The 918,223-nt window shown below is 67.2% G+C and carries 811 protein-coding genes, 7 tRNA genes, 1 other RNA gene and 18 pseudogenes (2 of these 837 running past the window's edge); 414 read left to right on the top strand and 423 right to left on the bottom strand.

Annotation, left to right across the window (positions count from 1 at the left end; all coding sequences use genetic code 11):
* The 5 genes from ABIE51_RS13160 to ABIE51_RS13140 form a co-directional block, all read right to left on the bottom strand.
* Positions 1-1,340 carry the 5' portion of a carboxyl transferase domain-containing protein gene (locus tag ABIE51_RS13160; RefSeq protein ID WP_192631072.1) on the bottom strand. Its footprint begins 286 nt before the window's first position, so only the first 1,340 of its 1,626 coding nucleotides appear in the window; it begins with the start codon at positions 1,338-1,340; its stop codon lies off the left edge, out of view.
* Between the two features lie 139 nt (positions 1,341-1,479).
* On the bottom strand, positions 1,480-1,857 hold the full coding sequence (locus ABIE51_RS13155; protein ID WP_115841773.1) for a hypothetical protein: 378 nt from the start codon (positions 1,855-1,857) through the stop codon (positions 1,480-1,482).
* Between the two features lie 319 nt (positions 1,858-2,176).
* Positions 2,177-2,542, bottom strand: a complete 366-nt coding sequence (locus tag ABIE51_RS13150) for a hypothetical protein (RefSeq protein WP_115841772.1) — start codon at positions 2,540-2,542, stop codon at positions 2,177-2,179.
* A gap of 122 nt (positions 2,543-2,664) precedes the next feature.
* The gene (locus ABIE51_RS13145; RefSeq protein WP_192631071.1) at positions 2,665-3,840 is read right to left on the bottom strand and encodes a thiolase family protein; all 1,176 of its coding nucleotides are present in this window, start codon (positions 3,838-3,840) and stop codon (positions 2,665-2,667) included.
* Positions 3,841-3,938: 98 nt separating this feature from the next.
* Positions 3,939-4,277 carry a GNAT family N-acetyltransferase gene (locus ABIE51_RS13140; RefSeq protein ID WP_192631070.1) on the bottom strand — a complete coding sequence of 113 codons (339 nt, stop codon included), beginning with the start codon at positions 4,275-4,277 and terminating at the stop codon, positions 3,939-3,941.
* 14 nt (positions 4,278-4,291) lie between these two features.
* Here ABIE51_RS13140 and ABIE51_RS13135 point away from each other — a divergent pair, with 14 nt between their 5' ends.
* Together ABIE51_RS13135 and ABIE51_RS13130 are read left to right on the top strand one after the other, a co-directional pair.
* Positions 4,292-7,492 (top strand): S8 family serine peptidase, encoded by a 3,201-nt coding sequence (locus ABIE51_RS13135; protein WP_192631069.1) that lies wholly within the window; start codon positions 4,292-4,294, stop codon positions 7,490-7,492.
* A 117-nt stretch (positions 7,493-7,609) separates the two neighbouring features.
* A complete protein-coding gene (locus tag ABIE51_RS13130) occupies positions 7,610-10,609 on the top strand; it encodes a S8 family peptidase (RefSeq protein ID WP_192631068.1) in 3,000 nt (999 codons plus the stop codon).
* Positions 10,610-10,684: 75 nt separating this feature from the next.
* Here the strand turns inward: ABIE51_RS13130 and ABIE51_RS13125 are convergent, their stop codons facing one another.
* The 4 genes from ABIE51_RS13125 to ABIE51_RS13110 form a co-directional block, all read right to left on the bottom strand.
* Complete coding sequence (locus ABIE51_RS13125; protein ID WP_115841769.1) at positions 10,685-11,842, bottom strand: isovaleryl-CoA dehydrogenase; 1,158 nt, start codon at positions 11,840-11,842, stop codon at positions 10,685-10,687.
* 183 nt (positions 11,843-12,025) lie between these two features.
* Positions 12,026-12,733, bottom strand: a complete 708-nt coding sequence (locus tag ABIE51_RS13120) for a carbonic anhydrase (protein WP_192631067.1) — start codon at positions 12,731-12,733, stop codon at positions 12,026-12,028.
* Between the two features lie 435 nt (positions 12,734-13,168).
* On the bottom strand, positions 13,169-14,272 hold the full coding sequence (locus ABIE51_RS13115) for a Glu/Leu/Phe/Val dehydrogenase dimerization domain-containing protein (RefSeq protein WP_115841767.1): 1,104 nt from the start codon (positions 14,270-14,272) through the stop codon (positions 13,169-13,171).
* Between the two features lie 190 nt (positions 14,273-14,462).
* Positions 14,463-15,728, bottom strand: a complete 1,266-nt coding sequence (locus tag ABIE51_RS13110; RefSeq protein ID WP_192631066.1) for a 2OG-Fe(II) oxygenase — start codon at positions 15,726-15,728, stop codon at positions 14,463-14,465.
* Between the two features lie 590 nt (positions 15,729-16,318).
* Here ABIE51_RS13110 and ABIE51_RS13105 point away from each other — a divergent pair.
* The 5 genes from ABIE51_RS13105 to ABIE51_RS13085 all read left to right on the top strand — a co-directional run bounded on the left by ABIE51_RS13105 (position 16,319) and on the right by ABIE51_RS13085 (position 24,014).
* Positions 16,319-19,777, top strand: coding sequence for a methylmalonyl-CoA mutase family protein (locus ABIE51_RS13105; RefSeq protein ID WP_192631065.1), 3,459 nt, complete (start codon positions 16,319-16,321; stop codon positions 19,775-19,777).
* An 86-nt stretch (positions 19,778-19,863) separates the two neighbouring features.
* On the top strand, positions 19,864-21,645 hold the full coding sequence (locus tag ABIE51_RS13100) for an ATP-dependent nuclease (RefSeq protein WP_192631064.1): 1,782 nt from the start codon (positions 19,864-19,866) through the stop codon (positions 21,643-21,645).
* 12 nt (positions 21,646-21,657) lie between these two features.
* Positions 21,658-22,746, top strand: a complete 1,089-nt coding sequence (locus ABIE51_RS13095; RefSeq protein ID WP_192631063.1) for a DNA cytosine methyltransferase — start codon at positions 21,658-21,660, stop codon at positions 22,744-22,746.
* 359 nt (positions 22,747-23,105) lie between these two features.
* Complete coding sequence (locus ABIE51_RS13090) at positions 23,106-23,339, top strand: DUF2188 domain-containing protein (RefSeq protein WP_192631062.1); 234 nt, start codon at positions 23,106-23,108, stop codon at positions 23,337-23,339.
* Between the two features lie 201 nt (positions 23,340-23,540).
* Complete coding sequence (locus tag ABIE51_RS13085; RefSeq protein WP_192631061.1) at positions 23,541-24,014, top strand: hypothetical protein; 474 nt, start codon at positions 23,541-23,543, stop codon at positions 24,012-24,014.
* Between the two features lie 345 nt (positions 24,015-24,359).
* Here the strand turns inward: ABIE51_RS13085 and ABIE51_RS13080 are convergent, their stop codons facing one another.
* Genes ABIE51_RS13080 through ABIE51_RS13070 form a run of 3 tightly spaced genes read right to left on the bottom strand, consistent with a single transcriptional unit; the run spans position 24,360 to position 26,492 of the window.
* Positions 24,360-25,028, bottom strand: coding sequence for a hypothetical protein (locus tag ABIE51_RS13080; RefSeq protein ID WP_192631060.1), 669 nt, complete (start codon positions 25,026-25,028; stop codon positions 24,360-24,362).
* Positions 25,028-25,933, bottom strand: a complete 906-nt coding sequence (locus tag ABIE51_RS13075) for a DUF6402 family protein (RefSeq protein WP_192631059.1) — start codon at positions 25,931-25,933, stop codon at positions 25,028-25,030. The genes ABIE51_RS13080 and ABIE51_RS13075 overlap by 1 nt, the downstream gene beginning before the upstream one ends.
* 7 nt (positions 25,934-25,940) lie before the next feature.
* Complete coding sequence (locus ABIE51_RS13070) at positions 25,941-26,492, bottom strand: PAAR domain-containing protein (RefSeq protein ID WP_192631058.1); 552 nt, start codon at positions 26,490-26,492, stop codon at positions 25,941-25,943.
* Positions 26,493-26,888: 396 nt separating this feature from the next.
* Between ABIE51_RS13070 and ABIE51_RS13065 the strand changes: the two genes are divergently transcribed.
* Positions 26,889-27,143 (top strand): XAC0095 family protein, encoded by a 255-nt coding sequence (locus ABIE51_RS13065; protein WP_192631057.1) that lies wholly within the window; start codon positions 26,889-26,891, stop codon positions 27,141-27,143.
* Between the two features lie 469 nt (positions 27,144-27,612).
* On the opposite strand, the gene ABIE51_RS13060 is transcribed toward ABIE51_RS13065, so the two are convergent.
* A complete protein-coding gene (locus tag ABIE51_RS13060) occupies positions 27,613-27,792 on the bottom strand; it encodes a hypothetical protein (RefSeq protein WP_192631056.1) in 180 nt (59 codons plus the stop codon).
* 846 nt (positions 27,793-28,638) lie between these two features.
* Positions 28,639-29,115, bottom strand: coding sequence for a hypothetical protein (locus tag ABIE51_RS13055; RefSeq protein WP_192631055.1), 477 nt, complete (start codon positions 29,113-29,115; stop codon positions 28,639-28,641).
* Positions 29,116-29,870: 755 nt separating this feature from the next.
* Between ABIE51_RS13055 and ABIE51_RS13050 the strand changes: the two genes are divergently transcribed.
* The 6 genes from ABIE51_RS13050 (at position 29,871) to ABIE51_RS13025 (ending at position 35,039) form a co-directional block, all read left to right on the top strand.
* Complete coding sequence (locus ABIE51_RS13050) at positions 29,871-30,341, top strand: hypothetical protein (RefSeq protein ID WP_192631054.1); 471 nt, start codon at positions 29,871-29,873, stop codon at positions 30,339-30,341.
* 245 nt (positions 30,342-30,586) lie between these two features.
* Entirely contained in the window at positions 30,587-31,861 is a 1,275-nt protein-coding gene (locus ABIE51_RS13045; protein WP_192631053.1) for a PAAR domain-containing protein, read from the top strand.
* On the top strand, positions 31,843-32,397 hold the full coding sequence (locus ABIE51_RS13040) for a hypothetical protein (protein ID WP_354504234.1): 555 nt from the start codon (positions 31,843-31,845) through the stop codon (positions 32,395-32,397). Before ABIE51_RS13045 ends, ABIE51_RS13040 begins: the two co-directional genes overlap by 19 nt.
* Positions 32,398-32,446: 49 nt before the next feature.
* Positions 32,447-32,842 (top strand): SH3 domain-containing protein, encoded by a 396-nt coding sequence (locus ABIE51_RS13035; protein WP_192631051.1) that lies wholly within the window; start codon positions 32,447-32,449, stop codon positions 32,840-32,842.
* 233 nt (positions 32,843-33,075) lie between these two features.
* On the top strand, positions 33,076-34,224 hold the full coding sequence (locus ABIE51_RS13030; protein WP_192631050.1) for an SDR family oxidoreductase: 1,149 nt from the start codon (positions 33,076-33,078) through the stop codon (positions 34,222-34,224).
* A 344-nt stretch (positions 34,225-34,568) separates the two neighbouring features.
* Positions 34,569-35,039: a YehS family protein gene (locus ABIE51_RS13025; RefSeq protein ID WP_115841760.1), complete on the top strand. Its 471-nt coding sequence runs from the start codon at positions 34,569-34,571 to the stop codon at positions 35,037-35,039.
* Positions 35,040-35,055: 16 nt separating this feature from the next.
* Here ABIE51_RS13025 and ABIE51_RS13020 read toward each other — a convergent pair whose 3' ends face one another.
* Positions 35,056-35,778, bottom strand: coding sequence for an rRNA pseudouridine synthase (locus ABIE51_RS13020; protein ID WP_192631049.1), 723 nt, complete (start codon positions 35,776-35,778; stop codon positions 35,056-35,058).
* A 155-nt stretch (positions 35,779-35,933) separates the two neighbouring features.
* Between ABIE51_RS13020 and ABIE51_RS13015 the strand changes: the two genes are divergently transcribed.
* The 8 genes from ABIE51_RS13015 to ABIE51_RS12980 all read left to right on the top strand — a co-directional run bounded on the left by ABIE51_RS13015 (position 35,934) and on the right by ABIE51_RS12980 (position 43,307).
* Positions 35,934-37,436 (top strand): DUF4034 domain-containing protein, encoded by a 1,503-nt coding sequence (locus ABIE51_RS13015; RefSeq protein ID WP_192631048.1) that lies wholly within the window; start codon positions 35,934-35,936, stop codon positions 37,434-37,436.
* A 214-nt stretch (positions 37,437-37,650) separates the two neighbouring features.
* Positions 37,651-38,226 carry a hypothetical protein gene (locus ABIE51_RS13010; protein WP_354504229.1) on the top strand — a complete coding sequence of 192 codons (576 nt, stop codon included), beginning with the start codon at positions 37,651-37,653 and terminating at the stop codon, positions 38,224-38,226.
* Between the two features lie 27 nt (positions 38,227-38,253).
* On the top strand, positions 38,254-39,144 hold the full coding sequence (locus ABIE51_RS13005) for a restriction endonuclease (protein ID WP_192631046.1): 891 nt from the start codon (positions 38,254-38,256) through the stop codon (positions 39,142-39,144).
* 39 nt (positions 39,145-39,183) lie between these two features.
* Positions 39,184-39,798 (top strand): hypothetical protein, encoded by a 615-nt coding sequence (locus ABIE51_RS13000; protein ID WP_192631045.1) that lies wholly within the window; start codon positions 39,184-39,186, stop codon positions 39,796-39,798.
* Positions 39,799-40,152: 354 nt separating this feature from the next.
* Positions 40,153-40,710, top strand: coding sequence for a DUF3228 family protein (locus ABIE51_RS12995; RefSeq protein ID WP_192631044.1), 558 nt, complete (start codon positions 40,153-40,155; stop codon positions 40,708-40,710).
* A gap of 140 nt (positions 40,711-40,850) precedes the next feature.
* Entirely contained in the window at positions 40,851-41,111 is a 261-nt protein-coding gene (locus tag ABIE51_RS12990) for a hypothetical protein (protein ID WP_192631043.1), read from the top strand.
* A gap of 122 nt (positions 41,112-41,233) precedes the next feature.
* Positions 41,234-42,154: a M14 family metallopeptidase gene (locus ABIE51_RS12985; RefSeq protein WP_192631042.1), complete on the top strand. Its 921-nt coding sequence runs from the start codon at positions 41,234-41,236 to the stop codon at positions 42,152-42,154.
* 52 nt (positions 42,155-42,206) lie between these two features.
* Positions 42,207-43,307 carry a Gfo/Idh/MocA family protein gene (locus ABIE51_RS12980; RefSeq protein WP_192631041.1) on the top strand — a complete coding sequence of 367 codons (1,101 nt, stop codon included), beginning with the start codon at positions 42,207-42,209 and terminating at the stop codon, positions 43,305-43,307.
* A 6-nt stretch (positions 43,308-43,313) separates the two neighbouring features.
* Here the strand turns inward: ABIE51_RS12980 and ABIE51_RS12975 are convergent, their stop codons facing one another.
* Positions 43,314-44,288 (bottom strand): tetratricopeptide repeat protein, encoded by a 975-nt coding sequence (locus ABIE51_RS12975; protein WP_192631040.1) that lies wholly within the window; start codon positions 44,286-44,288, stop codon positions 43,314-43,316.
* A gap of 54 nt (positions 44,289-44,342) precedes the next feature.
* On the opposite strand from ABIE51_RS12975, the gene ABIE51_RS12970 reads away from it, so the two are divergent.
* Together ABIE51_RS12970 and ABIE51_RS12965 are read left to right on the top strand one after the other, a co-directional pair.
* Positions 44,343-45,527, top strand: a complete 1,185-nt coding sequence (locus ABIE51_RS12970; protein ID WP_192631039.1) for a glycoside hydrolase family 18 protein — start codon at positions 44,343-44,345, stop codon at positions 45,525-45,527.
* 68 nt (positions 45,528-45,595) lie between these two features.
* Positions 45,596-45,886 carry a hypothetical protein gene (locus ABIE51_RS12965; RefSeq protein ID WP_192631038.1) on the top strand — a complete coding sequence of 97 codons (291 nt, stop codon included), beginning with the start codon at positions 45,596-45,598 and terminating at the stop codon, positions 45,884-45,886.
* Positions 45,887-45,913: 27 nt separating this feature from the next.
* On the opposite strand, the gene ABIE51_RS12960 is transcribed toward ABIE51_RS12965, so the two are convergent.
* The gene (locus ABIE51_RS12960; RefSeq protein WP_192631037.1) at positions 45,914-46,546 is read right to left on the bottom strand and encodes a DUF4136 domain-containing protein; all 633 of its coding nucleotides are present in this window, start codon (positions 46,544-46,546) and stop codon (positions 45,914-45,916) included.
* A gap of 127 nt (positions 46,547-46,673) precedes the next feature.
* Here ABIE51_RS12960 and ABIE51_RS12955 point away from each other — a divergent pair, with 127 nt between their 5' ends.
* Positions 46,674-47,378: a hypothetical protein gene (locus tag ABIE51_RS12955; RefSeq protein ID WP_192631036.1), complete on the top strand. Its 705-nt coding sequence runs from the start codon at positions 46,674-46,676 to the stop codon at positions 47,376-47,378.
* 346 nt (positions 47,379-47,724) lie between these two features.
* Here the strand turns inward: ABIE51_RS12955 and ABIE51_RS12950 are convergent, their stop codons facing one another.
* Both ABIE51_RS12950 and ABIE51_RS12945 read right to left on the bottom strand, forming a co-directional pair.
* Complete coding sequence (locus ABIE51_RS12950; protein ID WP_192631035.1) at positions 47,725-48,276, bottom strand: peroxiredoxin; 552 nt, start codon at positions 48,274-48,276, stop codon at positions 47,725-47,727.
* Between the two features lie 74 nt (positions 48,277-48,350).
* The gene (locus ABIE51_RS12945; protein ID WP_157030546.1) at positions 48,351-49,391 is read right to left on the bottom strand and encodes a GGDEF domain-containing protein; all 1,041 of its coding nucleotides are present in this window, start codon (positions 49,389-49,391) and stop codon (positions 48,351-48,353) included.
* A 64-nt stretch (positions 49,392-49,455) separates the two neighbouring features.
* Between ABIE51_RS12945 and ABIE51_RS12940 the strand changes: the two genes are divergently transcribed.
* From ABIE51_RS12940 to ABIE51_RS12930, 3 genes are all read left to right on the top strand, one after another.
* Positions 49,456-50,271, top strand: a complete 816-nt coding sequence (locus ABIE51_RS12940; protein ID WP_192631034.1) for an extensin-like domain-containing protein — start codon at positions 49,456-49,458, stop codon at positions 50,269-50,271.
* A gap of 360 nt (positions 50,272-50,631) precedes the next feature.
* Positions 50,632-50,805, top strand: a complete 174-nt coding sequence (locus tag ABIE51_RS12935) for a DUF1328 family protein (RefSeq protein WP_115841744.1) — start codon at positions 50,632-50,634, stop codon at positions 50,803-50,805.
* A 223-nt stretch (positions 50,806-51,028) separates the two neighbouring features.
* The gene (locus ABIE51_RS12930) at positions 51,029-51,937 is read left to right on the top strand and encodes a dienelactone hydrolase family protein (protein ID WP_192631033.1); all 909 of its coding nucleotides are present in this window, start codon (positions 51,029-51,031) and stop codon (positions 51,935-51,937) included.
* A gap of 45 nt (positions 51,938-51,982) precedes the next feature.
* Here ABIE51_RS12930 and ABIE51_RS12925 read toward each other — a convergent pair whose 3' ends face one another.
* Complete coding sequence (locus ABIE51_RS12925; RefSeq protein ID WP_192631032.1) at positions 51,983-52,759, bottom strand: hypothetical protein; 777 nt, start codon at positions 52,757-52,759, stop codon at positions 51,983-51,985.
* 204 nt (positions 52,760-52,963) lie between these two features.
* Between ABIE51_RS12925 and ABIE51_RS12920 the strand changes: the two genes are divergently transcribed.
* Both ABIE51_RS12920 and ABIE51_RS12915 read left to right on the top strand, forming a co-directional pair.
* Positions 52,964-53,452: a BON domain-containing protein gene (locus tag ABIE51_RS12920; protein WP_192631031.1), complete on the top strand. Its 489-nt coding sequence runs from the start codon at positions 52,964-52,966 to the stop codon at positions 53,450-53,452.
* 24 nt (positions 53,453-53,476) lie between these two features.
* Complete coding sequence (locus ABIE51_RS12915; RefSeq protein ID WP_115841740.1) at positions 53,477-53,908, top strand: VOC family protein; 432 nt, start codon at positions 53,477-53,479, stop codon at positions 53,906-53,908.
* Positions 53,909-54,288: 380 nt separating this feature from the next.
* On the opposite strand, the gene ABIE51_RS12910 is transcribed toward ABIE51_RS12915, so the two are convergent.
* Positions 54,289-55,464, bottom strand: coding sequence for a serine hydrolase domain-containing protein (locus tag ABIE51_RS12910; RefSeq protein ID WP_192631030.1), 1,176 nt, complete (start codon positions 55,462-55,464; stop codon positions 54,289-54,291).
* Positions 55,465-55,614: 150 nt separating this feature from the next.
* Between ABIE51_RS12910 and ABIE51_RS12905 the strand changes: the two genes are divergently transcribed.
* Complete coding sequence (locus tag ABIE51_RS12905) at positions 55,615-55,968, top strand: YciI family protein (RefSeq protein ID WP_192631029.1); 354 nt, start codon at positions 55,615-55,617, stop codon at positions 55,966-55,968.
* 30 nt (positions 55,969-55,998) lie between these two features.
* Here ABIE51_RS12905 and ABIE51_RS12900 read toward each other — a convergent pair whose 3' ends face one another.
* Positions 55,999-57,363: a cation:proton antiporter domain-containing protein gene (locus tag ABIE51_RS12900; protein ID WP_192631698.1), complete on the bottom strand. Its 1,365-nt coding sequence runs from the start codon at positions 57,361-57,363 to the stop codon at positions 55,999-56,001.
* 539 nt (positions 57,364-57,902) lie between these two features.
* Between ABIE51_RS12900 and ABIE51_RS12895 the strand changes: the two genes are divergently transcribed.
* Positions 57,903-59,339: a pyridoxal phosphate-dependent decarboxylase family protein gene (locus ABIE51_RS12895; protein ID WP_192631028.1), complete on the top strand. Its 1,437-nt coding sequence runs from the start codon at positions 57,903-57,905 to the stop codon at positions 59,337-59,339.
* A 14-nt stretch (positions 59,340-59,353) separates the two neighbouring features.
* Here the strand turns inward: ABIE51_RS12895 and ABIE51_RS12890 are convergent, their stop codons facing one another.
* Entirely contained in the window at positions 59,354-59,731 is a 378-nt protein-coding gene (locus tag ABIE51_RS12890; RefSeq protein WP_192631027.1) for a response regulator, read from the bottom strand.
* Between the two features lie 128 nt (positions 59,732-59,859).
* Here ABIE51_RS12890 and ABIE51_RS12885 point away from each other — a divergent pair, with 128 nt between their 5' ends.
* From ABIE51_RS12885 to ABIE51_RS12875, 3 genes are all read left to right on the top strand, one after another.
* Entirely contained in the window at positions 59,860-62,535 is a 2,676-nt protein-coding gene (locus ABIE51_RS12885) for a PAS domain-containing protein (protein ID WP_192631026.1), read from the top strand.
* 109 nt (positions 62,536-62,644) lie between these two features.
* Positions 62,645-62,818, top strand: a complete 174-nt coding sequence (locus tag ABIE51_RS12880) for a hypothetical protein (RefSeq protein WP_157030537.1) — start codon at positions 62,645-62,647, stop codon at positions 62,816-62,818.
* Positions 62,819-63,122: 304 nt separating this feature from the next.
* Complete coding sequence (locus ABIE51_RS12875; protein WP_115841733.1) at positions 63,123-63,890, top strand: TerC family protein; 768 nt, start codon at positions 63,123-63,125, stop codon at positions 63,888-63,890.
* A 403-nt stretch (positions 63,891-64,293) separates the two neighbouring features.
* On the opposite strand, the gene ABIE51_RS12870 is transcribed toward ABIE51_RS12875, so the two are convergent.
* From ABIE51_RS12870 to ABIE51_RS12775, 20 genes are all read right to left on the bottom strand, one after another.
* A complete protein-coding gene (locus ABIE51_RS12870; protein WP_192631025.1) occupies positions 64,294-64,866 on the bottom strand; it encodes a mechanosensitive ion channel domain-containing protein in 573 nt (190 codons plus the stop codon).
* 123 nt (positions 64,867-64,989) lie between these two features.
* The gene (locus ABIE51_RS12865) at positions 64,990-65,466 is read right to left on the bottom strand and encodes a VOC family protein (protein ID WP_192631024.1); all 477 of its coding nucleotides are present in this window, start codon (positions 65,464-65,466) and stop codon (positions 64,990-64,992) included.
* Positions 65,467-65,518: 52 nt separating this feature from the next.
* Positions 65,519-66,415 carry a hypothetical protein gene (locus tag ABIE51_RS12860; RefSeq protein WP_192631023.1) on the bottom strand — a complete coding sequence of 299 codons (897 nt, stop codon included), beginning with the start codon at positions 66,413-66,415 and terminating at the stop codon, positions 65,519-65,521.
* Between the two features lie 63 nt (positions 66,416-66,478).
* Positions 66,479-67,135: a glutathione S-transferase family protein gene (locus ABIE51_RS12855; protein WP_192631022.1), complete on the bottom strand. Its 657-nt coding sequence runs from the start codon at positions 67,133-67,135 to the stop codon at positions 66,479-66,481.
* Between the two features lie 141 nt (positions 67,136-67,276).
* Positions 67,277-68,401, bottom strand: a complete 1,125-nt coding sequence (locus ABIE51_RS12850) for a polysaccharide biosynthesis/export family protein (RefSeq protein ID WP_232338413.1) — start codon at positions 68,399-68,401, stop codon at positions 67,277-67,279.
* A 217-nt stretch (positions 68,402-68,618) separates the two neighbouring features.
* The gene (locus ABIE51_RS12845) at positions 68,619-69,383 is read right to left on the bottom strand and encodes a YdcF family protein (RefSeq protein ID WP_192631021.1); all 765 of its coding nucleotides are present in this window, start codon (positions 69,381-69,383) and stop codon (positions 68,619-68,621) included.
* Between the two features lie 15 nt (positions 69,384-69,398).
* A complete protein-coding gene (locus ABIE51_RS12840; RefSeq protein WP_192631020.1) occupies positions 69,399-70,469 on the bottom strand; it encodes an EpsG family protein in 1,071 nt (356 codons plus the stop codon).
* Complete coding sequence (locus ABIE51_RS12835; RefSeq protein ID WP_192631019.1) at positions 70,466-71,386, bottom strand: glycosyltransferase family 2 protein; 921 nt, start codon at positions 71,384-71,386, stop codon at positions 70,466-70,468. The genes ABIE51_RS12840 and ABIE51_RS12835 overlap by 4 nt, the downstream gene beginning before the upstream one ends.
* Positions 71,387-71,483: 97 nt before the next feature.
* Complete coding sequence (locus tag ABIE51_RS12830) at positions 71,484-72,776, bottom strand: lipopolysaccharide biosynthesis protein (protein WP_192631018.1); 1,293 nt, start codon at positions 72,774-72,776, stop codon at positions 71,484-71,486.
* On the bottom strand, positions 72,773-73,963 hold the full coding sequence (locus ABIE51_RS12825; RefSeq protein WP_192631017.1) for a glycosyltransferase family 4 protein: 1,191 nt from the start codon (positions 73,961-73,963) through the stop codon (positions 72,773-72,775). The genes ABIE51_RS12830 and ABIE51_RS12825 overlap by 4 nt, the downstream gene beginning before the upstream one ends.
* A 276-nt stretch (positions 73,964-74,239) precedes the next feature.
* On the bottom strand, positions 74,240-75,448 hold the full coding sequence (locus tag ABIE51_RS12820) for a right-handed parallel beta-helix repeat-containing protein (RefSeq protein ID WP_192631016.1): 1,209 nt from the start codon (positions 75,446-75,448) through the stop codon (positions 74,240-74,242).
* A gap of 445 nt (positions 75,449-75,893) precedes the next feature.
* On the bottom strand, positions 75,894-76,964 hold the full coding sequence (locus ABIE51_RS12815; protein WP_192631015.1) for a right-handed parallel beta-helix repeat-containing protein: 1,071 nt from the start codon (positions 76,962-76,964) through the stop codon (positions 75,894-75,896).
* A complete protein-coding gene (locus ABIE51_RS12810; RefSeq protein WP_192631014.1) occupies positions 76,957-78,396 on the bottom strand; it encodes an asparagine synthase-related protein in 1,440 nt (479 codons plus the stop codon). Before ABIE51_RS12810 ends, ABIE51_RS12815 begins: the two co-directional genes overlap by 8 nt.
* A 4-nt stretch (positions 78,397-78,400) precedes the next feature.
* Positions 78,401-80,677 carry a polysaccharide biosynthesis tyrosine autokinase gene (locus tag ABIE51_RS12805; RefSeq protein WP_192631013.1) on the bottom strand — a complete coding sequence of 759 codons (2,277 nt, stop codon included), beginning with the start codon at positions 80,675-80,677 and terminating at the stop codon, positions 78,401-78,403.
* Positions 80,678-80,802: 125 nt separating this feature from the next.
* The gene (locus tag ABIE51_RS12800) at positions 80,803-83,232 is read right to left on the bottom strand and encodes a UDP-N-acetylglucosamine 2-epimerase (protein ID WP_192631012.1); all 2,430 of its coding nucleotides are present in this window, start codon (positions 83,230-83,232) and stop codon (positions 80,803-80,805) included.
* A 278-nt stretch (positions 83,233-83,510) separates the two neighbouring features.
* Positions 83,511-83,945, bottom strand: coding sequence for a low molecular weight protein-tyrosine-phosphatase (locus ABIE51_RS12795; protein ID WP_354504209.1), 435 nt, complete (start codon positions 83,943-83,945; stop codon positions 83,511-83,513).
* Between the two features lie 99 nt (positions 83,946-84,044).
* A complete protein-coding gene (gene ligD / locus ABIE51_RS12790) occupies positions 84,045-84,917 on the bottom strand; it encodes a non-homologous end-joining DNA ligase (protein ID WP_192631010.1) in 873 nt (290 codons plus the stop codon).
* A gap of 27 nt (positions 84,918-84,944) precedes the next feature.
* Complete coding sequence (gene ku, locus ABIE51_RS12785) at positions 84,945-85,865, bottom strand: non-homologous end joining protein Ku (RefSeq protein ID WP_157030521.1); 921 nt, start codon at positions 85,863-85,865, stop codon at positions 84,945-84,947.
* 123 nt (positions 85,866-85,988) lie between these two features.
* A complete protein-coding gene (locus tag ABIE51_RS12780; RefSeq protein WP_192631009.1) occupies positions 85,989-86,513 on the bottom strand; it encodes a hypothetical protein in 525 nt (174 codons plus the stop codon).
* A 415-nt stretch (positions 86,514-86,928) separates the two neighbouring features.
* A complete protein-coding gene (locus ABIE51_RS12775) occupies positions 86,929-87,630 on the bottom strand; it encodes a pirin family protein (RefSeq protein WP_192631008.1) in 702 nt (233 codons plus the stop codon).
* 116 nt (positions 87,631-87,746) lie between these two features.
* Here ABIE51_RS12775 and ABIE51_RS12770 point away from each other — a divergent pair, with 116 nt between their 5' ends.
* On the top strand, positions 87,747-88,664 hold the full coding sequence (locus tag ABIE51_RS12770) for a LysR family transcriptional regulator (RefSeq protein ID WP_192631007.1): 918 nt from the start codon (positions 87,747-87,749) through the stop codon (positions 88,662-88,664).
* Between the two features lie 79 nt (positions 88,665-88,743).
* Here ABIE51_RS12770 and ABIE51_RS12765 read toward each other — a convergent pair whose 3' ends face one another.
* Together ABIE51_RS12765 and ligD (ABIE51_RS12760) are read right to left on the bottom strand one after the other, a co-directional pair.
* Complete coding sequence (locus ABIE51_RS12765) at positions 88,744-90,120, bottom strand: S8 family peptidase (RefSeq protein ID WP_277802239.1); 1,377 nt, start codon at positions 90,118-90,120, stop codon at positions 88,744-88,746.
* Between the two features lie 470 nt (positions 90,121-90,590).
* A complete protein-coding gene (gene ligD / locus ABIE51_RS12760) occupies positions 90,591-93,149 on the bottom strand; it encodes a DNA ligase D (RefSeq protein WP_192631005.1) in 2,559 nt (852 codons plus the stop codon).
* A 149-nt stretch (positions 93,150-93,298) separates the two neighbouring features.
* Here ligD (ABIE51_RS12760) and ABIE51_RS12755 point away from each other — a divergent pair, with 149 nt between their 5' ends.
* From ABIE51_RS12755 to ABIE51_RS12740, 4 genes are all read left to right on the top strand, one after another.
* Entirely contained in the window at positions 93,299-93,928 is a 630-nt protein-coding gene (locus ABIE51_RS12755) for a glutathione S-transferase family protein (protein ID WP_192631004.1), read from the top strand.
* Positions 93,925-94,752 (top strand): hypothetical protein, encoded by an 828-nt coding sequence (locus ABIE51_RS12750; RefSeq protein ID WP_192631003.1) that lies wholly within the window; start codon positions 93,925-93,927, stop codon positions 94,750-94,752. Before ABIE51_RS12755 ends, ABIE51_RS12750 begins: the two co-directional genes overlap by 4 nt.
* Before the next feature lie 512 nt (positions 94,753-95,264).
* Positions 95,265-96,890 carry a POT-type proton-dependent oligopeptide transporter gene (locus ABIE51_RS12745; RefSeq protein ID WP_192631002.1) on the top strand — a complete coding sequence of 542 codons (1,626 nt, stop codon included), beginning with the start codon at positions 95,265-95,267 and terminating at the stop codon, positions 96,888-96,890.
* A 48-nt stretch (positions 96,891-96,938) separates the two neighbouring features.
* Positions 96,939-97,547 carry a rhomboid family intramembrane serine protease gene (locus ABIE51_RS12740; protein ID WP_192631001.1) on the top strand — a complete coding sequence of 203 codons (609 nt, stop codon included), beginning with the start codon at positions 96,939-96,941 and terminating at the stop codon, positions 97,545-97,547.
* A 48-nt stretch (positions 97,548-97,595) separates the two neighbouring features.
* Here the strand turns inward: ABIE51_RS12740 and ABIE51_RS12735 are convergent, their stop codons facing one another.
* The gene (locus tag ABIE51_RS12735; RefSeq protein ID WP_157030513.1) at positions 97,596-97,778 is read right to left on the bottom strand and encodes a hypothetical protein; all 183 of its coding nucleotides are present in this window, start codon (positions 97,776-97,778) and stop codon (positions 97,596-97,598) included.
* Positions 97,779-98,006: 228 nt separating this feature from the next.
* Here ABIE51_RS12735 and ABIE51_RS12730 point away from each other — a divergent pair, with 228 nt between their 5' ends.
* The 5 genes from ABIE51_RS12730 to cfa all read left to right on the top strand — a co-directional run bounded on the left by ABIE51_RS12730 (position 98,007) and on the right by cfa (position 102,066).
* Positions 98,007-98,672, top strand: coding sequence for a histone H1-like repetitive region-containing protein (locus tag ABIE51_RS12730; protein ID WP_192631000.1), 666 nt, complete (start codon positions 98,007-98,009; stop codon positions 98,670-98,672).
* A 39-nt stretch (positions 98,673-98,711) separates the two neighbouring features.
* A complete protein-coding gene (locus tag ABIE51_RS12725) occupies positions 98,712-98,990 on the top strand; it encodes a GNAT family N-acetyltransferase (protein WP_115841705.1) in 279 nt (92 codons plus the stop codon).
* A 196-nt stretch (positions 98,991-99,186) separates the two neighbouring features.
* Entirely contained in the window at positions 99,187-99,906 is a 720-nt protein-coding gene (locus ABIE51_RS12720) for a pseudouridine synthase (protein ID WP_192630999.1), read from the top strand.
* 82 nt (positions 99,907-99,988) lie between these two features.
* Positions 99,989-100,864, top strand: coding sequence for a DUF3298 and DUF4163 domain-containing protein (locus ABIE51_RS12715; RefSeq protein WP_157030510.1), 876 nt, complete (start codon positions 99,989-99,991; stop codon positions 100,862-100,864).
* Positions 100,865-100,938: 74 nt separating this feature from the next.
* Positions 100,939-102,066 carry a cyclopropane fatty acyl phospholipid synthase gene (gene cfa, locus ABIE51_RS12710; RefSeq protein ID WP_192630998.1) on the top strand — a complete coding sequence of 376 codons (1,128 nt, stop codon included), beginning with the start codon at positions 100,939-100,941 and terminating at the stop codon, positions 102,064-102,066.
* A gap of 16 nt (positions 102,067-102,082) precedes the next feature.
* Here the strand turns inward: cfa and ABIE51_RS12705 are convergent, their stop codons facing one another.
* The 16 genes from ABIE51_RS12705 to asnS all read right to left on the bottom strand — a co-directional run bounded on the left by ABIE51_RS12705 (position 102,083) and on the right by asnS (position 115,432).
* Positions 102,083-102,769: a DUF2461 domain-containing protein gene (locus ABIE51_RS12705; RefSeq protein WP_157030508.1), complete on the bottom strand. Its 687-nt coding sequence runs from the start codon at positions 102,767-102,769 to the stop codon at positions 102,083-102,085.
* 48 nt (positions 102,770-102,817) lie between these two features.
* Positions 102,818-104,260: an exodeoxyribonuclease I gene (gene sbcB, locus ABIE51_RS12700; RefSeq protein WP_192631697.1), complete on the bottom strand. Its 1,443-nt coding sequence runs from the start codon at positions 104,258-104,260 to the stop codon at positions 102,818-102,820.
* A gap of 1 nt (position 104,261) precedes the next feature.
* The gene (locus tag ABIE51_RS12695) at positions 104,262-105,632 is read right to left on the bottom strand and encodes an FAD-dependent oxidoreductase (RefSeq protein ID WP_354504202.1); all 1,371 of its coding nucleotides are present in this window, start codon (positions 105,630-105,632) and stop codon (positions 104,262-104,264) included.
* A 46-nt stretch (positions 105,633-105,678) separates the two neighbouring features.
* Positions 105,679-105,975 (bottom strand): GIY-YIG nuclease family protein, encoded by a 297-nt coding sequence (locus ABIE51_RS12690; RefSeq protein ID WP_192630996.1) that lies wholly within the window; start codon positions 105,973-105,975, stop codon positions 105,679-105,681.
* Between the two features lie 57 nt (positions 105,976-106,032).
* Positions 106,033-107,331 (bottom strand): kynureninase, encoded by a 1,299-nt coding sequence (gene kynU, locus ABIE51_RS12685; protein WP_192630995.1) that lies wholly within the window; start codon positions 107,329-107,331, stop codon positions 106,033-106,035.
* A 4-nt stretch (positions 107,332-107,335) separates the two neighbouring features.
* Positions 107,336-107,704, bottom strand: coding sequence for a 5-carboxymethyl-2-hydroxymuconate Delta-isomerase (locus ABIE51_RS12680; RefSeq protein WP_192630994.1), 369 nt, complete (start codon positions 107,702-107,704; stop codon positions 107,336-107,338).
* A gap of 10 nt (positions 107,705-107,714) precedes the next feature.
* Positions 107,715-108,725 carry an amidohydrolase family protein gene (locus tag ABIE51_RS12675; RefSeq protein WP_192630993.1) on the bottom strand — a complete coding sequence of 337 codons (1,011 nt, stop codon included), beginning with the start codon at positions 108,723-108,725 and terminating at the stop codon, positions 107,715-107,717.
* Positions 108,726-108,741: 16 nt separating this feature from the next.
* Complete coding sequence (locus ABIE51_RS12670) at positions 108,742-109,272, bottom strand: 3-hydroxyanthranilate 3,4-dioxygenase (RefSeq protein WP_192630992.1); 531 nt, start codon at positions 109,270-109,272, stop codon at positions 108,742-108,744.
* Between the two features lie 82 nt (positions 109,273-109,354).
* Positions 109,355-109,804 carry a RidA family protein gene (locus ABIE51_RS12665; RefSeq protein ID WP_192630991.1) on the bottom strand — a complete coding sequence of 150 codons (450 nt, stop codon included), beginning with the start codon at positions 109,802-109,804 and terminating at the stop codon, positions 109,355-109,357.
* Positions 109,801-110,472, bottom strand: a complete 672-nt coding sequence (can, locus tag ABIE51_RS12660; protein WP_192630990.1) for a carbonate dehydratase — start codon at positions 110,470-110,472, stop codon at positions 109,801-109,803. Before can ends, ABIE51_RS12665 begins: the two co-directional genes overlap by 4 nt.
* 4 nt (positions 110,473-110,476) lie before the next feature.
* Entirely contained in the window at positions 110,477-111,901 is a 1,425-nt protein-coding gene (locus ABIE51_RS12655; protein WP_192630989.1) for an aldehyde dehydrogenase, read from the bottom strand.
* Positions 111,902-111,983: 82 nt separating this feature from the next.
* Entirely contained in the window at positions 111,984-112,769 is a 786-nt protein-coding gene (locus tag ABIE51_RS12650) for an SDR family oxidoreductase (protein WP_192630988.1), read from the bottom strand.
* A gap of 1 nt (position 112,770) precedes the next feature.
* Positions 112,771-113,406, bottom strand: a complete 636-nt coding sequence (locus ABIE51_RS12645; protein WP_192630987.1) for an FMN-binding negative transcriptional regulator — start codon at positions 113,404-113,406, stop codon at positions 112,771-112,773.
* A 7-nt stretch (positions 113,407-113,413) separates the two neighbouring features.
* Positions 113,414-113,722, bottom strand: a complete 309-nt coding sequence (locus ABIE51_RS12640; protein ID WP_115841689.1) for a hypothetical protein — start codon at positions 113,720-113,722, stop codon at positions 113,414-113,416.
* On the bottom strand, positions 113,719-114,024 hold the full coding sequence (locus tag ABIE51_RS12635) for a hypothetical protein (protein ID WP_192630986.1): 306 nt from the start codon (positions 114,022-114,024) through the stop codon (positions 113,719-113,721). The genes ABIE51_RS12640 and ABIE51_RS12635 overlap by 4 nt, the downstream gene beginning before the upstream one ends.
* A 7-nt stretch (positions 114,025-114,031) precedes the next feature.
* Positions 114,032-115,432, bottom strand: coding sequence for an asparagine--tRNA ligase (gene asnS, locus ABIE51_RS12630; RefSeq protein ID WP_115841687.1), 1,401 nt, complete (start codon positions 115,430-115,432; stop codon positions 114,032-114,034).
* Between the two features lie 123 nt (positions 115,433-115,555).
* Between asnS and ABIE51_RS12625 the strand changes: the two genes are divergently transcribed.
* Positions 115,556-115,894, top strand: coding sequence for a HesB/IscA family protein (locus tag ABIE51_RS12625; protein WP_115841686.1), 339 nt, complete (start codon positions 115,556-115,558; stop codon positions 115,892-115,894).
* 135 nt (positions 115,895-116,029) lie between these two features.
* Complete coding sequence (locus ABIE51_RS12620) at positions 116,030-117,586, top strand: fumarate hydratase (RefSeq protein ID WP_192630985.1); 1,557 nt, start codon at positions 116,030-116,032, stop codon at positions 117,584-117,586.
* Positions 117,587-117,856: 270 nt separating this feature from the next.
* Here ABIE51_RS12620 and ABIE51_RS12615 read toward each other — a convergent pair whose 3' ends face one another.
* The 3 genes and pseudogenes from ABIE51_RS12615 to ABIE51_RS12605 form a co-directional block, all read right to left on the bottom strand.
* On the bottom strand, positions 117,857-118,813 hold the full coding sequence (locus ABIE51_RS12615; RefSeq protein ID WP_192630984.1) for a patatin-like phospholipase family protein: 957 nt from the start codon (positions 118,811-118,813) through the stop codon (positions 117,857-117,859).
* A 151-nt stretch (positions 118,814-118,964) separates the two neighbouring features.
* Positions 118,965-120,144: pseudogene (locus tag ABIE51_RS12610) on the bottom strand (phospholipase A).
* Between the two features lie 91 nt (positions 120,145-120,235).
* Positions 120,236-120,721 carry a DUF456 domain-containing protein gene (locus ABIE51_RS12605; RefSeq protein WP_157030493.1) on the bottom strand — a complete coding sequence of 162 codons (486 nt, stop codon included), beginning with the start codon at positions 120,719-120,721 and terminating at the stop codon, positions 120,236-120,238.
* A 214-nt stretch (positions 120,722-120,935) separates the two neighbouring features.
* Here ABIE51_RS12605 and ABIE51_RS12600 point away from each other — a divergent pair, with 214 nt between their 5' ends.
* Positions 120,936-121,145: a cold-shock protein gene (locus tag ABIE51_RS12600; protein ID WP_115841680.1), complete on the top strand. Its 210-nt coding sequence runs from the start codon at positions 120,936-120,938 to the stop codon at positions 121,143-121,145.
* A gap of 221 nt (positions 121,146-121,366) precedes the next feature.
* Here the strand turns inward: ABIE51_RS12600 and ABIE51_RS12595 are convergent, their stop codons facing one another.
* Positions 121,367-121,852, bottom strand: a complete 486-nt coding sequence (locus ABIE51_RS12595; RefSeq protein WP_115841679.1) for a glycine zipper 2TM domain-containing protein — start codon at positions 121,850-121,852, stop codon at positions 121,367-121,369.
* 161 nt (positions 121,853-122,013) lie between these two features.
* Positions 122,014-122,448: a cytochrome c gene (locus tag ABIE51_RS12590; RefSeq protein WP_115841678.1), complete on the bottom strand. Its 435-nt coding sequence runs from the start codon at positions 122,446-122,448 to the stop codon at positions 122,014-122,016.
* A gap of 80 nt (positions 122,449-122,528) precedes the next feature.
* Here ABIE51_RS12590 and ABIE51_RS12585 point away from each other — a divergent pair, with 80 nt between their 5' ends.
* Positions 122,529-123,377, top strand: coding sequence for a tRNA threonylcarbamoyladenosine dehydratase (locus ABIE51_RS12585; protein ID WP_115841677.1), 849 nt, complete (start codon positions 122,529-122,531; stop codon positions 123,375-123,377).
* Here ABIE51_RS12585 and ABIE51_RS12580 read toward each other — a convergent pair.
* Both ABIE51_RS12580 and ABIE51_RS12575 read right to left on the bottom strand, forming a co-directional pair.
* Entirely contained in the window at positions 123,374-124,141 is a 768-nt protein-coding gene (locus tag ABIE51_RS12580) for a TatD family hydrolase (protein WP_192630982.1), read from the bottom strand. The genes ABIE51_RS12585 and ABIE51_RS12580 overlap by 4 nt on opposite strands.
* Before the next feature lie 4 nt (positions 124,142-124,145).
* Positions 124,146-124,358, bottom strand: coding sequence for a DUF6116 family protein (locus tag ABIE51_RS12575; RefSeq protein ID WP_157030490.1), 213 nt, complete (start codon positions 124,356-124,358; stop codon positions 124,146-124,148).
* Between the two features lie 164 nt (positions 124,359-124,522).
* Here ABIE51_RS12575 and ABIE51_RS12570 point away from each other — a divergent pair, with 164 nt between their 5' ends.
* The 6 genes and pseudogenes from ABIE51_RS12570 to asnB all read left to right on the top strand — a co-directional run bounded on the left by ABIE51_RS12570 (position 124,523) and on the right by asnB (position 132,157).
* The gene (locus ABIE51_RS12570) at positions 124,523-125,329 is read left to right on the top strand and encodes a glycine zipper 2TM domain-containing protein (protein WP_157030489.1); all 807 of its coding nucleotides are present in this window, start codon (positions 124,523-124,525) and stop codon (positions 125,327-125,329) included.
* A gap of 172 nt (positions 125,330-125,501) precedes the next feature.
* A complete protein-coding gene (locus ABIE51_RS12565) occupies positions 125,502-126,665 on the top strand; it encodes an acyl-CoA dehydrogenase family protein (RefSeq protein ID WP_115841673.1) in 1,164 nt (387 codons plus the stop codon).
* 13 nt (positions 126,666-126,678) lie between these two features.
* A pseudogene (locus ABIE51_RS12560) lies at positions 126,679-127,235 on the top strand (GNAT family N-acetyltransferase).
* Positions 127,232-127,873, top strand: coding sequence for a glutathione S-transferase family protein (locus ABIE51_RS12555; RefSeq protein ID WP_115841671.1), 642 nt, complete (start codon positions 127,232-127,234; stop codon positions 127,871-127,873). Before ABIE51_RS12560 ends, ABIE51_RS12555 begins: the two are co-directional and overlap by 4 nt.
* A 69-nt stretch (positions 127,874-127,942) precedes the next feature.
* The gene (locus tag ABIE51_RS12550) at positions 127,943-130,210 is read left to right on the top strand and encodes a thiamine pyrophosphate-dependent enzyme (protein ID WP_192630981.1); all 2,268 of its coding nucleotides are present in this window, start codon (positions 127,943-127,945) and stop codon (positions 130,208-130,210) included.
* A gap of 3 nt (positions 130,211-130,213) precedes the next feature.
* Positions 130,214-132,157 carry an asparagine synthase (glutamine-hydrolyzing) gene (gene asnB / locus ABIE51_RS12545; protein WP_192630980.1) on the top strand — a complete coding sequence of 648 codons (1,944 nt, stop codon included), beginning with the start codon at positions 130,214-130,216 and terminating at the stop codon, positions 132,155-132,157.
* A 13-nt stretch (positions 132,158-132,170) separates the two neighbouring features.
* On the opposite strand, the gene ygfZ is transcribed toward asnB, so the two are convergent.
* Positions 132,171-133,040, bottom strand: a complete 870-nt coding sequence (ygfZ, locus tag ABIE51_RS12540; RefSeq protein WP_192630979.1) for a CAF17-like 4Fe-4S cluster assembly/insertion protein YgfZ — start codon at positions 133,038-133,040, stop codon at positions 132,171-132,173.
* A 29-nt stretch (positions 133,041-133,069) separates the two neighbouring features.
* On the opposite strand from ygfZ, the gene ABIE51_RS12535 reads away from it, so the two are divergent.
* The 24 genes and pseudogenes from ABIE51_RS12535 (at position 133,070) to ABIE51_RS12425 (ending at position 152,858) form a co-directional block, all read left to right on the top strand.
* A complete protein-coding gene (locus tag ABIE51_RS12535; protein ID WP_115841667.1) occupies positions 133,070-133,225 on the top strand; it encodes a DUF1674 domain-containing protein in 156 nt (51 codons plus the stop codon).
* 92 nt (positions 133,226-133,317) lie between these two features.
* Positions 133,318-133,725: a succinate dehydrogenase, cytochrome b556 subunit gene (gene sdhC, locus ABIE51_RS12530; RefSeq protein ID WP_157030484.1), complete on the top strand. Its 408-nt coding sequence runs from the start codon at positions 133,318-133,320 to the stop codon at positions 133,723-133,725.
* Positions 133,722-134,120 (top strand): succinate dehydrogenase, hydrophobic membrane anchor protein, encoded by a 399-nt coding sequence (gene sdhD / locus ABIE51_RS12525; protein WP_192630978.1) that lies wholly within the window; start codon positions 133,722-133,724, stop codon positions 134,118-134,120. Before sdhC ends, sdhD begins: the two co-directional genes overlap by 4 nt.
* A 4-nt stretch (positions 134,121-134,124) precedes the next feature.
* The gene (gene sdhA / locus ABIE51_RS12520; RefSeq protein ID WP_157030483.1) at positions 134,125-135,915 is read left to right on the top strand and encodes a succinate dehydrogenase flavoprotein subunit; all 1,791 of its coding nucleotides are present in this window, start codon (positions 134,125-134,127) and stop codon (positions 135,913-135,915) included.
* 13 nt (positions 135,916-135,928) lie between these two features.
* Positions 135,929-136,712: pseudogene (locus ABIE51_RS12515) on the top strand (succinate dehydrogenase iron-sulfur subunit).
* A gap of 79 nt (positions 136,713-136,791) precedes the next feature.
* Positions 136,792-137,214: an MAPEG family protein gene (locus ABIE51_RS12510; protein ID WP_192630976.1), complete on the top strand. Its 423-nt coding sequence runs from the start codon at positions 136,792-136,794 to the stop codon at positions 137,212-137,214.
* 53 nt (positions 137,215-137,267) lie between these two features.
* Entirely contained in the window at positions 137,268-137,465 is a 198-nt protein-coding gene (locus tag ABIE51_RS12505) for an FAD assembly factor SdhE (RefSeq protein ID WP_253338081.1), read from the top strand.
* Positions 137,416-137,865, top strand: a complete 450-nt coding sequence (locus ABIE51_RS19355) for a protein YgfX (RefSeq protein WP_502913292.1) — start codon at positions 137,416-137,418, stop codon at positions 137,863-137,865. The genes ABIE51_RS12505 and ABIE51_RS19355 overlap by 50 nt, the downstream gene beginning before the upstream one ends.
* A 6-nt stretch (positions 137,866-137,871) precedes the next feature.
* Positions 137,872-139,116, top strand: a complete 1,245-nt coding sequence (locus ABIE51_RS12500) for a lipoprotein-releasing ABC transporter permease subunit (protein WP_192630974.1) — start codon at positions 137,872-137,874, stop codon at positions 139,114-139,116.
* A 4-nt stretch (positions 139,117-139,120) separates the two neighbouring features.
* Positions 139,121-139,828 (top strand): lipoprotein-releasing ABC transporter ATP-binding protein LolD, encoded by a 708-nt coding sequence (gene lolD / locus ABIE51_RS12495; RefSeq protein ID WP_192630973.1) that lies wholly within the window; start codon positions 139,121-139,123, stop codon positions 139,826-139,828.
* A gap of 3 nt (positions 139,829-139,831) precedes the next feature.
* A pseudogene (locus ABIE51_RS12490) lies at positions 139,832-142,331 on the top strand (DNA internalization-related competence protein ComEC/Rec2); the annotation flags it as partial.
* Positions 142,225-142,860, top strand: coding sequence for a MotA/TolQ/ExbB proton channel family protein (locus ABIE51_RS12485; RefSeq protein WP_115841658.1), 636 nt, complete (start codon positions 142,225-142,227; stop codon positions 142,858-142,860). The pseudogene ABIE51_RS12490 and the gene ABIE51_RS12485, both read left to right, overlap by 107 nt.
* A 13-nt stretch (positions 142,861-142,873) precedes the next feature.
* Positions 142,874-143,317, top strand: a complete 444-nt coding sequence (locus ABIE51_RS12480; RefSeq protein WP_115841657.1) for an ExbD/TolR family protein — start codon at positions 142,874-142,876, stop codon at positions 143,315-143,317.
* Entirely contained in the window at positions 143,314-145,062 is a 1,749-nt protein-coding gene (gene msbA, locus ABIE51_RS12475; protein WP_253335593.1) for a lipid A export permease/ATP-binding protein MsbA, read from the top strand. Before ABIE51_RS12480 ends, msbA begins: the two co-directional genes overlap by 4 nt.
* 85 nt (positions 145,063-145,147) lie before the next feature.
* A complete protein-coding gene (gene lpxK / locus ABIE51_RS12470) occupies positions 145,148-146,191 on the top strand; it encodes a tetraacyldisaccharide 4'-kinase (protein WP_354504186.1) in 1,044 nt (347 codons plus the stop codon).
* A complete protein-coding gene (gene kdsB / locus ABIE51_RS12465; protein WP_192630972.1) occupies positions 146,188-146,967 on the top strand; it encodes a 3-deoxy-manno-octulosonate cytidylyltransferase in 780 nt (259 codons plus the stop codon). Before lpxK ends, kdsB begins: the two co-directional genes overlap by 4 nt.
* Positions 146,960-147,454, top strand: a complete 495-nt coding sequence (locus ABIE51_RS12460) for a low molecular weight protein-tyrosine-phosphatase (protein ID WP_192630971.1) — start codon at positions 146,960-146,962, stop codon at positions 147,452-147,454. Before kdsB ends, ABIE51_RS12460 begins: the two co-directional genes overlap by 8 nt.
* A 183-nt stretch (positions 147,455-147,637) precedes the next feature.
* Positions 147,638-149,542: an excinuclease ABC subunit UvrC gene (gene uvrC / locus ABIE51_RS12455; RefSeq protein WP_115841652.1), complete on the top strand. Its 1,905-nt coding sequence runs from the start codon at positions 147,638-147,640 to the stop codon at positions 149,540-149,542.
* Positions 149,539-150,105, top strand: a complete 567-nt coding sequence (gene pgsA, locus ABIE51_RS12450) for a CDP-diacylglycerol--glycerol-3-phosphate 3-phosphatidyltransferase (protein WP_115841651.1) — start codon at positions 149,539-149,541, stop codon at positions 150,103-150,105. Before uvrC ends, pgsA begins: the two co-directional genes overlap by 4 nt.
* Positions 150,106-150,258: 153 nt before the next feature.
* Positions 150,259-150,334 (top strand) — tRNA-Gly (locus ABIE51_RS12445).
* A gap of 115 nt (positions 150,335-150,449) precedes the next feature.
* Positions 150,450-150,523 (top strand) — tRNA-Cys (locus ABIE51_RS12440).
* Between the two features lie 104 nt (positions 150,524-150,627).
* Positions 150,628-150,714: transfer RNA gene (locus ABIE51_RS12435), tRNA-Leu, on the top strand.
* 183 nt (positions 150,715-150,897) lie between these two features.
* Positions 150,898-151,494, top strand: coding sequence for a hypothetical protein (locus ABIE51_RS12430; protein ID WP_192630970.1), 597 nt, complete (start codon positions 150,898-150,900; stop codon positions 151,492-151,494).
* 86 nt (positions 151,495-151,580) lie between these two features.
* On the top strand, positions 151,581-152,858 hold the full coding sequence (locus ABIE51_RS12425) for a nucleotide sugar dehydrogenase (RefSeq protein WP_192630969.1): 1,278 nt from the start codon (positions 151,581-151,583) through the stop codon (positions 152,856-152,858).
* 6 nt (positions 152,859-152,864) lie between these two features.
* On the opposite strand, the gene arsC is transcribed toward ABIE51_RS12425, so the two are convergent.
* Positions 152,865-153,218, bottom strand: coding sequence for an arsenate reductase (glutaredoxin) (gene arsC, locus ABIE51_RS12420; protein ID WP_192630968.1), 354 nt, complete (start codon positions 153,216-153,218; stop codon positions 152,865-152,867).
* Between the two features lie 465 nt (positions 153,219-153,683).
* Here arsC and ABIE51_RS12415 point away from each other — a divergent pair, with 465 nt between their 5' ends.
* From ABIE51_RS12415 to ABIE51_RS12375, 9 genes are all read left to right on the top strand, one after another.
* Positions 153,684-156,908 (top strand): hypothetical protein, encoded by a 3,225-nt coding sequence (locus ABIE51_RS12415; protein WP_192630967.1) that lies wholly within the window; start codon positions 153,684-153,686, stop codon positions 156,906-156,908.
* Entirely contained in the window at positions 156,909-158,204 is a 1,296-nt protein-coding gene (locus ABIE51_RS12410) for a patatin-like phospholipase family protein (RefSeq protein WP_192630966.1), read from the top strand.
* A 342-nt stretch (positions 158,205-158,546) separates the two neighbouring features.
* Positions 158,547-158,984, top strand: a complete 438-nt coding sequence (locus ABIE51_RS12405; protein WP_192630965.1) for a very short patch repair endonuclease — start codon at positions 158,547-158,549, stop codon at positions 158,982-158,984.
* A 115-nt stretch (positions 158,985-159,099) separates the two neighbouring features.
* Positions 159,100-160,353: a DNA cytosine methyltransferase gene (locus ABIE51_RS12400; protein ID WP_354504181.1), complete on the top strand. Its 1,254-nt coding sequence runs from the start codon at positions 159,100-159,102 to the stop codon at positions 160,351-160,353.
* Between the two features lie 157 nt (positions 160,354-160,510).
* Positions 160,511-161,602, top strand: a complete 1,092-nt coding sequence (locus tag ABIE51_RS12395; RefSeq protein ID WP_192630964.1) for an MvaI/BcnI family restriction endonuclease — start codon at positions 160,511-160,513, stop codon at positions 161,600-161,602.
* A 67-nt stretch (positions 161,603-161,669) separates the two neighbouring features.
* Positions 161,670-162,179: a hypothetical protein gene (locus tag ABIE51_RS12390; RefSeq protein WP_192630963.1), complete on the top strand. Its 510-nt coding sequence runs from the start codon at positions 161,670-161,672 to the stop codon at positions 162,177-162,179.
* 19 nt (positions 162,180-162,198) lie between these two features.
* A complete protein-coding gene (locus ABIE51_RS12385) occupies positions 162,199-165,639 on the top strand; it encodes a hypothetical protein (RefSeq protein WP_192630962.1) in 3,441 nt (1,146 codons plus the stop codon).
* 21 nt (positions 165,640-165,660) lie between these two features.
* The gene (locus ABIE51_RS12380) at positions 165,661-171,924 is read left to right on the top strand and encodes a DEAD/DEAH box helicase (RefSeq protein ID WP_192630961.1); all 6,264 of its coding nucleotides are present in this window, start codon (positions 165,661-165,663) and stop codon (positions 171,922-171,924) included.
* Between the two features lie 10 nt (positions 171,925-171,934).
* Entirely contained in the window at positions 171,935-173,563 is a 1,629-nt protein-coding gene (locus ABIE51_RS12375; protein WP_192630960.1) for a nuclease-related domain-containing DEAD/DEAH box helicase, read from the top strand.
* A 133-nt stretch (positions 173,564-173,696) separates the two neighbouring features.
* On the opposite strand, the gene ABIE51_RS12370 is transcribed toward ABIE51_RS12375, so the two are convergent.
* Together ABIE51_RS12370 and ABIE51_RS19350 are read right to left on the bottom strand one after the other, a co-directional pair.
* Complete coding sequence (locus ABIE51_RS12370) at positions 173,697-174,698, bottom strand: hypothetical protein (protein WP_192630959.1); 1,002 nt, start codon at positions 174,696-174,698, stop codon at positions 173,697-173,699.
* Between the two features lie 182 nt (positions 174,699-174,880).
* Positions 174,881-175,510, bottom strand: coding sequence for a DUF6988 family protein (locus ABIE51_RS19350; protein WP_502913291.1), 630 nt, complete (start codon positions 175,508-175,510; stop codon positions 174,881-174,883).
* Positions 175,511-175,807: 297 nt separating this feature from the next.
* On the opposite strand from ABIE51_RS19350, the gene ABIE51_RS12365 reads away from it, so the two are divergent.
* From ABIE51_RS12365 to ABIE51_RS12355, 3 genes are all read left to right on the top strand, one after another.
* Positions 175,808-176,077, top strand: a complete 270-nt coding sequence (locus ABIE51_RS12365; protein ID WP_192630958.1) for a hypothetical protein — start codon at positions 175,808-175,810, stop codon at positions 176,075-176,077.
* 226 nt (positions 176,078-176,303) lie between these two features.
* The gene (locus tag ABIE51_RS12360; protein ID WP_192630957.1) at positions 176,304-177,056 is read left to right on the top strand and encodes a hypothetical protein; all 753 of its coding nucleotides are present in this window, start codon (positions 176,304-176,306) and stop codon (positions 177,054-177,056) included.
* Between the two features lie 24 nt (positions 177,057-177,080).
* On the top strand, positions 177,081-177,611 hold the full coding sequence (locus ABIE51_RS12355; protein WP_192630956.1) for a PIN domain-containing protein: 531 nt from the start codon (positions 177,081-177,083) through the stop codon (positions 177,609-177,611).
* Between the two features lie 12 nt (positions 177,612-177,623).
* Here the strand turns inward: ABIE51_RS12355 and ABIE51_RS12350 are convergent, their stop codons facing one another.
* The 8 genes from ABIE51_RS12350 to ABIE51_RS12315 all read right to left on the bottom strand — a co-directional run bounded on the left by ABIE51_RS12350 (position 177,624) and on the right by ABIE51_RS12315 (position 184,986).
* Positions 177,624-178,745, bottom strand: coding sequence for a hypothetical protein (locus ABIE51_RS12350; protein WP_192630955.1), 1,122 nt, complete (start codon positions 178,743-178,745; stop codon positions 177,624-177,626).
* 74 nt (positions 178,746-178,819) lie between these two features.
* Positions 178,820-179,083 carry a helix-turn-helix domain-containing protein gene (locus ABIE51_RS12345; protein WP_192630954.1) on the bottom strand — a complete coding sequence of 88 codons (264 nt, stop codon included), beginning with the start codon at positions 179,081-179,083 and terminating at the stop codon, positions 178,820-178,822.
* Positions 179,084-180,603: 1,520 nt separating this feature from the next.
* Positions 180,604-182,682, bottom strand: a complete 2,079-nt coding sequence (locus ABIE51_RS12340; protein WP_192630953.1) for a DUF3987 domain-containing protein — start codon at positions 182,680-182,682, stop codon at positions 180,604-180,606.
* Entirely contained in the window at positions 182,679-183,014 is a 336-nt protein-coding gene (locus ABIE51_RS12335) for a CHC2 zinc finger domain-containing protein (protein WP_192630952.1), read from the bottom strand. The genes ABIE51_RS12340 and ABIE51_RS12335 overlap by 4 nt, the downstream gene beginning before the upstream one ends.
* Complete coding sequence (locus tag ABIE51_RS12330) at positions 183,011-183,259, bottom strand: hypothetical protein (protein ID WP_192630951.1); 249 nt, start codon at positions 183,257-183,259, stop codon at positions 183,011-183,013. Before ABIE51_RS12330 ends, ABIE51_RS12335 begins: the two co-directional genes overlap by 4 nt.
* 133 nt (positions 183,260-183,392) lie before the next feature.
* The gene (locus ABIE51_RS12325) at positions 183,393-183,941 is read right to left on the bottom strand and encodes a hypothetical protein (RefSeq protein ID WP_192630950.1); all 549 of its coding nucleotides are present in this window, start codon (positions 183,939-183,941) and stop codon (positions 183,393-183,395) included.
* Positions 183,938-184,840, bottom strand: coding sequence for a tyrosine-type recombinase/integrase (locus ABIE51_RS12320; protein ID WP_192630949.1), 903 nt, complete (start codon positions 184,838-184,840; stop codon positions 183,938-183,940). Before ABIE51_RS12320 ends, ABIE51_RS12325 begins: the two co-directional genes overlap by 4 nt.
* A 71-nt stretch (positions 184,841-184,911) precedes the next feature.
* Positions 184,912-184,986: transfer RNA gene (locus ABIE51_RS12315), tRNA-Val, on the bottom strand.
* A 148-nt stretch (positions 184,987-185,134) separates the two neighbouring features.
* Here ABIE51_RS12315 and ABIE51_RS12310 point away from each other — a divergent pair.
* Positions 185,135-185,764 (top strand): response regulator transcription factor, encoded by a 630-nt coding sequence (locus ABIE51_RS12310; RefSeq protein ID WP_192630948.1) that lies wholly within the window; start codon positions 185,135-185,137, stop codon positions 185,762-185,764.
* 15 nt (positions 185,765-185,779) lie between these two features.
* Here ABIE51_RS12310 and ABIE51_RS12305 read toward each other — a convergent pair whose 3' ends face one another.
* From ABIE51_RS12305 to ABIE51_RS12295, 3 genes are all read right to left on the bottom strand, one after another.
* Positions 185,780-186,634: a tetratricopeptide repeat protein gene (locus ABIE51_RS12305; protein WP_192630947.1), complete on the bottom strand. Its 855-nt coding sequence runs from the start codon at positions 186,632-186,634 to the stop codon at positions 185,780-185,782.
* A 283-nt stretch (positions 186,635-186,917) separates the two neighbouring features.
* On the bottom strand, positions 186,918-187,544 hold the full coding sequence (locus ABIE51_RS12300; RefSeq protein ID WP_115841645.1) for a TetR/AcrR family transcriptional regulator: 627 nt from the start codon (positions 187,542-187,544) through the stop codon (positions 186,918-186,920).
* Between the two features lie 22 nt (positions 187,545-187,566).
* On the bottom strand, positions 187,567-187,824 hold the full coding sequence (locus tag ABIE51_RS12295) for an acyl-CoA-binding protein (RefSeq protein WP_115841644.1): 258 nt from the start codon (positions 187,822-187,824) through the stop codon (positions 187,567-187,569).
* 155 nt (positions 187,825-187,979) lie between these two features.
* Between ABIE51_RS12295 and ABIE51_RS12290 the strand changes: the two genes are divergently transcribed.
* A complete protein-coding gene (locus tag ABIE51_RS12290; RefSeq protein WP_115841643.1) occupies positions 187,980-189,974 on the top strand; it encodes an SDR family oxidoreductase in 1,995 nt (664 codons plus the stop codon).
* Between the two features lie 83 nt (positions 189,975-190,057).
* Here the strand turns inward: ABIE51_RS12290 and ABIE51_RS12285 are convergent, their stop codons facing one another.
* From ABIE51_RS12285 to ABIE51_RS12260, 6 genes are all read right to left on the bottom strand, one after another.
* Positions 190,058-191,035 (bottom strand): restriction endonuclease, encoded by a 978-nt coding sequence (locus ABIE51_RS12285; RefSeq protein WP_192630946.1) that lies wholly within the window; start codon positions 191,033-191,035, stop codon positions 190,058-190,060.
* 202 nt (positions 191,036-191,237) lie between these two features.
* On the bottom strand, positions 191,238-191,816 hold the full coding sequence (locus ABIE51_RS12280; protein WP_192630945.1) for a phasin family protein: 579 nt from the start codon (positions 191,814-191,816) through the stop codon (positions 191,238-191,240).
* Positions 191,817-191,900: 84 nt separating this feature from the next.
* Positions 191,901-192,668: a type 1 glutamine amidotransferase gene (locus ABIE51_RS12275; RefSeq protein ID WP_192630944.1), complete on the bottom strand. Its 768-nt coding sequence runs from the start codon at positions 192,666-192,668 to the stop codon at positions 191,901-191,903.
* 49 nt (positions 192,669-192,717) lie between these two features.
* The gene (locus ABIE51_RS12270; RefSeq protein WP_192630943.1) at positions 192,718-193,584 is read right to left on the bottom strand and encodes an EamA family transporter; all 867 of its coding nucleotides are present in this window, start codon (positions 193,582-193,584) and stop codon (positions 192,718-192,720) included.
* A gap of 354 nt (positions 193,585-193,938) precedes the next feature.
* Positions 193,939-196,047: a DEAD/DEAH box helicase gene (locus tag ABIE51_RS12265; protein ID WP_192630942.1), complete on the bottom strand. Its 2,109-nt coding sequence runs from the start codon at positions 196,045-196,047 to the stop codon at positions 193,939-193,941.
* A 710-nt stretch (positions 196,048-196,757) separates the two neighbouring features.
* Positions 196,758-198,146, bottom strand: coding sequence for a metal-dependent hydrolase family protein (locus ABIE51_RS12260; RefSeq protein ID WP_192630941.1), 1,389 nt, complete (start codon positions 198,144-198,146; stop codon positions 196,758-196,760).
* Positions 198,147-198,327: 181 nt separating this feature from the next.
* Here ABIE51_RS12260 and ABIE51_RS12255 point away from each other — a divergent pair, with 181 nt between their 5' ends.
* Together ABIE51_RS12255 and ABIE51_RS12250 are read left to right on the top strand one after the other, a co-directional pair.
* Positions 198,328-199,893, top strand: a complete 1,566-nt coding sequence (locus ABIE51_RS12255; protein WP_192630940.1) for a protein adenylyltransferase SelO — start codon at positions 198,328-198,330, stop codon at positions 199,891-199,893.
* A gap of 61 nt (positions 199,894-199,954) precedes the next feature.
* Entirely contained in the window at positions 199,955-200,557 is a 603-nt protein-coding gene (locus tag ABIE51_RS12250) for a hypothetical protein (RefSeq protein ID WP_192630939.1), read from the top strand.
* 3 nt (positions 200,558-200,560) lie between these two features.
* Here the strand turns inward: ABIE51_RS12250 and ABIE51_RS12245 are convergent, their stop codons facing one another.
* A complete protein-coding gene (locus tag ABIE51_RS12245; protein WP_192630938.1) occupies positions 200,561-201,469 on the bottom strand; it encodes an oxygenase MpaB family protein in 909 nt (302 codons plus the stop codon).
* Positions 201,470-201,659: 190 nt separating this feature from the next.
* On the opposite strand from ABIE51_RS12245, the gene abc-f reads away from it, so the two are divergent.
* Both abc-f and ABIE51_RS12235 read left to right on the top strand, forming a co-directional pair.
* Positions 201,660-203,543 (top strand): ribosomal protection-like ABC-F family protein, encoded by a 1,884-nt coding sequence (gene abc-f / locus ABIE51_RS12240; protein ID WP_192630937.1) that lies wholly within the window; start codon positions 201,660-201,662, stop codon positions 203,541-203,543.
* Between the two features lie 202 nt (positions 203,544-203,745).
* On the top strand, positions 203,746-204,366 hold the full coding sequence (locus ABIE51_RS12235) for an alpha-ketoglutarate-dependent dioxygenase AlkB family protein (protein ID WP_192630936.1): 621 nt from the start codon (positions 203,746-203,748) through the stop codon (positions 204,364-204,366).
* 3 nt (positions 204,367-204,369) lie between these two features.
* On the opposite strand, the gene ABIE51_RS12230 is transcribed toward ABIE51_RS12235, so the two are convergent.
* Complete coding sequence (locus tag ABIE51_RS12230; RefSeq protein ID WP_192630935.1) at positions 204,370-206,472, bottom strand: virginiamycin B lyase family protein; 2,103 nt, start codon at positions 206,470-206,472, stop codon at positions 204,370-204,372.
* A 118-nt stretch (positions 206,473-206,590) separates the two neighbouring features.
* Here ABIE51_RS12230 and ABIE51_RS12225 point away from each other — a divergent pair, with 118 nt between their 5' ends.
* Positions 206,591-207,133 carry an SRPBCC family protein gene (locus tag ABIE51_RS12225; RefSeq protein WP_192630934.1) on the top strand — a complete coding sequence of 181 codons (543 nt, stop codon included), beginning with the start codon at positions 206,591-206,593 and terminating at the stop codon, positions 207,131-207,133.
* Between the two features lie 3 nt (positions 207,134-207,136).
* Positions 207,137-207,712, top strand: a complete 576-nt coding sequence (gene thpR, locus ABIE51_RS12220; protein WP_192630933.1) for an RNA 2',3'-cyclic phosphodiesterase — start codon at positions 207,137-207,139, stop codon at positions 207,710-207,712.
* Positions 207,713-207,717: 5 nt separating this feature from the next.
* Here the strand turns inward: thpR and ABIE51_RS12215 are convergent, their stop codons facing one another.
* A complete protein-coding gene (locus ABIE51_RS12215; RefSeq protein ID WP_115841630.1) occupies positions 207,718-207,957 on the bottom strand; it encodes a hypothetical protein in 240 nt (79 codons plus the stop codon).
* Positions 207,958-208,049: 92 nt separating this feature from the next.
* Here ABIE51_RS12215 and ABIE51_RS12210 point away from each other — a divergent pair, with 92 nt between their 5' ends.
* On the top strand, positions 208,050-208,649 hold the full coding sequence (locus ABIE51_RS12210; protein WP_192630932.1) for a YdeI/OmpD-associated family protein: 600 nt from the start codon (positions 208,050-208,052) through the stop codon (positions 208,647-208,649).
* Between the two features lie 424 nt (positions 208,650-209,073).
* Here the strand turns inward: ABIE51_RS12210 and ABIE51_RS12205 are convergent, their stop codons facing one another.
* From ABIE51_RS12205 to ABIE51_RS12180, 6 genes are all read right to left on the bottom strand, one after another.
* Positions 209,074-209,454 (bottom strand): SpoIIAA family protein, encoded by a 381-nt coding sequence (locus tag ABIE51_RS12205; RefSeq protein WP_115841629.1) that lies wholly within the window; start codon positions 209,452-209,454, stop codon positions 209,074-209,076.
* 78 nt (positions 209,455-209,532) lie between these two features.
* Positions 209,533-210,465, bottom strand: coding sequence for a YbaY family lipoprotein (locus ABIE51_RS12200; RefSeq protein WP_192630931.1), 933 nt, complete (start codon positions 210,463-210,465; stop codon positions 209,533-209,535).
* A 162-nt stretch (positions 210,466-210,627) separates the two neighbouring features.
* Positions 210,628-212,394, bottom strand: a complete 1,767-nt coding sequence (locus tag ABIE51_RS12195; RefSeq protein ID WP_192630930.1) for a M14 family metallopeptidase — start codon at positions 212,392-212,394, stop codon at positions 210,628-210,630.
* A 124-nt stretch (positions 212,395-212,518) separates the two neighbouring features.
* A complete protein-coding gene (locus ABIE51_RS12190; RefSeq protein ID WP_192630929.1) occupies positions 212,519-213,409 on the bottom strand; it encodes an NAD(P)/FAD-dependent oxidoreductase in 891 nt (296 codons plus the stop codon).
* Positions 213,406-214,185: a DUF72 domain-containing protein gene (locus tag ABIE51_RS12185; RefSeq protein WP_354504166.1), complete on the bottom strand. Its 780-nt coding sequence runs from the start codon at positions 214,183-214,185 to the stop codon at positions 213,406-213,408. Before ABIE51_RS12185 ends, ABIE51_RS12190 begins: the two co-directional genes overlap by 4 nt.
* A 57-nt stretch (positions 214,186-214,242) precedes the next feature.
* Positions 214,243-215,505, bottom strand: a complete 1,263-nt coding sequence (locus ABIE51_RS12180; protein WP_192630927.1) for a patatin-like phospholipase family protein — start codon at positions 215,503-215,505, stop codon at positions 214,243-214,245.
* A gap of 101 nt (positions 215,506-215,606) precedes the next feature.
* Here ABIE51_RS12180 and ABIE51_RS12175 point away from each other — a divergent pair, with 101 nt between their 5' ends.
* Positions 215,607-216,377: a DUF8198 family protein gene (locus ABIE51_RS12175; protein WP_157030449.1), complete on the top strand. Its 771-nt coding sequence runs from the start codon at positions 215,607-215,609 to the stop codon at positions 216,375-216,377.
* A gap of 12 nt (positions 216,378-216,389) precedes the next feature.
* Here ABIE51_RS12175 and ABIE51_RS12170 read toward each other — a convergent pair whose 3' ends face one another.
* Positions 216,390-216,665, bottom strand: coding sequence for a polyhydroxyalkanoic acid system family protein (locus ABIE51_RS12170; RefSeq protein ID WP_115841622.1), 276 nt, complete (start codon positions 216,663-216,665; stop codon positions 216,390-216,392).
* Between the two features lie 84 nt (positions 216,666-216,749).
* On the opposite strand from ABIE51_RS12170, the gene ABIE51_RS12165 reads away from it, so the two are divergent.
* Positions 216,750-217,544, top strand: coding sequence for an FHA domain-containing protein (locus ABIE51_RS12165; protein WP_157030448.1), 795 nt, complete (start codon positions 216,750-216,752; stop codon positions 217,542-217,544).
* Here ABIE51_RS12165 and msrQ read toward each other — a convergent pair.
* Together msrQ and msrP are read right to left on the bottom strand one after the other, a co-directional pair.
* Positions 217,513-218,157, bottom strand: a complete 645-nt coding sequence (gene msrQ, locus ABIE51_RS12160) for a protein-methionine-sulfoxide reductase heme-binding subunit MsrQ (RefSeq protein WP_192630926.1) — start codon at positions 218,155-218,157, stop codon at positions 217,513-217,515. The two genes, ABIE51_RS12165 and msrQ, sit on opposite strands and share 32 nt — an antisense overlap.
* A gap of 190 nt (positions 218,158-218,347) precedes the next feature.
* Entirely contained in the window at positions 218,348-219,316 is a 969-nt protein-coding gene (msrP, locus tag ABIE51_RS12155; RefSeq protein ID WP_192630925.1) for a protein-methionine-sulfoxide reductase catalytic subunit MsrP, read from the bottom strand.
* 190 nt (positions 219,317-219,506) lie between these two features.
* Between msrP and serC the strand changes: the two genes are divergently transcribed.
* The 5 genes from serC to ABIE51_RS12130 all read left to right on the top strand — a co-directional run bounded on the left by serC (position 219,507) and on the right by ABIE51_RS12130 (position 225,981).
* Positions 219,507-220,592 carry a 3-phosphoserine/phosphohydroxythreonine transaminase gene (gene serC / locus ABIE51_RS12150; protein ID WP_192630924.1) on the top strand — a complete coding sequence of 362 codons (1,086 nt, stop codon included), beginning with the start codon at positions 219,507-219,509 and terminating at the stop codon, positions 220,590-220,592.
* A gap of 103 nt (positions 220,593-220,695) precedes the next feature.
* Positions 220,696-221,901: a prephenate dehydratase gene (gene pheA, locus ABIE51_RS12145; protein WP_115841617.1), complete on the top strand. Its 1,206-nt coding sequence runs from the start codon at positions 220,696-220,698 to the stop codon at positions 221,899-221,901.
* Positions 221,898-223,082 carry a histidinol-phosphate transaminase gene (gene hisC / locus ABIE51_RS12140; protein WP_192630923.1) on the top strand — a complete coding sequence of 395 codons (1,185 nt, stop codon included), beginning with the start codon at positions 221,898-221,900 and terminating at the stop codon, positions 223,080-223,082. The genes pheA and hisC overlap by 4 nt, the downstream gene beginning before the upstream one ends.
* Positions 223,079-224,395 carry a 3-phosphoshikimate 1-carboxyvinyltransferase gene (aroA, locus tag ABIE51_RS12135; protein ID WP_192630922.1) on the top strand — a complete coding sequence of 439 codons (1,317 nt, stop codon included), beginning with the start codon at positions 223,079-223,081 and terminating at the stop codon, positions 224,393-224,395. Before hisC ends, aroA begins: the two co-directional genes overlap by 4 nt.
* Positions 224,396-224,442: 47 nt before the next feature.
* The gene (locus tag ABIE51_RS12130) at positions 224,443-225,981 is read left to right on the top strand and encodes an O-antigen ligase family protein (protein WP_192630921.1); all 1,539 of its coding nucleotides are present in this window, start codon (positions 224,443-224,445) and stop codon (positions 225,979-225,981) included.
* Between the two features lie 30 nt (positions 225,982-226,011).
* Here ABIE51_RS12130 and ABIE51_RS12125 read toward each other — a convergent pair whose 3' ends face one another.
* Positions 226,012-226,665, bottom strand: a complete 654-nt coding sequence (locus tag ABIE51_RS12125; RefSeq protein ID WP_192630920.1) for an energy transducer TonB — start codon at positions 226,663-226,665, stop codon at positions 226,012-226,014.
* A gap of 138 nt (positions 226,666-226,803) precedes the next feature.
* On the opposite strand from ABIE51_RS12125, the gene serS reads away from it, so the two are divergent.
* On the top strand, positions 226,804-228,096 hold the full coding sequence (serS, locus tag ABIE51_RS12120; protein ID WP_192630919.1) for a serine--tRNA ligase: 1,293 nt from the start codon (positions 226,804-226,806) through the stop codon (positions 228,094-228,096).
* 255 nt (positions 228,097-228,351) lie between these two features.
* On the opposite strand, the gene ABIE51_RS12115 is transcribed toward serS, so the two are convergent.
* The gene (locus tag ABIE51_RS12115) at positions 228,352-228,933 is read right to left on the bottom strand and encodes an FMN-dependent NADH-azoreductase (protein ID WP_192630918.1); all 582 of its coding nucleotides are present in this window, start codon (positions 228,931-228,933) and stop codon (positions 228,352-228,354) included.
* Between the two features lie 105 nt (positions 228,934-229,038).
* On the opposite strand from ABIE51_RS12115, the gene ABIE51_RS12110 reads away from it, so the two are divergent.
* The 3 genes from ABIE51_RS12110 (at position 229,039) to ABIE51_RS12100 (ending at position 231,096) form a co-directional block, all read left to right on the top strand.
* The gene (locus ABIE51_RS12110; RefSeq protein ID WP_192631693.1) at positions 229,039-230,067 is read left to right on the top strand and encodes a LysR family transcriptional regulator; all 1,029 of its coding nucleotides are present in this window, start codon (positions 229,039-229,041) and stop codon (positions 230,065-230,067) included.
* A gap of 114 nt (positions 230,068-230,181) precedes the next feature.
* Positions 230,182-230,271, top strand: a tRNA-Ser gene (locus ABIE51_RS12105).
* A 189-nt stretch (positions 230,272-230,460) separates the two neighbouring features.
* On the top strand, positions 230,461-231,096 hold the full coding sequence (locus ABIE51_RS12100) for an AprI/Inh family metalloprotease inhibitor (protein WP_192630917.1): 636 nt from the start codon (positions 230,461-230,463) through the stop codon (positions 231,094-231,096).
* Between the two features lie 478 nt (positions 231,097-231,574).
* On the opposite strand, the gene ABIE51_RS12095 is transcribed toward ABIE51_RS12100, so the two are convergent.
* From ABIE51_RS12095 to ABIE51_RS12080, 4 genes are read right to left on the bottom strand one after another with little or no spacing between them, the layout of a single operon-like run.
* Positions 231,575-232,234: an aquaporin gene (locus ABIE51_RS12095; RefSeq protein WP_192630916.1), complete on the bottom strand. Its 660-nt coding sequence runs from the start codon at positions 232,232-232,234 to the stop codon at positions 231,575-231,577.
* A complete protein-coding gene (gene arsN2 / locus ABIE51_RS12090; protein WP_192630915.1) occupies positions 232,234-233,055 on the bottom strand; it encodes an arsenic resistance N-acetyltransferase ArsN2 in 822 nt (273 codons plus the stop codon). Before arsN2 ends, ABIE51_RS12095 begins: the two co-directional genes overlap by 1 nt.
* Positions 233,056-233,062: 7 nt before the next feature.
* On the bottom strand, positions 233,063-233,527 hold the full coding sequence (locus ABIE51_RS12085) for an ArsI/CadI family heavy metal resistance metalloenzyme (protein ID WP_192630914.1): 465 nt from the start codon (positions 233,525-233,527) through the stop codon (positions 233,063-233,065).
* The gene (locus ABIE51_RS12080; protein WP_157030433.1) at positions 233,524-233,865 is read right to left on the bottom strand and encodes an ArsR/SmtB family transcription factor; all 342 of its coding nucleotides are present in this window, start codon (positions 233,863-233,865) and stop codon (positions 233,524-233,526) included. The genes ABIE51_RS12085 and ABIE51_RS12080 overlap by 4 nt, the downstream gene beginning before the upstream one ends.
* Before the next feature lie 127 nt (positions 233,866-233,992).
* Between ABIE51_RS12080 and ABIE51_RS12075 the strand changes: the two genes are divergently transcribed.
* The 11 genes from ABIE51_RS12075 (at position 233,993) to ABIE51_RS12025 (ending at position 245,363) form a co-directional block, all read left to right on the top strand.
* A complete protein-coding gene (locus tag ABIE51_RS12075) occupies positions 233,993-236,077 on the top strand; it encodes a type VI secretion system Vgr family protein (RefSeq protein ID WP_192630913.1) in 2,085 nt (694 codons plus the stop codon).
* A 14-nt stretch (positions 236,078-236,091) separates the two neighbouring features.
* Positions 236,092-237,534 carry a hypothetical protein gene (locus ABIE51_RS12070; RefSeq protein ID WP_192630912.1) on the top strand — a complete coding sequence of 481 codons (1,443 nt, stop codon included), beginning with the start codon at positions 236,092-236,094 and terminating at the stop codon, positions 237,532-237,534.
* Between the two features lie 11 nt (positions 237,535-237,545).
* Positions 237,546-238,100: a hypothetical protein gene (locus ABIE51_RS12065; protein ID WP_192630911.1), complete on the top strand. Its 555-nt coding sequence runs from the start codon at positions 237,546-237,548 to the stop codon at positions 238,098-238,100.
* A 23-nt stretch (positions 238,101-238,123) separates the two neighbouring features.
* On the top strand, positions 238,124-239,878 hold the full coding sequence (locus tag ABIE51_RS12060; RefSeq protein WP_192630910.1) for a DUF8812 domain-containing protein: 1,755 nt from the start codon (positions 238,124-238,126) through the stop codon (positions 239,876-239,878).
* Between the two features lie 642 nt (positions 239,879-240,520).
* The gene (locus ABIE51_RS12055) at positions 240,521-241,333 is read left to right on the top strand and encodes a hypothetical protein (RefSeq protein ID WP_192630909.1); all 813 of its coding nucleotides are present in this window, start codon (positions 240,521-240,523) and stop codon (positions 241,331-241,333) included.
* A gap of 514 nt (positions 241,334-241,847) precedes the next feature.
* A complete protein-coding gene (locus ABIE51_RS12050) occupies positions 241,848-242,051 on the top strand; it encodes a hypothetical protein (RefSeq protein ID WP_192630908.1) in 204 nt (67 codons plus the stop codon).
* Positions 242,052-242,516: 465 nt separating this feature from the next.
* A complete protein-coding gene (locus ABIE51_RS12045; RefSeq protein ID WP_115841604.1) occupies positions 242,517-242,861 on the top strand; it encodes a YkgJ family cysteine cluster protein in 345 nt (114 codons plus the stop codon).
* Positions 242,862-242,887: 26 nt separating this feature from the next.
* Positions 242,888-243,133, top strand: coding sequence for a hypothetical protein (locus ABIE51_RS12040; protein WP_192630907.1), 246 nt, complete (start codon positions 242,888-242,890; stop codon positions 243,131-243,133).
* Between the two features lie 69 nt (positions 243,134-243,202).
* Positions 243,203-243,367 carry a hypothetical protein gene (locus ABIE51_RS12035; protein WP_181902729.1) on the top strand — a complete coding sequence of 55 codons (165 nt, stop codon included), beginning with the start codon at positions 243,203-243,205 and terminating at the stop codon, positions 243,365-243,367.
* A 279-nt stretch (positions 243,368-243,646) separates the two neighbouring features.
* The gene (locus ABIE51_RS12030) at positions 243,647-244,126 is read left to right on the top strand and encodes an alpha/beta fold hydrolase (protein WP_354504875.1); all 480 of its coding nucleotides are present in this window, start codon (positions 243,647-243,649) and stop codon (positions 244,124-244,126) included.
* Positions 244,127-244,244: 118 nt separating this feature from the next.
* Positions 244,245-245,363, top strand: a complete 1,119-nt coding sequence (locus ABIE51_RS12025; protein ID WP_192630905.1) for a DUF1254 domain-containing protein — start codon at positions 244,245-244,247, stop codon at positions 245,361-245,363.
* Positions 245,364-245,384: 21 nt separating this feature from the next.
* Here ABIE51_RS12025 and ABIE51_RS12020 read toward each other — a convergent pair whose 3' ends face one another.
* From ABIE51_RS12020 to ABIE51_RS12005, 4 genes are all read right to left on the bottom strand, one after another.
* Positions 245,385-246,317 (bottom strand): alpha/beta fold hydrolase, encoded by a 933-nt coding sequence (locus ABIE51_RS12020; protein ID WP_192630904.1) that lies wholly within the window; start codon positions 246,315-246,317, stop codon positions 245,385-245,387.
* 107 nt (positions 246,318-246,424) lie between these two features.
* Positions 246,425-246,892 (bottom strand): carboxymuconolactone decarboxylase family protein, encoded by a 468-nt coding sequence (locus ABIE51_RS12015; protein WP_192631692.1) that lies wholly within the window; start codon positions 246,890-246,892, stop codon positions 246,425-246,427.
* A gap of 183 nt (positions 246,893-247,075) precedes the next feature.
* Positions 247,076-248,257 carry a low temperature requirement protein A gene (locus ABIE51_RS12010; RefSeq protein ID WP_192630903.1) on the bottom strand — a complete coding sequence of 394 codons (1,182 nt, stop codon included), beginning with the start codon at positions 248,255-248,257 and terminating at the stop codon, positions 247,076-247,078.
* Between the two features lie 163 nt (positions 248,258-248,420).
* Positions 248,421-249,206 (bottom strand): SDR family NAD(P)-dependent oxidoreductase, encoded by a 786-nt coding sequence (locus ABIE51_RS12005; RefSeq protein WP_354504154.1) that lies wholly within the window; start codon positions 249,204-249,206, stop codon positions 248,421-248,423.
* Positions 249,207-249,589: 383 nt separating this feature from the next.
* Between ABIE51_RS12005 and ABIE51_RS12000 the strand changes: the two genes are divergently transcribed.
* Genes ABIE51_RS12000 through ABIE51_RS11985 form a run of 4 tightly spaced genes read left to right on the top strand, consistent with a single transcriptional unit; the run spans position 249,590 to position 252,825 of the window.
* Positions 249,590-250,645, top strand: coding sequence for an alpha/beta hydrolase (locus tag ABIE51_RS12000; protein ID WP_192630902.1), 1,056 nt, complete (start codon positions 249,590-249,592; stop codon positions 250,643-250,645).
* 18 nt (positions 250,646-250,663) lie between these two features.
* Positions 250,664-251,170, top strand: coding sequence for a cytochrome P460 family protein (locus ABIE51_RS11995; protein ID WP_192630901.1), 507 nt, complete (start codon positions 250,664-250,666; stop codon positions 251,168-251,170).
* Between the two features lie 23 nt (positions 251,171-251,193).
* Complete coding sequence (locus tag ABIE51_RS11990; protein ID WP_192630900.1) at positions 251,194-252,024, top strand: oxidoreductase; 831 nt, start codon at positions 251,194-251,196, stop codon at positions 252,022-252,024.
* Between the two features lie 27 nt (positions 252,025-252,051).
* Positions 252,052-252,825, top strand: a complete 774-nt coding sequence (locus tag ABIE51_RS11985) for an alpha/beta fold hydrolase (RefSeq protein ID WP_192630899.1) — start codon at positions 252,052-252,054, stop codon at positions 252,823-252,825.
* A gap of 170 nt (positions 252,826-252,995) precedes the next feature.
* Here ABIE51_RS11985 and ABIE51_RS11980 read toward each other — a convergent pair whose 3' ends face one another.
* The 5 genes from ABIE51_RS11980 to ABIE51_RS11960 form a co-directional block, all read right to left on the bottom strand.
* Positions 252,996-253,826, bottom strand: coding sequence for an alpha/beta fold hydrolase (locus tag ABIE51_RS11980; protein ID WP_192630898.1), 831 nt, complete (start codon positions 253,824-253,826; stop codon positions 252,996-252,998).
* Positions 253,827-253,893: 67 nt separating this feature from the next.
* The gene (locus ABIE51_RS11975) at positions 253,894-254,283 is read right to left on the bottom strand and encodes a response regulator transcription factor (RefSeq protein WP_192630897.1); all 390 of its coding nucleotides are present in this window, start codon (positions 254,281-254,283) and stop codon (positions 253,894-253,896) included.
* 110 nt (positions 254,284-254,393) lie between these two features.
* Positions 254,394-255,050 carry a response regulator transcription factor gene (locus tag ABIE51_RS11970; protein ID WP_192630896.1) on the bottom strand — a complete coding sequence of 219 codons (657 nt, stop codon included), beginning with the start codon at positions 255,048-255,050 and terminating at the stop codon, positions 254,394-254,396.
* Positions 255,047-255,586, bottom strand: a complete 540-nt coding sequence (locus tag ABIE51_RS11965) for a sensor histidine kinase (protein ID WP_354504151.1) — start codon at positions 255,584-255,586, stop codon at positions 255,047-255,049. Before ABIE51_RS11965 ends, ABIE51_RS11970 begins: the two co-directional genes overlap by 4 nt.
* A gap of 25 nt (positions 255,587-255,611) precedes the next feature.
* On the bottom strand, positions 255,612-257,000 hold the full coding sequence (locus ABIE51_RS11960) for a PAS domain-containing protein (protein WP_354504149.1): 1,389 nt from the start codon (positions 256,998-257,000) through the stop codon (positions 255,612-255,614).
* Positions 257,001-257,193: 193 nt separating this feature from the next.
* Between ABIE51_RS11960 and ABIE51_RS11955 the strand changes: the two genes are divergently transcribed.
* The 3 genes from ABIE51_RS11955 to ABIE51_RS11945 all read left to right on the top strand — a co-directional run bounded on the left by ABIE51_RS11955 (position 257,194) and on the right by ABIE51_RS11945 (position 260,087).
* Positions 257,194-257,706, top strand: a complete 513-nt coding sequence (locus ABIE51_RS11955; RefSeq protein ID WP_192631689.1) for a Dps family protein — start codon at positions 257,194-257,196, stop codon at positions 257,704-257,706.
* Positions 257,707-257,749: 43 nt separating this feature from the next.
* Entirely contained in the window at positions 257,750-259,084 is a 1,335-nt protein-coding gene (locus tag ABIE51_RS11950; protein WP_192630895.1) for an epoxide hydrolase family protein, read from the top strand.
* An 88-nt stretch (positions 259,085-259,172) separates the two neighbouring features.
* Positions 259,173-260,087 (top strand): SDR family NAD(P)-dependent oxidoreductase, encoded by a 915-nt coding sequence (locus ABIE51_RS11945; protein ID WP_192630894.1) that lies wholly within the window; start codon positions 259,173-259,175, stop codon positions 260,085-260,087.
* A 59-nt stretch (positions 260,088-260,146) separates the two neighbouring features.
* On the opposite strand, the gene mddA is transcribed toward ABIE51_RS11945, so the two are convergent.
* Positions 260,147-260,917: a methanethiol S-methyltransferase gene (mddA, locus tag ABIE51_RS11940; RefSeq protein ID WP_192630893.1), complete on the bottom strand. Its 771-nt coding sequence runs from the start codon at positions 260,915-260,917 to the stop codon at positions 260,147-260,149.
* 158 nt (positions 260,918-261,075) lie between these two features.
* Here mddA and ABIE51_RS11935 point away from each other — a divergent pair, with 158 nt between their 5' ends.
* Complete coding sequence (locus ABIE51_RS11935; RefSeq protein ID WP_192630892.1) at positions 261,076-262,128, top strand: alpha/beta fold hydrolase; 1,053 nt, start codon at positions 261,076-261,078, stop codon at positions 262,126-262,128.
* Between the two features lie 13 nt (positions 262,129-262,141).
* On the opposite strand, the gene ABIE51_RS11930 is transcribed toward ABIE51_RS11935, so the two are convergent.
* The 13 genes and pseudogenes from ABIE51_RS11930 to ABIE51_RS11870 all read right to left on the bottom strand — a co-directional run bounded on the left by ABIE51_RS11930 (position 262,142) and on the right by ABIE51_RS11870 (position 276,394).
* Positions 262,142-262,666 carry a hypothetical protein gene (locus ABIE51_RS11930; protein WP_192630891.1) on the bottom strand — a complete coding sequence of 175 codons (525 nt, stop codon included), beginning with the start codon at positions 262,664-262,666 and terminating at the stop codon, positions 262,142-262,144.
* Positions 262,663-263,919: a poly-beta-1,6-N-acetyl-D-glucosamine synthase gene (pgaC, locus tag ABIE51_RS11925; protein WP_192630890.1), complete on the bottom strand. Its 1,257-nt coding sequence runs from the start codon at positions 263,917-263,919 to the stop codon at positions 262,663-262,665. The genes ABIE51_RS11930 and pgaC overlap by 4 nt, the downstream gene beginning before the upstream one ends.
* Positions 263,916-265,667, bottom strand: a complete 1,752-nt coding sequence (gene pgaB, locus ABIE51_RS11920) for a poly-beta-1,6-N-acetyl-D-glucosamine N-deacetylase PgaB (RefSeq protein WP_192630889.1) — start codon at positions 265,665-265,667, stop codon at positions 263,916-263,918. Before pgaB ends, pgaC begins: the two co-directional genes overlap by 4 nt.
* Before the next feature lie 2 nt (positions 265,668-265,669).
* Positions 265,670-267,688: a poly-beta-1,6 N-acetyl-D-glucosamine export porin PgaA gene (gene pgaA / locus ABIE51_RS11915; protein WP_192630888.1), complete on the bottom strand. Its 2,019-nt coding sequence runs from the start codon at positions 267,686-267,688 to the stop codon at positions 265,670-265,672.
* A gap of 121 nt (positions 267,689-267,809) precedes the next feature.
* On the bottom strand, positions 267,810-268,751 hold the full coding sequence (locus ABIE51_RS11910) for an alpha/beta fold hydrolase (RefSeq protein ID WP_192630887.1): 942 nt from the start codon (positions 268,749-268,751) through the stop codon (positions 267,810-267,812).
* Positions 268,752-268,839: 88 nt separating this feature from the next.
* Complete coding sequence (locus tag ABIE51_RS11905) at positions 268,840-269,664, bottom strand: bestrophin-like domain (protein ID WP_192630886.1); 825 nt, start codon at positions 269,662-269,664, stop codon at positions 268,840-268,842.
* A gap of 72 nt (positions 269,665-269,736) precedes the next feature.
* Entirely contained in the window at positions 269,737-271,419 is a 1,683-nt protein-coding gene (locus ABIE51_RS11900) for a sulfatase-like hydrolase/transferase (RefSeq protein ID WP_354504873.1), read from the bottom strand.
* Positions 271,400-272,071: pseudogene (locus ABIE51_RS11895) on the bottom strand (sulfatase-like hydrolase/transferase); the annotation flags it as partial. The gene ABIE51_RS11900 and the pseudogene ABIE51_RS11895, both read right to left, overlap by 20 nt.
* A 108-nt stretch (positions 272,072-272,179) precedes the next feature.
* Complete coding sequence (locus ABIE51_RS11890) at positions 272,180-272,656, bottom strand: hypothetical protein (RefSeq protein ID WP_354504143.1); 477 nt, start codon at positions 272,654-272,656, stop codon at positions 272,180-272,182.
* Positions 272,657-272,860: 204 nt separating this feature from the next.
* Positions 272,861-273,784 carry a polyphosphate kinase 2 gene (gene ppk2, locus ABIE51_RS11885; protein ID WP_192630885.1) on the bottom strand — a complete coding sequence of 308 codons (924 nt, stop codon included), beginning with the start codon at positions 273,782-273,784 and terminating at the stop codon, positions 272,861-272,863.
* Positions 273,781-275,457 carry a SulP family inorganic anion transporter gene (locus tag ABIE51_RS11880; protein ID WP_192630884.1) on the bottom strand — a complete coding sequence of 559 codons (1,677 nt, stop codon included), beginning with the start codon at positions 275,455-275,457 and terminating at the stop codon, positions 273,781-273,783. Before ABIE51_RS11880 ends, ppk2 begins: the two co-directional genes overlap by 4 nt.
* A complete protein-coding gene (locus ABIE51_RS11875) occupies positions 275,444-275,728 on the bottom strand; it encodes a hypothetical protein (RefSeq protein ID WP_157030411.1) in 285 nt (94 codons plus the stop codon). The genes ABIE51_RS11880 and ABIE51_RS11875 overlap by 14 nt, the downstream gene beginning before the upstream one ends.
* 123 nt (positions 275,729-275,851) lie before the next feature.
* Complete coding sequence (locus ABIE51_RS11870; RefSeq protein WP_192630883.1) at positions 275,852-276,394, bottom strand: hypothetical protein; 543 nt, start codon at positions 276,392-276,394, stop codon at positions 275,852-275,854.
* A 160-nt stretch (positions 276,395-276,554) separates the two neighbouring features.
* Here ABIE51_RS11870 and ABIE51_RS11865 point away from each other — a divergent pair, with 160 nt between their 5' ends.
* Complete coding sequence (locus tag ABIE51_RS11865; RefSeq protein WP_115841578.1) at positions 276,555-276,752, top strand: hypothetical protein; 198 nt, start codon at positions 276,555-276,557, stop codon at positions 276,750-276,752.
* Here ABIE51_RS11865 and ABIE51_RS11860 read toward each other — a convergent pair.
* The 6 genes from ABIE51_RS11860 to lexA all read right to left on the bottom strand — a co-directional run bounded on the left by ABIE51_RS11860 (position 276,749) and on the right by lexA (position 284,619).
* Positions 276,749-277,534, bottom strand: a complete 786-nt coding sequence (locus tag ABIE51_RS11860; RefSeq protein WP_192630882.1) for a TSUP family transporter — start codon at positions 277,532-277,534, stop codon at positions 276,749-276,751. The genes ABIE51_RS11865 and ABIE51_RS11860 overlap by 4 nt on opposite strands.
* Positions 277,535-278,075: 541 nt before the next feature.
* Positions 278,076-278,492, bottom strand: a complete 417-nt coding sequence (locus ABIE51_RS11855; protein ID WP_192630881.1) for a hypothetical protein — start codon at positions 278,490-278,492, stop codon at positions 278,076-278,078.
* A gap of 112 nt (positions 278,493-278,604) precedes the next feature.
* Positions 278,605-281,883: an error-prone DNA polymerase gene (locus tag ABIE51_RS11850; RefSeq protein ID WP_192630880.1), complete on the bottom strand. Its 3,279-nt coding sequence runs from the start codon at positions 281,881-281,883 to the stop codon at positions 278,605-278,607.
* A 10-nt stretch (positions 281,884-281,893) separates the two neighbouring features.
* The gene (locus tag ABIE51_RS11845; protein ID WP_192630879.1) at positions 281,894-283,348 is read right to left on the bottom strand and encodes a Y-family DNA polymerase; all 1,455 of its coding nucleotides are present in this window, start codon (positions 283,346-283,348) and stop codon (positions 281,894-281,896) included.
* A gap of 9 nt (positions 283,349-283,357) precedes the next feature.
* Complete coding sequence (imuA, locus tag ABIE51_RS11840) at positions 283,358-283,999, bottom strand: translesion DNA synthesis-associated protein ImuA (RefSeq protein ID WP_192630878.1); 642 nt, start codon at positions 283,997-283,999, stop codon at positions 283,358-283,360.
* Complete coding sequence (gene lexA, locus ABIE51_RS11835; protein WP_192630877.1) at positions 283,999-284,619, bottom strand: transcriptional repressor LexA; 621 nt, start codon at positions 284,617-284,619, stop codon at positions 283,999-284,001. The genes imuA and lexA overlap by 1 nt, the downstream gene beginning before the upstream one ends.
* A gap of 189 nt (positions 284,620-284,808) precedes the next feature.
* On the opposite strand from lexA, the gene ABIE51_RS11830 reads away from it, so the two are divergent.
* Complete coding sequence (locus ABIE51_RS11830; RefSeq protein ID WP_192630876.1) at positions 284,809-284,988, top strand: type II toxin-antitoxin system HicA family toxin; 180 nt, start codon at positions 284,809-284,811, stop codon at positions 284,986-284,988.
* An 8-nt stretch (positions 284,989-284,996) separates the two neighbouring features.
* A complete protein-coding gene (locus ABIE51_RS11825; RefSeq protein WP_192630875.1) occupies positions 284,997-285,392 on the top strand; it encodes a type II toxin-antitoxin system HicB family antitoxin in 396 nt (131 codons plus the stop codon).
* A gap of 2 nt (positions 285,393-285,394) precedes the next feature.
* Here ABIE51_RS11825 and ABIE51_RS11820 read toward each other — a convergent pair whose 3' ends face one another.
* Entirely contained in the window at positions 285,395-286,204 is an 810-nt protein-coding gene (locus ABIE51_RS11820) for an isocitrate lyase/PEP mutase family protein (protein ID WP_192630874.1), read from the bottom strand.
* A gap of 54 nt (positions 286,205-286,258) precedes the next feature.
* On the bottom strand, positions 286,259-287,068 hold the full coding sequence (locus tag ABIE51_RS11815) for a M28 family peptidase (protein ID WP_192630873.1): 810 nt from the start codon (positions 287,066-287,068) through the stop codon (positions 286,259-286,261).
* 236 nt (positions 287,069-287,304) lie between these two features.
* On the opposite strand from ABIE51_RS11815, the gene ABIE51_RS11810 reads away from it, so the two are divergent.
* Positions 287,305-287,952: a response regulator gene (locus tag ABIE51_RS11810; RefSeq protein ID WP_115841569.1), complete on the top strand. Its 648-nt coding sequence runs from the start codon at positions 287,305-287,307 to the stop codon at positions 287,950-287,952.
* A 118-nt stretch (positions 287,953-288,070) separates the two neighbouring features.
* Here ABIE51_RS11810 and rne read toward each other — a convergent pair whose 3' ends face one another.
* The gene (gene rne / locus ABIE51_RS11805; protein ID WP_192630872.1) at positions 288,071-291,298 is read right to left on the bottom strand and encodes a ribonuclease E; all 3,228 of its coding nucleotides are present in this window, start codon (positions 291,296-291,298) and stop codon (positions 288,071-288,073) included.
* A gap of 443 nt (positions 291,299-291,741) precedes the next feature.
* Between rne and ABIE51_RS11800 the strand changes: the two genes are divergently transcribed.
* Positions 291,742-292,740 carry an RluA family pseudouridine synthase gene (locus ABIE51_RS11800; RefSeq protein ID WP_192630871.1) on the top strand — a complete coding sequence of 333 codons (999 nt, stop codon included), beginning with the start codon at positions 291,742-291,744 and terminating at the stop codon, positions 292,738-292,740.
* A gap of 3 nt (positions 292,741-292,743) precedes the next feature.
* On the opposite strand, the gene ABIE51_RS11795 is transcribed toward ABIE51_RS11800, so the two are convergent.
* Both ABIE51_RS11795 and ABIE51_RS11790 read right to left on the bottom strand, forming a co-directional pair.
* On the bottom strand, positions 292,744-293,160 hold the full coding sequence (locus ABIE51_RS11795) for an energy transducer TonB (protein WP_192630870.1): 417 nt from the start codon (positions 293,158-293,160) through the stop codon (positions 292,744-292,746).
* Between the two features lie 29 nt (positions 293,161-293,189).
* Positions 293,190-293,531: a 4a-hydroxytetrahydrobiopterin dehydratase gene (locus ABIE51_RS11790; RefSeq protein WP_115841808.1), complete on the bottom strand. Its 342-nt coding sequence runs from the start codon at positions 293,529-293,531 to the stop codon at positions 293,190-293,192.
* Positions 293,532-293,647: 116 nt separating this feature from the next.
* Between ABIE51_RS11790 and ABIE51_RS11785 the strand changes: the two genes are divergently transcribed.
* From ABIE51_RS11785 to ABIE51_RS11775, 3 genes are all read left to right on the top strand, one after another.
* On the top strand, positions 293,648-294,244 hold the full coding sequence (locus tag ABIE51_RS11785) for an NfuA family Fe-S biogenesis protein (RefSeq protein WP_115841565.1): 597 nt from the start codon (positions 293,648-293,650) through the stop codon (positions 294,242-294,244).
* A gap of 19 nt (positions 294,245-294,263) precedes the next feature.
* Positions 294,264-296,042, top strand: coding sequence for a transmembrane repetitive protein (locus ABIE51_RS11780; protein WP_192630869.1), 1,779 nt, complete (start codon positions 294,264-294,266; stop codon positions 296,040-296,042).
* 515 nt (positions 296,043-296,557) lie between these two features.
* Positions 296,558-297,886: a BON domain-containing protein gene (locus tag ABIE51_RS11775; RefSeq protein WP_192630868.1), complete on the top strand. Its 1,329-nt coding sequence runs from the start codon at positions 296,558-296,560 to the stop codon at positions 297,884-297,886.
* Positions 297,887-297,963: 77 nt separating this feature from the next.
* Here ABIE51_RS11775 and ABIE51_RS11770 read toward each other — a convergent pair whose 3' ends face one another.
* Both ABIE51_RS11770 and ABIE51_RS11765 read right to left on the bottom strand, forming a co-directional pair.
* Positions 297,964-298,182 (bottom strand): hypothetical protein, encoded by a 219-nt coding sequence (locus tag ABIE51_RS11770; protein WP_115841562.1) that lies wholly within the window; start codon positions 298,180-298,182, stop codon positions 297,964-297,966.
* Positions 298,179-299,501 (bottom strand): sigma-54-dependent transcriptional regulator, encoded by a 1,323-nt coding sequence (locus tag ABIE51_RS11765; protein ID WP_115841561.1) that lies wholly within the window; start codon positions 299,499-299,501, stop codon positions 298,179-298,181. The genes ABIE51_RS11770 and ABIE51_RS11765 overlap by 4 nt, the downstream gene beginning before the upstream one ends.
* Positions 299,502-299,801: 300 nt before the next feature.
* On the opposite strand from ABIE51_RS11765, the gene ABIE51_RS11760 reads away from it, so the two are divergent.
* The gene (locus tag ABIE51_RS11760) at positions 299,802-300,158 is read left to right on the top strand and encodes a hypothetical protein (protein WP_157030395.1); all 357 of its coding nucleotides are present in this window, start codon (positions 299,802-299,804) and stop codon (positions 300,156-300,158) included.
* Between the two features lie 51 nt (positions 300,159-300,209).
* Here the strand turns inward: ABIE51_RS11760 and ABIE51_RS11755 are convergent, their stop codons facing one another.
* On the bottom strand, positions 300,210-300,890 hold the full coding sequence (locus tag ABIE51_RS11755) for a DUF4142 domain-containing protein (RefSeq protein WP_192630867.1): 681 nt from the start codon (positions 300,888-300,890) through the stop codon (positions 300,210-300,212).
* Entirely contained in the window at positions 300,868-301,281 is a 414-nt protein-coding gene (locus ABIE51_RS11750; protein WP_115841558.1) for a CBS domain-containing protein, read from the bottom strand. Before ABIE51_RS11750 ends, ABIE51_RS11755 begins: the two co-directional genes overlap by 23 nt.
* A 172-nt stretch (positions 301,282-301,453) precedes the next feature.
* Between ABIE51_RS11750 and ABIE51_RS11745 the strand changes: the two genes are divergently transcribed.
* Together ABIE51_RS11745 and ABIE51_RS11740 are read left to right on the top strand one after the other, a co-directional pair.
* Positions 301,454-301,918, top strand: a complete 465-nt coding sequence (locus ABIE51_RS11745) for a helix-turn-helix transcriptional regulator (RefSeq protein WP_192630866.1) — start codon at positions 301,454-301,456, stop codon at positions 301,916-301,918.
* 82 nt (positions 301,919-302,000) lie between these two features.
* On the top strand, positions 302,001-302,408 hold the full coding sequence (locus tag ABIE51_RS11740; protein WP_192630865.1) for a VOC family protein: 408 nt from the start codon (positions 302,001-302,003) through the stop codon (positions 302,406-302,408).
* 18 nt (positions 302,409-302,426) lie between these two features.
* Here ABIE51_RS11740 and ABIE51_RS11735 read toward each other — a convergent pair whose 3' ends face one another.
* Both ABIE51_RS11735 and ABIE51_RS11730 read right to left on the bottom strand, forming a co-directional pair.
* Positions 302,427-304,172 carry an ABC1 kinase family protein gene (locus ABIE51_RS11735; protein WP_192630864.1) on the bottom strand — a complete coding sequence of 582 codons (1,746 nt, stop codon included), beginning with the start codon at positions 304,170-304,172 and terminating at the stop codon, positions 302,427-302,429.
* A 175-nt stretch (positions 304,173-304,347) separates the two neighbouring features.
* Positions 304,348-304,896 carry an MgtC/SapB family protein gene (locus tag ABIE51_RS11730; protein WP_253335685.1) on the bottom strand — a complete coding sequence of 183 codons (549 nt, stop codon included), beginning with the start codon at positions 304,894-304,896 and terminating at the stop codon, positions 304,348-304,350.
* A gap of 54 nt (positions 304,897-304,950) precedes the next feature.
* Between ABIE51_RS11730 and ABIE51_RS11725 the strand changes: the two genes are divergently transcribed.
* Positions 304,951-305,223 (top strand): GlsB/YeaQ/YmgE family stress response membrane protein, encoded by a 273-nt coding sequence (locus tag ABIE51_RS11725; protein WP_115841554.1) that lies wholly within the window; start codon positions 304,951-304,953, stop codon positions 305,221-305,223.
* A gap of 19 nt (positions 305,224-305,242) precedes the next feature.
* The gene (locus ABIE51_RS11720; protein WP_115841553.1) at positions 305,243-305,584 is read left to right on the top strand and encodes a cupin domain-containing protein; all 342 of its coding nucleotides are present in this window, start codon (positions 305,243-305,245) and stop codon (positions 305,582-305,584) included.
* Between the two features lie 13 nt (positions 305,585-305,597).
* Here ABIE51_RS11720 and ABIE51_RS11715 read toward each other — a convergent pair whose 3' ends face one another.
* Positions 305,598-306,242, bottom strand: a complete 645-nt coding sequence (locus tag ABIE51_RS11715) for a GIY-YIG nuclease family protein (protein WP_354504129.1) — start codon at positions 306,240-306,242, stop codon at positions 305,598-305,600.
* 54 nt (positions 306,243-306,296) lie between these two features.
* Between ABIE51_RS11715 and ABIE51_RS11710 the strand changes: the two genes are divergently transcribed.
* A complete protein-coding gene (locus ABIE51_RS11710; RefSeq protein ID WP_192630863.1) occupies positions 306,297-307,436 on the top strand; it encodes a DNA topoisomerase IB in 1,140 nt (379 codons plus the stop codon).
* Between the two features lie 7 nt (positions 307,437-307,443).
* Here the strand turns inward: ABIE51_RS11710 and ABIE51_RS11705 are convergent, their stop codons facing one another.
* Entirely contained in the window at positions 307,444-307,722 is a 279-nt protein-coding gene (locus tag ABIE51_RS11705) for a hypothetical protein (protein ID WP_192630862.1), read from the bottom strand.
* Positions 307,723-307,952: 230 nt separating this feature from the next.
* On the opposite strand from ABIE51_RS11705, the gene ssrA reads away from it, so the two are divergent.
* Positions 307,953-308,306: a transfer-messenger RNA gene (gene ssrA, locus ABIE51_RS11700) on the top strand.
* A 68-nt stretch (positions 308,307-308,374) separates the two neighbouring features.
* Here the strand turns inward: ssrA and ABIE51_RS11695 are convergent.
* The gene (locus ABIE51_RS11695; protein WP_115841550.1) at positions 308,375-308,743 is read right to left on the bottom strand and encodes a DNA-binding protein; all 369 of its coding nucleotides are present in this window, start codon (positions 308,741-308,743) and stop codon (positions 308,375-308,377) included.
* 108 nt (positions 308,744-308,851) lie between these two features.
* Here ABIE51_RS11695 and ABIE51_RS11690 point away from each other — a divergent pair, with 108 nt between their 5' ends.
* Complete coding sequence (locus ABIE51_RS11690) at positions 308,852-309,133, top strand: hypothetical protein (protein ID WP_192630861.1); 282 nt, start codon at positions 308,852-308,854, stop codon at positions 309,131-309,133.
* Positions 309,134-309,214: 81 nt separating this feature from the next.
* Positions 309,215-311,416, top strand: coding sequence for a CHASE domain-containing protein (locus ABIE51_RS11685; protein ID WP_192630860.1), 2,202 nt, complete (start codon positions 309,215-309,217; stop codon positions 311,414-311,416).
* A 183-nt stretch (positions 311,417-311,599) separates the two neighbouring features.
* On the opposite strand, the gene smpB is transcribed toward ABIE51_RS11685, so the two are convergent.
* Positions 311,600-312,112 carry an SsrA-binding protein SmpB gene (gene smpB / locus ABIE51_RS11680; RefSeq protein ID WP_115841547.1) on the bottom strand — a complete coding sequence of 171 codons (513 nt, stop codon included), beginning with the start codon at positions 312,110-312,112 and terminating at the stop codon, positions 311,600-311,602.
* A gap of 62 nt (positions 312,113-312,174) precedes the next feature.
* Here smpB and ABIE51_RS11675 point away from each other — a divergent pair, with 62 nt between their 5' ends.
* On the top strand, positions 312,175-312,624 hold the full coding sequence (locus ABIE51_RS11675; RefSeq protein WP_115841546.1) for a type II toxin-antitoxin system RatA family toxin: 450 nt from the start codon (positions 312,175-312,177) through the stop codon (positions 312,622-312,624).
* The gene (locus ABIE51_RS11670) at positions 312,621-312,893 is read left to right on the top strand and encodes an RnfH family protein (protein ID WP_192630859.1); all 273 of its coding nucleotides are present in this window, start codon (positions 312,621-312,623) and stop codon (positions 312,891-312,893) included. Before ABIE51_RS11675 ends, ABIE51_RS11670 begins: the two co-directional genes overlap by 4 nt.
* A gap of 40 nt (positions 312,894-312,933) precedes the next feature.
* On the opposite strand, the gene ABIE51_RS11665 is transcribed toward ABIE51_RS11670, so the two are convergent.
* Entirely contained in the window at positions 312,934-313,326 is a 393-nt protein-coding gene (locus tag ABIE51_RS11665) for an outer membrane protein assembly factor BamE (RefSeq protein WP_115841805.1), read from the bottom strand.
* Between the two features lie 160 nt (positions 313,327-313,486).
* Here ABIE51_RS11665 and fur point away from each other — a divergent pair, with 160 nt between their 5' ends.
* Complete coding sequence (gene fur, locus ABIE51_RS11660) at positions 313,487-313,903, top strand: ferric iron uptake transcriptional regulator (protein WP_115841544.1); 417 nt, start codon at positions 313,487-313,489, stop codon at positions 313,901-313,903.
* A 66-nt stretch (positions 313,904-313,969) separates the two neighbouring features.
* Here fur and recN read toward each other — a convergent pair whose 3' ends face one another.
* Entirely contained in the window at positions 313,970-315,637 is a 1,668-nt protein-coding gene (recN, locus tag ABIE51_RS11655) for a DNA repair protein RecN (RefSeq protein ID WP_192630858.1), read from the bottom strand.
* Positions 315,638-315,809: 172 nt separating this feature from the next.
* Between recN and hrcA the strand changes: the two genes are divergently transcribed.
* The 11 genes and pseudogenes from hrcA (at position 315,810) to recJ (ending at position 330,073) form a co-directional block, all read left to right on the top strand.
* Complete coding sequence (gene hrcA, locus ABIE51_RS11650) at positions 315,810-316,862, top strand: heat-inducible transcriptional repressor HrcA (RefSeq protein WP_192630857.1); 1,053 nt, start codon at positions 315,810-315,812, stop codon at positions 316,860-316,862.
* A gap of 186 nt (positions 316,863-317,048) precedes the next feature.
* Positions 317,049-317,576, top strand: a complete 528-nt coding sequence (gene grpE, locus ABIE51_RS11645) for a nucleotide exchange factor GrpE (RefSeq protein WP_115841804.1) — start codon at positions 317,049-317,051, stop codon at positions 317,574-317,576.
* Positions 317,577-317,700: 124 nt separating this feature from the next.
* On the top strand, positions 317,701-319,623 hold the full coding sequence (dnaK, locus tag ABIE51_RS11640) for a molecular chaperone DnaK (RefSeq protein ID WP_115841541.1): 1,923 nt from the start codon (positions 317,701-317,703) through the stop codon (positions 319,621-319,623).
* A gap of 122 nt (positions 319,624-319,745) precedes the next feature.
* A complete protein-coding gene (dnaJ, locus tag ABIE51_RS11635) occupies positions 319,746-320,867 on the top strand; it encodes a molecular chaperone DnaJ (RefSeq protein WP_115841540.1) in 1,122 nt (373 codons plus the stop codon).
* Between the two features lie 150 nt (positions 320,868-321,017).
* Positions 321,018-321,744: pseudogene (gene dapB, locus ABIE51_RS11630) on the top strand (4-hydroxy-tetrahydrodipicolinate reductase).
* Positions 321,745-321,949: 205 nt separating this feature from the next.
* A complete protein-coding gene (gene carA, locus ABIE51_RS11625) occupies positions 321,950-323,074 on the top strand; it encodes a glutamine-hydrolyzing carbamoyl-phosphate synthase small subunit (protein WP_157030382.1) in 1,125 nt (374 codons plus the stop codon).
* Positions 323,075-323,118: 44 nt separating this feature from the next.
* A complete protein-coding gene (locus tag ABIE51_RS11620; RefSeq protein ID WP_354504871.1) occupies positions 323,119-323,514 on the top strand; it encodes a DUF6973 domain-containing protein in 396 nt (131 codons plus the stop codon).
* Between the two features lie 8 nt (positions 323,515-323,522).
* Positions 323,523-326,771 (top strand): carbamoyl-phosphate synthase large subunit, encoded by a 3,249-nt coding sequence (gene carB / locus ABIE51_RS11615; RefSeq protein ID WP_192630854.1) that lies wholly within the window; start codon positions 323,523-323,525, stop codon positions 326,769-326,771.
* A 145-nt stretch (positions 326,772-326,916) separates the two neighbouring features.
* The gene (gene greA, locus ABIE51_RS11610) at positions 326,917-327,393 is read left to right on the top strand and encodes a transcription elongation factor GreA (RefSeq protein WP_192630853.1); all 477 of its coding nucleotides are present in this window, start codon (positions 326,917-326,919) and stop codon (positions 327,391-327,393) included.
* A gap of 10 nt (positions 327,394-327,403) precedes the next feature.
* Complete coding sequence (locus tag ABIE51_RS11605) at positions 327,404-328,357, top strand: phosphoglycerate mutase (RefSeq protein ID WP_192630852.1); 954 nt, start codon at positions 327,404-327,406, stop codon at positions 328,355-328,357.
* Positions 328,354-330,073: pseudogene (gene recJ, locus ABIE51_RS11600) on the top strand (single-stranded-DNA-specific exonuclease RecJ). Before ABIE51_RS11605 ends, recJ begins: the two are co-directional and overlap by 4 nt.
* A 22-nt stretch (positions 330,074-330,095) precedes the next feature.
* Here the strand turns inward: recJ and ABIE51_RS11595 are convergent.
* Both ABIE51_RS11595 and ABIE51_RS11590 read right to left on the bottom strand, forming a co-directional pair.
* On the bottom strand, positions 330,096-331,826 hold the full coding sequence (locus ABIE51_RS11595) for a hybrid sensor histidine kinase/response regulator (RefSeq protein WP_192630850.1): 1,731 nt from the start codon (positions 331,824-331,826) through the stop codon (positions 330,096-330,098).
* Between the two features lie 12 nt (positions 331,827-331,838).
* Positions 331,839-334,016 carry a transporter substrate-binding domain-containing protein gene (locus ABIE51_RS11590; RefSeq protein WP_192630849.1) on the bottom strand — a complete coding sequence of 726 codons (2,178 nt, stop codon included), beginning with the start codon at positions 334,014-334,016 and terminating at the stop codon, positions 331,839-331,841.
* Positions 334,017-334,073: 57 nt separating this feature from the next.
* On the opposite strand from ABIE51_RS11590, the gene ABIE51_RS11585 reads away from it, so the two are divergent.
* The 7 genes from ABIE51_RS11585 (at position 334,074) to ABIE51_RS11555 (ending at position 342,773) form a co-directional block, all read left to right on the top strand.
* The gene (locus ABIE51_RS11585; RefSeq protein ID WP_192630848.1) at positions 334,074-334,700 is read left to right on the top strand and encodes a response regulator; all 627 of its coding nucleotides are present in this window, start codon (positions 334,074-334,076) and stop codon (positions 334,698-334,700) included.
* Between the two features lie 107 nt (positions 334,701-334,807).
* Positions 334,808-335,425 (top strand): response regulator, encoded by a 618-nt coding sequence (locus ABIE51_RS11580; RefSeq protein ID WP_192630847.1) that lies wholly within the window; start codon positions 334,808-334,810, stop codon positions 335,423-335,425.
* Positions 335,426-335,729: 304 nt separating this feature from the next.
* Complete coding sequence (locus ABIE51_RS11575) at positions 335,730-336,368, top strand: YkvA family protein (RefSeq protein WP_115841530.1); 639 nt, start codon at positions 335,730-335,732, stop codon at positions 336,366-336,368.
* Between the two features lie 90 nt (positions 336,369-336,458).
* Positions 336,459-337,587 (top strand): peptide chain release factor 2 gene (gene prfB, locus ABIE51_RS11570; protein WP_192630846.1). Its coding sequence is split into 2 segments (ribosomal slippage): positions 336,459-336,533 and positions 336,535-337,587, totalling 1,128 coding nucleotides; the frame shifts between segments, so codons are not numbered across the junction.
* A gap of 167 nt (positions 337,588-337,754) precedes the next feature.
* Entirely contained in the window at positions 337,755-339,278 is a 1,524-nt protein-coding gene (gene lysS, locus ABIE51_RS11565) for a lysine--tRNA ligase (RefSeq protein ID WP_192630845.1), read from the top strand.
* A 258-nt stretch (positions 339,279-339,536) separates the two neighbouring features.
* Positions 339,537-340,595, top strand: a complete 1,059-nt coding sequence (gene rpfG, locus ABIE51_RS11560; protein ID WP_115841527.1) for a cyclic di-GMP phosphodiesterase response regulator RpfG — start codon at positions 339,537-339,539, stop codon at positions 340,593-340,595.
* 6 nt (positions 340,596-340,601) lie between these two features.
* The gene (locus ABIE51_RS11555) at positions 340,602-342,773 is read left to right on the top strand and encodes a response regulator (protein ID WP_192630844.1); all 2,172 of its coding nucleotides are present in this window, start codon (positions 340,602-340,604) and stop codon (positions 342,771-342,773) included.
* Between the two features lie 106 nt (positions 342,774-342,879).
* On the opposite strand, the gene ABIE51_RS11550 is transcribed toward ABIE51_RS11555, so the two are convergent.
* Together ABIE51_RS11550 and ABIE51_RS11545 are read right to left on the bottom strand one after the other, a co-directional pair.
* The gene (locus ABIE51_RS11550; protein WP_157031688.1) at positions 342,880-343,755 is read right to left on the bottom strand and encodes a crotonase/enoyl-CoA hydratase family protein; all 876 of its coding nucleotides are present in this window, start codon (positions 343,753-343,755) and stop codon (positions 342,880-342,882) included.
* Positions 343,756-343,920: 165 nt separating this feature from the next.
* The gene (locus ABIE51_RS11545; protein WP_192630843.1) at positions 343,921-345,600 is read right to left on the bottom strand and encodes a long-chain fatty acid--CoA ligase; all 1,680 of its coding nucleotides are present in this window, start codon (positions 345,598-345,600) and stop codon (positions 343,921-343,923) included.
* A gap of 219 nt (positions 345,601-345,819) precedes the next feature.
* Between ABIE51_RS11545 and ABIE51_RS11540 the strand changes: the two genes are divergently transcribed.
* Positions 345,820-346,230 (top strand): nuclear transport factor 2 family protein, encoded by a 411-nt coding sequence (locus ABIE51_RS11540; protein WP_354504118.1) that lies wholly within the window; start codon positions 345,820-345,822, stop codon positions 346,228-346,230.
* 286 nt (positions 346,231-346,516) lie between these two features.
* On the opposite strand, the gene acnA is transcribed toward ABIE51_RS11540, so the two are convergent.
* The gene (gene acnA, locus ABIE51_RS11535) at positions 346,517-349,282 is read right to left on the bottom strand and encodes an aconitate hydratase AcnA (RefSeq protein ID WP_192630841.1); all 2,766 of its coding nucleotides are present in this window, start codon (positions 349,280-349,282) and stop codon (positions 346,517-346,519) included.
* Positions 349,283-349,517: 235 nt separating this feature from the next.
* Between acnA and ABIE51_RS11530 the strand changes: the two genes are divergently transcribed.
* The 3 genes from ABIE51_RS11530 to acnB are packed head-to-tail and all read left to right on the top strand — an operon-like array spanning position 349,518 to position 352,856.
* The gene (locus tag ABIE51_RS11530) at positions 349,518-349,763 is read left to right on the top strand and encodes an AbrB/MazE/SpoVT family DNA-binding domain-containing protein (RefSeq protein ID WP_115841523.1); all 246 of its coding nucleotides are present in this window, start codon (positions 349,518-349,520) and stop codon (positions 349,761-349,763) included.
* A gap of 4 nt (positions 349,764-349,767) precedes the next feature.
* The gene (locus tag ABIE51_RS11525) at positions 349,768-350,232 is read left to right on the top strand and encodes a type II toxin-antitoxin system VapC family toxin (protein WP_157030369.1); all 465 of its coding nucleotides are present in this window, start codon (positions 349,768-349,770) and stop codon (positions 350,230-350,232) included.
* A 38-nt stretch (positions 350,233-350,270) separates the two neighbouring features.
* Positions 350,271-352,856 carry a bifunctional aconitate hydratase 2/2-methylisocitrate dehydratase gene (acnB, locus tag ABIE51_RS11520; RefSeq protein WP_192630840.1) on the top strand — a complete coding sequence of 862 codons (2,586 nt, stop codon included), beginning with the start codon at positions 350,271-350,273 and terminating at the stop codon, positions 352,854-352,856.
* A gap of 395 nt (positions 352,857-353,251) precedes the next feature.
* Here acnB and hflD read toward each other — a convergent pair whose 3' ends face one another.
* The 4 genes from hflD to ABIE51_RS11500 are packed head-to-tail and all read right to left on the bottom strand — an operon-like array spanning position 353,252 to position 355,966.
* Positions 353,252-353,854 carry a high frequency lysogenization protein HflD gene (gene hflD, locus ABIE51_RS11515; protein ID WP_157031686.1) on the bottom strand — a complete coding sequence of 201 codons (603 nt, stop codon included), beginning with the start codon at positions 353,852-353,854 and terminating at the stop codon, positions 353,252-353,254.
* 14 nt (positions 353,855-353,868) lie between these two features.
* On the bottom strand, positions 353,869-354,990 hold the full coding sequence (gene mnmA / locus ABIE51_RS11510) for a tRNA 2-thiouridine(34) synthase MnmA (RefSeq protein WP_192630839.1): 1,122 nt from the start codon (positions 354,988-354,990) through the stop codon (positions 353,869-353,871).
* Positions 354,987-355,466, bottom strand: coding sequence for an NUDIX hydrolase (locus ABIE51_RS11505; RefSeq protein WP_192630838.1), 480 nt, complete (start codon positions 355,464-355,466; stop codon positions 354,987-354,989). The genes mnmA and ABIE51_RS11505 overlap by 4 nt, the downstream gene beginning before the upstream one ends.
* The gene (locus tag ABIE51_RS11500) at positions 355,466-355,966 is read right to left on the bottom strand and encodes a YbjN domain-containing protein (RefSeq protein ID WP_192630837.1); all 501 of its coding nucleotides are present in this window, start codon (positions 355,964-355,966) and stop codon (positions 355,466-355,468) included. The genes ABIE51_RS11505 and ABIE51_RS11500 overlap by 1 nt, the downstream gene beginning before the upstream one ends.
* 134 nt (positions 355,967-356,100) lie before the next feature.
* Here ABIE51_RS11500 and clpS point away from each other — a divergent pair, with 134 nt between their 5' ends.
* Positions 356,101-356,421, top strand: a complete 321-nt coding sequence (clpS, locus tag ABIE51_RS11495; RefSeq protein WP_115841517.1) for an ATP-dependent Clp protease adapter ClpS — start codon at positions 356,101-356,103, stop codon at positions 356,419-356,421.
* 139 nt (positions 356,422-356,560) lie between these two features.
* On the top strand, positions 356,561-358,846 hold the full coding sequence (gene clpA, locus ABIE51_RS11490; protein WP_192630836.1) for an ATP-dependent Clp protease ATP-binding subunit ClpA: 2,286 nt from the start codon (positions 356,561-356,563) through the stop codon (positions 358,844-358,846).
* 76 nt (positions 358,847-358,922) lie between these two features.
* Here clpA and ABIE51_RS11485 read toward each other — a convergent pair whose 3' ends face one another.
* From ABIE51_RS11485 to trxB, 5 genes are all read right to left on the bottom strand, one after another.
* Entirely contained in the window at positions 358,923-360,254 is a 1,332-nt protein-coding gene (locus ABIE51_RS11485; RefSeq protein ID WP_192630835.1) for an aminotransferase class V-fold PLP-dependent enzyme, read from the bottom strand.
* 134 nt (positions 360,255-360,388) lie between these two features.
* A complete protein-coding gene (gene infA, locus ABIE51_RS11480) occupies positions 360,389-360,607 on the bottom strand; it encodes a translation initiation factor IF-1 (protein ID WP_031372296.1) in 219 nt (72 codons plus the stop codon).
* Positions 360,608-360,705: 98 nt separating this feature from the next.
* On the bottom strand, positions 360,706-361,476 hold the full coding sequence (gene aat / locus ABIE51_RS11475) for a leucyl/phenylalanyl-tRNA--protein transferase (RefSeq protein WP_192630834.1): 771 nt from the start codon (positions 361,474-361,476) through the stop codon (positions 360,706-360,708).
* Positions 361,473-362,630: a GNAT family N-acetyltransferase gene (locus tag ABIE51_RS11470; protein ID WP_192630833.1), complete on the bottom strand. Its 1,158-nt coding sequence runs from the start codon at positions 362,628-362,630 to the stop codon at positions 361,473-361,475. The genes aat and ABIE51_RS11470 overlap by 4 nt, the downstream gene beginning before the upstream one ends.
* A gap of 70 nt (positions 362,631-362,700) precedes the next feature.
* A complete protein-coding gene (gene trxB, locus ABIE51_RS11465; protein ID WP_192630832.1) occupies positions 362,701-363,654 on the bottom strand; it encodes a thioredoxin-disulfide reductase in 954 nt (317 codons plus the stop codon).
* Between the two features lie 297 nt (positions 363,655-363,951).
* Between trxB and ald the strand changes: the two genes are divergently transcribed.
* The 11 genes from ald to ABIE51_RS11410 all read left to right on the top strand — a co-directional run bounded on the left by ald (position 363,952) and on the right by ABIE51_RS11410 (position 376,455).
* Positions 363,952-365,022, top strand: a complete 1,071-nt coding sequence (ald, locus tag ABIE51_RS11460) for an alanine dehydrogenase (protein ID WP_157030361.1) — start codon at positions 363,952-363,954, stop codon at positions 365,020-365,022.
* 247 nt (positions 365,023-365,269) lie between these two features.
* Complete coding sequence (locus ABIE51_RS11455; protein WP_253335706.1) at positions 365,270-367,630, top strand: DNA translocase FtsK; 2,361 nt, start codon at positions 365,270-365,272, stop codon at positions 367,628-367,630.
* Positions 367,631-367,723: 93 nt separating this feature from the next.
* Positions 367,724-368,350, top strand: coding sequence for an outer membrane lipoprotein periplasmic chaperone LolA (gene lolA, locus ABIE51_RS11450; RefSeq protein WP_115841511.1), 627 nt, complete (start codon positions 367,724-367,726; stop codon positions 368,348-368,350).
* A 945-nt stretch (positions 368,351-369,295) separates the two neighbouring features.
* The gene (locus ABIE51_RS11445) at positions 369,296-370,615 is read left to right on the top strand and encodes a replication-associated recombination protein A (RefSeq protein WP_192631686.1); all 1,320 of its coding nucleotides are present in this window, start codon (positions 369,296-369,298) and stop codon (positions 370,613-370,615) included.
* A gap of 434 nt (positions 370,616-371,049) precedes the next feature.
* Positions 371,050-372,282 (top strand): hypothetical protein, encoded by a 1,233-nt coding sequence (locus ABIE51_RS11440; protein ID WP_354504111.1) that lies wholly within the window; start codon positions 371,050-371,052, stop codon positions 372,280-372,282.
* A complete protein-coding gene (locus tag ABIE51_RS11435; RefSeq protein ID WP_354504109.1) occupies positions 372,267-372,395 on the top strand; it encodes a hypothetical protein in 129 nt (42 codons plus the stop codon). The genes ABIE51_RS11440 and ABIE51_RS11435 overlap by 16 nt, the downstream gene beginning before the upstream one ends.
* A gap of 127 nt (positions 372,396-372,522) precedes the next feature.
* Complete coding sequence (locus tag ABIE51_RS11430) at positions 372,523-372,954, top strand: hypothetical protein (RefSeq protein WP_354504107.1); 432 nt, start codon at positions 372,523-372,525, stop codon at positions 372,952-372,954.
* Positions 372,951-373,652 carry a C39 family peptidase gene (locus ABIE51_RS11425; RefSeq protein ID WP_192630829.1) on the top strand — a complete coding sequence of 234 codons (702 nt, stop codon included), beginning with the start codon at positions 372,951-372,953 and terminating at the stop codon, positions 373,650-373,652. The genes ABIE51_RS11430 and ABIE51_RS11425 overlap by 4 nt, the downstream gene beginning before the upstream one ends.
* A gap of 14 nt (positions 373,653-373,666) precedes the next feature.
* Positions 373,667-374,176, top strand: coding sequence for a hypothetical protein (locus ABIE51_RS11420; RefSeq protein WP_192630828.1), 510 nt, complete (start codon positions 373,667-373,669; stop codon positions 374,174-374,176).
* 91 nt (positions 374,177-374,267) lie between these two features.
* On the top strand, positions 374,268-375,707 hold the full coding sequence (locus tag ABIE51_RS11415) for a transporter (RefSeq protein WP_354504105.1): 1,440 nt from the start codon (positions 374,268-374,270) through the stop codon (positions 375,705-375,707).
* A 199-nt stretch (positions 375,708-375,906) separates the two neighbouring features.
* Positions 375,907-376,455, top strand: a complete 549-nt coding sequence (locus ABIE51_RS11410; RefSeq protein ID WP_192630827.1) for a DUF4136 domain-containing protein — start codon at positions 375,907-375,909, stop codon at positions 376,453-376,455.
* A gap of 73 nt (positions 376,456-376,528) precedes the next feature.
* On the opposite strand, the gene ABIE51_RS11405 is transcribed toward ABIE51_RS11410, so the two are convergent.
* Positions 376,529-377,341 carry a TIGR04325 family methyltransferase gene (locus tag ABIE51_RS11405; protein ID WP_115842103.1) on the bottom strand — a complete coding sequence of 271 codons (813 nt, stop codon included), beginning with the start codon at positions 377,339-377,341 and terminating at the stop codon, positions 376,529-376,531.
* Between the two features lie 85 nt (positions 377,342-377,426).
* Positions 377,427-378,503, bottom strand: coding sequence for a tetratricopeptide repeat protein (locus ABIE51_RS11400; protein WP_192630826.1), 1,077 nt, complete (start codon positions 378,501-378,503; stop codon positions 377,427-377,429).
* A gap of 137 nt (positions 378,504-378,640) precedes the next feature.
* Between ABIE51_RS11400 and ABIE51_RS11395 the strand changes: the two genes are divergently transcribed.
* Positions 378,641-378,907, top strand: a complete 267-nt coding sequence (locus tag ABIE51_RS11395) for a DksA/TraR family C4-type zinc finger protein (protein ID WP_192630825.1) — start codon at positions 378,641-378,643, stop codon at positions 378,905-378,907.
* 21 nt (positions 378,908-378,928) lie between these two features.
* Here the strand turns inward: ABIE51_RS11395 and ABIE51_RS11390 are convergent, their stop codons facing one another.
* The 3 genes from ABIE51_RS11390 to ABIE51_RS11380 form a co-directional block, all read right to left on the bottom strand.
* Complete coding sequence (locus ABIE51_RS11390) at positions 378,929-380,596, bottom strand: GMC oxidoreductase (protein WP_192630824.1); 1,668 nt, start codon at positions 380,594-380,596, stop codon at positions 378,929-378,931.
* A gap of 1,172 nt (positions 380,597-381,768) precedes the next feature.
* Positions 381,769-383,556 (bottom strand): M56 family metallopeptidase, encoded by a 1,788-nt coding sequence (locus tag ABIE51_RS11385; RefSeq protein WP_354504101.1) that lies wholly within the window; start codon positions 383,554-383,556, stop codon positions 381,769-381,771.
* A gap of 101 nt (positions 383,557-383,657) precedes the next feature.
* Positions 383,658-384,071, bottom strand: coding sequence for a BlaI/MecI/CopY family transcriptional regulator (locus ABIE51_RS11380; RefSeq protein ID WP_115840986.1), 414 nt, complete (start codon positions 384,069-384,071; stop codon positions 383,658-383,660).
* 148 nt (positions 384,072-384,219) lie between these two features.
* Here ABIE51_RS11380 and ABIE51_RS11375 point away from each other — a divergent pair, with 148 nt between their 5' ends.
* The 16 genes and pseudogenes from ABIE51_RS11375 (at position 384,220) to ABIE51_RS11300 (ending at position 394,474) form a co-directional block, all read left to right on the top strand.
* The gene (locus ABIE51_RS11375; RefSeq protein WP_192630822.1) at positions 384,220-384,705 is read left to right on the top strand and encodes a hypothetical protein; all 486 of its coding nucleotides are present in this window, start codon (positions 384,220-384,222) and stop codon (positions 384,703-384,705) included.
* Between the two features lie 99 nt (positions 384,706-384,804).
* Positions 384,805-385,173 carry a VOC family protein gene (locus ABIE51_RS11370; RefSeq protein WP_157030350.1) on the top strand — a complete coding sequence of 123 codons (369 nt, stop codon included), beginning with the start codon at positions 384,805-384,807 and terminating at the stop codon, positions 385,171-385,173.
* A 5-nt stretch (positions 385,174-385,178) separates the two neighbouring features.
* Positions 385,179-385,982, top strand: coding sequence for a DNA alkylation repair protein (locus ABIE51_RS11365; protein ID WP_192630821.1), 804 nt, complete (start codon positions 385,179-385,181; stop codon positions 385,980-385,982).
* Positions 385,983-386,059: 77 nt separating this feature from the next.
* On the top strand, positions 386,060-386,515 hold the full coding sequence (gene azu / locus ABIE51_RS11360) for an azurin (RefSeq protein WP_192630820.1): 456 nt from the start codon (positions 386,060-386,062) through the stop codon (positions 386,513-386,515).
* A gap of 319 nt (positions 386,516-386,834) precedes the next feature.
* On the top strand, positions 386,835-387,245 hold the full coding sequence (locus ABIE51_RS11355) for a hypothetical protein (protein WP_277802480.1): 411 nt from the start codon (positions 386,835-386,837) through the stop codon (positions 387,243-387,245).
* Between the two features lie 12 nt (positions 387,246-387,257).
* Positions 387,258-387,884: a YidH family protein gene (locus tag ABIE51_RS11350; protein ID WP_192630818.1), complete on the top strand. Its 627-nt coding sequence runs from the start codon at positions 387,258-387,260 to the stop codon at positions 387,882-387,884.
* A 45-nt stretch (positions 387,885-387,929) separates the two neighbouring features.
* Positions 387,930-389,051 (top strand): annotated as a pseudogene (locus tag ABIE51_RS11345) (sulfatase-like hydrolase/transferase); the annotation flags it as partial.
* Positions 389,052-389,286: 235 nt separating this feature from the next.
* Positions 389,287-389,598 carry a hypothetical protein gene (locus tag ABIE51_RS11340; RefSeq protein ID WP_354504868.1) on the top strand — a complete coding sequence of 104 codons (312 nt, stop codon included), beginning with the start codon at positions 389,287-389,289 and terminating at the stop codon, positions 389,596-389,598.
* Positions 389,599-389,749: 151 nt separating this feature from the next.
* Positions 389,750-390,556 (top strand): HAD family hydrolase, encoded by an 807-nt coding sequence (locus ABIE51_RS11335; protein ID WP_354504097.1) that lies wholly within the window; start codon positions 389,750-389,752, stop codon positions 390,554-390,556.
* Positions 390,553-391,509 carry a formylglycine-generating enzyme family protein gene (locus ABIE51_RS11330; protein ID WP_354504095.1) on the top strand — a complete coding sequence of 319 codons (957 nt, stop codon included), beginning with the start codon at positions 390,553-390,555 and terminating at the stop codon, positions 391,507-391,509. Before ABIE51_RS11335 ends, ABIE51_RS11330 begins: the two co-directional genes overlap by 4 nt.
* 50 nt (positions 391,510-391,559) lie before the next feature.
* Positions 391,560-391,943 (top strand): DUF1622 domain-containing protein, encoded by a 384-nt coding sequence (locus ABIE51_RS11325; RefSeq protein ID WP_192630815.1) that lies wholly within the window; start codon positions 391,560-391,562, stop codon positions 391,941-391,943.
* Positions 391,944-392,010: 67 nt separating this feature from the next.
* Positions 392,011-392,352 (top strand): zinc ribbon domain-containing protein YjdM, encoded by a 342-nt coding sequence (locus ABIE51_RS11320; RefSeq protein WP_192630814.1) that lies wholly within the window; start codon positions 392,011-392,013, stop codon positions 392,350-392,352.
* Positions 392,353-392,429: 77 nt separating this feature from the next.
* The gene (locus ABIE51_RS11315) at positions 392,430-392,999 is read left to right on the top strand and encodes an NADPH-dependent FMN reductase (RefSeq protein WP_192630813.1); all 570 of its coding nucleotides are present in this window, start codon (positions 392,430-392,432) and stop codon (positions 392,997-392,999) included.
* A 294-nt stretch (positions 393,000-393,293) separates the two neighbouring features.
* Positions 393,294-393,905 (top strand): HD domain-containing protein, encoded by a 612-nt coding sequence (locus ABIE51_RS11310; RefSeq protein ID WP_192630812.1) that lies wholly within the window; start codon positions 393,294-393,296, stop codon positions 393,903-393,905.
* Positions 393,906-393,993: 88 nt separating this feature from the next.
* Positions 393,994-394,245 (top strand): annotated as a pseudogene (locus tag ABIE51_RS11305) (YbhB/YbcL family Raf kinase inhibitor-like protein); the annotation flags it as partial.
* Positions 394,139-394,474 carry a YbhB/YbcL family Raf kinase inhibitor-like protein gene (locus ABIE51_RS11300; protein ID WP_354504866.1) on the top strand — a complete coding sequence of 112 codons (336 nt, stop codon included), beginning with the start codon at positions 394,139-394,141 and terminating at the stop codon, positions 394,472-394,474. The pseudogene ABIE51_RS11305 and the gene ABIE51_RS11300, both read left to right, overlap by 107 nt.
* Here ABIE51_RS11300 and ABIE51_RS11295 read toward each other — a convergent pair.
* Both ABIE51_RS11295 and ABIE51_RS11290 read right to left on the bottom strand, forming a co-directional pair.
* Positions 394,468-395,229 carry an SDR family oxidoreductase gene (locus ABIE51_RS11295; protein ID WP_192630811.1) on the bottom strand — a complete coding sequence of 254 codons (762 nt, stop codon included), beginning with the start codon at positions 395,227-395,229 and terminating at the stop codon, positions 394,468-394,470. The two genes, ABIE51_RS11300 and ABIE51_RS11295, sit on opposite strands and share 7 nt — an antisense overlap.
* A gap of 103 nt (positions 395,230-395,332) precedes the next feature.
* Complete coding sequence (locus ABIE51_RS11290) at positions 395,333-396,331, bottom strand: aldo/keto reductase (protein ID WP_354504091.1); 999 nt, start codon at positions 396,329-396,331, stop codon at positions 395,333-395,335.
* Positions 396,332-396,505: 174 nt separating this feature from the next.
* Here ABIE51_RS11290 and ABIE51_RS11285 point away from each other — a divergent pair, with 174 nt between their 5' ends.
* The gene (locus tag ABIE51_RS11285; protein WP_157030338.1) at positions 396,506-397,435 is read left to right on the top strand and encodes an AraC family transcriptional regulator; all 930 of its coding nucleotides are present in this window, start codon (positions 396,506-396,508) and stop codon (positions 397,433-397,435) included.
* Positions 397,436-397,483: 48 nt separating this feature from the next.
* Positions 397,484-397,705 carry a hypothetical protein gene (locus tag ABIE51_RS11280; RefSeq protein WP_192630810.1) on the top strand — a complete coding sequence of 74 codons (222 nt, stop codon included), beginning with the start codon at positions 397,484-397,486 and terminating at the stop codon, positions 397,703-397,705.
* Here the strand turns inward: ABIE51_RS11280 and ABIE51_RS11275 are convergent.
* On the bottom strand, positions 397,702-399,159 hold the full coding sequence (locus ABIE51_RS11275; protein WP_192630809.1) for an MFS transporter: 1,458 nt from the start codon (positions 399,157-399,159) through the stop codon (positions 397,702-397,704). The two genes, ABIE51_RS11280 and ABIE51_RS11275, sit on opposite strands and share 4 nt — an antisense overlap.
* Positions 399,159-400,154: an NADP-dependent oxidoreductase gene (locus ABIE51_RS11270; RefSeq protein ID WP_354504087.1), complete on the bottom strand. Its 996-nt coding sequence runs from the start codon at positions 400,152-400,154 to the stop codon at positions 399,159-399,161. The genes ABIE51_RS11275 and ABIE51_RS11270 overlap by 1 nt, the downstream gene beginning before the upstream one ends.
* Positions 400,155-400,221: 67 nt before the next feature.
* Between ABIE51_RS11270 and soxR the strand changes: the two genes are divergently transcribed.
* From soxR to ABIE51_RS11240, 6 genes are all read left to right on the top strand, one after another.
* On the top strand, positions 400,222-400,665 hold the full coding sequence (gene soxR, locus ABIE51_RS11265) for a redox-sensitive transcriptional activator SoxR (RefSeq protein ID WP_115840428.1): 444 nt from the start codon (positions 400,222-400,224) through the stop codon (positions 400,663-400,665).
* A 66-nt stretch (positions 400,666-400,731) separates the two neighbouring features.
* Entirely contained in the window at positions 400,732-401,925 is a 1,194-nt protein-coding gene (locus ABIE51_RS11260; protein WP_192630808.1) for a glycosyltransferase, read from the top strand.
* Between the two features lie 80 nt (positions 401,926-402,005).
* Positions 402,006-402,515, top strand: coding sequence for a DUF1993 domain-containing protein (locus ABIE51_RS11255; protein WP_192630807.1), 510 nt, complete (start codon positions 402,006-402,008; stop codon positions 402,513-402,515).
* A complete protein-coding gene (locus ABIE51_RS11250) occupies positions 402,515-403,168 on the top strand; it encodes a DUF998 domain-containing protein (RefSeq protein WP_192630806.1) in 654 nt (217 codons plus the stop codon). The genes ABIE51_RS11255 and ABIE51_RS11250 overlap by 1 nt, the downstream gene beginning before the upstream one ends.
* A gap of 53 nt (positions 403,169-403,221) precedes the next feature.
* Positions 403,222-403,962 (top strand): sulfurtransferase, encoded by a 741-nt coding sequence (locus ABIE51_RS11245; RefSeq protein ID WP_192630805.1) that lies wholly within the window; start codon positions 403,222-403,224, stop codon positions 403,960-403,962.
* 51 nt (positions 403,963-404,013) lie between these two features.
* Positions 404,014-404,682: a hypothetical protein gene (locus tag ABIE51_RS11240; RefSeq protein WP_192630804.1), complete on the top strand. Its 669-nt coding sequence runs from the start codon at positions 404,014-404,016 to the stop codon at positions 404,680-404,682.
* A gap of 526 nt (positions 404,683-405,208) precedes the next feature.
* Here ABIE51_RS11240 and ABIE51_RS11235 read toward each other — a convergent pair.
* Positions 405,209-406,456: a TIGR03862 family flavoprotein gene (locus ABIE51_RS11235; RefSeq protein WP_192630803.1), complete on the bottom strand. Its 1,248-nt coding sequence runs from the start codon at positions 406,454-406,456 to the stop codon at positions 405,209-405,211.
* 145 nt (positions 406,457-406,601) lie between these two features.
* On the opposite strand from ABIE51_RS11235, the gene ABIE51_RS11230 reads away from it, so the two are divergent.
* Positions 406,602-408,206 (top strand): serine hydrolase, encoded by a 1,605-nt coding sequence (locus tag ABIE51_RS11230; protein WP_192630802.1) that lies wholly within the window; start codon positions 406,602-406,604, stop codon positions 408,204-408,206.
* Between the two features lie 55 nt (positions 408,207-408,261).
* On the opposite strand, the gene chrA is transcribed toward ABIE51_RS11230, so the two are convergent.
* Positions 408,262-409,422, bottom strand: a complete 1,161-nt coding sequence (gene chrA, locus ABIE51_RS11225; protein ID WP_354504083.1) for a chromate efflux transporter — start codon at positions 409,420-409,422, stop codon at positions 408,262-408,264.
* A gap of 137 nt (positions 409,423-409,559) precedes the next feature.
* Between chrA and ABIE51_RS11220 the strand changes: the two genes are divergently transcribed.
* Together ABIE51_RS11220 and ABIE51_RS11215 are read left to right on the top strand one after the other, a co-directional pair.
* Positions 409,560-410,048, top strand: a complete 489-nt coding sequence (locus tag ABIE51_RS11220; protein ID WP_192631765.1) for a hypothetical protein — start codon at positions 409,560-409,562, stop codon at positions 410,046-410,048.
* Between the two features lie 120 nt (positions 410,049-410,168).
* On the top strand, positions 410,169-411,158 hold the full coding sequence (locus ABIE51_RS11215) for an LLM class flavin-dependent oxidoreductase (RefSeq protein ID WP_115842335.1): 990 nt from the start codon (positions 410,169-410,171) through the stop codon (positions 411,156-411,158).
* A 10-nt stretch (positions 411,159-411,168) separates the two neighbouring features.
* Here ABIE51_RS11215 and ABIE51_RS11210 read toward each other — a convergent pair whose 3' ends face one another.
* The 4 genes from ABIE51_RS11210 to ABIE51_RS11195 all read right to left on the bottom strand — a co-directional run bounded on the left by ABIE51_RS11210 (position 411,169) and on the right by ABIE51_RS11195 (position 413,210).
* The gene (locus ABIE51_RS11210) at positions 411,169-411,621 is read right to left on the bottom strand and encodes an FKBP-type peptidyl-prolyl cis-trans isomerase (protein WP_192630801.1); all 453 of its coding nucleotides are present in this window, start codon (positions 411,619-411,621) and stop codon (positions 411,169-411,171) included.
* A gap of 197 nt (positions 411,622-411,818) precedes the next feature.
* Positions 411,819-412,355, bottom strand: coding sequence for an SRPBCC family protein (locus ABIE51_RS11205; protein WP_192630800.1), 537 nt, complete (start codon positions 412,353-412,355; stop codon positions 411,819-411,821).
* A gap of 13 nt (positions 412,356-412,368) precedes the next feature.
* Positions 412,369-412,812, bottom strand: coding sequence for an SRPBCC family protein (locus ABIE51_RS11200; protein ID WP_192630799.1), 444 nt, complete (start codon positions 412,810-412,812; stop codon positions 412,369-412,371).
* Entirely contained in the window at positions 412,809-413,210 is a 402-nt protein-coding gene (locus tag ABIE51_RS11195; RefSeq protein ID WP_192630798.1) for an ArsR/SmtB family transcription factor, read from the bottom strand. Before ABIE51_RS11195 ends, ABIE51_RS11200 begins: the two co-directional genes overlap by 4 nt.
* Positions 413,211-413,347: 137 nt before the next feature.
* Here ABIE51_RS11195 and ABIE51_RS11190 point away from each other — a divergent pair, with 137 nt between their 5' ends.
* The 3 genes from ABIE51_RS11190 (at position 413,348) to ABIE51_RS11180 (ending at position 414,711) form a co-directional block, all read left to right on the top strand.
* Entirely contained in the window at positions 413,348-413,875 is a 528-nt protein-coding gene (locus ABIE51_RS11190) for a phage baseplate assembly protein V (RefSeq protein ID WP_115842330.1), read from the top strand.
* A gap of 1 nt (position 413,876) precedes the next feature.
* Positions 413,877-414,197 (top strand): hypothetical protein, encoded by a 321-nt coding sequence (locus ABIE51_RS11185; RefSeq protein WP_115842329.1) that lies wholly within the window; start codon positions 413,877-413,879, stop codon positions 414,195-414,197.
* A gap of 139 nt (positions 414,198-414,336) precedes the next feature.
* Positions 414,337-414,711, top strand: coding sequence for a DUF4124 domain-containing protein (locus ABIE51_RS11180; protein ID WP_192630797.1), 375 nt, complete (start codon positions 414,337-414,339; stop codon positions 414,709-414,711).
* A gap of 2 nt (positions 414,712-414,713) precedes the next feature.
* Here the strand turns inward: ABIE51_RS11180 and ABIE51_RS11175 are convergent, their stop codons facing one another.
* Both ABIE51_RS11175 and ABIE51_RS11170 read right to left on the bottom strand, forming a co-directional pair.
* Positions 414,714-415,796 (bottom strand): OprO/OprP family phosphate-selective porin, encoded by a 1,083-nt coding sequence (locus tag ABIE51_RS11175; protein WP_192630796.1) that lies wholly within the window; start codon positions 415,794-415,796, stop codon positions 414,714-414,716.
* Positions 415,797-415,910: 114 nt separating this feature from the next.
* Entirely contained in the window at positions 415,911-418,181 is a 2,271-nt protein-coding gene (locus tag ABIE51_RS11170) for a methyl-accepting chemotaxis protein (RefSeq protein WP_192630795.1), read from the bottom strand.
* 380 nt (positions 418,182-418,561) lie between these two features.
* Here ABIE51_RS11170 and ABIE51_RS11165 point away from each other — a divergent pair, with 380 nt between their 5' ends.
* Positions 418,562-419,806: an MFS transporter gene (locus tag ABIE51_RS11165; protein ID WP_192630794.1), complete on the top strand. Its 1,245-nt coding sequence runs from the start codon at positions 418,562-418,564 to the stop codon at positions 419,804-419,806.
* A 13-nt stretch (positions 419,807-419,819) separates the two neighbouring features.
* Here the strand turns inward: ABIE51_RS11165 and ABIE51_RS11160 are convergent, their stop codons facing one another.
* The 4 genes from ABIE51_RS11160 to ABIE51_RS11145 form a co-directional block, all read right to left on the bottom strand.
* Complete coding sequence (locus tag ABIE51_RS11160; RefSeq protein WP_192630793.1) at positions 419,820-421,154, bottom strand: sensor histidine kinase; 1,335 nt, start codon at positions 421,152-421,154, stop codon at positions 419,820-419,822.
* Positions 421,151-421,891, bottom strand: a complete 741-nt coding sequence (locus tag ABIE51_RS11155; protein WP_115842323.1) for a response regulator — start codon at positions 421,889-421,891, stop codon at positions 421,151-421,153. Before ABIE51_RS11155 ends, ABIE51_RS11160 begins: the two co-directional genes overlap by 4 nt.
* A gap of 55 nt (positions 421,892-421,946) precedes the next feature.
* On the bottom strand, positions 421,947-422,483 hold the full coding sequence (locus ABIE51_RS11150) for a thioredoxin family protein (protein ID WP_192630792.1): 537 nt from the start codon (positions 422,481-422,483) through the stop codon (positions 421,947-421,949).
* An 80-nt stretch (positions 422,484-422,563) separates the two neighbouring features.
* Positions 422,564-422,983 (bottom strand): organic hydroperoxide resistance protein, encoded by a 420-nt coding sequence (locus ABIE51_RS11145; RefSeq protein WP_115842321.1) that lies wholly within the window; start codon positions 422,981-422,983, stop codon positions 422,564-422,566.
* Positions 422,984-423,544: 561 nt separating this feature from the next.
* Between ABIE51_RS11145 and ABIE51_RS11140 the strand changes: the two genes are divergently transcribed.
* On the top strand, positions 423,545-428,038 hold the full coding sequence (locus tag ABIE51_RS11140) for an autotransporter domain-containing protein (protein ID WP_192630791.1): 4,494 nt from the start codon (positions 423,545-423,547) through the stop codon (positions 428,036-428,038).
* Positions 428,039-428,223: 185 nt separating this feature from the next.
* Here ABIE51_RS11140 and ABIE51_RS11135 read toward each other — a convergent pair whose 3' ends face one another.
* Positions 428,224-428,898: a type 1 glutamine amidotransferase domain-containing protein gene (locus ABIE51_RS11135; protein WP_192630790.1), complete on the bottom strand. Its 675-nt coding sequence runs from the start codon at positions 428,896-428,898 to the stop codon at positions 428,224-428,226.
* Positions 428,899-428,963: 65 nt separating this feature from the next.
* Positions 428,964-429,593 (bottom strand): NAD(P)H-binding protein, encoded by a 630-nt coding sequence (locus tag ABIE51_RS11130; protein ID WP_192630789.1) that lies wholly within the window; start codon positions 429,591-429,593, stop codon positions 428,964-428,966.
* Positions 429,594-429,675: 82 nt separating this feature from the next.
* On the opposite strand from ABIE51_RS11130, the gene ABIE51_RS11125 reads away from it, so the two are divergent.
* Positions 429,676-430,467, top strand: a complete 792-nt coding sequence (locus ABIE51_RS11125; RefSeq protein ID WP_192630788.1) for a TOBE domain-containing protein — start codon at positions 429,676-429,678, stop codon at positions 430,465-430,467.
* Here ABIE51_RS11125 and ABIE51_RS11120 read toward each other — a convergent pair.
* The 7 genes from ABIE51_RS11120 to ABIE51_RS11090 form a co-directional block, all read right to left on the bottom strand.
* Positions 430,457-431,107 (bottom strand): ATP-binding cassette domain-containing protein, encoded by a 651-nt coding sequence (locus ABIE51_RS11120; RefSeq protein WP_192630787.1) that lies wholly within the window; start codon positions 431,105-431,107, stop codon positions 430,457-430,459. The genes ABIE51_RS11125 and ABIE51_RS11120 overlap by 11 nt on opposite strands.
* Positions 431,094-431,810 (bottom strand): molybdate ABC transporter permease subunit, encoded by a 717-nt coding sequence (modB, locus tag ABIE51_RS11115; RefSeq protein ID WP_192630786.1) that lies wholly within the window; start codon positions 431,808-431,810, stop codon positions 431,094-431,096. The genes ABIE51_RS11120 and modB overlap by 14 nt, the downstream gene beginning before the upstream one ends.
* A 2-nt stretch (positions 431,811-431,812) precedes the next feature.
* The gene (modA, locus tag ABIE51_RS11110; protein WP_192630785.1) at positions 431,813-432,580 is read right to left on the bottom strand and encodes a molybdate ABC transporter substrate-binding protein; all 768 of its coding nucleotides are present in this window, start codon (positions 432,578-432,580) and stop codon (positions 431,813-431,815) included.
* Positions 432,581-432,659: 79 nt separating this feature from the next.
* Positions 432,660-432,866, bottom strand: a complete 207-nt coding sequence (locus ABIE51_RS11105) for a hypothetical protein (RefSeq protein WP_115842315.1) — start codon at positions 432,864-432,866, stop codon at positions 432,660-432,662.
* A gap of 154 nt (positions 432,867-433,020) precedes the next feature.
* On the bottom strand, positions 433,021-433,842 hold the full coding sequence (locus ABIE51_RS11100) for an alpha/beta fold hydrolase (RefSeq protein WP_192630784.1): 822 nt from the start codon (positions 433,840-433,842) through the stop codon (positions 433,021-433,023).
* 108 nt (positions 433,843-433,950) lie between these two features.
* Positions 433,951-434,847, bottom strand: coding sequence for an RNA polymerase sigma-70 factor (locus tag ABIE51_RS11095; protein ID WP_115842313.1), 897 nt, complete (start codon positions 434,845-434,847; stop codon positions 433,951-433,953).
* Positions 434,848-434,918: 71 nt separating this feature from the next.
* Positions 434,919-435,329, bottom strand: a complete 411-nt coding sequence (locus tag ABIE51_RS11090; RefSeq protein ID WP_192630783.1) for a cupin domain-containing protein — start codon at positions 435,327-435,329, stop codon at positions 434,919-434,921.
* Positions 435,330-435,482: 153 nt separating this feature from the next.
* On the opposite strand from ABIE51_RS11090, the gene ABIE51_RS11085 reads away from it, so the two are divergent.
* The 4 genes from ABIE51_RS11085 to ABIE51_RS11070 all read left to right on the top strand — a co-directional run bounded on the left by ABIE51_RS11085 (position 435,483) and on the right by ABIE51_RS11070 (position 438,746).
* The gene (locus ABIE51_RS11085) at positions 435,483-435,749 is read left to right on the top strand and encodes a sigma factor-like helix-turn-helix DNA-binding protein (protein ID WP_192630782.1); all 267 of its coding nucleotides are present in this window, start codon (positions 435,483-435,485) and stop codon (positions 435,747-435,749) included.
* Entirely contained in the window at positions 435,746-436,789 is a 1,044-nt protein-coding gene (locus ABIE51_RS11080; protein ID WP_192630781.1) for a LysR family transcriptional regulator, read from the top strand. Before ABIE51_RS11085 ends, ABIE51_RS11080 begins: the two co-directional genes overlap by 4 nt.
* Before the next feature lie 142 nt (positions 436,790-436,931).
* A complete protein-coding gene (locus ABIE51_RS11075) occupies positions 436,932-437,702 on the top strand; it encodes an SDR family oxidoreductase (RefSeq protein WP_192630780.1) in 771 nt (256 codons plus the stop codon).
* Between the two features lie 36 nt (positions 437,703-437,738).
* Positions 437,739-438,746 carry a bestrophin family protein gene (locus tag ABIE51_RS11070; RefSeq protein ID WP_192630779.1) on the top strand — a complete coding sequence of 336 codons (1,008 nt, stop codon included), beginning with the start codon at positions 437,739-437,741 and terminating at the stop codon, positions 438,744-438,746.
* Between the two features lie 76 nt (positions 438,747-438,822).
* On the opposite strand, the gene ABIE51_RS11065 is transcribed toward ABIE51_RS11070, so the two are convergent.
* Positions 438,823-440,034, bottom strand: a complete 1,212-nt coding sequence (locus ABIE51_RS11065; protein WP_192630778.1) for a S1 family peptidase — start codon at positions 440,032-440,034, stop codon at positions 438,823-438,825.
* Positions 440,035-440,356: 322 nt separating this feature from the next.
* The gene (locus tag ABIE51_RS11060; RefSeq protein WP_192630777.1) at positions 440,357-440,629 is read right to left on the bottom strand and encodes a metal/formaldehyde-sensitive transcriptional repressor; all 273 of its coding nucleotides are present in this window, start codon (positions 440,627-440,629) and stop codon (positions 440,357-440,359) included.
* 48 nt (positions 440,630-440,677) lie between these two features.
* On the opposite strand from ABIE51_RS11060, the gene dmeF reads away from it, so the two are divergent.
* From dmeF to ABIE51_RS11040, 4 genes are all read left to right on the top strand, one after another.
* Complete coding sequence (gene dmeF, locus ABIE51_RS11055; RefSeq protein WP_192630776.1) at positions 440,678-441,658, top strand: CDF family Co(II)/Ni(II) efflux transporter DmeF; 981 nt, start codon at positions 440,678-440,680, stop codon at positions 441,656-441,658.
* An 81-nt stretch (positions 441,659-441,739) separates the two neighbouring features.
* On the top strand, positions 441,740-442,234 hold the full coding sequence (locus ABIE51_RS11050; RefSeq protein ID WP_192630775.1) for a hypothetical protein: 495 nt from the start codon (positions 441,740-441,742) through the stop codon (positions 442,232-442,234).
* 26 nt (positions 442,235-442,260) lie between these two features.
* Entirely contained in the window at positions 442,261-442,839 is a 579-nt protein-coding gene (locus ABIE51_RS11045; protein WP_192630774.1) for a TetR/AcrR family transcriptional regulator, read from the top strand.
* Between the two features lie 59 nt (positions 442,840-442,898).
* A complete protein-coding gene (locus ABIE51_RS11040; protein ID WP_115842303.1) occupies positions 442,899-443,210 on the top strand; it encodes a hypothetical protein in 312 nt (103 codons plus the stop codon).
* A 30-nt stretch (positions 443,211-443,240) separates the two neighbouring features.
* On the opposite strand, the gene paoC is transcribed toward ABIE51_RS11040, so the two are convergent.
* Genes paoC through paoA form a run of 3 tightly spaced genes read right to left on the bottom strand, consistent with a single transcriptional unit; the run spans position 443,241 to position 447,075 of the window.
* Positions 443,241-445,439: an aldehyde oxidoreductase molybdenum-binding subunit PaoC gene (gene paoC / locus ABIE51_RS11035; RefSeq protein ID WP_192630773.1), complete on the bottom strand. Its 2,199-nt coding sequence runs from the start codon at positions 445,437-445,439 to the stop codon at positions 443,241-443,243.
* Positions 445,436-446,392 (bottom strand): FAD binding domain-containing protein, encoded by a 957-nt coding sequence (locus ABIE51_RS11030; protein WP_192630772.1) that lies wholly within the window; start codon positions 446,390-446,392, stop codon positions 445,436-445,438. Before ABIE51_RS11030 ends, paoC begins: the two co-directional genes overlap by 4 nt.
* On the bottom strand, positions 446,389-447,075 hold the full coding sequence (paoA, locus tag ABIE51_RS11025; protein WP_192630771.1) for an aldehyde dehydrogenase iron-sulfur subunit PaoA: 687 nt from the start codon (positions 447,073-447,075) through the stop codon (positions 446,389-446,391). Before paoA ends, ABIE51_RS11030 begins: the two co-directional genes overlap by 4 nt.
* Before the next feature lie 208 nt (positions 447,076-447,283).
* On the opposite strand from paoA, the gene ABIE51_RS11020 reads away from it, so the two are divergent.
* Positions 447,284-448,555 (top strand): amidohydrolase family protein, encoded by a 1,272-nt coding sequence (locus ABIE51_RS11020; protein WP_354504066.1) that lies wholly within the window; start codon positions 447,284-447,286, stop codon positions 448,553-448,555.
* On the opposite strand, the gene curA is transcribed toward ABIE51_RS11020, so the two are convergent.
* The gene (gene curA / locus ABIE51_RS11015; protein WP_192630770.1) at positions 448,552-449,583 is read right to left on the bottom strand and encodes an NADPH-dependent curcumin/dihydrocurcumin reductase; all 1,032 of its coding nucleotides are present in this window, start codon (positions 449,581-449,583) and stop codon (positions 448,552-448,554) included. The two genes, ABIE51_RS11020 and curA, sit on opposite strands and share 4 nt — an antisense overlap.
* 10 nt (positions 449,584-449,593) lie before the next feature.
* Positions 449,594-450,823 carry an MFS transporter gene (locus ABIE51_RS11010; RefSeq protein WP_192630769.1) on the bottom strand — a complete coding sequence of 410 codons (1,230 nt, stop codon included), beginning with the start codon at positions 450,821-450,823 and terminating at the stop codon, positions 449,594-449,596.
* Between the two features lie 74 nt (positions 450,824-450,897).
* On the opposite strand from ABIE51_RS11010, the gene ABIE51_RS11005 reads away from it, so the two are divergent.
* Positions 450,898-451,893, top strand: a complete 996-nt coding sequence (locus ABIE51_RS11005; protein WP_192630768.1) for an AraC family transcriptional regulator — start codon at positions 450,898-450,900, stop codon at positions 451,891-451,893.
* A gap of 81 nt (positions 451,894-451,974) precedes the next feature.
* Entirely contained in the window at positions 451,975-453,708 is a 1,734-nt protein-coding gene (locus ABIE51_RS11000) for an alpha/beta hydrolase (protein WP_192630767.1), read from the top strand.
* 2 nt (positions 453,709-453,710) lie between these two features.
* Here ABIE51_RS11000 and ABIE51_RS10995 read toward each other — a convergent pair whose 3' ends face one another.
* Together ABIE51_RS10995 and ABIE51_RS10990 are read right to left on the bottom strand one after the other, a co-directional pair.
* A complete protein-coding gene (locus ABIE51_RS10995; protein ID WP_192630766.1) occupies positions 453,711-454,187 on the bottom strand; it encodes a DUF6491 family protein in 477 nt (158 codons plus the stop codon).
* A 96-nt stretch (positions 454,188-454,283) separates the two neighbouring features.
* Positions 454,284-454,742: an outer membrane lipoprotein gene (locus ABIE51_RS10990; protein WP_192630765.1), complete on the bottom strand. Its 459-nt coding sequence runs from the start codon at positions 454,740-454,742 to the stop codon at positions 454,284-454,286.
* Positions 454,743-454,972: 230 nt separating this feature from the next.
* Between ABIE51_RS10990 and ABIE51_RS10985 the strand changes: the two genes are divergently transcribed.
* Genes ABIE51_RS10985 through ABIE51_RS10975 form a run of 3 tightly spaced genes read left to right on the top strand, consistent with a single transcriptional unit; the run spans position 454,973 to position 457,950 of the window.
* Positions 454,973-456,412: a MipA/OmpV family protein gene (locus tag ABIE51_RS10985; protein WP_192630764.1), complete on the top strand. Its 1,440-nt coding sequence runs from the start codon at positions 454,973-454,975 to the stop codon at positions 456,410-456,412.
* Positions 456,413-456,423: 11 nt separating this feature from the next.
* A complete protein-coding gene (locus ABIE51_RS10980; RefSeq protein ID WP_192630763.1) occupies positions 456,424-457,464 on the top strand; it encodes an AI-2E family transporter in 1,041 nt (346 codons plus the stop codon).
* Between the two features lie 27 nt (positions 457,465-457,491).
* Positions 457,492-457,950 (top strand): hypothetical protein, encoded by a 459-nt coding sequence (locus tag ABIE51_RS10975; RefSeq protein ID WP_192630762.1) that lies wholly within the window; start codon positions 457,492-457,494, stop codon positions 457,948-457,950.
* Between the two features lie 3 nt (positions 457,951-457,953).
* Here the strand turns inward: ABIE51_RS10975 and ABIE51_RS10970 are convergent, their stop codons facing one another.
* From ABIE51_RS10970 to ABIE51_RS10900, 15 genes are all read right to left on the bottom strand, one after another.
* Complete coding sequence (locus ABIE51_RS10970) at positions 457,954-458,475, bottom strand: hypothetical protein (RefSeq protein WP_192630761.1); 522 nt, start codon at positions 458,473-458,475, stop codon at positions 457,954-457,956.
* Positions 458,472-458,930, bottom strand: a complete 459-nt coding sequence (locus ABIE51_RS10965) for a DUF6491 family protein (RefSeq protein ID WP_192630760.1) — start codon at positions 458,928-458,930, stop codon at positions 458,472-458,474. Before ABIE51_RS10965 ends, ABIE51_RS10970 begins: the two co-directional genes overlap by 4 nt.
* Entirely contained in the window at positions 458,911-460,233 is a 1,323-nt protein-coding gene (locus ABIE51_RS10960) for a tetratricopeptide repeat protein (protein WP_192630759.1), read from the bottom strand. The genes ABIE51_RS10965 and ABIE51_RS10960 overlap by 20 nt, the downstream gene beginning before the upstream one ends.
* Positions 460,234-460,373: 140 nt before the next feature.
* A complete protein-coding gene (locus ABIE51_RS10955) occupies positions 460,374-461,390 on the bottom strand; it encodes a sialidase family protein (protein WP_192630758.1) in 1,017 nt (338 codons plus the stop codon).
* Positions 461,391-461,392: 2 nt separating this feature from the next.
* Positions 461,393-462,955: a sodium/sugar symporter gene (locus ABIE51_RS10950; protein WP_192630757.1), complete on the bottom strand. Its 1,563-nt coding sequence runs from the start codon at positions 462,953-462,955 to the stop codon at positions 461,393-461,395.
* A 30-nt stretch (positions 462,956-462,985) separates the two neighbouring features.
* Positions 462,986-463,891, bottom strand: coding sequence for an SMP-30/gluconolactonase/LRE family protein (locus ABIE51_RS10945; protein ID WP_192630756.1), 906 nt, complete (start codon positions 463,889-463,891; stop codon positions 462,986-462,988).
* Complete coding sequence (locus tag ABIE51_RS10940) at positions 463,888-464,658, bottom strand: SDR family NAD(P)-dependent oxidoreductase (RefSeq protein WP_354504060.1); 771 nt, start codon at positions 464,656-464,658, stop codon at positions 463,888-463,890. The genes ABIE51_RS10945 and ABIE51_RS10940 overlap by 4 nt, the downstream gene beginning before the upstream one ends.
* 5 nt (positions 464,659-464,663) lie before the next feature.
* The gene (dgoD, locus tag ABIE51_RS10935) at positions 464,664-465,851 is read right to left on the bottom strand and encodes a galactonate dehydratase (RefSeq protein WP_354504864.1); all 1,188 of its coding nucleotides are present in this window, start codon (positions 465,849-465,851) and stop codon (positions 464,664-464,666) included.
* Entirely contained in the window at positions 465,848-466,474 is a 627-nt protein-coding gene (locus ABIE51_RS10930) for a 2-dehydro-3-deoxy-6-phosphogalactonate aldolase (RefSeq protein WP_192630754.1), read from the bottom strand. Before ABIE51_RS10930 ends, dgoD begins: the two co-directional genes overlap by 4 nt.
* Before the next feature lie 37 nt (positions 466,475-466,511).
* The gene (locus tag ABIE51_RS10925) at positions 466,512-467,225 is read right to left on the bottom strand and encodes a FadR/GntR family transcriptional regulator (protein ID WP_253335773.1); all 714 of its coding nucleotides are present in this window, start codon (positions 467,223-467,225) and stop codon (positions 466,512-466,514) included.
* Between the two features lie 90 nt (positions 467,226-467,315).
* Entirely contained in the window at positions 467,316-468,908 is a 1,593-nt protein-coding gene (locus ABIE51_RS10920) for an exo-alpha-sialidase (RefSeq protein WP_192630752.1), read from the bottom strand.
* Positions 468,908-471,646, bottom strand: a complete 2,739-nt coding sequence (locus ABIE51_RS10915; RefSeq protein WP_192630751.1) for a TonB-dependent receptor — start codon at positions 471,644-471,646, stop codon at positions 468,908-468,910. Before ABIE51_RS10915 ends, ABIE51_RS10920 begins: the two co-directional genes overlap by 1 nt.
* A 63-nt stretch (positions 471,647-471,709) precedes the next feature.
* Complete coding sequence (locus ABIE51_RS10910) at positions 471,710-472,870, bottom strand: cellulase family glycosylhydrolase (RefSeq protein ID WP_192630750.1); 1,161 nt, start codon at positions 472,868-472,870, stop codon at positions 471,710-471,712.
* A 103-nt stretch (positions 472,871-472,973) separates the two neighbouring features.
* On the bottom strand, positions 472,974-474,101 hold the full coding sequence (locus ABIE51_RS10905; protein ID WP_192630749.1) for an aldose epimerase family protein: 1,128 nt from the start codon (positions 474,099-474,101) through the stop codon (positions 472,974-472,976).
* A 361-nt stretch (positions 474,102-474,462) separates the two neighbouring features.
* Positions 474,463-475,392, bottom strand: a complete 930-nt coding sequence (locus tag ABIE51_RS10900) for a 2-dehydro-3-deoxygalactonokinase (protein ID WP_192630748.1) — start codon at positions 475,390-475,392, stop codon at positions 474,463-474,465.
* Between the two features lie 156 nt (positions 475,393-475,548).
* Between ABIE51_RS10900 and ABIE51_RS10895 the strand changes: the two genes are divergently transcribed.
* From ABIE51_RS10895 to ABIE51_RS10875, 5 genes are all read left to right on the top strand, one after another.
* Positions 475,549-476,562 carry a glycoside hydrolase family 43 protein gene (locus ABIE51_RS10895; protein WP_192630747.1) on the top strand — a complete coding sequence of 338 codons (1,014 nt, stop codon included), beginning with the start codon at positions 475,549-475,551 and terminating at the stop codon, positions 476,560-476,562.
* A 162-nt stretch (positions 476,563-476,724) separates the two neighbouring features.
* Positions 476,725-476,865 carry a hypothetical protein gene (locus ABIE51_RS10890; RefSeq protein ID WP_181902774.1) on the top strand — a complete coding sequence of 47 codons (141 nt, stop codon included), beginning with the start codon at positions 476,725-476,727 and terminating at the stop codon, positions 476,863-476,865.
* Between the two features lie 288 nt (positions 476,866-477,153).
* On the top strand, positions 477,154-477,822 hold the full coding sequence (locus ABIE51_RS10885) for a MarC family NAAT transporter (protein ID WP_115842354.1): 669 nt from the start codon (positions 477,154-477,156) through the stop codon (positions 477,820-477,822).
* A 124-nt stretch (positions 477,823-477,946) separates the two neighbouring features.
* Complete coding sequence (locus ABIE51_RS10880) at positions 477,947-478,930, top strand: L,D-transpeptidase family protein (RefSeq protein ID WP_192630746.1); 984 nt, start codon at positions 477,947-477,949, stop codon at positions 478,928-478,930.
* Between the two features lie 25 nt (positions 478,931-478,955).
* Positions 478,956-479,645, top strand: coding sequence for a M23 family metallopeptidase (locus ABIE51_RS10875; RefSeq protein WP_192630745.1), 690 nt, complete (start codon positions 478,956-478,958; stop codon positions 479,643-479,645).
* Between the two features lie 12 nt (positions 479,646-479,657).
* Here ABIE51_RS10875 and ABIE51_RS10870 read toward each other — a convergent pair whose 3' ends face one another.
* Positions 479,658-480,344, bottom strand: coding sequence for an N-acetylmuramoyl-L-alanine amidase (locus ABIE51_RS10870; protein ID WP_192630744.1), 687 nt, complete (start codon positions 480,342-480,344; stop codon positions 479,658-479,660).
* A 167-nt stretch (positions 480,345-480,511) separates the two neighbouring features.
* On the opposite strand from ABIE51_RS10870, the gene ABIE51_RS10865 reads away from it, so the two are divergent.
* Genes ABIE51_RS10865 through ABIE51_RS10855 form a run of 3 tightly spaced genes read left to right on the top strand, consistent with a single transcriptional unit; the run spans position 480,512 to position 484,177 of the window.
* A complete protein-coding gene (locus ABIE51_RS10865; RefSeq protein ID WP_192630743.1) occupies positions 480,512-481,657 on the top strand; it encodes a T6SS phospholipase effector Tle1-like catalytic domain-containing protein in 1,146 nt (381 codons plus the stop codon).
* Between the two features lie 16 nt (positions 481,658-481,673).
* Complete coding sequence (locus ABIE51_RS10860; RefSeq protein WP_354504055.1) at positions 481,674-483,206, top strand: trypsin-like serine peptidase; 1,533 nt, start codon at positions 481,674-481,676, stop codon at positions 483,204-483,206.
* Positions 483,203-484,177: a DNA/RNA non-specific endonuclease gene (locus tag ABIE51_RS10855; protein ID WP_354504053.1), complete on the top strand. Its 975-nt coding sequence runs from the start codon at positions 483,203-483,205 to the stop codon at positions 484,175-484,177. Before ABIE51_RS10860 ends, ABIE51_RS10855 begins: the two co-directional genes overlap by 4 nt.
* A gap of 106 nt (positions 484,178-484,283) precedes the next feature.
* Here the strand turns inward: ABIE51_RS10855 and ABIE51_RS10850 are convergent, their stop codons facing one another.
* From ABIE51_RS10850 to ABIE51_RS10835, 4 genes are all read right to left on the bottom strand, one after another.
* Positions 484,284-486,461, bottom strand: coding sequence for a hypothetical protein (locus ABIE51_RS10850; protein WP_192630741.1), 2,178 nt, complete (start codon positions 486,459-486,461; stop codon positions 484,284-484,286).
* Positions 486,462-486,480: 19 nt separating this feature from the next.
* Positions 486,481-489,603 (bottom strand): hypothetical protein, encoded by a 3,123-nt coding sequence (locus ABIE51_RS10845; protein ID WP_192630740.1) that lies wholly within the window; start codon positions 489,601-489,603, stop codon positions 486,481-486,483.
* A gap of 139 nt (positions 489,604-489,742) precedes the next feature.
* Positions 489,743-490,510 (bottom strand): ferritin-like domain-containing protein, encoded by a 768-nt coding sequence (locus ABIE51_RS10840; RefSeq protein WP_192630739.1) that lies wholly within the window; start codon positions 490,508-490,510, stop codon positions 489,743-489,745.
* Positions 490,511-490,525: 15 nt separating this feature from the next.
* On the bottom strand, positions 490,526-491,689 hold the full coding sequence (locus tag ABIE51_RS10835) for a ferritin family protein (RefSeq protein WP_192630738.1): 1,164 nt from the start codon (positions 491,687-491,689) through the stop codon (positions 490,526-490,528).
* 261 nt (positions 491,690-491,950) lie between these two features.
* Between ABIE51_RS10835 and ABIE51_RS10830 the strand changes: the two genes are divergently transcribed.
* Positions 491,951-492,799, top strand: a complete 849-nt coding sequence (locus tag ABIE51_RS10830; RefSeq protein WP_192630737.1) for an MBL fold metallo-hydrolase — start codon at positions 491,951-491,953, stop codon at positions 492,797-492,799.
* A 24-nt stretch (positions 492,800-492,823) separates the two neighbouring features.
* Here ABIE51_RS10830 and ABIE51_RS10825 read toward each other — a convergent pair whose 3' ends face one another.
* Positions 492,824-493,180 (bottom strand): response regulator, encoded by a 357-nt coding sequence (locus ABIE51_RS10825; protein WP_181902775.1) that lies wholly within the window; start codon positions 493,178-493,180, stop codon positions 492,824-492,826.
* A 199-nt stretch (positions 493,181-493,379) separates the two neighbouring features.
* Between ABIE51_RS10825 and ABIE51_RS10820 the strand changes: the two genes are divergently transcribed.
* Positions 493,380-494,495, top strand: coding sequence for a PAS domain-containing sensor histidine kinase (locus ABIE51_RS10820; protein ID WP_192630736.1), 1,116 nt, complete (start codon positions 493,380-493,382; stop codon positions 494,493-494,495).
* Between the two features lie 36 nt (positions 494,496-494,531).
* On the opposite strand, the gene ABIE51_RS10815 is transcribed toward ABIE51_RS10820, so the two are convergent.
* The 10 genes from ABIE51_RS10815 to ABIE51_RS10770 form a co-directional block, all read right to left on the bottom strand.
* Positions 494,532-495,512 (bottom strand): chemotaxis protein CheB, encoded by a 981-nt coding sequence (locus tag ABIE51_RS10815; RefSeq protein ID WP_192630735.1) that lies wholly within the window; start codon positions 495,510-495,512, stop codon positions 494,532-494,534.
* Positions 495,513-495,675: 163 nt separating this feature from the next.
* Positions 495,676-496,485, bottom strand: coding sequence for a quinoprotein dehydrogenase-associated putative ABC transporter substrate-binding protein (locus ABIE51_RS10810; RefSeq protein WP_354504049.1), 810 nt, complete (start codon positions 496,483-496,485; stop codon positions 495,676-495,678).
* Complete coding sequence (locus tag ABIE51_RS10805) at positions 496,482-498,314, bottom strand: PQQ-dependent catabolism-associated beta-propeller protein (RefSeq protein WP_192630733.1); 1,833 nt, start codon at positions 498,312-498,314, stop codon at positions 496,482-496,484. Before ABIE51_RS10805 ends, ABIE51_RS10810 begins: the two co-directional genes overlap by 4 nt.
* A complete protein-coding gene (locus ABIE51_RS10800) occupies positions 498,305-498,643 on the bottom strand; it encodes a hypothetical protein (protein WP_192630732.1) in 339 nt (112 codons plus the stop codon). The genes ABIE51_RS10805 and ABIE51_RS10800 overlap by 10 nt, the downstream gene beginning before the upstream one ends.
* Positions 498,634-499,242, bottom strand: a complete 609-nt coding sequence (locus ABIE51_RS10795) for a cytochrome c oxidase subunit 3 family protein (RefSeq protein ID WP_192630731.1) — start codon at positions 499,240-499,242, stop codon at positions 498,634-498,636. The genes ABIE51_RS10800 and ABIE51_RS10795 overlap by 10 nt, the downstream gene beginning before the upstream one ends.
* Positions 499,239-501,116, bottom strand: a complete 1,878-nt coding sequence (gene ctaD, locus ABIE51_RS10790; RefSeq protein WP_354504046.1) for a cytochrome c oxidase subunit I — start codon at positions 501,114-501,116, stop codon at positions 499,239-499,241. The genes ABIE51_RS10795 and ctaD overlap by 4 nt, the downstream gene beginning before the upstream one ends.
* An 8-nt stretch (positions 501,117-501,124) precedes the next feature.
* Entirely contained in the window at positions 501,125-502,117 is a 993-nt protein-coding gene (coxB, locus tag ABIE51_RS10785) for a cytochrome c oxidase subunit II (protein WP_192630729.1), read from the bottom strand.
* The gene (locus ABIE51_RS10780) at positions 502,114-502,692 is read right to left on the bottom strand and encodes a c-type cytochrome (protein ID WP_192630728.1); all 579 of its coding nucleotides are present in this window, start codon (positions 502,690-502,692) and stop codon (positions 502,114-502,116) included. The genes coxB and ABIE51_RS10780 overlap by 4 nt, the downstream gene beginning before the upstream one ends.
* Positions 502,670-504,391 carry a methanol/ethanol family PQQ-dependent dehydrogenase gene (locus tag ABIE51_RS10775; protein WP_354504043.1) on the bottom strand — a complete coding sequence of 574 codons (1,722 nt, stop codon included), beginning with the start codon at positions 504,389-504,391 and terminating at the stop codon, positions 502,670-502,672. Before ABIE51_RS10775 ends, ABIE51_RS10780 begins: the two co-directional genes overlap by 23 nt.
* Before the next feature lie 92 nt (positions 504,392-504,483).
* Entirely contained in the window at positions 504,484-505,266 is a 783-nt protein-coding gene (locus ABIE51_RS10770) for an OBAP family protein (RefSeq protein ID WP_192630726.1), read from the bottom strand.
* Between the two features lie 402 nt (positions 505,267-505,668).
* Between ABIE51_RS10770 and ABIE51_RS10765 the strand changes: the two genes are divergently transcribed.
* A complete protein-coding gene (locus tag ABIE51_RS10765; RefSeq protein WP_192630725.1) occupies positions 505,669-505,899 on the top strand; it encodes a hypothetical protein in 231 nt (76 codons plus the stop codon).
* Positions 505,900-505,923: 24 nt separating this feature from the next.
* On the opposite strand, the gene ABIE51_RS10760 is transcribed toward ABIE51_RS10765, so the two are convergent.
* From ABIE51_RS10760 to ABIE51_RS10735, 6 genes are all read right to left on the bottom strand, one after another.
* The gene (locus tag ABIE51_RS10760; protein WP_192630724.1) at positions 505,924-506,313 is read right to left on the bottom strand and encodes a hypothetical protein; all 390 of its coding nucleotides are present in this window, start codon (positions 506,311-506,313) and stop codon (positions 505,924-505,926) included.
* A 59-nt stretch (positions 506,314-506,372) separates the two neighbouring features.
* Positions 506,373-506,837, bottom strand: coding sequence for a DUF2269 family protein (locus tag ABIE51_RS10755; protein WP_192630723.1), 465 nt, complete (start codon positions 506,835-506,837; stop codon positions 506,373-506,375).
* A complete protein-coding gene (locus ABIE51_RS10750) occupies positions 506,818-508,098 on the bottom strand; it encodes an SDR family oxidoreductase (RefSeq protein WP_354504040.1) in 1,281 nt (426 codons plus the stop codon). The genes ABIE51_RS10755 and ABIE51_RS10750 overlap by 20 nt, the downstream gene beginning before the upstream one ends.
* Positions 508,099-508,558: 460 nt before the next feature.
* Positions 508,559-509,092, bottom strand: a complete 534-nt coding sequence (locus ABIE51_RS10745) for a hypothetical protein (protein ID WP_192630722.1) — start codon at positions 509,090-509,092, stop codon at positions 508,559-508,561.
* Between the two features lie 85 nt (positions 509,093-509,177).
* Complete coding sequence (locus ABIE51_RS10740) at positions 509,178-510,062, bottom strand: SDR family oxidoreductase (RefSeq protein ID WP_192630721.1); 885 nt, start codon at positions 510,060-510,062, stop codon at positions 509,178-509,180.
* 26 nt (positions 510,063-510,088) lie between these two features.
* Entirely contained in the window at positions 510,089-510,283 is a 195-nt protein-coding gene (locus ABIE51_RS10735) for a hypothetical protein (RefSeq protein WP_192630720.1), read from the bottom strand.
* Between the two features lie 28 nt (positions 510,284-510,311).
* On the opposite strand from ABIE51_RS10735, the gene ABIE51_RS10730 reads away from it, so the two are divergent.
* From ABIE51_RS10730 to ABIE51_RS10705, 6 genes are all read left to right on the top strand, one after another.
* Positions 510,312-511,481, top strand: coding sequence for a zinc-dependent alcohol dehydrogenase (locus ABIE51_RS10730; protein WP_157030244.1), 1,170 nt, complete (start codon positions 510,312-510,314; stop codon positions 511,479-511,481).
* 303 nt (positions 511,482-511,784) lie between these two features.
* Positions 511,785-512,438, top strand: a complete 654-nt coding sequence (locus tag ABIE51_RS10725) for an LpoB-related protein (RefSeq protein WP_233433544.1) — start codon at positions 511,785-511,787, stop codon at positions 512,436-512,438.
* Between the two features lie 129 nt (positions 512,439-512,567).
* The gene (locus ABIE51_RS10720) at positions 512,568-513,059 is read left to right on the top strand and encodes a putative periplasmic lipoprotein (protein ID WP_192630719.1); all 492 of its coding nucleotides are present in this window, start codon (positions 512,568-512,570) and stop codon (positions 513,057-513,059) included.
* Positions 513,056-513,901 (top strand): hypothetical protein, encoded by an 846-nt coding sequence (locus tag ABIE51_RS10715; protein ID WP_192630718.1) that lies wholly within the window; start codon positions 513,056-513,058, stop codon positions 513,899-513,901. Before ABIE51_RS10720 ends, ABIE51_RS10715 begins: the two co-directional genes overlap by 4 nt.
* Positions 513,898-515,193 carry a hypothetical protein gene (locus ABIE51_RS10710; RefSeq protein WP_192630717.1) on the top strand — a complete coding sequence of 432 codons (1,296 nt, stop codon included), beginning with the start codon at positions 513,898-513,900 and terminating at the stop codon, positions 515,191-515,193. The genes ABIE51_RS10715 and ABIE51_RS10710 overlap by 4 nt, the downstream gene beginning before the upstream one ends.
* Before the next feature lie 4 nt (positions 515,194-515,197).
* Positions 515,198-516,139, top strand: coding sequence for a hypothetical protein (locus ABIE51_RS10705; protein ID WP_354504036.1), 942 nt, complete (start codon positions 515,198-515,200; stop codon positions 516,137-516,139).
* Positions 516,140-516,151: 12 nt separating this feature from the next.
* Here ABIE51_RS10705 and ABIE51_RS10700 read toward each other — a convergent pair whose 3' ends face one another.
* Positions 516,152-518,521 (bottom strand): protein kinase domain-containing protein, encoded by a 2,370-nt coding sequence (locus ABIE51_RS10700; protein WP_192630715.1) that lies wholly within the window; start codon positions 518,519-518,521, stop codon positions 516,152-516,154.
* A gap of 338 nt (positions 518,522-518,859) precedes the next feature.
* Between ABIE51_RS10700 and ABIE51_RS10695 the strand changes: the two genes are divergently transcribed.
* Both ABIE51_RS10695 and ABIE51_RS10690 read left to right on the top strand, forming a co-directional pair.
* Positions 518,860-519,930, top strand: a complete 1,071-nt coding sequence (locus ABIE51_RS10695) for an alpha/beta hydrolase (protein ID WP_354504862.1) — start codon at positions 518,860-518,862, stop codon at positions 519,928-519,930.
* 337 nt (positions 519,931-520,267) lie between these two features.
* Complete coding sequence (locus tag ABIE51_RS10690; protein WP_192630713.1) at positions 520,268-520,915, top strand: NAD(P)-dependent oxidoreductase; 648 nt, start codon at positions 520,268-520,270, stop codon at positions 520,913-520,915.
* A gap of 94 nt (positions 520,916-521,009) precedes the next feature.
* Here the strand turns inward: ABIE51_RS10690 and ABIE51_RS10685 are convergent, their stop codons facing one another.
* Positions 521,010-521,483 carry an ester cyclase gene (locus ABIE51_RS10685; RefSeq protein ID WP_354504033.1) on the bottom strand — a complete coding sequence of 158 codons (474 nt, stop codon included), beginning with the start codon at positions 521,481-521,483 and terminating at the stop codon, positions 521,010-521,012.
* Between the two features lie 106 nt (positions 521,484-521,589).
* On the bottom strand, positions 521,590-522,015 hold the full coding sequence (locus tag ABIE51_RS10680) for a DoxX family protein (protein ID WP_192630711.1): 426 nt from the start codon (positions 522,013-522,015) through the stop codon (positions 521,590-521,592).
* A gap of 797 nt (positions 522,016-522,812) precedes the next feature.
* Here ABIE51_RS10680 and ABIE51_RS10675 point away from each other — a divergent pair.
* Entirely contained in the window at positions 522,813-523,244 is a 432-nt protein-coding gene (locus tag ABIE51_RS10675) for a cupin domain-containing protein (RefSeq protein WP_192630710.1), read from the top strand.
* A 561-nt stretch (positions 523,245-523,805) separates the two neighbouring features.
* Here ABIE51_RS10675 and ABIE51_RS10670 read toward each other — a convergent pair.
* Entirely contained in the window at positions 523,806-524,699 is an 894-nt protein-coding gene (locus tag ABIE51_RS10670) for a LysR family transcriptional regulator (RefSeq protein WP_354504031.1), read from the bottom strand.
* A 220-nt stretch (positions 524,700-524,919) separates the two neighbouring features.
* Here ABIE51_RS10670 and ABIE51_RS10665 point away from each other — a divergent pair, with 220 nt between their 5' ends.
* Positions 524,920-525,567: a TetR/AcrR family transcriptional regulator C-terminal domain-containing protein gene (locus ABIE51_RS10665; RefSeq protein ID WP_354504029.1), complete on the top strand. Its 648-nt coding sequence runs from the start codon at positions 524,920-524,922 to the stop codon at positions 525,565-525,567.
* A 24-nt stretch (positions 525,568-525,591) separates the two neighbouring features.
* On the opposite strand, the gene ABIE51_RS10660 is transcribed toward ABIE51_RS10665, so the two are convergent.
* From ABIE51_RS10660 to ABIE51_RS10650, 3 genes are read right to left on the bottom strand one after another with little or no spacing between them, the layout of a single operon-like run.
* The gene (locus ABIE51_RS10660) at positions 525,592-526,239 is read right to left on the bottom strand and encodes an alternative oxidase (RefSeq protein ID WP_192630707.1); all 648 of its coding nucleotides are present in this window, start codon (positions 526,237-526,239) and stop codon (positions 525,592-525,594) included.
* Positions 526,236-527,303 carry a DUF2955 domain-containing protein gene (locus ABIE51_RS10655; protein WP_192630706.1) on the bottom strand — a complete coding sequence of 356 codons (1,068 nt, stop codon included), beginning with the start codon at positions 527,301-527,303 and terminating at the stop codon, positions 526,236-526,238. The genes ABIE51_RS10660 and ABIE51_RS10655 overlap by 4 nt, the downstream gene beginning before the upstream one ends.
* A complete protein-coding gene (locus ABIE51_RS10650) occupies positions 527,293-528,354 on the bottom strand; it encodes an HlyD family secretion protein (RefSeq protein WP_192630705.1) in 1,062 nt (353 codons plus the stop codon). Before ABIE51_RS10650 ends, ABIE51_RS10655 begins: the two co-directional genes overlap by 11 nt.
* A 254-nt stretch (positions 528,355-528,608) precedes the next feature.
* Here ABIE51_RS10650 and ABIE51_RS10645 point away from each other — a divergent pair, with 254 nt between their 5' ends.
* From ABIE51_RS10645 to ABIE51_RS10625, 5 genes are all read left to right on the top strand, one after another.
* The gene (locus ABIE51_RS10645) at positions 528,609-529,256 is read left to right on the top strand and encodes a TetR/AcrR family transcriptional regulator C-terminal domain-containing protein (RefSeq protein ID WP_192630704.1); all 648 of its coding nucleotides are present in this window, start codon (positions 528,609-528,611) and stop codon (positions 529,254-529,256) included.
* Complete coding sequence (locus ABIE51_RS10640) at positions 529,225-530,505, top strand: TetR/AcrR family transcriptional regulator C-terminal domain-containing protein (RefSeq protein WP_354504026.1); 1,281 nt, start codon at positions 529,225-529,227, stop codon at positions 530,503-530,505. Before ABIE51_RS10645 ends, ABIE51_RS10640 begins: the two co-directional genes overlap by 32 nt.
* A gap of 96 nt (positions 530,506-530,601) precedes the next feature.
* Positions 530,602-531,810, top strand: coding sequence for an acyl-CoA dehydrogenase family protein (locus ABIE51_RS10635; RefSeq protein ID WP_192630702.1), 1,209 nt, complete (start codon positions 530,602-530,604; stop codon positions 531,808-531,810).
* A 33-nt stretch (positions 531,811-531,843) separates the two neighbouring features.
* On the top strand, positions 531,844-533,415 hold the full coding sequence (locus tag ABIE51_RS10630) for a phospholipase D family protein (protein WP_192630701.1): 1,572 nt from the start codon (positions 531,844-531,846) through the stop codon (positions 533,413-533,415).
* Between the two features lie 25 nt (positions 533,416-533,440).
* Positions 533,441-535,033, top strand: coding sequence for an alpha/beta fold hydrolase (locus ABIE51_RS10625; protein ID WP_192630700.1), 1,593 nt, complete (start codon positions 533,441-533,443; stop codon positions 535,031-535,033).
* A gap of 2 nt (positions 535,034-535,035) precedes the next feature.
* On the opposite strand, the gene ABIE51_RS10620 is transcribed toward ABIE51_RS10625, so the two are convergent.
* A complete protein-coding gene (locus ABIE51_RS10620) occupies positions 535,036-535,662 on the bottom strand; it encodes a response regulator transcription factor (RefSeq protein ID WP_192630699.1) in 627 nt (208 codons plus the stop codon).
* Positions 535,655-538,696, bottom strand: a complete 3,042-nt coding sequence (locus ABIE51_RS10615; protein WP_192630698.1) for a sensor histidine kinase — start codon at positions 538,694-538,696, stop codon at positions 535,655-535,657. Before ABIE51_RS10615 ends, ABIE51_RS10620 begins: the two co-directional genes overlap by 8 nt.
* Before the next feature lie 127 nt (positions 538,697-538,823).
* On the opposite strand from ABIE51_RS10615, the gene ABIE51_RS10610 reads away from it, so the two are divergent.
* Both ABIE51_RS10610 and ABIE51_RS10605 read left to right on the top strand, forming a co-directional pair.
* The gene (locus tag ABIE51_RS10610) at positions 538,824-539,219 is read left to right on the top strand and encodes a hypothetical protein (RefSeq protein WP_192630697.1); all 396 of its coding nucleotides are present in this window, start codon (positions 538,824-538,826) and stop codon (positions 539,217-539,219) included.
* A 71-nt stretch (positions 539,220-539,290) separates the two neighbouring features.
* Positions 539,291-540,334 carry a LysR family transcriptional regulator gene (locus tag ABIE51_RS10605; protein ID WP_192630696.1) on the top strand — a complete coding sequence of 348 codons (1,044 nt, stop codon included), beginning with the start codon at positions 539,291-539,293 and terminating at the stop codon, positions 540,332-540,334.
* Between the two features lie 11 nt (positions 540,335-540,345).
* Here ABIE51_RS10605 and ABIE51_RS10600 read toward each other — a convergent pair whose 3' ends face one another.
* Entirely contained in the window at positions 540,346-541,641 is a 1,296-nt protein-coding gene (locus ABIE51_RS10600; protein ID WP_502913286.1) for a cytochrome b, read from the bottom strand.
* Between ABIE51_RS10600 and ABIE51_RS10595 the strand changes: the two genes are divergently transcribed.
* The 4 genes from ABIE51_RS10595 (at position 541,640) to ABIE51_RS10580 (ending at position 543,491) form a co-directional block, all read left to right on the top strand.
* Positions 541,640-541,984: a hypothetical protein gene (locus ABIE51_RS10595; protein ID WP_192630695.1), complete on the top strand. Its 345-nt coding sequence runs from the start codon at positions 541,640-541,642 to the stop codon at positions 541,982-541,984. The genes ABIE51_RS10600 and ABIE51_RS10595 overlap by 2 nt on opposite strands.
* A 222-nt stretch (positions 541,985-542,206) precedes the next feature.
* Positions 542,207-542,413 (top strand): cupin domain-containing protein, encoded by a 207-nt coding sequence (locus tag ABIE51_RS10590; RefSeq protein ID WP_192630694.1) that lies wholly within the window; start codon positions 542,207-542,209, stop codon positions 542,411-542,413.
* Positions 542,414-542,576: 163 nt separating this feature from the next.
* Positions 542,577-542,837: a hypothetical protein gene (locus ABIE51_RS10585; protein WP_192630693.1), complete on the top strand. Its 261-nt coding sequence runs from the start codon at positions 542,577-542,579 to the stop codon at positions 542,835-542,837.
* A 3-nt stretch (positions 542,838-542,840) separates the two neighbouring features.
* Positions 542,841-543,491, top strand: coding sequence for a hypothetical protein (locus ABIE51_RS10580; RefSeq protein ID WP_192630692.1), 651 nt, complete (start codon positions 542,841-542,843; stop codon positions 543,489-543,491).
* A gap of 45 nt (positions 543,492-543,536) precedes the next feature.
* Here the strand turns inward: ABIE51_RS10580 and ABIE51_RS10575 are convergent, their stop codons facing one another.
* Positions 543,537-543,686 carry a hypothetical protein gene (locus tag ABIE51_RS10575; RefSeq protein ID WP_192630691.1) on the bottom strand — a complete coding sequence of 50 codons (150 nt, stop codon included), beginning with the start codon at positions 543,684-543,686 and terminating at the stop codon, positions 543,537-543,539.
* 532 nt (positions 543,687-544,218) lie between these two features.
* On the opposite strand from ABIE51_RS10575, the gene ABIE51_RS10570 reads away from it, so the two are divergent.
* Entirely contained in the window at positions 544,219-544,551 is a 333-nt protein-coding gene (locus ABIE51_RS10570) for a DMT family transporter (RefSeq protein WP_192631675.1), read from the top strand.
* Between the two features lie 225 nt (positions 544,552-544,776).
* On the opposite strand, the gene ABIE51_RS10565 is transcribed toward ABIE51_RS10570, so the two are convergent.
* Together ABIE51_RS10565 and ABIE51_RS10560 are read right to left on the bottom strand one after the other, a co-directional pair.
* Positions 544,777-551,010 carry a hypothetical protein gene (locus tag ABIE51_RS10565; RefSeq protein ID WP_192630690.1) on the bottom strand — a complete coding sequence of 2,078 codons (6,234 nt, stop codon included), beginning with the start codon at positions 551,008-551,010 and terminating at the stop codon, positions 544,777-544,779.
* A 27-nt stretch (positions 551,011-551,037) separates the two neighbouring features.
* Positions 551,038-552,258, bottom strand: a complete 1,221-nt coding sequence (locus ABIE51_RS10560) for an alpha/beta hydrolase family protein (protein WP_192630689.1) — start codon at positions 552,256-552,258, stop codon at positions 551,038-551,040.
* A 173-nt stretch (positions 552,259-552,431) separates the two neighbouring features.
* Here ABIE51_RS10560 and ABIE51_RS10555 point away from each other — a divergent pair, with 173 nt between their 5' ends.
* Entirely contained in the window at positions 552,432-553,001 is a 570-nt protein-coding gene (locus ABIE51_RS10555; protein WP_192630688.1) for a TetR/AcrR family transcriptional regulator, read from the top strand.
* 327 nt (positions 553,002-553,328) lie between these two features.
* On the opposite strand, the gene ABIE51_RS10550 is transcribed toward ABIE51_RS10555, so the two are convergent.
* Genes ABIE51_RS10550 through ABIE51_RS10535 form a run of 4 tightly spaced genes read right to left on the bottom strand, consistent with a single transcriptional unit; the run spans position 553,329 to position 559,165 of the window.
* Positions 553,329-554,798: a 2-dehydro-3-deoxy-6-phosphogalactonate aldolase gene (locus tag ABIE51_RS10550; RefSeq protein ID WP_192630687.1), complete on the bottom strand. Its 1,470-nt coding sequence runs from the start codon at positions 554,796-554,798 to the stop codon at positions 553,329-553,331.
* Positions 554,798-555,727 carry a 2-dehydro-3-deoxygalactonokinase gene (locus ABIE51_RS10545; protein WP_192630686.1) on the bottom strand — a complete coding sequence of 310 codons (930 nt, stop codon included), beginning with the start codon at positions 555,725-555,727 and terminating at the stop codon, positions 554,798-554,800. The genes ABIE51_RS10550 and ABIE51_RS10545 overlap by 1 nt, the downstream gene beginning before the upstream one ends.
* On the bottom strand, positions 555,724-556,464 hold the full coding sequence (locus ABIE51_RS10540; protein WP_354504019.1) for an SDR family NAD(P)-dependent oxidoreductase: 741 nt from the start codon (positions 556,462-556,464) through the stop codon (positions 555,724-555,726). The genes ABIE51_RS10545 and ABIE51_RS10540 overlap by 4 nt, the downstream gene beginning before the upstream one ends.
* A gap of 25 nt (positions 556,465-556,489) precedes the next feature.
* Positions 556,490-559,165 carry a TonB-dependent receptor gene (locus ABIE51_RS10535; protein WP_192630685.1) on the bottom strand — a complete coding sequence of 892 codons (2,676 nt, stop codon included), beginning with the start codon at positions 559,163-559,165 and terminating at the stop codon, positions 556,490-556,492.
* Positions 559,166-559,481: 316 nt separating this feature from the next.
* Here ABIE51_RS10535 and ABIE51_RS10530 point away from each other — a divergent pair, with 316 nt between their 5' ends.
* Both ABIE51_RS10530 and ABIE51_RS10525 read left to right on the top strand, forming a co-directional pair.
* Complete coding sequence (locus ABIE51_RS10530) at positions 559,482-560,405, top strand: dihydrodipicolinate synthase family protein (protein ID WP_192630684.1); 924 nt, start codon at positions 559,482-559,484, stop codon at positions 560,403-560,405.
* A complete protein-coding gene (locus tag ABIE51_RS10525; RefSeq protein WP_192630683.1) occupies positions 560,402-561,577 on the top strand; it encodes a mandelate racemase/muconate lactonizing enzyme family protein in 1,176 nt (391 codons plus the stop codon). The genes ABIE51_RS10530 and ABIE51_RS10525 overlap by 4 nt, the downstream gene beginning before the upstream one ends.
* Position 561,578: 1 nt before the next feature.
* Here ABIE51_RS10525 and ABIE51_RS10520 read toward each other — a convergent pair whose 3' ends face one another.
* The 6 genes from ABIE51_RS10520 to ABIE51_RS10495 all read right to left on the bottom strand — a co-directional run bounded on the left by ABIE51_RS10520 (position 561,579) and on the right by ABIE51_RS10495 (position 573,312).
* Positions 561,579-562,862: an MFS transporter gene (locus ABIE51_RS10520; RefSeq protein ID WP_192630682.1), complete on the bottom strand. Its 1,284-nt coding sequence runs from the start codon at positions 562,860-562,862 to the stop codon at positions 561,579-561,581.
* Positions 562,863-562,935: 73 nt separating this feature from the next.
* Positions 562,936-563,655 carry an IclR family transcriptional regulator gene (locus tag ABIE51_RS10515; RefSeq protein ID WP_192630681.1) on the bottom strand — a complete coding sequence of 240 codons (720 nt, stop codon included), beginning with the start codon at positions 563,653-563,655 and terminating at the stop codon, positions 562,936-562,938.
* A 103-nt stretch (positions 563,656-563,758) separates the two neighbouring features.
* Positions 563,759-569,878: an autotransporter outer membrane beta-barrel domain-containing protein gene (locus ABIE51_RS10510; RefSeq protein ID WP_192630680.1), complete on the bottom strand. Its 6,120-nt coding sequence runs from the start codon at positions 569,876-569,878 to the stop codon at positions 563,759-563,761.
* Positions 569,879-570,076: 198 nt separating this feature from the next.
* Entirely contained in the window at positions 570,077-571,213 is a 1,137-nt protein-coding gene (locus ABIE51_RS10505) for an MFS transporter (RefSeq protein ID WP_354504015.1), read from the bottom strand.
* Positions 571,210-572,526, bottom strand: a complete 1,317-nt coding sequence (locus ABIE51_RS10500; protein ID WP_192630678.1) for an HdeD family acid-resistance protein — start codon at positions 572,524-572,526, stop codon at positions 571,210-571,212. Before ABIE51_RS10500 ends, ABIE51_RS10505 begins: the two co-directional genes overlap by 4 nt.
* A gap of 111 nt (positions 572,527-572,637) precedes the next feature.
* Complete coding sequence (locus ABIE51_RS10495) at positions 572,638-573,312, bottom strand: MarC family NAAT transporter (protein WP_192630677.1); 675 nt, start codon at positions 573,310-573,312, stop codon at positions 572,638-572,640.
* Between the two features lie 258 nt (positions 573,313-573,570).
* Here ABIE51_RS10495 and ABIE51_RS10490 point away from each other — a divergent pair, with 258 nt between their 5' ends.
* Complete coding sequence (locus tag ABIE51_RS10490; protein WP_192630676.1) at positions 573,571-574,281, top strand: BUD32 family EKC/KEOPS complex subunit; 711 nt, start codon at positions 573,571-573,573, stop codon at positions 574,279-574,281.
* Between the two features lie 20 nt (positions 574,282-574,301).
* Positions 574,302-574,862 (top strand): hypothetical protein, encoded by a 561-nt coding sequence (locus ABIE51_RS10485; protein WP_192630675.1) that lies wholly within the window; start codon positions 574,302-574,304, stop codon positions 574,860-574,862.
* A gap of 21 nt (positions 574,863-574,883) precedes the next feature.
* Here ABIE51_RS10485 and ABIE51_RS10480 read toward each other — a convergent pair whose 3' ends face one another.
* The 3 genes from ABIE51_RS10480 to ABIE51_RS10470 all read right to left on the bottom strand — a co-directional run bounded on the left by ABIE51_RS10480 (position 574,884) and on the right by ABIE51_RS10470 (position 578,498).
* Positions 574,884-575,615, bottom strand: coding sequence for a helix-turn-helix domain-containing protein (locus tag ABIE51_RS10480; protein ID WP_354504012.1), 732 nt, complete (start codon positions 575,613-575,615; stop codon positions 574,884-574,886).
* A 386-nt stretch (positions 575,616-576,001) separates the two neighbouring features.
* On the bottom strand, positions 576,002-576,760 hold the full coding sequence (locus ABIE51_RS10475) for an SDR family NAD(P)-dependent oxidoreductase (RefSeq protein WP_192631764.1): 759 nt from the start codon (positions 576,758-576,760) through the stop codon (positions 576,002-576,004).
* Between the two features lies 1 nt (position 576,761).
* A complete protein-coding gene (locus tag ABIE51_RS10470) occupies positions 576,762-578,498 on the bottom strand; it encodes an SMP-30/gluconolactonase/LRE family protein (protein ID WP_192630674.1) in 1,737 nt (578 codons plus the stop codon).
* 198 nt (positions 578,499-578,696) lie between these two features.
* Here ABIE51_RS10470 and ABIE51_RS10465 point away from each other — a divergent pair, with 198 nt between their 5' ends.
* The 4 genes from ABIE51_RS10465 to ABIE51_RS10450 all read left to right on the top strand — a co-directional run bounded on the left by ABIE51_RS10465 (position 578,697) and on the right by ABIE51_RS10450 (position 584,518).
* Entirely contained in the window at positions 578,697-581,021 is a 2,325-nt protein-coding gene (locus ABIE51_RS10465; protein WP_192630673.1) for a TonB-dependent receptor, read from the top strand.
* Between the two features lie 9 nt (positions 581,022-581,030).
* Positions 581,031-582,770 (top strand): sodium:solute symporter family transporter, encoded by a 1,740-nt coding sequence (locus tag ABIE51_RS10460; protein ID WP_192630672.1) that lies wholly within the window; start codon positions 581,031-581,033, stop codon positions 582,768-582,770.
* 129 nt (positions 582,771-582,899) lie between these two features.
* Positions 582,900-583,187, top strand: a complete 288-nt coding sequence (locus tag ABIE51_RS10455; protein WP_192630671.1) for a hypothetical protein — start codon at positions 582,900-582,902, stop codon at positions 583,185-583,187.
* A gap of 221 nt (positions 583,188-583,408) precedes the next feature.
* Positions 583,409-584,518, top strand: coding sequence for an FAD-dependent oxidoreductase (locus tag ABIE51_RS10450; RefSeq protein ID WP_192630670.1), 1,110 nt, complete (start codon positions 583,409-583,411; stop codon positions 584,516-584,518).
* Between the two features lie 134 nt (positions 584,519-584,652).
* Here ABIE51_RS10450 and ABIE51_RS10445 read toward each other — a convergent pair whose 3' ends face one another.
* The 4 genes from ABIE51_RS10445 to ABIE51_RS10430 form a co-directional block, all read right to left on the bottom strand.
* A complete protein-coding gene (locus ABIE51_RS10445; RefSeq protein WP_192630669.1) occupies positions 584,653-585,225 on the bottom strand; it encodes an SCO family protein in 573 nt (190 codons plus the stop codon).
* On the bottom strand, positions 585,225-586,370 hold the full coding sequence (locus ABIE51_RS10440) for a hypothetical protein (protein ID WP_354504007.1): 1,146 nt from the start codon (positions 586,368-586,370) through the stop codon (positions 585,225-585,227). Before ABIE51_RS10440 ends, ABIE51_RS10445 begins: the two co-directional genes overlap by 1 nt.
* On the bottom strand, positions 586,367-587,965 hold the full coding sequence (locus ABIE51_RS10435) for a multicopper oxidase family protein (RefSeq protein ID WP_192630668.1): 1,599 nt from the start codon (positions 587,963-587,965) through the stop codon (positions 586,367-586,369). Before ABIE51_RS10435 ends, ABIE51_RS10440 begins: the two co-directional genes overlap by 4 nt.
* Before the next feature lie 108 nt (positions 587,966-588,073).
* Entirely contained in the window at positions 588,074-588,397 is a 324-nt protein-coding gene (locus ABIE51_RS10430; RefSeq protein WP_192630667.1) for a hypothetical protein, read from the bottom strand.
* Between the two features lie 228 nt (positions 588,398-588,625).
* Between ABIE51_RS10430 and ABIE51_RS10425 the strand changes: the two genes are divergently transcribed.
* From ABIE51_RS10425 to ABIE51_RS10415, 3 genes are all read left to right on the top strand, one after another.
* Positions 588,626-589,204, top strand: a complete 579-nt coding sequence (locus ABIE51_RS10425) for a DUF4136 domain-containing protein (protein WP_192630666.1) — start codon at positions 588,626-588,628, stop codon at positions 589,202-589,204.
* On the top strand, positions 589,201-589,722 hold the full coding sequence (locus ABIE51_RS10420; RefSeq protein ID WP_192630665.1) for an HXXEE domain-containing protein: 522 nt from the start codon (positions 589,201-589,203) through the stop codon (positions 589,720-589,722). Before ABIE51_RS10425 ends, ABIE51_RS10420 begins: the two co-directional genes overlap by 4 nt.
* A gap of 77 nt (positions 589,723-589,799) precedes the next feature.
* Positions 589,800-590,642 carry an alpha/beta fold hydrolase gene (locus ABIE51_RS10415; RefSeq protein WP_192630664.1) on the top strand — a complete coding sequence of 281 codons (843 nt, stop codon included), beginning with the start codon at positions 589,800-589,802 and terminating at the stop codon, positions 590,640-590,642.
* Positions 590,643-590,792: 150 nt separating this feature from the next.
* On the opposite strand, the gene ABIE51_RS10410 is transcribed toward ABIE51_RS10415, so the two are convergent.
* From ABIE51_RS10410 to ABIE51_RS10395, 4 genes are all read right to left on the bottom strand, one after another.
* Positions 590,793-591,575: a hypothetical protein gene (locus ABIE51_RS10410; protein WP_502913284.1), complete on the bottom strand. Its 783-nt coding sequence runs from the start codon at positions 591,573-591,575 to the stop codon at positions 590,793-590,795.
* A gap of 302 nt (positions 591,576-591,877) precedes the next feature.
* A complete protein-coding gene (locus ABIE51_RS10405; protein ID WP_192630663.1) occupies positions 591,878-593,233 on the bottom strand; it encodes a choice-of-anchor Q domain-containing protein in 1,356 nt (451 codons plus the stop codon).
* A gap of 57 nt (positions 593,234-593,290) precedes the next feature.
* On the bottom strand, positions 593,291-594,631 hold the full coding sequence (locus ABIE51_RS10400; RefSeq protein ID WP_192630662.1) for a choice-of-anchor Q domain-containing protein: 1,341 nt from the start codon (positions 594,629-594,631) through the stop codon (positions 593,291-593,293).
* 488 nt (positions 594,632-595,119) lie between these two features.
* Positions 595,120-595,929 carry a pyridoxamine 5'-phosphate oxidase family protein gene (locus tag ABIE51_RS10395; RefSeq protein ID WP_354504004.1) on the bottom strand — a complete coding sequence of 270 codons (810 nt, stop codon included), beginning with the start codon at positions 595,927-595,929 and terminating at the stop codon, positions 595,120-595,122.
* A 206-nt stretch (positions 595,930-596,135) separates the two neighbouring features.
* Here ABIE51_RS10395 and ABIE51_RS10390 point away from each other — a divergent pair, with 206 nt between their 5' ends.
* Complete coding sequence (locus tag ABIE51_RS10390) at positions 596,136-596,894, top strand: alpha/beta fold hydrolase (protein WP_192630660.1); 759 nt, start codon at positions 596,136-596,138, stop codon at positions 596,892-596,894.
* Positions 596,895-597,040: 146 nt separating this feature from the next.
* On the opposite strand, the gene ABIE51_RS10385 is transcribed toward ABIE51_RS10390, so the two are convergent.
* Positions 597,041-597,892, bottom strand: coding sequence for a VOC family protein (locus tag ABIE51_RS10385; protein ID WP_354504002.1), 852 nt, complete (start codon positions 597,890-597,892; stop codon positions 597,041-597,043).
* Positions 597,893-597,919: 27 nt separating this feature from the next.
* Positions 597,920-598,279 (bottom strand): putative quinol monooxygenase, encoded by a 360-nt coding sequence (locus ABIE51_RS10380; protein ID WP_354504000.1) that lies wholly within the window; start codon positions 598,277-598,279, stop codon positions 597,920-597,922.
* Between the two features lie 281 nt (positions 598,280-598,560).
* Here ABIE51_RS10380 and ABIE51_RS10375 point away from each other — a divergent pair, with 281 nt between their 5' ends.
* The 9 genes and pseudogenes from ABIE51_RS10375 to ABIE51_RS10335 all read left to right on the top strand — a co-directional run bounded on the left by ABIE51_RS10375 (position 598,561) and on the right by ABIE51_RS10335 (position 608,726).
* The gene (locus tag ABIE51_RS10375; protein ID WP_354503998.1) at positions 598,561-599,382 is read left to right on the top strand and encodes a glycine betaine ABC transporter substrate-binding protein; all 822 of its coding nucleotides are present in this window, start codon (positions 598,561-598,563) and stop codon (positions 599,380-599,382) included.
* Positions 599,363-599,956: pseudogene (locus tag ABIE51_RS10370) on the top strand (L-dopachrome tautomerase-related protein); the annotation flags it as partial. The gene ABIE51_RS10375 and the pseudogene ABIE51_RS10370, both read left to right, overlap by 20 nt.
* A gap of 61 nt (positions 599,957-600,017) precedes the next feature.
* Positions 600,018-600,560: an SMP-30/gluconolactonase/LRE family protein gene (locus tag ABIE51_RS10365; protein WP_354503996.1), complete on the top strand. Its 543-nt coding sequence runs from the start codon at positions 600,018-600,020 to the stop codon at positions 600,558-600,560.
* Between the two features lie 144 nt (positions 600,561-600,704).
* Positions 600,705-602,534, top strand: a complete 1,830-nt coding sequence (locus ABIE51_RS10360; protein ID WP_192630657.1) for a monovalent cation:proton antiporter-2 (CPA2) family protein — start codon at positions 600,705-600,707, stop codon at positions 602,532-602,534.
* A 156-nt stretch (positions 602,535-602,690) separates the two neighbouring features.
* The gene (locus tag ABIE51_RS10355) at positions 602,691-604,556 is read left to right on the top strand and encodes an aldehyde dehydrogenase family protein (protein WP_354503994.1); all 1,866 of its coding nucleotides are present in this window, start codon (positions 602,691-602,693) and stop codon (positions 604,554-604,556) included.
* A gap of 44 nt (positions 604,557-604,600) precedes the next feature.
* Positions 604,601-605,656 (top strand): NAD(P)-dependent alcohol dehydrogenase, encoded by a 1,056-nt coding sequence (locus tag ABIE51_RS10350; protein ID WP_192630654.1) that lies wholly within the window; start codon positions 604,601-604,603, stop codon positions 605,654-605,656.
* Positions 605,657-605,735: 79 nt separating this feature from the next.
* Positions 605,736-606,410 (top strand): type 1 glutamine amidotransferase domain-containing protein, encoded by a 675-nt coding sequence (locus ABIE51_RS10345; RefSeq protein WP_192630653.1) that lies wholly within the window; start codon positions 605,736-605,738, stop codon positions 606,408-606,410.
* Positions 606,411-606,722: 312 nt separating this feature from the next.
* The gene (locus tag ABIE51_RS10340; protein WP_192630652.1) at positions 606,723-607,787 is read left to right on the top strand and encodes an oxidoreductase; all 1,065 of its coding nucleotides are present in this window, start codon (positions 606,723-606,725) and stop codon (positions 607,785-607,787) included.
* A 57-nt stretch (positions 607,788-607,844) separates the two neighbouring features.
* Positions 607,845-608,726 (top strand): alpha/beta fold hydrolase, encoded by an 882-nt coding sequence (locus tag ABIE51_RS10335; protein WP_192630651.1) that lies wholly within the window; start codon positions 607,845-607,847, stop codon positions 608,724-608,726.
* Here ABIE51_RS10335 and ABIE51_RS10330 read toward each other — a convergent pair.
* Complete coding sequence (locus tag ABIE51_RS10330) at positions 608,723-611,563, bottom strand: ATP-binding protein (protein WP_192630650.1); 2,841 nt, start codon at positions 611,561-611,563, stop codon at positions 608,723-608,725. The two genes, ABIE51_RS10335 and ABIE51_RS10330, sit on opposite strands and share 4 nt — an antisense overlap.
* Before the next feature lie 523 nt (positions 611,564-612,086).
* Positions 612,087-612,728, bottom strand: coding sequence for a response regulator (locus ABIE51_RS10325; protein ID WP_192630649.1), 642 nt, complete (start codon positions 612,726-612,728; stop codon positions 612,087-612,089).
* Positions 612,729-612,945: 217 nt separating this feature from the next.
* Here ABIE51_RS10325 and ABIE51_RS10320 point away from each other — a divergent pair, with 217 nt between their 5' ends.
* Positions 612,946-613,587, top strand: coding sequence for a response regulator (locus tag ABIE51_RS10320; RefSeq protein WP_192630648.1), 642 nt, complete (start codon positions 612,946-612,948; stop codon positions 613,585-613,587).
* A gap of 25 nt (positions 613,588-613,612) precedes the next feature.
* On the opposite strand, the gene ABIE51_RS10315 is transcribed toward ABIE51_RS10320, so the two are convergent.
* The 4 genes from ABIE51_RS10315 to ABIE51_RS10300 all read right to left on the bottom strand — a co-directional run bounded on the left by ABIE51_RS10315 (position 613,613) and on the right by ABIE51_RS10300 (position 621,113).
* Complete coding sequence (locus ABIE51_RS10315; protein ID WP_192630647.1) at positions 613,613-616,765, bottom strand: sensor histidine kinase; 3,153 nt, start codon at positions 616,763-616,765, stop codon at positions 613,613-613,615.
* 204 nt (positions 616,766-616,969) lie between these two features.
* Positions 616,970-618,775, bottom strand: a complete 1,806-nt coding sequence (locus ABIE51_RS10310) for a DUF885 domain-containing protein (protein WP_192630646.1) — start codon at positions 618,773-618,775, stop codon at positions 616,970-616,972.
* Positions 618,776-618,872: 97 nt separating this feature from the next.
* Positions 618,873-620,339 carry an esterase/lipase family protein gene (locus ABIE51_RS10305; RefSeq protein ID WP_354503989.1) on the bottom strand — a complete coding sequence of 489 codons (1,467 nt, stop codon included), beginning with the start codon at positions 620,337-620,339 and terminating at the stop codon, positions 618,873-618,875.
* Positions 620,340-620,720: 381 nt separating this feature from the next.
* The gene (locus ABIE51_RS10300; RefSeq protein ID WP_192630644.1) at positions 620,721-621,113 is read right to left on the bottom strand and encodes a RidA family protein; all 393 of its coding nucleotides are present in this window, start codon (positions 621,111-621,113) and stop codon (positions 620,721-620,723) included.
* Positions 621,114-621,283: 170 nt separating this feature from the next.
* Here ABIE51_RS10300 and ABIE51_RS10295 point away from each other — a divergent pair, with 170 nt between their 5' ends.
* Positions 621,284-622,198, top strand: a complete 915-nt coding sequence (locus ABIE51_RS10295) for a LysR family transcriptional regulator (RefSeq protein ID WP_354504859.1) — start codon at positions 621,284-621,286, stop codon at positions 622,196-622,198.
* 189 nt (positions 622,199-622,387) lie between these two features.
* On the opposite strand, the gene ABIE51_RS10290 is transcribed toward ABIE51_RS10295, so the two are convergent.
* The 5 genes from ABIE51_RS10290 to ABIE51_RS10270 form a co-directional block, all read right to left on the bottom strand.
* The gene (locus tag ABIE51_RS10290; protein WP_192630642.1) at positions 622,388-622,621 is read right to left on the bottom strand and encodes a tautomerase family protein; all 234 of its coding nucleotides are present in this window, start codon (positions 622,619-622,621) and stop codon (positions 622,388-622,390) included.
* Between the two features lie 49 nt (positions 622,622-622,670).
* The gene (locus tag ABIE51_RS10285) at positions 622,671-623,381 is read right to left on the bottom strand and encodes an SDR family NAD(P)-dependent oxidoreductase (protein WP_192630641.1); all 711 of its coding nucleotides are present in this window, start codon (positions 623,379-623,381) and stop codon (positions 622,671-622,673) included.
* A gap of 143 nt (positions 623,382-623,524) precedes the next feature.
* Positions 623,525-624,442 (bottom strand): LysR family transcriptional regulator, encoded by a 918-nt coding sequence (locus ABIE51_RS10280; RefSeq protein WP_192630640.1) that lies wholly within the window; start codon positions 624,440-624,442, stop codon positions 623,525-623,527.
* Positions 624,443-624,526: 84 nt separating this feature from the next.
* A complete protein-coding gene (locus ABIE51_RS10275) occupies positions 624,527-626,929 on the bottom strand; it encodes a hybrid sensor histidine kinase/response regulator (RefSeq protein ID WP_354503986.1) in 2,403 nt (800 codons plus the stop codon).
* Positions 626,930-627,029: 100 nt separating this feature from the next.
* Complete coding sequence (locus tag ABIE51_RS10270; RefSeq protein ID WP_192630638.1) at positions 627,030-627,989, bottom strand: TIGR03885 family FMN-dependent LLM class oxidoreductase; 960 nt, start codon at positions 627,987-627,989, stop codon at positions 627,030-627,032.
* A gap of 86 nt (positions 627,990-628,075) precedes the next feature.
* On the opposite strand from ABIE51_RS10270, the gene ABIE51_RS10265 reads away from it, so the two are divergent.
* The 3 genes from ABIE51_RS10265 to ABIE51_RS10255 all read left to right on the top strand — a co-directional run bounded on the left by ABIE51_RS10265 (position 628,076) and on the right by ABIE51_RS10255 (position 632,447).
* The gene (locus ABIE51_RS10265) at positions 628,076-628,453 is read left to right on the top strand and encodes a sensory rhodopsin transducer (RefSeq protein ID WP_192630637.1); all 378 of its coding nucleotides are present in this window, start codon (positions 628,076-628,078) and stop codon (positions 628,451-628,453) included.
* 92 nt (positions 628,454-628,545) lie between these two features.
* On the top strand, positions 628,546-630,828 hold the full coding sequence (locus ABIE51_RS10260; RefSeq protein WP_192630636.1) for an amylo-alpha-1,6-glucosidase: 2,283 nt from the start codon (positions 628,546-628,548) through the stop codon (positions 630,826-630,828).
* Between the two features lie 104 nt (positions 630,829-630,932).
* Positions 630,933-632,447: an FAD-dependent oxidoreductase gene (locus tag ABIE51_RS10255; RefSeq protein WP_192630635.1), complete on the top strand. Its 1,515-nt coding sequence runs from the start codon at positions 630,933-630,935 to the stop codon at positions 632,445-632,447.
* A 54-nt stretch (positions 632,448-632,501) separates the two neighbouring features.
* Here the strand turns inward: ABIE51_RS10255 and ABIE51_RS10250 are convergent, their stop codons facing one another.
* From ABIE51_RS10250 to ABIE51_RS10240, 3 genes are read right to left on the bottom strand one after another with little or no spacing between them, the layout of a single operon-like run.
* Complete coding sequence (locus tag ABIE51_RS10250) at positions 632,502-632,957, bottom strand: DUF421 domain-containing protein (RefSeq protein WP_192630634.1); 456 nt, start codon at positions 632,955-632,957, stop codon at positions 632,502-632,504.
* Between the two features lie 10 nt (positions 632,958-632,967).
* Positions 632,968-633,465 carry a hypothetical protein gene (locus ABIE51_RS10245; RefSeq protein ID WP_192630633.1) on the bottom strand — a complete coding sequence of 166 codons (498 nt, stop codon included), beginning with the start codon at positions 633,463-633,465 and terminating at the stop codon, positions 632,968-632,970.
* Positions 633,466-633,485: 20 nt separating this feature from the next.
* Positions 633,486-634,007: a hemerythrin domain-containing protein gene (locus ABIE51_RS10240; protein ID WP_192630632.1), complete on the bottom strand. Its 522-nt coding sequence runs from the start codon at positions 634,005-634,007 to the stop codon at positions 633,486-633,488.
* 273 nt (positions 634,008-634,280) lie between these two features.
* Here ABIE51_RS10240 and ABIE51_RS10235 point away from each other — a divergent pair, with 273 nt between their 5' ends.
* The 3 genes from ABIE51_RS10235 to ABIE51_RS10225 are packed head-to-tail and all read left to right on the top strand — an operon-like array spanning position 634,281 to position 636,391.
* Positions 634,281-634,763 (top strand): pyridoxamine 5'-phosphate oxidase family protein, encoded by a 483-nt coding sequence (locus ABIE51_RS10235; RefSeq protein WP_192630631.1) that lies wholly within the window; start codon positions 634,281-634,283, stop codon positions 634,761-634,763.
* A gap of 18 nt (positions 634,764-634,781) precedes the next feature.
* Entirely contained in the window at positions 634,782-635,546 is a 765-nt protein-coding gene (locus ABIE51_RS10230) for a histidine phosphatase family protein (protein WP_502913283.1), read from the top strand.
* Positions 635,543-636,391 carry an NAD(P)H-hydrate dehydratase gene (locus ABIE51_RS10225; RefSeq protein ID WP_192630630.1) on the top strand — a complete coding sequence of 283 codons (849 nt, stop codon included), beginning with the start codon at positions 635,543-635,545 and terminating at the stop codon, positions 636,389-636,391. The genes ABIE51_RS10230 and ABIE51_RS10225 overlap by 4 nt, the downstream gene beginning before the upstream one ends.
* Before the next feature lie 9 nt (positions 636,392-636,400).
* Here ABIE51_RS10225 and ABIE51_RS10220 read toward each other — a convergent pair whose 3' ends face one another.
* On the bottom strand, positions 636,401-637,267 hold the full coding sequence (locus ABIE51_RS10220; RefSeq protein ID WP_192630629.1) for an SDR family oxidoreductase: 867 nt from the start codon (positions 637,265-637,267) through the stop codon (positions 636,401-636,403).
* Between the two features lie 125 nt (positions 637,268-637,392).
* On the opposite strand from ABIE51_RS10220, the gene ABIE51_RS10215 reads away from it, so the two are divergent.
* Positions 637,393-637,911: a gluconokinase gene (locus tag ABIE51_RS10215; protein WP_192630628.1), complete on the top strand. Its 519-nt coding sequence runs from the start codon at positions 637,393-637,395 to the stop codon at positions 637,909-637,911.
* 1 nt (position 637,912) lies between these two features.
* On the opposite strand, the gene ABIE51_RS10210 is transcribed toward ABIE51_RS10215, so the two are convergent.
* The 12 genes and pseudogenes from ABIE51_RS10210 to ABIE51_RS10155 form a co-directional block, all read right to left on the bottom strand.
* A complete protein-coding gene (locus tag ABIE51_RS10210; RefSeq protein WP_192630627.1) occupies positions 637,913-639,802 on the bottom strand; it encodes a hybrid sensor histidine kinase/response regulator in 1,890 nt (629 codons plus the stop codon).
* Positions 639,802-640,659: a sensor histidine kinase gene (locus ABIE51_RS10205; RefSeq protein ID WP_192630626.1), complete on the bottom strand. Its 858-nt coding sequence runs from the start codon at positions 640,657-640,659 to the stop codon at positions 639,802-639,804. The genes ABIE51_RS10210 and ABIE51_RS10205 overlap by 1 nt, the downstream gene beginning before the upstream one ends.
* A gap of 2 nt (positions 640,660-640,661) precedes the next feature.
* On the bottom strand, positions 640,662-641,639 hold the full coding sequence (locus ABIE51_RS10200; RefSeq protein WP_192630625.1) for a SpoIIE family protein phosphatase: 978 nt from the start codon (positions 641,637-641,639) through the stop codon (positions 640,662-640,664).
* Positions 641,630-642,025, bottom strand: coding sequence for an anti-sigma regulatory factor (locus ABIE51_RS10195; RefSeq protein ID WP_181902772.1), 396 nt, complete (start codon positions 642,023-642,025; stop codon positions 641,630-641,632). The genes ABIE51_RS10200 and ABIE51_RS10195 overlap by 10 nt, the downstream gene beginning before the upstream one ends.
* Positions 642,026-642,029: 4 nt before the next feature.
* Positions 642,030-642,392 (bottom strand): STAS domain-containing protein, encoded by a 363-nt coding sequence (locus ABIE51_RS10190; RefSeq protein WP_115842181.1) that lies wholly within the window; start codon positions 642,390-642,392, stop codon positions 642,030-642,032.
* 1 nt (position 642,393) lies between these two features.
* Positions 642,394-643,245 (bottom strand): STAS domain-containing protein, encoded by an 852-nt coding sequence (locus ABIE51_RS10185; protein ID WP_192630624.1) that lies wholly within the window; start codon positions 643,243-643,245, stop codon positions 642,394-642,396.
* A 133-nt stretch (positions 643,246-643,378) separates the two neighbouring features.
* Positions 643,379-645,130, bottom strand: a complete 1,752-nt coding sequence (locus ABIE51_RS10180; protein WP_192630623.1) for a cellulase family glycosylhydrolase — start codon at positions 645,128-645,130, stop codon at positions 643,379-643,381.
* Between the two features lie 6 nt (positions 645,131-645,136).
* Positions 645,137-646,660: a tryptophan halogenase family protein gene (locus ABIE51_RS10175; protein ID WP_192630622.1), complete on the bottom strand. Its 1,524-nt coding sequence runs from the start codon at positions 646,658-646,660 to the stop codon at positions 645,137-645,139.
* Positions 646,661-646,669: 9 nt separating this feature from the next.
* Complete coding sequence (locus ABIE51_RS10170; RefSeq protein WP_502913282.1) at positions 646,670-647,689, bottom strand: cupin-like domain-containing protein; 1,020 nt, start codon at positions 647,687-647,689, stop codon at positions 646,670-646,672.
* Positions 647,673-648,380 (bottom strand): SapC family protein, encoded by a 708-nt coding sequence (locus ABIE51_RS10165; RefSeq protein WP_192630621.1) that lies wholly within the window; start codon positions 648,378-648,380, stop codon positions 647,673-647,675. Before ABIE51_RS10165 ends, ABIE51_RS10170 begins: the two co-directional genes overlap by 17 nt.
* Before the next feature lie 165 nt (positions 648,381-648,545).
* Positions 648,546-651,576: pseudogene (locus ABIE51_RS10160) on the bottom strand (TonB-dependent receptor).
* 238 nt (positions 651,577-651,814) lie between these two features.
* On the bottom strand, positions 651,815-652,822 hold the full coding sequence (locus ABIE51_RS10155) for a LacI family DNA-binding transcriptional regulator (protein WP_192630619.1): 1,008 nt from the start codon (positions 652,820-652,822) through the stop codon (positions 651,815-651,817).
* 338 nt (positions 652,823-653,160) lie between these two features.
* Here ABIE51_RS10155 and ABIE51_RS10150 point away from each other — a divergent pair, with 338 nt between their 5' ends.
* The 3 genes from ABIE51_RS10150 to ABIE51_RS10140 are packed head-to-tail and all read left to right on the top strand — an operon-like array spanning position 653,161 to position 657,839.
* On the top strand, positions 653,161-655,665 hold the full coding sequence (locus ABIE51_RS10150) for a glycoside hydrolase family 3 protein (protein ID WP_192630618.1): 2,505 nt from the start codon (positions 653,161-653,163) through the stop codon (positions 655,663-655,665).
* A 4-nt stretch (positions 655,666-655,669) separates the two neighbouring features.
* Positions 655,670-656,494, top strand: a complete 825-nt coding sequence (locus ABIE51_RS10145) for a polysaccharide deacetylase family protein (RefSeq protein ID WP_192630617.1) — start codon at positions 655,670-655,672, stop codon at positions 656,492-656,494.
* A 40-nt stretch (positions 656,495-656,534) separates the two neighbouring features.
* Positions 656,535-657,839, top strand: a complete 1,305-nt coding sequence (locus ABIE51_RS10140) for a sugar MFS transporter (RefSeq protein ID WP_192630616.1) — start codon at positions 656,535-656,537, stop codon at positions 657,837-657,839.
* 21 nt (positions 657,840-657,860) lie between these two features.
* Here the strand turns inward: ABIE51_RS10140 and ABIE51_RS10135 are convergent, their stop codons facing one another.
* The 15 genes from ABIE51_RS10135 to ABIE51_RS10065 all read right to left on the bottom strand — a co-directional run bounded on the left by ABIE51_RS10135 (position 657,861) and on the right by ABIE51_RS10065 (position 675,658).
* Positions 657,861-659,051: a patatin-like phospholipase family protein gene (locus tag ABIE51_RS10135; RefSeq protein ID WP_354503977.1), complete on the bottom strand. Its 1,191-nt coding sequence runs from the start codon at positions 659,049-659,051 to the stop codon at positions 657,861-657,863.
* A gap of 97 nt (positions 659,052-659,148) precedes the next feature.
* Entirely contained in the window at positions 659,149-660,603 is a 1,455-nt protein-coding gene (locus ABIE51_RS10130; protein WP_192630614.1) for an efflux transporter outer membrane subunit, read from the bottom strand.
* A 55-nt stretch (positions 660,604-660,658) separates the two neighbouring features.
* Positions 660,659-662,254 carry a proton-conducting transporter transmembrane domain-containing protein gene (locus ABIE51_RS10125; protein ID WP_192630613.1) on the bottom strand — a complete coding sequence of 532 codons (1,596 nt, stop codon included), beginning with the start codon at positions 662,252-662,254 and terminating at the stop codon, positions 660,659-660,661.
* On the bottom strand, positions 662,251-663,753 hold the full coding sequence (locus ABIE51_RS10120) for a complex I subunit 5 family protein (RefSeq protein ID WP_354503975.1): 1,503 nt from the start codon (positions 663,751-663,753) through the stop codon (positions 662,251-662,253). The genes ABIE51_RS10125 and ABIE51_RS10120 overlap by 4 nt, the downstream gene beginning before the upstream one ends.
* A gap of 27 nt (positions 663,754-663,780) precedes the next feature.
* Complete coding sequence (locus ABIE51_RS10115) at positions 663,781-664,122, bottom strand: NADH-quinone oxidoreductase subunit K (RefSeq protein WP_192630612.1); 342 nt, start codon at positions 664,120-664,122, stop codon at positions 663,781-663,783.
* On the bottom strand, positions 664,119-665,063 hold the full coding sequence (locus ABIE51_RS10110; protein ID WP_192630611.1) for a hydrogenase subunit MbhD domain-containing protein: 945 nt from the start codon (positions 665,061-665,063) through the stop codon (positions 664,119-664,121). The genes ABIE51_RS10115 and ABIE51_RS10110 overlap by 4 nt, the downstream gene beginning before the upstream one ends.
* Complete coding sequence (locus ABIE51_RS10105; RefSeq protein WP_354503973.1) at positions 665,060-665,362, bottom strand: cation:proton antiporter; 303 nt, start codon at positions 665,360-665,362, stop codon at positions 665,060-665,062. The genes ABIE51_RS10110 and ABIE51_RS10105 overlap by 4 nt, the downstream gene beginning before the upstream one ends.
* Complete coding sequence (locus tag ABIE51_RS10100) at positions 665,359-665,619, bottom strand: monovalent cation/H+ antiporter complex subunit F (RefSeq protein ID WP_192630610.1); 261 nt, start codon at positions 665,617-665,619, stop codon at positions 665,359-665,361. The genes ABIE51_RS10105 and ABIE51_RS10100 overlap by 4 nt, the downstream gene beginning before the upstream one ends.
* A complete protein-coding gene (locus ABIE51_RS10095) occupies positions 665,612-666,136 on the bottom strand; it encodes a Na+/H+ antiporter subunit E (RefSeq protein WP_354503971.1) in 525 nt (174 codons plus the stop codon). Before ABIE51_RS10095 ends, ABIE51_RS10100 begins: the two co-directional genes overlap by 8 nt.
* A gap of 1 nt (position 666,137) precedes the next feature.
* Positions 666,138-669,197: an efflux RND transporter permease subunit gene (locus tag ABIE51_RS10090; protein WP_192630609.1), complete on the bottom strand. Its 3,060-nt coding sequence runs from the start codon at positions 669,195-669,197 to the stop codon at positions 666,138-666,140.
* On the bottom strand, positions 669,194-670,300 hold the full coding sequence (locus tag ABIE51_RS10085; protein ID WP_192630608.1) for an efflux RND transporter periplasmic adaptor subunit: 1,107 nt from the start codon (positions 670,298-670,300) through the stop codon (positions 669,194-669,196). Before ABIE51_RS10085 ends, ABIE51_RS10090 begins: the two co-directional genes overlap by 4 nt.
* 142 nt (positions 670,301-670,442) lie before the next feature.
* The gene (arcA, locus tag ABIE51_RS10080; RefSeq protein ID WP_115842161.1) at positions 670,443-671,696 is read right to left on the bottom strand and encodes an arginine deiminase; all 1,254 of its coding nucleotides are present in this window, start codon (positions 671,694-671,696) and stop codon (positions 670,443-670,445) included.
* A 16-nt stretch (positions 671,697-671,712) separates the two neighbouring features.
* Positions 671,713-673,137: a basic amino acid/polyamine antiporter gene (locus ABIE51_RS10075; RefSeq protein ID WP_192630607.1), complete on the bottom strand. Its 1,425-nt coding sequence runs from the start codon at positions 673,135-673,137 to the stop codon at positions 671,713-671,715.
* Positions 673,138-673,317: 180 nt separating this feature from the next.
* A complete protein-coding gene (locus ABIE51_RS10070; protein ID WP_192630606.1) occupies positions 673,318-674,754 on the bottom strand; it encodes a basic amino acid/polyamine antiporter in 1,437 nt (478 codons plus the stop codon).
* Positions 674,755-674,989: 235 nt separating this feature from the next.
* Positions 674,990-675,658, bottom strand: a complete 669-nt coding sequence (locus tag ABIE51_RS10065) for an HD domain-containing protein (protein ID WP_192630605.1) — start codon at positions 675,656-675,658, stop codon at positions 674,990-674,992.
* Positions 675,659-675,911: 253 nt separating this feature from the next.
* Between ABIE51_RS10065 and ABIE51_RS10060 the strand changes: the two genes are divergently transcribed.
* The 4 genes from ABIE51_RS10060 (at position 675,912) to ABIE51_RS10045 (ending at position 680,648) form a co-directional block, all read left to right on the top strand.
* The gene (locus tag ABIE51_RS10060; protein ID WP_192630604.1) at positions 675,912-676,694 is read left to right on the top strand and encodes an alpha/beta fold hydrolase; all 783 of its coding nucleotides are present in this window, start codon (positions 675,912-675,914) and stop codon (positions 676,692-676,694) included.
* 29 nt (positions 676,695-676,723) lie between these two features.
* Positions 676,724-677,473, top strand: coding sequence for a glucose 1-dehydrogenase (locus ABIE51_RS10055; protein WP_192630603.1), 750 nt, complete (start codon positions 676,724-676,726; stop codon positions 677,471-677,473).
* Positions 677,474-677,554: 81 nt separating this feature from the next.
* A complete protein-coding gene (locus tag ABIE51_RS10050; protein ID WP_192630602.1) occupies positions 677,555-678,568 on the top strand; it encodes an aldo/keto reductase in 1,014 nt (337 codons plus the stop codon).
* A gap of 88 nt (positions 678,569-678,656) precedes the next feature.
* Positions 678,657-680,648 (top strand): ferritin-like domain-containing protein, encoded by a 1,992-nt coding sequence (locus ABIE51_RS10045; protein WP_192630601.1) that lies wholly within the window; start codon positions 678,657-678,659, stop codon positions 680,646-680,648.
* A gap of 28 nt (positions 680,649-680,676) precedes the next feature.
* Here ABIE51_RS10045 and ABIE51_RS10040 read toward each other — a convergent pair whose 3' ends face one another.
* Positions 680,677-681,198, bottom strand: coding sequence for an Ohr family peroxiredoxin (locus ABIE51_RS10040; protein ID WP_192630600.1), 522 nt, complete (start codon positions 681,196-681,198; stop codon positions 680,677-680,679).
* Positions 681,199-681,565: 367 nt separating this feature from the next.
* On the opposite strand from ABIE51_RS10040, the gene ABIE51_RS10035 reads away from it, so the two are divergent.
* From ABIE51_RS10035 to ABIE51_RS10000, 8 genes and pseudogenes are all read left to right on the top strand, one after another.
* The gene (locus ABIE51_RS10035; protein ID WP_192630599.1) at positions 681,566-682,501 is read left to right on the top strand and encodes a 2-hydroxyacid dehydrogenase; all 936 of its coding nucleotides are present in this window, start codon (positions 681,566-681,568) and stop codon (positions 682,499-682,501) included.
* Positions 682,502-682,639: 138 nt separating this feature from the next.
* On the top strand, positions 682,640-683,353 hold the full coding sequence (locus tag ABIE51_RS10030; RefSeq protein ID WP_192630598.1) for a TorF family putative porin: 714 nt from the start codon (positions 682,640-682,642) through the stop codon (positions 683,351-683,353).
* A 13-nt stretch (positions 683,354-683,366) separates the two neighbouring features.
* On the top strand, positions 683,367-683,459 hold the full coding sequence (locus ABIE51_RS10025; protein ID WP_157030084.1) for a potassium-transporting ATPase subunit F: 93 nt from the start codon (positions 683,367-683,369) through the stop codon (positions 683,457-683,459).
* Between the two features lie 34 nt (positions 683,460-683,493).
* A complete protein-coding gene (gene kdpA, locus ABIE51_RS10020; protein ID WP_192630597.1) occupies positions 683,494-685,197 on the top strand; it encodes a potassium-transporting ATPase subunit KdpA in 1,704 nt (567 codons plus the stop codon).
* Positions 685,198-685,224: 27 nt separating this feature from the next.
* Positions 685,225-687,276: a potassium-transporting ATPase subunit KdpB gene (gene kdpB / locus ABIE51_RS10015; protein WP_192631663.1), complete on the top strand. Its 2,052-nt coding sequence runs from the start codon at positions 685,225-685,227 to the stop codon at positions 687,274-687,276.
* A gap of 109 nt (positions 687,277-687,385) precedes the next feature.
* Entirely contained in the window at positions 687,386-688,012 is a 627-nt protein-coding gene (gene kdpC, locus ABIE51_RS10010; protein ID WP_192630596.1) for a potassium-transporting ATPase subunit KdpC, read from the top strand.
* Between the two features lie 25 nt (positions 688,013-688,037).
* A pseudogene (locus ABIE51_RS10005) lies at positions 688,038-690,684 on the top strand (ATP-binding protein).
* A 15-nt stretch (positions 690,685-690,699) separates the two neighbouring features.
* On the top strand, positions 690,700-691,398 hold the full coding sequence (locus ABIE51_RS10000) for a response regulator (protein ID WP_192630594.1): 699 nt from the start codon (positions 690,700-690,702) through the stop codon (positions 691,396-691,398).
* Here the strand turns inward: ABIE51_RS10000 and ABIE51_RS09995 are convergent.
* The gene (locus tag ABIE51_RS09995; RefSeq protein WP_192630593.1) at positions 691,388-692,299 is read right to left on the bottom strand and encodes a pseudouridine synthase; all 912 of its coding nucleotides are present in this window, start codon (positions 692,297-692,299) and stop codon (positions 691,388-691,390) included. The two genes, ABIE51_RS10000 and ABIE51_RS09995, sit on opposite strands and share 11 nt — an antisense overlap.
* A gap of 146 nt (positions 692,300-692,445) precedes the next feature.
* Between ABIE51_RS09995 and ABIE51_RS09990 the strand changes: the two genes are divergently transcribed.
* Positions 692,446-693,507 (top strand): oxidoreductase, encoded by a 1,062-nt coding sequence (locus tag ABIE51_RS09990; RefSeq protein ID WP_192630592.1) that lies wholly within the window; start codon positions 692,446-692,448, stop codon positions 693,505-693,507.
* Between the two features lie 10 nt (positions 693,508-693,517).
* Here ABIE51_RS09990 and ABIE51_RS09985 read toward each other — a convergent pair whose 3' ends face one another.
* The 5 genes from ABIE51_RS09985 to ABIE51_RS09965 form a co-directional block, all read right to left on the bottom strand.
* Positions 693,518-694,003 (bottom strand): DUF4440 domain-containing protein, encoded by a 486-nt coding sequence (locus ABIE51_RS09985; protein WP_192630591.1) that lies wholly within the window; start codon positions 694,001-694,003, stop codon positions 693,518-693,520.
* Between the two features lie 66 nt (positions 694,004-694,069).
* Positions 694,070-694,288, bottom strand: coding sequence for a hypothetical protein (locus tag ABIE51_RS09980; RefSeq protein ID WP_115842145.1), 219 nt, complete (start codon positions 694,286-694,288; stop codon positions 694,070-694,072).
* A 207-nt stretch (positions 694,289-694,495) separates the two neighbouring features.
* Complete coding sequence (locus ABIE51_RS09975; RefSeq protein WP_354503963.1) at positions 694,496-694,903, bottom strand: pre-peptidase C-terminal domain-containing protein; 408 nt, start codon at positions 694,901-694,903, stop codon at positions 694,496-694,498.
* Between the two features lie 22 nt (positions 694,904-694,925).
* Positions 694,926-695,264, bottom strand: coding sequence for a YciI family protein (locus ABIE51_RS09970; protein WP_115842143.1), 339 nt, complete (start codon positions 695,262-695,264; stop codon positions 694,926-694,928).
* A 36-nt stretch (positions 695,265-695,300) separates the two neighbouring features.
* Positions 695,301-696,218, bottom strand: a complete 918-nt coding sequence (locus tag ABIE51_RS09965) for an AraC family transcriptional regulator (protein WP_192630590.1) — start codon at positions 696,216-696,218, stop codon at positions 695,301-695,303.
* Between the two features lie 80 nt (positions 696,219-696,298).
* On the opposite strand from ABIE51_RS09965, the gene ABIE51_RS09960 reads away from it, so the two are divergent.
* The 3 genes from ABIE51_RS09960 to ABIE51_RS09950 all read left to right on the top strand — a co-directional run bounded on the left by ABIE51_RS09960 (position 696,299) and on the right by ABIE51_RS09950 (position 697,546).
* The gene (locus ABIE51_RS09960) at positions 696,299-696,835 is read left to right on the top strand and encodes a carboxymuconolactone decarboxylase family protein (protein ID WP_192630589.1); all 537 of its coding nucleotides are present in this window, start codon (positions 696,299-696,301) and stop codon (positions 696,833-696,835) included.
* A 54-nt stretch (positions 696,836-696,889) separates the two neighbouring features.
* Entirely contained in the window at positions 696,890-697,147 is a 258-nt protein-coding gene (locus tag ABIE51_RS09955; protein ID WP_192630588.1) for a hypothetical protein, read from the top strand.
* 186 nt (positions 697,148-697,333) lie between these two features.
* Positions 697,334-697,546, top strand: a complete 213-nt coding sequence (locus ABIE51_RS09950; RefSeq protein WP_192630587.1) for a hypothetical protein — start codon at positions 697,334-697,336, stop codon at positions 697,544-697,546.
* On the opposite strand, the gene ABIE51_RS09945 is transcribed toward ABIE51_RS09950, so the two are convergent.
* Genes ABIE51_RS09945 through ABIE51_RS09925 form a run of 5 tightly spaced genes read right to left on the bottom strand, consistent with a single transcriptional unit; the run spans position 697,503 to position 702,464 of the window.
* Positions 697,503-697,877 (bottom strand): hypothetical protein, encoded by a 375-nt coding sequence (locus ABIE51_RS09945; protein ID WP_192630586.1) that lies wholly within the window; start codon positions 697,875-697,877, stop codon positions 697,503-697,505. The genes ABIE51_RS09950 and ABIE51_RS09945 overlap by 44 nt on opposite strands.
* Positions 697,878-697,911: 34 nt before the next feature.
* A complete protein-coding gene (locus tag ABIE51_RS09940; RefSeq protein ID WP_192630585.1) occupies positions 697,912-698,259 on the bottom strand; it encodes a DUF3325 domain-containing protein in 348 nt (115 codons plus the stop codon).
* A complete protein-coding gene (locus ABIE51_RS09935) occupies positions 698,252-699,916 on the bottom strand; it encodes a PepSY-associated TM helix domain-containing protein (protein WP_192630584.1) in 1,665 nt (554 codons plus the stop codon). The genes ABIE51_RS09940 and ABIE51_RS09935 overlap by 8 nt, the downstream gene beginning before the upstream one ends.
* Positions 699,917-699,928: 12 nt before the next feature.
* Positions 699,929-700,246 carry an iron uptake protein gene (locus ABIE51_RS09930; protein ID WP_157030067.1) on the bottom strand — a complete coding sequence of 106 codons (318 nt, stop codon included), beginning with the start codon at positions 700,244-700,246 and terminating at the stop codon, positions 699,929-699,931.
* A gap of 43 nt (positions 700,247-700,289) precedes the next feature.
* Positions 700,290-702,464, bottom strand: coding sequence for a TonB-dependent siderophore receptor (locus tag ABIE51_RS09925; protein WP_192630583.1), 2,175 nt, complete (start codon positions 702,462-702,464; stop codon positions 700,290-700,292).
* 221 nt (positions 702,465-702,685) lie between these two features.
* On the opposite strand from ABIE51_RS09925, the gene ABIE51_RS09920 reads away from it, so the two are divergent.
* From ABIE51_RS09920 to ABIE51_RS09870, 11 genes are all read left to right on the top strand, one after another.
* Positions 702,686-703,477, top strand: coding sequence for an arginase family protein (locus ABIE51_RS09920; protein ID WP_192630582.1), 792 nt, complete (start codon positions 702,686-702,688; stop codon positions 703,475-703,477).
* Positions 703,478-703,562: 85 nt separating this feature from the next.
* Entirely contained in the window at positions 703,563-705,005 is a 1,443-nt protein-coding gene (locus tag ABIE51_RS09915) for an Hsp70 family protein (protein WP_192630581.1), read from the top strand.
* A 207-nt stretch (positions 705,006-705,212) separates the two neighbouring features.
* Entirely contained in the window at positions 705,213-706,727 is a 1,515-nt protein-coding gene (locus tag ABIE51_RS09910; protein WP_192630580.1) for an ATPase domain-containing protein, read from the top strand.
* On the top strand, positions 706,714-708,393 hold the full coding sequence (locus ABIE51_RS09905; protein WP_192630579.1) for an ATP-binding protein: 1,680 nt from the start codon (positions 706,714-706,716) through the stop codon (positions 708,391-708,393). The genes ABIE51_RS09910 and ABIE51_RS09905 overlap by 14 nt, the downstream gene beginning before the upstream one ends.
* Before the next feature lie 35 nt (positions 708,394-708,428).
* Positions 708,429-708,893 (top strand): YidH family protein, encoded by a 465-nt coding sequence (locus ABIE51_RS09900; RefSeq protein WP_198173868.1) that lies wholly within the window; start codon positions 708,429-708,431, stop codon positions 708,891-708,893.
* Positions 708,894-709,167: 274 nt separating this feature from the next.
* The gene (locus ABIE51_RS09895; protein WP_192630578.1) at positions 709,168-712,074 is read left to right on the top strand and encodes a monovalent cation/H+ antiporter subunit A; all 2,907 of its coding nucleotides are present in this window, start codon (positions 709,168-709,170) and stop codon (positions 712,072-712,074) included.
* Positions 712,074-712,418: a Na+/H+ antiporter subunit C gene (locus ABIE51_RS09890; RefSeq protein WP_115842131.1), complete on the top strand. Its 345-nt coding sequence runs from the start codon at positions 712,074-712,076 to the stop codon at positions 712,416-712,418. The genes ABIE51_RS09895 and ABIE51_RS09890 overlap by 1 nt, the downstream gene beginning before the upstream one ends.
* Positions 712,415-714,055 (top strand): monovalent cation/H+ antiporter subunit D, encoded by a 1,641-nt coding sequence (locus ABIE51_RS09885; RefSeq protein ID WP_192630577.1) that lies wholly within the window; start codon positions 712,415-712,417, stop codon positions 714,053-714,055. Before ABIE51_RS09890 ends, ABIE51_RS09885 begins: the two co-directional genes overlap by 4 nt.
* Entirely contained in the window at positions 714,052-714,546 is a 495-nt protein-coding gene (locus ABIE51_RS09880; protein WP_192630576.1) for a Na+/H+ antiporter subunit E, read from the top strand. The genes ABIE51_RS09885 and ABIE51_RS09880 overlap by 4 nt, the downstream gene beginning before the upstream one ends.
* Positions 714,543-714,821 carry a K+/H+ antiporter subunit F gene (locus ABIE51_RS09875; RefSeq protein ID WP_192630575.1) on the top strand — a complete coding sequence of 93 codons (279 nt, stop codon included), beginning with the start codon at positions 714,543-714,545 and terminating at the stop codon, positions 714,819-714,821. Before ABIE51_RS09880 ends, ABIE51_RS09875 begins: the two co-directional genes overlap by 4 nt.
* Positions 714,818-715,195, top strand: coding sequence for a Na+/H+ antiporter subunit G (locus ABIE51_RS09870; protein WP_192630574.1), 378 nt, complete (start codon positions 714,818-714,820; stop codon positions 715,193-715,195). Before ABIE51_RS09875 ends, ABIE51_RS09870 begins: the two co-directional genes overlap by 4 nt.
* 11 nt (positions 715,196-715,206) lie before the next feature.
* Here ABIE51_RS09870 and ABIE51_RS09865 read toward each other — a convergent pair whose 3' ends face one another.
* From ABIE51_RS09865 to ABIE51_RS09850, 4 genes are all read right to left on the bottom strand, one after another.
* Positions 715,207-717,831: an excinuclease ABC subunit UvrA gene (locus tag ABIE51_RS09865; RefSeq protein WP_192630573.1), complete on the bottom strand. Its 2,625-nt coding sequence runs from the start codon at positions 717,829-717,831 to the stop codon at positions 715,207-715,209.
* Between the two features lie 42 nt (positions 717,832-717,873).
* Positions 717,874-718,236: a response regulator gene (locus ABIE51_RS09860; RefSeq protein WP_192630572.1), complete on the bottom strand. Its 363-nt coding sequence runs from the start codon at positions 718,234-718,236 to the stop codon at positions 717,874-717,876.
* Between the two features lie 13 nt (positions 718,237-718,249).
* Positions 718,250-719,251, bottom strand: a complete 1,002-nt coding sequence (locus ABIE51_RS09855) for a sensor histidine kinase (protein WP_192630571.1) — start codon at positions 719,249-719,251, stop codon at positions 718,250-718,252.
* A 94-nt stretch (positions 719,252-719,345) separates the two neighbouring features.
* The gene (locus tag ABIE51_RS09850; RefSeq protein WP_354503954.1) at positions 719,346-719,840 is read right to left on the bottom strand and encodes a YaiI/YqxD family protein; all 495 of its coding nucleotides are present in this window, start codon (positions 719,838-719,840) and stop codon (positions 719,346-719,348) included.
* A gap of 144 nt (positions 719,841-719,984) precedes the next feature.
* Between ABIE51_RS09850 and ABIE51_RS09845 the strand changes: the two genes are divergently transcribed.
* Positions 719,985-720,194 (top strand): hypothetical protein, encoded by a 210-nt coding sequence (locus tag ABIE51_RS09845; RefSeq protein ID WP_115842124.1) that lies wholly within the window; start codon positions 719,985-719,987, stop codon positions 720,192-720,194.
* A gap of 30 nt (positions 720,195-720,224) precedes the next feature.
* On the opposite strand, the gene ABIE51_RS09840 is transcribed toward ABIE51_RS09845, so the two are convergent.
* The gene (locus tag ABIE51_RS09840) at positions 720,225-720,404 is read right to left on the bottom strand and encodes a DUF3606 domain-containing protein (protein ID WP_192630569.1); all 180 of its coding nucleotides are present in this window, start codon (positions 720,402-720,404) and stop codon (positions 720,225-720,227) included.
* Positions 720,405-720,553: 149 nt separating this feature from the next.
* Here ABIE51_RS09840 and ABIE51_RS09835 point away from each other — a divergent pair, with 149 nt between their 5' ends.
* A complete protein-coding gene (locus ABIE51_RS09835; RefSeq protein ID WP_192630568.1) occupies positions 720,554-720,994 on the top strand; it encodes an EF-hand domain-containing protein in 441 nt (146 codons plus the stop codon).
* Positions 720,995-721,000: 6 nt separating this feature from the next.
* Here the strand turns inward: ABIE51_RS09835 and ABIE51_RS09830 are convergent, their stop codons facing one another.
* Positions 721,001-721,210: a hypothetical protein gene (locus ABIE51_RS09830; protein WP_147298605.1), complete on the bottom strand. Its 210-nt coding sequence runs from the start codon at positions 721,208-721,210 to the stop codon at positions 721,001-721,003.
* Positions 721,211-721,239: 29 nt separating this feature from the next.
* Positions 721,240-721,527 (bottom strand): hypothetical protein, encoded by a 288-nt coding sequence (locus tag ABIE51_RS09825; RefSeq protein WP_115842120.1) that lies wholly within the window; start codon positions 721,525-721,527, stop codon positions 721,240-721,242.
* Positions 721,528-721,731: 204 nt separating this feature from the next.
* Here ABIE51_RS09825 and ABIE51_RS09820 point away from each other — a divergent pair, with 204 nt between their 5' ends.
* The 3 genes from ABIE51_RS09820 (at position 721,732) to ABIE51_RS09810 (ending at position 723,906) form a co-directional block, all read left to right on the top strand.
* Complete coding sequence (locus tag ABIE51_RS09820) at positions 721,732-722,079, top strand: response regulator (protein ID WP_192630567.1); 348 nt, start codon at positions 721,732-721,734, stop codon at positions 722,077-722,079.
* A gap of 74 nt (positions 722,080-722,153) precedes the next feature.
* The gene (locus ABIE51_RS09815; protein WP_192630566.1) at positions 722,154-722,711 is read left to right on the top strand and encodes a YaeQ family protein; all 558 of its coding nucleotides are present in this window, start codon (positions 722,154-722,156) and stop codon (positions 722,709-722,711) included.
* Positions 722,712-722,715: 4 nt separating this feature from the next.
* The gene (locus ABIE51_RS09810) at positions 722,716-723,906 is read left to right on the top strand and encodes a BaiN/RdsA family NAD(P)/FAD-dependent oxidoreductase (RefSeq protein ID WP_115842117.1); all 1,191 of its coding nucleotides are present in this window, start codon (positions 722,716-722,718) and stop codon (positions 723,904-723,906) included.
* 31 nt (positions 723,907-723,937) lie between these two features.
* Here the strand turns inward: ABIE51_RS09810 and ABIE51_RS09805 are convergent, their stop codons facing one another.
* The 9 genes from ABIE51_RS09805 to cyoA all read right to left on the bottom strand — a co-directional run bounded on the left by ABIE51_RS09805 (position 723,938) and on the right by cyoA (position 733,646).
* Positions 723,938-725,959, bottom strand: a complete 2,022-nt coding sequence (locus ABIE51_RS09805; RefSeq protein WP_192630565.1) for a M13 family metallopeptidase — start codon at positions 725,957-725,959, stop codon at positions 723,938-723,940.
* Positions 725,960-726,182: 223 nt separating this feature from the next.
* Positions 726,183-726,674 carry a VOC family protein gene (locus ABIE51_RS09800; protein ID WP_192631661.1) on the bottom strand — a complete coding sequence of 164 codons (492 nt, stop codon included), beginning with the start codon at positions 726,672-726,674 and terminating at the stop codon, positions 726,183-726,185.
* 118 nt (positions 726,675-726,792) lie between these two features.
* Positions 726,793-727,332: a response regulator transcription factor gene (locus ABIE51_RS09795; RefSeq protein WP_115842342.1), complete on the bottom strand. Its 540-nt coding sequence runs from the start codon at positions 727,330-727,332 to the stop codon at positions 726,793-726,795.
* A complete protein-coding gene (locus tag ABIE51_RS09790; RefSeq protein ID WP_192630564.1) occupies positions 727,319-728,683 on the bottom strand; it encodes an ATP-binding protein in 1,365 nt (454 codons plus the stop codon). Before ABIE51_RS09790 ends, ABIE51_RS09795 begins: the two co-directional genes overlap by 14 nt.
* 30 nt (positions 728,684-728,713) lie before the next feature.
* On the bottom strand, positions 728,714-729,487 hold the full coding sequence (locus ABIE51_RS09785) for an SURF1 family protein (protein WP_192630563.1): 774 nt from the start codon (positions 729,485-729,487) through the stop codon (positions 728,714-728,716).
* Positions 729,488-729,508: 21 nt separating this feature from the next.
* Positions 729,509-729,901 (bottom strand): cytochrome o ubiquinol oxidase subunit IV, encoded by a 393-nt coding sequence (cyoD, locus tag ABIE51_RS09780; RefSeq protein ID WP_115842113.1) that lies wholly within the window; start codon positions 729,899-729,901, stop codon positions 729,509-729,511.
* A complete protein-coding gene (gene cyoC, locus ABIE51_RS09775; RefSeq protein ID WP_198173926.1) occupies positions 729,898-730,509 on the bottom strand; it encodes a cytochrome o ubiquinol oxidase subunit III in 612 nt (203 codons plus the stop codon). Before cyoC ends, cyoD begins: the two co-directional genes overlap by 4 nt.
* A 10-nt stretch (positions 730,510-730,519) precedes the next feature.
* The gene (cyoB, locus tag ABIE51_RS09770) at positions 730,520-732,499 is read right to left on the bottom strand and encodes a cytochrome o ubiquinol oxidase subunit I (protein WP_198173925.1); all 1,980 of its coding nucleotides are present in this window, start codon (positions 732,497-732,499) and stop codon (positions 730,520-730,522) included.
* Between the two features lie 88 nt (positions 732,500-732,587).
* Positions 732,588-733,646: a ubiquinol oxidase subunit II gene (cyoA, locus tag ABIE51_RS09765; protein ID WP_157030044.1), complete on the bottom strand. Its 1,059-nt coding sequence runs from the start codon at positions 733,644-733,646 to the stop codon at positions 732,588-732,590.
* 173 nt (positions 733,647-733,819) lie between these two features.
* On the opposite strand from cyoA, the gene ABIE51_RS09760 reads away from it, so the two are divergent.
* Positions 733,820-735,130 carry an MFS transporter gene (locus tag ABIE51_RS09760; RefSeq protein WP_192630562.1) on the top strand — a complete coding sequence of 437 codons (1,311 nt, stop codon included), beginning with the start codon at positions 733,820-733,822 and terminating at the stop codon, positions 735,128-735,130.
* A gap of 90 nt (positions 735,131-735,220) precedes the next feature.
* Here ABIE51_RS09760 and ABIE51_RS09755 read toward each other — a convergent pair whose 3' ends face one another.
* On the bottom strand, positions 735,221-735,718 hold the full coding sequence (locus ABIE51_RS09755) for a M48 metallopeptidase family protein (RefSeq protein WP_192630561.1): 498 nt from the start codon (positions 735,716-735,718) through the stop codon (positions 735,221-735,223).
* Between the two features lie 42 nt (positions 735,719-735,760).
* Between ABIE51_RS09755 and ABIE51_RS09750 the strand changes: the two genes are divergently transcribed.
* The gene (locus ABIE51_RS09750) at positions 735,761-736,315 is read left to right on the top strand and encodes a DUF2058 domain-containing protein (RefSeq protein WP_192630560.1); all 555 of its coding nucleotides are present in this window, start codon (positions 735,761-735,763) and stop codon (positions 736,313-736,315) included.
* Between the two features lie 90 nt (positions 736,316-736,405).
* Entirely contained in the window at positions 736,406-737,167 is a 762-nt protein-coding gene (locus ABIE51_RS09745) for a DUF4410 domain-containing protein (RefSeq protein WP_192630559.1), read from the top strand.
* A gap of 153 nt (positions 737,168-737,320) precedes the next feature.
* On the opposite strand, the gene ABIE51_RS09740 is transcribed toward ABIE51_RS09745, so the two are convergent.
* Complete coding sequence (locus ABIE51_RS09740) at positions 737,321-738,724, bottom strand: metal-dependent hydrolase family protein (RefSeq protein ID WP_157030039.1); 1,404 nt, start codon at positions 738,722-738,724, stop codon at positions 737,321-737,323.
* 281 nt (positions 738,725-739,005) lie between these two features.
* Here ABIE51_RS09740 and ABIE51_RS09735 point away from each other — a divergent pair, with 281 nt between their 5' ends.
* Positions 739,006-740,220, top strand: coding sequence for a hypothetical protein (locus tag ABIE51_RS09735; protein WP_502913332.1), 1,215 nt, complete (start codon positions 739,006-739,008; stop codon positions 740,218-740,220).
* Positions 740,221-740,282: 62 nt separating this feature from the next.
* On the top strand, positions 740,283-742,481 hold the full coding sequence (locus tag ABIE51_RS09730; protein WP_192630557.1) for a sensor histidine kinase: 2,199 nt from the start codon (positions 740,283-740,285) through the stop codon (positions 742,479-742,481).
* A 1,100-nt stretch (positions 742,482-743,581) separates the two neighbouring features.
* On the opposite strand, the gene ABIE51_RS09725 is transcribed toward ABIE51_RS09730, so the two are convergent.
* Positions 743,582-744,187 (bottom strand): response regulator transcription factor, encoded by a 606-nt coding sequence (locus ABIE51_RS09725; RefSeq protein WP_192630556.1) that lies wholly within the window; start codon positions 744,185-744,187, stop codon positions 743,582-743,584.
* Between the two features lie 231 nt (positions 744,188-744,418).
* Here ABIE51_RS09725 and ABIE51_RS09720 point away from each other — a divergent pair, with 231 nt between their 5' ends.
* The 23 genes from ABIE51_RS09720 to ABIE51_RS09610 all read left to right on the top strand — a co-directional run bounded on the left by ABIE51_RS09720 (position 744,419) and on the right by ABIE51_RS09610 (position 772,029).
* Positions 744,419-744,775, top strand: coding sequence for a response regulator transcription factor (locus ABIE51_RS09720; protein ID WP_192630555.1), 357 nt, complete (start codon positions 744,419-744,421; stop codon positions 744,773-744,775).
* Positions 744,776-744,801: 26 nt separating this feature from the next.
* Positions 744,802-745,398 carry a DUF3302 domain-containing protein gene (locus ABIE51_RS09715; RefSeq protein WP_192630554.1) on the top strand — a complete coding sequence of 199 codons (597 nt, stop codon included), beginning with the start codon at positions 744,802-744,804 and terminating at the stop codon, positions 745,396-745,398.
* Positions 745,399-745,401: 3 nt separating this feature from the next.
* On the top strand, positions 745,402-746,583 hold the full coding sequence (locus tag ABIE51_RS09710) for an HlyD family secretion protein (RefSeq protein ID WP_115840453.1): 1,182 nt from the start codon (positions 745,402-745,404) through the stop codon (positions 746,581-746,583).
* A 7-nt stretch (positions 746,584-746,590) separates the two neighbouring features.
* Positions 746,591-748,039 carry an efflux transporter outer membrane subunit gene (locus ABIE51_RS09705; protein ID WP_192630553.1) on the top strand — a complete coding sequence of 483 codons (1,449 nt, stop codon included), beginning with the start codon at positions 746,591-746,593 and terminating at the stop codon, positions 748,037-748,039.
* Positions 748,040-748,049: 10 nt separating this feature from the next.
* Complete coding sequence (gene cax / locus ABIE51_RS09700) at positions 748,050-749,141, top strand: calcium/proton exchanger (protein WP_192630552.1); 1,092 nt, start codon at positions 748,050-748,052, stop codon at positions 749,139-749,141.
* Positions 749,138-749,827, top strand: a complete 690-nt coding sequence (locus ABIE51_RS09695) for a potassium channel family protein (RefSeq protein WP_192630551.1) — start codon at positions 749,138-749,140, stop codon at positions 749,825-749,827. The genes cax and ABIE51_RS09695 overlap by 4 nt, the downstream gene beginning before the upstream one ends.
* A 29-nt stretch (positions 749,828-749,856) precedes the next feature.
* Positions 749,857-750,684 (top strand): hypothetical protein, encoded by an 828-nt coding sequence (locus ABIE51_RS09690; protein WP_192630550.1) that lies wholly within the window; start codon positions 749,857-749,859, stop codon positions 750,682-750,684.
* A 68-nt stretch (positions 750,685-750,752) separates the two neighbouring features.
* A complete protein-coding gene (locus ABIE51_RS09685; RefSeq protein ID WP_192630549.1) occupies positions 750,753-752,396 on the top strand; it encodes a mechanosensitive ion channel family protein in 1,644 nt (547 codons plus the stop codon).
* Positions 752,397-752,533: 137 nt separating this feature from the next.
* Positions 752,534-753,385 carry an outer membrane protein OmpK gene (locus ABIE51_RS09680; protein WP_277802115.1) on the top strand — a complete coding sequence of 284 codons (852 nt, stop codon included), beginning with the start codon at positions 752,534-752,536 and terminating at the stop codon, positions 753,383-753,385.
* A gap of 18 nt (positions 753,386-753,403) precedes the next feature.
* On the top strand, positions 753,404-754,738 hold the full coding sequence (guaD, locus tag ABIE51_RS09675; protein WP_192630548.1) for a guanine deaminase: 1,335 nt from the start codon (positions 753,404-753,406) through the stop codon (positions 754,736-754,738).
* A gap of 27 nt (positions 754,739-754,765) precedes the next feature.
* The gene (locus ABIE51_RS09670) at positions 754,766-756,043 is read left to right on the top strand and encodes an MFS transporter (protein ID WP_192630547.1); all 1,278 of its coding nucleotides are present in this window, start codon (positions 754,766-754,768) and stop codon (positions 756,041-756,043) included.
* 16 nt (positions 756,044-756,059) lie between these two features.
* Entirely contained in the window at positions 756,060-757,355 is a 1,296-nt protein-coding gene (locus ABIE51_RS09665) for an MFS transporter (protein WP_192630546.1), read from the top strand.
* Between the two features lie 170 nt (positions 757,356-757,525).
* Positions 757,526-760,282: an aminotransferase class I/II-fold pyridoxal phosphate-dependent enzyme gene (locus ABIE51_RS09660; protein ID WP_192630545.1), complete on the top strand. Its 2,757-nt coding sequence runs from the start codon at positions 757,526-757,528 to the stop codon at positions 760,280-760,282.
* Between the two features lie 58 nt (positions 760,283-760,340).
* Complete coding sequence (locus ABIE51_RS09655; protein WP_192630544.1) at positions 760,341-762,041, top strand: aspartate:alanine exchanger family transporter; 1,701 nt, start codon at positions 760,341-760,343, stop codon at positions 762,039-762,041.
* 18 nt (positions 762,042-762,059) lie between these two features.
* Complete coding sequence (locus ABIE51_RS09650; RefSeq protein WP_192630543.1) at positions 762,060-763,466, top strand: OprD family outer membrane porin; 1,407 nt, start codon at positions 762,060-762,062, stop codon at positions 763,464-763,466.
* 22 nt (positions 763,467-763,488) lie between these two features.
* A complete protein-coding gene (locus ABIE51_RS09645; RefSeq protein ID WP_192630542.1) occupies positions 763,489-765,177 on the top strand; it encodes an aspartate-alanine antiporter-like transporter in 1,689 nt (562 codons plus the stop codon).
* Between the two features lie 157 nt (positions 765,178-765,334).
* Positions 765,335-766,105: an OmpA family protein gene (locus ABIE51_RS09640; protein ID WP_181902645.1), complete on the top strand. Its 771-nt coding sequence runs from the start codon at positions 765,335-765,337 to the stop codon at positions 766,103-766,105.
* 58 nt (positions 766,106-766,163) lie between these two features.
* Positions 766,164-767,162: a DUF3300 domain-containing protein gene (locus tag ABIE51_RS09635; RefSeq protein WP_354503938.1), complete on the top strand. Its 999-nt coding sequence runs from the start codon at positions 766,164-766,166 to the stop codon at positions 767,160-767,162.
* Positions 767,131-767,571, top strand: a complete 441-nt coding sequence (locus ABIE51_RS09630; RefSeq protein ID WP_354503936.1) for a hypothetical protein — start codon at positions 767,131-767,133, stop codon at positions 767,569-767,571. Before ABIE51_RS09635 ends, ABIE51_RS09630 begins: the two co-directional genes overlap by 32 nt.
* A gap of 13 nt (positions 767,572-767,584) precedes the next feature.
* Positions 767,585-768,484 (top strand): DUF2950 domain-containing protein, encoded by a 900-nt coding sequence (locus ABIE51_RS09625; protein ID WP_192630540.1) that lies wholly within the window; start codon positions 767,585-767,587, stop codon positions 768,482-768,484.
* A gap of 17 nt (positions 768,485-768,501) precedes the next feature.
* Entirely contained in the window at positions 768,502-769,245 is a 744-nt protein-coding gene (locus tag ABIE51_RS09620) for a DUF2092 domain-containing protein (RefSeq protein ID WP_192630539.1), read from the top strand.
* Positions 769,246-769,882: 637 nt separating this feature from the next.
* Entirely contained in the window at positions 769,883-770,854 is a 972-nt protein-coding gene (locus ABIE51_RS09615) for a cation diffusion facilitator family transporter (protein ID WP_233433423.1), read from the top strand.
* A 116-nt stretch (positions 770,855-770,970) separates the two neighbouring features.
* Positions 770,971-772,029, top strand: a complete 1,059-nt coding sequence (locus ABIE51_RS09610) for an alpha/beta fold hydrolase (protein ID WP_192630538.1) — start codon at positions 770,971-770,973, stop codon at positions 772,027-772,029.
* 195 nt (positions 772,030-772,224) lie between these two features.
* Here ABIE51_RS09610 and ABIE51_RS09605 read toward each other — a convergent pair whose 3' ends face one another.
* On the bottom strand, positions 772,225-774,657 hold the full coding sequence (locus ABIE51_RS09605) for a catalase (protein WP_192630537.1): 2,433 nt from the start codon (positions 774,655-774,657) through the stop codon (positions 772,225-772,227).
* A gap of 346 nt (positions 774,658-775,003) precedes the next feature.
* Here ABIE51_RS09605 and ABIE51_RS09600 point away from each other — a divergent pair, with 346 nt between their 5' ends.
* Both ABIE51_RS09600 and ABIE51_RS09595 read left to right on the top strand, forming a co-directional pair.
* Positions 775,004-775,258 (top strand): hypothetical protein, encoded by a 255-nt coding sequence (locus tag ABIE51_RS09600; protein ID WP_192630536.1) that lies wholly within the window; start codon positions 775,004-775,006, stop codon positions 775,256-775,258.
* 85 nt (positions 775,259-775,343) lie between these two features.
* Entirely contained in the window at positions 775,344-776,327 is a 984-nt protein-coding gene (locus ABIE51_RS09595) for a magnesium transporter CorA family protein (RefSeq protein ID WP_192630535.1), read from the top strand.
* Positions 776,328-776,395: 68 nt separating this feature from the next.
* On the opposite strand, the gene ABIE51_RS09590 is transcribed toward ABIE51_RS09595, so the two are convergent.
* Positions 776,396-777,076 carry a DUF4142 domain-containing protein gene (locus ABIE51_RS09590; RefSeq protein WP_192630534.1) on the bottom strand — a complete coding sequence of 227 codons (681 nt, stop codon included), beginning with the start codon at positions 777,074-777,076 and terminating at the stop codon, positions 776,396-776,398.
* Between the two features lie 44 nt (positions 777,077-777,120).
* Positions 777,121-777,354 (bottom strand): hypothetical protein, encoded by a 234-nt coding sequence (locus ABIE51_RS09585; RefSeq protein WP_192630533.1) that lies wholly within the window; start codon positions 777,352-777,354, stop codon positions 777,121-777,123.
* Positions 777,355-777,690: 336 nt separating this feature from the next.
* On the opposite strand from ABIE51_RS09585, the gene ABIE51_RS09580 reads away from it, so the two are divergent.
* A complete protein-coding gene (locus ABIE51_RS09580) occupies positions 777,691-778,311 on the top strand; it encodes a DUF892 family protein (protein ID WP_157030016.1) in 621 nt (206 codons plus the stop codon).
* A 68-nt stretch (positions 778,312-778,379) separates the two neighbouring features.
* Here the strand turns inward: ABIE51_RS09580 and ABIE51_RS09575 are convergent, their stop codons facing one another.
* A complete protein-coding gene (locus ABIE51_RS09575) occupies positions 778,380-779,021 on the bottom strand; it encodes a response regulator (protein WP_115840473.1) in 642 nt (213 codons plus the stop codon).
* 161 nt (positions 779,022-779,182) lie between these two features.
* Between ABIE51_RS09575 and ABIE51_RS09570 the strand changes: the two genes are divergently transcribed.
* The 5 genes from ABIE51_RS09570 (at position 779,183) to cueR (ending at position 785,542) form a co-directional block, all read left to right on the top strand.
* Complete coding sequence (locus ABIE51_RS09570) at positions 779,183-779,587, top strand: CopL family metal-binding regulatory protein (protein WP_192630532.1); 405 nt, start codon at positions 779,183-779,185, stop codon at positions 779,585-779,587.
* A 97-nt stretch (positions 779,588-779,684) separates the two neighbouring features.
* Positions 779,685-781,517 carry a copper resistance system multicopper oxidase gene (locus ABIE51_RS09565; protein WP_192630531.1) on the top strand — a complete coding sequence of 611 codons (1,833 nt, stop codon included), beginning with the start codon at positions 779,685-779,687 and terminating at the stop codon, positions 781,515-781,517.
* Positions 781,514-782,434 carry a copper resistance protein B gene (locus ABIE51_RS09560; protein WP_192630530.1) on the top strand — a complete coding sequence of 307 codons (921 nt, stop codon included), beginning with the start codon at positions 781,514-781,516 and terminating at the stop codon, positions 782,432-782,434. Before ABIE51_RS09565 ends, ABIE51_RS09560 begins: the two co-directional genes overlap by 4 nt.
* 127 nt (positions 782,435-782,561) lie before the next feature.
* Positions 782,562-784,985, top strand: coding sequence for a heavy metal translocating P-type ATPase (locus tag ABIE51_RS09555; protein WP_192630529.1), 2,424 nt, complete (start codon positions 782,562-782,564; stop codon positions 784,983-784,985).
* Between the two features lie 17 nt (positions 784,986-785,002).
* The gene (gene cueR, locus ABIE51_RS09550) at positions 785,003-785,542 is read left to right on the top strand and encodes a Cu(I)-responsive transcriptional regulator (RefSeq protein ID WP_192630528.1); all 540 of its coding nucleotides are present in this window, start codon (positions 785,003-785,005) and stop codon (positions 785,540-785,542) included.
* A gap of 224 nt (positions 785,543-785,766) precedes the next feature.
* Here cueR and ABIE51_RS09545 read toward each other — a convergent pair.
* The 5 genes from ABIE51_RS09545 to ABIE51_RS09525 all read right to left on the bottom strand — a co-directional run bounded on the left by ABIE51_RS09545 (position 785,767) and on the right by ABIE51_RS09525 (position 787,673).
* Positions 785,767-785,842, bottom strand: a tRNA-Glu gene (locus tag ABIE51_RS09545).
* Positions 785,843-785,875: 33 nt separating this feature from the next.
* Positions 785,876-785,951: transfer RNA gene (locus ABIE51_RS09540), tRNA-Ala, on the bottom strand.
* 48 nt (positions 785,952-785,999) lie between these two features.
* Positions 786,000-786,512, bottom strand: a complete 513-nt coding sequence (locus ABIE51_RS09535) for a DUF1249 domain-containing protein (RefSeq protein WP_115840990.1) — start codon at positions 786,510-786,512, stop codon at positions 786,000-786,002.
* Positions 786,513-786,648: 136 nt separating this feature from the next.
* Positions 786,649-787,470: a posphoenolpyruvate synthetase regulatory kinase/phosphorylase PpsR gene (gene ppsR / locus ABIE51_RS09530; protein WP_115840477.1), complete on the bottom strand. Its 822-nt coding sequence runs from the start codon at positions 787,468-787,470 to the stop codon at positions 786,649-786,651.
* A gap of 23 nt (positions 787,471-787,493) precedes the next feature.
* The gene (locus ABIE51_RS09525; protein WP_147298530.1) at positions 787,494-787,673 is read right to left on the bottom strand and encodes a hypothetical protein; all 180 of its coding nucleotides are present in this window, start codon (positions 787,671-787,673) and stop codon (positions 787,494-787,496) included.
* On the opposite strand from ABIE51_RS09525, the gene ppsA reads away from it, so the two are divergent.
* Positions 787,660-790,044, top strand: coding sequence for a phosphoenolpyruvate synthase (gene ppsA / locus ABIE51_RS09520; protein WP_192630527.1), 2,385 nt, complete (start codon positions 787,660-787,662; stop codon positions 790,042-790,044). The genes ABIE51_RS09525 and ppsA overlap by 14 nt on opposite strands.
* 89 nt (positions 790,045-790,133) lie before the next feature.
* On the top strand, positions 790,134-791,180 hold the full coding sequence (locus ABIE51_RS09515; protein ID WP_192630526.1) for a mechanosensitive ion channel family protein: 1,047 nt from the start codon (positions 790,134-790,136) through the stop codon (positions 791,178-791,180).
* Positions 791,181-791,183: 3 nt separating this feature from the next.
* Here ABIE51_RS09515 and orn read toward each other — a convergent pair whose 3' ends face one another.
* Complete coding sequence (gene orn / locus ABIE51_RS09510) at positions 791,184-791,759, bottom strand: oligoribonuclease (RefSeq protein ID WP_192630525.1); 576 nt, start codon at positions 791,757-791,759, stop codon at positions 791,184-791,186.
* An 86-nt stretch (positions 791,760-791,845) separates the two neighbouring features.
* Here orn and ABIE51_RS09505 point away from each other — a divergent pair, with 86 nt between their 5' ends.
* Complete coding sequence (locus ABIE51_RS09505; protein ID WP_192630524.1) at positions 791,846-792,328, top strand: DUF2721 domain-containing protein; 483 nt, start codon at positions 791,846-791,848, stop codon at positions 792,326-792,328.
* A 15-nt stretch (positions 792,329-792,343) separates the two neighbouring features.
* On the opposite strand, the gene tadA is transcribed toward ABIE51_RS09505, so the two are convergent.
* Positions 792,344-792,862 carry a tRNA adenosine(34) deaminase TadA gene (gene tadA / locus ABIE51_RS09500; protein ID WP_192631659.1) on the bottom strand — a complete coding sequence of 173 codons (519 nt, stop codon included), beginning with the start codon at positions 792,860-792,862 and terminating at the stop codon, positions 792,344-792,346.
* A 205-nt stretch (positions 792,863-793,067) separates the two neighbouring features.
* On the opposite strand from tadA, the gene acnD reads away from it, so the two are divergent.
* The 3 genes from acnD to prpF all read left to right on the top strand — a co-directional run bounded on the left by acnD (position 793,068) and on the right by prpF (position 797,524).
* Complete coding sequence (gene acnD / locus ABIE51_RS09495; RefSeq protein ID WP_192630523.1) at positions 793,068-795,680, top strand: Fe/S-dependent 2-methylisocitrate dehydratase AcnD; 2,613 nt, start codon at positions 793,068-793,070, stop codon at positions 795,678-795,680.
* A 60-nt stretch (positions 795,681-795,740) separates the two neighbouring features.
* A complete protein-coding gene (locus ABIE51_RS09490; protein WP_192630522.1) occupies positions 795,741-796,190 on the top strand; it encodes an SRPBCC family protein in 450 nt (149 codons plus the stop codon).
* Between the two features lie 146 nt (positions 796,191-796,336).
* Positions 796,337-797,524: a 2-methylaconitate cis-trans isomerase PrpF gene (gene prpF / locus ABIE51_RS09485; RefSeq protein WP_192630521.1), complete on the top strand. Its 1,188-nt coding sequence runs from the start codon at positions 796,337-796,339 to the stop codon at positions 797,522-797,524.
* Between the two features lie 69 nt (positions 797,525-797,593).
* On the opposite strand, the gene guaA is transcribed toward prpF, so the two are convergent.
* The 3 genes from guaA to folD all read right to left on the bottom strand — a co-directional run bounded on the left by guaA (position 797,594) and on the right by folD (position 801,980).
* Entirely contained in the window at positions 797,594-799,159 is a 1,566-nt protein-coding gene (gene guaA, locus ABIE51_RS09480) for a glutamine-hydrolyzing GMP synthase (protein WP_192630520.1), read from the bottom strand.
* 74 nt (positions 799,160-799,233) lie between these two features.
* Positions 799,234-800,691: an IMP dehydrogenase gene (gene guaB, locus ABIE51_RS09475; protein ID WP_192630519.1), complete on the bottom strand. Its 1,458-nt coding sequence runs from the start codon at positions 800,689-800,691 to the stop codon at positions 799,234-799,236.
* Positions 800,692-801,074: 383 nt separating this feature from the next.
* Entirely contained in the window at positions 801,075-801,980 is a 906-nt protein-coding gene (gene folD / locus ABIE51_RS09470) for a bifunctional methylenetetrahydrofolate dehydrogenase/methenyltetrahydrofolate cyclohydrolase FolD (RefSeq protein ID WP_115840488.1), read from the bottom strand.
* 110 nt (positions 801,981-802,090) lie between these two features.
* Between folD and ABIE51_RS09465 the strand changes: the two genes are divergently transcribed.
* Complete coding sequence (locus tag ABIE51_RS09465) at positions 802,091-802,402, top strand: DUF1244 domain-containing protein (RefSeq protein WP_192630518.1); 312 nt, start codon at positions 802,091-802,093, stop codon at positions 802,400-802,402.
* Positions 802,399-803,178, top strand: a complete 780-nt coding sequence (locus ABIE51_RS09460) for an alpha/beta hydrolase (protein WP_192630517.1) — start codon at positions 802,399-802,401, stop codon at positions 803,176-803,178. Before ABIE51_RS09465 ends, ABIE51_RS09460 begins: the two co-directional genes overlap by 4 nt.
* A 4-nt stretch (positions 803,179-803,182) precedes the next feature.
* Here ABIE51_RS09460 and moeB read toward each other — a convergent pair whose 3' ends face one another.
* The 10 genes from moeB to ndk all read right to left on the bottom strand — a co-directional run bounded on the left by moeB (position 803,183) and on the right by ndk (position 813,244).
* Entirely contained in the window at positions 803,183-804,319 is a 1,137-nt protein-coding gene (gene moeB / locus ABIE51_RS09455) for a molybdopterin-synthase adenylyltransferase MoeB (protein WP_192630516.1), read from the bottom strand.
* A gap of 17 nt (positions 804,320-804,336) precedes the next feature.
* Positions 804,337-805,554 carry a molybdopterin molybdotransferase MoeA gene (locus ABIE51_RS09450; protein WP_192630515.1) on the bottom strand — a complete coding sequence of 406 codons (1,218 nt, stop codon included), beginning with the start codon at positions 805,552-805,554 and terminating at the stop codon, positions 804,337-804,339.
* The gene (gene mobA / locus ABIE51_RS09445; protein ID WP_192630514.1) at positions 805,551-806,156 is read right to left on the bottom strand and encodes a molybdenum cofactor guanylyltransferase; all 606 of its coding nucleotides are present in this window, start codon (positions 806,154-806,156) and stop codon (positions 805,551-805,553) included. Before mobA ends, ABIE51_RS09450 begins: the two co-directional genes overlap by 4 nt.
* A 187-nt stretch (positions 806,157-806,343) precedes the next feature.
* The gene (gene der, locus ABIE51_RS09440) at positions 806,344-807,744 is read right to left on the bottom strand and encodes a ribosome biogenesis GTPase Der (protein ID WP_157029995.1); all 1,401 of its coding nucleotides are present in this window, start codon (positions 807,742-807,744) and stop codon (positions 806,344-806,346) included.
* A gap of 219 nt (positions 807,745-807,963) precedes the next feature.
* Complete coding sequence (gene bamB / locus ABIE51_RS09435) at positions 807,964-809,163, bottom strand: outer membrane protein assembly factor BamB (RefSeq protein ID WP_115840495.1); 1,200 nt, start codon at positions 809,161-809,163, stop codon at positions 807,964-807,966.
* Complete coding sequence (locus ABIE51_RS09430; RefSeq protein WP_192630513.1) at positions 809,163-809,795, bottom strand: YfgM family protein; 633 nt, start codon at positions 809,793-809,795, stop codon at positions 809,163-809,165. The genes bamB and ABIE51_RS09430 overlap by 1 nt, the downstream gene beginning before the upstream one ends.
* A gap of 105 nt (positions 809,796-809,900) precedes the next feature.
* Positions 809,901-810,704 (bottom strand): RodZ domain-containing protein, encoded by an 804-nt coding sequence (locus tag ABIE51_RS09425; protein ID WP_192630512.1) that lies wholly within the window; start codon positions 810,702-810,704, stop codon positions 809,901-809,903.
* Positions 810,701-811,537, bottom strand: a complete 837-nt coding sequence (gene pilW, locus ABIE51_RS09420; protein WP_192630511.1) for a type IV pilus biogenesis/stability protein PilW — start codon at positions 811,535-811,537, stop codon at positions 810,701-810,703. The genes ABIE51_RS09425 and pilW overlap by 4 nt, the downstream gene beginning before the upstream one ends.
* An 18-nt stretch (positions 811,538-811,555) precedes the next feature.
* Positions 811,556-812,686 carry a dual-specificity RNA methyltransferase RlmN gene (gene rlmN, locus ABIE51_RS09415; RefSeq protein WP_233433446.1) on the bottom strand — a complete coding sequence of 377 codons (1,131 nt, stop codon included), beginning with the start codon at positions 812,684-812,686 and terminating at the stop codon, positions 811,556-811,558.
* Positions 812,687-812,818: 132 nt separating this feature from the next.
* Complete coding sequence (ndk, locus tag ABIE51_RS09410; RefSeq protein WP_115840500.1) at positions 812,819-813,244, bottom strand: nucleoside-diphosphate kinase; 426 nt, start codon at positions 813,242-813,244, stop codon at positions 812,819-812,821.
* A 255-nt stretch (positions 813,245-813,499) separates the two neighbouring features.
* Here ndk and ABIE51_RS09405 point away from each other — a divergent pair, with 255 nt between their 5' ends.
* The 4 genes and pseudogenes from ABIE51_RS09405 to ABIE51_RS09390 all read left to right on the top strand — a co-directional run bounded on the left by ABIE51_RS09405 (position 813,500) and on the right by ABIE51_RS09390 (position 818,457).
* Positions 813,500-814,120 carry a TetR/AcrR family transcriptional regulator gene (locus tag ABIE51_RS09405; RefSeq protein ID WP_115840501.1) on the top strand — a complete coding sequence of 207 codons (621 nt, stop codon included), beginning with the start codon at positions 813,500-813,502 and terminating at the stop codon, positions 814,118-814,120.
* Between the two features lie 51 nt (positions 814,121-814,171).
* Positions 814,172-816,549: pseudogene (locus tag ABIE51_RS09400) on the top strand (3-hydroxyacyl-CoA dehydrogenase/enoyl-CoA hydratase family protein).
* Between the two features lie 24 nt (positions 816,550-816,573).
* Positions 816,574-817,784: pseudogene (locus tag ABIE51_RS09395) on the top strand (acetyl-CoA C-acyltransferase).
* A gap of 220 nt (positions 817,785-818,004) precedes the next feature.
* Positions 818,005-818,457: an outer membrane lipoprotein gene (locus ABIE51_RS09390; protein ID WP_115840504.1), complete on the top strand. Its 453-nt coding sequence runs from the start codon at positions 818,005-818,007 to the stop codon at positions 818,455-818,457.
* Between the two features lie 69 nt (positions 818,458-818,526).
* Here ABIE51_RS09390 and ABIE51_RS09385 read toward each other — a convergent pair whose 3' ends face one another.
* The 10 genes from ABIE51_RS09385 to cmk form a co-directional block, all read right to left on the bottom strand.
* Positions 818,527-818,862 carry a tRNA-binding protein gene (locus ABIE51_RS09385; protein ID WP_115840505.1) on the bottom strand — a complete coding sequence of 112 codons (336 nt, stop codon included), beginning with the start codon at positions 818,860-818,862 and terminating at the stop codon, positions 818,527-818,529.
* The gene (locus ABIE51_RS09380; protein ID WP_192630508.1) at positions 818,859-820,163 is read right to left on the bottom strand and encodes an NAD(P)/FAD-dependent oxidoreductase; all 1,305 of its coding nucleotides are present in this window, start codon (positions 820,161-820,163) and stop codon (positions 818,859-818,861) included. Before ABIE51_RS09380 ends, ABIE51_RS09385 begins: the two co-directional genes overlap by 4 nt.
* 97 nt (positions 820,164-820,260) lie before the next feature.
* Positions 820,261-821,160, bottom strand: coding sequence for a UTP--glucose-1-phosphate uridylyltransferase GalU (gene galU, locus ABIE51_RS09375; RefSeq protein WP_192630507.1), 900 nt, complete (start codon positions 821,158-821,160; stop codon positions 820,261-820,263).
* Positions 821,160-823,070: a polysaccharide biosynthesis protein gene (locus tag ABIE51_RS09370; protein ID WP_192630506.1), complete on the bottom strand. Its 1,911-nt coding sequence runs from the start codon at positions 823,068-823,070 to the stop codon at positions 821,160-821,162. Before ABIE51_RS09370 ends, galU begins: the two co-directional genes overlap by 1 nt.
* A gap of 42 nt (positions 823,071-823,112) precedes the next feature.
* Positions 823,113-824,081, bottom strand: coding sequence for an MraY family glycosyltransferase (locus ABIE51_RS09365; protein WP_192630505.1), 969 nt, complete (start codon positions 824,079-824,081; stop codon positions 823,113-823,115).
* A gap of 3 nt (positions 824,082-824,084) precedes the next feature.
* Positions 824,085-825,263, bottom strand: coding sequence for a lipopolysaccharide assembly protein LapB (gene lapB, locus ABIE51_RS09360; protein WP_192630504.1), 1,179 nt, complete (start codon positions 825,261-825,263; stop codon positions 824,085-824,087).
* Between the two features lie 3 nt (positions 825,264-825,266).
* Positions 825,267-825,530: a lipopolysaccharide assembly protein LapA domain-containing protein gene (locus ABIE51_RS09355; protein ID WP_192630503.1), complete on the bottom strand. Its 264-nt coding sequence runs from the start codon at positions 825,528-825,530 to the stop codon at positions 825,267-825,269.
* A 104-nt stretch (positions 825,531-825,634) separates the two neighbouring features.
* On the bottom strand, positions 825,635-825,937 hold the full coding sequence (locus tag ABIE51_RS09350) for an integration host factor subunit beta (RefSeq protein WP_115840512.1): 303 nt from the start codon (positions 825,935-825,937) through the stop codon (positions 825,635-825,637).
* A gap of 144 nt (positions 825,938-826,081) precedes the next feature.
* Positions 826,082-827,770, bottom strand: coding sequence for a 30S ribosomal protein S1 (gene rpsA, locus ABIE51_RS09345; protein WP_115840513.1), 1,689 nt, complete (start codon positions 827,768-827,770; stop codon positions 826,082-826,084).
* A gap of 194 nt (positions 827,771-827,964) precedes the next feature.
* Positions 827,965-828,657, bottom strand: coding sequence for a (d)CMP kinase (gene cmk / locus ABIE51_RS09340; RefSeq protein ID WP_192630502.1), 693 nt, complete (start codon positions 828,655-828,657; stop codon positions 827,965-827,967).
* A gap of 202 nt (positions 828,658-828,859) precedes the next feature.
* Between cmk and ykgO the strand changes: the two genes are divergently transcribed.
* From ykgO to ABIE51_RS09300, 8 genes are all read left to right on the top strand, one after another.
* Complete coding sequence (ykgO, locus tag ABIE51_RS09335; protein ID WP_010342887.1) at positions 828,860-828,985, top strand: type B 50S ribosomal protein L36; 126 nt, start codon at positions 828,860-828,862, stop codon at positions 828,983-828,985.
* Positions 828,986-829,202: 217 nt separating this feature from the next.
* Positions 829,203-829,532, top strand: coding sequence for a hypothetical protein (locus tag ABIE51_RS09330; RefSeq protein ID WP_115840515.1), 330 nt, complete (start codon positions 829,203-829,205; stop codon positions 829,530-829,532).
* A 4-nt stretch (positions 829,533-829,536) separates the two neighbouring features.
* On the top strand, positions 829,537-830,589 hold the full coding sequence (locus tag ABIE51_RS09325; RefSeq protein ID WP_192630501.1) for an agmatine deiminase family protein: 1,053 nt from the start codon (positions 829,537-829,539) through the stop codon (positions 830,587-830,589).
* 129 nt (positions 830,590-830,718) lie between these two features.
* On the top strand, positions 830,719-831,606 hold the full coding sequence (locus tag ABIE51_RS09320) for a carbon-nitrogen hydrolase (RefSeq protein ID WP_157029981.1): 888 nt from the start codon (positions 830,719-830,721) through the stop codon (positions 831,604-831,606).
* A 189-nt stretch (positions 831,607-831,795) separates the two neighbouring features.
* Entirely contained in the window at positions 831,796-832,353 is a 558-nt protein-coding gene (locus ABIE51_RS09315) for a GNAT family N-acetyltransferase (RefSeq protein WP_115840519.1), read from the top strand.
* Between the two features lie 179 nt (positions 832,354-832,532).
* Complete coding sequence (locus ABIE51_RS09310; RefSeq protein WP_354503913.1) at positions 832,533-833,027, top strand: TetR/AcrR family transcriptional regulator; 495 nt, start codon at positions 832,533-832,535, stop codon at positions 833,025-833,027.
* Between the two features lie 166 nt (positions 833,028-833,193).
* Positions 833,194-833,979 (top strand): alpha/beta hydrolase, encoded by a 786-nt coding sequence (locus tag ABIE51_RS09305; protein ID WP_354503911.1) that lies wholly within the window; start codon positions 833,194-833,196, stop codon positions 833,977-833,979.
* Positions 833,980-834,130: 151 nt separating this feature from the next.
* Complete coding sequence (locus ABIE51_RS09300; protein ID WP_192630499.1) at positions 834,131-835,336, top strand: TraB/GumN family protein; 1,206 nt, start codon at positions 834,131-834,133, stop codon at positions 835,334-835,336.
* A 92-nt stretch (positions 835,337-835,428) separates the two neighbouring features.
* Here the strand turns inward: ABIE51_RS09300 and ABIE51_RS09295 are convergent, their stop codons facing one another.
* The 3 genes from ABIE51_RS09295 to ABIE51_RS09285 are packed head-to-tail and all read right to left on the bottom strand — an operon-like array spanning position 835,429 to position 843,177.
* Positions 835,429-838,542, bottom strand: coding sequence for an efflux RND transporter permease subunit (locus tag ABIE51_RS09295; protein WP_192630498.1), 3,114 nt, complete (start codon positions 838,540-838,542; stop codon positions 835,429-835,431).
* Positions 838,543-838,554: 12 nt separating this feature from the next.
* Positions 838,555-842,028, bottom strand: coding sequence for an efflux RND transporter permease subunit (locus ABIE51_RS09290; protein WP_354503909.1), 3,474 nt, complete (start codon positions 842,026-842,028; stop codon positions 838,555-838,557).
* A 15-nt stretch (positions 842,029-842,043) separates the two neighbouring features.
* Entirely contained in the window at positions 842,044-843,177 is a 1,134-nt protein-coding gene (locus ABIE51_RS09285) for an efflux RND transporter periplasmic adaptor subunit (RefSeq protein ID WP_115840524.1), read from the bottom strand.
* 300 nt (positions 843,178-843,477) lie between these two features.
* Between ABIE51_RS09285 and ABIE51_RS09280 the strand changes: the two genes are divergently transcribed.
* Both ABIE51_RS09280 and ABIE51_RS09275 read left to right on the top strand, forming a co-directional pair.
* Positions 843,478-843,879, top strand: coding sequence for a c-type cytochrome (locus ABIE51_RS09280; protein WP_115840993.1), 402 nt, complete (start codon positions 843,478-843,480; stop codon positions 843,877-843,879).
* Positions 843,880-843,887: 8 nt separating this feature from the next.
* Positions 843,888-844,343 (top strand): c-type cytochrome, encoded by a 456-nt coding sequence (locus ABIE51_RS09275; RefSeq protein WP_115840525.1) that lies wholly within the window; start codon positions 843,888-843,890, stop codon positions 844,341-844,343.
* A 169-nt stretch (positions 844,344-844,512) separates the two neighbouring features.
* Here the strand turns inward: ABIE51_RS09275 and ABIE51_RS09270 are convergent, their stop codons facing one another.
* From ABIE51_RS09270 to ABIE51_RS09215, 12 genes are all read right to left on the bottom strand, one after another.
* Positions 844,513-845,229 carry a YiaD family glycine zipper/OmpA-like lipoprotein gene (locus ABIE51_RS09270; protein WP_157029975.1) on the bottom strand — a complete coding sequence of 239 codons (717 nt, stop codon included), beginning with the start codon at positions 845,227-845,229 and terminating at the stop codon, positions 844,513-844,515.
* 104 nt (positions 845,230-845,333) lie between these two features.
* A complete protein-coding gene (locus ABIE51_RS09265; RefSeq protein ID WP_354503906.1) occupies positions 845,334-846,752 on the bottom strand; it encodes a WS/DGAT/MGAT family O-acyltransferase in 1,419 nt (472 codons plus the stop codon).
* Positions 846,753-846,864: 112 nt separating this feature from the next.
* The gene (locus ABIE51_RS09260) at positions 846,865-848,301 is read right to left on the bottom strand and encodes a cryptochrome/photolyase family protein (RefSeq protein WP_192630496.1); all 1,437 of its coding nucleotides are present in this window, start codon (positions 848,299-848,301) and stop codon (positions 846,865-846,867) included.
* Positions 848,302-848,378: 77 nt separating this feature from the next.
* Positions 848,379-849,491, bottom strand: a complete 1,113-nt coding sequence (gene alr, locus ABIE51_RS09255; RefSeq protein WP_192630495.1) for an alanine racemase — start codon at positions 849,489-849,491, stop codon at positions 848,379-848,381.
* Positions 849,492-849,664: 173 nt separating this feature from the next.
* The gene (locus tag ABIE51_RS09250) at positions 849,665-850,006 is read right to left on the bottom strand and encodes a glycine zipper 2TM domain-containing protein (protein ID WP_192630494.1); all 342 of its coding nucleotides are present in this window, start codon (positions 850,004-850,006) and stop codon (positions 849,665-849,667) included.
* Positions 850,007-850,077: 71 nt separating this feature from the next.
* Positions 850,078-850,308: a KTSC domain-containing protein gene (locus ABIE51_RS09245; protein WP_354503903.1), complete on the bottom strand. Its 231-nt coding sequence runs from the start codon at positions 850,306-850,308 to the stop codon at positions 850,078-850,080.
* Positions 850,309-850,380: 72 nt separating this feature from the next.
* Complete coding sequence (locus tag ABIE51_RS09240) at positions 850,381-851,793, bottom strand: replicative DNA helicase (protein ID WP_115840532.1); 1,413 nt, start codon at positions 851,791-851,793, stop codon at positions 850,381-850,383.
* Positions 851,794-851,988: 195 nt separating this feature from the next.
* On the bottom strand, positions 851,989-852,297 hold the full coding sequence (locus tag ABIE51_RS09235) for a hypothetical protein (RefSeq protein ID WP_115840533.1): 309 nt from the start codon (positions 852,295-852,297) through the stop codon (positions 851,989-851,991).
* 166 nt (positions 852,298-852,463) lie between these two features.
* Positions 852,464-852,916, bottom strand: a complete 453-nt coding sequence (gene rplI / locus ABIE51_RS09230; protein WP_115840534.1) for a 50S ribosomal protein L9 — start codon at positions 852,914-852,916, stop codon at positions 852,464-852,466.
* A 151-nt stretch (positions 852,917-853,067) separates the two neighbouring features.
* On the bottom strand, positions 853,068-853,298 hold the full coding sequence (gene rpsR, locus ABIE51_RS09225; protein ID WP_031372470.1) for a 30S ribosomal protein S18: 231 nt from the start codon (positions 853,296-853,298) through the stop codon (positions 853,068-853,070).
* Between the two features lie 23 nt (positions 853,299-853,321).
* Complete coding sequence (gene rpsF / locus ABIE51_RS09220) at positions 853,322-853,744, bottom strand: 30S ribosomal protein S6 (protein WP_115840535.1); 423 nt, start codon at positions 853,742-853,744, stop codon at positions 853,322-853,324.
* A 259-nt stretch (positions 853,745-854,003) separates the two neighbouring features.
* Complete coding sequence (locus tag ABIE51_RS09215; RefSeq protein ID WP_192630492.1) at positions 854,004-855,809, bottom strand: DUF885 domain-containing protein; 1,806 nt, start codon at positions 855,807-855,809, stop codon at positions 854,004-854,006.
* Between the two features lie 136 nt (positions 855,810-855,945).
* Between ABIE51_RS09215 and xth the strand changes: the two genes are divergently transcribed.
* From xth to ABIE51_RS09190, 5 genes are all read left to right on the top strand, one after another.
* On the top strand, positions 855,946-856,872 hold the full coding sequence (xth, locus tag ABIE51_RS09210; protein WP_354503901.1) for an exodeoxyribonuclease III: 927 nt from the start codon (positions 855,946-855,948) through the stop codon (positions 856,870-856,872).
* 81 nt (positions 856,873-856,953) lie between these two features.
* A complete protein-coding gene (locus ABIE51_RS09205; protein ID WP_192630490.1) occupies positions 856,954-857,535 on the top strand; it encodes a BON domain-containing protein in 582 nt (193 codons plus the stop codon).
* 220 nt (positions 857,536-857,755) lie between these two features.
* Positions 857,756-859,621, top strand: coding sequence for an ABC transporter ATP-binding protein (locus tag ABIE51_RS09200; RefSeq protein WP_192630489.1), 1,866 nt, complete (start codon positions 857,756-857,758; stop codon positions 859,619-859,621).
* Between the two features lie 70 nt (positions 859,622-859,691).
* On the top strand, positions 859,692-860,888 hold the full coding sequence (locus tag ABIE51_RS09195) for a PQQ-dependent sugar dehydrogenase (RefSeq protein ID WP_192630488.1): 1,197 nt from the start codon (positions 859,692-859,694) through the stop codon (positions 860,886-860,888).
* A 206-nt stretch (positions 860,889-861,094) separates the two neighbouring features.
* Positions 861,095-861,529 (top strand): nuclear transport factor 2 family protein, encoded by a 435-nt coding sequence (locus ABIE51_RS09190; protein ID WP_192630487.1) that lies wholly within the window; start codon positions 861,095-861,097, stop codon positions 861,527-861,529.
* Positions 861,530-861,532: 3 nt separating this feature from the next.
* Here ABIE51_RS09190 and ABIE51_RS09185 read toward each other — a convergent pair whose 3' ends face one another.
* On the bottom strand, positions 861,533-862,081 hold the full coding sequence (locus tag ABIE51_RS09185; protein ID WP_354503898.1) for a DUF488 domain-containing protein: 549 nt from the start codon (positions 862,079-862,081) through the stop codon (positions 861,533-861,535).
* 106 nt (positions 862,082-862,187) lie between these two features.
* Here ABIE51_RS09185 and ABIE51_RS09180 point away from each other — a divergent pair, with 106 nt between their 5' ends.
* Entirely contained in the window at positions 862,188-862,997 is an 810-nt protein-coding gene (locus ABIE51_RS09180; RefSeq protein ID WP_115840543.1) for a ferredoxin--NADP reductase, read from the top strand.
* A gap of 1 nt (position 862,998) precedes the next feature.
* Here ABIE51_RS09180 and ABIE51_RS09175 read toward each other — a convergent pair whose 3' ends face one another.
* The 4 genes from ABIE51_RS09175 to ABIE51_RS09160 all read right to left on the bottom strand — a co-directional run bounded on the left by ABIE51_RS09175 (position 862,999) and on the right by ABIE51_RS09160 (position 871,851).
* Positions 862,999-866,283, bottom strand: coding sequence for a hypothetical protein (locus tag ABIE51_RS09175; RefSeq protein WP_192630485.1), 3,285 nt, complete (start codon positions 866,281-866,283; stop codon positions 862,999-863,001).
* Positions 866,284-866,427: 144 nt separating this feature from the next.
* Positions 866,428-866,910 carry a glutathione peroxidase gene (locus ABIE51_RS09170; RefSeq protein WP_115840545.1) on the bottom strand — a complete coding sequence of 161 codons (483 nt, stop codon included), beginning with the start codon at positions 866,908-866,910 and terminating at the stop codon, positions 866,428-866,430.
* Between the two features lie 243 nt (positions 866,911-867,153).
* On the bottom strand, positions 867,154-869,478 hold the full coding sequence (locus ABIE51_RS09165; protein ID WP_502913331.1) for a TonB-dependent receptor: 2,325 nt from the start codon (positions 869,476-869,478) through the stop codon (positions 867,154-867,156).
* Between the two features lie 306 nt (positions 869,479-869,784).
* The gene (locus tag ABIE51_RS09160; RefSeq protein WP_354503895.1) at positions 869,785-871,851 is read right to left on the bottom strand and encodes an amidohydrolase family protein; all 2,067 of its coding nucleotides are present in this window, start codon (positions 871,849-871,851) and stop codon (positions 869,785-869,787) included.
* A gap of 166 nt (positions 871,852-872,017) precedes the next feature.
* On the opposite strand from ABIE51_RS09160, the gene ABIE51_RS09155 reads away from it, so the two are divergent.
* Positions 872,018-874,228 (top strand): M3 family metallopeptidase, encoded by a 2,211-nt coding sequence (locus tag ABIE51_RS09155; RefSeq protein WP_192630483.1) that lies wholly within the window; start codon positions 872,018-872,020, stop codon positions 874,226-874,228.
* Between the two features lie 331 nt (positions 874,229-874,559).
* Here ABIE51_RS09155 and ABIE51_RS09150 read toward each other — a convergent pair whose 3' ends face one another.
* From ABIE51_RS09150 to ABIE51_RS09135, 4 genes and pseudogenes are all read right to left on the bottom strand, one after another.
* A complete protein-coding gene (locus ABIE51_RS09150) occupies positions 874,560-875,870 on the bottom strand; it encodes a glycerophosphodiester phosphodiesterase family protein (RefSeq protein ID WP_192630482.1) in 1,311 nt (436 codons plus the stop codon).
* Between the two features lie 96 nt (positions 875,871-875,966).
* A pseudogene (locus tag ABIE51_RS09145) lies at positions 875,967-876,849 on the bottom strand (DUF72 domain-containing protein).
* Positions 876,846-877,520: pseudogene (locus tag ABIE51_RS09140) on the bottom strand (UdgX family uracil-DNA binding protein); the annotation flags it as partial. The pseudogenes ABIE51_RS09140 and ABIE51_RS09145, both read right to left, overlap by 4 nt.
* Before the next feature lie 132 nt (positions 877,521-877,652).
* Positions 877,653-882,213: pseudogene (locus ABIE51_RS09135) on the bottom strand (DEAD/DEAH box helicase).
* A gap of 145 nt (positions 882,214-882,358) precedes the next feature.
* Between ABIE51_RS09135 and ABIE51_RS09130 the strand changes: the two are divergent.
* Positions 882,359-883,195, top strand: coding sequence for an NAD-dependent protein deacetylase (locus ABIE51_RS09130; RefSeq protein WP_192630479.1), 837 nt, complete (start codon positions 882,359-882,361; stop codon positions 883,193-883,195).
* Positions 883,196-883,408: 213 nt separating this feature from the next.
* Here ABIE51_RS09130 and ABIE51_RS09125 read toward each other — a convergent pair whose 3' ends face one another.
* Positions 883,409-884,848 (bottom strand): amino acid permease, encoded by a 1,440-nt coding sequence (locus ABIE51_RS09125; RefSeq protein ID WP_192630478.1) that lies wholly within the window; start codon positions 884,846-884,848, stop codon positions 883,409-883,411.
* A gap of 175 nt (positions 884,849-885,023) precedes the next feature.
* Between ABIE51_RS09125 and ABIE51_RS09120 the strand changes: the two genes are divergently transcribed.
* Positions 885,024-885,581: a DUF2939 domain-containing protein gene (locus ABIE51_RS09120; RefSeq protein WP_192630477.1), complete on the top strand. Its 558-nt coding sequence runs from the start codon at positions 885,024-885,026 to the stop codon at positions 885,579-885,581.
* 2 nt (positions 885,582-885,583) lie between these two features.
* Here ABIE51_RS09120 and ABIE51_RS09115 read toward each other — a convergent pair whose 3' ends face one another.
* The 4 genes from ABIE51_RS09115 to ABIE51_RS09100 form a co-directional block, all read right to left on the bottom strand.
* Positions 885,584-886,501 (bottom strand): 5'-nucleotidase, encoded by a 918-nt coding sequence (locus ABIE51_RS09115; protein WP_157029951.1) that lies wholly within the window; start codon positions 886,499-886,501, stop codon positions 885,584-885,586.
* 67 nt (positions 886,502-886,568) lie between these two features.
* Positions 886,569-887,339, bottom strand: a complete 771-nt coding sequence (locus tag ABIE51_RS09110; RefSeq protein ID WP_192630476.1) for an NAD kinase — start codon at positions 887,337-887,339, stop codon at positions 886,569-886,571.
* 287 nt (positions 887,340-887,626) lie between these two features.
* Positions 887,627-892,651, bottom strand: coding sequence for an NAD-glutamate dehydrogenase domain-containing protein (locus ABIE51_RS09105; protein WP_192630475.1), 5,025 nt, complete (start codon positions 892,649-892,651; stop codon positions 887,627-887,629).
* A 239-nt stretch (positions 892,652-892,890) separates the two neighbouring features.
* Complete coding sequence (locus tag ABIE51_RS09100; protein WP_386837508.1) at positions 892,891-894,084, bottom strand: acyl-CoA dehydrogenase family protein; 1,194 nt, start codon at positions 894,082-894,084, stop codon at positions 892,891-892,893.
* Between the two features lie 220 nt (positions 894,085-894,304).
* Here ABIE51_RS09100 and ABIE51_RS09095 point away from each other — a divergent pair.
* The 3 genes and pseudogenes from ABIE51_RS09095 to metH all read left to right on the top strand — a co-directional run.
* Positions 894,305-895,234 (top strand): annotated as a pseudogene (locus tag ABIE51_RS09095) (ArsR/SmtB family transcription factor); the annotation flags it as partial.
* A gap of 26 nt (positions 895,235-895,260) precedes the next feature.
* On the top strand, positions 895,261-896,358 hold the full coding sequence (locus tag ABIE51_RS09090; RefSeq protein WP_192630474.1) for a homocysteine S-methyltransferase family protein: 1,098 nt from the start codon (positions 895,261-895,263) through the stop codon (positions 896,356-896,358).
* Between the two features lie 61 nt (positions 896,359-896,419).
* On the top strand, positions 896,420-899,104 hold the full coding sequence (gene metH / locus ABIE51_RS09085; RefSeq protein WP_192630473.1) for a methionine synthase: 2,685 nt from the start codon (positions 896,420-896,422) through the stop codon (positions 899,102-899,104).
* A 74-nt stretch (positions 899,105-899,178) separates the two neighbouring features.
* Here metH and ABIE51_RS09080 read toward each other — a convergent pair whose 3' ends face one another.
* The 6 genes from ABIE51_RS09080 to ABIE51_RS09055 all read right to left on the bottom strand — a co-directional run bounded on the left by ABIE51_RS09080 (position 899,179) and on the right by ABIE51_RS09055 (position 905,655).
* Positions 899,179-901,272: an acyltransferase family protein gene (locus tag ABIE51_RS09080; RefSeq protein WP_192630472.1), complete on the bottom strand. Its 2,094-nt coding sequence runs from the start codon at positions 901,270-901,272 to the stop codon at positions 899,179-899,181.
* 50 nt (positions 901,273-901,322) lie between these two features.
* Positions 901,323-901,991 (bottom strand): DUF2058 family protein, encoded by a 669-nt coding sequence (locus ABIE51_RS09075; protein ID WP_192630471.1) that lies wholly within the window; start codon positions 901,989-901,991, stop codon positions 901,323-901,325.
* A 93-nt stretch (positions 901,992-902,084) separates the two neighbouring features.
* Complete coding sequence (locus ABIE51_RS09070) at positions 902,085-902,324, bottom strand: SlyX family protein (RefSeq protein WP_115840562.1); 240 nt, start codon at positions 902,322-902,324, stop codon at positions 902,085-902,087.
* A gap of 1 nt (position 902,325) precedes the next feature.
* Positions 902,326-903,666 carry a UDP-glucose dehydrogenase family protein gene (locus tag ABIE51_RS09065; RefSeq protein ID WP_192630470.1) on the bottom strand — a complete coding sequence of 447 codons (1,341 nt, stop codon included), beginning with the start codon at positions 903,664-903,666 and terminating at the stop codon, positions 902,326-902,328.
* Between the two features lie 95 nt (positions 903,667-903,761).
* On the bottom strand, positions 903,762-904,547 hold the full coding sequence (gene bamJ, locus ABIE51_RS09060; RefSeq protein ID WP_192630469.1) for a BamJ family beta-barrel-assembly machinery protein: 786 nt from the start codon (positions 904,545-904,547) through the stop codon (positions 903,762-903,764).
* Between the two features lie 172 nt (positions 904,548-904,719).
* Positions 904,720-905,655: an FKBP-type peptidyl-prolyl cis-trans isomerase gene (locus tag ABIE51_RS09055; protein WP_115840565.1), complete on the bottom strand. Its 936-nt coding sequence runs from the start codon at positions 905,653-905,655 to the stop codon at positions 904,720-904,722.
* Positions 905,656-906,054: 399 nt separating this feature from the next.
* Between ABIE51_RS09055 and ABIE51_RS09050 the strand changes: the two genes are divergently transcribed.
* The 7 genes from ABIE51_RS09050 to ABIE51_RS09020 all read left to right on the top strand — a co-directional run bounded on the left by ABIE51_RS09050 (position 906,055) and on the right by ABIE51_RS09020 (position 911,300).
* Positions 906,055-906,462, top strand: a complete 408-nt coding sequence (locus ABIE51_RS09050) for a hypothetical protein (RefSeq protein ID WP_192630468.1) — start codon at positions 906,055-906,057, stop codon at positions 906,460-906,462.
* 3 nt (positions 906,463-906,465) lie between these two features.
* The gene (locus ABIE51_RS09045; RefSeq protein ID WP_115840567.1) at positions 906,466-906,834 is read left to right on the top strand and encodes a GntR family transcriptional regulator; all 369 of its coding nucleotides are present in this window, start codon (positions 906,466-906,468) and stop codon (positions 906,832-906,834) included.
* Positions 906,831-907,721, top strand: coding sequence for an ABC transporter ATP-binding protein (locus tag ABIE51_RS09040; RefSeq protein WP_192630467.1), 891 nt, complete (start codon positions 906,831-906,833; stop codon positions 907,719-907,721). The genes ABIE51_RS09045 and ABIE51_RS09040 overlap by 4 nt, the downstream gene beginning before the upstream one ends.
* Positions 907,718-908,770 (top strand): hypothetical protein, encoded by a 1,053-nt coding sequence (locus tag ABIE51_RS09035; RefSeq protein ID WP_354503884.1) that lies wholly within the window; start codon positions 907,718-907,720, stop codon positions 908,768-908,770. The genes ABIE51_RS09040 and ABIE51_RS09035 overlap by 4 nt, the downstream gene beginning before the upstream one ends.
* A gap of 277 nt (positions 908,771-909,047) precedes the next feature.
* Entirely contained in the window at positions 909,048-909,728 is a 681-nt protein-coding gene (locus tag ABIE51_RS09030; RefSeq protein WP_192630466.1) for a GDSL-type esterase/lipase family protein, read from the top strand.
* A gap of 23 nt (positions 909,729-909,751) precedes the next feature.
* A complete protein-coding gene (locus ABIE51_RS09025; RefSeq protein ID WP_192630465.1) occupies positions 909,752-910,585 on the top strand; it encodes a DUF4097 family beta strand repeat-containing protein in 834 nt (277 codons plus the stop codon).
* 28 nt (positions 910,586-910,613) lie between these two features.
* Entirely contained in the window at positions 910,614-911,300 is a 687-nt protein-coding gene (locus ABIE51_RS09020) for a YggN family protein (RefSeq protein WP_192630464.1), read from the top strand.
* Positions 911,301-911,653: 353 nt separating this feature from the next.
* On the opposite strand, the gene ABIE51_RS09015 is transcribed toward ABIE51_RS09020, so the two are convergent.
* Positions 911,654-913,081, bottom strand: coding sequence for a class II fumarate hydratase (locus tag ABIE51_RS09015; RefSeq protein WP_192630463.1), 1,428 nt, complete (start codon positions 913,079-913,081; stop codon positions 911,654-911,656).
* A 144-nt stretch (positions 913,082-913,225) separates the two neighbouring features.
* Between ABIE51_RS09015 and purB the strand changes: the two genes are divergently transcribed.
* From purB to ABIE51_RS08990, 5 genes are all read left to right on the top strand, one after another.
* Complete coding sequence (gene purB, locus ABIE51_RS09010; RefSeq protein ID WP_192630462.1) at positions 913,226-914,596, top strand: adenylosuccinate lyase; 1,371 nt, start codon at positions 913,226-913,228, stop codon at positions 914,594-914,596.
* A 22-nt stretch (positions 914,597-914,618) separates the two neighbouring features.
* The gene (locus ABIE51_RS09005; RefSeq protein ID WP_192630461.1) at positions 914,619-915,020 is read left to right on the top strand and encodes a VOC family protein; all 402 of its coding nucleotides are present in this window, start codon (positions 914,619-914,621) and stop codon (positions 915,018-915,020) included.
* Positions 915,017-916,288: a JmjC domain-containing protein gene (locus tag ABIE51_RS09000; RefSeq protein WP_192630460.1), complete on the top strand. Its 1,272-nt coding sequence runs from the start codon at positions 915,017-915,019 to the stop codon at positions 916,286-916,288. Before ABIE51_RS09005 ends, ABIE51_RS09000 begins: the two co-directional genes overlap by 4 nt.
* Positions 916,285-917,193 (top strand): GNAT family N-acetyltransferase, encoded by a 909-nt coding sequence (locus tag ABIE51_RS08995; protein ID WP_192630459.1) that lies wholly within the window; start codon positions 916,285-916,287, stop codon positions 917,191-917,193. Before ABIE51_RS09000 ends, ABIE51_RS08995 begins: the two co-directional genes overlap by 4 nt.
* A gap of 256 nt (positions 917,194-917,449) precedes the next feature.
* Positions 917,450-918,223, top strand: the beginning of a protein-coding gene (locus tag ABIE51_RS08990; RefSeq protein WP_157029931.1) for a 2-oxoglutarate dehydrogenase E1 component. It continues 2,058 nt past the right edge of the window; the window shows 774 of its 2,832 coding nt (coding positions 1-774); the start codon lies at positions 917,450-917,452; the stop codon falls past the right edge of the window.

Below are 918,223 nucleotides of genomic sequence, written 5' to 3'. Positions count from 1 at the left end.
CCGCCCATCACGCTGATGCGCGCGTTCGGCCACATCCACAGGAATCGCGCGCCGTATGCGCGGCCGCACATCGCGTAGTTGCCGGCGCCGAAACTGCCGCCGATGACGACGGTGAATTTCGGCACGTGCGAGCACGCCACCGCCGTCACCATCTTCGCGCCGTCCTTCGCGATGCCGGCGTTCTCGTACTTGCGGCCGACCATGAAGCCGGTGATGTTCTGCAGGAACACCAGCGGGATGCCGCGCTGGTTGCACAGTTCGATGAAGTGCGCGCCCTTGAGCGCGCTCTCGGCGAACAGGATGCCGTTGTTGGCGACGATGCCCACCGGATAGCCGTGCACGTGCGCGAAGCCGGTGACCAGGGTCTTGCCGTAGCGCGCCTTGAACTCCTGGAACTCGCTGCCATCGACCACGCGCGCGATCACTTCGCGGATGTCGAACGGACGACGCGTGTCCTTCGGGACGATGCCGTACAACTCGCCCGTCGGGAACGACGGCTCGCGCGACTCGCGCACCGCGACCGGCAGCGTCTTGCGGCGATTGAACGTGCCGACGATGTCGCGCGCGATCTGCAACGCATGGCGGTCGTCTTCGGCGAAGTGATCCGCGACGCCCGACACGCTGGTGTGCACGTCCGCGCCGCCGAGCGCTTCGGCGTCGACGACTTCGCCCGTGGCCGCCTTCACCAGCGGCGGGCCGCCGAGGAAGATCGTGCCCTGTTCCTTGACGATGATCGACTCGTCGCACATCGCCGGCACATAGGCGCCACCGGCGGTGCACGAGCCCATGACGACCGCGACCTGCGGGATGTTCTCCGCGCTCAGACGCGCCTGGTTGTAGAAGATGCGACCGAAGTGCTCCTTGTCGGGGAACACCTCGTCCTGCAGCGGAAGGAACGCGCCGCCGGAATCGACGAGGTAGACGCAGGGCAGGCGGTTCTCGCGCGCGATCTCCTGCGCGCGCAGGTGCTTCTTCACCGTCATCGGGAAATAGGTGCCGCCCTTGACCGTGGCATCGTTGGCGACGATGACGACTTCCTGCCCCATCACGCGGCCGATGCCGCAGACCATGCCAGCGGCGGGCGCTGCATCGTCGTACATGCCTTCGGCCGCGAGCGGTGCGATCTCGAGGAAAGGCGAACCCGGATCGAGCAGCGCGGCGATGCGATCGCGCGCGAGCAGCTTTCCGCGTTCGGTGTGCTTCGCACGTGCCTTCTCGCCACCGCCGCCGGCTGCGCGGGCCAGGCGGGCATCCAGCTCGTCGACCAGCGCGCGGTGGTAGGCGACGTTGTCCTGGAATTCCTGCGAGCGGGGATCGATGTGGGAAGTCAGTGCGGGCATCGATGCAGCGGCGTGCGGAAGATGCGGCATCAGACCATAAAGCGCGGGAATGGGCCAACGGTGCCGCGCCTGCGCGCCGCGCGTGCGCAAAGAAAAGGCCCGCGCGAGGCGGGCCTTTCCAGTGGAACGATCGCGCGCCTTACTTGCGTTCGGCGGCTTCCTGCTCGGCCTTCTCCGCAGCGTTGTCGGCCTTCTCGGCGACCTTGCTCGCCGCGTCGGCCGTGGCCTGCGCGGCGTCGGCGGTGGCGGCTGCCGCACCGGCCGCCGCATCGTTGGCGACTTCGCGCGAACGTTCGGCGGCGTTGTCCACCGCAACGCTCGCGCGATCGGCGGCTTCGCTGGTCGCAGCCGCCGCAGCCTCGGCCGATTCCTGCGCGGCGTTGGCGGAGGCGTCGGCGGCCTGGTTGGCCGCAGCGGCGGCTTCGGCCGCCTCGCTCTGCGTGTCGGCCTGGTGGCAGGCCGACAGCGACAGCGCAGCAGCGGTCATGGCAATGGCGACGTAAAGCTTGGTGTTCATGGGTTTCTCCGTGTGACGGGGTTTGGGTCCCAGCCGGGGCGCACGATGCCAGCGGCCGCGCGAAGGAAAAGTCATCGTCGGGGACGCCGATGCCCGGACGGATGAATCGTGGAGAAACCGTTGCCGACCGAACGCACGTCCCTCGTTACACGCTGGATGGGTCGTGGAGATCGGGCGATGCATGCGGGTCGACGAGCGCGGTAGCGTCACATCGGTCCGATCGCGATGCATGCGCGGATGCCACAAATGAAAAAGCCGCCGGAAATCCGGCGGCTTCTTCGAAGCGGTAATCACCCGGGCAATTGCTTGCCCGCGGTTATTACTTCTTCTCTTCCTTCGAAGCTTCGGCAGCCTGGTCGGCAGCGTCAGCAGCCTGGCCAGCGGCGTCAGCAGCCTGCGAAGCGGCGTCGGCAGCGGCGTCGGCAGCGGCCGGAGCAGCAGCGGCGGCGGTGGCGTCGGCCGAAGCGGCGGCGGCGTCAGCAGCCTGGGCAGCGGTGTCGGCAGCAGCCTGGGCAGCGTCGGCAGCAGCGGCGTCGCCCGAAGCAGCGGCGTCGGTGGCGGCAGCAGCGGCTTCGGTCGAAGCAGCGGCGGCGTCAGCAGCGGCTTCGTCAGCCTGCTTCTGGTTCGAGCAGGCGGCCAGAGCGGCAACCATAGCCAGGGCGATCAGCGCCTTGTTGAAGGTCATGATTTTTATCCTCGTCGTTTAGTTAGGCAACGCGCAATTGCGCGTCAATAACATGATGACAAGCCGGTGACGCGTGTCAAGCGGCTTGGCCGGTTTTTTTTAGGTAATGCGTTTTTAACGCCTTATAGCAGCTCGATGGCGACAGCGGTAGCCTCGCCACCCCCGATGCACAGCGAAGCCACGCCCTTCTTGACGCCCCGTGCACGCAGCGCGTGCAGCAACGTCACCACCAGGCGGGCGCCGCTGGCGCCGATGGGATGCCCCAGTGCAACCGCGCCGCCGTTGACGTTGAGCTTCTCGTGCGAGATGCCCAGGTCCTTCATCGGCGCCATGGCCACACAGGAAAACGCTTCATTGACCTCGAACAGGTCAACGTCGTCGACCGACCAGCCGGCCTTGGTCAACACGTTTGAAATCGCTTTCACCGGCGCGGTGGTGAACCACTCCGGTGCCTGCGCATGGCCGGCATGCGCGACGATGCGCGCGAGCGGTGTCAGGCCACGCTTGGCGGCTTCGTCGGCGCTCATCAGCAGCGTGGCCGCGGCACCGTCGGAAATCTTCGAGGACGACGCAGCAGTCAGCACGCCATCCTTGCCGAATGCCGCGCGCAGCGTGGGGATCTTCGCCAGGTCGATCTTGCCCGGCTCCTCGTCGGTGTCGACGACGACGTCGCCCTTGCGACCCTTGACCGTGACCGGCACGACTTCGTCCTTGAACGCACCACCGCTCACCGCCGCCTGCGCGCGACGCGCGCTTTCGGTCGAGTACGCATCGAGCGCTTCGCGATCGAAGCCGTACTTGTGGCTCGTTGCATCGCCGAACACGCCCATCGCCTTGCCGTCGTACGGATTGGTCAGGCCATCCCACGCCATGTGGTCGAGGAACTCCGCGCTGCCGTAGCGGATGCCGGTGCGCGAGTTGTTGAGCAGGTGCGGCGCATTGGTCATCGACTCCATGCCACCGGCGACGACGACATTGGCCGAACCGGCCTTGATGAGGTCATGCGCCAGCATGATCGCCTTCATGCCGGAGCCGCAGACCTTGTTGATGGTCGTGCAACCGGCGGAGGTGGGAAGGCCTGCACCCAGCGCGGCCTGGCGGGCGGGCGCCTGGCCCAGGCCGGCCGGCAGCACGCACCCCATGATCACTTCGTCGACCTGGTCGGCGGCGACGCCGGCATGTTCGAGCGCACCCGTGATCGCGGCCGTACCCAGCGCGGGGGTCGGGACGCCGGTGAACTGGCCGAGGAAGGAACCGATGGCGGTGCGCTTGGCACCGACGATGACGACGTCGCTCATGAGGACTCCAACTGAAGGTCGAACCGTGACAGCGGCCGGCGCGAGCGGCCGGAACCCTCCGATTATGCGGGGCCGTGCTGCGGCGCGGCAAACCGGGCTCAGCCCAGCTTCAGCAGGAACAGGGCGCGGCCACGTCCTGGTTCGCCCTGCCGGCGAAACCCCAACGGCTCATAAAGCGAGGGCACGCCGGTCCAGACGAACGCTCCGGCCTGCCGCTCCCCCGGCGGCAAGGATTGCGGGTACGCCTCGACCTCGGTCGCGCCCCGCTGCCGGGCCAGCTCCACCGCGGCAGCCACCAGCGCCCGGGCCACCCCGACACCGCGCCAGCGCGGCGGCACATACAGGCAGTTGAGCGACCAGGTATCGGCGGACCATTGGCGAACCAGCGACTTGCTCCGGTCGACCTGGGGAACTCCGCGCGCGGGCCGATCGCGCACCAGCCGGCCGCCTCATGATCGACGAATGCGAGCACACCGGACGCCGCGCCGGCGTTGACGAGTTTGCGAAACGCCTCGCGGTTGGGTTCGCCTTTCGCTGCCTCCCACGCGCGCCAGCCCATCGGCACGCGCCACCACATGCACCAGCACCCGTCGCAGGCACCACGTGGGCCGAACAGCGTTTCGACGATGGACCAGTCGTCGCAACCCAGAGGTCGGGTGTGGATGGCGTTCATCGCGTTCACCGATGTGCGCGGAATGTGGCGCCCGACGCGGTTTCCGTCACCGGTTCGTGCCGATTGATTGTGGACGATCCGCATTGGGTCGATACTCGATTCGCGATCGCTGGGGAGCGATGCGATTTCATTCAGATGGGGAGCGTCATGCATTACAGGCACAAGGAACTGGTGACGGCGATGCGCAGCGTGCTGCTGTGCTCGGGCTTGATGGGGCTGGCCGCCTGCGGCGGCGGTGGGGGTGGCGGGAACGTGCGCGAGACGCCACCGCTGTATGCGCCCACCACGCCCACCACACCGCCTCCGCCGACCAACCCGACACCCCCCGTCGTATCGACGCCGAGCCCGGCCTATAGCCAGCATATTTCGTTGACGGCTGCGGACTTCGCTCACCGCGCCGGAATCACTGGCAAAGGCGTGCGCATCGGCGTCGTCGACAGCGGCGTGATGCGCAACCATCCGGCACTGGCGCCGCGCGTCGTCGCCAATCTCAATTACGTCGCGTCCCCGCCCAACAATCTCGCGGTGGACGATGTCGCCGGCCATGGTACGGCCGTGTCGCAGATCGCCGCGGGCACCCCTTTCGGGGCTTGGCCCGGCGGTATCGCGCCGGGCGCGGAGATCGTCTCCGCCCGGATCCTCTACGACGAAGATCCGAAGGATGACGGTTCGGGCCAAGGCAATGAAGTCGACGGCGCGATAGGGCTGAAAGCGATCCATCAGGACCTGATCAACCGTGGCGTGCGCGTCATGAACAATTCCTGGGGTGGCCTGTACTGGACTAACCCCGCCGCGACGGGCCCCATCGCCGACGAATACCGCCCTTTCATCAATTCCAACAATGGTCTGGTCGTGTTCGCCACCGGCAACGAAGGTGGCGCAAACCCGTCGAGCATGGCGGCTTTGCCGAGCCAGGTCGGCCTCAATGGCACGCTTCCCGCAGCCGACCTGGAACGTGGCTGGCTGGCCGTCACTGCCGTCAATCCGAACAACACCCAGCAACTCGACGTCGACACCAAAGGCGTGGTGTATGCGAATGCGTGCGGCGTCGCGATGCGCTATTGCCTCGCTGCTCCCGGCACGGTCGCGGTGACGGGCACCACGGACGGTCCCACCAGTCCAACCTACTGGCGATGGAGCGGTACATCGCTCGCGGCCCCGCAGGTATCGGGCGCCGCGGCGCTGGTGTGGCAGGCGTTCCCGTACTTCAGCAACGACATGGTTCGGCAGACGTTGCTGGGGGGAGCGACCGATCTGGGTCAACCCGGACCGGATGCGACCTTCGGCTACGGCCTGCTCAATATTGCGTGGGCGATGCGCGGGCCCACCAAGTTCGACTGGGGTGACGCGAACGTCACGGTACCTGATGGCACCTCCTCGACATGGGCCAACCCTATCAGCGGCGCGGGTGGGCTCATCAAGCAGGGTGCCGGCAAGCTGATCCTCAGCGAGCGCGGCAGCTACGCCGGCCGTACGCAGGTGCTGGGCGGCGAACTGCAGGTCTCGTCGGAAATCACCTCGCCGGTGACGATCGGCCCACAGGGAACCCTATCGGGCTATGCGCGTTTCGGCGCCGTCGAGAACTCGGGAACGTTCCGCGTCGACAATGTGGCGCGCGTTGTCGGTGATTACCAGCAGACCGCAAGCGGGCGCCTGAGCATCCTCCTGGGCGCCTGGCTCTATGTGGAGGGCACGGCTACGCTCGGCGGCGATCTCCACGTCCTTGGCGCGCGTTCGGGTTACGTCGCGAGCAGCTACACGCCTTTCCTCAGCGCGCCGAGCATCGTAGGCAGCTTCGCCTCGCTCAGCTCCGCGCCCGGCGTGTTCCTGGACGCGACCATCAAGTACGGACCCACCGACGTCTGGCTCGATGTGCGCCGTCTCGATGTGACGGCCACCGCGCAATCCATGGGCTTGACCGCCACATCGGTCGGCAGTGCGCAGCGCGTGGAGGGTACGTTCGATGCCATCGATCAGGGCGCGGCTGTCCCCGACAACGTCCTCACTGGCGCCGGTGCGATCCAAGGCTCGCCGACTGCGGCCGCGGCCGAGCAGACGCTGTCGAGCCTCTCCGGCGAGCTGCACGTCGCCGACACCGCGTTTGCGATGATGGCGATCGAAGGCAACCGCCGCGCGCTGGAATCGCGCATCGACGCGCTGCAGGACGCGCCGCTCGGTGGCGCGTGGTTCGACGACCTCGACTCCCAGCGTGCGCTCGCCCGTTTCGACATGCAGGCCGATGGCTGGATGGCCGGCCAGGATCGCCGCGTCGGCGCGCTGACCGTCGGCGCCGCGCTCGCGCAGACCGAAGGTTACGCGCACCACGAGCAGCGCTTCGATCGCGAACACAACCGCCAGCTGGAAGCGCAGTTCTACGCGAGCTACGACCTCGGGCAGGGCTACCTGCTCGGCAGCGTTGCCGTCGGCCGCATGCAGCGCTGGACGCGTCGTGACGTGCTGCTCGGCGCGGACGCGTTCCGCCTCGGCACCGACTACGCGCAGCGTTATGCGAGCGTCGGCATGCAGGCCGGCTTGCCGATGAACGTCGGTGAGGGGCGCATCACGCCTTACGTCGGCGTGCAGAACCTGCAGCTGGAACGCGATGGTTTCAGTGAAGCGGGCGCGGTCGGGTTCGGCCTGAGCACCGATGCATCGTCGATGCGCGTCAGCCAGGCCTTGCTCGGCGCGCGCTATGCGACGCAATGGAACGTCGGTTGGACGCAATGGGACCTTCAGGCACGCGCGGAATGGCAGCGCCTGCTCTCGCAATCCGGTGGCGACATCCAGGCGCGCTTCACCGCATTGGAGGTGTGGTCGCCGATCCTCGGCGGTGCGCTGGATCGCGACGTCGGCGTGCTGGGCTTCGGCATTGGCACCTGGCTGCGCTACAACAGCCGCCTGAGCCTGGACGTCGATGCACGCAGCGATCACGGCGAAACGTGGACGCAGGCGATGCTCAACTGGACGATGGCGTTCTGATCGGCCGACGCCCCAGGGCCGGCACGTGCGTGGCCGGGACATTCATGATGCAATCGGTATTAGCGCTGCGCGCCTGACCGCCGGGGGGCGGTGCGAGCAGCGCCAAAGGGGACAAACATGGAAGGGATGCCGACGCGCGCGCCGCTGGCGCGCGGCGTGATGTTGGGGTTGTGCGTCATGGGGCTGGTCGGGTGTGGTGGGGGTGGCGGCGGCGGGAACGTCCGCAGCGATCCGCCGCCGGCGCCTGCGCCCGGCGGCGGTGCGATGACACCGACGACACCGACGACGCCTCCGCCGGTCACGTCCCCTCCGCCGTCTGATCCTTCGCCGACTCCGCCCGCGCCGGCCCCGACCGAACCCGACGTCCCGGGCCATGGACCAATCGTTGATGCGCACCTGTACTTCACCCGCGCCTACGAGGCGCAGGAACAGGGCCTCACCGGCAAGGGCGTCGGCATCGTGGTGATCGACACCGGACTGAAGCGCGACCATCCCGCGCTGGCGTCTCGCGTTCGGTATTCGGCCGACACGGTGGCGCCTGGCACCTACACCGCGGTCGACACCAGCGGACATGGCACCCAGGTCGCCCAGATCGCTGCCGGTAGCAAGGTCGGCCGTTGGCCGCGAGGCGTGGCGCCCGAAGCACACCTGACGTCGTTGCGGGTGATCACCGACGAAGCCGCCAAGCCCGGTGGCAAGCAGAAGCTCACCGCCGCCGATCCGTTGATCACCGCAATTGGTTCCGAAGGCTATGGCGGTCGTGGACGCGTCCTCAACATTGCGACCGACGCGCTCTGGTGGGACGACGAACGCGTGGGGGCATCGCTCGCATCGGTCCTCTCGGGTGCGGTCACTATTGGTGCGGACTCACAACTGGCCGTCGTGCCGACGGGCAACGCGGGAGCCAGCCAGCCCTCGCAGCTGGCCATGCTGCCGGCCTTGTCGGAGAAGCCGGAAGTGGGGCTTTATCCCACGCAGCTCAAGCGCGGCTGGATCAACGTCGGCGCAGTGCAGTCCACGGACACGAACAAGCTGGCGTCCTATTCGAACGCGTGCGGTGACACGCGTGACTACTGCATGGTCGCGCCAGGCGATGTCACCGTAACGGCGCTGGATGCGACCGCCGAGGCACCGACGTATCAACAGGTGCACGGCACCGAGTACGCCTCCGCGCAGGTGGCCGGCGCTGCGGCGCTGGTGTGGCAGCGCTTTCCGACGCTCAGCAGCGAGCAGGTACAGCAGATCCTGCTGCGCACCGCGAAGGATCTGGGCGATCCGGGCGTCGACGCTGCGTTCGGCTGGGGCCTGCTCGACGTCGCCAAGGCGGTGCGCGGGCCGACGTACTTCAGCGGCGGCGACTTCAAGGTGGAGCTCGGTAGTCGCACCACCTGGACCTTCCTCAATCCGATCTCCGGCGACGGGGGGCTGCGCGTGCATAGCACCGATGGCACCTTCAGCACCTTGTCCCTTGAAGCGCCAACCACCTACACGGGCACGACGACCGTCCAGGGGCCGATCCTCACATCCGGTTTTTCGATGAAGTCGCCGGTGGTGGTGGAGGGCGGCATCTTCCAGGCTTCCGGCGGCACATACGAAGGCGATCTGCGATCGGTGGCCCAAGGCACCCTGGCGATCACGCCCGACAGTTATCGCCAGCCCTTGGTGGTGAAGGGCGACATCGACAACCAGGCAAAATTTACCTACCAGACCTCGACTTCGGCCGATGCGGTGTTCGAGGGCGACTACACCCAGGGCAGCAGCGCGGACTACCAGTTCATGCTTGGCGATCGCCCCATGCACCTGAAGGGTCGGGCGACGCTGGACGGCGAGCTCCACGTCATCGGCATGCGCCCGGGGTACATCGCCAACGACCATACGACCATACTTATCGCGGACGGTGGCGTCGGCGGCCGGTTCTGGCGCGTGATCGCCTCGCAGTACCTGCTGCTCGAATCGACGCTGATGCAGGACGCCAACAGCGTCTGGCTGGACGTCGTGCGAGCCGAAGCGCGATCGCTCGCGATCAATGCAGCGCTCGCCCCGGCCGCAGTCGGGGGCGCCGAGCGGCTGGACGACGCATTCGATCGCATCGACGCACTGACCAGGCAGGGCGCCTCGCCCGAAGCTGATTTCGTCGATGCGGCCGGCAGGCTGCAGCGGATCGCGTCGATGGACGTGCTCGATCGCTCGCTCGCGAGCTTGTCGGGTGAACTCCACGACGCCGACTCTGCCTTCGCGATGATGGCGATCGACGATAGCCGCAACGCCCTGGAGTCGCGCCTGGATTCGTTCGCCGGGGGCAGCGCCGCAGGTGCGTGGTCGCGATCGCTCGACGGAAAGCGGCAATGGTCGGCGTTCGACGTGGATTCGCGGGGTTGGATGCTCGGATTCGATCGCCTCTGGAACGCCCACCTGACCGTTGGTACGTTGCTGTCGGAAACCAGCGGCAACGCCTGGCACTCGCAACGCTTCGATCGCGAACGCAATCGCCAGGTCGATGCGCAGGTGTATGCGTCGTGGAACCTGGGAGAGGGCGGGTTCGTGCTCGGCAGCGCCGGGTTCGGCCACATGCAGCGCTGGCTGCAGCGCGAGGTGGTGCTGGGCGACGAGGCCTACCGCGTGTCGAGCGACTACGCGCACCGCTATGGCGCGCTTTCGCTGCAATCGGGTCGGCGCATTCCGTTCGGTGGCAGCACCGTCACGCCGTACCTGGGTGTGCAGGCACTGGCGCTGGCACGCGATGGTTTCAGCGAACAGGGCGCGTCCGGCTTCGGCCTGACCACGAACGACGCCTCGATGTCGGCCACGCAGGCGCTGGCCGGCGCGCGCTGGAGCCACGAGTGGCTCGGCGCCACGACCCGCTGGGCGCTCAGCGGTCGCATCGAATGGCAGCATCTGCTGTCGCAGTCGGGCGAAACCCTCCAGGCTCGCTTCACCGGCATGGACGCGTGGGCGCCGATCGTCGCCGACGGACTGGATCGCAACGTCGGCCTGTTCGGCCTTGGGCTTGAAGCGGGCATCGGCCGTCGCAACACGCTGCGATTCGACCTCGACGCCCGTCATGCCGGCACGGAGCAGTGGACCGGCGCCATGGCCACCTGGACGACCGCGTTCTGATCGCACCGTCCGTGCAATGCAAAACGGCCGTCGATTCGACGGCCGTTTCGTTTCAGGCTACGGCTTCGCGACGGCTCAGTGCCGCTCTTCGAACAGCTCGCGGCCGATCAGCATGCGGCGGATTTCGTTCGTGCCCGCGCCGATGGCGTAGAGCTTGGCATCGCGCAGGATGCGGCCGGTCGGGAACTCGTTGATGTAGCCGTTGCCGCCGAGCGCCTGGATGCCTTCCAGCGCGACCTGCACCGCGGCTTCCGACGCATGCAGCAGGCACGAGGCGGCATCGACGCGGCTGCGATGGCCGGCATCGAAATCGCGGCCCACCTGGTAGGCGAACGCGCGGCTCGACTGCAGCGCGGTGTACATGTCGGCGATCTTGCCCTGCATCAGCCCGAACGTACCGATGGCCGCGTTGAACTGCTTGCGTTCGCGCACGTAGGGCAGGGCGATGTCGAGCGCCGCCTGCATCAGGCCGATCGGCCCGCCGGTCAGCACGAGGCGTTCGGTGTTCAGGCCGCTCATCAGCACCTTCACGCCGCGGTTCACTTCGCCGAGCACGTTCTCGGCCGGAATCTCGCAGTTCTCGAACACCAGTTCGCACGTGTTGGAGCCACGCATGCCGAACTTGTCGAGCTTCTGCGCGGTGGAGAAACCCTTCATGCCCTTCTCGACGATGAAGGCCGTCATGCACTGGCTGCCCGCGTCCTTGCCAGCGGTGCGCATGTAGACGATCAGCACGTCGGCTTCCGGGCCGTTGGTGATCCACATCTTGTTGCCGTTCGCGATCCACGTGCCGTCGCGAAGCTCGGCGCGGCAACTCATCGATCCGACCACGTCCGAACCCGCGCCCGGTTCGCTCATCGCGAGCGCGCCCTTCCATTCGCCGCTGCACAGCTTCGGCAGGTACTTCTGGCGTTGCGCGTCGGTGCCGTTCGCGTAGAGGTTGCTCACGCACAGATTCGAATGCGCGCCGTAGCTCAGGCCGACCGAGCCGGACGCGCGCGAGATCTCTTCCATCGCGACCAGGTGCGCGAGGTAACCCATCTCGCTGCCGCCATACTCGGCGGGGACCGTCATTCCGAGCAGGCCCATTTCGCCGAGCTTCGGCCACAGGTCCTGCGGGAACCAGTTCTCCTCGTCGATCTGCGCCGCGCGCGGTGCGATCTCGACCTCGGCGAAGCGGCGAACGGCGTCGCGCAGGGCATCGATTTCGTCACCGAGGGGGAAAGGGCGCATGGGAATCCTTGTGTTCGAGAGGGCGGCGCGATCGAACGCCGCGCGCGATGCGCCAATTCTAGGCGGAGGCGGTGAATCGGTCGTCGTGCGGTGCAATAAAACCGCGGTTTCAGGGGCCCAAAGCGAAGCGCCCCGCCACCGTACGCAACGGTGCGGGGCGCGATTGCGCGAAAGCCGTGGCGATCAGCCTTCGGCGTGGACCAGCGGACGGCCGTTCAGCGGCTGCACGTTGCGGTTGTTGTGGCGGTAGTGCGCCAGGAACGCGTCGATCTGCTTCTTCGACATCGTGACCGGCGCCGGCAGCACGTACCACTCCACGTTCTCGGTCAGCGGCGGCGTGGTGAGCGAGCCAAGGTAGTGGTAGTAGCCGCGTTGCGCCGGCAGCAGCGCGTCGATGTCGACCTCGTGCGGCGCGTTCTTTTTGTGCGCGAGGCTGTCGAGCACCGCCTGCGCCTGCGGATTGGCCTTGCCGACCTGGTACATCACGCCGACCACGGCCAGGCGCCCGTCCTGCGCCTTGAAGACGTAGTGGCCTTCCAGCGGATAGTGCCGGCCGTCGATGGTGTGCTCGCTCTCCGCGTGGAAGTGGAACTGCGTCAGCGCGAAGTGCCGGCCGCGGATCGTCGCGTCGGTGGCGTGCGTTTCGACTTCCACCGCGTGGCCGTTGTCGACGGCTTCCATCGGCGCGTGCGTGTGCGTGAACACCAGCGCCTGCGGTTCGTCGTCGCGCGCGGCGACGGCGTCGTGCGTGACGATGTCGATCGGCGACTGCGCCATGTCGTGCGCGGACTGCCATTGCGCCTGATGGTCGTAGTCGATGCGGCCATCGCCGGCGTTGGCTGCGAAGGCAGCGGCGAGACCGAGGGCGGCAAGGGGAAGGGCGATGCGCATGAAGGCAACTCCGAGTAGGGGGATGCCACTTTGCGCCGGGCGTTGTGCGGCGTCTTTCGGAATTGCCTGAAAAGCAGGCCGTTTGTCGCGTACCAACCCCGTCATCCCGGCGCAGGCCGGGATCCAGGCTGATACCGCTGATCGTCAGTGATAAGCCGCTTCTGTCATAGCGTGAGCCTGGGTCCCGGCGTTCGCCGGGATGACGGTGGAGGGGACAGTGGCGTCTCGATGCAAGAAGACCCACAAAAGAAAACGCCCGGACAAGCCGGGCGTTTCTCGAATCATTGCGCTGCAACCGCTGCCACGTCCTCCGCGGCCCACAGCCCCCTTTAGTAAAGGGGGCGCCGCGGCAGCGGCGGGGATTTGGAGGAAGACTGCTGGGGCCCGAAGTTTGCGAATGCAAACTTTGGGGATTTTCCAGTCGAGACTGGAAAATCAGTGCCCGCCGCGAATCCTGCCCTGGAAACGCGGAGCGCTGCGACCCAGCGGCAGCTTCAGCTTGCCGATCGCGGTGATGCGCTCTTCGGCCAGGCGGTCGGCCGCGCGGTAGGTCGGGATCGCGTCACGCTCGGCGATCTCGAAGATGCGCGCGAGGTTGTGGTAGATCGTACGCATCATGCGCATGGCGCGCTCGCGGTTGTAGCCGTCGAGTTCCAGCGCCACGTTCATCACGCCGCCGGCGTTCACCGCGTAGTCCGGCGCGTACAGGATGCCGCGCTTGGCCACTTCGTCGCCGATGGCGTTGTTGGCCAGCTGGTTGTTGGCCGCGCCGCAGATGACCTTGGCCTTCAGGCGGGGCAGGGTGCCTTCGTTGACGGTGCCGCCCAGCGCGCACGGCGAGTACACGTCGGCCGGCACGTCGTAGATCTCGTCCAGGCCCACGGCTTCAACGCCGTATTCCGAGACGGCCTTGTCGACCAGGCCCTTGTTGATGTCGGTTGCGAAGATCTTCGCGCCGCGCTCCTTGAGCAGCTTCACGAACTCCATGCCCACGTGGCCGAGGCCCTGCACGGCGTAGGAATACTTGCCGACTTCCTCGTCGCCGAAACGCTTGTTGAGCGTGGCCATCAGGCCCTGCAGCGTGCCGTAGGCGGTGAACGGCGACGGGTCGCCCGAACCGCCGTGGACCTGGTGCACGCCGGTGACGTACTCGGTCTCGCGGTATACGTATTCCATGTCGTTGACGTCGATGCCGACGTCCTCAGCCGTGATGTAACGGCCGCCGAGCGCCTCGACGAACTGGCCGAACGCGCGGAACAGCGCCTCGGACTTGTCGGTGGACGGATCGCCGATGATCACCGCCTTGCCGCCGCCGATGTTCAGGCCGGCAACCGCGTTCTTGTAGGTCATGCCGCGCGAGAGGCGGAGCACGTCGTTGAGCGCGTCCTGCTCGGTCTTGTACGGCCACATGCGCGTACCGCCGAGGGCCGGACCGAGCACGGTGTTGTGGATCGCGATGATGGCCTTCAGGCCCGCGTCCTTGTTGTGGCAAAACACGACCTGCTCGTGGCCGAAGGTGTCCAGCGTTTCGAAAATCATCGGGTGCTCCGCTGTTGGCGCGAGAGGTTGCGCGTCGCGCTTTACGCCAACTGTGATGGGTAAGTCGTTGAATCGAAATGGAAATGACACTGCGGCCAAGGTCCAGGACCCCGCCGCAGGCGCGACAGTCTAATCCAATCGGCCGGAGGGGACAGGCATGCCGACGGACGGCTTCGCCCGCGCTGCCCGTTCAGAAAGCCCGGTAGCGTCCCTGGCGCAGCCAGAGCGTTGCGAGCCATTTCTCGCCGCGTTCCACCGGTAAGCCGGCGTGCAGCGAATCCGGGTCGGGCGAGCCGTCCGGATGCAGGTTCTCGAACACCACCGCGCGGCCCGGCCGCGGTTCGACGCGCAGCGCGGCGACCGGGAACTCGGTCTGCCCGCCGGCTTCCACCGTGTTGAGGTAGGCGCAGATCGTGCGCATGCGGTTGCCGGCTTCCGGGCGGTCGCGTTCGATCGAGCTCGGCGGGCGGTAGTCGCGATGGGGGCGGTATTCCTGCCCTGGCTCGTAACGGAGCACGACCAGATGTTCGGCGTGGTCGAGTGGCATGCCAGCCGCGCTGGCCATGCGCAGTTGCACGCAGCGCAGCGCGAGGTCTTCCTGGATCGCGTCGAAGGACGCGTCGCTGCTGGTGCGGATCTCCTGCTCCATCGGCAACCCGGTGTCCGGATCGACCGTGCGCGAACGCGTGAGGTGCACTTCGGCATTCGCGATCAGCAGCCTGCATTCCTCGGCGCTGAGCAGGCCGTCCACCGTCATCACGCGCGGCCGCGTGGATTGCAGATGCAGATCCATCGGCTGCAATACGTCGTCCATCGACAGCACGCCCGGTGCGGTTTCGCTCCGCGCGAACTCCGGCACGACGATCTCCGGCAACGATCCCACGCCAATCGCCTGCAACTGCCCGCGCAGATCGGCGGCGGCTTCGGGCTGCGGCACGTCGCCTTCGCCGCGGGTGATGCGCTCCAGGAACAGTCGCGCCGCGATCACATCGCCGAGCCCCGCGCCGCGTTCGAGCAACTGCAGGCAGCGCAGCTGGTCCGCCGGATCGGCCTTGCGGCCGAAATGCACGGCAGCCGCGCGCAGCGCCGGCGGGTAATCGGCGCGAACCGCGCGCAGCACGCGCTCGTTGATGCGGCCATCGCGCGGCAACGTGCGTCCGCCCAGCGACATCAGCGCGAGGAAATACGAGGCGATCGGGCTTCCCACCGATTCGGCACGCAGCAGCCATTCCGCCGCGCGCAGCGGCTCGGCATCGCAACCCACGCCGTACATCAGCATGCGGGCGTATTCGATCTGCGCGTTCGCCAGCCCGGCTTCGGCGGCGCGGCGATGCAGGGTGAACGCTTCGTCCAGTTCGTGCCGTGCCACCAGCGCCGAGGCCAGCTGATAGAGCGCCTGCGGCGACCCGTCGTGGGCGCGGCGGCGGAGGTCGAGCAGGACGGCGTCTTCGTTCATGGCGGTTCGCGTGATCGGACGGCGAGTGTAGCCAGAAAGGAAGGGCGACTTTGCCGGGACGGGCGGTTGCTGGAGTCTCACGGGTTCCCCAAGGTTGATGCATCGAATCGCGTGCCGGCATCTCCATGCCCTTCATCCGATCCCCGTCATCCCGGCGAACGCCTGGACCCAGGCCCGTCGCGTCTGAAGCCACCGGGCGACAGGGTTGAACGCATGCCAGCCTGGATCCCGGCCTTCGCCGGGACAACGGCCTTTAGCCCCTCTCCCCCCGGGAGAGGGGTTGGGGTGAGGGTCGGGACGAGCGACTACGCCCGCGCTCGCGATGCCGACTGCCTTGCGCGCCGAGAAAATCAAGATGGATTCCAGCTTCCGCTGGAATGACGACTCGTAGCCCCTCTCCGCGCGCGGGAGAGGGGTTCGGGTGAGGGCCGGACGTGCGACCAGGCCGCGCTAGCAATTCCTATATCCCGAAACCCACGCCAGAGATGCCACAGCTGCGGCGGCTGCCAGCTCTCCCGCGCCGCACAACAAGCCCCTAATCCCCCTCGGGCTACAATACGGATTCGACCGTTTCCGTATTTCGAGCGTCCATGAGCACCCCCGCAAGCAACCTGCCCGAAGCCGCCACCCCCGCGTTGAATGAGAGCGGCAGCCCGCTGCGGTTCGTCACCGCCGCCAGCCTGTTCGACGGGCACGACGCCGCCATCAACATCATGCGGCGCCTGATCCAGGGGCAGGGGGCGGAGGTCATCCACCTGGGCCACAACCGCTCGGTGGAAGACGTCGTCCGCGCCGCGCTGCAGGAGGATGCCGACGGCATCGCTCTGTCGTCCTACCAGGGCGGCCACGTCGAGTACTTCAAGTACATGGTCGACATGCTGAAGGAGCGCGGCGCCGGCCACATCCGCGTCTTCGGCGGCGGCGGCGGCACGATCACGCCGGAGGAGATCCGCGAACTCCAGGCCTACGGCGTCGAGCGCATCTACCACCCCAACGACGGCATGCACATGGGCCTCGTTGCGATGATCGAGGACGTCATCCGCCGCGCCGGCGATGCGCGCAAGGCCGCGCAGCATCCCGACAAGACCGCTGATATCGACGACGAAATCAGCATCGGCCACACCCTCAGCGCCATCGAGGAGGGCATCTTCGACGAAGCCCAGCTCGCGCACCTTCGCAAGCAGTGGCAGCTGGCCGGCGGCAAGACGCCCGTCATCGGCATCACCGGCACCGGCGGCGCCGGCAAGTCGTCGGTCACCGACGAACTGCTCAACCGTTTCCTCGCCGCCTTCCCGGAGATGCGCATCGCCGTGATCTCCGTCGACCCCACGCGGCGCCGCACCGGTGGCGCGCTGCTGGGCGATCGCATCCGCATGAACTCGCTGCGTTCCAAGCGCGTCTATATGCGTTCGATGGCCACGCGCCGCCAGCACGCCGCCACCAATACCGTGCTGAAGGACTGCATCGGGTTCCTCAAGGGCCTGGGCTACGACCTGGTCATCGTCGAAACCGCGGGCATCGGCCAGAGTGATTCTGAAATCGTCGACCTCGTCGATTTCCCGATGTACGTGATGACCAGCGACTTCGGCGCGCCGAGCCAGCTGGAGAAGATCGACATGCTCGACTTCGCCGAGCTCGTCGTGCTCAACAAGTTCGACAAGCGCGGCGCGGAAGACGCCCTGCGCGACGTGCGCAAGCAGTGGAAGCGCAACCGCGTCGCCTTCCAGACCAAGGACGAGGACGTGCCGGTCTATCCGACCATCGCCTCGCAGTTCAACGACCCCGGCATCAGCTGGATGTTCGCCAACCTCTGCCGCCTGCTGCGCGACAAGCTCCAGCTGCCGGCCGACAAGTGGACGCCGGAGATCGACACCTCGCTGAAGGAACCGCGCGCCACGGTGCTGATTCCGGGCGCCCGCGTGCGGTATCTGGCCGAGATCGCCGAGCAGGGCCGCAGCATCAACGCAAAGATCGAAACGCAGGCGGAAGTCGCCGATCGCGCGCAGAGCTACTGGCAGTCGCTGAATGATCTTGGCGATGGAGCGCTGCCGAAGGCGCTGGACCTCTACGCCGCCGACGCCCTCACCGACGGCGGCGACAAGACGCTCCTCACCTTGCGCCAGCGCTACAACGACGCCGTGCAGTCGCTCACGTCCGAAGCGCTGAAGCTCCTGCGCGACTGGCCCGCGCGCCTGAAGTCGATCACCGACGAAGTCAACGAATACCAGGTGCGCGACAAGACGATCCGCGTCGAGAACTACCGCGAATCGCTGAGCCACCAGAAGATCCCGAAGATCGCCGCGCCTACCTACAAGAGCTGGGGCGAACTGCTGACCTTCCTGCAGAAGGAAAACCTTCCGGGCTACTACCCGTACACCGGCGGCGTGTATCCGTACCGCCGCACCGGCGAGGATCCCATCCGCATGTTCGCCGGCGAAGGCACGCCGGAGCGCACCAACCGCCGCTTCCATTACCTGTCCGTCGGCCAGCCGGCCGCGCGCCTGTCCACCGCGTTCGACAGCGTCACGCTCTACGGCGAAGACCCCGCCGTGCGCCCCGACATCTTCGGCAAGATCGGCAACTCCGGCGTCAACATCGCCACGCTCGACGACATGAAGAAGCTGTACTCCGGCTTCGACCTGTGCGCGCCGAGTACGTCGGTGTCGATGACCATCAACGGCCCGGCGCCGATCATCCTCGCGATGTTCATGAACACCGCCATCGACCAGCAGGTCGAAAAGTACCTGCGAAGCGACGACGCGCGCTGGAACGAAGCGCACGACAAGATCGAAATGCTGTTCGAAGGTCGCAAGCGCCCCGAATACAGCGGCATGTTGCCCGAAGGTAACGACGGCCTCGGCCTGGGCCTGCTGGGCCTGACCGGCGACCAGGTCGTCGACGCTGAAACCTACGCCAACATCAAGGCGCAGACGCTGGCCACCGTGCGCGGCACCGTGCAGGCCGACATCCTGAAAGAGGACCAGGCGCAGAACACCTGCATCTTCAGCACCGAGTTCGCCCTGCGCATGATGGGCGACATCCAGCAGTACTTCGTGGACAAGAACGTCCGCAACTTCTACTCGGTGTCCATCAGCGGTTACCACATCGCCGAAGCCGGCGCGAACCCGATCAGCCAGCTGGCTTTCACGCTCAGCAACGGCTTCACTATCGTGGAGTACTACCTCGCGCGCGGCATGAAGATCGACGACTTCGCGCCCAACCTGTCGTTCTTCTTCTCAAACGGCATGGACCCGGAATACACCGTCATCGGCCGCGTCGCCCGCCGCATCTGGGCGCGCGCCATGCGCGAGCGTTACGGCGCGTCCGCGCGCAGCCAGATGATGAAGTACCACATCCAGACCAGCGGCCGGTCGCTGCACGCGCAGGAAATCCAGTTCAACGACATCCGCACCACGCTGCAGGCGCTGTACGCGCTGTTCGACAACTGCAACAGCCTCCATACGAATGCATACGACGAAGCCATCACCACGCCGACCGAAGAAAGCGTGCGCCGCGCCGTCGCCATCCAGATGATCATCAACAAGGAACTGGGGCTCAACTTCAACGAGAACCCCTGGCAGGGCAGCTTCATCGTCGACAAGCTCACCGACATCGTCGAGGAAGCCGTCTACAAGGAATTCGAAGCCATCAGCGAACGCGGCGGCGTGCTGGGCGCCATGGACACCATGTACCAGCGCGGCAAGATCCAGGAAGAGAGCCTGTACTACGAGCACAAGAAGCACGACGGCACCCTGCCGCTGATCGGCGTGAACACCTTCCTGCCGAAGGACCACGGCGGCGACATCGTCACCGAGATCGAACTGATCCGCTCCACCGAAAGCGAAAAGGGCCAGCAGATCGACAACGTCGCCGGCTACCAGGGCAACCGCAACGGCTATGCGCCGGAGGGGTTGAAGGCGCTACAGGCGACGGCTCGGGAGCGGCGGAATGTGTTTGCCAGTTTGATGGAGGCGGTCAAGACGCATAGCCTTGGGCAGATCAGTCATGCGCTGTATGACGTTGGTGGCGAGTACCGGCGGAATATGTAACGTCAGAGGCTGGCTTGCGTGGGGTGTACCCAAGCGCAGCGATCATCTGACTAGACAAGGACTTCGTGCAGCTCAGGGGGAGCGGCGTGACGCAGATTCAGGACAAACTTACGAAGCTTGTACGCCACAAGAAGATGGGTCCTTATATCGAGCATATAAGGTTCCCGTTTTATAAGAGCATTAAGCCCGGCACAAGGATCGACTTCACCTATCCCATCACGGCGCTCGTCGGGCCGAATGGCACGAACAAGAGTTCGGTCTTGCGCGCCATCATGGGCTGCCCAGATGGATCGAATCTAGGGAACTATTGGTTTGCTACAAAGCTCGATCCGATAGCGGACGATGAGAACAACCGACCCGCGTTTATTCATGGGCACTTCAATGAACATCACGACGGGGTTGTGGAGGTGCTCAAGCTCCGCATTTCCAGAGAGGATGACCCGAACTACTGGGAGCCGTCGCGCCCGATTAGACGCTATGGCATGGAGAGAATGCCTGAGCTCGATCCAAAGAAGCCGATGCCGCCGGGGCGGACAAAGACACGCTGGAACCCGGTCGACAAGAAGGTCATCTACTTAGACTTTCGCTCGATGCTGAGCGCATTTGACAAGTTTTTCTACCATGGGGATATGGCAAAGCGGACGCTCTCTCAGAGTGCGCGTCGTGAACTCATCGTCAATCGGGCTCCTCATCTCAAAGCGGTGGTTGAAGGTGGCTTGACGTCTTATGAGTTCCATAAAGTTGAACGCGTGCTCAGCAATGTGGAGTTGCCTGGCGCGGTAGTGGAGATTATCGGCCGTATCTTGGGTAAGAAGTACGAGTCAATTCGGCTCGTAGAGCACGCATTCTTTAATACGGTTGGTTACTCTGCGATTCTCGGAACTGCGAATCGCAAATATTCGGAGGCTTTTGCCGGTAGCGGCGAGTTTGCAGTTGTAATGAGCGTCTATCAGATCATGGAGAAGGCGCAGCCCAACTCGCTAATTCTGATGGATGAGCCTGAGGTGTCGCTTCATCCTGGGGCTCAGAAGCGACTGATTCAGTTCATCGAGAGCGAGGTCGACAAGAATCGGCATCAGGTTGTCATATCGACTCACTCGCCGGGGATCGTGCGGCTGTTGCCGCGACATGCGGTCAAGGTGTTTGCCGAGCTCCCGACAGGTGAGGTTTTCATACCTACGCAAGAAGCTACGCATGCGGAGGCGTTCTTTCGCTTAGGCGAGCCGCTCGATGACAAGAAGTACCTGGTTGTTGAGGATCGCCTCTCGTCGGAGATCGTTAAGAAGGTTTTGCGCGATGCGGGCGACGCGTACATGGCGAAGTTTGAAGTTACTTCATACCCTGGTGGCGCCGCTTCTTTGTGGAAGCGGTTCGTTCCGGTCTTCGCGGCCGAAGAGCGCGACGACGTACTCGTAGTGCTGGACGGGGATCAGCGGCCGGGATCTCCTATCCCAGATCCGACAAGCATCCCGGCGAGTAGCAACCCGGCATTAGGGGATGTCATTAAGGCGTTCACGGGTTGCGAGATCGAGTTTGCGATTGACGGCGGGGCTCTAGGTGGCGATAAGGAGCAGCTTTATCAAGTTCAAAGGCAATTTATTGCTTGGGCAAGGGGCAATGTGCGATATCTGCCGGGCGAGGTAGCTCCGGAGGTTTTCATCCTCTCGAAGATGGCTGGCGCCGTTCCGATGACAGCGGCGGAAGCTAAGGATGAGTGTGTTCGCCGTACGGCCGACGCCCTCGGCCTGAGTGCAACAGAGTCGCCAAACGGTAATGAGATTTTTCATTGGCAACGAACGGTGCTGGCCTCGATTGCGACAAGTGAGCCTGAACTGGTTGCGTTGAGGCAGATGCTGGACGACCTTTGAGTCGAGGACGAGATGGCTAAGAGCGGTGTGACTTTGGACGTTTTCGACTTCTTCTCGGGGTGCGGAGGGACAAGCTGTGGCTTTGCGCTCGCTGGGATGAACATCAAGTTCGCACTTGACTTTGATCATGAGGCGAGCAGCACGTTTGCCGCAAACTTCCCAGATGCTGTCGTAATGACCCAAGACATTCGCCAGCTGAAACCTCAGGACTTGAGTTCAATTGTAGGACGGCGGCAGCGCCCACTTTTGTTCTCTGGGTGTGCCCCCTGTCAGCCGTTCTCGAAGCAGAACCTCTCCAAGTCTTCTAAGGACTCTCGTCGGTCTTTGTTAGGTGAGTTCGGGCGCTTCGTTGAGCATTGGCTTCCCGAGTATGTATTCATTGAGAACGTGCCAGGGCTACAACGCATTCAATCCAAGGACGGGCCGCTTTCCGCATTCGTACGTCTCTTGCGAAGGCTCGGATATGACGTGAAAACAGACGTGCTCCCGGCTTCGGCCTATGGGGTGCCGCAAACTCGTCAACGCCTGGTGCTGTTGGCAAGCTTAGTCGGGGACATTGAGTTGCCGGCGCGCAGTCATGGGGAGAAGTTGACGCCAACTTCTACTGTTCGCCACTGGATTGAAGACTTAGCTCCAATTGAGGCAGGTCAGGTGCACCCTGATGACCCCGATCACCATAGTGCGGTTCTCACTGACATCAATCTAAAAAGGATCCGGGCGACACCAGAAGGTGGGGGGCGTGAGTCGTGGCCGCAGGATCTATGGCTGCAATGTCACGTCGGCCACGAAGGACATAAGGATGTGTACGGAAGGCTTTCGTGGGATCGTCCGGCCTCTGGCTTAACGACCCGTTGCATTAGCTATTCGAATGGCCGCTTTGGGCACCCTGAGCAAGATCGTGGTTTAAGCGTCAGAGAAGCGGCGTGCCTGCAGACGTTCCCTAGATCGTTTCGGTTTCATGGTTCGTTGAGCTCGAAGGCTAAACAGGTTGGCAATGCTGTGCCGCCATTGATGGCGAAAGCATTCGCAGATCAGATCCGTCGCCATTGGCAACTCCGTCAGCAGCGTATCCCGGGTAAGCGAAGCGAACCCAGGGTGTGAGGCAAAGGGGAGGCGCGTCAACCGACGCGCCTCCTATCGTTCCGGGCCGCCTACTTCAGCTTCGTCGGCACCTTCTCATCATCGCCAACCCGCACGGTCCCGCTGCTTGGGCTTCCGGGGCCTTGACCGCAGCCCGCGTAGGATGGGTTGAGCAAAGCGAAACCCATCGACGATAGCCACGTCCGCTATCAGACGCGCGGCTTGAGCAAACCGCCCCCTGTCGGTCTCCACCTGATCGCCGCCCCGCCCCGCGACTTCTTCTGACACCGCAGCACCCTGCAAACGCGCTGAGTGAGACCCATCTGCGCGATCCTGCGGGTGACCTACGGAAGGTCCGTAGGCATGACAAGGAGGCAGGTATGACCAAGAAGGACATCCACGTGGTTCCGCACGCGGACGGCTGGGCGGTGCAGAGGGAAGGCGGCGAGCGTGCCAGCTCGCTCCACTCGACCAAGGAAGCGGCGATGCACGAGGCTCGCGACATGGGCCGTCGTGACAAGGTGGAAGTCGTGGAGCACGGCAAGAACGGGAAGATCCAAGGCAGTAACAGCTACGGGAACGATCCCAACCCGCCGAAGGACACCAAGCCGTAACCCGGTGTTCCCGCCGCGACGGCGTTTTTCGACCAAAGGCCCGCTTCGGCCGGCCTTTTCTTTGCGCTCATCTCAACCCGACTTTTTCACCCCCGACTCGGAATTTCCGTACCCCTCGACGCGCGCTTCGCCGACGGCGAGGGAAGTAGTAGGGCGATGACGATCTAGACGCCCGCTCCGGGCGATTACTTGGAATCCGTCATGTCGCAGAACCTCATCTCCCTTACGCTTTCCGACGAACAGCTGGCCGCCGTGGACCAGGCGCTGTCCTCACTGGAAGCCGCGCTCACCGGCCTGATCGCGCTGGACACCGACGCGCGCAAAGGACTCAGCCGCATGGGACCGAAGTCGGAGCAGTTCTGCCGCCAGACGCTCAGCGTGCTGACGGAGAACCCGCAGGTGGTACCGGCCAGCATCGGGCTGGCCGAGGCGCTGGTCGATCTGCAAACGCTCGACCGCCTGCGTCCGCGCCTCAACCGACTGCGCAAGCTGACGGAGCGTGCGGAAGATTCCGAGACCGCGCTGGGCAGCGACGTGATGTCGCTAGCGCTGGAAGGGTACGCACTGCTCAAGGTGGCCGGCCGCAATCAGGGGCTGGAGGCGCTGCGGCGTGAATTGTCCGGCCGTTTCAACAAGACACCGTCTGTCGAACGCACGGCACCGACGCCCGCCTGACGCCGCGCGGCGCATTGAGCGCCGCGTGCACCCCGAAAAGCTGCTCCCGAGCGGCTTTTCGCGTTTGTGGCGACGCGGTTTGCGCTTGCTTCGACGCTTTTCGCGAAGTCGCTGGCGAAAGAAGCGTCATCGCCGCCGCTTTTCTGATTGCTGCCTTCGTCCGAAGGCGTCGATGCCGACACTTTCCGCGCCGCCGCTCCCGCTCCAAGCGCCAGAGTTGGCGAAAAAAGCGCCTGAGACGGGGCTTTTCGCGTCGAGGGGTAACGGAAAAGGCGTCGCGATTGACGCTTCAGGTGCCGCGAGAGGCACATTGAGCCCCAACGTCGGCGATTGTGTTGACGAGAGCTAGTTTCCGCCAGCCTGTATGGGCCACTCGTATGTACTCAGCGCTTCGACGACGCCCGCGTCGTTTGCGTACTTCGCGCGCAGCGTCTCGAGACGTTTGTCCGTTCCATCACATGCCCGGTTGATCTCGTCAATCTTCGGGGAGTCGTTTCCCCTGATGCCCGGGTCCGGAATCTCTCCTCTCAAGTGATCGCAGACATTCCTGTCCGAGACGAAGGCCTCCACCTCGTCAGGGATTGCTCCCCTGCACGGTGGCAGGTCGTCTGCCAGATAGACAAATCCGACCGACATTCGGCGGGAGTACTCCTGCGGCCAGTGCACGCCACCGGGCCCGATCATCGTCAGGTCGTAGACGGCGGACTCGCCGAGCTTTTGGCCGGTCCTGCTGTTGTACAACCGAAAGAACGCGGGTGCCTCGTTTGGCATCCACGGTGCGTACCAATTGTCGAGTGGCGTCCAGTTTTCTTGCGGGTCGCGCGCCGGGTGAAAGGACGCCGGAATCACCCAATGGGGCGCGTATTGGACCAGCCGATAACAGCCGCCGGGGCTCAACTCAGTCTTCGCGACGGTGGCGAAGGCCTTTTCCCACCATTGCGACGCGAAGAAGAGGAAGGCGGTCACGCTGATCGTGGCGGCAAGCGACATGAGGGCAACCTTGAGCAAGCGCATCACGGATACTGATCCAAGTCGACGACGGCGTTGATGCGCTCCCACTGGATATCGGAGACGACGAAGAAGTCGCCGCCTCGGCCAGTCTTGGCCCGATAGTCGCGAAAGTCGCCGTTCGTGATGAGCCCAAGTGGTGAATCGTCTCTGGCTTCGTAGATGCGTCGCGCCGCGTAGGTCCCGGCTGCGATCGTCTCCGCTTTAGTCAGCACCCGCTTGTCGGTCCATGTTCCAAGGTATTGGGGGCCATTGAAGTCATAGGTGTCGAGGATGTAGAAGCCGAGATAGTCAACCTTGAAGAGTCTTTTTCCGCGCTCGTTTAGTGCTGTGCCGACAACACCAACCTTGAGGTTTGCAAGTCCCAAAGCGCCGTAGATTTCGTCCAGCGTGTCGGTTCTTTCCCCAAGATCGGCGACATTGATCTGGCACGTTTTGTCCATCAGCCGGGAACTCATTCCGTAGAAGCCCAACGAATGGGGGCGCGTTCCGTCCCATCCGCTGGCGTACACCAGATCTCGCAACCGTGTCATTCCCTTCTGCGTGTGAAATGACCTGGACCTCGCCAGATCGACTGCTGCACGGCAGCGTTCAAACTGGCTCGCCCATCGCATCGTGACGATGGTCTCATCCACCTGCTGCCAGGGAAGGTCTGCCAGATTCCGCGCCGCCTTCTGTTCGGCGCTCATTGCGAAGGCCGGAGTGTTGAACCAGCGCTCCATCAGGCGCGCTGCGGTGATCCACCCCATATGTCGCATCGCACCAGGCAGCTGAGTGATTTCTAGCCGACGGGCCCGAACCTTCTTAGGCTCTGTCTTCTGCCTTGGGCTCAGAACGGACTGGGCATCTTTCAGCACGAACAGTGCGTCGCTCTCTACCGCATTTGTCAGGGAAAAGTCGTTCAATGACATGGCTTTCTCACTTCAGGATGGGCGAGGGGGCGGATATGGTGGCGATGACCCGCCGCGCGCTTTCGTCGGAGCAAAGTGGGGTGAGTCCGTTCTCGTTGAGTCTCCCCGGAATCGCCTGAGCGTCTTCCGGAAAGATTACGAAGGTCAGTCCGCTCAATGGATCGGCGTGCTCGTCATCGAAGAAGTGGAAATGCTCGTCGAAGCCTTGCTCGCTTTTGGCATGCTGTGGCGAGCTTCGTTCGTCACGGGAGTACGCAGCCTGTCGCAGCGTCGCGTCCGCAACTTCCACCGAAGAAAGCCTTTGCTGCTTGGAAATGAGTTTGTGCCCACACGCCAAGGCACAGCCGTCGTATGCGACTTGCAGATTCGTAAAGAAGAAGCTGCATCCTTCGATCACCGTCGTCGGCCCGCATTGCCCGCATAGCACCTTGTGTCTCAATGCCACGACTGGGCGCTTGGCGCCATCCAGACACTCGATCATGTAACCCGGATAGCCTTCTATCGCTTCGCCGCCGCCGGTGGTTGGGTCGCCAACCACGATCACATATCGCTGAACCATTGCATCTCCTTGTCCGCGCCGCTGATGCGACGCTCTGAGGAGAGCAATCAGGAGCGCGTGCGGCAACGCGAAAGTGTCGGGCGCGGCGCTCCGTCGCAACTGCGTATTGGGCTGCGAAAAAGACTCATTGCCCACCCGCAATCGCCCCAACAAACTCGCCCTCAAGGAGAGTCGAAGCTCCTCACTAAGCGGTAACCCGCCACCGAAACACAGGCGGGTTTCTTATGTCCGATTCCTGGGCATATATCCGACGCAACGATCATCCGCGTCGGGAGGGCGGCTAATACAACACCTCGCTAGAGGGAATACGCCCGCCGGCTTAGTGCGGCTTCGAACCTCCCGACACCTTGCGCCGAATCCCCGGCGCAAGCCCGGCTGGTTTGCTGGAGACCCCGCATGAGCAAGGACACGCGTTCCATCCCCGCCGCATTCCGCGGCTACCTGCTGCCCCGTTCCGCCCACGACTCGCTGATCCACACCCGCGACCAGCTGCGTCTGCTGGCGCAGTTCACCGAAGCCCGCAGCGAATCGTCCGAGTACATCGTCATCCCACCTGACGCGCTGTCCGAACTCTTCGAACGCACCGCGTCCTACGTGGACGATGCGTTGTCCCTGGCCATCGACCACCGCCCCGCCGCTGAACCCGCCTGAAGCCCCCGCGTGCGTAGCCCGGGTAAGCGCAGCGCACCCGGGTTGCGTCACCGCGAGCGCGCCGCATGCACGCCAATCAGCGAATCGGCACCGAAGCGGGAACCACCCGTTTCGGCAGTGGATCCGGCCCGGAAGCAAAAGGAACTGGCGCAAAGGAGTCTCTCGAAAGGGCTTCGCGTTCCCGAACAGAGTGGCCCGATTCCGGCATGGCGCCGGGCGCCATGGGGCAGGGCGGCAGATCGTCAGCAAGCCGAACGTACCCGGCCGACATCCAACGCATGTCGTGCACAGGCCAATGCACATCCCCTGTTTCGAGGCCGAAGAGGTCGTATACCGGTGATTCACCCAGCTTCTTCCCGTTGCTGTCGAAGAGGCGGAGGAAGCCTGGCGCTTCGTGTGGCATCCACGGAGCAGACCAATCCTTGAGCGGATTCCATTTCTCTTCTGGGAACCGGTCCGGATGGAACGCCTAGGGCATGATCCAGAACGGCTCATACTCGACAAGCCGGTAGCAACCGCCCGGGCTGATCGTGGTGCGTACGGCCGTCGCGAAAGCCTTCTCCCACCACAGAGAAGCGAAGAACAGGAAGCGCAGGACGCTGATCACGCACATCACCGCCACGGCGGCGCCCTTGATGAGTCGTGTCAACGTCAAACTCCGGTAAGAGCCTTGCGACTAGATGTACGGCTCGTTTGCAGGAGGCAGCTCACAAGTTCCCAATGTCGCCTCTCTCTTCTTGCGGGGCTGCTCCATCTTCCGCCCGTGGCGCCGACGGGGCAGGCGAAAGCCACCGCCCCCTACGGGCTCCGTCCAGCTCGTACGCTGACATTCCCCATGATTCGTAGGCTTGGACGTCGAACAGAAGGGCCAGATTTCCCGCTCTGCGGACGTCGCCTAACCCGGCAAGCGAGTAGCTGGTGGGTTGGCTCTCGCAGCCGTCGCAACCGGACTGTGCTTGGGTGTGTTCGATGCGCCACTTTCGACTAAGCGAACGGACAAATATGCCCAGGTAGGATCTGAGGTGGAAATCGCCTTTCGAGTCGATCCACCGGGTCTCGGAGGTAACGACGGCCACATCGCTGCGCTTGCCTGACGTGTCCGTGATAACGGTGACCACCTCGGGGCGACGCAAGTCTTGTCTGGATGGAAGCGGGCCGTGCCTCGATGGGGTATCGAACGCCGTGAGCTCAAGTCGCTCGGACGGCGTCGCCGGTCTCGCCTTGTAGTTGGCAGTCGAGTCTCCGCCGCAAGCTCGGTTGATGTCGTCAATTGTCGGCGAATCGCTACTGCCGACGCCTGGCTCGGGTACCTCGCCTCTCATGTGCTCGCAGAGTTCGCTGTCCCAGACGAACTCGGCTTCCCCGGGCAACGTGCTTGACCCGGAAGGAGCCATTTGCCCCGTGCATGACGTAAGCAAGAGGCACTGCATCAGACTGAGGGTGGCGTTGCAAAGGCGGGATCTGAGGCGTCGGAGCAGAAGTGCGGTTAGCCCCATCAATCGCACGCGTCACCCACTTCGTAGATCCACCACTGTCCGTTTCGGTAGCGAAGTTTCGTCACGTCGACGCAGGCTTCATTCGAGGCAACAAGCTCGATCTCGCCATCCGGCCTGACTACAACATCGTATGTCCACTCGGAAGAACCTTCGAAGTAATGAACGTAATCTGCGGCCCAGGGCTTGCTCAGGATCCTGACTTCCTCGGCCGGGTCACCGGTGCCGTAGCTGGAATGCGTCACGACGTCATCCAGCTGCCGCGTGATATCGGAAACAAGCTCGTCCGTCTTGCTCGCGCAAAGGATGGCGTTTGCCAACCGGTAGGCCGCATCGGAACCGGGCACCGACTGTTCAACCCTTTGCCACGCCAAGAGCGAGGCGCCACACTCCCACGCGACCGTGTTCTCCTTCGGAAAGTCCTGCGCAGAGGTGCTGCCGGCGGCAGCTATGATCAGAAGTGCCAACACGCGTTTCATGAGGTCTGTTTCAGTTGGAGCGAGTCCGGGCGGCGTCCATGTTCGCTACTCGCACTGTGTCGCCATTTCTCGCACCATCCATCGTCCGTCCCTTATCTCGGCGTGCATGTCCATAGCGCATACGAAGTTGTTCAGCTGCAACCGGGCACGACGCCCGTGCTGGATCGTCAGTTCTCCGTAATCGCTGTTGGTGCTCGCCGTAACTATCGATGCGGCCTCGGCACTGGAGACTGCTCGTGTACCACGGATGATCTTCCCATGCGTGTCGAATATCTCGTCGATGTAACGGACCGAGGAAGGGAGGTGCTGCTTGATAGATGCAGCACTTCCTTCGTCCGGGCAGAGAACATTGGAGGCCAGGTGCCAGAGTGAGTTGGGCGAGTAAGCCGCAGCGAAAATCTGGGCTCGGAATCGCAATGCCTCGTTTGCTTCGAATGGGTTCCCCGAGGTCACATCTGCGGTGGTTGCGGCATCCGCGAGCCCGGTGCTAGGCAGGAGTAGAAGACAGAAAGCGACTTGATGTATGGGGTGCACGTTGGCTCCTATTCGCTCGTCTTCGTCAATAGCCGAAACGTGCAGGTGGTTTCGGTATGTGACCAAGCCCGACACTGCCACCCACAGGGCGCCGGTTCATTGGGAATGTTTCGAAGGGGCAGGGCAGGCCCAACCGCGCGTTGCGCACTAGAAGGGCTGTCCGATCGTGCCCGCACTCGCCGTTGGCCTACGTACGCGGCCCCACGCCGCCGGAGGCATGCATGGACGTCAGAACCTTCACCGCCGTTGCCGCGGTCGCCATCGTGCTGTGCCTCCCCGCCTGCAACCGTAAGGCGCCCGACTCGGGCACTGACACCCAGCAACAGGCCCTCGTCCAACGCACGCAGGCGTTCAAGCGTGATGCCGCTGCCTCGCCGCAACTTACACAGGCGCGCAAGGCGGAGCTGGAACGACTCGCGACCGATGTCCGTGCGTGGCAGGCGCGAACTGGGCGCAACGATGTGCGAGTGACGAAGGACTCGGTAAAGACGCGCCGCAACGACAGCCCCGGCGGCGGCAGCGGGTGCGAAGACTGCCCCGGCTATCGCGTGGACGGCGACCGCATCTGCTTCCTCGAATCGGAAGGCGAATGCCCGGTGGACGATGGCAGCGACCTGCAGTTCGGCCGTGTGTGCGTCTACACCTGCATCTGGATCGGTGCCTATCCGGAGCCGGCGCGGAAAGGTTCGTAACTTCGCCGCGGGGACGGCGAGACAGCCACACCGCGTTTGTAGCGAGGGTAAGCGTAACGCACGAGGGTTGGCCTTCCCGCGAACCTCGACGTTGAGTGCACCCGGGTGCTGGCTTCGCCCTTCCCCGGGCTACAGAAACCGATTGCTCTTTCGGAATCGTCCGAAATCCCTTTGTCCATGGCACTCACATGATCGGGTGCGACGCGCCGTTGGCGTCGTCGTATCCGGGCTAATGGAGGGCAGTCATGTTGGGTGGAAAGGAAGGTTTCATTCGTTTGGGAGACAAGGTCGAAGGTGGCGGGTCGGTCATCTCGGCAAGCGGAAGCGGCTTCACGGTGGATGGCAGGCCAGTCGCGCTGCAGGGTGACCTTGCCGAATGTGCGACGCATCAGGGCGTGTTCGCCTTCGTGGAAGGAGACCCGAATTTCATCATCGACGGTCGTCCCGCCACGTTCGACCGGATGAAGCTGGCCTGCGGCTGTCGCGTGCTTTCGTCGTGCAACTATCAGTGGGGGCGGTCGCCGCCTGCTCGCGAACAGGTTGCGCGCTCCACAGCACCGGTCACCACGTTCCAATCGGGGGTGACCGCAAGTGCCGGCGAAACGTTCGACGAGCAGATCAGGTTTGTCGCCTTCGACGGCAGTCCCGTCTCCAAGCTTCCGTACCGTTTGACCCTTGCGGACGGTTCCCACGTTTCCGGTACCACCGACTCCAGTGGCTTCACGGAGCGCGTGCGGACGACAGGTTCTGTGGCGGTCACGGAAGCCAGGTTCGCTGCAGCGCCCACGGCCACGTTCTGCTGCGCGAAGCAGGCTCACGGTGGAGAAGGCAAACCGTTCCCGGTTGCGGGTGTGGTGACGAACGCGGTTGGCGTCGGCAGTTCAAGTGCCGTGGTGCAAGTCCCGAGGGGGAAGTCCAGGCCGCTGACCTCGGGCGAGATTGGAATGGCTCGACGCATCTTCAAGGACGCGATCGACTATGGCGCGGTCAAGGTCTTCAACGAGGAGTTCCTGCCGTTTGGCCTTCAGGACGATTGGACAACGATTACCCCAAACGGGAACTTGTACTGCCCGAAAAATCACTACGTCGATGACTTCGCGATGCTGATTCCGCAAGATAAGTGGAAGACGCAACTCTTCATGCACGAGATGGTGCATGTGTGGCAGTTCCAGATGGGATATCCGGTGAAAGTAGCCGGCATTCCTCTTCAGAGCGCCGAGCTGGCCGCCAAGCCGTTCGGCAAGACCGTGTACAGCTACGAGATTCGTCGCACCCACCACATCGATTCCGTGTCGTTTTCCGGGCGGATGGCAAGGCGATGGACTGAGGTTCCCCACCTGTCGTCTTTCAACATGGAACAGCAAGGGGACCTGCTTGCGGATTACTACTGCTTGATGGTCCAGCGTCCCGACCTGATGTCGAGGAGCGGCCAGGCGGTCAGTGAGCCCAGCTTGTTCCACGATGTGCTTGCGGGATTCATGGCAGAGCCGCATCGCGCCGAATGGTTGCCGCGCCTGTGAGCGCCCTGATGATTCGAGCTATTGCGGCCGCAGTTGCTCTGACGGTCCTTGGGCTAATGCCAATTGCGGGTGCCGTGTCATTCGGCGTTGACGGTCAGCCGACGGTCTATGAAGACAACGGTCGCCTGTGCTTCGGCGTTCAGCGTTACGTCTACTCGCACTCGGTCATCTCGTTTCTCAACTGGAGCCGCGACATCGATTCTCGGGATGTCCGCCTTCTGGATCTTTCCGTGGGCACGGGCGGGAGCGACTGGAGTGTCAAGCACGAGGCTGCGCCCGTGTCCGGGATGAGACTGCGAGGGGCCACGCGGATCTGCTACGGGGATGCTCCGGCTGGCTTTGTAACAACCGATGAGCCGGACCCACTCGTAGCCGGGCGGTACTCGATCCTGATGAATGCACGTGACGAGGAAGGCAGCCTCCGGTTCTATCGGCAGTTCTGTCTCGCGGGTGAAGGGCGTCTGGTCGACTGCGAACAAGAGAAAAAGCCACCAGCATCGTTCCTGGAGCAGTTCTTCGGCTGGGTGTTCGGCTAGTGATCGCAGTAGGCGCCGCAGTAACTCGTACAGGCGGGAACACACGCGAATGGCCAGCAAGATCGCGACATGGATGGCGGTTGTCGCACTCAGCACGCTTCCATCTTTGCTTCCCGCGCAATCGAGAAGATCCGTTTCCGTCGGCGGAAGCGTCGAAGCTGACGCCTGTGGGGCCGTAGGCAAAGTGAAGGGATTGAAGGCCCGGGGAGCGCTCGCAGTGAGAAGCGGCCCCGGGCGCACCTTCGCATCCGTCGATGAGCTTCGAAACGGCCAAGTCGTATATGTGTGCGACGCCTCGAAGGACGGCACTTGGCTGGGTGTCGTCTACGCCCGTGGTAACGAGAACGGCGGCGTGACCAGTCCCATCGCGAAGAAGCAGCCCTACAGCGGGAACTGCAAGCAAGGTTGGGTCCATTTGGGTTGGGTGGAAATTGTCGCGGGCTAATTCGTAGCCCGGGTAAGCGAAGCGCACCCGGGTTGGCCTTGCCGCGAGCATCGACGTGGAGTGCACCCGGGTGCGGGCTTCGCCCTTACCCGGGCTACAACCGCGCCGCCCGTGACTATCGACATTCCCGCCCACCCGGCGCGCGCCTCTAGAGTGGCCCCGTTTGGATCAGGAAGACGCCAGGCGAGGGCAGGGCGTTGGACGGTCCGCCCGCCCTGCATGGAGACGTCCCGATGACCACCCGCCGTGACCTGCTCAAGTTCAGCGCGCTTGCCGCCGCTGCCGCGACGCTGCCGTCGTTCGCGTTCGCCGACGAGAAGACCACACCCGTCGGCCGGGCGAAGAAGCCGCTGGACATCCTCATCCTCGGCGGCACCGGGTTCACCGGGCCGTTCCAGGTGAACTACGCACTGGCGCGCGGGCACAAGGTCACGCTGTTCAATCGCGGCAAGAAGCCGTCGCCGGAGTGGCCGGGCGAGGTGGAGCAGCTGTTCGGCGATCGCAACACGGGCGATCTGAAATCGCTGCAGGGCCGCAAGTGGGACGTGTGCATCGACAACCCGACCAGCCTGCCGTTCTGGGTGCGCGACGCGGGCAAGGTGCTGGCTGGCAACGTGGGGCATTACCTCTTCATCTCGACCATCTCGGTGTATGCCGACGGCAGCAAGCCGGGCATCGACGAGAACGCGCCGGTGGCCATCTACAAGGGCAAGGATGCGATGGCCGAAACGCAGGAATCGCTGCGCGCCGACATCGAAAACCTCTACGGCCCGCTGAAGGCGCTGAGCGAGGCCGAGGCGCACAAGCAATTCGGCAAACGCGTGACGGTCGTGCGGCCGGGCTACATCGTAGGCCCGCGCGACGAAACCGACCGCTTCACTTACTGGCCGCATCGCGTCGCGCAGGGCGGCGAAATGCTGGTGCCGGGCGATGGCGCCGACCCGGTGCAGGTCATCGACGGCCGCGACCTGGGCGAATGGATGATCCGTCTGGCGGAGGCGGGCACGATCGGCACGTTCAACGCCGTGGGTCCGAAAACGCCGATGACCATGGACGAGATGCTGCACGCCTGCCAGAAGGCCACCGGCGGCAAGCCGACGTACACGCACGTCACGCCGGAATTCCTGGAAGCGCAGAAGGTCGGCGAACTGCCGATCTGGGTGTCGCGCAAGAGCGGCGAGTACGCCGGATATGGCGCGGTGAGCAATGCGCGTGCGCTCAAGGCCGGGCTCACCTATCGCCCGCTGGAAACCACCGTGACCGACCTGATGGCGTGGTTCCGCAGCCTGCCGGCCGAACGCCAGGCGAAGCTGAATGCCGGGATCTCGCGCGAGAAGGAAGCGGAGCTGCTGAAGGCGTGGCATGCGCAGCAGGGTGCGTAAACGGAACGCGTAGGTTCGACGAAGCGCGCATGAAAAAAGGCCCGGATTCCCGGGCCTTTCATGGGGTGACAGCAGCGGCGTCAGACCGGCGCGAAGCCCTTGGCGGCCTTCTTGTCGCGCTTTTCGGCCTTCTTTTCCTTCATGGTTTTCGCCGGCTTCTTTTTCTGTTCCTTTTTCTGGTCCATGCCCTTCATGCGGCGTCTCCTGGATGCGGTGGCGGTGGACGGCGGCGGCCGTCGGCGAGCGAAGTATGCGCCTGCGGCAGGGCGCGCGGCGTAGCCGGACGCCCGTCACGGTGGGGTGGCCTAAACTAGGCGGCCCCACGCAATACCGCTCGACGCCCCATGATCACCAACGACGTTCTGCGCAGCATCCGGTACATGCTCGATCTCAGCGACCAGCGCGTCGTGGAGATCGTCCACCTGGTCGATCCGGCATTCGCGCTCGACAAGGCCGACGTGCAGGCGTTCCTGCGCCGCGAGGACGACCCCGAGTACGCCGACTGCAGCGACGCGGTGCTGGCTCGGTTCCTTGACGGCCTGGTGATCTACTGCCGCGGCCGCGACGAAAGCCGTCCGCCGCGCCCGCCGGAAACGCGCGTCACCAACAACGTCGTGCTGAAGAAGCTGCGGGTCGCGTTCGAACTGAAGGACGTCGACATGCATGCGGTGTTCGAATCGGCCGGCTGGCCGGTGTCGAAGCCGGAACTGACGGCGCTGTTCCGTCAGCCGGGCCATCCGAACTACCGTCCGTGCGGCGACCAGTTGCTGCGCAACTTCCTGAAGGGCCTGACGCTGCGCGTGCGCGGCGCCTGAGGCCGGTCGCGTTGCGTCAGAAGCGCTCGCCGACCGGCAGGTAGCGCCATTCGCCCGGCGGCATCTTTGCCAGCGACACCTTGCCGATGCGCAGGCGCCGCATCGCCAGCACCTTCAGCCCGACCTGTGCGCACATGTCCTGGATCTGCCCGGGCCGAACGTCCTTGAGGGCGAAGCGCAGGCGGATCTCGTTCTGCCAGCTGACCTTGCACGGCGGCAGTTCGCGCCCCTGGTAACGCAGGCCGTGGTTGAGGCGGCGCAGGCCGTACGGAGCGATCTCGCCGGCGACCTCGACGACGTATTCCTGCTCGATCTGCGCCGCGTCCTCGGTGAGCCGACGCCACACCCGGCCGTCCTGCGTCATCACGATGAGCCCGCTGGCCTCGGCCTCCAGCGGCACCAGAGGCGTCAGCCGGACGAAGTGGCGCTTCAGCAGGCGCACGCCACTGGCGTCGCCTTCCCAGCGGGTGGCGGGCGTCACTAGCGCGGCGGCAGGGTCGCCACCGTCGAACGCATCGAAACCGGCCGGCTTGTGAAGCAGCACGGTGGCCGGTTCCGGCGCTTCCAGCACGGCGTCGGGGTCGAGTTCGACGCGCTCGTCCGACACCGGGTGCTGCGGCGCCTCGACGACCTCGCCGTCCACGCGGACCCAGCCGTTCTCGATGTAGCGCTCGGCATCGGCGCGCGAACACCCGACCAGTTCGGCCACGCGTTTGGAGAGTCGGACGGGATCGGTCATGGGCGGGGGCTCGGCGGGGGGCGCTACTTTCGCACACGTGGCGACTGCGGACCGGAATGCGGCGGCAATGAACTGCCGCTCCGTCCAAGGACTGAGTGATCGCTCCTGTTCTCAGCTCGCCTTCTGCGTTAGCGTTGCGGTCACAGGGGGAGTACATGCCAAGGATACGGATTGCCATCGCAGGCATCGCGCTGGGGAGCGCTGCGCTGTTCCAGTCGGCTCATGCACAGAGGCTGCCGAGCAGGGAGCCGCCCGCGGAATGGGCGGAGTACATCGCACAGGCCAAGGCCGCCGATGCGATCAAGGACGACGAAGCACGTTGCAAGGCGTACCCGGATCTGCCCGGCAACCAGTGGCGTCCCGGTGCTGCACAAGGCCGGTGCGCGCTGTTGCGCCAACCCGCCTGGACACTCGACCAGATCGACGCATTGCTCGCCAACCGCAAGGGCGTCACGCAACTGGAGCGCGACTTCGCCACGCTGCTGGACGCGCATTACCGCGACCGCTCGCAGCGCGAGCAGATATTCATCGCGTTCAGTGTGTTCGACGCAAGCCCGCGCGCCGGTGAGGTGGCGCAGCGCTGGCTCAAAGCGGCACCACAGAGCGCGTTCGCGAACGCGGCGGCCGGCATGCACTACGGCACTGCCGGCTGGAAGGCGCGTGGCACGCGCTATGCCTCGAAGACCTCCGAAGACCAGTTCAAGGAAATGAGCAGGTACTTCGCGCAGGCCGTCCCTGCGTACCTGCGGGCGATGGAACTGGAACCGCGCCTGAGCGTGGCCTGCGCCAAACTCACCGCGATCGGGCGACAAAGCGACGCCGCAATGCAGGCATACGCCAGTTCGCGTTGCCGGGAAGTCGATCCCGACTCCTATTACGTTGCGTGGGAACAGATCGTCTCGGCGCAGCCGAAGTGGGGCGGCTCGGACGATGCCCTGCGCGGCGCCGTGGCCTATGCCGCCGCGCGGACGGAACGCAATCCGATCCTTGGCGCATTGCTGGCCGAAGCGGCGGGTTATCGGCCGGGCATGGCCGAAAATGAAGGCGAGGTAGTCGAGGAGCTCGTGGAGGCGGCGCGACTGGGCCCCAGCGTCTCGCTGTTGGCCGACGCCGGCAGGGGTTATTGGGTCAACGACGATTGGTGGCGCGGTATCGCGTATTACTCGCAGGCGCTGCGGTTCCGGCCCGACGATGCCTGGTATCGCTATGCCCGCGCGGCGTTGACGGCGCCCTTCTACCATCTGCAGTGGGCGCACTCCGACATGGTGGTCGCCCTGAAGCAGGAGCCAGGCAACGCGCGCTACCTGGTCATGATGGGCGGCATCATCGAGGGGCTGGAATCGCCGGCGGCCGCGCGCCCGTATTACCAGCGCGCCATGACGGGCGAATATCGCATGCAGGCACTGGAGCGTTATTGCTCCACGTTCCTTTTCCCGGATGTGGCGGCAGAGGCCGACGCCTGCACGCGTGAGCTGGTGGAAGCACTTCCGGCTTCGGCCAGTGCCTGGAGGTTGCGCTCCAGGGCGCTGGTCGGGCATGACATCGAAGGTGCGGCCGCGGCCGCGAAACGGGCGGAGGCATTGGACCCGCCAAGACCAGGGCCCATGATTGAGATCGTGCAGCCGCGGCGACCGGCGAACGGCGCTTCCGGCAAGTAGGCCCACGAGAGCAAGGAGCGTTTGTGCGAATCACCAGGACTGGATTGGCTGCCGCAGCGATGGCGCTCGCAGGCACTTTCGGCATCACGCTGCCGCATGCGGCCCACGGCACGCAGACGGAGGCCGATGCCATGCTGCTTCCGCCGGACGCCGCCGTGGATGGCGAAAGCTTCGGGGCACTGACGGCGCGCGCTGGTGGCAGTGGGCCGAACGCATGCCCATCGCACCGTTCCGGGACCCGGACGGACGGCTGTGCGAGCTTGGTCAGGAAGGCGGTGTCTGGTTCCTGGCCGGCACCGACGGAACGTTCAACGCGCAACGCGAATGCGTGATCCCGGCCGATCGCCACATCCTCGTGCCCGTCATCAACATGCGGCGCAGCGATGTACGTGATCGCCGCGCCGCCCACGCGACGCCGAAATCGTGCGAGGCGCTGCAGGCCTCCGCGGCGGTGAACAACGAACGGCTGGGCAGCGCGGTCGTATTGATCGATGGGGTCCGCGTGTCCGATGTCACGCGCTATCGCATCCGCAGCGACGGTTGTTTCCCACTGATCCCCGAAATGGACGACGACTACGCGAAGACCGCCGCAGACGGCTACTGGCTGCTGCTCAAGCCGCTCCCGCCCGGGCGCCACACGGTGACCGTGGGCGCCAACTACGCCGCCGACGACGATGGTTTCGGCCGCATGGTGCAGAACTTCGAGTACGTTCTGCACGTGGGTGGCAAATCGCAGATGGCGTCCGCCCCTGCCGGAATGGATGGCCTGCTTGTCGCCGAGGGGCGCTGATGCGTCCGGAACGAACGAAACGCGCGCATGCTTAAACCCGTAGCCCATCGCCGAAGCGACGCCCTCTCGCGCGTCGGCTGGGATCAGCTCGAACTTCTGCTCGCGGCGTACTACCGCAGCGAGGGCTATGACGTCGAACACGTCGGCACCGGCGCGACCGGTGCGAAGACCGACGGCGGCATCGATCTGAAGCTGCGCCGCGGCGAGCAGTTCGTCATCGTGCAGTGCAAGCACTGGAACGCGATGAAGGTGCCGCACAACGACGTGCACCAGCTGCTGGGGCTGATGGTGAACCATGGCGCGACGGGCGCGATCCTCGCGACCAGCGGCGAGTTCACCAAAGCCGCGATCGAGGCCGCGCAGAAGCTGGGCCACGTGCAGCTGATCGACGGCGACGAGCTGCGGATGATGCTCGGACCGATCCGCGAACCGGCGCCGGCGCTCGGTTCGATACGCATGGGCGCGCGCGATGGGATTCCCGCGTCGGTCGCCCGTCGCATCGGCGAGCGGTTGCTGTCGGCGACGGAGGATCGCATTCGCTACGGAACCGGACGTCGGGAGCGGCGTTCGACAACGCGCAGCCTCGCGACGGTGCTTGCGCTCAAGCTGCTCGCCGCCGTGGTGTTCATGGCGTTCATGCTGCTGATGTATCGCGTGTTCGTCGATTCGATCATGCGGACGATCGCGCCTGCGACGCCGGCGGCTTATACCGCGCGACCCGCAGCGCCCGCGGTTGCGCCGCCCGTTGCGACCACCATCGATTCCTGCCGCGAGATCATCGACGCCAAGTCCGGCAGTTATATCGACCGCTGCGCGCAGACGCCGCTGCGCGCGCCGAGCGCCGCGCAGACGCGCGAACAGCAGCATCGCGCAGAGGAAGCGATGAAGGTCATCGCCGAGTCGACGCCGGAGATCTGAACGTCGGCACTTCACTCACGACCGGATGCAGGGGGCGGCATGGACGGAGCAGGGCAGGCAGCATCGCAGGACGCGGGATCGAGCGGCAACGTAGCGCCCATCGAAGTCCCGCGGGATCTGTGGCAGCAGTACACCTACTTGGGCGACAAGTGCGACAGCTACTCGCGCAGCTCGTTCGAGGACTTCGGACTGCTGTTCTCGACCGGCGCGATGGCGGCGTGGGTGCCGGTCTCGGCGCAGTTTCCCGAAGCCGCACTGGGCCGGTGGGCACCCCTGACGGGGTTTGTCGCGATCCTGTTCTTCATCGCCATCGTCGGCACGCGCACGCTCGCCAAGCAGGCGCTGGTGCAGTACTACCTCGCCAACCTCGCGCGCGTGGAAGCGAGCATCGCATCGCGACTGCCGCCGAACGACGCGGACGCCTTCGCCTTCGCGCGCCGCTGGCCGCAGTGGCAGGCGACGCATTACGAACCGCTGATGCAGCGCTTCCTGCTGCTGTTCGCGATCTTCCTTGCATTCGTACCGACGGCTGCGCTCGCGGTCGGGTCGGGCGCGCTACAGGCGGCGGTGTACTTCGGCTGCTTCCTCGTGGTGGGCGCTATCTATGGTTCCGCGGCTGGGCGGTTGCGTGGTGCCGCCCTGGCGGACGCGTGACCCAGCGTCATCGCGGTTCGTGCTGCCTTCTTCCCGCTGCGTTGGCGATGAAGCAGGGAGCCAGGCCGGCGGCGGTGCATCGCGCTTAGGTGACCGGTAGTAGTGCTCGATCACAACGCGCTGGACCTCTAGCGGTGCGAAGGCCAGGTTGCAGTCCGCGTGGGCAGCAGGGCTTTGAAGCAGGCAGATCGACAGGCAGGCGCTACGCAGTCTGTTCATGAGGGCGTCTTGACGGGGGCGGACCCCAGCGTCGCAGCAGAGTCCCACGCCCGATATCCGGATCACGCCACCGGTTCGTGCGCACGGATACGCCGCATCGCAAATAATGCGGCTTCAGCACAAGCCAGCTCTGTCATGACCATCACCCTCACCGACTTCGCCCGCCCCCGTCTGTTTCCGCGCGAGCCGCGGCGCAACACGATCCAGGACTGCACGCCGGAGCAGTTCGAGCGGCATCTGAACGAGGTGCCGCCGCTGGCCGTGCTCGAGGGATACGCGCCGTTCTGCAAGCTGCACGTGCACCGCAACTGGACGTCGACGAAGTGCCTGGCGGTGCCGATCACCGACGAGAACCGCCACCTGCTGCGCTCCGACTACGACGCGCGCACGCGCGACGAACTGCCGGTGCTGGTGCGCTGGTTCGAAGGCCTGGAGCCGCCGGTGGCGAACTTCCTCATCGTCATCCTCTACAGTCGCGAGCAACTGGCGAAGGAGGGCACCGATATCGACGCGGACTGGGGCGTGGTCGGCTGCATGTACACCGCCGAGCCCATCGAAACGCCGATGGCACCGATCACGATCATGCGCAACGCGCTGGGCGTGGAGGAGGGCGGCTCCGGCGTCCCGCTGGATCGCGATGCCTACCTGCGCAGCGTGGAATTCTGGCGGACGCATGCGAACTGGCGCGGCTGACTCGCCCATTCGGTGCGACGTGCGTCACGTCGCGCGACATCCACCCGCCCGATTTACACGCCGCTTACTGCATCTTCACCGCTGCGTTGCCGCGCGACGCATCGAATGCCTGCGTTCACCACGAACGCAGGAGATCGATCATGAGGAAGACATGGAGCGCCGCCGCGATGGCGGTCGCGCTGTTCGCATCGAGCGCGGCAACGGCCGCGATCACGCACGTAAGCGGTTCGGGCGTCAGCTACGATCCGGGCATCGCGCTGGAGGACGCCCGCGCCGATGCGATCGGCAAATGCACGGCGCAGGGCGGCGAGCCGATTGCCGAGGTCTACAACCACATGACGCGCGCGAACCAGTGGATCGCCAGTTCCGTGTGGTCGTGCGAGGTGGCGGACGCGCCCTGACGCGTAGGCTGCGCTGGCACTGAAAGTGCCCGCCACGCGGGCCTTTCGCGTGTGCGCGTTCGGCGCGAATGACGCACCGGATGCTAGAGTCCGCCTTCATCCGAAACCCGCAAGAGCCCGCCATGAACCACACCGCCCCGTATCCCATCGGCACGCCCGGAACGCCCTGGGGCGCCGCGGAGAAGGCGCAGTGGCTCGCGGGGCAGGTGCGCCGTCGCAGCTATGCGGACGAGGTGGTCGCGGCGATCGAGCCGCTGCGTTCGACGTTTGACGTGGTCGAGTACGGCACGCTGCAGTACGGCGACGAGCGCTTCCCGCTGCTGGCGATCCGCAGCCGCGACTGGAACGACGCGCTGCCCGTCGCGCTGGTGACCGGCGGCGTGCACGGTTACGAAACCAGCGGCGTGCATGGCGCGCTGCAGTTCGTGCGCGATCACGCGGCCGATTTCGCCGGGCGCGTGAACCTGCTGGTGGCGCCGTGCATCAGCCCGTGGGCGTACGAGCGCATCCATCGCTGGAATGCCGACGCGATCGATCCGAACCGCTCCTTCCGCGCCGACAGCCCGGCGCAGGAGTCGGCGGCGCTCATCAAGCTGGTGGAACCCGTGCGCGATCGCGTGCTGGTCCACATCGACCTGCATGAAACCACCGACACCGATGAAACCGAATTCCGCCCCGCGCTCGCGGCGCGCGACGGCAAGCCGTTCGAGCCGGATGGGATTCCGGACGGCTTCTACCTGGTCGACGACAGCGAGAACCCGCAGCCGGAATTCCAGAAGGCCGTGATCGAGGCGGTGGCGAAGGTCACGCACATCGCGCCGGCGGACGCGCAGGGGCGCATCATCGGCTCGCCCGTGGTGGCGCCGGGCGTGATCGAGTATTCGCTGCGCAGGCTCGGCCTGTGCGCGGGCGTCACGGATGCGCGCTACAGGACCACGACCGAGGTGTATCCGGACAGCCCGCGCGCCACGCCGGAGCAGTGCAACCTCGCGCAGGCCACCGCTGTGTGCGCCGCGCTGGAGTACGCGCTGGCGCACCGGTAAGCCGCACCGCCCGCAGCATCGCGTGCCCGGACGATCCTTTCGAGACGCCACCATGCCCAACCCGCATCGCCGCAAGTTCCTCGCCGAAACCGCCATCGCGCTGGCCGCCGCGCCGTTCATCAGCACCAGCGCGACGCGCGAGAAATCGAAGCAGTCGCGAAAACTCGGCGTGGCGGTGTGCGGGCTGGGGCGTATCAGCGAGAACCAGATCGCCCCGGCGTTGATGAAGACGCAGCACTGCCGGCTCGCGGGCATCGTCACCGGAACGCCCGCCAAGGCCGCGGCGTGGAAGGCGAAGTACGGCATTCCCGATGGCAGCGTGTATTCGTACGACACGATGCATCGCATGGCCGACAACCCCGACATCGACATCGTCTACGTCGTCACGCCCAACGCGCTGCACGCGCCGCACACCATCGCAGCGGCGCAGGCCGGCAAGCACGTGTTCTGCGAGAAGCCGCTGGAGATCTCGGTCGAACGCTGCCAGTCGATGATCGACGCCTGCCGCAAGGCCGGCCGCCTGCTCGGCACGGCGTACCGTTGCCAGTACGACCCGCATCATCTGGAATGCATCCGCCTGGTGCGCGAGGAGGTGTTCGGCAAGCCGACCATCGTGCAGGCGGGGTTCGCGATCGACGTGGGCGAGCCGACGCAGTGGCGCCTCAAACGCGACCTCGCCGGCGGCGGCGCGCTGATGGACGTGGGCATCTACGCGTTGCAGGCCACGCGGTATCTCACCGGCGAGGAACCCATCCTCGTGTCCGCGATCGAGACCAAGACCGATCCGGTCAAGTTCGCGCAGGTCGACGAAACCATGGTGTGGACGACGAAATTCCCCAGCGGCGTCGTCGCGTATTGCAGCACCAGCTACAAGGACGGCGGCATCCAGAACCTGCGCGTGAACGCCGAACGCGGCTGGTTCGAACTCGACCCGGCCTTCTTCTACGACGGCAACCACGGCCGCCGCAGCGACGGGAAGGAGATCCGGTTTCCCGAGATCGACCTGTTCGCCGCGGAGATGGACGACTTCGCGCGATGCATCCTCGAGAACCGGCCGACCAAGGTGCCCGGTGAGGAAGGCCTGCGCGACGTGCGGATCATGCAGGCGATCTACGAGTCGGCGCGCACGGGCAGGGCGGTGACGTTGACGTAGGGCGCCTCAGCTTTCGCCGTCGGCGCGCTCGCTCTCGTCGGCGTCGTGTCCGCGCCACCAGGTGTGGCCCTGCGTCCGTTCCGGTCGTTCGTGACGCGGTGCCTCGATGCCGTCCACGCGGCGGCCTAGCGCACGCGATTTCCATCCGTCGAGCAGCCGCACGACCGCGGCCTTCCCCTGCGCGCCGATTCCGACGCTGCGCTCGCTCGGCCAGCCTTCCGCCGAGGATTCGGCCTCGTGGTCGTGCGGCGTGCCGTAACTGCATCGAAGACAGTAGTGCACGACCAAACGCGTCCAGTCCTCGACGTAGCCGATGCCGGGCAGCGTGGCATCGGTCAGTTCATCGAGGTCCTCCGGGGAATCGCAGCGCACGAACGCGACGAACGTGCGGTATTCCGATTCGGCCAGCGTATCGAGCGCGTTGAAGACCGGCACCGTCCGGTCGCCGTCGCCGGTGTGGCGACGGCCGGTCGGCGCGCCGTCGTGCAGGACGATGTCGAACAGGCGGTGCCCGCTTTCGGGCAGCGGCACGTTGAGCAGGCGCGCCCGGACCGGATCGATGCGCCGGGCCCACACGGTCTCGCCGCCGTGCCACGGGTTCAAGCGGATGCTCGCCACCCCGAAGTCGCTTTCGATGGGTCCCGTGCCCTCCGGGATGCGGATGCCGCAGCGTTTCCATTGCCGGCGGGCTTCTTCCCAGTCGCCCAGGCCTGTCGCCGCGATGGCCGCGTTCCACGCCAGGCTTTCCTCGAACTCGCCCTTCAATGCGATGGCGCGCAAATTGTGGTGCAGGCTCTGCGACCACTCGCCCAGGTATTTGTGGGCGAGACCCTTCATGTAGTGGAGGTGGATGGCGTCGGGCTGCCGCTCGATCAGCTCGCCGAATAGCTGCGCGGCGGGCGTCAGCTCGCCCTTGCCGAAGGTGTCGTATGCGCGGGCTTCCAGCGCCTCAAGATCGTCGTCGATGGCGGATGTCGTCATGGCCGGAGGATAGCGCGGGTTGTATTGTTCCGCTTCCCTACACGAGACGCCCCCATGCTTCGCCAGCGCCTGGCCGCCGTCGCCATCGTTCTTTCCGCGATTTCCGCATCGTCCTTCGCCGCACAGCCGATCGTCGGCGCGTACTACCCGGGCGGAAATGCCGCGCGCTATCCGGTGTCGAACATTCCGGCCGACACCGTCACGCACCTGTTCTACGCCTTCGCGCGCATCGAGGACGGACGTTGCATGATCGAGAAGGACGCGCCCGCGCGCTTCAAGGAACTCGCGGCACTGAAGAAGCAGCATCCCGGACTGCGCACGATCATCTCCATCGGCGGCTGGGAAGCCGGCGGCTTTTCCGATGCGGCGCTGACGAAGGAGAGCCGCGAGCGCTTCGTGTCCTCGTGCGTGGCGATGTTCTTCGACACCTACCGTGGCAGCTTCGACGGCGTGGACCTGGACTGGGAATTCCCGGTGTACGGCGGCCCGAAGGAAATCGCCGCGCGGCCGGAAGGTCGCGAGAACGCGACGCTGCTGGCGAAGGAATTCCGCCGTCAGCTCGATGCGAAGGCGAAGCAGCGCGGCCAGTCGTACCTGCTCACCGCCGCGCTGCCGGCCGGTCGCATGCAGTCGGCGGGTCCGTACGATCCGGCGAAGAGCTACGACCTGAAAGCGCTGGGCGAAATCCTCGATTTCATCAACCTGATGACCTACGACATGGGCACCGCGTTCTCGACCGTGTCCACGTTCAATGCGCCGCTGCGTGAAGTGCCACAGGATCCGCTGCCGCCGGAGCTGCGCCGGGCCAACAATGTCGAAGGCGCCGTGGATTTCTACCTTCAGCACGGCGTGCCCGCAGACAAGCTGGTGCTCGGCGTGCCGTTCTACGGCCGCGGCTTTCGCGTGAAAAGCGCCGACAACCACGGGCTCTACCAGGCGTACACCGAGCCGTATGCCGCCGGCGACTGGCGCGACATCCAGTCGAAGCTGCTGAAGGATCCGAAGTGGACGCAGCACTGGCACGACGTCGCGCAGACGCCGTACCTGTTCAACGCCGACGAGCGCGTGTTCGTGAGCTTTGAAGATGCGAAGTCGATCGCGCTGCGCTCGCAGCTGGCGAAGGAACGCGGACTGCGTGGCGTCTTCATGTGGGAACTCACCGGCGACGATGACCAGCGCAGCCTGCTGAAAGCGATGGCGGCGCCGTTCGAAACCCGCGAAGCCGCGCCGACGCGGTGAATCGCATGTGAAGCCACGCGCGCGGCGACGAAGGCACAATCACGCTCCCGCGCGCGAGGCCGGCTTCCATGTCACATCCGACCGACGATACGGCGACGTTGCAGGCGTTGCTCGAACGTCTGGTGAAGTTCCGGCTGCCGCGCGCGATGTCGCTGAAGGAGCGCGTCGATGCCGGCGAATGCATGAGCGATACCGACATCGCCTTCATGAAGGAATCGCTGGAAGACGCGCAGGACGCACAGCATTTCGTCGCGCGCCATCCGGAGCTCCACGCGCTCGGCGCGAAAGTCGCGCAGCTCTACGAGGAGATCGTGGAGAAGGCGACGGAGAACGAGAAGAAGGCCGCGGACGGCGAGTGATCCGCCGTCCGCGTCTAGATTCACGCGCTACTTCGCCGGTGCGCGTGGCAGCGAGGTGAGCGTCTGCGTCGCGACGGCGTCGAGGTTGAGCTTGCCGGCGTCCTTCGCCTTCATCGAGCCGCGGTAGAGCGCGCGCCACAGCACGCGGATGTCCGACGGCTGGATCACCTCCACCTGCAGGCCGCCTTCGATCGTGTCGACGGTGTGCACCTTGAAGGTCGGCACGCCTTCGGTGCCCTTCGACAGGATCTGCGAGCAGCCGTACGGGCCGCATTCCACCGCGCTTTCGCGCACCACGCCGCCCTGCTGCATGCGCTCGGTGACGCTGGTCTGCTGCACGTCCTGCACGCCGACGCGATACGCCACCGCGAGATCGGCCTTGCGCACGTCGTCGATGCGGCGATAACCCTTCGCCTGCAGCGCCTTGTCGAGCGAGGCCTGCAGGCGCGTGCGGAAGGCGGGATCCTGTGCGCGCTTGTCGAGCTCCGCCTGCAATCGCGCCGGCATCGGCACCCAGGCGTAGGTCGGGCCGGGCATGGACGTCGCGCCCTTGGAAACATCGACTTCTGCCGCCGGCTGCTTGCGCGACTGCGCATGGGCAACGGGAATCAGCGTGGCGAGCAGCGTGCCGCAAACGAGCGCGAAGGCGAGCGTCCTCATGGTGCGTCCCCGACCGGAAGGTGGCGTCACTGTGGTGGCGCTGGCATTAGGGCGGCGTGAGGCGGGCTCGTCCACGGGACCGGGGCGCCCGATGCGCTACCTTGCCGGCGTCCGCGAAGGAGGTTCCATGCGCAATCTGGATTTCAGTTCCTGGCAGGCGGTGCTGTCGACGCTGATTGGGCTGGCGGTGATCACGCTGATCGGCGTGGGCATCCGGTTGATCGTGATGCAGACCGTCCAGGCCCGCCGCGAGCGCGAGAACCGGCAGATCAACGAGCGGCTGCGCACGCTCATCGCCGCATACAAGACGCTGGGTGGGTCGTTCACGGGCGACCTGTCGGTGGACCCCACCCATCTGCGCGACGTGCAGCGCCGTGGCGAGGCGCCCGTGGAGCCGGGCAACGCCGAGCTGGCGTGGCCGAGCTCCGACCGCTCGCGCCGCATCCGCGATGCGGTGGAGGGCGCGCTGTCGGACATCCTGCTGCTGGGCACCGACGAACAGGTGAAGCTGGCGGCGCGCGCGGCGGCGGAACTCGTCGCCGGCCGGCCGGTGCATACGGCGGAACTGGTCGTGTCGCTGCGCGACTTCATCCGCGGCGTGCTTGACCTCGATCCGGTGCCGTCGAACCTGCAGATCCCGAGGCAGGGTCCGAGCCGGCCGTCGTCTGCGGCGAAGGGAAAAGGCGAGGGCGCGCGCGAGGAAGGAAAGCAGGGTGGCCGCGGCGGTGGCGGTGGGATGGGCGGCGGCGGAATGGGAGGCGGGCTCGCCGCGGGCGGTGTCGGGATGGGCCTCGGCGCGGGGCTGACGGATGAGGCGGAGGAGGGGCGGTAGCCGGGGCACCCGTCGCCTGAAACGCCGCCGTCATCTCGGCGTAGGGCGGGATCCAGGCTGATCACCTTTCCGAAGCCGCTCGTCATTTACCGTCATCCCGGCGAAGGCCGGGATCCAGGCTGATCACCTTTCCGAACCATCTCGTCATTCCAGCGAAAGCTGGAATCCATTTTGATTTGCGGCGCTAAGTGGATACGAAAAGGAAGAAGCAACAGCGCAGCGCTTCATCGCAGCGGCGGTTCGCCGCTATCCCTCCGTTGCCCCTCACCCCAACCCCTCTCCCGCGGGGAGAGGGGCTAAACACCGCGGAGAGAGAGGTGTCCAGCAAACAACGCCAAAGCGACCGTTACTTCTTCGTCTCCAGCGCCGCCACCGCGTCCAGCGACTCCTTCACGTGCTTCTGCGGGTTGAGATCCGAGTAGACGTGCGAAATCGTGCCGTTCGGCGCGATGACATACGACGTGCGGTCCGACCATTCCGGCTTCTTGGCGAGGATGGCGTCGTACTGCTTCGCGATCTTCGCGCCGCTGTCGGCGGCGACGGGGAACTTGCCGCCGCAGTGTTCGGTGGACTTGGAGAACGCGGCCAACTGGTCGGTGTTGCCGGCGGTGATGCCGATGACCGTCGCCTTTTCGGCCTTGAACTTGTCGATGGCCTCGGAGAACAGGTGCGACTCGAGGTTGCAGCCGGGGGTGAAGGCGGCGGGGAAGAAATAGACCACGACCGGGCCCTTCTTCAGCGCGTCGGACAGCTTGAAGGTGAACGGCTCGCCGGCGAGGTAGGCGGGGGCGCTGAAGTCGGGCGCCCTCGCGCCGGCCTTCAGTGCAGCCACGGCCGGCGCGGCCAGCGCGACGGTGACGACGAGGCCGGCGGCGGCCTGCTTCAACAGGTGCTTCATGACGCGCTCCAGTGCGGACGGGTGTCCATACGATACGGGTTTCGCCCCGGTCGCGCGGGCGGGCGCAACGCCCGTCAGGCGATGGCGCGATCGCGCATCTTTCGGCTGCGCTTGACGGCATACATGGCGGCGTCCGCGCGGGCGATCAGGGTGTCGGGGTCGGGCTGGTCGTCGGCGGCGACGACCGCGCCGACGCTGGCGCCTTCGTAGTCCACGGTCACCGTGCCGAGGTCGAAACGGCGGCGCGTGCTGGCGGCCAGTCGCTCGCGGAAGGCCTCGATGCTTCCGGGACCTTCGACGTGCGCGACGGTCCCGACCACGACGAACTCGTCGCCGCCCAGTCGCGCCGCGAAGTCGTCGGCGCGCAGCGCGCCCTGCAGCGTGCGACCGATCGCGGCGAGGAAGCGGTCGCCCGCCTCATGGCCATGGCGGTCGTTGATCGCCTTGAAGCCGTCCAGGTCGATGAAGGCCACCACCAGCGCCTCATGCTGGCGCTGGCAGTGCGCGATGCGGCGCGTCATCTCGGCCATGAGCGCACGGCGGTTCGGCAGGCCCGTCACCGTGTCGACGAGCGCGCTCGCGGCCAGCGCGGCGTTGGCCTCCTGCAGCCGGTCGACGAGGCGTTCGCGTTCGAGCTGCTGGCCGATGAGGCGGGAAAACATGAGCAGAGCGCGCTGCGCATCGTCGGGCAGCGGCAACTGGCGCGCACTGGCGGCGCACAGGGTGCCGTAGAGCGAACCGTCCTCCAGCTTCACCGGCGTGCTGACGTAGGTGTGGATGCCCAGCGCCCGCGCGGCGTCCGAATCGCCCCAGCGCGAGGGCACGTCGTCGGTGTACGCGCACGCCTCGTCGAGCGCGCGCCGGCAGAGCGTGTCGGACCACGGCACGGTGAGCTGCTCGGGGATCAGCAAGGTCTGCGTGTTGCGGGCGAACAGCACGTGCTGCACGCCCGCATCGGCGTCCACGGACGTCAGGTAGGTCGATTCCATGCCGGTCAGCGCTTCCAGCACTTCCAGCAGCGGGCGGACGAGTTCCTCCAGCGTGCGTGCGCCAGTCACCGCATCGGCGACGCGGACGAAGGGAAGGGCGGTGATCGAGGCGCTTGCGGTTTCCATGCCGCCATTATCGGCCGACAGACCGCTACGTTCACCCTGACGTGGCGTCGGCGACAATCCGGCGATGGCGACCCCCGACCCGAGTCCGAACCGCAAGCCGTTCCCGATCCTGCGCGTGGTGTGGCTGCTCCTGCTGGCCGCCGCATTGGGGGCGGGCTGGGCGCTCTGGTCCGGGCGGGTGCGGATTCCCGAGGCGTGGAACCCCTGGGCGCCGCTGCGTATCGATGCGACGCCGAACCTGCTGACGCGCTTCAAGCTCGACCGCGCGGCGGGCGATCGCGCCGCCTGCCAGGTCGCGCTCGCGCAGGCCGACATGCGACTGACGCCGGTGGACGACCGCGTCACCGGCGAGCATTGCGGCTTCACCAACGCGGTCCGCATCCAGCGCACGAGCGTGGCGGTGGGATCGGATTTCACCCTGAGCTGCCGCACGGCGCTGTCGCTGGCGATGTGGGAGCGCCATGTGCTGCAGCAGGCGGCGCAGGAACACCTCGGGACACGCGTGGCGCGCATCGAACACCTGGGTTCGTACGCGTGCCGGAACCTCTACGGCGAGCAGGGGCGCCGTCGCAGCCAGCACGCCACGGCCGATGCGCTGGACATCGCCGGCTTCGTGCTCGACGACGGGCGTCGGGTGCGGGTGTTGAAGGACTGGCGATCCGCGTCTGCCGGATCGACGCCGACGTCCGCTGCACCGGCTTCATCCGTGGCTGCCGATGAAGCGACGAAAGACGCGCCGGAGCTAGACGAGGCCCGGTTCCTGCGCGCGGTGCACGACGGCGCGTGCGACTACTTCGATGTGGTGCTCGGCCCGGACTACAACCGGGCCCATGCGGATCACTTCCACTTCGATCGGGGTGCGTATCGGGCTTGTCGGTGAGCTTGCGCAGTCGATGCGCGCGAGCCATCGCGATCACTGTCATTCCGGCGAAGGCCGGGATCCAGGCTCGGAACGCTCGCCACGGTGTGTGGACGACCCTCTCGTCGTCATTCCAGCGAAAGCTGGAATCCACTGCTTCGTCTCGCAGCAGAGCAGGCATCGCGAGTACGAGCGTGCCCGCACGTCCCGACCCTCACCCCAACCCCTCTCCCGCGGGAGAGGGGTTCAAAGCAACCACTCGCTCGAACGCCGCCCGTTGCCCGAAGAAACGACCGATAAATCAGCCGCGACGCCACTCACGCCAGAACGACAACCCCGCGACTACCGTCGTTCGCAACGAAGTTGCCAGGAGTGGTTGCGATGTTGAAGTGGGCCATCATCTTTGCCGTCATCGGCCTCATCGCGGGCGCGCTGGGTTTCAGCGGCGCCGCGGGCGCGGCCATGGGCATTGCCAAGCTGCTGTTCTGGGTGGGCCTGGTGATCGCCGTCGTGCTTTTCATCTTGGGCGTGACCATCGCCAAGAAGGTGACGTAAGTCGCCACCGCCGCCGATGCGTGGGGCGTCGGCGGCGGTTTCTTTTCCGGACGGGATTCCCGCTCCGATGATCCGGGCGCGCAACGCGCCTCGCTTCTTCCAGATCTCCCAATCCCGGCGCCGTCCGTCGCACCAGCGCATCGGCTCGCCGCACGGTTGCATTTCGTCACGCAGGGGCCGCTATCCTCGCCGGCACGTTCCGACCACGCCGCGGAGGTTCCCCATGGCCGACACGCCACGTCGCAAGGCCAGCGACTTCGATCCGGAAGTGATGCGACTGTTCGACCAGTACGTTCACGGCATCATCGACCGGCGGGGTTTCCTCAGCGGTGCGGCGCGTTTCGCGGTGGGGGCGGCCGGTGCCGCCGGCATCCTCGCCGCGCTCGCGCCGAACTTCGCCGCAGCGCAGCAGGTCAAGCCGGACGACAAGCGGCTGGTCGCGAAGTACCTCGAATTCCCGTCGCCGCAGGGCTACGGCACCGCGCGGGGCTATCTCGTCCGCCCCGCGAAGAAGAGCGGCCCGCTGCCGGTCGTGCTGGTCGTGCACGAAAACCGCGGCCTCAATCCCCACATCGAAGACGTGACGCGTCGCCTCGCGCTGGAGGGCTACATCGCCTTCGCGCCGGACGCGCTGTTCCCGCTAGGCGGTTATCCGGGCAACGAGGACGCGGCACGCGCCGAGTTCGCCAAGCTCGACCAGGCCAAGACGCGGCAGGACTTCATCGCCGCCGCGAAGATGCTGCGCACGATCGAAGGCGGCAACGGACGGCTTGGCGTGGTGGGCTTCTGCTACGGCGGCGGGATGTCGAACTTCCTCGCCACGCAGCTGCCGGACCTTGATGCGGCCGCGCCGTTCTATGGCGCGCCGGCGCCGCTGGAGGGCGTGCCGAACATCAAGGCGCGCATGTTGATCGTGCTGGCCGAGAACGACGAACGCGTCAACGCCGGCTGGCCTTCGTACGAAGCCGCGCTGAAACAGGCCGGCGTGAAGTACGAACTGTTCCAGCCGCCCGGCACGCAGCACGGTTTCAACAACGACACCACGCCGCGTTACGACGAAGCGGCCGCGCGCGAAGCGTGGAAGAAAACGCTGGCGCTGTTCGACGAAACGTTGCGCAAGCCGGCTGCGTGATGGGCGATGCCGCCGCGTCGCGTTCGGCGATGCGGCGGCATCCGCTCAGAGCTTCGCGGTCGCGACCGGCGATCCGGCCGCGACGGCCGGCGCATCCTCGAACCAGCCCGAGTACGCCGGCGCGACCAGCGGCTTGAGTTCGCTGCCCGGCACTTCGACTTCGCCGCCATCGTCGGTGCGGAAGCGCAGGCCCGCGATGCGGCCGCTGGAATTGAAACGCGGTACGAACACGTGCTGCATCGCACGTTCGGCGGCAGGCGCGGACAGCGAGGCGGATTCCTCCAGCGCCAGATGGCGGATCTGCTCGTGCAGCCTCGCCCACGCCGCCGGGTTCGGGATCATTTCCTCCGGCGACAACAGGCGGTTTTCCGCGGGCGACCAGAGGAACACCTCGCGACCAGGGCGGCTGTTCGCGCCGCCGGTGTAAAGCTCTTCGTCGGCGACCACCGCGAACATGCGCGGCGCGTCGGCTGCGGTGCTGAAACGCAGCGTGAGTTCGAATGGCATGGACGGGCGCGGCGTCCTTTCCAGCGCGGCGTCGAGCGCAGCGCGGCGCGCAGCCGCATGCGCGACGAGCAGCTTCGCGAGCGCCGGGTAGCGGTCCAGCCCGGTCGGATAGCTGATGCCGACGATCGCGCGTGCATCGCGTTCGAACACATCCTGCGGTGCGGCGAAGGTTTCAGCGTTGGGTGCATCCGGCGTAGTTGCCGTGGCGACCGGCGCATCGCGACGACCGCACGATGCGAGCGCGAAAGCTGCGCAACAGGCGAGCACGGCGATGGAGAAGCGCGACGCGGCGCTCGAAGGAACGTAGGTGGGCACGGCGGCGAAGGCAGCGGCAGAGGGCCGCGAACGTTAGCAACGCGATCGCGTGCGATCTCTCGGAATCCTCCGAAATCCTGGAGAGTTCGCGCACGCAGCCCCGTTAAGGTTCGAGTCGGCGAACCTTCGCGCGATGTTTCCGTGCGTTCTGGCAGGGTGGGGCTCCCGCGAGCCTGTCGAGGCCGAGTCAACCGAGGTGATCCCATGCACGAACGATCCGCACGCACTGCCCTGGGCACGCTCGCCAGCGCCGCGCTGGCATTCGCGGCCGGCGCCCTGGTGATGTACCTCATGGATCCCAACACCGGCCGCCGTCGCCGCGCGATCGTGCGCGATCGCGGTCTCTCGATGCGCAACGACGCCGAACGCTACGTTCGCGGCAAGTCCAAGCGCGCCGCCGATCGCCTGCGCGGCGTGGCGGCACGCACGCGAGCGAGCATGACGTCGGAACCGATCGACGACGATCTGTTGCACGAACGCATCCGTGCGCGCCTCGGTCGCCTGGTCGGACATCCGCACAACGTCGAAGTGCACGTGCGCGATGGACGCGTGCAGCTGAAGGGCCATGTCGCCGAGGAGGAATTCCATGACCTCCTGCACACGGTCGGATCGATGCGCGGCGTGCAGAATCTGGAAAGCCTGCTGCGCACGACATCGGCATCGTCGCCGTCGCAGCCTTCCGCGCCGCACTGAGCGCACCTTCACAGGGACGGAAACATGGAAACCCAGGAACTCCACCGCGGCCGGTTGATCGACCACGTGCAGCTGGTCGTGCGCGATCTGCCGGCCAGCCGCCGTTTCTACGATGCGGTGTTCGAGGTGCTTGGCGTGCCGCTCGGCGGCACGCTCGATGATGGCGCCTTCTGGTACGACGAGCTGTTCGTCTCCACGGCCGACAGCGAAGCGGCGCAGGGCGAACTCACCGGCCGGCACCATCTGGCGTTCCAGGCGAAGGATCGCGCGGCGGTGGACGCGTTCCACAAGGCGGCGCTGGCCGCGGGTGGTCGCGACAACGGTGCCGCCGGCGAGCGCCCGTACCATCCGGGGTATTACGCCGCGTTCGTGCTCGATCCGGACGGCAACAACATCGAAGCGGTGTACCACGGCGAGCACACACGCAGCGCGCCTTCGGTGAAGGTCACGTTCTGAACGAATGGTCAAAATGGATTCCAGCTTTCGCTGGAATGACGACGTCGTCGGCTTTTAGCCCCTCTCCCGTCGGGAGAGGGGTTGGGGGTGAGAAGGCGCTGCTTGCGAACCACTGGTTCGCGCGCCTTCGAACGCCCGAACGCTGCGCGTTCGGGCCGGGCAGGGGCAACGAAGCGGGAGCGGTGAACGAACGTTGCAGCACAACGCTGCGGTGTTGCTTCGCACCGAATCGCGAAGATCAAAATGGGTTCCAGCTTTCGCTGGAATGACGGCATCTCTGATGCTTCAAGTCGGAGTGCCCAAACGACATAGGCCTGGGTCCCGGCCTACGCCGGGATGACGGCATGATAGGAACAGGACGCCGGCATCGGGCCTTTGGGTTACCTCACCCGCGCCGCCAGCACCTTCCCGATGAACGTATCGAGCGCGTCGCCGCGATCGATCCAGCGCACGACGATCAGCAGGTCGTTGTCGTGATCGATGTAGACGATGTTCTGGCCGTTGCCGCGGAAGGTGACGCTGCTTTCCGGCGCCGACGGCAGCGACTTGCGGTCGGTGTTGAGGAACCAGTTGCAGTAGCCGTATTCGGGGTTGTCGGCGCCGGGCGTGCGCGCCTTGGCGATCCATTCGCGCGAAACGATCTGCTTCCCGTCCCAGCGTCCATCGCGAAGGAAGAGGTACCCGAAACGCGCCAGGTCCCACGCGTCGATGAACATGCCGCCGCCCCAGTGGCCGCCGCCCGACACCGACTGCATCTTCTGCCCGGCCAGTTCGACCCACGAGTTGCGGTAGCCGTGCCAGCGCCAGCGCGTGCTTGCGCCAATGGGGTCCATCACGTTCTCGCGGAGCACCTCCGGCAGCGGGCGACGCCACACCTGCAATGCGGCCAGCGCCAGCACGTTCACGCGCACGTCGTTGTACATGTAGTGCGTGCCGGGTACGTGGCGCTCCCGGTTCGGCCATTGTTCCGGCGGACCGGACGGCCGGTCGCCCCAGTCCGGCTTGCCCCACAGCGTGCCCTGCCAGTCGCTGGTCTGGCGGAGCAGATGCTCCCAGGTGATCGGTGCGTTGTGTTCGGACGCGAACAGGTCGACGTCGCGCGGCATGTAGTCGGCGGCGCGGTCGTTCGTGTCGCGGATCAGCCCGCGCTGCCACGCGACGCCGACCACCGTGCTGAGGAACGTCTTGGTGACGCTGTGGCTCATGTCGAGGCTGCGCGTATCGCCGAACTCGGCCACGACCTTGCCGCGATGCACGATGATGCCGTTGAGCCCGGCACGCACCGCGGTCGGGCCGATCTGGCCGTCGAAGAACGGCTCCTTCGCGCCGAAGCTCTGCGCCAGCGCGACGGACTGGTCGCGCGGTTCCTTCGCCTCCTGCGTGATGGCGTAGTCGATGGCTTCCTGCAGCCGCTTCGGATCGAAGCCCGACTGCGCCGGCGTGGCCCGCGCCCAGTCGCCGCGCGGCGGGAAATACCCCTGTGCGAACGCCGGAGCGGCCAGCAACAGCCAGAGCAGGAGGACGAAGCGGGCGTGCAGGGCGGCGGGACGGGTCATCGGGCGCGTCGCAGGGGGGCGGAAGGGATCGCCGCAGCATAGCCGGCACCGGGGGCCGCGACCTCGACGTCGTTTGTCGATTCCGCACGACCCCGCTCGTCGATGTCGATGAAGGGCGCGCTTCCGCGCCCGCGAACCGAAGGAGATCCCATGCGTTTCATGTCCCTGATCCGAGTTGACGAAAACACCGGCCAGGTGCCGAGCCAGCGCCTGATCGATGAGATGACCGTGCTCATCGGCGAAATGCGCGCCGCCGGCAAGCTCGTCGATACCGGCGGCCTGCAGCCCACCGCGAAGGGCCGCCGCGTGCGGCTGCACGACGGCAAGCTGTCGAACATCGACGGCCCGTTCGCCGAGGCGAAGGAAGTCGTCGGCGGCTACGCCATCCTCGAAGCGGCCGACCTGGACGAAGCCACCGAACTCACGCGCCGCTTCGTCGCGATCCATGGCGACGAATGGAACATCGAGTGCGAGGTGCGGCAGATCGAGGAGCCGGGCGTCTGACCCAGCGCTGCGGACGCGCCGCCGCTGCCCTCAGCGGCGCGCGCGTCGTTCGATCAGATCCAGCAGCGGGCCGGTCATGGCGGTGGTGACCAGCGCCATGATCACCAGCACGGCGAACAGGCGGTCGCCGATCAGGCCCATCTCGTAGCCGAGATTGAGCACGATCAGTTCCATCAGCCCGCGCGTGTTCATCAGCGCGCCCAGGCGCAGCGCGTCGGTGTTGTGCATGCCGGCCGAGCGCGCGGCGAGCCAGGTGCCCGCGCCCTTGCCGAGCGTCGCAACCGCGATGACCAGCACGCCGAGCAGCAGGTCCGATGCCTGCCAGCCCTCCACGCGCAGGCGCAGGCCGGTCATCGCGAAGAACAGCGGCAGCAGCAGCGAGATCGCGAACGGCTCCACGCGTTCGACCAGCAGGTGCCGCAGCCGCGCATTGCCCGACACGGCGATGCCGGCGAGGAACGCGCCGAACAGCGCGTGGATGCCCAGCGCCTCGGTGACCAGCGCGCACAGCAGCGCCAGCAGCAGCAACGCGATGAGCGCGCGGCCTTCGCGTTCGACGGTGATCTCGCGGCGGGTTATCCACGGCCGCGCGAGCGCCAGCACCGCCACCGCGAACAGCAGCGTGCCCGCCAGGCTCACCACCGCCGTCATCCAGCCGGTGGCCTGCACGGTGGCGACGATCACCGCGAGCAGGCACCACGCGCTGGCATCGCCAAGCGCGGCGCAGGCGATCGCGATGCGGCCCATTTCGGTCTGCGAGATGCCGCGATCGGAGAGGATCCGCAGCAGCACCGGGAAGGCGGTGATCGACAGCGACACGCCCATGAACAACGCGAACCCGGCGAAGCCGACACCCGGCGGCGCGTGTTCTGCGAACAGCGGCAGCGCGAGCAGCACGCCGCACAGGAATGGCAAGGCGATGCCCGCGTGGCTGACCAGCAGCGCGAAACCGCGCCGGCCGTTGAGGCTCGACAGGTCCAGTTCGGCGCCGGCGACGAACAGGAACATCAGCACGCCGAGCTGGCTCACCATGCCGAGGGCGCCGAGGCTTTCGGGTGCGAACAGCCAGCCCTGCACGTCCGGCGCGACGGCGCCGAACAGCAGCGGGCCGAGCAGCAGGCCGGCGGCCATCTCGCCGATCACCGCCGGCTGCCCGAACCGGCGCAGCAGCCAGCCGGCGCCCTTCGCCACGCACAGCACGACCAGCAGCTGGAGCAGGAAGCGCGCGAGCGGGGTGGTCAGCGGGCCATGCGTGGCGGCGGGTGCGGCGGAGGGGTGCGTTGGCGCCGATGTCAGGACGTCCGGAATCGGCAACCCATGGCGCGACATCGCCACGGCTGCGACCAGCGGCACCACGACCAGCAACAGGTAACGCCACGGGAACTTGGGTTGCATGCGATGCGGGTGGGACGTGGCCAAGGGGCGCTCCGGCGGCGATTCGACGGACTATAGCGGCCCGGCGCCCGGTTTCGCGCGGCGGTGTTCGCGGTGACGGGGCGCGCGGACGCTATCAGCCTGGGTCCCGGCCTTCGCCGGGATGACGGGCTTTGAGCCCCTCTCCCTTCGGGAGAGGGGTTGGGGGTGAGAAGGCGCTGCTTGCGAACCACTGGTTCGCGCGCCTTCGAACGCCCGAACGCTGCGCGTTCGGGCCGGGCAGGGGTAACGGAGCAATGGCGTCGAACGATTGTTGTGGCACAGCGCTACGGTGTTGCTTCACGGGCGTACGCGAAGATCCAAATGGATTCCAGCCTTCGCTGGAATGACGGCGCAGCTGTTCGCGGCGACGGGTACCCAAACGCTATCGGCCTGGAGCCCGGCCTTCGCCGGGATGACAGTTTTCTTGAGTGCGCCACGCTCGTCCGAATCCACACATTCTTAACGGCAACCCCCCACCACGCGCCTATGCTTCGGCCTCCTCCCGAGGACTGCGCGCCATGGCCACCGATCCCATCCCGTCGAGCCTGTTCCAGTCCGCAGTGTTCGACGAATACCTCGACAACGCCCGCATGCATGCCGGGCATTACCTGCGGCGCCTGCCGGACCGCCATGTCGCCGCGCGCGCCGGTCGCGACGAACTGCTGTCCGCGCTGCGCATGCCGCTGCCGCAACACGGCGACGAAGGCGGCGAGGTGATCGACCTGCTCGCGCAGCAGGCCGAACGCGGTGCGGTCGCCTGCAATTCGCCGCGGTACTTCGGTTTCGTGGTCGGCGGCGCCTATCCGGTGGCGCTCGCGGCCGACTGGCTGGTCTCCACGTGGGACCAGAACGCCGGCATCTATGCGATCTCGCCGCTGGTGTCCGTGGTGGAGGAGGTCGCCGGGCAATGGCTGCTCGACCTGTTCGATCTGCCGCGCGAAAGCGGCGTCGGTTTCGTCACCGGCTGCCAGATGGCGAACTTCACCTGCCTTGCAGCCGCGCGTCACCAGATGCTGCGACGCGCCGGCTGGGACGTCGAAGCCGACGGCCTGCAGGGCGCGCCTCGGCTGCACGTCGTGGCGTCGGCCGAATCGCACGTCACGATCGACGTCGCGCTGCGTTACCTCGGACTGGGCACGCGCTCGGTGCATCGCGTGGAAACCGACGCGCAGGGGCGCATGAACGCCGATCGTCTGCGCAAGGTGGTTGCCTCGATCGAAGGGCCGATGATCGTCTGCGCGCAGGCGGGCAACGTGAACACCGGTGCGTTCGATCCGCTGCGCGAGGTTGCCGAGGTCGTGCGCGAACGTGGCGCATGGCTGCACGTGGATGGCGCGTTCGGTCTGTGGGCGCGCGCCAGCGAATCGCTGCGTAGCCTGGCCGATGGTATCGAACTCGCCGATTCGTGGGCGACGGACGCGCACAAATGGCTCAACGTGCCGTACGACTGCGGCGTCGCGATCGTGCGCCACGCGCAGGATCACCGCGAGGCGATGACCTCGCAGGCCGCTTACCTGATCCAGACGCACGGCGAGGAACGCGACGCGGTGGACTGGGTGCCCGAGTTCTCGCGTCGTGCGCGCGGCGTTCCCGTGTACGCGACGCTGCGCGCGCTGGGGCAGGGCGGCGTGCAGGACCTGATCGACGCCAGTTGCGAACGCGCGCGGCAGATGGCCGACGCGCTGCGCACTGCCGATGGCGTACAGGTGCTCAACGACGTCGTGCTGAACCAGGTGCTGGTGCGCTTCGGCGATGACGACGACCTCACCCGTGCGGTGATCGCCGGCGTGCAGCGCGATGGCACGTGCTGGCTCGGTGGTACGACGTGGCAGGGAAAGGCCGCGATGCGGATTTCCGTATCGAACTGGGCGACCAGCGAGGACGATGCGGAGCGCAGCGTCGCGGCGATCCTGCGCGTGTTCCACGCGCTGCACGCCGCGGCGGGAACCGCGTAAACGGCCGAGGCGGGTCAACCCACGCGGACGAGGTGCGAATTCAGTTCGCGCACGAGTTCCGCGAGGCCGACCGGCTTGCGGCAGCGCGGAATGTCGCCGTAGATCGCTGGGAGCGCGCTGTCGTCATAGCCGGTGAGGAACAGCATCGGCACGCCGCGGCTGCGCAGCGCTTCGACCACCGCGAAGGAAGTTTCGTCGCCGAGGTTCACGTCGAGCAGCGCGCCGTCGAGCACGGTCGCCTGCGCGATGCCGCGCAGCGCGCCCTGCACATCGGGGTAGGGGCCGACAATCGTCGCGCCTTCCAGTTCAAGCGCTTCCTGCAGGCCAGAGGCGAGGAGATAGTCGTCCTCCACCAGCAGGAGGTGGAGACCGCGGAGGCCAGCGTCGCGCATGGGATCTCTCCTCGGGTTTACCCGCATTGTTCGCGCCGAAAAGTTAAGGCCGCGAGACGGCCACGCATTCACGCAGCGCCCACGGTACAGGAGCGGATCGTGTCCGCGAGCCCGCCCGGAGCCCGCCCGTGACCGTCCATCCCGTTGCGACGTCCACGTCAGGTGCCGAGGCCTCCAGTTTCCTCGGCATGGTGCTGGCCGATCGCGGCGACCGCCGGCGCGCGGCCTGCGTCGCCGTCGTGCTGTTGCTGGCCTTCGCGGCGACGGCGCCGTTCGCCGGGCGCGCGCTGCCGGCGGTGCCGACCTTCGTTCCGGCCTACGACGCGGCGGTGATGGTGCTGGCGTCGATCGCCGCGCTGATGCTGCACGCGCAGTATCGCGACCTTCACCAGCGCAGCTTCCTGTGGCTGGCCTGCGGTTATCTGTACGGCGCGCTGTTCGCGTTGCTGCACGGCCTGAGTTTCCCCGATGCCTTCGTCAGCGGCAGCCTGTTCGGCGACTCGCAAACCACCGCGTGGCTGTGGATCTTCTGGCATGGCGTGTCGCCGCTGTTCGTCGTCGCGTATGCGCTGGCCGGCACCGGGCGCTGGCGTAACGGCGGATGGCCGCTGCATCGCGTCGCGTATCCGGCGGTGGTCCTTTCGGTCGTGCTGATCGCGCTGGCGCTGGTGCGCCTGGACGATCGCCTGCCGCAATTGCTGGTGAGCGTGCAATACCGGCCGTTGATGACGCGCCTGATCGGGACCGCGGTCTGGACGGTGCACCTGATCGCGATCGCGTTGCTGATCTGGCGCACGCGCCTGCGACGACTGCTCGACCTGTGGCTGTGCGTGACGCTGCTCGCGGCGGTGATCGAACTGGCGCTTAGCGGGATGATGATCAGTGCCCGTTATCAGCTGGGTTTCTACATCGGCCGCGTCTACGGGCTGGTCGGCACATTGGTGATGCTAGGACTGCTGCTGCGTCACGCGCTGCTGCTGCAGGGGCGGCTGGTGCGCGCGGCCTCGGCGCTGCACGACAGCGAGCGCCGCTACCGCGACCTGTTCGACAGCATGGGCGAGGCGTTCTACATCGGCGAAGTCGTGAAGGACGAGGAAGGCCGCATCGTCGACCTGCAGTTCCTGCAGGAAAACCCGATGGCGCGTCGCTACATCGGACGCGACATCGCAGGCCGGCGGTTGTCGGAGGTCGTGCCGGACTTCGACCAGGAATGGCTGGACATCGTCGAGCAGGTCATCCGCACCGGCAAGGAACGTTCGCTCGAACGACCGTCGGCGCGCGTGCAGCGCTATTTCCGCTATCGCGTGTTCCGGCTGAAGGGTCGGCAGAAACAGGTCGGCATCCTGTTCCAGGACATCAAGCCGCGTCGCGACGCGGAACTCGCCTTGCGCGACAGCGAGGAGCGCTTCCGCCAGTTCGGCCAAGCGGCGTCCAGCGTCCTGTGGATCCGCAACGCCGACACGCTGGAGCTGGAATACGTCAGCGCGGCGTTCGAGACCATCTGCGGACGGCGCTGCGATGCGGTCGTCGGCAGCGGCTTCGACGCGTGGCTGGCGATGGTGCACCCGGACGATCGCGAAGCCGTGCGCCGCGCGGTGCGCCGCGTGCAGCAGGGCGAGCGCGTGGAACAGGAGTACCGGATCCTGCACGGCGAAACCGGCGACGAACTCTGGCTGCTGGGCACCGAATTCCCGATGCGCGACGACGACTGCCGCATCAACCGCATCGGCGGCATCGCGCAGGACGCGACGCTGCTGAAGAAGGCGCAGTTCCGTCTGAGCGAAAGCGAGGAGCGCCTGCGCAGCGCGATCGAGGTCGGCCGCCTGGCGACCTGGGACTGGAACCTGACCACGGGCGAGGTCGCCTGGTCGGACGAGCACTACCGCATCGAAGGCTATCTGCCCGGCGAGGTCGTGCCGAGCTACGAGGCCTGGGTCGCGCGCGTGCACCCGGACGACCGCGAGACGTCCGAAGCCGCGGTGCGGCAGGCGATGCTCACCGGCGGCGAATACGCGCGCGAGGTGCGCTTCCTGCATCCCGACGGCAGCGTGCACTGGGCCAACGCACGAGGCCGCTTCTTCTACGACGCCGCAGGCCGGCCCGTGCGCATGGTCGGTTCGATGATCGACACCACGCTGCGGCGCGAGTACGAGGACGCCCAGCGCGTGCTGGTGGCCGAACTCCAGCACCGCACGCGCAACCTCATCGCGGTGGTGCGCTCGATTTCCGACCGCACCCTGCGCGAAAGCGCCGACATGGCGCAGTTCGCGACCGTGTTCAGCGAACGGCTGGGCTCGCTGGCGCGCGTACAGGGATTGCTGTCGCGCCTGAAGGAAGGCCAGCGCGTGACTTTCGACGAACTGCTGCGCATGGAACTGGCGGCGCATCTGGACGCGCAGGACGGCTCGCGTTTCACGCTGTCCGGGCCGGACGGCGTGACGCTGCGCTCCTCCAGCGTGCAGCCGCTGGCGCTGGCGATCCACGAGCTCATCACCAACGCGGTCAAGTACGGCGCGCTGCGCGACCCCGCCGGGTACCTGCGCATCGCCTGGAGCGTGCAGGACGAGGACGGCCGCCCGTGGCTGCACGTGGACTGGCGCGAGACCGGCGTGGTGCCGCCGGCCGCCTGCGACGTGGAGCGCGGCAGCGGCGCCGGGCGCGAGCTTATCGAGCGGGCGCTGCCGTACCAGTTCGGCGCGCGCACGACGTACGAGCTCACCGATGCGGGCGTCCATTGCACCATCGCCATGCCCATTTCGCGCCGCGAAATGGCGTCACCGCACGGTCATGACGCGCGGTTATGAAGGCATGAAACATGGCGCGTGCCGGCGACGTCGCGGCGAATGCCTGCTTCGCTCCGGCTTAACCTGCCTGCCCTGATTCTGTTTGCCCGAACCGACAGGTTTTTCCCCCATGGCCACCCGCAAGCTTCCGACTCCTCCCCAGGCGCCGGCCGCGATCTCGACCCGTCCCCGCATGCCGCGTCTGGTTCGTCTGCCGCGCAGGGAAGACGCGCGCAAACCCACGCGCGCCGATCGCGCCGAACACCAGATGCGCCTGCGCCGGCTGAGTGCGGGTCATGCCTGAACGTCTCGTTCCGTTGCGGTGATCCGCCCGTGCTAGGATCGCCGCAGAAGGGGAGTAGCTCCATCGTGCTGTCGCCGTCATTACGGGTCGTCCTGCAACGGGACCGGCCCCGGTGCAGCAGCAGGCCGCAGGCCTGTGAGCAAGACCTTCGCCGTAAAGCCACGGCGAAGGTGCGTCCGGATCAAGCCCGATCGAAGGATCGTCGGTTGCTCGCGATGAGCGACGGCGAAGGGCGGGTGATCGATCCGACGGATGCGATTCGCGCGTGGGTTGCGGCTCCCGCCCACCGAACCGAATCCATCCGATGGACATCTTTCTAAACCCCGAAATCTGGATCGCCCTGGCTACGTTGACGGCGCTCGAGCTCGTGCTCGGCATCGACAACATCATTTTCATCTCCATCCTGTCCGGCAAGCTGCCGCCGCACCAGCGCGACAAGGCGCGCAAGCTCGGCATCGCGCTAGCGGCGATCACCCGCCTGGGCCTGCTGCTGACCATCGCCTGGATCGTGAGCCTGACCAAGCCGCTGTTCGAAGTCTTCGGCAACGAATTCTCGTGGCGCGACCTGATCCTCATCGGCGGCGGTCTGTTCCTGATCGCCAAGGCCACGCACGAAATCCACCAGAAGCTCGAAGGCGCCAGCGAAGCGGTCTCCACCGGCAAGGTCGTCGGCGCGACCTTCGGCAGCGTGATCGCGCAGATCATGGTGCTGGACATCGTCTTCTCGCTGGACTCGATCATCACCGCCGTCGGCATGGTCGACGAGCGCTGGGTGATGGTGGCCGCGATCCTGATCTCCATCGTCTTCATGCTGGCCTTCGCCAAGCCGATCGGCGATTTCGTCGAGCGCCATCCGACGGTGAAGATCCTCGCGCTGAGCTTCCTGATCATGATCGGCCTGGTGCTGATCGCCGACGGCTTCGGCCAGCACATCAGCAAGGGCTACATCTACACGGCGATGGCCTTCTCGGTGTTCGTCGAGATGATCAACCTGTGGATCCGCAAGCGCGAAGCGCGCAAGACCGAGCCGGTCAAGCTGCGCGAGCGATACGAGGAAGTGCCGTCGGAGTGAGGCGGCCCACGGGCACCCAGCCCCTCTCTCTCGGGAAAGGGGCTGGGTGCCGCGGATGGCTCACGCCTGCTTGGCCGTCGCGGCAAAAAAGGCGTCATCCCCGCGAAGGCGGGGATCCAACTGTCGGTGCCGTCATGGCCGCCGAAGAGCGTGATACGTCGGACGTATGGATTCCCGCCTGCGCGGGAATGACAGCAAGAACGGGGATGACGGCAAGGAGAGTCGTCATCCCCGCGAAGGCGGGGATCCAACTGTCGGTGCTGTCATGGCTTCCGAAGATCGTGATGCGTCGGATGGATGGATTCCCGCCTTGCGGGAATGACGGCAAAAGCACGTCATACCGGCAACGCCCTTGTGCTCATTGCCGCGCCGCGGTCAACCGATCACGATCACGTTCAACCGATCACGACGCCCCCCGCCACCTTCTGATCGAACGCTGGAAAAACTGGCTGTTCGGTATCTGCAGCGTCGTGTCCGAGCCGTCGGCGCGCGTTTCCTGCAGCGTCGTGTAGATCAGGTTGATGTCGACCACGCGACCCCTGAGGCCCGGCTTCTCGCCGTTCTCCAGCAGTTCGATTTCGTCGTGCAGGCGGAACGGGCGCGAGGTGAGGATCAGGAACGTGCAGAAGATGTTGGACAGCACGCTCCACGCCGCGAAGAATGCCACCGCCGCGACCGCGGCGAATCCGGTGATCGCCGTCCACAACACCGACGCCGACACGCCCAGGCGCTGCAGGATCAGGAAAGTGGCCGCGACGTAGATCAGCGTGCCCATCACGCGCCGCGCGCCGATGGTCATCTCGACCGGCAACTCGTAGCGCGCGCACACGCGGTTGAGCGCCTTGCGCAGCAGCAGGCGCAACAGCCACGCGGCAACGAGGATCAGCGCCGCTTCGCCCAGCGGCACGACCAGGTCGACGCCGTCGCGTACCCACTTCGCGTTCGGCAGATGGCCTGCGGGAGAAAACACGTTCATCGCGTGGTTCCTGCGCGCGATGCGCGATGCGGTCGAGCGTGCAAGGAGATGCTTTCGTATCGGGATGCGGTGTTCATGCCGCAAGCGTAATCGCTGGTCGCCGCTGCGAGTAGCGCGAGGAACTTACGTGTGGTCCGCTTCGTACTGTTTGGCCCACTCTGTGCCACGCCGGCGCATCTCGTCCTCGCCGACGTCCTCGACATGCGTGCCGAGCATCCAGCGATGGCCGAAGGGATCCACCACCGTGCCCATGCGGTCGCCCCAGAACTGGTTTTCCACCGCCTGCAACACCGTCGCGCCGGCCTTGATCGCGCGCTCGAAAGCCGCGTCCACGTCGTCGACGTACACCAGCAGGCTGCCGGTGGTGCCGCCGCGCGATTCCGGGCCCAGCGCGTCCCATTCGGGGAAATCGTCCGACAGCATGAAGCGCGCATCGCCGATGCGCATCTCGGCATGCGCGACCTTGCCGCCAGCGTCGAGCCGGTAGGTGAGCGTCGCGCCGAAGGCGGTTTCGTAGAAGGCGATCGCATCCTTGGCATCGCCCACGACGATGCCCGGCGTGATGCGTTGATGCCCCGGCGGAATCGGATCGACGGCCATGGCGCGCGCTCCCGGCGGCAAAGCGCGAGCATGCGCGCGGGCGCGTGATGCCTCAGTAGAACGCGACGCCCGGCCGCAGCACCAGCTGGAACACCAGCAGCAGCGCGATGGCCCCCAGCAGCGGCGTCACGATCGCGCGCAAGGGCGTGCCCGTCGCCTGCGCATCGCGAACGCGCCACGCGCCGGCGAGCATCCACAGCGCCCCGGGCACGCCGACGATCAACGGCAGCAGCACGACTTCCAGCATCTCGCGCGGCACGCGGAAGGGAATCACCAGCGCCGTGCCGATCAGCATCGGCAGCGCGATCGTCTGCAGCACGAAGCGCGTGCGCGCCGCCGGCGTGGCGACGGCCGCCGGCTCGTCGGCGAGCTCGAGCGCGGGCCGCACCAGCGCGAGCGACACGACGACGATCGCGGCCAGCGCGATCAAGGCCGCGATGAATTTGGTCTCCGGCGCGAGGCCGAAGTACACCATCGCCATGCCGACGTCGCTGCCCGTGCTCAGTGCGCCGATCACCACCTGCGGCAACGCCATCAGCAGGCCGCAGTACGCCATCCACAGGACGAACAACCGCCACGCGACGGAACGCGGACGACCCGCGCGCACCGCGAACAGGCACGCCAGGCCGACGATGGCGGTCGCCAGCGCGCCGGTGCCCTGGAACAGGCTCGCCAGCGGGCTCTCGCCGGTCCACAGGTGGTTGTTGTGGAACAGCGTCGGCTGCAATCCCGGCGTGAGCGCCTTCGGCACGACGAGGAAGACTTCCTGCACGAAGAACGTCAGGTTGAAGGCGAGCGCGTAGAGCAGGGCGGACACCAGGACGGTCCTCCAGCTCCAGCGCACGCGATCCGCGCGCGCCGGCGTAGCCGACTTCGAGACGAACAGGCCCGCCAGCGCCAGCAGCGCCGGTCCGGCCAGAAGCACGATGGCGGTGATGATGAGCAACATGCGCGATCCCCGAACGAGCAGCGCGCATGATGCCCGTGTCGCGGCGACGGGGTCCAGTCGCGCCTAATCCCGATCGGGCGCGCCGAGCGGGAAGTAGGACCGGTACGGCCGCGCTTCGTCCACGGCACGCGCGAATGCAGGACGTGCAAGCAGGCGCTCGCGATACGCGCGCACGTTCGCGTAACGCGGGTCGATGCGGTGCGTCCAGTCCGCGTAGAACAGGAACGGCCCCGCGCCGCAATCGGCCAGGCTGAAGCGCGAGCCGGCGGCCCATTCGCGGTTCGCCATCACGCCGTCGAGCCAGCCGTAGGCATTTTCGAGCATGTCGCGCGCTTCCTCGACGCCGCGCGTGTCGCGTTCGGCTTCCGGGCGCAGTGCATCGAACACGAACTTCTGCTGCGGCGTGGAGATGTAGTGGTCGAAGAAGCGGTCCATCATCCGCACCTCGATCGCCTCGTCGGCATCGTCCGGGATCAGCTTCACCGGGCCGGGATGATGCACGTGGAGGTACTCGATGATGCAGCTGGCCTCGGCGACCATGCGACCGTCCTCGACCATCACCGGGAAGCGCCGCACCGGCCACATCGCGACCAGCTCGCGCCAGGCGTCGCACTCCGGCGATTCGAGCAGTTTCCATTCGAACGGCGTGCGGTTCTCGTACAGCGCGGTCAGGACCTTCTGCGAATACGAGGAGAACGGGTGGGCATACAGCTGCAGCATGGGCGCTCCGGATGACGAGGCGGGTCGCCTCATCTTCCCCGACGAGCGCAGGGCTTGCGAATCGACATCCGGCATGGGCCCAAAAAGAAAGAGGAGCCGAAGCTCCTCCTTCTCCTCCCACCCACGCTTGAATCTTGGCCGTTACCGGGTCAGGTCGTACTGGGCCGAGGCGGCGTTGGTCACGAGCGAGGACAGCGGCAGCAGCTGCGACAGGAAGCGGTTCCAGCGCGTCACGCCGGCCGGGCCGACCCACACGACGTCGCCGGGCTTCAGCCGGAACTTGTCGCCCAGCGCGAAGGCGACCGGCGACTTCGCATCGAGCTGGTAGACCGTGGTGGCGCCCTGCGTCGCCTGCGGCGTTCCCATGTCTTCGAGCCCGCGGATCACGTAGACCGCCTCACCCTTGGAGGTGATGGGATTCAAACCGCCCGCGCGACCCAACGCCTGGGTGAGCGTGACATCGGTCGTCTTGAACGTGAGCGCCTGCGGTCGCGCGACTTCGCCGATGACGTAGACCTCCTTGCGGTCGTTGAACGGCAGGAAGAGGCGGTCGCCCGGCTTGAGGTAGATGTCCTGCGCGACGTTGCCGTCGCGGTTGAGCGCATCCAGGTCGAGGTTGTAGTTGCGTCCGTCGCGGGTGAGCACCAGTCCCGACAGATCGGCCTGCGCGACGTCGATGCGCGCGCGGCCCACGACCTGCGACAGCGTCATCGGAACCGTCGTCACGTCCTGCGGCGTGGTGTCGACGAACGCGCCCTGCAGTGCAACGCGGCTACCGAAGCCGACAACGTTGACGTCGAGCTGCGGATTGGTGAGGTACTTCGCCAGGCGCGAGGTCAGCGTGCTGCGCAGGTCCTCGATCGTCATGCCGGTGACGTTGAGCTTGCCGGCATACGGGAAGTAGAACGTGCCGTCCGGCTGCACCAGGCGGCCGTTGGTCACGGCCTGCTGCTGGTTGCCGGCAGGCGTGGTGAGTTCGGGGTGATCCCACACGGTGACGATGAGCGTGTCGCCCGGCTGGATCTTGTAGGTCTCGCCGCGGAATGCCAGCAGTTCCTGCGGTACGACGGCCTTGGGCGCGGGCGCGGAGACGACGTCGGAGGTGATCGGGATCATCTTCACCTCGCCCCCGACGAAGCGCGAATCCTGTATGTCGCCTCGCGTCATCTGCTGGCCGGTGCACCCGGTGATGACGGTCGCGATCGCGACCGAGCAGGCAAGAGTGAGCGTCTTCAATGCATGGCCCTCGGGTTCTTGGCGCGACATGCGCGGCTGGTCAGCTGCGCGATGCCCTTCGTCACCATTTCCATGCGGGACGCGGCCGGTGGAACGACGTTGTGAACGTAGCGATGTCCTTGTGTTCGCCACGGAAGCCTAGATCGCGCATGGCGCACACGGCGTGATGCCACGGGCGGGCAGTGCAGTTGCATTCAGTGATGCGAACGAGCGAATGAATGGCGGTGTGACGCGTGCCACACGTCGTTCAGTTCCGTAGACGCGACATCACGATCGCACCCATTTCCTTGATCGCGCGTCCACTCCGCCATAACGCACGACCCGACGGTAGCCAGCGTTGCGTCCAGCTTTCGCGCTTGCCGCTTTCGGGGACCGGCACGGGCGTGATCTCCACGCCGGCCTTGCGGAACTCGATCACGGCACGGGTCATGTGAAGCGAGGAGGTCACCAGCAGGATGCGATCGAAGCCGTGCTCGCGGGCGATCTGCGCGGTGTAACGCGCGTTGTCGCGCGTGTTGCGGCTCTTGGTTTCCAGCAGCAGCGCATTCTGCGGAACGCCCAGGCGCTGGATCGCATGCTCCATGATCCGCGCTTCGCTCGCGGCCTCGTTGCCGCCGTTGTCGCCGCCACCGGACAGCACGATGACCGGCGCCTTTCCCTCGAGCCATGCACGCGCGCCCGCGGCGAGGCGGCTGTTCTCGAGGTCATAGGCCGTGACGTTCTGGCGTTCGAGCCAGTAGAAGTGCGTGGCGCCGCCGAGTACGACGATCGCGTCGGCCTGCGGCAAGGTGGATTCATCGACGGGCGGATATCGGCTTTCGAGCCGGCCGCGCACCCAGTCCGAAACGCTCGGGATGGCTAGCAATGCGGACCATGCGACGGCGAGCACGGCCGTGGCCATGGCGATGCGACGCCAGCGGATGAGTGCGAACAGCGCCGCGACGATGAGCAGCGCGACGGACAGGGCAGGGGGAAACGTCAGGGCGACAAGCAAGGATTGCAGGGCCTGCATGCGTGGCGGATATCCTCAGATCAGGATTTCGTTGGTGACATAGTAGTAGAACGCCGCGCACGACAGGATCAAGCCGAAGCGCAGGAGCAACGGATTGCGCAGCAACGCAACGCGGCTGTGCACGAGCATCGCCGCGAGGATCAGCGACACGCTCAGCCATGCCGGCAGCAGGTAACGGTTGGAGAAGTAGCCCCAGCCGACGGCGAAGAACGGAAGCGTCATCACCAGGTAAACCGCCGCGCTCTGCTTGATCTTCTCGCGATACTCGGCCCGCACCAGCGGCGCCAGCACGAAGGGCAGCATGTACCAGAAGATCGAGAACACCGCGAAGTCGACGCGAACACCGACACGCGAGCGGTCCGTGGCGGTGTAGGTCATCATTAGTTCGTACAGCGCCGGTATGAAGGCACGCACGATCATCGTGGAGAGCCCGCTGACGTAGGACGCGAACGCGATGACGGCGATGAGGCGTTGCATCCTCGTGCCGAAAAGCAGCACCGGCGCGAACACCAGGTAGAGCAGTGACGACAGGTGCAGGCTCGCCGCCACCGCGCCGAGCACGACGAACGCCAGCCATTGCTTGCGCTGGAACGACAGCAGCGAGGCGAACACCAGCAACGCGGCAAGGCCTTGTCGCACCGCGTTGATCGTCGCGTTGACGAACATCGGCGAGACATACAGCAGCATGATCGCCGCGCCGAGGAAGGTCAGGAAACCGCGGCGCTGGACCGGGTCGTCGCCGACGAGGTAGTCCTGGTAGCGGCGCGTCGCGATGAAGATGGTGCCGAGCATGAAGGCGAACAGCGCCGTCTGGTAGCCGATGACGCCGAAGCCGAGTTTCCACAGGCCCCACGTGAGATAGACGAAACCGGGCTCCAGGCGCGTTTCGCCGGCGCCGGAACTCAGGCCCTGGAAGAAGCCGGCATAGGTCTGCGTATCGGTGCCCACGTCGAGCGGGCGCGTGCCGACCAGCCAGCAGCCGAAGAGCCCGACCGCGATCAGCAGCAGCGCGCTGAGCGTCGTCGCCGCGGGGACATAGGTCGAGCGGCGCTGCGTCATCCCGTATTCGGGAACGTTGGCATTCACGAGGTCGCGCCTCCTTCGGTGGCCCGCCGCAGGGCCAGCAACATCCGCTGGCGCGCCTTGCGCACCATGCCGATGCTGCGGGCGAACAGGTGTTCGGGATAGCTCACCAGTCCCTGGCGCAGGAGTTCACGACGGACTTCGCGACCGGCGCGATGCATCGCCTTGAGGTCTTCGCTGAGCCCACCGGCCCCGTAGTTCGCCTTGTGCCAGTATGCGAGCACCTGGTCGAGCTTCGCGCAGCGGTAGCCGGAGAAGCCAATCTGGCCCCAGAGGAGGAAGTCCTCGACGCGCCGGTAGTTCTCGTCGAAACGGAACGGAAGATCGCGTCGCAGTACGACGGATGCCGTCGGGAACGGGTTGTTCAGCAGGAGGCGGCGACGCGGCACGATCTGCGTGCGTGCTTCGCGCGGCGGTGCGGGCGCGGGCTCGCGGCGGTCGCGCACGAGCATGCGGTGCGCGAGCAGCGCGATTTCCGGATCGGCGCGCAGCGCACGCATCTGCAGTTCGATCTTCGTCGGCACCCATGTGTCGTCCGCATCGAGGAAGGCGACGTACGGTTGCGTCGCGCGTTCCCAGCCCGCGTTGCGTGCACCGGACGGTCCGCCGTTGTTCGCCAGTTCGACGACCTCGACCCAGCCCGGTGGATACTGCGCCGCGACGGCGTGCAGCGCGGCGACCGTGTCGTCAGGACTTGCGTCATCGACGAGGATGACCTGTGCCGGGCGCAATGTCTGCGCGTATACCGACGCGATCGAATCGCCGATCGTCCCGCTGCAACGAAAGCACGGCACGACGACGGAAATGGGCGCGACGGTGCTGGACGCATGTGGCGCGGGCGCGGGCGTGTTGCGCGCGGCAACACGGCGGTCATGGTGGTCGATAGGGGCGGTGCGCGGCGCGTCGATCATCTGTGGCATTGGAAACCGATCCCGTGCGTTTTTGCGTATACGGAAAGTGAAGCCCGGGTGCGCTCCGGGGCTGCGTTCAGACTCGTGCGTGGCGCGTCGACACCGCTCATCCCTCGCGATTGGGCATGAAGCCGCGCACGCCCAGCCAGCGGGCGATGAGCAGCAGGATCTCCGACGCGACCGTCGCCCACGCTGCGCCCATCACGCCGTAGCGCGGAATGAGCCACCAGTTGAGCGCGACCGCCACGACCGCGGCGAACAGCATCGACACGACGCGGTAGCGCATGTGGCTTTCGGTGAGCAGCGCCGCTTCGACCGCGGTGGACAGGAACCGCACCGGCACGCACAGCGCCAGCACCGCCAGCAGCGTCGCGACATCGGCGAACGCCGGGCCGAACGCGAGCGGTATCGCCCACGGCGACGCGACGGCGAGCAACAGTCCGACGATCACGCCCGCGCCGAGCATCGACAGGTTGCCGATGCGGTACACGCGCCAGAAACGCGGGCGATCGTGCACGGCCCAGCGATGCAGCCGGGACAGCAGGAACTTGTGGTACACGGTCGCCGGGAACAGGTAGATCGCCGTCATCACGCCGAGCGCGACGCCGTAATGGCCCGCATCCTCGTTGCTGCTCAGGTATTTGAGCAGCACCGTGCTCACCTGGAAGAACACGGGATACAGGATCGCGGCGACGCCGTAGGCCCACGCCTGCGACCACAACTGCGTGACGTTGGGCGTGACAAGGGGTTCGAGCGTCGTCGGGCGCGGGCCGTGGCCCTGCAGTTCCATGCGGCCGTGCCACATGGCATTCAATTGCGGCACCGCGAGCGCGGCGATCAGCAACGCGACGACGCCATAACCGAGCGCCGCACCAAGCGCGTTCGCCGCGGGCAGTGCGAGCAGCGTCGCCGCCACGGCCAGCCGCCCGGCCGACATCAGCATCTGCCACAACGCCAACGCGCTGTGGCGCTCCTCCAGTCGCAGCTTGCTACCGACCAGGTCGACCGCGAACAGGCCGACGATCACCGGCGTGAGCAGCAGGAGCGTGTCGCGCGTGTCGGCATCGACCACCGGGCCGAGCAGGGCCCACGCGACCACGCCGCCCACGGCGAGCACGCACGTCCATGCGGAGAAGCGGAACGACGGTTTCAACCAGCGATCGCCGGCCCAACCCTCGGCGCCGTAGACGCGCAGGCGGAATTGCGACAGACCGAAGCCCGCGAGCGGCGCGACGACGGTCACCGTCGCCAGCGACGAGGCGAACAACCCGTATTCCGCAGGCCCGAGCCGCCGCGCAAGCAGCACCTGCGCGAGGAACACCATGCCGGCACCCGCCATCGTCGCCAGCCACAACAGGCTGATCGCCGTTGCCGCCGGCCGCCAGGCGCTGGCGTTCATTCGCGTGCGCAATCGAGCGTCGGCGTGCGCGCCGGTCGCGGCGCGGCCAGCACGTCCGAGCTCAGCAATTCGCGGTACACATCCAGCGTGCGGCCGATTACCAGGCGCTCGTCGAAATGCGCGAGGGCGCGTTCGCGGGCCTTGGCGCCCAGCCGGCGCACCTGCGCGCGATCGTCGTCGAGCTGCATGATCAGCGCGGCGAGCGACGCCGCGTCGCGCGGCGGCACCTGCAGGCCGTCCTCGCCGTGCGTCGTGACGACTTCGCGGCAGCCGGGCAGGTTGGTGGTGACGATGCAAAGCCCGCTCGCGGCGCCTTCGATCAGGCAGCGCGGCACGCCTTCGCGGTAGTAGCTGGGCAGCGCCATCACGTCGACGGAGGCCATCAGCGCCGGCATGTCGTCGACATGGCCCAGCCACTGGATGAGTCCGGCATCGTGCCAGGCCTGGACTTCCTCGCCCTGGAACGAGCTTGGATTCCCGTAGTCCGGCGTACCGGCCAGGAGGAATTCCACGTTGCGGCCGCGTTCCTTCAGCATGCGCGCGGCTTCGACGTACTCGCCGATGCCTTTCTCGCGAAGCAGCCGCGCGGCGAGAAGAACGCGCAGCGGCGCGCCGTCGGCGCGGCCGGTGGCCGGCTGGAAGCGCTCGACGTTCACGCCCGAGCTGCGGATGACGCGGATCCGGTCCTCACGCACCAGGCGCAGCTTCGTGAGCGCCTCGGCGTCGTCCGGGTTCTGCAGGATCACCCGCGAGTTGCCGCTGCCGAGCGTGGAGCGCATGAGCGTGCTGACGACCGGCCGCAGCACGCGCGCCTTCAATCCGTTGCTTGCGTAGACGTAGCCGAGGCCGGCGACGGCGTTCACCACCGCCGGAACGCCCGACAGGCGCGCGGCCATGGCGCCGTACACGGCGCACTTCACGGTGAAGTTGTGGATCAGGTCCGGGCGCTCGCGTCGCAGCAATGCGGCAAGGTGTTTGATGGTGACCGCCTCGCGCAATGGATTGAGGCTCGCGCGGTCCATCGGCAAGGTTTCCCAGCGGATGCCGTTCTTCGCGAAGCGTTCGCCGTAGGGACCCTCGGGCGAGACCATGACGACCTCGGCGCCTTGCGCCTGCAACTGCATCGCGGCGGGAAGTCGGAAGTTGTAGAGATACCAGTCGGTGTTGGCGAAGAAGACGATGCGCATACGTGTTGACCTGGCAGCGCTCCTTCCTGGTGCGATGCGTGGCAAGGCTTCCTGTTCCGGGGTTGTCCGGATTCTAGCCATGCCGATTTACCCGTCCGTGCACAGGCCGCTCACGTTTGCATCCTCAGGTGAACGGAGAAATGCCAGCGTCGTCACGCCGTCGCAATGACGTTTCATGCATCGAGTGCCGCCACGCAAAAAGAAGGCCGGCATTCGCCGGCCTTCGCCTTCATTGCCCTCGCGCCCCTTCCCCCGAAGGGCCGCGCCGGACCGAAGTCACTTCGCGTACTGGTTGGTCGTCACGCGGATGTTGGTGGCCGTGCTCGCCTTCTGCACGTGCGGGTCGTTGCCGGTCGGGAGGATGCCCTTCTTGATGCCGGTCATGGACACCAGCGCGTAGTTGGTGGTGTGCGAGCCGAAGATCTTCGTGTAGTTGTTGCGGAACACGTTGCTGCTGGCCTGGTAGTCGTTGCTTGTGGAGCTGAACATCAGGCCGCACAGGTAGTTCCGGTTCATGCGGTTCAACGCGATGTAGCCACCGTTCGCACCGACGGTGAGGATGCCGTAGCCGCCGTTGTACTCGACGGTGTTGTTCTTGATGGTCACGCCGGTGACGCGCTTGTAGACCAGGATGCCGTTGCCCTTGTTCTTGCGGATCAGGCAGTTCTCGATGTGCACCGTGTCAGTGGTGCGCGAGTCATTCACGTCCGGCTCGATGTCGATGCCGCACTGCGGCGCGATGCCGTTGGTGTTGCTGAACTCGCTGTCGTAGACCTTCACGTTGCGCGAGCAGCCGATGGTCAGGCCCTGGCGACGGTTGTTGGTGCACACCACGTTGGAGACGACCACGTCGTTGCACGGCACGACCGCGCCCGACGCCTGTGCCGCGCCGCCGATGGACATGCCATCGCCCCAGCAGTCGGCGATGTAGATGTCGCGCACCGTCACGCGGGTGGAGCCGCGCACCATGATGCCGTGGCCCCATTCGCCGGCGCTGCCGAGGTGGCGGTAGCGGTCGCCGCGGATCTTGCCGCCGGAAATCTCGACGTCGCTGACCTGCATCGCCATCAGCACGTAGGCGCGCTCGGCGCCGTTGCTCTTGGCCCAGAGTTCGGCGGCCGGGTCCAGCTTGAGGTGCATCTTGCTGCGCAGGCGCACGTTGCGCGTGGGGTCGATCACGTACTTGCCGGCCGGAACGTACACGGTGCCGCCGGTGGAGGGCAGGGCATTGACCGCTTTCTGGAAGGCGGTGGTGTCGTCGGACGAGCCGTCGCCACGCGCGCCGTGGTTCTTGACGTTGAGGGTCGTGGTGCCGCGCGCACGCTTGGGCGGCGTGTACGTAAGCGCGGTGGTCGCGCCGGTGGCGGCCATCACCTTGCCGATGCCGGCGAAGCCGAGCACGGGCGGAATGGAGAGAAGCAGGGACTTGCGGAGGAATTCGCGACGTTCGGCGGTCGCAGGCGCCATCACCTGGATATCGTTCACAGTAGGGTTCCGGAATTAAGGAACGCCCCCGGGTGAGCGGTTCTGCTCGATGGGGCTTGGTGGTGTGAAGCGCGCCCCCTCGCGTACTTCACGTCATCACGCCACGATCATGTTCGTGACTGACGTGCACCCTACAGCAACAAGTGTGAATCGATACCCCTATCTTCACTATTTGTGCACGCGCGCAAACAAATCAGCGCGAGTCGTTCATGTAGCGCCGCATTCAAGTTCATGACTGCGATTTCGATGCTGCGCGATGATGCGCGTGTGCGCGAGATGAACCGGGCGCGGCTGCATCGGAGTCGGATGAGCTTGCTGAAATCACGCGTTTCGCCGGTGATTTCGCGTGACGGAGTATGGCGCGCGTGACGGCGTTCGTCACGTCGCGCAGTGAAGGCAAGGCGTTGCGCCTCGCGATGCGTCTACCGATGAGTCCGCTTCGAAGTCAGTCGAGGTAGCGATTGTCCGCGTCGACGCGGATGCCTTCGGTTCGCTCGGCGATGGTGACGTGGCGCTTGCCGCCACGTTTCTTGCCGGCGGAGGTGCCCGCGGGGCCGTTGTCGTCGAATTCGTTGCGCGCCACGATCAGGCTGCGCGTGCCCGGTCGCACGCCGACACCGCCCAGCACGTTCATGCGGATCCGGTTGTCCTCGATGCGGCAGTCGGTCGCGCCAACGGTGAGGATGCCGTGCCCGCGGTTGTGCTCGATCAGGCAGTCACGCACGGTGGCGTCGGAAACGCGCTTGTAGAGCTGGATGCCCGCACCTTCGTTGCCGCGCACGGTGCATCGCGCGATCAGGATGTCGTCGGCGATGTCGCCTTCATCCGGCTCCACGTCGATGCCGGCGCCGGGCAGGGTGCCGCCGGTGTCGATGAACTCGGAATCGAACACGCGCACGCGGCGCGAGCGGCCGATGGTGAGCCCTTGGCGACGGTTGCCGGCGCAGACGACGCGTTCGATCGTCACGTCGCGGCTGGGCACGAAGGCCGCGCCCACTTTCGTTCCGCCGATGGAGATGCCATCGCCCCAGCAATGCGAGATGTGCAGGTCGCGCACGTTCACGCGTTCGGACGCGCGGATCATCAGCCCGTGGCCCCATTCGCCGGTCGTGCCCTTGTGCGACGAACGCTCGCCAATGATGCGGCCGCCCGAGATCGTCGTATCGCTCACGCGATGCGCGTTGAGCACGTAGGCGCGCTCGGCGGCGTTGGGCTTGGCGAGCAGGCGCGTGCCCGGCGACATCGCCAGGTGCATGCGGCTGCGCAACTGCACGCCGATGACTGGATCGATGAGGTAATCGCCGGCCGGCACCTGCACGGTGCCCCCGGATTGCGGCAGCGCATCGATCGCCGCCTGGAAGGCGCGCGTGTCGTTGGCGACGCCGTTGCCGCGCGCGCCGTGCCGACGCACGTCGACGACGGCGCTCCCGATGGGCGAGGCGGCCCACGACGCCATCGGCGCCGCGGACAGCATCGCGATCGACGCGGCGATCCGCCGCCTCAGCAGGTCAGGCATAGGCGCGTTCGCGCATGTCGGTGTCCTGCACCTGCGCGCGCCGCTCGCGACGCGACGCGAGCCAGGGAAGCACGACGGAGAGCAGGTAGAACTTCGACGCGTGGTACTTGTTGTCGAGCCGGCGCCGATTGCGATCGAGCCATGCGCCGGCGCCGGGAAGTTCGGCCGAATCGCGCGCGAACTCGCGCACGCGGTCGAACCTCGCCTTCACCAGTCCACGCACGTCGAAGCGGAAACTGCCCTTGCCGGTGACGTACGGCAGCTCCTCGAAGCGCGTGGCGATGTGATCGCGGATCAGCAACTTGTTGAGCTTGGTGACCGGATCGACCTTCTGGTAACGCGGCACTTCGCGATGGATCCACTCGCGCAGGGTGAGGTCGCAGAACGGGTAGGCGACCTTCAGGCCGAGCGCGGCGCTCGAGTACAGGCCCTTCGCGAACGCGCCCGCGGAGCCGGCGATCGACGTCGACATGTCGCGCCATTCCCACAGGCTCGTGGCCGAGCCGATTTCCTCGCGATACAGCTCGAGGCGATGACGCGAATGCTGCGAGATCGGCCGGCCGAGCAGTTCATCGACTTCGTCGTCGCTGAAGCGCGAGCCCGGGAATGCACGCTCGATCTCGTTCATCCGCAGCGTGCTGAGCATGTAGCAGAGCTTGAAGCTGCGATCTACGCCGGGAAGTTCCGACAGCCAGCCCGGCAGCGGCAAGTCGCGCGACAGGCGCTTGAGCATTTCCTGGCGCTTGCTCATCGGCGTGCCGAAGTAGCTGTCGGCGCCGAGGCCGTCGACGACACCGTCGCCGCCGTGGCCGACCACTTCGGTGCCCAGGTCGATGCAGGAGAGCAGGGCGAAGTCGGCCGTCAGCAGCGGCATGCGATCGACGACCCCGAGGTAACGGTCGTACGCGCGCGCCGGATCGCAGGTCAGCGTTTCATGGCGAAGCCCGAGCGTGCGCGCGACGTGCGTCGCCGATTCGACTTCGTCCTCTTCCTGGCCGCCGAGGTAGGTGATGCACGTCGTGTCCGGACGCGCGTCGGCGATGGCGATCGCCAGCGTCGTCGAGTCCTTGCCGCCGCTCTGCAGCAGCCACGGCGAACTCATGCCGGCGCAGCTGCGATGGATCGCGTCGCACAGGCGGCGGTGGTAGCCGGCGACCCAGTCCTGCTCGGTCGCGGCGTACTCCGGCACTTCGCCCGCATTGCGGAACTTGAAGTGGAACTTGGGCTCGGTGTGCATGTCGTCGTGCGGGCAGAACCCGAACGTGACCAGCCGGACGCCTTCGTAAATCGAGTACGGCGGATAGACGAAGGCGTTGCGGAGGATGTCGGCGACCGACACCGGATCCACGGCCGGCGGCGGGACGTCATCGCGCATCAGGCGCGAGAAGTCCGGCGTGCCGTAGTAGGGCGACATCGTGATCTGGGTGCGCATCGCGTTACCTCGCTCCGGCACGCAGGGGTTCGTCCTTCATCGGCTGGTAGTCGTAGTACGTGTAGGCGTACTGACCCGAGCCGCGCTTCTGCACCGCGTTGAAGATCGCGCCGCGTACTTCGACGCCGTTCTGTTCAAGACGCTGCTTGGCGAGCGCGATCTCGCGCTGCTGGTTGAGGCCCCAGCGCACGACCATGAGGCAGGTGCCGACGTGGTGGCCGATCACCGCGGCGTCGGTGACCGCGAGCACCGGCGGGGTATCGATCACCACGATGTCGTACTGCTGCGCGAGCTTGTCCAGCAGCGAAGTGAAGCGCGGATGCATCAGCAGCTCCGACGGATTCGGCGGGATCGTGCCGCGCGAGATGAAGGACAGGTTCTCCGTGCCGCCGACCTTGCGCACGGCCTGGATCTCGTCGATGCGGCCGGAAATCAGCTCCGAAAGACCGCCGTCGGCGCGCGTGCCGAGTGCCAGGTGCAGCGTGCCGCGACGCATGTCGGCGTCCACCAGCAGCACGCGCTGGCCTGCCTGCGCCATGGTCACGGCGAGGTTCGCGCAGACGAACGACTTGCCGACGCCCGGGCTGGGCGCGGCGATCATCAGCATGTTGTTCTTCATCTCGAAACGGGCGAAATGCAGGCTCGTGCGCAGCGTACGCAGCGCCTCCATCGCCAGGTCCGACGGCGAGCGGAACGCCAGCAGGCGCTGCTTCCCGTCGCGTCGCGCGGCCGTGCCCGGCTGGGCGACGACCTGCTTGCCCTTCGCGCTGAAGGGAATCGACGCGTACACCGGCAGGCCGAGCAGTTCGATGTCGACCGGATCCTCGACACCACGACGGAACATCTGGCGCGTGAGCACGAAGGCGACCATGAACATCGCGCCGATGAGCGTGCCGGCACCGATGACGATCAACGGCTTCGGCCACGACGGGCTGTCCATGTTGACGTCGGCCGGATCGATCACGCGCGCGTTGCCGACCGCGCTGGCGGCGGCGATGTTCAGCTGCTGCGCCTGGTCGAGCAGGTTGGCGTAGGTCTGGTTGATGACCTCCACGTCGCGGTTGAGGCGGAACAGGCCCTGCTGCGTGTCGGGCAAGTTCCCGATCTGGCCCATGATCTGGTTCTTCTTCGCCTCGAACTGGCCGATCTGGCGCATCAGCGACTGGTAGACCGGATGCTCGGGCGTGTAGCGGCTGGCGATGTCGGCGCGCTGCACCTGCAGCTGCTGGATGCTCTGGTCGAGCGCGACGGTCTGGTCGAGCAGCGCCTTGTTCGACACGCCGACGTCCATCGTGCGCGTGCGCGACTGGAAGGTGTTCAGGCGGGCCTGCGCGTCGGCGAGTTCGCGGCGTACCTTCGGCAACTGCTCGGTGACGAACTGCAGGCGCTTGGCCGCTTCGGCCGAATTGCGCGCCACGTTCTGGCGCACGTAGGCCTGCGTGATCTGGTCCAGCACCTGCTTCGCGCGCAGCGCATCCGGGTGCGGATAGGTCAGGTTGATGATGCCGGAGTTGCGGCCCTGCTCGCTGACGGTGATGTCCTTCTTCAGCTTGGTCATCAGCGCCATGGTGTTCAGGCGCGTCATCTCGAAGCGGGTGCCGGGGTTCGCGGCCAGGCGTTCGACTTCCAGCGTGAGGCCGCGGCCGTTGGTGGCCTTCTGGCCGACGCGGCCTTCCAGCATCAGGTTGCCGTCCGGATCGAGCAGCTTGTATTTGCCGCGTTCGCCGGCGATCAGCTGCAGCGGAATGCCGACCAGCTGCTCGGGCACTTCGAACGAGCCGACGTCGACCTGTTCGCCGCCCCACGCATAGCTGTCCAGACCGAACCACGGCGAAGCGACTTCGCCCGGATGCAGGCGCTGCTGCATGCGCGCCATCGTTTCGCCGATGAGCGGCATGCGCACCGGTTCGACGACGGTATCCAGGTCGAGGCGTTCGATCGCTTCACCCAGCACGCGGCGCGAGGTCAGCAGCTGCGTTTCCGTCGCCGCGGGCGCATCGACGATCGGCGGTGCCGGCGCGGTGGTGGGCTGGTTGAGGCCCGGTACCGTCGGCGGGCGGGACTCGACCTGCACGACGGCGTTGGCCTCGTACTGCGGCGTCGCCAGCAGCACGTACGCCACCGAAACGATGAAGAACGCCAGCGTGCCGAACAGGATCGGCCACTTGTTGTCGGTGAGCGTGGATACGAGGGTGGGGATGTCGATGTCGTCTTCGCGCGCGTTGGCGGCGGGCGGAACGGCATAGGGGGCATCGGCCCGGGAGATCACGTGAGTGGCCATGTTTCGTCACCTGGTGAAGAGCAGGGCATGCGACTGGGCACGCAAGGGGAACGCGGCGTGCCGCGCGTGTGTCGTCCACGACCGCGAGGGCGTGGGAGGGTGCGGGACGCGCGCGGTGGGGGCGGTCATGACGCCCCCCACGCGCTGCGGATCGCGACCTGGTTTGGCGAACCGGCGTCCCGCGACGGCGTCGTCGCGTGAGTTACCGGGCGCAGGCCCGCCAAGGCGTCGGCGACGCGCACATCGGCGTCGCTCAATTCGGGAATGCGGTTGCTGTCGGACGGCGCGACACGGCGCGGCGGCAGCCAGGCTTCGTCGAGCAGGCGCGACACGTGGCCGGCGATCGCCTGCGCGTCGTGCACCATCAGGTGCACGCGGCCCTGGGCTTCGACCGGCGGCGGATCGAGCGAAAGCAGCGGGATTTCCAGCGCCATCGCCTCTGCGTACAGGGACGGGCCGACGAAGGCCAGTCGCGCACGGCGCAGCAGGAACAGCGCGGCGAGGTAGTCCGGCGCGTCGATGCGGTGGAGGTTGTCCGGCGTATTCTCGTCGAGGAACACCGGACCGATCGCGCAGACGACATCCACGCCCGGATGCTCGCGCGCGATCTGCGTGAGCGCATTGCACATCAGCGTCGCGTGCGCTTCCTCGCATTCGTGGCCGAGCATCAGCACCAGCGGAGCGTTGTCGCGCAGCGCGGCGAAACGTTCGGCCAGCGCCAGGCCCATGCCGTGTTCGGGCTGCAGGCGTTCGAGCGCGCTGCGCAGCGCATCCGGCGCCGCGTTGCCGGTGACGAGCACGCGATGCGCCGGCACGCCTTCGGCGACGAGCTGGCGGCCTGCCGACTGACCGGATGCGACGTGCAGCGACGCGAGCGCGCGCGCGATGCGGCGGCCCGGATCGTCCGCCGCACGCGGGGACGAGGTATTCGCAAGGCCGCCGTCGATGCACACCACGGGCACGTGGTGGTAATGCGCGGCCAGCGTGGTGGCGAGCGTCGCGGGCGCATCGCCCGGCACGACGACGACGTCCGGACGCACCTGCGTCATCACGCGCTTGATGCCGCCCAGCGCGCTGGAGGTCATCTCGGCCGGATCCTCGCCCGATGCCGGCACGGAGACCTTCACGTCAGCCGACAGGTCGAACAGTTCGAGCACGCGCGCCGATTCCTGCTCCGATTCGGCGGCCACGCAGACGGTCGTCTCGAAACGTTCGTCGCGCGCCAGCTGCTGCGCGATGGGTGCCATGCGCACCGCGTCGGGCGAGTCGCTCAGCACGCACAACGCTCGCACCGGCGGCTTCGGGTTGATGTCCGACGCGGCTTCGGCCGCGGCATCGGCCAGGTGCAGCACGTCGGGGAGTGCGATGCCGGCACGGGCGGGCGCATCGCTGCGCTCGGGCACGTTGCGCACCTCGTCGTGGTCGTCGAAGCCCGCCAGGGCACTGAGGAAGTTGATGCCGTGGTTGTTGGTCTGCGTCTGCAGCGGCGCGGGAATGGGCCGCGGAGCGCTTCGCGGCCAACGACCGCGCAGCTTCGTCAGCGCCTTCGGCACCCACCACACGTGCAGCGCCATCACCAGCATGAAGGCGGCGAAGGCGAGCGACTGCGGCATGTCGCGCAGCGACCAGCCCATCAGCACGAGGATGCCGGCGACCGCGACCATCGTCAGCAGCACCAGACGCGGCGGCATCCCGGTGTCGCACAGCAGGTGGTGAAGATGCTGGCGATCGGCCTTGAACGGCGATCCGCCCGCGCGCAGTCGGCGATACATCACCGCCAGCGTGTCCATCACCGGCAGCGCGACGCACCACAGCACATCCGGGGGATTGAGGCGGCCCACCTTCGCGTGACTCATATAAATAAGGGCCCACGCCAGGATGAAGCCGATCAGCGTGCTGCCGGCGTCGCCCATGAAGATCTTGCGGCCGTCGGGCCAGCCGAGGTTGACGAACAGATAGGGAATCAGCGCGGCGAACAGTACCTGCAGCATCACCAGCACGCCCGGCATCGACCAGGACGAGTCGTCGAACAGCAGGATCGCGCCGATGCACACCATCGCCATCGACGCGGCGAGGCCGTCGATGCCGTCCATCATGTTGAAGGCGTTGATCAGGCCGATGACGGCGATGATCGTGAACGGGATGCCGAACAGCCCGATGTCGATGTGGCGCGTGCCGACGATCTGGCCGAGATCGTGCACGTAGAAGCCCGACATGAAGATCACCAGGCCGGCGGCACCGGCCTCGACCAGAAGGCGTGAAGTCACGCTGAGGTTGCTTGCGTCATCCAGCGCGCCGGCCGCGACGATCATCACGCCGCCGGCCAGCAGGCTCGTCACGAACCCGTCGATGTAGCCCAGATAGCTCAGCCCCACCAGGGTGCCGAGGAAGAAGCACAGCCCGCCGATCAGCGGAATGCTGCCGCGGTGCTGCTTGCGCGCGTCGGGCCGATCGACCAGTCCGATCTTCCGCGCCCACGGGCGCATGGCGAAGATGGCGAACAGGGTCACGGCCAACGCGATCGCGCTGGCAGCTACCAGCTTGGGGTCCCTCATGCATGCACCTCGGATCAGAAACACGAACGACGAAAGGGCAAAGGCGTGTTTTTCCGTGTGCGTGCGCACTCAACCATCGGCATCGGATCGCGTGTTCCTCACGCGTCGAAATCTGACGCGCTGCGTCCGTGCGCAACGAATCTATGGTTGCGTAGTTGATGAAGAGATGAAAAAAACACGTTCACGCGAATGAACCTGTGATCGGCGATAACTCAGGTTCAGATGGATGAATCACTTCACGACATGCGCACGTGGCTGAAGCAATTGGAATGAACGTGTCACAGTTTCGTTCGCCAATCGCGTATACAAGACTCGATGCGTTCGAATGCAACATCGAATGCGCGCTGGTCGCGACCGTAGGGATCTTCGATGTCGCTGCCGTCCTGCCAGTGCGAAAGCATGCACACGCGGCCGCGCAGCGTCGGACACAGTGCGAGCACTGCAGCGACCTGGCGCTGCTCCATCGCGAGGACGAGATCGGATTGCTGCATCAGCACCTTGGTCGCTTGCCGTGCGATGTGATCGCTGGCGTCGTAGCCGTGCGCGGCGAGGGCCGCTTGTGCCTTGGGGTCGATCGGAAAGCCGCGCATCGCGGCGAGCCCGGCGGAGGCGACCTGCATGCCGGGGCGGAGCAGGCGTGCACGTACGATGGCCTCGGCCATCGGACTTCGGCAGATGTTTCCCTTGCAGACGATGAGTAGGCGATGAGTCATGGCGCGACGCTAGCAAAACCGCGCGTACGGGCCATTCATGCTTGCCCGGCAACGTTCACGAATGTGTGCAACGCGTAAAGACCGCGCGTGCGACGTGGCTCAGGGCGTCACGTCCGACGGCAGCGTCTGGCGTGCGCGCTGCATCGCGTGCCACGGATCGCGCTTGAGGTTTCGCGCGCGACGCAGCGCCTTGTGCAGATCGAACGCGCCGGCCTGGCGCACGCGTCCGAGCTCTTCCCACGTCAGCGGCATCGCTACGGTCGCGCCCGGTCGCGCGCGCAGGGACCAGCTCGTCACGCTGGTGGCGCCGCGTGAATTGCGCAGCCAGTCGATGAAGATGCGGCCTTCACGCGCGGCCTTCGATGCCGTCGCGATATAGCGCTCCGGCGCGCGGGCGACCAGCGAATCGGCGAAGGCGTCGCAGAAATCCTTCACCTGCGACCAGTCCGGTCCGCGACGAATCGGCGCCACGACATGCACGCCCTTGCCGCCGGAGAGGCGGACCCAGCTGCGCAGGCGCAGCTCGGCGAGGCGATCGCGCACGTCGCGCGCCGCGGCCTTCAGCGCGTTCCATTCGATGCCTTCGTCGGGATCCAGGTCGAACACGAGCCGGTCGGGCTTGTCGACGTCGTCGATGTGCGAACCCCAGACATGGAATTCGATCGAGTTCATCTGCACCAGTTCGAGCACGCCGTCGAGGTCCTCGACGTACAGGTAATCGCCCTGGCCGCTGACTTCGCGCAGCGTGATCTCCCCCACGTGCTCGCCGAGCGAATCGGCATGGTGCTTCTGGAAGAAACACGAGCCCGCAATGCCGTCGGGGCACCGCACCAGCGAAAGCGGACGCCGCGCGAGTTCGGGCAGCATCCAGCGCGAGACCGCGCGGTAGTAGTCGGCGATCTCGCCCTTGGTGATCCCCGCTTCGGGATAGACCACTCGATCGGGGCTGGTGAGCCGGGGCGTCGTGGCCATGCGTCAGCGTCGCATGCGGCGTGCGCGTCAGGCGGACTTGCGCCCGGTGCGCTTCTTCGCCGCGGTCGTCTTCTTCGCGGCCGCCTTTTTTGCGGCCTTTTTCGCTGGCGCGGCCTTGCTGGCCGAACCGCCGCCGCCTCCGCCGCCACCCTTTTTCTCCAGGCTGCGCTTGAGCAGGTCGGCGAAGTCGATGACGTTGGTCGCGGCGTTCTCGGGCAGGTTGTCCTCGTCGGCGGTGGCCTTGCGCACGACGTTCTTGGACTTCACGCGGTCCTCTATCACCTTCGTCAGGCGCTCGCGGAAGTCGTCCTTGTAGTCCTCCGGATTCCACTTGGAGCTCATCGACTCGATGAGCTGCTTGGCCATGTCGATCTCGCGCGTGGTGATCTTCCACTTCTCCAGGCTGCCTTCGGGCAGCTTGTAGTCGGCCGGGTCGATCAGCTCCTGCGCGAACCGCAGGATCAGCAGCATCAGCGCGTCGTCCTTCGGCACGACGGCGGCCAGGTACTCGCGCGTGCGGATCACCACGCGGCCCACGCCGGCCTGGCCGGTGCGCTTGAGCACCTCGCGCAGCAGCACGTAACCCTTTTCGGCTTTCTTGCCCGGTTCGAGCACGTAGGGCTTCTCGAAGAACTCGGGGCCGATGGACTCCAGGTCCACGAACGTGTCGATGTCGACCGACTCCTTGTGGTCGGGCGCGGCGTTGGCGATATCCGATTCCTCCAGCACGACGTAGCTGCCCTTGTCGTACTCGAAGGCCTTGACGATCTCCTTCCACGGTACTTCCTCGCCGGTCTCGGCGTTGACGCGCTCGTAGCGCACCGGCGCGTTGTTCCGGCTGTCGAGCATGCGGAAGGACAGATCGACGCGGCGTTCGCCGCTCATCAGCTTCACGGGGATGTTGAGCAGACCGAACGACAGGGTGCCGGTCCAGATGGGGCGGGCCATGGGAAACCTCTATCTACCGGACGAACTACCGGATGAACCGGCCGGAGGAGGATGACTTTCCGTGGAACCGCGTTGGCGGGCGGTGAAAGCAGGGCCGCGACGGGCGCGACCCGGCGAGCCCGTTCAGGCGAGGCCGGCGCCCGGGCTCGGCGCGCGGCGCGCGGCGCCCCGGATCCGCAGCGTCTGCCAGATCGCGGCGAACAGATACAGCACGAAGGCCGTGCCGATCGGCCCGAACAGACGCGGATCCTCGGGGCCTGCGGCATAGGGCGCGCCCAGCGGAAGCCGCGTGAGCGACTCCACGAAAGCCGGAATGAAGTGGAAGAACAGCGCGGTGAGATTGAACAGCGCCGCCACGTAGACGCTGAGGCGACCGAAGCTGCGGCGTCGTTCGGCGAACCAGCCCAGCGCCAGCACGAGCAGCGTGAGCACGCTCAGCACGTGCGGCGCGCCGAAGCCGCCGCGCCGGAAGATGAAAAGCCCGGTGACCGCCGCGCCGATCGTGAACCAGAAGAAGATCGCGCCCGATCGCGAGGTGATGCGGATTTCGCGATGCGCGATGAGTGCGACGAAGCCGGCGATGACGCCGACGATCGCGATGACGGTGTGGAACGCACCGAACGCGGTGATGTTCAGCAGCTCGAGCATGGCATCGTCCTCGTGGGGAAGGGCGTGGGCAGAGCCTCTTCGGAGGACAACGGGGAAAGTGAGGTGGGGCGGTCATGCTCGCACTGCACAGCGGGAATTCCCGCTGAAGCGATCGCGCGCAGATGCGCCAGCGATCGCAATCCCTCACCGTCATTCCCGCGAAGGCGGGAATCCAGGGACTTTTCACGCTTGGTTGGTGCGTGTCAGCTGCAGAAGACGCGGGCGTCAGGTTCGGACGCGAATCGGGAAAGCATGGAACGTCCCTGGATTCCCGCCTTCGCGGGAATGACGGAAAGGGGGGATTCCCACTTTCGCGGGAATGACGGTGCGGGGATTCCCGCTTCCGCCATATGACGGGCAAGTCGCCCGATCCAGGGAAACCGCGCCCCCTCATCCGAGAGGGCGCGGATGTGCGTTACGGCGCCGAGTCGACCAGCACGACTTCCGCATCCTCCAGCGCCTTCACGGTGATCGCGCCTTCGTTGCGGATCGCCGCGCCGTCGCGGGCTTCGAGGCGGATGCCGTTCACTTCGATCGCGCCCTTGGCCGGCACCAGGTAACCGAAGCGGGTGCCGTCGAAGCTGTATTCCGCCGACTCGCCGGCGGCCAGCGTCAGGCCAAGCACGCGGGCCTGGGCGCGGATCGGCAGCGCGTCCTCGTCGCCGGCGATACCGCTGGCCAGCGTCACGAAGCGGCCGGAGCGCTCGCCCTTCGGGAAAGGCTTGCTGCCCCAGATCGGCGCGCCGCCGCGGGCGTCGGGGATGATCCAGATCTGGAAGATCCGCGTGGTGTCCGGCTCCAGGTTGTATTCGGCGTGCTGGATGCCGGTGCCCGCGCTCATCACCTGCACGTCGCCGGCTTCGGTGCGGCCCTTGTTGCCCAGGTTGTCCTGGTGGGTGATCGCGCCGTCGCGGACGTAGGTGATGATCTCCATGTCCGAATGCGGATGCGGAGGGAAGCCCGTGTTCGCGGCGATGGTGTCGTCGTTCCAGACGCGCAGCGCGCCCCAGCCCATGCGCGCCGGATCGTGGTAGCTGGCGAAGGAGAAGTGGTGCTTGGCATCGAGCCAACCGTGGTTGGCTCCGCCGAGGGAGTTGAACGGGCGACGCTCGATCATGACCTTGCTCCGAAGTGGGTGGATTGCGTGGGGCAAACGATAGGCGCCCGGCGGCCTGTAGGGAATGGAACGGATCGAATATGATCGTTTCCATTCCTTGCATGATGGGGCCGCCCATGAAACTGCCCGACCTGGAAGCCTGGGCGATCTTCGCCAAGGTCGCCGAAACCGGCTCCTTCGCCCGCGCCGCGGCCGAGTTGAACCTGTCGCAGGCCACCATCTCCAAGGCGATCACGCGACTGGAGACGCGCCTGAAGACGGTGCTGTTCCACCGTACCTCGCGGCGCATGTCGCTGACCGAAAGCGGCCGCGGTGCGCTGGAACGCGCCAGCCGCATCCTCGCCGAGGGCGAGGCGGTCGAGGCCGAGATCACCGCGCAGGCAGCCAGCCCGCGCGGCACCGTGCGCATGGCGGTGCCGATGTCGTTCGGCATCGAACACCTCGCGCCGCTGCTGCCGGAGTTCATGCAGATGTATCCCGACGTCTCGCTCGACGTGGATTTCGATGACGGCCTGGTCGATCTGGTCGGCGGCGGTTTCGACCTCGCGCTGCGCATCTCGGCGCTGGCCGATTCGAGCCTGCTCGCGCGTCGGTTGTGCGGCGTGCGCGTGTTGCTGGTCGCATCGCCGGCGTATCTGGATGCGCATGGACGCCCGCGTCATCCGCGCGAGCTTTCGCAGCACAGCACGCTGTTCTACACGCTGTCGCGCTTCGGCGGCGCGTGGCGGTTCCAGCACAAGCGCCACGGCGATTTCTCGATCAGCGTCAACGCGCAGCTTCGCGTGAACAATGCGGAGGCGCTGAATCCCGCGTTGCTCGCCGGCATGGGGATTGCGTTGCAGCCCGAGTTCCTGGTGTGGCGCGAACTGAAGGCGGGCAAGCTGGAAGTCGTGCTGCCCGAATGGTCGCCGCCGCCGATCGCACTGCACGTGGTCACCCCGCCGGGACGCGTACGCCCTGCGCGCGTGCAGCTGCTGATCGAACACCTGGTGAAGAAGTTCGCGAAGGCGCCGTGGGCGGAGCGGGCGGGTTAGTCGGATCGCGGATCCAAGTCTGTTCGCCCTCACCCCAACCCCTCTCCCGCCTGCGGGAGAGGGGCTTTGAAGCATTACGTCACGGCGTGAGCGACAACGCGTTCGCCGCGGTGATCAATCCCGATCCCGTCGCGTTCGCGCCCCAGCACTCGTTCACCGCCGGGCCGGACGGCTGCGATACCAGCGCGCAACCGGCGCCCCACGGAATCGCGGCGGTGGTCAGGATGTCCTCGACGTCGGCCTGCACGAGGTTCGGGTTCTTCTGCAGCATCAGCGCGGCGATGCCAGCCACGTGCGGCGAGGCCATCGACGTGCCGCTCAGGTAGAAGTACGACGTCTTGCCGCTCTGCGTCTGGTACGGGCCGACCACCCACGAACCCGGCGCAGCGACGTCCAAGTCCTGTCCCGCGAGCGCGCGGCTCGAAAAATCGGCGATGTGGAAATCGGCGGTGTTGGTCGGATCGGGCACGTCGTCGGCGTTCCACCAGTTGCCCGGATTGCCGTCGGCGCCGGGCTTCCACTGCCCGTTCCAGCCCGTGGCGGCCACCGAGACCACCGGCGCGTAGGCCCCCGGATAACCCATGCCCGCGTCGCCTTCGTTGCCGGCGGAGGCGACGATCACCACGCCCTTCGAGATCGCGTAGTCGATCGCCGCCTTTTCTGACGCATCGAGCGACGGACCGCCCAGGCTCATGTTGATCACGACGGGCGAGGCGCCCAGCGCGCCGCTGGCTTTGAGGTTGGCGACGTAGACGATGCCCGCGGCCACCACCGACGACCAGCCCGAACCGTTCTGGTTGAGCACCTTCACCGGGATGACCGTCGCGCGCGGCGCGGTGCCGTTGATCGGAACGCCATTGAGGCTGTAGCCGAGGATCGTGCTGGTGACGTGCGTGCCGTGCGAGTTCTGGTCGTGTTCCCACTTGTTCGGCGGTTCGGACACGTTGCCCTTCTCGCCGCCGCCGCCGTTGAAGGCCTTGGCGAACTGGCTGGCGATGCGTTCCTGCGGGAAGTACTGGCGCCATGTGTCGAGCAGGCCCGTGTCGAGCACCGCGACGTACACGCCGTTGCCGTCGTAGGCGATGGTGCGGCCGGCGCCGAGGTTGGTGACGTCCACGGCGTCCTGGTCCCAGGTGCTCAGGCCGTTGGCGAAATTCGTCGCGCTCACCGTGTCGACCGGGCTGCCCTTGCGTTCGGCATCGGGATTGGCGGCGGTCACGAACGGCAGGGCGCGGATCGCGGCGAGCTGGTCTTCGGTGGTCTTGAGCGTGACCAGATCGATTTCGGCCACCACGTCGCGCACGGTGCCGTACGTTCCAAGCTTGGCCAGGGTTGCCGGCGTGGCGTCGCCGTTGAGCAGGACGTTCACGCCGATCTGGCGCGTGGACGAAGCGGCCTGCGCGGCGACAGGCAATGCGCAGGCGAGGGCGAGGACGCTCAGGGCTTTGTTGATCACGGGGTGGATCTCCTCGGAGGTGGCCCGTTGCACGGGCGCGGGACAGGGTTTGCCCGGAGCAAACGCGACCGCGACGGGCAACAGGCCGCCCTCATCCCTGTGGAAGTCCCCATGCCGAAAGCGTGCGCATCCGGTCGGCGGATGGTGCGCGTGGATTTGTTGCGAGCAGGTCTTCTGCTTGTCGGAACGGTGTAAAGGGCGAAGCTGTATGCGGGCAGGTTGGCGCGCCGTCGGCCCGGGTGAGCGCAGCGCGCCCCCCGGTTGCCATCGTTGGAGCCTTGCCGCTCGCTACGCGTTGGTCGTCATTCCCGCGAACGCGGGAATCCAGCGCCTCTTCACGCATTCGCCGCACTGCATACAGCCGGCATCCACGCACACGCAAGACGCTGGATTCCCGCGTTCGCGGGAATGACGGGAGGGTTTGACGCCGTTCGGGGTTCCCTCCGGCGCCGCGGCGTTGAGCCCAGCCTCTACTCCGCCGAAAACTTCGACAGGTTCTGCTTGATCTTCTCGATCCCCGCCCACGGATCCTTGCGACGTCGCTTCAGGCGCGCGGGCACGTCGGCGATGGTGAACGCGTCGCCGCGCTTGAGCTTGGACAACTCGCTCCACGCCAGCGGCATCGACACCGGTGCCCGCGGCCGGGCACGCAGCGAATATGACGCCACGGCCGTGGCGCCGCGCCCATTGCGCAGGTAGTCGACGAAGATGCGCTTGTTGCGAAGACGCTTGGTCGACACCGAGAGGAAGCGGTCGGGTTCGGCCTGCGACATCACTTCGGCGAAGCTCTGCGCGAACGGTTTCACCAGGCTCCAGTCGCAGCCGGGATTCAGCGGCACCACCACGTGCAGGCCCTTGCCGCCGGTGGTGCGCAGGAAGGATTCCAGTTCGAGTTCGATGAGCCGCTTGCGCACGTCCACGGCCGCGCGTCTGACTTCGTCGAACGGCACGTCGGGGCCGGGGTCCAGATCGAAGACGATGCGGTCGGCGCGATCGGGATCGTCCGCGTGCGAGCCCCACGGGTGGAATTCCAGCGCATTGAACTGCACCAGCTCCATCAACGCGGCTTCGTCGTTCACCACGAGGTAGTTGGCGTTGTTGCCGGCTTCTTCCTTCAGGCGCACGAATTCGACCAGCTCGAGCCCGGGCGTGTGGTGCTTCTGGAAGAAGCAGGGTTTGTCGGTGCCGGCTGGGCAGCGGATGATCGACAGCGGGCGGCCGGCGATCTCCGGCAGCAGGTGGTCGCGAACCGCCGCGTAGTAGTTGGCGACGTCGAGCTTGGTGTAGCCGTCGTCGGGATACAGGACCTTCGTCGGGCTGCTGAGTTTCGGCGGCGTGCGCCCGGGTTTCGTCGCCGACTTCGCGGCCTTCTTCGTTGCCGTCTTCGACGCGCTCTTCTTCGCTGCGGCCTTGGCCGGCTTCGTACCCGAACCGCGATCGCTGTCGGACAAGTCCTCGATGCGCTTGTCGTCGCGAATGGATTTGAGCGACGGCTGCCGCAGCAGGCCCTGTCCACCGATGCCGCGGAAGTTCACTTCCACCACGAAGCGCGGTTCGAACCACTTCGCGCTGCGCAGGTCGGTGTCGTTCTCCGGCACGTACACGGTCGGTTCCTTCGAACCTCCGCGGCCCAGGCGCTTGCTGATGTCCTTGATCAGCGTGTCGGAAAACCCGCTGCCCACGCGGCCGACATAGGCCCAGCCGTGGCGCTTGTCGGGCGTGGCGAGCAGCAGCGATCCGAAACCGCTGCGACTGCCCTTCGGTGCGGTCCATCCGACGACGGCGTATTCGTCGCTGTGCAGCGCCTTGGTCTTGCGCCAGTCGTCGCCACGCCCGGAGTGGTAGGCGCGGTCGGCGCGCTTGGAGATGATGCCTTCGAAATCCTGCTGGCCCGCGAGCTCGAACGCCTGCTCGCCGTCGCCCACCGCGTGCGAGCTGTACGACAGGTGGCGCGTGCCGTGGCCGAGGATCTGCTCCAGCAGCGTCTTGCGTTCGATCAGCGGCGCCTTGCTGATGTCTACGCCATCGACGTGGAGCAGGTCGAACAACGCGTACGACAGCGTGCCCTGACGTTCGCCCGACAGCGTCGCCTGCAGCAGGTTGAAGTCGTCGCGTGTGCCGGAGCCGGCGATGAGTTCGCCGTCGAGCGCGGCCGATTTCAGGCCCAGCGCTTCGATGGCGCCGGTGATTTCCGGCACCTTGTCGGTCCAGTCCAGCGCATTGCGCGACCAGAGCTTGGCCTTGCCTCGCGCGACGGTGGCGACGATGCGGTAACCGTCCCACTTGATCTCGTGCACCCACTGGTCGCCTTCGGGTGGCGCATCGCCGAGTTTGGCCAGCTGCGGTGCGAAGAACTCCGTAGGCGCGGCGGCCTTGCGTGCGCCGGACAACTTCATCGCCAGCTTCGCCCAGTCGCGATGCCGGGTCGCGCTCTGCACCGGCACTTCGGTTTCGCGCTTGCGTTTGGCCTTGCCGCGTCCGGCGCGCTTGGCGTCTTCTTCCGGCGGCGGCGTGACGTCGGCGAGCAGGTCGTCGGCTTCGAGCGTGCCGGCGTATTCGTCCTTGTCCTTGAACAGCAGCCATTGCGGCTGACGCGCCGGTTTTCCCGAGCGCACCAGGTGCCAGCCGCCCTTGAGCTTGTCGCCGAACAGTTCGAACTTCAGGTGGCCCTTGGCAAGCTGTTCTTCCGGGTCGTAAGGCGTCGCCCACACGCCGTGGTCGAACTGCGCGACATGGCCGCCGCCGTAATGGCCCTTCGGAATTTCGCCTTCGAACTCGGCGTAATCGACCGGATGGTCCTCGACTTCCACCGCCATGCGCTTGACGTTCGGGTCGTAGCTCGGTCCCTTGGGCACCGCCCAGCTTTTCAGCGCGTCGCCGATCTGCAGGCGGAAGTCGTAGTGGCGGCGGCTGGCGTGATGCAGCTGGACGACGAAAATCGCACGCCGGCCCTGCGGCAGGCGCTTGCCGGGCTCGGGTTCGCGGGTCTTGGTGAACTGCCGCTTGCGGCGGTATTCCGTCAGGCTCATTGCATCGGCGTGGCGCGGGCGGGAGTTCACCTTCCGCCCGCGCGGGTGGACGCCGCGCGAAAGCCTGAAGCGGGAATGACGTGACCTTCCGCCCGGTTCGCCGCATGGACGCCATGCGATCATCCGCGCTCATTCCGGGGGAATGCCGCATGTACCGTCTTTACTACTCGCCCGGGGCGGCGAGTCTGGTCGTCCATTGGCTGCTCATCGAGCTGGACGTCCCGCACGAACTGGCGCTGGTCGACACCAAGGCCGGCCAGCAGAAAAGCGCCGAATACCTCGCGCTCAATCCCAATGGCGTGGTGCCCACGCTCGTCGCCGACGGCCAGCCGCTGTACGAGGCCGCCGCGCTGGTGCTGCACGTCGCCGATCGCCATCCGCAGGCGGGGCTCGCGCCGGCGCTGGACGACCCGCAGCGCGGCGCGTACCTGCAGTGGATGCTCAACCTCGCCAACACGCTGCAGTCGCCGCTGCGGCTGTGGTGGTATCCGCAGGACATCGACGCCGACCACACCGACCGCGTGCAGGACGGCGCGCGCGGCCGCATCGAGGCGACGTGGGACCGGCTCGACGCGCACCTCGCCGCGAACGGCCCGTACCTCCTGGGCGATCGCCTGAGCGCGGCGGACTTCTACCTGACGATGCTGATGCGCTGGACGCGCAACATGCCGCGCCCGGGCCACACGTGGCCGCACCTGGCGACGCTGGCCGAACGCATGAAGGCGCGGCCGTCGTTCCGCACGCTCTACGAACGCGAGGGGCTGACCGAATGGGTATGAACCTTACGACTGCAGCGCGCGCGGCGTTGGCGACGATGTGCGCGGCCGGTGCGCTGCTCGCCACCGGCTGCAAGGAAGTGCAGGACATCCGCGAGGAACTGGGCTGGAGCCAGCAGAAGGAGGCGCCGCCACCGCCGCCGGTGGTGAGCCTGGACGACCGCTGGGTGCCTGCCGATGTCGCCGTGGCCGACGCCGCGCAGACGCAGTGGTCGTCGCGCTGGTGGCAGTGGGCCAGCCGCTTCGATGGCAAGGCGCCGTACCAGGATCGCGATGGCAGCCGCTGTGCGGAGCACCAGGACGGTCCGGTGTGGTTCCTCGCCGGCACCGACGGTTCGTTCGACGCGATGCGCACCTGCACGATTCCGGCCGATCGCCACCTGTTCGTCCCGCTGATCACGCGGGCCGTCGGCGCCGGCGAGCCGGGCGAAACGGAAGCGCTCAGCTGCACGCAGAAGCAGCAGCGCGCGGCGAACTTCGTCGACCACGTCTACACCGGGCTCGTGCTGCTCGACGGCCGTCCCATCGGCCAGTACCAGCGCATGCGCGCCGCCGGCGAGTCGTGCTTCACGCTGACCTCGAACGACCCGGCCGTCGCCACCGACGGCTACTGGCTGATGCTCAAGCCGCTGCCGCCGGGCCAGCACACGCTGGCGATCGCCGCGGCATACCGCGAAGGCCCGCGCCAGATGATGCAGAACTTCCAGTACACGCTGGAGGTGCAGGGTGCGGAGCAGGCGGCCGATGCCGCTGCGGTCGCCGAAGAAGGCGGCGCCGGATTCGATGACGCCGCGGACCTGGCCGATGGAGTGGAAGCGGCGGACTAGGTTTCGTGGTCGCGCCCCCCGCTTTCGCTTGCCGTCATTCCCGCGAAGGCGGGAATCCATGCATCCGTACTGTCACGCCCGACGGCGGGCGGAAGACGTGACGCAGCCATAGCTGGATCCCCGCCTGCGCGGGGATGACGGGTGGTTTGCTTCGGTTCTCGAGGCCGCCATTTGATGCCGTCATTCCCGCGAAGGCGGGAATCCATGCATCCGTACCGTCACGCCCGACGGCTGGCGGAAGACGTGACGCAGCCATAGTTCGATCCCCGCCTGCGCGGGGATGACGGCAAGGGCGCGCCGCGTGCGGCCATCGCCGCCTGGCGGCGCCACGGCCGCACACGACCCGCATCCCGCCCAGCCCAGCACTTCGCTTGCCGCGGCCCCCTTGGTACTCTCCGGGCACGGCGGGGTCTGAGCTCCGCCTGTTTTTTGCCCGTCGCCGACGCACCGCGACGGGCGCCGTCCCGCCAGGCGAACGGAGTCGCGGCGATCACGAGTACAGGCAGAACCGGATGACGATTCCCGCGACCGCAGCCCCGGCCGAAAGCAGCAACAGGCTTCCGCGCCAGATTCCCTACATCATCGGCAACGAAGGCTGCGAGCGCTTCAGCTTCTACGGGATGCGCAACATCCTGGTGCAGTTCCTGGCCTCCAGCGCGCTGCTGGCGTACCTGCCCGAAGGCGAGCGCGCGGGCATGGCGAAGGAGGTCTTCCACACCTTCGTCATCGGCGTGTACTTCTTCCCGCTGCTTGGCGGCTGGCTGGCCGACCGCTTCTTCGGCAAGTACCGCACGGTGCTGTGGTTCTCGCTGATCTACTGCGCCGGCCACGCCTGCCTGGCGCTGTTCGAGAACAACCGCAACGGCTTCTACACCGGCCTGTTCCTGATCGCGCTGGGCTCGGGCGGCATCAAGCCGCTGGTGGTGTCGTTCGTCGGCGACCAGTTCGACCAGACCAACAAGCACCTGGCGCGGAAGGTCTTCGACGGCTTCTACTGGATCATCAACTTCGGCAGCTTCTTCGCCTCGCTGCTGATGCCCATCTTCCTGCGCGAATACGGGCCGGCGGTGGCGTTCGGCATCCCGGGCGCGCTGATGTTCATCGCGACCTTCATCTTCTGGCTCGGCCGCAAGCAGTACATCAACGTGCCGCCGGCTGCATCGGATCCGAACTCGTTCCTGCACGTCGCGCGCACGGCGCTCCTCGCGCCGGGGCAGGGGCGTGGCGGCTTCCTCGTCGCGATGGGCGGCTTCGCACTGGCGGCGGGCCTGCTGCTCGGCTGGGCGCTGCATGCGACGGTCGGTCTGTCGTGGTGGCCGGAATCGTTCGGCTTCGTCATCTCCGCGTGCCTGGCGCTGGGCGCGGTGATCGCCTTCGGCGGCATCGGCACGTCGATGCAGCTCGACCGCGCCCGCGGCGCGCATCCGGACGCGGCGGTCGACGGCGTGCGCGCCGTGCTGCGCATCCTGATCGTGTTCGCGCTGACCACGCCGTTCTGGTCGCTGTTCGACCAGAAGGCCTCGACGTGGGTGCTGCAGGGCAACCAGATGGCGATGCCGCACGACGCGTGGTGGTGGCCGAGCTGGCTGGTGCGCGACGCCGCGCAGATGCAGGCGCTGAACCCCGCGCTGGTGATGCTGCTGATTCCGTTCAACAACCTGGTGCTGTACCCGGCGCTCAAGCGCATGGGCTTCGAGCCCACCGCGCTGCGCCGCATGGGCGCGGGCATCGCGTTCTCGGGCGTGGCCTGGGTGATCGCCGGCGCGCTCCAGCTCTACATCGACGGCGGCGACCCGGTCTCGCTGGCGTGGCAGATCCTGCCGTACGCGCTGCTGACCTTCGGCGAGGTGCTGGTGTCGGCGACCGCGCTCGAGTTCGCTTACAGCCAGGCGCCGCAGGCGATGAAGGGCGTGATCATGGCCTTCTGGTACCTCGCGAGCACGTTCGGCAGCCTGTGGGTGCTGCTGACCAACGCGGGCGTGCGCAACGACTACGTGACCTCGCACATCGGCGCCACCGGGCTCAGCGAGAACGCCTTCCTGATGTTCTTCTTCGCCGGCTTCGCCTTCGTCGCGGCGGCGGCGTTCGCGCTGTACGCGCGGCGTTACCCGATGCAGGACAACTACCGTCACGCCTGATCCTCCATGATCGGGCGATCGAACCGGACGAACACTGGAACCCACTGAATGCTGACCTTCGCCCTGATCGCCGTGACCGTGCTGGTGTCCTGGCTCGCCTTCGAGCGGCCGGCGCTGCTGGACCGCCTGATCCTGTGGCCGCCGGCGATCGATCGCAAGAAGCAGTACGACCGGCTGCTGACGCATGGCTTCATCCATGCCGACTGGTCGCACCTGCTGTTCAACATGATCACGCTGTACTTCTTCGGTCGCCTGATCGAGCGCGTGATGGCCGAGCTGGTCGGGCCGCTCGGGTTCGTGCTGTTCTACCTGTCGGCGATAGTGATCGCGATCCTGCCGACGTACCTGCGCCACCGGCACGATCCCACGTACCGGAGCCTGGGCGCGTCGGGCGCGGTATCGGCGGTGCTGTTCGCCTTCATCCTGCTGCAGCCGTGGTCGCTGATCTTCGTGTTCTTCCTGCCGATGCCGGCGATCCTGTACGCCGTGATGTACATCGGCTATTCGATCTACATGGACAAGCGCGGCGGCGACAACATCAACCACAGCGCGCACATCTCCGGCGCGATCTACGGCGTGTTGTTCATGCTGCTGATGGAGCCGCGCTTCGGCGGGGCCTTCCTGCAACGGCTGATGAGCCCCTCGTTCGGGGGCTGATGCGGCAGGTTTTGCGGCGGGGCATCGCGCCCCGCCCGGTATTCCGGGTTACGCCGCGACGCAGGCGGTGTCGGGCTCGGCGTCGCCGTAGGTCTGGAGCAGGCGCGAATAGACTTCGGCGTCGATCTGCGCGGTTTCCACGGTGTGGCGGTCGTTGCGCGCCAATTCGTACAGGCGGGACATCAGTGCGTCGTCGCTCAGGTGATCGAGCGTCAGGTGATGCAGGGTCATTGGTGTCCTCCCGGGCGTGCGGAGCGCTTCCCCAAGCGCATTTCCGGTACTGGATCACGCAGATTCCGTGCCACACGTCGTGATGAGGATCTGGCCGACGCGATGTGACGCAAGCGGTCAGATCCGGTCGCCACGCGTTCGCGCGCGTGACGCAGCGGGTCGGCGCTCACCCGGCATGAATGCAGCCCGTGATATGCCGGAATTCCCCGTTGAGCCAGGAGTCCAGGCATGGCGATGAGGAAGGCCGGCAAGAAGACCACGGCCCGCAAGGCGCCCGCGAAGAAAGCCGCTTCGAAGAAGACCGCGAAGAAGGCACCTGCGAAGGCAGCAAAGAAGGCCGTCGGCAAGGCCGCGAAGTCGGCCAAAACGGCGACGAAGAAGGTCCCCGCGAAGAAGGCTTCGACGAAGAAGACCGCGGCCACGAAGGCCCCGGCGAAGAAGTCCGCGACGAAGAAGGTCGCCACGAAGAAGTCCGCGACTAAGAAGACAGCGGCGACGAAGGTCGCAGCGAAGAAGACCGCCGCCCGGAAGGCCACCGCCAAACAGGCGACCGCCGCCCGCAAGACCCCCTCGCGCCAGACGCCGTCCAACGCAACCGCCGCCGCCAAGGCGCCGCGTCGTCGTGCTCGCGAGGAAAAGCCGCAGATCACCCCCGAGCAGGCGTTGGCGAACACGCGCGAATTGCTGGCCGCCAAGCAGGAACGCGATCACCAGCCGCCGCCGTGGCAGCAGTTCGAGGCGAACCACGGGCACGGCGGTGGGTCGGGCGCGATGTCCGACAGCGCCGCCGAAAAAGCCCAGGAACTGCACAACGCCGAGATCCGCCTGGAGGGAAACCAGGGCCACATCAGCAGCCAGGATCGACGCAACCAGGGCAAGCGCGATGCACGCTGAGCGCGGCATGATCGCGCCTGGCTTCCACCGGATTCCGTCATGACCACGCACCAGATCGAGCACGATCCCGCATCGGGCGTCTTCACCACCACCGTCGATGGCGAGGTCGCCGTGCTGGAGTACCAGCGCGAAGGCGACCGCCTGGTGATCACCCACACCGGCGTGCCGGACGCCATCGGCGGGCGGGGCATTGCAGGCGAACTGGTGAAGGCCGCCTTCGAATACGCCAAGGCGCAGGGCTGGCACGTACATCCCCGGTGCGCCTACGCGGCCGCGTGGGCAGAGCGGCATCCGGAATACAACCAGCTGCTGGCCTGACGGCCCGAGTCAGTGGCCGGAAGCGGCGGTTCCGTGGCGGCAGGCGCCGGATTCAGACAGCCCGCCCGGAAGCGCCGCTTTTCCGGCCCCTCGGTTGGCGGTGATTTGCGCTTGAGCGCCCGCCGGGGTGCGTGGAAGGCCAAGGTGTGACAGCATTCGCGCCCCGTCCCCCGACACCCGCGCCGCACCGGCGCTAATGCGCATGCGCCTGAACAAGCACATCAGCGACACCGGCTACTGCTCGCGGCGCGAGGCCGACGGCCTCATCGCCGAAGGCCGGGTCACGGTCAACGGCCTGCGCGCGCGCGTCGGCGCCGAAGTGGGCGAGGGCGATGAAGTCCTGGTCGACGGCCAGCCGCTGAAGGCGCGCACGGTCGCAAAGAACAAGCGCCAGCACGTCTACATCGCGCTCAACAAGCCGGTCGGCGTGACCTGCACGACCGAGTCCACGGTGAAGGGCAACATCGTCGACTTCGTCGGCCACGAGCGCCGCATCTTCCCGATCGGCCGCCTGGACAAGGATTCCGAAGGGCTGATCCTGCTGACCAGCAACGGCGACATCGTCAACGAGATCCTGCGCGCCGAGAACAAGCTGGAGAAGGAATACCTGGTCGCGGTGAACCACGCGGTGACCGACGAGTTCCTGCGCGGCATGGCGCGCGGCGTGCCGGTCCACGGCGAAACCACGCTGCCGTGCAAGACCGGGCGCCTGAACCGGTTCGGCTTCCGCATCGTGCTGGTGCAGGGCCTCAACCGGCAGATCCGCCTGATGGCCGCGCACTTCGGCTTCCGCGTGAAGCAGCTCATGCGCGTGCGCATCGGCAACGTCAAGCTCGGGCACCTCAAGCCCGGCCAGTGGCGCAACCTCACCGACGCCGAACTGCGCGGCCTGCTGCCCAAGCGCGACAACTGGTAATCCCGCGCGCGACGGCCCGGGATGCGTCGATCCGGGCATCACGCCGCCGCCGCTAACCTGCGGCGATGACAAGGGATTGCCCATGAAGCGATTGTTGTTGCCCCTCGCGCTGTCCGCAGCGCTCATCGCGTGCAAGCGCGAACCCGAACCCGCCGCTCCCGTCGCCACCCCCGGCGCGCCCGCCACGGCGCCGGGCGATACGGCCATCGTCGCGCCTGCCGACGTGAAGCTGGAAGACGTGTCCGAATCCACGTCGGACTACATCATCGGCATCAGCTACCAGGTGCCCGCCGAGCAGTACCCGGGCCTTGCCGCGGAGCTGAAGAAATACGCCGACACCGCGCGCAACGACCTGATCGAAGCGGCCAAGGCGCGCAGCCAGCCGGGCGGTGCGACCAGTGCGCCGTACGACCTGTCGCTGAGCTTCACCGAACTGATGCACACGCCCGACGTGGTGGCCGTGGCCGCCGACGGCAGCAGCTACACCGGCGGCGCGCACGGTGCGCCGCTGATCGCGCGCTTCGTCTGGTTGCCGAAGCAGAACCGCCTGCTCACGGCGCAGCAGCTGGTTCCGAGTGCCGCCGGCTGGACCGCCATTTCCGACTACGTGCGCGAGCAGCTGCACGCCGCGCTGTCGCAGCGCGTGGATGCCGACGACCTGCCTGCCGACGAACGCGCGGAAGTGGTGAAGAACGCCTCGAAGATGATCGACGACGGCACGCAGCCGGATCCGTCGGATTTCGCGCTGTTCGAGCCGGTCGCCGCGCCCGACGGACGCCTGTCCGGCCTGCGGTTCGTCTTCGCGCCCTACCAGGTCGGGCCGTATTCGGACGGCACGCAGACGGTGGAAGTGCCCGTCGACGTGCTACTGCCGCACCTGGCGCCGGAGTTCCGGCCGCTGTTCGCCGCCGCGCCCGCGCCGGCCCCCGTCGCGACCCCGACGCCCCCGGCGCGCTAGGATCGGGCATCCCGGCCACGTCGGCCGGGCACACCGACGCCGGGCAGGCCGGCGTCCGCCTCGCCGGAGTCGCCATGTCCGCATTGCGCAGTCGGGTCGAGCAACTGTTGTCGTTGGCCGATGTCCGCCTGGACGGCGACCGGCCCTGGGACCTCCACGTCGAGGACGAGCGCTTCCACGCGCGCGTGCTCTCGCAAGGCTCGCTGGGCCTGGGCGAGTCGTACATGGACGGGTGGTGGCGCGTGCCGTCGCTGGACGGAATGCTTTACCGCATGATCGCGGCGGACCTCGACCAGAAGGTCCACGGCATCGGCCTGGCCCTCGACGCGCTGCGGGCGCGCTTCACCAACCTGCAGAGTCGCCGGCGCAGCTTCCAGGTCGGCGAGCGCCACTACGACCTCGGCAACGACCTGTATCGCGCGATGCTCGGCAAGCGCCTGGTCTACAGTTGCGCGTACTGGCGCGACCGCGACGGCGCGCTGATCGACAACCTCGACGACGCGCAGGAAGCCAAGCTCGACCTGGTCTGCCGCAAGCTCGGCCTTCAGCCGGGGATGAAGGTGCTCGACATCGGCTGCGGCTGGGGCGAGGCGCTGAAGTTCGCGGCCGAACGCTACGGCATCACCGGCGTCGGCGTGACGGTCTCGCGCGAGCAGGCGGCGTTCGCGCGCGAGCTGTGCCAGGGATTGCCGATCGACATCCGCCTGCAGGACTACAGGGAGCTCGATGAGCGGTTCGACCGTTCGTTCTCGCTGGGCATGTTCGAACACGTCGGCGTGAAGAACTACCGCACGTACTTCGAAGTCGCGCAGCGCTGCCTCCGCGACGACGGCCTGTTCCTGCTGCACACCATCGGCACCAACCGCTCGGTGCGGCATACCGATCCGTGGATCGGCAAGTACATCTTCCCGAACTCCATGCTGCCTTCGGCCGCGCAGATCGCGCAGGCGAGCGAGGGGCTGTTCGTGCTGGAGGACTGGCACAACTTCGGCGCCGACTATGACCGCACGCTGCAGGCCTGGCGCGCGAACGTCGAACGCGCCTGGCCCCAGCTGGACGATCGCTACGACGAGCGCTTCCGCCGGATGTGGCGCTTCTATCTGTCCGCGTCGATGGCGACCTTCCGCAGCCGGCATTCGCAGCTGTGGCAGCTGGTGCTGTCGCCGAAGGGCGTGCCGGGCGGTTACGTCGCGCCGCGTTGAGCGGCTTCGCTGCGGATCAGAATTCCAGATCCAGCGCCGCGCACAGGTAATCGACGAACTTCGCCATGCCGTTCAGGTCGGTTTCCAGCGTCTTCAACAGGCGCGGGCCGATCATCGTGGCGTCGTCGATCACGCGGAACGCGACGAAGTTCTTGCGCTTGAGGTCGTCGGCGAACTCGAAGTCGTCGGGGAAGCCGCGCGGCATGCGCGTGAGCATCTCGTCCTCGTCGAGGTCGAAACGTCGGCGGAACTTCGCGTCGTGCGCGGCGGCTTTCCAGCTGCCCGGGTTGTCCAGGATGAAGTGGCGCACGCGACGCAGCGTGTCCGGCTGCGGGTGCCACAGGCCCGCGCCGACGAAGCAGTTGCCCGGCTGGATCTGCACGTAGAACGACGGCGCTTCGACCTGGCGCCCGCGCTCGTGGAACAGCCGCGCGCCCTGCCAGGTCTTGTACGGCGTCTTGTCGTTGGCGAAGCGCGTGTCGCGCTGGATGCGGAACAGCGAACCGCCGACACCGCTGGGTGCGGCGCGATAGTGCTCGCTCACGCCGGCAAGCACGGGCTGCAGGTCGGTCAGCAGGCGCTGGAACGGTTCCTTCAGGTGCGCGTCGTAGTCGGCCTTGTGGGTCTGGAACCACGTACGGTTGTTGTTGCGCGCGATGCCGCGCAGGAACTTGAAGCTTGCTTCGCTGAAATAGGTGGCCATGAGGCGGGGAGTCCGGGGCTTGGGTCCTATCTGGGGCGCGGCGGGCGCTTATTCCAGCCCGGCCGCGATGTCCCGCCCCCAGATTTCGAGCTGGTCGAGCAATACCTGCTTCTGCGTGTCCTGCGCGTGCAGGGCGCGCAGCATGCCGATTTCCTCGGCGAAACGCGCGAAGCTGTACTCCGAGGCGCCGGATTCGTCGTACAGCCGCCAGCGGCGGTAATCGTTCCAGCGCGCCCATTCCTCCGCATCCAGCGTTTCGGGCCAGTTGCGTGCGCGGTAGCGGAACAGCATCTCCGGCAGGCGCGCGTCGCGGAACGCGAACTCGGCCAGCCCCAGCGATTCCGGCGGCGTGGTGCGCACCTGCGGAAACAGGCGCTTGTCGCTGTCACCGATGAAGCCATCGTAAAGCGAGGCATCCACGTCGGAGGCCACGCGTTCGCGCTCGACGCCGAACACCTGCCGCACTTTCTCCGCGATTTCCGGACCGGCCTCGCGGATGCGCGCGGCGCGTTCCTCGGCGAGCAGCGGATCGATGCGCAGGCGGTCGAAATCCGGCCCGCGCAGGTGATCCCACGAAATCAGGGCCGGGCAGCGGTTGGTGTGCACTTCCTTGAGCGCAACGCGCGATTCGCCTTCGGGCAGGTCGGCCGCGCGCACGTAAAGACGCTCGGCGATGCCTTCCGGGCTGAGGCGCAGCAGTGCATCGGGATCCTGTTCCAGATCGAACACGATCACGCGACTGTCGATGCGCGGATGCCGCGCGATCGGCAGCACCGGGGCGGCGCACAGGCGGCTCGCCGGGAACTTCTGCGATACGTGCAGCACGGGCTTCATCGCGATGACGTCGAGCAGGCTCGATGCGTAGCGCTTGTCGCGCAGGCGAAGCGCGTAGTCCCACAGGCGCGGCTGTGCTTCCTTCAGTTTGCGTGCGAGGCCGATCAGCGCACGCACGTCCGACAGCGCCTCGTGCGCGTCGCCGATGCGCACGCCGTTGGCCTCGGCAAGGTGTTCGAGCTTGAACGACGCCGCGCCATCCTCGCGCGTGGGCCAGACCAGCCCGTCCGGACGGATCGCGTGCGCCAGGCGCAACACGTCGAGCAGGTCCCACCGCGAATTGCCGCCGCGCCACTCGCGCTCGTACGCGTCGAAGAAATTGCGGAACAGGCCGTGGCGGATGAACTCGTCGTCGAAGCGCAGCGAGTTGTAGCCGAGCGAGCAGGTTTCCGGCCGCGCCATCTCCTCGAAGATCAGCGCGAACGCCGCCGCTTCGCTCATGCCTTCGCGCAGCGCGTGCTGCGGCGTGATGCCGGTGACCATGGTCGCGCCGGGCGAGGGCAGCAGGTCGTCGGCAGGTCGCACGAACACGCTGATCGGCGTTTCGACTTGGTTGAGATCGCAGTCGGTGCGGATCGCCGCGAACTGCGCGATGCGCGTGGTGCGCGGATCGGCGCCGAAGGTTTCCAGGTCGTAGAAAAGAAAGCTGCCCGGCACGTCAGGCGTCCACGGGCAGCGGCGAGAGGCGCTCACGCACGGCGGCATCGACCACGTTCCAGTCGAGCGTGTCGAGCGACGCGTGCCCGCGCGTGAGGTCGACCAGCAGCTCGCGTTGCTGCCGTCCGCGCTCGAACGCCGTGGCATACGGAATGCGGTGGAAGGTCACCATCGCGTACCGCGGCATGAAACGATCCGGATGACGCTGCGCGAGTTCGCGTTCGAGCGCGCGCTGCAGCAGGTAATCGTCGTCGTCCACGCGGTCGCGCATCTCCAGGTAGTTCTCCAGCGCCATCTGCTGGATCGCACGCGCGTTCGGCAGGCGATCGGCCTGGAACGCGGCGAATGCAGCCGCGCGGTCCGGCTGAGAGTCCAGTTGTTCGGCCAGTGCGACGCAGTCCTCGAACGCGCAGTTCATGCCTTGCCCGTGGAACGGCACCATCGCGTGCGCGGCGTCGCCCAGCAGCACGGCGCGACCGTCCAGGTGCCACCGATCCAGGTAGAGCGTCGCGAGGATGCCGGTCGGGTTGCGTTCGAAATCCTGCTCCAGATCCGGAATCAGCGGCAGCGCATCGGCGAAGTCGCGTTCGAACAACGCGCGCGCGTCATGTCCGGTACGCACCGTCGCGAAGCTCGGATCGCCTTCGTTGGGCAGGAACAGCGTGACGGTGAAGGTGCGTTCGTCGTTTGGCAGGGCAATGCACATGTAACGGCCGCGCGGCCAGATGTGCAGTGCGTTGGGCTCGATGCTGAAGCTGCCGTCCCGCGCCGGCGGGATCTCCAGCTCCTTGTACGAATGCCCCAGCGACTCGGTGCGTTCGCCCAGATCGACCTGCTTCGCCATCGCAGAGCGCAATGCCGATCCCGCGCCGTCCGCACCGACGAGCGATTCGAATGCCGCCTGGTGCGTGCTGCCATCGCGCGGATCGGTGAACGTCGCGATGCGCGCGTCGAAATCGACGTTCGACAACCCCCGGTCGAAGTGCAGCCGCGCGCCGGCGCGTTCGGCGATGTCGAGCAGAACGACGTTGAGTTCGCCGCGATGCACGGACCAGATCACTTCGCTGTCGTCGCGACCATACCGCTGCAGGTCGGTGCGGCCATCGAGGAAGTGCACCATGCGCCCGCGCATCATCACCGCGTGCTTCATCACCGCGTCGTCCGCACCGGCGAGTCGAAGCGCGTGGCGGCCGCGCTCGGCCAGCGCGAGGTTGATCGAACGTCCGCCGCCGTAGCCCTGCACGCGCGGATCGCCGCGCTTCTCGTACACGTCCACGCGCCAGCCGCGCTGCACCAGCAGCGTCGCGAGCACCGCACCGGCGAGGCCGGCGCCGATGAGGGTGATGTGGCGGTTGTCGGGTATTGCAGTCACATTCGGTCCCCATGCTGTCATTCCCGCGAAGGCGGGAATCCAAGCGTCAGTTGCCGGCAAGGCCGGGCCACAGATCGCTCCACTCAGGATTGCGTTCTTCGATCAGTCGGACCTTCCATGCCCGGTTCCACTTCTTCAACTGTTTCTCTCGCTGGATTGCGGCCGATATGTCATCGCACTGTTCGTACCAGATCAGGCGCGTGACGTCGTGTCGCTTTGTGAAGCCTTCCATCAGGCCCTCGCGATGTTGCCACGTGCGCGCCATCAGGTTGCTCGTCACGCCGATGTAGATCGTGCCGTTGCGATCGCTTGCCAGCATGTAGACCGCCGGTTGCTTCGCCATTCCTCATCCTTGGCGCGTCTGATACTTGGATTCCCGCCTTCGCGGGAATGACAGCTTTCAACCATCCCGCCATGCCTCTACCGCACGCACGAAGCGCAGCACGTCCGCGTGCGTGTTGTAGAGCGGGGTGGGCGAGATGCGGATGACGTCCGGTTCGCGCCAGTCGCCCAGCACGCCGCGCGTGGCGAGGTCGTCGAACAATGCGCGTCCGGCGTCGCGGCCGGTGAGACCGCGGCCGCCGATCACGCGAAGGGACAGCTGGCAGCCGCGCTGGGCGGGGTCGGCCGGCGTGACGATCTGCAGCGTGCTGTCCAGCCGCTCGCGGATCAGTGCTTCCAGATAGCCCGTCAGGCGCAGCGATCTCGCGCGCAGCGCGGGCATGCCGGCCGCATCGAACAGCTCCAGCGAAGCGCGCAGCGGCGCCATGCCGAGGATCGGCGGATTGCTCAGCTGCCAGCCTTCCGCGCCGGGCGTCGGCACGAAATGCGGGCCCATACGGAAGCGCGTGTTCTGCTCGTGTCCCCACCAGCCGGCGAAACGCGGGCGATCGCTGTGCGCATGGCGCTCGTGCACGAAGCATCCGGCGACCGCGCCCGGGCCGCTGTTGACGTACTTGTAGTGGCACCACACGGCGAAATCGACGCCGCTGTCGTGCAGCGCGAGTTCGAGATTGCCTACCGCGTGCGCAAGGTCGAAGCCGCACACGGCGCCGTGCGCGTGCGCGATCTTCACGATGCGCGGCAGGTCGAACGCCTGTCCGGTGCGGTACTGCACGCCCGGCCACAGCACGAGTGCGAGTCGCGCACCGTGCATGGCGATCGCGCGCTCGATCGCTTCCATCGACGTCGTGCCATCGTCGCGATCGGGCTGCACTTCGATCAGGTCCGTCGCCGGATCGAATCCGTGGAAACGAATCTGCGACTCGACGGCGTAGCGATCGGACGGGAACGCGCCTGCTTCGACCAGGATCGCCGGCCGTTCGCGCGTGGGACGGTAGAAGCTCACCATCATGAAATGCAGGTTCGCCGTGAGCGTGTTCATCGCCACGACTTCCAGCGGCTTCGCACCGACCAGTCGCGCGAGCGATTCGCGCACCAGTTCGTGGTACGGCATCCATTGCGCCTGGCCGGTGAAGTGGCCCTCGACGGCTTCGTGCGCCCACTTGTCCAGCACTTCCTCGACATGCGCACGCGCACCCCGCGGCTGCAGTCCCAGCGAATTGCCGACGAAGTACGCCTGGTCGGCGCCGACGTGTTGCGGGATCAGGAACTGCGAGCGTATGTCGCGCAGCGGGTCGGCGGCATCCTGGGCGAGTGCGTACGTATCGGAGTAAAGCTCGGAAACTGCGTCGGTCATGGAATCAGCCGTTCGGCGCGTCGACGACGCGCTTGGTGTAGGTGCGCGCATCGAGCTCGTCGACCTCGACGCACAGTTGCGTGGACGGTGGGTGGCCGGTGAGCGCGGAAGACAATGCCGCGATGATCAGCTCGGCAAAGCCCTTGCGCGTGGCGTCGTCGCGGCCGGGCAGCACCTTCAGCTGCACGTGGATGAACGCACGCCCGGCATCGGCGACGCCGACGCGGTAATCGTCCAGGCGCAACGCGCGGCTCTTGATCGCTTCCTCGTCGAAATGACCGCTGTCGGCGAGCGCCTGGTTGATCGCGCGCAAGGCCGCGGTCGGATTGAATTCCGCGAGGTTCACCGTGTACTGCAACGTGACGTGCGGCATGTGCGGGCCCTCAGGCGAATCGGGCCATCGAAAGGCCCAGCCATTCCAGCGCGGTGCCGTGGTAGAGGCGCGCGCGTTCGGCGTCGGACAATTCAAGCGCGGCGATACCGGCGCCGGGCTCCTGTTCGCCGAGCGGGAAGGGGTAGTCGGTGCCGAGCATCACGCGATCGACGCCGCAGGTGTCGAGCAGGTAACGCAGCGCGCGCGGATCGGCGACCCACGAATCGAAGAACAGCTGGCTCAGATACTCACGCGGATTGCGCGGATTGTCGGTCGCGACGAGGTCCGGCCGCATGTTGAAGCCGTGTTCGATGCGTCCGATGGTGTACGGGAAACTGCCGCCGCCGTGCGCCATGCAGACTTTCAGGTTCGGCACGCGTTCAAGCACGCCGCCGAAGATAAGGCAGCACGCGGCGCGCGACTGCTCCGCCGGCATGCCGACCAGCCACGGCAGCCAGTATTTCGGCATCGTCGCCGCCCCCATCATGTCCCACGGATGCACGAGGATCGCGGCGCCGAGTTCGCCCGCGGCCTGGAAGAAATCGAACAGCTCCGGCGCGTCGAGGTTCCAGTCGTTGATGTGGCTGCCGATCTGCACGCCCTGCAGGCCGAGCTGGTCCATGCAGCGCTCCAGCTCCTGGATCGCGAGACGCGGCGATTGCAGCGGCACGGTTCCGATACCGGCATAGTGGCGAGGGTACTCGCGGCACGCTTCGGCCATGTGCTCGTTGAGCGCCTGGTGCAGCTCCAGCGCGTGGTGCGGCTTCGCCCAGTAACTGAACATCACCGGCACGGTGCTGATCACCTGCACCTGTACGCCGAAACGCGCGTAGTCGTCGATACGTTCCTGCGGATCCCAGGTCTTGGACCAGATCTCGCGGAAGAACTTGCCGTCCTTGTAGATGCGGTGGCGCCCGTCTTCGGTGTGGTGGATCACCGGGAAGCGGTCGTCGCCGTACTTGCGCGCCAGGTTGGGCCAGTCGCGCGGAAGGTAATGGGCGTGGGTGTCGATCTTGAGCATGCGCGACGGTGCGTCCTCAGGTATCCGGCATCACGTACTTCGACGGCGCCGGGTTCACGTGGCCGCATTGCCCGCACGTGCGATGGTCGCGCGAGGCGTAGAAGCGGTCGAACACCGGCGGGAAGTCGGTTTCGATGTTGCGCAGCGGGAAGAATTCCTCGTACAGCTTGTGGTTGCAGCGCTCGCAGAACCACATCAGGCCGTCGAGTTCTTCGGGGCGCCGACGGCGTTCGATCACCAGTCCGATCGAATCGGGCAGGCGTTGTGGCGAATGCGGCACGCGCGGCGGCAGCAGGAAGATCTCACCCGCCCTGATCGGGATGTCGCGCGCCTGTCCGTCTTCCTGGATGCGCAGGATCATCTCGCCTTCGAGCTGGTAGAACCACTCGGCGCCCTCGTCGAAGTGGTAGTCGGTGCGCTGGTTCGGGCCACCGACGACCATCACGATGAAATCGCCGACATAGATCACCTTGTTGCCCACCGGCGGCTTGAGCAGGTGGCGGTGTTCCTCGATCCAGGCGTGCAGGTTGATCGGGCCGGGAAGCATGCTGGTTTCTCCCCCTCTCCCGCTTGCGGGAGAGGGCTGGGGTGAGGGCAGGTCGGAAGCGTGCGGCATGTTCGCCCTCACCCTAACCCTCTCCCGCAAGCAGGTGAGGGGACTTGATCGCAGCCACGCACTTGAGTTCGATCGCGATCTGCGTCGGCAGCGCGGTGATGCCCAGCGTGGTGCGGCACGGCGCGGTGTCGATGTCGGGAAAGTACTCGGCCCAGACCGCGTTGTAGGCCTTGAAATCGTGCGCCATGTCGGTGAGGTAGACGGTCACGTCGACGAGGTCCTCCCAACGCGCGCCGCTGGCTTCCAGCACGGTGCGCGCGTTGGCGAACACCGCGCGCGTCTGCGCGTCGATGTCGTAGCTGATCAGGCGCCCCTCGGCGTCGTGGACGTTGCCGACGATGGCGTTGCTCGCGGGGTCGCGCGGGCCGATGCCCGAGAGGAAGAGAAGGTCGCCCACGCGGCGCGCATGCGGGTACTGGCCCACGGGCTTGGGGGCGGCGCCGGCGCGGATGACGTCGCTCATCGCGGCGAGTCCCCGCCGAATCCGTTCACGCGCTTGATCGCCGCCTTGTACAGGCCGTCGAGCTGGTCATGCGAGCTGACGTCGATGGCCATGTCCGACACCAGGCCGTTGCGCAGGCTGTAGACCCAGCCGTGCACGGTCAGCTCCTGGCCGCGCGCCCAGGCGTCACGGACGATTGTCGTCAGGCAGACGTTCTGAACCTGCTCGATCACGTTGAGTTCGCACAGGCGGTCATGGCGTTCGCTGTCCTGCGCGTGGTGCAGGCAGCCTTCGTGCTTCTCGGCGACGTCCGACACGTGGCGAAGCCAGTTGTCGGCCAGGCCCACGCGCGTCCCGTGCAGTGCCGCGTGCACGCCGCCGCAGCCGTAATGGCCGACGACGAGGATGTGCTTGACCTTCAGCACGTCGACGGCGAACTGGATCACCGACAGGCAGTTGAGGTCGGTATGCACGACGACGTTGGCGATGTTGCGATGGACGAACACCTCGCCCGGCGCCATGTCGATGACCTGGTTGGCCGGAACACGCGAATCCGAGCAGCCGATCCACAGGTATTCGGGCGCCTGCTGCTTGGACAGGCGCTGGAAGAATTCAGGGTCCTCGCGGCTGATCCGTTCGGACCATTCGCGGTTGTTGTTGAGCAGATCGGTAAGCGGGCCGGTAGTCATCGGTTCATTCCAGTTGCAGGCCGACGTTCTTGGCGTCGGTGAAAAAGCGCATGGCCTCGAATCCGCCTTCGCGGCCGAGGCCGGACGCGCCCGTGCCGCCGAACGGCGTGCGCAGGTCGCGTTGAAGCCAGGTGTTGATCCAGACCATACCGGCGCGCAACTGCGCGGCCAGGCGATGCGCGCGTCGCAGGTCGCGCGTCCACACCGAGGCGGCGAGGCCGTAGTCGCCGGCATTGGCGAGCGAAAGCGCGTGCGTGTCGGTGTCGAAGGGTTGCAGCGTCACCACCGGTCCGAAGATCTCGTCGCGATTGCTCGCGCAATCCGGACCGAGGCCTTCGATCACCGTCGGCGCGACGAACCAGCCGGGCCGATCGAGCGCGTTGCCGCCACACAGCACCTTGCCGCCTTCGTCGCGCGCACGCTGCAGCGCGGCCATGACCTTGTCGAAGTGCGCGCGCGAGACGAGCGGGCCGAGCTGGTTGTCCTCGTCGATCGGATCGCCCACGCGCAGCTGCTGCGCGCGTTCGACCAGCGCGTCGCGGAATTCGGTGTAAATGCTGCGCTCGATCAGCATGCGCGAGCCGCACAGGCAGATCTGCCCGGAATTCTGGAATGCCGAGCGCACCAGCGTGTCGAGGTGGTCGCGCCAGTCGCTGTCTGCGAAGACGAGCGTGGGATTCTTGCCGCCGAGTTCCAGCGACACCTTCTTCAGCAGCGGGCTCGCGATGCCCGCGATACGCCGACCGACCGGCGTGCTGCCGGTGAAGGAAATCGCCTTGACGCGCGCATCGGCGACCAGCGGTTCGCCGACATCAGGACCCAGTCCGTGCACGATGTTGAGCACGCCTTTCGGGAATCCAATTTCAGCCGCGAGTTCGCCCAGCATCGTCGCCGTCACCGGCGTCACTTCCGACGGCTTGGCGACCACCGTGTTGCCGGCCGCGAGCGCGGGCGCGATCTTCCACGTGAACAGGTACAGCGGGAGATTCCATGGCGAGATCGTGCCGACTACGCCGAGTGGCTGGCGCAAGGTGTAGTTCAACCCGGCCTGGCCGTGGTGCGATTCACTGGCGAACTGCGTCGCGGCGTGCGCGAAGAAACGGAGGTTGCTGATCGCCCGCGGGATTTCGGCTTCGCGTGCGAGCTTGATGGGCTTGCCGCCATCGCGCGACTCGGCATGCGCGAAATCGTCGAGCTTCGCTTCGAGCGCGTCGGCGAGCTTTTCGAGCCAGCGCGCGCGTTCGCTGTGGGGTAGGGCGGACCAGGCGGGAAACGCGTGTTCGGCGGCGGCGATCGCCGCGTCCACGTCGCCCTTGTCGCCCAGTGCGACTTCCGCGAAGGCCTTGCCGTTGGCTGGATCGAAAACCTCGCCCCACCGGCCGGATGCCGGCTCGCGTGGTTCACCGGCGATGAAGTGGCGAAGGCGCATGGGGCTAGCTTAACAGCGCGGGTGGGACGTGCTGATGAGTATGGTGGCGACGCTGCACGACACCAATGCCGTGGTCAGGCCATTACAACGACCGGGTACGGCCGCCGTCGACGGGTAGATTCACGCCGGTGATGTAGGACGCCGCCGGGGAGCACAGGAACGCGATCGCCGCGGCGGTTTCCTCCGGGCGCGCGAAGCGGCGCATCGGGATCTCCGACACCATCTTCTCGAACACTTCGTCGCGGGTGCGGCCGGTCTTCGCCGAGGTGTTTTCGATGATCTGCTCGATGCGCGGCGTCTCGGTGGAACCGGGCAGCACGTTGTTCACGGTGATGCCCTTGGGCGCGAGTTCGGTCGCGAGCGTCTTCGCCCAGCTCGCCACCGCCCAGCGCGTGGTGTTGGACACGCCCAGGCCTTGCAGCGGTTCCTTCACCGACGTCGAGATGACGTTGACGATGCGGCCGTAGCCATCGCGTTCCATGCCGGGCACGACGCTTTCGGCGAGCACGTGGTTGGCGATGAGGTGCTGCCGATACGCAGCTTCGAACGCGGCGATTTCGGCGCCGTGCACCGGGCCGGGCGGCGGGCCGCCGGTGTTGTTGACCAGCACATGCACGGGCCTCGCGGACACCAGCGCCTGCACTTTCGCGCGCAGCGTGTCGGTATCGGCGCTGTCGACGGCGATCCAGCCGTGCGTCTGCCCCTTGTCCGTCGGCAGCGTGGCGACGAGCTCGCGGAGCCGCGCTTCGCGTCGCGCGAGCAGCGTGACGTCGGCGCCGAGTCCGGCCAGCGCCTGCGCGGCCGCGAGGCCGATGCCCTGGCTGGCGCCGCAGACGAGCGCGTGCTTTCCGGTGAGGTCGAGGTCCACGTCAGTCTCCGTTCGATTCGGTCGTCATGCGTTCGCGCATCAGCGCAGCGGTTTCGCGGCTGGCCTCGCGCGATTGCGCTTCCAGTTGCGACGCTACCGCTTCGCGATTGGCCATCGGATGGTTCTGGCTGAGCTTGAACTTCAGCGCGATCTCGTGCGCGATGAAGCGGAAGCCGACGATGCCACGCAGCTGGCGGCGAAGATCGTCGCGTTCGAATTCGAAACGCCAGTCGCCACCGACGGTGGCTTCGTGATCGAGGCTCAGTCCGTCGACGACATCGGCGAGCGAGCGCTCATCGTCGAAGGTCGACAGCGTGCCGCGCAGGTGCGCGACGGCGTAGTTCCACGTCGGCACGCGCGCGGCGGCTTCCTTGTCGGGATACCAGCCCGGCGAGACGTACGCGTGCGGGCCGTGGAAGATCGCCAGCGCGGGGCCGGCGTGCGTCGCCTGCGGGTTGGGCCGCGCCCAGTGGCCGATCAGTTCGACGCGGTCGCCGCTGCGTCGGTACAGCACTGGAAGGTGGCTGACGGCGGGTTCGCCGTCGCGCACCGTGACCAGCGTGATGAAACGATCGCGTCCTGCGAGCCGGTCCAGCGCTTCGAGGTCGTGCTCGGCGAAGGCGCGGGGCAGGTACATGGCGCGATCAGTGCCGCGAGGGAAGCTGCTGGACCATCTGCGGGCGAAGCACGTCCAGGCCTTCGCCGCTGGGCGGCACGAGTTCGTCCAGCGCGAAGCCGCGATTGCGTGCGTCGTCGTCGTCGAGGCCGTCGAGCGAGACGAACTCGGCATCCATCAGCGCCGCGCGTGCGCTGTCCTCGCTGTCGTAGGGCTGGCTGATGCCGTCACTGTCGAGCACTTCGGCGGTGCCGGCCTCGAGCACGCGCAGGCGCGCCCAGATCAGCGTGCGGCCGATCGTGGCGAGCCACCACTGGTCGTTGACGTTCTCGTTCATCCGATCACCACCGCGAGGATCCAGAGCAATGCGGCGCACACCAGGCCGCCGATGATGGTCAACAGCGAGATCCGCGCGGGAGTCGCCAGGCCGTTGAGGTTGCCGTCGTTCGCCGAGAGATAGCCGCGACGCAGCAGCCATCCCCACGCCGACGGCCGCGCGAACGCGCCTTCGCCCAGTTCCATCTGCAGCTGCGGATGCCGGTCGCGGATGTGCACCAGCGACAGCGGCCAGAAGATCACGAACGCGCAGAAGCCGGCGATGGCGATGGCGACGAAGAGCAGGGAAAAGAAGAGGATCACGGCGCGATCAATACTCCGCGCTGCCCGGCGCGCGCGGGTACGGGATCGCGTCGCGGATGTTGCTCAGGCCGCAGACGTACACCACCAGGCGCTCGAAACCGAGGCCGAAACCGGCGTGCGGGACGGTGCCGTAGCGGCGGAAATCGCGATACCAGCCGTAATGCGCCGGATCCAGCCCGAACTGCGCCATGCGCGCGTCGAGCATGTCCAGGCGTTCTTCGCGCTGGCTGCCGCCGATGATCTCGCCGATGCCCGGCGCGAGCACGTCCATCGCGGCGACGGTCTTGCCGTCGTCGTTCAGGCGCATGTAGAAGGCCTTGATGTGTTCGGGGTAGTTGGTGACCACGACCGGGCGGCCGACGTGTTCTTCCGTAAGCCAGCGCTCGTGCTCGGTCTGCAGGTCCAGGCCCCATTCGACGGGGAAGTCGAACTTCTTGTCGGCCTTCTGCAGCAGCTTGATCGCGTCGGTGTATTCGATGCGCTCGAACGGCGCGTTGACGAACGACTCCAGGCGCGTGATCGCGTCCTTCTGCACGCGCTCGGCGATGAAGGCCATGTCGTCGGCGCGCTCGGCGAGCACGGCGCGGAACATGTACTTGAGGAATTCCTCGGCCACGCGCGCGTCCTCGGCGAGGTCGGCGAAGGCGATTTCCGGCTCGATCATCCAGAACTCGGCCAGGTGGCGCGTGGTGTTGCTGTTCTCGGCGCGGAAGGTCGGACCGAAGGTGTAGACCTTGCTCAGCGACAGCGCGTACGCCTCGACGTTGAGCTGGCCGGACACGGTGAGGAAGGTTTCCTTGCCGAAGAAATCGCGGCTGAAATCGATGCCGCCCTTGTCGTCGCGCGGCAGGTTGGCCATGTCGAGCGTGGAGACGCGAAACATCTGACCGGCGCCTTCGGCGTCGGACGTCGTCACGATCGGCGTGGAGATCCAGTAGAAGCCGTTTTCGTGGAAGTAGCGGTGCGCGGCCTTGGCCAGGCAGTCGCGGATGCGCGTGACGGCGCCGAACAGGTTCGTGCGCGGGCGCAGGTGGGCGACTTCGCGCAGGAATTCCAGCGAATGCGCCTTGGGCTGGATGGGGTAGGTTTCCGGATCCTCGACCCAGCCGACCACTTCCAGGCTGCTGGCCTGGATCTCGAACGCCTGGCCCTGGCCCTGCGAGGCCACCAGCGTGCCGGTGGCGATCACCGCGCAGCCGGCGGTGAGGCGCTTCACCTCGGATTCGTAGTTGGGCAGTTCGGCCGGCGCGACGACCTGGATCGGCGCGAAGCACGAGCCGTCGCTGACGTTGACGAAGCTGAGCCCGGCCTTGGAATCGCGCCGGGTACGCACCCAGCCGCGGACCGTGACTTCGCCACCCGCCGGGATCTTGCCCGCGAGCGCCTGTTCGACGCTGACCACCGTCATGCCTTGAATCCTTGCCGCTTCGGGCCAATGTGGGGAAAGGCCGGAGTTTACCGAACGCCCGGCATCGCGTCGCTATAATCCCCAGTCGTAACCCATTGAAGTGGAAACACGCCGGAGTCCTGCATGGCCGTCACCCTCGCTCCCGCCGCCCTCGAACGCGTCCAGCGCTATCTCGTCGAATCCCCCGACGCGATCGGCCTGCGCTTCGGCGTGACCCGCACGGGCTGCTCGGGCTGGCAGTACAAGGCCGACCTGACCCGCGATCAGGGCGCCGACGACACGGTCTTCGAGCAGGAAGGCGTGCGCATCTACGTCGACGCGCTGAGCCTGCCGCTGGTGGACGGCACGCAGATCGACCTGGTGAAGCAGCGCCTGGGCGAGCAGTTCCTGTTCCGCAACCCCAACGTCACGGCCGAGTGCGGTTGCGGCGAGAGCTTCACGACCAAGGCCGACGCGGCCTGATCGCAAGGGCGCGGCCACGGGCGCCAGCCGGACGGACCGTTCCGGCGCAGGGCCCGCACCGCCGGTGCAATGGCGGGGTCCGACCGGGCCCGACGGGCTAGAATGGCGGTTCCGCCGCCAGCAAGCCCGCCCGCCGTGAGCAACACCGCAACGCAGCCGTTCGCCGCCAGCCAGCCCGTCTCGATCCGCCAGGAAGACCTGATCCAGTCGATCGCCGATGGCCTGCAGTACATCAGCTACTACCATCCGGTCGACTACATCCAGAACCTCGCCGCCGCCTATGAGCGCGAGGAGTCGCCGGCGGCGAAGGACGCCATCGCGCAGATCCTGATCAACTCGCGCATGTGCGCCGAGGGCCATCGCCCGATCTGCCAGGACACCGGCATCGTCACGGTGTTCCTCGAGATCGGCATGAGCGTGCGCTGGGACGACGCCACGATGTCGGTCGAGGACATGGTCCACGAAGGCGTGCGTCGCGCGTACAACCATCCGGACAACAAGCTGCGTGCGTCCGTGCTGGCAGATCCCGCCGGCAAGCGCACCAACACGAAGGACAACACGCCGGGCGTGGTCAACGTGAAGGTCGTGCCGGGCAACAAGGTCGACGTGATCGTCGCCGCGAAGGGCGGCGGTTCGGAAGCCAAGTCGAAGTTCGCGATGCTCAACCCTTCCGACTCCATCGTCGACTGGGTGCTCAAGACCGTACCGACCATGGGCGCCGGCTGGTGCCCGCCGGGCATGCTCGGCATCGGCATCGGCGGCACCGCCGAGAAGGCGATGCTGCTGGCGAAGGAATCGCTGATGGAGCCGATCGACATCACCGACCTGCAGGCGCGCGGCCCGTCCAATCGTGCCGAGGAACTGCGCCTGGAGCTGTACGAGAAGGTCAATGCGCTCGGTATCGGCGCGCAGGGCCTGGGCGGTTTGACGACGGTGCTCGACATCAAGGTCAAGGATTACCCGACGCACGCGGCCAACCTGCCGGTGGCGATGATCCCGAACTGCGCCGCCACGCGGCACGCGCACTTCACGCTCGACGGCAGCGGCCCGGTGATGCTCGATCCGCCGTCTTTGGCCGACTGGCCGGAGCTGACCTACGACGCGTCGAAGGGCCGTCGCGTGAACCTGGACACGCTGACGAAGGAAGACGTCGCCAGCTGGAAGCCGGGCGAAGTCCTGCTGCTCAACGGCAAGCTCCTGACCGGCCGCGACGCCGCGCACAAGCGCATGGTCGACATGCTCAACAAGGGCGAGGGGCTGCCGGTCGATCTGCGCGGCCGCTTCATCTATTACGTCGGCCCGGTCGATCCGGTGCGCGACGAGGTCGTCGGCCCCGCCGGCCCGACCACCGCCACCCGCATGGACAAGTTCACCGAGCAGGTGCTCGCCCAGACCGGCCTGCTCGGCATGGTTGGCAAGGCCGAGCGCGGCCCGGCCGCGATCGAGGCCATCCGCAAGCACCAGTCGGCCTACCTGATGGCGGTCGGCGGCGCGGCGTACCTGGTGTCCAAGGCGATCAAGGCGGCGAAGGTCGTCGGTTTCGCGGACCTGGGCATGGAAGCGATCTACGAGTTCGAAGTACAGGACATGCCGGTGACGGTCGCTGTGGATTCGACCGGCGAGTCGGTGCACAAGACCGGCCCGCGCGAATGGCAGGCCCGCATCGGCAAGATTCCGGTGGTGGTGGAGTAATTCCTCCCGCCAGCCCGGGTGTTAGCCCCTCTCCCGCCTGCGGGAGAGGGGTAGGGGTGAGGGCAAGGGGGCGATGCGCACGAACGTGCCATACGCGATGCCCCCACTTAGCTGCGCAGGGGGAACGATCACAACGGGTCCCAGCTTTCGCTGGATGACGTCCAACGGCGAATCGCATGACAGCCTGGCTCCCGGCTTTCGCCGGGATGACGGCAACTTCATCGTCCACAGGTCACCCACCGCCGTTGCACCGCTCGTCGCAGCGGCCGCCTACAACCGCGCCACCAGCCCCGCCAGCGTCTTCCGCGTGTCTTCGCGCAACAGGTAGTCCTGCGACATCGCTTCCAGCGCCGCGATGTTCGTCTCGCTCACGTCGTCCAGATCGTCCAGCCCGGTCATCAGCTCCGCCTGCAGGCGAAAATAGCCGTCGCCGATGAGATGACGCGCGATGTAATCCACCGCGTCGGTGTTGCCGTCGAACAGCACGTCGATGATGGGGATCGCCCACTCGATCGCGCCCCATTCCTGCGCCGATTTCAGGTCGATCGGCCGGCTGCGTTCGCCGGTGCCGACCGACAGCACGACCAGGTTCTGCGCGCTGTCCACGCGGGCATCCTTGCGCATCGCTTCGGCGATCGCGCAGGCGGTGGGATTGTTCGCGACCACGCCGCCGTCGATCATCGCCCGCGCGCGGCCTTCGACGGTCATCGCATGCGCCGGGAAATACGTGGGCGCGGCCGACGAGGCGCGGCACACCTCCCACATCCGCAAGTTCGCGTGCTCGGGCTTGAAGCTTTTGAAGACGATGGGCTTGCGCGCGATCGTGTCGTAGCTGGTGATCAGCAGCGGGATCTTCGCCTGACCCAGACGCGTATCACCGAACACGGCCTGCAGCACTTCCTCCAGGCCGCGTGCGTCGTAGCGCGGCGCCGAGACGCCCTGCGTGAACACGCGTCCGGCGCGCGACCACAGGCGTTGCGCCATGCCGGGGAAGATCCGGTGACGGTGCTCCCGGTAGAGCTCGCCGAGTTGCCTGGGCGACAAGCCGACCGCCAGCCCGCAGCCGACGATCGCGCCGGTCGAACTGCCCGCGAGCAGGTCGAAGGACTTCAGCAAACCCGGCTTGCCCGCGCGAAACAGTGCATCTTCGACGCCCGCCAGCCACAAGCAGCTGACCAGGCCGCGAATGCCACCGCCGTCGAGCGAAAGGATGCGTCGCATGTCCATCGAGCGTCTCCATGCAGGGCAAGCTCCGACGGAGCCAACGATCGCCATGATGGGACAGCCGCTTCTCGCACATTGCGACGCGGCGCACGCCGCACGCGATCGGGCGCGTGCGGCGCGTGTTCGTTCAGCGCGCCTGGTTCAGCCCGCTATTTCAGTACCACTCCAGGAGCGAAACTCCCAGGCCGATGTACGTGGCGCGATGGTTGTAGTCGATCAGGCTTTCACCGTAGCCGTCGAAGATCTGCACGTGGCCGCGCAGGCTGTTGTGAATCGGGAATCCCCAGTCAAGCTGCACCGCGCCATGCGAGCGGTCGCCGCCGCGCAACGAATGGCGGCCCATCAACGAGAACTGATGCCCGCCGCGCACGTACACCAGCGTCGCGTCGCCGCGGCCGACGAAATCCTCGATGTCGCGGTTGTTGTCGTCGCTGGCGCTTTCCTTGACGCGCCACCACGGGCGCACGGTCAGCGCCCAGTTGTCGCGATCCAGTCCGATCATGCCGATCACGCGATTCCAGCTGCGCGACAGCGGATCGGCGCGGCCGTTGGACTGGTGGTTCACGCCGATGCCGAGCAGCCGGCCGTTCCAGCCGGCGAGGTGGTAGTTGTTGCGGAAGGTCAGCATGACCTCCGGTTCGTAATTGGTTTCGCGGAACGGGCGCGAGGTGTCCGGGCTGTAGACCTGCCAGCGCGAGGACTGCGTGTAGGCCATCCACAGATCGCCGTTGTCGCCGAAGATGTTTTCCCACGCCTTGGTCTTGAAGCTGACCTGGAACTTCGCTTCCAGGTCGTCGACTTCCAGCGGCGCGGTGACTGGTGTTGTTCGGATTGGGCGAGGAGGGCGTGTCGTTGACCTTGCTGCTCCAGAACGCCGGCAGCAGGTACATCGGCTTGTAGGCGCGGAAGTTCCACGTGCCGAGCTTGGAGTCCTTCGCCAGTTCCCAGCGGCTGTCGAGCAGCGAGCCCTTGCCGGCATTCGCGATGGCGCGATCCAGCGTGTCTTCCATCGGATACAGGTCGCTCGCGGGTGCCGCCGTCTCCGCGGCAGCGGGGACGACCTCTTCGGCGAGTTCGAGGTTCTTCTGGATCGCCTTGGCTTCCTTGGCGGCGATGTCGGCGCCGCGCGTGTCGCGGGCCACGCGGCCAAGCGCCGCGTCATAGCAGGCCAGGCGCTCGACATCGGAACCGATCGAAACGCAGGCTTCCGGCGTCGCCGGGGCGGGCGCTTCCTGCGCGAACGCCTGAAGCGACGCGATGGCAGCAAGCGTCAGGACGGCACGGCAGGCAAGGAAAAGTGGAGCGTGCGGGGCTTCGTGCCTGTGGGAGGGCATGGGGGACTCGCTCAAGGGGGGAATAAGGGAAAGACGGGAAGGCGCAATCCAGTGTCGCATCGCAACACGGGGCAGCCGTGAAGCGTGTCGGTCAGAGGAACCAGGCCAGCGCGAACAGCCCCAGCATCGCGAAGGCCAGCCCGAGCTTGAGCACGACGCCCAGGACGATGCCGAGCCACGTGCCGAAGCCGACCTTCGTTGCCTTGCGGACCTCGCGGCCGTGAATCAGCTCGCCGGCCAGCGCGCCGAGGAACGGTCCGGTGAACAGTCCGATGGGGCCGAAGAACAGGCCCGCGAAGGTGCCGACCATGGCGCCCGCCACGGCGAGCTTGCTCGCGCCGACCCGCTTGGCACCCATGGCCGTGGCGAAGAAGTCGATGACGACCGACAGGGCGGTCAGCAGCCCGAGCAACACCAGCGGAAACCAGCCGACCTGCTGGAAATTCCCGGCCCAGGCCGCCAGCAACATGCCGGCGAAAACCAGGGGCAGCCCGGGGAGGGCGGGGAGGACCGTGCCGGCGATGCCGACCAGGATCAGAACCCCCGCCAAAACGTACCAAAGCACCTGCAAATCCATATGGTTATACCCCTTCCCGACGTCCACTTTGCACGGATTGCATTTTCACCCACAGCGGGTTACGTTGCGGGCGCTGTGTTTGCCGGTCACCGTGAATCGTGGCCCGATGCGGTTGATCTTCGATCCGCTACATCGTTGCACCTCGCTTCCTCCTTGCAACCAGCACGTGGCACGCCACGTTTTCAACCCGCAACGTTTCAAGGAGTAAGTGCCAATGTCAGGTCGTGAAACTGGTACCGTCAAGTGGTTCAACGATGCGAAGGGCTTCGGCTTCATCAGCCGCGAGAACGGTGAAGATGTGTTCGTGCACTTCCGCGCCATCCAGACGCAGGGCTTCAAGAGCCTGAAGGAAGGCCAGAAGGTCACCTTCACCGTCGTGCAGGGCCAGAAGGGCCTGCAGGCCGACGCCGTCCAGCCGCTCTGATCATCGAGCGCTGCGGTCGCGACCTGATCGCGACAGGCATGAAAAACCCGGCCCCGGCCGGGTTTTTCTTTTTTGCTGCCCGATAGCGAAACGGGACTTGCGCTGAGGGTCGCAATACTCCGACGCGACGCCTACGAAACCCGTCCGGCAATACGATCGAGACATGAAAACGGCCCGCTCGCGCGGGCCGTCTTGTTTTACTTCGGTGACAGGCGCGGGATTTACTGCGCGTGTGCCTTGCCGTCGTAAACACGCACGTACGAACCCTCGCGGACGTTGCCGAGGTCGCGCTGCGTGACCACCGTCGTGCGACCGTCGTTCATGCGCACATACACGTTGTACGAAGCGCCGGTGGTGTTCTTCTGGATGGCATTGCCGGCGACCGCGCCACCGACCGCGCCGGCGGCCGTGGCGATGTTCTGATTGCCCTTGCTGCCGCCGGTGTGGCGGGAAATCTCGTGGCCGGCGACCGCGCCGACGATACCGCCGAGCACCGCGCCGGTGGCGCTGGGCGCGCTGCTGCCGGTGGTGACCTGTTCAATGCGGGTCACGGTGCCGCAGTCGTAGCACTGCGCCGGAGCGGTGCTGTAACCGCCGCCGCCGTAGCTGGGCGAAGTGCTGTAGCCCGGCGACGAGGTGGCGCAACCGGCGAGCGCGATGGTGGCGGCAGCGGCGACACCGAGCAGACGGACGTTCTGGATGTTCATGCGCAACTCCTTTCTGGAGGTTGGGATGGCCGGCCGTGTGATCGGCCCGTCACCATGGCGCAGACGCTAGACGCGGCGCGGTGAACTGGCGATCAATGTCGGCAGTTCACGCCACGCTGCTTTCCGGATCGTTCAGTGAGCACCGCGCGAACGCCGGGTAGTCAGCGGAAGTCCTGATGGCATCCCTTGCACGACTCGCCGATGTCCGCGACCGTCGTGCTCACGCCAGCGCAATTGAGCGGCGGACTGGCCAGCGCGGCATCCAGTCGAGCCCGCATGCGACTGGCGTGCTGGGCGAAGCGCTGGTCATCGGCGAGATCGGGGAATGCCGGCTCCAGGTCGTCGGCCATCGTGCGCAAGGCCTTGAGGTTGGGCAGCACGTCGGTGGCGGCGCAGCGGTTCTGCTCGACCTTCTTCTTCAGCTGGTTCAAGTGCCATCCCTGCACGTGCATCACGCTGTCGTGGAAGTGGTCCTTGCGCGCGTCGATCGCGCGCATCGCCATCACCGTGGCAACTACGCCGACCACCAGGCCGAGCAGGAAAAGGAACAGGTAACGCGACGCGTTGCTGCGCGAACCGCTGGGCTGGGTATTCATGCCTGGCCTCCGTTGAAAACCGCGGCACCATAGCACGCGGCCTGCGGGGCTCCCGTGGGCGCGGCGATTACAATGTCGCGATGACGACGTCCCGCGCACCCGAACAGACCATTCCCGAACACGTGCTCGATCCGGCCTGGATGGAGCGCTTCGCCGGGGTGGACCGGCTGTACGGCACGGGCACCGTCGCGCACCTGGCGGGCTGCCGCGTCGCGGTAATCGGTATGGGCGGCGTGGGCTCGTGGGTCGCCGAAGCGCTGGCACGCACGGGCGTGGGGCACCTGACGCTGATCGACGCGGACGACTTGTGCGTGTCCAACACCAATCGCCAACTGCCTGCGCTGGCTGGCCAGTACGGCCGGGTGAAGGTGGAGGCGATGGCCGAACGCAGTCGCGCCATCAATCCGCAGATCACGGTGGAAGCCATCGCCAGTTTCGTCACGCCGACGAACCTGGAGGAAATGCTCGATCGCGGGTTCGACCTGGTGATCGACGCCTGCGACAGCTTCCGCACTAAGGTCGTCATGGCCGCGTGGTGCCGACGCCGCAAGCTGCCGCTGATCGTGGTGGGTTCGGCCGGCGGACGCACCGATGCGACCCTGGTGCGCGTTCGTGATCTGTCGCGGACCGAGCACGATGCGATGCTCGCGCTCGTGCGCAAGAAGCTGCGCAGCGAGTTCAATTTTCCGAAGAATGCCGATCGCTACTTCGGCATCTCGGCGATCTACTCGCTGGAGAACGTGAAGTACCCGCAGCCCGACGGCACGGTCTGCGGCATTCGTCCGCAGGTATCGGGCGATGCAGCGCTGAAGCTCGATTGCGGCGCGGGCCTCGGCGCGGCCACGCACATCACCGGGACGTTCGCCTTCGCGGCCGTCGGGCGCGCGCTGGAACTGCTCCTCAAGCGAAAGGGTGCGGCGAAAGCCTAGGCGAGGCCGAACAGACGCTCGGCGTTCGCGGTAGTCGCCTGCGCCACCGCGTCCGGATCGACCCCGCGCAGGTCGGCGATCGTATGCAGCACGCGCGTCATGTGCGCCGGTTCGTTGCGCTGGCCCCGGTTGTCGGCATCGGGCTGGTCAGGCGCGTCGGTTTCGAGCACCAGGAATTCCAGCGGCATGCTGGCTGCAAGCATGCGCAGGCGATTGGCGCGTTCGTAGGTCACCGGCCCGCCGAGGCCTAGCAGGAATCCCTGCTTCCACAGCTGCTGCGCCTGTTCCTGGCTGCCCGAGAAACTGTGCACCACCCCACGCAGGCCGCCGATGCGACGGATGGAAGCGATCACCGCATCCACCGCGCGACGCGCGTGCACGACGACGGGCAGGTCGAATTCGCGCGCGATCTTCAACTGGCCGTCGAAGAAATGCTGCTGACGCTCCGGGTCCAGTCCTTCGACGAAGTAGTCCAGTCCGCATTCGCCGATGGCAACAGGGCGTTCGCGTTCGACCCAGTCGCGCAGTTCGTCCAGGTGCGCGTCCCGATGGCGATCGAGCAGCAGCGGATGCAGGCCGTAGGCGGCGTACAGGTCGTCGTCTTTCGCGCACACATCGCGCAGCTTCGGCCACGTCGCGGCGTCGATCGCCGGCACGATCTGCCGGGTAACGCCCGCCTCGCGCGCGCGCGCGATCACCTCATCGCGATCGCGGTCGAACTCGTCGACGTCGAGATGGCAATGGGTGTCGACGAGCCGATGCACGGCGTCAGCGCTGCGCCGGCGGGGGCAGGGGATCCTTGCGCTTCTTCCAGCTGGCCAGCAGCAGCGTGCCCATGCCGAGCAGCAGTTCGTCGGCCAACGGAATGAAGTCCGGGATCAGGAGGTCGGCGAAGAACAGCGCCGCCGTGACCAGGAACAGCCGCGGGAAGCTGAGGCGGGACAGGAAGCCGAGGATCGGAGCGGTAATTGGGGAAGGCATGGCAGATCCGATATGACCGTGGTCCCAGAGACGCCAACAAGCGTGCCTAAACCAGTTCACAGTTTCGACAGCTTGATGTTAAAAAATCGGCGGCCGTTCAGGTTCCCAGTGCTCGAATGGCGCCATCCAACAACGCGGGCAAGCCCCGCCGCAGAGGCCCTGAGATGAACAAGAACATCCTCGCCGTTGCCCTGGCTTCGCTGCTCGTCGGCGGTGTCGCAGTGGCCGCATTCAACAGCTTCAGCAACAAGGGCACGGCTCCGGCGGCCTCGGCCGACGGCCAGCTGCTTCCGGGCCAGGACGGCGATACCGCCGCCAATGGGGCCATCGACGCAAACAAGGTGGAGTACGCCGACGTCACCAACGTAAAGTCGATCACCGAGAAGGAAAAGCTGTACGCAACGGTGATCGGGTCCGACGCCATCCGCGAGACCAGCACCACCTCCACGCCGCGCGAAGTCTGCGAGGACGTGGTCGTGCAGGAACGCGCCCCGGAACGCGACGGCAACGTCGGCGGCACCGTGGCCGGTGCGGTGATCGGTGGCCTGCTCGGCAACCAGGTCGGCGGCGGCAACGGCAAGAAGGCCGCGACCGTCGGCGGCGCGGTGGCCGGTGGCTTCATCGGCAACCAGATCGACAAGCGTCACGTCGGCGGCAAGGTCACCAGCCGCACCGAGCGCCAGTGCCACACCGTGTCCTCGACGTCCGAATCCTCGCGCGTGGTCGGCTACAACGTGACCTACCGCAACCCGGACGGCACCACTGGCACGATGCGCACCGACAGCAAGCCGGGCAGCCGCATCCTGCTGGGCGACGAGGACAAGGTCGTCGGCTACGACGTGACCTACCGCTACAACGGCGCCGAGCAGACCATCCGCATGGACGAGCGCCCCGTCGCCGGTCGCCTGCCGGTCATCGACGGGCAGGTCGTCACGCAGACGGCGTCCGCTTCGGCCCCGACGCGCGGCTGATCACGGCAACTCGTAGCGCTAACATCCCAGGCAGTATCCCGCGGGGCCGGAGCGATCCGGCCCCGTTCTTGTTGCGCGAAAAGAAAACCCCGTCGCTGCAAGCGTTTACGCGGCCTTACCCCGGCTCCGGGGCGCCCGTACAATGGCGGTCTTCCCTCAAGTCGAGTGCGCCATGGCCCTGCATCCGTACGACCTTTACGACGTCCGCTCGCTCCTCACCGAAGAAGAGCGCGCCGTACAGGACACGGTGGCCCGGTTCACCGATGAACGCGTCATCCCGATCATCGGCGACGCGTTCGACCAGGGGCGCTTTCCGAAGGAGCTGGTCGGCGAGATCGCCGAACTCGGCCTGCTGGGTTCCTCGCTGCCCGAGAAGTACGGTTGCGCCGGCCTCAACGCCGTCAGCTACGGCCTGATCTGCCAGGAGCTGGAACGCGGCGACAGCGGCATCCGCAGCTTCGTCAGCGTGCAGTCGTCGCTGTGCATGTACCCGATCTATGCCTACGGCAGTGAAGAGCAGCGCCAGCGCTGGCTGCCGGACATGGCCGCCGGCAAGGTCATCGGCTGCTTCGGCTTGACCGAGCCGCACGGCGGTTCCGACCCGGCCAACATGAAGACCAACGCGCGCCGCGACGGCGGCGACTGGATCCTCAACGGCTCCAAGATGTGGATCACCAACGGCAACCTGGCCGACATCGCCATCGTCTGGGCGCAGACGGATGAGGGCATCCAGGGCTTCATCGTCGAGAAGGGCATGCCCGGTTTCGCCGCGCAGGAAATCAAGCACAAGATGAGCCTGCGCGCGTCGGTCACCAGCTCGCTGTTCTTCGACAACGTGCGCGTGCCGGACAGCAACCGCCTGCCGAACGTGAAGGGTCTCAAGGGTCCGCTGGGATGCCTGACGCAGGCGCGCTACGGCATCACCTGGGGACCGATCGGCGCGGCCATCGCGTGCCTGGACGAGGCGCTGAACTATACGAAGGAACGCATCCTGTTCGACCGCCCCGTCGCGGCGACGCAGAGCGCGCAGATCAAGATGGCCGAGATGGCGCGTCGCATCACGCTCGCGCAACTGCTGGTCGTGCAGCTGGGTCGCCTGAAGGACGCGGGCACGATGCAGCCGGCGCAGGTTTCGCTGGCGAAGTGGAACAACTGCCGCATGGCCATCGATATCGCGCGCGAATGCCGCGACCTGCTCGGCGGCGCGGGCATCACCACCGAGCACGCCGCGATCCGCCACGCGCTGAACCTCGAATCGGTCATCACCTACGAAGGCACGGAAACCGTGCACCAACTGGTGATCGGTCGCGAGCTCACCGGCATCAACGCGTTCTGATCCGGAGCCGGCGATGCAGCTGGGTCCGACACTGGAAACGCAACGCCTGATCCTCCGCCGCCGCAGGCGGAGGATTTCGAGGCATGGGCCGCCTTCAAGGCCGACGAAGAAACCTGCCGCCACATCGGCGGCACCGAACCGCGCCCGGCCGCGTGGCGCAGCTTCGCGGCGATGATCGGCGTCTGGCACCTCAAGGGCTTCGCGATGTTCTCGGTGATCGAGAAGGCGACCGGCGACTGGGTCGGGCGCGTCGGCCCATGGCAGCCGGAAGGCTGGCCCGGCACGGAAGTGGGCTGGAGCATCGTGCGCGATCGCTGGGGCCGCGGTTATGGGCCCGAAGCGGCGGTCGCGACGATCGACTGGGCGTTCGACACGCTCGGCTGGAGCGAGGTGATCCACACCATCGACCCTGAAAATGTGAATTCGAAGGCCGTCGCCGCCAAGCTCGGCTCGAGGCTGCAGCGCATGGGTCGCCTGCCGGCGCCGTTCGACACGAAGGACATCGAGATCTGGGGCCAGTCGCGCGAGGAGTGGTTCGCGCGGCGCGAACGCGAAGGACTGAAGCGATGATCACTGTTTACGGCTATTCGAGCTCCGGAAACTGCCACAAGTTGCGCCTGCTGCTCACGCAGCTCGAACGCGAGTTCAAGTGGGTCGAGGTCGACAGCACCGCCGGGGCGACGCGCACGCCCGAGTACCTGGCGAAGAATCCCAACGGCAAGGTGCCGATGATCGAAACCGACGATGGTCGCATCCTGACCGAGTCGAACGCGATCCTGTGCTGGCTGGCCGAAGGCACGCCGTTCTGGGCGGGCGACGCGTTCGCGCGCGCGCAGGTGCTGAGCTGGCTGTTCTTCGAGCAGTACAGCCATGAGCCGTACGTCGCCGTAGCGCGTTTCATCCGCGGCTGGACGCAGCTGGATTCGCCGCGTCGCGCCTCGCTGCCGCAGCTGCGCGAGCGCGGCAACCAGGCGCTGGCCGTGATGGAACAGCACCTCAAGTCGCACGAGTGGTTCAACGGCGACGCCTACGGCATCGCCGACATCGCGCTGTTCGCCTACACCGCCGTCGCCGATGAAGGCGGCTTCGACCTGTCGGCATTCCCGGCCGTGCAGGCGTGGATCGAACGCGTGCGCCAGACGCCGCATTTCGTCGCGATGCCGGCGCCGCCGGTGGAAGTCCTGTCGCGACTCGCGCTGCCGGACTGACATCGGCATCGCTCAGAACCTCACGCATTCGCCCGCGCATTCCCCCGATGCGGGCTCCTGGAACCGACCATGTCCCTGATCCCCAATCCCATCCCCGCGCGCATGAAAGGCCTCAACCGGGCCGAGATCTGCGACGTCAACTTCGTCGAATTCGTGAAGGCGTGGGACGGCCGCGTCAACGCGCGTCCTTCCGCCGATGCGCCGATCCTGGACGGCAGCGAACTCAACGCGCAGGGCTTCCGCGAGCTCTTCGAATCGCAGCTCATCAGTCGACACCTGGACCTGATGGCGCGCGTGCTGCGCGTGCAGAACAAGGTCTTCTACACCATCGGATCCAGCGGTCACGAAGGCAACGCAATGGTCGCGCGCCTCACGCGCCACACCGATCCGGCGTTCCTGCATTACCGCTCCGGCGGCTTCATGGCCGAACGCTTCCGCAAGCTGCCCGGCATGGATCCGGTGATGGATTCGGCGCTGAGTTTCGCCGCGAGCGCGGAAGATCCCGCGTCCGGTGGCCGCCACAAGGTGTGGGGCAGCAAGCCGTTGTGGGTGCTGCCGCAGACTTCGACCATCGCCTCGCACCTGCCCAAGGCGCTCGGCACGGCCGTCGCGATCGAGGCCGCCAAGCGCCTGAATCATGCGTTGCCGATCCCCAGCGACAGCATCGCGATCTGCTCCTTCGGCGACGCATCGGCCAATCACGCTACGGCGCAGACGGCCTTCAACGCCGCGGCCTGGACCGCCTACCAGAAGCTGCCCGCGCCGGTGCTGTTCGTGTGCGAGGACAACGGCATCGGCATCTCGGTGAAGACGCCGGGCGGGTGGATCGCCAACCGCTTCCGCAACATGGACGGGCTCGATTACTTCGCCGCCGACGGTCTCGATCTCGCCAGCGGTTATGCCGACGTGCAACGCGCCGTCGAACACTGCCGCACGACGCGTCGCCCGACGTTCCTGCACCTGCGCACCACGCGCATCATGGGACACGCGGGCACCGATTTCGAAATCGAATGGCGTTCGATCGAGGAGCTGTGCGCCGTCGAGGCCACCGATCCGCTGCTGCGCTCGGCCGCCATCGCGCTCGAATCGGGCCTGATGTCGAAGGACGACGTGCTCGCCCTCTACGAGGCCACGCGCAAGCGGTGCTTCGCCGCGGCGGAGGAAGCCGATCGTCGGCCGAAGATCGAGACGCTTGAGCACGTCATCGCGCCGCTTGCGCCGTACACGCCCGCGAAAGTGGAGGCCGAGGCGAAGCGCGCCGACTATGCGGAGCGTCGCCTGGACGTGTTCGGTGGGGAAGCGAAGCTGCCGGAAAACCAGCCGCCGCGCCATCTCGCGATCCAGATCAACAATGCGCTGCACGACATCTTTGCCAAGTACCCCGACACGCTGCTGTTCGGTGAGGACGTCGCGCAGAAGGGCGGTGTCTACACGGTGACCAAGGGCCTGCAGAAGGCGTTCGGCGCGCGTCGCGTGTTCAACACGCTGCTCGACGAGACGATGATCCTCGGCATGGCGCAGGGCTTCGCCAACGTCGGCATGCTGCCGATTCCGGAGATCCAGTACCTCGCGTACTTCCACAACGCCTGCGACCAGATCCGCGGCGAAGCGGCGTCGCTGCAGTTCTTCAGCAACAACCAGTACGCCAATCCGATGGTCGTGCGTATCGCCGGTCTCGGTTACCAGCGCGGGTTCGGCGGGCATTTCCACAACGACAACTCGATCACCGCGTTGCGCGATATTCCCGGTCTCGTCGTTGGTTGCCCCTCGCGTGGCGACGATGCAGCCATGATGCTGCGCACGCTGACAGCGCTGGCGAAGGTGGACGGACGCGTGAGCGTGTTCCTCGAACCGATCGCGCTGTACATGACCAAGGATCTGTACGAACCCGGTGACGGCCAGTGGCTCACGTCGTACCCCAAGCCCGACGAGGCGATGACCCTCGGCGAAGGCCGCGTCTACGGCGAAGGCAATGACGACCTGGTGATCTTCACCTACGGCAACGGCGTGCCGATGAGCCTGCGCGCCGCGCGCACGATCGAGAGCAGGCACGGCTGGAAGGCGCGCGTCGTCGACCTGCGCTGGCTCGTGCCGCTCAACGCCGAGTACATCCGCGCGCAGGCGAAAACGGCCAGGCGCATCCTCATCGTCGACGAAGGCCGTCAGAGTGCGGGCGTGGGCGAGGGCGTGCTGACCGCGATCGCGGAAGGCGGCTATGGCGCGCGTCCGTTCCAGCGCGTGGTCGGCGTGGATACGTACACGCCGCTGGCGGGTGCCGCATTCCTGGTGATTCCGTCCGACGACGACATCGTCGCCGCCGCCGATCGCCTGGCCTGACGCATGTGCGGACTGGCCGGCCTGCTGCGCCCGACGGCGGACCTCGACGCCGCGCGACTCGACGCGCTCGCCGGTGCGATGGGCGATGCGCTGGAGCATCGCGGCCCCGATGACCGCGGCGTGTGGGTCGACGACACGACCGGTATCGCGCTCGCGCATCGACGACTGAGCATCCTCGATCTGTCGCCGCTCGGCCATCAGCCGATGGCGTCGGAGGACCACCGCTACGTCGTCGTCTACAACGGCGAGATCTACAACTTCGCCGAACTGCGCGAAGTGCTGGTCGCGCGCGGCCATGTCTTCCGCGGCCATTCCGATACCGAGGTGCTGCTCGCCGCGGTGATGGAGTGGGGCGTCGAGGACGCCGTGTCGCGCTGCAATGGCATGTTCGCCATCGCGCTGTGGGATCGCCAGGAGCGTTGCCTGTGGCTCGCGCGCGACCGCGTCGGCAAGAAGCCGCTGTATTACGGCTGGGCGGGCGGCACGTTCGTGTTCGGCTCCGAACTGAAAGCGCTGTGGCGGCATCCGGACTTCGACAACGGCGTGGATCCGGATGCGCTCGCGCTGCTGCTGCGGCTGGACTACATCCCGGCGCCGCACGCGATCCACGTCGACACCTTCAAGCTGCTGCCGGGTTCGCTGTTGCGCATCGATGCGGCGACGGTCGCGGGCGGTCCACGCGCACACGATCCGCATCGCGATCAGCGCCGCTACTGGGAGCCGCGCGAGCGCATGCATGCCGCGCTGGCGCAACCGTTCAACGGCGATGTCCTGGAGGCGGAGAACCGTCTCGACGACCTGCTGCGCGATGCGGTGTCGCTGCGGATGGTCGCCGACGTGCCGGTGGGCGTGTTCCTGTCCGGCGGCACCGATTCCTCCATCGTGACGGCGTTGATGCAGACGCAGAGCCGGCATCCGGTGCGCACGTTCACGATCGGGTTCGAACGCTCGCACCACGACGAGGCCCACCTCGCGCGCGAAGTCGCCGAGCACCTGCACACGCAGCACACCGAGCTGTACGTCAGCGGCGCCGATGCGCTCGGCGTCGTGCCGACGCTGCCGGCGATGTTCGATGAACCGTTCGCCGATGCCTCGCAGGTGCCCACCGCGCTGGTCGCGCGGCTGGCGCGCACGGCGGTGACGGTCGCGCTCTCGGGTGACGGCGGCGACGAACTCTTTTTCGGCTACAAGCGCTACGAACGCGCGCTGCGCAATTGGCGCTGGCACAGCCGCGTGCCCGGCTTCCTGCGGCACGCATTGGCGGGCAGTGCGAAGACGCACGGCGAAGCGTCGCGCACGGGCGGCTTCGCGGCGCTCGCGGCGGAAATGGGCGCTCGCGGCATCGGCGATGTCTACCGCCAGCGCGTGATGCGCTGGCGCGACCCGGTAGCCGTCGTTCCCGGCGCGAAGCTGCCGGACACCTTCTACGACCAGCCCGACCCGTTGCGTGGCGCGGGCACGCCGGCCGACGCGATGATGCTCGCGGACTTCAGCGTCTACCTGCCCGAAGACCTGCTGTGCAAGGTCGATCGCACCAGCATGGCGGTGAGCCTGGAAGCGAGGGCGCCGCTACTGGACTGGCGCGTGGCCGAGTTCGCGTGGTCGCTGCCGCTGGACTTCAAGCGGCATCCGTCCGGCAACAAGCACCTGCTCAAGCGCGTGCTGCGGCGCTACCTGCCGGACTCGATGGTCGATCGCGGCAAGCGCGGCTTCGGTGCGCCGGTGAGCGACTGGCTCAAGGGCGATCTGCGCGAGTGGGCTGGGGCATTGCTCGATCCCGCGCGCCTGCGGGCCGAAGGGCATCTCGATGCCGATGCGGTGGACGCGCTCTGGCAGCAGTTCCTCGGCGGCGAACGCAAGTGGCACACGCATCTGTGGAACGTGCTGATGTTCCAGGCGTGGCACGAGCATTGGCAGTCGCAGCGCAGCGCCGTTCGCGCGATCTGAGGCAAGGCGCGGCTCAGCGCGCCAGTCCGTCGCGCAGCGGTTCTTCCGCGACGGGCGCGCCGTCGACGTCGAGCGAGGCGGCTTCGCGTTCGAGCGGCATTACCGCGAGCGCGAGATGGCGCGCGCCGTCGGTGCCGGCAGCCACCAGCTTTCCCATCGCGACGGATCCGGCCGTTACCTCGTGGCCCGGTTCCAGCGCAGCGTCGGCGCCGAGCAGCACGAGCCCACGCTTTGCCTGCCCGAGGAAGTGCGTGCGCGCGACGATCTCCTGCCCGGGATAGCAGCCCTTCTTCACGCTGTACGCACGCAGGCGATCAAGCGACAGCTGCTGCGGCGTCCAGTGCTCGACCTGTGACGCCGGCAGGCGCGGCAGGCCGTGTTGCAAGTCGAGCGCATGCCAGCGCGTCGCTGCTGCGTCATCCTGCGGCGCTGGCGTTCCCGCCAGACGCAAGGTGCGCGGTGCGTCGGCGGAACCGGCATCCAGCTCGAAGCCCGCCTCCTCGTCGCCGGTGAAATCCGCGCCGGACGCGGCCGAGGGTGCACCGAAGCGGCCGCTGGCATGGAGGTCGTCGCGGAACTGGATACGGACCTTGCTGCGGAACACGAAACGCTGCAGCGCGGTCGCCATCGCCGCCGCGTCCGCATCGGGGAGCACCAGCCAGATGGCCTCATCGGACCGCTTGAGCAAAGCGAACAGCGCGATCACGCGACCTTTGGGCGTCAGCCAACCGCTCCATTGCCACCGGCCGGGTTCCAGCAGGGCGACGTCGTTCATGAACTGCGCCTGCGCGAAGGCGGCCGCATCGCGACCTTCCAGCGTGATCAGGGCATGGCCGGGCAGGGCGAAATAGCGGTCTGCCGCGGGCTGCGGGTTGTCATCCATGGGGGCGGGACTTAACATTTGACGCCGTGATGATAGGCCAAACCCCTCCCGGCACACTGCCGCCGCCTCCGGAACCGGAGCCGTCCACGGACGACACGCAGGCAAAGGAACACGGCGGGCGCGAAGGTCCGGAACCGACCCGTTACGGGGATTGGGAAAAGAACGGACGCTGCATCGACTTCTGACGCGACATTCCCCCCGCTTCCATCACGCATCACCGCTGCACACGCCTTCCTGCCACGCGGCATCGCCGCCCAGCCGAGAGACCGCCACGCTCATGGCGAACGAACCACGCGTCCGCGAACGTCCCCTGTCACCCCACCTCCAGGTCTATCGCTGGCAGGTGCAGATGGTGACTTCGATCCTCCACCGCGCGACCGGCATCGTCCTCGTCGTGGGCAGCCTCATCGTCACGTGGGGCCTGCTCGCGCTGGCGGCCGGTCCGGAATCCTGGTCGACCTTCACCGCCTTCAACCGCTCGGCGATCGGGTTCCTGATCCTGTTCGGCTGGAGCTGGTCGCTGGCCTACCACCTGCTCAACGGCATCCGCCACCTGGTGCAGGACGCCGGCTACGCCTACAGGATCGAATCCTTCGTGCGCAACAGCTGGTTCTCGATCTTCGGCAGCCTGGTGCTGACGGTGCTGATCTGGGTCGTCGCGATGATGCAGCGGGGTGCCGCATGATCAAGCCGCACAAGCCCCACCTGCGCAATCCGCTGAAGAACGCGCGCGGCCTCGGCTCGGCGAAGGACGGCACGGGCCACTTCATCGTCCAGCGCGTCACCGCGATCGCGCTGATCTTCCTGGCGATCTACGCCCTCGGCCTGATCATCTCGATGATCGGCGACGACTACGCGACCGTGCGCGCCACCGTGGCCCATCCGTGCCACGCCATCCTGCTGACCGCCTTCAGCATCGCCACCTTCTGGCACGCCAAGCTCGGCGTGCAGGTGATCATCGAGGATTACGTGCACACGCCGTTCTCCGCGACCGCGCTGCACCTTCTGAACATCTTCGTGTGCGCACTCGCCGGCATCGCCAGCGTGCTCGCCATCGTCCGCATCGCGCTGGGAGCCTGACGCCGTGCCCGCTTACAAGATCCACGAACACACCTTCGACATGGTGGTCGTCGGTGCCGGCGGCGCCGGCCTGCGCGCCACCTTCGGCCTGGCCCAGAAGGGCCTGAAGACGGCCTGCATCACCAAGGTCTTCCCGACGCGCTCGCACACCGTGGCCGCGCAGGGCGGCGTCGCTGCCGCGCTGGCGAACATGGGCGAGGACGACTGGCGCTACCACTTCTTCGACACCGTGAAGGGTTCGGACTGGCTGGGCGACCAGGACGCCATCGAGTACATGTGCCGCGAGGCCATCCCGGCGATCATCGAACTGGAACACTACGGCGTTCCGTTCTCGCGCACCGACGACGGCAAGATCTACCAGCGTCCGTTCGGCGGCATGACCACGCGTTATGGCGAAGGTCCGCCGGCGCAGCGCACCTGCGCCGCGGCTGACCGTACCGGCCACGCGATCCTGCACACGCTGTACCAGCAGTCGCTTGCGCACGACGCGCAGTTCTTCATCGAGTACTTCGCGCTCGACCTGATCATGGACGCCAACGGCGCCTGCCGCGGCGTGCTCGCGCTCGACATGGCCGAAGGCACGCTGCACCTGTTCAAGGCGCAGGGCACGGTGCTGGCCACCGGCGGCTACGGTCGCGCGTACTTCTCCGCGACCTCGGCCCATACCTGCACCGGCGACGGCGGCGGCATGGTGCTGCGCGCCGGCCTGTCGATGCAGGACATGGAATTCGTGCAGTTCCACCCGACCGGCATCTACGGCGCGGGCTGCCTGATCACCGAAGGCGTGCGCGGCGAAGGCGGCATCCTGCGCAACAGCAACGGCGAGCGCTTCATGGAGCGCTACGCGCCGAGCGTGAAGGACCTCGCCCCGCGTGACATGGTCAGCCGAGCGATGACGATGGAAATCCGCGAAGGCCGCGGCGTCGGCGACCACAAGGACCACATCCTGCTCGACCTGACGCACCTGGGGCCGGAAGTGATCCACGAGAAGCTGCCGGGCATCGCCGAGTCGGCGCGCATCTTCGCCAACGTGGACGTTGAAAAGCAGCCGATCCCGGTGATCCCGACCGTGCACTACAACATGGGCGGCATCCCGACCAACTACCACGGCGAAGTCGTGCAGTTGAAGAACGGCAACCCGGACGAAGTCGTCCCGGGCCTGTACGCCATCGGCGAAGCGGCGTGCGTTTCGGTCCACGGCGCCAACCGCCTGGGTTCGAACTCGCTGCTCGACCTGGTCGTGTTCGGCCGCGCCGTCGCCAACCGTGCGGCGGAAACGGTCAAGCGCGACGGCAAGCAGGCGACGCTCGCCTCCGACGCCTGCGACCAGGCGCTCGCCCGTCTGGACAAGCTGCGCAACGCCAACGGCGGCACGCCGACGGCGGTCATCCGCGACAAGATGCAGCGCACGATGCAGGCCGACGCGGCGGTGTTCCGCACCGGCGACACGCTGCGCGACGGCGTGACGAAGATGCGCGAGATCCATGCGTCCTTCGCCGACGTGAAGGTGAGCGACCGTTCGCTGATCTGGAACTCGGACCTGATCGAGACCTACGAGCTGTCGAACCTGCTCGACCAGGCGCTGGTGACGATCGTTTCTGCGGAAAACCGTACCGAGTCGCGCGGCGCGCATGCCCGCGAGGACTTCCCGGATCGCGACGACGCCAACTGGCAGAAGCACACGCTGTGCTCGGTCAACGAGCGTGGCGAAACCAGCATCGACTACCGCCCGGTGCACATGTACACGTTGAGCGACGACGTGTCCGTGGTGCCGCCGAAGAAGCGCGTGTACTGACCGGAGCGAGACCGTGGCCGAATTTACCCTCCCGAAGAACTCGCAGATCCAGAAGGGCCGCCACTGGCCGGCGCAGGGCGCCAGGCAGGCGCGCACCTTCAAGGTCTACCGCTGGAATCCCGACGACGGCATGAACCCGCGCGTGGACACCTACGAGGTGGACATGGCGACGTGCGGTCCGATGGTTCTGGACGCGCTGATCAAGATCAAGAACGAGATCGATCCGACGCTGACGTTCCGCCGCTCCTGCCGCGAAGGCATCTGCGGTTCGTGCGCCATGAACATCGACGGCACGAACACGCTGGCCTGCACCAAGGCCATCGAGGACTGCAGCGCGGGCGAAGTGCCGATCTACCCGCTGCCGCACATGCCGGTGGTGAAGGACCTCGTGCCGGACCTGACGCACTTCTACGCGCAGTACGCGTCGATCCGTCCGTGGCTGCGCACGCAGAGCCCGTCGCCCTCCGACCGTGAGCGCCTGCAGTCGCCGGAAGACCGCAAGAAGCTCGACGGCCTGTACGAGTGCATCCTGTGCGCGTGCTGCTCGACCAGCTGCCCGAGCTACTGGTGGAACGGCGACCGCTACCTCGGTCCCGCGATCCTGCTGCAGGCCTATCGCTGGATCGTCGACTCGCGCGACGAAGACACCGGCGAGCGCCTGGACGACCTGGAAGACCCGTTCAAGCTGTACCGCTGCCACACCATCATGAACCTGCGCCCGCACCTGCCCGAAGGGACTGAACCCGGCGCGGGCCATCGGCGAGATCAAGAAGCTGATGCTGGCGCGCCGCGCCTGATCGCGGCCGCGGTGAAGTCGATACGGAAGAAGGCGCACGCAAGTGCGCCTTTTTTCCAGGGAGCGATGGGGGTGAAAGGATGGATGCAAAACTGATCTTCATGCCCGCGGTGGCGATGGTGGCGCTGACCTTCGTGGTGTGGTGGCGCATGTATGTGGTGCGCATCGGCCAGATGAAGCGCGAGCGCATCCACCCGCAGGCGGTCGCGACGTCGGCGCAGTCTTCGGCGCGTCTGACCGACAGCTGCGCCGCGGACAACTTCCGCAACCTGTTCGAACTGCCAGTGCTGTTCTACGTGGCGCTCGTGGTGGCTGCGATGACGGGGCAGGTGAATGCAACGACGATCGCACTCGCATGGGCGTTCGTCCTGCTGCGCATCGTGCACAGCGCGATCCACTGCACCTACAACAAGGTCATGCACCGGTTCTATGCGTACGTCGCCGGCGGCATGGCGCTGTGGCTGCTGTGGGGCGCGATCGCAGTGGGCTGGTGGCGCACGTGAGCGAGGAACTGGAGCGCGAACTCAGCCGCCTGCGCTGGCGCAGCCGACGCGGCATGAGGGAACTCGACCGCCTTTTCGAGCGATATCTCGACCGTGCGTGGCGGCAAGCTCCGGCATCGGAAAGGGCGGTTTTCCTACGCTTGCTGGAAATCGAGGACGATAAGCTCTGGCACTGGTTCATGGGACACGAAACGCCCGCCGATGCCGAACTCGCGCAGCTTGTCGACTCCATCCGCGCCTTGCCGCCTTGAGTGGCGGCCCTCGCGCTGGCTCACCTTGGCGCTGCTCGCGCTGGGTGTAATGGGGGCTCTGAGCGTCCTCGCCAGCGAGATGCCGCTCCTGTTCTCGATACCGCTGGCACTGCTTTCGACGGGGCGGGGTGGACACTTGGCGTCGCGCGAATCCTCGCGCCGGAATCGCACGATCGTGATCGCCGCCGATGGCCGGGCCATGCTGGACGGCGCGGAGGTCTCCGACTTGCGCGTGCACTGGCGCGGCCCATGGGCATTTGCCCGTTTTCGCGACGCAGGCGGGCGGCCGGGGAGGCTGGCCTGGTGGCCTGACACGTTGCCGGCGCGGGATCGCCGTGAACTGCGGCTGGCCATTCCGGTCATAGAGGCTGCGCATTCACGGCCTCCAATGGCATCCTAGCCCGCTATGTTCAAACCCATCCCAGTAGCCATCGGCCTGCGCTACCTGCGCGCCAAACGCCGAAACGGCTTCATCTCCTTCATTTCCCTGGCCTCCATCGCGGGCATCGCGCTCGGCGTTACGGCGCTGATCACCACGCTTGCGGTGATGAGCGGCTTCCAGCGCGAAATCCGCGACCGCATGTTGCAGATGGCCGCACACGCGACCGTCAGCGCCTACGGCGAACCGCTCACGGACTGGCAGACCGCCGTGAACCAGGCCATCGCCGACAAGCGCGTGGCGGGCGCGGCGCCGTACATCGAAAAGGAAGCGTTGCTGTCCGGCGCGCGCAACCAGCCGGCGATGGTCCGCGGCGTGGTGCCGGACCAGGAGGGCAAGGTGTCCGTCCTGGCTGACAAGATGGTGCAGGGCAAGCTCGACTCGCTCGCACCCGGCAGCTTTAACATCGTGCTCGGCAAAGAGCTGGCGCTGTGGCTCGGCGTCGGCATCGGCGACAGCGTGGTGATGACCACCACCGATTTCCGCAGCACGCCGCTGGGCGCGGTGCCGCAACTCAAGCGCTTCACCGTCAGCGGCATCTTCGAGGCCGGCTACAACGATTTCGACAAGGGCCTCGCGGTCGCCAACATGCATGACATGCAGCGCCTGCTGCGCATGGGCGAGGGCGTTACGGGCGTGCGCCTGCGCCTGCACGACATGGACCAGGCCTGGGACGTCGCGCGCGACCTTGCCGTCTCGCTGGGCGGCCCATTCCGCGTCAGCGACTGGACGAGCGAGAACGCCAACATGTTCCGCGCGCTGAAGATGGAAAAAACCATCATGGCGATCCTACTGTCGCTGATCATCGCCATGGGCGCGTTCAACCTGGTCAGCTCGCAGGTCATGCTCGTCACCGACAAGCAGGCCGACATCGCGATCCTCCGCACGCTCGGCCTCACGCCACGCGGTGTCATGCAGGTCTTCGTGGTGCAGGGCACGCTAATCGGCGTGATCGGCACGGTCATCGGCGTCATCGGCGGCATCGTGCTGACGCTCAACCTGGAACACATCCTCAAGGCCATCGAGGCCGTGCTCGGCGTGCAGTTGCTGCCGGAGGATGTCTACTACATCACCGGCTTGCCGACCGACCTGCAATCCAGCGACGTGATGATCATCGCCGCCGTCGCGCTCATCATGGCATTCCTCGCCACCATCTACCCAGCATGGCGCGCCGCGCGCACGGCCCCGGCGGAGGCGCTGCGCTATGAGTGATCCGATGCAGAAGAAGCACCAGGGCGAGGCGATCCGTGCCGAAGACCTCGCCATGACCTACGCCGAAGGCAAGCTGCGCACGCCGGTGTTCGAAGGGCTGGACCTCGCCGTGCAATCGGGCGAGACCGTCGCGATCCTCGGGGCCTCCGGCGCCGGCAAGAGCACGCTGCTGCATCTGCTCGGTGGTCTCGATACGCCGACCTCGGGCGAGGTCTTCGTCGCCGGTCAGAAAATGAGCTCGCTGTCCGATGCGGCGCGTGGCGCGTTGCGCAACCAGTCGCTCGGCTTCGTGTACCAGTTCCATCACCTGCTGCCGGAATTCACCGCGCTGGAAAACGTCATGCTGCCGGTGCTGCTCTCCGGCGCGCATGTGCCCGACGCGAACAAGCGCGCGAAGGCGCTGCTGGAATCGGTGGGCTTGGGGCATCGGCTGGACCACAAGCCCGGCGAACTGTCGGGCGGCGAGCGCCAGCGCGCGGCCGTCGCGCGCGCACTGGTAAATCGTCCGGCCTGCGTGCTCGGCGACGAACCGACCGGCAATCTCGACGAGAAGACCGCCGAGACCGTGTTCGAGCTGATGCTCGCGCTCAACCGGGAGCAGCACACTGCATTGGTGCTGGTGACCCACGATCGCCGCCTTGCCCGTCGCCTCGACCGCGTGCTCGAACTGCACGAAGGCAAACTGCGTCAACTGGCCCCGGACGAGGTCTAGTCCGTGGCGACAGCGGCAGGGACGCCGCCCTTCGGAATCGCTGCAGCGCTGAGCCTGTTGGCCGGCGTCTGTGCCTGCCTCTGGTCGCCGTGGCTGCTGCCGTGGTGGGTGTCGTTGATCCTGCTGATCGGCGCTGCGTTATGCGTGTGGCGGGGTGTCGCTTCGTCGCAATCGCGCGCGCTGCTCGCGGGCTGGTGGCTTGCGGGGCTGGCGTTGGCAGGCCTGCATGCGGCGCATGCCCTCGCACTACAGCTGCCTTCCGCGCCGGCACGTCACGACGCGGTGGTCACTGGCCGCATCCTCGATCTGCCCGAACACGAGCCTCGCCGATCGCGCTTCCTGTTCCGAGTCGATGACGGTGTCGCCGACGCGCGCCTGCGCGGCGGCGATCTCAGGCTCGCGTGGTACGAAGACGACCCTGCCAGACGAAGCACCTTGCGCGCGGGCCAGCAGTGGCGTTTCGACGTGCGATTGCGCGCGCCGCGCGGACTGCGCAATCCCGGCGGCGCGGACGCGGAGAAGTTCGCGATGGCGCAACGCATCGCCGCGATGGGTTACGTGCGCTCGCCGGAAACGGCAATACAGCTCGCCCCGGCGCACGGCATCGACGCGTGGCGCGACGCGATGTCCGAACGCATCGCGACCCATGTCGATCGACCATCCTCGCGCTTCATACGCGCGCTGGCGCTCGGTGATGTGCGAGGCCTCGACGACGCCGCCTGGACCGTCCTGCGTGCGAATGGCCTGACCCACCTCATCGCGATTTCAGGTTTCCACGTGGGCCTCGTCGCCGGCTTCTTCGCGCTGATCGTGCGGGGCCTCTGGTGGTCATGGCCGACCTTGTCGCGCCGCGTGCCAGCGCCCATCGCGGCCGCCGCGGGCAGCGTCGTCGGCGCCGCCCTGTACACCGCCGTCGCCGGCTTCGCGCTGCCGACGGTACGGACGGCGCTCATGATCGCCATCGTCGCCGGCCTGCGCGGGTTGCGGCGCCGGATGTCGGCCGGCGAATGCCTCGCGCTGGCCGCCTTTGCGATGCTGCTAATCGACCCGTTGGCCGCGCTTTCGGCGGGTTTCTGGCTGAGCTTCGCCGGCGTCGCGTGGCTGTTGTGGTGCCTGCCAGAAAGCGGCAGGAATGCGGTGCACGATTTCCTCTCCGCGCAGGGCGTGGCGTCGGTCGGTCTGCTGCCGATCGCGGCGATCCTCTTCGGGCAGGCGTCGCTGGCCGGCCCGCTGGCGAACCTCGTCGCGGTGCCATGGTGGAGCCTCGCCGTCGTCCCGCTGGCATTGCTGGGGCTTGGGCTGGAATCGGTGCACGCGGGAGCAGGCGAGTGGGCGTGGCAGCTCGCCGCGTGGTGCTTCGATCTCAGCTGGCCGCTCTTCGAGTGGCTGGCGGCAAGCCCGCTGTCGTTCTGGTGGTTGCCGGAGGCTGCCTGGTTCGCTTTGCCGCTCGCGCTGATCGGCGCGTTCTGGCTGCTTCTGCCACGCGGCACGCCCGGCAAGGCGCTGGCGGCGCTGCTCTGGTTGCCGCTTCTGTGGCCAGACCGGCGCGTACCCGTGGCCGGCGAAGCCGAACTGGTCGTCATCGACGTGGGACAGGGGCAGTCGGTGCTGGTGCGAACCGCGCACCACGCATTGCTGGTCGACATGGGCCCCGCCGTGCAGGATGGCTTCGATGCCGGCGAGCGTGCGGTGATCCCGGTGCTTCATGCACTCGGGGTGCCCCGGCTGGACGGCGCCGTGGTCAGTCATGGCGACAACGACCACGTGGGCGGTTGGCCGGCCGTGGCGGCGCAATATCCCGTGCCCATGCTGTTTGCGCCCGATGGAGTTCGCCTACCGGGGAGCCGGCCTTGCCTTGCAGGCCGCGGCTGGACATGGGACGGCGTCCGGTTCCGCTTCCTGCACCCGCCGGTCGATTTCCCGTACCTGGGTAACGAGTCCAGCTGCGTGCTGCGGATCGAGGCGGCGGGGCGTTCGGCGCTGATCGCCGGCGACATCGGCGGGGTCATCGAGCGCCGCCTCGCGCGCGAGCAGCCCGCGAGCGTGCGCGCCGACGTCGTGCTGGTCGCCCATCACGGCAGCGGCGGGTCGTCCGATCCAGCCTTCGTCGCTGCGACGGGCGCCTCGGAGGCGCTGGTCTCATCGGGTCACGGTAACCGGTTCGGCCATCCGAGGCCGTTCGTGGTTGGGCGCTGGCGCCATGCCGGGGCCGCCGTCCACGACACCGCGATGGAAGGAGCGCTGCGCGTCCGGCTGGAACGTGGCGGAATCAAAGTGGAAGCGCGACGAGAGGCACATCCGCGCCTGTGGGACGCGGCGCGGCGCGGGGACTCGCGTTCGGCTGGGCTATCCTATCGGGAAGATCGAGACGGCCGAGGGCCGGAGGGGTAGTTCGCGTGCTGGAACTGGTCAAGGCCGGCGGTTGGCCGATGATTCCGCTGTTGTTGCTGTCGGTGCTGGCCCTGACGCTGATCGTCGAGCGCGCCTGGACGCTGCGCCGCAGCGCCGTCCTTCCGCCGAACCTGGGCAAGGAAGTCCGCACCTGGGCGGGCAGCGGCAAGCTGGACCCGGCCCATATCGAATCCCTGCGCCGCACCTCGCCGCTGGGCGAGCTGCTGGCCGCCGCGCTCGACGTGCGCCTGCGTCCGCGCGACCAGATCCGCGAGCGCATCGAGGACGTCGGTCGCCACCTCGTCCACAAGATGGAGCGGTACCTGAACACGTTGGGCACCATCGCCGCCGCCGGCCCGCTCCTGGGCCTGTTCGGCACGGTGGTCGGCATGATCCAGATGTTCCTGGGCATCCTCGATCACGGCATCGGCGACGTGAACCAGCTTGCCGGCGGCATCGGCAAGGCGCTGGTGTGCACGGCTACCGGCATGATCGTCGCGATCCCGGCTCTGGCCGCCCACCGCTGGTTCCGCGGTCGCATCTCCGAATACATCGTCGCGATGGAACACGAGGCCATCGCGCTGATGGACACGCTCGACAGCCGCCCGGCGACCGCCGTGCGCGCGCCGCAGGCCGCTTGAGGCACGCCGCACGATGCGTATCCGCGACCACCGCGCCGACGATGAGCCGCACATCGACCTGGTGCCGCTCATCGACGTGATCCTGGTGCTGATCATCTTCTTCGTGGTCACCGCCACGTTCGATGCGCGCTCGGTGCTCAAGCTCGAGCTGCCGCGCGCCACCGGCGAGGCCGCTACCGATCCGGCCAAGGCGCTGATCGTGCTGGTGAACGCCGATGGCCGTTACTTCGTCGACGACCGCGAAGTGCTGCGCAGCGACGTCGAATCGCTCAAGAGCACCATCGCCGAAGTGGCGGGCAACGATCGCGACCGCCCGGTGATGCTGCGCGCCGACGCGCGCACGCCGTACCAGGCCGTCGTCACCGTGTACGACGCGCTCGGCCAGCTCGGTTTCCGCAAGGTCATGAACGCGACCGCGCCGCAGACGCATGAGGCGGCGGCAGAGGCGAAGAAGTGAGTCGCGAGGTCTCCGCCGGGAAAATCTACCGACGGTTGCTGCATTTCGTCGCGCCGTATCGCGGCGTGCTCGTCGTGGCGCTGGTCGGCATGCTGATCGAAGCCGGCGCGGCGGGCGCGTTCGCCAAGCTGATGAACCCGATGGTCGACGAGACCTTCGTCACCCGCAATCCGAACGTCAGCCTCGTGCTGCCGCTGGCGATCATCGGCATCTTCGTCGCGCGTGGCATCGCGGGCTATCTCACCGACACGTTCATGGCGCGCGCCGGCCGCAGCATCGCGCGTGACCTGCGCGTGCAGGTGCTGGGCAAGTACCTGCGCCTGCCGGGCCTGCGTTTCGACACCGAGCCGGTGTCCTCGATGCTCACGCGCCTGGGCTCGGACAGTGACCAGGTCGCGCAGGCCGCCATCGACGCGGCCAAGGTGATGCTGCAGCAGTCGCTGCAGGTGCTGGTGATGCTCGGCGTGATGCTTTACACCAGCTGGCGCGTGACGCTCGCGGTGTTGCTGCTCGGTCCGCTGCTGGCATGGACGATGGACAAGGTCGGCCGTCGTTACCGCCGCATCGGCCATCGCATCCAGGAGAGCGGGGCGCAGTTGCTGCAGTCCGCCGACCAGGCGCTGTCGAACCATCAGGAAGTGAAGGTCTACGGCGCGCAGGCGACCGAACTTTCGCGCTACACCGGCCAGGCGAACCACCACCTGCGACTGAGCCTTAAGGTCGAATCCACGCGCAGCATTTCGTCGGCGATGGTCCAGCTGATGGGCGCGATCGGCCTGGCGATGCTGTTGTTCTTCGCCGGGCGCGAAGCCATGCAGGGCCGCCTGACCGCCGGCGAATTCGTCAGCCTCATGGTGGCGATGCTCGCCGTGATTCCCGCGCTGAAGCAGCTCACCAACGTGCAGGGCATGCTGCAGCGGGGCGTCGCCTCGGCCGAGCGCCTGTTCGACGTCATCGACACGCCGGACGAAGTCGACAGCGGTACGCAACCGCTCGATCGCGCGCAGGGCCTGCTCGAATTCCGCCACGTCACCGCGCGCTATCCCGGCCAGGCCGAGCCCGCGCTGTCCGACATCACCTTCGAGGCGCGCCCCGGCACGGTGACCGCGATCGTCGGCCGTTCCGGCAGCGGCAAGTCGACGCTCATCAAGCTGATCCCGCGCTTCTACGACATCGAATCCGGGCAGATCCTGCTCGACGGCCATCCGCTGCAGGACTACCGACTTGCGGACCTGCGACGCCAGGTCGCACTCGTCGGCCAGCAGGTGATGCTCTTCGACGGCACGGTCGCGGCGAACGTCGCGTTCGGCGAAATGCAGTCGGCCGATCCGGAAGCGCTCGAACGCGCCGTGCGCGGCGCCAATGCGATGGAGTTCGTCGAACGCCTGCCGGAAGGCCTGCAGACCGACATCGGCGCCAAGGGTGGCAAGTTGTCCGGCGGGCAGCGGCAGCGGCTGGCGATCGCGCGCGCGATGCTGAAGGACGCGCCGATCCTGATCCTCGACGAAGCCACCGCCGCGCTCGACACCGAATCCGAACGCCTCGTGCAGGGCGCGCTGGACACGCTGATGCCCAACCGCACCACGCTGGTCATTGCGCATCGCCTGTCGACGATCGAACACGCCGACCAGGTGCTGGTGCTCGACCAGGGCCGCATCGTCGAGCGTGGCACGCATGCCGAGCTGCTCGCCATGGGCGGGCTCTACGCGCACCTGCACCGCATGCAGTTCCGCGAGGCCGAATGAGGCAGGGCCCGGTGGTGAAGACGAACCCGGCGAAGGCTCGCTGCACGAAGATGCATTCGACCGACGGCTCGATGGGGAAGGCAAGGTGAGCAAGGGCCCGGTGAATCCCCCCGCATACTGGTACGGCGACCTGCCGGTCCCACTCGGCGCGCGCCTGTTGTCCGGTGTGTACGGCGCCGTTTCGGGTTTGCGCCGCCGCGCGTATCGCAAGGGCTGGCTCAAGCGCGGGCATCCCGGCGTGCCGGTACTAGTTGTCGGCAATCTGACCGCCGGTGGCGCGGGCAAGACGCCGCTGACGATCGCGCTGGTCGAGCGCCTGCGCGCCGAAGGCTGGAATCCCGGCGTGGCGAGCCGCGGCTACGGTCGCGACGAGGCCGGCACCGCGCGCTGGGTCGATTCCAAGAGCGACGCCGCGCTGTCCGGCGACGAACCGGTGCTGATCGCGCAGCGCACCGGCGCGCCCGTGCGCGTCGACAAGGATCGTGCGGCCGCGGCGAAGGCGCTGGTGCAGGCCGGTTGCGACCTGGTGATCTGCGACGACGGCCTGCAGCATTACCGCCTCGCGCGCGATATCGAGATCGAAGTGGTCGACGGCCGTCGTCGCTACGGCAACGGCCGCTTGCTCCCCGCCGGCCCGATGCGCGAGCTGCCCGATCGCGCGCAGTCCTGCGATTTTCGCGTCGTGAACGTCGGTACCGGCGGTTGCGATACGGGGTTCGGCGAGTGGTCGATGCGCCTGGTCGCCGACATGGCCGATCCCATGCTCGGCGGCCGCCCGCGCAAGGTCGGCTCGTTCTCGGGCCAGCGCGTGCATGCGGTCGCCGGCATCGGCGATCCGGAGCGCTTCTTCTCGACGCTGCGCGAGTTCGGCATTGCCGTCGTGCCGCACGCGTTTTCCGACCATCACCAGTACCAGGCCAGCGATTTCGAGTTCGGGAGCCGTGAACTGCCCGTGCTGATGACCGAGAAGGACGCGGTGAAGTGCGCCGCGTTCGCCGACGAGCGCTTCTACTCCGTGCCGGTGCGCGCGGAACTGCCGGAAGCGTTCTGGGTGAGCCTGCTGGACCGCATCTCGGCGAAGGCGCGCGAGTATCGCGAAGGCCGCGCATCAGGAGCGAAGACCGCATGAATGCCACTGCGCGCGATTTCGTCGTCGCCATTCCCGCGCGTTACGCCGCCAGCCGCCTGCCGGGCAAGCCGCTGCGCCTGCTCGCCGGCGAACCGCTCGTGCTGCACGTCGCGCGACGCGCGCTGACCGCCGGCGCGCGCGAGGTCTGGATCGCGACCGACGACGACCGCATCGCCACCGCCCTGGAAGGCGCCGGCGTGCGCGTGGCGATGACGTCGGCGGACCACGCCTCCGGCACCGATCGCCTGGCCGAATGCGCCCGCATCGCGGGCTGGAGCGACGACACCATCGTGGTGAACCTGCAGGGCGACGAGCCTTTCGCGCCGGCGGCGGGCATCCGCGCCGTGGCCGAGCTCATGCGCGTCGGCGACACGGAAATGGCGACGCTGGCCGCACCGGTCGCCGACGTCGAAACCCTGTTCGATCCGAACGCGGTGAAGCTCGTGCGCGCCGACGACGGCCGCGCGCTGTACTTCAGCCGCGCGCCCATCCCGTGGCCACGCGATGCGTTCGCCCGCGACCGCAGCCGCATGCCGGAAGGCGGCCCCTGGCTGCGCCACATCGGCATCTACGGCTACCGTGCCGGTTTCCTCCAGCGCTTCGCAGCGTTGCCGCCTGGCCGCCTGGAGCAGATCGAATCGCTGGAACAACTGCGCGTGCTCGAGGCCGGCTATCGCATCGCCGTCGGGGTGACGCCGGAGCCGTTCCCCCCGGGCGTCGACACGCCGGAAGACCTTGCCCGCGCCGAAGCCTGGATCGCCAGCGGCCATGACTGAGCCCGTCCGCCTGCTCGTCGTGTGCCTTGGCAACATCTGCCGTTCGCCCGTGGCGGAAGGCGTGCTGCGCGCGCGTATCGCCGGCTCGACGCTCGCCGGGCGCGTGGAACTCGATTCGGCCGGCACGGGCGACTGGCATGTCGGCGAGCCGCCGGATCTACGGGCGATCGCCAACGCCGCCAGCCACGGCGTCGACATCGCCGGCCTGCGTGCTCGGCAGCTGTCGGCGTCGGACTATCGCCGGTTCGACTGGCTGCTCTGTGCCGATCGCGCCAACCTGCGCGACGTCCGCGCCCGCGCGCCGGCCGATGCGCACGCGCGCATCGCGCTGCTGCTGGAGTGGGCCGGTGTGGAGGACGAAGGCGAGATCCCGGACCCATACACGGGCGGGGCATCGCAGTTCGAGCACGTCTACCAGCTGCTCGATCGCGCTGCCGATGGCGCGATCGCGAGGCTGCGCCGCGAATACCCGTCGCGCCTGGGCTGAACGGCCGTCCGGATCTGTCCGCAGGGCAGGCCGCGCACGGTCTGTCGCCTTGCCCTGACGCATAATCGGCCCCATCCCTGAGCCGATGTTCATGACTGCAATTCCCGCCATCGTCCCGTCCTGCGCCTCGACCTCGTGTCGTGTCGCGCGCGCCTGCGACGCGCCTTCCGGGCCCGGGCGTAGATGAGCCTCGCCGCCGCACCGGCCTTCGACGGAAAGGCCTTCGTCAAGCACCTGAGCACCGCGCCCGGCGTCTACCGGATGATCGCGGCGGACGATGCCGTGCTGTATGTCGGCAAGGCCGGCGCGCTGAAGAACCGCGTCTCCAGCTACTTCAACGCCACGCCGAAGTCGGCCCGCATCATGGCGATGCTGGCGCAGACCGCGCGCATGGAAGTCACGGTGACGCGCACCGAGGCCGAGGCGCTGATCCTCGAAAACCAGCTCATCAAGTCGCTGAAGCCGCGCTACAACGTGCTGCTGCGCGACGACAAGAGCTACCCGTACGTGCTGATGACGCAGGAAGCCTGGCCGCGTATCGCCATGCATCGCGGGCCGCGCTCGATCCCCGGGCGTTACTTCGGTCCGTATGCGAGCGTCGGCGCCGTGCGCGACACGCTCAACCTCATGCACAAGCTGTTCAAGCTGCGCAGCTGCGAGGACAGCGTGTTCCGCAACCGTTCGCGGCCGTGCCTGCAACACCAGATCGGGCGCTGCAGCGCGCCGTGCGTCGGCCTGGTGCCTGCGCGCGATTACGCCGAAAGCGTGCGGCGTTCGGGCCTGTTCCTGGAAGGCCGCAGCGACGAGCTCAGCGAGGAACTGGCCAAGTCGATGGAAGCCGCGAGCGTGCGGCTCGATTTCGAGGAAGCCGCGCGCCTGCGGGACCTGTTGCAGTCGATCCGCAGCCTGCAGGCGCGACAGTACGTCGATGGCCGCGCTGCCGACCTCGACGTACTGGCGATCGCGATGCACGGCGTCACCGCGTGCGTGCTGCTGCTGGCGTTTCGCGACGGCCGCAACCTCGGCACGCGCGCGTTCTTCCCGAAGACCAACGGCAGCGAGAACGCTGAAGAAGTGCTCGCCGCGTTCGTATCGCAGTACTACGGCGAACAGACGCCACCACGCGAAATCGTGCTCGATCGCGACATTCCCGACCGCGACCTGATCGAACATGCGCTGTCGAGCACGTCGGATCGCCGCGTGCAGATCAAGTGCAACGTGCGCGCCGAACGCGCTGGCTACGTCGACCTGGCGCGTCGCAATGCGGAACTCGCACTCGCCGCCGAACGCACCAGCCACGCCGCGCAGCACACGCGTGCGGAAGGCTTGCGCGAACTGCTCGGACTGGAGGCGTTGCCATCGCGCATCGAGTGTTTCGACATCAGCCACACGATGGGCGAGGCGACCGTCGCCTCGTGCGTGGTGTTCGACGCGCAGGGGCCGGTACGCGGGCAATACCGTCGCTTCAACATCTCCGGCATCGAGCCGGGCGACGATTACGCCGCGATGCACCAGGCGATCGAGCGCCGCTTCCGCCGCGCGATGGAGGAGGGCGGCGTGACGCCCGACATCCTGCTGATCGACGGCGGCGCGGGGCAGGTCGCGCAGGCGAGGGCGGTGCTGGATGACCTCGGTGTCGAAGGCGTCGCGCTGGTCGGCGTGGCGAAAGGACCCGAGCGCCGGCCCGGCGAAGAGGAGCTGCTGCTCCCCGACGGACGGACGGTGCGCCCGGGCGCCGAGTCCCCGGCCCTCCAGCTGGTGCAGCAGGTTCGCGACGAAGCGCACCGTTTCGCCATCACCGGCCACCGGGGGCGCCGCCAGAAGGCGCGCAACACGAGCCGCCTGGAAGACATCGCCGGCATCGGCCCGCGCCGTCGCGCTAATCTGTTGCGGCATTTCGGCGGACTGGGCGGGCTGAAGGCAGCGGGCATCGAGGAGATCGCACGCGTGGACGGCATCAACGACGCGCTGGCCGAGCGCATCTATGCGACCCTGCACGGGCTGGACGTGCCCGACAAACCCGTCGAACGACCGCCCACCCCATCGGACACGACCGAAACGACCGGCGACGCGCGGAGCGAAGGATGAAGTTGACCGTACCCACCATGCTGACCCTGCTGCGGATCATGCTGATCCCGGTGCTGGTGCTGGTCTTCTACCTGCCCTACAAGTGGACGAATTTCGCGGCCGCTTTCATCTTCGCGTTCGCGTCGATCACCGACTGGCTCGATGGCTGGATCGCGCGGCGTTACAACCAGTTCTCGGCGTTCGGCGCGTTCCTCGATCCGGTGGCCGACAAGCTCATGGTCGCCATCGCATTGCTGCTCACCGTGCAGAAGCATCCGACCGTGTGGATGGCGCTGTGGGCGGCGGTGATCATCGGTCGCGAGATCGCCGTCTCCGCGCTGCGCGAGTGGATGGCCGAACTTGGCCAACGTGCGACGGTGAAGGTCGCGACGATCGGCAAGATCAAGACGATCGTGCAGATGGTGGCGCTGGTGTGCCTGCTTTATCAGGAGCCGTTCTACGGCCTGAATATTTTCGTGATCGGCGAATGGCTGCTCGCGGCGGCTGCATTGCTGACGCTGTGGTCGGGTCTTGCGTACCTTCGTGCAGCGTGGCCGGTGTTGCGCGAAGACGCGCGTTCATAGAGAATATGCGCATCGCGAACGCAGACGCGTTCGACGATTCGACCGGGAGTTGGCAGCCAGGTCGGTGGTTCGGGAAGTCCGCTGACGGGATTTCCCACGGAGTGAAAAAGGTGTTGACACTTTTCATTCCATGCCTAAAATGTCGGTTCCTCAGCGGGAATAGCTCAGTTGGTAGAGCACGACCTTGCCAAGGTCGGGGTCGCGAGTTCGAGTCTCGTTTCCCGCTCCAGTTTCTGACAAGGCCCCGTTCTCGGGGCCTTGTTGTTTCAGGTCCCCGTGCGTGAACGGGCTTGGAATATGAAAGAATCCCGGATCCGATCCAGGTTCCACGGATTCCAGTCACCGGCCTGGTGGCAGAGTGGTTATGCAGCGGACTGCAAATCCGCGTACGCCGGTTCAATTCCGACCCAGGCCTCCAGAAAGAACGAAAGCCCGACCGAAAGGTCGGGCTTTTTCTTTGGCGCCTCGATCGCCAGCGTTCGGCGCGCGCGCCACCCTCGCGTAAGCTACGCACGCGCTCCAGCCCGGATGGCGGAACAGGTAGACGCAGCAGACTTAAAATCTGCCGGCCTCGCGGCCGTCCCGGTTCGATCCCGGGTCCGGGCACCAACCTCCGTATCAGGATTTTCCGACCTTAATCGGACTATTCCCATGGCTTGGGTCTGAGCCGCTACCTACCATTCCTCGCATCGCAGACGGCCCGCCGCCTGCGGGTCGCACCGCCGGAAGTTCCGGATGGTTTCCCTCTGACGATCCGGCGCTCCTGACCAGGCGTGCCGAGCATGCGCTGCAATGCTCACACTCCTTCGCACCCGGCGCCGTCGCGCCGAACTCGAATCCGCTGCCCGCTACCTCGGCCCGATACGCCGGCAGATCCGCACGACACCGCTCACTCCGCCGCCGTCCCCGTGGCGCGTTTCCGGCGTGTTCGCGGTGCCGCAACTGGAAGCGATTGGATTCGATCGCGAGAGCGAACTGCTGCTGGTCGTGTCGCGCGACAGCCTCGGCGTCATCGACTGCGCCAGTGGCGAGAAGATCGCGCGGAAGGGCGGTACGCAGCGCGACAGCCGCCCGCAACACCTGCTCCAGGCGAAGGGCATCGGCCCGCTCGAGCATGTCGAGGTCGCCATCGCCGGGCGCAAGGGCGGGGGGCTGCCGCGTGCGACGGAGGACGGCTGGTCGCTTGAACTTGTCACGCTCGAATGGCCTACGCAGGACGTGCTGCTGGTGCCGCCGGGTAGCGCGCTGTTCGTGTGCCATGAGGACGACGAGGCGCGCTTTACCCGCATCGAAAGCGATCCGGAAATCCACGCATGCGGCTTTTCCTTCTCCGGACGCAGCCTGGTGATCGCGGCCGGCGACGATCTGACGATCTATCACCGCGACTGACGCGGCGCCCGGCGCTGGAAAACGCGCGGTGGCCACCCCGTACAATGCGCTCAAGCATCGCGGGATGACGCGCAAGAGGGCTGGGGATGTCGGATTCGGTCGAGATTCGTATTGCGGTCCTCGGTCTGGGATACGTCGGCCTGCCGCTGGCGGTGGCATTCGGCCAGCGTCACGAGACGATCGGCTACGACATCGACGATGCCCGCGTCGCCAGGCTTCAAACCGGGCAGGACGATAACGGCGAGGCGGACGTGCATGAAATCGCGGCCGCTTCGCGGCTCCGCTTCGTCGCGAATGCCGCTGAACTGCGCACCTGCAATGTCTTCGTCGTGACGGTCCCCACGCCTGTCGACGAACACAAGCGGCCGGATTTCCGTCCGCTCGTTGAAGCCAGTCGCACGATCGGCGGTGCACTGAAGAAAGGCGACACGGTGATCTACGAGTCGACGGTGTATCCGGGGGCGACGGAAGAGATCTGCGTTCCGGAGCTGGAGCGCGTTTCGGGACTGACGTTCAATCAGGATTTCTTCGTGGGCTACAGCCCCGAGCGGATCAATCCGGGTGACAAGCAGCGCAGGCTGGTCGACATCCCGAAGGTGACATCGGGTTCCACGCCGGAAACGGCGGAGTTCGTCGACGCGCTGTATCGCGGCATCATCAAGGCCGGGACGCACAAGGCGTCTAGTATTCGCGTCGCGGAAGCGTCGAAGGTCATCGAGAACACGCAGCGCGACGCGAACATCGCGCTGGTGAACGAGTTCGCGCTGATCTTCCAGCGTCTGGGCATCGATACGACCGAAGTGCTGGAAGCGGCGGGAACAAAGTGGAATTTTCTGCCGTTCCGGCCGGGTCTGGTAGGCGGGCACTGCATCGGCGTCGATCCGTACTACCTGATCCAGAAAGCGCAGGCGGCCGGGTATTACCCCGACATCCTGCTGGCCTGCCGGCGCATCAACGATGCGATGGGCGAGCACGTCGCGACCGACGTGGTGAAGCTGATGATCCAGCGCGACATCGCCGTCGCCGGATCGCGCATCCTGATCCTGGGGCTGACGTTCAAGGAAAACTGCGCGGACCTGCGCAACACACGCGTGGTGGAGCTGGCGCAGAAGTTCGGCGAGTACCGGGCGAAGGTGGACATCCACGATCCGTGGGCGCAGGCCGACGAGGCGCGTGAAGCGTATGGGATCGAACTGGTTGCACAGCCACCGTTCGGCGCCTACGACGCGGTCGTCCTGGCCGTCGCACACGACCAGTTCCGGGAACTCGGGGCGAAGGGCGCTCGCGCTTTCGGCAAGCCGCATGCGCTGCTCTACGACATCAAGAGCCTGTATCCGCGCGACGAGGTCGACGCGCGTCTGTAACGCGCCTCAGTCGAGAAGTTCCAGCACGCGCTCCGGCGGTCGGCCGATGACGGCGCGCCCGTCGTGCACGAAGATCGGGCGTTCGATCAGGCGCGGATGCGCGCTCATCGCGTCGATCAATGCGGGCTCGCTCAACGACTCGTCCGCCAGTCCAAGCGCGCGATATTCGTCTTCGCCGGTGCGAAGCAACTCACGCGCGCGAATGCCCAGTGTGTCGAGCAGCACACGCAGCTCGGCCGGGGAGGGCGGGACGTCCAGATATGCCACGATGTCGGGCTCGATCCCGCGTTCACGCAGCAGTTCGAGCGCGCCGCGCGATTTCGTGCAACGCGGGTTGTGATACAGCTTCGTTCCGTTCATCTGACCTCCGGAGCTCGCCGGGACGGAAAAGCAAAAGGCCGGCTTTCGCCGGCCTTTGCCTGAAACTGGTGGGCGGTACAAGTTTCGAACTTGTGACCCCTGCCGTGTGAAGGTAGCGCAAGCCGTGATCGCTCGGGCGGTCGCCGTGATGATACGACAACTCAGCGGAAGTTGCTGTGGGCAAGGCGTCACATCAATGCGAGGCCTCGCAAGCTGCTCGGACGGCGTCAACGCCTGGCTTTCCCATTCTCCGGATGCGCTGCCCGCATTCGAGTCGGTCTGAGATGGGTGGTTCTAATCGGACGGGCGCAGGGTCCCCTCACGCACGAGCGCGCGCCGGGTTATGGGGGCACTCAAAGTAGCCGGGAGACCAACACTCGCGGGAACGCGGATGGCCGCAAGTGCAAACGCTCTTCGTTCGCGTGAGGGTGAGTCGGACCTTAGCGTAGGCAGGCGGAGACCCCTATGAACGGCAAGGCACCTCAGGCTGACATTACCCGGTACGCAGTTGTCCGTGCGCCACGGCAAATCCCACCTGATCTCGACTCGACGCGGACAGTTCGCAGGTCAGGCGCGGCGAGCAAGTTCTGGGGCGTGCTGATCGCTTTTGAGAAAAGTCCGAATTACGCAACCCTTCTCTCCGCTAGCAAGAAGCGAATAGGTGAGGACGTATCTAAGGCGATGAAGTTGCTTGCCACGGAGCTTGGCGGTGCCAGAAGTTCACTAGATAAGTTCAGGGGACTCTTGGATGCAGGTAATCTCGATGACGCTCGCGCCCTCGCGATCTCATGGGGAAAGCTGATCAATGGCAGTGGGGGAAATGCCGATGACGTCGCCATAGAGGCCTGGGATCGGCTGGCGGCGCTAGCAGTGATCTCGGCTTCTCAGCCGGCGCCAAGCGGGACGTCGGTTGAGGATCTGGTTGCGACGCTGAAGATGGTGCACATCACGGGATACTTCGAGGGGCGGGAAGGATCGCCAGATCGGCTCTCTATCGATCCGATTGTTGCTGCGCCGCCCGAGCTGATGTTGGCGCTAAAGCTCGCCCGAGAACAGCTTGTTAGCAAAGCTGTCGATAAGCGTAAGGAGCTTCGCGAGAAAGCCATCGCGGCTAGTCGGAGTACGTTGTCGGAACTACTTTCCATAGTAACTGCTCGCGAGTACATCCATCGGGCCATTTCTGGAGGCATGCTGACCTGTGTTCCGCCGCCGCCGCCGAAGCACGGCGGGGAGTCCAATGGCGAGATCCTCGACGTTGCACCCACAGTCCCGGTGCTGCTTGCTCCGTACTATGCTGCGAAAGCGCCGGCGGAGGTCGTGGCTCTCCTCAAGGATATCTACGACATCAACGACGTTGGCCAAGTTGATGTCAAGGAGCTTCTGGCCAAAGTGGATGCGCATGCGCAGCGCGCATCAGATCGCTTGTCAGCGTCAAGAAGTGCTAATGAGTACTTATGGGCAATGAGACGGGTCGTGGCGTCTGCCGAGAAGTTGCTAGAGCCATCAAAGGAAGCATTCCAAGAGGTTCTAGATCTACTCGCGAACGATGTAGGAATAAACACACGCAGTGCGCAGAGTCCTGGTGATATTGTCCCGGTCCCGCCGCGTAAGATGCACCTGGCCGGGTTTGGCGATCTTAAGGTCGTAAGGCAGCAGCTCGAAAAGTATCAGCTAGGTGAGCTCGCCCACGTAGAGAATGTGATGGCGGGTGAGGAGCGGGAACGTACGCATTCTCTCAGCGAGAAGACAGAGCAGCAGTTCTCGTTTGAAGCGGAGGAGGCTACTTCTTCAGAGAAGGATCTGCAATCAACTGAGAGACTCGAGTTATCCCAGGAAGTAAGCAACATCACGGAAGAGAAGCGACAAAGTGACGCGGGCGTCAAGGTTACTGCGTCGTATGGCGCCGTATCGCTAGAGGCGCATGCAAATCGTGAAAGCACTGAGAGCGCCGAGAGCGCCGAATCTAGCGCGCGCCGCGCTATGAAGGAGACGATCTCGCGCGCAGTAGAGCGTGTCCAGAAGCGCTCAAAGACTTCCAGGGCTACTACGATCACTTTCGAGGCAGCCGAGGTAAATCGACACAGCTTCAAAGGTGGCTCGGAGAAGGCAACAGTTGGCCTCTATCGTTGGGTTGAGAAGCGGTACGTGTGTCAGGTGCTGAGTTGCGGTGGGAGAATGATGCTGGAGTTCATGATTCCAGAGCCAGCCGCGTACTTTTCCTTTAGCCAAGAACGTAGCCCAAGAACCGATGGGCAAGTAAGTGCGCCTGAGGAGCCAACCTTTTCGGCGGCCCAGCTTGACGAGTACAACTACCAAGCGATTGCTTCTCGGTATGGTGCGCTGGTTTCGTCGCCGCCGCCCGTTCTGCGGTATGGCCGAACTCTCGCGCGCGTTAGTGGAGCGAATGCAGAGTCAACTATTGAAGTCGACGCTGATTACGAGCTCGCATCCGCATACCTGACTTGGGCATTTCTGCACACCGGGAACGCGAACCGCGCTTTGTACGCGTTCATTGGCGGCAACATTTGGGTGAAGACAGTAAGTACTGAATGGCAGTCGTACCAGCACTTCAATCCGGCCCTGCGCGGCGAGATTGCATTGACTACGATGGTGAACGCGATCTCGAACTACGTCGTAAGTGGGAAGCTAGTTCTCCGTCGAGCACAAGAAGCGTATGAGAAGTGGCAGCTTTTGACCTACAACGCGATTATTGATGCTTATCGAGTTGCGAAGGGGGATTACGACCGGCAGCGAACAAGCATCTTGGCTTCTGCCCAGAAGCAGAAGCTACGTACGGACATTGAGTACCGAACGATTGAGCGCCAGGAGCTGCGGCGAGCTGCGCTTGAACTCCTAACCGAACAGCATTTCGGGGGCTTTCAGGGAATCGAGGATTTGGATGGCATCCCGAAGATTAACTTTGGCAACGTTGCGGCCGAAGCGCCCTACGTTCAGTTCTTCGAACAAGCTTTCGAATGGAACGAGATTGTTTACGTCTTCTACCCATACTTTTGGGGTAGAAGTAAAACCTGGGAGCAGAAGCTTTCTGCAACCGACATTGACCAAGTGTTCTCGAGATTTCTGACGGCGGGGTATGCCCGATTGGTTGTTCCAGTCCGTCCACGTTTTGAGAGCCACGTTGCCTACTACGCCGAAACCGGCGCGATATGGAGTGGCGAAAGCGCGCCGTTGCCCGAAGATCCCCACTATCTAGCAGTTGTCAATGAAATTCGCGAGATTGACGCAGCCATGAATGGTGGAAGTACGGAAGGTTTGCCCAGCGGTGAGCCTTGGCAAGTTACCGTTCCTACGCCGCTAGTATGCCTTGAAGCCGACGGCGTGAAGCTCCCAGAATGGGATGTGAAACTGGTTGAGATTCCCTTCTCTCCGTCCGAGGAGACCTGCAATGGCGTGCCCTACAACTTGGCCCAGTGGCCAAACGAGGATGCGGTTGTGGCTGCTCTCAAGGCGTTTGGATACGGCGTCGGTACGCCGGCAAAAAGTTGGATTAACAGCCAGGCGGGACGTCGCGTGCTCAAGACCTTCCAGAAGCGCGCTAATGAGCTTGGCGTTGCGTCTGCAATTGGAGCGCCACTCTGGGTTGACGGAAAGCTGGGCCCCTGTACATATCGCGCGCTTTCGGTGATGGAGGAACGTCGCGCCGCAGGTGAATGGCCGGGGCCGAACTAAATGCCAGCCATCAAGTCGCCGCAGGATGTTCACTATCTCGCTTTTCAGGGTGGGGGAGGATTGGGTTTTGCCTATCTGGGGGCGATCGAGGCATTTCAAGCGCTCAACGTTCTACCAGTAGTTCCTGGGGCATGCGGACAGTTGCGCGGTGTCAGCGGGACCTCAGCGGGCGCAATTACAGCTCTGCTCGTTTCATTGGGTTGCACCTATGCCGATCTGGAAAGCATTTTCTCCTCAAGATCAGAGTTCGAAGCGTTCTTTGATGACCCATGGCCTGGCAAGTGCCGCGGATTGGAGCCCGACAATCTTTATGATGCCCGGGTTCGATCCCCCGGTATTGATCGTGAATCCAGATCTGTCATTGAATCGGTTCAGGAGGTGATCAGTTGGATCAAGGACCTTGTCGGTACTGGCCCGACTCTTGCCGCCGCTTTGCCCGCGATTCAAGTGCTCGGGCCGATCACTGCAATGATGTTGGCTCTCTCGTTAGGGAGGAAGTCGGCGATAGAGAAGATCGGCATAGATGCGCCATTCTTGAAGAGGGCGTGTGAGCGGCCTTTCGACTACCTATCTAACCTCGTGAATGAGCGGGGGATCTACCCTGGGTTTGCCGTCCGGACGTTCTTGGCGAAGAGTATGAGGCGCCTCGTCGCACGTATTCCCAACTGGCGCTTGCATTCTCGTGCGCCTGACCCGGCGAAGTTGAGCTTCGCTGAGTTGAAAGCGATCACTGGGATCGAGCTGAAGGTCTGTGCAACTAATCTGTCCCAGAGGCGTTCGGTCATCTTCTCCGCAGTGACCACGCCTGACTTTCCCGTCATTGAAGCTGTCGGCATGTCCGCCTGCTACCCGTTTGTCTTCAAGCCTGTCTTCATCAATGCACCAAGCCATGATCTAGTGTTAGGTCAATTACGCGGGCTTTGGCTTGACGGTGGGATACTTAACAACATCCCAATTCATTCATTCGATGATGTTTCGGCAGGCTCAGTCGGCAGGCTGAACAAGCACGTGCTTGCATTACTTCTTCATGAAGGAGCACCGCAGTCGATATCGAACTATCGAGATCCTATGCGGGACGAGTCCCCGCTGCTTGGCCTTGCCGAGGACATGTACTCCACCCTGCTTGCACCTGGCCGCGCAGGGCAGTTCCGGTCGCCAGAGGAGTTGCTCCAGACCGTGGATCTGTTTACGTATGAGCTTTCGTTGCTTGAACTGTCGCCCACGAAGTCAACCGCAAAGCTGCCTCTCCAGGAAGCAAGACGCGCCGTGCTCGACTACTTCAATGTGCGACGCTAAGGTCGGAATCCGACTGCCGCGATTCCTGCACCTTCTTGTTTCGCGTGGCGACTAGCGCATCATGTCATGCGACAGTTGAATCAATGCGCATGCCCCCGCGGGCCAGTTCGGCATGCCGAACTGACGAGACGTTCCATGAGCGGCGTTATCGGGGCACCGGGTGTTGCCTCGCCGAGAGGCCGGGGCCGGGGCCGGCCCAGGGTCGGGGTCGGGGTCGGGGGGGGCAGGGCGACCACACTGGTGGGCGGCGAGAAGCGTCGCTGATGGGCTGGCCTCGCCGCTGGTTGGGGGATCTCAGCGGGTGAGATGGCGGGCGGGTAAGGTGGGGGCTGGAGGAAGCGCATGGCAGATACCCTTACTCCCCAAGCGAGAAGCGAGCGCATGGGTCGTATCCGGTCGAAAGACACTCGTCCGGAGCTACTGGTCAGGAGGGCAGTCTGGCGGGCAGGATTCCGCTACAGGCTCCACGTCAAGGGGATGCCGGGGCGCCCGGACTTGGTCTTCCCTCGCCTGAGAACGGTTGTTTTCGTGCACGGGTGCTACTGGCATGCTCATACCTGCCAGAAGGGGCGCATACCGGGTGCCAACAGGCAGTTCTGGCATGACAAATTCATGGCGAACCAGAGCCGTGACGAGCGAGATCGCGCGGAGCTTAGGCGGCTTGGCTGGCGCGTGATCGTCGTTTGGGAGTGCGCGTTGGCATCGGCCGCACGACGGGAAAGCACGCTGCGGGGGGTGCTTGACAAGTTGAGGGAAGTCCCCCCGGGAAGTTCGCCGTAGCCCCTGGATTCATGCTCGGGGACATGGCAAAATTCGAGCCACGAATGGCGTACGGCACCATCAGGAATGCAATGGATCCCAAGAATTCGCTAAAGGTTGTCGATCTCTTCGCGGGGTGTGGTGGCTTGTCGCTGGGCTTGGAGAAGCGGGGTTCTTCCCGGTCTTCGTCAACGAGCTGAACGATGATGCGCGACAGACGTACATCGCGAACCGCGACTCGATTAACCCCTTGCTTAAGACGCCCGGGTTCCATGCCGCGGACGTAAAGTCGATGGTCGTCGACGAGGCATATGTCCCTGAATTGCAGAAGCGTCTCAAGAAGACGTTTGGCATCGGGCCCAAGGGACTCGACCTGCTCGTGGGGGGGCCGCCTTGCCAGGGCTTTTCGGGCATCGGGCACCGACGCTCCTACTCTGTCGAGAAGAAGCAACTTCCTTCCAACCACTTGTTCCAAGACATGGCCGCCTTGGTGCACAAGCTCCAGCCGAAGGCCTTCGTGTTCGAGAACGTGCGGGGCCTGTTGAACGCCAAGTGGACTGACGGCGGAAGAAAGGGCGAGATCTGGGAGATGGTGTTGAAGACGTTCCAGGACCTGCAAGGGTACCGGGTCGCCTACCAATTGGTGTTCGCCAAGGACTATGGTGTCCCGCAGAATCGGCCGCGTGTTCTCATGGTTGGCATTCGCGACGACATTAAGTCGCCCCTCTTGCGCGAGAGTGTTTCCGATGTTGCCGCACTCACCGGTGATGCCGTCGCCCGCGGGTTCCTCCCGCCCCCTGGGCAGAAGCGCGCGCCGGACCCAGTCGCGTTGCTCGGCGACCTGGTGGATGTCAAATATGAAAACGGGGGGGCGACGCTAACCTATCCGCGCGCGGCCACAACCGAGATCCAGAAGTGGTTGCGGACCGACCGCGAGGGAAAGGCAATCCTTTCCAAGGGGGCGCCGGTGACCGAGCACGACTACAGTAAGCATGCGCCGCGCGTGCTTGCCAAGTTTCAGGCCATGATCGATTCGGAGGATGGTCTGGTTCCCGAGGAATTCAGAACCAAGAAGTTCGCGCAACGCCTGTTACCCAAGCGTTGGGGATCCGAAGGCCCGACCATCACGGCGACTTCCTTGCCCGACGACTACGTGCATTTCGAGCAACCGCGAATCCTGACCGTCCGGGAATGGGCGCGGCTGCAGATGTTTCCGGACTGGTACGAGTTCAAGGGCAAGAAGTCCACCGGTGGGATCCGCCGCGCCGGTAATCCGCGCGAAGGTGTCTTCGACCGCGAGGTTCCCAAGTACACCCAGATCGGTAATGCAGTCCCGGTTGGGCTGGCGCATGCCGTCGGGGAGCACCTCGCCAAGATCTTGCGTGCCTAGTCTCCGGGGTGTTGAATTCCCCTAGAGCCAGATGCCGGGGGGGCATATGCTTGAAAGGTCGGATCGTCCGATCGAGGAAGTCATTCGCTTCCTGGCGAAGGACGGAATCGAAGCGGGTTTCCTAGTCCCAACGAGCACGGGGCTTGGGAAGTCAATCATGGACGCGCACCAACACTTGAGGGCGTACCTCAAGGTGACCGGCGCGCACGATTACGACCTCCAGCAGCAAGGCCAGACCGCGAAAGTAACGCGCCGTGCTTGGCTGCTCGGTCCGGACTCTTCCCGGGAGTCGATCGCCTCCCTCTACCGCCCCGAGTCGAAGTCTGGCGACCCGAGGATTTGGTTCACCGGCCTTCCGGGCTATGCCGTGCCGGGCAATTTGCTCGCCATTTTTGCGCATGAAGGCGAGCTGTACGTGGCGAACACAAGCATGCCTGGCGTGCTGGAATCGGGCACCTCGCCGGATTCCCCCCTGGGGCACTTGCTATCCCGGATCGCCGCCAATGCGAATGAGCCGGCAGCAGAACTGCTGTGCAAGCTGAAGGAAATCTCCGCGCTTGGATTCGTTCCAAGCCTTCGCCAGGGGCCCACTGGCGTCGGCATGACGCTCGAAACCATGTTGGGCATCGCTGCGAACTCGAGCAAGGCGCCGGACTACCGGGGCATCGAGATCAAGGCTTCGCGCACGAAACAAGGCCCAACCCGACAGAACAGGATCACGTTGTTCTCCAAGGTCCCGGATTGGAAGCTGAGCGCGGTGAAAGACGCCACATCGCTCCTGAGGCGGTACGGGTACGAGCGCGAAGGGCGCACGCAGTTGTACTGCTCGATGGGCGACAAGCCAAATACGCTTGGCCTGTTCTTGGATGTCAGGGAAGAGGACCTGCACGCGCTGCACAGCCAGCCAGCCAAACATAGCGAGGTGCTCCAGTGGTCCTTGGAAGGGCTGAGGAACACCTTGGCCGAGAAGCACCAGCAAACGTTCTGGGTGAAGGCCGTGTGCCGGAAGAACGGTTCTGGCGAAGAGCTCTTCCATTACACGGAGGCGATGCGTACGCGCGCCCCGCTGGTGTCGAACTTGGACTCCCTGCTTGCCCTTGGGAAGGTTGAAGTGGACCTTTTGCTCCACTTGATGGAGCGCGGGCAAGGAAAGGCGCCGAAGGCGCGCGACCACGGCTACTTGTTCAAGATCAACCCCAGGGACATCGGCATGCTGTTCCCCCCGAGCGTGATCTACGGCCTAAGTTGACGCGCCCATGGTCCGATTCGACTACCGACAGGATGTCTGGTCTCGAGCAGCCGATCGTGCCGCGCGCATGCCGATCTATGCCGGTAGCCATCGGCGTGGGGCAGCGAATGAAGTCGGTGCCCTTGGCGAAGTGATCTTCGAGGAGTTCCTGCGTTCGCACCGGATTCCGTTCGAGCCAAGGCACGAGACGACCGAGGACCTCGTGCTCTTCGATGCGACGGTTGAAATAAAGACGAAGGACCGCACGGTCAACCCGCTGCCCCACTACGAATGCTCGGTGCCGTTGTACAACTATGAGCACCAACGGCCCGACCTCTACGTGTTTGTATCCCTCGTCCGCGACCTCGCGCGCAGCCCACTCTCGATTACGAGGTTTTCCCACGCGCATCTCGTTGGATGGGCGACCCTCGCCCAGGTGGATCAAGCGGTCGTAAGGAAGCGCGGGGAAACGGATGCTTCCAATGGCACGACGTTCTGGACTTCGTGCCGCAACTTGCGGATAGACCAGCTCCGCAAGTTCCCTGAGCTACTGGAAGCGTGCGCAAAGGCGACGCGTAACGCTGGTGGGCGCGGCTAATCTTCACGGATGGTGATTCATGCTAGTCAAGGCGGACAGGGATCTTGTCGAAATCATCCAGTTCTTCGCAGCCAGGGGGCTCGAGGCCGGGTACCTCGTCCCAACCAAGACCGGCTTGGAGAAGGGGATCATGGATGCCCACATCCAGTTGTCGACATACCTCCGTCGCGCCGGCTTGCATGACTACTCAGCGCAGGGCAGGGGTGCTGACGCCAAGGTCATCTTGGGGGCTCGGTATCTCGGTCGCGAAGGATTCCTGCAAACAAAGGCGTCCTTGTATAGGCCGGAAACCAAGGGCGGCGACCCGCGGATCTGGATAAGCGACCTCGGTAGCCATGCCGTTGCGGGGAACCTGCTGGCCCTCTTCGCGCACGAGGGCGAGCTCTACGTCGTGAATGCCAGTAGCGATGGCCTCCTGGAATCCGCGCGCGATCCGTTGAGCCCGTTTAGTCGCATGCTCGACCTCCTTGCTGCGGCGAAGAACAAGCCCCTCGATGACAGGTTCAGCGAGTGGAACCTTAGGCTCCTGCGGAGCTTCTTCTCCGAGGCATCGAAGGACGAAGAGGTCTTCCTGCGCATCGACAGCGACTTGCTCGACCAGATCGGGCAAGACATCGGCGGTGATAGGGGGTTCCTTGAGGCCGTCCGCGCTGGTGCGGCTTGGCTCAGGGAGGACAACTTCGTCCGCTGCGTGCAGGCCCTCGTTTCGCAACGCAGACTACGTTCCGCGAACTACAAGGATCCCGGGGAATACGATGCCACGTATCGCGGACACTCGGCTCCAACTTACCTCCCCTATCTCGCGGCCTTGGTGAGGAACGATGCCGAGGGCGTGAACGCCTACTACGCAGGCCTGCAGAAGGACCTGAAACTGCGCCGCGCGTTCGGACCGCCGGAGATGGGGCAGGTGGAGGCGGCCTGGGGAGACCTGCAAGAGTGGACAAACGGGCTCCGTGGGCGCTTCGGCTACTTCAAGCTCCGGAGACTCGGCGGGTATCGCCTCATTGGAGTTCCGCGATCGCAGAGCATCCTGAAGCCTGGCGATGTCGAAGACCTTGCGCGAGTTTTCATCCAAGCCGAGGTCCGCCCCGGGAAAGATGTCGATGATCGCGCGCTATCGCGGATACTGACGGAGGCCAAAGCTTCCCCGGGGCACTTTAGCGCGGCCTTCCAGAAGGCGCTCGAAATTCCTGCTTTCGAACAGCCCATCCGCGCGGCCATCGCTGCCACCTACATCGACTGGGATGGCACCCTGCCTGCGAAAAGAGCGAACTCCCGGAGTGCCGGGCCAACAGCGGGTCGTGGAGGAAGCGCTGGGGCCGACACAAACATAGGACTCGCCCTAGCTGTGGATTGCCTAGAGCCCCTAACGATCTCGCCGCGCTGGCGACTGCCTGCGATCCAAGACTCGGGGACGTTCGAGATCAGTATTGCGGGAACCGCTTGGCGCGGAAGCTTCATGGGCACCGAAGGTGCAAGCACCGTCCCGTCGACCGGTTCCGCTGGCGAGATTTGGAAGATCGCCGAACGCGCCATGACGCTGGACCAAGAGTTTGGCCTGAAGTGCTACGACGCCGCCGATTCCGAGCCGACGAAGCATACCGTCGCGCTTGGGCAGCGTCGGCTCTGGATCCTGTTCCCGGCGTTCGACGACGTTAGCGGGAGCATCGAGTTGCAAGAGGGCGACCTCCCCGGAAGCGGCCAAGCCTACCTTCTGGCGCCGCCCCGGAACGCCAGCCAGCTGAAGGCATACTTGGCGCGGGAGACGCCCGCATACGAAACGCTGGCGGCCCAGGGCCTGCCAGAAGGTTGGCTCCTTGTATGCCTCCTCGATTGCGCTGCGCTCGATGTTGGGCAGCGACTCCTGCCAGATGACGAAGATGGCGCGCATCCGAAGCCTCGCGCCATTCGCTTCATCGGCGGGCGGGCTGTCCGCCGGGGATACAGCCGCCTATACCTTCCCTATGACCTGCCAACTATCCAACTCGACGCCCCCTCGGGGACGAAGATCTCGTGCTCAGATGGCATCGTGGTCGAGGAGGAGGCAGGGGACGGCGCCCGCTTGGTCAACGACCAGTTTACGTTCAAGCCGCTGAAGCGCTTCAACGTCCGGCTGCCCCACGCCCGAAGCGCCTCGTACGAGATCCGGGCGGTATGCAAGGGGCAGGTGATTGGCCAGGCAAAGCTTAGGGTATCGGGGCTCAGCGGAGACATCGTTGAACCGGGCCGCCCATTTAGCATCGACCACCTGGGAGCCCCGGTGCCCTCGAACGAAGGGCTTTCAGGGGTGCTGCTCCAAAGTCCCATCGATGAAGGTCCCGTTGCGACTGTCGAGCCAATCAACGTTCGGCCGTCCGCACTTGGTTCCGTGCTCGACGAGGGAGAGCTGGTTCCAGGTGCGCGCGAACTGTTCCTCGATGCATTGGCGCGGTCCGGAGGATTTGACTACAGCGTCGCGAGAGACCTGCTGAGGAGGCTCCTCCGCACCACCGGGGAATCTGGGGAGCCGCCCTTCATTCTCCTAGACCTGAAAAGTCGCGGACATCTGGAAATATCCACGACCTCACGTGGGCACATGGCGAGGGTACACCCCACGTTTCCCGCCCTTTACAGCCTTCCAGTCATTTGCGGGGAACGCCAGGTGTGGGCCCTGGCGGGAACCATGCGCCTCGCGCACTGGACGGGCATCGCCGGGGAGCGCCAATCCTGGGATGTGTTCCGGAGGGGGGGCGCACCCGAGTATCGCGGGCAATGGCGCCTGCTGATCAAGAGTGATGAGGAAGCCGATGCCGCTTGCGCCCGGCTCGGGTTCAAGCGCGTCGATCTTCCTTGCTCCGCGATCGCAGAGTGGTCCGCCGGGCTTCGCGCAGTTCGCCAAGAGATCCTAAGGAACATGATGGAATCGATTGGCGCCTCAAGGGAAGGTGCCCAGTGTTTCAATGGTTCGAAGGGGCAGTTCACGGCGAAGACGACGGGGCGTCCTTGCGAACTGTTGAAAGTGCGCGACTTGGATACGGGCATGGACAACATCTACGTCATGGCCGATGGCGGCAAGTACGCTTTCGTCCGTGATTCCCGGTGGGGGGTCTGGATTGCCCTCGATGCATTCGCCGAATGGGCAAGTCAGCTCGAAGGGATGGCTGGGGTGCATCCAATGCCCCTCACGTACGCGGCGAAGGACGGGACGATATGGCTGCCAGCACGGATTAGCTTGCCAAGCCTCCTCGAGCGGGCGCTGGTGTTGTGCAGCGGAGGTCCTCCCGAAGCGATCTTGCTGGCCAAGGACGCAGGCAGTAGTTCCGGCGACCGGATCAACCTGCATGGAAGCAATCAACATGTATCCGTGAAACGCGTCTACGAGGAGATGGCTTCCGGGAAATGGCTCGCTTATCGCTGGGTCCCAGAGTGCGTGGCACGGGTCGTGGCTGAGAAGCTTGGTGCCGCCCTCGACGTGGTTTGAAGAACTCTAGAAACAGTACGCATGGAGATTGCGATGAAGGATCCGATAAGCGCCTACGGAACGCTGCAGGCAGGAATCAAGCGGTACATAACCTCCGCGTTCGGGACGAACTCCGATTCCTTTGAACAGGACCGACTTGATCTCTTGGATCAGCCGGGCGTCCTGTTCCAGACGCCCTACGTCGAGCCCGTGCCTTCCTACAAGTCGGGGAGCAGGCTCGCCGATTTGGCGGCGGGCGACCTTCCGCGCATGGATGACCGAGGGCAGAAGGCATTCAAGGCGATTGTCGGCGCAGGGATGTTCGCAGCTGGGCATCGGCTTTACGTGCACCAACAGGCGATGCTTAAGAATGCACTGCAGGGCAAGCACTGTGTGGTTGTCACGGGCACCGGCTCGGGCAAGACGGAGTCCTTCCTCTTGCCAGTCATCGCCAATGTCGTTCGCGAAGCAACCGCGCCGGCTACCCAATGGTCACGACCGACCAAGAATCCGACAGCGTGGACAAAGGACAACCTCCCGACCTGGGATGACACACGCAAGAGCCTGCGCGGCGAAACGCGCCCAGCAGCCGTGCGGGCGCTCATCCTCTATCCGATGAACGCGCTTGTGGAGGACCAAGTATCCCGACTCCGCGCGGCGCTGGATTCAGACGACGTCTTGAAAGCCCTCGATGGGCATCTCGAAGGCAATCGGATCAGGTTCGGGCGGTACAACGGCTCGACGCCAATTTCGGGCCATCCGTTCAAGGCGGACGGCAGTCCACACAAGGGCAAGCGCTCAGAGTTGCGCGAGCAACTGAAGGCGGCAGTACGAGACTACACGGCGATCCGTCGCAAGGCCGAACAGTGCCGCGCTGAGATGTCGAAGGCAGAAGCTTTTGGCGATGAGGTTGCCATCGCGGAAGCGAAGAAGCAGCTGGCGAGCACGGCGGAGGAAGTAACGTTCATCCGCAGGATGTCGCCTGACGCGGCCGAGATGTTCCATCGATGGGAGATGCAGGCAAGTCCCCCGGACATCCTTGTCACGAACGTGAGCATGCTCTCCATCATGTTGATGCGGCACGCGGATCCCGCGATGACGGGCGATCGCGCGGACTCCGACATCTTCGAGCAAACGCGCAAGTGGCTGGCGGACGACCGGGAGAACAACGTCTTCCAGTTGGTCGTCGACGAGCTCCACCTGCACAGGAGCTCAGCCGGGACGGAAGTGGCCTACCTGATCCGGCAACTTCTTGAGAGATTGGAGATCGGGCCAGACAGCCCGCAGCTCCGTGTGCTCGCGTCCAGTGCGTCACTCGACGGCGGCGCCCCCGCAACATACGAGTTCTTGGGAAACTTCTTCGGATATACCGCCGAGGAGGCAAGGAAGCGCTTTGTCATCGAAGCCGGCGAGCCGCTCTTTGATCCGAAGGATTGCGCCGCTGAGTTTGACGAGAGTATTGCCCTCGCATGCCTAGAGGTCGGGCATGCTTCGGAGGATGCCATTAGTTCAAGTGGCTGTCCCCAGGTACTCAATGCGCTTGGGCTGGTGCGCGAGGACGAGACGCGCTTCAACACGTGCCTCCTTGCTGCATTCGACGTAGAGGGAAGGGCGCGAGCGAGGCCGCTTGATCAGCTGTCCGACCAGTGGTTCCGCCGCCTGCCCGCGGCCGATCGGCGAACCGCGACCAAGGGCTTGTTCCGGGCGATAGCCGCGGATGATGCGAAGGCCATGGAAATCACGTTGCCGCGCCTTCGCTTGCACTGGATGGCCAAGAACGTGGAAGGGCTCTGGGCGACCATTGCCACTCGGGACGACGACGTGAACCGCCGCGTCGGGCGATTGCTCCCGGACAAGAGGATGGCCCTCGATGGCCAGAGGGTCCTAGAGGTCCTCTATTGCGAGTGCTGTGGAACCCAGTTCCTGTGCGGGAACAAGATCACCTTCAATGCGCCACTCAAGCGTCCCCAGTTTGAGTTAACGCCACTCGAGACGCAGATCGAAGGCCTGCCGGAAACCACGATCGAATCTCGAACCGATGCGCAGACCTACAAGGATGTCGGCGTTGTTTGGCTGCGCCACCCGGGAGATCCGCCCGCTGGGACCGGCGACGAGCTGAAGTGGCGCCACGGCAGCATCCAAACAACCGAGGGGAGTGGTCCGGGTGGTCGGCCCAAGGACCGAAAGGACGCGAGTTGGGTCCCTGCAGTCATCAACCCGGCGACAGGACTCGTGACCGTTGGGTCCCAAGACGGAGGGCTGCCTTGTTACTGGTTCCATGCGGACATCGGCGAGGCAAACCAGCACGAATACTCGGCGATGCCGCAGCGGTGCCCGTCCTGCAAGATCGACTATTCGGAACGCTACGGTCGGCGGACCCCTGTGCGCTCTTTCGTGACCGGCCTCGCACGCATGTCGCACTTGTTCTCAAAGCACCTGATGGACGTGCTTCCGGAGGGAAAGACAAGGAAACTTGTTGCCTTCTCCGACAGCCGTGAGGCGGCTGCCAACCTGTCCGTTGGCGTGGAGGAAGAGCAGTGGATGCACCTGCTTCGAACGTTCATCAACCGGGAGTTGCAAGAACGAGCTTCAGGTAGCCTCGAAGCCAAGATGAGCGAGGCGCTGGGCAGGGTTGAGGCCGGCGACCAGGCCGGGCTCAAGGCGCTGCTGATGGAGGCGCGCGACAAGCTCGGTAGCGATCTTCATTCCGACCTAACGCTGTTTGCTCAGGCTGCGATGGCCGTAGCTTCGGGCATGGAAACTCAGGAGCAGGTTGAACAGGTTGAGCGCGCCCGCGGTTACAAACGTGGTTTCGTGCGTGTTGACGACATACTCGCCAAACCACACGCAAACAGGCCGCTCAGTCCGCTTTGGCGGGACTTCGTCGCCAATGGCGTGAACCCTGGCGGCGCTTCGATCGATAAGAAGAAGGTCGCGAAAGACAGGGATTGGACGTCGATCTTCAAGTCCATGGACGGACGAGTTGTTCCGCAACTGGATGACGATGCGCGGCCCGAAGAGATCGACCGCATCAGCGAATCGCTCCGCCAAAGCGCATGGAGGGCACTGAGTGGGCGCCTGCTGTATGACCTTGAAGCCCAAGGCGTGGGGCACCTTGCGCTTCCCCCAACCCCGAATCTAAATGGCCCCCCTGGACTTGCCCCAAGCGTGTTTAGGGAAGCGTGCGACAGCGTGGTGCGCATCCTTGCCGAAGAGAACAGGCTTGACCCCAACCCGTGGGGAAAACCGTCGGATGGTTGGAGGCCGGACCAGCCGACTGGCGCCGCAAACGAGGGGTCGGCCAAGAGGCGCGTCCATCAATATTTGCAGAAGGTGGCTTCGAGGAACGGTATCAGTGCAGCGACGCTCCACGAACGGTTGGCCGCCGCGTTGATGTTCGCGGGTCACGCTCAGGGCAACAACCACTGGGCCGTCGTCAAGCTAGAGAAGTTGTGGGTTCGCGTCTGCGACGAGAGCGACCGGCCTTGGGAGTGCGCGAACTGTGGGCGCATCCATTGGCACGCGTCTGCCGGTGTCTGCTCGCGCTGCACCGCAGGCCTCGAGGCTGCCGCGAACGGGCGCTCGACCGCGAAGGAGATTGAAGACGCACACTACTACGCACATGAGGCGCGCAGGGGTTCGTCGGCGTTTCGTATCCACTCCGAGGAACTGACGGGGCAAACCCAGGACCAGGCCCAACGGCAAAGACACTTCCGCGACATCTTCTTCGATGGCGAGACGATCGACGACGTGGTTGCCAGGAAGGTGCTGAAGAACGTCGATTCCATCGAGTTCCTTTCAGTCACGACGACCATGGAAGTCGGCGTCGACATCGGATCGTTGCAGGCCGTGATGCAGGCAAACATGCCGCCGGAGCGGTTCAATTATCAGCAGCGTGTCGGCCGGGCAGGCCGGAAAGGCCAGGCTTTCTCGGTGGCGTTTACGTTCTGCCGGGGCCAGACGCACGACCGAATCCATTTTGAGCACCCGAGTGAGATGACCGGTGGCGTTCCTCCGCAGCCGCGTGTCTCCATGGAGGACGACCAGAGGATCCTGGCCGAGCGACTCGTGGCCAAGGAGGTGCTGCGTCGCGCGTTCCTCGACATCGGCGTTTCATGGACGGCCACAAGCCAGGACCCTGATACGCACGGCGAGATGGGCACGCTGGCAGACGCAACTAGGAACATTCCCTTGCTCCGGGATTGGATTGAAGGGAATGGGGAATGCCTTGAACGTATCGCGCAGACGATTGCGGTGGGCGCGGGCGTGTCCGTGCCCGGCTTGGTGGACGCGGCAAGGAACCTACCCTCGCGAGTGGAGAGGGCAGTAACCAGTCCGGAGTTCGTTGCAACGACGCTCGCGCACCGCCTAGCCGAGGCGGGGATTCTTCCCATGTTCGGAATGCCGACCAGCGTGCGAGAGCTGTACTTCAAGCTCCCCTTTGGCAAGAACGACGACGAACGCGATGCAAGCACGCTCGATAGGCCGGCCGACCAAGCCATCGCCGACTTCGCGCCCGGGTCGCAACGGACGTGGGACAAGCGCCGGCTCACGCCAAAGTACATCACGGGCCCGCTGTTCCGTGACGTTCGATCCGGCAAGTGGATGTCATCGGGAATGTCCATCGGTGCAGCTTATGTGCACGTGCGATGCGGCGCGTGCAGGCAATTGCATGTCGAGCCCGTTGACCCCTCAGGCATCCAAGCGCACGCAAGCAGCCAGGGGCTATGGGATCCAGCTTGGATCAAGCTCCCGCCGATGGGCGTGGTCTGCCCGAACCCAGCCTGTGGATCCCCTGCTGCCAAGCCGTTCATGGTTGTCTCGCCACGCGCGTTTGCGACCGACATGGACGTGGGCAAGCCGGCGCTCGGCGGCGGGGAAGGCAGGGGGAGCTCAGGTACTACGGACATCACGAGTCCGCGGCTGAGTCCTGACAAGTTCAACGACATCTGCAACGCCAAGATCAAGCTGGGTCAGCAAGCGGCTGTGTACCGCACCAATACCAATCGCGGAAACGGCTTCGGCTTCTCAGAAGTCCAGGCTATCAAGAAGGACGGGCTGAGCTGGAGCTTCGCCGAGGGCGATTCAATCTGGCAATCGGAAGAGCAGAACCCCGATTTCAAGGTGGCTTTCACTTCGCCGAAAACTACGGACATCCTTGCCATCCGCATGCTCGACCGCATGGGGCTCAAGTACTTCGAAGGCAAGAACGAGCCGCGGCTGGTGAGGCGGCGTGCGGCGTGGTACTCGGCCGCCACCATCTTGCAGCGCGCAATCGCGCTCGAGCTCGACGTGGACTCGATGGATATCGAGATCGCGTCCGTGCATGCGGTCACGGACATCGGTGGTGGCGAGCTCTACCTAGCCGATGCCCACCCCAATGGGGCCGGCCTGGTCGAGTCCGCACTAGCGTCATGGCGCTCAATCCTCTGGGGCTGCCTGTTCGCCGAAGGGGAGGCGCCACGCATGGGGCGTATGATTCGCGATGAGCTTGAGAGTTCAACGCGAGCCGGCAACGAATGGCGCAGCCCCGACCTACTGTTGCGTGGATTCCGGAACCGCCAGATCCACGGACTGTTGGATTGGCAACTTGGTATTGACCTGCTCGCATCGATGCTCGATGGGGGCTTCAGGCCAGGACTTGACGCCGAGGCATCGGGAAGAGCCCTCCCGGTGTCACGAGAAGGCGATTGGAGTGAACGCTCTAGCCGCCTCGTCGAAGCCTACGGCAAGAACGGTTTCCCAGTGGATCGCGCCGTACACAGCGATTCCGTGCACGGTTGGTCGAAGGATGGCGTTCTCAACGTCGTAGTGCATCCACTTTGGGATGGTTATGCACACGAACGCAATGCGATAGGCGAGGCTCATCGGCTGGCTGGCGAGCTGGGACTCGGCAAGATTCGACGCGTCGATTCCTACAACCTCTCGCGCCGGATGGTTTGGGTCCGCGCAAACTTGGGGAACGGCGAGGTCTTCCCGATCGAGGATGTCGTTCCAAGCGAGATGCTTGGCGCACAACCCGGCCCTGTAGCAGGCGACCTGACCTCTTTGGATGCCCTGCTGGCCGTACCCGACCATGGAACCTTCCAAGCTGCAGGGCGCAGTTGGGTGAAGGTCGCCCAACACAAGCTCACCCAGCTTGGGGATGGCGAGGAGTGGCTGGCCGCGGCGCCCACGGGCCACCTCATCCCCGTGATCTCATCCCTCAAACGTGGGATGCAGGTCGCGAGGCTCCGGAGCACCAACGGATTCGTCCCGGAGAATGATGCCCTCAACTACCGGCTCGTAGCTCGGCCCGCAAAGTAGGACGACGAAAGTGCCAAGAATCATTGGAAATCTCCCGGCTGATTTCTGGGAGAACGAGGTACTGAAAACGCTGCGGAACCAGGTCCCGGATGACTGGGTCGTGATGCCAAGCGTGAAGTGGACCCTCGAGAAGGAGCGATACGTCCGTGACGGTGAGGCGGATTTCGTCATCCTCGTCCCGGGATCGGGCTTGGTCGTCCTCGAAGTCAAGGGTTCGAAGGAGTTCATCGTTGACGAGCACGGAAGGTGGCGACGCAGGCGGGTGGACGACACCTGGCTCGAACTGAGGGAGTCGCCACCTGAGCAAGCGATGCGCAACATGCACGACCTCGTTGGCGTGCTTCGCCATAGGTACGGCTGGGCGGAGTTCCCGGGCAGGTTCGCCTATGTGGTTGTGTACCCGCAGGGCGAGGCGCGTAGCCTGCCTGCGATGTTCGATGAGTCGACGTTAGCTACCAGACGCCACATGAACCAGTTGGCCCCCCGATTGCGGAACGCGCTCGAGAAGCGCGGCGGGTCCGGGAGAGGTGGGGAGTTCACGCCGAAGGTAGTGGAGTCGATCATCGATCACTTGAAGAACCGGAAGTTCCACGTCAGCAAAGTAGATACCGGTGAAGACGTTACAAGCGACGTCGGAAAGATCGAGCAACTGACGCGGCAGCAGTTCGCCAGCTTGAAGGGCTTGTTCGAATTGCCGAGCCTGGCAGTGATCGGGCCGGCGGGTTCTGGCAAGACGGTCCTTGCGATGTGGAGGCTGCGGGCGCTGCTCGAACAGGGACAGAGGGCGATCTACGTTTGCTACAACCGCGCGTTGGCTGATGCCTTGAGGCTGCGCAATGCGGATGTGGCCAGTTCAATTTGGAACATTGACAGGATGTTCATGGAGCTATGTCCAGAGGCGCGACATATGGCAGGGCAATCGAACTTCCACCGGGAGATCCTGCCGGGAATGGTCATGGACAAGGCCGTCGCGATCGAGAAGTACGACGCCATCGTTGTCGACGAGGGGCAAGACTTCTCGGAGGAGCAGGTCATAGCGCTCCTTGAGCTGCTATCCCCCGAGGGTGCCTGGGCGTTCTTCGCCGACTGGAAGCAGGACCTGTACGGTGCGGGGAAGGGGACACCCATCGGTGCGGAGGTGATATTCCATCTGCACCACAACTGCCGCAACACATTCCGGATCAATGATGCAGCCAACGGCTACCTCGACACGCGGGTGGAGTCGATGCCAGGCATGCCCACCGGCGTCGTGCCCACTGTGGAGAGCTGCGTAGATCAGGCGAAGAGGGCGTGGGAGCTAGCCAGCCAGTGGTGTGGCGATGGTCCGGTCGCGATCATCAGTCCGTACAAACTGGAGAATTCGGCAATGAAGGGGCAACCTCGGGGGCAGGGACTCCGTCTAAGCACAGAGATCGAGGACCTTGGACGAAGTGGCACGGTGTACTTCTCGACGATCAAGTCCTTCAAGGGCATCGAAGCGGCCTCGATCATCGTTGTCGATGTCGGGATTCCGGGCGACCACGTGGCGTTCACCCGAGATGACCTTTACGTCGCATGCACGCGGCCAACGGCGCGGCTTGCGCTACTGTCCTCGAGGAAGGACGTGGCTGCCTACTATCAAGCTCTTAGGGGAGCCTAAGGCTTGGAAAGGCGCCAGAGCCTCGAGTGTTGAGGCGGGGGCGCGCTTCAGAGTTGTCGCGATCCGGGTTGCAAGTAGAGCAACCCACATCGTTGCCGATAGCTAAGCGGTGTTGGCTTTCGCGCACGGTGAGCTACAGCGTAGGCAGCAGCTTGGCCAAAGACGAGAAAGCGGCCTTGGGAACCTTGTACGTGGAGGACGTAGCGCCCGTCATGCCCGTTCCACCCCCTTGGCCGACCCAAGAGCACGCTTTCACCAAATCGGTGTACCGAATCCCCAGCCAATCGACGAACTGTCCACCACTTGCGACTTCCTCGACGACATAGAGCGCGTCTGTGTTCATTGCGTTGGCTGTAAAGAATGCCAGTTTAGCGAAGGGGCCCATATCAATGCCGAACCACTCTCCGAGCGCCGGGCTAACTGCTGCTTCCTTGCTCTTCAGCTCGACGGGATAAGCGGACCCAGATGGGCCGATCACGTACATGTCGAGATCATTGTTGGACATGTAGCGATCTAGGTTGAAGTAGTACCGCGCGTACTCAAACCAGAATAGTTCGGAAACTGTCAAAGGATCGTTCCAAGGCGGAGTGGCTAGGCTGATCCTTCCTAGCTTGTAGCATTTCAGGCCTCGATTCCCCTGCCGTTCCGGGAACTTGCTGAAGACTGACGACGGGGCAACTGATTCGAGTTGGCCGTTGTTTCCAACCTGTTTCAGTTCGAGATGATATGGCTTCGGATGAAATGCCCGCTTAGAGCCCGCGCTCGGCGCAGGCAGCGCAAATGCTGATTCATTAGGAGCAAATGGATCGGCAAAGTAGGTTTGAATCCCGAGCTGCCGAAAGTAGCTGTACGCTGAGATCTCAGCAGGCGATAGTGGGTTACCCGCTCCACCTGATGACTGCCACGAGAACGAGCTTGTCCGAGGCAGCAAGCAGACCTTGAGCCTCGGAGGGACGGCCTCGTAAGTCGGCTTGCCTGGGATGACTATCCATCCCCCTGGGCCAAAGTATGTGTTGTTTGTTGTGAGAAAGCGCTTGAGCCGAACTTCGGCAAGGATTCCCTTGATCTTGTTCTGGTTGATCGATGACCATTGAGTCTCAAGAAAGTTCACAGCTTCCGAAAGCGTCGCGGGCATACGTCCTCTGGGAGATGGTTAGTCCTATCGGCACAACTTGGTCACGCTAATCAGCAGATGCCATGCCCCTAAACCTCGCGGTTGCGCTTTGTATGTTAACGGCAAGAGGGCGTTTGCCTGAACTGGAGCGGTCACCAGGCAATGTTGGCTCACTTAGCTTCTTGGCGCGTTCTGTCTAGCGCTCAGAAAGGTTCAAGAGCAGGCAGGATGCCTTGGAACTCCTCGTGCAGTGCCGCGACGACTGCCATAACCTCGTCCTTGTCCATTAACTCCGCAAGGACGAACAGCGTCATGACGGACATTGCGTTCGAGTTCTTGAGAGCATCGGTAAGGAGCGGGAGCGGGTAGCCATCTTGACCCCGCTGGAACGGATGGATTCCTCCGTGGACGAATGAGTTCAGGCCATCCCATAACCGCTCTCGGGCTCGCCCAAGGAGTCTTGCCGCGCCCCTCGGCCCGAACCGTTCGATCGCTCCTAGCATATCGGGCACCCCGGGCAACTTCTTGGCCGCCTGCTGGGTTTCGGAAGTAAGTGGAGCTAAGAGGCGACCGAGATCTTGTGTGCTCGCAGCGTGCTTTGCCCAAACGGCTCGTACCAGACTTTCGTACTGCGGGCGCAGGAGAGCTATTGCCGATGGCGGGACCTCAGGGAGCAGGACACGTAGCGCGTGCCCGTGATCTAGCGAGAGCCTGCATAACCCGGCGGCAGCCTTGGAGGTTGCCTCGCCGTCCTCCTCCAAGGCTTGCCAAACTTCTTCGATCAAGCCCCCCAATGCGAGCGACTGCTTCAGGTCGATGACGAACTGCCGCATTGGCCCGTCAAACTGGTGAGTTTGGAGTGTCATGGCCGCATGGTAGCGTCCACTCTTCTTGCCGGCAGCTGTTAGATGTTGGGACTGCCGGCTGCTGCCGTACGCGCGGCAACGCCCGCGTCGTGCCGGCGTTACTGGCCGCAGGCAACACGCGCGACGAGGGCACCGGCTACGACCCGCCCGAGCGCGGCACGCACGACTGGCGCGGCTTGTTTGCCACGGGCGACAACGGGGCAACACTGCCTAAGACGAGGAGGTGAGGCCATAGACATTGGCCGCGCCACGTCCCTCGCGCTCTTGGCGCACGCGCAGGAACTGGTGCGCGCCGATAACGAACGACTGCGCCGCCTAACCGAGGAAGTGCCGGGACTGCTGTCCGAACAGGCGACCCTGCACATGGAAGGTGCCCCGGCGTTGGTGAAGCCGATCAACGAAGGCGGGACTGCCGCGACGCCGGTCCGCTCGCTCTGGCAGACCGTCTCCATCGGCGTACGGATGCTGCTGGACTTGACCTGGGCAATGCGTCGGCCCGGCATGGTCAGCGCCGTGACTGGCGTGCAGTGGTAGTCAGCTCCTTCCGAATCAGGTTCCGCCACGGAACCTGATTCTTCCTAGGGGGTCATCCCCCCCCTTGGGGGATGACCGGGCTGCGCCGGGGGCGAGCCTGCCCGGCAATTGACAGGGCGTCTCAACCTTTGAGACGGTACGCCCGTTCAGTGCGATATGCCTCGCGGTGGATGGCGTGACCTACTCGTTGGTCGAAGCATCACTGGAGCGGCTCGGGGGAACCCGCATGACTGACGACGACATCTATACGCTGCGGATCACAGCCTACACGCCGGCCACGATGCCTATGGCTCGGCTGGCCGAATACATGGCGACCTTGGCCTCGCTCTTGGGCGAGAAGGCCAATGTTCACTTCAAAGGGCTGAAGACCGGTAGTACGCAGGTCATCAGCCGTGTCGAGCGAGAAGCCGCTCCCAAGGTCCGAGAAAATGTGATGGCAGCGACGGGCCTCGATGACGGCGAGCCGGCCGTGGCCTATCGCAAGTTGAACGACATGCTCCGGCGGGACAACGCCGACGCTCAGCTAAAGCGCGACAACCACAACGTGCTCAACTTTCCCGGCAGGCGTTTGCCAAGGCCTCCGAAGCTCGGACCGTTCAAGCAGAGCGTCGTCAAGGACGGGATCCTTGTGCGAGTAGGCGGTGTCGACGACAGCGCTCATGCCACGATCTTGGACAGCACGGGCGCGACCTGGAGCTTTGAGATATCGCACGATGTTGCCCAGCAACTCGCGCATCACTTGTACGGCCCGTTCCTGCGGATGACTGGGTACGGTCGCTGGCTCAGGAACGAGGAAGGGCAATGGGAAGTCAGCGCACTCAAGGCGACGGAGTTCTCGGTGCTTGATGGTGCGACCTTGATCGACGTGGTCAACCGGGTGCGGAATCAGACGGGGGAGTGGAGAAAGGATGTCGACCTGACTGCACTGCTTAGGTCGCTTCGTGACGACGACGGCGGCAACGGCAATGGGGTGCACTGAGTCATGGTGATCATGGATTCCTCCGTGCTCTTGATGCTTTTTCATCCCGATGTTCCCCCAGCCCAAGACCCCGCTACCGGTCGCCCTGTCGAGAAGGCCCGGGAGCGGATCGAGCTGCTGGTATCCGGCCTGAGCAAGGCGAGGGTCCAGATTGTGATCCCGACGCCCGTCCTCACCGAGTTGCTGTACGTCTCCGGCCCCGAGATTTCTCGCGTGCTGAGCGAGATCAATGGGGCGTACGCCTTCGTCATCGCACCCTTCGACGAGAAGGCGGCGATCGAGTGCGCGCTGCTGGTGGATGGCGCGGGCCCCTCTAAGAAGGGACGCGCCAAGAAGAAGGAAGCGACCACTGAGACGAAGGCAAAGGTGAAGTTCGATCAGCAGATCATCGCTATTGCGAAGTCGAATAACATTCGCACCCTGTATACCGACGACGGCAAGCTAAGTGACAGAGCTGTGCTCAACGGACTCTCCGTGGTCCACACTTGGGACCTCCCGCTTCCGCCCGTGCCTCCGCAGGGTGAGCTTGACTACCCGCCTGTTGATACCGAGTAGCTGACGCTCCAGCTACTTCGGTTGCACTCGACTCGTTTCTACAGCGGGCACTTGCGCTTTTGTCGTGGCACTTGTTGCCGACTTCATTTCGCTACTCTGAGTGCCGCCTTTCGAGGGTGCTGCCTCCGCGGATGCCGGCTTAGGTGCTTGGAGAAGCCACGAGCCCCACGCCAGCTTTCCGATCAAGAAGGCAACGAGGAGCATCTGTACTATCGCCAGCACCGTCTGGGCCTGAGCGAACTGGTAAGTCGACTTGCCATCCGCGGCGATGTCGCCTCGGAGAACTCGAAGGAGTCTCCTTCGCATGAACCATCGTATCGGCGGAAGCGTGCCTGCCAAGATCTCCCGGATGACGATGCTGAAGCCTGCGACCGCTTCGCCGCGCTCGGCCACATCTCGCCCAACGTTCTCGCCTGCCGCACTTGCGGCCACCATCACAGCGACAGCCTTTTGGACAATTCCTATTGCCACCACTATGAAAAGGATCACCAAACTGGACGTCAACATCTCTGGGGTCACCAGCTTTGCGACCTTCTCTTGATTCGAGATCAGGACCGCCACGAACGCTGCCAGTCCCGCCATCAGCCATGTTGAGTACGTATCGACGAGGGATGATGCCTTTGCCGACGCTTGGATCATGATGGTCCTCGCGTGCATCAGTTCTGCGCCATGCTCAACCTTGATCCTGGCCGCGATGTAACCATTGAAGCCGAGCAGGAGTTGCTCGATTGAGCGCGGTTGGACCGATTGTGGGAAACCCTTGCCTCGCAGGCGTTGATCAATGTCTGCCATTCTCTCCAGAACGCGACGCACGCCACTCGTTAGCATTCCTCCAACATCGTGGAGGACAATCCCGACATCCCGCCCCTCTTGGCGCGCTGTTTTTGAAGCTCTGGAGATGAAGTCATCAACCATCGCCCTCAAGTAGGGATTGATGAAGTCGGAGCTCCAGAAGACTTCGCGCGGCGACCCTTCAAACTTGATGCCGCTATAGGCGATCTCGGACCCATCAATGCGCTTGACTCGCACCCCTTGGTCTTCCATGTAGAGCCAAGGATCGACCAGCTTGCGGATAATGTTCCTCGCGGCCTCGTCGACGAATTGCTCCAAGACGAGGTGGTCTCCGGCGGTCATCCCTGATCCAGTGTTTTGGGTTTGGCGGAGCGTATCCGGTCAGACGCGCCCTGCATATCCGCCGGGTCCGGCGGTCACTCGTCCGTAGGCGACCAGCGCGCCGGAGCGGCCGTCTGCGAGGCGTCCGGTGCCGCGACCTGGTGCTGGGGCTCCCTCGTTACGGCCAGCCCGTGCAGGGCCGAGTAGGCGCTCCAGCCGATGCGCTTCCCCCGGTCGCCCTGCCGGAGCATGGTGATGTACCCGGGGCTCAGGCCGGTGCGCTGGGCGATCTGGGTGCGGCTCATGCCGGCCGCCAGCAGGCTGTCGATCAGATCGCAGGCGCGGATGGGCTGGGCCATGCCGGGAGGGTAGGCCGGTGGTGAAAAAATCGCCAGTGGGCGCACCTGCTACGCCACCTGTTATGCCCGTTTGGGCTCCCAGTCGGCTCGGCTCTACGACGGTGCTGGCGGGCCATTTCAACCCGCCGTTGCGGCGGGTTGATTGCTCGCGCGCTGCAGACGGTCGGTGCCTGTTGCGGGCACCTGCTACGCCCAGCGCCTGCTACGGCGCGGTTTCACCTGCTATACGCCTACTACGCCACCTGCTACGCCCAGAAACGAAAAAGCCCAGTATCGGCTGAGAGCCTTACTGGGCTTACGTTTGAGAATGGTGGCCGGGGAGGGAATCGAACCCCCGACACGGGGATTTTCTATCCCGTGGCCGCCGATCAATCGGGCATTCCCCCCTCGCGGGCATTGCGCAAGAGAGTTCGCCACGGTGCCTCCCCTGGTCTGGCTCCCTGTAGAAGCTGTTCTGCTGGATCGTTGGCGAGACTGCGCTGGCGGTCGGGTCCGCCGCGAGTACTCGGGAACATCCGCAATGCCCGCTGTAAGGTTATGCGGATTCGAGCAGCTCGCTCCCATGCGCGATTTGCTGCATCAAGTTCACCAGGGCTCGTCATCTTCGCGGCGATGCGCCTGCGCTTGTCGGCTTCGGCAGTCCACTGCAGGTACTCCAACATCGCCGGGATGTCAGCCGGCACGAAGTAGTCAGGAGGGAACCGCCCGAACTCGCGGTCCCAGAGCTTCCGCTGCGCGGCCTTGAGCTCAACAGGAGGCCGGAGCTTGAGTCGCACGATGGTTGATTCGTCAGGTCGGGGGCGGGCCATAGCGATTTTTCCTGATGTTGATTCTTGGAAGGGATGGCGCCCGGTGGGCGGGTGTGACGAATGGATTTACCGCCTCCCCCCCCCCGGCGGGTGTGCGTGGAGCTCGTTGCCGTGGTTGTCCAAGGGTTCGGTCATGGGGCCAGCGGTCGCATCAACTCGCAGGGGTGGGCCTGCATCGGCCAGCGTGGCTCGGCGCCAGCGGCACATTCGCCAACACCAGCCGCTGGATTCAGCGGATCCGGACGATGGTGTCGACAGTCGCCGCACCGCACGCAGGGACGCGGGACCGACTTACCAGCCTTGCGGCGGAAGCACCACGGACAGGCTTTGAGCGTAGGGGGACAGTCGGGCCAAAGCAGTACTGGGCCGCACCCGTCGCAATGCACCGTATGGATGTACCCCGACGGAGCCAGCCCCCTATCCATCTCCTCGCGGCGAGCGAGTGCCTGTAGGTATGCACGCAATGTCGCGTCGCGAAAGGTGGCGCAGGCGAGCACGTCTGCGTCAGCGAGGCCGTGTATCAGGCGCGCAGGCAGCAGCTCATCCGCGGCCAGGGCGAGCATGCGCGCACGCAACGCGGAACCCGCTGCTATTCCCGCTACATCCGCGACTGTTTGGGTGTCAGTCGCGCATGTGGTAGCGGGACTCGCAGGTTTAGCAACCCGGGCTGCATCGAATTCCGCGAACAGTTCGGCAAGCAGGCGGCTCATGTCAGTCGTCCTCAGCCCGCACGATGCGCCAAACCCGCTTCCGATGCCGTCCGTCCAGATCCATCCCGCCCTCTACGCGGCGAGCCCAGCCGCGCATTTCCAGTTCGGCAATGGCCTTGTCGAACACCGCGGCATCCCGGATGCGGTTCGGGCCCTTTTGGAGTGCGAGGCTCGAATGCATGTAGAGCAGCCCCTTCTCATGGCACCAGCGCAGCAAGGCTTCTGCATCGAGGACATGCGCGGCCACGCCCATGCCGCCAACCAGGCGCGCTGCCTCGTTCAGGTGCCACATGGCGATCGCCATCGCGCGATCGAGGGTGTCGGCGTCGATGGCGTCCGAGTCGGTTGATTCCAGCAGGGTGAGCGCCCCCGCGATGCGCAATGCCTGCTCGGGCGTCTTGCTGGCCCACGGCTTGACGTGGGCGAACGTCCCCTCGGGCCTCAGGGCATGCTCGATGGCGTCATGGAAGTGGGTCCATTTGGCCTTTGCTTCGGCGGACAGGAGCAGTGCACGCGGCTGCAGCTCCTGCCGCGTGCCTTCGGCCAAGGGCAACGGCTGGCGGTGCAACTCGCCAAGCCGGTACGTCACGCGCCCCATGGCCGGGTCGTCGCGCAAGTTCTCGGCGCGGTACCGGCGCGCGCCGATCGTGGAATCCGGCTGCGCCAGCAGGCAACGCGCAAGGAAGCCCTGGCCCAACAGGATCGGGTCGGAGAGCGCGTCTTCGGCGATGACGGGTTGAGCCAGCAAGTTCAACGCCAAGCGTCGGCCATACAGTTTCGCCGCGCCATCGAGCGCACGCACGCGATCCACGGCCGCGCCATCCCACAACTTGCAGAGCGTGCCAGCCGTCCTGCTCACGGCTTCCTTCGTCATGCCATGCCCGCCGAACACCAGCGCGGCTTCGTCGGTAAACGCACCAATCGATGGGATGCCGGCCATGAGCAGCTTCGCCAATCCCTCCACGGTGAAATCGCCCGCAATGACACGCGGCACGAGGGGGGGCAACGGTTCCGGGCCGATCACGTCCAGCGCTTCGGCCAAACCGGCGCCCTGCTTCTTCTTGGCAACAAACTTGGCGGCAGCGACTTTCGCTTCCCACTCGGCGAGCCTTGCCTGGTAGGCAAAGTGCTGCGCGTCGTGGGCGCGCGCCAAGTCCCTTTCATACTCGGTGGCCGCGCGCATCGCCTCTTTGTCGGCGGCGGACTTGCGCTCGCCGCTTGCACCGATGGTCAGCATCCACAACGACAACGGGATTACTCGACCGTCGACGTGGACGTCGGCAAGCGCCTGCGTTGCCAGCGAGGCAGCTGCCAGCAGCGAGGCGGCGCCAATGGCGTCCGGCAGCTGGATGACGCGTCGGAGGCTTTCGGCAGCTGGTTGCAAGATCGGACCCAGCGCCTCCAGCGGATATGGTTCCGGCGGCGGAATTGGACGGCGCAGCGGTTCAGGCGCAGATGCCGCGTCGCCGTCATTCGGATCCAGCAGCGGGAGCGCGTCCAGCTCGCCGTCGGGGTTGCCTTGTCGCCAATCGACGATGTCGCCGTGCTCGGGCAGGCCGAGGGCCGCAACGTCGACCCACGCCACCGCGCAACCCAGCATTTGCAGGCGCGTCGTTACGTCCTCGGCGTACTTCCGGCCGGGCCCATCATTGTCAGGCCAGATGAAAACGCGTCGGCCACGCAGCGGCGTCCAATCGGCGCCGCCGGCGCTTGAGGCGCCACCCGACGTCGTCGCGACCTGGCCCAGTTGCGCCGCGAGGTCGGCGCAGGCCTCGCCCTCGAAGACCCAAACCGTCACGGATGCATCGGCGGCCAAAAGGTCCGGCAACCGATACAACGGGCGCCCCGATTTGGGACGCGGCGGTTCACCCAGCACGTAGCGTAAGCCCTCGAGCCGCATCGGCCGGATGATCTTGTCGCGTTGCGGGTGTCCAAGGCGCACGCGGAAGTACAGGATGCTTCCGTCAGCGTCCTGGTAAGCGTGCAGGCCGTTGACGGTGAAGCCCTGTGCCAGTTCGCGCGCGAACAACCGGCGCACGCCATCCATCGGCGTCTCGGGCTGCGGGGCGGTGACGATCATGCGCGCACCCCCAACAGGTCGCGCACTGCGTCCGTGAAAGAGAGGCCGGTGCGCTTCATGTGGAATCCGACCAAGTCGCCCGAACCGCATTGCGCCCAGCAACGCCAGCCTCCATGGCATGCAACAACGTTGACGCTCAATGACGGGTCATGGTCATCGTGGAAGGGGCACACGCCGTGGGACCAGCCGGCTGCATTCGGACGGCCCAGCTTGGTGACGTGACGCGCGTAGTAAATGGCAGGAGCGGGCAGCAGATCGCGCCAGTCGCGCGGGAGCGACGTTCGCCCGCGGCCGCGCGACGCATCACGGTAGGGCACACGGTGCGCGGTCATGGCGGCGTCACCTGCGGCATGGCATCGGCCAGGCCACCAAGCGGACGACCCGCGACCAGCAGGCGGACGGCGGGCTTGAAGCGGGGCTTGTTCACCCACCAGCTTCGGCCCTTGCCGCGCGAGAGGATGCCGGCCTCCACCAGCGCGATGCCGAAGCTGTTGCGGAAGTTGTTCTGCGCCGTCGCGGTCGAACCAAGACGCAACTCGGGATATTCGGCCACGAGTTCGGCCCAGACCTCCGGCATCGGACGCCAGTCAAGGGTAGGGGCGCATTGGTCACGAAGCTGGTTCGTCGAAGCATTCATCCCAGTCACTCCATCGCTTGCAGGCGGTTGGTGCGACTGGGACGGTAGCGACCTCTAACGGGAAAATGCGGAACTATTCAAGTTGTTCCTGCTCGCGATCGCGGAGCATGTTGTTCAAATGTCGCTCGCTTGGGCAGTTGCAGCCCTTCGGCCAGCGGATCCGAAGATTGCGCGCGGTGAGTTCCTCGTCGTCTTGCAACGTAGCCTCCACGGCGAGCGAAAAGTATTCGCGCGTCACCGCGCTTGCGCGCTGTCTCACCTGCCGACGCGCCTGCACGCCGCGGGCTTCCCGATGCGCATGGTCAACGGCGCGCCTCATGTCCGCGACGACCCGCGCGTGGATGCGTTCAGCCGTCGTGATCTCGTCGAATGCCTGCCGACGCAGTTGGTCAAGGCGTGTGCGGAGCGCGTCCGCCTCCGTGCTAGCGAGGCCAGGCAGCCTTGCGTCCAGCGCGTCGGCTTCACCTTGCTTGGCCCACGCGCGGTGCTTCATGTCGCGCGCTTGCACCAATTCCCGCGCCCACAGCTCGGCGATGTGGACCGGCTCGCCTTCAAACCCCACGGGCCCGACGCCGGCGACTACCTGCGGCGGCGGGGCGCGGGGCTTGCGGGGCGGCTTCATGCGGCCGCGCCCCACGCCTGCTGGGCGGCGCGCTGCAAGGTGGCCGTCTCGAGGTGCCCATAGCGCTTGGCCAACACGGCCGGGTCGTGGCCCAGCACCTGCGCGGCCACGGCGAGCGTGACGCCGCTGCGCAACATGCGCGCCGCCGCGCCGTGGCGCAGGTCGTGCATGTGCAGGCCGGGCACACCGACGTCATTGCACAGCAAGGTCCAAGCCCGACGATAGCTCTTCGGCTGGCACGGCACGTGGCCTTCGAACACGAGTCGTTCGGCGGCCGCGCCCTTCGGGCGCAGGCGTTCGATCAGGGCCGCCGTCGTTGCGCTGAAGAACAGCACGCGCGGCCTTCCGTTCTTCGTCGTCGGCACGGTGATCTGCAGGCGCTCGGTGTCGAGCTCGTGCCAATGGCGACCGTACAACTCGCCCTTGCGCGCGCCGGTCTCCACCAGCAGGCGCACGAACAACCCGAAGCGGCGATCGCGGTGGCCGCGCGCGCCGTCCAACAGGCGGGCGTAGGTGTCCGGCGTGATTTCAACGCGGCGCACCGGTTCGGCGTCGCGGCGGATGCCGAGGGTAGGGCGGATGAAACCCGCGGGCGTCATGCGCTGCTTCGCGGCCCAGATGTAGACCTGGCCGAGGCTGGACAGGTCGCGGTTGACGGTGGCGACCTTGTAGCCGGCGGCGAGCATGGCGTCGCGGCCGGCCTCGATGTCGCGCGCGGTGACCTCCCACGCCGGGCGCTCGCCGAGGTAGTCGATCCACTTGCGCAGGCGCGGGCCGAGGCCGGCGGCGAAGTTGCGCGCGGTGTAGGCGTTGGCCAATTCCAGAAACGACAAAGCCACCGGCGTGGCCGGTGGCTGTGCGCTCGCCGCGGCGGCGAGGTTGATGCGTTTTGCGCTCATTCCGAAGTTCTCCAGAGCATTGCCTTGGGGAACCGCCTGCAAGCGAGAAAAAGCGTTACGCGACCTTAAGTTGGTGGGCGGTACAAGTTTCGAACTTGTGACCCCTGCCGTGTGAAAGCAGTGCTCTACCGCTGAGCTAACCGCCCGTAAGGGCTGCGCAGTATACAGCAAAGGGCCGGGAGGTTGGCAACACCCCGGGTTTCGGCTGGTCCGGCGGCGCGGCCGGGAATCTTCCTCCCAACAATCAGAATCTTCCGCTTACGCCCCCCTCTTGCCGTCGGCGACACTCGGTGAATGATCCGCACACTGCTTGTAGACGACCACGCGATCGTCCGAGAGGGCTTCAAACGCCTGTTCCATAATACCGGCCGCTACGAAGTGGTCGCCGAAGCTTCCGACGCCTCGCAGGCGCTGGAGATCGTCCGCCTTCGTCCCATCGACGTCGCGGTCATCGACCTCAGTCTCGCGACCGCCGACGGGGGGCTCCTGCTGCTGCGCATGATGGGCAAGAAGCTGCCCGACGTGCGGCGCGTCGTCGTCAGCATGCACAGCGACCCCGGCGTGGTGCTGCGGGCGCTGGATGAGGGCGCGCACGGTTACGTCACGAAGACCGCGGCCATTGCCGAGCTCGTCTCCGTGATCGACCGCGTGATGAGAGGCGATGTCGCGTTGAGCAGCGATATCAGCCAGGCGGTGGAGCGACCGAAAGACTTCGGCCTCACGCCGCGCGAACTGGAAACGCTGCGCGGCCTGCTGTCGGAACTGCCGCCGAAGGCGATCGCCGCGGACCTCGGCATCAGCGTGAAGACGCTCTACCGACATCGCACCAGCCTGATGGTGAAACTCGGCGCACGCACCCTGCCGGCGCTGGCACGCGTGGCGCGCGAGCGGGGTTATCTCGGAATGCTGCACCCCGAGCTTTGACTCGCGGCGTCTGCGTCACTCCAGCTGCGATGCCGCATACGCGGCGTCCAGTGTTTCCATCGCGTCGAGCGGCTTCAGTTTGGCCGCCTTTTCGTATTCCGCCGCGGCAGCATCTTCCTTCTTGTCGCCGTGCAACAGCATCAGCACGTTGCCGTGCTCGATATGCGCGATGGGCGAGTCCGGCGTGAGCTTCAACGCCATCGCGATATGCTTTTCCGCCTCGGCGATTTTCGCGCCGTAGGTCAGGCCGCCGACCATCGCGCCGATCTTGCCGATGATCTCGGCGTGATATAGCGCCATTGCCGTGTGCGCTTCCGCGTGCTTGGGCGCGAGATCCAACGTCGCCTCGAGCGCGCTACGCACTTTGCCGGCAATGCCGGCCTTCAACGCCTTGGCGATGCTCAGGCCCTGGCTGTAACGACCCAGGGCGAAGGCGTAACGGTAATGGCTGTTCGCGTCGTCGGGCAGCGCCTTGACCGCGGCTTCCGCGAGTTTGGCCGCCTGCTCGAAACGCTTGAGCCGCTCGGCGTCGTCATCGACCAGATAGGTCGCGTGGATGCCGAGCGCCTTGACCGCAACCGACGCGCCAATCGGGCCGAGTGCGACCCCGGCATCGTGCGCCGCCTTGAAATCGCCCCGGTGGAACGCGCGCCAGGCTTCCTGAAGCTGCGCCGCCAGCGAGTCGGCATCCACGCCTTTGGGAGCGGCCTTGCCCGCGGCGTCCAGCAGCGCGGCGGCGCGTTTGGCGTCGGGGTAGGGTTCGGTATCGCCGGCATGCAGCTTCGGCCAGGCCTTCTTCAAGCCGTCGCCTGCATAGGCGAAGCCCCTGGCGTCGTGCGGAAAGGCGGCCCAACTGGACTTCGCGGCCATCGGCGATTCCTCTTGCGGACGATGCCGCAGCATCCTGCCTGCGCCCCCGCGCTGGCAAGGGCTAGGGTGTTTGCTCGACAGCCGGCGTGGACAGTCGGGTGAGGGCGGCCCGGCGGCCGCGAGGCAGAACGCAATGGCCCATCGAACCCGTCAACGGCCTACCCGGAAAACCACCCTGCGCCACGTATGGCTGGCGGGACTGGGGATCGCAGTCGTATTCGCGCGCCGCCTCCGCAGGCATTGAGTCCGTCCGCACAAGCATCGATCCAGTAGAGCCTGCGCTTCAGTCCAGATACGCCCGCGTCAGCGTGTTGAGATGCACTCGTTCCGCGTCGCGGAGGAAGGGCGCCAGCAGCATCATCACCTGCACGATGCCGTCGCGGATCGCCGCGTGTTCATCCTTGTCGCCGCGCGCGGCAGCGTAGTTCAGCCAGAACGTCGCGATGACCAGCACGTTCGTCGCGGTCGCGGCCAGCTCGTCCTTCGAAGCTCGCATGATTCCCGCCTGCAGCAGCCCGCGCATCACCGTGTGCGCCTGCTCGTTGGCGCGACGCAGGATGCGCGCGAAGCGCAATCGCAGGCGACGGTTCCGGCTGAGGATCTCCACCAGGTCGCGATGCAGGAAGCGGTAATCCCAGATGCATTCGAACACCAGGTGCAGCTGCAGCCAGATGTCCTCCAGCCCGGGAAGGCGGCCCTGCGGCGCGGCGAGCGCGGCGTCCATGCGCTCCTCGAAGCGCGCGAACAGCTGCTCGATGATGTCGTCCTTGTTGCGGAAGTGGTAGTACAGGTTGCCGGGGCTGATCTCCAGCTCGTCGGCGATGTGGTTCGTGGTGACGTTCGGCTCGCCCAGCGCGTTGAACATCGTCAATGCGCTGTCGAGGATGCGCTGGCGCGTCTGTTTCGCCATTGGTCGCGGATTGCGGCGCGCGTCAGGCGCGCAGCTTCTTCACCAGGTCGATGTATTTCTGCTTCGCGTCGTCGCTGGACGTGCCCTTGAGTTTCGCCCACGCCTCGTACTTGGCGGTGCCGACGAAGTCGAAGAAGCCGGGCTTCGGCCCGCTGACGTCGCCCTCCGAGCCCTGCTTGTAGAGCGCATACAGGCGCAGCAGCGTGTCGTTGTCGGGTCGCTCGGGCAGGGACTGGACATCCTTGGCGGCTTGTTCGAAAGCGGACTGCAGGTCGGTCATGACGGCGCCCCTCCGGCGACCCGGGATCGTGGCCGGGATTACCTCACGCGCCGTCGTCGATGGTCAATACGGCGGGGAATTGTGACGAGGCGGGGCCTCTGGCAACGTAGGCGCCAGGCGCCGCGCGGCGGCCATCCAAGGTCGGGGAAAGGGCAATGAGCTACTTCGTCACCGGTGCCACGGGATTCATCGGCCGCTTCCTGGTCGATCGGCTGCTGCGGCAGCGCAAGGGCACCGTCTACGTGCTGGTACGCAAGGATTCGCGGAAGAAGCTCGACGCCATCGCGAAGAAGATGGGTTGGGACGGCAAGCGCGTGGTGCCGGTGGAAGGCGACATGACGCAGGAAAAGTGCGGTGTCTCCGCAGCACAGGCGCGTGCGCTGGCCGGAAAGGTGAAGCACTTCTTCCACCTCGCCGCGATCTACGACCTCACCGCCAAGCCGGAGGCGCAGTACGCGGCCAATGTCGAAGGCACGCGCCATGCGCTGGATCTCGCCGCGGCGCTGAAGGCCGGCGTGTTCCACCACACCAGTTCCATCGCCGCCGCCGGGCTGTATCCGGGCGTGTTCCGTGAGGACATGTTCGACGAAGCCGAAGGGCTCGACGATCCCTACCTCCGCACCAAGCATGATTCCGAAGGCCTGGTGCGCCGCGAAACGCGCGTGAAGTGGCGCATCTACCGCCCGGGCATGGTCGTCGGCCATTCGCAGACGGGCGAGATGGACAAGATCGACGGCCCGTATTTCTTCTTCACCTTCCTCAAGAAGCTGCGGCAGATGCTGCCGCCGTGGATGCCGATGCTCGGGCTGGAAGGCGGACGCATCAACATCGTGCCGGTCGATTACGTGGTCGATGCGATGGACCACATCGCGCACAAGCCGCGGCTGGATGGCCACTGCTTCCACCTCACCGATCCCGATCCGCTGCGCGTGGGCGAGGTGCTAAACACCTTCGCACGCGCGGGTCATTCGCCGGAGATGACCATGCGCCTGGATGCTCGCATGTTCGCCTTCATCCCGGGCAGTGTGCGCGGTGCGGTCGCGAACCTGCCGCCGGTGCGGCGTTTCATCGGCATGCTGCTGCGCGATTTCAAGATTCCCAAGCAGGTGATGAAGTTCCTCACCTATCCCACGCGCTTCGACAACCGCGAAGCCGAGCGCGCCCTGAAGGGCAGCGGCATCCAGGTGCCGCCGCTGGAAAGCTACGCGTGGCGGCTATGGGATTACTGGGAGCGCCACCTCGATCCGGACCTGTTCGTCGACCGCAGCCTTAAGGGAAAGGTGCGCAACAAGGTGGTGGTGATCACCGGCGGTTCGTCCGGCATTGGCCTGGCGACCGCGCAGCGCGTGGCCGAAGCGGGCGCGATCACGATCATCGTGGCGCGCGGTGAGGAGGAGCTGTTCAAGGCGCGCGACGCCATGAAGGCCGCGGGCGGCAAGGTGTTCGCCTACACCGCGGACCTGGCCGACATGGACGACTGCGATCGCCTGGTGCAGACGGTGCTGGAAGAGCACGGTCGCTGCGACGTGCTGGTGAACAACGCAGGCCGCTCGATTCGTCGTTCGATCGAACTGAGCTACGACCGCTTCCACGATTTCGAACGCACGATGCAGCTGAACTACTTCGGCAGCCTGCGCCTGATCATGGGTTTCCTGCCCGGCATGACGCAGCGGCGCAAGGGCCACATCATCAACATCAGTTCGATCGGCGTGCTGGCCAATTCACCGCGTTTTTCGGCCTACGTGGCGTCGAAGGCCGCGCTGGACGCGTGGAGCCGCTGCGCGCAGGGCGAGCTGTCGGGCAAGGGCATCAGTTTCACCACGATCAACATGCCGCTGGTGAAGACGCCGATGATCGCGCCGACCAAGATGTACGACAGCGTCCCGACATTGACGCCGGATGAAGCGGCGGACCTGGTGATCAAGGGCATCATCGAGCGCCCGAGCCGCATCGCCACGCGCCTGGGCATCTTCGCGTCGGTCATCAATGCGCTGGCGCCGAAGGCCTACGAGGTAATCATGAGCACGGCGTTCGAGCTGTTCCCCGACTCGGCGGCCGCGCGCGGCGACAAGCAGGCGTTGAAGGGCGAAGTCGCGCCGAGCAGCGAACAGATCGCGTTCGCCGCCCTGATGCGGGGCGTGCACTGGTAGCGCGTTGCCGCTTGTGTAGCCCGGGTAAGCGAAGCGCACCCGGCCGCGCATGAAGTCCTGTGCGGAGGGCTACGTCAACCGGATCAGTACGCCCGGCACTGCAGGAAGCGCACTTTCCGTTCGCTTCCCGCCGGCGGCTGCAATTGCAGGCGCGAGGCGCGCAGCGCGTCGTAGCGGGCGAGTACGCCGCAGACTTCATTCACCTGCAACTGGTCGACGTCGTCGCGCTGCTGGATGACGAGGGTCGAGCTGGTCGACCACAGCACGCGTTCGACCCAGGGCAACGCGGCGACGGCGTGGATCACTTCGCCTCGCTCGAACTGGTCGCGGTTCGGATCGGCCGGAGCCGCCAGCGTCGGGTCGGTTGGGACCGATTGCGATGCCGGTGCGCGCGGCGACGGCTGCGGGGCCGAGGCGGCGGGCGCAGGCGTTTCGGTAGCAGGCGCAGCCTCCACCGGGGCGTCGCGCGTCATGCCCGGAACGAAGCCGAGGATGACGCCGACCGCCAGCGCGCCGGCCCACGCGATGGCCGTCTCGCGCACGCTGCGCCGGCGTGCGCTCAGGGTGAGATCGTCGCGCAGCGAGGCCGGCAGCATCGGTCCGACCAGGGCCCACAGCGCGTCGCCATCGAACAGCTCCAGGCCATCGCCAGCCTTTCGGGCTTCGGCGGGAATGCGTGCGGGCGTGGCGAGGATGCCGCCGGACGCGCCGTTGAACCGCACCGCTTCGCCCAGTTCGCGCACGCTCGCCGCGCCCAGGCGCGTGCGCGCCGCGGCGAGCTTGCACGCCAGCAACCACGTGCGGCCGTCGCGTATGAGGCGAAGTTCCGCCTGGGGGCCGCGTTCGAGCGTCTGTTCGACCGATTCGGCTTCAAAGCCCCGCGTACGCAGCGCCTCGACGACCAGGCGCGAGAACTCGCGCCAACGCATCTCCGCCAGCGCCTGGATACCGGCGGTCGTTTCGCCCTGGCGACGTCGAACCAGCCACAACCATGCCGTCGCCGCGGCGCCCAGCAACACGGTAGCGAGGAGGGCGATCGTCAGGGAAAAACCAGCCAGCATGCACAACCCGGGAGTGTCGGAGGCTGGCGACTATACGCCAGCGACATGGCTCCCCGCGTGGCATCGGTCACGCGAGCGGTCGGATGCAGGCAAAGGAAAGCCCGCCAGTCCGAAACCGTAAGGGGAGGGGAGCATACGGAGCAGCGGACTGGCGGGCTTGTCGGGACGCCCGGCGAGCGCCGGGCGGTAATGCGTTGTTCGATCAGGACGTCGCGTTGGAACGGCTGCGGGTCGCCTTCCGCGGCGACTTGCGTGCGGCCGGCGCCTTGGTCGCCTTGCTGGCCGCGGTCTTGCGAGCGCCCGTCTTGCGGGGCGGGGCCGAGCCGCCCTGGCGGCGCAGTTCGGCGGTGAGCGCGTCGACGCGGCGGCTCAGTTCGTTGAGGTCATCGCGGCCGGGTACGCCCAGCTTCACCAGCGACCGCTGCACGCGATCCTCGAACACCTTCTCCAGGCGATCCCAGGTGTCGACCGCGCGTTCACGCGCCTGGCCGACGCGGGAGCCGACGACGTCGCGCACCACTTCCGCCTGACCGCCCGCGAAGCGGCGCGCGGTCTGTTCCAGCGTCATGCCTTCCTTGATCAGCGCGTCGAACAGCTTCGTGCCTTCGGCCTGTGCGCGCGAGAACGCGCCCACGCCCGCCAGCCAGATCTGCTGCGCCGATTCGCTCAGTGTGCGCGACAGCTGGTCGGCCTGCTGCTGTGCATCCTGCGTGCCGGCCTTCTTGCGCGTGCGCGTGCCGGACGCGGTGGTCTTGCCGGCCGCCTTCTTGAACTTCGCCATGCGGGTTCCCTCGATGGGAGTGGCTGGGGTCCGGTCACCTTCGCGCCCGGCTCTAGAGCTTTCACACCAAGCCCGCGCGGGAGTTCAGACCCACTCGCGCGAAGGAAGCGTGATCCGCCGCTGTGGGCGTCCCACCAGATCGAGAAACCGGTTGAACACCTCGTCCGCACGCGACTGCATGCCGGCGATGTGCTCGCGCGTGTGCCGGCGGATCGCCTCGACGTCGGCGCGTGCCGGATCGAGTCCGCCCAGTTCCGCCAGTTCCTCGCGATAGGCGGGATTGCGCAGCCAGCGCTCGATCAGCGCCTCGTCCATCTCCAGATGGAACTGGAAGCCGTAGGCGTTCTCGCCGTAACGGAAGGCCTGCTGCTCGCAGCCGGCGGTGCTCGCCAGGTGCGTCGCCTCGCTCGGTACCTCGAAGCTGTAACGGTGCCACTGGAACACCGCAGACGTGTCGCCGAGCGGCGACAGGACCGCGTCTTCGCGACCGGCCGGCGTGGTGTGCAGCGGATACCAGCCGATTTCCGGCGCCTCATGCCGCCGCACCGGCGCGCCCAGCACGTGCGCCAGCAGCTGCGCGCCCAGGCAGATGCCGAGCACGGGCTTGCCCTGTTCGAGCATGTGTTCTATGGCGCGCAGTTCGGTCTTCAGGTGCGGACGCCGCGCCTGGTCCTCGACGTTCATCGGACCACCGAGCACCACCAGCCCGCGATAGCGATCCACGTTCGGTTCGAAATCCGGCTGCCGTTCGAAATTGGCGAAACGGATGCGATGGCCGCGCCGGCGGATCAGGCGATCGAGCGTGCCGAGCGGTTCGGCGGCGACGTGCTGGAAGACGAGCAGGCGGGACATGGCGGAACGAACCGCGGAAGGGCGTTCGACTATGCCAAATCCGGGCGCGTCACGCGCGCGGCGCCATCGCGATCAGGGCGATGGCCACCAGCGCCAGCACGATCGCCAGCCGGTTCCAGCGGCTGGTCTTCTCGCCGAAACCGAACACGCCGACGAGCGTGCCCAGCACGACCACGCCGATGTTCATCGCCCCGAACACGACCGACGGACTGTCCGGCAGCGCCTGGTGCGCGCGTACGTAGAAGACGATGTTGCCGAAGTTCAGAACGCCGAGCAGCAGGCCGCCGCCGAGGTTGCGCCAGGCCAGCCGCGTGCGGCCGCGAAGGTGGCGTACGAGTTGCGCACCGAGCATCAGCACGAAGGCGATGGCGAAGGCGGCCTGCAACGCGGCCATCGACGGCGTGCCCGCGAGCGCGATGCGCTTGAGCATCACGTCCACCAGCGCGAAGCCAACCCAGACGGTGACCAGCAGCAGCCAGCTGCGGCGTTCGCTGTCGGTCGGCGACGACTCCGGCCGCACGACGATGCCCGCGACGGCGACGAGGCCGAGTGCGAGGCCGAGCAGGCGCATGCCGTCCGCACGTTCGCCGAACAGAGTGAAGGCTGCCGCGAGGGACAACAGCAGCGATAGGCGCTGCGCCACGTCGGTGCGCACGATGCCGGCCGAGCGCACCGAGGCGCCGAGCACGAGGAAGAGCGAGGGCAGCACGACGGCGAGTCCAAGAACCGCCGCCCATGGCGTGTCGGGATGCGCGAGGCTGTGCAGCGGCGGCCGCAGCAGCCACGCGCACAGCGCGCCGGCGGCGAGGTAATTCCATGTCACGAGCTGGCCGACATCGAGCCGCGCCCGCGGCGCGAGCTTGAGCAGCACCGAGACCAGGACGCTGCACAGGGCGCTGAGGAGGATCAGGTGCATCGGTGGCGGAATCGTCGGGACGACGGCGGGGCGGTGATGATGCCATCGGGCGAGCGACCCGATTGCGCGGCGTCAGCCGGCAACGTTCCGGGTTCGACATCGACTTCGATGCCGTCATCCCGGCGAAGGCCGGGATCCAGGCCGGGTACGCATCCGGGGCGGCTCGCCACGGCGGCGAACGCGCCACATTGATTCGCGTCCGGGATGGATCCTTCCGACGGATCAAGGCTCGGAGTGAACCGCAGCATCGAAGGCTGATACCTCACCGGCCTGGATCCCGGCTTTCGCCGGGATGACGACAAGTTGGAGTTACGACGGCAGCCAAACCGATGATCGGCAAACCGCCCGTCAAACTCAGCGCGGCTTGGGCCTGAACCCGCCCGGCTTGCGCGGGCCGGCGCCCTGCGGACGCGGGCCGCGCGGCGGACGGCGGTCGTCGTCGAAACCACCGCGCTCGTGGCGACCGTGCGGGCGCTGGCCGCCGTGGCCGCCTTCGCCCGGCCGGCTGATACGCAACTGCTGGCCGGCGACGCGCACGCGCTTGAGGTGGTCCATGACCTCGCGCGGCATACCTTCGGGCAGGTCGATCAGGCTGTGGTCGTCGCGGATGTCGATGCGGCCGATGTAGCGACTTTCGAGCTCGGCCTCGTTGGCGATCGCGCCGACGATGTTGCCCGGCTTTACCCCGTGCTGGTGGCCGACCTCGATGCGGAAGGTTTCCATGCCGACTTCCGGTGCGCGCGTCTCGCGCGGCTCGCGGTGTTCGCGCGGCTCGCGGTGCTCGTGGCGCGGCGTCGATGCTTCGTCGTCGAACATGGATTCGGCGGCGTTGAACGAGGCGCGCTCGTTCTGCGGGCGTTCGCTTCGCGGTTCGAACTGCGGACGCTCGATCGCCGGACGCTCGTAGCGTTCGGTCGGCGCGTACGGCGTTTCGGTGCGCTGCGGGCGTTCGGAACGGTCGCCGCGCTCGTGACGCGATTCGTGGCGCGACTCACGCGGTGCACGCGGTCCGCTGTCGCGTTCGAAACGGGAATCGCGATCGCGACCGCGCGAATCGCGGCCCTGTTCGCGCGGACCGCGCTGCTCGAAACCGACCTGCGCGTGCGGGCGCAGCTTCTCGGCGGTAACGTCCAGCAGCAGCGGCATGTCGCCCTGCAGCAGCTTCGCCAGCGCCGCGGCGATCTCCACCGCCGGCACGTTCTGCTCGCGCTCGTAGCGTTCGACCAGGTCACGGAACTGCGCCAGGTCGTCGCTGTCCAGCGCGCCCGTAATCCGGCCGAGGAAGCGGTTCACGCGCTGCTCGTTCACCGTTTCGATGGTCGGCAGCGCCATCGGCTCGATCGGCTGGCGCGTGGCGCGCTCGATCGCGCGCAGCATGCCGCGCTCGCGCGGCGTCACGAACAGGATCGCCTCGCCCTTGCGGCCCGCGCGACCGGTGCGGCCGATGCGGTGCACGTAGCTTTCGGTGTCGTAGGGAATGTCGAAGTTCAGCACGTGGCTGATGCGTTCCACGTCCAGGCCGCGCGCCGCCACGTCGGTAGCGACGAGCACGTCGATCTTGCCGTCCTTGAGGTTCTGGATGGTCTTCTCGCGCTGCGCCTGCTGCACGTCGCCGTTGATCGCGGCGGCGGCGATGCCGCGCGCGGCGAGCTTGTCGGCCAGCTCTTCCGTGGCCTGCTTGGTGCGCGCGAAGACGATCATCGCGTCGAACGGTTCGGCTTCCAGGATGCGGGTGATCGCGTCCAGCTTGTGCACGCCGCTGACCGCCCAGTAGCGCTGGCGGATGTTGGCGGCGGTGGTGGTCTTGGCCTTGATCGAGATCTCGACCGGATCCTTCAGGTAGGTCTGCGCGATGCGGCGGATCGGGGGCGGCATCGTCGCCGAGAACAGCGCGACCTGGCGCGTTTCCGGCGTCTTCTTCAGCACGGCCTCGACGTCGTCGATGAAGCCCATGCGCAGCATTTCGTCGGCTTCGTCCAGCACCAGGCAGCGCAGTTCGGACAGGTCGAGCGAGCCGCGTTCCAAATGGTCGATCACGCGGCCGGGCGTGCCGACCACGACCTGCACGCCGCGCTTGAGCGCCTGCAGCTGCGGGTAATAGCTCTGGCCGCCGTAGATCGGCAGCACGTGGAAGCCGGGCAGGTGGTGGGCGTACTTCTGGAACGCCTCGGCGACCTGGATGGCCAGTTCGCGCGTCGGCGCCAGGACCAGCGCCTGCGGCTTCTGCCGGCCGGGCTGGATCTGCGCCAGGATCGGCAGCGCGAACGCGGCGGTCTTGCCGGTGCCGGTCTGCGCCTGGCCGAGCACGTCGCGGCCCTCCAGCAGCGGCGGGATGGTGGCGGCCTGGATGGGCGAGGGGGATTCGTAGCCGACGTCCGAAAGTGCCTTGAGCAGGGGCTCGGGCAGGGCAAGATCGGTGAACTTCAGGGACGGGGCATCATTCGAGCTGGGCTCGGCGCTCATGGGGGAGACTCGGCAGCGCCGGCGAACGCCGGTCGGGAAGACTGAACAGTGTAACCGAGGGGCGTCGTGGGGCTGTGTAGCGGGGCTGTATGCGCCCGGGAAATACCCGCGCATTCTTGCTCCGGAGCGGGGTTCGGCTGCGCGTGGGCAGGCTCGAGACGTTTGTGCCGTCGCGCTTAGCCCCTCTCCCGCCGGGAGAGGGGTTGGGGTGAGGGTAGGGACGTGCGGTGCGCTCGCACTTGCTATGCCATCGCCGTTGCGTGGGCTTGGAGCAACGTCAAGATCAAAAGCTTCCGCTCGCAAGCGAGCGGGTCACTTTTGTCCTGGCAAAAGTAACCAAAACCGTTCGCTCCCGACGCGAGCCGCCGCTGCGCGTCGGTGCCCTGCGCTCCTCGCCGGAAAAGGGACGTCGCCCGAACTCGCTACGCTGCGCTCCGCTCAGACAGCGGGCGACTCTTTGCCCTTTTCCGACTCCGGTGCTCGGCTCGCTTTAAGTCGCTGGAAAGTCAAAGGCGAACAGCGACAGCGACAGCGACAGCGAACAGCAACGGCGAAGGCAAAGCTGTTGTAGCCCGGGGAAGCGCAGCGCACCCGGTATGTGCGCCTGCTCGTCCTGCAACGCTAGGCCAACCGGCTACGGTGATCCGGAAGCGCGACTGTCTCAGCCCTCACCTCAGCCCCTCTTCCGCAGCGGAAGAGGGGCTTCGAGATCAGAGCGCCGACGCCGCGGCGCCGACGCGCACATCCTTCTCCACCCGCCCATCCTTCATCACGAATTCCACCCGCTTGAGCACGGTCACGTCCGTCAGCGGATCGCCGCTCACGGCGATGAGGTCGGCGCGCTTGCCTGCCTCCAGCGAACCGACCTGATCGGCCAGGCCCAGCAGGTCGGCGGCGTTCACGGTGGCGGCCTGGATCGCGGTGGCGGGCGTCATGCCGTGCGCGACCATCAGCTCGAATTCGTCGGCGTTGCGGCCGTGCAGGCTGACGCCGGCGTCGGTGCCGAAGGCGATCTTCACGCCCGCCGGCACCGCGCGCTCCAGCGCCTTGCCGGTGATGCCGATGCGCCACTGGATCTTCTCCAGCACCTCGCCGGTGTACGCGTCGGGATTCTTCGCCAGCCGCTCCTTGTAGCCGTTCACCGTCGACAGCGTGGGCACGTAGTACGCGCCGGTCTGGCGCAGCAGGTTGATGTCCGCGTCGTCCATCAGCGTGCCGTGTTCGATCGAATCGGCGCCGGCGCGCAGCGCGAGGGCGATGCCGTCGGCGCCGTGCGCGTGGACGGCGACCTTCTTGCGGTACAGGTGCGCGGTTTCGACGATGGCTTTCGCCTCGTCGTCGAACATCTGCTGGCCCAGGCCCACGCCGATGCGGCTGTTCACGCCGCCGGTGGTCGCGATCTTGATGACATCCGCGCCACGCGCGACCTGGCGTCGCACTGCCTTGCGGCATTCCTCGGCGCCGTCGCAGGTGTTGCCGTGGACGTCGAGCGCGGCGTGCAGTTCGTCGCGGAAGCCGAGCGTCGGATCCATGTGGCCGGCGGTGGCGGAGATCGCCATGCCCGCGTCGACGATGCGCGGCCCCGGCAGCTTGCCCGCGGCGACTGCATCACGCAGCGCAAGCGTCACGCCGTCCTCGTCGCCGAGGTTGCGCACGGTGGTAAAGCCGGCCTGCAACGTCTTGCGCGCATTCACCGCGGCCTCGTAGGCGTGGTCGGCGACGCCCTTCGAAATGCCTTCCAGCTGGCCTTCCACGCCCGCCTTGTCGGACGTCAGGTGTACGTGGCTGTCGATCAGGCCCGGCAGGACGAACCGGTCGCGCAGGTCGATGACGGTCGCGCCGGTGGCGTTCGGGAACGCGGATACATCGACGAAGCCATCGCGCACGGCATCGACGCGGCCGTTGCAGATCAGCAGCGTGCTCGCGCCACGTGCCGCATGGCCGGGACGATCCAGCAGCCGTCCGGCCTGCACGAGGCTGCACGACGGCTTGCCCGCGGGCGCCTGCGCACCGGCGGGCGTGGCGATCGCCAGCAGCATCGCGGCGGCGAGGGCCGGGCCGATATGGCGGACTGCATGGTTGGTGCGTTGGCGCGACATCATCCGTTCGATTCCCCAGAGCGACGGTGGACGGCCAGCATACGCGGACGCCCGCCCGCCCGACTGCGACCCGCGTCGATGTGCCGCGGCTGTCCCTTCGCCGGCTGCGGCGGGTTCACCGCTTGTAGCCACCGCGCCCGGCACCATCTGTAAAGCGGTCCCTGCCGCGTGCGCACGTTTCATGCTGAATCCGCACTTCGACAATCTCTTCGTCCGCGATCTCCCCGGCGACCCCGACACCGCGCCCGGCGTGCGGCAGGTGCACGGCGCCGCGTATTCGCGCGTGGAGCCCACGCCGGTTCCACAGCCGCGGCTGCTCGCGCATTCAGCGGAGATGGCGCGCCGGCTCGGCTTCAGCGAGACCGACGTCGCTTCCGACGAGTTCGCGCGCGTGTTCGGCGGCAATGCACTACTGCCCGGCATGCAGCCGTTCGCGGCGAACTACGGCGGCCACCAGTTCGGCCAGTGGGCGGGGCAGCTCGGCGACGGTCGCGCGATTTCGCTGGGCGAGATGATCAACGCCGATGGCGAACGTTGGGAATTGCAGCTCAAGGGCGCCGGTCCGACGCCGTATTCGCGCAGCGCCGACGGCCGCGCGGTCCTGCGTTCGTCGATCCGCGAATTCCTGTGCAGCGAGGCGATGCACCACCTCGGCGTGCCGACCACGCGCGCGCTGAGCCTCGTGGGCACGGGCGAATGGATCGAGCGCGACATGTTCTACGACGGCCATCCGCAGCTGGAGCCCGGCGCCGTGGTGTGCCGCGTCGCTCCCTCGTTCATCCGTTTCGGCAATTTCGAACTGCCGGCCTCGCGCAACGACACCGAACTGCTGCGCCAGCTGGCCGACTTCTGCATCCGTCGCGATTTCCCGGACCTGCGCGGCCTCGGGCGTGGGCAGGCGGCGTACGCCGAATGGTTCGCGCAGGTGTGCGAGCGCACCGCCGTGCTGATGGCGCACTGGATCCGCGTCGGCTTCGTGCATGGCGTGATGAACACCGACAACATGTCGATCCTCGGCCTGACCATCGACTACGGCCCGTACGGCTGGGTCGACAACTTCGATCCGGGCTGGACGCCGAACACCACCGATCGTTACCAGCGCCGTTACCGTTTCGGCCAGCAACCGCAGGTGGCGTACTGGAACCTCGGGCGACTGGCCGGCTCGCTGTCGCTGCTGTTCGACGACACAGAGCCGCTGCAGGCCGGCCTGCGCCGCTTCGTCTCCACCTACCTGGACGCCGATCGCGAGAACACCGCGCGCAAGCTCGGCCTGGCCGACTACCGCGAGGACGACACCGCCCTGATGCAGCAGTTGCAGGACCTGCTGACCGAAGGCGAGATCGACATGACGCTGTTCTTCCGCGGGCTGGCCGACCTCGACGTGCGGGCGCCGGACCTGGGCCCGATGGAAGACGCGTTCTACGATCCGGCGCGTCGCGAGGCGGTCGAGCCGGCATTGCGCGAGTGGCTGGCGCGTTATGTCGCGCGGCTCTCGCAACAGGACCTGCCGGACGCGCAGCGGCGCGAGCGCATGAACGCCGCCAACCCGCGGTATGTGCTGCGCAACTACCTCGCGCAGCAGGCGATCGACCGTGCGGCCGAAGGCGACATCGGCGGCGTCACGGAGCTGCTGGAGGTCATGCGCCGCCCCTACGACGACCAGCCCGGCCGCGAGGCCTACGCGCGCCGCCGGCCGGACTGGGCGCGCGAACGCGCGGGCTGTTCGATGCTGTCCTGCAGTTCCTGACGCCGCCTACACATCGGCCGCGCATCATGCCGCCGCGGGGAACATCGCGGAGGGTGCGGCCATGGGCAACGCAACGATCGTCCGTTTCCATCGCACGCTGGTGGCGTGCGTCCTGCTGGGCCTGACGACCGCCGCCGCGGCGCAGGTGCAGGGCCGCACGGTCGGCACGCTGCAGCGGCACGATCCGGCGCAGCATCGGATCGTGCTCAGCCAGGACGCGCGCACCGGCAGCGAACTGGGGCAGGGCGCGCCCATCAACCTGTACTACGACGAAGCAAAAGCCGAGCGCGATCGCGCCACGCGGCCGAAACTGCAGCCGGGCGACCGCGTGATGCTGGACACGGTGAAGACCGGCAACCGCGTCGAAGCGACATCGGTGACACGCCTGCCCGACACGACGCCGGGCCAGGGGTGGGGCCAGTACCTGCACGGCACCGTCGCCGAGTTCGTCCCGCGCACCAACGTGCTGATGGTCGACCAGACCGAGACGCGCATCCGCAACCGCATCGAAATCGATGCCAATACGCAGGTGTTCGCGCTGGACGGCACGCCGATGCGGCTCGAGCAGCTCAAACCCGGCGACGAGATCGACATGGCTTTCCGCCTGGTTGGCCGCGTGCGCACGGCCTCGAAGATCGTTCTGCTCAAACCCGCGGGCGGCTGAGGGTTACGGCCAGCGGTCGAGGATCGACGGATCGGAGCCGACGCGCCGGCACGCACGCGGACCGACGCCGTCGTTCAGCGCCGCGCGAAAGATCGGGGAAATCGTGCGCAGCGTGCGCGATGCGACCGCGGATCGGGCGCGTTCGAAGCGCGTCGGCGCGAGCATGTCGACCGCCCAGTCCGGCAGCAGCGCGGCGCCGGCGCCGAGGAACAGGTCGCGCGAGAGTCCGGCCATCGGCACGGGCAGACGAATGCGCGCGAGCACGCGCAGCACTTCACGCGAGCGTTCGTCCAGTCGCAGTTCGCCCTGCATGCGGGCGAAGAACGCGGCGATTTCGGCCTCCGTGCCGGGCACGTCGCGCGCGCCCAGCGCTTCGGCGACGCGACGCACTTCGCCGTAGTACGCATCGGCCGCGCCGATGGGCAGCGTCATCGGCGAATAGCGGCGGAATCCTTCGAGGAAACCGAAGCTTTCGGTCACATGCACCCACGTCAGCAGCGCCGGATCGTCGGCGCGATACAAGCGGCCGTCCGGCAGCGTGCCGCGCACCTGCTCGTGGATGCCGGCGACGCGATCGATGAGCTTCTGCGCTTCCGGGCGCGAGGCGTACGTGGTGCCGGCGACGAAATTGGTCGTGCGCCGCAACCGGCCGACGAGATCGGTACGGAAATTGGAGTGGTCCCACACGCCGGCCAGCGCCAGCGGATGCAGTGTCTGCAGCATCAGCGCGCACAGGCCGCCGGCGAGCATGCCGGGGAAGTCGGAATGCACGCGCCAGGTCATGCTGTCGGGACCGAACAGGCCGGGATCGCCGGCCGGATGGTCGTAATCGATGCCGCTCTGCCCGCGCGGGAAGGCGGACAACACCCAGTGGCGGATGCGTTCGGCGGCGAGGGCGTGCGGGGAGGGCATGGGGAGATGATCCCATCCCGTCGGTTCTCCAGCGCCATAGCCCCTCTCCCGCGCGCGGGAGAGGGGTTGGGGTGAGGGCATGGTGCGCACGTCGAGTCTGGCGCGCACTTTCTCCGTTCGCCCTCATCCGCCCTCCGGGCACCTTCTCCCGCAAGCGGGAGAAGGGACCGCCACCAAGTAGAATCCCCCCATGCCCCTGATCACCCTGAACAACGTCGACTACGGCGTCGGCGGCCCCTTGCTGCTTTCCGACGTCGTCCTCTCCATCGAACCCGGCGAGCGCATCGCGCTGATCGGCCGCAACGGCGCCGGCAAATCCACGCTGATGAAGCTCATCGCCGGCGACATCCACGCCGACGACGGCGAGGTCCGCCGCGAGGGCGGCGTCCGCATCGCGCGCCTGGAACAGGAAGTCCCGCCCGGCGCCGATGGCGACGTCTGGGACGTGGTCGCCGGCGGGCTGGGCGAGCTCGGCAGCTGGCTCGCCCAGTTCCACCACCTCAGCCACGCCGAGCACGTCGACACCGACGCGCTGGCGAAGGTCCAGCAGAAGATCGAGGACGCCAACGGCTGGTCGCTCGACCAGCGCGTGACCGAGACGCTCCAGCGCCTGGAACTGGACGGCGACGCCGTGTTCGCGCGCCTGTCCGGCGGCATGAAGCGTCGCGTGCTGCTCGCTCGCGCGCTGGTGTCCTCGCCCGACGTGCTGTTGCTGGATGAGCCGACCAACCACCTGGACATCGAGGCCATCGACTGGCTCGAAGGTTTCCTCAAGGCCTGGCAGGGCGCGCTGGTGTTCGTCACCCACGATCGCCGCTTCCTGCGTTCGCTCGCCACGCGCATCGTCGAGATCGACCGCGGCCAGGTCACCAGCTGGCCCGGCGACTGGGACAACTACCTGCGCCGCCGCGAGGAGCGCCTGAACGCCGAAGCGCAGGAAAACGCGCGTTTCGACAAGATGCTGGCGCAGGAGGAAGTGTGGATCCGGCAGGGCATCAAGGCCCGCCGCACGCGCGACGAAGGCCGCGTCACGCGCCTGAAGCAGATGCGCGTGGAGCGCTCGCAGCGGCGCGAGCTGCAGGGCAACGTCAAGATGGACTTCGCCCAGAGCGAGTCGTCGGGCAAGAAGGTCGTCGAAGCGAAGGACGTCAACTTCGCCTTCGGCGATCGTGAACTCATCCGCGATCTGTCCACCACGATCTTCCGCGGCGACCGCATCGGCCTGATCGGCCCCAACGGCAGCGGCAAGACCACGCTGCTGAAGCTGCTGCTGGGCGAACTGAAGCCGCAGTCGGGCGAGGTGAAGCTCGGCAGCAACCTGCAGATCGCGTACTTCGACCAGTACCGCGCGACGCTGCGCGAGGACTGGAACGCGCTGGAGAACGTCGCCGAGGGCCGCGAGTTCGTCGAGGTGGGCGGCAGGTCCAAGCACGTCATCGGCTACCTGCAGGATTTCCTGTTCACGCCCGAACGCGCCCGCGCACCGATCACGCGCCTGTCCGGCGGCGAGCGCAACCGCCTGCTGCTGGCGAAGCTGTTCGCGCAGCCGTCCAACCTGCTGGTGATGGACGAACCGACCAACGACCTCGACGTCGAGACGCTCGAACTCCTGGAAGAGCTGCTCGGCGACTATCCGGGCACGCTGCTGCTGGTCAGCCACGATCGCGATTTCCTCGACAACGTCGTGACCTCGACCCTCGTGATGGAAGGGGATGGCCGCGTCGGCGAATACGTCGGCGGCTACACCGACTGGCTGCGTCAGCGGCCGGTGAAGTCGGTTCCGGCGGTAGGTGCGAAGGCAACGCCGGCTGCGGCGCCCGTTGCCGCAGCGACCACTCCCGCGCCTGCCGCGCCGAAGAAGAAGCTCAGCTACAAGGACGCGCGTGAGCTGGAGCAGCTGCCGGTGCGCATCGAGCAGCTCGAAACGAAGGTCGCCGAACTGACCGCGCAGATGAACGAGGCGTCGTTCTACCAGCGCGACGCCGCCGGGATCGCCGCCCACACCGACCTGATGGCGAAGACGCAGGCGGAGCTGGATGCGGCGTATGAGCGGTGGAATGAGCTGGAAGGGTGACAAAGCTCGCCCTCACCCCAACCCCTCTCCCGCAGGCGGGAGAGGGGCTAGCAGGGCGACTGCCGGGAATAATGAACGCACCCGGAGAATGGCCCTTCTCCCGCGCGCGGGAGAAGGTGCCGGCAGGCGGATGAGGGCGCTCAGCCGATAAGCCGCCACGCCCGTCTCACCCCGCGAGACGCCCCCACCGCACACTCGCGCGATGCCGCGCGCCACCGCCCTTACTGACGATCTCTTCGCTGCCGCCCCGGCCAGCGACGCCCCGCGCACGCTCATCGAAGACGCCCAGAGCGGCATCCGCTACTGGCCGGCGTTCCTTCCGGATGAGCTCGCCGCGCGCTGGTTCGACGAGCTGAAAACCGCGGTCGCGTGGGAAGCGCAGCGTCGCCCGATGTACGACCGCATCGTCGACGTCCCACGGCTGATCGCGTCCTACCGTTTCGAGGACGACGGCATTCCCGCGCCGCTGATCGACGGCGTCGAACGCGTTCGCGCGCATCTGGACGAACCTTTCAACGCGGTCGGCCTCAACTACTACCGCGACGGCAACGACAGCGTCGCCCCGCACGGCGACAAGCTGCACATGCTGCGCGAAGGCCATCCCATTGCGCTGGTCTCGCTCGGCTCGCCACGGCGCATGACCATCCGCGACCTCGCCACGCGCAAGGCGCTGCACATCGACCTGGAACCCGGCAGCCTGCTGGTAATGAGCCACGCCAGCCAGCTCACGCATGAGCACGGCGTGCCGAAGACGAAGGCGCCCGTGGGGCCGCGCATCAGCCTCGCGTATCGCGTGCGACCGCCGCGCACGGCGCGCGGTTGAAGTTCACTCCAGCCGCACCTTCAGGTCGCGCCCGGCCGTGGCGAAGTTGCCGCTGTAATCCTGCGCGGTGATGCGCAGCACATAGTCGCCGGCGGGCAGTTCGCCGGGCTGCCACTGGCCGGTCGCGAGCACGCCGTCGCGCACCGTGTTGGTCACCAGATACTGGAATCGCGTGATCGCGCTGCCGTGCACGGTGATGCCGCTCGACGGCCCGTAGGCGATCTTCACCGCGTCCGGATCGGCCGGCATGCGGTTGAATTCGATCGTCATGCGCGGCTGCTCGTAACCCGGCAGCGGCGCGCCGGTCGTGTCCAGCCACTGATAGCCCAGCGCGTGCAGCCCGAGCCGGCGACGCGGCAGGTTGCGGTCCACCTGGTCCCACGCATCCACTGCGATCTGCACGCCGGGCGTCGCGCGCGAGAGCACCAGGCGTCCATCGCGACGGACCGTCAGCGGCTGGTCCTGCGCGTCGAGCAGTTCGATCCGGTCGATGCGCGGCGCGTAATGGTCGGCGTAGTTCACGAAGCCCAGCGCCACCGCGTTGCGTTCGTAGCCACTGGCGCCGACGCTCAGGTGCACGTGCGCCATGCCGTTGATCGTGCCGAGCGCGTCGCCCGCGGCAAAGCGCGTGCCGCGACGCACGCGGACGCGTTCCGGCTTGCCATCGTCGCCGGGGACGATGAGGAAGCGCGAGGCATCCAGTGGCTCGCCACGCGGCGTGCGGCCCACGCGCATGTGGATGTAGCCGAGCGTGTCGATCCCCAGCCCTTCTCCGAGTTCGCCGAAGCCCCACGCGGCGTACGGGCTGCTGACCTTTCCGTCGGCGATGGCGAGCACCTGCTGTCCGACGTCGCCGCGGATGTCGAGGCCGCCATGCAGGTGGTCGCGGTTCTCGCGCTGGTAGTTGCCGCGCACTTCGCCAAGCGTGCCGACGACTTCGTGCCAGCCGTCCTGCGGCGCCAGCGGCCAGCGACCGCCGGTGGCGGGCAGCGGCGCATCGGGCGAAGGACCCACGACCTGCGGCGTGCCCGCATCGCGCGATGCCTCCACGGGACGGACGCGATGCACGCGATAGGCCCCAGCGTCCGCGACCAGCAACGTGCCGTCTTCGGCGACCACCAGCCCCGACGCGCGCGACAAGCGCTGCGCCTGCGTCTGCCCGGTGACCTGGTGGGCGCTGCCGTCACGCGCGAACTGCACCAGCCCGCGGTACATCTCGCCGACGTAGAGCACGCCGTCGTGCGCGATCGCGAGGCTGAGCGGGCGATGCACCGGCGGATGTCCGTCGCCGGGCATCGCGCGGGCGAGGGTGGTGACCTCACCGGTCGGCGTGATGCGGCGGATCGCGTTGTTGCGCAGGTCGGCGACGTAGACGCGGTTCATCGCATCGACGGCGACCGCGGTGGGCGTGTCGAACCGCGCCAGCGCACCGACGCCGTCCGCGTCGCCCGGCCGCTCGCCGCCGGCCAGCGTCGAGACGCTGCCATTGGGCGCGATCACGCGGATGCGGTCGTTGTAGGTGTCGGCGACGTACACGCGACCGTCCGCGCCGACGGCGACGCCGGTCGGCCCGTCGAAACGCGCCTGCGCGCCGGGGCCATCCGCGAAGCCCGGCGTGCCGTTGCCGGCGACCGTGCTCACCGCGCCTTGAGGCGTGATTTTGCGGATTGCGTGATTCCCGGTATCGGCGACATAGAGATTGCCGTCCCGATCGAAGGCGAGGCCTGACGGGGTGTCGAACGCCGCAGCGGCACCGACGCCGTCGGCGAAGCCTTCCACCGAGCCGGTGACCGTCGTGACGGTGCCGTCCGGCGCGATGCGGCGGATGCGGTTGTTGTCGCCCGCGTCGCTGACGAACACCGCGCCGTCCTTCGCGACCGCAACGCCGTACGGATCGGCGAACCGCGCCTGTATGGCCGCGCCGTCGCGCCGGCCGGGGATGCCGTCGCCTGCGATCAGGTCGATGTGGCCGGCCCAGCCGATGGTTGTCGGCGCCGGACCGAGCACGGCCTGAGCGATGGGTGGGCGGCGTTCGAATATCCAGGTTGCGGCGAGCGCCGCCGCGGTCGCGACCAGCACCACCAACAGCCATCCGTTGCGTGACATGCGTTTCCTCGTCGTGCGTGACCTTCGATTATTGCCCGCGCCGCGCGCCCGGCGCACCCTTGCACGCGGCGGTCGGCGCGCGCCTAATCGCGCTGGTTTTCGATGACGGGAGGGTGCGATGCGTTGGATCCTCGGAGCAGGCGCGCTGGCGCTTGCGTTGACGTGCAACACGGCCGCGGCCGCGGTGAAGGACGCCACAGCCGGCGGCTTCACCATCGAGAACAGCGAAACCGTGCCGGTCGATGCCGACGCGGCGTGGAAGGCGCTGGTGCAGGACGTCGACCGCTGGTGGCCGAAGGACCACAGCTGGTGGGGCAACGAATCGAAGCTGTCGATCGACGCGCGCGCCGGCGGCTGTTTCTGCGAACTCGCGGGCGCACGGCAGGCGCAGCACATGGCGGTGGTGTTCGTCGATCCGGGCAGGACGTTGCGCATGACCGGCGGCCTCGGTCCGCTGCAGGGCATGGGCCTCGGTGGCGCGCTGGAATTCCGCCTCGCGCCCGCCGACGGCGGTGGCACGCGCATCACGATGTTCTATCGCGCCGGCGGCTACACGCCCGATGACCTGTCGAAGTTCGCGCCGGTCGTCGACAAGGTGCAGGCGCAGCAGCTGCGCGGACTGGCGGACTTCCTCCGCAAGTCGGCGAAGCAGGGCGGCTAGCGAATGGCACAGCTGGGACTGGGATTTGACGATGCACCGACGGGCGAGCTTCACCGCCTGTTCTTCGCGCTATGGCCCGACGAGGCGCTGCGTCCGCGCATCGCCGCCACGGCGGTGTCCGTCGTGTCGGAACATGCGCCGGGCGGGCGTCCGCTGAAACCCGACCGCTACCACGTGACGCTGCAGTTCCTTGGCGATTTCCGTCCGCTGCCGTCGTCGCTGGTCGAAGACGCTAAGGCGGCGGCCGCCGCCGTGCGTTCGCCGGCGTTCGAGCTGTCGCTCGATGAAGTCGGCAGCTTCCGCGGCGCGAACGTCTGGTGGATCGGTTCGCAACATGCGCCCGATGGGCTGCGCGCGCTGTTCGACGCGCTCGGCCGGTCGCTGGCGCAGCACCGCGTTCCGGTGAAATCGTCCGCGAGCTTCGTGCCGCACCTCACCGTGCAACGCGACGTGCGCCGCTTCATCGCGCCCACTCCGGTGCCGCCGCTGCCCTGGCCCGTGCGCGAGTTCGTGCTGATCGACAGCCAGCCCGGACGCGGCACGCCGTACGAGGTGATCGGGCGATGGCCGCTGGGTTGAGCGCTTCAGTGACGCAGCGCGATCTCCGGCCAGCGATCGATGCTGCCGTCCTCGCGCACGACCACGAAGTCGCGCGCGGTGGCGAACAGCACCGGCGTCGGGTGATCCAGCGGCGTGCGCACGAAGGCCAGCCGCCAGCCGCAGCGTTCGCAGGCCTGCAGCATCGTGCGTTGCGGGATGGTCAGCCCGATGCGGCGCTGGACGCGGATGCCGCCGCTGGGTGTCCGCCGTTCGACAGTGGCCATGACGTGTCCCCCCTATGTATCGCCGCCCTCATTGATTCCAACGCATGGCGCACGGCGGGCCGGACGCCCGCAACGCCCTTCAGGAGCCCCGCATGCCGACCGTCGATCCGCGCGTCGATGCCTACATCGAGAAGTCCGCCGACTTCGCCCGGCCGCTGCTCGCGCACATCCGCGAGGGCGTGCATGCCGCATGCCCGCAAGCGGAGGAAACGTTGAAGTGGGACATGCCCAGCTTCACCTGGCGCGGGAAGATCGTGTGCGGGATGGCGGCGTTCAAGCAGCACGTGACGCTGTGGTTCTGGGAAGGCCGCTCGATCGTGGGCGACGACGCCAACCGCGAGGCGATGGGCCAGTTCGGTCGCATCACGAAGAAGTCCGAACTGCCCGGAAAGCGCGAACTCGCCGGCTACGTGAAGCAGGCGATGGCGCGGATCGAAAACGGTGCGACGGCGCCCGCGAAGGAGAAGCCGGCGCCGAAGGCGGCGCTACCCGTTCCCGAGGACCTCACCGCCGCGCTGCGCGGTAACGCGAAGGCGCGCGCGACGTTCGAGGGCTTCGCGCCGGGCTATCGGCGCGACTACATCGAATGGATCGTCGAGGCAAAGCGCGAAGACACGCGACAGCGCCGTATTGCGCAGGCGGTGGAGTGGCTCGCGGAGGGGAAGACGCGGAACTGGAAGTACATCAAGTAGGCGGGCGATGGGTGGCCTTTCGGTCGAGCCCCGTCGTGGGCTTCGCTTACTCGCTGCAGAGCTCTTAAAGCTGTCATCCCCGCGAAGGCGGGGATCCATGTCTCCGCGTCGTCACGGCTTTCGAAAGGCGTGACATATGTGTGAGATGGATTCCCGCCTTCGCGGGAATGACGGCAAGAAAAAACGCTCGCCCGTGCGATGGTCGAGCCCCCTCCGTGGGCTTCGCTTACCCGCTGCAGAGCTCTTAAAGCTGTCATCCCCGCGAAGGCGGGGATCCATGTCTCCGCGTCGTCACGGCCTTCGAAAGGCGTGATATGTCCGAACGATGGAGGTTCGGCTCCGCCGAAGTGAAGCGCTAGCCCGCCCTCACGGGAATGACGGCAAAAGCCAAACCACGTGCCGTCTCGACCAGGCGACGCGTGAATTACCGCAACGGCTCCACCACCGCCGCCCATGCCAGCGCCGCATCGTGCTCGTCCGGTTCGAACGCGCGGATCTCCGTGTTCGGGAAGAAGCGCCCGGCGAACTCGGAAATCTCGCCCAGCCAGCGCTTGTCGGTCACGATCGCGCCGCGCGCGAAGCGGTCGTACTCGCCGAACTTCGCGAAGAAATAGCGCAGGTCCTTCGCCAGTGCCTCGGGCGTCAGCCCGGTGAAGCCGGTCATGTCGCAGTAGATGCCGATGCGTTCGTGCAGGCGCAGGCGGCCCTCGATGTCGGCGATGCAGCGGTCGTAGTCGGCGCCGTCGAGCGTGCCGCTCAGGCGATACGCCCCGACATGCGATGGCGAAGGCAGCAGGTCGATCATGGCATCGTCCGACGGAAACCTCGAGCCAGCGTGCGCGGCGCGGGGTTCAGGACGCGTCAACGCATGCGCGCAGTGGCGTTACTTCGAAAGCAACGCGCCACAACCGGTGTAGGTCTTGCCGCCGGCGTGCAGCTGCGCGGTGACGTCGAACGTCGCACCGGCGTCGTCCTGGCAGGGTTTGCGCTCGGTGATGAGTTCGACCTGCGTGCCGTTGGCGCTCTTGCCGATCCAGCCGTCGCCCTTCGCGCGCGGCTGCACGCTGGCGATATCGAGCTTGCGCGAGCCGAAATCCAGCTGCGCGTGCAGCGAAGGCGCGTCGCCCTGGCCGATCTCGACCAGCCATCCCGGCTCGTTGCCCACCGCGCGGAAGGCGACGCCGCGCGAGCGTGCGTCGTCCCACGGCGAGGCGACGTTCGTGCGCGTGCATTCGTGCTTCTCGCCATCGAGCGTCAGCGTGCCGCTGTCGCCCTTCGTCCAGAACTCGTTGCCGGCGTCGTCGGCATAGCGTGCACCGGATCCCGATACCGCCAGCGGCAGCGAACGGCTGCGGCCGCTGTACGACAGCGTCACGGTGTTGGCGACGTTGTCAAAGACCGCGCCCACGCGCAGATCGCCGCACTGCCAGTTCGTCGGCGGCGGCGATGTGACGGTCGATGTCGCTTCTGCGACGGGCGCGGCGACATGCACCATCCCGATCTCCACCGGTTTGTTCGCCGCCGGATCCACCGGCACGCGCGTGACGCTCGCGAACAGCGGGGCGCCGTCGGGCCCGGCGAGCGTGGCGTGCAGGCCGTACTGGCCATTGGCGCGCAGCTTCGCCGGATCGAAGGGCAGGGTGAAGGCGATGGGCGGGCTGCCGACGTCCTTCACCATGGCGTCGGCGATGACGGCGTTGGGCGTGTCGGCCAGCAGGTTGTCGAGCAGCTGCACGCGCAGCGTCGAACCCGGCGGCGGCAGGATGCGCTCGCGGTAGGTTGCCGTGCCGGTGACGGCGTGGGCCCCCTGCGTCATGGAGGGCGCCGGCGCTGTGGTGTTGCCCTGGGGCTGGCACCCGGCGACGAGCGCCGCGACCGTCAGGAGGAGCGGCGCGGCGCGAAGGGAAGTCCTCGACACGGTCATGGCACGTCCTCCGTCAGGTGGCGCGAGCGTAGCGGGGCGTTTGTTGGAACCGCGTCAGCGCGGCGCCCGGTCGATGCGGACCACCGGGTAGCGGCGATACTGGTCGTCCCACGACGAATGCCGGCGCGCGAAGAACTCCAGCCGCTGCTGCGGACTCTCGGCAAACGCCTTGTCCTCTTCGAGGCGCTGTTCGAAGGCGGCCTTCACCTTCGGATCCTTCAGCATCTCGCGCGCCACGTCCTCGGCGACGTAGTCCTCCATGTACTCCTTTCGCTCGAAGTAGTTGTTGAACTCGCCCCATGCGACCAGCGCGTCCGGCGCCTGCGGTTCCAGCAGCGCCATCACCAGGCGCGCCTTCGGCTGCGCGATCGGCACGAACAGCGCGCCGGCGCCGATGGTGCGCTTCTCCGGCGTCCACTTGCCTTCCAGCGTCGTGCGCTGGTGGCCTTCTACCGACTGCGCGGCGAACGTCGCCGTCTCGGCACGGAACGCCTGCACGGCGAATTTCGACAACGGCGCGTCGAGGCGGCGATACGTCACGCCGTGCTGGTCGAGCTTCGCGCCGACCCACGCCGCGTGCGCGGCCGGGACGACATACCCTGCCTTCGGCGCATCGACCACATGCGCCGGCACCAGTTCGTCGCGCATCGGCACCTGCCAGACCTGCGGTTTGCTTTCGTCGTAACGCGTCATCAGCGCACCGGAGACCTCGGACGGCGTGCGCGTGTATTCGTAGCCGCGGAAGTCGATCGTGCGGACGGTGTCGGTCGCCTTGTAGTCCAGCACCACCGGCTTGCCGCCCAGCAGCTGCGCGCGCACGTCGGCGGCCAGCGCCTGCACGCGCCATTGCGCGCCGTTTTGCGCGATGAGGTCCAGCAGCGAGACGATCGTGTCGTGCGTGACCTTCACCCGATGCGGGTAGTCGCGCCAGGAATGCGTTTCCACCAGCATGCCCAGCCGGTTGCGCAGCTGGAAATAGCCGTGCGAGAAGCGCGGCGTGGCGACGCCGTCCTCGAAGCCGGACGACGGATCGTCGTTCACCACGAACGAGGGATAGAACGGCAGCGGCAGCGAACCCTGCTCGGCGAGGTAGGCGATCACGCCATCGCGCAATGCGGTGCCGGCCTTGCGCAGCGTTTCGTCGCCGCCATGCACCGGCTCGACCTGGATGGAGACGTCGTGCTCGAACTTCGCGCCGTCCGTGACGTGCAGGTCGACGTAGGCCAGCGGGTCCCACGCGTTGACCAGGGCCAGCATCGCCTGCATTTCCGGTGTGTCGGCCTTCACGTAGTCGCGGTTGAGGTTGTAGTTCTGCGCGGTGGTGCGCCAGCCCATTTCCTCCGGACCGCGCTGGTTCGGGCGGTTCCACGCGGCGAAACGCTCGTGGCCGTCCACGTTGAACACCGGCACGAACAGCAGCACCTGCTTTTCCAGCGCGCCGACCGCGACTTCGCCATCGAGCGCCTGCCGCAGCGCGAGGAAGCCCGCGTCCTTCCCGTCGATCTCGCCGGCGTGGATGCCGCCCTGGATCAGCGTCACCGGCAGGTTTTGCGCCTTCGCCGCTTCGGGCGTGAAGGCGCCGACCTTCGACACGACGAGCACCTTCATCGGGCGGCCTTCCGGTGTGATGCCGAAGTCCTGGCAACGCACCGCCTCGGGATAACGCGCGGCGAAGGCGTCGCACAGCGCGATCACCTCGTCGTAGCGGCCGGTCTTCGTGAAGCCGCTGCGCTCGGAAATGGTCGTCAGCGCGGCATCGGGCGGCGCGGCGACGGCGGGCAGGGCGGTGAGCAGGGCGGCGATCAGCAGCGTGCGGGTCATCGTGCGGCGTTCCGGCGGAAAGTCCCGAATGGTAGCGGACGCCGCCCGCGGGGCCGCCCTGTCGCCGGTCACGTTGCTGCCAGCGCCTGTCAGCAGTGAGGTGCCGGGGCCGGGCGGCGCGACCTCAGGCGAAGTTCGCCGCCAGCCGGTTGTGCACGTCGGTTGCGGCGATCGCCGCGTGCCCGGTCGCCACGGAGATCTGGTTCAACGCGCTCACCACGTCGCCGATGGCGTAGAGCCCGTCCACCGACGTCATCTGCCGGGCGTTGACGATCAATGCGCCGTCCTCGTCGCAGGTCGCGCCCGCGCCGACCGCCAGCGACGATCGCGAGATCAGGCCCATCATCGGGTACATCACGTCGAACGCGCGCGGCGCTCCGTCCAGGTCGAACACGCAACGCTCCCCGTCGAAGACGAGCGATGCCGGGACGGACGTCAGTTCGATGCCGTCCTTCGCGAGTTGCGCGCGCGTTGCCTCTTCGATTTCCGCGGTCGACGGCACGAGCGTCACGTTCGCCGAATACGTGCGCAGGAAGCGCGCATGCGACGCGGCCTTGTCGGCGGGCCCGTGCACGGCGATGGTCGTGTCGATGGCCTCGAACGCGTCGCAGATCGGGCACATGCGCACCGCGCCGCATTCGACGGCCTTCTCGATGCCGTCGAGCGCCGGCGTCACGTCCTCGCAGCCGGTGGCGAGGATGACGTGGCGCGCACGCAGTTCTTTGTCGCCGTGGCGGATGCGGAAGCCGTCGCCGTCCACGTGCAGCGCCGTCACTTCGTCGGGAATGGTCTCCACGCCGAACTTGCTGGCCTGCTCGCGCATGCGCTGCAGCAGTTCCTCGCCGCCGACGCCGTGCGGGAAGCCCGGGCAGTTGCGGCTCTTCGGGATCCAGCCGGCGCGGGTGCAGCCGGTATCGAAGATCCGGACGCTGCGGCGGTAACGCGCCAGGTACGTCGCCGCCGTCAGCCCGCCGGGGCCGCCGCCGACGACGATGCAGTCCAGGACCTCGCTCATGTGGTTCTCCGTTTTTTCGACGAGGAGTTCGCCGCCGGCGCCTCGTCGAGCATCGACTGCAGCCGTAGCGCATCGGTCGCGGCATGCCCGTGTGCCGTGTTGTCGAAGATCACCCAGCGCGTGCCGCGATGGCCGTTCACTCCATCGGCCAGCGTGCGCAGGGCCGCATCGTCGTACGCGCTGTAATACACACGCGGACTGCCATGCCAGCGCCAGTAGCGCATGCGTGCGTCGCCGCCTGGATCGCGCGAGGCGCCATTGGGCACCGGCGGATCGGCCGCGACGCGCGCGATGCCGTGCCGCTGCCAGAGTTCCTCCGCGCGCGGTGTGAACCACGATGCGTGCCGCGCCTCGCACGCGATGCCGACGTCGAAGCGGCGGCGCAGCATCGCGAAGAACGTCGTTGCCGTCCGCGCTTCGAACGGCAGGCTGGGCGGGAGCTGCACGAGCAGCACGGCGAACTTGCGACCGAGCCCGTCGACCTCGCCGGCGAAACGGTCGAGTTCGCGCGCGATGCCGCGCAGCCGCGCGTCGTGGGTGATCGTGCGCGGCAGCTTCACGCTGAAGCGGAAACGCGCCGGCACGCTCGCGGCCCAGCGCACGTACGTGTCGCGCCGGTGCGGACGGTGGAAGGAGGAGTTGATCTCCGTCGCGTTGAAGCGCGTGGCGTAGCGCGCCAGCATCGATTCACCCTCGCCGAACAGCGATCGGGTGGCCGACGGCAGCGACCATCCGGCGCAGCCGATGTAGAGGTTGCTTCGGGAAGCCGGAGGCATGGAGATCCATCGCGATGCACATGCCGGCATCGCACCATCGCGGCCGTCGAGAGGGTGTTACGGCGCGCTTCGGCGTGCGCGCGGGGCGCGGCGTGCCGGCGGGGGGCGATGCTCGATGTCGTCGAGCGCGCGGCGCAGGCGTGCGGTGGCGTCGTTGTCGCGCGGAGGCGGCGCGAGGCCGTCGAGCAGCGATCGGTTTTCATCGCCCACCACGGCCATGCGCAGCGAGAGGCCATGGGCGTCGAGCACGGGCGCGAGCTCCTCCGCGCGCCGGCGAAGGTCGGCCATCGTGTTGCGCCAGGCGATCTCGCAGATCCTGCGGCGCGCCGAGAAGCTGAAGGCGTTGGTGAAGAACAGCTCGGCGTCCCCGGCGTTGGGCTCGAAGATCAGCTGGTCGATATTGGGATACTGCTGCGCGTAGCGGGCCAGCCCGACCTGCATGCGCGATTGCAGCAGCGTGCGGAACGTCTGCGACAGCACGGCCGGCAGCCCGCCCGCGGCGAGGCTGCGCTCGTGGCTCACCGGCCGCCCGCTGTCGTCCTGGGTGAACGGCACCAGCGGGTTGAGGCCGATCATCAGGTCCACGTCGCGATCGAGCAGGACGGAGGCGTGCATCGTCCGGCGCAGCGCACCGTCGACGAAGTGCCGGCCGCCGATCTCGACCGGCGGATACAGGCCGGGCAGGGCGGCGCTGGCCTGCACGGCGACGGAGATCGGCACGCCATCCCAGCCTTCGGTGCCGAATTTCACCGCCTCGCCACTGTCCAGGTCGACCGCGACCACGCACAGCTGGGTGTCCAGATCGCGGAAATCGTTGCTGCGGCCGCGGCGGGTAAAGACGTCCTGCAGGAAGCGTTCGACCTGCGCGTTGTCGAACAGGCCGGTGGGGACCAGTGCGCCGAAGTGCATCAGCAGGTCCGACCAGCGCGACTCGTTGCGCGAGAACAGCAGCTCCTGCCACCACGTCGCCGCCAGCCGTGGCAGCCGCGCGGCGCGGCGTGCGTATTCGAAGATCGCCGGGCGCAGGAAGGTTTCCGGGCGGAACTGCACGTCCGCACTGTCGCCGGTGATGAAGATGCGGCACATCTCCGCCGTGTCGATGCGGTTGGCGAGGCCGGCGGCGAGGAACGCGCCGCTGCTGACGCCGACGTAGCCGTCCAGCCGCGTGAGGTCCAGGCCTTCGATCGCCTCGTCGAGCGCGCGCAGGGCGCCGAGTTCGTACATCCCGCCGATGGGCCCGCCGCCGGCGACCGCCAGGCCGATGCGGGGCGGTTGCCCGGGGGCGCGCGCGCGTTGCCTGGCGGAGTGGAGTGACAGCATGCGGGCACGGGCGGCGAAGGTGGCCCGAGTGTAGCCGCCCCGCGGCGGGCGGCGTCGTGACGGGTTGCGACGTGTGCCCGGGCCGCCGATCATCGACCGGGATGCCGCCGCGCCCGAGCCCCGACCGCCGCCCTCCGCGTCATCGCCCGCTGCGCGACGGGCCGCTCCGGGACCGCCTGGACTGGCTGCTGCGCGAACACCAGGCGCTGCACGACCCTGCGATCGAACCCCGCAACGAGCTGCCGTGGCTGCCGGAACTGCGCCGCTGGCAGACGCGCCGGCTCGAGGCGAGCTTCGACCGCTTCCTGCGCGATCCCCAGCGCCGCCCGGCGGCGCAGTTCTTCCTGACCGACGTCTACAACGAGCACGACTTCGCCCAGCGCGACGCCGACATCGCGCGCGTGCTGCCGATGATGCAGCGCTTGCTGCCGGAGCATCTGCTGGCGACGGTGGCCGATGCCATCGAACTGGGCCTGCTCACGCAGGCGCTGGATCTGCGGATGGCGCAGGTGCTGCAGGCCATCGGTGGACCTCGCCGCCGCCTGGACGCGGCGCTTTACGCGCGCGCCTATCGGATGGCGGGGCTGCCGCGGCTGCGCGGCTACCAGATCGACCTGATCGCGCGGGTCGGCCTAGGCCTGGGCCATGCGCTGCGGTTGCCGGGTGTGTCGATGCTGCTGCGGCTGTCGCGTGCGCCGGCGCGGGCGGCCGGCCTGTCGCAGTTGCAGGGGTTCCTCGAACGCGGCTTCGAGGCGTTCGGCCGCCTCGGCGATGCGCGAGGCTTCATCGGCGAGATCGAACAGGACGAACGCGACATCTCACGCCGCCTGTTCGCGGGCGATGCGGATCCGTTCGACGGCGCGATGGAGTAGGTCGGGTGAGCGTCAGGTGAAGCGTTCGTCGAGCACGCGGCGGATCTCCGCCTCGATCGGCCCCTTCATCGTGCTCAGCAGGAAGCCGAGCTTGGCCGTCACGTGCAGTTCGCTCGGCGCCACGTTGATGTGGCCGTCCACGCCGCTGCGGCTGAAATTGAGCGTATTGCCGCTCCACCCGGTGACCATGCCGAAGCGATCGGCGAGTTTGTCGGCCACGTCCTGCACGGCCTGGCGTGCCTGTTCCGGCGGCAGCGAATGCGCGTGGCGGATATCGATGTTCGACATGTGGGCTCTCCCGAAGTGGCCGGTATTGTGCGCGCCGCGCACGATGCATCCAAGTGCGCGGGCCTTCTGCTAGATTGCGCGGACGTGACTGCCCTCCGCCTGCGCTTCCAGAACCGCGAACATGCCGACCTGGCCCTGGGGCCGGGCGTGCATGCCATTGGCTACGATCCGTCCGGCGCATTGGCGCAGGTCGCGCCCGACGGCGCCGTCGCGCAGTTCTGCGTCGACAGGCGTGGCGTGTGGCTGCAGGTCCGCGAAGGCGCGCCCGGCCTGCACGTCAACGGTCGTCCGGTGCGTCGCATGGCGATGCTGCGCGTGGGCGATGCGATCTTCGTCGACGGCGTGGAGCTGATGCTGCTCGGCGGCGATCCGCTGCCGGCCCCGGCGGATTACGGATTCAACGGCGGCACCGACACGCGCATGCTGCTGCGTGGCATCGGCGGCCCGCACCACGGCCGCAGCTTCACGCTGGACGCGCCGCGACTGGTCGGCCGCGCCGGCGAGAGCGACATCCGCGTCAACGATCCGAATTTCGCCGAGCGTCACGCGCGGCTGGAGGGCCATGCCGACGGCGTGATCCTGCGCGACCTCGGCTCGGTCGAAGGCAGCCTGGTCAACGGCCGTCCGGTGCGTCACGCGCTGCTGCAGGCGGGCGACCAGGTCGTGTTCGGAAGCCAGCATCGTTTCGTGGTCGAAGCGCCGATGCAGCGCACCGTCGCGCCCGACGTGCCCGCACCGAAGGCGCGCGTGCCGGTCATCGAGGACACGCGCGCCGTCGCGCCGATCAAGCGTTCAGCGCGACGCATCCCGTGGCTGCTGCTGGCGGCGATCCTGCTTTCGGCGGCGCTCAGCCTGCTGCTGCTTTACGGCGCGCGCTGAGCTTTCGCTTCTTCAGCGCGTTCCACGCGCGCCAGCCGAGCAGCACCGCAAGGATCCCGGCGTACAGCGCCGGCTCGCGGACGTCGGATTTCACCAGCCACCAGAAGTGCAGCACCGCCAGCACGGCGATGACATAGACCAGCTTGTGCAGCCGCGCCCAGTTGCGGCCGAGCCAGCGGATCGCCGCCTGCGTCGAGGTCAGCGCCAGCGGTACCAGCAGCAGCCAGGCGGCGAATCCGACGGTGATGTATGGCCGCTTGGCGATCTCCTCGAAGATCTGCGTCCAGTAACCGCGCAGGTCGAGCACCAGGTACGCGGTGAAGTGCAGCGTCGCGTAGGCGAACGCGTACAGCCCGAGCATGCGCCGGAAGCGCATCAGCACCGGCTGGCCGGTGAGCTGCCGCAGCGGCGTGATCGCGAGGGTCAGCATCAGGAAGCGCAGGGCCCACAGGCCGAGGCGGTGTTCGATCTCCGCCACCGGATCGGCGCCCAGCCCGCCGCTGCCGGTCAGGAATTCCGCGCGGATCTGCCAGGCGAGGATCGCCGCCGGCGTCAGCGCCAGCGCGTGGACGAGGGTCTTGGTTGCGATGAGGGTGCGGGTGGAGGGGGGCATTCTTTGATGAACCGTCGGCCATGTGAACCGTCATTCCCGCGAAGGCGGGAATCCAAGTGTCCAGCGAATCACGCCCGCCGGAGAGCGTGCCAGGCCTGATGGTTGAATCCCCGCCTTCGCGGGGATGACAGCAAATGCGAACGCGCGGAAAGAGGAAGCAGCAGTGGAGCGGGGACCAGCGTTCAGAGCTTCAGAACCACTTCTTCAGATCCAGCCCCTTGTACAGCCCGGCCACCTGGTCCGCATATCCGTTGAACATCCGCGTCGGAATCCGTTCGGCGAACAGCTTGCTCGCGGTGCCAGAGATGCGGCGCTCGGTCTTCTGGCTCCAGCGCGGGTGGTCCACCGTCGGATTGACGTTGGAAAAGAAGCCATATTCGCTCGGTTGCGCCTGGTGCCAGGCGGTCTCGGGCATCGTTTCGACGAAGTCGATGGCGACGATCGACTTGATGCTCTTGAAACCGTATTTCCACGGAACCACAAGCCGCAGCGGCGCGCCGTTCTGCTGCAGCAGCGGCTTGCCGTACAGGCCGGTGGCCAGCAGCGTCAGCGGATGCATGGCCTCGTCGATGCGCAGGCCTTCGCGATATGGCCAGTCGAGCGAGGGCCAGACCACGCCCGGCGTCTGTTTCGGATCGGCGATGGTGGTGAAGGCGACGTACTTCGCCTGCGAGGTCGGCTCGAAGCGCTTGAGCACGTCGGCGAGCGGCACGCCCAGCCACGGGATCACCATCGACCAGCCTTCCACGCAGCGCAGGCGGTACACGCGCTCCTCCGGCTTGAAGCCCTTCAGCAGGTCCTCCATCGAGACCTTGCCGGGTTTGGCGCAATGCCCGCCGACGGCGACCGTCCACGGACTCGTGCGAAGCGTGCGCTTGGCTTTCGACGGATCGGCCTTGCCGGTGCCGAACTCGTAGAAGTTGTTGTAGGTGGTGACGTCCTCGAAGCGCGTCAGCGTCTCGTCGGTGCGGAAGCCCGAACGCGCCTGCGCCGGCGTGAGCGACACCTTCGGCGGCGGCGGCGGCTCGGCCTGGCCGCAGCCGGACAGCGCCATCGCGGGCGCGACGGAGAGCGCGGCCAGCAGGCGGCGGCGTTCGCGATAGACCGATTCGTCCGTGATTTCGGCGGCGGGAATCCTCAAGGCGTCGCGCAGTGACATGTCGGTTCCGGTTTTCGCGTTGGAGTATCGCGGGGAGGGCGGACGCACACGTGCGCCCGGTTCCACTATAGAGGGGCAACATGAGCAAAAAGTTGCGGTGGAAACCATGAATCCGCACGCTGTTGCGGTGCGGCATACTTGGCCGCTCGCGCGTTCCCGCCCGTCCTTCGCCTGTCCGACCGGAGATTTCATGTCCCGCGCCTTCAACTTCGCCGCTGGCCCCGCCACCCTTCCCGAGGCGGTGCTGCGCCAGGCGCAGGAGGAAATGCTGGAGTGGAACGGCGTCGGCGCCTCGATCGTGGAAATCAGCCACCGCGGCGCCGAGTTCATGGAAGTCGCGCGACAGGCCGAAGCCGACCTGCGCGCGCTGATGTCGATTCCCGACGACTACGCCGTGCTCTTCCTCGCCGGCGGCGCGACGCTGCAGCAGGCGCTGATCCCGCTGAACTTCGCCGCGCCGGGGCAGGCCGCCGACTACGTCGTGACTGGCCACTGGGGCAAGACGGCGATCAAGCAGGCGCGCACGTACGTCGATGCGCGCATCGCGGCCGACGGCGAATCGACCGGCTTCCACGACATCCCGCCGCGCAGCGAGTGGCGCCTCACGCCCGGCGCGGCGTACGTGCACTACACCGCGAACGAAACCATCCACGGCGTGGAATTCCGCGATATCCCGGACGTCGGCGATGCGCCGCTGATCGCCGACTTCAGTTCGTCCATTGCCGCCGAACCGCTGGACGTGTCGCGCTTCGGCGTGATCTACGGCGGCGCGCAGAAGAACCTCGGCCCCGTCGGCGTGACGGTGGTGATCGTGCGCCGCGACCTGCTCGAACGCGCCGGCCAGCCGCGCGCGGACATCATGAATTACAGCTCGCACGTCGCGGGCGAATCGATGCTCAACACGCCGCCGACGTGGAACTGGTACCTGGCCGGACTGGTGTTCAAGTGGATGCTGGCCGAAGGCGGCGTCGAGGAATTCGCGCGTCGAAACGCGCGCAAGTCGGCGCTGCTGTATGGCGCGATCGACGGCTCCGGCGGCTTCTATCGCAACGACGTCGTGCCTGCCGCGCGCTCTCGCATGAACGTGCCGTTCTTCCTGCACGATCCGGCGCTGGATGCCGCGTTCCTGAAGGAATCCAAGGCTGCAGGGCTGCTCGCGCTGAAGGGCCACCGCGTGCTCGGCGGCATGCGCGCGTCGATCTACAACGCGATGCCGGAAGCCGGCGTGCAGGCGCTGGTCGACTTCATGCGCGATTTCCAGAAGCGATACGGATGAGTGTCGTGTAGCCCGGGCCAGCGAAGCACCCCGGGTCGCGGCACGAGTACCCGGCAGGTCCTTCGCCCGGGCAACGCAAGACAGAACACGGACAACTCCCCCAATGAAGAAGACCGGCAAGGCCGCACCGAAGAAGCAGACCACGACGAAGGCGGCCACCAAGCGCGCTCCCTCCAAGCGCGCTCCCGCGAAGGACGTGGCCGACGCCGTGCCTTCGAAGACCGACGCCGCGCCGCTCGATCTCGCCACGTTGCGCGAGCGCATCGACGGCATCGACCGCCACATCCAGGAACTGATCGGCGAGCGCGCGCAGTTCGCCAACCAGGTCGGCAAGGCGAAGGGCAAGCTCGCCGCGGCGGTGGATTACTACCGCCCCGAACGCGAAGCGCAGGTGCTGCGCCGCGTGGTCGACCGCAATGACGGTCCGCTCAACGACGAAGTGCTGGTGCGGCTGTTCCGCGAAATCATGTCCGCGTGCCTGGCGCAGCAGGAGCCGCTGAAGATCGGCTACCTCGGCCCGGAAGGCACGCATTCGCAGCAGGCCGTCTACAAGCATTTCGGCCATTCGATCCACGGCCTGCCGCTGGCGAGCATCGAGGAAGTGTTCCAGGAAGTGGAAGCCGGCCATGCCGACTTCGGCGTGGTGCCGGTGGAGAACTCCACGCAGGGCACGATCCAGTCGACGCTCGACATGTTCCTCACCTCGAAGCTGAAGATCTGCGGCGAAGTCGAGCTTCGCGTGCACCAGCACCTGCTGTCGCGCAACGACCAGCTCGAAGGCATCGAGCGCGTGTACTCGCATCCGCAGTCGTTCGCACAGTGCAAGGCGTGGCTGCGCCAGTACCTGCCCAAGGCCGAGAAGATCCCGGTGTCGAGCAACGCCGAGGCCGCGCGCCGCGCTCGCGCCTCCGACGATGCCGCCGCCATCGCCGGCATCAGCGCGGCGAACGTGTACGGCCTGAAATCCGTCGCGGGCCCGATCGAGGATCGCCCCGACAACACCACGCGCTTCCTGGTGATCGGCCGCGAGCTGTTCCCGCCGTCGGGCAACGACCGCACCTCGCTGATGATCTTCATCAAGGACCAGCCCGGCGCGCTGTACCACGTGCTGGCGCCGTTCGCGAAGCACGGCCTGAGCATGAACCGCATCGAGTCGCGTCCGGGTCACACGGGACTGTGGCAGTACGCGTTCTTCATCGACATCGGCGGCCACGTGCAGGAAGAGGCGATGCGTCGGGCGCTCGACGAACTCGCCGATTACGCGCAGGAAGTGAAGGTGCTGGGTTCTTACCCGGTCGCCATCGCATGAGCGCCGTGCGCGAGACGGATACCGACGCAACGCAGCCCACGCGCGACGAAGCCTGGTTCGCCGCGCGCGCCTCGCGTGGCGTGCAGGGGTTGAAGGCCTACGATCCGGGGCACGACCTGGTGGCTTTCCGTCGCCAGTTTGGTGAGGCCAACCTGGTCGAACTCGGTTCGAACGAGAACCCATACGGCCCTTCGCCCGATGCACGCGCGGCGATCCTCGACCAGCTGCATTCGCTGCATCGCTATCCCGATCCGCTCGGAGCCGATCTCAAGCGCGCACTCGCGGCAAAGCATGGCGTCGATACGAAACAGATCCTGCTCGGCAACGGTTCGCATGAACTGCTGATGCAGCTGGCGCAGGTGTTCGCCGGCGCAGGCGACGACGTGGTGTTCTCGCGCTACGGCTTCGCCGTCTTCGCCTTGGCCACGCAGGCGGCGGGCGCGACGATGCGCATCGTGCCCGCATTGCCGGACGATCATCCGACGATGCCGCTGGGCCACGACCTGGACGCGATCGCCGCGGCGATCACCGACTGCACGAAGCTCGTTTACCTCGCCAATCCCAACAATCCGACCGGCACGTGGTTCGGCCGTGCGGCGTTCGAGGCATTCCTGGCGAAGGTGCCGGCGGACGTCATCGTCGTGATGGACGAGGCGTACGCCGAACTGGCCGATGCCGAGGCCGATGCCACGACCGCGCTCCCGCTGCTCGCGTCGCATTCCAACCTGGCGCTCACCCGCACTTTCAGCAAGGCGTACGGCCTGGCCGGATTGCGCGTGGGTTACCTCATCGCCGCGCCGGGACTGGTCGCGGTGATGGAGCGCCTGCGCGAAAGCTTCAACGTAAACGGGCCTGCGCTCGCGGCGTGCGAAGCGGCGCTGGGCGACGTCGCGCATCTGGAATGGGCGCGCGATCGCAATGCCGAACAGCGCATGGCGCTCGCCGAGGCCTTCGAGCGCCGCGGCCTGCGGGTCATGCCGTCGCAGACGAATTTCGTGCTGGTACGCTTTGGACCGCAGACGGCGCGCATCGAAGCCGAACTGACGAAACGCGGCGTCGTGCTGCGTCCCATGGGCGGTTACGGATTGCCGGAGTATCTGCGCGTCACCGTCGGCACCGTCGACGAAAACCGACGCCTGCTCGCGGCGATCGACGCGGTGCTCGGCGAGGTGGGCGCATGAGCGGCGGTTCGCAGCACTGGATCGCACGCGCCGGCCAGCCGTTGCGCGGAAGCATCCGCGTGCCGGGCGACAAGTCGGTCTCGCATCGCGCGGTGATGCTCGGCGCGCTCGCCGAAGGGACCACGCACGTGCGTGGTTTCCTCGAAGGCGAAGACACGCGCGCGACGGCCCGCGTGTTCGAGCAACTCGGTGTTCGCATCGAAACCCCAAGCGCAAGCGAGCGCATCGTCCACGGCGTGGGCCTGCACGGCCTGCGCGCGAGCAGTACGCCGCTGGACTGCGGAAATGCCGGCACCGGCATGCGGCTGCTTGCCGGCGTGCTGGCTGGGCAGGCGTTCGACAGCACGCTGATCGGCGACGCCTCGCTCTCCAAGCGCCCCATGCGCCGCGTGATCGAGCCGTTGTCGCTCATGGGCGCGCGCATGGATTCAGAAGAGGGCGGGTTGCCGCCGCTGCGCATCCGCGGCGCGCAGTCGCTCACCGGCATCGACTACACCTTGCCGGTTGCGAGCGCGCAGGTGAAATCCGCGCTGCTGCTCGCGGGGTTGTACGCGAGCGGCGACACCGTCGTGCACGAGCCGCATCCCACGCGCGACTACACCGAGCGCATGCTCGCGGCGTTCGGCTGGCCGATCGAGTTTTCGCCCGGTTACGCGAAGCTGGCCGGCGGCGGGCGCCTGCGCGCGACCGACGTCAACGTGCCCGCCGACTTCTCGTCCGCCGCGTTCTTCCTGGTCGCGGCGAGCATCGTGCCGGGCTCGGAATTGCGGCTGGAGGCGGTGGGCATGAACCCGCGCCGCACCGGCCTGCTGACCGCGCTGCGCCGCATGGGGGCCGACATACGCGAGGAGAACGCGACCGAGCAGGGCGGCGAGCCCGTGGCGGATCTGGTCGTGCGACACGCGCCGCTGCACGGTATCGAAGTGGACGGCGAACTCGCGCCGGACATGATCGACGAGTTCCCCGCGCTGTTCGTCGCCGCCGCATGCGCGGAAGGCGTCACGACCATCCGCGACGCGGCGGAACTGCGGGTGAAGGAATCCGACCGCATCGCCACCATGGCGCAGGGCCTGCGGGCGCTGGGCATCGAGGTGGACGAGCATCCCGACGGCGCGACCATCGTGCCCGGCGCGCTGCAGGCGGGCAGGGTGGACAGCCATGGCGACCATCGCATCGCGATGAGCTTCGCGGTCGCTGCGCAGCGGGCGTCGGGCGACGTGCGGATCGACGATGTCGCCAACGTAGCGACCTCTTTCCCCGGCTTCGATTCCCTGGCCCGTGATAGCGGTATCTGGCTGGCCGCAGGCGCGTGACTTAGACTCACCGCCTGCCGTTTCCCCCAGCGAAATTCCCGACCCAAGTGCAGCGCTCCGCCACCGACCCCGACGCACGCGACTCCTTCGGCGGTCGAGGTCCGAGCCTCGCGGGTCCCGAGGCCTTGGGCGTCTCGCGGACGCTGGCATGGATCGCGCTCGCGGGCGTGGCATTCCAGGCGTTCTTCGCGATCAACGACCTGGGCCGGCATGTCCCGAACATGCACCCGGAGTACGGCACGTTCGTGGCGCTGCTCGCCATGGCGTTCGCCGGTTCCCGCCCCTGGCGCGAACTGGCGGCGCACCCCGCGGTCCGGCTGCTCGGCGTGCTGGCCGTCGTCCTGATCGTGCATGCGGCGTACATCGCGTGGTTGCTGCCGGAGGTGCGCTGGTCGAACCAGCTGACCGTCGTCGCCAAGCTGCTTCGACTGGGGTTCCAGACGTGCGTCATCGGCTGGTGGATGTCGGTGAACCCGCGCGCGATTCCGAAACTGCTCGGCGTGCTGATCCTCGGCCTGCTCGCTGCGGTGCTCTACCACATGCCATGGAGCGCGATGCCGGCGATCTGGTCCGGCGAGATGCGTCCGTGGTTCGGCATTTCGCAGAACCTCAGCGGCATGATCGCCGCCGTCGGCGGCTGGCTCACGTTGTGCCTGCTCATCGGCATCTGGCGCGATTACCCGCGCGGGTCGCGTCGCATCTGGCTGCTCGTGCTCGCGTTGCTGGCGTTCGCCGGCTGCTTCTGCGTGCTGCTGTTCTCGCAGTCGCGGGGCGCGTGGCTGTCTTTCATCGTGGCCGTCCCGCTGGCGATCATCGGCTACGCGTTCACGCGCGGCCCGCGCCGACGGCCACTCCCGTGGCAGCCGATCGTACTCGCGCTGCTGGTGTGCCTGAGCCTGCTCACCGCCGCCCATCGCATCTTCGCGCTGCGGTTCGACGGGGCGAATCAACTCGTGCCGGCGTGGGTGCAATCGCTGCTGGAACACAAGCCGGCGAGCGATGCAAGCGCCGTACCCTCAGGGCCGGCGCCCACGCCGGCACCGGGTTCGACCATCGACGCGCCCGCTTCCGATGCCATCGCGCAGACGCCGGCCGATCCGCGCGCCCTGCCGCGCGACATCGACGGCCTGGACACCGCGATCCCCGGCAACAAGGCCGTGGGCATCCGCATGCTGCTGTATCGGGAAGGCGTCGAGCGTTTCCTCGAACGCCCGCTTTTCGGCTGGGGCCTGGACACGATTCCGCTGCTGATCCAGCGCGCGCAACTGCCCACCGGCGGCGAGCAGTTCGTCCACCTGCACAACGCCTACCTGGATGCGCTGGTCGGCCTGGGCGTGATCGGCGCGGCGCTGCTGTTCGCAGTGTTCGCGATGCTCATGCGCGAACTCTGGCTGGCGTGGCGTACCGGCATCGTCTCGACCGCCAGCTTCTGGGGGCTCGCGGGTTGCGTCGGCATCGTGCTGATCGCCAACAACTTCGACTCGCTGCTGTGGCGCTTCGAATACGTGCGTGCGCCGCTCGGCCTGCTGTTCGGCTGCTGCATGGCGTACGGCCTGATCCGCGAACGCCGCGCCCGCGAGGGCTGATCGCGGCTCGCGTCGGTTCTGGAGCGTGCCTCAGCGCTGCGCCTGGAACTCGATCGGCACCATCACCGTTCCCGTGATCGGCTGGCCGCCCTGCATCGCGGGACGGAAACGCCAGCGCTTGACCGCGTCCACGGCAGCGCGATCCAGGTAGCGCGAGCCGCTACCTGTCGCGACCGCGACCTCGCTCGGCACGCCATCCGGGCCGATCTGCGCCCGCACCGTCACCGTGCCGCTTTCGCCACGACGCAGCGACTGCGTCGGATAACGCGGCGCAGGCGTCTGCCCGGCGATAGGCTCCGGCCGCGACACCGGCCCGCTCGGCACTGCCGGCGCGGTGGGCTGCGGCAGCGATGCCGGTGGTGCAGCCGGCCGCGTTTCGAGCAGCCGCGGCCGTTCTTCCTCTTCGCCCGGCGCCTGCGCGGGCGGTGCGCCCATGCCGCTCGCGTTGTCGCGGCCGGCTGGCAGCGGGGCGGGGAGTGGCGAATAGCGCGGCGCATCCGCCGTCGGCGGCGTGCCCACGCGGAACAGCGCGTCGTCGTCCTTGCGTCCCGCCGACAGCACCAGCGCGAACAGCACCAGCCCGACGACGAATGCCAGCAGAACCCACAGGAAGGAGCGCCCCGCCGGCAACCAGCGGCCGAGATCGAAGGCGGGACGATGCGGCGTGGGAGCAGGTGTGGACATGCGTGAACCGGTGGGAAACTGCCCCGATTCTGCCCATCGCGGCCCTTCAGGACGTGAACGTTTCGGCAATCCGTCGCCCCGGACGGTGGTTCCACGCGATAATCGCGACCTCGATCACTCGTTCGGCCCCACGCTCCCATGCTCGATCCCAACCTGCTGCGCCACAACCCCGCCGAACTTGCCGCGCGCCTGCGCGAGACCCGGGGCTACGAACTCGACGCCGGCGTGCTGGAAGCGCTGGAGTCCGAGCGCAAGCAGATCCAGGTGCGCACACAGGAGCTGCAGAACCTGCGCAACACGCGTTCCAAGGCCATCGGCCAGGCCAAGGCGAAGGGCGAGGACGTCAGCGCGCTGATGGCCGAAGTCGCCGGTTTCGGCGACGAACTCAAGGCCAGCGAAGCGCGCCTTGAAGTCATCCGCGGCGAGATCGAAGCGATCGCGTTGACCATCCCGAACCTACCGCACGAGTCCGTGCCGCTGGGCGAGGATGAAAACGACAACGTCGAGCAGCACCGCTGGGGCACACCGCGAACGTTCGAATTCCCGGTGAAGGACCACGTCGAGCTCGGCGCGCGCAACGGCTGGCTCGACGGCGACACCGCCGCCAAGCTCAGCGGCGCGCGCTTCACCGTGCTGCGCGGCTCGCTCGCGCGCCTGCACCGTGCGCTCGCGCAGTTCATGCTCGACCTGCACACCAACGAGCACGGCTACCAGGAAACCAGCGTCCCGCTGCTGGTGAACGCCGACAGCATGCGCGGCACCGGCCAGCTGCCGAAGTTCGAGGACGACCTCTTCGCCACGACCATCGGCGACGGCGAAAACGCGCACAAGCGTTACCTGATTCCGACCTCGGAAGTGCCGCTGACCAACATCGTGCGCGACGAGATCGTCGAAGCCGACGCGATGCCGATCCGCATGACCGCGCATTCGATGTGTTTCCGCGCCGAAGCCGGCAGCCACGGCCGCGACACGCGCGGCATGATCCGCCAGCATCAGTTCGAGAAGGTCGAGCTGGTGACGATCGCGCGCCCGGAGGAAAGCTACGTCGAGCACGAGCGCATGACGCGCTGCGCCGAAGTGGTGCTGGAAAAGCTCGGCCTGCCGTACCGCCGCGTGCTGCTGTGCACGGGCGACATGGGCTTCGCGGCGACCAAGACCTTCGACCTGGAAGTCTGGCTGCCGTCGCAGGACACGTACCGCGAGATCTCGTCCTGCTCGAACTGCGAAAGCTTCCAGGCCCGCCGCATGCAGGCCCGCTGGCGCAACCCGGCCACCGGCAAGCCGGAGCTGGTGCACACGCTCAACGGTTCGGGCACGGCCGTGGGCCGCGCACTGATCGCCGTGATGGAGAACTACCAGAACGCGGACGGCTCGATCACCGTGCCGGAGGTGCTGCGGCCGTATATGGGCGGGCAGGAACGCATCGCCTGAGCCGCACGCTGTTTCCTTCTCCCCTCGGGAGATGGTGCCCGCAGGGCGGATGAGGGGCAACGAAGCCACAGCGGCAAACCAGCAGTGCATCACCGCGCTACTGGTTTTTGAAGCACCGCTTCGTTACCCCTCACCCCAACCCCTCTCCCGAGGGGAGAGGGGTTAAAAAAAACGGGCCCGCAAGCGGGCCCGTTCGCGTTTGCCGGCTCAAGCGGGGAGGGGTGGGCCGGCGCGCGTCTCCTGGATGCCTGAAGCTCAGGCAGCCTCTGCCAGAGGCGAACGGATGGACGCATGCGCAGCGGCCAGCGCATCGGCGCGGTGCTGCGGCGAGTACGCCACGCCCTCGGCGCGGATGATCTCCACGTCCTTGATGCCGATGAAGCCGAACACCTGACGGAGGTAGGCTTCCTGGAAATCCGCCGGGCTCGCGTCGCCGTACTGGCCGCCGCGACCGCTGACGATGATCACCTGCTTGCCGCCCGCCAGGCCTTCCGGACCGGCCTCGGTGTAGCGGAAGGTGCGCCCGGCGACGGCGACGCGGTCGATCCACGCCTTCAGCGTCGACGGAATGCTGAAGTTGTAAAACGGCGCGCCAATCACCACTACATCGGCAGACAGGAACTGCTGGAGCGTCGCTTCGTCCGCTTCGGCCTGGGCCGGATCGGCCTTGGCCAGCGAGCGCCCGGTGAGGTGCGGCAGGGGGTCGGAGTCAAGATCGCGGTACTCGACGGTCATGTCGGCATGGGCGTCCTGCCAGCGGGCCACGACGGCGGCGGTCAGTTCGCGGGTAACCGAATTGGTGCCAAGGGCACTGGTATCCAGATGCAGGAGCTTCATGATGGGCCTCGAATGGAACGATCGGCGGGGTTGCCGGCTCGGGGACCAATCTAGGTCGTTGCAGGGATGGTATAAATCTGGTCAACTATCACTAACTGTTCCGGAATTGGAATTATGGCCATGCAGGACCTGAACGACCTCTACTACTTCGCCATGGTGGTCGAGCACGGCGGCTTCGCCGCGGCCGAGCGGGCGCTGGGCATCCCGAAGTCCCGCCTGAGCCGTCGCATCAGCCAGCTCGAAACCGACCTGGGCGTGCGCCTGCTGCAGCGTTCCACGCGCCGCTTCGCCGTCACCGACGTCGGCAACAGCGTCTATCGGCATGCGCAATCGATGCTGGCCGAAGCGCAGGCCGCGCACGAAGTCGTCGACCGCCTCAGCGCCGAGCCGCGCGGCGTCATCCGCGTCAGCGTGCCGGTGGGCATGGCGCAGCAGCAGATGCCCAAGCTGCTGCCGGAATTCCTCGCGCGCTTCCCGCAGGTGCGCGTGCAACTTCTGGTAAGCAATCGCCGCGTCGACATCATCAACGAAGGCATCGACGTCGCCCTGCGCGTGCGCTCCAAGCTCGACGACGACGGCAGCCTGGTGATGCGCAGCTTCGGCCAGATCGCCGAACTGCTGGTCGCCAGCCCCGATTACCTCAAGCGCATGGGCCGCCCGAAGAACCCGGACGAACTGAGCGACCACGTCACCCTCAGCATGAGCGAGGACGACGCCCGCCAGCGCTGGGAACTGCACGGCCCCGACGGCGACGTGCGCCGCGTCGAACTCAAGCCGCGCGTGATGGGTTTCGATTTCCCCATGCTGATGCAGCTGGCGCAGCAGGGCGTGGGCATCACGCTGCTGCCGGAAACCATCTGCGCCGAAGCCGTGCGCCGCGGCGAGCTGGAAGTCGTGCTGCCCGACTGGCGCCTGCCGCAGGGCATCTTCCACGCGGTGTTCGCCTCGCGCCGCGGCCTGCTGCCGGCCGTGCGCGTCTTCATCGACTTCATCGCCGAGAAGGCACCGGGCCTGGTCGAATCCGCCCGCCTGCAGTGCAGCGAGATCAAGGGCAAGCCGTGCCCGGAGGACGTCGCGAAGCTTTCTCCCGCGGCGGTCCCCACAACGGCGCCCCGCATCGTCACCGAGGCATGAGAGAATGCGGCCCGCACCACGCGGGCCGCTTCGTTTGAGGGCCCGGTGCACCCGGGCCACCGGGTTCGCGATCGCCGTGCAACGCGGCATCGGTGCAAGGCGGTAACGCCATACGGAGAGATGGCCGAGTGGTTTAAGGCAGCGGTCTTGAAAACCGCCGAAGGGGCAAACCTTCCGTGGGTTCGAATCCCACTCTCTCCGCCAACGCTGTTGACCGCTGTCGCGAACTGGGATTGACGAGCAGAAGCAACGGCACCGACGTTGGTAGCGACACCGGCACGGGCACGGCAGCGGGCATCAGGCATCAGCTTTTCACACCCGGCTGAGTCCGCCTGCCGCACGCTTCGCGCGAACGACCGTCGTAGGCCCACGCTTTCTGGCTGGAGTCCGCCCATGCGCACCGTCGCGTTCCCCCTGATCCAGCGCCTCTCCGTCGCGGTCGTGTTGTTTGCCGCCGCCGGTTCCCCCGCCGCGCAGGACGATCCCACCGCGATGCCCGACCCGAGCGCCGACATCCGCGCGGCCGAGCAGAGCATCACCGACCAGTTCCAGCACACGGAGCAGTCGATCACCGGCTCGGGCACGTCCACCGGCACCACCGACACGCGCAGCGATTCGTGGACCAACGCCGGCAGCGTGGAAACCACCACGACCAGCAGCGGCCACTCGCACAGCGAACGCCGCAGCCACGACAGATGGAGCGACATCAGCGTCGGCACCGGCGGTGGGTGGAGCCACGCCGCGCCGCCGAACGGGGCCATCGTCGGTCGCTGGTCTCTGGCCCAGGACGGCGGCGACAACTGCACGATCGAACTCAAAGCCGACGAATGGTTCGGCGGCCATCGCGCCTACACCCCGGCGGGGTGCCCGGACGGCTTCTTCGACGTGAACCGCTGGACTGTCTCCGGCAACCAGCTGCAGCTGACCGACACCAATAACCGCATCATCGGCCGCTTCTGGCCCGCCGGCGATGGCCGCTGGTCCGGCAAGCGCGAGTCCGACGGCGCGCGGATGAGCCTCAATCGGTAGGCGGCGGTCGCGAGAGCGGGCCGGAGTAGGCAAGGCGCGTGTCGAGCACATGGCTCGGGCATCCGGGCTAAAAGCTCGACGCGCCGAGCTCGGAGCTCGGCGTCCCGAGCTCGAAGCTCGGATCGCGAGGCAAAAAGCTCGACGCACCGGGCTCGGAGCTCGGCCTTCCGAGCAAATAGCTCGACGCGCCAAGCTCGAAAGTCGGCTTTAGGAGCTAAAAGCTCGACGCGCCAAGTTCGGAACTCGGCCTTCCGAGCAAATAGCTCGACGCGCCGAGTTCGGAGCTCGAGCTTCCGAGCAAATAGGCCAACGCGCCGAGTTCGGAGCTCGGACTTCCAAGCAAAATTTCTCAACCGCCGCGTTTTGCCATTTGGAATGCGTGCGCGGAGGCCGCAGTTAGCCCGTCGACGTGCGCTACGTGCCGTCTCGGACCACGCGTCTGGACACGTCAAAAGCGGCCACGACTACGGCGCACGACTTACGCGTGCGCGGGCCGCAGAAACCCGACAGTCTTGATCGCAACGAACGTCCCGACCGCCTGCGCCGCGACGAAGGCGGCGACGTCCTCGGGCCGGATGCCCGCGAACGTCGCCGTGAGCGCACGTGCCAGCGTCACGGCGGGATTGGCGAAAGACGTGCTGGCGGTGAACCAGTACGCGGCGAAGATGTAACTGGCGACCAGCGCCGGTACTGCCGCGGGGCGATGACGCACGCCGAGCACGATGGTCAGGATCAACCCGAACGTGGCCACGGCTTCGCTGAGCCACTGCGACGCGCCGGTGCGGACATGCGTGCCGGCCTGCAGCAGCGGCAGATCGAACATGGCATGTGCGAGCAGCACGCCCGCAATGGCGGCGACCGTTTGCACGACGATGTACGCGACGGCATCGCGGCGGCTCAGGTCGCCGTGCAGATGCGCGACGACCGTCACCGCCGGGTTGAAGTGCGCGCCGGAAATCGGCGCCAGGATCACGATGAGCGCGTACAGCGCGCCCGCCGTGGCCGCTGCGTTCGCCAGCAGCGCGACGGCGGCGTTCCCGCGCGACAGCGCTTCGCCCATGATGCCGGAGCCGACGATCGCGGCGAGCAGCAGCGCGGTGCCGGTGAACTCGGCCGTCAGGCGACGCGACAGCGGCATCACAACGCAGCCAGCAGCGCCCGCACGCGCGCGGAGATCTCGTCGCGCACCGCCCGATAGCCGTCGTCGTCCATGTGCTTCGGATCGGGCAGGGCCCAGTCCTCACGCCGTTTGGCCGGCACCCACGGGCAGTCGTCGCCGCAGCCCATGGTGATGACCGCATCGAATTCGCCGGCGATTTCGTCGAGCGATTTCGACGCGTGCGCGGTGAGGTCATAACCGAGTTCGGACATGAAGCGCACGGCCTTCGGGTTGATCAGCCCCGAAGGTCGCGACCCGGCGCTGAAGGCCTCGACCTGGTCGCCGCCGTGGATGCGCGCGAAGGCTTCGGCCATCTGGCTGCGATTGGCGTTCTCCACGCAGACGAACAGGACGCGCTTCCTCTTCCCCTGATCCAGCGGTTTGGCCATGCAGGTTGCGGATTGCGGGCAGAGCGAACGGAACTGCGCGCTTGCACGCACGTCGTCCGGCGCGTCGTTGCGATCGATGATGCTGTAGCCGCGCCTGGCGAAGAACGGCGCGGCCGTTTGCGTGAGCAGAAGCAGACGATCGATGCCGCGCTCGCGGGCGAACGCTTCGAGTGCATCGACGAGCCGACCGCCGATGCCGCTTTCACGCAGGCCGTGGCGAACGGCGAGCGAACGCAGCAGGCCGGCGCGTTCGAACGACTCTATGCCGACGACGCCTACGATCACGCCCTCGTCGATGGCGACGACGAACTGCACGTTGGCGTGATCGAGATCGTCGACGGGAAGCCCGGCGTCGGCGAGCAGAGAACGGATCGCGTCGCGATCGTCGGGACGGTGGAGGCGCAGTTCCATGTCGGTCTCAGCAGCAGCCGGACGCGGGCGCGCAGCGGCTCTGCACGGCAGCAGGCGCGGGGCGGCATGCGGCGTCGGTCGAGCACGCATCGTCGGCCGCGTAGTAGGTGACCGCGTCGCCGAAGGTGTGGAAGGTTTCCCAACGCGTGCCTTGCGGGTCTTCGGTCCACATCTTGTCGGAGCGCGCGTAGCAGCACGTGGCGTCGGGTTCGGGAACGACGGTGCTGCCGGCCGCGTCGAGGCGGCGGCCGAGCGCGACGAGTTCATCGCCGCTATCGACCTGGATGCCCAGGTGATCGATGCCGGGCGCGCGCCCCGTGGTGGAAATCGCGAAGTTCACGCGCGGATCTTCGAGCATCCACTTGGCGTAATCGCCCTTGACCACCGCCGGCGCGCGGGCGAAAAGCTGCGTGTAGAAACGAATGCTGTCGTCGAGGTTCGACACGTTGAGGTGTACGTGGAAGCGGTTCACTTCGAGGCTCCTTTCTTGCGCGGCGTGCAGCCGCTGGCGGGCTCGCAGGCGGACTGGCCGCTGCAGCAGTTTTCGGTGAGGTAGGCGATCAGGCCGTTCATCTGCAGGTAGTTGGCCCGCACGCGGATGACGCGCCCCTCGCGCTGGTCGTGCACCAACGCCGCGTTGCGCAGGATGTTGAGCTGCGCGGTGAGCGTCGCGGCGGGAAGGTCGAGTCGGTCGCGCAACTCGCCGACCGACAACCCATCGGGCCCGGCCTGGACGAGTTCGCGAAACGCCGCCAAGCGCGCGTCGTGGCTGAGCGCGGCGAGGCTCTTGAGTGCGGTGTCGGTTTCCATAATTCCATGATTATGGAAATGTCGAAGCGTGTCAACCGGCTCAGTCCCGGCCCCCCCGGCTTTTTCGCATGGACGCCGCCGGCGGCGGTTAACGAACGTAACGCCCTGATCTCACAGGGAGTTGGTGATGCCGCGTCAGGCCGATGTGCGTTTCTTCTTTCGCCTCACCGAAGGACCGGAGCTGGAGGTGGTCCGCTTCGAGCTGACCGAGGGCGTCTCGCAGCCGTTCCGCCTCGCATTGGAGTTGGCGAGTGGGGGCGACGGCGTCGATGCGGCGACGATGCTCGATCGCGAAGCGACGCTCACCATCGAACGCGCCGGCGGTGTCGAGCGCCGCGTCGTCGGCATCGTGACGGCATTCGAGCAGGGTGAAACCGGCTTCCGTCGCACCCGATATCGCGCGGTCGTCGAGTCGCCACTGGCGCGGCTGGCTTTGCGGCACAACAGCCGCATCTTCCAGCAGGTCAACGCGACGGACATCCTCGGCAAGCTGCTGAAAGAGAACCGCGTTCTCGGAGCGCGCGCGTCGTACGCCGCGAGCCATGAGCCACGCGAATACTGCGTCCAGTATCGCGAGACCGATGCGACGTTCTTCCATCGCCTCGCCACCGAGGAAGGCATCGTCCACTGGCACGACACGCGCGAGGGCCGCGACGCGCTGGTCTTCAGCGACCGCATCGGCAGCGCGCCGCGGCTGGAGGACCACGACGCGGTCGTGTACCAGCCGCAACCCGCGGGCGACGCGCCCAGGCCGCACCTGTGGCGTTTCGCCCATCGTCGTCGGCTGGCGCCCACGCGCATCACGCAGCGCGAGTACACCTTCCACAATCCGCACTACGACCTCCAACAAGAGACGAGGGCGTTCGCCAGCGAGCAGGCCGTCGGTGACTACGAGCATTACGACTACGCCGCGCGCTACAAGCGCGACGAAGCCGGCAAGCCGTTCACGCGTTCGAAGCTCTCGGGCTTGCGCAATGCCGCCGAACAGGCGCGGATCGAAGGCGATGACGCGCGCCTGTTCCCGGGACTGGCGTTCCCGCTCATCGGCCATCCGGCCGAGCATCTCAACGCGCTCTGGCGCGTGATCGCGATGCGCCATGTCGGCGAGCAGGCGGCCTCTCAAGAGGCAGACGCAGCAGGAGCCGAGCACGGCAGCCGCTATTCGTACGAAGCGACCGTCGTCCCCGCGCATTACGACTGGAAGCCCGAGCCGGCGCCGCGCCCGGTCGTGGACGGCCCGCAGATCGCGCATGTGGTCGGCCCCGAGGGCGAGGAGATCCACTGCGACGAACACGGCCGCGTGCAGGTGTGGTTCCCGTGGGATCGCGAAAGCGGCCGGAAGGAGAACAGCACCTGCTGGATCCGCGTCTCGCAGGCCTGGGCCGGCGCGATGTACGGCTTCGTGGCGTTGCCGCGCGTCGGGCACGAGGTGATCGTCAGTTTCCTCGAAGGCGACCCGGACCAGCCGATCGTCACCGGCCGCGCATACCACGCCGCGAACCGCCCGCCGTACGAACTGCCGCGTCACAAGACGCGCACCACGTTCAAGTCGCAGACGCACAAGGGCGAGGGCTACAACGAGCTGCGCTTCGAGGATGAAGCCGGCCAGGAAGAGATCTTCGTCCACGCGCAGAAGGACCAGAACATCGTCGTGGAGCACGACGAAACGATGAAGGTCGGCCATGACCGCAGCGAGGACGTTGGCAACGATGAGTCCATTTCCATCGGGCACGACCGCAAGGAAAGCGTCGGCAACGATGAAACATTGAGCATCGGGCAGGACCGGCGCGAAACGCTGGGGCGCGATCACTTCATCGATGTCGGCCGGTCACGGCAGATGACCATCGCGAAGGACCTGGTCGAAACGGTCGGCAATGTCCGCGTCGAGAAGACGGCGACGGATCGCCACGCGGAAACCGGTGGGCACTACGAGCACAAGGTGGCGGGCAAGGTCACCGTGGAGGCGGGGGAGGCGATCACGCAGCAGACGCGGGTCGTCGAGATCAACGCCAGCGAGCGCCTCGTTCTGCGCGGCCCCGGCGGCACCGTCACGATTGCGGGCGACGGCATCGCCATCGAGGCCCTCGAAATCCGCATCAAAGGCCCGTGCAAGGTCGACGGTAGTGGCGTTGGAAACGACCTCTCGGTATTCGGCAGCCCGGCATCGGGAAAGTTGCCCGACTTCAGCTGGCCCGGCCGCGAGACCGACTGAGGAGACCTCCACCCATGAATGCACCTGCGAAGTCAAAAGCGATCGTTGCGTCGTGCTTCGGCTATCCCTTCAAGGACAAACAGGAACGCGAGTTCACCGATCCGCAGGCGCTGTACGAAGGGCTGTCCTTCGTGCAGGGCGGTCACTATCTGCTCGGTGCGCATGGTTTCTTCCATGGCGGCATCCACTTCGATCGATCGTGCAGCAATGCCTTCTCGCTCGACCGGGGGATTCGATGCCTGGCGGACGGCGAGGTCGTGGCGTATCGGACCAATCGCGAATACCTCGATGCGACCAAGGGAACCCCCGGCGACGGTCCAACGCTGCGGCCGTATTCCACCGGATTCGTGTTGGTGCGACACCGATTGCAGGCTCCCACGCCCCCGCAGCCGGACAAGCCCGCGCCGATGGATCACCCCATGGCCGATGCACGGAACATGGGCACGTACCTGTATTCCGATCCTGAAGGACGCCAGCGTGCAAGATGGTTGCGCCACGGCACACCGCTGACGGTGGAAATCGGCAAGTACGCGCCGGGCCGGCGCTACTTGCGCGTGCTTGGCATCGGTGGACCGGGCTCGCCGGCGACCGGCTGGATTTCGCCCACGTGGCTGGCGCTCGATCCGGCGGCAGGCACCAGCCTTTTCAACGTGCTGGGCTTCAAGGAAGAGGTTTTGACGTTCGTCCAAGGCGGCGACCACCCGGACCCCGAGCGCGTGGCCGCCTACAAACAGAACAAGGCCGAACGCGAACGTCCCGCGCCAGCTCCGGCGCCCGCGCTGACGCTGTACAGCCTCTACATGCACCTGGCGGATTTCGCCGACTATCGAAAGCAGACGCAATGGAAGCGTCCGGCTTGGTGGCCCACGAAACGCTATCGGGTTGGAAAGAAGGCGACGGATGGCCGAGGCGGGGCACCCGAGCATTCTGGCCGCCAATGGATAAGCCGGTTTCCCACGAGTCAGAACATCAACGACCTAACGCCAGGATTTGCGTCCTCCGTGGGGCGATTCACTGCGGCGCTCACGGCGTCAGGCGCCACCGTTCAAGTCAACGCGACGCATCGGCCGCCCGAGCGGGCATACCTCATGCACTACGCATGGCGCATTGCCCGTGAAGGCCTGGACCCTGCGTCCGTTCCCTCGATGGAGGGAGTCGACATCGACTGGGCGCATGCCAACTCCAGGGGAGTCACTGATGTAACTGCTGCGAGGCAGGCGGCCCGGGACATGGTCGACGGCTATCGCATTGTGTTTCGCCCGTCACTGACTTCGCGCCACACAGAAGGGCGTGCAATCGACATGAACATTGCGGGTGCGATTGGCCGGACGATCGTGGACGCGACTGGCCGCGAGCGGACTGTGGGCTCATCGGCCGATCTCCACGAGATCGGACGAAGCTACGGCGTCATCAAACTGGCGACCGATCCTCCGCACTGGTCCGACGACGGCCATTAATTGGAGATGCGATGAAGAATTTTCTTTATGTGCTCGCCGCAACGTGTGTACTGGTTGGTTGTGTGCGCAGCGATGACATTCTGCAGGATGGATCCAGGCGCCCGAATTACAACGGGAGCATGGACATGGGATTCGCGCAGCGCGACGAATCTGGCATCCGCGTCTATCTGTCCGATGAGCTGCGTCCAGAGGATTCGCTCACTCTGCGGTTCGCCTCAGACGATTCCCATTGCTGCCACTCCGTTTCGGCAGCGTCGGCCACCGAGGTTTCCGGCGCCGAAGAAGTCGTCACCGATGCGATCACCGGACGTCCGCTTCATCATTACTACTTGCGCAAGACGCTCCCCGGCCCGCCCGATCTCGGCATCGTGGTAGTCAATGCCGACGTGAGGAGCTCTGGCGAGCATGTCACCGTCACGACGCCATCGGGCGACCTGGATGTAATGACCTGCCAAAGTAGTGAGGGGATTCATCTGTTCGCCAATCAGATGGGCAGGCAGGTGGAGCACCTGTACTACGCACTCGACTATGAGGTCGAACCAACCTGTCCTCGCGAGTTGTTCTAGCGGTCTAGTGACGAGGTCGCGAAATGACAGGCAAACATGCCGTTGGGCTGAACGTGCGAGCAGAGGCGTCAGGCCGAAGCCAGATCCTGGGCCTGCTGCTCCGTGACAGCGTGATTGAGGTCGGCGAGCGCTCCACCGACAGGAAGTGGGCACGAATCGCCAAAATCGTGGAAGGTGGAATCGACTCCGTTCGTTCCGACGGTTCGGTGCCGCCAGAGGCCGCGAGTGGGTGGGTGTTCCTCGCTGAGCTGGATCCGGAGCCAACCCCGGTCGCATTTGATGAAGTCGTGGTGCTGGACGAGCCCCATGTGGTCAAACAAGGCGATGTGCTGGGCTATCTCGGTGAGGACGTACCGTCGCGAGCTAACCCGATCGCCAATCAGCCCGTGTCGCGCCGCCTGCTGCACTTGGAAGTTTTCAGCGGGGATGACGTGCCCGCCTACCTGGCTGCCAGTCGGCAATGGGCCGGCGCCACGTTGGGCGATAAGGAGCGCACGCTGCTTCTTCTTCGCCCCGGCGACACTTTGCACACGGAACCGAACGGTGCCGTGGCTTGCACGTTGAACTGGGCGCAGGTGCTGCCACTGTCGACCTTGGAGTCGAAGGAAGTCGACGGCCAACGCTGGCGCAAGGTAAAGGGGCTCGTGCTCGACAACGGTCGCATGGGCGAAGGTTGGGCGAAGGAGGCGGGGCACTTGGCATCGCCGTGGGAATGGCCCGGCTTCGACGTCGTTGACGAGCACGCCAGCAGCTCCGGTGGAATATTCGAGGACGCGGCCGCGTGGGCGGGGTTCATCAAGAAGGAAGGACCGCGTCCCGAAGAAACTCCGTTCTACAAGCAACTGCGCAGGATGCTGGACACCAATCACGACGACCTGGTCAGCGAACAGGAGCTGGACGCCGCACTGCGCGATCGATCAAAGGCCGCGCATATGGCCCGCATCATCGTGCGTCACGACAGCGCATGGGCGAAGGAGCCGGCAGTGCGCCAGCGAAACATGATGGCACGCATCGCGGAGTTGTTGGGCCCCGGAGCTGTGGAGCAAGTAGAGGCAGAGGCGCCCAGGGCGGGGAAGTTGCCTTGGTGGGATGAGGTTGCTGCGAGCGTTGATGGTTTTCCCAAGGCGCCGCGGGTGTATCACTTTCACCCGGGCGGGGTGGCGGGAAACTACATTGCTCCTGCTCTTGATGACCTGAAGGTGTCGCGTGGTCAAGTCACATTTGATGCTGAGGGAAACGACGCTCCCGGCAGCGCGTACTTCAGTCGTCGACTGCACTGGCCGGGAGGTGCTTCGGGCGTAACGCTGGGGAGGGGGTACGACATGAAGCACAGAACACAGGAGGCCGTGCACGCGGATCTTGTCTCGGCGGGCGTGGATGAATCGTCTGCTCGTGACTTCGCGCAAGGTGCGGGGCTCGCCGGTCAAGCGGCACAAAGATTCGTGAGCACGCACCGGGAGGAATTTGGAGAAATCTCTAGGACTGCACAACGCATCCTTTTTGAGAGCATTGTCTACCCTAGGTACGAAGAAGCGGCACAACGGCAGTATCGAGAGGCTACGCACGAAAACGCGAACCTAATGGCTTGGGAGCAGTTGGATGTGCGTGTCCGTGATATCGCAGTCGACCTTACTTACCAACAGGGTAGTATTTGGAAAAGACAACTTCCTTACATTGTCGGCAATGATCGCGAAGCATTGGCTCATTACATAGAAAGTACACAAGAGCTCGCACGCTACGAGCCGGGTCGCCGCCGAGCTCGCTATCTGCGGAGGTGAAGAAGAATATGGCAAAGCATCAACTCGTCGCGCTGCTTGTCGTTGTATCGATCGCAGCATGTCGCTCCAGCCAATCGAGCACAGCATCAGATAACAAAGACACTCAGCCCAGCATGGAAAGAGGGCCATCGCTCGCCTGGATCGGAGAGTATCGAACCAAAAGTGGCCTTTGCACGACACCGGATGACGGTGCTTCGTGCGCACACGAGTTTGAAGATTGCCTGAGTATAAAACGCAGTGTCGATGGATATTATGTCGAGCTGCATAGCACACAAGCCAGCCAGAACACATGCTCATTTCGAGTGGAAATGAAGGCAGCAAAGGATGGGCGCTTAGTGCTAGACACCTCAGTGGGGAGTCTATCTCTATTGAGAAAAGGTGACGCTATTGAGGTTTCATCTCCTGGGGTGGACCCGACTGCTCTTGGCCTCGGCTTTTGCGGTGCGCACGCAGATATCGACGGGCTCGTCTTTCCATTGAGTGCAAAGAAGGACGTCGAAACACCGTGCTTCAGCGGGGGCTAGTTTGTTCCTTGCGGAGAGTTGTCGAGCTGAAGAGATGGCTCGTTCAAATAGCGAGAAGTGCAACTCAGGTGAGTCAGGGGCGGTGTGTTTTGAGAGGAAGGTCGTAGCAGGCTGGGCCATGAAAATACTTACCAATCTTGCGGGAAGTCTTCTGCTCTTCTTTGCGCTGTTCCCCGCTTGGGCCGGCGTGGTGGAGGCCTATGAGAGAGGCGGCACTTTAGTGCTCATCACCGAGACATCTTTAGTCGCCACGGGAGGCAATGTTTCCGCCGGGTCTGATGCTTCTGCCGATTGCACTGTCGCAGCAGAAATTCCAGTTTTCAACCAGTGGCGTAAGGTTTCCTCTATCCAGAGCGAACCAACCTCGGACGTCCGTATGTTGAGCAGAAAATCAGGTCAGGTGCTGGAGATCGTCAGCCTGGACGTATTTGGCTATTGCGGGCTACGCAGCGACTTCCTGGGTGCATATCGGAAAGTGAAAGTCGATCGTTCGGCTATCAGTAGCGTTCGTGCGATCTTGGTGGCAGCCCATGAGGCTGCGTTAGATGCTTCGAAGCTGCGGGGCGCAGCTGATGCCGCGAGTCTGATGCGGCCGTTTGCGGGGCTTGCCGACTTCAGTTTGGCGTTTGACCAGAAGGAGTTGGCTTCGGCTTGTTCATTCACGAACGACTATGGCTATTTCTTGCAGCAGAGTCATCAGGAGTCTGCCTCAATTCCGCCCCTGCTTAGCGTCGTCCACGCTTGTCCCGGACGAACGGTTGCATATCTGAATCTTGGGGACTCCTATTGGGCAGTCGGCGATGCAGCGTCCGCGTCTCTCTTCTACCAGCGGTACATCGATCTGCTTCGTGAAACTGGCCGGATCAAAACGGCTCCGAGGCGTGTTTTCGTCCGAACAAGAATGCAGAGTGAGGCGCCGGCTGGGAGGTGACGAGTGCGCGTCACGCATAGTGTGGGTGAGCCTCATTGCCATAAGCTCGTTAGCGAGCCGCCCACCGCGCCTGCTCGGTCCTTTCCAGTGCCGGTAACTGCCCAAACGTGTCGATCTTTGGCGGTGGCGTCACCATTTTTGCGCCTGCCAAAGCAGGGGGGCGACTATGCGTGAGGTGTTAGGCGCGATTGCGACAAGCATCGCGTTTGGTAGTGCAACTTCGCTTGCGCCTAGCGTCGTCCTCGCTGATGGACCTAGACCTAAAGACGGCTCCGACGCGCAGGCTCACGCGCCCCTCTGCAGGATCGGCGAAACGACGGTGCTCTCATTCCAGACGGAAGCAGGACTCAGGACCATCTCATTGTGCGAGGGTGCCGGGTCCACATATATGGTCTACAGGTCTGGACGACCCAAGCACATTAAGCTGCAGTATCCGAGGGTTGCCAACACGAACTCCTGGCGGAGTTTCGAGTTTGCCGGATATTCCCGCGAGGGAGGGGCATCGAATGACGCTATGGGTGATTACACCCTACGGTTCGTCAATCGCGATGTCGTGTATACGGTCTTTCAAAGCTGGCGCGTTAGCGGCAGCGAGTACCGGGTGGGGGTCTTGATAGAGGTCAAGGGGAGGACGGTGGTCCTGAAGGGAAATGCCGCCACCCAGATTGGTTCGCTGATGTCGCTGGAAACAAACAAGAAGATCAAGAATGCCTGGTGATGTAAGCGCTCGTGGGACGTACCGGGGCGCAATCATGCCGTCGATGGAGCTCCCTTGAGCAGGCGCCAGCACGGCTGGCTAATGATCGCGCTCCCAGCAGCTTCAACGTTTGATCTTAGCCGCCGAGCCATGTGCGGTTCGATCGTCCGTGGAGAGCGGTGGACACCGCCCGCACGCCGCCTGAACAGGCGCGCTCTGAGCGCCAAGGCCCTATCCGGGCTACACTGCACCTCGGCCAGCCCATCTGGCGCTCTCCGGCGCACTGCGCCGATCCCCGCAACCGCACCGCCAAGCCTTTCCGCCGCCAGGCGCAGTGAAGGCTGCATTCACGGCGACTTCCCGCTCCAGGTGGCACAAGTGAGGAGCGCCCGCTCCAACGCCGCCGCCGCTTCTCCACGGGCCTGACCGCCAGTGCGTCTTTCCCACAGCCCTACGGGCGCCTCGTCTCCAGGAGCCACACCCCAGATGCCGGATCGACAACGAAGCCCCGCCAAGCAGCCAGCGCCTGTCCTAGCGGCGGCCGACTGCGCGCGGTGCGATGCCGTTTGTTGCCGGCTGACCGTGGTGGTTCAGCCCGAAGACCACATTCCGTCCCACCTGACGACCGAGCTCCCCGGTGGGCTGCGGGTCATGGCGAAGGACGAGGATGGCTGGTGCGTGGCGGTGGACGGCTCGCGCATGAACTGCGGGATCTACGACAGCCGGCCCGACGTCTGCCGCCGTTTCGCGATGGGCGGCCCGTATTGCGACGCGATCCGCGAAGACTACGCACGCGACCATGCGCGCGCGATCGAGCTCGTCCTTCAATGATGCACACACCCACCGGAGGCACACCCATGTCCAGCTATCGCCCGACCGGGGCGAACGGATACACCACATCCCCGTTCGGCAAGCCGTCGCCCGACAAGGAAGTGACGCACGAACGGATCGCCGCCGACATGGACGCCTTCAGCAAGGCCGGCGGTCAGGTGGAGATCCTGGGTGTCACGCCGCTGCGTCGCAAACCCGAGAAGGACGCCCTGGCCTCGACGAGCGGGGCAGCGGCGAAGAAGACCGTTCCCGCGCGCCCGAAGGCCCGCTGAGCCACAATCAGATTGCCCACGACCACGGCATGGTCGTCGACTCCACCCAACACAAAGCGAGGAGCCCACTTGCCCAAGCCCAACTACTCATTCGAAAAGCGCCAGCGCGAAATCGCCAAGAAGAAGCAGCAGGACGAGAAGGCCGCGAAGAAGGCCGCCGCGCGCGAGGCGAACAAACCGGCTACCCGCAGCGACAACGACGACGATCGCGCTCCGCCTTCCGGGGAGCGTTGAGCGCGGCACAACGGCGTCGGTCGGAGTTCTCGTTCGACGACCGAAAGATCCGCCGGATCGTCGATCGCGGCTGAGTGCGCGTGGACGCGTCGATGAAAACCATCGCCCTGCTGCCCGGCTTCATGCTCGACGACGCGCTGTGGGACGACTTCGTTCCGCATCTGCCCGGCGACTGGCGCGTGCAGCGCATCGCGCTGCCGCGCGGTCGCACGGTACGGGACGTCGCGGACGCCGTGGCGGCGCAACTTGCCGAGCCCACCCGTACTGCTCGGTTTCTCGATGGGCGGCTACGTCGCGCGTGCGCTCGCAGCGGCGCATCCGCAATGGATCGAAGCGCTCGTGCTTATCGCGACATCCGCGAGAGGCGAGCGTGCGGCCGCGCCGCTTTCGGGTTCGACGGGGCGTGCCACGTTCGCGGGGCTCAGCCGTCGTGCGATCCAGCGATCACTGGGCCCCAACCATGCGAATGATGAGGCGCTCATCGAACGCGTACGCGCGATGAGCATCCGTTTGGGTGCGGACGCGTTCGATTGGCAATCGGCGCTGGATCGAACCGACATTCCGCTCGAACGGATCTCGTGTCCCACGCTGGTGGTGGCCGCGCGCAACGACCAGCTCCGCTCCATCGACGAATCGCGCGAACTCGTCGATGCGATACGCCGCGCGGAACTTAGGATCATCGAGGGCACGGGGCATCTGATCCCGCTCGAAGCGCCGCGGCAGCTGGCCGAAACGTTGCTCAACTGGCTGCGTCGGTAATAAGCCGAACCTGGATTCCGCGCAGCCGATTTCACGCCGGGTAAACGGGCTCAACCACAGCATCGCCTCGCCATCGCGCAGCGTCGATTCGCTGCCTTCTCCGGAATGGAGGCCTGCCATGCGTACCGCACTGGGCGTCGTACTGATCCTTGCAACGGTGACAGGTTGTCGCGATGCGTCCGAGCCGCCGGCCCCGGCCGCCACGCCGTCCGTTGCGGCTCCCGCGCCTTCCGCGCAAACGCCTCCAGCCACTGCCGAAGCAACGCCGGGAGGCGAGCCGGTCACGGCCGAGAACTTCGTGCGTGCGGAAACCGACGTCTACTTCGGCAAGATCCTGAAGGACGCGGGTGCGGTCGGAAAATTCCACCACAACCGCGACGTGACGCCGATCGAGCACCAGCCCGTCGTGCGCCAGAACCGCGACACGCTGTATACGTCCGCGGTGTTCGATCTGGACGCCGGCCCGGTGACGGTTACCCTGCCCGACGCCGGTGGGCGTTTCATGTCGATGCAGGTGATCGACCAGGACGAGTACACCCCGAAGGTGGTCTACACCGCCGGCCCGCACACGCTCACGCGCAAGGACATCGGCACGCGCTACGTGGCGACGGCGATTCGCATCCTGGTCGACCCGAACAGTCCGGAAGACCTGGCGAAAGTGCGCGCGTTGCAGGATGCGATCAAGGCCGAGCAGCCCGGCGGTCCGGGTTCGTTCGACGTGCCGCACTGGGATACGGCGAGCCAGAAGAAGGTCCGCGATGCGTTGTTGACGCTCGCCTCGACCTTGCCCGATTCACGCAAGGCGTTCGGGACGAAGGCCGAAGTCGATCCGGTGCGCCGCCTGGTCATGGCCGCTTCGGCGTGGGGCGGCAATCCCGACAAGGACGCGCTTTATCTCAACGTCGTTCCCGAAAAGAACGACGGGACCACGGTCCACCGCCTCACCGTGAAGGACGTGCCGGTCGACGGGTTCTGGTCCATCAGCCTCTACAACGGCGACGGCTTCTTCCAGCAGAACGAGCACAACGCGTACTCGATCAACAACGTCACCGCGAAGAAGGCCGACGACGGCTCGGTTACCGTGCAGTTCGGCGGGTGCGACGGAAAGATCCCGAACTGCCTGCCGATCATGAAAGGCTGGAACTACCTCGTTCGCCTGTATCGCCCGCGACCGGAAGTGCTGTCGGGCAAGTGGACGTTCCCGGTGCCGCAGCCCGTGGTGGCCGCCGGATCGTAGCGCCTGACCGGATGGCCGCAGTCAGCGGAACGACGCGCGCACTTCCAGTGCCGTGCGGGCCGGATCCTGCAGGTGCGGGAAATGGCCGATGCCGGGCAGCACGTCGATCTGCAGCCGCGCCTTCGCCGCGAATTCCAGGCCCATGTCCGGGCGGATGTAGATGTCGCGCTCGCCCCACACCACGCGCACCGGCGTCTGCAGTTTCGCGACGTTCGCTTCGAAGTACCGCTGGTCGCGGGTGAAGTGGGCGTAGTAGTGCGCGAACGCATCGACGGTCGTCATGCCGCCGCGGTTCCAGTTGTTCGCGATGTCGGCCTGGAATTCCCGCGCAAGGTCGTACTGCGATTCCGGCGGAAGGTCGCGGCGGTGAACGTTCGCGATGATGTCGGCGTGGTTGGCGTTCATCGCCGCGCGCGTGGGCTCGGCGCTGCCCGGGGACTTCAGGTTTCGCAGGTTTTCGTGCATCAGTTGCGGCCGGTCGAACGGTGCGAAATCGCCGACGATGATGCCCCGCGCGATGTGCGGTTCGTCCAGGGCGAGCAGCAGCGCGGGCAGGGCGCCGATGTCGGTCGCGTAGATCGTCAGCTTCGACGTATCGATGCGCTCATGGGCGATGTAGGCCTTCAGCACGCGGGCGTAATCGGCGGGCGCATAGGCGAAGCGGTCGGGCGAGGGACGCGATGACTGTCCGTAGCCCGGCCAGTCGAACGCATGCACTTCGTAATCGTCGCCCAGCGCGATGGCGATGTCCTTGAAGGCGAGGCTCGATTCCGGGAAGCCATGCAGGAACAGGACGGTGCCCTGCGGATTCGCATTGCGGACGACGAGCTGGCGAAGGGTGATGTCGTCATCGAGACGAACGAAGCCGGTTTCGGCCGAAGTCGGCTTCTCGTTGGCGCCGGCGACGGGCGTGCTGGCGATGGCGGTCGCGAGCAGGAGGTGGGCGAAGTTCATGGCGGCAATCCGGTCAGGTCGGTGGAGGCGGATCGCCGGTGCTGCATCGCGTCCGCCATCGCATTGGGCGCCTGCCACGTATCGACGATATGTCGGCGCCGGCCTGTTCATGTATCGCCGTGTACGCCTGCCACCGCCTGCGGCGTCCTGCGGAAGCTGATCGCCAGGCGGTTGTACGTGTTCATCAGCCCGATGGCGATGGTCAGGTCGACGAGGTCCTTCTCGCCGAATACCGCCAGCGCAGCCTGGTAGTCGTCATCGGGCACGCCGGTCTGCGCGACGCGCGTGACGCTTTCGGCCCAAGCGAGCGCGGCGCGTTCACGTTCGCTGAACAGCGTGCCGGCTTCGCGCCACGCCTGCACGAGCGCGAGCTTTTCGATCGCCACGCCGCGACCGACGAGATCGCGCGTGTGCAGGTCCAGGCAGTAGGCGCAATTGTTGATCTGCGAGATGCGCAGGTACACCAGGTCCACCAGGTCGGCGGGCAGCGCGCTCTGCATCACGTGGCCGTAGACGCCGCCGAGCGCCTTGATGCCCTTCGGCGAGATCTGCGTGTAGTCCAGGCGTTGGGTCATGTCGATTTCCTCGATGTGGTCGGTGCGATGCGCACGGTTTCCGGCGCGGGAGCGCATGCTCGCGCGCTTCGGTTCGCCTGTGCACTACCTGTCGCATGACGCATCGTTGCGCCGTTTTTTCCGGCGAACCTGTCACAACACGGCCCATCACCACGTCGTGCCGCATTCATGTGGTGCGCATGCTCACCTTCGGCGCAGCGCGAGGGTCTCCCACATGGCGACGATCATCAGCACCAGCGTCGTCGCCGTCGCCAACGCGAGCGGCGAGAGCAGATGCGCGAGCGCGATCGGTGCCAGCACCGCGAGCATCACGATGCCCGCGCAGTGCGACAGCGGCGGCCCGCGGCGTTCGTTGCAGACCCACTTGAACAGCGCGACGCCGAGCAGGTAGAGCATCGGCCCGCCGATCATCGCCGCGATCGCCGCGCGGCCGTCGCCTTCGAAGTGATCCGGATGCGCGAGCGCCAGTTCGTCCGCCACGGCGCAGACCACGATGCCGGCGATGATCAACAGGTGCAGGTAGGTGTAGGCCAGCCGCGCCTGGCGACCGGGGTCTTCGGAATGCTCTATGCGCTGGCTGGCGCGTTCGGCACCGGTGTCGAAGTAGATCCACCACATCGCCACGCTGCCGAGGAAGGCCACGATGAACGCGGTGATGGTCGGCGTGGTCCAAGCCCCCGCGGCGAACGTCGCGCCGGTGACCAGGATCGATTCACCCAGCGCGATGATCACGAACAACGCGCAGCGTTCGGCCAGGTGATGGCCGTCGACGTCCCAGTCGATGGTGCTCGATCGCCCCATGCCCGGCACGTAGAAGTAGAGCGCGGGCGCGCAGTATTCGATGGCGACGGCGGCCGTCCACAACGCCACGCGCGTGGCACCGTCATTCAGGCCGCCGGCGACCCACAGCGTTCCCGACAGCGCCAACCACAACGCGATTCGCATGAAGTTCTCGTGCAGCACGCGATGGTGGTTGCGCATCGCAATCGCCACGAAGGCGGTTCGCCCCACCTGCATCGCCGCGAACACCACGCCGAACATCAGCCCGCGCTCGCCGAACGCCTGCGGAATCGAAGACGACAGCAGCAGCCCGCCGAGCATCAGTACGAACAGCATCACCCGCACCGGCGTGCGATCGGGATCGAGCCAGTTGGTGACCCACGAGGTGAAGATCCACAGCCACCACACGGCCAGGAACAGCAGCAGCGTCTGCAGCGCGCCCTGCACGGTGAGGTGTTCCAGCAGCGTGTGCGAGAGCTGCGTCACCGCGAACACGAACACCAGGTCGAAGAACAGCTCGACCATCGCGACGCGGTTGCCGTCGGCGGTCCCGCGCTGGCGAAGGAGGGGAGAGGCGGGCGTCATGCGGGCTCGCTTGCGCGTCGGCGTGTCGGCTTGGGGTGCCGCAAGGGTCGCACAGGACCGGCACCCACGCCGTCGGACGTCCAGCGGCGTGGTGCCGGTCCCTCCCGGAATCGCCGATGCGGCCTCGCGCCGGGCGCGTCGGACGCGCTGGGCCCCGTTCGGCCTAGATCGAATAGCCGCCGTCCACGGTCAGGCTCGCACCGGTCATGTAGCGCGCGTCGGCACTCGAAAGGAAGGCGGCGAGGGCCGCGACCTCCTCGGGACGACCGACGCGCTTGAGCGGGTTTCGTTCGATCAGGTAATCGAGGAAGCCCGTCGTGATGTCGGTTTCGACAGGCCCTGGCTGGATGTTGTTGATGGTGATCTGGCGCGGGGCCAGATCCAGCGCCAGTTCGCGGACCAGTGTCGCCACGGCGGCCTTGGACATCGCGTAGGCGCTGCTTCCGACCACACCGCTGCGTGCGGCTGTATTGCTGCCAATGGTGATGATGCTGCCGCCGTCGGCCATCCGCGAAGCCGCAGCCTGCACGGCGAGGAACACGCCCCGTACGTTGATGGCGAGCATCCGGTCCAGCATGTCCAGCGGAAACTGCTCCAGCGGACTGCCTTCGTAGATGCCGGCGTTGACCACGGCAACATGGAGCGGTCCGAAGCGCTCGGCGGCATCCGAAACGGCAGCGGCGATCGCGCCCGCGTCGGTACTGTCTGCCTGCAACGCGATGGCCATGCCTCCGTCGGCCTGGATGGACTGGACGACTTCGTCGGCCTTGTCGGCACGCGAGGCGTAGGTGAGGGCGACTGCATATCCCTCCTGTGCAAGGCGGCGGGCGATGGCGGCGCCGATGCCGCGCGAACCGCCGAAGACGATCGCCGCCTTGAGCGGCGGGGATGGCAGGTCAGTCATGTCAGGATCCTCAGGGTAGGCCGGCGGACGATCCGCCGGGTGCACGCATTGGAGGACTCGCATGTATCCGGCCCATGTCGAAGCGGGGCGCGATTGTCAGCCACTGCATCCAGGCATCGCCTGGCTACATCGGGATACATATCGGGCGTACGCGCGAATCGCGACGGCATACATGCGTATGGGTCCATACCAACGTGTTATCGCGTGGCTGACGTGGGACTGCTTAGATGGCGATGACCGCTGGAGTCGCGCATCGACCGGCGATCGGCCCTTCGAACATTTCGATACGAAGGGCGGCCTGCCCCGACACATCCGGGATACACGGGCCAGTGAAGCTGTTCACACACCAGCGCTGACGGCGCCACGCCGGACGGGACGCCTTGACGCGTCGTGTCCGATGTTCGCGCATCCACGACACGGAGATCACCATGGACAAGCTCGCCGCCGCACCGTTTGATCCGCTCCGCCGCAAGATGCTCGCCACCGCGGCGCTGGGCGTCGCGGCCGCACCGCTCGGGCTGGTACGCAGCGCGCATGCCGCGCCGTCGTCGCCAGCAACGCCGCTCGCACGACGCGTGCAGGCGACCGCGTTCGCACCGCTGAAGACGGTCCGTGCCGGGCTGCTCAACGTCGAGTACGCCGAAGCCGGGCCCGCCCATGGCCCCGTGGTGATCCTGCTGCACGGCTGGCCGTACGACATCCACAGCTATGTGGAAGTGACGCCGATGCTGGCGAAGCTGGGTTACCGCGTGCTGGTGCCGTTCCTGCGCGGCTATGGCGGCACGCGCTTCGTCTCCGGCGACACGCTGCGCAACGGACAGCCCTCGGCGCTGGCCGAGGACGTCGTGCAGTTCATGGACGCACTGCTCATCCGTACCGCGGTGCTGGGCGGTTTCGACTGGGGCGCGCGTTCGGCCGACATCGTCGCCGCGCTCTGGCCCGAACGCGTGAAGGCGCTGGTCGCCGTCAGCGGTTATCTCATCGGCAGCCAGGCCGCCGGGCAGGCGCCATTGCCGCCGGAAGCGGAGCTGCAATGGTGGTACCAGTTCTACTTCGCCACCGAACGCGGTCGCGCCGGCTACGACAGGAACCGCCACGACTTCGCCAGGCTCATCTGGAAGCTCGCCTCGCCGAAGTGGAACTTCGACGATGCCACGTTCGACCGCAGCGCGGCCTCGTTCACCAACGACGACCACGTCGACATCGTGATCCACAACTACCGCTGGCGGCTTGGCCTTGCGCAGGGCGAATCGCGGTACGACGCGCTCGAAAGCCGCCTCGCGCAGGGCCCGTCGATCGGCGTGCCCACCATCACCATGGAAGGCGATGCCAATGGCGCGCCGCATCCGCCGCCGGAAGCCTACGCCAGACGTTTCACCGGGAAGTACGAGCACCGCCTGATCACCGGCGGCATCGGCCACAACCTGCCGCAGGAAGATCCGCACGCGTTCGCCCAGGCGATCGTCGACGCGGACCGGCTCTGACCCGCGGAGACGACGACCATGAAGACCAGATGGGTCGTACTTCCCATCGCGCTGGTGGTGCTCGGCTTGATCGCGATCACCGCCGCCGATGACGCGAAGGCCGCCAGGCCCGCGTCGCCGATCTACGGCGTCACCGTGCCCGACGGTTACCGCGGATGGGAGCTCATCGCACCCGCGCGCGAAGCCGCGCCGTTCGATGAACTGCGCGTGGTGCTCGGCAACGACATCGCCGTGCGCGCGTATCGCCAGGGCTCGCTGCCATTTCCCGATGGCAGCGTGCTGGTGAAGCTCGCCTGGAAGGAAGTGCAGTCGCCTGATTTCGCATCGGCGACGATTCCCGGCGCGGCCACGACCGTGCAGGTCATGGTGAAGGATTCGAAGCGGTACGCCGCAAGCGGTGGATGGGGTTTTGGCCGCTTCGTCGCCGGCATGCCGACCGACGAAGCGCAGCATCGAACCTGTTTCGCCTGCCACCAGGTGCGCGTGCAGGGTCGCGACTACGTGTTCACGCGGCTCGCACCGTGAGCGCGACCACCAGGAGAGACGACATGACGCAACGATGGCTGATCACCGGCAGTTCCCGCGGCTTGGGCCGCGCACTCGTGGAGGCCGCGCTGGAAGCCGGACACCGCGTGATCGCGACCGCGCGCGATCCGTCGCAGCTGAACGACGTGGTCGCGCGTTATGGCGAGGCCGTGCGCGCGGTGGCGCTGGATGTCACCGATCCCGTCGCGGCCGACGCCGCCGTCCGGGAGGCCGTCGCAGCATTCGGCGGCCTCGACGTGCTGGTGAACAACGCCGGCTATGGCAACGTGAACTCCGTCGAGGACACCCCGCTAGACGACTTCCGCCGCCAGATCGAAACCAACCTGTTCGGCACGATCATCATGACCAAGGCCGCGATAGCGCTCATGCGCGAGCAACGCAGCGGTCACTTCATCCAGTTCTCGTCCGTCGGCGGTCGCGTCGGCGCGCCCGGGCGCGCGCCCTACTCGGCCGCGAAATGGGGCGTCGAGGGATTTTCGGAAGTGCTCGCGCAGGAGATGGCGCTGATCGGCGTGCGCGTGACCATCATCGAGCCGGGCGGCTTCCGCACGGACTTCGCCGGCGCGTCGACGTCGCTGGCCGAAGGGCGCGCCGAGTACGACGCCGTCGTCGGCAAGGCAGCGCGCATGCAGCGCGAATACGACGGCCGGCAGCCGGGCGATCCCGCGCGTGCGGCGCGCGCGATCCTCCAGGTCGCCGCAATGGACGCACCGCCGTTGCGGCTGGCGCTGGGCAGCGATGCGGTTTCGGTCATCGAACGCGTCGAACATGCACGCCTGGACGAATTGGCCCGGTGGCGCGAGCTCAGCGTGTCCACCGACTTTCCCGCCTGACCCCTCACCCCACGAAAGGAGACGAACATGAAACACCTTCTGCTTGCGATGGCGCTCGGCGCCGCCGCGTTCGCCACGGACGCGTCGGCGCAGGCCGCCAAACCGACCGTCGTGCTGGTGCATGGCGCCTTCGCCGATGCATCCAGCTGGAACGGCGTGATCCGCATCCTGGAAAAGGATGGCTACCCGGTCGTCGCCGTGGCCAACCCGCTGCGTGGCGTTGCCACCGACGGCGCGTACGTCGGCGACGTCGTGACCAGTCTCGCCGGGCCCGTCGTGCTGGTCGGGCATTCCTACGGCGGCAGCGTCATCACCGAGGCCGCGCGCGACAAATCGAACGTGAAGGCGCTCGTCTATGTCGCCGCGTTCGCTCCCGATGCGGGCGAGACCGCCGCCCGACTGTCGGGGAAATTCCCTGGCAGCACGCTCGGTCCGGCCATCGCGCCGCCGGTCAAGCTGGCGACGGGCGGCAATGACCTCTACATCCGGCAGGACAAGTTCCACCAGCAGTTCGCGGCGGACGTGCCGAAGGCCGATGCCGCGTTGATGGCCGCCACGCAGCGGCCCATCACCGAGGCCGCGCTCAACGAGAAATCCGGCAGCCCGACGTGGACGAGCATTCCGTCGTGGTTCGTCTATGGCGACAAGGATCTGAACATCCCGCCGAAGGCCCTGGCGTTCATGGCCGAACGGGCGAAGTCGCGCAAGACCGAGGTCGTCGCCGGCGCCTCGCACGTAGTGATGGTCTCGCACCCGGACGTCGTCGCACGGCAGATCGAGCGCGCTGCGGAAGCGAAGTAACCCCCCTACGCTTCGCTTCCCACGTTGCCCCGGGCCTTGTGCCCGGGGCTTTTTTTCATTCCACGAACCGCTCGACTCGTGCAGGCATGCGCTGCGTCCCGCGTTTGGCACGAGAAGGCGGCAACCAGCGCGGTTGCCGCCTCCGACCCAGCGATGCGACGCCGCTGCAATCAGCCGCGGATGAACGCCAGCAGGTCCGCGTTGATCACGTCCGCGTGCGTGGTGCACATGCCGTGCGGGTAGCCCGGATACACCTTCAGCGTGCCGTGCCTGAGCAGCTTGATGGTCAGCAGCGCCGAATCGGCGATCGGCACGACCTGGTCGTCGTCGCCGTGCAGCACCAGCGTCGGCACGTCCATCGCCTCCAGGTCCTGCGTGAAGTCGGTTTCGGAGAACGCCTTGATGCCCTCGTAATGCGCCTTTGCGCTGCCGGACATCCCCTGGCGCCACCAGTTGTCGATCACGCCCGCGTCGACCTTCGCGCCGTCGCGGTTGAAGCCGTAGAACGGGCCGGACGGGAAATCGCGGAAGAACTGCGCGCGATTGGCGGCGACCGCGGCGCGGATGCCGTCGAACACCTCGATCGGAAGGCCGCCCGGATTCGCGTCGGTCTTCAGCATGATCGGCGGGACGGCGCCGATGAGCACCGCCTTCGCGACGCGGCCTGCGCCGTGGCGGGCAACGTAGCGCGCGACTTCGCCGCCGCCGGTGGAATGGCCGACGTGCACGGCGTTGCGCAAGTCCAGGTGCTCCGCGACCGCCGCGGCATCGGCGGCGTAATGATCCATGTCGTGGCCGTCGCTGACCTGGCTCGAACGCCCATGGCCGCGGCGGTCGTGGGCGATCACGCGATAACCCTGCGCGAGGAAGAACAGCATCTGCGCGTCCCAGTCGTCGCTCGACAGCGGCCAGCCGTGATGGAAGACGATGGGCTGCGCGTTCTTCGGGCCCCAGTCCTTGTAGAAGATGCGGGTGCCGTCGTCGGTGGTGATGAAGCTCATTGCGGGTTTCTCCGTGGGGTGGACACACGGGGAAACTACGGCGCGCACCAGCGCGGCGGAATCCTACCTACGTATGGTCGTGGCGTTCGCCCCGGGCCAGCGCCGCGTCGATGCAACGCGCCACGGTGGGGCCCTCGACCGGCTTGATCAGGTAGGCGAGGGCACCCGCGCCGAGCACGCGTTGGCGCGTGGCGTCGGACGGGAACGCGGTCATGACGATCACCGGAAACCGCCGTCCCGCCATGGCCAGTGCTTCCAGCAATTGCGCGCCGCTCATGCCCGGCATCTGCACGTCGGTGATGAGGCAGTCGGGATCGCCTGCGTCGGCATCGGCGAGGAACGCCGTCGCCGACGCATACGTGCAGACGTCGTGGCCGAGCGATCGCACGAGGCTGGAGAGCGACGTCCTGACGCCTTCGTCGTCGTCGAGGATCGCGATCATGGATGCGTGCTTCATCAAGGCCCTTCGTGCCGCCGTGCGCAGAATCGCGCATCGGGTGGCGGCATGCGAACGTTACGCCTGCACGTCGCGGCGCGGAATCATACGGACGTATGTCCGTCCGCGCGTCATGCGCCCAGCGCCAGCGCTTCGGCCTGGCGCACCAGGTCGGCCAGCGTGCGCACGCCCATCTTCCGCATGACGTTGCCGCGATGGATCTTCACCGTGATCTCGCTCAGTTCGAGCAGGCCGGCGACCTGCTTGTTCATCAGGCCCGAAGCGACGTGCGCCATCACCTCGCGCTCGCGCGGCGTCAGTGTCGCGTAGCGCGCGCGGACCTCGTCAAGCGCCGCGTTGTCCGCGCGTCGCTGCGCGTCGCGTTCGATCGCGCCGGCCACCGCGTCGAGCATGTCCTGGTCGCGGAACGGCTTGGGCAGGAAATCGACCGCGCCGGCCTTCATCGCGCGCACCGACATCGGAATGTCACCGTGCCCGGTCATGAACACGATGGGCAGCGCGATGCCGTGGCGCGCGAGCTGCTCCTGCAGTTCCAGGCCGCTGATGCCGGGCAGCCGCACGTCGAGGATCAGGCAGCCCGGCGTGTCGGGCACGCTCGCCTGCAGGAGTTCGGCGGGCGAGGCGAACAGCAGCGTACGCAGGCCGATGGAGCGGAACAGGCTGTCCAGCGCGTCGCGCACTGCGGCTTCGTCGTCGACGATGACGACCAGCGGGGGAACGGGCGCGGCACCGCGCGGATTCGCCGGCGGATCCAGGGACGTGTTCATGCGGGAGTCTCCGTCGCGGTGGAGAGCGAAAGCCGGAACGTCGCGCCGTCGCCGGGCGTGCTTTCGACACCGAGCCGGCCGCCGTGCGATTCGACGATGGTGCGGCAGATCGCCAGCCCCATGCCCATGCCTTCCGGGCGCGTGGTGAAGAAGGGATCGAACAGGCGCTCCAGGTGTTCGGCCGCGATTCCCGGGCCGGTGTCGGCGACGGCGATGTCGATGCGGCCGTCGACCGTTGCCGCCGCGATCACCGACAGCCGCCGGCGATTCGCCTGTCCCGTCATCGCCTGGCTTGCGTTGACCATCAGGTTCACCAGCACCTGCTGCAGCTGGACCCGGTCGCCGCGGACCGCCGGCAGGTGCGGTTCGAGTTCGAGATGCAGGTCGACGGCGCCACGCGCCAGTTCGTGCTGGACCAGCCGCGTCGCTTCCTCGATGACGTGGCCGATGTCGAGCGTTTCGTGCCCAGCCGTCGCCTTGCCGAGGAACGCGCGGATGCGCTGCACGATCTCGCCCGCGCGCCGGCCTTCGGACACGATCCGCGAGATCGCGGTGTCGACTTCATGCAGGTCCGGCGGGGTCGCGGCGCAGCCAGCGCATGCCGGCCTCGCCGTAGGTGACCACGCTCATCAGCGGCTGGTTGACCTCGTGCGCGATCGACGCCGTCAGCTCGCCCAGCGTCGATACGCGCGAGGCATGCGCGAGTTCGGTCTGTGCGAGCAGCAACGCGTCCTGTGCGCGCTGGCGTTCGGTGTTGTCGACCACGAACACCAGCACGCTCGCGTCGGCGTCCCCGGCGGAGGGGAAAGTGATGGTGAACAGCACGGGCACCCGATCGCCACCTCGGCGGACGATCTCGGTTTCGCCTTCGTGGAATGCATCGCCACGCGCGAAGGCCAGCAAGGCGGCGGCGAAGGTGCGGTCCGCATCGCCGATGATGTCCTGCACGGACGCCGGTGCCGTCATCGACTCGCTGTCGGCGAACATCATCGCGAAGGCGGGGTTCACCTCCTCGATGCGCGCCAGCCGCCGGGCATGGCCGACGAACTCGGGATGCCCGGCGATGTGGTGCGCCAGCGCATCGGCATCGCGCAGGCCGCGTGCGTCCAGCTCGGCGCGCACCGCGCTCCAGTCCTGCTGCAGCACGCCGATGCGGCTCTCGTCGAACATGCGGCGGAAGCGCTGCTCGCTGCGCACCAGGGCCGCGTATGCGGCCTTGCGTTCGGTGATGTCGGTGTGCGTTTCGAGCACGCCGACAGGACGCCCCTTGTCGTCGCGCTGCAGCACCCAGCGGCTGTCGAGCACGAGCGTGTTTCCATGGCGCGTGACCTGTTCGAGGACGCCTTCCCAGCGGCCGGTGGCAAGCAGTTGCGCCTCGACGTTCTCGCGGCGGTCGGGATAGCGCGTGCCGAGCAGTTCGTCCGCACGGCGGCCCAGCGCCTGCACCGGGGGGAATCCGTAGACGCTTTCGGCGGTCGCGTTCCAGAAGGTGATCGTTCCGGCGATGTCGCGCACGAAGATCATGTCGTGCGAGACGTCCAGCAGCGTCGCCTGCGCCGACAGCGTGCGCACCGCGCTCTGGTTCTGCAGCGCCAGCAGGGCTGCGATGCCGATGGCCGACAGGCTTACGAACGCGCGCACGGTCTGCGAGCCCACGTGCTCCATGCCGTGCGATTGCGCGTAGGCGATGATCGTCAGGAGCACGGATCCGGTCGCGGCCATCGCGATGTCGCCACGGCGATGCGTGCCGGCCACCAGCAGCACCGCGACGACGTAAAGCACCGCGACCGCGCCTTCCAGCGTGGTGAGCGTGTCGAGCAGGAAGATGCCCAGCATGAGCGCGGCCGCCGACGTGCGCAGCAGCCACGGGCTGACGCGTTCGCGCGTCCGGGCGCGCACGGCGGCACGCGCGGTGGGCGGATGGGACTGCAGGCGGGGAAGGGCGGCCACGGACGGCTCCGGTGCGGTGCTCGGCGCGGTGAACAGTAGCATCGCCGCGGCTTCGCGCCGGCCCTGCATCACGCCGAGGCAAACCAAAGTATGAGGCGGCGACACGATCGTCCGATACACGGCACGCGTGTGCCTGCCTAGTCTGCGGCCATCGGCCCTCGCGGCCCATCCAGGAAGGAGATCGACCGTGAACATGCTTCCCGTCAAGACGCGGCAGTCCGCACCGCTGCACACCCGCACCGACCTGCGCGCCCAGGCTGGCCTCGACATCGCTGCCGCACTCACCACGCTGCTCGCCGACATGCTGGCGCTGTACATGAAGACCAAGAACTTCCACTGGCACATGTCCGGGCCGCATTTCCGCGACTACCACCTGATGCTGGACGAGCAGGCCGGCGAGATCTTCGCCACGACCGACGCCATCGCCGAGCGTGCACGCAAGGTCGGCGGTACGACGCTGCGTTCGATCGGGCATGTCCACCGCCTGCAGCGTTTGCTCGACAACGACGCGGAGTACGTCACTCCCCAGGACATGCTGGCCGAACTTGCCGACGACAACCGCCGGCTCGCGTCCTTCCTGCGCTCCACGCATGCGGTGTGCGAGCCGTATGGCGACGTCGCGACGACGAGCCTGCTCGAAACCTGGATCGACCAGGCCGAGAACCGCAGCTGGTACCTGTTCGAGACCACGCGCGCTCCGCGTTGAGCCTACAGCGGCGCGCACCTCCACGAATCGAACGGGACCTCCCATGACCTCCATCGAGCATTCCATCCCGGGCCGCGAGCCCTTCGACGGCGAACGGCGCCGCTTCCTCGGCAACGCGGCGCGGACCCTTGCCGCGGCCGGCGCGTGGAGCCTGCTGCCAAGCGCTGCGCTGGCGGCAACCGCCGGCGACGCTGCGATCCGGCCCTTCCGCATCCACGTTCCCGAATCCGACGTGCTGGACATGCGCCGGCGGGCGGCAGCGACGCGTTGGCCGGATCGCGAAACCGTCGGCGACGAATCGCAGGGGCTGCAGCTGGCGCGACTGCAGGCGCTGGTGTCCTACTGGGCTACCGGTTACGACTGGCGCGAGGCGGAAGGCAGGCTCAACGCATTGCCGCAGTTCATGACGAAGCTGGACGGACTCGACGTTCACTTCATCCACGTGCGTTCCCGGCATGAGGACGCGATGCCGTTGATCCTCACGCACGGTTGGCCCGGTTCCGTACTGGAATTCCTGAAGGCCATCGGCCCGCTGACCGATCCCACCGCGCACGGCGGCACGGCAGGCGACGCATTCCACGTCGTGATTCCGTCCATCCCCGGCTATGGATTCTCCGAGCGCCCGCGCGAAGCGGGATGGGGCCCGGATCGCATCGGCCGTGCATGGGACGTGCTCATGAAGCGGCTGGGTTACGCGCGCTACGTGTCGCAGGGCGGCGACCATGGTTCGGTCATCTCCGACACGATGGCGCGACAGGCGCCATCGGGACTGCTCGGCATCCATCTCAACATGCCGGCCACGGTGCCGCCGGACGTGATCCACGCGATCAACGCCGGCGATCCCGCGCCGGCCGGATTGAGTGCGGCGGAGCAGGCCGCGTTCGAAGCGCTGAATGCGTTCTTTTCGAAGAACGCAGCGTACGGCGCGATGATGGTCACGCGGCCGCAAACCGTCGGCTACGCGCTGAACGATTCGCCGGCCGGGCTCGCGGGCTGGATGTACGACAAGTTCGTCCAGTGGACCGACAGCGATGGCGTTCCCGAGCGCGTGCTGACGCGCGACGAGATGCTCGACGACATCAGCCTCTACTGGTTGACGGGCACCGCGGTCTCGGCGGCGCGCTTCTACTGGGAGAACCACAACAACAACTTCAGCGCCCTGGCGCAGAAGACCGGCGACATCCGCATCCCGGTCGCCATCACGGTGTTCCCCGGCGAGATCTACCGCGCGCCGCGCACCTGGGCGACGCAGGCCTATCGGACGCTGTACTACTTCAACGAAGTGGACAGGGGCGGGCACTTCGCAGCGTGGGAACAGTCCCGGCTGTTCGCCAGCGAGCTGCGTGCGGCATTCCGGCCGTTGCGGGCTTCGCTCTGATCGAAACTCGCCGCTTCCGTGGGCGCCGGTGCGGTGCTGGCGCGCATTGAACCACGCTACTGCGTGATCAACGTATTGGAGACGAACCATGTCACGGCAGCCCGCTCACGACCCCGAAACCCCTTCATCCGCTAATGACGGCGGCCTAAGCGATGCGCGCACCTGGTTCATCACCGGTGCCTCGAGCGGCCTTGGCCGCGCCCTCGCGGAGACCGTCCTGGCGCGTGGCGACCGCGCCGTGCTGGCGGCGCGCGGCGTCGATCGCCTCCGCGAACTGGTTTCCGCGTTTCCGGCGCGTGCGCTTGCCGTCGCGATGGACGTGACCGATCGCGCGCAACGCGCCGCAGCCGTAGACCAGGCGCTGGCGCATTTCGGTCGCATCGACGTACTCGTCAACAATGCCGGCATCGACTTCCTTGGCGCCATCGAGGAACAGCGCGAGGAGGACTACCGCGCGCAGTTCGAGGTCAACTTCTTCGGCCCGGTGGAGATGATCCGCCTCGTCTTGCCGGGCATGCGCGCACGGGGAAAAGGAACGATCGTCAACATGTCGTCCATGGATGGACTGTCGAGCCTGCCGGCGAACGGCTACTACTCATCGAGCAAGTTCGCACTGGAAGGGTTGACCGAAGCGTTGTGGCAGGAACTTGAGCCGCTGGGCCTGCGCGCGTTCCTCGTCGAACCCGGTTCGTTCCGCACGGGCATCGAACAGAGGACGAAATTCTCGGGCGAATCCATCGCTGCGTACGCGGCCACGTCAGGTGCCTTCCGCGATCTCATGGGAACGCTGACCCCGGACATGTTCCCCGGCGACCCGGCACGCGCGGCGGAGGCGACCTACGAGGTCGTCGCCTCACAGCCCGACAGGCATTGGGTAGTGCTCGGCAGCGATGCCCAGCGGCGCATCCAGGCGAAGCTCGCACTGTTACAGGCCGAGGTGGACGCCGGCGAAACGATGGCATTGAGCACGGACCATCCCGGAAGCGCCAGGGCGGTGCTTTGACGCCGCTCCTGCCGTGAAATCCCGATGGCGGAGCTCCGCACAGGGTCGGCCCGCTACGGTCACTGCGCCGTGGTGCCGGCATGGCGCGTCGCGACGCCGCGCGAAGCACGCGAGGTGCGCGGCACCAGCATCGGGACATCGCGGCGGTATTGCGCGTACTCCGGCAGCGCATCGAGCAGGTCGCGTTCTTCCAGGCGGATGGCGATGAGGATGTAGGCCGTCGTCATCAGTGCGAACACCAGGTGCGTCACCGTCATCGTCGGCGTCGCCCAGAACGCGAAGAACCAGCCGACATACAGCGGGTGGCGCACGATCCGGTACGGGCCGGGCGTCTTGAAAGGCAGCGGACGATACGGGCGGCCGCGGAACTGCAGCCATACCTGGCGCAGGCCGAACAGGTCGAAATGATTGATCAGGAACGTCGACACCAGCACCAGCACCCAGCCGAACGCGAAGGCGGCGTACAGCAGGACGCGGCCGACCTCGTTCTCGACGTGCCACACGATGCCGCCGAGCGGGCGCCACTGCCAGAACAGCAGGATCAGCGCGACGCTCGACAGTAACGTGTACGTGCTGCGCTCGGCCGATTCGGGAATCACGCGCGTCCATGCGCGCTTGAACGCCGGCCGCGCCATCACGCTGTGCTGCAGCGCGAAGAGTGCGAGCAGGCCCAGGTTTATCGCCAGTGCGATCGGCAGGCTCGTATCGCGCGGCGAGTCCATGGACTTCGGCACCCCGAAACCGCCGACGAAGCCGATCGCGTACAGGAACGTCGCGAAGAACACCGCGTAGCACGCCACGCCGTAGAGCAGGATCAACCATCGCTTCATGACAGCCTCGAAAGCCCTGGGGGAAAGTGCCCGCAGCATCCTCCTGCGCGCGGCGCGGCCACAGGGGACGGACGTCCCGCCGTTTGCCCGGCGCGGGCGCTACCGGGTGAGGTTTGTCCCGACTAGACTGGCGGCGGGCACGACGAAGGCTTTCGACCATGAAGCAGTCGATCCGTTACCTCACCAGCCCCGAGGGCACGCGCATCGCGTGGTCGTCGACGGGGGCGGGCCTCACGTTGGTGAAGGCCGCCAACTGGCTCAGCCACCTCGAGTACGACCTCGAAAGCCCGATCTGGCAGCACTGGACGCGTTTCTTCGGCAGCCACTTCCATTTCATCCGCTATGACGAGCGCGGCTGCGGCATGACCGGCGGCGATCCACGCGGCCTGTCTCTGCCGAACTGGCTGGGCGACCTGAAGAGCGTGGTCGATGCGGCCGGCCTCGACGAGCCGTTCGCCTTGATGGGCATTTCGCAGGGCGCGGCAGCCTGCCTGGCGTATGCAGTGAAATACCCGCACCGCGTTTCGAAACTGCTGCTGTACGGCGGCTACGCGCGTGGCGCGTACGAGCGCGACAACCCGGAAGCTGCACGCATGTACCGGGCCATCGTCGACATCGCGCGTGGCGGCTGGAACGACCAGAACCCCGTGTTCCGGCAGGTGTTCACCGCGCGCTTCATTCCCGACGCCACCGACGCGCAGGTGCAGTGGTTCAACGAACTCGCGCGCACCACGACCACCGCCGAGGCCGCGGGCGCGTTGCTGGAGGCCCGCGCGCATATAAACGTCACCGACCTGCTGCCGCAGGTGACCGTGCCGACGCTCGTGCTGCACAGCCGCCAGGACGGCGTGGTGCCGCTGGAGGAAGGCCGGCTGCTCGCGGCGAATATTCCCGGTGCGCGCTTCGTCGAACTGGAGTCGCGCAACCACGTGCTGCTGGAAAGCGAACCCGCGTGGGCGCGTTTTCGCGAGGAGACGCTGCAGTTCCTCGGAGGCGAAGCGACAGATCGCCTTGCCGCGCTGACCGAGCGGGAGCGCATGATCGTCCAGCGCCTGGTCGCCGGTTGCACCAATGCCGAGATCGCGGCCTCGCTGTTCATCAGCGACAAGACAGTGCGAAACACGTTGACACGCATCTTCGGAAAACTCGGCGTGCGATCGCGCACGCAGGCGATGGCGTTGCTGCGCGACGGCGGGGTGCTCGACCGTTAGGGCCGGCGGACGTTCACGGTGCGGGATCTCCGTACGATGCGGTGGTGTCCCGGTGCGCACGCTCGTTTGCGCTACGCGCAATCGATTCTTCGGTCACGTACACGTTCCGCCCGCCACGCCCCGATTGCGGATCGACTCCGTGCACCGTGCACGACGATGCGGCCTGCAGGCGGCGCAGCACATCGACGGTGACGCCGAACGCCTCGGCCTGCTGCTCCGGTCCGAGTGCTTCGGGCTGGCTCGCTGCGTTCTCGCGATTGGTCAACGCATGCCATCGCGCGACGGCAAACGTCACCAGCCACAGCACGAGCAGGGCGACCACCTTCAGGAAGGGCAGCGTATCGCGCACCATCTCGCCGGGGGGCCATGGAGAAGGGACTTCGACGCCCAGCGTCCGCAGCACGTAATACTCGGCCATCCAGACCAGGTCGCGGATCACGTAGAGCAGCACGCCCCACGCGAACAGCGTCGCCACCGTGTCGCGCGCCACGACCCACCATGGCAAGTGGCCGGCATCGATGAGCGGCGGCCATCTCATTCGCGGAATCCCCGGTCGGGACTCGTCCACCGCCCGCGCGGATCGCGCCGGAAGACCGCTCGGGGCAGGCCGACCACGGCCGTCGTCGCCTGCAGCAGCCAGAAGACGATCGGATACCACACCACCCAGAACAGCGTGCGCATGATGCCGTGCTCGTACCTGCGATCCAGGCTAGCCGCGACCACGGCCTGTAGCAGGTAATGGAACGCCAGCACCATGCCGGCCTGTCCCGGGAAGAACCCGAACCCTTCCAGCGTCAGGAAGTGGCCCAGTCGCAGTCCGCCCATCCACCAGGCCACGAGCATGGCGAGCATCGAATACGCCCACAGCATCGACACGAACCAGTTCAGCCAGATCGGCCACATGCGCAGGCCGCGCCTGCGGAACAGAGCGGGAATCGCGCGCAGCGCGACGTCGGTGCCGCCCTCGCTCCACCGCAGCCGCTGATGCCACAGTCCGCGCACGGTTTCCGGCGTGAGGATCCACGCCATCGCCTTGGGCTCGAACGCCATCCGCCATCCCGACATCTGCAACCGCCAGCTGATGTCCACGTCGTCGGTGATCGTGTGCGGCGACCAGCCGCCGACATCGTGCAGCGCCCGCTTGCGGAACGCGCAGATCGCACCCGATGCGGTGAACAGCGTTCCGTACACGCTTTGCGCGCGTTTGATCAGGCCCACGATGCTGGAGAACTCGCCCACCTGCAGGCGACCGATCACGCTCGTGCGATTGCGGATGCGCGGATTGCCGGTGAGGCCGCCGATGAGCGGGTCGTTCTGGAACCGTCGCACGAACCACGTCAGCGCGTGCGGGTCCATCAGCGTGTCGCCATCGATGCAGGCGACGAGTTCGTGCCGCGCCGCCAGTGCGCCGAAATTCATCGCCGTCGCCTTTCCGCCGTTGCTCGCCATGCGCACCACGCGCAGGCGTGGATACAGCGCCGCGAGCCGGACAAGCCGTTCGGCGGTGTCGTCGCTGGAACCGTCGTCGATGGCGACGATCTCGAAGTCGGGATAGGCCAGGCGGCCCAGCGCCGCGATGGTTTCGTCGACCTGGCGCGACTCGTTGTAGCAGGGCACCAGCACCGACACCGGCGGATAGTCCGCAAGCGTCGGCGGCTGGTCGAACGGTGGCTCGCGTCGTTCGCGCAGCACCTGGAACATCACGCCGCCGACGATCCAGTACCACGCCATCACATAGGGATAGCCGAAACAGAGCGCTGCGAGCACGAGTTCGACCGTGAATTCGTTCATGGCGTGCGGTCCTGCACGGGTGGAAAGCGCCGCGCGGATACGACTGGCGCGATTGCCTGCGCGTCCGCCGGCGCTGCAAGCGCATCGTCAGGGCCCCACGCGATCACTGTGCCGCCGTTGATCTGGAACGCGCGCGCCGATTGCGCGAGATCGCGCGTCGCGCGTGTCGACGCGTCGGGCATGCGGAGGACAAGGCCGACCCGTCGCGCAAATGCGGGAGGCGGTGCCGCATCGTCAGAGCGTGCGTCGGGCGTTCGCGGAACCAGCGTCACTTCGGCGAGCGACGAAGGACGATCGAAACCGTGACCCTCCGGCGCCAGCCAGTACGCCTGCAGGCCCGGTCGCATGCGTTCTGCCGCGAGGAATGCGCGCATCGCCGTCGCATCGGCGTCCGGCCAGCCGGTGAAACGTACGGCCTCGCGCCGCCGTGCGACGTCCCATGGAGACTCGTCCGTCCGTGCGGTCGCGTTGCCCAGCGAAGGCACGTCTTCCAGCACCAGGCCCTCGAATGGCACGTGGACGGCGAGGTCGCGATACAGCCCGACTGCACGCTGCGGATCGCCAACGCGGCGCAGCACCGCCGCATGCGGCAGGCGGACGATGACGTCCACGCCGGCGCGCGCACGCATCTGCGCCGCGAATCGCCCCAGGACGTCGGCGCGCACTGGCAGCTGGGCATTGGGGAACCATGTGGAGTCCAGCCGCCCGTCCGCCGACACCGTGCCCGCGTCGAGCATCACGTGCGTGGCGCCGAGCGCGACGAGGCGCTCGATCGCACGACCGAGTCGGGCATCGGTCTCCGCGTCGTCGCCGCCGACCAGCTGCGCGGGATCGATCGCGACGATGCGGCGCGCGGAGGGCCACGGGTCGTGCAGCCGCAGGTTCGACACCCACGTCGACAGATCCGGGTCGCCCGTGGGGAGGAATCGTTCGATCGCGAACGGCCGCGTTGCGTCGGCCGGTCCGGGTTCCAGGGTCATGGCGAAGGCGAAGCCGAGATCCTTCGCGGTCGAAAGCGTTTCCTCGTTGTAGCGACCGTACGGCCACACGAGCGCGCGCGGCTCGCGTCCCAGTTCCACGCGCATCCGCTCCCGCGAGCGCAACAGGTCGGCGCGGATGCGTGCGCGGAATGCGTCGTCGCCCTCGTAAGCGCCGTCGGAGAAGATGCGGTTCTGCCCGGCCGGCAGGAGGTTGCCTTGCGGATTGGCGCGCACCACGGTGTGCAGCGCATCGCTGTGCGAGGCGAATTCCACCCAGCCAGATGCCTGCATTTCGCGCGCCTGTGTCCAGCTGATGAATGCCGAACGGGGCAGGGTGCGTTCGCCGTAGCGAACCGTGCCGTTCGCAGGAACGTCCATCCACGCGCCGACCAGCGCCACGACGACGGGCACGCGGTATGCCAGCGCCAGCGGATACACGCGCGTGTAGGCGCTGGCGAGTCCGTCGTCGACGGTGATGAGCACGGCCTTCGGCGGCAACGGCGCGATGCCGCGTCGCGCGCAATCGATATCGCCCAGCGACACCGCCGTCCAGCCGTTGCCGGTGAGCCATTCCAGCAACGCGACGAAGCGGTCGCTCGTGATGCTGTCTTCGTCAAGCTGGGCGGGCGTGTCCACCACGTCGTGGAGCGCGATGGCCACGAACGCGGTTCCATCGCCGTTGCGGGGTTCGGCCGCATGCAGCGCGCTGCCCGCGATCATCGCGACGAGGACGAGCAGGGATGCGACGCAGGAGCCGAAGCGCTTCATCGTCAGAACCTCTGGTCCAGGCGCACGTAGAGGCTCACCGAGCGCTCCATGTCGCCGTCGTAGGCCTGCCAGCCGCACGCCACGCCGTACTGCCATTCGGTGCGCGGATCGTGCCGGTAGACCTGTCCGTACTCGATGCTGCCGACGGCATCGTGCCCGTAACCGGATTGCCAGTAATCGCCGATCGTCGCGATGAGCCGCTGTCCAAGGCTGCGTTCGTACCGGCGCCACAGGCGATGGCGCAGGTCGGCCGTGAGCGACACCGAACGGTCGCGCTCCGGGTTGAAATACGGCGCGTCGCGCAGCGAGTTTTTCGACGCGTACACCGCCGGGCGCAGCACGAGCTCCAGGCCCGGCCGTTCGAACGCGACGCCTGCAAAATCGAGCGTACCCTCCCAGCGGCGGTTGCCGTCCGTGAAATCCAGCGTGCTCGCAGACAGCGACGCCACGGCCGATTCGCTCCATGCATGCGTCGCGCTGACCCTCGCGGCATCAGCGCGAATCCCGGCTTCGACGGCGCGCAGCGGCGTGGCCGATGAAAACGCCTCGTAGCCAGCGCCGAAGGTCCAGTGATCGTCAGGTTGCCATTCGACGCTGGCGTCGGCACCGCCGTGCGACAGCAGGCCGTGGTTCGACCACGCGACCAGTTCGAACGTCACGTCGGGCCATCGCCCTTCGAGGCCCGCGCCATAGCGGTTTCGCGTGAGCCGGTCGTCGTCCGGCTCGTCGACTTCACGCTCCGCCGCGGCGAGCCAGCGCCATCGTTCGCCCAACGGGGGCGTGTAGACGCGTGCGGATGCGGTCAGTCCGCTGCCCGGCGCGTTCGACCCACCGCCATCCGCGCGACGCGGCTGGATCGACACCGACAGCTGCGCGCCGTGGTAGGCGTCGATTTCGTCCTGCAGGCGTTGCAGTCGCGTGTTTTCGGGTTGGATCGCCGCGAGTGACTGCGCTCGCGCTTCGGCCGCCCTCCACTGACGCCGGTTGAATTGCGCTTCCGCTAGCGCGATGCCGATGGTCAGGTCGTCGGGCGCCAGACCATGCGCGATGCGGATCTCGTCGTGCGCGAGGCGCGGCCAGCCGCGCGCGCTCGCGATTTCGCCCTGTTCCAGCCGCAGGTACGGCGCGGCCGGCGCCTGTTGCGCGATGGGATGCAGCACGCGCCATGCTTCGTCGGGCGTATCGCCGTAGCGGCGCGATTGCGACCACAGGATCCGCGTGTCGAGCCAGTCGGGATCGGGCTTCAGGCGCTGCGAGATGCCGGACCGGCGCGTCGGCGTCGACTTCGCCGCGAGCGCATCGACCGTCGCGAACGCCGCGTCGAAATCCTCCGACTCGATCTGCGCATAGAACTGCCCGATGCGTGCGTCGCGGTTCGTCGCGTCCTGCGTCAGTACATCGCGATATGCGACAAGTGCGTCTTCCGGCCGACGCAACGCGAGCAGCGCATCGGCTTGCGCCTGTCGCACGTAAGGCGGCAGCGGGCCGCCCATCTGCAGCGCTTCGGCCATCGCCAGCGCATCGGCCCAGCGCTCGCGATCGCGCAACGCGACGACGAGGTCGCCCTGAAGCCGTCGTTCGAGGCCAACGTCACGCACCGGCATCGCGCGCGCTTCGACGAGCAGTGCGTCCAGCGTCGCGATCGCCGCATCGGTGGTCTCGAAGCGACGCGTCGGATCGAGCGACACCTGCGAACCCCAGCGCACCGTTTCAGCGGCCATGCGGCTGCGCACGCCGATGTCGGCGTCCGGTCCGAGCACACGCGCCGCGGCCTGCGGCGCGCCCAGTTCCATCAGCACGTCGGCCACGGCGCGGCGCGCATCACGATCGCCGGGACGCTCCTGGAGTGCGAGCGAGAACTCGCGCAACGCAGCGTGGCGATCGCCGGCGCGAAGCAGGACGCGTCCCTGCTGCATGCGCGCATCGAACGACGGCGATGCATCCCGTTCGGCCGCACGAACGCCGGCCATGGCGATGGCCGACAGCAGCAACGACAACGCCAGTCGAACTGCAGCGCCCATTGGCGGGACCGACCATGGTTCCTCGGCCCAGAAGCGCCGAGCGGCGTTATGCGGGCGTGAAATGCACCCGCGTGGGGGGCACGGCGTCCGGACGCCAGCACCCGGACGCTGGGGCGGTAGCTCAGTGGCTGGCCAGGAACGGCAGGATCACGTCCAGCGCCTGCTGCGGCTGTTCTTCCATGATCCAGTGCCCCGAGTTCTGGATGACGGCGCCATCGACGTTCGTCGCGACGTACTCCAGTTCGGTCTTCATGTTGGCGCCATAGGACTTGTCGCCGCCGATCGCCAGCACCGGGATGGTGAGCTTGCCGGTCTTCGCAAAGGTGGCCTTGTTCTCTTCTGCATCGCGCGAGAACGCCTCGAACTGCCCGCCGAACGCGTTGTGGATAGCCCCGGGGCGTGCATAGAGTTCGGCGTAGTGTTGGCGCGTGGCTTCGTCGATGCGCGAAGGATCGCCGCCCAGGTCGTTGTAGAAGCGGTCGAGCAGGATGCGCTCGCGTCCCGCGACCAGCCGCTCCACATCGGGCCCGCGGAAGTTGAAGTGCCACACGCGCGGGTTCACCAGCTGCGCTTCCCACGTTCCCATGCCGGGCAGCGGCGCGTCCATGACGACCCAGGACGTCACGCGATCGGGATAGTGCGTGGCCAGCGCATAGCCGACCATGTTGCCGATGTCGTGCGTCACCAGCTGCACCTTCTTCACCTTGAGCTGGTCGAGCATCGCGGCGAGATCGCGCGCCTGCGCGGCCTTCTCGTAGCCGCTTTCGGGATGCGACGACAGCCCCATGCCGCGGAGGTCGGGCACGATCACGGTGTGGTCCTTCACCAGCACGGATGCCAGCGGCTCCCACATGTCGCCGGTGTCGCCGAAGCCGTGCAACAGCACCACTGCCGGACCTTTGCCCCCGATGCGGACGTGCTGCGTGCCGTCGGTGACCGCCATCTCGCGTTCGTGGAAGCTGGACGGGTAGGGGCGGACATCGGCGGCGGCTTCGACGAGCGCCAGCGACGAAAGCAGGACCACGGCGAACAACGCACGGACGGTGGACGGCGAGCGATGCATGGCGATCTCCACGAGAGGTGAGGGTGTCGGCGGTGATGCGATCACCGCAATGCCATCTGGTTCCAACGCAACGGCGCCGGCCGCGCGGTCATTCCTGTGTCGTCGAGCCGACAGGCGACACGCGCGGGATGCGCGCCGCCGGCGAGGGTGGGCCGAGCGAGTCGCGCAGGTCGAGCATCGGTTGTTGCGGCACGTTGATCTTTCCCGTCGAGGGCCGGTCGAGATCGACCACCAGCGTGGCGGCCAGCGTGAACAGGATCAGGAGCACCGTCGTCGATCTGCGATGTGCCGCCCGCTCGTAGCCGACCATCGCCGCGGCGAGCAGCGCGAACAGCCAGAGCAGGCGCAGGATGCGTTTGGGGATATGCGCCTGGCGCGTGGCGAAGCGCTCGGCGGCCAGGTCGATGGACTCATTCGCGGTGCTCACCAGCAGCGAGGCGCGCGGTGAATCGCGGAACGGCGCGATGACCGACATCAGCGCGGTCCACAGCTCCGTCTGCAGCGCTTCGGTACGCCTGTACTGGGCGAGTTCCTCGGCGTCCGTCGCCGCCTGCCCGAACGCGACCCGCGCATCGACGTAACGCCGCAACTGCGCTTCCATGCGCGCGCGGTCGACATCGTCCAGCAGCTGCATGCGCAGCCACGTGGTGCCGATCGCATTGGCTTCCTTCACGACAAGCTCCCTGCGCGCCTCGTAACGCGAGAGCGCGATGGAGAAGGTGAAGCCGATCAGCAACGCGAGCAGCCCCAGCACCGACGTCATGGCGAATGCTTCGGACTCGCCGGCTTCCCTCGGGCCCTGGCGCGCCCGCACGAACGCGCCGAGCTCGCGCGCCAGGATCAGGCTGGCGAAGAAGACCAGCGCCAGCACCCACAGCGGTGCGTACGGAAACGACGATGAAAACGACTCCATGCGATCCTCCCCGGAAGTCCACGAACATCGACGGCGCGGCCAGCCGCCGCGCCGTCGGCCCCGTCATGCCACTCAGTCGACGGCGAACGCCGCCGCCGCGAGCTTCTCCAGGTCGAGGTACTGCGACTTCTCGACCGTCACGCCGACGAACTTGATCTCGCCACCCGTGAACTCGCCGGGCGAGGTGTAGTCCTCGCTCACCGCATCGCCGCTGTCGCGCCCGATGCACAGGCCGTCGCCGGACAGCGTGAATTTGCCCAGCTGCGTGCGCATGTCGCCTTCGGCTTCCACCTGGTCGTTCACGTACAGCTTCGTCCTGCCGAGCGATTCGCCGTGTTCGCCGGCCTTTTCGCGCGTGAACTCCATGCCGACCGTGTACTTGCCGGGTTTCAGCATCGTCTTCGACACGAACTTCTGTTCCGGCTTGATGCCGAGGAAGTTGTAGACGTAATGCAGCTTGCCGTCCTTCACGAACAGGCTGTGCCCGCCGAAGCGCGAACCATGCGCGAAGATCACGCCGGAGCACTGGCTGTCCTTGACCTCGATGTCGGCGAGGATCTTGTACGAGCGGCCGCGCACGTTGACCGCGACGCCCTCCGGCACGGGCGAGGTGCCGGGGTAGTAGATGTAGCGCTCGCGCGGTTCTTCCTCCGTCGGGCGTTCGACGCCCAGTACTTCGGCGGCGCTGCGGTCGTCGAGCGGCAGGACCTTGTTGATCTCGGCTTCGTCGAACCATGCCTTGATCAGTGCGTCCAGCTTGTCGGGATGTTGCGGGGCCAGGTTCGTCGATTCGGAGCGATCCTCGTCGACGTGGTACAGCTCCCACTGGTCCTGGTCGAAATGGCCCTTGCCAGTGAGCGGCGCGTGCAGCGCGGCGGCTTTCCAGCCGTTCTCCCAGATGCCGCGCGTGCCGAGCATCGAGTAGTACTGGCGCTTCTTCTGCGTCGGCGCATCGGGCTTGGCGTCGAAGGTGTATTTCATCGAGACGCCCGACAGCGGGTACTGCTCGACGCCGCGATACGTCTTCGGCATTTCCAGGCCGCAGGCCTCGAGGATCGTCGGCACGATGTCGACCGAGTGGTGGTACTGGTTGCGCACTTCACCCTTGGCCTTGATGCCCTTGGGCCAGTGGATGACCATCGGACATGCGGTGCCGCCGGCATACTCGGAGTAGCGCTTGAACATCTGGTACGGCGTGGAGAATGCGACCGCCCATCCGGTCGGGTAGTGGTTGTAGGTTTCCTGCCCGCCGAGGACGTCGAGGTACTTCAGGTTCTCGGACAGTTCGTCCGGGAAATTGTTGAAGAACTTGTTCTCGTTGACCGAGCCGCTGGGGCTGCCTTCGCCCGAGGCGCCGTTGTCGGCGCAGTAGAACACCAGCGTGTTGTCGAGCTGGCCGCTTTCTTCCAGATAGTCGATGAGGCGGCCGACCTGCACGTCGGTGTATTCGGAGAAACCGGCGTACACCTCCGCCATGCGCGCGAACAGCCGCTTCTCGTCGTCGTTGAGCGTGGCCCAGGGGCGCACCGCGTCGGCGGGATTGGCGACGTCGTCGGGCAGGGGATTGATCGGCGTGAGCTTCGTGCCCTCGGGCAGCATGCCTTTCTCGATCATTCGCGCCATCACCCACTCGCGATAGGCCTCGTAGCCGTCGTCGAACTTGCCCTTGTACTTGTCGATGTATTCCTTCGGCGCGTGGTGCGGCGCATGGTTCGCGCCCGGGGCAGAGCCACATGAACCACGGTTTGGACGGATTGCTTGCCTTCTGGTCGCGGATCATCTGCAGCGCCTGGTCGACCAGGTCGCGCGAGAGGTGATAGCCCTCGTCCGGCGAATACGGCTGGTCGATGAATTTGTTGTCCTCGGCCAGGTCGGGATACCACTGGTTGGTCTCGCCGCCGAGGAACCCGTAGAAGCGATCGAAGCCTTTCTGCACGGGCCACTCGGAGCGACTTGCGCCGGTCGCGATGTCCTGCTCGGGCACGTTGTGGTCCTTGCCAAGCCAGAACGTGCTGAAGCCGTTTTCCTGCAGCACCTGCCCGATGGTCGCGCATTCGGCCGGCAGGCGACCGCTCCATCCGGGATACCCCTGCGCGCCTTCGGTGATGCACGCCATCGCGTTGAGATGATGGTTGCGTCCGGTCAGGAACGTCGAACGCGTCGGCGAGCACAACGCCGTCGTGTGCCACTGCGTGTACGTCAGGCCGTTGTCGGCGAGCTTCTGCAACGTCGGCATGTTGATGCGACCGCCGTAGGGCTCCCATGCCGCCTGGCCGGTGTCGTCGTAGAGCACGATGAGGATGTTCGGCGCGCCCTTGGGTGCCTTCGCCAACGTGTATGGCGTCCAGTCGGGTTTGGAATCGCGGACATCGAGCTTGATGACGCCCTTGAACGGCTTGCTGGCCATGCGCTTAGCCTCCTGGCTGGGGTGGGCACGCGTGGCGCCCGTGACGGAAGGTGTCGTGCGGCGTGCGTGTCAGGATTCCAGTCGTTGCTGCGCTTCGTGCCGCTTTCGTCAGTGGGACCTGCGTCGGGCGATCAGGCGGGCGAAGCCGCCGCGCAGCAGCAGATACGGAACGAAGGCGAGCAGGATCGCGACGACGATCGCCTCCCACGGATAGAAGCGCTTCAACACGAAGGCCTGGTAGGCGAGGTCCATCACCAGGCCCATCGCGAGGATCTTCCCGGTCGCGTCCAGGCCTTCGAGCAGGCGCGCGCGACGGCGGACCGGATCGGTCATGACGGTCCAGAAATACGGCGAACGGCCCGTCTCCGCGTCCTTCTTGCCGTCCTTCCAGGCGGCGATGATCGCCATGACCGGTTGCAGCAGGAACCGGAACGACATCGGCCCCGAAGGCCGCTCGACGATGTCGAGCCAGAAGCGCTTCCACACGCCCGGTTCGGTGAACAGCGCATACGTGCCGAAGCACAGCGCCACGACGCCGAAGCCAATCGCGGCATGACGGGTCCACTGCCGGATCGCGGGATTCACGGGATCAGGCCCCTGCCACGATGCGTCGCGCACGCGCAGGCGAATCCGGCACGAAGGTGCGCGGGGGAACCGCCTCCATCCGCATCGCGAACGCCATGTGGGCGATCCGTCCACGCAGGGTGAAACGCGTGTCTACACCTTGTCGTGTGATCGGATGGTCAAACTTGCACGTGCGGCACCTGAAAAAGCGACGCCGCTACGTGCTCAATAGCGCTCTTCGACGTACTTGTACGGGTAGTCCGGCGGGGTGTAATCGCCGCGTTTCTGGCGCTTGGGGAACTTCACCTTCTCGCGCGGAAGCTCTTCGTACGGCACGTGTTCGAGCAGGTGCCGGATGATGTTCAACCGCCCGCGGCGCTTGTCGTCGGTGCGTGCGACGTACCACGGTGCGTGCGGCGTGTCGGTGGCGGTGAACATGTCGTCGCGTGCACGCGAGTAGTCGTACCAGCGGCTGTAGGACTTCAGGTCCATCGGAGAGAGCTTCCAGGTCTTGCGGCCGTCGTTGGCGCGTTCCTTCAGGCGGCGCTCCTGTTCCTCCTCGCTCACCTCCAGCCAGTACTTGAGCAGGATCACGCCCGACTTGACGATCGTCTTCTCCATCAGCGGGACGATCTGCAGGAACGTGCGCACCTTGTCTTCGGGCGTGAAGCCCATGACGCGTTCGACGCCGGCGCGGTTGTACCAGCTGCGATCGAAGATCACGATCTCGCCCGCGGCAGGCAGATAGCGCACGTAGCGCTGGATGTACATCTGGCTGCGTTCGCGATCGCTCGGCGCCGGCAGCGCGATGACGCGGAAGACGCGCGAACTCACGCGTTCGGTGATCGCCTTGATGGTGCCGCCCTTGCCGGCGGTGTCGCGGCCTTCGAACACGATGCACACGCGCAGGCCCTTGGCGACGACCCATTGCTGCAGCTTCACCAGTTCGACGTGAAGCCGCTCCAGCTGGTCCTCGTACTCGCTGCGCTTCATGCGGCCCGTGTCCTGTTTGGCTGCAGCGTCCTTGGATGCCTCGGGTTTGGCCTTCCCGTGGTTCGTCGAAGCGTGCTTCTTCTTCGCTTCGGTCTTCTTCGCGGCGCGTTTGCCGTTCCCTTCGGGGGATACGGCTTCGGACTTGCTGCGTTTCATGTCGGCGACTCCGCATGACGTGGCGCGGCCGCGGCTGCCTGCAGGCGCGCGACCGCGACTTCGAGGTTGAACAGCATCCGTTCCTCGCCCAGCACCTGGCCCAGCGGCGAGCGCTGGACCATCGCGTAGACCTCGGGATTGAGCTCGGCCAGCACCAGCTGCACGCCCGCGGCGCGATAGCGTCGCTCGGCTTCGACCAGCGCGTTGAGCGCGGAGTACTCCAGGTCGAACAGGCCGGACATGTCGATGACTACATAGCGCGGACGATGCTGCGCGATGAGCGGCCGGATCTTGTCCGCCACGCGTTCGGCGTTCATGAAGAACAGCCGGCCTTCCAGCTTCAGCAGTAGCAGGCCGGGGAAGGTTTCGTCGTCGGGATGCTCCGGCGACGGCGGGCGGAACACGTTCGTGCCGCGCTTGCGGCCGAGCACGCGCACCGGCGGGTCGGCCGCCTGCTGCGCGAGCGCCACCAGCGACACCACGATCGCCACGAGGATGCCCTTGAGCGTGCCGAGCAGCATCACGCCGGCGAACGCCGCCAGCGCCCACAGGAATTCCGTGCGGCGCACGCGCAGGATGTCGCGGAAATCGGCCGGGTGGATCAGGCCGATCGAATACACGATGACGAGCGCGGCCAGCGTGGCGTGCGGCATCAGCCCGATCAGCGGCGCGAGAAGCAACATCGTGGCGACCGTCGCGCCGGCGGTGAACACCTGCGCCATCTGGCTGCGCGCGCCGGCACGGCGGTTCACCGCCGTCTGCGACATGCCGCCGCCGGACGGCATCGCGCCGAAGAACGCACTGACCGCGTTGCCCGCGCCGGTGGCGAGCAGTTCGCGGTTCGCGCGCGGCAGCGGTTCGTGCGGCGCCTGGAACGCGCGGCCGACGGCGATGGTTTCGGTGAAGCTCATCAGCGCGATGCCGCACGCGCCGGGCCACAGCTGCTCGACGAGATCCAGGTCGGGCATCGTCAGGTGCGGAAATCCGCTGGGCACCGTGCCGACCAGATCAATGCCGTGGGCCTGCCATCCGAGCAAGCCTGCACCGGCGATTGCCGCCGCGACGGCGATCAATGGTGCCGGCCATTGCGGCCGGAAGCGTTCGATCAACGTCAGCAACGCGATGGTGCCGAGGCCCACCGCGAGCGTCGGCCATGACAGATGTCCGAGCCCGCGCACGACCTCGCCGATGTTGTGCAGGAACGAGCCCTTGTCGAAATGCAGGCCGAGCAGTTTCGGCAGCTGGTCGACGATGATCACCACGCCGATGCCGGCCTTGAATCCCACCAGCACCGGCAGCGAAATGAAGTTCGCGACGAAGCCCAGCCGCAGCAGCGACGCGGCGATGAGAATCGCGCCGACCATCAGCGTGAGCGTCGCGGTGACGGTGATGAGCCGCGCCGGATCGGCGTCGGGCACGATCATCGACAGTTCCGCGCCGGTGAGGATGGCGATGGTCGTCGTCGTGCTGACCGACAACGGTCGCGACGTGCCGAGCAGCACGTACACCAGCATCGGCACGAACGCGGTGTAGAGGCCGACTTCGATGGGCAGGCCGGCGATGGTCGCGTACGCTATCGCCTTCGGGATCACGACCGCAGCAGCGGTGAGCCCCGCGACGACGTCGCCGCGCAGCGGCCTGGTCCCCGGCACGGGCGACTCAGCGACGGCCACGTTCCTGTTCGTTCTCCAGCGCCTTGTTCACGATGTCGGCATACAGCTGCGAGATCCGCGCGCCGAGTTCATGGAACTGCGGATTGCGCTTGACGTACTGCTGGCCGCTCTTCGCATCGTCCAGCGCGGCCTTGAGGAAGGTGATGTCCTCGTCGGTGAGGCATTCGCCCGCATCGACGCGCTGCTTGACCGCGAGCGCGCGAGGAAGCCGGAACCGGAGCAGCCGGTCCAGCAGCGTCTGCAGCACGGCGTCGTCGTGTTCCTCGGGCATGGGGGGCTCCTCGCGGCCAACGCGACATGCCACCACCATAGGACCGCGCTGCGGGCGCCGGTATTGGCCCTTGGCCCACGTGCCCGGGCGATCGATGCCCGGATGCGGCGCGCGGCGTTTCCGTCAGCCGCCGATCACGTGCACCTTCGGCTGCCCGTTGACCTGCTCGAAGCGGATCCGATAGGTCAGGGTGACCGCCTGCGGGACGCTCTTGCCGCCGGCGCAACTGGCGTTCGCGCGTTCCTTGTCCTCCACGTTGCGGAAAACGCAGCGCAGCGCGGGATCGAATTTCCACGTCTTCGCCACGGTTTCGGACGCCGCGAGGAACTCGGGTTCGGCGTCGGTGGCGCAGTATTCCGATGCCGGCGCCTTGTGGACCACGGTCACCGCGCCCTTCTCGCTGATGCCCACCATCAGGCAGACGGTGCGCGGCGGGAGGTTCCGGGCGAGCAGCCCCTGCGGATAGTCCGGATGGACGTTCTTCGCGTCGTCCAGCGGCATCAGGAAGGACTCGTTTTCGGCCAGCACCATGCGGTTGTCCTGGGCGGCGGCCTTGGCGGCCGGCGCGGGTGCCGACGTCGCGGCCGCGGCGGTCTGGGCGTGCGACGGGGCGGCATGGCCGCAGGCGAGGGCGGCGGTACATCCCAGAGCGATCCACCTGGTCATCTGTCTCTCCCGTTCGAGGGCGTCAGGCCGCGGTTCGGCGGCCACTCGTATAAGCCGAACGCAACGGCCTCGCCCCGACCGGCCACGCCGGCGGAGGAGCCAATCCGGCCGAAAGTCCCGCCGGGGCCTGCCGATATCTCGGGAGAGGAGGAGGCCGCCCATGACCGACACGTTTCCCAGCCGACGCCAGCTGATCCTGGGCGTCGTCGCGATCGCATCGCTGGCGGTGCTGGGGTCGATGGCCGTAGCAACCCGCGCGGTCGACGAATGCCGCTCGGCCGTGTCGAGCGCGACCACGCCGTACAAGCTCGAAGTCGCGCTGCGCAGCGCGACCTGCCAGGAGGCGCGCAGCCGCTAGGCGTGAGCCATCACAAAGGCGCGCAGCGGATTGGCCGGGTCGGACAGCAGCTTCATCGTGAGCAGCAGCGACATGGTCACCAGCAGCGGGCGGATCACCTTGCCGCCCACGCGCATCGCCAGGTGCGCGCCGACCTGACCGCCGGCGACGCTCGACACCGCCATCAGCAGGCCGACGGCCCACAGCACGTGGCCGCCGATCACCAGCGTTATCAGGGCGGCGATGTTGCTGGAGAGATTGAGGAACTTGGTGTGCGCGGTGGCTGACACCAGCCCGAGCCCGAACAGCGCCACCAGCGCGGTCGTCAGGAACGAGCCCGTACCCGGGCCGAAGAAGCCGTCGTAGAAGCCGATAGCGGAGACGATCGCCACCAGCGCGATCGGCCCCATGCGGCCCTGGCGGTCTTCCTCGCTGGCCTTCGGCGCGAGCAGGAAATACACCACCATCAGGATCAGCAGCATCGGGATCAGGCCCGACAGGAACGCCGGGTTCAAGCGCTGCAACGTCCACGCGCCCAGCGCCGAACCGACGAAGGCGCCGAGCGCGGGCTTCAGGAACCGCCGGAAATCGATGCGCCCCTTGCGGGCGAAGGCGACCACCGCGCTCGCAGTACCGAAGCTGCTTTGCAGCTTGTTGGTGGCGATGGCGTTGACCGGCGGAATGCCGGCAGCCATCAGCGCGGGGATGGTCAGCAGCCCGCCGCCGCCCGCGATGGCGTCGATGAGACCGGCGACGAAGGCGACCGCCATGAGCAGGGCGATCGTGTCGGTGGCCAGTTCCATCGGGTGTCCGCGCGCGGGGAGGGGCGGGCATTGTAAGGCGGGCGTTTCGCGTGGAGGGTGCATCGCGACGCTAGAGCGCCTTTTGCTGTCATTCCCGCGAAGGCGGGAATCCATCCTTCAGCGATGGCGCGCTTTCCGCGGGCGTGCTGCTTTTGCTCGTCATTCCCGCGAAGGCGGGAATCCATCTTTCAGCAATGGCACGCTTCCCGCCGGCGTGCTGCCTTGCTCGTCATTCCCGCGAAGGCGGGATCCATCTTTCAGCGATGGCACGCTTCCCGCCGGCGTGATGCCCTTGCTCGTCATTCCCGCGAAGGCGGGAATCCATCTACCAGCGATGGCACGCTTCCCGCCGGCGTGATGCCCTTGCTCGTCATTCCCGCGAAGGCGGGAATCCATTCTTCGGCAATGGCACGCTTCCCGCCGGCGTGATGCGCCGGAACGATGGATCCCCGCCTTCGCGGGGATGACAGCTGAAAAGCGGGATGACGCTGAAAGCGGGATGACAGCTGAAAAGCGGACGCAGAACCGGACTGCCCTCGCGTCACCGCCCGTGATACGGCCCCTCGCCGAAGGCGATGTCCCAGCAGAACACCAGCGCGGCGATCATCAGCACGCCGTGGAAGCCGAAGGTCAGCAGCATGCCGAGCGTGAGGCGGCCCAGCGGCATGTCGCTGATGCGCGGGCCGGTGCGCAGGAAGAGGGCGTGGTACGCCAGCAGCGTGAGCCCGGTGCCGAGCGCGATGCGCAGCGTGCGCGTGATCGAGCGCGAGATGCGATGGCGCAGCGCTTCCACTGGCGTTTCAGCACGCACGTCGAGCACTTTGCAGCCGGCTTCGCCCAGTCGCGCGCGGGCGACGCGGTCGGCCAGCTCGGGATCGGCGAAGCGCCCGAACACCCGCGTGCGCGCCTCGCCGGTGCGCGGATCCAGGAAGGTCACGAAGTAGCGGGGTGCGTCCACGGACAGCCTCGGCTGCAGGGGGATGCGCGGCCCGAAGGGGCCGACATCGAGTTTGACGTGGCGAGCGGGCCCGACCGGACATTCGCGCGCGGATTCAGCGCGGTGATGGTCGCTAGCGGAAATCCCGCGACGGCGACTGCAGTTCGCCGAGCATCCCGCTCAGGTCGGTCAGGTGGGCGGCGATGAGGTGTTCCACGCCGTCCACACGCTCCCAGCGGCCGCGCACGGACAGCAGCGTGGAATCCAGCAGCGGCTTGCGCTGGCGCGCGGCGAGGTCGGGCCAGACGATCACGTTGATCATCCCGTGCTCGTCTTCCAGTGTGACGAAGATCGTGCCCTTCGCCGTGGCCGGGCGCTGGCGCTGCGTGACCAGCCCGGCGACGTGCACGCCGCGACCGTGGCGCGTGTCGCGCAGCTCGCGCGATCCCTTGATGCGCTGCGCATCCAGGTGTGGGCGCAGCAGCGCCATCGGGTGCGACGACAGGCTCAGGCCCGTGGCGCGGTAATCGGACAGGATTTCCTCGCCGATGCGCGGCGCGGGCAGGGCGATCTCGTCCTCGTCCGGGCTGCCGGGCAGCAGCGGCCGGCGGCGTTCGAGCCCCGCGACCGACCAGCGCGCGTTGTGGCGATGGCCGACCAGGCTTTTCAGCGCGTCGGCCTCGGCCAGCGCCTTGCAGGTCTTCTCGTCCAGCCCGGCGCGCTGACGCAGATCCTGCAGGTCGGTGAATGCACGACGCGCACGCGCGGCCGCGATCGCCTTGCCCGATGTTTCGGACAGCCCCTTGACCTCGCGCAGCCCGAGGCGGATCGCCGGCTGCGTGCGTTCGTCGCCACCGACGAGCGTGCAATCCCAGTCGCTGTGCATGACGTCCACCGGCAGCACGTCCACGGCTTCGCGCATGGCGCGTGCGCGTTCGATCTCGCTGGCGAATTCGTCCGGCGCGCGTCTGGGCGAACCGCGCCGCGCGTCCTGCACGATCTGGCTGGGCGAATAGAAGCCCATCGGCTGCGAATTCAGCAGCGCGCATGCGAAGGCCGCCGGTTCGTGGCGCTTCAACCAGCAGCTCACGTAGACCAGCTTGGCGAACGAGGCCGCGTGGCTCTGCGGGAAACCGTACGAACCGAAGCCCTTGATCTGCTCGAAGATCTGCTCGATGAAGGTTTCGGAATATCCCTTCTCTCGCATGCATTCGCGGATGCGCACGCGATGCGGCTCCATGTCGCCGCCCACGCGCCAGGCGGCCATCGATCGCCGCAGCCGGTCGGCTTCGTCGTCGCTGTAGCCGGCATGCATCACCAGCTCCATCACCTGCTCCTGGAACAGCGGTACGCCGAGCGTGGGCTTGAGGATTTCCTCGACCTCGGGCGACGGATATTCCACCGGTTCCTTGCCCATGCGGCGTCGCAGGTACGGATGCACCATGCCGCCCTGGATCGGCCCCGGTCGCACGATCGCCACTTCGATGACGAGGTCGTAGAACTTCTCGGGTTTCAGGCGCGGCAGCATCGTCATCTGCGCGCGCGATTCGATCTGGAACACGCCCACCGTGTCGGCGCGCTGGATCATCGCGTAGGTGGGCTTGTCTTCCTTGGGCACCGTGGCGAGTTCGTAACGCCGGCCGCGGTGTTTTTCCACCAGGTCCAGCGCCTTGCGGATGCAGGTCAGCATGCCCAGGGCCAGGCAGTCGACCTTCAGCAGCTTCATCGTCTCCAGGTCGTCCTTGTCCCACTGGATGATGGTGCGGTCGTCCATCGCCGCGTTTTCCACCGGCACCACCGTCGACAATGGCGCCTGCGAAATCACGAAGCCGCCGACGTGCTGCGAGAGGTGGCGCGGATGGTTTTCCAGCTGCGCGGTCACGACCAGCACGCGCTGGATCAGCGGGTTCTTCGGATCGAAGCCGGACTCGAGCAGGCGCTGTTCCATTTCGGTGCCGGCGTTACCCCAGCCGTAGCAGCCGGCGAGCAGCGCGACCTGGTCGGGCGGCAAACCGAACGCCTTGGCTACATCGCGCACCGCGCTCTTGCCGCGGTAGCGGATCACCGTCGCCGCCAGTGCGGCGCGTTCGCGGCCGTATTTGGTGTAGACGTACTGCAGCACTTCCTCGCGGCGTTCGTGCTCGAAGTCCACGTCGATGTCGGGCGGCTCGTTGCGTTCCTTCGACAGGAACCTCGCCATCAGCAGGCGGCTTTCGGCGGGATCCACCGACGTGATGCCCAGCGCGTAGCACACGGCCGAATTGGCCGAAGACCCGCGCCCCTGGCAGAGGATGTTCCGGCTGTTGGCGAAACGGACGATGTCCTCGACGGTAAGGAAGAACGCCTCGTACTTCAGCTCGGCGATGAGCGCGAGCTCCGATTCGATCTGCCCGACGATCTTCGCCGGAACGCCTTCGGGCCAGCGACGGCGCATGCCGGCGAACGTCAGGTTGCGCAGGTGCGAGGCGGGCGTTTCACCGCTTGGCACCAGTTCGAACGGATACTCGTAGTTCAGGTCTTCGTCGAGCTTGAACGTGCAGCGCTCGGCGAGTTTCACCGCGTTGTCGAGCAGTTCGTGCGGATGGATGTTCGCCAGCGTGCGGCGCGCGCGCAGGTGGCGTTCGCCGTTGCGGAACAGGTGCGCGCCGCATTCGTCCAGCGGCAGGTTGTGCCGGATCGCGGTCATCGTGTCCTGCAGCATGCGCTGGCGACGCGTGGCCATGTGCACGTCGCCGCACGCGACCGGCGTCATGTCGAGCGAAGCGGCCAGCGTCATCAGCATGTGCAGGCGCGCATCGTCGTCGTCTTCACGATGCAGTTCGACGGCCAGGTGCGTGCGATCTCCGAATACCGTGCGCAGCCAGCGTCCGGCCTGTTCGTCCGGCGTCTTTCCGGGCGCGTGATCGGGCAGCCACAGCGCGAATACGCCGGGGTCGTGGATTCCAAACACCGCTTCCACGTCTGCGCGCGTGAGCTTGTACGTGCCTTTTCCGGCGGCACGGCGCCCGCGCGTGATGAGTTCGCACAATCGCGTGTAGCCGGTGGCGTTTTCTACCAGCAGGACGAAACGCGTGTCGTCGACCAGGCGGAATTCGCTGCCGACGATCAACTTCACGTTGGTCGCCCTGGACGCTTCCAGCCCGCGCACGATGCCGGCGAGCGAGCACTCGTCGGTGATCGCCAGCGCCTGGTAGCCGCAGTGCCGGGCGCGTTCGAACAGTTCCTCCGCGCTCGCCGCGCCGCGCAGGAAGCTGAAATCGGACAGGCAATGCAGTTCGGCGTACGGCGGCGCGTCGTCGTCGACGTCGTCGTTGGCCGCATGGCGAAGGCGCAGGCCGACCTGCAATGCGCGCGGTACGCGATCGCCAGGCGTTTCGCGATCCACGCCGTCGATGGCGTCGTCCCAGCTCATGCATGCGTGCTCATGCGAACCAGCCGTGCAGCATCCATTCGCCGCGCTTGCCCGGATCGGCGAATGCCCAGGCGCGCTGCCCCTGCGGGGTTTCCAGCACGTAGTAATCGCGGCGGACGTCGTCGTCGTCCCACCAGCCACTTTCCAGCCGTTCCGGGCCCGACACGATGCGCAGGCCGGACTGGCGCAGCGGCACCGGATGCTCCAGCAGCCACGTGGGGCGGGGCGGACGCACGGGCGCGGGCGCATCGCACGCGGCGTCCTCGTCTATGCCTGCGGCGCGCCAGGCGCGTTCGGGCCGCGGATCGCCCGTCGGCGCGATGCGGTACACCGCGTCGTCGCCGAGCCGCGCGCGCAGGCGTTCGCGCAGTTGCGGCCACGGCATCGCCTGCGAGGGGCGCGTGTCGAACAGGTCGCGCGCGGCGGGCACGAACGGCGGCAGTTCGCGCGCGAGCAGGCGCAGCCCGACGACGGGTTTGTCGATCGACGCCTGTTCCAGCCGGTTGCGTGCGATGTCCATCAGCAGCGATGCATCGCGCTCGGCGGCGAGCAGGCCGACCTGCACGTCGGTGTGGCTTTTCTCGCGCACGCCGGCCTCGCGCCGGAGCACTTCGTGTTCCAGCCGGATCACGAACCGCTGCACGCCACCGTCGCGCGTGGACAGGTACACGGCAAGGTCGTTGACCAGTCGCCGCAGCGGGAACAGCAGCGCCTGGTGGCTCTCCACCTCGTAGCCCAGCTCCACGCGCGAATCGAAATGATCGGGCGGCTGGTAGCAATCCAGCGGATCGTCGGCGATGCCGTAGAGGCGGTCGAGGTGTTCCAGCAGCGGCAGCCCGAAACGGCGCCGGATGCCATCGCGCGGCAGTTCGCGCAGTTCCTTCAGCGAGCCGATGCCCATGCGGTGCAACCGCACGCCGGCTTCGTCCGGCAGCGCGGCGCGGCGGATCGGCACGCGATCGAGCGTCGGTGCGAGCGCATTGCGATCGGACAGCGCGTAGCCGTCACGCAATCCGGCGAACACCTGCGCCGCACGCGGCGTCGGCGCCAGTGCGATGCGGTGCTGGAAGCCGAGTGCGTCGAGTTCGCGACGCAGCTTCGCTTCCAGCTGCGGCCACGGGCCGAAGAGGCGGAAGCTTGCGCTGGCTTCCAGCACGATCGCGCCCGGCCATTGCGCGCTCACCAGCGAACTGTGCCGGTACGCCCACGCGGCGAGGAAGCGATGCGCGCGCGCGTCGCGCTGTTCGTCGTGATCGCGCAGCGTCGCTTGCGCGCACAGCGCGTTCGCGGCGGTCAGTCGCATGCCGGGGCGCAGACCGGCTTCGGCCGCGGAGGCGTTGACCGACAGCAGCGTGCGCAGTTGTGCCGGCCCGGTGACCAGGGCGAGCGGGTGCGTGCGGTCGTCGACGTCGCGCAGGACGGCGTCGAGCGCCAGGTGCGGCAGGCGGATGCAGGCCCAGAGCACGGCAGGACCTCAGCCGGGCAAGCCGGCGTGCAGCGGTGGCGCGAATCCTTGCGAGGGAACCTGGCCACCGCGGCATTTGCGGATGCGCCAGTCGTTTTCGACGCGCTCGATGCGAAGCGCGGCGGGCGAGGGGTTGTCGGCGTGCCGGCTGTCGCGCACGGCGAAGCCGAGGCATTCGCCGGTATCGGCCGCCACCTGCAGGCGGCGCAGCGCCGTACCGTCGGCATTGGACGGCCAGCCCAGCACGGCCGAAAACGCGGCGCTGCGCAGGCATTGTTCGAAGGCCCACAGCGCGCTTTTCGAACCGGACTGTGCGTTCGTGTCGACGATTTCCAGATAGCGAAGATCCACGCCCGCGCGTTGCCACGCCGGCGCATACGGACAGAACGGCGGCGCGATCAGCGCGACGAGGCGGCCGGCCTGCGTCATCCGCGCGATCGTCGGCATCAGCAGCGTCAGTTCGCCCACGCCTTCCACCGGAATCAGCAACTCGCTCAGCGCGCCCTGCGGCCAGCCGCCGTGCGGGAGCAGGGCGTCGAGTGCGGCAAAACCCGTCGATTCGCCCAGCGGCGCAGGCGCGGCCTGTCGCCCCGCGCGCCAGACGGTGCGCGCGGACAGCAGCGATTCGAGCGGGACGACCTGCGCGCCCATCAGTCGGTGCGCACCAGGCCGCAGTAGAGCCCTTCGATGGCGAAATCGCTGCCGGGTGGCACGTCGATGGGCGGGTAGTCGGGATTGCGCGGCAACAGGCGGATGCCGCGCGCGTTGCGCTCCAGGCGCTTGATGGTGATTTCCTCGTCGATGCGCGCGATCACGATTTGTCCGTCGCGGGCATCGCTCGTGCGTTTCACCGCGACCAGGTCGCCGTCGAAGATGCCTTCCTCGCGCATCGAATCGCCCTGCACGCGCAGCAGGTAGTCCGGCTCGGTGGAGAACAGCGCGCGGTCGATGTGCAGTTCGCGTTCGACATGCGCATCGGCACCGATCGGCGCGCCCGCGGCGACGCGGCCGAGGACGGCGAGGGTGAGCCGGTCGTCGTCGCGCTGCGGCTTGGGCCGGGATGTGGCGAGCCGGATGCCACGCGCCTGGTTCGGACGCACCTGCAGGTGCCCGGCCTGTTCCAGCCGCCGGACGTGCTTGTGCGCCGCGCACGCCTGCCGGAAGCCGAACGCATCGGCGATCTGCTGCAGCGTCGGAGGCAGGCCCTCGGCGTGGGTGTGATCCTGGATGAAGGCGAGGATCTGCGCCTGGCGAGCGGTGAGGTCGGACATCTATACGGCCCTGGTCGAGGTAAAAATCTATTTACCTTCACGTCCACGGGCAAGCCCGGGCTTTGGCCGATCTAAGCGCGGCGGTGTATCACCGGCTGCGACATCTTCTTAGTCAAAGGGTTGCAGGACTTACTTCAATCCCGCCGCAGGTCGATATCCTGCCTCCCGACCTGAGTGTGTATCATCCACATGACGAAAAGCGCGGATGTGATCCGGGATCTGGAGCGGGCGGGCTGGACGCTAGCCCGAGTCAGCGGCTCGCATCACATCTTCACCAAACCCGGAAACCCGCCGATTTCGGTACCGCACCCGAAGAAGGATCTCGGTGCGGGCCTGGTCCACAAGCTGCGCAAGCAGGCCGGCCTGTAGGAGGCGCCATGCACTATCCCATTGCGATCGAACACGGTGATGAGACGCATGCCTTCGGCGTCGTCGTGCCTGACCTCCCAGGCTGTTTCTCGGCCGGCGACACGCTGGAAGAAGCCATCGTCAATGCCGCGGAGGCAATCAGCCTCTGGCTCGAGGATGCGCTGGATCTGACGCAGGCGATTCCCGCGCCGTCGCCTGTCGACCGCTGGGCGAACGATCCCGAGTACCAGGGCTGGACGTTCGCGCTGGTGAAGGTCGATCCCGCCGCGCTCGACGACACCATCGAGCGGGTGAACATCACCTTGCCGCGGCGCGTGCTGCATCGTCTCGACCAGCGCGCCCGTGCTGCCGGCGAGACGCGCTCGGGTTTCATTGCACGTCTTGCGTTGAACGACGCCGCCTGACATCAGCGATCGGCGAACAGCGCATTGACCTCGCCGTAGGCCATGCGCTCGCCGGGCGCGGCGCGGCCGTCCTGAAGGAACGCGCTGGCCAGTCCGCTTACGTGCGCGAACACCGCTTCGGCCAGGTCCGAACCCGCGCTGAGCCGGCGCACGCCGAGGGCGTCCAGTTCTTCCAGCGCGGGCAATCCCGGACGCAGCATCACGTTCAGCGGCAATCCCGCGGCGGAGGCGATGTCGCCGATCGCGCCCGCTTCGATCAGGCCGGGAACGAACAGGCCGTCGGCGCCCGCCTCGCGATACCGTGCGGCGCGCTCGAGCACCATCGCCACGCGCGTGTCCGGCGGCGCCAGGCCGCGCAGATACACGTCGGTGCGGGCGTTGACGTAGACGTCGAGCCCGCGCGTGGCGAGCGCGTCGCGGATGCGCGAGAGCTTCGCGCACAACGCATCGGGCGAACCGCTGCCGTCCTCGATGTTGATGCCGACCGCGCCGGCCTCGGCCGCGCGCACCACGTTCGTGGCGACGACGGACGGATCGTCGGAATAGCCGCCTTCCATGTCGACGGACAGCGGCACGCGGATGACGCGTGCGATCTCCCTTGCCGTGTCGAGCAGGCGCTCGATCGGCAACACGTCGCCGTCCACGTAACCGCGCGCCCATGCCACGCCCGCGCTGGTCGTGGCGATGGCGGGCGCACCGAGGCTTTCGATCAGGCGGGCGCTGCCGGCGTCCCATGCATTGGCCAGGCGCAGCACGCCGCGCGTGTGCAGGTTGCGGAAACGGGCGGCGTGTTCGGCGTTGCTGGCGTGCATGGGGAACCTCGACGGTCGATGTGGGAAGCCGATGGTCGCAGCGAGGCGCGATCTTTACCGGCTGCTTTCGGACGTCGTAGTGGGCGACGCCGTGACACCCTTCGCATCCCAGTCGCGCAGCGCACGCTCGACCGCGTCGACGCCGCGCACGGCGGCTGCGGCGTCGATCTGGCCGATCACGTCCTGGTCGGTGTGGATCACGCGCATCACCTTGGCCGGCGTGTGCGGCTTCTTGCCGGCGTAGGCGGCGAGCACCTGCGTGATCTCGTCCGCACCCACCAGCGAATACGACACCGCCGGCCAGCCGGCGCGCAGGAAGGGCAGGTGATCGGTGGGCGGATACTGCTCGCCCGGCGAGAAACCCAGTTGCAGCGCCTGCGTGGCGGTGCGGCTGCTGTCCACCAGGGCGGCCTGGGCCTGCCCCGGCGCCATCATCCACAGCGTGTCGCCCCAGCCGAACACGTCGAAGTTGACGTACAGCGCCGGCTTGGTCGAGCCGTCGGCCACGAAGGCCTTGGAGCCCAGCAGGCCTTCTTCTTCCAGGTCCCAGAAGGCGATCGCGACGCGATGGTGCTTCAGCGGCTGGCGCTGGAAACGCTCGGCCAGCGCGAGCACCGAAGCGCTGCCCGACGCGTTGTCGGTCGCGCCGTGGCCGACGGCGACGCGGTCGGAATGCGCGCCGATCAGCAGCAGCGGGGCATCGGCGGCGCCGGAAACCTCGGCGATGAGGTTCTCGCCGGCCTTGCCGCTGGCTTCGAAATGCGCCTTGCGCCAGCTCACGCCGAGCGCGTCGAGGCGGGTGGCGATCGCTTCACGGCGCTGCGCGTTCTCGCCGGCGTCGCTGATGGTGCGGACGTCGGACAACCACTGCGCAGCGGCCGGTTGCTCGAGGCTCGCAGCGCCGGGCGTGGTCTGGGTAACGGGTGCCGGCGAGGCGCAGGCACTGAGAAAAAGGATCGGGAGCGTCGCAACTAACAGTCGGTGCATTGGTGGGGGTCCCCGTTAGAATCCGGTTCAGTGTGCCCCAGGCCAGGGGACATGGAATGGGCCGGAAGGGCCATCCACGCGCAGCGGGCACACGCACACCAACGGAGAGTGGAATGGAAATCCGGGTTTTCATCATCGACGACCACGCGCTCGTGAGGACGGGGCTGAACCTGATCCTGTCGGGCGAGAACGACATCGAGGTCGTCGGCGACGCGGAAAGCGGCGAGGAAGCATTGCCGCTGATCCGCAAGCTCAAGCCGGACGTGGTGCTGTGCGACCTGCACCTGCCGGGGCTGAGTGGCCTGGAAGTTACCGAGCGCATCGTCAAGAGCGAACAGGCCGCGCGCGTGATCATCGTGTCGGTGCTGCAGGACGGGCCGATGCCCAAGCGCCTGTTGGAAGCCGGCGCATCGGGCTACGTCGGCAAGGGCGGCGATGCGGCCGAGCTGTTGCGCGCCATCCGCGAAGTCGCGCGCGGCAAGCGTTTCCTCGCCAACGGCATCGCGCAGAACCTCGCGCTGGCCGGCATCGATGGCGGCGCATCGCCGTTCGACAGCCTGTCGCCCCGCGAGATGGAGATCGCGCTGATGCTGATCCAGGGCCTGCGGCAGGACGTCATCGCCAAGCGTTTGAGCCTGAGCGCGAAGACGGTCAACACGCACAAGGCGCGGTTGTTCGAGAAACTCGACATCGGCGACAGCATCGCGCTGGCGCGTCTTGCGAGCCGCTACGGGATCATGGATCCGACGCGGGCGATCTGATCGGCTCCTGCTGTCATCCCCGCGAAGGTGGGGCTCCACAAGTTTGCGTCGCGCCCAAAACAAAACCGGCTGCCCGAAGGCAGCCGGTTTTTTGTTTCCAGCAAATGGAACCGGGCGATCAGACGTGCCCGGATTCCTGCTTGCGCTCGCCTTCGCCCTGCGCGGCTGCGTGGACGTGTTCGGCGGCGGCTTCGGCCGGGGAGGGCGCTGCCTCGTCGGCGTCCGCGGCAACGGTGTCCGGCGCGGCTTCGTCAGCCTGCGACTCGCCAGCGACAGACGCTTCCACAGGCGCCGGGACCGGCGCGGTTTCGGCGGCCGGCGCGCGAGTGTCGTGCGGCAGCGAATCGAACAGGCCTGCAGTGCGCGGGACGTCGCCATTGGCGAGCGGCGCAGCGGACGGCGTCGAAGCCTGCGGACGGGAGTCGGTGGTTTCCGCCTCGGCCTGCTTCTGCGGACGCGCGTCTTCGGCCGGCACGACCGGCGCCGGGTCGATTACGGCCGGCTCTTCGACCTTTTCCGGTTCCGGAACGGGTTCGGGCACGACGACCGGCTGCTCGACGACCACGGCCGGTTCGGCCGGGGCCTGCGGTTCCGGGGGCGCGGCGACCTGCGGCTGATCGGCCTTCGGCGCAGCGGTTTCGCCCGTCGCCACCGCCACGGCGGCGACGGTCGCCACGGCGGCCTGCGCCGGCGTCGCCACCGGAGCCGGGATCGCCGGCGAGTGCGTCACGTTCGACGGCACGGTCGGCGACGTAGTCGCGGGCTCGTCGTCGAAATCGAACTCGGGCTGCGAACGCTGCGCGACCGGCGCCGGGGCCGTACCTTCGGCGGCATTCGCTTCGTGCGCGTCGTCCTCGTCGTCGAGGAGCGAAGCGTCGTCATGCTCGTCGTGCAGCTGCGCCTCGTCGGTGCCTGCAGCGGCGTCGCCACCGCCACGACGACGACGACGGCCACCGCGACGGCCGCGACGGCGACGGCTGCCGCCTTCGCCAGCGCCTTCGCCCTGGGTGGCATCGGCATGGGCGACGGCTTCACCCGTCTGCACGACGGCAGGCGTTGCGGCTTCGGTGGTCTCCGAGGCAGTCACCGCGGCCGCGACGACGGCCGGTGCGACCAGCGCCACATCCGCTGCCGTCGTGGCCGGCGTTTCGGCCTTGACGACGTCCGGCTTCACTTCGGCCTTCGCCGGAGCGGGGCGGTTCTCGTTGCGCGGCGGACGGGCCTCGGCGGCCGGCTGCTGGACGCGGTCTTCGACCTGCGACTGCTGCGCCTGAGCCTGCTGCTGCGACTGCTGCTGCTTCGGCTGCTTCTGCTGTTGCTGCTGCTGTTGCTTGGGCTGCTGTTGCTGTTGCTGTTGCTGCTGCTTCGGCTGCTTCTGCTGCTGGGCCTGCTGAGGCTGCTTCTCGCGGCGCTGCTCGTCACGGCGTTCGTCGCGACGCGGCTCATCACGGCGCTGCTCCTCGCGACGCGGCTGATCGTCGCGGCGGCCATCGCGGCCCTGCTTGCCGTTGCGGCCGTCGCGACGCTTGTCGTTGCGATCACCGCGTTCGTTGCGACCGCCACGATTGTCCTGCGGACGCGCGGCCGGCGTCGGTTCCACCGCGATGGGCGAACTCGTGCCGCGGAAGAAACGCAGGATGCGTTCGACCACGCCTATCGAATGCGTCGGCGCGGCGACCGGTGCCGGAGCGGGGGCGGGCGCCGGCGCGGCGACCTGCTGCTCGCGCGGCTCGCGCAGCGGAGCGGGCTGGGCCGGCTTGACGTTGGTCACCGCCGGCGCGGCCGGGATGTTCAGGTGCGCCTTGGTCAGCGAGTGCGTCGGCAGCTTGCGCGGCGTGCCGCGCTGGTAGCTCGGCTTGTTCGACTCTTCGCCCAGCTCGTTCTCGCGGATGCGCGTGACTTCGTAATGCGGGGTGTGCAGCTGCTCGTCGGCGACGATGACGATCGGCGCGTCGTGGCGCTTCTCGATCTCGCTCAGCGCGCGGCGCTTCTCGTTCAGGAGGTAATTGGCGATCTCGGTCGGCGCCTGCACCAGCACCTGGCCGGTGTTTTCCTTCATCGCGTGCTCTTCGGCCAGGCGCAGGATCGACAGCGACAGCGACTCTACGCTGCGCATGCGGCCGTGACCTTCGCAGCGCGGGCACACCAGCTGGCTGGATTCGCCCAGGCTCGGGCGCAGGCGCTGGCGGCTCAGTTCGAGCAGGCCGAAGCGCGAGATGCGACCGATCTGGACGCGCGCGCGGTCCTGCTTGAGCGCGTGCGCCAGGCGGTTCTCGACCTCGCGCTGGTGCTTGTTGGACGACATGTCGATGAAGTCGATCACCACCAGGCCGCCCAGGTCGCGCAGGCGCATCTGGCGCGCGACTTCCTCGGCCGCCTCCAGATTGGTGTTGAAGGCGGTCTCTTCGATGTCGCCGCCCTTGGTGGCGCGCGCGGAGTTCACGTCGATCGCCGTGAGTGCCTCGGTCTGGTCGATGACCAGCGCGCCGCCGGAGGGCAGGCGGACTTCACGCTCGTAGGCGTTCTCGATCTGCGATTCGATCTGGAAGCGGTTGAACAGCGGCGTGTCGTCGGTGTAGTGCTTGAGCTTGCGCAGGTTGTGCGGCATCACCTGCTCGACGAAATCGCGCGCCTCGGCGTACATCTCGGGCGTGTCGACGAGGATCTCGCCGATGTCCGGGCGCATGTAGTCGCGCAGGGCGCGGATGATCAGGCGCGATTCCTGGTAGATCAGGAACGGGCCGGGCTTGCTCAGCGCGGCCTCGGCGACGGACTTCCACACCTGCAGCAGGTAGTCGAGGTCCCACTGGAGTTCTTCGGCATCGCGACCGACGCCGGCGGTGCGGATGATCACGCCCATGTCGTCGGGGATGTTCAGCGCATCCATCGCGCGCTTGAGCTCGGCGCGATCCTCGCCCTCGATGCGGCGCGACACGCCACCGGCCGTGGGCGAATTCGGCATCAGCACCATGTAGCGGCCGGCCAGCGAGATGAACGTCGTCAAGGCCGCGCCCTTGTTGCCGCGCTCTTCCTTGTCGACCTGGACGACGATTTCCTGGCCCTCGCGCAGCAGTTCGCGCAGGCCGGCCTTGTTGTGGTCGACGCCGGCCTGGAAGTAATCGCGGGAGATTTCCTTCAGCGGCAGGAAGCCGTGGCGCTCGGCGCCGTATTCGACGAAGGCCGCTTCGAGGGAGGGTTCGAGCCGGGTGATGCGGCCCTTGTAGATGTTGGACTTCTTCTGTTCCTTGGCCGGCTGTTCGATGTCGATGTCGTACAGGGTCTGGCCGTCGACGATGGCGACGCGCAGTTCTTCCGCCTGCGTCGCGTTGATGAGCATTCGCTTCATTGGTGCGTTCCTCGCGCGCTCCTGCGCGTGGTCGGCGCGGGACGCATGCGCGTCCTGCAGCCGCGGAACGCCGTGGGGCGTTTCGCCTCTGGATACCGCAAGCCGCGCGCCGGTCGCCGTTGGGCGGGGCCTGGCGCTGCGGCCTCAAGTTTTCCAGCGCTACGACACCACGGCACGCCGCGGGAGCGCTTAATTGTTTCTTTCAAGACAGCTTAGGGACCGGCGGCGCGAACGCCGCGCGGGACGTGTTCATCACGGGCGGTTTGACCCGCTCCGGCAATGTCGGGTTCCGCCGGGCCATCGCTGCTAACATGGCTGCCCCGGGGGCAGTGGTTAGGCGCGGACCGGAATCGCAGGAAAGGGCTTTCGGCCTTTGTGAAGTAACTTCCTGCGAAATCAAAACCTTATCTCGCGTCGCGAGTGTAACAGATAACCCCCTTCGGATGACCCATTCAGACCCCAACGACAGGCCGGGCAGGACCGGCTCCGCGCCGCGTCCGGCAAACGAGTCCGGCCAGGTCCGCACCGTCCGAGTGCCCGACGACCGCGCCGGGCAGCGCCTGGACAACTTCCTGCTGGGCCAGCTGAAGGGCGCCCCGCGGTCGCTGGTCTACAAGATCGTGCGCTCCGGGCAGGTCCGGGTGAACGGCGGTCGCGCCAAGGCTGAGCGCAAGCTCGAAGGCGGGGACGAAGTCCGTATCCCGCCGGTTCGCCTCGCCGAGGCCGGAGAGCGCGCGACGCCGCCGAAGGGCCTGCTGGATGCGCTGGAAGCGGCGATCGTCTTCGAAGACGCCCGCCTGCTCGCGCTGAACAAGCCGTCTGGCCTCGCCAGCCACGGTGGCAGCGGCATCAGCCACGGCGCGATCGAGTCGCTGCGCGCGCTGCGACCGGGGCAGACGCTGGAGCTGGTGCACCGGCTCGACCGCGATACCTCCGGCTTGCTCATCGTTGCCAAGAAGCGTTCGGCGCTCACCGAGCTGCAGGCCCTGATGCGCGAGGAGGGCGGCATTTCCAAGCGGTATCTGGCGCTGCTCACCGGCCGCATGCCCGACGGCGTGATGACCGTGGACGCCCCGCTGCACATCGGCCTGCGCCAGGGCGGCGAGCGCCATGTGCAGGTGAACCCGGCCGGCAAGCCGTCGCTGAGCCACTTCAAGGTGCTCGAACGCCGGGGCGGGCAGTCGTACTGCGAAGTGCGCATCGAGACCGGCCGCACGCACCAGATCCGCGTCCACGCGCAGCACATCGGGCATCCAGTGGCCGGCGACGACAAGTACGGCGAGGTGGACGCCAACAAGCGCCTGCGCGAGCAGGCCGGCCTGAAGCGCCTGTTCCTTCACGCCTCGACGCTGGAATTCGCGCTCGACGACGGCAAGACGCCGTACCTGCTCAATGCCCCGCTGGCGCCCGAGCTGATCGACGTTCTCGACCGGCTGGCGTGACCGTCAGCCGCCGCGGCGGCGCTTTTCGTCCAGGACGAAGCAGGACTGCGGGCGCTCCACCGGCGGATTGAAGTTCACCGGCACCTGCAGGCGCGAGGACTGCGGCTGCCCGTCGCGGGTCGCCGGCTTGAACGTCCACGTGCGGACGCCTTCCTTCGCGGCCTGGTCCAGCGGCGGCACGCCGCTGCTGCGGAAGACCTCGACCGAACTCGGCTTGCCGTCCACGCCGATCGTCATCGCGAGGATCACCTGGCCGCCGATGTCGTCGCAGGCGAGTTCTTCGGGATAACCCGGCGGCGGCGTGTCCACGGCCATCAACTCCGTCGTCTTGACCGGCGCCGGCGGCGGCTCCGGCTGGCAGGCGGCGATGGTGAGCACGGAACCGGCGAGCAGTGCGATGCGGATGCGGGGGAAGTCCATGCGGGCTGCCTCGTGCGGGGACGGGGAGGTCAGGCGGCGAGGGCCTGGGCCTTGGCGGCGCAGATGAAGTCGTTCTCGCTCAGGCCGCCGACGTCGTGCGTCGAAAAGCGCACCACGCAGCGGTTGTAGTGCACGCCGAGGTCCGGGTGGTGGTCCTCGCGATGGGCCACGAACGCCAGCGCGTTCACGAACGCCATGGTCTCGTAGTAGTTGGCGAAGGTGAACGTCCGGGTGATCGCATGCCCGTCCTCGACCACCTCCCAGCCCGGGATCTGCGGCAGCAGTTCGCGCACGCGCGCCTCGCTCAGGCGATGCTCGGTGCCGCGGCGGGCGATGCAGTGGGCCTGCGCGAGGGGAATGAGGTCGTTCACGAAGTGGGGCTCCTTGCGGGAGGGCGACCGGCGGGCCGACTGAATGGAACGCATCGTCGGCCATCGCAGGTGACGGCCGCGCCATCTGAATGCGTGGACCCCGCTAGAATAGCGCCATGATCAATATTTCCGAATCCGCCCAGCGCCATTTCCGCAAGCTGATCGAACGCGAGTCCCTTCCGGGTCTCGGCGTTCGACTGGCGGCGGTGCACGCCGGTACGCCGCGCGCCGACGTGCGGCTGGAGTTCGCCGAACCCGGCGACCTGCAGGGCGACGAGTGGGCCGTGGATTGCGACGGCTTCACGATCTGGCTCGACGCGCCCAGCGTGAAGTATCTGGACGGCGCGGAGATCGATTACGAAACCCAGTCCACCGGCGGCCAGCTGCAGATCCGCGCGCCGAAGATCAAGGGCGAGGCGCCGGCCGATTCGGCGTCGCTGGTCGAGCGCGTGCACTGGATCGTCGAACAGGAAATCAACCCGCAGCTCGCCTCGCATCGTGGACACGTGTCGGTGCAGGAAGTGACGGCCGACGGTGTGGTCGTGCTCCGCTTCGGTGGTGGTTGCCACGGCTGCGGCATGGCGGACGTGACGCTGAAGCAGGGCATCGAGAAGACGCTGCTGAGCAAGGTGCCCGGCGTGACGGCGGTGCGCGATGCGACCGACCACGACACCGGCGACGCGCCTTACATCCGTCGCGATTCCGCGGCCTGACCCGGGCCCGGCGACGTAGATGTTCTCCGCCGCCGATCTGATCCACGCACTGCAACGAAGGTTGCAGCTCGTCGCGCCGCACCTGCGGCGCAAGCCGGGTGAGTTTCCCCCGGGCTGGCAGACATGGTTCGACGGCATGGCCGAGCGCGTGGGCGCGGTGCGCGGTGCGACCGTCGACGCGATCATCGCCGTCTTCCTTCAGCGTCCCCTGACCGAGCGTCCGCGACGACTGCGCGATCTGACGCGGTGGCAGGCGTTCACCACGCTGATGCGCCAGGACTGGTCGCGCGACGACAACCGCTGGGACAAGTACGACCGTCGCACGCACTGGTTCGCGGCGACCTTCACGATCCTGTGGCACGTCATCTTCAGCGCGCTGCTGCTGTACCTGATGTACCTGCGCTTCATGGCTGTCAGCGCGCCCGCGCCGCAGGGCGAGGACGTGACGATGATCGAATACGTCGGCACGGGCACGCCGAAGGAACCCGGCGGCGGCGCGGCCGAGCCCTCGCAGGAACCCGAAGCCACGCAGGCGCCCGCGCAACCCGCGCCATCGCAACAGGCCGCTGCCGCACAACCCGCGCCGCAGCAGGCGCCGTCCGTCCCCGCGCCCCCGTTGCCGACGCCGAGCATCGACGCGCCACTTCCCGACATCGCCCAGCGCGACGTGCCGGAACCCCAATTGCCGCCGCCGACGCCACCGCCGGTGGCGCAGCCGGTGACGGTGAGCGAACCGACGCCGAACACGCCGGACGTGTTCGTGCTCCCGCCGACGCGGCGCCAACCGCCGCAACCCACGCTCGCGGCCCCCGAGTTGCGCACGCCCGTGCCGCAGGTGCGCACGACCGACGTCGCCGAACCCGTACAGCCGGTGCATCGCGAAATCACGCCACGTGAGATCGCGGCGCCGACCATCCAGCAGCGCACGCGCGAGATCACGATGCGAGAGGTGCCGGTACCGGTGCCGCGCGTTCCCGTGCCGACGCTGCCCGAACCCAGCGTCCCGACGCCGCAGGTGCGCGCCGCCGAACAGACCGTGCGCACGCGCGAGGTCCCGACGCCGCCGACGCCAGCGCCGCCCACGCCGTCGCCGGCAGCGTCCGCGGCGACGGGCCCGGCTGCGACAGCGCCGTCGGCGCCGTCGTCCACGACTTCGAATGCGCCGTCCACCGCACCGTCGAATGCACCCGCGGCGAGGACGGCGTCGGCACCTTCGTCCGCTGCTCCGTCCGGGACCGCACCGGCCGCGGCCGGCCGTGGCACGCAGCCGGCGACCGCGGGGGCGGGTCCGAGTCCCACGCCGTCGCCAGGCACGTGGTCCACGCCGCGCCGTGGCGACGACTGGGGCGACAGCACGCGCAACGTACCGGGCGGGCAACGCGGCCTGACGCCGGGCCTGTACAACGCCGACGGCAGCGTGCGCGTGCCCGAGCCCGGCGGCTCGGCGTCGCCCAACCGGCCGCCAGGCGCGATCACGGAGGAAATCCGCGATCTCGATCGTTCGGGCACGTGGCTCAAGCGCAAGCCGACGGATTTCGAACCGACCTCGTTCGACAAGTACTGGGTGCCGGACGAAACGCTGCTCGCCGAATGGGTGCGCAAGGGCATCGAGAAGGTGACCATTCCGATTCCGGGCACGAACAAACGCATCGAATGCGTCGTGTCGATGCTCGGCCTTGGCGGTAGTTGCGGTTTGAGCGATCCCAACCTCAACGACCAGCCCGCCGAAGCGCGTCCGCCGCCGGACATTCCGTTCAAGCCGGCGCTGCAGGAAGACAACGGCAGCGTGAAGCCGTAAGCCACACGCATCGCGATGTCGCGTGTTCAGCGCGCCGTTGCGATGCGATGTCACGCGTTCGTCACTGAACCAAACCGAACGAAGCGCTCGCGGACGTAGCGCAACGTCGCCAACGAAAACCGCGACGGAAACAATTTCGCCGACGGAAATTTTTCCGCGCGCGATCGCGCACAGGTCGCGCCTGGTGCGATCGCGCGCTGGCATGTCTTTTGCGGAACGCTCCTGCATCCGCTGCGCCCGGCGTTTTCCATGCATGAATCCGCATTCGCATCGGCGACTTGTTACGTCGTCGCTGAACGATGTCCGCGCCGTTTTTACATCTGCCGCGGCACAGTCCGCCTGCGAGCGTTTGCCGCCGAGGCGCGCGAAATCACACATCCACACAGGAGGGTAGTCCAGTGACCGACGAGCGATCGGGAACCGGTGAATTCAAGGCCGTTGCGCAAGACGCGATGCGGCTGGGCGCGCGCGCCCTGGAGACGGGACGTGCTTGGTTGAGTGGAAGGAGAGGAACGATGAACGAACGTGATGCATCCAGGCGGTACGAGGAGCGTCTGCGCCAGCAGCGCCAGGAATCGGGCATGTCGGGTCGCTCGGAGTACGGGCAAGGCGCGCGTCGCTGGGGCGCGGGCGAGGACTGGGACGACAGCAGTTCCGGTCGCACGCAGGGTCACTACGCGGGCGATTACGAAACTGGCGGCCGCATGGGCCGGCAGCAGTACGGCAGCGGCATGGGCCGCGATGAGCAGGACTGGTCGCAGGGGCGTCGCGAATCGCAGCGCTGGGGCGAGCAGGGCACCTACGGTGCGCAGGGCAGTAACGAATACGACCGCCAGGGCAGCGACTACGGACGCGAACGCGAGTTCGGCGGCCAGTACGGCGATCGCGGCCACGGCGACTACGGCAGCAACCGTGCGTACGGCACGCAGGGCAGCCAAGGCTATGGCGGTCAGAGCTACCGCTCGCAGCAACAAGGCGACGATTACGGCAGCCAGGGTCGCTACCGCGCGTCGGGCTCCGACTACGGCGGCCAGCGTCGCCAGGAAGGCCAGCAGGATTACAGCAACCAGCGCGGCTACGGCACGCAAGCCTACGGGCAGGGCGAACACAGTTCCGGTTCACACGGCTACGGCAGCGGTCGCGAATATCGCGGCTACGAAGGCGGCGAGTCCGGACGTCACGCCGGCAATCGCAACTGGGAACGCGGTTATGGCGAAGGCTATGGCCTCTCGTCCGGCTACGCCGACGAACAGGCATACGGCAGCCAGTACGGTTCGGGCTCCGGCAGCAGCGGCTACGCCAGCGGATATCCCAGCGACACGCAGGGCTCCAGCCGCCAGCGTTCGATGTCAGGCAGCTCGTCGGGCATGTCGTCGCGCGAACAGTACAGTCGCAACTACCGCGGCATGGGTCCGCGCTCCTACACGCGTTCGGACGAACGCCTACTAGAGGACATCAACGAGCGTCTGACCGAAGACGATTACCTGGACGCCACCGAGATCACCGTGCGTTGCGTCAACGGCGTGATCACGCTGGAAGGCACCGTCACCGAGCGCTGGATGAAGCACCGCGCCGAAGACCTGGCCGATGCGAGCAGCGGCGTGAAGCAGGTCGACAACCGCATCCAGGTCCAGTCGCAATCGCAGTCGCAGTCCGGACGCTCCAGCGAGTCCGGTTCGTCGCAGGGCCAGGGCTCATCGCAGTCGCAGGGTCGCTCCGCGTCCTCGTCGACGTCGTCCCGCGCAAGCGGCACGACCGCCAGCAGCGGTGGCTCGACCACGACCGGTTCGTCGTCCACGCGCAGCACCGGTGGCGACAACAACCAGGGCGGCTCCCAGCACTGACGAACAGGCAGCGCACTGAAGAAAGGCCCGCAATCGCGGGCCTTTCTCTTTGGGGACGACAGGTTTTGCTGGGCGAACTAGGGATGCTCCGCTGCATCGCGCGGGTCCATCACCATCGTGCGGCAGCGCTTGCAACCGGCTTCGGCACGTTTGAGGTGCTCGCGGATGCGTTCGGGCTCGGCACCGTGATCGAGCATCGCCAGCGCGGTGGACACCGCCATCGTGATCACGTTGAGTTCGTTGCGAAGGCCGTGGCGCCACTGGCGCTCGGTCGCATCGTCCAGCGGCACGCTCACGCTTCGGCGTCCCGCGTGCGAAGGCGCGCCAGCTGGTTGTGGATCGTCCGCACGCTCACGCCGAGCGCGCGCGCCGTGCGCGTGCGGTCGTTGTCGAAGTAGGCGAGCGTGCGGCTGAGCATTTCGTGTTCGATCTCGGCGTAGGTCATGCCGACGGTGAACGTCACCGCGCCGGGATCGGCATCGTTGGCGCGCATGCGTCGCGCGTTCGGCCGCATGCGCAGGATGCCGTCGTCGCTCGCGAGGAACGCGCGCTGCACCGCGCTGCGAAGCTCGCGCACGTTGCCCGGCCACGCGTGGCGGCGAAGCGTGCGGTCGGTGCCATCGGCGAAGCGTTTGTTGGTGGCGTGACGCACGTTGAGAAGATCGAGGAAATGCTGCGCGAGCAGCTGCACGTCCTCGCCGCGTTCGCGCAGGCTGGGCATGGCGATGGTGAAGTCGGCCAGGCGGTAGTACAGGTCTTCGCGCAGCGTTCCCGCATCGACCGATCCGAGCGGATCGCGATTGGTCGCCGCGACGATGCGCACGTCCACCGGAATGCTTTCCGAACCGCCGACGCGCGTGACGGTGCCGGTTTCGAGCACGCGCAGCAGGTAGACCTGCAGCGCCAGCGGCATTTCGGTGATCTCGTCCAGGAACAGCGTGCCGCCGTGCGCCTGTTCGAAGTAGCCGGCATGGCGGGCATTGGCACCGGTGAAGCTGCCGCGTTCGTGGCCGAAAAGATGGCTGGCGAGCAGCTCGGGTGAAATCGCACCGGCATTCACCGCGATGAACGCGCCGGGCCGTCCGCTGCGCTGGTGCACGGCGCGCGCGACGAGCTCCTTGCCGGTGCCGCTTTCGCCGGTGATCAGCACCGATGCGTCCGACGGCGCCACGCGTTCGATGTCGTCGGTCACCAGCCGCATCGATTCGCAGCGTCCCACCATGCCGAAGCGCACCGGCATGTCGTGCGCCCGCGCGTAGGCCGAGGCGGCCTGCGACAGCAGCGCGTCGAACTGTTCGGGGCACAGCGGCTTGAGCAGGTAGTCGTAGACGGGACGTGAAACCGCCTGGATCGCCGATTCCACCGACGGCTGTCCGGTGACGATCACCGCGTGGTCGTGTTCGGGTAGCGCCGGATCGTCGAGCAGGTCCATGCCATTGCCGTCGGGCAGTTCCAGGTCGAGCAGCAGCAGATCGAGCGGCGGCAGGTGGCTGAACTGCCGGGACTGCTCGAGCGAATGCGCCACGTAGGGCTGGAAACCGCGAAGGCGGGCAAAGTCGGCCGCGGACGCAGTGAAGTCGCGATCGTCGTCGACGATCAACAAGGATGCCGGCACTGGAGATTCTCCCTCTTGAGGCCGTCAGCGTAGTCGCGGCGAAGTTAAGACCCTTTGAAGAATATTCAATGCCGCAGGAAACATCTTCGCGATCGGTGTTGTTCCTTCACGCCGTGAAGGCATTCACGCCCTCGCACCGGTATCGCTACGGTCAGGTTCGCGAAGATTTTTCACGCGTCCTTCGCGGCCTTTGCGTCGACCGCCGACCATGGCACGTAAGTTGCTCCTGCTTGTCTTTGTCGGGACCGCTCGCCGGTTCCGAAGCACCGCAACGACGATAAGACAACGGAGAGAGAGACGATGAACGCGAAGCTGTATTACGGGGAGCATTCGACGGTCGTGGAAGCGGTGGATATCGAGGAGGAAGTCGCGTACTGGATGCGGCACTACCGCAACTACGTGCCGAGGTTCCGCAGCGAGGACTATCTGCCGGCGTTGAAGCTCGGCCTGGACGCGTACCTGCGCGGCCATGGCCAGGACTTCGACGACATGGCCGACGCCCTCCAGCTCTGCTACGTGCGCGTGCGCGGCAATTCGCGCCTGGACTGGAACGAGGCGCTGCCGGTCGCCATGGCCGCGTGGACGCGCCTGTCCGAGCGCCACGCGCCGCGCAGCTACGAACCGGAGCCGCGCTTCGGCTTTGCGACGATCCGTTGAGGGGAGGGCGCGCCGCACAGGGACGTGCGGCGCGGAGCAAGGCTTGACCGATCAGCGCTTGCCGGAGGATTCGAGCAACGCGCGCCCGCGCTCCAAGTGCATGGCCATGTGGTCACGGGTGTTGTTGAGGAAGTTGCGCACCGGTTCGTCCGTGGCGGCGGGGATCAGCCGCGCATCGAGCATGGAGAGCGCGTGCGCGTGGCCGTCGACCATGGCCTGCAGCCAGGCCTGCTCGTAGTCGGCGTCGGACGTGTTCGCCAGCGTTTCCAGGGTCGTTTTGCCCTGGCCGACAAGGCCGTGCACTTCGGTCGTCGTCTCCGGTTCGACCAGATGGCCGGCCGACGAAAGCGAACGCAGAGCCGCGAGATTCTCGCTGTGCTCGCGATGCAGCATCTGCGCGTATTCGCTTGCCTGCGGGCCGAGCCTGCGAGCGCGCGCCTGCTCGACGGCGGCGATCTCGAACTCGTCCACTGCCGCGACCAGTGCAAGCGATACGCCCGCCGACGGCGGCGGCGTCGGCGCCGGTGGTGCCGGTGCGGTGTCGGCGCTGGTATGCGTGTCGGAGGCCGTCGTGCCCGCGCCCGTGGCGTCGGTCGACGGCTGCGAGCCGGGCGGCGTGGCGGCCGACGGGACGGCGTCGTCGCGCCGGCAACCTGCGGTGGTCACCAGCACGCCGACCAGCGCGAGGGCGAGTGCGCGCCTCACCATGTCAATGCGGCGTAGCAACGCCACGCACCAGCTCCTCGGTCGCGCCGTTGTCCGCTCCGTGCGCGAAATCGGCCAGCGATACGAAGCCCACCAGCCGCTTGTCGCGATTGATCACCGGTAGGCGACGAACCTGCAGGTCGGCCATGTTGCGCGCGACATCGTCGACGTCCTGGTCGTCGAAGCAGTAGCGGATTTCCTGCGTCATCACCTCGCGAACCGGCGTGTCGGCGTTCAGGCCGCGTGCCACGGCACGGATGGCGATGTCGCGATCGGTGACCATGCCGATCAGGCGGTCGCCGTCGCCCACGGGCAGGCTGCCCACGTCCATGCGCTGCATGGTTTCGGCCGCTTCACGGATGCTGCGGTTGGGGGCGGTGAGGAAAACGTCGGTGTTCATGATCTCGGCCACTTTCATGGGCGTGCTCCCGTGGATGCGCTATGAGTCGAAACCCAAACCTTCGCATCGTGGCGATTTGGCCCGCGTGAAGCAGGCGGGCGGGCGACGTGAATGCCCCGGGGCCACCCACGCGCCTCCGATGGACGGGCGCGCTTGAGTCGCCCTGAGGCGGCGTGACAGCATCGCGCCCGTGAATACCCCCGACGCCGATGCCGTCCACCTTCGCGACCTCGCGCGCCTGCGCCGCGTGCGCGACCGGATCGATCGCGAGTACGCCAAACCGCTCGACGTCGAAGCGCTCGCGCAAGGCGTGCACATGTCGGCCGGGCACCTGAGCCGCGAGTTCAAGCGCGCCTACGGCGAATCGCCCTACAGCTACCTGATGACGCGGCGCATCGAGCGCGCGATGGCACTGCTGCGCCGCGGCGACATGAGCGTGACGCAGGTGTGTTTCGACGTCGGCTGCGCGTCGCTGGGCACCTTCACCACGCGCTTCACGGAACTGGTCGGCATGCCGCCGGGTGCCTACAAACGCGAGCACGGCGGCGCGGCCGAGGGCATGCCGCCCTGCGTCGCCAAGCAGGTCACGCGGCCGATCCGGTCGCAATCGATCAGGAATCGAGAAGCGTCGGCCGATGCGCCGCCCGCAGACTGATCGCACAGGTTCATTCGAACACGCCGGCTTCTTTCGAGAGCGCCGGCCCGGCCACGCCCTCATCCACACGGAGAACGACCCCATGGAACTGACCATCCATTCCACCTTCCTGCCGCACAACGATCCCGACGCCGCGCTGGGCTTCTATCGCGACACGCTCGGCTTCGAGGTGCGCAAGGACGTCGATTACGGCGGCCTGCGCTGGATTACCGTCGGCCCGCCGGGCCAGCCGGAAACCAGCATCGTGCTGACGCCGCCGGCGACCACGCCGGGCATCACCGACGAGGAGCGCCGTACGCTCATCGAGATGATGGCCAAGGGCACCTACGGGATGATCATCCTCGCCAGCCGCGACCTCGATGGCACCTTCGAGAAAGTGCAGGCCAGTGGCGCGGAAGTGATCCAGGAACCGACCGACCAGCCCTACGGCGTGCGCGACTGCGCGTTCCGCGATCCGGCCGGCAACCACGTGCGCATCAACCAGGTGTGATGCGGCTGCGGGTCGCGCTCAGGTGCGCGGCCCGCGTTCCTCGCGCGGCTTGGCCTTGCGATCGCGCAGCAATGCGCTGACCACCAGCGCCAGGCCCAGCGCGGTGGCGACGAGGAACAGCACCAGCGCCAGCCATTCGTAGCGGTTCGCCGTGCCCGGGCCGCTGCCGCGCAGCAGCATCGCCGAGGCGAGGATCAATGCGGCGACGACCACGCCGGCCGCGATGCGGTTGGCGATCTTCTGCAGGTTCTCCATCAGCCGCGATTCCTGCAGCCCGGTGATGCGCACCTGCAGGCGGTTCTCCGCAAGCAGCGACAGCGCCGAGGACAGTTTGCGGGGCGCGTCCTGCACGAGGGCCTGCAAATCGATCGCTTCGACCGCCAGCGCCGGCATCGAGAGCGAACGCTTGATCTGCGCGGTGATCATCGACGGCATGTGGCTTTCGATGACCTTCTGCACGTTCAACTGCGGCGCGAGCAGCCGGCACACGCCTTCCAGGTGCAGCAGCGTGCGGCCGAGCAGGCTCAGTTCCGGCGGCGTGCGCAGGCCGCACATCGCGCCGATGCGCGTGAGGTCGAGCATCAGCCGGCCCTCGGAATGATCCTTCAGGCCGGCGTGCGCGGCGTAGCGCGCGATGAGCTGGCCGGATTCGCGCAGGTAGCGCTCCTCGTCGAAGGTTTCCAGCCGCGTGCCGAGCGCGATGACCTCGTCCGCCGCATCGTCGCCGCGGCCTTCCACCGCGGAGAACATCAGTTTCAGCAGGCGCGTGCGCTGGCGCGGTGGCACGTGCACGACCATGCCGAGGTCGATCACCGCCAAGCGTCCGTCATCGGTCAGCAGCAAATTGCCCGGATGCGGATCGGCGTGGATCTCGCCATGCACGAACATCTGGTCGAGGTAACCGCGCAGCAGCGATTCGCACAACCGTTCCAGCGAATCCGGCCGCATGCGCGAGAGCACGTTCGCGTCGAGCGGATCGCCGTTGACCAGGTCCATCACCAGCACGCGCGTGCGCGTGAGCGGCCACACCGGACGCGGGATCAGCAGGTCCGGGTAGGCGGCGAGGTGTTCGGAGAAGCGCTCCAGGTTGGCCGCTTCCAGCGTGTAGTCGAGTTCGCCCACCAGCGCCTTGCGGAACTCGTGTACCCAGTCGGAAAAGCGCACGCGCTGTCCGAGCCCGGTGGTGTGGTCGACGCCAGTGGCGATGGAGTCGAGCACGGAAAGGTCCTGCTTCACTTCCTCCGCGACGCCGGGACGCTGCACCTTGACGGCGACCGGCCGGCCGTCGAGCAGGCGCGCGCGATGCACCTGCGCGAGCGACGCGCTGCCCAGGGGCGCGGGATCGAACCACGCGAAGACTTCCTCGATCGGCCGCTCCAGCGCGCATTCGACCTGCGTGCGGATCGCGTCGAATTCGACCGGCGTGACCTGGCTCTGCATGCGCGTGAGCGCGGCAAGATACGGCGGCGGCACGAGATCGGTGCGCGTGGACAACGCCTGGCCCAGCTTGATGAAGGTCGGGCCCAGGGCTTCGAGATCCTTCACGAACTGCTCGGGCCGCTGGTCGGAGACGTCGACCTCTCCGGCGATCTGCGCCGACGAGCGCAGGTCGAGGCCGGTGAACACGCCCGTGCCGCGGTAGCGCATCAGGAAGCGCAGGATGCGGCCGGTGCGGGCCAGGCCCGTCGATTGCGCGCTCAAGGCATCGGCGCGCACGGGGCGCGGGATGGGCGAGAGCGAGGGCGCGGGCAGGGCATCGCGCATGCGTTCGTGCTCCGTGGTGCAGTTGGAAGGCTGGGCGTGTTCCGCGCCGGCGCCCGCGTGCTTGCGCGTTGCGTCGCGCGCGATGAACGGACTCCAGAATAGGTCGCCACCGCTAAGGCGCCGTGAGGCCGATGCGCGCATTGCTTCACGCGCTCCATCCGTCCGCGCTGCGACATCAGTCCGCCTTGTCGCGTTTGTCGTCGCCCGGGATGCGCCGCTCGATCCAGTTGATGGCCGTGAGGATCAACAGCGTCAGCGCGGTCGAAAGGCCGGCGAGCAGGTGGTAGCGGAAGCCGCACATCACGCCGATCACGGCAACCATCAGGATGGTGGCGGCGGTGGTGATGCCCACCACGACCTGCGAGCCGCGGCGCGCGAAGATCGTGCCGGCGCCGATGAAGGACACGCCCGCGATGACCGCCTCGACCAGTCGCAACGGGTCGATGGTGAGGCGCAGTTCGCTGTCGAGCCGGTGGTCGATGATCACCAGCTGACCGAGCCCGACCAGGAGCGCGGCGGCACCGCCGACCAGCATGTGAGTGCGAAAGCCGGCCGGTCTGTTCTTCAATTCGCGTTCGAAGCCGATCACGCCGCCAAGCAGCATGGCGATCGCGGCGTCGCGCACAACGAGCAGCTGGAGCGTCCAGTCCATCCCGACACGTTGGTTTTGCCGATGTGTAGGGACCGTCACGGTGCCGCTAGCGGCCACACACGCGCCGCTCACGAGGGCGTTCCTACCATCCGGCGCACCTTAGACGGAGAGAGGAGGAGACACGAAATGGGCATCATCATCTGGTTGATCGTGGGCGGTATCGTCGGTTGGCTCGCCAGCCTCATCATGCGTCGCGATGCGCAGCAAGGCATCATCCTCAACATCGTCGTGGGCATCGTGGGTGCCTTCATCGGCGGCTGGCTCGGCAGCGTGCTGGGCATCGGCGGCGGCGACATCAACGACGGCAACTTCAGCATCGCAGGACTGCTGCTGTCGCTGCTCGGCGCGGTGGTGCTGCTGGCGATCGTGAATCTGTTCACGCGCGGCCGCGCCCGCTGACCTTGCACGCAACGGTCGCATGAAGCACAAGCGGTTCCGCTTCGGGCCGGGATTCCGTGTCGCGTTCGACGTACGCAAGGTGCAGGCGGCCGAGATGGTCATCGCGCCGGGCGACAGCGAAGGCGGCCCGGACAACCGGCACCGCGGCGCCGACCAGTGGCTTTATGTCGTATCCGGGACGGGGCTGGCGATCGTCGAAGGACGTCGCCAGCCCCTGAAGGCGGGAAGCCTGCTCGTGGTCGAGCGCGGCGAACGCCATGAAATCCGCAACACCGGGCGCACGCGCCTGAAGACAGTCAACTTCTACTACCCGCCGGCGTACGACCGCGAGGAAGAACCGCTGCCTGCCGGTCGCAAGTAGGCCGTACGCAAGGTCAAAATTGCCGCGCGTACCACTGCGCGAGCGTCTCCGGCAGGTGTTCGCCCACGTCGACGCCGAGCGCCCGATGCGCATCGAGAACGTCGAGCACCTGCTGCCGCAGCGCGTGCAACATCGGCAATTGGTCAAGATGCGCTGGCTCGCCTTCCACGCGCTCGAGCACGCTGATTCCCCAGGAGAACAACGCCGGCGCGCGTGCCTGCATCTGCGCTTCCAGCCACGCACGCAACGGCACGTGCACGGTGTGGCCGCGCTGGGCGAGGCGGTCGACGGCACTGGCCAGGATCGGATACGCGCCGCGATACCACTCGGTGTGACCCGCGGCCTGGATCCGCACGGTGAGCGGGGCGGGCGCGCTGTATTCGGCCAATGCGTGGCCGAGCTCCAGTTCGAGCCGGCGCGCGTCGCGCACGGTTTCGGTGTCCACCAGCAGCGCGCGGTCGAGGTCGAAGAACTCGAAGAACCGCGGATGCAGCGCCTGCATGCGCTCCAGCGGCTGCCGCGAGAAGCCGAGCTTCAGAAGGTCCTCGTACGCGCACGGCAGCACGTAAAGATGGCACGCGCCTTCGCTCACGCCGCGCGTGCGTTCGGGGTCGCTGGTCCGCAGGAACGCCATGCCGGTCATCATCGCCGATGACATGTGAGACGCGTCATCGCGACGCGATCTTGATGCACTCCTCCGGATGCTGGCCGCATGGCGAAATCCCGCAAGGTGCCGCGACAACCGAAGGCGAGCGGCGAGGGCGTGCTGAAGAAGAGCGTGCTGAAGAACAGCGTGCCGAAGAACGACGCCTGCGTGGCCGCGGCCAGCGACGGCGGGCTGGTCTATGTGAGCGATGGCGAGCCCGGGCTGCGCCGCATGCGCTCAGGCAAGGGCTTCCGCTACATCGACGCGGACGGGCGCACGGTGCGCGACGCCGACACGCTGGCGCGCATCCGCTCGCTGGCGATCCCGCCGGCGTATCGCGACGTGTGGATCTGCCGTCGCGCGAACGGGCATCTGCAGGCCTGCGGGCGCGATGCGCGCGGACGTAAGCAGTACCGCTACCACCCGCGATGGCAGGAAGTCCGCGACTCGCGCAAGTTCGATCGCATCGTCGCGTTCGCCGCCGCGCTGCCGAACCTGCGGCGCACGTTGCGTCGCGATCTGGCGCGCGAAGGGCTCGGTCGCGAGAAGGTGCTGGCGATCGTCGTATCGGTGCTGGCCGACACGCTGGTGCGCATCGGCAACACCGAGTACGCACGCGGCAACCGTTCGTACGGCCTCACGACCCTGCGCAATCGACACGTCGAATTCCTGCGCGGTGGCCGCGCGCACCTGCGCTTCCGCGGCAAGAGCGGGCTCGAACACGACATCGTGCTCGACGATGCGCGCCTCACGAAACTCATGCGGCGCTGCCAGCAGCTGCCGGGGCAGGCGCTGTTCCAGTACCTCGACGACGACGGCCAGCAGCAGCCGGTCGATTCGGGCATGGTCAACGACTACCTGCGCGAGGCGATGGGGGCGGACTTCACCGCGAAGGACTTCCGTACCTGGGGCGGCACGCTGGTGGCGATCCGGCTGCTGGCCGAACGCGAAGTCCCGCGGCGCGAGGACGGCGAGATCAAGGTCACCGCGGTACCGGCGGTGCGAAACGAGGTCATCAAGGAAGTCGCGCAACTGCTCGGCAACACGCCGGCGGTATGTCGCAAGTCGTACATCGACCCGACGGTGTTCGAGTGCTGGGAAGACGGCCGCCTGCAGCGCGCCGTGGCGGGCGCCCGTGGCGAGCGCCAATGGGAACAGGCCGCGCTGCGCCTGTTGCGGCGCAGCCGGCGGGAAAGCAGGACGTAGGCGGCGATCAGGCCGGCTCGTCTTCCTGCGTCGCGGCGGCGTCGGGGAGCGCGATCGAACTGAGGTCGTGACCCGTCAGCCGGGCGATCAGCTCGATGCCCTTCTGCGTGGGTTCCCAGCGTTCGCCCTCGAACACCGCGAGCCCCTTGCCGGCCAGGCGCTGCATCGTCGCGGTCTCCATCAATGCGTGCTCCCAGCGGAACCGCGTCTTGTTGCGCAACGCCGACAGGGCGAAACGCTCGGTCTGGGTCAGCTCGGTGCCGGTGAGTCGACGGGCCTGGCGCATGGGCGTCCCGGAGGGCGGAGGGCCTTCCAGCTTTCCGCAACCGTCGTTTGCGGGCCCATCAGACGAGTCCGAATTGGGGCGTGCGCGCAGGCGAAGCGGGCAGGGCGTCACGCCACGCACGCCCGCACGACGCTCATCGAACGCTTGAACGCCCGCAAACACCGCGTTCTGCAGGCCTTGTCGTCGCGGGCTTCGCCCCTATACTGGACGGGTCAGCATCAGCTGTCCCCGGGGGTGCACTGGCTTCGACGGGGGTTGCGAAATCGCTTGGCGCATGCCGAGGGGGTAGCTTTCCTCGTAAATCCAGCTGCAAACTTCTAGTTGCCAACGACGACAACTACGCTCTGGCCGCTTAAGGCCTAAGCCCCGAAACTGCTTGTGTCCGTGCTCGCAGCGTAGGGTCATCATCACGGAATCGCCGGGGACGGTTGCCTGTCAGTCCCTGGTCAACCCAAAACAGGCTGGTTCCGGGATGCGCTTTGCATACCGTGCTGTTCCGGAACGAGATCCAACGGTGAGCTAAGCATGTAGTGCCGGGGATGGAGTGCCTTCGGACGGGGGTTCAATTCCCCCCACCTCCACCATACCAGTGCAAAAAAGCCCGCTTCGGCGGGCTTTTTTGTGTCTGCGACCTCGGCACCGTGGCGCGCGCTCAGGTTTCCTCGAGGAGCTGGATCAGCGCGCGTTGCTTCTTGCGCGGCAGCTTGCGCACCAGCCCGACCAGACGGACCTCTTCGGCGTTGTCGTACTTCGTGGGCGTCTCGCGCACGGACTCGGCCAGCTCCATCGTGCCGCGGCCGGTGGACAGCCAGTCGGAATTGACCTTCATCTGCACGGCCATCGCGGTGAGGCGTTCGCTCGCCGGCTTCGAAAGACCTACGGCCCACTTGCGGGCGGATTCGCGGCTGACCTCGAAGTACTCGGCGAGCGCCGCCGTGCGATGGCGGCCCTTCACGATGCCGGCGTAGTCCCAGGCTTGGTGCAGCCGTTTTGAGAATTCCTTGTGCGGTTTCTGCGGCATTTCCGTGCGCTCGAATAGGGGAAATCCGACACCCACACGAGGTGTGTGAGACGTCGCAATTTATTGTTGCGCAGCGTCTGCGAAAAGCACGCATCTTCAGGTTGTTGAATGTGGCAACTGGCGGTGGTATCCATTTGCTCCATGACTATCGAAATGGACGTCGCGGCCAATCCGGTCGAGCGATACGTTGAATGTTTCAACTCCTGTGGCGCCGCCGCGCAGGCGGCCGGCATCAGCACCGAAATGCTGCGCCGAATGCGCAAGCGCGGCTACGTAACCACTAGAAAACGTGCACTTATCATGGCCAGGGCATGCAGCTTCCGCGTGGATGCGATAGAGCTGCTCGCACTGTCCGGCGTGCGACGTTCGCCACGCGGACCACGCACGTGACGATGCGCGTGAGCGCTAACCAATGCGGGCCGGGCCCACCCGGCTGAATGCGAAAAATTCTCGGCCCTGTATGCTTGGGGAATGAGCCCCGAGGCCGTTCGCGAAGACCGCACGCCCGACCTGTCCGAGCTGTCGCCGCGCCGCGGGTACCTGCTCGCGCTCATCGTGCTCGTCGGCTCGCTGCTGCTGGTCTTCACCGCGTGGCGTGCGGCGCGCGAACGCGAGCTGCGTTCGGCCGAGGCGGAGTTCATCAGCAAGACCGCCGAAGTCACGGAGCTGCTGCGCCAGGGCATGACCAAGTACGAATTGGTCGCGCGCGGTGGCGTGTCGATGTTCGCGTCGGTCACCCGCCCGCGGCCGTCGCCGGCGCAGTGGCAGGCGTACGTGGACGGAATGGACCTGCAGCGTCGCTTCCCGGGCATGGTTGGCCTTGGATTCGCCGAATTCGTCCCCGCCACGCGCCTGGCCGACCTGCAGCTGGAATGGCGTGACGCCGGCCACGGCCTGCTCGAGATCTGGCCGCGCGGGCAGCGCCGCGACTACGGGCCCATCCTCTATCTGGAACCGAAGACGCCCGCGAACGTGGGCGCGATCGGCTTCGACATGTACTCCGAGCCCGTGCGCCAGGCGGCGATGGTCCAGGCGATGGAAACCGGCAACGCGACGCTGTCCGGCCCGGTGCACCTCATCCAGGACGGCTCGCTGCGCAGCACCGGCATCCTGCTGTACCTGCCGGTGTATCGCGGCGGCGGGCGCCCGGCGACGCTGGCGAACCGTCGCGCCGACATGCAGGGCTGGGTGTACGTGCCCGTGCGCATGGAAGGTTTCGTGCGCAATGCGCTGGGCGCGCTGCGCAACGACAGCCAGTTCCGCGTGATCGACGTATCTGCCGGCGAGCGCCTGCTCTACGCGACGTACGCGCCAGCCGATCGCCCGCCGCCGGCGTTCCGGCACAGCAGCGCGTTCGAACTGTACGGTCGCCACTGGCGCGTGGACTTCGAATCGCCACCCGTGGCGCAGGCCGCGCCGCGATTGCAGGGCCTGCAGAACCTGCTGGCGCTCGGGCTGTTCTCGTCGCTGCTGCTGTACGCGATCGCGTGGATGCTCGCGCGCACCGAAGCGCAGGCGTACCGCATCGCCGTGCGCATGACCGAGGACTATCGCCGGAGCGAGCTGCGCTTCCGCAGCGCGATGCGGTATTCGGCGATAGGCAAGGCGCTGCTGGACAGCGAGGGCCATATCGTCGAGGCCAATCCGGCGCTGGCGAACATCGTCGGGCTGACGCCCGAGGCGCTGGTGGGCAAGCGCTTCGACACGCTGTTCGAAAGCGACGAGCCGGAGCTGATCGCCTATGGCCACGGCACCACCGACGCGCAGGGCGTGCATCGCGCGACACGACGGCTGCACCGCGAAGGCGGCGACCCGCGCCAGGCCCAGCTGACCTACGCGCCGGTGCCGGGCAACGTCGGCCAGGACATCGTCGGACTGGTGCAGGTGGAGGACGTGACCGAGCGTCTTCGCGCGGAGGCGCGGGTGCACGCACTCAACCGGACGCTGGAAGCGCGCGTCGCGCTGCGCACCCGCGAATTGAGCCAGGCCAACCAGGAGTTGGAGGCCTTCGCATACAGCGTCTCACACGACCTGCGCGCGCCGCTGCGTGCGATCGACGGCTTCAGCCGGATCCTGATCGAGCGGCATTCGGCCGGAATGGACGAGAACGGCCGCGGTTACCTGGTGCGCGTGCGACGTGCGGCGGGCCGCATGGGCGAGCTGATCGACGCGCTGCTCAAGATGTCGCGCGTCAGCCGCAGCGAACTGCGGCTGGAACGGGTCGACCTGAGCCGCCTCGCCGGCGAGGTGATCGAGGAGCTGCGCGTGAGCGACAGCCGGCGCCAGGTCGAGGTGGACATCCAGCCGGAGCTGTTCGTGATCGGCGACGCGCCGCTGCTGCGCAACCTGCTCGGCAATCTGCTGGGCAACGCGTGGAAGTTCACGCGCGATCGGCTCGATGCGCGGATCGAGTTCGGCGCGGTCATGGGCGAGCAGGGGCTGGAGTACTTCGTGCGCGACAACGGCGCAGGCTTCTCGCAAGCCTACGTGGACAAGCTGTTCCGGCCGTTCCAGCGGCTGCACCACAACGACGACTTCGCCGGCCACGGCATCGGCCTGGCGTCGGTGAAGCGCATCGTCGAGCGCCACGGCGGGACGATCCGCGCCGAAGGCGAAGTGGGGAAGGGGGCGACGTTCTGGTTCACGCTGCCTCGGGAGAAGCTGGCGGAGTGACGGTCGACCCGCCTCTTCGAACGGCGATTTCCTGTGTACGAAGTAGCCCAGCCCCCAAGTTGGGGGCGATTCGCGCCGAAGGCGCGAATGGGGGATGGATGTGCACTGTTCGCGGCCCGCGGTTTGCGTAGCAAATCGCGGGGTTTTCGGGCGTAGCACGGAAACAACCAGGCGTTGCCTGGTTCAAGCGTCCTTGTTGTGCCTGCGCATCACGCGCTGCTTCTCGCGCTGCCAGTCGCGCTCCTTGCTCGCCTCGCGCTTGTCGTGCGCCTGCTTGCCCTTGGCGAGCGCGATCTCCGCCTTGACCTTGTTGCCCTTCCAGTAGAGCGCGGTGGGCACCAGGGTGTAGCCGTCGCGCTGCACGCGGCCGATCAGGTTGTCGATTTCGGCACGATGCAGCAGCAGCTTGCGCGAGCGGCGGTCGTCGGCCACGACGTGAGTGGAGGCGGAGATCAACGGCGTGATCTGCGCGCCGATCAGGAAGATCTCGCTGTGCAGGACCACCGCGTAGGCGTCGCCGATGTTGGCGCGGCCGGCGCGGATCGCCTTCAGCTCCCAGCCCTGCAGGGACAGGCCGGCCTCGAACTTCTCCTCGAGGCTGTACTCGTGACGGGCGCGCTTGTTCAGCGCGATGGTGCCGCCGCCAGCGCCCTTTCCCTTATCCTTGCCGGTCTTCTTGTTGGAATTCTTGGACATCGCGCCATTGTCCCCGAAAGCGGGGCCCGCGCGCGACTTCATCGCTTCAGGATAGCCGCCGCATGCAGACCATCCGCCGTTCCGCCCTCGTCGAACACTCCGCCGCGCGCATGTATGCGCTGGTGAACGACGTGGCCGCCTACTCGCGCCGCTTCGGCTGGTGCGAGGGCTCGCAGGTGCTGGAGGAGGGCGTGAACGAGGACGGCACCGGGCGCATGGTCGCGCGGCTGGACATCGGCTTCGGCGCCCTGCGTACGTGGTTCACCACCGAGAACACCACCTGCGCGCCGCACCACATCGACCTGAAACTGGTCGACGGCCCGTTCCAGAGCCTGGGCGGGCGCTGGGAATTCCACGCGCTGGACGAGTCCGCCTGCAAGGTGACGCTGACGCTGAACTTCGAGCCGAAGGTGAAGCTGCTCGGCCCGGCGATGGCGGTAGGATTCCAGAGCCTGGCCGATCGCATGGTCGACGACTTCGTGCGCGTGGCCGACCGGGGCGAAGAGGCGTGAAGGTCGAGGTCGTCCGCGCGTGGCCGCGGCGCTTCGAGTCGGTGTGGGTCGAGTTGCCCGCCGATGCGACGGTCGCGCAGGCGTTGGCGGCCTCCGGCTGGAAGGACGATGCGGACATCGTGGCCTGTGCCGTATTTGGCGTTCGCGCCGATGGCGAGACCGTGTTGCACGAAGGCGATCGCGTCGAACTGCTGCGGCCCCTGATGGCCGATCCGAAGGATGCGAGGCGCCGGCGCGCCGAGTCGACCAAAACAAAACCCCGGCCGTAAGCCGGGGTTTTCGTTTGCGCTGCGGGAGCGATCCTTCGGATCAGCGGCCCTTCTTGCCCTTTTCCTTTGGCAGGTTGCGGCCGAACTGCTTGACCGTCTGGCGCGCCAGCTGCTCGTCCTGCTCGGGGAAGTAGTCGCCTTCCCACTTCACGACGGCATCGTTCTCGAACCACACGGTGAGGTTCTTCTGCTCGGTGGTGCCGCGGCGGTTGGTGCGCTGCGTGGCGGTGTAATCCCAGCGATCGTGATGGAAGGGGTCGTCGATCGACGGCGTGCCGAGAAGCAGGGTGACCTGCTGCTTGCTCATGCCGGTCTGGAGCTGGTCGACGTTGGCCTTTTCCAGCAGGTTGCCCTGGTAGATCGGTTGCTTGTAAAGGATGCCGCAGCCGCTGGTGACCAAGGCAATGGAGAGGACCAGCAGGAGCTTGTGCATGTGCTTCGGCATCGGTGTCTGCGACAGGCGGATAACGCGGCGATGATACACTGCCGGGCGCATCCACCAAGCGCGGAGTCGGGCCGTCCACCTTCGGGGTCGGCCGTGTTCATCCGCCGTTCCGGCGCCACCGGTCGCGCCGCATCGTTGAGGGACCATCATGGAATCGCAAGAACTCCGCAAGGCCGGACTCAAGGTCACCCATCCACGCCTGCGGATCCTGGAGCTGCTCGAGCAGGCCAAGCCGCGGCACATGACTGCCGAGGACATCTACCGCCACCTGCTCGAACACGGGGAGGACATCGGCCTGGCGACGGTGTACCGCGTGCTCACGCAGTTCGAAGCCGCCGGCCTGGTGCTCAAGCACAACTTCGAGGCCGGGCAGTCGGTGTACGAACTCGATCGCGGCCATCACCACGACCACATGGTCGACATCGACAGCGGCAAGATCATCGAGTTCGAAAGCCCGGAGATCGAAGAGCTGCAGCGCAAGGTCGCGGCCAAGCACGGCTACGAGATCGAGGAGCACTCGCTGGTCCTCTACGTGCGCAGGAAAAAGGGCGCGCCGGCGGTCTGACCTGCCGGGTTCCGCGAACGAAAAAGCCCGCCGATGGCGGGCTTTTTCGTGGGCGATGGCGCGGCGTTACACCACGTCGGCCAGCAACCGCTTAGCGGCCGCGCGCGCCTCGCGCGTGAGTTCGACGCCGCCGAGCATGCGCGCCAGTTCCTCCTCGCGCTCCTTCGCCTTGAGCAACTGCACTGCGCTCTGCGTGACGCCTTCACTCTTGGCCTTGCTCACGCGGTAATGCGCATGGCCCTGCGCGGCAACCTGCGGCAGGTGGGTGACGCACAGCACCTGGCGGCTCGCTCCAAGCGCGCGCAGCTTCTGGCCGACGATCTCCGCCACGGCGCCGCCGATGCCGGTATCGACCTCGTCGAAGACCATCGTCGCCACGGTATCGAGCCCCAGCGCCGCGACCTCGATCGCCAGCGAGATACGTGACAGTTCGCCGCCCGACGCCACCTTGCGCAGCGGACGCGCCGGCTGCCCAGGGTTGGCCGCCACCATGAATTCCACGCGCTCGGCGCCCTGCGGATCGGGGCGTTCGGATTCGAGCGGCTCCAGCTCGACGTCGAAGCGTCCGCCGCCCATGCCGAGTTCGCCGATCAGCGCGCTCGTGCTCGACGCCAGGTTCGCCGCCGCCTCGCGACGCCGCGCGCTCAACACCTGCGCGACCTCACGCCATGCGGTGCGGGCCGTTTCGATCTCGCCATCGAGTTTTGCCAAGCGCACGCCCGCGCCACGCAGGGCGTCGAGTTCGGTCGCGATGGCGTCGCGTTGCGAGGCGAGCTGTTCTGGCGTGACGCGGTGCTTGCGCGCCAGCTCGTGCAAGCGGCCAAGGCGGTGTTCGAGCGCGTCGAAGGCCGACGGGTCCAGGTCGAGGTCGCTGCGCACGCGGTCGAGGAGTGCGAGCGCTTCGTCGATCTGGATGGTCGCCGCATCGAGCATGCCGTCAACTTCGGAAAGCCGCGGCTCGTGCTCGGCGACACGCGCAAGATCCGAACGCACGTGCTGGAGCGTGCGCGAAAGCGACGGGCCGTCTTCGCCGCCGAGTTGCGCGAACGCGCCTTCGCAGGCGGCGATCAGCCCGGCGGCGTGCGCGTGACGACGGTGATCGGACAGGAGGCGCGCGATGGCCTCGGGCGCGAGCTCCTCGCGATCGAGCTCCGCGTGCTGATGTTCGAGCCAGTCGATGCGGTCGGAGACGTCGCCCTGCGCGAGCAGCGTTTCGCGCTCGGCAAGCAACGCGCTCCAGCGGGCCGCGGCGGCTTCGACGGCGCGACGTTCGGCATCGGTGCGGCCGAACGCGTCGAGCAGCGCGAGCTGGCTCGGGCGCGAGAGCAGCGCCTGGTGTTCATGCTGGCCGTGGATCTCCACCAGCAACGCGGCCAGCTCGCCGAGCTGCCCCAGCGTCACCGGACGGCCGTTGACCCAGGCGCGCGAGCCGCCATCCGCGCGGATGACGCGACGGATCTGGCAGGCATCGTCCTCGTCGAGTTCGTGCTCGCGCAGCCACGCGGCGGCGAGGGGGACGTCGTCGAGAGTGAATTCGGCCGCCAGTTCGGCGCGGTCGGCGCCGTGGCGCACGACGCCGCTGTCGGCGCGCAGGCCGGAGATCAGGCCCAGTGCGTCGACCAGCAGCGACTTGCCCGCGCCGGTTTCGCCGGAGATGACGGTCAGGCCGGGACCGAAGGCCAGTTCGGCTTCGGTGACGACGGCGAATTGCTTGAGGGACAGGTGGACGAGCATCGGAGCGCGATTGTGCCCTGTGTGGGTTGCGGCTTGATAGCGGTGGGGCGTCTCACGGGTGGAGATCGCGACCGGGGTTCCGCTTCGTGCGCTGGCGCCGCGTGCGGCTCCGGGCAGAGGGCTCCGTGCGTCCCGACTTGCGCCCCGTACCCAGCCGTCATATATCGCCGACATGAGCCGCAAACCCGCCGATCCCAGCCTCGACCCGCGCGCACGCCAGTTGTTGCGCACCCTGATCGGCCGCTACATCCGCAGCGGCGAGCCGATCGGGTCGCAGACGCTGGCGCGCCACGCGGGGCTGGACGTCAGCCCGGCGACGATCCGCAACATCCTCGCCGACCTGGAAGACGCCGGGCTGCTCAGCGCCCCGCATTCCTCGGCCGGGCGCGTGCCGACGCCGCAGGGCTACCGGCTCTTCGTCGACTCGCTGCTGCAGGTGCGGCCGTTGCCGGAAACCGACGTCGCGCGTCTTCGCGGCGAACTGCCGGCGGGGTCGGGCACGCAGGCGCTGCTGGGCAGCGCGTCGGAGCTGCTGTCGGCGATGACCCATTTCGTCGGCGTGGTCAGCGTGCCCAAGCGCGAGCAGTTCGCCTTCCGGCGCATCGACTTCGTGCCGCTGGACGGCTCGCGCGTGCTGGCGATCCTGGTCTTCGCCGACAACGAGGTGCAGAACCGCATCGTGCTCACGCGCCGGCCGTTCGATGCCGGCGAACTGGAGCGCGTGGCGAACTACCTCAACGCACACTTCGCCGGGCGCACGGTGGCCGACATCCGCGCCACGCTGGTGCGAGAACTGCGCAGCGCACAGGACGAGATGCAGCTGCTGCTGGCGCAGTCGGTCGAACTGGCCGAGCAGGCGCTCGCGCCCGGCGGCGGCGACATGGTGCTGGCCGGCCAAACCCGCCTCATGGGCGTGCAGGAACTGGCCGACCTGGATCGCCTGCGCGACCTGTTCGACACCTTCTCGCGCAAGCGGGAGATCCTCCAGCTGCTCGAACGCACCGTGCAGGCGCCGGGCGTGCGCATCTTCATTGGCGAGGAAACCGGCCTGGCCCCGCTGGAAGGCATGTCGCTGGTGACCGCCCCGTACGTGGCCTCCGGCTCGGGGACGGTCCTGGGCGTGCTGGGCGTCATCGGCCCCACGCGCATGGCCTACGACCGCGTGATCCCCGTGGTGCAGGCCGCGGCGGACGCGCTCGGTGCAGCGCTGAACCCGGACTCGTAACGGGTCACGCGTATCCCGTGGAGGAGGCCGCTGGCCGGCATCCGCCGGTGCGTTCGTGTTGGACATTGCCGTCTTGAATCCGGCACGGGCGGGCCCCATTGCTGCCCTGACGCGCCTGTGAGCGCGGCTGCAAGACCTTGAATTCCAGCATGTTTGAGCGCCCATGGCGCAGGGATGGAGCACCGCATGACCGCTAGCACGCCTTCCGGCGAACCCAACCAGACCGCCGAAGCAGCCCCCAACACCGAGACCCCCGACGCGCTCGCCACGCAGCTCGAAGGCCTCCAGGCCGAGCTGACCCAGTTGCGCGAGGAGACGCTGCGCGAGCGCGCCGAGCTGGAAAACCAGCGCAAGCGCATGGCGCGCGACGTCGACATGGCGCGCAAGTTCGCCAACGAACGCCTGCTCGCCGAGCTGCTGCCGGTGATCGACAGCCTCGAAGCCGGCCTGGCCGTGCAGGCCGATACCGCCGCCCACCTGCGCGAAGGCATGGAGCTGACGCTGCGCCAGTTGCTGAAGGTGGTGTCGGAGAACGGCCTGACCATGGTCGACCCGGTCGGCCAGCCGTTCGACCCCGAACGCCACCAGGCCATGAGCATGGTCGATCCCGCCGGCCACGCGCCGGGCGACGTCGTGCAGGTCTACCAGAAGGGCTGGGTGCTGAACGATCGCCTCCTGCGCCCGGCGCTGGTCGTGGTGGCCAGGCACGACTGACGCCTTGAAGCGGGGCCGCGAGCCCCCCAGATAACGCACATCGGCGGCACGTGGCCGCCATCAACCTTCAAGCAGGCGGTCTCGCGCCGCCGCACAGTCAAAAGATCAGAGAGGGAGCAACACCATGGGCAAGATCATCGGTATCGACCTGGGCACGACCAATTCGTGCGTGGCGATCATGGAAGGCGGCAAGCCGCGCGTCATCGAGAACGCGGAAGGCGATCGCACCACCCCGTCCATCGTCGCCTTCACCAAGGACGGCGAAGTCCTCGTCGGCGCCAGCGCCAAGCGCCAGGCCGTCACCAATCCGAAGAACACGTTCTTCGCCGTCAAGCGCCTCATCGGCCGCAAGTTCACCGACGCCGAAGTCCAGAAGGACATCGGCCTGGTCCCGTACAAGATCACCCAGCACGAGAACGGCGACGCCTGGGTCGAGACCTCCGACGGCAAGAAGATGGCCCCGCAGCAGATCTCGGCCGAAGTGCTGGCCAAGATGAAGAAGACCGCCGAGGCCTACCTGGGCGAGACCGTCACCGAAGCCGTCATCACGGTGCCGGCGTACTTCAACGACAGCCAGCGCCAGGCGACCAAGGACGCTGGCAAGATCGCGGGCCTGGACGTCAAGCGCATCATCAACGAGCCGACCGCGGCCGCGCTGGCCTACGGCATGGACAAGAAGGGCGGCGACCGCAAGGTCGCGGTCTACGACCTCGGCGGCGGCACGTTCGACGTGTCGATCATCGAGATCGCTTCGGTCGACGGCGAAATGCAGGTGGAAGTGCTGTCCACCAACGGCGACACGTTCCTGGGCGGCGAAGACTTCGACAAGCGCGTCATCGATTACCTCGTCGAGGAATTCCAGAAGGACCAGGGCATCGACCTGCGCAAGGATCCGCTGGCCCTGCAGCGCCTGAAGGATGCTGCCGAGCGCGCCAAGATCGAACTGTCCAGCGCGCAGCAGACCGAAGTGAACCTGCCGTACGTGACGGCCGATGCCTCGGGCCCGAAGCACCTGAACATCAAGCTGACCCGCGCCAAGCTCGAAGCGCTGGTCGACGACCTGGTCAAGCGCACGATTGAACCGTGCCGCATCGCGCTGAACGACGCCGGCCTGCGCGCCAGCGAGATCAGCGAGGTGATCCTGGTCGGTGGCCAGACCCGCATGCCGAAGGTGCAGTCGGCCGTGGCCGAATTCTTCGGCAAGGAGCCGCGCAAGGACGTCAACCCGGACGAAGCCGTGGCGCTGGGCGCCGCGATCCAGGGCGGCGTGCTGGCCGGCGACGTCAAGGACGTCCTGCTGCTCGACGTGACCCCGCTGTCGCTGGGCATCGAAACCCTGGGCGGCGTGTTCACCAAGATCATCGAGAAGAACACGACCATCCCGACCAAGGCCTCGCAGGTGTTCTCCACCGCCGAGGACAACCAGTCGGCCGTGACCGTGCACGTGCTGCAGGGTGAGCGCGAGCAGGCCCGCTACAACAAGTCGCTGGCCCGCTTCGACCTGACCGGCATCGAGCCGGCGCCGCGCGGCATGCCGCAGGTGGAGGTGTCCTTCGACATCGACGCCAACGGCATCCTGCACGTGTCGGCCAAGGACAAGAAGACCAACAAGGAACAGAAGGTCGAGATCAAGGCCGGTTCGGGCCTGTCCGAGGAAGAGATCGCGAAGATGGTCTCCGACGCGGAAGCCCATCGCGAGGAAGACCAGAAGTTCCACGAGCTGGTGCAGGCCCGCAACCACGCCGACGCGCTGATCCACACCGCGCGCAGCGCCATCAAGGACAACGGCGACAAGGTGGCCGGCGACGTCATCGGTCGCACCGAGGGCGCGATCGCCGAACTCGAAACCGCGATGCGCGGCGACGACAAGGGCCAGATCGAGGCCAAGTCCAAGGCGCTGGAAGAGGCCGCGCAATCGCTGTTCGCGGCGGCGTCGGCCGCTGGCCAGCCGGGCGGTCCGGACGCCGGTGCCGGCCCGTCGGGCGGCGCCAAGTCCGACGACGTGGTCGACGCCGAGTTCACCGAAGTCAAGGACGACAAGAAGTAAAGCCGGGATTCGGGAATGGGGATTCGGGATTCGGAAAAGCAGTTTCCGTGCCCGGATCCCTTTCCTGTGTCTGAGCCGCCGTTGTTTTCACGAATCCCGAATCACGAATCCCGAATCGCTCCATGAGCAAACGCGACTACTACGAAGTGCTGGGCGTGGCCCGCGACGCCAGCGACGAAGACCTGAAGAAGGCCTATCGCCGCTGCGCGATGAAGTTCCATCCGGACCGCAACCCCGGCGACGCCGCCGCGGAAGCTTCGTTCAAGGAGTGCAAGGAAGCCTACGAAGTCCTGTCCGACGGCAACCGCCGTCGCGCCTACGACCAGCACGGACATGCCGCGTTCGAGCACGGCATGGGCGGTGGCGGCGGTCAGGGCTACGCCGATATGGGCGACATCTTTGGCGACATCTTCGGCAACATCTTCGGTGGCGGCGCCCAGCGCGGCCCGCGTCGCGGCGCCGACATCGGCTACGTGATGGAGCTGTCGCTCGAGGAAGCCGTCTTCGGTGCCGAGAAGACCATCGAGATCCCGACGCTCGACGAATGCGAGACCTGCGATGGCTCGGGTTCGGCCGACGGCAAGACCGAAACCTGCCAGACCTGCCATGGCCGCGGCCAGGTGCGTTTCCAGCGCGGCATCTTCTCGATGCAGCAGGCCTGCCCGCATTGCGGCGGTCGCGGCAAGACGATTCCCAACCCGTGCGCCGACTGCAATGGCCAGGGTCGTGTCGAACGCACCAAGACGCTGCAGGTGAAGATCCCCGCGGGCGTCGACAACGGCGATCGCATCCGCCTGGCGGGCGAGGGCGAAGCCGGCCCGGCCGGTTCGCCGCCGGGCGACCTGTACGTCGACGTGCGCGTACGCGAGCACGAGATCTTCCAGCGCGACGGCGACGACCTGCATTGCGAAGTGCCGGTGCGCATCGGCCAGGCGGCGCTCGGCGACACGATCCGCGTGCCGACGCTGGAAGGCGAAGTCGAACTGCGCATTCCCGCCGAAACGCAGACAGGAAAGCTGTTCCGCCTGCGCGACCGCGGCGTGAAGTCGGTCCGCAGCCGCAAGCCCGGCGACCTGTATTGCCGCGCCGTCGTGGAAACGCCGGTCAACCTCACCGCCGAGCAGCGCGAGCTGCTGGAGAAGTTCGAAGCGACCTTCGCCGGCGATGGCGCACGTCGTCATTCACCGCGTGCGTCGACCTTCCTCGATGGCGTGAAGGGCTTCTGGGATCGGATGACGTCCTGACGCTCGCACGGATCGAAACACCTGAAAGCCGCGGCATCGTCCGCGGCTTTCTTGTGTCTGGAAGTGCCTGTCGATCCGGATGACACAACGAATGTCACGCATGATGCCCGGACGCTTGTCGCCACGCAGACCCGCCTTCAGACTGCCCGCATGAGCGATCACACTTCTCCGCAGACCCGAATCCTCGTCCACGGCGCATCCGGCCGCATGGGGCAGGCGCTGCTGCGTCTGGCGTCCGAACGCGACGACGTAGTGGTTGTCGCCGCCGTGCAGCGTTCGCAGCCAGCGCAGCGCGTGGTGGACGGCGTGGCGCATTTCGCCGCGTCCGAACTGCATGGCGCGCCGGCGTTCGACGTCGCCATCGATTTCAGCCTGCCGCACGGTTTCGATCCCGTCCTCGCGCTGTGCGAGGAGCGCGGTGCGGCGCTGGTATCGGGCACCACGGGCCTGGAAGCGCCGCAGCTGTCCGCGCTGGAATCCGCATCGCAGCGCATCCCGCTGCTGTGGGCGGCGAATTTCAGCCTGGGCGTGGCGATCCTGAGCGAACTGGTCGAACGCGCCGCCCAGGCGCTGCCGGGCTGGGATTGCGACATCGTCGAATCGCACCACGTGCACAAGAAGGACGCGCCTTCGGGCACCGCGCTGGCGCTGGGCGCGAGTGCGGAGCTGGGCGGCGCTACGCCGCGCTACGCCTCTCTCCGGGCCGGGGACATCGTCGGCGAGCACCTGGTGCAGTTCACCGCGCCGGGCGAGCGGATCGAAACTGGTCCATCGCGCCACCAACCGCGACATCTTTGCCCGCGGCGCGCTCCACGCGGCCGCGAAGCTCGCCGGACGCGCGCCGGGCCGCTACCGGCTTCGCGATCTGCTTGCCTGAACGCGGCAGGCGGAATCGGGCCGATTGCCCGATTCGATGCACATGACGCTGGCGTTACCCGGCCCGGGCCGCTAGAATTCCGGCTCGCCTGAACCCCTTCCGTCGGACCGGTCCCGCACCGCGTCCGCGCTTTGCTGCAGCCCGGATTTATTGGCGACTGCGCGACGGGAAGGGTCAGCACCCCCCGGCAGCCAAGGCGATCCCCGTGACCCAACCCGCAATCCTCGCACTCGAAGACGGCACCCTCTTCGAGGGCGTTTCCGTAGGCGCGCCCGGCCTTTCCGTCGGCGAAGTCGTCTTCAACACGGCCATCACCGGCTACCAGGAAATCGTCACCGACCCGTCGTATGCGCGTCAGCTGGTGACCCTGACGTACCCGCACATCGGCAACACCGGCTGCACCGACCAGGATGACGAAGCCGCTCGCTGCTTCGCCTCGGGCCTGATCGTGCGCAACGTGCCGCGCCGTCCCAGCAACTGGCGCAGCCAGGTCTCGCTGCCGGAATGGCTCAACGCCCGAGGCATCGTCGCTATCTCCGACATCGACACCCGCAAGCTCACGCGCATCCTGCGCGAGAAGGGCGCGCAGAACGGCGCACTGATGGCGGGCGAGATCGATGTCGACAAGGCCTTCGAGGCCGCGCGCAAGTTCCCGGGCCTGAAGGGCATGGACCTGGCGAAGGAAGTCAGCGTGCGCGAGTCGTACGAATGGACCGACGGCCAGCTCGACCTGGACAACAACGCGTTCGTTCGCGCCGAGCCGAAGTTCCACGTCGTCGCGTACGACTACGGCGTCAAGTTCAACATCCTGCGCATGCTCGCCGAGCGCGGCTGCAAGCTCACGGTGGTTCCGGCACAGACGCCGGCATCGGACGTGTTCGCGCTCAAGCCCGACGGCGTGTTCCTGTCCAACGGTCCGGGCGATCCGGCGCCGTGCGACTACGCGATCGCGGCGATCAAGGAGTTCATCTCCGCGAAGATCCCGACTTTCGGCATCTGCCTGGGCCACCAGTTGCTGGCGCTCGCCGCCGGCGCGCAGACGGTGAAGATGGGGCACGGCCACCACGGCGCGAACCATCCGGTGCAGGACCTCGACACGGGCCGGGTGATGATCACCTCGCAGAACCACGGCTTCGCGGTCGACGAAGCGACGCTGCCGGCCAACGTGCGCGTGATCCACCGCTCGCTCTTCGACGGCACCAACCAGGGCATCGAGCTCACCGATGCACCGGCGTTCTCCTTCCAGGGACACCCGGAAGCGAGCCCCGGTCCGCACGACGTGGCGCCGCTGTTCGACCGGTTCGTGACCATGATGCAGCAGGCCAAGTGAGCCACGCGGCCACCAAGCCCGCCCGCAAGCGCCAGTGGCGCAGGTTGTTCGTTGTTGCGGTCGTGCTGGGCGCCTACCCGGCGTTCGTGATGGTGGCCACGTACTCGCAGTTCTTCGCCGCCGGATTGCCCGGCGGTCGCAACGGCCCGGCCGATGCGTACCGCCACTCGCTCGCCAGCGCCATCGTCGCCTACACCTCGTCGCCGCGCTGCGTCGACCTGGTCACGGCAGTGATGGAACACGGCGGGCAGGGCAACGCGGCGCGTGCGATGGATGCGCACAACAACCGGCTCGGCGCGCGCATCGGCGCGGCCGCCGACAGCTGGACCGCCATGCAGCAGGCCGTGCTTGCTGCCGTGAACGAAGGCGCGATCGACGCCCGATCGCCCGACCAGATCACCTGGCTCGCGCCCGACGCGTGGCAGGAACGACTTTACTGAGGACCCCCATGCCCAAGCGCACCGACATCAAAACCGTCCTGATCATCGGCGCCGGCCCGATCGTGATCGGCCAGGCCTGCGAGTTCGACTACTCCGGCGCGCAGGCGTGCAAGGCGCTGCGCGACGAGGGCTACCGCGTGGTGCTGGTCAACAGCAACCCGGCCACGATCATGACCGACCCGAACATGGCCGACGCCGTGTACATCGAGCCGATCAACTGGCAGACGGTCGAGAAGATCATCGCGAAGGAAAAGCCCGACGCGCTGCTGCCGACGATGGGCGGCCAGACCGCGCTCAACTGCGCGCTGGACCTCGCCGACAACGGCGTGCTGGAGAAGTACAACGTCGAGCTGATCGGCGCCTCGCGCGAAGCCATCCGCATGGCCGAGGACCGCGAGCTGTTCCGCGTCGCGATGGCCGAGATCGGACTGGAATGCCCGAAGGCCGAAGTCGCCCGCAACTTCGAGCAGGCGATCGAGATCCAGGCGAAGGTCGGCTACCCGACCATCATCCGCCCCTCGTTCACGCTCGGCGGCACCGGCGGCGGCATCGCGTACAACAAGGAAGAGTTCGAGGAGATCGCCAAGCGCGGCCTGGAACTCTCGCCCGTGCACGAAATCCTCGTCGAGGAATCGGTGCTGGGCTGGAAGGAATTCGAGATGGAAGTGGTCCGCGACAAGGCGGACAACTGCATCATCGTCTGCTCCATCGAGAACTTCGACGCAATGGGCGTGCACACCGGCGACTCGATCACCGTAGCGCCGGCGCAGACGCTCACCGACAAGGAATACCAGCGCCTGCGCGATGCCTCCATCGCCGTGCTGCGCAAGATCGGCGTGGACACCGGCGGCTCGAACGTGCAGTTCGGCATCAACGCCAAGAACGGCCGCGTCGTCGTCATCGAAATGAATCCGCGCGTGTCGCGTTCCTCGGCGCTCGCGTCCAAGGCGACGGGCTTCCCGATCGCCAAGGTCGCCGCGAAGCTCGCCGTTGGCTACACGCTGGACGAACTGAAGAACGAGATCACCGGCGGCCTCACGCCGGCGTCGTTCGAGCCGAGCATCGACTACGTCGTCACCAAGATCCCGCGCTTCGCGTTCGAGAAGTTCCCGCAGGCCGACGCGCGCCTGACCACGCAGATGAAGTCCGTCGGCGAAGTGATGGCGATGGGCCGCACGTTCCAGGAATCGCTGCAGAAGGCGCTGCGCGGGCTGGAAACGGGCAAGGTCGGCCTCGACCCCACAGGACTCGATCTGGGCAGCGAAGACGATCTGACGAAGCTGCGTCGCGAACTCAAGGAGCCGGGTCCGGAGCGCATGTTCCACATCGGCGACGCGTTCCGCGCCGGCATGAGCGTGGAAGACGTGCACGCGCTGTCGTTCGTCGACCCGTGGTTCCTCGACCAGATCGAGGAACTCATCGCCGCCGAGCAGGACGTCGCGGCGGCCGGGCTGTCGTCGCTCGACAAGACGCGCATGCGCGAACTCAAGCGCATGGGCTTCTCGGATGCGCGCATCGCGCAGCTGACCGGCACCGACGAAACCGCCGTGCGCACGCTGCGCCGCGCGTTCGGCGTGCGTCCGGTGTACAAGCGCGTGGACTCGTGCGCGGCGGAGTTCGCCACCACCACCGCGTACATGTACTCGACCTATGAAGACGAGTGCGAGGCCGAGCCGACCGACCGCAACAAGATCATCGTGCTCGGCGGCGGCCCGAACCGCATCGGCCAGGGCATCGAGTTCGACTACTGCTGCGTGCACGCGGCGCTGGCGCTGCGCGAGGACGGGTTCGAGACCATCATGGTCAACTGCAACCCGGAAACCGTCTCGACCGACTACGACACCTCCGACCGCCTGTACTTCGAGCCGCTGACGCTGGAAGACGTGCTGGAAATCTGCGATCTGGAGAAGCCCAAGGGCGTGATCGTGCAGTACGGCGGCCAGACGCCGCTGAAGCTGGCGCGCGCGCTGGAAGCCAACGGCGTGCCGATCATCGGCACCTCGCCGGACAGCATCGACCTGGCCGAAGACCGGGAGCGCTTCCAGAAGCTGGTGCAGGACCTCGGCCTGGCGCAGCCGCTGAACCGCACCGCGCGCAATCCGGAGGAAGCCATCGTGCTCGCCTCGCAGATCGGCTACCCGCTGGTCGTGCGCCCGAGCTACGTGCTGGGCGGCCGCGCGATGGAAATCGTCCACGCCGACGCCGACCTGCATCGCTACATGCGCGATGCGGTGAAGGTATCGAACGACTCGCCGGTGCTGCTGGACCGCTTCCTCGACAACGCGGTGGAAGTCGACGTCGACGTCATCGCAGACAAGGACGGCAACGTGCTCGTGGGCGGCGTGATGGAGCACATCGAGGAAGCCGGCGTGCACTCGGGCGACTCGTCGTGCTCGCTGCCGCCGTACTCGCTGAGCGCGGCCGTGCAGGACAAGCTGCGCGAGCAGGTCGTCGCGCTGGCCAAGTCGCTGAAGGTCGTGGGCCTGATGAACACGCAGTTCGCGATCACCTTCGACGACGAAGGCCGCGAGACCATCTACCTGATCGAAGTGAACCCGCGGGCCTCGCGCACCGTGCCGTTCGTGTCGAAGGCCACCGGCATGGCGCTGGCGAAGATCGCCGCGCGCTGCATGGTCGGCAAGACGCTGGCCGAGCAGGGCGCCGTGAAGGAAATCGTGCCGGAGTACTACTCGGTCAAGGAAGCGATCTTCCCGTTCGCCAAGTTCCAGGGCGTGGATCCGATCCTTGGGCCGGAAATGCGCTCGACGGGCGAAGTGATGGGCGTCGGCCGCAACTTTGGCGCCGCAATGGCGCGCGCGCAGGAAGCCGGTGGCATCAAGGCGCTGCCGGAAGGCGGGAAGGTGTTTGTGTCGGTGCGCGATCCGGACAAGAAGCGCGTGCTGCCGGTCGCGCAGGACCTGGTCAAGCGCGGCTACACGCTGGTGGCCACCGAAGGCACGCACAGGTTCTTCACCGAGAACGGCCTGGCCTGCGAGCGCATCAACAAGGTGACCGAAGGCCGTCCGCACATCGTCGACCTCATCAAGAACGGCGAGATCGCCTACATCGTGAACACCACCGAGGGTCGCCAGGCGATCAACGATTCGTTCTCGATCCGCCGCGAGGCGCTGCAGCATCGCGTCACGTACTCGACCACCGTGTCGGGCGCGCGTGCACTTGTGAACTCGCTGGAATACCGCGGCACCGGCCCGGTCTGGTCGCTGCAGGAACTGCACGCGGAAGTGCAGGGCGCCTGAGCCCTGCATCGGCCGCCCGGGTCGCGAATCGCGCCCGGGTCGCCGGCGGGGCCGCCGGGCGGGTTCACCCCGGCGCCCATCTGATACAGAATCCGCATATCGCCACCGCCGGGCTCCCGCGCCCGGCGCACAGGAAGAACAAGCAATGCGAGCACCCATTACCCTTCAGGGCGCGCAGCGTCTGCGCGCCGAGCTGGAAGAATTGAAGTCGGTCAAGCGCCCGGCGGTGATCAACGCGATCGCCGAAGCGCGCGCGCACGGCGACCTCAAGGAAAACGCCGAGTACCACGCCGCCCGCGAGCAGCAGGGCTTCATCGAAGGCCGCATCAAGCAGCTTGAATCCGAGCTGTCGCATGCGCAGGTCATCGACGTGGCCTCGCTCAATGCCGGCTCGCGCGTCGTCTTCGGCGCCACGGTCGAGCTGGCCGACACCGAGACCGACGAAGAGCGTCGCTACCAGATCGTCGGCGACCTGGAAGCGGACATCAAACTCGGCCTGATCGCCATTTCGTCGCCGGTCGCGCGTGCGCTCATCGGCAAGCACGAAGGCGACACGATCACCATCGACGCGCCTGGTGGCACGCGCGAATACGAGATCGTCGGCGTCAGCTACGCCAGCTGATTCCCTTTCGATGATCACCTTGCTGCTGCCGCCGCGCGAACGCTTCGGCGGCCAGCGCCTGTCTGCCGATACCGGTCGGGCGCTCGCGCGCGGCGATCGCAGCGAACGGAGCGGCGATCAGCTGTCGAACGTGCTCGATGTGCTGCCGCGTGGCTGGCCCGTCGCCGCGGCGGCGCGCCAGCGCGATGCCGGCGATGCGGCGAACGCCGCCTGGCTTCGTGCCGACCCGGCCTACGTTCGTCCCGACATCAACGGCGCGCGCCTGCTGTCCTATGGCGAAGCGCTCGGCCTGACCGCGCAGGACGCCGCGGCGCTGCTCAAGCCGCTCAAGCCGCTGTTTGGCGATGCGGGGTTTCCGATCGACGCGCCGGTGCCGACGCGCTGGTATCTGCAACTGCCCATCGGCGCGAAGCTGCCTGACTTCACTTCGCCGGAGCAGGCCCTTGGCGCCGACCTCGTCGACGAACTGCCGCAGGGGCCGGAAGGCCGCCGCTGGCGTGCGCTGCTGAGCGAGGCGCAGGTCGTCCTGCACAATCACCCGCTCAATGCGCAGCGCGCCGCTGCCGGGCTCGCCCCGGTCAATTCGCTATGGTTCTGGGGCGCGGGTGCGCTGCCGGACCACGTGCGCTCGGACTACACGCACATCATGAGCGACGACGAGAGCGTGAGTGCGCTTGCTGCGTTGGCCGGCGTCGAGGTCGCGTCCAAGGCAGCGTCATGGAGCGGACGCGTTGAAGACGGCAATACGTTGATCGACCTGCGCGATGCGCGCGATCTCGCGGTGCTCGAACGCAGCTGGTTCGCGCCGCTCCTGAGCGCGCTGGTGCGTGGCGAACTGAAGCAGCTGCGTTTCGATTTCGACGATGGCGCGCGTTACGAGATCGCGCGCTCGCAGCGCTGGCGTTTCTGGCGCCGCCCGCTGATGTCATTCGTCGGCGCGACCGCCGTCAACGGGGCCGCATGAAGCCGGTCGCACGACTACGTCGTCGCGATTGCGTCGACCCCGGCCTCTGGCCCGACTCGATGCCATTGCTGCTGCGTCGCCTGTACGCGTCGCGCGGCGCGACGACGCCCGAACTCGCGCAGCCGCGCCTCGCGCAGCTGCATCCGCCGGAATTGCTTGGCGGCCTCGACGCGGCGACGGCGCTACTCGCCACGGCGATCGCCGAAGACCGCCACATCGTCGTCGTCGGAGATTTCGACTGCGATGGCGCCACCGCCTGCGCCGTCGGCGTGCGCGGGCTGCGCATGCTCGGCGCCAAGCGCGTGTCGCACGCCGTGCCTAACCGTATCGTGCACGGTTACGGCCTCTCGCCGGCGCTGGTGGACGAACTCGCCGCGTTGCAGCCCGACCTGCTGGTCACGGTCGATCACGGCATCGCCTGCCATGCCGGCATCACGGCGGCGAAGGCGCGCGGTTGGCAGGTGCTGGTTACCGACCACCACCTGCCGGGCGAACACCTGCCGCCGGCTGACGCCATCGTCGATCCGAACCTGCGTGGCGACGCCTTTCCGAGCAAGTGCCTCGCCGGCGTCGGTGTGATGTTCTACGTGCTGCTGGCGTTGCGCCGGCATCTGCGCGAGCGCGGCGCTTTCGCCGGGAAGGAACCCGACCTGCAGGTGCTGCTGGATCTGGTGGCGGTCGGCACGGTGGCCGACGTCGTGCCGCTCGATGCGAATAATCGCGCGCTCGTGGCCGCGGGCCTGCGGCGCTTGCGAGCCGGGCAGGGCAGTGCCCGGCCTGCGTGCGCTGATCGAGGTGTCGCAGCGCGATCCCGCCCGCCTTACGGCGACCGACATCGGCTACGCCGTCGGGCCGCGCCTCAATGCGGCGGGGCGCCTGGAAGACATGTCGCTGGGCATTGAATGCCTGCTCACCGACGACCTTGCACGCGCGCGTGACATCGCCGCGACGCTCAACGAGATCAACAGCGAACGCCGCGCCGTGCAGCAGCAGATGACGGACGACGCCGAACGCGCGCTCGCCCGCGTCGCGCTGGGCGACAGCGCACCGCCGGCGGCGATCTGCCTGTTCGACGCCGAATGGCATCCGGGCGTCGTCGGTCTCGTGGCGTCGAAGATGAAGGAGCGGCTGCATCGACCGGTCATCGCGTTCGCACCGGCCGAGCCCGGTAGCGAATCGTTGCGTGGTTCGGCTCGTTCGATCCCGGGTTTCCATATCCGCGACGCGCTCGCCGATGTGCACGCGCGGCATCCGCACCTGATCGAGCGCTTCGGCGGCCACGCGATGGCGGCGGGACTGTCGCTGCGCATGGAGGCCTTCGCCGCATTCGCCGAGGCGTTTCGCGATTCCGCCGCCACGTTGCTGACGCCTGAGCTGCTGCAGGCGGAACTGCTGAGCGACGGCGAGCTGTCCGCCGACGAGTTCTGCCGCGCCAGCGCCGAAGCGCTGCGCGACGGCGGGCCGTGGGGGCAGGGCTTCGCCGAACCGCAGTTCGATGGCGAGTTCGACGTGCTGGGCTGGCGCGTGGTCGGCGAGCGGCACCTAAAGCTCGAACTTGGCCTGGCCGGGCGTCGGCTCAACGCGATCGAGTTCGGCGGTTGGGGTGGCCTCGCTCCACCGCCGCGCGTGCGTATTGCCTACCGCCTGGAAACCGACGATTACCGCGGTGGCGAAGCCGTGCAGCTGGTCGTCGTGCATCGCGAAGCCGTGGCCTGACGGTTCGCGATACGCCGGCGGTTCAATCGACGCCGGCCTTGCTCTTCGTCACGAACTCGCCGAGTTCGGACAACGTGCCATTCACGCGTTGCAGCAAGCGCGTGATCTCGTCCGGCGATACCAACGTTCCGGTTTCCGCGGTGCGCGTGGCGATGCGCAGGTCCGCCGCCAGGTTGCGGTAGCCGAACGTTCCAAGCGCGCCGGTGATCCGGTGCAGGGCACGGCCCATCCGCTCGGCGTCGCGTTCCTCGTTCGAACGTCGCAGGTCGTCCAGGTCGCCGGGCAGGTTTGCGAGCAGATCCTCTGCGACGAGGCACACCGTTTCGCGCGAGCCGAAGCTGCGGGTCAGCATCGCGAGGTCGAGCGGTTCGAGAGACGGCTCCAACGGCGGAGCGGGGCTGGACGGTGCGGCGCTCGTGTCGAATACGATCGCATCAGGATCGGTGACGTCCGCCTCATCGTCGAGGTCCGCAGCGGGCTGGCGCGGAAGCCAGCGCTCGAGTTCGCGCATCATCTCGTCGAGTCCGATGGGCTTGCGCAGGTGGCCGTCCATGCCGACCTCACGGCAGCGCGCTTCGTCTTCCGACAGTACGCCCGCGCTCAGCGCGATGATCGGCAGGCGTGCCCGTCCTTCGGCGGCCTCGGCGGTTCGGATCGCCCGCGCCAGCGCGAAACCGTCCATTCCCGGCATCTGCAGGTCGGTGATGAGCAGATCGAAGTGCTCGGTCGCCAGCGCCGCGAGCGCCTGTTCGCCGCTCGACACCACGCGGCAGCGAAAGCCGAGTTCGCGCAGTTGCCGCTGCACGAGCAGGCGATTGGTCGAATGATCCTCGGCTACGAGAATGTGTCCGGCATGGGCGGCCATCGTCGTGCTTCGGGATGCTTCAACGCGTGCGCCGTCGCCCAGCGCCAGCGCGCACGCGCGTTGCACGTGCGTGGGAAGCAGCGGCTCGACGACGATGGCCGTTCGTGGCGCGTCGGGGCTGTCATCCACCAACGGGATGTAGCGCGCGGGCGAGGTCGAGTCGGGCGGAGCGTCGGAGAGGATCAGGTCCCCCTTCGACGGGTCGGTCACTACACACGCGCCGAACGCTTGCAGGGTCGAGGTGAGTGCGTCAGCAACATTGGCGTTATCGCTGCGCACGAGCATGTTGCGTCCGGCGAGCACGCGATCGGACGCGCTATGTCTTGCGACCTCGACCTCCAGTGTGAGCGAAATGCGGGTGCCGACGCCCGGCGTGCTTTCCAGTTCGAGTGCGGCCTGCATGCGTTCGGCAAGGCGCCGGGAGATCGCCAGCCCCAGTCCGCTGCCGCCATACGTGCGTGTGGTGCTCGCGTCGGCCTGCTTGAACGGCTGGAACAGCTTGCCCTGTTCGGACTGCGGAATGCCGATGCCGGAGTCGGTAACGCTCAGACACAAGGTCTGCTCATCGTCGCCGTTGCCAAGCACTACCAGCGACACGGCCACATAGCCGCTGCTGGTGAACTTGATCGCGTTGCTGAGCAGGTTGAGCAGGATCTGCCGGAGCCGCGTGGGATCGGCCACCACCAGGCCAGCCAGCGTCGGATCGATATGGCAGAGGCAGCGCAGTTGCTTGCGACGGCTGAGGTCCAGCACCAGCTCGATCGAGTTCGACACGAGCACGCGCAGGTCGGTCTCGACCGGTTCCAGTTCGATCGCTCCCGCCTCGATGCGCGACATGTCGAGCACGTCGTCGAGGATCGTACGCAGCGCCTGCGCGTAATCCTCCACCAGGCCGATGAGCTAGCGCTGGTCGTCGTTGACCTCGCTGCGGGACAGGATCTCGATGATGCTGTTGATGCCGGCCATTGGTGTGCGGATCTCGTGGCTCATCGCGGCGAGGAAGTTGGCGCGTGCGAGCGCGGCGCTTTCGGCCGACCGCTTCGCCGCCTCCAGCGCGTCCGCCTGCCGGTGCGACGCGGTGACGTCGACCCAGTAGCCGCTCCAGTGCACCAGTCCGTCGTCGAGCCGCCGCGCGACGGTGCTCATGCGGATCCAGCGATCCGGCGCGGGCGTTACGGTGCGGAAATCCAGCTCGATCGCGCCGAGGCTTGCGAAGGATGCCTCGAGTGCGTCCAGCAGCCGCGCGCGGTCGTCTTCGTGCACGAGCGATGCGAACGCCTCGCGCGGATGTTCGGAGAGTTCGGCGTGATCCTTCCCGAACAGCGCGAGCGTGTTGCCCGCGATGAAGGGCATGCGGAAAACGCCCGCGGCATCGCGCGTGAGCTTGAAGATCACGCCGGGCAGGTTGCGCGTGAGATCGCGCATCAGGCTGTCGGTCTTCTCGCGTCGGCGGATTTCCGTGCGCGTGCGCAGCCAGGCGAAGGCGAGCACCGCGAGCAGCAGCGCCGCCAGGGCCGAGCCGATGGCTACGGTCCGCCATTTCACGCCGCTGGAGACCTGCACTTCCAGCCATCCCGAGCGTATGCGCTGCTGCTCCTCGGCACTCAACGCCGCGAGCATCCGGTTGATCAGCGGAACGAGCGGCTGGTACTCGCCACGGACGGCGAAGACGAGATCCTCATCGAAACCCGCCGGCGCGGCCAGGCGCAGCGTGGGGTATTCGCCACGTCGTAGCGGCCGATCCGCCGAGATCATGTCGCCGACGTACGCATCCGCTTCGCCGCGCTCGACCGCCTTCAACCCGGCTGGAATGCTGGCGACCGGAACGACGATCGCGTTGGGCGCTTCGCCGATCACGCGCTTGGTGCGCGCAGGACCCAACACGGCGATGCGCTTTCCGTCCAGATCATCCAGCGCGCTGATCGGCCGGGCATTGGTGCGCATGACGATCACGAGGCTAACGCGGGTAAAGGCGGACGTTAGGGCCCAGTCAGGGCCGTGTGGCGCTCCCGCCGGCAGCGGCACGAGATCCACTTCGCCACTGCGCATGCGCTGGCGCAGGGCTTCGGTCGTGCCCGGGAACTCCCTTCCCACGCCAAGGCCGAGCCTGTCGTGCATCATCTGGACGTACTCACCGGCGATGCCGCTCATGCGCCCGTCATCGCCTCGGAAACTGATGGGCTCCCAATCGCTCGAATAGCCGATACGCGGCGGCCGCAGCTGGTCGAGCCACAGCTCCTCATCATGCGTCAGCGGAACGCGACCGGCGCGCAGGATCGGCAACGACGAGGCGCCGAGCCACTTGCGTTCGTATGCGAGCCGCCGTTGCGGCGTGATGCGGGCGAGCGCCTTGTCGATCATGCTCGCGAGGGGTTTTCGATCGTCGGGTACGGCGAAATGGAGGGTGTCGGCAGGCAGGTCGATCGGGCCGAGCACCGCGAGCGACGGCCACGCGTCGGTCGCGAGCGCGGCATGTGCGACGTAGGGGTTGCCTATGAAAACGTCGGCCTTGCCATGCAGGATGGCCTCGAAACCTTCCTGCGCGTTGACGACAGCGGTGATGCCCGCGCCGGGAAACCGGGCTCGCGCCGCGCGTTCGACCGAGGCGCCGCGTTCGACTGCGATGCGCGCCGACGCGAGCCGGTCGGGAGACAGCAGATCGCCGCGTGTCGCCGGCCCTACGGCGACCGGTGTCGCTTCTATGTAGGAGGCCGTGAACACCAGGCACGGCGTTCGCTCGGGTACGAGCGAGACGTTCATCAGCACGTCGACTTCGCGCCGACAGCCGCCTTCAAAGGCGTCCTCCCATGACGGATACGCACGCACTGCGATCCTCACACCCAGCTGTCGTGCGACGTCGTCGAGATATGTGGGCGCGAGGCCGGTCAGTGTTTCGTTTTCGTATCGCTCGAACGGTGGCCAGCCGCCGGTGTACATCGCGACCGTGATCGTCGGATGCGTGCGCAGCCACTCGCGTTCTTCATCGGTGAGTTCGATAGGCGCTGCATGCGCGAGATTTGCGATAAGCACAAGCAGCAGGCATGCGACACGACGGAACATCGCCAGCAGTGCATGCATGCGGGCACGGGGATATCCTATCCCCCCGGAAATTCCTGTCCCGGCGGGCGATCCCCCATGAACCTGCGAGTGTTCCTTGCCGACGATCATCCTGTCGTACTTCGCGGTGCGCGGGCGATCCTGGAAGCGAGCGGGATCGCTGTGGTGGGAGAAGCGCGTACCAGCGACGATCTGCTGGCGGCGTTGGAGAACGAAACCTGCGATGTCGTGGTGACCGACTTCGCGATGCCCAACAGCACGTCGCCCGATGGCGCTGAAATGATCAGGCAGTTGCGCGAACGCCATCCGCTGCTGCCGATCGTCGTGATGACGATGATCGGGAATGTCGGGATCCTAGACTCGCTGCTGCGCGCGGCCGTTCTGGGCGTCGTTGAAAAGACCGAGGACATGGAAATCCTCCCGATGGCCGTGAAGTCGGCGGCCAACCGCCGGGTGTTCATCTCGCCTGGCCTGCGGCGGCAACTGGACGCGATGGGCAAGCGTCGAGGTCGCGGCACGTTAAGTGCGCGTGAAGCCGAGATCATCCGCCTGCTGGCGTCGGGGCTGACGGTAACAGAGATCGCCCAGCAGTTGGATCGAAGCCTGAAGACCATCAGTCGGCAGAAGATCGATGCCATGCGCAAGCTGGGCCTGGAGAACGAGGCGGAGCTGTATGCGTACGCGCGGGAGAACGGTCTGACCTGAGCGGCAGGCGTCGCGGCGTAAGGCCTGGGCCGGTTCCGGATCAATCCGATGGCCGGTGAGGCCGGCGGAGCGCACACTGCGCGGGCTGTCGGAGGAACGGCTGGACCATGCATACACGTGTCGTAATCGCGGACGACCACCTGCCGGTGCTCGCATCCGTCGGCGCCGCGGTGGCGGCGACAGGCGCGACGGTGGTGGCGCGTGCGCGATCGCCCGATGAACTGCTCGCCGCGCTGCACGAACTGCCGTGCGACCTGCTGGTGTGCGACTACGCGATGCCGGTCGACGCGCAGGTCGATGGCATCGAAATGGTTCACGGGATCCGGTCGCAGTGGCCGGAACTGCCGGTCATCATGCTGACGACGATGTCGAACGGGGTGATCCTGCGTGCGCTGCTCGAGTCGGGCGTGCGCGGCTTGATCGACAAGGCCGCCCCCGCGCTGGAATTGCATGCCGCGATCCGTGCCGTCGAGCAGGGCGATACCGTCGTGAGCCCAAGCTTCACCGAGGCGATCGCCGGATACGCCGCGCATCTGGACGAGCCCGTGTTGTGGCGCGAAATTGCCCGGATGTTCGAACGCGGCCGTTCGACCAGCGAGATCGCGGCAATGCTCGGTGTGCCCGTTTCGTGCGTGGAGCGGCACGTGCTCGCATCCATCGCAGAAGGCGACGAGGACACTCCCAAGACGGAATCCCAGCGCCATCCACGCGAACCGCACCGCTGACGAGGGATCCCGACGCGAAGCCTCAAACCGACGCGACTGCCTGCGCGTCCGGCGAGCGGCGTCGACAATATCGCGATAGTCACGGAGGCGTGCATCGAGCGGCCGTCGCGTTGCGTGCGGGGGAGGACGAGAGAGTAGAGCTCCCGCTCGCCGCTGCCGACCAGAGAAATCTGAGGAAAGTCGACTCGGTCCGTTTCGTTCAGGATCCTTCCCGGGGACGCTCTTGGCGCGGCGGGCTTGACGCCGTCGAAACATTCCCGGACCTAGGCTGAACAGCCTTCCCCCAGCCTCGGGAGTCCGTGCCATGCCGCTGACGATCAACATCGATCTTTCAGACGAGGACCTGCAGCACTTTGCCGGCGTGGTCGAGTCGGCCCGAAAGGAAGCATCGGACAAGAGCAACGCCGAAGTCGTCGAAGCGGCAACGCAGCTCGCCACCAAGGCGAGCCAGAGCAACCCGCCGCAGTTCGTCAAAGACCGCCTGTTGATGCTGGATTCGCTGATCGCGATGCTTCGCGATGAAGGCTGGGCGCTGTCGGAGGCCGACGCGGCGAACGTGCGTTCCGCGCTGGCGTACTTCGTTTCCGCGGGCGACGCGATTCCCGACAACGTGCCCGTGCTGGGCTTCATCGACGACGCGATCATGATCGAGCTCTGCGCGCGCGAGCTGCGCCACGAGATAGAGGCCTACGACGACTTCTGCGACTTCCGCCAGCGCGAAGCCGAGCGCCGCAAGCTCGATCCCGCCAGCGTCGGTCGCGCGGACTGGCTGGAAGGGCGCCGCGACGAACTCCAGGAGCGCATGCACAAGCGCCGCAATCGCGACTTCCGCGGCGGCTTCGGCAGTGGGTTCGGGACCGGGTTCGGCGGCAGCAGCGGCTACGGCCCGGTGCGGCGCTATTCCGATACGGGCTGGCGTCCGGGCCCGTTCCGGTTCCGCTGAAGCACTGGCGGCAATCGCCCGCCTGCGGACCAGCGGCGGGCGAGCGCGTTTGTTAGAATCGGCGGTTCACCATCGCGATTCGAAACGGACATGATCGAGCTCAATCCCGTCCGCCAGCGCATCGCCGACCTCACCGGTCGGCTGGATGCGCTCAGGGGGTATCTTTGACTACGACCGCAAGGTCGAACGTCTTGAAGAAGTAAACCGCGAACTGGAAAGCCCGGACGTCTGGAACGACGCCGAACGCGCCCAGTCGCTGGGCCGTGAGCGCTCCTCGCTGGACAAGGTGGTCGGCGGCATCCGCGACCTCACCGATGGCCTCGTCGGCGCGGGCGAACTGCTCGAACTGGCCGAGATGGAGGACGACGAAGGCACCGCGCAGGCCGTGGTGGACGACGTCGAGCGTTACGCGAAGGACGTCGAGAAGCTCGAATTCCAGCGCATGTTCTCCGGCAAGATGGACGGCACCAATGCGTTCGTCGACATCCAGGCCGGCGCGGGCGGCACCGAGGCGCAGGACTGGGCCGAAATCCTGCTGCGCATGTACCTGCGCTGGGCCGAGTCGCGCGGCTGGAAGGCCGAGCTGATGGAAGTCAGCGGCGGCGATGTCGCCGGCATCAAGTCGGCGACCTTCCGCGTCGAGGGCGATTTCGCCTACGGCTGGCTCAAGACCGAAACCGGCGTGCACCGCCTGGTGCGCAAGTCGCCGTTCGATTCGGACAACCGTCGGCACACGAGCTTCACTTCCGTGTTCGTTTCGCCGGAGGTTGACGACAAGATCGACATCGAGATCAATCCGGCGGACCTGAAGACCGACGTGTACCGCTCTTCGGGCGCGGGCGGCCAGCACGTGAACAAGACCGAGTCCGCGGTGCGCATCACTCACGTGCCGTCGGGAATCGTGGTGGCGTGCCAGACCGAGCGCAGCCAGCACGCCAACCGCGACCGCGCGATGAAGATGCTCGCGGCGAAGTTGTACGAGCTGGAAATCCAGAAGCGCAACGCCGAGCGCGATGCCGTGGAAGCGACCAAGTCCGACATCGGCTGGGGCAGCCAGATCCGCAACTACGTGCTCGACCAGAGCCGCATCAAGGACCTGCGCACGGGCATCGAACGCAGCGACACGCAGAAGGTCCTCGACGGCGACCTGGACGAATTCGTCGAGGCGAGCCTGAAATCCGGCCTGGAGGCCGGTTCGAAACGCGCCGACGCGGTCTGATCGCGCCGATCGGACCTGGATCGCCATGCCCGCGAAAGCGGGCATCCTGCGACTTTTGCATTTGAACGCGGGAGCCAAGAAACTGGGGCCCGCTGTCGAGGGGATGACGGCGCGCCGCGCGCCGTCCCCGAACACCTCCGCTCCATTCCTTCCGATTTTTCCGACCGATGACCGACCACACGCCCGCCACCGCCACGCCCGCCGACGAGAACTTCCTGATCGCCGAGCGTCGCGCCAAACTCACGGCGCTGCGCGGTGAGGGCGGCATCGCCTTTCCGAACGATTTCCGTCGCGACGAATACGCCGGCGATCTGCAAACGCAGTTCGCCGACGCCGAAACGTGGACCGCCGAGGCGCTCGAAGCCAAGGGCCAGCGCGTCGCCATCGCCGGCCGGATCCTGCTCAAGCGCGTGATGGGCAAGGCCAGCTTCGTGCAGATCCAGGACGAATCCGGACGCATCCAGCTGTTCCTGCAGGCGAACGTGCTCGGCGAGGTCTACGACGCGTTCAAGGGCTGGGACGTCGGCGACATCGTCGGCGCGCAGGGCACGCTCACGCGCACCAAGACGGGCGAGCTATCGGTAAAGGCCGACGTGCTGCGCCTGCTGACCAAGTCGCTGCGTCCGCTGCCGGACAAGTTCCACGGCCTGGCGGACGTCGAGCAGCGCTATCGTCAGCGTTATGTCGACCTGATCGTCTCGCCCGAGGCGCGCGAGGTGTTCGTCAAGCGCAGCAAGATCATCCGCGCGATGCGTGCATGGCTGGACGCCCGCCGTTTCCTGGAAGTGGAAACGCCGATGATGCATTACATCCCCGGCGGCGCCGCGGCCAAGCCGTTCGTCACGCATCACAATGCGCTCGACCTGGAACTGTTCCTGCGCGTGGCGCCGGAGCTGTACCTCAAGCGTCTGGTCGTCGGCGGCCTGGAGCGGGTGTACGAGATCAACCGCAACTTCCGCAACGAAGGCGTGTCCACGCGCCACAACCCGGAATTCACGATGCTCGAACTGTACGAGGCCTACGCCACGTACACCGAGATCATGGACCTGACCGAAGGCCTGATCCGCGACGTCGCCGTGCAGGTGCTCGGTACCACCCAGACGCATTGGGACGGCGCCGACATCGACCTGGGGCCGGCGTTCCGCCGCTGGCGCCTGGACGAGGCGGTGCGCCACTACAACCCGGAGATTTCCCCTGCCGACTGCACCGATCGCGACGCGCTCGTACGCCATTGCGAACGCCTGAAGGTGCCGGTGAAGTCCGGGTATGGCTGGGGCAAGCTGCTCCTGGAAATCTTCGAGAAGACCGCCGAGCACCAGCTCGTGCAGCCGACCTTCATCACCCATTACCCCGTCGAGGTCTCGCCGCTGGCGCGTGAAAGCGACAGCGAGAAGGGCATCACCGACCGCTTCGAGTTGTTCGTCAACGGCAAGGAGCTGGCCAACGGCTTCTCCGAGCTGAACGATCCGGAAGACCAGGCCGAGCGCTTCCGCGCGCAGGTCGCGGCGAAGGAGGGCGGGGACGACGAGGCGATGCACTTCGACGCCGACTACATCCGCGCCCTGGAAGTCGGCCTGCCGCCCACGGGCGGCCTGGGCATCGGCATCGACCGTCTGGTGATGCTGATGACCGGCTCGGCCTCGATCCGCGACGTGCTGCTGTTCCCCTACATGCGTCCGGAAGCCGGTTGAGACAGGCGGGCGGGGTTCGGCGTCCCGCGGGCCACGCGCGTGGGGTGGGAGCCGGAGCGCGCATGACTGGACGGCGGATCGGTGGCCCCGGCTCAGTGAGCGACGGCACATCGTGGTGAAGCGCAGCTAAAGCTGACGCACACCTCAGCCGATTCCCATATCAAGTCGGGTCGTTTCCCGGCTGCGGGCGCCGCCGGCCCGGGGTATGCTCCTCTCACTGGCCACCACAGGGGGTGGCGGCTCCTACGGAACCCGGATGTGAACGTCGTCATCGTCGATGACCAAACCTCAGCGCGCACGATGCTGCGCCACATCATCGAGGACATCTCGTCCGAGCTGCATGTGTCCGATTTTGGTGACCCCGAGGCCGCACTGGGCTGGTGCGAATCGAACCAGCCCGACCTGCTCCTGCTGGACTACCGTATGCCGGCGCTGGACGGGCTGGAGTTCGCCCGCCGATTCCGCCGCCTCCCGCTTCACCGCGACATCCCGATCATCCTGGTGACGGTGGTCGGCGACGAGCCGATCCGCCAGGCCGCCCTGGAAGCGGGCGTCATCGACTTCCTGGTCAAACCGGTCCGTCCGCGCGAACTGCGCGCCCGCTGCCGCAACCTCCTGCAGCTGCGCCAGCAATCGGAAAACGTGAAGCAACGCGCGCTCTCGCTCGAGCAGCGTCTGCTTTCGAGCATGCACGAGGTGGAAGAGCGCGAGCGCGAAACGCTCTCGCGACTGGCGCGCGCGATCGAGTATCGCGACGCCGGCACCAGCGCCTACCTGGAACGAATGGCGCACATCGCTGGCCTGATCGCCGAGCAGTTGGGCATGTTCGAGGACGAAGTCCGCGTCATCGAAATGGCCGCGCCGCTGCACGACATCGGCAAGATCGCCATTCCCGATGCGGTGCTGATGAAGGCCGGCCCGCTGTCGGAAGACGAGACCGCGGTCATGCGCCGTCATCCGCGCATCGGCTATGAACTGCTCAGCGGCAGCCAGAACCGCTTCATCCAGGCCGGCGCTCTGATCGCGCTGCGCCATCACGAACGCTACGACGGCAGTGGGTATCCCGATGGCCTGCGCGGGGAGGAAATCCCGTTGGAAGCCAGGATCGTCGCGGTTGCCGACGTATTCGATGCGCTGATCTCGCCCCGCCCGTACAAGAAGGCCTGGGACGTGGACGCGGCGCTGGGTTATCTCTACGCGCAGCGTGGTCGGTTGTTCGATCCGCGCTGCGTCGACGCGCTGATCCGCAGCCGCGAGCGGCTTGAGGACATCTGCAACCGGTTCTCGACGGTATCAGCGCGTCCCGGCCTGGAGTGAGCCGCGATGTTGAACCTGCTGCGCCATCTGAAAAAGGAACTTTCGCGGCGCCCGGACAGTGAGCATGGTCAAGCCTTCGTGCGCCTGGCGGTGCTTTCCGTCGTGCTGGTCTACATGCTCGTGCGCGGCGCAACCGGTGCATTGCCGTCGAAGGAATACGTCAACGTCCTGAAGATGGTGGAAACCGGCTTCGTGGTCGGTGCGTTCCTGATCGCCTGGATCCTGTGGCGGCCGCGCAAGTCGCACCTGCGCCGCATCATCGGCATGATCTCCGACTACGGCCTGATGGCCGCGGCGATGATCCACATCGGCGAGCCGCTGGCCTGGGTCTACGTGATCCTGATGTGGGTCACGATCGGCAACGGCCTGCGCTTCGGCAACGGCTACCTCTATGGTGCCGTGGCGATGGCGTTCGCCAGTTTCGGCGCGGTGGTCGCGTCCAACGAATACTGGCTCTCCAACCGCGTGCTGGGTGTGGGCCTGCTGCTTGGCCTGGTCGCCATTCCCTTGTATCTCTCCGGCCTGCTGCGGGCGCTCACGACGGCGACCGACGAGGCGCGTCGCGCCAACGAAGCGAAGAGCCGCTTCCTGGCGAACATGAGCCACGAGTTCCGCACGCCGCTCAACGGCTTGGCGGGCATGTCGGAGCTGCTCGCGACGACGAAGCTCGACAACGAGCAGCGCGAGTGCCTGAGCACGATCCAGGCATCCACGCGCAGCCTGCTGTCGCTGGTCGAAGACGTGCTGGACATCTCCGCGATCGAAGCCGGCAAGCTGAAGCTCGATCGCGTCGATTTCACCCCGCGCGAGCTGATGGATGCCATCAGCCTGATCCTTCAGCCGCAGGTGCGCGCCAAGCAACTCCAGTACGAGGTCACGATCGGGCGCGACGTGCCTGAGGTCCTGCGCGGCGACGTCGGCCATGTGCGCCAGATCCTGATCAACCTCGCCGGCAACGCGGTGAAGTTCACCGATCAGGGCGCGGTGCGCGTGGATGTGGGCGTCGCCGATGCGACCGCCGAACGTGTGCGCCTGCGCTTCGTCGTGACCGATACCGGCATCGGCGTTCCTGCCGCGATGCGCCAGCGCCTGTTCAAGCCCTTTGAACAGGCCGACGTAAGCCTGGCGCGGCGCTATGGCGGCACGGGTCTGGGTACCACCATCGCGAAGGGGCTCGCCGAAGGCATGGGCGGCAGCATCGGCTACGAGCCCGTGGAAGGCGGCGGCAGCCGCTTCTGGGTCGAGCTTCCGTTCGAGCGCGCCGAGATCATTCCGCAGGCCGAAGAGCAGGCCGCGCCGGAGCAGGGGCAGCCCGAGACCGCGCCGAACGTCATCGCGTTCTCCGATCCCTTCCTGCGCCATCGCGCGCGGGTACGCAGCCTTTCGATCATCGTTGCCGACGACCACATCGCCAACCGCATGGTGTTGCAGCGCCTGCTGCAGAAGGCGGGGCATCGCGTGCTCTGCGTCGAAGGTGGCGAGGAAGTGCTAAACGCACTGACCACGTCGGACTACGACGCGGTCATCACCGACCTGCACATGCCCGATGTCAGCGGCCTGGACCTGCTGCGCCAGCTGCGCGTCATGGAAGCCGGCAGCGGTCGACGCACGCCGGTGCTGATCCTCTCCGCCGACGTCACGACGGAGTCGATCCAGGCCTGCGAACAGGCCGGCGCACGGGCGTTCCTGTCCAAGCCCGTGTCGACCACGCGCCTGCTGGACACGCTGGCCGACATCGCCGCGAACCAGCGCGTCGCCACGACGGTGGTCGCACCCGCGCGCAGCGTCGCGGTGGCTACCGACAGCCACTTCGACCCCTCGGTGCTGGACGAACTGGGCGCGCTCGGCATGGGCGCCGGCTTCGAGCGCGAGTTCATCGCGCAGTGCCTGATCGACGCCGAAAAGTGCCTGCAACAGATCGAAGCCTGCGCGCAGCGCGTCGACTGGGAGCGCACACGCGACCAGGCGCACGCGCTCAAGGGCGTGGCGAGCAACCTGGGATTGATCAAGCTGGCCGCCATCAGCGGCGAGTTGATGCGCCTGCCGGACTGGCAGCTGGCGCGCGACTGGGCATCACACCTGGCCCGCTTGCGGGAACGGCTGACGCAGGGCAGGGCGGCGCTCGAAGCCCGCGAACGGCAGCGTGCCGCGCGCGGCGAAGGCGAGCGCTCCCCCTGATCCCGGGCCGGAGGTTCGGCCCGTTCGTCCCCATGTTGCCTGCCCGTGATGCCGGTGTTGCCTGCAGGGCCAGAGTGTTCCGGTCAACCGGTTTCCCTGGCAGCCGTCAGGCGGCCGCTTCCGTTCCCGAACGGCGCTCCTGTGCCTTCACGATGCGCTCCATCGTCCGCAGCGCCTTGTCGCCCAGCGCGAGCGCCGTGTCGACCCATACCTCGGTGATGCCCATCAGCTCGTCATAACCGACCGGCTGGCCGATGCCACGAACGGCGTTCATCGCGAGGTGCGCATGCGGGGCGCGCTGCTGGCGACGGATCACGTCATTGACGGCGGCTTCGCCTTCGCCCTTCGGCACGAGGATGTCGACCACGCCCATGCGGTGCCATTCCTCGGCCGGCGCGATCGTGCCTTCCAGGATCAGGCGCTCGGCGAGCTGCGGCGTAACGCGCTTGCACAGGAACGAATACGCGCCCATGCCCGGGAACAGGCCGAACAGCACCTCCGGCAAGCCCATCTCGGCGCCTTCCTCGGCGACGATGGTGTGGCACGACAGTGCGAGCTCCAGGCCGCCGCCCAGCGCATCGCCCTGGATGAGCGCGATGGTGCGCACGTCGCCACCCAGGCCGGTATGGAAGTGGTGCACGCCTTCGACGCAACGACGCGCATAGGCGAGCAGATGTTCGCGATCGTTCGCGCGGATCAGTTGCGAGAACAGTTGCAGGTCGCCGCCGAGGTTGAACGCATGCGGCGCGGAGGATGCGAGCACGACATGGCGAAGGCGCCCGCTCTGGCGCTGGTTCTCGCGCAGCGTGATCGAGTTGAGGAAGCTCCACATGTCGTCCATGAGTTCCGTGCGGAAGCACGGACGCGCGCCCTGGGTGTGGTCGTTGTGCATGTACATCCAGTGCGTGTCACCCGCGGGGTCGGATTCGACGCGCAGGGTCGGGTAGGCGCGCGTGCGGTGCAGTTTCTCGATCGTGCTCATGTTGCGGTCCTCGGCATCGCCGCCCGCAGGCAGGGTGTGGGCAGCGAGCGGCAGGGGAGTTTTGCCCACGGGGCGATGCTACACCGCGAAAACTCGACAAAAGAGAAAGCCCCTCCGCGAGGGGAGGGGCTTTCATGAAGCGTCCGACAAACGGGCAGGATGGGTTCAGCGTGCTGCCGGTGCGTCCCGCAGTTCGCGTCGCAGGATCTTGCCGACGTTCGTCTTCGGAAGCTCGGTCCGGAATTCGACGTAGCGTGGATGCTTGTAGCCGGTGAGGTTCTCGCGCGCGTGCGCCTTGACCTGCTCGGCGGTCAGCGCCGGGTCCTTCTTGACGATGACGACCTTGACCGCCTCGCCGGACTTCTCGTCCGGAACGCCGACGGCCGCGACTTCAAGCACGCCCGGCATCATCGCGATGACGTCCTCGACCTCGTTCGGGTACACGTTGAAGCCCGACACCAGGATCATGTCCTTCTTGCGGTCGACGATGTAGAAAAAGCCCTTCTCGTCCATGCGCGCCATGTCGCCGGTATGCAGCCATCCGTCGGCGTCGATCGCCGCCGCGGTGTCTTCCGGCCGCTTCCAGTAGCCCTTCATGACCTGCGGGCCACGCAGGCACAGTTCGCCCACTTCGCCCTGCGGCAGCGCGTTGCCGGCTTCGTCCTTGACGCAGGCGTCGGTGGACGGGATCGGCAGGCCGATGGCGCCGTTGTAGTCGGCCAGGTCCATCGGGTTGATGCACGCCGCCGGCGCCGATTCGGTCAGGCCGTAGGCTTCCACCAGCGTCGAGCCGGTGACCTGCTTCCAGCGTTCGGCCACCGAGCGCTGCACGGCCATGCCGCCGCCCAGCGTGAGGTGCAATCCCGAGAAATCCACTTCATCGAAGCCCGGCGTGTTGAGCAGGCCGTTGAAGAGCGTGTTGACGCCGGTGATCGCGGTGAAACGCGTGCTCTTGAGCTCCTTGACGAACGCCTTCATGTCGCGCGGGTTGGTGATCATGTGGTTCAAGCCGCCGAACTTCATGAAGACCAGGCCGTTCGCCGTCAGCGCGAAGATGTGGTACAGCGGCAGCGCGGTGATGATCACCTCTTCGCCCATGCGCACGTTCGTGCCGACCCACGCGGCCGCCTGCTGCATGTTGGCGACCATGTTGCGGTGGGTGAGCATCGCGCCCTTCGCCACGCCCGTGGTGCCGCCGGTGTACTGCAGGAAGGCGATGTCGTTCGGTTCGATGTCGACCGTCGGCAGCGTGTGCCGCTGGCCCAGCGCCAGTGCGTCGCGGAAGCGGATCGCGCCGGGCAGGTCGTACTCCGGCACCATCTTCTTGACGTACTTCAGGACGAAATTGACGATCGCGCCCTTCGGGAAGCCGAGCATGTCGCCCAGGCCGGTCGTGATCACCTGCTTGACCTGCGTATCGGCGATCACTTCCTGCACGGTGTGCGCGAAGTTGTCGAGCACGAAGATCACGCTCGCGCCCGAATCCACCAGCTGGTGCTTCAGCTCGCGCGCGGTGTACATCGGATTGGTGTTGACCACCGTCAGTCCTGCGCGCAGCACGCCGAACGTGGCGATCGGGTACTGCAGGCAGTTGGGCATCATGATCGCGACGCGATCGCCCTTCTTGAGCTTCAACTCGCCCAGCAGGTACGCGGCGAACTGCGCGCTGAGCTGGTCGATTTCGGCGTAGGTGAGGGTCTTGCCGAGGTTGGCGAACGCAGGGCGGTCGCGGTAATTCTCGATGGCGCTTTCCAGCACGGCGACGACGGACGGAAACTCATCCACATCGATTTGGGCCGGAACCCGCTCGGGGTACTGTGCCAGCCACGGACGTTCGAAACTCATCGCGATCCCCTCTCCATCGCTGTTGATCAGGCCCGTCGGTCGCATTCCATGGATGCTCCACCGTACGGTTTCTCTGGATTGGAGCATGGGGCGCGAGGACTGGCAAGGCGCGGTGCGGCGTGGTTTTGGCGCCGACGCTCCGTGGCAGGATGGAGTGGTCGTGCGATGCGAAGGGGAACGATTGGAATGTGGAAGGGACGGGTTTTCATAGGCGTGGTCGTGGCTGCATGCCTGGCGCTCCTGACGGTCGCCTGCGGGCGCACCCCACCGGAGAAGCGCCTGCGGGAAACGATGGGCGAACTCCAGGCGGCGATCGAAACGAAGGATGCCGCGGCGCTGGACGAGGTGCTGGCCGAGGATTTCGTCGGGCCCAGCGGGCTGGATCGCAATGGTGCGCGCCGCCTGGCGCAGCTGATGTTTCTTCGCCATGGCGCGATCGGCGCGAACGTGGGGCCGATCTCGATTGACATGACGCCCGGACATGCGACGGCGAGATTCAACGTAGCGCTGACCGGCAGTTCTGGCCAATTGCTGCCGGATACGGCAAGGCTGTACGACGTCACGACCGGATGGCGCGAGGTCGATGGCCAGTGGCGGATGACGAGCGTGGAGTGGGTCGGGCGGTTGTAGCGTTTGGCTGCGTCTACACGCCGACCAGCGCGAGGCGCGGGCTGATCATTGGAGCGGGCGGCGTCGACGTGGAAACTCCGCCGACCCTCACCCAACCCCTCTCCCGATGGGGAGAGGGGCTTCAAACAAAGGCGTGGGTTACAACCCTTCTTGGCTGCCAGCTGCCGCAGCACGTAACGCAGGATGCCGCCGTGGTGGGTAAAGAAGGACGGCTTGCGCGGCACTGCCGCGCGTCCTTCTGAACGCCCGCCGCGTGAGCGGCGGGCCGGCTTCCGCCGTTCCGGAGTTACAGCGACTTCTTGGCGGCGAGCTGCCGCAGCACGTAATGCAGGATGCCGCCGTGGCGGAAGTACTCGACTTCCTTCGGCGTCAGCAGCATCACCTTCACTTCGAACGAAACCGTGCTGCCGTCCTTGCGCGTGGCAGTGACGGTGGCGCGCTTGGATTCGCCATCCTGCAGGCCGGTGACGCTGAAGGTTTCCGAGCCGTCCAGCCCCAGCGTCTGCGCGTTCTCGCCTTCCTTGAACAGCAGCGGCAGCACACCCATGCCGACCAGGTTGGAACGGTGGATGCGCTCGAAGCTCTCGGCGATCACGGCCTTGACGCCCAGCAGGTTGGTGCCCTTGGCGGCCCAGTCGCGCGAGGAACCGGTGCCGTACTCCTTGCCGGCCAGCACCACCAGCGGCACGCCGTCGGCCTTGTACTTCATCGCCGCGTCGTAGATCGACAGCTTTTCCGGCGCCGCGCCGTCCTTGCCGAAGTACAGCGTGTTGCCGCCTTCCTCGCCGCCGAACATCAGGTTCTTGATGCGGATGTTCGCGAACGTGCCGCGCACCATCACGTCGTCGTTGCCGCGACGGCTGCCGTAGCTGTTGAAGTCCGCCGGCTGCACGCCGCGCGAGATCAGGAAGCGACCCGCCGGCGAATCCTTCTTGATGTTGCCCGCCGGCGAGATGTGGTCGGTGGTGATCGAGTCGCCGAACAGCCCCAGCACGCGCGCGTCATGGATGTCGTCGATTGTGCCCACCTGCATGCTCATGCCGTCGAAGTACGGCGGGTTCTTGATATAGGTCGAGGCTTCGTCCCACGCGAACGACTCGCCTTCCGGCGAAGCGATCGTGTTCCAGCGCGTGTCGCCCTTGAACACGTCGGCGTAGTTCTGCGCGAACAGCTCGGGCCCGACGGTGGCGGCGATGACGTCGCCGATTTCCTTGTTCGTCGGCCAGATGTCGCGCAGGAACACATCCTGCCCGTCGGCGCCCTTGCCGAGCGGTTCGCGGCTCAGGTCGATGTCGACCGTGCCGGCGATCGCGTACGCCACCACCAGCGGCGGCGAGGCGAGGTAGTTCATCTTCACTTCCGGATGCACGCGGCCTTCGAAATTGCGGTTGCCCGACAGCACGGAGGCGACGACGAGGTCGCCCGCGGCGATCCCGGCGCTGACTTCGGTCGGCAGCGGGCCGGAATTGCCGATGCACGTCGTGCAGCCGTAGCCGACGACGAAGAAGCCGAGCTTTTCCAGATCGTCGAGGACGCCGGCCTTGCGCAGGTAATCGGTGACCACCAGCGAGCCCGGCCCGAGCGAGGTCTTCACCCACGGCTTCGCCTTCAGGCCCAGCTTCGCCGCGTTGCGCGCGAGCAGGCCCGCGCCCAGCATCACCGCCGGATTGGACGTGTTGGTGCACGAGGTGATCGCGGCGATCACTACCGCGCCGTCCTTCAGCCGCACGTTCTCGTCCTTGATGCGGATGTCGGCCATGCCCTTGTGCAGCGATTCGTTGCCGACCGCCGCACCGCCGCCTTCGGCGACGAAATTGGCCACGTCGGGAGAGCGCTTGTCGCGACCGGCCGTCAGCGGACCGAGGTTGTCGCGGTAGTTCTGCTTCACGTCGACCAGCAGCACGCGGTCCTGCGGGCGCTTCGGACCGGCGAGCGAGGGCTTCACGTCGCCCAGGTCGAGTTCGAGCGTCGTCGAATACGCCGCTTCCGGCGCGCCCGGTTCGTGCCACAGGCCCTGCGCCTTCGCGTAGGCCTCGACCAGCGCGATCTGCGCGTCGCTGCGGCCCGACAGGCGCAGGTAATTAAGCGATTCGGCGTCGATCGGGAAGATGCCGCAGGTCGCGCCGTATTCGGGCGCCATGTTGGCGATGGTCGCGCGATCGGCCAGCGGCAGATGCTGCAGGCCGTCGCCGAAGAACTCGACGAATTTGCCGACGACGCCCAGCTTGCGCAGCATCTGCGTGACGGTGAGCACCAGGTCGGTCGCGGTCGTGCCTTCCGGCAGTGCGCCGGTGAGCTTGAAGCCGACCACCTGCGGAATCAGCATCGACGAGGGCTGGCCGAGCATCGCCGCTTCGGCCTCGATGCCGCCCACGCCCCAGCCCAGCACGCCGATGCCGTTGATCATCGTGGTGTGGCTGTCGGTACCGAAGACGGTGTCGGGGAAGGCGAGCTGCTCGCCGTCGACGTCGCGTTCGACCACCACGCGCGCCAGGTTCTCCAGGTTCACCTGGTGGACGATGCCGGTGTTCGGCGGCACGACCTTGAAGTTGTCGAACGCCTTCTGGCCCCAGCGCAGGAAGCTGTAGCGCTCCATGTTGCGCTGGAATTCGATCTTGCCGTTGAGGTCAAGCGCGTCGGGCGTGCCGAACACGTCGACCTGGACGGAGTGGTCGATCACCAGTTCGGACGGGATCAGCGGATTGATCTGGCGCGGATTGCCGCCGAGCTTCGTCACCGCGTCGCGCATCGCGGCCAGGTCGACCACGCAGGGCACGCCGGTGAAGTCCTGGAGCACCACACGCGCGGGCATGAAGGCGATTTCGGTATCCGGCTCGGCCTTGCAGTCCCACTTCGCGACCGCCTCGATGTGCTCGGGCCCGACCGTCACGCCGCCGTCCTCATGGCGCAACAGGTTTTCCAACAGGATCTTCATGGAATAGGGCAGGCGGCCGATATCGAACCGTTCGCCCAGTGCCGGCAGGCTGAAATAGGTGAGCGAACGTCCGCCGACGTCGAGCGTGCGGCGGGTCTGGAAGGAGTCTTGGGACACGGGGGCCTCCTGGCGGCTGGGCTGAATGGCGAGTCTGGCTCGGAGAGGGGACAAGACCCGGTCGATTATCCGCTGCGCGCGTTAACACGCCGACCGGACGATGGTCTTACATCCTGAACAGGGTTCCCATTGTGCGCTTGCCCTGCCATGCTGAATTGAGTATGGGCGGGAAGGTATGTATCATTCATGCATACCGAATCCGTCGGTACGCAACCATCAAGCCAAGAGGTCGACCGTGGAAGCCATCGTGGCCGAGCGTGGCCAGATCACGCTGCCCAAGGCCGTGCGCGACGCGCTGGGCCTGACCAAGGGCACCCATCTGAAGGTGGAACTGGAAGGCGGGCGCATCATCCTGCGCAAGAACGTCGACGATGCGATTTCGCGTGCCCGCGGCCGTTTCAAGCTTCCCGAAGGCGTGACCACCGACGATGTCATGCGCGAACTGCGCGGGCGCGCCCCGGGCGATCCGGTGGACGTCTGACGCGATGACCACCGCGGCCAGCAACACCATCGCGATCGACACGTCCGTCCTGATCGACCTGCTCGGCGAAGACGCCGGCATGGCCGACGCCGCGGAGCAGTGCGTCCGCGACGCGCTGGCGCAGGGCCCGGTCGTGCTGTGCGACGTGGTGGTCAGCGAGATCACCGCCGGGCTTGGGCACGGCACCGACATCATGGACGTCGTCGAGGAGATGGGGATGCGCTACCTGCCCGTGGAGCGCCGTTCCGCGATCCGCGCAGGCGAGATGCAGCGCCGCTTCAACCAGCGCCGCGCCGCGGGGCAGGGCAGCCAGCTCTCGCCGCGAACAGTCCCTGACTTCATCGTCGGCGCCCATGCGCTGCTGCAGTGCGCCGGCCTGATCACCCGCGATGCCGGGTTTTTCCGCGACTACTTCAAGGGCCTGAAGATCATCGTGCCCAAGACGTTGGCGGGCACGCCGGCCGCTTGAACCGAACACTCGAACTGACGCTTTTCCTGGAGAGAACCATGTTGGAAGCCTATCGCCACCACGTTGCCGAGCGCGCCGCGCTGGGCATCCCGCCGCTGCCGCTGACCGCGCAGCAGACCGCCGACGTCATCGAACTGCTGAAGGCTCCGCCGGCGGGCGAGGAAGGCTTCCTGCTCGACCTCATCACCAACCGCGTGCCGGCCGGCGTGGACGATGCCGCGAAGGTGAAGGCGTCCTACCTTGCCGCCGTCGCCTTCGGCACCGAGAAGAACGCGCTGATCTCGCGCGCGCGTGCCACCGAGCTGCTGGGCACGATGCTCGGCGGCTACAACATCCACCCGCTGGTGGAACTGCTGGACGACGCCGAAGTCGGCACCGTTGCCGCCAATGCGCTCAAGCACACGCTGCTGATGTTCGACGCCTTCCACGACGTGCAGGAAAAGGCCGAGAAGGGCAACGCGAACGCCAAATCCGTGCTGCAGAGCTGGGCCGACGCCGAGTGGTTCACCAGCCGTCCGGAAGTGCCGGAGTCGATGACCATCACCGTGTTCAAGGTGACCGGCGAGACCAACACCGACGACCTGTCGCCGGCCCCCGACGCGACGACGCGCCCGGACATCCCGCTGCACGCGCTGGCGATGCTGAAGAACAAGCGCGACGGCATCGAGCCGGAAGAAGACGGCAAGCGGGGCCCGGTCGCCTTCATCGAATCGCTGAAGGCCAAGGGCCACCTGGTCGCCTATGTCGGCGACGTCGTCGGCACCGGCTCCAGCCGCAAGTCCGCCACCAACTCGGTGCTGTGGTTCACGGGCGAGGACATTCCCTTCATCCCGAACAAGCGCTTCGGCGGCGTGTGCCTGGGTTCGAAGATCGCGCCGATCTTCTACAACACCATGGAAGATGCCGGCGCGCTGCCGATCGAACTCGACGTGTCGCAGATGCACATGGGCGACGTGGTCGAGCTGCGTCCGTACGAGGGCAAGGCGCTGAAGAACGGTGAAGTCATCGCCGAGTTCTCGGTGAAGTCGGACGTGCTGTTCGACGAAGTCCGCGCTGGCGGCCGCATCCCGCTGATCGTCGGCCGCGGCCTGACCGCCAAGGCGCGTGAAGCGCTGGGCCTGGCGCCGTCGACGCTGTTCCGCCTGCCGCAGAACCCGGCCGACACCGGCAAGGGCTACTCGCTGGCGCAGAAGATGGTCGGTCGCGCCTGCGGCCTGCCGGAAGGTAAGGGCATCCGCCCGGGCACGTACTGCGAGCCGAAGATGACCTCGGTGGGTTCGCAGGACACCACCGGTCCGATGACCCGCGACGAGCTGAAGGACCTCGCGTGCCTGGGCTTCTCGGCCGACCTGGTCATGCAGTCGTTCTGCCACACCGCCGCCTACCCGAAGCCGGTGGACGTGAAGACGCACCACGAGCTGCCGGCCTTCATCAGCAACCGTGGCGGCATCGCGCTGCGCCCGGGCGACGGCGTGATCCACAGCTGGCTCAACCGCATGCTGCTGCCTGACACCGTCGGCACCGGCGGCGACTCGCACACGCGTTTCCCGGTGGGTATCTCGTTCCCGGCCGGCTCGGGCCTGGTCGCCTTCGCGGCGGCCACCGGCGTCATGCCGCTGGACATGCCGGAATCGGTGCTGGTGCGCTTCAAGGGTGAGATGCAGCCAGGCGTCACGCTGCGCGACCTGGTCAACGCGATCCCGCTGGCCGCGATCAAGCAGGGCCTGCTCACCGTCGCCAAGCAGGGCAAGAAGAACATCTTCTCCGGCCGCATCCTCGAAATCGAAGGCCTGCCGCACCTGAAGGTCGAACAGGCGTTCGAGCTGTCCGACGCCTCGGCCGAGCGTTCGGCCGCCGGCTGCACGGTGAAGCTAGACAAGGAGCCGATCATCGAATACCTCACCAGCAACATCACGCTGCTGAAGTGGATGATCGCCGAGGGCTACGCCGATCCGCGCTCGCTCGCCCGCCGCATCAAGGCGATGGAAGCGTGGTTGGCCGACCCGCAGCTGCTGGAAGGCGACGCCGATGCCGAGTACGCCGCGGTCATCGAGATCGACCTGAACCAGATCGTCGAGCCGATCCTGGCCTGCCCGAACGATCCGGACGACGTGAAGACGCTGTCCGACGTCGCCGGCGCCAAGATCGACGAGGTCTTCATCGGTTCGTGCATGACCAACATCGGCCACTTCCGCGCCGCCGCGAAGCTGCTGGAAGGCAAGCGCGACATCCCGACGCGCCTGTGGGTCGCCCCGCCGACCAAGATGGACGCCTCCGAGCTGACGAAGGAAGGCCACTACGGCACCTTCGGCACGGCCGGCGCACGCATGGAAATGCCGGGCTGCTCGCTGTGCATGGGCAACCAGGCGCAGGCGCGCGAGGGTGCGACGGTGTTCTCCACCTCGACCCGCAACTTCCCGAACCGCCTGGGCCGCAACACCAACGTGTACCTGGGTTCGGCCGAGCTGGCCGCCATCTGCTCGCGCCTGGGCCGCATCCCGACGCGCGAGGAATACATGGCCGACATCGGCGTGATCAACGCGAAGGGCGCCGAGATCTACCGCTACATGAACTTCGACCAGATCGAGGATTACCGCCAGGTAGCGGAGACGGTCGCGGCCTGATCGGCGACGACTTCATGCGACCAATAAAACCCCGGCTTCGGCCGGGGTTTTTGTTTGGCGATGGCTAGTCGGCGGAAGCGGCGAATGACGCACCGCGCAACAACCTGCGTCCGGCGTCGCAATCCTCGAACAAACCGCGACTTCTGGCCGCCGGTTCCGATCCACTGCGTGACAACAGTCAAGGACTTGCGTCCTGTGCCGCTATCTCATAGGCGGCACGCAGGGGGAAGCGACATGAGAACGGACAAGCCGGCCCGGTCAGACCGGGTGGAGCAGGCAATGCGCTGGACGATACTCGCGGCATTGGGGGCCGCGGTCTGGTGGGCGGTGGCGGCGGGCGCGGTCACGGGCTGACCGCGAACGCTCATCGCGAAGCGGCGAACCGCCGGGGGCGATCAACCTTCGAGGTGATCGCGAACGGCGGCCAGCAAGTCGCGGCGACGCAGCAGGAAATCCCACAGGCTGCCGCCGCACTGGCGCCAGAGCACGGCCGATCGCACGGCCGCGAGCAGGATCGCGCGCACTTCCGACACCACGTTCGCCTGGCCCAGGTAATGCGGGTTGCCCTGCACGAGCACGCGCGGGCGCAGGTGGCTGAGCGTTTCGGCGTAGAGCGAACCCAGCGCCGCCATCACGTCCGGATGCGTGCTTCCCATGCGCTCGGCATTGCCGGCCTGCGCGCGGATACCCGACTGCACGCGGCGCCCCATGTCGTCGTCGCGCACGAAACGGCGTTCCAGCTGCATCACCGCCAGCACCAGCCGCGGCAGCTGTTCGTCGCGTTGCGAGCTGCCGAAGTAGTCGCGCAGCAACGTCAGGCCCGGGCGCAGCGCCTCGACGTCGCCGTAGACGGCCTTCGGCGAGGGCGCATCGATGCGGAACACCGAATCCATCGCGGTGGTGAGGATGGCGGCGTTGGCCTGTCCGGTGTCCGCCACGCGACGTACCTGGGCCAAGGCCTGCACGAGGCCGGCGAGGGCGAGGACGCGCGTGGACATCGACGTGTTCTGGGTCATGCAGCTCGAGCCTTCAATCGTTCTTCCAGGGGCGCGTCAGTGGCGGCGATCACCGCGCCGCCCAGGCAGACATCGCCGTCGTAAAGCACCAGGGATTGTCCCGGCGTGACCGCGCGCTGCGCGCGGGCGAACCGCACCGACAGCGTGCCGTCATCGCGGACATCGACCTCGCAGGCTTCGTCGGCCTGCCGGTAACGCGTCTGCGCCGTGCACTCGAACCGCTTCGCCGGCGGGCTTCCCGCGATCCAGTGCGCCGCTTCCGACCACAGCGCCTGCGAATGCAGCCATCGGCTGTCGCTGCCCTGGTCGACGTACAGCACGTTCGCGCCGACGTCCTTGCCGACGACGTACCACGGCGCCGCTTCGAAGCCACGAACGCCGCCGATGTTGAGGCCTTCGCGCTGGCCGAGCGTGAAATAGAACACGCCCGGATGCCGCCCGATGACCTGGCCGTCGGGCGTACGCATCTCGCCTTCGCGCGCGGGCAGGTAACGGCCAAGGAACTCGCGGAAGTCGCGCTCGCCGATGAAGCAGATGCCGGTGGAATCCTTCTTCGCGGCGGTCGGCAACCCGGCGTCGAGCGCCATCTGGCGCACGTCGCGCTTGAGCAGCCCGCCGAGCGGGAACTTCGTCGCCGACAGCTGTGCTTGCCCGAGCTGGTGCAGGAAGTAGCTCTGGTCCTTGCTCCTATCCACCGCGCGCAGCAGCAGATGACGGCCGTCGCGCGCCTCGACGCGGGCGTAGTGCCCGGTCGCGATGAACTCCGCGCCCAGCGCGCGTGCCGCGTCGAGGAAATGCTTGAACTTGATCTCGCGATTGCACAGCACGTCCGGGTTCGGCGTGCGACCCGCGGCGTATTCGGCGAGGAAGTGCTCGAACACGCCCTTCCAGTACTGGCCGGAGAAATCGCGGAAATGGATCGGGATCCCGAGCCGGCCGCTTACGGCTACCGCGTCGCGGCGGTCGTCCTCGGCGCGGCAGTCCCCGGAACCATCGTCGTCCCAGTTCTGCATGAACAACCCGGCGATCGCCTCGCCCTCGTCGCGCAGGCGCAACGCGGCGACGGAGGAATCGACGCCTCCGGACATGCCGACCACGGTGCGCGGTGCCGTGCTCATGCGAGGTGCTGCGTGATGTCCAGGGAATGCCGCTTGCCGCCGAGGAAATCGGCCGCGACGCGCCAGACCAGCGGGCTGCGATGGCGCTCGTGCGCGGCCTGCAGCTCGCTCGGCGTCATCCACACGGCGCGCACGATGCCCTCATCGAGCGTGCGCGAAGGATCGTGCGCCACCGGCTCGGCGGCGAAAGCGAAACGCAGGTAATGGCGGCCGCCGCTTCCGTCCGGATTGACCGGCGCCTTCCACTGGTACGCGCCGACGAAGGCGGTCAGGCGCACGTCCCAGCCGGTTTCCTCGCGCGTTTCGCGCAGCGCGGCCTCGATCAGCGTCTCGTCCGGCTCCAGGTGTCCGGCCGGCTGGTTCAGGACGAGCTTCCCACCCACCGTCTCCTCGACCATCAGCAGCCGGCCGCCATCGACCACCACCGTGGCCACGGTGACGTCGGGCTGCCAGAACCGGCCTTGACGGTAGGTCATCAGAACTCGTCCTTGCCGGTCAGCTCGTTTTCCATCTGGTCGGCGGTGCGCAGGACGAAGTCGAGCGCGTCGGACAGATCGGCCTGGCTCGCGTCGGAGGCCAGCTTCACCACGAATACCGCCATGTCGCCCTGCTTGACCCACGCGCCGAGCTTGCTGGCGTGGCTGTCCTCGAGCAGCTTGTTGGCGACTTCCGCCGGAAACTGCGTGCCGCTCGCGCGGTACGCCGGCGCCCAGACCTCGCGCACCTTCATGTCGCCGAAACTTTCGACGGCCGAGATCACGAACGCCAGCTGCGAGCGGCCGTTGTCCATGTCGAAGGCGAGCTTGTAGTCGCCGTCGTCGTCGACTTCGTACTGGTACTTCAGGGCGTCGAGCTGCCGCGCGATGGCCGGATCGGCGGAACGGTCCGTTTCACGCGTGGACGTCGTGTCGGCGGCGAAGGCGGTCATCGAAACCGACAGCGACACCAGGGCGGCGGCGAGGGCGTGAAATCGCATGTAACGGTCCTTGGCGTGGAAGAGGGTGCGGGCGATCGACGACCGCAGGAATCAGGGCATTGTGCCGGCCGCCGGGCTCGGGCGTCCACGCAGGCGGGCGATGCGGCATTCCAGCGCGGCCTATAATCCCGCCCATGGCCAAACAGACCGAACACGAGCACCAGCACGGCGTACTGGTGGAGACGGGGAAGCCGGAAATCGCCCGGCCGCCGCTGTATTCCGTCCTGCTGCTGAACGACGATTACACGCCGATGGACTTCGTCGTCGAGGTTCTCATGCGTTTTTTCGCGATGAACGCCGAAAAGGCGACCCAGATCATGCTGCACGTGCATACCCGGGGGCGTGGCGTCTGCGGCGTTTTCACCCGCGAGGTCGCAGAATCGAAAGTGGCGCAGGTGAACGAATTTTCAAGACTCAACCAACATCCCTTGCTGTGCACGATGGAAAAGGCCTAAAAGTCCTGCTCAGTACGTCCTGAGCGATAAGGGCGGAACCCGCGGGGTCCACCCCGGATCCCGAAGCCTGGCGAGCATGGAATTCCCCATGTGCGTCCCCATCTAGGACGGCAGTAGCTTTCCGGAGGCTTACGCCACCATGTTCAGCAAGGATCTCGAATACAGCATCGGCCAGTGCTACAAGCGCGCCCGCGAGGCGCGTCACGAGTACATGACGGTCGAACACCTGCTGCTGGCGCTGCTCGACAACCCATCGGCCGAAGCCGTGCTCAAGGCATGCGGCGTGGATTTCCAGCGCCTGCGCACCGACCTGGAGCAGGCCATCGCCACCTCGGTGTCGGTGCTGCCCGAGGACGTCGACCGCGATACGCAGCCGACGCTGGGTTTCCAGCGAGTGCTGCAGCGCGCGGTCTACCACGTGCAGTCCAGCGGCAAGAAGGAGGTCACCGGCGCGAACGTGCTGGTGGCGATCTTCGGCGAGAAGGACAGCCACGCGGTCTACTTCCTCAACCAGCAGGACGTCGCCCGCCTGGACGTCGTCAATTACATCTCGCATGGCATCGCCAAGCACGGCGGCCAGGAACCCACGCGCTCCTCGCAGGAAGACGGCGAATCGCAGTCGGGCGAAGGCGGCGAGGGCGAAGGCAAGGGGGACGCGCTGGCCGAGTTCGCGGTGAACCTCAACCAGCTCGCGCGCGACGGCAAGATCGACCCGCTGGTCGGTCGCGCCGACGAAGTGGAGCGCACCATCCAGGTGCTGTGCCGCCGCCGCAAGAACAACCCGCTGTACGTTGGCGAGGCCGGCGTCGGCAAGACCGCGATCGCCGAAGGCCTGGCCAAGCGCATCGTCGATGGCGACGTGCCCGACGTGCTCATGGACGCCACCATCTATTCGCTCGACCTGGGCGCGCTGGTGGCCGGCACCAAGTACCGCGGGGACTTCGAGAAGCGCCTGAAGGCGGTCCTGACGCAGCTGAAGAAGCTGCCCGAGGCCGTGCTCTTCATCGACGAGATCCACACCATCATCGGTGCGGGTTCGGCGAGCGGCGGCACGATGGACGCCTCCAACCTCATCAAGCCGGCGCTGGCGTCGGGCGAGCTGCGCTGCATCGGCTCGACCACGTTCCAGGAATACCGCGGCATCTTCGAGAAGGACCGCGCGCTGGCGCGTCGCTTCCAGAAGATCGACATCGTCGAGCCGACGGTGGGCGAGGCCTATGAAATCCTGCAGGGCCTGAAGCCCAAGTACGAGGCGCACCATGGCGTGACCTACGCCGATGACGCGCTGCAGGCCGCGGTGGACCTGTCGGTGAAGCACATCGGCGACCGCCTGCTGCCCGACAAGGCCATCGACGTCATCGACGAGGCCGGCGCTCGCCAGCGCCTGCTGGCCGACGACGTGCGCAAGTCGTTGATCGACGTCGAGGAGATCGAGACGATCGTGGCCAAGATGGCGCGCATCCCGACCAAGCAGGTCTCCGCGTCCGACAAGGACGTGCTCAAGAACCTCGAGCGCAACCTGAAGATGGTGATCTTCGGTCAGGATCCGGCGATCGATACGCTGACCTCGGCGATCAAGCTCGCGCGCTCGGGCCTTGGCAATCCGGACAAACCGATCGGCAACTTCCTGTTCGCCGGCCCGACCGGCGTGGGCAAGACCGAGGTGACCAAGCAGCTCGCGCTGCAGCTCGGGATCGAGCTCGTGCGCTTCGACATGTCCGAGTATATGGAACCGCATTCGGTCAGCCGCCTGATCGGCGCCCCTCCGGGCTATGTCGGTTTCGACCAGGGCGGCCTGCTGACGGAGAAGATCGTCAAGACGCCGCACTGCGTGCTGCTGCTGGACGAGGTCGAAAAGGCGCATCCGGACATTTTCAACATCCTGTTGCAGGTCATGGATCGCGGCATCCTCACCGACACCAACGGTCGCGAGGCGAACTTCAAGAACGTGATCCTGGTGATGACGACCAATGCCGGTGCCGCGCAAGCCTCGCGCCGGACGATCGGCTTCACGCGCCAGGACCATTCGACCGATGCGATGGAAGTGATCCGCCGCAGCTTCACGCCGGAATTCCGCAACCGCCTCGACGCGGTCGTGCAGTTCCAGGCGCTGGGCTTCGACCACATCCTGCGCGTGGTGGACAAGTTCCTGATCGAGCTGGAAACCCAGCTGCACGAAAAGGACGTCTCGCTGTCGGCCACGCCGACCGCACGCGACTGGCTGGCGCAGCATGGTTTCGATCCGCTCATGGGCGCCCGTCCGATGGCCCGCGTGATCCAGGACAAGATCAAGCGTCCGCTGGCCGACGAACTGCTGTTCGGCAAGCTGGTCAACGGCGGCAAGGTCAGCATCGACGTCAAGGAGGACGAACTGGTTGTCACCGCGCAGGCCGAGCCGGAAAAGCTGTTGCCGGCGACGGTCTGATCACGGCGGGGCAGTAATGCAAACGCCGGGCGGCTTCGAGTCGCCCGGCGTTTTCTTTTTTGGCGGGATCGTTCCGTCAGCTCTTCGCCACTTCGCGAAGCGCCGCCAACGCCTGGTCGACCTGGTCGGGGGTGTTCATCAGCCCGCCGGCGAGGCGCGCGTAACTCACGGCGTACGGGCTGCTGCTCGCCAGCACCTTGCGCGTCAGCATCGCCGCGACGACCTGGTCCGGCGTCTTGCCCTTCAGTTCGAAGCAACAGATGCCGGCAGACAGGCCCGGATCGCGCGGCGTGTGCAGCGTGAGCCCCGGAATGCCGGCGAGCCCGTCCTTGATGCGCCCGTTGAGTTCGGCGACGCGTGCCGCCACGCGCGGCCGTTGCAGCTGCTGCTGCAGCGCGAAGGCGCTCGCCAGCGCCCAGTGGTGTTCGTACGCGTGGAATCCGCCGGGCGTCACGCGCGCGGCGACGTTGGGGCCGCGCGGCGGGCGGTCGTCCTTCCACGCTTCGTAGAGTTCGAGGTCGGAGAAAGACGGAATCGTCGGCCGCAACCGCGCCCAGTTTTCCGCCGACGCCCACACCAGTCCGGTGCCGCGCGGGCCAAGGATCCACTTATGCGTACCCGCGCAGAAGTAGTCGACGCCCAGTTCCGCGGCTGCCGCATCGATGCAGCCGAAGCCGTGTACGCCATCCAGCACGATCCGCACGCGCTGGTCCTCGCTGCGTTTGGCGTTGATCTCGGCCACGGCGTCGGCGATCTGCCGAACCGGCGCACGCAATCCCGTGCTCGACTGCACCCAGGTGATGCCGAGGATGCGCGTCTTCGGTCCGATGCCCTCGCGCACGGCGGCGACGATGCCCTCGACCGTGGCGTCTGCCGATCGCTCGAACAGCCGGATCTTCCGCACGCTGGCGCCGTTGCGCATCGCCGACAGGCGGATCGCCTCGTGGTGGACGACGTGGTCGTGCACGGTGGTCAGGATCTCGTCGCCGGGTTGCAACTGCAGGCCGTGGTAGACCAGCGCCAGCCCCATCGTCGTGCTGCCGGTCAGTGCGATGTCGTCGGCGCGCCCACCGAGGTAGGGCGCCGCGGCTTCGCGGACCTTTCGTTCGAGGTTCTGTTCGTCCGACCCGAACATGCCGTGCTCGACCGTGAGAAGGGGGTTCTCGTCGAGCGTGCGGCGGAAGGCGTCGATCGCCTGGCGGACCGGTTCGGGATGCGACGCGATGAAGAACCCGGAGAAGTGCAGGTACGCCGGATCGAGGCGGAACAACCCGCGCACCGCCTCCCAGTCGTCCAGCCGCGGCAGGGGCGGCGTGTTGGCGGCCAGGGCGGCAAGCAATCCGGTGGGCGCCGCGGCGGCGGCGAACAGCGCGCCTTGTGCGGCGAGGAACGCACGACGACTGGGCATGGCAGGACCCCGAATCGACCGGTGGCCGGTCCATGGGGACAACGCGCGATTGGCCGCGCGACGGACACCCGGAAACGAAGAAAGCGGCCAGTGGCCGCTTTCCTTTCAAACACTTGCCGCAACTATCGAATCGATTACTTCATGCGGTAGGTGATGCGACCCTTGGTCAGGTCGTACGGGGTCATTTCGACCTTCACCTTGTCGCCGGTCAGGATGCGGATGTAGTTCTTCCGCATGCGGCCGGAGATGTGGGCAATGATCTCGTGCCCGTTTTCGAGGCGCACCCGGAACATGGTGTTCGGAAGGGTTTCCGCCACCGTGCCCTCGAATTCGATCACGTCGTCTTTTGCCATGTGCTTCCTGGAGAGTGGGTCGTGAGCCGCGTCCGGGAGCGGAGCGGCAACGAAGCCCCGCATTTTGCCATGCCGGTGGCGTTCGTGCAAAAAATCGGTTAAGGATCGTGGCAAGCGGGCCCTGCGGCCCTTGCCGGCTCTGCCAGCCGTGTTGCGGGCCAGCAGCCCACGCGCCCGGACCACGAGCCCACGATACCGGGCTCGGCGATCAGTTCCGCGACAGCGGCTAGGAACCGCGGCCGCGGCCACAGCTCCGCGCCGAGGCTGAGCAGGTGGTCGTTCTCGACCTGGGCATCAACGAGCGGAAAGCCCCAGCTGCCCAGGTGCGCCGCCAGCGCGGCGAGCGCGACCTTCGAGCCGCCGGACTCGGCACTGAACATGCTCTCGCCGAAGAACATGCGGCCGATCGCCACGCCGTAAATCCCGCCGACCAGTCGCTGGCCTTCGAACACTTCGAACGAATGCGCGTGACCGAGCTCATGCATCCGCTCGTAGGCGGCGCGCATCTCGCGCGTGATCCACGTGCCCCGCTGGCCAGGACGAGGCGTCTCGGCGCAGGCCCGCATGACCTCGGCGAACGACGTGTCGGCCCGGATTTCCCACGTCGAACGACGCAGGCCGCGCCGGAATTTCGAACCCAACCGCACGCCGTCGGTGGCGAACATCGTGCGCGGATCCGGGCTCCACCACAGGATCGGCTGGCCCTGCGAATACCAGGGGAAAATCCCGTGGCGATAGGCGTTGAGCAGCCGTGGCGGACTCAGGTCGCCGCCGATGGCCAGCAGCCCGTCGGGCTGGCGCAAGGCCTGGTCGACCGGCGGAAACGGTGCATCGGGTTCGGGCGGCAGCAGCGCGGGGAGGGTGCTCACGCCGGTGATGATGGCGCATCGGTGCCCGCATCGGCCGACTTGAACGGCGAATGCGCGGCGAGCGTGCGGGCGTAGGCGCGGATCGACGCGGCTTCCTGCGAACACCACTCGCGCAGCGCGTCGCGGAAGCCTTCGTGCGCGATCCAGTGCCGGCTACGCACGAACGTCGGCAGGAAGCCGCGCGCGAGCTTGTGTTCGCCCTGCGCGCCGGGCTCGAAACGGGTGAGGCCCTCTCGCAGGCAGTACTCGATGCCCTGGTAGTAGCAGGTTTCGAAGTGCAGTCCGGGCACGGTTTCGGTCGCGCCCCAGTAGCGGCCGTAGAGCGTGTCGCCGCCGCGCAGGCAGAGCGCGCCGGCGATCGGCGCGCCGTTGCGCATCGCCAGCATGATCACCAGCGACGTCGGCATCTCGCGGGCGAGGTGCTGCAGGAACTCCAGCGTGATCGCCGGATGGTTGCCGTACTCGGCGAACGTCTGCAGGTAGAAGTCGTGCATCGCCGACAGGTCATCCGCGCTGGCCTGCGTGCCATCGACCACGCGGAACACGATGCCGGCACGTGCGACCTTCGCGCGTTCCTGGCGGATGTTCTTGCGGTGCTTGTGGTCGAACGCGGCGAGGTAGTCGTCGAAACCGCGCCAGCCGCGATCGTTGCGCCAGTGGTATTGCACGTCGATGCGCGACAGCCAGTCGCCGCCGAAGTCGGCGTCGTCATGGTCCGTGTGGAAGTTGACGTGGACCGACGACAGCTCGTTGCTTCCGCACAGCGCGGCCATCGTCTCGACGAGCAGGCGCCGTCGATCCGGTGTCTTCGCCAGCAGGCGCGGCCCGGTCACGGGCGAGTAGGGCACGGCACCGAGCCACTTCGGGAAGTAATCGAGGCCGGCGCGCGCATAGGCGTGCGCCCAGGCGTGGTCGAACACGAACTCGCCGTGCGAGTTCTCCTTCAGGTACGCCGGTGCGGCGGCGATGAGTTCGTCGCCTTCCCACAGCGTCAGGTGTTGCGGGCGCCAGCCCCACTTCTCGCGAAGGCAGCCGTGCCGCTCGAGCCCTTGCAGGAAGGCATGCGCGATGAAGGGATTGCGGCCGTCGTGCAGCCCGTCCCACCGCGAGGGCGAAACCTGCGCGAGCGAGTCGAGGATGCGGGCGGTGGGCATCGGTGCGTCGGAGCGGGAATTCCGTGACACGGATGACGCGGCAGCACCGCGTCATCCGTGGGTGCGTTCCTCAGCCTTCCTTGTCGAGGAACTTCTCGGCATCGAGCGCGGCCATGCAGCCGAAGCCCGCCGACGTGATCGCCTGGCGGTATACCTGGTCGGCGACGTCGCCCGCGGCGAACACGCCCGGCACCGACGTCTGCGTCGCGTTGCCGTCCAGGCCTGTCTTGATGACGAGGTAGCCGTTCTTCATTTCCAGCTGGCCTTCGAACAGCGACGTGTTCGGCGTGTGGCCGATGGCGACGAACAGGCCGTGGATCGCGATGTCCCTGGTCGAACCGTCCTGTACCGACTTCACGCGCACGCCGGTGACGCCCGCATCGTTGCCGAGCACGTCGTCGACCTGGTGGTGCCACACCGGCTCGATCTTGCCGGACTGGATCTTCGCGAAGAGCTTGTCCTGCATGATCTTCTCGGCGCGCAGCGTGTCGCGGCGATGCACGAGGTAGACCTTGCGCGCGATGTTCGACAGGTACAGGGCCTCTTCAACCGCGGTGTTGCCGCCGCCGATCACCGCCACGTCCTGCTCCTTGTAGAAGAAGCCGTCGCAGGTCGCGCACGCCGACACACCGCGGCCCTTGAACAGGTCTTCCGACGGCAGGCCGAGGTACTTCGCCGTCGCGCCGGTGGCGATGATCAACGCGTCGCAGGTGTATTCGCCGCTGTCGCCAACCAGTCGGAACGGACGCGAGGACGTGTCCACGGTGTGGACGTGGTCGAACACGACTTCGGTGTCGAAGCGCTCGGCGTGCGCCTGCATGCGCGCCATCAGGTCCGGCCCCATCAGGCCGTGCGCGTCGCCGGGCCAGTTGTCGACTTCGGTCGTCGTCATCAGCTGGCCGCCCATCTGCAGGCCGGTGATCACCAGGGGCTTCAGGTTCGCGCGCGCCGCATAGACGGCGGCCGTCCAGCCGGCCGGGCCGGAGCCGAGGATGATGACTTTGGAGTGCTTCGATGGGCTCATGGGTATAATTGCGTGCTGTTTGGATGCGCTGCGCGCGAAAGGGTTCGTTGCATGAACCGCCATACGCAGGCGTGTGCAACGAATGCAGGAGTCATAGCTTGGCGGCGCGGTCCCCCTAAAACAAGGCACTGAACCGGGCCTGCCGCGCGACGCAATGTTGCACTGCGCCGTGAGGCCGCCGACGCGACGGACGACAATAGGCACGCGCGCCGCCGATGCGGCGTTTTTTTCGTCACCACATCCCCCCAATGAGCCGCGCAACCACGCGCGGCTTTTCAACGATCGAAGGTAAGAGACATGCGGATCGGCGTTCCCAAGGAAACCAAGACCCTCGAAGGGCGCGTCGCGCTCGTTCCGGCCGCGGCCGGCGACCTGGTCAAGCGCGGCCATGAGGTCTGGATCGAGAAGGATGCCGGCATCAAGTCGGGCTTCAAGGACGAGCAGTACACGCAGCTCGGCGTGAAGATCGCGCCCGACGCCGCGGCGCTCTACGAGAAGGGCGAGCTGATCGTGAAGGTGAAGGAGCCGATCGCCGGCGACCTGTCGCACCTGCGCAAGGATCACCTGCTGTTCTGCTACCTGCACCTGGCGGCCGAGCCGAAGCTCACGCGCGAACTGCTCGACATCGGCCTGACCGGCGTCGCGTTCGAAACCGTCGAACTGCCCAACGGCGACCTGCCGCTGCTGGCGCCGATGTCGGTCATCGCCGGCAAGATCGCCGTGCAGGTCGGCACGCACCTGCTGCACCAGCCGCAGGGCGGCAAGGGCAAGCTGCTCGGCGGCCTGCCGTCGACCGAGCGTGGCAAGGTCGTCGTGTTCGGCGCCGGCAAGGCCGGCAGCGCCTCGGCGCAGCTGGCGGCCGCGGGCGGCTCGAATGTCGTGGTGTTCGAAATGCGCCAGGACCGCATGGACGAAATGATGCGCCTGGGCAACAACGTCACCGCGCTGTACCCGTACGCGGACGTCGTCGCGCGTGAAGTCGCCTCGGCCGACCTCGTCGTCGGTGCGGTGCTGGTCACCGGCGCCAAGGCGCCGCACGTGATGAACCGCGAAATGCTCAAGGGCATGGAAGCGGGCAGCGTGCTGGTGGACATCTCGATCGACCAGGGCGGCTGCTTCGAGACCTCGCGTCCGACCACGTGGAAGGAACCGACCTACGTCGAAGAGGGCGTCACCCACTTCTGCGTGACCAACATGCCGGGCGCCGTGCCGCAGACCAGCTCGCAGGCGATCTGCGCGGCGATCCTGCCCTGGGTCAACAAGCTGGCCTCGGGCAGCGACTGGCGCAACAACCCGGCGCTGGTCCGCGGCATCAACGTCGAGGGCGGCAAGATCGTCCACCCGGCGCTGCAGGACATGAAGGTCTAAACCACCTTCGGCACGAACGACGCGGGGAGCGCCGGGCGACTGGCGCTCCCCGTTTCTTTGTGGGCTCGCGGAACGGCTGGCTGGGATAGGCTGTTGTTCGCTCCCGGAGCCCTCGCCGGGATGACGGCAGGCGAAGTGCGATCCTGAAGGCGAACTTCGTTCCAGAAGGGTTGGAAAATCGCCCTTCGTGCCGACTTCTGTCGTATATTCAACAAGTAACGCAACCCATTTGAGGCAGAACATCACGGTGGCGCAAGCGTCCGCAGCCAGTCGAAAGAAGCTCAAGGCCGAGAAGCTGCCGCCGTCGCCGCGCAAGCAGCGGCTGGTGCGCGACATCGCGCTGATCCTGATCGCCCCGCTCCTGCTGTACCTGCTGGCGAGCCTGGTGACGTTCTCTCCGCAGGATCCGGGCTGGTCGCATTCGGGCAGCGTGACCGCGCCGCTGCACAACGTCGGCGGACGCGTCGGCGCGTGGACAGCCGACGTCCTGCTTTACCTGTGCGGTTACGTCGCGTTCCTCCTGCCGATCATGCTCGGTGCCATCGCGTGGATCGCGCTGTTCGGCATGGACACCGACGGCGACGGCGAGGCGGATTTCGGCCCCGCACTGCGGCTGGTCGGCATCGTCGGATTTCTCGTCGCCGCGACGGGACTGCTCGAACTTCGCGTCGGCACCGCCGAGGCCTTCTCCGCGCGCGCTGGCGGCATCCTCGGTCAGCTGGTCGGCAAGTCGCTCTACAGCGGCTTCGGCCCCGTCGGCGGGAACCTCTTCCTGCTCGCGCTGCTGCTGGTGTCGGTGACGCTGGCCACGGGTCTGTCGTGGTTCGCGGTGATGGACAAGATCGGCCAGTGGGTACTGGCGTTCGGTCCGACCCTGAGCACCTTGTTCCGCAAGGGCGAGAAGCAGGCGACCGAGTGGCAGCAGACGCGCGCGATGCGCGAGGAACGCGAGGAAGCGCGCAAGGTCGATACCGAACTGCGGGCCAAGCGCGCGCCGGTGAAGATCGAGCCGCCGCCGCCGGCCGCCGCCGTGGTCGAGAAGAGCGAACGCGCCAAGCGCGAGACGCAGATCCCGCTGTTCCACACCGGTGACGGCACGGGCATTCCGCCGCTGGCGCTGCTCGACGACCCGAAGCCGCAGCCGAAGGGTTACGACGAGCAGACGCTGGAAACCCTCTCGCGCCAGATCGAATTCAAGCTCAAGGATTTCCGCATCGACGCGCAGGTCGTCGGCGCGTATCCGGGCCCGGTCATCACGCGCTTCGAGATCGAGCCCGCGCCGGGCGTGAAGGTCAGCCAGATTTCCACGCTCGACAAGGACATCGCGCGCGGCCTGTCGGTCAAGTCGGTGCGCGTGGTCGACGTGATCCCCGGCAAGTCGGTGATCGGCCTGGAAACGCCGAATACCTCGCGCGAGATGATCTTCCTCTCCGAGTTGCTGCGCTCGAAGGAATACGACAAGTCCACCAGCCCGCTGACGCTGGCGCTGGGCAAGGACATCGCCGGCCGCCCGACGGTCGCCGATCTGGCGCGCATGCCGCACCTGCTGGTCGCAGGTACCACCGGCTCGGGCAAGTCCGTCGCGGTCAACGCGATGGTGCTGTCGCTGCTGTACAAGGCCTCCGCGAAGGACCTGCGGATGCTGATGATCGACCCGAAGATGCTGGAGCTCTCGGTCTACCAGGGCATCCCGCACCTGCTCGCGCCGGTTGTCACCGACATGAAGGAAGCGGCGAACGGCCTGCGCTGGTGCGTGGCCGAGATGGAGCGCCGCTACAAGCTGATGTCGAGCGTGGGCGTGCGAAACCTCGCCGGTTTCAACAAGAAGGTGAAGGACGCCATTGACGCCGGCCAGCCGATGATGGATCCGCTGTTCAAGCCGAACGCCGAACTCGGCGAGACGCCGCGTCCGCTGGAAACGCTGCCGTTCATCGTCATCTTCATCGACGAATTCGCCGACATGATGATGATCGTCGGCAAGAAGGTCGAAGAACTCATCGCGCGCCTCGCGCAGAAGGCGCGTGCGGCCGGCATCCACCTGATCCTGGCGACGCAGCGCCCGTCGGTGGACGTCATCACCGGCCTGATCAAGGCCAACATCCCCACGCGCATCGCGTTCCAGGTGTCGAGCAAGATCGACTCCCGCACCATCCTCGACCAGTCCGGTGCGGAAACGCTGCTCGGCCACGGCGACATGCTCTACCTGCCGCCGGGCACCGCGATGCCCGAACGCGTGCACGGTGCGTTCGTGTCGGACGAGGAAGTGCATCGCGTCGTGGAGCACCTCAAGCAGATCGGCGGCGGCCCGGATTACATCGAAGGCGTGCTCGACGAAGTGCAGACGATGGGCGACGGCGTGGTGGTCGGCGCGACCGGCCTGCCGGAAACCGGCGGCGGTGGCGGCGACGAATCCGACCCGCTGTACGACGAAGCCGTGCGCATCGTCACCGAGACCCGCCGCGCGTCGATCTCCGGCGTGCAGCGCCGCCTGAAGATCGGCTACAACCGCGCCGCGCGCCTGATCGAGGCGATGGAAGCCGCCGGCGTCGTGACCCCGCCGGAGCACAACGGCGACCGCTCGGTGCTGGCGCCGCCGCCGCCGAAATGAACCGTGCCGCGGCACCATGCCGCGGCGTGCAAGCCTGTTCAGACAACCGCCGGCACACTCGCCGGCAACACGTGGATACCCGGAGTTTTTCGCATGCGTGCAGTTCGTTTCATCGGCGCCGTCCTGGCGCTCGCGTTGGCCTCGACCACGGCCTTCGCCGGTGCGCGCGACGACCTCAACACCTTCACCAAGGGCCTCAAGGGCCTCAGCGGCGAATTCAGCCAGCAGGTCTTCGACCCGCAGGGCAAGTTGAAGGAAACCTCGACCGGCACGCTCGCGCTGGCGACGCCGCGCCTGTTCCGCTGGCAGTACGTGAAGCCCTATCCGCAGCTGATCGTCGCCGACGGCAAGAAGGTGTGGGTGTTCGATCCGGACCTGCAGCAGGCCACGGTCCGCCCGCAGGGCGTGGAGGAACAGAACAGCCCGCTCGCCGCGCTCATCGATCCGGCGAAGCTCGACGCACAGTTCATCGTCAAGGAACTGGGCATGGACAAGGGCCTGGAATGGTTGTCGCTGGCGCCGAAGAACGAGTCGGACGCGGCGTTCCGCAGCGCGCGCCTGGGCTTCGGTGGCAGCGGGCTGGTGAAGATGCAGGTCGTCGACAATCTGGGCCAGCGCACCGAGATCGAGTTCACCGGCTGGAAGCGCAATCCCGCCTTTGCCGCCGATACCTTCCGCTACACGCCGCCCAAGGGCGTGGACGTGATCGGCGGCGAATAAGCCGGCCCCCCAGCCAGCCGCGACGCGAAGGCCTGCTTCGGCAGGCCTTTTCGTTTTCGTGAGGGCAGGGGCCGGATCCGCCGGCCGCCGGAGCGCCCCGTGGTCCGCCGTCCCGCTCTGTTGATCGGCCTGTTTCTGCTTTCGGCACCGGCCCTGTCCAACGAACCCGCTGTGACCGCCGCCGCGCCGACGCGTGCGCTGGCGTCCACACCGGCGTCGCGCGCGATGGACCGCGCCGCGCTGGAAAAGGCGATCGCCGGTACGGTCGTGGCCGCACTGTCCGAGCGCTTCGGCGGCCGCGCGATCGAGGCCAAGTTCGACGACGTCCAGGCGCAGCCGCTCGATGCGCAACAGCGGCTCATCCGCGGCGAAGGCGGCATGCGCTTCGCGGGCGAGACCGGCTGGATCGGCTTCCGTTTCACCAGCCGCTACGACGACTTCCTCGGCCAGGCCGGATGGCCCGAGCTGGAACTCGGTGTCGGCGGCGAGGGCCGCCTCATTCCCAACGACGGTATCGCCCTGCAGCAGCTCGAAGACCGCATGGCCGACACGCTGCAGCGCGAACTCGGCATGACGTCGGTGCGCATGCAGCTCGACCGCGTCGAAACGGTCGAGATGGCCGCGCATTACCTGGGCATGGAAGCGCGCGGCCTGGCCGACTTCGGCCGCGACGGCAGCAGCGAGGTGCGCGTGCACGCGCTGTACGACCGCCGCGACGGCGCATGGCTGCAGATGGACTACCAGCTGGGGCCGGAGGACGCGGGCAAGCCGCAGCTCACCCGCATCCTCGCGCTGAACCCGCTTCCGCGTGCGATCCGCGATGACAGAGCCCCGAAGCCGGGCTTGGTATCGTGTGCGCAGCTTCCCGCGAGACCGCACGTGGCCCGCCGCACGACTTCTTCGTCCTCCCTGACCGACGACCTGCTTCACGTCGACAACCGCGGCATGCAGCCGCTTGCCGAACGCATGCGCCCGCGCACGCTCGACGAGATGGTCGGGCAGAAACGGCTGCTGTCGCCACGCTCGGCGCTGCGTCGCGCGATCGAATCCGGTCGCGTGCATTCGATGATCCTGTGGGGGCCGCCGGGCTGCGGAAAGACCACGCTCGCGCTGCTGCTGGCCAAATACGCCGACGCCGATTTCCGCGCGATCTCCGCCGTGCTATCCGGCCTGCCGGAAGTGCGGCAGGTGCTGGCCGAAGCCGCGCAGCGCTTCGCCGAAGGCCATCGCACGGTGCTGTTCGTCGACGAGGTGCATCGTTTCAACAAGGCGCAGCAGGACGCGTTCCTGCCGCACATCGAACGGGGCACGATCCTGTTCGTCGGCGCGACGACGGAAAACCCCTCGTTCGAACTCAACTCCGCCTTGCTCTCGCGCTGCCGCGTGCACGTGATGGAAGCGGTGTCGGCCGACGACATCCGCATCGCGCTGCGGCAGGCGCTGGACGACGAGGAGCGCGGCCTCGGCGGGCGCGGGCTGAAGGTCGAGGACGCGCTGCTCGGCGAGATCGCGCAAGCCGCCGACGGCGACGTGCGCCGCGCGCTGACGCTGCTGGAAATCGCGGCGGAACTGGCCGAAGGCGAGGAGGGCGAGATCACCGCGACGACGCTCGCGCAGGTGCTCGCCGATCGCACGCGCCGCTTCGACAAGGGCGGCGAGCAGTTCTACGACCAGATCTCCGCATTGCACAAATCGGTGCGCAGCTCCAATCCCGACGCCGCGCTGTACTGGTTCGCGCGGATGCTCGATGGGGGTTGCGATCGTTCGTACCTCGCGCGACGCCTCACACGCATGGCGGTGGAAGACATCGGCCTGGCCGATCCGCGCGCGATGCCGATGGCGCTGGAAGCGTGGGACACGTTCGAGCGCCTCGGCAGTCCGGAAGGCGAACTCGCGCTCGCGCAGGTCGTGGTGTACCTGGCGACGACGGCGAAGTCGAACGCGGTGTACGCCGCCTACAACGCCGCGCGCGCCGACGTGCAGCAGTACGGCACGCAGGACGTGCCGCTGCACCTGCGCAATGCGCCGACGAAGTTGATGAAGCAGCTCGGCTATTCGAAGGGCTATCAGTACGACCACGATGCCGAGGGCGGCATCGCGCTCGACCAGACCGGATTTCCCGATGCGATGGGCGAGCGCGTGTACTACCGCCCGGTCGAGCGCGGGCTGGAGATCAGGTTGAAGGAAAAACTCGATCGCCTTCGTGCGATGCGCGACGACGCCCGGCGTGATGGCAATGTGAGTGGCGACGACGACGGAACCTGAGCGTTTTCCGCGTGTTGCCTGCCCGCAACGTGGAGTTGGCTTCAACATTCACGCATAAGTAATTGAGCCGAAACAGCGACGGTACCGTTGAAGTGTCGCGGTAATGTCCCGCGTTTCGGCGCTGAAACGCGCGGCTGAATGGCAACGAATGCGCTGCGTGCCTCGACGCATCAAGGCCTTGCGGTGCACATCTGAGGCGCGGGGCGCTCGGTAGCCGAAAGTCGCATTCCAGTTTTGCAACGAGACGCTCCGGTTCGCTCCGCTTCAGCGGCGCGGCGCGAAAGGCGTGTGTGCGATTCAGGACGATTAACCCGCGTGATCAACGCGTTGCCGCGCCTGAACGAAGGTTGGCACCGGCCATGCGTGTAGTTCCTTGCGTCGTTTACCGGTGCCTCCCCCGGGTGCCAGCCGACGTCACGTAAAGGAGAACAACAATGCGCATTCGTACCAGCTTGATGGCAACAGCAGTGCTCATTGCCCTGGGGCTCGGCGGCCAGGCGATGGCACAACAGACCAACGGCAATGGTGGCGACGGTGACGATACGTTCACCGCGTCGGACAACTCCGATAACTCCGACAACTCCGACAGCAGCACAGGCGACAACCGCGAGAACGACGGCTGGGCCGGCGCCGACAACGGAGCCGCGGCCGCGAACAACGGCGGCACCGCGACCAGCACCTACACCGACTCCTCCACCTTCAGCTCCACCTCCAGCACGATCGTCGCATCGACCGTGCTCGAAGGCGCGGTATACGACGTTCGCACATACGGCATCGGCAATGTCGCCACAAACGGCGGCAATGCCAATGGCGGATCGGGCGGCGCCGGTGGCGACGGCTACGGTGGCGACGGCTACGGCGGCGAAGGCGGCGGTGGCGACGGCTACGGCGGCGACGGCGGCAGCGGCGGCGACGGTGGCTCCGGTGGCGACGGCGGTTCCGGCGGCTATGCCGTGAACGGCAGCGCGACTTCGGGCGACGCGACCGTCGGCGACGCGACCATCGGCGATTCGACTGCCGGCCGTGGCGGCCGTGGCGGCGACACCTGGGACAACTACAGCGGTCGTGGCGGCGATACCGACAACGACAGCGGGGACGCAGGCGGCGCAAGCCTGGCCGGCTCGGCCGCAGGTGCCGGCGGCAGCGACGGCGGCGGTGGTGGCGGTGGCGGCGGCAACTCCGGTGGCGACGGCGGTGGCGGCAACGATGCCGGCAACGACGGCACCGGCGGCTCCGGCGGTGCGGGCGGTACGGGCACCGGCGGCGCTGGTGGCGCGGGTGGTACGGCCACTGCAACCTCGACCGGCACGTCCGGCGCGGGCACCGGCACGTCCGGCGCGACCGCAGGTGATGGCGGTGCCAGCGGCACCGTGACCGCCAGTGCGGGCGGCGGCGGTGCGGGCGGTGCGGCGAGCAATGGCGACGCGAGCAACGGCAGCGCCGATGCAAGCGCGACCAACGGCTCGGCGACGGCCGGCGACGGCGCGGTTGCGGCAGCCGGCGCGACCGGCGGCGCGACGGCGGCGCGGGCGGCACCGGCAACGGTGCGGGCGGCACGGGCGGCACGGGCAACGGCGGCGTCGGCAACGGCGCGACCGGTGGTTCCGGCGGCGCGGGCGGCAGCAACATGGTCGATGCCGGCACGTTCGACATGTCCTCCACGATGACCGGTACCGCCAGCGGCGCAGCCGGCATCACGGTGGCGGCGCAGAACAGTGGCTTCTCCTCGCTGATCCAGCAGGGCATCACCGTCCAGGCCAACCTGACCGTCGGTCCGTAAGCGTTACGCGACGCACGCGCGCCTTCCGGCAAGCGTGCGATCAAGTGCGCATTGCAGATTCCCGCCGGCGGCAACGCCGGCGGGAGCTTTGCAGGCGCAACGGACCCACACGGCAAGGAGCATGACGATGCAACGCAATCGTTCCATCGCAGTGGGCAGTCTGATGGGCGTGGCGCTGTGGTGCGTGGCGGGCATGGCCTGCGCGCAGCAGTCGCCCGAGGCCGCACTGCAGCCTGTCGTCGTTGAACCGGCTTTCGTCGAACCGGCCATTGTCGATGCGACCGTCGCGCCCGACGCGTCGTTCGGATCGGCCGTCGATCCCGGCGCGCTGTCGGACATGCGCGGCGGCGAGGCGCAACTGGTCGACAACGACATCCTCGTCAACGGCCGCGTCGAGGACGCGATCGCCGACGACGTCCTCACCGGCAGCAACTCGGTCACGTCCGGTTCGTTCGCCAATGCCAGCGGCATCTCGACGGTGATCCAGAACACCGGCGCGAACGTGCTGATCCAGAACGCAATGATCGTGAACGTGAAGTTCGCGGACGCGGGCCCATGAGCGTGCTCACATTCCGTTGCCGCGCAGTGCTGGCGGCTTCGGCGTGGATCCTGGTTTCCGGCCTCGTGCAGGCCGGGACGGTGGACGTGCGCGCGCCGCCGAACGGCGCCTATCAGCTGAAGGTGACCAGCCTGAAGGAAGCGCGCTTCAAGACCACCGTGCGCCAGCAATACGACTTCAGCTGCGGCTCCGCCGCGACCGCGACGCTGCTGACGTATCAGTACGGCCATCCGGTCACCGAGGCCGAAGTGTTCATGCACATGTACCAGACCGGCGACCAGGCGAAGATCCGCCAGCGCGGATTCTCGCTGCTGGACATGCGCCGCTACCTGCGTTCGCTGGGCTTCGAGGCGGACGGATTCGAGCAGCCGCTGGACAAGCTCGTCGCCGAAGGCCTGCCGGCGATCGTGCTGCTCAACGACCGTGGCTACCGGCATTTCGTCGTCGTGAAGGGCTTCCGCAACGAACGCGTCCTGCTCGGCGATCCCGCACGCGGCACGCGTGCGATGCCGCGTTCGCGTTTCGAGAAGCTGTGGGACAACCGCATCCTGTTCGTGGTGCACAACCGCCGCGACCGGGCCCAGTTCAACATGGCGCAGGACTGGCGCACCGCGCCGCCGGCGCCGCTGGATGCGGGCATCGCCCGCGACAGCCTCTACAACATCGTGACGCCCCGGCGCAGCCCGGGCGACATCTGACGGAGGGTTCGACCATGGACTCGCCTTCGTTCAAGCACGCGCCGTTCAAACTCGCCTTGATCACCGCCTTCGCGTGGTGCGCGCCCGTGTTGGCCGCGCCGCCTTCGACGGTGCTCGGTGAGGACTGGGTCGCGATCGATCCCGCGCTGCTGGAAGACATGCGCGGCGGCTTCATCACCGACGGCGGAACGGCGTTGTCGTTCGGCATCGAGCGCGCGGTGTTCGTCAACGGCGAAGTGGTGGCGACCACGCGCGTGCAGATTCCCGACGTCGGGCGCATGACGACCGACCAGGCGCGCGAGCTGCAGCGCTTCAACGAGGGCGTCGTGGTGCAGGTGGGCGGCGGCAACACGTTCGAGCCGTCCGGCGCGCCCGGCGGAATCGTCATCCAGAACACGAGGGACGGGCAGGACATCCGCGCCCTGACCACGGTGAACGTCGGCGTCGACACGCTGCAGGCGTTCCAGGACCTCAACACCCAGTCGACGCTGCACAACGCGATGGTGACCGCCACCGCGCCCTGAACGAGAGCCGTCGCCGCGCGCCCGCATTCGGAGCCCGCCTGCGTTGTAACCGGATGGACCTCCCGGCACGGCCGCACCAGAAGGACGACGCATGAGAAGGACGCCGCAGTTGCCCCGCCGCCTGATGCTCGCTCCATGCCTGTGGCTCGCCGCCGCCGCGGCGGCCCACGCGCAGGACCAGTGGCAGGGACTGGAGCCGGCCCGCCCGGCTGCGCAGCCCCAGGCGGCCGGGGCTCTTCCCGCGGCGCCGGCGCCCGCAGCGCCGCAACGTTCGCTGGACGACCTGCAGCGCGAGATCAATGCGCAGACCCGCAAGCTCGATGAACTGCGCAACTCGCTCGCGCAGCAGGAAGCGGCGGTCGCGAACCTGCAACGCGCGCTCGACGAGGAACGCCTGGACGCCGAACGTGGCGCAGGGGTAGCGCCCGGCACCGTGCTGCCGACGCTGGCGCAACAGGCGCCGGCCGCGGCGCCTCCACCGGTCGATCAACGCCAGGCGCAGGCCGCGCAACCACAACAACAGCAGCCACAACCGAAGCAGAAGCCGGTCGGACAGGCGCCTGATTCGGTAACGCGCCCGCCGGAAGTCGCGCAGATCTTCGACCAGCCCGGCGTGCTCACGCCGTCGGGCAAGTTCATCCTCGAACCCTCGCTGCAGTACGGCTATTCGGCGAACGACCGCGTGGCGCTGGTCGGTTACACGGTTATCCCGGCGATCCTCATCGGCCTGATCGACGTGCGCCAGGTGAAGACGACCTCAGGCGTCGGCACGATCACCGGGCGCATGGGCATCGGCGGCCGCGCCGAAGTGGAAGTGAAAGTCCCCTACGTCTACCTCAACGGCGACACCGTCAGCCGCGAGATCTTCACCGGCAGCGCGCAGGACCGCGTGTTCAACGCCAGCGGCCACGGCATGGGCGACGTCGAGGCGACCGCGCGTTATCAACTCAACCGCGGCGGTCCGGACAAGGCGTTCTACATCGGCTGGCTGCGCTACAAGAGCCGCACCGGCAAGGACCTGTTCGAAGTCACCACCGACTGCGTGCAGCGCTGCCTGCAGAACGCCACCGGCACCGGCCTGCCGCTGGAGCTGCCCACCGGCACCGGCTTCGAAGCGATACAGCCGGGGGTGACGTGGCTGTATCCGTCCGACCCGGTCGTGTTCTTCGGCACCTTCAGTTACCTGTACAACTTCGAACGCAGCAACGTTTCGCGCACCGTATTGGGGCGCGAAGAGGAATTCCTCGGCGACGTGCAGGCCGGCGACATCTGGGGCTTCAACCTCGGCATGGGCCTGGCGCTCAACGAGAAGGCGTCGATCAGCCTGGGCTACGACACGAGCCTGATCGGCAAGACGAAGCAGAACGGCCGGGAATCGCCCGGCTCCGTGCGCCTGACGCTCGGCACGCTGCTGCTGGGCGGTACGTACCGCTTCAGCGATCGCTGGTCGCTCAACGTCGCACTCGGCGTAGGCGTGACGCGCGATACGCCGGACATGACGCTGACGGCGCGGGTGCCGATTTCGTTCTGAGATTTCGCGACAGTCCTTGCGAGCCTCGTCATCCCGGCGTTCGCCGGGATGACGGCCTTTCCATCGCATCGCCAGAAACCCTTCACACCTGTTTCACCCGCAAAGGTTCTATCTCGCGATCACGCGCGCGCCGCGAGGCCTCGCGCCGGCAGTCCGCATCGGGTTTCCCTCTCGCCCCAAACGTCCACGGAGAAGGCTCATGAAACGACTCGTCCTCGGCGCGGTGATGCTCCTCGCGCTGGCCGGCTGCGCCAGCACGCCGACGGTGCACACGGATTACGACCCCTCGGCACAGTTCTCCAGCTATCGCACCTACACGTGGCTGAAGAAACCCGAAGGCCGCTCGCCGCTGGTCGAACAGCGCGTGGTCGCGGCGATCGATGCCAAGCTCGCCGCGCACGGCTGGCAGCAGGCGACGGGCACCGACGCCGATGTCGGCATCGTCGCCAACGTCGCCACGCAACAGCAGCAGACGCTCGACACCTTCTACAGCGGTCCGGCGTGGGGCGGTTACGGGTGGGGGCGCTGGGGTGGCGCAGGCATGGGTTCGGCGACCACCACAGTGCGCAATTACGAAGTCGGCACGCTGGTCGTCGACATGTTCGACATGAAGACCAAGCAGGCGATCTGGCGCGGTACCGCGTCGGGCACCGTGCCCGATTCGCCGGAAGACGTGAACGCCAAGGCGCAGGCCGGCGTGGAGAAGATGTTCGCGTCGTTCCCGCCGGGCAGCGCGCCGACGAAGTGACGGGCAGCAGGGCGGAATGCAGAAGGCCGGCGCAATGCCGGCCTTCGTCGTTTCATCGCACGCGTCGTGCGGATCACACCCGTCTGAAATAGAACCCCGCGTAATGATCGAGCGTGCAATCCGGTTCGAACGGAACGCGCAGGTGGCGTTCCTTCGATTGCCACTGGTCTTCCAGGCAGTAGCCCAGTTCCTCCATCTGCGCGACGAACTCCGGCTTGGCCATCACGCGATACGGCAGCACGGCCTTGCCGATGTTCTGCAAGGTGACGTAGCCGCGCCGCGGATGCACCGGCGTGAGGTTCACCAGCACGTGCGTAGGGGGCGAGGGCAGGCGGCCGAGCAGCTCGGGCAGCGTGTAGTCCAGGTACTGCAGCGCGCCGCAGGTGATCAGCACATCGTGGTCGCTCGCGGCGTCCGGGTCGTCGGCGAAGTGCAGCAGCCCTTGCGGATCGTTCTCGCGCGCCCAGCTGCGTCCGGCGTCCATCACCGCGGGCACGTCGTGCACGCGCCATTCCATCGTCGCGGGGTAATCGACGTAACGGCGGAACCCGTAGTAGGTCACGCCGATGTGGCCCCCCAGGTCGAAGATGCGATGGCGGCCCTGCGCGAGCAGGCGCGACAGCCAGTGCACCATCGGATAATCGCTGACGCGGATGCTCCGGTGTCGATCCATGTACATCCCCGTCGTGGACGGCTGGTCGTAGCTGGTCGGCAGCGACGGCGCGGCGGCCAGCGCCTGCGCGCGCGAATCGTAGGCGCCGTAGTACGCGTTGCCGCCGTGGTAGGGCCGGTTGAACAGGCGGCGGTACAGCGGCCGCGCGACCAGGCGGACACCGGGAAGCTCGGCGGTCTCGATGGCGATGCGCACCAGGTGGCGTTTGGCCATCAGCGTTTCATGTTGCACGGGGATCCCCTTCCGATCGTCTCAGGGAAGCAAACGCGCTCGGCGGGCAAAAGGGGACGCGGCGACGTCAGCGGGCGCGCAGGGCGTCCAGTCGCTCGCTGTAGGCCGCCCGCGTGTCGCCGTCGCTCAGCGCCTGCGCCTGGGCGAGCGAGCGGATCGCAGGCTTGATCCTGCCGGCCTTCAGGTACGCGTTGGCGAGCGCCGAGTGGAAGCGATGCTCCTGCGGTTGCAGGTCGACCGCGCGCCGGTATTCGCGGATCGCGCGCGCGAGGTCGCCGGCGTTCTCGGCGTTCACCGCCTGCATGAAGGCGTGGAAAGGATCGTTGCGCTGCACCTTCGCCAATCGCTGGCGGTATTCGGCTTCAAGCGAGCGATCGCCCATGCGCGCGGCAAGCCCGGCGAGGTTGAACAGGGCGTTGGCGTTGTCAGGATCGAGTGCGAGGGCGCGGCGATAGGCCTTCTCGCCGCCGCGCGGATCGCCGCTTCGCGTGCGCACGACGCCGGCGTTGCTCCAGAAGCCGGCGTAACCCGGATCCAGCTTCAGGGCGGTGCCGAGCAGCGACAGCGCCGCGGCGTAATCGCTGGCGGCCAGGCGTTCGACGGCGAGGTTGTTGTAATAGTGCGCGATCAGTCGCGTGGTCGTGATCGGCTCGGGCTGATCGCGTGGAATGATCAGGTCGCCCGCGACATCCACCGTGTATTTCCGCACCCCCGCGCGCACGGACGAATTGACGTGGTTGCTCAGGTAGAGCGTGCCGTCGGCCTGGCGAAAGCCGAGGATCTGCCCGATCTCCTGCGGCGTCGCTTCCAGCCCCGCTTCCTTCGCCAACGCAAGGAAGAGCATCGTGAAGGTGAGGCAGTTCGCAGTACGCGCTTCGTATGCCTGCGCGACGGTGTGGTTGGCGGTCTCCACGTACGTCATGCCCAGCCCTTCGGGCGCGAACATGAAGGCGCCCAGACGTTGCAGCCGGTCGTGCGCGGAGGGGGTGTCGTGGAGGATCTCGCGATGCAACCGCTCGCGCAGCGGCGCGGGCAGGGCCATTACCTGGTCGGGCGCAGCGACCGTGCTCGCCGCGGGCTGGGCGAACGCAGGCGCGATCGACAACGCCAGCGCGAGGATCATCGCGACGAGCCTGTTGCGCATCGACGAACGCCTTGCGGCCCGGCGGGCCGCGATTCAGCCTGCGGCGAGTGTAGTCCTGCACCGGGCAAGCGCGCGTGTGCGGGAAGTTCAGGGCTCCGGCGCTATCCTCGGACCCGGATCCACGCAGGAGACTCGACATGGCCACCGGTTGGGCAGGCGACGGCGCCGTGCAGGACCAGATCGATGCGACCGTGAAGGACGGCATCAAGCGCGCACGAAGCAAGCTGCCGCAAGGGCCGGGTCTGACGCATTGCGAGGAATGCGGCGTCGAGATCCCGCAGGCCCGCCGCGACGCCGTCCACGGCGTGCGCCTGTGTATCGCCTGTCAGGAAGCGCACGACGCCGAAGAGGCCGCCTTCGCCGGTTACAACCGTCGCGGCAGCAAGGATTCGCAGCTGCGCTGATCGAGGCGCCAGACGCCGCGCTCAGATTCCCAGCAGCGGCGTCGCCTGTTCCAGCCTCACGCGCAACTGCTCGGCCAGTCGCAGGCTCAGCGCGATGATGGTGAAGGTCGGGAACGCCCAGCTGCCGGTCGGGAACACCGAACTTCCGGCGATATGCAGGTTGTCCACGCCGTGCACCTGGCAGTGCCGGTCCACCACGCCTTCGCGCGGGCTGTCGGCCATGCGCGTGGTGCCCATGTGGTGCGAGGTGCCGAACACCTGCGGCACGCCGCCGTCTTCCTCCAGCCATGACGCCGACTGGAAGCGACCGTTGCACGCGCGCGCGAGTTCGCCGCCAAACAGCGTCGCGGCGGTGCGGTAGGTGTGGCGGTCCAGCTCGGTCAGGCGCCAGTCGACGTTGACCTTCCGAAGCCCCAGCGCATCGCGTTCGTCGCCGAGCGTGATGCGGCTGTCGTGGTTCGGTACCTGTTCGAAGTAGCCGATGAGGTCGACGCGTTCGGTGCGCACCGTCGGCTTGCGCGTGAGCTTGCGACCCACGGCCTTGGCGATGTCGCCCGCGTTGAGCCCCGCGCGCAGCGTGAGCGAGCGGATGTCCTCGGTCGGCATCGCATTGGCGATGTAGTCCGGTTCGCCATTGCGACGCCCGCACACGCGCGCCTTGATCGCCCAGTTCTCGTTGCCGCGACGCGCGCGGATCGCCGCGCGCAGGTCGCGCAGCGCCTGCAGGCCTTCGGGCACCGGCTCCTCGAACGCGAACGGCCGCACGCGTCCGCTGAGGATGCGGTGCCGGCGCTGCGCTTCGTCCGACAGGCAGATCTCCGGATGCGCCTGCGGGCGGCCCTTGGGCACGTTGCGATCGTACGGGCGCGTGAGCACATGCGGATCGTCGGCGAACAGCGTGCCGAGCTTTCCGCTGGGATGGTCCATGAAATAGCGGCCGACCAGATCGTGCGGATTGCCCAGGCCCTGCGGAACGGTCGCGTTCGAGGACAGCAGCAAGCGCGCGTTCTCGATGCCGCCGCAGGCGAGGACGTAGTGCCGCGCACGCACCGTGCCGCGGCGACCGTCGAGCGTGCCGATGCGTGCCTGACGCACGGCCTGCGCCGATTCCACCGCGTCGAGTTCGAGCAGGTTCGCGTGCAGCAGCACGGTGATGTTGTCCGCGCGCTCGAACACGTCGTGGTACGCGTGGCCGAAGATCATCGGGCTGGACGCGAACGTCTTGTGCACCAGCGCGTCGCTGTCGAAGTCCAGCGGCCGTCGCGAGAAGGGCGTGAGGAAGGTGTCCTCGCCGAAGTCGTGCTGGTCGAGACCGCAGAACGTGCGCGCCTTACGGTAGTGGGGCTCCAGGTCGGCGAAGCCGATCGGCCAGCCGCTGTGCGGTACCCAGTCGCGCGGTGCGAGGTTCGCCAGCGGAATGCAGCCGCGGCCCCAGTAATTGCAGGTGCCGCCGAACGCGCGCAGCCGCGAGGCACCCGGATCGAAGGGCGGTTCGCCGACCGAATGCCCTTCCAGCAGCGCCTGGTAGCGCGCGTCGGCGGTCAGCCCGCCGCTCTCGATCACGCAGACGGACGCCTGCGTGTCGAGAAACGCCCATGCGATCGCCAGGCCGGCGGCGCCGGCCCCGATGATGCAGATGTCCGCGTCGATGTCGGCCGGCGAGGACGCGTTCCGGAAATCGAAGATCAAATGCCTTGCCCCTGGGAACAGTTCTTCTTATGCGCCTGTGCACGAAGCGCACACAGGGCCACCGTTCGAAACCAACGCAGCCCGGGGAAGAAAGGGGACAGGTGGGAAGGTTGAGGCAGGCCGCTTACGCGGCACTGCCGCGTGGCCTGCCGAAAGCCCGGCCATGGATGGCCGGGCGGGGCGTTCCGGAGTTGGATGCGCTTCGCCATGGATGGCAGCGGCTTCATCAACGAAGTCGGTGCAAAGCGGCACTGCCGCGTGGCCTGCCGAAAGCCCGGCCATGGATGGCCGGGCGGGGCGACCCGGAGTGGGATGTGCTTCGCCATGGATGGCGGCCATGCCACCAACGAAGTCCGTGCAGAGCGGCACTGCCGCACAGCGGACGTCAACGGAGTCACTCCGCCGCCCCTCACCCCAACCCCTCTCCCGTTGGGAGAGGGGCAATCAACGGCGTCATCCCGGCGAAAGCCGGGACCCAGGCCCGCAGCCTTCGGTGAACCAAGTCATCGTCATTCCAGCGAAAGCTGGAATCCATCTTGATCTTGCTTCGTGCGCTGATCGCGTCAGCGACAAACAGCAGCCACGCATCGCAAGCGCCACCGCATCGCACGCCCCGACCCTCACCCCAACCCCTCTCCCGGTGGGAGAGGGGCTTGAAAGCCGTCGTCCCGGCGAAAGCCGGGATCCAGCCGGGAGCGTTAGGGCGCTCCATCACCGGCGAACCACCTCACCGTCATTCCAGCGAAAGCTGGAATCCATTTTGATCTTGCTACGAGCGCTGATCGCGTCAGCGATAACGGCAGCCACGCATCGCAAGCGCCACCGCATCGCACGCCCCGACCCTAACCCCAACCCCTCTCCCGGTGGGAGAGGGGCTTGAAAGCCGTCGTCCCAGCGAAAGCCGGGATCCAGGCCGGGAGCGTTAGGGCGCTCCATCACCGGCGAACCACCTCACCGTCATTCCAGCGAAAGCTGGAATCCATATTGATCCTGCTACAAGCGCTGATCGCGTCAGCGTTGGACAACAGCCACGCATCGCGAGCGTCAGCGCAGCCGCACGTGCCGCCCCTCACCCCAACCCCTCTCCCGTCGCGAGAGGGGCTTCAAGCCGCCATCCCGGCGAAAGCCGGAACCCGGGCCGTCAACCAACTAACCAACCAACCACCAACACCTCACCGCGCCACCAGCGGCATCGGCTGCGCGAGGCCGCGCGCCATCGCGCTGTCGAGCAGCACGCGGGTCTTGCGCTCGGCTTCCTCGATGATCTTTTCCTGCTGCTTTCCGAGCGCGTCCATCTGGCGGCCCAGGGCGTCCATCGGCTTGCTGGCTTCATCCATCTGGCGGCCCAGCGCCTCCATCGGGCCCTGGTTCGCGGCGAGAGCGGCGGACTGCTGCTCGATCACGCGGCTCTGCTCGTCCATCTGGCGACCGAGTTCATCCATCTGGCGGCCCAGGTCGTCCATCGTCGCTTCCAGGCGATCGCGGCCGGCACCATCCGCGCGCGCCATCTGCGAGGCGATCTCCGACTGCCGTTCGGCCAACGCGCTCTGCTGGTCGGCCAGGCGTTCCATGCGTCGCGACGATGCGTTGATCGCGCGATCGTCGTCGGCCTTGGCCGAAAGCTGTTCCATCTGCGCGCCCAGCGCCTCCATCTTGTTGCCGTGGACTTCCATCTGGTCGCCGAGCGCTTCCATCTGCTCGCCGATGCGATCGCTGTCGCGCCATGCATCGCGCACCTTCGCCATCGTGTCGGCGTCGGACACCACGTAGGCCTTCCCATCGCGACGGAACCAGATGAAGTCCTGGTTGGTCAGGCTGCGGCGGGCGCGTTCGATTTCGGGGATGTCGTCGGTCGAACCGGACATGCGGAAGCCGTCGCGATCCTTGCTGACGAGCGCGTAGGCGTTGTCGTCGTCGTGCTTGAGTCGCAGCGTCGTCGAGGCGCTCTTCGTCGGCGTGGCGGCGGGCTTCGCCTTCGGTTGCGCGGAGGGTTGCCCGTTGCTGGCTGCATCGGCTTTCGCTTGCGCGGACGCGGCGGCTGCGGGTTTCGCGTCCTGGCCGATCTGCGCATGCGCGTAGAACGCCAGGCAGGCGATCGCGACGCCGACCAGCGGCAAGGCGACGCCGCCGCGCACGGGGCGCGCGCCGGGACGGACGAGTTGTTCGATGCGGGACATCAGATGGCCTCCATGGGCGGCTTGCGCGAGATTGGGCGTGGACAGGTCGACGGTGTGGCTGCATGACCACTCCGCCAGTTCGGACAGCGCCAGCGCGAGCCGGCGCGGTTGACCGGTGACGTCGGCGGCGAGGCGGTCGGCGATGTGTTCGCGTTCGTCGCGGATGCGACGCGACAGCCACCACGTGACCGGGTGGTAGAACAGCAGCGCCTCGGCGAGGTTCTGCAGCAGGTTGACGAGGTAATCGTGGCGGCGGATGTGCGCCAGCTCGTGCGCGAGCAGGGCTTCGACCAGATCGGCCGGCATGCGCGTGAGCAATCCCGCCGGCAGCAGCACGACCGGGCGCCACCAGCCGGCGGACACCGGCGAAGACAGCGAATCGACGATGCGAAGCGCGACATCGCGACGCAGCCCGAAACGCTGCGCGAGCGCGTCCAGTCGCGATTGCCACTGCGCGTGTGCGGCCGCTTGCGGCGTTGCGCGAAGTCGCTGGATCCAGAGCAGTCCGGCGACCATGCGCAGCGACAGCGCTCCGGCGCCGGCGGCCCAGAGCAGCACGATTGTCGGCAGCGCGGCGTCCAGTCGTGATGCCCAATCCGGTGCGACGTCGCCGGTGACGATGGCCAGGGCGGTGATGCGTACGCCGTCGCCCGCGGGAATGACGCCGCCGGCCGTCGCGGGCGTCCACATTTGGGCTACGACATACAGCGTCGGCACCAATGCGCACAGCAGCAATGCCGAACACGCCACTGCGTAGCGCGCCTGCGGGCGTGCATCGCGCATCAGCCGCAGGGCGATCGCCGCAAGCAGTCCGATCAGTGCGCCTTGCCAGAGGAAGTGGAGCAGGGCGCGGCCGAGCGGCCGGCACCAGCTGGGCGAGGAAGTCAGTCATCGCGGTGCTCCGTGCCGTTGTCGTCGGCGTTGTCCTTGAGGAAACGGCGGATTTCCTCGCGTTCCTTGTCGCTCACGTGTTCGTTCAACGCTGCCATTACCAGCGCCTTGCCCGAGCCGGAAAACGCCTTCTGGATCAACTCGGAAAGCAGGTTCGTCTGCAACGCGTCCTGGGCATGCGCGGCGGCGTAGACGTGCGATCGCTGGCTCTCGTCGCGCGTGAGCAAGCCCTTGCCATGCATCACCTGCATCAGGCGCAGCACCGTGGCGTAGGTGATGTCGGGGCGCTCGGCGAGCCGGGCCTGGTGGACGTCCTTCACCGTGGAAGGACCCAGACGCCAGATCGCCCGCAGCAGGTCGAGCTCGGCGGCGGTGGGTTTCGGCGGTCGGGCATTCCTGCGGGTCATGGCGGTCTTCGAAAGGTGCGTGCGAGGATGCTGATCCATCTAGAACGTTTTGTCTAGACCGTTTTGTCTATGACGAAAGTCACGGGTGCCGGCCTTCGAGCGCCACTAGGATGGGCCGGCCGCGCCAGGCGCCACCGGGAGCATCGCGATGTCCTCCGTCCGTCCGTTCGCACCGCGCATCCTCTGGGCTTTCGTTTTGATCGGCGGAGTGCTCGTCGCCCTTGGCGACTTCATCTTCGCCACGACGCTTTGGTTCTCGTGGGACGCGGAAGGTTTAAGGCGCGTCTTCCAGACCATCGCGGTCGGCGTGCTGGGGGAGGCCAGCTACGACGGCGGCACGCAGTCGGCCGTGCTCGGCGCGGTGCTGCACGTGCTGATGGCCACGGCCTTCGTGGCGATCTACACGCTGGTCGCCCGTCGCTTCCCTTCGCTGCTGACGCGGCCCGTCGTGCTCGGCGTGCTCTACGGCGTCGTGCTCTACGTGGTGATGAACTTCGTGGTGATGCCGCTCTCGCGCGTCGGACGCTCGCCGTCGTTCGCGCATCCGGACTGGATCGCCTATGCCGTGCTTGCGCACATGTTTTTCGGCGTGATCTGCGTGCTGTTCGCACGACGCGCCTTACGGCGCGGTTGAGTGCCGCCGGCGTCCGCCGGTCGGCTGGCCGCAAACACCCCTTGACGCATCGGTCGCGCGACCGATAAACGAGCGCAATCCACCGGACGGAGCGCCGCCATGCTGGAGAAGGTCGCTTTCACGATGTACCCCGTGGTCGACGTCGATCGCGCCTGCGATTTCTACGAGAACACGCTGGGCCTCAAGCGCGGCTCGCATGGCCACCAGGACGGTCAGTACTGGATCGAATACGACCTGCCCGGCGGCGGTTGCTTCGCGCTCACCAACGCCACGCCGTCCAAGCCCAGCGAGGCCGCCGGCGGTACGGTCGGCTTCGAAGTGGACGACCTGGACGCGACCGTCGCAGACCTGAAGAAGAAGGGCGTCACCTTCCGCAGCGACATCATCGTGACGCCTGTGTGCCGCATGGCCGTGTGCGTGGACAGCGAAGGCAACGCGTTGCTGCTGCACCAGTTGAAGCGGAAGTGACGCGCATGGCCGCACGCACGTCCCCCGTCGACACGCCCAAGGCACGCACGCGATTCGCGCTGGACTGGCTTCGCGATCACGCCTCCGAAGCTGCACGCGCGGGCATGGCGCGATTCGCGATTCCGTCCGACCACGCGCTCGGTGTGTCGATGAAGGACATCCAGGCGCTCGCGAAGCAGCTTGGCCGCGATCACGACCTTGCGGCCGCATTGTGGAGCACGGGCGTCTACGAGGCGCGCATGCTCGCTGCGTATGTCGAGGAGCCCGAGCAGGTCACGCCGGCGCAGATGGATCGGTGGTGTCGGGACTTCGACAACTGGGCCGTGTGCGACACGCTGTGCTTCGTGTTGTTCGACCGGACGCCGCATGCCTTCGCCAAGGTCGTGCAGTGGTCGTCGCGCCGCGACGAATTCCAGAAGCGCGCGGCCTTCGCGCTGCTCGCAAGCCTTGCGTTGCACGGCCGGCTGGGCGACGAGTCGCTGTATGCCGATGGCCTGGCACTGATCGAACGCGAGGCCTCCGACGATCGCAACTTCGTGAAGAAGGGCGTGAACTGGGCGCTGCGAGCGATCGGCCGGCGCCCGGACTGGCGCACGGAAGCGACCCTCGTGGCCAAGCTGCTTGCGGCCTCCGACGAGGCGAGCGCGCGATGGATCGGAAAGGATGCGCTGCGCGAGTTCGCGAAGCAGCCTCCGAAGGCGCCGAAGAAAGCACCGGCGAAGAAGGCGACGAAGAAGGCGGCCGTGAAGGCACCGCAGAAGCGATCGGCAGGCCGGACGGTCAGAAGCAGGCCGCGAAGCGCGGCTTGATCCGGATCAAGAGCGCAGGGCATGACGCTTCCTAGACTTTCCCCAGGCGCAATCCTGCGCATGCTCAAGGGGATGACATGAAAACCGCACTGCTGCTGGCCGGCCTCGCGCTCGCCGGTGTTTCGTCGCACGCTTCCGCCGCCGACAACTGCACGGTGAGGATCAAGGCCAACGATGCGATGCAGTACGACATCAAGACCGCGACCGTGTCCGCGTCATGCCCGGCCATCACCATCGAACTCACCCATACCGGGAAGATGCCGGTGGCTGCGATGGGGCACAACGTGGTGGTCTCGCAGACCGTGCTGTACGACGCCATCGCGCGCGACGGACTGAAAGCCGGCGCAGCGGCGGGATACGTGCCGAAGAACGATCCGCGCGTGATCGCGGCCACCGCGCTCATCGGCGGCGGCCAGAGCACCAAGACCACGTTTGCCGGTTCGCGCCTGAAAGCCGGCGGCGACTACGCCTTCTATTGCAGCTTCCCGGGCCACGCGACGCTCATGCGCGGCAAGCTCATCGTGGTGAAGTGATTGCCTGACGCGACCGCTGTCAGCAACAGGTGATACGCCCGCGGCGTCGAAAACCCGGCGCCGCAAACCGTTCGCGCGCGTTCTTCACACAAGGACGCAGTGTCGTTCATTCCGCCGTCACGACCCTTTCACCGCATCGACACGATGATCCGGTGGCCTGCCGCCGGGACGCTGCATTCACGGCGAGTCTGACGGAGGCGACTGCGAGGAAGAGCGTTCCGGTGCGTCGCGCCGGTGGCGTGCTTTTCCCGCTGCCATCGCGAGTCGAGCTGTCCGATTTGCCGGTTGTTCCCGTGCAGTCATGCAGGAGGGGCAGGGCTTGGAAGCGTTCGTGCACGACGTGGTGCGTTTCTACGACGACCTGATCGGCCGCACGCATGGCCCGATGTCGTTCCGCTTCTTCCTGCAACCGGGCATGGCGCTGCTGATGGCGCTGCGCGACGGCACGCGGGATGCGAAGACGGGCCGGCGTCCGTATTTCTGGAAGATCGTCAACGACCCGGCGGCGCGCCGCGCGTCGCTCCATGAAGGCATCAAGGCGACCACGCGCATCCTGATCCTCGGGCTGGTGATGGAGGTCATCTACCAGTACCGCGTGCTCGGCACCTTCCACGTGCTGGAGGCGATCAACGTGATCGTCGTGCTGTGCTTCCTTCCTTACCTGCTGCTGCGCGGGCCGATCAATCGGCTGGTGCGCTGGTGGCATGCGCGTGCGCATCGCACGGCCTGAACGGAGACGCCGATGAGCTCGCAGCACGATGAAACCCCGGCGCGGCCGAAGCGATTCGAGGACACGCAGCTGCCGGCGATTCCCGACGTGGGGCTGCTCGATGCGGACGTCGCATCGGTCGAGCTCTCGCAGCATCGTACGAAGCTGTCGACGCACCGCACGGGGCTGTCGGAACACCGGACGGATCTGTCCGAATACCGCACCGATCTGTCGACCAATCGCACCGAGATGTCGATGCGTCGCACAGGCATGTCGTTCCAGCGCACGCGCCTGAGCGCCGAGCGCACGCTGATGTCGGTGATCCGAACCGCGCTGTCGCTCATCGGGTTCGGTTTCACGATCTTCCAGGTGTTCAGCAGGGGGCGCGAATCGGGCCTGTTGAACATCAGCACGGCCGCGCCGAGCAACTTCGGCATGGCGCTGGTGATGCTGGGCGTGTTGCTGCTCATCGTCGGCATCGTCTACCACATCAACTTCATGCGCACGTTGCGTGCGCAGCGCAACGCCATGGTCCAGCACGGGCTGGTGCATGGCGAAAGCGGCTATCCGGTTTCCTACACGCTGCTCACCGCCTGCGCGCTGCTGCTGATCGGGTTGTACGCCATCGTCACGATGGTGTTCGACGTGGCGCGCGGCTGATCCCGCTGTTCGTTCTGCTTCCCCCACACCACAAGGAGACGCGTCATGGCTCAGGCGAAAAAAGCCGCCCGTCCGGCCAAGGTGGCCAAATCCGCACCGCCTTCGCAGCGGTCCGACAAGGGCGCCGCAAGTAGCGGGAGCACACCGCAGAAGGCGTCCGCGCGCAAAGGCGGGGGCGGCGGGGGCGGGAAGCAGCCGAACATCCTGGTGATCTGGGGCGATGACATCGGCATCGCGAACCTCAGCTGCTACACGCACGGCCTGATGGGCTACCACACGCCCAACATCGACCGCATCGCGCACGAAGGCATGCGCTTCACCGATTCATATGGCGAGCAGAGCTGTACCGCGGGGCGCTCCTCGTTCATCACGGGGCAGAGCGTGCATCGCACGGGGCTGTCGAAGGTGGGCATTCCCGGCGCGCCGCAGGGCATGGTCGATTCGGTGGTGACCATCGCCTCGCTGCTGAAGGATCGCGGTTACGCGACGGGTCAGTTCGGCAAGAACCATCTGGGCGATCTGAACAAGCACCTGCCCACCTTGCACGGTTTCGATGAGTTCTTCGGGAACCTCTACCACCTCAACGCCGAAGAAGAGCCGGAGATGGACGGCTATCCGAAGGACCCGCGCTATCGCGAGCAGTTCGGTCCGCGCGGTGTCATCCATAGCTGGGCGAGCGACAAGGACGATGCCACGACCCACCCGCGCTGGGGCAAGGTCGGCAGGCAAAAGATCGAGGACACTGGACCGTTGACGCGCAAGCGCATGGAAACCTGCGACGACGAGTTCGTCGAGGCCGCCAGCGATTTCATCAAGCGCCAGGACAAGGCCGGCAAGCCGTTCTTCGTGTGGCTCAACACCACGCACATGCATTTCATCACGCACACCAAGCCCGAAAGCATCGGGCAGGCCGGCCCGCACCAATCGCCGTACCACGACACAATGGTCGACCACGACAGGAACGTCGGGCAGATGCTGGACTTGCTGGACGAACTGGGCCTGGCCGAAGACACCATCGTCATCTATTCCACCGACAACGGCCCGCACATGAACAGCTGGCCGGATGCGGGCATGACGCCGTTCCGCAGCGAGAAGAACACGAACTGGGAAGGCGCTTTCCGTATTCCGGAGCTGATCCGCTGGCCCGGCCGCATTCCGGCGGGCGCGGTGAGCAACGAGATCATCCAGCATCACGACTGGCTGCCGACGCTGCTGGCGGCTGCGGGCGACACGGATTGCATCGAGCGCCCTGAAGAAGGGCACCACCGTCAACGGACGCAAGTACAAGAACCTCATAGACGGATACAACCTCCTCCCGTACCTCACGGGCGAGGAAGACACATCGCCACGCAAATGGTTCTTCTACTTCAGCGACGATGGCGACGTGCTCGGCATCCGCTGGATGAACTGGAAGATCGTGTTCATGGAACAGCGATGCCAGGGAACGATGCAGGTCTGGGCCGAGCCGTTCACGGCGTTGCGCATGCCGAAGATATTCAACCTGCGCATGGACCCGTACGAACGCGCGGACGTCACTTCGAACGTCTATTGGGACTGGATGATCCACAACGCGTTCTGGATCTATGGGGCGCAGGCGGCCGCGGCCCAGTACCTGGCGACGTACAAGGAGTTCCCGCCTGCGCAGACGCCGGGCAGTTTCGACCTGAAACAGGCCGAGCAGAAGATGACCGAGATCACGAGCAAGTCGAGCTGACCGGTCGCGCTGCATGGACCCGTTGCCTTCATGGAACGACGGCGCGGCGAAGTCGGGGATCCTCGACTTCGTCGCGCGCGCCTGCGCGCAAGGTGGCCCGGATTTCGTCGCGCAGGACGAACGCATCGCCGTCTTCGACAACGACGGGACGTTGTGGTGCGAGTATCCGCTGCAGGTGCAGGTGTTCTTCGCGCTGGCCGAGGTGAAGCGGCTGGCGCAGCAGGATCCGACGCTGCTGCAAAAGCCCGCGTTCAAGGCGATGATCGACGGCGACGTGAAGGCGCTGATGTCGCTGCCGAAGAAGGATGTCTTCGAGCCGGCGTTCGCGACGCATGCGGGCATGACGGTCGAGGAGTTCCACGCCAACGCGTGGCGCTGGCTGCGGCAGGCCGAGCATCCGAAGCTGCGCCGACCGTTCCTGCACAACACCTACGCGCCGCAGCGCGAGCTGCTCGATTATCTGCGCGCGAATGGATTCAAGACCTACATCGTCACCGGCGGCGGCATCGAGTTCGTGCGGGTGGTCGCGCAGCAGCTGTACGGCATTCCCCCAGAGCAGGTCGTCGGTTCCAGCACGAAGATGAAGCTGGAGGACGGCCCGGGCGGCATGGTCCTGCGGAAGCTGCCCGAACTGGGCAGCTTCGACGACCGGGACGAGAAGGTGGTCAACATCGCGTTGCACATCGGTCGTCGCCCCGTGTTGGCGTTCGGAAATTCCGATGGCGACCTGGCGATGATCCGGTATACGCTCGGTGGCACGGGGCCGCGCATGGCGTGGCTCCTGCACCACGACGACGCCACGCGCGAGTTCGCCTACGATCGCGATTTCAGGCTGAGCGCGCTGCGCGAAGGGCTCGACCGAGCCGCTGAACTGGGCATCGGCGTGGTGAGCATGCAACGCGACTGGAACCGCGTGTTCGCCGACGGCGACGAGACCCCCAACGGAGGCAATGCTTGAGCGAGACGGTCGACAACCCTACGCGTGCCGACAGCCGGTACGACGACATGGTCCGCATCGAAGGCGGCTCATTCACGATGGGCTCGAACGATCACTACCCGGAAGAAAAGCCGGCGCACAAGGTGCGCGTCGATACCTTCCGGATCGATCGTCATGCGGTGACCAATCGCGATTTCGCGCGTTTCGTCGCGGCGACGGGGCATGTCACGCAGGCCGAGAAGCCGGCCGATGCGGCGGATTACCCCGATGCCGATCCGGCGATGCTGGTGCCGGCATCGGTCGTCTTCGTGCCGCCGCCGGGACGCGTGGACCTGCGCAACCACTACCACTGGTGGCAGTACATTCCCGGCGCAGACTGGCGTCATCCGCGCGGCCCGGACAGTTCGCTCGATGGGCTGGAGGATCACCCCGTCGTGCATGTCGCCTATGCCGATGCGCTCGCGTACGCACAGTGGATCGGCAAGGACCTGCCGACCGAAGCCGAATGGGAATTCGCCGCGAAAGGCGGGCGCGACGGCTCCGAATACGCGTGGGGCGACGAACTCGTCCCCAGCGGCAAGCACATGGCGAACACGTGGCAGGGCGAGTTCCCGTGGGAGCTCAAGCCCGAAGATGGCTACGCGTGGACCGCGCCGGTCGGCTCGTTCGAGCCCAATGGCTACGGCCTGTACGACATGATCGGCAACGTGTGGGAATGGACCGCCGACTGGTATCAGGATCACGGACGCATCCAGCAGCATTCGTGCTGCACGCTCGAGAATCCGCGCGGCGCAGAGCGTGACGCGAGCCTGGACCCGCGCGATCCCGCGCGCATTCCGCGTCGCGTGATGAAGGGCGGATCGCACCTGTGCGCGCCGAACTACTGTCGCCGCTACCGGCCCGCGGCGCGCATGGCGCAGCCGGTGGATACCTCGACCTGCCACGTCGGTTTCCGGCTGGTGGTGCGCGGCTGAGTCGAACGCGATGAGTTGACCACGGCCGCGATGCGCGGCGCGGAGGGCGTATGGAGCGCTGGCTGATCGCCGTATCCGAACCGACCATCCTGGCGATCGACTTCATCGCGCTGGGCACGATCGTGCTGGGTACGCTCATCGCGGTGAAGGACGGCATCGCATTGCTGATGGCGCAGGGCGAGATCGACCGCCACGAGCGGCGTCACCTGTGGATGCGCTACTCGCACTGGCTCGTGGCCGGGCTGACGTTCCAGCTGGCGGCGGACATCATCGAATCCTCCATCACGCCCGACTGGGATGGCATCGGACGCCTCGCCGCGGTCGCGGTGATCCGCACGTTCCTCAACTATTTCCTCGAGCGCGACGTGTCCGAGGTCCGGGAGCTCGAACGGGCGCGCGAGCGCGAAACGCTCCCCGAGAAACCTGCGCCTTGACCGGCGCTGCGCCGCGGATCGGCGTCCTGGTCGCGTAGAATGCGCGGCCCCAAGCAGGAGCCGTGCCATGCCCGTTTCGCCCGCCTGTCCGCAGTGCACCCTGACCAACACCTACGTGGACGGTGCGAACTTCGTCTGTGCCGATTGCGGCTTCGAATGGCCGGTGGAAGGCGAGGGCGAGACGTCTTCCGGCGTGGTCGTGCGCGACAGCAACGGCAACACGCTGGCCAACGGCGACACGGTGGTGGTGATCAAGGACCTGAAGGTGAAGGGCTCCTCCATCCCGCTCAAGCAGGGCACCGTGATCCGCAACATCCGCCTGGTCGAGGACGATGCCGAACACATCGAAGGCAACTCCGACAAGATCAAGGGCCTCGTCCTGAAGACGATCTTCCTGCGCAAGGCCTGAGCGCCGGGCGCCACGTCGTCACCGCGTGTTATCGCGGGCGGCGCGAAAGTGGACGCTTTCCGACACGGGAGCGTTCCATGAGCCAGTACCGCATCGGGCTGCTGATCGGCAGCCTCCGGCAGGAATCGATCAACCGCCAGCTCGCGAACGCGCTGACGAAGATGGCGCCGTCGTCCTTCACCTTCCACGAGTGCCGGATCGACGACCTGCCGCTGTACAACCAGGACGACGACAGCCACCAGGCCGCGCCGGTGAAGCGGCTCAAGCAGGAAGTCCGCGAGGCCGACGGCATCCTGTTCGTGACGCCGGAGTACAACCGCTCCGTGCCAGGCGTGCTGAAGAACGCGATCGACCACGCCTCGCGCCCGTACGGCGACAGTGCGTGGCAGGGCAAGCCGGCGGGCGTGATCGGCGGCTCCATCGGTGCGGCGGGCACCGCGATGTCGCAGCAGCACCTGCGCAACATCCTGGCCTACCTGGACGCACCGACGATGGGACAGCCGGAAGCCTACATCCACGTGAAGGAAGGCTTCTTCGACGATGCGGGCAACGTCGCCAACGAGGGCAGCCGCAAGTTCCTGCAGGACTGGATGGACCGCTACGCACAGTGGGTGCGCCTGCATGTGGATGCGGGGCGGGGCGGGTAACGTGGGGACGCGGAACGCCGTGGCGCTCCGCTCTCGCTCGTCATTCCCGCGAAAGCGGGAATCCAGGGGCGTTGCATCTTTGCGCCGCCCGCGTGCGATGTTCGAGAGGTGTGCTGTCGCAAGTTGCGAGGTGGTGGCCTGGAAAACGTGAAAAGTCGCTGGGTTCCCGCTTTCGCGGGAATGACGGCACTGCGGGCTGGCCCGCAGAGTGCGAATGACGGATCGGGATGACGCAGGATGGATGCGGGATCCCTCCAGCGCCACAATGCCCCAACGCTCTTACTTCGCAAGCCCATGTCGCTGAACCTTCCCTTCGACCTCCCCGAACCCCAGCGCCTCGCGCTCGAAAACGCCTACGCGACGCCGCCACGCGCGTACCACAACTTCGAGCACGTCCGCGAAGTGCTGCGCCATTACGTCGAGGCAGCGCACGGGCCGGGCTGGACGCAGCCGGCGGAAGTCGCGCTCGCGGTGCTCTACCACGACGCGATCTACGAAGCCGGTCGCAAGGACAACGAAACGCGCTCGGCGCAACTGGCCGAAGAACACATCGCGCGCTTCATGCCCGATCGCCATATCGATGTGCCGCGCGTGACGCAGCTGATCGAACTCACCGCGCGGCACGGCGTGCTGGAGCCGAACGACGTGGACGAGGAGGCCGCGCTGTTCCTCGACTGCGACATGGCGATCCTGGGCGCGGAGCCGGCGGTGTTCGATGCCTACGATCGCGGCATCGCCGCCGAGTACCGCGCCGTCGTGCCGGGCTGGTTGTTCAAGATCAACCGCAAGCGTTTTTTGAAATCGCTGCTCGGGCGCGAGCGCATCTACCTCACGCCGTTCTTCCACCAGCGCCTGGATGCGTCCGCGCGCAACAACCTGCGCCGTGCGGTGACGTCAAAACGTTAACCGTCCTTGACGGCATGCATGCGCGCGATGCCGAACAATCGCGTCGATGACGTGAACCGGGCGACGTGAACCGGGCAAGGAGTCGCGCATGGCTTTCCAGATCAGTTCGCCTGCCTTCGAACACAACGCGGGGATTCCCTCTCGCTTCACCTGCGAAGGCGACGACGTTTCGCCGGAACTGCGCTGGTCCGGCGCGCCGGAGGGCACGCGCAGCCTTGCGCTGATCGTCGAGGATCCCGACGCGCCCGATCCCGCCGCGCCCAAGCGCGTGTTCGTGCATTGGGTGCTCTACAACCTGCCGGCGAACTCGACAGGCCTGGCGGAGAACATCCAGACCCGACCGACTTCCGTTCGGCACCAAGGCCGGCCAGAACGGATGGCAGCGTGCCGGCTATGGCGGTCCGTGTCCGCCGATCGGCCGGCATCGCTATTTCTTCAAGCTCTACGCGCTGGATATCGAATTGCCGCATCTCGGCGACGTCGACAAGCTCCGCCTGCTCGACGCCATGGAAGGCCATGTGCTCGGGCAGGCGGAGTTCATCGGCACGTACCAGAAGGGCGATCAGTAGGCCTGCGCCGTCGGACGCACCACCAGTTCGTTGACGTCCACGTCGGCCGGCTGGCCGATCGCGAAGGCGATGGCGCGCGCGATTGCATCCGCCGGCAGCATGTCCCTGCGGAACACCTCGTCCACTTCGCGCTTCATCGCCGGATCGGAAATCGTGCTGGTGAGTTCCGATTCGACCGCGCCCGGCGCGATGGTCGTCACACGGAGGAACGGCGATTCCTGGCGCAAGCCTTCCGAAAGCGCGTGCACGGCGAACTTCGTGGCGCAGTAGACGGCGGCCGTGGCGAACACCTGGCGGCCGGCGACGGACGAGACGTTGATGATCTGCCCGGCGCCGCGCTCGTTCATCGACGGCAGCACCGCGCCGATGCCGTACAGCACGCCCTTCACGTTGACGTCGACCATGCGGTCCCATTCGTCGACCTTGAGGTCGGCCATGCGCGAGAGCGGCATCACGCCCGCGTTGTTGACCAGCACGTCGACGCGGCCGAAGCGCGCGATCGTCGCGTTGACGAACGCCTCCACGTCGTCGCGTCGCGTGACGTCGAGCGCCTGCACGAACACATCGCCGCCTTCGTTGCGGATGCGCGTGGCGCTGGCTTCGAGCCGGTCGGTACGACGCGCGCCGAGTGCGAGGATCGCGCCGTGCTGCGCCAGCCGCAGTGCGGTCGCTTCGCCGATGCCGCTGCTCGCGCCGGTGATGGCGACGACCTTGCCGGCGATGTCGAGGGAGAGGGAAGGGGTCTGATTGGACATGGTGTTCTCCGGATGTCGGGATGCAAGGGCCCGTCGCGGCCGGATGCACCGGCCGCGTCAGGGCGTTTACGAAGGACGCCGGCGCCTGCGCGCCGGCGGAGGATCAGGCGTTGACCGAGGACATGCCGGCGGCCGGATAGCGCGTGCCGGCGACTTCGTGCGTCGCGAGCACTTCATCCAGTCGCTGCTGCTCGGCGATGGTCAGGTCGATGCGGGCCGCACCGGCGTTCTCGTCCAGTCGCGAAATGCGGCGCGTGCCGGGGATCGGCACGATGTCGGGCCCGCGATGCAGCAGCCACGCCAGCGCCAGCTGCGCGGGCGTGCAACCGCGTTCGCTTGCCAGTTCGGTCACGGCCTGCACCAGGCGCTGGTTCTGGTCGATGTTGCCGTCCTGGAAGCGGGGGTTCTGGCGACGCCAGTCGGTGTCGGACAGCTCGCTGGTGTTCTGGATCGCGCCGGTGAGGAAGCCGCGGCCCAGCGGGCTGTAGGCGACGAAGCCGATGCCCAGTTCGCGGCAGGCGGCGAGCGAATCGTGTTCGACATCGCGCGTCCACAGCGAGTATTCGCTCTGCAGGGCCGCGATGGGATGTACGGCGGCAGCACGGCGCACGGTCGCGCCGGAGGCTTCCGACAGGCCGAGATGACGCACCTTGCCGGCCTCGACCAGTCGCGCCATCGCGCCGACGGTCTCCTCGATCGGCACCTTCGGATCGACGCGGTGCTGGTAATAGAGGTCGATGTGGTCCACGCCCAGGCGCTTCAGGCTGGCATCGCACGCGGCGGCCACGTATTCGGGCGAGCCGTCGATGCCGAGGAAATCGCCGTTGGGCGCGCGTACGTTCCCGAACTTCGTTGCGAGCACGACCTCGTCGCGACGCGTACTCAGCACGTTGGCGAGCAGTTCCTCGTTGCGGCCGACGCCGTACATGTCGGCGGTGTCGAGGAAATTCACGCCGATGTCGAGCGCGTGGTTGAGCACGGCAAGGTTGTCGGCCTCGTCGCTGGGACCGTAGAAGTCCGACATGCCCATGCAGCCCAGGCCAATGGCGGAGACGACCAGGCCCTGTCGGCCGAGCGTACGACGGGGGAAGGGAACGTTCATGCGAGGCTCCTGCGAGGTGGGGGAAGCGTGGGACACATGCTGCGCCCGGCCCCCGTGACGACGTTAGCCCGATGCTCTGCGATCCTTGCCCGATCCTCCGGGGGTGTGCGCGGCGTCCTTGGCGGACTCGGCGGGCGGCGCATAATCGCCCCGTGCCCATTGGAGGCGTAGACCATGAACACGCAAGGCTCCAACGTCATCGCAGCGCCGCACGGCATGGAGGCCCAGCAGGCCGAGCTCGCCGACCGGATTGCCCGAAACATCCCCGGCGATGGTCTGCATGATTCGATCGTGCCGGGCCTTTCGCTGATCCAGGCCAGCGAACCCTCGCTGCCGTTGCCCGGCGTCTACCACCCGAGCCTGTGCGTGGTCGTGCAGGGCAGCAAGCGGGCGCTGCTGGGCGAGGACGTCTTCCACTACGACGCGCTGAATTACCTCGTGGTGTCGATGTCGCTGCCCATCACCGGGCAGATCCTCGATGCCACGCCGAACTCGCCCTACCTGTGCCTGCGCATCGACATCGACACCGCGCTGGTCAACGAACTGCTGCAGCAGCTGCCGGCCGAACGTGCGTCGCGTCGCGGCGGCCGTGCGGTGTTCGTCGGTCGAACGAGTCCGACGCTGCTCGATGCCGTGCTGCGCCTGGTGCGCCTGATCGATACGCCCGAAGAAGCGGCGATCCTCGCACCGCTGGCGACGCGCGAGATCCATTACCGCGTGCTCACCGGCGAACTCGGCGGGCGCCTGCGCGAGTTGTGCGACGTGGAAGGCCCGTCGCAGCGCGTCGCGCGCGCCATCGACCTGATCAAGCAGCGTTACCACGAGCCGCTGCGCATCGAGCAGCTCGCCGCCGCCGCGCACATGAGTGCGTCGTCGCTGCACGAGCGCTTCAAGGCCGCCACCGCGATGACGCCGCTGCAGTACCAGAAGCAGCTGCGCCTGCAGGAAGCGCGTCGCCTGATGTTGGTCGACGGCATCGAGGCAGCGGCCGCGAGCCATCGCGTCGGTTACGAAAGTCCGTCGCAGTTCAGTCGCGAATACCGTCGCCTGTTCGGTGCACCGCCGCGTCGCGAGGTGATGGCGATGCGCGGGCCGGCGGGCTAGGCTGCCGGCTGGGGAAGTCGACGCCGCGTTCGCGGCAGGGATGCCGGGATGTCGCTGGTCGGGGAGGTGCTGGAATTCGTGCTGGAACTTGCGCTCGATAGCGTGACGTCCTGGCGCATGGCCGTGTCGCTGGCGGCGACGGGCATCGTCGTCTGGTTGATCCTCGCGTACGGCCCGCAGAATGCGACGGGCACGGCGCTGGCCATCGGCGCCGCGATCACGGGCATCTTCCTGGGCTTACGCTGGGTGCGTTCGGCCGAAGCAGGCTAGGCCACGGGACGCACGCGCGAGGCCAGCAGCGCGCCGAGCAGCGCGAGGGCGGCGGAAATCGCGAAGCCGACCAGATACGCCATCGACGGCGCACGCGTCAGCAACGCCGCGAAGACCGAGCCGCCGACGGCGAGCACCGTCGCGGTGAACAACGCATCGCACAGATGCAGCGCGGAGGAATTCACGCCCTGGCGGTTGGGCGGCGACAGTTCCAGGATCAGCACCGAAAGCGTGGGAAACAGCAGCCCCATGCCGAAGCCGGCGGCGATCCAGCCGACGATGCCGATGCTGACCGGCACCGAGGGCGACACCGCGCACGCCACGCCCGCGATGCCGACCACGATCAACGACATCCCGTAACGCAGCAGCTGCGACGGCGCGAACGGCTCCGATGGACGGCTGCGGCACCACGAGCCCAGCGACCAGCCCAGTGCGCCCAGCGTGAGCGCCGCGCCGGCCATCGTCGGCGACAGCCCGCGTTCTCGCGACAGCAACAACGGGATGAACACTTCCGTCCCGAAGAACGCGCCCGATGCGATGCCGCGCATCATCACCACCGTCGGCAGACCGCGCGCGGCGCGCAGCGTGCCGCGCGGCAGCAGGTGCCACGCGCATACGACCAGCGCGATGGCGGAGATCGCGAGCATCCCGGCGCCCGCGACGCCGTGGCGCTGCCCTGCGTAATGCAGCGCGAGCGCGCTCGCCGCCGCGCCGACCGCCCAGGCGAGGCGGTGCGGCGACAGGCCTCCGTCGTCGTGCGCGTGTTCGCCTTCGCGCAGGCTGCGCAGCGCGGGCAGCACGCAGGCGGCGGCAGCCATCGCGAGCAACGGCACCGACAGGAACACCCATCGCCATCCGAGGTGTTCGACCAGCGCGCCGGCGATGGTCGGCCCGATCACCGCCGGCACGACCCAGGCAGCGGCGAACGACGAGAAGATGCGCGGGTGCATCGCGGGCGGATACACGCGACCCACCGCGACGTACAACGCCACCGACATCAGGCCGCCGCCGAAGCCCTGCACGATGCGGCCCAGCAGCAGGACTTCCATCGACGGCGCGAAGCCGGCGATCAGCAGTCCGATCGAAAACCACACGATGCCGTGACGCAGGGGCGGCGCAGGCCCACGCCGGTCCGCCCACGGGCCGCACGCGACCATGCCGATCACCGACGAGGCGAGCGTGCCGCCGAACGCGAGCGCATACAGCGGCAAGCCGTCCAGCGCCTGCGCGACCGTCGGCATCGCCGTGGCGACGGCAAGCGCCTCGAAGGCGTACAGTGCGACGAGCACCACCGCGCCGATGGTCGTCGCGCGGTACTTCCGATCGAACAGGCCTTCCGTCTCGGCACCCGGATCGGAGCCCCTCTCCCGCGGGCGGGAGAGGGGTTGGGGTGAGGGCGAATCGCCGATCTCGTTCGTACGCGAATCGACTTCGCCGTCCCGACGTCCGTCCATCACAGCGCGAATCCTTTCGTTTCGTACACCATGAGCACCACCTTGCCACGTCCGTGGCCGTTCTCCACGTCGCGATGCGCCACGGCGGCGTAGGCGAGGGGATAGATGTCGCGCACGTGCACCCGCAAGCGGCCGGCATCGTGCAGGTCGACCAGCGCCTGCAGGCGTTCGCGGCTGCGCTCGCTGCGGATCGCCTGCACGCCCAGGCGCTGCACGTCCTCGAAATCCACCAGCGTGCCGATGCGTGTGGGATCGATGCCGAGCTCGATCGACGCATCGAGTGCGCCACGCCCGCTGCCATCGAGCGCCGCGTGGATGCCGTGTGGTGCGATGGCGCGGACGCGTTCGGCCAAGCCGGGCCCGTACAGCACCGGCTCGGCGCCGAGCGCGCGCAGGTAGTCGTGGTTTTCGCGACTCGCGGTGCCGATGACGTGCGCGCCGCGCAGGCGCGCCAGCTGCACGGCCATCGTGCCGACGCCGCCGGCCGCGCCGTGGACGAGCACCGTGTCGCCGCGGCGGATCGACAACGCTTCGACCGCGGTGTGTGCCGTCTGGCCCGACGCCGACAACGCACCCGCGACGGCCCAGGACATCATCACCGGCTTGAGCACCACTTGCCCGACCGGTACGACGACCGCTTCCGCATAGGCGTTCGCAGTCGTCCAGCCGAGCACTTCGTCGCCGACGACCAGCGACGTCACTCCTTCGCCGACCACATCGACGACGCCGGCGAATTCGTTGCCCAGTTGCCGCGGAAACGGCGCGATTCCGATGCCACGCTGCGCGAACCAGCCGTTGCGCGTCGCGCAGTCGGCGGGTTGCACGCCGGCCGCGCGTACGCGTACGCGGATTTCGCCGCGGGCGGGTTCGGGAAGCGGGAGATCGGCGAGCCGCAGGACATCGGGCGGGCCGTAGTCGTCGAACACGACCGCCTGCATCGTCGGCGCAGGCGCGGAGCGTGCGACGTAGCCGTCGCGCGCGGTGCGGGTATCCATACTCGGGTTGACTCGAAACAGTGACGGACGCGAGGATAGAACCTCAACTTAAGTTGAGGTCAAGCCGATGGGCAGCGAGGAACTCAGCGTCGGCGAAGTCGCCCGGCGCAGCGGCGTAGCGGTCTCGGCGCTGCACTTCTACGAAGCGAAGGGCCTGATCCACAGCCAGCGCAGCGAAGGCAACCAGCGGCGGTACTCGCGCGATACGCTGCGTCGGATCGCGATCATCCGCGCCGCACAGCGCGTGGGCATGCCGCTGGCGACGATCCGCGATGCACTGGCGAGCCTGCCCGAAGCGCGCACGCCGACGCGCCGCGACTGGACGCGGCTGTCGAGCGCGTGGCGGGAGGAGCTCGATACGCGCATCGCCGAACTGATCCGCATGCGCGACACGCTGGACGACTGCATCGGCTGCGGCTGCCTGTCGCTGGACCGGTGCCGGCTGGCGAACCCGGGCGACTGGCTGGGCGACCAGGGCGCCGGGCCGCAGCGATGGGACGGCCCGGTGTGACACGGCTGTAACAAACCTCCGCTGCAATCGTGCAAACCGGCGGCCGGCGCCGGACGGATGCACGCGATGAACCTGCTGATGCTGTCTGACGTGTACTTCCCGCGCGTGAACGGGGTGTCCACCTCGATCCGCACCTTCGCCCGCTCGCTGGCGCGGATGGGGCATGCGGTGACGATCGTCGCGCCCGACTACGGCGCCGGCAGCGGGCAGGACCAGCACGACGGGCAGGGCGAGTTCGAGGTGCTGCGCGTGCCCTCGCGGGTGATCTTCTTCGATCCGGAAGACCGCCTGATGCGCGCCGATGCCGCGCGCGCGATGCGCGAAACACTGGCAGCCCGCGAGTGGGACGTCATCCACATCCACACGCCGTTCCGCGCACATGCGATTGGCGTGCAGCTCTCGCGCGAACTCGGCGTGCCGACGGTCGAGACCTACCACACCTACTTCGAGGAATACGTCGGCCATTACCTGCCGTGGCTGCCGACGCCGGTGGGTCGCTTTGTCGCGCGCGCGGCGTCGCGCAAGCTGTGTGATGGCGTGGATCACCTCATCGTCCCGAGTGCGCAGATGGTCGACGTGCTGCAGCGGTACGGCATCACCACGCCTCACACCGTCCTGCCGACGGGCATCGACCTGGCCGAATTCACCGGAGGAGACGGCGCGAGGTTCCGCGAGAGGCACGGCATCGCGCCGGATCGCCCGACGCTGGTCACGGTCAGCCGTTTGTCGCTGGAGAAGAACATCGCCTTCCTGCTGCGCGTGGTGAAGCGGCTGGTGGGCGAATTCCCCGAGCTGCTGTTCCTCATCGCAGGCGAAGGGCCCGACGAGCCGCGCCTGCGCCGGCTGGCAAGCGAGCTCGGCATCGAGGCGAACGTGCGGTTCTTCGGCAATCTCGACCGACGCACGACGCTGCTGGACGCCTACAAGGCCGGCGATGCGTTCGTGTTCGCTTCGCCGACCGAAACGCAGGGCCTGGTGCTGATCGAGGCGATGGCGCTGGGCGTGCCGATCGTCTCCACCGCCGTGATGGGAACGGCGACGGTGCTGCGCGACACGCACAGCGCGATGATCGCGCCCGAGGACGTGGACGCCTTCGCCGCGCAGGCGGCGCAGGTGCTGCGTTCGCCGGAGCTGCGCGCGCGGCTGTCCGCGGCCGGCCCGGACGACGCGCGACGTTGGAGTTCGGACACCCTCATGCGCCAGGTCGAATCGCTCTATGGCGCGCTGGCGCAGGGACGCACGGAACTGGCGCCCACCTGAGGTCTGCGGATCGATGCGGATCGACGCGGAACCTCCGGGCCGCCGTGTACCATCGCCGCATTCCTCATCTGGAGATCGGCATGACCCTGTCCCTGCACGACGCAAGCGTGCCCGTATTCCGCCACATGCTCGGCGCGCTCGACGGCGTGCTCGCCAAGGGCGAGGCGCACGCCAAGGCACAGGGTTACGACCCCGAGGTGCTGCTGCACGCGCGCCTTTTCCCGGACATGTTCCCGCTGGCGCGCCAGGTACAGATCGCCTGCGATTTCGCGAAGAGCGTGAGCGCGCGTCTGGCCGACGTCGAAGTGCCGGCCATCCCGGACGAGGAACGCACCTTCGCCGAGCTGCGCCAGCGCATCGCGAAGACGCTGGCCTTCGTCGAGGGCCTGGACGCGCTGCTGTTCGAAGGCGCCGGCGAGCGCGAGATCGTCCTGCGCCCGGGCACGCCGAAGGAGCGCCGCTTCGACGGCCGCAACTACCTGCTCCAGTACGGCCTGCCGCAGTTCTTCTTCCACGTGACCACCGCCTACGCGCTGCTGCGCCACAACGGCGTGCCGGTCGGCAAGCTGGATTACATGGGAGCGCGGTGATGTCCGACGTCCCGGCCGTCGCGCAGCAGCGGATCGCCTCCGCCCGTACGCGGACGATCGGGACGTGGGCGCTGTGCGGCGTGGCGGTGTTCGCGCTCGTCGCCATTGCGATGCAGTTCCTGCGCACGGACCTGGATTTCGTCCGCGCGACGCTGAGCTTCTACCTGCTGGGTCCGCTCGGGTTGTGGCTGCAGCTGGCCTATGTCGGCCTGGCGATGAGCCTGACTCTGATCGGCGCCGGCTACTACGGGGCCGCGGGGCGCGATGGGCGCAGCGCGGTGGCGCTGTGCCTGTTCCTGGTCGGCGCGATCGGCGTGGCCGTCACCGCGTGGGCCGAGACGGACCGCGGCGGCCCGGCCGCGATGACGATGGCGGCGAAGATCCACGCGATCTCCGCGCCGCTCGCGTTCCTCGGTACGACGCTGGGGATGCTCTGGCAGAGCTGGGCGTTCCGGCGCGACCCGCGCTGGCGGCAGCACTTCGCGCTGGCCTTCGGGTTGGCGGCGTTCTGCTTCATCGCGCTGTGGCTGCATGCGCTGTGGCGCGACCTGCCGCGCGGGCTCAGCCAGAAGGTGGTGATTGCCGCGATTGCGATCTGGCTCATGCTGGCCGCCCACTGGCTGCGCCGGACGCTGCCTTCCGGGCAATATTGATCAATCAGTTACGGCGCGAAGCTCAGGTAATTACTGCGGCTTACAATAGGCGCATGCTCAACATCGCCGCCTATCACTTCGTTTCCATCGACCAGCCCGACGACCTCGCGAAGGTCCTTCACGAGCGGGCGGACGCCGCCGGGCTGCGCGGCACCATCCTGGTCGCGGGCGAGGGCATCAACCTGTTCCTGGCGGGCGAGGACGACGAGATCCACGGCTTCCTCGACGCCCTGCGCGAGGACGCGCGCTTCGCCGACCTGCTGGTGAAGTTCAGCCACAGCCGGGCCCAGCCGTTCGGCCGGCTCAAGACGAAGGTGAAGCCGGAGATCATCAGCTTCCGTCGCGACAACGCGTCGCCGCTGTCCGATGGCCGCGCGCCGATGGTCGAGCCGCACACGCTGGCGCGCTGGCTCGACCAGGGTTTCGACGATGCGGGCAAGCCGGTGGTGATGCTCGACACGCGCAACCGCGAGGAGTTCGGCTACGGAACCTTCACGGGCGCACTGACCCTGCCCATCGACAATTTCACCGACCTGCCGGAGGCGTTGCAGCCCCATCGCGACGCACTGCGCGATGCCACCGTCGTGAGCTTCTGCACCGGCGGCATCCGCTGCGAGAAGGCCGCCTTGTGGATGCAGGCCGACGGAATGCGCAACGTGTTGCAGCTCGACGGCGGCATCCTGGGGTACTTTGAGCAGGTCGGCGGCCGACATTACGATGGCCGCTGCTTCGTGTTCGACGGGCGCGTCGCCCTCGACCCGCAATTGCAACCGCTCGTGGACGACGCCGCCTAGCCGGCACGGACTTCCCCCGCCGAGTCCACGACCCGCAAGGAGCTTGAATCAGTGAGCAAGGCGATGACGAAACCCGGTTTGACCTGGATGGCCCCGCGCGTGGCGGCCGCATTGCTGGTGGCGGGCCTGTCGGCCTGCGAGCCGCAGACGCCGGTCAACACCGCGCCGCCGGAAGCGATCACCGCGCCGCCGCCGGCCGCCAACCCGCAGCCCGACGTCAACGCCAAGCCGGTCGAGCGCGCGGCGCCGCCGATGATCAAGCCGGTCGCACTGGGCGAGTTCGACCCGGGCAACCCGGTAGCGACCGCCGTCACCGGCAAGCTGTCGCTGGAAGACACGCTCATCAAGGGCGAGAACGGCGCGAGCTTCACCACCGAGCGCGTCGCGCTGGTGTCCGGCGGCGACCAGTATTCGGCCGGCGCCACCTACGCGCAGGCGATGATCGTCGATGCCTCGCAGCCGATCGAACTGCGCCGCGTACTCGAGGAAACCCCGCCGACGCAGTCGCCCGCCAACGCCTTGTGCGGCGGCAACCGCACCGGTTTCATCGCGCTGGCGAAGGTCGAAGACGCCACGGGCGAGACGCTCAAACTCATCGGCCTGAAGGGCACCGACCTGCCGGCCGCAAGCGCGAACGGCGTGGAGCTGTGCGCGAGCACGCAGTACTTCCCGATCGCCGGCGGCGGCGACGCGGAAGGGAAGAAGGTCGCGAAGCGCTGAATTCCTGCGCGGGCTTGGAGCCCCTCTCCCATCGGGAGAGGGGTTGGGGTGAGGGGCAACGAAGCGGCGCCGGCGACCAACCGTTGCGGCACAGTGCTGCGGTGTTGGTTCAACCGCTAACGCCGAACGCCCACTCGAAGATCAAATGGACTCCAGCTTTCGCTGGAATGACGAAGAGTGCGGCGATGGCGTGACAGCCTGGATCCCGGCTTTCGCCGGATGACGGATTCAGTGAGCGTGACGCCGCTTTCAGCCCCTCTCCCAACGGGAGAGGGGTTGGGGTGAGGGGCAACGAAGCGGTAGCGGCGACCAACTGTTGCGGCACAGTGCTGCGGTGTTGATTCAACCGCTAACGCCGAACGCCCACTCGAAGATCAAAATGGATTCCAGCTTTCGCTGGAATGACGAAGAGTGCTGCGGCGATTGGCGTGACAGCTGGATCCCGGCTTTCGCCGGGATGACGGATTCAGTGCGCGTGACGCCGCTTCTTGAACGAGACGTCGCTTTTAGCCATCCGAAACGACGATCAAACGCGCCGCAACCACTCCACGGCGCCACGCCCCGCGCGCACTCCGCTTGCATAGCACGCCGTCAGCAGGTAGCCGCCCGTCGGCGCTTCCCAGTCGAGCATCTCGCCCGCGCAGAACACACCGGGCATCGTCCGCAGCATCAGCGATTCCGCATCCAGCGCTTCGAGGCGAACGCCGCCGGCGCTGCTGATCGCCTCCGCGATCGGCCTCGCGCGCAGCAGTCTCAGCGGTAGGCGCTTGATCGTGCGCGACAGCAGTTGCGTATCGAGCATCGCTTCCTTGCCCAGCACTTCGTACAGCAGTGCGGCTTTCACGCCTTCGATTCCGCCCTGCCGGCGCAGATGCTCGGTGAGGCTGCGTCCGCCGCGGGGTTTCTCGAGATCGGCACGCAAACGATGCAGTTCGCGCCCCGGCGCAAGATCGAGTTCGAGCGTCGCTTCGCCGTGCGCCGCAATCGTATCGCGGAGCATTGCGGACAACGCGTAGATCAGGCTGCCTTCGATGCCCGTCTGCGTGACGACGCATTCGCCCTGCAGTTCGTGCGGACGGCCCGCGTCATCGTGCCAATGCGCGACCACCGGCTTGAGCGGAGCACCCGCATGCCGGCTGGCGAAGTGCTCGCTCCAGCCGATGTCGAACCCGCAGTTGGACGGCACCAGCGGCGCGACGTCGACCTCGCGCGACTGCAGCACGGGCACCCACGCGCCGTCGGAGCCCAGCTCCGGCCAGCTGCCGCCGCCGAGCGCCAACACCGTCGCGTCAGCGTGCACGGCGATCTCGCCGTCGGGTGTCGCGAACCGCAACGGGCCATCGTCGCGCCAGCCCAGCCATCGATGCTGCACATGGAAGCGCACGCCGTCCTCGCGCAGGCGACGCACCCAGCCGCGCAGCAGCGGCGCGGCCTTGCGGTCGGTCGGGAATACGCGTCCCGAGGTACCGATGTAGGTGTCGATGCCGAAACCGCGCGCCCATTCGCGCAATGCCTCGCCGTCGAAATCGTCGAGCCAGGCGCCGACCTCGCGCGCGCGGTTGCCATATCTCGAATCGAACGCGGGACGCGGCTCGCCATGCGTGAGGTTGAGTCCGCCCTTGCCGGCGATCAGGAACTTCCGCCCGACCGAACCCTTGGCCTCGAACAGGTCCACGTCCACGCCGGCCGCCCGCGCGACTTCCGCCGCCATCAGGCCGGCAGGGCCTCCGCCGACGATGGCGAGGCGGGCGTGGAGCTGCGGAAGAGTGGACATGCGCAATCGGTCGATCGGGCAGGCAATTATGCCTGCGCTGCCGTTTTCCTCGCTCATTCGCCGCATGAGGCCAACTTCCGTGCGATTCGTCGGCGGGCCAAAGCAGGTATCTTCGAGCGCTCGCACCGAAGGAGCCGCTCCGCCCATGCACCGTCGCACCGTTTCCGCCGCCCTGGCGCTGCTGATCGCCACCGGCGCCGCGCATGCCAGCGACACCGCGCTGCCGCCGCAATTGCAGAATTTCGACGCCTACGTCGAAGGCGTGCGCAAGCAGTTCGACGTGCCGGGCATCGCGGTGGCAGTGGTGAAGGACGGGCAGGTCGTGCTCGAACGCGGTTTCGGCGTGCGCGAGATGAACAAGCCGGCGCAGGTCGACGCCAACACGCTGTTCGCCATCGCATCCAACACGAAGGCCTTCACCGCGGCGTCGCTGTCGATCCTCGCCGACGAAGGCAAGCTGAGCCTGGACGATCGCGTGATCGATCACCTGCCGTGGTTCCGCATGTCCGATGCCTACGTCACGCAGGAAATGCGCGTGCGCGACCTGCTCGCGCATCGCAGCGGCCTCGGACTGGGCGCGGGCGACCTGCTGTATTGGCCAGGAACGGACTACACGACGGAGGACGTCGCGCGCCGCCTGAAAGACGTGCCGCTTACCGGGAGCTTCCGCGGAGAGTACGCGTACGACAACATCCTCTACGGCGTGGCGCAGCTGGTGATCGAACAGGCCAGCGGACAGAGTTACGCGCAGTTCCTGCAGCAGCGCATCTTCGCGCCGCTGGGCATGCGCGACACGCGCTTCAACTCCGACGCGCTGCGTCCGCGCGACAACGTCGCCACCGGCCACGCGAAGGCCGATTTCAAGGACCTGCAACCCGCACCGCGCATGACGTGGCACAACGTCTCCGGCGCGGGCGGCATCTATTCCAGCGTGCACGACATGAGCCGCTGGATGAACATGCAGCTGGCCGGCGGCACCTTCACCGACGCGAAGGGCACGCAGCAGCGGTTGTTCTCCGAAGAGCGCCAGCAGGAGATGTGGTCGGTGATCACGCCGATCCCGATCCCCAAGCCGGCAGTGCCTGAACTCGAAGCCGCGAAGCCGAATTTCCTCGGCTACGGCGAGGGCTGGACGCTGTCGGATTACCGCGGCCGCAAGCTCGTGTCGCACACCGGCGGCTGGCCCGGCATGGTGTCGCGCGTGACGCTGGTGCCGCAGCAGAAGCTGGGCGTGATCGTGCTCACCAACGCCGAAGTTGGCGGCGCGTTCAACGCGGTGACGATGCGCGTGCTCGATGCGTTCCTCGACGCGCCGCGCACCGACTGGACCGCCGCCTACGCCGCCGCGCTCGCCAAGTCGAAGGACAAGTCCGACGAGGACTGGCGCAAGCACGTCGAGGCGCGTGTCGCGAACGCGCCGCCGTCGCGCCCGCTGTCCGCGTACGCGCGTACGTATCGCGATCCGTGGTACGGCGACATCGTCGTCGAACAGGCGAAAGACGGACTGGTGATGCGTTTCTCGCGCACGCCCGACCTCGTCGGCAAGATGGAACCGTGGCAGCACGACACCTTCGTGGTGCGCTGGAACGAGCGATGGCTCAACGCCGATGCGTTCGTGACGTTCTCGCTGGATGCCGACGGCAAGGTGCGCGAAGGTCGGATGGAAGCAATCTCGCCGTTGACGGACTTCAGCTTCGATTTCCAGGACCTGCGCCTGAAACCGGTCGAGCAAGAGAAGCCGAAGTCTTGACATCACAAAGGCCCTCTCCCGCGCTCGGAAAAGGGTTGGTGAGGGCAGTCGCCGACTAGCCCATCAGATACATCGCGACCGAAGCCCCCACGCACCACGCCACCACCCACAACGCGCCCACGCGCAGTCGAACCAGCAGCGCGAAGGCGACGATCACGACGACGACATCGCGCCACGATGCGATGCCTTGTGCCCACACCGGATCGTGGAAGGCGGCGGCAAGCAGTCCGACGACCGCGGCGTTGACGCCGGCGAGCATCGGCGCCGCGCCTCGCTTCGCCTGCACGCGCTGCCACACGGGAAGCGTGGCCGCGAGCAGCAGGAAGCCCGGCAGGAAGATCGCCAGCAACGCCACCAGCGCCGAAAGGGCCGGCGGCCATCCGGTCGGTGCGATCGCACCGAGGTAGGCGGCAATCGAGAACATCGGCCCGGGCACGGCTTGCGCCGCACCGTAGCCCGCGAGGAAACGGTCCGGCGCGATCCAGCCCGGATCGACCAGCGCTTCCTGCAACAGCGGCAGCACGACGTGGCCGCCGCCGAACACCAGCGCGCCGGCGCGATAGAACGCCGCGGTCATCGCGCCCAGCGTCGGCCCGTTCGATGGCCATGCGAGCGCGGCGACGAGCCCGCAGGCGAACACGATGAGCAACGCCGTCGCCACGCCGCGCCCGTACGTCACCGGCAGCGAGTCCTGCGAGGTCGACTTCGACGCGACACGTCGGCATAGCACCACCCCCAGCACCGCACCGATCGCGATGGCCACCAGTTGCGCCCATGCCGTACCGAGCCAGACGACGGTCGCGCATGCGATGGCCGCGACCGCGAGGCGCCGGACGTCGGGCGTCATCTGCCGCGCCATGCCGAGCAGTCCGTGCGCGACCACCGCGACGGCGACCAGCTTCAGCCCATGGACGACCGCGGCGCCGAACCCGCGATCCAGCTGCGCCGACATCGACGCAAAGCCGACCATCAGCAGCGCGGAGGGCAGGGTGAACCCGACGAACGCCGCCAGCGCACCGCGCCAGCCCGCGCGCAGCAAGCCGATGGCGAAGCCCATCTGGCTGCTCGCGGGCCCCGGCAGGAACTGGCAGATCGCCAGCAGCTGCGCGTAGCGCGCGTCGTCCAGCCAGCGCCGGCGCACGACGAATTCCTCGCGGAAATAGCCCAGGTGCGCGATGGGCCCGCCGAAGGACACCAGCCCCAGGCGCACGAACACGCGGAAGACGGCGAGGGCGGAGATGGGTTCTATGGCGCCGCTCCATGGAGAAAATCGTGCCGAGTATGCCGGCTGGCCCTTCCACTTCCGTTGACACCGTGCCCAGCATGATGGACGTCCAAGCAGAGGAGCAGGCCATGCACCACGCCACGCCGACTCACGGCACGCCCGCCACCGGCGAGAACCCGCAATGGTGGCAGGACACCCAGGACATCCCGACCATCGTGCGCGCCATCTACGAGTGCATTTCCGGTCCGGCGGGCGCGCCGCGCGACTGGGCGCGCTTCCGGTACCTGCAGCATCCGGACGCACGCAGCCTGCGCACGGTCGTCGATCCCGACGGCAGCACGCACGCCGTGGTGTTCGACGTCGACAGCTACATCGCCGACGTCACGCCATACTTTGCCGCGAATGGCTTTTTCGAAGTGGAGATCGACCAGCGCGTCGAGCGCTTCGGCCAGGTCGCGCACGTGTGGAGCCGCTACGAGGCGCGCGAATCGCTGGAAACACCGGTGATCAAGCGTGGCGCCAACAGCATCCAGCTGTGCTTCGAACATGGCCGCTGGTGGGTCTTCAGCACCGTGTGGGACAACGAACGCGAGGGCGTCGCATTCGACCTGTGGTGAGGCCTCACGCGGCGATGCCGGCGTCCGTGCAATGCTGAACGTGCAGGGATGGAACGCCGCGCCGCTGGCAATACGCGCGTTCGCCCCCAGTACGAAGGCTCGCCGCCAAGGAGCGCCTGCATGATCCCGATTTCCGTCCTCGACCTCGCGCCGATCACCGAGGGCAGCGACGCCACACAGGCGTTCGCCAACACGCTGGACCTCGCGCGCCACGCCGAGCGGTTCGGCTACCAGCGCTACTGGCTCGCCGAACACCACAACATGCCCGGCATCGCCAGCGCGGCCACCGCGGTGCTGATCGGCCATGTCGCCTGCGGCACCAGCACGATCCGCGTCGGCGCCGGCGGCATCATGCTTCCGAACCACGCGCCGCTGCAGGTAGCCGAGCAGTTCGGCACGCTCGCGTCGCTGTATCCGGGGCGCATCGACCTCGGCCTCGGCCGTGCACCGGGCACCGACCACGCCACCGCGCATGCGTTGCGTCGCTATTTCGAAGCGGCCGACATGTTCGCGCAGGACGTGGTGGAACTGCTGCATTACTTCGAACCCGTGCAGCCCGGCCAGGCGGTGCGCGCGGTGCCCGGTGCGGGCGTGGACGTGCCGGTGTGGCTGCTCGGTTCGAGCCTGTTTTCGGCGCGACTCGCCGCGCAGCTGGGCCTGCCGTTCGCGTTCGCCTCGCACTTCGCGCCCGACGCGATGGATCACGCGCTCACGATGTACCGGCGCGAATTCAAGCCGTCCAGGCGCCTAGACAAGCCGCACACGATGCTGGCGCTCAACGTCGTCGGCGCGCACGATAATGCGGAGGCGCGGCGTCTGTTCACGACCCTGCAGCAGTCGTTCGTCAACCTGCGGCGCGGGCATCCGGGGCTGATCCCGGCCCCGATCGACGACATCGAAACCTACTGGAATCCGCTGGAAAAAAGCGGCGTGCAGCAGGCGCTGGCGTGCTCGGTCGTCGGCGACGAGCAGACGGTGCGCGAGGGCATCGCGGCGTTTATCGAACGCCACAAGCCGGACGAACTGCTGATCACCGCCAATGTGTTCGAGCACGCCGCGCGCGTGCGTTCGTTCGAGATCGCGGCGCAGGCTTGCCGCGCATTGGCGTGACGCGCGCGGCTTAGTGCGTGCGCACGTCGAGCAATTCGACCTCGAAGACGAGCGAGCCGTTGGGCGGAATGACACCGCCCGCACCCTTGCGGCCGTAGCCGTATTCGGCCGGAATCCTCAGCACGCGCTTGCCACCCACGCGCATGCCGGCGACGCCTTCGTCCCAGCCACGGATCACGCGACCTGCGCCGAGCAGGAAGGTGAAGGGCTCATTGCGATCGCGCGAGCTGTCGAACTTCCCGCCGCGGCCGTCGGGCTTGGTCTTGTCGTAATTCCATCCGGTGTAGTGGACGGTAACGTCCATGCCCGACTTCGCTTCGGCGCCGGTGCCGACCTGCTGGTCGATGATTTCGAACTTCGGAATCACGCCGCCCGGCGGCGGGCCGGGATCGGCGCATGCGGCGAGAAGAGCGAGGGTGGCGAAAGCGGCGAGGCCGCTGCGGATGCGCTGGAAGGTGGTCATGCACGAAGCATAGCGTGTCGCCCGCTTTGCTGGCTTTTCTTGTCGTTATTCGCGCGAAGGCTGGAATCCAGCGACTTAGATTCCTTGCGTCATTCCCGCGAAGGCGGGAATCCAACCGTGAGCGCATCAACGCCTCCGTAGAGCGTGATGCGCGCAGAGCTGGATCCCCGCCTACGCGGGGATGACAGTTTCCTGCATTACGCAGGAATGCGCTTCTCGTACTCCGCATTGATCGGCGCGAGCGTCTTCCAGAAGCCCTCGGGCGTACGTCCGGCCAGGCGGTCGGCGAGGATGCCCAGGTGCGTGTGCCAGCCGCCCGACACGCTGACCATGCCTTCGCGGCTCGCCAGGCGGCTATGCGTGACGATCAGCTGCACCTGGTCGCCTTTCGGGGCGAGCTCCATGCGCACCTGCGAATCGCCGCCGGCCTCCTCGTCCCAGGTGAATACCAGCAGCCGCGGCGGATCGCATTCGACCACGTGGCCGTGCGAACGAAGTTCGCCACCGTACTTCTCGTACTTCGCCGGCGGCGCGACGTCGTTGTCGGTGAGGCGGTTGTTGTGGAAGACCAGTTCCATCGCGCCGCCGGGACGCAGGTCCATGGCGCCGCGCGCGAGCCAGGTGCCGCGCTTTTCCGATTCGGTGAGGTAGGCCCAGACGCGTTCGATCGGGCCGGGCAGGAGACGTTCGATGCGCACGGTGTCGGGCGCGGTGACGATGCCGAAGTCGTTCATGGGTGGTGCTCCTTCACGTGGGGGAAGCGGTGTGCAGGTGCCGTTCGAGCGATGCGAGGATCGTCGTCCAGCCGTGTTCGGTGCGGTCCGCGTACTCCGCGTACTCGGCCGCCATTTCGTGGGTAAGCGTGAGCACGCAGCCGTCGCCGTCGGGCGCGATGTCGACCGTGATGCGATCGCCTACCGAGTCGGGCTCCAGCGCGAGCGTCAGTACCAGGCGATGCGGCCGATCGATTTCCAGGTATCGCCCGTAGTGCGCGGCGTCGCCGTTCGCACGGCGTTCGACGATGGCGTAGCCGCCGCCGACGCGCGGATCGACGTCCACGCGCAGCATCTTTCCGTCCGCCGTCGCATACAGCCAGCGGCCGAGCGTCGCCGGATCGAGCCACGCGTCGAACACGCGTTCGCAACTGGCATCGAGGCGGCGGCTCACGCGCACGGTGACGGGCGGGTTCATCGCTTGCTCCGGTTCGATCGCGCGGGTTTGGCGGCGGGTTTGCGCGGCGGCTTGCGCGTGGCGTCGTCGCGATCCTCGGCGCGGAGCAGGTCCTCGAGCGCGCCGAGGCGCTGGTTCCAGAACTGTTCGTAGTGCCGCATCCATTCCATGCCGGCGTGCAGCGGCCGGGCATCGAGCCGGCATACGTGCGTGCGGCCCTGCACGTCGCGCTGCACCAGGCCGGCGCCTTCGAGCACCTTGATGTGCTTTGAAGCCGCGGCCAGCGAGATCTCGAACGGTTCGGCCAGTTCGCCCACGCTGCGCGGCTGGCGCGCGAGGTTGCGGACCATGGCGCGTCGCGTCGGGTCGGCGAGGGCGCGGAAGACGGCGTCGAGCCGATCGGAGTTAGATTCAACCATATGGTTGAATATCCGCGTGGCCGGTTCGATTGTCAACCAACGGGTTGAATGTTCCGACGAGCGGCAAGCCGTGGCCTGCGCCCGCGGCCGTTCACGTTCGAAAGAACACAGGGGACCCCACGCCCAGGAAACGGCCGATGCCGCACACGAGCAAGCCCGCGCCGCAGCGCCAGTACGGGAAGTTCCGCGGCGTCGTCGTCGACAACATCGATCCCCTGCAACTGGGCCGCGTGCTCGTGCAGGTGCCTCGTGTGTTCGATGGCGATGCACGCTGGGCGATGCCGTGCGTGCCGGTCGCCGGCCACCAGAGCGGATTGTTCCTGCTGCCACCGGTGGGCGCGCCGGTGTGGGTAGAGTTCGAACAGGGCGACGCCGAACTGCCGATCTGGGTCGGCGGCTACTGGGTGGATGCGGCGGAGCTTCCGTCGTTCGCCCACGCAGGACAGGCGGTCGCGCCGGCCGTGCTGCTGCAGACGCCGGGGCGCAACGCGCTGACGGTGTCGGACATGCCGGGCCCCGACGGCGGCGTGCTGCTTCGGTCGCATACCGGCGCGTGCATCGCAGTGAACGAAGCGGGCATCACCATCAGCAACGGACGCGGCGCGAGCATCGTGCTGGCCGGCTCGATGGTGACGATCAACGATGGCGCGCTGACGGTTGTGTGACGTGGGCGGCCTGATCCTGCATCTCGGCGCAAGCGTGACGTGCTCGCACGGCGGCCCCGCCGTGCCGACGGTGCCGTACTCGCGCGTCACGCTGCAGGGCCATCCTGTGGTAACCGTCGCCGCGCCTTACGAAATCGCCCACTGCAACCTGCCGGCACCGGCCGAGGCGCTGCGCTGCACCGGTGGCCAATGGTTGCAGGGCAGCACGCGCGTGTTCGCGGGCGGGCGTGCGCTGGTGCTCGATAGCAGCCCGTCGATGTGCGTGCCCAACGGCGCGGTCATGCTCGTGCTCGAGTGCCAGACGCGGGTCAACGCCGTCTGACGTTGCGGCGCGGCGAACTCCGACGGGCAATCGCGTGCCCGGGCCCGGCTAAACGGCGTGTTTTCCGATACAGCGCGACTGTTGGCGTCCGTAGCCTGTCTCCGTCAACGAAGGGCGGGCAGGGATGTCTTGGAGAACGATGTTCGGATGCGTCATCGCGCTGTCGTGTACGCACGCAGATGCGCAGAACGTCTACAAGTGCGTGGCAGCGGGCGGCGTGGTCAGCTACCAGAGTGCGCCCTGCGAGCACGGCGCACGCGAGGCGGCGCGATGGGACGCGCCGCCGGATCCGCCGTCGCGGTTGCATCAGTCAGTAGCGAATCCGGAGCGGCACGCGTCCGAACCACGTTTCACGCGGACGGGCAGTGCGCACATCGCGCGCAATGCAGTGAAGCCGTCGGCCTGTGAGGCAGCGAAGACCAATCGCGATCGCACGCTCGAACGCGTCGGCCTCAAGCGGACCTTCGACCTGCTCAGCCGCCTGGACGAGCAGGTCCGCAACGCATGTCGATGACGTCAGAACTGCAACTGCACGCGCATCAGGAACAGGCGCGGGTCGTCGTTTACGCCACGACGCCGGCTGTCGGCCACGACGTAGTTCGCCATCAGGCGCGCGTAGGACGTCAGGTAGCAGGTCGCGCCGACGTTCCAGTCGGACTGCACGCCGCCCTGCGACGCGGCCGAATCGAGGTCGAGGACGCTGTAGCGCACGACCAGCTCCCACGCCACGTCCTTGCCGATCGTCGGCGAACTCGCCGTGCCGGCCTTGTAGTTGCGTTGGTGTCCGGAGGGGGACCAACTGGCGAGTGCGTAACCGCCGGTGCCGCGCACGTCCGCCGCGTCGTCGCGGTGCGATTGCACGGCCGCGGCTTCGGCCTGCACCGACCAGGGGCCGCCGATCCACAACGCTTCCAGCCCGGCGCGGGTCGTGCGCTGGACGTCGCCGAGCGTGCCCGTGTCCACCAGGCTCGACGTCGCCAGCGCCGCCTCGGGCTTGCTGGAGAAGCGTGCGGTCTCGCTGTCCGGCGAATCCACCGAGGCGCCGACACCGAAGTGCAGCAGGGCGTCGCCGAAATGCAACGCGCGCGAGGCGCGTACCGCGGCACCGATGCCTTCGTTCTTGCCGTCCAGCCGCTGGCCGAACACGGTCGCGTTGACGGCGTGGTTCGCGTCCGACCATGCGTAGCCCAGGCCGATGCGGCGACCGAGCGCGAACGCACCGAGCAGCGAGGCTTCCATCAAGGGCGTCTGGCGTGCGCTGGTCGCGTCTTCCATCAGGAACGGCTGCTTGAACTGGCCCAGGCGCAGCGCGTGGCCCTTGGCAGGCGTGAACTGGAGGAAGGCGTCGGGCGTGGAGCGATCGGTGAACTCGTGCTCGACGTTGAGCTGCCACCGCTCGCCGGCCTTGGCGACGAAACCCAGGCGTCCGGAGCGCACCTTGTCGACGTCCTCGAACGGCTTGACGTCGGGATGCGCGTCCACGCCGTCGTAGTAGACGACGCCGGTCGGCTTGAAGGACACCGCGCCGGCATGGGCGCAGAAGGGGAGTACGACGGCGGCCAGCGCGGCCGACAGGCGTCGGGTGAGAAGTTGCGGCATCGGGGAACCGGTGGAAGCAGCGCCGCGATCGCGGCGCCTGGAGAGAAGGGAAGTGCAACGCCCGCGGTCTGTGGGCGCGCACGGAACTACGAGCTCGCCAGCGAGTCCGCCGGATCAGAATTCCTGCCAGTCCGAGTCGGTCGCGGCTGCGACGGCACCACGGACGGCCTTGCGCGGCGCGGCGACCGGTCGGGACGCAACCGTCTTGACCGGCGCCTTGGCGACGGCCGCACGGGGAGCGGCAGACAGATCGACGACCGCCGGACGCGAGGTGCGGGCGGTGTTCGCGCCGTTGGCGACGCGGAACACCGCGACGGTCTGCACCAGTTGCTCGGACTGCTGTTCCAGGCTGCGCGCGGCGGCGGAGGCTTCCTCCACCAACGCGGCGTTCTGCTGCGTGCCTTCGTCCATCTGCGTGATGGCCTGGTTGATCTGCTCGATGCCGGCCGACTGCTCCTGCGAGGCGGCGCTGATGTCGGCGATGATGTCCGTCACCTTGCGCACGCTCACGACGATGTCCTCCATCGTCCTGCCGGCCTGGTCGACGAGCTGGCTGCCTTCCTCGACCTTCGCCACCGAATCGCCGATCAGCTGCTTGATCTCCTTCGCCGCGTTCGCCGAGCGCTGCGCGAGCGAGCGCACTTCGCTGGCGACGACGGCAAAGCCTCGGCCCTGCTCACCGGCACGTGCGGCTTCCACCGCTGCGTTCAGTGCCAGGATGTTCGTCTGGAAGGCGATGCCGTCGATCACGCCGATGATGTCGGCGATCTTCTTCGACGACTGGTTGATGGCGTTCATCGTTTCGACGACTTCGCCCACGACGGTACCGCCCTGTCCGGCGACTTCCGCCGCGTTCTGCGCCAGCTGGTTGGCCTGGCGTGCGTTGTCGGCGTTCTGGCGGACCGTGCTGGTGAGTTCCTCCATCGACGAAGCAGTTTCTTCCAGCGATGCGGCCTGCGATTCGGTGCGCTGCGACAGGTCGTTGTTGCCGGCGGCGATTTCCGCGGCGGCCGAGCTGATCGCATCCGAGCCCTCGCGGATCTGGCCGACGATGTCGGACAGCTTGTCCACCGTGCGGTTCGCGTCGTTGGCGAGGCGGCCGAACTGGCCCGGCAGTTCGACTTCGACGCGACGGTTGAGGTCGCCATCGGCCACGGCCGACAACAGGCTGCCGACTTCGTTGAGGCCGTTGTCGGCCGTCGACATCAGCTGGTTCAGCGAGTTGACCACGTCGCGATACACGAACTCGAAGCGGCTCGCGTCGCCGCGGCGGCCGAAGTCGCCGGCGACGGCCGCGTCCACGAGCGTCTTGATCTCGGCGTTGATGGCGTTCATGCCGTGCTTGACCGAGTCGACGGCATCGGTGATGCGCGCCTTCTGCGCCGGCAGGCGGTCCATGTCCTGCGACAGGTCGCCGCGCGCATACGCCGCGACGATTCCGACCGCACGGGCGTTGAGCTGGATGTGCGAGTCCACCAGCGCATTGATCTCACCGGCCATCTGGCCGTACGCGCCCGGAAGCTCGCGGTTGTCGATGCGGAAGTCGATGTCGCCTTCGTCATGGCGGCGCGCGATCTCGCCCTGGGCCTGAGCGAAGCGCTGCAGCGTCGACTGCATCTGGCTCATGCTGCGCAACAGCTGGCCGGCTTCGTCCGTGCTGTCCACCACGATGCGCTCGTCGATGCGGCCGGCGGCGATGCTCTGCGCGACGCCGGTGGCACGCTGCAGCGGGCGGGAGATGGCGCGGGCAAGAAAGAACCCGAACACGGCACCCAGCACGACAAGAAGACCGATGCCCACGGTGAGCTGCAGCTGCGTTCTCCGGTAGGCGGCGTCGGACTGCGCGACCATCGCGTTCAGTCCCTTCACGTTGAAGTCCGTCAGCTCCATCAGCGCCTCGAAGAGCTTGCGGCGCATGGGACGCGATTCTTCGTTGGAGACACGGCCGGCTTCGACGAAATCATTGGCTGCAACCGCTGCCATCAGCTTCTCGTGCGCGGCGAAGTACCCCGCCATGCCTGCGGTCAACGCCTTGTAGCGGGCCTGCTCTTCGTCACCGTCGATCAGCTTCTCGTACGAAGACAACGAGTCGTTCATCTCGCCCCGGAGCTTGTCCATCCGCTTCGCGTAGTCGGCCAGTTCGGCCGGGTCGTCCTTGAACTGGAACTGCGAGATCTCGTATGTCCGGTATTCGCCCAACTGTCCGCGCATACCCAGCAGGTAGCGCACCGACGGCACCCAGTTCGAGTTGATTTCGGCGATCTGCGCGTTGCGTGCCTGCAACTGCAGCATTGCGTAACCGCCCAGCAGCGCGGCAAGCGCGATCAAGGCGGTGAAAGCCACCGCCAACTTTCTGGCGATGGAAAGGTTCTTGAATCCACTCATGGCAACGGCTCGTAGGGAGGAGGGCGGACGAATCGCGGATGCGCTTCGATCTGGTTAACGGCATTGGCACAGCTCGCTAAAGCATGGAAACCTGAACGACACATTCGCGGTGTATACGCGCGTCGACCGCCACGGCGACGTATGCGAATGCGCGCATTTCGACGAGCGCGCGTGCGTCCGAGCGCGCGATACGCTCATCTTCGCGATGGGTGATCGCAGGCCCGAACGATGTCGGAATGCTTCCGACATGAATGAACGAGATGCCGTTCGCTTCTGCATCGCCCGGAGCGCGCCTTTGAGGATCCGGGCGCGGTCCGCCGGCAATGTCGAATCCCGCGTCCCTGGTTCGTCCCCTTGATGAGCCCCCGGAGATCCACCGCATGAACCGCATCGCCGCAGCTTCCTATCCGCCGGACCGCAACTGGCCGCTGGTTGCATCCGGTGCCGTATTGGGCTGCGTCGGCGTAGGCGTGATCTTCGCGCTGGCCGTGCTGCTTGGCCCGATGAGTGCCGCCACCGGCTGGTCGCGCGGGGCGTTGTCGAGCGCGATGACGCTCGCATTCCTGAGCATGGGCGTTGGCGGCTTCGTCTGGGGCGCACTCAGCGACCGCATCGGCCCGCGCAAGGTCGTGCTGGTGGGCTCGCTGCTGCTGGGCCTGGCGTGCGTGCTGGCGAGCCGCTCGGCGACGTTGTGGCAGTTCCGGCTGACCTACGGCGTGCTGATGGGCGTGGCGGTGTCGAGCTTCTTCGCACCGGTGATCGCCGCCACGGCCTCGTCGTTCGAGAAGCGACGCAACATCGCGATCTCGCTGGTGTCGGCGGGTGTGGGTGTCGCGCCGATGACGATGTCGCCACTGGTCGCGTGGCTGGTCAGTCATTACGACTGGCGGCAGACGCTGCTCATCGTCGGTTTCGTCGCGTGGGCGCTGACATTGCCTGCCGTATGGTTCGTGCGCGCGTCGCCGATCCCGGAACCGGCGTCGCCCGGCACCACCGCCGACGCGACGGTCGCGAACGCGGGGCAGGCGCTGCGCTCGCGCGCCTTCATCGTGCTGGCGGTGACGTACTTCGCCTGCTGCGCCGCGCATTCGGGGCCGATCTTCCACACCGTGAGCTATGCCGTCGGTTGCGGCCTCGCGGTGACGACCGCGGTGACGATCTACAGCATGGAAGGCGCGGCCGGACTGGGCGGACGCATCCTGTTCGGACTGATGGCCGACCGGCTCGGCGCGAAGCCGGTCCTGGTCGCGGGGCTGCTGATCCAGGCGGTCGCCGCGGTCTCGTACCTGAGCGTGAGCCAGTTGAACGGCTTCTACGCGGTGGCGATCGTGTTCGGCATGGCCTACGGCGGCACGATGCCGCTGTACGCGTCGCTCGCGCGCGAAGCGTTCAGCCCGCAGATCCTCGGCCTGGTGCTCGGCGCGGCGGGCATGTTGTCGGCATTGGGGATGGCGCTCGGTCCGCTACTGGGCGGCTGGCTGTTCGACCGCTACGGCAGCTACACCTGGATGTACATCGGCTCGATGGCGGTGGGGCTCGGCGCGGCGTCGATCGCGCTGTGGTTCCCGTCGAAGCGCAAGCCGCGCGAACCGGAGACATTGCAGGTGCTGCCACAGGAAGGCTGACGCGCGCGATGGTTCACGCGCGCGGCAGTCGCACCTCGGCGGCCAGGCCGCCGCCCTCGCGGTTCCGCAGCGTGAGCGTCGCGCCGATCGATGCCGCAAGCTGCTGCGCGATCGCCAGTCCCAGCCCGGTGCCGCCGGTATCGCGGTTGCGCGAGGCTTCGAGGCGATAGAACGGCTCCATCACGCGCGGCAGTTCCGATTCCGGAATGCCCGGGCCGCGATCGCCGACCCGGATCACGAGCGCGTCGGGGCGGCTCTCCAGTTCGACGTCCGCCGAGCCGGCGTACTTGAGCGCGTTGTCGATGAGGTTGGCGACCACGCGTCGCAAGGCATGCGGGCGCGTGACGACTGGAGTGCCGATGCGGCCCTGCAGGCTCACTGGCCGACCGGTGTCGAGGTAATCGAGCACCAGGCTATCGATGAACGCGTCCAGGTCCACGCGCACCGCTGGCTCGTTGTTGCCGTGCGCGCTGCGTGCATAGGCGATGCCCTCGCGTACCAGGTGCTGCATCTGGTCGAGGTCGTCGAGCATCTTCGCCCGCTCGGGCACCTCGTCCATCGATTCGGCGCGCAGCTTCATGCGCGTTATCGGCGTCTGCAGGTCGTGCGAGATCGACGCGAGGATCTGCAGCCGCTCCTTCATGTAGCGCGCGATCCGGTCCTGCATGGCGTTGAAGGCGCCCACCGCCTGCGCGACTTCGGTCGGCCCGCCGTCGGGAAGGCGCTCGCCGTCGCCGTCGGGCCGCACCTTTTCCGCGGCCTGCGCGAGCCGTGCGAGCGGTCGCGTCGCCAGTCGCACCGCGGCCCAGGCGCACAGCAGCAGCACGATCAGCTGCAGGACCAGCACGTACGGAAGCCACTTCGCCAGCGGCATCACCGAAGGCTGCACGTCGACGACCACTGCGCTGCCGTCGTGCAGGCGCACCTTGACCTGGAAACGTTCCGGATCGCGCGAAATTTGCCGCGCCTGCGTCGACCAGCGCGGTCCCAGCGCGCTTTCGATCATGCCCGCCATCTCGCGCGAGGTCGCGCCGTCGAGTTTCGCGTTCGGCTCCGCGTCGAATGCGGCTTCGTCCAGCGAGTAGCGGAACGTGCGCCGTTGCAGCATCGGCAGCCAGTCGGCGCGTTCGTTCGCGGGCAGGCGATCGAGCAGGTTCACCGCGACGACCACGTCCTGCTCCAGGTTGGTCATGAGCATCGACGAGGCGGCTTCGTAGCGCTCGTAGAACAGCAGCCCGAACGAGAGCGCGTGCGCGAGCAACAGCCCGCCGGCCAGCAGCGCGTACAGGCGCGAGGCCATCGTGCGCGGCAGCCAGCGCGTGACGCCACGAGCAGTCGGTGTGCTCATCCGTCCTCGCCCACGATCGTCACCGTCGCGCTGAAGACATAGCCTTCGCTGCGAACGGTCTTGATGTAGCTCTGCTCGCGCGCATCGTCCTGCAGGCGCTGGCGCAGGCGGCTGACGAGCAGGTCGATCGAGCGGTCGAACAGTTCGGCGTCGCGGCCCTGCGTGAGGTTGAGCAGCTGGTCGCGGTTGAGCACGCGATTGGGATGGTCGAGGAACACGCGCAGCAGGCGGAATTCCGCGCCGCTGAGCGCCACCACCGTGCCTTCCGGATCGAGCAGGTGGCGCGCGGTGGTGTCCAGGCGCCAGCGGCCGAAGGCGAGCATCTGCGCCGCTTCGGTCACCTGCAGGTTCGGCGGCAACATGCGCGTGCGACGGATCACCGCCTTGATTCGCGCCAGCAACTCGCGCGCGGCGAACGGCTTGGTGACGTAGTCGTCGGCGCCCATTTCCAGGCCGATGATGCGGTCGGTCTGGTCCTCGCGCGCGGTCAGCATCACCACGGGGATGGCGCGATGCTTGCCGGCGCGCAGGTTGCGTGTGAGGGTGAGGCCGTCCTCGCCGGGCATCATCACGTCCATCACGATCAGGTCGATGGCGTGCGTGTCGAGCACGGCGCGCATCTCGCGCCCGTCGGCGGCCTCGCTCGCGCGCAGGCCGTTCTTCCGCAGGTAGTCGGCCACCATCTGGCGGATCTCGCGATCGTCGTCCACGACGAGGATGTGGTCTGCGTGTTCCATGGGGCGCTCGTGGTGGGTGGGGCGATGGCCGGATTGTGCCACCGCCCGCTGGCGGTCAGTGCGCGGCTGGCGCGGTGGCCAGCAGCTGGCGGATGCGCTGCTCCATGCCGTCGTAATCGCCTTCGCCGTAATGGCGATGGACGATGCGGCCGTCGCGATCGACCAGGTACATCGCCGGCCAGAAGCGGTTGCCGTAGGCGTTCCACGTCGCGTAGTCGTTGTCCTGCGCGACGGGGTAGGCGATGCCGAAGCGCTCGATCGCGCGACGCACGTTGGCCGTGCTGCGCTCCTCGTCGTACTCGGGCGTGTGCACGCCGATCACTACGAGTCCCTCGTCGTGGTAACGGTCGTGCCACTGCTTCACGTACGGCTGCACGTGGATGCAATTGATGCACGAGTAGGTCCAGAACTCCACGAGGACGACCTTGCCCTTGAGCCCCGCCATGGTCTGCGGCGGCGCGTTGAGCCAGTGGGCGATGCCGGTGAACTCCGGTGCGGGCGTCCCGCGCGCCGGCTCGGCCTGCGCGCCCGGCGCACAGCCGGCGAGCAGCGACAGCGACAGCGCGAAGGCCGCGAGGATCGACTTGAACATGGGCGACTCCTGTAGGGATGTGCCGCCGGCGTGGCGAAGCGCACGCGCGGCGGCGGAGCGTTGCAGCGGCGGCTGCGTGATCAGGTCACGATCTCGACGTCCACGTCGCCGCGCGTCATGCGCGAGTACGGGCAGGTCTGATGCGCCTTCTCGACCAGCTGCCGGCGCGTGGCCTCGTCGATGCCGGGAAGTTTGACGTCGAGCTTCACGGCGAGCTGGTATTCGCCGGCGGCCGTCTTGCCGAGGTTGACCTCCGCATCGACCGCCGTGTCGGCCGGCAGCTTCACCTTCAGTTCCTGCGCGGCGAAACCGAGCGCGCCGATGAAGCACGCCGACCAGCCGATGCCGAACAGCTGCTCGGGATTGGTGCCGGGCTTGTTCGAGCCGGGCGTGCTCAGCGCGACGTCGATGGCGCCGTCGCTGGAGCGGCCGGTGCCGGCGCGACCGCCGGTGACGTGCGTGTGCGCGGTGTAGACGACGGTCTGGAGGGAATGGGTCATGGCGATGTCCTCGTGGGGGAAGGTGGGCCGGTGGTTTCCGGTGGCGCCATTCCGAGGCCGCGCGGTATCGCGCACGTGTCGGGTGGGCCCGGGTTTTGTCGGCGAATGTGCCTGACGAACGCGCCGACACAGTTCGATACAAAGGCAGGAACGCGCGTCGCAGTGGGCCGACGTGTTGGAGGGCGAACCGACGACGGACCGCGCCAATCACAGCTCGCTGCCTTCATGAACGACGGGCTCATCCGTCCCGCAACAAGAGCCCGTGTTGCGACGGGGGCGCAATTCACGCGTCCGGATCACCGCAACCCGTCGTAGCGCGTCTCGCGGCCGCAACTTTGCCGAATACGGTCGTTGAGACAGAAAAACTGTGAGCGCGATCAAGTATGGCGTCGTAATGACGTTAACTTGACTGAGCCTGGGCCTTCCTGGCTCCGAAGCGGATCGCTTCGACTGGCACACCCGTTGCACAAACCTTCGCCGCGTCGCTCTACGCGACGCGGTGGTCGCGCCCGTGTGCCCGTCCGACAGTCCAACTATCCGGCGGTGGGGAGCCGCACCTGAATGAATCATGTTTTTCGCGTTGTATGGAATCGTGCGCTCAACCTCTGGGTCGTCGCGTCGGAACTCGTCCGCGGTCGCGTGAAGAGCGCGAGCTCGTCCTCGACCATCAACGCGCCCGCGATGACGCGAGTGCGCGCGGCGGTGCTTGCGGCGCTGATGTTCGTGCCGTTCAGTGCGTTCGCCGCAGCGGACGTCGCCAACGTGAGTTTCGAGGACGGCACGCTCGCTGGCTGGACCGCGGGCGGCGGCACGGGCACGCAGAACTCCACGTCCTATGATTCGAACGGCGTCGGCGCCTCGGTGGTGACCGGCATGATCGACTTCTATTCCGAGGCCGGTGCCGAACCCAACACGCACGAGTGGACGGTGACGCCGTATGGCTCGTACATGGCGTCGCTTCAGGCCGGGCCGCAATCGAACAACGTCGTGGCCGGCATGAACGCACTCGGCCTGACTTCCGAAAGCCAGCAGGACGTCGCATCGATGATGGGGCGCGAGCTCGGCGACCTGACCAACGCGGCGTGGCTGTACCAGGACCTCGTGCTGGAGGCCGGCGATTCGTTCACGATGGCGTGGCAGTACGTATCCACCGACTACCAGCCGTACAACGACGGCTCCCTCACCTCGTTGGTCAACGTGAACGACCCGTTCGCCCTGGGCGTGGTGAACAACCAGAACGCGCAGTTCGCCTTGCTGGGCGCGACCAACCTGGGCACGGGCAGCTACTCGACGGGCAGCTACGGCGCGACGGGCTGGCAGGTGGCCACGTACTCGGTGTCGACGGCGGGCACCTACCGCCTGGGCTTCTTCACCTTCAACATCGATGACGACATCAACAGCCCGGTGCTGCTCATCGACCAGGCGCCCGGCCTGACGTTCGACCACGGCGTACCGTTCGGCCCTGTCGCCCCCAACCCGGGTAGCGGCGCTCCGACGACGCCTGGCATTCCGACCACGGCCGTCATCGACGACACCATGGACACCAGCGAGCTCGAAGGCGCCAGCGATGGCGCATTCGAAGGCGGAACGCTGGTGGTGGACGCCGACGGCACCGACGTGGATCTCGACTTCACCATCGACGGCGATGGCGGCACCATCGACCAGAACGGACACGACGCCACCTTCAGCGGCGTCATCTCCGATGCGGCGGTCGGGACGGCGGGCCACCTCACGGTCACCAACGGCGGCAACGGCGGTTCGGTCACGCTCACCGGCGAAAACACCTACACCGGCACGACGACCGTCGACGATGGCGCGACGCTGGCGCTGACGGGCGACGGCAGCATCGGAGGTTCCGATGTGATCAATCACGGCGCCTTCGACATCGAAGGCGCGAACGGCGACGTCAACGTGAAGTCGCTCACCGGTTCCAGCACGGGCGATGTCGCGCTCGGCGACAACGGCCTGGTGCTGACGGCCTCGCACGGCGATTTCGGCGGCACCATCGGCGGCAATGGTGGCGTCACCGTCGAAGGCGGCTCGCAGACGCTGAGCGGCGAGAACACCTACACCGGCACGACGACCATCGACGATGGCGCGACGCTGGCGCTCTCGGGCGACGGCAGCATCGGAGGTTCCGATGTCGTCAACAACGGCATCTTCGGCATCGAAGGCGCGAACGGCGACGTCGACGTGAAGTCGCTCACCGGTTCCGCCACGGGCGAGGTCGCGCTCGGTGGCAACGACCTGGTACTGACCGACGCGCACGGCAACTTCGGCGGCACGATCGGCGGCAACGGCGGCGTCACGATCGAAGCCGGCACGCAAACGCTGAGCGGCTGCAATACGTACAGCGGCAGCACGGTGATCCGTGCCGGTTCGACGCTGGCGGTCGCGGGGCAGGGCTGCGTCGCGAACTCCGACGTGATCGCCGATGGCACGTTCGACATCGGACACGCCGACGGAGACATCGACGTGCGTTCGCTCACCGGCGAAGGCGACGTCGACCTCGGCGACAACGGCCTGGTGCTGATCGACGCGGACGGCGACTTCGCCGGCACCATCGGCGGCAGGGGCGGCATCACGATCGCGGGCGGCACGCAGTCGCTCAGCGGCGAGAACACCTTCACCGGCGGCCTCACCGTCAACGGCGGCACGCTGCAGGTGGAAAGCGACGCGAACCTCGGCGGCGGCACGGTGTCGATCGGCAGCGGCACGTTGCAGACCACCGGGGGCTTCACCAGCGACAACGATTTCGCGCTGACCTCGCCGAACTCCATCGTCGATACCGCCGGCCACGACGTCACCTTCAACGGCAACCTGTCGGGCGATGGCGCGCTCAACAAGATCGGTGCCGGCACGCTCACGCTGAAGGGCGACAACACGCAGGACGGCATCAACGTGAAGGGCGGTGCGGTGGAGTTCGACTCCGACGCCGCACTCGGCCGCGCCGGCAGCGTGGTCACCATCGCCGACAACACCACGCTGCGTCCGCTGGATGCGATGACGATCTCGCACGAGATCTACGTCGACAACACGCGTTCGGCGGTGTTCGACACCAACGGTTTCGACATCACCATGGCCGGCGAGATCTCCGGCGCCGGCATCGTGCAGAAGCTGGGCGGCGGCGTGCTGACGCTGTCGGGCCGCAATTCGGCCGTGCTGATGCAGGTGCAGGGCGGCTCGATCGCCGTGACCTCGCAGGAGGCGGCGGGCGCGGTGGGCGGCGACATCTACATCGGCCAGGACGGCAAGTTCAGCGCGCTCTCGGGCATGAACGTCACCCAGAACGTGCACGTCACCGGCGAGAACGCGCGCTTCGAAACGACGGGCAATGCGCAGGTCACGCTGAGCGGCAACGTGGCCGGCAACGCTTGCCTGATCAAGTCCGGCGGGGGGCGCCTGGACATGCGCGGCGGCGGTTCCAACGCCATCGGCGCGTGCATCGAGCAGGGCGACCTCGCGTTCAACAGCACCTTCGCCGGCAACGTGTGGGTGTATGCCGACGGCACGGCCAGCGGTTCAGGCCGCGTCGAAGGCGCGATGGACGTCAGGGGCATCCTGTCGCCGGGCAACTCGCCGGGCGCGCTGGTGGTGGCGGGCGACGTCGTGCAGCACGCCGGCAGCACGTTCGTGGCCGACATTGACGGGCGCACCGCCGGCAACGGCGCGGGCCACTTCGACACGCTGACGCTGGTCGGCGCCGGCAGCGTCTACACCGCCGCCGGCGAGCTGCAGCCGCGACTGCGCGGCATCACGGGCGATGCGACCAACACGTTCGCGCCGAGCATCGGCGACACGTTCGCCCTCGTGCGCGCAGAAGGCGGAGTGGAGGGTTCGTACGACGGGCTCGTGCAGCCGAACGCCGGACTGCCGGCCAACAGCCGCTTCGACGTGCGCTACGAAGCCAATGCAGTCGTGCTGGCGGTGACGCCGGAGAGCTACGCAGCAGCGATGGGCACGCAGAACACGGCCGCGGTGGGCGGCGCCATCGACGCGGTGCGTACCGTTTCGGGCGTGCGCACGAGCGGCGATGCGGCGCGCCTGCAGGACAGCCTGATGGGCCTGGATGTGGCCGGCGCGGCGTCCGCGCTCGAACTGCTCGATGGCGAGTTCCACGCCACCGCGCGCAGCGCGCTGGCCGACGACGCCCGTCGTGTCCGCGACGCTGCACTGGATCGCATGCGCGGCGGCCGTTCGCCGGTCGAACGCACGCAGCAGCCGGGCGACGCCGTGTGGGCGCAGGTGATGGCCGCGGGCGGTTCGCTCAACGGCGACGGCAATGCCGCGGCGGCCGACTACAACGGAAGCGGCGTACTGATCGGCGCCGAGCATCGCTTCGACGGCGGTTGGCAGGTCGGCGCGATGGCCGGCAGCGAGCGCACCGACATCGACGTGGCCGCGCGCGCGTCCAACGGCGATACCGACACGCTGCACTTCGGCCTGTATGCCGATCGCAGCTGGGGCGCGTTCGGCGTGCGCGGTGGCGTCGGCGTGGCGGAGCATTCGATCGACAGCACACGTTCGGTGAACCTGCCGGGCGTGAGCCAGCGACTGGTCGCCGACTACGACGCGCAGACCCGACAGGCCTACGTCGAGGGCGGTTACAGCATCGAAGGCACACACGGTTCGCTGATGCCGTACCTGCAGTTCGCCCGCGTCGAGACGCGCAGCGATGCGTTCTCCGAAACCGGCGGCAGCTTCGCGCTGGACGCGGCGAAGGAGAAGACGACGCTGGACGTCTCCACGCTGGGCGTTCGCGGCGAGCTGTCGCTGACCAGCGCCGGCACCGGCAACGGCTGGTTCAACCTGCGCGGCGGCCTGGGCTGGCGCCACGCGTCGGGCGACGTGGCGTCGGAAGCCCGCATGGGCTGGACCAGCGGTGGCGATTTCGCCGTCGCCGGTGCGCCGCTGGCCGAAGACGCCGCGGTCGCCGAAGTGGGCGTGGCCGCATGGCTGAGCCCGCGCACGCTGCTGGAACTGGGTTACGAAGGCCAGTACGCCGACGAAGCCCGCGACCACCAGGCCACGGCGCGTTTGTCGATCCACTTCTGATCCAGGCGATCAGGTGCAATGCAGAAAGGGCGGCGAAGGCCGCCCTTTCTTTTGCGTGATCGGAGTTCGATCGTCGTCGCCCCCGCGCAGGCGGGGCTTCATCCATGCTCGTATCACGCATGCCGTAAGACGCGACGCATGCGGGCGCGGATGTTCGCCCTGGCGGGAATGACGACTTCAGGATGTCAACGCAGCAGCTTCAGCAACGCCTCCGCCGTTGCTTCCGACGACGCCGGGTTCTGGCCCGTTACCAGCCGTCCGTCGACGATCGCGAAGCTCTGCCAGTCGCCGGCCTTCTCGTACTTGCCGCCCAGGCGCTTGAGTTCGTCCTCGACCAGGAACGGCACCACCTTCGTCAGCTTCACCGCTTCCTCCTCGGAGTTGGTGAAGCCGGTGACGCGCTTGCCTTTCACCAGCGGCTCGCCTTCGTGCTTCACGTGCCGCAGCACGCCGGGCGCATGGCAGACGGCGGCGACCGGCTTTCCGGACTCGTAGAACGTTTCGATCAGCCGGATCGACGCGGGATCCTCGGCGAGATCCCACAACGGGCCGTGCCCGCCGGGGTAGAAGACCGCGTCGAACTCGTCGGCGGACAGCGAATCGAGCCGCTTCGTGTTGGCAAGCACGGCCTGCGTTTTCGCGTCGGCCTTGAAGCGGTCCTGCGCGGGCGTCTGGTTCGAAGGATCGTCGCTCTTGGGATCGATCGGCGGCTGCCCGCCCTTGGGCGAGGCCACGGTCACCTGCGCGCCCGCATCGGTGAACACGTAGTACGGCGCGGCGAATTCCTCCAGCCAGAAGCCGGTTTTCTCGCCGGTGTCGCCGAGGCGGTCGTGCGAGGTAAGCACCATCAGGATCTTCATTGCGGTGTCGTCGCCAGTGGGGGAGCGACAGCTTCGCCCGCAACGGGTTAGGCGGCGGTGATGCGTCAGGTCAACGCGTCGGACGCGATCACGTGTCGTCCCGGCGCGGCGCGCACCGCGGCGTCGATCATGGCCTGCGCGATGCGCTCCGCGGGATTGATCCGCCAGCGGCGCGGCAGCAGCGGATGCAACGCGCGCAGGACGATGGTCGCCACGCGTTCGCCGGCGCGGAACTCGTCGCGTTCGCCGCCGATCAGGCCCGGTCGAACTAAGGTCAGCGAGGCGAAGCCCAGCGCGGCGAGGTCGCGTTCCACTTCGCCCTTCACGCGGCTGTAGAAGATGGACGATCCGGCGTCGGCGCCCATCGCCGAATTCAGCACGAAGGTCGATGCGCCGTGCGCGTGCGCAAGGCGCGCGACCGCGAGCGGGTAATCGTGATCGACGCGGCGGAAGGCGTCCTGCGAGCCCGCGACCTTGATGGTGGTGCCGAGCGCGCAGACGACCGCGTCGACGTTCCACCAGGACGCATCCGGCGGCAGCGCGTCGAAATCGACGACGGGCGCGAGGAGCTTCGGGTGCGGTTCCGCCGGCCTGCGAACGGGCGCCACGACCTGTGCGATGCCCGGATGCGCGAGGGCGAGCTGCAATGCATGGCGCCCGACCAGACCGGTGGAGCCTGCGATCATCAGCTTCATGCGAGCTCCCATCGTCCGCGACCCGGCGAGTGTAACCAGCCGTTGCGCTACAGTGCGCCGGTCCGGCCAGGCGAACCGTCGAATGCGCATCCAGAGCTCGCTCACCGTCGAAGCCAGGCACGGCACCTTCGGCAGCCGCCGCTGGATGGAGTTGCTGACGGCCATCGGCAGCGAGGCGTCGATCGCCGCCGCCGCGCGCAGTGTCGGCCTGAGTTACAAGGCCGCGTGGGATGCGGTGGACGCGATGAACAACCTTGCCGATGCTCCGCTCGTCGAACGCGTCGTCGGCGGAAAGGGCGGTGGCGGGACGCGACTGACGCCGGACGGCGAACGCCTCGTCGCGACGTGGCGCGAAGTCGAAGCGCAGAACGCGCGCTTCGTGGAGATGCTCAACGAGCGCATCGCGCACGCCGGACGCGATCTGGACATCATCGGGAGGTTCGCCATGCTCACCAGCGCCCGCAACCATCTGGCCGGCCGCATCGCGCGCATCACGCATGGCGCCGTGAACGATGAAGTGGAACTCGAACTGGGCGGCGGCGGGCGCATCTTCGCCATCGTCACGCACGAGAGCACGGCGAGCATGGGGCTGGCGATCGGCACGAAGGCAATCGCGCTGGTGAAGGCGTCCAGCGTCATCGTCGGCACTGACCTCGAGGGCGTGAAACTCTCCGCGCGCAACCAGCTGGCGGGCACCGTCGCCCGCATCGACCGCGGCGCGGTGAATACGGAAGTGGTGATCGACGTGGATGGCGGCAATTCGATCGCCGCCATCGTCACCAACGCGTCCGCTGAACGCCTCGCGCTCGCCGAAGGAAAATCGGCGACCGCGCTGTTCAAGGCATCGAGCGTGATCCTCGCCGTCACTCCGTGACCGCCGGCTGCAACCGGCCGCGTTCCATGCCGAGCACGCGATCGGCGAGGTAGTCCAGCTCGCTGTGCGCATGGGTGACGTAGAGCATGGGCAGGCGCGTTTCGTCCTTGATGCGCTTGAGGAACGGCAGGATCTGCTGCTTGAGGCGGTCGTCCAGCGAGGACAGCGGTTCGTCGAGCAGCAGCAACTGCGGCGAATAGAGCAGGGCGCGGCCGAGCGCCACGCGCTGGCGTTCGCCGCCGGACAGCAGCGTCGGGCGGCGATCGAGCAGCGGCGTGATTTCCAGCAGTTCCGCCACGCCGGACAGGTCGAAGCGGCGCATCGCGGCGGAAATGCGCGCGTGCCCGAACAGCAGGTTCTGGCGAACGGTCAGGTGCGGGAACAGCTGGCCGTCCTGGAACACCAGGCCGACGTGGCGATCCCACGCGGGCACGAAGCGGCGCGCATCGGTATCGACCAGCACGCGGTCGCCCAGCCGCACGCGGCCGTTGGACGGCGCCAGCAATCCGGCGAGCAACGCCAGCAGCGTGCTCTTGCCCGACCCCGACGGCCCGTATACGCCGGTCACGCCACCGCCGACGTCGGCCACGGCGTCGAGCACGAAATCGCCGCGCGCAAACCGGAGGTCAAAGCTCAGCATGCGGCCCCCGGTCGAGGTAACCGAGCCGGCGTTCGGCGCGCAGGCTGATCCAGCGGCTGACCAGCAACGCGGCCACGGCGAGCGCGATGGACAGCAGCGACAGGCGCAACGCCGCCGCTTCGCCATCGGGCACGTGCGTGAGGCTGTAGATCGCCAGCGGCAACGTACGCGTTTCCCCCGGGATGTTGCCGACGAAGGCCATCGTCGCGCCGAATTCGCCCAGGCTGCGCGAGAAGCACAGGATGCAGCCGGCGATCAGGCCCGGTGCCGATAGCGGCAGCGTCACGCTGAAGAACGTGTCCCACGGCCTGGCGCCGAGCGTCGCCGCGGCCTTCTCGAGTCGGGGATCGATGAGGCGGATCGCGAGCCGGATGGGCTGCACCATCAGCGGAAACGCCATCACCGCCGACGCGATCACCGCGCCCTTCCACGTGAAGGCGATCGTGATGCCGAACGTCGCAAGCAGCCACGCACCCAGCGGCCCCTGCGTGCCCAGCAGCAACAGCAGCAGATAGCCCGGCACCACGGGCGGCAGCACCATCGGCAACTGCACGAGTGTGTCGATCCACACCTTGCCGGCGAACTGGCGGCGTTCGAGCAGCCAGCTCAGCGCGATGCCGAACGGCAGGCATGCGGCCGTCGCGCACAGCGCAACCTTCGCTGACAGTGCCAGCGCATCCCATTCTTCAGGCGACAGCCACATCGTCAGCGCGTTCCGGTGGTGAATCCATACTTCGCGAAGATGTGCGCCGCCGTCTTCGACGTCTTCACGAACTGCAGGAACGCCGCGGTTTCGGGGCGTGCACCGCGCACGGCGGCGATCGGGTAGACGATGGGCTTGTGCGTGTCGGCGGGGAACGTCGCGAGGACTTCGACCTTCCGGCTGATCTTCGCGTCGGTCGCATAGACGATGCCGAGCGGGCATTCGCCGCGTTCGACGAACGCCAGCGCCGTGCGTACGTCGTCGGTGCCGACGACGCGACCTTGCAGCGCGGTCCACCAGCCAAGGTGCTGCAGCGCTTCGCGCGCGTAGATGCCGACCGGGACCACGTCGGGCTCACCGGTGCACAGCTTTCCATTGAACGCGCCGGCCAGGTCGAAGCCGCGCTTCATGGTCACGGGAACGCGACGGCCCTGCGGCACGATCAAGACGAGTGAATTTCCGACGACGTTGGCTCGAGTGCCGGGTTGCAGCTTCCCGCGCTGGTCGAGGTAATCCATCCAGGTGACATCGGCCGAGGCGAAGACGTCGGCGGGCGCGCCGGCCTCGATCTGCTTTGCGAGCGCCGAAGACGCCGCGAAGGCGAGGCTCGGCTTCGCGTGGCCGGCCTTCTGCCATTCGGTGGCGATGTCGTTGAGTGCGTTGGTCAGGCTGGCGGCGGCGAACACGCGGACCGGCTGTTCGGCGAGCGCGGGGAAGGAGAGGGCAAGCGCCAGCGCGCACAGCGCGGCACGGCGGATCCAGGCGGACATCGGGGGCTCCTGGCGGGCGGGATATAGGGCGCTATATAGCGCATCCGCCGCGACGGCGCCTCCCCGGAGCCCTGCCCGCTCAGAACGGATCCCGCGCCCAGCTCTCGTGCGCGATCGCCTCCACGTGGCCCCAGTCCAGATCGTTGGACAGGACGCTGGAGTACCAGCCCAGCCGCAGGTGCGGCTCGACTTCATCCCAGTCCAGGTGCGACAGATGGGCGCGTGCGGTGCGTCCGAGATCCTCGAGGAACGACCGCTGGCTATCGGTGACGGGCAGCTCGTGCATGGCGCACTCCCGGTTCGACGGGGATGTACGACCCTACGCCACTTTTGTTACGACGTGGCTGAATGCCTGAACGGCGCAGCCTTTCCCGCGTTGGAATGTTTGCGAGGTGCGCCGACGCGAACGCCGGCGCACCGTTGGCCCGATCAAGCGTGGATCAGCTGCGGATGAAGGCCAGCAGATCCGGGTTGATCGTGTCGGCGTGCGTCGTGCACATGCCATGCGGGAAGCCCGGATACACCTTCAGCGTCGCGTTGCGCAGCAACTTGGCCGAGAGGCGCGCCGAATCGTCGATCGGCACGATCTGGTCGTCGTCGCCGTGCATCACCAGCGTGGGCACTTCGATGCTCTTGAGGTCTTCGGTGAAGTCGGTTTCGGAAAACGCGGCGATGCAGTCGTACTGCGGCTTCGCGCCGCCCATCATGCCCTGGCGCCACCAGTTCTGGCGGACCGCTTCCGACAGCTTCGCGCCATTGCGGTTGTAGCCGTAGAACGGAATGGGGAAGTCCCAGTAGAAGCCCGCGCGATCGGCGGCAAATCCATCGCGAAGTCCGTCGAACACCGACTTGTCCAGGCCGCCGGGATTGCTAGCGGACTTCACCATGACCGGCGGCACCGCGCCGATCAGCACCAGTTTCGCAACGCGGCCCTTGCCGTGCTTTGCGACATAGCGCGCCGCTTCGCCGCCGCCGGTGGAATGGCCGATGTGGATCGCGTCGCGCAGGTCGAGTTCCTTCGCGAGCGCGGCGACGTCGGCGGCGTAGGTGTCCATCTCGTTGCCGGTGGCGGTCTGCGTCGAACGCCCGTGACCACGGCGATCGTGCGCGATCACGCGATACCCCTGCGCGAGGAAGTACAGCATCTGCGTGTCCCAATCGTCGCCGCACAGCGGCCAGCCGTGGTGGAAGACGATGGGCTGGCCGGTGCCCCAGTCCTTGTAGAAGATCTGGGTGCCGTCCTGCGTGGTGATGTAGCTCATGTCGGTGGTCCTCGGGTGGGGGAGGGGTGGAGCATCGGGTGGAGCAGCAACAACATGGATCCTGATGCGCGCCGGGGTCGCCGCCGCGCTGTGATGAAGGTGGCCCGCTTACTGCAATCGCAATACGTGATGCGCCGAAACCAGCCGCAGTTTCTCGGGATTGCGTTGCACGAAGACGTTGACGATGCGCTCGCCGTCGGTTTCGAACGACATCACCGATTCCAGTTCGCCCTGTATGTAGCGCAGCAATCCCATGCGGCCGTTGACCAGCGCCAGTTCGTGGCGCAGGCCTTCCTTGAAACGCAGTCGCGCGGCGTAGAGCAGCGCGGCGATGCGATCGCCACCGACCATCGGCTTCGGGAAACTCGTGACCACGCCGCCGCCGTCGCCGACCAGCACCGCGGACTCGGCCATCAACGCCTTCATGCCGCTGAAATCGCCGCTGGCGACCGCGTCGAGGAAGCGCTGCATCAGCCGGCGATGCACGTCGTCGGGCACGTGGTAGCGCGGGCGCTCGTCGCGCAGCTGCGCCTTCGCGCGATGCACGATCTGACGGCACGCGGCCTCGGACTTGCCGACGACCTCCGCGATCTGCGCGTAATCGGCGTCGAATACCTCGTGCAGCAGGAAGGCCGCGCGCGCGTCGGGCGCCAGGCGTTCGAGCACCGTGAGGAAGGCGATCGACAGGTCGCTCGCCGCTTCCTCCACCTGTTCCGGCGTTGGCGATGCGCCGTCGAAATCGGTGAGTACCGGTTCGGGCAGCCAGATGCCGACGTAATGCTCGCGATGCGTGCGCGCGAGCCGAAGCTTGTCGATCGCACGCCGCGTGGTGGACGCGACCAGCCAGGCTTCGGCGTTGTCGACGCGACCGGTGTCCGTGTCGTGCCAGCGCAGCCACACGTCCTGCACCACGTCCTCGGCTTCGGCCATCGATCCGAGCATCCGGTATGCCACGCCGAGCAGGCGCGGTTGCAGGCGACCGAAGGTGGCGGTGGCGTCGTCCATCGCGCGCTCGAACGGATCGGAACCCCGAGTGTGGCACAGCGCGTCGGCGCCGGGATGACAGCGCGGCGCGGTCACTTGGGCGGAAGGACCGGCGGCTTGCCCACGTCCTTGAGCAGGAAGACGACGAACTTCGCCGGCTCGGTCTTGCTTGCGTTGCGGCCGACGGTGTGAAGGTCGCGCGGGCCTTCGTGGAAGGCTTCTCCGGGCTTCAGCGTGATTTCCGGTCCGCCCTTCACGCCCATCACGATGCTGCCTTCGAGCACGTACACGAAGCCGTGCGCGTCGTGGCGGTGGATCGGATCGGCGCCGCCGGGCGGGTACGCGACCTCGAGGATCGTGACTTCCTTGCCGGGGTAATCCTCCAGCGCCTTGGTCATCACGGGCGTGACGACGGGTTCCGGTGCGGTGGCGGGTTCGGCGGCAAGACTCGTGCCGACGATTGCGAAGGACGACAGCGCGAAGGCGATCGGCGACAGGCGCATGGCGAAGGACCGGTGTGGGGGACGAGGTCAGGCTAGGCAGTCGGGAAGGGCGGGGGTAGCCATGGCCGCGGACGCACCGTGTTGCGCGTGGTGCACCAATGGCGCGACGGAACGGCCTCGTCACACGCGGGCGCCCTGCAACGTCTACGGGGTATGGACGCGGATTTCCCCCTGCCTTTCGACAAGCGCCTGCCGACGCCGGCCGAACGCGTCTGGGCGGAATTCCTTTCCGTGCTGGATGCCTTGCCTCCCACCGCCCGCGCCGCGTTCATGCTGCACGACGTGTTCGGCGCCACCCTCGAGGATGTCTCGCTCGTCCTCGGCCAGCCGCCTGCGGCATGCCGCGAGCACCTGGCGATGGCGCGCCGCTGCGCGCACGAACACGCACGGCGCCTGGCTTCTCCCACGAGACCGTCATGAATATCGCCCGCCTCGCATCCGAACCCGATTCGCACGCAGTCAAGGCGATCGCGCAAACCGACGTCAGCGATGCGCTGACCGCAAGCTTCGCGGCCAGTTACGCCGGCGTGGTCGCCTTCATCGCCGTCGCCAGCGAAGGCAGCTTCGCACGCGCCGCCGATCGCCTCGGCATCGGCCGCTCGGCGGTGAGTCGCAGCGTGCAGAAACTCGAAAGCCAGCTCGGCGCGCGACTGTTTCTGCGCACCACGCGTTCCACCTCGCTCACGCGCGAGGGCGAGCTGTTCTACGAAGGTTGCCGCCCGGGCGTCGAACGCATCCTGCAGGCGCTGGAGGAAATGCGCGATCTGCGCGAAGGCCCGCCGCGTGGCGAGCTCCGCATCAGCGCGACGCACGCCTTCGGGCGCAAGGTCATCGCGCCGCTGCTGGCGGGCTTCCGCGCGCAGTTTCCTGCCGTGTCGATCGAACTCCTGCTCGAAGAACGCGTCCTGGATCTCGCCGGCGACCGCATCGACATCGCGTTCCGCGACGGCGCACTCGAAGACAGCCAGGTGATCGCGAAACAGCTGATTCCGATGCAGCTGCTGGTATGCGCTTCGCCCGATTACGCGCGGCGCAATGGTGTGCCGCAGATCGTCGCCGAGCTGGACGCGCACCCGTGCATCAACCAGCGCCTGGCGAACGGGCGGCTGCAATCGTGGGATTTCCGTGTGGACGGAAAGCCGCTGAGCCTGCGGCCATCGTCCACGCTGGTGTTCAACGATGCGGAGCTCGCGATGCAGGCCGCGCTGGACGGGCAGGGCATCGCGCAGCTGCCTGCCTACCAGGTGCGCGATGCGATATGCGACGGCGCGCTGGTGACGTGCCTGGATGCGTTCGCGCCGGATGATCGCGGCCATTACCTGTGCTACCTGAGCCGACGCCAGCAACCCAAGCGCATCCGCGCGTTCATCGATTACATCACCGCGCAGGTGCGGGCGCTGGATCTGGACGTGATGGCGCACTGGGAATCGACGCAGGCATCGCGCGCAGTCGCGGCCTGATGCGATTGATGCGTGCAGGGCAACAACCTGCGTCCGCCTGAAGGTCTACCGCCGTGGCGACGCGATTCCTAGCATCGAAGTTCATCCACCATCGCCGACGCAGTGTTCGTGCCCGTCGGCTCACCCGCTAGCGGAGGTCGTCATGAAAGTCGTCGTCATCGGTGGAACCGGGCTTATCGGCAGCAAGGTCGTCGAGCGCCTGCGCAAGGCGGGCCATGAAGTCGTCGTAGGCGCACCGGCCAACGGCATCGACGTGCTCAGCGGTGAAGGCCTCGACGCCGCACTGGCCGGCGCGCAGGTCGTGGTCGATCTTGCGAACTCGCCGGCGTTCGATCGCGAATCGGCGCTGAAATTCTTCCAGACCGCCGGACAGAACCTGCTCGCCGCGGAAGCGAAGGCGGGCATCGGCCACCACATCGCGCTGTCGGTCGTCGGCACGCAGAAGCTGTCCGGCAGCGGATACTTCGTCGGCAAGGCCGAGCAGGAACGGCTGATCCGCGAATCGGGCATTCCGTACACCATCATCCATTCCACGCAGTTCTTCGAGTTCCTGCCGGGCATCGTGAAGTCCGGCGAGCAGGACGGCGTCGTGCGACTGCCCACCGCCAACGTGCAGCCCATCGCGTCCGACGACGTCGCCGATGCGGTGACGCGCCATGCGCTTGGTGCGCCGGTGAACGGCGTGACCGACATCGCCGGGCCGGAACGCGTTCGCCTGTCCGAACTCGCGCAGCGCTTCCTCGACAGCACGCAGGATTCGCGCAAGGTCGTCGGCGATCCGCACGCGCTGTACTTCGGCGTGGAACTGCAGGACGACACGCTCGTTCCCGACGGTGAAGCGTGGCAGGGCGAACTCGGATTCGCGCAGTGGCTGCAGCGTTCTGACGTCGCACGTCCTGCCGACCGCGGCTGAAGCCGCTCACGCATCCAGCGTCGAGGAGCAACCGCCATGCACACCGGAAAGTCCTACAAGCTGCCCGAATTCATCGGCTGGACGCGACGCACGATCTACGTGCTGATCGTGGTGAGTGCGGTACCCGTCCTGCTGTACCAGCTGGCGGGCTGGCACTGGCTCGCGATTCCGTGGGGCGTGGTGTTCCTGCTGGGTACCACGGTGGCGCTGTCGTCGGGCTTCAAGAACGTGCAGACCTACAACCGCATGCAGGAGGCGCAGCAGGTCTGGTCGTCGATCGCCAGCAGCAGCCGCGTGCTGGGCGCGACGGCGCGCGACCTCTGCGCGAACAACGATGCGGCGCGCAGCCTGGTGTATCGCCACCTTGCGTGGCTGGCCGCACTGCGCTTCGAGATGCGCCAGCCGCGCGTGTGGGAGAACGCACGGAAGGCGAACAACGTCGAATACCTCCGCCTTTACCGCATCCCCGAACGCGAGCAGACGCTGGCGAACGAACTGGTGAAGTACCTGCCGCCGGGCGAGGCGGCGCAGGTACTGGAATCGCGCAATCGCGCCCTGCAGGTACTGGGGCTTCAAAGCCGGGCGACGAAGGAACTGCTTGGCGACGGCAAGCTGACGATGAACGGTTTCTCCGACCTGCAGAAGCTCATTCGCGATTTCCAGGACCTGCAGGGAAAGAGCGAACGCATCAAGGATTTCCCGTATCCGCGGCAGCACGCGTTCATCAACACGCTGTTCGTGCGGATCATGTGCGTGCTGCTGCCGTTCGGCATGATCGGCGAGTTCGAACGCCTCAACGCGGCGGTCGACGGTTGGGCGAAGGGCGGCATGGTGTGGCTCGTCATCCCGCTGAGCCTGTTGATTTCGTGGATGTACTGCGCGCTCGACCTGGTCGGCGAGAGCACGGAGAACCCGTTCGAAGGCGGCGCCAACGACGTGCCGATCAGCCGCATCAGCCAGGAAGTGGAGATCGACCTGCGCGAACTGCTGGGCGAGCAGGGCGTGCCGGCCGAAACGCTCGCGACAGGCGACATCGCGATGTGAGGCGGACTCGTCGAGCGCGCGAACAAACGCCCCGGCAAGCCGGGGCGTTTGCTGTCACGCGATACGGAACGTGCGATCAGGTGCCGGTGAGCAGCGTCAGGTTGTAGTTCTGCAGGATCGGCAGCACGGGCTGGTAGAAGCTGCGCGTGCGGTTGTTCGGCGTCTTGCCCTTGCAACTGCCGCTGCCACCCGACAGCACGCCTTGCGCCTGGCCCGCGCCGGTGATGAACGAGCCACCGGAATCGCCGCCTTCGGAGCAGGCCGTGGTGCGCGTGAGGTTGAGGATCGTCTCGCCGGTGCTGTAGCTCACCGTCTGGTTCTTCGCCTCGATCGTGCCGCAGCGCCATCCGGTCGTCCGACCCGAACGGCAGATCGCCGCGCCGACCGCCGCTTCGGTGCTGCCGCGAACGGTGACGTCGCCGTTGCCGTATCCGTCGACCGTCGGCGCCAGCGTGTGGCCCGAATCGACCTTCACCCAGGCGAAGTCGTTACCGGTCTGTCCTGCCGCGGGGAAGCTGGAAGCGACGAACGATCCGATCTTCGGCCCGAGCGTCCACTGGGACGGCTCGAAGTACACCGGCTCGCCCGCGTCGCCGCAGTGACCGGCCGTGACGTAGCCGCCCTGGGCCACGGGGAATCCGATCGAGCAGGCGTAGAGGTAACCGTCGCCCGGATTGCGCAGATAACCCAGGCCGCCTTCGAGCGCGACGCGCAGGCTCGGTTGTTCCTCGGCGGTTTCGATGCGCACGGTCTGCACGTCGGCGCCGCTGGCGGCGACGAAATCGATGCCGGCCTGTTCCCGGCCCTTGCCCACGCTCACCACCAGGCTGTTGCGCGGCAGGTCGACGTACCAGCCGTACACGCCCGCCGGCACCTTGCCCGCGCGAGCGAGCAGGCCGTCGAGTTGACCCTTGGCGGTTTCCAGTTGCACCAGGCTGTGGCGGGCATTGCGGACTTCGACATCGGCCGTTCCCTTCGCAGCGCGCAGGGACGTCGTCGCCACGACGACATGGAATTCGCCGTTGGCCTTGCGCTCGATCCAGCTTCCCGCGAACGCGCGACCCTGCGCCTTCGCCAGTTGTTTCTCCTGCACGTTCGCAAGACGTTCGATGCGCAGGTACTGCGAGAGCTGGTTCGAGGTGAGATTGAGGTCGCGCTCCATCGCCGCCCGAACCGAGGCGTGCAGCGTGTCGGACGGATCGGCAGCGTGCGCCGTCATTGCGGCGAACAGCGGAATCGGCGAAAGCAGAATCAGGCCGCGACGGGCCCAGGAAGCGAACTTGCGCATCGGCATTACCCCGGAAGTGGAAGGTCGGATCGCCGGGCTTTTCGCGATTACGGCGTGGTCTGGGTGCAGTCGAACGGCCCGGACGACGGATGCTGCTGCCCAGTTTGCTAGCGGCGCGTGAAGGTCACCGCACGCTTCGGTGGCCGGCAGATTGCACGCCGATTTCTGTGATGCGCTGCGCGATCGCAGGCTCTTGCTGTCGGAGAACTGTCGGAAGCTCGTGAAGCAAAGCCGTGCGTGGAGATCACGCCGGCGGGGCATTTGCGATGGATGAGGCTGCTTCCGCTCCCCGGTCGAATAGGGGTTCCTTGGTTGCCGCGAACTACTTCGCGTAGCCCTTCAGCAGCTCGACGATCGCCTGCGCTTCGCGGGCGCGCTTCGTCGCCGAAGCTTCGGCCACGACGTGTTCGGCGAGGTGGCCGGACAGCACTTCCATCATCAGCCCGTGGATCGCGCCCTTCGCGGCCGCGATCTGGATGAGCACGTCCGCGCAGTCCGCATCGGCTTCAAGCGCGTGTTCGAGCGCCGCCACCTGGCCTGCGACGCGTCGCACGCGGGTCAGCAGCTTCTTCTTGTCGCGATTGACGTGCGCCATGGGAAGCGAGGCTATACCCTATGGGGGTATCCAGTCCAGCACGCACGCATGAACCTCGACGCCATTGCCGACAGCCGGCGCCACAGCCACGCCTTCGACCAGGGCAATCCGCTCGCCGAACGCAACACCCGCCGCGCGATGTGGCTCACGCTGGCCATGATGGTCATCGAGATCACCGGCGGCTGGTGGTTCAACTCGATGGCCGTGCTCGCCGACGGCTGGCACATGAGTTCGCACGCGCTGGCGCTGGGTCTGTCGGCGTTCGCTTACGCATGCGCGCGACGCTACGCGGGCGACCGGCGATTCGCGTTCGGCACCTGGAAGATCGAGATCCTCGGCGGCTACACCAGCGCCATCGCGCTGATGGGCGTGGCGGCGCTGATGGCGTTCCAGTCGGTCGAACGCCTGTTCAACCCGAGCGCGATCCATTACGAGCAGGCCATCGCCATCGCGGTGGTCGGCCTCGCGGTCAACCTGCTGTGCGCGTGGTGGCTGCGCGACCATCATCCGCACGGGCACGACCACCATGACCATCACCACGGCCATGACGATCATCACCATGGCGATCATCACGGACATCACCACGGACATCACCACCACCACGATCTGAACCAGCGCTCCGCCTACCTGCACGTGATCGCCGATGCGGCGACGTCGGTGCTCGCCATCGTCGCGCTGCTGGGCGGCATGATGTTCGGCGCGGCGTGGCTCGATCCGGTGATGGGTCTTGTCGGTGCGGCGCTGGTGGCGGGCTGGGCCTGGGGCCTGGTCCGCGACAGCGGGCGCATCCTGCTCGATGCGCAGATGGACGCGCCGGTCGTGGAGGAGATCCGCGAAGCGATCGAGGAGGGCGACGTTCGCGCGCGCATCAGCGATCTGCATGTCTGGCAGGTCGGACGCGGAAAGTACGCCTGCACGGCGGAGGTCGTCACCGATGCGCCGGTCGAACCGGACGTCTTCCACAAGGCGCTGTCCGTCCACGAGGAGATCGTGCACGTGACGATCGAGGTGCGGCACGCCACCCGCTAGGGTCAGCGAAGCCCTTGTGTGGCGGTGACTTGCCAACCTACCAACTGGTAGGTAGAGTTCCTGCACCCACAGGAGCGACCCATGACCATTTCCCCCCTCGGCTGGCTGCACACGCTGGGCAGCCTCCCGGCCATCCCGCTCGCCGCGTACATGCTGTTCAAGCATGGCCGCATCGCCCCGGCGACCCGAGCGGGGCGGACGTACTTCTGGTTCATGCTGCTCGGCGTGCTCACGGTCTATCCGATCGCGCACCAACCCGTGAGCGCGATCGTCGCCACGGTCACGCTCGTCGCGCTGCTGGTGGGCTATGGCCTCTCCAAGTGGCCGGGTCGGCCGCGCGCCGCGCATTACGTCGAAACGGCGGCGCTGAGCCTCAGCGTCTTCCTGCTGATGGTGCCGACCGTCAGCGAGAGCCTGCGGCGACTGCCCGCCGGCCACCCGCTGGTGACAGACATGAAGGATCCGCTGCTGCTCGGTGCGCAGGGCGTGCTGCTGCTGTTGCTGCTGGTCGGCGTTCCACTGCAGTTGCGCTCGATCGCGAAGCAGCAACCGGCCTTGAATCCGTCAGTTGCCTGATGTCGCAGCACGATCCGGAGACGTCGATGCAGTACTCCCCGAAAGCGCAGGAAATCATCCAGCGTGCGAACGAGCTGATCGCGGCGGGCGGCTACAACGGCTTCAGCTACGCGGATATCGCCGAGCTGGTCGAAGTGCGCAAGGCCAGCATCCATCATCACTTCCCGAGCAAGGCCGACCTGGTCAAAGCCACGGTCGTCGTGCATCGGAATGCGACGCGCGCCGGCCTGCAGGCGCTGGACGATGCGGTCCCCGATGCGCTGGATCGACTGGTGGCCTACAGCCGCTTCTGGGCCGAGTGCATCGAGAAGGCGAGCCCGCCGATCTGCATCTGCGCGCTGTTGGCGGCGGAATTGCCCTCGGTCCCGGCCGAAGTCGCCGAGGAGGTAAAGGGGCACTTCGACGAGCTGCATGCGTGGATCGCGAGCACGCTGGAAGAGGGCGCGTCGAAGGGCGTCATCGAATTGCGCGACAGCCCGGCGTCGGAAGCAGTGACCTTCGTCGCCTCGATCCACGGGGCCATGCTCGCCGCGCGTGCGGCGGGGGACACGTCGCTTTTCTGGACCATCGCGAGGACGGCGACCGACCGATTGAAAGCGTCCTGAGGCGGCGTGCGCGCTCGAAGCCCGCGAGCCCGTCACCCCAATGCACTTACAATCGCCCCATGGACTACCAGCTGATCATCAAGTTCTGGCGCAAGTCGCTGGCGAACGAGGACTTCCTTGCGACCATCGAGGCCGAGCTGAAGCAGGCGCTTGGCGACAAGGTCGAACTCGAGGGTTATGACGTCAGTCGCGACGAGATCAACCTGTTCATGCTGACGGCCGATCCGCGGCAGTCGTTTCGCAAGGCGCGCGACGTGCTGGAGCGCATGGGCATTGAAAACGGCGTGTCGAGCGCCTATCGCCTCGTCGGCGGCGCGAAGTTCACCTCGCTCTGGCCGCTGCGCACGACGCGCAAGTTCAAGCTTCCGTAGCGGCGATCGCTCGCCGCACGGGAGCTCAGGTCACGCGATCGCCGGCAGGTGATCGAGCAGCTTGTCGAGCGTGATCGGGTATTTGCGCACGCGGAATCCCGTCGCGTTGTGGATCGCGTTCGCCACCGCCGCGCCGACGCCGCAGATACCCAGTTCGCCCACGCCCTTGGCTTTCATCGGCGATGACATCGGATCGGTTTCGTCGAGGAAGATCACGTCCTGGTGCGGGATGTCGGCATGCACCGGCACTTCGTAGCTGGCGAGGTCGTGGTTGACGAAAAAGCCCAGGCGCTGGTCGATGGCGAGTTCCTCCATCAGCGCGGCACCCACGCCCATCGTCATCGCGCCGATCACCTGGCTGCGCGCGGCCTTCGGGTTGAGGATGCGGCCGGCCGCGCACACGGCCAGCATGCGGCGCACGCGGATCTCGCCGGTGTCGGCATGCACCGCGACTTCGCAGAAATGCGCGCCGAAGGTGGATTGCTGGTAACGCTTGTCGAGATCGCCGTACTCGATGCGGTCCTCGGCGACCAGTTCGCCGTCCTTCGCGGCGTCGGCGAGCGCGAGACGACGATCGCCCGATTCGACGCGCCCATCGACGAACGTCGCCGTCGCGGGATCGATGCCGAGTTTCTTCGCGACGTCCTCGCGCAGTTTCGAGCATGCGGCGAACACGCCGGCGGTGGAGTTGTTGCCGCCCCACTGTCCGCCCGAGCCGCACGAAACGGGGAACGTCGAATCGCCCAGTTTCACCACGACGTTGTCGAGCGGCACGCCCATCATCTCCGCGGCGGTCTGCGCGATGATCGTGTACGAACCGGTGCCGATGTCGGTCATGTCGGTTTCGACCGTGACGATGCCGCGTCCATCCAGTCGCACGCGCCCCGCCGATTTGGTCACCAGGTTGTTGCGGAACGCGCTCGCCACGCCCATGCCGACCAGCCAGCGTCCTTCGCGCACGCTGCCGGGCTTGGTCGCGCGCTTGCTCCAGCCGAAACGCTCGGCGCCGGTGCGCAGGCATTGCACGAACTGGCGCTTGGAGAACGGGCGCGACGGGTTTTCCGGATCGACCTGCGTGTCGTTGAGGATGCGGAACTCCACCGGGTCCATGCCCAGCTTTTCCGCCATCTCGTCCATCGCCACTTCGAGCACCATCATGCCCGGCGCTTCGCCGGGCGCGCGCATCGCATTGCCTTCGGGCAGGTCGAGCGTCGCCAGGCGCATGCGCGTCATGCGGTTCTCGCCGGCGTAGAGCAGGCGCGTCTGCTGCGTCGCCACTTCAAGCCCGCCGCCGGGCAGGTCCCCGTTCCAGCTCTCGTGGCCGATCGCGGTGAGCTTGCCGTCCTTCGTCGCGCCCAGGCGCACGCGCTGGATCGTGGCGGGGCGATGCGTGGTGTTGTTGATCATCAGGGGGCGCTGCAGTGCGACCTTCACCGGCCGCTTCGCCGCGCGCGCGCCGAGCGCCGCCATCAATGCGTCGGCGCGAAGGAAGAGCTTTCCGCCGAAACCGCCGCCGATGTAAGGCGAGATGAGGCGCACGTTCTCCTTCGGGATGCCGAGCGTTTTCGCGAGATCGCCGACGCCCCAGTCGATCATCTGGTTCGACGTCCACACGGTGAGCTTGTCGCCGTTCCACGCGGCGATGGACGCATGCGGTTCCATCATCGCGTGCGATTCGTCGGGCGTTGTGTAGGTCGCGTCGAACTGTACCGGCGCGTTCCTGAAGGCCGTTTCGAAATCGCCCGCACCGCTGTCGGGCTTCTCGTTCTTCGGCGCGATGGCGTCGGGCTTGGCCTTCTCGAGGTCGTACGCGCCTTTCGTGCGCTGGTAATCGACGCGGATGAGCTGCGCGGCGGCGCGCGCCTGCTCGAACGTTTCGGCGACGACGACGGCAATGGCCTGGTGGTAGTGCTGGATCTCCGGCCCGCCGAGCAGTTTGGCCGTGTTGAACCTGCCGAGCCCGAGCGTGCCGGCATTCTTCGCGGTCACGACCGCGAGCACGCCGGGCGCCTTGCGCGCGGCGCTGTCGTCCAGAAGCGCAATGCGCCCCTTCGCGATGCCGGCGCCGACCACGTAGCCGTACGCCTGGTTCGGCACGACGTCGTGGCGTTCGTAGGCGTAGGGCGCGGTGCCGGTGGTCTTGAGCGGCCCTTCGATGCGATCGGTCGCCTTGCCGACGACCTTGCCCTGGTCGATGGGATTGGTGGTGGCGGGCGTGTCGAACTTCATGCGGTCCTCCCGGCCTCGACCAGAACGGCGGCGATGGTGCGTTCGGCGAGCGGCTTCTTGAACGCGTTGTCGTGCGTGGTGCGTGCGCCGTCGAGCAATGCCGAGGCAACCGCACGAGCCCCTTGCGGCATCGCGGCGTCGGCGGCCTCGACGCGCCACGGCTTGTGCGCGACGCCGCCCATCGCCACGCGCCCGGTGCCGTCGCGCTGCACGACCGCCGCCACCGACACGAGCGCGAACGCATACGACGCACGATCGCGCACCTTGCGGTAGATCTGCGTTCCGCCGACGGGTTTGGGCAGCGTGACCGCGGTGATCATCTCGCCGGGTTTCAAAGTGTGTTCGATATGCGGCGTCTCGCCGGGCAGGCGATGCAGGTCGGCGATGGGGATCGAGCGCGTCTGGCCCTGCGGGTCGACGGTTTCGACGACCGCATCGAGCACGCGCATCGCGACGGCCATGTCGCTGGGATGCGTCGCGATGCAGGCATCGCTGACGCCGACGATCGCGTTGTGGCGCGAAAAGCCGCCGAGCGCGGAGCATCCGCTGCCGGGCAGGCGTTTGTTGCACGCCTGGTCGGTGTCGTAGAAGTAGGGGCAGCGCGTGCGCTGCAGCAGGTTGCCGGCGGTGGTCGCGCGGTTGCGAAGCTGCCCCGACGCGCCCGACAGCAGCGCACGCGACAGCACGGGATAGTCGCGCCGCACGGTCTTGTGTGCGGCAAGGTCCGTGTTGCGCACGAGCGCGCCGATGCGCAACCCGCCGCCGTCGGCCTTCGCGATCTCATCCAGCCCGACGCCGTTCACGTCGACCAGATGCGTCGGCGTTTCGATGTCGAGCTTCATCAGGTCGAGCAGGTTGGTGCCGCCGGCGATGAACTTCGCGCCGGACTGTCGTGCGACCGCCGCGGCGGCTTCGGCCGGCGTGCGGGCGCGTTCGTACGAGAAGGCCTTCATGCCAGCCCTCCCGCGACATCGCCGATGGCGTCCATGATGTTGGAGTACGCGCCGCACCGGCAGATGTTGCCGCTCATGCGCTCGCGGGCCTCGTCCACGCTCAGGCGCGTGCGTGCGGTGAGATCGCCGGTCACGTGGCTGGGAATGCCGGCCTTCACTTCGTCCAGCATCGCCACGGCCGAGCAGATCTGCCCGGGCGTGCAGTAACCGCACTGGTAGCCGTCGTGCTTCACGAATGCCGCCTGCATGGGATGCAGGCTCTGCGGCGTGCCCAGGCCTTCGATCGTGGTGATCTTCGCGCCTTCGTTCATCACCGCCAGCGTCAGGCACGAGTTGATGCGGCGCCCGTCGACGATGACGGTGCACGCGCCGCACTGGCCGTGGTCGCAACCCTTCTTCGTACCCGTAAGCCGCAGGTGCTCGCGCAGCGCGTCCAGCAGCGTGGTGCGCGTATCGAGTTCGAGCGAGCGCGACTGGCCGTTCACTTCGAACGTCACCTTGGACATCACCACTGGTCTGGCCTCCGCGGGGGCGGTCGCTTCGTTCGCCAGCGTCGCCATGGCGGGCAGCGCACCCGACGCAGCCGTGACGGTACCCGCGATCAGCACCTTTCGCCGGCTCACCCGTGTTTCGAGCGGATTGATGTCGAGACCGCGCGGGTCGAGCGGAGATTCCTTGTCCATTGGCTAGGGTTCCCGGAAGAGGAATGGCTAGGGGACATCGCGAACCCCGATTGTTACCACGCGAGCCGGCATGGTTGCGTGATCGCATCCGCGCCAGCGCCAATGCGTGCATGCGGCAAGGCGAGCCGTTTCGCAGCGCTCCTGACTTCTGGCGGTGTACCGTCGGCGGCGCCTCGGGCACCATCAGGCAATCCACGGGGGAACCACGATGTCGAAGATCGCTCCGAAGCTGTGCGCCGCCGGCGCCCTGTTGTTGTCCTTCGCGATGCCCGCCGCCGCGCAGGACCTGGCCGTCGTCGGTGCGCGCGTATATCCCGCACCGGACGCCGCACCGATCGACGATGCGACGGTGTTGATCCGTGACGGTCGCATCGCGGCGGTCGGCCCGCGCAAGGGCGTCAAGGTTCCGCGTGGCGTGCAGGTCGTCGACGGACGCGGCGCCAGCGTCACGGCGGGCTTCTGGAACAGCCACGTGCACCTGATCGCGCCGCCGTTCCATCGTCCCGATGACCAGCCCGCCGAGGCGCTAACCGGCGCGTTGCGCGAGCGCTTCACGCGATGGGGCTTCACCACGCTGTTCGATATCGCATCGCTGCCCGGCGACGTGAGCGCCCTGCGCCAGCGCGTCGAGCGTGGCGACGTGGTCGGCCCGCAACTGCTCACCGTCGACATGCCGTTCTTCCCCGAACGCGGTACGCCGATCTACGTGCGCGAGCTGTGGGCGCAGACGAAATCGCCCAGCGGCGAGGTGGCGACCGTGGAGCAGGCACGTTCGCGCGCGGCCGCGCAGATCGAAGCCGGCGCGGATGGCGTGAAGCTGTTCACCGGCGCGATCGTCGGCCCGCCGCAGGGCGTGCTGCCGATGTCGAAGGAAATCGCGCATGCCATCGTCGAAGAGGCGCACGCGCATGGAAAACCCGCGTTCGCGCATCCGACCGACCAGGCCGGGCTGGACGTGGCGATCGACAGCGGCGTCGACGTGCTCGCGCACACCGCGCCCGAAGCGGGCGAATGGTCGCCGGCCCTCGTCGCGCGCCTGAAGGCCGCCAACGTGGCGCTGGTGCCCACGCTGACGCTGTTCGATTCCGAGCTTCGCCGCGAAGGCGCGCCGGAGGCCGTGGTGCAGCGTTTCATCGGCGCGGTGACGCAGCAGACCGGTGCGATGTCGCGCGGCGGCGGGCAGATCCTGTTCGGCACCGACGCCGGCTACATCGAGGTCTACGACACGCACCTGGAGTATCGGCTGATGACAGCGGCGGGTCTGGACTGGCGCCAGATCCTGGCCAGCCTCACCACCGCGCCCGCGCAACGCTTCGGGCAGGGCGCGCAGCGCGGTCGTGTGGCCGAAGGCTTGGCCGGCGATCTCGTCATCCTTCGCACCGACCCGCAAGCCAGCGCGGACGCCTTCGCCGACGTCCGCATGACGGTGCGCGGCGGACGCGTGATCTACGACGCCGCCACCGCGCCGCCGCAGCGCTAGTCCGATACGCGCACGACGAGTTTTCCGAAGTTGCGGCCCTGCAGCAGCCCGATGAACGCGTCGGGCGCCTGTTCGAGGCCGTCGACGATGTCCTCGACCAGCACGATGCGGCCTTCGTCGATCCACTGCGCCATGTCGCGCCGGAAGTCGGCGAATCGCGTCGCGTAATGGTCGAGGATGATGAAGCCCTGCATGCGCACGCGCCTGGCGAGGATGACGCCGAGCAGCTGCGTGCGTTTGTCGACGGACGCCTCGCCGCCGCGTGGCTGGTTGTAGTGCGCGATGAACCCGCACACCGGGATGCGTGCGTGCAGGTTCAATAGCGGCAGTACCGCGTCGAGCACCTCGCCGCCGACGTTCTCGAAGTACACGTCGATGCCGTCGGGGCATGCGGCGGCCAGGCGCGATTTCAGATCGGGTTCGCGATGGTCCAGGCAGGCGTCGAAGCCCAGTACCTCGACTGCATGCCGGCACTTGTCCGCACCACCGGCGATGCCGACCACGCGCGCGCCCTTGAGCTTCGCGAGCTGCCCGACCACCGAACCAACCGCGCCTGTCGCGGCGGCCACGACGACGGTCTCGCCCGGCTTGGGTTCGCCGATGTCCAGCAGGCCGACGTAGGCCGTGAATCCCGGCATCCCCAGTCCACCGAGCGCCAGCGACGGCTGCGCCATCCCGCCCAGCGGCGTGAGGTCCGCACCATCGGAAAGCGCGTAGTCCTGCCAACCCGAGTTCGACAGGACGAGCTGCCCGACGCTGAAGCGCGGATGGCGCGAGGCTTCGACGACGCTGACCGTGCCGCCGACCATCGTCTGGCCGAGTTGCACGGCGGGCGCGTAGCCCGGGCCGGCCTCGTCCATCATTCCGCGCATGTAGGGATCGAGCGACAGGTAGCGCGTGCGCAGCAGCACCTGGCCGTCGGCCGGTTCCGGCACGGGTTGCGTCCCGAAGTGGAAGTCGCGTGCGGTCGGCGTGCCCTGCGGACGCGCGGCGAGCGTGAAGCGGCGGTTGAGGCGGGTCTCGCTCATGGTCGTGGTCTCAGTGGGACGCCGTGACGGCAAGGGGAGTGGAACCGCGCGGGCCGTAACGCAGCGTCAGCATCGCGCCGAGCGTCATCGCGACGACGGCGAACAGCGGACCGCCCAGCGCGCCGATGCGATCGACCAGCACGCCGCCGCCGATCGCGCCGGTGGCGATGGCGGTCTGGAACGCCGCCACCAGCAGGCCGCTCGCGCCTTCGGCCTGGTCCGGCGCAGCGCGCACGATCCAGATCTGGAAGCCGACCGGAAACGCGCCGAACGCGAAACCCCACAGCACGATCGCCACGGACGCGACGCCCGCCGAGTGGCCGGCGATCAGCAAGGCGACCGCAAGTGCCGCGATGGCGACGCTGCCGAGCACGATCGCATGACGTTCGCTGCGCCCGGCGACGTAGCCGCCCGCGAGGTTGCCGAAGAAGCCGCCGATCCCATAACCCATCAGCACGGCGGAGACCGCGCCGATCGACAGGTGCGTGACGTTCTCCATGAGCGGCCGGATGTAGGTGAAGCCTGCGAAGTGCCCGGAGATCACCAGCAGCACGACGACGAGCGCGGCGCGCACCGGTCCGCGCGTTACGAGCTCGGCGAGCACACGAAGGTCCGGTTGCGTCTTCGGCGGCAGCGCCGGAAGGGTGAGCCACTGGGCGACCAGCGTGACCACGCCGACCGCGCCGGCCGCCACGAACGCACTGCGCCAGCCCCACGCATCGCCCATCCACGCGCCGATCGGCGCCGCGCAGACCGTCGCGACCGATACGCCGGTGAGGATTAGCGACATCGCGCGCGGAAACAGCGATTCGGGCACCAGCCGCAGCGCGAGCGGTGCCGCCATCGACCAGAACCCGCCGAGCGCGACGCCGAGCAGCACCCGCGCGACGAGCAGGGTCGTCAGGCTCGAGGCGAACACGGCGATCGTGTTCGACAGCAACAGCGCGAGGGTGAGGGCGAGCATCACGCGGCGGCGATCCATGCGTCGCGTGAGCACGGGAATCGACGGCGCGGCGATGGCGCCGATGAGCGCCGTTGCGGTCACGGTCTGGCCCGCGGCGCCTTCGCTGATGCGCAGGTCGGCGGCCATCGCGGTGAGCAGGCTCGCGGGCAGGAACTCGGCCGTGACCAGCCCGAAGACGCCGAGGGTGAGGGACGCGACGGCCGGCCAATGCGCGGCATCCGGCGACGCCTCGGGCGCGGCATCGCCATCAGGAACGGAACACTCGGTTGAGGACACGAGGAGCTGCCAGTCGGGAAGGGCAGCGCAGGTTAGGCGTACGATGCAGGCGTTTGAATGCCGGAACCACCGCAATGCATGACGATTCCTCCCGCCACGTGGCCGCCGTGCGGCCCCCCGAAGCCAGCGACCTGCTGACCCGCGTGCTGCTGGGACTTCGACTCGACGGCGTCGAATACGGCCGCTGCGTGATGCACGGGCCGTGGGCGATCGCGTTTCCGGCGCAGCGCGACGCGCGGTTCCATTTCGTCGCACGCGGCACTGCCTGGCTGTGGACGGCGGCGGACGAATGGAAGCGGCTGGGGCCCGGCGACGCCGTGCTGCTGCCGCGCGGCAGCTTCCACGTGATGGCGAGTTCGCCCGACGTTCCCGCCGTCGACATCCACGAACTCGCGCGCGAACCGGTGTCGGAAAACCTGTACCTGGTGCGTTCCACCGACGACACGCCGCGCGATCCGGCCGATGCGGACGTCATGTTCTGCGGCGCGATGCGCTTCAACCTCGATCCACTGCATCCGCTGCTGGCGATGATGCCCGACCTCATGCACGCGGGCGATCTGGTCCAACGCGATCCCGCCGTGTTCGCCGTGCTCGAAGCCATGGAGCGCGAGGTCTCGCTCGATCGCATCGGAGCGTGCGGAATCCTCGCGCGGCTGGCCGACGTGCTCGCCGCGAGCATCATCCGCGCCTGGGTCGAATGCGGTTGCAGCGATTCCACCGGCTGGATCGCCGCGGTGCAGTGCCCGAAGGTGGGCAAGGTGATCGCCGCGATCCACGCCGAGCCCGAACGCGACTGGGACGTGCCGGCACTGGCCCGGTTGATGGGCGCCTCGCGTTCGCGCTTCGCCGAAGCGTTCACGCGCACCGTCGGCGAAAGTCCCGCGCGCTATGTCGCGAAGGTGAAGATGTTCCAGGCGCGGCGCTGGATCCAGCAGGAAGGCATGCGCGTCACCGTCGCCGCCGAGCGTCTGGGCTACGACTCCGAAGCCTCCTTCAGTCGCGCCTTCAAACGCATCATGGGGATGCCGCCCAGCGCGGTGCGGACGACCGAGGAACCGCTGCGCGCGTGATCGAGCGAAGACGGATCACGGGCGCTTAACGCCGCGACCACCTAAGCTCCGCCGATCCCGACACGCCATCGCGAAGGGGCCATGCGCGCGGAGATCGCCGATCGGAACGGCATCGTCGCAGTGTCGCGGAAACGGGCCGCGGCCTTCGCGCGGCTGGTCGCGCCGCTCTCGCCGGCCGGCCTGCTGATCGGCACCGCGTTCCTCGTCGCCTCGTTCACGCCGAGCCTGATTCCACGCACGCCGACGATGCAGGGCGTGCTGGGCGGAACGGCATTCGCAGCAGGTTACGGCATCGGCGTGTTCCTCCGTTGGCTGTGGGAATACCTCGAATTGCCGCCCTCGCGCGGGCGTACGCCGTGGCGCGTGAAGCATGCGCTGTACTGGCTTTGCGCCCTCGTCGCGCTGTGGGCGCTGTGGCGCGCGCCGCATTGGCAGAACCACGTTCGCGCCGCCCTCCGCATGCCGGCCGAGGAGGGCGCCGATTCGTTCACCGTCGCGGCCGCTGCGCTGGTCGCGTTCGGAGCGTGGCTCGCCCTGGCACGCGTGCTTCGCGCGATGGCGGTGGTGTTCTCGCTTTCGCTGGCGAAGGTGCTGCCGCGGCGCGTCGCCAGCGTGCTTGGCGTCTCGGCGGTGCTTGTGGTGGTGATCGTGCTGAGCAACAGCATCGTGCTGCGCATCGCGCTGCAGGTCATCGACTCGTCGTTCCGCCAGGCCGATGCGCTGATTCCGCCCGACACCGCGCCACCGATCGGGGCCCTGCAAACGGGCGGCCCGCAATCGCTCATCGCATGGGAAAACCTGGGGCGGATGGGGCGCCGCTTCGCGTCGTCCGCGCCGACGGCGACGGACATCGGCGCGCTCGCCGGTACGCCCGCACGCACGCCGCTGCGCGTGTACGCCGGCCTGCCGTCGGCGGATTCGGCGCAGGCGCGCGCGCAACTTGCGCTTGAGGAGCTGAAACGCGTCGGCGGCTTCTCGCGCGGCGCGCTGGTGATCATCACGCCGACGGGAACCGGCTGGGTCGATCCGGCCGGCATCGAGGCCATCGAGTACCTGCGCCGCGGCGACGTCGCCAGCGTGGCGATGCAGTACTCGTATCTGTCGAGCCCGTTCTCGCTGTTGATCGAACCCGAGTACGGCGAAGAGAGCTCGCAGGCGTTGTTCGAAGCGATCTACGGTTACTGGAGAACGCTGCCGCGCGATGCGCGCCCGCGGTTGTACCTGCACGGACTGAGTCTGGGCGCGCTGAACTCCGAGCGCTCGCTGGAACTGTTCGACGTGCTTGGCGATCCGCCGCAGGGCGCCTTGTGGAGCGGGCCGCCATTCGCGGCGCGGCAATGGCGTCGCATGACGCACACGCGCAATCCCGGATCGCCTGCGTGGCTGCCGCAATTCCGCGACGGCCGCTTCGTGCGTTTCATGAATCAGGATGGATCGCCCGTGCCGACGGACGCGCCATGGGGCCCGATGCGCGTGATGTACCTGCAGTACGCCAGCGACGCGATCACGTTCTTCGATCACCGCGATCTGTTCAGCGCGCCTGACTGGCTGCATCCGCGCGGTCCCGATGTGGCGCCGCAGATGCGCTGGTATCCGGTCGTATCCACGATGCAACTGGTGCTCGACATGATGCTGGCCGACGACGCGCCGATGGGCTTCGGCCACGTCTTCGCGCCGTCGCATTACGTCGCCGCGTGGCGGCAGGTCGCCGGCATCGACGACTGGTCCGAGGCGGATCTGGCGCGGCTGTCGCGCACGCTCGACGCGCGGCGTGCGGCGGAGATCGCGCGCGACGAAGACGAAGGCGGGGGCTGAATCTACGGCTGCGGCGCGCCTTCGTCCGCTGGCGCCGTGCTGCGGTCGACGATCTGCGCGTCGCGAAGTTCGCGCTTCGCATCGCGCAAGGCGCTGCCGTCGATCGGACGGATCGAGTCGATGCGACACGACGTGCGCATGCCGGCGGTGCGGGGGACGACGCTGTCCATCCGCGCGTTGACGTTGCCGAGCGAATTGGTGATCGAGATGCCGCCGGCCGACAGCATCGACGGACACCGGTTGCGCAGTTCGAGCAGATGCCCGCGGTTGGCGCTGGACCACACCGCCAGCGCCTGGTCGCCCAGCGGCGTCCACTGCTGCATGCCGGTCATGCGATCCAGCCGGAACGACATCACCGGCGCGCCAGCGTGCGCGCGATAAAGCTCCAGGCGCTCCTGCGTCGTCAATGTCGGGCCGTGCGAACAGGCGGCCAGCGCAGCCGCCGCCAGCATCGGGGCAATCAGGGCGTGAGGTTTCATGTCGCTACCGTCCATGTCCGATGGAATCCGTGTCCGGCGAACGAACGCCGCCGAGTGGAACCGGCCGCGAGCCGGCCGGCTCCCTTTCGCGCAGGATCAGCGCGTGACGCGTGTCGTCGTGCCGTCGGAAGAGACCTGCACGCGATCGCCGACGCGGAATTGCTGGCTGGTGCCGTCCTGTGTGACGGCAATGGTGCGTCCGGAGTCGAGTTCGACCGTGATTTCGACGCCGGCGCGCTGGTTGCGCGACATCGCGTTGCCGGCCGCGCCACCGGCGACCGCGCCGGCGATGGCGCCGGCGGTGTTCGCGCGCGTGCCGCTGCCGATGGTGCTGCCGGCGATGCCGCCCAGCGCAGCGCCCGTGGCGGTGCCCACGCCGCGAGAGTCGTTCTGGATTGCAACATCACGCAGGCCGCGGATGGTGCCCATCTCGACGGTGCGCGCGGAGCCGACTTCCGATCGGTTGAACGTCGAGGGCGTGCTGTGCGTTGCGCAGCCCGAAGCCAGGACCAGCCCGACGGCGAGCAGTGCCGCCTTGATTGCGGTGACTTTCATTGCGGTGCCTCCATGTCCATTCCGGCGTGGTGCCGGCCCCACAACGGTTTGCGCTTGTGGTCGCCGGATTACTCCGGTCGGGGTGATGCGATGGTGAAACACTCGTGACGGTCCGCTGCCCGACGTGACGAAGGCTTCACGCGGCGCCCACGCGAAATCAACGACTGTCGCTGCTCGTGCGCGAGGAATGCGGCGCACGCTGCGCTCGGCGTCCCCGGAGGGACGGTGCCATGACGATGCCAGCGATCACCCGCCGCCGGTCGGCCGCTTCGCGGCATCGCGCCACGCTGCGCCGCCGCACGCTTGCCGCGACCTTGCTCGCCTCGCTGCTCGCCACTCCAATCGCGGCGTTCGCGCAGGACGCGCTGATGGGCACCGTGCTCGACGAGCCGGGCAGCGCGGGGCTGGGCTTCGCGTTCCGCGCAGAATCCTCGCCCTACGTAGATGGCGACACGCGCGACGACTTCCTGCCGCTGTACCTCTACGAGGGCGAGCGCTTCTTCCTGCGCGCGAACGAAGCCGGCGTGCGGATGTGGCGCGACGACACGATGGGGCTGGAAGGCTTCGTCGAACGGCGCCTGGAAGGCTACCCGGAGGACGAAGCGCCGTCCTCGCTGGAGGGCATGACCGTGCGCAACACCGGCGCGGACCTCGGCGTGCGCTTCTACTTCCAGCACGACGCATCACGCTGGGACGCCGCCGTGCGCCACGACGTGGCGGGTCTCTCGCACGGTACGGAAGTACGCGCCGGTTACGCGTACACGATCGAACGGGAGCGCTGGCGCCTGCAGCCGGTGGCGATCGCGTCTTGGCGAAGCGGCGATCTCAACGACTACTACTACGGCGTCGCACCGTTCGAAGCGCGCGACGAGCGTCCGGCATACGACGCGGGCGACGGATGGAACGCGACGCTCGCGCTGTACGGGAAGTACCGCATTTTCCAGCACTGGAGCCTGGTCGGCGGCGCGTACGTGACGAAGCTTTCGTCAGAGATCACGAACAGTCCCGTCGTGGACGACGACGTGCAGTGGGGCGTGATGGCCGGCGCCGCGTACGACTTCGGCAACGGGCAGGTGCGCTGGGACGACGACACCTCGCCGACCTACGTGAAGGTGTTCTACGGCCGCGATACGGGTGACGGCTGCCATCTGGTGCGGATCATGACGCTGCAGTGCGTGAGCCTCAATGAGGACGATCCGACCGACATCTACGGCGTGCACGTCGGCCGTCCGTTCGTATCGAAGTTCAACGGCTGGCCGCTCGACATCATCGGTTATGTCGGCCTGCTGCGGCACGACGAGAAGGGCCTTCAGCCCGACGGCTGGCAGGTCGACGCGTACATGAAGGGCTTCTGGTACGGCTTCCCGTGGAGTCATCGCGTGACCACGCGCGTGGGGTTCGGCATCGGCGTGTCGTACGCCGAACGCGTGCCGTACAGCGAGGTGACCACGCAGGCCGAGCGCGAACGCAACACCTCCAAGCTGCTCAACTACCTGGAGCCGAGCATCGACGTCAGCGTCGGCGACCTGTTCGGCAACAAGCGCTGGCACGACGTCTACTTCGGGTTTGCGGTGTCGCACCGGTCGGGCATCTTCGCCACATCGCAGCTGCTGGGCACCGTCGATGGTGGGTCCAATTACCTGTACGCGTACCTCGAAGCCGCGTTCTGACGGGTCGATCCATGCGCGACGAACGCATCCCGACGCCCCTTGCGATGCTCCTCGGCATCGGCGCGGTGTTCGTGATCCTGCTGGCGCTGTATCTCGGGCGTTCGCTGTTCGCCCCGGTGTTCTTCGCGATCTTCATCGTCGCCATCGTGTGGCCCTTGCAGGACGCGATGGAAAAGAAGCTTCCCCGCGTGCTCGCCATGCTCGTGACCGTAGTGGTCGCCGGCGGCGTGATGGTCACGCTGGCGAGCCTGGTGCTGTGGAGCCTCAATCGCGCCGTGCTGTGGGCGATCGCCAACGCAGCCGCATTCCAGGCGGCATACGTGCAGATGGACGCATGGTTGCAAGGGCATGGGCTGTATCTGGCCAGCGAGTTCGTGCACAACTTCGACCCGCGCTGGCTGTTCGCCGCATTGCAGCGACTCGGTGCCGGCCTGCAGTACGTCGCGAGCTTCGTGGTGATCGCGCTGGTGTTCGTCGTCCTGGGATTGCTGGAAGTCGAGCCGACGCGTCGCAAGCTCGTGCGCGCGAACAAGGTGGAGCTGGTGGCGGCGTGTCGCGCGGCGGCAGCGAAGTTCCAGCGCTACATGGTCATCCGCGCCGTGATGAGCCTGGCGACCGGCCTGGGCGTGTGGGCGCTCACGTACGCGTTCGGCATGGACCTGGCGATGGAGTGGGGTGTCACCGCGTTCGCGCTCAACTTCATTCCGTTCCTCGGCCCGTTGTTCGCGACGATGCTCCCGACGCTGTTCGCCATCGTGCAGTTCGACAACTTCGTCGTTCCGATCGCGATCTTCGTCGGGCTGAACGTGGTGCAGTTTTTGATCGGCAGCTACCTCGAACCACGTGTGGCGGGCGACCGGTTGTCGATCTCGCCCTTCCTGGTGCTGTTCGCGGTGTTCATGTGGAGCATGCTCTGGGGCATCGCCGGCGCGTTCATCGGCGTGCCGATCCTCATCGCGGCAATGACGTTCGCCGAACACCATCCCACCGCGCGCAACTGGGCGCAGCTGCTGTCGGGCGATCCCGCGCGGCGGGTCCGAGCGAACGAATGAGTCAGTCCGTCTGACAAGGAGGCGACCATGTACCGTGTCCTGCTGCTGATCGCGATCGGTGTCGTGCTTGCGCTGGTCGGCGTGTTCCGCCTGCCGCAGTGGCCGACGGCGCAATCCACCGGCGCGGTCGAAAGCTGCGCGGACTTGGCGGCACCGGTCACCCGTGCGCAGGCACGACGCGAGCTCGAACGTCGCCGCGCCAACGTCGCGCAGGGAACCGACGCAGCGCGCTTGGCCACGCGCACGGGCGACGTCGCCGAACAGCGTCGCGCCGGCGCCACCTACAGCGCGACGCGGGCGAACGAGCAGGCGGACGCGCCGTGCGTCGCCGAGCTGGAGCAGATCGCCAGCGGTGAGCGCCTGAGCGCGGCACGGGGCGAATGGATGCGTGTGACAGCCCTGATCCTCATCGTCAGCATCGGCGCGCTGCTCGCGCTGTATTTCGGCCGGATCGCCGCGCTGCGGGGCCGCTGGCGTCGGCGCTGATCCTCAGCGTGGCGCGCGGTTATTCGACGCGAGCTCGGCGAACGACCGCGTCACCGCACGCGCTTCCGGCACGCCGGCGCCGTTGAGGCGCGCCTGCGCATACGCCGCGAGAACCGGCGGTAGCGCGGGAACGGCGTCGGGCGCCATGCCGTCGGTGGCGAGCAGCGCCGCGTCGAGCACGTCGATCACGTCCTCCGGCTGCGACTTCGCGATGGCGTTGCGCGTCGAGAGCGCAAGACTCGCAACGCGGTCCTTGCTGAGGCCGAAGCGCGCGGAGGCGCGGGTGATCGACGCATCCGCCCGCGGAATGCGCGGCGAGTTCGACGGCAGAGTACCGCCGGCTTCCTCGTTCAGCAGCCGGTGCCCGGGCGACATGCCGCGCTCGACCAGCGCGCCGGGCGGCGCGTCCTGGCTGTTGCGCCGGTCGAACATCGAGAACATGAGCACCGCGACCGCGGCGAGGATCGCGATGCCGATCAGCGTGGCACGATGCGACGCGCCGCTGGCGGCGTGATGGTGTGTCATGGTCCGGCTCCTTCGGCGTCGTCGACGTCGCGAAGTTCGCCCGCCGCGGGTGCTTCCCGGATCGGGCTGATCAGCATGATGGGGCAGGGCGGACGCTGCATAGGCCGCGCGCCGGGCATCGACATCACGCGCACGGCATCGCGTCGCGATTGCACGCGGCCTTCGCTACGCGTGATCTGGATCGACGTGGCCGTGTCGAGGCCGGTGCAGGGAGAGGCGAGTTCGAGCAGGAAACCGCTGTCGCGCCGCGGCCACACCGCCAGAGCCTGGTCGCCGAGCGCTTCCCATCGCATGTTGCGTGCGTAGTCGATACCCGCGACTGGCGTGCCTGCATGCTGGCGATATCGCGCGAGCCGTTCCTGCGGATCTGCGGGCGTGTGCGCGCAGGCGCACAGCAGCGCGAGAGTCGCGATGGGAACGAGCCTGCACAACGCCTCAGAAATCCGCGCGGACATTCAACCAGACCTCCGTCGAACTGTAGTTGAGGGCGACGACGTTGCTCTGGTCGCGGATGTAGAGCAGCTCCGGACGCAGCGACCAGCCGTCCATGAAGGCCCACACGAGCCCGGCGCCGCCTTCGTACAGGTTGTCCTTGCGGCTGAAGGTCGCGGCCTCGTCGCGTTCATCGGGATGGAAGCGGACGTCGTCAGCGCTGAAGTCGTCGCGTTCCCACCAGACGAAAACGAACGCATCGAGCGTGTCGCTGAAGGTCCAGTCGAGATTCGCGGTGGCGCCGAACACGTCGGAATCGCCATCCGGACGCGACGTCGCCGTGTTGCGGCCGGCATGCCCGGTGATGCCGAAGTTCGCCGCGCCGTCGTTGAACGAGTGCGACCATCCGACGCTGCCGGTGGTCGTCGTGCGGCTGCGATCGCGCAGCGGTCCTTCCGGATAGCGTCGACGCTGCACAGATACCCCGGCGGTGAGCTGTGACTCGACATCCATGTTGTGCGTGTAGTCGAAGAAGCCGGCGACGTCGTTGCGGTAATCGCCGTTGCCGCGATAGCTCACGCGGCCGCGAATGCCACCGGAAAGGCGGCTGTCGTTCACGCCGTGGCTCGCGGCGAAACTCCAGCGCAGGTCGCGATCGTCGCGGGATCCGGCATCGTACTCGCGATGGCGATAGTCGAGCGTTCCGTCGAGCGACGTGCCGTTCGATAGCGCGTGGCTGAGTCCGCCGCCGATGCGCAGGTTGTAGAAGGTCTCGCGACGATCGCCGCCACCGAACGTGTTCGTGCCACGGGTGGAGTTCACGCGATAACGCCCGATCCCGGTGGCCGCGTAGCCGAACGTGCTGGTGCGGCGCCCTTCATCCAGTGCTTCGCGCGCAGCGTCATCGTAGATCTGCGACTGCGTGATGAGATCGGGCGGCAGGTTCTCGAAGTGCATCGCGATCTCGAACTGGTTGATCGCGTTCGCGTGCTGCCCCAGTGCGTGGTAAGCGCGGCCGAGTGCGAGATGCGCATTCGCGTTGTCGGGATCGAGTTCGATGCTGCGTTCGAGTGCGACGCGCGCGCGTTCGGCATCACCTGCGCCGAGCGCGGCGCGCCCCAGGACGTACTGATAACTCGCGTCCTGCGCGTTCGCCGATTCCTGCGGTGCGAGCCGCTCCAGCGCTTCGGCGTAGCGCTTCTGCGACAGCAGCGACTGCGCGTCGGACATCGCATCCTGCGCGTTCACCGCCGAGGCGGCGAGCATCGCGACACACAGGCACACGATGCGGCCAATACCACCGGGCAGTCTGTCTGGGCGTCGCATGGCTCCTCCCTGCCGTAACGGCTCGGCGCGCCAGAGCTCGGCTTCACGCGCGAGGGCTATCTGGCTGGGACACGCGTTAACGGCGTGTCAAGGAGGTGCGCGAAATCGAGGCCACGTGCCCGTTAAGGTGCGCCGTCGCTTCAGTAAGTCCCGAAGCGGATCTGCACGCCGCCGCCCGGCACGCCGTTGATGACGCCGATCTCGTTGTCGTCGAACTGGTAGATCGCCGGCCATGTGTGACGGAAGCCGAAGGGCCACGCTGGCGGCGAGACGCGTTGCCAGCTCGCGCCATTGTCCTCGCTCCAAGTGACTTCGTTCTGGCACGAAGTGACGAAGACCGTCCCGCGCGTGGTCGTAGTGAGCTGCGGGCCGCAGCGCTGGTCGGCGAGCGGCGTGCCGAGGCCGTCGGGCCAGGTCACGCCGTCCTTCGAGATCTTCGTCGAGACGGGACATTGCGGATCTTCGCCGCAGGTTTCGAACACGAGCAGGTAGCGACCGTCCTGCATGCGCGACATCACCGGCATGCCGGGGCGCAGCTTGCCGCCGCCGGGTTCGGCGACGAGCACGGATTTCGCACCCCATGTCGCGCCGTGATCGCGCGAGATACGTTGCGACACGACCTGGTTGTACGAGGGCTTGCCGTCGGCAAGCGTCTCGTCGGCATAAAGCACCGACAGCGCGCCATCGGGCAGCAGCGTGAACACCGGTTCCCACACGCCGCGATCCTTTCGCCCGCGCGGGTTTTCGTTGCGGTCGATCGTGCTGAGGAACCGCCACGTGCGGCCGCCGTCGTCGCTCGCGTGCACGTTGAGGCGATACGACTTGCCTTCGATGAGGGACCGCATGCCGAGCAGGATGCGTCCGTCCGGCAACACCAGCAGTTCGCCGTTGTCGATGTTGCGGCCCGGCTCGGCGACCGACGACAACTCCTTCCACGCGCGGCCGCGTGTATCGCCGAGCGAGATCGTCAACGTCGTCGGCGTGCCCTTGCCGTGGAATCGCGTGGTCACCGCGAGCCAGCGACCATCCGGCAGTCGTGCGAGCCGCCCCCATGCCGCGTTGCTCTCGGCAACGGTAGCGGTGTCGGTCCACTGCACCGCCGCAGACGCGCAGGGCGGCAAGGCGAGCAGGGCGAGCGCGAGAACGAAGCCGCGCATCGTCAGTGCCAGAACGTCGCGTACAGCGCGACGAGGATCGCGAGCACCGCCAGCGAGGCCACGTTGAACGACGGCGCGGTCTTGTAGGTCACATCATCCGTGCGGATGCGGTCGCGCGCGCCGCTGGCCGGTGTCGCCAGCGCGACGACGGTCGCCAGCGCGAACGACAGGAGGAACACCAGGCCGATGCGATCCATGAAGGGCAGGTCGGGCCACAGCAGCTTCAGCGCCAGCGACAACACGAACGAACCGATGGCCGCGGCGAGCGCGCCGGCTTCGTTGGCGCGCTTCCAGAACAGGCCCTGCAGGAAGATCACCACGATGCCCGGCGTGAAGAAGCCGGTGAACTCCTGGATGTACTGGAAGCCCTGGTCGAAGCTGCCCAGCAGCGGGCGCGCGGTGAGCACGGCGATGACGATCGACACGGCCGCGGTGATGCGGCCCACGCGCACGAGCTTGGACTGCGAGGCCTGCGTGTCGCGCTTGGCGTAGAAGTCGAGCGTGAAGATCGTTGCGACCGAATTGATCTTCGATGCGAGCGAGGCGACGATCGCCGCCACCAGTGCCGCGAATACCAGGCCCAGCACGCCGCTCGGCAGCAGGCGCATCATCGTCGGATACGCCGCATCGGGACGTTCGAGCGACGGCGCCAGCATCACCGCGGCGATGCCCGGCAGCACCACGATCACCGGCATCAGCAGCTTCAGGAACGCGGCGAACACCACGCCCTTCTGCGCTTCGCGGATGTCCTTGGCCGCCAGCGCACGCTGGATGATGTACTGGTTGAAACCCCAGTAGCTCAGGTTCGCGATCCACAGTCCGCCCAGCAGCACCGACAGGCCCGGCAGATCCTTGTAGAAGGGATTGGACGGGTCGAGGATCATCTGGAACTTGCCGGGATGCGTCGTCCACAGCGTGTGGAAGCCCTGCACGATGCTGCCGTCGCCGATCTGGCTCAGCGTGATGCCGGTGACCAGCAGGCCGCCCAGCACCAGCAGCGTGACCTGCACGATGTCGGTCAGCGCCACCGCCTTCAATCCGCCATACAACTGGTAGGCGAGTGCGAACAGGCCCAGCAGGATCAGCGCGAGCGTCTGGTCCATGCCCGCGACCTGCGACACGGCGATCGAGCCCAGCCACAGGATCGACGTCAGGTTCACGAACACGTACAGCCCGAGCCAGAACACCGCCATCAGCGTGCGGATGCGATTGCCGTACCGTTCCTCCAGGAACTGCGGCATCGTCGTGACCTGGTTGCGCAGGAAGATCGGCAGGAACCACTTGCCGACGATGAGCAGCGTCACCGCGCCCATCCATTCGTACGACGCGATCGCAAGGCCGATCGCATAACCCGAGCCGGACATGCCGATGATCTGCTCGGCCGAAATGTTCGCCGCGATCAGCGACGCGCCGATGGCCCACCAGGGCAGGGCGCGGCTGGCGAGGAAGTAGTCCTGCGCCGATTTCTGGTGCCCGCCCTTCTCGCGCGAGACCCACTGCGCGAGCACGAAGATGCCCGCCAGGTACGCCAGCACGATGCCGACATCGAGGGTGGAAAGACTCATTCGACAAATCTCCGCAAGGTGGGCAGGGCGTCAACGACGCCGCACGGCATCGGGGTCGCCGGCGAAACGCGGCTCGCGCAGGCCGGTGATGCCGGGCTCGAACGCGAACACATCGCCGGCATGGCGATCGATCGAGCGCGCGGCGTCGGTCATGCCGTCGTGCGCGCTGGTGACGTAAAGCGTGGCCAGCGACGGGCCGCCGAAGGCCGGGCGCGTAGGCTGCGCGGTGGGAAGGGCGACGACGCGATCCTCGCGACCGTCAGCGCGATAACGCACAACGCGCGACGCGCCCCATTGCGCGTTCCACACGCCGCCTCCGCTGTCCACGGTGGAACCGTCTGGTTCGCCGCCTTCCAGCGACGTCAGGTCGACGAAGGTGGACACCGCACCGACCTCGTCGCCGTATTCGCATTGCAGGATCCGCTTCTGCAGCGAATCGCAGAAGTACATCGTGCCGCCATCGGGACTGAAGGCGACCGAGTTGGCGATCGCGACGCGCGGCAGCGGCAGTTCGCGCAGCGCGAGGTCCGCGTCCAGTCGCAGGAATTGGCCATGCGCGCGCTTCGGGCCATGCGCGGGTTCGTGCAGGGTTCCGAAGACGAAACGCCCCTGGCGATCGCACGCGCCGTCGTTCGCGCGCGTTTCCGGTGCGATGGGAGGCGTTCGGATCTCGCGGATCTCGCCCGTGCCGAAATGGAAGAACGCGAGTCGCGACGCGAGCGCGAGCAGCAGCCAGCCATCGGCCACGCACAGCGCGAACGACGCGAGGCGTTCTGGCATCGGCCAGCTGCGCACCGTGCCGTCGCCGGGCACGTAACGCCACAGCATCGATGCGTGAATGTCGGTCCACAGCAGCGATTGCGTGCGATCGCACCAGAGCACGCCTTCGCCCAGCGCGTGGCCGGACTGGACCGCGACGCGAACGTCGACGCTCAAACCCAGCCTCCGTCGACGATGAAGTTCTGGCCCGTGCACATGCGGCTCTCGTCGGCGGCGAGGAACAGCGCCATCCGCGCGAGGTCCTCGGGCTTCAGGTGGCCGGGCAGGCACTGTGCGCGCGCGATCTGCGCTTCGCCTTCCTCGTCCAGCCACAGGCGTTTCTGCTTCTCGGTGATGACCCAGCCCGGCACGAGCGCGTTGATGCGGATGCGGTCGCGGCCGAGCTCGCGTGCAAGGCCGTTCACGAGCCCGTGCACAGCGGATTTCGCCATGGCGTACATCGGATAGCCGGCGTTCTTGATCATCCAGCCCGTCGAGCCGAGGCAGATCACCGACCCACCGCCGAGCGCGCGCATGTCCTCGACGACGGCCTGCGTCGCGAAATACTGATGACGCAGGTTGACGGCGATGTTGCGTTCGAAGTCCGCCGCGGTCGTGCTGCCGAAGGAATGGCGCACGTCGTTGGCCGCGTTGTTCAACAGCACGGCGATGCGGCCGATGCGCTCGCGTGCCTGCGAGATGGCGCCGTGCAGTTCGTCGAGATTCGTCACGTCGCAGCCCAGGTACACCGGTGCGTGTTCCACAGCGCGAAGTTCGTCGATCAGCACCTGCGCGCCCGCGTCGTCGATGTCGAGGAATGCGACGCGTGCGCCCTGGCGCGCGAAGTGTTCGACGAAACTCGCGCCGATGCCGGTCGCGCCGCCGGTGATGAGTACGGCGCGGCCGGCAAGACTCGGGTAATGCGCCATGAAATCGTCGGTCATCGTGCTCACCATTCGGCCACGCTGCCGTCGGCGTGGCGCCAGATCGGATTGCGCCAGCGATGCCCTTCGGCGGCGCGTTCGTCGACGTATTCCTGGTTGATCTCGATGCCCAGACCTGGGCCCTGCGGAATCGCGACGTATCCGCCTTCGTACGCGAAGGGCGCACGATCGGTCAGGTAATCGAGCAGGTCGTTGTTGGCGTTGTAGTGGATGCCCAGGCTCTGCTCCTGGATGAAGGCGTTGTAGCAGACCGCATCCAGTTGCAGGTTCGCTGCCAGCGCGATGGGGCCGAGCGGGCAGTGCAGCGCGAGCGCGACGTCGAAGGCTTCGGCCATCGCGGCGATCTTGCGCGTTTCGGTGATGCCGCCCGAGTGCGAGGGATCGGGCTGGATGATGTCGACGCCGCCGGTCTGCAGCACGCGCTTGAAATCGAAGCGCGAGTACAGCCGCTCGCCCAGCGCGATCGGGGCAGGGGAGAGCGAGGCGAGTTCGGGAATGCATTCCAGGTGCTCGGACAGCACCGGTTCCTCGATGAACATCAGGCCGAACGGTGCGAGTTCGCGCATCAGCACCTTCGCCATCGGCTTGTGCACGCGACCGTGGAAATCGACCGCAAGGCCGACTTCGCGACCGACGGCGTCGCGCACGGCCTGCACGTTTTCAAGCACGCGCGAGACCTTCTCGTGCGTGTCGACGAACTGCACTTCCTCGGTGGCGTTCATCTTCACCGCGCTGAAACCGCGTGCTACCGCGTCTTTCGCCGCGCGTGCGGTTTCGGCCGGGCGGTCGCCGCCGATCCACGAATACACGCGGATGCGGTCGCGCACCTGGCCGCCGAGCAGCGCATGCACCGGCACGCCGAGCGCCTTGCCGTGGATGTCCCACAACGCCTGGTCGATGCCGGCGAGCGCGCTCATCAGGATCGGGCCGCCGCGGTAGAAACCGCCGCGGTACATCACGTTCCAGTGATCCTCGATGAAACGCGGATCCTTCCCGATGAGGTAATCGGACAGTTCGTCGACGGCCGCCGCGACGGTATGCGCGCGACCTTCGACGATGGGCTCTCCCCAGCCGCTGATGCCGGCATCGGTGTCGATGCGCACGAAACACCAGCGCGGCGGCACGAGGAAAGTGGAAATGGCGGTGATCTTCATGCGTGTGGGGGTCCGTGCTCGTTGCGTGCGGTCGGTCAGGTGAGGTTGATCGAGTTCCAGCCATCGACGAATGCGCGTGCGCGGCGCGCGGTTTCGGTGGCGTCGATGCCGGGCGAATACAGTGCGGAGCCGATGCCGAAACCGGCGGCGCCGGCCTTGCGGTAGGCGCCCATGTTGTCGGGCGTGATGCCGCCGACGGGCAGCAGCGCGGTGCCCTTGGGCAACACGCTCGACCACGCCTTCAGGACCGGCGGCGGGAGTTGTTCGGCAGGAAAGAGTTTCAGCGCGTCGGCGCCTGCGGCGAGCGCGGCGAAGGCTTCGGTCGGCGTGGCGACGCCGGGCGTGCAGACCAGGTCGGCGGCCTTCGCGGCGCGGATCACGGTCGTGTCGCCGTGCGGCATGACGATGAGCTTGCCGCCGGCGTTTTTCACCTGCGCGACCTGCCCGGGCGTCAGCACGGTGCCGGCGCCGACGAGGCAGCGGTCGCCGAACTCGCGCGCGAGCAGCGCGATGCTCTCCAGCGGTTGCGGCGAATTGAGCGGCACTTCGATGACGCGGAAACCGGCGTCGAACAGCGCGGCGCCGACGGGCAATGCGTCCTGCGGGGTGAGCCCGCGCAGGATCGCAATCAGGGGAAGGGGTTGCAGCCACGCGGTGCTCATGCGCACTCCGTCGATGTTGGTGCGGGGGTGTTCCGGGCTAGCGCGCCGTCTTGCGCGCGCGTCGTCCTTTGATGTTCGCGCGTGAGTCGACGATCATGCCGTGCATCGCTTCGCGCGCCTGTTCCGGTCGTTTCAGCCGGATCGCGTCGTACACCGCGAAGTGCCGCGGCAGCGAATACTTGAAGTCCACGGCGGTCTTCGCCGACAGCAGGAAGTACGCGCCCAGTGCCGTGTCGATCACCGAGAACAACGAGCCCATCAGCTCGTTGTTGGCCGCGTCCAGCACGCACTCGTGGAACTCCAGGTCGGCCTTCGCCCAGGCGTCCAGATCCGTCGATGCGTCCATCGCCTCGTACGCGGACTTGATGCGTGCCAGCTGCTCCGGCGTGCGCTTGCGCGCGGCCGCGGCTGCGGCAGCCGGTTCGATGATCTCGCGCATCTCCACCAGCTTCTCGACGAAGTCCTCCGTCGGCATCGACGCGCAGCGCCACGCCAGGATGTCCGCGTCGAGCTGGTTCCAGTAGCGCGTGTCGCGCACGCGCGAGCCGGTCTTCTGCTTGGTTTCGATCAGGCCCTTGGAGCCCAGCACCTTCAGCGCCTCCCGCAGCGCCGTGCGGCTGACTGCCATGCGCTGCGCCAGCGCTTCCTCGCGCGGCAGCAATTCGCCCGGCTTGATCTCGCCGCTGACGATCAGCCGGCCAAGTTCCTGGATGACCTGGTTGTGCAGGTTCCGCACCGCGATCTGTCTCACTGGTCCCCCTCCACGACGCATCCGGCGTCGCTCCTATTATCCGACAATAGGGGTATAGCATGAGTTCGGTTGCGCGTACCGCTTCGAGCCTCATGGCGATGCCACCGGGTCGATCTGCAACCAGTCGTAGTCGAGCGGGCGATCCGGATTCGACAGGACGATGCGGTTGTGGCCCGCCTTGAGCGGTGCCGTGAACGTCGCCTCGCGCCAGCCTTCTGACGTGGACGGCCTGGTGCCACCGGTCGCGGCAACACCGTTGACGCTCATGCGCGGTGCGGCCGCGAAGCCGATGTCGGCGAAGCGCACCGCCAGCGTGCGTGGGCCGGACTGCCCGACGACGACATCGAAGGTCAGGTCCGCATCCTTCCCGCTGGCCAGCCGCACCTTGCGGTAGGCCGATGCCTCGACGTTGTCGATCTGCGCGCCGCCGCGACGCACGGCGTCCTCGGCTTCATAGCGGTTGAGCGCGAGCGGCGCCGACGCGAACAGGATCTCGTTGGTCTCGTCGGGTGCGGGCGCGTTTGCTGTCGATGACGACGTGACGTGCAGCAGCGTGCCATCGGCGCGCGGGATCATCGCCTGCGTCCAACCCGCGTGGATGTTGCCTGTGCGCTTGCGCACCGGTGCGCCGGCTTCCCACCACGGGCCACGGCCTCCGTCGGCGTTCCAGTAGAACGTCCGACCGCCCGCATCGCCACCACCGCCGGCGCGCTGCGCGGCGACCACGATCACGCCGTCGGGCGTCTCGCCGGGAAGCCAGCGGATCGTCGGGCAGGCCGAGGGATACGCGCCGGACGCCGTCTGGATCGGCGTGCCACGATCGCCCGCGTCGCCCCAGTCGAGGCCGTCGCGGCTGAACTTGATGTGCACCTGGCCGTTGCGCGCAGCTCCGGTGTTGTCGATGTTCTCGTAGACCATCGCGTAGCCGCGACCGGGGATGCGTTCGACGATCGCCATGCCCGGACGCTCGACGCCGCCGGGCAGGGCGACATCGAAGACTTCCTTGCCCCAGGTGCGGCCGCCGTCATTCGAAACCCGGTGCGCCAGCAACTGGTTGAAGCCTTGTGCCTTGTGCTGTTCGGTCGAATAGAAGACGACCATGCGGCCGTCGTCGAGCACGACGATGTACGGCTCCCACACGCCCTTGTTGAGCCGGTCGGACGGCTGCCCGCCGCCTTTGACGATGCTGCTTCGGTACGTCCACGACTTGCCGCCATCGACGCTGGCGTAGAGCTGCAGGTCCTGGTCGGTGATGCGCTCGCCGCCGTCGCGACGGATCGCGTTGGCCGCCAGCAGCAGCGTGCCTGCGGGAAGATCGCCGCTGCTGCGCGCCAGTTCGCTCAGGTGCGGCTGCCAGCGCAGTGCCCAGCTTTTGTCGCCGCGATGCGCCGTTTCGTCGATCGAGCCGATGCGCTTGAAGCTGTTGCCATCGTCGCGGCTTTCGAACAGCGGCACGTTGCCGGCTTCGGAGGGCTCGTAGACCAGCAGCAGGCGGCCGTTGTCGCCGCCGGCAGGCTGGTGCGCGAGCTTCACGGCCGACGCGTAGCCGATGCCGGGCGCGAGCTTGTGGCCCACGACCTCATCGGGCACGTCGGCGATTGCGCCGCCGACGACGCCCGTGCATAGCAGCACGGACATCGCGACGGGCAGCAGGCGCCGCGCGGGGGAGGGCGCGCGTTGCATCACAGCTTGAACCGGTAACCCAGGCCGATGGTCTGGTCCTGGAAGCGGATGTCACGCGGACGCGTGTCGCCATCGCCCCAGAACTGGTGCAGGTTGTTGCCCAGCAGGTTGGTCGCCGAGAGGATGACCGTCTGCCGCGGCGTCACGTCGTAGCTGACCGAGAAGTCCAGCGAACTGGCCGGTTCGACCTGGTCCTCGTTGCCGGCCACGGTGGGCTGGGTGAAGAAGTCGATGTAGCGGCTGCGGTAGCCGTAGGCCAGTCGCGCCGACACGCCGTAGTTCTCCCAGAACAGCACCGCGTTGTAGTTGTTCTTCGACACGTTCTGCAGCGGGCGCGAGGTTTCCGGGCCGCCGATGAACTGCGGCGAGCGCGTGGAGCCGTCGATGTAGGTGTAGTTGAACTGCGCGCCCAGGCCGCTCCATGCGCCGGGCAGGAAGTCGAACGTCTGCTGCCAGGCGAACTCGACGCCCTGCAGGTGGCCGCTGCCGGCGCTCTGCGGGGACGACAGTTCGAAGTCCTCGCCGCCGATCACGACGTTGGTGACGTAGTTCTGGATGTAGCCGTCGATGTCGCGATAGAACAGGCCCAGGCTCGTGTAGCCCACCGGCGAGAAGTACCACTCCAGCGACGCGTCGTAGTTCATCGACTCGATCGGCGTCAGGTCCGGGTTGCCGCTGGCGGCGATGCCGGCGCGGTTGATCGTGCCGGGGTTGAGCGAGATGGACGGATTGAGTGCGCCGAAGTCCGGATAGCTCAGCGTCTTGGCGGCCACCAGGCGGAGCTGCCATTCATCGTTGAAGTGCAGGTTCATGCTCGCGTTGGGCAGCGTGTTCGTGTCCTTCGTGTTGCGCGAGATCGGGCTGTAGATGCCGGTGGACGCATCGAAGGAGTACGCGTTGAGGTCGCGCTCCACGCGCTCCACGCGCACGCCGACCAGGCCGTCCACGCGCAGGCCGAACAGTTCGGTGTCGTATTTCGCCTGCAGGTAGCCGGCGAGCTTTTCCTCGCCGATGTCGAAGAAGCGGCCGGGGTTCTCGGCTGCCAGGCCCGGCTGCAGGCCGTACAGCTGGCGCAGGTAGTCGGCGCTGTCGATCAGCGTGTCGTAGCAGGGCGTCAGCCACTTCTGGTGCAGGGCGTCGTTGCCGCGCTTGCTGCAGAAGAAGTCCAGGCCCGGCAGGCGCGCGATGACCTGGTTGTCCGGGTTCGGATTGGCGGTGATGTTGCCGGTACCCGCGCCGCCCGGCGGCGGCGTGGACAGCTCGACGCTGCCCTTGGCCTCGGCGTTGCGGTCGGCGTAGCGCAGGCCGAACTGCAGCGATGCGATCGGGCCGTCGACGAAATCGAAGTGGCCGTCGCCGCGCCAGCTGTTTTCCTCGCCGTACGAATAGCCCCAGGTCTGGAACAGGCCGTTGAGGTAGAAGCGCGAGGGATCCAGCGCCGGATCGCCCTGCAGGTACCAATTCTGGTGGCGGCCGGACGTGCCTTCCCACACGGTGGTGATGGGGCCCGACAGGAAGGTGTCGATGATGAAGTTCTCGTCGCGGTAGTAACCGGACGTGCGCGAGAACTCGGTGGACAGGTGCAACTGGTCGCCGTCCCACTTCAGGCCGAGCGCGTTCTGGATGTCCTGCCCGCGCTGCTTGTGCGCCTGCGTGCTGGTTGCGGCGTACGTGTCGCCGGTCCACACGCCGTTGGAGGCGTCGCAGATGGTCTGGCCCTGCAGCGCGCCTTCGAGCTGGTTCGGATAGCAGTGGCCGCTCACGCCGAGCTGTTGCGGCGAGACGACGCCGACCGGGAAGGTGAAATAGAACGCGTTGGAGTAGCTGTCGCGCACCCAGTCGTACAGGCCTTCCAGGTAGATCTCGGTGTCCTCGCGCGGCTTCCACTGCAGCGCGTAGTTGAAGGCGCCGCGCTCGCGGTAACCGTCGTTGTACGACGTGCCCCAGCCGTTCGGCGCGGCGATGAGGTTGCCATCGCTGGTGCGGATCGGATCACCCGTGCCGGTGGTGACGACCTTCGGGAAGTCGCCCCACACCGCGTCGTACGCGTAGTCCTTCGCCTGGTAACCGAAGTTGACCAGCGCGCCGAACTCGCCGGCGTCGGTGTCCCAGCGATCGCTGAAGAGCAGGCTCGCGTTGGGATCGACGCTGCCGCCGTACTTGCTGTGCGTGGCGGTATAGGTGCCGGCGACTTCGCGGCCATCGAAATCGAACGGACGGCGCAGCTGGATGTCGACAAGACCGGCAATGCCGCCGAGAGGGAGGGAGGCCTCGGAAGTCTTGTACACGCTGAGCGTCCTGACCGCGGTCGCCGGCAGGTTCTGGAATGCGAAACCACGGCCGGAGCTGGAGAAGATCTCGCGGCCGTTGAGGGTGGTGATGACGTTGGGCAGGCCGCGGATCACCACGCTCGTGGTCTCGCCCTGGTTGCCCTGCGCGATCTGCACGCCGGTGACGCGTTGCAGCGCGTCGGCGACGCTGTTGTCGGGCAGCTTGCCGATGTCCTCGGCGACGATCGAATCGACGACCATCGTCGCGTCCTGCTTCAGCGACTGCGCGGTTTCAAGGCTCTGGCGCAGCGCGGTCACCGTCACGGTGTCCAGCTCGGTCGCTTCCTGCGACGAGGTCGGCTGCTGCGCAGCGGCCTGGGTGGCGTCCTGCGCGAGCGCCATCGGCGGCAGCACCAGCGCGGACAGGATCGACAGCGACAACAGCGAGCGTGGGAAGCGTCGGTTCATGGCATCGGTCTCGAAGACGTTGGGTGCGCGCGGCCGGCACGAAGGCGCGCCGCGCGTCAGGGTTCAGAGGGCGGGAACTTCGTTCTTGGGGGCGCGGCTGAGGGCGCGGATGATCTCGATCTCGCGCGCGCGATACGGCTTTCCATCGCCATGGAGCAGGTCGTGGAACCACAGGGTCGGCGGCTTCTGCGTGTACGGACGCTCCCACGAATCCCACGGGAAGCGCGTCTGCGTCTTGCCGTCCACGAAGCCCCAGTTGTACATGCCGACGTTGAGCTTCTTGGCCACCGGCAGCACGCCGTCGATGGTCGAGCCGGCGCCGCGGGCCAGGTACTCGGTGCACAGCAGCGGACGGCCGTAGACCTGCAACTCCTGCACGCGCTGGGCGAAATCCTCCGGCCAGGCGTAGGTGTGGAACGAGATCACGTCGGACAGCTCGACCTGCGCCTTCTCGACGCGGTTGAGGCCTTCGAGCTTGTTCCAGTCGGGGTTGTGCCACAGGCCGCTGGTGAGCGGCTGCGTCGGCTTCTGCGTGCGCGCCCAGGCGAAGACCTGCGGCAGCAGTTCGGCGACGCGGTCGAACTTGTGCTTGCTCTCGCGCGGCTGGTAGAAGCCGCTGCCGCCGCCTTCGTTGTCGGGCTCGTTCCACACGTCCCACGCAAGCACGCGGTCGTCCTTGGCGTAGGTGCCGACGATGTCCTTCACGTACGCCTCAAGACGCGCGTGCTGTTTCGGATCGTCCAGCGCGGCGGTGCCGGGGCCCTGCACCCAGCCGGAGTTGTGCACGCCGGGGATCGGCGGACGCTGCGGACCGAGCTTCGGATCCGGATCCCAGCACGAATCGAACAGCACCAGCATCGGCTTGATGCCGTGCTTCGCGGAAATCTGCAGGAAGGTTTCGAGGCGACGCTTGAAGCCCTTCGGATCCTGGTGCCAGGCCATGTCGTGCAGGAACACGCGCATGGTGTTCATGCCCATGTCCTGCGCCCAGCCCAGTTCCAGGTCGATGCGCTTGGGATCGAAGGTCTCGGCCTGCCACATCTCCAGCTGGTTGATCGCGTTGGCCGGGATGTAGTTGCTGCCCACCAGCCACGGCTGCTTCGCGTACCACGCGTTGGCTTCTTCCTGCGACCAGCGTTCGCCCGGCGCGGCGAGCGCCGGCTGCGCGAGGGACGCGCCCGCCAGCGCAGCGGCGACGAGCAGTTTGGGTAGCCACTTGAACATCAATCCATCTCCTTGTTTCGAGGAATCCAGGCATGCCTCCGGCCTTCACGACGGCCGTGGCCGTCGCGTCACAGGTGGCATTGGGCCGCGTTGGCGGCCGTGGTTACGGCGTGGCGCGGGCGCCCTGATCGGTGGTGAAGCGGTAGACCATGCGGTTCACGTACTGCTTGCCGGGCACCAGTCGCGCCGAGCCGAACGCCGGCTGGTTCGGTGTGTCCGGGAACAACTGGGGTTCGAGCACGAAGGCATCGCCCTGGCGATACACGCGGCCGCTCTTGCCGACCGTGGTGCCGTCCAGGAAGTTGCCCGAATAGAACTGCAGGCCGGGCTGCGCGGACGTCAGCGTCAGCACGCGGCCGGAACGCGGATCGTGCACGCGCGCGACTTCACGCGGCGCCCTGGCGATGGTGCGGCTCACGACCCAGTTGTGGTCGTAGCCGCGGCCGCGCAGCAGCTGCGCCTCCGAACCGGTGCGCAGGTCGCGGCCGATCGGCTTGGGCTTGCGGAAATCGAAGACGGTGCCGGCGACGGGCGTGATTTCGCCGGTCGGAATCAGCGTTTCGTCGACCGGGGTGTAGGCGTCGGCGGCGATGGTGAGTTCGTGGTCCATCGCCGTGCCCGAACCTTCGCCGGAGAGGTTCCAGTACGCGTGGTTGCTGAGGTTGACGATGGTCGGCGCGTCGGTGGTCGCGCGATATTCGATGGCGAGCTTGCCGTCGCCTTCCAGCGCGTAGCTTGCGGTGACGGTGAGCTTGCCGGGATAACCCTGGTCGCCGTCGGGGCTCACGTAGCGCAGCGTGGCGCGGTCGGGCCTGGCTTCGATGACGTCCCACACCACTTTGTCGAAACCGCGGGTGCCGCCGTGCAGGGTGTTGGGGCCGTCGTTGGTCGGAATGGTGTACGACTTGCCGTCGAGCGTGAACGTGCCCTTCGCGATGCGGTTGGCGAAGCGGCCGACGATCGTGCCGAAGTACTGCGGCTTGGCGAGCGTCGCGTCGAGCGTGGCGTCAGCAAGGACGACGTCGGCGAACTTGCCATCGCGATCTGGCACCTGCAGCGCGTGCAACGCGGCGCCGAGCGTCCACAGCTGCGCCGTCATGCCGCTGGCATCGCGCAGGGTGATCGATTCGACTTTCGTGCCGTCCGGCAACGTGCCGACGACCGCGCGTTCCTGCGCGCCCACAGCACCTGCGGTAGCAAGCGCCAGCGCGCCCAGAACCAACCCCGACATCCCCGTCCCAAGCCCCATCGCTCTTGACCCTCCCAAGGTGCGCCATGACCAGCGTGGGACAGACAAAAACATATAATCAGACAATATGCACGTTGCGGCGCAACACGCTTTGGACAGGCGACGCACAAGGCGAGGTGAAGACATCGGCAAAACCTGCAAAGGGTCCGACCTCGCCAGATGCGAAGCGGGCCACCATGCAATGCGCCGCCGCTCGTCATTCCCGCGAAGGCGGGAATCCATGGACGTTGCATGTTTGCCTGGGCGCGCATCCGCGTCCGAACGCGGCTGCCTGCGGCCACCGCACGCGTGGTGCAGGCATGAAAAGCCGTGGGTTCCCGTCGTCGCGTTATGACGGGCAAATTCAACCGCTCGCGCGAACCCGCGCATCGATCTCCACGAATCCGCGCGCGATCGCGTCAGCCGAGGCCACCGCGTGCGATGCGATGCAGAGTTCCTGCAGCGCCGCCGCATACAGCGCGCACACCGCGGGCGAGCCCACCAGCGGGATGGCAACGTTCTCGCGGCGCGGGAACAGCGCCAATGCATCGGCGATCTCCGACCCGATCAACAACCCGCGCAGGTACGCGCTCGCATCGGACTTGGGCAGCATTCCGCGGATCACCCGCGCACGCGCACCGAAGAGCAGGGCGCCCAGGCCAAGCGTGCGCGACGCGCTCGTGCGAACACCGTCGCGGAACGCGGCACCGTCGTTTCCCGGGCCTTCGACGATGGAGGCGAGCAGCCCCGCCGCGGTCAGGCGGTCGTAGATCTCGCCCGACATCGCCGTCATGAACTCGTGCACGCGACCGTCCACGATGCGCACCCACTTCGTGTGCGTGCCCGGCAGCGCGACCAGCGGCGCAGCGCCGAGACGACCGCTGGCCTGCAGCCCGAGCAGTTCGGTTTCCTCGCCGCGCATGATGTCCGGCGCGCCGTCGCGTTCGCGCACGCACGCCAGGCCGGGGACGATGTGCAGGTCCAGCTCGCCGATGCGCGTGGGCACCAGCCGTTCGCTCAGGCGGTCGAAACCGGCGGGGCAATCGACGTAGCCGGCATCGGTCCAGCCGACGTTCGAACCGATCATGCCGGCGGCGTAGACGCGCGTGGCGTCGGACCAGCGGGCGCGCACGCGTCCGGCGATGTCGACCATGCCGTCGCGCTGCACCGTTGCGACGCCGGCGGCCGCTTCAAGCGTATCGACCACCGCACCATCGGGCGCGATCAGATGCGCGCGGAAGTTCGAGCTGCCCCAGTTGATGCCAACGATGGAGTCGGACGATGGATCGCTCATGTCACGTGACCGGATGCTTGCTGCGTTTGCGGCGTGGATGTGCGGCGATTGGCGCTCGCCTTGTGTATTGTCCGATTATATGTTTACGTCGTCGGCCTCGCGCAATGCCCGTGCACGCGTCGCATCGCGCTTCCGGTTCGGCAAGGAGAAGACCGCATGTCCGTTCGCACGACGCTGCTATCCGCCACGCTGATGCTGTCCCTCGCCGGTCTCGCGAACGCGCGGGAATCGGGCACGTTCCGCAATCCGCTGCTGCCGTCGGGGCCGGATCCGTGGATCGTCCGCGACGGCGACACGTACTACTACATGGCCACGCGCGGCGACCGGCTCGCGATGCGGAAGACGGGCGATCTCACACGACTGGCCGACGCGCCGGAAATCACGGTCTGGACGCCGCCGACGAGCGGCCCGAACGCGCAGTCCATCTGGGCGCCGGAGCTGCACCGCATCGACGGCAAGTGGTACCTGTACTACACCGCCGCGGCGAGCGGCCATGACGACGACGCGCATCGCGGCATCTTCGTGCTGGAGAACGCCGGTGCGGATCCGACGAAGGGCAAGTGGATCGATCGCGGCCAGGTGAAGACCGCACACAACGGCATCGACGGCACGACGTTCGTGCACGCGGGCAAGCGTTATTTCGTGTACTCGCCCTACGTCGGGCCGGACAGCGTGCTGTCGATTTCCGCGATGGAGAATCCCTGGACGCTCGCGGGGAAGGAAACGATCATCGCGCGTCCCGACCAGTCGTGGGAGCGACAGGGCGGCCGGCAGATCCTCGAAGGCCCGGAATATCTCGAAGGGCCCAACGGCGATCTGTTCCTCACGTATTCCGGCAGCGCGTGCTGGTCGGACGACTACGCGATCGGCCTGCTGCATGCGGCGCCGGGCAGCGATCCGCTGGACGCGGCGTCGTGGACCAAGTCGCCGCGCCCGGTGCTGGCGAAGGACGCCGGCCAGGGCGTCTATGCGCCGGGCCACAACGGGTTCTTCGAGGCGGCCGACGGCACGACGTGGATCGTCTACCACGCCAACTCCGGGCCGGACATGAAGTGCACCGCGAAGCGCTCGCCGCGCATGCAGCCGGTGCAGTGGGATGCCGCCGGGCGCCCCGTGTTCGGCCGGCCGGCGGGGGAGAAGACGGAGCTGAGGGCGCCGGCACGTCCGTGAAGGCGGGCGACGGCGGCTCCGCGTTCGGCGCGAAGTCCGCCAGACCTCCGCGTGTTTCGCATACCAGAACACCCGGCCGGTACGCCCGTGGTCAATTTGCCGCACTGCGCCATGCATCCCGGCGGCGCCGTCACTAGAGTGGACGCGCACAGGGGGGAATACATGAGCGGTTTCATCCATCAGGCGGCCACATGCGCCGCCGGCATCGGCTGTGGCCTGAGTGCCGCCACGATCATCACGTTCGCCTTCGGCGCCGTGAGTGGCGGCGAAAGCGCGGCCTTGCTGAAGCGCTGGCTGGGCTGACGCCCGGCGACGCAACGAGGAAGGACGCTCCGCACCGACGCGTGCGGCTTGCCAGGAAGGCCTGATCCCGCGGCTCCACCCGCGGACGCTGCCCTGCGCGTGCCGCGCGGCCGTCACCGCCATCGCAACGCCGCCCGGGGCTTCGATGTACGCTCCGCAGCGTGGTGGGCCTGTCCCGCCAATGCCATCGCACTACGACGCGTTGCGACCCATATGGGTACGCACGCGCACGACATCACGTTCGATCCCCGCCACGCGTTCCGGCACGCCGCATCACGGGAGATGGTCATGTGGGAGTTGATGAGAGCGGTGGGCACCGGCTTGGCGATGCTGCTGCCGCTCACCAATCCGGTATCGACGGTCGCGGTGATGCTCGGCCTGTCGCGCGGCATGTCCGACCAGCAGCGCAAGCGCCAGGCGCTGCTGTGCTCGTGCTACGTCTTCGCGATCATGACCATCGCGTTCTACGCGGGGCAGGCGGTGATGGGGGTGTTCGGCATCACCATCTCGGGCCTGCGCATCGCCGGCGGCCTGATCGTCGGCTTCATCGGCTTCCGCATGCTGTTCCCCGACGAGCGCGACGCGCCCGAAGTCGAGCACCGCAGCGAAGAGCTGCAACTGCGCCAGAAGCAGGACATCGCCTTCATTCCACTGGCGATGCCGACGACGGCCGGGCCCGGCACCATCGCGCTGCTCATCGGCACTGCCGCGACGATGGCCGATGAGCGCCCGTTCTCGCCGTGGGTGATGCAGGTGGCGCCGGTGGTGGTGTTCGTGCTGGTCAGCGTGATCCTGCTGCTGTGCCTGCGCAGCGCGAGCGCGATCATCCGCCTGCTCGGCCAGAGCGGCGTCGATGCGCTGTCGCGGTTGATGGGCTTCCTGCTGGCGTGCATGGGCGTGCAGTTCGTGATCAACGGCGTGCTGGACATCATCCAGGACTACCCGTTCGTGAACTGAAGGCTGCGGAGTACGGCTGATCGACCATCGCTTCAGGTGGCCGACAGCCAGACGGCGCCGCGTTCACGCCACACCGAAAAGCGGGCAAGCAGCATGCAGGCGTATCCGTTGCCTCGGGCGTTCGATGAAACCGATCCTGCATGCCGCACTGCTGCTCGCACTGTCCACTCCGATTTCCGCCTTCGCGCAGGACGCGACGGCGCCCAACGCCTTGCCGCTGAACCGCGCGAACGAAGCCGAATTCACCGGTGACCTGAAAGGTGACGCCAACGCCGCGGCGCGACTGCGCGCGCAGGTGCTGCTCGATCGCGCGTACTTCGGCACGGGCGAGATCGGCGCACGCTGGGGCAGCAACACCGAGCGTGCGATCGCCGCGTTCCAGCGCAGCCGCAACCTCGAAGCGACCGGCGCGATGGACGAAGCGACCTGGCGCGCGCTCCGTGCCGATGCATCGCCTGCGCTGGTCGAATATCGCCTGACCGCGGAGGACGTCGCGGGTCCGTACGCCACGATCCCCGACGACATGATGGCGAAGGCGGCGTTGCCGCAGCTGGGATTCACGTCCGTCGCCGAAAGCCTGGGCGAACGTTTCCACGCGAGTCCCGCGCTGCTGGCCGCGCTCAACCCCGGCGCGGACCTCACGCGCGAAGGCACGACGCTGTGGGTGCCGAACGTGCAGTCCGCTGCGCCGGCGAAGGCAGCGTCGGTGGTGGTCGACAAGTCCGATGCCTCGGTGATGCTGCGCGACGACCAGCAGCGCGTATACGCCCGGTTCCCTGCGTCGACCGGCAGCGAGCACGATCCGTTGCCGATCGGTCGCTGGACGATCAAGGGCGTCGCGCGCGATCCGCATTTCCAGTACAACCCGAAGCTGTTCTGGGACGCCGGTCCCGGCCATGCGAAGGCGAAGATCGCGCCCGGTCCGAACAATCCGGTCGGCGTGGTGTGGGTCGACCTGAGCAAGGACCATTACGGCATCCACGGCACGCCGGAGCCGGGGAAGATCGGCAAGACCGAGTCGCACGGCTGCATCCGGCTGACGAACTGGGATGCGACCGCCGTGGCCGCGGCCGTCGGCCCGGGCACGCCGGCGCTGCTTCAGGAATGAATGCACCAGCGCCACGGAGGCGGGCATGAGCAAGGCGGCGCTGCTGTTCCTCGCGATCGTGCTGGTGGGCGCGAACGTGGCGATCTATCACTTCGGGAGGGAGCACGGCGCGGCATCGCCTGTGGTGGTCGCGCAGAGTCCATCCGCAGTCGTCGCCACAAACGCCGCGTCGCCAGCGCCCGCGCCGGTGCAGCAGCCCGCGGCCTCTGCGCCCATCGCGCCGGCGACGACTGACACGCGCGCAACGTCGCCGGGCGCGACGGCGCCCTTCGCAGCAGGCGAGGGCGCGCTGACGATCCCCGTGCAGGGCGTGACCTCGGCGCAATTGCGCGACACCTTCAGCGAAGCGCGTTCGGAAGGACGCGTGCACGAAGCGCTGGACATCATGGCGCCGCGCGGCACGCCGGTGCTCGCGGTCGCAGACGGCAAGGTCGAGAAGCTGTTCACCAGCGTTCCTGGCGGGCTCACCATCTATCAATTCGAACCGAGCGGCCGCTACGCGTACTACTACGCGCATCTGGATCGTTACGCGGACGGACTGCAGGAAAAGCAGGCGATCCGCCGCGGCGAGGTGATTGGCTACGTCGGCAGCACGGGCAATGCCGATCCGTCCGCGCCGCACCTGCATTTCGCGATCTTCGAGCTCGGGCCCGAGCGGCAGTGGTGGAAGGGAACGGCGATCAATCCGTATCCGGTCTTTACACGTCCGCAGTAGGCCTCAACGTTGTTATGGGTAGCAAAGATGCGGAACCGTATCCGCCGTCCTTCTCGAAGGCGCGCGGACGCGAGGTATCGATTCCATCCTCGTGAGCGATTCCGGCAGCGACGACGCACCTTGCAGCACGAGTTCCTTGAACTGCGCCCAGTCGAACGCGGTGCCGGGATCGCTGCGACGCGCGGGATCGAGCACCGCATGCGAGACGACGTGCTTGAGGTTGGGATACTTCGCCCAGCAGTAGCGGACGATCTGCGCGGTGGCTTCGAGCTGCCACTCGGAGAAGGGATCCTGCACCTGCGTGTTCACCACTTCGATGCCGAGCGACCAGTGGTTCACGCGCTTGGCGCCGCCGTTCACGGACGGATGGCTGCACGTGTTGCGCACGTGCCAGGCCGCGCGCGCCTCGGGAATGCACGCCCACACGAACTCGCCGTGCGCGTCTTCGTTCTCGTCCGGCACCAGCCAGTGGAACGACGCCGTGCCCGCGCGGATCACCGATGCGGCGCCGTCGGAACTGGCGCCGGCCGTCGCGTGGATCACCACGGCGCGGATGCCGAAGATGGGATCGACCGTCCGGCGTGCAGACGCCGATTCCCAGAAGGCCCGGATCCCCGGATACCAGAACTCCGCCAGTTCGACATCGTCGGGCCGCCCGGCGACGGGTAGGTTGAACTTGTACTGGGAGGGACTGGGCATGACGCTTCCTCCTTGAATGCGCGTTCGCACGCGCTCACGAAAACCAACGAGGCCGATCGCACGCGGCGGCCAGCGCCGTACCGACCAGCGGTTGGCCGACGCATCGCGATCCGCGCGTTGGCCGTAATGGGTGCGCACGCGCGCATGAACCCAGGGAAGGCCGCCTCGTGGCGAACATCGCGATATTCCTGGACGGAACCTGGAACGACCCGAAGGATCGGACCAGCGTTTTCGAACTGAAGGAATGCCTGGACGTCGCCTCGAACGTCCCGGATCGCCAGCAGTGCTACTACTCCGCCGGCGTCGGCGTGAAGCGCTTCGAGAAGTTCCGCGGCGGCGCCTTCGGCATGGGATTGTCGGAGAACGTACTGCAGGCGTATCGCTGGCTCGTGAAGACCTATCGCGATGGCGACCGCATCTTCCTGTTCGGCTTCAGCCGCGGCGCCTACACCGCGCGCAGCCTGGCGGGGCTGATCGCGCGATGCGGGCTGCTGCACGCGCAATACGGGGATCGCGCCGATGCGATCTACGAGCGCTACCGGCTGGACAAGAAGGCCGAGCGCATCGATGAACTGGAGTACATCCGCCGCCACGACAAGCGGCCGCTGACCGCCGACGAGGACCGCCTGCTGCGCGAAAGTCGCCGTGTCGAAATCGAGATGATCGGCGTATGGGACACGGTCGGATCGCTCGGCATTCCGTGGAGCGCGGCGCCGATCTTCGGGCCGAAGGACTACTACTTCCTCAACACGCGCCCGAGCGTGCTGTATCGCCACTGCTTCCATGCGTTGGCCATCGACGAGCATCGCGGCCCCTACCAGCCGACGTTGTGGACGCGCTTCGTGCCCGCCGGCGAGCGTGCGGATGCGAAGCCCGCCCTGCCGCTCGATCGCTTCGAGCAGCGCTGGTTCATCGGCGCGCATTCGAACATCGGTGGCGGTTACGGCGGCCAGGATGCGCTGCGCAATCCGCCGCTGATCTGGATGCAGGAGAAGGCGCAGGCGTTGGGCCTGCGGTTCACGCGCACGTTCGAGCCAAGCGGCAACGAAGCCACCACGCAGCCGGCGAAGTCGTACGAACAGTTCATGCACGGCCTGTATCGCGTGGCGACGCTCGGCCGTCGCACGTGGCGGACGATCGGCGGCGACGCGACGCCCGTGAAAGGCGGCGTGTCGATCCCGATCAACGAGACGATCGACGGCTCGGTCTTCGACTGGTGCCGCGCGAACCACCAGGTGCCGAAGAACCTGGCCGACTGGGCGCAACGGAAGTCGCGGAACGCCGGGACGCTCGCCGGACTCCAGAACGCCTGACAGGAGGAATGCCCGCATGGCGACCGAACGCATCGAGAAGGCCGCGCTACGTCGATTGAACCAGCCCGACACCGTCGCGCAGGTCACCAACTCGATCAACGCAGTGCGCAACGGCGTTCCGCTGGCGGCCGAATGGGACCAGCAGCGGCTGGAAGATCGCCTGGCCGCGAAAGCGCAGTTGACGAAGACGGAATCGCGCACGATCGCGCGCACCGTGGCGCGTGGACGCGAGGCCATCGGGCGCACGACCGCGCGCGCGAGGGGCGCACGGGAGGCGATGGCGCCCGTCGCGTTACCGCGTCCGGCCGAAGTGCCCGAGAAGATCTGGGGCAGCACGTTCGACTTCATCCAGGTGGGTTTCCTCGACCTCGGCGTGCTCACCGCGCGTGCGGTGGCGCGCGTGGCGTACCTGGACGGCCGCCCGCAGGGGTCGGGTTTCATGGTGTCCAACCGGTTGTTCCTGACCAACAACCACGTCATTCCCACGCCCGAGTCGGCGGACGCGCTGTGCATCGAGTTCGACTACCAGACCGATGCGCGCGGCAACCGCATGCCGGTGAGCCGCTTCCAGCTGGATCCCAACGCGTTCTTCCTCACCGACGAGCGCGACGACCTGGACTACACGCTGATCGCCGTCGGCGAGCGACTGGAAGGCGCGTTCACGCTGGAGGCGTTCGGCTACTGCGCGTTGTCGTCCTCGCGCGACAAGCACGCGCTGGGCGAATTCGTGAACATCGTGCAGCACCCCGACGGTCGCCTGAAGGAGCTGGTGCTGCGCGAGAACCGGCTGGTGGCGCGCGAGTCGCACGTGCTGCATTACATCGCCGATACCGAACCCGGTTCGTCCGGCTCGCCGGTGTTCAACGACCAGTGGCAGGTGGTCGCGCTGCATCACTGGGGCGGTCCGTGGCGGCAGACGGTGGGTGCCGACGGCCAGCCGCTGCAGACCGACGTCAACGAAGGCATCCGCATTAGCGTGATCCTCGAAGACCTGCGGCAGAAGGGTGCGGCGCTGCCGCACATCGAACGCGACCTGCTGGAGAACGCGCTTTCGCTGGCCGAGATCAAGCCGGTTCCGGCGCCGGTCGCGAGCGCGCCGGCGGCATCGGAAACGGATCATCGCGAGCCGCAGATAGACGCCGACGGGCGCGCGACGTGGCGCATCCCGCTGGAGCTGTCGGTGCAGTTGCCGAACATGGCGCGCGCGTCGACGCCACCTCCGCCGCCGCCGAAGCCGGAGCTTCCTCCGGCACTCGGCCCGGAAGCGTCGGGGCGTCCGGACGAGGATTACGGCCATCGTTCCGGCTACAAGCCAAAGTTCATCCGCGGCCACGAAATTCCGCTGCCGGCGCTGTCGGATGCGATGCGCGCCATCGCGGCGCCGAACCTGCAGGCCGAGGCCGGCGACGACGATTTCGAGCTGCGCTACCACCATTTCAGCGTCGTCATGAACGGCCAACGGCGGCTGGCGTTCTACACACCGCGTGCAACATCGACGGACGCAACGCGAAGAAGATCAACCGCAAGACCGGCGACATCCGGCCGATGACGCCGGCCGATGTCGGCAACGAATCGATGGAAGGCGCGGAAGGTTCGGAGACCTGGTACAAGGACGCGCGCATCGCGCTCGACCAGCAGACCAACCAGGCGCTGTACGACGCGCAGCAGGTGGCGGGGTTCGGCACGCGCGACGCGGGGCGCCTTGGACGCATCCTGCAGCGCGGGCATCTGGTGCGACGCATGGATCCGTCGTGGGGAGACGACGCGCTCGCGCTGAAGGCCGACGCCGACACGTTCCACTTCACCAACTGCGTGCCGCAACTGGGCTTCTTCAACCAGGGCAACGCGAAGGAGCTGGACCTGCCGAACTCGGGCAACGGTCGCTTGTGGCGCGCGCTCGAGGACCACGTGCTCGGCAACGCCGTCGCCGAAGACCAGCGCGTGAACTGCTTCACCGGTCCGGTGCTGGACGAGGACGACCCCGATTACCGCACGGTGCAGGTGCCGATGCGGTTCTGGAAGGTCGTGGTGTGGGCGGAGAAGGGCGCGTTGCGTTCGCTGGCGATGCTGGCCGACCAGACGCCCGTGCTGGACGCGATACATGCGTTGCCCGAAGGCGCGACGGACCGCGAAGCCATGGATGAGCTGGATGCCGTGCAGGATTTCCTGAGCACGGTGGAAGAGATCGAAGCCCTCACGGGCCTGGACTTCGGCCAGGACGTGCGCGATGCGGACATCCGGGCCGGCTCACGCGACGAGAAGGTCGCCTCGCGCATCGACATTCCGTTGAATCCGGCGGCGGCGCGGAAGCTGGCGGCGACGGCGAGGAGCCCCTCGAAGAAGGGCGCAAGGAAAGCGGCGAAGAAGTCGTCCCGTAAAACCGCAGCCACGGCGGTGAAAACGACGGCATCCAGGGCGTCGCGCCCCGCGAAGAAGACGCCGGCCAAGCGCACCGCGGCGAAAGCCGCGCGGACGAGGACGCCGATAGCGAAGACGTCCCGCAAGCGCACGCGGCGCTAGCGCCTCGCCGCGTGGCGCGGGGCTGGCCGCGCTACAGCTGCCTTCACGGCTCCGTCCACGCGACGGCGTCTGTAACGCCGCGATGCGGCTCCTGCGCCCGCGGGCGCTACCACCCGCCGATCCGCCGAAGGAACCCGTCCTCGCTTGCGAACGCCGGGGGCGGCACAGGCGTGATCCTGGGGTCCAGCACCTCCAGCAGGTGCGTCCGCACTTCGCCCAGGACACCGAAACTGCGCTGCCGGTTGGCGAGCCGCGACGCGCTGGTGACGCGCAGGTCCTTGCGCGCGGCCAACGCGCCGGAAGACCGCACCTTGTCGGTGATCTCGTTCTTCCGCCGCTCGACCTTCCGGCTGTAGGCGTCTTCGACGGGGATCAGTTCCCGCTCCAGCTCGGCCGCGTATTTCCGGCGGACGGCCATGTTCGTCATGCGCGGCGCGAACCGGGTCCAGAGCGTGTGTGCCTTGTCGTTCCAGAAGGGGATGGCCTCCGCGTTGAACCATGCGATTTCCAGGTCCGTCAGCGCCTTGTAGTTGTAGACGTCGTACTGGTAGACGGGCGTGCCCGGCTTGTCGACATCGGCGGAAAAGACACGCACGCCGCGCGGCCCCATTGCCTGTGCGTATGCGGCGTCGATTTCCGCCATCTTCGGCGGATCGGATGTCTTGATCCCCATCGGCACCAGCGGCAGGTCGACACCGCGCGCATACCACTGCACCGCGTAGTCTTCGATGAACTTGCTGCGCCTTCCTGCTTCGGTGCCGGGGTCTGGCGTCGGGTCGTCTTCCCTGCTTTCCTCCCAGTCCTTGCGCCAGTCGGTTTCCTGTTCGCGCGAGAGCCACTGGACCTGGTCGTTCTGGATCACGACGAACGGGAACTCGTCGAACTCGATGGCCAGTCCCACGTGGATGGGCAGGAACAGGAAGGACGCGCGCGGGCCGGCCTGCGATTTGCGCGCGATGTACATGCCGAACCTGAGCAGGATGTAGGCACCCTTGGCGGCATAGACGCCGCAGTCCCACAGCGTCGCGCCGTGCAGCGTCCGTGGAAATGCGCGCCCGAGGTACCCGGGCGACTCGGCCAGGTTCTGCTGGCTGTGGATCGCCAGCGTGTGGTGGTGCAGGCGAAAGATCTCGATGCACTCCGCCCACGCATCCAGACGCGGCGCCTTCGCCTTCGGGTGCGCCGCGACATGCGCATCGAAGTACGTGCACAGGAAGTCGGCAAGCCCGTCCTCGGTACGCACGTCGAACGAGCGGGCCGTCTTCGCCACCCGGTCCACGAGCGCGCGACGCCTGGCGAACGCCGCCTTCCGCGCGGCCACGGCGTCCTTGTCGGCGCGCGTCGCCGGCGGCGGGGCATTCGCATCCTCGAAGTACTCGCCGAACATCTCGAGGTAGTGGCGCAGTTGCACCGTACGGAACTGGACCAGCTCGAAGAGGTTGGCCCTGGTCGGCTCGGGAAGCGCCTTCACGCTGCGGTCGAAGTCGTTGAACTCGAACGTGCGGGCCGAATGGGGGACGAATGCGTCGAAGTAGAAATGCCTGCCTCGGACATCACGGTTCACGGTCACCGGCACCGCCACAAGGCCCGGGTTGGCCGTCTTGTCCGGCTTGCGGTCTTCATCGATCCAGCCGCCCGAGAACGCCTTGCGCGTCAGCGAGCTCCACCACGCGTGCAGTTGCAGCAACGCCGAACCGCGGTCCTTCCCACGCCTTGCCATGAGATCGAGCGAGCGGGCGAGGGCGATCTCGAACAGCGCCATCAGTCGCATCGCAAGCTGGACCAGCATCCTGCGGATCGACTCCCACTGCGTAGGTATGGGCGTGGGCGTACGGGTCTTCTGCGTCCGCAGGTGGATGTTGATGATGGTGACGAAGTCGTTGGCCAGATCCTGGAAGCCCTGCTGCAGCTCGCCTTCCCTGAGCGCCCTGGTCACGTCGGGAACCGGCACGAGCGCGATCACGCGATCCCACCAGCCGGCGCGCTGGATGTCCTGGTTCGCCGCGTAGCCCGACACGATCCACTCCAGCAGGATCAGGAACTCCACGTCACGCGCCAGGTGCATGAGGCGCAACAACGCCTGCGCGTACACGGCCTCCTCGATCTGCGCGACATAGTGGTTGTTCGGCCGCACGTCGCGCAGTTTCTGCGCCGTGACCATGACCTTCGCGCCACTTCCGGCATCGATCGCTTCCATGAATTCCAGCACGCGCTGGATGTCCCCGGCGTTGCCGGCTTCGTCGGCGAGGTCCACCACCTGCTGGTAGAACAGCGGCCCGGCCATGGACGCGCCCCGGCGTACGTCAACCCGGAAGCCAGGTGCCGTCGGCCTGCTTGGTCCAGGTCGGCAGCTTGTCGTCCGGTCGCAGCTTCACCAGCGAGGTCGGCACGCGTACCTCCCAGGGATCTCCCACCGGCACCTCGTCGCCGGGGCGGCCAAGCTTCTCGGCGATTTCGGTCGCGATGGGCAGGTAGAGATCGTCCGAAATCGCCGGCAGCGCGCCACCGCCCCACAGGTCGCCGGTCTTGCGGAAATGGTCGAGCGCCTCGGCGAATCCCGGACGCACTGGAATCTGCACGCGCAGGTAGCCGGCCTTGAGGAAGGCCTGGAAGTCGGCGTCGTCGTCTTCGATGGCGATGCGGTCCAGCCACGTCGACTTGCGTGCCCAGAAATAGCCGTAGGGCACCCACGACAGGTTCTCCCACTCGAACGCCTGCTCGAAGAAGCGGGCGTAGGCGCCTTCGGTGCGCGCTTCGGCGAAATCCAGCGTCGGCAGCGCCTGCGCATCCGAGCCGATCGCGCCGAACAGGTCGAAGTGCTGTTCGGTGAGGATCGAAATGCACGCACGCTTGACCTCGTCGATCATCAGCGCGTGGTTGCGCGCGCCGGGGCCGCTGACGATCTCGGCAGGCGCCTGCGCTTCCAGTTCGGCGAGCCTGGCTTCGTACTCGGACAGGCGCGCGGTGTAGGCGTTGTAGAGCTTGGCGTGCGTGTCGGCGCGCCACAAATCGACGGCCCGCTCGGTGGACTCGCAGATCACCTCCACCGCGACGGCAATGTCGCCCACCTTGTCGGTCACCAGCGCGAAGGGAACGGCGGCGGTTTCCTCGTCGAGTGCCGTGGGCCACACCCATGCGCCGCCGGCGAATCGGTGCGAGCGCTGGCCGATGACGACATCGACGCACCAGTCGTCCCACACCGCCGACACCTGGCCGACCGTCGCCCGGACGGCGCGGTAGCCGTCGGGGATCTTGATGCGCGTGGAGTTGGTGAACTCCTGGTCTTCGTCCTCGCCGCCGGTATTGAAGTCGTAGGACTCCATCACGTACGGCTCCGGTGGCGGCTTGACGTCGGTCGCGCCGTACAGCGCGATCCACGTCTGGTAGTTGGCTTCGTTGAGGTCGGCCGGCCGCAGGTTGAAGTCGGCCGGCTTGTCCAGTTCGACCGCCGCGGTGCGACGGCGCCGAAACGACTCGAGCAGCAATGCCGCCGGCTCGGGCACCATGATGTCGTAGACGGTGCGTGGCCCGTAATTGAACACCTGCGCCTCGTAGACCTTCGTCACCCACTGGTAGATGCCGGACACGTGTGCGGCCGCACCGACGCTGTTGTCGAAGCTGTGCAGGTTGGACTCCTCGACCTGGCGGTTGACGCGCAGTGTTTCGCGGCGCAGCACGCGCTCGGTGACCTTCTCCGACGCCTTCTGGGTCACCTCACGCGCGACCTCGCTGGCGGCGCGTTCGGACTCCTGCGAGCGGCGATTCCACGACGCTTCGCCCGTGGCCTGGAATTCCACCGACGGGCCGTACTTGCCCTTCACCGACAGCGAGCCCTTCACCGCGGTTTCTTCCTGCAGCGCGATTTCCGATTCGCGACGGATCTCGAACCGGTCGGTGGTCTGCAGCTCGGTAAGCGTTTCGACGGTGCGCTCGGCTTCGGTGAACGTGATCGTCTCCGTTTCCAGCCGCGTGCGATGGACGCGCTCGCTCTTCTCGCCCTTGAGCACGTTCGCGATGTGCGAAACCTCCGCCGACTCGTAGCCCTTGAGCTGCTGGCGCACCAGCAGCAGGTCCATGATCCCGGACGGTTTGATGTCGGCGTGCGTCGCCGGCACGCTGGCCGGCACGTTGCCCGCTCCGCCGAACAGATCCAGCAGGGCACCTGGCGCCAGGCAGTACATGGCCGTGTCCGGCGTCGAGGTCACCGCGATCGACGTGCTGCCGACGCGCCGGAAGGTCTTCTGCGCAACCGGACGCATCAACGCCTGCGCGGCCTCATGCGCGAGGCGCTGCTCCTGCGACAGGCGGTCGAGGGTGCGGGCAAGGGGATCGGCCGGCTTCATGCCGAATTCCGCGAGCACTTTCCGCGTGGGTTCGCTCAGATTCTGCTGCGTCGCTTCGTTGAGCCTCAGGCCGAGGAGCCCGGGCATGACCGGCTGGAATTCGGGACGACCCGTCAGCGCGATGCGCGCGCCCCGGCCGACGCCGACACCGGGCTTGTCCCAGAGCAACGCTTCGGATTTGAGGAACGGCGCCGCCGCGGTCGTCGAAACCAGCAGCGACAGACCCGATGGGGGCGTTTCGCGCGCCGCCGGTGCCGCGCCGGTGACGGCCGCACCCGATGCGAATACGGTCGATTTCAGCGCGACGTTGCGGATTTCGAATTCGTGCTGGAACAACTGCGTCGGACGGAATTTCTCCGGCGGGAGACGGCCCGGCATCTCGCGTTGCGGCACGGTCGCGTATCCATCCGGGCGCACCTGACGCAGTTCGGCGATCGCGGCCGTCAAGCGCTCGTGGCGCGCGGCGAGGTCCTTCAGGCGATCTCCAGCGCCGGGCGCGGGCGGAGGCGTCTGCGGTGGTCCTCGCGACGGCGGCACGGCGTCGGGCAGCCGGAGCCCGCGCCTGAGTGCCGCGCGCAGCGCGCTGGCGTCCGACGGAAACGTGTCGTCCGCGACGAACCGCTCGATCAGCGCGTGCGCGCGCAGGGCCGCGACGAGCTTGAGGATCGGCCGCGCATGGTCGGCCGGCGAAAGCTTGATGGCGACGATGCTGTCCTTCAGGCTGGAAATCGCGGCCTCCACGTCTGCGGTGGCCAGCCAAGCGTCCGGCGACTGGCCCAGCGCGGCTTCCAGTGCATTGGCCACCTTCGTGCGCGTGGTGCTTCCCGAAGCAAGCAGCCGCTCGATCGCCGCATCGACCGCGAGCAGTGGCGCCAGCGTCGGCGATTCCGATGGATCGCGGTACGCGTTTGACGCGATGAACGCGTGCGCGAGATCGTGCAGGGCCTTGCGGCGCGCATCCCCGGCTGGAATCGCCGCGGCATCCGTCTGGAATCGTGAACGGGTCGCAAGGTCGATCGGCGCGACGTCGTCGGTCGTCGGCGCGGCATCGCGCACGAGGTTGAACCGGAACAGCACTTCCATGGCGGCATCCTGGGGGCGGGATGTACGCGACGCCACGCATCCCGCGGCATCACCCCAGTGAATAACGCCGTGGATGTGGAGCGTCGGCCATGGTCGCGCCGCTCGCGACCGCTGGTCGCGAGTCGGCGCTACGGTGCGTTCATGTGGCCCGGCGCGTGTCCGGATCCGAGTCCATATCGCCGCTAAGCGAGAGATCGGCCTGAAGCGACAGCCGCAGCCAGCCGGTCACGCGCGCCACGTGCTCGTTCTCGCGGGTCAGCGCATCGTTGAACTGCGTGACGAGTTCATCGCGACCAAGCTGCGTCGCGAGTTCGATGAGAAGCTCCCACGACGCGACGTCGATGACTTCGGCGGCGAGCAGCGTCTGCAACGCCTGCGACAGCGTCGCGCGCGGATCGTTGATGGCCTGCATCAGCCCCATGCCCTGAACGCCGGCCAGGTCCGCGCACGGCGTCTGCAGCGTGGGGTCGCCTCCAAGCTTCTCGATCGCTTCCACGCACAGCGCGAAGTGGCGCGCTTCCTCGTCGCGGATTTCCTCGACGAGCTCGCCCGTCATCCCTTCGGGCAACGCCGTCTCGGTGGCGAGCCGTTGCAGCATGGCGTCGTACAGGCGCGTGCCGCTGCGCTCGTAGGCGGCGCGCTCGCCGATCTTGTCCAGCAGCACGTGCAGGCGATTGCCCGACAGCGTTTCGGCGACCGTGCCCACGACGCCCTTGAGTGTCGTCGGCGGCGGCATGGAGCCGACCGGTTCGGATTCCTCCAGGTACTGCGCGCGGATGTCTTCCAGCCCGATCTCGGGCATCGGCGCGTCTTCCTGCATCGGAAGGCCCGACAGCATGGCCTCGGCCTCCATCGGCGAGGTGCGCAGCCCCGTGCGGTTCATGCCCAGCGTGATTCGATCCTGCATGGTGTCCTCCTGCGGTCAGGCCGCCTGGCGATTGAGTTCGGTGCCCGGGTTGTAGCGATAGCCTTCGGCCACGGCTTCGGTCGGCGAGCCCTCGGAATTCATGTGCGTGCGATAGCGGATCGTCTCCTCGCTCTCCTCGCCGTCGGGCATGTAGTCCGGGCCGATCGCGCGCATGTCGACTTCGGCCAGCAAGGTCTCGCGGACGAAGTCGCGCTGGCTGTCGAACGGAATCGGGTCGGGCAGGCGATCGGGCAGGATCTCGGCGATATCGCGACGCTCGTGCTGCTTGAACAGTTCGGTGACGAACTTCAGGTGGCCCAGTTCGTAGTCGAGGAAGCGTTCCCAGATCGCCTTGATGCGCGGGTTGCTCTCCTGCTGCACGGCCCCGTAGTAGTTGTAGACCTCCATGGCCTCGTGCATCACCCACTGTTCGAGCCAGGTCTGCGTCGGGTCGATGATCGACTCGTACTGCGTGACGTGCTGCTCCTCGATCGATGCGATCTCGGCGTAGAGCAGGCGCGCTACCGGATCGGTGAACAGCGGTCCGATGTTCATGTAGTAGTTGTGCGTCTGCTGCTCGGCCGACATGATCGTCAGCGCGTGCAGCTTCGACAGCGGGTCGGCGGTGTTCTTGTCGAACGGCGTGCGCAGGTCGTCTTCCGGCGCGCGGTGTTCGACGATCGTCGGCCGGCCGGGGAGGATGTCCGTGTAGCACTGCAGGATGTTGTTGGCGTCCTTGCCTTCGAGCCGGTCGAGCATCGCCGAGTAGCGATACATGTGGTCGAAGTCTTCAAGCAGGCCGTAACGGTAGGTCTGCGCGAGGTAGGGATCGGGCTCGCGCTGCGCGACCGCGGCCGTCACTTCGATCGCCACCTGCTCGTAGGCGATGGTCGTTTCCAGCGGCGAATGATCCGCGCCGATGAGCCAGTTGATGCACGTAGCCTGGTGATGCTCCACGCGCCGCACTTTCGCCAGGGGAACCTGCAGGTCCCGGTTCATGCGCGCGGCGGAATGCTGGAAGCGCAGCGCCTCCAGCTCCAGCCCGTTCAGAAGGATGATGCGCACGCGCGTGAACGCGTCATCGTCGAGCTTGCTGATGGGCTTCTGCACGAGTTCGCGCCAGGTGAAACGCTGGCGGTCCAGCGGGCAACCCTTGATGTCGGAAAGGTCCAAGGCCATGCGTTTGTTCCTCCGTAAGTCCCGAACCAACACTCACGCAAGATCGGTGCCACGCCGCAAAGCCGCGCAGGCCGCTTGAAGCGCGCATCGAGGTGCATGCGCGAGGAAGGACTTGCGTTGCAGCGAAGGTCGCGTTGCGCCCTTCGGATCCCCGCGGCGCGAGCGATAAGTGGCATGCGGTTTGCGTGGAATGGGGAAGGGCAGCGCGCCGTGCAGTCGGCAAGGACGCAAGCGCCCGCATCCGCAGGAGGGCACGGCACCATGAAACTCCATCATCTGAACTGCATATCCACGTGCCCGCTGGGCGGCCGCCTCATGGACGGGCGCACGACGGGCATCATCGAACGTGGCGAACTCGCCTGCCATTGCGTCCTGATCGAAGCCGACGATGGCCTGGTGCTGGTCGATACAGGACTTGGATTGCACGACGTGCGCGACCCGCGCGGGCGACTGAGCCGGTTCTTCCTGACGCTGCTGAGTCCGGATTTCCGCGAGCAGATGACGGCCGTGCGACAGGTCACACGTCTCGGCTTCCAGCCCAGCGACGTGCGGCACATCGTGCTGACGCACCTGGACTTCGACCATGCCGGCGGCCTGGACGATTTCCCGTCCGCGCAGGTGCACATGATGGCGACGGAGCGCGGCTATGCGATGCAGCAGAAGACGTGGCTCGATCGCCAGCGCTTCCGTCCGCAGCAGTGGTCCACGCGTGCGAACTGGAACGTGTACGACGAGGCGGGCGGGGAAGACTGGTTCGGCTTCCGCAGCGTTCGCGACATGCAAGGCCTGCCGCCCGACATCCTGCTCGTACCACTGCCGGGCCACACCTTCGGACATGCGGGAGTCGCCATCCTCTGCGCCGATGGCTGGCATCTGCTCGCGGGCGACGCATTCTTCGACCATCGCGAACTCGACCGGCAGCCGCGCTGCACGCCCGGCCTGCGGTTCTATCAATGGATGATGGAGAAGGACCGCGCCGCGCGTTTGCGGAACCAGCAACGACTCCGCGACCTGCACCATGCGCAGGGCGCTATCAACATCTTCTGTTCGCACGACCCGGTCGAGTTCGAGCGTCTCGCGCGGCGTCCGCTGCACGCGCCCGCATCGTAGGGGCGCGTCGCCGCAAGCGTTCCCTTAAGCCGCAGCGTCCTGCTTGAACATCGCGGCGACCAGTTCCGACATGCGATACGGCTTGCGCATCAGCATCACGCCCTCGGGCGGATCCACCACGCCGGGTTCGTGTCCCGTCGTCAGAACCGCGCAGAGTCCCGGGCGCAGTTCGCGGATCGCTGCCAGCAGTTCGACGCCGTCGACGCGTCCTTTCAGGTCGATATCGATGATCGCACCATCGAACTCCTGCGCTGCGACCAGCTTCAGCGCCTGCGTCGCGTTCATCGCTCCGCACGCCTGCAATCCCTGCGCTTCCAGCGCCTGCGCGGTGGCCCGCGTCAGATACACGTTGTCGTCAACCACCAGCACCGATCGCTTCATCGTCTTCTCCATTCGTGAACGCAGTGTCCACGACGTGGGCGTGGGATGACGTGAAGTCGTCGGCAACGTGACGCCGGCAGGAGCGTCCGGGCCCGCCATTCATGCGGTGCGATGGGTCGCGTGATTCCCCGCAGAAGCTTCACGTACCGAACCGCCGGGCAGGGGCAGACTCGTATTTCCACCGCCTGGAGATCCCGCGATGACCGAGAGCCCGTCCGCTGCCGAACAGACCGTTCAGCAGATGCTCTGGGCGTTCGCAAGCCGGTCGAACGATTACGCGGTGATGCTGATGGACAACCAGGGCGTGATCACCTGGGCCAATGCCGGTGCGGAGACGATCCTTGGCCAGGCACGGGACGACCTCGTCAGTTCGCCGCTGGCGCGGTTCTTCACCCGCGCCGACGTACGCAAGGGGATTCCGGAACACGAACTGGAGGAAGCCCGTCTGCGCGGAACCTCGGGAAACGATCGCTGGATGCTGCGCAGCGACCGTTCGAAATTCTGGGCATCCGGGCTGACCATCAGTCTTGGGAACGAAGTCGGTGCCTACACCTTCCTCAAGATCTTCCGCGACCAGACTGACGTCAGGATGCAGCTCGAGTCCGCACTGAAGCAGTGCACCGCCACCACGCAGATCAACGAGGGACTAACGGCGTCGATCGCGCTGCTGGCGCACGAACTGCGCAATCCACTTTCGGGAATCGGCTTGTCGGCGGCGGTGCTCGCCAGCCGCGTGGACGATCCGGTCGGCGCTCCGCAGGTCGACACGATCGTGCGCAACGTCGACATGGCCGCGCGCCTCATCGACGATCTCATGCAGCACAGCAAGGTGACGTCGAAGAGCTTCGCGCTCGATCGCAGCGACTGCAGTCTGCGCGACCTGCTGGAGCGATCGGCGCAGATCGCGCTGCGGCAGATGGACCAGGAGGGCCGCGACATTCCCGTACTGGTGCCGTCGGGCGACATCGACATGCACGTGGACTGCATGCGCATGCAGCAGGTCTTCGTGAACCTGATCGCCAACGCGCTGCGTTACACGCCCTTGCCGGGGCGGATATGGGTGACCGGCACCATCATCGGATCGGACGTGACGGTGCGGGTGTCCGACGAGGGCGTGGGCATCGACACCGCGCAACTCGAACAGATCTTCGACCTGTTCACGGTGCCACAGCTGCAGGGCTCCAAGCTCGGCCTGGGCCTGGGATTGGCGCTGGTGAAGAAAATCGTGGAAATGCACTCCGGCAGCGTGCAGGCGAAGAGCGAAGGGCTCGGCAAGGGCAGCATGTTCATCGTGCGCTTTCCCGCGCATGAGTGATGCCGCGCGCCTGACGCCTCGCATCGTCAACGCGCGTCACTCGTCGTCCGCCATGTTCCGATGCACCTCGATGCGGTGCCTCACGCGCTCTTCCTCCAGGCGCCACGTCGCGACGGCGGGATCGTCCGCGTCATGGAGCTCAAGCATCATCAGCAGCACGCGATGCCGTTCGTGCAATGCCCTCAGCGCCGCCCACAGTGCGACGTCGGCCTGGCTGGCCTGGCAATCGTCGAGCGTCGTCAGCGAGAACGCGTGACCGGTGTGGCATCGGAAGCGGCACGGCCGGGAACCGTTGACCTGCCAGAGAACGCCACCGCATTCCGGACACGCGAGATCGGAGCGGGTGCCGATGTCGTCGATGCGTTCCATCGCATCCGACCGGTCCAGCGTGAGCGCATGCTCGGCACGAATCGCGCGCGGCAGGTCATCGTGTCGGGTGATCGGCACGCGCACCAGTTCCTGGAGAACCTTGGCCAGCATCGCGCCCGTGGTCACGCGATCGACATCGATGCATGCAAGCGCGCTGCGGGGCATTTCCGGCTCCTTCGCGTCGTCCGGCTCCTGCACGACGGTGAGGCCGCCCGCCGCCTTGATCGCCTGCAAACCTGCAGTTCCATCGTCGAGCCGGCCACTGAGGACGACGCCGATCGTGCGCGGGCCGTAGGCGATCGCCGCCGACCGGAAGAGGGGATCGATGGCCGGCCGCGCGAAGTTCTCCTTCGGTCCCATCGTCAGCACGATTTCGCCGTCGGACACGAGCATGTGGTGATCGGGCGGCGCGATCAGGAACGTGCCGTTGGTGATCTTCTGCCCCGATACCGGATGGAACGCCCGGTGCGGCCCGGCGCTGCCGAGCAGTTCCGGCAGCACGCTGAGGTGGCGTCCGATGTGCTGCACCACCAGCACCGGTGGAAATCCTTCGGGGAGTTCCGCGGCGAGTTGCAGCAGCACGCGCAGCGCCCCGGCCGAGGCGCCGATGACGATGAGGTCGCGGTGGATGGGCGCCGGTGGGTTCAACGCAGGAACTCGTGTGCGGGGTTCGAGTATCGCGTTGCGAACGTGAGGTTTCGATAACGGCAATCGCGCGGCGAGGCGTCGGTCGAGCGCACGCACGCGCGTGACGGGCTCATCTGCCACCCGCATCGACGGAGCGGTCGGTTGCGCCGCCGGAGCGGGTTCGTCAGTTGGAAGCGGTCGCGGGATTGGGGGATTCAACCGGCACGCCGAAGTCTTCCAGGACCCGTGCGATCTCCGCCGCGTGTCGCTCCAGTGCGCGGTCGAGTTCGCGACGCAGCTCCCGATCTTCCCGACGCACCGCGAACGAGATCTCGAATGTCATCGGCCACTGCGGGCCATCGAGCCAGGGCGTCACCGGCGCGAGCTGCAGCGAAGGAAAGCGACGCGCGAAGTAGCCCGCGGTCGGCCCCCACACCGCGGCGACATCGACGCGGCCATCTACCACCGCCGCCACGATGTCAGACTGCGGCGCCGCATCGGCGTAGTCGCCGTACACCGTGAAGCCGCGGATGTTCGCGTACATGCCCCGGCGTGCCAGCGCGTGCGCGGGCGGCGTATTGGCGCCGTCGTCGCCGATGAGCTGCACGCCGATGGTGGCATCGCGAAGGCGAGGGTCGTCGAACGAGCTCAATCCTGCCCAGCGTCCGTCGCGGCGCGAGACGAAGACGTAGGTCGCCCGGTAGTACGGGCGCGTTGTCGACAACCCTTCGATGCCAGCGGCGATGCCGGGAACCACGTCGCACTTGCCGGCACGGATCGTGTTGCGAAGCGCGCCGCGTCGTTGCGCCCACCACGTGTAGACCAGCTCCGCGTCGAGCTCCTTCGCGACGATTTCGGCGATGCGGTTCTCGAAGCCTTCTCCGTCGCGATTCGAGAAGGGCAGGTTGTTCGGATCCGCGCAGACGCGAAGTTCCCGGGCTTCGGCGTTCGTGCAGGCGAGAAGCAATAGCAGCATCGACACGTGCGATTTCATTTCGCGACCTCCACGCCCCATGGTTTTCCGCCGGTACGGATCGTCGCGAGCGGGCGATTGCCTTCGAGATCGATCACGGTCACGTCGCCCGACAGTCCCGCCGCGGCATACAGGCGCTTGCCGTCCTTCGACAGCGCGATCGACCACGTGCGTTGCCCGACGGGGAAATAGCGCAGGATCCGCCCGGATTGCGGCTCCACCTCGGCGACCTGGTTGCCGCGTCCGAGCGCGACGAATGCGCGCCGATAATCCGGCGTCAACGCCAGGCCGACGGCCTGCACGCCCATCGGCGCATCGTCGGCGCGATCGAAGTCGATCGTCCGCACGACCCTGCGCGTCGTCATGTCGAACACCGCCACCGTCGCGCGCATCTCCGACGACACCCACAGCCATCGGCCGTCGCGCGAGAACACGGCATCCCGCGGTCGCGTCCCCACCATCACGCTGTCGACGAGCACGCGGTCGCGGGCGTCGATGAAGTGCACCAGGCTCGCCGTCTCGGACGTGCAGATCACCCACTTGCCATCGGGGCTCGTCGCCATGCCTTCGGGCTCGGCGCCGACCGCCACCTCCGCGACGATCTTCTTCGCGGCGATGTCGACGAAGGACACCTTCGCGTCGTCCTCGTTCGCGATGTACATCCAGCGACCGTCGGGACTCAGCGAGAACCGCTCGGGGTCGTGGCCGGACGGCAGCTGGGCGGTCACCTTGCCGCTGGCGACGTCGACCACGTCGATGCGGTTGTCATCGCTCACGGCGACGAAGAGCGACCTGCCGTCGCTGCTCAGCTGCAGGCCACGCGGGCGCCTGCCCGTCGGGATCGTGCGGATGTCCGTCCAGTCCGGTGCCTTGATCACGTGGAGGACGTGGGTCTGCTCGTCGGAGACGTAGAGCGTTTCCGCGCGCGATAGTGCCGGCAAGAACGCGAGCACGACGAGGATTCCCGCAAACCCCGAGCGCTTAAGTTCCTGCCGTTCGAGCCCGCGCGCGAGCAGGGCGATGCCAGCCGCCGCGTGCACCAGCCCGCCGGGCACCCACATCAGCAGGCCGGCGATCTGCTGGTCTTCGGCGGGACTCAGGCCGAACGCGTCCAACTCCAGCCGGCTGTAGCCGGCGTACCACGGCCCGCGCGAGAGCGCCATCAATGCGCCGAGCGCGCCGCTCACCACCGATGTGAAGAACAGGCAGCCCACGGTGATGCCCAGCCGCTGCGGCCGCGCGACCAGCATCGCCCACCAGAACAGCAGCGCCGACACGACGAAGCACACGTGCTGCACGACATGCCAGCCGCGGTGGGCGAGGGCGAGATCGAACGCGTCGGGCGCGTGCCACAGCCACAGCACGGCCGCCTGCACGACGGTGGCGACGATGGGCGAGCTCATCACGCGCCACGGGATCGACACGCCCCGACCGCGCGCCCAGTGCGCCAGGCGCAGCCGCGTCGTGCGCGGCAGCGCCCACAACCCCATGCCGATGGGACGCGACAGCACCAGCAGCGGTGCGGCGACAAGCATCAGCAGTTCGTGTTCGAGCATGTGCGCGGCGAAGGAGCGCTCGCCGGCCTCGTGCAGCGGACTGACGAGTGCTCCGGCCATCACCAGCCATCCCGCACCGAACAGCAGCGCCTTGGCGCGCTGGTGGCGATGCGTCGACGAACGCCGGACGATGCGCACGTAGCCCGCGACGAACCACGCCAGGACCAGCAGCAACGGAATCACGATCCATGGATCGAACGTCCAGCCGAGCTGCGGCGCGGGATCGCCATGCGCGAACGCAGGCGGGGCGATCATCGCAACGAGAACCGCGGGCCACCGACGGATCAGGGACATGGCGGCAGCACCCACATCGCCAGCGTCTGCCACAGCACCGCCACGGAGAACAGCGCACACATCATCCAGCCCACGCGTGCGATGAACAGGCGCGTGTGCCGGTGCGGGTCGTCGTCGTTGCCGCGCACCGATGTCCACGAGATCCACGCACCGATGCCCATCAGCGCCCATGCGACCGCCGCAACGGTGAAGCCCGCAGCCGGGCCGCCAAGCTCGCAGCGGAAACGCAGCATGTCCGACAGCACCTGGTGGTGCAGCGCCTCGCCGAGGATCGCCCCCGCGAACGCCGCCCACGGCGCGAGGCGGCCCGATCGCGTGCTCAGAGCCATCGCGGCGTCCAGTAGATGACGACGTAGAGCGCGACCCAGCTCCAGACGATGAAGTGCCAGTACATCGCGTTGTCGGCCACGTCGGAGAACTTGCGCCCGGTCATGTCGTGGGTCCAGCTGAGCGTCGCGAGCACGCCGCTGTCGAACACATCGGTGATCGCATGGAAGGTGTGCAGCACGATCAGCGCCCAGACGATCGAGCCGTAGGCCGTGCGATCCCAGCGCACGTTGAGCGCGTCCATCTCCATCGCGCGCAACACCAGGACGCCAAGGCCCAGCAACGTCATCAGCGTCAGGCCCCAGCGCACCGGCTGCAGTCGCTGCGCCTTCGCCATGTGCGTAAGCCAGACGTTGGGAATCTCGGTGGCGACGAGCGCGACCGTGAACACCGTCGCCCAGAACAGTGGCGGCGGATCGGTGGACGGCGGCCACTGCACCTCGTTGTGCATGAGGTAGTAGTAGGCGCCGATCGCGAGCACGAACCCCATGCCCTCGATCAGCATGAAGCCGGTCACGCCCCACCAGCTGATCGTGCCCGAGCCGAAGGCGTAATCGTCCAGCTTCGAGACATCCCCGACGATCTGCGGCTGGCGTTTCATTCGTCCGACTCCTGGCTGCGGTCGGAACGTTTCGGCCAGAACCAGATGGTGAAGGCGATCGCCGCCGGGATGGCGCCCCAGACCACGCCCCACTGGTCGAAGATCGACCACACGAACACCACCGTCAGCGCCACGGCGGACCAGAGAGGCCAGATCGAGGGATCCGGCATCGACCACCGGCACAGCGGAATCGCATCGACCGGCGTGCTCAGCAGCACCTCGCGGCGGTCGTCGCGCACGCCTGCGATCACCGGAAGGTCGGGGCGCGGATCGGCCTCGGCGTTCAACCACAGCGGATGGCGTCCGGTCACCACCGGCGTGTGCTCGAAGTTGTAGGACGGAGGCGGCGAGGTGGTCGCCCACATCAGGTCCGGCGAACCCCAGGGATCGTCCGCTGCCGGTTCGCCACGGCGCAGCGAGCGCCACACGTTGAAGACGAACACCAGCACGCTGGCCGCCATCAGGTACGAACCCAGCGTGGCGATGAAGTTGTAGACGTCCCAGCCGAGGCCCGGTTGATACGTGTATACGCGTCGCGGCATGCCGATCAGTCCGAGGTAGTGCATCGGGAAGAACGTGACGTTGAAGCCGATGAAGAAGAGCCAGAACTGCCAGCGCCCCAGCGTTTCGCCGAGCATGCGTCCGGTGATCTTGGGGAACCACAGGTACAGCGCGCCCATCAGCGGGAACACCGCGCCGCCGATCAGCACGTAATGGAAGTGCGCGACGACGAAGTAGGTGTCGTGCACCTGCAGGTCCAGCGGCACCGAGGCGAGCATCACGCCGGTCAATCCACCGAGCACGAACAGCGCGAAGAAGCCCATCACGAACAGCATCGGCACCGCGAACCGCGGTCGGCCGGTCGCGATCGTCGCGATCCAGCAGAAGATCTGGAGGCCGCTCGGCACCGCGATGAGCATGCTCGCCGCGGTGTAGAAGCTGTTGCCCACCGGCGGCAGGCCGGCCGCGAACATGTGGTGCACCCACAGTCCGAACGCGAGGAATCCGGTGGCAACCAGCGCCATCACCATCGGCGTGTACGCGAAGATCGGCCGACGCGAGAAGGTTTCGACGATGCTGGAGATCATGCCCAGCGCGGGCATGAAGATGATGTAGACCTCCGGATGGCCGAAGAACCAGAACAGGTGCTGCCACAGCAGCGGATCGCCGCCTTCGCCCGGGTTGTAGAACTGCGTGCCCACCAGCCGGTCGGTGATCAGGAACGTGCTGGCGAGCATCACCGCGGGCATCGCGAAGATCACCATGAAGCTGGTGACCAGCATCGACCAGACGAACAGCGGGATGCGCGACAGCGTCATGCCCGGCGCGCGCATCGTCATCACGGTCGCGACGATCTCCACCGCGATGCACAGCGCGGCGACTTCGGTGAAGGTGATCATCTGCGCCCAGAAGTCGGTGCGCTTGCCGGGCGAGAAGTCGGACGAGGAGAGCGGCACGTAGCCCGTCCAGCCGGCTTCCGGCCCGATGTCGAGCACGAACGCGATGAAGATCATCACGCCGCCGAACAGGTAGACCCAGTAGCTGAAGGCGTTCAATCGCGGGAACGAGATGTTGCGCGTGCCGACCATCAGCGGCACCACGTACACCGCGACGGCTTCCATGATCGGCACCGCGAACAGGAACATCATCGCCGAGCCATGCAGCGAGAACATCTGGTTGTACTGGTCCGGGCCGAGGAGCCGGGTCTCGGACGTTGCCAGCTGCGTCCGCATGATCAGCGCGAGCACGCCGGCGAGTGCGAAGAACACCAGCGCGGTGACGATGTAGCGATGCGCTACGCGCTTGTGGTCGACCGTGGTCAGCCATCCGATGAAGCCCGGCCTGTCTGCCCAGCTCCGCGACAGCCTGTCCACGTGCGTACTCACTTCAGCCCCATCAGGTAATCGACGAGCGCGGACGAATCGTCCTTCGACAGCGGAACCGCCGGCATCAGGTTCCCGGGCTTGGGGTGCTGCGGATCGTCGAGCCACTTCGCCATCGCGTCGCGCTCCATCGGCAACGCGCCGGCGGCGAGCGTGCGACGGCTTGCCAAGTGCGTGAGGTCCGGTCCCACGCGGCCACCCGCCGGCGTACCGCGCACCGTGTGGCAGGTGGCGCACGCGGTTCGGTTGAAGACTTCGGCACCGCGGAGGGCCGTCGTGCTGGAAGGCGAGGGCGCCGGCGCGAGTTGCTTCGCCGCCCACGCGCGGAACGTCGCTTCGTCCGTGACCTGCACGTCCAGCGCCATGTGCGCGTGCTGGAGGCCGCAGAACTCCGCGCACTGGCCGCGGAACGTGCCGTCGCGGCGCGGCGTGAGGAAGACCGCATTCGTGTAGCCGGGGATAAGGTCTTCCTTCCCGCTCAGCGCCGGCACCCAGAAGCTGTGGATGACGTCGCCCGATTTCAGCTCGATGCGCGCGGTGCGGTCGCGCGGCAGGCGCAGTTCGTTGGCCGTCGTGAACTGTTGCGATGGCTCCGGCGAAAGGTATTCGACCTGCCACCACCATTGCTTCGCGGTGATGCGGATTTCCAGGTCCGGCGTGCCGCCGTGCAGGCGGCGATCGGCGAGGAAGCTCACCGCGACGAACCACGTCAGCAGCCCGACGACCAGTACGACCCAGGCGAACAACGCGCGTGACAGCAGCGGATCGCGCGATACGCCTTCGCGCATCGCCACGGTGCGGCGTCGCCAGATCGCCCACGCCAGCGCGCCGAGGGTGAACAGATAGATCGTGCTGCAGGTCCACACCATGATCTGCCACACGTGGTCGATGGCCGCCGACTGGTCGCCCGCAGGCGCCAGCGACGACTGCACGCCGTTGCAGCCGGCCAGCAGCAGCGCGACGACCATCGCGAGCAGTCGCACCGTCTTCATTGCGGTGGCGGCTGTTGCGCCGACGCATCGCCGGCTTCGGTCGACTGGCGGGGCAACTGCGTGAGCGGCGGCGTGGCGCTCATGCCCTCGCGGCGGCTCGGCGCCGCCGCTTTCGACACATTGCCCGACAACGCGCGCACGTAGGCGGACAACTGCCAGGCCTGCATGTCGGTGAGCTTGCCGCGCCAGGCGGGCATGCCGTTGGGCCGGCCGTCGACAATGCTGGCGTGGATCTGGTCGATGGTGCCGCCGTAGCGCCACTGGTCGTCCATCAACGCGGGCCCGATCGCGCCGCCGCCGTTCGCATGGCAGCCATTGCAGTTGAATGCGCGGTACCAGCGGGCGCCCTGGTTGATGTGGTACGCGTTGCGTTGATACGCCATGCCGGTGTCGCTCACCGTCTGCGTCATCGCGGAACCGGGCTGGAAATCGGTGAGGGCAGGGCGCGGGTTCGTGCCTTCGGGCGCGCTGTGGTACGCGCGCCGCTCGCGTTCGCAGCCGGACGCCGCGATCAGCGCGAGCAGCGCCATCGCCGCCACGGCTTTCGACCACTCACTTGGGCAGCGCGAAGACATACAGTGTCCCGCCCGGTGAGGTGCGGTCCTTCAGGTCCGACAGCACGCCGCCCCAGCCGCCGGCCGCGGTGACGTCGCGCGTGTCCAGGTTCTGCACGACGATCGCGCCCGGCCAGCCGCCGATGCCCGACAGCACCGCGATGTACTGCCGGCCATCGGGGCCGCGGTAACTCACCGGTTGTCCGATGATTCCCGAGTCGGTCTTGAACTGCCAAAGCGCCTTGCCGCTGCGCGCATCGACCGCCTTGAACCAGCCGTCCATCGTGCCGTAGAAGACCAGGTCGCCCGCGGTCGCCAGCGCGCCGCTCCAGACGGGCAGGTCTTCCTTCACCTGCCATGCGATCTTCCGCGTCGAGGGATTCCACGCGGTGAACGCGCCGCGGTTGCCGCCTAGTCCGGCGTAGTAGCGGGCATCCGCGCCGACGTACGGCGTGCCCGCGATGTAGTTCACCTCGTTGGTCTGCCAGTCCATGCACAGGTTGTTGTGCGGGATGTAGATCAGGCCCGTGCGCCTGGAAAACGCCGACGGGTTCCAGTCTTTCGCGCCGGGCGCACCGGGGCAGACTTCGCGCACCACCTTGCCGGTCGCCGGCTGTTTGTCGGGATTCCAGTGTGCGCGCCCCGTCTTGAGGTCCACGCGCTCGATGGCGTTGACGTGCGAGAACGCGTCGGCCGACAACACCTGTCCCGTCGCACGGTCCATCACGTAGACGTAGCCGTTGCGTTCCGGTCGCACGAGGACCTTGCGACGCTTGCCGTCGATGGTCATGTCGAGCAGCAGGGTTTCGTTGACCGCGTCGTAGTCGAACAGGTCGTGCGGACTGAACTGGTAGAACCAGCGCGCCTGCCCGTCGTCGGGATCGCGCGCGAACATGCCGGCCGTCCACTTGTTGTCGCCGGGACGCTGCTCGGCGTTCCACGGGCCGGCGTTTCCCGTGCCGTAGTAGATGAGGTCCAGTTCGGGGTCGTAGGAGATCCAGCCCCACACGGTGCCGCCGCCGATCTTCCACGCGTCGGGCGGCCATGTCGTCTTGCCGAGGTCCTTGCCGCGTTCGCTCGCGTAGAACGGCTTGAACGAGGGGCCGATCAGCACCTCGCTATCCGGCCCGGTGCTCCAGGCCTTCCACGCCTGCTTGCCGCTGGCGGCGTCCAGCGCCACCAGCCAGCCGCGCACGCCGAATTCGCCACCGGAGTTGCCGACCAGCACCTTTCCCTTCACCACCATCGGCGCCATGGTGATGGTCTCGCCCTTGTTGATGTCGGCGAGCTTCACGTCCCACAGCGGTTTTCCCGTGTTGGCGTCGAGCGCGATGGTGCGGCCGTCGAGCGTGTTGAAGATGAACCTGTCCTGCCAGAACACGGCGCCGCGATTGACCACGTCGCAACACGCGACGCCTTGCGCCGCCGGCAGTGGCTTGGGTTCGAACTTCCACTTCTGCGGCGCGCCCGGTCGCGAAAGATCGAGCGCGTACACCACATTCGGGAATGGCGTGACGATGACCATCGTGTCGCCGACCACGATGGGTGCGGCCTCCTGGCCGCGGTTGATGCCGGTGGAGAAGGTGAACTCGACGCGCAGGTTTCCGATGTTGTCGCCGCGGATCTGGTCCAGCGGGCTGTAGCGCGTGTTGGCGTAATCGAGCGTCGCCATCGGCCACTCGCCATCGCGAGGCGTTTGAGCGCCCACCGACGCAACCATGCAGAGGGCGAGCAGCAGCAGCGTGCGAGTCGACCAACTGGACGGAGAGCGTGTTCGTTCGCAGTTCCGCAAGGTGCGCATCACCGACGCCATCACGGCTGCTCCGTCACGCCCGGAATGGGCGTTGCATCCGGAAACCGTTCGCGTAACGCGTCCACGCCGACCTGCGGATGTGCTAGCGGCACGAGGTCCTGCCGCTGACGGCGAATGTCCTTCGTCGAGACTCCGAGGTTCCGGTCACGCGCTTCGACCAGCGCCGGCTGCACTTCGCCATCGCGATTGAACGACCACGCGAGCATCGCCGGACCCAATGGCAGGGCATCGGCCGGCTGCGTTCCCATGCGCGAATGCCACGTGTGCCACGTCTTGCCGTAGCTGTTCATCTTCGACTTCATCAGCGCATGTTCTGCAGGCGCGGGAATCCCCGGCGCGATCAACTGGCCGGCCAGGATCTCCGCGTTGTGCGGATGCCAGTACCTGCGTTCTTCCGCGGGGAGCTTCGCGAACACCTTCTCGGACACGATGTACTCGACACCGGTGAGGTTCGCCTGCGCGGTGTTGCCGTCGAACAGCGCGCACTGCGCGAAGTCCTCGTTGACCTGTCGACAGAAGTGGTGCGCTTCCATCTGGTGGTTCGGGTCGTTCTTCATCGGGTGGAAACCGACGAGGTGGATGTCGTGGCGCGCGAGCGGGCCATTGTCCTGCAGCAGTGCGGCACCGGCTTCGAGGGCTTCCGTGCGCGGCTGCTTGTCGTCGCCGGGCGGGGCGACCGCCGGTGCGGTCGCGCCGCCACACGCCGTGATGAGCACCGCGGCGATTACGACCAGGCCTCGTGCCGCCTTCCGTGCGGCATGCCTGGCATGCGCTGTTTCCATGCTTCCACCCTCGATCGTGATGACGCCGGTGAAACGAGCGGGCCGTCCCATGCGCCCCTGACACGAGGAATCCAACGCAAGTTCGATGCCACGCGGAAGCGCGGATGCAGCGAGCTCGTGTGGTTCGCCATCGAAACGCGGACCTGCAGAAATTTTCCGGACGCTGCATAAACTTCAATGCGCTCGGGCGGGTTGGAGCGCGAGCGTGCTATGCAGTGGCGGAACGGCCGACGATCTACCTGCGCGTCCGGCCTCGCGAGACTTTCGGTCGGCGCGCGCGAGGTCACTGCGGCGGGCTCTTCCATTCGTGCGCCGCGACATCGCGACTGGCACGACTGTTGCGCGCCTCATCACCATCGAGCAGACGGAATGGAAGTCCGTGCGGATCGCACGGCACACGCAATGACGCCAAGACACCTTTCGAACATCGTCCCCGACATACACCTGATGGGAGACAGCCTGCCGCCCGGCTGGCATATCGAAATCGAGACGGACGACGCCAGCGGTGGGTCGACGCTCGCGCTGGTCAGGCCGGATGGGCAACGCGTGGAGTGGCACGCCGACGCGAGTCCGGATGCGCCGGAACTGCTGCGCGAGCTCGCGCAGGACATCATCCGCTCCGGGCGTGGCTGAGCGGGCGGGGCCGAAGTACGCGATTCAGGCGTCCGCGGCGCAGACTTCGCGCCCGCTGCGGTGCGCGTTGTCGATCGCCTCCAGCGCGGCGCGCAGCACGATCAATCGCGCGCGATCGCCGCCACGCTGCCTCGGTAGCCGCTCGAATGAAAGGGCCAGCAATGTCCTGCTCGGCGAACGGCAGGATGCGATCGTCGCGCGTCCCGCCCAGCGATCGCCAACCGCGAGCCGATCCAGCACCACCGTCACCGTGTAGCGCCGGTATGTGGCCGCCGGTGCGCACACGATGCCGAGCGCGCTGACGTCGCGGCATCGTGAAGGCGTGGGCGGGATGCGATGCAGTTTCGCGCCGGACGCTGCCGGAATCCCACTGCGACGTTCGCGCGGCTGTGCGAGCAGGAGATGCTTGTGCATGGAGGCCTACCGGGACTGACGACTAGCAGACGGAACCGTCGCAAGTTCGATGCCACCGCTCAGGCCGGCCGCGCCACCATCAGGTAGAAGATCACCAGGAAGCTGATCAATGCGGGCACGCCCAATGCGGCCCACGCGCCCAGATAGCCGTGGTAACGCAGCGGCAGTTGTTCGCCCCGGTTCGCCGCGTCCACGGCCAGGTCGCGCAGCCGCATCTGGATCCAGACCACCGGCAGCCAGCACAAGGCTGCGATGACGAACAGCACGATCGACCAGTACAGCCACGGCGAGCTCAACGGGTAGCCGAGCCGGTGCGCGAGGTAGAGCCCGCTCAGCGGCTGGAAGACGATGGTGGTGGCGGTGAAGATCCAGTCCGCGACGACCACGTAGCGCGCGATCGCCGCCACGACCTGCACGTTGCGCGAGCGACTGGCGACGAGCAGGTAGAAGGCGGTGCCGACGCCGGTTCCGAACAGGAACGTGGACGACAGGACATGCAGGAATTTAACGACGATGACGTCCATCGGGCGCATCCAGTTCGCGAGCGAGCGCGATCGCCGCCAGCAGCGGCAGGTTCTTGAGGATCGGTCCGTACGGATGCGCCCAGTACTCGGGCAGGCACCACGTAATGACCAGCGTGTAGAACGTGATGAGCAGCAGTTGCGCCGTGTAGCTGAGGCGCCGCCAGGCAGGGAACAGCAGCATGACGCCGAGCACGACGTCCAGCGCGGCGGCGCCGTACAGCGCGATCTCCGCAACGAAGCCGTGCAGTCCGGTGCGCGCGAGCAGCTCCAGGCTCGCCTCGCGCGGATAGACGAACGCCGACACCAGGCCCGTCACGACCCACAAGGCGATGAGCGTGACGCGCGGGAGCGGACGCAGCCATTCGAGCATGGCCTCGCGTCGCAGTGCCGAACGGTTGCCCGGGTGCACGAAGGTCGAAACATCGCGGGGCGCGCGTCCGAGCACTTTCGCGAAACCCTCGGCCGGCGCCGACGATCCCGACGCGAGCATGCTCAACGAGGCCGGCGACAGCCACGGGCTCGCCCAGCCGAAGAGCGCCGACATCGACCGCAACAGCCAGCCGGGCAAGACGATGAAGCCGCCCCAGCCGTTCAACTTCTGCTTGAACTGGGCCAGGTACGCGCGGAGCGTGAGCGCACGCGGACCGACGGCGTCCAGCTCCGACGGCGGATCGGGCAGCGTTGCGATGCGGACGATGGCGTCGCACAGGTCGTCGACATGCACCGGCTGCACTTCCTGCTCGCCACCCGCAGGCAGCGGCGTGAGCGGGAGCAGCGCGAGGGCCGCGAACCAGCGCGTGCTCGGGCTGTCGACGGAAAACACCAGCGACGGGCGCACGATCGTGCTGCGTACCGGCAAGGCCGCGAGTTCCGCATCGGCACGACCTTTGGTCGAAAGGTGCGGCTCGGGCCGCGCTGCGTCCGCACCGAGCGCGGAAATCTGCACGATGCGCTCCACGCCCGCGGCGACCGCGGCACGGAACAGTTCGACGGGCCCTTTCACGTGCACTGCATCCAGCGTCTGGCTTGCTTGGGTTCCGAAGCGACCCGCCGCGTTGATCACCACGTGGACGCCTTGCAGGTGGTCGGCCCAGGCGATGTCGTCCCCGAAACTTCCGCGCACGATGTGCGCGGCCGGCCACCGCGCTTCCGCCGCGGCAGGATCGCGAACTAGCAGGACCACCTCATGTCCATCGCGCAACAACCGTTCGACCAGCGCCGAACCGATCATGCCGGTGGACCCGGTCAGCAGGATTCGCATCGGGCGCTCCGTGCGAACGTCGGCGACTGGTTGTCGCGCACGCTGGTGTCAGGTTCCATGGCCAGCGCCCTGTCGTCGGTGGTCGTCGCGGCGTTCTCGCGCGCGCGGACCGGAAAGGCGGCAAGCGGCGTGAATGCGACGAGCCACTGGATATGGGGCGACCCCGCGATGCGCCGACACCGCACCGACGTCCGGCATACCGCGCTGGGTTACGCCATCCATCATGCGAGCTCGCTGTGGTGGGCGGGATGGTTCGAAGTGAAGGCGGCGTCCTGCACGCGTCGCGGCGTGACCGCGCTGGCCGCGGCGACCGCCGTCACCGCGTACGTCGTCGATTACCACGTCGTGCCCAAGCGGCTGACGCCGGGCTTCGAGCGGCATCTGTCCGCGGCCGGAATGGTGTCGTCGTACGTCGCCTTCGGAGCCGGGCTGACGTTGGCGCATCTGACGCTGCGCAAGCTCAGGCATGCGAAGCACCCGCCTTCGCGCGCCATGCGTCGAGAAATTCCCGCAGCGCAGGCAGGACGCATAGCGCCAGCGCCGGCAGCAGCACCGCGATCCAGAGCGCGGCATCAGCTGCGGGACGACGCAGACTGAGCGGCCATTCCAGCGCAGGCGCGCTGGCGGCATGCCACGCCACGATCGCCCATGCGATCCACGGCGCCATGTCGAGCACGCTGTGGATGTGCTGTTCGATCGGAAGGATGGTGCGGCCGGCGTCGAACGCGAACCGCGTGTCGCGATAGCCCGCCCACGCATGCGCGAGCACGATGCACAGCAGCAGCGCCGCCAGTCCCGCGGTCGGCTCGAACAGCAGGACGAGCACCGTCGCCGACCCGCACAAGGCCAGCTGCACCTGGTGCATCGATGATTCGGCGACACCGGACGTGTGCGGGAGGTCCGTGCGCCGGTGGCATGCGAAATCGAGCGCACCGGCGATCACCCAGACCCAGTACAGCGCCAGGAAACCCCATGTTGTGGAAGACCAGTCCATGCGTGATGTGTGTGGATCCGTCGCCTGTTACGACACATCGAACATGGTGAAGTGGCCGTGATACCGGCGGCGCGCCTTCGCGTGATCAGCGATGGGATCCGTGCACACGGCCTGCCTGTCCGGCTTCGTACAGCGTGCCTTGCGGGCGGATGGGCGCCTCGTCGAGTTGCTGCTTGTCGACCTGCCGCGCGGACAGGCGATCGGCCACGCGCGGCATGAGGCGCGATGCCATCACGTTCAGTCGCGCCATCGAACCGACCTTGATGTCGCGGCCACCGCTCTGCGCCGCCTCGATGATCGCGGCGGCGACCTGCGCCGGATCGATCTGCGGGTCGGGCAGTTTCGGCTCGCGCGACATGTAGTTGCGCGCATGTTCGGGGAAGGGCGTGTTGACGGCGGTCGGCTGGATCAACACCACCGACATGCCGGACCGGTCGACGTTCTCCACTTCCACGCGCAGCGCGTCGGTGAAGCCCTTCACGGCGTGCTTGCTCGCGGTGTACATGCCCTGGAGCGGGACCACGGCCTCGGAGACCTCGCTGCCCACGTTGATCAGCGCACCGTTCTCGCGACGCAGATGGGGCAGGGCGGCGAGGCTGCCGTGCACCACGCCCCAGAAGTTCGTGTCGAACAGGCGCCGCGCGTCTTCCAGCCCGATTTCGTCGAGCGAGCCGTAGATCGAGACGCCGGCGTTGTTGACCCAGGTATCGATGCGTCCGAAATCCGCGACGATGCGGTCGACGGCTTCCGCGACAGCGTCCGCATCACCCACGTCGACGGTGAGCGCCAATGCGTGTCCACCGCTCGCGCGGATTTCCTCGGCGATCTCCGCAAGGGTCTGCTCGCTGCGTGCGAGCATCACCACCGTCGCTCCTTTTTCCGCGGCCGTCAGCGCCGTCGCCAGCCCGATGCCGCTGCTGGCGCCGGTGATGACGATGACCTGGCGTTCGATCGGCTTGTGTCGTGCCACTTCCTGCTCCTGTTCGCGTTCCGCAGTTACGGTCCCATCGCATGTGTTTCATGCGCGTGACGCACGCGCGCGATCGGATTCACATCGACGACGCGCGCGACCCGCAACACCGGCGCCGTCCGTGAACTTTTTTCTGCCGCCATCGACCCGCTGCATGCACGACGCACCGTCGAGGCCGCCTGCACGGTGCGGCGCGTGGCATGCGTCTTGCGGGAGATCATTCAGGTACACACGACGCAGGAGCGGCACATGAAAGCATTGACCTGGCAGGGCTCGTACGATGTGCGCATCGAGAACGTGCCCGATCCGACGATCCTCGAGGACACCGACGTCCTGCTGCGCGTGACGGCCACCGCGATCTGCGGCTCCGACCTGCACCTGTATCGCGGCAAGGTGCCGGGCATGAAGGATGGCGACATCCTCGGCCATGAATTCATGGGCATCGTCGAGGATGTCGGTCCGGCCGTCACGCGCGTGCGTCGCGGCGACCGGGTCGTCGTGCCGTTCACCATTTCCTGCGGCGACTGCTTCTTCTGCAGCCGTGCGCTGTTCGCGGCGTGCGAGAACACCAACCCCGACCGTGGTGCGATCCTCAACAAGAAGGACGCGCGACCGGGCGCGGGGATGTTCGGCTACACGCACCTGTACGGCGGCTACGCGGGCGGGCAGGCCGAGTTCGTGCGCGTGCCGCAGGGCAACGTCGGCCCGCTGGTCATTCCGGACAGCACGCTTCGCGACGAGCAGGTGCTGTTCCTGTCGGACATCCTGCCGACGGGTTACCAGGCGGTGCTCAATGCGGCGGTGGGGCCGGGCTCGTCGCTGGCGATCTTCGGCGCGGGCCCGGTGGGCATGATGTCCGCGGCCTGCGCGCGGCTGCTCGGCGTGGAGCGCATCTTCATGATCGACCACCATCCGTACCGGCTCGAATTCGCGCGCGATACCTATGGCGTGGAGACGATCGACTTCGACGAGGAAGAGGATCCCGCCGCGCTCATCGTGTCGCTGATGGGCAACCGCGGCGTCGATGCGTCGATCGAGGCGGTGGGCTTCGAGGCCAAGGGCAGCAAGCTGGAAACGGCGATGACGACGCTGAAGCTGGAGGGCTCCAGCGGCAAGGCGCTCCGCCAGTGCATCGCGGCGACCCGGCGCGGCGGCATCGTCAGCGTGCCCGGCGTGTACGCCGGCTTCATCCACGGCTTCCTGTTCGGCGACGCCTTCGACAAGGGCCTGGGCTTCCGCATGGGCCAGACGCACGTGCAGCAGTACATGCCGCAGCTGCTCGAACACATCTCCAATGGCGAGCTGCACCCGGACGTCATCATCAGCCACCGGATGCGGCTGTCGGACGCCCCGAAGGGCTACGAGGTCTTCGAGAAGAAGCAGGAGAACTGCCGCAAGGTGGTGCTGACGCCGGACTGACGGGTGGGCGGGGCAGGGCGGAAGGGCGTCGTCGTCATGCCTTCATTGCAACCGCGCACCGGTCCGCGGCGGCAAGGGCGCCTTGGTGCAGCGGGAGGCGCTCGGGCGGGTCGCTCGCAAGTGCCTGACCAACAACGGGTTGCCGCACGATCCGCGCCGCGATTCATAACTTTTCAGAAGATTTCATCGCTCGGAAAAGACTCCGGGATGTGACGGTGGTCCACTTCGCCCGTCCCGCCGACCGCGGGCCGGCCGCGATGCCGGCCCGGTGCGCCAGGCGGTCCAGCACTCCAGGGGGAAATCGTGACTGCAAGACATTTCAGTGCCGGCATCTGGCTGGTACTCGCCGCCGCGTGTCTGCCGGCCGGGGACGGCCAGGCGCGCGAACGCAAGCTCGAGAACCGCAACGGCGTCCAGGCGCGCGATCTCGATCCGTCGGAAAAGGGACTGGTCACCGGCGTCGGCATCGAGGCGCACGACATCCAGTCGATGACCAACCAGATGGCGCGCGACATGTTCGCCAGTGGCTTCCTCAATGGGCTGTCGAAGCCGCCGCGCATCCTGATCGACGAGCAGGAGTTCCGGAACGAGGGCTCGCAGATCATCAACCGCCGCATGATCACGCAGCGGCTGATGACCGAACTCAACCGCGCCTCGCAGGGCCGCATGGCCTTCGTGGGACAGCGCTACGCGGGGATGGTCGCCAAGCAGCGCGAACTCAAGCGCGAAGGCGTCACCGACGTGGGCACGACCGGCATGACCGGCGCCCAGGCCGGCGTCGACTACTTCCTCGGCGGCGCGATCATGACGCTCGACAGCCGCGACCCGAAGAGCGGCGTGATCCAGCGCTACAACCAGATCGCGTTCGAACTGGTCGACGCCGAGACCGGCGCGGTCGTGTGGAGCGGCATGTACGAGTTCCAGCGCGCCGCTGCCGACGACGTGGTCTACCGCTGACGTCCCGCGCGCCGCGACGGCGCGCCTTCCATCCCAACACACGTGCCGCCGGGACGACCGGCCGCCGCTGACGCGGCGTGCCCGGTTCCGCGCGCGGCATCCACTCGCGAGTTCCCTGAAGGAGACGCCATGCAATCCTCCGCTTCCATCCTCGGCCTGACCGTCCTGGCCGCCCTCGTGCTGGCCGGTTGTTCGTCCACCCCGGCCGCGCGTCCGCAGGCCATGCTCAAGTGCGACTACAAGGCGCTGAAGGCCAGCGCGCTCGTCGGCGGCCCGGCGCTGACGTCGACCGCCTACGGCTCGGTGAAGGACATCCCGGCCGATGCGGTGCTGATCAGCGATTCCGGCCTCTACAACAGCGTCATCGTGCAGCAGCTGGCGACGCAGAACACCGCGGGCGGCACCGTGCAGGTCAACGCGCGACTGGCCAACTGCACCGGTGCGCCGATGAGCGTGCGCGCACGCACGGCGTTCCTCGATGCAGGCATGGCGCCGGCCGAGCCCGTGTCGGCATGGCGCACGGTGTTCCTGCCCGCGGGCGGCATGGCGGTGTACCAGGAGTCCTCGTTCTCCACGGGCAAGGCCGCGCACTACTACATCGAACTGGCGCGCAACCCGTGAGCCGCCGGACGCTGCTCTCCTGCGCGCTCGCGTGCGCCGCGACGGCGGGTCTCGCCGTGCCGGCGGTGACCGGCGCTCAGATGCGCCCCGGGCAGCCGACGGTGCTCACGCCCGCCGCGCGCCCGGTGCAGCAGGTCGCCACGCCGTGGACCGCATTGCGCGGCCGGCTCGGCGCACGCAACCGCGTGATGCTGTTCTGGGAATCCACGCTCGATGACGCCGTGTCCACGCGCTATCGCGACGTGGAAACCCTCGACCGCCGCGTGCATGGCAATGCCGCGCAGGTCGACGGCGTGGTGGACGGATCCAGCGGTCCGGTCGGCGTTGCCGTCGCCGGTGCGCAGGCGCACCTGCACCAGCGCAGCGAATCCTTCGTCGAAGGCGAGGGCCCCGCACACGCCGCGCTATCGGCAGATGCCCGCTCGATGCAGTCGGTCTTCATGTCCGAACTGCGCCAGGGCGGCGTCCGCTTCATCGACCGCACGCTGGCCACGCGGCTGGCCGGGCAATCGCTGCAGGGCGAGCGGCCGAACCTGCATGCGATCGAGACCGGCGCGCTCGTCGGTCACGCGGATTTCCTGATGGAGGTGACCTCCAGCGCCGACGGCAATGCGGCGTCGGGACGCCGCTTCCATGTGTCGCTGCGTTCGATCGCCACCGGCGAGACGCTGCTGGATTTCGACACGCCGGCCGACGCGGGCGAACCCGCGGTGCGTCCCTACGTGGCGACGGCAGGCGGCTTCGAACGCGGTACCGCGGCGCCCGCCACGCAGGCCGACACCGCACGCGTGCTTGCGAACGAAACCGGTCACCGCATGGCCGACGCGATGGTGCGTCGATGAGCCTGCGCACGACGATGAACCTCGGCCGCGCCGCGTTGTTCTCCGCGCTGATGGCCTGCACCGCGCCATCTTTCGCGCAGGATGCGCCGTCGGCGTTGCCGGCCGGCCTGCGCCCGTACTACGACACGCTGCTCGCCGAAGGCGAGTGGGGCGCCGTGCTCAACCTGCAGCGGCTCGGGCTGGAGGCCATCGACCAGGGGCACCTGGACGTCGCCGAGCGCGCCTTCGACGCCGCGCTGGAACGCATCGAGCTTATCTACGCCAACTCCGATTCGGCGAAGAAGGCGCGTTCGCTCTGGTCCGCCGAAGGCAGCAAGGATTTCAAGGGCGAGCCGTACGAGCGCGCGATGACGTACTACTACCGCGGCCTGTTGTTCATGGCGAGCGGCGATTACGAAAACGCGCGTGCGAGTTTCCGTTCGGCCGAGTACCAGGACACGATCTCCGGCCACGAAACCTACGCCGGCGACTTCGGCATGATGTCGCTGCTGTCGGGCTGGTCGTCGACCTGCGCCGGCGACGCGGGCATGGCCGCCGATTTCTACCAGCGTGCGGCCACGCAGAAGCCCGAGGGCCTCAAGGCGCCGGCAAAGGGGCTCACGACGCTGGTGCTGGTGGAGTCGGGCACCTCGCCGGTGAAGACCGCCACGGGTTCCTACGGTGAGGCGATGCAGCTGAAGGCCGGCGACAACCCGTTCGTGTCCGCACACGCCGGCACTCAGGAACTGCCGTTGCTCGGCGACCTCGGCTGGCAGGCGTCCACGCTCGGTGGCCGGCAGGTGGACGCGATCCTCGACGGCAAGGCGAGCTTCCGCAAAGGCACCGAAGCCGTGGCCGGTATCGGCATCCAGGGCGCGACAATGGCCGTCAGCCTCAACGACGGCGGCGGCGCGGCCGGCGCGCTGGCGGTGGTCGGCATCGCCGCGGTGCTGGTCAGTTCGGCGAGCAAGCCCAAGGCCGACATCCGCTACTGGGACAACCTTCCCGACCGCATCTACGGCACGTTCGTGAAGGGCGGTGCGAAGACGGCGTTGTCCATCGCCGAGCAGACCGCCGACGGCGAGCGTTATCCCATCGCCGCGCCGGTGATCGACCGCACCGCCGGCGCGTGCCGCCTGGTGCTGTACCGCGCCCGCGAACCGGGCGCGCTTCGCGTGCAGGCGGTGAGCAACCTGTCGGCGGGCGAACGCAAGTCGCTGCAGAAGCGCAACGAAACGCGCGACGTGGCATTCCGCAACGAAATGGAACGTCGCTTCGTGTCGAACGACGACGCCCTGGCTGGAGGTGAGTGACGTGGTGCGAATCCTGAAAACCTGCATGGCGCTTGCGCTGTCGAGCGCGCTGTATACGAACCTCGCCCACGCGCAGGACGCCGCGTCCGCCGATCCGGCGGTGTGGGGGCCTTACGCGACGCTGGTCGGGCGAACGTTCGCCGGGCAGGACGTGAGCGGCTGGCCGAACTACGCGTCGAAGTCGCGCAGCATCCAGTGGGAAGAACCCGGCAAGGTGATGGTCGAGACGGGCACCGACCCTCGCGGCAGCGAGATCCCGAAGATGCGCATCCTGCCGGGCAAGCGCCCGGGCGAACTGCTGTTCGACGTCGCGCGTGCGCCGAATGCGACGGCCCGCGTCGTCGATGCGAAGACGCTCGTGTTCGACCAGATGATGGGCTACGAGACCACCGTCAGCCTGTCCGACAATGGTTACGACATGAAGGTCACCAAGCGCGGCGAACTGCAGGCGTCGGCGACGTATCGCGACACGGCGTCGGAGGCCTACGCGGCGCACGCGGCGCAGCAGGTGGAAAAGGAAGCCGCCGACAAGGTCACCGCCCGCAACGCGCTGCGTGCGGCCGGCGTGCCGGCGACACCGGCCGCCGATGCACCGGCCGATCGCGTGTTCGCCTACCAGGAGCCGGTGCGCGGTCCGTGGGGCACGTTGCAGGTCACGCGCGGCAAGGCGTGGGAAGCCGGCGCGTGCTTCGCCGCCGTCTACATCAACGGGCGCTGGGCCGCCCGCCTGGAAGACGCGGAAACCGCGCGCTTCAAGGTTCCGGCCGGCAAGGTGGAAGTGGCCGTGGCGGCCGACCCGCAGGGGCGGGGCACGTGCCGGTTCGGCCAGTCGACGCAGGAAGTGCACGAGACGGTGCTCGCCAAGGGTGAAACCGTGCACGTGTATTTCGCCTACAACGGCGGCGCGAAGTTCAGCGAAGCGGTGCAGGCGCCCGTCGCGCCCTGAGGCGCTGCGGGTTCACGCCTCGGGGCGAGCGTCGCGTGCGGCGTTGGCGTCGCACGCGGCGGCTTCATCCGGCGTGCCGCGTGCCGCCGCGCACAGCGCGTCGTCGAGCACGTCGCGCGCCTCCATCGTGAAGTGGCTGTCCTTGCCCAGTTGTCGCAGGTAGGCCGCATGCGCGAATTGCAGCAGCGGTATCGCGTCCGCGGGCTTCGAGCGGGCCAGGTGCAACTTCGCCAGGCCCATCTGCACTTCCAGCGTGTGCGGATTGTCCGCACCCAGCGCCGCCACCGAGCCACGATGCGCCGCACCGAGCGTCCGCGCCGCCTCGTCCAGCCGCCCGAGGGCGAGCAGATTCATGCCGTGCAGATAGTCCACGCGCAGCCGGGTAGGGCTGCCGTGGTCGTTCGATTCGGCGAAGCTCGCGTCCACCATCGCGAACTGCTCCTCGGCCTGCCGGATTCGCCCGGCACGGCTGTGCAGCACCGCGAGGTTGGTGCGGGCCTGGATCAGCGCGGTGTGGTCGCTCGCATCGAACGCCAGCTGCGACTCGACCACGCCCTCGCATGCCGGCAACCCCGCGTCGTACTGCGCGCGCCGGATGTACCAGTAACAACCGGCGCGTCGCGACATCAGCGTGGTTTCGACATCGTCCAGTTCGAGCTTGCGCCTGAGCGCATCGGTGTCGTCGATCAGCGCCCTGGCCTCGGTGAAGCGCGAGTCGTCGGTGAGATCGGTCGCCAGGCGGTAGCGCGCCTGCTGGGTGCGCGCATCCCGGGGCCCGAGATGGCGTTCGAACAACTCGAGCGCGCGACGCTCCTGCTCGATCGCCTGCGGGATCTGCATCGCTTCGCCGTACACCTCGCCGATGGTCATGCGCACCGTCGCTTCGACGATGGGTTGGTCACGCAGCCGCTCGTCGATGTGCACGACGGCGCGGTCGAGCGCCTCGCGGATCGTCGGCTCGCTTTTGCCATTGGCCGCATAGGGCGACGCGGCACCGAGCACGTCCTGGTTGAAGAAACGGTTCACCGCATCGGCGACGGCTGCGTTCTCGCGCGCGACGCGTCCGGCTTCGAGCGCCTTCATGTAGAAGATCGATCCGGCGCCCAGGCCCACGACCAGCGCGGCCGCGGTCGCAACCAGCCACGGACGTCGTGCGCGCTGGCGATCCATCGCGCGTTGCAGGCGCGCGTGCTGCAGGCGCGCGTCGCGCTCGGCGACGAACTGCAGGCGACGCTCTTCGAGATGACGCAGGCTGCGCGCCAAGCCACGTGCGGGCAGCAATCGCCGCAACGGATTGGCGGCCGCGGCGAGGGCGATGTCCTCGCACAGCAGTTCGTCGTCGATGTCGGCTTCCCAACCGGGCGCGAGCGACCGGCGCATGTCGCCGACGATCAGCTGGTACACCAGGACGCCGAGCGCGAACACGTCGCTGCGCTGGGTCGGCATCTCGCCGGCGATCACTTCCGGCGCGAGATAGAGCAGGCTTCCGGCGCGCTCGGACATCTGGTCCGCGGCGATGCTCATCGTGATGCCCAGTTCGATGAGGCGCGGCGCATGCATGGCCTCGCCGACGCCGAGGTCGGCGAGCACGATCCGCCACTGGCCGGCGCCATCGCGAACGGGATAGAGGTTTTCGGGCTTCAGGTCCTTATGGATCACGCCGATCTCGTGCAGCCCCGCCACGGCATCGCAGAGCTGCGCGCACAGCGCGACACGTTGCGCGCGCGACAGCGACGGCAGGCCGTCGGGCCGCGTGGCCCATTCGCCCAGATGGCCGTTGGCGAAGTAGGGCAGTTCGAGGAAAAACGGCGGCTGGCTGAGGTTCCATCCGAGCACGCGCGCCACGTCGGCAAGGTCCGCGTGCACCGCGCCGATGTAGCGCGCCAGCGCGATCTCGCGCTTGAGTCCTCGCAGGCCGCCTTCGTTCGTGGCGATCTTGACGACGCGTTCCTCGCCCTCGTCCGAGCGAGCGAGGAACGTCGCGCCGGCGCCGCCTTCGCCCAGTCGGCGTACCAGTCGCCAGCCGGGACGCTCCGGCATTGCGTCCCCTTCCTGCAATTCCGGGCCGGCATGCGATCGAACGACGGTGCGATCGTCCGCCACGGGCTGGAAACTCACCGGCGAGGCGAGCCGGTAACCGTAACCGTGCACGGCGCGAATGGCCGGGCCCTGCGGCCCGAGCGCCTGGCGCAGGCGGCCGATGGCCTTGGCGAGCGAGTTCTCGGACACGACCCGTCCGGGCCAGCCGGCTTCGAGCAGTTCCTCCTTCGTCACCACTTCGCCGGCGTGGCGAAGCAGCGCGAGCAGCACGTCGTAGCCGCTGCGGTCGAGTTCGACCTCGGCGCCGGCGAGCTTCAACGCAGCCAGCTGTTCGTCCAACACGGCGTCGCCGAACCGCCACACGCCCGGCAACGACCCCGCAGGCGGTGTCGCCGAAGATTCCTGATGTCCCACGTGTTTCCCCCTGATGCGCGGGAAGGATCGCGCAGCGGGTGTGGGCAGCACAAGCAAGATGCGACGCTATCGGCTGAACACGGCAGGGCACGGATCCCGTGCGCGGGCGTGGGCCGGAGAGTCACGACAAGCCGGTCAATCCGTACGTTGGTACCGGCCATGACTTCATTACATAATATGCATTATGCGAAATGTGATCCGTAGGGCTTTGCGCCGTCTGGCGCGAACCGTCGGCTCTTTCCGACCCGCTATCGCGGCCTGATCCGATAGCCGCACACGCCAAGGGGCGCCGGCTTATCCATCTGTATGCCGCCGTCGGACAACCTCGCGCGGCATTGCAACAGTTCGAGCGATGCCGACAACTCCTTCGCGAGGAACTCGGCGTCGAGCCGGAAGTCGCAACACGCCGGGTGGCCGATCAAGTGCGCGTACGCGACGCAGCCACGATGCCAAGCCCTGCCCACGAGCCGGCCGCGCCCGTGGTGCGGTTCACGCGCAGCGGCGACGTGCACCTCGCGTACCAGGTGCTGGGCGCCGGCCCGCTCGATGTGCTTCTTATCAGCGGCTTCATCTCGAACCTGGAGCAGGCGTGGGAACCGGGTGGGCCCGCGGCCTTCTTCCGCGAACTGGCGCGCGACTTCCGGCTCATCCTCTACGACCGCCGCGGCGTCGGTCTTTCCGACCGCACCGTCGATCCGCCCGACACATCGGTGAGCAGCACCGACGCGCTGGTGGTACTCGACGCGGCAGGCAGCCGGCACGCGCTCGTGTTCGCGGTGTCGGAAGGCGGGCCGATCGCGATCCGGCTCGCGGTCGAGCATCCGGAGCGCGTTGCGGGGCTCGCGCTCTGGGCAACGCTCGCGCGAGGTACGGCAACGCAGGACTACCCTTGGGCACTCACCGCCGAGCGCTATGAACGTTGGCTCGATGCGCTCGTCGCGCAATGGGGGCGGCCGGCGGCGATCGACACCTTCGCGCCCGAACAGGCGGGCGACGCGCTCGTGCAGCGCTGGTGGGCGCGCATGCTGCGCTTGGGATCCAGCCCGCGTTGCATGCAGGCCGCCCTGCGCACGCTGGCGTTGAGCGATGTCCGCGCATTGCTGCCGCAGGTCCGCGTGCCAACCCTCGTCATGCATCGAACCGGCGACCGCGCCGTGCGCATCGATGCCGGTCGCCATGTCGCGGCGGCCATTCCCGGTGCCCGGTGGCTCGAACTGCCCGGGACCGCGCATTGGTGGTGGCTGGGGGAAACGGCGCCGACCCTGGACGCGATCAAGGGCTTCGCGCAGCACCTGCTGGCCCATGAGGATGGTGGCGGGACCTCCGTCCCTCTGTAACGATCCGACGGCGTGCCATCCGGCGAGTCGGCGCGGTCGAGCTCCCGCTGCGCTGCATCCGACCGCCCTCCTCTTCCTAGCGACCGCCGGCAGTGATGCCCATCGCGCAACAACGCGCGTCCCGCCGTAGGCCTACCGGTGTGCCCCCTCGCGCCCTAGCGTATCTCGATGCCGGCGACGGCGACTGGATGGAGCGCTCCTTGCACGTTCAACTTCGACCGCGACTGCCGATGGCAGCTTCGCCCGCCGCGCCTGCGCGTGACGCGATGACGGCAACCAGCGATCCGGTCGGGCTTCGCCGCCCTCGTCCGTCGCAGCTGCGTGGCGGAAAAACACGATGAACGTCGTCGTCTTCGGCGCAACAGGATCGACCGGACGACTTGCCGTCGAGGCCGCGCTCTCCGCGGGCCACGTCGTCACGGCCTTCGCCCGCGATCCCGTACGGATGAGGGCGTCCCATCCGTTTCTCAGGGTCGTCAAAGGGGATGTGATGGATCCGGCGTCCGTGGCGCCGGCCGTCCGGAGCGCGGACGCCATCATCTGCGCGCTCGGGGCGATTCCTCGTGCGAAGGACGATCGATGGCGACGCCAGCCCGGCGTCCCGGTCTGTTCGGTGGGCACGGCGAACATCCTTGCCGCCATGCCGCAGGATCGCGGCCGGCTCATCGTCCAGAGTTCGGTGAGCGTCGGCGACAGCTACGCCACGGGACGATTCGGCGCGGGCTTCCTGGTCAAACTGGCGCTCAAGGAGGTCATGGCGGACAAGGAGAAGCAGGAGGCGCTCGTCCGCGCCAGCGGTTGCGACTGGACGATCGTCCGACCGGCGACCCTGACGTTCAAGCCCGCGCGCGGGGACCTCAAAGTCGGCACCGACCTGCGGTGGAGCATCCTGTCGACCGCAACACGCGCTGATGTCGCCAACTACATGGTCGGGATTCTCGATTCCCCGACAACGCATGGCCTGGCACTCACGCTGCGAAACTAGCCAGCGCGATATGAGGACGCAGGGCGCATCGACCCATGCGCCCATTCGATCCTCGTATGGCGCAACCCTGTTGCACCACACTCGCTCCCGTCGCTCAGGGAGCTGCGCCGATCTGCGCCAGGTACGACTGGTTGTCCCAGACGAGCCACTCCTCCTGCATCACCCCGTTCTCCCAGCGACCGATGGTCGCCATGGCCAGCGTGAAGCGCTTGCCGGTCGCTGGCAGGGACGAGCCATCCGCAAGCGGCATCGCCCGGCTGAAGGTGCCTTCCATGATGCCGCTGACGGCGGTCATGCTCCGGTCGGCGATCTTGTGCGGATGGACCTTGATCCGCGTGTCCGGCGCATGGACGAAGAGCTTCTGCAGATCGTCGATGTGGGCGTCGATACCCACGGTCGTGCGGCCGTCGGGCCAGTGCACGATCACGTCCTGCGCATGACTGTGGGAGAGCTGGCTCCATTTCTGGCTGCTGAAGACGTTGAAGTCCAGATCATCGAACGTTCGGAGGTTGCGTTCTTCGGTTTGCGCCGCGTCGAGCGCTACCAGCGGCGCCTCGACCTGCGACACCGACGGCCGTTGGTCGCGGGAAGCAAGGCGTCCGGTTCGGCGGGCGCGCATCCCACCGACAAAAGGATTGCAATTGCGATCGGCGTCATCGTCACGTTCGTTCTCATCACGGAGTCGTTCCAGTAGTACGGTGTTGTTTGCGCTGGATGGCCCGGCGCTTGGCCACAAGCGCATCGACGCTCGCGGCACCGGCGCCATCGGCTGCGAGGATGCAGAACCCGCCGGCGATGGCGACGTTCTTCCAGAAGTGGGTTGCCTGCGTCGGATCAGCGAAGTCGGCATGGAAGAGTGCCGCCGACGAAAGCGAGAACAAGGCCAGCGCGACTGCCGCCCATCGCGTGAGCGAACCGGCGAGGATCGCCAGCCCACCCACCAGTTCGAGCGATACGACCAGCGGAAGCAGCGCTCCGGGAACGCCCATGGACTCCATGTACTGCTGTGTCGCGGCGTAGCCCGCGAGCTTGCCCCACCCCGAAACCAGAAAGATGAGGGCAAGACCAAGGCGGCCGAAAAAGGACAGGTACGAACTCATGCACTTCTCTCTTGTTGGACGGTTCGAATGCCGCGCCGGGCATGGCGGCGGGCGTTTCCAGTGGCCTCCTGCATGCGCAACGTGAGGCGCCGAACGCGTTCGCGCGTCGGCGCGAAGGCCTGGCAGAGCGTCCAGCATAGGCAACGGGTCGGTGCCCAGGTAGCGTCCCGCCGCGCAACAACCTGGTGACCAGAGCGCACCCGCGGCTTTCCGGCCATCGTGATGTCGAAGAACAGCTCGGTATTTGAGCGGCGCTGGCGATGGTCCCGCAGCACCTGGGCGCATGGTCAATGCGACGGATCGATGCTCGAGTGCGGCGCAAACTCTGTTGCGCCCTATCCGCCATGACAGATCAGATGGCGCGAAGACTGTCGCTCAGCCAAACCCGAAGATGGATTCACGCGTCAAGTAATGGACCGTCGAACCCGGCTCCGGCAACGGCCAAAGGCGGACGTTAGCCGAATCAATCGGACAATCAGAACTCACTGCCCATCGTGAAGGAACCGGGGCCGGTGAACATCAGTTCTCGGCGATAACAGCTGGCGGTCGACACGGAAGTCCCAGCTTTGGATACATACGCAGTCGTGCAACGGCATCAATTTGCGAGATTGAGCTGACGTCCCGCACGCTATCCCGCCCAGCCCCGGGGCATGTGCTGCCATTCGCTAGCGACAAGTGCCTTCGCGATGTCAATCAACATGGTGTTGCCCAGCGAGCAGCTTCTGGCGTCGGTCGCTGAGACCTAGGATCGACGTGAGGAGCGGACGTTCCTGTCTCCCGATCAGAGGACACTACCAATGCGCATTTCGCATGCACTCGCTCTCGCCGTTGTGATGTGGTCTGGCAGCCTCATGGCGCAAGAGCCCAATGGTCATACAAGCAAAACGCTGCAGGACGCGCCGGGGCCGATTGCCACGCCGGTGATGAGCAAGGCGCTGCCGGACTACCCGGGGAAAGAGGCGCAGGTCCTACTCATTGAGTACCCGGCGGGCGCTGTGGCGAAACTTCATCACCATGACGCCCACGTGTTCGTTTACGTGCTTGAAGGCTCGCTTGTGATGGGGGTCAAGGGCAGCCCGGAAGTGAACTTGGCACCGGGCCAGAGCTGGTACGAAGGCCCTGACGACGTTCACACGGTAGGACGAAACGCCAGCCAGACGGTGCCGGCGAAGTTCGTGGCTTTCTTCCTGAAGGACGCCGGTAAGGCCGCCGTGATTCCTGGCGAATGACGGAGGCAACCCTCCGGTGAGGTCCAAGGTGCAAGCTTGAGCACAGCGCCCCCCACCACGCACTCCGTCTGGACTGTGGATGCACCAGACATGGCAGGCATCCAGCGCCGTGCACCGGGAACGAAACGCCTCGACCTCGCAGCACTCTCGTGCGGAAAGTTCTCATCGCGGTTTCGCGGAACAGGCGAGGAGTTGGCCGATCGTCCCACCATCTGGAGCCGCGGGGGCAGCGGTACCAATGCGGCAACCGGACCTTGCCCCGTTACGCCAAGTTCTCCATCGTCACACGCACGAAAGGCTGCACACCGCCAAGGACATCGTAAGCCACCAAAGCTTCATTGCTCCCTGTCCATGGGTTGCGGCGCGAGTATCCGCCTCTGGTAGAAAGCGGTCATTTGGATCTACCTGCCCTCCCCTGAACTTTCCCGCCGCCATGCACCATGTGAAGTAGTAGACGCGCCTGGAGCAGGCGGCGCCGCACCAACTTGCCACACCAACCACTCACCCTTCTCCTGCATCGCGTCCCGTGCGCTACACAAACCCACCATGCACCCTCAACGCTCAACCAGGTTCCCGGATGCGCCGCGTCATGAAATCCACGAATGCGCGGATGCGTGCGGGTTGCTGGCGGCGGCTGAGGTAGCAGATGTAGTGGCTCCTGTTGTCGGGCGCCAACTGATCCAGGCACACCACCAGCTTCCCGGCCGCCACGGCGTTGCGGCCGACGCAGGCCGGTAGCTGGGCGAGGCCCATGCCGTCGAGGGCCGCCTGCAAGACCAGTGAGGTGTCGTTGAACACCAGTCGCGCGTTGGGCGTGACCGCATGCATTCGTTCACGACCCTTGAAGTGCCATTCCTGCAAACGCCCGTTCGGCAGGCGCAGATTGATGCAGGCGTGCCGTGCCAATTCGTCAACGGACGCAGGCAAGCCGTGGCGACTCGCATAATCGCCCGACGCATGGACGCGGAGCTGCATTGGTGCCAAGAGCCTAGCGTGGATCCGTGCATCTTCCAGGTCGCCATCGCGAAACGCGACATCGATCCGATCGGCAGCCAAATCCACTGCGCCTTCGCCCAGCAGCAATTCCAGCGAGAGTTCGGGAAACAGGGCTTGGAACTCGACCAGCAGCGGCGCGACGACTTGGCGGCCGAAACTTTGCGGTGCTGCGATGCGCATCTGCCCGCGTGGCGGACCTTCGCGCAGGTCCTGCATTTCCTCGATGGCGAGCACGATCCTTTCCACGCCAGGCCAGCAGGCGTCGTAGAACGTCTGGCCTTCAGCCGTAAGCGACACGCTTCGCGTCGTGCGCCGAAGCAGGCGCGCGCCGACGTGATCTTCAAGCTTGCGCACGCTTCGACTCACCGCCGAGCGCCCTACTCCCAGGCGGTCCGCCGCGCGAGCGAAGCTGCCTTCCCGGACGACGGAAATGAAGGACACGACGTGGGTGAAACTCATCGGAGACCGTACGGGAGCCGGGTTAGACGGCGACGTGGTGGGGTGGCAGATGGTCGACATGGGGGGTGCAGTTCGTGAAAACCGCCGCGTGCGAAACCCGGGCGTAATCGCAACGGTGCTGCTTGTTTCGATGGAGCGCGGACTATTGGTACTGGTCGGTACCCTTGAGCCGCAAGGTACCGATTGGTACCTTTAATTGTCAACCCGAAGGAATGCAGCCGTGCCCTCCTCCCACGATCCGTCCTCCCGCCGAAGCCGCCGCAGCCCGGTCGATCTACGCCAACAGATACTTGAAGCCGCCGGCGAGTTGTTCCTGCGCGACGGCTATGCGAACACCAGCCTCGACGCGGTCATCGAGCGCGTCGGCGGCTCCAAGCGGGCGATCTACAGCCATTTCGGCGGCAAGGACGACCTGCTCGCGGCGATGCTCACGGACATCTCAGAAGAAGTGCTGCGAGCACTTCCGGATGCGGACGCGGCCGCTGGCGATGACGTACGCGCCTCGCTGACCCAGTTCGCGGGTGCGGTCATGCGCGCCCTGATGGATCCGCGGACGGTCGCGTTGTATCGCCTGGTCATCGCCGAGGGCGTGCGCCGGCCGGTACTGGCCGACATCTTCCTGCGCAGCGGGCCGCGTCGCGCGTTGGAGGGCCTGGCGCAGCTGCTTTCGCGTCATGCCAAGGCGGGTTCGTTAACGATCGCCAATCCCGTCGCGACGGCCGAGCACTTCATCGGCATGTTGCGCGACGATACCTACCTCGAGGTGCTGCTGGGCGTTCGTCCCCCGTTGACCGAGCGCGCGTGGAAGGCGCGGGTCACGCGCGCGGTGGACATCTTCCTGCAAGGCACCGCGACACGGCCGGGCTGAAGCCGACGATCCGCCCCGGCGCGCTTATAGCGCGTCCGTGACGGGCACCCTGCGCGCCTGCTGTGCCGCGATGGCGTGGTTGACGTCGCGATGCCCTGCTTCGTCCTGCCGCACCGCGATGACGACGTCGCGCAGGCACGCGTCCGCGGGAAGTTTCCAGTATTCGATAGCGATGGCCGGGGCCGGCACGTTCTCGATGCGGCCTGCGTCGATCTCCTCCCGGTAACGCGTGTAGCTCACCACCGCTTCTTCCTCGAAGTAACCGACCAGCCGGTGCGCCGTGCGTGAGGACAGCAGGTACAGCAGCAGGTAGAACGTGAAGAACAGGGCCTGCGCGATGAGCACCATCATGCGTTCGAACAGGCTGGGCCGCGCGATTTCCATGAACGTCATCAGATGCATGCGTTCGTTATCGGCCTCGTCGAGCAGCGTCCGTATCCAGCCGTGGTCGTTGCGCATCCAGCGCAGGCATCGCAGGTGCAGCAATGCGCCACCTACCATGCCAGGCACGGCAGCCACGGTTTCCAGCACGATCGCGCGGTTGCCGTAGCGTTTGGCGAACAACGTGTCGGCGAAGAACCGGAGCGCACGGGTGATGCCGTACGCGATGCGGTCCGACAGGTTACGGACGGGATGGTGCAGTTCGACCGGATACCGGACTTCAACGTTCATTCTGGTCTTTTGGTTAGGGAATCAGGTGTGCGGTCCGCGAGGTACCAGCGCAGGAACAAGTCGACGGTGAAGATGCACAGCAGCATCGACAGCACCGCGATGGCGACGGAGCTGAAGCGGTAGAGCGACACGCCATACAGGTCGCCGGTCGGCGACAGTTGCCCGATGAGCACCGCCAGCGCCGTCGCGCCGCTCAGGCCGACGGCAGGCCCCGCGTTCTCGCGGACGTGCATCACGGCGAACATCAGCATGCCGATGCCGTACAGCGCGACGATGAAGACGACCTGCGAGACGTGCGTGTAAAGCACCAGCTGCAGCGCGAGCGCGAACGCGGTGCCGAGCAAGGTCCCTGCCACGCGCGTCCACGCGGCGCTGCGACCGCCCGCCAACGTCATCGGGAACAGGATCAGCACGGTCGCAGCCTGCGCCGACAGCGAGTCGCTCAGGTCCAGCAGCTGGAACGCGATGAACGAGGCGCTCGCACATACCGCGCCGAGCAGCATCTGGTGTCGAACCACGGCCAGCGGTTTCTGCCCGGACGGGCGCGGGATGTTGCGCCGCTCCGGCAGGAGTGCATGCACGAGCGCGGCAATGAATACCGCGAGCAGCGTCGCGAGGAACTGCGACGTGAACAGGTCGCTCTTCGGTACGTGCGGGTAGCTGGCCAGGTGCACGAGCACCGAGGTGGCCACCATCGACAGCGCGCCGAACAGGAAGAGCGGCCCGTTGGCCATGAGGCGGAAGCACAGCAGCGAGAACGCGAAGAACGCCGTTATCGCCAGCAGGGGCGACGCGTTGCCCAGCAATCCAAGCAGGTTGACCATCGCGATGCTGACCACGCTGCTGGCGATGAACTGCAGCGCGATGGGCAGCTTGAAGATCGGTACCAGCCCAAGTAGCAGCACGGGATACAGGCCGAAGAACACGCCAAACGGCCAGTCGGCGGCTTTCACCACCGCCAGCCCGATCGTGCTGCCGATCGCGATGCGGCACGCCTGGCGCCACGCGTCCTCGCCCAGCGCGGGGCGCGCAGGTGCGGACGCCGGCAGCGCCTCAGTAGACATAGTGGAGCAGTGTGATCAGTCGGATCTGCAGGTTGCCCAGCCAGTGGCGCAGACCCTCCGGACGCGGATGCAGCTGCACCGTCGCGCGCGCGCCGGTCATCAACGGACGCGGCGGCGCCTCCAGCAGGCGCAGGTTCACGCGCACGCGTTCGGCATCGCGAACCCAGCGATCGTTCTGTGCTGGTGCCGCCAGACGTCCATCAGGATCGATCTGACCTTGCGCGACGCCGGCATCGAGCGAGGTCACTTCGGCCTCGAACAACCGCCCCGGCAACGCGTCGAAGGCGACTTCCGCGCGCGTGCCGTGCGCGACGTTCATCAGTGCCTTCTCGCGGAAGTCCGCCTGCAGGTTCGGCATTCGGCTGATGAGCACCAGCTTCGGCGCGCCCGCCTGCGCATACGCGCCGACCTGCAGTCGCATGTTGCTCACGGTGCCAGGCGCGAGCGCGACGACGTCCGTGCGACGCAGGTTGAGCTGCGCGTTGTCGAGCGCGTTGCGTGCGCGGCGCAGGCGCAGGCTCATGTCGCCGTCCTTGCCGCGCTGCACGCGAACCGCGTTCAGCGTGGCGCGCGCGGACTGGAGCGCGGCCTGAGAGACATCGCGACGCGCCTGCGCCTGGTCTAACGCCGAACGCGAGACGTAGCGCTCTCCTACCAGTTCGCGGAAACGCTTCAGTTCGCGCTCGGCATCGTCCACCTGTGCCTGCATGCGGCGGACCTCGGCCGTCGCCGCGACGATGTTCGCGTCGAGCTGCGAGTTGTCCTGCATCGCCTGCTCCACCAGCAGCTCGGCGTCGTGGACGGCGGTGCGGTACGTGTCCGGCTCGATGCGGAACAACGATTGCCCGGCCACGACCTGTTCGTTGTTGCGCACCATGACGTCGACGACGCGGCCGCTGACATCCGGCGCGACCTGCGTGACGTGGTAGGTCAGCCGCGCTTCAGGCGACAACGGCATATGCACGTCGGCGATGAGGAAGTAGACGAACGCGAGGCCGGTCAGGCCCAGCGAACCCACCATCCAGGCGCGGAAGCGTGCGTCGGGACTCATGCGAACTCTCCTCGGATTCCCGCAGGAATCCCACGGTTCGACCATCGATGCGGCCAGTCTGGGCGCGCGTGGGGCGCGGGCGGAAGGCATGCGACGGCGCACAGCATGTTGCTCCGTAGGCACCAATTGCGAGGGCCTGCGACACGCCGCCGACTGGTTCCCAGCGGTAAACGACCTGCGTCCCGCCGCGTGGCTACACGGATGGTGGCGCGATTCCTAGAATCCCGCCGCTTCAGGCACCACGAAGCACTGTCATGTTCGCCGATGCACCCTCCCCACCCGACGGATCGCGCGAACTGCTTCGCGCCGAACTGGTCCGAAAGGTCGCCGACGTCCTCCACTCCCGGCACGCCGACTCGCTCGACGCGGTTATCCGCATCGCGGCGATACCGCGACGCGACGTGGCCGACGCATTCGACAGCGACGGCTCGCTCTTCGTCGCGGTCGTGACGACGATCGCCGACCACATGCTCGCACCGTTGTCGGAGCGGCCGACTAGCGCCAGCTTTCACGCGCAACTGGCAGCCTTCGCACGCCAGGCGACGGACGGCTTCTCCGGATCGCAGCTGCGCAACCTCTACCGCATCGCCGTGACGAACGAGTTCGGAGGTCATGCCGTCCGCGCGGAGTTCTACCGGCACGGGCCGGCGCGCGTGCGCGACGAACTGGCACGCTTCATGTCGTTCGCACGCTCGCAGGGTTTCGGCCCCGACATGGATTGCCGCCGTGCGGCGATCCACTTCCTGTCGCTGCTGCGCGCGTACTGGGACATGGCCGATGTCTCGGCCGCGAGCGATCCGTCGCACCTCGACGACGATCTCGACTGGATGGTCGAGGTGTTCCTTTCCGGTATCGATACAAGGGGCCACGATGCTTACCTCAACCGCCGCACGCTGGGCTGATCGCGGCACGCGGGCCCTGCGCTCCGCGATGAACCCGATCGCGTTCGACTCGCCGGACAAGACGGCCATGGCGATCGACGCCAACGGCTCGCCCGTCACGGTGGAAGCGGCCACCTGGCTGGTCTGCTTCGTGCCCGGCCTGCGTCGCCAGTGGTGGCACATGTTCGCCGACCGGCGTCACAAGCATGTGTTCGCGCTTCGCCCGCTCGACGACGGCAGCTGGCTGCTCATGGAGCCGTGGTGGACGCGGATGATGGTCAACGTCCTGACCCTCGATCAGGCCATCCGCTTCCTCCGCTGGGGCGCGATGGGCGACGTCCTCAAGGTGCGCGAACGCATCCCCGGGTGCGGCAGCCAGATGCGCGGGTGGGCCAACTGCAGCGTGCTGGTGTCCTACATGCTAGGTCGTTCGTATTGGACATGGACGCCCAACGGGCTCTTCCGCCGGTTGAAGGACGAGCCGGACGTCGAATCCGTAAGCGTGGCGCAATTCGTGCGACGCCATGTCCTGGCCGAATCGCAGCGGCATTCGCGCGCGGCGCTGGCGTCGGTGTCGAAGCAGCGGGGCGAGCTGCTGCGGGACGTCCTGCTGGAACTGGGCACGAGCGTCGTCACGACGATGACGTCGCGATCCGGCATCGGCCTGTATCGCGCGGCCGTGTCCGAAGTCGTGCGCGACAGGGAAGTGGCCGATGCGTATCGTTCGGGCGCGCCGGACCAGGCGATCGAACGCGTGCGCAAGGTCCTGGTCGCGGCGAAGTTTCGCGGCGAGATCGAGGTGGACGATTGCACGCAGGCCGCGCGGCGGTTTGTCGCGATGTTGAAGGGCCACCTGCACCTGGAAGTCGCGCTCGGCCTTCGCGAATCGCCCACGAACGGCGAGGTACGCGACCACGTCGCCTGCGTCGTCGACGTCTTCCTTTACGGTGCGCACCGGACCAGATCGGCGCCGCCCTTGGGCGTGCAGACACAATCGGCCACGCAAACCGATCTGACGGCGCAGAGCCTGATCCGCGAGATCGGCGAATCCTTACGCGAGATCGTACGCGGCGACGACTGGGACGCGGTGGCCGGCTGGGCCGAAGCGCTCTGGGGCGACTACGTCGGCTGTACCGGCCTCAGCTGGGAGCAGGCCTCCGGGCGCATTCGCCGCGCGTGGGAGACGAGCCGCCCCGCGCCGCGCGCCGCGCCCGGTGAGAACCTGGCCGAACCGCTCCGCTTTGGATCATGCGGGGAAACACGCTGTTGACGGCCCGGCCGCTACTGCCGCCATTCACGCGCGCCTAGCATCGCCCAACAGGCCGCGTCCTACCGCCACCGCCGCTGAGATGCACGAGGAAGGCCCATGAACCGCCACGACGACACCGCCCTCGCTTCCGCGCTGCCCGAGGCGAACGGAGACTTCTACGATTTCGCCGGCGCACTGTCGGACGAGGAAAACGCCATACGCCTCAAGGTCCGCGCGTTCATGGAAGGCGAGGTGAAGCCGATCATCTCCGACTACTGGGAGCGCGACGAGTTTCCGTTCGAACTGCTGCCCGGGTTCCGGGCGCTGGGCATCAGCGGCATTCCGTTCCAAGGCTACGGATGTACAGGCGGAAGCAGCACCCTGCTCGGCTTCGTGACGATGGAGATCGCTCGCGTCGATTCGTCCATCGCGACCTTCTTCGGCGTGCACGGCGGGCTGGCGATGGGCTCGATCTACCTGTGCGGCTCGGAGGAACAGAAGCAGAAGTGGCTGCCACCGATGGCGCGGATGGAGACGATCGGCTCCTTCGGCCTGACCGAGCCGGAGGTCGGCTCCGGAGCCGCAGGCGGATTGACCACGACCGCGCGACGCGAGGGCGACACGTGGATCATCAACGGCCAGAAGAAGTGGATCGGCAACGCCACCTGGGGCGACGTGACGATCGTCTGGGCGCGCGATGTCGACGACAACCAGGTGAAGGGGTTCATCGTCGAGAACCGCTCACCGGGGTTCCACGTCGAGAAGATCCTGCACAAGATGGCGCTGCGCGTCGTGCAGAACGGGCTGATCACGCTGACCGACTGCCGTGTGCCCGAGGCCAATCGCCTGCAGGGCGCCAACTCGTTCCGGGACACCGCGCGCGTGCTGGCCGCGACGCGTGCCGGCGTGGCATGGGAATCGGTCGGCTGTGCGCGCGGCGCCTACGAGTACGCGCTTCGTTACGCGCAACGACGAATCCAGTTCGGCAAGCCCATCGCGAGCTTCCAGCTGGTGCAGGACCTGCTGTTCCGGATGCTCTGCAACATCACCTCGACGCAGGCCGTGTGCGTGCGCCTTTCGCAGATGCAGGACCAGGGCCTGATGCGCGACGAACACGCCGCGCTCGCCAAGGGCCTCTGCACCGTGCGCATGCGCGAGACCGTGGGCTGGGCCCGCGAACTGCTCGGCGGCAACGGCATCCTGCTCGACCAGCAGGTCGGCCGCTTTGTCGCAGATGCCGAGGCGCTCTATTCCTACGAGGGCACCCGCGAGATGAATGCGTTGATCGTCGGCCGCGCGATTACGGGCTTCAGCGCGTTCGTCTAGCCAACGGCCGCCGTTGCGGCCATCGAGGTGGTGATGCGGCGTGTCGTCCGATGGCGCGGTTTCCGCTGGCTCGTCGTCGGCCTGCTGTTGCTTCCTGTCGCGTTCGGCGGCTTGGTGCTTCTGACCGACCGCCCTGCTCCGTCACCGTCCGGCATTCCCGAGTACGCCATGCCCCTGCAACCTGCGCAGACGGAGATCGATCGCGAGCTGGCGCCGCTGCTCGCCGCGCATCCTGGCCAGACGGGGACCGTGTTCCTGAACCATGGCATCGACGCGTTCGCCGCACGCGCGATCTGCACGCGCCGGGCCGGACGCAGCCTCGATCTTCAATACTTCATCTGGCACAACGATCTCACCGGACGCCTGCTCGCGCGCGAAATCCTCGACGCCGCCGAACGCGGCGTCCGGGTGCGCATCCTGCTCGACGACATGAACGCGTACGGCCTGGACCCGCACCTGCTGGCGATGGACGCGCATCCTGGCATCGAGCTGCGCGTCTACAACCCGTTCCGGAACCGCGAAGGCGTGGCGCGCGCATTCGAGTTCCTGCGCCGCCTGTTCCGCATCAACCATCGCATGCACAACAAGGCCTGGATCGCCGATGGCCGCATCGCGATCGTCGGCGGCCGCAATCTCGGCGACCGCTACTTCGAGGCGAACGAGCAAACCAACTTCCGCGACCTCGACCTGCTGCTGCTCGGCCCGGCGGCGGCGCAGGCCAGCAGCGTGTTCGACACGTATTGGAACAGCGACGCCGCCGTGCCCATCACCTCGCTTGGCGAGCACGCGCCGGAGGCGCTGCACGACGTGCTGGCACGCGTGCGCGAGGACGCGGATCGTCCTTCCGCGCGGCAGTACCTAGACCGCGTCGCTGCGTCGCAGTTGATCCGCGACTACTACCAGCACGCGATCGCGCCGCACTGGACGTCGGGGATCGAGGTCGTCGCCGACCCGCCGCTCAAGTGGAATGGCGGCAGTCGCAAGGACTGGCTCGTCGGCCGCCTGGTTCCGGTGATCTCGGCCACGCGAATCCGGGCGCTGGTGATTTCGCCGTACTTCATTCCCGGCGAGGACGGCACCGGCCTGCTGGCCGGGCTGACGCGCCGCGGCGTGCACGTCGGCGTGATCACCAACTCGCTCGCGGCCACCGATGTCGCCGCCGTCCACAGCGGCTACGCGAAGTATCGCGTGCGACTGCTCGAACATGGCGTGCGCCTGCACGAGCTTCGCCCTTACGTCGCGACGACCGCGCCGCCCGGCGCGCGTCGGGAAGGCGCGAGCCTGCACACCAAGGCGTTCGTGCTCGACGACGCGCGCGGCTTCATCGGCTCGTTCAACGTCGATCCACGTTCGAAGGATCTCAACACCGAAATGGGCGTGCTGTTCGACGATCCCGTGCTCGCCGGGCAACTGCGCGCCGAATACCTGCGCCTGACGTCGCCGTCGGTGAGCTGGTCGGTGTACCTGGACGACAACGGCGCGCTGCGCTGGCTCGACGCTGCCCAAACGCCGCCCGTCGTCATGACGCACGAACCCGAAACGGGTCCGTGGCCGCGCGCCGTCGTGCGGATGGTCGGCTGGCTGCCGGTCGAGCCGCATCTGTGAGGCCACATCCACGGAGTTACCGGGCATGACGAACTCGCCACCATCGCCCGACGACAACGGCGACCTCGACGCCGCGCGTGCGTGGGCACGGCGCGCGCCGTCGGCCGACGATCCGCTGCGGGCGTGGGTCCGCTGCGCCATCGATGCGTACCGGGCCATCGAGACGTCGGGCGACGATGCCGTACCCGATGCCGTTGCGCTCGCGAACGACGCGACGGCCGAGGCGATCGCGCTGCTGCTTCGCTACCGTCCGACCGACTGGTCGCCTGGCCCGCTGCAAGTCGGCGATGTGCACGTCGATGTGGAGTTCCGCGACATCGCGACATCGCTGCGCACTCCCCTGCGCCTGCGCCGCGCGCGCGACGTGCCTATGGACGCTTTCGACGGCAAGCGCTACAGCACGCCGGGTTTCGGGGTGGCGATTGCCGCGCTCTCGTCGCGCGATGCGGGACCGCCCGCATCGCGCCTTCTTCCGCAGTCGGGCGCGTTCGGCAACCTCACGGCGTGGATCGAACCCGATGCGGATTCGCGCGACGCATCGCCTCGCCTCGTGCTGGCCGATGCGCTGAAGCTCGACGCGGTGGCGATCGGCGCGCATCGGCTGCAACCCGCCCGCGATACGTCCGCCGCCTACGCGTGGGCGATGGAGGTATCCAAGCTCGAACGACTGGGCCTGTGGGGCCTGGTCGGCGGAAAGGCGATCGGTCGTCGCGCCGGCCTCTACCTGCTCGACGAGTACGATCCCGGCAAGTGCCCGCTGGTGATGATCCACGGACTGGGCAGCAATCCGCTCATCTGGTCGCACGTGTCCAACGCCGTATGGGGCGAAGCGGACCTGCGCGCGCGGTTCCAGGTGTGGCAGGTCGTCCACCAGACCGACGCGCCGCTGCTGGCCGCACGGCTCCACCTGCAGGATTACCTCGACGACGCCTGGCGCCAGCTCGACCCCGACGGCACGGCGCGGGCGCGTTCGGGCGCGGTCCTGATCGGCCACAGCCTCGGTGGCGTCGTCGCGCGACTGCTCTGCGCCGACAGCGGCGACGCCTTGTGGAATGCGGCCTTCCTCGTGCCGCAGGAAGCCCTGGATGCGGACGAGGCCGACCTGAAGCTCATCGAACGCATCTTCTTTTTCCGACCCTACGCGGGTGTCGCGCGCGCGGTCTTCCTCGCCGCGCCGCATCGCGGAAGTCCGAGTGCGGCGACGCTGCTGGGGCGCCTCACGGGCGACCTCGTTGGCTGGCGCACGATGGAAGTGCAGGCCCTGCGTCGCGTTGCCCAGCGCAATCCGCAGGCGATTCGGCCGGAACTTCTGCCGGTCTTCGAGCAGGGCTGGATCAACAGCATCACCACGCTGCATTCCGAACAGCCGGTGCGGCGCGCGGCCGAGGCGCTGCTACCGCCGCCCGGCTTTCCGTACCACACGATCGCTGGCGTGCAGCGCGGCAGCGATCCGCAATCGGACGGCATCGTGCCGCTCGCGAGCGCCATGCTGCCGGGCGCGGTCTCATCGTTCGTCGTTGAATCCGGCCATCGCGTGCACGAGCGTCCGGCCGCGGTCGCCGAGGTCGTGCGCATCCTGCGCGAGCACGCGCGGGCGACGACGCGCACTGACGCGTGAACTCAGAGTTCGATGATCCCGCGCCGCACGGCGACGGTGACGGCGTGCGTGCGATCGGCGACGTCGAGCTTGGCGAAGATGCTCTTGAGGTGGCCCTTCACCGTTTCTTCCGACAAGCCCAGCCGCAAGGCGATCTGCTTGTTCGCCTGGCCGATGGAAACCTGGCGCAGGATCGCGACTTCGCGTTCGCTCAGGGGTTCGTCGGCGACGTGCACGGCGATCTCGCCCGCGACGTCGCGATGCACGTGGCGCTGGCCGCGATGCACGTCGCGGATCGCGTCGACCAGTTCGGTGCGCAGGCTCCTCTTGAGCAGGTAGCCCGCCGCGCCCGCACGCAGTGCGCGCACCGCCTGCACATCGCCGGCGTAGGTCGTGAGCACGATGATGCGCGCCTGCGGATGTTCGGCGTGGATCGCGCCGATGGCGTCCACGCCGTTCATGCTGGGCATCTGGAGGTCCATCAGCGTCACGTCGGGACGCAGTTCCCGCCAGCGCTCGATTGCCTCGCGGCCGTTGTTCGCCTCGCCCACCATCGTCATGTCGGTCTGGTTGGCCAGCAATGCGGCGACGCCATCGCGCAGCACGGGGTGATCGTCCACGACCAGGATGCGGATCTTCAAATCAGACATCGCCGGACCTCTTGCCGAATGGGCGCAGCCACCTCCACCCTCGCCTTCGTGAAGGACGTTTCGCGAACGCCAGGCGCGCAGGAAGCGTGAGTGTAACGTCCGATCCTCCGTGCTGGACGCTGGACACGGTGAGCTTGCCGCCGATCTTCTCCGCGCGCTCGCGCATGCCGAGCATGCCGTAGTGGCCTTGCTTGTGGCCATTGGCGACCACGTGGTCGGGAATACCGACGCCGTCGTCGCGCACGCGCACGGCCAAGTGACGGCTGTCGTAGCCAATCGCGATTTCGACCGACGATGCCTGCGCGTGGTGCGAGATGTTGATCAGCGCCTCGCGCAGGATCTTGCTGATCTCCACCACGATCAGCGGATGCACCGGCACCTGCCGCCCCTCGATCACGATGCGCACCGGGATCGGCGGATCGAACGGTGTGTCGTCCACCAGGTGCTCGACCACCTGGCTCAGATCGCCGGCATCGCTGCTGCCGCGCAGGTCGCGAACGCGATCGCGCGCGTCGGCCACGACGTCGTCTGCGGCGGCCAACGCCGAATCGAGCTGCGACTTGGAGGCTTCATCCGGCGGGAGCCGGTCGGCGACGGCCTGGAAGCGCAGGATCAATCCCTGCACGCCCTGCAGCAGCGTGTCGTGCAGTTCGCGCGCGATGCGCTCGCGCTCCTCCGTGCGCTCCTCGAGCCGGGCGCGGATGCGAGCGGCGACTTGCGCGATGCGCAACCGGTACATGGCGACCAGCACCAGCAGTGCGAGGACCGCGCACAGGATCGGGAACCAGATCGACTGCACGAACGTCGGCGGGATCTCGAAATCGAGCGTGGCGCCGGTGCGGTTCCACACGTCGTCGTCGTTGGCCGCGATGACGCGGAACCGGTAATGGCCCGGCGGCAGGTTGGTGTAGAACGCCTGGCGCCGCAGGCCCGGATCGACCCATTCGCGGTCGAAGCCCTCCAGCTTGTAGCGCGCACGCACGCGCTGCTGGTCGGCGAAGCTCAACACCGCGAAGTCGATCTGGATCTTCGACGCACCCGTGCGCAACGTCAGGTTGCGCGGATCGCGAACGATGCGGCCGTCCACGTCGATCGAGCGGATGAGCACGCCCGGCGGAACGCGGTTGGACGCGATCCGCGCCGGGTCCATCCACAGCGTCCCGGTTTCCGTCGCGAGCCAGAGCCGCCCGTCACCACCGCGCACGAGCGAGCGCTGCGAATGCGAGTGGGCGCGGCTGCCCAGTCCGTCGCCGGGACCGAGCGTCATCGCCTGCTCGGGCAGTTCGCCCTTGGCGAGCGCAGCGTCCAGTTCGCGCTGCGTCAGCCTGACCAGCGCCCGGGGATAGGCCAACCACATGTCGCCGTGCGGCGTCCGCACGATGCCGTTGATGCGGCTGTGCGGCGATACATGCGGTACCCACGCAGTCTCGACCTTCCCGTCGGACTGCCGCGACAGGCCGAACGCACCGGCCACGTAGACGTGGGTCGCGTCGACGTACAGCGTGAGCACCTTGATGTCGCCACCGCCGACGTCCAGGCGCGTGTCCTTCCGTCCGGCATCGTCGAGCCACGCGAGCTTGTCGCCGATTTGCACCACCACACCGCCGGACGGCGTGCGCACCATCGTGGTCGGGAAGAAGTCGATTTCCCCGCCGGGTTCGACTTCGGTCGTCCACTGGTCGTGGCGAAGCCGGTGCACGCCGCTCCCGGCCGCAGAAATCCAGTAGTCGTCGCGTGCATCGAAGGCGCAGTCGTAGATGATGTTGTGGTTCGCCTGCCGGTCCGGCCGGTCGATCCTGCGCTGGATGCGACCGTCCGCCCACACGAGGATCTGCGACCGCATTCCGATCCAGATCGCGCCGTCGGGGGCTTCGCACAGGCTTTCGGGCTCCACCAGATCGCGAAGCACGGGCTCGGGCGTTCCATGCGGTCGCACGCGATACAGCGTCTGCGCCTGGCCGATGTAGACGCTGCCGTCGGATGCGGCGAGCAACTTGTCGCCGTAGACCGCGGGCGATGAAAGCGCCGGCTCCGCGACCAGCGTCGCCGGGCGAAAGCGGTCGAGGCCGCCTTCTGTGCCGACCCACAGATTGCCTTCGCGATCTTCAAGGATCTGGTTGGTCACGTCCGACGACAGGCCATCGCGCGTGGTGAACGACTCCTGCACGACGGCGCCGTCGATCGGGGCCAGCGGCGAGGCGAAGCGCTGCACGCCTTCGTAGCGCGTGGCGATCCAGATATTGCCCGCGCGATCGATAAGCGGCGTGCCGCGGATCGGTTCGTCCGGCGTGCGATGCACCGCGCGCGATGGCGGCGGTGCGCCGCGCCCTCCGGCGCCGGTGATCGGCGCGATCCCGTTGGCGTCGAACAGCCAGATGCGGCCGGTTTCGTCCTGTGCGATGCGCGCCCGCAGCGCGGGGCGCACGGTTTCGAAGCGATCGCCATTGGGCGGCAAACGCGCGATCCCCGTGGTGCACGCAACCCACAGCGCGCCGTCCGCGGCAACGATCATGTTTGCCGCGTTGCTCGCCGGCAGGCCGTTGCGCGCGTCGTAGGTCTGCCAGCGTCCATTGCGGTAACGCAGCAGCTCGGCGTTGTAGTTCGCGGTCAGCGCCCAGATCGATCCATCCGCGCCTTCGACCATCTGCGCGATGCGGCTCGGCGCGGCGGGCCCGGGCAGGATGCGCAGCGCGCCGTCGCGGTACACCGCGAACCTGCGGGAGCTTTCGAAGTTGGTCCAGACGTGCCCGCGTGCGGTGACGAGCAGCGCGCTCGGCGACTCGTGACGGCCATCGTCCGCGTCGGGAACGATCGCCTCGAAACGCAATCCGTCGAAGCGGAACAGGCCGTCGCCCGTCGCCAGCCAGATGAATCCGTAACGCCCCTGCGCCATGGCGATGACCGGAACCGGGGCTTCGCTTCCCTCGATCCAGCGCTGGTGGACGTAGCGTTCGAGGCGGGGGGACTCCCCGGCAGGCGTCGCGTGCGACGCAGCCGCCACGATGGCGAACAGGATGATCCCGAGTAGCCGCATGGCCGTCCCCGTGTTGGGCATCGTCCATGGGTGCCGGCTTTCGATTCGGATATTACCCTCGATCAGGGGATCGCCAAGTGCCCCGGTCGGGCCTAGCGTAGCGCCCGAACGGCGTTACGGTCATCGCATGAGTCATTACGTAGGCCGCTTTCCCGATGGCGCTGCGGGCCTTGGCCTGCTGACCGTTCGCCTCTGCTACGCCCCGCTTGCCTTCGGCATCGTCGCGCTTCCGCCCATGACGACGGCGGGGGCGATGGTGCTGCGGCTCGTCGCCGGCATGCTCGCGCTGCTGCTGGTGGCCGGATTCGCCACGCGCGTGGCGGCATTCACGCTGGGCGTCGCGGTGCTCCTCGCCCTCGTCGTCTCCACTGGGCCCGAGCGCCTGCTGCTGATCGGCCATACCGGTGGCTGCGCTGCGATGGCGCTGCTCGGCGCCGGTGCCTATTCGATCGACGCCCGCCGCCATGGCCACCGCGTTATCCACCTCACGACCCGCCCCCCGGATCGAGGGGGCGGCGATTGACCTGTCCGGGGCTGCCGCCGGCGCGGATCGGCTGGCAGGCTCATGCGTGCACACCGTCCGGGAGAACCGCAATGACGATCCCCTCGCTGCACCACGGCCCGTCGGACCACCGCGACTCGCTCGCCACCAGCCTGTCGGCGAGCTACGCGGGCGTCGTGGCGTTCCTCACCGTCGCCAACGAAGGCAGCTTCTCGCGGGCCGCCGAGCGTCTGGGCATCGGCCGTTCCGCCGTCAGCCGCAGCGTGCAGAAACTCGAAGCGCAGCTGGGCGCACGGCTGCTGTCGCGAACCACGCGAAGTACCAGCACCACGCGCGAAGGCGAGCAGTTCTACGAGAACTGCCGCCCCGGAGTGGAAAAACTGCTGCAGGCGCTGGAAGACATGCGCGACCTGCGCGACGGCCCGCCGCAAGGCATGCTCAAGATCAGCGCGTCGCTTGGTTTCGGCCGCAAGGTCGTGGCGCCGCTGCTCGCGGACTTCAGGAAGGAGTATCCGGCCGTCGGGCTTGAACTATCGCTGGAAGACCGCGCCGTTGACCTCGCCGCCGAACGCATCGACGTCGCCTTCCGCGATGGCCGGCTCGAAGACAGCCAGGTCGTCGCCAAGCGCCTGATCCCGATGCAGCTGCTGGTGTGCGCGTCCCCCGACTACGCGCTGCGCCGCGGCTTGCCGACGACGGTCGACGAACTCGACGACCACGCCTGCATCAACCAGCGCCTTCCCAACGGTCGCCTGCAACCCTGGGAATTCCGCGTCGACGGACGGAGCCAGAGCCTGACGCCGAGCGGCAACATCGTCGTCAACGATCCCTCTCTGGCGACGCAGGCGGTGCTCGATGGACAGGGACTCGCCCAGTTGGCGGCGTACCAGGTCTGCGAGGAACTGCATGCCGGCAGGCTGGTCACCTGCCTCAACGCGCTGGCGCCGGACGATCGCGGCCACTATCTGTGCTACCTCAGCCGCCACCAGCTGCCCAAGCGCATCCGCGTGTTCATCGACTTCATGAGCGACCGCATCCGCGCGATGGACGTCGACTGCACGATGATGGGACTCAACGCCAGCGCCACGCGCGCGCGTCCCGTCGGGATGGAAGCGCGCGCCGACGCGACCGCCTGACGCGATGCGCGTCAGCCACTCGTGGTCACGCGTTCCGGCACGGGGCGCGTGCGCTCCAGCCCGAAGTACGTGTAGATCCACAGGAACGCGAAGAACCCGAAATAGACCGCGACCATTGCGCGGCCGATCCAGTTGTCGATGGCGTTGACGTCGTGGCCCGGCGCGACGATTCCCTCGATCGTCGACGCCGTCGCACCCATGCCCACGAATCCGAGCACCACGAACGCGGTCGCGAACGCGAACAGCGCGACGCGGTAGCCGAGGCCACGGTAGCGGATCGAGCGCACCTTCCCGCGATCTAGCCACGGCAGCAGGAACAGCGCGCCGATGGCGGCGAACATGACGATCACGCCGCTGAGTTTGTGCGGGATCACGCGCAACATCGCGTAGAACGGCGTGAAGTACCACACCGGGCGGATGTGCTCCGGCGTGACCAGCGGATCGGCCTCGACGAAGTTGTCGTGTTCCAGGAACAACCCGCCCACGGTGGGCGTGAAGAAGATCAGGAACGCAGCGACCAGCAGGAAGGCAATCGTGCTCAGCGTGTCTTCCACGGTGTAGTACGGATGAAACGGGATGCCGTCGACCGGGTGCCCGTCGCTGTCTGGCTTCCCGGAAATCTCCACGCCGTCGGGATTGTTCGAACCGACTTCGTGCAGCGCGAGGATGTGGATCGTGACCAGCAGCAGGAGCACCAGCGGCAGCGCGATCACGTGCAGCGCGAAGAAGCGGTTGAGCGTGGCGTCGCCCGGCAGGTAGTCGCCCATGATCCATTCGGTCAGCTCGTGGCCGACCACCGGGATCGCGCCGAACAGCGAGATGATGACCTTCGCGCCCCAGAACGACATCTGACCCCATGGCAGCACGTAGCCCATGAAGGCCTCGGCCATCAGCGTCAGGTAGATCAGCATGCCCAGCACCCACACCAACTCGCGCGGCCGCTTGAAAGAGCCGTACAAAAGCGCGCGGAACATGTGCAGGTAGATCACCACGAAGAATAGCGAGGCGCCCGTGGAATGCATGTAGCGGATGAGCCAGCCCCATTCCACGTCGCGCATAATGTACTCGACCGACGAGAACGCCTCGGCCGCCGACGGCTTGAAATGCATCGCCAGGAAGATGCCCGTCACCAGTTGGTTGACCAGCACCACCGACGCGAGCACGCCGAAGTAGTACCAGACGTTGAAGTTCTTCGGCGCGTAGTACGTCACCGTATGCGCCGACAGGAACGACATCACCGGCAGGCGATCCTCGATCCACGCCAGCACGCGGTTCTTTGGGTAGACGCGGATGATCTTGAGTGCCATGACCGCAGTTCCTCAGGCGCTGGCGCGCGACAATGCGGGTGTGAACGCGAACGCGACGGCGTGCGATATCGCCGCATTGGTGCATCGGCCACCGGGCAAGAGGCTTCTTGTCCGCTGTCTCGTCGCGTTGCTGATCGGCCTTCGCGGAGACATCGGCCGAGGTGGGCTCGTCCCGTGCACAAACGGCTGGACAGTGCAGGCCCCGTTACGGCGTCCTGGACAAGCTGACATCCGTCATCTCCGTCGCGGCGGGCAGGAAGCGTTCGACGCAATCCATTGCGAACCGCGCGAGGATGAACCGGCGGCACTCGACCAGCAGCGCGCCTCCTTCTTGCTTGCATGATAGGAGCGCGCCCAGCGCACCGGAAGCTGCGCACGGGGATACCGCGCGTTGCCGCTCGGGCAACAATGGCCCTTGGCCTGCGCGTGGCTATCGTTGCGTGCGGGGCGTGCTGCGCGAGGCACGCGCCGCGACGGTCAACACGCTGTTGCCGATTCACGCGCTACTCCGGCTGCGCGCGTGCGCACTACGCGCGGCCCGTCGCCGAACACAGGAGTCGTCCAGATGCGCACCACCCTCGCACTCGCCCTGGCCACCACGATGTGGTCGCAGGGCAGCCCGGTGCTGAACCGTCGTCCAGACGAGAGCTTGTACGGAGGGCCGCAGGACATCCACACGGTCGGGCGCAACGCCAGTACATTCGAACCTACTAAGTTCGCCGAGTTCTTCCTGAGGGACGCCGGCAAGCCCGCGGTGATTCCGGGCGAATGAGTGTCGGGCGCGCCGATCGTGCCCCGGCGTGCCCGTGCAGAAATGTGAAGGGCGCTGTGCGTTCAGGGCATCAATCGGTTGATGCGCGTGCGTCTTCCCGTCGCCGGCGTGCGGGGCTAGGCTGCGCGCAAGTACCCGCGTGCAACCACCACGAGGCTCCGCCATGTCGAACGCTCGAGATCCGCATCCGGTGGAGCCGCCGCAACTGGGATGGCATGACCTCCAGGCGCAGCTCGATACGCTGCGTGGAAACGTCGAGCAGATGCTGCGGGAGAACCCCGACACGACCGCCGTCTACGAAAAGTTCGCCGACATGGCAGGCGCTATCGTGTCGCGCGCGTCGCCCGACGAGTTCGAATCGGTCAACAGCGAACTGGGCGCAATCCTGCGCGACCTGCAGTTGACCGGCGACAGCATGGACTAGCAGGTGAACGACCTCACCGCCATTGCCACGCGACTCGATCCGACCCCGTTCTACCGCAACCGGATCGGCGACTTCAGCGATCGCGTTCCCGGCCCGGAGCTGGTCGAACTGTTCGACCAGTCGGGCTATGACCTTAGTCCGCTGGAGAAGCTCTACGCAGCGGCGAACGGCCAGCGCTTCTGCACGCATCGCGAACACCGGCACGCGATCCGCCGCCGCTGGCTCGCGTCGCCACCGACAAAGAACGAGGGCGCGGTGCTCAACCACGCGTTGCTATTCGAACGCAAAGGGTTCGCCGGCGAGGCGCTGGAACAGCTCAGCCGATGGGCGCGCGTAAACCCGCTCCTATACAAGCTGGTGAAGCTGCGGCCGAAATGGGGCCTGGATTTCTCGATCGACTATGCCGATCGCGACGGCAACGTCTTCGAGATCCTGCACTTCGAGTACGACGCGTTCGTGTGCGAGCACATCCAGGCGCGCGTGGACCGCTACACGCGCATGTTCATGTCGATCGACTGGGACGCCAGCGCAAGACACGTCCTGGCCTGTCGCGACGAATGGATCGACCTCGATTTCGCGGCGCAAAGTGCGTGGAAGTGCGATTTCTTTGGTATCGAGCACGAGCGATTCAAGATGGTCGCCTGGGAGCGCTAGCGCGTGGCGCTTCAGGGACGCCGCCCCGGCGCCGCATACGGCCGATCAAAGCGCGATGTCGCTGACCCGGCGCGACGGTGCCGGGACGTCGACTTCACCGAGCATCTCGCGCAGGTCGATCTGGATATCCTGACAGATGCGCCAGACTGGGACGCCGTTGGCGCCGCCGTCGAAAAGGTTTTCGCTGGCTTCCACGCCACCGTTGCGCCCGCGGAAACACCACGCCCCACAGAATCGCGAGCCAGCGCCCAGCCGACCGCCTCGTACAGCTCAACGGGAACGGTGCACAGCAGCAGGAGTATCTAGATCGAGCAGCGCGTCCAGGCTATGAATGGGCCAGAACAATCGCGGTGGCCATATCCCCAAATCGGACGACCATGCTTTAGGCCTGGCCACCTGGTAAATGGTCGGAGCTGCTGCGTGCCCGCACCCCTGCGCCCCACCGCGCCGCTGCTGTAGCAGGGAGCGTGAGGATTAGTCCTACAAGGGACGGAAGATGAACTTTTCGTTTCAGTGCTCGTGTCTTACCGCCAACCCTGTCGCCAATACAAGTCCGCTTTCGGCCAGAAGCGGTCCTTCGGCGTGGCAGACAGGGATCGGACGCAGGTGCCGCCGGCGGCTCTCACGCGGCCGAATTGCTCACAGATTCAGCGATCCAACAAGACTGTTCATGGCGCCGGCCAACCATGAGAATCGCCACGTACTTGTCATTCGCTTGAGGTGCGTGATGAATAGCTGGCTGTCACTATTGGTTGCAATCGTTGCGGAAGTGGTCGCAACGACTGCCCTCAAATCCAGCGAGGGTTTCACACGTCTCGTTCCGTCGGTTGTAGTCGTGATCGGTTACGGCGTTACGTTCTACTTCCTGTCGCTGACATTGAAGTCGGTTCCGGTCGGGATCGCTTATGCCGTCTGGTCGGGGCTCGGCGTCGTACTAATCACCGCTGTTGCTTGGGCACTCTACGGCCAGAAGCTCGATGCGTGGGCAATTCTCGGGATGGCCCTGATCGTCAGCGGCGTCCTGGTGATGAATTTGCTTTCGAAGTCCAGCGCACACTGAACCTGATGTCCGCTTCGGGTCGAAAGCGGACATTAGCATCGCCGGTGCGACACAAGGTCGGGCAGTGCCACCCTCCTCCCTCCCTACCCCCGATAAACAGGCCTAATCTCCGCTACCCTGCTGGATGACCGCTATCGACCCAATGAGCGGGCAGCGGTACCGAACGAACGCGGTGAGTTTCCGAAGCGCCGGGAGCCAACTCCCGGCGACTCCGAACGGCGATCGTCAGAAATGCCAAGCCAGTCGGGCGATGCCGGCGTTCGCGTGATAGCCGCCGCCGAACTCCGTTGAATAGTTCACGCTGAGGTCGACGTTCTTCCAGTTGAACAGGTTCATCCCGAGGCCTACGCGGCCATAAGTGCTCGGCACGTTCGTGTGCACGGTGAAACTGTCAGCGGCGGGTTCGTCAGCGAAGTGCGCACGCGTTGTCCAGTCGTTGCCATCGCCCGCCTCCACCGCGCTGTCGACGTAAAAGCCCAGCTTCGCACCGCTGGCAAGCGCATGCGTGGTGCCCCACTGGGCGCCCAGCCCGCCGCCAACAGAGAACTGGCCCTGCGACTGCACCGCGAGGTTGAACGGCGAGTTGCCCTGTTCGGTGTATCCGTCGCCGTGCACTTCGATGCCGCGCAGTTCGGCGTACGGCTTGATGTAGCTGTTGCCGAAGTCCTTCGTGTAGCTGGCCTGCAGGTGAACGCCGGCATTCCAGACGTCGGGCTTCGCCTTGGCCTGATCGACTTCATCGCCCACGACGATCGTGCGCTGGCTGTCGTAGCTGCCGTAACCGCCGTCGACCACGCCCGACAATTCCAGCGGACCGTGGTCGTAACGCAGGCCGACGCCGCCCACGACACCGTCGCCTTCAACGCTGCCCATGCCGTCGGCGTCGCGGAACTGGCTGTGCTGGTACCCGATGGCGCCGCCGATGGTCAGGCCGTCGTGCAGTTCATGCTGGAAACCGCCTTCTACCGTCTGCGTGTCGGCGTTGTAGCCGAGTGCGTCGGCCGTTTCGTTCTGCTTCGCGCTGCCGGCCTGCACGCGACCCCATGCGCAGTCGGCCTGATTGGAATCGGCATCGCAGCCCTGCTCCAGATTGCTCACGAAGTCGCGGCTGCTGCCCTGGAAACGGAACGCACCGATGCTGCCGAGCGCCCGACCGTTGAGGCTGCCGAGCGCGGTCTGGTACGCGGCCGCCGAATCCACCTTCGCAAAGGCGTTGTAACCGTCGTCCATCGCGTCGCCGCGGTCGAAGCGATGCTGCAGGTGATCGGCAACGGCGCGGCTGGTGGCGCCAAGCCCGGCCGCCTGGTCGCTGAAATGCGCTTCCGGCGTGGCATAGAGCGTGTTCGCGTCGTGGTCCAGGCGCGTGCTAAACAGAAGTTTCTCGTTCGTTGCCCTTAACTGCGGTTCGACGGTGAGGCCACCGGTGGCCGTCATCAGCGGCAGGGTCTGCTTGCGCAGCGTGGACGGACGCACTTCGACGCTGCCGGCGACGTCCGCCGTGCCGTTCACGACGAGCCGGTCGCCCTTGCCCTGCGAGAAGTCGGCATCGAACTCCAGCGCGCCGGTGCCGCTGTAGTTGCCGGTGAGCGTGGTCGTGCCGATCGCGGTGCGTTCGATGCCCAGCACGCCGCTGTTGCGGAATTCGCCACCGCCCAGATCGACCGTGTCGCCGGCTTCGATGCGGCCGGCGTTGTCGATCGTGCCGATCGCTCCCGATGCCGTGCAGTCGCCGCTGCATTTGGTGCCGAAGTTGCCGGCGATGGTGCCACCGGTCTGGTTGGTCACGTGGAACGACTTGCCGACCGAATCGATCGCCATGCGGCCCGAGCTGCCCAGGGCATCGATCACACCGGCATTGACGACGGTATTGCCCCCGGACGCGTTGAGCAGGACCGCGCCGTCTGCATTGCCGGTTGCCAGCACGCGCGCGTTGCTGCCGACGTTCAGCGTGGCGATGCTCTGGTCGATATTCGGCGCGTTCTCCTGCGTCTGGAAGCTGACGTTCTCCGACTCCATCGCCACGCCCCAGCTGTTCTGGCCCGAAACGGTGATGGTGCCCGCGTTGAGGTTCACGGCCACCGCGCCGCCGCACGGCGTCTTGTCGCCGCAGTACATGTTCTCGCCCATGCCGCTGCGGAACAGCGTGCCGGTGCCGTCGGTGCGGCCAATCACGCCGCCGGTGCCGGAGGCGGCCTGCGCGAAGATGCCGGATGCGCCGCCACCGGTGGTCGTGATGTCGGCACTGTTGTCGACGGTGACGTTGCCGCCCATGCCCATGTCCCAGCGGTTCTGATAGACCTGGGCCGAACCGTTGAGCAGGTTCACGCCCTGCAGGCCGTTGACGATTCCGCCGCCACCGCCGATCGACTGCGCGACGATGCCGGCCGCACCGTTGCCGCTGGTGGTGATGCTCGTCTGCTGCTGCGTGGTGACATCGACATCCCCGGCGCGATTGCCGTTGGATGGCGCGGTGTTGTCGGGATTGGGCGCGAACTCGTTGACGGTGACCTGGTTGTTCGGATCGACCACGACCAGGCCGCCACCGCCGCCGACCGACTGCGCGAGGATGCCGAATGCGTTCGCGCCGCTCGTGCTCACCTTGCCGCCGCTGTCGAGGTTCACGATCGCCTGGCCGCCGGTGTTCTTGCTGCCTGTCCAGTTCTGGCCGAGCGTTGGCTTCACCTCGCCCTGCCCGAGCGACTGCGTCGTCGAATTGAACAGGCCGGTATCCTGGTCCTGGCTCTGGCCCATCACCGCCGCCAGACCACCGCCGCCCCCCACCGACTGCGCAAACATGCCGATGGCGTTGTCGCCAAGGGTGTTGATCGTGGCGGCGTTCGTGACCGTCGCCGTTTCGCCCTGTCCGGACACGGCGTTGGTCGCGTCGGTGGACTGCGAGCCGAAGATCAGGTTGACCGGATTGCCGAGCCCGGCGTTCGGCATCGATGCACCGCCCACGCCGCCACCACCGCCGACCGACTGCGCGAACATGCCGACGGCGAGGTCACCGCTCGTTTCGATGTCGCCACCTGTGTTGTTGGTCAACGTGACGTCGCCGCCGTTGCCGCCCTTGCCACCGGTGCCGCCCACGGCGATCACGCTTTCGACCACCGAATCGTGCAACTGGTCGTTCGCCGTCACCGGTGCCGAGGCGCCACCCACGCCGCCACCGCCGCCGACGCTCTGGCCGAACATGCCGTGCGCCATCGCGCCGTGCGTGGTGATATCGCCGGACGAATCGACTGTTACCGTGCCGCCATCGCCGGCTGCGCCGCCGTCGCCGCCGAAACCGCCGCCGACATCGACCGTGAAGTTCGCGGCGGTAAGGCCGGAGTAGATCGGCTTGGTCGGGTTTTCCTGCGTGAACTGGTAGAGGCCTTCCAGCGTGTTCTTGTCGTCCCACGCGCCCTTTACGTTGTCCTTCCAGTCCCAGAGATTGTCGGTCACCTGCGTGAAGCCATTGGGGTCGTTTGTCTTGCCGTCGGCGGCCAGCGTGAGCGCCATCTTCGAGTACGCGTATTCTGGATCGTCGCCGGAACCCGTCGCCGCGTTGCCGCCCGTGCCGCCACCGCCGCCGACGCTCTGCGCGAACACGCCGTACGACTGCGCGCCGTACGTTTCGATAGCACCGCCGCCGTTGTGCACCGTCGCGCTCCCGCCATCGCCGCCCGCGCCGCCGGTACCGCCGACGGCCACGTTGATGTTGAGCTGGCCGTTGCTGCCCTTCCCGGTGGAGTCGCCGCCGTTGCCGCCACCGCCGCCGACCGACTGCGCGAAGATGCCCGCCGCCAGGTCGCCCTGCGTCAGGATGCCGCCATTGCCGGCGACGTCACGGTTGGACAGCACCCCGGGATCGGAGAAGGGATTCGGATCGCTGCCGTCGGCGGTGATGAAGTTCTCGACCGTCACGTCGCCGCCGTTCCCGCCTGCTCCACCTTTTCCGCCGACCGCGACCGACAGCTGCGTGCTGTAGTCGCCTGCCGACCACAGGCCGCCCGCGTCGGTGGTGCCGACCCCGCCGGTGCCACCACCGCCGCCCACGCTCTGCGCGAACACGCCGATGCTCTTGGCCTTGTCGGTGGTGATCAGGCCGCTGTTCCAGACGTTCACTTCGCCACCATCGCCACCGGCCTTGCCCGCGCCGCCGATGGCGGTGGTCACGTCGACTTTCGCCTGCTGGTACGCCATCGACGTGCTCGATGCGTCGCCGCCCGCGCCGCCACCGCCGCCCACGCTCTGCGCGAAGACACCGTAAGCATCCTGGCCCTGCGTCTGCAGCAGCCCGGCGTTCATCGCCTCGATCGTGCCGCCGTTGCCGCCCACGCCGCCGTTGCCACCGACGGTGGTGGTGAACGACAGGCTTGGCGTGTCGGGCACGCTGGAGTTGTAGTTCTCCGCCGCTGCGGTGCCGCCGATGCCGCCACCGCCGCCGACGGCCTGCGCCATCAGCGCATGCGCGTTGTCGCCGCTGGTCTGCGACTGGCCAAGGTTGTAGGCGTCGGCTTCGGTCGCGTCGCCACCGGCGCCGCCGTTGCCGCCGACGGCGATCGCCACGCTCACCTGCGCGCCGATCGCGCGTGACATCGCGCCACCGCCCGAACCGCCACCGCCGCCGACGCTCTGCGAGAAGATTCCGGTCGAGTGCTGGCCGCTGGTGTCGATCAGGCCGAAATTTACCGCCTGCGCGAGGCCGCCTTCGCCACCACTGCCGCCGGCGCCGCCGACCGTCACGGCCGAACCGAGCGCAGTGTTGATCGCATCGCCGCCGCGTCCACCGCCACCGCCGACGCTCTGCGCGACCATTCCCCGCGAATACGTGCCGCTGGTGGTAATGACGTCGCCGGGATGGAACGCACGCGCGCCACCGTCGACCGGCGGCGGATCGTAGTAACCATTTCCGATATAGGCGTTGTTGCCGTCGCCGCCGTTGCCGCCTTCGCCGCCGATGGTGACGGAGAAGATGCCGCCCTGCCCGGCGCTGCTGTCGTTGAGGTCGCCCGAATACCCACCGCCACCGCCGACGCTCATCGCCACGAGCGCGTCGGAATCGTCGCCGGAGGTGGGCACCTTGGCGTAGGGCGTGGTGGTGTCGTTGGAGAGCTGGATCTGTGCGCTGCCGCCGTCGCCGCCGCTGCCGCCCTTGCCGCCCCGCGTGAAGTACACGCCGTTGCCGGAATTGCTGTTGCCGCCGTTGCCGCCCGCCGACAGCGCCATCGCACCGAACGTGTTGTATCCGGTCGTGGTGATCAGCGTGTTGTCGTTGTTCGCGTTGGGTTGTGCGATGCCCTGCAGGCTGATGGCGACGTCGCCGCCAATCCCGCCCTTGGCGCCGTTGCCCACTTTCACGCCACCGCCGGTGACCGTGCCCGCGGCGCCGCCCACACCGCCCTGGCTGGTGGCGAGGATCGCCCCGGCGGTCACGGACGTATCCAGCGGCACCGTCGTGTCGCCGGTGCTGTCGAAGTTCTGCTGCGGTCCCGTGCCTGCCTTCCCGGGCCCCTGCGCGGCGATCGTGCCGCCGTTGACGAAGATGTTGATGTCGCCGCCGATGCCGGCGTCGCCGCCGTCGGCGCCGGTGGCCTTGGAGTTGTAGGCGGTCGCTTCGCCCCCCGTGCCGCCATCGCCGCCCTTGCTCACCGCGACGATGCCCGAGCCCCCGTTGTAACCGAGGACGTTGGCGCTGGAGTAAGCGTCGATCTCGCCGCCGTCGCCGCCCGCGCCGCCCTTGCGGCCAGTGACCTCCGTGGTGCCGTCGGACTGGCCCTGGCCGCTGTCGCCACCGCGTCCGCCGCCGGAATACAGATTGACCGCCGACCCGGTCGCTTCCATGTAGGTCAGCGTCTGGTCCTGGAGCGGATTCATGGGCATGACGTAGCTCACCTTGCCGCCGTCGCCGCCCGTGCCGCCAACGCCGCCGTTGCCGGTGTTCCCGCTGTCCTGGCCGCGGCCCGCATCGCCGCCCTGGCTGGACAGCGACACGACGTTGCCGTTGGCCGCGTAGTTCTCCAGCAGCGATGCCGTGCCGCTGGTTTCCGGCATGTCCATCGTGAAGGTGATATCGCCACCCTGTCCGCCGCTGCCGCCTAGCGGACCGTCCTCGCTGAAGTTCGCGTTCGACATGCCACCCGCGCCACCGTTGCCGCCGGTGCTGCTCACGCCGTAGAAGACCGGATACAAGCTCGTGCGGATGTACTGGCCGGCCTGCGCATCGACGGTGTAGGTCTCGCCCTCGCCGCCGTCGGCGCCGGGCTGGCCGACCTGCGTCTGGTCGGGCGGCGTGTTGCCCGTGTTGCTGTAGATCACCGGAGAGCCATTGTTGCCAGGAATCGATTGCGCCAAGGCAACCGCGGGCAATGCACTGGCGGCGGTGGCGATCAGCGCGATCGAGAGGGCGCGGCTCAATGCATGAGGCGCAGGCGTGGCTTGCAGGCGCGAGGCCCGCGACGAAGAGGTTTTCATGGGGGAGAGTCCGGGTAGTGGCGCGCGTTACGCGCCGGAAAGAGGGGTCGTTTCGAAGATGTCGTCCATCCAGCCGCAGGCTTCCTGCACCAGGCGCACGCGTGCGTTGACCTGGCAGTGGCTGTCGGCGCCGGTGGCCGCGTCGAGCACCACGCACGCCTTGCGCGTGGAGGCGATCTGCTCGTGCCAGTCGAATGCCTGGCGATTGAAGATCGCCGAATCGCCGGCGCCGATCACGCTCAGGAACGGCACCGTCACGCGCGATGCATCGGCCTTTGCATCGCGCCAGCGTTCGAGCATGTCGTCGGCGGACGTCGCGCCGGCTTTCCACGCCATCATCATCCGGCTGCGTAGCGCGGCGCTGCTCGGAGTGATGCGTGCGTCGCTTCCGGCATGCGCGTGCACGCTGCGCTCGAGCAATTCGATCGGGCGTGGAAACGGCGTGCTGGCAATCACCGTGGCGAAGCGGCCGTCGAACTGCGCCGCACGCGTGACGAAGTAACCACCGAAGCTCAGGCCCAGCAGCGCGATGCGACCGGGTTGTGCGCCGAAGCGTTCGACGAGCGTGTCGACGACGGCGGCGATGGGGCGCTCGGGTTCGATCTCCCAGCGCATGCCATCGGCCGGGGTGATGCCCTGCCCCGGCAGGTCGACCATGGCGACCGAATAGCCGCGATCCCAGATGCCGCGGCCGAGCGAGAGGAACAGATCCTCGCGGCACGTGTCCGCGCCGCCGATCACCAGCACCACCGGTGCGTCGGGATTCGCATTGCGCACGAACAGCCCCGGCAGCGTCTTCCCGTCGAACGGGACGTCGAACAACGACGTCGGCAGGCGCAGCTCATCGCAAGCCTTCGCGAACGCAGCACGATGGCGCGCGTAGAGATCGCGGAAGCGCGCGCCGCCGGCCTGTGCGAACTGCCACGCGGAACGGAAGCTGGCGAACGCCTTCATGCGCGCCTCGCCCGCGGCACGGCGCCAGCCACGCTGCGACCACGCATCGGCCTGCGCGTCCTGGTGTTCACCGTAGGCGGCGAAAGCGTCGACCCAGCTGTCGGCGTCGCCATCGACGATCTGCGAGGCGATGTAATCGGCCTGGCCGACATCGAGTCCGCCCGTGGGTCCGAGACTTACCGCCGACATGAAGAACAGATCCATGTCGGTGTCGTTGAAACGAAATTTGCGCGCCATCCGCTGGTCAGGACGGGCTGCGGTCGAGTTTGCGAGGTGGTTCTGCGCGGTGCTCATGTTTGCTTTCCGAGGAAGGTGCGGAAAGAATATGAGCGTCACTCATATTGGCATACTCGCGTTGAGGGCCACCGTTCATGACCAATAAAAGCGAGTCATCTCAATCACTTAAGCGTCGCAAGCCAGTCCAGGGACGAGCGCAGGAGAAGGTAGCGCTCATGTTGGAAGCAGCGATGCAGCTGCTCGACGAAGGGGATCTGCGGAGCCTTTCGACCAATGCGGTCGCCGCCAGGGCGGGCGTCAGCATCGGCACGCTCTACCAATATTTCGACAGCAAGGAAGCGCTCCTCGACGCGGTGGTCGCGCAAGAGTTGGGGAACATGTCGGAGCGCATCCTTGCGCCGCTGGAAAACGCGGCTGCAGCATCGGCCGAAGAGCGAACCCGACACGCCGTTCGCGCTGCACTCGCCTCGTACGGCGGTCGCAGTCGCGTACACCGCCTGCTTATCCAGCACGCGATGAGCCGTCCTCCAGGGCATCACCTGTCGGGCATGTACACACGGCTCATGGAGATACTCACGGCACCACCTTCTGACGCCGCTGCGAATGCTCCGCGCGCGATGACCGCCGCGGAGGCATTCGTCCTCACGTACGCGTTCGGCGGCGTGATGAGGAGCTATTCGCAGGCCGAAGCGCCCCCACCACGTGAAGAACTGGAAGAGGCCGTCGTGTCTCTTGTGCTCGGATTCCTAGCCCGGATTCGAACGGACTCGGAAAGGCCATTCCCTGATGACGCAGCATGAGCGCGGCCTCAGGAATTTGTCCGCTTTCGTCAGGATCGGTCATTCGCCAGTAGTTGCTGAGGGCGCCGGGCAGCGTGACGTGACAGGCCCGTTGGAACTCGCCAAAGTGCCACTGTGTCGAACGACGGCCGTTTGGGCCGCGCCGCGCAGCTGCCATTCGCAAGCTGCAATGAATGTATCTACGCTCGTGCCGCTCTGCCATGTGACTTCGATGTGCGCGGCGTCGTCGATCACGAACGCGTTCGCACCTGCTCTGATGAAGTCTTCGTCGAAAGAACCCAGGCCGATCGCGTAGCTCCGACAGGACTCCGGCTGACAAGGGGATCGTCAGCCCAGGGCTTCGATGGTGAACAGGCCGCCGGCGCCCGGGTGCGCCACAAGGGCATGCGGCGACAGGCGGGCGCGCGCCGTTGTGACGAAGCACGTTCCCGCCTCATCGAAGCACAGGCTGCCCACGTGCGGCGCGGGGACTGGAATCGTTTCGACGCAGGCCCCGTTGTCGGCCAGCCGGACGATGCAGCCGCCGCCCCACATCGCCACCCACACTCGCCCGTGCGCGTCGATCGCAAGCCCGTCGGGCTTGCCCGGCAGGCCGAGGAAATCGGTGACGATCGTCGGTTCGCCGAGCGTTCCCGCGGCCACGTCGGCGGGATACGCCAGCAGCGTGCGCGCGAGAGTGTCGATGACGAACAGCGTGCGTTCGTCGCGCGAGAACGCCATGCCGTTCGCCGCGCCGAGCCCTTCGGCGACGCGACGAACCGGCGCGTCCCACGCGGGTGCATGGAACAGCGCACCGCGGCCGCCCAGCACGCCGCGATGCATCGTTCCGGCCCAGATTCCACCGCGCGAATCGACCGTCATGTCGTTGAGGCGACAACCCGCGCCGACGTCTACTTCCTCGCCGTCTTTCAGCGTCGCCATGTCGCGCGCGAAGCGGACCAAGTGCGTTTCGCCGTTGCCGACGATCGAGCCGTCGGGCACACGAGCAAGCGACCACACCGGCTCGCGCAACGCGATCGATCGACATTCTCGACCATCCCACCGCAGCAGGCGCGGCACGGTCGGGTCGACCCACAGCACTTCGCCGTCGTCGGCCACGACGGGCGATTCGCCGATCGTTGCTTCCGGGTTGCACGAGAGCCGCGCGACCGCGCGACGCCCGCGCGCGATCGCCGCCACCCATTCGCGTGCGCGTGCGCCGACGTCCTGTGCGGACCGACCGGGCTTGTAGAGATCCGAACCGATGCCGAATGCATCCGCGCCCGCCGCGAACAAGGACGGCGCCGCCATCGGAGTGACGCCGCCCACTGCGACAACTTGCACATCCTTGGGCAGCACCGCACGTAACGCCGGCAACAGGCGTTCCGCATCGCCGGAGGGAAACGCCTTGAGCATCCGGGCGCCCGCGTCGATCGCCGCGAACGCCTCACTCGGCGTCGCGAAGCCGGGCAACGGCACCATGGCGTGGCGAACGCTCGCGCGGATCACGTCGACGTTCGTGTTCGGGGACACGCACACCCGACAGCCGATGGCGGCGAGCCGCTCCACGTCGGCAACCGTCAGCACGGTGCCCGCGCCAATCGACATGCGATCGCCGAACGTGCGCACCAGCAATGCGATGGTATCGAACGGATCGGGCGAGTTGAGCGGCACTTCCGCCACTCGGATGCCAGCCTCGAACAACGCCTGCACGACATCGACGGCGTCATTGGTCGGCAACCCGCGCAGGATCGCGATGGCCGGCATCTCGTGCAGCCGCGCTTTCAGAACATCGAAGGTTTCGTCGAGTGAGCCCATCACGCCAGCGCCTTCGCGTGCAGGGCATGAAAACCGTCGACCGATGCGCCGCGCGCATCCATGCCCTGCCCTGCGAGTCCGACGATCGCAAGCGCTTCCGCGTACAACGCGCAGACCGGACCGGAACCGACCAGCGGCACCGTGGCGTGCGCGGCTTCGGGAAACAGCGCGATGGCATCGGCGATCTCGGCGCCGACCAACAGACCGCGCAGGTACGATGCGCCGTCCACGCGCGCCAGTTCGCCGCGTATCACCTTCGCCCGTGCGCCGAACAGCAGCGTGCCCAGTCCGAGCGCGCCGCCGTAACCGTTGCGCACGCCATCCCGGAATGCTTCGCCGGCAGCAGCGGGCCCGTCGACGATCGACGCCAGCAATCCCGCGGCGGTGAGGCGATCGAAGACCTCGCCGGACATCGCCGTCATGAATTCGGCGACGCGCCCCTGTTCCATCCGCACCCACTTGGTGTGCGTGCCCGGCAGCGCCACCACACCGCTGGCTGGAAGCCGGTTCGATGCGAGCAGACCGAACAGTTCGATTTCCTCGCCGCGCATGATGTCCGGTGCGCCGTCGGCGCTACGCCGACAGGCCAGGCCTGGCACGATGCGTACCGCGACCTCGCCGATGCGCACGTCGTGCAAGGCGCCGGCGAGCCCGTCGGGCGCGACCGGGCACATCACGTAGCCCGCATCGGACCAGCCGATGTTCGAACCGACCATGCCGCACGCATAAATGCGTTGCGCCTCCGGCCAGCGCGTTGCGACTTCCGCCACCAGCGCGACCATCTGGTCGCGCGTGAGCGAGGCGATGCCCGACGGTTGCTCGATCGAATCCAGCAGATTGCCGTCGACACGGATGTGGAACGCGCGGAAGTTCGAACTGCCCCAGTTGATGCCGACGATGGTGTCGCCGTCGTTCGTGCTTTGCTTCATCGACGCGTGACCCCTGCCCCGCCATCGATGGGGAACACGCCGCCGGTGATCCAGCTGCTGCGCGGCGAGGCCAGGAAGAGCGCAAGTTCCGCGACGTCCTCCGCCGTACCGAGCCGGCCGAGCGGATGCCGTTCGATGTTCTGCGCACGCGCTGCCTCGGCGTTGGGGGCACGTTCGAACGACGCGCGAAGCATCGGCGTGTCGATCGACGCGGGCGCGATCGCGTTAACGCGGATGTTCGACCCGGCCAGTTCCAGTGCCGCCGAACGCGCCAGTTCCTCCAGCGCCGCCTTGGAGGACGCATACGCCGCGAGCGTCGGCGTGGCGAATCGCGCATTGATCGACGACAGCAACACGATGGAACCGCCACCGCGTTGCCGCATCGACGGCATGCAATGGCGGATCACACGGAGCGCGCCGAGTACGTTGACGGCGTAGGTGTCGACGAATTGCGATTCGTCCGAGTCCATCACCGATCCCGGCGGACACACGGCGGCGCAGTGCACCGCGATGTCGAATCCGCCCACCGCTTCGGACAACGATTGCAACGCCGCCGCGGTATCGCCCGCCGAACGCAGGTCGGCCGCGGCCGAGGCATCGACGCCTTCGACCTCGCGCAGATCCAGCGCCGCCACGCGCGCTCCCGCCTGACGCAGGCGCCGCGCGACCGCCGCGCCGATACCACTTGCCGCGCCGGTGACCAGCGCGGTTCGCCCTTCCAGTTCCGCCATGTTCATGCGCGAATCGTTTCCCTTGCCGGCCTCAGAAGCGCCAGATCAGCGTGGCCTTGTAGTTGCGGCCGAACAGCACGTTCGTACGCAGCCCTTCCTCGAAGCCGTCGTACGTGCGCTGCTGGCTGTCGAGCAGGTTGTTGGCCTCGAACTTCAGCGAGAGGTTCTCGTTGAAATCGTAGCCCATGGTGGCCGACAGGTCCTTGTAGCTGTCGTTCCAGATGCCGGTCGCCGCGGCTGACAGGCCGACCAGGTATTCGTCGCGCCAGTTGTAGGCCAGGCGCACGCTGAAGGGGCCGCGCTCGAAGTAGCCGATCAGGTTGACGTTGTTCTTCGACAGCCCCGGGAACGGCAACGACTGCCCGGTGACGTCGACGATCGGCGTTTCCGAATCGATGTACGTGTAGGTCGCCACGACGCCGAAGCCGTCGAGCGCGCCTTCGAACGGCACCTGCGCCAGCAGCTCGGCGCCCTGCACGGTGGCGCTGTCGCCGTTGACCTTGCGGTTGATCAGGAAGTTGACGCCACCGTAGGTTTCCGCGCTCTGGCGCTGGACGATGAAGGTCTTCACGTCCTTGTAGAACAGGCCCGCCGACAGCAAACCCTGATCGCTGTAGTACCACTCCAGCGAGAGGTCGAACTGGTCGGCCTTGAACGGATCCAGTCCCGGCGCACCACCGCTGCCGGTGCCGGGCGAGATCTGCGTGCCGTTCGCGTCGAAGACCGCGTTGTTGTTGAGCGAAACACCGTTGTTCAGGTCTTCCGTATTCGGGAAGGCGACCACGCGTGCCGCACCGCCGCGAAGCACCACGTCGTCGGTGATGTCCAGGCGCACGATGCCCGACGGCAGGATGTCGTCGTCGCTGCGCGTGTAGGTCGCCGGCTGCGCCGAACCGTTGGCGGCGATGAGGTTGCCGCGCGAATCCAGGTCACGCCCGACGTAACGCAGGCCGATGTTGCCGCTCAGCGGGCGGCCGCCGACTTCAGTGTCCCAGTTGACCTTCGCGTAGGCCTCGGTGAAATCCTCGTCGATGTCGAACGTGCCGGCGTAGGCCAGCGTGTTGTTCGCGCCGTCCAGGCATTGCGCGTTCTGCGAGATCGACGGGAACGCGGTGAACGCCTCGCAGCCGGTGAACACGCTGCGGTACGAACCCAGGAAGCTGCGCGGCAGGCCGGCGAACTCGCCGCGCATGAAATCGTTGTTGCTGTGCACGCGCAGGAATTCTCCCAGCTGCGTGGCGGGAATGCCGCCGGCCGGGCGGATGTCGGCGCGCAGCGGATTCTGTTCGCTCGACAGCTCGCTGTAGCGCGCGCCGAAGTCGATCGAGCGGAACGCGCTGTCGTCGAAGTCCCACGTCCAGTCGGTGCGCAACGCGGTGGTGTCGGTTTCGGCGCGGTAGTAGTTGTCGAACAGGATCGACATGCGCAGCTGTGCGGGGTTGGTCAGGTCGATGCCGCCAACGTTGAAGCTGCCGAAATCGCCGTTGGTGAAGTCGAAATCGACAACCGAGTTGACGCCGGCGACCGGCTGCAGGCGCATGTAGTTCTGGTTGTAGTAAGCGGTGGACTTGCCGTAGTCGGTCTCGACCGAACCGCCCAGGTGGTTGCCGACGCGGAAGCTGGCCTTCAGCGCGGAGGACCACACGTCGGACTCGATGTTCGCCACTTCGGTATTCAGCAGCACCGGACTGGTCGAGCGGCCGCGCAGCAGGATGTCATGGTCGGAATACTCGGCGTTGCTCAGTCCCGCGGTGGGATTGAAGGCGATCCAGTAGCGGTCGCGATCGGCCTTCTGGCGCGAATAGAACGTGTCGGCGGTGATTTCCACGCCGTCGGACGGACGCCACTGCAGCACGCCACTGACACCGACCTTGTCGCGTTCGTCGTCGATGTCCTGCGCGCGCATGTCGGCGTTGCCGAAACGCGTGCGGCCGGTGGAATCGGTGAAGCGACTGTAGCCGGAGAAAGTGTCCAGCCCCTGTTGCTGCACATCGCGCGAGCTGTAGGTGGCCGAGATCAGGCCGCCGAAGTTGCTGTCCGCATTGCGGCCCGACAGGAGCGTGAAGGCCTGCGCGCCGGTGGACTCGCTCATTTCGTCGTAGGTGGCCGCGACGCTCAGCACGTTGGTGCTGGCATCGCCGGCGAGCGGCTTGCGCGTTTCGATGTCGATGATGCCGCCGAGCGCGCCGGCGATCTGGTCGCTGCCGGCGAGCTTGGTGACGGCCAGGCGCGAGATCAGTTCCGACGGCACCAGCGACAGCAGGCCGTACGTGGACGTCGCAAGCTGGTCCAGGCCGTTGCCGCCGCGTCCGGTCGCATCGACGATTTGCCGGCCGTTGTAGAGGATGACGTTCTCGCGCAGGCCGCGCACGAGCACGTCGCTGCCCTCGCCCATGCCGCGTTCGAGCTGCACGCCGGCGACGCGCGAAAGCGATTCGGCGACGTTGGTGTCGGGCAGCTTGCCGATGTCGTCGGCGACGATGGCATCGACGATCTGCGGCGAATCGCGCTTGACGTCGCGCGAGGCTTCCAGGCTTCCGCGGATGCCGACGACGGTGACCTGGTCGAGCGTGCGCGCCTCACCTTGTGGTGCGGCGGGTTCGGCCGGAGCTGCCGGCGGTGGTGGCGTCTGGGCGTTTGCCGACAGCGACGCGAGCAGCGCCTGGGCCAGCACGGTAGACAGAACGGTACGACGGATGATGCGCATTACACGGGCCCTCCCCCGAGGTTTGAGCCGCGGCCGACGTCGTCCGGTGTCCTGTCCTCGCCGGCGTTGCGCCAACGGGATCGGTATCGCCCGGAACGGGCGCCCCTCCACTGCCCTTGTTTGCGATGCGGCTGCCCAGCGTTTCGCTTGGCATTGTGTAACTAATATAGCAATATATTTTCCGGCGCAAGCGTCATGAGCAACGCGATTTCATTGCTGCACCGCGACATGCGCGCTCCAGCGTCGCCATACAGCGCCCTCATGAGGGTGCTTTATAAGCAACACATCAACTGACTACCGGGGGACACACCGCACCATGGCCGCTCTTACAGGCGTCTTTCCGATCCTGCCCAGCATCTTCCGGGCCGATGGCTCGCTGGACTTCGACGGCACGCGCAACGTGCTCGAGTACATCCTCGCCGCCGGCGCCGCGGGCATCGTCTTTCCCGGCCTGGCGAGCGAGTACGACCTGCTCGACGCCGAGGAGCGTGTGGCCATGACGGGCAAGCTCGGCGAGTGGATAGCCGGCCGCGTGCCTTTCATCGTCGGCGCGAGCAGTCCGGACGAAGCGCTCGCCGTGCGGTTCGCGCAGGCCGGCGCAAATGCAGGCGCGGTTGCGGCGATGGTCCTCACGCCGCATCGCCACGCGCAGGATCCCGAGGCGATGGTGGCCTTCTTCGATCGCCTGCATGAAGCCAGCGGCCTGCCGATCATGTTGCAGAACGCGCCCGCGCCGATGGGCGTGGGCCTGGGCGTCGAACAGGTGACGTGGCTCGCGCAACGCTGCGCGGGCATCCGTTACGTGAAGGAAGAAACGCAGCCCTCGGGACATCGCATCACCGCGCTGATGGAACGTGCGGCATCGCACGTGGACGCGGTGTTCGGCGGTGCCGGCGCGCGCTACGTCATCGACGAACTCGCGCGCGGCGCCGTCGGCACGATGCCCGCGTGCGAAGTGACCGAGGTGCACGTGGCGATGCTTGATCGCTACGCGCGCGGCGACATCGATGGCGCGCGGGAGCTGTTCGAACGCACGCTGCCGCTGCTGAGCATGCAGGCGGTGTTCCGCTGGCGACTGACCAAGGCGGTGCTGCTGCGTCGCGGCCTGATCGGCAGCGATTTCGTGCGCGCGCCGGGGCCGGCGCTCGACGAACATGACCAGCGCGAGCTCGATGCCCTGCTCGCCCGCATCGTCGACCTGCTGCCGCTGGACAGCGTGCCCGGCGGCGTGCGCAGATGAGCGCCATGCGAGTCGCCAACGTCGAAACCTTCATCTTCACCGTGCCGCGCGACACGCCGTACCTGGGGCCGCTTGGCCCCGGCGAGCGCGTCAACTCGCGAGGTTACGTGGTACGCAAGGGCAACGGCACGATCTATCCGACCGTCGACCGCTCCGTCGTCGTGCGCGTCACCGCCGACGACGGCACCGTCGGCTGGGGCGAGACCTACGGCATCTGCGCCCCGCGTGCGGTGTGCGAGATCATCAACGACCTGCTGGCACCGGAGCTCATCGGCCGCGACCCGGAGGACGTCGAGCGCATCTGGGACGACCTGTACGGACTGATGCGTGTGCGCGGCTGCTTCGGCGGCTTCAACGTCGACGCGATCGCCGCGCTCGACATCGCGCTGTGGGACCTGCGCGCGAAAGGCCGTGGCGTGCCGTTATGGCAGTTGCTGGGCGATCGCAGGCGCGAACGCATTCCCGGTTATCTGTCCGGGCTTCCTGCGGGCTCGCTCGACGAACGCGTGGCGATGGCCCGCAAGCTGCAGGCCGAAGGACACGATGCGTTCAAGATCCACACCGTCGTCAGCTTCGACGGCATCGTCGAGGAAGCCACTGCGCTGCGTGAAGCGCTCGGCCCCGACGCAGCGCTGATGGTCGACCTGCACTGGAAGTTCGATGTGGCGCAGGCGCTGGATATCGCGCGCCAGCTCGCGCCGCTGCATCTGCAGTTCATCGAGGCGCCACTGAAGCCGGAAGACGTGTCGGGCCTTGCGGAACTCGCGCGGGGAAGCGCGATCCCGCTGGCGGCCGGCGAGGAATGGCACACCGAATACGAAGCCCGGCTGCGCCTGGATCGCGACGCGATCGCCTACATCCAGCCGGAGATGGGCCACACCGGCATCACGCAGTTCCTGCGTATCGCACGCATGGCCAACGCGCGCGGTGTGGTGGTGGCGCCGCACGCGACGATCGGGGTGGGCCTGTTCCTCGCGGCCAGCCTGCATGCGTCGTCGGTGATCGACGAGGTGTGGCGGCACGAATGGCAGCACTCGATCTTCGGCCGGTCGGTGCGGATGCTCGACACGGACATGGCCTACGCGGACAACCAGTACGTCCTGCCGACCGGCGCGGGCCTGGGCGCCGCGCCCAATGAGCGCTTCTGGGAATACGCCGAGTTCGTCGGCTGAGTCAGGTCGGTTGCGGCTGCGCGTCCTGCGCGATCAGCCGCGACCGGCCGGCCCAGCGGAACGCCAGCCATCCGAGTCCCAGCGCGATCGGATGCAGCATCGCCATCAGCACGAAGGTGCGATCGAAGTTGTGGCCCTGCACGAGCCGGCCGACGACCTCCGCCGACAGCATGCCGCCGAACGCGCTGCCGGCGCCGATCAGTCCGAACACGGTGGCCACGACGCGGCTCGGGTAGAGGTCCACGATCAAGGTGCTGATGTTGATCTGGAACACCAGGTGCGCGAACGCCACGAGCGATGCGATGCCGAACAGCACCGGCAGCGGCGGATGGAACGCGATGACCAGGCCGACGGGCGCGAGCATCGCCGCACCCGTCATCGCCACGATGCGGCTGCGCGCCGGCGCCATGCCGCGCCTGACCAGCGCGCTGGAAATCGCGCCGCCGCCCACGCTGCCGAAGTCGGCGGCGAGATACACCACCCACGCCATCGATGCCACGGCGGCCAGCGTCATGCCGCGCTCGTCGTTGAGGTATTTGGGAAACCAGAACAGGTAGAAGTACCAGACCGGATCGGCTACTGCGCGCGAGGCGACGAGCAGCCACAGCGAACGGTCGCGGAGCAGATCGCGCCAGAGCGCGCCTTCGCGACGCGGTTCGGTTTCGATGGAAGCTGGCTGCGCGACAACCGGCGCGGCGCCCTTCGCATCGCGCGGATAAGCGAACCACCAGCCGACGATCCACACCAGGCCGACCGCGCCGGTGAGCCAGAACGCCGCGCGCCAGCCGTAGACCAGCGCGATGCCGCCGATCAGCGGTGGCGCGAGCGTCGCACCGACCATCGCGCCGGCCGTGTAGATGCCGTACGCCAGCCCGCGTTCCTGCGGCGGAAACTGTTCCGACACGACTTTCGCGCCGACGGTGTAGTTGCCCGGTTCGCCGAGCCCAAGAGCGAAGCGTGCGGCGCCCAGTTCGCCCGGCGTGCGCACCAGTCCGGTAACGATGTTGGCGATCGACCACCAGCCCACGAACAACGCCAGCGATACGCGCGCGCCGAGCCAGTCCGTGATGCGGCCGGCGAGCAGGTACGCGACGGTGTAGGCGAGCAGGAACAGCTGCACGACGTGCGCGTATTCCAGATCGCTCATCTTCAGGTCGACCTGGATCGTGGTGGCCAGGATCGAAAGCGCCTGCCGGTCGAGGTAGTTGATGACCGTCGAGACGAACAGCAATCCCAGCAACACCCAGCGGGCCTTCCCCGGCCCTGCGCCAACGCCGTCCGCCATGCCGTGCCCTCCCCTCATGTCCGGACAATATTGCTAATGTAGCAACACGTCAACGGAGGAGTGGCCGGATACGTCAGCCGATCTCGATGGCCGCCTGGCGCAGCGCCGCCACGAGTTCGGATGTGGCCGCATCGGGAATCCAGCCCGACATCGCGATGCCCGCATGCACCGGATCGCCCATCGCGATGGCGACGATGTGGTGATCGCGATCGTCGGCGACGTGCACTCGCGCATAGCCCTGCTCGCGCGTCTGCGCGAGCGTCGCCAGCAGCGATTCCACGCCCGCCGGGAACATCGGGATCTCGACGCCTTCGTACAGCTCGCGCACTTCCTCGTCGGACATCTGCGACAGCAGCACGATGCCGATGCCGGAGGTGGTCGCCGGCAGCAGGCCGATGCGGCCCAGGCCTTTCGCGGCTTCCAGTCCCGGCGGCGCGTGGAAGAGATAGCTGACGCTGTCGTTCCACAGCACGCCCATCGCGACGGTGTGGCCGAAGCGGCGAAGGTCTTCGAGCACGGGCAGCGCACGGCGGATCAGGCCGGACGCGAACAGGCTCTGCGCAGCCAGCACATGCATGCCCGGCCCTGCCGTGTACTTGCGGTCGGCAGTCTGTCGCGCGATCCCGAGGTAGGCCAGCGTCTTGAGCAGGCGATTGACGCGCGTCGGGTTGGCGTCGAGTTGGCGGGCCAGTTCGCGGCATCCAATCGGCTCGGGCGCAGACGCGAGCGCCTGCAGGGTGGCGATGCCATCGATCAGGCTCTGGTTTGGCTGGGCATTGGGCTTGGCGCGCATGGCGCCAGCGTAACTGCGATAGCAACACGTCCGCTAGGGGCGAGCACGCCGCTCCTGTCGGGGCCGGCATTGCCGGCCCCCGTTCCGTTGAACGCACATGCGCTCAGAAGTGCCAGGCCAGCCTGGCGATGCCGGCATTGGCGTGGTAGCCACCGCCGAACTCGGTCGAGTAGTTCACGCTCAGGTCGACGTTCTTCCAGTTGTACATGTTCATGCCCAGGCCGACACGACCGTAGGTGCTCGGCACGTTCGTGTGCACGGTGAAGCTGTCGTCGGCGGTTTCGTCGGCGAAATGCGCGCGCGTGGTCCAGTCGTTGCCTTCGCCTGCTTCCACCGCGCCGTTGACGTAGAAGCCCAGTTTCGCGCCACTGGTGAGCGCGTGCGTGGTGCCCCATTCCGCGCCAAGTCCGCCACCGGCCGAGAACTGGCTTTGCGACTGCACGGCGAGGTTGAACGGTGAGGCGCCCTGCTCGGTGTAACCGTTGCCATGAACTTCGATGCCGCGCAGTTCGGCGAACGGCTTGAGGTAGCTGTTGCCAAAGCCGTACGCGTAGCTGGCCTGCAGGTGCACGCCTGCGTTCCAGACGTCCGGGCTGGCTTTCGCCTGGTCGACGTGATCGCCGACCGCAACGGTACGCTGGCTGTCGTAGCTGCCGTAACCGCCGTCGATCACGCCCGATACTTCCAGCGGACCGCGGTCGTAACGAAGGCCGACGCCGCCGATCACGCCGTCGCCGTCCACGCTGCCCATGTGGCCGGCATCGCGGAACTCGCTGTGCTCATAGCCGATTGCGCCGCCCAGCGTCAGGCCGTCGCGAAGTTCGCGCTGCAGGCCGGCCTCGATGGTCTGCGTGTCTGCGTTGTAGCCCAATGCGTCGTCCGTCTCCTTCTGGCTGGCGCTGCCGGCCTGCACGCGACCCCACGCGCAGTTGGCCTGGTCGGAATCGGCATCGCAGCCTTGTTGCAGGTTGCTGACGAAGTCGCGGCTGCTCTGGAAGCGGAATGCCCCGATGCTGCCGAGCGCACGACCGCTGAGGCTTTCCAGCGCAGTTTCGTACGCGCCGGCGGACCCGACCTTCGCGAAGGCGTTGTAGCCCTCATCCATCGCGTCGCCACGGTCGAACCGGTGCTGGAGATGATCGGCGACGGTGCGGCTGGTGGTGCCCAGTCCGGCTGCCTGGTCGCTGAAATGCGCTTCCGGCGTGGCGTACAGCGTGTTCGCGTCGTGGTCCAGGCGCGTGGTGAACAGCAGCTTGTCGTTCGCCGCGGCCAGTTGCGGGTCCACGGTGAGGCCGCCGGTCGCGGTCATCAGCGGCAGCGTCTGCTTGCGCAACGTGGCCGGGCGCACTTCGACGGCACCTGCGACATTCGCCGTCCCGTTCACGACGAGGCGGTCGCCCGTGCCGTGCGAATAATCGGCATCGAACACCAGTTTGCCGTCGCCGCTGTAGTTGCCGCTGATCGTGGTGGTACCGGTCTTCGCGCCCTGGATGTCGATCGTCCCGGCATTGCTGACGCCGCATGTACCCACCGTGACCGCGTTGCCCGAATTGAAGGTGCCGCTGTTGCTGAAGCAACCGCTGCCGCCGCCGTTGGTCAGCAGGATGTCGCCACCCATGGTGGCGCCTGCGTTGTTGAACACGTGCGTGACCCCACCGGTGCTGTAGACCGCAATCGCGTTGTTGGGCTCGGAGTAGCCGTACACCCAGCCGTTGTTGGTCACCGTATTGAAGACGGGATTGCCCTTGGAGTCGTCGGCGCCGGTGCCGCCGTGGTCGATGTAGATCTCGGCCGATGCCGAAGCGCCGGCGCTGTTGTTGACCGGCGCCGACGATGTCCCGACCTGGACCTTGCCGGTACTGCCTACGGTGACGTTGATCGGTGCGTTGGAACTACCATCGCCATTGCTTTGCGCAAAGACGCCAATCGAGGAATTGCCCGTTGCCAGAACGCTGCCGTCGATCTGGACATCGACTGCACCACCCTGCCCCGACCCGCCCGCCGTGCCGATGAAAGCGCCATTCTTGTTCGTGATGCGACCGCCGCCGCCGCCGATCGACTGCGCCCAGATCGCCGGGGTGTTGTTGGCCGTGGTCGCGACGGAGCCGCCGTTGGCGACGGTGACGTCCACCGCTCCGCCGCTGCCGTGCAGTTGCGTGGCGCCACTCATGCCGACGAACTGCTGCGTCCAGCCGGTGTCGCCGGCGATGCCACCACCACCGCCGATGGATTGGGCGACCACGCCCATCGCGCCCTGCCCGCTGGTCGTGATCGCGCTGCCGACGTTGACGTTCACCACCCCGTCGTCGTTGGGGTTGCCGCTGCCGGTCACCGAGCCCGACTTGCTGCCGCTGCCGAAGAAGTCGGCCGCGGTGCTGCCATTGGGCTTGCCGCCCAGCGCGAGACCACCGCCGCCGCCAATCGACTGGGCGAGGATTCCGAAACTGTTGGCACCACGGGTGGTGATTGGCGCGGTGGTCGATACATGCGCCGCGCCGCTGTTGCCGGCCGCGCCGTTCGCGCCGCCGAACTTGAACTGCATCGCGTAGTCCTTGCTGCTGCTCGCCGTGGCCGAACCGCCGGCGTTGTCCAGGTTGGTGGCGAGCGTCTTGACGATGCCGCCGCCGCCGGCAATCGACTGCGCGATGATGCCGATCGAGTCGTGGCCGCGGGTTTCGATCGCGCCGGAACTCTCGACGATCGCCGCTTCGGCGATGCCGCCGCTGCCGCCGTTGCCGCCCAGCGACACGCTGAGCGGGAGACTCTCATCGCTGCCGCCCGGTTCATTGCTCACGCCGCTGCTTGACGAACCGACCGTCGTGACCGACGCGCCGCCGATGCCGCCACCGCCGCCGACGGATTGCGCGACGATGCCGGCCGCCAGCGGGCCCATCGTGTAGACCGCGCCGGAGTTGGTGACGGTTGGCTCGCCGCCGTTACCGCCACCACCGCCACTGCCGCCGATCGCCAGCGAGCCGGAGTAGTCCGCACTTGTCGCGGTGGACGCCGCACCGCCCTTGCCGCCGCCACCGCCCACCGATTGGGCGACGATGGCGTCGGACATCTTGCCGACAGTGCCGAGGTCGCCGCTGTTGTTGACGGTGATGTAGCCGCCCGCTCCGCCGTTGCCACCCTTTCCGCCGATGGCCACGTTGAGGCTGATCGACTTGGCCTGGTTGTCGTCGTCGCTCTGGCCGCCGCTTTCGGCCACATCGTCCAGGTCGTCGCCGGTAGTGTCATCGTCAGCCAGCGCACTCAGCGAGGACGTGTTGCCCAGCAGGCTGTTGATGGTCGAAATGGCACCGCCCATGTAGTTGTAGTCGCCGATCGCGTCGCCGCCCTTGCTGGCGTAGTTCTGCTCGATCGCGGTGAGCGTCGACTGCACGGAGGAACTGGAGCCGTTCGAGCCATCCTTGTTCGACTTCGCATCAGCGAGCGTCGTGGCGGCCTTGCCCCCACTGCCGCCACCGCCGCCGATCGACTGGGCGATGATCGCGTTCGCATCGGCACCGAACGTGGCGATCGTGCCCTGGTTGGTCACGTTCACCTGCCCGGTGTACCAGGTGTCGCCACCGGCGCCTCCCGAGCCGCCGATCTGCGGCGCGATGGCGATGTCGCCCTTGGTCGAGGCCGCCGCGCCGCCGGCATTGCCGCCGCCACCGCCGATGGTCTGCGCCATGATCCCGTGTGCCGCATCGCCCACGGTGATGATCGCGCCGGTGTTGGTGGCCGTGGCATTGGCGCCCGATCCACCGGCGCCGCCGGAACCGGAGCTGCCGAGCGAGAACGCGACGCTCTTGCCTTCCGGCGTGTTCGTCGCCGAGTCGTCGCCCTGGTTCACGCTGGCGCTGCTTTCAGATTTCGCATCGCCGGCGCCGCCGTTGCCGCCGCCGCCGCCGATCGACTGCACCAGCATTCCTGATGCCGACTCGCCCGTGGTCACGACCAGCCCGTGATTCATCGCTTCGGCATTGCCGCCGTTACCCGCTGCGCCGCCGGTGCCGCCGAAGGCGAGCGAGACGGCCAGGCTCATGTCGCTCGCGCTCGCGCTTGCAGTCGCCGAGGCATCGCCAGCGTTGCCGCCACCGCCACCGATCGACTGGGCCACGATACCCGACGAGCCACCGCCGATGGTCGCGATGAGGCCCGAGCTCTGCAGGTACACGTTGTTGCCCGAGCCCGCCACGCCGCCGGAGCCGCCGGTGGCCATCGCGAGCGACTGGCTCGGGTAATCGTCACCGCCCTTCACCACGGACTTGGCGATCGCCGCGCCGCCATTGCCGCCACCGCCGCCGATGGACTGCCCGAGCATGCCGTAGCTGTCGCTGTCGAAGGTAAGCAGCTGGCTGGCCGGGCCGTTGTTCTCGGTACGCGCGGCATTCACTGTGCCGCCATTGCCGCCGGCACCGCCGCTGCCACCAACGCTGATCGCCGCGCCATAGAACAGCGAGCTGACCTTGCCGTAGGCGCTGCCGCCGTCGCCGCCACCGCCGCCGATGCTCTGCATCTGAAGTGCGGGTGAGTGTTTGTTGATGGTGGCGACATAACTCTTGCCGAGCATCGCGGCGTTCGCATCCGAAGCGCTGCCGCCTGCGCCGCCGGTGCCGCCCACGGTCATGTTGACGATCGCGCCGTTGCACATGTCGTTGCTGGAATTGCAGGCATCGCCGCCCTTGCCGCCACCGCCGCCGATCGATTGCGCGGCTACCGCCGCCGAGTTGAAGCCGAACGTGGCGACGCTGGTGTCGGTCAGGCTGATGCTGGCGGTGTCGCCATTGGACGCATTGCCACCATCGCCGCCGACCGCGAACCAGCCGTTGGAATCCGGACCGACGCCGCCGCCGCCGCCGATCGACTGAGCGAGCACGCCCGACGAGTTGTCGCCGGCGCCGCTCAGGCTCTGCGTGGTGATGTGCGCACCCGTACCGGTGACCGAGACGGTGTTGGCCGCGCCGCCGTTGTTGCCCGAGCCGCTGATCGGGTTGAACCAGGCGCCGGAATGACCACCGTTGCCGCCCACGCCCCCGAGCGATTGCGCGAGCACGCCGTAGGTGTTGGCGGTGCCGGACGTGTTGACGTTGCCGTCCACCTCGACGTTGACCGTGCCGGCCGCACCGCCGTTGCCGCCTTTGCCGGCGCTGTTGCTTACGCCACCGGTACCGCCGACGCCGCCGAGTGAGGCGACGTAGAACGCCGCGCCGTTGTTCGAGGCCACCGCGATGCCGCTGCTGCCGAGCGTCGCGCTCACATTGCCGCCCATGCCGGCATTGCCGCCTGCACCACCGGTGCGATCGCAGCAGTCGTCGGATGCGCCGCCGGTGCCGCCATCGCCACCGATGGAGGCAATGAATGCGCCGTAGTTCTCTCCCGAGACGGTGCCGTTGACGGTGACGTTGACCGTGTTGCCGTTACCGGCGGTACACGTGAGGTCGTTGGGATTGCCGCCGCACGCGTCCACGCCCTGCGGCGATTTGTCCGCCTCCTTCGCGTCGTCGCTGGAGCTGCCGCCGCCGCCCGCGCCGCCATTGGACGTCACGAACAAACCGGTGCCCGCTTCTGACGTCCAGGTGCCGTTGATGGTCGCCGTCACCGTGCCGCCGTCCCCGCCCTTGCCCGGCCGGCCGTTGTAGTCCTCGCCGGAGTTGAAGCTCGCGATGCCACCATCGCCACCCGCACCCCCAAGCGAAATCAGCGTCATGCCGCTGGTCTGCTGCGCGCCCTGGCTCGCCACGTAATTCGCCTGCCCGGACAGTGCCGAGCCGACCGTGAGATCGATGTTGCCGCCGTCCTGCCCTGCCGCACCCCACCCACCGCCGAGGTTGATGATGATGTCGCCGGCAGGATCGGCGTTGCTGCCGTTGCCACCTTTGCCGCCGATCGTCACCACGTTGATGGGCGAAACGGTGCCCGTGTTCTGCAGCGTCCGCGCATCCTCCAGGTCGGCGGTGATGTCCCCGCCCGGATTACCGGTGGTCCCTGGATGCCCGTTGTCGTGGTAGTCGGCGCCGGGGCCGTCGTTGCCGTTTACGACCGGCGTCGAAAGATCGCACGCGGGGCCAATCATGTTGCAGCTGGCGCCGCTGTCCTGTGCATACGCGGTGCCGACGGCTCCGGCAAGAACGAGCGCGGTGGCGATCGCCGACGAGAGCGGCATCGCCCGATTGAGCGGACGGCGGTGAAAGAGCGCATTCGCGCCGGAGCGCTTCGGGTAAGACGTGTTCATTGCACAAACTCGCCACGAGGAAGGAGTCGTGAAGTTAGTGACCGCTTCGACGCGTCGATTGACGCTCGTCAAGCATGCGCAGTGAAACCGCTTGGGATGCGATGTCCCGGTTGCCGGAAATTCAGACAGCTCGAATGCGACGTCGCGCCGCTTGACGTTCGTCAAGCATCAGCTTTCGCTTCACCCCAGCTGCGCGTGCTACCAGCGCTTGCGTACGCGCCAGGCGAACACGGTGAATGCCGCGCAGGCGGCAGCCGCGAAGAGCGGCAGCCCGTGCAGCATGCCCGCCATCGCGAGCCCCGCGAGCATCGGCCCGGCGAGTGCGCCCATGCCGAAGGCCACCGACATTCCCGCGTACGCGCCCACGAGCGCACTTCCGCGGTAGCGGCTGCCGACGATGGCGACCATCAGCGTGTAAATGCCGACGAACACCCCGCCCCACACGAACATCAGCGCATATGCGACGGACGGCGTTGCGATTGCGAACGGCCACACCAGCGCCCCAAGGGCGGACAAGGCACCGAACAGCAGCACGAGCCGGCGCCGGTCGACGCGGTCGCCGAGCCAGCCGATCGGAAGCTGCAGCACGATCGCGCCGATCAGCAGCGTCGAGATCAACGATGTGGCGCCGCGCTCGGACCAGCCCAGCTTCATCGCATAGAGCGGCAGGAAACTCAGGCCCGCAGTTTCCAGCGCCGCGTTCAGCGCGGTGGCCGCCAGCGCGACCGGCGCGTCGCGCATGAGCGTGCGTAGCCCGATCGGCGACGTCGGTTCGGTCGCGTCCAACGGCGCGACGCGCACACGCGCGGTCGTCACCATCGCGATCGCGGTCAGTGCCGCCGCGAACAGGAATGGAACGGCGTCGCCTGACCCGACGTGTGCAAGAAGGAGCGGTCCGAGCGCCATGCCGATCGACACGGTGGCCGTGTAGGCGGCCATGTGCGTGGCCCGCCGGGCGTCGTCGCTCAGCTGGCTCGTCCACGTTTCGGTGGTGACCATCACGCTCTCCGAACCGATGCCCAGCGCGTAGCGCAACGGAAACCACAGCCAGAGCCACGGAAGCATCGGGAACACGCACAGCACCGCCGCGACCGCCAGCAACGCGAGCAACAACACGCGGTGCACGCCGAAGGCCGACGTGGCCCGCGGCAGCCACAGCGCGACCGTCAGCACGCCCAGCGCCTGCATCGACGCATTGAGGCCGATCACGAACTCGCCATGGCCGCGCCGCGTCAGCTCAAGCGCGATCAGGGGCGAGGTCAGGCCATACGTCACGCCGAAGATGCCGGCACCGGCCAGCAGCGCGAGCCGGGCTGCCCCCGTGCCCGGCCTCACGGCGCCGCCCCGCTCCGTCGCCATCGCGAACGCAGCGGTGCTCGTCGACGCGTGCGACGTCGCGACGGTCGCTGCTCCACCACCTGCCGCAAGGCGCGCGCGTAGTCGAGCACCAGCCCTGGCGTCCAGGCCATCGTCGCACCGCGGTGCCGCAGCATCGCCGCAAGCCATACGTAGGGGTCGACCAGCAGCGCGAAGAACGCACGCCACGGATGCCTGCGCCCGAGGCTGCCTTCCAGCGCGCACTCCAGCGCGAGCGAGGTCGCGGTGGAACAGCTGCGACTGGTCAGGTTGTAGGTCGTGTCTTCGCGATAGTCCTCCCAGAAACGCCGCAGGGCGTTCGCGTTGAATCGACGGAAGCGCACGCGGCGGTCCGGTGGCCTCCAACGCTGCACCTCGATCTCGTGGCTTTCGTTCCAGCGTCCGGGGACGTCGTTCTCGGTGCCGGCGCGAAGCAGGCGGGCGAAATCGTCCGGCGTGTGGTCGATGTCGATCGCCGGATACAGGCTGATGTAAACGTCCGGAGCAAGCTCCAGCGCCGCGTGCCCGGTCGAGACGGCACCGGAGCGGTCGACTGCGGCGATGTAGCGATTCACCACCGGTCGAGGGATCGGGGAATCGATGGCGCCCGTCGGTGTCCAGACATGCAGCGTCAGCACTTCGCCTTCGCCTGCGCCCTCCTCCGCCGGGGCTGGAACGCCACCGCGCGAGTGCCATGGCCGTGCGCGGAACATCGGCAGTTCCGTGACCGAGCCACCCGGCGGGATCGCGCGAAGCTGGACGCCCAGCCGGATGAGCGTAAGCCCCGACGCCGCCAGCGCCACGCTCATGCAATACGGAATGACGAATCGATACGGCCACGGCCAGTCCGCCAGGATCAAACCGGCGAGCACGACTTCGACGCACGCGCCGGCAACCGCCATGGCCCATCGCTCGAACCGCACGACGTAGGCCGACGCGATGCGCAGCGCACCATCCACGAGGAACGCGAGCCCGAACAGGATGCTGTCGGAGAGTCCGTGGTCCACCAGCACGTCGGCGATGAGCAGGCCGAACACGACGAAGGCGATGCCGCGCCAGGCCATTGCCGATCGCGAGCCGGGCGTGCTCGCCCACGCGCTCGCCAGGACGATGACGCCTTCGACGGCGAACAAGGCGCCCAGCACGTCGGTCGCGATGCCGATCGCTCCGCTGGACGCATCGATGAACACCAGTGCGCCGACGAGGATCCACAGCGCGCCGAGCGAGGCGAACCACGGCCACTGGCGCCGCACCGCCTGCGCACCGATGAGCAGCACCGCGAGTCGAACCACAGGACACCTCCGTCGCCGATCGCGGGTTGCATGGCAGGTGGATTCTCGACGGCGATGGTTCGACGCCGGTTGACGTTCGTCAAGCGACCGGTACCTCTGGTGCGCCCAGCATCAGTTCACCAGCGGGTAGTCCTGCACGATGTCGATGACGCCGTTGATCACGAACTGCACACCCATGCAGGCGAGCAGGAAGCCCATGAGCCGCGAAAGCGCTTCGACGCCGCTTTGGCCAAGCAGGCGGATGATCGCATTGGCGCTGCGCAGGCACAGCAGCAGGATGAGGCTCACCAGTACGAAGACGATGATCGGCGCGGTCTGCATGACCCACTCCGCGTACGGACGCTCGTCGTGCATGGCGGCCGCCGTTCCGATCAGCAATGCGATCGTGCCGGGACCGGCCGTGGTCGGCATCGCCAGCGGGATGAATGCGATGTCCCGCTTGTGGTTGCGTTCGAGCTCCGCGCTGCGGTGCTCGACTTCGGGCGCATCCTGCGCGCTTTCGTCCGGGAAGAGCATGCGGAAGCCGATGAAGGCCACGATCAGCCCGCCGGCGATGCGCAGGCCCGAGATCGTGATCCCGAACACTCCCATGACCGCCTGCCCGGCGTAGAAGGCCACCGCCATGATGACGAACACATAGCACGAGCAAAGCAGCGCCTGTCGCTTCCGCTCCTGTTCGCTCATCCCTTTCGAAAGTCCGAGCATCACCGCGACCGTCGAGATCGGGTTGGCCAGCGGCAGGATCATCGCCAGCCCCATGCCCACTACCCTGACCAGTTCCCACATTGCTGCCTCCTTGTTTCGTCGTGGCCGTGCGTCGAGTGCGCTCGCGAGTTGCAGGAACGTTACGAAGCCGGAATTCCCGCGCGGTTGACGTTCGTCAAGCGCGTAGCAGATGCCCGGCATCGGGTTGGTAGGCATTCAGGGCAGCGGCTGCACCACGTGGACACCGGATCCCGTTCGCATCCCACCGGCTTGACGTGCGTCATGACGACGCAGTCCGTCGACTTCTAGCCTGCGCGTCCACTCAGACGAAGCAGCCAGATGATCCTTCGAATCGAACTCGACGGGCGCACGGTGTGGCTGAAGCGCCATGATGGCGGGCGTCGCCGCGTGCGTCTGGCGGCACTCGGACTCGTGGCGCGCGGCCTGCGACTTCCCGCGCTGCGTCCGCCGCGGCGACGCGTCGGCGACGAGGCCTGCCGCATCGAAAAGCGTCGCCTTCGCGAGCTCGCGATGCACGGCGTTTCAGTGCCCGACGTCGTGACATACGGAGACGGCTTCCTGGTGCTGAGCGACATGGGTTGTTCGATGGCGGCCGAACTTTCTTCCGCGCCCGCATCGTTGCGCGAGCCGCTGATCGAAGCGGCCGCGCGCGCACTCGCGTGCGTGCACGCACGCGGCGGTTACGTCGGCCAACCGTTGGCGCGGAACATGACCGTGCGTCCGGACGGCATCGGCTTCATCGACCTGGAGGAAGACCCGGGCGAAGTGATGCCGCTGCTGCAGGCGCAGGCGCGTGACTGGCTGCTGTTCGCCACTGGATTCGCACACCACGCACCGGATGCGGAAGCATTCGCGCTGCTGCTCGCACGCGTGCTCTCGACGCAGCCGCAACTCGCCGACGAACTGACACGCGTGGCGCGGCGATTGCGCGCCGTCGAATTCGCATGCGAGCGGATGGGTTCCCGCGCGCGGCGCATCGCGCTGTCGCTGCGCAGTTTCCGCCAGCTTCCGTCGTTTCCACTTCACTGACCCGACTACAGGACTGTCCGATGAACCTTCTCGCCGGCTTCGCGCCTTTCATCGCCTTTGCGCTTGTCGATCGCCTGGTCGGCCCGGTCACCGCGATTGGCGCCGCCGCTTTCGTCGCGTTGATCCGTGTGCTGTACGACGGCCTCGTGTTGCGCCGCGTGCCGAAACTGCTCGATACCGGCACGGCATTTCTCTTTGTCGCAATGGCGGCATTCTGGCTGGTCGAACATCCGGCCTGGACGGTGTGGAACGTGCGCCTGGTCGCCGACATGGGCCTGTTGCTGCTGGTGGTGTGGTCCATCGCGATCGGTCGGCCGTTCACCCTGCCCTACGCGCGCGAGCATGGCGATGCGGCGTTGTGGGATGCGCCCTCATTCGCCGTGACGAATCGCGTCATCAGCGAGGTGTGGGCGCTCGCGCTTCTGGTCGTGGTGATCGCCGATGCGCTGATGGCGACGACGCATGCGGATCGTCGCATCGGCGTCGGCCTGATCGTGGCCGCCGTCTTAGCGGCGATGAAGTTCACGCAGTGGTATCCGCGTCGCCGCCGTCGCGTGCTGGATCGCCCGATGATGGGTTGACGTGTTCGACGCAGGGGCGGCTTACGCCGCCATCGCGCTGCAGGCCATCGCTTCGAGGCGGCCGCGTTCGACCAGTTCGACGTCGCGCCCTTCTACCGCCAGCAGGCCTTCTTCCTGGAAGCGGCGGAACAGGCGGCTCACCGTTTCCGGTGCGATGCGCAAATAGCTGGCGATATCCATGCGCGACATCGTGAGCTGCCAGTGGTCGCGCGAGTAGCCCAGGCGCTCGAAGCGATCGGCCATGCCGAGCAGGAACGCCGCCAGGCGCTCGTCCGCGGTGCGATTGCCGGTGAGGCCGGTCGTGCGCCCGATGTCGCGGCTCATCAGGCGGAAGAGCTTGTTCTGCAGCGCCGGCATCCGCAGCGCGGCTTCGGACACGCGCGGGAACGAGAAGCGGCACAGCATGACGGTGTCGAGCGCGATGACACTGCACGGGTGCACGCCTTCGCTGATCGCGGCCAGCCCAAGCACGTCGCCGGGCATGTGGAAGGACTGCGTCTGTTCGCGACCTTCGCGATCGACGCTCACGCTCTTCAGCGTGCCCACGCGCACCAGCGCGATGCTGTCGAACGCGTCGCCCTGGCGGACGATGTGCTGGCCGGCGTGGATCGGACCGACGTGTTCGACGAGCACGTCCAGTTCGTCCGGATCGCTGTCGAGCACGCCTTCGCTGACGCACACGGAAAGGTAGGGGCAGCTCGCGCACGACGAAGCGATGCTGCGTTGTTCAGGGTGGTAGTACCTGCTGGCCATGGGGGAGTCCGCCATTCGGCGCCCGGAGTCGGGCCGGTGCGCGGGTGGGTCGGGCCCACCCCTTGCTGGGGATCCGCGCGGTGCGCGGGGGTCGGCACTGCTGTCTTGCCACTGCTGGACTGCGGAGCCGGTCGTCTGGGCCGGCGGGCCCGCGTCTGGCGGGCCCTTTCATCTGTGATCCATCATATGGACCACGGTTCCAATGTACTTTTCGGAACGAGGTTCCGCAATATGGAAAAGCGGTCTTGCCGACGAACGGTCGCCTCGAGGCGGCAGCCCCGTTTGGGGAGCCTGTGAGCGCGCGTCCACGCCCGCGTCCGCCGAGGGGCGAGGCGCTGCGGCGGGTTACTCGAGAGATCAGGAGCGGGTTGCGGAAGGTACCGGCGTCAGATCACGCCGCCGTCCACGATGAGGGTTTGCCCGGTGCACATCGCGCTCTCGTCGGCGCACAGCCAGAGGGCCCACTGGGCGATGTCGTCCGGAGCGAGATGGCGCTTGAGGCATTGGCGACGGAGGTAGTCGTCGAACTTCGCCGGATCGGCCCGCCCCTTGGCGAGCTGGCGCTCCGTCAGCACCCAGCCCGGAGCGATCGCGTTGACGCGGATGCCGTCCGGGCCCAGCTCGCGCGCGAGCGTCTTGGTCAGGCCGGACACCGCTGATTTCATCGCCGCGTACACCGGCACGCTGGTTGCGCCCATCATCCAGCTGATCGAACCCAGGTTGACGATCGCCCCGCGCCTGTTGCGGCGCATGCCGGGCGCGATCGCCTGCGCGAGGAAGAACTGGTGGCGCAGGTTCACCGCGACCGTGTCGTCCCAGTCGGCCGGCGTTACCTCGCCCAGCGGCTGTGCGCGGTCGTTGGCGGCGTTGTTGACGAGCGCGTGCGCGTCGCGGCCATCGAGCAGGCGATCGAGCGCGGCGAGCGAGGCCTCGACGTCGCGCAGGTCGCAGATCCCGTACCGCGGTCGGGCGAAGCCCCGGTCGGCTACACGTTGCGCCGTAAGTTCGGCGGCCGGTGCGTCGATATCCAGGAAGCGCACATCGGCCCGCTGCGCGGCGAACGCCTCCACCATCGCGGCGCCGATCCCCCCTGCTCCGCCGGTGATGACAACCAACTGGCCATGCAGGGAAGGAAAGTCCGCCACGTCAGCCTCCGTATTCGCCGACCGGCGCGCCGGCCACGTCCACCTCGAAGGCGAGAATACTGCCCGACAGCGGCGCCGCCGCCAGCTGCATCGCCGACAGGCGGATGCGGGCGGTGGTGACATGGAGCGTCCGGCCGTTCTCGCCGCCGAACGCGCAGTTGGTCGGGCGCGGCACCGGCAGGTCGATGGTCTGGACCACGCGACCGTCCGGCGAGATGCGCTTGATCGCCCAGCCGTCCCACATCGCGCACCAGAGGTGGCCTTCGGCGTCCATCGCCAGGCCGTCGGGGATGCCCTCGTCCTGCGGGAATTCGATCAGCACGCGCTTGTTCGAGATGCGCCCGGACGCGAGATCGTAGTCGTACGCGTAGATGCGGCGCGCGCCCGAATCGGCCAGGTAATAGCGGCTGGAATCCGGGCTCCACGCCATGCCGTTGCAGATGTGGAAGCCTGCTTCGATCTCGTGCAGCTCGCCGTTCGTGTCCAGGCGGTACAGCGCGCCCTGCCCCGGGCTCGCGGTGAGCGCGAGCGTGCCGGCCCACATGCGGCCGGCGGCGTCGCACTTGCCGTCGTTGAAGCGGCGGCCGTAGGTGTCGGCCGGACTCGCTAGCGGCGCCATCTCGCCGGTCTGCAAGTCCAGCGCGCGGAAGCCACTTTGCGTCGCGGCCACGAATCCGCCACGGCGACGCGGAACCACGACGCCGACCAGTTCGCCCAGCGGCGTGGTGCGCGTGTCGCCGGTCGCCAGGTTCGAGACGTTGACCGACGGGCCGAGGATGTCCACCCACACCAGCGACTGCGTCGCCTTGATCCAGTGCGGACCTTCGCCGAGGAAGGCGCTGTGCGGCACGGCCACGCGCACGTCGCGGTCGGCGGCGTGGCTCGGCGTGACCGAGGTGGAGATCGACATGAACGTTTCGCCGACGTTGCCCGACACGCGTCGCGCGGCTTCGATCACGTCGCGCCCCAGCGAATGCAGGCGGTCCGGCGGCAGCCGGAACGAAGGACCGGCGATGCTCACCGCGCCGATGGCCTCTCCGCGGTGGTCGAGGATCGGCGCGGCGACGCCGCTGACGCCCATCGAGGATTCCTCAATCGAAACCGCATAGCCGCGCGCCTTGATCAGGTCGAATTCGCGCTGCATTTCCCGCGGATTGAGGATGGAGTTGGGCGTGAGCGGCTTGAGCGACGTGCCATCGAGGTAGCGCTGCAGTTCCTCCGGCGGCCGGTAGGCCATCAGCGCCTTGCCGATGGCCGTGGCGCCAACCGACAACCGGCTGCCAACGCCGTTGGCCATGCGCATCGCCTGGACGTGGTCACGCTGGTCGATGATCAGCACGTCCTGGCCTTCGAGCACGCCCAGGCGCGTGGTTTCGTGGGCCAGTTCGCGCAGGCGCAGCAACTCGGGCTCGGCGGCGCTGCGCAGGTCGAATTCGCTCCAGACCTTGTGGGCCATCTCGAACAGGCGCACGCCGAGGCGGTAGGTCTGGCTCAGCTCGTCGAACCGGACCAGGCGGAAGTCGATCAGCGTCTGCAGGATCCGGTGCAGCGTGCTCTTGGGCAGCCCGGAGTAGCGGCCGAGTTCGCTGAACGGGAGCGGATGCGGCGCCTCTGCGATCAGCGTGAGCAGGCTCAGCCCCTTCGACAACGCCTGCGCGCCGGGAATGGCGAACCGCCGGCCGGCCTCGTCCTCTTCGACGTCGACCTGTTCGACTCTCGATTGCTTCGGCCTCGGCATGGCGGCTCCGCGGTTGATCGGCGTCCCGAGCCTAGTCGATAGAACGGCGTTCCGCAAATTGGTCAATCTGATGTAAGCGACCTCTTCCGCAGCTCGCAGGCCGGCGGCCCGTTGTGACACCGCTGTCCGTCGGTTATGACGAATGGACGCCGGACCAATGCGGCCCCCGCCGCCTCCGGCCAGGGAGGGACTGAACGGATGCAGCGCCTGCTGGTGGCCGTGCTCGCATTGCTCCTCCACGGCCCGGCCGCCGCCGGTGAGGACGACGCGTCCGTGCCCGGCGACACGGCGGACGACGAGGCGGCCGCAGCCGGCGATCCTTCGCCGACGTCGCTCGACACGGTGACCGTGACCGCCCAGCACCGCGTCGAGAACGTGCAGCGCATCCCGCTGGCCGTGTCGGTGGTCGCCGGCGAAGCGCTGCGTTCGATCCACGCGACCGACGTCCGCGACCTCGCCACGCTCGTGCCGAGCGTGACGTTCTCGGCCGGTAACGAGCTTCGCAACAACTCCATCCGCATCCGCGGCGTCGGCACGGATGTGTTTTCCACCGGCGTCGAGCCGAGCGTCTCGACGGTGATCGACGGCGTCGTGATGCAACGCCCCGGCGCGGCGTTCGCCGACCTGCTGGACATCGAGCGCATCGAAGTGCTGCGCGGCCCGCAAGGCACGCTGTTCGGCAAGAACGCCTCGGCCGGCGTGGTCAACGTGATCACGCGCTCGCCCGATTTCGATGGAAGCGACGTCTCGGCGTCCGCACTGGTGGCGCAGGACGACGAAGTCCGCGTGGATGGGGCGGTGTCGGGACCGATCGGCAACGGCTTCGCGTACCGCGTCGCGGGTTTCCATCGCTCGCTCGACGGCAACGTCGTCAACCTGGACGACGGCCGCACGCTGGGCGACGCCGACACCTGGGGCGCACGGGCCAAGCTTGCGTGGCGTTCGCGCGATGCGCGCACCGATGCGACCCTGTCGGCCGATTACGCACGCTTCGATTCGGATTGCTGCGCGCTGCCGCTCGTCGTCGCCAGCGACAACCCGCGCGCCGTGCTCACACGCACGGAGGTCGGGCACGACAACGACGAGGTGAACAACGACGTCGACCCGTTCGTGCGCCAGCGCAACTACGGCGCTTCGCTCACGGCGAACGTTGCGCTGGGCGAACACACGTTGACGAGCATCACGGCGTGGCGCCGCTTCGAGAACACCAGCGACGTGGACCTGGACGACACGCCCGGGCGCTTCATCACGAGCAACCACAACGTCGAATCCAGCCGCACGACGACGCAGGAATTGCGCCTTGCGTCCCCGCTCGGCGACACGTTCGATTACCTTCTCGGCGCGTACTGGTTCGACGGATCGGTCGAGAACGAGCTGGATCGTCGCGGCCTCAACCTCGCCGCGATCACGCGCGTGCTCGAAGACGGCCTGCTGGTGCCGCGCATCCTGGGCGATGTGGCCGTGCTCGCCGGCCATTCGCGCGTGGACAGCCGTAATGCGGCGGTCTTCGGCCAGGCGAACTGGCATCCCACGCGCAAGCTCACGCTCACAACCGGCGCGCGCTACATCGACGAAGCGCAGAGGCTGTTTTTCGAACGCCCGCGCGATGGCCGGTTCAACGGCGCCGACCAGCCGCCCACCAATCCCGCGTTCGGCCCGGTGGAAGGCCGTTACGACGACGATGCACTGGTCGGCAAGCTGGCGGTCACCTACGACTTCAGCCAGCACGTCATGGGCTATGTCGGATGGAGCACCGGATACAAGGGCGAAGGCATCGCGGCGACGCTCGGCCTCACGCAGGCGCAGTTCGAACAGTTGCCGGCGCCGGCGGAGACGACGTCCCTTCTGGAAGCCGGCTTCAAGACAACGCTGCTGGATCACACGCTGACGCTCAACACCACGGCGTTCCATATGCGCATCCACGATTACCAGGCGCAGACGTTCAATGCGGCGACCGGGCTGTTCCTCCTCACCAGTGCCGGCGGCGTGGTGATCGACGGGCTGGAGATCGAAGTCGTGGCGCAACCGACGGAGCGGCTGTCGCTCCTGGGCGGAATCACCTACCTCGAGGCAGCGTTCGACGACGTGCGCAATGGCCCCTGCTACACGGGGCAGACGCCAGCACAAGGGTGCATCGGTGGCGTGCAGAACCTCGACGGCAAGCCCTTCATGAATGCGCCGAAGCTGCGCACGACGATGTCGGGGCGCTATACGTGGCCGGTTCGCGCGAACGCGGACGCATACGTGCAAGGTGACTGGCGCTGGCAGGACGAGGTCGTGTTCGACATCAGCCAGAATCCCAACCTGCGCCAGGGGCCGTACGGCATCGCGGATCTTTCGGCGGGCTTGCTGTTCGGTGCGGGCCGGTACGATCTGAGCGTGTTCGTGAAGAACGTGTTCGACCGCACGTACGCGGCCGGCATGATGGCGGTGGGAACGGCCGGCGGCGCGAATGCCTACGCGCACCAGTTGCCGCGCGATTTCCACCGCTACGCCGGTCTCTCCCTGCGCATGCAATTCTGAGGAGCATCGATGGCGCCGGTGGATTTCTGGGTGCTCGCCGCGTATCTCGCCGGAACCCTCGCGCTTGGTTTCGTCTACGCCGGGCGCAATCGCCGCACGCGCGACATGTTCGCCGCAGGCCGCAAATCGCCATGGTGGGTGTCGGGATTGAGCAGCTTCATGACGCTGAAATCCGCCGGCACCTTCGTCGTCTGGGGCGGGCTGGCGTATCGCGAAGGCGTGGTCGCCATTGCGATCAACACCTGCATCGGCGTGTCCGGACTGCTCGTCGGCACGTTCGTCGCCGGCCGCTGGCGACGCACGGGCGTGACCACGCCGGCGGAATTCGTCGAACTGCGCTTCGGCCCCGGTGCGGTGCAGCTCTACACCTGGGCGATGCTCGGCATCCGGCTCGTCTGGGGCGGCGTCGCGCTGTACGCGGTGTCGGTGATCTTCGCCGCAGTCGTGCCGCTCGAACCGGGCCACGTGCTGCGCGATCCGGCCACGGGACATCTGTCGGTGGCGTTCGTCGCGATGCTGTTCGGCGCGGTGGTGCTGACGTACACCGCCGCCGGCGGACTGTGGGCCGTGCTGATGACCGACGTGCTGCAGTTCATCGTGCTGCAGGTTTCGGTGCTGTTCCTGATCGCCCTGTTGTGGATGCAGGTGCGAAGCGGCGTGCCATTGGCGGCGGTGCCGGCGAGTTTCCTTTCGCCGACGTCCGCGCAGTACACGTCGTGGTTCCTCGCCGGCTGGGTGGCCGTGCATTTCTTCCTCGTCGGCGCCGAATGGGCCTTCGCGCAGCGCTACATCTGCGTGCCGACCGTGCGCGATGCGCGCTGGAGTGCGTGGCTGTTCGGCGCGCTGTACCTCGTCAGTCCCGCGTTGTGGCTCCTGCCGACGCTGCTGTTCCGCTGGCTCGACGACAGCGTTGATCCGGAACAGGCCTTCATCCTCGCGAGCCAGCGCGTGCTTCCCGCCGGGATGCTCGGGTTGATGGTCGCGGCGATGTTCTCGGCGACGGCGAGTTCGCTCAGCGCGCACATCAACGTGTTCGCCGGCGTGCTGACCGAACAGTTCTATGGGCGGTTCCTGCGTCCGTTCGCCGACGAACGCGAACGCATCCGTGCAGGTCGCATGTTCGCAGTAGCGATAGGCCTTGCGTTGATCGGCATGGCGACGGTCGTGCCGCACATCGGCGGCGCGGAGCAGATCGTGCTGACCGTGACCGGATTGCTGCTCGGTCCATTGATGGCGCCCACGGTATGGGGACTGTGGAACGGACGGATCGGCACGCGTGCAGTGTTCGCCACCGTGTTGGGAAGTTTCGCGGCGGGCATGTTCGTGCGCTTCGCGATGGCCGAAGGCGCCGCGTTTGCGGATTGGCCGATGGCGCGGTGGGCGCAGGCGAATCCGCGCGTCGCCGACGTGCTGGTCGGCGCGGTGTTGCCGGTCGTCATGCTCGCCATCGCGCAGGCGACATCGCGCGAGGAATCGCCGCGCTGGCATCGCGTGCAGGAACGCTTCGCCGACTATCGCCCCACGTCCCCCGATGAAGCCGGCGCCATCGAAGGCGGCTCGGCGAAGCTCGTGGCGATCGCGCTCGCGGGTTCCGGCGTGGTGATGCTGGGATTGTTCCTGCATCACGGCGGCACGCATCCGTCGCTGGCGGCGTTCGCGGCGGTGCTCCTGATCATCGCGGCAGCGACATGGTTCGTCGCCACGCGCACGCCGCGAGCGCCGACGCAGGCGATGGAAAACGGCAGCTGACTGCCGCCGACAGCGTCGTTCGTCCGACATGACGTACATCAAGAGGCGCCCGGGTGGGCGGCGTAGCGTGTGCCCTGCGGCGATGACCTGCATCGCGCCCCACCCCAGATCGCACACCGGAGACTTTCCATGAATCGCAAGAACCTGCTGCCGGGCCTCGTCCTGTTCGGCTCCCTCCTGTTCACCGTCGCCGCCCAGGCCGCGCCGCCCCCGGTCGACATCGGCGACCGTCACGGCAACCTGCGCAATGCGCAGGAACACATCGACGCCGCGTTCCAGGCCATCAGCGACGCGCAGGCGGCCAACGACTCGCGGCTTGGCGGTCATGCCGGCCGCGCCAAGGAACTGCTGACACAGGCGAGCGAGGAGCTGCGACAGGCCGCCGATACGGCCAACAGCAACGAACGACGCTGGTAAGCCGCCCTCCCCCACGGCGGAGTTACCGGATGGAACAGCCGGTGCACGCGTCCTGGAGGCGCATCGGAAACACCGGAAGCGAAACGGGCGGCCCACGGGTCGCCCGTTTCGCTTTGCGTCGATGAATCCCCGCGATCGCGTTGCTTCGCCGGGCTGACATCCGTCAAGAAGCTCGCCTGTGTCGAGCGCGACAGTGGCGTCCTCCCCCACAGGACTACCCGATGAACTCCTCGATCCTGATCTGCGGCGCCGGCGTTGCCGGCCTGTCCACCGCCCACTTCCTGCTGCGTGCCGGGCACGCGGTCACGGTGGTCGAGCGTTCGCCGACCTTCCGCGGCGGCGGCCAGGCCGTCGACGTGCGCGGCGTGGCGCTCGACGTCGTCGCGCGCATGGGTCTGCTCGATGCCGTGCGCGAGCACCGCACGCGCCTCAAAGGCATGTCGATGCTCGATCGCGATGGCCGCGAGCTTTCGCGCAACCTCGAACGCACGATGACCGGCGGTCGCTTCGACAGCGGCGACGTCGAAATCTTCCGCGACGACCTGTGCCGCCTGCTGATGCAGGGATGCGGGAGGGCCGAACTCATCGCCGGCGACTACGCCACCGCGCTGCACGACGATGGCGCCGGCGTCGACGTGCACTTCGCCAGCGGCACGACGCGCCGCTTCGACCTGGTGATCGGTGCCGACGGCCTGCGCTCGCGCACGCGGCGACTGGCCTTCGATGCGACCGACGAATGCGTGGTCGAACTGGGCGCGGTGCTCGCGTTGTTCACGGCGCCGAACACGAAGCCGCTCACCGATTGGGAGCTGATGTACCGCGACGAGGCGCGCGGCGTGGTCGCGTATCCGACGATCGACAATCGCGAGCTGCGCGTGGGCGTCGGATTCGCTGCCGATGCGCGTGCGTTGCGCGGCGACGAAATCCGCCAGAAGGCTCTGGTGGTGGAACATTGCGCCGATCTCGGCGGCGACTGGCGCACGATGCTCGACGCGCTGGAAGCGGCGCCGCAGTTCTGGTTCGGCGAGATCGCCCAGGTACGCCTGCCGCGCCTGCACAACGGTCGCGTCGTCCTGGTCGGCGATGCGGCGTACTGCGCGTCGCCGTTCTCGGGCCAGGGCACGAGCCTGGCGCTGGTCGGCGCGTTCGTGCTGTCCGAATCGCTCGCGTCTTCCGGCAACGACTTCGCCGCTGCGTTCGCCCACTACGAGACGCGCATGCGCCCGTTCGTGGATGCGAACCAGGGGCTGGTGGACCTCACGCGCGTCGGTCCGATTCCGGATGAACAGATGGACGCGGCGAAGAACGGGATCGTGCTCGACGCGGCGTGATCGACGGTTCGCGACATCCCTTCACCAGCGTGCGGAAGAAAGGCGCGCGGAGGGCGGATGAGGGCTGCGGACTCGCCCTCACCCCAACCCCTCTCCCGTGAACGGGAGAGGGGCTCACGTCCACAAGCTTCGTCTCACTTCGCCGCGACGGGCTTGCCCTTCAGATCCGCAGCGATCCGCTGCGCCACGACCTTCTCGTCCACCGCGCGCCCGAAGTGATCGACGTAACGTCCCTGCCGATCCAGCAGGAACAGGAACGTCGAGTGGTCCATCGTGTAATGGCCCTTGTCGCCGTACGGGACCTTCTTGTAGTAGACGTGGTATTTCGCCGCGATGTCCTTGATCTGCGCCGGCGTGCCGGTGAGTCCGACGAAATCCTTGCCGAAGATGGAGACATAGGTCTTCATCTTCGCCGGTGTGTCGCGCTCAGGGTCGATGGTGACGAAGATCGGCGTGACGGCGACACCACTGTCCTGCTGCACGCGGCGCGCGATGCGTTCGATGCGGGCCAGGTCCGTCGGGCACACATCCGGGCACGACGAGAAACCGAAATACATCAGCGCCGGCTTGCCGGCGTACGTTGCTTGCGTGACCGCCTTGCCGTCCTGGTCGGTGAGCCTGAAGCTTCCACCGATGTCGGAGCGCGGCTCGGCCAGCAGCAGCGACGGGACCAGCAACAATGCGGAGAGCAGGATCGAGGCGCGCATCAGTAGGCTCCGTTGTAGGTCATCTGCAGGCCGATCAGGTCGGACTTCTGCCCCGCCTGCTTCTGCGTTCCGGCCGAAAAGCCCACGCTCAGGCGGCCGGTGACGTTGTAGGTGACGCTGAGTTCGTTGAGGTAGTCGTTGCGCCCTGCATCGACGATGGCGGGACGACGCTTGTCCGTCCGTGTGGCACCGAAGGCCCACGGCCCGTAGTCGAACGTGAGCGACGTGGTGAGGTAGCGCGTGTCGTTGCCGGCGACTGCGTCCTCGTTGTCGATGTCGGCGTATTCGATGAAGGGCACGATGTCCCAGTAGCGTCCCGCCAGCGTGTTGTCCAGGTTGATCGCCGGTGGCCGGGCGAACATGTAGCGCGCCGAAACCACCTTCACCACCTCGTCGTCCGGCGTCGTGCCGTCGTCCTGGGCCACGCCTTTCCGGTTGCGCATGTAGCCGCCCTGCAGTTCGAGGAACGGCAACGCGGGGATGCCCGTCCAGTTCAGCGCAAGCGCGTAGGAGTCCAGCTTGCCGCTGTTCGCCGGCCCGCCGTCGGAACGCTTCAGGCGACTTCCGCCCTGGAAGAACGGCTTGCCGAGGTCCGTCGTGTCGGCGGTGTAGAGGCTGATGTCCGGTTCGATCAGGCCGAATTTCTGGCCGAACATGCGATACCCGAACGTCGCGCCGAGCATGCCCTGCATGTCGTACGCGCCGACGAAATCGTTGGTGTACAACCCGGGCGCCTGGTCCTTCGCGCGGCCGAACGGCACCTCGAACTTGCCGATCATCCACGACGTGCGCGAGCGCAGACCGTAATAGTTCAACTCGTTCACCACCATGCCGACGTCTTCGAAGAAGCGCTTGTCGCCCTGGTTCGGCGGATTGATCGGGTTGAACTCGGTGGTGAGGCGCAGCTGGTCGTTCTGCGTGAAGCGCAGGTAGAACGACGTGGTCACGTCCGGATAGAAGTCGTTGGTATCGCGCGGCCCGCCGGGATTGCTCCCGTCGACGCGGCTGAAATCGTTCTGCAACACGGCGCTGTAGTCCATGCCGAAGTTCGGGTACATGCCGTTGTCGGCGCGCGCCTGGGGCGCGACGCCCATCGATGCGGACACGACGGCGAGCGTCAGCGCGCTTCTGTGCAGCCCGTTCACGGCGCACCTCCCGTCGCCGGGAAGTTGCTCGGGTTCGGCACCACCAGTTTCTGGCCGGTGTTGTCGAGGTAACTGCACAGCTGGTTGTCGCCGTAGATGCCGCCCAGCGGTTCCAGCGTCACCGCCTGCTCGTAGTCCTGCGGCTTGACGACCTGTACCACCTGCATCATCCCGCCGTCCTCGTGTTCGAGGATGTGGCAGTGGTAGACGAACTTTCCGAGCATCGTCGGATCGCGGAACGGAATGCGCAGCGTGATCGAGCCCGTCGCCGGGATGAACACGTTGTCGCGATAGCCGTCGAACGGCACCGGCTTGTCGTTGATCGCCACCACCTGGAAATCGGTCTGGTGGATGTGGAACTGGTGCAGTTCCTGCGACGGATTGGTCAGGCGCCATTCCTCGACGTCGCCGAGCTTCACTGTAGTGTCCACGCGCCCGCGATCGAAGCGGCGGCCGTTGATCATGAAGGCGTTGCCGTCGGTGGGCGAATCCTCGAACGAGAACTCGCGATGGTGCGCGATGGGCTCCTTGCTGAAATCCTCAGACACCGGATATGCGCTGGTGATCGCCTTCGTCGCCGTGCGCGGGCCGCTGGAACGCAGGATCGCCAGCGTCTCACCCTTGTACTGGTCGCCGGCCGGGCCCGTGTTGCCCGAGCCGAGTTCGATCGCGTGATCGCCCGCCTCCGGCCCGACGACCAGCACGCTGAAGCGCGCCGACGGGCCGATCAGAAGCTCGTCGGTCATCACCTTCTGGTTCACCGTGTTGCCGTCGCGCGAGAGGATCTGCAGCGGCTGGCCCTTCACGCGGATGCGGAAGTACTGGTTCGCGGCGATGTTCATGAAGTGCCACAGCTGCGTCTCGCCGGGCTGGATCTCGATCACCGGCTGCGATTGCCCGTTCACCGTGCGGATCGACGCGGCGCTCGTGATGATCTCGCTGGCGACCTTTCCGGTGGCGGTCTTCTGGAAGTTGCGCAGCGCGAGCACGCGTTCCTTGATGCCGGCCAGTTCCGGGAACGGATCGAGCATGCCGTCGACAAGGATCGGGCCGGCGATGCCCGCGGCGACCTGGCGCTCGGAACCGCCCGGAAAATGGCTGTGGTACCAGTACGCACCCGGGCTGTGGTCCGGCGGGATCTTGAGGTTGTAGATGCCGACCTGGTGTGGCGGCGTCTCGCGGAAGATGTTGTCGCCCGCTTCCAGCGGCGAGATCGTCATGCCGTGGAAGTGCAGGTTCGTCTTCTCGTCCATCTGGTTGTCCAGGCGGATCGAGACGACGCCACCGGGCCGCGTGCGGAGCAGCGGCGCGTCGTAGTCCGAGTTGAACACCAGCGAGACATAGCGCTCGTTGCCGATGTTCACGTGCGCCTGCGACGCCCGCAGTTCGGCGTGCGTGACGCCGTCGGGGCCGTAGCTGAATTCGGGCGGCGCACGCAGCGGCTCGTGGTCAGCGGTCGGGCGGTAGTCTTGCGTGCAGGCCGCCAGCAGCAGTGCCAGCGCGATCACGGCCGGCAGGCGCACGCCGCGGGGATGGCGAAGCCATGTCGGCGCGGCGACGGCGCGGCGGTCGTCGAGGTTTTCGTTCGGGTCCATGAGGTCGATCTCACGCGCGGTGGGGATGCGGCTTAACGGCTTTCCGACATCATGGATACAACGCAGCCCCGGGCTCTTGACGGACGTCATGCCGGCGCAAGGGAGCGGCTAGAACTCGCTCACCACCCACGCGATGTACGCCGTCGCGACCGCGCTCATGACCAGTCCGATGAGGAAGATCGCGTCGGCGACCCGCTCCAGCACGAGATTCCGGCGCCCGCGCTTGGTGCGCAGCGCCCAGTACGCACACAGGCCCGCGCAGAGGTAAACGATCGCGTTAATGCTGAGCATCTCGTCGGCGATGGTGTTCACGCGCCGCACGGCCGTGACTACGCGGATCACGCCCACCACGGTCATGCACACGCCGAGCATCGCGGCGGAGGTCGTGAAGATGTGGACGCAGATGTCCTCGTCGAGGTGCTCGCGGTTCATGGCGGTCGTGCGCGCGGAAGAAGGTGCGGCTCAGCGTGTGCGGTCCCGCGCGATCGCCGGTTGACGTACATCAAGGACTCGCGCGATTCGTGCGCGTCGCTTCATCCGCGTTCGCCACGCCAGCTGAACGTTGCAGGTTGCCATCGTGCATCGGCTTGACGGATGTCATCCCGCGCGGCGCGGGCATCTCTAACGTCCTCGCCACCCCCATGCGCGAGGAGCGCCCCCATGAAAACCGCACTGACGTTCGTTCCCCTGCTTGGCCTGCTCCTTGCCGGTTGCGCGGCGTCCCCGGTCGTGAAGACCGATGCCGACCCGTCGGCGGACTTCGCGTCGTATCGCACCTACACGTGGGTGAAGAAGCCAAACGACCTGCCGCCCTTGCAACAGCAGCGGCTGGTCGCCGCAATCGACGCCAAGTTGCAGCAGCAGGGTTGGACGCAGGCCTCCAACGGTCAGGTCTCGCTGGTGGCCAACGTCGCCACCCGCGAGAAGCAGTCGCTCGACACCTTCTACAGCGGCCCGACCTACGCCGGCTGGGGCTGGCGGAATCCGTGGCACATGGGCCCGATGGCGTTCGGCCCGGGCTTCGGACCCGGCTGGGGCACCGGTACGGCAACGACCACGGTCGATACCTACACCGTCGGCACGCTGGTGCTCGACATGTTCGATGCGAAGACCAAACAGGCGATCTGGCGCGGCAGCGCGTCGGGCAACGTGCCCGATTCGCCGCAGAAACTCGACGCGGCGATTCAGGCGGGCGTGGACAAGATGTTCGCGACGTTCCCGGACAAGCCGGCGTCATGACCGCCACTGGCGCGATCGCCCCGGCGACCGGGCGACTCGGGATGCGATTCGAACGGGCCATCTGGCTGATGCCGGCGGCCTTCACCCTCCACATCGCCGAGGAATACCTCGGCGGTTTCCCGGCCTGGGTCGGTACTCAGATGCACGGGGCGATGAGCATTCCGATGTTCGCCGTCAACAACGCGGTGTTCATGGCGATCCTGCTCGGCGTGGTCGCGTGGGCGGCGATGAGTCGGGGTCGCACCTCCGCGTTCGTGTGCCTTGCATGGGCCAGCGGCAACCTGTTCTGGGACTTCTGGGTGCATCTGCTGACGACGGTGTTCCAGCGCGTGTATTCGCCGGGCCTGCTGACGGCAGCGTTGCTCTACTACCCGATTTCCCTGTGGGTGGCATGGCTCGCCGTGAGGGACAAGCGCTTGGGCAGACGCGGCGTTGTCGGCGCATTCGCCGTCGGCCTCGCGCTCTTGCTCTTCGTGATGTGGGCCGGCCTGTGGCACTTCCATGTGCCGGCTGCCTGACGCTCACTGGTTATCCGCACGTGCATCCACACGGTGCACGAGATCCATCTCCGCTTCGAAAAGGAAAGACCATCCCGATGGAAACGCGATACACCCCATCCGGCGTGCGCATGCGCCTGCACTCGGCCACGTCGGACGAGTTCACCTGGCTGCTGCTACCGGGCGGCCCGGGCATCGGCTCGGAGAGCCTCCACGAACTGGCCGACGCGATGGGCGTTCCCGGACGCATCTGGCTGGTGGACCTTCCCGGTGATGGGTCCAATCCGGCGCCCGCGGGCGTCGATCCCTTCGCGCGATGGCCGGGCGTATTGACCGAAGCCGCCGACGCTTTTCCGCGGAGTATCTTCGTCGGTCACTCCACCGGCGGAATGTACCTGCTGGCGACTCCCGAGCTTCGCGGACGCATCAGCGGCCTCGCACTGCTCGACACCGCTCCCGACTGCAGCTGGCATGCGCAGTATGTCGCGATGACGGAGCGCCATCCGCTCCCCGCCGTGGAGCGCGCCGCCGAGTTGTACGCGCGCGACAGAAGCGTCGGAAATCTCGCCGAGTTGGCAGTCGCTTCGGCGGAGTGGAACTTCACGCCGCGCGGACTCGATGCAGGCCGTGCGCTGCTTGCGCGCATGCCTTACAACGCCGCCGCAGTGGAATGGTCGGACGGACACTTCGATCACACGTACCGCGCCCGATGGTGGCCGACGGACATCCCGGTGCTGCGCATGTGGGGCGACGACGATCGCATCGTCAGCCAGAGCGCCTGGAAAGCTTCGACCTATCGCACGCGGAACGTAATCGACCGGAAAATCCCCGACGCGGGCCACTTCCCGTGGATCGAGAATCCGGTAGCGGTGAAGAACGCCTTCGGCGATCTCGTCGAAGCACTTCGTGCTGCCCAAGTCGCATCGGACGATCTGTACTGACGACTACGCTTTGTCCTCAGGGCCTCGCGCCACGTTCGGAGATCCCGAACCCCATGAATAGCTGGCGTTGCGCGTCATGCCCTGACACCGATGAACGCGGAAGGCACCGCGAGCGGTGCCTTCCGGTTCCATAGGTTTCAGAGGGACGCTTTATCGGCCATCGCCGTCGGCGTCACCGGGCAATGCGCGCTCCACGCCGTGCCACGCATCGCGCGTCGCGTGCTTGGCCTTGTCCCAGCCCAGTCGCGAGGTGCCTTTGACCTTGTCCCAGCCCTGACCCAGTTCGTTTTCCAGACCTTCGTCCCACTGGCGGTCGCCGTAGCGGCCGCGTGCCTGGGTGCCGTAGCGGTAAGCCGGGCGGTAATCGTCGAACTGCGCATCCGCATCGCGGTAATCGACCTTCTCGAACGCGTCCGCGTAGTAACGGTCGCTGGCGGCATAAGCCTTGTAGGTTCGATCGCTGCGATCCCACGCATCGCGCACCGCGTTTCGCGCGTGATCCCACTCGAGCTTGGATCCGCCGCGCGCCTCGCCCCAGCCGGCACCCAGATCCCGATCGAGTTGATCGTCCCACGACCGATCCGAGAGGTTGGCGCGCGAATCGACGCCGTACCGGTAGGCCGGCGCGTAATCGTTGTCATAGTCGAAGCTTGCGTCGTGATACGGACGCGACGTGTGCGCTTCGCGCCAGTACTCGGCTTCGCCGGTCGGGTCGATGCGTTCGGCCACGCCCTTGCCTGCCGCAGCGCCGATCAACGTGCCGATGCCTCCGCCGATGAGCATGCCGAGCGGACCGCCAATGGCGCCGATCACCGCGCCTGCCGCGGCGCCGCCCACGCCACCGACGCCGACGCCGACGGGATGCGAGCCGGGGGCGCCGCTGATCGGATCACGGTTGAAGTCGCGATTTTCGCGCTTGTCGTTTTCGTTCACGTTGCAGCTCCTGATGCTGTGAGTGAGGGACCAAACCTGCTGCATGTGCAGGTTGGCCACCGTGCTCGACGTGACGTGAATCGCGCGTCGTCATCACTGCTGACACGGCAACGCTCGGCTTTTCGCTACGGCACCGTGAATTTTTAGTGGGGCAGCGAGCCGCGCGTGCCGCGGACTTCCCGAGGAGAAACTGATGACCCGCTCTCCACTTCCGCCGTTCACGCCTGAAACCGCGCGCCTCAAGGTGAGGAACGCTGGGTGCAAATGTTCATGCTGGGCATGATTTCGATGGGCGCCGATCATCAGCGTTCGACCGCCCCGATGTCGGGCCGGGGACCCTTGACGCGTGGGAATCCGGTGCCGCGCTGGTCATAGGCGCGGTTGTTGACGTTGTAACCGCGGTCGATGGCCGGACTGTCGACCAGCAGCATGTGCGTGCGCGACGACCCACCATTCAACGCCAGCGGCGCGAGGCGCGGATCGGTGGTGATGGTGTCGGCTGGCACGGCGACGTTCGAGCGGGTGATCAGGTTGCCCATTCCGACGATCGCGGGCGCGTCGGTGCCCAGGTCATACCCAACGCCGTTGGTGCAGGTGTTGCTGGCGAGGATGGTGCTGTAGAGCGTGAGCGCGTTGGACCACAGCGCGCCGCGGTCTTCGCACGGCGGCGTCGGCGGGTCGTCGTCCCAAAGGCCGACATTGAAGACGATGGTGCTGTTCTGGATCGTCGTCGCGCCTTCCAGGTACGCGGCGGAACCGAACGCGGCATGATTCCCGGACAGCGTGCTGTCCACGATGGTATGCGTGCCGTTCCCGCGCGCACGGATGCCGCCGCCATCGGGCCAGATGGACCGCGGCGGATCCTGCCGCAGTCGATTGTTCGAGATGGTGGACTTGTTGACCAGCAGGTTCCCGCGCTCCAGGTACACGCCGCCGCCCTCCGCGCCGCCGCGGTTGTCGCGGACCGTCGAGTAGACGATGTTGGCGCTGCTGCCCGCGTACACACCGCCGCCGACGAATGCCGAGTTGTTGAAGACATGGCTGTATTGCAACGTGACTGTCCATTCGGCGTGGATGCCGCCGCCTTCGGAATTGGTCGTGGCGACGTTGTCGAACACCGAGCTGTGGGTCAGCGTGACGTGGCGAAGCGCGCTGATCGCGCCGCCGGCGGTGGCTGGCGATTCGAGCCACCCGTCGGCGAGGTTCTGGCAATGGTGCACGCGGGTCAGATGCAGCTGCACGCTGCCGTTGGAACTGATGCAACCGCCGCGGCCGAGTTCGCTGGTGGCGTGGTGGTAGCCCCACGCGACCGTGGCGCTCTCGAGGCGCAACACGCCGTCGCCGGTATGGCGGAACACGCGGAAGGTCTGGTGACCGTCGATGGTCAACGCATCGCGCCCGGGCCCCAGAAGCGTCAGGGTGGATTGCGGCACCACCAGTTCGTCGCTGGTCAGGACGATCCGACTGCATGACAGCGACCGCATGTCGATGACGTCGCCACTGATCGCGCCGGTGATCGCGTTGCGCAGGCTGCCCGGGCCGCTGTCGCTGCAGTTGGTGACCATGCGCGTGGCGGCGTGCACGTCGCGTGCCGGCAAGGCGGCGCCGGCGCACAGCGCCGCGCAGACAAGGATCGGAAGGAAGACATGATGGGACATGGCGGACTCCTCGTCGGCCGACGGCGTGGTCATCGCCGGCCGGTGCGACGCGGTCGGTTACGGATTCGGGCTGGGCAGGTCGATGGCGCCGATGTCGACGAACGCGCCATGCGCGCGCGGGAAACCCGGCCCGCGCTGGTCGTACTGCAGGCTCAGCGCGTTGTTGCCGCGCTCGAGCAGCGGGCTGTTGCGCTCCGGCACGTGCGTTGGCGTCGGTCCGCCGTTGCTGGTCAAGGCCAGCAGCCGTGGATCGTCGATGAGGATGGTGTCCGCCGGGAGCGGCGCAAGCGAACGAGTCACCAGACTGTGGCTGCCGGTTACGGCCTCGCCATCGACCAGCGCGGCGATGTCGACCCCCTGCCCCGTGCTGCACAGGTTGCCGGCGACGACGGTGCTCTCCAGGTGCAGATCGCTCACCGCGCCGACGCTACCGTCGCATTCGGCGTTGCGATCGTCGTTGCGGGTGATGGTGCTGTTGTAGATGCGCGTGTTGGCCGGAAGCGAAGCGGCACTGTGGTAGTTGGCGATGTTCCCCGAGATAGTGCTGTCGGTGATCTGCGCACCATTCGTGGTCCCGGCCTGTGCGATACCTCCGCCTCCGCCGGTGGCGCGATTGCCCGCCAGCGTGCTCTTGTTCACCACCAGGCTCGGGCCAACCGGCAACGCGTTGCTGCCAAACGCGATCCCGCCGCCGTAAGACGCGACGTTGTTGCGGATCAGCGAATAGGTTACGGCGACGGTGCCTCCCGACACGCCGCCGCCACCGCCGGTGGCGGCGCTGCCGACCACCTGGCTGTAATGCAGCGTCACCCGTCCCCACGCGTGGATCGAACCACCCGACCCGCCGTCGGCCAGGTTCGCATACGCAAGGCTGTGCGCTAGCACCACGTTCTGCGCGGCGATCGCGCCGCCTACGCTCCACGGCTCCATGCCATCGCCCGGAACGACCTGGCAATGGCGGATCGACGAGTTGATCACCTCCGCCGTTCCCGCCGACTTGATGCAGCCGCCATCGGCGAACGTGGTGGTCACGCGTCCATTGACGATCGTCAGGCGGTAGACGCGCAACGTGCCCGTGCCGGCGTGGCGGATCGCGCGCCCCCGCGCGTTCGCATCGATTGTGAGCGCGTCGCGACTGAGGCCCAGCAGCGTCAACGACGCCTGCGGCACGACCAGTTCGCCCGATGTGAGCACGATGCGATCGCAGGTCAGGCCGAGCAGGTCGATGTTGTCGCCGCTCTGGGCGATGGAGATCGCATTGCGAAGGCTGCCCGCGCCGCTGTCGTTGCAGTTCGTGACCACACGCGTGGCCGCATGCGTTTCACCGACGGGAACCAGTACGCCGAAGGTCGATGCCGCGACGAGCGCGATCATCGACATGGAAGCGGAACATGACATGAGCGCACTCCTCGAAATGCCGATGCACGCGGTCGAGCCCGCTTCCGTTGCGACGAACCGCGGCGGAAGTATCGCCATCCCATCCGTTGCCGTAGTGAAGCCGCAGGCGCGCCGCCCCCGCGCGCGCGTAGTCAGTTACGCAGCACATGAAATGAGCATGTGCTTCCGACGAGTGGTTACTCGCCAGAAAGTCGCCAGCGCCACGTCCGCTTTCGACCAGCGTCAGGCAGCATCGCTCCATGGGTTCCTTCGTCGGACAGCGCGGACGTCACCAGGTGGCTTCAGATCAATCCCACGAGCCGGTCATGAGGTTGTTCGTCGAGTACTCGTCGAGGGTGAGTCGCTGGTTCAATGCCCGGCGGCGCCGCACAACGCGGTCGATGTGGACAGTCCACGATCTCTCGGCGCCGCGGAATGCGTGGATCCGGCGCGGGTCGAGGTCCACGCGCGCTTCGCCGGTCAACTGGAGCAGGTGTCCGTTGACGAAGTCAGCGAACAGCAGGCCCTGCGCGTCCGGTCTCCAGGATGTTGCCCAACGTGTTGAAGAACATGTTCCCGGCAAAGTCGGGAATCGTGAGGATGTTCCCTTCTACGAGCACGAAGCCAGGTTTGCCGCCTCTATGCGAGACATCGACCTGACGGCTTGCGACACCACCGCCCGGATCCGCGTAACTGGCGACGAAGAACGTGTCGGAAGCTTCCACCAGGTCCGAGGCTTCCTCATCGAGGCCTTCCAACGATTCGACCTCAACGCCCGTATCACCAAGCGTCGCCCCGATTGGAGTACGAGTCTGAATGTACTGCGGACAGTTTCCAAACGATTGCACCACCTCGACGGAAAACCCCGATGCATTGAGTTCTTCGATGCGGCCATTCAATCGGTTTCGACGCCGCGTGTGGAACTCCAGGCCGAGAAGACCGATGGAAGCGCCCTCGCGGAAGTCGGCGAACGCTGGATCGTTCATCGATGGCAGCGCTTGGACCGCAAGGCGTCTTGGACTCGACGCCTGGATGAAACCGGGGGCACCTTCGAGGATCGTCGCCCAAGGCCAACCTTCGGCATCCACCAGTCCGACCATGAGCCTCGATTGTTTCTCGAAGAATTCGCGATGCTGATCGAGCATGTAGTCGCGCATCACGCGCCTGCCCACGGCCTCCATGCGGTCACCCACTTCCAACCGTCGCCTGCATGGCGCGTTCACCGTCATGCCAGGGCGAAGGCTGCGATTCGATTTTATGCATGGCAGCCTCTCCATGTAAGCCAAGTCAGTCACGCCAGTGCTGTCTGCCACCGTCATACGCCAGATCGTCCGCGATTGCAGTCCCCAGCGCTGCCGCACGTCGCGAAGCACTCGTGGCGTTCACGACGATTCACCGGAATTGATCCGTGGTAACGATGCCGCGGTAGTAGCGTGGGTTCCCGGTCTCCGGCGGAAGCCGGGCCGAATCCTGTCGATGTCGAACAACCGTTTCCGCGGTCTCCCTCCCCCACGGAGAAATGCCCATGAACACGCCGACGTTCCTTTCGCTCACGCTTGCCGCCCTCGCCTCCGTCGCTACGCAGGATGCGGGAGCGGCCGACATCAAGAACATCGTGATCGTGCACGGTGCATTCGCCGACAGCTCCGGTTGGCGCGATGTCACCGAGCTGCTCGAGAAGAAGGGCTTCAAGGTGTCCCTCGTCCAGAACCCGATCACGTCGCTCCAGGATGATGTCGATGCGACGCATCGCATACTGGACATGCAGGACGGCCCCAGCATCCTGGTGGGTCACAGCTACGGCGGCGTCGTCATCACCGAGGCGGGCAATCATCCGAATGTGGCCGGCCTTGTGTATGTCGCGGCGTACCAGCCCACGAAGGGCGAAAGCCTCATCACGCTCGTCACCGAAACGCCGGGTCCGAGTCGCGAGATCAGGGCGACGAAGGACGACAAGTTCCTGTACCTCGATCCCGCCGCATTCGGCCGGGATTTCGCTGCCGACGTGCCTGCGGAAGATTCGGCGTTCATGGCCAAGTCGCAGGTCCTCGCCTCCAAAGCCGCGTTCTCCACGCCCGTGGGCGACCCTGCATGGCGCAACAAGAAGAGCTGGGCGATCGTCGCGTCGAACGATCGGACCATCAGCCCCGACCTGGAGCGCCGGCTCGCCAAGCGCGCAGGTAGCCAGGTCGTCGAGATCCCCTCCAGCCACGCGGTGTTCCTGTCGCAGCCGGCGAAGGTTGCCGAGGTCGTCGTCACGGCCGCACGGGAGGCTGGCCGCTAACACGGCTTTGAAGCCCCGCAAGCCGAAGGCTCGCGGGCCGCTGGGGCACTGCACCTGACACATGGACGCGCGCATCACGCGTCCATGCAGCCGCGAAAGATCATCGGTCTCGATGCACCGCGATGGCACGCACCGCTTGACTGCCCTCACCTGCCTGCGAGCGAACGCTGGCGCGCCTGGAACGCCTCCTGGAACGTGCGTTTCACCGGCCCCAGGGCCTGCACGAACTCCAGTTGCTCCCCTTCCGGTCCCTTGCAGTAGATGAGCGACCATCCATCGGACTTTCCCTGCGTGATGCGGTTCGAGTTGGATTCGATGGGCGCCGAGCGTCGCTCCTGCTCGGTGGCGACGGTGATGACGCGATTGGCCTTCACCTGAGTCATGCCACGCCGTGCCGATTCGGCCTCGAGATCGCGAATGAAGACGTTGAAGTCGACGTCATCGCGGAGGTAGAAGCAGATGTGCATCGAGCGCGGGAACGCAGGACTCATCAACTCGCGCGGGTCGGCGAAGCTGTTGCCGCGTCCCATCGGTTGGCCTGCATCGCGGTACTGCAGCAGTTCGATCACCACGTTGTCGAACTGGACGAAGCGCACGTCCAGGCGCTGCGTGCCACCCCGAAGGTCGGGGATGCCGCGGGTTCGCGGATTGACGCCCCGCTCGCGCGCGATGATGTCCTCGTCCGTGAGCAGCGTGTTGTGGATGCGCTCGCCCTGGAAGTCGCCGTCGCGCATCACTTCCGTACCGCCCAGCACTTCGGTGTAGAACTCGAAGGCGCGATCCATGTTCTGCACGGTAAGCCCGAAATGCTGGACACCCTGCAGCCGCGCGCCCAATGACGCGGCCTTGCTGGTCGCGGCAGGCGCCTGCCCCTGCGGCGCGGCGGGTAGCGCTCCGGGTATCGTCGCCGCGGTGAGCCCGGCCAACATCGCCGTTCCGGTCGTACGCAGGAGGTCTCGTCGGGCAATGTCGACGGCGAGATCTTCGTGTTTTTCCATGGGGCTCTCCAAGGGGCGATCGACGGCTCACTGCCCTTTCGTGGCAGGCACGATGTCGGCAACGACGACGGGCCGTACGACATGCGCCTGGCGCTCGGCCAGGGAGTCGACCACGGCGAGGTAATGCTGGAAGTGCGGTGTCGCACGATGGGCCGCCACTGCGGACTCATCCTTGTACAACTCGTCCAGCACGAAGCGACCCGGTTGTGCGGCGTCCTGCCAGATATCCCAGCGCAGGTTGCCGGGTTCCTCGCGGCTCGGGGCGACCATGCCGCGCAGCAGCGCCTCCAGCGCCGGCTCGTTCCCCGGCTTTGCGGTGAGGACAGCCACGATCTTCGCGCGAGATTTCACGATGTCCGCTCCTTCCAGCCAGTCGTCGAGCTTCATGGGTCGGTACCTGCGGACGCACCGGCCTTCGCCGGCGCATTGGCTTCGTGCCGCAGTGTCCCTCCGCCCTGTCGGGCACGAAAGTAAATCGTCGTGAATCGCGGTAAGCGGACGTGTGCCGAAGGACTACGACGCTTAACGCGCGCGCCCGCGGGTGGAGCGCTAGCGTTGATGGCAGGAGGCTCCCATGCTCCAGATGTCGCTCTCACGCCGCGTCGTGCTCGGGTCCATCGTCGGTGCGGTGGCCGGCCTTGCCGCACCCGGCGCCACCGGCGCACGCGATGACGGCGGCGTGGTCGTGCTGGGCCAGGTGTCGCTCAGCTTCTACGCCGTGGTCGGCGCCGTGGTGCAGCAGGTACCTGGAACGCCTCGGACATGCAGTGCAGGTGCGCGAGGGGCCGCACGAGTCGATGTTTCCCCTGCTCTCGGATGGTGCCATCGACCTGATGGTGGCGGCATGGCTACCTGAAGGCCATGCGCAATACTGGGCGCGATACGGAGGCGAGGCATGCGAAGTGGCGAGCCTTTACGACGGGGCTCGCTTCTTCTGGGCCGTGCCCGACTATGTGCCGTCCGATGCGGTGTCCACGATCGCCGATCTCGCGTCGCCGCCGGTCCTGGAACGCATGACGCGCGACATCCAGGCGATCGGCGACGGCGCCGCCATCACGACGGCCTCGAAAACCGCACTCGAACGATACGGGCTGGCCGACAGCTACCGCGTGCTGCCGGGATCGTCCGCGCTCTGGCTGGAAACGTACCGACGCCTGCATGCGCGCGGCGACTGGTTCGTCTTCCCCACGTGGACGCCGCAATTCCTGAACAGCGCGGGCACGCTGCGCGAGTTGGGCGATCCGCTGGGCGTCCTGGGCCACGGGAATCGTGCCGTGCTCGTGGCTCCCTCGATCCGTTTCGATGCGCTTCCTGCACGGACGCGCCGCGCGCTTGCGCGCGTGCAGCTCAGCCTGGACGACGTGAACCGCATGGACTGGGCGGTCAACGTCGACGGCCGCTCCGCCCGGGAAGCCGCGCGGGACTGGCTGGATTCCAACGCCGATCTCCTCGCCCGCTGGCTCGGCGGACATGAAATCACCATCGATTGAGGACCAGACGAGGAAAGGCAATCGTGCAACGACCCTGGCCGCACTCCTGCTGCTTGCCGCCTGTTCGCGACAGGCGGAGGTTTCCTCGTCCGACCTGACCGCGGCCGATCTTGCGCCCGACGCCGCGGCTGCGGCGCAGTCGCCACCCAAGGTCGGGCAGGTGGAAATCGTGGCCGAGCTCGACATCACGCCCGGCAATGTCACCGTCTCGAAGGACGGGCGCATCTTCGCCAGCGTGCACGGCATGCGGCGTGGACCGGTGCAGCTCATCGAGGTCACGGGGCGCGACTCCTATGCGCCCTTCCCCGATGCGGCATGGAACGCGAAACCGGGGTCCGGGAACGACGTCCTCAATACGCCGCACGGTGTCGTGATCGACGGACGCGACCGGTTGTGGGTGATCGACCACGGCAACTGGCTGCCCGACCCGCAGCCGCCCAAGCTGCTTGCGTTCGACATCGCCTCGCGTCGACTCGCCTCCCGTCATGACTTCGACAAGACAGCAGCACCCGACGGCCAGATCCTCCAGGATCTGGCCGTCGACAGCGATCGCGGCTTCGTCTACGTCGCCGACTGCGGGCCGGATCCAGCCATTGTGGTGGTGGATACCAACAGGAACGTTGCACGTCGTTTCCGTGGCCATCCCGCGCTCCAGAGCGAAGACGTGGAGCTCGTGGTCGAAGGCAAGCCCCTGCTCTTCCCCGGTCCGGGTGGCCGCATGGGACCTGCACGCGTGGGCATCAATCCGATCACCCCTGTCGGCCGATGGCGAGACCCTGTACTTCGGCTCGATGAACGGAACGAGCTGGTATTCCGTTCCCGCAAGGCTCTTTCGCGATGGTGCGAGCGACGCGGAGATCGGGCGCGGCATCGTGCGGGCCGGATCCAAGCCGCTGTCGGATGGTGCGGCCACCGACGCCGAAGGCAACCATTTCATCACCAACCTACCGGACAACGGCATCGACCTGCTGACGAAGGACGGCAAGCTGCAACCGCTCGTCCGCGATCCGCGCTTCCTGTGGGCGGACAACGCGCACTTCGGCCAGGACTCGTGGCTCTATGTCGCGATCAACCAGTTGCACCGCAACCCCATCTTCACCGGTGCGGAGGATCGCGGGCAGCCGCCCTACCTCATCGCACGCATCTGGACGGGAACCCGTGGACAACCCGGGCGCTGAGTTCACCGCGGCGGGTGTACCTTGCGCGTGCAACCGGAAAGTGGTCGATCGACGACCCGCCGATGCCACCGATGCACGCGCGGGATGGCGCGGTCATCGCGCGTGTAGCGGTGCTTCGTCTCCGAAACCGCGGCGGAGGACACGATGGCCATCGAAGCGTCCGGCAACAGCCAGCTGATCCAGGCGGTCACCCTGCTCGGTGCGGCGGTGATCATGGTCCCGCTGTTCCGGCGACTGGGCCTGGGCTCGGTCCTCGGTTACCTCGTCGCCGGGCTCGTCGTCGGGCCGTTCGGACTCGGCTGGTTCACCGAGCCGGAGGCGATCCTCCACATCGCCGAGCTTGGCGTGGTGATGTTCCTGTTCGTCGTCGGACTGGAAATGCGCCCGTCGCACCTGTGGGATCTGCGCCGCGAGATCTTCGGGCTCGGGACGCTGCAGATCGTCACCTGCGCCATCGCGCTCACCGCGGCCGGGATGCTGATGGGCTGGCCGTTCAAGGTCGCGTTCATCGGTGCGCTGGGCTTCGTGCTCACGTCGACCGCCATCGTGATGCAACTGCTGTCCGAGCGTGGCGACCTTGCCCGCGCGAACGGGCAACGCATCGTATCGATCCTCCTGCTGGAGGACCTGATGATCGTGCCGCTGCTGGCGATGGTGGCGTGGATGTCGCCGGCGCATGCCAACGCGGCGACATCGCACCGTGGGCTGTCGATCCTGATCGGGATCCTGGCGCTGCTGGCCCTGATCGCGGCGGGGCGCTGGCTGCTCAACCCGCTGTTCCGGATTTTGGCGGGCTCCAAGGCGCGTGAAGTGTTGACGGCCGGGGCGCTGCTGGTCGTGCTGGGCGCGGCGCTGCTCATGCAGGCCGGAGGATTGTCGATGGCGATGGGTGCGTTCGTCGCCGGCGTGTTGTTGGCCGAATCCAGCTTCCGCCATCAGCTCGAAGCCGACATCGAGCCCTTCCGCGGCATCCTGCTCGGGTTGTTCTTCCTCGGCGTCGGCATGGCGCTGGACGTGTCGGTGGTGCGCGCCGACTGGGCCATCATCGTGACCGGTGTCCTCGCCCTGATGGCGACCAAGGGCCTGTGCATCTACGTGGTCGCGCGCGTGTTGCGCAGCGGTCACGGAGAAGCGATCGATCGCGCGTCGTTGATGGCCCAGGGTGGCGAGTTCGCGTTCGTGCTGTACGCCGCGGCAAGCGCGGCGGGTGTCATCAGCGCCCAGGCGAATGCGCGCCTGACGACCATGGTGGTGCTTTCGATGGCGCTGACACCGCTGGTGACCCTGCTGGTTCGACGCTTCGTGCCCGCGTGCAAGGCACAGGCGCTTGCGAGTGTCAATCGAGCGGTGGGGCTTTCCGGAAGCGTGCTGATGATCGGCTTCGGCCGCTTCGGTCAGGTGGTCAGCCAGCCACTGCTGGTGCGCGACGTGGATGTCACGATCATCGACACCGATGTCGAGATGATCCAGGCGGCGAGCGACTTCGGCTTCAAGATCTACTACGGCGACGGCACGCGGCTCGACGTACTGCAGGCCGCCGGGGCCGACGAGGCGAAGATCATCGCGATCTGCGTGGACCGCTGCGAAGTGGCCAACGAAATCGTGGACCTGTGCAAGGTTCAGTTCCCGCAGGCGACGCTCATCGTACGTGCGTACGATCGCGAACACGCCTGGCACCTCGCCGGCGAAGGCATCACGCGCCACGTCCGGGAAACCTTCGAGTCGGCACTGCGCTTCGGCACGATGACACTGCGCGAACTTGGCCTCACGCCGACGCAGGCGCGCGAGATCGCGAAGGAAGTGCGTCGCCGCGATGCCGATCGCTTCGCTTACGAACTCGCCGGTGGCGACTGGGTCACCGGCGCCGTCATGAGCTTCTCGAAACGTCCCCACCCCACGCCACTCACGGCGCCGCGCCGCGAAAGCCAGGCACTGAATCAGGCCGCGGAAGTGGCCGCGCGCTCGAAGAACTGATCGCACCCGCCGCCCGGCCTCTGCCGTTTCACGCAATCCATCGAGCATTCACGGTGTTTTACGGGCGATGGCGCCGATGCCCATGGTACGAAGTCGTTGTGTCGACGCATTGCACATCGCGTCGAATCGACGGCTTACCGCACCGGGTTTACGAAGATGCCACGCACGCTCCGGACACTGACGCTCGATGACGCCAGGCACATGCTCGGCGCCGCGGAACAGGCCGCGACGCGTATCGGCATTCCGTACAACGTGGCCGTGGTCGATGTCGGTGGCCACCTGATCGCGTTCACGCGACAGGACGGCGCCCTCATCGGGAGCATAGACCTGGCGATCCACAAGGCCACCACGGCCCGGATCTTCTCGAAAACGACCGAGCTGCTTTCCCATCTGGCGCAGCCGGGCGCGGCGCTGTTCGGCATCGGCCAGAGCAACGCGGGCCAGGTGGTCATCTTCGGTGGCGGAATTCCCGTGGTCATCGACGACGAGATCGTGGGTGCGGTGGGCACCAGCGCGGGCTCGGTCGAACAGGACATCGAAGTCGCGCAGGCCGCCATCGATGCGCTGAACCTGCGCCTGAGGCACAACGAGACGGCTCCCGCGGGGACGCGAAAGCGCGCGCCCGGGTGTCGGCTGAGGAACGTCACCATGGCCTACCAGAGCGTGAATCCGGCGACGGGCGCACTCGTCGCGACCTTCGCCAACCACTCCGACGTAGAAATTGATGCGGCGCTCGCGCGAGCGCACGCGCTGTACCGATCCGACTGGAGCAAGGGAGCACGGCAGCCCAGGCTGGACGTGCTCGCACGTTTCGCCGATCTCGTCGAGGAGCGCGCGGAACCGCTCGCGCGGCTGCTCGTCGAGGAGATGGGCAAGCGGATAGCCGAAGCGCGGTGGGAAGTCGGCATCACCGCCGACATCGCCCGGTACTACGCACGCAACGCCGATACCTTCCTCGCGCACCGGGCATTGGAAACGTCGCGCGGCGACGCGTGGGTCGAATACCACCCCATCGGCGTCGTCGTCGCGGTCGAGCCATGGAATTTTCCCTATTACCAGCTCGTTCGCGTTGCGGCGCCGAACATCGCGATCGGCAATCCGGTGCTCGCCAAGCACGCGAGCATCGTGCCGCGTTCCGCGCTGGCGTTCGAAGAGCTCGTTGCAGCCGCAGGCGCGCCACCGGGCGCGTGGACCAACCTGTTCGCCTGCAGTGACCAGATCGCCCGCCTGATCGAGGACGACCGGGTGCAGGGCGTCGCACTGACCGGATCGGAGAAGGCGGGCAGCATCGTGGCGTCACAAGCCGCCAGGCACCTGAAGAAGTCCGTCCTCGAACTCGGCGGCGCCGATGTGTTCGTGGTTCTCGAAGATGCCGACCTCGATCGCGCGGTCGCTGACGGCGTCTTCGCGCGCCTGCATGTCGCCGGCCAGGCCTGCAACGCCGCCAAGCGGTTCCTGGTGAGCGAATCCGTAGCCGATGCATTCCTGGCGAAGTTCACGGAGCGGTTCGCGCAGGTGCGCGTGGGCGACCCGATGGACGAGAACACCGACATGGGCCCCATGTGTTCGACCGCCTCGCGCGACGAGATCGCAGCGCAGGTAGACAAGGCCGTCGCGGCCGGCGCGACGCTGCATTTCGGCGGCCGGATCATCGACCGCGATGGCGCGTTCTACGAACCCACGATCCTGACCAACATCACGCGCGACAACCCGGCGTACTTCGAGGAGTTCTTCGGCCCGGTCGCGCAGGTCTACGTGGTCGCGGACGACGACGCCATCGTGGCGCTCGCCAACGACTCCCACTTCGGCCTGTCCGGCGCGATCTTCACCGCGGACATCGACCGTGCAAAGGCCCTCGCCTCGCGGATCGAGACCGGCTCGATCTGGATCAACACGCCCTCCTCCACCGCGCCCGAGTTTCCCTTCGGCGGCATCAAGCGTTCCGGCTACGGGCGCGAGCTGTCCGAGTTCGGAATCCGGGAGCTCGTCAACCAGAAGATGGTGGTCGTCGCCAACGATTGATCGCCTCCCCCAGCGAAGGACCGGATCCCCACAGGAGAACACCGATGAAAGCCGCCCGCATACACGAGTACAACAAGCCGTTGGTCCTGGAGGACATCCCGATTCCGGACATCCAGCCGGACGAGGTGCTGGTGAAGGTCCAGGCGTGCGGCATGTGCCGCAGCGACGTGCTGCTCATCGACAAGTTCTTCCTCAACTACGGCACGTTGCCGATGCCGATCATTCCCGGGCACGAGATCGCGGGCGTGATCGATCGCATGGGCTCGCAGGTCAACCACGGCCTCGGCTTGAAGGAAGGCGACAGCGTGGTCGTCGCACCGGGCTGGGGCGACGGTGTCTGCCGTCACTGCCTGGAAGGCAACACGCAGATCTGCCCCAACGTGCGATGGCCCGGTTTCGGCCTGTGGGGCGGCTTCGCCGAGTACGTGCCGGTGCCGGCGCGTTACGTGGTGAAGGTCGATCCGCGCATGAAACCCGAGGAAATCGCACCTCTCACCGATGCCGGTCTGACGCCGTATCGCGGCCTCAAGAAGTTGCGCGAAGGCGGGGCGCTCGGACCCGATCGCGTGCTCGGCATCTTCGGCATCGGCGGCCTGGGCGTGTACGCGGTGCAGTACGCGAAGCAGCTGGGCAACGGCTGCCAGGTGGTCGCCTTCGCGCGCAACGAGGAGAAGCTCGCCGTCGCGAAGAAATACGGCGCGGACCACGTCATCGCCATCGGCAACAAGAGCGTGGCCGATGTAAGCAGGGAGCTGAAGCAGGCGACCGGCCAGGGCGACCTCGACGCGGCGCTGGATTGCGCCGGCGCGGAGGCGACGGTGCAGCTCGCGCTGGGCCTGCTGTCCATCAGCGGGCACTACGTGGATGTCGGGTTTGTCGGCGACAGGATCGACGTTCCGCTGTTTCCGCGCGTCTCGCGTGAGCAGACGATCCAGGGATCGTTCTGGGGCAACAACATCGACCTGGGCGAAGTGATGGCGCTGGCCGCGCGCGGGAAGATCCAGCACACGATCACCACGATCAAGTTCGATGAGGTCAACACCTACATCGACCGCCTGCGCAAGGACGACGTGGTAGGACGCGCCGTCCTCAAGTTCTGAGCATCCGCGCGGCGTCGCAGCCGCAGTCCTCCACCATCCGTGGCGCGGCATCGCGCCCGACTTCCTCCGGAGCAATGACATGGCCACCAAATACGTCCTGTTCGTCGCCACGAACACGGCACACATCGGTCCCAACAAGCGGCCGACCGGCTTCTTCTTCCCCGAGATCGCCCACCCGTTCGAGGCGCTGGACGAAGCGGGCATCGCGGTCGAGTTCGCGACGCTCAAGGGCGGGAAGCCGCCGGAAGACGGCTTCGACGAAAAGGACAAGGGGCAGACCGACTTCCTCGGGAGTGCGGCCTATGGACGCCTCGGCCACAGCCGGCGGCTGAAGGACGTCGATGTCCTCAACTACGACGCCATTTTCTTTCCCGGCGGATTGGGACCGATGGCCGACATCGCCACCGATCCCGACGTGAAAAAGGCGGTACGCCGGATGTGGGACGCCGGCAAGATCGTGTCGGCGGTTTGCCACGGTCCGTGCGCGTTCCTCGGCGTGGAACTGGAGGACGGATCGCCGCTGGTGCGCGGCCGCAAGCTCACTTCCTTCTCCACCGCGGAAGAAGACGGATACGCGCGAGCCGACGTGCCTTTCGATCTGGAAACCGCATTGCGTGACGAAGGTGCGGAACATTCCTCGGTCACGCCCTGGCAACCCAAGCTGGTAGTCGACGGCCGCCTGATCACGGGACAGAATCCCGCCTCCGGCACGCTCGTAGGCAAGGCGATCGCCGAAGCGCTCCAGCGGGCGTGATGCCATGCAACTGCGCTGCAGGGTCGTCCTGCAGCGCGGGCTGTTCGCCACACGGACATCGCGCGCCGGATGGCGAAGCGTGCGGGCACGACGCCTGCACCATCGATGTCCGTCCTGCCGGCACGCACGGCAATTCACCGCCTTTGACGATCTTTAATTACCGCGGTCGCCCGCGCGCGGACCACACTGCCTTCGCGAGGGCATCCGCTCCTTCCGGACGGATCGATCGGATCTGTCGCCCGGACCGGGACGCGCCGCGACCAGGCCTCGATGCCGCCATGGGTTGTCACACGGTGAGAAGGAGACGCTACCGTGCCCTGCTCCCAGCTGTTCGCCCCGCTTCGCCTGGGCGCGCTCGAGCTCGTGAATCGGCTCATCATCGGTCCGATGTGCCAATACTCCGCCGACAACGGCTGCATGAGCGATTGGCACCTGATCCACCTGGGGCATCTTGCGCTCTCCGGTGCCGGACTTCTCTTCATAGAGGCGACCGCCGTGCTGTCGGAGGGACGCATCAGCCCAGGCGATCTCGGACTGTGGAACGACCAGGGCAAATACGCGATGAGCCTGACCATCGAAAGCATACGACGATGGTCCGACATGCCCATCGCGATCGAGTTGAACCATGCGGGACGCCGTGGATCGGTCGACGCGCCGTGGAACGGGAGCGGCTTGCTCGCAGCCGGCAGTGGCCGCGGATGGCGGACGACCGCGCCCTCCCCCGTGCCTTACATCGCGCATCAGGCTGCACCCAGGACGCTGGATCGAGCCGACCTGCGCCAGATCCGCGATGGATTCGCGAGTGCCGCGGTGCGCGCCGTACGCGCCGGCGTCGATTCGATCCAGATACAGGCTGCCGAGGGCTTCCTGCTTCATCAGTTCCTCTCGTCGCAGTCCAATCGGCGCGGCGACCCCTATGGAGGCTCGCTGCAGAACCGGATGCGGTTCCCGCTGGAGGTGTTCGAGGCAGTTCGCGATGCCGTCCCCGCGCAGCATCCGGTGACGGTCCGACTTCCGGCGTTCGATGGCGCGGGAAATGGTTGGAGCATCGAACAGGCGGTCGGTCTTGCCATGCGCCTGGAAACCCGCGGATGCAGCGCGTTCCATGTCACGGCGGGCGGCCTGGTCCCGGAATCGCCGCCGAGGTCGCGAAGGGAACTGGCCGTGGTCCGCGCGGTGAAGCGCGCGGTGAACGTTCCGGTGATCGCCGACAGTCTCGATCACGACTACGACCGCGTCGACGCGGTGATCGTGAAGGGCCATGCCGATGCGGTCGCGTTGACCCGGACGATCGTGCAGTCGCCGCGTTGGCCGTGGCACGCCGCGCATTCGCTGCACGCCCGCGTGGACAAGCCGGTCCAGTACCGGCATGTGTAACTGACAGTCTTCATTCGGCGGCGTTACGGCGCCGCCCCTCAAGACAGGGAGAGATCCATGTCGGCTCGTCCTTCCGTCCATCATCGAACGGTCCGCGCCGATGGCGTGGATATCTTCTACCGCGAGTCGGGTGACGCCGACTCACCGACGCTCCTGCTCGTCCACGGCTTCCCGACGAGCTCGCACATGTATCGGCACCTGCTGGCGGAACTGGGAGACCGCTTCCACGTGGTCGCGCCGGACCTTCCTGGATTCGGATTCACGCAGGTGCCGGACGAACGCCGGTATGTCCATACCTTCGACGCGCTCGGCGAGACGCTTCGCGCCTTCGTCGAGGCGCTCGGCCTGTCGCGGTACATCCTCTACGTGTTCGACTACGGTGCGCCCGTCGGTCTGCGCCTCGCGCTCCATCTTCCTGAGCGCGTGGCGGGCCTGGTCAGCCAGAACGGCAATGCCTACCTCGATGGGCTGGGAGACGCCTTCGGGCCCACGCGCCAGTACTGGGAAAATCCCACGCCCGAACATCGCGATGCGCTCCGGGGCATCCTGACCCTGGACGGAACACGCTGGCAGTACGAGCACGGCGTTCGCGATACGACCCTCATCGCGCCCGAGGCGTGGCAGCTGGACCACATGCTGCTGCAGCGCCCCGGAGTCGACGAGATCCAGCTCGACCTGTTCTACGACTATCGGAACAACCTCGCGCTCTATCCTCGATTCCAGCAGTTTTTCCGCGACAGGCTGGTGCCGACGCTCGTCATCTGGGGCGAGCACGACCCCTTCTTCACGCCGGCCGGCGCGCGGGCGTTCCAGCGCGACAATCCGGACGCACACGTCGAACTGATCGACACCGGGCACTTCGCGCTGGAAACGCATGCAGGCCTGATCATCCAGCGCATCCGCGAGACGTTCCAGTCCGACGTGCGCCGCGGCGCCTAGTGCGCGGCGAGGATCGTCGCCGCTTCCCTCACCAGGGGCGTTTCGTGCCCTTCCGCAAGGCGCATGTAGACCGGATGCAGCACCGCCTTGGCTTCATCCGTTCGGTCCTGCGATATCTCCAGTCGCGCCAGCGCCAGTGCGGCCGCGATCTCCCAGCCCAGGGCGCCCGCGCGATGCGCATCGCGCATGGCTTCCATCAATACCTCGCGCGCCTGCGATTGGCCGAACTGCGGCAAGGCCATCATGATCTCGCCCTTCGTGCGCAGCAGGTCGGGGCGGCTGAAGAAGCCGCCGTTGCTGTCAGACAACGCGATGGCCTCCTCGATGACCGTGAAGGCTTCTTCCGTCTTACCGACCTCACGCAGGACATCGGCCATCGCCTGGAGACCGATGCATCGCGCCGTCGCCATGCGCATTCCGGGAAGGCTTTGCCGCAATCGGACTTCGGCCTCCGCGGGCGATCCCCGGTGGTGCAACAGCACGCCTTCGAGCATCCCGATGAGCCTGGACCGGAATCCCACGCGGTACTCGGGCGAGATGCCGTTCAGTGTCTGCAGAAGGGTTTCGGCTGCCGTGTCGAGGTTGTTCAGGAGGAAGATGGGAAAGAACAGCGTGACGCACGGGAACAGCGAATCAGGATATTCCCTTGCCTCGTCGATGGCCTTGATGGCCAGCTGCAGGGCCTGGACGGGAAGCCCGAGCGCGAGTTTCGTGCGTGCCACGCCGAGGTTCGCATTGAGCATCGCCTTGCCATCGAAGTACTCCAGCTTCCGCATGCCGGCCAAAGCAAGCTTCCTTCGCGCTGCAGTGAACTGCTCCTCGGCCAGGGCGTGCGACCCCATGTAGTGGTGCGACGCACCGATCATCCACCGTGCTATCACTTCTTCCGACGCGCTGCCGACGTCCTTCGCGAGCGCGGCGTACTGCTCCGCGATGTCCAGCGATTCGGCGTACCGGTTGGTGCCCAGCATGGCCAGGTGCATGCCGGCCAGGAGATGGAACGTGGCCCGGTGCGCCTCCAGCGAGCGGCTGATGACGAGACCGCGCTGGATGGCGAGCAGCATGTCGTCGCCGTAAAGGCCCATCGAGGCGTTCGCGATGGACAGGACCTCCCATAGCACCAGTTCGATGGCCGTCGAGCCCAACTCGGGCGGCATGCGATCGAGCGCCTGCCTGCAGCAGCGGGCGCACTCGTCGAACGAGCGATGCTGCAGGAGCGACGGAACGGCCAGGGCGCTCAGTTCCACGCCAAGCGTGGCGTCGCCCCCGGTCGAGAAGCACCACTCCATTGCCGCTCGTATGTTGCCCAGTTCGTCCTCGCCCAGTTCCGGCGTGACGCCGGGATCGAGGATGGCCGCGGTCCGGCAGCCGCGAAGATGCAGCGCGTAGTGCAATGCATGGCGCCGGAGGACTGCATGCCCGCCTTCGTCCGCAAGCTTCGCCGCGGCGTACATGCGTGTGGTTTCGAGGAGCCGCAGGCGCGTGCGTCCATCCCTGGAACGCACGGCGACGAGCGACTTGTCGGCCAGGTCGGCGATGGCGGTCGCAGCCTGGACCGCGTCGAGCCGGTCGTCGCTGATGACGCCGATCGCCGCGTCCAGGGGGAACGCCCCGGAAAAAACGGAAAGTCGCCCCAGAGCCAGCCGATCGCGCGGCGAGAGCAGTTCGTACGTCCAATCCAGCAAGGCTTCGACGGTCTGGTGCCGCGGAGCCGCATCCCGCCTGCCCTGCCAGTGGAGCGTCGATCGGCCGCACAGCAGTTCGGAAACACCTTGAACCCCGTACGTGCTTACCCGGCTGGCCGCCAGCTCGATGGCCAGCGGATTGCCATCCAGCCGCCGGCAGATGGCGGCGACCAGCGATGCGCTTTCGTCGCTGAGAACCTCGTGTGCACCGCCCTCCTCGGCCCGCGCCACGAACAGTTGCACCGCAGGCCATGCCATGGCCTGTTCGACCGTCAGCCTGCCGGTGTTGGGCGGCGATGCCAGGGAGCGCACGACGTACACATGCTCGTCGGAGAGGCGCAGCGCCTCGCGACTCGTGCAAAGGATCGACACGCGATGCGTACGGTCGAGAATCTGCCTGATCAGCGACGCGATGCCGCCGATCACGTGCTCGCAGTTGTCCAGCACGACCAGCGTTGGCCGGCGGTCGAGGAACTCCGCCAGTCCCGCGACGCTGACGGCACCGGAGGGCCGATAGTCCGCGTCGGACGACAACGCCTCCAGCACCTGCGCATCGCTCGTGATCACGCTCAGATCGACGAAGTGGATCGCATCGCCGAAGGAATCGAGTGCGCGCGCCGCCAACACCGCCACGGTGGTCTTCCCCATTCCGGCAGCACCGACGACGGTCACCAGGCGGGAGGTGCGAATCTGCGCTGCCAATTCGGCGACGCCCTCCTCGGAACCGACGATCCGGTCCTGCGATACGGGCGCGTTCGCGAGCGATCGCGATTCGCGCAGTCCAGCGCCCGGGCTCGAATGGGCCGGTGCGTTGGACCCGGCGGGCTGGAGCTCCGGTTCACGCAGTACGTCGGCGACGAAACAGTAGCCACGCCCTGCGACGCTTGCGATGAAGCGAACGCCCTGCTCTCCGCAACCCAGCGTCTTGCGCAGATGAGCGACCTGAACACGGACGTTGGACTCCTCCACCACCAGTCCGGACCACGCGCAGGCCATCAGTTCCCGGCGGGTCAGCACCTTGCCGCCTCCTTCCACCAGCGCCACGAGAATGTCGAAGGCGCGACTGCCCAGCGCCACATCGATGTCGTCCTTGCGCAACGAGCGGGTGGCCGGTGTCAGTCTGAAGCGCCCGAACCGGAAGACATCGTTCATGTTCGCCCCACAGGGCCTGCCTCACGCAGGCGGGCCGTTGGCTCGTGAAGTGAGCTTGCGATGGCGATCCGGCCCGTCGGCTGCCGGCCGTTGATCCCGCGACTGTCCAGCAGCGCAATCAACTCGATCGCAAGTCCACGTGGATGTGCGCAGGCGCGACGCTCCTCCATCGGGCTTTCGCCACGTCGTGCCCGCGTTACTGGTCCTTGGGCGTCGGAATCGAACGCGCTTTCGCAACGTCATGGCGTCGATGCACGCAGAAGCCGGACCGGTTGCATGCCGCCGTCGGCGTCGGTAAAGCGAGCCGCTATGCCAGCGACAACCTTCCGCGACGCGCAGTGAATCTATATCGCGGACGGCAGCTATCTGTCACTTACCCAAAGGGGTGGTTGCAGGCACCGTTGCACGCCTTCGCAACGGCACGAAACGTGCCGGGTGCTGCGCGCCATCCGTGCATCGCGCCCGGCGCATCACCCTTGCGCGTTCACCTTTTCACGGTGTCGCGCGTGCGTTCGTCGAAGGGCTACGGATCGATGATGCCGCGGCGCACCGCAAGCCTCGCCGCTTCCGTGCGATCGCGCACCTCGAGCTTGGCGAAGATGCTTTTCAGATGCCCCTTCACGGTGTCCTGACTGATCGACAGCGCGGAGGCGACCTGCTTGTTCGAATACCCCTTCGACAGGAGCGTGAGCACGCCGATTTCGCGTTCGCTGAGGCTCTCTTCTCCCGACCTCAGCGCGATCTCCTGTGCAATCTCCGGCGGGATGTGGCGCCGGCCTTCATGGACGGTGCGGATCGTCTCAAGAAGCTCCGTTCCCAATGCCGCTTTCAGGACATAGCCCATGGCGCCCGCGCGCAGGGCCCGTAGCGCGAGCGCGTCGCCCGCATAGGTCGTGAGCACGATGATGCGCGCCGATGGGAACTCGCTGCGTATCCGGTTGATCGCTTCCAGGCCGCCCAGCCTCGGCATCTGGAGGTCCATCAACGTGATGTCCGGTCGCAGCCGGCGATATGCGTCGATGGCCTGCAAGCCGTCTTCCGCCTCTGCGATCAGGGCCATGTCGGGTTGCGGCTTCAGAATCGCCGCTATTCCCTCGCGCAGCATCGGATGGTCGTCCACCGCCAGGACGCGAATGCGATCGTCGACTTCGCCGGTCAGCTGCATGGAAGAAATCCTGACTTATCCGGCGGCTACGGCCAATTCCCCATCCGGGTGGGCAAGGATGCGCCTCGCAGGGGACGACCGGCACACCGGCGTGGCGGCGCGCTCCCGGCGACCTGCGCTGTGACGAACCATCGCCGCGGACTTCTTGACGGTCGCCTCGGGACGGCGCTAGCGTCGCCGAAGCGACTCTGGGCCGCCCTTCGCCGATCCGTTCCCCATGCCGGAACCTAGCGAACATCCGATTCGCCTCCTCGTGGCAGATGACCACCCGGTAATCCGTGCGGGCATCGTGGCGGTCATTACCCGCCAACCGGACATGGTCCTGGTGGCCGAGGCAAGTGACGGGGTTGAGGCCGTTGCCCTGTTCGATCGACATCGGCCCGACGTCACGCTGATGGACCTGCAGATGCCGCGCATGAACGGCGTGGACGCGATAGCGGAAATACGCAGTCGCGCGCCTTCGGCCCGCATCCTCGTGCTGACGACCTATCGCGGCGACGTGCAGGCGATGCGCGCACTCAAGGCGGGCGCCGCCGGTTATCTGTTGAAGGACACCCACTACAAGGACTTCGTCGCCGCCATACGTGGAGTGCATGCGGGTGCTGAACACATAGCGCCTGCGATCACCCGGGAACTCTCCATGCGGGTACCGCCCGACCTGTTGTCACCGCGGGAAATGGACGTGCTTCGCGAGGTGGCGACCGGCAGCGCCAACAAGCAGGTGGCGAGCCGGCTCGGGGTCTCGGACCAGACCGTCAAGGTGCACATGAAGAGCGTCCTCGCGAAACTCGGCGCGAGCAGCCGGCTCCAGGCCGTCATGACGGCACTGCAGCGCGGCATCCTCGATCGGGAACGTTAAGCCCCACGCCGCATGCGTGGTCACGTCATCCGATGTCCCCGCGACGTCCGGCAGCTTTGTACGCGATCGAGCCCGGCACCGTAAGCAGCACTTCGGTTCCGCCGTCCTGCAACCGGTTTATGGCAAGCCAGCCGCGCAACTTCCTTGCGCGCTCGCGCATGCCGAAGAGTCCGAAGTGCCCTTCTTTTCCCTTTCCGGCGATCCCGGCGTCGATACCCACTCCATCATCGGCGAAGCGCAGGCTGAAGTTCGTGCCATAACCGATATCGATCCGGATCCGGCTGGCGTTCGCGTGACGCCAGATGTTGAAGATCGCTTCGCTCGCGATCTGGGTGACCTCATCCAGGATCAGCGGGTGGAGCACGCGCACCATGCCGGTAGTCGTCACCACGACCTCTACGGCGGGATCGAACGCCTGGCGTCTTGCGATGTCGGCAACGATCTCCTCGACGGCGCAGTTCTGCAGCGAACGCAGGTCGCGGACACGCTCACGCCCTTCGGCGATCACTTTGCCGGCGAGATCGATAGCTTCCTCCAGCGCCGGCCTGGCAGGCGTTTCCGGCGGCAGGTCGTTCACCGCGAGCTGGAAGCGAAGCGTGAGCGCCTGTACCGACTGGAGCAGCGTGTCGTGAAGCTCGCGTGCGATACGTTCCCGCTCCTCGATGCGCTCGGCCATGCGAATGCGGATGCGGTTTGCGACCGCGCGGAAGCGCATCGAATAGGCCAGCCACGCCAGCGCAGCGACCGCAATGGCACACAGCAACTTGAACAATCCGCTCTGGAAGAATGTGGGCGGGATATCGACATCCAGCGCCGCGCCGTCCATGTTCCATACGTCGTCTTCGTTGGCCGCGATGACGCGGAAGCGATAATGCCCGGGCCCCAGATTGTTGTAGACGGCCTCCCTGCGTACGCCCACGTCGAGCCAATCCGCATCCACGCCTTCCAGTCGGTAGCGGAAGCGGGTCGCCTCTGGCTTGCTCAGGCTTGCAGCCGTATAGGTCACCGTGAGGGACGTTGTTCCGCTGGGTAGTTCCAGTGAATCCGTCGTGGGGTAAGTGACGCCTCCCGCTGTGGCGGAAAGCAACGCGACGGGCGGCGGCAAACGGTTTCGCTCGCGCCCGCCCGGGTCGAGGAAGGCGACGCCCGTATTGCTGATGATCCAGGTTCTACCGTCGGCACCGCTTACCAGGGTCGGCGTGTGCCAGCCCTGCTGCGCTACGCCCGGCAGTCCGTCTCCCCTGTCGTAAAGATCGTACGACGGGGCATAGGCAGTGTCGGAAAAGGCCTTCGCCAGCTCCTGCGCGTTCATCTGGACAAGGCCGAGCAGGCCGTTGAAGAGGAAACCGCCGTCGGCGGTGCGGCTTATTCCCGAGATGCCGAAGAACGGAGCCACCCGTTCCGAAGTCACGGTGCGGAAGCGCTCCTTGTCGAAACGCGCCACGCCGAATTCTCCACCGACCCACAACGCGCCGTCGTGTACGGCGATGATGCCTATGCGGCCGACATCAAGGCCATCGGGCACCGAGAACACCCGCATGCCGGTTGCGTCGTGACGGGAAACGCGGCTTCCGGGGAATCCGAACCAGACGGCGCCGCTGGCATCGGATGCCGCAACCACGGGAGTCGGCAATCCTCCCAGATCGACCTTGCTGCTCCAGGTTCCGTCCTTCAGTCGAAAGACGCCGGATCGTTCGAACGCCACCCAGAGCGTTCCGGATCCATCTTCTGCAAGCGCGCGGATGTTCTCGTCGCGCACCCCCGCGGGCGGGGAAAACCGCGTTGGTCGGCCTGCGCTTACGCGATGCACAAAGCCACCATTGCCATACAGCAGCGAACCATCCCGGGCCCGCAGCAGCAATGTGCTTGCCGGATGCAGTCGCTCGAACCGGCGCGCGATGTCGCCATGCAACGCCCGGTAAAGCCATACCCCGTCCGTGAGCCAGGTCGCGTCCTTCATGGCCGCGATGCTGTAACCGAACGCAGTGGTCGCAGGCACGGAGGTGTCCGGCACGATCTCGGAAGCACGGAACCGGTTGAGTCCCGCATTCGTGCCCACCCAGATGTTGCCCTCGCGATCGCGCAGGATGGGAATGCTCCGTTCGGCCGTGAGGCCATCCGCGCGACGGAATACATCCGTGAGATCCGACGGCAACACACTGCGGGGCGCGCGCGCCACCTTGCGCGGATCGAAACGGAAGATGCCGCCATTGCGGCGGTCGGTCGCCCATATGACGCCCTGCCGGTCGATCGCGAAACCCGGCACCGACAGGACGTTGCCGGGCGTCGCCGCCTGCAGCGTCCATGGGATTCGACGTTCCCCCGCGAGGTAGTCCGCGAGGGGACGCAGGCCGTGGAGCCCCTCGGCGATCCAGATCCGACCGTCGGGGGTCTGGGTGAAGGTGGCATGTTCCGTCACCAGGCCGGTGGGTTCGAAGCGTCGCGCGCCGTGCCTCAGGAAATAGACGCTGCCCGCTGTGCTGACCCACACGGTGCCATCGCTCGCAACGAACAGATCGACGACCATGTCGGCGGGAATGCCCCAGTCCGTTCCCAGCCTCTGCCATCGACCATCCTTGAACCGGGCCAGGCCGCCATGCGAGGCGGCCCACAGGGTGTCATCCCGCCCCTGAAGTATGCGCACCACCATGCCGGGCCAGATGCCGTCCTTCTCCAGATACGTCGTGAGGTGCCCGCTTCGCAGCCGCGAAATGCCGCCGTCGGAGTAGCCGATCCAGACCTCGTTCGACCCCAGTACCTTTATGGCCGTGATGTCGACCGAAGCGAGCCGCTCGCCCGAAGCCGGGTGAAACGGCTCGAACTGCATACCGTCGAACCGATACAGGCCGGACCCCGTCCCCAGCCAGAGGAAACCATCCGCTCCCTGGTCCAGGGCCCAGATTTCGGGCGGCGCACCGTCACGGGCCGTCCAGATCGTATGGTGGAACTGGCGGATGGTCCGATCGCGCTCCTGCGCGTGCACCGCTCCAGACATCGCGGCCAGGATGATCGCCGAACAGACGGTGAGGACCAGGCCGAGGCGCATCGTGGCCCCTGCCACGAGGAGCGCCACCGAATCGAAGGCGCGACGATGCGTGGCTGCCTCGCCGCCATCCCTGCGCAACGTACGATCAGCCGGGACCCGCCTGAAAGGTCCGAACCGGAAGACTTCGTTCATGTCCGCCCCACGGGAGCCTGCAGTGCAGGCGGGCCGAGAATCGCGAAGTGTGCGTACCGCTATAAGTAGCCCAAGCCCTATCAGGATGGAAGTGCGTCGGCGACGTTACAGGCCGATCGCGCCGCAACCGGGCCGCGATCGATACGGCGCCTTGCCGCCACGCCCCCACGCGCGAAGCCCGCACGTGACGGCAGGTAGCCTGCTCTACTCCTTTCGCACCGCGGGGATGAACCGTTCGCGTAGCGCCTTGCCGAGCAGGTCGGGCGGCAGCAGGCCCTGGTCGAGCAGGAAGTTGTTGAACGCCAACCGGTTGAACTTGTCGCCCAGCGCCATTTCCGTTTCCATGCGCAGCTCCAGGATGCGGCTGTAGCCGTAGAAGTACGCGCCCGCCTGGCCGGGTGCGTTGAACGTGTAGCGGTCGAGTTCCTGCTTGACCATCGCCTCCGACAGGCCGACCTTCTCGCGCAGGATGCGACCGGCGCCAGCGCGGTCGATCTGGCCCAGGTTGATCATCGGATCCAGCATCGCGCGCGCGGCACGCATGAGGCGGAACTGCAGCGCGACCAGCTGCCCGTCGAGCGGTTCGTAGGGCACCATTTCCGCTTCGGCGTACAACGCCCAGCCTTCCACGTTCACCGAGTTGAACGCGAACATCGTGCGCGCCAGCGACACGCCGCGCTCGATCATCGCGGTGAACTGCAGTTCGTGGCCCGGACGGCCTTCGTGCGCCGACAGCGTCCATCGCGCCGCATCGAAGTTGAAATCGTCGTACGCCAGTGTTTTGCCGTCCGCCGTCGCGAGCGAAACCGGCACGACGAACTGCCCCTGCTGGCCCGTGTTTCCAACCAATGGCGCGGGCAAGAGGTGCGGCGCCGACACCACCGCCGACTCGGCCTCCGTCCCAAGTCGCATGATCATCGGCCGGTTGGGCACATCGACCACGCGTTCGTCGCGGATGATCGGATCGATCGCGTCGATCACCGTGCGGTAACGCGCCACGAGTTGGTCGTTGCCGATCGCGTTCTTCTTGAGCGCGCGAACGACGGCCACGTAGTCGTGCGGATCGGTCAACTCCAGCCCGTGCTCTTTCGCCACCAGCGGCGCCAGCTGCGCCATCGCCGCGCGGGTTTCCATGAACTCCACCTGCGCACGGCGCACCAGCAGCTGGGGTTCGATGTCGATGCCGATCTGACGGAGCTGGTTCGCGTACAGCGGTGCCGGCAGTTGCGTGTCGATGCGCGCCTGCGGGAGCACCGTCGTGCGGCCCCATTGCGCGTAGTCCTTCAGCTGGGTTTCCATCGCGGCCAACGCGGCGTCCGCGCCGGTCACCTGGTATTTCGTGAACAGATCGCGGATGCCGGCGATATAGGTGTCGACATTCCCCAGCGCCTGCTCGACTTCCAGTTTCGTGGGGCGCAGCAGCGTCGGATCGCCAGCGCGCTGCGCATAGCGGGCCTTCGCCAGCTCGGTCAGCGGTACGGTTTCCTGTCCCTGGCCGACGTAGTTCTTCAGGCGTTGCAACGCCAACGCGCGGCGCTCGGGCGGCGTCTGGTCGGACAGCAGCGTGCGCACGCCGTTGAACACGATCTGCGGCGCGTCGCGCCACGGCAACATCAGGCGTTCGTTGAGTTCGCTCGTCGCGATGGCCTCGTCGGCGGCACGGATCATGATCTCCAGGTCCTGGCGCACGTCCTGGTCGCGTTCGATGGTGAGCCTGGACTTCAGTTCGTCGCGCGATCTCGCGGTGGCGGCGCGGAAACGCGCGGCGAACTCCGGCTTGAGATCGGTGACGAGCCCGTCGTACCCCGGCACGCCCATGAACGACATGTCCTCCGGTGCGAACGGCGCCTGCGCGTCGAGCAGGATCCGCGCGTACTGGTTGCTTCTTTCCACCCACTTTGGCGAAGCGGGCGTTGCGACGGACGTCGTGGTGGCCGGTGCGGCATGCGCCTGCGAGGCGTTTAGCAGTGCCAGCGAAAATGCGATTGCGAGGGTCAACGTTCGGGTCATCGTCCATGTGCCGGTGAGGTCATGGAGCGAGGATGCGAGAGACGTCCTTTTGCCGGCGAGCGCCGAAGGTCATACGGACTTCCTGCGCCCGCCTGCCCTATTCGCGCGAAAACGACGGAGTCGCGCACGTCGCCGTGCTCGATGGCAGATCGCCCGGCCAGCCCGGACCACACGCAACGTCTTCGTGGAGAATGCGGGAAATTTCGGCGAGCGCGTCGGGGCTTTCTTCCAGGTCGTGGCCGTAACGCACCACCAGCGTCGACTGCGCGCCGTCGAGCAGCGTGCTCGCGACGGGCACGACGCCATCGGATTCGAAGTCGTAACGCGGCAACGCACCGGCGATGGTGTGGTACGCGATCCCTTTCCTCGGCATCAGGCGCTCGCCCGCGGCGCGCACCGGTTGCGCGCTCTGCAACGTCGAGATGCTGTTGACCCAGCCGCGCAGGTATCGATCCAGCAATTCGGGCTGGACCGCCCCGGGATTGGCCTGCGCGACGCGTCGCAGCGACTGGATTTCAGGCGCGCGCCGACCGACGAGCACCCGGGCCACGCGGCCGAACCAGCGCGTCGCCGCGGGACTTCCCCGATGGGGCGCCGCCAGGAAGATCGCCCGGCCGACGCCGGGATACGCCTTGAAGTGGAAAGTCGCATCCACGATCGCCAGATCGGACTGCGCGGCGTGCATCCGGCCTGCGTCGGTCACGAAAGCCGCGTTCCAGAGCACGTCGCCGCTGTCCGAGCAGAGCATGCGCGCGACCACGCCACCGAGGCTGTGGCCGACCAGCACCATGTTCGACCGCGCGAAATCGTCGCCCTCCGGATCCAGCGCCTTCCAGGCCGCGTCGAGGTATCCCTGCACGCGCAGCCGGTTCACGAGCAGCGGCGCGTTCGTCTGGTAGACGACATGCCACACCTGGTAGCGCGAACGCAGCGCCGCGTCGCCCCATATCTCGTTCGACAGCCCCGCCCACATCAGCGGACTGCTGCCCAGCCCGTGGATCATGACCAGCGGCTTCTTGTCCGGGTCGTAATCCTCGAGCAGGAAGACGCCCGCACGCCGTCCGACCTCACGCCCGCCGAACAGACCCCAGACCCCGAGACGCTGCAATTTCGAGGTTTGCGCGCCCCGCGCCCACGCGGCGGAGGTGTCGCTGGCGAGTAAATGCTGCGACGCGCCGATCGTCACCTGCGGCGTTCGTAGCGGATCGGAAAGGACCAGGACCGGGCCGCCGTGCGCATCCGTTTCGATCCACGCGGTCGCGCCGCGGAAGACGCCTTCCGGCGGCAGCAGCGAGCACACAGGGGCGTCCTCGCAGCGCTTTCCGAGGAGCGCCAGCGGCACGCCGAAGCCGTCCGTGCTGAAGCGCTTTCCGCCATACACCTCCATCGACACCTCGCGCGCTCGTGTCACGTCGAGCGGCGGCACCAGGTACGGCGAGAGCTGGCGGAACTCGACGCTCAGCTCCGTGCCCGCCACTCGCAGCGGTCCTTCGCTCCACGACCGGTTTTGCGTGAGGGCGTAGGCCAGGAAGTCGTCGGTGCATCGTGTTGCGAGGTTGGCCATGTCGTTCGACGACGCCGCCCCACCCTTCAAGGCGTCGTACGCGTGTGCGGCGCAAAGCAACGACGCTCGTCCGGCGGCTGCCGGCGCGGACGCGCGGCGAGCGGACTTCGCCCACGCCCGCGCGGCGTCTTCGTGAGCTTCCACCGTCGCCGGCTGAAGCTGCGGGGAGCAGCACTCGACATGAGGGCGCGACACTGCGGGCGATCGGCATGCCACGGGCGCAAGTGCGAGTACGACGATGGCAAGCCGCATCAACGCACTGCGCGAGCGTGGACACATGGTGGTTTCGCCTCGCCGGACCAGCGTCGGAGTTGGTTCAAAGCCGCGCGAGGAGTCTATCGGAGCGGAGGCGCGGATGGGCCGCGCTCCGCCCACGGCGCATCAGGCCGGAATACGCGCGATGACCTTGATCTCGAAGTCGAAGCCGGCGAGCCAGTTGACGCCGAGCGCCGTCCAGTTCGGATAAGGCGCCTTCGGAAACACCTCGTTCTTCACGGCAAGCACCGTATCGAACTGGCGCTGCGGATCGGTGTGGAAGCTCGTAACGTCGACGATGTCATCGAGCCCGCATCCGGCGGCCTTCAGTGTCGCCTGCAGATTTGCGAATGCCAGCCGGACCTGCGCTTCGAATTCGGGCTCGGGCGAGCCGTCGTCGCGGCTTCCCACCTGTCCGGAGACGAACAGCAGGTTGCCCGACCTGATCGCCGCGGAATACGCATGTTTCGTGTACAGCTCGTGCCGACCTTCGGGGAAAACAGCGTCGCGGGGTGTCATGGGGGATCTCCTGTGCCGTGTTCGTGGTGGACGACGCAGCGTCGTCCGGCGTGCCGACCACTCTAGGTACCGGCCGTTTGACGATAAACACGCCGATTCCGCGATCACTGTTTGTAGAATCCAAACAATCCCCGGCCCGTTGGAGACCCGCATTGGACCGTATCGACGCAATGCAGGCGTTCGTCCGCGTGGTCGAGACGGGCAGCTTCACCCGGGCCGCGGAAACGCTGCAGGCCAGCAAGACGCGCGTGACGCAGCTCGTGCAGCAGCTGGAAGCGCACCTGCGCGTGAAGCTGCTCCATCGCACCACGCGCAAGGTCAACGTCACCGCCGACGGTGCGGCGTACTACGAGCGCGTCGTGCGGCTGCTCGCGGACCTGGACGATGCCGAGACCAGCCTGTCGGCGGCTTCGCATGCGCCGCGCGGTCGCCTGCGCGTCGACGTGCCCGCGCCGCTGGCGAGCCACATCGTGGTGCCCGCCCTGCCCGCCTTCCATGCGCGGTTTCCCGATCTGCAACTCGACCTCGGCGCGAGCGACCGCAAGGTGGATCTCATCGACGAGAACGTCGACTGCGTCGTGCGCGGCGGCGAGATCACCGAGCCCTCGCTCCGGGCAAGACACGTGGCCGACCTGCTCCTGGGCGTCTACGCCGCGCCCGCCTACCTTGCGCGCGCAGGCACGCCCACACATCCGCGGGAGCTGGAGGACGGCCACCATCGGGTCATCGGATATCGCAGCTCGCGCACCGGCGCGCCGCTGGCGCACTCAATCCGCCGCAGCGACGAGACGCTGCAGGTGCGGGGACGTCACGACCTGTCGGTGGACGACGGAAACGCCTACCTCGCGGCGGGAATCGCCGGCCTCGGCGTGCTGTGGCTTCCGCAGTACATGGCGCGCACACCGCTCGAACGCGGCGAGCTGGTTGCATTGTTCGACGACTGGCAACTCGATCCGATGCCGCTGTACGTCGCCTTTCCGCCGAGCCGCCACGTGAGCCGGAAGCTGCGCGTCTTCATCGACTGGATCGTCGAACTCATGGCGGCGCATGCGCCTGCGATACAGGCGCCTCGCGGGCGGGTTTGACCCTCACGCCATCTCTGCGCTGTCCGTCATTCCGGCGAAGGCTGGACTGCGCGGACCTTCAACGGCGCGTTCGCCTTCGAGGTTGAAGCAACAGCACCGCGCTGTGTCACCCACAGTTGGACAGCGTTACCGCTTCGTTGCGCGTCATTCGACACCCTCTCCCGTTGGGAGAGGGCTCGAACCCGCGCTTCACTTTTCCTCGGCTCGCCGCCGTCGCAGCTCGGGCACCGGCATGCCGTACCAGCCCCAGTTCTCCAGCGGGACTTCCTCGATCACGACAAACGTCGAGTCGAGCGGCTTGCCCAGCACATCGAGCAGCAACTGGCTGACGCCGCGGATCAGCGCGGCCTTCTCTTCCGCCGTTGCGGCACCGCGGCCCGGGCCGGAGCCCTCGCGGGTGATCTGTATGTTGACGATGGGCATTGCCTTGCTCCTGTCGTAAGGGGCGAGGGTTCCCCGCCCCGGGTGAAAGTCAGTGACCGGCGCTCTGGCCGCCGTCGACGTGCAGGATCTCGCCGGTGACGAAGCCCGCCGATTCCAGGAACAGCACCGCCTGCGTGACATCGGAGATCTCGCCGAGGCGAGCCACCGGATGCAGCGCGGCGAGCCATTCGTGCGTTTCCGGCGCGTGCATCGGCGTGCGGATCACGCCCGGCGATACCGCGTTCACGCGGATGCCGCGCTTGGCGTACTCGATGGCCAACGACTTCGTGGCCGCATTGAGGCCACCTTTCGTCAGCGATGCGAGCACCGACGGCACGCCGTCGATCGCATGGTCGGTGAGGCTCGTGGTGATGGTGACCACGTGGCCGGCGCCCTGCTTTTCCATCTGCTCGATGGCCAGCTGCGTGATGTGGAAGAAGCCGGTCAGGTTGATCGCCACGTTGTTGGCGTAATCGTCGGCGTCGAACTGCGTGAACGGCTTGGCGGTGAAGATGCCGGCGTTGTTCACCAGCGTGTCGATGCGGCCGAAACGCGCGAGGCCTTCCTCGACGATGCGCTGCGCGACGGCGCGGTCGGAAATGTCGCCGGCGACGGCGAGCACGTCGGGATCGGACGACGGCTTGATCGAACGGGAGTTGGCGATGACGCGGTAATCGCGGTCGCGGAAGGCCTGGACCAGGCCGGCACCGATGCCCTGCGAGGCGCCGGTGACGATGACGGTCTTGCGTGAACTGCTCATGGTGTTGCTCCGGATTGGGGGGGATCGGTTTCCGCCGCGTGACGCGACGTGTTTCCGATGGAGCCCAATCTAGGGACGCAACCCGGCCGTGCGAATCCACGCATTCCGGCAGACATTCTTCCGCGAAACGGTGGAATCGCCTCCTACGATGCGAGCGTGGCGCGGGCGAACTGCGCCCGCAGCCGCGGCAAGGCGAAGTCGACGAACGCCCGAACTTTCGGCACGGACAACCGCCCGTACGGCGACACGAGGCTGATGGGAAGCGGGGCCGGTTCGAACTCCGGCAGAAGCACGCGCAATTCATCGCGTTCCACATGTGCCGCGACGTGGTACGAAAGCAGCCGCGTCACGCCGTGTCCGTCCACGGCCGAACCCACCGCCGCCTGCACGTTGTTGACGACCAGCCTCGGTACGAACGAGACCGAACGCGGCACCGTCGAGCCCTCCGGCGGAGGAAAGCTCCACGAATCCAGGCCCATGTGCTGCATCGTGACGATCGCGTGCTGCGATAGATCGCCCGGTTCCTCGATACGCGGATGCGTGGCGAGATAGCGCGGCGACGCGACGACGACGCGCCGTGCTTCACCGATGTGTTGCGCGACCAGCGTCGAGTCGGACAGGTGCGTGATGCGAAGCGCCACGTCGATGCCCTCGTCGACCAGGTTCACCGGGCGCTCCAGCAAATACATGCGCACGTTCACCGTCGGGAATTCGGTCATGAACGCATCGACGATCGGACGCAGCACCTCGACGCCGACGAACACGGTCGAACTGATGCTCAGCGTTCCGCGCGGCACCGATCGCTCGCCTGCGGCCTGGCGATCGGCTTCGTCCAGGTCGGCAAGGATCTTCCGGCACGCGGCCGCGTAGCGCTCGCCGGCTTCGCTCAGGCGGATGGAGCGCGTAGTCCGGTGCAATAGCGGGACGCCGACGTGGGCCTCCAGGTACGCGACGGCGCGACTGACCGCTGCCGCGGACCGCCCCGTCCTGCGGCTCGCGCCGGCGAGGCTGCCCTCGTCCAGCGCGGCAATGAAGATCTTCATCGCTTCGATGCGGTCCATGGGCGCCGGATCCGGTGGGGAGACGCCAAGCGTGCCAGAGCGGACGGCCCGGATCACGGGCACATGGACGGCAGGCGCCGCCGCTTAGTCCCTTGCGGGCGCCCCGGCCGCCAGCAGGTCGTGCAGCGCGTCGATCGTCGTCGGCTTCACGAGGTGATGGTCGAAGCCCGCATCGAGCGCGCGACGACGGTCCTCGTCCTGGCCGAAGCCGGTCAGGGCGACGAGCATCGGCGTCGGACCCAAAAGATCCCGCACGCGCCGGGCGACTTCGTAGCCGTCCATGCCCGGCATCGCGATGTCGACGAACGCGACGTCGGGCGCGAAGTCGTTCCACCGCTGCAGGGCGGCCGCACCGTCGTACACCGCCAGCGGCTGCTGGCCGATCGAGGAGAGCATCATCGCAAGCGTATCGGCCGAGGACTGCACGTCGTCGACGACGAGCACGCGGCGCGATGGCAGCGACGACAGGTCGCGACCGCTCATGGCGGATGGTCCCGTCGCCGCATCGGCGGCAAGCGGGAGGCGCACTATGAATTCGCTGCCCTGCCCCGGCCCCTCGCTGTTCGCTTCGACGGTTCCGTCGTGCAGTGCCACGAGCGTTTCCACCAGCGTCAGGCCGATGCCGAGGCCGCCGTGCTGGCGGCCGAGCGTCTGGTCGGCCTGCGCGAACATCTCGAAGATCTCGCGGAGCATTTCGCGCGGAATGCCCGAACCGTTGTCGCGAACGCGCACCACGGCGGCATCGCATTCGCGACGGGCCGCGATTTCGATGCGGCCGCCGCGTTCCGTGAACTTGGCCGCGTTGTGCAGCAGGTTGCCGAACACCTGCACGAGCCGCCCGAGATCGGCGTCGACATGAAGCGGCTGCGCGGGAAGCACGACGCGCAATGCGTGGCCATGGTTTTCGATGAACGGCTCCATCGCCTCCACCGCGCCACGGATCGCGACGGCGAGGTCGAGCCGCTCCCGGCGCAGTTCGATCTTGCCGCGCGTGATGCGCGAGACGTCCAGCAGGTCGTCGATCAGCCGGATCATCTGGCGCACCTGGCGCCCCATCATCTCGCGCAGGCGGGCGGCTTCCTCGGGCCTGCCTTCCAGGCGCGGCCAGATCTGCAACGCGTTGGAGATGGGCGTGAGCGGATTGCGCAGTTCGTGCGCGAGCGTCGCCAGGAACTGGTCCTTGCGCCGGCTCGCCTCCTCCACCGCCTCCTCGGCACGCTTGCGCGCGTCGATGTCGAACACCACGCCGACCATGCCCGCGTATTCGCCTGCCTCCGAATACCACGGGCGGCCGAGGTCGATCGCCCAGCGGTACGTGCCGTCCTTCGCGCGCAGGCGGTACTCGATACTCAGGACGCTGCGCGTGCGGTTGGCCTCGATGAAGGCCGCGCGCGCCGCTTCCGCGTCGTCCGGATGCGTTGCCGTCGTCCAGCCCAGGCCCAGCGCCTCCTCCTCGGTCTGGCCGGTGAACTCGTACCACTGGTGGGAGAGGAACGTGCAGACGCCGCTCGGATCGGTGAGCCAGAGCGCCGCGGGCGATGCGTCGGCCATCAGGCGGAAGCGCGCTTCGTTCTCGCGCAGCACTTCCTCGGCGAGGCGGCGGTCGGTCACGTCGGCGACGGTGCCCGCGAAGCTCGTCACGACGCGCAACGCGCCCTCGCCTTCGAAGGTCGGTATGCCGCGGGCTTCGAGCCAGCGCACGTTGCCGTCGGGCCGCCGGATCCGGTATTCGACCGCATAACGCTCCGGCAGGACGGGCTTGGTCGCGGCGTCGACCGCGGCCCACAGGCGCGGCGCGTCGTCCGGATGCAGCAGCCGGTTGATCTGGTCGACGTGGCGCGGGGCCGCGCCGTCGAGACCGTAGATCTGCCCGTAGCGCTCATCGTGCGTGACGATGCCGGTCGCCGGGTCGTACTGCCACCAGCCGAGGCCAGCCGCGTCCAGCGCGAGCTGCCGCTGTTCGGCGAGCGTGCTCAGCCGCTGCGTCTGCGCGTCGCGGGCGGCTTCGGCCAGCACGCTGCGGGTGGTCTCGGTGCACACGCAGTACATGCCGGCGATCGTGCCGTCCTCATCGGCGACGGGCGAATACGAGAAGGTGAACCACGTGGGCTCGTCGTAGCCCTTGCGGCTCATGATCAGCGGGAAGTTCTCGACGTAGGTCGCCTCGCCCTGCAAGGCCCGGTACGCGAGCGGGCCCACGTCGTCCCAGATCTCCCACCAGATGTCCTCGAACGCGCGCCCGAGCGCGGAGGGATGCTTGGCGCCCAGGATCTCGACGTAGGCGTCGTTGTACAGGAAGCCCATGCGGGGTCCCCAGGCGACGAACATCGGGAAGCGGGACCGCAGCAGCAGGCCGACGACGCTGCGCAACGTCTGCGGCCAGCCGTCGGGCGGGCCCAGCGGCGAGCCGCTCCAGTCGTGGCGTCGCATCATGCCCGCCATCTCGCCGGGCGCGTCGAGGAAACCTAGGGTGCCGCCAGGGGCCATCGAACACCGCGACGCGTCGGAATGCGCTCGATTATTGCACCCGGGCCGGGGGCGCTTTCACGCTGGGGCACGGTGCCGCCTCAAGCGACCTCTTCGGTCGTCACCGCCGTAGCCGCGGCAACACGTGCCGCGAGAACACATCGATGAACTCCGTCTGCCGCGTGCTGACGTTGTGCAGGTACAGCGCATCGAAGCCCATGTCGAGGTAGGTCTGCAGCCATTCCACGTGCTGGTCCGTACTGGCCGAAACGTGCACCGCCTTGGCGACCTGCTGCGGCGTGACCTGCTCCGCGAGCGCCTCGTACGCCTGGGGCGTGCCAACATCCTCCGACAGCGCCGGCTCGAGCACGTTCGTCGCCCACTGCTCGTGCGCCTCGCGCAGCGCGGCCTCGTCGTCCGCCGCGTACGACAGCTTCACCTGCAGGTAGACGGGTTTCCCTGCGCCGCCATGGTTGCGGAAGGCTTCGACGATCGGCCGGAGCTTCTCCAGCGGCTGACTCACCGTGATGAGCCCGTCGGCCCATTGCGCGCCCCACTTCGCCGTCTTCTCCGACAGCGCCGGCACGAACACGAGTGGCGGCTTCGCCGGACGGGTGAACAGACGGGCCTGGTCGACACGGAACGCGCCCTGGTGGTCGACGCACTCGCCGCGCCATAGCGCGCGCATCACCTCGACCGCTTCCAGCAGGCGTCGGTTCCGCTCCTCCTTGTCGGGCCACGGGCCGGCCATGCGTTCGTTCAATGCCTCGCCGCTGCCCGCCGCCAGCCAGAAACGTCCGGGGAACATCGCGTCGAGCGTGGCGGCCGCCTGCGCGATGACGGCCGGGTGATAGCGACCGACCGGTGCGTTCACCACGCCATACGAGCACGACGTCGTCGCCATCGCCGCGCCGAGCCACGTCCAAGCGTGGCCGCTCTGTCCCTGGCGGCGGCTCCACGGATGGAAATGATCCGAGCACATCACCGCGTCGAAACCGCTGGCCTCGGCGTGCGCGGCCAGACGCAGGAGCTCGCCGGGCGGGAACTGTTCGTGCGATGCGTGGAAGCCGATGCGGGTCATAGGGCGAGCGTACCGATCGCGCGTGAACATCGTGACGAGCCGGCGCGATGACGCCGTCTTTTCGACGCGCGTGCTAGATCGTCGCCATGGATACGAAGATCGGTCATACGACCTGGGCGATTGCCGAAGGCTACATACCGGGCTGGAGCAACGGGCCCAAGCCCGCACTGGAAAGCCACGAGACGTGCTGCATCCTGAACGCGTCTGACCGCGATGCGCACGTTCGCATCCACGTGTATTACGAGGATCGCGATCCCGTCGGCCCCTACACGCTGACGGTGAAGGCCGGTCGCACGCGGCACCTCCGCTTCAACGAGCTCGACGACCCCGAGCCCATCGCGAAGGAGACGCCGTTCGCGAGCGTGATCTCGTCCGACGTTCCCATCGTGGTACAGCACACGCGACTGGACTCGCGCCAGGCCGAGAACGCGCTGATGAGCACGATTGCCTTCGGGCAAGGCTGACCGCGTCGCTCGTCACGGATCCCGCGCCAACGTTGCGCTTGATCGGCGTTGCTGGACACCAGCGTCACGCAGGCGTCGGAAGAATCGGATCCATGGACGCATTTTCGATTGAGCGCAGCCTGATACGACTGCGCGTTCGAGAGCACGCTTCGTACATCAGCAAGGGCGATACGGTACTGGCGACCGGAGCTTCCGGTTTTATAGAAGGCGGAGAGGAAGGTCTTTTCGTCCGACAGACGCGGCTGCTCAGCCGCTACCGCTGCCAGCTCGGCCGACGACGTCCGCATCCGGTCACCAAGTCGAACGTGCGGCAGGACAGCTGGATGGGCTACTACATCGTGCCCGCGCCCGGCGAACCCGTCGGCGATGATGCGATCGCCGCGGCCGCGCAACAGGCCGTGGAGCTGCAGGTCTCGCGCTGGGTCGGCGATGGCATGCGCGAGCATTTCGTGCTGACCAACTTCACGCAGTCGCCGGCGCAGCTTCGGATGACGCTGGAGATCGACGCCGACTTCGCCGACATCGAGGAGACGCACGGGCCACGGCAACAGGAAGGAACGCGAAAGCGACACTGGAAACGAGACGGAAACGTCGCAGCTCTGACGTTCGATTACGTGGCCACGCGCGACGTCCGTCGTGAGGGCAAGCGCCATCACCTGCGTTTCGATGCGGGCATGACGCTGCGGATCGAGACGTCGTCCGGCTCGCCGAAACACCGCGCCGGGCGCGTCCAGTTCGACATCGACCTCGCGCCCGGCGCCAGCTGGCATGCCGACCTGGACTGGTGCGCGCGCTTCGGCGACGAGATCCTGCCGCTTCCGATCCGCGACAACGAGCTCGATGGCATCGAGTCCAGGCGGCGCGGCATGGAGTTCCTGCGCGAAGCGACTAAGGTCGAGGCGCTGGATCACGAAACGCTGGCCGGCGTGGTCGACAGCACGCTCAATCGCGCCCGCCATGACCTCGCGGCATTGCGCCTGCAACGCTTCGATCGCGGCCCGCGCGCGTGGACGGTCGCGGCGGGCCTGCCGATGTACGTCGCGCTGTTCGGCCGCGACACGCTGACCACCGCGCAACAGAGCGCGATGCTCGGGCCGGAGATCCTGCGCGGCACGCTTCCGGTGATGGCGGAGTGGCAAGGCACCAAGGACAACGCATGGCGCGACGAACAGCCGGGCCGCATCCTGCACGAAGCGCATCCCGGCCCGCTGTCGATGCTGCAGTACAAGCCCAAGGACCGCTATTACGGCACGCTCACCGCCCCTGCCCTGTTCTGCACGGCGCTGGGCCATCTGTGGCAATGGACGGGCGATCGCGACGCCGTCGAGCCGATGATCAAACCCGCGATGGCGGCGCTGGAGTGGCTCGACACGCATGCGTTCGACGAGAAGCTCGGATTTCATCTCGTCGCGACGCGATCGAAGGACGGCCTGAAGAACCAGACGTGGAAGGACTCGGACGAAGGCATCGTCGAAGAGGACGGACGCACGGCGGAACATCCGGTCGCGACGTGCGAGGAGCAAGGCATCATCCACGCGGCCCGGCACGCGATGGCGCAGATCCTGGAGTCCTTCGGACACGACGACGAGGCGAAGCGGCAACGCGCCGCGGCGCAAGCTTTGAAGGCTCGCTTCGATGCAACCTTCTGGATGGACGACATTGGCTCGTTCGCGATGGCGCTGGCGCGCGACGGCCATCTGGTCCGCTCCGTAGGTTCGAACGGCCTGCGCTGCGTGGGCTCGGGCATCGTCGAGGACGAGCGCATCCCGCGCCTGCTCGAACGCTCGTTCGCGCCCGATCTGTTCAGCGGTTGGGGCATCCGCACGCTGTCCAGCGATCATCCGGCCTACAACCCGTACGCGTATCACCGCGGCACGGTGTGGCCGGTCGAACACGGGCCGTTCGCGATGGGCTGCCAGCGCCACGGCGCGCACGATCGCGTGGAGCAGATCGCACGCGCGCAGTTCGAGATCGCCTCGGCGTTCGATCAGTACCGATTGCCCGAATGCTTCAGCGGACACGCGCGCGACAAGGCGCATCCGTTTCCGGCCACGTATCCGCAGTCGAATTCGCCGCAGGCATGGTCGGCCAGCACGGCGATCACCCTGACGCAGACGCTGCTGGGCATGCAGCCGTTCGCGCCGCTCGGGTTGCTCCTCCTGGATCCGCATCTGCCCACGTGGCTGCCGGAGCTGTCGGTGCGCGCCCTCCGTGTCGGCGCGGCAAGCGTCTCGCTGCGGTTCTGGCGCGACGCCGCGGGAACCACGCAGTTCGAGGTCCTCGAGATGGACGGAAAGCTCTCCGTCGTCCGGGCCGTCACCACGTGGCGCGATGTGTTCGCGCCGCTGGACGACGTGGCGTCGCGATTTACCTGACGCGACCACCTGACGCGCCGTCTACGCGGCGTGCACGCGGGTGGCTTCACCGCGGTTTGCCGGAGGGCGAGGTAAGACGCAACGACCGTTCACTGGAGAACCGGATGACCACCGCACGCACCATTCCCGTCTGGAAGAACGCTGACGACCTGTCGAAGTGGTTCGTCACCGACCTCGATTCGCACGCGCTGGATGTCGTAGTCGTAGGCGCCGGCATCGCGGGGCTCAGCGCGGCACTCTGCCTGCTGCGCGAAGGCCGCAAGGTCGTTGTCATCGACAAGGAAGGCATCGGTGCGGGTGAAACGCTGCGCACGTCGGCCCATCTGTCCAACGCGCTCGACGACCGCTATTACCGGCTGGTACGCCAGCACGGTGATGACGGCGCGCGACTGGCGGCGGCGAGTCACGCGGCGGCGATCGACTGGATCGAGGCGGTCGTCGAGGCCAGCGGCAAGGATTGCGGCTTCGCCCGCGTGCCGGGCTATCTGTTCGCACACGATCGCGATGCCTCGAACCTGGGGAAGGAAGTCGAGGCCGCCAACGCGGCGGGCCTCAGCGCAACGCTCCTGCAGGCAAGCGACGCCTTGCCCGCCTCGTTCGGCCCGGTGGTGCGTTTCGAGCGCCAGGCGGTCGTCGACGTCGGACGCTACATCCAGGTGCTTGCCGCGGAAGTCCGCGAGGCCGGCGGTCGTTTCCTGCGCGCGGAGATCGTCGACATCAAGGGCGGCTCGCCCTGCACCATTTCGCTGCGGAATGGCGAACTGAAGGCGAAGACGGTCGTGGCGGCGACGAACGTACCGGTGCATGAAACTGGCGCGACGTACATGAAGCAGGCGGCGTACCGTTCGTACGTCGTGTCGGGCGACGCGCCCGCGGACCTGCCCGATGCGCTGATCTGGGACGACGCCGACCCGTACCACTACATCCGCAAATACGTGGACGAAGACGGCGTGGCGAAGATCATCGTCGGCGGCGAGGACCACAAGACCGGTCAGGACGACGATCCGGAAGCCTATGTCCGACTGCAGGCGTGGACGCGCGAACACTTCCCCGGCGCCACGCACTTCACGCATGGCTGGTCGGGCCAGATCATCGAGCCGGTCGATGGCCTCGCCTTCATCGGCCGCGATCCCGATCACGAGAACGTCTACCTGGTGACCGGCGACTCGGGCAACGGCCTGACGCATGGCACGCTCGCGGCGCTGCTCATCGCCGACATCGCGCAGGGGCGCGACAACCCGTGGGAAGCGCTCTACGACCCGTCGCGGAAGCCCGTGCGCAGCGCGGGCGAATGGATACGCGAGAACGCCAACGCCGCGCTCCAGTTCCGCGACTGGGTGCGGCCGGCCGACGTCGACGATCCGCAGCGGATTCCGCTGGGCACCGGCGCCGTGCTGCGTCGTGGCGCGCATCGCATCGCCTGCTATCGCAGCGGCGACGGCCGGCTGCATACGTACAACGCGCGCTGCCCGCACATGGGCTGCGTCGTGCGCTGGAGCGGCGAGGAGAAATCCTGGGATTGCCCATGCCACGGCTCGCGCTTCGACGGCGAGAGCGGCGCGATCCTCAACGGTCCGACCAGCGAGCCGCTCGCGCCGATGGAGCTCGATCCACGCTGACGCGCTACGGTCCTCCGCCATCGACGCAGATGGCGGAGGACGCAGCGCCCCCGATCAGCCGTCCTGTTTCGAACGGGGAATGACGGAGATGTTTCCGTCGTTCTCCACGGTCGCGTCCTTGATGTCTTCCATCCGGTCGATGCCCTGCGTGTGGCGGGCCGCCATCAGGATCTCCTCCTCGTCCACGCGCGACTTGTCCATGTTTTCCTTCAGCATCCTGCCATCGCGTACCAGCGGAAGCGGCATGCCTTCCAGCACGCGGCTCGCCCACGGCCAGTAGTGCTTCACCACCGACAGCGCGATGCTCATGCCCGTCAGCGTCATGATCAGCAGGATGGCGTTGGTGATCGAGTGGTCGCTGTCGACCATGGCCTCGTTGGTCACTTCCGAGATGATGAGCAGCAGGATCAGCTCGAACGGCGACGTCTCCGCCAACGTGCGCTTTCCGGAAATGCGGAAGATCAGCCACAGGAAGATGTAGATCGTCATGCCGCGGATCACGGATTCCATGATGGCCTCCTCATGGGTAGACGAACTGGTCGATCACCAGCGCGTGTTCGCCGGCGATCGATACTTCGCCGCGCATCCGGCCGAAGGTCGACGGCCGGTAACGCAGGTCGATGATCGCCGGCGACTCGCCATGCGCCACGTCGAAGACGAACTCGGTGTAGTCCGCGCCGCTGGCCTGGCTCAGCGGCTGGGGCACGATCGACTCGATCTCCATCCGCGACACGATCGAGCGATCGATGCGCAACCGCACTGCACCGTCTCGGCGAAGCGATGGGTGCACGTGGAAGCGCATCAGCGACGGAGCGCTCGAACGCAGCAGGTGGTCGTACTCGATCGTGACCGTCTGCCTGGAGCCGACCTGCGCCTCGCTGAGCACGCCACCGCCGAATGCGCCGAACAGCGCAGCAGCCAGCGTGAGCGCGATGACGAACCACGCGATCCGCTCGACGCGCCAGGCCTTGCGGTGATGGCGCATTACCTTGTCGAAATCCTCGTTCGTCCCTGTCATCGGCAGCGTCCCTGCCCGACTTACTGGGTCATCGACTTCACGGCGCCCTTGACGCCCGCCTTCGCCTTTTCGCCGGCGATCAGCGCGGCCGCGGCGTCGGACTGTTTCCATTCCTCGTAGTCCTCGTCGAGCTGGGCGCGCTCTTCCGCCGTGAACAGTTCGCGCGCCATCTTGAACATGGTCTTTTCTTCTTCCTTGGCGTGGTGGTCGATGAACTCGCCGAACACCTTGGTGCGACCGGCGAACTCGGGAGTGCCCGGATCTGCCGCGTGGACTTCCGGAATCACGGTGTTCTCCACCGCGTGGTGCTCGGTCAACGCCTCGGCGTAGGTCTGGATGCCGTCGCGGTCGGCGCGTTCCTTGAATGCGGGGTAGAACACCTTCTCCTCCCACTTCGCGTGCGGAAGCAGCGAGGCCTCGATCTTCTCGAGGAGCCCTTCGCGCTTCTTGACGCCGCGGTCGGTGGTTTCCTTGAGTTCGGCGAAGAGCTCGCGCAGTTCGTCGTGCTCGGCCTTGAGGGTCTTCAGGATGTCTCGTGCCATTGTTTGTCGCCTGCCGATGTGGTGGGTTCCTGCAACATCGCAATTCGCCGGTGGATGTCGCGTGGACGTTGTGATCGTCACGACTTCTCGACGACAACGCGCGATCGACGATCGCGATCGACGTTATGGATGAGCTTGGTGCGGCCGCATCGTCCACGTTGATCGAAGTCGCGGGGTTGTCGCGCGTGCAGCAGCGGCGCGTTCTCGCGCGTTCACCGCTCTCCCACCGCCCGTTTCGTAGCGTGTCGTGAACTCATTCAGGCAGGCATCGAAATGGACGACCGCAAGTTCGAGCGAAAGCTGTGGGACCACATCGAATCCGATCGCACCGTGATGCTCGGGCTCACCTCCGATCCCGCCGGCCATTCGCGCCCGATGACCGCGCTGCTCGACAAGCAGACGCCGGGCGAGATCTGGTTCTTCACCTCGACCGAGAACGAACTGGCCCAGCGGGCGGCCGCGCCCACGCCCGCGTTCTGCGCGTTCGCGTCCAAGGGCCACGAACTGTTCGCGACGATCGGCGGCACCGTGCAGACCATCCTCGACCGCGACGTGGTGGATCGCCTCTGGAACGCGTTCATCGCCGCGTGGTACGAAGGCGGCAAGGACGACCCCAAACTCATCCTGCTGCGCTTCACGCCGGCCGAAGCGGAGATCTGGCTGAACGAGCACAGCCTCGTGGCGGGCCTCAAGCTGCTGATGGGTCGCGATCCAAAACAGGATTACGACGACAAGGTGGCGAAGGTCGATCTCTGATCGCGGAGGCCGCCGATCTTGAGCCTGAAGCATTCCGACTGGCCCGAGCGCCTGTGGATCGTGCGGCATGGCCAGAGCGCCGGCAACGCCGCGCGCGATGACGCCGAAGCGCGCGGCCTGGGTCTGATCGACATCCAGACGCGCGACGCGGACACGCCGCTGTCGCAGCTGGGCCAGCAGCAGGCCGAGGCCCTCGCCCACTGGTTCTCGTCGCAGCCGCCGGAACTGCGGCCGACCTGCTACTACAGCTCGCCGTTCGTACGTTCGATGGATACCTGCCGCGCGATCGCGAACGCGCTCGGCAAGGATCCGGACGAGATCAGCATGGACGAGCGACTTCGCGAGAAGGAATTCGGCGTACTCGACCGCTACACCACGCGCGGCATCATCGAGACCTTCCCCGAACTTGCCGAACAGCGAAGGCGCGTGGGCAAGTTCTATTTCCGTCCGCCCGGCGGCGAGAGCTGGTGCGACGTCATCCTCCGCCTGCGCAGCGTCGTCGAGGTGCTGCGTCGCGACCACGTCGGCGATCGCGTCATCATCGTCGCGCACCAGGTGATCGTGAACTGCTTCCGTTACCTGCTCGAATGCATGGACGAGCAGACCATCCTCGCGATCGACGCGAAGGCCGACGTACCCAACTGCGGCGTCACCGAATATGCGCTCAGCGGTGCGGGCGACGAGGCGCGCTTCTGCCTGCAGCGCGCCAATTTCGTCGCGCCCGAGCTGGTGGAGGAAGCCGCCGTCACGCGTGCGCCCGACCGTCCGGTGGGGCCGAAGTGACCAACAAGCCCGAATTCCCGCTGCCGCCGGTGGACGAAACGGCCGGGAAGGAAGGCCGTGGCCGCGTTCTGGTCATCGGCGGCTCCGCGGAGATTCCCGGCGCCGTGCTGCTCGCCGGCATGGCCGCGTTGCGCGTGGGCGCGGGAAAGCTGCAGTTCGCGACGGTGGCGTCGGTCGCGCGGCAGCTCGGCATCGCGATGCCGGAAGCACGGGTGATCTCGCTGGAAGAAACGGCGAACGGCGACATTGCGATCGCGAGCGACGCGTTGCTCGAAGCGGCGCGGCGAGCGGATGCCTTGATCGTGGGGCCGGGTTGCGACCCTACTCCGCAGTGGCTGGAGATCGTCGGCGCGCTGGCGCGCGAATCCCGCGGAACGCTCGTGCTCGACGCCGGCGCGCTGAGCGCGGTGGAAGCGATCGAAGGGGCGACCGCGCGATGCATCGTGACCCCGCACGCCGGCGAAATGGCCTCCGTCACCGGCCTGCCGATCGAGGAAATCGAGAAGGAACCGGCGCAGGTCGCCCAACGCTACAGCGCTCAGACCGGATGCATCGTCGTGCTGAAGGGCGCGACCACGCATGTCAGCGCGAATGGAAAAAGCGCCTGGGTGCACACCGGCGGCAGCATCGCGCTGGGGACGTCGGGTTCGGGCGATGTGCTTGCGGGCATCATCGGCGGACTGGCGGCCCGCGGCGCCGATCCGCTCGTCGCCGCGCAGTGGGGCGTGTACCTGCACGGACTCGCAGGACGCCGGTTCGAACGTGACGTCGCCGATGTCGGACTGCTCGCGCGCGATCTGCCGGCGATGCTCCCCGCCCTGCTCCGGGAGCATGCCGGCCAGTAGCGATTGCGATTACAGGGTCGCGGCGCCGCCCGACACCGTCAGCAGCGCGCCCGACGTATAGCTCGACGTGTCCGCCGCGAGCATGACGTAGGCCGACGCCAGTTCGACGGGTTGGCCGGGACGCTTGAACGGAGTCTGTTCGCCGAACGTTTCGACTTCTTCCGGCGCCATGCCGGCGGGAATGAACGGCGTCCAGATCGGTCCGGGCAGCACGGCGTTCACGCGGATCTTCTTCTCGGCGAGCAGTCCCGCCAGGCCGACGGTCATGTTCGCGATGGCGCCCTTGGTCGCGGCGTACGGCAGGATGTTCGGCGACGGCTTCTTCGACTGCACCGACGCGGTGTTGATCACGGAAGCGCCTTCCTGCATATGCGGCAGCGCGAGGCGGACGAGGTTGAATGGCGCGTGCACGTTGGTGTTGAAGTGCTTCGTCCACTCATCCAGCGTGATCTCCTCCATCGACTCGTAATACTTCTGGTACGCCGCGTTGTTCACGAGCACGTCGATCCGACCGAAGCGCTCGGCGACCGACTCGACGGTCTTCGCCGCGAGCTCCGGATCGCTGATGTCGCAGGCTAGCGCGACGCCGTCCACGCCCGCCTTCTTCACGAGTTCAAGAATGCGCTGGGCGTCCTTCTCTTCGGTCGGAAGATGCACGATCGCCACGTCCGCGCCTTCGCGCGCGAATGCGATCGCCACGGCGGCACCGATGCCGCTGTCGCCGCCGGTGATCAGCGCCTTCTTGCCGGCAAGCAGTCCGTGGCCGACATAGCTGTCCTCGCCATGATCGGGGCGCGGATCCATCTTGTCGGTCTTGCCGGGGAAGGACTGTTGCTGGGGTTTGAACGGAGGACGCGGATAATCGGGTACGGTCATGGGTCTGGTTCGTGTTGATGGGTCACCCGACTATTCCGGTTCGCGCGTAAGCCGACGAGAAGGAAGCAGGCCCTGTCGGACACGTGGCCTTTACGCGCAACCACCACGCGGGAGCGACAAGCGCAATGCCTCATGCAAACGCGATCGTGGTCATCGGCGTGGCCGGCAGCGGAAAGAGCACGGTCGCGCTCGGGCTCGCCCGCCATTACGGGTACGTGTTCCTCGACGCGGACGATTTCCACGCCGACGACGCGAAGGCGCAGATGGCCGCGGGCGTGCCGTTGATGGACGCGCAGCGCGAGCCGTGGGTCGCCGAGCTTGGGCGGCAGCTGCGCGCGCTCGCATCGCGCGGATCGTCGAGCGTGCTGGCGTTTTCCGGGCTGCGCGCGACCCATCGCCAACGCCTGCGCGACTGCGGCGTGCCGATGCGCTTCGTCTATCTGGATGCGCCGCCTGCCACGGTCGCCGGGCGGCTCGAAAGCCGGCTCGGCCACTTCATGCCCGCTGCCCTGCTCGCCAGCCAGTACGAAGCGTTGGAAGAGCCCGTCGGCGAGGCGGACGTCATCCGCGTCGAAGTCGGCGGAACGCCCGCGCAGGTGCTGGAACGCGCGATCGCATCGCTCGACGCGTCGCCCCCGCCCTGACCTACGCGCCGCCGCGTTCGGAAAGCAGCGTGGCCACGCGCCGCAGCAGGCCGGCGATGTCGACCGGCTTGCTGACGTGCGCATCGAACCCGGCTTCGCGACTGCGCTCCACATCGGTATCGCGCGCGTAGGCGGTCACCGCGATGGCGGGCGCGTCCCGGTTCGGGCCTTCGGTGCGACGCAAGGTCTGCATCAGCGAGAACCCGTCCATGAACGGCAGGCCGACGTCGGACACGATCAGGTCGAAGCGCCGCTCGCCGAGCAGGTTCAGCGCGAGCTCGGCCGACCCCACGTCGCGGACCGTCGCGCCGTGCTCCTCGAACGCGAGCTTCATGAGCCGGCGGGTTTCGACCTCATCCTCGATGACCAGGATGTCGCGCGCCGACAGTGCAGCCGGGCTGGCCGTCGCCTGTTCGTCGGCATGCGCGTGCGTGAGCGGAATGCGCACGTCGAAGCGCGCGCCCTGCCCGAGGCCGGGACTCCAGGCGGTCACCGTGCCGCCGTGGAGCAGCACCAGTTCGCGCACGATCGACAGCCCCAGGCCCAGTCCGCCCGCGCTGGACGGTCGCGAATGCGCGGCCTGGCGGAACCGTTCGAACAGCAGCGTCGCATCGTCCGGATCGAAGCCGACGCCGTCGTCGTGCACCGACAGCACGGCGTGACCGTCTTCGTCGGCAAGGGTGACTTTCACCACGCCGCCCGGTTCGGAGAACTTGATCGCGTTGGACAGCAGGTTCCACGCGATCTGGTGCAGGCGCGGGGCGTCGCCGAGCACCGCGTACGGGATGTCGATGTCCGTCTCGATGGCGATCTGGCGCTGCGCCGCCATCTCGTCGACCGACGCCACCACGTCGCGCAACACCGCGGCGAGATCCGTCGGCGTCGTGGTGACCGTCAGCTTGCCGGAACTGGCACGCGCGACGTCCAGCAGGTCGCCGAGCAGGCGCGCCTGCAGGTGCGCGCTGCGCTCGATCGCCGTGAGGCCCTGGTCCAGGTGCACGCGCGCATCGGGGCGCTGCAGCATCGAGGACCACATCGAGATCGTGTTCAGCGGATTGCGCAGCTCGTGCGAGACCAGCGCGAGGAAGGCGTCCTTGGTCTGATATGCGGTCTCGGCCTCGGAGCGTGCCGCGCGCTCGCGTGCGAGCAGGCTCTCGCGTTCCAGGCCCAGGGTGTGCTCGACCGTGCGGTCGGCCAGCACCACGACGACGCTTTCCTCGTCCACCAGGCCCACGCGCCATTCCATGAACGCCGTGGGACGTCCCGGTCGTTCCAGCGTCGCGGTGCCGCGCAGCGGTCCGCTGCCGCCGCGCACGGCGTGGAAGGAGGCCGACAGGAATTCCGGCAGCGCTCGCTGCTCGACCGAGAGCGAACCGGCGTAGTCGCGGAACGCGTCGTTGCCGAGCGTCAGTTCGCCCGCGGCGTTGAACACCGCGATGGCGACCGGCGCGCTATCGATGACCGAGGCCAGCTGGGCACGCAGGCTCATCTGCGCCCGTTCGGCCTTGCGTGCGCGCACGAGCGCGTTGATCGTCGCCACCAGCACGCCGGCACCCACCGGGTGCGTCAGGTAGGCGTCGCCGCCGGCCTCCAGGCCGACGACCTTGTCGGAGTCCTGCATGTGCTGCGCGCTGAGGTGCAGCACCGGCAGCGACTGCGTGGCCGGATCGGCACGCAGCCGGCGGCACACTTCGAACCCATCCAGGTCGGGCAGGTTCACGTCGAGCACGACCGCATCGCAGCCCGATGCGAGCCGCAGCGCTTCCTCGCCGGTGACCGCCTCGATCACCTCCATTCCATTGGCGGTGAGCATGCGTCGCGTCGCGTATCGCGTCGCGTTGGTGTCGTCGACGAGCAGTACCGGGCGATCCAGCAGGTGCGCGTTCGCCATCATTCGGCGGGCTCCGCCAGTTCCTCCACAGGCCCCTTGACCGGCAGGACGACCGAGAACACCGAGCCCTCGCCGAGGCGGCTTTCCACTTCGACCCGGCCGCCGAGCAGTTCGGCGAACCGCTTGCAGACCGACAACCCGAGCCCGGTCCCGCGCCAGGCGGGCGTCCTCAGCGAACGCACCTGGGAAAACTCGACGAAGAGGTTGGGAAGGTCATGCTCGGCGATCCCGGGTCCGGTGTCGGCGACGGAGAGACGGACGTGATTGTCGGGTTCGGAGCGTGCCGAAATGGTGATGGTTCCCGCCTCGGTGAACTTCAGCGCATTCGATATGAAATTGCGCAGGATCTGCGCGACCTTCTGGTTATCGGAGAACAGCGCCGGCACGCCCTCGGGTTCCTCGAACACCACCTCCACGGCGGCGGAGGTCGCGATCGGCTTGAACATGCCGCGCAGCGCCGCGAACAGGTCGATCAGCTCGAACCAGTCCGGCGAGATCGTGATGCGTCCGGCCTCGACCTTCGCGAGGTCCAGCAGGTCGTCGACCATCCCGCTCATCTCGGCCGAGCAGGACTGGATGAAGGCGACCTGGCGCTCCTGCTCCTCCGACAGCGGGCCGTCGAAGCGCTCCAGCAGCAGGCGCGCCATGCTCTGGATCGACACCAGCGGCGTGCGGAATTCGTGGCTCATGTAGGAAAGGAACCGGCTCTTCAGGTCCGAGACCTGCCGCAGTTCCTCGGCCTTGTCGTCGAGTTCGGCGTATAGCGCCAGCACGCCCTGGTTCGTCTCGGCCAGCTCCTCGCGCAGCATGGCGATCTCGCGCTGAGCGTTGGCCAGTTCCTCTTCGGTTCCGCCCATGGTCAACTCCGGATGGCGACGACCGTGGCGTCGTCGCGGTGTCGATTGCAGTCGCGGAACAACACGCCGCAGACGACCTGCGGGTGCCGGATGCGAAGGCCGGGGTAACGATCCAGCGACCAGCGCCCGCTCAGGCCGTCAGTGTGCACGACGACCAGTCCCCGCGGTTCCACCGCGACCTGCTGCTGCTTCACCGCAGGGAACGCGCCGCCGACGGTGCCGTTCTGTCCGGGCAGCACCTGCGCCTGCTCGCGCCGCTGCACCACGCAATGCAGGTTGCCGACCGACGCGTACTCGAGCGCGGCCTGTGCGGTGCGACAACGCAATGCCGCCGCAGCGCTGCCGCGCGTTCCGCGACTGAGGTCGTTCGCCCGCTGCAGCTGCAGCGAAGGCGAGGTGTCGATGTCGGCGATCGGTCCGACGAACGCCGAGGCCTCGTGCGCCTGCGGGCCGTGGCCGAGGCCGTCCGCCATCACCAGCGTCCAGCCGCCCTCGTCCGCGCGCAGCGCCCACTGATCGCCGCTGACCGATTCGCCGCGGATCGCAACGGCCAGCGAGCCGTATTCCAGCCCCGCCGGGACGACGCCCACGCGCGCGAACACGACGCTGCCCGAAGGATCGGTATACGCGTCGAACGCCGCCGACAGCCGACGCACCGCGCCCAGGCCGGTGCCGTGGGTGTGGCTGGTCGAGAACCCGTCGACGAAGCATTGCTGCAGGTCCATGCCGGGGCCGTGATCGACCGACACCAGGTCGATTGTCTGCGCAGACGCCGCCTTGACGAACAACACGCCGCGGCGCGCGTGCTTGTGCAGGTTCGTCGCCAGTTCGACCGCCACGATCAGCGCCTTGCCGGTCAGCTCGTCGGCGACGCCGGCGTCGGCGCACGCGAGCGCCACCTGCCGGCGCGCGGCCCCGACCTGCGTGGCGTCGTCGATTTCCGTGTGACGCCAGAGGCCGCCGTCGCGGATCATTTCCATCGGCTGATGGTGACGCGCGTGCCGGCTCCGGGTCGGGTATCGATGTTGAATTCCTGGACCAGGCGCTTGGCGCCGGACAGGCCGAGCCCGAGCCCGTTTCCGGAGGTCCAGCGATCGGTCAGCGCGAGGTCGAGGTCGGGGATGCCCGGGCCTTCGTCGGCGAAGGTGAGCGTCAGGGTGCGGCGGGCGGCCTGCGCACCGTGCGACCACTGCATCTCGCCGCCACCGCCGTAGATCAGCGTGTTGCGCGCGAGCTCGCTCGCGGCGGTGACCATCTTGGTCTGGTCCACCAGCGAGAAGCCGAGCTCCACGCACCATTTCCGCACGGCCTGGCGCGCGGACACGATGTCCTGTTCGCTGCGGAGCGGCATCGTTCCGGACGTCACCGGATCAGTCCTCCCGCCGCGACTGCATCAGCAACGCCATGCCCTTCTCGACATTGAGCGCGGTGCGCACGCCCGGCATCGCCACGCCCAGCTCGACCAGCGTGATCGCCACCGCCGGGCGCATGCCGACCACGACGGTCTCGGCATCCAGCACACGGGCCATCGATGAGGTGTCGGCGATGAGGCGCCCGATGAAGGAATCCACCATCTCCAGCGCGGAGATGTCGATCACCACGCCCTTGGCGTTGATGCGTTCGATCTCGTTGGTGAGGTCGTTCTGCAACTGCATGGCGACCTGGTCGTGGAGATCGACCTGGATCGTCACGAGCAGCAGGTCCCCCATGCGGAGGATCGGGATCCGCTCCATGTCAGGCGGCCTCGCCGCCCGACACGACGCGCACGCCGGTGCGCTTCAGTGCCAGCGCGAGCGCGTCGGCGAGGTTCGCCTTGGTGGTCACCTCGCCCAGGTCCACGCCCAGGTGGACGATGGTCTGCGCGATCTGCGGGCGAACGCCGCTGATGATGCAGTCCGCGCCCATCAGCCGGATCGCGGTGACCGTCTTGATGAGGTGCTGCGCGACCAGCGTGTCCACGGTCGGCACGCCGGTGATGTCGATGATCGCGATGGCCGCTTCGGTCTCCGCGATGCGCGTGAGCAGCGTCTCCATCATGATCTGCGTGCGGTTGCTGTCCAGCGTGCCGATGATCGGCAGCGCCAGGACGTCCTTCCACAGCTTCACCACGGGCGTGGACAGTTCGAGCAGCTCGTGTTGCTGGCGCTCGATAACGGCCTCGCGCATGCGCTGGAACGCGCTCACCGCGCGCAGGCCGAGGCGGTCGACCAGCTCGGTCGCGTCCCACGACAGCTGCGCCATGGCCTGTGCATCACCCGCCGTGCGGGCCTGGATGCGCTCGAACAACGGACGCTTCAGGGTGAAGACGAACGTCGCCGTCTCTTCCGAATTGAAGCCCTGCTCCACGCGATCGCGTGCGAACTCGTCGAAGAAGCGGTCCAGGATCGTGAAGTCCACGGTAGCGACGGTGTTGTCGCCGGACGACTGGAGCGCCTGCACCAGCAGGCCGCTCATCTCGTCGGCACGCTTCATCAGGTCGGCCTGGCTGACCCGGCCGGCAAGGTTGCCGGAGACCCGCTGCAACTCCTGGATCCAGCCCGACCGGATCGCGTCCTTCTCGGTCAGAAACAGCTCGTGCAGGTTCATCCGGTACCCCCTGGGAAATGGACGCAGACCTTATCACACGGCGAATACGTCCCATTGACGCGACGTTCGCGGGAGATCTGGTCCCGATGCCCCCCCCCCTTTCCGGTCTCAGGCGATCCGCAAACGTAAGCGCCTACCTGGACGCTGCGGAGAAATGCAGGGCGCGAAGCTCCATGTCGGGAACCAGCGCCTCGATGACGAGCGTGTTGCGACCTGCAAGCAGCGGAATGTCGGCCGGTTCGCCGACGCGGAGATCGACCGGCGTCGTGCTGTTGACACGGAGCCTCAAGGTGCCGCGACCGTCGAGATGCAGCGCGTACGTGCCGGCGCGATCGACCGCGATCGAGTACTGCATCCATTCGCCGGGCTGCATGTCGACGACGCGCCAGCCGCTCGCGTCGCGTGCGAGGTCGACGCCATCGTTGCGATAGCCCTTGGCGGGATTCCAGTCGACGCGCGGCCTTCCGCTCTCGTTCGCGGAATTCGTGTCGTGGTACGCGACTCCGTCACGTCCCATGTCGAAATCCACGGCGGCCACGATGCCGCCGTCGTGGGCGATGCGATGGTCGCGGAAGGGGACCGCACGGTCCTCATGCGGCGCACGCAGCCAGGCATCGACGACATCGGGGTGGACAAGGTTGTGTTCGAAGCGGATGTCGCGCGTGGCCAGCGTCATGAGCGCGTGCTCCGCCTCGTCGGCTGTCGGCCGCTTGCCATTGCCGGCCCAGTACGCCAGCAGTTGCGCGTATCCCGCATTGGGCTCGATCTGCAGCGGATTGTTGTAGCGGATCTTCTTCAGCGGCCAGGCGGCCCAGCCGATGCCCTCGCCTTCCGCGAGCGCCACCGTTCGCGCGTACCAGTCGTTCGAGTTCTCGCCGGTTTCGCCCAGGTACAGCGGCAACTTCCAGCGATCGCGCAGCGCCAGCAGCTCTGCGATGCTGTCGCGCCCCGTGCCGTTCCAGTATTTGTGGAAGCTGACGACGAGGTTGTCGTCCCACGGACCCGCGTCGAGCACGCCGCGGTAGTTGTTGCCCCAGCAGTTGCCTTCGATGATGACGATGTGGCGCGTGTCGACTTCGCGGATCGCGCGCGTGGTCCGCTCCAGCAGTTCGCGCAGCGGAGCGTTGCCGGATTCCTTGCAGCCGTTGCGGTCGGCCGCGTCATGGAAGCCCCAGTTCGGCTCGTTGAGGATGTCGTACGCGGCGACAGCCGGTTCGTCCTTGTAACGTTCGGCCAGGCGACGCCACAGCGCGACCATCTTGTCGCGGTTCGCGGCGTCGTCCCACAGCGAGGGCGCAGCGGGATCGCGATCGGCGATGTTGACGTCGTTGCCCTGCCCGCCCGGCGCGGCGTGCAGATCGAGCACGACGGTCATGCCGTTGGCCTTCAGCCACGACAGCAGTTCGTCGGTGCGGCGGAAGCCTTCCTCGCGCCACGTCTGCTGCCCCGGCATTGGTTCTTCCGACACGGGCGCGGTGTACAGCGCGTAATGCATCGGCAGGCGCACGTGGTTGAAGCCCCACGCGGCCAGCGCATCGATGTCGGCCTTGTTGACGTGGTTGTCGCGCCAGGCCTGGTAGAACGCCTCGGCCTTCGCTTCGCCGATGAGATCAACGATGCGCGCGCGGATCGAACGCTGCGTGCCCGCGCCGGGCATCTCCAGCATGTAGCCTTCCTGCAGCATCCAGCCACCGAGGCCGACGCCACGCAGGATCACCGGTTCACCGCGCTCGTCGACGATGCGCGTGCCGTCGGCGCGAAGGAAACCGCCCGCCATCGACGGCGTCGTCGCGAACGCGCTGAAGGCCGCCAGCAACCACACCGCAACGCGCGCGACACGACGGCGACGGATCGGGACGGCGCCGGCCTTCCGCAACGCGCCCATGCGTGCTCAGCCCGCGGCGGCCGGCTCCGGTGCGCGTACGCCCGGACAGTACTGGTCGATGTAGGCCTGGTGCGGCGGCAGCTGGCGCACGGTGTTGTCCACGTGCGCGCGGATGTCGTCGAGGAAGCGGCGCAGGTCCGGCTCACTCATGACGTCGGCCGTGGGGTGGTACTGCTGCGGCATCACGCCCTGCCCCATCATCACCTGGATCCACGAATTCTCGGCGAACAGCTCCTCCGAGCTGCGGAAGACCTTGCCGGTTTCGCGGAACAGGCCGATGCGGTGCTTCAGCGTGGCCGGCATCTCCATGTCCTGCACCGCCTGCCAGTACGGCGTGTCGCGGCGGTTGGTGAGCTTGTAGTGCATCACGACGAAGTCGCGCACGTGCGCCAGTTCCGAATCGAGCTGCGCGTTGTACTGGTCGATATCCGGCTGCGCGATGACCTGCGGGAACATCCGCAGCAGGTGCACGATGCCGCGCTGGATGAGGTGGATCGTGGTCGACTCCAGCGGCTCGATGAAGCTGCCGGCCAGCCCGAGCGCGATGACGTTCTTTTCCCACGACTTCTGCCGCTGGCCGGGCTTGAAGCGGATCGGCCACGGGTCCTTGATCACCTCGCCTTCGACGCTGGACAGGAAGTCGTGCCGCGCCTCGTCATCGCTCATGAAACGGCTGGAATAGACGATGCCGTTGCCCATGCGGTGCTGCAGCGGTATGCGCCACTGCCAGCCGGCGCTGCCGGCGATCGCGCGCGTGTACGGCACGGCGTCGCGAACTGCGGTGGTCTGCGTCGCCAGCGCGCTGTCGTTGAACAGCCAGTGCGACCAGTCGGTGAATCCCACGCCCAGCGCCTGCCCGATGAGCAGGGCGCGGAAGCCCGTGCAGTCGATGAACAGATCGCCTTCCAGCATCGAGCCGTCGGCCAGTTTCACCGCGGTGACGAAGCCCGATGCTTCGTCCTTCACGACTTCGACGATCTTGCCTTCCACGCGACGCGCGCCATGGCCCTGGCTGAGCGTGCGCAGGTAGCGCGCGTACAGGCTCGCGTCCATGTGGTACGCGTAGTTGATGCCGCCGCGGGGCAGGTGCGCGAACTTGTCCTGCAGCGCCGCCTTCAGTTCGACGCAGTAATCCTCGTAGCCGCTGGCGATGCCGAGCTTTTGCCCGCGCAGCCAGAAATGCTGGAAGCCCGCCGACCAGTGGTCCTTGCCGCTGACGCCAAAGGAATGGATGTAGCGATGGCCCTTGTCGAGCCAGTTCTCGAAGGAGATGCCGAGCTTGATGGTGCCCTTCACCGCCGACATGTACTCCTGCTCGTTGATATCGAGCAGGCGGTGGAAGGTCACCAGCGTCGGGATCGTCGCCTCCCCCACGCCCACGGTGCCGATTTCCTCCGACTCCACCAGTGTGATGTCGAGCACCTTGCCGAGCGTGCGCGACAGCGCCGCCGCGGCCATCCAGCCCGCGGTGCCGCCGCCGGCGATGACGACGCGTCGGATGGGACGGGTGCGGATGTCGGTCTCGCTCATGCGGAATCCTCAGCGGTTGAGTCGTTGCAGCAGGCGGGCGCGCAGCGAGCGTGCACGCGCTTCGTCCATCGGCGCGAGCACGCGCCGGGCGTCGTCGGGAATGTGATCGGCAGTGGCCTCGCCGGGCGCGAAGACGTAATGGCGGAAGATGTCGTCCCAGATCGCGCGCTGTTCCGGCGGCAGGTCGCGCACGGTCATGATCGCCAGCATCAGCGCGTTCATCGGCGTGTCCATCCACGCCGGCGACTGCCGCCACCAGTAGTTGACCAGCACGTTGAACGCGTCCAGGCCTTCCATGTGGTGCCACCACATGCTGGGAATGAGCACCGCGTCGCCCGGCTCCAGCAGCGCGGTGCGCGCATGGCGACAGGCTTCGGCAAAACGCGGGTATTTCTGCAGGTCCGGTGCGGCGAAATCGACGAGGCTGATCGGCTGCCCGGCCGGCGTGTGGTCGAGCGGCCCGACGTACAGATTGGGCAACTGGTCGGGCGGAAACAGCGTGACGCGGCGACGCCCCGCGACGACGCAGGCCAGATTGTCCGGAACGTCCTGATGCGCCGCGATGCGCGTGCGATTGCCGATCCACACGCTCGCCAGCGGATCGCGTGCGCCGAACGGAATGTCGTTGTGCGCGCGGAAGCCGGGCAGCCACGTGTCGATGGTCGTGGAGGCGACGTAGATCGCGGGCGGGCGTTCCTCGGTCGCGTACTTCAGCAGCGTGTTGAGCACCACGCCCAGCGGCACGTTCTCCTGGCGGAAATTGAAACCGCTCAGGTCGTCGTTGTAGAAGAACCGGCCGCCGATGTCGGGCGGGCCGACTGTCGCGACCACCGGCGGAGCGTCGCGCCGTTCGAACGTGCGCAGGTAGGCGACGGCCGCTTCGGCCGAGTCGCGCGCCGCGCGCACCATCGGCCAGTCCGCGACCAGTCCGCGCAGCACGACGGGTTCGCCGGACGGGAGCAGCGCGTCCGGGATCGCGCGAACGTCGACGTCCGCACGTTCGGCGATGGGGCTAGCGCCCGGCAGCATGGCGCCGGTTGAGCCGCTCGATGAGCGCGCGGAACTGCGACACCGACGCGATGGCCATGTAGATCGGCTCGAGGAAGCCGGCGCGATGCAGTTCGTCCAGCGCGGACGCGTCGAGCGCACGCAGGCGTTCTTCATGGATCGCGTGGAATCCGCCGAAGCGGTTGACGGCACCGCCGGGCAGCTCGATATCGATCACGAACGATTCCAGCAGGCCGTGCTTCTGCAGCGCGTCGGCGAAGGCCGGCACCGACGCGAGGCCATCATGCAACGCCAACAGGACCGAGGTGACGCGCTCGAGGTAATCCGTGGTGCCGCCGTGTTCGCGGAACAGCGCTTCGCCCTGCCCCGCCTTCGTGCGCGGGTGGTCGAGGTCGACGTGCACCGTCAGCGCTTCGCCGTCGCGGCCGATCAGGAACGGCTGGCGTTCGATGGCGAGCGGAATGTACGTGGCGTCCCATTGGCCGCCGTCGAGGAACAGGTTGTCGCCTTCGCTGAATCCGAACAGCGCGACCGGCTGGGACGCGCCGTCGCCCGTGCGGCGGAACACGATCGGGTAATGCGACTGCACGTTGCGGAATTCCGCGGGAAAGGTCGCCGTGCACATCACGTCGTCGCCGAGCGCCGCCAGGCGGCGGGTGTCGATCCGCAGGTCGCGGTGTTCGACATTGTTGAGCGCTGCGTGGTTGGGCATTGCGTCCTCTTGGTCGAACTTCGCGGGATTCGGCGACGCTGCGCCCTCCCCGCCCATCGTTGCATCCTGCCTCACATCCGGCCAGACAGCGGGCCGCCGGTGGCGCGGCGGCCCGCTCCCTGGCCGCGCGACCGGATGGCCGCGCGACACTGCCCGACCGCGACGTCAGAAGTTGTAGCGGAAACCCAGCACGTAGCGGGGCCCGTACTGCGTCGCGTACAGCACTTCGTTCTCGTGGCGACCGAAGATTCGCATCGTTTCGTCGGTGAGGTTCAGGCCTTCGAACTGCACCGTCATCTGGTCGTTGATCTTGTAGCCGATGCTGATGTCCAGCTGCCCGTAATCGTCCACGTACTGCGGGTTCGGGATGCCCGATCCGTCGAACACCGCCGACAGGAACTGGTCGCGCCAGTTGTAGGCGGTGCGGATCTGCCAGGCGTCCTTCTCGTAGAACAGCACCAGGTTCGCCGAATCGCTCAGGCCCACCAGCGCGAACTGCCCGCCGATGACGTAGTTGTCGTAGCTGAGGTCCGGACTGTCGACGATGGTGTAGTTCGCCGAGACGCCGAAGCCGCTCTGCCCGAACATGTGCTGGATGTTGAACTCCCAGCCGTCCAGCGACGAGTCTTCCCGGTTCGCCGGCGAGGTGATCTTGAACGATGCCAGCGGATCGCTGGCGAGTCCGTTGATCGTGCCGGTGAAGTTGCCGTTCGCGTCCTGCCCCGTCGCCGTCACGCCGGGCTGGCCGTTGAAGTTGGCGAAGATGTAGTTGCGGATGCAGGTCACGTCGGCCTGGATGCAGCCGCCCGCAAGCGCCGCGTTCCAGTACGCGCCACCCACCGGCGTGTGCAGGTTGAACGGCGTGGCGCCATCGCTGCCGCCCACGTCGATGATCTGCGTGGTGCCGATGTAGTTCTTGATGTCCTTGCGGAACCAGCCGGCCGACACGTAGCTCGACTCGCCGTAGTACCACTCCAGCGACAGGTCGAAGTTGTCCGACACCAGCGGCTTGAGCGTGGGATCGCCCTGCGTGCCGGTGCCGCCGTCCACGCGCACGATCTGGTCGAGCGTGCGTCCGCCCTGGATGTCCGCCCAGCCCGGCCGGCCGATGGTCTGGCTGTAGCTGCCGCGCAGGATCACCGCGTCGGTGATCTCCAGGTTGAGGTCGAGGTTGGGCAGCCAGTAATCGTAATCGCCCTTCAGCGTCGCGAAGGCCGGGTCGGCGAAGATCAGGTTGAGCTCGTTCGCCGACTGCCAGGTGATGCCGGTCGCCACCGGCACCAGCGCCGACGAGGTGACTTCCGTCTTCTCGTAGCGCACGCCGACGGCCACGTTCAGCGGCATTTCCCAGTCGAACTTCGTCGTGTACTGCAGGTACGCGCCGCTGGACTTCTCGTTGGTGCGCAGGTCGCGGCTGAACTCGTCCGGCGCGCGGTACCAGTCCGGGCGCCCGGTCAGTTCGGCCGCCCGGTTGCGCAAGCGGTCGAAATCGAACAGCAGGAAGCGATCGGTGAAGTTCGACGAGTTGTGCCCACCGAACTGGTCGAAGTACTGGCCCATGCTGTCGGCGAACCAGATGTCGTCGTCGTAGTCGGCCGGCGTGCCGACGCCACCCCACGTATCGCGCTGCATGAAGCCGTACGCGGTGCGGTTGTCGACGTCGGTGTACGACGCGCCGAAGTCCAGGCCGGAGTATTCGCCGAACTCCCAACGGCCCTTGAGCTGGGTCTGGTCGATCTCGGACTTGGAGTACGCGTTCTGGAACACCGAGCCGGTGACCAGCGCCTGCGACGGGTCCACGCCCGCCACGCCCGGCGGCAAGGCGATGTTCACCACCGGGAACTCGCCGCTGAAATCCACCGACGTCGTGCCGCGCACGAACGCCGCCACGCCGAGCACGCCGGCCGAACCCCACGGGCTGTCCGGCTTCGTTTCGGCCGACGAGCTGTGGTAGTCCAGCTGCAGGTCGAGCGCGTCGGACACCTGCCAGTCGACGTTGAAACCGAGCGATTCGTTCTTGTTGACGTTCGCCAGGCGCATGCCGCCCATCGAGATGTCGGACGTGGCCGGGTTGATGATCTCGGAGTAGTAGATCGGCGCCGCGACCGGGCCGTCGGTCCAGGACGTCACCGACGGACCGAAGTTGAACCACACCGACAGCTCGTTGCGCTGCTGCTGGATCTTGTTTTCGGCGTAGGTGTAATCCAGCGTCGTGGTGATGTTGTCCGCCGGCGCCCACTGCAGCGTCAGCTGGCCGATTCGTGCGCTGGCGTTGCACGCCGTTGACGCTGTAGTTGAGGTTCTGCGGGACCGAATAGATGTCGGTCGGGCCCGGGCGGTTGGTGATGTTTTCCGAACCCGGCGTGCCCGGCTGCGGGATCGTGCCCCAGTTGTTCTCGTCGCCTCGGAACGGACGCCAGCCATTGGGAACGGCGGCCTGGCTGAAGCCGAAGTCGCGTTCCTGGTAGCTGCCCGTCAGCGCGACGCCGAACGTGCCGTCGGCATAGCGCTGGCTGAAGATGCCGGAGATTTCCGGCGTGATGTCGTGGCCCTGCAGCGACTTGGGGATGTTGCCATTGGAGGTGTCGTGCACCGCCTTCAGGCCCACGTTGATCACCGGCTCCGATTCGAGCGGCCGTGCGGTGCGGATGTTGATCGTCGCGCCGATGCCGCCGGGCGGAACGTCGGCGCGGCTGGTCTTGTAGACCTCGACGCTGGAGATCGCCTCCGACGCCAGGTTGGCGAAGTCGAACGCGCGCGAGTTCGACACGCCCGCGCCGTTGGCGTTGCCCGAGGTCGGCATCTGCCGGCCGTTGAGCAGCACCATGTTGTAGTCCGGCCCGATGCCGCGCACCGTCACCTTCGAACCTTCGCCCAGCGTGCGGTCGATCGACACGCCGCTGATGCGCTGCAGCGATTCGGCGAGGTTGGTATCGGGGAACTTGCCGATTTCCTCGGCCACGATGCCATCCACGACGCCCTGCGAGTCGCGTTTCAGGTTCATCGAGCCGGTCAGGCTTCCGCGGATGCCCTGCACGACGACGGCGTCGAGCGTGCGGGCATCCTCGTCCGCCGAGGCGGTGCGTTGTCCCGCTTCGGCGGCGGGCGCGGTCTGCGCGTAAAGCGGCTGGCTCAGTGCCAGCAGCAATGCGGACGTCAACAGTGTTCGCTTGGGGGCGACACGCAACTGCTTCATCGAAACTCCTCCCAGAATTCACGACGTAGAAGATGCAGGCGTGTCGCCACACAGGCCCGCAAAGTAAGTGCGGGCCGATTGGAACCTCGGGTTGACAGCGCTGTCAACTTTGACCGTGAAGACGGCCGTCGAGTGTGCGCGGAGTCTTGTTTTCCAGCGTATTTCGATGTTGCAGCGCAGCGACTTCACGCCATCGGCGCGCAGAATGAGAGCGCTAACATTCCTGCCGCAAAGAAAATCAGCGACGCCGCGGAGCCTGCGTCGACTCGCGCATGAGCACCGCGTGATCGACGCGCAACATCCGTCCCGCTCCCGGCGATTTGATCCGAGCGAGCAATTCCAGCGTCGCCAGTCGCCCCATCTCCGACGTGGGCTGCCGGATGGTGGTCAGCGCGGGATAGATGTGTCGCGAGATCGGCGTGTCGTCGAAGCCGCACACCGAAAGATCGCGCGGCACCGACAGTCCGCGTTCGGCCGCGATGCGAATGACGCCGGCTGCCATGTCGTCGTTGGCGGCGAAGATCGCCGTCGGCGGCGAGGCCAGCTCCAGGAGTTGCTGCGCGCCCGCACAGCCGGATTCGTACGAGAACGCGCCCTGCACCACCAGTTCCGGATCGAACCGGATGCCGGCGCGCTTGAGCGCCTCGCGATAGCCGTCGAAACGCCACTGGCAGGCGCCGTGCTTGGCCGCGCCCTTGATGTGGCCGATGCGCGTGTGCCCCAGGTCGATCAGGCGCGCCATCATGTCCAGCACGGCGGATGTCTCGTCCATCGCCACGCCGATGCGACCGGCGGCGTTCTTCGGTGCGATGCAGGCGAACGGCACGCCTTTCTGCTCCAGCACGCTGACCAGCTGCGCGTCGTCGGTAAGCGGCGGGATGAGCACCACGCCATCGGGACCGAAGTTCCGGAACAGGCCCTGCATGTCGGCCACGCGTTCGCGGCCCACGCTCACAGGCGCCAGGAACAGGTTGTAGTGGTTCGCCAGGCACGCTTCGAGCATGCCGTTCTGGACTTCCATCATGTAGTTGCGCGACGGGTTGTTGTAGACCAGCGCCACGCTGTACGAACGCTGCGCCGCAAGGCTGCGCGCCGACGGATTGGGCTTGTACTGCAGCTTGTCCATCGCCTTCATTACGCGCGCGCGCATTTCCTCGCGCACGTTGGGCTCGTTGTTGAGCACGCGCGAGACGGTCTTCATCGACACGCCGGCGGCTTCTGCCACATCCTCGATCCGAACACGCATTGCACGCTCCCTGGTCGTCCAACCGCTGCGAATGGTGCCAGAACCGTCCTGCAACCCGATGGCCACGCCGACAAACTCGCGCCATCGACAACTTTCGTGCGCATCGTCGTGCTGCGTCGCAACAGCCGTTGCGCAGGCACGCGCGGCGGAATGGGCGCTTGATCGCCGAATGCACCACGGCACGTCGACGACGATTGACTTCACCAGCCTCGCCTTGTATTGACAGCGCTGTCAACCGCCGGCCGTCGGCGCGTCGAATGCGCGAATCGCGGCCTGCGTCACTGCGGTATCCAGCCAGGGAGCAGATCGTGCAGGCGAGAGCCTTCGTTGGAACGGGCATGTTGGTGATGGGACTGGGCCTGGCGCACTTCGGCGCGAACGCCGCACCGCCGGCGCAACTGCAGGACTGGCCGCGCATCGAAAGCGCGGTCAAACGCGACGAGGCACTGGAAGCGCGCATCGCGACGATGCTGAAAGGCATGACGCTGGCCGAGAAGGTCGGCCAGATGACGCAGCCGGAGATCAAGTCGATCACGCCCGAGGACGTGCAGCGCTACCACATCGGCTCGGTGCTCAACGGCGGCGGCTCGTGGCCGGGCATGAACAAGCGCGCGACGGTGCAGGACTGGCTGAAGCTCGCCGACCGCTACCACGCGGCGTCGATGAAAGCGCGCACCCCGATCCCGGTGATCTGGGGCACCGACGCCGTGCACGGCCACAACAACGTCTTCGGCGCCACGCTGTTCCCGCACAACATCGCACTGGGCGCGGCGCACGATGCCGCGCTGGTCGAGCGCATCGGCGAAGCCACGGCGCAGGCCACGCGCGCCACCGGCATCGACTGGGTGTTCGCGCCGACGCTCGCCGTCGCGCAGGACGTGCGCTGGGGCCGCAGCTACGAGAGCTTCTCGTCCGATCCGGCCGTCGTGCGCGAATACGCCGGTGCCTACATCGCCGGCCTGCAGGGTGACCTTCGCGCCGACGGCACGGTCGTCGCCACGGCCAAGCACTACATCGGCGATGGCGCGACCGACCAGGGTCGCGACCAGGGCAACGCGATCATCCCGAAGCTGGAAATGGTGAACGTCCACGGCCAGGGCTATTACGGCGCGCTCGGCGCCGGCGTGCAGACCGTGATGGCGTCGTTCAACAGCTGGAACGACGTCGCTGGCGGTGTCGACTACGGCAAGATGCACGGCTCCAAAGCGCTGCTCACCGATGCGCTGAAGGACAGGATGGGCTTCGACGGTTTCGTCGTGTCGGACTGGAACGGCATCGCGCAGGTGCCCGGCTGCGAGAACGCAAGCTGCCCGCAGGCGATCAACGCCGGCATCGACATGGTGATGGTGCCCGACGACTGGAAGGCCTTCATCGCCAACACGATCAAACAGGTCGAAGGCGGCGAGATCCCGATGGCGCGCATCGACGACGCCGTGACGCGCATCCTGCGCGTGAAGCTGCGCGCCGGGATGTTCGATCGCAAACCGTCCGACGGCCAGTTCGCCGGAAAGGCCGCGGCGACCGTGCACCGCGACCTCGCCCGCCAGGCGGTGCGCGAATCGCTGGTGCTGTTGAAGAACGAGCGCGGCGCGTTGCCGCTCAAGCCGGGCCAGCGCGTGCTGGTGATCGGCAAGAGCGCCGACAGCTTCGCGAACCAGGCCGGCGGCTGGTCGTTGACCTGGCAGGGCACCGACAACACCAACGCCGACTACGGCAATGCCGACACCGTGCTGACCGGCCTTCGCGAAGCGCTGGGCGCGCAGAACGTCGTGTTCGACGAAGACGGCACGGGCGCGGACACGAATGCGTTCGACGCCGTCATCGCGGTCATCGGCGAAACGCCGTACGCCGAAACCAACGGCGACATCGTCGGTTCGGAAAACATGGCCCACAGCCGTCGCCATCCGGAAGACCTCGCGGCGCTGCGCGCGGCGAAGGCGTACGGCAAGCCGGTGACGACGGTGTTCCTGTCTGGGCGCCCGCTTTACGCGAATGACCTGATCAACCTGTCCGATGCGTTCGTGGCCGGCTGGCTGCCGGGTTCCGAAGGCGCGGGGATCGCCGACGTCCTCGTCGCCTCGCAGGACGGCACGCCGCGCCACGATTTCAAGGGTCGGCTGTCGTTCTCGTGGCCGGGCGTGCCCTGCCTAGCGCCGGAGAACCGGCCCGATCCGAAGCGCCCGGCGCTGTTCGCGCGCGGTCATGGCCTTTCGTATGCGGCGCCCGGCAAGGTCGGCAAGCTGCCGGAACCGAAGCAGGATGCGTGCGGTGCGGCCACGTCGATGCCGGTGTTCAACACGCGCGACGCGGTGCCCTTCGCGATGTACGTGGAAGCCGGCGGCGCGACGCAGGCGCTGGGCGCATCGCTCAACGACACGCTGGAATTCCCGCAGGGCAAGCCGGCCATCCGCGTGGCGACCACTCAGATCAACACCCAGCAGGACGCCAAGCGCGTGACGTGGCTGGCACCGGCGCGCGTGTTCTCGCGCAGCGCCGGCAACAACAACCTCAACGCGATGGCATCGGCCGACGGCGCGCTGCAGTTCGATGTCCTCGTCGATGTCGCACCGACTTCGCCCGTCACGCTGACGATGGGCTGCGGAAAGACCTGCAGCGGAAGCATCGACATCACGCAGGCCATCGCCCGCGCGGGCATCGGCAAGAAGGCCACGATCAACGTGCCGCTGAAGTGTTTCGTCGCGCGCAAGGTGGACCTCGGCGGCGTGGACATGCCCTTCAGCGTCTCGGCCGATGCGCCGTTCTCGGCGGCGTTCACGCGCATCGCGGTGGTCGCGGGTGCGGCGAAGAGCGCCGGCGCGATCGACTGCGCGCAGGTGCCGTAAGCCGATGCCCGGACGCGCCGCGATGTCGTGGCTCTGCTTCGCGCTGGCGGCGTTGCCCGTCGTCGGCGCGCACGCGGCGCCGCCGTTCCGGTGGCCGGAAGGCCGACGCGCGGCCGTGAGCCTGGCCTACGACGATGCGCTCGATTCGCAGCTGGACATCGCGATCCCGGCGCTCGACCGCCACGGGTTCAAGGGCTCGTTCTACGTGCCGCTGGCCAATCCGCCGATTGCGACGCGGCTTGCCGACTGGCGCGCCGCCGCGCGCAACGGGCACGAGCTCGGCAACCACACGCTGTTCCACCAGTGCTCCGGTGCGGGCGCCGATCGCGACTGGGTGCCACCGGAGCGCGACCTCGACACCACCACTGCCGCGCAGATGCGCGACCAGGTGCGGCTCGCGAACACCATGCTGGACGCCATCGACGGCGCCGGCCCGCGGCGCACGCTCACCCTGCCCTGCGGCGAGTCGAAGGCGAGCGACGGCGACTACGCCGCGCTGGTGAAGAACGACTTCGTGGCGATCAAGGTCGGTGGCGGCGCGGTGACGCCGGACATGGCGACGTTTGATCCCGCGGCGGTCCCCGTGGGTGCGCCGGCCGGACTGACCGGCAAAGAACTGATCGCGATGGTCGAGGACGCCGGGCGGCGTGGCACGATGGTGAACTTCACCTTCCATGGCGTCGGCGGCGACTACCTCACCACCAGCGCGCAGGCGCACGAGGAGCTGCTCGACTACCTGGCCCGCCACCGCGACCGCTATTGGGTCGATACTTTCCTCAACGTGATGACGTACGTCCGGCAGCAGCGGCCACCCGCCGCGGCGCCCTGAGCATCCCTTCCGCAGCGGCACAAGACCGAGAAGAGCCCGCATGAACCAGCAGCGCCACCTGTCCTACCCGGCCGCGATCGCCATCGTCAGCCTGATCTTCTTCGCCTGGGGCGGCATGACCAGCCTCAACGACGTGCTGATCCCGCATCTGAAGGCCGTGTTCGCCATGAACTACGCGCAGACGATGCTCATCCAGTTCACGTTCTTCGGCGCGTATTTCCTGATGTCGCTGCCGTCGGGCTCGATCGTCTCACGCTTGGGGTACAAGCCCAGCATCGTGATCGGTCTGCTCACCGCGGCGGTCGGCGCGCTGCTGTTCTATCCCGCGGCGAAGCTGCCCTCGTACGGGGTCTTCCTCACCGCGCTGTTCGTGCTCGCCAGCGGCATCACGCTGCTGCAGGTGGCGGCGAACCCGTATATCAGCCTGCTCGGCAACCCGGCGACGTCGCACAGCCGGCTCAACCTCGCCCAGGCACTGAACTCGCTGGGCACGACAGTGTTCCCGTTCTTCATCGGCCCGCTGATCCTGTCCGGCGCCGTGCTCGGCACCGAGCAGCTGGCCGCGATGACGCCGGAAGCGCTGGCGACCTACCGCACGGCGCAGGCACAGTCGGTGCAGGTGCCCTACGTGCTGCTCGCCGCCGGGCTGGTGCTGATGGCCGTGCTGGTGTTCGCGCTGCGCATTCCGCCGCTGCGCGAGGCCACCGACGCGGCCGACGGCCGCCATCACACCTACGCCGAAGCGCTGCGTCGTCCGCACCTGCGCTGGGGCGTGCTGGCGATCTTCCTGTACGTCGGCGCCGAAGTGTCGATCGGCAGCTTCCTGATCAACTACATGGCGATGCCGGACATCGGCGGGCTGAGCGAAGCCACGGCGAGCCGTTACCTCGTCTGGTACTGGGGCGGCGCGATGGTCGGGCGCTTCATCGGCGCGGCGCTGATGACCGTGGTCGACGCGCGCAAGCTGCTGGCGCTGTTCGCCGTCGTCGCGGCCGTGCTGCTGGCCATCACGATGGGCAGCAAGGGCAGCATCGCGTTGTGGAGCGTGCTGGCGATCGGCCTGTTCAACTCGATCATGTTCCCGACGATCTTCACCTCCGCCATCGAGGGCATGGGCCCACTGACCGGCAAGGCCTCGAGCCTGCTGGTGATGGCGATCGTCGGCGGCGCCGTGATCCCGCTCGCGCAGGGCGCGCTGGCCGACCACATCGGCATCCAGGCCGCCTTCTTCCTGCCGCTGGTCTGCTATGCGTACATCGCGTGGTACGGCCTGCACGGTTCGCGCCTGGGCGTGCAGGCGCTGCCGCACGAGGCTGTGCAGACGCCGGTGCGCGCGATGCATTGAGCGCGTGCCCCGAACGCCCGCTCACTCGGCGGGCGTTGACGGCACCAGCATCCCCGGCGGGCTCGTCAGCCATTGCGGGCCCGTCAGCGCGGCGTCGTATCCGGTGTCGTACAACGCGGTCATCCCGGCCGGATCGAAGAGGATGGGATCGGGCACTTCGACATCTTCCGGGATCGTCACCCAGTGGAAGTTGCTGCCGTTGCGCTGCGCGATGGCGAACTCGCGGAACAGATCGCCGACCATGCCGGCGCGCCCGGCAGTCTCGATGACCCGCATCGCGATGCCGCGCATGGAGCGCTCCGTCGGCTTCGGGCGCGGATGCAGCTGCCCGTTGTGGATCAGGAAGGTGTCTTCGTACGCCCTGAAACGGCCCGCGCGACGATAGATCTCCGTCGGATTGAAGATGCCGGAGTTCATGAACACATTCGCGCCGATGAACCCGTCGACGTGCATCTCGTCGTAGCGTTTGCCGTTCGCTTCGACCTCGAACATCACCGGCGGGAACACCAGCGGAATCGCCGCCGACGCGAGCATCACGCGGCGGAACAGATCGTCGCCGGCCGTCGTGCCGTACGTGGCGATCAATCCCATGTTCCACACGACGAAGCGGCGTGAGTCGAGGTCGACGGTACCGACGTACAGACGCCTCCCGCGACGATGCGCCGCGGCGACGTCGCGCAGCAGCGCGTGGTCGATGTGGCGCGCGATGAGCGCTTCCAGCGGCGCGGTGCTCGCGAGCGAATCGCGGCGCAGCAGTGCCATCAGCGGCGAGCCGGCGGTAAAGACATCCGGCGCGGTCGTGGTCGTATAGAACCGATGCAGAGCCTCGTCGTACTCCGACCCCAGGAACGCGAACGGCGCCATCAGTGCACCGGTGGAGACCCCGGTGACGATCTTGAATACCGGCCGTTTCCCCGTGCGCGTCCACCCGTTGAGGAAACCCGCCCCGAACGCGCCGTTGGCACCACCGCCCGACAGTGCGAGATGCGGATAGCGCACCGCCCCGTCGGCATCCGGCGGAAAGTCCCCGCGCGATTCCTGTTCCATCGACTGTTCAAAATCGCGCTGCATCAACGCATTGGGCCGCCCGGCGAAGGCGCGCGCGTCGGGCATGCCGGGGATCAGCGCGACCGGCGTCTGGTCCGCGGGCACGGGATTGCGCGGGATCGTCACGCAGCCGACCAGCCATGCGGCGCACACGGCGAGAACCACGGCACGCGCCAGGCAAACCGGGCGACGTGCGAGGACCAAACAAGGCGGCAGCGGATCAAGGTTCATTCGGGCTCATTGCGTGCCGGCGGCCGCGACGTCACCGCTGCAGGCCCTCCGCCTCCGTCGATGTGTCCGAAGCGGTGCCGGCCGCGCGCGACGGATCGACCGCATCGACCCACCCGCCTCCCATCGCGCGGTAGACCTGCACGAGCTGCGTGTTGCGTTCGGCGCGCACGCGCACGAGCGCGATCTCCGCAGCGAACAGCTCGTTGTCGGCGATCAGCACTTCGACATAGCCCGCCATGCCGTACTCGAACTTCAGCCGCGACAGCCGCGCCGATTCGCGCAGCGCGGTCACGCGCGCCGCCTGCCGCGCCAGTTCCTCCTCCTTCTTCACCGAACCGGTAATCGCGTCGTCGGTTTCGCGGAACGCGTTGAGGATCGTCTGCTGGTAGACAAGTACCGCTTCGTCCTTCTGCGCCTCCGCGGAACGCACCTGCCCCTTGATCGCGCCGAAGGTGAAGATCGGTCCCGCGAGGTTGGCGCCGACCAGCCACGCACTTGCCGGACCGGTGAGGAAGTTGCCGAAGGACGTGCTCGTCGAGCCCAGCGCGCCGGTGAGCGTGAGGTCCGGGAAGTACAGCGCACGCGTGGCGCCGATGTTCGCGTTGGCCGCGACGAGGTTCTGCTCGGCCTGCAGGATGTCGGGCCTGCGCTCGAGCAACGAAGACGGCAGATCGCCGGGAATGCGCGGCGGAACCAGCTGGTCGATGGTCAGCCCGCGCCGGATCGGCCCCGGATTGCGGCCCAGCGTGATCGAGATGAGGTTCTCGACGGCCGCGATCTGCTGCTCCAGTACGGGGATCGTCGCCAGCGCCTGCTCGTGCTGCGATTGCACCTGCGACACCTCGGTCTGCGACACGACGCCCGCCTTGTGCCGCAGGTCGAAGATCCGCGCCGTCTCGCCGAGGTTGTGGGCCGTCGCTTTCGCGATCTCCAGCTGGCGGTCCAGTTGCCGCAGCGTGATGTAGCTCGCCGCGACGCTGGTCACCAGCGAGAGCAGCACGCCCCGGCGTGCCTGCTCGCTCGCATACACACGCGCCTGCGCCGCTTCGTTCAGGCGCCGCACGCGGCCGAACAGGTCGATCTGCCACGTCGCGCCCAGTGAACCCTGGTAGAGCGTGAAGTACGGATCGCCGCCCGCCGGAATCGGCGGCTGCCCGACGCGGCTCGCCTTCGCGCGGGAGGCATCGACGTCGTAACCCACCGCCGGGAAGAAGCGCGAGCGCGTGGCGGTGAGCGCACCGAGGAACTGCTCGACGCGCGCCGCGGCGATGCGCACGTCGAGGTTTTCGGCGAGCGCGGTCGCGATCAGATCGTCCAGCACCGGATCGTTGAACGACGTCCACCACCGGGTATTCGCGACGACCTGCGCTTCTGCGGGCTGCACGCGCCAGGCGTCGGGTGCGTCGACCGTCGGACGTGCGTAATCGGGACCGAGCGTGCAACCGGCTGCGAAGACCAGCAGTGCCGTGGTGATGAGGAGTCTCATGTCGATACCTCCGCGGCGCGCCGGACAAGGGGCATTGCGATGGCGCGGATCGCGTTCATGGCGCGCGCAGCGTCCAGTAGAAGGCCGCGGCGATCAGCAACAGCGCCACGCTCGCCACGTGCCAGCGCCGCACGACGATGTCGCCTTGCTGGAAGGCCGTCGCGATCCGGCCGGCGAGGCGCTCCAGACCGCGCAGCATCGCGCCGACGTCGCCAGCAGGAACCGCTGGCCACCTGATGCCGGTGCGTACAGTTGCGAGCGCCAACGCGCCACCGGCCAGCACCGGCCACAGCGACGACCGCAACACCGACGCCGCCAACAACGCCGACGCCGTGCCGATCGGCGTGGCGACGTAGATCCACCACGGCACGAACACGCAGGCGAACGCCATCGCGAACCACGTCCACGAGAACCGTGCGGAGAGATTCGCGTCGACGGCAAGCCTGCGCAGCAGATGGCACATCAACCACGCCGTTGCCACCGACGACGCGACCGCCAGCGTCGCGAACGCGCCCTCGCCGAAGACGTCCTTCGCTGCGTACTTGGCTACGAAGCCGCCGGCGAGCGGCAGGCCGGCGAGGCCTAGCGCGATGACGCCCGCCGGCACGAGCACGGCACGTGCGCGCGTCGCCGGGACGGCATCGACGCAGAGGAACAGCGCGCCCTTCACCAGCAGGTGGTGCACGGCATAGAACGCGGCGACCAGCGGTGTGGCGGCGTTGCCAGTCGCCAGCCCCATGCCGACGATCGCCATGACGAACCCCATCTGGCTGACGCTGGAATACGCGAGGACGAGCTTCGCGTTCGACCGCGTGATGCCGACCGCGACGCCGTACAACGCGCCGAACATCCCGACGCATGCGAGCGGCAGGCCGAATTCCGGCAATGCAGTGTCGAAGGGAAGCAGGCGCACCATCGCCAGCAGGCTGGCCTTCACCACCGCGCCGCTCAGTACGGCGGCGGCAGGCACCGGCGCGGCGCCGTACGCCAGCGGCATCCAGAAGTGGAATGGCACCAGGCCGGCCTTGATGCCCAGTCCCACGACGAGGAGGGTCAACGCCAAATCGCTTGATTGAGATGACGCCAGCGTCGCTGCGACGTCGGCGATCAGCAGGCTGCCCGATGGCGACGCCTGCACGGCGAGGATCAGGCCCGCAAGGAGGAACGCTTCGGCGAACAACGCAACGCCGAGGTAGATCGCACCGGCACGCAGTGCCTGCGCGCCCTGCCCTTGCAGCACCAGCCCGGCCGCGCCGACGCTGAGCAGGGCCAGCAGGAAGTAGAAGCCCACCACGTCGGCGGCGAGGAACACGCCGACGCATCCGGTCAGCGTCATCAGCCAGGCGACGACGAACGCGCCAGCGTCGGGCCTGCCGACCAGATGCCCGCGCGCATGCACGCCGGCGACGATCCACAACAAGGCCGCGGCGCCCAGCAGCATCGCACCCGGTACATCCAGCGCGAACACCAGCGCGAAGCGTGCCGAGCCGATGCGCAGCGGCACGTCGTACGAAGCGAGCAACCCCGCCAGCAATGCAGGCAACGGTGCGAAGGCCAGCAACGCCGGCATGCGCGAACGCAACCGCAAGGACACGCACGCAAGCAGCAGCAGGCATGGCGTCGCGAGCGCGGCGGCGATCCACGCGTTCACGGCGCCACCCATGCGGTGTGCGGACGTCCCACGCGCATCAGATCGGGCGGTAGCAACGCGGCTGCGCCCAGCAGAAACGAGCACAACGCCAGCGCAAGCACCACGCCTTGCTGATAGCCCGGCACCGTGCGATTCGGCGTCCAGCCAACAGCCGCCGGCGCCATCGCGTGCATCACCACGACGAAGACGTAGATGCTGGTCAGCAGCCCGCCGATAAGCATCGCGAGCGCCCACCACCACTGCGCGGTCGAGAACGCCGCCGATACCAGCAGCCACTTCGCGAGGAATCCTCCGGACGGCGGCAGCCCGATGAGCGACGCGCCCGCGAGCGCGAAGGCGAGGATCGTCATCGGCAAGGCGCTCGCGGCGCCGCGCAGTTCCGCGACGCGGTCATGCCCGAGCGTGGCGTAGATCAGCCCGGCCGCCATGAACATCGCCGCCTTCGCGGTGGCGTGCGAAATCGCCTGCAGCATGCCGCCCGTCACGGCCGCGGTGTCGTCCATGTGCGCCGCGCGTGCACCCGCCGCCAGCGGAAACATCAGGAACAGATAGCCGATCTGGGCCACGGTCGAATAGGCGATCAACAGCTTCAACCGCGCCTGCTTCAACGCGACGAGGTTGCCGGTGACGATCGCGGCCACTCCGAGCCCCGCGAGCCACTGCGCAGCCGACCACGTGACGATGCCCGGAAATACATCGAGCCATAGTCGCACCACGAGAAACCACGAACCCTTGATGACGAGCGCCGACAACACCGCGCTCGCGGCCGCCGGCGCGCCCGCATGCGCCGGCGGAAGCCAAAGGTGCAGCGGAAACAGCGCCGTCTTCGCCAGCAGGCCGGCGGTCATCAGCGCGGCGGCGCTCCACGTGAGTGGGCTCGCGGCGACGCGTTCGCCCAGCATCGCGATGTCCAGCGTGCCGTACGCGCCATAGAGCAGGAACACGCCGAGCAGGTACACCATCGAACCGAGCAGCGCGAACACGAGGTAGCGCAATGCGGCGCGGAGCGTTTCGGCGCGACCGTCCAGGCAGACCAGCGGCACGCCGGCGAAGGTCAGCAGCTCCAGCGCGACGTACAGCGTGAACACGTCGCCGCTGACGAAGACGAGATTCAGCGCGCCCCACGCCGCCATCAGCAGCGACCAGAACGTCAGCGATGCGCGCGTCTCGCGTGTGCCGACCGGCGTACCGAAGTCGCCACGCGCGTAGACCGCGACGCCGGCGATCACGACACCCACGGCGAGCATCATCGCCACCGACAACCCGTCCGCCCGCAGCGCGACGCCGAGCGGCGGCGCCCAACCGCCCAGCAGGTAGACCACGGGTTCGGCCGATGCGAGCACCACTCGTGCGATCTCGAACGCGATCACGAGCCCCGCGCCGACGGTGGCGAGTGCGACGCGTTCGGCATTGCGTCCGCCCAGCACCAGTCCTGCCATGACCGCGGCGAACGGCGCCAGCACGGCGAGCACGAGCAACAGGCCTCCGGACGTCGTCACCGCCGTCCTCCTCCACGCGCGTGGATGTCACGCGCCGCGGCCATGGCGATCCGTCCGCGGGGGAACCTCGTCTTCATCCAGCGTCGTACGACCTTCGACTTCGAACAGGCGCACCAGCAGCGCGACCGCCAGCGCCGATGCCGCAAACGCCACCACTATCGCGGTGATCAGCAACGCCTGCGGCACCGGATCGCCGCCCATGCCCGGCATCGCGCCACGGCGCGCCACGACCGCGCAGACCAGGAACACGCCGGTGCCGATGATGTTGAACGCGAGGATCTTGTGCAGCGGCTGCGGGTTCACGATCAGACCGTACAGCCCGATGCCGATGAGCACCGCGGCACAGTAGCCGAGCCACATCTCGTTCATGGGACCGCTCCCGCGTCACGCGGCGCACCGGCCAGCAACAACGCGAGGATGACCGCCAGCGACGGCATCAAGGCGATCTCGATGACGACGATCAACGGTTTCGCCGCACCATCCGGATAGGCGAGGAACGCGCCCGCCATCCACGCGCCATACAGCCCGATGGCGACGAACACCAGCGGCCCGGCGACCAGCCACGCGCGCAGCGCCATGCTGCTGACCGGGGGTGCGCGCGTGAGGCCCGCCATCATCACCAGCAGCCACATCGATGCCAGGATGGTCGCGCCCTGGAACTTGCTGCCCGGTGCGTCCGCTCCGACCCAGAGGATGTACACGGCGATCACGATGCCGATGGGCGGCAGCACGCGCGCGACATAGGCCAGGACGCCCTGCGGATCGGCGTCGTGCGAGACGTCCGGCGGCTGCCCCCACGCCGCATCCGGCGTGAGCGACCACACCGCGATCAAGGCGAACAGCAGCACGATCGCCTCCAGCAGCGTGTCCATCGCGCGGAACGCCAGCAGCACGGCGGTGATCGGGTTGCCGACGCCAGTCGCAGTCAGATGCTCGGTAACGAGCGGCGCCAGCGTCGGCGACGGTTCGGGCAACAGGCGCAGGCATACGATCAGGACCGCGGTGACGCCGACCGATGCGGCGATCGCCAGGACGCGCACTGCCAATCCACGCTGCATCCGCACCTCGGCATAGCCGCCGCCGCGCAGGCGCGATGCTGCGCCGATCAGCAGCGCGCCCGTCAATCCCGCACCGATGGCCGCTTCCGTCATCGCCACATCGACCGCCGACAATCCCACCCACGCCAGCGTCAGCAGCAGGCCGTACGCGATGAAGCCGGCTACCGCCGCGAACGTCTCGCGCGCAAGCACGATCCACAGCGCGAGGCCGAGGATCAGCGCGATCAACGCCAGTGTCGGCGCGCCGTTCATGGTCGCTTCGCCTCGTGGACGGTGCGCGCGATGAGCTGCGAGACCGCCGCCGACGCCCACATCAGCAGGCCCCAGATCAGGACGAGCTTGATGCCCATGACGACGCTGTCCGCCTGCGCCACCAGGCCGAGCACCACCAGGCCGAGGCCGAGGTTGTCCGCCTTGGTCAGCGCATGCAGTCGCGTGAGCGAATCCGGGAATCGCAGCAGGCCCACGGTCCCGGCGAGGAAGAACAGCGCGCCCGCGCTCACCGCGACGATGGTCCACGCATCGAGCACGCGTTCGATGAGCGCGCTCACGGCCGCCTCGCCGGGCGCGCGCCCTTGACGAACATGATCGACGCGAATGCCGCCAGCAGCGCGAGGATCAGTGCCACGTCGGTGACCGCGGTAGCCCCGTTCGACGCACTGAGCAGCAACGCGGCGATGCCGCCGCTGCCGAGCAACTGCGCCGCCATCATGCGTTCGGCATCGCCGGGCCCGCGCAGGATGCGGATCAAGCCGGCGGCGACGACCAGCAGCACGAATGCCGCCGCAGCGAAGAGGAAATCAGCCATCGCGATCCTCCTGCGCGGGCGTATCGCCCGGGATCAGGGCGCGGGCAAACAGATGTTCTTCGCGCTTCAGTTGTTCGACATTCGGAAGCCGGACGTCGAGGCAGTGATAGATCAGTCCGTCGCGCGTCTCGCCACAGGGCACCGAGCCGGGCAACAGGCTGGTGATCGCGGCGAAGGTGTTGCGTGTCAGGCCGCGCGGAAAGTCGAGCTTGCACTCGACGAAACCCGGGGCCATCGGCATGCGCGGAGAGAACGCCCGACGCGCCACGTCCAGGCCGGCGAGCACCGACTGCCACAGGAAATGCGGCGCCAGCGACAACAGCGCGACGAAACGCAGATGCCCGGCCTGCGGCGCCAGCAGCCGCAGGCTTGTGATCGTCGCCAGGGTTGTGGCGATCGCACCGAACAGCAGACCGACCGGCTCAACGCTCGGCATCAGCACGATCCATAGCGCGAAGAAGCAGATCGCACGCGACATCGCGGCGGCATGCCAACGGCGGCGGGCGCGGACCGGCACGCTACACCTCCTCCTGCGCGCGCGTCGGCGTGTCTTCCTTTCCGAACACAGTCACGTAGAGCACGGGCAGGAAGATCAGCGTCAGCACCGTCGCCACCAGCAGGCCGCCCATGATCGCGAACGCCATCGGGCCCCAGAACACCGTGGGCGCGATCGGTATCAGGCCCAGCACGGTGGAGATCGCGGTGAGCATCAGCGGCCGCATGCGCGAGGTCGCCGCGCTCGACACCGCCTCCGTCACGCCCATGCCGGAGGCGCGGTCCGTCTCGATCTGCACGATCAGGATCACCGCGTTCTTGGCGATCATGCCGATGAGCGCCAGGATGCCGAGGATCGCCACGAATCCCAGCGGCCGATTGAACAGCAGCAGCGCGCCGACGACGCCGATCAGGCCCAGTGGCAGCACGCACACCACCATCGCCAGTCGCCGGAAGCTGACCAGCAGCACCATCATGCTGACCAGCATCAGCAGGATCATCACCGGCACCACGGCGTACACCGACTGGCTGGACGCGTTGCTTTCCTCGTACAGGCCGCCGGTTTCCACGCGGTAGTGCTTGGGCAGGCGTTTGTCGAATGCCTCGATCTTCGGCGCGAGCGATTCGACGACATCGTCGGGCAGCACGTCGCGGTTGACGTCGGCGCGCACCGTCAGCGTCGGCACGCGGTCGCGGCGCCAGACCAGCGGGAATTCCTGTTCTTCGTTGAACGTCGCGAACTGCGCGAGCGGCACCATGCGACCCGTCGTCGTGGGCACCTGCAGCGCCGACAGCGTCTGGAACGAAGCGCGCTGGTCGTCGGCGGCGCGCGCGACCACGCTCACCAGGTAGATGTCGTCGCGCACCTGCGTGATCGGCGTGCCGGTGATCGCCGCATTGAGCACGCCCGCGAGCGCGGACGAACTCACGCCGAGCTGGCGCGCCTCGTCCTGGTCCACGTGGATGCGCACCTGCCGCGCGGGCTCCATCCAGTCGTAGTTGACGTGGCGCACGCGCGGGTCCGAACCCACCACGCCGGCCAGTTCGAGCGAGATCTGTCGCAGCTGATCCACGTCGGGTCCGCTCACGCGGTACTGCAGCGGCCATCCGACGGGCGGGCCGAGTTCGAGTGGCGAAACGCGGGCGATGACGTCGGGAAACTGTTCGGCCAGTTCCTTCTCCAGCATCTGGTGCAGGCGCTCGCGTGCCTCCAGGTCCTTCGCCACGATCACGAACTGCGCGAAGAACGGATTAGCCAGCTGCACGTTGAGCGTGAGGATGAAGCGGATCGCGCCGCGGCCGACGTAGGTGCTGTAGTGGTCGACGTCGGGATTGCCGTTGAGCAGCGCTTCCAGCCGTTTGGCCTGGGTTTCCGTCGCGAAGATGGACGCGTTCTGCCGCAGCGTCATGTCGACGGTGAGTTCGGGCCGGTCGGACGCCGGGAAGAACTGCTGCGGCACGAAGCGCAGCAGGAACAACGCCAGCACGAACGCCGCCACGGTGATGCTGATGGTCAGCCATCGCGCCGCGATCGCGCCGCGCAGCAGCTTGCCGTAGGTGTCCATGATGCGGCTCGGTTTCGGATCGGCGCGCTTCTCCGGAATCTTCAGGATGGCCTTGCCCAGCAGCGGCGCGAAGATCACCGCGCCCAGCCACGAGACGATCAGCGAGATCGCCACCACGGCGAAGATCGAGAACGTGTACTCGCCCGCCGAACTGCGCGCGAATCCGATGGGCACGAAACTCGATATCGTCACCAGCGTGCCGATCAGCATCGGCGCGGCGAGCGTGCGGTACGCGTAGGTCGCCGCTTCGTCCTTGCTGTCGCCCATGCCCAGGCGATTCATCATCGCGTCCACGGTGGTCATCGCGTCGTCCACCAGCAACGTCAGCGCGATGATCAACGCGCCGAGCGAGATGCGGTGAAGGTCGATGTCCGCCATGTACATGACGGTGAACACGATCGCCAGCGTGAGCGGGATCGACAGCGCGACCACCGTGCCCGGCCGCACGCCCAGGCTCACGAAGCTGCAGACCAGGATGATGATGATCGCCTGCCAAAGCGACGCCATGAAATCGTCGATCGACACTTCCACCGTCACGGCCTGGTCGGCAACCAGCACCGGCTCGATGCCGATGGGAAGGTCAGCGCGGATGTCGGCCATCTCGCGGCGGATGTTCTCGCCCAGCGCCAGGATGTCGCCGCCCACGCGCATCGCGATCGCGAGTCCTATCGCGGGCTTTCCGTTGACGCGGAACATCGGCTGCGGCGGATCCACCGTGCTGCGATGCACGCGCGCGATATCCCCCAGGCGGACGATGCGGTCGCCGACGACGAGGTTGAACGACTCGATGTCGGCCTCGTTGTCGAACGCGCCGCTGACGCGCAGGAACAGCCGCTCCTGCGGCGTCTGGATCACGCCTGCGGGGCGCACGATGTTCTGCGTCTGCAAGGCCGCGATGATCGTGCGGAAATCCAGCCGCATGCCGGCCATGCGCTCGGTCGAGAACTCGATGTAGATCTGCTCGTCCTGCGCGCCGAGCACCTCGATCTTCGACACGTCCGGCAGGTTGAGCAGGCGCGCGCGGATCGCTTCGACCTCGTCGCGTAGCTGCCGGAACGTGAATCCGTCGGAGGTGAACGCGTAGATCGTGCCGAAGGTGTCGCCGAAATCGTCGTTGAAGAACGGGCCGACCACGCCTGCCGGCAGCGTGCCGCGGATGTCGCCGATGTTCTTGCGCACCTGGTACCACACGTCGGGCACTTCCTCGGGCGTCGTCGATTGCTCCAGCTCGACGAAGATCGTCGTCTGCCCCGCCGTGGTGTAGCTGCGTACGCTGTCGATATGGCGCGTTTCCTGGAGCTTGCGTTCCAGCCGCTCGGTGACCTGCGGGAGCATCTCCTCGACGGTCGCGCCCGGCCACCCCGCGCCGACCACCATCGTCCGGACCGTGAACGCCGGATCCTCGTCGCGCCCCAGCCGCATGAACGACATCACGCCCGCGACCAGCGCGATGATCATCAGGAACACGACCAGCGAGCGCTTGCCGAGCGCCCATTCCGACAGGTTCGGACCGATCACGGCCGCGCCCCGCCGGGCGCCGCCTCACCGGGCTTCGCGAACGTCGGCTTCGCCTGTTCGAAGCGCACCTTCTGCCCGGGATGTAGCGCGTGCACGCCGGCGGTCACCACGATGTCGCCCTGCTCCAGCCCCGAGGCCACCATCACGCTGGACGGGCTCGACGACTGCACCGCGATCTGCCGCATCGACACCGTGTGTGCTTTCGGATCCACCACCCACACCGCCGTGCGGCCGCCCGAACGCATCACCGCGGCCGCCGGCACTTCGATGCCGAGCACCGCGTCGAGCTTGATGCGGCCGGTGACGGTGCTGCCCATTCGCATCGCGGCCGGCGGGTCGATCAGTCCCACCTTCACGCGGAACGTGTTCGTGACGGGGTCGGCGCGCGGCGCGACCTCGCGCACGCGCCCGCGCGCGGTGATGCGCGGGTCGGCGGTCAACATGACGAGCACGTCGGTGTCGGCCGGCGTGCTCTCCTTTACCGCGGCGGGCACGTCGAACGCCGCGTCGCGCCCGCCTTCGCGCGCCACCTGCACGATCATCTGGCCCGCAGCCACGACCTCGCCGGGTTCCGCGCCCTGCGCCGTCACTACGCCCGCAACGTCCGAACTCAGTCGCGTGTAGCTCAGCCGGTTGTTCGCGAGGTTGACCTGCGCCTGCGCCGATTCGGCCTGCGCCTGCGCGGCCTTTCGGCTGGACTGCGCCTGGTCGAACAAGGCGCGCGACACCGCATCCTGCGCGACCAGACCGCGCATCCGGATGAAGTTGTTCTCCGCTTCCACCATCTGCGCCTGCGCGCCGGACTGCTGCGCGCGTGCCGACTGCAGTGCGCTCTCCTCGTCCTGCGTGTCCAGTCGCGCGACGAGCTGCCCGCGCCGCACGTGATCGCCCACGCTGACCAGGCGATCGGTCATGCGGCCGGAAATGCGGAACGACAGGTTGATCTCGCTCTGCGGCTGCACGCTGCCGATGAGCGTGACGGTGTCGCCGCTGAGCCGCTGGTCGGTGATCATGACGCGGACCGGGCGGACTTCCTGCGCCTCCTCGTCATCGCCGCGTCCGCACGCCGCCAGCGCGAGCACGGCAAGTGCTGCGGCCAGCATGCAACCGTTGCGGGAACGCCGGAAGGCTCGGATGGAAGGCACGGCGTCGACTCCCTCTCGATGGACCGGCGCGCGTCGGTTCCACCGCTCGCGAACGCGGACCCGGTCGCCTCCTGACGGCGATTGGCTCCAGCAGGCCGGCCTAGAACTCCACCGGATCGCGGATGATCGGACAGGTCATGCAGTGGCCGCCGCCACGGCCGCGTCCAAGTTCGGCACCGACGATCGTGATGACCTCGACGCCTTCCTTGCGCAGCAGCGTGTTCGTGTAGGTGTTGCGGTCGTAGGCGTAGACCACGCCGGGCGCGGCGCAGACCAGGTTCGCGCCGCTGTCCCACTGCGTGCGTTCCTGCTGGTACGCGGTGCCGCCCGTCTCGACGACGCGCAGCTTCTTCAGGCCGAGCGCGTCGCCGACGACATCGACGAAGGGCTTTTCCTCGCGATGGAGTTCGACGCCGCTTTCATGGCTGCTGGGCCGATACGAATACGTACGCACCTGGTTGATGAACTCCGGCGCGAGCAGGCACAGGTCGCGGTCGGCGAAGGTGAACACGGTGTCCAGATGCATGGCCGTGCGCATCTTGGGAATCACGGCGACGATCACGCGTTCGGCGGCCTTCTTCTCGAACAACGCCGCCGCAAGCTGGCTGATGGCCTGTCGCGACGTGCGCTCGCTCATGCCGATGAGCACGTTGCCCTTGCCGATGGGCATGACGTCGCCGCCTTCCAGCGTCGCCAGGCCGTGATCCTTCGTCGGATCGCCCCACCAAACGTTCACCTTGCCGGCGAAATCCGGATGGAACTTGTAGATCGACGTGGTGAGGATGGTTTCCTCGTGGCGCGCCGGCCAGTACAGCGGATTGAGCGTCACGCCGCCGTAGATCCAGCACGTCGTGTCGCGCGTGTACAAGGTGTTGGGCAGCGGCTGCAGCAGGTATTCGGTCTCGCCCGCCGCCTCGCGGATGACTTTCAGCGCATCGCCGCCGATGGACTCGGGGAATTCCTCCGTGGACAGGCCGCCGATCAGCGTTTCGGCCAGGTCGCGCGGCGTGAGGCCTTCGAGGTAGCTGCGGATCTCGCTGATCAACCCGAGGCCGACCTGGTCCGGCACGACCTGGTTGTCGATGATCCACTTCTTCGCTTCGGGAATGGCGACGGTTTCGGCGAGCAGGTTGTGCATTTCGACCACGTCGATGCCGCGATCGCGCATCTTGTTGACGAAGTCGAAGTGGTCGCGCTTGGCGTTGTCGACCCACAGCACGTCGTCGAACAGCAGCCGGTCGCAGTTGGTCGGCGTGAGCCGCTGGTGCGCGCGGCCCGGCGCGCACACCATCACCTTGCGCAGCGTCCCCACTTCGGAATGGACGCCAAACTTGCCGTCGGATGCCGTCGCCATGTCGTGCTCCCGCTCGCTAGATGGTGATGTAGCCGGTAACCAGCCACCAGATGCCCACGACGGCGCCGATCGCCGCGAGGACGAAGATGATCCAGTCCGAAGTACGCGAGAACACCGGAAGGCCCTGTTCGCGGCGCGCCCACACATACAGCGCCGTACCCGGCGCATAGAGCACCGCCGACAGCACGATGAACTTCATGCCCCCGGCGTACAGCAGGAATATCGTGTAGACGGTCGCGAGCGCCGCGATGATGACGTCGCGCCTGCGGTCCTTCGGATCGCGTTCGTAGGTTTCGCCGCGACGCGTGAGCATCAGCCCGTAGCCCGCCACCAGCAGGAACGGAATCAGCGCCATCGCGCTGGTCAGGTTCAGCATCAGGCTGAAGGCATCGCGCGACCAGTACGTGGTGATGACGATGACCTGGATGACGATGCTCGTCGCCCAGAGCGCGACGTCCGGCACCTTGTTGGCGTTCTCGCGCGCGAAGATCTTCGGCATGTCGCGCGTCTTTGCAGCGGTGAACATCACCTCGGCGCAGATCAGCGACCACGCCAGGTACGCGCCCAGCACCGACACCAGCAGGCCGACGCTGACGAAGATCGCGCCCCACTGGCCGACCACCGCTTCCAGCACCGTCGCCATCGACGGCTGGCGCATGCCGGCCACCTCGGCGCGTTCAATCACCGCGTATGGCAGCAGCGTCACCAGCACCATGAGCGTGGTGACGGAGATAAAGCCCGTGATGGTCGCGGCGCCGACGTCCTCGCGCTTCTTGGCGTAGCGCGAATAGACGCTCGCGCCTTCGATGCCTAGGAACACGAAGACCGTCACCAGCATCGTCGCGCGCACCTGCTCGAAGATGCCGCCCTCCAGTCCGCCCCCGTAGAAGTTGAACTGGAACAGGTCCATCTTGAACGCGAACGCGAGGATGACGATGAAGACCAGGATCGGGATGATCTTGGCGATCGTCACGACCTGGTTGATGAAGGCGGCCTGCTGCACGCCGCGCAGGATCATGAAGTGGAACAACCAGATGCCGACGGAGGCCACCACGATCGCGACGACCGTGTTGCCGTCGCCGAACACCGGGAAGAATGCGCCGAGCGTCGACTTGATCAGCACCCAGTACGACACGTTGCCGATGCAGCTGCCGATCCAGTAGCCGAACGCGGAGAGGAAACCCGGATAGTCGCCGAAGCCTTCCTTCGCATAGGCGAACACGCCGGCATCGAGATTCGGCTTGCGTTCGGCGAGGAACTGGAACACGCGCGCCAGCATGTACATGCCGGTGCCGGCGATGAGCCAGGCGATGATCGCGCCGAGTGGTCCGGTGGCGCCGGCAAAGGTTCGCGGCAGCGAGAAGATGCCTGCGCCTACCATTCCGCCGACCACCATCGCGGTCAGCTGCATGCGGGACATCTTCGGGTCGGACGTCGACATGTCAGTGCCAGTCCTTTGCGCGCGTCGGCGAACCATGCTTCAGGTTGCGTAACGTGTTTGTGAAGGTGGTGCGAGCAAATCCGCCTGTTTAACGGGCTGTGTCCGCTGATTTGTCACACGTCGATCACGCAGCCTTCGCGTGTCATTTCCGCGAGCGGTGCTAGCGCCGATCGCGGCGACTCAGATGACGAGCCGGCCCGTCGCGAGTGAAAAGAGCGCGACGACAGCAGCGATCGCCAGGATCGCGAAAAGCACCGCCTCGCCTCGCCGGAACACCGATGCGTGCCGCTGTTCGCGCCGCGACATCACGAACAGGATCGTGCCCGGCGCATAGAGCAGCGCCGAGAGCAACAGGTACTTCGTACCGCCGAAGACGAGCATGGATGCCGCGTACACCGTCGCGATCGCGCCGAACACCAGTGCCGACCGGCGTCGCGATTCCTCGTCGGGGGCATATGCCTCCCCGCGCCACGCGAGTTTGAAGCCGTAGGCGGCGACCAGCAGATAAGGCACCAGCGTCATCGCGCTGGTCATCTTCAACGCCAGGATGAACGCGTACTCGGCGAACCAAGTCACCATCAGGAACAACTGGATGAGACCGTTGGTGAGCCACAACGCGGCGGCCGGCACGCCGCGCGCGTTCTCCTTCGCGAGCACCGACGGCATCGTGTTGTCGCGTGCCGCCGAATGCAGGACTTCTGCTGCGAGCAGCGACCATGACAGGTAGTTCCCGAGCACCGAGATCAGCAGGCCGACGCTGACAAACACCTTGCCCCACGGCCCGACCACCGCTTCCATCACGCCGGCCATTGACGGCGTTGCCAGCGCCGCGAGCTCCGGACGCAGCAGCACGCCGTAGGAGAACATCGTCACCATCACCAGCAGGCACAGCACGCCGAGGAAGCCGAGCACGGTCGCCAGGCCCACATCCTCGCGCCGCCGCGCATAACGCGAATACACGCTGGCGCCTTCGATCCCGACGAAGACGAACACCGTCACCAGCATCGTCGCACGCACCTGTCCTGCGACGCTGGACAGGCTCGCAGGTTCCCCGCCCCACAGGTTCGCCGCGAACACGTCGCGCTTCATTCCGACGGCGGCGACGAAGAGGAACGTCGCGATGGGGACGAGCTTGGCGATGGTGGCGATGGTATTGATCGCCGCGGCTTCGCGGATGCCGCGCAGGATCAGGAAATGCACGCCCCACAGCAGCAGCGATGCGGACAGGATCGCCAGCGCCGTGGTGCCATCGCCGAAGGCCGGCACGAATTGCCCGATCGTTGCCTTGATCAGCACCAGGCAGGCCACGTCCGCCAGGCAGCAGCCGATCCAGTAACCCGCCGCCGAGACGAAACCCGCGTAATCGCCGAAGCCGGCCTTCGCGTAGGCATAGATGCCCGAATCCAGGTCCGGCCGCCGCATCGACAGGTTCTGGAAGACCAGCGCCAGCATCAGCATGCCGGTGCCGGCGATGAGCCACGCGATCATCGCGCCGACGCCACCGGTCGTGCGCGCGAAGGCCGCCGGCAACGCGAAGATGCCCGAACCGATCATCGAGCCGACCACGAGCGAGATCAGCGCGACGAACGAAAGCGTCTGTTTCTGCGGGGTGCTCATGGCTGCGGGCCACTGCGCGCATTGGCGACGCCGGATGCGGACGATCGCGATCTCGTCGGATCAGTCGTCATGACACAACCCGTGGAGCGTCGATGGGACGCAACGGGCGACGATGGGCCCGCACGCGTCACGGGCGGATGAAAATCGGCAGACCGCGCGCCGGTGCCCGCCCGCACCCGCGGCGCCACGGCGACGGCCCACAAGCTCCGGACGCTGCCGGAAGAACGTGACGCCGCTATTGCTCGAACGGCGCGTCGATCAGCGCATCGGCCAGCGAGGGCGGCCGGTAGCCCGGCACGAACCTCACGCCGAAATCGCGCGCGAAGTTGTCATACGTCGTCTGCGGCCGGCTGGCGCAGAGCATGCAGATGGACTCGGTGAATTCATGCTTCATGTGCAGGCGCGGGAACGACGCCAGGATGCCGCTCATGATGTCCGCAGGGATCTTCTCGATTCCCCAACCGCCCCAGTCGAGCCCGACGCCGAGCACGCCCAACGCCGGTTCGGCCTCCTTGTGCAGGCAGATCGACGGAGTCGAATTGAGCGCGACGCCATCCCACACCCGTTGGCAGCGCCGCTCGTCCAGGCCCTGTTCCCGCGCGAATGCGCGCGCCGCGTTCGCGCCTTCGACCTCGAAACGCAGCTCGCCCTGGAACGACGAAGTAAGCCCCAGATCGTGCAGCAGCGTGATGATCGCCAGCACCTCCGGATCGTGCGCGGTATTGCCGGCGCGTGCGAGCACGCAGGCGAACAGCCACGACCGCATCGCGTGATTGAACAGCCACGGCTGCGAATGCGAATGCGCGAATTCGATGGCGCGCGCGACCGGTTCGCTGTCGGGCACCTCGACGCCGGCAAGGACGCGCGTGGACGAAACGGTTGCGGCGGCGGATGGAATTGCCATGGCGCAGGCTCCTCGGGCGGTTCACCCGCATCGTGCGCTCAGGACGCGTCCTCGCGGCTACGTTGTGCGCTGACACATCATGTTTCCCTGTTCGCACGGATCGCCCGGCGCTTGACGCCATCACCGCGATTGTTGCGCTGCCTGCAACACGACGTCCCCACGGCCGGGGCTTCATCCGCGACACGTCAGTTCCTAACGTGCAACCTGCTTCGCCCGCCAAACCACGCCGCCCTCCCCCGACCGGAGATCCGACATGAAGCGCCTTCTCACCGGAATTGCCCTCGCCCTCGCCGTGCTCAGCGGCACGGATGCCGCCGCGGAGACGACGAAGCCGACGATCGTGCTGGTGCACGGCGCATTCGCCGACTCGACGAGCTGGAACGGCGTCATCCGGATCCTGGAGCAGGACGGTTACCCGGTCGTCTCCGTCGCCAATCCGCTGCGCAGCGTGAGCGGCGATGGCGCGTACGTGTCCGACCTGCTCGCCAGCATCCCGACGCCGGTGGTGCTGGTGGGCCATTCCTACGGCGGCAGCGTCATCACCGAAGGCGCGCGCGGGCACGACAACGTCAAGGCGCTGGTATACGTCGCGGCGTTCGCGCCGGACGCCGGCGAAACCGCGGCCGCGCTGTCGGGCAAGTTCCCCGGAAGCACGCTCGGCCCGACGCTTGCGCCGCCGGTCAAGCTCGCCGGAGGCGGCGTCGACCTCTACATCCAGCCGTCTAAGTTCCATGCGCAGTTCGCAGCGGACGTGAATGCGGATGACGCCGCGCTGATGGCCGCAACGCAGCGCCCCATCACGGAGGCCGCGCTCAACGAGAAGTCCGGCGCTCCCGCATGGAAGGGCATCCCGTCCTGGTTCATCTACGGCGACCAGGACAGGAACATCCCGGCGAAGGCGCTGGGTTTCATGGCAGAACGCGCGAAATCCAGGCAGACCGTCGTCGTTCCAGGCGCATCGCACGTGGTCATGGTGTCCCACCCCGAGCCGGTCGCGAAGCTGATCGAGCAGGCCGGCGGCGACAGCGGCCGTTGATTCCCCCACATCCAAACGACAGAAATCCAATGAAACGTCTTGAAGGCAAGATCGCGCTGGTCACCGGCGGAAACAGCGGCATCGGGCTGGCCGCGGCGCAACGGTTCGCGACCGAGGGCGCGCAGGTCATCGTGACGGGACGACGCAAGGACGTCCTGGACGATGCCGTGCGCCAGATAGGCGACGGCGCCATCGGGATACAGGGCGACGTGGCCGACATCGAACATCACGCGGCGGTCGCGCAGGCGGTGCGCGACCGTTTTGGCGCGCTCGACGTCTACATGGCCAACGCAGGGGTCATCAACATCGCGCACTCGGCCACCGTGACGCCCGAGGAATACGACGCGCAGTTCGACGTCAACGCGCGCGGCGTGTTCTTCGGCGTGCAGTCGATCACGCCCGTCATGCGCGACGGCGGCAGCATCATCCTGACCAGTTCGCTCGCAGCGACCAGGGTGCTCGACGGCCACGCCGTGTATGCCGGGACCAAGGCCGCCATCGGCGCGTTCGCGCGGAGCTGGGCGCTGGAACTGCGCGATCGCCGCATTCGCGTCAATGTGCTGAGTCCGGGGCCGGTGGATACCTCGATCCTGGCCAAGCTCGGCATTCCCGAAGCCGACCGGCCCGCGTTCCTTCACGCGATGGCCGAGCGGATCCCGGCGGGACGACTCGGCGAACCGGACGAACTCGCGCGCGCCGCCCTGTATCTGGCAAGCGACGACAGCAGCTTCGTCAACGGCATCGAACTCCACGTCGATGGCGGGATGTCGCTGGCCTGAGGATCCGCGTGAAGACCGCGGGCGCCCATGCCACGCCCGCCGCGCTACCCTCATCGCTCCCACCCACTTCCGGAGCGCGCCATGGCACTGAAGGACATTCTTCCCGGCAAGCTCGGATTCGGCACGGCGCCGCTGGGCAACATGTTCCGCGACATTCCGGAGGAGGAAGCACGGGCGACCGTCGAAGCGGCATGGGCCGACGGAATCCGCTACTTCGATACGGCGCCCTTCTATGGCGCAGGCCTGGCGGAGATCCGCCTCGGCGACGCGCTGGGCGATCGGCCGCGCGAGGAGTACGTGGTCAGCACCAAAGTCGGGCGGCTGATCCTGGACGAGGTCGAAGACGTCAGCGCCCGCGACCTGGGCGAGAAAGGCGACGTATTCAAGTACGGCCGCCCGAACCGGATCGTCAACGACTATTCGGAAGACGCCACGCTCCGCTCCATCGAAGGCAGCCTGGAGCGGCTGAAGACGGATCGCGTCGAAGTCGTGTGGGTCCACGACGTGGCGCAGGACTTCTACGGCGACGAATGGCTCGGCGTGTTCGAAAGCGCGCGAAAGGGCGCGTTCAAGGCGCTGGATCGCCTGCGCGACGAAGGCGTCATCAAGGCGTGGGGTCTGGGCGTCAACCGGGTGGAACCGATCGAACTGCTGCTCGATCTGGACACGCCGCGGCCCGACGGTTTCCTGCTTGCGGGCCGCTACACGCTGCTCGATCACTCGCGGGCGCTGCAGCGCGTGATGCCGCGCGTGGCCGAGCGCGGGCTCGGCATCGTCGTCGGTGGCCCGTACAGTTCCGGCGCGCTGGTCGGTGGTCCGAACTTCGAATACGCGCCCGCGACGCCCGCCATCCTGGAGAAGGTGGCGAGGATCAAGTCCATCGCCGACCAGCACGGCGTCAGCATGAAGGCCGCGGGATTGCAGTTCGCGCTCGCGAATCCCGCCGTCGTCGCCGTGATTCCCGGCGCGAGCAAACCGGGGCGCGTGGAAGAGGATCGCGCCGCGCTCCAGGAGACCGTGCCGAAGGCGTTCTGGCGTGAACTGCGCGAGGCGCGGCTGGTCGATCCGGCAGCACCGCTTCCGTTCGGGGTCTGACGCACGCCCGCCTGCGTCATCCGCGCTAGACTCGAACCTGCACGGGCGGCCGTGATCGCCTGCGATTCAGTGGCGGGGAGGATCGAGCTTGGAACAGCAGATCGCCGTACCGACGTCCCGCGAACAACTGTGGGCCCTGCTCGCCGAAGCGGCCGAGATCGAGCACCACCTGATGTGCTGCTACCTCTATGCAGCCTTCAGCCTCAAGGAAAGCGTCGACGAAGACCTCTCGGCCGCCGAACTCGACGCCGTCGAACGCTGGCGCCGCGAGATCCTGTCCGTTTCCGTCGAGGAAATGGGCCATCTCGCCATCGTCTGCAACATCCTGTCGGCGCTCGGCGCACCTGCGCATCTGGTCCACCAGAACTTCCCGATACCGCCCGGCTATCACCCCGCCGGCGTGGTCGTGAAGCTGGCGCCGTTCAACCGGCAGACGCTGGCGCACTTCGTGTTCCTGGAACGGCCCGACGATGCGGACGTGCAGGACGGTGAAGGCTTCGAGCCGCCGCAGCGCTATTCACGCGCATTGGGCATGGACCGCCTGATGACCGCCTGCACCGATTACGACACCGTGGGCGAGCTGTATCGCTCGATCTCGGCCGGCCTGCGCGGGCTGAGCGATGCGATGGGCGAGCGGCGCCTGTTCGTGGGCAATCCCGAGCACCAGTTGGACGCCGACACCGCGCGGCTGCCGGGCCTGAAGACCGTGCGCTGCCTGAAAACCGCGCTGGAAGCGATCGACGCGATCGTGCGCCAAGGCGAAGGTGCGGACGCGGGGAGCGAGGACTCGCATTACCAGCGCTTCCTGCGAATCGGTCGCGAATTCGATGCGTTGCTGGCGGCGCGTCCCACCTTCCGCCCGGCGCGGATGAACGCCCACAACCCGGTGATGCGCCCGCCGCCGACGCCCGAAGGCCGGCTGTGGGTCAGCGAGGAACCCGCTGCCGCGCTGCTGGACCTCGGCAACGCGCTGTACAACCACTGCCTTCGTTGTGTGTCGCTCGCCTATGGCGACGTCGGCCGCGACGCGCAGGTCGCGCTGGTATCGGCCGGCGTCGACCTGATGCACCTGCTGACGCCGGTGGCGACACGGCTCGGCGTGCTTCCCGCGAATCCGAGCCTGCCCGAAGCCACGGCCGGCCTGAGCTTCGCCACCATTCGCTCCTCGGCGGCATTGATGGGCGAAGCGGGAAGCGTCGACATCCTGGTGGAGAGACTGCGCGAGATCGGCGACCGCTGCGCGCTCCTCGCGCAGCGCTTCCCCGGCGAGGCGGCGCTGCTCGACGCCACGCGGGCCGGCACCGAGCGTCTCGCCAACCGGCTCATGGCGCAGGCTGATCGATGCCGCCGCGAGGAAGCGGCGATGTTCGCCACCGGCGTGGCCAGCCAGCCCGACCCCGTGCCCGCACCCGTCATCGACGAAGCGCCGCAACCGCAAGCGCTCGACGATGGCGCCGAACTCATCCCGGGCGCCGATCTCGACATCGTCTACAACGGCACGCGCTGCATCCACGCGCGGCATTGCGTGCTCGGCCTGCCTGGCGTGTTCCGCGCGAATACGCCGGGCGCGTGGATCCATCCCGACGCGGCGACAACCGAAGCGCTGGTCACCGTCGCGCACATGTGTCCGTCGGGCGCCATCGCCTATCGCCGGCACGACGGCGGCGACGAGGAAGCCGCGCCCGCGGTCAACCTGATCCAGCTTCGCGAGAACGGCCCGCTCGGCGTGCGCGCGCGCATCGTGCTCGACGGCGTTCCCATCGGCATGCGCGCGGTGCTGTGCCGTTGCGGCGCCTCGAAGCACAAACCCTTCTGCGACGGCAGCCACAACGACATCCACTTCGAGGCGACGGGCGAACCGGCGAGCGTGGAATCGCAGCCGCTGCCGGTCCGCAACGGTGAGTTGAACATCGATCCGGAAGTCAACGGGCCGCTCGTGGTGAGTGGAAACGTCGAGATCTGCTGCGGCACCGGCCGCACGATCAACCGCGTCACCTCGGCGCGGTTGTGCCGCTGCGGCGGCTCGTCGAACAAGCCGTTCTGCGACAACACGCATCGGCGGAACGGATTCCGCAGCTGAGCTTGCGGGACGAAACGAACGTCCGATTTCAACCGCCGCCGGGCAATGGCGAGGGCTCGGGCGCAAGCGCGACGACGTGCTCGATGCCCTGCCGGAACATCTTCGCGTAGGGGCAGATGCGCTCGGTATTGCGGATGAGTTCGGCCGCGAACGCGCGATCGACGCCGGGCAGATGAACGTCGATGCGCGCTGAAAGCAGGAACAGGCCATCGACGGGATCTCGCGAGAAGTTCACGGCGACGTCTAGCCGTGCATCGACCAGCTTCACGCCTGCCCGCATCGCCAGCAGCGTCATCGCGCCGTGGAAGCACGACGCGTACGCCGCGGCGAGCAGTTGTTCGGGATTGGTGCCGCCACCCTCGCCGCCCAATGTGCCGGGAAGACGCAGGTCGACCTTTAATGCGCCATCGTCGGACCGCACCACGCCGGAGGCGCGCCCGTGTCCGGCTTCGCCACCTGTCACGCTGACGCGCCCGGTGTACAGCGTCTGCTCATCGCGTCCGTAATAGCGGTCGAGCCACTCGGGCGACGGCGGTTTCAGCGATGACATGCGCGCCTCCGAAAGTGCTTCCTGTCCGCCGTCTCGCCGTGTCGCTGATCGGTTTCCGCGGAGACGCCGCGCCGACATGGGTTCGTCCCGTGCACGAACGGATGGAAAGTGCACGCCCCGTTACAGCATCCTCGACAAGCTGACATCCGTCATCTCCGTCACGGCGGACAGGAAGCATTCGACGCAGTCCATCGCGCACCGCACGAGGTGTCGATCGCCGTCATCGACCACGCAGCGCCGGCTCCTCGTTGCGGCACGATAGGCCCGCCCCTCCTGGCCGGGTAGGCATGTCGACGGATACCTCGCGTTGCCCGGGCGGCAACAATGCGCGGGGCTTATCATCGTCCGGCTCCCATCGAACCGCGCCATGACGACACACGACAACCCCCACGTCCTGATCTGCACCGCCAAGGACCAGGACGACTGGCGCGACGCGCTGGCGCAGTGCCTGCCGGACGCAACGCTGCATGCCGGCGTCGAGGCGCCACCGTGCGATTACGCCGTCGTCTGGAAGCCGCCACACGCGCTGTTCGTACGACAGACGAAACTGAAGGCCATCTTCTCGCTGGGTGCCGGCGTGAACGCGCTGGTGGCGATGCCGTCCCTGCCCCGCGACGTTCCGCTCGTCCGCATGGAAGACGGCGGCATGGCCGATCAGCTCGTCGAATACGCCCTGTACGTGGCGCTGCGACGGCTTCGCGGGTTCACCGCGTACGAGTCCGACCAGCAAGCGCAGCGATGGTCGCCACGTCCCGCGCGTTCCCGCCACGAACTGCGCGTCGGCGTGCTCGGCCTGGGCGCGCTCGGCGAGAAGGTCGCGCGTGCGCTCGCCGATTTCGGCTTCACCGTCACGGGCTGGAGCCGGACGCCGAAGGACATCGCCGGCATCGCGACCGAGCACGGTCCCGACGGACTCGACCGTGTGCTCGCGCGCAGTGATCTCGCCGTGGTCCTGCTACCGCTGACCGACGCGACGCGCGGCATTCTCGACACCGAACGCCTGCGGATGCTGCCCGCGGGTGCGTCCATCGCGAACCTCTCGCGCGGGGAAGTCCTCGACGACGCGGCGCTGCTCGCATTGCTCGACGCGAACCATATCGACGAGGCGCACCTGGACGTGTTCGCGCAGGAACCGCTCCCGCTCGACCATCCGTACTGGCGGCATCCTCGCGTGCACATGACGCCGCACGTCGCCGCGCTGACCGATCCGCTGCTCGCGGCGCGCGAGGTCGCCGAGAAGATCGGACGCCTGGAGACCGGCCTGCCCATCACCGGCGTCGTGGATTTCGAACGGCAGTACTGAATCGTGTCGCGCCCGGGAGCCTCGGACGCATTGTTTACGAAGAAGTTACGCGCGCGTCCGGCCCGGGAATGGAGGCTTTACGCAGTGCTGATCGAGACTTTCGCCGTGGCCACGATGGCCTCGCGAACGTAGCGAACCATGACTTTCCAACCGATCTTCCTCCGCGCAGCCGCCGTCGGCGTCTGCGCCGTCCTCGCGGGTTTCAGCGATGCGCGTGCGGCGACCTTGAGCGGCAACGCCGCGCTCACCAGCGATTACGTCTGGCGCGGCACCACGCAGACGCAGGGCGATCCGGCCGTGCAGGCCGGCTTCAAGCTGGCCGGCGACAGCGGCTGGTACGCCTCGGCGTGGGGCTCCAACGTCGAATTCGCGCCGGAACTCCACGCCAGCAGCGAACTGGATTTCACCGTGGGCTGGAGCGGTGCGCTCGGCGACACGTTCTCCCTCGACGTCAATGCCCTGCACTACCGCTATCCGTCGACGACCGCCAACCTCAACTGGACGGAACTCAACGGCACGCTGACGGTCGACGCGCGCTACTGGCTGTCGCTGGGCTACTCGCCCGAAGCGCTGGGGAGCGATGACGCCGGTACGTACGCGCAGCTGGGCGCGCGCTTCCCGGTCAACGATGCCTTCCGCGTCGAGGCGGCGGCGGGCTACTACTTCCTCGACGATGTCTACGACGAGCGCTACGCGCACGGGCAACTCAGTGCGATCTGGACCGTCAACGCCGCCTCGCAACCGGTCGAACTGCGGGTGACCGCGCACGGCACCGATTCGGGCGCGAAGCGGATCTTCGGCGACAACGCCGCCGGCAGCCGCATCGAGGCCGCCGTGCAGGCGTCCTTCTGACAGGAGCACGCACATGCCCGCCTGGCTCGCCTTCGTCTGCAGCATCGCGGTGGTTCTCGCTTCCGCGTACCTGCTCTACGTGATCCTTCGCCCTGAAGACTTCTGAGGCATGGCGCGCGCAACGCGCGCCGTGAACGCCCATGACCGAAATCCTCCTTCTCTTCCTGCTCGTCGTCGGCCTGGGTTGGCCGCTCGGCCTTTACCTCGCGCGCGTGATGCGCGGCGGTCCCGCACCGCTGGACGCGGTCTTCCTTCCCGTCGAACGTGCGCTGTACCGCGTGCTGGGCACCGATCCGTCACACGGCATGAGCTGGCGCGGTTATGCGAAAGCCTTCGCGCTGAGCAACCTCGTCGTCGGCGTTGCCGTCTGGGTGCAGTTCATGACGCAGGCGTGGCTGCCGCTCAATCCCGACGGCATTCCCAACCTGCGCTGGGACACCGCGCTTCACACGATGGTGTCGTTCCTCACCAACACCAACCAGCAGCATTACTCGGGCCAGGCGCAGCTCAGCTATCTCTCGCAGATGGTCGGCATTGTCGGCCTGCAGGTGGTGACGCCGATGATGGGACTGGCGGTGGCCGTGGCCACGTTGAGGGGATTGTTCGCGTCGCGCGCCGAACCGCAGTCGTCGGGCATCAAAGGCGACGCGGACCGCGACCTCGGCAACTACTGGGCCGATGTCACGCGCGCCACGCTGCGTTTCATGCTCCCGCTGTGCCTGCTGTGGTCGTCGCTGCTGACGTGGCAAGGCGTGCCCGCGACGCTGGATGCCGGCCCCACGATCGCGCCGATCGATGCAAGCGCGGAGCTGAAAGAACAGAAGATCCCCCTCGGCCCGGTCTCGCCGATGGTCGCGGCCAAGCAGCTCGGTTCAAACGGCGGCGGCTGGTACGGGCCGAACAGCGCTGTCGCGCTGGAGAATCCGACGCCGCTGTCGAACCTGATCGAAATGCTCGGCATCGTGCTGATCCCGATCGCGATCACCTTCATGGTCGGCCCGCTGGTCGGACGCCGACGCCTCACCGCGATGGTATTCGGCACGATGCTGCTGATGTCCGCCGCATCGACGGGTTTGTCGATGTGGTCCGAGGCGCATTCGGCCACGGCGAGCGACGCCGCCGTCATGGAAGGCAAGGAAGTGCGCCTGGGCGTGTCGTCGTCGGCGCTGTGGTCGGCGATGACCACGCAGGTGAACAACGGCTCGGTCAACGCGATGCACGACTCCATGGCGCCGCTGACCGGCGGCGTGGCGATGGTCAACATGCTCGTGAATGCGATCTGGGGCGGTGTCGGCTGCGGGTTGCAGCAGTTCATCGTGTACCTGCTGCTCAGCGTATTCCTCGCCGGCCTCATGACAGGCCGCACCCCGGAGTTGTTCGGCCGCAAGATCGAAGCGCCCGAAGTGAGGCTGCTCGCGCTGCTGATCCTGCTGCAGCCGCTCGTCGTGCTGGGCTTCACCGCGGTCACCCTCGCCTTCCCGTCGATCACCGGCAATTCGAACCCGTCCTTCCACGGCATCAGCCAGGTGTTCTACGAGTACACCTCGGCGTTCGCCAACAACGGCTCGGGTTTCGAAGGCCTAGGCGATGCGACCTATTGGTGGAACCTGAGCTGCGCGCTGGTGCTCGCACTCGGCCGCTTCCCCGCGTTGCTCGTCCCGCTCGCCATCGCCGGCCTGCTGGCGCGCAAGCGCGTCGCGCCGGAAGGCCGCGGCACGCTCCACGTGGAAACGCCAACCTTCGCGCTGACGCTGGTCGCGGTGGTGGCGATCCTCACGATCCTGCAATTCACGCCCGCGCTGGTGCTCGGCCCGATCGCCGACCATCTGACGCTGGCGCGGTAATCCATACGGAACATGACGATGAACGACATGACCCAACCCCTGCCCGCCACTCGCCGCAACCCGGCGATGTTCGACGGCGCCTCGATGCGCGCCGCGCTGCTCGACGCGTTCCGCAAGCTGGCGCCGCGACAGGCGCTGAAGAGCCCGATCATCGCGATCGTCCTGCTCGGCACGCTGCTGTCGGCGCTGATCACGATCGCGACGCCGGGCAATCCTGCATTCGGAATCGCGGTGACGGTGATCCTGTTCGTGACGGTGCTGTTCGCGAACTTCGCCGAAGCCATCGCCGAAGCGCGCGGTCGCGGCCAGGCGGCCTCGCTCCGCGCGGCGCGGCGCGATCTCGTTGCACGTCGCCTCAACGGCCGCACCCGCGCTGGCGGCGAAGTGCGCGTGGCGGCCGCGGCGCTCAAGCCGGGCGATTACGTGATCGTCTCGGCCGGCGAGTTCGTGCCGGCCGACGGCGAGATCGTCGAAGGCGTCGCGACGATCAACGAAGCCGCCGTCACCGGCGAGTCCGCACCGGTGCTCCGTGAGGCCGGCACTGACCGCTCCGGCGTCATCGGCGGCACGAAGGTGCTGTCGGACGAGATTCTCGTGCAGGTGAGCGCGGAAGCCGGGCACAGCTTCCTCGATCGCATGATCGCGCTGGTCGAAGGCGCCAACCGCCAGAAGACGCCCAACGAGATCGCACTCACGATGCTGCTCGCGGCGATGACGCTGACCTTCCTCATCGTGGTCGCGACGCTGCCGGCGCTGGCGGGCTTCGTCGGCGCGACGCTCGATCCGCTGCTGCTCATCGCGCTGCTGGTTTGCCTGATCCCGACCACCATCGGCGGCCTGCTGCCGGCCATCGGCATCGCCGGCATGAACCGCGCGCTGGCGGCGAACGTCCTGGCGAAATCCGGCAAGGCGGTCGAAGTGGCCGGCGACGTCGACGTGCTGCTGCTCGACAAGACCGGCACGATCACCTACGGCGACCGCCAGGCGACCGCGTTCCACCCCGTCGCCGGCGTGGATGCCGAACAGCTGCGCGATGCCGCGATGCTGTCCTCGCTCGCCGACCCGACGCCGGAAGGCAAGTCGATCGTGAAGCTCGCGCGCGAACAGGGCACCGCGCTGCAGGATCCCGCGAACGCGCGATTCGTCGCGTTCACCGCGCAGACGCGCATGTCCGGCGTTGACCTGCCGGGCGCGAACGACACGCGCGTGATCCGCAAGGGCGCGGGCGACGCCATCGAGCGCCATGTCGCGGCAATGGGCGGCATCGTCCCTGCCGAGCTTCGCGGCCGCATCGAACAGGTCGCGCGCGGCGGCGCCACGCCGCTGGTCGTGAGCGAAGGCCGGCACGTGCTCGGCGTGATCGAACTCGGCGACGTGGTGAAGCACGGCGTGAAGGAGCGCTTCGCCCGGCTGCGCGCGATGGGCATCCGCACGGTGATGATCACCGGCGACAACCCGCTCACCGCAGCGGCGATCGCGGCCGAAGCCGGCGTCGACGACTACATCGCCGAAGCGCGGCCGGAGGACAAGCTCGCCCGCATCCGCGCCGAACAGGCCGGCGGCCGGCTCATCGCGATGGTCGGCGACGGCACCAACGATGCGCCCGCACTCGCGCAGGCCGACGTCGGCCTGGCGATGAACTCCGGCACGCAGGCGGCCAAGGAGGCCGGCAACATGGTCGACCTCGACAGCGATCCGGCCAAGTTGCTCGCGGTGGTCGAGGTCGGCAAGCAGCAGCTGATCACGCGCGGTGCGCTGACGACGTTCTCGCTTGCCAACGACGTGTCGAAGTATTTCGCGATCCTGCCCGCGCTGTTCGCCGCCGCCATTCCGCAGATGGCCGCGTTGAACGTCATGGCGTTGTCGAGCCCGCGCAACGCCGTGCTGGCCGCATTGATCTTCAACGCGATCGTGATACCCGCGCTGATTCCGCTCGCGCTGAAGGGCGTGCGCTTCAAACCCGCGAGCGCCGTCGTGCTGCTGCGCCGGAACATGCTGCTGTACGGGGTCGGCGGCGTGCTGCTGCCGTTCGCCGGCATCAAGCTGATCGACATGGCGCTCGTCGCGCTGGGTCTCTGACGTTGCACATCACGCTTGATAGCCCCTCTCCCGCGAGCGGGAGAGGGGTTGGGGTGAGGGCCGGAGAAGCCACCAGGCCCGCATTCGCCATCTTCCAAAAGGACACGAAATGAGCACCACAGCGAGCTCCATCACTCTCAACGCCTCGGCGCGTGGCGACCACACGCTGGACGACCGCACCACCCTCCGCCCCAGCCTCGCCTTCGCCGCCGTCATCCTGCTCGGCTTCGGCTTCCTCTACTCGCTCGCCGGCACCGGCATCGGACGTGTGCTGTTCCCGTACCAGGCGACCGGCAGCCTCGTCGTGGTCGACGGCACGCCGCGCGGCTCCGCCCTGGTCGCCCAGCCCTTCGCCGATGCGCGCTACTTCCAGCCGCGCCCGTCGGCCGGCAACTACGACCCGATGGCCGCCGCCGGCAGCAACCTCGCGCGCGGCAATCCCGACCTGCGCGAGCGCATGGCGGCGCTTCGGCAGCAGGTCGCGAAGCGCTATGGCATCTCGCCCGATGAGGTTCCCGCCGAACTGGTGACGATGTCCGGCAGCGGCATGGACCCGCATCTGTCGCCAGCCGGCGCGAGGGTGCAGATCGCGCGGGTTGCGAAAGCCCGCGGGTTGAACGAAGCCGACGTCGCCGCGCTGGTCGCCGAACACACCGAACCGGCGACGTTCGGCGCCCTTGGCGAGCCGCGCGTCAACGTGCTCGAACTGAACCTCGCGCTCGACGCGAAACGCTGACGCCCGCTTCGGCCACAATAGCCACATGACCGATTCCAGCCGCGAGCGGCAGGCCGACGCCCTGGTCGGCGAATTGCAGCGACAGGGCGCCGGGCGGCTGACGATCTTCCTCGGCGCCGCGCCCGGCGTCGGCAAGACCTACACGATGCTGACGCGCGTGCGCGAGCTGGTGCGCACCGGCACCGATGCCGCGATCGGCATCGTCGAGACGCACGGCCGCAGCGAGACGGCAGCACTGATCGACGGCCTCGACGTCATTCCGCGTCGGCGCATCGACTACGCGCCTCCCGGCGGTGCGAGCCGCACGCTGGAGGAATTCGACCTCGACGCCCTGCTCGCCCGCAAGCCCGCGCTGGCGGTGATCGACGAACTCGCCCACCGCAACATGCCGGACAGCCGGCACGAACGCCGCTGGCAGGACGTGATCGAACTGCTCGACGCCGGCATCGACGTCTATACGACGATCAACATCCAGCATCTGGAAAGCCTCAACGACGTCGTGCACCGCATCACCGGCGTGCGCGTGAGCGAGACCGTGCCCGACGCCGTGTTCGACCGGCTGCGCGACATCGTGCTGGTCGACCTGCCGCCGCGCGAGCTCATCGAGCGCCTGCACCAGGGCAAGGTCTACGTGCCCGAACAGGCCGCGCATGCGTTGCAGGCGTTCTTTTCGCCGAGCAATCTGACCGCGTTGCGCGAACTGGCGATGCAGACGGCGGCCGACCGTGTCGACAGCGACCTCCGCGAAGCGCAGGCCGCACGCGGCCTGCCCGGCGTGCCGGTGCGGCGCGGCGTGATGGTGGCGATCGACGGACGCGGCGCGTCGGAGTACCTCGTGCGCGTGGCGAGACGCCTCGCCGAACGCCGCGATGCGCCGTGGACCGTGGTGACCGTGCAGGCGAGCGATGCGCCCGACGACGCACGCCAGCGCGAACTCGACAATGCGTTCGCCCTGGCCCGGCGCCTCGGCGGCGACGCGCTGGTGCTGCACGGGAACAACATCGTCGATGCGCTGCTCGACCATGCCTCGCGTTCCGGCGCCAGCGCCATCGTGCTCGGCCGCACGCGCGAGCGGCCGCTGGCGCGCATGTTCAACCGCACGCTGACGCAGCAGCTGATCCAGCGCGGCGCGCATTACGAACTGACCATCGTCAGCACGCCCGAGGCCCGCGCACGCGCGCGACGGTCCTGGCGCGACACGGGAACCCTGCTGAGCCGCAGCGACGCAGCGCTCGCCTTCGCCGCCGCCGCAGGCGCGACGGCGCTGTCGTGGATCGCCGAACGCTGGATCGAACTGGACGACCTGTCGCTGATCTTCATCGTCGCCGTCGTGCTGGTAGCGGCGCGTACCCGCATGACGGCGGCGGTGATCGCCGCGGTGTCGTGCTTCTTCGCGTACAACTTCTTCTTCATCGAACCGCGCTTCACGCTGATGATCGGCGCGCGGCAGGGCGCGATCACGGTGGTGCTGTTCCTGGTCGCGGCGCTGGTCGCCGGGCGGCTCGCGTCGAAGCTGCGGATGCAGGTGCTCGCGTTGCGTGCGGCCAACGCGCACGCGACCGCATTGCAGACGCTGGGGCGGCAGCTCTCGACCGCTGGCGATGTCGGTCAGGTGCTTCATGCCGGTCGCGATGCGCTGCGTCGCGCGCTCGATGCCGACGTCATGCTGCAAGCCGGCGGCCAATCGCTCCACGCCGAAGCGCTGGACGAAAAGGATCTCGCCGCCGCCGACTGGGCGATGCGCCATCGCCAGCCGTCCGGCCGCTACACCGACACGCTTGCCGGATCGGGCTGGTGGTTCCTGCCGCTGGTGCTGGGCGAGCGCGAGCCCGGCGTGGTCGGGCTGCGATTGTCCGATGGCGCGGCGCGCATCGGCTCCGAACAGCGCCGGCTCGCCGAAGCGATGACCGAGGACATCGCGCAGGCGCTCGCCCGCGCGCGGCTCGTCGCGGATCTGGAAGACGCGCGCGTCGGCAACGAAACCGAACGCCTGCGTTCGGCGCTGTTGTCGTCGGTCTCGCACGACCTGCGCTCGCCGCTGGCCTCCATCATCGGCGCAGCGAGCAGCCTGGAGCACTACGGCCAGTCGATGGACGAGCCCGACCGCCGCAGCCTGCTGGACACCATCCGCATCGAAGGCGAACGCCTCGACCGCTACATCCAGAACCTGCTCGACATGACGCGGCTGGGCCACGGCGGCCTGACGCTCAACCGCGACTGGATCGGCGTCGACGAGCTGATCGGCTCGGCGGTCACGCGCCTGCAGCGCTACGAGCCGGACGCGCGTTTCGAGGTATCGATCGCCCCCGGACTCTCGCCGATCTGGGTGCATCCGGCGCTGGTCGAACAGGCGCTGTTCAACGTGCTGGAGAACGCGGCGAAGTTCTCGCCGGCGGGCGATGCCGTCACGATCGAGGCGCGCATCGTAGACAACGCGCTGCGCATCGACGTGCGCGATCGTGGCCCGGGCATCCCGGAGGACGAACGCCGCCGCATCTTCGACATGTTCTACAGCGTCGAGCGTGGCGATCGCGGGCGGCAAGGCACCGGCCTGGGATTGGCGATCACGCAGGGCATGATCGGCGCGCACGGCGGCAGCGTCGAAGCGCTGCCGGGCGCGGATTGGTCGCGGCACCACCATCCGGATTACCCTGCCCCGCGTGGAGCCCTGAGCCGCTAAACATCCGATGACCGAACCCACCGCCAACGCGCCGCGCATCCTGGTGATCGACGACGAACCGCAGATCCGCCGGTTCCTCGACATCAGCCTGCGTGCGCAAGGTTACGTGGTGGACATGGCCGACACCGGCCAGGGCGGGCTCGAAGCGCTGGCGACTCACGGAGCCGATCTGGTGATCCTCGATCTTGGCCTGCCCGATCGCGACGGCCAGCAGGTGCTGCGCGAACTGCGCCAGTGGTCGACCGTTCCGGTAATCCTGCTGACGGTGCGCTCCCACGAAGCCGAGAAGGTCGCCGGGCTGGACGGCGGCGCCAACGATTACGTCACCAAACCCTTCGGTGCGCAGGAGCTGATGGCACGCGTGCGCGCCTTGCTGCGTACGCGCGTGGTGGCGAACGACACGCCGCCGGTGTTCGACGATGGCCAGCTGCACGTGGACCTCGTCCGTCGCGAGGTGACGCTCGGCGGCCAGCCGTTGGCACTCGCACGCAAGGAATACGCGCTGCTGGCGTTGCTGGTGCAGCACGCCGGCCGCGTCGTGACGCAGCCGCAGATCCTTCGGGAACTATGGGGACCGACGCACGAAGGCGACACGCATTACCTGCGCATCCTCGTCGGCAAGCTGCGGCAGAAGCTGGGCGACAATGCCGCTTCGCCGCGATGGATCGCCACCGAACCCGGCGTAGGCCTGCGGTTCATCGGCTGAGCGTCGGGCATCCGTTCTCCAGCTCAAGCCAACTCGAAAAGCTGCGCTCCGCCCCGCTGATCGGGTCGACGAACGAAAGCCGCTTCGCCAGCAGCTGCAAGGGCGCCGAGTAATCGCCGGCCTCGCGGTGCCGCACCGCCGGATAGACCGGATCGTTGGCGATCGGCGCACCGAGCGCGGCCATGTGGACGCGCAGCTGATGTTTCCGCCCGGTGACCGGCGTGAGCGCATATCGCCAGTGGCCGTCACCGCGGGCGATGACGTCTGTGTGCGTCTCGCTGTTTGGCGGCCCGTCGACTTCCCGCATGCGGAAAAATGGCTCGCCACGCTCGATGCGACTCGCACGCATGCACGGAAATTCGACACCCGGCAGCGGCGGCGCGAGCGCCTCGTACTGCTTCTGGATGCGACGCTCGCGGAACAGCGCCTGGTAGCGCGCACGACTGTCTGGATTGGTGGAGAACAGCACCAGCCCGGCGGTTTCGCGATCGATGCGATGCAGCGGTGCAAGCGCCGCATTCCCCGTTCGCCTGATCAACCGGCCCAGCAGCGTTTCGTGCACATGCGCACCGGCCGGCGCGACGGGGAGGAAGTGAGGTTTGTCCGCGACCAGCAGGTCGTCGTCGACGTGCAGCACGACTTCGTCGAACGGAATGCGCGGCTCGTGGGCCACTTCGCGGTAGTAATGGATTTCGAGCCCGACGCGATACGGCGTTTCCGGCGCCACCCATCGCCCGGCGTCGTCGACGACGCGCCCGCACACCATGCGTTCGAGCCATTGCGCGCGCGGTATCGACGGAAACCGCTCGCACAGGCAGTCGAGCACCGTCGCCCACGCTCCCGCCGGCAACTGCAGCGTACTGGCGGCGAGTCCGTCGATGCTGGGCGGGCGATTGCGCATGCGTGAAGTGTGTCATCCACGGCCGTCCCGGTGAATCCGGCCGCCGCGATCAGGTTCGCCACGAAGAGCTCCACGCCATCGCTCCGGGATGCATTGCACAATGCACGCACCGCTGTGGACGACCATCCCGACAGGAGACCAGCGACATGCCAAGCCAGACGAACCATCCCGCCCGTCCCATTCGCGTCGCGCTGATCGGGTATGGCTTCGCCTCGCGCACGTTCCATGCGCCGCTGATCCGCTCTGTGCCGCGTCTGTCGCTGGCTCTGGTCGCATCGAGCCGGCCGGAGGAGGTGCGGGCTGATCTGCCCGACGTCTCGGTGGAAGGCGATCCGATGCGGGCGGTCGTCGATGCCGACGTCGACCTCGTCGTGATCGCCACGCCGAACGACACGCACTTTCCGCTCGCGCAGGCGGCGCTGCGTGCGGGCAAGCACGTGGTGGTCGACAAGCCGCTGACGCCAAGCCTTCCCGAAGCGATCGAGCTGCTCGGGATCGCGCAGGCCGAAGGACGCCTGCTGTCCGTCTTCCACAATCGGCGCTGGGACAGCGACTTCCTCACCGTGCGCCAGGCGATACACGAGGGGCTGGTGGGCGACGTTCGCCATTTCGAATCGCGCATCGAGCGCTTCCGCCCGCAGGTGCGCGATCGCTGGCGCGAGCGCCCCGGTCCCGCGACGGGCTTGTGGTGGGACCTCGGGCCGCATCTGGTGGACCAGGTGCTGTCGCTGTTCGGTTGGCCCGACCGCGTGCAGGCGAGTTTCGCGCGGCAACGCGACGGCGCGACGACGGACGACTGGGCGCACGTGGTGCTGTCCTTCGGCGCGACGCGCGCGGTGTTGCAGGTCGGGATGCTGGCGGCGATTCCCGGTGCGCGCTTCGTCGTGCACGGCACGTGCGGCTCGCTGGTGAAGGCGCAACCCGACCCGCAGGAGCCGCAGCTGATCGCCGGCGTGCGACCGGGCGATGTGCAATGGGGCATCGATCCCGATCCGCTGCAGTGGCGAGGCGACGGCGGTGCGCTCCAGACGCGCCCCGCGCTGCGTGGCGACCAGTCGCGTTTCTACGGGGAACTGGCCGATGCCATCGCGGGCGATGGTCCCAATCCGGTTCCGCCCGAAGAGGCCATCCGCGTCATGGCGATACTGCAGGCGGCCGACGATTCGGCGTCGCAGGATCGCGGCATCGTGCCGCAAGCGCCGGCCTGATCGCGACGCGCTAGCCGTTCGCCCGGTGTCCGTAACTGAGCACGCGGGTGATCCGCCAGGCGCCGTCGCGGTTCTCCCACACGATGACGAACTCGGCGATGCCGTCGCACTTGCCGGTGTCGAACTGGCAGAAGCGATGCGTGCCCTGCTCGATCGCGCCGTAATTGCTGATAGGAAACACCCTCAGCGTGCCGGGCACGAGTTCGCGGCGGAAGTGTCCGCACACGTACTTCTGCGTGTTCTCGATCATTTCCCGGCGCGACCACGTGACGCCGCCGGCGTCGTGGTAGAACTCGACGTCCGGCGCGAAGAAGCTGGCATGTTTTTCCAGCTGCACCGGCTTGCTGCAGGTGTTGAAGGCATCGAACACCGCGGTATCGAGTGCCGCCACCGTGCGCGTCAGCGCTGCCTGTTGCGACTGGTCGTCCTGCGCGAGGGCCGCGCCCGGCCCCGCCATTGCGGCAAGAACGGCCACCGCCGACATGAACTTCTTCATGTGCTGCTTCCCTGGATTCGGTTGAGGTTGCGTGGGTCCATCGCCGCGCCCGGCTTTGCCGCTGCCTTACGCGGCGGCCGCCTGCGGACGCCAGCCGAGCAGCCGGGCCGGCAGCATCAGCAGCGCATGCAGGAAGGCGAACAGCGCGGAGAACGTGATGCCCACGAGCCGGAACGGCAGGCAGAGCAGCCACACCAGCGGCCACAGCACCAGCGCCAACAGCGCGAGCGGCCAGCAGAGCACCAGCAGCAGGCACCAGCCCAGCAGGAGGATCAGCGTCTTCATGGCGACTCACGCAGCGATGCCGGACATCCGGCGAGCGTCAGGCTGCGACCCGGGCCACCGGTCGGCAACCGCCCTGCGACGAACCGGGGAATAGGCCGACGGAACGGGGAACCGGCGCGACGGCCGAGGGCCCGTGTGTCCGGCGAATGTCCTCGATGCGACGAACCGGGTGCCGGCCTTTAGCGGACCGGCACGCGAGCCGAGGCCTCAGCGGATCGACAGCGTGATCGTATACGGCACCTTCTCGCCGCGCCGGGCCGAGGCGCGCATCTGGTAGACCTGCACGGTGTACGTGCCGGTTTTGGGCAGCTTGCCGGTCCATCCGCGATCGGCGTTGGAGCCCAGTGCGGTCGCCGCGCCCGGAGCCTCGCCCGGCGCGAAGACGTTGAAGTTGGCGTTGCTGCTGCCGGCCAGCGTTACCGTCATCGTCTGGCCCGCGCGCGCATCCAGCGTGTAGTGCACCGAGTCGTAGCCCGCGAAGCTGCCTTTCATCGTCGCGCTGCTCGCGCCCTTGGCGAACTTGACCGGAACCGTCGTGACCTTGTCGGCCGCGACGGCCGATGTCGCGCCGAAGGCGAAGGCGATGGACAGCGCGAGGGTGTGGACCGGCTTCATGGCATGGCTCCTTGTTTGAGGCTCACGACTCGGGATCGAACATGATCTCGCGCACTTCCTGCGCGCAACGACACGATTCGGCGATCTTCGCCGCCCATCGCAATGCGTCCTCGCGCGACGCTACTTCGAGGATCGAGAACCCGCCGATGACGGGCTTGGTCTCCGGCCACGCACCGTCGGAAACCGAACCATCCGGTGCGACGACGGACGCCTGCTGGCTCATGATTCCGCCGCCGAAGATCCACACGCCGGCGGCCTTCGCTTCGCGCACCACGGCATGCGAGGCCTCGGACACAGCCGGCAGGTCCTCCTCCGGGAAGGTCATCCATCCGTCGTCGAACGAGATCAGGTATCGCGGCATCGTTCCATCTCCTGCGTTGCGTGATCGTGAGTACGTCTAGCCTGCCGCGCCCTGGTGCAGCGTGAGCCATTCGCGTGGCGACGAACCGGTGCGCCTGCGGAACGCGCGCGAAAGCGATGGCGCGTCCGCGAAGCCAAGGTCGAGCGCAACCTGCTTCACCGATCGCCCCGCGCGCAGCAGCGAGGTGGCGACGTTGAGCTTCCAGTCGAGCGAATACGCCGCAGGCGTCGTTCCGGTCGCGGCCTTGAACGCGGCGGCGAACGCGCTGCGCGACATGCCGGCGCTGGCGGCCATGCGTTCGAGCGTCCAGTCGGCATCGGGCGCCTGGTGCACGGCGATGAGCGCCTTCGCGAGTCGCGGATCCGACAGTCCCATCATCATGCCCTGCGACACGTGCGCGTCCTCGGGATGATCGAGGATCCACCGCAGCACCTGGATCAGCACCACCTCGAACAGGCGATTGACGAGCAGCCGCGAACCGCAGCGCACCTGGTCGGATTCGGCGAACAGCAGGTCCAGCGTCGCACCGAGTCCGTCGATCTTCTCCAGCGGCAGCGCGATGAAGTCGGGGAGCGACTGCACGATCGGATTGCGCGCCCCGCCGTCGAAATCCAGCGTCGCGCAGGTGAAGTCCGAGCCGTCGACGGGTGGATTGACGAATTCGTGGTGCACCGCGCGCGGGAACAGCAGCAGCGTCGGCTCGCACAGATGCGTGCGCGCCCTATGCGGCCCCTGCCCGTGCAGCAGCTCCATCTCGCCCCGGCGCAGCACATGCAGGAAACCGCGACCGGGCTTCGCATCGAAGACCTGGTGGCCGCACAGCGGGCCGGAATGGAAGAGCGAGGCCTGCACGCGAAAGCGCTCGAGCACCGGCGTAAGGCGGTCGATGGACGCGGCGCCTTCGCCCACGGGCGGCGCGGGAAGCTCGGACGAATTGCCATCTTTCAGCGACATATCGCCACCAATCGTCCCGGACGGGTTCCTAGTATGCCCGTCAACCGGCCACTCCGGTCGGTCCAACCAGGAACCCCGCCATGTCCCGCATTCCCCTCGTCAATCCGAAAGACAGCACCGGCGAACGCCAGCAGATCCTCGGCCAGATCCACTCCGCCTTCGGCGCCACGCCGAACATGTTCCGCGCCGTCGCCAACTCCACCGCCGCCCTCAAGAGCATGTGGGGCTCGTTCGGCGCACTCGGTGACGGTGTGATTCCGCCGAAGCTCGGCGAGCAGATCGCCGTCGCCATCGCCAACCGCAACGCCTGCGAGTACTGCCTCGCCGCGCACACCGCGCTGGGCCGCAAGGCCGGCGCGAGCGGCGACGAAATGAGCGCCGCGCAGGATGGCCAGTCGCAGGATCCGAGGACGGCCGCCGCGCTGCGCTTCGCGCTCCGCGTCGTGGAAGGCCGCGGCCAGATCGAAACGGCCGACGTCGAAGCGTTGCGCGCCGCGGGCTTCAACGACGAGGAAATCGTCGAGATCCTCGCGCACGTCGCGCTGAACCTGTTCACCAACTACGTCAACGTCGCCTTCGCCGTTCCGGTCGATTTCCCCGGCGTGAAGCTGCGTTGATGCGATGCGGGCCGCTGGCCGGGAGCTCCCGGCCAGCCACGCGGAGAGCTCACCATGACCAGAACCTACGTCCCCATCGATTGCGAATTCCACGACGTGCTGGAAGCGGCGGCAACGCTCCGGCGGAACGTGGCGATCGACCATCTCGATGACGAAGGAAACCGGCGCGTCGTCGATGCACGCATCGCCGACCTGTTCGCACGCGACGGCGTGGAGTACATGCGCCTGGACGATGACCGCCTCATCCGACTCGACCGGATCGTGAGCATCGACGACGCGCAGCGTAGTGCGTTCGAGCGAGGCCTTGGCTGATCCGTGCAGCGCACGCTCGCTGCAGGTCGCCAGCGTGCCATGCGAAGAAGGCGTCAAGGCGTGCAGTCTTCAACTGCGGAAACACATCCCCGTAACTGCCACGCGTGTATTGCTGCACGTGCACCATGCCGATCACATAGCGGCATAGCCCTGGGCCTCCGTGCAGCTCCGCACGAGAAGGCCACCATGAATCTCCCTGTTTCCTCCGCTCTGGAAGAAAGTTACGACACGTCTGTCGATGATGAACGACTCGCCAATGCGATCGTCGAGCGCAGGCAGCTGGCGCAGACACTGGCCGCGTCCATCGACGAACTTCGCCGCACCATGGATCGGCGGCAGGCGGGCGTGGACGCCTTCAAGTCGATCGAACTGATGCACGCGAAGCTTCCCCCTCCCTGAGGGTCGCACCTTCGGCCGGAGCTACGCTGTCGACATCCTGTGGCTCGGCCTCGTCGCCACCGCATTCGCGTGGATTGGCCAGGCCAGCACGCTCAACGGCCATCGCAAGGTGTTGTTCCGCGTGGGATGCATACGCGTTGAGTTGCCAGGCGATGACGACCGATTGCGCGATCGTGGACCGCAATGCGGCCACGGTGTGGGTCAGGTCGGTGCGACGTCGCCGGTTCTCTTCGGCGACGGCGCATAGTCGGAACACTTCGGTACCACCGGGCTCGGCCATGGCCGGATCGTACCCGGCGAAGGTGAAGGCGACGTCGTCCGCCGTGCGCATCTCGCGATGGGCCGGAGGCGTCGGCCGGCTTACGTCATCTGGCCGGACCGGGCTTCGACACACGCACCCACGGCGCAAGCCCGCGCAACCATGCCGGTCGGGACGAAAGCGCGAACGCGATGGCGAGCGCCGACGCGGCCAGCGTCATCACCCAGACCAGCGATGCCATCGATGCGTGATCGACCGCGAGGCACAGCGCCAACGCGACGAGCAATCCCGACGCGCCCATCCATCGCAGCGCACGCGCGCTGAGGGGCGACAGCTCATCGCCCCAGACCTGCTGCGCGTGCACCGGCATCGACAGCGCCAGCCAGCCCATGCCGGCGATGGCGCTCGCGAACGCGGCCGACAACAGGCATGCGGAGAGCGTCGACTCAGACATGCGCTGGCTCCGTGTCGATGCGCGGCTGCGCGATGGCGGCATTCTTCGTCAGCTTGCGCGCCGTCACGGCCGCGACGGTCGCGCCGAACAGCAGGAACAGGTCCACGCCCGCCACCGGCCAGTAACCGGCCGTCAGCGTCTTCAGCAGATGGTCGCCGGTAGTGATCCAGTTCAGCGCGACCGCACCCACTGCAAGCATGGCGATCGCCCAGCACTGTTCGCGCCATGCGGGATTCGCCCTGCCCTGCGCGACCGGCGCGCTGCGCAGGCCAGCGTGCACGAAGGCGAGCGCCCACGTGCCCCAGAACGCGTAGCGTTCGAAGTCGCCGCGACCGGGCAACGTTTCCGGCAGCAACCGGTTCGCGACGAGGATGCCCAACGCCGCCAGCACCATGCCGGTGACCGTGGTGACGGCGAGCGCGTCGACGATGCGCGCGCCTTGGCTGCCCTGCTGTGCGTGCTGGCGCTTGCGCTTCTCGACGAAGAAAACGAAGCCGGTCGCGATGCACACCGCGCCCGCCAAACCGCCGAGCACGTACAGCCAGCGCAGCAGCCAGTGGCGGAAGTGCTGCAGGTGCAGGCCGGTGAGGAACTCGCTGACGCGGCCGACGGCGCTCGCCGGTGGATCTTCGCGAATCAGTTCGCCGGTGGATGCCTTGAAGTGGATGCCGTCGCCGACCAGCGCGATGCGGTCGGTGCCTGCGCGGTAGACGCTGACGTAGCCGTTCGCATCGCCCACGTGCTGCAGCACGAGGAAGCCGACGTCGCCCGCCTTGTCCTTCGCCTGCCAGCGACGCTGCGCCTCGGCGACCATGCCGTCGACCGACGCGAGGCCGGCGGCAACGCCCGCGCGTTCGTGCGGCAGCCCGGTCTCGTTCGCTTCGATCTGCGCGTGCAGCTCGTGCAGGTCGTGCAGCTGCGTGTGCCCGACCGGGAAGTAGTACGTGCCGGCGAAGATCACCAGTCCGGTGAACGCGAAGAAGAAATGGAACGGCAGCGCGACCACGCCGGTGAGGTTGTGCAGGTCGAGCACGCTGCGCAGCCGCGCCTTGTCGGGGCGGAAGGTGAAGAACTCGCGGAAGATCTTGCGATGCATCACCACGCCGCTCACGAGGGCGGCCAGCATCACCAGCGCGGAAAACCCGACGATCCAGAATCCGAGGTTCTTCCAGTCCAGCGTCAGGCTGTAATGCATCGGATAGAAGAACTCGCTGCCGATCTTCAGCTGGTCGTTCGACAGCACGCGGCCATTGCGCGGATCGATGGTGCCGTAGGCCCAGATCGCCTCTTCGGGATCCTTCGCGTTCGGCACCTCATAGCCGGCATACAGCGCCAGCACCGGATCGCGGTGCGTCGTGTAGGCGCTCCAGCTGACGACGGTGTCGAAACGCTGCGGCATGTCGCCGTTCACGCGCGGACGCATCGCGTCCACGGCGTCCTTCGTGGGCTGCATGCGCTCGAACGCGGGCCTGAGCACCTTGTCGTACGACGGCATGGGCTGCGGCTCGAAGCGCGTCGCCGGGTTCGACCAGCGATCGATCTCGCGATCGAACACCGACAACGCGCCGAAGAAGAACGCCGCCATCAGCACGAAGCCGAGCACCAGCCCGAACCAGGTGTGCAGCCACGCCATCGATTGCCGGAAGCTGTTGAGCATGACGCGTCCTCCTCAGACCAGCATCGACTGCACGAGCGACGCCGCAACGGCCATCGCCGCGCCGCCGAGCAGCAGCACCGACCACACCACCGCGAGCCTGCGCGCCGCGATCGCCCACAGGAACACGACGAGATAGCCGACCAGGCCGATGACGGCACCGCTGAACTCGGCATCGTGGAAGTCCAGCTGCGCCGCGAACAGCAGTGCGGTGGTCAACGCCACCAGACCCCACGCGAAGGCGTAGCCGCCGAGCACCGCGGCGCATACGCGCGAGGCGATGCGCAGCCGGGGCGCGAAGGAAGATGCAGATGCGGCGGTCGTGCCGGACATGGCGATGGCTCCGTCCTCGTTGTGTCGCGTTTGCGTATGGCGATCAGAACCGCCAGTTCAGGCTCAGCATGTAGTTCGCCGGCGCGCCGTAGAAGCCGCTGTAGCGAAGCGTGTTGATGTACTTCTCGTCGGTGAGGTTGTTGACGTTCAAGCGCACCGTCGCGTTGGGCACGAAGTCCCATGCCACGAAGCCGTTGAGCACCGCGTAGCTGTCCTGGCGCACGGTGAAGCCGTTGCTCTCGACGTTCGAGATGTCGCTCTGCCAACGACCACCGAGGCCGTACGACAGCGCCGTGTAGCTCGGCAGGCGCGCCATCACCATCAGGTTCGCGGTGCGGCGCGGCACCCAGCGGTACGTATCGTCGCCGTCCTGGCCGGTCAGCCTCAGGGCGGTCGCACCGAAGACGAGGTCGACGTTCTCCGACACCTTTCCGGTGACTTCGAACTCCACGCCCTTGGATTCGACGTTGACGCCGGTGTAGTAGTACTGGCCGTTCTGGTTGTAACCGGCGCCGGTGGCGAGGTTGTCCTGCTTGGCCTGGAACACCGCGAACGTCGTCAGCAGGCGCTTGTCGAGCCAGTCGGCCTTCACGCCCAGTTCGTAGTTCGTGCCCTTCGTCGGATCCAGGTAGCGGCCTTCGGCGTCGGACTGGCTCTGCGGATGGTAGATGTCCGAATAGCTGACGTAGCCGAGCACGTGCTCGTTGAAGTCGTAGGTGAGGCCGGCGTACGGGCTGGTGTGGCTTTCGGTCTGGTCGAACACGACGCCGTAGTTCACGCCTTCGCGGTGGTATTCGGCGAAGTTGAAGCCGAGCACGGCCTTGAAGCGGTCGGTGAGCGCCAGACGCGTCGCGCCGAAGGCGCGCTTGAGGCGCTGGTCGAGCACGCTGTAGACCGAGCGCGCACCCCACACCGGTTCCGGAACGGCATTGCCGGCCCACGGGAACGCGGGCATCGGGATGTAACCGTACATGCCGTTGTCGTAGATGTCGGCGTCGAACTCGCGGTTTTCCGCCTCGCTCTTCGCCCAGCCGATGCCGAGCATCGCCTCGTGCTCGCGGCCCCACAGCGCGAAACGACCATCGACGGTCGCCGTCGCCAGGTGCGAGGTCATCTCGTCGTCGCCGCGCCATGCGTAGCCATACAGGCCGAGGTTGGTGCCCGGCTCCAGGCCGGTGGCGGCGTAATCGGTGGCGTAGAACAGCTTGTCGGCGTTCTCGGTGTTGCGGTAGTCGTAGGACAGCTTCAGCTGCCAGTCCGAACCAAGCTGGTGCGCGTACTCGACGAACGCGTTCTGGTTGGTCGTGTCCCAGAAGGTCCAGTCCTGCGTGGTCGACGCGCTGCGCGGCCATTCGGCCTGGGTGCCATCGCTGTACATGAAGGCCAGCGCGCCCCACATGTTCCCGTCGGTCTGCGCCTTCTGCCACGAATAGCCGAGCGTCAGCGTGCCGTTCTCGCCGATCTGGCCATCGACGACGCCGTAGACGAAATCGCGCTGGTCCTGCTTGTCGCGAAGCCAGGAATCGCCTTCCTGGTGGGCGGCGACGAAGCGCCCGGCCCAGCGGCCGTCGTCGGTGAACGGCGTCGAATAGTCGATGTCCGCACGCACGGTGTCCCATGAGCCGTAGCTCACGCCGAGCGAGCCCTGCGCATCGTTGGTCGGCCGCTTGCGCACGTAGTTGATCGTGCCGGCCGCGTTGCCGACGCCGGTGAGCAGGCCGTTGGCGCCGCGGATGACTTCCAGCTTCTCGTAGCCGGCCATATCCATCGCGCCGGTGACGATGCCCCAGTCGTTCGGCAGGCCGACGCCGTCGATCTGCGTGTTCTCGATGTCGAAGCCACGCGAGGTGAACGTGGTGCGGTTGGTTTCCCACTCGTCCACCTGGATACCGGTGGCCATCCGCAGCGCGTCGTTGAGGCTGTTGGTCTGGAACGCCTGCATCTGCGCGCTGTCGATCACGCTGATGGACTGCGGCGTTTCCTTGATGGTCAGGTCGAGATTGGTCGCGCCGTTGCTGACGCGCTCGGCGCGCTGTGCGACCACGAGGACGGCGTCGAGATCGGTCGCACTGTCGGCTGCGGCGGCATCGGCGGCGAAGGCCGTGCCGTTGGCGGCGAGCAACGCGAGGAAGACGGCGAGGCCGAGCCGGTTGGGCGTCGCGGCCGGAGCGTGGCGGGAAACGTGGCGGGTCGTGCGGGCGGAACCGATGGCGTGCATGGGGTCGTCTGGATGCGAACGGGAGTGGCGGGTCGTGCCCTGACCGTCGCGCCGCGAATGGCCACCGGTGGCCAATGCGCAAGTCCGGAGAGCCCCTGCCTGTTCATCATTAAATGCGAATAAGTCTCATTATGCAAGATTCGCATTGACTTTCCGCCCCGCGGCCGGTGGAAAACCGCGCTCGCTGGCATCATTGGCGTCCGCGATCCGAGGAGCAGGCCATGCCGTTCGACATCAGCCTGTCGTACCCGCAATGGCAGGGATCGGGGCGCCACACCGACCTTCCGCGCGGCGCGACAGCCGCAGCCGCCGTGTGCGCGCAATTCGCGCCGATGGTTCGCGTGCCGGTCGCTAGCGACGACGCGGCAGATGCGCATGGCGTGCATCGCTGGGACGCGATCTTCACGCAGTTCCGCAACGCGAAAGCCCTGCTCGCCCAGTCGAACGCCAGGCGCGTGCTGGCCGCCGGCGGCGACTGCGCGGTGGACGTCGCCGTGATCGATCACCTGCACGGGGTGCACCCCGGGCTGCAGGTGATCTGGATGGACGCCCATCTCGACGCGAACACACCCGAGACCTCGCCCAGCGGCAACTTCCACGGCATGCCGGTGAGCGCGATCCTTGGTCGCGCACCGGCACCGATGCGCGAGTTGATGGGCCCGCCCATCGATCCCGCGCGATTCCGCTACGTCGGAATCCGCGTCGGCGATGAAGGCGACTGGGCGCTGCAGCGCGAACTGGCCTTGAGGCAACTGGATCCGCAGGAGGCGATCCGTGGCCCGGTGCACATCCACTTCGACCTGGACGTGCTGGACCCGCGCGAGTTTCCGCACATCGCGTATCCCGAAGGCGGGCTGGGCGTCGACGACGCCGTGGCGCTGGTCGCCCGCATCGCGCGCGAGGCCGACCTCGTCGGCTTCACCGTGACCGAATTCGCGCCCGTCGACGACGAGGCGGCGCGCGATGGCAGCCGCGTGATCCAGCGCCTCTGCGAGGCAGCCGCCGGCCGGTAACCGGCGTGCTTTGAAATGCCTGCGAATGGCCCGATGCAAGCGGTTCAAGGCAGAATCGCGTTCGCAATCCCTGATCTGGCACCACATGCGCATTGGAATCGACTTCGGCACGAGCTATTCGGCCGCCGGCGCCGTTATCGACGGCGAACTTCACCTGATCCGTTTCGGCAACGAGCTGCAGTTCCGCACCACGGTGTTCTTCCCGCAGCGGCTGCCGGACCTGTCCGAGTTCGAGCTGACCGACGCCTTGCACGATGAAGTCCGCCGGCTTGTCGGGGAATTCAAGCGCGACCAGGCGCGGCAGCATGCGGAACTTCGCGCGCGTCGCGAGGAAGCGATGAAGCGCCCCGAGCCGCAGCGGAGTGCCGAACTCGGCATGATCCCCTCGCCGCGCATGCGTTCGGACCTGGAATTCGAACGCGATGCGCGCGCGCTCGTGCGGCGCCGCTGGGCCGCCGAGGAAATGCGCAAGGCGATGCTGGAAGGCGTGGACCTGCAGCGTGCGCTGTACGGCGAGGAAGCCGTCGATGCCTTCATCGACGGCGGCGCTGGCCAGCTCGTCGTGTCGCCGAAGTCCATGCTCGGCTACAAGCTCGAAGCCCGTGCACGCGACACGCTGCTCGGCATCGCGACGCAGCTGCTGCGGCACATTCGCCTCACCGCAAGCGCGCAGCTGGGCACCGAAGTGCGCGCGGCGATACTCGGGCGTCCGGTGCGGTTCCGCAGTTCGATGAAGGAAGCCGGTGGCGTGCAGGCGCTGGAAATCCTCACCGACGCGGCCTACGCCGCCGGTTTCGACGAGGTCGAATTCCTCGAGGAACCCGCCGCCGCGGCGTACGGCTACCACGCGCAGACACGACGACCGCGTCGCACGCTGATCGTCGACATCGGCGGCGGCACGACGGACATGGCGCTGGCCGACGTCGGCGGCGCGACGGTCGCGCCGATCGTGCACGACTCCTGGGGCGAGCCGGTCGGCGGCACCGACGTGGATATCGAACTCAGCATGCGCGGCGTGATGCCGCTGTTCGGCAAGGGCGTGACCAACACGCCGGTGCACCGGTTCTACGAAGCCTCGGCGGTGCAGGACCTGCAACGCCAGGCGCGATTCCGCGAGACGTCGTTCGAGCATGTGGACGCGCCGTACGGCCAGCGCCTGGAGACGCTAAAGCAGCGCGGCCACACCGTGCGCCTCAACCGCGCCGTGGAACGCGCCAAGATCGCGCTGAGCGACATGCAGGACCTGACCGTGGATCTCGACTTCATCGAGGATGGCTTGGCTGCGCCGATCGACGCCGCGCGACTCAACGACGCAGCGTCTCCATTCCTCTATCAGCTGCGCACGTTGATGGAACGGGCGCGCGACCAACTCGAGCATCCGCCGGAGAGGGTGTACCTCACCGGTGGCATGTCGCGCTCGCCGTACGTACCTGCATTGGTCAGGACGATCTTCCCGGATGCGGAAGTGATCGCGGGCAATGCGTCGCTCGGCGTGGTGACAGGACTCGCTCACGCCGCGGCGGTCTGAAGGCCCCGTCCCACGGGGTTTCCAACGCTGCCTTCGCGCGCCTTTCACACCTCTGAATGTGCTTTCACGCACGATGGTACACAGTACAAGCAGACGCGACAGTACGACGGGAGTCGTGACGTCGACGGGCTGGCTGTGGCTGCACGTCGGCTCGACGCGCCCCTCGTTCGGACGCGTGGCACCCCAGTAAATCGGAGACGAAGGCCTATGCAGAGTCGTTCTGAAACGCAGAGCAGCACCGGTACGCGGATTTCCTCGGGCAACAGCGGGCTCGACGACATCCTGGGCGGAGGCCTCGACGCGGATCGGATGTATCTCTACGAAGGCAAGCCCGGCACCGGCAAGACCACGCTCGCGCTGGAATTCCTGCTGGAAGGCGCGCGCAACGGCGAGAAGGCGCTCTACATCTCGCTGTCCGAAACCGAAGCCGAACTCAAGCTCGTGGCGAGCCGCCACGGCTGGGATCTGAAAGGCGTGGAGATCTTCGAGCTCGTGCCGCCCGAGACCACGCTAGACCCGACGCACGAGCTCACCGTCCTGCATCCGGTGGAAGTGGAACTCGGCGAAACCACGAAGCTGATCCTCGATCGCGTGGCCGAACTCAACCCGAGTCGCGTGGTGATCGACAGCCTGTCGGAACTACGCCTGCTCGCGCAAAGCTCGCTGCGGTATCGCCGGCAGGTACTGGCGCTGAAGCACTTCTTCGCCAGCCGCAGCTGCACCGTGGTGTTGCTGGACGACATGTCGTCGGCACAGGACGACCTGCAGCTGCATTCGATCTCGCATGGCGTCGTGCTGCTGGAGCAGCTGGCGATCGAATACGGCGCCGAACGCCGCCGCCTGCGCGTCATCAAGATGCGCGGCATGGAATTCCGCGGCGGCTTCCACGACATGAAGATCCGCAAGGGCGGACTCGACATCTTTCCCAGGCTCGTCGCGGCCGAGCATCACAGCTCGTTCGTCGGCGAATTCACGCCGAGCGGCAACGCCGAACTCGACAAACTGCTCGGCGGCGGCCTGGAGCGCGGAACCAACGCACTGCTCATCGGCTCGGCCGGCGTCGGCAAATCCTCGCTCGCGCTCAGTTACGCCATCGCGGCCGCGCAGCGCGGCGAACGCGCGGCGTTCTTCGCCTTCGACGAAGGACGCGGGACGCTGGAAGCGCGTGCACGCACGCTCGGGATGGAGCTGCAGCCGGCCCTCGATTCGGGCCTCATCATCCTCCAGCAGATAGATCCGGCCGAGATGTCGCCGGGCGAATTCGCCGCCATCGTGCGCAGGCGCGTGGACGAGGACGGCGTGCGCGTGGTGGTGATCGACAGCCTCAACGGCTATCTCAACGCGATGCCGGACGGACGGTTCCTGATCCTGCAGATGCATGAACTGCTGACCTACCTCGGCCAGCAGGGCATCCTCACGATCCTGATCCTCGCGCAGCACGGCATGGTCGGTCCGGCCGACACGCCGCTGGACATCAGCTACCTCAGCGACGCCGTGTTGATGCTACGGTTCTTCGAATACGCGGGCACCGTGAGGCGGGCACTGTCGGTGGTGAAGAAGCGAAGCGGCCATCACGAGCACACGATCCGCGAGTTCCAGCTGAGCGGCAGCGGCCTGTTGCTGGGTCCGCCCCTGCGCGATTTCCACGGGGTTTTCTCGGGTACGCCGTCCTATACGGGCGGCGACGAGCCGCTGCTGCATGGCGCCCATGGAACCGACTGAGTCCCTGCAGGAGGTCGTGCTGATCTTCGCGCCCACCGGGCGCGACGCGACCTCCGCTTCGGAACTGCTCCAGCGCGCCGGCATCGCCACGCGCATCTGCGGCAGCTACGACGCGCTGTTGGCCGACATCGAACAAGGCGCCGGCATCGCATTCGTCGCCGAGGAAGGCCTGTTCGGCCAGGCGCTCGACCGCCTGGCCGACCTGGTGCAACGCCAGCCCGCGTGGTCCGACCTGCCCTTCGTCATGCTTACCAGCCGCCACGACCATCCGCGCGTGGCGGCATGGCGCAAGCAGCAGATCGAGCGCCTCGGCAACGTGTCGCTGATCGAACGGCCCGTGCAGCCGATCACGCTGGTCAGCGTGATGCAGGCGGCGTTGCGCGCGCGAAAGCGGCAGTTCGAGATCCGTGCGCTGCTGCTCGCACGTGAGGCGGCCGCCGCGCAGCTCGAGACGCTGGTCGACGTACGCACCGCGCAGCTGCAAGCCGTGAATACCCAGCTTCGCGACGAAATGGTCGAGCGCGCGCGCGTCGAGGAAACGCTGCGGCACGCGCAGAAACTCGAGGCGCTCGGGCAGCTCACCGGCGGCGTCGCGCACGACTTCAACAACCTGCTGATGGTGATCACCGCCGGACTCGACATGCTCGAGCTCCACGACGATCCGGAACGTCGCGGCAAGCTGGTGCGCGCGATGCAGCAGGCCGCGCAGCGTGGCGCGGGCCTGACGCGCCAGTTGCTCGCGTTCTCGCGCAGCCGTGCGCTGCGCCCGGAGACGGTGAACCTGTCGACGCTCATCGGCAACATGTCAGAACTGCTCGACCGCAGCCTGCGCGGCGACATCAAGGTCAACGTCGAACTCGCGCAGGATCTGTGGCCGGTCGTGGCCGATCCGGGCGAACTGGAACTGGTCATCCTCAATCTCGCCGTGAACGCACGCGACGCGATCAGCGGCAGCGGCGTGATCACGATCACCGGCAGGAACGCGCGCCAGGTCATCGAGGGCATCGAAGGCGACTTCGTCAACCTCACGGTGCGCGACACCGGTTCGGGCATGACGGACGAAGTGAAGGCGCGCGTGTTCGAACCGTTCTTCACCACGAAGGACGTCGGCAAGGGGTCGGGCCTCGGCCTGGCGCAGGTGTACGGGTTCGCCAAGCAGAGCGGCGGCGCCGTGACGATCGACTCGGTCGTCGGCGAAGGAACGCGGATCACGCTCTGCCTTCCCCGCTCGCACGAGCTCGCCGAGCACGAAGCCATCCAGGCGCATCACCGCATCGACGTGTCGTCCACGCCGGAGCGATGCGTGCTGCTGGTCGAGGACGACGTCGAGGTGGCGGCGCTGGTGGAACAGATGTTGCGCGGCATCGGCTACGACGTGATCCATGCGACCAGCGCGACCGCGGCGCTCGGCGCGCTGGCGGACGATCGCCGCGTGGACCTGGTGTTCTCCGACATCATGATGCCCGGTGGCACCAACGGCATCGCGCTGGCGAAGCAGATCCGCAAGCGGCGCCCGGCATTGCCGGTGCTGCTGACCAGCGGGTTTTCCGAAGCGATGCGCGGCGAGGCCGAGGCGCTGGGCATCTCGATACTTCGCAAGCCATACGGCCTCAACGAACTGCGCGCGGCCATCGAGCACCACGTTCCGGCACCCGCGGTTTCATAGGTTCGCGCCACGCTCCGACACTACGGGAGGCACCGATGTCCGCTCAGGAACCCGCCGTCACCTCGCCGCTTGCGTCCACGTCCAACGAGCTTGCCTCGCGCCGCACCGGGATGGCGTTCCAGCGAACGCGCCTGGCCGCCGACCGCACGCTGATGGCGGTGATCCGCACGTCGTTGTCGCTGCTCAGCTTCGGCTTCACCATCCACAAGGTGTTCGACCAGCTGAAGGAAACCGGCATGATCGCGCATGCGGCGTCGGGCCGGAACTTCGGCCTGTCGCTCGCGCTCATCGGTGCGCTGGTGCTGACGATGGGCATCGTCTACCACGCGTGGTTCATGTATGCGCTGCGCAGACAGCGCGATGCGATGCGCGCCGAAGGGGTGCTGCATGCGCAGAGTCCGTTCCCGCCGTCGATGACGCTGATCACGGCGCTGCTGCTTCTCGCCCTGGGCGTCGTCACCGTCGTCAGCATGATCTATCGCGTGGGACCGTTCGCGTGAGCGCAACCTTCCAACGATCGTCATGTCCGCGCAAGCGCACCACGGCGCGCGCAATCGACAAACCAAGTGGTGGCAGGTGTTGCGTTCGCAGGCTACAGTGACCTGACACCTCCTTGGCCCTTCCGCGGTTCATCCGCGACGACCCGACGGCGAGGTCTGCCATGATCCAACCCCTCTTCCGTGCGACGCCTCCGCGCCGCACCCTGCTGGCCGCCGATCTTTCCGGCGGTCCGGCACGTGCGTTCGATCGCGCCGCGCACTGCCGATGACGTCGATGTCGCTCCTCGCGCTCGTCGCCCTGCCCTTCATCGGCAGCCTGCTTGCCGCCGTCCTGCCGACACGCTCGCGCACGCTGATCGCGGCGTTCGCCGGGATGATCGCGGCCGTCGTGTCCGTCGTGCTGCTCACCTCGTTCCCGATGGTGCGCGGCGGCGGCGTGATCCGCGAGACGATCCACTGGATGCCGTCGATCGGCCTCGACCTCGCGTTCCGCCTCGACGGATTCGCGTGGATGTTCGCGGTGATGATCTCGGTCATCGGCGTGCTGGTCTGCCTGTACGCGCGCTACTACATGTCGCCGGAAGACCCGGCCGCGCGCTTCTACGCGATGCTGCTGGCCTTCATGGGCGCGATGCTCGGCGTGGTGATGTCGGGCAACCTGCTGCAGCTGGTGGTGTTCTGGGAACTCACCAGCCTCGCCTCGTTCCTGCTCATCGGCTACTGGTACCACCGCACGGATGCGCAGCGCGGCGCGCGCATGGCACTGGTGGTGACCGGCGCCGGCGGGTTGTGCCTCCTCGCGGGCGTCGTGCTGCTGGGGCAGATCGTGGGCAGCTTTCAGCTCGACGACGTGCTCGCGTCTGGCGACAGGATCAAGGCGCACGCGTGGTATCCCGCGACGCTGGCGCTGATCGCGATCGGCGCCCTGACCAAGAGCGCGCAGTTCCCGTTCCACTTCTGGCTGCCGCGTGCGATGGCGGCGCCCACGCCGGTGTCGGCCTACCTGCATTCGGCGACGATGGTGAAGGCCGGCGTGTTCCTGCTCGCGCGGTTCTGGCCGGTGCTGTCGGGAACCGACGAATGGTTCTGGCTGATCGGCGGCGCGGGCGGCATCACGCTGCTGCTGGGCGCGTACCTGGCGATGTTCCAGAACGACCTCAAGCGCCTGCTCGCGTATTCGACGATCAGCCACCTCGGGCTGATCACGCTGCTGCTCGGCCTCAACAGCCCGCTGGCCGCGGTCGCGGCGGTGTTCCACATCATGAACCACGCGACGTTCAAGGCATCGCTGTTCATGGCCGCGGGCATCGTCGACCACGAGACCGGCACGCGCGATCTCCGCCGGCTCAACGGCCTGATCCGTTCGATGCCGCGCACCGGTGCGCTCGCGCTGATCGCCACGGCGGCGATGGCCGGCGTGCCGCTGCTCAACGGCTTCCTGTCGAAAGAGATGTTCTTCTCCGAGACGGTCTTCCTGTCCGCCTCGCCCGTCATCGAATGGACGTTGCCGGTGCTGGCGACGGTCGCCTCGCTGTTCGCGGTCGTGTATTCGCTGCGCTTCGGCTACGACATCTTTTTCGGCCCGCCCTCGACCGACCTTCCGCGCACGCCCGAAGAAGCACCGCGCTGGATGCGCATGCCGATCTTCTTCCTCGTGACCGCGTGCGTGATCGTCGGCGTCGCACCAACCTTCGCCATCGGCAAGGTGCTCGACGCCGCGGCGCTGCCGGTCGTCGGCGGCACGCTGCCCGCGTACAGCCTGGCGCTGTGGCATGGCTTCAACCTGCCGCTGGCGATGAGCCTGGTCGCCATCGGCGGCGGCATCGTCGGCTATGTGTGGCTGCGTGCGATGCAGGAACGCGGACGGCTCGTGCTTCCGCCGCTCATCTCGCGCTGGAACGGTCGCGAGCTGTTCGAATCGACCATGCTGGCGATCACGCGCGGCGCCCGCGACGTGCTGAACGCCTGCACCACGCGTCACCTGCAGCCGCAGCTGTTCATCGTCATCGCAACCAGCGTCGTGCTGGCGTCCTTCGCGGCGCGCGGCTTCACGCTGAGCTGGGGCGATCGACCGCGCGTCCCGGCGTCGTATGCTTTCGTCGTGTTGTGGATCATCGGGATGATCTGCGCCGTCGGCGCCGCCGCGACGGCGAAATACCACCGCCTCGTCGCGATCACGCTCATGGGCGGCGCGGGGCTCGTGACGTGCCTGACGTTCGCGTGGTTCTCCGCGCCCGACCTGGCGCTGACGCAGATCGTGGTGGAAGTGGTGACCACGATGCTGTTCCTGCTCGGCCTGCGCTGGCTGCCGATGCGCATGGAGAAACCGGGCGAACGCGCGACGCTGCGCGACCGCGCGCGCCGCGTGCGCGACCTGGCACTGGCGGTCGTCGTCGGCGGCGGCCTGGCGACGCTGTCGTTCGCGTTCCTCACGCGGCCGGCGCCGCAGAGCATCTCGCCGTTCTTCCTCGGCAACGCGCTGCCCGGCGGCGGCGGCGCCAACGTGGTGAACGTCATGCTGGTCGACTTCCGCGCGTTCGACACCATGGGCGAGATCACGGTGCTCGGCGCCGTGGGGCTCACCGTGTACGCGCTGCTGCGACGTTTCCGCCCGCCTGCCGAAAGCATCGCGCAACCCGACCAGCAACGCGCCGTGCCGCAGGAAAGCGCGACCGACCTGATGAAGCCGCGCCGTTCCGATGCGTTCGCGCGCGGTTACCTGCTGGTGCCGTCAGTCATCGCGCGACTGCTGATGCCGGTCGCGCTGGTCGTCGCCGCGCACTACTTCCTGCGCGGACACAACGAACCCGGCGGCGGCTTCGTCGCCGGCCTGATCGTCGCGATCGCGCTGCTGATGCAGTACATCGTGTCCGGCACGCGCTGGGTCGAGGCGCGCACGCGCGTGCGTCCTACGCGGTGGATCGCCATCGGCCTGCTGATCGCCGGGCTTACCGGGCTGGGATCGGTGGCGCTCGGTTATCCGTTCATGACCACCCACACCGCACACGTCACGCTGCCGGTGCTGGGCGAAGTCCACCTGCCGAGCGCGGCGTTCTTCGACCTGGCCGTGCTGGGCGTGGTGGTCGGATCGACGTTGCTGATCCTCACCGCGCTGGCGCATCAGTCCATCCGGAAACAGGCGCCCGCGCCGCATCCGTCGACCACCGGAGGCCGCCCCTGATGGAAATCCTGCTCGCACTGGTGATCGGCGTGCTCGGCGGTGCCGGCGTATGGCTCGTGTTGCGCCCGCGCACGTTCCAGGTCGTGATGGGACTCGTACTGCTGTCGTACGCGGTGAACCTCTTCATCTTCAGCATGGGCAGCCTGTCGATCGACCATCCGCCGATCGTGACGCCCGGACAGCCCGCCGACCTGCAGAACTACAGCGACCCGATGCCGCAGGCGCTGGTGCTGACGGCCATCGTCATCGGGTTCGCCACGACGGCGCTGTTCCTGGTCGTGCTGCTGGCCGCACGCGGCTTCAGCGGCACCGACCATGTCGATGGCGAGCAGGACGCACCATGAATCCGAACGCCGCATTGATCATCGCGCCCGTCGTCCTGCCGATGATGGCGGCGGCCGTGCTCCTGCTGATCCGCGATTCGCGCCGGCTGCGGGGATCGCTCGTCAACATCTTCGCCAGCTGCGCGGGCCTTGCCGCCGCCGTGGCGATCCTGTGGCACGTGAACCACGCGAAGGGGCCGGACGCGGTCGCGGTGCACCTGACGTCGAACTGGGCGGCGCCGTTCGGCATCGCGCTGGTCGCCGACCGGCTTTCGGCGCTGCTGCTCGTGGTCGTCGGCATCGTGGGCGTGGGCACGTCGCTGTACGCCGCGGCGGGCTGGTCGCGCACGGGCTCGTACTTCCATCCGCTGTTCCAGATCCTGCTGATGGGCATCAACGGCGCGTTCCTGACCGGCGACCTGTTCAACCTGTTCGTGTTCTTCGAAGTGATGCTCGCCGCGTCGTACGGCCTGCAGCTGCACGGTTCGGGATGGCAGCGCGTGCGTTCGGGCATGCACTACATCGCGATCAACCTGCTGGCGTCGTCGCTGTTCCTGATCGGGCTGGCGATCCTCTACGGCGTGATGGGCACGCTGTCGATGGCCGACGTTGCGGCGAAGGTGCCGCTGGTGCCGTTGTCCGACCGCGGCCTGCTGCACGCGGGCGCGGCGATCCTCGCGATGGCGTTCCTGATCAAGGCCGCGGTGTGGCCGCTCAACGCGTGGCTGGTGCCGGCGTACACGGCGGCGAGCACGCCGGTCGCGGCGTTGTTCGTGCTGATGACGAAGGTCGGCGTGTACGCGGTGCTGCGGCTGTGGATGCTGCTGTTCCCCGCGGTAGACGGCGCGGCTACCCAGTTCGGCGGACCGTTGCTGCTGGCGGCGGGGCTTGCGACGCTGGCGTTCGGCGCCATTGGCGTCCTCGCGTCGATCCGTCTGGACCGCATCGCCGCGTTCTCGGTGATCGTCACGTCCGGAACGCTGATGGCGTCCTTCGCCACCGGTTCGATCGCAGCCGCGGCCGCAGCGTTGTTCTACCTCATCAGTTCCACCTTCGCGGTGAGCGCGCTGTTCCTGATGGTCGAACCCGTGCAGCGCACGCGATCGGAACGGCATGCGCAGCGCCCGATCTACGACGCGATGCCGGACGAGGACGACAACCTCGACGACGAACAGCTGCCGCTGGTCGGGCGCGCATTCCCCGTGTCCGTCGCGGCACTGGGCCTGGCCTTCATGGCGTGTTCGCTGCTGGTCGCGGGATTGCCGCCGTTGTCGGGATTCCTGTCGAAGGCCGCGATCCTGACGGCGATCGTCGGCGACCAGGCGCACCCGGCCTCCAGCTCGACATGGATCCTGATGACGCTGCTGCTGTGCTCCAGCCTGTTCACGACGATCTCGCTGGTGCGCGCCGGCATCCGCCACTTCTGGGCGAGCGGCGGCCGCTTCGCGCCCCGGCTGAAGGTCGTCGAGAGCGGCGCCGTGCTGGTCCTGCTCGGTGCATGCGTGGCGCTTACGGTCTTCGCCGATCCGGTGCTGCGCTACACGACGGCCACGGCGACATACCTGCACGCGCCGCGCCCGTACGTGGACGCGGTGTTCGGCACGCCGCCGCGCCCGGGCCCGACCAAGCCGGAATACCCGCAGGTCGAGACGCCATGACCTTCCTTCGACGCCTCCTGCCCTCGCCCGCGCTGTCGGTCGCGCTGCTCGCGATCTGGCTGCTGCTGGCGCGCAGCGCTAGCGCCGGGCAGATTGTGCTCGGGCTGATCGTCGCGATCGGCGTGCCGGTGCTGGTGTCCAGCTTCTGGCCGCCGTCGCGCGCGCGCCATCCGTTCGCGATCCTGCGCTACACGCTGCTCATCTGCGGCGATGTCGTGCATTCCAACCTCGTCGTCGCGTGGGGCGTGGTGCGGTGGCGCTGGCATCGGCCGGCTCACCGTTTCGTCGTGATCCCGCTGGACCTGCGCGACCCGGTCGGACTGGCCGTGCTGTCGATGGTGACCACCGTCGTGCCGGGCACGGTGTGGTCGGAACTGGCGGTCGATCGCAGCGCGATGCTGCTGCACGTGTGGGACGCGCCGGACGAGGCAGACTTCGTCGCCCGCTTCAAGACGCGTTACGAGGCGCCGCTCCGGGAGATCTTCGAATGAGCACGCTGCTGTTCTACGCCATCGCCTTCACGCTGGGCTGCTACACGCTGGCATCGCTCATGGTGCTGGTGCGGCTGCTTCGCGGTCCGCGCGCGCAGGACCGCGTCTTCGCGCTGGACCTGCTGTACATGCAGGCGATGCTGGTGGTGCTGGTGATCGGCATCTTCCACCACAGCGACCTCTACTTCGAAGTCGCGCTGCTGATCGCGCTGTTCGGCTTCGTCAGCTCGGCGGGCATGGCGAAGTTCATCCTGCGCGGAGAGGTGATCGAATGAACGACGTGCCGTTCTGGCTCCAGATCGTCGTTGCTGCGCTGCTGGTCTGCAGCGGCGTATTCGTGGTGATCGGCGCGCTGGGGTTCCTGCGGCTGCCGGGCTTCTTCCTGCGCATGCATCCGCCGGCACTGACGTACACCATCGGCAGCTGGTGCGTGGCGCTGGCGGGCGTGCTGTATTTCTCGGCACTCGACGGGCGCCTGGCGCTGCATCCGCTGCTGGTCCCGGTGTTCCTGGCGATCACCGTTCCCGTCACGACGCTGCTGCTCGCGCGCGTGGCGCTGTTCCGCCGGCGGCTTGCAGGCACGGCGGATACGCCACCGACGCTGGGAGCATCCGACTCGTCGGCGAGCGGGGAACGACCGGCGCCCTGAGCGCCGAACCGCTACCCCAGCGACTTCCGCAGGTACGGCGCCGTGCGGCTGTCCTTCGCGCGGCTCACCTCGTCGGGCGTGCCGGCGGCGACGATGCGTCCGCCCTCCTCGCCCGCGCCCGGGCCCATGTCGATCACCCAGTCGCTGTCGGCTACCACGCGCATTTCGTGCTCGATGACCACGACCGTGTTGCCCGCATCGACCAGCCCGTGCAGCTGCGCCATCAACTTGTCGACGTCGGCGGCATGCAGTCCCGTCGTCGGCTCGTCGAGCACGTACAGCGTGTCGCCGCGCTGGCTGCGCTGGAGTTCGGAGGCGAGCTTGATGCGCTGCGCCTCGCCGCCCGACAGCTCCGTCGCCGGCTGTCCCAATCGCAGGTAGCCCAGGCCGATCTCGTGCAGCAAGGTCAGCGGTCGTTCGACGACGCTCTCGGCCTCGAAGAATGTCCGCGCTTCGTCGACCGTCATCGCCAGCACCTGCGCGATGTTGCGTCCGTTCCATTCGACTTCGAGCGTCTTCGCGTTGTAACGGCTGCCGTGGCAGGTTGGGCACGGCGCATAGACGCTCGGCATGAACAGCAGTTCGACGCTCACGAAGCCTTCGCCCTCGCAGGTTTCACAGCGCCCCTGCGCGACGTTGAAGGAGAACCGCCCCGCGCTGTAGCGCCGGGCCTTCGCGGTCTTCGTCGCCGCGAACAGCTTGCGCACGTGGTCGAACAGGCCGGTGTAGGTCGCCAGGTTCGAGCGCGGTGTGCGGCCGATCGGTTTCTGGTCGACGTTGACCAGACGGCGGATCGCATCGCTCCCGGCGCCGAGCCTTCCGACGGTGCGGACGATCGGGCCCATCGACGGCGCATCGCCCTCGCCTTCTTCCACCGCCGGTTCGTGGCCGAGGTGGTCGCCGACCAGTTCGACCAGCGCCTGGCTGACCAGGCTCGACTTGCCTGAGCCCGACACGCCCGTGACGGACGTGAACGCACCGATGGGGAATCGCGCGTCCACGCCGTGCAGGTTGTTGCGATGCACGCCGCGCAGTTCGAGCCAGCGCGTGGGCATGCGTGGCGTGCGTCGCACGGCGCGCGCGTCGAAGAGGTAGCGACGCGTCATCGACGGCTCGACGTTCGCGAGCCCCTTCGGCGGACCGCTATAGAGCACCTTGCCCCCGTGCTGGCCCGCGCCGGGGCCGACATCGACCAGCCAGTCGGCGCGCTGCATCAGGTCGAGGTCGTGTTCGACGACGAACAGCGTGTTGCCCGTGCCCTTGAGCTGGTCGAGCGCGTCGTACAGCGCCTCGCTGTCGGCCGGATGCAGCCCGGCCGACGGTTCGTCGAGCACGTACACCACGCCGAACAGGTTCGAGCGGATCTGCGTCGCCAGACGCAGCCGCTGCAGTTCGCCGGGCGACAGCGTCGGCGTCGGTCGATCCAGCGCAAGGTAGCCGAGCCCCAGTGCCTGCAGTGCGCCGATGCGTTCGATGAGGTCGTGCGCGATGCGCTGCGCGGCGATCCGCTTTTCCTCGGACAGATCGGGCGTGCGACGTACGTCGGAGCTTCCGGAATGCGCCGAGCCTCCCGATGCGACGCGCGTTTCGACATCCTTCCGGCTCGCCGCGCGAGTGCGCGTGCGCGTGTTCGTCGGCGCCTCGAAGTGGCCTTCGGCGGCGGGCTTCAGGGTCTGCGCGATGCGATCGAGCGACAGCTGCGACAGCGTGCCGATGTCCAGGCCGGCGAAGGTCACCGACAGCGCCTCGCGCTTGAGGCGTCGCCCGCCGCACACCGGGCACGGCGCGCCAGTCATGAAGCGCGACACGCGCTTCTTCATCAGCGCGCTCTGCGTAGTCGCGAAGGTGTGCAGCACGTAGCGGCGCGCGCCGGTGAAGGTGCCCATGTACGCCGGTTCGGTCTTGCGCTTGAGCGCCGTGCGTGTCTGCGCGGGCGTGAAGCCGGGATACACCGGCACCGTCGGCGTTTCCTCGGTGAAGAGGATCCAGTCGCGGTCCTTCTTCGGCAGCTGCGACCACGGGACATCGACGTCGTAGCCGAGCGTCACCAGGATGTCGCGCAGGTTCTGCCCGTGCCACGCCGGCGGCCACGACGCGATCGCCCGGTCGCGGATGCTGAGCGATGGATCGGGCACCATCGACTGCTCGGTGACGTCGTACACGCTGCCCAGGCCGTGGCAGTTCGGACACGCGCCCTGCGGCGTGTTGGGCGAGAAATCCTCCGCGAACAGCATCGGCTGCTTCGGCGGATACGTGCCGGCGCGCGAGTACAGCATGCGAAGCAGGCTCGACAGCGTCGTGATGCTGCCCACGGTCGAGCGCACGTTCGGGGTCCCACGCTGCTGTTGCAGCGCGACAGCCGGTGGCAGGCCTTCGATGGCATCCACGTCGGGCACGCCGACCTGGTCGATCAGGCGGCGCGCGTACGGCGACAGCGATTCGAGATAACGCCGCTGCGCCTCGGCGTACAGCGTGCCGAAGGCCAGCGACGACTTGCCCGAGCCCGACACGCCCGAAAACACCACCAGCGCGTCACGGGGTATGTCGACGTCCACCTCGCGCAGGTTGTGTTCGCGTGCGCCGCGAACACGCACGAAGGCGTCGGTGCCGTGGGGGTCGCGGTCGCGTCTGGCCATGCACCGGATTGGACACGGAGGCGTGCCGACGCACGGTGACGGTTACGGCGTCGACACCTCGGGAAGCAGGCCGCGCAGGATCGGCTCCAGCCTCGATATGCGGTACGGCTTCTGCACGATCGGAAATGCGCGGTACGGCTCCGGCAGACCCGATTGGCCGTAGCCGGTGGTGAACACGAACGGGATGCTGCGCGCCTTGAGCGCGTCGGCGACCGGATACGAGGCCGTGCCGGCAAGGTTGATGTCGACCACGGCGAGGTGGATCTCGTTCTGTTCGAGGATGGACAGCGCCTCCTCCACCGTCGCGGCGATCGGAGGCACCGCGTAGCCCAGCCGCACCAGGTGGGCTTCCAGCATCGAGGCGATGAGGAACTCGTCCTCGACGATCAGTACGCGCAATTCCATCGCGGCCTGCACTCTATGGACTCGTGAAGGGAATGACGATGTCGCATCGCAGCCCATCGCGTTCGAATGCCAGCGTCGCCTCGCCGCCCAGATCGTGCTTGAGGCCGCGCCGAAGCAGCGTCGAGCCGAAGCCGAACTGCGTTGGGGGCGTGACCTCGGGGCCACCCGTCTCCTTCCAGTGCAGCCGTACGGCGCTACGCGTCGCATCGAACTCCCAATGGATGCCGACGCGCCCTCCCGGCACCGACAACGCGCCGTGCTTGATCGCGTTGGTGCAGAGTTCGTGCAGCGCCATCGCCAGCGCCACGGTCCGCCGTGGTTCGAGGATGGCGGTCGGGCCCGTGATGTCGAACCGTTCGCCCGCACGCTGCTGGAACAGGCTGGCGGCGCCTTCGACGATGTCGGCGATGTCGGCGCCCTGCCAGTTCTCGCGCGTGAGGATGTTGTGCGCATCCGACAACGCGAGCAGGCGGGATTCGATCTTCTCCCGCGCTTCGTCTGGATCCGGCGCGCCGTCGAGCGTCTGGAACACGAGCGACTGCACCATCGCCAGCGTGTTCTTCACGCGGTGGTTGAGCTCGTTGACCATCAGCTGCATGTGCTTTTCGTGTTCCTGCCGCTCGGTCACGTCGCGCGTGGTGCCTGCGATGGCCTCCACGCGTCCTTCGGGATCGAACACCGGGGTGAAGATGTAGTCGTAGATCCGCACGCCCTTGGTCGTATGCGGGAACGGAACGTCGCCGCGGATCGGCCGGCCCGTCGCGATGACCTGTTCGATCTCGCGGTCGTGCATGGCGGCGTGCCACGGCTCGTAGCCCAGTTCGAGGCAGGTCTTGCCGATCGCGTCGTCCCAGCTGCGGCCCCACATCGTCAGCAGCGCGTCGTTGGCGTAGATGAAGCGGTGATGGAGATCGAAGACGTAGACCAGGTCGGGCGTCGCCTGCATGATCGCCTCGTAAAGGCGCAGCTTCGCCGATGCGGCGGCGGGATCGTACGCGTGCGCGAGGTCGTTCATGTTCCTCAGGATCGCATGCAGCGGCCCATTCACCGTGAAGGCGCGGGCGTGGTCGTGATGGCGGTCGCGTCCGTGCTGCGGGCGGTGCGAGCGGTCAGCCCGGTGCCGTGCCGCGGGGTTTGGGACGCTGCGCGAGCCATCGGTCCAGCTGGTTCGCGAAGGCCTGCCGGTCCCGCGCATGGAACGCCGGCGGGCCACCGGTCTGCACGCCGGCACCGCGCAGTTCCTCCATGAAATTGCGCATCGACAGGCGCTCGGCCATGTTCTCGGGGCTGTAGCGTTCGCCGCGTGGATTGACGGCCACGCCGCCCTTCTCGATCACGCGCGCCGCCAGCGGGATGTCCTGCGTCACCACCAGGTCGCCGGCCTGCATGCGCTCGACGATCTCGCTGTCGGCCACGTCGAACCCGCCCTGCACCTGCAACGAGCGGATGAACCGAGACGACGGGCAGCGGATCCACTGGTTCGCGACGAGCGTGACCTGGACCTGCGCGCGCTCGGCCGCACGGAACAGGATGTCCTTGATCACGCCGGGGCACGCATCGGCATCGACCCAGACCTGAGGGTGCGTAATTTCGGACTCGCTCATCGGCGCATCGGTGGTGGGCATGGAAACGGCGGCCAGCTTGACCGATCCGGCGGCGGTTGTCTGAACATTCCGCTCAGCACATCACGTGGCAAATGCACCGCGCTGGCTAGCGTCACCGCTCCCCCGAACCACAATGCCATGCGTATGGATCTTCCCGCTCAGACCCTTCCCGCCGGCTGGCGCATCGAAGCGCGCAGCCCGACTTCGACGCGCTTCGAGGATTGCGCGATCCGCATCACCAGCCCGAACGGCGAGGTTGTCGAGTACCTCGCGCGTCCGTACCAGGTCGAATGCGAGGTCACCCGGCAGCTCGCCGAAGCGCTCGGCACGACGCAGTCCGCCGCGGCGGCTTGATGCAGTCGAACGCGGGCCACGTGCCCGCGTTCAGCCGCGCTGGAAGTACTCGCGCACCTTGGCCGCCACCGGTCCCACCGCCTGGACCGCGGCGCGGAGCTCTTCCTCGGTGACGTCCAGCGCCTGCGTCCAGTAGCGGACCTCGTGTTCCTGGTGGACGTTGATGCGGGAGCGGTCCGGCTCCCCGCGCGTGTTCGTGCTGTCGCTCATGGCGTACCTCCGGTGGGGGAGTCGCCAGCGTATGGACCGGGATGTGAGCACGGAGCCAACGGCCTGCCCCCCCTCTGCGCAGGCTTGCGGTGTCCGGCCCGCCGCCCCCGCTGCGTTGCTTCAGCTGAACTCACCAGGGGGAATTCGCCATGACCTGTCGCCTGCCGCTGACCGTGCTTCTGCTGGGCGTTGGACTCTCCGGGTCGGTGCTTTGCGCGCCGCTCGACACCGCGACCGCGGCCAGGGACGATTTCGCGAGGACGCGCTTCGAATTCCTCGATGCGAACCGCGACGGCGTCCTGAGCAAGTACGAGTACGACAGCGATGTCGTGTTCGAGACGGCGGACCGCAACCGCGACCAGTTGCTGTCCGCCGACGAATTGCGGGCCGCGATCGGGCCGCAGCCGGCCGATGCGCCGACCGCGCCGGAACGGATGATCGCGGTCGACCTGGACCGCGATGGCCAGCTCGACGACGCCGAACTGCGCCGCGCGCTCGAGATGCGCTTCAGCTGGCTCGATCGCAACGCCGACGGCGGCCTGGACTTCGATGAAATGAAGGCCGGCGTCGGCGCCCGCGTACGCCCTTGACGCGGCTCAGCCCCAGCTGGACACGTCCTGGCGATAGCCCATCGCCTGCTGCAGTTGTTCGGTGAGCTTGCGCGCGCCCTCGTCGGGACGATGCACGAACCGGATCTGCAGGCCCTGCGGGCTGGTGATGATGAGCGTGCAGTTCGGCCATCCACAGGACGGGCCGTGCACTTCCATTCGCCAGTCCGGGGGCAACGTGCGCAGGACTTCGTTCATGGTCGACTCCATTGGATCTCCGTCCAGGCTCACAGCCGGTTGTTGAGGATTTCGCCCGCGCGCACGTCCTCGGCGATCTGCTCGGGCCGTGCGATGCGAAGCGTCGGATCGCCCTGCTCGCGCACGTGTTGCGCCGCGAACAGGTCGGCCTGCAGCTCGCGCGTGATCTCGCACGCGAACTGGAAAGGCTTGTGGACGAAAGTGATTTCCTGTCCGTGCGGACTGGTCAATCGGAGGCCGCATTCGCGCCTGTCGCGCGACGGAGGCAATGCTTCGAGGCGCCAACCTGGCGGAAGGCACTGGATGGTGAGGTTCATGGTTGCGCTGCTCCCTGTGCAGTCGGCAAGAACGTAATGGAGCAAACGCACGTTCCGCGTGAAGCCAGCCATGCGTCTTCACACTCGCGGCCGGTATCACCGGGGCTCCACATTTTTCCGACGCATTTCCGACAACATCGGTCGCTAGGATCGCGGGAGGGGAGCTGCGAGACGAGGTGACCAGCCATGCGTTGCTCGTGCTCGATGTTGTTCGTCGAAGACAACTACCTGCTCGCGCAATCGGCCGTGGACGCACTGGGCGACGTCGGAATGCGCGTGCATCCGGTGCCCGATGCGAAGTCGGCACTGGATCTGTTCGAACGCACGCCTTTCGACTGCGCGGTGATCGACGTCGAACTTCCCGGGGGGATCGACGGCGTGGAACTCGCGCGCCGGATCCGGCAGATGCGTCCCGGATTCCCCATCGTGCTGGCGACCGGCTACGACGCGACGCAATGCCGCGCGCCCGCCGACATGCCGGTCTTCCAGAAGCCGTACCGCTTCGAGGACATCGCCGCGTTCGTATGCGGCCCGGCGCGGCTGGGGCGCTGATCGAGGCGACGCCGGCAGCGGAGGCGACAAACGCCTAGAATGCCGGCTCCGTTTTTCGCCCAAGGCAACCGCACATGGCGCTCAAGGCGACCGTGGTCAAGGCCGAGCTGCAAGTCAGCGACCTCGACCGGCATCACTACGCGACCTACCCGCTCACTCTCGCCCAGCATCCGTCGGAGACCGACGAGCGGCTGATGGTGCGCCTGGTCGCATTCGCACTGTTCGCCAGCGAACGGCTGGAATTCGGCAAGGGCCTGAGCAACGAGGAAGAACCCGATCTCTGGCGCCGCGACTACACCGGCGACATCGAGCAATGGATCGATCTGGGCCAACCCGACGAATCGCGCATCCGCAAGGCCTGCGGCCGCGCGCGGCAGGTGGTCGTCGTGAACTACGGCGGCCGCGCCGCCGACGTGTGGTGGGAGAAGAACGCAGTCGCGTTGTCGCGCCTTTCCAACCTCACCGTCATCGACATCGACGCCGACACGGTCGAAGCGCTGGGCGCGGCGATCGAACGCAGCATGCGGTTCAACGCGCTCATCCAGGACGGCGAACTGCAGCTGATGGGCGAGAACGGCGTGATCACCTTCCGCCCGCGCATCCGCATCGCACCGGCGGCGCAAGCCGCCTGACGGCATGGGCGGGCACTACGACGTCATCATCGTCGGCGGTGGCGCCGCGGGTTTGATGTGCGCGCTGACCGCGGGCCATCGTGGCCGGCGCGTGCTGGTGATCGAACACGCCAACCGCGTCGGCAAGAAGATCCTGATGTCCGGTGGCGGGCGCTGCAATTTCACCAACACCGGCGCGACGCCCGCCAATTACCTGTCGGCGAATCCGCATTTCTGCAAATCCGCGCTGGCCCGCTACACGCCGTGGCATTTCATCGACATGGTCGAACGCCACGGCATCGCGTACCACGAGAAGGAACTGGGGCAGCTGTTCTGCGACGAGTCGTCCAAGCTCATCGTGAAGATGCTGCTGGACGAATGCGCCGCGGCCGGCGTTCGCGTGGAAACCAGCTGCAGCATCGAGAAACTGGGGCACGGCGACAGCGACGAGGCGCGCTTCCGCGTGCACACGACGCGCGGGAATTTCTCCGCGCCATCGCTGGTCGTCGCGAGCGGCGGATTGTCGATCCCGAGCATGGGCGCGACCGGCTTCGGTTACGAACTCGCGCGCCAGTTCGGCCATGCGGTGCTGCCCACGCGCGCGGGTCTGGTCCCGCTGACGCTGAGCGGCAAGCATCAGGAACGACTCGCCGACCTGTCCGGCGTCGCGTTGCCGGTGACCGCGCGGTGCAACGGCGCGAGTTTCAGCAATTTCATGCTGGTGACGCATCGCGGCGTCAGCGGGCCATCGATCCTGCAGATCTCGTCGTTCTGGCAGCCCGGCGACGACCTGCGACTCGACCTGCTCCCCGGCCACGATGCGCTGGAAACCCTGCAGCAATGGCAGCGCGACCGTCCCGCGGCCGAGCTGAAGACGATGCTCGGCGAGGTGATGCCCAAGCGCTTCGCGCAACGGCTGTGCGAGCACTGGCTGACCAGCCGACCGATGAAGCAGTACAACGCGCCGCAGCTGCGCGAGATCGCCGCCGTGCTGTCCGACTGGGCGCTCGTCGCCAGCGGCACCGAGGGCTATCGGACCGCGGAAGTGACGCTCGGCGGCGTGGACACCGACGAAGTGTCGTCGAGCACGATGCAATCCAGGCGCGTGCCGGGCCTGTACTTCATCGGCGAGGTCGTCGACGTCACGGGGTGGCTGGGCGGTTACAACTTCCAGTGGGCGTGGGCCTCGGGCCACGCTGCCGGCAACGCGGTGTAGGCGTTCGCGCCCACACCGCGCAACGCCGCGTTCACCACACTTCGCAGCGATCCGCCTCCGCCCGCACCATCGGTGCATCGGCCTTGCACTGGAACGCTTCGCGGAACGCCGGCAGGTTCGACAGAGGCCCGTTCACGCGGTACTTCGCGATGGGATGCGGGTCGCCCTGCACCATCGTGCGCTGCGTTTCCATGCGCGTTTCATCGCCGCGCCACTGGCCCCATGCGAGGAAGAACTGCTGCTCGGGCGTGAAACCGTCGAGCGTCGGCTCCGGGCCCTTGCCCTCGCGCGACTTCTGGTACGCGCGGAAGGCGATCTTCGCGCCGGCGAGATCGCCGATGGATTCGCCCAGCACCAGCTTGCCGTTGTGGTGCACGCCCGGTTCGATGAAATAGCCCTCGAACTGCTTCACCACGCACTCGCCCTTCGCCTGGAACTGCTTGTTGTCGGCCGGCGTCCACCAGTTCGCGAGGCGGCCCTGCGCGTCGAACTGCGCGCCCTGATCATCGAAGCCGTGGCTGATTTCATGCCCGATGACGACGCCGATGGCGCCGTAGTTCACCGCGTCGGTGGCGTTCACGTCGAACGCCGGCGGCTGCAGGATGCCCGCCGGGAACACGATCTCGTTCTGTAGCGGGTTGTAGTACGCGTTCGACGTCGGAGGCGTCATTCCCCAGCGACTGCGGTCAGTCGGCTTGCCGACCTGGCCGCGGTTGTCGGCGACGTTCCAGCGCGATGCGGCGACGACGTTGTCCCAGGCCGAATCGCGCGAGACGACCACGCCGTCGTAGGTCTTGAACTTGTCCGGATACCCCAGCTTCGGGAAGAAGGTCGCGCGTTTTTCCAGCGCCTTCTTCTTCGTCGCCGGATCCATCCAGTCCAGTTCGTTGATGGTGTCGTCCATCGCCAGCAGGATGTTCTTCACCATCTCCTGCATGCGCGCCTTGGCTTCCGGCGGGAAGTACTTCTCGACGTACTTCTGCCCGAGCGCTTCGCCGAGCTGGTTGTCGGTGGCTTCGGCGCAACGCTTCCAGCGCGGCTTGATCTCGGTCGCGCCGGTGAGGAACTTGCCGTTGAAGGCGAAGTTCTCCTCGACGAACGGCTGCGACAACGAATCGGCGGCGGTGTTCAGCACGTGCCATTGCAGGTAGGTCTTCCACTGCGGAAGCGGCGTGGTCGCCAGTTCCCTGTCGACCTGCTGCACGAACTTCGGCTGCGTCACGTTCAACGCGTTGCGCGGCATCTTCGCGGCGTCGAAGTACGCGTTCCAGTCGAAATGCGGCGCGAGCTTCGACAGGGCGGCGAACGCGGTCGCGTTGTCCTGCAGCTTCGGATCGCGCAGCTGGACGTTGTCGAACGACGCCTCGGCCAGGCGTTTTTCGAAGGCGAACACGGTGTCGGCGTCCTGCTTCGCCTGCGCGGCGGGAACGCCGGACAGCTCGAACATCTTCGCCACGTGCGCGAGGTATTTCGCGCGGGCCTCGACGAAGCGCGGCTCGGGCTTGAGGTAGTAATCGCGGTCCGGCATGCCCAGGCCGCCGGCGTAGATGTGCGCGATGGTCTTCGATGGATCGTGCAGGTCCTCGCCGGCATAGACCTGGAAGGGCACGGCGACGCCGACGTCGTGCAGGCGACCGATCGTCTTCTGCAGGCCGGCCTTGTCGTCGATCGCCGCGATCTCGTTGAGCCACGGCTGCACCGGCTTGCTGCCGAGCGCGTCCACGCGCGACTCGTCCATGCACGCGGCGTAGAAATCGCCGGCGAGCTGGCCCGCGCTGCCCTTCGGCCAATCGGTCTTCGCCGACAGCTCGGTCAGGATGTCGCGGACGTGTTCCTTGTTCACTTCGCCGGATTGCCAGCGCCGGCTCCAGCGATCCATGTAGTTCGGGATCGGGTTCTGCTGGCGCCACGCGCCGTTGGCGTAGTCGAAGAAATCGGTGCAGGCATCGCCGTTGCGGTTGATGTCCTCGGGATGGATCCCGTGGACGGCACCGGCCGAGGCGGTGGTGGCGGCTGCGAGCAAGGCGACGAGCGGAAGGCTGGATCGGACCACGGCAACGCCCCTGGGTCTGGGTGGGTGCCGCCACTATAGCCACGGCGCGGGCTCGGGCCGGTGCCGGAAGTCCTGCACGTCCTCCCTTTCCACGGTCATCCCCGCCCTTTCCACCGTCATCCCCGCGAAGGCGGGGATCCAACCGTGCGGGCATCACGGCTTCCGTCGAGCATGATGTTCGCAGAGGTGGATTCCCGCCTGCGCGGGAATGCCCGCGACCGTGTCAGCCCCGCCGCGCCTTCTCGATCGCCGCGATGTCGATCTTGTGCATGGTCATCATCGCGTCGAACGCGCGCTTGGCTGCGGCCGGATCGGGATCGGTGATGGCCTCGATCAATGCACGCGGCGTGATCTGCCACGACAGGCCCCACTTGTCCTTGCACCATCCGCACGCGCTTTCCTGCCCGCCGTTGCCGACGATTGAGTTCCAGAGGCGGTCGGTTTCGGCTTGGTCGTCGGTGGCGACCTGGAACGAGAACGCTTCGTCTGGCTTAAACGTCGGCCCGCCGTTCAGACCGATGCACGGAATGCCCATCACCGTGAAGTTGACGGTCAACACATCGCCCTTCTTTCCGTCCGGGAAATCGCCCGGCGCATGGTGCACCGCATCGACCGAACTGTTGGGAAAGGTTTTGGCGTAGAACGTCGCAGCGTCGAGCGCGGTGCCGTCGTACCACAGGCAAACGGTGTTCTTCGGGATCGGCTTGCTGACCATCCGGGTTCTCCTTGAGCCAGGGACGTGAACCGCGGACGTTACCATCGCGGGCGCCCCACGCCGTGAGCACGGGATGACATTTCGCGGGGAACGCAACCGGCGCCCGGCGTTCCGGCCGCTACTTGATCCGCCGCTTCTCCAGCTTGCGCGCGAGCGTGCGGCGATGCAGGCCCAGGCGGCGTGCGGCTTCGGAGATGTTGAAATCGCTGGCCGCAAGCGCTTCGTGGATGTGCTCCCACTCCAGCGTCTTGATCGACGTGGTGCGCTCGGTCAGTTCCACTTCGGTGTCGCCGGCGGCGCGATCGAACGCGGCCTCGATGTCGTCGGTGTTCGACGGCTTGGCGAGGTAGTGGCGTGCGCCGAGCTTGATCGCCTCCACGGCCGTCGCGATGCTCGCGTAGCCGGTCAGCACGACGATCACCAGGTCCTGGTCGAACGCGTGCAACTGCTTCACGCTCGTCAGCCCGGAGGCACCGCCGGCGAGCTTCAGGTCGACGACCGCGTGCGTCGGCAGGAACTCCTTCAGCAACGCGGGCATGCCGTCTTCGCCGGTGAGATGGCGAACCTGGTAACCGCGACGCTCGAATGAACGCACGAGGGTGCGCGCGAAGGCTTCGTCGTCCTCGACGATCAGCAGGCGGCGCTCAGTCTTCGGCATCATCGCCCTCCTCGTCGCTTTCGTCCTCGATGGCCAGCGCGGACAGCGGCAGCGTCATCGTCACCACTGCGCCACCCTGCGGCCTGTTCTTCGCCCGGAGGCTGCCACCCAGCGTACGCGCAACGTTCACCGAGAGGAACAAGCCCAGCCCGCCGCCCGGCCGGCCCTTGCTCGTGTTGTACGGCGAGCCCAGCCGCTGGAGGATCTCGCCGGAAAAACCGGGGCCGGCGTCGCTCACGTCGATGATCAGTGCCTCGCCATCGCAATGGGCATCCAGCGCGACCCAGCCGGGCGACGCTTCCAGCGCGTTGTCGAGCACGTTGAACACCATCTGCCGCAGGCCCGCGTCCGACACGATGCGTGGGTCCAGGTGGCAGCGGTTGGTGTAGGTGAACTGGCTCGGGTTGCGCGCCCGGCGCCATTCTTCCGCGAGGCCGTCGAGCATCGCGTGCAGGCTCACCTCGATGGGCGCTTCGGCGCGCGGTCCGCCCGCGGCGAGCAGGATGTTGGTGACGATCGATTTGCATCGCGCCACCTGCTGCTGCATCTCGACGACATCGCGGTGCAGCTCGCCTTCGGAGGCGATGGTCGGCAGGTGCTGCCAGTCGCCGAGGATCACCGAGAGCGTCGACAGCGGCGTGCCCAGTTCGTGCGCCGCGCCCGAGGCCAGCAACCCCATTCGCACGATGTGTTCTTCTTCCGCGGCGCGCTGGCGCAGTTCTGCCAGGCGTGCATCGCGCTCGCGCAGGATGCGGCCGATGCGGGTGAGGAAGACCACCAGCAGCGCGGCGATGAGCAGGAAGCAGATCAACAGGCCCTGCACGTAATGGTCGCCCAGCCCGCGCGCGGGCTCGACGGCGAGCACGATCGGCGTCCGCACCAGCGTAAGGCCGGTGACGCAGAGCGCCGCCGCCGCCGCGATGACCCAGCTCCACGGCGATCGCAGCACGACGGTGCCGAGCACGACCTGCAACAGGTACAGGAACACGAACGGATTGGTGATGCCGCCCGAAAGATAGAGCTGGATCGTCAGCGAGGCGACGTCCACCAGCAGCGAAACCATCAAGGCGTTGCTCGACGCATGCTCGCGCCGACGCCACCACAGCTGGCTGACGACATTGAACAGAGCGAGCGCCGCGAGGACCGTGAACATCGGCCTCAGCGGCAGGCCGATTCCCAGGCCGTAATGCACGACGATGATCGTCGCGACCTGCCCGATCACCGCGATCCAGCGCAGCTCGATCAGCTGCTGCATGTTGCGCAGCCCCGCGCTTCCGCGCCAGCGCGTGAGTGCGGGCAACCTGCTTTCGGCGTCGGCGGCTACCGCGTCCTGGATCGTTCGTGAGGCCATGGTCGATTCGAGGGAAACGCGCGGCGCGCTTCAACGGCGCCGATCATGGCGCAAACGCCGCTCCGAGGCGAACAGGAAGCCGCCCGCGACGAGCGTGAGCAGCGCCATTCCGAACCAGGTCAGTGCGTACGAGAGATGGGAATCGCGGAACTTCACGACCGTGAGCCCACCGCGCGGCCACACGGTCGATGCGGCCTCGCGATCGGCATCGATGAAGAACGGCGCCACGCGATCTGCGGGAAGCCCGTGCGACTGCGCGATGGCCGCCACGTCGCGCGAGTACCAGCGCTGCTGCGCCGGATCGTTCTGTCGAAGGAAACCGCCTCCGGGCTCGCTCATGCGCAGCAGGCCGTTCACGACCACCCTGCCCTGCGGCGGCGGCGCGACGCTCGCCTCGATGTTCCGTTCGGCGGACGGCACGAAACCGCGATTGACCAGCACGTAGTCGCCCGAATCGGTGCGCAGCGGCACCAGCGACCAGTAGCCGCCACCCAGCTCGGTCACCGCCTGCGTCCGGCTTTCCAAGTCGGGCACGAAGCGCCCGGCGACGGAGACGTGCCGGTAACCGTCGGATTCGTCGGTAATGCGCGGCCATTGCGCACGCGTTGGCGCGGGAGCCGGCGCGGCGTGCACCCGCGCATCGACACGGGCGATGAGGTCATGCTTCCACGCCATCCGCTGGACCTGCCAGATGCCCAGCGCGACGAATCCGACGAACGCGACCGCGAGCAGCCCTGCGAACATCGCCAGCACCCAGGGGCGTCGCCCCCGGGGCATCGGCTGCGCGTCGACGTTCTCCGTCATGGCACGGCTCGCAGCGGAACGTTACGGCGTGTTCCGGATCATCTCCTGCATCTCGTGCGCGCCCGGCATCATGTTCGTGTTGAGATGATGCATGACCCACAACGAGCCGCTGAGCACGATCACCACCAGCACGACGGTGAAGATGAGCGCGAGGGCGTTCCAGCCGCCTTCGGACTTCGCGTTCATGTGCAGGAAGTAGACCATGTGCACCACCACCTGCACGGCGGCGAACGCCAGCAGGATCAGCACCAGCAACGGCGTGCTGATGGCCGAGCCGCCCATCACCAGCGCGAACGGGATGGCGGTGAGGATGACCGACAGCACGAAGCCGGTCAGGTACTCCTTCTTCGAGACGTGCGGGATGCCGGTCTCGAGGAAGTCGTCGTCGTGGTCGTGGTGTGCGTGGTCACTCATCGCAGCGAGCCCATCAGGTAGACGAAGGTGAAGACGCCGATCCAGACGACGTCGAGGAAGTGCCAGAACATCGACAGGCAGGCCACGCGGCGCGTGTTGGCGCGCGTGAGGCCGTGCTTTCGCACCTGCAGGCACAGCACGATCAGCCAGATCACGCCGAAGAACACGTGCAGGCCGTGCGTGCCCACCAGCGCGAAGAAGGAGGACAGGAACGCGCTGCGCTGCGGACCGGCGCCGATGTGGATGAAGTGGTGGAACTCGTACAGCTCGATCGCCAGGAACGTCGCGCCCAACAGGCCCGTCACGATGAGCCATGCGATCAGACCGCGCTTGTTGCGCGCCTGCATCGCGATCATCGCGAAGCCGTAGGTGATCGACGACACCAGCAGCACCGCGGTGTTCACCGCCACCAGCTTCAGGTCGAACAGGTCGGCGCCGGACGGGCCGGCGGCGAAACTGCGGCCCAGCACGCCGAAGGTGGCGAACAGGCACCCGAAGATCATCAGGTCGCTGAGCAGGTAGATCCAGAAGCCCAGCAGCGTGCCGTTTTCCGGATGGTGGTGGCCTTGCGTGTCGAGGAAGACCGGCGCGCCGTCTTCACGGGTCAATGCGATGGGCTCAGACACGGAAGGTCTCCAGCTGCTGGGTACGCGCGTGCTCGGTGGCAGCCACCTCGTCGGCGGGGATGTGGTAATCGCGGTCGTAGTTGAACGTGTGCCAGATCGCGTAGGCCACCACGGCGACCAGCGACAGCACCGCCAGCCACCACAGGTGCCAGATCATCGCGAACCCGCCCGCCGTGCTCAGCAGCGCCAGCACCAGGCCGGCCGGCGTGTTCTTCGGCATGTGCACGGCCAGGAAGCCCGAACGCATGCGCGTGAAGCCGCGCTGTTTCATGTCCCACCAGGCGTCGGTGTCGTGGACGACCGGCGTGAAGGCGAAGTTGTAGGCCGGCGGCGGCGAGGACGTCGACCACTCCAGCGTGCGGCCGTCCCACGGATCGCCGGTGACGTCGCGCAGCTGCTCGCGCTTGCGGAAGCTCACGAAGATGCAGATCAGGAACGCGGCGATGCCGATCGCGATCAGGACCGCACCGAAGGCGGCGATCAGGAACCAGATCTGCAGCGACGGATCGTCGAAATGGCTCATGCGACGCGTCACGCCCATCAGGCCCAGCACGTACAGCGGCGTGAAGGCGAACCAGTAGCCGGCCAGCCAGAACCAGAACGAGACCTTGCCCCAGAAGTCGTCGAGCTTGAAGCCGAAGGCCTTCGGGAACCAGTGCGTCATCGCCGCGAACAGGCCGAACACCACGCCGCCGATGATCACGTTATGGAAGTGCGCGATCAGGAACAGGCTGTTGTGCAGCACGAAGTCCGCCGGCGGGACGGCCAGCAGCACGCCGGTCATGCCGCCCACCACGAAGGTGATCATGAAGCCGATCGTCCACAGCATCGGCACTTCGAAGCGGATGCGGCCGCGGTACATGGTGAACAGCCAGTTGAAGATCTTCGCGCCCGTGGGGATCGAGATGATCATCGTGGTGATGCCGAAGAACGAGTTGACGCTCGCGCCCGACCCCATCGTGAAGAAGTGGTGCAGCCACACCAGGTACGACAGCACCGTGATGCACACCGTGGCGTAGACCATCGACGAGTAGCCGAACAGGCGCTTGCCCGAATACGTGGCCACGATTTCCGAGTACGCGCCGAACAGCGGCAGGATCAGGATGTAGACCTCCGGGTGGCCCCAGATCCAGATCAGGTTCACGTACATCATGGCGTTGCCGCCAAGGTCGCTGGTGAAGAAGTTCGTGCCGACGTAGCGGTCGAGCGCCAGCAGCGCGAGCACGGCGGTCAGCACCGGGAACGACACCACGATCAGCACGTTGGTGCACAGCGAGGTCCACGTGAAGACGGGCATCTTCATCATGGTCATGCCCGGCGCGCGCATCTTGATGATGGTCACCAGCAGGTTCACGCCCGATAGCAATGTGCCGACGCCTGCTATCTGCAGTGCCCATATGTAGTAGTCGACACCGACACCCGGACTGAAGGCGATGCCCGACAGCGGCGGATACGCGAGCCAGCCGGTCGCGGCGAACTCGCCGAAGAACAGCGACATCATCACCAGCACGGCGCCGGAGACGGTCATCCAGAAGCTGAAGTTGTTGAGGAACGGGAATGCGACGTCGCGCGCGCCGATCTGCAACGGCACCAGGTAGTTCATCAGGCCCGTGACCAGCGGCATGGCCACGAAGAAGATCATGATCACGCCGTGCGCGGTGAAGATCTGGTCGTAGTGCGCGGGCGGCAGGTAACCGGTGCTGTCGCCGAAGGCGATGGCCTGCTGCAGGCGCATCATCAGCGCGTCGGCGAAGCCGCGCAGCAGCATCACCAGGCCCAGCACGATGTACATGATGCCGATCTTCTTGTGATCGATGCTGGTGAACCACTCGTTCCAGAGGTAGCCCCACAGCTTGTGCTTCGTGATCACGGCCAGCAGTGCGAGGCCGCCGAGCACGGTGCCGATGAAGGTCACCATCAGGATCGGCTCATGGAACATGGGAATGGATTCCCATGACATGCGTCCGAAGATCGGTGAGGACGGGAGGGTGCTGCTTTCAGGGGACATCGCGGGATTCCGGGGCTTTCAGGCCAAGAAACAGGTCGGCATCAGGAGTCGCTCAGGGCGACTTCATGCCGACGATCGAGCCAGACAGGGACTGGGGCACGGCATCGTTGACGGAGCACACTTCCGACGACACGTACGCGCCCAGGCGCGGGTCGCCGCGGCGCGGCGTGGCCAGCGGCTTCAGGCCGTCCAGGCCAAGGCCGCCGGTGGCGTCGATCGCCATCATCTGGTTCATGCACAACCGGTCGGTGTCGACGCAGCGGTTGAGCACGGCATCGAACAGGCCGTTGTCGACGCGGGCGAAGTGACGCACCGGCTCGCGTTCGGAGGGTTTTTCGAGTTCGAGGTACGTCGCGCGGGTCAGCGCGTCGCTGCTGCCGCGCACGTCGTTGACCCAGCGCTGGTACTCGGCGTCGGACCGGCCGTGGAACTTGAAACGCATGTGCGAGAAGCCGGCGCCGCTGTAGTTCGCCGAGAAGCCGTCGTACACGCCGGCCTCGTTGATCACCGCGTTGAGCTCGCTTTCCATGCCCGGCATGCCGTAGATCATGCCGGCCAGAGCGGGAACGTAGAACGTGTTCATCACCGACGAGGCCGTGATGCGGAAATGCACCGGGCGATCGACCGGCACGACGACCTCGTTCACCGTCGCGATGTTCTCTTCCGGATAGACGAACAGCCACTTCCAGTCGAGCGCGACGACCTGGATTTCCAGCGGCTTCACGTCGGCCGGCACGGGACGGCCCGCGGAAAGCTGGTCGAGCGGACGGAACGGATCGAGCAGGTGCGTGCTGATCCACGTGATCGCGCCCAGCGCGATGATGATCAGCAGCGGGATGCCCCAGATGACCAGCTCGAGCTGGGTCGAATGATCCCAGTCGGGCTTGTAGGTCGCGTTGTTCGACGCGCGGTAGCGCCAGGCGAACAGGAGCGTGAGCGCGATCACCGGAACGATCACGATCAGCATCAGGACCGTCGCGACGACGATCAGCTGGCCCTGGCGGGCCGCGATGTCGCCGGCGGGATTGAGAACCAACAGGTTGCATCCTGACAGGGCGACCGTGGCGAGGAGCAGCACGGCGGCCTGCAGGAATCTGCGCGCGATGGACATGTGTGTGGGGGCTTACGGATTGAGCATGGTCAATGTATTCCCGGCCGTGTGACGGGAGAATTGGACGTTTTGTCCTATCGAACAAGCTGGTTGCCTCTGTCAGCCTATCGTCGCATCCTCTCAAGTCCAACCGGCCCTCCTTCCATCGGCCGGATCATCGAGTGTCCAACGCGATGTCAACCCTCACCCCCACCGCTTCCACGCACGATCACGGCACCAAGGCCGACACCGATGTCGCGCCTGGTGAAATCGCCGTAGGCGTCGTCATCGGCCGTGCGTCGGAATACTTCGACTTCTTTGTTTTCGGCATCGCCTCGGCGCTGATCTTCCCCGCCGTCTTCTTTCCGTTCCTGGACCGGCTCAACGGCGCATTGGCGGCATTTGCGCTGTTTTCGCTGGCGTTCATTACACGGCCGCTCGGCACGATCCTGTTCATGTCGATCCAGGAGCGCTGGGGCCGCGGCATCAAGCTCACGATTTCCCTGTTCATGTTGGGCAGCGCTACCGCCGGCATCGCGTTTTTGCCGGGCTACGCCACGCTGGGCGTCGCATCGATCGTGATGCTGGCGCTGCTGCGCATGCTGCAGGGCGTCGCGCTCGGCGGCTCGTGGGACGGCCTGCCCTCGCTGCTGGCGATCAATGCCCCGAAGGGCCGCCGCGGCTGGTATTCGATGCTCGGCCAGCTGGCCGCGCCGATGGGCTTCATTGTCGCCGCCAGCGTCTTCGCATTCCTGTATGCGAGCCTGAGCGAGGCCGACCTGCTCTCGTGGGGCTGGCGCTATCCCTTCTTCGTCGCCTTCGCGATCAACGTGGTGGCGCTGTTCGCCCGCCTGCGCATCGTGGTGGCCGACGAATACCAGAAGAAGATGAGCGAGCTGGAGCTGGAGCCGACGCCGATCCGCGAGCTGTTCCGCGCCAAGGGTCGCCACGTGGTGATCGGCGCCTTCGCCGCGCTGGCCAGCTACGCGCTGTTCCACATCGTCACGATCTTCCCGCTGTCGTGGATCCTGCTGTATTCGGACAAGTCGATCGTCACGTTCCTCATCGTCCAGATCATCGGTGCGTTCATCGCCTGCGGCGGCGTCGTGGCCTCGGGCCTGATCGCCGACCGCGTGGGCCGCGCGCGCACGCTGGGCGGCCTGGCGCTGCTGATCGCGATGTTCAGCGGCTTCGCGCCTACGCTGATGGGCAGCGGCAACGTCGGCCAGGGCGCGTTCGTGCTCATCGGCTTCGCCCTGCTCGGCCTGTCGTATGGCCAGGCCGCGGGCGCGGTGACGGCCAACTTCGGCCGCCGCTACCGCTACACCGGCGCGGCGCTCACCTCCGACCTCGCCTGGCTCATCGGCGCGGCCTTCGCCCCGCTCGTCGCCTTGAGCCTGTGCTCGCAATTCGGTCTGGCCTGGCTGGGCGCGTACCTGCTCTCCGGCGCCATCGGCACGCTGGTCGCGCTGGGCATCAACCGCGCGATGAACTACAAGAGCTGACGCTCCGGTTCGTCCATTGCGATACGACGAGACGCCCGCCTACGCGGGCGTTTTGTTTTCACGACCGACACGGCGCCGCTTCGGCGCCACTCAGCCGCGCGTGAGCTCGATGTGCGTCAGGTACAGGCGCAGGTCGAACTCCAGCTGGTGGTAGTCCGGCTCCATGTGCGTGCACAGCTGGTAGAAGGCCTTGTTGTGGTCGGCCTCCCTCATGTGCGCGAGCTCGTGCACGACGATCATCCGCAGGAAATCGGCCGGCGCATCGCGGAAGACCGTGGCGATGCGGATCTCGCGACTGGCCTTCAGCCGCCCGCCGTGCACGCGCGAGATGGCGGTGTGCGTGCCGAGCGCGTGCTTCATCACCTGAAGCTTGCTGTCGTAGAGCACCTTGCCCAGCGGCACGGCCTTGCGCAGATGGCGGTCCTTCAGCGCCTGCACGTAGTCGTACAGCTGCGCGTCGTTGCGCACCGTGTTGGGCTCGCCGTACCGGTCGGCCAGCATCGTGCCGAGCCGGTCCTGTTCGATCAGCTGCCGCACCTTCGCGAGCAGGTGCTCGGGGTAGCCGATGAGGTATTTGAAGGGTTCCATGGCGGTATCATGGGCCCGAAATCACCACCAGAACACCGCGACATGGCGAAGGCGAATCCGCTCCAGGAACAACTGCTCAAGGCGGGCCTGGTCAAGAAATCCAAGGTGGCCGAAGTCGCGCGCGAGCAGAACAAGGCCCGCCATGCCAAGGCGCCGGCCGAACGCAGCGAGATCCAGGTGGAAGCCGAACGCGCGCGCGCCGAGAAGGCCGAGCGCGACCGCGCGATCGAAGCCGAACGCAAGGCGCAGGCCCGCGCCGCGGAACTGCGAGCGCAGGCACGGCAGATCATCGAGGACCGCAAGGTCCCGCGTTCGGGCGAAAGCGAATACCGATTCACCGAGGGCAACGCGATCCGCACGTTGCTGCTCAACGACGACCTCCGGAAGAAGCTGTCGTCCGGCGTGCTGGTGATCGCCCGCATCGACGAGCGTTACGAACTGCTTCCGCGCGCCGCCGCCGACAAGGTGCGCGAACGCGACGCGACGATGATCGTGCTCGATCACGGCCTGCAGGCCGATGCCGAACCCGCGGCCGGTTCGTCCGATGACGACGCGTACTACGCGCAGTTCAAGGTGCCGGACGACCTGATCTGGTGATCGCACGCGGCGACCGACGGTCGCGCGTTTTCACTGCTGGATAACGGCGGCAGGCGTGTATTGGCGGCACTTCGACCGGGGTGATCCGCCATGGAGATGGGCCTGCAGGACCACGTCGCGCAGCGGTCGTTCCGCATCGCATCGTGCCTCGGTTTGCTGCTTCTCGCCGCATGCGCGACGACACCCTCGCCCCGGTTCGAGCGTTCCGATACGGCGCACGCCATCGAGCGACCCGGGCGCATCCTGGTGTACGACTTCGCCGGCACGCGCGGGGACCTTCCTCCCGATTCGCCGATCACCGGCTACTTCGAACAGAACGAAGCACCGCAGACGGCCGACGAGGTCGAAACCGGCAGGCAGCTGGGTCGCCAGGTCGCGCAGCAGGTCGTGGCGCGACTTCGCGCAGCAGGCATCGACGCGTATCCGGTCGGCGCCGGACCGGTGCCGAAACTGGGCGACGTCGTGCTGCGCGGCGAATTCGTGTCCGTGCGTCCCGGCAGCCGCACGACACGCGTGCTGATCGGTTTCGGCGCGGGCCGCGCCGAACTCAGCACGCTGATGGAAGCGTTCCAGATCACCGCGACCGGACCGCGTTCGCTCGCGACCGCCGAGGCGAGTACACAAGGTGGCCGCCTGCCCGGCGTGCTGGTGCCACTGGGCGCGGCAGCTGCGGCGGGCACGGTCGCGACGAGTGCCGCGGTGTCGGGCGGATCGAACGTCATGCAGGAACGCGGTCCCGAGTCGATCCGCGCGGCTGCACAGCGCACCGCCAGCGGCATCGCCGATTCGGTCATCGCCATCTATCGGCGGAATGGATGGCTGGCGCAGCCGGCTGCGGGCGGGGCGAGCTAGCGGCGCGCGCGCAGCTGCTGTCCCGCAAGAACGGGAATCGGTGCGCTGGAGACATGCCGGTTTTCGTCGGAAGTGGCGCACTCATGGATGGATCCCGCCTTCGCGGCGATGACGGCTTGGACCGCACTGTAAAGTGCCAGGAACAACGCACCATCACTTGATCGTGTTCTTGTAGATCCGCCCGTTCTTGACGATCACCCGGAAGTTCTCCTGCGGGCGCGTGATGATCCGGATGTCCGACAGCGGATCGCCTTCCACCAGCAGCAGGTCGGCGAAGGCGCCCGCCTCGACGACGCCCAGCCGCCCCGGATACGGATTGCGCTTGCCCGACAGCCCGAGCAGCTGCGCGTTCGTGCTGGTCGCCATGATCAGCGCCTCGGCCGGCGTGTACCACTTCGTCAGGCTGGCGAGCAGTTCGCCCTGGCGGCGTGCGAGCGCGGCGGAGAACAGCACGTCGGTGCCGAACGCCGTCTTCAGGTGGTACTTCTTCGCGAGTTGATACGCGCGGTCGGTGCCGGTCAGCACCTCGCGGCCCTTTGCGTATTCCTCGGAATCGGGCGGGAACGCGCGCAGCAGTTCTTCCGGCAGCGGCTGGATGCTGAGCCACACGCCACGATTGGCGAGCAGCTGCGCGGTTTCCTCGTCCATCAGGTTGCCGTGCTCGATGCACTGCACGCCCGCCTCGACCGCCTGCTTGATCGCCGCCGGCGTGTACGCATGCGCGGTGACGTAGGTGCCCCAGTTGTTCGCGCCCTGCACCGCCGCCCGCACTTCTTCCGGCGTGAAGGTGACCACGTCCAGCGGGCTGTGCGGCGAAGACACGCCGCCGCCGGCGGTGAGCTTGATCTGCGACGCGCCGCGCATCAGCTGTTCGCGCACGCGCGTGCGGACTTCATCCGGCGTGTCGGCGATGGCGGTGTCGCCCATGGTTTCCATGCGCGAATCGGCGGAGCCGATCGTGCGCGGCAGTTCTTCCGGGCTGCGGAAATCGCCATGGCCACCAGTCACGCTGATGATGGCGCCGGACGGATAGATGCGCGGGCCGGCCTGCCAGCCTTCGTCGATGGCGCGCTTGAGCCCGAACGATGCGCCGCCCACGTCGCGCACCGTGGTGAAGCCGCGCTGCAGCGTGTCCGATGCCTCGGCGCCCGCCATCAGGTTCAGATAGCCCGTGCTGGCCTGCAGCGCGACGGCGATGCTCGGTCGCACCGCCAGCGTGTGCCAGTGCATGTCGATCAGGCCGGGCATCAACGTGCGGCCGCCGCCGTCGATGATCGTCATCCCGGGCTCGGCGAAGTTCACGTCGGACTTGCCGATGGATGCGATGCGATTGCCGCGCACCAGTACGTCGGTGGCCGCCTGCAGGGTCGGATCCACGCCGTTGAAGATGCGCACGTTGCGGAACAGCACGCTGGTCTGTGCGGGCGGCGCGCTTGCGCCGGCGTCGGCGGGCGCAGGGGGCGCGGCGTCCTTCGCGGTGAGCTGCGGCGTCTTGTCGCCGCTGCACGCCGCCACGCAGAACACGGCGGCCACTACGATCGTCCTGAGCGGGGCCATGCGCGCGATCCCGACGTTGAATTGTTGCGCCTGCTGTACTGGGGCGGGGGTGAACGAGGTGTGACGGCAGTGTTTCCGCGTGCAGCTGCTCGAAGCATGCGAGTGCGGGCGCAATCGCACGCCCCGCCCCTCACCCCAACCCCTCTCCCGCTGGGAGAGGGGCCAAGAGCGTTCACGCACCAACCGCGCAGCGGGCGATAGCGTGCCCGCCGATGCGAACATCCCCCGACGCACAAGCTCCGCTCGCACCACGCGTCCGTCCGCGAACCTCCTGGCGTTTGATCGCCACCCTCGCCCTGCTCGTCGGCACGCGCGCCGTCGCCGCGGACGCACCCGACTGCAAGACGCGCCTGCTCGAATCCCTCGGCTGGCGCTTCATCCCCTCGGCCACGCAGCAGGTGTCCATCGAAGCCGGAACGCCGTGCGATCGCGCCGATCTGGTTCAAGCGCAGGCCGCGGGCGATCTCGTCGTGCGCTTGCCTCGCGACCTCGACCGCGACGCTCGTTCGCGCCTCGTCGACGAACTGCTCCACCACCCCGCCACGCACTGCGCGTACGGATTCAAGCTCGGCGATGCGACGCGGCGCGCCGTCGACAAGCTCGCGGGCAATCCCGGTTACAAGTTCTCCGGCCTGCAGATGGGATGGATCGGGTTCGGCCCCACCGGCTCACGGCGCGACGGCTGGGAACCCGTCGCCTCGTTCGGCCGCGGCTACCGTCCACTGGCGTCGAACTCGCGCGCGATCGACGCCTTCTACCAGGGCCACGTGCGCGCCGAATGCGGCGTCGGGCGGCAGGTCGCGCAGTACGCGACGCAGGCCGAACTCTACGGTCGCGACGGCTTCGACGCCGAATTCGACGCCGACGAGATCGTGATCGGAACCTTCAACCGCCTGCACGACACGCGCAGCATCCTGCTGGGCTCCTCCGCGGGCGAGTTCACGCGAGATGGGCTCGCTGTCGAGGCCTCCCGCGCGGGACGACAGGCCTTCATGGGCCTGCCCGGCTTCATCTTCCATGTGTTCGACCGCAGCAAGCTCGACGACCTGAACAACCAGGCCGAGAACTTCGTCGTCTACGACGTGGACGCCGATGCCGCCGCGGCCTTGCGCGAACACGGCGGCTTCGAGCACTACAACGAGCGCAACCAGGCCATCTGGGCGCTGGCGAAATCCATGCCCGTGTACCGGCCGAAGCGGTACTTCGAGCGGCTCCTGTTCGAACGCGACGCCGAACTTCGCGCCAGCCTGCCACCTGCCGCGCAGACGACGCTCGCGCAGCTGGATGCGGAACTGGCCGATCCGTTCTATCGGGGCTTCCGTGTCTATGTGCACCGCCAGGGCGTGAAGCCCGTCGGCTTCCACATCGCCCGCCTGCTCGACCGCAATCCGCGCACGCCATTCCGCATCGAGCTGGCGCTGCACAACCTGCATACCACCCTGTTCGACCGGTACATGGCGCACGCGCTGCGCGGGTGCGCGGCCGCCGCTCCCTGACCTGCACGATCCCGCCATCGCGTTTATGCTCTGGACATACCCGGGGAGGAGGGTGGGCCCGCATGACGTGGGTGCAGATCGCATGGCCGATGCTCGCTGCCGCCAGCCTGACGCTGGGGCTGATCCACGTGTTGATCTGGATCCGGCAGCGTTCGATGCCGCAGCACCTGGCATTCGCGGTCGCCGCGGCATCGCTGTCGGTGCTGGCGGTGCTGGAGATGGTCGCGCTGCACGCGCGTACCCCGGCGGAACTGGGCACGCTGATCCGCTGGATGCACGTTCCCGTCGCGCTGCTGGTCGCCTCGCTGGTCGCCTTCGCCCGCCTCTCCTTCGGCCCGAAGTACTTCGCGCTCGGCGCGGTCGCGCTGGCGCTGCGGCTGGTCGCGCTGGTGGCGAACTTCACCAGCGGCGCGAACCTGAATTTCGCGGCGATCCACGAAGTCGGCCGCGTGCGCTGGCCGGGCGACGTCTGGGTCGCGTACCCGATCGGCGCGCCGAACCCGTGGGTGATCGTGGCGCAGCTGAGCAACCTGCTGCTCGCCGCGTACATGGTGGTGCTGCTGTTCTCGACCGCGCGCGCGGCCGACCCGCAGGTGCGCCGGCACGCCGCGATCATCTGCGGCGGCTGGTTGCTGTTCATCGGGCTGATGGTGGTCTCGGCACTGGTGATGACGCTCAACATCGGCAAGGCGCCCTTCATCGGCACCCCGAGTTTCGTCTTCGTCATCGCGGCGATGAGCTACCAGCTCGGCTCGAATTTGATCGAATCCAACCGCCTGGCCGCGAAACTGCGCGAAAGCGAACTCGCGCGCCTGCAGGGCGAACGCGACCTGCAGCATGCGGCCGAAGGCGCGCGCGTCGGCCTGTGGTCGTGGAGCATTCCGGACGATCGCGTCGTCGGCTCATCCAAGTCGCGCGAGTGGTTCGGCGGGCACGAAGGCGATTGCGACCTCGCGTCGGTGATGCGCCGCATCCATCCGAACGATCGCCCGCAACTGCGCAGCGCGATCGAGGACGCCTGGGAATCGGGAACCTTCACCACGACCTTCCGCCTGGCGCACGCGGAGCCGGAGCGCTGGCTGACGGTGAGCGGCGAGATGGAGTTCGACCAGGAAGGCCGCGCGCTCGCGATGCGCGGCGTCGCGCGCGACGATACCGACAGCCGCCTGTCCGGCGAACGTTTCCGCGCCCTGCTCGAAGCCGCGCCAAGCGCGCTGCTGCTGGTCGACGAGGCCGGCCGCATCTGCCTGCTCAACGCCGAGACCGAACGCATGTTCGGCTATGCGCGCGAAGAACTGCTGGGCCGCGACCTCGAACGCCTGCTGCCCGAATCGATGCGCGCCACGCACGTGCGCCATCGGCAGATGTACAGCCTCGGCCCGACCAAGCGCGTGATGGGCAACGGCCACGAACTGCACGGCCTGCGCCAGGACGGCACGGAATTCCCGATCGAGGTCGGGCTCAACCCCGTGCGGTTCGGCGACCAGACGCTGACGCTTGCGGCGGTGAGCGACATTTCCGAACGCCGCCGCAAGGACGCCGAACTCTCGCTGCGTCGCGACGAAGTGGCGCACCTGTCGCGCGTGACGATGCTGGGCGAGCTTTCCGGTTCGCTCGCGCATGAACTCAACCAGCCGCTGGCGGCGATCCTCAGCAACGCGCAGGCCGCGCAGCGCATGCTGGTGCGCAATCCGGAGGATTTGTCGGAAATCGGCGAGATCCTGTCGGACATCGTCGAGAACGATCGCCGCGCCGGCGATGTCATCCGTCGCCTGCGCACCCTGCTGCGCAAAGGGTCGCAGGACCTCGCGCGGATCGACCTCAACGACACCGTGCGCGAATGCCTGCGCCTGCTGCGCAGCGACCTGCGCAACCGGGACGTCGTGGTCGTGACGGACCTCGCGCCCGGCCTGCCGCCGATCGAAGGCGACCCCGTGCAGCTCCAGCAGGTGCTGGTGAACCTGATCTTCAATGCGTGCGACGCGATGCGCGAGCAGGACGGCCGTCACCTGACATTGCGTTCGGTCGGGCGTCGCGACCACGTGCACCTGACCGTCGCCGACGACGGACCGGGCATCGATACGGGCATGCACGAGCGCATCTTCGAGCCGTTCCAGACCAGCAAGCCCAACGGCCTGGGCCTCGGTCTGGCGATCTGCCGCACGATCGTGGAATCGCACCGCGGCCGGCTGTGGGCCGAGAACGCAAGTGGCGGCGGCGCGCAGCTGCACATCGAGCTGCCGGTGGCGCGGGTGGAATGAAGTCGGGTGCGATCGAGTTTCGCGCCATGGCATTGCCGTCGCCGTCTGCGCCGTCACCGTCATTCGGGCGAAGGCCGGGACCCAGGCTGATGGCGGTCGGACGCTCTACACAGTGCCCCCCCGTCATCCCGGCGAAAGCCGGGATCCAGGCTGATCACGATGGGGTACGCCCTCAACGGCGAACCAACTCACCGTCATTCCAGCGAAAGCTGGAATCGATTTGCTCTGCTGCCGAGTCATGGCGAAGGGCATCGCAAGTGCCAACGTGATCGCACGCCCCGCCCCTCACCCCAACCCCTCTCCCGGAGGGAGAGGGGCTCAACGGCGAAGGCTGATCAGCGCACCGCTCCGACTATCACCCTAGCCCCTCTCCTTGGGAGAGTGGCTCAACAGCGGAAGCAGATCAGCGCGCCACCGCGCGGCTCGCCCTCACCCCAACCCCTCTCCCGCAAGCGGGAGAGGGGCTAGAACGCACGCACCGTCACTCCTTGAGAGTGGAATCCGTGCTGTTGCTGTTGCTGTTGCGGTTCCGGTTGCGGTTGCGGTTGCCGTTGCTGCTGCTGTCGAATAGCCGATCAGTTCACTAGCCCCGTAGGGCGCCGCACAGGATGTGCGGCGGTGAGCGCTGAGCCATGGAGTGAGGGCGATGCGTGCTTGCGAGCCACTGGCTCGCGCATCGCCCGAACGCCCGCGCCGCAAGCGCGGGCCAAACGAATCGCGAACGCGCCCTTGTGCTGTCCGGTCGTCGGATTGATTTGTCGGGGAGCTGCCCTTTCTTTTGGTTACTTTTCTTTGGGCAAGCAAAGAAAAGTGACCCGAGCGCCGCAGGCGATCGGAAGCCTGGCTAGTGATTCTTCTTTGCTCTTAAGCGTTGAAGGGAAGGCGTGGAGTCCAAGGATTCACGCCTTCGCGGGAATGACGAGCAAGAGCAACAGCGACAGCGACAGCTACATCAAGATGGATTCCAGCTTCCGCCGGAATGACGGTGAGGTGGATCGCCGCGACGAGAGTGCCCACACGCTACGGGCCTGGGTCCCGGCCTTCGCCGAGTGACGGTTCAGTACACATGACGCCACCTGCGACGACAGGATCGGAAAGCCTCACGCCACGTGCGCCCGCTCCGCCAGCCGCACCAGCTCCGCCACCGATCGCACGCCGAGCTTGTGCATCACGTGCGAGCGATGGACCTTGATGGTCTTCTCGACGATGCCGAGGTCCGCCGCGATCTGCTTGTTGAGTCGTCCTGCGAGCACGTGCACCAGCACCTCGCGCTCGCGTGGCGTGAGCACCGCGAATCGCATCTCGACGCGGCATTGTTCCTCCGCCTGCGCGCGTGCCCGACGGTCGTGTTCCAGTCCGCGCGACACCGCGTCGATCAGTGCGTCGGCCTCCACCGGCTTGGTGAGGAAATCGATCGCGCCGCCCTTCATGGCGCACACGGAACTGTGCACGTCGCCGCAACCGGTCAGGAAGATGATCGGGCATGCGATGCCGCGGCTTTCCAGCAGCGCCTGCGTCTGCAGGCCGTCCATCTCGGGCATCGACAGGTCCAGCACGATGCAGCCAGGGACGTCCGGATCGAAACGGTCGAGGAATTCGCGCGTGGAGCGGCTCGCGGCGACTTCGAAGCCTTCGCTGCGAAGGATGCGTCCGAGTGCGACAAGCACGTCGGAGTCATCGTCGACGGTGTGAACGACTGCGGACATCGGACCACTCCCTGTGGGCTACTCGATGCAGACGCCGTGCGGCCGATTATTCGGACATCGAAGCGGCCTCGTCCAGTGCCGCGCATGACCGCTGATCGCCAGCCATGCCGCTTCGCAAGAAGCATGCCGCCGCGCGAACGCCTGCCCGACTAGGGCCAAGGGCCAATTGAACGCTTTTACGACGTGCCCTCTAGTGGCCCCATGCCCCGGCGCCCCCTCACGATTGCCGTCGTGGACGATGAAGAAGACGTCCGCCACGCGCTGCATCGCCTGCTTCGGTCCGCGGGGTTCGAGGTGCTCGTCTACGCCACGGGCTCGGAATTCCTGCGCCACGCACGCGAAAGCGCGCCGCACTGCGTGGTGCTCGACCTCCACATGGCGGGGATGACCGGCTTCGATGTGCAGAGCCAGTTGCGCGAGTGGGCGCTGCCGTTGCCCGTGGTCGTGCTGACCGGCAACGACACGGCCGAGGGCCGCCGTCGCGCACTCGACGGCGGCGCGAAGGCGTTCCTGAGCAAGCCGGTGGACGACGAAACCCTGATCGGCGCGATCCTGGATGCGGTCGGGCCGCACGGGAACGCGGCATGAGCGCGAGGACCGAACGGCGGACGACCATGAGCACTTCCATCCCCCATTCCCGCGAAAGGCGCGCCCTCGCCCGCTTCGGCCTGGCGCTGGCCCTGCTGCAACCGTGCCTGGCGCACGCCTCGCTGCTGAGCGGCGACGCACTGGACACGATGGCCAACGTCGTGGCGTGGATCGCGCTGATCATCGTGCCGGTCGTGCTGATCGCCGTGTTCTGGATCGTGCACATCCTTCCCGAGCGCATCGCCGAGAAGCGCAGGCATCCGCAGCTGGATGCCATCAAGACGCTCTGCCTGCTATCGCTCGTCTTCGGCGGCCTGCTCTGGCCGCTGGCCTGGCTGTGGGCCTACACCAAGCCGGTGCTGCACAAGATGGCCTACGGCACCGACACCGCCGACCACCACGGCCATGCGGGCGACGCGCTCTCGCCGCTGCACGACGCGCGCGTCGCGCCGGAAGAGGAACCCGTCGTGGTGGCGGCCGCCGACACGCAGCCGCGCGCCGCGGAAACGCAGGCCGAGGTCGATGAACTGCGCCGCCGCATCCGTTCGCTGGAAATGGCGCTGGCGATGGGCGAACGCGGCGGCGCACGACCCGCACGCACGCCCGGCGGCGACGAGGAGTAAGCCATGGAAATCATCCTGCTGCTCATCTATTCCTTTTTCGTCTGGCTGATCTTCTTCAAGTTCAAATGGCTGCCGTGGAACTTCGTCAGCCAGATCATCGTCGTGTCGCTGCCGATCTTCGCGCTGACGGCGATGATCCTGGTGCTCAACGTCGTGGCGCCCTCTTCTTCCGACGTGCGCGTGATCAATTACGTCGTGCAGGTGGTGCCGCGCGTCAGCGGGCGCGTGATCGCCGTGCCGGTGGAACCGAACCGTCCCGTGCGCAAGGGCGACGTGCTGTTCCGCATCGATCCGGTGCCGTTCCAGCAGGAACTGCTCGCGCTGGAAGCCAAGCTGCCGGAGCTGTCGGCCAAGCTCGACAGCGCGCAGGCCTACCAGCGCGAACTCAACGAGGAGCTGCGATCGGCGCGCTCCACGCGCGATGCACTGAACTCGCGCCTCGACCTCGCGATCCGTCGCGAACGCCAGACCGCCGAACTCGCCGGCACGGGCGCCGGCTCGAAGTTCGACCATGAGCAGGCGCAGACGGAAGCGGCGAGCCTGCGGTCGGAACTGACGTCCACCTCGGCGCAGATGGCGCAGGTGCAGCAGAAGATGTCGGCCAAGACGCGCGACGGACAGCTGTCGGAAGTCGCGCAGGCCCATGCCGCGGTCGAGCAGCTCAAGGCGCAGATCATCCAGGCGCGCTGGCAGCTGGAGCAGACGACCGTTTACGCGCCCGCGGACGGCGTCGTGATCAACCTCCAGCTGCGCGAGGGCTCCTACGCGGCGTCGATCCCGCTGACGCCGGTGATGAGTTTCGTGGAGAAGGAACAGATCGTGCTGGCGATGTTCGCGCAGAACGAGCTGGCCAACGTCGCGCCGGGCAACGAAGCCGAAATCGCGCTGAAGACGCACCCGAACCGCATCATCAAGTGCGCGGTCGACTCGGTGGTCTGGGCTTCGTCGACCGGACAGCTGCCGATCAGCGGCATGGTGCCGACCAGCGGCACGACGCCGCTGCCGCTCGGTCGCATCGCCGTGCGCCTGCGTCCCGCCGGCCGCGACGTGGACACGTTCATCGCCATGGGCGCGCAGGGCCAGGGCGCCATCTACACCGAGCGCGGCAAGCTGCTGCACATCATCCGCAAGGTAATCCTGCGGGTGGGCACCAAGCTCGACTGGCTCGTGTTGAAACTGCACTGAGGCCACGATGCGTGACGTCGCCGCGAGCCGATCCGCGATGAAGGCGCTCACCGGCGCCTTCCTGCTCGTCCTCGCGACGGGCTGCGCCGTGCTGCCAGAGCCCACGGGCGATGAAGTGCGCGGCCAGGCGCTGGGCTACACGACCATCCCGCCCAACTGGTCCGCGCAGGCAAGCGCCGCGCAGGTCGACGAAGGATGGCTGGCGAGCTTCAACGATCCGGTGCTCACGCGCCTGGTGCACGAAGCGCTCGAACACAATCCCGACCTGCTGATGGCCGCCGCGCGTGTCGAGCAGGCCAATGCGCAGGTCGATCTGGCCGAGTCCAAGCTGAAGCCCGCGATCGGCCTGCTCGGGCGCGCCGGTTCCAAGCCGATCGCCGACCTCATCCCGTTGCTCAGCGGCGTGATGCTGCGGTTGAGCTGGGAAATCGACCTGTGGGGTCGCATGCGCTACGCGCGCAATGCCGCACGCGCGGCGCGCGATGCGTCCAGCGCCGAATACCGCTTCGCGCAGCAATCGCTTGCCGCCAGCGTCGCCCGCGCGTGGTTCGTCGCCAACGAGACGCGCCTGCAGATGGCGCTCGCGGCGCAGATGACCGATGCCGGCACGCGACTGGTCGACCTGTCCGGCGACCGCCTTCGCGTCGGCGCCGGCACGCAGACGGACGTGATGGTCGCGCAGGCGAACTTGGCGACGTACGCCGACGCGCAGCAGCAGATCGAACTCGCGCACCGGCAGGCGCTGCGTGCGCTGGAGCTGCTGCTGGGGCGCTATCCGGCCGCGACGCTCGACGTGGCCGGCGCGCTCACGCCCTTCCCCGCGCCGGTGCCGGCGGGCATTCCGATCGACGTGCTCAACCGGCGTCCCGACATGATCGCCGCCGAACGCCGCGTCGCCGCCGCGTTCGACCTGGTGGGCGAAGCGAAGGCCGCGATGCTGCCGACGCTGTCGATCTCCGGCGGCTACGCGCGCATCAGCAACGCCGCCGTCGAAACACGCGAGGACCTGGAGCAGACGACCAACACCATCAACGCCACGGCGGTGGTGCCGATCTACACCGGCGGCGCGCTCACCGGGCAGGTGCGCCTGCGCACGGCCGAGCAGAAGGAAGCCGTCGCCGATTACGCGCGCCGCGCGCTCAACGCGCTGGACGAAGTCGAGGACGCGCTCACCGCCGAGCACGTGCTCGCCGATCGCGAACGCATCCTGCGCGAAGCCGTGGACGCCAATCGCGACATCGTGCGCATGGAGGAATCGGCCTACCGCATCGGCCGCGCCGACCTGCGCACCGTAAGCCAGCGCCAGCTCGCCGCATGGGCGGCCGAAACCGCGCTGCTGAGCGTGCAGCGCGAACGCCTCAGCCGTCGCGTCGACCTCCACCTCGCCCTCGGCGGCAATTTCGGCACGCCGTCGGAGGTGGCGCCGGACGCCGGCGCCGCACCCGCGGCCCACTGAGGACGCCCCGATGCGATGGCTCCTCCTGCTCATGCCGCTGGCGATCGCACTGGAGCACTTCGCGCCGCAACGGGCGCTGCTGATCTTCATCGTCGCCGGGCTCGGCATCGTGCCGCTGGCCTCGCTCATGGCGCAGGCGACCGGCTCGCTGGCGGTGCGCCTGGGCCCCGGCGTCGGCGGCCTGCTCAACGCGACCTTCGGCAACGCCGCCGAACTCATCATCGCGCTGGCCGCGTTGCGCGAAGGCCTGCACGGCATGGTGAAGGCCTCCATCGCCGGCACGATCATCGGCAACATCCTGTTCGTGCTCGGCGTCGCCATGGTGCTGGGCGGCGTGCGGCACGGCGAACAGCGCTACGACGGCCGCGCCGCACGCGTGCAGGCGACGATGCTGACGCTGGCGGTGATCGCGCTGATCATGCCCGCCGCGTATGGGGCGATCGTGCCGGACGCGCAGCCGCAGCTGGATCCGATCAGCGCGTGGATCGCCGTCGCGCTGCTGCTGGTGTACGTGGCGAACGTCGCCTACACGCTGATGGCCAGCCGCGCGATCCGCGCGCGCAAGCCCGGGGTGACGGACGAAACCGCCGCCGACCTGCACCACGCGCACCAGGCACCGCAATGGAGCCCGCGCAAGGCCTTGATCGTGCTGGCCGCGGTGAGCCTGGGCATCATCTGGCTCAGTGAAATCCTCGTCGGCGCGGTGGAACCGGCGAGCGAGGAACTCGGCCTGTCGGACGCCTTCACCGGCGTGTTCGTGCTCGCGGTGATCGGTGGCGCGGCCGAACAGGCCACGGCGATAGTCGCTGCGCGCCAGAACCGCATGGACCTGGCGATGTCGATTGCCCTGGGCGCCAGCGTGCAGCTCGCGCTGCTCGTCGCGCCGCTGCTGGTGCTGCTCAGCTACGTCATCGGGCCGCATCCGATGGGGCTCGTCTTCGGGCCGGGGCTGGTGCTCACGATCCTGTTCTCGGTGCTGATCACCGGCCAGATCGCCAGCGACGGCCGCACCGACTGGCTGCGCGGCGTGCAGCTGCTCGCGGTGTACCTGATCCTGGCGGCGGTGTTCTTCTACGTGCCCGACGTATCGGGGGCGAAATGAACGCATCCGCTTCCCGCGCAGTGCACGATCCGCGCCGCTTCGTCGACCGGCACCGCTACGCGCTGCTGTTCTTCTCGCTGCTGCTCACCGTCGCCATCGGCCCGCTGCTGGAAACGATGCACTTCGGCCGCAACGCGATGGAAGCGTTCCTCGCGGTGAACCTCATCGCCGCGGTGTTCCCCATCGTGCTGAAGGCCGAACGCCGCACACTGTTCTCGCTGATCGGCCTCGCGCTGGTGCTGCGCTGGTTCGCTGCCCGTGGCCCGCAGGCGCCGGCGCTGTCGATCCTCGGCGCCGCGATCTGGGGCGTCATCGCGCTGGTTGCCGCGTACAACGCCGTGCGCTTCTCGCTGTCCAGCGTGCGCATCGACGCCGAGCGCGTGTACGCCGCGCTCAGCGCCTACCTGCTGATCGGCGTGTGCTGGGGCGTGGTGTACGCGGCGATGACACGCGTACTGCCCGGCTCGCTCCTGTCCGGCGGCGTGGTCCCGCCGGCCGGCATCGGCATGGGCGACGCCATCTATTTCAGCTTCGTCACGCTCGCCACGCTCGGTTACGGCGACCTCGTGCCTGCGACGCCCGCGATGCGCGGGCTGGCGGTGTTCGAGGCCGTGATCGGCCAGTTGTACCTCGCGCTCCTGGTGGCCCGGCTGGTCGGGCTGCAGACCGCCGCGCACTCACGATGACCGCCGCATTCGAAGCGAAGGAGATTTCCATGAACACCCGCATCGCCATGCCTTTGACCGCGTCGGTCGCCGCGATCCTCGCGCTCGCGTCCATGAAGTGCCGCGCGATCGAACCGCTGGACACCTTCAGCGCCCGGATCGGCGGCTACGTCACCGACTTCGACACGCAGGTGCGCGCAGACGGCGAGACGCAGTCGGGCACCGAAGTGGACCTGCAGCGCGATTTCGGCCTGGACAAGAAGAACACGGTTGCGGTCGTCGGCGTGACCTGGCGGCCGTGGGACAACCACGAGTTCGGCCTGTCCTACTACCAGGACGATGCGGACGCGACGCGACGCATCTCGCGCGACATCGAGTTCGACGGGACGCTGTATGAAGCTGACAGCACCGTGCGCGCCTCCGTCGACCTGGACGCATACGACCTCTATTACGTCTGGTGGGCCGCCAACAACGAGCGCTGGGCGCTGGGTCCGCGCTTCGGCCTGGTCTGGTACCGCATGCGGCTTGGTCTGGACGTCGAGATCGATTCGGCCGGCAACCGCATCGACGGCGCGATCAGCGAGACCGTCGACGCCGACCTGCCCGCGCCGAGCATCGGCGGCAGCTGGCGCTGGGCGCCGGCCGAACAGTGGCGGTTCTCGGCGGACGTCGGTTATTTCTCGGCGAACGTCAACGACATCGACGCGGACATCACCTTCGGCCGTATCGGCGTGGAATGGTTTCCGTGGGAACGCACCGGCATCTCGCTGGACTACACGCGGCGCCGGATCACCGCCGACGCCGAGAAGTCGGACTTCATCGGCAACCTGGAGTTCGTCGACAGCGGCCTGCGGCTCGGCGTGACCTACCGGTTCTGACGGCGAGGCGACCCATGCGCGCGCGCGGGACAACGATGTTGCAGGCCACGCGGGCGATCGCGTCATCGATGTTCGCCCTCGCCCTTTTCGCGACACTCGCTGTCGCAAGCCTGCTGCCCGCGACCTCCGCCGCGCAGACGGCAACGTCCGCCGCGCCAGCGGCGCCCGTGGCGGCGAACGCGCCCGCCACGCTGCGCTACTTCAATCGCGACATCGTGGTGCTGCGCGTGCCCTTCTTCGGCAACTCGCCGGAACGTCGCGCACGCGTGGCCGAAGCCAACATCGCCCGCATCATCGACGAACCCGGCGGCGCGACCGTCACCTACCAGAACGTGCCGCAGGGCGTGGCGATCCTGATGGCCGGCCAGCTCGTCACCGTGTTGGTCCCCGGCGATCGCGACACGCTGCGCGGCCAGACGATGGATCAGCTGCGTGCGCAGACCGTTTCGCGCCTGTCGGTCGCCGTGGATGCCGCCGAGCAGGCGCGCATGCCGCAGCGCGTGCTGCAGGGCCTGATGTGGGTGGCGATCGCCACGGTGGTGGCCGTCGGCGCGCTGTGGCTGTTGCACAAGCTCGTGCTGCGCGTGCGGCATCGGGTGGATGCATGGGTCGTGCGGCGACTGGCGCAGCTGAAGAGCGAATCGGCGCGACAGATGCTGTCGGGCCTCATCGCGAGCGCGCGCGGTCTCGCGCGACTGGCGATGTGGCTGATCGTGCTGCTGACCTTCGAGGAGTGGCTGCGCTTCGCGCTCGGCCGCTTCCCGTACACGCAGCCGTACGCGGCCGCGATGACGGAGTGGATCGGCGCGCGCACCGCTGGCTTCGGCAGCGCGATCCTCTCCGCCCTGCCCGGCCTGTTCAGCGCACTGCTGATCTTCCTGCTCGCGCGGCTCGTGACGCAGGCGGTGCGCATCACCTTCCACGGCGTGGAATCCGGGCGTTTCCAGATCCTCGGCGTCGACCAGCAACTGGCCGAACCCACGCGCAAGATCATCACCGTGCTGATCTGGCTGTTCGCGCTGGCGATGGCCTATCCGTATCTGCCCGGCGCGGAAACCGAGGCCTTCAAGGGCCTGAGCGTGTTCGTCGGCCTGATGGTGTCGCTGGGCGCGTCGAGCATCGTCGGCCAGGCGGCCGGCGGATTCACGCTGCTGTATTCGCGCACGATGGCGCCCGGCGACGTGGTGCGCATCGGCGAGACCGAAGGCACCGTGCAGCAGATCGGCCTGTTCACCACGCGCCTGCGCACGCCGCTCGGCGTGGAGGTGAGTTTCCCGAACAACGTCGTGCTCGGCGGCATGCTTCACAACTACTCGCGCCATCCCGACGGTCCCGGCATGTGGATCGAGTCGAAGGTCACCATCGGCTACGACGCGCCTTGGCGCCAGGTTCATCGCCTCCTGCTCGATGCCGCGCGGCGCACGCCCGGCGTGATGGAGACGCCCGCGCCGTTCGTCGCGCAGGCGGCGTTGTCGGACTTCTATGTCGAATACGTGCTGCGTGCGCGCATCGCCGACGTGCAGCAGCGACTGATCGCGCGCAGCACGCTGCACGCCAACATCCAGGATGCCTTCAACGAAGCCGGCGTCCAGATCATGTCGCCCAACTACGAAGCCGATCCGGAGTCGCCAAAGATCGTGCCGAAGGTGCACTGGGAAGGGCTCGTGGCCCCCGCCGTGCCCACGGATGGAAGGAAGGACGCGACCGCCTGAACAGGCGTTGGGCCAAGGGCCAATTCCGGTCGGACACACCGCGTCCTAACGTAATCACGCCAGTCGCAGGTGAGGTAGTTGCCGTGCCCGAAAACCGGCCACTGAAACGCCATGTCGCCGCAGGCGCTTGCGCTGCAGTGGCATCGTTGCTGTGCGCGGCCCCGCTGCATGCGCAGGACGCGGCGCAGTCGACCGAACCCGCGGCTTCCGAACCCGCGCCCCCCGACGGCTTCTTCATCTGGACCGACACCAGCGTCTCGCTGCTCCCGTACGGCTACGGCTTCGAGGTAGACCCGCGCGAGCAGTCGACGCTTACCATCGAACACGCGCACGCGTCGAAGATCGGCGACTTCTTCGGCTTCGTCGATTTCACGAAGTTCCATGGCGCTCCCAGCGGATCGGATACCGAAACCTTCTACGGCGAACTCGGCCCGCGTTTCAGCGTCAACAAGATCTTCGACAAGCAGATTTCGTTCCACCTGTTCAGCTGGAGCGCCTTCGAGGTGAAGGACGTGCTGCTGGCGACGCAGTACGAGCGCGGCGAAGACCCCGACGTCGCCGAGGCCGCGCTGGTCGGCATCGGCTTCGACCTGGATCTGCGCGAGAGCGGCTTCCTCGGCGGCCTGGGCAAGTTCAACTACGTGCAGCTGAATTTCTACGGCCGCGCCGAGATGACCGAAGGCACGCGCGATGGCTTCCGCGACATGCAGGTCACCATGGTCGCGAGCTATCCGTTCAAGGTCGGCCGCGCCGACTGGCTGCTCGACGGCTATTTCGACTGGGTCGTGGGGTTCGGTTCGGAAGAGTGGAGTTACCACCTCAACCCGCAGCTCACCGTCGACCTCGGCGCCCTGGTGTGGGAAGTGCCGAAGAAGTTCTACGCCGGCGTCGAGATCGACCTGTGGTGGAACAAGTACCAGATCCCCGATTCGGCCGCCTTCAACACCAACCAGCAGGCGGTGAGCCTGCTGTTCAAGTACCACTTCTAGATCGGCTGGAGCATCGAGATGGCACAGACGAACGCCACGCCCACCGCTGCGATCCGCGGCCCGGCGCTCACTTTCACCGGCGATCCTTTCAAGGACGGCATCGAGTCGACCATGCGCTACGAGTCCGACGCGATCGTCGCCTTCGGCGATGGGGTGATCACGCACTTCGGTGCAGCCGACAAGGTGAAGTCCGAGTTGCCGGCCGGGTTGCAGGTTCGCGAGTACGGGCCCGATTCGCTGATTTCCGCGGGCTTCCTCGACAGCCACGTGCACTTCCCGCAGACGCCGATGATCGCCGCGTTCGGCGAGCAGCTGCTCGACTGGCTCAACAAGTACACCTTCCCCACCGAGCGCAAGTACGCCGACAAGGCCTTCGCCTCGAGCGTGGCGAGAGTGTTCCTCGACGAGTGCCTGAAGAACGGCATCACCACCAGCTGCGTGTACTGCACGGTGTTCCCGCAATCGGTCGATGCGCTGTTCGAGGAGGCCGAGCGCCTGGGCATGCGCATCGCTGCAGGCAAGGTGCTGATGAACCGCAATGCGCCGGACTACCTGCTCGACACCACGCAGAGTGGCTACGACGACTCCAAGGCGTTGATCCGCAAGTGGCACGGCCGCGGGCGCATCATGTACGCGATCACGCCGCGCTTCGCACCGACCAGTACGGACGACCAGCTGCAATCGGCCGGCGAACTGTGGAGCGAGTTCCCCGACTGCTACATGCAGACGCACGTCTCGGAGAACGTGGACGAAGTGGCGTGGGTGAAGTCGCTGTTCCCCGACCGGAAGGGCTACCTGGACGTCTACGACCACCACAAGCTCTGTCGCCCGCGCGCGGTGTTCGGCCACGGCATCCACCTGACCGATGAAGAACTGCACACCATGCACTCCACCGGCTCGGCGATCTCGCATTGCCCGACGTCGAACTTCTTCCTCGGCAGCGGCTACCTGGACGTGTTCCGCGCGATGGATCCAAGCCGCCCCGCGCGCGTCGGACTCGGCACCGACCTTGGCGCCGGCACATCGTTCTCGATCCTGCTGACGCTCAACGAGGCGTACAAGGCCGCCCAGCTCAACGGAAAAAAGCTGACGGCCGCTCACGCGTACTACCTCGCCACGCGCGGCACCGCACATGCAATGTACATCGACGACAAGGTGGGCAGCCTCGCGCCGGGCATGGAGGCGGACATCGTCGTGCTCGACATGAAATCCACGCCGATCATCGATTACCGCATGCAGTTCGTGGAGGACATCCACGAAGCGCTGTTCGTTCAGATGACGCTGGGCGACGACCGCGCCGTGCAGGCCACCTACGTCGCCGGAACGCTGCGCCACGAGCGTCATGGCGACTGAGTCCACGCATTCACAGGAGAACCAACCATGGCTGCCACCGATGCAGGACTGCGTAGCGAAACCGGGACCTCGATGCTGGGCCATGCCATGGCGTGGTGGGTGTGGATCCTCGCGGTGACCTTCGTGGTGTACCTCTTCAGCTTCCAGACCGGCTACTCGATCGTGAATCCGAGCGTCCAGAAGGACACCGGCATCTCGATCGCGCAGGTCGGCACCATCGCTGCGGTGTACACGTGGGCGTTCGCCATCGCGCAGTTCTTCGGCGGCGCGCTGCTGGATCGCCTCGGCGCACGCAAGGTGCTGCCGATCTCCATCGCGCTGGTGACGATCGGCATCTTCATGTTTGCCAACGCCAACAGTTACGGCATGCTGCTGCTGTCACAGATCGTGATCGCGATCGGCTCCTGCACCGGCTTCGTCGGTGCCGGCTACATCGGCGGCCAGTGGTTCGGCATGGCGAAATTCAGCTTCATGTTCGGCCTGGTGCAGGTGGTCGCCGCGCTGACGTCGGCGTTCTCGGTCAACCTGATCGGCGTCGCGCTCGACGCCATGACCTGGCGCTCGCTGTTCAACTGGACGGCGGCGTTCGGCATCGTGCTGTTCGTGCTCGGGCTGCTCTACATCCGCAATCCGACGCCCGTCGTCAGCCATCCCGGCGAAGGCAACTTCTTCGCATCCGTCCTGCGCAGCATGGCGGAGGTCGCGAAGATCGGCCACGTCTGGATCGCCTCGCTCGGCGGCGCGCTGTCGTTCGGCGCGATGCTCGCGCTGGGCGTGGTGTGGGCGCCGAAGCTGCTGATGGTGCACGGGATCAGCGAGCGTGCCGCTGCACTGGGATCCTCGCTGTTATGGCTCGGTCTTGCTGCAGGCAGCGCGGTGGTGCCGCTGTGGTCGGACATGATCCGTCGACGCAAGCGGCCGATCATCCTGGGCGCTGCGGTCCAGCTCCTCGCGCTGCTCGGCCTGTTGTTCATCCCCGATCTCGGCGCGGGATTGGCGATGATCCTGTGCTTCGTGTTCGGCTTCGCCAATGCCGCGCACATGCTGGCCTTCAGCACCGCGGCCGACGTGGTGCTGCCGCGCCAGATCGGCACCTCCGCCGCGATCGTCAACGGCATCATGTTCATCTTCGGCGGCATCCTCATCAGCCGTCCCGGCGTGCGCATCGGCATGGGGATCGAGCATGGCATCCAGCCGGCGTCGCTCCAGCTGGCGCAGTACGCGAGCGTGCCCGTCATCGTTGCCTGCGTGCTCGCGCTGATCCTGGCGATGATCATGCGTGAAACGTACCCGGCTCATCACTGAGGAGCCGGAGCGCGCCATGACGCCCTCGCCCACGCATCGCGAACCCGCGCTGGGCGGCCCGAGGGCGTGGCTCGTCTGGACGATCGCGGTCGCCTTCGTCGTCTACTACTTCAGCTTCCAGACCGGCTACTCCATCGTCAACGCGAACGTGCAGCGCGACGTTGGCCTGTCCATCGCGCAGGTCGGGCTGATCGCCGCGGTGTACACGTGGATGTTCGCGATATGCCAGTTCCTCAGTGGTCCGCTGCTGGATCGGTTGGGCGCACGCCGCGTGCTCTTGCCCGCGATCGCGCTGGTGACGGCGGGTATCGTCGTGTTCTCGCTCGCACGCAGTTTCGAGGTGCTTCTGCTGTCGCAGCTGATCATCGCGCTGGGCGCCTGCACGGGATTCGTCGGCGCGGGCTACGTCGGCGGCACCTGGTTTGGCTGGGCGCGTTTCAGCTTCATGTTCGGCCTGGTGCAGTTCGCGGCGTCCTTGTTCTCCGCGTTCAACCAGAACCTGCTGGGACACGCGTTGTCCACGCTGCACTGGCGCACGCTGTTCGGCGCCGTCGGCGGGGCCGGCGTGGTGCTGCTGCTGATCGCCGCGCTCTGGCTGCGTGATCCCGCGCCAGTCTCTGCCGCCTCGAAGGGTCCGTTCCTGCAGGGCGTGCTGCGGTCGCTCGCCGCCGTCGCGCGACACCGCCATGTGTGGATTGCGTCCGCGTTCGGTGCGCTCTGTTTCGGCGCGATGCTGGCCCTGGGCGTCGTGTGGGCGCCGAAGCTGCTGGCCGTGCGAGGGCTCGATGCGGGCTCGGCGAACCTCGGAGCCTCCTTGCTGTGGCTCGGACTTGCAGCGGGCTGCTTCGTCGCGCCGTGGATCTCGGATCGGATGCATCGACGGAAGCCCCCTGTGCTGGTCGGTATCGCACTGCAGATCGTCGCCCTGTCGTCGCTGCTGTACCTGCCGCCGCACGGGGCAGCGCTCGATTTCCTGTTGTGCTTCGCCTTCGGCTTCGGGAACTCCGCGCACATGCTGGCCTTCAGCACCGCTGCGGACGTCGTGGAGCCGGAGCACATCGGCACATCCGCGGCCATCGTGAACGGGTTGATGTTCATCGTCGGCGGGTTGATGATCAGCCGTCCCGGATTGCGGGCCGGGCTCGCCCTCGAAGCGGGGCTGGATCCTTCGTCGCTGCAGATGGCGCAGTTCGCCGGTCGCCCACTGCTGCTGGGCATCTGCGTCGCGTTCGTCATCGCCAGGCTGATGCGCGAGACGCATCCAACGGCGGCGCCTGGCACAGCACGCGCGCAAGGCATTCCGGCGCGCTGACATCCCTCGGAAATCTTCGTGCCAGTGGCCCCGCAGAAGCCGGCGCGACTTGGGCCAAGGGCCAATTTTCACGCCTTCTTTGCGCGCCTAACGTTTGGGCGTTGGGCCACCGGCCCGCGGCGTCGCTTGTGCGGCGATTCCCCTTCGACACCACGCCCCCGGGGTGTTCCATGAACCGAGATACCGTCTCAGAGAGCCGTCCGCAGCTGTCCAACGTGCTGGTCGCCGCGTCGTTGCGCGCGGACCAGTGGCGGCATCTGAATGCCAGCGCACGCGCATGGGCCTCCGCCAGTCCGTCGAACGCTTCGAAACAGCGCGAACATTGCCAGGAGCGCCTCGACGACGTGTTGCGTCTGGAGCACTGCTGGGCGTATCCCGGGGAACGCCTGCTCACCGCCCTTCGCAACGCGCTCGGCGAAGGCGATGCCGCGACGTTCGCGCGGCTTGCCCAGAAAGTGTCGGCCGCGATCCTCTCCGGCGATTACCGCCGCGACGAACACGCGTGGGAACTCGATGACGATGTCGACCGCACCGTGCTCGACGCGCTGCCGCCGGACATCCTCGGCGTGCAGGACAAGCCCTACTTCGAAGTGATGGTGGTGACGCCGGCCGATCCCGGCCAGTGGCTGCGCTCGAAGGACGAGATGCGCCGCATGCGTCGCCCCGAGGATCCGTTCCACTACACCGCCGTGCATGTGGCCAGCTTCGAGGACGCCGCACTGGCGATGATGGTCAACCACGACCTGCAGGCGGTGGTGCTGGTCGACGGCTTCGGCTTCAACTCGAAGCACGACATCCCCGACCTCAAGGATTTCGTCTCGCGTCACGTCGAACTCGACGAGGACGAATCGCGCGCCGGATCGCTCTCGCTGCGCCTTGCGCGCGCGATCAAGGGCTCGCGTCCGGAACTGGACCTCTACCTGCTCACCGACCGCTCGCCGGAAGAACTCGCCGGCAGCGACGAAGCCGCGCCGCTGCGCCGCGTGTTCCATCACGTCGAAGAACCGATGGAAATCCACCTGTCGATCATCGACGGCGTGAAGGATCGCTACGAGACACCGTACTTCGACAACCTCAAGAAGTACGCGATGCGGCCCATCGGCACGTTCCATGCGCTGCCGATCGCACGCGGCAAGTCGATCTTCGGATCGAACTGGATCCGCGACATGGGCCACTTCTACGGCACCAACATCCTGTTCGCCGAATCCTCCGCGACCACCGGCGGCCTCGACAGCCTCCTGGAGCCGACCGGCAACATCAAGAAGGCGCAGGAAGCCGTCGCGCGCGCGTTCGGCGCAAAGCGGGCGTACCTGGGCACCAACGGCACGTCCACGTCGAACAAGATCGTCGTGCAGGCGGTGTGCAAGCCGGGCGACATCGTCATCGTGGATCGAAACTGCCACAAGTCGCACCACTACGGCTTCGTGCTCAGCGGCGCACAGCCGTACTACGTCGAAGCCTTCCCGCTCACGCAGTATTCGATGTACGGCGCGGTACCGCTGCGCACGATCAAGCAGGCGCTGCTCGACTGTGCCGCCGGCGGCAAGCTCGACCGCGTCAAGGTCATCGACATGACCAACTGCACCTTCGACGGCCACATGTACAACCCGCGCCGCGTGATGCAGGAATGCCTGGCGATCAAGCCCGACCTCATCTTCCTGTGGGACGAGGCGTGGTTCGGCTTTGCGCGCTTCAATCCGATGCACCGCCGCCGCACCGCGATGGGCGCGGCCGCGGCGCTCACCGCGCGCTACCGCAGCAAGGCGTACCGCGCCGAATACGATGCGTGGAAGGAGAAGCACGGCGACATCGACCCGAGCAATCCGGCGATGCTCGACGAGCACTGGCTGCCCGACCCCGACAAGGTCCGCATCCGCGTCTACCAGACCAACTCGACGCACAAGTCGATGTCGGCGTTCCGCCAGGGATCGATGATGCTGGTGTGGGACGAGGACTTCCACCACGTCGAAGGCCCGTTCGAGGAAGCGTTCTTCGCGCACACCTCGACGTCGCCGAACCTGCAGCTCATCGCGTCGCTCGATCTCGCGCGGCGGCAGATGGAGCTGGAAGGCTACGGCCTGACGCTGCGCATGACCGACCTGGCGCTGAAGATCCGTCGCGCGGTCAACACGCATCCGCTGATCTCGAAGTATTTCCGCGTCGCCACCCCCGAGGACATGATTCCCGCCGAGTTCCGCGAGTCCGGCCTGCGCGACTACGGTCCGCCGGATTCGAGCTGGTCGGCGGCGATCGACGCACTGGACGAGGACGAGTTCGCGCTCGATCCCACGCGCCTGACGCTGATCTGCGGCGCGGCCGGCTTCGACGGCACGCAGTTCAAGGGCCTGCTCGCCGAGCGCTTCGACATCCAGATCAACAAGACCTCGCGCAACAGCGTGCTGGTGCAAACCAACATCAACAACACGCATTCCGATGCGGCGCTGCTGATCAAGGCGCTGGCAGACCTGTCGCGCGAGATCGAGTCGCGGCTGTCGCAGGAAGGCACGGTTGGCGCGCAGGTGTTCGCCGATCGCGTGAAGTCGCTGATGACCGACGTGCCGGACCTGCCGAATTTCAGCCGTTTCCACGACGCCTTCCGCGAGCATCCCGACGGCGCGAGCAACGAGGGCCACATGCGGCCCGCGTTCTTCATGGCGTACGAAGAAGACAACTGCGAGTTCGTGAAGTTGAACAGCGATGACGTCGACAAGCGCCTGCGCGACGGCCCCGAGATGGTTTCGGCGAACTTCGTCATCCCCTACCCGCCGGGCTTCCCGATCATGGTGCCGGGCCAGGTCATCACCGCCGACACCATCGCCTTCATGCGCAAGCTCGACGTGAAGGAAATCCACGGCTACCACGCCGCGCAGGGCATCAAGCTGCTCAAGCCCTCGGCGCTGGGCAATCGTCGCGCGTCATCCATGTAGCGAACGGAACGCACCTCCGGCAGCACCACTCGGAACCACCCATCGGGAGCACGCCGTCATGCAAGGTTTCTTCCAGTTCCTTTCCGAAAACCCGTACATCCTGCTGTTCTTCACCGTGGGCATGGCGGTCCTGGTCGGCAAGTTCGCGGTGAAGGGCTACGGGCTGGGCATGGTCGCGGCCGCGGTGGTCGTCGGCGCGGCGCTCGCGACCTGGGCCTCGACCTACGGCGTGAAGCTGCAACTCGACAACTTCGCCAAGTCGCTCTTCTACTACCTGTTCATGTATGGCGTCGGCCTGCGCGTCGGGCCCGCGTTCTTCAACAGCCTGAAGAAGGACGGCATTACCTTCACCATCCTCGCCGTGATCTGCTCGTTCCTCGGCCTCGGGCTGGTGGTGCTGATGACGAAGTGGTTCGCGCTACCCCCGGGCTCCGCGGGCGGCATCCTGGCCGGTTCGCAGACGATGTCCGCCGCCATCGGCACCGCCGAGATGGCGATGGAGCAAGGCGCGTACAAGGTGCCCGCGGGCACGACGGCCGAACAGGTGTCGGGCATGATCGCGCTCGGCTACGGCGTGACCTACATCTGGGGCACGGTCGGCATCATCCTGATCTGCAAGTACCTGCCGCGCTGGTGGGGCGTGGATGCGCGCAAGGCCGCGCAGGACTATGAGCGCGAGCATGGCGTGCGCAACGTCGACGACGCGGCGCTGACCGGCTATCGCGGCGGCGGCCTGCGTGCGTACCGGCTGGAGAACGTGGCCACCGCCGGCCAGACCATCGCGCAGTTCCGCGCGAAGTTCCCGCAGTACCGCATCGTCAACGTGCGTCGCGGGGAGGACTCGCTCGGCGCCGCGCCCGATGTCGTGCTGCTGCACGGCGACGTGGTCGCGCTGGGCGGAAAGCTGGGCGATCTGACCGAGAACCTAGGCCTGCTCGGTGCCGAAGTGGACGACCCCAAGGCGCTGAACGTGCCGCTGGACCAGGCCGAAATCCTGGTGACGGAAAAGGACTTCGTCGGCAAGCCGCTGAAGGCGCTCGCCACGGAGGACTTCGCCGGCCAGGTGCAGGTCACGCGCCTTGAGCGTTCCGGCGAGCCGATTCCCGTCGGCGCGGAAACCGAACTCAAGCGCCTGGACGTGCTGTTCGTGACGGGCCTGAAGAGCGCGGTCGACAAGGCCGCCGGGATGCTGGGCAAGATCGCGCGCCCGAGCACTTCGACCGACCTGCTGACGCTGTCGGCGGGCATGATGATCGGCCTGCTGATCGGCAAGATCAACGTGCCGGTGGGCGATTTCTCGGTGGGCCTGGGCAACGCGGGCGGGCTCCTGCTGTCGGGCATCTTCGTCTCCTCGATCGTCTCGCGCCTGCGCTACTTCGGCAGCACGCCGAACGCCGCGCGCAACATCCTGGAAGACCTCGGCCTGGTCACCTTCATCGCGATCGTCGGCATCAACGCCGGCGCGACGCTGCTGGAGCAGCTGACCGGTTCGATCGCGCTGAAGATCTTCCTCGCCGGCTTCGTGGCGAGCACGATCCCGCCGTTCATCACCTGGGCGGTGGGCTACCACTTCTTCAAGATCAACCCGGCGGTGCTGATGGGCGGTGTCGCGGGATCGCGCTCGCACTCGGGCCCGGCGCGCGAAGCGGCGAAGGAGATCAACAGCACCGTGCCGTGGGTAGGCTTCCCGGTGGGCTACGCGATTTCCGGCGTGCTGTACACGGTGTTCGGTTACTTCGCGATGGTGTTGTCGCAGTAACGCGCAGGGAGAGCCGCCATGAACGTGAAGCGCCCCCGTGCCGGATGCGTGGCGGTCGCCGCCGCCTCGCTCGGCTGCCTGCTGGCGATGCCCGCGTGGGCGCAGACCGCTGCGCCGGCGCAGGCCACCGCGCCTGCGCAAGGCGAGGAGCCGAAGGAAACAGAGGACGACGTCTACATCGAAACCGCGCCCAGCTCGACCGAACAGGGCCAGACGCGCATGAACGAAGCCTTCGCGCCGCGCGATCGCCAGCAATGGATCCGCGACACGCGGCGCAAGGCGTTCAAGGACACGAAGTGGGACCTGCAGGTGCGCTCGTTCTATCTCGATCGCGAGAAGTACGACGACAGCGGCAGCGAAGCCTGGGCGCTGGGCGGCTCGCTCGGATTCAAGACGGGCTATTTCCGCGACCGCTTCGCCTTCGGCGCGACGGGTTACACCTCTCAGAAGCTCTACGGCCCCGACGACCGCGACGGCACGCTGCTGCTCGCGCCCGGACAGGAAGGCTACAGCGTGCTCGGCGAGGTCTACGGCGAATTCCTGATCAACGAGGACTCGCGCCTCACGCTCGGCCGCCGCGGTTTCGATACGCCGTACATCAACCGCAACGATGCGCGCATGACGCCGAACACGTTCCAGACCGTGTTGTTCCAGGGCCTGTACGGCGGCGACGAAGGCCGGCCCGAATGGCGCGTGGGCGGCGGCTACGTCGACAAGATCAAGGAGCGCAACTCCGAGGATTTCGTGTCGATGTCGCAGGACGCCGGCGCGCCCGACGGCACCGATCGCGGCGTCTACGCGATCGGTGCGAACTACAAGTCCGGCGACTTCTCGCTGGGCGCGATCAATTACTACAGCGACGACATCATCAACATCTTCTACGCCGAAGGTAAGTACGGCATTCCGCTGGCGGAGAAGACCAAGCTGAGTTTCGCGGTGCAGTATTCCGACCAGACCAGCGTCGGCGACGACCTGCTGCGCGGCACGGATTTCTCGTCCGACCAGTGGGGCGCGAAGGCCGAGCTTGCGCACGGCGGCGCGCTGTTCACCGCCGCGTACACGCGCGCCGGCGGCGACACGAACATGCAGAACCCGTGGAGTGGTTATCCCGGTTTCACCAGCGTGCAGGTGGAGGACTTCAACCGCGACGGCGAATCGGCGTGGATGCTGCGCGCCGGTTACACCTTCCCCTTCATCAAGGGGGCGAGTGTGTACGCGCTGTACGTCGACGGCTCCGATCCGCAATCGCCCACCGAGTACGCGAAGGACGAATACGACGTCAATTTCCAGTGGGCGGTGGCCGATGGCTTCCTGAAAGGCCTGCTGTTCCGCATGCGCTACGCGCACGTGCGGCAAGAGGGCCCGGTGGAAACCGACCTGGACGACTTCCGCCTGATGATCTACTACGACCCGCCGAGTCTCTGACGCCACGCCGCGGAGGCAACGCATGCAGTGGTTCGCCTCGACGTTGTCGCGGTATCCGGAGCTCGCGGTCTATCTGGCGCTTGGCATCGGTTACTGGATCGGCGCGATCCGCGTGCGCGGCTTCACGCTCGGCGGCGTCACCGGCTCGCTGCTCGCCGGCATGCTTCTTGGCTGGCTGTTCGCGGTGCCGGTGGCGGCCACCGCGAAGTCGCTGGTGTTCCTCCTATTCCTGTTCGGCATCGGCTACGAGGTCGGCCCGCGCTTCCTCGGTGCGATGAAGGGCGACGGCTGGCGCTTCGCCGCGCTGGGCGTGTTCATGCCGGTGGTCGGATTGATCGTCGCGATCGTCGTGGCGAAGACCCTGCGGCTCGATCCGGGCCTGGCCGCCGGCATGATGTCCGGCGCGCTCACCGAATCGCCCGCGATGGGCACGGCCAGCGAGGCGATCCAGGCGTTGCCGCTCGATGCCGCCACGCGCGAGCGCTATCTCGCACACATCGGCGTCGGCGACGCGCTGTGCTACGTCTCCGGCGCGCTGGGCGTGATCCTCACCTGCACCGTGTTCGGGCCGAAGCTGCTGCGCGTGGATCTCGCCGCGCACGCGTTGCAGGTCGAACGGCGCTACGGCATCAAGCGCCAGCGGCACGGTGTCGTGCCGGCATGGCAGCCGTTCGAAACACGCGCGTACCGCATCGCCCCCGCCGCGCCCATCGTCGGCCTTACCGTCGCGGCCGCCGAACGCGTGATCGTCGGTGCACGCCTGTTCGTGCATCGAATCCGCCGCGACGGCGCGCTGCTGGACATCGACGGCGACAGCGTGATCCACGCCGGCGACGTCGTGGCCGTCGGCGGCCGGCGCGACGTGCTGGTGGACGTGATCGGCGAACGCGGCGAGGAAGTCGACGACGCGGCGCTGCTCGACATTCCGATGGCCTCGCACGAGGTCTTCGTCGGCAAATCGCACTGGGCCGGCCGAACGCTCGAGGACATCGCGGCCCGCGACGAAGTGCGCGCGGTGTTCCTGCGCCGGATACGCCGTGGCGGCCAGGAGATCCCGATCGGCACGCGCACCACGATCGAACGCGGCGACGTACTCACCCTCGTCGGCCCGGAACCGGCGGTGCTGCGCGCGGCCGGCGTGCTGGGCGAGGTCGTGCACGCGAGCGACGCCACCGACTTCGTGGTCGTGGGCTTCGCGATCTTCCTCGGCGCGCTGTTCGGTATCGTGGCCTCCGTGCCCATCGGCGGCATCACGGTGACGATCGGCACCAGTATCGGCGCGCTGCTGGCGGGCCTGGTCGTCGGCCACATCCGCGGGCGGCGGCCACTGTTCGGGCGCGTTCCGGATGCGGCGGTGAAGCTGATGCAGTCCTTCGGACTGGCGGCGTTCGTGGCGATGGTCGGCCTCGGCGCGGGGCCGCATTTCATGGATGCGCTGCGGCAGTCCGGCGTCGGCCTGTTCTTCGGCGGCCTGCTGGTGACGATGGCCCCGCTGCTGCTGGGCCTCTGGTTCGGCCGGAAAGTGCTGAAGATCGATCCGCTGCTCCTGCTCGGCGCGATCTCCGGCGCGCAGACCTTCACCGCCGCGCTCGCCGCGGTGCAGGAGAAATCCGGCAGCCCCGTGGCGGTGATCGGCTACACCGGGGCGGTCGCGGTGGCGCACTTGTTCCTCACCACCTGGGGCACGGTGATGGTCATGGTCATGGCGTGAATGCGCGGCCAGTTGGCGCGAATCCTGCCGGGCGACGCTGCGCTGCAGCTTGGGCCAAGGGCCAATTGAGCCGGTTGCGGATCGGCGTAGAACTCGGCGGTGGACGGGACGCTCCTGCATGGGCCCGACTCCCGCCGCCCCACACGAGGATCCATCGATGAACAAGCGCACGCTCATGAAGTCGCTGTCGCTCACCGCCGCGATGGCGGCCGTGCTGGCGGTGTCGTCCGCCTCCGCCGCCGACGGTGACAAGAGCAAGATCAAGGGACTGATCACCTCCGTCCAGGGCAACACGATCGTGGTCAAGGACGCCGCCAACGTCGAGCAGACCATCACGTTGTCGCCCAGCACCAAGTACAAGCGCACCAAGGGCCTCACCGGCGTGGTGCACGAGAAGGCCGAACAGACGGCGCTGATGCCCGGCCTGCCGGTCACCATCGACGCGGTCGCCAGCGGCAGCGGTTTCGATGCCACCGAAGTTTCGTTCAAGTCGGAGGACTTCCGCACCGCGCAGCAGGTGCAGGCCGGCCTCGCGCCGACCACCGCGCGCATGAACGACTTCGGCAAGTACGAAGCCCTGGCCACGGCCGAAGTGCTGTTCGATTCGGGCAGCGCGACGATCAACTCCGCCGGCAAATCCAGCCTCGACCAGTTCGCCGCGAAGGCGAAGGAAACGCAGGATTACCAGGTCGTGCTGCAGGGGTTCACCGATTCCACCGGCAACGCCGAAGCCAACCAGCGCCTGAGCATGCGTCGCGCGAACGCGGTCGCCAACTACCTGCAGCAGCAGGCCGGCCTGCAACCGGGCCGCGTGCGCGCGGGCGACGGCATGGGCGTGGCGACCGACGCGGGCGCGGGCAGCAACGCCGGCGCGCGCAAGGTCGTGGTGAAGCTCATCGTCGACAAGGGCGTGCAGGCGGGCAAGTAACGCAGCGTCGCGACGGCGGGTCACCTCCCCCGCCCGCCGTCGCGCCAGTGGAGGTTCCATGCGCATCCTGATGCTACAGGCGGCGATTGCCGCTCTCCTGCTGGCGACGCTGGACGTCGCGGCCGCGCCGGTACAGGCGCCGTCCGCGCCGTCGGCCACGACGAACACGGCCTCGTCCGGCACGTTCACCCGCGAAGAACTCGACCAGATGATGGCGCCCATCGCGCTGTATCCGGACGCGCTGCTCGCGCAGGTGCTGATGGCGTCCACGTATCCGGGCGATGTCAGCGACGCGGTCGCGTGGTCCAATGCGCACAAGGACGCCAAGGGCGAGGACGCGGTGAAGCAGGTCGCGAACGAATCGTGGGACCCGAGCGTGCAGTCGCTGGTGGCGTTCCCGCAATTGCTCGCGGTGCTCGGCCAGGATCCCAAGTGGGTGCAGCGCATGGGCGACGCGTTCCTCGCGCAGCCCGACGCGGTGATGGAATCGGTGCAGCGCCTGCGCCGCCAGGCCGATGCCGCCGGCAACCTCAAGTCGAACGAACAGCAGAAGGTCACCAAGCAGGCCGCCGCTCCCGCGACCGGCACGACGACGACCGTCCCCGCCGGCACGCAGACGATCGTGATCGAGTCGTCCGAACCCGACGTCGTCTACGTGCCCAGCTACAACCCGAGCGTGGTCTACGGCACGTGGATGTATCCGTCGTATCCGCCCTACTACTACCCGCCGCCGGCGTACTACTACCCGGGCGGCGCGCTTTTCAGCTTCGGCATCGGGGTGGCCGTCGGTGGTGCGTTGTGGGGCGACCTCGACTGGGGCCACAGCGATATCGACATCGACGTGGACCGCTACAACGAGTTCAACCGCAACACCAACCGCAATACCGAACGCAACGTCAACCGCGACCAGATCAGCCGCGACGGCAAGTGGCAGCACAACGCGGCCAACCGCGACGGCGTGCCCTATCGCGACAGCAAGAGCCGCGAGCAGTACGGACGCCAGCTCGACGGCGCCGGCCAGCGCGATGCGGGCGCGGGGACGCGATCCGTCGCGTGACGCCGCACGCACCGCCGATCGCGACCGCGCGCGCCAGACGATGGAACAGCGCGGCTTCGAGGCGCCCGCGGCGAGCAATCGCGAAGCGCAGCAGCGCGCCGGGCAGGCGTCGCGCGATTTCGACCGCTCCGGTGGCGCAGCAGGCGCCAACCGCGGCGACTTCCAGCGCAGCGGCCAGGGCAACGCACAGGCGCGCCAGGGTGCGCGCGACAGCGCCGGCATGAACCGCCCCGGCAACAGCAGCGCGTTCCAGGGCGCGAGCAATCCCGCGATGTCGCGCGGCGATGCCGGCCGCGGCCAGCGCAGCATGCAGCAGTCGCAGCGTCCGGCCGCTTCGCGCGGCGGTGGACACCAGATGAGCCGTCCCTCGCGGCCGCCGATGCGCGGCGGCGGCGGGCGTCGTCGTTGAGCAGGAGAACCCCATGAGCGCATCCGTCCGCTGGCTCCCGCTCGCCTTCGCGCTGCTGCTGGCGTTGCCTGCACACGCGCAACAATCCTTCGCCACGCCCGACGCGGCCGCCGACGCGCTCGTCGCCGCGCTCGGCACGAAGACCGCCGACGAAGCCAAACTCACCGCGCTCCTCGGCCCGAGCTGGGAACAGGTGGTCCCGCGCAGCAGCGTCGATCGCGACGACGTCGATGCGTTCCTCGCGCGCTATCGCGAGAAGCATTCGTTCGTGCAGAAGGATGCGACGCACCAGATGCTCGCCGTCGGCAAGGACGCGTGGACGCTGCCGGTTCCGCTGGTGAAAGGCAGCGGCGGCTGGGCCTTCGACGTGAAGGCCGGCGAGGCGGAAATCCGCGCACGCCGAATCGGCCGCAACGAACGCGAAGCCGAACAGGCCGTGCTCGCCTACCACGACGCGCAGATCGACTACGCCGCCGAGGATCGCAATGGCAACGGCGTGCTCGAGTACGCGCAGAAATTCGTCAGCACCGACGGTCAGCACGACGGGCTGTACTGGGCCGACGACGGCGGCGAGGAAAGCCCGCTTGGCCCGCTGTTCGGCGACGACACGCCCGACGGCGAATGGCACGGCTACCGCTATCGCATCCTCACCGCGCAGGGGCCGTCGGCGCCGGGCGGTGCGTACGACTACAAGCTCGGCGACGCGATGAGCCGCGGCTTCGCGCTGGTCGCGTGGCCGGCGCGCTATGGCGACAGCGGCGTGATGAGCTTCATGGTCAGCCACGAAGGCGAGGTCTTCGAGAAGGACCTCGGCCCGGACGGCGACCAGATTGCGCGCGCGATGACGAAATTCGATCCGGACAGCAGCTGGGTCGAAGTGAAGGCCGCGCAGACCGCAGCCACTTCGAAGTGACCGACAGGGAACTCGCGATGAAGATGCCCGCCCTCGCCTTCGCGCTCGCCGTGGTGTTGATCCCTCTGTCGCCCGCACGTGCGCAACAGGCCGCGGCCGTGGATCCGAAGGCGATCAAGGCGCTGTCGCAGATCGGCGAGAAGCTGCGCAGCCTGCGCGAATACACGGTGGACGCCACGGTGAAGACGCGCGCGCCGCTGGCGTCGGGCGAGTACCGCGATTTCGACGGCACCGCGAAGTACCAGGTGCGCGCGCCGGACCACCTGCACGCGTCCACGCGCGGGGTGGGCCTCGATCGCGACGTCGTCTACGACGGCCGGACCATCACCGTGTTCTCGCCGACGCAGAAGCAGTACGCGCGCATCGAGGCGCCCGGCACGCTGTCGACGCTGGTGTCGACGGTCGAATCGCGCGTCGGCTTCCGCATGGCGCTGGCGCAGCTGTTCACCTGGGACGACCAGACGCGTTTGCTCGAAAACGCCGAACGCGCCAGTTTCTCCGGCGAAGCGCTGGTGGGCGGTCGCAAGTGCGCGCACTACTCGTACAAGAAGGCCGGCATCGCGTGGGAAGTCTTCGCCGATGCAAAACACCTGCCATGCAAGCTCGCGTTCGTCGATACGCGCGATGCCGGGCTGCCCGGGTATACCGCCGAACTGACGTGGGTCGAAAACGCCAGGCTGCCCGACTCCACCTTCGTCTTCACCCCGCCGGCCGGCGCGAGCGAGGTCGGCTGGGACAAGTTCCGGGCGCAGGGGCAGTAGCGCGAGGCGGGAGCTTCTCGAGGCGTCATCCGCTCTTGGAGACTCTTTCAAGCCGTCATCCCCGCGAAGGCGGGGATCCATCGACCCGACGCTTCACGCTCGACGGAGGGCGTGATGCATTCACGCGTGGATTCCCGCCTGCGCGGGAATGACAGCAAAAAGCGCTGCGTCATCTCCGCCCCTTCAAGCCGTCATCCCCGCGAAGGCGGGGATCCATCGACCCGACGCTTCACGCTCGACGGAGGGCGTGATGCATTTACACGTGGATTCCCGCCTGCGCGGGAATGACAGCAAAAAGCGCCGCGATCCCGCGCGCCCCTTAAGCCATCATCCTGCCTGCCCTGCAAGCCGTCATCCCCGCGAAGGCGGGGATCCATCGACCCGACGCATCACGCTCGACGGAGGGCGTGACCTAGTCAAACGTGGATTCCCGCCGGCGCGGGAATGACAGCAAAAAGCGCCCTCACCCGCCCCTTCAAGCCGTCATCCCCGCGAAGGCGGGGATCCATCTGCCAGACGCATCATGCTCGACGGAAGAGGTGGCACACGCGCGAGCAGCCCACGCCACGTGCACGACGGATTTACCCCGCTCCGCCGACCATCGACGCAACCCGTGACGACTCGAAGGGACAGGTCGATGGCCGGATCCGGCCGCATGGTCGTGGTCGCTGCACTGATGGGCAATGCGGCGGTGGCGGCGACGAAGTTCGTCGCGGCCGCCTTCACCGGCTCGTCGGCGATGCTCAGCGAGGGCGTGCACTCGCTGGTCGACACCGCCAACCAGGTGCTGATGCTCTACGGCATCCGGCGCGCCGCGCGACCGCCGGATCCATCGCATCCCTTCGGCTACGGGCGCGAACTGTACTTCTGGGCCTTCATCGTCGCGCTGATGGTGTTCGCGCTCGGTGCGGGCATCTCGTTCTATGAAGGCCTGGCGCACCTGCGCCATCCGCGCGAAATGGCCAATCCGCTGGTGAACTACCTCGTGCTCGGCGCGTCGCTGATGTTCGAGGGCGTGACGTGGTTCATCGCGCTGCGCTCGTTTCGCGCGGCCAAGGGCAAGCGCGGCTGGATCCGGGCGTTCCGCGACAGCAAGGACGCCAGCACGTTCACCGTGCTGTTCGAGGACACCGCGGCGATGGCCGGCCTGCTGATCGCGCTGGCGGGCATCGTGGCGACGCAGGTCACCGGCGATCCGCGCTACGACGGCTACGCCTCGCTCGGCATCGGCGTGGTGCTGGCGATCACGGCGATCCTGCTCGCGCGCGAAACCAAGGGGCTGCTGCTGGGCGAACTCGCGCAGCGCCAGGTCGTGCAGGACATCCTTCGCATCGCCGGCGACGACCCGGACGTGCGCTGCGCCAACGGCGTGCTCACGCAGCAACTGGGGCCGGAGAGCATCATCGCCGCGCTCAGCGCCGACTTCCACGACGCGCTGACCACGCCACAGATCGAAGCCTGCGTGATGCGCATCGAACGCGCCGTGCAGGACGAGCATCCCGACGTCACGGCGTTGTTCGTCAAGCCGCAGACCGCCGAGACCTGGGCGAAGCGGCGGCTGCGGTGGGATCCGGACCGCGTGACGCCCGACGGGATCGACGCCGGCTAGCGTCCGTACAAACCGTTACAAATCCCCGCAACCGCGAACACAAGCGGGATACGGGCGTCCGCGAACCTGTGCTCCGTCGGCGAATCGTCGCCGCCCACCCACACCGGAGCCCGGACATGGACACGCTCGCCCCCGACCGCATCGACCCGTTTCGCCGCAGCTTCCTCGGCATCGCCGCCGCGGGCCTCGCCGCCGCATCGTTCGGATTCGCCCCGCGTGCGCAGGCCGCCACGCCGCGCGCGTCCGGCGCGACGACGCCCGCTCGCGGCGCGAACGTCGCCTTCGGGCCGGTGAAGCAGATCCGCGCCGGCGTGCTCGACATCGGCTATGTCGATGCCGGCCCCGCCGACGGCGCGCCCGTATTGCTGCTGCACGGCTGGCCGTACGACATCCACAGCTATGCCGAGGTCGTGCCGTTGCTCGCCTCGGCGGGCTATCGCGTGATCGTCCCGCACCTGCGCGGTTACGGCACCACGCGATTCCTCTCCGCCGACACGCCGCGCAACGGCCAGCCGGCCGCGCTGGCCGACGACGTCATCCAGCTGATGGATGCGCTGAAGATCCCGCGCGCGGTGGTCGCCGGTTACGACTGGGGCGGCCGCTCGGCCGACATCGTCGCCGCGCTGCATCCCGAACGCGTCAAGGCGCTGGTCGCGGTGAGCGGATACCTCATCGGCAGCCAGCAGGCCGCGCAGGCGCCGCTCGCGCCGGAAGCGGAGCTGCAGTGGTGGTACCAGTTCTACTTCGCCACCGAGCGCGGCCGCGCCGGCTACGATAGCAACCGGCATGATTTCGCGAAGCTCATCTGGAAACTCGCCTCGCCGAAGTGGGCCTTCGACGACGCCACCTTCGACCGCAGCGCCGCGGCGTTGCAGAACGAGGACCACGTCGACATCGTCATCCACAACTACCGCTGGCGCCTGGGCCTCGCGCAGGGCGAGTCGAGGTACGAAGCGATCGAGCGCAGGCTCGCGACGTTCCCGTCCATTTCGGTGCCGACGATCACGATCGAAGGCGATGCCAACGGCGCGCCGCATCCGTCGCCGGAGAGCTACGCGAAGCGGTTCACCGGCAAGTACGAGCATCGCCTGCTCACCGGCGGCATCGGCCACAACCCGCCGCAGGAAGCGCCGGCCGCATTCGCGCAGGCGGTGATGGATGCGGATCGGATGTGAGGCGAAGGACGCCGTGACGCAGGTACTTCCGCTGCGATGAGATAGCCCCTCTCCCGCTTGCGGGAGAGGGGTTGGGGTGAGGGCTGCTGGAGCGACGCAGTGCGGCCCCTCCCCTCATCCGCCTGCCGGCACCTTCTCCCGCACGCGGGAGAAGGGCTCCATCTGATGGTCTCTCGCCGTTGAGCGAAATCTGGATCACACCATCGGCGGATCCGTCTCGCGCACCCAGTGGCGATGCTGCGCGATGGCCTCGATGAACGACGCGATGGCCTGCTCGTCGTCCTCCTCGCCCGCGATCACGCCCGGATCCTCGCTGCCATCGGGCAACATCTTCGACGCGCCCGCGCCTTCCAGCAGCGAACTGGACGCACCCAGCGCCAGGATCGGCTTGCAGTGGCGGTACTGCTCCTTCACGAACTCCGCGGCGCGACCGTCCACCGCCAGCGCCTTCACCGCACGTTCGCCGTCGGGCAGCACGAGCGCGTCGAACAGCGGCGCCGGTTCGTTCTCCATCGAGGCATCGGCCTGCAGCGTTTCGCCTTCTGCGGTGACGAACGGACCGATGCGCTGGCCGACCAGGCGCGGCACCGCGCCGGCTTCGAACAGCGCCTGCTGCGCGGCGGCGAGCGATTCGCCGGCCACGCCATCGCAGACCAGCAGCGCGATCTTTCGCGAACGGATGCTGCCGTCGCCCGGACGCGCGAGCAGCGACAGCGCCGGCGATTGCCGGACTTCCGGACGCGGCACCCGCTCGATCGCACGCGGCGACGCTTCCACCGGGCCCATGCCCAGCCCTGCGGCGACAGACGTGGCCAGCTCGCGCGATACATTCATCAGGTTCGCCACCATGCGTTCGCGGATCGCCGGCACGGTGACCTTGCTCAGCTCGAAGCGGAACGCGCCAATGATGTGCGCCTTTTCCGCATCGCTCTGGCTGTCGTAGAACAGCGTCGCCTGGTTGTAGTGCTCGGCGAACTTCTCCGGGCGCCCGCGCAGTTCGTCGGCACGGATCGGCTCGGGAAACGACACGAAGCCGGCCGAACCAGCCTGGAACGGGCAGCCGCCGCCGAGGCTGTTGGGCTCGTACGAAACACGCCCGCGATGGATCGCCTGACGATGCATGCCGTCGCGCTGGTTGTTGTGCACCGGCGCCACGGGCGCGTTGATCGGGATCTCGTGGAAGTTCGGCCCGCCCAGTCGCGAGATCTGCGTGTCGACATACGAATGGATGCGCCCGGCGAGCAGCGGATCGTTGGTGAAGTCGATGCCCGGCACGACGTGCGCGGTGCAGAACGCCACCTGTTCGGTCTCGGCGAAGAAGTTGTCGGGATTGCGGTTGAGCACGAGGCGACCGATCGGTTCCACCGGCACCAGTTCCTCTGGCACGATCTTCGTGGCGTCGAGCACGTCGAAGCTGAACTTGTTCGCCTGCTCCTCGGTGAATACCTGCACGCCGAGTTCGTACTCGGGGAATTCGCCGGCTTCGATCGCTTCCCACAGATCGCGGCGGTGGTAGTCCGGATCGGCGCCGGAGATCTTCACCGCTTCGTCCCACGCCAGCGAATGCGTGCCCAGCCGCGGCGTCCAGTGGAACTTCACCAGGCGCGATTCGCCGGCCTCGTTGACGAAGCGGAACGTGTGCACGCCGAAGCCCTGCATCATGCGGTAGCTGCGCGGGATGGCGCGGTCGCTCATCGCCCACAGCAGCATGTGCGTGGATTCGGGCATGAGCGACACGAAATCCCAGAACGTGTCGTGCGCGGACGCGGCCTGCGGCATCGCGTGGTGCGGCTCGGGCTTGAGCGCATGCACGAGGTCGGGGAACTTCATCGCGTCCTGGATGAAGAACACCGGGATGTTGTTTCCGACCAGGTCCCAGTTGCCTTCGTCGGTATAGAACTTGACGGCGAAACCGCGCACGTCGCGCGCGGTGTCCTTCGAGCCGCGCTCGCCGGCCACGGTGGAAAAACGCACGAACACCGGCGTGATCTTGCCGTCTTCCTGGAATGGCGCCGCGCGCGTGATGCGACGGAGCGAGCGGTAGCACTCGAAGAAGCCGTGCGCGGCGGAACCGCGCGCGTGCACGATGCGCTCGGGAATGCGCTCGTGGTCGAAGTGCGTGATCTTCTCGCGGAGGATGAAGTCCTTCAGCAGCGCCGGCCCGCGCAGGCCGGCTTTCAGCGAATCCTGGTTCTGCGCGACCGGCACGCCCTGGTTGGTCGTGAGGACCTGCCCGCCCGAATCCACGCGCACGCGGTCGAGCGGGCCCACGGTCGGGTTCGTTCCGGGCGCGGCCTGCGTGCCGGCCTTGGGCGACGTCTGCGCTTCGGTAAGCGTGCTCGCGCCCGCCAGCGGCGTCGGCGTCGCATGCGCGCCTTCGGGCGGCGCAAGCGCGTTGTCGCGGCCGTATTCGGCAGCCTTGGTCGGGTTGTGATCGAAGGCCGCGGCGAGCGCCTGCGCCTCCAGTCCCTGTCGTACGGCGGGATCTTCAGCGCCTTCGCCGGACATGCGCGCCGGCCCGCTGTCGGTGGGAGCGCGACGTGCGGAGCGTGCAGCGGTGCTCTTCTTCGTGGCGGACGTGCGTGCGGGCGCCTTCTTCTTCGGCGCTGGCGTCTTTCGGCTGGCCATGTAACGAACTCCTGTGGATGTGCAGACGTGTGTGCAGGCAGGAAGACGCACGACGCGCCCTGACCTGCATGCAGCTTGGCGTCATGGAAGTCGACATTGCGTAACGCGCGGACCGTCGTCGTTCACGTTGGCGATGACGGTGTCATGGCGGTCGAGCCTGCTGGCCACGCGCATGGGCTCGCCATTTCTTTCACGGTGTCCCGAACTTTCTTCAGGCGAAGTGCTTGCGTCGTCCGCGCCGCGCGCGTGGACGCCGCGTTGCGCGTCTGCGCGCCCTCCGTCACAGGACTGGCATGCCGTTTGCGTGATGCTTCGCGAGAGACGCACACCGCACAGGGGAAAACACATGCAGGAAGGGGATCTGCCGAAGGGCTGGCGTATCTACGCCGAGCCACCGACGGCCGACGGCCGTTGCCGACTCCGCCTGATCGCGCCCAACGGAATCAGCAGCACCTGGTGGCTGCGATCGAACATGACGTCGGGACAAGTCGTGTGCGCCCTAGCCCACGACCAGAGCCGGGCCGGCATGCGCCACCGCACCCACGGCGTGATCGACCGCCGCGCGCACGAAATCGACGACCCCGCCTGCTCGCCACGCTGAATGCAGGCTGGTCGGCCGCGGCGCTGTCACGCCGGAGCGACGTCGCGGGAAGCAGATTCATGGCGTCGTCACTTCCGTTACCGCCATGCAGGAACCCGCCGGCACGCTGGATATCCGTCGTTTCGAGAGCAGCGGAAACGTCCACACGATCGAACTGGGCGAGGCAAGCCTGGACGATCTGACCGAAGACCAGCTGCTGTGGATCGATCTGGAAGGCGGCAGCGAGCCGACCATTACCGATGTGCTCGGGCGCCTCGGGATCGACGATGAGGTCGCGGCCTGGTTCCTCGACCGCAGCGCGATGCCCGAACTGCGCGTGCGCAACGGCTGGTTCTTCGTGCGCGTCGTCGCGGTGCGCAACGATGGCGAGCTCACCTATAACGGGACGGTCCTGGCGATCCTGGCCGGTCGCAATTTCGTGATCACGTCGCACAAGGAGCCGGTGGGCTTCCTGACGAAGCTGCGCGAGCGCGAATCGCACGATTCCGGCCTGGGCATGCTCGGCGCGGACAGCTTCACCGCGTCGCTGCTGGACTGGCACGTCAATTCCTATTTCGAGGCGGTGGCCGATTTCGAAAGCGCCGACGAGCGCCTGGAGACGGACATCCTCGACGATCGCCATGGCGAATGCCTGCACAGCCTGCGCGGCCTGCGCAAGGCGGCGTCGCGATTGCGGCGGATGCTGTCGGCACATCGCGGCGTGTTCGCCGCGATCGCGCGTCCGGACTTCCGGCCAGACGCCGACGGCGAAGTGAACCGGCACTTCCAGACCGTGGACATGCACTTCCAGCGCGCCATGGAAGCGGTGGAGAACGCGCGCGAGGTGGTGATCGGCTCGTTCGAACTCTTCAGCAACCAGACGGCACTGCGCACCAACGCGATCATGCGCGTGCTGACCATCCTGACGGCCTTGATGGGCGGGCTGGCGGTGATCGCGGGCGTGCTGGGGATGAACTTCGAAGCGCCCTTCTTCAAGACGGGCCTGATCGGTTTCGTCGTCGCCGTGGCGCTGATGACCGGCATGGCGCTGGCGGGATTCGCATTCGCCTGGTGGCGAAAGTGGCTGTGAGTCCATGAAGAAGCGGGAACGGCATGGCACCGTTCCCGCTCGCGAGTGAGGGCCGTTGTCGACGACCGTTATTGCGCAGCGCCGCCGAGCTTGCCCTGCAGTGCCCGGCCGCGCTCCAGGTGCATCGCGACGTGTTCGCGCGAGGCGGTGAGGAACGCGCGGACGTTGTCGTCGGTGGCGGCCGGCAGCAGGCGCGTGTCGATGAGCGTCAGCGCGTCCTGATGGCCCTTCACCATCGCATCTATATAGGCCTTCTCGTACTCCTTGCCGGACTTCTGGTCGAGCGTCGACAGATCCGAGCGGCCCTTCTGCTCCATGGCCGTCACTTCGGGGCTGCTCTCGTTCGGATTGAGCCTCTTGCCGGCTTCGAGGTTCTTCGAATGCTCGCGATGCAGCATGTCGGCGTATTGGGCCACCTCGCCCGTCACCTTCTTGCTCTTGGCCTGTTCGGCGGCGGCGACTTCATGCTTGTCGACAGCGCCGACCAGGCCCACTGCGTCGGCCTGCGTCAGCGCGCCCGCGGCCGGGGCGCCGGCAGCGGGGGCGGCCGGATCGTTCGCCACCGCGCTGGTGGCGTCGCCCGTGGTGCCGGTGGTGTCGGCGGGCTTTTCGGTCGGATCGGGCGCGTTCGCCTGCGGGCCCGAAAGCGCGGTCGAATCCGGATTGGCGTCGTTCTCGTCGCGCTTGCAGCCGGCCAGCGCCAGCATGGCGATCGAGATCGCGATAGAGAGCTTCAATGCATGGTTCATGTCGATTTCCTGTCGGTGGTTGTTAGAAGGTGGGAGCGAGGCGATCAATGCAGGCGGAGCGACCCGTCGATGCGCGGGAACAGGCTGGCGCGCTCCCACGCAGCGCGCACGTCGGGCTCGACCTCTTCCCACGACAGTCCCGTGGCCTGCTCGTACGATTTCCACAGCACCGACGCGGCACGTTCGGCCGTCGTCCAGTCGGCGCCGTAGATTTCGCGCGCACCTTCGCCGATGACGGCGACCAGCTGCTCGTAGCTGACCATTCGAGTGACGGCCATGGCTGTCCTCCCGCGATGCCTCGCAACGCAACGCGTGGCCCGCGCTGCTTGTATCCATGTCACCGCAAGTGTCATGCCATGGCGGCAAGCCGCCGTGCCGGCCTCGACGGCGCATCGGCGCGAAAAACCTTCCGGGCGCGCGCAGCAATTCGCCTGTTCACGGCATGCACGCGGGCTTCACGTGTGCCAATCGCGACTGAAGAAGACTGAATTCGATGCGCGCGGCACACACGAACGCAGCGCACGTTCCAACGATGCGCTGCACGATTCTTCACGAAATCTGGCTGCGGCGATTCCTATAAGGGACGGACGCTTTCAACGACAGGAATCCGTCCAATGGCACGTACGTCGAACTTCGATCAGGCCCAGGTCCACGAACTGCTGCTGCAGGCACTGGAGACCGAACGTGGCGGCATCCAGGTCTACACCGCGGCGATCAAGGCCGCACAGAACGAGGACCTCAAGAAGGAATTCCAGGAATACCTGGAAGAAACGCGGACGCACGAGGAAATCCTCACGCGCGTGTTCCAGCAGCTGGGCATGGACACCGAAGAGCAGAGCCCGGGCCGCATGGTCGTCGCGCATCAGGGTCAGTCGCTGGTGGCGGCCATCGAGATGGCGATCGAGAACGCCGAGCCTGCCGCCGCCGAAATCGTCGCCGCCGAATGCGTGGTGCTCGCCGAAACGAAGGACCACTCGAACTGGGAGCTCATCGGCCAAGTCGCGCTGAAGGCGAAGGCCGAATACGCGGACGCGCTGAAACAGGCCTATCAGGCGGTCGAGAAGGACGAGGACCATCACCTCTACCACACCAAGGGTTGGGCACGTGAGCTGTGGATCCAGTCGCTCGGGTTCCCGGCCGTGCTGCCGCCGCCGGAAGAGGTCAAGCAGGTCGAGACCGCCATCGGTGCCGCACGTGCCGAGCAGGCCCGCGACGAGATGCTGAAGCGGCATTGAGTCCACCCATCGCGCAACGAAAAACGGCCGGAACATCCGGCCGTTTTTTCATGTGCGCGTAAGCGGGCTCATGCCCCGAGGCCGTGCTCGCGCGCGTAGGCGTAGAACTCCAGGTCGCTTTTCACCCCAAGCTTGCGCATCGCCTCGACCTTCTGGCTGCTGACGGTCTTTACGCTGCGGTTGAGCTGGCGTGCGATCTCCGACACCGTGTGGCCCAAGGCGAACAGACGCATCACTTCGGCCTCGCGCTTGGACAGCGCCGTCGTCGAATCGGGACTTTCGCCCTGCACCGAATCGATCTGCTTGCGCACCGTCGCACTGAGATAGCTGCGTCCGGCCGTCGCGGCGGTCACCGCCGTCGGCAGTTCCTTCATCGCATCCGATTTGCTCACCACGCCGCGCACGTTGCCCAGGCGCGCAATGTTGTTGAGCACGCCGGGGTTGGCCAGCTGCGTCAGCACCACGATGCCGAGCTCGGGCCAGCGACGCCCGATCAGCTGCAGCAGGCTGAGGCCGTCGGCGGCCTGCTCGCCCGGCATGTTGAAGTCGGTGACCAGCAACTGGCAGGCGGTGCCGTCCAGCACGCGCAGCAGTTCGTCGGGCGAGGTCGCCTCGGCGACGACGCGAAAACCCGGACTCTGTTCCAGCAGCGCACGCACGCCACTGGACACGATCGGGTGGTCATCGGCGAGAACGATATGGAAAACCAAGCGGGCACCTCAGCTTCGATCGCAACGGAGCTTCACTTCCGGCCGCCGCGCGGGCGTTGTCCGGTGGCGGCCGCTGCCGGCCCTCGCATCCGGCCGGAGTATATACCCGCCCGTTCAGGCATCGTGATCCCGCATTTCACCAATCAGGCTAGACTGTTTCCATGCGTCGCATCGCGTTCCGCCTGCTCCTGTGCCTGATGCTCGTCCTGAACGGGACGGGCTACGCCGTGGCGGCCACGCAGATGAACATGACGCATGCGGCAATGGCGGTCGCGGCGTACGAAGCCGCCAACAACCCGCCGTGCCACGAGGCCGCGCCGGTCGAAACGGTCGCCGGGATGGCGCATTCGCACGACGCGCAGATGGCCGATGCGTCCGATCCGGGCGTTCCTGCGTGCTGCCAGTCCTCGCAGTGCAACTGCGATTGCCTCCAGCACGCCACGGCGGCCATGTCCGTGGTCGCCGTTCCCGCCGATGCGCCCGCGGGTGCGGACATCGCGCAACCGCGCGTCGTGAACCGCATCGCGCCTCCGCTGCCCAACCTGCTCCGACCTCCCATCGCCTGACTCCGGGCGCGCCCTGGCGCGCCGATCCCGACGCGTGCGCGAGCGGTCGCCCTGACCGCCATCGCGCCGCATCCCGATGATCTGCACGGAGCAGTCCATGACATCCGATGTTTTTCGCCGTCGCGCGGCTTCGCCGTCGCGACGACGTTTCGTCACCGGCCTGGCGGCTGGTGGCGTCGCCACGGGCGCGGGCCTGTGGCATCTGCCGGGTACGGCCGTCGCCGCACCGGCGCATTCCCCCAACATGCTCACCGGCACGCAGTTCGACCTGTCGATCGACGCCTCGCCGGTCAACTTCACCGGCCGCACGCGTCCTGCGGTCACCGTCAACGGCTCGCTGCCGGCGCCGATCCTGCGCTGGCGCGAAGGCGACACCGTCACGTTGCGCGTGGCCAACCGCCTGCCCGTGCAGAGCTCGATCCACTGGCACGGCCTGGTGTTGCCCGCCAACATGGACGGCGTGCCGGGCCTGAGTTTCGACGGCATCGGTCCGGGCGAAACCTTCACCTACCGCTTCGACATCCGCCAGTCCGGCACGTACTGGTACCACAGCCATTCGCTTTTCCAGGAACAGGCCGGCCTTTACGGCGCGATCGTCATCGACCCGCGCGAACCGGCGCCGTATGCGTTCGATCGCGAACACGTCGTGCTGCTGTCGGACTGGACCGACCTGGAACCGGCCGCGCTGTTCCGGCGCATGAAGAAGATGGCCGGCTACGACAACTTCCATAAACGCACCGTCGGCGACTTCTTCGACGACGTCTCGCGCGACGGGCTGTCGGCCACGCTGCGCGACCGCGGCCAGTGGGGGCGCATGCGCATGACGCCCACCGACCTGTCCGACATCAACGCGAACACCTACACCTACCTGCTCAACGGCACCGCGCCGTCGGGCAACTGGACCGGCCTGTTCCGCAGTGGCGAGAAGGTGCTGCTGCGCTTCATCAACGGCTCGGCCATGACCTATTTCGACGTGCGCATTCCCGGGCTGAAGATGACCGTCGTCGCCGCGGACGGCCAGTACATCCATCCGGTGACGGTCGATGAATTCCGCATCGCGGTGGCCGAAACTTTCGACGTGATCGTCGAACCCTCCGGGCAGGACGCCTACGCGATCTTCGCCCAGGACATGGGCCGCACCGGTTACGCACGCGGCACGCTGGCGGTGCGCCACGGGCTGGTAGCGCCGCTGCCCGCGCAGGACCCGCGTCCGATCCTGACGATGGACGACATGGGTCACGGCGCGATGGACCACGCCGGCATGGGGCACTCCGGTATGAAGCCCGGCGCCAAAGGCATGGAAGGCGGCTGCGGCGCTAACATGGGCATGAAGGGCATGGAAGGCGGTTGCGGCGCCAACATGGGCCACGACATGGCCGGCATGGACCACGGCGGCGGCATGCAGTCGCATCCGGCAAGCGAGCGCGGCAATCCGCTCATCGACATGCAGACGATGTCGCCGACGCCGAAGCTCGACGACCCCGGCATCGGCCTGCGCGAAAACGGCCGCACCGTGCTCACCTACGGCGCGATGCGCAGCCTGTTCGACGATCCGGATGGACGCGAGCCCTCGCGAACCGTCGAGCTGCACCTCACCGGGCACATGGAGAAGTTCGCCTGGTCGTTCGACGGCCTGAAGTTCATGGACGCCGAACCGCTCCGCCTGAACTACGGCGAGCGCATGCGTATCGTGCTGGTCAACGACACGATGATGACGCACCCGATCCACCTGCACGGCATGTGGAGCGACGTCGAGGACGAGACCGGCGAGTTCCACCTGCGCAAGCACACCGTCGACATGCCGCCGGGCACGAAGCGCAGCTATCGCGTGCGTGCCGACGCGCTCGGCCGCTGGGCGTACCACTGCCACCTGCTCTACCACATGGAAGCCGGGATGATGCGCGAAGTGCGTGTGGAGGAACGCGCATGACCGGCGTCCGTTCCCTGCTCGCCTGCGCGCTGTCGCTGGCGCTCGCGCCCGCGTGGGCGCAGGACCATTCGCACCACCATGCGCCGCCGTCCTCCGAACCGAAGGCGACGTCCACGCACGATCACGCGTCGATGGACCACGCCGCGCATCAGCAAGGCGCGGTGGATCACGCCGCGATGGGCCACGGCACGCCGACGCGGGATGCGCCCGTCGAGCCGATACCGACTCTCACCGACGCCGACCGCGCCGCGGCGTTCCCCGACCTCGCACACGGCATGCACCACGCGCCGGAGCGCAACAGCTTCGTGATCTTCGATCGGCTGGAAGCGGTCGACCTGGACCACGGTCGCGGCGAAGCGTGGGAAGCGCAGGCGTGGATCGGTTCCGACCTCAACCGCCTGTTGCTTCGCAGCGAGGGCGAACGCGAACGCGGCCACACCGAAGCCGCCGACCTCGAAGTGCTCTACGGCCGCAGCGTCACGCCGTGGTGGGACGTCGTCGCCGGCCTGAAGCACGACTTCAAACCGGGGCGCTCGCGCGACTGGGCCGCGTTCGGCGTGCAGGGACTGGCGCCGTACAAGTTCGAAGTGAGCGCGACGGCCTACCTCGGCGAAAGCGGCGCGACGGCAGCGACCGTCGAGGCCGAATACGAGGTGCTGCTGACGAACCGCCTGATCCTGCAGCCGCGCGTGGAAGTGGAAGCGTTCGGCAAGGACGATCCGACGCGTGGCATCGGCTCCGGCCTCTCCACGGTCGAAGCCGGATTGCGCCTTCGCTACGAGTTCACGCGACGGTTCGCGCCCTACATCGGCGTCGCGTGGGAACGTGCGTACGGCGGAACGGCCGATCACCGTCGCGATGATGGCGAGGCGGTCGAGGACACGCACCTCGTCGCCGGCGTGCGGCTCTGGTTCTGACCATGCGCGACACGACGCACCGCCGCCTCGCCCTGCCCCGCACCCGGTGCGGCGGGCGGCGGTGCGTTGACCTTCCCACCATGGGAAGGCCCACGCTGCCTCCATCGAATCGTCGAATGGAGTCCGCATGAATACCGCCGCCACCGCCGACCTGCGCCTGCCGATCGCCGGGATGACCTGCGCCTCGTGCGCGGGCCGCATCGAACGCGCGCTCGCCGCCGTTCCAGGCGTCTTTCGCGCCGAGGTGAACCTCGCGACGGCGACCGCCAACGTCGCCACCGACGGCAAGGTCGGCGCGACCGTCCTCGCCGATGCCGTCTCGCGCAGCGGATATCGCGTTCCCGAGCGCACGCTCGACTTGGCGATCGACGGCATGACCTGCGCCTCGTGCGCGAGCCGCGTCGAGAAGGCCTTGCGCGCGGTGCCGGGCGTGATCAACGCCAGCGTCAATCTCGCGACCGAACGCGCCCAGGTGCGCGCGTTGCCGGATGTTTCGGCCGACGATCTGATCGCCGCCGTCGCGACCGCGGGCTATCGCGCGAGTTCGCCGTATGGCGACATCGCTGACGTGACGTCCACCGAGTCGCGTGACGCCGAAGCGGACAAGGCAGATGCGCGCGAACGCCGCCACCTCTGGCTCGCGCTCGCGTTCTCGCTGCCGCTGGCGCTGCCGATGCTCGCGATGCCGTTCGGCGCACACCTGGCGCTGCCGGGCTGGGTGCAGTTCGCGCTCGCCACGCCGGTGCAGTTCTGGCTGGGCGCGCGCTTCTATCGCGCCGGCTGGGGCGCGCTGAAGGCGCGCAGCGGCAACATGGACCTGCTGGTCGCGCTCGGCACGAGCGCCGGCTACGGATTGAGCGTGTGGCACCTGATCGCCGGCGGCCACCACGCACTGCTGTATTTCGAAGCGTCCGCGGTCGTGATCGCCCTCGTGCTGCTCGGAAAGTGGCTGGAAACGCGCGCGCGCCGCCAGACGACGGCCGCGATCCGCGCCTTGCAGGCGCTGCGTCCGGCCACCGCGCGGGTCCGTCGCGATGGCCTGGAAACCGACATGCCGCTCGCGCAGGTCCGCGTCGGCGACGAGGTCGTCGTGCGGCCCGGCGAACGCATTCCCGTCGACGGTCGCATCGTGGAAGGACGCACGCACGCCGACGAATCCATGCTGACGGGCGAGTCGTTGCCGGTCGCGCGTTCGGAAGGCGATCGCGTCACCGGCGGCGCGGTCAACGGCGAAGGCCGCGTGGTGGTCGAAACCACGGCCATCGGCGCGGAAAGCGCGCTGGCGCGCATCATCCGACTCGTCGAGGACGCGCAGGCGAAGAAGGCGCCGATCCAGCGCATCGTCGATCGCGTCAGTGCGGTGTTCGTACCGGTGGTGATCGCCATCGCCTTCATCACGCTGCTGGGTTGGGGACTGACGACCGGCGACTGGAGCGGCGCGCTGCTCAACGCCGTCGCGGTGCTCGTGATCGCCTGCCCTTGCGCGCTCGGGCTCGCGACGCCCACGGCCATCATGGCCGGAACCGGCGTCGCCGCGCGCGCCGGCATCCTGATCAAGGACGCGCAGGCGCTCGAAACGGCGCAGCGCATCGCCATCGTTGCCTTCGACAAGACCGGAACGCTGACGCAGGGCAAGCCGACGCTCGTCGAAGCGATCGCGCTTGATGGCGACACGTCGTCGCTGCTCGCGCACGCCGCCGCGGTGCAGCGCGGCAGCGAACACCCGCTCTCGGCGGCCGTGATGCAAGCCGCGGGCGAGGCGCCGTTGCTCGTCGCGAGCGACATCCGCGCGGTACCGGGACGCGGCGTGCGCGGAACAATCGGCACCCACGACGTGCTCATCGGCAGCGAGCGGATGATGCGCGAGGCCGCCGTCGATCTTGAGCTGCTGTCCGCGCGCGCCGAAACGCTGCTTGCCAGCGGGCACACGGTGTCGTGGGTCGCGGTCGCAGAACGCAAACAATCCGCACGCCTGCTCGGCCTGCTCGCCTTCCGCGACACACCGCGACCGGGTGCGCGCGATGCCATTGCACGACTGCACGCACTGGGCCTGCGCACGGTGATGATCTCGGGCGACCAGGAAGGCGCCGCGCGTGCGATCGCCGCGCAGCTCGGCATCGAAGACGTGCGCGCCAACGTGCTGCCCGAAGAAAAGGCGGCGACGATCGAACGGCTGCGCGGCAACGGCGTGGTGGCGATGGTCGGCGACGGCATCAACGACGCGCCCGCACTGGCCGCGGCCGACGTCGGCATCGCGATGGGCAGCGGCACCGACGTCGCGATGCACGCTGCCGGCGTGACGCTGATGCGCGCGGAACCGGCGCTGGTCGCCGACGCCATCGGGATCTCGCGCCGGACCACGCGAAAGATCCATCAGAACCTCTTCTGGGCCTTCATCTACAACGTCGTCGGCATCCCCCTGGCGGCGTTCGGACTGCTCGACCCGGTGATCGCCGGCGCTGCGATGGCGTTTTCGTCCGTCGGCGTCGTCACCAACGCCCTGCTGCTGCGCCGCTGGCGCCCGCATCGCCCTTTGAACTCGCACGATTGAATCGCAAGGAGCCGACCATGCCCCGGATGCCACGACCCGAACTCGCCGACGCACGCCAGCAGGGCCTGCACAACATCGGCGAAGCCGCGCGGCACAGCGGCGTCAGCGCGAAGATGATCTGGCACTACGAAAGCATCGGCCTGATCCCGCCGCCCAATCGCACCTTCGCCGGGTATCGCCTCTACAACGATGCCGACCTGCATCGGCTGGGCTTCATCCGTCGCGCGCGCGGACTGGGGTTCTCGATCAAGCAGATCGAGGCACTGCTGGGGCTCTGGGACGACCGCTCCCGCGCGAGCGCCGAAGTGAAGCGTCTGGCGGAATCGCACGTGGACGAACTGGCGACGAAGATCGCCGAGATGCAGGCCATGCAGCGGACGCTGCAGGATCTTGCGCGCCGCTGCCACGGCGACGACCGACCGGACTGTCCGATCCTGGAGGATCTGGCGAAGACGACCGACGCACGCGATGCGCATTTGCCATCGCGACACGAACCGGACGATGCGCCGCTTTCGTTCGAAGCGGGGAACCAGCTGCGTCGCGTGGGTGGGCGTTAATCCCGAATCGGAGTATCTGCAGGCATTACGGAGCGCAGGAAGGCGCTGGATCCCCGCTTTCGCGGGGATGACGACGGTGGTCTGGGCTGATCGAACTCCGGCTCGTCTCGTCTCGTCCCAAATCCCGAACCGCGAATCCCGACGCACGAATCGCGATACGGAAAACCAGACCGCCCACAACGCAGCAGGGCCCCGTTTCCGGAGCCCTGCTGCGTTTCACTATTTGGCGTCCCCACGGGGATTCGAACCCCGGTCGCTACCGTGAAAGGGTAATGTCCTAGGCCTCTAGACGATGGGGACAAAACTGGTTTTTCAGCATCATCTCCGAAGAGATGGTGGAGCCAGCCGGGATCGAACCGGCGACCTCCTGCATGCCATGCAGGCGCTCTCCCAGCTGAGCTATGGCCCCACGTGCTGCTGGAAAGACGAAAATTCTAGCGGGCGTTCAGCGATGTCGTCAAGCGTTCGCTGCCAGATTTTTTTCGTCGCGTCCGCCGGTGCTGGTACCGGCGTCAACGGGGCGCAATGTTGCCACACCATGTCCCCGCTCCGCTAGATACTCGAGCCACTTTCCGAGAAACGTGTTCATCCGCGTGCGGTGGTCGAGCACTTCCGCCGCCGGCGGATACATCCCGATGACGTCCTGCCAGCGACGGCCGACGTAGCAGTTGGTGACTTCCAACTGCCGCGCATCGTGGTACAGCCGCAGATATGCCGAGGGATCCTGCTCCCCGGTGACCGGATCGCGCATCGCGTACGTCAGACGCAGCTCCGTCGTGTACGGATGGCGTTCGATCACGTCCAGCTGCAGGTCCAGTCCGTCGCCGACGCTGGAGTGGTATGTGCCGACCGCCAGCGCCTCCGACGGAAACAGGCGCGCGAAGCGGACATGGTTTTCGGCATACAGCCCCATGAGCCAGCCGAAGCGGCTGAGGCGGGGAATGCGTGCTTTGCGGGTCGCGAGAGACATGGGCATGGGCATCGATATGGAGTCGATGCTACACGGCACAACCTCCCCGCGGCAGCGTTGACGCACGCCGGTGGCAGGCATACGGTAAGGATTCCTCGCGAGCGCGTTTTCCGGGGTTTTCCCGCTACGGCGCCGTTCAGAACATCTCGCGATGGATCCCAAGCGTGGTCAGGACCTTGCTCGAGATCTCCTCGATCGAGGTATTGGTCGTGCTCAGGGTCGAAATCCGCTCCGCACGGAACATCGCCTCGGCCGCCGCCACTTCCCGCTTGCAGGTTTCCAGCTGGGCGTAGCGCGAGTTCGGCCGGCGCTCCTGGCGGATCTGCTGCAGCCGGACGGGATCGATCGTCAAACCGAAGAGCTTGTTGCGATACGGCCGCAGGCGCGGCGGCAGGCGGTCGTGTTCCAGGTCTTCCTCGGTCAGCGGGTAGTTCGCCGCGCGCACGCCGTAATGCAGCGCGAGGTACACGCAGGTCGGCGTCTTGCCCGCGCGTGAAACCGCGACCAGCACAAGGTCCGCGTCGTCGTAGTTGATGGCCTGCCCGTCGTCGTGCGTCAGCGCGAAATTCATCGCGTTGATGCGCCGGTGGTAGGTGTCGAAATCCACCATGCCGTGCGCCTGGCCGATGCGGCGTTCGCGCGTCTGTTCCAGCTCTCGTTCCAGCGGTTCGATGAAGGGCGCGAAGACGTCGAGCATCAGCGCGCCGCTTTCGGCCAGTGCGTGGCTGACATCGACGTCCATGCACGAGTTGATCACCACCGGGCGAACACCGTACGACTCGGCGGCGACGCGGATCTTCTCGCCCACTTCACGCGCGCGCTCGACGCTGTCGACGAACGGGATGCGGTCGGTCACGAAGCGCGTCTGGGTGAACTGGGTCAGCAGACTGTGGCCGATGGTCTCGGCGGTGATACCGGTACCATCGGATACGTAGAAGACGGGACGCACGCCGGCCATCGGTTTTCTCCTGAACTGGGCGTTCACAATACAAAAAACGCCGATGAATCAAGCTTGTCTGCCCCCGGCGCCCGGGCGATCATATCCGGATCGCTGCGCGTCACGCGCCTGGGCGCGCCGGCCTTGTTCCGCCATTCCTTCGAATCGCTTGCTGTCCTTGCCTGCTGTAACTGCCTGGAGATCGCCCGCTTGAACGAGAACATCCTCTGGCTGCACGCGCTGCGCCTCACCGATCTGGCCCGCGTCGGCGGCAAGAATTCCTCGCTCGGCGAGATGATCGGCAACCTCGCGAACCTTGGCGTGTCGGTCCCCGGCGGCTACGCGACCACCGCCGAAGCCTTCAAGGACTTCATCGCGCATAACGACCTGCACCAGCGCATCTACGACAAGCTGGCGACGCTCGACGTCGAAGATGTCAACGCGCTTACCGCCGCGGGCGCCGAGATCCGCGGCTGGGTGATCGACGCCCCGCTGCAGCCGGAGCTGGATGCCGACATCCGCAAGGCCTACAAGCAGTTGTGCGACGAAAACGGCGGCGGCGACGTCGCCGTTGCCGTTCGTTCCTCCGCCACCGCCGAAGACCTGCCCGACGCGTCGTTCGCTGGCCAGCAGGAGACCTTCCTCAACGTGACCGGTGCAGACGACGTCGTGCACAAGGTCAAGGAAGTCTTCGCTTCGCTCTACAACGACCGGGCGATCGCCTACCGCGTGCACCACGGCTTCAAGCACGAGGACGTTTTCCTCTCGGCCGGCGTGCAGCTGATGGTGCGCTCGAACGTCGGCTCCTCCGGCGTGCTGTTCACGCTTGACACCGAATCGGGTTTCCGCGACGTCGTCTTCATCACCTCCAGCTATGGCCTGGGCGAGATGGTCGTGCAGGGCGCGGTGAACCCGGACGAGTTCTACGTCTACAAGCCGACGCTGCTGCAGGGCAAGCAGGCCATCCTGCGCCGCGGCATGGGTGCCAAGCAGCTGCGCATGGTGTATTCCGACACGCCCGGCGAGCGCGTGCGCACCGAGGAAACGCCGGCCGATCTTCGCAACACGTTCTCCATCAGCGACGAGGACGTGCACGAACTCGCGCGCCAGGCGCTGACGATCGAGAAGCACTACGGCCGTCCGATGGACATCGAATGGGCGAAGGACGGCGTGAGCGGCAAGCTCTTCATCGTGCAGGCGCGTCCGGAGACGGTGAAGTCGCGCGGCCACGCCACGCAGATCGAGCGCTACCAGCTCACCCAGCGCGGCGAAGTCGTATGCGAGGGCCGCGCCATCGGCCAGAAGATCGGCACCGGCGTCGCGCGCGTCGTGCGCTCGCTGGCCGACATGAACCGCGTACAGCCGGGCGACGTGCTCGTGGCCGACATGACAGATCCCGACTGGGAGCCGGTGATGAAGCGCTCCGCCGCGATCGTCACCAACCGCGGCGGCCGCACCTGCCACGCGGCGATCATCGCGCGCGAACTCGGCGTACCCGCGGTCGTCGGCACGGGCAACGCGCTGGACACGATCCAGGACGGCCAGGAAGTCACCGTCAGCTGCGCCGAAGGCGATACCGGTTTCATCTACGCCGGCACCCTGCCCTTCGAGCGCCACGTGGCCGACCTCGACAAGATGCCCGAGGCGCCGCTCAAGGTGATGATGAACGTCGCCAACCCCGAGCGCGCGTTCGACTTCGCGATGCTGCCGCACGCGGGCGTGGGCCTGGCACGCCTGGAAATGATCATCGCCAGCCACATCGGCGTGCACCCCAAGGCGCTGCTGGAGTACGACCAGCAGGATGCCGCGACGAAGAAGAAGATCGACGAGAAGATGGCCGGCTACGCCAGCCCGGTCGATTTCTACGTGGACCGCCTGGCCGAAGGCATCGCGACGATCACCGCGTCGTTCGCGCCGTATCCGGTGATCGTGCGCCTGTCGGACTTCAAGTCCAACGAGTACGCCAACCTCATCGGCGGCTCGCGCTACGAGCCGCATGAAGAGAACCCGATGATCGGCTTCCGCGGCGCCAGCCGTTACGTCGATCCGAGCTTCACCGAGGCGTTCGCGCTGGAATGCCGCGCGGTGCTGAAGGTGCGCGAGCAGATGGGCCTGACCAACTGCTGGGTGATGATCCCGTTCGTCCGCACGCTGGAGGAAGGCCGCAAGGTGGTCGAGGTGCTGCGTTCCAATGGCCTCGAACAGGGCAAGGACGGGCTGAAGATCATCATGATGTGCGAAGTGCCGTCCAACGCGCTGCTCGCCGACGAATTCCTCGAGATCTTCGACGGCTTCTCGATCGGCTCCAACGACCTGACGCAGCTCACGCTGGGCCTGGACCGAGACTCCGGCATCGTCGCCAAGCTCTTCGACGAGCGCGATCCGGCGGTGAAGAAGCTGCTGTCGCTGGCGATCAAGTCCGCGCGTGCGAAGGGCAAGTACGTCGGTATCTGCGGCCAGGGTCCGAGCGACCACCCGGATCTGGCCGAATGGCTGATGGACCAGGGCATCGAATCGGTGTCGCTCAATCCCGACACCGTGGTCGACACGTGGCTTCGACTGGCAAAAGCCAAGGCGAAGAAGGCTGCAGCCTGACGGCTCCCGCTGTACCCTGCGATGAGCCATCGACGCCCCGCTTATGCGGGGCGTCGTATTTTGTAGACGTTCACGCACATCGCGCATCCATGCGCGTTCGCAAGGAGGTTGCTTTGCTCGCCGATCCGAAGACCCAGGCCGAAGTGCAGGATTCGCTGTCGAACCTCACCCGTCAGTTCGACCCCGACGTGCCGTTCCACTTGATGACTGCCGAGCAGTTCTGGGGCTGGGCGATGGACGTCGGCATCAAGCTCGGCGGCGCGCTGCTGGTGTTCTACATTGGCATGCACCTGGCGAAGTGGGCGGTTCGCGCGGCCGGACGCGCCTTGACGCGCGCGCATGTCGAACCGACCTCGTCGCAGTTCATCGGCCGCGTGCTCTACATCGCGCTGATGATCGTGCTGCTGCTGGCGATCCTGCAGGGCTTCTTCGGGGTGGCGCCGACATCGTTCATCGCGATCATGGGCGCCGCGGGCCTGGCGATCGGCCTGGCACTGAAGGATTCGCTGTCGAACGTCGCCTCCGGCGTGATGCTGGTGACGCTCAAACCGTTCCGCGTGGGCGACGTGGTGCAGATCGGCGGCAGCAGCGGCACGGTGGAAATGGTCCGCATCTTCCAGACCCAGCTGCGCGGCGCGGACAACCAGACGATCGTGCTCCCGAACAACCTGATCACCACCGCGCCGATCATCAACCTCACGCCCGACACGCGCCGTCGCATCGAACTGGTCATCGGCATCAGCTACGAGGACGACATCGACGTGGCGCGCGCGGCAATCATGGACATCATGCAGGCCGACAAGCGCATCCTCGACACGCCTGCGCCCGACGTCGTCGTGTATGAACTGGCCGACATCGCGGTGCGCCTGGGCGTGCGTTGCCATGTGAGCAACGCCGACCACTTCGCGACCAAGTGCGACCTCAACGAGCGCATCAAGAAGGCGTTCGACAACGCCGGCATCAGCATCCAGCAGGCGCAGCGCGACATCCGTGCGCAGCGACGTGTGCTCGAGGCGGTCCAATCGTCGGCAGCCAGCGCGGCCGGCGTTACCGATACCACGCAGTCCTCGCCCGACCAGCAATCGCCGACCCCGTCGCCCTCGCCCGACCAGCAGTCGCAGCCGGACCAGCGCTGAGGCTTACTCGTGCGCGTCGCCGCCGAGGCGACCCATGAAGCCGCGGTAGTGGCGCAGTTCGGCGATGGAGTCGCGCACGTCGCTCAACGCGGTGTGGCGGGCGTCCTTGTTGACGCCGGCCAGCACGTCGGGCGCCCAGCGGCGCGCGAGTTCCTTGATCGTGCTGACGTCGAGGTTGCGGTAGTGGAAATGCTTTTCCAGCCGCGGCATCAGGCGATGGAGGAAACGGCGGTCCTGGCAGATTGAGTTGCCGCACATCGGCGACTTGCCCACCGGGACCCAGTTCTGCAGGAATTCGAGCGTCTGCTGCTCCGCCTGGGCGATGTCGACGCGGCTGTCGAGCACGCGTTGCCACAGGCCCGAACGGCCGTGCTGGTTGCGGTTCCATTCGTCCATCGCTTCCAGTCGCGACAGCGGATGCGAGATCGCCAGTTCCGGGCCTTCGGCCAGCACGTTGAGCTGCTTGTCGGTCACCACCGTGGCGATCTCCAGGATGGAATCGCGATCGGTATCCAGACCCGTCATTTCGAGGTCGATCCAGATCAGGTGTTCGTCGTTCGGAGAAGGGACGGCCGCCATGCGCTCGCACTGGAATGAGGACCGGCGCATCATACAGCCAGCCCGCCCCGCGGCTTCGCGCCGCGCTCACGGAACGGAAACGCTACATGCCCTCGCCCGTCGCGATCGATCCCACGCACTACGCCGTCGTCTCGGCGATGATCACCCCGGCGTTCTTCCTCACCGCCGCCAGTTCCCTGCAGATCTCGTCGAACAACCGACTCGCGCGTGTCGTCGACCGGATGCGCGCGGATATCGAGATCCTCCGCGGCCTCCCGCAAGGCCCGGCGCGCGTGGAGCAGGAAGCGCGCATCGCGACCCACCGGCGTCGTTCGTACCTGGTGCTCGCGGCGGTGCGCATGCTCTACGCCTCGATCAGCGCGTTCGTCGGCACGAGTTTGGGCATCGCGGTGGACGCGTTCTTCGGCTACCGGCTCGACCTGGTGCCGACGGGACTGGCGGTCGTCGGCGTACTGCTGATGTTCGCCGCGTCGGTGTGCCTGGGTTACGAGGCGACGCTGGGCCTGCGGATGCTGGATCGCGAATTGAACGAGCAGCTCGCGAAGGACAGGCTCGAAGTGAAGGAGTGAGGTTGCGCGAGCGCCCTACTCCTGCGGCGCCGCAGGCGCGCCCTTGCCCCGCTTGCTCCTGAAATACGCCGTCAGCTTGGCCCCCGATTCTTCGCCCAGCACGCCGCCGGTGACCTGCACCCGGTGGTTGTGGCGCGGATCGGCGAGCAGGTCGAAGACGCTGCCTGCGGCGCCCGTCTTCGGATCGCTCGCGCCGTACACGACGCGGGCGACACGCGCATGCACCATCGCCATCGCGCACATCGCGCACGGCTCCAGCGTCACGTAAAGCGTCGAACCGAGCAGCCGGTGGTTGCCAAGACGCTGGCCAGCCTCGCGCATCGCCACGATTTCGGCGTGCGCGGTGGGGTCGCGCAGCGTGATGTTGCGATTCCAGCCCTCGCCCAGCACCTGCCCGTCGGCGGACACCAGCACCGCGCCGACCGGGATCTCGTCGTCCTCGCGCTGCGCGCGTTCGGCCAGCGCCATCGCGTGGCGCATCCAGCGCACGTCCGTGTCGTCCACGGGCTGCGCGTTCGTCGTTTCCTGAACCATCGCGACAGGATGCCCGAGGCCGCGCGGCCGTGCCACGTCGCATCGGGATTTCGGGCACGTCATGCCGTATTCGATCAGCCTTCACGCGCCTGAAACCGCTAAAATTGGCGTTCCCCGCGCCTGCGCGGACAGCCAGCCACCGACGGCCCCGCGCCACGGCCGCCCGCCACTCCAGGACCGCGCTTCGTCCATGAATTCCACGCCCATGAACTCCCAACACCGCAAACCGCTTCCCGGCACGTCGCTGGAGTATTTCGACGCGCGCGAAGCGGTCGAAGCCATCCAGCCCGGCGCCTGGGCGGGACTGCCCTACACCTCGCGCGTGCTGGCCGAGAACCTGGTGCGTCGCTGCGATCCGACCACGCTGGTCGCGTCGCTGAAGCAGCTCATCGAACGCCGCCGCGACCTCGACTTCCCCTGGTTCCCGGCGCGCGTGGTGTGCCACGACATCCTCGGCCAGACCGCGCTGGTGGACCTGGCCGGCCTGCGCGACGCCATCGCCGACCAGGGCGGCGATCCGGCGAAGGTGAACCCGGTCGTGCCGGTGCAGCTGATCGTCGACCATTCGCTCGCCGTCGAATGCGGCGGTTACGACCCCGATGCCTTCGCGAAGAACCGCGCCATCGAGGACCGCCGCAACGAAGACCGCTTCCACTTCATCGAGTGGACCAAGCGCGCGTTCGAGAACGTCGACGTGATCCCGCCGGGCAACGGGATCATGCACCAGATCAATCTGGAGAAGATGTCCCCGGTCATCCAGTCGCAGGGCGGCGTGGCCTTCCCCGACACCTGCGTCGGCACCGACAGCCACACGCCGCATGTGGATGCGCTGGGCGTCATCGCGATCGGCGTGGGCGGGCTGGAAGCGGAGAACGTGATGCTCGGCCGCGCGTCGTGGATGCGCCTGCCGGACATCATCGGCGTCGAACTCACCGGCAAGCGCCAGCCGGGGATCACCGCCACCGACATCGTGCTCGCGCTGACCGAATTCCTGCGCAAGGAAAAGGTCGTCGGCGCGTACCTGGAGTTCCGTGGCGAAGGCGCATCGAGCCTGACGCTCGGCGATCGCGCGACGATTTCGAACATGGCGCCCGAGTACGGCGCGACCGCGGCGATGTTCTTCATCGACAACCAGGCGCTGGAGTACCTGCGACTCACCGGCCGCGACGACGCGCAGGTGAAGCTGGTGGAAACCTATGCGAAGACCGCAGGCCTGTGGGCCGACGATCTCGCGCACGCGCAGTACGAGCGCACGCTGACGTTCGATCTGTCGAGCGTCGTGCGCAACATGGCCGGCCCGTCGAATCCGCACAAGCGCCTGCCGACGTCGGACCTGGCCGAGCGCGGCATTGCGGTGAACCTCGACGCGGCGCTCGCGCAGGAAGCGCAAGGCCTGATGCCCGATGGCGCGGTGATCATCGCCGCCATCACCAGCTGCACGAACACCAGCAACCCGCGCAACGTCATCGCCGCCGCGCTGCTGGCGCGCAATGCGAACGCGCGCGGGCTGACGCGCAAGCCGTGGGTGAAGACTTCGCTTGCCCCGGGTTCCAAGGCCGTGCAGCTGTACCTGGAAGACGCGAAGCTGCTGCCGGAACTGGAGAAGCTGGGCTTCGGCATCGTCGCCTTCGCCTGCACGACGTGCAACGGCATGTCGGGAGCGCTGGATCCTGCGATCCAGCAGGAAATCATCGATCGTGACCTGTATGCGACGGCCGTGCTGTCGGGCAACCGCAACTTCGACGGCCGCATCCATCCGTACGCGAAGCAGGCCTTCCTCGCCTCGCCGCCGCTGGTGGTCGCCTACGCCATCGCCGGCACGGTGCGGTTCGACATCGAACGCGACGCGCTGGGCCTGGACGCCGACGGCAAGCCGGTCACGCTGAAGGACATCTGGCCGAGCGACGAGGAAATCGACGCCATCGTCGCGCAGAGCGTGAAGCCCGAGCAGTTCCGCCGCGTGTACGAGCCGATGTTCAACATCCGCGTCGAACACGGCGAACGCGTGAGCCCGCTGTACGACTGGCGCCCGCAGAGCACCTACATCCGTCGTCCGCCGTACTGGGAAGGCGCGCTGGCCGGCGAGCGCACGCTGCGCGGCCTGCGTCCGCTCGCCGTGCTCGGCGACAACATCACGACCGACCATCTGTCACCGTCCAACGCGATCCTGATGAACAGCGCGGCCGGCGAATACCTGCACAAGATGGGCCTGCCGGAAGAGGACTTCAATTCGTACGCGACGCATCGCGGCGACCACCTCACCGCGCAGCGCGCGACGTTCGCCAACCCGACGCTCGTGAACGAAATGGCCGTCGTCAATGGCGAAGTGAAGAAGGGATCGCTGGCGCGCATCGAGCCGGACGGCCAGGTCGTGCGCATGTGGGAAGCGATCGAGACTTACATGGAGCGCCGTCAGCCGCTGATCATCATCGCCGGCGCCGATTACGGGCAGGGTTCCTCGCGCGACTGGGCGGCCAAGGGCGTGCGCCTGGCGGGCGTCGAAGCCATCGTCGCAGAGGGTTTCGAGCGCATCCATCGCACCAACCTGATCGGCATGGGCGTGCTGCCGCTGGAGTTCAAGCCGGGCTTCAACCGCACCGTGCTGCGCATCGACGGCACCGAGACCTTCGACGTCACCGGCGAGCGCAAGCCGCGCGCAGACCTCACGCTGGTCATCCATCGCCGCGATGGCGAGCGCGTGGAAGTGCCGGTCACCTGCCGCCTCGACAGCGACGAGGAAGTGTCGATCTACGAGGCCGGCGGCGTGCTGCAGCGCTTCGCGCAGGACTTCCTGGAATCCTCGGCACGCGCGGCCTGATCGCCGCGCCGGTTCCCCTTTCGCAACACGCACCTCTTCCACCACGCAAGGAGTAGCGAAATGCCCGGAACCGTCACCCTGCACCGCGTGATCCGCGCGCCTGCCGAACGCATCTACCGCGCCTTCATCACGCCGGCGGCGATGGTGAAGTGGCTCCCGCCGCACGGCTTCACCGGCGAAGTCCATGCGATGGACGCGCGCGTGGGCGGCAGCTACCGCATGTCGTTCACCAACTTCGGCACCGGCGGCAGCCACTCCTTCGGCGGCACGTACCGCGAAATGGTCCCCGGCGAGAAGCTGCGCTACGACGACCAGTTCGAAAACCCCGACATGCCCGGCACGATGGAAGTCGACGTGACGCTGAAGACCGTCGTGTGCGGCACCGAAGTGAGCATCGTGCAGAAAGGCATCCCGGACGCGATCCCGGTGGAGTTCTGCTACCTCGGCTGGCAGGAATCGCTGGAGATGCTGGCGAAGCTGGTGGAGCCCGAGATTCCGGACGGGGCGTGAGCGGCACCGCTCTACGCTGTCATCCCCGCGAAGGCGGGGATCCAGCCGTCCACCAATCAAGCTCTCCGACGAGCGTGACACGTCGGAGAGTTGGATCCCCGCCTGCGCGGGGATGACGACAACAAACACGAAAAGACGAACACGCCATGACCCACGCCCCCCAGATCCGCATCCCCGCCACCTACATGCGCGGCGGCACCAGCAAGGGGGTGTTCTTCCGCCTCGACGACCTGCCCGAGCGAGCGCGCGTGCCCGGCCCGGCGCGCGATGCGCTGCTGATGCGCGTGATCGGCTCGCCCGATCCCTACGGCAAGCACACCGACGGCATGGGCGGCGCGACGTCGAGCACGAGCAAGTGCGTGATCATCTCGACGTCGTCCCAGCCCGGGCACGACGTCGATTACCTCTACGGCCAGGTGTCGATCGACACCGCCTTCGTCGACTGGAGCGGCAACTGCGGCAACCTCAGCTCGGCGGTCGGGCCCTTCGCCATCGCCAACGGCTTCATCGATCCGGCGCGCATTCCGCGCGACGGCGTCGTCACGGTGCGCATCTGGCAGGCGAACATCGGCAAGACCATCGTCGCGCACGTGCCGGTCACCAACGGCGAAGTGCAGGAAACCGGCGATTTCGAGCTGGACGGCGTGACCTTCCCGGCAGCCGAGATCGAGCTGGAGTTCCTCGATCCGTCCGACGACGGCGAAAGCGGCGGCGCGATGTTCCCGACCGGCAAGCTCGTCGACGAGCTTGAGGTCCCCGGAGTGGGTACGTTCAAGGCGACGCTGATCAATGCGGGCATCCCGACGATCTTCCTCGATGCGTCGGACCTGGGCTTCACCGGCACCGAGCTGCAGCCGGCCATCAACGACAACCCGAAGACGCTGGCGATGTTCGAGACCATCCGTGCGCACGGCGCGGTGCGCATGGGGCTGATCGAACGCATCGAGCAGGCGGCCACGCGCCAGCACACGCCGAAGGTCGCCTTCGTCGCGCCGGCGCAGGACTACACCGCCTCCAGCGGCAAGCACATCCCGGCCGCTGACATCGACCTGCACGTCCGCGCATTGTCGATGGGCAAGCTGCATCACGCGATGATGGGCACGGCGGCGGTGGCGATCGGCACTGCGGCGTCGATTCCAGGCACGCTGGTTAACCTCGCCGCGGGCGGCGGCGAACGCGAGGCGGTGCGTTTCGGACATCCATCCGGCACGCTGCGCGTGGGCGCACAGGCCCGACTCGTGGACGGCCAGTGGACCGTGACCAAGGCGATCATGAGCCGCAGCGCGCGCGTGCTGATGGAAGGCGCGGTGCGGGTTCCGGGCGATTCGTTCTGACGTCGCGCCAATGCGGATAAGAAAAGCCCCGCTTTCGCGGGGCTTTTCATTTGCCTCATCGAAGCGGGATCACTCCCACTCGATCGTCGCCGGCGGCTTGCCGCTGATGTCGTACACCACGCGCGAGACACCGCGCAGTTCGTTGATGATGCGGTTGGACACACGGCCGAGGAAGTCGTACGGCAGGTGCGCCCAGTGCGCGGTCATGAAGTCGATGGTTTCCACGGCTCGCAACGCGATCACCCACTCGTAGGCACGCGCATCGCCGACCACGCCCACCGACTTCACCGGCAGGAACACGGCGAACGCTTGGCTCGTGCGGTCGTACAGGTCGGCCTTGCGCAGTTCGTCGATGAAGATGTGGTCGGCACGCGCCAGCAGTTCGGCGTACTCGCGCTTCACTTCGCCCAGGATGCGCACGCCCAGGCCCGGACCCGGGAATGGATGGCGGTAGACCATCGCGCGCGGCAGGCCGAGTTCGACGCCGAGGCGACGCACTTCGTCCTTGAACAGCTCGCGCAGCGGCTCGACCAGGCGCAGCTTCATGTCTTCCGGCAGGCCGCCCACGTTGTGGTGGCTCTTGATGACGTGCGCCTTGCCGGTCTTGCTGCCGGCCGACTCGATGACGTCCGGGTAGATCGTGCCCTGCGCCAGCCACTTGGCGTTGGCGAGCTTGGCCGACTCCTCGTCGAAGATCTCGACGAACAGGTTGCCGATGATCTTGCGCTTGGCCTCGGGATCCTCGACGCCGGCCAGCGCCTTGAAGTAGCGGTCGGCGGCGTTCACGCGCACGACCTTCACGCCCATGTGCTCGGCGAACATCGCCATCACCTGGTCGCCTTCGTTCCAGCGCAGCAGGCCGGTGTCGACGAACACGCAGGTCAGCTGCTCGCCGATCGCCTTGTGCAGCAGCGCGGCGACGACGGAGGAATCCACGCCGCCGGACAGGCCGAGGATCACCTCGTCCGAGCCGACCTGCTCGCGCACGCGGGCGATCTGGTCCTCGATGATGTTGGCCGCCGTCCACAGCGTCTTGCAGCCGCAGATGTCGGCGACGAAGCGGCGCAGCAGCGTCTGGCCCTGCTTGGTGTGCGTGACTTCCGGATGGAACTGCACGCCGTACCAGCGCTTGTCCTCGCGGGCCATCGCGGCGACGGGGATGCGGTCGGTCACGGCGGTGACGGTCCAGCCCGGCGGCGCCTTGGCGACGTGGTCGCCGTGGCTCATCCACACGTCGATGCGCGGCTCGCCGTCGTGGTCGGTCAGCCCGCCCAGCAGCGCGTCGTGCGCGACGAGTTCGACTTCAGCGTGGCCGAATTCGCGCGCGTCGGCCGCTTCGGTCGCGCCGCCCAGCTGCGCGGCGAGCGTCTGCATGCCGTAGCAGATGCCCAGGACCGGCAGGTTCGAATCGAAGACCTCCTGCGGGGCGCGCGGCGCACCTTCCTCCGTCGTCGATTCGGGACCGCCCGACAGGATGATGCCCTTCGCACCGAACGCGGCGATTTCCGCCGGATCGTGGTCCCACGCCCAGATTTCGCAGTAGACGCCGATCTCGCGGATGCGGCGGGCGATCAGCTGCGTGTACTGCGCGCCGAAATCGAGGATGAGGATCTTGTCGCTGTGGATGTTGGTCATGGGGCCGTGGACTTCAGTAATCGCAAGCGCAAAAAACAAGAAAGGGAAACTTGCGTCTCCCTTCCTGCGAACAATCAACCCGCTCGGTAATTCGGCGGTTCCTTCGTGATCTGCACGTCGTGCACGTGGCTCTCGCGAGCACCAGCGTTGGTGATGCGCACGAAGCTGGGCTTCTTGCGCATGTCCTCGATGCTCGCGCAGCCCACGTAGCCCATCGTGGCGCGCAGGCCGCCGGCAAGCTGGTGCACGACGTTGCGCAGCGGGCCGCGATACGGGACGCGGCCTTCGATGCCTTCGGGCACGAGCTTGTCGGCGTCCGATGCATCCTGGAAATAGCGGTCCTTGGAGCCCTGCTCCATCGCGCCCAGCGAGCCCATGCCGCGGTAGCTCTTGTAGCTGCGGCCCTGGAACAGTTCGACTTCGCCCGGCGCTTCCTCGGTGCCGGCGAACAGGCCGCCGATCATCACCGTCGAGGCGCCCGCGACGATGGCCTTGCCGATGTCGCCCGAATAGCGGATGCCGCCGTCGGCGATCAGCGGGATGCGGTCCTGCAGCGCCTCGGCGACCATCGCCACCGCGGTGACCTGCGGCACGCCGACGCCCGCGACGATGCGCGTGGTGCAGATCGAGCCCGGGCCGACGCCGACCTTCACCGCGTCGGCGCCGTTGTCCATCAGCGCGAGCGCGGCATCGCCGGTGACGATGTTGCCGCCGATCACCTGCAGCTGCGGGAAGTTCTTCTTCACCCAGTTGACGCGATCGAGCACGCCCTGCGAATGGCCGTGCGCGGTATCGACCACGACCACGTCCACGCAGGCCGCGGCGAGCGCTTCCACGCGCGCCTCGGTGTCGCCGCCGACACCCACGGCCGCGCCGACCAGCAGGCGTTCGCTGGTGTCGTAGGCCGCGTTGGGGTTGTCGGACTTCTTCTGGATGTCCTTCACGGTGATCAGGCCGCGCAGCTCAAAGCCGTCGTTGACCACCAGCACCTTCTCGATGCGGTGCTTGTGCAGCAGGCTCAGGACTTCCTCGTCGGTGGCGCCCTCGCGCACCGTCACCAGGCGGTCCTTCTTGGTCATGATGTGGCGGACCGGATCGTCGAGCTTCTTCTCGAAGCGCATGTCGCGACTGGTGACGATGCCCATCAGCTGGCCGCCTTCCACCACCGGCACGCCGGAGATGTTGCGCGCCCGGGTGAGCTTGAGGACTTCGCCGATCGTCGTGTCGGGCCCGACGGTGAAGGGCTCCTTGATCACGCCGGCCTCGAACTTCTTGACCTGCGCGACCTGCGCGGCCTGGGCTTCCAGGCTCATGTTCTTGTGGATGATGCTGATGCCGCCGAGCTGGGCCATGGCGATGGCCAGGCGCGCTTCGCTGACGGTGTCCATCGCGGCCGAGAGGATCGGCAGCCGGATGTTCAGGTCGCGGGTGAGGCGGGTCGTGAGCGAGACGTCCTTGGGCAGGACCGTCGAGTGGGCCGGGACGAGCGAAACGTCGTCGTAGGTCAGTGCTTCAGCCTGGATGCGCAGCATGGGCGGGGGCCGGGAGGCGGATGAAGCGCGACATTGTAGCGTGTCTGGCGTCCCTCACGCCTGCTTCGCGCCGGGACGAGTCGTTCTACTGAGGCTGCCGGTCGCGCTTGACGCGATTTGCTCCGCAAATCGCACTCGTGGCCTGGGGCCACTCCCGCGCAAGACGGGATTTGCTTCGCAAATCACGTCCCACACGTGCTCCATACCCGCCCCTCGCGGCGCTGCCGCGACCGCCCCTAACTTAGGGGCTGGGGCAAAAGCCCGCGTCGATGACCGCGCTGGTTACCCCGTCTTGAACCCCTCTCCCACCGGGAGAGGGGTTGGGGTGAGGGGCAACGAAGCGAAAGCGTAACCGGTCGTCTCAACCGAGCAGCGCTGCGGGGCTACTTCACCGCGTGCCACCCCTGCCCCGAATCCGCGGCCTCTGCCGCTTCCAGCGTGTTCTGCATCAGCGTGGCGACCGTCATCGGGCCTACGCCGCCCGGGACCGGCGTAATCCAGCTGGCGCGCTGGGCGGCCGCTTCGAAGCCGACGTCGCCCACCAGGCGGCCGTCGTCGAGGCGGTTGATGCCCACGTCGATCACCACCGCGCCCGGCTTCACCCATTCACCCGGGATCAGGCCCGGGCGACCCACCGCGACCACGAGGATGTCGGCGTTGCGGATGGAGGCTTCGAGGACCTCGGGCGGCGTGAACTTGTGGCAGCTGGTGACGGTGCAGCCGGCGATCAGCAGCTCCAGCGCCATCGGCCGGCCGACGTGGTTGGAGACGCCCACGATCGTGGCGCTCTGGCCGCGCACCGGTCGGTCGGTGTACGCCAGCAGCGTCGTGATGCCCCGCGGCGTGCACGGACGCAGGCCGAACTGGCGCAGCGCGAGATGGCCGACGTTTTCAGGATGGAAGCCGTCCACGTCCTTGCGCGGGTCGATGCGGTGAATCAGCTCGGTCGCGTCGCGACGGTCCGGCAGCGGCAGCTGCACCAGGATGCCGTGCACGTCCGGATCGGCGTTGAGCGTGTCGATCAGCGCCAGCAGCTCCTGGTTGCCGGTGTCGGCAGGCAGGTCGTAGTCGATCGCGCGGATGCCCACTTTCTGCGCCGCACGCCGTTTGTTCTTCACATAGACGCTGGACGCCGGATCGTTGCCGACCAGCACGACCGCGAGCCCCGGGCGCGACTTGCCGGAGGCGACGCGCGCGTCGACGCGGCTCTTGAGCGTATCGAGCAGGTCTTCGGCGATGCGCTTGCCGTCGAGAATGCGGGCCGGTGCCTGGGTCGTGGAGACGGTCATGCCTTGGGCTGGAGTACATTCGGGCCGGGCATTATCGCTCAAGCCATCCCGGAAGGCCGGCCCGTTCCGCAGGCTCCCGGCTCCCCCGCTCCGGAACGAAGACAGTCCCCATGACCGAACCCGATTTCGAAACCACCCAGATCGAGGCCGCCGCCTTCCGGCGCCTGCTCCGGCACCTGCTCCAGGATCGCCCGGACGTGCAGAACATCGACCTGATGATCAACGCCGGCTTCTGCCGCAACTGCCTGGCCGACTGGTACCGCGAGGCCGCCGAGCAGCGCGGCATCACGATGACGAAGGACGAGGCGCGTGAGGCGATCTACGGCATGCCGTTCGCGCAGTGGAAGGCGCAGCACCAGCGCGAGGCGACGCCCGAGCAGGTGGCCGCATTCGAGGCGGCGCAACGCCGTCACGCGCAATGAGCTTCGTGCGCCGCCAGTGGCTTGGCTGGGCGGCGCTGCCGGTGATCGGCTATGCCGGCGTGGTCGCGTGGCTGTTCTCCAAGCAGCGCGATCTCATCTACCTGCCCGAAGGCACGCGCATCGACGTCGCGCAGACCGACTTCACGCTGGCGCGCGACGACGTCCAGCTGCACGGCTGGGTGCTGCATCCGCAGGCGTCGCGGCCGGTGATCTATTTCGGCGGCAATGCCGAAGGCATACAGCACCGGCGCGAGATGCTCGACCGCCTGCTGCCCGATCGTCCCGTCTACCTGGTGTCGTACCGCGGCTATGGCGCGAGCGGCGGCGTGCCGAGCGAAGCCGCGCTGCTCGGCGACGCGCTCGCGCTGTTCGACGAAGTGCGCTCACGCCATCCGAACCAGCCCATCGCGGTGATCGGCTCCAGCTTGGGCAGCGGCGTCGCCAGTTACGTCGCGAGCCAGCGGGATGTGTCGCAACTGGTACTGATCGCCCCGTTCGACAGCCTCGCCGCGGTGGCGCGGGTGCACTACCCGGCCCTGCCGATCCGCTGGATCCTTCGCGACCGCTTCGATTCGATCGACCGCCTGCGCGGCTACGAGGGCGACGTGATGGTCATACGTGCCGCGCTCGACACCGTCGTGCCGCCGGCCAACACCAACCGGCTGATCGCCGCGCTGGGCAAGCCGCCGAAAGTCGTCGACCTGCCGCAGGCCGGGCACAACACGATCAGCGGCAATCCGGAGTTCGAACAGGCGCTGGCGGACTTCCTGCGCTGACGCGTCAGGCCGCGCAGAATTTCGCGTAGTCGATGTAGCCCGGGAAGTCGCGTCCGGCAGCGCACACCGGGCAATCCGGATCGGCCGACAGCCGTGTTTCGCGGAACCGCATGCCCATCGCGTCGAAGTGCAGCAGCCGGCCGGCGAGCGGCTCGCCGACGCCGAGGATCAGCTTGATCGCCTCCGTCGCCTGCAGCAGGCCGATCACGCCGGGCAGCACGCCTAGCACGCCGGCTTCGGCGCAGTTGGGCGCGGCTTCCGGCGGCGGCGGCTCGGGAAACAGGCAGCGATAGCACGGCGCGTGGCCGCGATGGCGCCCGGCATCGAACACGCTCACCTGCCCTTCGAAACGGTGCACGGCGCCGTAGACCAGTGGCTTGCCGAGCTTCACGCAGGCGTCGTTGAGCAGGTAACGCACGGGGAAGTTGTCGGCGCCATCGACGACGACGTCGGCGCCTTCGATCAGCCGCTCGACGTTGGCGGCAGTGATGCGCGCCTGGAACGTCTCGATGTTGACCGTCGGATTCAGCGCCGCCAGCGCGATCCTCGCCGATTGGACCTTCGGCACGCCGATGCGGTCTTCGGCATGCAGGATCTGCCGCTGCAGATTGCTGCGATCGACGATGTCGTCGTCGGCCAGCACGATCGTGCCCACGCCTGCGGCAGCCAGGTAGAACGCCGCCGGCGAACCCAGCCCGCCCGCGCCGACCATCGCGATGCGCGCGGCCTGAAGTTTGCGCTGCCCGGCTTCACCGACTTCGGGCAGGCGCAGGTGGCGCGAGTAGCGGTCGTAGAAATCGAAGTCGCGTTCGTCGCGGGCGACCGGCAGGCCTTCTGCGATCCAGCGCGTCGTGCCGCCGTCGACCGATGCCACGCGTGTGTAGCCGGCGGCGTGGAGCGCCTGCGCGGCCTTCATCGAACGCGCACCGGATTGGCAGATCACCAGCACGTCGGCGTTGCGGTCGGGCAGCGAGGCCTGCGGATCGGCTTCCAGATCGCCGCGTGCGACGCCGAGCGCGCCTTCGGCGAAGCCCGTGGCGCGCTCGTGCGACTCGCGCACGTCCACGATCACGGCGCCCTCGCGCTGGCGGCGCAGGGCGTCGGCGGGAGCGATGAGTTCGATCTGGGCGGCAGTGTTCATGGCCCGATTATCCTCCCTCACGCGTAACGCAGGACCTCCACGACGGTGCCCGCCGCCAAACGCTGCGGTCCATCGGGCACCACGATCAGCGCGTTGGATTCGCCGACCGCGCGCAAACGGTGCGAACCGACCGCGGGATTCGGATCGGCGCGCAGCACGCCGTGTTCGTCGCAGAACACCGTGGCACGCTGGAATTCGCGGCGAGCGTGGGATTTCTCGATCGGCGAGACGAGCTGCGCGCGCTCGGCCGGGCGCGGTTCCGTGCGGCCCTGCAACGCGTCGATGAGCGTGCGGCCGAAACCCAGGAACGTCGCGAACACCGACACCGGATTGCCGGGCAATGCCAGCACGCGCGCCTGGTCGAGACTGCCGAACAGCACCGGCATGCCGGGCTTCATCCGCACCTTCCAGAAATGCACCTGGCCGAACTGCTGGACGACGGCCGGGATGTGGTCCTTCTCGCCCGCCGAAACGGCGCCGCAGGTGACGATCAGATCGAACGCGCAGCCGGCATCGCGCAGCGCGATCTCGACCCGTTTCGGATCGTCGGGCAGTCGCGGCCACGCGGTCGGTTCCAGGCCTTCGGCGCGCAGCAGGCCCATCAGCAGTTCGCGATTGCTGTCGTAGATCTCGCCGGGCGCGAGCGACAGCCCGGGTTCGACGAGTTCGTCGCCGCTGCTGAACACCGCCACCGTCGGCTTGCGAAACACCGTGAGCGACGGCACGCCGAGCGATGCGGCGAGCGATACGCGCGCAGGCGTGAGGCGCTTGCCGGCCTGGAGCACGCATTCGCCAGCCCGCACGTCCTCGCCTTCGCGACGCAGGTTCGCGCCGGCATCGGGCGACGTCAGGACTACCACACGCTCGCCGTCGACCCGCGTGTTTTCCTTGATGACGACGGTATCGGCACCGGCCGGCATCGGCGCGCCGGTGGTGATGCGCACGCATTCGCCCTCGCCCACGCGGATCTCGCGAGCGCGGCCGGCGAACTGTTCGTCGATGAGGCGCAGCGTCGTCTCGCCTTCGCGAAGATCGGCATGGCGCAGCGCGAAGCCGTCCATCGCGCTGTTGTCGAACAGCGGCAGCGCGATGGGCGCATGCACGTCGGTGGCGAGGATGCGCCCGTGCGTGCGCGAGAGCGGAAGGGTTTCGGTATCGAGGCGGTGCTTTGCCGCGACGTCGCGGATGATCGCGACGGCGTCGTCGAAGGCGAGCTGGATCGGGAAGTCGGTCATGCGGGGGAGTCAGTTTCGCCGGGCACCGCGCCAGCGGCGGCGAGGTCCTGCGGCGTGTTGAGGTTGCCGAAGCGTACGCCGTCCAGTCGGACGGCGACCATGCGCAGATGGCGTTGCAGCGAATGGATCGCCAGGTCGTTCGCGGCGATGGCGCGCGCCGCGGCCTCGCGCAAGGGCGCCGCCGGCCATAGCGCGACGAGCGGCTGCGGGCCGTCGTCGTCCACGGCGTATGCGCCATGCGCGCTCGCGGAGGCACTCAGGCTGGGGACGAGGCAGTCGTTCACGCCGACCAGATCGACGGGCAAGGTCAGCAGCCATGGCTTATCGCAGGCGGCGGCCAATGCGTCTAGGCCGGCGAGTGGACCGAGATCGCCGTCGTGGCGATCGGGCACGGCACGAAGGTTGAGGCGCTCGTAGCGTTCGCGGCAACGGTTGGCGCTGATCAGCGTGGCGCTGGTTTCGGATGCGAAACGTCGCCGCCAGCGCTCGACCTGCGCGACGCCGTCGCGCTGCAGCCAGGCCTTGTCGATACCGCCGAGCCGGCTTGCGCGGCCGCCGGCGAGGATGCCCAGGGTGATGTCGCTGGGGAGGATGGGCGGCATTCGGGGAGTTTAAGGCCCGGCTGGCCGGCAGCCTGGAATGCTGCGGGGCGGGACCCGGGCCTTCGCCGGATGACGGATTGGCACAGGCATTCGCGCTGCATGCGCGGAAGCGTTACGGGCCTGGATCCCGGCCTTCGCCGGGATGACGCAACCGCGCGTTGGCGCCTGGCGCCAACGCGCGGTTGCGTCACTTGCCCTTCTTCACGTGGCGGATCATGCGGCGCTTCTTCGCGACCTGCCGCTCGGTGAGCACGTTCTTCTTGCCTTCGTACGGATTGGCGCCTTCCTTGAAGACGAAGCGCACCGGCGTGCCGACCAGCTTGAAGCGCTTGCGGAAGAAGTTCTCGAGGTAGCGCTTGTAAGTATCGCTCAGCGTGCGCAGGCGTGTGCCGTGCACCACGAACGTCGGCGGATTGTTCGCCGCCGGATGGGCGTAGCGCAGCTTGGCGACGTGGCCGCGCACCGTCGGCGGCGGGTTGGTTTCGTACGCGACTTCCAGCGCCTTGTTGACTTCGCTGGTGCTGAATTCGTGTGTGGCGGAGGCATGCGCACGATGGATCGCGCGGAACAGCTCGCGCAGGCCCGAGCCGTGCTTCGCGCTGATGCGCACCGCTTCGGCCCATTCGACGAAGCCCAGCTTGCGCGTGAGCAGCGCTTCGGCCTGCTGGCGCTGGTAATCGGTCAGGCCGTCCCACTTGTTGACGGCGACGACCAGCGCGCGTCCGGCGTCGAGCGCCAAGCCCAGCACGGTCGCATCCTGGTCGGTGATGCCTTCGCTCGCGTCGAGCATCACCACTGCCACCTGGCACTGCTCGATCGCCTGCAGCGTCTTGACGATCGAGAACTTCTCCACCGCCTCTTCCACGCGCGCCTTGCGGCGTACGCCGGCGGTATCGACCAGCCGGTACAGGCGGCCGTCGCGCTCCATGTCGATGGAAACCGAATCGCGCGTGGTGCCTGGCACTTCGGAGGCGATCATCCGCTCCTCGCCGAGCAGGCGGTTGACCAGCGTCGACTTGCCCACGTTCGGGCGGCCGATGAATGCCACGCGGATGCGCGACGGATCGGTGTCCAGTTCGGTCGCCGTGCCCTCTTCCGGCACGCGTTTGAGTACGGCGTCGATCAGCTCGTCGATGCCCTGGCGGTGCGCCGACGACACGGCGATGACGTCGGTGATGCCGTAGCGGGCGAACTCGTTGATCGCGGCCTGCGCGTCGAGGCCGTCGGTCTTGTTGACCACCAGCATCGCCGGGCGCGCGGTCTTTCGCAGCCAGGCGAGGATGTCGTCATCCAGCGCCGAAGCGCCTTCGCGGCCATCGACGACGAACAGCACCAGGTCGGCTTCCTCGGCCGCCGAACGGGCCTGCCGCGCGGTGGCGCCGGCCAGTCCTTCGTCCTCGCCGGCGATGCCGCCGGTGTCGACGATGGCGAACGGGCGCTTGCCCTCCGGCCGCGCCACGCCGTAGTTGCGATCGCGCGTGACGCCTGGCTGGTCGTGGACCAGGGCGTCGCGGGTGCGCGTCAGCGCGTTGAACAGCGTGGATTTTCCAACGTTGGGACGGCCAACGAGGGCGACGAGCGGAAGCATGCTGGGAACCGGTGCGGAATGGGGGAACGGAAACGGAGCGCCGTGCCGGGCGGCGGAGAGCCGCGCGGCGGCCGGCTCCGGGGCCCGGTCCGTGGGTCATCGGGGTACGGCATGATGACGGGCCGGGCGAAAAAAGGGAAACCGGGGCCCGGAATCCACATGAAAAACGGCCCGGACTCTCGCCCGGGCCGTTCGTCGCGTGCTGCCCTGCGCGGGCGCTTACTGCAGGCGGAACGCCGTCAGCTCGCCGTTGACGTTCTGCACGATCGCGATGCCGTCGGCCACGACCGGGGCGGCCTTCACGGCCTTGCCGCCGACGCGCTCGCGCGCGGCGAAGGCGCCGTCGTCCAGCTTCAGCCAGTGCACGTAGCCGTCGAAGTCGGCCACGACGGCGAAATCGCCCTGCACTGCCGCGCCCGTCACGTTGCGACGTGCCAGCGCCGGCTGCGACCAGAGGGCCGCGCCGCTGTTCTTGTCCAGGCCGAACACCGAGCCGGTCGGATCGGTCACGACCAGGCGGTCGGACGCCATGCCGATGCGACCCGCGCCGCCGTGCTCCGCCGACCACATCGGGCGGCCGCTCGGGGCATCGATCGCCAGGGTCTGCTTCTTGAAGCTCGTGGCGAACAGCGTGGTGCCTTCGAGCACGGGCGTGCCGTCGACGTCGGCCATGCGATCCAGCTCGGTGCGGCCTTCCGGCTGCGCGATCGGCTGTTCCCACATCGGGCGGCCATCGTTCGCCGACAGCGCCGACACCGTGCCGTCGTCATTGCCGATGAACACGAAACCCGGGCCGAGCACCGGGCCGTCGTTGCCGCGCAGCGACAGCATCGGCACTTCCTGCACCCAGAACCAGCGACGCTCGCCGCTGGCGGCATCGAACGCGGTGACACGACCGTCGTTGGAACGCACGAACACGGAGTTCATGCCGATGGCCGGCGCCGCGATGACCTCGTTCGGCACGTGGGCCTTCCACTTCTCTTCGCCGGTGCTGGCGTCGAGGGCGATGACTTCACCATCCAGCCCGCCGACCACGACCAGGCCCTCGCCCACGCCCGGACCGCCGGACAGGCGGATGTTGGCCTTCTTGTCGGGGCGGTATTCCCAGACCTGCTTGCCGGTCTGCAGATCGAACGCGTGCACGCCGCCTTCGATCGCTGCCGCGAAAACGCGGCCGTCGGCGACGACCGGGCCCTGGCGCACGCCGATGCGGCCTTCGCCCTTGCCGGCGTTGGCCGACCAGATCTTCTGCACCGTTACCGACGGGGTGATGTCGGTCAGTTCGGCCGGCTCGTTCGGCTTGCCGTCGTCCTTCTTCTTGTCGCCACCGAACCAGCCCTTGATGGTCGAGCAGCCGGCGAGCGAAGCCGCGCACAGCAGCACGACGGAGGTACGCAGCAGCATGGAACGGTGCTTCATCAGGACTTGGCCTCGGGCTTGGCGGGCGTGCCGCCGACTTCGGTGAGCTTGAGTTCGAGCAGGCGGCGATGCGGCGATGCCACATCGAGCTTGGCCATGGCTTCGGCGTAGGCGGTGCGCGCCTGGTCCTTCTGGCCGAGCGCGAGGTGCGCGTCGCCACGCACTTCGATGCCCGCCGCGGTGTCGGCGTCCGCGACGAGCTTCAGCGCGGCGTCGGCCTGCTTCTTCTCGATCAGCAGGCGCGCGGTGCGCTGCTGGATGATCTGCCGGATCGCCGGATCTTCGGTCTTGATGCCCTGGAGCGTCGCGAGCGCGGCGTCGTTCTGGTTGGCTTCCACCTGCGAACGGGCCAGTTCGAGCGCGGCAAGGGCGCGATAACTCGAACCTTCCTCAAGCGCCTTGACCTTGGCATCGGCCGCCTTGTCCTTCGCGTCGATGGCGTCGATGGCGGCCTGGTACTGCGTGGCCATGCCCATGCGCGCCTGCTCGTGCCGCTGGTCCCACCACTTCCATCCACCGATGGCCGCCAGGCCCAGCGCGATGCCGCCGATCAGGCCCGCACCGTTGTTGCGCAGCCACTGCAGGACGCGTTCGCTTTGTTCGTGTTCGTCGAGAAGATCGTCAATCGCCATCGGTACCGGCTGCCGTGCTCTGTGGCCCACCGTGAGGCGGGAATCCGAAATAGGAGCACCGGCCCGCGTTGCGGGCCGGTGCGTGTGGATTTCCCGTACCGCCGGTCAATCGCCCGGCGTGAGGGAACCGTCAGAGGATAGCGTAAAGCGCGCCACGTTCGCGCGGCTGAACGGCGTCAGATCGACCGCCTTGCCCGCGTTGCGGACTTCAACGGCGGACGAATTTCCCAGCACCACCCGAGAGACTTCGCCCGCAGAATAGGTGCGCTGCTGCCCCGTGCCGAGTTCGCCGCTCTCGATGACGCGGCCGTCGGCACCGCGCACTTCCACCCAGCTGTTGCCGGTGAAGTTGAGCGACAACGCCGGCTGCGTGGCGGCCGGCGCGGGCAGCGTCGCCATCGAGGCAACCAGCGGCGTGCGGTGCACGGGTTCGGATGCCGTCGGCTGGGCGTTGCTGGCCGGCGCGGCCGGTGCGGTCGCCACGTCGAGCGACTCGACCTTCGCGTCGTCCTTCTTGAGTTCGCGCGAGGCCATCCAGATCGGCACCGCGATGGCCGCCGTCAGCACGATGTAGATCGCGCGACGCGTGGCCTGTTCGAACACGCGGCGGTAGCGCGGCGTATGCGTGTGGCTGACCAGCTCCGACGGCGCGATCGGGCGTGCACCCTGACCGAGTTCCTCGTCGAAGTGCACGCCGAGCAGGCGCGCATAGCTGCGCATCTGTCCGCGAACGAAGACCGGTGCACCCAGCTGGCTCGAGTCCCCCGATTCGAGCTGCCGGATTCCCTTGACCGGAATCTTCAGGCTGGCGGCGACGTCTTCCTGCGACAGGCCCGCCGCTTCGCGGGCCTGCTTCAGACGCACGCCAATGCTGGCGCCCATCTCAGGCGCGAGTTGGTTCGAGTTCATCGCTTTCCGTCATCCCCCATGCCGGAGCCCAGCTTCTGCGGGAACTCCGCCCTCATTCGCTGAACGTATCTTGCGGCGGCTGCCCTGTCGCCGAGTTTCTCTTCGATTTGTGACGCCAGCTGCAACGCGCCGGGGTCCGCGGGAGCAGCCGCCAGGCGGCGCTCGGAGAATGCGCGCGCTTCGAAGGCATTTCCTTGACGGAACTCAAGCTCTGCAAGCGCGCCCAGCGCCGTGGCGTTGTTCGGATCCAGTTCGATCGCCCGGCGCAGCTCGCGGCGGGCGCGATCGTCCTGGCCGGCACGGGCGGCGCAGCTGCCGGAATTGGCCAGGGCCACCGCCGGTGTCGTGTAGCTCGGGTCCTGCAGCGCGCGTTCGAACCAGCCCAGCGATTCGGCCGCGCGACCTTCGCGGCACAGCCACACGCCGTAGTTGTTCTGCGCGGCACCGTTGCCCGGTGCGAACTCGGCGGCGCGCAGGTAGTGGCGTCCGGTTTCGGCGGTATCGCCGCGGCTGGCCGCGACCAGGGCCAGCACCGTCTCGGCATCGGCGGACTTGGGATCGAGCTTCAGCGCCTTCAGCGCTTCCTTCTCGGCGGCGGCGTAATCGCCGGCCATGAGACGCGCGCGGGCCAGTTCGAGCGGCCTGCTCGCGGCGATGGCGGCCGTGTTGCGGCCGTTGCCGGCGACGTTGACCTCGGGCGCTGTGCGCTCGAAGTCCTGGCGCTTGAAGTCCTGCCGCACGAAGGTCATGCGGCTGCACGCGCCGGTCGCCAACACCGCGACCGCCAGGACGGTCGTGATTGTGAGGCTCAGCGGGCGGCCGCGGACGTCCATGCTAGCGGGCTCCTGACATCACGCCGCCTCGTTGCCGAGGCCGCGTGCCTGCAGTTGTTTCTGGAATTCCGCCTGGCGCCGGGTGCGGTCCATGACCTGCCCCTTGAGCTGGCCGCAGGCGGCGTCGATGTCGTCGCCGCGCGTGCGCCGCACCGGGGCGATCATGCCCGCTTCGTTGAGCAGCTTCTGGAACGCGCGGATGGCCGCGTCGTCCGGACGCTCAAAGCGCGTACCCGGGAACGGGTTGAACGGAATGAGGTTGACCTTCGCCGCGTCCTTCATCTGCACGGCGTTGTCGAACTGGCGCATCAGGCGCAGCAGCTGGCGCGCGTGCTGCGGCTGGTCGTTCACGCCCTTCATGAGCGTGTACTCGAAGGTCACGGACGTGCCGCGCTTGCGCAGCGCGTAGCGCACGCAGGCGTCCATCAGCTGTTCGATGGGGTACTTCTTGTTGAGCGGCACCAGCTCGCTGCGCAGCTCGTCGTTGGGTGCATGCAGCGACACGGCGAGCGAGACGTCGCTCTCCAGCGCGAGGCGGTCGATCATCGGCACCATGCCGGCGGTCGACAGCGTGACGCGCTTGTTCGCCAGGCCATAGCCGAGGTCGTCGCGCATGATGCTCATCGCGCGCACGACGTTGTCGAAGTTCGCCAGCGGCTCGCCCATGCCCATCATCACCACGTTGGTGAGGCGGCGCTGCTGGTGCGGCACGTTGCCCAGGTGACGCGCGGCGACCCACACCTGGCCGATGATCTCGGCGGTGGACAGGTTGCGGTTGAAGCCCTGGGTGGCGGTCGAACAGAACTGGCAGTTGAGCGCGCAGCCCACCTGCGACGACACGCACAGCGTGCCGCGCCCCTTGTCGGGGATGTAGACGGTCTCGATGGCGTTCTTCGGGTCCATGCCGAGCAGCCACTTGTGCGTGCCGTCGGTGGACGCCTTGTCGAACACGACCTGCGGCACGCGCACTTCGGCGCTCGCCTCGAGCTTGGCGCGCAGCGCCTTGCCCAGGTCGGTCATCTCGGCGAAGTCGGTCACGTACCGGTGGTGGATCCACTTCATCACCTGGTGCGCGCGGAACTTCTTCTCGCCGAGCGTCTCTTCGAAGAAACGCTCGAGCGAAGCGCGGTCGAGGTCGAAGAGGTTCATCTTCCCCTCGCCCGCGCCCTTCGCGGCCACGCCTGCTTCCACGCGCGCAGCCGATTCCGTCGCGGGCGTGTCGCCAGCGAGCTGGATGTCGATGCGGTCGCGTTGCGTGGTCATGGCCTTTTCTTCAGTCGCTCAGCGGGCGTACACGTCGGTCGCCGGGAAGAAGTACGCGACTTCGATCGCGGCGTTCTCCAGGCTGTCCGAACCGTGCACGGCATTGGCGTCGATGCTGTCGGCGAAGTCGGCGCGGATCGTGCCCGGCGCGGCGTCCTTCGGATTGGTGGCGCCCATCAGGTCGCGGTTCTTCAGCACGGCGCCTTCGCCTTCCAGCACCTGGATCATCACCGGGCCGGAGATCATGAACTCGACCAGCGCGTTGAAGAACGGACGCTCGCGATGCACGGCGTAGAAGCCTTCGGCTTCCTGCTTCGACAGCTGCTTCATCTTCGAGGCGACGACCTTCAGGCCGGCCTTCTCGAAGCGGGTGTAGATCTCACCGATGACGTTCTTGGCGACGGCGTCGGGCTTGATGATCGAAAGGGTGCGCTCCAGCGCCATGGAATCTCTCCGGGTAGGCGGGCCGCCGAACGTGGTGACTTGACCAGGGTTCGCGCCCGAGGATAACAGAAAAACCCGCGTACGGACGCGGGTTTAGCCCACAAGGCTCCGGTAATTCTAGCGGATCGTTGGGCATTTTTGCAGGGTCTGGCGGCGGGTTTTGCGCGATGTCCGTTGACGGTTCAGGCCGCGTCGGACTAGCATCAAACAAGCGTTTGATTCAGCCACCGCAGCCGCAGGACCCACGCAGTACCCATGGCCACCACTGCCCACTTCTCCACCAAGGACCGGATCCTTGGCGCCGCCGAGGAACTGTTCGCGCAGTTCGGCTTCACCGGCACCTCCCTTCGCCAGGTCACCAGCCGCGCCGACGTCAACATCGCGGCGGTGAACTACCACTTCGGCAGCAAGGAAAACCTCGTCAACGAGGTCTTCCGCCGCCGCATGGACGACATGAGCGCCCAGCGCCTCGGCGCCCTCAAAACCGCGCTGGAAACGCATCCCGGCGAGCTCGAGCCGATCCTGGCCGCGTTCGTCCAGCCCGCGCTGGCGATGGCGCAGGACCGCCACGGCGGCGGCGCCTTCGTACGCGTGGTCGCCCGCGCCTACGCCGAAAAGAACGACCGCCTGCGCAAGTTCCTGTCCGATCACTACGGCCACGTGCTGCGCGAGTTCGCCAAGGCGATCGCCGGCTGCGTGCCGGGGCTGAGCAAGGAAGAGCTGTACTGGCGGCTCGACTTCCTGGCCGGTTCGCTGACCTACGCGATGGCCGATTTCGGCCTGATCAAGCGCCCGGCCGGTGTGACCGAGGCGGCCCATCGCGAGCGCGCGGCCCGCGAGCTGATCCGCTTCGCCGCGGCCGGCTTCAAATCCTGATTCGTTGAACCCCACGCTTCAAATTACTTGTCAGACAAGGATTTGCAAAACATGCCTAAGAAACTGCTTGCACGCCGAGTGGCCGTGCTGGGCGCCGGCGTCATGGGTGCGCAGATTGCCGCCCACCTGACCAACGCGGGCGTCGACACCGTCCTTTTCGACCTTCCGGCCAAGGAAGGCGACCCCAACGGCGTCGTCGGCAAGGCCATCGCCAACCTGGCCAAGCTCAGCCCCGCCCCGCTCGCCAGCAAGTCGCTCGCCGAGCGCATCACGCCGGCGAATTACGAAACCGGCCTGGAGCAGTTGCGCGACTGCGACCTGATCATCGAGGCCATCGCCGAACGGATGGACTGGAAGCAGGATCTCTACAAGAAGATCGCGCCGTTCGTGTCCGAGCACGCGATCCTCGCCAGCAACACCTCGGGCCTGGGCATCAACAAGCTGGCCGAAGTGCTGCCCGAGCAGCTGCGGCACCGTTTCTGCGGCGTGCACTTCTTCAACCCGCCGCGCTACATGCACCTGGCCGAGCTGATCCCGGCCAAGACCACCGACGCCGACGTGCTGACGGCGCTGGAAACCTTCCTGACCACCGCGCTCGGCAAGGGCGTGGTGATCGCCAAGGACACCCCGAACTTCATCGGCAACCGCATCGGCGTGTTCTCGATGCTGGCCGCGATGCACCACACCGAGCAGTTCGACCTCGGGTTCGACACCGTCGATGCGCTGACCGGCCCGTCGATCGGCCGCCCGAAGTCGGCGACCTACCGCACGGCGGACGTCGTCGGCCTGGACACGATGGCGCACGTCATCAAGACGATGGCCGACACGCTGCCGGACGACCCGTGGCATCAGTACTTCAAGGCACCCAAGTGGCTGACGGCGCTGATCGAGAAGGGCGCGCTCGGCCAGAAGACCGGTGCCGGCGTGTACACCAAGCGCGGCAAGGACATCCTCGTGCTCGACCTGAAGGCGCAGGACTACCGCGTCTCGGCCGGCGAGCTGGACGCCGAGGTCGCCGCGCTGCTGAAGGAACGCGACCCGGCGAAGAAGTTCGCCGCGCTGCGTGCCAGCCAGCATCCGCAGGCGCAGTTCCTGTGGGCGATCTTCCGGGATTCGTTCCACTACAGCGCGTATCACCTTGAATCCATTGCCGAAACCGCGCGCGACATCGACTTCGCGATGCGTTGGGGCTACGGCTGGTCGCTCGGCCCGTTCGAGACCTGGCAGTCTGCCGGCTGGAAGCAGGTCGCCGACTGGATCGCCGAGGACATCGTCGGTGGCAAGGCGATGAGCAGCGCGCCGCTGCCGGACTGGGTGTTCGACGGTCGGGACGGCGTGCACGACAAGGACGGCAGCTTCAGCCCCTCGCGCAAGGCGCAGGTGCCCCGCTCGTCCAACCCGGTCTACGCGCGCCAGCGATTCCCCGACCCGCTGCTGGGCGAGAAGTTCTCGCAGGGCCGCACGGTCTTCGAGAACGACGGCATCCGCATGTGGGCCGACGAAGGCGACGACATCTCGCCGTGGTCTCGTTCAAGACCAAGATGCACACGGTCAACGACCACGTGCTCAACGGCCTGCAGGAAGCCATCACCATCGCCGAGCGCGACTTCGCCGGCCTGGTGATCTGGCAGCCGAAGGAACCCTTCTCCGCCGGCGCCGACCTGGCCGGCGCGCTCGGCCTGTTGCAGGCCGGCGACGTGAAGGGCTTCGAGGCGATGGTCGCCAATTTCCAGGCCACCAGCCAGCGCATCAAGTACGCGCTGGTGCCGGTCGTCGCGGCCGTGCGCGGCCTGGCGCTCGGAGGCGGCTGCGAGTTCCAGATGCATTCGGCCAAGGCCGTGTTCGCGCTGGAAAGCTACATCGGCCTGGTCGAAGCGGGCGTCGGCCTGCTGCCGGCCGGCGGCGGCCTGAAGGAATTCGCGGTGCGCGCATCCGAAGCCGCCGGCCCGGGCGGCGACGTGTTCGCGCAGCTCAAGACGGCGTTCGAAAGCGTCGCGATGGGCAAGGTGTCGGCGTCGGCGTTGGAGGCGAAGGAGCTCAAGCTCGCGCGCGAGAACGACGCCGTCGTCTTCAATGCGTTCGAACTGCTGCACGTCGCCAAGGCGCAGGCCCGCGCGCTGGCCGAATCCGGCTACCGCCCGCCCCTGCCCGCGCGCCGCATCCAGGTCGCCGGCGACGTCGGCATCGCGACCTTCAAGATGATGCTGGTCAACATGCTGGAAGGCCGCTTCATTTCGCCGCACGACTACGAGATCGCCACCCGCATCGCCACGGTGATGTGCGGCGGTGAAGTCGACCGCGGCGCGATCGTCGACGAGGAATGGCTGCTCAGGCTCGAACGCGAACACTTCGTCGCGCTCGCGCAGATGCCCAAGACGCAGGAACGCATCGCGCACATGCTCAAGACCGGCAAGCCGCTGCGTAACTAAGCGACGAACACAGGACACAGAACCATGACCAAGCAAGTTCAAGACGCCTACATCGTCGCCGCCACCCGCACCCCGGTCGGCAAGGCGCGCCGCGCGGCGTGTTCCGCAACACCCGTCCCGACGAAATGCTCGCCCACGTGCTCAAGTCCGTGGTCGCGCAGGCACCGGGTATCGACCTGGGCCGCATCGACGACGCGATCATCGGCTGCGCGATGCCCGAAGGCGAGCAAGGCATGAACGTGGCGCGCATCGGCGCGCTGCTCGCCGGCCTGCCCAACACCATCGCTGCGCAGACGATCAACCGTTTCTGCTCGTCGGGCCTGCAGGCCGTGGCGATGGCGGCCGACCAGATCCGCCTGGGCAACGCGGACCTGATGCTCGCCGGCGGCACCGAATCGATGTCGATGGTGCCGATGATGGGCAACAAGGTGGCGCTGAGCCCGCAGGTGTTCGCGAAGGACGAAAACGTCGCCATCGCCTACGGCATGGGCATCACCGCCGAGAAGGTCGCCGAGGAGTGGAAGGTCTCGCGCGAGGAACAGGACGCCTTCGCGCTGGCCTCGCACCAGAAGGCCATCGCGGCGATCCAGGCCGGCGAGTTCAAGTCGGAGATCACGCCGTATGAAGTGATCTCGCGCATTCCCGACCTTGCCGGCAACGCGGTGCGCGTGAAGAAGTCGATCGTCGAGATCGACGAAGGCCCCCGTCCGGATTCGTCCATCGAAGGCCTCGCAAAGCTCAAGCCGGTGTTCCGCAACGGCCAGTTCGGCGGCAGCGTCACCGCGGGCAACAGCTCGCAGATGAGCGACGGCGCGGCCGGCGTGCTGCTGGCCTCCGAGCAGGCCATCAAGGACTACGGCCTGACGCCGCTGGCGCGCTTCGTGAGCTTCTCCGTGGCCGGCGTCCGCCCGGAAGTGATGGGCATCGGTCCGATCGCGGCAATCCCGAAGGCGCTGAAGCAGGCCGGCCTGACCAAGGACCAGCTGGACTGGATCGAGCTCAATGAAGCCTTCGCCGCGCAGGCGCTGGCGGTCATCCGCGACAGCGGCCTGGATCCGTCGAAGGTCAACCCGCTCGGCGGCGCGATCGCGTTGGGCCATCCGCTCGGTGCGACCGGTGCGATCCGCACCGCGACCATCGTCCATGGCCTGCGTCGCCGCCAGCAGAAGTACGGCATGGTAACGATGTGCATCGGCACCGGCATGGGCGCGGCGGGCATCTTCGAAGCGCTCTGAAGCACCCGCGTCGTTCGATCGAAAGGGCAGCCTCCGGGTTGCCCTTTCTCGTTGCAGGCCGGCCTTCTCGCCGATTTCACGTCCCTGTCGCGCAGCTGAGCACAGCATCGCAGCGCGTCGCCGTCTCGCGATGGCCGGCGCGGGGCGTCGGCACGTCCACAGCAACGCGATGCCCTTGTTCGTTCCCGGTTCGTCCGATCCCCCGACAAGGAGAACGCTCATGTCCCTGCGTACCATCGCCGGCGCTTCGCTGGCCCTGCTGCTCACGCTGTCGTTGGCTGCCTGCCAGACCACCACGCCCGGATCGATGCAGGGCGCCGTGGAAGTGCGTTCCGGTGTGATCGAACAGATCACCGACGTGCAGATTTCCAATACCAAGACGCGAGGCCTCGGGGCCGTAGTCGGCGGTGCGCTCGGCCTGGGCGTCGGCAGCCTGATCGGCGGCGGCACCGGGCGCGACGTGGCGATGGTGCTGGGCACGATCGGCGGTGCGGTCACCGGTAACGCGGTGCAGCGTCGCAATCAGGAACCGATCCCGGGGCACGACATCATCGTGCGCCTGACCAATGGCGTGCTGGTGTCCGTCACGCAGGAGCCCACGAATCTGCGCGTCGGGCAGAAGGTCTTCATCCAGGGCAGCGGAGAAGACGCGCGCGTCACGCCGGCGAAGTAGCGCCGCGGCCGGCACTGACAAAAAGGCGGCTTCGAGGCCGCCTTCTTGTTTACCGCGCGCCGAGCGCGCTCACGCCATGCGTGTCCCGTTCGGCACCGGCCGTTCGATCGTGGTGATGACCACGCCCTCCTCCGTCGGGAATCCCGTGAGCAGGAATTCCGAGATGAAGGGCCCGACCTGCTTGGGCGGGAAATTGATCACGCCGACGATCTGCCGGCCGACCAGTTCTTCTGCTGCATAGAGGTGCTTCACCTGCGCGCTGGTCTTGCGCACGCCGTGCGGCCCGAAGTCGACCCACAGCTTCCACGCGGGTTTGCGCGCCTCCGGGAATTCCTCGACGCGCTGCACCGTGCCAGCGCACAACATCACTTTTTCGAAATCCGCCCAGCTGATCGTCTCGCTCATCCTGTCCTCGTTTTCCCTTCCATCCTGTCCTTCCATTCGTCCTTGAACTCGGCCCACCAGTAGCTGAGCTGCGCGCCGACGTAGCCCACCGGCTTGATCGCCGACACCAGGCCATAGCCGCTCAGTTCGCGCCACCGCCGGTCGCCGTGTGCGATCGCGCTGGCGAGCAGTTCGCCGGCGAACGTGGTGGGCGCCACGCCATGGCCCCCGAAGGCCTGCGCCAGCCAGAGTCCGTCATCGATCGCGCCGATCTGCGGCATCTGATGTCGCGCGTAACTCATCAATCCGGACCACGCGTGATCGATGCGCACGCCATCCAGCTGCGGGAACACCTTCAGCATGTCGCCGTACAGGAGTTTTTCGACTTCCGCGGCGGACCGGTCGAGCACCGAAATCCGCCCGCCCCACAACAACCGCGTGTCGGGCAGCGGCCGGTAATAGTCGAAGGCGAAGCGCGTGTCGTAGACGGCGGCGCGCGTGCTCATGATTTCGTCCATGCGCGCGCCCAGCGGCTGGGTCACCATCACGTACGTCGCGATCGGCAACACGCCCGCATCGACTTCGGCGCGCAGGCCGGCGAGATAGCCACCGCACGCGAGCACGACTTCCTCGGCCTGGACCACGCCATCGGGCGTACGCACGCGCCAGCCGCGACCCGCGCGTTCGAGCGCGATGGCCGGCGTCTCTTCATGGATCGCCACTCCCTGCGCCATGGCGGCACGCGCGACGCCGCGCGCGTATTTGAGGGGGTGGAAATGGAATGCGTCGGGTTCGAACAACCCGTCGTGATAGCGCTCCGTATGGACCAGCGAACGCAGGCGCTCGCGCGGCATCCATTGCCAGTGCACGCCGTAGCGTTGTTCGAGCAGTTGCTGGCGGTCGCGAAGCACCTGCGGATCGCGGAACCAGTTCGTCCAGAGCACGCCGGCATCGACGCGGTCGCACTCGATGGCGTAACGCTCGGTGCGGGCGCGGATCAGCTCGACGGCGTTGATCGTGCCGGAGTACAAGTCGCGGGCGCGTTCGGGGCCCAAGTCCTGTAGCAGGCTCTCTTCGCCGCGCGAGAAGCCACCGAACACGAATCCCCCGTTACGCCCGGAGGCGCCGAATCCGACACGCTGCGATTCGAGCAGCACGACATCGGGGACGCCACGCTCGGCTAGACCGAGCGCGGTGTTCAGACCGGCGAAACCGCCTCCGACAATGCAGACGCTGGCATCCACGGGCCCACGCAGCGGCCCAAACCCGAGCTCGCGATCGGGAATGGTCGCCACGTAGTAACTGGAATCCAGGCCGCTCATGTCCGCCGAACGCTCCGGCGGCGGACAGATCGCCGCCGCATAGATGCAGAGTCTAGCGGCGCAGGCGCCGCATGGCGGCGCCCGCGTCAATCCGACGTCAGTTGAGCTCTTCGACGCCCAGTTCGGCCAGCGCGTTCTGCATCAGCTGGCGCGCGGAGTCGCTCAGCTTCTCGTGGTCGAGCGCGTACCGGATGGTCGCCTCGATCAGCCCGATGTGCGTACCGCAGTCGAAGCGCGTTCCCTGGAAACGGTAGGCATTGACAGCCTCCTCTTCCAGCAGCGCAGCGATGGCGTCCGTCAGCTGGATCTCGCCGCCGGCACCCGGCGTGGTCGATTCAAGCAGCGAGAAAATGCGCGGGTTCAGCACATAACGACCGACTACGGCGAGATTGCTCGGCGCGTTTTCGGGTTTGGGCTTCTCGACGATGGCGCGGATGCGACCCTGGCGCTTGTCGAAGCTTTCGGTCGCGACAATGCCGTAGCTGGCCGTCTGTTCGCGCGGAACGTCCTGCACGGCGATCACGCTCGCGCCCGATGCTTCGGCGGCGTCCGCCATCTGCTTCAGCGCACCCGGACCGCGGTTCCAGATGAGGTCGTCCGGAAGGAGCACGGCGAATGGCTCATCGCCGATCACGGCCTTCGCGCAGAGCACGGCATGGCCCAGGCCCAACGCTTCGGCCTGGGTGACGAACACCGCACGCACGCCTTCGGGCAGCACGTTGCGAACGAGTTCGAGCTGCTCGGTCTTGCCGCTGCGTTCGAGCTTCTGTTCCAGCTCGTAAGCCTTGTCAAAGTAGTCGGCGACCGCGTGCTTGTAGCGGTTCGTCACGAAGACCAGCGTGTCGCAACCGGCCTCGATGGCCTCGTCGACGGCGTACTGGATGAGCGGCCGATCGATGATCGGCAGCATCTCTTTCGGGACGGTCTTGGTGGCTGGAAGAAAGCGGGTGCCGAGGCCGGCGACGGGGAAAACAGCCTTGCGGATTCGTGCGGACATCAAACCTTCCTGGCGTTGCGTGCGGGAAAGGCGACCACTGTCGCCGATTCCTGGTAATCCGGATGTGTACCCACGGGCTGGAATTCAGGAACCGCCATCCGCAACAACGTGTTGAGAAGGTCAAGATCGTAGCGGCTGCTGGCCTCGCGCAGCTGCCCGATCGCGCTTTCCAGGTGGGCGGCGGTGACGTCGCGCGGCTCGGCCTGGAGGATCTTCGGGTGCGTCGTCTGGCGGTAGCGCTCGTCGGCATGGAAGAGCGTCTCGTGCAGCTTCTCGCCGGGGCGCAAGCCCGTGTAGACGATCGCGATGTCGCGGCCGGGATGCTTGCCCGCCAGGCGGATCATCTGCTCGGCAAGCAGCCTGATCGGTACGGGCTCGCCCATGTCGAGCGTGTAGATCGCTTCATGCGTCCCCAGCGCCGAGGCCTGCAGAATCAGCTGGCAGGCCTCAGGGATGGTCATGAAGAAACGCGTGACTTCCGGATCCGTGACCGTGACCGGACCGCCGGCGCGGATCTGCTCGCGGAACAGCGGCACGACACTGCCGGCCGAATCGAGCACGTTGCCAAAGCGGACCGTGACGAAGCGCGTGGCGAACTGCCCGGCCAGTGCCTGGCACGCCATTTCCGCCAGACGCTTGGTCGCGCCCAGCACATTGACGGGATCGACCGCCTTGTCGGTGGAAATCAACACGAACGTGCCCACGTCCGCGAGGCAGCACGCGCGCGCGACAGTTTCCGTCGCCAGCGAATTGTTGCGGACGGCCTCGCGAAGCTGCAGTTCGAGCAGTGGCACCTGCTTGTAGGCGGCCGCGTGGAAAACGGCGTCCGGCTCGGCGCGCTTGAGCGCGTGCGCGATGACCGCCGGGTCGCCGCAATCGCCCAGCACCGAGATGTATTCGACGTCCGGGAAGTCGCGCTTCAACGCCGCTTCGGTCGTCGTGAGCGCAAGTTCGTCGACTTCGATCAGGGTGATGCGTCGGGCACCGTGTCGCGCGCATTGGCGGCAGAGTTCCGAACCGATCGAACCGCCCGCGCCCGTCACCAGCACCGAGCGCGCGCCCAGCCAGCCGCGGATCGCCTTCCAGTCCGGCAGCACGGGCTTGCGGCCAAGAAGGTCTTCGATCGCTACTTCCTTCAGTTCGCCCGGCAGCGAACGGCCCTCGAGCACGTCCTGCAGTTTCGGCACCATGCGGAACGGCAGGCCGGTCCGTTCGCACGAAACGACCACACGCTGCAACGCGTTAGCGTCTGCGGACGGCATGGCGATCACGAGCAGCTTGGCGGCTGTCTCGCGCGCAATCTCGGCGACGTCCTGCACGCGTCCCAACACCGGAACGCCCTGCACCTTGCTGCCGCGCAAACGGACGGCGTCGTCGAGGAAACCCACCGGCTGGTAGGTGCCCGAGCGACGGAGGTCGCGCACCAGGGCTTCGCCGGCATGGCCGGCACCGAGGATCAGGATGCGGACGGACGATTTGGATGCCGATTCGACACGGCTGTCCTTCCACGCGCGGTACAGCAGGCGCGGAGCGCCCAACAGGCCCATCAACACAAGTGGGTACAGGACAAGGACCGTGCGCGGCACGGTGCCGAGGCGGTTGTAAAGGAACAGGCCGAGCACGATGGCGAACAGGCCGAGCACCGACGCCTTCAGGATGTTCCAGAGATCCGGGACGCCGGCGAAACGCCACAGCCCGCGATACAGGCCCACCTGCCAGAACACGAGCCCCTGGGCCGCGAGCACCAGTGCGATTTCCGCGGACCACAACGGAATCGCCGGCGCATTGGCTTCGATGCCCCAACGCAGGCGATGCAGGGCCTGCCAGACGATCCAGACCATCGCGAGATCGTGCGCAACCACCGCGAGGCGCGGCAGGCCGCTTTTCCACCGATCACGCCATGAGCTCATCCTTCGCCCCTTTTATTTCTTTGCGAACTGCCAAGTATTCAATCAGGAAGCTGCGCCCGGAAACTTCTTCTGCAGCACCAGCCAAAAAAAAGCGCAGCACATATACCACGCGATTACAGTACCGGCGATGAAGAACGCATCACGCGCCAGAACCCCCCAGCCGACAATTATGACCACCGCCGAAACCGCCGCATAGCAGGCCGTTACGCGACCGTGACCGGCCGCACGGGACCACGCCTGGTACGCATGCTGGGTATGGGGTGTCCACCAGCGTTCGCCGCGCAACAGGCGGCGCAACAGGGTCAGGGTGGCGTCCACGAGGAACACCGATACCGGCAGCAGTACGATGGCGAATCGTTCGCCCGACCGGGCCCCGGCGATCGCGCAGAGCGCCCCCAGCGCGAAGCCGATCGCCCCGCTGCCGACGTCGCCCATGAAGATGCGAGCCTTCGGAAAATTGAAGGGCAGGAAGCCCAGGCAGGCCGCCGCCAGGGCGAGGGCCAGAAGTGTCCAGGCGCCACCCGCGATCCAGGCGAGCCCGACCGCCGCGATCAGGGCCTGGCTCGCAGCCAGGCCGTTGATGCCGTCCATGAAGTTCCAGACGTTGGTCAGCACCAGCGTGGAGACGAAGGCGGCCAGGCCGAGCCACATCGAGTCGTACAGATCGCCGATCGCCATCGCGAACAGCGCCGACGCGAGAACATGCACGCCTAAGCGAATCCACGGCGACAGCGGCCGATGGTCGTCCACCCAGCCGATGCCCGCCACCATCAGCAGCCCGACGCCGAACGCCAGCATCAGCGGCGCCTGTTCTGGTTGACGCACGCCAAGTGCGACAGCCGCCACCAGCAGCGAGATCACGATCGCGATGCCGCCACCGCGTGGCGTCGCCACGCTATGGCTGCGACGTTCGCCGGGCTGGTCGATCAGCGACCGCATGAGCGCATAGCGACGCGCGAGCCAGGTGCCCGCAATGCCGATGCAGAAGTGCACCACCAGCCATTCCAGCATCCGTCAGACCACCGCGTAGTTCAGCAGCGGCTTGATCGTGCCCCACTCCTTGCAGCTCGGGCATTGCCAGTGATGGCTGCGCGCGCCGAAGCCGCAGCGATTGCAGCGGTAGCTCGGGTTGCGAACCAGCAACTGGTCGGTGATGTGCTTGAGGTCGTGCAACGTAGCGGCCGGGTCGGCGCCTTCGGCAAGCGTCAGGTCGATCAGCGCCGCTTCGCCGCGTACGGACGGGCGATCCTTCAACTGGCGTGCGAGATAAGCGCGCGCCGAAGGAACTCCCTCCTCGCTCTCGACCATGCGTGTTAGCGCGAGCACCGGCGCGATGCCGCGATAGTGCTCGGTCATCTCGGCCAGGAACGCGCGCGCGCCAGGCGCATCGCCGACACGGGCATAGCAGTCGAGCAGCAGCGGCAGGATCTCCGGCAGGTAGTCGGGATCCACACGCGCCACGCGTTCGAATGCACGGATCGCACCTGCATCGTTGCCCGAGTCCACTTCCAGGCGGCCTTCGATCATGCCCGCGCGAACGGAGTTGGCATCGGCTTCATACGCGCGCGCGACCGCGGCGCGCGCCGCATCGGTATCGCCCGCGGCACGATGGCGGTCGGCCAGCTCGCACTCAAACTGCGCGATGAGCTTGCCCATCGGCTCGCCGGTGGCTTCCTCGTAACGGCGGGCGTTCTCGATGGCCTTGTCCCAGTCGCGCTCGGACTGGTAGATGCCGATGAGATGACGAAGTGCGAGCGGTGCGCGCATGTCGAGCGCGACCAGATCGGAGAACACGGTCTCCGCGCGATCGAGCAGGCCCGAACGCATGTAGTCCTCGCCCAGCGCGAGCAGCGCCTGCACGCGTTGCTGGTCGCTGAGCCCGGGCCGCTGCACTAGCGCCTGGTGCAGGCGGATCGCGCGATCCACTTCGCCACGTCGGCGGAACAGATGGCCTAGCGCGACCTGCGTCTCGAACGTGTCCTTGTCGAGTTCGGCGATATGCAGGAACAACTCGATCGCCTTGTCGGGCTGTTCGTTGAGCAGGTAATTCAGGCCGCGGAAGTACGTCGTCGACAGCCGGCTGACCTGCGTGTCGCTGTGACGCTCGCCGCCGCGACGGCCGATGATCCAGCCGCTCACCGCCGCAATCGGCAGGAGGAGGAAGAACCAGAACCACTCACTGATGAAAGCCATGCATCAAGGTCCGGAAGTGGGTGCGGTCGTCGCGCCCGTGCGTTCGGCGCGCGCCAGTCGGCGGCGCATGGGAAGGGCTACGCTGGCGCTGATCGCAAGGCCGCCGATGAGAACGCCAAGCAGCAGCGCGACCAGCAGCGACACGCCGAGGTTGGTCGGCAGCCGCGAGAATCCAAGATCGATCACGACCGGAGCGCGGTTCAACGCGCCGATGATGGCGCCAGCCGCAAGGCATGCGATCGCGATCAGGAAACGGAGCAGGCGCATCACGGCCTCCATCGGCCGCTGTGGTCTGCTTTAGCTTAACGGACCTTCTTCGCAGGTCCAGTGGAACAACGATGCGCGCGTAGCGCCGCATGCGTCGCCGGCAATCAGTCGGCTTCTTCCAGCGGCACGACGCCGCTGACGCGCTCGCGCAACTCCTTGCCGGGCTTGAAGTGCGGAACGTGCTTGCCGGGCAGTGCGACCGACTCGCCCGTCTTCGGGTTGCGACCCAGGCGCGGCGGACGGTAGTGCAACGAAAAACTGCCGAAGCCGCGGATTTCGATCCGCTCTCCGGTGGCGAGCGACCCGCCCATCATTTCCAGGAGCGCCTTCACCGCCAGATCCACGTCCTCGCCCTTCAGGTGGGCCTGACGCTGGGAAAGGATCTCGATGAGTTCGGACTTGGTCATGCAGGCTCTGGTTGGCGGCGCGCCGGTTGTCACGCTTCTTTGTCGCAAACCGCCGCACGAGACGTGCAGCGGTTGCGGGGTCTTGCATATCGAAGGCGGCCCGGACGAGCCGGACCGCCTTCGGGTACTACGCTACAGCGGCTGTTACTCGGACTTGCTGCCCAGCTGCTCGCGCAGCAGCGCGCCCAGCTTGGTGGTGCCGCTGGAGGCTTCCGAGGAGGCGCGGTTGTAGTCGGCCAGCGCTTCCTGCTGCTCGGCTTCGTCCTTCGCCTTGATCGACAGCTGCATCGAGCGGCCCTTGCGGTCGTTGCCGATGATCTTGGCTTCGACTTCCTGGCCGACCTTCAGGTACTGGGAAGCGTCTTCGACGCGCTCCTTGGCAATGTCGCGGGCGGCGATGTAGCCCTCCACGCCATTGTCCAGCTCGATGGTCGCGCCCTTGGCGTCGACTTCCTTCACCTTGCCGCGGACGATCGAGCCCTTGGCGTTGGACGCCACGTACTGGCCCATCGGGTCCTGCTCAAGCTGCTTGACGCCCAGGCTGATGCGCTCGCGTTCCGGGTCCACGGCCAGGACGACGGCTTCCAGCGTGTCGCCCTTCTTGAAGTTGCGGACCACGTCTTCGCCGGTGGTGTTCCAGCTGAGGTCGGACAGGTGCACCAGCCCATCGATACCGCCGTCCAGGCCGATGAAGATGCCGAAGTCCGTGATCGACTTGATCTGGCCCGACACCTTGTCGCCCTTCTTGTGGATGGCGGCGAAGGTTTCCCACGGATTGCTGGTGACCTGCTTCATGCCCAGCGAGATGCGGCGACGCTCCTCGTCGACGTCCAGGACCATGACCTGAACCTCGTCGCCGACCTGCACGATCTTCGACGGGTTGACGTTCTTGTTGGTCCAGTCCATCTCGGACACGTGCACCAGGCCTTCCACGCCCGGCTCGATCTCGACGAACGCGCCGTAATCGGTGACGTTGGAGACCTTGCCGAACACGCGGGTGTTGGCCGGGTAGCGACGGGCGATGTTGTCCCACGGATCCTCGCCCAGCTGCTTCAGGCCGAGGCTGACGCGGTTGCGCTCGCGGTCGTACTTGAGCACGCGGACGTCCAGCTCCTGGCCGACTTCCACGACTTCGGACGGGTGACGCACGCGCTTCCACGCCATGTCGGTGATGTGCAGCAGGCCGTCGATGCCGCCGAGGTCGACGAACGCACCGTAATCGGTGAGGTTCTTGACGACGCCCTTGAGGATCGCGCCTTCCTGCAGCTTCTCGAGCAGCTGCTCGCGCTCGACGCTGTACTCGCTCTCGACCACCGCACGGCGGGAGACGACGATGTTGTTGCGCTTGCGATCAAGCTTGATGAGCTTGAACTCGAGTTCCTTGCCTTCGAGGTAGGCCGAGTCGCGCACCGGGCGCACGTCGACCAGCGAGCCCGGCAGGAAGCCGCGCACGTCCTTGATGTCGACGGTGAAGCCGCCCTTGACCTTGCCGCTGATGCGGCCGGTGATGGTCTCGTTCTTCTCGAGCGCCTGCTCGAGTTCGTCCCACACCATGGCGCGCTTGGCCTTCTCGCGCGACAGGACGGTCTCGCCGAAGCCGTTCTCGATCGAGTCGAGCGCGACCTTGACTTCGTCGCCCACGCCCACGTCGATTTCACCGGCGTCGTTCCGGAACTGTTCGATCGGCACGATGCCTTCCGACTTCAGGCCGGCGTTGATCACCACCACGTCGCCGCGGACTTCCACGACGACGCCGGTGACGATAGCGCCCGGCTTCAGCTTGGCCAGGTTGGTCTGGCTCTGTTCAAACAGTTCGGCAAATGATTCGGTCATTGGAAAAAATACTCGGTTGAACACACGGGCCGCACCGGCTGTCAGGGCCTAACTGAGTTAGAAGGCATCAAGCAGCGCGTGGTCGACCCACCCGTTGTGTGGCGCGATGCAACTGCGCCATGTGTTGTGGTTGAACCATCGCGGGATTGCGATGGCACGATCTGCTACGGTGGAAACACGCCCGCTTGAAGCGCTCAGCGCGCAGGCAACAAGGCCAGCACGCGTTCGACCACGTCGTCGATGCCGAGGCCGGTGGTATCGATGCGGACGGCGTCTTCGGCCGGCCTCAACGGAGCCACCGCGCGATTGGCATCGCGCGCGTCACGGGCAAGGATCTCCCGCAGCAGACCGTCTAAATTAACGGAAACCCCCTTGTCTTTCAACTGCTTATAACGCCTTTCGGCCCTTTCGTCGGCACTGGCGGTCAGAAAGACCTTGTAGGGGGCGTCCGGGAAGATCACCGTGCCCATGTCACGGCCGTCGGCGACCAGCCCCGGTGCCTGGCGGAACGCGCGCTGGCGGTCCTTCAGGGCGGCCCGGACCTCGGGGATGGCGGCGATGGCCGAAGCGGCGGCGCCCGCCGTTTCCGTGCGCAATTCGTCGGTGGCGTCCTGGCCGTTCACCAGGATCCGGAGCTCGCGCGAGACGGGGTCTTCTTGGAAATCGATCTGCGTGTCGAAAGTGCATCGCACGAGGGATGCGGGATCGGCGAGGTCCAGGTCGGCCCACCCCGCCGCGACGCCGACGGCGCGGTACAGGGCGCCCGAATCGAGGTAATGCCAGCCCTGGCGGGCGGCGACCAGGCGGCTGATGGTGCCCTTGCCGGAGCCGGAAGGACCGTCGATGGTGAGGACGGGAACGCTGGAACTGGAGTGTAGGCTGTTCATGCGGGCATTATGCGTGCTCGGCGCCGGGAGGCCTGAAAACGCGGTCGAAACATCCACCTCGCCTCACTAAGGCAGGCCCTCGCCCATGAGCCGCCAGGCGAATTTTCGCCTCGTGCGCGCAAACACTTGATCCACGGGGAATTTACCCGTTAGAATCGCCGGCTTCGTTCGTTATCCCATTTACCTGTAGCCGAGGTCTGTCATGAAGGTCCTGTCCTCCCTGAAGTCGGCGAAGGCCCGTCACCGCGACTGCAAAGTCGTTCGCCGCCGTGGCAAGGTCTTCGTGATCTGCAAGTCGAACCCGCGTTTCAAGGCGCGTCAGCGCTGATCCACGCTCCGGCGTCCCACGCCGGGTCGTAACGCGAGTATGGAGGCCGCCCCCGGGCGGCCTTCTGCATTGTGGCTTTCCCTCTACGTCGAACCGGCGTCGAGGCCCGTTCGGGCGAGCGCAAACCTCCAAAACGTGACGGCCGCGCGCTGCCGGGCCATCAGGGGTTGTGCGTACAATCGCGCACTACCACGAGGGGGCTCGAAGGGGACTGACCATGAAGCATCTTGTTAAAGCCGTTCCGCTGTTCGCTGCGCTCGCCCTGTCCGGTGTCGCCTCGGCCGACACCCTGCTGGTCGAGCGCGTCCAGGAAGAAAACCAGGCAACCCTGCCCGCGCGTGGCCAGACCATGGCGCAGGTGGAAGCCAGCTACGGCGCGCCCGCGCAGAAGCTGGACGCCGAAGGTGGACAGAAGCGCCAGTGGCCGACCATCAACCGCTGGGTCTACCCGTCCTTCACCGTCTACTTCGAGAAGAACAAGGTGATCGACGCGGTGGCCAACAAGGCCAGCGCCGAGGAAGTCGGGCCCAAGCCGCCCATCCGATGAGGCTATGAACCAGAACACCCGCGCCCAGAGCACGCACGCACGCTTTCCTGCCGAGTGGGAACCCCAGTCGGCCGTCCTGATCGCATGGCCCAACGCCGATACCGACTGGGCCGACCGCCTGGGCGAGGTCGAGGAGACCTACATCGCGCTCGTCGCGGCGATCACCCGCTTCCAGGACGCGATCGTGTGCGTGGCGGACGAGGACGTGGAGGCGTACGCACGTGCGCGGCTTTCGTCCGCACGCGTGGACATGGCGAAGGTGCGCTTCATCGAGGCGCCCTACGACGACACCTGGCTGCGCGATTCCGGTCCGATCACCCTGCGTGACGGCAATGGATTCCGGCTGCTCGACTTCCGCTTCACCGGCTGGGGCGGCAAGTTCGACGCCAGCCAGGACGACCTCCTAGTCGAGCGCCTCACGGAAGCGGGAATCTTCTCGAACAGTGCGCGCCAATCCATTGATTTCGCTCTGGAAGGCGGCGCCATCGACACCGACGGCGACGGCACGCTGCTGACCACCTGGCAGTGCCTGCACGAGCGCCATCCCGATGCCTCGCGCCAAGAACTGACGACCAGGCTGGCCGACTGGCTGAAGCAGGATCGCGTGCTGTGGCTCGACCACGGCTACCTGGAAGGCGACGACACCGACGCCCACGTCGACACCCTCGCCCGCTTCGCGCCGGGCGACGCCATCGTTTTCCAGGCCTGCGACGACGAATCCGATTCTCACTACGCCGAGCTCAAGGCGATGGGCGACGAGATCGCCGCGCTGCGCACGAAGGATGGCAAGCCGTATCGCCTGTTCCCGCTGCCGTGGGCGCAGCCGATCCTCGACGACGGCCGTCGCCTCGCCGCGAGCTACGCCAACTTCCTGATCGTCAACGGCGCCGTGCTGATGCCCGCGTATGGCGACGACGCCGACGCGAAGGCGCAGGCCGTCCTGGCCGACGCCTTCCCGGGTCGCGAGATCGTTCCGGTTCCGTGCCGGTCGCTCATCTGGCAGAACGGCAGCCTGCACTGCATCACGATGCAGTTGCCGCAGGGCGTCGTGGCCTGAGCGCCGGATGACTCCGCGGACGGCCCCGCCGTCCGCACCGTTCCAGCGACGCGACATTCGCGTCATGCACGCGGCCTACAATTGCAGGCCGTCCCGCGCTGTTCGCGCGCATCCAGATTCCGGACCACGATGAAGAAGACCACCCTCCCCGTCGCGCTGATCCAGGAGCGCAACCACGGCGACGCCGAAGCGAACCTTGCGGTGATCGAACAGCGCGTGGCCGAGGCCGCCCGGCAGGGCGCGAAGCTTGTGCTGCTGCAGGAACTGCACAACGGCCCGTACTTCTGCCAGCACGAGGACGTGTGCGAGTTCGACCTCGCCGAAACCATTCCCGGCCCGAGCACCGAACGGCTCGCGCCGCTCGCCAGGAAGCATGGCGTCGTGCTGGTGAGCTCGCTGTTCGAAAAGCGCGCGACCGGCCTGTACCACAACACCGCGGTCGTCTTCGAAGCCGACGGCAGCGTCGCGGGCAAGTACCGCAAGATGCACATCCCGGACGATCCGGGCTTCTACGAGAAGTTCTACTTCACGCCGGGCGACATCGGCTTCGAGCCCATCAACACGTCCGTCGGCCGCCTCGGTGTGATGGTGTGCTGGGACCAGTGGTACCCCGAAGGTGCGCGCCTGATGGCGCTGGCCGGCGCGGAACTGCTGCTGTACCCCACCGCCATCGGCTGGGACCCGGACGACCAGCAGGCCGAGAAGGACCGCCAGCGCAACGCGTGGATCCTGAGCCACCGCGGCCATGCCGTCGCGAACGGCCTGCCGGTGCTCAGCTGCAATCGCGTCGGCCATGAGCCTTCGCCGCTCGGCGCGTCGGGCATCCAGTTCTGGGGCAGCAGCCACGTGCTGGGGCCGCAAGGCGAATTCCTGGCCGAAGCGAAGACCGACGCTCCGGAAATCCTGATGGCCGAAGTCGACATGGAACGCAGCGAACACGTGCGCCGCATCTGGCCGTTCCTGCGTGACCGTCGCATTGATGCTTACGGCGATCTGCTGAAGCGTTATCGGGATTGAGTTCTAGCGAGCGCCGGGGCACCGTCGCTGAGCCGTCATTCCCGCGCAGGCGGGAATCCATCGGTCCGAGGCATCACGTCTTACGTCGGGCGTGATGCATGCAGGGTTGGATCCCCGCCTTCGCGGGGATGACGTCAAAGCCGGTTCGCGACCAGCGACGCAAGCCATGGCCGCGGTTACGCTTGGGCCATGCCAACGCCAACCGCCCCCGCTGCGACCCCATCCGCGCTGCACCTTCGCAGCGCCGTCGCCACCGATCTTTCCGCGATCACCGCGCTGTATGCGCAGGAAGTCCGCGATCACGTCGCGACCTACGAGTACGACGAGCCCGACGAGGCGGAGATGACCCGCCGCTGGCAGGCAGTGGTCGCGCAGGGCTATCCCTATCTTGTCGCCGAACGCGGCGGCCGCTTCGCGGGCTACGCCTACGCCAGCACGTACCGCACGCGCGAGGGGTATCGATGGACCGTCGAGGACACGGTCTACGTGCATCCGGACTTCGTCGGCCAGGGCATCGGACGCGCGCTGCTGCAGCGACTGATCGACGATTGCACCGCGCTTGGCCTGCGACAGATGGTCGCCGTCGTCGGGGACGTCACGAACACCGCCTCGATCGCCCTGCACGAGAAGCTGGGCTTCAGGACCGTCGGCGTGTTCCAGGGCCTCGGCCGCAAGCACGGGCGGTGGCTGGACACGGTCCAGATGCAGTTGGCGCTCGGACAGGGCGACGAGTCCGATCCGGTCTGAAACCGACGAACGGTCCGAATAAAACGAACGGCCGTGCTATTTTCTCAGCCGTGAACGCTCTGACCGCCACCAGCAAGGGTGCAGCCACCCGCGAAGCCATCATCGACCGGGCTTATGGGATCGCCTGCGCGGCGGGTCTGGAAGGCCTGTCGATCGGCCCCCTTGCCCAAGCCGTAGGAATGTCGAAGAGTGGCGTGTTCGCGCATTTCGGCTCGCGCGAAGACCTTCAGATGGCCGTGCTGGACGAAGCCGGCGTGCGGTTCGTCGATCACGTGCTTCGCCCGGCGCTGAAGCATCCGCGCGGCCTGGCCCGCCTTCGCGCCATCCTGGAAGCCTGGTACGACTGGGTCCGCCAGTCCGAAGGCAGCTGCCTGCTGCTGAGCGCCGCCAGCGAGTACGACGACCGCCCCGGCCCGTTGCGCGATCGTCTGGTCGCGCACGACCTCCGCTGGCGCCAGGAAATCGCCCGCGCCATCACGCTCGCCGTCGAAACCGGCGAGCTGGCCGGCGACACCGATCCGGACCAGATGGCCTTCGAGCTGTACGCCCTCGCCCTGATCGTCCACCACGACGCCGGCCTGTTCGGCTTCGACACCGCCGCCGATCGCGGCCGACGCGCGATGGAGCGGCTGTTCCGTTCCTACGCGCCCAGCGCCATCGCCCCCGACGCCTGACTCCACCCCCACGGAGGGATCCACCGTGTACCCGCTCATCGCCAAAATTAGCACGACCGTTCGTAAGCTCTTCGCCCTCTACGGACTCCGCCTGTGGTTCGCGATCGGCGGCCTCGTCGCGCCTCGGCGTGCGGTCGCCCGCGCCGCGCGGATCTTCTGCACGCCGATGCCCTCTTCCCGCAGTCGTGCCCTCGCGGCTCCGACTTTCGATGCGCGCGAGGAGAGCGTCGCCGTCGACGGGCACCCGATCACCGCCTACGTCTGGGGCGACCCGAAGCACCAGCCCTACGTGCTGTTCGCGCACGGCTGGTCGAGCCATGGCACACGCGTCGGGGCCTGGTTGCCGCGGGTGCGGGCGGCGGGCTATGCCGTGGTCGCCTTCGACCAGCCGGCGCATGGCCGCAGTCCGGGCGAACGCGCGACCCTGCCCTGCTTCACCCGCCACCTGATGGCCGTGGGCGAACACTTCGGCCCGGCGGCGGTCGTGATCGGGCATTCGCTCGGCGGCGCGGCGACGGCCAATGCGCTTTCGCGTGGCCTCAAGGCCGAGCGTGCGGTACTGATCGCGCCTGCGGCCGATCCCGTCGCCGCCGCCGAGCGCTTCGCCGACCTGCTGTGGATCGGCCAGACCCTGACGCAGCGCATGTTCAAGTATTTCGAAAGCCGCATCGGCATGAGCTTCGACGAACAGCAGGCGCACCGCACCGCGCCGGTGATCGGCCGTCCTGCGCTGATCGTGCATGACCTCGAAGATCGCGACGTGCCGTGGTCGGAAGGCGAGCGTTACGCGCGTTACTGGCCCGACTCGCGCCTCCTGACCACGCGCGGGCTCGGTCACCGGCGCGTGCTCGACGACGAGGCGGTCATCGCGTCGGTGATGCGGTTCCTGCGCGGCGAAACCGTCGGCGAACGTGCGGTGTCGTCCCCGAACCTGCCGTTCGGCATCGCATGAGACGGGCGTTCATTGCCCCGTCCCCGGTCAGGCCCTAAGCTTCCTGCAACCGATTTCCCACGACGGCGCCTGCGGGCGCCGTCTTGCTGCAGGACTCCCCGCTCCATGCCGATCCACGCTGCACCGTCCGTTTCCGTCGAAGGGCGCCTCGATGTCTGAGTCGCTGCAGGCCCTGCTCGAACGCCAGCCGCACGCGATCGTCGAACGCGACGGCGTGCGCTACACGCTGCTCGGCACGGCGCACGTGTCGCAGGCGAGCGTGGAAGCGGTGCGCGACGCCGTCGGCAGTGGCGCGTTCGATGCGGTCGCGGTCGAACTGGATCCGCAGCGCCTGACGGCGTTGACCGATCCGGACGCGATGGCGCGCATGGACCTGGTCGAGGTCATCCGCAAGGGCAAGACGGCCCTGTTCGCCGCCAACCTCGCGCTGGCCGCATACCAGCGCCGGCTGGCCGAACAGCTCGACGTCGAGCCCGGTGCCGAACTCAAGCGCGCCGTGCTCGAAGCGCGCCAGCGCGACCTGCCGGTGCACCTCATCGATCGCGACGTCGGCCTGACCTTCCGTCGCGCCAGCGCGGGGCTCGGGTTCTGGGGCCGGATCAAGCTCGGCGCCGGGCTGATGACCGCGCTGTTCGTGGACGAGGAAGTCGGCGAGGCGGACATCGAGAAGCTCAAGCAGGGCGACATGCTCGAATCGAGCTTCAGCGAGTTCGCCAGCGACAGCCCCGAGCTGTACGAAGCCGTCATCGCCGAACGCGATCGCTACATGGCCGCGCGCCTGCGCGAGACGCATGGCGACGCGCGCGAAGTGCTGGCCGTCGTCGGCGCGGGACACCTGCAAGGCCTCGCGCGTCACCTGCGCGAGGAAACGCGCGATCCGGAAGCGATCCGCACCGAACTCGAAACGGTTCGCAAGAAGAGCAAGACGCCATGGCTGGGCATCGCCATCGTCGCGTTCATCGTCGCCGCCATCGGCGTCGGCATCTGGCGCGGCGGTTTCGCGATGGGCGCGGACCTGCTGCTGCAATGGGTCGTGTGCACCGCCGGTTTCGCCGCACTGGGCTGCGCGCTGGCGACGGCGCATCCGCTGAGCATCCTCACGGCCGCCATGTTCGCACCGCTCAAGCCGTTCCGCCTGGGCGTGCCGACCGGCACGTTCAGCGCGCTGACCGAAGCGCGCATCCGCAAGCCGACCTACGCCGATTTCATGTCGCTGCGCGACGACGTGCAGACCGTCCGCGGCTGGTACCGCAACCGCGTGGCGCGCGTGTTGCTGACGTTCCTGCTCACCAACCTGGGGTCGATGATCGGCGCCTGGACGGGCCTGTTCCGCATCGGCGGGCGGCTGTTGCACTGATCGTTGGGCAAATCGACCGCGGACGTCGCGAAACAAAAAGGCCGGAGCACGAATGCTCCGGCCTTTTTCGTTGCGCCGCCGTCAGGTCGGGATCAATCGACCTTGATCGCCGTGATCGTCGCCCCACCCATCGGCCCTTCCACCTGCTTGCCGCGTGCCCGGCGGATCATGCGCGAGGTGCTGTTGCGCAGGTCATCGAGCATCGCGTAGATGGTCGGCAGGAACAGCAGGCTGACAACGGTGGAGAACGCCAGGCCGCCGGCGATCGCGCGGGCCATCGGGTAATACGGCGGGCCGTCGCCGCCGATCTGCGTCTGCGTCAGCGAGATCGGCACCATCGCCAGGATCGCCGTACCCATCGTCATCAGGATCGGGCGCAGTCGCTCCTTGCTGCCTTCCACCAGTGCATCGGTGCGCGAGAAGCCGCGACGACGCAGGTTGTTGATGTGCTCGATCATCACGATGCCGTTGTTCACCACCACGCCCATCAGCACCAGGATGCCGATGAAGGCCATGATGTTGAACTCGGTGCCGGTCAGCCAGAACAGCCAGAACACGCCGAAGACCGAGAACAGCACGCCGGTCATGATCGCCGAGGGGAACAGCAGCGATTCGAACACCGCCGCCATCACCACGTAGATCATGATCAGCGCGATCAGCAGGTTGAACATCATTTGCTTGTTCGCCTCGGCTTCGTCCTCGAACGCGCCCGACTCGAAGGTGTAGTTGTAGCCGGCCGGGAATGCGACCGCCTTCAGCACGTCCTCCATTGCCGTACGCGCTTCGGGCACGGTGATCTTGTCGCCGAGGTTGGCCTGGATCGCCACCGTCGTCTGCCGGTTCGCGCGCTGGATCTGCGTCGCGGACGGCTTCACCGCCACGTCGACCATCGCCAGCAGCGGCACGGTGCGGCCGTCGGGCGCGCGCACCGTGAAACTGGCGACGTCCTTCATGCCGAAGTCTTCAGCCCCCGCAAAACGCACCCACACCGGCACTTCGGTGTCGCCGCGGCGGAACTCGCGCAGCGGCGCGCCGCGCAGTGCGAGGCCGACGAAGCTGGCCACCTCCTGCGCGCTGAAGCCGAACGATGCCGCACGTTCGCGATCCACGCGCACCGACAGCTCGCTGTTCTGGTCGCCGATGTCCACGCGCACGTCGCGCAGTTCCTTGCGCTTGGCGAGGATGGGCACGATGTCGTTGGCCCGTTCGACCAGCGTTTCGGTCGAATCGCCCACCAGCTGCACCTGCACGTTCTGGCCCGGGCCGCCGCCACCGCCGCCGCCACCGCCCTGGTTGCCGATGCCGATGTTGGCGCGTGCCGACTTCGGCAGGTCCTTGCGGAGCTGTTCGACGATGCCCTTTGACTCGCTGATCTTCTTGGTGTCGAAGGTGATGCGCGTTCCGCCCCAGCCCTGCTCGCTGTAGTACGAGTAGATCTGGGTGATGTTGTACTTCTTGCGGTTCGCGTCCAGGAACTTCTCGATCTTGAGGATCTCGTCGGACATCTGCTCCTTCGTGTACGCGCCCTTCCACTGGTAGAAGATGTTCGTCTCGGTGCCGTCATCGCCGCCGAACATGTTCTTCTTGGTGAGCTGGAACGGCACGATGCTGACCGCGATGATCATCAGGATGCCGAGCACCGCCTTGCCGCGGTGTTCCAGCGTCCAGCGCAGGAAGGTGGCGTAACGCTTCTGCATGCGCGGGATGATGCCGCGGTCGGAGCGCACCGCCGGGGGCGTCTTCAGGCGTGCGGAGATCATCGGGATCAGGCTCACCGCGACCAACCACGAAGCCAGCAGCGAGACCGAGATCGTGATGGCGATCTGCGACAGGTAGATCGACAGGAAGTTGCGCTCGCCGAACAGGTTCGGCAGGAACACGATGCAGTGGCACAGCGTGCCCGCCGACAGCGCGATGGCCACGTGCTTGGTGCCCAGGATCGACGCGAGCACCGGCTGGTCGGGCATGCGTTCGCGCTCCTGGTAGATGCTCTCCACCACCACGACCGCGTTGTCCACCAGCATGCCGACCGCCAGCAGCAGACCCATCATCGACAGGATGTTGAGCGTGACGCCGGCGAAGTACATGAAGCCCAGCGTCATCACGAAACAGATCGGGATGGCCAGCGTCACCATCAGCGTCGACGGCCAGTGGCGCAGGAAGAAGAACAGCACCGCGATCGACAGCACCAGGCCGATCGCGCCGGCTTCGGCCAGTTCGAGCAGCGACTTGGTGACGTTGTCGCCCTGGTTGTCGATGATGATGATGCGGATGTCGGACAGCTCGGGCTGCTTGCGGATCGCCTCCACTTCCGCCAGCGCCTTGCTGGAGACATCCACGAGGTTCGCGTTGCGTTCCTTGAAGATGTCCAGGCCGATCGCCGGACGGCCGTCGAGGCGACGCCCGTAGTTCATGCGCTGCGGCTTCAGCCGCACCTGCGCGATGTCGCCCAGCCGCACGCCCGTGTTGTTGATCACCAGGTCGCGCAACTGTTGCAAATCGACGATCTCGCCCACCGGCTGCACGCGCAACCGGCGGCCGCCGTCGTCGATCTGGCCGGCGGAGATCGAGAAGTTCACCGCCTTCAGCCGCTCGTTGAGATCGTTGAGGCTGAGGTTGTGCGCGGTGAGGCGATCGGGATCGATCGCGATCTCCACCTCGTTCGGCGCCGCGCCGGTCACGTCCACGCGCGCCACGCCCGGGATGCGCTCGATGCGGCGCTTGAACTCGCGCTCGATCATGTCGTACGAGCCGGTCAGGTCGCTCTTGCTGGCCAGTCGCACGCGCAGGACGGGCTCGTCCGTCGTGGAGAACTTGAAGACGTTGAAGCGCTGCAGGTCGTCGGGCAGGTCGTCGCGGATCGCGTCGATGCGTTCGCGCGCCTCCGACGCCGCGATGGCCACATCGCGGTTCCAGTCGGAGAACTGCATGAAGATCTCGGCGCCGTCGGCACGCGCGTTCGCGTCCATGCGCTTGATGCCGGTCATCGTCGACAGCGCTTCCTCCACCGGACGCAGCAGCGTGCGCTCCACCTCCTCGGGGGTGGAGCCGGTGTAGGGCAACTGCACGAAGATGAAAGGCGGCGAGACTTCGGGAAAGGCCTCAAGCGGCAGGCGGATCGCCGCGATGAGGCCGATCACGAACAGCGACACGAAGAACATGATCGCCGTGACGGGCCGCTTGATGCTGAGCTCGGCAATACTCATCGCGCGCGCTCCTCAGACCGGCTCGGCGTGGCCGCCGGCGCCTTCGCCCGCGGCGACCGCCCCGTGCGTGCGCTTGGCGCGGTTGACGTAGTAGTCGTCCGCGCGACGATCCAGCAGGTCGTACACCACCGGGATCACCACCAGCGTCAGCAGCGTGGAGACCAGCAGGCCGCCGATCACCGTGATCGCCATCGGCGACCGCACTTCCGCGCCCTCGCCCACGGCCACCGCCAGCGGCAGGAAGCCGAACAGCGTGCAGGTCGTGGTCATGATGATCGGCCGCAGTCGCGAACGCGCGCCTTCCACCAGCGCCTCGCGCTTGGCGACACCCGCCTCGCGCAACTGGTTGACCTTGTCGACCAGGATGATCGCGTTCTTCACCACCAGGCCGACCAGCAGGATCAGGCCGATGAAGACCACCACCGACACCGGCGAATTGGTGAGCAGCAGCGCGAGCACCGCACCGACCAGCGCCAGCGGGATGGTGAACAGGATGACGAACGGATGCAGCAGCGATTCGAACTGCGAGGCCATCACCAGGTACACCAGGAACACCGCGAGACCGAAGGCGAACAGCAGCGCATTGACCGATTCGGCGAGTTCTTCGCCCTGGCCGCCGATGTGCATGCTCACGCCGGCGCCGAGCGGCTCCTTCGAGACCATGTCCTGCACTTCGCGAACGGCCGTGCCGAGGTCGATGTCGCGCAGGTTCGCCGAGACGATCGCCACGCGCACCTGGTCGGCGCGGTGGATCTCGCTCGGACCGGTCGTGGCGACCACGTCGGCGACCGAGTCCAGCGTGACCGGACGGTTGCTGCCCGGGTTCACGATCAGGCGACGGATGCTGTCGACCGACGCGCGATCGGTTTCGCGTGCGCGCACCAGCACGTCGATCTTGCGATCGCGGAAGCTGTAACGCGTGGCGACGTCGCCGCGCACCTTCTTCACCACGACGTCGGCGATCTGGCGAGTGGTCAGGCCGAGCGCACCGGCGCGATCCTGGTCGAAGCGGATCTGGATTTCCGGGAAGCCCTCTTCCACCGTCGACTTCACGTCGGCGTAGTGCGGATTGGCGCGCAGCAGCTTGGCCATGCGCTGGCCGGCCTGCTGGATGCTTTCCAGGTCCTGCCCGCGCAGCTCGATTTCCAGCGGCGTGGAGAAGCTGAAGAGCTCCGGACGGGCGAAGTCGACCTGCGCACCGGGATGCGCCGTCATCGTTTCGCGCAGGGCTTCGGTCTCGCGCGCCTCGACTTCCTTGCTGCCGCCGTTTTCCATCACGACGGTGAGCTTGCCGATGTTCTCGCCGCTCTCGGTCGGGTTGGCGTCCAGTCGCGTGCCGCTACCGCTCACGCCGTACAGCGCGCGGATGCCGTCGTCCTTCGCGTGCTTGAGCTGCAGCTCGCGCACCAGGGCGTCGGTCTCGCGCAACGGCGTACCGGGCGGAAGCTTCACGGTCATCTCGAAGCGGTCCTGCGCCAGCTGCGGGATCAGGTCAGCACCCAGCAGCGGCACGGCGAGCAGCGTCAGCGCGAAGGCCACCGCCGCCGAACCGAGCACCAGAACCGGACGGTTCAACGCGTTCGGCAGCAGCTTCAGGTAGCCGCGTTCGGCACGGGCGTAGGGCGCCATGGCCAGATCGCTGAGCTTGCGCATGACCGGACCGACCACGGCGACCAGGCCACGCCATGCACGCACGATCAGCCAGGCGATGCCGAAGAAGAACGAGCGCAAGGTCCAGCCGATGCCGCGCTTGGTGTACGCCAGCGGCATGCCGAGCTTCGTCTTCGGCTCCCAGCGCGGATGCGGCGCTTCTTCCGGGAAGGCCATCGGCGGGCGGCCCTTGAGCGCGCTCAACATCGGGATCAGCGTCATCGAGACGATCAGCGAGATGCCGATGGCGAGCGCCACGGTCAGCGCCTGGTCGCGGAACAGCTGGCCCGCGATGCCCTGCACGAACACCAGCGGCAGGAACACGGCGATCGTCGTCAGCGTGGACGCGACCACGGCCATGCTCACCTCGCGCGTGCCGGCGATGGCCGCTTCGAGCACGCCGAGCCCTCGCTCGCGTGCTTTCGCGATGCTTTCCAGCACGACGATCGAGTCGTCCACCACCAGGCCGGTCGCGAGCGCCAGGCCGCCCAGCGACATCACGTTGAGGCTCAGGCCCATCTGGCCCATGAAGAAGAACGTCGCGATGATCGACACCGGCAGCGACAGGCTGATGACGAACGTGCTCCAGCCATCGCGCAGGAACAGGAAGATGATCAGCACCGCGAGCGCGCCGCCGATCACCGCGTCCTTCTTGACGTCGGAGATCGCGTGGCGGATGAACTGCGACTGGTCGTCGATCGTCGTCAGTTCGACGTCCGGCGGCACTTGCTGCTTGAGTTCGTCCAGGCGCTTCTGGATCGCGTCGGCCGTGGCGACCGTGTTCGCGTCGCCTTCCTTGTAGATCGCCAGTTCGACCGCTTCCTTGCCCGCCAGGCGGATGATCGCCTCGCGTTCCTTGAAGCCCTGCCGCACGTCGGCGATGTCCTTCAGGCGCACCGGCATGCCGCCGGCGACGGTCGCGCCGCCACCGGAGTTGGCGCTCTGCACCGAGGCCGCCGCCGCCATCGCTTCGGCCGAACCGGTCTGCGCCGCGATCGCCGCCATCTGCGCCGCCGCCGAAGCCGCCGCACTGTCGCCGCCGCTCTGCGTGGTGACCAGCATCTCGCGCATTTCCGGCACGCTGGCGAACTGGTTCACCGTGCGCACGAGGTAACGCTGCGAGCCCTCTTCAAGACGGCCGCCCGAAATGTTGATGTTTTCCTGCTGCAGGCGCTGGATGACGGTGTCGATCGGCAGGTTCAGCTGCGCGATCTTCTGCTGGTCGATGTCGACCTGGATTTCGTCTTCCAGGCCGCCGCCGACCTTCACCGCGGCCACGCCTTCGACGGGCTCGAGCTTCTTCTTCAGGTCGTCGTCGGCATACCGGCGCAGCGCAGTGAGCTGGCGCATGGCCTCGGTGTCGCTCGACGCGTCGGTCTTGGGCGACAGCGCGATGCGGAGGATCGGTTCGGTCGACGGATTGAAGCGCAACAGCACCGGGGCCTTGGCTTCAAGCGGAAGTTGCAGCACTTCCATCTTGTCGCGGACTTCCAGGCTGGCCTGGTCCATGTCGGTGCCCCAGGCGAATTCGAGCACGACATCGCTCTGGCCCGTGCGCGAGACCGACTTCAGCTTTCGCAGCCCCTTGACCACGCCGACGGCTTCTTCCACCGGCTCGCTGATCAGGGTTTCGATTTCCGACGGCGCCGCACCGGTGTATTCGGTGCGGACCGTCAGCGTGGGATAGCTCAGATCCGGCAGCAGGTTGACCTTGAGGTCGCCCAGCGCGATCAGGCCGAAGAGGACGAAGGTGAGGGTCACCATCGCCACCGTCACACGGCGGCGCGTGGAGAACTCCACCAGGTTGAAACCGGGCGTGTGCGCGTGTTGCGTCACGTGGGTTCTCCGCGATTAACGCTTGGTTTCGGGTTTGGCGACGGAAGCGACTTCCTTCTTCGCCTGCGGCTGGCCCAGCACCTGCACGACCGAACCGTCACGCAGCGCGGTCTTGCCGGCGACGACGACCTGCTCGCCTTCCTTCACGCCGTCGCGCACTTCGGCCCACGAGCCGTCCATGTAGCCCAGCTTGACCGGCACGCGCTTGGTCTTGTCGCCGGTGACGACGAACACCGCCGGGTCGCCGTCGTCTTCCAGCAACGCCACGCGCGGCACGACGAGCGCATCGGCGCGCTGGTCGTAGTCGATCTTGATGCGGCCGAACATGCCCGGCTGCAGGATGCCGTCACCCTTGAACGCGCAGACCACACGGAAGGTGCCGCTGCCCGAGTCCACGACCGGCGACACGCGATCCACCGTGCCCTGGAACGTCTTGCCCGGCAGCGCGTCGACGACGAGCGCGACCGGCAGGCCGGCCTTGAGCGTCACCAGTTCGCGCTCGGGCACGTTGAGCGTGGCTTCAAGTCGCGAGGTGTCGACGATGCGGAAGATCGGCGTGTTGATCTGGACGAAGTTGCCGGTCTTGATCGAACGCGAGGCGATCACGCCGGAAATCGGCGCCTCGACGTTCGCGTACGAAAGCTCGAGATTGGCCAGGCGATTGGCGGCGCGCGCATTTTCCAGGTCGTAGCGCAGCTGGTCGTTGTCGTTGGCGCTGAGCAGTTTCTGGTCAGCCATCTGCCGGGCGCGGTTGTAGTTCGCCTCCAGCTTGCGCATCGCGGCGCCGGTCTGGGCGGCCTGCAGCTGCGAACGGGCGGAATCAAGGCGGACCAGCGTCTGGCCTGCGCGGACCGGCTGGCCCTCTTCGACCATCACGTTGAGCGCGACGCCCGAGGTCTTGGCGACCACCTGCGACTCGGCCACCGGTTCCAGCGGCGCGGTGCCGGTGTAGCTGGCGGCGACGGCGCGGCGGGAGGCCTTGGCGACCTCGACCGGCACGGCTTCAGGGCCCTTCTTGTCTTCCCCGGCCTTGGCCTGGGCCTCGCCCTCGCCCCCGCCCTTGCAGGCGCTCAGCAGCAACAGGCACGGCAACAGGACGACAGCGGCGCGGGCAAAACCACGGCTGCGATTTCGGGTGAAGTGACGCATGAATTGGACCCCAAGGTGGCTGAGACCGGTGCTTGTGCCGGTGTTGTATGTAGGTATATCACCGCCCCAGTCACCTTCCATCCGCCGAAGGTCATGGTGACTGGAGCCACGTCGTTCGAACACGCTCGAAAAGCGCGACGCCGGTACGCAAGAACCATCGATGCAAAAAGGGGCGGCTTCGTTGCAATCCGAACCATGGCTATACTTGCCGACTCTTGCGCGGCCGCCTTAATGGGGAGGTGCCACGCAGCCAGCACTAGAACCTTTCGCTAGCCATTCGAGATTGCGGACTACGACATGATGCGACCGCTGATGATCGCCGCCTGCTTCCTGCTGACCGCCACCGCATTCAGCGCGTCGGCACAGGACGCCCAGGCTCCCGCCGCCCCGGCCGCTGCTCCTGCAGCCGCGACCCCGACGGCACCGGCTCCGACGGCTCCTGCCCAGCTCAAGGGCGATGCCGCCCGCGGCAAACAGCTCACCTACACCTGCCAGGGCTGCCACGGCGTCACCGGCTACAAGAATGCGTATCCGAACTACCACGTGCCGCGCATCGGCGGGCAGTCGGAGGTCTACCTGACCAACGCGTTGACCGAATACAAGAAGGGCACGCGCAAGCACCCGACGATGCAGGCCCAGGCGCAGAGCTTCTCGGACCAGGACATCGCCGACATCGCCGCCTTCCTTTCGACCGTGAAGTGAGCAGATCCATGACGAACCCGGCCTTGACCAACAAGTTCCTCGCCATCGCCCTGCTCGCCTCCATCGCGCTCGCCGGCTGCTCCGGTGGCGACACGCCGGCCGAGCATTCGGCCGCCGATCGCGCCGAAGGCCACACCTCGTCGTCCGCGGGCCTGCCGGCCGGCCACATCGCCGCGGGCGAGAAGCTGGCGCAGACCAAGGGCAAGGCCACGGGCCAGTCGTGCTTCGACTGCCACGGCGCCGAAGGCAACGCGCCGATCGACGAGACCTACCCGAAGCTCGCCGGCCAGTACTACGACTACATCGCGCACTCGCTGCAGGCGTATCGCGACGGCGACCGCGACCATCCGCTGATGTCGAGCCAGGCGAAGGACCTGACCGACCAGCAGATCGCCGACCTCGCTGCCTACTTCGGTTCGCGCAAGGGTTCGCTGCAGGACCTGCACGGCATGCACCACGACTGATCGCGTCCTCGCGACCGGTACGGACAAGGCCCGCGCAAGCGGGCCTTTTTGTTTGCGTCTGAATCGCGCCCGGTGTCGAACTGCATTGCGTGCCGAGCTGGATCCGTCGCCGGAAAAAAGAAACGGGCCGCATGGGCGGCCCGTTTCTTCGTGCATGCCGTGGTGGCGATCAGGACTCGATCGGCACCAGCGTGATCTCGACGCGGCGGTTCTGCGCGCGGCCGGCTTCGGTGTCGTTGCTGGCGATCGGACGGCTCTTGCCGGCGCCGACGACGATGAAGCGCTCGCGGTTGAGGCCGCGGCTCTGCAGGTAGCTCGACACGGTGTTGGCGCGTTGCTCGGACAGCTTCTGGTTGTAGGCATCGCTGCCGACGCTGTCGGTGTGGCCGGCGACTTCGATCACCGTCTGGTTGTACTCCTGCAGCGTGCGCGCGACGTTGTCGAGCACCGGGTAAAACTCGGGCTTCAGGTTCGACTTGTCGAAGTCGAAGGTGATGCCGCTGGGCATGTTGAGCGTGATGTTGTTGCCCTGGCGGACGACGTCCACGCCGGTGCCGGCGGTCTGCTGGCGCAGCGCGGCTTCCTGGCGGTCCTGATAGTTGCCGATGGCCGCACCGGCAAGGCCACCGACGCCCGCGCCAACGAGCGCGCGCTGGCGACGTTCGGTCGCATCATCGCCACTGAGCAGGCCCGCGGCGACGCCGGCCAGCGCGCCGATGATCGCGCCCTTGCCCGTCTTGCTCATGCCCTGCTGCTGGCCCTGCTGCTGCGGTTGCTGCTGCTGCGGATACGGCTGGCCGTAGTAGTTGCCGCCGCCGGTGGCGCAACCGGCGAGCAGCGCGGTGGTGACGACGGCCACACACGCGGCCTTGACGAAATTCTTCATGGAGTGGTCCTTGCTGGAAGACTGGCTTTTAAGCCGGGAGATCGATGAACGCGCACAAGCTAACCGCGTTCACGTCTCGCGCAAGTGATCGTCCAGTCCGATGTTCAGTCGGCGGCAGGGATCAGCGCCCGTGCCGCATCCGCATCGAGGCGCACGTCCCAGTTTCCCATCAGCGCCAGGTACAGCAGTTTGTCGAACTCCGCCCCGAAGCGGCGGATCACCGCATCGGGATCGGGGATCAGGCGACCATCGGAGATCAATCCGAAGTGCACGCGGCCGTTGTAGCTGAGGATCGAGATGCCGATGCCGATCGAACCGGTCTGCGGCACCCAGAACATCATCTCGCGCAGCATGCAGCCGGCCAGGTACAGCGGCTGTTGCGGACCGGGCACGTTGGTCGCCACGGCGGTCGCCTTGCGACTGAACAGTTCCAGCGCCAATCCCTGCACCGACGCGGGCGCCATGCCGAGTGCGGCAAGCAAGCCATAGGCGACGATGGCCTGACGCGAGCGCTTCAGGTCTTCCATGCACTGGGCGACGCGTTCCAGGCGCCGGATCGGATTGTCGTCGCCGACCGGAAGATCGAGGAACACCAGGCCGAAGTGATTCCCGAGCTTGCGCGCATGTTCGAGCGGCCGCAGGTTCACCGGTACCGTCGCACGTAGCGTGAGTCCGTCGACGTGGTCGCCGCGCTCGATCATGTAGCTGCGCAGCGCGCCAGCGGCGGTCGCCATCAGCACGTCGTTGACGGTGCAGTCGCAGGCGCGGCCGACGGCCTTCACTTCCTCCAGGTCCAGCGGTTCGGCCCATGCGACGCGCTTGCTGGTGCCGAGGCGCCCGCGCAGCATCGACGGCGGGTCATCGGACAGCGACAACGCGTGCAGCAGTTCGCGCGCGATCTCCCCGCCCTCCTTCGCCAGCACCGCGGCGAGCGAGGGGTCGCGGTACATCTCCAGTCCCTTCTCCACGACCTTGCTGCCCAGCTGCACGTAACGATCGACGGCGCCGACACGACGCGCGACGCCCGCGTGCTCCTTCTTGAGCCAGGTGCGCGGCAGTTCGCTTCCGTCTCCCTCGTCGGGTTGCGTGTCGGTCAGCGACAACAGCACCTGCACCAGCGCGATGCCATCGGCGTAGCTGTGGTGGATGCGAGCGACCAGCGCCGAGCCGCCGCCGTCGAAACGTTCGACCAGGTGGAACTGCCACAGCGGTCGATCGTGGCTTAGCGGCGAGGACGCAAGCTGGCTGACGAAGCGCTCCAGCGCGCGCTTGTCGGCTCGACCGGGCAAGGCGGCGTGCTGCACGTGCCAGTCGAGGTTGAAGTTCAGGTCGTTTTCCCACTGCGCGCCGGCCGGCATGACCACGGCCTTCTGGCGGAATCGCCGATAGGAAAGGAAGCGCTGCTTGACCACGCGCTTGAGGCGTTCCAGCGACATCGGTTCGGCGAACATCAGCACGCCGGTGATCATCATCGGGTTGGTCGGCCGCTCCATGCGCAGCCACGCCGTGTCGACCCGCGACATCGGTTCGCGGCGACCGCGCCGGCGTGCTCCAGTCCGTGTCGCCATGGCCGTCGGCTCTCCCGTGCGTGACGGGCCGAGTGAATCACGCCCTCGCGAGCAGCGTCAACGCGGCTCAGCCGCGCAGCTTGCGGTACGCCGCCAGCGCCGAATCGCGCCCGGCGCCCATGTCGACCAGCGGCTGCGGCGGATAGTCGGGCGCCACACGGCGCAGGGCCTGCGGGTCCTGCCAGGGCGAGAAGCGCAGCGGTACCGGCAACCCGGCGAGCTCCGGCACCCAGCGCGCGATATAGCGCCCGTCGGGATCGAACTTCGTCGCCTGCAGCACGGGATTGAACACGCGGAAGTACGGCGCCGCATCCGCCCCCGTGCCGGCGACCCACTGCCAGCCGAGCGTGTTGTTCGCGAGGTCCGCATCGACCAGCGTGTCCCAGAACCAGCGCGCTCCGTGGCGCCAGTGGTAGCGCAGGTGCTTGGTCAGGAAGCTCGCGACGATCATGCGCACGCGGTTGTGCATCCACCCGGTGTGCCATAGCTCGCGCATGCCGGCATCGACGATCGGCACGCCGGTACGTCCCTGCTGCCAGTCGGCCAGCTGCGCCTGCGACAGCTTCGACCACGCGAAGTCATTGAAGCGCTCGTCGAAATTGCGATCCGGCGTTTCCGGGAAGTGATGCAGCAGGTGATGCGCGAACTCGCGCCATCCCAGTTCCCGTAGGAACGAATCGATGTCCGCGCCGTTGGCGGCCGTGCGTTCGCGTTCCAGCACCGACGCCACGCGCCACGGCGCGATCTCGCCGAAATGCAGGTGCGGCGAAAGGCGCGACGTGCCGATGCGGTCGGGCCGGTCGCGCTGGTCGCGATACCCGCGCAGCGCGCCGTCGACGAAGGCGTCCAGCGCCGCGTACGCGCCCGCCTCGCCGGGCGTCCATTCGTCCCAGAAGGTGCGATCCCAGCCGAGCTTTGGTGCGAGCTTGAGCGCCTCCAGCGGGACGCCCGCAGGCCCTTCGTCGCTGTCGGGCAGGTGCTGCGGCGCATCGATGCACAGGCCGAGCTGCCACTGCGCCAGCAGCGTCTTCCAGTACGGCGTGAACACCTTGAACGGCAGGCCCTGCTTGTTCCGCACCGTCCAAGGTTCGAACAGCAGCGCAGCATTGAAGCTCTCCACGCGGACGCCCTGCTGGCGCAGCGTGGTCTTGATGTTCGCGTCGCGGCGTTCGTAGGCCGGCTCGTATCGGCGGTTCCAGAAGACCGCTTCGGCACCGGTGGTGGCGATCAGCGACTGCAGCGTCGCCAGGCTCGGCCCGAAGAAATGGCGCAGGTGCGAGCCGCGCTTGCGCAGCGCGGCGTCGAGCGCGGCCAACGAACGGTGGCGCCACGCGTCCGAGGCCCCACCTGGCGTCCAGTCGCCGCCTTCATCGGGCGCGTGGATGTAGACCGGGATCGGCACGTAGCCGTTGTCGAGCGCCGCCTGCAGCGCCGGGTTGTCGTCCAGGCGCAGGTCGTTGCGGAACCACACCAGCGCAAGCGCGTTGGATTCGCCAGCGGACATCGGCCACCCGGGACAATGGAACGGAATCGTTCCGCAAGTATGCCCAAGGCGCGCAACGGCGCGTCGATGCGCCTGGGTCAGCCGCCGCGGTATTCGCGCGGAATGCGGTCGTTGAGGCCGACCAGGATCTCGTAGGGAATCGTGCCGGCGAGCGTCGCGACGTCCTCGGCGCGGATCGCGTCCCCGCCCTGCTCGCCGATCAGCACGACGTCGTCCTCGTTGAACGCGCTGTCGCCGCCGATGTCGACCATGAACTGGTCCATGCACACGCGCCCGACGATGGGATACCGGTGCCCGCGGATCAGCACCGAGCCGCGCGACGACAGCGAACGCGGGAAGCCGTCGCCGTAGCCGATCGGTACCGTTACCACGCGCGTGTCGTGGTCGGACCGCCACGTCGCGCCATAGCTCACCGGATTGCCCGCCTTCACCACCTTGAAGTACACGACCTGCGAGCGCAGCGACATCGCCGGCTTCACGTCGATGGTGCGTTGCGAGGCGGGATCGGGCAGCACGCCGTACAGCACGATGCCGGGGCGGACCATGTCCAACCACGTCTCCGGGAAATGCAGCACGCCGCCCGAATTGGCCAGATGCCGCAGCGGCATCGGCGCGCCCAGGCGTTCGATGTGCGCGCAGGCGTCATGGAAGCGCTCGACCTGCTTGCCCGTCATGTCCGACGACGGGTCGTCCGAGCACGCCAGGTGCGAATAGATGCCCTTCAGCACGCACCACTTCGACGCCACCGCTGCTTCGACGAACGATTTCGACGAATAGCTGTGGACGCCGATGCGCTCCATGCCGGTGTCGATCTTCAGGTGGATCACGGCGTTGCGGCCCATCGCCTCGGCGGCGGCTTCCACCTGCCGCAGCTTGTCGAGCGAGGACACGGTGATCTCCAGGTCGTGCGCGATGAACTGGGCCACCTGCGGACCGAAGATGCCGCCGAGCACCAGCACCGGCGCGGTGATGCCGGCGCGGCGCAGCGCGATGCCTTCCTCGACGAACGCGACGCCCAGTTGCTCCACGCCCTGCGCCTGCAGATGCAACGCCACCGGCACCAGCCCGTGGCCGTAGGCGTTCGCCTTCACGATGCCCATGACGGGCACGCCGACGTGCGCGCGGATGGCGCGGAGGTTGTGCGAAAGGTTATCGAGATCGACCGTGATGCGAGTCGGACGCTCGCTCACGGCGGGAGGCATGCCAGGCGTGGAGTGCACTGCGTGTCCGGTGCGGGGGCTCGGACTCGCATTCTAGCGAGGGACGGAGCTGCTCAACTCGGCTCGAGCCCCTCTCCCGCATGCGGGAGAGGGGTTGGGGTGAGGGCTGGAACGATGATGCTCGGGCCTCGATTCACGGCGCCTCAATCGCACCGCCGCTCGATCACCGTCTCGGTCTTCTTCTGCTGGTTGTCCTGGATCTTGCGGCCCGCGAACGCACCGCCGACGGCGCCTGCCGCCGTGGCGATCTTCTTGCCGCTGCCGCCGCCGACCTGGTTGCCCAGCAGGCCGCCGACGAGACCGCCGGCGACGGTGCCGGTGATCTTGTGCTCGTCCTTCACTTCCTTGGGCTTCTGCACTTCCACGTCGTAGCAGTGCTTGCCCTTCGTGGACGAACTGCCCGACTGCCATGCCATCGCGGGCCCGGCGAGCGCGAAGGCAGCGACCGACGCGATGAGGATGCGGGAGACAGGGGAACGACGCATGACGGCTCTCCTATGGCGACCGCATTCACGCTGCGCCGGACGCCGTTACGGGGGCGTCAATCCGCGCCGGTTCACCGCCTGCGCGTTCGCAGGGCTTCATCTTCGTCCACGTGTTCGTAGTCGAAGCCCGCGTTGCGGATGTGTTCCGCGAAAAACTGCCCGTGAGAATCGGCGGCCATGAGGCCGGCGTGCAGATGCGGCGGAACGTCGAAGTAGCGGTAGATTTCGCCGCTGGTGAACTCGACCTCGAGCACGCGCCGGTCGGCGTCGTAGCCGACGCTCGTCATGGCTTCCGATTCCACGCGTACCCGTTCCATCGCAGCGGACGTTACCGCTGCGCGCGTTAGATCGACGTCGATGCGGCGCGGCAGGAGTTATTCGAAGCTGCCGACCGAATCGTGCGACAGGTTGTCGAAACGCGTGTACTCGCCGAAGAACTTGAGCTTGATCGAGCCGGTCGGGCCCGAACGCTGCTTGCCGATGATGACTTCGGCCAGTCCCTTGTCCGGCGAATTCTCCTTGTTGTAGTAGTCGTCGCGGTAAATGAACATGATCATGTCCGCGTCCTGCTCGATGGCGCCCGATTCGCGAAGGTCGGCCATCACCGGGCGCTTGTCGGTACGTGTTTCCAGCGAGCGGTTGAGCTGGGACAGCGCGATCACCGGCACCTGCAGTTCCTTCGCCAGGCCCTTGAGCGAACGCGAGATCTCGGAGATTTCCGTCGCGCGGTTCTCGCTGTTGCCCGGCACCGACATCAGCTGCAGGTAGTCGATGACGATCAGCCCCAGGCCGTGTTCGCGCTTGAGGCGGCGTGCCTTGGCCGACAGTTTCACCGGCGACAGGCCGGGCTCGTCGTCGATGAAGATCTTCACTTCGCGCAGCTGGCGGATCGCGCCGGTAACGCGGCTCCAGTCCTCGTCTTCCAGCTGGCCGGTACGCAGGCGCTGCGCGTTGACGCGGCCGACCGAGGAGATCAGGCGCATCGCCAGCTGCGAGGCCGACATTTCCATCGAGAACACCGCCACCGGCAGCTTGCTGCGGAAGGCGGCGGTCTCGGCCATGTTCAGCGCGAGCGTCGTCTTGCCCATCGCGGGACGCGCGGCAAGGATGATCAGGTCGGTCTTCTGCAGGCCGGCCGTCATCATGTCCAGCTCGGTGTAGCCGGTCGACAGGCCGGTCACGCCGCTGCCGTTGGTGTAGCGCGTCTGCAGCGTGTCGAAGGCTTCAGACAACGCCTTGGTGACCGGCGTGAAGTCGGTCTTTCCGTTGGTGTTGGCCTGCGCGATCGCCAGCACCTGGCGCTCGGCTTCCTCGAGGATTTCGGCCGAGTCGCGACCGTCCGGCTGGAAGCCGTCGTTGACGATGCCGGTGCCCACGTCGATGAGCTGGCGCAGGATCGCCTTGTCGCGGACGATCTCGGCGTAGGCGGCGATGTTGGCGGCGGATGGCGTGTTGGTCGCCAGTTCGATCAGGTACGCGCCACCGGCGACCTGCTCGCTCAGGCCCTGCGATTCGAACCATTCGCCGAGCGTGACGGCGTCGAACGGCCGGTTCTTCTCGGCCAGTTCGCTGATGGCGCGGAAGATCAGCTGGTGATCCCGGCGATAGAAATCCTGATCGCTGAGCTGGTCGGCGATGCGGTCCCAGGAATCAGGCGCGAGCATGAGGCCGCCGAGCACGGCCTGTTCGGCTTCGATCGACTGGGGCGGCACGCGCAACTGGTCCATGCGCTGCTCGTTGCGCGTCTCGAACCGTTTTTCCCTGCGAAAACCAGGTCGTGCGCTCATGCCCTCAGTCACCTTTTCCGTGCGCCGTCGCGCCGGCCGTGTCGTTATCGCGGGTCGGGCATCGTAGACGCGGAACGTGTCGGGGCGTTGCAGATAAGTCTGTGGATATCGCGTGGATACTCATGCCGGGCATGGAGCCACGGCCTTGTCGCAGCAGGTGCGACGCCCGCCACGCGACGGGCGGTTGGATCGACGTCAGCCGACGGTCGCAATTCCGGCGCGGCTGCGCATCCCGGGCGAGATGACCGACAGCAGGTCGTCCAGCGCCTCGTCTCGCCAGCGGCCGATGCGCCGCGGCTGCAGCGCACCGGCGATGTGCTGGTCGATCAGGCGGGCGATGATCGGGAATACCGTGTCGGCGTCGGCTTCGCAGGCGTCGCGAAGGCTGGCGGCGATGAGGTCGGCGAAGGAGAGCGGCGCCGACGGGAGCGTGCAGTCCTGCAACGAAGCCAGGGTGAGCTCGAGCGACGGGTCGAGCGCGGGAAGGTCGAGGCGCTGGTCCATGGCGGCGGCGATATCGGGAGAAGTGCCGCGACTGTGTCACGCACTATCCCGACGCCCTATCGGATTAATCCGAAAACGCCTGCCACCCTTCCTACGCGGAAGTTCGACGCAAAAAGAAAGGGCGCCCGGAGGCGCCCTTTCCTTCAAGCTCGCGCGGTGACCGCGATCAGGCGACTTCGCCGACCACGATGACCTTGACGGTGGCTTCGATGTCGGCGTGCAGGTGCACGACGATTTCGTACTCGCCGGTGCGACGCAGCGGGCCTTCGCCCAGCACGACTTCCGACTTCTCGACCTTGTGGCCGTGCTTGGTCAGCGCATCGGCGATGTCGCGCGGCGTGATCGAGCCGTACAGCTTGCCTTCGGTCGAGGCGTTCGCGGTGATGGTCACCTCGACGCCTTCCAGCGCGGCCTTGCGGCCTTCGGCGCCTTCCAGGGCGGCCTTGGCCTTGGCTTCGTACTCGGCGCGGCGCGCTTCGAACTCGGCCAGGTTGGCGGCGGTCGCCGGGGCGGCCTTGCCGTACGGGATCAGGTAGTTGCGGCCGAAGCCCGGCTTGACGTTGACCTTGTCGCCGAGCTTGCCGAGGTTCTGCACGTTCTGCAGGAGGATCAGTTGCATGGTGTTGCTCCGTATTCGTTAGCGAGCCGGGGGCCCGCAGCGGGTTGCGCTGTCCGAAGACCGCGGCGTCTTTCCCTCACCCCTGCCCTCTCCCGCACGCGGGAGAGGGGGACAAGGTGTTTCCTCCCTCGCGGGAGGAAACGACGTCGCCTTAGGCGTTGTGGTTGTCGGTGTACGGGATCAGGGCCAGGAAACGGGCGCGCTTGACGGCCGTTGCCAGCTGGCGCTGGTACTTCGACTTGGTACCGGTCACGCGGCTCGGCACGATCTTGCCGGTCTCGGTGAGGTACTGGCGCAGGGTGTTGAGATCCTTGTAGTCGATCTCCTTCACACCCTCGGCGGTGAACTTGCAGAACTTGCGGCGACGGAAGAACTTGGACATGAGTGTGTGCTCCTAGGGCGTGATCAGGCGGCTTCGGCGTTGTCGTCGGAAGACTCGTCGGCCGTGCCGACGCCTTCCTCGTCACGGCGGCGACGCTCGCCACGCTCGGGCTTGTCGCCCTTCTCGTCCTTGTACTTCATGATCAGCGACTGCTCGGTGTCGGCTTCGTCGCGCTTGATCACCAGGTGGCGCAGGACGGCGTCGTTGAAACGGAAACCGTCGACCAGCTCGTTCAGGACGTTCTGGGTGCACTCGATGTTGAGCAGCACGTAGTGGGCCTTGACCAGGTTCTCGATCGGGTAGGCCAGCTGGCGACGACCCCAGTCTTCCAGACGGTGGATCTTGCCTTCGCCGCCTTCGATCAGGCCCTTGTAGCGCTCGACCATGGCCGGCACCTGCTCGCTCTGGTCCGGATGGACCAGGAACACGACTTCGTAATGACGCATTGTGTGATTCCTTGTGGATGATGGCCGCGGGCGTTCCCACGTCCGGATCAGCCCCCCGGCACCCGAACTGGGCGCGGTGGAGCAAGGTCTCCCGCCGGCCGGGGCCGTGGGAGCCGGAAAGTATGGCGGATCAAAGGGTTGAAGGCAAACGGGCGGCTACTTGCCCGGGCGGCCACTACCGCCGTCCCTGGCGGGACGCATCGGGCCTCGGAGAGCCCTGCCCCGCCATCCGTGGCCGGGCGGTCGCAGCCGCGCGAACCTACGGTTCGCGGGCGCGCCGGCTCATCCAGTCGTCGATATGCGCCTCCAGCGCCTCCAGCGGGACCGAGCCCGTCTCCAGCACGGCGTCGTTGAACTCGCGCAGGTCGAATTTCGGGCCCAGCTGCTTCGAGGCCTTCTCACGCAGCTCGGAGATCTTCAGCTGGCCGATCTTGTAGGCGAGCGCCTGGCCCGGCCACCCGATGTAGCGGTCGATCTCGTTGACCACGTCCTGACGGGTCTTGGGCGAGTTGTCCATGAAGAAGGCGATGGCCTGATCGCGACTCCAGCCCTTGCTATGCATGCCGGTGTCCACGACCAGCCGCACGGCGCGCCACATGTCGTAGGCGAGCTGGCCCATCCGGTCGTACGGGTCGTCGTACAGCCCCATGTCGTAGCCCAGACGCTCCGCGTACAGGCCCCAGCCCTCGCCGTAGGCGACGAAGTACCCGACGCGGCGGAACATCGGCACGTCCGGCAGTTCCATGCCGCGCGCGAACTGGAAGTGGTGCCCCGGCACGGCCTCGTGCAGCGACAGCGGCATCATTTCCCACTTCGGCCGCACTTCCGGCTTGTAGAGGTTCACGTAGTAGAAGCCCGCCCGCGTGCCATCGACGGCGCCGGGCTGGTAATACGCGGTGGTGGTGTCGGGCGCGATGTTGTCCGGGATCGGCCGCACGCCGTACGGCAGGCGCGGAATGGTCTTGAAGACCTTCACCAGCTCCGGATCGATGCGCTTGGAGATCGCCTGGTAGGCGGTGAACAGCTCCTGCGGCGTCTTGTAGAAGAACTTCGGGTCGGTGCGCAGGTGTTCGAAGAACTCCGGCAGCGTGCCCTTGAAGCCGACTTCGGCCTTGATCTTCTCCATCTCCGCGCGGATGCGCGCGACTTCCTTCAGGCCGATCTGGTGGATCTGGTCGGCCGACAGGTCCGTCGTGGTGAAGTAGCGCGCCACGAAGTCGTAATAGGCCTTGCCGTCGGGCAGATCGACCGCGGCGATCGACGTGCGCGTCCTGGGCAGATAGTCGTCCTTGAAGAACGTCGCGAACTGGCGGTACGCCGGCACGATGTCCTTCGCGATGACCTGCTTCGCCTCGGCCTGCAATGCGGCGCGATCGGCCGGCGCGACGGCGTCGGGGAACTTCGCGAACGGCTTGTAGAATGGGCTCTTGGCCGGATCGTCGACCAGCTGCGACTGGATCTGCGCCGGCACGCGCTCCATCAGCACGCGCGGCGGCGTGTTGCCGCTGGCGGCGCCTTCGCGCAGCAGGGCCTGGTTCTGCTCGATCAGCTTCGGCAACGCACGCATGCGGGCGAGCCAGTCGCGGTAGTCCTTCACCGTGGCGAACGGCAGTACCTCGGCGATGCCTTCGGCGGTCTGCACGCCGCCGCTGAGGCCGATCGGCTGCAGGTATTCGCGGTACTTCTGGCGTTCGACGGCCTTCTCCAGGCTCCACGCGAACACGTCGTAGCTGAGGCGGTCGTCTTCGGCCAGCGCGTTGCGGTCGATCGCCTTCAGCCGCTGTAACGCCTTGCGATCGCCTTCCATGCGCTGCTCGATCGCCGGCAGGCTCATGTCGGTCCACCGGTCGTTGTAGCGCTTGTCGCCGCGCCAGCTCGCTTCTTCCGGGTTCTCGCGCATGCCGCGCTCCCACTCCTCGTCGAACAGCGCGTGCAGCGCCTTCGCTGCGGGAGACTGGGCGGAAGCGGTCGGCGCGGCGCGCGTCGTGGATGGCGCCTGTGCGAAAACGGGCGAAGCGGACAGGCAGGCGGCGACGGCCGCGGCGAGCAGTGCGTGTCGAAGCATGGGCAATCCCCCGGAAGATCGTTGGCCGAGTCTAGCCGCCCTCGCCCGCCAAGGTTTGATGCGGGCTGCCGGGAACCGCGCCTTCACGACAGGCCGGCTAGCGTGCAACGCGTCCTCATCGACGGCGGCATCGCACGTGAAAATCGCCACCTTCAACATAAACGGCGTGAACACGCGCTTGCCCGCGCTGCTGGAGTGGCTGCGCCGCGAGCAGCCCGACGTCGCCTGCCTGCAGGAACTGAAGGCGCCCGAGGAGGCCTTCCCCGCGCAGGCCATCGCCGAGGCCGGTTACGGCGCGATCTGGCACGGGCAGAAGTCCTGGAACGGCGTGGCGATCCTCGCGCGCGACGCCGAACCGGTGGAGATCGGCCGCGGCCTGCCGGGCGATCCGGACGACGTGCAGAGCCGCTACATCGAAGCGGCCGTCGGCGGCATCGTCGTGGTCTGCCTGTACCTGCCCAACGGCAATCCGCAGCCAGGACCGAAGTTCGACTACAAGCTCGCGTGGATGGACCGCCTCCACCAGCGCGCGCAGCACTGGTTCGACAGCGGCCAGCCGGTGGTGATGGCCGGCGACTACAACGTCGTGCCCACCGACGAGGACATCTACAACCCCAAGTCCTGGCGCAAGGACGCGCTGCTGCAGCCCGAAAGCCGCGAACGCTACCAGCGCCTGCTCGACCAGGGATGGACCGACGCGGTGCGACACGTGTTCGGCGAGGAGCGCGTGTACACGTTCTGGGACTACTTCCGCCAGCACTGGGAACGTAACGCCGGCCTGCGCATCGACCACCTGCTGCTCAACGCCGAACTGCTCCCGCGCCTGCGCGCGGCCGGCGTGGATCGCTGGGTGCGTGGCCAGGTAAAACCCAGCGACCACGCGCCGACGTGGATCGAACTGGGGCCGGCGAAAGCGGCGAAGAAGGCCGGCAGCAAGTCGACTAAGAAATCTGCGAAGAAGACCGCAAAGAAGGCGACGAAGAAAGCCGTGAAGAAGGTCGCGAAAAAAGCGACGAAGAAGGCCACGCCGCTGTCGAAGCGGACGCGACGCGCAACCGGATGAAACGAAGCGATTACGACGCGTTGCCGCCGCGCTAACCCGCTCCTTCGCAGCATCGGTCCATCGAACACGACAGGAGCGATCATGGCCAGGCATCCGGACGACAAGCATCGACAGGAGCTCTACCGCGGCATGCCGTCGGTGACGAACCGCTCCTGGGGCACGCCAAAGCAGGACGACGGCTTCGGCTATCCGGGCCAGGGCGGCTACGGCGAATCGCGGCCGGACGCAAAAAGCAGCGCTAATGCGGAGCGGACGGGCGGTCATCGCGGGCGCGGGCCGCGCAACATCCTGCGTTCGGACGAACGCATCGCCGACGACCTCATCGAACGCCTCACGCGCGATGAGGAGATCGATGCGAGCGAGATTCTCGTCGCCGTCGAGGCCGGCTCGGTGACGCTGACGGGGGAGGTGCCCGAGCGTCGCATGAAGCATCTGGCGGAAAACCTCGCCGCCGAGGTGCAGGGCGTCCGTGAAGTCCACAACCGCATCCACGTCGACAAGGGCGCGCGTTCGTTCGGGCCGCCTGGCCACGCCGTGCGCAGCGGCTACGACCAGCAGGGCAGCGGCTTCTCCAGTTCCGAATTCGACAACTGGGACGACAGCAACGACGACGCGCACGACGAGAACCGTCGGGCGCCGATGCGTCGGCCTCGGGAGCACTGAGGGCCCAAACACCGAGGGCTTGAATAAGCCAGCGCCTGAAATGCCGTCATTCCCCCGAAGGCGGGAATCCATCGGTCCGACGCATCACCCTTCGGCCAGCGTGCCGTCGCGTGGAGATGGATCCCCGCCTTCGCGGGGATGACACCTCAAACCCGCGAAATCCTTGCGCCCTGGAACGCACTGACATCGCCCCTGCACGCCCCCGGTGCACAATCGCCGCATGAGCGATCCCCACGCGGCCGCACCCGCCCCTCGTCCCAGCCTTCGCGAGCGTTTCGATGCGCTCCGCAACCTGCCACCGTTCCTGCGGATGGTGTGGTCCACCAGTCCCCTGCTCTCGCTGATGACCATCGGCCTGCGCGTCGTGCGTGCGCTCCTGCCGGTCGCCACGCTGTACGTGGGCAAGCTGATCATCGACGAAGCCGTGCGCCTGGTCGCCGCGGGCAACGGGTTCGACACGCTCGGTAGCGCGTGGCACAGCGGCCAGCTCGATACGTTGCTTTCGCTGCTCGCGCTGGAATTCGCGCTGGCCATCGGTTCGGACCTGCTCGGCCGGCTGGTGAGCTACGGCGACGCGCTGCTGTCGGAGATGTTCACCAACGCCACCAGCGTGCGCCTGATGGAACATGCGGCGACGCTGGACCTGGAGGATTTCGAAGACCCCGACCTGCAGGACAAGCTCGACCGCGCGCGCCGCCAGACGATGGGCCGCATGAACCTGATGAGCCAGCTCTTCGGCCAGGTGCAGGACGCGATCACAGTGGTGAGTTTCGCCGCGGGCCTGCTGGTGTACGCGCCGTGGCTTATCGTGTTGCTGGCGGTCGCCCTGGTGCCGGCGTTCGTCGGCGAGGCGCATTTCAACGCGCTCGGCTACTCGCTCAATTTCGCCTGGACGCCCGAGCGCCGCCAGCTGGAATACGTCAAGCAGATGGGCGCCAGCGTGGACACCGCGAAGGAGGTGAAGATCTTCAACCTCCACCGGTTCCTGATCGCCCGTTATCGCGAACTGGCCGACGCGCTGTTCCACGCGAACCGCGCGCTGGCGCGGCGGCGCGCGATGTGGGGCGCGCTTCTGGCCGCGCTCGGCACGCTCGGCTACTACGTCGCCTACGGCTACATCGCGTGGCGCACCGTGCGCGGCGAGTTCAGCATCGGCGACCTCACCTTCCTCGCCGGCAGCTTCCTGCGTCTGCGCCAGTTGCTGGAAGGTCTGCTCGTCGGCTTCTCGCAGGTCGCCGGGCAGGCGCTGTATCTCGACGACCTGTTCTCCTTCTTCGAAATCCAGCCGGAAATCGCATCGCCCGCCAACGCGGCGGCGGTCCCGCGGCCGATCGCACGCGGCTTCACCTTCGAGAACGTGGGCTTCCGTTATCCCGACGCCGACAAGTGGGCGCTGCGTGGGCTCGACTTCGAACTGCGCGCCGGCGAAGTGCTTGCGCTGGTCGGCGAAAACGGCGCCGGCAAGACCACGCTGGTGAAGCTGCTCGCGCGGCTCTACGACCCCGACGAGGGCCGCATCCTGCTCGACGGCCGCGACCTTCGCGACTACGACCTGGACGACCTGCGCGGCAACGTCGGCGTGATCTTCCAGGACTTCGTGCGCTACCACCTCACCGCCGGCGAGAACATCGGCGTGGGCCGTATCGACGCGATGGACGACGCCGACCGCATCCGCGACGCCGCACGTCGCGCCATGGCCGACGAGATGATCGAGCGCCTGCCCAACCGCTACGACCAGCTGATCGGCCGGCGTTTCAAGACCGGCGTGGACCTATCCGGCGGCCAGTGGCAGAAGCTCGCCATCGCCCGCGCCTACATGCGCGACGCGCAGGTGATGATCCTCGACGAACCGACGGCGGCGCTCGACGCGCGCGCCGAATTCGAGGTGTTCCAGCGTTTCAAGGAACTCTCGCACGGGAAAACGGCGGTGCTGATCTCCCATCGCTTCAGCAGCGTGCGGATGGCCGATCGCATCCTCGTGCTGGCCGACGGTCGCCTGGAGGCCAGCGGCACGCACGAACAGCTGCTAGCGCAGGGCGGCCGCTACGCGGAATTGTTCGAGTTGCAGGCGGCCGGTTATCGTTGAGCCCGACGCGCCGGCACTTACGCCACAACCGGCAACACCCCACGCACGACCGGACAGGAGCCCTGCCCCCATGCGCCACGCCTTGCACTGCACCACGCTCGCCCTCGCCCTCTCGATGAGCCTCGTCGCCTGCCAGGCGCGCCAGGGCGAGGACGCCGCACCGGCCAAGGCCGCGACCGCCGCTCCCGAGGCGTTGCCGACGCAGACGGTGACGAGCCAGAGCGGTCCGGTGACCGTCACCACGATCGCCAGCGGCCTGGAGCATCCGTGGAGCGTCGCGCTGCTGCCCGATGGCGGCTTCCTCGTCACCGAACGCCCGGGCCGCCTGCGCCATGTGTCGGCGGACGGTGCGGTGTCGGCGCCGATCACCGGTGTCCCGCAGGTCTGGGCCGAGGGCCAGGGCGGCCTGCTCGACGTCGTGCTCGCGCCGGATTTCGCCACGTCGAAGAAGATCTTCCTCAGCTATGCCGAACCGGGTCCGGACGGCAGCGCCGGCACGGCCGTCTCGACCGCGACGCTCGGCGACGGCGCGCTGTCGGACGTGAAGCTGTTCTATCGCCAGGAGCCCAAGCTCGTCGGCCCGAACCACTTCGGTTCGCGCATCGCCTTCGACGGCAAGGGCCACGTGTTCATTACGCAGGGCGAGCGAAACGACCGCCCGACGTCCCAGAAGCTCGACATGCTGCAGGGCAAGCTCGTGCGCCTGAATCTCGACGGCAGCGTGCCGGCCGACAACCCGTTCGTGGGCCGCAAGGACGCGCGTCCGGAGATCTGGAGCTACGGCCATCGCAACATGCAGTCGCTGGCGACCGATCCGCGCACCGGCACCGTCTGGGAAGCCGAGCACGGCCCGAAGGGCGGCGACGAAATCAACATCCCGCAGCCGGGCAAGAACTACGGCTGGCCGATCATCACCCACGGCATCAACTACTCGGGCCTGAAGATCCCCGAAGCCGTCGGCAAGGAAGCGCCGGGCATGGAGCAGCCGTACCACGTGTGGGAAATCTCGCCCGGCCTGTCGGGCATGGCCTTCCTCACGGCGCAGCCGGCATCGAAGTGGAACGACAGCCTGTTCCTCGGCGCGCTCGCCGACGGCAGCCTGATCCGCCTGTCGCTCGACGGCGACAAGATCACCGGCGAGGAGCGCCTGCTGAAGGACGTGGGCGCGCGCATCCGCGACGTGCGCGTGGGCAGCGACGGCAAGGTGTACGTGCTGACCGACGAAACGGACGGCAAGCTGCTGCGACTGGATCCGCCGAAGGGCTGAGCCGGGACGGCCATCCCGGCGAACGCCGGGACCCGGGCGCGCAACGTGCGGGCACTGCGATCGCAAAACCGTGTGTCGTCATTCCCGCGAAGGCAGGAGTCGAATCGTGAACGCGTCACGCCGTCCAAGGCGTGACGCGTCGGAACGATGGATCCCCGCCTTCGCGGGGATGACGACCAGAAACAGATGATTCCCCAAGAACACCCATGATCCGGACGATCCTCCTCACCCTGCTCCTGCTCGTCTCCTCGCCCACGTTCGCCGTCGAAAGCGAGACCGAACTGCTCGCGATGGACGCGACCTGGAACGAGCTGCGCATGAAGCCGGACGTGGCCGGCCTCGACCGCATCCTGGCCGACGACTGGATGCTCACCCACTCCGACGGCCGCGTGCAGTACAAGGCCGATTACCTGGACGAACTGCGCACCAGCGCGCGTCGCAACTCCGGCATCGGCAACGAGGACGTCCGCGCGCGCCGCTACGGCGACACGGTCGTGGTCACCGGCACCAGCGTGCAGTCGGGCGTCAGCAATGGCGTGCCGTGGAATGGCCGCTTCCGTTTCACGCGCGTGTGGGTGCAGCGCGATGGCGCGTGGAAGATGATCGCCTCGCATTCCTCGCGCATCGCCGAAGCGAAGTAACGCTCAGAACAGGTCGCCCTGCGGCGCCGCCGCGCTGACCGCGGCGTAATCCAGCCGTCCATCCACGATCCGCGCTGCCTTCGTGTACGGGTGTTCTTCCATGCGGTTGGGGGCGATCAGGTGCACGACGGTCCAGCCGCGCGACTTCAGGTCGTCGCTGATGAGGCTGCGGTGGCACTGCGTCCAGTAGGCCTCCGCGCACATCACGGCGGTGCGGCGCGTGGCGGCGATCGCCTCGAGCCGATCGCGCGCCTCGCGGTAGTCCTCGGTCGCCATGTAATCCGCATAGCCGCGAAAGGACGCGTTGCGCCACGCGGTGTTGGGCGAATCCTTGCGCGGATTGCGCCGGCCGCCCAGTTCGACCATCGGGATGTAGTCGATGCCGGCTTCGGCCAGCCCGCCGGCCATCGTCGCGGCGGCGAACTGCGGATGGCGACGCGACGCCGGATAGCGCCGGACGTCGGCCACCGCCTCGACACCCGCCTGCATCAGCAGGCTGAGGAATTGCGGCCATTCGCGCGTGGAATGGCCCACGGTCCAGATCGTTCGCATGGGCCGGAGCATAGTCGGCGCCATGTCGCCCAGATGAGAATCAATATCAAGTGAAGGCGTCTGGGCTACAATGGCCGCGCTTCCCCCACTCGCCCCAGACACCCCGATGTCCTCCGCTTTTGGCACCGAGACGGTGCTGGATGTCCGTCACTGGACGGACGATTACTTCAGCTTCACCACCACGCGCGACGACGGCTTCCGTTTCGAGAACGGCCAGTTCGTGATGATCGGCCTCCAGGTCGAACAGCCCGACGGCTCGCACAAGCCGCTGCTGCGCGCGTATTCCATCGCGAGCGCGAACTGGGAAGAGCAGCTGGAGTTCTTCAGCATCAAGGTGCCCAACGGCCCGCTGACCTCGCGCCTGAAGTCGATCAAGCCCGGCGACGAGGTGCTGATCGGCCGCAAGCCCACCGGCACGCTTTTAATCCACGACCTGCACGTGGGCCGCAATCTCTACCTTCTGGGCACCGGCACGGGCCTGGCGCCGTGGCTGGCGGTGATCAAGGATCCGGAAACCTACGAGCGTTTCGACAACGTCATCCTGACCCACGGCGTCCGCAGCGCGCAGGACCTCGCGTATCGCGACTACTTCGTCAACGAACTGCCGCGACACGAGTTCCTCGGCGAGCAGATCGCCGCGAAGCTGAAGTACTACCCGGCAGTGACGCGCGAGGCGTTCGACTTCGACGGTCGTGACCAGCGCGGCCGCCTCACCGAGCTGTTCGACAGCGGCCGGATGATGGAACACCTCGGCCTGCCCGCGCTGGATCCGGAGCACGACCGCGCGATGATCTGCGGCAGCCCGCAGATGCTGGCCGACTTCCGCGACATCCTCGATCGCCGAGGTTTCACCGCCGCGCCGCGCATCGGCACGCCGGGGCAGTACGTGTTCGAGCGGGCGTTCGTCGAGAAGTAGGTCAACCGAACGAGTTGATCGAACGCACCAGCCCGTACATCCACGACCACACGTCGGGCGCGGCCAGCGGCACCAGGATCAGCCCCATCGCCACGAATTTCGGCCACAACGCGCGCAGCGCGCCGCCGAAGGTGAGCGTGTTGCCGTCGTTGGTGAACATCAGGCCGAGCATCGCATCCTTCTCCAGCCGCAGCACGACCAGGATCGTGGCGGCGAAGCTGAGCAGCAGCAGCATGATCGCGATGGACGTCAGCAGGCGCTCGTAGACCGGCGGATAGACCGACATCGCGACCAGCACCGAGACCGGCGCCAGCATCGCGCACCATGCGCACGTCCGGATCGTGACGACGCACAGTTTCAGTTCGGCCACGAGCTGCTCGGTCCAGCGCTCGAACTGCCAGGGATTCATCGCATCCGGGCCGCTGGTGCCTGCATCGCGCATCACCTGCAGCGTGCGCTTCGCCCACGCGCGCGGCGAGGCGCGCAGCAGCGCCGGCATGTCGCGCCGGTATTCGCGCAGCGACAGGTTAAAGGGCGTCTGTGGCGCTTCGCGGATCGCCGAGGGCTTGGGCCAGTCGGGAATGGCGCGCTGCGCCTGCACCGGCGCGATGGTCCGCGCCAGCGACAACGACAGGTTGCCCAGCAGCCGCACCTGCCAGAACAGGTTCACCAGGAACGCCAGCCCCGTGGCGAGCACGATGCCGGCGATCCACCACACGTCGTTGTTGTCGATGCTGACGGCGCGCCCGTGCACGAGCAGCACCAGCCCCATCGCCGCCAACCCGCACACGACCGGCACAGCCCACGACACGCCGGTGATCACCCGCGTGCGATTCGCGGTGCGGCGTGCGTTGCGGGTGAACACGGCGTTGTAGAACGCGTAGCGGCGATTGGACACGTTGAGCCGCATGTACGCGACGATGCACAGCCCGGCGTAAAGCAGCCAGATGCAGGCCAGCGCGTGCAGGTCGCGGCCGTGCGCGAGCATGAAGTAGCACGGCTGGCGCGTCGCGTCGTCGGCGCTGGACTGCAGCAGCTCGACAAGCCGGCACGTGGCGATGACCAGTGCGGCGGCGCCTACCGCTGTCATCGCCGCCAGCCACGCCGTTCGACAGGCCGGCTGCAGCGAAGCCGCGGCGGAGGGGTTCTGGCAGGGTGTCGCTTCGAAGCGACGCCCATGCCGCCAGCGACGCCACGCCGTCGCGGTCGTGGCGCGGAAATCGGAGACGAGCCCGCGCAGGAACGGCAGCATCACGCGGCCGCGGCATTCGCCCAGCCAGAGCCAGACGGCCGCCACGACGAAGAACAGGCCGCCCAGCATCAGCGCAAGGTACGCCGGCTCCTGCATCGCGAGCCGAACGTCGGCGACCGCGACTAGGCTGCGCTGCTCGTAGGATTTGCGGCCCAGCCCCTGGAAGCCGGCCATGGTGGCGACGTAGGCGACGGGCTCTCCGGGCTCCGCAAGCGCCCGCTCCTTGCGCGCCATGAACTGACCGAAAGGCGCGTTGCCCTCGCGGAACTCGTCCAGCAACACCACCGCACGGAACGTGTTGGCGGCGTGGTCCGTGGCGAACGGGAAACGCGTCTTCTGCGTCCTGCCGCGCGCGTTTGCCGCGCCGGCACCCGCGACATCGTCCTGCCGCGGCGCGTGGCAGCGCTCGTCCTTCACGACCGCGCGGCACGCCACCAGGTCGCCCTGTTCGCCCAGGCACGTCACGGGCTCGCCCGCCGCCAGCACCACGGCGCCGCGGCTGGCCTTGCGGTAGTCGGGATGCACCGCGAGGAAGTCCAGCTCGACCATCACCGGCAGCGCGCCAGGTAGCGCCTTGCGCACTTCGCCCAGCAGGAACAGTCGGTCGCGGATGTCGGTGGCCACGATCACCACGACATTCGGCGTGCGATACACCTTCATCGTGTCGAAGCCGCGATAGAGCATCAGCTCGTCCGATCGCGACGTCAGGCTGGGCTGGTACACCGGCGGGCGTTCCGACGCTGCTTCCGCACCGCCCATGTCCAGTTCGAGCAGGCGTCGCGTGGCCGGCAGCGCGGCCTCGGCGTGCTCGCGCTGCGCGCCGCGCAGGATGGAATGCTCGGCGCGGATCGAGGCGATGTTGGGCGGGAATTGCCGCGCGGAAATGCGCAGGCGCTCGCCGCAGCCGATCGCGGACGGGTCGTGGCGGGCCAGCCGCAATGCCTCGCCGCCGAAGGTGGATTCCTCCGCGAGGATCGTGACGTTCTCCACGGGAATGCCTTCGTCCCGGCACAGGTGGCCCAGCAAGCCGGCTATCTGCGTCGCCAGATTCCTGGCAAGCGAGTGGTACTCGACCGGCGCGGTACCTTCGCCATCGCGACGCGCGAGGAACGGGTGCACCACGATCGCCCGATTGCTTCCCACCGACGCCGACGGGCTGAGCATCGTCACGCGTACGCGTTCGTCGCACGGGCCGTTGCACAGGTTCCCCAGCGCCACGGCCATGGACTGCATCGAACCGGAGAAGCTGGGCCCGATGATGTCGAGCCCGCGCTCGCGCGTCGTCGGCGGCACGGCGGCCAGGTCGCAATCGACGCGGCGCGCGGCCTGCAGTTCGTCGGGGCCGATACCGTTGAACAGCAGCGCGCAACGCGCGGCCCGGGCGAACGCGGCCGGCTCCACGCCGAAGGTCTGCGAATCGCCCACCAGGAACACGGCGTAATACTCGACATCGCCGCCGCTGCGCCATCCATCCCGACGGAAGAGCATCACGCCCGGGATCTCGCGATGGAGATCGCGGCCGGTGTCGGCGTCGGACTTCCTGCCTGCTTTCGCGGCCTCCGCATCGCGCGGATGCCATGCCAGCGCGAACCCGTCGAGCACGTAACCTCGCGCCTGGAAGGCAGTGATCATCGCCGCCATTTCCATGTCGAACGAGCGTCCGAGCCGCGTTTCCCACGGATCCGGCGCGGTGGCCACCGCGGCGTGCACCCTCGCCCGCGCGTTCGGCGGCAGGTGCGCCAGCGGCCGCAACGGCCTCAGTTGCGGCGTCGCCGAGAAATAGCTGGAGGCGCCGAAGCGCTCCTCGTCTGGTGCGTCGTCCGGCTCCCGGGCGTCATTCGCGACGGGGGCCGACGCGAGTGGCGCCGTCGCGCCGACCGCCGGGGACGGGGCGCAGGCCAACGCGAGCAGCAGCGCGACGACGAACGCGACGCCACGCCCTGCACCCGCCTCACGTGCCCCGCCCCGTCCACGCTGCGCGACGCAGGTGGACGCGGCCCAGGCACTCCAGCCCGGCCAGCGACCACTGAACATGCGACACCTCCAGACGAGGCAACGCCGGGGCTTTCGGGCAACGGCCAGTTGCAGCCGCGCGCGCGCCTACGCGGGGCCGCGGTCGCAGCGTGCGATGCGAATGCGCCGGTGCGACGTCAACGGCATGACGCCGCGGACATCGAATCAGGCCAGCGCGGCCTCGATGTCCTTCGCGATCGACTCGGGCTTGTCGGTCGGGGCGTAACGCTTCAGCACGCGGCCGTCGCGGCCGACGAGGAACTTGGTGAAGTTCCACTTGATGGCGTCGATGCCGAGCAGGCCGCCCTTCTCGTCCTTCAGCCACTTCCACAGCGGATGCGCAGCGTCGCCGTTGACGTCGACCTTGGCGAACATCGGGAAGGTCACGTCGTAGGTGAGCGAGCAGAAATTCTTGATCTCCGCCTCGTCGCCCGGCTCCTGGTGGCCGAACTGGTCGCACGGGAAGCCCAGCACGTCGAATCCGCGCGCGGCGTAATCGCGCTGCAGTTTTTCCAGCCCCGTGTACTGCGGCGTGAACCCGCACTTGGACGCGACGTTGACGATCAGCAGCGCCTTGCCCTGGAACTCGCCCAGCGAGCGCGGCTGGCCGTCGATATCGGTGGCGGTGAAGTCGTAGGCGGTGGTCATGGGGGCGCTCCGGTTGGGGTTGAGGAAGGATAGCGCCGCACGCCCGCACGTCGTTGCGCAATCAACGAAGCGTCATCCCTGTCACGCATTCCGAAGGGCACGCATTGCGAGAACGAGCGGTACGAGCCTGGGTCCCGGCTTTCGCCGGGATGACGGAACTTCGGGCGTCGCATGTCGAACCCGGAAAACAACAACGCCGGGACAAGCCCGGCGTCGCTGCATTCGAACCTTGTCGACGTTCGATCAGAACGAGGCGCGGAACTCCGCACCGAAGGTGCGCGGCTCGTTGATCATGCCGGTGAGGTTGTTGAAGTCGATCGCGCCGACCACCTGCACTTCGTCGGTGATGTTGCGGCCGAACAGCGCCACGTCGTACTTGCCGTAGTTCCAGCTGTAGCCCACGCGCAGGCCGCCTTCGACCAGCGACTTGGCGGTGAACTCCACCGAGTCGTACAGGAAGAAGTTCAGTTCGCCGCGGTACATCCAGTCGGTGTAGACGTAGAACTCGTTGCCGTTGTCCATCGGCAGACCCCAGCGCGCGGTGAGGTTGTGCGTCCACTTCGGCGCCTGCGGCAGGCGGTTGCCGTCGATGTAGAAGCTGCCGGTCGGCAGGCCCGTGACCGGGTCGAGCACCGGCGCATCGGTGACGGTGCACGCCGCGCAACCGGCGACGTTGAGGTCGCTGTCCTTGATCTCGGTGTCGTTGTAGCTGCTGCCCAGCGTGACCAGCAGGGTGTCGGTCAGGTACGCCTGGAAGTCCATCTCGAAGCCCTGGCCCACCGACTTGTCGGCGTTGAGCAGGATGTTCGCGTTGGCCGCGCCGCCGACGGCGGTCAGCTGCTGGTCCTTCACTTCGTAATAGAAGACGTTGGCGTTGATGCGCGCGCGGTTGTTCCACAGGTCGGCCTTCACGCCCGCCTCGTACGAGGTCGAGGTTTCCGGACCGGCGACCGACATGCGGTTGAACGCGCCGGCGGCCTGGATCGAGCTGCCGCGGTAGCCGGTGGCGACGCGGCCATAGAGGTTCACGTCGTCGTTGATCTCGTACGTGGCCGACACGTCCCAGCTGAACTTCTTGTCTTCCGGCGCCGCCGACAGCGTGCCGCCCGGGCCTTCGGCCGCGAGCAGGTCTTCCTTCGTGCACAGCACCGGGCCCGGGATGATGCCCAGCGTCGGGCCGATGCACGGCGCGAAGCCGGTGTTCCAGTAATCCAGGACGTTCAGTTCCTTCTCGTCCCAGGTGTAGCGCATGCCGGCGCGCAGTTCGAGCGCGTCGGTGGCCTGCCACGTGGCGGCGGCGAAGATCGCCCACGAGTCGTTGGTCTGGCGAACGCGCTCATAGCCGTCCTGCTGGCCGTTGTTGAGCGAGTCGTAGCTGAAGCTTTCGACGTCGTAGTCTTCGTTGAAATAGAACACGCCGCCCTGCCAGTTCCACGGCGTGCCGGTGTTCGATTCGATGCGGAATTCCTGCGTCCACTGCGAATGGCGCGGGATGCCGTCGGCGGTTTCGGACTGGAACGGGATGAAGCCCGGGCCGTCCGGCGTGCCGCCGTCGATGTCGCCGCGGCTGTAGGTTTCCACCGACTCGTAGCCGGTGATCGCGTACAGCGTGTAGGTGTCGCTGAGGTTCCAGCTCAGGCGCGCGCTCGCGCCCTGGCTGTCGAGCTCGGAGTGGTTCAGGCCGTTGAGCGAGACGCGGTCTTCGTCGAAGCCCGAGACCAGGTCGTTCGTGCCCGGCTCGATGATGTTGGCGCGGAACAGGCGCGCGGTGCCGTTGAGGTGGCGCGCGTGAGCGTTCAGCAGCAGGTCCCAGCCGCCGCCTTCGTACAGGAACTGCACGCGGCCGGCGGATTCGTCATAGCCCTCGAAGCCGTCGTTCGGGCCCGGGTAGTCGTTGGTGACCCAGTCGTCGCGACGCTGGTACAGCACCGACGCGCGTGCCGACAGGTTCTCGGTCAGGCCGCCGCCGACGGCGCCTTCGAAATTCACCATGTTGTCGGTGCCGACGCCGAGCTTGCCGTAGCCGCTGGTCTCCTGCGACGGACGGGCCGATTCGAACTTCACCACGCCGGCCGGGCTGTTGCGGCCGAACAGCGAGCCCTGCGGGCCGCGCAGCACTTCGACGCGATCCAGGTCGAAGATCGGGAAGCCCTTGAGGATCGGGTTTTCCTGCACGACGTCGTCGTACACCAGCGAGACCGGCTGCGAAGTGTTGAGGCGGAAGTCGGTGTTGCCGTAGCCGCGGATGTAGAAGCGCGGGAACGCGCGGCCGAAGGAGGATTCGATGTTGAGGCTGGGCACGCGGCCCGACAGCGAACGCACGTCGCCGCCGCCCGAACCCAGCACGTCGAGTTCCTGCGCGTTGATCGTGCTGACCGAGACCGGCACGTCCTGCAGGTTCTCGACCTTGCGCTGCGCGGTCACCTGCACGGTGTCCAGCGTGGTGGCCGAGGTCGTTTCGCTCGGCGTGGTCTGCGCATCCTGCGCGAAGGCGGCCTGTGCCGGCAGCATCAGGGCGATGGCGACGGTCAGGGCGTGGCGGGGAAGCTTGCGCGGAGCGAGCGGCATGGACATGGGGCGGTCTCGATGAGCGGCGCCGAAAAGGTGGAGGCGCCAAGGGTTCGAAGGCCGACGCAGCGCGGCTTCTCTCCGGCGCGCACTACGGCGATGCGATGAGCGAAAAAATCTACTCAGGGCCGTCCCTTGACGGCCTCGGCGCGGACCCGGTCCCGCGCCCTGGCAGCTCGACATGACGCGGGAATGTTACCAGAGTGTTAAAGGCCCGTACCGGCGCGTATCGGGGCCGCCTGGTTCCCCTCTGACCCGCCCGCGTTCAGCCCCTCTCCCGCTCGCGGGAGAGGGGCAAACATCGCCTCACCGCGAATTCATCACCCGAACCGCCGGCGCGAACGGCTTGATCCCCAAGGCTTCGTGGATCTCTTCCGGGTAGTAGGCCGTATCGCCCTTCAGGACCAGTGCCACCTTGCGGATATCGGCGATGTTCTTCGTCGGATCGCCGTCGATCAGCACCAGGTCCGAGCGCTTGCCCGGCGTGACCGAACCGCGCTCGGCCAGCGTCCGGCTGTACTTGGCGCCGTTCCACGTCGCGACCTGCAGCGCCTGCGACGGCGTCAGGCCGGCCTGCACGTAGAGCTCCAGCTCCCGCTGCAGGGTGAAGCCGACCATTTCGTCGGTGCCGGCGACCATCGGCACGCCCGCCTTGTAGGCGCGTCCGACGAACTCGACCATCTTCGCGTACGAACGCGTGTACTTCGCCGCCGTGGCGTCGTCGGGGATGTTCATCTCCGCCGCGCGGCGGCCGCGCTGCACGTCCGGCGGCAGGTGGTCGGCGACGTCGGCCACGATCGGCGACATCTGGCCTTCGCGCTGGTGCAGGAACTCGAACGTCGCCAGCGTCGGGTCGATCACCACCTGCTTGCTGGCCAGCGTGTGGATGAAGTCCTGCACCGGCTTGCTGTCGAGGTCCAGTCCGTCGGTCTTCTCGGCCGGCAGGTAGAAGCGCGCCAGCGTGCGCGTGTCGGTTTTGTCGTCGACGAAGAAGTTCAGCATCAACTGGTTGATGTGCTGGATCTCGTCGAAGCCGTCGTCCACCACGTCCTGCGCGCGCAGGAACGCCGGCACGTGGCCGCTCACGCGCAGCCCCTTGGAATGCGCGTAGGCGACGGTGTCCTTGAGGATGTCCTTCGGGAACGAGTTGTAGATCTTGATCTGCGGGTAGTGGTGCTCGGCGTACCAGTCCACCGCCTTCTTCGCGTCGTCGAGGTTCTTCACCACGAAGCCGTTGCGTGCGGAGAACTTGCTTTCGCCCTCGATGAAACCGGCTGGCACAACGTCCGGCGACATCAGCGTGCCGGCCTTGATCTCGCCCAGCATCTGCTGGAGCGTCGCGTTGTCGTTGCCCATGTCGCGCACGGTGGTGACACCGGCGGCGAGGTTCAGCCCACCGTCCCAGCGGCCGACGTGACCGTGCATGTCGAACAGGCCCGGGAGCAGCACCTTTCCGTTCGCGTCGATCTCGTGGTCGGCGGCGGCGGGCTTCTTCGAGGTCGGCGTGATCGACACGATCCTGCCGTCCTTCACCAGCACGTCGCTCGCTGCGCCGAGCGTCGCCTTCTCGCTGTCGAACACGCGCGCGTTGCGGATCAGCGTCGTGCCGGCCAGCGGATGGCCCAGGCGCTTGGCCAGTTCGACGAGCGCATCGCCTTCGGCCTGTTTCTGCTGTTTTTCCAGATCGGCGGCGATGGCCTGGCAACCGTCCTCCACCAGCTGCACGAAGCCCGGATAGATGTAGGCGAACAGGCGCGGGGTCGCGTCGGTCGTCGCCCACACGAACGTCGGCACCAGGCCCACGCCCGTCACCGCGACCAACTGCACGTCGCGCTTTTTCGCGCCGCACTGCACCTGCGCCTGGCCGACCTTGCGCGAGGTGAGCGTGCCGCTCGGGATGAGGGGCAGCTTGCCGTCGGCCCGCTTCGACAATGCGTTGAACGCCACCGAATACCCCGCCGGCGAACCGCCCAGCGGCTGGTACAGCGCGGTGCCCTGCACCTTCTGGCTGCCCTCGTCGGAGGTCGACTTCCACTGTGCCTGATCGCCGTCGCGGCGGAAGCTCTCGTCGATCTTCGCGCCGAAGGTCGAGGTGCCCTGCACCTTGTAGGTCTGGTACGTACCGTCGGGCGCGAGGGTGTATTCCTCCTTCAGCTCCGGACCGCGTCCGTTGTCCTTGAAGATGAACTCGACCTTCGTCGTGCCGTCGGCGCCGGTCGTCACGACCTGCTGCCCCGCCTGCTTGCCGCCGTCCACCAGGGCCACGTAGCGGAGCGTTTCGGCGGCCAGTGCCTGTGGTGCCAAGGCGAGCAGGCCAAGCGCCAGCGGCACCAGGGCGAGCGGGGCCAGCGCCATCCGAGTCTTCGTGTTCATGTCCATTCCCGTCCCATCCGTTGTCCGGACCGGCGGTCCGACTGTTCGGCGAGTGTAGCCAGCCTGTGCCGGTGGAGGCCGTTCATTCCCCCATGCCTTTCGTCATGGGTCCGCCTACGGGCCATCGGGTAGGCTTCGGGCTCCCTTTGACGAGGTTTCCAAGTCCATGAAGCACCCTCTCGCGCTGGCGCTGGCCGTGGCAATCGCCGCGACCGCCCCCACTTACGCCAAGACCCCCAAGCAAGGTACCGCCGTGAGTGCGCAAGCCGACGCCGCCAAAGGCACCAACCCGTTCTTCGCCGACAGCACGCTGCCGCTGCACTACCCGCAGTTCGACAAGATCAAGGACAGCGATTTCGCGCCCGCCTTCGACGCCGGCATGGCGCAGCAGCTGAAGGAAATCGACGCGATCGCGAACAACCCCGAGAAGCCGACCTTCGAGAACACCATCATCGCGATGGAGAACTCGGGCCGCACGCTGGGCCGCGCCACGACCGTGTTCTTCAACCTGGTCGGCACCGACACCAACCCGACGCGCGAAAAGCTCCAGGGCGACTATGCGCCGAAGTTCGCCGCGCACCGCGACGCCATCAACCTCAACGGCAAGCTGTTCGCCCGCGTGAAGGCGCTGTACGACACGCGCGACTCGCTGGGCCTGGACGCGCAGGGCGTGCGCCTGGTCGAGCGCTACTACACCGATTTCGTCCGCGCCGGCGCCAACCTGTCCGACGCAGACAAGGCCAAGCTGAAGCAGATCAACGCCGAACTCGCGGGCCTTGGCACCAAGTTCAGCCAGAACGTGTTGGCCGAAGTGAACGCCTCGGCGATCACCGTCGACACGAAGGAAGAACTCGACGGCCTGTCGGACGAGCAGATCGCCGCCGCCGCCGAAGCCGCCAAGGCGCGCAACCTGCCGGGCAAGTACGTCATCGCGCTGCTCAACACCACCGGCCAGCCGCCGGAGGCGCAGCTGACCAACCGCGCGCTGCGCGAGCGCCTGCACAAGGCCTCCGTCGCCCGCGGCAGCCGCGGCAACGAGTTCGACAACACCGGCATCGTCGCGCGCGTCACCAAGCTGCGCGCCGAGCGCGCCAAGCTGATGGGCTATCCGAACTACGCCGCCTACGTGCTGGAAGACGAGACCGCCAAGACGCCGCAGGCCGTCAACGCGATGCTGGGCCAGCTCGCCCCGGCCGCCGTCGCCAACGCCAAGCGCGAGGCCGCCGACCTGCAGGCGATGATCGACGCCGAGCAGAAGGCCAAGGGCCAGCCGACGTTCAAGCTCGAGCCGTGGGACTGGTCCTTCTACAGCGAGAAGGTCCGCCAGCAGAAGTACAGCTTCGACGAATCGCAGCTCAAGCCGTACTTCGAGATGCAGAACGTGCTGGAGAACGGCGTGTTCTACGCCGCCGGCCAGCTGTACGGCCTGAAGTTCAAGCAACGCACCGACCTGCCGAAGTACCACCCGGATACCTGGGTGTACGACGTGTTCAACGAGGACGGCTCGCAGCTGGCCATCTTCATCTGGGATCCGTATGCGCGTTCGTCCAAGCGCGGCGGTGCGTGGATGAACTCCTACGTCGACCAGTCGGGCCTGACCGGCTTCAAGCCGGTGGTCGCCAACCACCTCAACATCCCCAAGCCGAGCGAAGGCAAGCCGACGCTGCTGACCTGGGATGAAGTGACCACCGCGTTCCACGAGTTCGGCCACGCGCTGCACGGCATGTTCTCGGACGTGAAGTACCCCTACTTCAGCGGCACCAGCGTCCCGCGCGACTTCGTCGAGTACCCCTCGCAGGTCAACGAGATGTGGGCCGACTGGCCGTCGATCCTGGCCAACTACGCCAAGCACTACCAGACCGGCGCGCCGATGCCGAAGGAGCTGCTCGACAAGGTCATCGCGGCGTCGAAGTTCAACCAGGGCTTCGCGACGACCGAGTACCTGGGCGCGGCGATGCTCGACCAGAACTGGCACCAGGCCACCGAAGGCCAGCTGCCGCAGGCCTCGGGCGTGATGGCGTTCGAAGGCGCGGCGCTGAAGAAGGACGGCGTGGACTTCTACGCGGTGCCGCCGCGTTACAAGACGCCGTACTTCAGCCACATCATGGGCGGCTACGCGGCCGGCTACTACGCCTACATCTGGTCGGAAGTGCTGGACGCCAACTCGGTGCAGTGGTTCAAGCAGAACGGCGGCCTGAGCCGCAAGAACGGCGACCACTTCCGCCAGACGCTGCTCTCGCAGGGTGGCAGCACCGACGCGCTGCAGTTGTTCCGCAACTTCGCCGGCCACGATCCGAAGATCGAGCCGCTGCTGGAGAAGCGTGGCCTGACCACCGCGCCGGCCGCACAGCCGACGGGCAAGGCGGCCAAGAAGTAAGCCGCTTCAGCCCCGCGTGAAACGAAGAACCGCCCGGGAAACCGGGCGGTTTTTCTTTTGTGGCCGTCCACTGCGTTGACCTCCCGACGCCGTCATCCCGGCGAAAGCCGGGATCCAGGCCGTCTGCGTTTGGCCACTCCATCGCCAGCGACCAGAATCACCGTCATTCCCGCGTAGGCGGGAATCCAGGGACGTTCCATGCTTTCGCAATGCCTATCCCTTACATGACGGCAGCTTCGCTTCTGAACTGCACCGGTAAGGCGTGAAAAGTCCATGGATTCCCGCCTTCGCGGGAATGACGAGCCAGAAGCAAAGCGGCGCCTTCGTCGGCTTATTTCGCCCGCACGCGGTTGATCTCCAGAAAAATCTCCCGCGCCAGCACGCCCTGGTCCGGCTGGTCGATGAAGAACCCCTGCGCGCCCAGGCCATAGAGTTGCAGCGCCTCGGCGACGACCGACTGCGGAACGCCGCCCGGCGTCTGCGCGAGGAAGGACTCCTCCGCACGCAACGTGTACGGATGCACCTGCAATCCCGCCTTCAGCGCCCACGCCAGCATCGGATGCACGACGCCGGTGTTCTGCGCGGCGAGTTCCGCCTTGCCATCGCCGTTTGCATCGACCGGCGCGGGCAGCGTCGTGCGCGGCAGCAGGCTGCCCTTCCACGGACCGACGCCGCTCGCGTAGTTCGCGCGCATCCACGTCAACGCCGCCTCGCTCGCGAACGCGCCGTACCGCGTGTTCGCGTCGATGCCGCCCGCCGCCTGCACGAGGCCGCCGTAGATCGACGCCAGGTTCGCACCGTGCGCCAGGTTGTACGTGAGGTCGTAAGGCGTGGCGCTGTGGAAGTCGTCGTAGAGCTGCACCAGCGGCAGGTCGATGCCGGCAGCCGGCATCAGCGATTTGTTCAGCTCGATCAGGTTTTCGAACTCGAAGCTCTGCACGTAGATGCGGCGCGAATCGGTGAACCCCTCGGCGACCAGCGTTTCGACCAGCTTCGCGCCGAGCGAGGTGTGGATCGGCGTGCCATCCAGACGCCGGCCTTCCCGCGCGAAGTACGTCGGGTGCTTGGTTTCCGGATAGATGCCGATGCGCCGGCCGTTGCGGCTTTCGCGCTTCACCAGCGCGATGACCTCCGCCAGCGTCGGGATCGGATACAGCCCGTCGAATCGCGTGTTATTCGGGCGAATCGCCGGAATGCGCTCCTTCGCACGGAGCGTCTTCAGCTCGGCGAGGGTGAAGTCCTCGGTGAACCAGCCGGTCATCGCCACGCCGTCGATCGTCTTGGTCGTGCGGCGGTTGGCGAATTCCGGATGCGAGGCAACGTCGGTCGTGCCGGAAATCTCGTTCTCGTGGCGCGCGACGAGCACGCCGTCCTTCGTCGCGACCAGGTCGGGCTCGATGAAATCCGCGCCCTGGCGGATCGCGAGGCGATAGGACTCCAGCGTGTGCTCCGGCCGATAGCCGCTGGCGCCGCGGTGGCCGATGACGATCAGGCCCTCGCGGCCGGGCGGATCGGACGGACGATGGCGATCGGACGAAGCGCTCATCGCCGCATCATCGGCGAAAGCGGCGGGCGTGGCGATGCCGAACGCCAGCAGCGTCACGGCGGCGAATCGGAACATCCGGTGGGTGAACACGTGCATGGGCTCGCTCCTTGCGGACAGGGGACGCCGGCTCCCCCGTGCAACCGGCCGCGCCATCCTCGCGGCCGAAGGTTGCGGTGCGTTGACCGTCCCGCGTCAGCCGCCCAGGCGATGCATCAGGCCGCGCGCGTCGAAGGGCGCGTGCACCTTCGCATCGTTGTCGAAGTAGCAGTAGACGTCGCGCGGGCGGCGCTCGGGCCGCGAGCGTTCGATGCGCGGCACGTCGTTCGGCACGCCGCCGGAACGCCACGCGCGGATGCGCCGCGCCCAGTCGTCGAGCGCCTTCTCGCCGTAGCCGCTGGCGTAGAGTTCCTCGTCGCCGTGCAGGCGGATGTAGACGAAATCGGCGGTGACATCGCCGACGAACGGGAACTTGCGCGCGGTGTCGGCCACCACCAGCGCGACGTTGAACTCGCGCAGCAGCGCGGTGAATTCGGGCACGAGGAAGCTCTCGTGCCGCACTTCCAGCGCGTGGCGCAGCGGGTAGTCGCCCGACGCGCTCAGCACGCTGCGTCCTTTCATCAACGACACTTCTCGCCGACGCGCGAGCTTCGCTGCTTCCGCCGTATTCGTCGGCAGCTTCTGGAAGAACGCACGCAGCCGCTCCGCATCGAAGTGGAAGTTCGGCGGCAGCTGCCAGAGGAACGGTCCGAGCTTGGGGCCCAGGGCGAGCACGCCCTGCGCGAAGAACGACGCCAGCGGCGTCTCGAAGTCCTTCAGGCGCTTCATGTGCGTGAGGAAGCGGCTTCCCTTCACGGCGAAGACGCAACTCCTCCGGCGTTTCGTCGCGCCACAGGCGGAAGCTCTCGGGCCGCTGCAGCGAGTAGAACGTGCCATTGATCTCGATGCTGTGGAAGCAGTGCGCGGCGTATTCGAGCTCGCGTCGCTGCGCCAGCCCCGGCGGATAGAACACGCCGCGCCACGGTGCGTAACGCCAGCCGGAAATCCCGATGCGCACCCTACCCTGCTTCGCCGTCATGTCCTGCCCCTCGCGCGCTTGAGCAGCGACAGGTCCGCGACGAACTGCGCGTAGGCCGCGTGGCGCTCCTCGTCGCCGCGCTGCCGCAGCACGAACGACGGATGCACCGTCGCCAGCACGCGCGTTCCATCCGCAAGCGCCTGCCACCTGCCGCGCTCCGCCATCAGCCGGAACTTGCTTCCCAGCACCGAGCGCGCCGCGATCGCGCCAAGGCACACGATCACGTCCGGCTTCACCGCGGCGAGTTCGCGTTCCAGCCAGATGCGACAGGCCGCGCGTTCGGAGCCGTTGGGACTACGGTGCAGGCGCACCTTGCCGCGCACTTCGTACTTGAAGTGCTTCACCGCGTTGGTGACGTAGAACCTGGCGCGATCCAGCCCGAGTTCGGCGAGCGCGCGATCGAACAGCTTGCCGGCAGGGCCGACGAAGGGATGCCCGCTCAGGTCTTCGGCGTCGCCGGGCTGTTCGCCGATGACGAGCACGCGCGCATCGTCGGGCCCTTCGCCAAATACCGTCTGCGTCGCGGGCTTCCACAGCGGGCACCGTTTGCAGCCCATCGCGGCCTCGCGCATCGCGGCGAGGCTGTCGTCGACGGGCTCCGGCGCTTCGCCGTCCCGCACGGCCGCCCGTTTGCGGACGCGCTTGGCAGGCGCTTTCGAAGGCAGGCGTTTCGACGGCGACTTGCGCGTGGCCAATGTGCGATGTGTCCGTGGCAGATCCGGACGCATCTTCGAATCGGGCCGGTCAAGGCGGCCTGAAGACATGAACGGCGAGACGACGCCGCCGCGATCAAAGCCCGCGCATCAATGCGTCGTGCGAACCACCGGTGCCAGCGACGGCAGCGAGATCGGCGCGGTGAACCCCGCGATCGATCGCTCCGGCTCGCGCAGCAGCATGCGGCGCACCTTCGCTTCCTCGTCGTGCGGCAGTTCGGCCAGCAGGTTCACTTCGCCAGAGACGAGCGTTCCGAGCGGCGCGCCATCGCGATAGAGCACGCGTGAACCGGCCAGGCGCGGGACCTTCTCGCCGCTGACGATCGTGCCGACGAGGTTCAACGGATCGACCGCCGACACGCACACCATGGCGCCGTCCTGCGGGCGCTGGCGGATCTGGCGCATCAGGCCGATGGCCTCGGGCAGCGCGAACTGCTCGCCCGACAGGCCCGAGATGAAACGACCGCCGCGGATCTCGCCGCGCGCTTCCAGCCGGTGGTAAACACGCACCAGCTCGCGCCACGGCGGCAGCCATTGCGCCTCGCGTTCGAGCAGGCGCCAACACACCACGCCGTAGCGGCGCAGCAGGGTGCGCGCGACGTGCTCGACGTCTTCGGCGGTGTGCGCCTGCGGCGTCGAGGTGCGACGGATCAATGCCCAGCGGCCGGCGTCCTCGACACCGAACAACGCTGCACGACGGCGACGCCCGTGATTCGACGCGCTCGGCCGCTTCGATGCAGGCACGAGCAGCGCACGAAGGCCCGCGTAGCTGTCGCAATGCACGCGACCGCGCGCGACGAGTTCGGCCAGCGCGTCTTCCAGTTCCGTGCGCAGCAGGTGCGCGCCACCGACGAGTTCGTCGAAGAACGAGGCACCGTGTTCGCCGAGGTAATCGACGACCTTCTGCGCACGGGACGACAACGCTTCGTCCGCGGCCGGCGGCGGCGCCAGTCGCGTCCACACGGCGGCATCGCGACGCGGCAACAGCACGACCGGCGTCGCGCGGACCGGCGTGCTGCCCTTCGCGGCGCCGGTGTCGGCCGGGCCGGCGCGCAAACGCGTCCACAGGGTGCGGCCGGCGGTACACAGGTCGTCGAGCCAGGAGATCGAATAGTCGTTGATGCGCGCAGGCAGCAGCTCGGCTTCCCACGCGGCCGCGGGCGCTTCGAAACCCTCCAGCTGCGAGACGATACCGGCCAGCGCTTCGGGGCCGTTGACGCGCGCGCTTGGCGCGACGCGTTGCCAGTCGAACAGGAAGCGCATGAAATCGCGCGGCGCGACGGGCTCGATTTCGCGACGAAGCCGCTTGAGCGTATAGCGGTGGACGCGCGCGAGCAGATGCCTTTCGCACCACTCGTCCACGCCGATGCCGGGCGTGAAGCGCCCCTGCATCACGTAGCCCTCGTTCTGCAGACGCAGCAACGCCAGCTCGGTGTCGGACTTCGACAACGACAGATCGTCGGCGATCACCTGCGATGGCGTCGGCCCCAGTCCGGTCAGGCGCGAACGCAGCAGTTCGACCAGCGCGTCCTCGCGGTCCCACGGCTGCGCGGCGTATTCGGCCGGCGCTTCGATCGGCGGATGCATCGGGACATTCGCGAACACCGCCTGAAGCTGCGGCAGGCGTTCGGCCGCGACCCACAGGCCGTTGCCGTCGCTGCCGCGCTGGTGCACGGGCTTGTCGAGCGCGGGCGGCGCCAGCTTCGTCGCGCGATGCGCCTTGACCAGGCGTTGCAGCCAGTCGGCCCAGCCGTTCTCGCGCACCTCGCGTTCCGTGACGACGCCCAGGCCCATCAGCGCCTCGTGCATCTCGTCGGCGTTGCGCACCTGCGGCCAGCATTCCTCGCGCACGGCGTCGATGGCGTCCGCATCGAGACGGCCGAGGTCGTCGGCACTGCCGGCATCGGTGTAGCGGCGCGTCTGCACGGCCTGCGTGCGGCGCTCTTCCAGCGGCGCGTCGTCGAGAAACGCGTACGGACGCGCGTTGAGGATCTCCGCGGCGAACGGCGACGGTGCGCTGAGATCGCGCGCGACGATCTGCACTTCGCCCGACTCCATCGCGCGCAGCACGTCGAGCCAGCCGTCGATGTCCATCGCTTCGCGAAGGCAGTCGTGCAGCGTCTGCGCCACCAGCGGATGGTCGGGCACTTCGCGCTCGCCGACGAGGTTTTCCGCGCACGCGACCTGGTCGGGGAAGACCGTCGCGAGCAGGTCCTCGGACTTCATGCGCTGCAACTGCGGCGGCACCTTCTTGCCGCCGACGAAACGCGGCAGCGCGAGCGCCGTGGTCGCGACCCAGCGCCAGCGCACGCCGAACAGCGGTGCGTCGAGCAACGCCTGGATCAGCACGTGCTCGGCCGAGGCCGAATGCAGGTAACTCGCCACTTCGATCAGCGGGAAGCTGTGGCTGGTGGACAGCGACAGGATGATCGCGTCCTCGGTCGCCGCCGCCTGCAGTTCGAAATTGAACTTGCGGCAGAACCGCTTGCGCAGCGCCAGGCCCCACGCGCGGTTGATGCGGCTGCCGTAGGGCGTGTGGATGATGAGCTGCGTGCCGCCGGATTCGTCGAAGAAGCGCTCGAGCACGAGCGTGTTCTGCGTCGGCATCGCGCCCAGCGTGGCGGCGGTGCTGCCGAGGTATTCGATGATCTGGCGCGCGGCTTCGGGGGGAAGCTGGATGTCTTCGGTGAGGTGCGCGAAGGCGGCGGTGGATTCGATGTGGGCGGCGAGTCGGGACGCTTCGTGCGCACTGAAAGAGTCGGCATCGGCCGCATCGTTACCCTCCTCGTCTCGACCCTCACCCCAACCCCTCTCCCGGGGGGAGAGGGGCTCAGTCACCGGCGTCAGGCGCGCGACGACTTCCTCGCGCAGACGCGACACGGCCACGGAGAGTTCATCCGTACGCCCCGGCGCCTCGCCCAGCCAGAAGGGAATGCTCGGCGGCTGGCCCTGCGCGTCTTCCACGCGGACCTTGCCCGGCTCTACGCGCAGGATGCGATAGCTCGCATTGCCCAGCTGGAAGATGTCGCCGGCCATGCTTTCGATGGCGAAGTCTTCGTTGACCGTGCCGATGAAGACCGACTCGGGCTCCATGATCACCGAGTAATCGCCGGTGTCGGGAATCGTGCCGCCCGACATCAGCGCAGTGGTGCGCCCGCCCTTGCGGCCGCGCACGACGCGGTTCACCGCATCGCGATGCAGGTAACCGGCGCGGATGCCGCGACGCGTGGTGAAGCCGTCGGCGAGCATGCGCACGATCGCGTTGAAATCCTCGCGCTTGAGCTGCGCGTACGGCCACGCGCGACGCACCCAGTCGAACAGCGCGTCCTCGCTCCATTCCTGGCATGCCGCTTCGGCGACGATCTGCTGCGCCAGCACGTCCAGCGGCGCCTCGGGCATGATCAATGCGTCGAGTTCGCCGCGCCGCACGCCGTCGAGCAGCGCCGCGCATTCGACCAGTTCATCGCGCGTCTGCGGGAACAGCCGTCCCTTCGGCGTGCCGCCCACGTAGTGGCCGGAGCGACCCACGCGCTGCAGGAACGCCGCGATCGAACGCGGCGAACCGAGTTGGCAGAGCCAGGTCCACGTCGCCGATGTCGATGCCCAGTTCCAGCGATGCCGTCGCCACCAGCACGCGCAGTTCGCCGCGCTTGAGGCGTTGCTCGGCGTCCAGGCGCAGTTCCTTCGACAGCGAACCGTGATGCGCGGCCACCGCGTCCTTGCCGAGCTTTTCGCCCAGATGGTGCGCGGCCCGCTCGGCCATGCGGCGCGTGTTGACGAAGACGAGCGTGGTGCGGTGCTGTTCGACCAGTTCGCACACGCGCGTGTAGACCTGCTCCCACTGGTCGGACGACATCACCGCGCTGAGCGGCGTCGGCGGCAGTTCGAGCGACAGGTCGCGCTGGCGCGTGTAACCGATGTCGACGATCTCGCAGTCCGGCGTGCCGTCGGGCGCGACGTTGGCCGAGCCGACGAGGAAACGCGCGACTTCCTCGATCGGCTTCTGCGTGGCCGACAGGCCGACGCGCGTGAGGCGATGACCGCACAGCGCTTCCATGCGCTCCAGCGAGAGCGCGAGATGGCTACCCCGCTTGCTCGCAGCCACGGCGTGGATTTCGTCGACGATCACCGAACGCACCGTCGACAACATGGCGCGACCGGATTCCGAGCCGAGCAGCACGTAGAGCGATTCGGGCGTGGTGACGAGAATGTGCGGCGGCTTGCGACGGTTCGCCGCGCGCTCGGCCTGCGGCGTGTCGCCGGTGCGCACGGCGGTGCGGATCTCGACGTCGGGCAGGCCCATCGCCGCCAGTTCCTCGCGGATGCCAGCGAGCGGCGCCTCGAGGTTGATGCGGATGTCGTTGGAGAGCGCTTTCAGCGGCGAGATGTAGACGACGAAGGTTTCGTCGGGCAGCGCGGCCGCCTCGTCGAACAGGGTTCCGTTGTTCGCATGCTCCAGCCCACGGCGGACCAGCATGTCGATGGCGGTCATAAACGCCGTCAGCGTCTTGCCCGAACCCGTGGGCGCGGCGACGAGGGTGTCGCGGCCGCTGCGAATCGCCGGCCACGCCTGCATCTGGGCCGGCGTGGGCGCGGGGAAGGCCTTGGCGAACCAGGCGGCGACGGCGGGATGGAAGGCGCTCAGGGGCATGGGATCGATGGTGCGGGAGGCGTGTCTCAGGTTGTGAGACGACGATCGGCCAGAGGTTCAGGTCGACCGGCCTTGGGACGGCAGGAACGAGCGCGTTCAGGCTCGCGGGGCTTGGGCCTTCTCCCCTCGCCCATAAGATGGAGGCATGTCCGCCCTGCCCAACCCCACCGACTCGCCGGCCGAAGCGCTGCGCGAATGGCTCGCCCCGTTCCGGCGCGTCTTCGTGCTGACCGGCGCCGGCTGCAGCACGAACTCCGGCATCCCCGACTACCGCGACGCGGACGGCCAGTGGAAGCGCACCCCGCCCGTCACCTATCAGGCCTTCACGGGCGATGCGCGCGTGAACGCCCGCTACTGGGCGCGGAGTTTCATCGGCTGGCCGCGCATCGACGACGCCAAGCCCAACGGCGTGCATCTCGCGCTGGCCGACTGGGAATCGCGCAGCGGCGTCTCGATGCTGCTGACGCAGAACGTCGATGGCCTGCACCAGCGCGCCGGCAGCCGCCACGTGATCGACCTGCACGGCCGGCTCGACGGCGTCGTCTGCCTGCAATGCCGGACCGAATCGCCCCGCGCGGCATTGCAGGCGCGGCTCGCCGAGGCGAATCCCGATTGGGTCCATCTCGATGCGACCACCGCGCCGGACGGCGACGCGGACCTCGACGGACACGATTTCACCCGCTTCACCGTGCCGGCCTGCGAGGCCTGCGGCGGGATGCTCAAACCCGACGTGGTGTTCTTCGGCGAGAACGTGCCGAAGGATCGCGCGGTGCGCGCCGGCGAGGCGCTTAAGGCGTCCGACGCGATGCTCGTCGTGGGTTCGTCGCTGATGGTCTATTCGGGCTTCCGCTTCGCGCGGATGGCGCACGAGACCGGCATTCCGCTGGCGATCCTCAACCGCGGGCGCACGCGCGCGGACGAGCTGGCGGCGTTGAAGATCGAAGAGGAAGCCGGGGCGGTGCTTTCGGCGGCGCTGGGGTAGTCGGGCGCCGCCCGCGTTTCCCGGTTTTTGATGTCATTCCCGCGTAGGCGGGAATCCATGGTTCCGACGTCCCACGTTTTCCGGATGAGTTGATGCCGCTGACGGATGGATTCCCGCCTTCGCGGGAATGACAGCTGAAAAACAACGGGAATGACGCTTGAAAAGAAAAGGCGCCCTGCGGCGCCTTTTCTTCGTCAACAGGAGGGAACGTCCTCAGACGTTCTGCCCCTTCGCCAGCAGGCTCGCACGCCGGCTGTAGAGCACGTACACGATCACGCCCACCACGTTCCACACCAGGAACCACTTCTGCGTGGTGTGCGGCAGGCTCCAGAACAGGTACAGGCAGCCGAAGATCGCCAGCGGGCCGACGACCCATGCCATCGGCGTGCGGAACACGCGCGGGCGGTTCGGATCGCGCTTGCGCAGCACCAGCATGCACACCGACACCGCGATGAACGCCACCAGCGTGCCGGCGTTGGCCAGCGCGGCGATTTCGTCCAGCCGTGCCACGCCCGCCAGCGCGGCGACCAGCACCGCGGTGAACAGCGTGATCGCCACCGGCGTGCCGGTGCGCGGGTTCACCTTCGACAGGCTGCGCGGCAGCAGGCCGTCGCGCGACATCACGAAGAAGATGCGGCTCTGGCCGTAGAAGAACGCCAGCAGCACCGTCGGCAGCGCGATCACCGCCACGATGCCGATCACCAGCGCGGCCTGCGGATGACCCAGCTCGCGCATGATCAGCGCCAGCGGCTCGGCGCTCTTGCCGAACACGGTGAAGCTCATCGCACCCACCGCGGCGAGCGCGACCAGCACGTAGATCAGCGTGCAGCCGACCATCGAACCGATGATGCCGATCGACAAATCGCGGCCCGGGTTCTTGGTCTCTTCGGCGGCTGTGGAAATCGCATCGAAGCCGTAGAAGGCGAAGAAGATGATCGCCGCCGCGGCCATGACGCCGCGCTCCACGCCTTCGGCATCGATCGACTTCGGGAAGCCGTACGGCATGAACGGCGTGAGGTTGGCCGAATCGAACGCCGGCAGCGCGACGACGATGAACACGGCGAGTGCGATCAGCTTGAACACCACCAGGATCGCGTTGAGCGTCGCACTCTCGCGCGTGCCGGCGATGAGCATGCCGGCGACGAGGAAGGTGATGACGATCGCCGGCAGGTTGATCACGCCGCCGGCGTGCGGGCCGGCCATGAGCGCCGTGGGCAGCATGACGTTCCACCCTGTCTGCGTGTGCACCCATTGCAGGAAGCCGGCGAAATAGCCGGACCAGCCCACCGCGACCGTGCTCACCACCAGCGAGTATTCGAGGATCAGGCTCCAGCCGACGATCCACGCGATCGCCTCGCCCAGCACGGTGTAGCTGTAGGTGTAGGCGCTGCCGGCGGCCGGCATCATCGTGGACATCTCGGCGTACGCCAGCGCCGCGCAGGCGCAGACCACGCCGGCGACGATGAAGGACAGCAGCACCGCAGGGCCCGCCTTGTCGGCGCCCACGCCGATCAGCGTGTAGATGCCGGTGCCGACGATCGCGCCGATGCCCAGCGCGACCAGGTGCGGCCAGCCCAGGGTGGGCACCAGCCGCCGCCCTTCCTCATGGACGGTGAGCTTGTCGATGTCCTTGCGCCGGAGCCATGACTGCATGGAAAACCTCGTTCGAGCGGGCTGTGAAGGCGCACATACTGAGCCATCGCCCCGCCGGATGCGATGTGCACTGCAGCTTGCGCGCCGGCCGCCCGATGCGGCACGGCATCCGCCTTCATCGCGCCGGCGACCCGGGCGCCCTACCATCGCCGTTCCTCCGACCGGTTCGTCGCCGATGAAAAAGTGGATCGCCCTCCTCGTCCTCGTCCTGCTGGCGCTGGCCGGCTGGATCGCCGCCGGCCCGTTCCTGACCATCAACGCGATCCGCGAGGCTGTCGCCGAGGAAGACACCGCCGCGCTGGCAAAGCACGTCGATTTCGTCGCGGTGCGGCGCAGCCTTCGGGCGCAGGTCGAGGACACGCTCGCGCGCAAGGCGGGCGTCGACGCGCAGAACAACCCGCTGGGCGCGTTTGCGTTGGGATTGGCGAACCAGGCCGCGGGCGGGATCGTCGATGCGCTCGCCACGCCGGCCGGCATCGGCGCGGTTCTGCAGGGGCGCGGCCTGCTGCATCGGCTGAGCGGCGGCGGTGTCGATCCCAACGACGGGCTCGCCCATGTCCCGCCACCCGATCCCCTGCGCGATGCGAGCTACCGCTTCGAATCGCCGTCGCGCTTCAGCGCCACCGTGCGCAATGCGGACGGGGATCCGGTGGTGTTCGTGCTTACGCGCGAGGGGTTCAAGTGGACGCTGACGGACATCCAGCTGCCGTTGCAGGCGCTGATCGGGCCCTAGCGTTACTTCACGACCAGCGGATTGGCCACGCCGTGCGGCACGTGCCCGGCGGCGACGTGGTCGCGGGCCGACAGGATGTTGTGCTCGGAATCGTCGAAGAAGATGTCTGCGCCGAACGCCTCCAGGAACGGCCCCTTCGAGCGGCCGCCAAGGAACAGCGCCTCGTCCAGCCGGATGTCCCACTCGCGCAGCGTGCGGATCACGCGTTCGTGCGCGGGGATCGAACGCGCGGTGACCAGCGCGGTGCGGATCGGCGAGGCCTGCCCGGTCGGGAACGCCTGCTGCAGCCGATGCAGCGCATCGAGGAACCCGCGGAACGGCCCGCCCGACAGCGCCTGTGCGGCATGGCTGCGCTCGTGTTCGGTGAACGCGGCCAGGCCGCCCTCGCGCGAGACGCGCTCGCCTTCGTCGTCGAAGATCACCGCGTCGCCGTCGAACGCGATGCGCAGCTGGTCGTGGCGTTGCTGCGGCGCGCGGGCCGGCAGCAGCGTCGCCGCGGCCACGCCGGCGGCCAGCGCGCTGCGTACGTCCTCGGCGTTGGCCGACAGGAACAGGTCGGCGTTGAACGGGCGGATGTACGGATACGGCGGCGCGCCGTTGCTGAAGGCGGCGCGCTTGATCGCCAGCCCGTAATGCGCGATCGAGTTGAAGATGCGCAGCCCGCTGTCGGCCGAATTGCGCGAGATCAGGATCACCTCGACGCGTGGCGCTTCCGGCGGCGCACCGTCGTTGAGCGCGAGCAGCTTGCGCACCAGCGGGAAGGCGATGCCGGGCGTGAGCAGGTCGTCCTCGTGCGAACGCTGGAAATCGGCATAGGCGTCGATGCCCTCGCGCTCGAACAGCGCGTGGCTCTCTTCCATGTCGAACAGGGTTCGCGAGGAAATCGCGACGATCAGCGGATCGGCATCACGGTCGGGCATGGGGCGATTATGCCGCAGCGCCGTCGCGCGGATTGCGACCGACGCGGCCCTTCCTGCGCGCTGTCCGCTAGGCGACGAACTGCTCCGCCAGCATGCGCTCTTCCAGGTTGTGCTCGGGATCGAACAGCAGCGTGACGGTCCGGTCGTGCGATTCGCGGATCGTGACTTCCACCACGTCGCGGACTTCGTGCGAATCGGCCGTGGCGCTGACCGGGCGCTTGTAGGGATCGAGCACGTGGAAGCGCACTTCGGTATCGGCCTTGAGTACGGCGCCACGCCAGCGGCGCGGGCGGAACGCGGCGATGGGCGTTAGCGCGACGACGTTCGCGCCCAGCGGCAGGATCGGCCCGTGCGCGGAGAAGTTGTAGGCGGTGCTGCCGGCGGGCGTGGCGACCATCACGCCGTCGCAGATGAGTTCGTCCAGCCGGGTCTGACCGTTGAGGTCGATGCGCAGGTGCGCGGCCTGTCGCGTCTGGCGCAGCAGCGAGACCTCGTTGTAGGCCAGCGAGCCGACCGTCGCACCGGATTCGGTCTGGGCGACCATCTCCAGCGGCCGCAGCACCGCGGGCTCGGCGGCGTGCAGGCGTCCGAGCAGGCCGTCGCCGTCGTGCTGATTCATGAGGAAGCCGACGGTCCCCAGCTTCATCCCGTACACCGGTTTGCCCAGGCCGCCATAGCGATGCAGCGTGGCGAGCATGAAGCCGTCGCCGCCCAGCGGGACGAGGATGTCCGCGTCTTCCGGCGCGTGCTGGCCGTGCATGGCGGTGAGGGTTTCGAGGGCGCGCTGGGCGCCATCGGCGTGGCTGGCGAGGAAGGCGATGCGGGGCGTCGCGGTCATCGGCGGCTCCGGGGTCGAGGGAGGCAGCATAACCGGTGGCGCGTGGTCGTCGCGCTGGCAGGTTGGGCCGCTTCGTTGCAGGGACGTTGATGTCCCCGACCCCGGATGAGCGCTGCGACCGGCGAGGCCGCTGGTCAAGCGGGAAGAGTCGCTGGATTCCCGCCTTCGCGGGAATGACGTGAGGGAGCGGTTCGGGCGTGCCGATCCGGTGTGGCGCCGCGCCTAGCAACAAAGAAAAAAAGCCCGGCCGAAGCCGGGCTTTTCCTCAACACGCGAACCGCGAAGGCTTACGCCCCGGCCGCAGCGACCTGCGCCAAACGACGCACCGCCACCGACAGCGTCGGGTAGTCCAGCGCCTTCTGGTTATGCAGGTCGGCGAACATCGCCAGCGTGAAGCGCAGCGACGAGTCGTCGCGCTTGAGCCACGCGTCGACCTTCTGCTCGACCGGCTTCTTGCCCCCGTCGGCAAGGATCTGCGAGACCAGCGAACGGGCCTGCGTGGCCAGTTCGTCGCGCAGCGCGCCGCGGGCGAGCGCCTGCCAGCGGCCGTCGACCGGCAGCTGTTCGACCTGCTCGTACAGCCACGGCAGGCTCAGCGCCTGGCCCAGCGAGAAGTACGCCTTCGCCACTTCCACCGGCGAGATCTTGCGGGCGAGCGAGATCTCCACGATGTCGCAGCCGAACTCCAGCAGCGGCAGCGCGGCGAGTTGTTCGGCGAGCTTCGCCGGCACGCCCTTGCCCTTCCAGTCGTTCATGCGCGCCTCAAACGCGTCGCGGCGCATGCCCGACAGCACCGTCGGCAGCGACGCGCGGACGGCGTTGAGGCCATCGCTGTAGCGCGCCATCGCGGCGGTGATCTCCGGCATCTTGCCCGGACGCGACAGCAGCCAGCGCGACATCGAGCGGAGCAGGTGCCAGATGACCTGCAGTGCATCGACCTGCACCGACTCCGGCACCTTGCCGTCGAGCGCGTCGATCTGCGCCCACAGGTCGCGCGCGTCCACCGCCTCGCGGGCGATGGTGTAGGCCTCGGCGACCTCGGCCGGCGTGCGGCCGGTGTCCTCGGTCATGCGCAGGGTGAAGGTCGCGCCCATGCGGTTGACCATCGAGTTGGTCACCGCCGTGGCGATGATCTCGCGCTTCAGGCGATGGCCTTCCATCGCCTTGGCGTACTTGGCCTGCAGCGGCTGCGGGAAGTAGCGCACCAGTTCCTTCGACAGGTACGGGTCTTCCGGCACGTCGGAGTCCAGCAACTGCTGGAACAGCACGATCTTGCTGTACGACAGCAGCACCGCCAGTTCCGGACGCGTCAGGCCTTGGCCACGCGACTTGCGCTCGGCGATCTCGGCATCGGACGGCAGGAATTCGATCTGGCGATCGAGCAGGCCCTGCGATTCCAGCGTGCGGATGAAGTGCTGCTTGGAGCCCAGGCGGTGCACGCTCATCCGCTCCATCAGGCTCAGCGCCTGGTTCTGGCGGTAGTTGTCGGTGAGCACCAGCTGCGCGACCTCGTCGGTCATCTGCGCGAGCAGCTTGTTGCGCTCGGGCAGCATCAGCTTCTTCTTCTGCACCTCGCCGTTGAGCAGGATCTTGATGTTCACCTCATGGTCGGAGGTGTCCACGCCGGCGGAGTTGTCGATGAAGTCGGTGTTGAGCAGCACGCCATGCTGCGCGGCCTCGATGCGGCCCAGCTGGGTCATGCCGAGGTTGCCGCCCTCGCCCACCACCTTGCAGCGCAGCTCGCGACCGTTGACGCGCAGCGCGTTGTTGGCGCGGTCGCCGACGTCGGCATTGGTCTCGCTCGTCGCCTTCACGTAGGTGCCGATGCCGCCGTTCCACAGCAGGTCGACCGGCGCCTTGAGGATCGCGCTGAGCAGTTCCGCCGGGCTCATCGCCGAGACGGTCGGGTCGATGCCCAGCGCCGTCTTCGCTTCGGCGGTGAGCGGGATCGACTTGGCCGAACGCGGGTAGATGCCGCCGCCCTTGCTGATCAGCGAACGGTCGTAATCGTCCCAGCTCGAACGCGGCAGCTTGAACATGCGCGCGCGTTCCTTGAACGTCGACGCGGCATCCGGGTTCGGGTCGATGAAGATGTGGCGGTGGTCGAACGCGGCGACCAGGCGGATGTGCTTGCTCAGCAGCATGCCGTTGCCGAACACGTCGCCGGACATGTCGCCCACGCCGACGACGGTGAAGTCTTCCTTCTGGCTGTCGCGCCCCATCGCGCGGAAGTGGCGCTTGACCGACTCCCACGCGCCGCGCGCGGTGATGCCCATGCCCTTGTGGTCGTAGCCGACCGAGCCGCCCGAGGCGAACGCGTCGTCGAGCCAGAAGCCGTGCGCGCGCGCGATGCCGTTGGCGATGTCGGAGAACGTCGCCGTGCCCTTGTCGGCGGCGACGACCAGGTACGGATCGTCGCCGTCGTGGCGCACGACGTTCTCCGGCGGAACGACCTTGCCGCCGGCGAGGTTGTCGGTGATGTCCAGCAGGCCGTTGATGAAGCGCTTGTAGCAGGCCACGCCTTCGTTGAACCACGCATCGCGGTTCACGGCCGGATCCGGCAGCTGCTTGGCGATGAAGCCGCCCTTCGAACCGACGGGCACGATGACGGTGTTCTTCACCATCTGCGCCTTCACCAGGCCGAGCACTTCGGTCCGGAAATCCTCGCGGCGATCCGACCAGCGCAGGCCGCCACGCGCCACCGGGCCGAAGCGCAGGTGCACGCCTTCCACGCGCGGGCCGTAGACGAAGATCTCGCGGTACGGGCGCGGCTTCGGCAGGTCCGGCACCTTCGAGGAATCGAACTTGAAGCTGATGTAGTCGGCCGGGCCGCCGTCGGCGCGCAGGCCGTCCTTGTACTGGATGTAGTAGCTGGTGCGCAGCGTGGCGTCGATCACGCCGATGAAGCTGCGCAGGATGCGGTCCTCGTCCAGGCTGGCGACGCGATCGAACAGGCCCTTCAGCGCTTCGCGCGTGGCTTCGATCTGCGCTTCGCGCTTGCCGGCGCGAGCCTCGAGCATCGGCCCCAGCGCAGCGAGCGTGGCTTCATCGCCACCGGCCAGCACCGAAAGCTGCGCGCGGAACGCTTCCACGCCGGCCTTGATCTGCGCCTTGGATTCACTGCCGGTGATCGGATCGAACTTGGCTTCGAACAGCTCCACCAGCAGGCGCGCGAGCAGCGGGTAACGGTTGAGCGTCTCTTCCACGTAGCTCTGCGAGAACGGCACGCCGACCTGCAGCAGGTACTTGCAGTAGCCGCGCAGCATCGCGACCTGGCGCCACGACAGGTTGCCGGTGAGGATCAGTCGGTTGAAGCCGTCGTTCTCGGCATTGCCGCGCCAGATCTGCGCGAAGGCTTCCTCGAAGTTCTCGTCGAGGCTGGACACGTCGAGGTTCGGGTTCGAGGTCTCGACCTCGAAATCCTGCACGAACAGCGTCTGGCCGTTCGCGTTGAGGCGGTAGGGGTGCTCGGAGATCACCCGCAGGCCCATGTTTTCCATCATCGGCAGCGCATCCGACAGCGGGATGTCGTCGTTCTGGCGATAGAACTTGAAGCGCAGGCCGCCGTCGCCGTTGTGCGCGCGGTACAGGCTCAGGCGCAGGTCGTCCGGACCGCTGAGCGCGGCCAGGTGCTCGACGTCGTCGGCAGCCACGTCGGCGCTGACGTCCTCGATGTAGCCCGCCGGCAGCGCGCGCCCGTAGGTGCTGGCGAGCGTGAGGCCGCGCTGTTCGCCGTGGCGCACGACCAGGCGCTCGCGCAGATCGTCCTGCCAGTTGCGCACGAGCTTGGACAGCTCGGCTTCGATCTTCGCGCTGTCGGTTTCGATCGCCTCGCCCGTCTTCGGACGCACGATCAGGTGCACCTGCGCCAGCGGCGACTCGCCGCCCAGCGTGACCGATGAATCGACATGTTCGCCGTGCAGTTCGCGCTTGAGCATCGATTCGATGCGCAGGCGGACGTCGGTGTTGAAGCGGTCGCGCGGGATGTAGACCAGCACCGAGAAGAAACGGCCGTAGCGGTCGCGACGCAGGAACAGCTTGCTGCGCACGCGCTCCTGCAGGCCGAGGATGCCGGTGGCCGTGCGCAGCAGTTCCTCTTCGCTCGACTGGAACATCTCGTCGCGCGGCAGCGACTCCAGGATGTGGCGCAGCGCCTTGCCGCTGTGGCTGTCGGGCTTCAGGCCCGACTGCTGCATCACGTAGTTGTGGCGCTGGCGCACCAGCGGGATGTCCCACGGGCGGCGGTTGTAGGCGCTGGAGGTGTACAGGCCGAGGAAGCGCTCCTCGCGGATCGGCTTGCCCTTCGCGTCGAAGGTCAGCACGCCGATGTAATCCATGTAGCCCGGACGATGCACCGTCGCGCGCGAGTTGGTCTTGGTGAGGATCAGCGCGTCCACCGCGCCCGACTGCGGCATGTAGTGCGCGGCGAGCGAGGTCAGAAGGCGCGGCTTGCCCACGTCCTTTCCGCGCAGCAGGCCCATGCCGCTGGACTTGACCGCGCTGAGCACTTCCTCGCCGCCCTTCTGGACGACTTCGTACTCGCGGTAACCGAGGAAGGTGAAGTGGTTGTCGGCGGCCCAGCGCAGGAACTCCTGCGCCTCGCGCTTGCCGGCTTCGTCGACCGGCAGGTTCCGCTGGCCGAGTTCGTCGGCTACGGCGAGCATCTTCGCCTTCATCTGCGGCCAGTCGCGCACCGAGGCGCGTACGTCGGCCAGCACGGCTTCGAGCGCCTTCTGGATCTTCGGCATCGCCTCGGCCGGCTGGCGGTCGATTTCCAGGTGCATCAGCGATTCGGGCTGGCCCTCGCCGACGGACAGGATCTTGCCGGTCTTGTCGCGATCGAACGGCACCACCGGATGGCCCAGCACGTGCACGCCGATGCCCTGCTCGGCCAGCGCCATCGTCACCGAGTCGACGAGGAACGGCATGTCGTCATTGGCGATCTGGATGACGGTGTGCGTCGATTCCCAGCCCTCGCCCTTCAGCGTCGGGTTGAACATGCGCACCAGCGCCGCACCCGGCTTGCGCGCGCGGGCGAAATCGAGGAAGTCGGTGGCCAGTTCGGCCCAGCCCTGCGCGTCGTGCTGCGGCAGCTCGTCGCTGCTCATGCGCTTGTAGAAGGCGTTGATGAACGCTTCTCCTTCGGCATGGCGCGACTTGGGCAGCTGCTTGCGCATCGCCTCGACGATGGGCTCGAGCGAAACGGTGTCGTCCTTCTGGACGTCGCGGGCGGCGCTCTTCTTCGACGGAGCGCGTTTGGCCGTCTCGACCTTGGCGGCGGGTTTGGCGGAAGCGTTACGTTTGGTGCTCATGGCAACGAAAGTTCCAATGAAAGAAGGCCCACGCTTTCACGTGGGCCGGGGGATACGGTTCAGTACGGGCGGTTCGCGGACACGATCTGGCGCGAAGCCGTTTTGGCGGCCTTGTCGCGCGGACGACGATCGCGGCCGCGATCGACAGGACAGGCGGTGGGGCGTGACGATCCGAAACGTTTCATGTCGGGTTCGTGCGGTCTTCTGTTTTGCCGAAACTGTGTCGCCGGAACGGCCTGTCAGCGCAGGCCGGTTTCGTTGCGGGCGATCACCAGGCGCTGGATCTCGCTGGTGCCTTCGTAGATCTCGGTGATCTTCGCGTCGCGGAAGTAACGCTCCAGCGGCATTTCCTTCGAGTAACCCATGCCGCCGTGGATCTGCACCGCCTGGTGCGTGATCCACATCGCCGCTTCCGACGCGGTGAGCTTGGCGATGGCCGCCTCGTTGCTGAAGCGTGCGCCGCCCTTGTCGAATTCGCCCTTCTGCCAGGCCGCACGCAGGGTGAGCAACGTGGCCGCGTCGAGCTTGCACTTCATGTCGGCGATCTTCGCCTGCGTCATCTGGAAGGTGCCGATCGCCGCGCCGAACGCCTTGCGCTCGCGCACGTATTCCAGCGTCTTCTCGTACGCCGCGCGGGCGATGCCGATGGCCTGGCTGGCGATGCCGATGCGGCCGGCGTCCAGCACGCTCATGGCGATCTTGAAGCCGTGGCCGACTTCGCCGAGCACGTCTTCCGGCTGGGCGACGTAACCGTCGAATTCGATCTCGCACGTGGCAGAGGCGCGGATGCCGAGCTTGGGCTCGGTCTTGCCGCGATGGAAGCCGGCGCGATCGCCGTCGACCATGAAGGCGGTGATGCCGCGCGCGCCCTTGTCCGGGTCGGTCATCGCGAACAGCACGAAATACTTGGCGACCGGGCCGGAGGTGATCCAGCTCTTCTTGCCGTGGATGACGTAGGTGCCGTCGGCCTGCTTGGTCGCCTTGCAGCGCATCGCCGTGGCGTCGGAGCCCGACTGCGGCTCGGTCAGCGCGAAGGCGCCGATCTCGCGGCCTTCGGCGATGGCGCGCACGTACTTCTGCTTCTGCTCCTCGGTGCCGAACTTCAGGATGCCGTTGCAGAACAGCGAGTTGTTGACCGACATGATGGTCGAGTGCGCGGCGTCGCCTGCAGCGATCTCGATCATCGCGAGCACGTAGCTGATCGGGTCCATGCCCGCGCCGCCGTATTCGGCCGGCACTTCGATGCCCATCAGGCCGTTCTCGCCGAGGGTGCGGATGTTCTCCAGCGGGAACTCGCCCGTCTTGTCGTGGTGTTCGGCGCTGGGAGCAATCTTTTCCTGGGCGATGCGGCGGGCCACATCCTGGATCATCAGTTGCTCTTCGGTGAAGCGGAAATCCACAGAGACACCTCGTGCTTGAGTCTTTGGTTCGATGGGCAAAACAGACTGCGAATTGTAGCCGTCCCGTGCGCGATTCGCAGGGGCGCGAGCGCATCGCATCACCAATACGGGCGCGATTCCGCCCGTTTTCGAACAACCGGCCCGACGCGAAGCGCGAAAGCGAGCGCTATCACCACGCTTCGTGCCGCGCCGCTTGACCCTGGGTACCCCGCGGACCGAAACTTATCGCTATATCGCGATAGGTTGATGAAGCATGGATCTGGAAGGCTGGTCTTCACGGCTCAAGGTGTTCGCCGACGCGACCCGGGTGCGCCTGCTGGCGCTGCTGGAGCGCGAGGAGCTGACCGTGGCCGAGCTGTCGGGCATCACTCGCCTGGCCCAGCCGCGCGTCTCCACCCACCTGGCCAAGCTGAAGGAGGCCGGGCTGGTGCGCGACCGCCGCTCCGGCGTCTCGGCGTATTACCGCTTCGACGACGCCGCCCTCGACGGCGCCCAGCGCGCCCTCTGGACCACCCTGCGTGAGGGCAGCGACGACCCGCTGCTGCGCCAGGACGCCGAGCGCGTGGCCGACGTGCTGGCCTCCCGCGCCGCGGACCAGAACTGGGCCGACACGGTGGCCGGCGACATGGAGCGCCATTACTCGCCCGGCCGCACCTGGGAAGCGATGGCCCGTTCGGCGCTGCCGCTGCTGGAGCCGGGCGACGTGCTCGACGTGGCCTCCGGCGACGGCGTGCTCGCCGAACTGCTCGCCCCGCATTCGCACCGCTACGTCTGCCTGGATTCGAGCACGAAGGTCGTGCTCGCCGCGTCCGAGCGCCTGCGCAAGCTCAAGAACGTCGAGGTGCGCGAGGGCGACATGCACGCCCTGCCCTTCGAGGACGCGCATTTCGACCTGGTGGTGCTGATGCACGCGCTGACCTACGCCGAGCATCCGGCGCAGGCGGTGGTCGAAGCCGCACGCGTGCTGCGCCCGGGCGGTCGGCTGCTGCTCACCAGTCTGGCCCGACACGAGCACCGCAACGTGGTCGAGGCCTACGGCCACGTGAACCTGGGCTTCAGCGAGAAGGACCTGCTGAAGTTCGCCACCAAGGCCGGCCTGGACGTGGGCAGTTGCGAGACCGTCACGCGCGAGCGCCGCCCCCCGCATTTCGAAGTGATCGCGCTGATCGGCCGCAAGCCCGGCGATGCGCGCAAGACGAGGAAGTCCTGATGGAAACCCTGCCCTGGCTGAACCCCGAACGCGCGCAATCGCTGCAGCAACTGCTGCGCGAACGCATCCTGGTGATCGACGGCGCGATGGGCACCATGATCCAGCAGCACGAGCTGGACGAAGCCGCGTACCGCGGCGAGCGTTTCGCGAAGGGTTACGACCACGCCTACGACCACGTCGAGCATGTGCACGGCGACAACTGCGGCTGCTCGCGCGACCAGCGTGGCAACAACGACCTGCTGAGCCTGACGCAGCCGCAGATCATCCAGGGCATCCACGCGCAGTACCTCGACGCCGGCGCGGACCTGATCGAAACCAATACCTTCAACTCCACCACCGTGTCGCTCGCCGACTACGGCCTGGAGCACCTGGCGCGCGAGCTCAACGAAGCCGGCGCGCGTCTGGCCCGCGAAGCCTGCGACGCCGCCGAAGCCCGCGATCCGTTGCGCCCGCGCTACGTGATCGGCGTGCTCGGCCCGACCAGCCGCACGGCGTCACTCAGCCCGGACGTGAACCGTCCCGGATTCCGCGCCATCACCTTCGACGAACTGCGCGTGGCCTATCGCGAAGCCGCCGACGGCCTGATCGACGGCGGCGCCGACGTGCTGATGGTCGAAACCGTGTTCGACACGCTCAACGCCAAGGCGGCGCTGTTCGCGATCGAGGAAGCGTTCGACGCACGCGGCGTGCGCCTGCCGGTGATGGTGTCGGGCACGATCACCGACGCTTCCGGCCGCACGCTCTCGGGCCAGACCGCCGAAGCGTTCTGGTACTCGCTGCGCCACGCGCAGCCGCTGGCGATCGGCCTGAACTGCGCGCTCGGCGCGAAGGACCTTCGCCCGCACGTCGACGTGCTCGCGCAGGTCGCCGACGCGTACGTGAGCACGCACCCGAACGCGGGCCTGCCCAATGCGTTCGGCGGCTACGACGAAACGCCAGAAGACATGGCCGACGTGCTCGGCGAGTTCGCGCGTGCCGGCATGCTGAACCTCGTCGGCGGCTGCTGCGGCACCACGCCGGCGCACATCGCGGCGATCGCGAAGGTGGTCGAAGGCGTCGCGCCGCGCGCACTGCCGTCGCTGGTCGCCGCGGCCTGATCGCCCCCCGCCTCATTCGACTTTCCGCGCATCGCGAACGGATTCCCTGCCTGTAATGACCATGTCCCTCCCCCGCCAGACGCGCCTGAGCGGTCTCGAGCCGCTGCAGATCACGCCGGAATCCAACTTCATTAACGTTGGTGAGCGCACCAACGTCACCGGCAGCGCGCAGTTCAAGAAGCTGATCCTGGAAGGCCGGCTCGACGAAGCCGTGGTGGTCGCGCGCCAGCAGGTCGAGAACGGCGCGCAGGTGATCGACGTCAACATGGACGAAGGCCTGCTCGATTCCGAGCGCGCGATGGTCGACTTCCTCAACCTGATCGCCGCCGAGCCCGACATCGCGCGCGTGCCGGTGATGGTCGACAGTTCGAAGTTCAGCGTGATCGAAGCCGGCCTGCGCTGCCTGCAGGGCAAAGGCATCGTCAATTCGATCTCGATGAAGGAAGGCGAAGCCGAGTTCCTGCGACAGGCGCGGCTGGTGCGCCGTTATGGCGCGGCCGTCGTGGTGATGGCGTTCGACGAAGCCGGCCAGGCCGACACGATGGAACGCAAGGTCGAGATCTGCTCGCGCGCGTACAAGCTGCTGACCGGGACGATCGGCTTTCCGCCGGAAGACATCATCTTCGACCCGAACGTGTTCGCCATCGCGACCGGCATCGAGGAACACAACGACTACGCCGTCGCGTTCATCGAGGCGACGCGCGAACTCAAGCGGCGGTTCCCGTTCAGCCACATCTCCGGCGGCGTGTCGAACGTGTCGTTCTCCTTCCGCGGCAACGAGCCGGTGCGGCAGGCGATCCACGTCGTGTTCCTGTACCACGCCATCAAGGCCGGCATGGACATGGGCATCGTCAATGCCGGCGCCTTGCCGCTGTACGACGACCTGGACGCCGAGCTGCGCGAGCGCGTGGAAGACGTCGTGCTCAATCGCCGCAGCGACGCAACCGAGCGCTTGCTGGAAATCGCCGACCGCTACAAGGGCAAGAAGGGCGAGAAGAAGGTCGAGGACCTCGCGTGGCGCGAGAAGCCCGTGCGCGAGCGCCTGTCGCATTCGCTGGTGCACGGCATCGACCAGTACATCGAGGCCGACACCGAGGAAGCGCGCGCGCAGGCCACGCGTCCGCTGGACGTGATCGAAGGCGCGCTGATGGACGGCATGAACGTCGTCGGCGACCTGTTCGGCGCCGGCAAGATGTTCCTGCCGCAGGTGGTGAAATCCGCGCGCGTGATGAAGAAGGCCGTCGCGTACCTGCTGCCGTTCATCGAAGCCGAAAAGCTGCGCACCGGTGACGTCGGCAAATCGAACGGCAAGATCGTGATGGCGACCGTCAAGGGCGACGTGCACGACATCGGCAAGAACATCGTCGGCGTCGTGCTTGCGTGCAACAACTTCGAGGTGATCGACCTGGGCGTGATGGTGCCGGCGCAGGTGATCCTCGATCGCGCGAAAGCCGAGAACGCCGACCTGGTCGGCTTGTCCGGACTGATCACGCCATCGCTGGAGGAAATGAGCCACGTCGCGCGCGAAATGCAGCGACAGGGCTTCGAGGTACCGCTGCTCATCGGCGGCGCGACGACCTCGCGCGCGCACACGGCGCTGAAGATCGACCCGCATTACAAGGCCCCCACCGTATGGGTGAAGGACGCCTCGCGTGCGGTCGGTGTCGCGCAATCGCTCATCAGCCCGGATCTGCGCGGCAACTTCGTCGCCGCCAACGACACCGACTACGCCGAGATCCGCCAGCGCCACAGGCAGCGCGGCGACGGCAAGCGCCTGGTTTCGCTGGAGAAGGCGCGCGCGCAGCGCTTCGACGGTGGCTGGAACGACTACGTCCCGCCAGCGCCGAACCAGCCGGGCCTGCATGTGTTCGACGACTACCCGCTGGCCGAACTCGTCGAGTACATCGACTGGACGCCGTTCTTCAACACGTGGGAGCTCGCGGGAAAGTACCCGGCGATCCTGACCGACGAGGTCGTCGGTGCGCAGGCAAGCGAGCTGTATCGCGATGCGCAGGCGATGCTCAGGCGCATCGTCGACGAGCGCTGGCTGACCGCGAAGGCGGTCTTCGCGCTGTGGCCGGCGAACGCGACCGGCGACGACGTCGTCGTCGATGCGAACGGCACGCCCACCACCCTGCACTTCCTGCGCCAGCAGGTCGACAAGCCGGTCGATCGGCCGGACTTCTGCCTCGCTGATTTCATCGCGCCGAAGGAGAGCGGTCGGCAGGACTGGATCGGCGGTTTCGCGGTGACGGCGGGCATCGGCATCGAGGAACACGTCGCGCGATTCGAAGCCGACCACGACGACTACAACGCGATCCTGCTCAAGGCGCTGGCAGACCGCTTCGCCGAAGCGCTCGCCGAACGGTTGCACGAGCGCGTGCGCAAGGAGTTCTGGGGCTACGCGGCAAGCGAATCGCTGGGCAACGACGCGCTGATCGACGAAGCCTACGTCGGCATCCGCCCGGCGCCGGGTTATCCGGCCTGCCCGGAGCACAGCGAGAAGGCGACGCTGTTCCGCCTGCTCGATGCGGAGACCAACGCCGGTGTGCGCCTGACGGAAAGCTTCGCGATGTACCCCGCCGCGGCCGTGTCTGGCTATTACTTCAGCCATCCGCGCAGCCAGTACTTCGTCGTCGGTCGCGTGTCGAAGGAACAGGTCGAGGACTACGCGCGACGCAAGGGCGTCAGCCTGGCGCAGGCTGAACGCTGGCTCGCATCGAACCTGGATTACGATCCGGAGTGACGACAGGTGGGGCGTCTTCGTCGCCCCCCGTCCTCACAGCTGCACCAACACGAAGGCCGCCTGCGCGGCCTTCGTCATTCCTGACGCGCGTTCCCCGACCCAGCGGATGGCGTCGCCGAAAGATGCGCCATGAAACCAGGCAACAGCTTGCGGTTCGCGTACCCGCTGATGTGGTCGGCATCGAAATACAGCGGACGGCCGTTGTCCTCGACGAAGCAGGTCGCGTCGGGACAGAGGATCGGGAACGGATCCCATACGCTCGCGCCGGGCAACTGCGCGGTCATTCTGGCCAGGGAGTCCAGGACCGGCTTGCGCAGCGCTTCCAGTTCGCCACGCGGCATCGCCAGACCGTCGCGGCACGCGGGATTTCCGCGGCTGAACCAGTCGGCGCAACGGTACGGCGGCGAGCGGAACACCGGCTTGGGCGCTTCGAACACGATGGCGACGCCGCGTTCGGTCAGGGGCTGGAGCATGTCGCGCACGATCTGCTCCGCTTCGTGCCGGCCCGCGACCGCATCCGCGCCGAACACGGCATTGCGCACCTGCTCCGGATCAATGCTCGTCCACTGATCGGCATAGCGCGGCAAGCGCAACGCGGGCAGGAACAGCGTATCGCCCGGCTTCGCACGCGACTGCACGTCGGCGAGCGCCGCATCGCCGAACTGCCGGCAGTGCGGAGCCTTGTAGTCGCGCGAGGGCTGCAGGCTCGCAAACGCGCAGCCCGCGCGCGTGTACAGGTAGACGTCGCGCCCGGCGTCCACCGCCAGCTTCGCGTAGAGGCCCATGTAAGCGGCGGCGTGCGAGTCGCCGATGACGAACAGCCGTCCGGAGGCGGGCGGCGTTGTGCAGGAGGACTTGGAGTAGATGCGAAGATCGGCGCCGGCGACGGCCTCCTGATGTCCGGTCGCGGCGCAATCGGGATAGACCGCTCGCGTTTCGCGGCCCATTGGATACCAGTCGTCGGCGTGCTGCGCAGTGACGCTCAGCGAGAGGTCCGGCTGCATCCGGCCGACTTTCCGGTACACGCCCATGAAGGCGAAGATCGCGATCACGCCGACGCCGATCACCACCAGCTTGTGTGCGTTGCGGAACACCGCGGCGCGGCGGAACGGCGTTTCGACGAAGTAATACGAAAACGCGGCAAGGCCAAACGTCACGAGCAGCGCCGCAATCTGCGTCGGCAGCGACTCCAATCCGACCGTCCAGCGCATCAGCACGAACACCGGCCAGTGCCACAGGTACAGGGAATACGACAGTCGCCCAACCCAGCGGACACCGCCGTTCTCCAGCAGCGCGCGCAACGGCCCGCCTGCGTCGGGGCGATACAGGAAGCCGAGCAGGCCGAGCGTGCCGAGCACCGCCGGCACCGAATCGGGCCACGGAGAATGTCCCGCACGCGCCGTTGCCAGGCTGACGGCCAGCAGCGCCAGCGACACGAATGCGCCAGCAGTGGCGACGAAAGCCGGAATCCGCGTCGCGCCAGATTCGCCCTTCGCCTGCGAAAGCACCTGGAACAGCAGCACGCCTGTCGCAAGTTGCCAGAACCGCGTGGTCAGCATGTAGAACGCGAGCGCCGGCTTCGCCTCGGCGATGTGGATCACGTAGCCCAGCGATGCCACCAAGCCCGCCGCGAACAGCGCCATCGACCACTTCCGGCCGCGCGCCCCCCACGCCCACGCGAAGAACAGGAGTGGAAACAGCACGTAGAACTGCTCTTCGACGCCGAGCGACCACGTATGCGTATACGGATTGAACTCGACCTTCGGCGAAAAATAATCGCCGTCGGTGCGCAACAGGACGAAGTTGCTCAGGCCGACGAACGCCCAGCGGCCGACCTCGTTGCTGGTGTCGCTCAGCCAGGCCTGCGGGATGAAGAGCGCGCTCGCGATGCCCGTGAGCATGAGGCAGACGACCAGCGCCGGAGCGATGCGCCGGATGCGCCGGGAATAGAAGTAACCGAGGTAATCGGGCAGCCGTGGCCTATGCAGGTGCGCCATCGACGCGCTGACCACGAAGCCGGAGATCACGAAGAACACATCGACGCCGGTAAAACCACCCGGCAGCAGTCGGGCGTCGAGGTGGTAGGCGATGACCGAAAGCACGGCCAGCGCGCGCAGTCCATCGATGTAGGGAAAGTAACGCTGGCGCGTGTCGTCCGTGACGGGCATGCGTTGGATTCGGTCAGGTGTCAGTGTCGGCGCGTCCCGCCGGGAAACGATCACCACACCAGGTCGTCGGGCACCTGGTATTGCGGATCGGCGTAAGGATCCTCATTCGCCGGCGCGTTCGGGTCGACCTTCAACGCCACGGCGGGGGCGAAGATCGCTTCGGCCTGCGCAAGCAGTTCGGCGTTGACCAGCAGGTAGCGGCCGTCCATCTGCAGCACGCCGAGCTCGCCGGCGTTGAGCTGCTTGAGCTGCGCTTCGTTGACGTAGATGCGCTTGATCTTCCCGCCGTACGGGAAGTGGCGGGCGATCTCGGCAGTCGCGTCGTTGAGCGCCTTGTCCTTGACCAGCTCGGCGAGCTTCGCGCGCGCTTCGCGACGCTGGCGCGCTTCTTCCTGCTTGGCGGCTTCCGCGGCGATGCGCTCGTCCTTCTCGCGCTGGGCGCGGATGGCGTAGGCCTTCGCCAGGTCGATGTCCTCGCGCGACTGCGGCTTGCCGCCGTGCCGCTGGCCCGGCTTGCGGTTGTCGGGTTTGCGTCCGTCCTGGCGGCGATCGCCCGCCTGCGGCTTTCCGCCCTGCGGCTTCGCACCATGCTGGGCGCCCTGGGGCTTGCCACCCTGCCGGTTGTCCGGCTTGCCGCCCTTGGCGTGCGCGGGGCGCTCGGGCTTGGGCGCGGGCTTGAAGCCCAGGCCCATCAACTGGTCGCGGAGGCTGTTGCTCATGTGCTGCTGCGAAAGGAGGGTGACTGCAGACCCGAAGTATAGGCAGCCGGCGGCCGTGGCGCGCGGCTTTCCACGGTGAACCGTGCGCCGGCTTCAGTAATGCGGCGGCGGCGGTTCCTGCGAGGGCTCCGCGGCGAACGGGTTGGATGCGAGCGCGGCCCGCATATGCCGCAGTTCCTCCAGCACGCGATGCATCGCCAGCGCGTTGCGCGCCTCCTCGCCGCGCGTGGCGGCGAGTGCATCGCTCAGTTCGGACAGCGCCTGCTCCTGGAACGCGAGGCGCGTTTCCAGGTCGACAAGGCGCTGCTCGAGGTCATCGCGTTGGTCGGGCATGTCAGTGCGTCTGGATCGAGCGGCCACGCCCGATCCCGTAATACGCCAGCCCGGCCGATTCGACTTCGTCCGGGTGGTACAGGTTGCGGCCGTCGAAGATGACCGCATCGTTCACCGATTGCTTCAGGCGCGCGAAGTCGGGGCTGCGGAACTGCTTCCATTCGGTGACCACGACCAGCGCGTCCGCATCGGCCAGCGCGGCGCGGGCCGAATCGCACAGCGTCAGGTCATCGCGATCGCCGAAGATGCGGTGGGCTTCCTCGGTCGCTTCCGGGTCGTACGCACGCACCTTCGCGCCGGCGTCCCACAGCTGCTGCAACAGGCGACGGCTCGAGGCTTCGCGCATGTCGTCGGTGTTCGGCTTGAACGCCAGGCCCCAGACCGCAAAGGTCTTGCCCGCGACGTTGCCGTCGTAGTGGCGCTGGATCAGTTCGAACAGATGCCCCTTCTGCTGCTCGTTGACGCCCTCGACCGCGCCCAGCAACTGCGCGGTGTAGCCGTGCTGCAGCGCCGTGCGATGCAGCGCCTGCACGTCCTTCGGGAAGCACGAACCGCCGTAACCCGCGCCGGGATAAATGAAGTGCCAGCCGATGCGCGGGTCCGAACCGATGCCCTGGCGGACCATCTCTACGTCCGCGCCCACGCGCTCGGCGATGTTCGCGATCTCGTTCATGAAGCTGATCTTGGTCGCCAGCATCGCGTTGGCGGCGTACTTCGTCAGCTCGGCCGAACGCACGTCCATCACCACGATGCGTTCGTGGTTGCGATTGAACGGCGCGTACAGGCGCTTCAGGCGCTCCACTGCCATCGTGCTCGACGAGCCGATCACGATGCGGTCGGGGCGCATGCAGTCGTTGACGGCGTCGCCTTCCTTGAGGAATTCCGGGTTCGAGGCGACTTCGAACGTCACGTCGGTCCCGCGCGTACGCAGCTCATCGGCGATTGCCGCGCGCACCTTGTCGGCGGTGCCGACCGGCACCGTCGACTTGTTCACCACCACCGCAGGGCGCTCGAGGTGCTTGCCTATCGTGCGCGCCACCGCCAGCACGTACTTCAGGTCCGCGCTGCCGTCTTCGTCCGGCGGCGTGCCCACGGCGATGAAAATCACGTCGCCGTGCGCGATCGCCGTCGCCGCGTCGGTCGTGAACGTCAACCGGCCTGCCGCGTGGTTGGCCTTCACCATCGGCTCCAGGCCGGGCTCGTAGATCGGGATCACACCGCGATTGAGGCCTTCGACCTTGGCCTGGTCGATATCGACGCAGACCACGTCATGGCCGACGTCGGCAAGGCAGGTTCCGGTGACCAGGCCTACGTAGCCGGTTCCGAAGATGGTGACGCGCATGCAGTTACTCCGAGCGTGGCAAGGGGTGCACGGTAACCAGTCGCGAGTGAAGAGCCTGCTCGCTTCCGGTGAACGTCATCCCGGATACACGTGTGTTACTTGCCCTGCCCCGGCTTGCCGATGTCGAGCAGTTCGACTTCGAACACCAAGGTCTGATTCGGGCCGATCGGGCCGGCGCCCTGCGGACCGTACGCGAGCTTGCTCGGGATCCAGAAACGGAACTTGCTGCCCACCGGCATCAGCGTGAGGCCTTCCTGCCAGCCCGGCACCATCTGGGAGAGCACGAACGTCGCCGGCTCGCCGCGATCGTACGAACTGTCGAAGGTCTTGCCGTCCAGCAGCGTGCCTTTGTAGTGCGCGCTGACCACGTCGGTCGGCGTCGGCTTGGGACCCTTGCCCTCGGTGATCACCTGGTACTGCAGGCCCGAGGCAGTGGTCGTCACGCCCGGCTTCTTCGCGTTCTCGGCGAGGAACTTCGCGCCGGCTTCGGCGTTGGTCTTCGCGTCGGCTTCGAGCTTGGCGATCTGCTGCGCGCGGATCTTCTGCGCGAAGGCTTCGCGGATCTCGCCGGCCTGCTTCTCGTCCAGCAGCGGCTTGCCGCCTTCCAGCGACGTCTTGAGCGCCTTGTGCAGCGTGTCCAGGTCGATCTCGCCCTTGACCGGCTCAAGCGAGCGCGCCATGTCCATGCCGATCATGTAGCTGACCTGTTCCTTCTCCGTCGCCAAGCCCGCGATGGCTTTCGCACCGTCCTTGCCGGCTTCGGTCGTGGCGGTGTCCTTCTTGGCTTCGGCGTTGTCGGCCGGCTTGTTGCAGGCGGCGGTCAAGGCGGCGAGCGAAGCGACGGCCAGGGCGAGGCCGGTGTGGCGCGGAGTGAACTTCATCGGGGAGCTCCAGGAAGGAAAGATCGCCGGAACGGGACTCCGTCCGGCGTTGCGGCCTGACAAACTGCCAGCGGCGAACTGAACGTCAGGCGTACCACGCAGCACGCGGCACGCCTGTCGATCCACGCACACTGCGAGCGGCGCGCATCGTGGACGCGCGCCGGAACGCTTCTTACAGAATGCCCATCAGTTCGACGTCGAACACCAGCGTGGCGTTGGGACCGATCGGGCCGCCCGGCGTGCCGTTCGCGCCGTAGGCGAGATCGCCCGGGATCCAGAAGCGGAACTTGCTGCCCACCGGCATCATGCCGACGCCTTCGGTCCAGCCGGCGATGACCTGGTTGAGCGCGAATTCGGCCGGCTGGTTGCGCGCATAGGAGCTGTCGAACACGGTGCCGTCGAGCAGCTTGCCTTCGTAGTTGACGCGCACGCGGTCGGTGGCGGTCGGACGCGGGCCCGAACCCTGGCGCAGCACCATGTACTGCAGGCCCGAACCGGTCGTGATCACGCCCTTCTGCGTCTTGTTCTCGGCGAGGAACTTCGCGCCCTCGGCCTTGTTCTTGTCGCCCAGCTGCGAGGCCTGCGCCTGCATCTTGGCCTGCACCTTCTGCTGGAACGACTGGCGGATCGCGCCGAGTTCGGCGTCGCTCAGCAGCGGCTGGCCCTTGTCGAACGACGTGCGGATGGCCTGGATCACCACCGGCAGTTCGAGTTCGTCCTTGATCGGCGCGAGCGAGCGGCCGACGTCGGCGCCGACCAGGTAGGCGACCTTGTCCTTTGGCACGTCCGGCGCCTTCGTGCCGGCGGGCGCCTGGCCGGTACGCACGGCGATGCGCTGCATCAGCGCGGGGCCGACGGTCTGCGCTTCGGTTTCGGTGATCAGCGGCTTGCCGCCGTCGAAGGCGTTCTGGATCGCGCGCTGGAACGCGGCCAGGTCGATGTCGGGCGACAGCGGCGTGATCGACTGGGCGATGTCGGTGCCCACCATGTAGCTGGTCTTTTCGCGTTCGGTCGTCAGCACGTTCTTTTCCTGAGCAGAGGCCGCCCCGCCGATCAGCGTGGCCGCAGTGGTAAGCAACACGGCGGCGCCGCGCATCAATGCCTTCATGGGGAACCTACTCCGTATGGGTGTTGTGTCCGGCACGTGCCGGCGCCTTGCATACGCTCATCGAAACAGGCGCGGGCAAGCCCGGCATTGTCGCGGCACCAGCCCTCATCGGCAATCGCCAGCCGTGTCTACACGCGATCCACGCACGAGGTCGTGAAGCGTTCGACGCATGCGCGCCGTGGATCCGCACACCGACGTGCGCCAGCGGACATCCACCGCAAAGACAGGGGATCGTCCGACAGGGATGCTTTGCGGATTGACCCACGCCTCCCGCCTGAACAGGCCAGCTCCCTCCGCCCGTCGGCTATGCCATCAGTTGGGTAGAAGCCGGTTGACCGGTCGTAATTTGGTGTTATAGTTGCCTACAACACCGGTCTACTAACGAGCAGGACGTTCACCATGAACCGCAGGTTCCAGAACTCCCTCACGGCACTCCTGGCTTCCGCTTCCGCCCTGGCGCTGTGCCTGGCGCTCGCGATGCCGGCCCCGCACGAGGCCCGCGCCGAACACATGGCCGTGCAGATGGGGCCGCTCGACGCGACCTTCACGCCATCGGACGCCTCGCGCAGCCAGCAGGACCATCTCGACGCGCTGACCCGGAGCATCGAACGCCGGGCCGACAAGGTCGAAACCCTGGCCGACGCCGCCACCCTGGCCGCCGAAATCGCCACCGCCACGGCCCTGGCCCAGGCGGTGAAGACCGCCGGCGAGAACGACACCGAATCCGAACACAAGGCACGGACCGCCGCCCGGCATCGCCGGCAAACCCTCGTCATGCCTTACATCTCATTCGCACCGCGGGGCTGAACCATGACCGCAATCCAATGGAGCGACGGCGCTCCGATCTATCGCCAGCTGAAGGATCGCGTCATCGCGATGATGCTCGACGGGATTCTGAAGCCGGGGGACGCTCTGCCCTCCGTGCGCCAGGTCGCCGCCGAATACCAGCTCAATCCCATCACTGTCTCGCGCGCCTATCAGGAACTGGCGGACGAGGCTCTCGTCGAGAAACGCAGGGGTCTTGGCATGTACGTGACCGAAGAGGCGGCAAAGAAACTGCTGTTCAACGAACGCGAACGCTTCCTGCGCGAGGAGTGGCCGCTGGTGCTCGAACGCATCCTGCGACTGGGCCTCACCGCCGAAGACCTGCTCACCCCGGCCAAGGCAGGCTCGCCATGAACGCCTCCGCTTCGCTCGTCTCCGCAGCCACCCCGGTCGTAAGCGCCCGCGGCCTGCGCAAGGCTTACAAGAACAAGCTCGCGCTGGACGACACCGCGTTCGAGATCCCCGCCGGCCGCATCGTCGGCCTGATCGGTCCCAACGGCGCGGGCAAGACCACCGCGCTGAAGGCGATCCTCGGACTGATTCCGTTCGAAGGCGAGCTGCGCGTGCTCGGTCGCGATCCGCGCACCGAACGCGACGAACTCATGCGCGATGTGTGCTTCATCGCCGACGTCGCGGTGCTGCCGCGCTGGATCCGGGTGAAGGAAGCCATCGACTTCGTCGCCGGCGTGCATCCGCGCTTCGATCGCGCCAAGTGCGAACGCTTCCTCGCCCACACCCAGCTCAAGCCGCAGATGCGCGTGCGCGAACTGTCCAAGGGCATGATCGTGCAGCTGCACCTGGCACTGGTGATGGCCATCGACGCGCGCCTGCTGGTGCTCGACGAACCCACGCTCGGCCTGGACATCCTCTACCGCAAGCAGTTCTACCAGCGCCTGCTGGAGGACTACTTCGACGAGGAGAAGACCATCCTGGTCACCACGCACCAGGTCGAGGAAATCGAGCACATCCTTACTGATGTCATGTTCATCCGCGACGGCAAGGTCGTGCTCAACAACGACATGGAAACGCTGGGCGAACGCTTCACCGAAGTGTTGGTCAACGGCGACCGCACCGGCGAGGCCCGCGCGCTGCAGCCGATCGACGAACGCGCCCTGCCCTTCGGCAAGACGGTGATGCTGTTCGACGGCGTGCCGCGCGAACGACTGGCCGGACTGGGCGAAACCCGCACGCCGGGCCTGGCCGATCTGTTCGTCGCCACGATGAAGGGGACCTACGCATGAACGCGATCAACGAATCCCAGGAATTCCCCCGCTCCGCCGCGGTAGCGGCGACGCACCCCACGCACACGTTCAAGATGCTGCTCAGGCGCGAGTTCTGGGAGCACAAGGGCGGTTTCCTGTGGGCCCCGCTGGTGGCCGGCGCGATCCTGCTGGTGCTCACGCTGATGGGCATTGGCGCGGGCGAAGTGCTGCTGCGCAAGGTGCCCGACCGCGCGACGATCAACGTCGAAGGGGGCAGCTTCCAGGTCAACGGACTGGATCTTTCGCAGCTCACCGCGAAGATGAGCCCCAGCGAGCTGCACGAGTTCGGGGGCGTGATCGACGCCAGCCTGTACATGGCAGCGAGCTGGCCATTCATCGTGCTGGCCTTCGTGGTGTTCTTCTACTGCCTGGGCAGCCTGTACGACGATCGTCGCGACCGCAGCGTGCTGTTCTGGAAGTCGCTGCCGATCTCCGATCGCGACACGGTGCTGTCGAAGGTCGCCAGCGCGACATTGATGGCACCGGCCATCGCCGCCATCGCGGCCATCGCGACGGTGTTCGGTTCGATGGTGGTCTACAGCTTCGCGGTGCTGCTGCACGGCGGCAACCCGGTCACGATGCTGTGGGGCCCGGCGAGTCCGCTCAAGGTGAGCATGCACCTGCTCGCATCGATCCCGGTGTACGCACTGTGGGCGCTGCCGACCGTGGGCTGGCTGATGCTCTGCTCGGCCTGGGCCAAGAGCAAGCCTTTCCTGTGGGCGATCATGATCCCGATCTTCGCCGGCATCTTCGTCAGCTGGTTCGACCTGATGCAGCTGTTCGACCTGGAAACCGGCTGGTTCTGGAAGAACGTCGTGGCCCGCAGCCTGCTGAGCGTGGCCCCGGGTTCGTGGTTCGACGCGGCGCAGCTGGGCGACGTCGACGTCGACGGCCCGCCAGGCGATCCACTCGGTGCTGAGCCTTCGCACGATGTACTCGGTCCTCGCCACGCCGCAGCTGTGGGTGGGTGCGCTGGCCGGCGCGGTGATGATCTTCGGCGCGATCCGCCTCCGCCGCTGGAGGGATGAGGGGTGAGCGCGAGCGCGGACCACTGGTCCGCGCCGCGCGAACGCCCGGCCATGGATGGGTGAGGAGGAGCGCTTGCGCGGCACTGCCGCGCGCTCCGACGAACGCCCGGTCATGGATGGCCGGGCCGGGCGATCCGAAGCCCGCAGCGTGACGCCAGGGATGGCGGCCTCAATCGGACCGAATTGAATGCCGCGGCACGACGCCGAACGTTCCAACGAAGTCCACTGATAGCTCTCGCTACCCCAAGCACACCGCCCCGTCCCCAAGGAACCCCCGATGCGCCCGAAGTTCGCCGCCCTGCTCTGCTTCGCACTGTTCACGGCATCGCTTCCCGCGCTGGCCGCCAATCGCGCCGCCGACGCGTCCCCCGACACCGTCCTGATAGTCGGCGACAGCCTCAGCAGCGCGCACCGCATGGAGCCGACGCAGGGCTGGGTCTCGCTGCTGCAGGCGCGCCTCGCCACCGAAACGAAAACCCCGCCCGCCATCGTCAACGCGAGCCGCGGCGGCAAGACGCTGACCGACGCGCTCGGCGAACTCCCCACCCTGCTCGAACAGCACCATCCCGACGTCGTCGTGCTCGAACTCGGCGGCAACGACGCGATCCTCGGCGCGAAGCGCGATGCCATCGAACGCGATCTCTCGCGCCTGATCGAACTCTCCCGCGCGCAGGGCGCGAAGGTGGCGATCCTCGGCTTCGTCGTACCGCCGGCCTTCGACAAGGACGGCTCGGCGAATCTGCTGCGCGAGGCCTACGCGACCATCGCAAAGAGCGCCGACGTTGCGCTGCTGCCGTCGCTGCTCGGCGACATTTCCTCGACGCCGGCGCTGCTGCAGGACGACGGCATCCACCCGAATGCGGCCGCGCAGCCGCGCGTGCTCGACAACGCCTGGCCGACGCTGCGACCGCTCCTGCTGGGCGATGCAACCGTGCGCACCTCGGGCGCATCCAAGTAGGGCCTATCACGGAGAGACCCGCCATGCGCAAGCCCACCGTCGCCTTTGCCCTGCTTCCCCTCGCCCTGTTCGCCGGCCAGGCCTTCGCCGACGAATGCAAGCACTCCGAACCGCACAACCTCACGCTCGACTTCAACGGCGTGAAGACCGTGATGTTCGCCATCGGCCCGCACGACCTCACCGTCACCGCATCGCCCGGCGCGAAGGGCGCCGTACAGGGCAAGGCCTGCGCGTCCAATCCCGATCGACTGAAGGAACTGACGCTCACGCAGAAGCGCGTGGGCGACAAGATCATCGTCACGGCCGAGCGCGCGGACACCATCAGCATCAGTTTCGGCAACGCGAACTACGCCTACCTCTCGCTCAACGCGACCGTGCCCGACAACGTACTGGTGCAGCTGGACGTGGGCTCGGGCGATGCGCGCGTCAGCGGCGCGGCCGCAATGAGCGCCGATGTCGGCTCCGGCGATGTCGAGGCCCGCAACATCCGCGGCCTGGTCACCGCCGACGTCAATTCCGGCGACATCGAGCTGGACACGATCGGTTCGCTTCGCGTGCTGTCGGTTGGTTCGGGCGATCTGACGGCACGCCGCGTCAAGACGAATGTCGACGTCGGCAGCGTCGGCTCGGGCGACATCGACCTTCGCGATGTCGGCGGCAACGTCAGCATCGAAAGCATCGGCTCGGGCGGCCTGGAAGCACAGAAAGTCGGCGGCAACGTCATCGCCGGCAAGATCGGCTCCGGCGGCCTGGACGCGCACGACGTCGCCGGCAACCTCACCGTACGCCGCGTCGGCAGCGGCGGCGTCGACCACAGCGGCGTGAGGGGCACCGTCAGCGTGCCCTCCGACGACTGATCCATCCACATCACCCAGGATGTTCGCCATGAACCTGCGTCTTCTCGCCCTCACCGCGGTCCTGTCCAGCGCGACGCTGCTGTCCGCGTGCGATGCCAATACGCCCTCGCAACCGGCCGCGCAGAAGGCGGCCGAGACCGGCGGCGTCGTGTCCGGTGCCGTGCAGAAGGCGCTGACGCAGGCGAAGAAGGAAATCGCCGAAGGCAACGTCAGCGTCAACAACAGTGGCACCGGCGGCAAGCGCGTCGAGATCTCACCCAAGGGCGATCTGCTGATCGACGGTGACGCGGTGGCGGTAACCCCGCAGCAGCGCACGCTGCTGCTGGAGTATCGCGGCCGCATCATCGATGTCGCGAACGCCGGCGTGACGATCGGCATGCATAGCGCCGACCTCGCCACGCAGGCAGTGACGCAGTCGATCAAGAGCGTCTTCACCGGTGGCTCCGGGGACGACATCGAGCGCAACGTCGAGGCACAGGCGTCGAAGGTCGAAGCTGCGGCGATGGCGCTCTGCGACGCGCTGCCGGCGATGATGGAATCGCAGAACCGCCTCGCCGCGGCGATGCCGGAGTTCAAGCCCTACGCGAACATGACGCAGGCCGACATCGACGAGTGCCGCAGCGACGCGAAGCACAGGGGCGAGAAGGTGGCCGATTCGGCCGCCTCGGCGGCGGAGGAAGCGGCGAAGGCGGCCGAGGCGCCGACGAAGCAGTAAGTCCGGGGGGCGCGCAAGCTCGTGTCGCGGCGCCCCTGCTGTTGCCGTCATTCCCGCGCAGGCGGGAATCCAACGGACAGACGCATCACGACCTTCGAAGGCCGTGACCGGGTGGATGCATGGATCCCCGCCTTCGCGGGGATGACAGCTCCAGGGCAATCTCGCAGCCCACCTCTTGCCGTCATTCCCGCGAAGGCGGGAATCCATCGGACAGGCGCATCACGCCCTACGAAGGCCGTGACCGCGTGGATGCATGGATCCCCGCCTTTGCGAGGATGACATCTGAAACGAGGATTACAGCTGAAACGGGGATGACCGCTGCGGGGATGCCAGCGGACAGAGACGACGGCCGGTTATCCACCGCCCCCGCCCCCCTCGTGGATCCCGCCACGCGTAAGCGCCGCCGGATCCAGCAGTTCGCGCAGCTGCTTCAGCGATAGCCCGCTGCTCTCCGCTGCCACATCCAGCACCGGCCGGCCTTCCTTGTAGGCCTGCTTCGCGATCGCGGCGGCCTTTTCGTAACCGATGATCGGATTGAGCGCGGTGACCAGGATCGGATTGCGGTCCAGGGCCTCGCGCACCCGATCCGGTCGCGGCTTCAGCCCGGCGATGGCGTCGTCGGCCAGCAGGCGCATCACGTTGCCCAGCAGCTGGATCGAATCGAGCAGGTCGTAGGCGATCAGCGGCAGCATCACGTTGAGCTGGAAATTGCCGCTCTGCCCCGCCACGGTGATTGCCGTGTGGTGGCCCATCACCTGCGCGCAGACCATGCAGGTCGCTTCGGGAATCACCGGATTGACCTTGCCCGGCATGATCGAACTGCCCGGCTGCAGTGCCGGCAATTCGATCTCGCCCAGCCCGGCCAGCGGGCCTGAATTCATCCAGCGCAGGTCGTTGGCGATCTTCATCAGCGCTACCGCCAGCGCGTTGAGCTGGCCCGACAGCTCCACCGCATCGTCCTGCGATGCGATGCCTTCGAACTTGTCGTCGGCCGATTCGAATTTGACGCCGGACAGCGCCGAAAGCGCCTTTGCCATGGCCTTGCCGGACCTCGCATCGGCGTTGATGCCGGTGCCGATCGCCGTGCCGCCGATGGGCAGCCGACGCACGCGGCCCAGCGCGTCCTCGATGCGCGCCTGCGCCGACGCCAACTGCGAGGCCCACGCGCCGAATTCCTGCGCGAACGTCAGCGGCATCGCATCCATCAGGTGCGTGCGGCCGGTCTTGGTGACCTTGCCCAACGCCTTGCCCTGGCGTTCGATCGTCCGGCGCAGGTGCTTGAGCGACGGCAGCAGCTGTTCGGTCGTGGCGATCAGCGCGCTGACGCGGATCGCGGTCGGGATCACGTCGTTGGAACTCTGGCCGAGGTTGACGTGGTCGTTCGGATGGATCGCCTTGGCGACCTTGCCGCCGGCATTGGCCAGCGCCGCGATGACCTCGTTGGCGTTCATGTTGCTCGACGTACCCGAGCCGGTCTGGAACACGTCGATGGGGAACTGCGCGTCGTGTTCGCCCGACGCGACGGCCAGCGCGGCGGCACGGATCGCCTGCGAGGCGCCCTTGCCCAGCAGGCCGAAGCCGCCGTTGACCTCGGCCGCCGCGGCCTTGATGAGGCCCAGCGCGCGGATGAATTCCCGCGGCATGGGGCGGCCGGAGATCGGGAAGTTCTGCACCGCCCGCTGCGTCTGCGCGCCCCACAGGGCCTGCGCGGGCACCTGCAACTCGCCCATGCTGTCTTTCTCGGTGCGGAAGCCGCTGTCGCGGCGGGCCTGCTTGGCCATCGGGAGTCCTCCGGTTCGGATGCGCCGAGCTTACGCCGGGCGCGTTACGCGTGTTTCACCCTGCCCGGCCGGTCGCGAAGGGTCGCCCCGGGGAGCAGTAGTAGAATCGCGGTTTGCCTTCGCCATCTCCCACTGAAGCCCGCCATGTCCGTTGAAGCCCAGCTGCTCGCCCTGTCCCCGCTCGATGGCCGCTACGCCGGCAAGGTCGACGCGCTCCGCCCGATCTTCTCCGAGTACGGCCTGATCAGGGCGCGCGTGAAGGTGGAAGTGGAATGGCTGCTGGCGCTGGCCGCGGAGCCGGGCATCGTCGAACTGGCGCCGTTCTCCGATGCCGCCGCCGCGCGCCTGCGTGCGCTGGTAGACACGCTCACGCCGGCCGATGCCGCGCGCGTGAAGGAGATCGAGCGCACCACCAACCACGACGTCAAGGCGGTGGAGTACTTCATCAAGGAGCGCCTGAAGGACGACGCCGAGCTCGGCCCGGCGCTGGAATTCGTGCACTTCGCCTGCACGTCCGAGGACATCAACAACCTCAGCTACGCGCTGATGCTCAACGAGGCGCGCCAGTACGTGCTGCTGCCCAAGCTCGACGAGCTGATCCAGAAGCTGCGCGCGATGGCGCACGAACACGCCGCGCTGCCGATGCTGTCGCGCACGCACGGCCAGACCGCCTCGCCGACCACCGTCGGCAAGGAAATCGCCAACGTCGTCGCGCGCCTGCAGCGCCAGGGCGAAACGCTCGCCGCCGCGCGCATGCCGGGCAAGATCAACGGCGCGGTCGGCAACTACAACGCGCACGTCGCCTCGTATCCCGACATCGACTGGCCGGCCTTCTCCGAACGCTTCGTGCATTCGCTCGGCCTGAACTGGCAGCCGTACACCACGCAGATCGAACCGCACGACGGCATCGCCGAAATCTGCGACGCCCAGCGCCGCATCGACACCATCGCAATCGACCTCTGCCGAGACGTGTGGGGCTACATCTCGCTGGGGTACTTCAAGCAGGCGTTGAAGGCCGGTGAAGTCGGCTCCTCGACCATGCCGCACAAGGTCAATCCGATCGACTTCGAGAACGCCGAAGGCAACTTCGGCATCGCCAACGCGCTGTTCGAGCATTTCGCCGCCAAGCTGCCGATCAGCCGCTGGCAGCGCGACCTCACCGACTCCACGGTGCTGCGCGCGCTCGGCACCGCATTCGGCCACGCGCTGATCGGCTTCGACGCCCTGCTCCGCGGCCTGGGCAAGCTCAGCGCCAACCCGCAGCGCCTGGCCGAAGACCTCGACGCCGCGTGGGAAGTGCTGGCCGAAGCCGTGCAGACGGTGATGCGTCGCCACGGCCTGCCCAACCCGTACGAACAGCTCAAGGCGCTCACGCGCGGCCAGGGCATCAACGAAGCCTCGATGCGCGAGTTCATCGGCACGCTGGAGCTCCCCGCCGCCGACAAGCAGCGCCTGCTCGACATGACGCCGGGCAGCTACGTGGGCCTGGCGGAGAAGCTGGCGCGCGAGATCTGACGACGCGCGCCATCCCGATGCCATGAAGCTGCTCGTCAACATCGACGTGCCGGACATACGCAAAGCGGAAGCCTTCTACACCGGCGCGTTCGGGTTGACGCCCGCACGGCGCTTCGGCGACGACGGCGTGGAACTGCTCGGCTTCGAAGCGCCGCTCTACCTGCTGCGCAAGGACGCCGGCTCCATCGGCGCCGGCGAAGCAGCACGCGACTACGCCCGACACTGGACGCCGCTCCATTGCGACGTGGTCGTCGACGACCTCGACGCCGCACTCGCCCGTGCGCTTGCCGCCGGCGCGACGCAGGATTCCCCCATTCGCCAGGCCAACTGGGGCCGCATCGTCACCATCGCCGATCCGTTCGGACACGGCTGGTGCCTGCTGCAGTTCCTTGGCCGCGGCTACGACGAAATCGCCACGCCATGAACCGAAAGATCGCACCGAAGAAGAACGCTCCCGTGCGCACGACCGCCACCAAGACGGCGAAGTCGGCGCGCGCCGAACTGCCCATCGAAATCGACGCCCGCACGCTGCCGCCGCTGGGCATGACGCCCGAACGCTTCCTGCGCGATTACTGGCAGAAGCGCCCGCTGCTGATCCGCAATGCGTTGCCCGATTTCGAGACGCCCGTCCTGCCGGAAGACCTCGCCGGCCTCGCGTGCGAGGAAACCGCGCTGTCGCGCATCGTCATGCACGACCGCGCGAACGATCGCTGGACGCTGCGCCATGGCCCGTTCGACGAAGACGAGTTCCCGGGCATGCCGCACCAGGACTGGACGCTGCTGGTGCAGGACGTCGACAAGTGGGATCCGGACATCGCCGCGTTGCTGGAGCAGTTCCGCTTCCTGCCGCGCTGGCGCATCGACGACGTCATGATTTCCTTCGCCGCGCCGGGCGGTTCGGTCGGCGCGCACGTGGACCAGTACGACGTCTTCCTGCTGCAGGCCTACGGGCATCGCCGCTGGCAGATCGACGCAGGTTCGAATCCGCCGCTCGACTTCCGCCCCGACGTCGAACTGAAGCTGCTGCGCGAATTCAACCCGACGCACGACTGGGTGCTGGGACCGGGCGACATGCTGTACCTGCCGCCCGGCGTGCCGCACAACGGCGTCGCGGAAGACGCGTGCCTCACCTTCTCCGTCGGCATGCGCGCGCCGTCGGCGGCGGAGCTGCTGGGCGATTTCGTGGACACGCTCGCAAGCGATGCGGACGATGCGCTGCGCTACACCGACCCCGACCTCGCGCCGTCCGCCGATCCGAACGAGATCGACACCGCCGCGATGAACCGCGTGGTCGAGGCGCTGAACCTGCTGCGCATGAACGATCCGGATCGCCTGGGCGACTGGTTCGGCCGTTTCATCACCGTGTACCGCGCGGGCGGCGAGGTGCAAAGCGGCGGCCAGGCGCGCTCGCGCATCGAGATCGAATGGGACCTGCAACACGGCGCCAGCCTGTTCCGGCACCCGTATTCGCGCATGGCGTGGCGGCGCGCGCATCGAAAGGGCGAGCCGGCGCGACTGTACGTCAGCGGACACGACTATCCCCTGCCCGCCGACGACGCCGCGCTGATCGCCGACGCCGCGCAGCTCGACGGCGCCGGTTACGCGTCGCTGTCCGACGCCGGCCGCGATCTCGTGCAGGAGCTGATCCAGTCCGGCCACTTCAACCTCGCGCTGCCGGACGAAGAGGAATGAGCCGCCCGGACGCCGTGTTCACCGTCCAGGCGGTCGCCTTCGAGCAGGCCGCGGCCGAACTGCGTGCCGTGCGCGACGTGGTCTTCGTGCAGGAACAGGGCGTACCGGTGGAAATCGAGCGCGACGCGCTCGATCCGTTGAGCCGGCACGTGATCGCCCGCGACGCGCAGGGCCGGGCCATCGGCACGGGCCGGCTCACGCCGGATCGCCGCATCGGTCGCATGGCGGTGATCCCGGAATGGCGCAACCGCCGCGTCGGGGAGGCGCTGCTCAAGGCGTTGCTGGTCGAGGCCCGCACGTTCGGCTGGAACGAGATCACGCTGCACGCGCAGGTCGCCGCGCTGGCGTTCTACGCGCGACAGGGCTTCCTCCCGTACGGCGACCGGTTCGTCGAGGCGGGGCTGGAACACCAGTCGATGCGGCTCGTGCTGGGCGGGGTCAACCCAGTAATGCGGCGCGACGCTGGGCTGGCGGCGCTGCTGGGAGTCATCGAGGGCGCGCGCCGCCAGTTGCTCGTCTATAGCCGCGATCTCGACCCGGGCCTGCTCGATACCGCCGAGGCGATGGCCGCCCTGCGGCGGTTCGCGGTCGGCGGCGGCGAGGTGCGCGTGCTGCTGCACGATCCCGACGCACCCCGGCGGGCGCTCGCCCCGCTGATCGGCCTGTCGCAGCGGTTGCCGAGCGCCTTCACGTTCCGCGCGATCGAGGAGCCGGTCGACCGCGACTACGCTTCCGCCTACGTGGCCAACGATGGCGGCGGCTGGTACTTCCGGACGCTGGGGCACCGCTTCGACGGCGAAACCCGACTGGACGACGAAGCCCGCGCCCGCCAGCTGCGGGCCCATTTCACGCCGGTCTGGGAGCGCGCCCGCCCGTGCACCGAATACCGGGCGCTGGGGATCTGAACGAATCCCCCGTCCCGTCCGGCCTTTGCTCCGGCCTTGAACCCGCACGCCGCGCCCAAACGCTATTCACGGGCCGAAGCCGTCCGCGCGCCGACGCCCGCTTTTCGTCATCCGCCGGCATGCGCACTTCGACGTTGGTGTTAGCCGTTTGTCGGCGGTCAAGGGCTATAATTCCGAATCTTGGCGCCTGAATAGCCGCGCTCGCGCGCATCCAGGCTCACTCCGCCTTTCCCCACCGAGTTTCCCGATCGCCATCGTGGACAGTCTCCTGAAGCAGTTCTCCCAGTCCTCCCAGCTCGGCGCCAACGCCGCTTTCGTCGAAGACCTGTACGAGCAGTACCTGGTTGCTCCCGACAGTGTCGATCCCAAATGGAAGGCGTATTTCGACGGCTTCAAGGGTCGCGAGGCCGGCGACATCCCGCATTCGGCGGTGATCGAGCAGATCGCGGAAGCCGGTCGCCAGGCCGCGCGCGGCGTGGTCTCCGTGGCCGCCGGTGCCGGCGATGAGCGCGAGCGCCACGTCGGTCGCCTGATCACGGCCTACCGGTCGCGCGGCCACCTGGGCGCCGACATCGACCCGCTCGGCTTGTGGCAGAAGCCCGACGCGCCCGATCTCGACCTGGCGTTCCACCAGCTCACCAGCAACGACCTCAACGCCGAGTTCAGCACCGGCGGCGTGGGCGGCCACGACCGCATGAAGCTGGGCGACCTGTTCGCCCTGCTCAAGGCCACCTACACCGGTCCGATCGGCGCCGAGTTCATGCACATCTCCGACGCCGACCAGCGTCGCTGGCTGTATGAGCGCCTGGAAAAGGCCGGCGGCAAGTTCGGCCGCACCGCCGAGGACAAGAAGCGCATCCTGGAGCGCCTGACCGCCGCCGACGGGCTGGAGCGCTACCTGGGCACGAAGTACGTCGGCCAGAAGCGTTTCTCGCTGGAAGGCGGCGACGCGCTGATCCCGCTGATGGACAGCACCATCCGTCGCGCCGGCGAACAGGGGGCCAAGGACGTCGTCATCGGCATGGCCCAC

Source organism: Lysobacter sp. OAE881 (assembly GCF_040546665.1).
In the GTDB taxonomy this organism is placed as follows: Bacteria; Pseudomonadota; Gammaproteobacteria; order Xanthomonadales; family Xanthomonadaceae; genus Lysobacter_J; species Lysobacter_J soli.
This window is presented reverse-complemented; position numbering and strand designations above follow the sequence as displayed.

Bases quoted from the DNA above. Each gene is read 5' to 3' on its own strand.
- ABIE51_RS13155 (WP_115841773.1), bottom strand. From the start codon at position 1,857: ATGAACACCAAGCTTTACGTCGCCATTGCCATGACCGCTGCTGCGCTG.
- ABIE51_RS13150 (WP_115841772.1), bottom strand. From the start codon at position 2,542: ATGACCTTCAACAAGGCGCTGATCGCCCTGGCTATGGTTGCCGCTCTG.
- ABIE51_RS13145 (WP_192631071.1), bottom strand. From the start codon at position 3,840: ATGAGCGACGTCGTCATCGTCGGTGCCAAGCGCACCGCCATCGGTTCC.
- ABIE51_RS13135 (WP_192631069.1), top strand. From the start codon at position 4,292: ATGATCGACGAATGCGAGCACACCGGACGCCGCGCCGGCGTTGACGAG.
- ABIE51_RS13130 (WP_192631068.1), top strand. From the start codon at position 7,610: ATGGAAGGGATGCCGACGCGCGCGCCGCTGGCGCGCGGCGTGATGTTG.
- ABIE51_RS13125 (WP_115841769.1), bottom strand. From the start codon at position 11,842: ATGCGCCCTTTCCCCCTCGGTGACGAAATCGATGCCCTGCGCGACGCC.
- ABIE51_RS13120 (WP_192631067.1), bottom strand. From the start codon at position 12,733: ATGCGCATCGCCCTTCCCCTTGCCGCCCTCGGTCTCGCCGCTGCCTTC.
- ABIE51_RS13115 (WP_115841767.1), bottom strand. From the start codon at position 14,272: ATGATTTTCGAAACGCTGGACACCTTCGGCCACGAGCAGGTCGTGTTT.
- ABIE51_RS13110 (WP_192631066.1), bottom strand. From the start codon at position 15,728: ATGAACGAAGACGCCGTCCTGCTCGACCTCCGCCGCCGCGCCCACGAC.
- ABIE51_RS13105 (WP_192631065.1), top strand. From the start codon at position 16,319: ATGAGCACCCCCGCAAGCAACCTGCCCGAAGCCGCCACCCCCGCGTTG.
- ABIE51_RS13095 (WP_192631063.1), top strand. From the start codon at position 21,658: ATGGCTAAGAGCGGTGTGACTTTGGACGTTTTCGACTTCTTCTCGGGG.
- ABIE51_RS13090 (WP_192631062.1), top strand. From the start codon at position 23,106: ATGACCAAGAAGGACATCCACGTGGTTCCGCACGCGGACGGCTGGGCG.
- ABIE51_RS13085 (WP_192631061.1), top strand. From the start codon at position 23,541: ATGTCGCAGAACCTCATCTCCCTTACGCTTTCCGACGAACAGCTGGCC.
- ABIE51_RS13080 (WP_192631060.1), bottom strand. From the start codon at position 25,028: ATGCGCTTGCTCAAGGTTGCCCTCATGTCGCTTGCCGCCACGATCAGC.
- ABIE51_RS13075 (WP_192631059.1), bottom strand. From the start codon at position 25,933: ATGTCATTGAACGACTTTTCCCTGACAAATGCGGTAGAGAGCGACGCA.
- ABIE51_RS13070 (WP_192631058.1), bottom strand. From the start codon at position 26,492: ATGGTTCAGCGATATGTGATCGTGGTTGGCGACCCAACCACCGGCGGC.
- ABIE51_RS13065 (WP_192631057.1), top strand. From the start codon at position 26,889: ATGAGCAAGGACACGCGTTCCATCCCCGCCGCATTCCGCGGCTACCTG.
- ABIE51_RS13055 (WP_192631055.1), bottom strand. From the start codon at position 29,115: ATGAAACGCGTGTTGGCACTTCTGATCATAGCTGCCGCCGGCAGCACC.
- ABIE51_RS13050 (WP_192631054.1), top strand. From the start codon at position 29,871: ATGGACGTCAGAACCTTCACCGCCGTTGCCGCGGTCGCCATCGTGCTG.
- ABIE51_RS13045 (WP_192631053.1), top strand. From the start codon at position 30,587: ATGTTGGGTGGAAAGGAAGGTTTCATTCGTTTGGGAGACAAGGTCGAA.
- ABIE51_RS13040 (WP_354504234.1), top strand. From the start codon at position 31,843: ATGGTTGCCGCGCCTGTGAGCGCCCTGATGATTCGAGCTATTGCGGCC.
- ABIE51_RS13035 (WP_192631051.1), top strand. From the start codon at position 32,447: ATGGCCAGCAAGATCGCGACATGGATGGCGGTTGTCGCACTCAGCACG.
- ABIE51_RS13030 (WP_192631050.1), top strand. From the start codon at position 33,076: ATGACCACCCGCCGTGACCTGCTCAAGTTCAGCGCGCTTGCCGCCGCT.
- ABIE51_RS13025 (WP_115841760.1), top strand. From the start codon at position 34,569: ATGATCACCAACGACGTTCTGCGCAGCATCCGGTACATGCTCGATCTC.
- ABIE51_RS13020 (WP_192631049.1), bottom strand. From the start codon at position 35,778: ATGACCGATCCCGTCCGACTCTCCAAACGCGTGGCCGAACTGGTCGGG.
- ABIE51_RS13015 (WP_192631048.1), top strand. From the start codon at position 35,934: ATGCCAAGGATACGGATTGCCATCGCAGGCATCGCGCTGGGGAGCGCT.
- ABIE51_RS13010 (WP_354504229.1), top strand. From the start codon at position 37,651: ATGCCCATCGCACCGTTCCGGGACCCGGACGGACGGCTGTGCGAGCTT.
- ABIE51_RS13005 (WP_192631046.1), top strand. From the start codon at position 38,254: ATGCTTAAACCCGTAGCCCATCGCCGAAGCGACGCCCTCTCGCGCGTC.
- ABIE51_RS13000 (WP_192631045.1), top strand. From the start codon at position 39,184: ATGGACGGAGCAGGGCAGGCAGCATCGCAGGACGCGGGATCGAGCGGC.
- ABIE51_RS12995 (WP_192631044.1), top strand. From the start codon at position 40,153: ATGACCATCACCCTCACCGACTTCGCCCGCCCCCGTCTGTTTCCGCGC.
- ABIE51_RS12990 (WP_192631043.1), top strand. From the start codon at position 40,851: ATGAGGAAGACATGGAGCGCCGCCGCGATGGCGGTCGCGCTGTTCGCA.
- ABIE51_RS12985 (WP_192631042.1), top strand. From the start codon at position 41,234: ATGAACCACACCGCCCCGTATCCCATCGGCACGCCCGGAACGCCCTGG.
- ABIE51_RS12980 (WP_192631041.1), top strand. From the start codon at position 42,207: ATGCCCAACCCGCATCGCCGCAAGTTCCTCGCCGAAACCGCCATCGCG.
- ABIE51_RS12975 (WP_192631040.1), bottom strand. From the start codon at position 44,288: ATGACGACATCCGCCATCGACGACGATCTTGAGGCGCTGGAAGCCCGC.
- ABIE51_RS12970 (WP_192631039.1), top strand. From the start codon at position 44,343: ATGCTTCGCCAGCGCCTGGCCGCCGTCGCCATCGTTCTTTCCGCGATT.
- ABIE51_RS12965 (WP_192631038.1), top strand. From the start codon at position 45,596: ATGTCACATCCGACCGACGATACGGCGACGTTGCAGGCGTTGCTCGAA.
- ABIE51_RS12960 (WP_192631037.1), bottom strand. From the start codon at position 46,546: ATGAGGACGCTCGCCTTCGCGCTCGTTTGCGGCACGCTGCTCGCCACG.
- ABIE51_RS12955 (WP_192631036.1), top strand. From the start codon at position 46,674: ATGCGCAATCTGGATTTCAGTTCCTGGCAGGCGGTGCTGTCGACGCTG.
- ABIE51_RS12950 (WP_192631035.1), bottom strand. From the start codon at position 48,276: ATGAAGCACCTGTTGAAGCAGGCCGCCGCCGGCCTCGTCGTCACCGTC.
- ABIE51_RS12945 (WP_157030546.1), bottom strand. From the start codon at position 49,391: ATGGAAACCGCAAGCGCCTCGATCACCGCCCTTCCCTTCGTCCGCGTC.
- ABIE51_RS12940 (WP_192631034.1), top strand. From the start codon at position 49,456: ATGGCGACCCCCGACCCGAGTCCGAACCGCAAGCCGTTCCCGATCCTG.
- ABIE51_RS12935 (WP_115841744.1), top strand. From the start codon at position 50,632: ATGTTGAAGTGGGCCATCATCTTTGCCGTCATCGGCCTCATCGCGGGC.
- ABIE51_RS12930 (WP_192631033.1), top strand. From the start codon at position 51,029: ATGGCCGACACGCCACGTCGCAAGGCCAGCGACTTCGATCCGGAAGTG.
- ABIE51_RS12920 (WP_192631031.1), top strand. From the start codon at position 52,964: ATGCACGAACGATCCGCACGCACTGCCCTGGGCACGCTCGCCAGCGCC.
- ABIE51_RS12915 (WP_115841740.1), top strand. From the start codon at position 53,477: ATGGAAACCCAGGAACTCCACCGCGGCCGGTTGATCGACCACGTGCAG.
- ABIE51_RS12910 (WP_192631030.1), bottom strand. From the start codon at position 55,464: ATGACCCGTCCCGCCGCCCTGCACGCCCGCTTCGTCCTCCTGCTCTGG.
- ABIE51_RS12905 (WP_192631029.1), top strand. From the start codon at position 55,615: ATGCGTTTCATGTCCCTGATCCGAGTTGACGAAAACACCGGCCAGGTG.
- ABIE51_RS12900 (WP_192631698.1), bottom strand. From the start codon at position 57,363: ATGCAACCCAAGTTCCCGTGGCGTTACCTGTTGCTGGTCGTGGTGCCG.
- ABIE51_RS12895 (WP_192631028.1), top strand. From the start codon at position 57,903: ATGGCCACCGATCCCATCCCGTCGAGCCTGTTCCAGTCCGCAGTGTTC.
- ABIE51_RS12890 (WP_192631027.1), bottom strand. From the start codon at position 59,731: ATGCGCGACGCTGGCCTCCGCGGTCTCCACCTCCTGCTGGTGGAGGAC.
- ABIE51_RS12880 (WP_157030537.1), top strand. From the start codon at position 62,645: ATGGCCACCCGCAAGCTTCCGACTCCTCCCCAGGCGCCGGCCGCGATC.
- ABIE51_RS12875 (WP_115841733.1), top strand. From the start codon at position 63,123: ATGGACATCTTTCTAAACCCCGAAATCTGGATCGCCCTGGCTACGTTG.
- ABIE51_RS12870 (WP_192631025.1), bottom strand. From the start codon at position 64,866: ATGAACGTGTTTTCTCCCGCAGGCCATCTGCCGAACGCGAAGTGGGTA.
- ABIE51_RS12865 (WP_192631024.1), bottom strand. From the start codon at position 65,466: ATGGCCGTCGATCCGATTCCGCCGGGGCATCAACGCATCACGCCGGGC.
- ABIE51_RS12860 (WP_192631023.1), bottom strand. From the start codon at position 66,415: ATGTTGCTCATCATCACCGCCATCGTGCTTCTGGCCGGACCGGCGCTG.
- ABIE51_RS12855 (WP_192631022.1), bottom strand. From the start codon at position 67,135: ATGCTGCAGCTGTATGCCCACCCGTTCTCCTCGTATTCGCAGAAGGTC.
- ABIE51_RS12850 (WP_232338413.1), bottom strand. From the start codon at position 68,401: ATGTCGCGCCAAGAACCCGAGGGCCATGCATTGAAGACGCTCACTCTT.
- ABIE51_RS12845 (WP_192631021.1), bottom strand. From the start codon at position 69,383: ATGCAGGCCCTGCAATCCTTGCTTGTCGCCCTGACGTTTCCCCCTGCC.
- ABIE51_RS12835 (WP_192631019.1), bottom strand. From the start codon at position 71,386: ATGCCACAGATGATCGACGCGCCGCGCACCGCCCCTATCGACCACCAT.
- ABIE51_RS12830 (WP_192631018.1), bottom strand. From the start codon at position 72,776: ATGAACGCCAGCGCCTGGCGGCCGGCGGCAACGGCGATCAGCCTGTTG.
- ABIE51_RS12825 (WP_192631017.1), bottom strand. From the start codon at position 73,963: ATGCGCATCGTCTTCTTCGCCAACACCGACTGGTATCTCTACAACTTC.
- ABIE51_RS12815 (WP_192631015.1), bottom strand. From the start codon at position 76,964: ATGCCTGACCTGCTGAGGCGGCGGATCGCCGCGTCGATCGCGATGCTG.
- ABIE51_RS12810 (WP_192631014.1), bottom strand. From the start codon at position 78,396: ATGCGCACCCAGATCACGATGTCGCCCTACTACGGCACGCCGGACTTC.
- ABIE51_RS12805 (WP_192631013.1), bottom strand. From the start codon at position 80,677: ATGGCCACTCACGTGATCTCCCGGGCCGATGCCCCCTATGCCGTTCCG.
- ABIE51_RS12800 (WP_192631012.1), bottom strand. From the start codon at position 83,232: ATGAGGGACCCCAAGCTGGTAGCTGCCAGCGCGATCGCGTTGGCCGTG.
- ABIE51_RS12795 (WP_354504209.1), bottom strand. From the start codon at position 83,945: ATGACTCATCGCCTACTCATCGTCTGCAAGGGAAACATCTGCCGAAGT.
- ligD (WP_192631010.1), bottom strand. From the start codon at position 84,917: ATGGCCACGACGCCCCGGCTCACCAGCCCCGATCGAGTGGTCTATCCC.
- ku (WP_157030521.1), bottom strand. From the start codon at position 85,865: ATGGCCCGCCCCATCTGGACCGGCACCCTGTCGTTCGGTCTGCTCAAC.
- ABIE51_RS12780 (WP_192631009.1), bottom strand. From the start codon at position 86,513: ATGCTCGAGCTGCTGAACATCACCGCGTTCGGTGCGTTCCACACCGTC.
- ABIE51_RS12775 (WP_192631008.1), bottom strand. From the start codon at position 87,630: ATGATCGAGCGTCGCCCGTTCAACTCCCTCGGCGGAGCCAACCACGGT.
- ABIE51_RS12770 (WP_192631007.1), top strand. From the start codon at position 87,747: ATGAAACTGCCCGACCTGGAAGCCTGGGCGATCTTCGCCAAGGTCGCC.
- ligD (WP_192631005.1), bottom strand. From the start codon at position 93,149: ATGAGCCTGACGGAATACCGCCGCAAGCGGCAGTTCACCAAGACCCGC.
- ABIE51_RS12755 (WP_192631004.1), top strand. From the start codon at position 93,299: ATGTACCGTCTTTACTACTCGCCCGGGGCGGCGAGTCTGGTCGTCCAT.
- ABIE51_RS12750 (WP_192631003.1), top strand. From the start codon at position 93,925: ATGAACCTTACGACTGCAGCGCGCGCGGCGTTGGCGACGATGTGCGCG.
- ABIE51_RS12745 (WP_192631002.1), top strand. From the start codon at position 95,265: ATGACGATTCCCGCGACCGCAGCCCCGGCCGAAAGCAGCAACAGGCTT.
- ABIE51_RS12740 (WP_192631001.1), top strand. From the start codon at position 96,939: ATGCTGACCTTCGCCCTGATCGCCGTGACCGTGCTGGTGTCCTGGCTC.
- ABIE51_RS12735 (WP_157030513.1), bottom strand. From the start codon at position 97,778: ATGACCCTGCATCACCTGACGCTCGATCACCTGAGCGACGACGCACTG.
- ABIE51_RS12730 (WP_192631000.1), top strand. From the start codon at position 98,007: ATGGCGATGAGGAAGGCCGGCAAGAAGACCACGGCCCGCAAGGCGCCC.
- ABIE51_RS12725 (WP_115841705.1), top strand. From the start codon at position 98,712: ATGACCACGCACCAGATCGAGCACGATCCCGCATCGGGCGTCTTCACC.
- ABIE51_RS12720 (WP_192630999.1), top strand. From the start codon at position 99,187: ATGCGCATGCGCCTGAACAAGCACATCAGCGACACCGGCTACTGCTCG.
- ABIE51_RS12715 (WP_157030510.1), top strand. From the start codon at position 99,989: ATGAAGCGATTGTTGTTGCCCCTCGCGCTGTCCGCAGCGCTCATCGCG.
- cfa (WP_192630998.1), top strand. From the start codon at position 100,939: ATGTCCGCATTGCGCAGTCGGGTCGAGCAACTGTTGTCGTTGGCCGAT.
- ABIE51_RS12705 (WP_157030508.1), bottom strand. From the start codon at position 102,769: ATGGCCACCTATTTCAGCGAAGCAAGCTTCAAGTTCCTGCGCGGCATC.
- ABIE51_RS12690 (WP_192630996.1), bottom strand. From the start codon at position 105,975: ATGGCGAAGCAACCGGCGGTCTACATGCTGGCAAGCGATCGCAACGGC.
- kynU (WP_192630995.1), bottom strand. From the start codon at position 107,331: ATGACCGACGCAGTTTCCGAGCTTTACTCCGATACGTACGCACTCGCC.
- ABIE51_RS12680 (WP_192630994.1), bottom strand. From the start codon at position 107,704: ATGCCGCACGTCACGTTGCAGTACACGGTGAACCTCGCGGAATTCAAT.
- ABIE51_RS12675 (WP_192630993.1), bottom strand. From the start codon at position 108,725: ATGCTCAAGATCGACACCCACGCCCATTACCTTCCGCGCGACTGGCCC.
- ABIE51_RS12670 (WP_192630992.1), bottom strand. From the start codon at position 109,272: ATGCTTCCCGGCCCGATCAACCTGCACGCCTGGATCGAGGAACACCGC.
- ABIE51_RS12665 (WP_192630991.1), bottom strand. From the start codon at position 109,804: ATGAGCGACGTCATCCGCGCCGGCGCCGCCCCCAAGCCCGTGGGCCAG.
- can (WP_192630990.1), bottom strand. From the start codon at position 110,472: ATGACTACCGGCCCGCTTACCGATCTGCTCAACAACAACCGCGAATGG.
- ABIE51_RS12655 (WP_192630989.1), bottom strand. From the start codon at position 111,901: ATGCGCCTTCGCCACTTCATCGCCGGTGAACCACGCGAGCCGGCATCC.
- ABIE51_RS12645 (WP_192630987.1), bottom strand. From the start codon at position 113,406: ATGTACCTGCCCCGCGCCTTCGCCGAGCACGACCTCGAAGCGCTGGAC.
- ABIE51_RS12640 (WP_115841689.1), bottom strand. From the start codon at position 113,722: ATGAACGAGAACGTCAACGACCAGTGGTGGCTCGCCACGATCGGCCGC.
- asnS (WP_115841687.1), bottom strand. From the start codon at position 115,432: ATGACGGTGGTCAGCGTCGAACAGGCGCTCGCGGGCAAGATCCCGGCG.
- ABIE51_RS12625 (WP_115841686.1), top strand. From the start codon at position 115,556: ATGGCCGTCACCCTCGCTCCCGCCGCCCTCGAACGCGTCCAGCGCTAT.
- ABIE51_RS12615 (WP_192630984.1), bottom strand. From the start codon at position 118,813: ATGGACATGCGACGCATCCTTTCGCTCGACGGCGGTGGCATTCGCGGC.
- ABIE51_RS12605 (WP_157030493.1), bottom strand. From the start codon at position 120,721: ATGGATTTGCAGGTGCTTTGGTACGTTTTGGCGGGGGTTCTGATCCTG.
- ABIE51_RS12600 (WP_115841680.1), top strand. From the start codon at position 120,936: ATGTCAGGTCGTGAAACTGGTACCGTCAAGTGGTTCAACGATGCGAAG.
- ABIE51_RS12595 (WP_115841679.1), bottom strand. From the start codon at position 121,852: ATGAACATCCAGAACGTCCGTCTGCTCGGTGTCGCCGCTGCCGCCACC.
- ABIE51_RS12590 (WP_115841678.1), bottom strand. From the start codon at position 122,448: ATGAATACCCAGCCCAGCGGTTCGCGCAGCAACGCGTCGCGTTACCTG.
- ABIE51_RS12585 (WP_115841677.1), top strand. From the start codon at position 122,529: ATGACGACGTCCCGCGCACCCGAACAGACCATTCCCGAACACGTGCTC.
- ABIE51_RS12575 (WP_157030490.1), bottom strand. From the start codon at position 124,358: ATGCCTTCCCCAATTACCGCTCCGATCCTCGGCTTCCTGTCCCGCCTC.
- ABIE51_RS12570 (WP_157030489.1), top strand. From the start codon at position 124,523: ATGAACAAGAACATCCTCGCCGTTGCCCTGGCTTCGCTGCTCGTCGGC.
- ABIE51_RS12565 (WP_115841673.1), top strand. From the start codon at position 125,502: ATGGCCCTGCATCCGTACGACCTTTACGACGTCCGCTCGCTCCTCACC.
- ABIE51_RS12555 (WP_115841671.1), top strand. From the start codon at position 127,232: ATGATCACTGTTTACGGCTATTCGAGCTCCGGAAACTGCCACAAGTTG.
- ABIE51_RS12550 (WP_192630981.1), top strand. From the start codon at position 127,943: ATGTCCCTGATCCCCAATCCCATCCCCGCGCGCATGAAAGGCCTCAAC.
- asnB (WP_192630980.1), top strand. From the start codon at position 130,214: ATGTGCGGACTGGCCGGCCTGCTGCGCCCGACGGCGGACCTCGACGCC.
- ygfZ (WP_192630979.1), bottom strand. From the start codon at position 133,040: ATGGATGACAACCCGCAGCCCGCGGCAGACCGCTATTTCGCCCTGCCC.
- ABIE51_RS12535 (WP_115841667.1), top strand. From the start codon at position 133,070: ATGATAGGCCAAACCCCTCCCGGCACACTGCCGCCGCCTCCGGAACCG.
- sdhC (WP_157030484.1), top strand. From the start codon at position 133,318: ATGGCGAACGAACCACGCGTCCGCGAACGTCCCCTGTCACCCCACCTC.
- sdhD (WP_192630978.1), top strand. From the start codon at position 133,722: ATGATCAAGCCGCACAAGCCCCACCTGCGCAATCCGCTGAAGAACGCG.
- ABIE51_RS12510 (WP_192630976.1), top strand. From the start codon at position 136,792: ATGGATGCAAAACTGATCTTCATGCCCGCGGTGGCGATGGTGGCGCTG.
- ABIE51_RS12505 (WP_253338081.1), top strand. From the start codon at position 137,268: ATGAGGGAACTCGACCGCCTTTTCGAGCGATATCTCGACCGTGCGTGG.
- ABIE51_RS19355 (WP_502913292.1), top strand. From the start codon at position 137,416: ATGCCGAACTCGCGCAGCTTGTCGACTCCATCCGCGCCTTGCCGCCTT.
- ABIE51_RS12500 (WP_192630974.1), top strand. From the start codon at position 137,872: ATGTTCAAACCCATCCCAGTAGCCATCGGCCTGCGCTACCTGCGCGCC.
- lolD (WP_192630973.1), top strand. From the start codon at position 139,121: ATGCAGAAGAAGCACCAGGGCGAGGCGATCCGTGCCGAAGACCTCGCC.
- ABIE51_RS12480 (WP_115841657.1), top strand. From the start codon at position 142,874: ATGCGTATCCGCGACCACCGCGCCGACGATGAGCCGCACATCGACCTG.
- kdsB (WP_192630972.1), top strand. From the start codon at position 146,188: ATGAATGCCACTGCGCGCGATTTCGTCGTCGCCATTCCCGCGCGTTAC.
- ABIE51_RS12460 (WP_192630971.1), top strand. From the start codon at position 146,960: ATGACTGAGCCCGTCCGCCTGCTCGTCGTGTGCCTTGGCAACATCTGC.
- uvrC (WP_115841652.1), top strand. From the start codon at position 147,638: ATGAGCCTCGCCGCCGCACCGGCCTTCGACGGAAAGGCCTTCGTCAAG.
- pgsA (WP_115841651.1), top strand. From the start codon at position 149,539: ATGAAGTTGACCGTACCCACCATGCTGACCCTGCTGCGGATCATGCTG.
- ABIE51_RS12430 (WP_192630970.1), top strand. From the start codon at position 150,898: ATGCTCACACTCCTTCGCACCCGGCGCCGTCGCGCCGAACTCGAATCC.
- ABIE51_RS12425 (WP_192630969.1), top strand. From the start codon at position 151,581: ATGTCGGATTCGGTCGAGATTCGTATTGCGGTCCTCGGTCTGGGATAC.
- arsC (WP_192630968.1), bottom strand. From the start codon at position 153,218: ATGAACGGAACGAAGCTGTATCACAACCCGCGTTGCACGAAATCGCGC.
- ABIE51_RS12415 (WP_192630967.1), top strand. From the start codon at position 153,684: ATGAACGGCAAGGCACCTCAGGCTGACATTACCCGGTACGCAGTTGTC.
- ABIE51_RS12410 (WP_192630966.1), top strand. From the start codon at position 156,909: ATGCCAGCCATCAAGTCGCCGCAGGATGTTCACTATCTCGCTTTTCAG.
- ABIE51_RS12405 (WP_192630965.1), top strand. From the start codon at position 158,547: ATGGCAGATACCCTTACTCCCCAAGCGAGAAGCGAGCGCATGGGTCGT.
- ABIE51_RS12395 (WP_192630964.1), top strand. From the start codon at position 160,511: ATGGACGCGCACCAACACTTGAGGGCGTACCTCAAGGTGACCGGCGCG.
- ABIE51_RS12390 (WP_192630963.1), top strand. From the start codon at position 161,670: ATGCCGATCTATGCCGGTAGCCATCGGCGTGGGGCAGCGAATGAAGTC.
- ABIE51_RS12385 (WP_192630962.1), top strand. From the start codon at position 162,199: ATGCTAGTCAAGGCGGACAGGGATCTTGTCGAAATCATCCAGTTCTTC.
- ABIE51_RS12380 (WP_192630961.1), top strand. From the start codon at position 165,661: ATGGAGATTGCGATGAAGGATCCGATAAGCGCCTACGGAACGCTGCAG.
- ABIE51_RS12370 (WP_192630959.1), bottom strand. From the start codon at position 174,698: ATGCCCGCGACGCTTTCGGAAGCTGTGAACTTTCTTGAGACTCAATGG.
- ABIE51_RS19350 (WP_502913291.1), bottom strand. From the start codon at position 175,510: ATGCGGCAGTTCGTCATCGACCTGAAGCAGTCGCTCGCATTGGGGGGC.
- ABIE51_RS12360 (WP_192630957.1), top strand. From the start codon at position 176,304: ATGACTGACGACGACATCTATACGCTGCGGATCACAGCCTACACGCCG.
- ABIE51_RS12350 (WP_192630955.1), bottom strand. From the start codon at position 178,745: ATGACCGCCGGAGACCACCTCGTCTTGGAGCAATTCGTCGACGAGGCC.
- ABIE51_RS12345 (WP_192630954.1), bottom strand. From the start codon at position 179,083: ATGGCCCAGCCCATCCGCGCCTGCGATCTGATCGACAGCCTGCTGGCG.
- ABIE51_RS12340 (WP_192630953.1), bottom strand. From the start codon at position 182,682: ATGATCGTCACCGCCCCGCAGCCCGAGACGCCGATGGATGGCGTGCGC.
- ABIE51_RS12335 (WP_192630952.1), bottom strand. From the start codon at position 183,014: ATGACCGCGCACCGTGTGCCCTACCGTGATGCGTCGCGCGGCCGCGGG.
- ABIE51_RS12330 (WP_192630951.1), bottom strand. From the start codon at position 183,259: ATGCCGGAGGTCTGGGCCGAACTCGTGGCCGAATATCCCGAGTTGCGT.
- ABIE51_RS12325 (WP_192630950.1), bottom strand. From the start codon at position 183,941: ATGAAGCCGCCCCGCAAGCCCCGCGCCCCGCCGCCGCAGGTAGTCGCC.
- ABIE51_RS12320 (WP_192630949.1), bottom strand. From the start codon at position 184,840: ATGAGCGCAAAACGCATCAACCTCGCCGCCGCGGCGAGCGCACAGCCA.
- ABIE51_RS12310 (WP_192630948.1), top strand. From the start codon at position 185,135: ATGATCCGCACACTGCTTGTAGACGACCACGCGATCGTCCGAGAGGGC.
- ABIE51_RS12305 (WP_192630947.1), bottom strand. From the start codon at position 186,634: ATGGCCGCGAAGTCCAGTTGGGCCGCCTTTCCGCACGACGCCAGGGGC.
- ABIE51_RS12300 (WP_115841645.1), bottom strand. From the start codon at position 187,544: ATGGCGAAACAGACGCGCCAGCGCATCCTCGACAGCGCATTGACGATG.
- ABIE51_RS12295 (WP_115841644.1), bottom strand. From the start codon at position 187,824: ATGACCGACCTGCAGTCCGCTTTCGAACAAGCCGCCAAGGATGTCCAG.
- ABIE51_RS12290 (WP_115841643.1), top strand. From the start codon at position 187,980: ATGAGCTACTTCGTCACCGGTGCCACGGGATTCATCGGCCGCTTCCTG.
- ABIE51_RS12285 (WP_192630946.1), bottom strand. From the start codon at position 191,035: ATGCTGGCTGGTTTTTCCCTGACGATCGCCCTCCTCGCTACCGTGTTG.
- ABIE51_RS12280 (WP_192630945.1), bottom strand. From the start codon at position 191,816: ATGGCGAAGTTCAAGAAGGCGGCCGGCAAGACCACCGCGTCCGGCACG.
- ABIE51_RS12275 (WP_192630944.1), bottom strand. From the start codon at position 192,668: ATGTCCCGCCTGCTCGTCTTCCAGCACGTCGCCGCCGAACCGCTCGGC.
- ABIE51_RS12270 (WP_192630943.1), bottom strand. From the start codon at position 193,584: ATGCACCTGATCCTCCTCAGCGCCCTGTGCAGCGTCCTGGTCTCGGTG.
- ABIE51_RS12265 (WP_192630942.1), bottom strand. From the start codon at position 196,047: ATGAGCGCCGAGCCCAGCTCGAATGATGCCCCGTCCCTGAAGTTCACC.
- ABIE51_RS12260 (WP_192630941.1), bottom strand. From the start codon at position 198,146: ATGTCGCGCCAACGCACCAACCATGCAGTCCGCCATATCGGCCCGGCC.
- ABIE51_RS12255 (WP_192630940.1), top strand. From the start codon at position 198,328: ATGCTGAATCCGCACTTCGACAATCTCTTCGTCCGCGATCTCCCCGGC.
- ABIE51_RS12250 (WP_192630939.1), top strand. From the start codon at position 199,955: ATGGGCAACGCAACGATCGTCCGTTTCCATCGCACGCTGGTGGCGTGC.
- ABIE51_RS12245 (WP_192630938.1), bottom strand. From the start codon at position 201,469: ATGCCCTCCCCGCACGCCCTCGCCGCCGAACGCATCCGCCACTGGGTG.
- abc-f (WP_192630937.1), top strand. From the start codon at position 201,660: ATGCCCCTGATCACCCTGAACAACGTCGACTACGGCGTCGGCGGCCCC.
- ABIE51_RS12235 (WP_192630936.1), top strand. From the start codon at position 203,746: ATGCCGCGCGCCACCGCCCTTACTGACGATCTCTTCGCTGCCGCCCCG.
- ABIE51_RS12230 (WP_192630935.1), bottom strand. From the start codon at position 206,472: ATGTCACGCAACGGATGGCTGTTGGTGGTGCTGGTCGCGACCGCGGCG.
- ABIE51_RS12225 (WP_192630934.1), top strand. From the start codon at position 206,591: ATGCGTTGGATCCTCGGAGCAGGCGCGCTGGCGCTTGCGTTGACGTGC.
- thpR (WP_192630933.1), top strand. From the start codon at position 207,137: ATGGCACAGCTGGGACTGGGATTTGACGATGCACCGACGGGCGAGCTT.
- ABIE51_RS12215 (WP_115841630.1), bottom strand. From the start codon at position 207,957: ATGGCCACTGTCGAACGGCGGACACCCAGCGGCGGCATCCGCGTCCAG.
- ABIE51_RS12210 (WP_192630932.1), top strand. From the start codon at position 208,050: ATGCCGACCGTCGATCCGCGCGTCGATGCCTACATCGAGAAGTCCGCC.
- ABIE51_RS12205 (WP_115841629.1), bottom strand. From the start codon at position 209,454: ATGATCGACCTGCTGCCTTCGCCATCGCATGTCGGGGCGTATCGCCTG.
- ABIE51_RS12200 (WP_192630931.1), bottom strand. From the start codon at position 210,465: ATGACGCAGGGGGCCCACGCCGTCACCGGCACGGCAACCTACCGCGAG.
- ABIE51_RS12195 (WP_192630930.1), bottom strand. From the start codon at position 212,394: ATGACCCGCACGCTGCTGATCGCCGCCCTGCTCACCGCCCTGCCCGCC.
- ABIE51_RS12190 (WP_192630929.1), bottom strand. From the start codon at position 213,409: ATGAGCGAGGTCCTGGACTGCATCGTCGTCGGCGGCGGCCCCGGCGGG.
- ABIE51_RS12185 (WP_354504166.1), bottom strand. From the start codon at position 214,185: ATGCCTCCGGCTTCCCGAAGCAACCTCTACATCGGCTGCGCCGGATGG.
- ABIE51_RS12180 (WP_192630927.1), bottom strand. From the start codon at position 215,505: ATGCTGTCACTCCACTCCGCCAGGCAACGCGCGCGCGCCCCCGGGCAA.
- ABIE51_RS12175 (WP_157030449.1), top strand. From the start codon at position 215,607: ATGCCGCCGCGCCCGAGCCCCGACCGCCGCCCTCCGCGTCATCGCCCG.
- ABIE51_RS12170 (WP_115841622.1), bottom strand. From the start codon at position 216,665: ATGTCGAACATCGATATCCGCCACGCGCATTCGCTGCCGCCGGAACAG.
- msrQ (WP_192630926.1), bottom strand. From the start codon at position 218,157: ATGCCCCCCTCCACCCGCACCCTCATCGCAACCAAGACCCTCGTCCAC.
- msrP (WP_192630925.1), bottom strand. From the start codon at position 219,316: ATGTCACTGCGCGACGCCTTGAGGATTCCCGCCGCCGAAATCACGGAC.
- serC (WP_192630924.1), top strand. From the start codon at position 219,507: ATGTCCCGCGCCTTCAACTTCGCCGCTGGCCCCGCCACCCTTCCCGAG.
- pheA (WP_115841617.1), top strand. From the start codon at position 220,696: ATGAAGAAGACCGGCAAGGCCGCACCGAAGAAGCAGACCACGACGAAG.
- hisC (WP_192630923.1), top strand. From the start codon at position 221,898: ATGAGCGCCGTGCGCGAGACGGATACCGACGCAACGCAGCCCACGCGC.
- aroA (WP_192630922.1), top strand. From the start codon at position 223,079: ATGAGCGGCGGTTCGCAGCACTGGATCGCACGCGCCGGCCAGCCGTTG.
- ABIE51_RS12125 (WP_192630920.1), bottom strand. From the start codon at position 226,665: ATGTCCACACCTGCTCCCACGCCGCATCGTCCCGCCTTCGATCTCGGC.
- serS (WP_192630919.1), top strand. From the start codon at position 226,804: ATGCTCGATCCCAACCTGCTGCGCCACAACCCCGCCGAACTTGCCGCG.
- ABIE51_RS12115 (WP_192630918.1), bottom strand. From the start codon at position 228,933: ATGAAGCTCCTGCATCTGGATACCAGTGCCCTTGGCACCAATTCGGTT.
- ABIE51_RS12100 (WP_192630917.1), top strand. From the start codon at position 230,461: ATGCGCACCGTCGCGTTCCCCCTGATCCAGCGCCTCTCCGTCGCGGTC.
- ABIE51_RS12095 (WP_192630916.1), bottom strand. From the start codon at position 232,234: ATGCCGCTGTCGCGTCGCCTGACGGCCGAGTTCACCGGCACCGCGCTG.
- arsN2 (WP_192630915.1), bottom strand. From the start codon at position 233,055: ATGGAACTGCGCCTCCACCGTCCCGACGATCGCGACGCGATCCGTTCT.
- ABIE51_RS12080 (WP_157030433.1), bottom strand. From the start codon at position 233,865: ATGGAAACCGACACCGCACTCAAGAGCCTCGCCGCGCTCAGCCACGAC.
- ABIE51_RS12075 (WP_192630913.1), top strand. From the start codon at position 233,993: ATGCCGCGTCAGGCCGATGTGCGTTTCTTCTTTCGCCTCACCGAAGGA.
- ABIE51_RS12070 (WP_192630912.1), top strand. From the start codon at position 236,092: ATGAATGCACCTGCGAAGTCAAAAGCGATCGTTGCGTCGTGCTTCGGC.
- ABIE51_RS12065 (WP_192630911.1), top strand. From the start codon at position 237,546: ATGAAGAATTTTCTTTATGTGCTCGCCGCAACGTGTGTACTGGTTGGT.
- ABIE51_RS12060 (WP_192630910.1), top strand. From the start codon at position 238,124: ATGACAGGCAAACATGCCGTTGGGCTGAACGTGCGAGCAGAGGCGTCA.
- ABIE51_RS12055 (WP_192630909.1), top strand. From the start codon at position 240,521: ATGAAAATACTTACCAATCTTGCGGGAAGTCTTCTGCTCTTCTTTGCG.
- ABIE51_RS12050 (WP_192630908.1), top strand. From the start codon at position 241,848: ATGGGTGATTACACCCTACGGTTCGTCAATCGCGATGTCGTGTATACG.
- ABIE51_RS12045 (WP_115841604.1), top strand. From the start codon at position 242,517: ATGCCGGATCGACAACGAAGCCCCGCCAAGCAGCCAGCGCCTGTCCTA.
- ABIE51_RS12040 (WP_192630907.1), top strand. From the start codon at position 242,888: ATGTCCAGCTATCGCCCGACCGGGGCGAACGGATACACCACATCCCCG.
- ABIE51_RS12030 (WP_354504875.1), top strand. From the start codon at position 243,647: ATGGGCGGCTACGTCGCGCGTGCGCTCGCAGCGGCGCATCCGCAATGG.
- ABIE51_RS12025 (WP_192630905.1), top strand. From the start codon at position 244,245: ATGCGTACCGCACTGGGCGTCGTACTGATCCTTGCAACGGTGACAGGT.
- ABIE51_RS12020 (WP_192630904.1), bottom strand. From the start codon at position 246,317: ATGAACTTCGCCCACCTCCTGCTCGCGACCGCCATCGCCAGCACGCCC.
- ABIE51_RS12015 (WP_192631692.1), bottom strand. From the start codon at position 246,892: ATGACCCAACGCCTGGACTACACGCAGATCTCGCCGAAGGGCATCAAG.
- ABIE51_RS12010 (WP_192630903.1), bottom strand. From the start codon at position 248,257: ATGACGCCCGCCTCTCCCCTCCTTCGCCAGCGCGGGACCGCCGACGGC.
- ABIE51_RS12000 (WP_192630902.1), top strand. From the start codon at position 249,590: ATGGACAAGCTCGCCGCCGCACCGTTTGATCCGCTCCGCCGCAAGATG.
- ABIE51_RS11995 (WP_192630901.1), top strand. From the start codon at position 250,664: ATGAAGACCAGATGGGTCGTACTTCCCATCGCGCTGGTGGTGCTCGGC.
- ABIE51_RS11990 (WP_192630900.1), top strand. From the start codon at position 251,194: ATGACGCAACGATGGCTGATCACCGGCAGTTCCCGCGGCTTGGGCCGC.
- ABIE51_RS11985 (WP_192630899.1), top strand. From the start codon at position 252,052: ATGAAACACCTTCTGCTTGCGATGGCGCTCGGCGCCGCCGCGTTCGCC.
- ABIE51_RS11980 (WP_192630898.1), bottom strand. From the start codon at position 253,826: ATGAGCTTCATCACCACCGACGACGGCACCCGCATCTTCTACAAGGAC.
- ABIE51_RS11975 (WP_192630897.1), bottom strand. From the start codon at position 254,283: ATGAAGCACGCATCCATGATCGCGATCCTCGACGACGACGAAGGCGTC.
- ABIE51_RS11970 (WP_192630896.1), bottom strand. From the start codon at position 255,050: ATGAACACGTCCCTGGATCCGCCGGCGAATCCGCGCGGTGCCGCGCCC.
- ABIE51_RS11955 (WP_192631689.1), top strand. From the start codon at position 257,194: ATGCTTCCCGTCAAGACGCGGCAGTCCGCACCGCTGCACACCCGCACC.
- ABIE51_RS11950 (WP_192630895.1), top strand. From the start codon at position 257,750: ATGACCTCCATCGAGCATTCCATCCCGGGCCGCGAGCCCTTCGACGGC.
- ABIE51_RS11945 (WP_192630894.1), top strand. From the start codon at position 259,173: ATGTCACGGCAGCCCGCTCACGACCCCGAAACCCCTTCATCCGCTAAT.
- mddA (WP_192630893.1), bottom strand. From the start codon at position 260,917: ATGAAGCGATGGTTGATCCTGCTCTACGGCGTGGCGTGCTACGCGGTG.
- ABIE51_RS11935 (WP_192630892.1), top strand. From the start codon at position 261,076: ATGAAGCAGTCGATCCGTTACCTCACCAGCCCCGAGGGCACGCGCATC.
- ABIE51_RS11930 (WP_192630891.1), bottom strand. From the start codon at position 262,666: ATGAGATGGCCGCCGCTCATCGATGCCGGCCACTTGCCATGGTGGGTC.
- pgaC (WP_192630890.1), bottom strand. From the start codon at position 263,919: ATGAACGAATTCACGGTCGAACTCGTGCTCGCAGCGCTCTGTTTCGGC.
- pgaB (WP_192630889.1), bottom strand. From the start codon at position 265,667: ATGAAGCGCTTCGGCTCCTGCGTCGCATCCCTGCTCGTCCTCGTCGCG.
- pgaA (WP_192630888.1), bottom strand. From the start codon at position 267,688: ATGGGCGCTGCAGTTCGACTGGCGTTGTCGTTGCTGCTGTCGGCCATC.
- ABIE51_RS11910 (WP_192630887.1), bottom strand. From the start codon at position 268,751: ATGCATCGCTCGCCGTCCACCGTCCGTGCGTTGTTCGCCGTGGTCCTG.
- ABIE51_RS11905 (WP_192630886.1), bottom strand. From the start codon at position 269,664: ATGGAGTCGTTTTCATCGTCGTTTCCGTACGCACCGCTGTGGGTGCTG.
- ppk2 (WP_192630885.1), bottom strand. From the start codon at position 273,784: ATGAAACGCAGCAAGTCCGAAGCCGTATCCCCCGAAGGGAACGGCAAA.
- ABIE51_RS11875 (WP_157030411.1), bottom strand. From the start codon at position 275,728: ATGCCCGAGGAACACGACGACGCCGTGCTGCAGACGCTGCTGGACCGG.
- ABIE51_RS11870 (WP_192630883.1), bottom strand. From the start codon at position 276,394: ATGACCAGGTGGATCGCTCTGGGATGTACCGCCGCCCTCGCCTGCGGC.
- ABIE51_RS11865 (WP_115841578.1), top strand. From the start codon at position 276,555: ATGACCGACACGTTTCCCAGCCGACGCCAGCTGATCCTGGGCGTCGTC.
- ABIE51_RS11860 (WP_192630882.1), bottom strand. From the start codon at position 277,534: ATGGAACTGGCCACCGACACGATCGCCCTGCTCATGGCGGTCGCCTTC.
- ABIE51_RS11850 (WP_192630880.1), bottom strand. From the start codon at position 281,883: ATGAGCTGGGACGACGCCATCGACGGCGTGGATCGCGAAACGCCTGGC.
- imuA (WP_192630878.1), bottom strand. From the start codon at position 283,999: ATGGGCGCGCAGGTCGTCCCGCTCGAATCGCTGCTGTCCGCGCGCACC.
- lexA (WP_192630877.1), bottom strand. From the start codon at position 284,619: ATGTCCGACCTCACCGCTCGCCAGGCGCAGATCCTCGCCTTCATCCAG.
- ABIE51_RS11830 (WP_192630876.1), top strand. From the start codon at position 284,809: ATGACGAAAAGCGCGGATGTGATCCGGGATCTGGAGCGGGCGGGCTGG.
- ABIE51_RS11825 (WP_192630875.1), top strand. From the start codon at position 284,997: ATGCACTATCCCATTGCGATCGAACACGGTGATGAGACGCATGCCTTC.
- ABIE51_RS11820 (WP_192630874.1), bottom strand. From the start codon at position 286,204: ATGCACGCCAGCAACGCCGAACACGCCGCCCGTTTCCGCAACCTGCAC.
- ABIE51_RS11810 (WP_115841569.1), top strand. From the start codon at position 287,305: ATGGAAATCCGGGTTTTCATCATCGACGACCACGCGCTCGTGAGGACG.
- rne (WP_192630872.1), bottom strand. From the start codon at position 291,298: ATGAAGCGAATGCTCATCAACGCGACGCAGGCGGAAGAACTGCGCGTC.
- ABIE51_RS11800 (WP_192630871.1), top strand. From the start codon at position 291,742: ATGACCCATTCAGACCCCAACGACAGGCCGGGCAGGACCGGCTCCGCG.
- ABIE51_RS11795 (WP_192630870.1), bottom strand. From the start codon at position 293,160: ATGGACTTCCCCCGCATCCGCATCGCACTGCTCGCCGGTTCCGTGCTC.
- ABIE51_RS11785 (WP_115841565.1), top strand. From the start codon at position 293,648: ATGATCAATATTTCCGAATCCGCCCAGCGCCATTTCCGCAAGCTGATC.
- ABIE51_RS11780 (WP_192630869.1), top strand. From the start codon at position 294,264: ATGTTCTCCGCCGCCGATCTGATCCACGCACTGCAACGAAGGTTGCAG.
- ABIE51_RS11775 (WP_192630868.1), top strand. From the start codon at position 296,558: ATGAACGAACGTGATGCATCCAGGCGGTACGAGGAGCGTCTGCGCCAG.
- ABIE51_RS11760 (WP_157030395.1), top strand. From the start codon at position 299,802: ATGAACGCGAAGCTGTATTACGGGGAGCATTCGACGGTCGTGGAAGCG.
- ABIE51_RS11750 (WP_115841558.1), bottom strand. From the start codon at position 301,281: ATGAAAGTGGCCGAGATCATGAACACCGACGTTTTCCTCACCGCCCCC.
- ABIE51_RS11740 (WP_192630865.1), top strand. From the start codon at position 302,001: ATGGAACTGACCATCCATTCCACCTTCCTGCCGCACAACGATCCCGAC.
- ABIE51_RS11735 (WP_192630864.1), bottom strand. From the start codon at position 304,172: ATGCGCGATGCCCTGCCCGCGCCCTCGCTCTCGCCCATCCCGCGCCCC.
- ABIE51_RS11725 (WP_115841554.1), top strand. From the start codon at position 304,951: ATGGGCATCATCATCTGGTTGATCGTGGGCGGTATCGTCGGTTGGCTC.
- ABIE51_RS11720 (WP_115841553.1), top strand. From the start codon at position 305,243: ATGAAGCACAAGCGGTTCCGCTTCGGGCCGGGATTCCGTGTCGCGTTC.
- ABIE51_RS11715 (WP_354504129.1), bottom strand. From the start codon at position 306,242: ATGTCATCGGCGATGATGACCGGCATGGCGTTCCTGCGGACCAGCGAC.
- ABIE51_RS11710 (WP_192630863.1), top strand. From the start codon at position 306,297: ATGGCGAAATCCCGCAAGGTGCCGCGACAACCGAAGGCGAGCGGCGAG.
- ABIE51_RS11705 (WP_192630862.1), bottom strand. From the start codon at position 307,722: ATGCGCCAGGCCCGTCGACTCACCGGCACCGAGCTGACCCAGACCGAG.
- ABIE51_RS11695 (WP_115841550.1), bottom strand. From the start codon at position 308,743: ATGCCGCAGAAACCGCACAAGGAATTCTCAAAACGGCTGCACCAAGCC.
- ABIE51_RS11690 (WP_192630861.1), top strand. From the start codon at position 308,852: ATGTGGCAACTGGCGGTGGTATCCATTTGCTCCATGACTATCGAAATG.
- ABIE51_RS11685 (WP_192630860.1), top strand. From the start codon at position 309,215: ATGAGCCCCGAGGCCGTTCGCGAAGACCGCACGCCCGACCTGTCCGAG.
- smpB (WP_115841547.1), bottom strand. From the start codon at position 312,112: ATGTCCAAGAATTCCAACAAGAAGACCGGCAAGGATAAGGGAAAGGGC.
- ABIE51_RS11675 (WP_115841546.1), top strand. From the start codon at position 312,175: ATGCAGACCATCCGCCGTTCCGCCCTCGTCGAACACTCCGCCGCGCGC.
- ABIE51_RS11665 (WP_115841805.1), bottom strand. From the start codon at position 313,326: ATGCACAAGCTCCTGCTGGTCCTCTCCATTGCCTTGGTCACCAGCGGC.
- fur (WP_115841544.1), top strand. From the start codon at position 313,487: ATGGAATCGCAAGAACTCCGCAAGGCCGGACTCAAGGTCACCCATCCA.
- recN (WP_192630858.1), bottom strand. From the start codon at position 315,637: ATGCTCGTCCACCTGTCCCTCAAGCAATTCGCCGTCGTCACCGAAGCC.
- hrcA (WP_192630857.1), top strand. From the start codon at position 315,810: ATGAGCCGCAAACCCGCCGATCCCAGCCTCGACCCGCGCGCACGCCAG.
- grpE (WP_115841804.1), top strand. From the start codon at position 317,049: ATGACCGCTAGCACGCCTTCCGGCGAACCCAACCAGACCGCCGAAGCA.
- dnaK (WP_115841541.1), top strand. From the start codon at position 317,701: ATGGGCAAGATCATCGGTATCGACCTGGGCACGACCAATTCGTGCGTG.
- dnaJ (WP_115841540.1), top strand. From the start codon at position 319,746: ATGAGCAAACGCGACTACTACGAAGTGCTGGGCGTGGCCCGCGACGCC.
- carB (WP_192630854.1), top strand. From the start codon at position 323,523: ATGCCCAAGCGCACCGACATCAAAACCGTCCTGATCATCGGCGCCGGC.
- greA (WP_192630853.1), top strand. From the start codon at position 326,917: ATGCGAGCACCCATTACCCTTCAGGGCGCGCAGCGTCTGCGCGCCGAG.
- ABIE51_RS11605 (WP_192630852.1), top strand. From the start codon at position 327,404: ATGATCACCTTGCTGCTGCCGCCGCGCGAACGCTTCGGCGGCCAGCGC.
- ABIE51_RS11590 (WP_192630849.1), bottom strand. From the start codon at position 334,016: ATGCATGCACTGCTGGCGATGTTCCGTCGTGTCGCATGCCTGCTGCTT.
- ABIE51_RS11585 (WP_192630848.1), top strand. From the start codon at position 334,074: ATGAACCTGCGAGTGTTCCTTGCCGACGATCATCCTGTCGTACTTCGC.
- ABIE51_RS11580 (WP_192630847.1), top strand. From the start codon at position 334,808: ATGCATACACGTGTCGTAATCGCGGACGACCACCTGCCGGTGCTCGCA.
- ABIE51_RS11575 (WP_115841530.1), top strand. From the start codon at position 335,730: ATGCCGCTGACGATCAACATCGATCTTTCAGACGAGGACCTGCAGCAC.
- lysS (WP_192630845.1), top strand. From the start codon at position 337,755: ATGACCGACCACACGCCCGCCACCGCCACGCCCGCCGACGAGAACTTC.
- ABIE51_RS11555 (WP_192630844.1), top strand. From the start codon at position 340,602: ATGTTGAACCTGCTGCGCCATCTGAAAAAGGAACTTTCGCGGCGCCCG.
- ABIE51_RS11550 (WP_157031688.1), bottom strand. From the start codon at position 343,755: ATGAGCACGATCGAGAAACTGCACCGCACGCGCGCCTACCCGACCCTG.
- ABIE51_RS11545 (WP_192630843.1), bottom strand. From the start codon at position 345,600: ATGAGTTTCGAACGTCCGTGGCTGGCACAGTACCCCGAGCGGGTTCCG.
- ABIE51_RS11525 (WP_157030369.1), top strand. From the start codon at position 349,768: ATGACCACCGCGGCCAGCAACACCATCGCGATCGACACGTCCGTCCTG.
- acnB (WP_192630840.1), top strand. From the start codon at position 350,271: ATGTTGGAAGCCTATCGCCACCACGTTGCCGAGCGCGCCGCGCTGGGC.
- hflD (WP_157031686.1), bottom strand. From the start codon at position 353,854: ATGTCCACGCGCGTCCTCGCCCTCGCCGGCCTCGTGCAGGCCTTGGCC.
- mnmA (WP_192630839.1), bottom strand. From the start codon at position 354,990: ATGAGCACGGCACCGCGCACCGTGGTCGGCATGTCCGGAGGCGTCGAT.
- ABIE51_RS11505 (WP_192630838.1), bottom strand. From the start codon at position 355,466: ATGACCTACCGTCAAGGCCGGTTCTGGCAGCCCGACGTCACCGTGGCC.
- ABIE51_RS11500 (WP_192630837.1), bottom strand. From the start codon at position 355,966: ATGCGATTTCACGCCCTCGCCGCCGCCCTGGTGTCGCTGTCGGTTTCG.
- clpS (WP_115841517.1), top strand. From the start codon at position 356,101: ATGGCCAAACAGACCGAACACGAGCACCAGCACGGCGTACTGGTGGAG.
- clpA (WP_192630836.1), top strand. From the start codon at position 356,561: ATGTTCAGCAAGGATCTCGAATACAGCATCGGCCAGTGCTACAAGCGC.
- ABIE51_RS11485 (WP_192630835.1), bottom strand. From the start codon at position 360,254: ATGCCCAGTCGTCGTGCGTTCCTCGCCGCACAAGGCGCGCTGTTCGCC.
- infA (WP_031372296.1), bottom strand. From the start codon at position 360,607: ATGGCAAAAGACGACGTGATCGAATTCGAGGGCACGGTGGCGGAAACC.
- ABIE51_RS11470 (WP_192630833.1), bottom strand. From the start codon at position 362,630: ATGCCCACCGCCCGCATCCTCGACTCGCTCGCGCAGGTTTCGCCCTCG.
- trxB (WP_192630832.1), bottom strand. From the start codon at position 363,654: ATGAGCCCATCGAAGCACTCCAAAGTCATCATCCTCGGCTCCGGCCCG.
- ald (WP_157030361.1), top strand. From the start codon at position 363,952: ATGCGGATCGGCGTTCCCAAGGAAACCAAGACCCTCGAAGGGCGCGTC.
- lolA (WP_115841511.1), top strand. From the start codon at position 367,724: ATGCGTGCAGTTCGTTTCATCGGCGCCGTCCTGGCGCTCGCGTTGGCC.
- ABIE51_RS11445 (WP_192631686.1), top strand. From the start codon at position 369,296: ATGCAGCCGCTTGCCGAACGCATGCGCCCGCGCACGCTCGACGAGATG.
- ABIE51_RS11440 (WP_354504111.1), top strand. From the start codon at position 371,050: ATGCGCATTCGTACCAGCTTGATGGCAACAGCAGTGCTCATTGCCCTG.
- ABIE51_RS11435 (WP_354504109.1), top strand. From the start codon at position 372,267: ATGTCCTCCACGATGACCGGTACCGCCAGCGGCGCAGCCGGCATCACG.
- ABIE51_RS11430 (WP_354504107.1), top strand. From the start codon at position 372,523: ATGCAACGCAATCGTTCCATCGCAGTGGGCAGTCTGATGGGCGTGGCG.
- ABIE51_RS11425 (WP_192630829.1), top strand. From the start codon at position 372,951: ATGAGCGTGCTCACATTCCGTTGCCGCGCAGTGCTGGCGGCTTCGGCG.
- ABIE51_RS11420 (WP_192630828.1), top strand. From the start codon at position 373,667: ATGGACTCGCCTTCGTTCAAGCACGCGCCGTTCAAACTCGCCTTGATC.
- ABIE51_RS11415 (WP_354504105.1), top strand. From the start codon at position 374,268: ATGAGAAGGACGCCGCAGTTGCCCCGCCGCCTGATGCTCGCTCCATGC.
- ABIE51_RS11410 (WP_192630827.1), top strand. From the start codon at position 375,907: ATGAAACGACTCGTCCTCGGCGCGGTGATGCTCCTCGCGCTGGCCGGC.
- ABIE51_RS11405 (WP_115842103.1), bottom strand. From the start codon at position 377,341: ATGGCCAAACGCCACCTGGTGCGCATCGCCATCGAGACCGCCGAGCTT.
- ABIE51_RS11400 (WP_192630826.1), bottom strand. From the start codon at position 378,503: ATGCGCAACAGGCTCGTCGCGATGATCCTCGCGCTGGCGTTGTCGATC.
- ABIE51_RS11395 (WP_192630825.1), top strand. From the start codon at position 378,641: ATGGCCACCGGTTGGGCAGGCGACGGCGCCGTGCAGGACCAGATCGAT.
- ABIE51_RS11385 (WP_354504101.1), bottom strand. From the start codon at position 383,556: ATGCGCGATGCACGCCCGCAGGCGCGCTACGCAGTGGCGTGTTCGGCA.
- ABIE51_RS11380 (WP_115840986.1), bottom strand. From the start codon at position 384,071: ATGACCCGCAGGAATGCCCGACCGCCGAAACCCACCGCCGCCGAGCTC.
- ABIE51_RS11375 (WP_192630822.1), top strand. From the start codon at position 384,220: ATGTCCTCCGTCCGTCCGTTCGCACCGCGCATCCTCTGGGCTTTCGTT.
- ABIE51_RS11370 (WP_157030350.1), top strand. From the start codon at position 384,805: ATGCTGGAGAAGGTCGCTTTCACGATGTACCCCGTGGTCGACGTCGAT.
- ABIE51_RS11365 (WP_192630821.1), top strand. From the start codon at position 385,179: ATGGCCGCACGCACGTCCCCCGTCGACACGCCCAAGGCACGCACGCGA.
- azu (WP_192630820.1), top strand. From the start codon at position 386,060: ATGAAAACCGCACTGCTGCTGGCCGGCCTCGCGCTCGCCGGTGTTTCG.
- ABIE51_RS11350 (WP_192630818.1), top strand. From the start codon at position 387,258: ATGAGCTCGCAGCACGATGAAACCCCGGCGCGGCCGAAGCGATTCGAG.
- ABIE51_RS11340 (WP_354504868.1), top strand. From the start codon at position 389,287: ATGAACTGGAAGATCGTGTTCATGGAACAGCGATGCCAGGGAACGATG.
- ABIE51_RS11325 (WP_192630815.1), top strand. From the start codon at position 391,560: ATGGAGCGCTGGCTGATCGCCGTATCCGAACCGACCATCCTGGCGATC.
- ABIE51_RS11320 (WP_192630814.1), top strand. From the start codon at position 392,011: ATGCCCGTTTCGCCCGCCTGTCCGCAGTGCACCCTGACCAACACCTAC.
- ABIE51_RS11315 (WP_192630813.1), top strand. From the start codon at position 392,430: ATGAGCCAGTACCGCATCGGGCTGCTGATCGGCAGCCTCCGGCAGGAA.
- ABIE51_RS11310 (WP_192630812.1), top strand. From the start codon at position 393,294: ATGTCGCTGAACCTTCCCTTCGACCTCCCCGAACCCCAGCGCCTCGCG.
- ABIE51_RS11295 (WP_192630811.1), bottom strand. From the start codon at position 395,229: ATGTCCAATCAGACCCCTTCCCTCTCCCTCGACATCGCCGGCAAGGTC.
- ABIE51_RS11290 (WP_354504091.1), bottom strand. From the start codon at position 396,331: ATGAACGTTCCCTTCCCCCGTCGTACGCTCGGCCGACAGGGCCTGGTC.
- ABIE51_RS11285 (WP_157030338.1), top strand. From the start codon at position 396,506: ATGAACACGCAAGGCTCCAACGTCATCGCAGCGCCGCACGGCATGGAG.
- ABIE51_RS11280 (WP_192630810.1), top strand. From the start codon at position 397,484: ATGTCGCTGGTCGGGGAGGTGCTGGAATTCGTGCTGGAACTTGCGCTC.
- ABIE51_RS11275 (WP_192630809.1), bottom strand. From the start codon at position 399,159: ATGGACGGACGTCGGGACGGCGAAGTCGATTCGCGTACGAACGAGATC.
- ABIE51_RS11270 (WP_354504087.1), bottom strand. From the start codon at position 400,154: ATGGATACCCGCACCGCGCGCGACGGCTACGTCGCACGCTCCGCGCCT.
- soxR (WP_115840428.1), top strand. From the start codon at position 400,222: ATGGGCAGCGAGGAACTCAGCGTCGGCGAAGTCGCCCGGCGCAGCGGC.
- ABIE51_RS11260 (WP_192630808.1), top strand. From the start codon at position 400,732: ATGAACCTGCTGATGCTGTCTGACGTGTACTTCCCGCGCGTGAACGGG.
- ABIE51_RS11255 (WP_192630807.1), top strand. From the start codon at position 402,006: ATGACCCTGTCCCTGCACGACGCAAGCGTGCCCGTATTCCGCCACATG.
- ABIE51_RS11250 (WP_192630806.1), top strand. From the start codon at position 402,515: ATGTCCGACGTCCCGGCCGTCGCGCAGCAGCGGATCGCCTCCGCCCGT.
- ABIE51_RS11245 (WP_192630805.1), top strand. From the start codon at position 403,222: ATGCTCAACATCGCCGCCTATCACTTCGTTTCCATCGACCAGCCCGAC.
- ABIE51_RS11235 (WP_192630803.1), bottom strand. From the start codon at position 406,456: ATGTCCACTCTTCCGCAGCTCCACGCCCGCCTCGCCATCGTCGGCGGA.
- ABIE51_RS11230 (WP_192630802.1), top strand. From the start codon at position 406,602: ATGCACCGTCGCACCGTTTCCGCCGCCCTGGCGCTGCTGATCGCCACC.
- ABIE51_RS11220 (WP_192631765.1), top strand. From the start codon at position 409,560: ATGCACCACGCCACGCCGACTCACGGCACGCCCGCCACCGGCGAGAAC.
- ABIE51_RS11215 (WP_115842335.1), top strand. From the start codon at position 410,169: ATGATCCCGATTTCCGTCCTCGACCTCGCGCCGATCACCGAGGGCAGC.
- ABIE51_RS11210 (WP_192630801.1), bottom strand. From the start codon at position 411,621: ATGACCACCTTCCAGCGCATCCGCAGCGGCCTCGCCGCTTTCGCCACC.
- ABIE51_RS11205 (WP_192630800.1), bottom strand. From the start codon at position 412,355: ATGAACGACTTCGGCATCGTCACCGCGCCCGACACCGTGCGCATCGAA.
- ABIE51_RS11200 (WP_192630799.1), bottom strand. From the start codon at position 412,812: ATGAACCCGCCCGTCACCGTGCGCGTGAGCCGCCGCCTCGATGCCAGT.
- ABIE51_RS11195 (WP_192630798.1), bottom strand. From the start codon at position 413,210: ATGGTTGAATCTAACTCCGATCGGCTCGACGCCGTCTTCCGCGCCCTC.
- ABIE51_RS11190 (WP_115842330.1), top strand. From the start codon at position 413,348: ATGCCGCACACGAGCAAGCCCGCGCCGCAGCGCCAGTACGGGAAGTTC.
- ABIE51_RS11180 (WP_192630797.1), top strand. From the start codon at position 414,337: ATGTTCGGATGCGTCATCGCGCTGTCGTGTACGCACGCAGATGCGCAG.
- ABIE51_RS11175 (WP_192630796.1), bottom strand. From the start codon at position 415,796: ATGCCGCAACTTCTCACCCGACGCCTGTCGGCCGCGCTGGCCGCCGTC.
- ABIE51_RS11170 (WP_192630795.1), bottom strand. From the start codon at position 418,181: ATGAGTGGATTCAAGAACCTTTCCATCGCCAGAAAGTTGGCGGTGGCT.
- ABIE51_RS11165 (WP_192630794.1), top strand. From the start codon at position 418,562: ATGAACCGCATCGCCGCAGCTTCCTATCCGCCGGACCGCAACTGGCCG.
- ABIE51_RS11160 (WP_192630793.1), bottom strand. From the start codon at position 421,154: ATGAGCACACCGACTGCTCGTGGCGTCACGCGCTGGCTGCCGCGCACG.
- ABIE51_RS11155 (WP_115842323.1), bottom strand. From the start codon at position 421,891: ATGGAACACGCAGACCACATCCTCGTCGTGGACGACGATCGCGAGATC.
- ABIE51_RS11150 (WP_192630792.1), bottom strand. From the start codon at position 422,483: ATGTTCAAGTCGATCCTCGCGGCCTTCGCGCTGTCGCTGTCGCTGCTC.
- ABIE51_RS11145 (WP_115842321.1), bottom strand. From the start codon at position 422,983: ATGACCCATTCCCTCCAGACCGTCGTCTACACCGCGCACACGCACGTC.
- ABIE51_RS11140 (WP_192630791.1), top strand. From the start codon at position 423,545: ATGAATCATGTTTTTCGCGTTGTATGGAATCGTGCGCTCAACCTCTGG.
- ABIE51_RS11135 (WP_192630790.1), bottom strand. From the start codon at position 428,898: ATGAAGATCCTGATGGTGCTTACCTCGCACGACCGCCTCGGCGACACC.
- ABIE51_RS11130 (WP_192630789.1), bottom strand. From the start codon at position 429,593: ATGAAGCTGATGATCGCAGGCTCCACCGGTCTGGTCGGGCGCCATGCA.
- ABIE51_RS11125 (WP_192630788.1), top strand. From the start codon at position 429,676: ATGCGCATCCAGAGCTCGCTCACCGTCGAAGCCAGGCACGGCACCTTC.
- ABIE51_RS11120 (WP_192630787.1), bottom strand. From the start codon at position 431,107: ATGCTGAGCTTTGACCTCCGGTTTGCGCGCGGCGATTTCGTGCTCGAC.
- modB (WP_192630786.1), bottom strand. From the start codon at position 431,810: ATGTGGCTGTCGCCTGAAGAATGGGATGCGCTGGCACTGTCAGCGAAG.
- modA (WP_192630785.1), bottom strand. From the start codon at position 432,580: ATGTCCGCCTGGATCCGCCGTGCCGCGCTGTGCGCGCTGGCGCTTGCC.
- ABIE51_RS11105 (WP_115842315.1), bottom strand. From the start codon at position 432,866: ATGCACGAGCTGCCCGTCACCGATAGCCAGCGGTCGTTCCTCGAGGAT.
- ABIE51_RS11100 (WP_192630784.1), bottom strand. From the start codon at position 433,842: ATGAGCTACATCACCACGCAGGACGGCACCCAGATCTTCTACAAGGAC.
- ABIE51_RS11095 (WP_115842313.1), bottom strand. From the start codon at position 434,847: ATGGACGACGCCACCGCCACCTTCGGTCGCCTGCAACCGCGCCTGCTC.
- ABIE51_RS11090 (WP_192630783.1), bottom strand. From the start codon at position 435,329: ATGCGCCTGTCGCCGATCGCCTTCGCGCTGTCGTCCTTCGCAATCGTC.
- ABIE51_RS11085 (WP_192630782.1), top strand. From the start codon at position 435,483: ATGGACGCGGATTTCCCCCTGCCTTTCGACAAGCGCCTGCCGACGCCG.
- ABIE51_RS11080 (WP_192630781.1), top strand. From the start codon at position 435,746: ATGAATATCGCCCGCCTCGCATCCGAACCCGATTCGCACGCAGTCAAG.
- ABIE51_RS11075 (WP_192630780.1), top strand. From the start codon at position 436,932: ATGAAAGTCGTCGTCATCGGTGGAACCGGGCTTATCGGCAGCAAGGTC.
- ABIE51_RS11070 (WP_192630779.1), top strand. From the start codon at position 437,739: ATGCACACCGGAAAGTCCTACAAGCTGCCCGAATTCATCGGCTGGACG.
- ABIE51_RS11065 (WP_192630778.1), bottom strand. From the start codon at position 440,034: ATGCGCAAGTTCGCTTCCTGGGCCCGTCGCGGCCTGATTCTGCTTTCG.
- ABIE51_RS11060 (WP_192630777.1), bottom strand. From the start codon at position 440,629: ATGGCGCACGTCAATCGCGACAAGAAGAAGCTGCTGACCCGCGTGCGA.
- dmeF (WP_192630776.1), top strand. From the start codon at position 440,678: ATGAACCTCGACGCCATTGCCGACAGCCGGCGCCACAGCCACGCCTTC.
- ABIE51_RS11050 (WP_192630775.1), top strand. From the start codon at position 441,740: ATGACCATTTCCCCCCTCGGCTGGCTGCACACGCTGGGCAGCCTCCCG.
- ABIE51_RS11045 (WP_192630774.1), top strand. From the start codon at position 442,261: ATGCAGTACTCCCCGAAAGCGCAGGAAATCATCCAGCGTGCGAACGAG.
- ABIE51_RS11040 (WP_115842303.1), top strand. From the start codon at position 442,899: ATGGACTACCAGCTGATCATCAAGTTCTGGCGCAAGTCGCTGGCGAAC.
- paoC (WP_192630773.1), bottom strand. From the start codon at position 445,439: ATGAAGTTCGACACGCCCGCCACCACCAATCCCATCGACCAGGGCAAG.
- ABIE51_RS11030 (WP_192630772.1), bottom strand. From the start codon at position 446,392: ATGAAGGCCTTCTCGTACGAACGCGCCCGCACGCCGGCCGAAGCCGCC.
- paoA (WP_192630771.1), bottom strand. From the start codon at position 447,075: ATGGACAAGGAATCTCCGCTCGACCCGCGCGGTCTCGACATCAATCCG.
- ABIE51_RS11020 (WP_354504066.1), top strand. From the start codon at position 447,284: ATGTCGAAGATCGCTCCGAAGCTGTGCGCCGCCGGCGCCCTGTTGTTG.
- curA (WP_192630770.1), bottom strand. From the start codon at position 449,583: ATGAGCGAGACCCGCCTCAACCGCCGCTTCACGCTCGCCGCGCGTCCG.
- ABIE51_RS11005 (WP_192630768.1), top strand. From the start codon at position 450,898: ATGCATGACGATTCCTCCCGCCACGTGGCCGCCGTGCGGCCCCCCGAA.
- ABIE51_RS11000 (WP_192630767.1), top strand. From the start codon at position 451,975: ATGCGCGCGGAGATCGCCGATCGGAACGGCATCGTCGCAGTGTCGCGG.
- ABIE51_RS10995 (WP_192630766.1), bottom strand. From the start codon at position 454,187: ATGAAACCTCACGCCCTGATTGCCCCGATGCTGGCGGCGGCTGCGCTG.
- ABIE51_RS10990 (WP_192630765.1), bottom strand. From the start codon at position 454,742: ATGAAAGTCACCGCAATCAAGGCGGCACTGCTCGCCGTCGGGCTGGTC.
- ABIE51_RS10985 (WP_192630764.1), top strand. From the start codon at position 454,973: ATGACGATGCCAGCGATCACCCGCCGCCGGTCGGCCGCTTCGCGGCAT.
- ABIE51_RS10980 (WP_192630763.1), top strand. From the start codon at position 456,424: ATGCGCGACGAACGCATCCCGACGCCCCTTGCGATGCTCCTCGGCATC.
- ABIE51_RS10975 (WP_192630762.1), top strand. From the start codon at position 457,492: ATGTACCGTGTCCTGCTGCTGATCGCGATCGGTGTCGTGCTTGCGCTG.
- ABIE51_RS10970 (WP_192630761.1), bottom strand. From the start codon at position 458,475: ATGACACACCATCACGCCGCCAGCGGCGCGTCGCATCGTGCCACGCTG.
- ABIE51_RS10965 (WP_192630760.1), bottom strand. From the start codon at position 458,930: ATGTCCGCGCGGATTTCTGAGGCGTTGTGCAGGCTCGTTCCCATCGCG.
- ABIE51_RS10960 (WP_192630759.1), bottom strand. From the start codon at position 460,233: ATGCGACGCCCAGACAGACTGCCCGGTGGTATTGGCCGCATCGTGTGC.
- ABIE51_RS10955 (WP_192630758.1), bottom strand. From the start codon at position 461,390: ATGCGCGGCTTCGTTCTCGCGCTCGCCCTGCTCGCCTTGCCGCCCTGC.
- ABIE51_RS10950 (WP_192630757.1), bottom strand. From the start codon at position 462,955: ATGAGTCTTTCCACCCTCGATGTCGGCATCGTGCTGGCGTACCTGGCG.
- ABIE51_RS10940 (WP_354504060.1), bottom strand. From the start codon at position 464,658: ATGACCGACGATTTCATGGCGCATTACCCGAGTCTTGCCGGCCGCGCC.
- ABIE51_RS10930 (WP_192630754.1), bottom strand. From the start codon at position 466,474: ATGAGCACCGCGTGGCTGCAACCCCTTCCCCTGATTGCGATCCTGCGC.
- ABIE51_RS10920 (WP_192630752.1), bottom strand. From the start codon at position 468,908: ATGCAACGCGCGCCCTCCCCCGCGCGGCGCCTGCTGCCCGTCGCGATG.
- ABIE51_RS10915 (WP_192630751.1), bottom strand. From the start codon at position 471,646: ATGAACCGACGCTTCCCACGCTCGCTGTTGTCGCTGTCGATCCTGTCC.
- ABIE51_RS10910 (WP_192630750.1), bottom strand. From the start codon at position 472,870: ATGTTCAAGTGGCTACCCAAACTGCTCGTCGCCGCTGCGCTGGCGGGC.
- ABIE51_RS10905 (WP_192630749.1), bottom strand. From the start codon at position 474,101: ATGTCGGGGTTGGTTCTGGGCGCGCTGGCGCTTGCTACCGCAGGTGCT.
- ABIE51_RS10900 (WP_192630748.1), bottom strand. From the start codon at position 475,392: ATGAGCGATCCATCGTCCGACTCCATCGTTGGCATCAACTGGGGCAGC.
- ABIE51_RS10895 (WP_192630747.1), top strand. From the start codon at position 475,549: ATGTCCGTTCGCACGACGCTGCTATCCGCCACGCTGATGCTGTCCCTC.
- ABIE51_RS10890 (WP_181902774.1), top strand. From the start codon at position 476,725: ATGAGCGGTTTCATCCATCAGGCGGCCACATGCGCCGCCGGCATCGGC.
- ABIE51_RS10885 (WP_115842354.1), top strand. From the start codon at position 477,154: ATGTGGGAGTTGATGAGAGCGGTGGGCACCGGCTTGGCGATGCTGCTG.
- ABIE51_RS10880 (WP_192630746.1), top strand. From the start codon at position 477,947: ATGAAACCGATCCTGCATGCCGCACTGCTGCTCGCACTGTCCACTCCG.
- ABIE51_RS10875 (WP_192630745.1), top strand. From the start codon at position 478,956: ATGAGCAAGGCGGCGCTGCTGTTCCTCGCGATCGTGCTGGTGGGCGCG.
- ABIE51_RS10870 (WP_192630744.1), bottom strand. From the start codon at position 480,344: ATGCCCAGTCCCTCCCAGTACAAGTTCAACCTACCCGTCGCCGGGCGG.
- ABIE51_RS10860 (WP_354504055.1), top strand. From the start codon at position 481,674: ATGGCGACCGAACGCATCGAGAAGGCCGCGCTACGTCGATTGAACCAG.
- ABIE51_RS10855 (WP_354504053.1), top strand. From the start codon at position 483,203: ATGACGCCGGCCGATGTCGGCAACGAATCGATGGAAGGCGCGGAAGGT.
- ABIE51_RS10850 (WP_192630741.1), bottom strand. From the start codon at position 486,461: ATGGCCGGGCCGCTGTTCTACCAGCAGGTGGTGGACCTCGCCGACGAA.
- ABIE51_RS10845 (WP_192630740.1), bottom strand. From the start codon at position 489,603: ATGGAAGTGCTGTTCCGGTTCAACCTCGTGCGCGATGCCGCGCCGACG.
- ABIE51_RS10840 (WP_192630739.1), bottom strand. From the start codon at position 490,510: ATGCAGGATCGAATCACGCTGGGCATGAACCGCACGGGGCTGCGCACC.
- ABIE51_RS10835 (WP_192630738.1), bottom strand. From the start codon at position 491,689: ATGGCCTTGGACCTTTCCGACATCAAGGGTTGCCCGCTGGACCGCCAG.
- ABIE51_RS10830 (WP_192630737.1), top strand. From the start codon at position 491,951: ATGAAACTCCATCATCTGAACTGCATATCCACGTGCCCGCTGGGCGGC.
- ABIE51_RS10825 (WP_181902775.1), bottom strand. From the start codon at position 493,180: ATGAAGCGATCGGTGCTGGTGGTTGACGACAACGTGTATCTGACGCGG.
- ABIE51_RS10820 (WP_192630736.1), top strand. From the start codon at position 493,380: ATGACCGAGAGCCCGTCCGCTGCCGAACAGACCGTTCAGCAGATGCTC.
- ABIE51_RS10810 (WP_354504049.1), bottom strand. From the start codon at position 496,485: ATGAAATCGCACGTGTCGATGCTGCTATTGCTTCTCGCCTGCACGAAC.
- ABIE51_RS10805 (WP_192630733.1), bottom strand. From the start codon at position 498,314: ATGTCCCTGATCCGTCGGTGGCCCGCGGTTCTCGTTGCGATGATCGCC.
- ABIE51_RS10800 (WP_192630732.1), bottom strand. From the start codon at position 498,643: ATGGCTCTGAGCACGCGATCGGGCCGCCTCGCGCCGTGGGCGGCGTTC.
- ABIE51_RS10795 (WP_192630731.1), bottom strand. From the start codon at position 499,242: ATGAAACGCCAGCCGCAGATCGTCGGGGATGTCTCGAAGCTGGACGAT.
- coxB (WP_192630729.1), bottom strand. From the start codon at position 502,117: ATGAAGACGGTGCGACTGCTCGCGATGGTCGTCGCGCTGCTGCTGGCC.
- ABIE51_RS10780 (WP_192630728.1), bottom strand. From the start codon at position 502,692: ATGTCTTCGCGCTGCCCAAGTGAGTGGTCGAAAGCCGTGGCGGCGATG.
- ABIE51_RS10775 (WP_354504043.1), bottom strand. From the start codon at position 504,391: ATGGTTGCGTCGGTGGGCGCTCAAACGCCTCGCGATGGCGAGTGGCCG.
- ABIE51_RS10770 (WP_192630726.1), bottom strand. From the start codon at position 505,266: ATGGAAACAGCGCATGCCAGGCATGCCGCACGGAAGGCGGCACGAGGC.
- ABIE51_RS10765 (WP_192630725.1), top strand. From the start codon at position 505,669: ATGACGCCAAGACACCTTTCGAACATCGTCCCCGACATACACCTGATG.
- ABIE51_RS10760 (WP_192630724.1), bottom strand. From the start codon at position 506,313: ATGCACAAGCATCTCCTGCTCGCACAGCCGCGCGAACGTCGCAGTGGG.
- ABIE51_RS10755 (WP_192630723.1), bottom strand. From the start codon at position 506,837: ATGGACGTCATCGTCGTTAAATTCCTGCATGTCCTGTCGTCCACGTTC.
- ABIE51_RS10750 (WP_354504040.1), bottom strand. From the start codon at position 508,098: ATGCGAATCCTGCTGACCGGGTCCACCGGCATGATCGGTTCGGCGCTG.
- ABIE51_RS10745 (WP_192630722.1), bottom strand. From the start codon at position 509,092: ATGGACTGGTCTTCCACAACATGGGGTTTCCTGGCGCTGTACTGGGTC.
- ABIE51_RS10735 (WP_192630720.1), bottom strand. From the start codon at position 510,283: ATGATCTCCCGCAAGACGCATGCCACGCGCCGCACCGTGCAGGCGGCC.
- ABIE51_RS10730 (WP_157030244.1), top strand. From the start codon at position 510,312: ATGAAAGCATTGACCTGGCAGGGCTCGTACGATGTGCGCATCGAGAAC.
- ABIE51_RS10720 (WP_192630719.1), top strand. From the start codon at position 512,568: ATGCAATCCTCCGCTTCCATCCTCGGCCTGACCGTCCTGGCCGCCCTC.
- ABIE51_RS10710 (WP_192630717.1), top strand. From the start codon at position 513,898: ATGAGCCTGCGCACGACGATGAACCTCGGCCGCGCCGCGTTGTTCTCC.
- ABIE51_RS10690 (WP_192630713.1), top strand. From the start codon at position 520,268: ATGAACGTCGTCGTCTTCGGCGCAACAGGATCGACCGGACGACTTGCC.
- ABIE51_RS10680 (WP_192630711.1), bottom strand. From the start codon at position 522,015: ATGAGTTCGTACCTGTCCTTTTTCGGCCGCCTTGGTCTTGCCCTCATC.
- ABIE51_RS10675 (WP_192630710.1), top strand. From the start codon at position 522,813: ATGCGCATTTCGCATGCACTCGCTCTCGCCGTTGTGATGTGGTCTGGC.
- ABIE51_RS10670 (WP_354504031.1), bottom strand. From the start codon at position 524,699: ATGAGTTTCACCCACGTCGTGTCCTTCATTTCCGTCGTCCGGGAAGGC.
- ABIE51_RS10660 (WP_192630707.1), bottom strand. From the start codon at position 526,239: ATGAACGTTGAAGTCCGGTATCCGGTCGAACTGCACCATCCCGTCCGT.
- ABIE51_RS10655 (WP_192630706.1), bottom strand. From the start codon at position 527,303: ATGTCTACTGAGGCGCTGCCGGCGTCCGCACCTGCGCGCCCCGCGCTG.
- ABIE51_RS10650 (WP_192630705.1), bottom strand. From the start codon at position 528,354: ATGAGTCCCGACGCACGCTTCCGCGCCTGGATGGTGGGTTCGCTGGGC.
- ABIE51_RS10645 (WP_192630704.1), top strand. From the start codon at position 528,609: ATGTTCGCCGATGCACCCTCCCCACCCGACGGATCGCGCGAACTGCTT.
- ABIE51_RS10640 (WP_354504026.1), top strand. From the start codon at position 529,225: ATGCTTACCTCAACCGCCGCACGCTGGGCTGATCGCGGCACGCGGGCC.
- ABIE51_RS10635 (WP_192630702.1), top strand. From the start codon at position 530,602: ATGAACCGCCACGACGACACCGCCCTCGCTTCCGCGCTGCCCGAGGCG.
- ABIE51_RS10630 (WP_192630701.1), top strand. From the start codon at position 531,844: ATGCGGCGTGTCGTCCGATGGCGCGGTTTCCGCTGGCTCGTCGTCGGC.
- ABIE51_RS10625 (WP_192630700.1), top strand. From the start codon at position 533,441: ATGACGAACTCGCCACCATCGCCCGACGACAACGGCGACCTCGACGCC.
- ABIE51_RS10620 (WP_192630699.1), bottom strand. From the start codon at position 535,662: ATGTCTGATTTGAAGATCCGCATCCTGGTCGTGGACGATCACCCCGTG.
- ABIE51_RS10615 (WP_192630698.1), bottom strand. From the start codon at position 538,696: ATGCGGCTACTCGGGATCATCCTGTTCGCCATCGTGGCGGCTGCGTCG.
- ABIE51_RS10610 (WP_192630697.1), top strand. From the start codon at position 538,824: ATGAGTCATTACGTAGGCCGCTTTCCCGATGGCGCTGCGGGCCTTGGC.
- ABIE51_RS10605 (WP_192630696.1), top strand. From the start codon at position 539,291: ATGACGATCCCCTCGCTGCACCACGGCCCGTCGGACCACCGCGACTCG.
- ABIE51_RS10595 (WP_192630695.1), top strand. From the start codon at position 541,640: ATGACCGCAGTTCCTCAGGCGCTGGCGCGCGACAATGCGGGTGTGAAC.
- ABIE51_RS10600 (WP_502913286.1), bottom strand. From the start codon at position 541,641: ATGGCACTCAAGATCATCCGCGTCTACCCAAAGAACCGCGTGCTGGCG.
- ABIE51_RS10590 (WP_192630694.1), top strand. From the start codon at position 542,207: ATGCGCACCACCCTCGCACTCGCCCTGGCCACCACGATGTGGTCGCAG.
- ABIE51_RS10585 (WP_192630693.1), top strand. From the start codon at position 542,577: ATGTCGAACGCTCGAGATCCGCATCCGGTGGAGCCGCCGCAACTGGGA.
- ABIE51_RS10570 (WP_192631675.1), top strand. From the start codon at position 544,219: ATGAATAGCTGGCTGTCACTATTGGTTGCAATCGTTGCGGAAGTGGTC.
- ABIE51_RS10565 (WP_192630690.1), bottom strand. From the start codon at position 551,010: ATGAAAACCTCTTCGTCGCGGGCCTCGCGCCTGCAAGCCACGCCTGCG.
- ABIE51_RS10560 (WP_192630689.1), bottom strand. From the start codon at position 552,258: ATGAGCACCGCGCAGAACCACCTCGCAAACTCGACCGCAGCCCGTCCT.
- ABIE51_RS10555 (WP_192630688.1), top strand. From the start codon at position 552,432: ATGCAGCTGCTCGACGAAGGGGATCTGCGGAGCCTTTCGACCAATGCG.
- ABIE51_RS10550 (WP_192630687.1), bottom strand. From the start codon at position 554,798: ATGGGCTCACTCGACGAAACCTTCGATGTTCTGAAAGCGCGGCTGCAC.
- ABIE51_RS10545 (WP_192630686.1), bottom strand. From the start codon at position 555,727: ATGAAGCAAAGCACGAACGACGGCGACACCATCGTCGGCATCAACTGG.
- ABIE51_RS10540 (WP_354504019.1), bottom strand. From the start codon at position 556,464: ATGAACATGGCGGAACTGGAAGGGCGAACCGCGCTGGTCACCGGCGCG.
- ABIE51_RS10535 (WP_192630685.1), bottom strand. From the start codon at position 559,165: ATGCGCATCATCCGTCGTACCGTTCTGTCTACCGTGCTGGCCCAGGCG.
- ABIE51_RS10530 (WP_192630684.1), top strand. From the start codon at position 559,482: ATGGCCGCTCTTACAGGCGTCTTTCCGATCCTGCCCAGCATCTTCCGG.
- ABIE51_RS10525 (WP_192630683.1), top strand. From the start codon at position 560,402: ATGAGCGCCATGCGAGTCGCCAACGTCGAAACCTTCATCTTCACCGTG.
- ABIE51_RS10520 (WP_192630682.1), bottom strand. From the start codon at position 562,862: ATGGCGGACGGCGTTGGCGCAGGGCCGGGGAAGGCCCGCTGGGTGTTG.
- ABIE51_RS10515 (WP_192630681.1), bottom strand. From the start codon at position 563,655: ATGCGCGCCAAGCCCAATGCCCAGCCAAACCAGAGCCTGATCGATGGC.
- ABIE51_RS10510 (WP_192630680.1), bottom strand. From the start codon at position 569,878: ATGAACACGTCTTACCCGAAGCGCTCCGGCGCGAATGCGCTCTTTCAC.
- ABIE51_RS10495 (WP_192630677.1), bottom strand. From the start codon at position 573,312: ATGTGGGAACTGGTCAGGGTAGTGGGCATGGGGCTGGCGATGATCCTG.
- ABIE51_RS10490 (WP_192630676.1), top strand. From the start codon at position 573,571: ATGATCCTTCGAATCGAACTCGACGGGCGCACGGTGTGGCTGAAGCGC.
- ABIE51_RS10485 (WP_192630675.1), top strand. From the start codon at position 574,302: ATGAACCTTCTCGCCGGCTTCGCGCCTTTCATCGCCTTTGCGCTTGTC.
- ABIE51_RS10480 (WP_354504012.1), bottom strand. From the start codon at position 575,615: ATGGCCAGCAGGTACTACCACCCTGAACAACGCAGCATCGCTTCGTCG.
- ABIE51_RS10470 (WP_192630674.1), bottom strand. From the start codon at position 578,498: ATGCCGAGGCCGAAGCAATCGAGAGTCGAACAGGTCGACGTCGAAGAG.
- ABIE51_RS10465 (WP_192630673.1), top strand. From the start codon at position 578,697: ATGCAGCGCCTGCTGGTGGCCGTGCTCGCATTGCTCCTCCACGGCCCG.
- ABIE51_RS10460 (WP_192630672.1), top strand. From the start codon at position 581,031: ATGGCGCCGGTGGATTTCTGGGTGCTCGCCGCGTATCTCGCCGGAACC.
- ABIE51_RS10455 (WP_192630671.1), top strand. From the start codon at position 582,900: ATGAATCGCAAGAACCTGCTGCCGGGCCTCGTCCTGTTCGGCTCCCTC.
- ABIE51_RS10450 (WP_192630670.1), top strand. From the start codon at position 583,409: ATGAACTCCTCGATCCTGATCTGCGGCGCCGGCGTTGCCGGCCTGTCC.
- ABIE51_RS10445 (WP_192630669.1), bottom strand. From the start codon at position 585,225: ATGCGCGCCTCGATCCTGCTCTCCGCATTGTTGCTGGTCCCGTCGCTG.
- ABIE51_RS10435 (WP_192630668.1), bottom strand. From the start codon at position 587,965: ATGGACCCGAACGAAAACCTCGACGACCGCCGCGCCGTCGCCGCGCCG.
- ABIE51_RS10430 (WP_192630667.1), bottom strand. From the start codon at position 588,397: ATGAACCGCGAGCACCTCGACGAGGACATCTGCGTCCACATCTTCACG.
- ABIE51_RS10425 (WP_192630666.1), top strand. From the start codon at position 588,626: ATGAAAACCGCACTGACGTTCGTTCCCCTGCTTGGCCTGCTCCTTGCC.
- ABIE51_RS10420 (WP_192630665.1), top strand. From the start codon at position 589,201: ATGACCGCCACTGGCGCGATCGCCCCGGCGACCGGGCGACTCGGGATG.
- ABIE51_RS10415 (WP_192630664.1), top strand. From the start codon at position 589,800: ATGGAAACGCGATACACCCCATCCGGCGTGCGCATGCGCCTGCACTCG.
- ABIE51_RS10405 (WP_192630663.1), bottom strand. From the start codon at position 593,233: ATGTCCCATCATGTCTTCCTTCCGATCCTTGTCTGCGCGGCGCTGTGC.
- ABIE51_RS10400 (WP_192630662.1), bottom strand. From the start codon at position 594,631: ATGTCATGTTCCGCTTCCATGTCGATGATCGCGCTCGTCGCGGCATCG.
- ABIE51_RS10395 (WP_354504004.1), bottom strand. From the start codon at position 595,929: ATGACGGTGGCAGACAGCACTGGCGTGACTGACTTGGCTTACATGGAG.
- ABIE51_RS10390 (WP_192630660.1), top strand. From the start codon at position 596,136: ATGAACACGCCGACGTTCCTTTCGCTCACGCTTGCCGCCCTCGCCTCC.
- ABIE51_RS10385 (WP_354504002.1), bottom strand. From the start codon at position 597,892: ATGGAAAAACACGAAGATCTCGCCGTCGACATTGCCCGACGAGACCTC.
- ABIE51_RS10380 (WP_354504000.1), bottom strand. From the start codon at position 598,279: ATGAAGCTCGACGACTGGCTGGAAGGAGCGGACATCGTGAAATCTCGC.
- ABIE51_RS10375 (WP_354503998.1), top strand. From the start codon at position 598,561: ATGACGGCGGCGTGGTCGTGCTGGGCCAGGTGTCGCTCAGCTTCTACG.
- ABIE51_RS10360 (WP_192630657.1), top strand. From the start codon at position 600,705: ATGGCCATCGAAGCGTCCGGCAACAGCCAGCTGATCCAGGCGGTCACC.
- ABIE51_RS10355 (WP_354503994.1), top strand. From the start codon at position 602,691: ATGCCACGCACGCTCCGGACACTGACGCTCGATGACGCCAGGCACATG.
- ABIE51_RS10350 (WP_192630654.1), top strand. From the start codon at position 604,601: ATGAAAGCCGCCCGCATACACGAGTACAACAAGCCGTTGGTCCTGGAG.
- ABIE51_RS10345 (WP_192630653.1), top strand. From the start codon at position 605,736: ATGGCCACCAAATACGTCCTGTTCGTCGCCACGAACACGGCACACATC.
- ABIE51_RS10335 (WP_192630651.1), top strand. From the start codon at position 607,845: ATGTCGGCTCGTCCTTCCGTCCATCATCGAACGGTCCGCGCCGATGGC.
- ABIE51_RS10330 (WP_192630650.1), bottom strand. From the start codon at position 611,563: ATGAACGATGTCTTCCGGTTCGGGCGCTTCAGACTGACACCGGCCACC.
- ABIE51_RS10325 (WP_192630649.1), bottom strand. From the start codon at position 612,728: ATGCAGCTGACCGGCGAAGTCGACGATCGCATTCGCGTCCTGGCGGTG.
- ABIE51_RS10320 (WP_192630648.1), top strand. From the start codon at position 612,946: ATGCCGGAACCTAGCGAACATCCGATTCGCCTCCTCGTGGCAGATGAC.
- ABIE51_RS10315 (WP_192630647.1), bottom strand. From the start codon at position 616,765: ATGAACGAAGTCTTCCGGTTCGGACCTTTCAGGCGGGTCCCGGCTGAT.
- ABIE51_RS10310 (WP_192630646.1), bottom strand. From the start codon at position 618,775: ATGACCCGAACGTTGACCCTCGCAATCGCATTTTCGCTGGCACTGCTA.
- ABIE51_RS10305 (WP_354503989.1), bottom strand. From the start codon at position 620,339: ATGGCCAACCTCGCAACACGATGCACCGACGACTTCCTGGCCTACGCC.
- ABIE51_RS10300 (WP_192630644.1), bottom strand. From the start codon at position 621,113: ATGACACCCCGCGACGCTGTTTTCCCCGAAGGTCGGCACGAGCTGTAC.
- ABIE51_RS10295 (WP_354504859.1), top strand. From the start codon at position 621,284: ATGCAGGCGTTCGTCCGCGTGGTCGAGACGGGCAGCTTCACCCGGGCC.
- ABIE51_RS10290 (WP_192630642.1), bottom strand. From the start codon at position 622,621: ATGCCCATCGTCAACATACAGATCACCCGCGAGGGCTCCGGCCCGGGC.
- ABIE51_RS10285 (WP_192630641.1), bottom strand. From the start codon at position 623,381: ATGAGCAGTTCACGCAAGACCGTCATCGTCACCGGCGCCTCGCAGGGC.
- ABIE51_RS10280 (WP_192630640.1), bottom strand. From the start codon at position 624,442: ATGGACCGCATCGAAGCGATGAAGATCTTCATTGCCGCGCTGGACGAG.
- ABIE51_RS10275 (WP_354503986.1), bottom strand. From the start codon at position 626,929: ATGGCCCCTGGCGGCACCCTAGGTTTCCTCGACGCGCCCGGCGAGATG.
- ABIE51_RS10270 (WP_192630638.1), bottom strand. From the start codon at position 627,989: ATGACCCGCATCGGCTTCCACGCATCGCACGAACAGTTCCCGCCCGGC.
- ABIE51_RS10265 (WP_192630637.1), top strand. From the start codon at position 628,076: ATGGATACGAAGATCGGTCATACGACCTGGGCGATTGCCGAAGGCTAC.
- ABIE51_RS10260 (WP_192630636.1), top strand. From the start codon at position 628,546: ATGGACGCATTTTCGATTGAGCGCAGCCTGATACGACTGCGCGTTCGA.
- ABIE51_RS10255 (WP_192630635.1), top strand. From the start codon at position 630,933: ATGACCACCGCACGCACCATTCCCGTCTGGAAGAACGCTGACGACCTG.
- ABIE51_RS10250 (WP_192630634.1), bottom strand. From the start codon at position 632,957: ATGGAATCCGTGATCCGCGGCATGACGATCTACATCTTCCTGTGGCTG.
- ABIE51_RS10245 (WP_192630633.1), bottom strand. From the start codon at position 633,465: ATGACAGGGACGAACGAGGATTTCGACAAGGTAATGCGCCATCACCGC.
- ABIE51_RS10240 (WP_192630632.1), bottom strand. From the start codon at position 634,007: ATGGCACGAGACATCCTGAAGACCCTCAAGGCCGAGCACGACGAACTG.
- ABIE51_RS10235 (WP_192630631.1), top strand. From the start codon at position 634,281: ATGGACGACCGCAAGTTCGAGCGAAAGCTGTGGGACCACATCGAATCC.
- ABIE51_RS10220 (WP_192630629.1), bottom strand. From the start codon at position 637,267: ATGACCGTACCCGATTATCCGCGTCCTCCGTTCAAACCCCAGCAACAG.
- ABIE51_RS10215 (WP_192630628.1), top strand. From the start codon at position 637,393: ATGCCTCATGCAAACGCGATCGTGGTCATCGGCGTGGCCGGCAGCGGA.
- ABIE51_RS10210 (WP_192630627.1), bottom strand. From the start codon at position 639,802: ATGGCGAACGCGCACCTGCTGGATCGCCCGGTACTGCTCGTCGACGAC.
- ABIE51_RS10205 (WP_192630626.1), bottom strand. From the start codon at position 640,659: ATGGGCGGAACCGAAGAGGAACTGGCCAACGCTCAGCGCGAGATCGCC.
- ABIE51_RS10200 (WP_192630625.1), bottom strand. From the start codon at position 641,639: ATGGAAATGATCCGCGACGGCGGCCTCTGGCGTCACACGGAAATCGAC.
- ABIE51_RS10190 (WP_115842181.1), bottom strand. From the start codon at position 642,392: ATGGAGCGGATCCCGATCCTCCGCATGGGGGACCTGCTGCTCGTGACG.
- ABIE51_RS10185 (WP_192630624.1), bottom strand. From the start codon at position 643,245: ATGAACCTGCACGAGCTGTTTCTGACCGAGAAGGACGCGATCCGGTCG.
- ABIE51_RS10180 (WP_192630623.1), bottom strand. From the start codon at position 645,130: ATGGGCGCGTTGCGGAAGGCCGGCGCCGTCCCGATCCGTCGCCGTCGT.
- ABIE51_RS10175 (WP_192630622.1), bottom strand. From the start codon at position 646,660: ATGAGCGAGACCGACATCCGCACCCGTCCCATCCGACGCGTCGTCATC.
- ABIE51_RS10170 (WP_502913282.1), bottom strand. From the start codon at position 647,689: ATGCTGCCGGGCGCTAGCCCCATCGCCGAACGTGCGGACGTCGACGTT.
- ABIE51_RS10165 (WP_192630621.1), bottom strand. From the start codon at position 648,380: ATGCCCAACCACGCAGCGCTCAACAATGTCGAACACCGCGACCTGCGG.
- ABIE51_RS10155 (WP_192630619.1), bottom strand. From the start codon at position 652,822: ATGCGTGTTCGGATCGAGGATGTGGCAGAAGCCGCCGGCGTGTCGATG.
- ABIE51_RS10150 (WP_192630618.1), top strand. From the start codon at position 653,161: ATGTTGGTGATGGGACTGGGCCTGGCGCACTTCGGCGCGAACGCCGCA.
- ABIE51_RS10145 (WP_192630617.1), top strand. From the start codon at position 655,670: ATGCCCGGACGCGCCGCGATGTCGTGGCTCTGCTTCGCGCTGGCGGCG.
- ABIE51_RS10140 (WP_192630616.1), top strand. From the start codon at position 656,535: ATGAACCAGCAGCGCCACCTGTCCTACCCGGCCGCGATCGCCATCGTC.
- ABIE51_RS10130 (WP_192630614.1), bottom strand. From the start codon at position 660,603: ATGAGACTCCTCATCACCACGGCACTGCTGGTCTTCGCAGCCGGTTGC.
- ABIE51_RS10115 (WP_192630612.1), bottom strand. From the start codon at position 664,122: ATGAACGAGATGTGGCTCGGCTACTGTGCCGCGGTGCTCATCGGCATC.
- ABIE51_RS10110 (WP_192630611.1), bottom strand. From the start codon at position 665,063: ATGAACGGCGCGCCGACACTGGCGTTGATCGCGCTGATCCTCGGCCTC.
- ABIE51_RS10100 (WP_192630610.1), bottom strand. From the start codon at position 665,619: ATGGCTGATTTCCTCTTCGCTGCGGCGGCATTCGTGCTGCTGGTCGTC.
- ABIE51_RS10085 (WP_192630608.1), bottom strand. From the start codon at position 670,300: ATGCTGGCCGCAGCACTTGCCGTGCTCGCGCTGGCGGCGTGCGGACGC.
- arcA (WP_115842161.1), bottom strand. From the start codon at position 671,696: ATGGCGACGGCATCCGACGGCAAGTTTGGCGTCCATTCCGAAGTGGGG.
- ABIE51_RS10075 (WP_192630607.1), bottom strand. From the start codon at position 673,137: ATGTCGACGTCCGACCCGAAGATGTCCCGCATGCAGCTGACCGCGATG.
- ABIE51_RS10070 (WP_192630606.1), bottom strand. From the start codon at position 674,754: ATGAGCACCCCGCAGAAACAGACGCTTTCGTTCGTCGCGCTGATCTCG.
- ABIE51_RS10065 (WP_192630605.1), bottom strand. From the start codon at position 675,658: ATGGCAATTCCATCCGCCGCCGCAACCGTTTCGTCCACGCGCGTCCTT.
- ABIE51_RS10060 (WP_192630604.1), top strand. From the start codon at position 675,912: ATGAAGCGCCTTCTCACCGGAATTGCCCTCGCCCTCGCCGTGCTCAGC.
- ABIE51_RS10055 (WP_192630603.1), top strand. From the start codon at position 676,724: ATGAAACGTCTTGAAGGCAAGATCGCGCTGGTCACCGGCGGAAACAGC.
- ABIE51_RS10050 (WP_192630602.1), top strand. From the start codon at position 677,555: ATGGCACTGAAGGACATTCTTCCCGGCAAGCTCGGATTCGGCACGGCG.
- ABIE51_RS10040 (WP_192630600.1), bottom strand. From the start codon at position 681,198: ATGTCATCGCTGAAACCGCCGTCGCCCGAGTGGCTCGACCGCTATTAC.
- ABIE51_RS10035 (WP_192630599.1), top strand. From the start codon at position 681,566: ATGACGACACACGACAACCCCCACGTCCTGATCTGCACCGCCAAGGAC.
- ABIE51_RS10030 (WP_192630598.1), top strand. From the start codon at position 682,640: ATGACTTTCCAACCGATCTTCCTCCGCGCAGCCGCCGTCGGCGTCTGC.
- ABIE51_RS10025 (WP_157030084.1), top strand. From the start codon at position 683,367: ATGCCCGCCTGGCTCGCCTTCGTCTGCAGCATCGCGGTGGTTCTCGCT.
- kdpA (WP_192630597.1), top strand. From the start codon at position 683,494: ATGACCGAAATCCTCCTTCTCTTCCTGCTCGTCGTCGGCCTGGGTTGG.
- kdpB (WP_192631663.1), top strand. From the start codon at position 685,225: ATGACCCAACCCCTGCCCGCCACTCGCCGCAACCCGGCGATGTTCGAC.
- kdpC (WP_192630596.1), top strand. From the start codon at position 687,386: ATGAGCACCACAGCGAGCTCCATCACTCTCAACGCCTCGGCGCGTGGC.
- ABIE51_RS10000 (WP_192630594.1), top strand. From the start codon at position 690,700: ATGACCGAACCCACCGCCAACGCGCCGCGCATCCTGGTGATCGACGAC.
- ABIE51_RS09995 (WP_192630593.1), bottom strand. From the start codon at position 692,299: ATGCGCAATCGCCCGCCCAGCATCGACGGACTCGCCGCCAGTACGCTG.
- ABIE51_RS09990 (WP_192630592.1), top strand. From the start codon at position 692,446: ATGCCAAGCCAGACGAACCATCCCGCCCGTCCCATTCGCGTCGCGCTG.
- ABIE51_RS09985 (WP_192630591.1), bottom strand. From the start codon at position 694,003: ATGAAGAAGTTCATGTCGGCGGTGGCCGTTCTTGCCGCAATGGCGGGG.
- ABIE51_RS09980 (WP_115842145.1), bottom strand. From the start codon at position 694,288: ATGAAGACGCTGATCCTCCTGCTGGGCTGGTGCCTGCTGCTGGTGCTC.
- ABIE51_RS09975 (WP_354503963.1), bottom strand. From the start codon at position 694,903: ATGAAGCCGGTCCACACCCTCGCGCTGTCCATCGCCTTCGCCTTCGGC.
- ABIE51_RS09970 (WP_115842143.1), bottom strand. From the start codon at position 695,264: ATGCCGCGATACCTGATCTCGTTCGACGACGGATGGATGACCTTCCCG.
- ABIE51_RS09965 (WP_192630590.1), bottom strand. From the start codon at position 696,218: ATGTCGCTGAAAGATGGCAATTCGTCCGAGCTTCCCGCGCCGCCCGTG.
- ABIE51_RS09960 (WP_192630589.1), top strand. From the start codon at position 696,299: ATGTCCCGCATTCCCCTCGTCAATCCGAAAGACAGCACCGGCGAACGC.
- ABIE51_RS09955 (WP_192630588.1), top strand. From the start codon at position 696,890: ATGACCAGAACCTACGTCCCCATCGATTGCGAATTCCACGACGTGCTG.
- ABIE51_RS09950 (WP_192630587.1), top strand. From the start codon at position 697,334: ATGAATCTCCCTGTTTCCTCCGCTCTGGAAGAAAGTTACGACACGTCT.
- ABIE51_RS09945 (WP_192630586.1), bottom strand. From the start codon at position 697,877: ATGCGCACGGCGGACGACGTCGCCTTCACCTTCGCCGGGTACGATCCG.
- ABIE51_RS09940 (WP_192630585.1), bottom strand. From the start codon at position 698,259: ATGTCTGAGTCGACGCTCTCCGCATGCCTGTTGTCGGCCGCGTTCGCG.
- ABIE51_RS09935 (WP_192630584.1), bottom strand. From the start codon at position 699,916: ATGCTCAACAGCTTCCGGCAATCGATGGCGTGGCTGCACACCTGGTTC.
- ABIE51_RS09930 (WP_157030067.1), bottom strand. From the start codon at position 700,246: ATGTCCGGCACGACCGCCGCATCTGCATCTTCCTTCGCGCCCCGGCTG.
- ABIE51_RS09925 (WP_192630583.1), bottom strand. From the start codon at position 702,464: ATGCACGCCATCGGTTCCGCCCGCACGACCCGCCACGTTTCCCGCCAC.
- ABIE51_RS09920 (WP_192630582.1), top strand. From the start codon at position 702,686: ATGCCGTTCGACATCAGCCTGTCGTACCCGCAATGGCAGGGATCGGGG.
- ABIE51_RS09915 (WP_192630581.1), top strand. From the start codon at position 703,563: ATGCGCATTGGAATCGACTTCGGCACGAGCTATTCGGCCGCCGGCGCC.
- ABIE51_RS09910 (WP_192630580.1), top strand. From the start codon at position 705,213: ATGCAGAGTCGTTCTGAAACGCAGAGCAGCACCGGTACGCGGATTTCC.
- ABIE51_RS09905 (WP_192630579.1), top strand. From the start codon at position 706,714: ATGGAACCGACTGAGTCCCTGCAGGAGGTCGTGCTGATCTTCGCGCCC.
- ABIE51_RS09900 (WP_198173868.1), top strand. From the start codon at position 708,429: ATGTCCGCTCAGGAACCCGCCGTCACCTCGCCGCTTGCGTCCACGTCC.
- ABIE51_RS09895 (WP_192630578.1), top strand. From the start codon at position 709,168: ATGTCGCTCCTCGCGCTCGTCGCCCTGCCCTTCATCGGCAGCCTGCTT.
- ABIE51_RS09890 (WP_115842131.1), top strand. From the start codon at position 712,074: ATGGAAATCCTGCTCGCACTGGTGATCGGCGTGCTCGGCGGTGCCGGC.
- ABIE51_RS09885 (WP_192630577.1), top strand. From the start codon at position 712,415: ATGAATCCGAACGCCGCATTGATCATCGCGCCCGTCGTCCTGCCGATG.
- ABIE51_RS09880 (WP_192630576.1), top strand. From the start codon at position 714,052: ATGACCTTCCTTCGACGCCTCCTGCCCTCGCCCGCGCTGTCGGTCGCG.
- ABIE51_RS09875 (WP_192630575.1), top strand. From the start codon at position 714,543: ATGAGCACGCTGCTGTTCTACGCCATCGCCTTCACGCTGGGCTGCTAC.
- ABIE51_RS09870 (WP_192630574.1), top strand. From the start codon at position 714,818: ATGAACGACGTGCCGTTCTGGCTCCAGATCGTCGTTGCTGCGCTGCTG.
- ABIE51_RS09865 (WP_192630573.1), bottom strand. From the start codon at position 717,831: ATGGCCAGACGCGACCGCGACCCCCACGGCACCGACGCCTTCGTGCGT.
- ABIE51_RS09860 (WP_192630572.1), bottom strand. From the start codon at position 718,236: ATGGAATTGCGCGTACTGATCGTCGAGGACGAGTTCCTCATCGCCTCG.
- ABIE51_RS09855 (WP_192630571.1), bottom strand. From the start codon at position 719,251: ATGAACGACCTCGCGCACGCGTACGATCCCGCCGCCGCATCGGCGAAG.
- ABIE51_RS09850 (WP_354503954.1), bottom strand. From the start codon at position 719,840: ATGAGCGAGTCCGAAATTACGCACCCTCAGGTCTGGGTCGATGCCGAT.
- ABIE51_RS09845 (WP_115842124.1), top strand. From the start codon at position 719,985: ATGGATCTTCCCGCTCAGACCCTTCCCGCCGGCTGGCGCATCGAAGCG.
- ABIE51_RS09840 (WP_192630569.1), bottom strand. From the start codon at position 720,404: ATGAGCGACAGCACGAACACGCGCGGGGAGCCGGACCGCTCCCGCATC.
- ABIE51_RS09835 (WP_192630568.1), top strand. From the start codon at position 720,554: ATGACCTGTCGCCTGCCGCTGACCGTGCTTCTGCTGGGCGTTGGACTC.
- ABIE51_RS09830 (WP_147298605.1), bottom strand. From the start codon at position 721,210: ATGAACGAAGTCCTGCGCACGTTGCCCCCGGACTGGCGAATGGAAGTG.
- ABIE51_RS09825 (WP_115842120.1), bottom strand. From the start codon at position 721,527: ATGAACCTCACCATCCAGTGCCTTCCGCCAGGTTGGCGCCTCGAAGCA.
- ABIE51_RS09820 (WP_192630567.1), top strand. From the start codon at position 721,732: ATGTTGTTCGTCGAAGACAACTACCTGCTCGCGCAATCGGCCGTGGAC.
- ABIE51_RS09815 (WP_192630566.1), top strand. From the start codon at position 722,154: ATGGCGCTCAAGGCGACCGTGGTCAAGGCCGAGCTGCAAGTCAGCGAC.
- ABIE51_RS09810 (WP_115842117.1), top strand. From the start codon at position 722,716: ATGGGCGGGCACTACGACGTCATCATCGTCGGCGGTGGCGCCGCGGGT.
- ABIE51_RS09800 (WP_192631661.1), bottom strand. From the start codon at position 726,674: ATGGTCAGCAAGCCGATCCCGAAGAACACCGTTTGCCTGTGGTACGAC.
- ABIE51_RS09795 (WP_115842342.1), bottom strand. From the start codon at position 727,332: ATGCCGAAGACTGAGCGCCGCCTGCTGATCGTCGAGGACGACGAAGCC.
- ABIE51_RS09790 (WP_192630564.1), bottom strand. From the start codon at position 728,683: ATGGCCTCACGAACGATCCAGGACGCGGTAGCCGCCGACGCCGAAAGC.
- ABIE51_RS09785 (WP_192630563.1), bottom strand. From the start codon at position 729,487: ATGACGGAGAACGTCGACGCGCAGCCGATGCCCCGGGGGCGACGCCCC.
- cyoD (WP_115842113.1), bottom strand. From the start codon at position 729,901: ATGAGTGACCACGCACACCACGACCACGACGACGACTTCCTCGAGACC.
- cyoA (WP_157030044.1), bottom strand. From the start codon at position 733,646: ATGTCCATCGCGCGCAGATTCCTGCAGGCCGCCGTGCTGCTCCTCGCC.
- ABIE51_RS09760 (WP_192630562.1), top strand. From the start codon at position 733,820: ATGTCAACCCTCACCCCCACCGCTTCCACGCACGATCACGGCACCAAG.
- ABIE51_RS09755 (WP_192630561.1), bottom strand. From the start codon at position 735,718: ATGGAACCCTTCAAATACCTCATCGGCTACCCCGAGCACCTGCTCGCG.
- ABIE51_RS09750 (WP_192630560.1), top strand. From the start codon at position 735,761: ATGGCGAAGGCGAATCCGCTCCAGGAACAACTGCTCAAGGCGGGCCTG.
- ABIE51_RS09745 (WP_192630559.1), top strand. From the start codon at position 736,406: ATGGAGATGGGCCTGCAGGACCACGTCGCGCAGCGGTCGTTCCGCATC.
- ABIE51_RS09740 (WP_157030039.1), bottom strand. From the start codon at position 738,724: ATGGCCCCGCTCAGGACGATCGTAGTGGCCGCCGTGTTCTGCGTGGCG.
- ABIE51_RS09730 (WP_192630557.1), top strand. From the start codon at position 740,283: ATGACGTGGGTGCAGATCGCATGGCCGATGCTCGCTGCCGCCAGCCTG.
- ABIE51_RS09725 (WP_192630556.1), bottom strand. From the start codon at position 744,187: ATGTCCGCAGTCGTTCACACCGTCGACGATGACTCCGACGTGCTTGTC.
- ABIE51_RS09715 (WP_192630554.1), top strand. From the start codon at position 744,802: ATGAGCACTTCCATCCCCCATTCCCGCGAAAGGCGCGCCCTCGCCCGC.
- ABIE51_RS09710 (WP_115840453.1), top strand. From the start codon at position 745,402: ATGGAAATCATCCTGCTGCTCATCTATTCCTTTTTCGTCTGGCTGATC.
- ABIE51_RS09705 (WP_192630553.1), top strand. From the start codon at position 746,591: ATGCGTGACGTCGCCGCGAGCCGATCCGCGATGAAGGCGCTCACCGGC.
- cax (WP_192630552.1), top strand. From the start codon at position 748,050: ATGCGATGGCTCCTCCTGCTCATGCCGCTGGCGATCGCACTGGAGCAC.
- ABIE51_RS09695 (WP_192630551.1), top strand. From the start codon at position 749,138: ATGAACGCATCCGCTTCCCGCGCAGTGCACGATCCGCGCCGCTTCGTC.
- ABIE51_RS09690 (WP_192630550.1), top strand. From the start codon at position 749,857: ATGAACACCCGCATCGCCATGCCTTTGACCGCGTCGGTCGCCGCGATC.
- ABIE51_RS09685 (WP_192630549.1), top strand. From the start codon at position 750,753: ATGTTCGCCCTCGCCCTTTTCGCGACACTCGCTGTCGCAAGCCTGCTG.
- guaD (WP_192630548.1), top strand. From the start codon at position 753,404: ATGGCACAGACGAACGCCACGCCCACCGCTGCGATCCGCGGCCCGGCG.
- ABIE51_RS09670 (WP_192630547.1), top strand. From the start codon at position 754,766: ATGGCTGCCACCGATGCAGGACTGCGTAGCGAAACCGGGACCTCGATG.
- ABIE51_RS09665 (WP_192630546.1), top strand. From the start codon at position 756,060: ATGACGCCCTCGCCCACGCATCGCGAACCCGCGCTGGGCGGCCCGAGG.
- ABIE51_RS09660 (WP_192630545.1), top strand. From the start codon at position 757,526: ATGAACCGAGATACCGTCTCAGAGAGCCGTCCGCAGCTGTCCAACGTG.
- ABIE51_RS09655 (WP_192630544.1), top strand. From the start codon at position 760,341: ATGCAAGGTTTCTTCCAGTTCCTTTCCGAAAACCCGTACATCCTGCTG.
- ABIE51_RS09650 (WP_192630543.1), top strand. From the start codon at position 762,060: ATGAACGTGAAGCGCCCCCGTGCCGGATGCGTGGCGGTCGCCGCCGCC.
- ABIE51_RS09645 (WP_192630542.1), top strand. From the start codon at position 763,489: ATGCAGTGGTTCGCCTCGACGTTGTCGCGGTATCCGGAGCTCGCGGTC.
- ABIE51_RS09640 (WP_181902645.1), top strand. From the start codon at position 765,335: ATGAACAAGCGCACGCTCATGAAGTCGCTGTCGCTCACCGCCGCGATG.
- ABIE51_RS09635 (WP_354503938.1), top strand. From the start codon at position 766,164: ATGCGCATCCTGATGCTACAGGCGGCGATTGCCGCTCTCCTGCTGGCG.
- ABIE51_RS09630 (WP_354503936.1), top strand. From the start codon at position 767,131: ATGCGGGCGCGGGGACGCGATCCGTCGCGTGACGCCGCACGCACCGCC.
- ABIE51_RS09625 (WP_192630540.1), top strand. From the start codon at position 767,585: ATGAGCGCATCCGTCCGCTGGCTCCCGCTCGCCTTCGCGCTGCTGCTG.
- ABIE51_RS09620 (WP_192630539.1), top strand. From the start codon at position 768,502: ATGAAGATGCCCGCCCTCGCCTTCGCGCTCGCCGTGGTGTTGATCCCT.
- ABIE51_RS09615 (WP_233433423.1), top strand. From the start codon at position 769,883: ATGGCCGGATCCGGCCGCATGGTCGTGGTCGCTGCACTGATGGGCAAT.
- ABIE51_RS09610 (WP_192630538.1), top strand. From the start codon at position 770,971: ATGGACACGCTCGCCCCCGACCGCATCGACCCGTTTCGCCGCAGCTTC.
- ABIE51_RS09605 (WP_192630537.1), bottom strand. From the start codon at position 774,657: ATGGCCAGCCGAAAGACGCCAGCGCCGAAGAAGAAGGCGCCCGCACGC.
- ABIE51_RS09600 (WP_192630536.1), top strand. From the start codon at position 775,004: ATGCAGGAAGGGGATCTGCCGAAGGGCTGGCGTATCTACGCCGAGCCA.
- ABIE51_RS09595 (WP_192630535.1), top strand. From the start codon at position 775,344: ATGCAGGAACCCGCCGGCACGCTGGATATCCGTCGTTTCGAGAGCAGC.
- ABIE51_RS09590 (WP_192630534.1), bottom strand. From the start codon at position 777,076: ATGAACCATGCATTGAAGCTCTCTATCGCGATCTCGATCGCCATGCTG.
- ABIE51_RS09585 (WP_192630533.1), bottom strand. From the start codon at position 777,354: ATGGCCGTCACTCGAATGGTCAGCTACGAGCAGCTGGTCGCCGTCATC.
- ABIE51_RS09580 (WP_157030016.1), top strand. From the start codon at position 777,691: ATGGCACGTACGTCGAACTTCGATCAGGCCCAGGTCCACGAACTGCTG.
- ABIE51_RS09570 (WP_192630532.1), top strand. From the start codon at position 779,183: ATGCGTCGCATCGCGTTCCGCCTGCTCCTGTGCCTGATGCTCGTCCTG.
- ABIE51_RS09565 (WP_192630531.1), top strand. From the start codon at position 779,685: ATGACATCCGATGTTTTTCGCCGTCGCGCGGCTTCGCCGTCGCGACGA.
- ABIE51_RS09560 (WP_192630530.1), top strand. From the start codon at position 781,514: ATGACCGGCGTCCGTTCCCTGCTCGCCTGCGCGCTGTCGCTGGCGCTC.
- ABIE51_RS09555 (WP_192630529.1), top strand. From the start codon at position 782,562: ATGAATACCGCCGCCACCGCCGACCTGCGCCTGCCGATCGCCGGGATG.
- cueR (WP_192630528.1), top strand. From the start codon at position 785,003: ATGCCCCGGATGCCACGACCCGAACTCGCCGACGCACGCCAGCAGGGC.
- ABIE51_RS09535 (WP_115840990.1), bottom strand. From the start codon at position 786,512: ATGTCTCTCGCGACCCGCAAAGCACGCATTCCCCGCCTCAGCCGCTTC.
- ppsR (WP_115840477.1), bottom strand. From the start codon at position 787,470: ATGGCCGGCGTGCGTCCCGTCTTCTACGTATCCGATGGTACCGGTATC.
- ABIE51_RS09525 (WP_147298530.1), bottom strand. From the start codon at position 787,673: ATGTTCTCGTTCAAGCGGGCGATCTCCAGGCAGTTACAGCAGGCAAGG.
- ABIE51_RS09515 (WP_192630526.1), top strand. From the start codon at position 790,134: ATGCGCGTTCGCAAGGAGGTTGCTTTGCTCGCCGATCCGAAGACCCAG.
- orn (WP_192630525.1), bottom strand. From the start codon at position 791,759: ATGGCGGCCGTCCCTTCTCCGAACGACGAACACCTGATCTGGATCGAC.
- ABIE51_RS09505 (WP_192630524.1), top strand. From the start codon at position 791,846: ATGCCCTCGCCCGTCGCGATCGATCCCACGCACTACGCCGTCGTCTCG.
- tadA (WP_192631659.1), bottom strand. From the start codon at position 792,862: ATGGTTCAGGAAACGACGAACGCGCAGCCCGTGGACGACACGGACGTG.
- acnD (WP_192630523.1), top strand. From the start codon at position 793,068: ATGAACTCCCAACACCGCAAACCGCTTCCCGGCACGTCGCTGGAGTAT.
- ABIE51_RS09490 (WP_192630522.1), top strand. From the start codon at position 795,741: ATGCCCGGAACCGTCACCCTGCACCGCGTGATCCGCGCGCCTGCCGAA.
- prpF (WP_192630521.1), top strand. From the start codon at position 796,337: ATGACCCACGCCCCCCAGATCCGCATCCCCGCCACCTACATGCGCGGC.
- guaA (WP_192630520.1), bottom strand. From the start codon at position 799,159: ATGACCAACATCCACAGCGACAAGATCCTCATCCTCGATTTCGGCGCG.
- guaB (WP_192630519.1), bottom strand. From the start codon at position 800,691: ATGCTGCGCATCCAGGCTGAAGCACTGACCTACGACGACGTTTCGCTC.
- folD (WP_115840488.1), bottom strand. From the start codon at position 801,980: ATGACCGTCTCCACGACCCAGGCACCGGCCCGCATTCTCGACGGCAAG.
- ABIE51_RS09465 (WP_192630518.1), top strand. From the start codon at position 802,091: ATGACCGAACCCGATTTCGAAACCACCCAGATCGAGGCCGCCGCCTTC.
- ABIE51_RS09460 (WP_192630517.1), top strand. From the start codon at position 802,399: ATGAGCTTCGTGCGCCGCCAGTGGCTTGGCTGGGCGGCGCTGCCGGTG.
- moeB (WP_192630516.1), bottom strand. From the start codon at position 804,319: ATGAACACTGCCGCCCAGATCGAACTCATCGCTCCCGCCGACGCCCTG.
- ABIE51_RS09450 (WP_192630515.1), bottom strand. From the start codon at position 805,554: ATGACCGACTTCCCGATCCAGCTCGCCTTCGACGACGCCGTCGCGATC.
- mobA (WP_192630514.1), bottom strand. From the start codon at position 806,156: ATGCCGCCCATCCTCCCCAGCGACATCACCCTGGGCATCCTCGCCGGC.
- der (WP_157029995.1), bottom strand. From the start codon at position 807,744: ATGCTTCCGCTCGTCGCCCTCGTTGGCCGTCCCAACGTTGGAAAATCC.
- bamB (WP_115840495.1), bottom strand. From the start codon at position 809,163: ATGAAGCACCGTTCCATGCTGCTGCGTACCTCCGTCGTGCTGCTGTGC.
- ABIE51_RS09430 (WP_192630513.1), bottom strand. From the start codon at position 809,795: ATGGCGATTGACGATCTTCTCGACGAACACGAACAAAGCGAACGCGTC.
- ABIE51_RS09425 (WP_192630512.1), bottom strand. From the start codon at position 810,704: ATGAACTCGAACCAACTCGCGCCTGAGATGGGCGCCAGCATTGGCGTG.
- pilW (WP_192630511.1), bottom strand. From the start codon at position 811,537: ATGGACGTCCGCGGCCGCCCGCTGAGCCTCACAATCACGACCGTCCTG.
- rlmN (WP_233433446.1), bottom strand. From the start codon at position 812,686: ATGAACCTCTTCGACCTCGACCGCGCTTCGCTCGAGCGTTTCTTCGAA.
- ndk (WP_115840500.1), bottom strand. From the start codon at position 813,244: ATGGCGCTGGAGCGCACCCTTTCGATCATCAAGCCCGACGCCGTCGCC.
- ABIE51_RS09405 (WP_115840501.1), top strand. From the start codon at position 813,500: ATGGCCACCACTGCCCACTTCTCCACCAAGGACCGGATCCTTGGCGCC.
- ABIE51_RS09390 (WP_115840504.1), top strand. From the start codon at position 818,005: ATGTCCCTGCGTACCATCGCCGGCGCTTCGCTGGCCCTGCTGCTCACG.
- ABIE51_RS09385 (WP_115840505.1), bottom strand. From the start codon at position 818,862: ATGAGCGAGACGATCAGCTGGGCGGATTTCGAAAAAGTGATGTTGTGC.
- ABIE51_RS09380 (WP_192630508.1), bottom strand. From the start codon at position 820,163: ATGAGCGGCCTGGATTCCAGTTACTACGTGGCGACCATTCCCGATCGC.
- galU (WP_192630507.1), bottom strand. From the start codon at position 821,160: ATGTCCGCACGAATCCGCAAGGCTGTTTTCCCCGTCGCCGGCCTCGGC.
- ABIE51_RS09370 (WP_192630506.1), bottom strand. From the start codon at position 823,070: ATGAGCTCATGGCGTGATCGGTGGAAAAGCGGCCTGCCGCGCCTCGCG.
- ABIE51_RS09365 (WP_192630505.1), bottom strand. From the start codon at position 824,081: ATGCTGGAATGGCTGGTGGTGCACTTCTGCATCGGCATTGCGGGCACC.
- lapB (WP_192630504.1), bottom strand. From the start codon at position 825,263: ATGGCTTTCATCAGTGAGTGGTTCTGGTTCTTCCTCCTCCTGCCGATT.
- ABIE51_RS09355 (WP_192630503.1), bottom strand. From the start codon at position 825,530: ATGCGCCTGCTCCGTTTCCTGATCGCGATCGCATGCCTTGCGGCTGGC.
- ABIE51_RS09350 (WP_115840512.1), bottom strand. From the start codon at position 825,937: ATGACCAAGTCCGAACTCATCGAGATCCTTTCCCAGCGTCAGGCCCAC.
- rpsA (WP_115840513.1), bottom strand. From the start codon at position 827,770: ATGACCGAATCATTTGCCGAACTGTTTGAACAGAGCCAGACCAACCTG.
- cmk (WP_192630502.1), bottom strand. From the start codon at position 828,657: ATGAACAGCCTACACTCCAGTTCCAGCGTTCCCGTCCTCACCATCGAC.
- ykgO (WP_010342887.1), top strand. From the start codon at position 828,860: ATGAAGGTCCTGTCCTCCCTGAAGTCGGCGAAGGCCCGTCACCGCGAC.
- ABIE51_RS09330 (WP_115840515.1), top strand. From the start codon at position 829,203: ATGAAGCATCTTGTTAAAGCCGTTCCGCTGTTCGCTGCGCTCGCCCTG.
- ABIE51_RS09325 (WP_192630501.1), top strand. From the start codon at position 829,537: ATGAACCAGAACACCCGCGCCCAGAGCACGCACGCACGCTTTCCTGCC.
- ABIE51_RS09320 (WP_157029981.1), top strand. From the start codon at position 830,719: ATGAAGAAGACCACCCTCCCCGTCGCGCTGATCCAGGAGCGCAACCAC.
- ABIE51_RS09315 (WP_115840519.1), top strand. From the start codon at position 831,796: ATGCCAACGCCAACCGCCCCCGCTGCGACCCCATCCGCGCTGCACCTT.
- ABIE51_RS09310 (WP_354503913.1), top strand. From the start codon at position 832,533: ATGTCGAAGAGTGGCGTGTTCGCGCATTTCGGCTCGCGCGAAGACCTT.
- ABIE51_RS09305 (WP_354503911.1), top strand. From the start codon at position 833,194: ATGCCCTCTTCCCGCAGTCGTGCCCTCGCGGCTCCGACTTTCGATGCG.
- ABIE51_RS09300 (WP_192630499.1), top strand. From the start codon at position 834,131: ATGTCTGAGTCGCTGCAGGCCCTGCTCGAACGCCAGCCGCACGCGATC.
- ABIE51_RS09295 (WP_192630498.1), bottom strand. From the start codon at position 838,542: ATGAGTATTGCCGAGCTCAGCATCAAGCGGCCCGTCACGGCGATCATG.
- ABIE51_RS09285 (WP_115840524.1), bottom strand. From the start codon at position 843,177: ATGCGTCACTTCACCCGAAATCGCAGCCGTGGTTTTGCCCGCGCCGCT.
- ABIE51_RS09280 (WP_115840993.1), top strand. From the start codon at position 843,478: ATGCGACCGCTGATGATCGCCGCCTGCTTCCTGCTGACCGCCACCGCA.
- ABIE51_RS09275 (WP_115840525.1), top strand. From the start codon at position 843,888: ATGACGAACCCGGCCTTGACCAACAAGTTCCTCGCCATCGCCCTGCTC.
- ABIE51_RS09270 (WP_157029975.1), bottom strand. From the start codon at position 845,229: ATGAAGAATTTCGTCAAGGCCGCGTGTGTGGCCGTCGTCACCACCGCG.
- ABIE51_RS09265 (WP_354503906.1), bottom strand. From the start codon at position 846,752: ATGTCGCGGGTCGACACGGCGTGGCTGCGCATGGAGCGGCCGACCAAC.
- ABIE51_RS09260 (WP_192630496.1), bottom strand. From the start codon at position 848,301: ATGTCCGCTGGCGAATCCAACGCGCTTGCGCTGGTGTGGTTCCGCAAC.
- ABIE51_RS09250 (WP_192630494.1), bottom strand. From the start codon at position 850,006: ATGCGTCGTTCCCCTGTCTCCCGCATCCTCATCGCGTCGGTCGCTGCC.
- ABIE51_RS09240 (WP_115840532.1), bottom strand. From the start codon at position 851,793: ATGAGCGCACGACCTGGTTTTCGCAGGGAAAAACGGTTCGAGACGCGC.
- ABIE51_RS09235 (WP_115840533.1), bottom strand. From the start codon at position 852,297: ATGGACCAGCGCCTCGACCTTCCCGCGCTCGACCCGTCGCTCGAGCTC.
- rplI (WP_115840534.1), bottom strand. From the start codon at position 852,916: ATGCAACTGATCCTCCTGCAGAACGTGCAGAACCTCGGCAAGCTCGGC.
- rpsR (WP_031372470.1), bottom strand. From the start codon at position 853,298: ATGTCCAAGTTCTTCCGTCGCCGCAAGTTCTGCAAGTTCACCGCCGAG.
- rpsF (WP_115840535.1), bottom strand. From the start codon at position 853,744: ATGCGTCATTACGAAGTCGTGTTCCTGGTCCATCCGGACCAGAGCGAG.
- ABIE51_RS09215 (WP_192630492.1), bottom strand. From the start codon at position 855,809: ATGCTTCGACACGCACTGCTCGCCGCGGCCGTCGCCGCCTGCCTGTCC.
- ABIE51_RS09205 (WP_192630490.1), top strand. From the start codon at position 856,954: ATGGCCAGGCATCCGGACGACAAGCATCGACAGGAGCTCTACCGCGGC.
- ABIE51_RS09200 (WP_192630489.1), top strand. From the start codon at position 857,756: ATGAGCGATCCCCACGCGGCCGCACCCGCCCCTCGTCCCAGCCTTCGC.
- ABIE51_RS09195 (WP_192630488.1), top strand. From the start codon at position 859,692: ATGCGCCACGCCTTGCACTGCACCACGCTCGCCCTCGCCCTCTCGATG.
- ABIE51_RS09190 (WP_192630487.1), top strand. From the start codon at position 861,095: ATGATCCGGACGATCCTCCTCACCCTGCTCCTGCTCGTCTCCTCGCCC.
- ABIE51_RS09185 (WP_354503898.1), bottom strand. From the start codon at position 862,081: ATGCGAACGATCTGGACCGTGGGCCATTCCACGCGCGAATGGCCGCAA.
- ABIE51_RS09180 (WP_115840543.1), top strand. From the start codon at position 862,188: ATGTCCTCCGCTTTTGGCACCGAGACGGTGCTGGATGTCCGTCACTGG.
- ABIE51_RS09175 (WP_192630485.1), bottom strand. From the start codon at position 866,283: ATGTTCAGTGGTCGCTGGCCGGGCTGGAGTGCCTGGGCCGCGTCCACC.
- ABIE51_RS09170 (WP_115840545.1), bottom strand. From the start codon at position 866,910: ATGACCACCGCCTACGACTTCACCGCCACCGATATCGACGGCCAGCCG.
- ABIE51_RS09165 (WP_502913331.1), bottom strand. From the start codon at position 869,478: ATGCCGCTCGCTCCGCGCAAGCTTCCCCGCCACGCCCTGACCGTCGCC.
- ABIE51_RS09160 (WP_354503895.1), bottom strand. From the start codon at position 871,851: ATGAACACGAAGACTCGGATGGCGCTGGCCCCGCTCGCCCTGGTGCCG.
- ABIE51_RS09155 (WP_192630483.1), top strand. From the start codon at position 872,018: ATGAAGCACCCTCTCGCGCTGGCGCTGGCCGTGGCAATCGCCGCGACC.
- ABIE51_RS09150 (WP_192630482.1), bottom strand. From the start codon at position 875,870: ATGCACGTGTTCACCCACCGGATGTTCCGATTCGCCGCCGTGACGCTG.
- ABIE51_RS09130 (WP_192630479.1), top strand. From the start codon at position 882,359: ATGTCCGCCCTGCCCAACCCCACCGACTCGCCGGCCGAAGCGCTGCGC.
- ABIE51_RS09125 (WP_192630478.1), bottom strand. From the start codon at position 884,848: ATGCAGTCATGGCTCCGGCGCAAGGACATCGACAAGCTCACCGTCCAT.
- ABIE51_RS09120 (WP_192630477.1), top strand. From the start codon at position 885,024: ATGAAAAAGTGGATCGCCCTCCTCGTCCTCGTCCTGCTGGCGCTGGCC.
- ABIE51_RS09115 (WP_157029951.1), bottom strand. From the start codon at position 886,501: ATGCCCGACCGTGATGCCGATCCGCTGATCGTCGCGATTTCCTCGCGA.
- ABIE51_RS09110 (WP_192630476.1), bottom strand. From the start codon at position 887,339: ATGACCGCGACGCCCCGCATCGCCTTCCTCGCCAGCCACGCCGATGGC.
- ABIE51_RS09105 (WP_192630475.1), bottom strand. From the start codon at position 892,651: ATGAGCACCAAACGTAACGCTTCCGCCAAACCCGCCGCCAAGGTCGAG.
- ABIE51_RS09090 (WP_192630474.1), top strand. From the start codon at position 895,261: ATGGAAACCCTGCCCTGGCTGAACCCCGAACGCGCGCAATCGCTGCAG.
- metH (WP_192630473.1), top strand. From the start codon at position 896,420: ATGTCCCTCCCCCGCCAGACGCGCCTGAGCGGTCTCGAGCCGCTGCAG.
- ABIE51_RS09080 (WP_192630472.1), bottom strand. From the start codon at position 901,272: ATGCCCGTCACGGACGACACGCGCCAGCGTTACTTTCCCTACATCGAT.
- ABIE51_RS09075 (WP_192630471.1), bottom strand. From the start codon at position 901,991: ATGAGCAACAGCCTCCGCGACCAGTTGATGGGCCTGGGCTTCAAGCCC.
- ABIE51_RS09070 (WP_115840562.1), bottom strand. From the start codon at position 902,324: ATGCCCGACCAACGCGATGACCTCGAGCAGCGCCTTGTCGACCTGGAA.
- ABIE51_RS09065 (WP_192630470.1), bottom strand. From the start codon at position 903,666: ATGCGCGTCACCATCTTCGGAACCGGCTACGTAGGCCTGGTCACCGGA.
- bamJ (WP_192630469.1), bottom strand. From the start codon at position 904,547: ATGAAGTTCACTCCGCGCCACACCGGCCTCGCCCTGGCCGTCGCTTCG.
- ABIE51_RS09055 (WP_115840565.1), bottom strand. From the start codon at position 905,655: ATGAAGGCATTGATGCGCGGCGCCGCCGTGTTGCTTACCACTGCGGCC.
- ABIE51_RS09050 (WP_192630468.1), top strand. From the start codon at position 906,055: ATGAACCGCAGGTTCCAGAACTCCCTCACGGCACTCCTGGCTTCCGCT.
- ABIE51_RS09045 (WP_115840567.1), top strand. From the start codon at position 906,466: ATGACCGCAATCCAATGGAGCGACGGCGCTCCGATCTATCGCCAGCTG.
- ABIE51_RS09040 (WP_192630467.1), top strand. From the start codon at position 906,831: ATGAACGCCTCCGCTTCGCTCGTCTCCGCAGCCACCCCGGTCGTAAGC.
- ABIE51_RS09035 (WP_354503884.1), top strand. From the start codon at position 907,718: ATGAACGCGATCAACGAATCCCAGGAATTCCCCCGCTCCGCCGCGGTA.
- ABIE51_RS09030 (WP_192630466.1), top strand. From the start codon at position 909,048: ATGCGCCCGAAGTTCGCCGCCCTGCTCTGCTTCGCACTGTTCACGGCA.
- ABIE51_RS09025 (WP_192630465.1), top strand. From the start codon at position 909,752: ATGCGCAAGCCCACCGTCGCCTTTGCCCTGCTTCCCCTCGCCCTGTTC.
- ABIE51_RS09020 (WP_192630464.1), top strand. From the start codon at position 910,614: ATGAACCTGCGTCTTCTCGCCCTCACCGCGGTCCTGTCCAGCGCGACG.
- ABIE51_RS09015 (WP_192630463.1), bottom strand. From the start codon at position 913,081: ATGGCCAAGCAGGCCCGCCGCGACAGCGGCTTCCGCACCGAGAAAGAC.
- purB (WP_192630462.1), top strand. From the start codon at position 913,226: ATGTCCGTTGAAGCCCAGCTGCTCGCCCTGTCCCCGCTCGATGGCCGC.
- ABIE51_RS09005 (WP_192630461.1), top strand. From the start codon at position 914,619: ATGAAGCTGCTCGTCAACATCGACGTGCCGGACATACGCAAAGCGGAA.
- ABIE51_RS09000 (WP_192630460.1), top strand. From the start codon at position 915,017: ATGAACCGAAAGATCGCACCGAAGAAGAACGCTCCCGTGCGCACGACC.
- ABIE51_RS08995 (WP_192630459.1), top strand. From the start codon at position 916,285: ATGAGCCGCCCGGACGCCGTGTTCACCGTCCAGGCGGTCGCCTTCGAG.